The organism is Paenibacillus amylolyticus (assembly GCF_001570725.1).
Classification (GTDB): Bacteria; Bacillota; Bacilli; order Paenibacillales; family Paenibacillaceae; genus Paenibacillus; species Paenibacillus amylolyticus_A.
Genome location: NZ_BCNV01000001.1, coordinates 2,305,292 through 3,228,037, shown reverse-complemented (window position 1 = coordinate 3,228,037; position 922,746 = coordinate 2,305,292). Strand labels below are relative to the sequence as shown.

Annotated in this window: 831 protein-coding genes, 6 pseudogenes, 4 riboswitches and 3 other annotated features (2 of these 844 only partly in view); of the genes and pseudogenes, 618 read left to right on the top strand and 219 right to left on the bottom strand. The window is 45.2% G+C overall.

Going from position 1 to position 922,746, the window contains the following annotated elements:
* The 11 genes and pseudogenes from PAHA3_RS14320 to PAHA3_RS14275 form a co-directional block, all read left to right on the top strand.
* On the top strand, positions 1-3,456 hold the 3' portion of the coding sequence (locus PAHA3_RS14320) for a polymorphic toxin-type HINT domain-containing protein (protein WP_062835328.1). Its footprint begins 1,737 nt before the window's first position; the window shows 3,456 of its 5,193 coding nt (coding positions 1,738-5,193); its start codon lies off the left edge, out of view; the stop codon is at positions 3,454-3,456.
* A gap of 20 nt (positions 3,457-3,476) precedes the next feature.
* Positions 3,477-3,992, top strand: a complete 516-nt coding sequence (locus PAHA3_RS14315) for a hypothetical protein (protein ID WP_062835327.1) — start codon at positions 3,477-3,479, stop codon at positions 3,990-3,992.
* 455 nt (positions 3,993-4,447) lie between these two features.
* Positions 4,448-5,326, top strand: a complete 879-nt coding sequence (locus PAHA3_RS14310) for a prohibitin family protein (protein ID WP_082762808.1) — start codon at positions 4,448-4,450, stop codon at positions 5,324-5,326.
* Positions 5,327-5,541: 215 nt separating this feature from the next.
* Positions 5,542-6,294, top strand: coding sequence for a peroxide stress protein YaaA (gene yaaA / locus PAHA3_RS14305; protein ID WP_062835325.1), 753 nt, complete (start codon positions 5,542-5,544; stop codon positions 6,292-6,294).
* Between the two features lie 982 nt (positions 6,295-7,276).
* The gene (locus PAHA3_RS14300) at positions 7,277-8,821 is read left to right on the top strand and encodes a TIGR02677 family protein (RefSeq protein WP_062835324.1); all 1,545 of its coding nucleotides are present in this window, start codon (positions 7,277-7,279) and stop codon (positions 8,819-8,821) included.
* Complete coding sequence (locus tag PAHA3_RS14295) at positions 8,793-9,986, top strand: TIGR02678 family protein (protein ID WP_062835323.1); 1,194 nt, start codon at positions 8,793-8,795, stop codon at positions 9,984-9,986. Before PAHA3_RS14300 ends, PAHA3_RS14295 begins: the two co-directional genes overlap by 29 nt.
* 2 nt (positions 9,987-9,988) lie before the next feature.
* The gene (locus PAHA3_RS14290) at positions 9,989-11,416 is read left to right on the top strand and encodes a hypothetical protein (protein ID WP_062835322.1); all 1,428 of its coding nucleotides are present in this window, start codon (positions 9,989-9,991) and stop codon (positions 11,414-11,416) included.
* A gap of 9 nt (positions 11,417-11,425) precedes the next feature.
* On the top strand, positions 11,426-14,176 hold the full coding sequence (locus PAHA3_RS14285; protein ID WP_062835321.1) for an SbcC/MukB-like Walker B domain-containing protein: 2,751 nt from the start codon (positions 11,426-11,428) through the stop codon (positions 14,174-14,176).
* Positions 14,177-14,372: 196 nt separating this feature from the next.
* A complete protein-coding gene (locus tag PAHA3_RS14280) occupies positions 14,373-16,499 on the top strand; it encodes a protein kinase domain-containing protein (protein WP_062835320.1) in 2,127 nt (708 codons plus the stop codon).
* 78 nt (positions 16,500-16,577) lie between these two features.
* Positions 16,578-16,744, top strand: a pseudogene (locus tag PAHA3_RS29860) (DUF255 domain-containing protein); the annotation flags it as partial.
* Between the two features lie 400 nt (positions 16,745-17,144).
* Positions 17,145-17,426 (top strand): DUF6809 family protein, encoded by a 282-nt coding sequence (locus PAHA3_RS14275; protein WP_062835319.1) that lies wholly within the window; start codon positions 17,145-17,147, stop codon positions 17,424-17,426.
* A 132-nt stretch (positions 17,427-17,558) separates the two neighbouring features.
* On the opposite strand, the gene PAHA3_RS14270 is transcribed toward PAHA3_RS14275, so the two are convergent.
* On the bottom strand, positions 17,559-18,779 hold the full coding sequence (locus PAHA3_RS14270) for a right-handed parallel beta-helix repeat-containing protein (RefSeq protein ID WP_235599490.1): 1,221 nt from the start codon (positions 18,777-18,779) through the stop codon (positions 17,559-17,561).
* A gap of 876 nt (positions 18,780-19,655) precedes the next feature.
* On the opposite strand from PAHA3_RS14270, the gene PAHA3_RS14265 reads away from it, so the two are divergent.
* Positions 19,656-21,620, top strand: coding sequence for an ATP-dependent DNA helicase (locus tag PAHA3_RS14265; RefSeq protein WP_235599443.1), 1,965 nt, complete (start codon positions 19,656-19,658; stop codon positions 21,618-21,620).
* Between the two features lie 499 nt (positions 21,621-22,119).
* Here PAHA3_RS14265 and cysK read toward each other — a convergent pair whose 3' ends face one another.
* The 4 genes from cysK to PAHA3_RS14245 all read right to left on the bottom strand — a co-directional run bounded on the left by cysK (position 22,120) and on the right by PAHA3_RS14245 (position 25,390).
* Complete coding sequence (cysK, locus tag PAHA3_RS14260; protein WP_062836108.1) at positions 22,120-23,061, bottom strand: cysteine synthase A; 942 nt, start codon at positions 23,059-23,061, stop codon at positions 22,120-22,122.
* A 213-nt stretch (positions 23,062-23,274) separates the two neighbouring features.
* The gene (locus PAHA3_RS14255) at positions 23,275-23,658 is read right to left on the bottom strand and encodes a hypothetical protein (protein ID WP_062835316.1); all 384 of its coding nucleotides are present in this window, start codon (positions 23,656-23,658) and stop codon (positions 23,275-23,277) included.
* 464 nt (positions 23,659-24,122) lie between these two features.
* Positions 24,123-24,356: a hypothetical protein gene (locus tag PAHA3_RS14250; protein ID WP_017687536.1), complete on the bottom strand. Its 234-nt coding sequence runs from the start codon at positions 24,354-24,356 to the stop codon at positions 24,123-24,125.
* Entirely contained in the window at positions 24,353-25,390 is a 1,038-nt protein-coding gene (locus PAHA3_RS14245) for a nucleotide-binding protein (protein WP_062835315.1), read from the bottom strand. Before PAHA3_RS14245 ends, PAHA3_RS14250 begins: the two co-directional genes overlap by 4 nt.
* Positions 25,391-26,339: 949 nt before the next feature.
* Between PAHA3_RS14245 and PAHA3_RS14240 the strand changes: the two genes are divergently transcribed.
* Positions 26,340-27,074: a YitT family protein gene (locus PAHA3_RS14240; RefSeq protein ID WP_062835314.1), complete on the top strand. Its 735-nt coding sequence runs from the start codon at positions 26,340-26,342 to the stop codon at positions 27,072-27,074.
* A 116-nt stretch (positions 27,075-27,190) separates the two neighbouring features.
* On the opposite strand, the gene PAHA3_RS14235 is transcribed toward PAHA3_RS14240, so the two are convergent.
* Positions 27,191-27,661, bottom strand: coding sequence for a DUF2188 domain-containing protein (locus PAHA3_RS14235; RefSeq protein ID WP_062835313.1), 471 nt, complete (start codon positions 27,659-27,661; stop codon positions 27,191-27,193).
* Between the two features lie 201 nt (positions 27,662-27,862).
* On the opposite strand from PAHA3_RS14235, the gene PAHA3_RS14230 reads away from it, so the two are divergent.
* Positions 27,863-28,663, top strand: a complete 801-nt coding sequence (locus tag PAHA3_RS14230) for a lipid II flippase Amj family protein (RefSeq protein WP_062835312.1) — start codon at positions 27,863-27,865, stop codon at positions 28,661-28,663.
* A 64-nt stretch (positions 28,664-28,727) separates the two neighbouring features.
* Here the strand turns inward: PAHA3_RS14230 and msrA are convergent, their stop codons facing one another.
* The gene (gene msrA, locus PAHA3_RS14225; protein WP_062835311.1) at positions 28,728-29,690 is read right to left on the bottom strand and encodes a peptide-methionine (S)-S-oxide reductase MsrA; all 963 of its coding nucleotides are present in this window, start codon (positions 29,688-29,690) and stop codon (positions 28,728-28,730) included.
* 180 nt (positions 29,691-29,870) lie between these two features.
* Positions 29,871-30,482, bottom strand: a complete 612-nt coding sequence (locus PAHA3_RS14220) for a TVP38/TMEM64 family protein (RefSeq protein WP_062835310.1) — start codon at positions 30,480-30,482, stop codon at positions 29,871-29,873.
* A 200-nt stretch (positions 30,483-30,682) separates the two neighbouring features.
* On the opposite strand from PAHA3_RS14220, the gene PAHA3_RS14215 reads away from it, so the two are divergent.
* Positions 30,683-31,621 carry a Gfo/Idh/MocA family protein gene (locus tag PAHA3_RS14215; RefSeq protein WP_062835309.1) on the top strand — a complete coding sequence of 313 codons (939 nt, stop codon included), beginning with the start codon at positions 30,683-30,685 and terminating at the stop codon, positions 31,619-31,621.
* Between the two features lie 32 nt (positions 31,622-31,653).
* Positions 31,654-31,968: a hypothetical protein gene (locus PAHA3_RS14210; protein WP_062835308.1), complete on the top strand. Its 315-nt coding sequence runs from the start codon at positions 31,654-31,656 to the stop codon at positions 31,966-31,968.
* A gap of 25 nt (positions 31,969-31,993) precedes the next feature.
* Here PAHA3_RS14210 and PAHA3_RS14205 read toward each other — a convergent pair whose 3' ends face one another.
* Positions 31,994-32,812: an AraC family transcriptional regulator gene (locus PAHA3_RS14205; protein ID WP_062835307.1), complete on the bottom strand. Its 819-nt coding sequence runs from the start codon at positions 32,810-32,812 to the stop codon at positions 31,994-31,996.
* A 190-nt stretch (positions 32,813-33,002) separates the two neighbouring features.
* On the opposite strand from PAHA3_RS14205, the gene PAHA3_RS14200 reads away from it, so the two are divergent.
* From PAHA3_RS14200 to PAHA3_RS14175, 6 genes are all read left to right on the top strand, one after another.
* Complete coding sequence (locus PAHA3_RS14200) at positions 33,003-34,115, top strand: Gfo/Idh/MocA family protein (protein WP_062835306.1); 1,113 nt, start codon at positions 33,003-33,005, stop codon at positions 34,113-34,115.
* 202 nt (positions 34,116-34,317) lie between these two features.
* Positions 34,318-35,286 carry a sugar phosphate isomerase/epimerase family protein gene (locus PAHA3_RS14195; protein ID WP_062835305.1) on the top strand — a complete coding sequence of 323 codons (969 nt, stop codon included), beginning with the start codon at positions 34,318-34,320 and terminating at the stop codon, positions 35,284-35,286.
* A 24-nt stretch (positions 35,287-35,310) separates the two neighbouring features.
* Entirely contained in the window at positions 35,311-36,039 is a 729-nt protein-coding gene (locus PAHA3_RS14190; protein WP_017687549.1) for a ThuA domain-containing protein, read from the top strand.
* Positions 36,040-36,382: 343 nt separating this feature from the next.
* Positions 36,383-36,679 (top strand): winged helix-turn-helix transcriptional regulator, encoded by a 297-nt coding sequence (locus PAHA3_RS14185; protein WP_076333333.1) that lies wholly within the window; start codon positions 36,383-36,385, stop codon positions 36,677-36,679.
* Positions 36,680-36,872: 193 nt separating this feature from the next.
* Complete coding sequence (locus PAHA3_RS14180; protein ID WP_062835303.1) at positions 36,873-37,604, top strand: hypothetical protein; 732 nt, start codon at positions 36,873-36,875, stop codon at positions 37,602-37,604.
* A gap of 196 nt (positions 37,605-37,800) precedes the next feature.
* The gene (locus PAHA3_RS14175; protein ID WP_139331953.1) at positions 37,801-38,514 is read left to right on the top strand and encodes a hypothetical protein; all 714 of its coding nucleotides are present in this window, start codon (positions 37,801-37,803) and stop codon (positions 38,512-38,514) included.
* A 94-nt stretch (positions 38,515-38,608) separates the two neighbouring features.
* Here the strand turns inward: PAHA3_RS14175 and PAHA3_RS14170 are convergent, their stop codons facing one another.
* On the bottom strand, positions 38,609-39,325 hold the full coding sequence (locus PAHA3_RS14170; protein ID WP_062835301.1) for a Crp/Fnr family transcriptional regulator: 717 nt from the start codon (positions 39,323-39,325) through the stop codon (positions 38,609-38,611).
* A 432-nt stretch (positions 39,326-39,757) separates the two neighbouring features.
* On the opposite strand from PAHA3_RS14170, the gene adhE reads away from it, so the two are divergent.
* The 17 genes from adhE to PAHA3_RS14085 all read left to right on the top strand — a co-directional run bounded on the left by adhE (position 39,758) and on the right by PAHA3_RS14085 (position 64,860).
* On the top strand, positions 39,758-42,370 hold the full coding sequence (gene adhE, locus PAHA3_RS14165; RefSeq protein WP_062835300.1) for a bifunctional acetaldehyde-CoA/alcohol dehydrogenase: 2,613 nt from the start codon (positions 39,758-39,760) through the stop codon (positions 42,368-42,370).
* 825 nt (positions 42,371-43,195) lie between these two features.
* The gene (pflB, locus tag PAHA3_RS14160) at positions 43,196-45,454 is read left to right on the top strand and encodes a formate C-acetyltransferase (RefSeq protein ID WP_062835299.1); all 2,259 of its coding nucleotides are present in this window, start codon (positions 43,196-43,198) and stop codon (positions 45,452-45,454) included.
* An 89-nt stretch (positions 45,455-45,543) separates the two neighbouring features.
* Complete coding sequence (pflA, locus tag PAHA3_RS14155) at positions 45,544-46,296, top strand: pyruvate formate-lyase-activating protein (RefSeq protein WP_062835298.1); 753 nt, start codon at positions 45,544-45,546, stop codon at positions 46,294-46,296.
* 408 nt (positions 46,297-46,704) lie between these two features.
* Positions 46,705-48,072, top strand: a complete 1,368-nt coding sequence (locus tag PAHA3_RS14150; RefSeq protein WP_062835297.1) for an extracellular solute-binding protein — start codon at positions 46,705-46,707, stop codon at positions 48,070-48,072.
* Positions 48,073-48,123: 51 nt separating this feature from the next.
* A complete protein-coding gene (locus tag PAHA3_RS14145) occupies positions 48,124-49,008 on the top strand; it encodes a carbohydrate ABC transporter permease (RefSeq protein WP_062835296.1) in 885 nt (294 codons plus the stop codon).
* The gene (locus tag PAHA3_RS14140) at positions 49,008-49,838 is read left to right on the top strand and encodes a carbohydrate ABC transporter permease (RefSeq protein WP_062835295.1); all 831 of its coding nucleotides are present in this window, start codon (positions 49,008-49,010) and stop codon (positions 49,836-49,838) included. The genes PAHA3_RS14145 and PAHA3_RS14140 overlap by 1 nt, the downstream gene beginning before the upstream one ends.
* 32 nt (positions 49,839-49,870) lie before the next feature.
* The gene (locus tag PAHA3_RS14135; protein WP_062835294.1) at positions 49,871-51,706 is read left to right on the top strand and encodes a cache domain-containing sensor histidine kinase; all 1,836 of its coding nucleotides are present in this window, start codon (positions 49,871-49,873) and stop codon (positions 51,704-51,706) included.
* Positions 51,703-53,334, top strand: coding sequence for a response regulator transcription factor (locus PAHA3_RS14130; protein ID WP_062835293.1), 1,632 nt, complete (start codon positions 51,703-51,705; stop codon positions 53,332-53,334). Before PAHA3_RS14135 ends, PAHA3_RS14130 begins: the two co-directional genes overlap by 4 nt.
* 30 nt (positions 53,335-53,364) lie before the next feature.
* Positions 53,365-54,984, top strand: coding sequence for a beta-N-acetylhexosaminidase (gene nagZ / locus PAHA3_RS14125; RefSeq protein ID WP_062835292.1), 1,620 nt, complete (start codon positions 53,365-53,367; stop codon positions 54,982-54,984).
* A gap of 276 nt (positions 54,985-55,260) precedes the next feature.
* Positions 55,261-57,513, top strand: a complete 2,253-nt coding sequence (locus PAHA3_RS14120; protein ID WP_062835291.1) for a copper amine oxidase N-terminal domain-containing protein — start codon at positions 55,261-55,263, stop codon at positions 57,511-57,513.
* Between the two features lie 338 nt (positions 57,514-57,851).
* Positions 57,852-58,316 carry a Fur family transcriptional regulator gene (locus PAHA3_RS14115; RefSeq protein ID WP_062835290.1) on the top strand — a complete coding sequence of 155 codons (465 nt, stop codon included), beginning with the start codon at positions 57,852-57,854 and terminating at the stop codon, positions 58,314-58,316.
* Between the two features lie 2 nt (positions 58,317-58,318).
* Positions 58,319-58,570 carry a membrane protein insertion efficiency factor YidD gene (gene yidD / locus PAHA3_RS14110; RefSeq protein WP_062835289.1) on the top strand — a complete coding sequence of 84 codons (252 nt, stop codon included), beginning with the start codon at positions 58,319-58,321 and terminating at the stop codon, positions 58,568-58,570.
* Positions 58,571-58,988: 418 nt separating this feature from the next.
* The gene (gene metG / locus PAHA3_RS14105) at positions 58,989-61,049 is read left to right on the top strand and encodes a methionine--tRNA ligase (protein ID WP_082762806.1); all 2,061 of its coding nucleotides are present in this window, start codon (positions 58,989-58,991) and stop codon (positions 61,047-61,049) included.
* Between the two features lie 275 nt (positions 61,050-61,324).
* Positions 61,325-62,383 (top strand): metal ABC transporter solute-binding protein, Zn/Mn family, encoded by a 1,059-nt coding sequence (locus PAHA3_RS14100; protein ID WP_082762805.1) that lies wholly within the window; start codon positions 61,325-61,327, stop codon positions 62,381-62,383.
* A gap of 81 nt (positions 62,384-62,464) precedes the next feature.
* Positions 62,465-63,241, top strand: coding sequence for a metal ABC transporter ATP-binding protein (locus PAHA3_RS14095; RefSeq protein ID WP_235599442.1), 777 nt, complete (start codon positions 62,465-62,467; stop codon positions 63,239-63,241).
* A 52-nt stretch (positions 63,242-63,293) separates the two neighbouring features.
* On the top strand, positions 63,294-64,097 hold the full coding sequence (locus PAHA3_RS14090) for a metal ABC transporter permease (protein WP_062835287.1): 804 nt from the start codon (positions 63,294-63,296) through the stop codon (positions 64,095-64,097).
* A 49-nt stretch (positions 64,098-64,146) separates the two neighbouring features.
* A complete protein-coding gene (locus tag PAHA3_RS14085; protein WP_062835286.1) occupies positions 64,147-64,860 on the top strand; it encodes a cytochrome c biogenesis CcdA family protein in 714 nt (237 codons plus the stop codon).
* A 148-nt stretch (positions 64,861-65,008) separates the two neighbouring features.
* On the opposite strand, the gene splB is transcribed toward PAHA3_RS14085, so the two are convergent.
* Entirely contained in the window at positions 65,009-66,079 is a 1,071-nt protein-coding gene (gene splB / locus PAHA3_RS14080; RefSeq protein ID WP_062835285.1) for a spore photoproduct lyase, read from the bottom strand.
* 192 nt (positions 66,080-66,271) lie between these two features.
* Here splB and mntR point away from each other — a divergent pair, with 192 nt between their 5' ends.
* The 3 genes from mntR to PAHA3_RS14065 all read left to right on the top strand — a co-directional run bounded on the left by mntR (position 66,272) and on the right by PAHA3_RS14065 (position 69,609).
* The gene (gene mntR / locus PAHA3_RS14075; protein ID WP_062835284.1) at positions 66,272-66,700 is read left to right on the top strand and encodes a transcriptional regulator MntR; all 429 of its coding nucleotides are present in this window, start codon (positions 66,272-66,274) and stop codon (positions 66,698-66,700) included.
* A 207-nt stretch (positions 66,701-66,907) separates the two neighbouring features.
* The gene (locus PAHA3_RS14070; protein ID WP_062835283.1) at positions 66,908-68,518 is read left to right on the top strand and encodes a family 10 glycosylhydrolase; all 1,611 of its coding nucleotides are present in this window, start codon (positions 66,908-66,910) and stop codon (positions 68,516-68,518) included.
* Positions 68,519-68,607: 89 nt separating this feature from the next.
* A complete protein-coding gene (locus PAHA3_RS14065) occupies positions 68,608-69,609 on the top strand; it encodes a patatin-like phospholipase family protein (protein ID WP_062835282.1) in 1,002 nt (333 codons plus the stop codon).
* 61 nt (positions 69,610-69,670) lie between these two features.
* On the opposite strand, the gene PAHA3_RS14060 is transcribed toward PAHA3_RS14065, so the two are convergent.
* Together PAHA3_RS14060 and PAHA3_RS14055 are read right to left on the bottom strand one after the other, a co-directional pair.
* Positions 69,671-70,003 carry a hypothetical protein gene (locus tag PAHA3_RS14060; RefSeq protein ID WP_062835281.1) on the bottom strand — a complete coding sequence of 111 codons (333 nt, stop codon included), beginning with the start codon at positions 70,001-70,003 and terminating at the stop codon, positions 69,671-69,673.
* 5 nt (positions 70,004-70,008) lie between these two features.
* Positions 70,009-71,001 (bottom strand): DUF1385 domain-containing protein, encoded by a 993-nt coding sequence (locus tag PAHA3_RS14055; protein ID WP_062835280.1) that lies wholly within the window; start codon positions 70,999-71,001, stop codon positions 70,009-70,011.
* Positions 71,002-71,214: 213 nt separating this feature from the next.
* Here PAHA3_RS14055 and PAHA3_RS14050 point away from each other — a divergent pair, with 213 nt between their 5' ends.
* From PAHA3_RS14050 to PAHA3_RS14030, 5 genes are all read left to right on the top strand, one after another.
* Positions 71,215-71,793, top strand: coding sequence for a YqhR family membrane protein (locus PAHA3_RS14050; protein ID WP_062835279.1), 579 nt, complete (start codon positions 71,215-71,217; stop codon positions 71,791-71,793).
* Between the two features lie 76 nt (positions 71,794-71,869).
* Complete coding sequence (gene aroQ / locus PAHA3_RS14045; RefSeq protein WP_062835278.1) at positions 71,870-72,313, top strand: type II 3-dehydroquinate dehydratase; 444 nt, start codon at positions 71,870-71,872, stop codon at positions 72,311-72,313.
* A gap of 39 nt (positions 72,314-72,352) precedes the next feature.
* Positions 72,353-73,426: a M24 family metallopeptidase gene (locus PAHA3_RS14040; protein WP_062835277.1), complete on the top strand. Its 1,074-nt coding sequence runs from the start codon at positions 72,353-72,355 to the stop codon at positions 73,424-73,426.
* Positions 73,427-73,739: 313 nt separating this feature from the next.
* Entirely contained in the window at positions 73,740-74,297 is a 558-nt protein-coding gene (gene efp / locus PAHA3_RS14035; protein ID WP_017687580.1) for an elongation factor P, read from the top strand.
* Between the two features lie 189 nt (positions 74,298-74,486).
* Positions 74,487-75,740: an aspartate kinase gene (locus PAHA3_RS14030; RefSeq protein WP_062835276.1), complete on the top strand. Its 1,254-nt coding sequence runs from the start codon at positions 74,487-74,489 to the stop codon at positions 75,738-75,740.
* Positions 75,741-75,825: 85 nt separating this feature from the next.
* Here PAHA3_RS14030 and PAHA3_RS14025 read toward each other — a convergent pair whose 3' ends face one another.
* A complete protein-coding gene (locus PAHA3_RS14025; RefSeq protein WP_062835275.1) occupies positions 75,826-76,575 on the bottom strand; it encodes a 2-phosphosulfolactate phosphatase in 750 nt (249 codons plus the stop codon).
* Positions 76,576-76,837: 262 nt separating this feature from the next.
* On the opposite strand from PAHA3_RS14025, the gene spoIIIAA reads away from it, so the two are divergent.
* From spoIIIAA to PAHA3_RS13895, 26 genes are all read left to right on the top strand, one after another.
* Complete coding sequence (spoIIIAA, locus tag PAHA3_RS14020; RefSeq protein WP_062835274.1) at positions 76,838-77,842, top strand: stage III sporulation protein AA; 1,005 nt, start codon at positions 76,838-76,840, stop codon at positions 77,840-77,842.
* On the top strand, positions 77,835-78,353 hold the full coding sequence (gene spoIIIAB, locus PAHA3_RS14015; RefSeq protein ID WP_062835273.1) for a stage III sporulation protein SpoIIIAB: 519 nt from the start codon (positions 77,835-77,837) through the stop codon (positions 78,351-78,353). The genes spoIIIAA and spoIIIAB overlap by 8 nt, the downstream gene beginning before the upstream one ends.
* A 29-nt stretch (positions 78,354-78,382) precedes the next feature.
* Positions 78,383-78,586 (top strand): stage III sporulation protein AC, encoded by a 204-nt coding sequence (gene spoIIIAC / locus PAHA3_RS14010; RefSeq protein WP_017687585.1) that lies wholly within the window; start codon positions 78,383-78,385, stop codon positions 78,584-78,586.
* A 31-nt stretch (positions 78,587-78,617) separates the two neighbouring features.
* Entirely contained in the window at positions 78,618-79,007 is a 390-nt protein-coding gene (gene spoIIIAD, locus PAHA3_RS14005) for a stage III sporulation protein AD (RefSeq protein ID WP_017687586.1), read from the top strand.
* A gap of 20 nt (positions 79,008-79,027) precedes the next feature.
* Positions 79,028-80,218 (top strand): stage III sporulation protein AE, encoded by a 1,191-nt coding sequence (gene spoIIIAE / locus PAHA3_RS14000; protein WP_062835272.1) that lies wholly within the window; start codon positions 79,028-79,030, stop codon positions 80,216-80,218.
* A gap of 32 nt (positions 80,219-80,250) precedes the next feature.
* Positions 80,251-81,081: a stage III sporulation protein AF gene (gene spoIIIAF, locus PAHA3_RS13995; RefSeq protein ID WP_062835271.1), complete on the top strand. Its 831-nt coding sequence runs from the start codon at positions 80,251-80,253 to the stop codon at positions 81,079-81,081.
* Between the two features lie 15 nt (positions 81,082-81,096).
* A complete protein-coding gene (spoIIIAG, locus tag PAHA3_RS13990) occupies positions 81,097-81,735 on the top strand; it encodes a stage III sporulation protein AG (RefSeq protein ID WP_062835270.1) in 639 nt (212 codons plus the stop codon).
* Positions 81,736-81,801: 66 nt separating this feature from the next.
* Positions 81,802-82,632 carry a SpoIIIAH-like family protein gene (locus tag PAHA3_RS13985; protein WP_062835269.1) on the top strand — a complete coding sequence of 277 codons (831 nt, stop codon included), beginning with the start codon at positions 81,802-81,804 and terminating at the stop codon, positions 82,630-82,632.
* 139 nt (positions 82,633-82,771) lie between these two features.
* A complete protein-coding gene (gene accB, locus PAHA3_RS13980; protein ID WP_036614903.1) occupies positions 82,772-83,236 on the top strand; it encodes an acetyl-CoA carboxylase biotin carboxyl carrier protein in 465 nt (154 codons plus the stop codon).
* Positions 83,237-83,291: 55 nt separating this feature from the next.
* Positions 83,292-84,635, top strand: a complete 1,344-nt coding sequence (accC, locus tag PAHA3_RS13975) for an acetyl-CoA carboxylase biotin carboxylase subunit (protein WP_062835268.1) — start codon at positions 83,292-83,294, stop codon at positions 84,633-84,635.
* A 217-nt stretch (positions 84,636-84,852) separates the two neighbouring features.
* Positions 84,853-85,263, top strand: a complete 411-nt coding sequence (locus PAHA3_RS13970) for an Asp23/Gls24 family envelope stress response protein (RefSeq protein WP_017687593.1) — start codon at positions 84,853-84,855, stop codon at positions 85,261-85,263.
* A 145-nt stretch (positions 85,264-85,408) separates the two neighbouring features.
* Positions 85,409-85,948: an alkaline shock response membrane anchor protein AmaP gene (gene amaP, locus PAHA3_RS13965; RefSeq protein ID WP_017687594.1), complete on the top strand. Its 540-nt coding sequence runs from the start codon at positions 85,409-85,411 to the stop codon at positions 85,946-85,948.
* Between the two features lie 14 nt (positions 85,949-85,962).
* Complete coding sequence (locus PAHA3_RS13960; RefSeq protein WP_017687595.1) at positions 85,963-86,196, top strand: DUF2273 domain-containing protein; 234 nt, start codon at positions 85,963-85,965, stop codon at positions 86,194-86,196.
* Positions 86,197-86,417: 221 nt separating this feature from the next.
* Positions 86,418-86,870 carry a transcription antitermination factor NusB gene (nusB, locus tag PAHA3_RS13955; RefSeq protein ID WP_062835267.1) on the top strand — a complete coding sequence of 151 codons (453 nt, stop codon included), beginning with the start codon at positions 86,418-86,420 and terminating at the stop codon, positions 86,868-86,870.
* A gap of 117 nt (positions 86,871-86,987) precedes the next feature.
* Entirely contained in the window at positions 86,988-87,845 is an 858-nt protein-coding gene (gene folD, locus PAHA3_RS13950) for a bifunctional methylenetetrahydrofolate dehydrogenase/methenyltetrahydrofolate cyclohydrolase FolD (protein WP_062835266.1), read from the top strand.
* 10 nt (positions 87,846-87,855) lie between these two features.
* Complete coding sequence (gene xseA / locus PAHA3_RS13945; RefSeq protein ID WP_082762804.1) at positions 87,856-89,220, top strand: exodeoxyribonuclease VII large subunit; 1,365 nt, start codon at positions 87,856-87,858, stop codon at positions 89,218-89,220.
* Entirely contained in the window at positions 89,210-89,467 is a 258-nt protein-coding gene (gene xseB / locus PAHA3_RS13940; protein ID WP_017687599.1) for an exodeoxyribonuclease VII small subunit, read from the top strand. Before xseA ends, xseB begins: the two co-directional genes overlap by 11 nt.
* A complete protein-coding gene (locus tag PAHA3_RS13935) occupies positions 89,460-90,365 on the top strand; it encodes a polyprenyl synthetase family protein (RefSeq protein WP_062835265.1) in 906 nt (301 codons plus the stop codon). Before xseB ends, PAHA3_RS13935 begins: the two co-directional genes overlap by 8 nt.
* Positions 90,366-90,646: 281 nt before the next feature.
* Positions 90,647-92,554: a 1-deoxy-D-xylulose-5-phosphate synthase gene (gene dxs / locus PAHA3_RS13930; RefSeq protein ID WP_062835264.1), complete on the top strand. Its 1,908-nt coding sequence runs from the start codon at positions 90,647-90,649 to the stop codon at positions 92,552-92,554.
* A 22-nt stretch (positions 92,555-92,576) separates the two neighbouring features.
* On the top strand, positions 92,577-93,422 hold the full coding sequence (locus tag PAHA3_RS13925) for a TlyA family RNA methyltransferase (protein ID WP_062835263.1): 846 nt from the start codon (positions 92,577-92,579) through the stop codon (positions 93,420-93,422).
* Positions 93,423-93,506: 84 nt separating this feature from the next.
* A complete protein-coding gene (locus tag PAHA3_RS13920; RefSeq protein WP_062835262.1) occupies positions 93,507-93,992 on the top strand; it encodes a hypothetical protein in 486 nt (161 codons plus the stop codon).
* Positions 93,993-94,076: 84 nt separating this feature from the next.
* On the top strand, positions 94,077-94,526 hold the full coding sequence (gene ahrC / locus PAHA3_RS13915) for a transcriptional regulator AhrC/ArgR (protein ID WP_062835261.1): 450 nt from the start codon (positions 94,077-94,079) through the stop codon (positions 94,524-94,526).
* 238 nt (positions 94,527-94,764) lie between these two features.
* Positions 94,765-96,483: a DNA repair protein RecN gene (recN, locus tag PAHA3_RS13910; RefSeq protein ID WP_062835260.1), complete on the top strand. Its 1,719-nt coding sequence runs from the start codon at positions 94,765-94,767 to the stop codon at positions 96,481-96,483.
* Between the two features lie 120 nt (positions 96,484-96,603).
* Positions 96,604-97,932, top strand: coding sequence for a SpoIVB peptidase (gene spoIVB, locus PAHA3_RS13905; RefSeq protein ID WP_062835259.1), 1,329 nt, complete (start codon positions 96,604-96,606; stop codon positions 97,930-97,932).
* A gap of 195 nt (positions 97,933-98,127) precedes the next feature.
* Positions 98,128-98,934, top strand: coding sequence for a sporulation transcription factor Spo0A (gene spo0A / locus PAHA3_RS13900; RefSeq protein WP_062835258.1), 807 nt, complete (start codon positions 98,128-98,130; stop codon positions 98,932-98,934).
* 378 nt (positions 98,935-99,312) lie between these two features.
* On the top strand, positions 99,313-100,266 hold the full coding sequence (locus PAHA3_RS13895; protein WP_062835257.1) for a GGDEF domain-containing protein: 954 nt from the start codon (positions 99,313-99,315) through the stop codon (positions 100,264-100,266).
* 298 nt (positions 100,267-100,564) lie between these two features.
* Here the strand turns inward: PAHA3_RS13895 and PAHA3_RS13890 are convergent, their stop codons facing one another.
* Entirely contained in the window at positions 100,565-101,377 is an 813-nt protein-coding gene (locus PAHA3_RS13890; RefSeq protein WP_062835256.1) for a FlxA-like family protein, read from the bottom strand.
* Positions 101,378-101,650: 273 nt separating this feature from the next.
* On the opposite strand from PAHA3_RS13890, the gene PAHA3_RS13885 reads away from it, so the two are divergent.
* From PAHA3_RS13885 to PAHA3_RS13865, 5 genes are all read left to right on the top strand, one after another.
* On the top strand, positions 101,651-103,549 hold the full coding sequence (locus PAHA3_RS13885) for an AraC family transcriptional regulator (RefSeq protein WP_167350888.1): 1,899 nt from the start codon (positions 101,651-101,653) through the stop codon (positions 103,547-103,549).
* 189 nt (positions 103,550-103,738) lie between these two features.
* Positions 103,739-105,712 (top strand): AraC family transcriptional regulator, encoded by a 1,974-nt coding sequence (locus PAHA3_RS13880; protein ID WP_062835254.1) that lies wholly within the window; start codon positions 103,739-103,741, stop codon positions 105,710-105,712.
* Between the two features lie 159 nt (positions 105,713-105,871).
* On the top strand, positions 105,872-106,909 hold the full coding sequence (locus PAHA3_RS13875; protein WP_062835253.1) for an NAD(P)/FAD-dependent oxidoreductase: 1,038 nt from the start codon (positions 105,872-105,874) through the stop codon (positions 106,907-106,909).
* Positions 106,910-107,305: 396 nt separating this feature from the next.
* Positions 107,306-107,956 carry a hypothetical protein gene (locus tag PAHA3_RS13870; RefSeq protein WP_062835252.1) on the top strand — a complete coding sequence of 217 codons (651 nt, stop codon included), beginning with the start codon at positions 107,306-107,308 and terminating at the stop codon, positions 107,954-107,956.
* A gap of 534 nt (positions 107,957-108,490) precedes the next feature.
* Positions 108,491-108,967 carry a hypothetical protein gene (locus tag PAHA3_RS13865; RefSeq protein ID WP_017687614.1) on the top strand — a complete coding sequence of 159 codons (477 nt, stop codon included), beginning with the start codon at positions 108,491-108,493 and terminating at the stop codon, positions 108,965-108,967.
* A gap of 127 nt (positions 108,968-109,094) precedes the next feature.
* Here the strand turns inward: PAHA3_RS13865 and PAHA3_RS13860 are convergent, their stop codons facing one another.
* Positions 109,095-109,694, bottom strand: a complete 600-nt coding sequence (locus tag PAHA3_RS13860; protein ID WP_062835251.1) for a thymidine kinase — start codon at positions 109,692-109,694, stop codon at positions 109,095-109,097.
* 176 nt (positions 109,695-109,870) lie between these two features.
* On the opposite strand from PAHA3_RS13860, the gene PAHA3_RS13855 reads away from it, so the two are divergent.
* A complete protein-coding gene (locus PAHA3_RS13855; protein ID WP_062835250.1) occupies positions 109,871-110,083 on the top strand; it encodes a hypothetical protein in 213 nt (70 codons plus the stop codon).
* Between the two features lie 8 nt (positions 110,084-110,091).
* Here PAHA3_RS13855 and PAHA3_RS13850 read toward each other — a convergent pair whose 3' ends face one another.
* Both PAHA3_RS13850 and PAHA3_RS13845 read right to left on the bottom strand, forming a co-directional pair.
* Entirely contained in the window at positions 110,092-110,439 is a 348-nt protein-coding gene (locus PAHA3_RS13850) for a potassium channel family protein (RefSeq protein ID WP_062835249.1), read from the bottom strand.
* A gap of 65 nt (positions 110,440-110,504) precedes the next feature.
* Positions 110,505-110,822 (bottom strand): DUF2627 domain-containing protein, encoded by a 318-nt coding sequence (locus PAHA3_RS13845; protein WP_062835248.1) that lies wholly within the window; start codon positions 110,820-110,822, stop codon positions 110,505-110,507.
* Positions 110,823-111,055: 233 nt separating this feature from the next.
* Here PAHA3_RS13845 and lpdA (PAHA3_RS13840) point away from each other — a divergent pair, with 233 nt between their 5' ends.
* From lpdA (PAHA3_RS13840) to lipB, 5 genes are all read left to right on the top strand, one after another.
* The gene (gene lpdA / locus PAHA3_RS13840; protein ID WP_062835247.1) at positions 111,056-112,480 is read left to right on the top strand and encodes a dihydrolipoyl dehydrogenase; all 1,425 of its coding nucleotides are present in this window, start codon (positions 111,056-111,058) and stop codon (positions 112,478-112,480) included.
* 139 nt (positions 112,481-112,619) lie between these two features.
* Positions 112,620-113,648 (top strand): thiamine pyrophosphate-dependent dehydrogenase E1 component subunit alpha, encoded by a 1,029-nt coding sequence (locus tag PAHA3_RS13835; RefSeq protein ID WP_062835246.1) that lies wholly within the window; start codon positions 112,620-112,622, stop codon positions 113,646-113,648.
* Positions 113,649-113,650: 2 nt separating this feature from the next.
* A complete protein-coding gene (locus tag PAHA3_RS13830; protein ID WP_062835245.1) occupies positions 113,651-114,637 on the top strand; it encodes an alpha-ketoacid dehydrogenase subunit beta in 987 nt (328 codons plus the stop codon).
* Positions 114,638-114,684: 47 nt separating this feature from the next.
* Positions 114,685-116,130: a dihydrolipoamide acetyltransferase family protein gene (locus PAHA3_RS13825; RefSeq protein WP_062835244.1), complete on the top strand. Its 1,446-nt coding sequence runs from the start codon at positions 114,685-114,687 to the stop codon at positions 116,128-116,130.
* Between the two features lie 111 nt (positions 116,131-116,241).
* Entirely contained in the window at positions 116,242-116,949 is a 708-nt protein-coding gene (gene lipB, locus PAHA3_RS13820) for a lipoyl(octanoyl) transferase LipB (RefSeq protein WP_062835243.1), read from the top strand.
* A gap of 26 nt (positions 116,950-116,975) precedes the next feature.
* Here lipB and prli42 read toward each other — a convergent pair whose 3' ends face one another.
* The gene (gene prli42 / locus PAHA3_RS30220) at positions 116,976-117,077 is read right to left on the bottom strand and encodes a stressosome-associated protein Prli42 (protein ID WP_017687624.1); all 102 of its coding nucleotides are present in this window, start codon (positions 117,075-117,077) and stop codon (positions 116,976-116,978) included.
* An 80-nt stretch (positions 117,078-117,157) separates the two neighbouring features.
* On the opposite strand from prli42, the gene PAHA3_RS13815 reads away from it, so the two are divergent.
* A complete protein-coding gene (locus PAHA3_RS13815; protein ID WP_062835242.1) occupies positions 117,158-118,291 on the top strand; it encodes a M20/M25/M40 family metallo-hydrolase in 1,134 nt (377 codons plus the stop codon).
* 138 nt (positions 118,292-118,429) lie between these two features.
* Here the strand turns inward: PAHA3_RS13815 and PAHA3_RS30215 are convergent, their stop codons facing one another.
* Positions 118,430-118,564 carry a Z-ring formation inhibitor MciZ gene (locus PAHA3_RS30215; RefSeq protein ID WP_153028216.1) on the bottom strand — a complete coding sequence of 45 codons (135 nt, stop codon included), beginning with the start codon at positions 118,562-118,564 and terminating at the stop codon, positions 118,430-118,432.
* A gap of 122 nt (positions 118,565-118,686) precedes the next feature.
* Between PAHA3_RS30215 and PAHA3_RS13810 the strand changes: the two genes are divergently transcribed.
* The 11 genes from PAHA3_RS13810 to sigF all read left to right on the top strand — a co-directional run bounded on the left by PAHA3_RS13810 (position 118,687) and on the right by sigF (position 127,394).
* Positions 118,687-119,280: an NUDIX domain-containing protein gene (locus PAHA3_RS13810; protein WP_051447058.1), complete on the top strand. Its 594-nt coding sequence runs from the start codon at positions 118,687-118,689 to the stop codon at positions 119,278-119,280.
* Positions 119,281-119,282: 2 nt separating this feature from the next.
* Positions 119,283-120,512 (top strand): endonuclease Q family protein, encoded by a 1,230-nt coding sequence (locus PAHA3_RS13805; protein ID WP_062835241.1) that lies wholly within the window; start codon positions 119,283-119,285, stop codon positions 120,510-120,512.
* 213 nt (positions 120,513-120,725) lie between these two features.
* Positions 120,726-121,355: a stage II sporulation protein M gene (gene spoIIM / locus PAHA3_RS13800; protein WP_017687629.1), complete on the top strand. Its 630-nt coding sequence runs from the start codon at positions 120,726-120,728 to the stop codon at positions 121,353-121,355.
* Between the two features lie 107 nt (positions 121,356-121,462).
* Entirely contained in the window at positions 121,463-121,930 is a 468-nt protein-coding gene (gene fur, locus PAHA3_RS13795) for a ferric iron uptake transcriptional regulator (RefSeq protein ID WP_062835240.1), read from the top strand.
* Between the two features lie 158 nt (positions 121,931-122,088).
* On the top strand, positions 122,089-122,331 hold the full coding sequence (locus PAHA3_RS13790) for a DUF4227 family protein (RefSeq protein ID WP_017687632.1): 243 nt from the start codon (positions 122,089-122,091) through the stop codon (positions 122,329-122,331).
* Between the two features lie 75 nt (positions 122,332-122,406).
* On the top strand, positions 122,407-123,297 hold the full coding sequence (locus tag PAHA3_RS13785) for a tyrosine recombinase (protein ID WP_062835239.1): 891 nt from the start codon (positions 122,407-122,409) through the stop codon (positions 123,295-123,297).
* A gap of 129 nt (positions 123,298-123,426) precedes the next feature.
* Positions 123,427-124,251, top strand: a complete 825-nt coding sequence (locus PAHA3_RS13780; protein ID WP_062835238.1) for a purine-nucleoside phosphorylase — start codon at positions 123,427-123,429, stop codon at positions 124,249-124,251.
* Between the two features lie 302 nt (positions 124,252-124,553).
* Complete coding sequence (locus tag PAHA3_RS13775; protein ID WP_235599489.1) at positions 124,554-125,675, top strand: D-alanyl-D-alanine carboxypeptidase family protein; 1,122 nt, start codon at positions 124,554-124,556, stop codon at positions 125,673-125,675.
* A 143-nt stretch (positions 125,676-125,818) separates the two neighbouring features.
* On the top strand, positions 125,819-126,172 hold the full coding sequence (spoIIAA, locus tag PAHA3_RS13770) for an anti-sigma F factor antagonist (RefSeq protein ID WP_017687636.1): 354 nt from the start codon (positions 125,819-125,821) through the stop codon (positions 126,170-126,172).
* Positions 126,169-126,624: an anti-sigma F factor gene (gene spoIIAB / locus PAHA3_RS13765; protein ID WP_036672324.1), complete on the top strand. Its 456-nt coding sequence runs from the start codon at positions 126,169-126,171 to the stop codon at positions 126,622-126,624. The genes spoIIAA and spoIIAB overlap by 4 nt, the downstream gene beginning before the upstream one ends.
* A 14-nt stretch (positions 126,625-126,638) precedes the next feature.
* The gene (gene sigF / locus PAHA3_RS13760) at positions 126,639-127,394 is read left to right on the top strand and encodes an RNA polymerase sporulation sigma factor SigF (protein WP_036607856.1); all 756 of its coding nucleotides are present in this window, start codon (positions 126,639-126,641) and stop codon (positions 127,392-127,394) included.
* Between the two features lie 88 nt (positions 127,395-127,482).
* Here the strand turns inward: sigF and PAHA3_RS13755 are convergent, their stop codons facing one another.
* Positions 127,483-128,412, bottom strand: a complete 930-nt coding sequence (locus PAHA3_RS13755) for an EamA family transporter (protein WP_062835236.1) — start codon at positions 128,410-128,412, stop codon at positions 127,483-127,485.
* 108 nt (positions 128,413-128,520) lie between these two features.
* Here PAHA3_RS13755 and PAHA3_RS13750 point away from each other — a divergent pair, with 108 nt between their 5' ends.
* From PAHA3_RS13750 to PAHA3_RS31145, 26 genes are all read left to right on the top strand, one after another.
* Complete coding sequence (locus PAHA3_RS13750) at positions 128,521-129,429, top strand: helix-turn-helix domain-containing protein (RefSeq protein ID WP_062835235.1); 909 nt, start codon at positions 128,521-128,523, stop codon at positions 129,427-129,429.
* 594 nt (positions 129,430-130,023) lie between these two features.
* Positions 130,024-130,680 carry a stage V sporulation protein AA gene (locus tag PAHA3_RS13745; protein WP_062835234.1) on the top strand — a complete coding sequence of 219 codons (657 nt, stop codon included), beginning with the start codon at positions 130,024-130,026 and terminating at the stop codon, positions 130,678-130,680.
* Complete coding sequence (locus PAHA3_RS13740; RefSeq protein WP_026080996.1) at positions 130,661-131,089, top strand: stage V sporulation protein AB; 429 nt, start codon at positions 130,661-130,663, stop codon at positions 131,087-131,089. Before PAHA3_RS13745 ends, PAHA3_RS13740 begins: the two co-directional genes overlap by 20 nt.
* Before the next feature lie 24 nt (positions 131,090-131,113).
* The gene (locus tag PAHA3_RS13735; protein ID WP_062835233.1) at positions 131,114-132,781 is read left to right on the top strand and encodes a spore germination protein; all 1,668 of its coding nucleotides are present in this window, start codon (positions 131,114-131,116) and stop codon (positions 132,779-132,781) included.
* Positions 132,782-132,884: 103 nt separating this feature from the next.
* Positions 132,885-134,216, top strand: a complete 1,332-nt coding sequence (gene lysA, locus PAHA3_RS13730) for a diaminopimelate decarboxylase (protein ID WP_062835232.1) — start codon at positions 132,885-132,887, stop codon at positions 134,214-134,216.
* Between the two features lie 252 nt (positions 134,217-134,468).
* Entirely contained in the window at positions 134,469-134,900 is a 432-nt protein-coding gene (locus PAHA3_RS13725) for a peptidylprolyl isomerase (protein WP_017687646.1), read from the top strand.
* Between the two features lie 136 nt (positions 134,901-135,036).
* Positions 135,037-136,326: a hypothetical protein gene (locus tag PAHA3_RS13720; protein ID WP_235599440.1), complete on the top strand. Its 1,290-nt coding sequence runs from the start codon at positions 135,037-135,039 to the stop codon at positions 136,324-136,326.
* A gap of 173 nt (positions 136,327-136,499) precedes the next feature.
* A riboswitch (FMN riboswitch) is annotated at positions 136,500-136,666 on the top strand.
* Positions 136,667-136,995: 329 nt separating this feature from the next.
* Positions 136,996-138,099, top strand: coding sequence for a bifunctional diaminohydroxyphosphoribosylaminopyrimidine deaminase/5-amino-6-(5-phosphoribosylamino)uracil reductase RibD (gene ribD / locus PAHA3_RS13715; RefSeq protein WP_062835230.1), 1,104 nt, complete (start codon positions 136,996-136,998; stop codon positions 138,097-138,099).
* A gap of 60 nt (positions 138,100-138,159) precedes the next feature.
* Positions 138,160-138,828, top strand: coding sequence for a riboflavin synthase (ribE, locus tag PAHA3_RS13710; RefSeq protein WP_062835229.1), 669 nt, complete (start codon positions 138,160-138,162; stop codon positions 138,826-138,828).
* 32 nt (positions 138,829-138,860) lie between these two features.
* Positions 138,861-140,093, top strand: coding sequence for a bifunctional 3,4-dihydroxy-2-butanone-4-phosphate synthase/GTP cyclohydrolase II (locus PAHA3_RS13705; RefSeq protein ID WP_017687650.1), 1,233 nt, complete (start codon positions 138,861-138,863; stop codon positions 140,091-140,093).
* A gap of 102 nt (positions 140,094-140,195) precedes the next feature.
* Positions 140,196-140,663 (top strand): 6,7-dimethyl-8-ribityllumazine synthase, encoded by a 468-nt coding sequence (ribH, locus tag PAHA3_RS13700; RefSeq protein WP_017687651.1) that lies wholly within the window; start codon positions 140,196-140,198, stop codon positions 140,661-140,663.
* Positions 140,664-140,767: 104 nt separating this feature from the next.
* The gene (locus tag PAHA3_RS13695) at positions 140,768-141,568 is read left to right on the top strand and encodes a segregation and condensation protein A (RefSeq protein WP_017687652.1); all 801 of its coding nucleotides are present in this window, start codon (positions 140,768-140,770) and stop codon (positions 141,566-141,568) included.
* On the top strand, positions 141,537-142,193 hold the full coding sequence (gene scpB, locus PAHA3_RS13690) for an SMC-Scp complex subunit ScpB (protein ID WP_062835228.1): 657 nt from the start codon (positions 141,537-141,539) through the stop codon (positions 142,191-142,193). Before PAHA3_RS13695 ends, scpB begins: the two co-directional genes overlap by 32 nt.
* Before the next feature lie 412 nt (positions 142,194-142,605).
* The gene (locus PAHA3_RS13685) at positions 142,606-143,337 is read left to right on the top strand and encodes a DUF2953 domain-containing protein (protein ID WP_062835227.1); all 732 of its coding nucleotides are present in this window, start codon (positions 142,606-142,608) and stop codon (positions 143,335-143,337) included.
* A 144-nt stretch (positions 143,338-143,481) separates the two neighbouring features.
* Positions 143,482-143,964: a GerW family sporulation protein gene (ytfJ, locus tag PAHA3_RS13680; protein ID WP_036607830.1), complete on the top strand. Its 483-nt coding sequence runs from the start codon at positions 143,482-143,484 to the stop codon at positions 143,962-143,964.
* 131 nt (positions 143,965-144,095) lie between these two features.
* Positions 144,096-145,283, top strand: coding sequence for a D-alanyl-D-alanine carboxypeptidase family protein (locus tag PAHA3_RS13675; protein ID WP_062835226.1), 1,188 nt, complete (start codon positions 144,096-144,098; stop codon positions 145,281-145,283).
* Between the two features lie 31 nt (positions 145,284-145,314).
* Positions 145,315-145,941, top strand: coding sequence for a nucleoside recognition domain-containing protein (locus PAHA3_RS13670; protein ID WP_062835225.1), 627 nt, complete (start codon positions 145,315-145,317; stop codon positions 145,939-145,941).
* Between the two features lie 6 nt (positions 145,942-145,947).
* Positions 145,948-146,481, top strand: a complete 534-nt coding sequence (locus PAHA3_RS13665) for a spore maturation protein (protein ID WP_062835224.1) — start codon at positions 145,948-145,950, stop codon at positions 146,479-146,481.
* Positions 146,482-146,544: 63 nt separating this feature from the next.
* Positions 146,545-147,363: a S1 family peptidase gene (locus tag PAHA3_RS13660; RefSeq protein ID WP_062835223.1), complete on the top strand. Its 819-nt coding sequence runs from the start codon at positions 146,545-146,547 to the stop codon at positions 147,361-147,363.
* A 195-nt stretch (positions 147,364-147,558) separates the two neighbouring features.
* Complete coding sequence (locus tag PAHA3_RS13655) at positions 147,559-148,308, top strand: pseudouridine synthase (protein ID WP_062835222.1); 750 nt, start codon at positions 147,559-147,561, stop codon at positions 148,306-148,308.
* Between the two features lie 134 nt (positions 148,309-148,442).
* Positions 148,443-148,970, top strand: a complete 528-nt coding sequence (locus PAHA3_RS13650) for a redoxin family protein (RefSeq protein ID WP_017687661.1) — start codon at positions 148,443-148,445, stop codon at positions 148,968-148,970.
* A gap of 14 nt (positions 148,971-148,984) precedes the next feature.
* Positions 148,985-150,658, top strand: coding sequence for a cytochrome c biogenesis protein ResB (gene resB, locus PAHA3_RS13645; RefSeq protein WP_062835221.1), 1,674 nt, complete (start codon positions 148,985-148,987; stop codon positions 150,656-150,658).
* On the top strand, positions 150,655-151,917 hold the full coding sequence (ccsA, locus tag PAHA3_RS13640; RefSeq protein WP_062835220.1) for a cytochrome c biogenesis protein CcsA: 1,263 nt from the start codon (positions 150,655-150,657) through the stop codon (positions 151,915-151,917). The genes resB and ccsA overlap by 4 nt, the downstream gene beginning before the upstream one ends.
* Before the next feature lie 137 nt (positions 151,918-152,054).
* On the top strand, positions 152,055-152,771 hold the full coding sequence (locus PAHA3_RS13635) for a response regulator transcription factor (RefSeq protein WP_017687664.1): 717 nt from the start codon (positions 152,055-152,057) through the stop codon (positions 152,769-152,771).
* Positions 152,772-152,826: 55 nt separating this feature from the next.
* Positions 152,827-154,224, top strand: a complete 1,398-nt coding sequence (locus PAHA3_RS13630) for an ATP-binding protein (RefSeq protein WP_235599439.1) — start codon at positions 152,827-152,829, stop codon at positions 154,222-154,224.
* 197 nt (positions 154,225-154,421) lie between these two features.
* Entirely contained in the window at positions 154,422-160,379 is a 5,958-nt protein-coding gene (locus tag PAHA3_RS31145; RefSeq protein ID WP_062835219.1) for a BclA C-terminal domain-containing protein, read from the top strand.
* A gap of 65 nt (positions 160,380-160,444) precedes the next feature.
* Here PAHA3_RS31145 and serA read toward each other — a convergent pair whose 3' ends face one another.
* Entirely contained in the window at positions 160,445-162,040 is a 1,596-nt protein-coding gene (serA, locus tag PAHA3_RS13620; RefSeq protein WP_062835218.1) for a phosphoglycerate dehydrogenase, read from the bottom strand.
* Positions 162,041-162,239: 199 nt separating this feature from the next.
* Positions 162,240-162,470, bottom strand: a binding site (T-box leader).
* 335 nt (positions 162,471-162,805) lie between these two features.
* Between serA and PAHA3_RS13615 the strand changes: the two genes are divergently transcribed.
* From PAHA3_RS13615 to PAHA3_RS13605, 3 genes are read left to right on the top strand one after another with little or no spacing between them, the layout of a single operon-like run.
* A complete protein-coding gene (locus PAHA3_RS13615; RefSeq protein WP_062835217.1) occupies positions 162,806-163,399 on the top strand; it encodes a CPBP family intramembrane glutamic endopeptidase in 594 nt (197 codons plus the stop codon).
* Entirely contained in the window at positions 163,396-163,848 is a 453-nt protein-coding gene (locus PAHA3_RS13610) for a hypothetical protein (protein WP_062835216.1), read from the top strand. Before PAHA3_RS13615 ends, PAHA3_RS13610 begins: the two co-directional genes overlap by 4 nt.
* Positions 163,842-164,675, top strand: a complete 834-nt coding sequence (locus PAHA3_RS13605) for a metallophosphoesterase (RefSeq protein WP_082762801.1) — start codon at positions 163,842-163,844, stop codon at positions 164,673-164,675. The genes PAHA3_RS13610 and PAHA3_RS13605 overlap by 7 nt, the downstream gene beginning before the upstream one ends.
* Positions 164,676-164,719: 44 nt before the next feature.
* Here PAHA3_RS13605 and PAHA3_RS13600 read toward each other — a convergent pair whose 3' ends face one another.
* Positions 164,720-165,616, bottom strand: a complete 897-nt coding sequence (locus tag PAHA3_RS13600) for a polysaccharide deacetylase family protein (protein WP_062835214.1) — start codon at positions 165,614-165,616, stop codon at positions 164,720-164,722.
* A gap of 94 nt (positions 165,617-165,710) precedes the next feature.
* Between PAHA3_RS13600 and PAHA3_RS13595 the strand changes: the two genes are divergently transcribed.
* The 23 genes from PAHA3_RS13595 (at position 165,711) to PAHA3_RS13490 (ending at position 185,356) form a co-directional block, all read left to right on the top strand.
* Positions 165,711-166,064, top strand: a complete 354-nt coding sequence (locus PAHA3_RS13595) for a hypothetical protein (protein ID WP_062835213.1) — start codon at positions 165,711-165,713, stop codon at positions 166,062-166,064.
* A 187-nt stretch (positions 166,065-166,251) separates the two neighbouring features.
* Positions 166,252-166,866 (top strand): genetic competence negative regulator, encoded by a 615-nt coding sequence (locus tag PAHA3_RS13590; RefSeq protein ID WP_062835212.1) that lies wholly within the window; start codon positions 166,252-166,254, stop codon positions 166,864-166,866.
* Positions 166,867-166,909: 43 nt separating this feature from the next.
* On the top strand, positions 166,910-167,605 hold the full coding sequence (gene prsW / locus PAHA3_RS13585) for a glutamic-type intramembrane protease PrsW (RefSeq protein WP_062835211.1): 696 nt from the start codon (positions 166,910-166,912) through the stop codon (positions 167,603-167,605).
* Positions 167,606-167,720: 115 nt separating this feature from the next.
* Positions 167,721-167,891, top strand: a complete 171-nt coding sequence (locus tag PAHA3_RS30460; RefSeq protein WP_167350887.1) for a hypothetical protein — start codon at positions 167,721-167,723, stop codon at positions 167,889-167,891.
* Between the two features lie 121 nt (positions 167,892-168,012).
* Positions 168,013-169,359, top strand: a complete 1,347-nt coding sequence (gene ypeB, locus PAHA3_RS13580; protein ID WP_062835210.1) for a germination protein YpeB — start codon at positions 168,013-168,015, stop codon at positions 169,357-169,359.
* Between the two features lie 149 nt (positions 169,360-169,508).
* Positions 169,509-170,162 carry a flagellar brake protein gene (locus tag PAHA3_RS13575; protein WP_062835209.1) on the top strand — a complete coding sequence of 218 codons (654 nt, stop codon included), beginning with the start codon at positions 169,509-169,511 and terminating at the stop codon, positions 170,160-170,162.
* Positions 170,163-170,225: 63 nt separating this feature from the next.
* On the top strand, positions 170,226-170,450 hold the full coding sequence (locus PAHA3_RS13570; protein ID WP_062835208.1) for a hypothetical protein: 225 nt from the start codon (positions 170,226-170,228) through the stop codon (positions 170,448-170,450).
* Between the two features lie 103 nt (positions 170,451-170,553).
* A complete protein-coding gene (gene cmk / locus PAHA3_RS13565; RefSeq protein ID WP_062835207.1) occupies positions 170,554-171,258 on the top strand; it encodes a (d)CMP kinase in 705 nt (234 codons plus the stop codon).
* Positions 171,255-171,842: a lysophospholipid acyltransferase family protein gene (locus PAHA3_RS13560; protein WP_062835206.1), complete on the top strand. Its 588-nt coding sequence runs from the start codon at positions 171,255-171,257 to the stop codon at positions 171,840-171,842. The genes cmk and PAHA3_RS13560 overlap by 4 nt, the downstream gene beginning before the upstream one ends.
* Before the next feature lie 141 nt (positions 171,843-171,983).
* Positions 171,984-173,198 (top strand): 30S ribosomal protein S1, encoded by a 1,215-nt coding sequence (rpsA, locus tag PAHA3_RS13555; RefSeq protein WP_062835205.1) that lies wholly within the window; start codon positions 171,984-171,986, stop codon positions 173,196-173,198.
* Positions 173,199-173,383: 185 nt separating this feature from the next.
* Positions 173,384-174,706: a ribosome biogenesis GTPase Der gene (gene der, locus PAHA3_RS13550; protein WP_062835204.1), complete on the top strand. Its 1,323-nt coding sequence runs from the start codon at positions 173,384-173,386 to the stop codon at positions 174,704-174,706.
* Between the two features lie 11 nt (positions 174,707-174,717).
* Positions 174,718-175,341 carry a glycerol-3-phosphate 1-O-acyltransferase PlsY gene (gene plsY, locus PAHA3_RS13545; RefSeq protein WP_062835203.1) on the top strand — a complete coding sequence of 208 codons (624 nt, stop codon included), beginning with the start codon at positions 174,718-174,720 and terminating at the stop codon, positions 175,339-175,341.
* The gene (locus tag PAHA3_RS13540; protein WP_062835202.1) at positions 175,334-176,374 is read left to right on the top strand and encodes an NAD(P)H-dependent glycerol-3-phosphate dehydrogenase; all 1,041 of its coding nucleotides are present in this window, start codon (positions 175,334-175,336) and stop codon (positions 176,372-176,374) included. The genes plsY and PAHA3_RS13540 overlap by 8 nt, the downstream gene beginning before the upstream one ends.
* A 103-nt stretch (positions 176,375-176,477) precedes the next feature.
* Complete coding sequence (locus tag PAHA3_RS13535) at positions 176,478-176,753, top strand: stage VI sporulation protein F (RefSeq protein WP_017687687.1); 276 nt, start codon at positions 176,478-176,480, stop codon at positions 176,751-176,753.
* Positions 176,754-176,926: 173 nt separating this feature from the next.
* A complete protein-coding gene (locus tag PAHA3_RS13530) occupies positions 176,927-177,106 on the top strand; it encodes a DUF2768 family protein (RefSeq protein ID WP_017687688.1) in 180 nt (59 codons plus the stop codon).
* Between the two features lie 83 nt (positions 177,107-177,189).
* On the top strand, positions 177,190-177,807 hold the full coding sequence (locus PAHA3_RS13525; protein ID WP_062835201.1) for a hypothetical protein: 618 nt from the start codon (positions 177,190-177,192) through the stop codon (positions 177,805-177,807).
* Positions 177,808-177,824: 17 nt separating this feature from the next.
* Positions 177,825-178,175, top strand: a complete 351-nt coding sequence (locus PAHA3_RS13520) for a 2Fe-2S iron-sulfur cluster-binding protein (protein WP_062835200.1) — start codon at positions 177,825-177,827, stop codon at positions 178,173-178,175.
* 46 nt (positions 178,176-178,221) lie between these two features.
* Positions 178,222-179,001, top strand: a complete 780-nt coding sequence (locus PAHA3_RS13515; RefSeq protein ID WP_082762800.1) for a hypothetical protein — start codon at positions 178,222-178,224, stop codon at positions 178,999-179,001.
* Positions 179,002-179,455: 454 nt separating this feature from the next.
* On the top strand, positions 179,456-180,934 hold the full coding sequence (gene spoIVA / locus PAHA3_RS13510) for a stage IV sporulation protein A (RefSeq protein ID WP_036607700.1): 1,479 nt from the start codon (positions 179,456-179,458) through the stop codon (positions 180,932-180,934).
* Between the two features lie 219 nt (positions 180,935-181,153).
* The gene (locus tag PAHA3_RS13505) at positions 181,154-182,251 is read left to right on the top strand and encodes a sugar ABC transporter substrate-binding protein (protein WP_062835199.1); all 1,098 of its coding nucleotides are present in this window, start codon (positions 181,154-181,156) and stop codon (positions 182,249-182,251) included.
* A 114-nt stretch (positions 182,252-182,365) separates the two neighbouring features.
* Positions 182,366-183,883 carry a sugar ABC transporter ATP-binding protein gene (locus PAHA3_RS13500; RefSeq protein ID WP_062835198.1) on the top strand — a complete coding sequence of 506 codons (1,518 nt, stop codon included), beginning with the start codon at positions 182,366-182,368 and terminating at the stop codon, positions 183,881-183,883.
* Positions 183,880-184,866: an ABC transporter permease gene (locus PAHA3_RS13495; RefSeq protein WP_062835197.1), complete on the top strand. Its 987-nt coding sequence runs from the start codon at positions 183,880-183,882 to the stop codon at positions 184,864-184,866. The genes PAHA3_RS13500 and PAHA3_RS13495 overlap by 4 nt, the downstream gene beginning before the upstream one ends.
* A 217-nt stretch (positions 184,867-185,083) precedes the next feature.
* Entirely contained in the window at positions 185,084-185,356 is a 273-nt protein-coding gene (locus PAHA3_RS13490; RefSeq protein WP_024630670.1) for an HU family DNA-binding protein, read from the top strand.
* Positions 185,357-185,422: 66 nt separating this feature from the next.
* On the opposite strand, the gene PAHA3_RS30455 is transcribed toward PAHA3_RS13490, so the two are convergent.
* Positions 185,423-185,584, bottom strand: coding sequence for a hypothetical protein (locus PAHA3_RS30455; RefSeq protein ID WP_167350886.1), 162 nt, complete (start codon positions 185,582-185,584; stop codon positions 185,423-185,425).
* Positions 185,585-185,731: 147 nt separating this feature from the next.
* Here PAHA3_RS30455 and mtrB point away from each other — a divergent pair, with 147 nt between their 5' ends.
* The 32 genes from mtrB to PAHA3_RS13330 all read left to right on the top strand — a co-directional run bounded on the left by mtrB (position 185,732) and on the right by PAHA3_RS13330 (position 213,673).
* The gene (mtrB, locus tag PAHA3_RS13485; RefSeq protein ID WP_017687697.1) at positions 185,732-185,953 is read left to right on the top strand and encodes a trp RNA-binding attenuation protein MtrB; all 222 of its coding nucleotides are present in this window, start codon (positions 185,732-185,734) and stop codon (positions 185,951-185,953) included.
* Between the two features lie 121 nt (positions 185,954-186,074).
* Complete coding sequence (locus PAHA3_RS13480) at positions 186,075-186,626, top strand: hypothetical protein (RefSeq protein ID WP_062835196.1); 552 nt, start codon at positions 186,075-186,077, stop codon at positions 186,624-186,626.
* A gap of 101 nt (positions 186,627-186,727) precedes the next feature.
* Positions 186,728-187,591, top strand: a complete 864-nt coding sequence (locus PAHA3_RS13475) for a heptaprenyl diphosphate synthase component 1 (RefSeq protein ID WP_062835195.1) — start codon at positions 186,728-186,730, stop codon at positions 187,589-187,591.
* A 15-nt stretch (positions 187,592-187,606) separates the two neighbouring features.
* Positions 187,607-188,335 carry a demethylmenaquinone methyltransferase gene (locus PAHA3_RS13470; protein WP_062835194.1) on the top strand — a complete coding sequence of 243 codons (729 nt, stop codon included), beginning with the start codon at positions 187,607-187,609 and terminating at the stop codon, positions 188,333-188,335.
* Positions 188,328-189,194 (top strand): UbiA-like polyprenyltransferase, encoded by an 867-nt coding sequence (locus PAHA3_RS13465; RefSeq protein WP_062835193.1) that lies wholly within the window; start codon positions 188,328-188,330, stop codon positions 189,192-189,194. Before PAHA3_RS13470 ends, PAHA3_RS13465 begins: the two co-directional genes overlap by 8 nt.
* Complete coding sequence (locus PAHA3_RS13460) at positions 189,195-189,815, top strand: UbiX family flavin prenyltransferase (RefSeq protein ID WP_062835192.1); 621 nt, start codon at positions 189,195-189,197, stop codon at positions 189,813-189,815.
* 290 nt (positions 189,816-190,105) lie between these two features.
* A complete protein-coding gene (locus PAHA3_RS13455; protein WP_062835191.1) occupies positions 190,106-191,080 on the top strand; it encodes a polyprenyl synthetase family protein in 975 nt (324 codons plus the stop codon).
* Positions 191,081-191,273: 193 nt separating this feature from the next.
* Positions 191,274-191,717 (top strand): nucleoside-diphosphate kinase, encoded by a 444-nt coding sequence (ndk, locus tag PAHA3_RS13450; RefSeq protein ID WP_062835190.1) that lies wholly within the window; start codon positions 191,274-191,276, stop codon positions 191,715-191,717.
* A gap of 25 nt (positions 191,718-191,742) precedes the next feature.
* A complete protein-coding gene (locus tag PAHA3_RS13445; protein WP_062835189.1) occupies positions 191,743-192,537 on the top strand; it encodes a CheR family methyltransferase in 795 nt (264 codons plus the stop codon).
* 178 nt (positions 192,538-192,715) lie between these two features.
* A complete protein-coding gene (gene aroC / locus PAHA3_RS13440) occupies positions 192,716-193,885 on the top strand; it encodes a chorismate synthase (RefSeq protein ID WP_062835188.1) in 1,170 nt (389 codons plus the stop codon).
* Between the two features lies 1 nt (position 193,886).
* A complete protein-coding gene (gene aroB, locus PAHA3_RS13435) occupies positions 193,887-194,981 on the top strand; it encodes a 3-dehydroquinate synthase (protein WP_062835187.1) in 1,095 nt (364 codons plus the stop codon).
* Positions 194,982-194,986: 5 nt separating this feature from the next.
* Positions 194,987-195,364 (top strand): chorismate mutase, encoded by a 378-nt coding sequence (gene aroH, locus PAHA3_RS13430; protein ID WP_047843558.1) that lies wholly within the window; start codon positions 194,987-194,989, stop codon positions 195,362-195,364.
* Positions 195,365-195,867: 503 nt separating this feature from the next.
* Positions 195,868-197,436: an anthranilate synthase component I gene (trpE, locus tag PAHA3_RS13425; RefSeq protein WP_062835186.1), complete on the top strand. Its 1,569-nt coding sequence runs from the start codon at positions 195,868-195,870 to the stop codon at positions 197,434-197,436.
* Between the two features lie 35 nt (positions 197,437-197,471).
* Positions 197,472-198,545, top strand: coding sequence for an anthranilate phosphoribosyltransferase (gene trpD / locus PAHA3_RS13420; protein WP_062836102.1), 1,074 nt, complete (start codon positions 197,472-197,474; stop codon positions 198,543-198,545).
* Complete coding sequence (gene trpC / locus PAHA3_RS13415) at positions 198,535-199,323, top strand: indole-3-glycerol phosphate synthase TrpC (protein ID WP_062835185.1); 789 nt, start codon at positions 198,535-198,537, stop codon at positions 199,321-199,323. The genes trpD and trpC overlap by 11 nt, the downstream gene beginning before the upstream one ends.
* Before the next feature lie 35 nt (positions 199,324-199,358).
* Complete coding sequence (locus PAHA3_RS13410; protein ID WP_062836101.1) at positions 199,359-200,060, top strand: phosphoribosylanthranilate isomerase; 702 nt, start codon at positions 199,359-199,361, stop codon at positions 200,058-200,060.
* The gene (gene trpB / locus PAHA3_RS13405; protein ID WP_062835184.1) at positions 200,057-201,256 is read left to right on the top strand and encodes a tryptophan synthase subunit beta; all 1,200 of its coding nucleotides are present in this window, start codon (positions 200,057-200,059) and stop codon (positions 201,254-201,256) included. Before PAHA3_RS13410 ends, trpB begins: the two co-directional genes overlap by 4 nt.
* Entirely contained in the window at positions 201,253-202,059 is an 807-nt protein-coding gene (trpA, locus tag PAHA3_RS13400) for a tryptophan synthase subunit alpha (protein WP_062835183.1), read from the top strand. Before trpB ends, trpA begins: the two co-directional genes overlap by 4 nt.
* Before the next feature lie 86 nt (positions 202,060-202,145).
* Positions 202,146-203,246: a histidinol-phosphate transaminase gene (gene hisC, locus PAHA3_RS13395; RefSeq protein ID WP_062835182.1), complete on the top strand. Its 1,101-nt coding sequence runs from the start codon at positions 202,146-202,148 to the stop codon at positions 203,244-203,246.
* 26 nt (positions 203,247-203,272) lie between these two features.
* Positions 203,273-204,367 (top strand): prephenate dehydrogenase, encoded by a 1,095-nt coding sequence (locus tag PAHA3_RS13390; RefSeq protein WP_062835181.1) that lies wholly within the window; start codon positions 203,273-203,275, stop codon positions 204,365-204,367.
* 708 nt (positions 204,368-205,075) lie between these two features.
* Positions 205,076-205,669: an RNA polymerase sigma factor gene (locus PAHA3_RS13385; protein WP_062835180.1), complete on the top strand. Its 594-nt coding sequence runs from the start codon at positions 205,076-205,078 to the stop codon at positions 205,667-205,669.
* Complete coding sequence (locus PAHA3_RS13380; RefSeq protein ID WP_062835179.1) at positions 205,666-206,304, top strand: anti-sigma factor family protein; 639 nt, start codon at positions 205,666-205,668, stop codon at positions 206,302-206,304. Before PAHA3_RS13385 ends, PAHA3_RS13380 begins: the two co-directional genes overlap by 4 nt.
* 42 nt (positions 206,305-206,346) lie before the next feature.
* Positions 206,347-206,946, top strand: a complete 600-nt coding sequence (locus PAHA3_RS13375; RefSeq protein WP_062835178.1) for a histidine phosphatase family protein — start codon at positions 206,347-206,349, stop codon at positions 206,944-206,946.
* Positions 206,947-207,223: 277 nt separating this feature from the next.
* A complete protein-coding gene (locus tag PAHA3_RS13370) occupies positions 207,224-208,342 on the top strand; it encodes a hypothetical protein (RefSeq protein ID WP_062835177.1) in 1,119 nt (372 codons plus the stop codon).
* 44 nt (positions 208,343-208,386) lie between these two features.
* Positions 208,387-208,893: a gamma carbonic anhydrase family protein gene (locus tag PAHA3_RS13365; RefSeq protein ID WP_062835176.1), complete on the top strand. Its 507-nt coding sequence runs from the start codon at positions 208,387-208,389 to the stop codon at positions 208,891-208,893.
* 23 nt (positions 208,894-208,916) lie between these two features.
* On the top strand, positions 208,917-209,096 hold the full coding sequence (locus tag PAHA3_RS13360; RefSeq protein WP_017687723.1) for an IDEAL domain-containing protein: 180 nt from the start codon (positions 208,917-208,919) through the stop codon (positions 209,094-209,096).
* A 152-nt stretch (positions 209,097-209,248) separates the two neighbouring features.
* Complete coding sequence (locus PAHA3_RS13355) at positions 209,249-209,671, top strand: DUF2487 family protein (RefSeq protein WP_062835175.1); 423 nt, start codon at positions 209,249-209,251, stop codon at positions 209,669-209,671.
* 193 nt (positions 209,672-209,864) lie between these two features.
* The gene (locus PAHA3_RS13350) at positions 209,865-210,407 is read left to right on the top strand and encodes a ubiquinol-cytochrome c reductase iron-sulfur subunit (RefSeq protein ID WP_062835174.1); all 543 of its coding nucleotides are present in this window, start codon (positions 209,865-209,867) and stop codon (positions 210,405-210,407) included.
* 15 nt (positions 210,408-210,422) lie between these two features.
* Complete coding sequence (gene qcrB, locus PAHA3_RS13345) at positions 210,423-211,094, top strand: menaquinol-cytochrome c reductase cytochrome b subunit (protein ID WP_017687726.1); 672 nt, start codon at positions 210,423-210,425, stop codon at positions 211,092-211,094.
* A gap of 21 nt (positions 211,095-211,115) precedes the next feature.
* Positions 211,116-212,000 carry a menaquinol-cytochrome c reductase cytochrome b/c subunit gene (locus PAHA3_RS13340; RefSeq protein WP_062835173.1) on the top strand — a complete coding sequence of 295 codons (885 nt, stop codon included), beginning with the start codon at positions 211,116-211,118 and terminating at the stop codon, positions 211,998-212,000.
* Between the two features lie 110 nt (positions 212,001-212,110).
* Positions 212,111-212,737 (top strand): DUF1405 domain-containing protein, encoded by a 627-nt coding sequence (locus PAHA3_RS13335; RefSeq protein ID WP_062835172.1) that lies wholly within the window; start codon positions 212,111-212,113, stop codon positions 212,735-212,737.
* Positions 212,738-212,803: 66 nt separating this feature from the next.
* Positions 212,804-213,673: a sporulation protein YpjB gene (locus PAHA3_RS13330; protein WP_062835171.1), complete on the top strand. Its 870-nt coding sequence runs from the start codon at positions 212,804-212,806 to the stop codon at positions 213,671-213,673.
* Between the two features lie 111 nt (positions 213,674-213,784).
* Here PAHA3_RS13330 and PAHA3_RS13325 read toward each other — a convergent pair whose 3' ends face one another.
* Positions 213,785-214,654, bottom strand: a complete 870-nt coding sequence (locus PAHA3_RS13325; RefSeq protein ID WP_062835170.1) for a YitT family protein — start codon at positions 214,652-214,654, stop codon at positions 213,785-213,787.
* Between the two features lie 172 nt (positions 214,655-214,826).
* Between PAHA3_RS13325 and PAHA3_RS13320 the strand changes: the two genes are divergently transcribed.
* The 25 genes from PAHA3_RS13320 (at position 214,827) to PAHA3_RS13200 (ending at position 239,614) form a co-directional block, all read left to right on the top strand.
* Positions 214,827-215,156, top strand: coding sequence for a nucleotide pyrophosphohydrolase (locus PAHA3_RS13320; RefSeq protein ID WP_017687732.1), 330 nt, complete (start codon positions 214,827-214,829; stop codon positions 215,154-215,156).
* Positions 215,157-215,206: 50 nt separating this feature from the next.
* On the top strand, positions 215,207-215,731 hold the full coding sequence (locus tag PAHA3_RS13315; protein ID WP_082762798.1) for a tetratricopeptide repeat protein: 525 nt from the start codon (positions 215,207-215,209) through the stop codon (positions 215,729-215,731).
* Positions 215,732-215,813: 82 nt separating this feature from the next.
* Positions 215,814-216,617, top strand: coding sequence for a 4-hydroxy-tetrahydrodipicolinate reductase (dapB, locus tag PAHA3_RS13310; protein WP_062835169.1), 804 nt, complete (start codon positions 215,814-215,816; stop codon positions 216,615-216,617).
* Between the two features lie 11 nt (positions 216,618-216,628).
* Positions 216,629-217,069, top strand: coding sequence for a methylglyoxal synthase (gene mgsA, locus PAHA3_RS13305; RefSeq protein ID WP_017687735.1), 441 nt, complete (start codon positions 216,629-216,631; stop codon positions 217,067-217,069).
* Positions 217,066-217,764, top strand: a complete 699-nt coding sequence (gene bshB1 / locus PAHA3_RS13300; RefSeq protein WP_062835168.1) for a bacillithiol biosynthesis deacetylase BshB1 — start codon at positions 217,066-217,068, stop codon at positions 217,762-217,764. The genes mgsA and bshB1 overlap by 4 nt, the downstream gene beginning before the upstream one ends.
* Before the next feature lie 100 nt (positions 217,765-217,864).
* Positions 217,865-219,025, top strand: coding sequence for an N-acetyl-alpha-D-glucosaminyl L-malate synthase BshA (gene bshA, locus PAHA3_RS13295; protein WP_062836099.1), 1,161 nt, complete (start codon positions 217,865-217,867; stop codon positions 219,023-219,025).
* A gap of 63 nt (positions 219,026-219,088) precedes the next feature.
* Positions 219,089-220,387, top strand: a complete 1,299-nt coding sequence (locus PAHA3_RS13290) for a CCA tRNA nucleotidyltransferase (RefSeq protein WP_235599438.1) — start codon at positions 219,089-219,091, stop codon at positions 220,385-220,387.
* Positions 220,374-221,351, top strand: a complete 978-nt coding sequence (locus PAHA3_RS13285) for a biotin--[acetyl-CoA-carboxylase] ligase (RefSeq protein WP_062835167.1) — start codon at positions 220,374-220,376, stop codon at positions 221,349-221,351. The genes PAHA3_RS13290 and PAHA3_RS13285 overlap by 14 nt, the downstream gene beginning before the upstream one ends.
* Before the next feature lie 345 nt (positions 221,352-221,696).
* On the top strand, positions 221,697-222,575 hold the full coding sequence (panB, locus tag PAHA3_RS13280; protein WP_062835166.1) for a 3-methyl-2-oxobutanoate hydroxymethyltransferase: 879 nt from the start codon (positions 221,697-221,699) through the stop codon (positions 222,573-222,575).
* Positions 222,572-223,468, top strand: coding sequence for a pantoate--beta-alanine ligase (gene panC, locus PAHA3_RS13275; protein ID WP_062835165.1), 897 nt, complete (start codon positions 222,572-222,574; stop codon positions 223,466-223,468). Before panB ends, panC begins: the two co-directional genes overlap by 4 nt.
* Complete coding sequence (gene panD, locus PAHA3_RS13270) at positions 223,461-223,844, top strand: aspartate 1-decarboxylase (RefSeq protein WP_017687742.1); 384 nt, start codon at positions 223,461-223,463, stop codon at positions 223,842-223,844. Before panC ends, panD begins: the two co-directional genes overlap by 8 nt.
* Before the next feature lie 117 nt (positions 223,845-223,961).
* On the top strand, positions 223,962-224,585 hold the full coding sequence (locus tag PAHA3_RS13265) for a tetratricopeptide repeat protein (protein WP_313771433.1): 624 nt from the start codon (positions 223,962-223,964) through the stop codon (positions 224,583-224,585).
* A gap of 141 nt (positions 224,586-224,726) precedes the next feature.
* Positions 224,727-227,588 carry an ATP-dependent DNA helicase DinG gene (dinG, locus tag PAHA3_RS13260; protein ID WP_062835164.1) on the top strand — a complete coding sequence of 954 codons (2,862 nt, stop codon included), beginning with the start codon at positions 224,727-224,729 and terminating at the stop codon, positions 227,586-227,588.
* A gap of 218 nt (positions 227,589-227,806) precedes the next feature.
* Positions 227,807-228,460, top strand: coding sequence for a redox-sensing transcriptional repressor Rex (locus PAHA3_RS13255; RefSeq protein WP_062835163.1), 654 nt, complete (start codon positions 227,807-227,809; stop codon positions 228,458-228,460).
* The gene (locus tag PAHA3_RS13250; RefSeq protein ID WP_062835162.1) at positions 228,447-229,751 is read left to right on the top strand and encodes an amidohydrolase; all 1,305 of its coding nucleotides are present in this window, start codon (positions 228,447-228,449) and stop codon (positions 229,749-229,751) included. Before PAHA3_RS13255 ends, PAHA3_RS13250 begins: the two co-directional genes overlap by 14 nt.
* Positions 229,752-229,790: 39 nt before the next feature.
* Positions 229,791-230,321 carry a DUF5590 domain-containing protein gene (locus PAHA3_RS13245; RefSeq protein ID WP_062835161.1) on the top strand — a complete coding sequence of 177 codons (531 nt, stop codon included), beginning with the start codon at positions 229,791-229,793 and terminating at the stop codon, positions 230,319-230,321.
* 422 nt (positions 230,322-230,743) lie between these two features.
* Complete coding sequence (locus PAHA3_RS13240; protein ID WP_062835160.1) at positions 230,744-231,271, top strand: hypothetical protein; 528 nt, start codon at positions 230,744-230,746, stop codon at positions 231,269-231,271.
* Positions 231,264-232,766 carry an AAA family ATPase gene (locus PAHA3_RS13235; RefSeq protein ID WP_062835159.1) on the top strand — a complete coding sequence of 501 codons (1,503 nt, stop codon included), beginning with the start codon at positions 231,264-231,266 and terminating at the stop codon, positions 232,764-232,766. The genes PAHA3_RS13240 and PAHA3_RS13235 overlap by 8 nt, the downstream gene beginning before the upstream one ends.
* 133 nt (positions 232,767-232,899) lie before the next feature.
* Positions 232,900-233,772, top strand: a complete 873-nt coding sequence (locus PAHA3_RS13230; protein ID WP_062835158.1) for a 3-hydroxyacyl-CoA dehydrogenase family protein — start codon at positions 232,900-232,902, stop codon at positions 233,770-233,772.
* Entirely contained in the window at positions 233,769-234,974 is a 1,206-nt protein-coding gene (locus PAHA3_RS13225; RefSeq protein WP_062835157.1) for an acetate/propionate family kinase, read from the top strand. Before PAHA3_RS13230 ends, PAHA3_RS13225 begins: the two co-directional genes overlap by 4 nt.
* A 100-nt stretch (positions 234,975-235,074) precedes the next feature.
* Positions 235,075-236,370, top strand: a complete 1,296-nt coding sequence (asnS, locus tag PAHA3_RS13220; protein ID WP_062835156.1) for an asparagine--tRNA ligase — start codon at positions 235,075-235,077, stop codon at positions 236,368-236,370.
* A 20-nt stretch (positions 236,371-236,390) separates the two neighbouring features.
* Positions 236,391-237,095 (top strand): DnaD domain-containing protein, encoded by a 705-nt coding sequence (locus PAHA3_RS13215; RefSeq protein ID WP_082762797.1) that lies wholly within the window; start codon positions 236,391-236,393, stop codon positions 237,093-237,095.
* A gap of 120 nt (positions 237,096-237,215) precedes the next feature.
* The gene (locus tag PAHA3_RS13210; RefSeq protein ID WP_235599437.1) at positions 237,216-237,842 is read left to right on the top strand and encodes an RNA polymerase sigma factor; all 627 of its coding nucleotides are present in this window, start codon (positions 237,216-237,218) and stop codon (positions 237,840-237,842) included.
* The gene (locus PAHA3_RS13205; protein WP_062835154.1) at positions 237,835-238,287 is read left to right on the top strand and encodes a hypothetical protein; all 453 of its coding nucleotides are present in this window, start codon (positions 237,835-237,837) and stop codon (positions 238,285-238,287) included. Before PAHA3_RS13210 ends, PAHA3_RS13205 begins: the two co-directional genes overlap by 8 nt.
* A gap of 37 nt (positions 238,288-238,324) precedes the next feature.
* The gene (locus PAHA3_RS13200; protein ID WP_371327938.1) at positions 238,325-239,614 is read left to right on the top strand and encodes a multi-tm2 domain protein; all 1,290 of its coding nucleotides are present in this window, start codon (positions 238,325-238,327) and stop codon (positions 239,612-239,614) included.
* 162 nt (positions 239,615-239,776) lie between these two features.
* Here the strand turns inward: PAHA3_RS13200 and PAHA3_RS13195 are convergent, their stop codons facing one another.
* From PAHA3_RS13195 to PAHA3_RS13165, 7 genes are all read right to left on the bottom strand, one after another.
* Positions 239,777-240,430, bottom strand: a complete 654-nt coding sequence (locus tag PAHA3_RS13195) for a methylthioribulose 1-phosphate dehydratase (protein WP_062835152.1) — start codon at positions 240,428-240,430, stop codon at positions 239,777-239,779.
* A 3-nt stretch (positions 240,431-240,433) separates the two neighbouring features.
* A complete protein-coding gene (locus tag PAHA3_RS13190) occupies positions 240,434-241,111 on the bottom strand; it encodes a 2-hydroxy-3-keto-5-methylthiopentenyl-1-phosphate phosphatase (protein ID WP_062835151.1) in 678 nt (225 codons plus the stop codon).
* The gene (locus PAHA3_RS13185; protein ID WP_062835150.1) at positions 241,108-242,331 is read right to left on the bottom strand and encodes a 2,3-diketo-5-methylthiopentyl-1-phosphate enolase; all 1,224 of its coding nucleotides are present in this window, start codon (positions 242,329-242,331) and stop codon (positions 241,108-241,110) included. The genes PAHA3_RS13190 and PAHA3_RS13185 overlap by 4 nt, the downstream gene beginning before the upstream one ends.
* A complete protein-coding gene (gene proC / locus PAHA3_RS13180) occupies positions 242,328-243,188 on the bottom strand; it encodes a pyrroline-5-carboxylate reductase (RefSeq protein ID WP_036671976.1) in 861 nt (286 codons plus the stop codon). The genes PAHA3_RS13185 and proC overlap by 4 nt, the downstream gene beginning before the upstream one ends.
* A gap of 36 nt (positions 243,189-243,224) precedes the next feature.
* On the bottom strand, positions 243,225-244,472 hold the full coding sequence (locus tag PAHA3_RS13175) for a glutamate-5-semialdehyde dehydrogenase (RefSeq protein WP_062835149.1): 1,248 nt from the start codon (positions 244,470-244,472) through the stop codon (positions 243,225-243,227).
* A 285-nt stretch (positions 244,473-244,757) separates the two neighbouring features.
* Entirely contained in the window at positions 244,758-245,861 is a 1,104-nt protein-coding gene (gene proB / locus PAHA3_RS13170) for a glutamate 5-kinase (RefSeq protein WP_062835148.1), read from the bottom strand.
* 82 nt (positions 245,862-245,943) lie between these two features.
* Positions 245,944-246,158 (bottom strand) — a binding site (T-box leader).
* Between the two features lie 64 nt (positions 246,159-246,222).
* Entirely contained in the window at positions 246,223-247,431 is a 1,209-nt protein-coding gene (locus PAHA3_RS13165) for a pyridoxal phosphate-dependent aminotransferase (RefSeq protein ID WP_062835147.1), read from the bottom strand.
* Positions 247,432-247,691: 260 nt separating this feature from the next.
* Between PAHA3_RS13165 and PAHA3_RS13160 the strand changes: the two genes are divergently transcribed.
* From PAHA3_RS13160 to PAHA3_RS13145, 4 genes are all read left to right on the top strand, one after another.
* Positions 247,692-248,687 carry an ABC transporter substrate-binding protein gene (locus PAHA3_RS13160; protein ID WP_062835146.1) on the top strand — a complete coding sequence of 332 codons (996 nt, stop codon included), beginning with the start codon at positions 247,692-247,694 and terminating at the stop codon, positions 248,685-248,687.
* 201 nt (positions 248,688-248,888) lie between these two features.
* Positions 248,889-250,511 carry an AraC family transcriptional regulator gene (locus tag PAHA3_RS13155; RefSeq protein WP_062835145.1) on the top strand — a complete coding sequence of 541 codons (1,623 nt, stop codon included), beginning with the start codon at positions 248,889-248,891 and terminating at the stop codon, positions 250,509-250,511.
* Between the two features lie 73 nt (positions 250,512-250,584).
* Positions 250,585-251,406 carry a carbon-nitrogen family hydrolase gene (locus PAHA3_RS13150; protein ID WP_062835144.1) on the top strand — a complete coding sequence of 274 codons (822 nt, stop codon included), beginning with the start codon at positions 250,585-250,587 and terminating at the stop codon, positions 251,404-251,406.
* 91 nt (positions 251,407-251,497) lie between these two features.
* On the top strand, positions 251,498-251,683 hold the full coding sequence (locus PAHA3_RS13145) for a hypothetical protein (protein ID WP_017687767.1): 186 nt from the start codon (positions 251,498-251,500) through the stop codon (positions 251,681-251,683).
* A 234-nt stretch (positions 251,684-251,917) separates the two neighbouring features.
* Here the strand turns inward: PAHA3_RS13145 and PAHA3_RS13140 are convergent, their stop codons facing one another.
* Positions 251,918-252,838, bottom strand: a complete 921-nt coding sequence (locus tag PAHA3_RS13140; protein ID WP_062836096.1) for a LysR family transcriptional regulator — start codon at positions 252,836-252,838, stop codon at positions 251,918-251,920.
* Positions 252,839-253,203: 365 nt separating this feature from the next.
* Between PAHA3_RS13140 and PAHA3_RS13135 the strand changes: the two genes are divergently transcribed.
* From PAHA3_RS13135 to leuD, 5 genes are all read left to right on the top strand, one after another.
* The gene (locus PAHA3_RS13135; protein WP_062835143.1) at positions 253,204-255,117 is read left to right on the top strand and encodes a beta-glucoside-specific PTS transporter subunit IIABC; all 1,914 of its coding nucleotides are present in this window, start codon (positions 253,204-253,206) and stop codon (positions 255,115-255,117) included.
* A gap of 37 nt (positions 255,118-255,154) precedes the next feature.
* Positions 255,155-255,994 (top strand): BglG family transcription antiterminator LicT, encoded by an 840-nt coding sequence (gene licT / locus PAHA3_RS13130; RefSeq protein WP_062835142.1) that lies wholly within the window; start codon positions 255,155-255,157, stop codon positions 255,992-255,994.
* Between the two features lie 45 nt (positions 255,995-256,039).
* Entirely contained in the window at positions 256,040-257,497 is a 1,458-nt protein-coding gene (locus PAHA3_RS13125; protein ID WP_062835141.1) for a glycoside hydrolase family 1 protein, read from the top strand.
* Positions 257,498-257,836: 339 nt separating this feature from the next.
* Positions 257,837-259,258 (top strand): 3-isopropylmalate dehydratase large subunit, encoded by a 1,422-nt coding sequence (gene leuC / locus PAHA3_RS13120; RefSeq protein ID WP_062835140.1) that lies wholly within the window; start codon positions 257,837-257,839, stop codon positions 259,256-259,258.
* Positions 259,259-259,289: 31 nt separating this feature from the next.
* Positions 259,290-259,892: a 3-isopropylmalate dehydratase small subunit gene (gene leuD / locus PAHA3_RS13115; RefSeq protein WP_062835139.1), complete on the top strand. Its 603-nt coding sequence runs from the start codon at positions 259,290-259,292 to the stop codon at positions 259,890-259,892.
* Positions 259,893-260,007: 115 nt separating this feature from the next.
* Here leuD and PAHA3_RS30175 read toward each other — a convergent pair whose 3' ends face one another.
* Positions 260,008-260,574 carry a hypothetical protein gene (locus tag PAHA3_RS30175; RefSeq protein WP_153028214.1) on the bottom strand — a complete coding sequence of 189 codons (567 nt, stop codon included), beginning with the start codon at positions 260,572-260,574 and terminating at the stop codon, positions 260,008-260,010.
* A gap of 349 nt (positions 260,575-260,923) precedes the next feature.
* On the opposite strand from PAHA3_RS30175, the gene PAHA3_RS13105 reads away from it, so the two are divergent.
* The 23 genes from PAHA3_RS13105 to PAHA3_RS12995 all read left to right on the top strand — a co-directional run bounded on the left by PAHA3_RS13105 (position 260,924) and on the right by PAHA3_RS12995 (position 294,240).
* Entirely contained in the window at positions 260,924-262,330 is a 1,407-nt protein-coding gene (locus PAHA3_RS13105) for an N-acetylmuramoyl-L-alanine amidase family protein (protein WP_062835138.1), read from the top strand.
* Positions 262,331-262,588: 258 nt separating this feature from the next.
* The gene (locus PAHA3_RS13100; protein WP_062835137.1) at positions 262,589-263,998 is read left to right on the top strand and encodes an N-acetylmuramoyl-L-alanine amidase family protein; all 1,410 of its coding nucleotides are present in this window, start codon (positions 262,589-262,591) and stop codon (positions 263,996-263,998) included.
* 35 nt (positions 263,999-264,033) lie between these two features.
* Entirely contained in the window at positions 264,034-264,711 is a 678-nt protein-coding gene (locus tag PAHA3_RS13095) for a GerMN domain-containing protein (RefSeq protein ID WP_062835136.1), read from the top strand.
* Between the two features lie 72 nt (positions 264,712-264,783).
* Positions 264,784-267,522: an S-layer homology domain-containing protein gene (locus PAHA3_RS13090; RefSeq protein WP_062835135.1), complete on the top strand. Its 2,739-nt coding sequence runs from the start codon at positions 264,784-264,786 to the stop codon at positions 267,520-267,522.
* Positions 267,523-267,685: 163 nt separating this feature from the next.
* Entirely contained in the window at positions 267,686-268,381 is a 696-nt protein-coding gene (nth, locus tag PAHA3_RS13085) for an endonuclease III (protein WP_062835134.1), read from the top strand.
* Positions 268,382-268,404: 23 nt separating this feature from the next.
* Entirely contained in the window at positions 268,405-268,677 is a 273-nt protein-coding gene (locus tag PAHA3_RS13080) for a hypothetical protein (protein ID WP_017687779.1), read from the top strand.
* A 310-nt stretch (positions 268,678-268,987) separates the two neighbouring features.
* Positions 268,988-272,674 (top strand): dynamin family protein, encoded by a 3,687-nt coding sequence (locus tag PAHA3_RS13075; protein WP_062835133.1) that lies wholly within the window; start codon positions 268,988-268,990, stop codon positions 272,672-272,674.
* A 324-nt stretch (positions 272,675-272,998) separates the two neighbouring features.
* A complete protein-coding gene (locus PAHA3_RS13070) occupies positions 272,999-274,771 on the top strand; it encodes an ABC transporter ATP-binding protein (protein WP_062835132.1) in 1,773 nt (590 codons plus the stop codon).
* Positions 274,768-276,618, top strand: a complete 1,851-nt coding sequence (locus tag PAHA3_RS13065; protein ID WP_062835131.1) for an ABC transporter ATP-binding protein — start codon at positions 274,768-274,770, stop codon at positions 276,616-276,618. Before PAHA3_RS13070 ends, PAHA3_RS13065 begins: the two co-directional genes overlap by 4 nt.
* Positions 276,619-276,828: 210 nt before the next feature.
* The gene (locus PAHA3_RS13060) at positions 276,829-278,469 is read left to right on the top strand and encodes an AraC family transcriptional regulator (RefSeq protein ID WP_062835130.1); all 1,641 of its coding nucleotides are present in this window, start codon (positions 276,829-276,831) and stop codon (positions 278,467-278,469) included.
* 131 nt (positions 278,470-278,600) lie between these two features.
* Entirely contained in the window at positions 278,601-279,590 is a 990-nt protein-coding gene (locus tag PAHA3_RS13055) for an ABC transporter substrate-binding protein (protein ID WP_062835129.1), read from the top strand.
* Between the two features lie 61 nt (positions 279,591-279,651).
* On the top strand, positions 279,652-280,674 hold the full coding sequence (locus tag PAHA3_RS13050; protein WP_062835128.1) for an NAD(P)/FAD-dependent oxidoreductase: 1,023 nt from the start codon (positions 279,652-279,654) through the stop codon (positions 280,672-280,674).
* Positions 280,675-280,926: 252 nt separating this feature from the next.
* Positions 280,927-282,114: a formate-dependent phosphoribosylglycinamide formyltransferase gene (gene purT, locus PAHA3_RS13045; RefSeq protein ID WP_062835127.1), complete on the top strand. Its 1,188-nt coding sequence runs from the start codon at positions 280,927-280,929 to the stop codon at positions 282,112-282,114.
* The gene (locus PAHA3_RS13040) at positions 282,104-282,562 is read left to right on the top strand and encodes a GNAT family N-acetyltransferase (protein WP_062835126.1); all 459 of its coding nucleotides are present in this window, start codon (positions 282,104-282,106) and stop codon (positions 282,560-282,562) included. The genes purT and PAHA3_RS13040 overlap by 11 nt, the downstream gene beginning before the upstream one ends.
* Positions 282,563-282,874: 312 nt before the next feature.
* Positions 282,875-283,693, top strand: coding sequence for a CAP domain-containing protein (locus tag PAHA3_RS13035; protein WP_062835125.1), 819 nt, complete (start codon positions 282,875-282,877; stop codon positions 283,691-283,693).
* Positions 283,694-283,992: 299 nt separating this feature from the next.
* Positions 283,993-284,862: a GDSL-type esterase/lipase family protein gene (locus PAHA3_RS13030; RefSeq protein WP_062835124.1), complete on the top strand. Its 870-nt coding sequence runs from the start codon at positions 283,993-283,995 to the stop codon at positions 284,860-284,862.
* Positions 284,863-285,828 carry an ABC transporter ATP-binding protein gene (locus PAHA3_RS13025; RefSeq protein WP_062835123.1) on the top strand — a complete coding sequence of 322 codons (966 nt, stop codon included), beginning with the start codon at positions 284,863-284,865 and terminating at the stop codon, positions 285,826-285,828.
* Positions 285,821-286,810: an ABC transporter permease gene (locus PAHA3_RS13020; protein WP_062835122.1), complete on the top strand. Its 990-nt coding sequence runs from the start codon at positions 285,821-285,823 to the stop codon at positions 286,808-286,810. Before PAHA3_RS13025 ends, PAHA3_RS13020 begins: the two co-directional genes overlap by 8 nt.
* Before the next feature lie 76 nt (positions 286,811-286,886).
* Positions 286,887-288,866 carry a DNA topoisomerase IV subunit B gene (parE, locus tag PAHA3_RS13015; protein ID WP_062835121.1) on the top strand — a complete coding sequence of 660 codons (1,980 nt, stop codon included), beginning with the start codon at positions 286,887-286,889 and terminating at the stop codon, positions 288,864-288,866.
* A 12-nt stretch (positions 288,867-288,878) separates the two neighbouring features.
* Positions 288,879-291,341 carry a DNA gyrase subunit A gene (gene gyrA, locus PAHA3_RS13010; RefSeq protein ID WP_062835120.1) on the top strand — a complete coding sequence of 821 codons (2,463 nt, stop codon included), beginning with the start codon at positions 288,879-288,881 and terminating at the stop codon, positions 291,339-291,341.
* Positions 291,342-291,569: 228 nt separating this feature from the next.
* A complete protein-coding gene (locus tag PAHA3_RS13005) occupies positions 291,570-292,010 on the top strand; it encodes a MarR family winged helix-turn-helix transcriptional regulator (RefSeq protein WP_062835119.1) in 441 nt (146 codons plus the stop codon).
* Positions 292,011-292,285: 275 nt separating this feature from the next.
* A complete protein-coding gene (locus PAHA3_RS13000) occupies positions 292,286-292,732 on the top strand; it encodes a MarR family winged helix-turn-helix transcriptional regulator (protein WP_062835118.1) in 447 nt (148 codons plus the stop codon).
* Positions 292,729-294,240, top strand: a complete 1,512-nt coding sequence (locus PAHA3_RS12995) for a DHA2 family efflux MFS transporter permease subunit (protein ID WP_062835117.1) — start codon at positions 292,729-292,731, stop codon at positions 294,238-294,240. The genes PAHA3_RS13000 and PAHA3_RS12995 overlap by 4 nt, the downstream gene beginning before the upstream one ends.
* A gap of 106 nt (positions 294,241-294,346) precedes the next feature.
* On the opposite strand, the gene PAHA3_RS12990 is transcribed toward PAHA3_RS12995, so the two are convergent.
* From PAHA3_RS12990 to PAHA3_RS12980, 3 genes are all read right to left on the bottom strand, one after another.
* Positions 294,347-294,691, bottom strand: coding sequence for an MGMT family protein (locus PAHA3_RS12990; RefSeq protein ID WP_062835116.1), 345 nt, complete (start codon positions 294,689-294,691; stop codon positions 294,347-294,349).
* A gap of 114 nt (positions 294,692-294,805) precedes the next feature.
* Complete coding sequence (locus PAHA3_RS12985) at positions 294,806-295,537, bottom strand: RluA family pseudouridine synthase (protein ID WP_062835115.1); 732 nt, start codon at positions 295,535-295,537, stop codon at positions 294,806-294,808.
* A 2-nt stretch (positions 295,538-295,539) separates the two neighbouring features.
* Positions 295,540-296,403: a class I SAM-dependent methyltransferase gene (locus PAHA3_RS12980; protein ID WP_062835114.1), complete on the bottom strand. Its 864-nt coding sequence runs from the start codon at positions 296,401-296,403 to the stop codon at positions 295,540-295,542.
* 291 nt (positions 296,404-296,694) lie between these two features.
* Here PAHA3_RS12980 and PAHA3_RS12975 point away from each other — a divergent pair, with 291 nt between their 5' ends.
* The 3 genes from PAHA3_RS12975 to PAHA3_RS12965 are packed head-to-tail and all read left to right on the top strand — an operon-like array spanning position 296,695 to position 298,578.
* Positions 296,695-297,147 (top strand): flavodoxin, encoded by a 453-nt coding sequence (locus PAHA3_RS12975; RefSeq protein WP_062835113.1) that lies wholly within the window; start codon positions 296,695-296,697, stop codon positions 297,145-297,147.
* A gap of 5 nt (positions 297,148-297,152) precedes the next feature.
* Positions 297,153-297,959, top strand: coding sequence for a hypothetical protein (locus tag PAHA3_RS12970; RefSeq protein WP_062835112.1), 807 nt, complete (start codon positions 297,153-297,155; stop codon positions 297,957-297,959).
* Between the two features lie 52 nt (positions 297,960-298,011).
* Positions 298,012-298,578, top strand: coding sequence for a nitroreductase family protein (locus tag PAHA3_RS12965; protein WP_062835111.1), 567 nt, complete (start codon positions 298,012-298,014; stop codon positions 298,576-298,578).
* Between the two features lie 19 nt (positions 298,579-298,597).
* Here the strand turns inward: PAHA3_RS12965 and PAHA3_RS12960 are convergent, their stop codons facing one another.
* Positions 298,598-300,055, bottom strand: coding sequence for a 4-hydroxyphenylacetate 3-hydroxylase N-terminal domain-containing protein (locus tag PAHA3_RS12960; RefSeq protein ID WP_062835110.1), 1,458 nt, complete (start codon positions 300,053-300,055; stop codon positions 298,598-298,600).
* Between the two features lie 202 nt (positions 300,056-300,257).
* Positions 300,258-300,413, bottom strand: coding sequence for a DUF1540 domain-containing protein (locus PAHA3_RS29855; protein WP_076331448.1), 156 nt, complete (start codon positions 300,411-300,413; stop codon positions 300,258-300,260).
* Positions 300,414-300,722: 309 nt separating this feature from the next.
* On the opposite strand from PAHA3_RS29855, the gene PAHA3_RS12955 reads away from it, so the two are divergent.
* On the top strand, positions 300,723-301,535 hold the full coding sequence (locus tag PAHA3_RS12955) for an AAA family ATPase (RefSeq protein WP_062835109.1): 813 nt from the start codon (positions 300,723-300,725) through the stop codon (positions 301,533-301,535).
* 93 nt (positions 301,536-301,628) lie between these two features.
* On the opposite strand, the gene PAHA3_RS12950 is transcribed toward PAHA3_RS12955, so the two are convergent.
* The gene (locus tag PAHA3_RS12950) at positions 301,629-303,095 is read right to left on the bottom strand and encodes a HAMP domain-containing sensor histidine kinase (protein WP_062835108.1); all 1,467 of its coding nucleotides are present in this window, start codon (positions 303,093-303,095) and stop codon (positions 301,629-301,631) included.
* Positions 303,080-303,766, bottom strand: coding sequence for a response regulator transcription factor (locus tag PAHA3_RS12945; protein WP_062835107.1), 687 nt, complete (start codon positions 303,764-303,766; stop codon positions 303,080-303,082). The genes PAHA3_RS12950 and PAHA3_RS12945 overlap by 16 nt, the downstream gene beginning before the upstream one ends.
* A 192-nt stretch (positions 303,767-303,958) precedes the next feature.
* Here PAHA3_RS12945 and PAHA3_RS12940 point away from each other — a divergent pair, with 192 nt between their 5' ends.
* From PAHA3_RS12940 to PAHA3_RS12900, 9 genes are all read left to right on the top strand, one after another.
* Entirely contained in the window at positions 303,959-304,675 is a 717-nt protein-coding gene (locus tag PAHA3_RS12940; protein ID WP_062835106.1) for a YceI family protein, read from the top strand.
* A 257-nt stretch (positions 304,676-304,932) separates the two neighbouring features.
* Positions 304,933-309,300 carry a glycosyl hydrolase 53 family protein gene (locus PAHA3_RS12935; protein ID WP_062835105.1) on the top strand — a complete coding sequence of 1,456 codons (4,368 nt, stop codon included), beginning with the start codon at positions 304,933-304,935 and terminating at the stop codon, positions 309,298-309,300.
* Positions 309,301-309,757: 457 nt separating this feature from the next.
* Positions 309,758-310,801, top strand: coding sequence for an SPFH domain-containing protein (locus PAHA3_RS12930; protein ID WP_062835104.1), 1,044 nt, complete (start codon positions 309,758-309,760; stop codon positions 310,799-310,801).
* A gap of 71 nt (positions 310,802-310,872) precedes the next feature.
* Positions 310,873-311,847 carry a hypothetical protein gene (locus tag PAHA3_RS12925; RefSeq protein WP_062836094.1) on the top strand — a complete coding sequence of 325 codons (975 nt, stop codon included), beginning with the start codon at positions 310,873-310,875 and terminating at the stop codon, positions 311,845-311,847.
* 83 nt (positions 311,848-311,930) lie between these two features.
* Entirely contained in the window at positions 311,931-312,644 is a 714-nt protein-coding gene (locus tag PAHA3_RS12920; protein ID WP_062835103.1) for a response regulator transcription factor, read from the top strand.
* Positions 312,641-313,639 carry a sensor histidine kinase gene (locus tag PAHA3_RS12915; RefSeq protein ID WP_062835102.1) on the top strand — a complete coding sequence of 333 codons (999 nt, stop codon included), beginning with the start codon at positions 312,641-312,643 and terminating at the stop codon, positions 313,637-313,639. Before PAHA3_RS12920 ends, PAHA3_RS12915 begins: the two co-directional genes overlap by 4 nt.
* A gap of 190 nt (positions 313,640-313,829) precedes the next feature.
* A complete protein-coding gene (locus tag PAHA3_RS12910; RefSeq protein WP_062835101.1) occupies positions 313,830-314,600 on the top strand; it encodes an ABC transporter ATP-binding protein in 771 nt (256 codons plus the stop codon).
* A complete protein-coding gene (locus PAHA3_RS12905) occupies positions 314,575-316,533 on the top strand; it encodes an ABC transporter permease (RefSeq protein WP_062835100.1) in 1,959 nt (652 codons plus the stop codon). The genes PAHA3_RS12910 and PAHA3_RS12905 overlap by 26 nt, the downstream gene beginning before the upstream one ends.
* Positions 316,534-316,676: 143 nt before the next feature.
* Positions 316,677-317,018 (top strand): cupin domain-containing protein, encoded by a 342-nt coding sequence (locus PAHA3_RS12900; RefSeq protein WP_062835099.1) that lies wholly within the window; start codon positions 316,677-316,679, stop codon positions 317,016-317,018.
* Positions 317,019-317,283: 265 nt separating this feature from the next.
* On the opposite strand, the gene PAHA3_RS12895 is transcribed toward PAHA3_RS12900, so the two are convergent.
* The 5 genes from PAHA3_RS12895 to PAHA3_RS12875 are packed head-to-tail and all read right to left on the bottom strand — an operon-like array spanning position 317,284 to position 320,084.
* Complete coding sequence (locus PAHA3_RS12895; protein WP_036613395.1) at positions 317,284-317,583, bottom strand: metal-sulfur cluster assembly factor; 300 nt, start codon at positions 317,581-317,583, stop codon at positions 317,284-317,286.
* Between the two features lie 31 nt (positions 317,584-317,614).
* The gene (locus tag PAHA3_RS12890) at positions 317,615-318,847 is read right to left on the bottom strand and encodes a hypothetical protein (protein WP_062835098.1); all 1,233 of its coding nucleotides are present in this window, start codon (positions 318,845-318,847) and stop codon (positions 317,615-317,617) included.
* 13 nt (positions 318,848-318,860) lie between these two features.
* Complete coding sequence (locus tag PAHA3_RS12885) at positions 318,861-319,472, bottom strand: DUF2249 domain-containing protein (protein WP_062835097.1); 612 nt, start codon at positions 319,470-319,472, stop codon at positions 318,861-318,863.
* Positions 319,459-319,833, bottom strand: coding sequence for a hypothetical protein (locus tag PAHA3_RS12880; RefSeq protein ID WP_062835096.1), 375 nt, complete (start codon positions 319,831-319,833; stop codon positions 319,459-319,461). The genes PAHA3_RS12885 and PAHA3_RS12880 overlap by 14 nt, the downstream gene beginning before the upstream one ends.
* 17 nt (positions 319,834-319,850) lie before the next feature.
* Positions 319,851-320,084 (bottom strand): DUF2249 domain-containing protein, encoded by a 234-nt coding sequence (locus tag PAHA3_RS12875; protein WP_036613358.1) that lies wholly within the window; start codon positions 320,082-320,084, stop codon positions 319,851-319,853.
* 321 nt (positions 320,085-320,405) lie between these two features.
* Here PAHA3_RS12875 and moaA point away from each other — a divergent pair, with 321 nt between their 5' ends.
* The 6 genes from moaA to PAHA3_RS12845 are packed head-to-tail and all read left to right on the top strand — an operon-like array spanning position 320,406 to position 329,587.
* Positions 320,406-321,407 carry a GTP 3',8-cyclase MoaA gene (gene moaA, locus PAHA3_RS12870; RefSeq protein WP_062835095.1) on the top strand — a complete coding sequence of 334 codons (1,002 nt, stop codon included), beginning with the start codon at positions 320,406-320,408 and terminating at the stop codon, positions 321,405-321,407.
* A 57-nt stretch (positions 321,408-321,464) separates the two neighbouring features.
* Positions 321,465-325,217 carry a nitrate reductase subunit alpha gene (locus PAHA3_RS12865; protein WP_062835094.1) on the top strand — a complete coding sequence of 1,251 codons (3,753 nt, stop codon included), beginning with the start codon at positions 321,465-321,467 and terminating at the stop codon, positions 325,215-325,217.
* On the top strand, positions 325,207-326,676 hold the full coding sequence (gene narH / locus PAHA3_RS12860; protein ID WP_062835093.1) for a nitrate reductase subunit beta: 1,470 nt from the start codon (positions 325,207-325,209) through the stop codon (positions 326,674-326,676). Before PAHA3_RS12865 ends, narH begins: the two co-directional genes overlap by 11 nt.
* Positions 326,661-327,353, top strand: a complete 693-nt coding sequence (gene narJ, locus PAHA3_RS12855) for a nitrate reductase molybdenum cofactor assembly chaperone (RefSeq protein WP_062835092.1) — start codon at positions 326,661-326,663, stop codon at positions 327,351-327,353. The genes narH and narJ overlap by 16 nt, the downstream gene beginning before the upstream one ends.
* Complete coding sequence (gene narI / locus PAHA3_RS12850) at positions 327,350-328,075, top strand: respiratory nitrate reductase subunit gamma (RefSeq protein WP_076331466.1); 726 nt, start codon at positions 327,350-327,352, stop codon at positions 328,073-328,075. Before narJ ends, narI begins: the two co-directional genes overlap by 4 nt.
* Positions 328,076-329,587, top strand: a complete 1,512-nt coding sequence (locus PAHA3_RS12845) for a nitrate/nitrite transporter (protein WP_062835091.1) — start codon at positions 328,076-328,078, stop codon at positions 329,585-329,587.
* A 125-nt stretch (positions 329,588-329,712) separates the two neighbouring features.
* Here the strand turns inward: PAHA3_RS12845 and PAHA3_RS12840 are convergent, their stop codons facing one another.
* Positions 329,713-330,414, bottom strand: a complete 702-nt coding sequence (locus PAHA3_RS12840; protein WP_062835090.1) for a Crp/Fnr family transcriptional regulator — start codon at positions 330,412-330,414, stop codon at positions 329,713-329,715.
* 71 nt (positions 330,415-330,485) lie between these two features.
* Between PAHA3_RS12840 and PAHA3_RS12835 the strand changes: the two genes are divergently transcribed.
* Together PAHA3_RS12835 and PAHA3_RS12830 are read left to right on the top strand one after the other, a co-directional pair.
* Positions 330,486-331,214: a YwiC-like family protein gene (locus tag PAHA3_RS12835; protein WP_268801805.1), complete on the top strand. Its 729-nt coding sequence runs from the start codon at positions 330,486-330,488 to the stop codon at positions 331,212-331,214.
* Positions 331,215-331,359: 145 nt separating this feature from the next.
* Positions 331,360-332,082 (top strand): ZIP family metal transporter, encoded by a 723-nt coding sequence (locus PAHA3_RS12830; protein WP_062835089.1) that lies wholly within the window; start codon positions 331,360-331,362, stop codon positions 332,080-332,082.
* Between the two features lie 186 nt (positions 332,083-332,268).
* On the opposite strand, the gene PAHA3_RS12825 is transcribed toward PAHA3_RS12830, so the two are convergent.
* The 3 genes from PAHA3_RS12825 to PAHA3_RS12815 all read right to left on the bottom strand — a co-directional run bounded on the left by PAHA3_RS12825 (position 332,269) and on the right by PAHA3_RS12815 (position 334,608).
* A complete protein-coding gene (locus tag PAHA3_RS12825) occupies positions 332,269-332,694 on the bottom strand; it encodes a YlbF family regulator (RefSeq protein WP_062835088.1) in 426 nt (141 codons plus the stop codon).
* 190 nt (positions 332,695-332,884) lie between these two features.
* On the bottom strand, positions 332,885-333,571 hold the full coding sequence (locus PAHA3_RS12820) for a Crp/Fnr family transcriptional regulator (RefSeq protein WP_062835087.1): 687 nt from the start codon (positions 333,569-333,571) through the stop codon (positions 332,885-332,887).
* A gap of 56 nt (positions 333,572-333,627) precedes the next feature.
* The gene (locus PAHA3_RS12815) at positions 333,628-334,608 is read right to left on the bottom strand and encodes a multicopper oxidase domain-containing protein (RefSeq protein WP_235599436.1); all 981 of its coding nucleotides are present in this window, start codon (positions 334,606-334,608) and stop codon (positions 333,628-333,630) included.
* Between the two features lie 291 nt (positions 334,609-334,899).
* Here PAHA3_RS12815 and PAHA3_RS12810 point away from each other — a divergent pair, with 291 nt between their 5' ends.
* From PAHA3_RS12810 to PAHA3_RS12780, 7 genes are read left to right on the top strand one after another with little or no spacing between them, the layout of a single operon-like run.
* Entirely contained in the window at positions 334,900-335,508 is a 609-nt protein-coding gene (locus PAHA3_RS12810; protein WP_062835085.1) for a hypothetical protein, read from the top strand.
* Between the two features lie 45 nt (positions 335,509-335,553).
* Positions 335,554-336,207, top strand: a complete 654-nt coding sequence (locus PAHA3_RS12805) for a hypothetical protein (protein ID WP_062835084.1) — start codon at positions 335,554-335,556, stop codon at positions 336,205-336,207.
* Positions 336,207-336,764 carry a hypothetical protein gene (locus PAHA3_RS12800; protein ID WP_082762795.1) on the top strand — a complete coding sequence of 186 codons (558 nt, stop codon included), beginning with the start codon at positions 336,207-336,209 and terminating at the stop codon, positions 336,762-336,764. The genes PAHA3_RS12805 and PAHA3_RS12800 overlap by 1 nt, the downstream gene beginning before the upstream one ends.
* A 44-nt stretch (positions 336,765-336,808) precedes the next feature.
* Positions 336,809-337,543 (top strand): SMI1/KNR4 family protein, encoded by a 735-nt coding sequence (locus tag PAHA3_RS12795; RefSeq protein WP_062835082.1) that lies wholly within the window; start codon positions 336,809-336,811, stop codon positions 337,541-337,543.
* Between the two features lie 21 nt (positions 337,544-337,564).
* On the top strand, positions 337,565-338,866 hold the full coding sequence (locus PAHA3_RS12790; protein WP_062835081.1) for a hypothetical protein: 1,302 nt from the start codon (positions 337,565-337,567) through the stop codon (positions 338,864-338,866).
* A gap of 32 nt (positions 338,867-338,898) precedes the next feature.
* Positions 338,899-339,321, top strand: coding sequence for a hypothetical protein (locus PAHA3_RS12785; protein WP_062835080.1), 423 nt, complete (start codon positions 338,899-338,901; stop codon positions 339,319-339,321).
* 20 nt (positions 339,322-339,341) lie between these two features.
* Positions 339,342-339,947: an SMI1/KNR4 family protein gene (locus tag PAHA3_RS12780; RefSeq protein ID WP_235599435.1), complete on the top strand. Its 606-nt coding sequence runs from the start codon at positions 339,342-339,344 to the stop codon at positions 339,945-339,947.
* A 102-nt stretch (positions 339,948-340,049) separates the two neighbouring features.
* Here the strand turns inward: PAHA3_RS12780 and PAHA3_RS30720 are convergent, their stop codons facing one another.
* Complete coding sequence (locus tag PAHA3_RS30720; RefSeq protein ID WP_082762794.1) at positions 340,050-340,391, bottom strand: hypothetical protein; 342 nt, start codon at positions 340,389-340,391, stop codon at positions 340,050-340,052.
* Between the two features lie 108 nt (positions 340,392-340,499).
* On the opposite strand from PAHA3_RS30720, the gene PAHA3_RS12765 reads away from it, so the two are divergent.
* Positions 340,500-341,549: a leucine-rich repeat domain-containing protein gene (locus PAHA3_RS12765; RefSeq protein WP_062835077.1), complete on the top strand. Its 1,050-nt coding sequence runs from the start codon at positions 340,500-340,502 to the stop codon at positions 341,547-341,549.
* Positions 341,550-341,701: 152 nt separating this feature from the next.
* Positions 341,702-342,523 carry a cupin domain-containing protein gene (locus tag PAHA3_RS12760; RefSeq protein WP_062835076.1) on the top strand — a complete coding sequence of 274 codons (822 nt, stop codon included), beginning with the start codon at positions 341,702-341,704 and terminating at the stop codon, positions 342,521-342,523.
* 106 nt (positions 342,524-342,629) lie between these two features.
* Here the strand turns inward: PAHA3_RS12760 and PAHA3_RS12755 are convergent, their stop codons facing one another.
* Positions 342,630-343,676 (bottom strand): aromatic ring-hydroxylating oxygenase subunit alpha, encoded by a 1,047-nt coding sequence (locus PAHA3_RS12755; protein ID WP_062835075.1) that lies wholly within the window; start codon positions 343,674-343,676, stop codon positions 342,630-342,632.
* A 282-nt stretch (positions 343,677-343,958) separates the two neighbouring features.
* Here PAHA3_RS12755 and PAHA3_RS12750 point away from each other — a divergent pair, with 282 nt between their 5' ends.
* Positions 343,959-344,405 (top strand): carboxymuconolactone decarboxylase family protein, encoded by a 447-nt coding sequence (locus PAHA3_RS12750; RefSeq protein ID WP_062835074.1) that lies wholly within the window; start codon positions 343,959-343,961, stop codon positions 344,403-344,405.
* 34 nt (positions 344,406-344,439) lie between these two features.
* On the top strand, positions 344,440-345,375 hold the full coding sequence (locus PAHA3_RS12745) for a sigma-70 family RNA polymerase sigma factor (RefSeq protein ID WP_062835073.1): 936 nt from the start codon (positions 344,440-344,442) through the stop codon (positions 345,373-345,375).
* A 98-nt stretch (positions 345,376-345,473) separates the two neighbouring features.
* On the opposite strand, the gene PAHA3_RS12740 is transcribed toward PAHA3_RS12745, so the two are convergent.
* On the bottom strand, positions 345,474-346,430 hold the full coding sequence (locus PAHA3_RS12740; RefSeq protein ID WP_062835072.1) for a hypothetical protein: 957 nt from the start codon (positions 346,428-346,430) through the stop codon (positions 345,474-345,476).
* Positions 346,431-346,672: 242 nt separating this feature from the next.
* The gene (locus PAHA3_RS12735) at positions 346,673-347,314 is read right to left on the bottom strand and encodes a spore coat protein (protein WP_062836090.1); all 642 of its coding nucleotides are present in this window, start codon (positions 347,312-347,314) and stop codon (positions 346,673-346,675) included.
* 135 nt (positions 347,315-347,449) lie between these two features.
* On the opposite strand from PAHA3_RS12735, the gene PAHA3_RS12730 reads away from it, so the two are divergent.
* The 3 genes from PAHA3_RS12730 to PAHA3_RS12720 all read left to right on the top strand — a co-directional run bounded on the left by PAHA3_RS12730 (position 347,450) and on the right by PAHA3_RS12720 (position 350,007).
* The gene (locus PAHA3_RS12730; protein WP_062835071.1) at positions 347,450-347,986 is read left to right on the top strand and encodes a hypothetical protein; all 537 of its coding nucleotides are present in this window, start codon (positions 347,450-347,452) and stop codon (positions 347,984-347,986) included.
* A 29-nt stretch (positions 347,987-348,015) separates the two neighbouring features.
* Positions 348,016-348,744, top strand: a complete 729-nt coding sequence (locus PAHA3_RS12725) for a DUF1361 domain-containing protein (protein WP_062835070.1) — start codon at positions 348,016-348,018, stop codon at positions 348,742-348,744.
* Between the two features lie 240 nt (positions 348,745-348,984).
* Positions 348,985-350,007, top strand: a complete 1,023-nt coding sequence (locus PAHA3_RS12720) for a serine hydrolase domain-containing protein (protein ID WP_062835069.1) — start codon at positions 348,985-348,987, stop codon at positions 350,005-350,007.
* A gap of 86 nt (positions 350,008-350,093) precedes the next feature.
* Here the strand turns inward: PAHA3_RS12720 and PAHA3_RS12715 are convergent, their stop codons facing one another.
* Positions 350,094-351,074: a serine hydrolase domain-containing protein gene (locus tag PAHA3_RS12715; RefSeq protein ID WP_062835068.1), complete on the bottom strand. Its 981-nt coding sequence runs from the start codon at positions 351,072-351,074 to the stop codon at positions 350,094-350,096.
* Between the two features lie 179 nt (positions 351,075-351,253).
* Between PAHA3_RS12715 and PAHA3_RS12710 the strand changes: the two genes are divergently transcribed.
* The 12 genes from PAHA3_RS12710 (at position 351,254) to PAHA3_RS12655 (ending at position 363,515) form a co-directional block, all read left to right on the top strand.
* The gene (locus PAHA3_RS12710; protein WP_062835067.1) at positions 351,254-352,039 is read left to right on the top strand and encodes a hypothetical protein; all 786 of its coding nucleotides are present in this window, start codon (positions 351,254-351,256) and stop codon (positions 352,037-352,039) included.
* A gap of 29 nt (positions 352,040-352,068) precedes the next feature.
* Positions 352,069-353,136, top strand: a complete 1,068-nt coding sequence (locus PAHA3_RS12705) for an ankyrin repeat domain-containing protein (protein ID WP_062835066.1) — start codon at positions 352,069-352,071, stop codon at positions 353,134-353,136.
* 287 nt (positions 353,137-353,423) lie between these two features.
* Entirely contained in the window at positions 353,424-354,731 is a 1,308-nt protein-coding gene (locus PAHA3_RS12700) for an SPFH domain-containing protein (RefSeq protein ID WP_062835065.1), read from the top strand.
* Positions 354,731-355,474, top strand: a complete 744-nt coding sequence (locus tag PAHA3_RS12695) for a hypothetical protein (protein ID WP_153028212.1) — start codon at positions 354,731-354,733, stop codon at positions 355,472-355,474. The genes PAHA3_RS12700 and PAHA3_RS12695 overlap by 1 nt, the downstream gene beginning before the upstream one ends.
* 18 nt (positions 355,475-355,492) lie before the next feature.
* Positions 355,493-355,873, top strand: a complete 381-nt coding sequence (locus tag PAHA3_RS12690) for a hypothetical protein (protein ID WP_062835063.1) — start codon at positions 355,493-355,495, stop codon at positions 355,871-355,873.
* A gap of 86 nt (positions 355,874-355,959) precedes the next feature.
* A complete protein-coding gene (locus PAHA3_RS12685) occupies positions 355,960-356,331 on the top strand; it encodes a DUF3784 domain-containing protein (protein WP_062835062.1) in 372 nt (123 codons plus the stop codon).
* Positions 356,332-356,351: 20 nt separating this feature from the next.
* The gene (locus PAHA3_RS12680) at positions 356,352-356,843 is read left to right on the top strand and encodes a hypothetical protein (RefSeq protein ID WP_062835061.1); all 492 of its coding nucleotides are present in this window, start codon (positions 356,352-356,354) and stop codon (positions 356,841-356,843) included.
* 288 nt (positions 356,844-357,131) lie between these two features.
* Positions 357,132-358,484, top strand: coding sequence for a glucoamylase family protein (locus PAHA3_RS12675; protein ID WP_062835060.1), 1,353 nt, complete (start codon positions 357,132-357,134; stop codon positions 358,482-358,484).
* A gap of 386 nt (positions 358,485-358,870) precedes the next feature.
* Positions 358,871-359,821, top strand: coding sequence for an ABC transporter permease (locus PAHA3_RS12670; protein ID WP_082762793.1), 951 nt, complete (start codon positions 358,871-358,873; stop codon positions 359,819-359,821).
* 16 nt (positions 359,822-359,837) lie between these two features.
* Positions 359,838-360,749 carry a carbohydrate ABC transporter permease gene (locus PAHA3_RS12665; protein WP_062835059.1) on the top strand — a complete coding sequence of 304 codons (912 nt, stop codon included), beginning with the start codon at positions 359,838-359,840 and terminating at the stop codon, positions 360,747-360,749.
* 38 nt (positions 360,750-360,787) lie between these two features.
* Complete coding sequence (locus tag PAHA3_RS12660) at positions 360,788-362,398, top strand: extracellular solute-binding protein (RefSeq protein ID WP_062835058.1); 1,611 nt, start codon at positions 360,788-360,790, stop codon at positions 362,396-362,398.
* Between the two features lie 85 nt (positions 362,399-362,483).
* A complete protein-coding gene (locus PAHA3_RS12655) occupies positions 362,484-363,515 on the top strand; it encodes a glycosidase (RefSeq protein ID WP_062835057.1) in 1,032 nt (343 codons plus the stop codon).
* 60 nt (positions 363,516-363,575) lie between these two features.
* On the opposite strand, the gene PAHA3_RS12650 is transcribed toward PAHA3_RS12655, so the two are convergent.
* The gene (locus PAHA3_RS12650) at positions 363,576-365,906 is read right to left on the bottom strand and encodes a helix-turn-helix domain-containing protein (RefSeq protein WP_062835056.1); all 2,331 of its coding nucleotides are present in this window, start codon (positions 365,904-365,906) and stop codon (positions 363,576-363,578) included.
* 283 nt (positions 365,907-366,189) lie between these two features.
* Between PAHA3_RS12650 and PAHA3_RS12645 the strand changes: the two genes are divergently transcribed.
* From PAHA3_RS12645 to PAHA3_RS12625, 5 genes are read left to right on the top strand one after another with little or no spacing between them, the layout of a single operon-like run.
* Positions 366,190-367,239 (top strand): amidohydrolase/deacetylase family metallohydrolase, encoded by a 1,050-nt coding sequence (locus PAHA3_RS12645; protein ID WP_062836088.1) that lies wholly within the window; start codon positions 366,190-366,192, stop codon positions 367,237-367,239.
* A complete protein-coding gene (locus PAHA3_RS12640; protein WP_062835055.1) occupies positions 367,217-368,326 on the top strand; it encodes a DgaE family pyridoxal phosphate-dependent ammonia lyase in 1,110 nt (369 codons plus the stop codon). Before PAHA3_RS12645 ends, PAHA3_RS12640 begins: the two co-directional genes overlap by 23 nt.
* Complete coding sequence (gene dagF, locus PAHA3_RS12635; protein ID WP_062835054.1) at positions 368,323-369,078, top strand: 2-dehydro-3-deoxy-phosphogluconate aldolase; 756 nt, start codon at positions 368,323-368,325, stop codon at positions 369,076-369,078. The genes PAHA3_RS12640 and dagF overlap by 4 nt, the downstream gene beginning before the upstream one ends.
* A complete protein-coding gene (locus PAHA3_RS12630; RefSeq protein ID WP_062835053.1) occupies positions 369,071-370,084 on the top strand; it encodes a sugar kinase in 1,014 nt (337 codons plus the stop codon). The genes dagF and PAHA3_RS12630 overlap by 8 nt, the downstream gene beginning before the upstream one ends.
* Before the next feature lie 10 nt (positions 370,085-370,094).
* A complete protein-coding gene (locus PAHA3_RS12625; protein ID WP_062835052.1) occupies positions 370,095-370,817 on the top strand; it encodes a GntR family transcriptional regulator in 723 nt (240 codons plus the stop codon).
* Positions 370,818-370,892: 75 nt separating this feature from the next.
* Here the strand turns inward: PAHA3_RS12625 and PAHA3_RS12620 are convergent, their stop codons facing one another.
* Positions 370,893-372,401, bottom strand: a complete 1,509-nt coding sequence (locus PAHA3_RS12620; protein ID WP_235599433.1) for a hypothetical protein — start codon at positions 372,399-372,401, stop codon at positions 370,893-370,895.
* 271 nt (positions 372,402-372,672) lie between these two features.
* Between PAHA3_RS12620 and PAHA3_RS12615 the strand changes: the two genes are divergently transcribed.
* The 5 genes from PAHA3_RS12615 (at position 372,673) to PAHA3_RS12595 (ending at position 378,699) form a co-directional block, all read left to right on the top strand.
* Positions 372,673-373,266 (top strand): cupin domain-containing protein, encoded by a 594-nt coding sequence (locus tag PAHA3_RS12615; RefSeq protein WP_062835050.1) that lies wholly within the window; start codon positions 372,673-372,675, stop codon positions 373,264-373,266.
* 142 nt (positions 373,267-373,408) lie between these two features.
* Positions 373,409-374,089: a hypothetical protein gene (locus PAHA3_RS12610; RefSeq protein ID WP_062835049.1), complete on the top strand. Its 681-nt coding sequence runs from the start codon at positions 373,409-373,411 to the stop codon at positions 374,087-374,089.
* Positions 374,090-374,629: 540 nt separating this feature from the next.
* Positions 374,630-376,219, top strand: a complete 1,590-nt coding sequence (locus tag PAHA3_RS12605; protein ID WP_062835048.1) for a methyl-accepting chemotaxis protein — start codon at positions 374,630-374,632, stop codon at positions 376,217-376,219.
* A 24-nt stretch (positions 376,220-376,243) separates the two neighbouring features.
* Positions 376,244-376,669, top strand: coding sequence for a chemotaxis protein CheW (locus PAHA3_RS12600; protein ID WP_062835047.1), 426 nt, complete (start codon positions 376,244-376,246; stop codon positions 376,667-376,669).
* Between the two features lie 14 nt (positions 376,670-376,683).
* On the top strand, positions 376,684-378,699 hold the full coding sequence (locus tag PAHA3_RS12595; RefSeq protein ID WP_062835046.1) for a chemotaxis protein CheA: 2,016 nt from the start codon (positions 376,684-376,686) through the stop codon (positions 378,697-378,699).
* Positions 378,700-378,791: 92 nt separating this feature from the next.
* Here PAHA3_RS12595 and PAHA3_RS12590 read toward each other — a convergent pair whose 3' ends face one another.
* On the bottom strand, positions 378,792-379,676 hold the full coding sequence (locus tag PAHA3_RS12590; RefSeq protein WP_062835045.1) for a LysR family transcriptional regulator: 885 nt from the start codon (positions 379,674-379,676) through the stop codon (positions 378,792-378,794).
* Between the two features lie 112 nt (positions 379,677-379,788).
* Between PAHA3_RS12590 and zwf the strand changes: the two genes are divergently transcribed.
* The 8 genes from zwf (at position 379,789) to PAHA3_RS12550 (ending at position 390,326) form a co-directional block, all read left to right on the top strand.
* Complete coding sequence (gene zwf, locus PAHA3_RS12585) at positions 379,789-381,312, top strand: glucose-6-phosphate dehydrogenase (protein WP_062835044.1); 1,524 nt, start codon at positions 379,789-379,791, stop codon at positions 381,310-381,312.
* Between the two features lie 33 nt (positions 381,313-381,345).
* The gene (gene fsa / locus PAHA3_RS12580; RefSeq protein ID WP_062835043.1) at positions 381,346-382,011 is read left to right on the top strand and encodes a fructose-6-phosphate aldolase; all 666 of its coding nucleotides are present in this window, start codon (positions 381,346-381,348) and stop codon (positions 382,009-382,011) included.
* Between the two features lie 68 nt (positions 382,012-382,079).
* Positions 382,080-383,498, top strand: coding sequence for an NADP-dependent phosphogluconate dehydrogenase (gndA, locus tag PAHA3_RS12575; RefSeq protein ID WP_062835042.1), 1,419 nt, complete (start codon positions 382,080-382,082; stop codon positions 383,496-383,498).
* Between the two features lie 244 nt (positions 383,499-383,742).
* Positions 383,743-384,846 carry a metallophosphoesterase gene (locus PAHA3_RS12570; RefSeq protein ID WP_062835041.1) on the top strand — a complete coding sequence of 368 codons (1,104 nt, stop codon included), beginning with the start codon at positions 383,743-383,745 and terminating at the stop codon, positions 384,844-384,846.
* 326 nt (positions 384,847-385,172) lie between these two features.
* Complete coding sequence (licT, locus tag PAHA3_RS12565; protein ID WP_062835040.1) at positions 385,173-386,015, top strand: BglG family transcription antiterminator LicT; 843 nt, start codon at positions 385,173-385,175, stop codon at positions 386,013-386,015.
* Positions 386,016-386,161: 146 nt separating this feature from the next.
* A complete protein-coding gene (locus tag PAHA3_RS12560; protein ID WP_062835039.1) occupies positions 386,162-388,081 on the top strand; it encodes a beta-glucoside-specific PTS transporter subunit IIABC in 1,920 nt (639 codons plus the stop codon).
* Positions 388,082-388,130: 49 nt separating this feature from the next.
* A complete protein-coding gene (locus tag PAHA3_RS12555; RefSeq protein ID WP_017687861.1) occupies positions 388,131-389,594 on the top strand; it encodes a glycoside hydrolase family 1 protein in 1,464 nt (487 codons plus the stop codon).
* Between the two features lie 165 nt (positions 389,595-389,759).
* Entirely contained in the window at positions 389,760-390,326 is a 567-nt protein-coding gene (locus PAHA3_RS12550; RefSeq protein WP_036613472.1) for a 5' nucleotidase, NT5C type, read from the top strand.
* Between the two features lie 9 nt (positions 390,327-390,335).
* Here PAHA3_RS12550 and PAHA3_RS12545 read toward each other — a convergent pair whose 3' ends face one another.
* Entirely contained in the window at positions 390,336-391,220 is an 885-nt protein-coding gene (locus PAHA3_RS12545; protein ID WP_062835038.1) for an AraC family transcriptional regulator, read from the bottom strand.
* Between the two features lie 101 nt (positions 391,221-391,321).
* Between PAHA3_RS12545 and PAHA3_RS12540 the strand changes: the two genes are divergently transcribed.
* The 11 genes from PAHA3_RS12540 to PAHA3_RS12490 all read left to right on the top strand — a co-directional run bounded on the left by PAHA3_RS12540 (position 391,322) and on the right by PAHA3_RS12490 (position 405,217).
* On the top strand, positions 391,322-394,078 hold the full coding sequence (locus tag PAHA3_RS12540; protein WP_442756979.1) for a family 78 glycoside hydrolase catalytic domain: 2,757 nt from the start codon (positions 391,322-391,324) through the stop codon (positions 394,076-394,078).
* Between the two features lie 115 nt (positions 394,079-394,193).
* A complete protein-coding gene (locus tag PAHA3_RS12535; protein WP_062835036.1) occupies positions 394,194-394,667 on the top strand; it encodes a putative immunity protein in 474 nt (157 codons plus the stop codon).
* Positions 394,642-395,181, top strand: a complete 540-nt coding sequence (locus tag PAHA3_RS12530; RefSeq protein WP_062835035.1) for a GNAT family N-acetyltransferase — start codon at positions 394,642-394,644, stop codon at positions 395,179-395,181. Before PAHA3_RS12535 ends, PAHA3_RS12530 begins: the two co-directional genes overlap by 26 nt.
* A gap of 139 nt (positions 395,182-395,320) precedes the next feature.
* Positions 395,321-396,409 carry an acyltransferase gene (locus PAHA3_RS12525; RefSeq protein ID WP_062835034.1) on the top strand — a complete coding sequence of 363 codons (1,089 nt, stop codon included), beginning with the start codon at positions 395,321-395,323 and terminating at the stop codon, positions 396,407-396,409.
* A 165-nt stretch (positions 396,410-396,574) separates the two neighbouring features.
* Entirely contained in the window at positions 396,575-397,135 is a 561-nt protein-coding gene (locus tag PAHA3_RS12520) for an AAA family ATPase (protein WP_062835033.1), read from the top strand.
* A 56-nt stretch (positions 397,136-397,191) separates the two neighbouring features.
* Entirely contained in the window at positions 397,192-397,497 is a 306-nt protein-coding gene (locus PAHA3_RS12515; protein WP_062835032.1) for a hypothetical protein, read from the top strand.
* A gap of 224 nt (positions 397,498-397,721) precedes the next feature.
* Positions 397,722-398,564, top strand: coding sequence for a BglG family transcription antiterminator LicT (licT, locus tag PAHA3_RS12510; RefSeq protein ID WP_017687870.1), 843 nt, complete (start codon positions 397,722-397,724; stop codon positions 398,562-398,564).
* 169 nt (positions 398,565-398,733) lie between these two features.
* Positions 398,734-400,674 carry a beta-glucoside-specific PTS transporter subunit IIABC gene (locus PAHA3_RS12505; protein WP_062835031.1) on the top strand — a complete coding sequence of 647 codons (1,941 nt, stop codon included), beginning with the start codon at positions 398,734-398,736 and terminating at the stop codon, positions 400,672-400,674.
* A 440-nt stretch (positions 400,675-401,114) separates the two neighbouring features.
* A complete protein-coding gene (locus PAHA3_RS12500) occupies positions 401,115-403,028 on the top strand; it encodes a beta-glucoside-specific PTS transporter subunit IIABC (RefSeq protein ID WP_062835030.1) in 1,914 nt (637 codons plus the stop codon).
* Positions 403,029-403,062: 34 nt separating this feature from the next.
* On the top strand, positions 403,063-404,505 hold the full coding sequence (locus PAHA3_RS12495; protein ID WP_062835029.1) for a 6-phospho-beta-glucosidase: 1,443 nt from the start codon (positions 403,063-403,065) through the stop codon (positions 404,503-404,505).
* A gap of 313 nt (positions 404,506-404,818) precedes the next feature.
* Entirely contained in the window at positions 404,819-405,217 is a 399-nt protein-coding gene (locus tag PAHA3_RS12490) for a RidA family protein (protein WP_062836087.1), read from the top strand.
* 120 nt (positions 405,218-405,337) lie between these two features.
* Here PAHA3_RS12490 and PAHA3_RS12485 read toward each other — a convergent pair whose 3' ends face one another.
* Positions 405,338-406,495 carry a S8 family peptidase gene (locus PAHA3_RS12485; protein ID WP_062835028.1) on the bottom strand — a complete coding sequence of 386 codons (1,158 nt, stop codon included), beginning with the start codon at positions 406,493-406,495 and terminating at the stop codon, positions 405,338-405,340.
* 209 nt (positions 406,496-406,704) lie between these two features.
* On the opposite strand from PAHA3_RS12485, the gene PAHA3_RS12480 reads away from it, so the two are divergent.
* The 4 genes from PAHA3_RS12480 (at position 406,705) to PAHA3_RS12465 (ending at position 409,004) form a co-directional block, all read left to right on the top strand.
* Positions 406,705-407,235, top strand: a complete 531-nt coding sequence (locus tag PAHA3_RS12480; protein WP_235599432.1) for a GNAT family N-acetyltransferase — start codon at positions 406,705-406,707, stop codon at positions 407,233-407,235.
* A 217-nt stretch (positions 407,236-407,452) separates the two neighbouring features.
* Positions 407,453-408,313: a Cof-type HAD-IIB family hydrolase gene (locus PAHA3_RS12475; RefSeq protein ID WP_062835027.1), complete on the top strand. Its 861-nt coding sequence runs from the start codon at positions 407,453-407,455 to the stop codon at positions 408,311-408,313.
* A gap of 32 nt (positions 408,314-408,345) precedes the next feature.
* A complete protein-coding gene (locus tag PAHA3_RS12470) occupies positions 408,346-408,606 on the top strand; it encodes a hypothetical protein (RefSeq protein ID WP_062835026.1) in 261 nt (86 codons plus the stop codon).
* Positions 408,607-408,821: 215 nt separating this feature from the next.
* Complete coding sequence (locus PAHA3_RS12465) at positions 408,822-409,004, top strand: YjfB family protein (RefSeq protein WP_062835025.1); 183 nt, start codon at positions 408,822-408,824, stop codon at positions 409,002-409,004.
* Between the two features lie 115 nt (positions 409,005-409,119).
* On the opposite strand, the gene PAHA3_RS12460 is transcribed toward PAHA3_RS12465, so the two are convergent.
* Entirely contained in the window at positions 409,120-409,752 is a 633-nt protein-coding gene (locus PAHA3_RS12460; RefSeq protein ID WP_062835024.1) for a hypothetical protein, read from the bottom strand.
* 260 nt (positions 409,753-410,012) lie between these two features.
* On the opposite strand from PAHA3_RS12460, the gene PAHA3_RS12455 reads away from it, so the two are divergent.
* Complete coding sequence (locus PAHA3_RS12455; RefSeq protein ID WP_062835023.1) at positions 410,013-410,714, top strand: pseudouridine synthase; 702 nt, start codon at positions 410,013-410,015, stop codon at positions 410,712-410,714.
* A gap of 19 nt (positions 410,715-410,733) precedes the next feature.
* On the opposite strand, the gene PAHA3_RS12450 is transcribed toward PAHA3_RS12455, so the two are convergent.
* From PAHA3_RS12450 to PAHA3_RS12440, 3 genes are all read right to left on the bottom strand, one after another.
* A complete protein-coding gene (locus PAHA3_RS12450) occupies positions 410,734-411,663 on the bottom strand; it encodes a DMT family transporter (RefSeq protein ID WP_062835022.1) in 930 nt (309 codons plus the stop codon).
* The gene (locus PAHA3_RS12445; RefSeq protein ID WP_062835021.1) at positions 411,660-412,511 is read right to left on the bottom strand and encodes an AraC family ligand binding domain-containing protein; all 852 of its coding nucleotides are present in this window, start codon (positions 412,509-412,511) and stop codon (positions 411,660-411,662) included. Before PAHA3_RS12445 ends, PAHA3_RS12450 begins: the two co-directional genes overlap by 4 nt.
* Positions 412,512-412,737: 226 nt before the next feature.
* Positions 412,738-413,853: an NADH:flavin oxidoreductase gene (locus PAHA3_RS12440; RefSeq protein WP_062836085.1), complete on the bottom strand. Its 1,116-nt coding sequence runs from the start codon at positions 413,851-413,853 to the stop codon at positions 412,738-412,740.
* Positions 413,854-414,077: 224 nt separating this feature from the next.
* Between PAHA3_RS12440 and PAHA3_RS12435 the strand changes: the two genes are divergently transcribed.
* From PAHA3_RS12435 to tyrS, 8 genes are all read left to right on the top strand, one after another.
* Entirely contained in the window at positions 414,078-414,659 is a 582-nt protein-coding gene (locus tag PAHA3_RS12435) for a TetR/AcrR family transcriptional regulator (RefSeq protein ID WP_062835020.1), read from the top strand.
* Between the two features lie 56 nt (positions 414,660-414,715).
* A complete protein-coding gene (locus PAHA3_RS12430) occupies positions 414,716-415,015 on the top strand; it encodes a Dabb family protein (protein WP_062835019.1) in 300 nt (99 codons plus the stop codon).
* A gap of 46 nt (positions 415,016-415,061) precedes the next feature.
* A complete protein-coding gene (locus PAHA3_RS12425; RefSeq protein ID WP_062835018.1) occupies positions 415,062-415,841 on the top strand; it encodes an NRDE family protein in 780 nt (259 codons plus the stop codon).
* 213 nt (positions 415,842-416,054) lie between these two features.
* On the top strand, positions 416,055-417,371 hold the full coding sequence (locus tag PAHA3_RS12420) for a nucleobase:cation symporter-2 family protein (protein WP_062835017.1): 1,317 nt from the start codon (positions 416,055-416,057) through the stop codon (positions 417,369-417,371).
* A 323-nt stretch (positions 417,372-417,694) separates the two neighbouring features.
* A complete protein-coding gene (locus PAHA3_RS12415) occupies positions 417,695-419,164 on the top strand; it encodes a protein adenylyltransferase SelO (RefSeq protein ID WP_082762791.1) in 1,470 nt (489 codons plus the stop codon).
* Between the two features lie 154 nt (positions 419,165-419,318).
* Entirely contained in the window at positions 419,319-419,762 is a 444-nt protein-coding gene (locus tag PAHA3_RS12410; protein WP_062835016.1) for an Imm63 family immunity protein, read from the top strand.
* Positions 419,763-419,782: 20 nt separating this feature from the next.
* Positions 419,783-420,232 (top strand): DMP19 family protein, encoded by a 450-nt coding sequence (locus PAHA3_RS12405; RefSeq protein ID WP_062835015.1) that lies wholly within the window; start codon positions 419,783-419,785, stop codon positions 420,230-420,232.
* A gap of 99 nt (positions 420,233-420,331) precedes the next feature.
* Positions 420,332-420,559, top strand: a binding site (T-box leader).
* Positions 420,560-420,676: 117 nt separating this feature from the next.
* On the top strand, positions 420,677-421,939 hold the full coding sequence (gene tyrS, locus PAHA3_RS12400; RefSeq protein ID WP_062835014.1) for a tyrosine--tRNA ligase: 1,263 nt from the start codon (positions 420,677-420,679) through the stop codon (positions 421,937-421,939).
* Between the two features lie 149 nt (positions 421,940-422,088).
* Here the strand turns inward: tyrS and PAHA3_RS12395 are convergent, their stop codons facing one another.
* The 4 genes from PAHA3_RS12395 to PAHA3_RS12380 form a co-directional block, all read right to left on the bottom strand.
* Positions 422,089-422,367: a YxcD family protein gene (locus PAHA3_RS12395; RefSeq protein WP_017687903.1), complete on the bottom strand. Its 279-nt coding sequence runs from the start codon at positions 422,365-422,367 to the stop codon at positions 422,089-422,091.
* Positions 422,368-422,372: 5 nt separating this feature from the next.
* Complete coding sequence (locus PAHA3_RS12390) at positions 422,373-422,879, bottom strand: hypothetical protein (protein ID WP_062835013.1); 507 nt, start codon at positions 422,877-422,879, stop codon at positions 422,373-422,375.
* Between the two features lie 98 nt (positions 422,880-422,977).
* On the bottom strand, positions 422,978-423,544 hold the full coding sequence (locus tag PAHA3_RS12385) for a PadR family transcriptional regulator (RefSeq protein WP_062835012.1): 567 nt from the start codon (positions 423,542-423,544) through the stop codon (positions 422,978-422,980).
* A gap of 172 nt (positions 423,545-423,716) precedes the next feature.
* On the bottom strand, positions 423,717-424,292 hold the full coding sequence (locus tag PAHA3_RS12380; RefSeq protein WP_062835011.1) for a beta-class carbonic anhydrase: 576 nt from the start codon (positions 424,290-424,292) through the stop codon (positions 423,717-423,719).
* 446 nt (positions 424,293-424,738) lie between these two features.
* On the opposite strand from PAHA3_RS12380, the gene PAHA3_RS12375 reads away from it, so the two are divergent.
* The 19 genes from PAHA3_RS12375 to glnA all read left to right on the top strand — a co-directional run bounded on the left by PAHA3_RS12375 (position 424,739) and on the right by glnA (position 449,592).
* On the top strand, positions 424,739-426,253 hold the full coding sequence (locus PAHA3_RS12375) for a carboxypeptidase M32 (RefSeq protein WP_062835010.1): 1,515 nt from the start codon (positions 424,739-424,741) through the stop codon (positions 426,251-426,253).
* Positions 426,254-426,412: 159 nt separating this feature from the next.
* Entirely contained in the window at positions 426,413-427,417 is a 1,005-nt protein-coding gene (locus PAHA3_RS12370) for an ABC transporter substrate-binding protein (RefSeq protein ID WP_062835009.1), read from the top strand.
* A gap of 29 nt (positions 427,418-427,446) precedes the next feature.
* Positions 427,447-428,241, top strand: coding sequence for an ABC transporter ATP-binding protein (locus PAHA3_RS12365; RefSeq protein WP_062835008.1), 795 nt, complete (start codon positions 427,447-427,449; stop codon positions 428,239-428,241).
* A 38-nt stretch (positions 428,242-428,279) separates the two neighbouring features.
* On the top strand, positions 428,280-429,071 hold the full coding sequence (locus tag PAHA3_RS12360) for an ABC transporter permease (RefSeq protein WP_062836083.1): 792 nt from the start codon (positions 428,280-428,282) through the stop codon (positions 429,069-429,071).
* A 348-nt stretch (positions 429,072-429,419) separates the two neighbouring features.
* Positions 429,420-430,397: an aromatic acid exporter family protein gene (locus PAHA3_RS12355; RefSeq protein ID WP_062835007.1), complete on the top strand. Its 978-nt coding sequence runs from the start codon at positions 429,420-429,422 to the stop codon at positions 430,395-430,397.
* Positions 430,398-430,472: 75 nt separating this feature from the next.
* Entirely contained in the window at positions 430,473-431,033 is a 561-nt protein-coding gene (locus tag PAHA3_RS12350) for an outer spore coat protein CotE (RefSeq protein WP_062835006.1), read from the top strand.
* A 201-nt stretch (positions 431,034-431,234) separates the two neighbouring features.
* A complete protein-coding gene (locus PAHA3_RS12345; protein WP_235599431.1) occupies positions 431,235-432,485 on the top strand; it encodes a putative amidoligase domain-containing protein in 1,251 nt (416 codons plus the stop codon).
* A gap of 203 nt (positions 432,486-432,688) precedes the next feature.
* Positions 432,689-435,493: a DNA mismatch repair protein MutS gene (gene mutS, locus PAHA3_RS12340; protein ID WP_153028210.1), complete on the top strand. Its 2,805-nt coding sequence runs from the start codon at positions 432,689-432,691 to the stop codon at positions 435,491-435,493.
* Between the two features lie 21 nt (positions 435,494-435,514).
* A complete protein-coding gene (mutL, locus tag PAHA3_RS12335; protein ID WP_062835004.1) occupies positions 435,515-437,749 on the top strand; it encodes a DNA mismatch repair endonuclease MutL in 2,235 nt (744 codons plus the stop codon).
* Between the two features lie 17 nt (positions 437,750-437,766).
* Positions 437,767-438,552, top strand: a complete 786-nt coding sequence (locus PAHA3_RS12330; RefSeq protein WP_062835003.1) for a class I SAM-dependent methyltransferase — start codon at positions 437,767-437,769, stop codon at positions 438,550-438,552.
* Positions 438,533-439,489, top strand: coding sequence for a tRNA (adenosine(37)-N6)-dimethylallyltransferase MiaA (gene miaA / locus PAHA3_RS12325; RefSeq protein WP_062835002.1), 957 nt, complete (start codon positions 438,533-438,535; stop codon positions 439,487-439,489). The genes PAHA3_RS12330 and miaA overlap by 20 nt, the downstream gene beginning before the upstream one ends.
* Before the next feature lie 373 nt (positions 439,490-439,862).
* Positions 439,863-440,105 carry an RNA chaperone Hfq gene (gene hfq, locus PAHA3_RS12320; protein WP_017687918.1) on the top strand — a complete coding sequence of 81 codons (243 nt, stop codon included), beginning with the start codon at positions 439,863-439,865 and terminating at the stop codon, positions 440,103-440,105.
* Between the two features lie 170 nt (positions 440,106-440,275).
* Positions 440,276-442,948, top strand: a complete 2,673-nt coding sequence (locus PAHA3_RS12315) for a PBP1A family penicillin-binding protein (protein WP_062835001.1) — start codon at positions 440,276-440,278, stop codon at positions 442,946-442,948.
* Between the two features lie 296 nt (positions 442,949-443,244).
* Positions 443,245-443,808, top strand: a complete 564-nt coding sequence (locus PAHA3_RS12310) for a DUF402 domain-containing protein (protein ID WP_062835000.1) — start codon at positions 443,245-443,247, stop codon at positions 443,806-443,808.
* 110 nt (positions 443,809-443,918) lie between these two features.
* The gene (locus PAHA3_RS12305) at positions 443,919-444,890 is read left to right on the top strand and encodes an AAA family ATPase (RefSeq protein WP_062834999.1); all 972 of its coding nucleotides are present in this window, start codon (positions 443,919-443,921) and stop codon (positions 444,888-444,890) included.
* Positions 444,891-445,013: 123 nt separating this feature from the next.
* Positions 445,014-446,300 (top strand): GTPase HflX, encoded by a 1,287-nt coding sequence (gene hflX, locus PAHA3_RS12300; protein ID WP_062834998.1) that lies wholly within the window; start codon positions 445,014-445,016, stop codon positions 446,298-446,300.
* Positions 446,301-446,384: 84 nt separating this feature from the next.
* Positions 446,385-447,638, top strand: a complete 1,254-nt coding sequence (locus tag PAHA3_RS12295) for a methionine gamma-lyase family protein (RefSeq protein ID WP_062834997.1) — start codon at positions 446,385-446,387, stop codon at positions 447,636-447,638.
* 82 nt (positions 447,639-447,720) lie between these two features.
* Positions 447,721-448,134 (top strand): MerR family transcriptional regulator, encoded by a 414-nt coding sequence (locus PAHA3_RS12290; RefSeq protein WP_056689944.1) that lies wholly within the window; start codon positions 447,721-447,723, stop codon positions 448,132-448,134.
* Between the two features lie 129 nt (positions 448,135-448,263).
* Complete coding sequence (gene glnA, locus PAHA3_RS12285; RefSeq protein WP_062834996.1) at positions 448,264-449,592, top strand: type I glutamate--ammonia ligase; 1,329 nt, start codon at positions 448,264-448,266, stop codon at positions 449,590-449,592.
* 111 nt (positions 449,593-449,703) lie between these two features.
* Here glnA and PAHA3_RS12280 read toward each other — a convergent pair whose 3' ends face one another.
* The 3 genes from PAHA3_RS12280 to PAHA3_RS12270 form a co-directional block, all read right to left on the bottom strand.
* A complete protein-coding gene (locus PAHA3_RS12280; RefSeq protein WP_062834995.1) occupies positions 449,704-450,837 on the bottom strand; it encodes a site-specific integrase in 1,134 nt (377 codons plus the stop codon).
* A gap of 81 nt (positions 450,838-450,918) precedes the next feature.
* Entirely contained in the window at positions 450,919-451,332 is a 414-nt protein-coding gene (locus PAHA3_RS12275) for an ImmA/IrrE family metallo-endopeptidase (protein WP_062834994.1), read from the bottom strand.
* 10 nt (positions 451,333-451,342) lie between these two features.
* Positions 451,343-451,807, bottom strand: coding sequence for a helix-turn-helix domain-containing protein (locus PAHA3_RS12270; protein WP_062834993.1), 465 nt, complete (start codon positions 451,805-451,807; stop codon positions 451,343-451,345).
* 110 nt (positions 451,808-451,917) lie between these two features.
* Here PAHA3_RS12270 and PAHA3_RS30875 point away from each other — a divergent pair, with 110 nt between their 5' ends.
* The 13 genes from PAHA3_RS30875 to PAHA3_RS12210 all read left to right on the top strand — a co-directional run bounded on the left by PAHA3_RS30875 (position 451,918) and on the right by PAHA3_RS12210 (position 459,810).
* Positions 451,918-452,121 (top strand): helix-turn-helix transcriptional regulator, encoded by a 204-nt coding sequence (locus PAHA3_RS30875; RefSeq protein ID WP_062834992.1) that lies wholly within the window; start codon positions 451,918-451,920, stop codon positions 452,119-452,121.
* A 148-nt stretch (positions 452,122-452,269) separates the two neighbouring features.
* Positions 452,270-452,548 (top strand): group-specific protein, encoded by a 279-nt coding sequence (locus PAHA3_RS12260; RefSeq protein ID WP_062836081.1) that lies wholly within the window; start codon positions 452,270-452,272, stop codon positions 452,546-452,548.
* Complete coding sequence (locus PAHA3_RS12255; RefSeq protein WP_062834991.1) at positions 452,549-453,682, top strand: ParB N-terminal domain-containing protein; 1,134 nt, start codon at positions 452,549-452,551, stop codon at positions 453,680-453,682. It abuts the gene before it with no gap.
* Positions 453,669-454,097 carry an ORF6C domain-containing protein gene (locus tag PAHA3_RS12250; RefSeq protein ID WP_062834990.1) on the top strand — a complete coding sequence of 143 codons (429 nt, stop codon included), beginning with the start codon at positions 453,669-453,671 and terminating at the stop codon, positions 454,095-454,097. The genes PAHA3_RS12255 and PAHA3_RS12250 overlap by 14 nt, the downstream gene beginning before the upstream one ends.
* 136 nt (positions 454,098-454,233) lie before the next feature.
* The gene (locus PAHA3_RS12245; RefSeq protein WP_235599430.1) at positions 454,234-454,572 is read left to right on the top strand and encodes a hypothetical protein; all 339 of its coding nucleotides are present in this window, start codon (positions 454,234-454,236) and stop codon (positions 454,570-454,572) included.
* Between the two features lie 98 nt (positions 454,573-454,670).
* Complete coding sequence (locus PAHA3_RS12240) at positions 454,671-455,369, top strand: hypothetical protein (protein WP_062834988.1); 699 nt, start codon at positions 454,671-454,673, stop codon at positions 455,367-455,369.
* Between the two features lie 14 nt (positions 455,370-455,383).
* Positions 455,384-455,791, top strand: coding sequence for a hypothetical protein (locus PAHA3_RS12235; protein WP_235599429.1), 408 nt, complete (start codon positions 455,384-455,386; stop codon positions 455,789-455,791).
* Positions 455,792-455,814: 23 nt separating this feature from the next.
* Complete coding sequence (locus tag PAHA3_RS12230) at positions 455,815-456,843, top strand: phage replisome organizer N-terminal domain-containing protein (protein ID WP_062834986.1); 1,029 nt, start codon at positions 455,815-455,817, stop codon at positions 456,841-456,843.
* A gap of 4 nt (positions 456,844-456,847) precedes the next feature.
* Entirely contained in the window at positions 456,848-457,804 is a 957-nt protein-coding gene (gene dnaI / locus PAHA3_RS12225) for a primosomal protein DnaI (RefSeq protein ID WP_062834985.1), read from the top strand.
* A gap of 4 nt (positions 457,805-457,808) precedes the next feature.
* The gene (locus PAHA3_RS30450; protein WP_167350884.1) at positions 457,809-457,949 is read left to right on the top strand and encodes a hypothetical protein; all 141 of its coding nucleotides are present in this window, start codon (positions 457,809-457,811) and stop codon (positions 457,947-457,949) included.
* Positions 457,933-459,063 carry a DNA polymerase III subunit beta gene (gene dnaN, locus PAHA3_RS12220; protein ID WP_062834984.1) on the top strand — a complete coding sequence of 377 codons (1,131 nt, stop codon included), beginning with the start codon at positions 457,933-457,935 and terminating at the stop codon, positions 459,061-459,063. Before PAHA3_RS30450 ends, dnaN begins: the two co-directional genes overlap by 17 nt.
* Complete coding sequence (locus PAHA3_RS12215) at positions 459,063-459,575, top strand: DUF1064 domain-containing protein (protein ID WP_062834983.1); 513 nt, start codon at positions 459,063-459,065, stop codon at positions 459,573-459,575. Before dnaN ends, PAHA3_RS12215 begins: the two co-directional genes overlap by 1 nt.
* On the top strand, positions 459,535-459,810 hold the full coding sequence (locus tag PAHA3_RS12210; protein ID WP_062834982.1) for a hypothetical protein: 276 nt from the start codon (positions 459,535-459,537) through the stop codon (positions 459,808-459,810). The genes PAHA3_RS12215 and PAHA3_RS12210 overlap by 41 nt, the downstream gene beginning before the upstream one ends.
* A gap of 42 nt (positions 459,811-459,852) precedes the next feature.
* Here PAHA3_RS12210 and PAHA3_RS12205 read toward each other — a convergent pair whose 3' ends face one another.
* The gene (locus tag PAHA3_RS12205) at positions 459,853-460,035 is read right to left on the bottom strand and encodes a ribbon-helix-helix domain-containing protein (protein WP_062834981.1); all 183 of its coding nucleotides are present in this window, start codon (positions 460,033-460,035) and stop codon (positions 459,853-459,855) included.
* Positions 460,036-460,201: 166 nt separating this feature from the next.
* Between PAHA3_RS12205 and PAHA3_RS12200 the strand changes: the two genes are divergently transcribed.
* The 19 genes from PAHA3_RS12200 (at position 460,202) to PAHA3_RS12110 (ending at position 471,332) form a co-directional block, all read left to right on the top strand.
* Positions 460,202-460,381, top strand: coding sequence for a hypothetical protein (locus PAHA3_RS12200; RefSeq protein WP_062834980.1), 180 nt, complete (start codon positions 460,202-460,204; stop codon positions 460,379-460,381).
* 13 nt (positions 460,382-460,394) lie between these two features.
* The gene (locus PAHA3_RS12195; protein WP_062834979.1) at positions 460,395-460,577 is read left to right on the top strand and encodes a hypothetical protein; all 183 of its coding nucleotides are present in this window, start codon (positions 460,395-460,397) and stop codon (positions 460,575-460,577) included.
* A 49-nt stretch (positions 460,578-460,626) separates the two neighbouring features.
* On the top strand, positions 460,627-461,304 hold the full coding sequence (locus tag PAHA3_RS12190) for an HNH endonuclease (protein WP_235599428.1): 678 nt from the start codon (positions 460,627-460,629) through the stop codon (positions 461,302-461,304).
* A gap of 88 nt (positions 461,305-461,392) precedes the next feature.
* Positions 461,393-462,742 carry a DNA cytosine methyltransferase gene (locus PAHA3_RS12185; RefSeq protein ID WP_062834977.1) on the top strand — a complete coding sequence of 450 codons (1,350 nt, stop codon included), beginning with the start codon at positions 461,393-461,395 and terminating at the stop codon, positions 462,740-462,742.
* A 50-nt stretch (positions 462,743-462,792) separates the two neighbouring features.
* Positions 462,793-463,197 carry a hypothetical protein gene (locus tag PAHA3_RS12180; RefSeq protein ID WP_062834976.1) on the top strand — a complete coding sequence of 135 codons (405 nt, stop codon included), beginning with the start codon at positions 462,793-462,795 and terminating at the stop codon, positions 463,195-463,197.
* A 42-nt stretch (positions 463,198-463,239) separates the two neighbouring features.
* On the top strand, positions 463,240-463,446 hold the full coding sequence (locus tag PAHA3_RS12175; RefSeq protein ID WP_036674248.1) for a hypothetical protein: 207 nt from the start codon (positions 463,240-463,242) through the stop codon (positions 463,444-463,446).
* A gap of 37 nt (positions 463,447-463,483) precedes the next feature.
* A complete protein-coding gene (locus tag PAHA3_RS12170) occupies positions 463,484-463,804 on the top strand; it encodes a hypothetical protein (protein ID WP_036674246.1) in 321 nt (106 codons plus the stop codon).
* A gap of 16 nt (positions 463,805-463,820) precedes the next feature.
* The gene (locus PAHA3_RS12165; RefSeq protein WP_062834975.1) at positions 463,821-464,246 is read left to right on the top strand and encodes an ASCH domain-containing protein; all 426 of its coding nucleotides are present in this window, start codon (positions 463,821-463,823) and stop codon (positions 464,244-464,246) included.
* Positions 464,247-464,297: 51 nt separating this feature from the next.
* On the top strand, positions 464,298-464,756 hold the full coding sequence (locus PAHA3_RS12160) for a hypothetical protein (RefSeq protein WP_062834974.1): 459 nt from the start codon (positions 464,298-464,300) through the stop codon (positions 464,754-464,756).
* Entirely contained in the window at positions 464,753-465,136 is a 384-nt protein-coding gene (locus tag PAHA3_RS12155; protein ID WP_062834973.1) for a YopX family protein, read from the top strand. The genes PAHA3_RS12160 and PAHA3_RS12155 overlap by 4 nt, the downstream gene beginning before the upstream one ends.
* Positions 465,129-465,437, top strand: coding sequence for a hypothetical protein (locus PAHA3_RS12150; protein WP_062834972.1), 309 nt, complete (start codon positions 465,129-465,131; stop codon positions 465,435-465,437). Before PAHA3_RS12155 ends, PAHA3_RS12150 begins: the two co-directional genes overlap by 8 nt.
* A complete protein-coding gene (locus PAHA3_RS12145) occupies positions 465,434-465,673 on the top strand; it encodes a hypothetical protein (RefSeq protein ID WP_062834971.1) in 240 nt (79 codons plus the stop codon). Before PAHA3_RS12150 ends, PAHA3_RS12145 begins: the two co-directional genes overlap by 4 nt.
* Positions 465,670-465,900 carry a hypothetical protein gene (locus PAHA3_RS12140; protein ID WP_062834970.1) on the top strand — a complete coding sequence of 77 codons (231 nt, stop codon included), beginning with the start codon at positions 465,670-465,672 and terminating at the stop codon, positions 465,898-465,900. The genes PAHA3_RS12145 and PAHA3_RS12140 overlap by 4 nt, the downstream gene beginning before the upstream one ends.
* Positions 465,897-466,529, top strand: coding sequence for a hypothetical protein (locus PAHA3_RS12135; RefSeq protein WP_062834969.1), 633 nt, complete (start codon positions 465,897-465,899; stop codon positions 466,527-466,529). Before PAHA3_RS12140 ends, PAHA3_RS12135 begins: the two co-directional genes overlap by 4 nt.
* A gap of 416 nt (positions 466,530-466,945) precedes the next feature.
* A complete protein-coding gene (locus PAHA3_RS12130; protein WP_062834968.1) occupies positions 466,946-467,197 on the top strand; it encodes a hypothetical protein in 252 nt (83 codons plus the stop codon).
* Positions 467,198-467,493: 296 nt separating this feature from the next.
* Positions 467,494-468,054 carry a tyrosine-type recombinase/integrase gene (locus tag PAHA3_RS12125; RefSeq protein WP_062834967.1) on the top strand — a complete coding sequence of 187 codons (561 nt, stop codon included), beginning with the start codon at positions 467,494-467,496 and terminating at the stop codon, positions 468,052-468,054.
* Between the two features lie 262 nt (positions 468,055-468,316).
* A complete protein-coding gene (terS, locus tag PAHA3_RS12120) occupies positions 468,317-469,045 on the top strand; it encodes a phage terminase small subunit (protein WP_062834966.1) in 729 nt (242 codons plus the stop codon).
* Entirely contained in the window at positions 469,035-470,492 is a 1,458-nt protein-coding gene (locus PAHA3_RS12115) for a DEAD/DEAH box helicase family protein (protein WP_062834965.1), read from the top strand. The genes terS and PAHA3_RS12115 overlap by 11 nt, the downstream gene beginning before the upstream one ends.
* A gap of 153 nt (positions 470,493-470,645) precedes the next feature.
* Positions 470,646-471,332 carry a hypothetical protein gene (locus PAHA3_RS12110; RefSeq protein WP_153028208.1) on the top strand — a complete coding sequence of 229 codons (687 nt, stop codon included), beginning with the start codon at positions 470,646-470,648 and terminating at the stop codon, positions 471,330-471,332.
* 767 nt (positions 471,333-472,099) lie between these two features.
* Here PAHA3_RS12110 and PAHA3_RS12105 read toward each other — a convergent pair.
* Complete coding sequence (locus PAHA3_RS12105; RefSeq protein ID WP_062834963.1) at positions 472,100-472,666, bottom strand: hypothetical protein; 567 nt, start codon at positions 472,664-472,666, stop codon at positions 472,100-472,102.
* 413 nt (positions 472,667-473,079) lie between these two features.
* Between PAHA3_RS12105 and PAHA3_RS12100 the strand changes: the two genes are divergently transcribed.
* The 6 genes and pseudogenes from PAHA3_RS12100 to PAHA3_RS31220 form a co-directional block, all read left to right on the top strand.
* Positions 473,080-473,304 (top strand): hypothetical protein, encoded by a 225-nt coding sequence (locus PAHA3_RS12100; protein ID WP_062834962.1) that lies wholly within the window; start codon positions 473,080-473,082, stop codon positions 473,302-473,304.
* 490 nt (positions 473,305-473,794) lie between these two features.
* Complete coding sequence (locus tag PAHA3_RS12095; RefSeq protein ID WP_062834961.1) at positions 473,795-474,553, top strand: hypothetical protein; 759 nt, start codon at positions 473,795-473,797, stop codon at positions 474,551-474,553.
* A 220-nt stretch (positions 474,554-474,773) separates the two neighbouring features.
* A complete protein-coding gene (locus PAHA3_RS12090; RefSeq protein ID WP_062834960.1) occupies positions 474,774-474,965 on the top strand; it encodes a hypothetical protein in 192 nt (63 codons plus the stop codon).
* A 106-nt stretch (positions 474,966-475,071) separates the two neighbouring features.
* The gene (locus PAHA3_RS12085) at positions 475,072-475,836 is read left to right on the top strand and encodes a hypothetical protein (protein WP_062834959.1); all 765 of its coding nucleotides are present in this window, start codon (positions 475,072-475,074) and stop codon (positions 475,834-475,836) included.
* Between the two features lie 115 nt (positions 475,837-475,951).
* Complete coding sequence (locus PAHA3_RS29840) at positions 475,952-476,098, top strand: hypothetical protein (RefSeq protein ID WP_235599427.1); 147 nt, start codon at positions 475,952-475,954, stop codon at positions 476,096-476,098.
* Position 476,099: 1 nt separating this feature from the next.
* A pseudogene (locus tag PAHA3_RS31220) lies at positions 476,100-476,291 on the top strand (terminase B); the annotation flags it as partial.
* 320 nt (positions 476,292-476,611) lie between these two features.
* On the opposite strand, the gene PAHA3_RS12075 reads toward PAHA3_RS31220, so the two are convergent.
* Complete coding sequence (locus PAHA3_RS12075; protein ID WP_062834957.1) at positions 476,612-478,567, bottom strand: hypothetical protein; 1,956 nt, start codon at positions 478,565-478,567, stop codon at positions 476,612-476,614.
* Positions 478,568-479,246: 679 nt separating this feature from the next.
* Between PAHA3_RS12075 and PAHA3_RS12070 the strand changes: the two genes are divergently transcribed.
* The 30 genes from PAHA3_RS12070 (at position 479,247) to PAHA3_RS11930 (ending at position 506,139) form a co-directional block, all read left to right on the top strand.
* Positions 479,247-479,501 (top strand): hypothetical protein, encoded by a 255-nt coding sequence (locus tag PAHA3_RS12070; RefSeq protein WP_062834956.1) that lies wholly within the window; start codon positions 479,247-479,249, stop codon positions 479,499-479,501.
* Between the two features lie 80 nt (positions 479,502-479,581).
* Complete coding sequence (locus PAHA3_RS12065; protein WP_062834955.1) at positions 479,582-479,980, top strand: hypothetical protein; 399 nt, start codon at positions 479,582-479,584, stop codon at positions 479,978-479,980.
* A gap of 112 nt (positions 479,981-480,092) precedes the next feature.
* Positions 480,093-480,659 (top strand): hypothetical protein, encoded by a 567-nt coding sequence (locus tag PAHA3_RS12060; RefSeq protein ID WP_167350883.1) that lies wholly within the window; start codon positions 480,093-480,095, stop codon positions 480,657-480,659.
* Between the two features lie 248 nt (positions 480,660-480,907).
* Positions 480,908-482,356 carry a hypothetical protein gene (locus PAHA3_RS12055; protein ID WP_062834953.1) on the top strand — a complete coding sequence of 483 codons (1,449 nt, stop codon included), beginning with the start codon at positions 480,908-480,910 and terminating at the stop codon, positions 482,354-482,356.
* Between the two features lie 44 nt (positions 482,357-482,400).
* A complete protein-coding gene (locus PAHA3_RS12050) occupies positions 482,401-483,690 on the top strand; it encodes a hypothetical protein (RefSeq protein ID WP_062834952.1) in 1,290 nt (429 codons plus the stop codon).
* A 1-nt stretch (position 483,691) separates the two neighbouring features.
* A complete protein-coding gene (locus PAHA3_RS12045) occupies positions 483,692-484,060 on the top strand; it encodes a head decoration protein (RefSeq protein WP_062834951.1) in 369 nt (122 codons plus the stop codon).
* 15 nt (positions 484,061-484,075) lie between these two features.
* On the top strand, positions 484,076-485,089 hold the full coding sequence (locus PAHA3_RS12040) for a major capsid protein (protein ID WP_062834950.1): 1,014 nt from the start codon (positions 484,076-484,078) through the stop codon (positions 485,087-485,089).
* Between the two features lie 14 nt (positions 485,090-485,103).
* Positions 485,104-485,505, top strand: coding sequence for a hypothetical protein (locus PAHA3_RS12035; RefSeq protein ID WP_062834949.1), 402 nt, complete (start codon positions 485,104-485,106; stop codon positions 485,503-485,505).
* A complete protein-coding gene (locus PAHA3_RS12030; protein ID WP_062834948.1) occupies positions 485,495-485,929 on the top strand; it encodes a hypothetical protein in 435 nt (144 codons plus the stop codon). Before PAHA3_RS12035 ends, PAHA3_RS12030 begins: the two co-directional genes overlap by 11 nt.
* Positions 485,929-486,504: a hypothetical protein gene (locus PAHA3_RS12025; protein WP_062834947.1), complete on the top strand. Its 576-nt coding sequence runs from the start codon at positions 485,929-485,931 to the stop codon at positions 486,502-486,504. Before PAHA3_RS12030 ends, PAHA3_RS12025 begins: the two co-directional genes overlap by 1 nt.
* Positions 486,501-487,079 (top strand): hypothetical protein, encoded by a 579-nt coding sequence (locus PAHA3_RS12020; protein WP_062834946.1) that lies wholly within the window; start codon positions 486,501-486,503, stop codon positions 487,077-487,079. The genes PAHA3_RS12025 and PAHA3_RS12020 overlap by 4 nt, the downstream gene beginning before the upstream one ends.
* Positions 487,076-487,510 carry a hypothetical protein gene (locus tag PAHA3_RS12015; protein WP_062834945.1) on the top strand — a complete coding sequence of 145 codons (435 nt, stop codon included), beginning with the start codon at positions 487,076-487,078 and terminating at the stop codon, positions 487,508-487,510. The genes PAHA3_RS12020 and PAHA3_RS12015 overlap by 4 nt, the downstream gene beginning before the upstream one ends.
* Positions 487,511-487,519: 9 nt before the next feature.
* Entirely contained in the window at positions 487,520-487,726 is a 207-nt protein-coding gene (locus PAHA3_RS12010) for a hypothetical protein (RefSeq protein WP_062834944.1), read from the top strand.
* A gap of 27 nt (positions 487,727-487,753) precedes the next feature.
* Positions 487,754-488,524 (top strand): hypothetical protein, encoded by a 771-nt coding sequence (locus PAHA3_RS12005; protein WP_062834943.1) that lies wholly within the window; start codon positions 487,754-487,756, stop codon positions 488,522-488,524.
* An 81-nt stretch (positions 488,525-488,605) separates the two neighbouring features.
* Entirely contained in the window at positions 488,606-488,986 is a 381-nt protein-coding gene (locus PAHA3_RS12000) for a hypothetical protein (protein ID WP_062834942.1), read from the top strand.
* Positions 488,961-489,275, top strand: coding sequence for a hypothetical protein (locus PAHA3_RS11995; protein WP_062834941.1), 315 nt, complete (start codon positions 488,961-488,963; stop codon positions 489,273-489,275). Before PAHA3_RS12000 ends, PAHA3_RS11995 begins: the two co-directional genes overlap by 26 nt.
* 12 nt (positions 489,276-489,287) lie before the next feature.
* Positions 489,288-496,190 (top strand): NlpC/P60 family protein, encoded by a 6,903-nt coding sequence (locus PAHA3_RS11990; protein WP_062834940.1) that lies wholly within the window; start codon positions 489,288-489,290, stop codon positions 496,188-496,190.
* The gene (locus PAHA3_RS11985) at positions 496,190-496,744 is read left to right on the top strand and encodes a distal tail protein Dit (protein WP_062834939.1); all 555 of its coding nucleotides are present in this window, start codon (positions 496,190-496,192) and stop codon (positions 496,742-496,744) included. The genes PAHA3_RS11990 and PAHA3_RS11985 overlap by 1 nt, the downstream gene beginning before the upstream one ends.
* Before the next feature lie 11 nt (positions 496,745-496,755).
* The gene (locus tag PAHA3_RS11980; RefSeq protein WP_062834938.1) at positions 496,756-497,166 is read left to right on the top strand and encodes a phage tail fiber protein; all 411 of its coding nucleotides are present in this window, start codon (positions 496,756-496,758) and stop codon (positions 497,164-497,166) included.
* Positions 497,167-497,174: 8 nt separating this feature from the next.
* Entirely contained in the window at positions 497,175-499,463 is a 2,289-nt protein-coding gene (locus PAHA3_RS11975) for a hypothetical protein (protein ID WP_062834937.1), read from the top strand.
* Between the two features lie 11 nt (positions 499,464-499,474).
* The gene (locus PAHA3_RS11970) at positions 499,475-500,062 is read left to right on the top strand and encodes a hypothetical protein (protein ID WP_062834936.1); all 588 of its coding nucleotides are present in this window, start codon (positions 499,475-499,477) and stop codon (positions 500,060-500,062) included.
* Positions 500,055-500,198 carry an XkdX family protein gene (locus tag PAHA3_RS29835; protein WP_082762789.1) on the top strand — a complete coding sequence of 48 codons (144 nt, stop codon included), beginning with the start codon at positions 500,055-500,057 and terminating at the stop codon, positions 500,196-500,198. The genes PAHA3_RS11970 and PAHA3_RS29835 overlap by 8 nt, the downstream gene beginning before the upstream one ends.
* A 20-nt stretch (positions 500,199-500,218) precedes the next feature.
* A complete protein-coding gene (locus tag PAHA3_RS11965; protein ID WP_062834935.1) occupies positions 500,219-500,770 on the top strand; it encodes a phage distal tail protein in 552 nt (183 codons plus the stop codon).
* A 14-nt stretch (positions 500,771-500,784) separates the two neighbouring features.
* A complete protein-coding gene (locus PAHA3_RS11960; RefSeq protein ID WP_062834934.1) occupies positions 500,785-502,980 on the top strand; it encodes a phage tail spike protein in 2,196 nt (731 codons plus the stop codon).
* Between the two features lie 40 nt (positions 502,981-503,020).
* The gene (locus PAHA3_RS11955; protein ID WP_062834933.1) at positions 503,021-503,581 is read left to right on the top strand and encodes a stalk domain-containing protein; all 561 of its coding nucleotides are present in this window, start codon (positions 503,021-503,023) and stop codon (positions 503,579-503,581) included.
* A gap of 2 nt (positions 503,582-503,583) precedes the next feature.
* Positions 503,584-504,309 carry a hypothetical protein gene (locus PAHA3_RS11950; protein WP_062834932.1) on the top strand — a complete coding sequence of 242 codons (726 nt, stop codon included), beginning with the start codon at positions 503,584-503,586 and terminating at the stop codon, positions 504,307-504,309.
* A 156-nt stretch (positions 504,310-504,465) separates the two neighbouring features.
* Positions 504,466-504,660 (top strand): hypothetical protein, encoded by a 195-nt coding sequence (locus PAHA3_RS11945; RefSeq protein WP_235599486.1) that lies wholly within the window; start codon positions 504,466-504,468, stop codon positions 504,658-504,660.
* Between the two features lie 40 nt (positions 504,661-504,700).
* Entirely contained in the window at positions 504,701-505,003 is a 303-nt protein-coding gene (locus PAHA3_RS11940) for a hemolysin XhlA family protein (RefSeq protein WP_017688006.1), read from the top strand.
* 3 nt (positions 505,004-505,006) lie between these two features.
* Positions 505,007-505,276, top strand: a complete 270-nt coding sequence (locus PAHA3_RS11935) for a phage holin family protein (protein ID WP_062834930.1) — start codon at positions 505,007-505,009, stop codon at positions 505,274-505,276.
* A 17-nt stretch (positions 505,277-505,293) separates the two neighbouring features.
* Positions 505,294-506,139 carry a peptidoglycan recognition protein family protein gene (locus PAHA3_RS11930; protein ID WP_235599426.1) on the top strand — a complete coding sequence of 282 codons (846 nt, stop codon included), beginning with the start codon at positions 505,294-505,296 and terminating at the stop codon, positions 506,137-506,139.
* An 88-nt stretch (positions 506,140-506,227) separates the two neighbouring features.
* On the opposite strand, the gene PAHA3_RS11925 is transcribed toward PAHA3_RS11930, so the two are convergent.
* The 5 genes from PAHA3_RS11925 to PAHA3_RS30715 all read right to left on the bottom strand — a co-directional run bounded on the left by PAHA3_RS11925 (position 506,228) and on the right by PAHA3_RS30715 (position 509,854).
* Complete coding sequence (locus PAHA3_RS11925; RefSeq protein WP_062834928.1) at positions 506,228-506,935, bottom strand: hypothetical protein; 708 nt, start codon at positions 506,933-506,935, stop codon at positions 506,228-506,230.
* Positions 506,932-507,348, bottom strand: coding sequence for a hypothetical protein (locus tag PAHA3_RS11920; protein ID WP_062834927.1), 417 nt, complete (start codon positions 507,346-507,348; stop codon positions 506,932-506,934). Before PAHA3_RS11920 ends, PAHA3_RS11925 begins: the two co-directional genes overlap by 4 nt.
* Positions 507,349-507,362: 14 nt before the next feature.
* Entirely contained in the window at positions 507,363-508,280 is a 918-nt protein-coding gene (locus PAHA3_RS11915; RefSeq protein WP_167350882.1) for a ParA family protein, read from the bottom strand.
* Between the two features lie 297 nt (positions 508,281-508,577).
* A complete protein-coding gene (locus PAHA3_RS11910; RefSeq protein WP_062834925.1) occupies positions 508,578-509,129 on the bottom strand; it encodes a hypothetical protein in 552 nt (183 codons plus the stop codon).
* Positions 509,130-509,146: 17 nt separating this feature from the next.
* Positions 509,147-509,854 carry a hypothetical protein gene (locus PAHA3_RS30715; RefSeq protein ID WP_062834924.1) on the bottom strand — a complete coding sequence of 236 codons (708 nt, stop codon included), beginning with the start codon at positions 509,852-509,854 and terminating at the stop codon, positions 509,147-509,149.
* Between the two features lie 390 nt (positions 509,855-510,244).
* Here PAHA3_RS30715 and PAHA3_RS30445 point away from each other — a divergent pair, with 390 nt between their 5' ends.
* The 3 genes from PAHA3_RS30445 to PAHA3_RS11890 all read left to right on the top strand — a co-directional run bounded on the left by PAHA3_RS30445 (position 510,245) and on the right by PAHA3_RS11890 (position 512,186).
* Positions 510,245-510,559: a hypothetical protein gene (locus tag PAHA3_RS30445; RefSeq protein ID WP_167350881.1), complete on the top strand. Its 315-nt coding sequence runs from the start codon at positions 510,245-510,247 to the stop codon at positions 510,557-510,559.
* 317 nt (positions 510,560-510,876) lie between these two features.
* A complete protein-coding gene (locus tag PAHA3_RS11895) occupies positions 510,877-511,164 on the top strand; it encodes a hypothetical protein (RefSeq protein WP_062834922.1) in 288 nt (95 codons plus the stop codon).
* A gap of 110 nt (positions 511,165-511,274) precedes the next feature.
* Positions 511,275-512,186 (top strand): hypothetical protein, encoded by a 912-nt coding sequence (locus PAHA3_RS11890; RefSeq protein ID WP_153028205.1) that lies wholly within the window; start codon positions 511,275-511,277, stop codon positions 512,184-512,186.
* A 212-nt stretch (positions 512,187-512,398) separates the two neighbouring features.
* Here PAHA3_RS11890 and PAHA3_RS11885 read toward each other — a convergent pair whose 3' ends face one another.
* Positions 512,399-513,517 carry a hypothetical protein gene (locus PAHA3_RS11885; RefSeq protein ID WP_062834920.1) on the bottom strand — a complete coding sequence of 373 codons (1,119 nt, stop codon included), beginning with the start codon at positions 513,515-513,517 and terminating at the stop codon, positions 512,399-512,401.
* A 146-nt stretch (positions 513,518-513,663) separates the two neighbouring features.
* Positions 513,664-514,335, bottom strand: a complete 672-nt coding sequence (locus tag PAHA3_RS11880) for an SOS response-associated peptidase (RefSeq protein ID WP_062834919.1) — start codon at positions 514,333-514,335, stop codon at positions 513,664-513,666.
* Positions 514,336-514,542: 207 nt separating this feature from the next.
* Here PAHA3_RS11880 and PAHA3_RS11875 point away from each other — a divergent pair, with 207 nt between their 5' ends.
* Entirely contained in the window at positions 514,543-515,619 is a 1,077-nt protein-coding gene (locus PAHA3_RS11875; RefSeq protein WP_062834918.1) for a fibronectin type III domain-containing protein, read from the top strand.
* A gap of 53 nt (positions 515,620-515,672) precedes the next feature.
* On the opposite strand, the gene PAHA3_RS11870 is transcribed toward PAHA3_RS11875, so the two are convergent.
* Together PAHA3_RS11870 and PAHA3_RS11865 are read right to left on the bottom strand one after the other, a co-directional pair.
* Positions 515,673-516,515, bottom strand: a complete 843-nt coding sequence (locus PAHA3_RS11870) for an ATP-dependent DNA ligase (RefSeq protein WP_371327937.1) — start codon at positions 516,513-516,515, stop codon at positions 515,673-515,675.
* A gap of 86 nt (positions 516,516-516,601) precedes the next feature.
* Positions 516,602-516,877, bottom strand: a complete 276-nt coding sequence (locus PAHA3_RS11865; protein WP_062834916.1) for a hypothetical protein — start codon at positions 516,875-516,877, stop codon at positions 516,602-516,604.
* A gap of 560 nt (positions 516,878-517,437) precedes the next feature.
* Between PAHA3_RS11865 and PAHA3_RS11860 the strand changes: the two genes are divergently transcribed.
* The 3 genes from PAHA3_RS11860 (at position 517,438) to PAHA3_RS11845 (ending at position 521,137) form a co-directional block, all read left to right on the top strand.
* A complete protein-coding gene (locus PAHA3_RS11860) occupies positions 517,438-518,127 on the top strand; it encodes a hypothetical protein (protein ID WP_062834915.1) in 690 nt (229 codons plus the stop codon).
* 397 nt (positions 518,128-518,524) lie between these two features.
* Positions 518,525-518,857 (top strand): YolD-like family protein, encoded by a 333-nt coding sequence (locus PAHA3_RS11850; protein WP_062834913.1) that lies wholly within the window; start codon positions 518,525-518,527, stop codon positions 518,855-518,857.
* 978 nt (positions 518,858-519,835) lie between these two features.
* On the top strand, positions 519,836-521,137 hold the full coding sequence (locus tag PAHA3_RS11845) for an aldehyde dehydrogenase (protein ID WP_062834912.1): 1,302 nt from the start codon (positions 519,836-519,838) through the stop codon (positions 521,135-521,137).
* Between the two features lie 110 nt (positions 521,138-521,247).
* On the opposite strand, the gene lexA is transcribed toward PAHA3_RS11845, so the two are convergent.
* Positions 521,248-521,874: a transcriptional repressor LexA gene (lexA, locus tag PAHA3_RS11840; protein WP_017688034.1), complete on the bottom strand. Its 627-nt coding sequence runs from the start codon at positions 521,872-521,874 to the stop codon at positions 521,248-521,250.
* A 296-nt stretch (positions 521,875-522,170) separates the two neighbouring features.
* Between lexA and PAHA3_RS11835 the strand changes: the two genes are divergently transcribed.
* From PAHA3_RS11835 to PAHA3_RS11800, 8 genes are all read left to right on the top strand, one after another.
* On the top strand, positions 522,171-522,548 hold the full coding sequence (locus tag PAHA3_RS11835) for a LysM peptidoglycan-binding domain-containing protein (protein ID WP_062834911.1): 378 nt from the start codon (positions 522,171-522,173) through the stop codon (positions 522,546-522,548).
* Between the two features lie 95 nt (positions 522,549-522,643).
* Complete coding sequence (locus PAHA3_RS11830) at positions 522,644-522,853, top strand: DUF896 domain-containing protein (RefSeq protein ID WP_017688036.1); 210 nt, start codon at positions 522,644-522,646, stop codon at positions 522,851-522,853.
* A gap of 125 nt (positions 522,854-522,978) precedes the next feature.
* A complete protein-coding gene (locus tag PAHA3_RS11825; RefSeq protein WP_062834910.1) occupies positions 522,979-523,488 on the top strand; it encodes a hypothetical protein in 510 nt (169 codons plus the stop codon).
* A gap of 28 nt (positions 523,489-523,516) precedes the next feature.
* Positions 523,517-524,308, top strand: a complete 792-nt coding sequence (locus tag PAHA3_RS11820; RefSeq protein WP_062834909.1) for an HAD family hydrolase — start codon at positions 523,517-523,519, stop codon at positions 524,306-524,308.
* 590 nt (positions 524,309-524,898) lie between these two features.
* Complete coding sequence (locus tag PAHA3_RS11815) at positions 524,899-525,828, top strand: ABC transporter permease (RefSeq protein WP_371327936.1); 930 nt, start codon at positions 524,899-524,901, stop codon at positions 525,826-525,828.
* A gap of 12 nt (positions 525,829-525,840) precedes the next feature.
* A complete protein-coding gene (locus PAHA3_RS11810; protein ID WP_036613592.1) occupies positions 525,841-526,713 on the top strand; it encodes a carbohydrate ABC transporter permease in 873 nt (290 codons plus the stop codon).
* 100 nt (positions 526,714-526,813) lie between these two features.
* A complete protein-coding gene (locus PAHA3_RS11805) occupies positions 526,814-528,448 on the top strand; it encodes an ABC transporter substrate-binding protein (RefSeq protein ID WP_062834907.1) in 1,635 nt (544 codons plus the stop codon).
* A gap of 102 nt (positions 528,449-528,550) precedes the next feature.
* On the top strand, positions 528,551-529,225 hold the full coding sequence (locus PAHA3_RS11800) for a GntR family transcriptional regulator (protein ID WP_062834906.1): 675 nt from the start codon (positions 528,551-528,553) through the stop codon (positions 529,223-529,225).
* A 96-nt stretch (positions 529,226-529,321) separates the two neighbouring features.
* On the opposite strand, the gene PAHA3_RS11795 is transcribed toward PAHA3_RS11800, so the two are convergent.
* Positions 529,322-529,867 (bottom strand): cupin domain-containing protein, encoded by a 546-nt coding sequence (locus PAHA3_RS11795; protein ID WP_062834905.1) that lies wholly within the window; start codon positions 529,865-529,867, stop codon positions 529,322-529,324.
* 179 nt (positions 529,868-530,046) lie between these two features.
* Here PAHA3_RS11795 and metH point away from each other — a divergent pair, with 179 nt between their 5' ends.
* The 27 genes from metH (at position 530,047) to PAHA3_RS11665 (ending at position 557,379) form a co-directional block, all read left to right on the top strand.
* Positions 530,047-533,487 carry a methionine synthase gene (gene metH / locus PAHA3_RS11790; RefSeq protein WP_062834904.1) on the top strand — a complete coding sequence of 1,147 codons (3,441 nt, stop codon included), beginning with the start codon at positions 530,047-530,049 and terminating at the stop codon, positions 533,485-533,487.
* 76 nt (positions 533,488-533,563) lie between these two features.
* The gene (rnz, locus tag PAHA3_RS11785; protein ID WP_062834903.1) at positions 533,564-534,502 is read left to right on the top strand and encodes a ribonuclease Z; all 939 of its coding nucleotides are present in this window, start codon (positions 533,564-533,566) and stop codon (positions 534,500-534,502) included.
* A 128-nt stretch (positions 534,503-534,630) separates the two neighbouring features.
* Positions 534,631-534,777 (top strand): hypothetical protein, encoded by a 147-nt coding sequence (locus PAHA3_RS30440; protein ID WP_167350880.1) that lies wholly within the window; start codon positions 534,631-534,633, stop codon positions 534,775-534,777.
* 81 nt (positions 534,778-534,858) lie between these two features.
* Entirely contained in the window at positions 534,859-535,650 is a 792-nt protein-coding gene (locus tag PAHA3_RS11780) for a TIGR01457 family HAD-type hydrolase (RefSeq protein ID WP_062834902.1), read from the top strand.
* A 24-nt stretch (positions 535,651-535,674) separates the two neighbouring features.
* The gene (locus PAHA3_RS11775; RefSeq protein ID WP_062834901.1) at positions 535,675-536,496 is read left to right on the top strand and encodes an Fpg/Nei family DNA glycosylase; all 822 of its coding nucleotides are present in this window, start codon (positions 535,675-535,677) and stop codon (positions 536,494-536,496) included.
* Positions 536,486-537,334, top strand: a complete 849-nt coding sequence (locus tag PAHA3_RS11770) for a deoxyribonuclease IV (RefSeq protein WP_062834900.1) — start codon at positions 536,486-536,488, stop codon at positions 537,332-537,334. The genes PAHA3_RS11775 and PAHA3_RS11770 overlap by 11 nt, the downstream gene beginning before the upstream one ends.
* A gap of 19 nt (positions 537,335-537,353) precedes the next feature.
* Positions 537,354-537,692: a cyclic-phosphate processing receiver domain-containing protein gene (locus PAHA3_RS11765; RefSeq protein WP_062834899.1), complete on the top strand. Its 339-nt coding sequence runs from the start codon at positions 537,354-537,356 to the stop codon at positions 537,690-537,692.
* The gene (locus PAHA3_RS11760; protein WP_062834898.1) at positions 537,692-538,009 is read left to right on the top strand and encodes a thioredoxin family protein; all 318 of its coding nucleotides are present in this window, start codon (positions 537,692-537,694) and stop codon (positions 538,007-538,009) included. The genes PAHA3_RS11765 and PAHA3_RS11760 overlap by 1 nt, the downstream gene beginning before the upstream one ends.
* Positions 538,010-538,011: 2 nt before the next feature.
* Positions 538,012-538,785: an ABC transporter ATP-binding protein gene (locus PAHA3_RS11755; protein ID WP_062836080.1), complete on the top strand. Its 774-nt coding sequence runs from the start codon at positions 538,012-538,014 to the stop codon at positions 538,783-538,785.
* Between the two features lie 6 nt (positions 538,786-538,791).
* On the top strand, positions 538,792-539,841 hold the full coding sequence (locus PAHA3_RS11750; RefSeq protein ID WP_062834897.1) for an SAM-dependent methyltransferase: 1,050 nt from the start codon (positions 538,792-538,794) through the stop codon (positions 539,839-539,841).
* A gap of 227 nt (positions 539,842-540,068) precedes the next feature.
* Entirely contained in the window at positions 540,069-541,547 is a 1,479-nt protein-coding gene (locus PAHA3_RS11745) for a serine/threonine protein kinase (protein WP_062834896.1), read from the top strand.
* Positions 541,548-541,573: 26 nt separating this feature from the next.
* Positions 541,574-542,593, top strand: coding sequence for an SAF domain-containing protein (locus PAHA3_RS11740; protein ID WP_062834895.1), 1,020 nt, complete (start codon positions 541,574-541,576; stop codon positions 542,591-542,593).
* 82 nt (positions 542,594-542,675) lie between these two features.
* Positions 542,676-543,389, top strand: a complete 714-nt coding sequence (locus PAHA3_RS11735; RefSeq protein ID WP_062834894.1) for a hypothetical protein — start codon at positions 542,676-542,678, stop codon at positions 543,387-543,389.
* Complete coding sequence (locus PAHA3_RS11730; RefSeq protein WP_062834893.1) at positions 543,386-544,216, top strand: ParA family protein; 831 nt, start codon at positions 543,386-543,388, stop codon at positions 544,214-544,216. The genes PAHA3_RS11735 and PAHA3_RS11730 overlap by 4 nt, the downstream gene beginning before the upstream one ends.
* A gap of 7 nt (positions 544,217-544,223) precedes the next feature.
* Positions 544,224-546,050, top strand: coding sequence for an ATPase, T2SS/T4P/T4SS family (locus tag PAHA3_RS11725; RefSeq protein ID WP_062834892.1), 1,827 nt, complete (start codon positions 544,224-544,226; stop codon positions 546,048-546,050).
* Positions 546,040-548,106, top strand: a complete 2,067-nt coding sequence (locus PAHA3_RS11720; protein ID WP_062834891.1) for a hypothetical protein — start codon at positions 546,040-546,042, stop codon at positions 548,104-548,106. Before PAHA3_RS11725 ends, PAHA3_RS11720 begins: the two co-directional genes overlap by 11 nt.
* Positions 548,107-548,168: 62 nt before the next feature.
* The gene (locus tag PAHA3_RS11715; protein ID WP_062834890.1) at positions 548,169-548,654 is read left to right on the top strand and encodes a hypothetical protein; all 486 of its coding nucleotides are present in this window, start codon (positions 548,169-548,171) and stop codon (positions 548,652-548,654) included.
* 16 nt (positions 548,655-548,670) lie between these two features.
* Positions 548,671-549,069 (top strand): hypothetical protein, encoded by a 399-nt coding sequence (locus PAHA3_RS11710; protein WP_062834889.1) that lies wholly within the window; start codon positions 548,671-548,673, stop codon positions 549,067-549,069.
* Positions 549,066-549,617, top strand: a complete 552-nt coding sequence (locus tag PAHA3_RS11705; RefSeq protein WP_062834888.1) for a hypothetical protein — start codon at positions 549,066-549,068, stop codon at positions 549,615-549,617. The genes PAHA3_RS11710 and PAHA3_RS11705 overlap by 4 nt, the downstream gene beginning before the upstream one ends.
* A complete protein-coding gene (locus PAHA3_RS11700) occupies positions 549,604-550,587 on the top strand; it encodes a hypothetical protein (RefSeq protein ID WP_062834887.1) in 984 nt (327 codons plus the stop codon). Before PAHA3_RS11705 ends, PAHA3_RS11700 begins: the two co-directional genes overlap by 14 nt.
* A gap of 138 nt (positions 550,588-550,725) precedes the next feature.
* Positions 550,726-552,276 (top strand): ABC-F family ATP-binding cassette domain-containing protein, encoded by a 1,551-nt coding sequence (locus PAHA3_RS11695; protein ID WP_062834886.1) that lies wholly within the window; start codon positions 550,726-550,728, stop codon positions 552,274-552,276.
* A 75-nt stretch (positions 552,277-552,351) separates the two neighbouring features.
* Positions 552,352-552,461: riboswitch (TPP riboswitch) on the top strand.
* A 227-nt stretch (positions 552,462-552,688) separates the two neighbouring features.
* Complete coding sequence (locus tag PAHA3_RS11690) at positions 552,689-553,351, top strand: thiamine phosphate synthase (RefSeq protein ID WP_062834885.1); 663 nt, start codon at positions 552,689-552,691, stop codon at positions 553,349-553,351.
* Between the two features lie 16 nt (positions 553,352-553,367).
* The gene (gene thiO / locus PAHA3_RS11685) at positions 553,368-554,540 is read left to right on the top strand and encodes a glycine oxidase ThiO (protein ID WP_062834884.1); all 1,173 of its coding nucleotides are present in this window, start codon (positions 553,368-553,370) and stop codon (positions 554,538-554,540) included.
* The gene (gene thiS, locus PAHA3_RS11680; RefSeq protein WP_062834883.1) at positions 554,537-554,740 is read left to right on the top strand and encodes a sulfur carrier protein ThiS; all 204 of its coding nucleotides are present in this window, start codon (positions 554,537-554,539) and stop codon (positions 554,738-554,740) included. Before thiO ends, thiS begins: the two co-directional genes overlap by 4 nt.
* Before the next feature lie 2 nt (positions 554,741-554,742).
* On the top strand, positions 554,743-555,510 hold the full coding sequence (locus PAHA3_RS11675; RefSeq protein WP_062836079.1) for a thiazole synthase: 768 nt from the start codon (positions 554,743-554,745) through the stop codon (positions 555,508-555,510).
* Positions 555,507-556,556 (top strand): ThiF family adenylyltransferase, encoded by a 1,050-nt coding sequence (locus PAHA3_RS11670; RefSeq protein WP_062834882.1) that lies wholly within the window; start codon positions 555,507-555,509, stop codon positions 556,554-556,556. The genes PAHA3_RS11675 and PAHA3_RS11670 overlap by 4 nt, the downstream gene beginning before the upstream one ends.
* 118 nt (positions 556,557-556,674) lie before the next feature.
* Positions 556,675-557,379 carry a response regulator transcription factor gene (locus PAHA3_RS11665; protein WP_062834881.1) on the top strand — a complete coding sequence of 235 codons (705 nt, stop codon included), beginning with the start codon at positions 556,675-556,677 and terminating at the stop codon, positions 557,377-557,379.
* Positions 557,380-557,488: 109 nt separating this feature from the next.
* Here the strand turns inward: PAHA3_RS11665 and PAHA3_RS11660 are convergent, their stop codons facing one another.
* Both PAHA3_RS11660 and PAHA3_RS11655 read right to left on the bottom strand, forming a co-directional pair.
* Entirely contained in the window at positions 557,489-557,989 is a 501-nt protein-coding gene (locus PAHA3_RS11660) for a C40 family peptidase (RefSeq protein WP_062834880.1), read from the bottom strand.
* A 296-nt stretch (positions 557,990-558,285) separates the two neighbouring features.
* Entirely contained in the window at positions 558,286-558,927 is a 642-nt protein-coding gene (locus tag PAHA3_RS11655) for a thiamine diphosphokinase (RefSeq protein ID WP_062834879.1), read from the bottom strand.
* A gap of 131 nt (positions 558,928-559,058) precedes the next feature.
* On the opposite strand from PAHA3_RS11655, the gene PAHA3_RS11650 reads away from it, so the two are divergent.
* Entirely contained in the window at positions 559,059-559,760 is a 702-nt protein-coding gene (locus tag PAHA3_RS11650) for a trimeric intracellular cation channel family protein (RefSeq protein ID WP_082762786.1), read from the top strand.
* Position 559,761: 1 nt separating this feature from the next.
* Positions 559,762-560,232 carry a low molecular weight protein-tyrosine-phosphatase gene (locus tag PAHA3_RS11645; RefSeq protein ID WP_062834878.1) on the top strand — a complete coding sequence of 157 codons (471 nt, stop codon included), beginning with the start codon at positions 559,762-559,764 and terminating at the stop codon, positions 560,230-560,232.
* 160 nt (positions 560,233-560,392) lie between these two features.
* Here the strand turns inward: PAHA3_RS11645 and PAHA3_RS11640 are convergent, their stop codons facing one another.
* Entirely contained in the window at positions 560,393-561,127 is a 735-nt protein-coding gene (locus PAHA3_RS11640) for an alpha/beta hydrolase (protein WP_062834877.1), read from the bottom strand.
* A 256-nt stretch (positions 561,128-561,383) separates the two neighbouring features.
* On the opposite strand from PAHA3_RS11640, the gene pdhA reads away from it, so the two are divergent.
* The 9 genes from pdhA (at position 561,384) to PAHA3_RS11595 (ending at position 573,557) form a co-directional block, all read left to right on the top strand.
* On the top strand, positions 561,384-562,451 hold the full coding sequence (gene pdhA / locus PAHA3_RS11635) for a pyruvate dehydrogenase (acetyl-transferring) E1 component subunit alpha (protein WP_017688072.1): 1,068 nt from the start codon (positions 561,384-561,386) through the stop codon (positions 562,449-562,451).
* A 101-nt stretch (positions 562,452-562,552) separates the two neighbouring features.
* Positions 562,553-563,530 carry an alpha-ketoacid dehydrogenase subunit beta gene (locus PAHA3_RS11630; RefSeq protein ID WP_017688073.1) on the top strand — a complete coding sequence of 326 codons (978 nt, stop codon included), beginning with the start codon at positions 562,553-562,555 and terminating at the stop codon, positions 563,528-563,530.
* 176 nt (positions 563,531-563,706) lie between these two features.
* Positions 563,707-565,029, top strand: a complete 1,323-nt coding sequence (locus PAHA3_RS11625; RefSeq protein WP_062834876.1) for a dihydrolipoamide acetyltransferase family protein — start codon at positions 563,707-563,709, stop codon at positions 565,027-565,029.
* A gap of 3 nt (positions 565,030-565,032) precedes the next feature.
* Positions 565,033-566,448, top strand: coding sequence for a dihydrolipoyl dehydrogenase (gene lpdA / locus PAHA3_RS11620; RefSeq protein WP_036613658.1), 1,416 nt, complete (start codon positions 565,033-565,035; stop codon positions 566,446-566,448).
* Between the two features lie 440 nt (positions 566,449-566,888).
* On the top strand, positions 566,889-567,683 hold the full coding sequence (thyA, locus tag PAHA3_RS11615) for a thymidylate synthase (RefSeq protein WP_062834875.1): 795 nt from the start codon (positions 566,889-566,891) through the stop codon (positions 567,681-567,683).
* 50 nt (positions 567,684-567,733) lie between these two features.
* The gene (locus PAHA3_RS11610) at positions 567,734-568,222 is read left to right on the top strand and encodes a dihydrofolate reductase (protein ID WP_062834874.1); all 489 of its coding nucleotides are present in this window, start codon (positions 567,734-567,736) and stop codon (positions 568,220-568,222) included.
* A 616-nt stretch (positions 568,223-568,838) separates the two neighbouring features.
* Positions 568,839-570,326 (top strand): glutamate synthase subunit beta, encoded by a 1,488-nt coding sequence (locus tag PAHA3_RS11605; protein WP_062834873.1) that lies wholly within the window; start codon positions 568,839-568,841, stop codon positions 570,324-570,326.
* Positions 570,327-570,600: 274 nt separating this feature from the next.
* Positions 570,601-571,092 carry a ferric iron uptake transcriptional regulator gene (gene fur / locus PAHA3_RS11600; protein ID WP_036613667.1) on the top strand — a complete coding sequence of 164 codons (492 nt, stop codon included), beginning with the start codon at positions 570,601-570,603 and terminating at the stop codon, positions 571,090-571,092.
* Positions 571,093-571,217: 125 nt separating this feature from the next.
* The gene (locus PAHA3_RS11595) at positions 571,218-573,557 is read left to right on the top strand and encodes a type IA DNA topoisomerase (RefSeq protein WP_062834872.1); all 2,340 of its coding nucleotides are present in this window, start codon (positions 571,218-571,220) and stop codon (positions 573,555-573,557) included.
* A gap of 35 nt (positions 573,558-573,592) precedes the next feature.
* Here the strand turns inward: PAHA3_RS11595 and PAHA3_RS11590 are convergent, their stop codons facing one another.
* Both PAHA3_RS11590 and PAHA3_RS11585 read right to left on the bottom strand, forming a co-directional pair.
* Positions 573,593-574,357: an HAD family hydrolase gene (locus PAHA3_RS11590; RefSeq protein WP_062834871.1), complete on the bottom strand. Its 765-nt coding sequence runs from the start codon at positions 574,355-574,357 to the stop codon at positions 573,593-573,595.
* A 49-nt stretch (positions 574,358-574,406) separates the two neighbouring features.
* A complete protein-coding gene (locus PAHA3_RS11585; protein ID WP_062834870.1) occupies positions 574,407-575,327 on the bottom strand; it encodes an ArsR/SmtB family transcription factor in 921 nt (306 codons plus the stop codon).
* 208 nt (positions 575,328-575,535) lie between these two features.
* Here PAHA3_RS11585 and PAHA3_RS11580 point away from each other — a divergent pair, with 208 nt between their 5' ends.
* The 5 genes from PAHA3_RS11580 (at position 575,536) to PAHA3_RS11560 (ending at position 581,067) form a co-directional block, all read left to right on the top strand.
* Positions 575,536-576,726, top strand: coding sequence for an MFS transporter (locus PAHA3_RS11580; RefSeq protein WP_062834869.1), 1,191 nt, complete (start codon positions 575,536-575,538; stop codon positions 576,724-576,726).
* Between the two features lie 83 nt (positions 576,727-576,809).
* Positions 576,810-577,535, top strand: a complete 726-nt coding sequence (locus PAHA3_RS11575) for a phosphonate ABC transporter ATP-binding protein (RefSeq protein ID WP_062834868.1) — start codon at positions 576,810-576,812, stop codon at positions 577,533-577,535.
* A gap of 13 nt (positions 577,536-577,548) precedes the next feature.
* Positions 577,549-578,877, top strand: coding sequence for a hypothetical protein (locus PAHA3_RS11570; RefSeq protein WP_167350879.1), 1,329 nt, complete (start codon positions 577,549-577,551; stop codon positions 578,875-578,877).
* The gene (locus tag PAHA3_RS11565; protein ID WP_017688086.1) at positions 578,870-579,568 is read left to right on the top strand and encodes a response regulator transcription factor; all 699 of its coding nucleotides are present in this window, start codon (positions 578,870-578,872) and stop codon (positions 579,566-579,568) included. The genes PAHA3_RS11570 and PAHA3_RS11565 overlap by 8 nt, the downstream gene beginning before the upstream one ends.
* Positions 579,565-581,067: a sensor histidine kinase gene (locus tag PAHA3_RS11560; protein ID WP_062834866.1), complete on the top strand. Its 1,503-nt coding sequence runs from the start codon at positions 579,565-579,567 to the stop codon at positions 581,065-581,067. Before PAHA3_RS11565 ends, PAHA3_RS11560 begins: the two co-directional genes overlap by 4 nt.
* Positions 581,068-581,203: 136 nt before the next feature.
* Here PAHA3_RS11560 and PAHA3_RS11555 read toward each other — a convergent pair whose 3' ends face one another.
* A complete protein-coding gene (locus tag PAHA3_RS11555; RefSeq protein WP_062834865.1) occupies positions 581,204-582,430 on the bottom strand; it encodes a glucose-1-phosphate adenylyltransferase in 1,227 nt (408 codons plus the stop codon).
* A 193-nt stretch (positions 582,431-582,623) separates the two neighbouring features.
* Between PAHA3_RS11555 and glgB the strand changes: the two genes are divergently transcribed.
* Together glgB and glgA are read left to right on the top strand one after the other, a co-directional pair.
* Complete coding sequence (gene glgB, locus PAHA3_RS11550) at positions 582,624-584,630, top strand: 1,4-alpha-glucan branching protein GlgB (protein ID WP_062834864.1); 2,007 nt, start codon at positions 582,624-582,626, stop codon at positions 584,628-584,630.
* On the top strand, positions 584,627-586,069 hold the full coding sequence (gene glgA / locus PAHA3_RS11545; RefSeq protein WP_062834863.1) for a glycogen synthase GlgA: 1,443 nt from the start codon (positions 584,627-584,629) through the stop codon (positions 586,067-586,069). The genes glgB and glgA overlap by 4 nt, the downstream gene beginning before the upstream one ends.
* A 131-nt stretch (positions 586,070-586,200) precedes the next feature.
* Here glgA and PAHA3_RS11540 read toward each other — a convergent pair whose 3' ends face one another.
* On the bottom strand, positions 586,201-587,982 hold the full coding sequence (locus PAHA3_RS11540) for an alpha-glycosidase (protein ID WP_062834862.1): 1,782 nt from the start codon (positions 587,980-587,982) through the stop codon (positions 586,201-586,203).
* A 419-nt stretch (positions 587,983-588,401) separates the two neighbouring features.
* Positions 588,402-589,577, bottom strand: a complete 1,176-nt coding sequence (locus tag PAHA3_RS11535; protein ID WP_062834861.1) for a M20 family metallopeptidase — start codon at positions 589,575-589,577, stop codon at positions 588,402-588,404.
* Positions 589,578-589,787: 210 nt separating this feature from the next.
* Here PAHA3_RS11535 and PAHA3_RS11530 point away from each other — a divergent pair, with 210 nt between their 5' ends.
* From PAHA3_RS11530 to PAHA3_RS11520, 3 genes are all read left to right on the top strand, one after another.
* Positions 589,788-591,224, top strand: coding sequence for an ABC transporter substrate-binding protein/permease (locus PAHA3_RS11530; protein WP_062836077.1), 1,437 nt, complete (start codon positions 589,788-589,790; stop codon positions 591,222-591,224).
* Positions 591,211-591,933, top strand: coding sequence for an amino acid ABC transporter ATP-binding protein (locus tag PAHA3_RS11525; protein ID WP_017688094.1), 723 nt, complete (start codon positions 591,211-591,213; stop codon positions 591,931-591,933). Before PAHA3_RS11530 ends, PAHA3_RS11525 begins: the two co-directional genes overlap by 14 nt.
* Positions 591,934-592,151: 218 nt before the next feature.
* A riboswitch (cyclic di-AMP (ydaO/yuaA leader) is annotated at positions 592,152-592,347 on the top strand.
* Positions 592,348-592,349: 2 nt separating this feature from the next.
* A complete protein-coding gene (locus tag PAHA3_RS11520) occupies positions 592,350-593,024 on the top strand; it encodes a 3D domain-containing protein (RefSeq protein WP_062834860.1) in 675 nt (224 codons plus the stop codon).
* Between the two features lie 100 nt (positions 593,025-593,124).
* On the opposite strand, the gene PAHA3_RS11515 is transcribed toward PAHA3_RS11520, so the two are convergent.
* Positions 593,125-593,916, bottom strand: coding sequence for a polysaccharide deacetylase family protein (locus PAHA3_RS11515; protein WP_062834859.1), 792 nt, complete (start codon positions 593,914-593,916; stop codon positions 593,125-593,127).
* A 153-nt stretch (positions 593,917-594,069) separates the two neighbouring features.
* Between PAHA3_RS11515 and PAHA3_RS11510 the strand changes: the two genes are divergently transcribed.
* The 5 genes from PAHA3_RS11510 to PAHA3_RS11490 all read left to right on the top strand — a co-directional run bounded on the left by PAHA3_RS11510 (position 594,070) and on the right by PAHA3_RS11490 (position 596,979).
* Positions 594,070-594,411: a hypothetical protein gene (locus tag PAHA3_RS11510; RefSeq protein ID WP_051447323.1), complete on the top strand. Its 342-nt coding sequence runs from the start codon at positions 594,070-594,072 to the stop codon at positions 594,409-594,411.
* Positions 594,412-594,523: 112 nt separating this feature from the next.
* Positions 594,524-595,195 carry a PspA/IM30 family protein gene (locus PAHA3_RS11505; protein WP_062834858.1) on the top strand — a complete coding sequence of 224 codons (672 nt, stop codon included), beginning with the start codon at positions 594,524-594,526 and terminating at the stop codon, positions 595,193-595,195.
* Between the two features lie 94 nt (positions 595,196-595,289).
* Entirely contained in the window at positions 595,290-595,691 is a 402-nt protein-coding gene (locus PAHA3_RS11500; RefSeq protein ID WP_062834857.1) for a DUF350 domain-containing protein, read from the top strand.
* Positions 595,692-595,714: 23 nt separating this feature from the next.
* The gene (locus tag PAHA3_RS11495; protein WP_062834856.1) at positions 595,715-596,221 is read left to right on the top strand and encodes a DUF4178 domain-containing protein; all 507 of its coding nucleotides are present in this window, start codon (positions 595,715-595,717) and stop codon (positions 596,219-596,221) included.
* Positions 596,222-596,232: 11 nt separating this feature from the next.
* Positions 596,233-596,979, top strand: a complete 747-nt coding sequence (locus tag PAHA3_RS11490) for a DUF4247 domain-containing protein (RefSeq protein WP_062834855.1) — start codon at positions 596,233-596,235, stop codon at positions 596,977-596,979.
* A 113-nt stretch (positions 596,980-597,092) separates the two neighbouring features.
* On the opposite strand, the gene PAHA3_RS11485 is transcribed toward PAHA3_RS11490, so the two are convergent.
* The gene (locus PAHA3_RS11485) at positions 597,093-597,383 is read right to left on the bottom strand and encodes a restriction endonuclease (protein ID WP_062834854.1); all 291 of its coding nucleotides are present in this window, start codon (positions 597,381-597,383) and stop codon (positions 597,093-597,095) included.
* Between the two features lie 168 nt (positions 597,384-597,551).
* Here PAHA3_RS11485 and PAHA3_RS11480 point away from each other — a divergent pair, with 168 nt between their 5' ends.
* Entirely contained in the window at positions 597,552-598,820 is a 1,269-nt protein-coding gene (locus tag PAHA3_RS11480) for a molybdopterin molybdotransferase MoeA (RefSeq protein ID WP_062836076.1), read from the top strand.
* 7 nt (positions 598,821-598,827) lie between these two features.
* Positions 598,828-599,361 (top strand): molybdopterin-guanine dinucleotide biosynthesis protein B, encoded by a 534-nt coding sequence (gene mobB / locus PAHA3_RS11475; protein ID WP_062834853.1) that lies wholly within the window; start codon positions 598,828-598,830, stop codon positions 599,359-599,361.
* A 151-nt stretch (positions 599,362-599,512) separates the two neighbouring features.
* Here the strand turns inward: mobB and xerS are convergent, their stop codons facing one another.
* The gene (gene xerS / locus PAHA3_RS11470) at positions 599,513-600,619 is read right to left on the bottom strand and encodes a tyrosine recombinase XerS (RefSeq protein ID WP_062834852.1); all 1,107 of its coding nucleotides are present in this window, start codon (positions 600,617-600,619) and stop codon (positions 599,513-599,515) included.
* 178 nt (positions 600,620-600,797) lie between these two features.
* On the opposite strand from xerS, the gene PAHA3_RS11465 reads away from it, so the two are divergent.
* From PAHA3_RS11465 to PAHA3_RS11450, 4 genes are all read left to right on the top strand, one after another.
* Positions 600,798-601,286 carry a GNAT family N-acetyltransferase gene (locus tag PAHA3_RS11465; RefSeq protein ID WP_062834851.1) on the top strand — a complete coding sequence of 163 codons (489 nt, stop codon included), beginning with the start codon at positions 600,798-600,800 and terminating at the stop codon, positions 601,284-601,286.
* A 254-nt stretch (positions 601,287-601,540) separates the two neighbouring features.
* Positions 601,541-602,314: an SDR family NAD(P)-dependent oxidoreductase gene (locus PAHA3_RS11460; protein WP_062834850.1), complete on the top strand. Its 774-nt coding sequence runs from the start codon at positions 601,541-601,543 to the stop codon at positions 602,312-602,314.
* 126 nt (positions 602,315-602,440) lie between these two features.
* A complete protein-coding gene (locus PAHA3_RS11455; RefSeq protein ID WP_062834849.1) occupies positions 602,441-603,334 on the top strand; it encodes an aldo/keto reductase in 894 nt (297 codons plus the stop codon).
* A 522-nt stretch (positions 603,335-603,856) separates the two neighbouring features.
* Positions 603,857-605,203, top strand: a complete 1,347-nt coding sequence (locus PAHA3_RS11450) for an amino acid permease (RefSeq protein ID WP_062834848.1) — start codon at positions 603,857-603,859, stop codon at positions 605,201-605,203.
* A gap of 56 nt (positions 605,204-605,259) precedes the next feature.
* Here PAHA3_RS11450 and PAHA3_RS11445 read toward each other — a convergent pair whose 3' ends face one another.
* The 6 genes from PAHA3_RS11445 to PAHA3_RS11420 all read right to left on the bottom strand — a co-directional run bounded on the left by PAHA3_RS11445 (position 605,260) and on the right by PAHA3_RS11420 (position 611,241).
* Positions 605,260-606,021: a YqcI/YcgG family protein gene (locus PAHA3_RS11445; protein WP_062834847.1), complete on the bottom strand. Its 762-nt coding sequence runs from the start codon at positions 606,019-606,021 to the stop codon at positions 605,260-605,262.
* Positions 606,022-606,103: 82 nt separating this feature from the next.
* Positions 606,104-606,730 carry a LysE family translocator gene (locus PAHA3_RS11440; protein WP_062834846.1) on the bottom strand — a complete coding sequence of 209 codons (627 nt, stop codon included), beginning with the start codon at positions 606,728-606,730 and terminating at the stop codon, positions 606,104-606,106.
* 128 nt (positions 606,731-606,858) lie between these two features.
* A complete protein-coding gene (locus tag PAHA3_RS11435; protein ID WP_062834845.1) occupies positions 606,859-607,476 on the bottom strand; it encodes a DUF1989 domain-containing protein in 618 nt (205 codons plus the stop codon).
* Positions 607,477-607,605: 129 nt separating this feature from the next.
* Positions 607,606-609,102 (bottom strand): amidase, encoded by a 1,497-nt coding sequence (locus PAHA3_RS11430; RefSeq protein WP_062834844.1) that lies wholly within the window; start codon positions 609,100-609,102, stop codon positions 607,606-607,608.
* A gap of 275 nt (positions 609,103-609,377) precedes the next feature.
* Positions 609,378-610,358: a DMT family transporter gene (locus PAHA3_RS11425; RefSeq protein WP_062834843.1), complete on the bottom strand. Its 981-nt coding sequence runs from the start codon at positions 610,356-610,358 to the stop codon at positions 609,378-609,380.
* A gap of 144 nt (positions 610,359-610,502) precedes the next feature.
* Positions 610,503-610,656, bottom strand: a riboswitch (FMN riboswitch).
* 84 nt (positions 610,657-610,740) lie between these two features.
* Entirely contained in the window at positions 610,741-611,241 is a 501-nt protein-coding gene (locus PAHA3_RS11420; protein ID WP_062834842.1) for a DinB family protein, read from the bottom strand.
* Positions 611,242-611,378: 137 nt separating this feature from the next.
* On the opposite strand from PAHA3_RS11420, the gene PAHA3_RS11415 reads away from it, so the two are divergent.
* The 5 genes from PAHA3_RS11415 to PAHA3_RS11395 all read left to right on the top strand — a co-directional run bounded on the left by PAHA3_RS11415 (position 611,379) and on the right by PAHA3_RS11395 (position 617,693).
* A complete protein-coding gene (locus PAHA3_RS11415) occupies positions 611,379-611,930 on the top strand; it encodes a CGNR zinc finger domain-containing protein (RefSeq protein ID WP_062834841.1) in 552 nt (183 codons plus the stop codon).
* Positions 611,931-612,050: 120 nt separating this feature from the next.
* Entirely contained in the window at positions 612,051-613,418 is a 1,368-nt protein-coding gene (locus PAHA3_RS11410) for an amidohydrolase family protein (protein ID WP_371327909.1), read from the top strand.
* Between the two features lie 520 nt (positions 613,419-613,938).
* A complete protein-coding gene (locus PAHA3_RS11405; RefSeq protein ID WP_062834839.1) occupies positions 613,939-615,375 on the top strand; it encodes an amino acid permease in 1,437 nt (478 codons plus the stop codon).
* 260 nt (positions 615,376-615,635) lie between these two features.
* Positions 615,636-616,715, top strand: a complete 1,080-nt coding sequence (locus PAHA3_RS11400) for a hypothetical protein (protein WP_062834838.1) — start codon at positions 615,636-615,638, stop codon at positions 616,713-616,715.
* 57 nt (positions 616,716-616,772) lie between these two features.
* Positions 616,773-617,693, top strand: coding sequence for a tyrosine-type recombinase/integrase (locus tag PAHA3_RS11395; protein WP_062834837.1), 921 nt, complete (start codon positions 616,773-616,775; stop codon positions 617,691-617,693).
* Positions 617,694-617,972: 279 nt separating this feature from the next.
* On the opposite strand, the gene PAHA3_RS11390 is transcribed toward PAHA3_RS11395, so the two are convergent.
* Positions 617,973-618,902 (bottom strand): L-lactate dehydrogenase, encoded by a 930-nt coding sequence (locus PAHA3_RS11390; RefSeq protein ID WP_062834836.1) that lies wholly within the window; start codon positions 618,900-618,902, stop codon positions 617,973-617,975.
* A 337-nt stretch (positions 618,903-619,239) separates the two neighbouring features.
* Between PAHA3_RS11390 and PAHA3_RS11385 the strand changes: the two genes are divergently transcribed.
* The 16 genes and pseudogenes from PAHA3_RS11385 (at position 619,240) to PAHA3_RS11310 (ending at position 634,620) form a co-directional block, all read left to right on the top strand.
* Complete coding sequence (locus PAHA3_RS11385; protein ID WP_062834835.1) at positions 619,240-620,517, top strand: WD40/YVTN/BNR-like repeat-containing protein; 1,278 nt, start codon at positions 619,240-619,242, stop codon at positions 620,515-620,517.
* Between the two features lie 141 nt (positions 620,518-620,658).
* On the top strand, positions 620,659-620,868 hold the full coding sequence (locus PAHA3_RS11380; RefSeq protein WP_062834834.1) for a hypothetical protein: 210 nt from the start codon (positions 620,659-620,661) through the stop codon (positions 620,866-620,868).
* A gap of 178 nt (positions 620,869-621,046) precedes the next feature.
* The gene (locus tag PAHA3_RS11375) at positions 621,047-621,850 is read left to right on the top strand and encodes a class I SAM-dependent methyltransferase (RefSeq protein WP_062834833.1); all 804 of its coding nucleotides are present in this window, start codon (positions 621,047-621,049) and stop codon (positions 621,848-621,850) included.
* Positions 621,851-621,873: 23 nt separating this feature from the next.
* Positions 621,874-623,667, top strand: coding sequence for a serine hydrolase domain-containing protein (locus PAHA3_RS11370; RefSeq protein ID WP_062834832.1), 1,794 nt, complete (start codon positions 621,874-621,876; stop codon positions 623,665-623,667).
* Positions 623,668-623,688: 21 nt separating this feature from the next.
* Positions 623,689-624,468, top strand: coding sequence for a phosphotransferase (locus PAHA3_RS11365; protein ID WP_062834831.1), 780 nt, complete (start codon positions 623,689-623,691; stop codon positions 624,466-624,468).
* 60 nt (positions 624,469-624,528) lie between these two features.
* Positions 624,529-624,954, top strand: coding sequence for an NUDIX hydrolase (locus tag PAHA3_RS11360; RefSeq protein WP_062834830.1), 426 nt, complete (start codon positions 624,529-624,531; stop codon positions 624,952-624,954).
* A gap of 18 nt (positions 624,955-624,972) precedes the next feature.
* On the top strand, positions 624,973-625,467 hold the full coding sequence (locus PAHA3_RS11355) for an AAA family ATPase (protein WP_062834829.1): 495 nt from the start codon (positions 624,973-624,975) through the stop codon (positions 625,465-625,467).
* A gap of 44 nt (positions 625,468-625,511) precedes the next feature.
* Positions 625,512-626,054: a GNAT family N-acetyltransferase gene (locus PAHA3_RS11350; RefSeq protein WP_062834828.1), complete on the top strand. Its 543-nt coding sequence runs from the start codon at positions 625,512-625,514 to the stop codon at positions 626,052-626,054.
* Between the two features lie 42 nt (positions 626,055-626,096).
* Positions 626,097-626,684, top strand: a complete 588-nt coding sequence (locus PAHA3_RS11345) for a C39 family peptidase (protein ID WP_062834827.1) — start codon at positions 626,097-626,099, stop codon at positions 626,682-626,684.
* A gap of 116 nt (positions 626,685-626,800) precedes the next feature.
* Positions 626,801-627,192: pseudogene (locus PAHA3_RS11340) on the top strand (DUF2500 domain-containing protein).
* Positions 627,193-627,339: 147 nt separating this feature from the next.
* A complete protein-coding gene (locus tag PAHA3_RS11335) occupies positions 627,340-628,089 on the top strand; it encodes a glucose 1-dehydrogenase (protein WP_062834826.1) in 750 nt (249 codons plus the stop codon).
* A 204-nt stretch (positions 628,090-628,293) separates the two neighbouring features.
* Positions 628,294-629,979: a hypothetical protein gene (locus PAHA3_RS11330; protein WP_153028201.1), complete on the top strand. Its 1,686-nt coding sequence runs from the start codon at positions 628,294-628,296 to the stop codon at positions 629,977-629,979.
* A 160-nt stretch (positions 629,980-630,139) separates the two neighbouring features.
* Entirely contained in the window at positions 630,140-630,562 is a 423-nt protein-coding gene (locus tag PAHA3_RS11325) for a cell wall hydrolase (protein ID WP_062836075.1), read from the top strand.
* 18 nt (positions 630,563-630,580) lie between these two features.
* Complete coding sequence (gerQ, locus tag PAHA3_RS11320; protein WP_076331609.1) at positions 630,581-631,096, top strand: spore coat protein GerQ; 516 nt, start codon at positions 630,581-630,583, stop codon at positions 631,094-631,096.
* 221 nt (positions 631,097-631,317) lie between these two features.
* Entirely contained in the window at positions 631,318-632,898 is a 1,581-nt protein-coding gene (locus PAHA3_RS11315) for a sigma-70 family RNA polymerase sigma factor (RefSeq protein WP_062834824.1), read from the top strand.
* A 405-nt stretch (positions 632,899-633,303) separates the two neighbouring features.
* A complete protein-coding gene (locus tag PAHA3_RS11310; RefSeq protein WP_062834823.1) occupies positions 633,304-634,620 on the top strand; it encodes a hemolysin family protein in 1,317 nt (438 codons plus the stop codon).
* A gap of 69 nt (positions 634,621-634,689) precedes the next feature.
* Here the strand turns inward: PAHA3_RS11310 and PAHA3_RS11305 are convergent, their stop codons facing one another.
* On the bottom strand, positions 634,690-635,340 hold the full coding sequence (locus PAHA3_RS11305; protein ID WP_153028200.1) for a hypothetical protein: 651 nt from the start codon (positions 635,338-635,340) through the stop codon (positions 634,690-634,692).
* 264 nt (positions 635,341-635,604) lie between these two features.
* Here PAHA3_RS11305 and PAHA3_RS11300 point away from each other — a divergent pair, with 264 nt between their 5' ends.
* On the top strand, positions 635,605-636,084 hold the full coding sequence (locus PAHA3_RS11300) for a hypothetical protein (protein WP_153028199.1): 480 nt from the start codon (positions 635,605-635,607) through the stop codon (positions 636,082-636,084).
* A 2-nt stretch (positions 636,085-636,086) separates the two neighbouring features.
* On the opposite strand, the gene PAHA3_RS11295 is transcribed toward PAHA3_RS11300, so the two are convergent.
* From PAHA3_RS11295 to PAHA3_RS11280, 4 genes are all read right to left on the bottom strand, one after another.
* Positions 636,087-637,040 (bottom strand): hypothetical protein, encoded by a 954-nt coding sequence (locus tag PAHA3_RS11295; RefSeq protein ID WP_062834820.1) that lies wholly within the window; start codon positions 637,038-637,040, stop codon positions 636,087-636,089.
* Complete coding sequence (locus tag PAHA3_RS11290; RefSeq protein WP_062834819.1) at positions 637,018-637,608, bottom strand: RNA polymerase sigma factor; 591 nt, start codon at positions 637,606-637,608, stop codon at positions 637,018-637,020. Before PAHA3_RS11290 ends, PAHA3_RS11295 begins: the two co-directional genes overlap by 23 nt.
* A 246-nt stretch (positions 637,609-637,854) precedes the next feature.
* On the bottom strand, positions 637,855-639,087 hold the full coding sequence (locus PAHA3_RS11285; RefSeq protein WP_062834818.1) for an aminopeptidase: 1,233 nt from the start codon (positions 639,085-639,087) through the stop codon (positions 637,855-637,857).
* Positions 639,088-639,175: 88 nt separating this feature from the next.
* Positions 639,176-640,408, bottom strand: coding sequence for an aminopeptidase (locus tag PAHA3_RS11280; protein ID WP_062834817.1), 1,233 nt, complete (start codon positions 640,406-640,408; stop codon positions 639,176-639,178).
* Positions 640,409-640,642: 234 nt separating this feature from the next.
* Between PAHA3_RS11280 and PAHA3_RS11275 the strand changes: the two genes are divergently transcribed.
* From PAHA3_RS11275 to PAHA3_RS11185, 20 genes are all read left to right on the top strand, one after another.
* A complete protein-coding gene (locus PAHA3_RS11275) occupies positions 640,643-640,915 on the top strand; it encodes a hypothetical protein (protein ID WP_062834816.1) in 273 nt (90 codons plus the stop codon).
* 180 nt (positions 640,916-641,095) lie between these two features.
* Entirely contained in the window at positions 641,096-641,905 is an 810-nt protein-coding gene (locus tag PAHA3_RS11270) for an MBL fold metallo-hydrolase (RefSeq protein WP_062834815.1), read from the top strand.
* Positions 641,906-642,084: 179 nt separating this feature from the next.
* Positions 642,085-643,095, top strand: coding sequence for an aldose 1-epimerase (locus PAHA3_RS11265; protein WP_062834814.1), 1,011 nt, complete (start codon positions 642,085-642,087; stop codon positions 643,093-643,095).
* Positions 643,096-643,228: 133 nt separating this feature from the next.
* Positions 643,229-644,617, top strand: coding sequence for a class II fumarate hydratase (fumC, locus tag PAHA3_RS11260; protein ID WP_062834813.1), 1,389 nt, complete (start codon positions 643,229-643,231; stop codon positions 644,615-644,617).
* 178 nt (positions 644,618-644,795) lie between these two features.
* Positions 644,796-647,540 carry a CHASE3 domain-containing protein gene (locus PAHA3_RS11255; protein ID WP_062834812.1) on the top strand — a complete coding sequence of 915 codons (2,745 nt, stop codon included), beginning with the start codon at positions 644,796-644,798 and terminating at the stop codon, positions 647,538-647,540.
* 220 nt (positions 647,541-647,760) lie between these two features.
* The gene (locus tag PAHA3_RS11250) at positions 647,761-649,383 is read left to right on the top strand and encodes a PucR family transcriptional regulator (protein ID WP_062834811.1); all 1,623 of its coding nucleotides are present in this window, start codon (positions 647,761-647,763) and stop codon (positions 649,381-649,383) included.
* Between the two features lie 238 nt (positions 649,384-649,621).
* Positions 649,622-651,127 (top strand): factor-independent urate hydroxylase, encoded by a 1,506-nt coding sequence (gene pucL / locus PAHA3_RS11245; RefSeq protein ID WP_062834810.1) that lies wholly within the window; start codon positions 649,622-649,624, stop codon positions 651,125-651,127.
* Complete coding sequence (uraH, locus tag PAHA3_RS11240) at positions 651,127-651,504, top strand: hydroxyisourate hydrolase (protein WP_082762781.1); 378 nt, start codon at positions 651,127-651,129, stop codon at positions 651,502-651,504. The genes pucL and uraH overlap by 1 nt, the downstream gene beginning before the upstream one ends.
* A gap of 43 nt (positions 651,505-651,547) precedes the next feature.
* Complete coding sequence (allB, locus tag PAHA3_RS11235) at positions 651,548-652,951, top strand: allantoinase AllB (protein WP_062834809.1); 1,404 nt, start codon at positions 651,548-651,550, stop codon at positions 652,949-652,951.
* On the top strand, positions 652,948-654,255 hold the full coding sequence (locus tag PAHA3_RS11230; protein WP_062834808.1) for a Zn-dependent hydrolase: 1,308 nt from the start codon (positions 652,948-652,950) through the stop codon (positions 654,253-654,255). The genes allB and PAHA3_RS11230 overlap by 4 nt, the downstream gene beginning before the upstream one ends.
* A gap of 6 nt (positions 654,256-654,261) precedes the next feature.
* A complete protein-coding gene (locus PAHA3_RS11225) occupies positions 654,262-655,503 on the top strand; it encodes a pyridoxal-phosphate-dependent aminotransferase family protein (RefSeq protein WP_062834807.1) in 1,242 nt (413 codons plus the stop codon).
* The gene (gene ggt / locus PAHA3_RS11220; protein ID WP_062834806.1) at positions 655,497-657,092 is read left to right on the top strand and encodes a gamma-glutamyltransferase; all 1,596 of its coding nucleotides are present in this window, start codon (positions 655,497-655,499) and stop codon (positions 657,090-657,092) included. Before PAHA3_RS11225 ends, ggt begins: the two co-directional genes overlap by 7 nt.
* A gap of 95 nt (positions 657,093-657,187) precedes the next feature.
* On the top strand, positions 657,188-658,510 hold the full coding sequence (locus tag PAHA3_RS11215; protein ID WP_062834805.1) for a 5'-deoxyadenosine deaminase: 1,323 nt from the start codon (positions 657,188-657,190) through the stop codon (positions 658,508-658,510).
* A gap of 42 nt (positions 658,511-658,552) precedes the next feature.
* The gene (locus PAHA3_RS11210) at positions 658,553-659,833 is read left to right on the top strand and encodes an XdhC family protein (protein WP_153028198.1); all 1,281 of its coding nucleotides are present in this window, start codon (positions 658,553-658,555) and stop codon (positions 659,831-659,833) included.
* Positions 659,805-660,446, top strand: coding sequence for a nucleotidyltransferase family protein (locus tag PAHA3_RS11205; protein WP_167350878.1), 642 nt, complete (start codon positions 659,805-659,807; stop codon positions 660,444-660,446). Before PAHA3_RS11210 ends, PAHA3_RS11205 begins: the two co-directional genes overlap by 29 nt.
* Before the next feature lie 129 nt (positions 660,447-660,575).
* Complete coding sequence (locus PAHA3_RS30435) at positions 660,576-660,743, top strand: hypothetical protein (RefSeq protein WP_167350877.1); 168 nt, start codon at positions 660,576-660,578, stop codon at positions 660,741-660,743.
* Positions 660,737-661,651: an FAD binding domain-containing protein gene (locus PAHA3_RS11200; RefSeq protein ID WP_062834802.1), complete on the top strand. Its 915-nt coding sequence runs from the start codon at positions 660,737-660,739 to the stop codon at positions 661,649-661,651. Before PAHA3_RS30435 ends, PAHA3_RS11200 begins: the two co-directional genes overlap by 7 nt.
* A gap of 33 nt (positions 661,652-661,684) precedes the next feature.
* A complete protein-coding gene (gene pucD / locus PAHA3_RS11195) occupies positions 661,685-664,012 on the top strand; it encodes a xanthine dehydrogenase subunit D (protein ID WP_062834801.1) in 2,328 nt (775 codons plus the stop codon).
* Entirely contained in the window at positions 664,009-664,527 is a 519-nt protein-coding gene (locus tag PAHA3_RS11190) for a (2Fe-2S)-binding protein (protein ID WP_062834800.1), read from the top strand. The genes pucD and PAHA3_RS11190 overlap by 4 nt, the downstream gene beginning before the upstream one ends.
* A 362-nt stretch (positions 664,528-664,889) precedes the next feature.
* Positions 664,890-667,469 carry a X2-like carbohydrate binding domain-containing protein gene (locus PAHA3_RS11185; RefSeq protein WP_062836072.1) on the top strand — a complete coding sequence of 860 codons (2,580 nt, stop codon included), beginning with the start codon at positions 664,890-664,892 and terminating at the stop codon, positions 667,467-667,469.
* 81 nt (positions 667,470-667,550) lie between these two features.
* Here PAHA3_RS11185 and PAHA3_RS11180 read toward each other — a convergent pair whose 3' ends face one another.
* The gene (locus tag PAHA3_RS11180; RefSeq protein ID WP_062834799.1) at positions 667,551-668,195 is read right to left on the bottom strand and encodes a YczE/YyaS/YitT family protein; all 645 of its coding nucleotides are present in this window, start codon (positions 668,193-668,195) and stop codon (positions 667,551-667,553) included.
* A gap of 122 nt (positions 668,196-668,317) precedes the next feature.
* Between PAHA3_RS11180 and PAHA3_RS11175 the strand changes: the two genes are divergently transcribed.
* The 6 genes from PAHA3_RS11175 to PAHA3_RS11150 all read left to right on the top strand — a co-directional run bounded on the left by PAHA3_RS11175 (position 668,318) and on the right by PAHA3_RS11150 (position 675,053).
* Positions 668,318-668,836, top strand: coding sequence for a GNAT family N-acetyltransferase (locus tag PAHA3_RS11175; RefSeq protein WP_062834798.1), 519 nt, complete (start codon positions 668,318-668,320; stop codon positions 668,834-668,836).
* Positions 668,837-669,527: 691 nt separating this feature from the next.
* Entirely contained in the window at positions 669,528-670,604 is a 1,077-nt protein-coding gene (gene glpX / locus PAHA3_RS11170) for a class II fructose-bisphosphatase (RefSeq protein WP_062834797.1), read from the top strand.
* A gap of 174 nt (positions 670,605-670,778) precedes the next feature.
* The gene (locus PAHA3_RS11165) at positions 670,779-671,828 is read left to right on the top strand and encodes a LacI family DNA-binding transcriptional regulator (protein WP_062834796.1); all 1,050 of its coding nucleotides are present in this window, start codon (positions 670,779-670,781) and stop codon (positions 671,826-671,828) included.
* 54 nt (positions 671,829-671,882) lie between these two features.
* Positions 671,883-673,055: a Gfo/Idh/MocA family protein gene (locus PAHA3_RS11160; RefSeq protein WP_036613779.1), complete on the top strand. Its 1,173-nt coding sequence runs from the start codon at positions 671,883-671,885 to the stop codon at positions 673,053-673,055.
* Between the two features lie 69 nt (positions 673,056-673,124).
* Positions 673,125-673,850, top strand: coding sequence for a ThuA domain-containing protein (locus PAHA3_RS11155; RefSeq protein ID WP_062834795.1), 726 nt, complete (start codon positions 673,125-673,127; stop codon positions 673,848-673,850).
* Between the two features lie 96 nt (positions 673,851-673,946).
* On the top strand, positions 673,947-675,053 hold the full coding sequence (locus tag PAHA3_RS11150; protein WP_062834794.1) for a Gfo/Idh/MocA family protein: 1,107 nt from the start codon (positions 673,947-673,949) through the stop codon (positions 675,051-675,053).
* Positions 675,054-675,220: 167 nt separating this feature from the next.
* Here PAHA3_RS11150 and PAHA3_RS11145 read toward each other — a convergent pair whose 3' ends face one another.
* Together PAHA3_RS11145 and PAHA3_RS11140 are read right to left on the bottom strand one after the other, a co-directional pair.
* Entirely contained in the window at positions 675,221-676,039 is an 819-nt protein-coding gene (locus PAHA3_RS11145; RefSeq protein ID WP_062834793.1) for an SPL family radical SAM protein, read from the bottom strand.
* A complete protein-coding gene (locus tag PAHA3_RS11140) occupies positions 676,036-676,620 on the bottom strand; it encodes a bifunctional transcriptional activator/DNA repair enzyme AdaA (RefSeq protein ID WP_235599425.1) in 585 nt (194 codons plus the stop codon). The genes PAHA3_RS11145 and PAHA3_RS11140 overlap by 4 nt, the downstream gene beginning before the upstream one ends.
* 191 nt (positions 676,621-676,811) lie before the next feature.
* On the opposite strand from PAHA3_RS11140, the gene PAHA3_RS11135 reads away from it, so the two are divergent.
* From PAHA3_RS11135 to PAHA3_RS11125, 3 genes are read left to right on the top strand one after another with little or no spacing between them, the layout of a single operon-like run.
* Positions 676,812-677,792, top strand: a complete 981-nt coding sequence (locus PAHA3_RS11135; RefSeq protein WP_062834792.1) for a Gfo/Idh/MocA family protein — start codon at positions 676,812-676,814, stop codon at positions 677,790-677,792.
* Between the two features lie 30 nt (positions 677,793-677,822).
* Positions 677,823-678,593, top strand: a complete 771-nt coding sequence (locus PAHA3_RS11130; RefSeq protein WP_082762780.1) for an SAM-dependent methyltransferase — start codon at positions 677,823-677,825, stop codon at positions 678,591-678,593.
* Positions 678,594-678,606: 13 nt separating this feature from the next.
* Positions 678,607-679,500 carry an NAD-dependent epimerase/dehydratase family protein gene (locus PAHA3_RS11125; RefSeq protein WP_062834791.1) on the top strand — a complete coding sequence of 298 codons (894 nt, stop codon included), beginning with the start codon at positions 678,607-678,609 and terminating at the stop codon, positions 679,498-679,500.
* Positions 679,501-679,907: 407 nt separating this feature from the next.
* Here PAHA3_RS11125 and PAHA3_RS11120 read toward each other — a convergent pair whose 3' ends face one another.
* Positions 679,908-680,924, bottom strand: a complete 1,017-nt coding sequence (locus tag PAHA3_RS11120) for a LacI family DNA-binding transcriptional regulator (protein WP_062834790.1) — start codon at positions 680,922-680,924, stop codon at positions 679,908-679,910.
* Positions 680,925-681,335: 411 nt separating this feature from the next.
* On the opposite strand from PAHA3_RS11120, the gene PAHA3_RS11115 reads away from it, so the two are divergent.
* From PAHA3_RS11115 to PAHA3_RS11055, 13 genes are all read left to right on the top strand, one after another.
* On the top strand, positions 681,336-683,126 hold the full coding sequence (locus PAHA3_RS11115; RefSeq protein ID WP_062834789.1) for an L-fucose isomerase: 1,791 nt from the start codon (positions 681,336-681,338) through the stop codon (positions 683,124-683,126).
* A gap of 124 nt (positions 683,127-683,250) precedes the next feature.
* A complete protein-coding gene (locus PAHA3_RS11110; RefSeq protein WP_062834788.1) occupies positions 683,251-684,741 on the top strand; it encodes a rhamnulokinase in 1,491 nt (496 codons plus the stop codon).
* A 68-nt stretch (positions 684,742-684,809) separates the two neighbouring features.
* On the top strand, positions 684,810-685,472 hold the full coding sequence (locus PAHA3_RS11105; RefSeq protein WP_062834787.1) for a class II aldolase/adducin family protein: 663 nt from the start codon (positions 684,810-684,812) through the stop codon (positions 685,470-685,472).
* 281 nt (positions 685,473-685,753) lie between these two features.
* Positions 685,754-686,488, top strand: a complete 735-nt coding sequence (locus PAHA3_RS11100) for an FCD domain-containing protein (RefSeq protein WP_235599424.1) — start codon at positions 685,754-685,756, stop codon at positions 686,486-686,488.
* A 41-nt stretch (positions 686,489-686,529) separates the two neighbouring features.
* Positions 686,530-688,578 carry a hydantoinase/oxoprolinase family protein gene (locus tag PAHA3_RS11095; RefSeq protein WP_062834786.1) on the top strand — a complete coding sequence of 683 codons (2,049 nt, stop codon included), beginning with the start codon at positions 686,530-686,532 and terminating at the stop codon, positions 688,576-688,578.
* Positions 688,575-690,548, top strand: coding sequence for a hydantoinase B/oxoprolinase family protein (locus PAHA3_RS11090; protein ID WP_062834785.1), 1,974 nt, complete (start codon positions 688,575-688,577; stop codon positions 690,546-690,548). Before PAHA3_RS11095 ends, PAHA3_RS11090 begins: the two co-directional genes overlap by 4 nt.
* 26 nt (positions 690,549-690,574) lie before the next feature.
* Complete coding sequence (locus tag PAHA3_RS11085) at positions 690,575-691,753, top strand: ABC transporter substrate-binding protein (RefSeq protein WP_235599423.1); 1,179 nt, start codon at positions 690,575-690,577, stop codon at positions 691,751-691,753.
* A gap of 72 nt (positions 691,754-691,825) precedes the next feature.
* The gene (locus tag PAHA3_RS11080; RefSeq protein WP_062834784.1) at positions 691,826-692,956 is read left to right on the top strand and encodes an ABC transporter ATP-binding protein; all 1,131 of its coding nucleotides are present in this window, start codon (positions 691,826-691,828) and stop codon (positions 692,954-692,956) included.
* A complete protein-coding gene (locus PAHA3_RS11075; protein WP_062834783.1) occupies positions 692,953-693,870 on the top strand; it encodes an ABC transporter permease in 918 nt (305 codons plus the stop codon). Before PAHA3_RS11080 ends, PAHA3_RS11075 begins: the two co-directional genes overlap by 4 nt.
* Complete coding sequence (locus PAHA3_RS11070) at positions 693,863-694,708, top strand: ABC transporter permease (RefSeq protein ID WP_062834782.1); 846 nt, start codon at positions 693,863-693,865, stop codon at positions 694,706-694,708. Before PAHA3_RS11075 ends, PAHA3_RS11070 begins: the two co-directional genes overlap by 8 nt.
* A complete protein-coding gene (locus PAHA3_RS11065; protein ID WP_062834781.1) occupies positions 694,701-695,918 on the top strand; it encodes a M24 family metallopeptidase in 1,218 nt (405 codons plus the stop codon). The genes PAHA3_RS11070 and PAHA3_RS11065 overlap by 8 nt, the downstream gene beginning before the upstream one ends.
* A gap of 19 nt (positions 695,919-695,937) precedes the next feature.
* Positions 695,938-697,179 (top strand): MFS transporter, encoded by a 1,242-nt coding sequence (locus tag PAHA3_RS11060; RefSeq protein ID WP_235599422.1) that lies wholly within the window; start codon positions 695,938-695,940, stop codon positions 697,177-697,179.
* A 94-nt stretch (positions 697,180-697,273) separates the two neighbouring features.
* Entirely contained in the window at positions 697,274-697,624 is a 351-nt protein-coding gene (locus PAHA3_RS11055) for a hypothetical protein (RefSeq protein WP_062834780.1), read from the top strand.
* A gap of 137 nt (positions 697,625-697,761) precedes the next feature.
* Here PAHA3_RS11055 and PAHA3_RS11050 read toward each other — a convergent pair whose 3' ends face one another.
* Positions 697,762-698,388, bottom strand: a complete 627-nt coding sequence (locus PAHA3_RS11050) for an FMN-dependent NADH-azoreductase (RefSeq protein ID WP_062834779.1) — start codon at positions 698,386-698,388, stop codon at positions 697,762-697,764.
* A gap of 237 nt (positions 698,389-698,625) precedes the next feature.
* Here PAHA3_RS11050 and PAHA3_RS11045 point away from each other — a divergent pair, with 237 nt between their 5' ends.
* The 6 genes from PAHA3_RS11045 (at position 698,626) to PAHA3_RS11020 (ending at position 705,572) form a co-directional block, all read left to right on the top strand.
* Entirely contained in the window at positions 698,626-699,564 is a 939-nt protein-coding gene (locus PAHA3_RS11045) for a sugar-binding transcriptional regulator (RefSeq protein WP_062836066.1), read from the top strand.
* A 214-nt stretch (positions 699,565-699,778) separates the two neighbouring features.
* Positions 699,779-700,429, top strand: a complete 651-nt coding sequence (gene deoC / locus PAHA3_RS11040; protein WP_062834778.1) for a deoxyribose-phosphate aldolase — start codon at positions 699,779-699,781, stop codon at positions 700,427-700,429.
* Positions 700,430-700,656: 227 nt separating this feature from the next.
* On the top strand, positions 700,657-701,847 hold the full coding sequence (locus PAHA3_RS11035; RefSeq protein WP_062834777.1) for a NupC/NupG family nucleoside CNT transporter: 1,191 nt from the start codon (positions 700,657-700,659) through the stop codon (positions 701,845-701,847).
* A 29-nt stretch (positions 701,848-701,876) separates the two neighbouring features.
* Entirely contained in the window at positions 701,877-703,055 is a 1,179-nt protein-coding gene (gene deoB, locus PAHA3_RS11030) for a phosphopentomutase (RefSeq protein ID WP_062834776.1), read from the top strand.
* Positions 703,056-703,153: 98 nt separating this feature from the next.
* Positions 703,154-703,861, top strand: coding sequence for a purine-nucleoside phosphorylase (deoD, locus tag PAHA3_RS11025; RefSeq protein ID WP_017688193.1), 708 nt, complete (start codon positions 703,154-703,156; stop codon positions 703,859-703,861).
* 409 nt (positions 703,862-704,270) lie between these two features.
* Complete coding sequence (locus tag PAHA3_RS11020) at positions 704,271-705,572, top strand: pyrimidine-nucleoside phosphorylase (protein ID WP_062836065.1); 1,302 nt, start codon at positions 704,271-704,273, stop codon at positions 705,570-705,572.
* Positions 705,573-705,694: 122 nt separating this feature from the next.
* On the opposite strand, the gene PAHA3_RS11015 is transcribed toward PAHA3_RS11020, so the two are convergent.
* Positions 705,695-706,678: a TIGR03943 family putative permease subunit gene (locus PAHA3_RS11015; protein WP_062834775.1), complete on the bottom strand. Its 984-nt coding sequence runs from the start codon at positions 706,676-706,678 to the stop codon at positions 705,695-705,697.
* Positions 706,679-706,760: 82 nt separating this feature from the next.
* Positions 706,761-707,801, bottom strand: coding sequence for a permease (locus PAHA3_RS11010; protein WP_062834774.1), 1,041 nt, complete (start codon positions 707,799-707,801; stop codon positions 706,761-706,763).
* Between the two features lie 223 nt (positions 707,802-708,024).
* Between PAHA3_RS11010 and PAHA3_RS11005 the strand changes: the two genes are divergently transcribed.
* Positions 708,025-709,224 (top strand): GTP-binding protein, encoded by a 1,200-nt coding sequence (locus PAHA3_RS11005; protein WP_062834773.1) that lies wholly within the window; start codon positions 708,025-708,027, stop codon positions 709,222-709,224.
* Between the two features lie 69 nt (positions 709,225-709,293).
* Here the strand turns inward: PAHA3_RS11005 and PAHA3_RS11000 are convergent, their stop codons facing one another.
* Entirely contained in the window at positions 709,294-710,151 is an 858-nt protein-coding gene (locus PAHA3_RS11000) for a stalk domain-containing protein (protein WP_062834772.1), read from the bottom strand.
* Between the two features lie 169 nt (positions 710,152-710,320).
* On the opposite strand from PAHA3_RS11000, the gene rpmG reads away from it, so the two are divergent.
* The 6 genes from rpmG to PAHA3_RS10970 all read left to right on the top strand — a co-directional run bounded on the left by rpmG (position 710,321) and on the right by PAHA3_RS10970 (position 714,561).
* A complete protein-coding gene (rpmG, locus tag PAHA3_RS10995; RefSeq protein ID WP_036613813.1) occupies positions 710,321-710,470 on the top strand; it encodes a 50S ribosomal protein L33 in 150 nt (49 codons plus the stop codon).
* A gap of 48 nt (positions 710,471-710,518) precedes the next feature.
* The gene (locus PAHA3_RS10990) at positions 710,519-711,226 is read left to right on the top strand and encodes a metal ABC transporter ATP-binding protein (RefSeq protein WP_062834771.1); all 708 of its coding nucleotides are present in this window, start codon (positions 710,519-710,521) and stop codon (positions 711,224-711,226) included.
* On the top strand, positions 711,172-712,065 hold the full coding sequence (locus PAHA3_RS10985; protein WP_062834770.1) for a metal ABC transporter permease: 894 nt from the start codon (positions 711,172-711,174) through the stop codon (positions 712,063-712,065). Before PAHA3_RS10990 ends, PAHA3_RS10985 begins: the two co-directional genes overlap by 55 nt.
* Positions 712,052-713,167 (top strand): metal ABC transporter solute-binding protein, Zn/Mn family, encoded by a 1,116-nt coding sequence (locus tag PAHA3_RS10980; protein ID WP_062834769.1) that lies wholly within the window; start codon positions 712,052-712,054, stop codon positions 713,165-713,167. The genes PAHA3_RS10985 and PAHA3_RS10980 overlap by 14 nt, the downstream gene beginning before the upstream one ends.
* A gap of 166 nt (positions 713,168-713,333) precedes the next feature.
* Positions 713,334-713,816 (top strand): hypothetical protein, encoded by a 483-nt coding sequence (locus PAHA3_RS10975; protein ID WP_062834768.1) that lies wholly within the window; start codon positions 713,334-713,336, stop codon positions 713,814-713,816.
* 43 nt (positions 713,817-713,859) lie between these two features.
* Positions 713,860-714,561 (top strand): M50 family metallopeptidase, encoded by a 702-nt coding sequence (locus tag PAHA3_RS10970; RefSeq protein ID WP_062834767.1) that lies wholly within the window; start codon positions 713,860-713,862, stop codon positions 714,559-714,561.
* 114 nt (positions 714,562-714,675) lie between these two features.
* On the opposite strand, the gene PAHA3_RS10965 is transcribed toward PAHA3_RS10970, so the two are convergent.
* From PAHA3_RS10965 to PAHA3_RS10945, 5 genes are all read right to left on the bottom strand, one after another.
* Positions 714,676-715,047 (bottom strand): DUF4363 family protein, encoded by a 372-nt coding sequence (locus PAHA3_RS10965; protein ID WP_062834766.1) that lies wholly within the window; start codon positions 715,045-715,047, stop codon positions 714,676-714,678.
* 26 nt (positions 715,048-715,073) lie between these two features.
* Entirely contained in the window at positions 715,074-715,802 is a 729-nt protein-coding gene (locus tag PAHA3_RS10960; protein ID WP_062834765.1) for a DUF421 domain-containing protein, read from the bottom strand.
* Between the two features lie 382 nt (positions 715,803-716,184).
* On the bottom strand, positions 716,185-717,048 hold the full coding sequence (locus PAHA3_RS10955) for an SDR family oxidoreductase (protein ID WP_062834764.1): 864 nt from the start codon (positions 717,046-717,048) through the stop codon (positions 716,185-716,187).
* Positions 717,045-718,112, bottom strand: coding sequence for a mannonate dehydratase (uxuA, locus tag PAHA3_RS10950; RefSeq protein WP_062834763.1), 1,068 nt, complete (start codon positions 718,110-718,112; stop codon positions 717,045-717,047). The genes PAHA3_RS10955 and uxuA overlap by 4 nt, the downstream gene beginning before the upstream one ends.
* A 40-nt stretch (positions 718,113-718,152) precedes the next feature.
* Positions 718,153-718,884 (bottom strand): GntR family transcriptional regulator, encoded by a 732-nt coding sequence (locus PAHA3_RS10945; protein ID WP_371327908.1) that lies wholly within the window; start codon positions 718,882-718,884, stop codon positions 718,153-718,155.
* Between the two features lie 202 nt (positions 718,885-719,086).
* Between PAHA3_RS10945 and PAHA3_RS10940 the strand changes: the two genes are divergently transcribed.
* A complete protein-coding gene (locus PAHA3_RS10940; RefSeq protein WP_062834762.1) occupies positions 719,087-719,389 on the top strand; it encodes an ArsR/SmtB family transcription factor in 303 nt (100 codons plus the stop codon).
* Positions 719,390-719,479: 90 nt separating this feature from the next.
* The gene (locus PAHA3_RS10935; protein WP_062834761.1) at positions 719,480-720,883 is read left to right on the top strand and encodes an aldehyde dehydrogenase; all 1,404 of its coding nucleotides are present in this window, start codon (positions 719,480-719,482) and stop codon (positions 720,881-720,883) included.
* A gap of 79 nt (positions 720,884-720,962) precedes the next feature.
* Here PAHA3_RS10935 and PAHA3_RS10930 read toward each other — a convergent pair whose 3' ends face one another.
* Positions 720,963-721,874, bottom strand: coding sequence for an AraC family transcriptional regulator (locus PAHA3_RS10930; RefSeq protein WP_062834760.1), 912 nt, complete (start codon positions 721,872-721,874; stop codon positions 720,963-720,965).
* A gap of 176 nt (positions 721,875-722,050) precedes the next feature.
* On the opposite strand from PAHA3_RS10930, the gene PAHA3_RS10925 reads away from it, so the two are divergent.
* The 9 genes from PAHA3_RS10925 (at position 722,051) to PAHA3_RS10885 (ending at position 732,915) form a co-directional block, all read left to right on the top strand.
* Positions 722,051-724,282, top strand: a complete 2,232-nt coding sequence (locus tag PAHA3_RS10925; RefSeq protein ID WP_062834759.1) for a glycoside hydrolase family 52 protein — start codon at positions 722,051-722,053, stop codon at positions 724,280-724,282.
* Positions 724,279-726,420, top strand: a complete 2,142-nt coding sequence (locus PAHA3_RS10920) for an alpha-glucuronidase family glycosyl hydrolase (RefSeq protein ID WP_062834758.1) — start codon at positions 724,279-724,281, stop codon at positions 726,418-726,420. The genes PAHA3_RS10925 and PAHA3_RS10920 overlap by 4 nt, the downstream gene beginning before the upstream one ends.
* 104 nt (positions 726,421-726,524) lie before the next feature.
* Positions 726,525-727,592 carry an NAD(P)-dependent alcohol dehydrogenase gene (locus PAHA3_RS10915; protein ID WP_153028197.1) on the top strand — a complete coding sequence of 356 codons (1,068 nt, stop codon included), beginning with the start codon at positions 726,525-726,527 and terminating at the stop codon, positions 727,590-727,592.
* Positions 727,593-727,777: 185 nt separating this feature from the next.
* On the top strand, positions 727,778-728,026 hold the full coding sequence (locus PAHA3_RS10910; RefSeq protein ID WP_017688214.1) for an HPr family phosphocarrier protein: 249 nt from the start codon (positions 727,778-727,780) through the stop codon (positions 728,024-728,026).
* A 144-nt stretch (positions 728,027-728,170) separates the two neighbouring features.
* Positions 728,171-728,422, top strand: coding sequence for a type B 50S ribosomal protein L31 (locus PAHA3_RS10905; protein ID WP_062834756.1), 252 nt, complete (start codon positions 728,171-728,173; stop codon positions 728,420-728,422).
* 215 nt (positions 728,423-728,637) lie between these two features.
* Complete coding sequence (locus tag PAHA3_RS10900; protein WP_062834755.1) at positions 728,638-728,943, top strand: Dabb family protein; 306 nt, start codon at positions 728,638-728,640, stop codon at positions 728,941-728,943.
* Between the two features lie 147 nt (positions 728,944-729,090).
* On the top strand, positions 729,091-729,852 hold the full coding sequence (locus tag PAHA3_RS10895) for an SDR family NAD(P)-dependent oxidoreductase (RefSeq protein ID WP_062834754.1): 762 nt from the start codon (positions 729,091-729,093) through the stop codon (positions 729,850-729,852).
* Between the two features lie 257 nt (positions 729,853-730,109).
* On the top strand, positions 730,110-731,837 hold the full coding sequence (gene poxB, locus PAHA3_RS10890; RefSeq protein WP_062834753.1) for a ubiquinone-dependent pyruvate dehydrogenase: 1,728 nt from the start codon (positions 730,110-730,112) through the stop codon (positions 731,835-731,837).
* Between the two features lie 322 nt (positions 731,838-732,159).
* Positions 732,160-732,915: an SDR family NAD(P)-dependent oxidoreductase gene (locus PAHA3_RS10885; protein WP_062834752.1), complete on the top strand. Its 756-nt coding sequence runs from the start codon at positions 732,160-732,162 to the stop codon at positions 732,913-732,915.
* Positions 732,916-733,024: 109 nt separating this feature from the next.
* Here the strand turns inward: PAHA3_RS10885 and PAHA3_RS10880 are convergent, their stop codons facing one another.
* The 4 genes from PAHA3_RS10880 to PAHA3_RS10865 form a co-directional block, all read right to left on the bottom strand.
* The gene (locus PAHA3_RS10880) at positions 733,025-734,209 is read right to left on the bottom strand and encodes an MFS transporter (protein WP_062834751.1); all 1,185 of its coding nucleotides are present in this window, start codon (positions 734,207-734,209) and stop codon (positions 733,025-733,027) included.
* A 244-nt stretch (positions 734,210-734,453) separates the two neighbouring features.
* Positions 734,454-734,741, bottom strand: coding sequence for an ArsR/SmtB family transcription factor (locus PAHA3_RS10875; RefSeq protein WP_062834750.1), 288 nt, complete (start codon positions 734,739-734,741; stop codon positions 734,454-734,456).
* A gap of 165 nt (positions 734,742-734,906) precedes the next feature.
* On the bottom strand, positions 734,907-735,248 hold the full coding sequence (locus PAHA3_RS10870) for a ribosomal protein L7/L12 (RefSeq protein ID WP_062834749.1): 342 nt from the start codon (positions 735,246-735,248) through the stop codon (positions 734,907-734,909).
* A 43-nt stretch (positions 735,249-735,291) separates the two neighbouring features.
* Entirely contained in the window at positions 735,292-736,491 is a 1,200-nt protein-coding gene (locus PAHA3_RS10865; RefSeq protein ID WP_062834748.1) for a cytochrome P450 family protein, read from the bottom strand.
* Between the two features lie 209 nt (positions 736,492-736,700).
* Here PAHA3_RS10865 and PAHA3_RS10860 point away from each other — a divergent pair, with 209 nt between their 5' ends.
* The 16 genes from PAHA3_RS10860 (at position 736,701) to PAHA3_RS10785 (ending at position 760,469) form a co-directional block, all read left to right on the top strand.
* The gene (locus PAHA3_RS10860) at positions 736,701-737,678 is read left to right on the top strand and encodes an aldo/keto reductase (protein ID WP_062836063.1); all 978 of its coding nucleotides are present in this window, start codon (positions 736,701-736,703) and stop codon (positions 737,676-737,678) included.
* 392 nt (positions 737,679-738,070) lie between these two features.
* Complete coding sequence (locus PAHA3_RS10855; protein WP_062834747.1) at positions 738,071-739,171, top strand: ATP-binding protein; 1,101 nt, start codon at positions 738,071-738,073, stop codon at positions 739,169-739,171.
* Positions 739,159-741,627 (top strand): DUF5682 family protein, encoded by a 2,469-nt coding sequence (locus tag PAHA3_RS10850; protein ID WP_062834746.1) that lies wholly within the window; start codon positions 739,159-739,161, stop codon positions 741,625-741,627. Before PAHA3_RS10855 ends, PAHA3_RS10850 begins: the two co-directional genes overlap by 13 nt.
* On the top strand, positions 741,612-742,835 hold the full coding sequence (locus PAHA3_RS10845; RefSeq protein WP_235599421.1) for a VWA domain-containing protein: 1,224 nt from the start codon (positions 741,612-741,614) through the stop codon (positions 742,833-742,835). The genes PAHA3_RS10850 and PAHA3_RS10845 overlap by 16 nt, the downstream gene beginning before the upstream one ends.
* A gap of 19 nt (positions 742,836-742,854) precedes the next feature.
* A complete protein-coding gene (locus PAHA3_RS10840; RefSeq protein WP_062834745.1) occupies positions 742,855-746,412 on the top strand; it encodes a DUF4132 domain-containing protein in 3,558 nt (1,185 codons plus the stop codon).
* Between the two features lie 4 nt (positions 746,413-746,416).
* Complete coding sequence (locus PAHA3_RS10835; protein ID WP_062834744.1) at positions 746,417-748,249, top strand: hypothetical protein; 1,833 nt, start codon at positions 746,417-746,419, stop codon at positions 748,247-748,249.
* A complete protein-coding gene (locus tag PAHA3_RS10830; RefSeq protein ID WP_062834743.1) occupies positions 748,236-748,514 on the top strand; it encodes a hypothetical protein in 279 nt (92 codons plus the stop codon). Before PAHA3_RS10835 ends, PAHA3_RS10830 begins: the two co-directional genes overlap by 14 nt.
* A 221-nt stretch (positions 748,515-748,735) precedes the next feature.
* Positions 748,736-749,278, top strand: coding sequence for a sigma-70 family RNA polymerase sigma factor (locus PAHA3_RS10825; RefSeq protein ID WP_062834742.1), 543 nt, complete (start codon positions 748,736-748,738; stop codon positions 749,276-749,278).
* A gap of 13 nt (positions 749,279-749,291) precedes the next feature.
* Entirely contained in the window at positions 749,292-750,698 is a 1,407-nt protein-coding gene (locus PAHA3_RS10820) for a DUF4179 domain-containing protein (protein WP_062834741.1), read from the top strand.
* 174 nt (positions 750,699-750,872) lie between these two features.
* Positions 750,873-753,380, top strand: coding sequence for a WG repeat-containing protein (locus PAHA3_RS10815; RefSeq protein WP_062834740.1), 2,508 nt, complete (start codon positions 750,873-750,875; stop codon positions 753,378-753,380).
* Between the two features lie 113 nt (positions 753,381-753,493).
* Positions 753,494-754,495: a helix-turn-helix transcriptional regulator gene (locus PAHA3_RS30870; RefSeq protein ID WP_153028196.1), complete on the top strand. Its 1,002-nt coding sequence runs from the start codon at positions 753,494-753,496 to the stop codon at positions 754,493-754,495.
* Between the two features lie 150 nt (positions 754,496-754,645).
* Complete coding sequence (locus tag PAHA3_RS10805; RefSeq protein WP_062834739.1) at positions 754,646-756,445, top strand: ABC transporter ATP-binding protein; 1,800 nt, start codon at positions 754,646-754,648, stop codon at positions 756,443-756,445.
* On the top strand, positions 756,442-758,193 hold the full coding sequence (locus PAHA3_RS10800; protein WP_062834738.1) for an ABC transporter ATP-binding protein: 1,752 nt from the start codon (positions 756,442-756,444) through the stop codon (positions 758,191-758,193). Before PAHA3_RS10805 ends, PAHA3_RS10800 begins: the two co-directional genes overlap by 4 nt.
* Before the next feature lie 73 nt (positions 758,194-758,266).
* Positions 758,267-759,229: an ABC transporter substrate-binding protein gene (locus PAHA3_RS10795; RefSeq protein WP_235599420.1), complete on the top strand. Its 963-nt coding sequence runs from the start codon at positions 758,267-758,269 to the stop codon at positions 759,227-759,229.
* A 329-nt stretch (positions 759,230-759,558) separates the two neighbouring features.
* Positions 759,559-759,768, top strand: a complete 210-nt coding sequence (locus PAHA3_RS30155) for a hypothetical protein (protein ID WP_167350876.1) — start codon at positions 759,559-759,561, stop codon at positions 759,766-759,768.
* Between the two features lie 302 nt (positions 759,769-760,070).
* On the top strand, positions 760,071-760,469 hold the full coding sequence (locus PAHA3_RS10785; protein WP_082762779.1) for an RDD family protein: 399 nt from the start codon (positions 760,071-760,073) through the stop codon (positions 760,467-760,469).
* Between the two features lie 720 nt (positions 760,470-761,189).
* Here the strand turns inward: PAHA3_RS10785 and PAHA3_RS10780 are convergent.
* Both PAHA3_RS10780 and PAHA3_RS10775 read right to left on the bottom strand, forming a co-directional pair.
* A complete protein-coding gene (locus PAHA3_RS10780) occupies positions 761,190-762,599 on the bottom strand; it encodes a glycoside hydrolase family 1 protein (RefSeq protein WP_062834735.1) in 1,410 nt (469 codons plus the stop codon).
* Between the two features lie 17 nt (positions 762,600-762,616).
* A complete protein-coding gene (locus tag PAHA3_RS10775) occupies positions 762,617-764,476 on the bottom strand; it encodes a glucose PTS transporter subunit IIA (RefSeq protein ID WP_167350875.1) in 1,860 nt (619 codons plus the stop codon).
* A gap of 213 nt (positions 764,477-764,689) precedes the next feature.
* On the opposite strand from PAHA3_RS10775, the gene PAHA3_RS10770 reads away from it, so the two are divergent.
* Positions 764,690-765,625: a LysR family transcriptional regulator gene (locus PAHA3_RS10770; protein WP_062834734.1), complete on the top strand. Its 936-nt coding sequence runs from the start codon at positions 764,690-764,692 to the stop codon at positions 765,623-765,625.
* Positions 765,626-766,240: 615 nt separating this feature from the next.
* On the opposite strand, the gene PAHA3_RS10765 is transcribed toward PAHA3_RS10770, so the two are convergent.
* The 5 genes from PAHA3_RS10765 to PAHA3_RS10745 form a co-directional block, all read right to left on the bottom strand.
* Positions 766,241-768,259 carry a GDSL-type esterase/lipase family protein gene (locus tag PAHA3_RS10765; protein WP_062834733.1) on the bottom strand — a complete coding sequence of 673 codons (2,019 nt, stop codon included), beginning with the start codon at positions 768,257-768,259 and terminating at the stop codon, positions 766,241-766,243.
* A gap of 141 nt (positions 768,260-768,400) precedes the next feature.
* Entirely contained in the window at positions 768,401-769,990 is a 1,590-nt protein-coding gene (locus PAHA3_RS10760; protein WP_062834732.1) for an extracellular solute-binding protein, read from the bottom strand.
* Between the two features lie 34 nt (positions 769,991-770,024).
* A complete protein-coding gene (locus PAHA3_RS10755) occupies positions 770,025-770,903 on the bottom strand; it encodes a carbohydrate ABC transporter permease (RefSeq protein ID WP_062834731.1) in 879 nt (292 codons plus the stop codon).
* 15 nt (positions 770,904-770,918) lie between these two features.
* Positions 770,919-771,833 (bottom strand): ABC transporter permease, encoded by a 915-nt coding sequence (locus PAHA3_RS10750; RefSeq protein ID WP_235599419.1) that lies wholly within the window; start codon positions 771,831-771,833, stop codon positions 770,919-770,921.
* A 140-nt stretch (positions 771,834-771,973) separates the two neighbouring features.
* A complete protein-coding gene (locus tag PAHA3_RS10745; RefSeq protein WP_062834730.1) occupies positions 771,974-774,292 on the bottom strand; it encodes a glycoside hydrolase family 95 protein in 2,319 nt (772 codons plus the stop codon).
* Positions 774,293-774,729: 437 nt separating this feature from the next.
* Here PAHA3_RS10745 and PAHA3_RS10740 point away from each other — a divergent pair, with 437 nt between their 5' ends.
* The gene (locus PAHA3_RS10740) at positions 774,730-777,033 is read left to right on the top strand and encodes a helix-turn-helix domain-containing protein (RefSeq protein WP_062834729.1); all 2,304 of its coding nucleotides are present in this window, start codon (positions 774,730-774,732) and stop codon (positions 777,031-777,033) included.
* 117 nt (positions 777,034-777,150) lie between these two features.
* Here the strand turns inward: PAHA3_RS10740 and PAHA3_RS10735 are convergent, their stop codons facing one another.
* Complete coding sequence (locus PAHA3_RS10735; RefSeq protein WP_062834728.1) at positions 777,151-778,284, bottom strand: glycoside hydrolase family 88/105 protein; 1,134 nt, start codon at positions 778,282-778,284, stop codon at positions 777,151-777,153.
* Between the two features lie 42 nt (positions 778,285-778,326).
* Positions 778,327-779,217 carry a pectinesterase family protein gene (locus tag PAHA3_RS10730; RefSeq protein ID WP_062834727.1) on the bottom strand — a complete coding sequence of 297 codons (891 nt, stop codon included), beginning with the start codon at positions 779,215-779,217 and terminating at the stop codon, positions 778,327-778,329.
* A gap of 71 nt (positions 779,218-779,288) precedes the next feature.
* On the opposite strand from PAHA3_RS10730, the gene PAHA3_RS10725 reads away from it, so the two are divergent.
* Positions 779,289-780,173, top strand: coding sequence for a helix-turn-helix transcriptional regulator (locus PAHA3_RS10725; RefSeq protein WP_062834726.1), 885 nt, complete (start codon positions 779,289-779,291; stop codon positions 780,171-780,173).
* Here the strand turns inward: PAHA3_RS10725 and PAHA3_RS10720 are convergent.
* The 14 genes and pseudogenes from PAHA3_RS10720 to PAHA3_RS10655 all read right to left on the bottom strand — a co-directional run bounded on the left by PAHA3_RS10720 (position 780,170) and on the right by PAHA3_RS10655 (position 800,264).
* A complete protein-coding gene (locus tag PAHA3_RS10720) occupies positions 780,170-781,732 on the bottom strand; it encodes a glycoside hydrolase family 43 protein (RefSeq protein ID WP_062834725.1) in 1,563 nt (520 codons plus the stop codon). The genes PAHA3_RS10725 and PAHA3_RS10720 overlap by 4 nt on opposite strands.
* A 745-nt stretch (positions 781,733-782,477) precedes the next feature.
* Positions 782,478-782,935, bottom strand: a pseudogene (locus tag PAHA3_RS10715) (SDR family NAD(P)-dependent oxidoreductase); the annotation flags it as partial.
* Between the two features lie 255 nt (positions 782,936-783,190).
* A complete protein-coding gene (locus PAHA3_RS10710; RefSeq protein ID WP_062834724.1) occupies positions 783,191-785,848 on the bottom strand; it encodes a glycosylhydrolase-like jelly roll fold domain-containing protein in 2,658 nt (885 codons plus the stop codon).
* A gap of 116 nt (positions 785,849-785,964) precedes the next feature.
* On the bottom strand, positions 785,965-787,536 hold the full coding sequence (locus PAHA3_RS10705; protein ID WP_062834723.1) for a hypothetical protein: 1,572 nt from the start codon (positions 787,534-787,536) through the stop codon (positions 785,965-785,967).
* A 62-nt stretch (positions 787,537-787,598) separates the two neighbouring features.
* Positions 787,599-788,468: a carbohydrate ABC transporter permease gene (locus PAHA3_RS10700; RefSeq protein ID WP_062834722.1), complete on the bottom strand. Its 870-nt coding sequence runs from the start codon at positions 788,466-788,468 to the stop codon at positions 787,599-787,601.
* 2 nt (positions 788,469-788,470) lie between these two features.
* Complete coding sequence (locus tag PAHA3_RS10695; protein ID WP_062834721.1) at positions 788,471-789,376, bottom strand: ABC transporter permease; 906 nt, start codon at positions 789,374-789,376, stop codon at positions 788,471-788,473.
* Between the two features lie 150 nt (positions 789,377-789,526).
* Entirely contained in the window at positions 789,527-791,110 is a 1,584-nt protein-coding gene (locus tag PAHA3_RS10690) for a helix-turn-helix domain-containing protein (RefSeq protein WP_062834720.1), read from the bottom strand.
* Positions 791,088-792,905 (bottom strand): cache domain-containing sensor histidine kinase, encoded by a 1,818-nt coding sequence (locus PAHA3_RS10685; protein WP_235599417.1) that lies wholly within the window; start codon positions 792,903-792,905, stop codon positions 791,088-791,090. Before PAHA3_RS10685 ends, PAHA3_RS10690 begins: the two co-directional genes overlap by 23 nt.
* A gap of 1,087 nt (positions 792,906-793,992) precedes the next feature.
* The gene (locus PAHA3_RS10680; RefSeq protein WP_062834719.1) at positions 793,993-794,190 is read right to left on the bottom strand and encodes a hypothetical protein; all 198 of its coding nucleotides are present in this window, start codon (positions 794,188-794,190) and stop codon (positions 793,993-793,995) included.
* A gap of 106 nt (positions 794,191-794,296) precedes the next feature.
* The gene (locus PAHA3_RS10675; protein ID WP_062834718.1) at positions 794,297-795,628 is read right to left on the bottom strand and encodes an NtaA/DmoA family FMN-dependent monooxygenase; all 1,332 of its coding nucleotides are present in this window, start codon (positions 795,626-795,628) and stop codon (positions 794,297-794,299) included.
* Positions 795,629-796,018: 390 nt separating this feature from the next.
* The gene (locus PAHA3_RS10670; RefSeq protein ID WP_062834717.1) at positions 796,019-796,444 is read right to left on the bottom strand and encodes a MarR family winged helix-turn-helix transcriptional regulator; all 426 of its coding nucleotides are present in this window, start codon (positions 796,442-796,444) and stop codon (positions 796,019-796,021) included.
* A gap of 1,093 nt (positions 796,445-797,537) precedes the next feature.
* A complete protein-coding gene (locus PAHA3_RS10665; RefSeq protein ID WP_371327935.1) occupies positions 797,538-798,314 on the bottom strand; it encodes an NADPH-dependent F420 reductase in 777 nt (258 codons plus the stop codon).
* 314 nt (positions 798,315-798,628) lie between these two features.
* Complete coding sequence (locus PAHA3_RS10660; protein ID WP_235599416.1) at positions 798,629-799,702, bottom strand: LLM class flavin-dependent oxidoreductase; 1,074 nt, start codon at positions 799,700-799,702, stop codon at positions 798,629-798,631.
* Positions 799,686-800,264, bottom strand: a complete 579-nt coding sequence (locus PAHA3_RS10655) for an NAD(P)H-dependent oxidoreductase (RefSeq protein WP_062834715.1) — start codon at positions 800,262-800,264, stop codon at positions 799,686-799,688. Before PAHA3_RS10655 ends, PAHA3_RS10660 begins: the two co-directional genes overlap by 17 nt.
* Positions 800,265-800,380: 116 nt before the next feature.
* Between PAHA3_RS10655 and PAHA3_RS10650 the strand changes: the two genes are divergently transcribed.
* Entirely contained in the window at positions 800,381-800,923 is a 543-nt protein-coding gene (locus tag PAHA3_RS10650; RefSeq protein WP_062834714.1) for a TetR/AcrR family transcriptional regulator, read from the top strand.
* Positions 800,924-801,697: 774 nt separating this feature from the next.
* On the opposite strand, the gene PAHA3_RS10645 is transcribed toward PAHA3_RS10650, so the two are convergent.
* A complete protein-coding gene (locus PAHA3_RS10645; RefSeq protein ID WP_062834713.1) occupies positions 801,698-802,429 on the bottom strand; it encodes an SDR family NAD(P)-dependent oxidoreductase in 732 nt (243 codons plus the stop codon).
* A 160-nt stretch (positions 802,430-802,589) separates the two neighbouring features.
* On the opposite strand from PAHA3_RS10645, the gene PAHA3_RS10640 reads away from it, so the two are divergent.
* A complete protein-coding gene (locus tag PAHA3_RS10640) occupies positions 802,590-803,447 on the top strand; it encodes a LysR family transcriptional regulator (protein ID WP_062834712.1) in 858 nt (285 codons plus the stop codon).
* Positions 803,448-803,878: 431 nt separating this feature from the next.
* Here the strand turns inward: PAHA3_RS10640 and PAHA3_RS10635 are convergent, their stop codons facing one another.
* Entirely contained in the window at positions 803,879-804,715 is an 837-nt protein-coding gene (locus tag PAHA3_RS10635; RefSeq protein ID WP_062834711.1) for an alpha/beta fold hydrolase, read from the bottom strand.
* Between the two features lie 532 nt (positions 804,716-805,247).
* On the opposite strand from PAHA3_RS10635, the gene PAHA3_RS10625 reads away from it, so the two are divergent.
* Positions 805,248-806,456: a sugar efflux transporter gene (locus PAHA3_RS10625; protein WP_062834709.1), complete on the top strand. Its 1,209-nt coding sequence runs from the start codon at positions 805,248-805,250 to the stop codon at positions 806,454-806,456.
* Positions 806,457-806,605: 149 nt separating this feature from the next.
* On the opposite strand, the gene PAHA3_RS10620 is transcribed toward PAHA3_RS10625, so the two are convergent.
* The 6 genes from PAHA3_RS10620 to PAHA3_RS10595 form a co-directional block, all read right to left on the bottom strand.
* Entirely contained in the window at positions 806,606-813,922 is a 7,317-nt protein-coding gene (locus tag PAHA3_RS10620) for a DUF5695 domain-containing protein (RefSeq protein WP_167350874.1), read from the bottom strand.
* Positions 813,923-814,259: 337 nt separating this feature from the next.
* Entirely contained in the window at positions 814,260-816,245 is a 1,986-nt protein-coding gene (locus PAHA3_RS10615) for a glycoside hydrolase family 127 protein (protein WP_062834707.1), read from the bottom strand.
* A gap of 371 nt (positions 816,246-816,616) precedes the next feature.
* Positions 816,617-817,600 (bottom strand): glycoside hydrolase family 43 protein, encoded by a 984-nt coding sequence (locus PAHA3_RS10610; protein ID WP_062834706.1) that lies wholly within the window; start codon positions 817,598-817,600, stop codon positions 816,617-816,619.
* A gap of 28 nt (positions 817,601-817,628) precedes the next feature.
* Entirely contained in the window at positions 817,629-818,432 is an 804-nt protein-coding gene (locus PAHA3_RS10605) for a carbohydrate ABC transporter permease (RefSeq protein WP_062836058.1), read from the bottom strand.
* Positions 818,433-818,478: 46 nt separating this feature from the next.
* Complete coding sequence (locus PAHA3_RS10600; RefSeq protein WP_062834705.1) at positions 818,479-819,375, bottom strand: carbohydrate ABC transporter permease; 897 nt, start codon at positions 819,373-819,375, stop codon at positions 818,479-818,481.
* 84 nt (positions 819,376-819,459) lie between these two features.
* The gene (locus PAHA3_RS10595) at positions 819,460-820,797 is read right to left on the bottom strand and encodes an ABC transporter substrate-binding protein (protein ID WP_062834704.1); all 1,338 of its coding nucleotides are present in this window, start codon (positions 820,795-820,797) and stop codon (positions 819,460-819,462) included.
* Between the two features lie 244 nt (positions 820,798-821,041).
* Here PAHA3_RS10595 and PAHA3_RS10590 point away from each other — a divergent pair, with 244 nt between their 5' ends.
* On the top strand, positions 821,042-822,124 hold the full coding sequence (locus PAHA3_RS10590; protein ID WP_268801804.1) for a GntR family transcriptional regulator: 1,083 nt from the start codon (positions 821,042-821,044) through the stop codon (positions 822,122-822,124).
* 149 nt (positions 822,125-822,273) lie between these two features.
* On the opposite strand, the gene PAHA3_RS10585 is transcribed toward PAHA3_RS10590, so the two are convergent.
* The 4 genes from PAHA3_RS10585 to PAHA3_RS10570 form a co-directional block, all read right to left on the bottom strand.
* Entirely contained in the window at positions 822,274-823,164 is an 891-nt protein-coding gene (locus tag PAHA3_RS10585) for an RCC1 domain-containing protein (protein ID WP_062834702.1), read from the bottom strand.
* A gap of 192 nt (positions 823,165-823,356) precedes the next feature.
* On the bottom strand, positions 823,357-825,288 hold the full coding sequence (locus PAHA3_RS10580; protein WP_062834701.1) for a fructose-bisphosphatase class III: 1,932 nt from the start codon (positions 825,286-825,288) through the stop codon (positions 823,357-823,359).
* A 274-nt stretch (positions 825,289-825,562) separates the two neighbouring features.
* Positions 825,563-826,336, bottom strand: a complete 774-nt coding sequence (locus tag PAHA3_RS10575; protein WP_235599414.1) for a class I SAM-dependent methyltransferase — start codon at positions 826,334-826,336, stop codon at positions 825,563-825,565.
* A gap of 7 nt (positions 826,337-826,343) precedes the next feature.
* Positions 826,344-827,252, bottom strand: a complete 909-nt coding sequence (locus PAHA3_RS10570) for a LysR family transcriptional regulator (RefSeq protein WP_062834700.1) — start codon at positions 827,250-827,252, stop codon at positions 826,344-826,346.
* A 143-nt stretch (positions 827,253-827,395) separates the two neighbouring features.
* On the opposite strand from PAHA3_RS10570, the gene PAHA3_RS10565 reads away from it, so the two are divergent.
* Complete coding sequence (locus PAHA3_RS10565; RefSeq protein WP_062834699.1) at positions 827,396-828,415, top strand: alpha/beta fold hydrolase; 1,020 nt, start codon at positions 827,396-827,398, stop codon at positions 828,413-828,415.
* Between the two features lie 130 nt (positions 828,416-828,545).
* Here PAHA3_RS10565 and PAHA3_RS10560 read toward each other — a convergent pair whose 3' ends face one another.
* The 15 genes and pseudogenes from PAHA3_RS10560 to PAHA3_RS10495 all read right to left on the bottom strand — a co-directional run bounded on the left by PAHA3_RS10560 (position 828,546) and on the right by PAHA3_RS10495 (position 848,758).
* The gene (locus PAHA3_RS10560; RefSeq protein ID WP_062834698.1) at positions 828,546-830,594 is read right to left on the bottom strand and encodes a glycoside hydrolase family 16 protein; all 2,049 of its coding nucleotides are present in this window, start codon (positions 830,592-830,594) and stop codon (positions 828,546-828,548) included.
* A gap of 153 nt (positions 830,595-830,747) precedes the next feature.
* Positions 830,748-832,289, bottom strand: coding sequence for a response regulator (locus PAHA3_RS10555; RefSeq protein ID WP_062834697.1), 1,542 nt, complete (start codon positions 832,287-832,289; stop codon positions 830,748-830,750).
* 3 nt (positions 832,290-832,292) lie between these two features.
* A complete protein-coding gene (locus tag PAHA3_RS10550) occupies positions 832,293-834,110 on the bottom strand; it encodes a sensor histidine kinase (protein ID WP_167350873.1) in 1,818 nt (605 codons plus the stop codon).
* Positions 834,111-834,194: 84 nt separating this feature from the next.
* Entirely contained in the window at positions 834,195-835,856 is a 1,662-nt protein-coding gene (locus PAHA3_RS10545) for an extracellular solute-binding protein (RefSeq protein ID WP_062834695.1), read from the bottom strand.
* Between the two features lie 397 nt (positions 835,857-836,253).
* Positions 836,254-840,057 (bottom strand): GH32 C-terminal domain-containing protein, encoded by a 3,804-nt coding sequence (locus PAHA3_RS10540; protein WP_062834694.1) that lies wholly within the window; start codon positions 840,055-840,057, stop codon positions 836,254-836,256.
* A 462-nt stretch (positions 840,058-840,519) separates the two neighbouring features.
* The gene (locus PAHA3_RS30865; RefSeq protein WP_062834693.1) at positions 840,520-840,729 is read right to left on the bottom strand and encodes a hypothetical protein; all 210 of its coding nucleotides are present in this window, start codon (positions 840,727-840,729) and stop codon (positions 840,520-840,522) included.
* Positions 840,730-841,096: 367 nt separating this feature from the next.
* Complete coding sequence (locus PAHA3_RS10530) at positions 841,097-841,465, bottom strand: hypothetical protein (protein ID WP_062834692.1); 369 nt, start codon at positions 841,463-841,465, stop codon at positions 841,097-841,099.
* Positions 841,462-841,812 carry a YolD-like family protein gene (locus tag PAHA3_RS10525; RefSeq protein ID WP_062834691.1) on the bottom strand — a complete coding sequence of 117 codons (351 nt, stop codon included), beginning with the start codon at positions 841,810-841,812 and terminating at the stop codon, positions 841,462-841,464. The genes PAHA3_RS10530 and PAHA3_RS10525 overlap by 4 nt, the downstream gene beginning before the upstream one ends.
* On the bottom strand, positions 841,809-843,026 hold the full coding sequence (locus PAHA3_RS10520; RefSeq protein ID WP_062836056.1) for a DNA polymerase IV: 1,218 nt from the start codon (positions 843,024-843,026) through the stop codon (positions 841,809-841,811). The genes PAHA3_RS10525 and PAHA3_RS10520 overlap by 4 nt, the downstream gene beginning before the upstream one ends.
* Positions 843,027-843,270: 244 nt before the next feature.
* Positions 843,271-843,441 (bottom strand): hypothetical protein, encoded by a 171-nt coding sequence (locus tag PAHA3_RS30425; protein WP_167350829.1) that lies wholly within the window; start codon positions 843,439-843,441, stop codon positions 843,271-843,273.
* 126 nt (positions 843,442-843,567) lie between these two features.
* A pseudogene (locus PAHA3_RS10515) lies at positions 843,568-844,262 on the bottom strand (SDR family NAD(P)-dependent oxidoreductase).
* Positions 844,263-844,459: 197 nt separating this feature from the next.
* Complete coding sequence (locus PAHA3_RS10510) at positions 844,460-845,506, bottom strand: lytic polysaccharide monooxygenase (RefSeq protein WP_371327907.1); 1,047 nt, start codon at positions 845,504-845,506, stop codon at positions 844,460-844,462.
* A 227-nt stretch (positions 845,507-845,733) separates the two neighbouring features.
* On the bottom strand, positions 845,734-846,429 hold the full coding sequence (locus PAHA3_RS10505) for a hypothetical protein (RefSeq protein WP_062834689.1): 696 nt from the start codon (positions 846,427-846,429) through the stop codon (positions 845,734-845,736).
* A gap of 128 nt (positions 846,430-846,557) precedes the next feature.
* The gene (locus PAHA3_RS10500; RefSeq protein WP_062834688.1) at positions 846,558-847,940 is read right to left on the bottom strand and encodes a sensor histidine kinase; all 1,383 of its coding nucleotides are present in this window, start codon (positions 847,938-847,940) and stop codon (positions 846,558-846,560) included.
* A gap of 41 nt (positions 847,941-847,981) precedes the next feature.
* On the bottom strand, positions 847,982-848,758 hold the full coding sequence (locus tag PAHA3_RS10495) for a response regulator transcription factor (RefSeq protein ID WP_235599413.1): 777 nt from the start codon (positions 848,756-848,758) through the stop codon (positions 847,982-847,984).
* Between the two features lie 88 nt (positions 848,759-848,846).
* Between PAHA3_RS10495 and PAHA3_RS10490 the strand changes: the two genes are divergently transcribed.
* Positions 848,847-849,104 (top strand): GlsB/YeaQ/YmgE family stress response membrane protein, encoded by a 258-nt coding sequence (locus tag PAHA3_RS10490; protein WP_024630063.1) that lies wholly within the window; start codon positions 848,847-848,849, stop codon positions 849,102-849,104.
* Between the two features lie 399 nt (positions 849,105-849,503).
* On the opposite strand, the gene PAHA3_RS10485 is transcribed toward PAHA3_RS10490, so the two are convergent.
* Together PAHA3_RS10485 and PAHA3_RS10480 are read right to left on the bottom strand one after the other, a co-directional pair.
* Positions 849,504-850,133 carry a sugar O-acetyltransferase gene (locus PAHA3_RS10485; protein WP_062834687.1) on the bottom strand — a complete coding sequence of 210 codons (630 nt, stop codon included), beginning with the start codon at positions 850,131-850,133 and terminating at the stop codon, positions 849,504-849,506.
* A 64-nt stretch (positions 850,134-850,197) separates the two neighbouring features.
* Positions 850,198-851,580: an MATE family efflux transporter gene (locus tag PAHA3_RS10480; RefSeq protein ID WP_235599412.1), complete on the bottom strand. Its 1,383-nt coding sequence runs from the start codon at positions 851,578-851,580 to the stop codon at positions 850,198-850,200.
* Between the two features lie 123 nt (positions 851,581-851,703).
* On the opposite strand from PAHA3_RS10480, the gene PAHA3_RS10475 reads away from it, so the two are divergent.
* Positions 851,704-852,594: an AraC family transcriptional regulator gene (locus PAHA3_RS10475; protein ID WP_062834685.1), complete on the top strand. Its 891-nt coding sequence runs from the start codon at positions 851,704-851,706 to the stop codon at positions 852,592-852,594.
* Positions 852,595-852,677: 83 nt separating this feature from the next.
* Here the strand turns inward: PAHA3_RS10475 and PAHA3_RS10470 are convergent, their stop codons facing one another.
* Positions 852,678-853,478, bottom strand: a complete 801-nt coding sequence (locus tag PAHA3_RS10470; RefSeq protein ID WP_062834684.1) for a Cof-type HAD-IIB family hydrolase — start codon at positions 853,476-853,478, stop codon at positions 852,678-852,680.
* 403 nt (positions 853,479-853,881) lie between these two features.
* Between PAHA3_RS10470 and PAHA3_RS10465 the strand changes: the two genes are divergently transcribed.
* The 3 genes from PAHA3_RS10465 (at position 853,882) to PAHA3_RS10455 (ending at position 857,036) form a co-directional block, all read left to right on the top strand.
* Entirely contained in the window at positions 853,882-854,520 is a 639-nt protein-coding gene (locus tag PAHA3_RS10465) for a nitroreductase family protein (RefSeq protein ID WP_062834683.1), read from the top strand.
* A gap of 133 nt (positions 854,521-854,653) precedes the next feature.
* A complete protein-coding gene (locus tag PAHA3_RS10460) occupies positions 854,654-855,079 on the top strand; it encodes a MarR family winged helix-turn-helix transcriptional regulator (protein ID WP_062834682.1) in 426 nt (141 codons plus the stop codon).
* A 400-nt stretch (positions 855,080-855,479) separates the two neighbouring features.
* Entirely contained in the window at positions 855,480-857,036 is a 1,557-nt protein-coding gene (locus tag PAHA3_RS10455; RefSeq protein WP_062834681.1) for a glycine betaine uptake BCCT transporter, read from the top strand.
* 166 nt (positions 857,037-857,202) lie between these two features.
* Here the strand turns inward: PAHA3_RS10455 and PAHA3_RS10450 are convergent, their stop codons facing one another.
* From PAHA3_RS10450 to PAHA3_RS10440, 4 genes are all read right to left on the bottom strand, one after another.
* Positions 857,203-858,138 carry an NADP-dependent oxidoreductase gene (locus PAHA3_RS10450; RefSeq protein ID WP_062834680.1) on the bottom strand — a complete coding sequence of 312 codons (936 nt, stop codon included), beginning with the start codon at positions 858,136-858,138 and terminating at the stop codon, positions 857,203-857,205.
* 379 nt (positions 858,139-858,517) lie between these two features.
* The gene (locus tag PAHA3_RS31080; protein WP_062834679.1) at positions 858,518-859,768 is read right to left on the bottom strand and encodes a stalk domain-containing protein; all 1,251 of its coding nucleotides are present in this window, start codon (positions 859,766-859,768) and stop codon (positions 858,518-858,520) included.
* A 444-nt stretch (positions 859,769-860,212) separates the two neighbouring features.
* Positions 860,213-860,362, bottom strand: a complete 150-nt coding sequence (locus tag PAHA3_RS30420) for a hypothetical protein (protein ID WP_167350828.1) — start codon at positions 860,360-860,362, stop codon at positions 860,213-860,215.
* A 198-nt stretch (positions 860,363-860,560) separates the two neighbouring features.
* Positions 860,561-860,926: a hypothetical protein gene (locus tag PAHA3_RS10440; protein WP_062834678.1), complete on the bottom strand. Its 366-nt coding sequence runs from the start codon at positions 860,924-860,926 to the stop codon at positions 860,561-860,563.
* Between the two features lie 125 nt (positions 860,927-861,051).
* Here PAHA3_RS10440 and PAHA3_RS10435 point away from each other — a divergent pair, with 125 nt between their 5' ends.
* The 3 genes from PAHA3_RS10435 to PAHA3_RS10425 all read left to right on the top strand — a co-directional run bounded on the left by PAHA3_RS10435 (position 861,052) and on the right by PAHA3_RS10425 (position 863,154).
* Positions 861,052-861,426: a hypothetical protein gene (locus PAHA3_RS10435; protein WP_062834677.1), complete on the top strand. Its 375-nt coding sequence runs from the start codon at positions 861,052-861,054 to the stop codon at positions 861,424-861,426.
* 350 nt (positions 861,427-861,776) lie between these two features.
* A complete protein-coding gene (locus PAHA3_RS10430) occupies positions 861,777-862,298 on the top strand; it encodes a GNAT family N-acetyltransferase (RefSeq protein WP_062834676.1) in 522 nt (173 codons plus the stop codon).
* A 28-nt stretch (positions 862,299-862,326) separates the two neighbouring features.
* On the top strand, positions 862,327-863,154 hold the full coding sequence (locus PAHA3_RS10425) for a MerR family transcriptional regulator (RefSeq protein WP_235599411.1): 828 nt from the start codon (positions 862,327-862,329) through the stop codon (positions 863,152-863,154).
* 262 nt (positions 863,155-863,416) lie between these two features.
* On the opposite strand, the gene PAHA3_RS10420 is transcribed toward PAHA3_RS10425, so the two are convergent.
* Positions 863,417-863,989: a TetR/AcrR family transcriptional regulator gene (locus tag PAHA3_RS10420; RefSeq protein WP_062834675.1), complete on the bottom strand. Its 573-nt coding sequence runs from the start codon at positions 863,987-863,989 to the stop codon at positions 863,417-863,419.
* Between the two features lie 132 nt (positions 863,990-864,121).
* Here PAHA3_RS10420 and PAHA3_RS10415 point away from each other — a divergent pair, with 132 nt between their 5' ends.
* Positions 864,122-864,886, top strand: a complete 765-nt coding sequence (locus PAHA3_RS10415; protein ID WP_062834674.1) for an SDR family NAD(P)-dependent oxidoreductase — start codon at positions 864,122-864,124, stop codon at positions 864,884-864,886.
* Between the two features lie 136 nt (positions 864,887-865,022).
* On the opposite strand, the gene PAHA3_RS10410 is transcribed toward PAHA3_RS10415, so the two are convergent.
* The 9 genes from PAHA3_RS10410 to PAHA3_RS10380 form a co-directional block, all read right to left on the bottom strand.
* On the bottom strand, positions 865,023-866,762 hold the full coding sequence (locus PAHA3_RS10410; protein WP_062834673.1) for an ABC-F family ATP-binding cassette domain-containing protein: 1,740 nt from the start codon (positions 866,760-866,762) through the stop codon (positions 865,023-865,025).
* Between the two features lie 267 nt (positions 866,763-867,029).
* Positions 867,030-867,656 (bottom strand): ABC-2 transporter permease, encoded by a 627-nt coding sequence (locus PAHA3_RS10405; RefSeq protein ID WP_062834672.1) that lies wholly within the window; start codon positions 867,654-867,656, stop codon positions 867,030-867,032.
* Positions 867,653-868,513 carry an ABC transporter ATP-binding protein gene (locus tag PAHA3_RS10400; RefSeq protein WP_062834671.1) on the bottom strand — a complete coding sequence of 287 codons (861 nt, stop codon included), beginning with the start codon at positions 868,511-868,513 and terminating at the stop codon, positions 867,653-867,655. The genes PAHA3_RS10405 and PAHA3_RS10400 overlap by 4 nt, the downstream gene beginning before the upstream one ends.
* Positions 868,514-868,518: 5 nt before the next feature.
* A complete protein-coding gene (locus PAHA3_RS10395; RefSeq protein ID WP_062834670.1) occupies positions 868,519-868,893 on the bottom strand; it encodes a GntR family transcriptional regulator in 375 nt (124 codons plus the stop codon).
* An 18-nt stretch (positions 868,894-868,911) separates the two neighbouring features.
* Positions 868,912-869,088, bottom strand: coding sequence for a DUF6440 family protein (locus PAHA3_RS30415; protein WP_167350872.1), 177 nt, complete (start codon positions 869,086-869,088; stop codon positions 868,912-868,914).
* A gap of 459 nt (positions 869,089-869,547) precedes the next feature.
* Entirely contained in the window at positions 869,548-872,229 is a 2,682-nt protein-coding gene (locus PAHA3_RS10390; RefSeq protein ID WP_167350871.1) for an S-layer homology domain-containing protein, read from the bottom strand.
* Positions 872,230-872,424: 195 nt separating this feature from the next.
* Positions 872,425-876,762, bottom strand: a complete 4,338-nt coding sequence (locus PAHA3_RS10385) for a LuxR C-terminal-related transcriptional regulator (protein WP_062834668.1) — start codon at positions 876,760-876,762, stop codon at positions 872,425-872,427.
* A 257-nt stretch (positions 876,763-877,019) separates the two neighbouring features.
* Positions 877,020-877,187: a hypothetical protein gene (locus PAHA3_RS30410; protein WP_167350870.1), complete on the bottom strand. Its 168-nt coding sequence runs from the start codon at positions 877,185-877,187 to the stop codon at positions 877,020-877,022.
* An 11-nt stretch (positions 877,188-877,198) separates the two neighbouring features.
* Complete coding sequence (locus PAHA3_RS10380) at positions 877,199-877,747, bottom strand: cupin domain-containing protein (protein WP_062834667.1); 549 nt, start codon at positions 877,745-877,747, stop codon at positions 877,199-877,201.
* Positions 877,748-878,052: 305 nt separating this feature from the next.
* Here PAHA3_RS10380 and PAHA3_RS10375 point away from each other — a divergent pair, with 305 nt between their 5' ends.
* Positions 878,053-878,538 carry a CcdC protein domain-containing protein gene (locus PAHA3_RS10375; RefSeq protein ID WP_062834666.1) on the top strand — a complete coding sequence of 162 codons (486 nt, stop codon included), beginning with the start codon at positions 878,053-878,055 and terminating at the stop codon, positions 878,536-878,538.
* A 247-nt stretch (positions 878,539-878,785) separates the two neighbouring features.
* Here PAHA3_RS10375 and PAHA3_RS10370 read toward each other — a convergent pair whose 3' ends face one another.
* From PAHA3_RS10370 to PAHA3_RS10360, 3 genes are all read right to left on the bottom strand, one after another.
* Positions 878,786-880,600 (bottom strand): M20/M25/M40 family metallo-hydrolase, encoded by a 1,815-nt coding sequence (locus tag PAHA3_RS10370; RefSeq protein ID WP_062834665.1) that lies wholly within the window; start codon positions 880,598-880,600, stop codon positions 878,786-878,788.
* A gap of 276 nt (positions 880,601-880,876) precedes the next feature.
* Positions 880,877-881,719: an AraC family transcriptional regulator gene (locus tag PAHA3_RS10365; protein ID WP_082762870.1), complete on the bottom strand. Its 843-nt coding sequence runs from the start codon at positions 881,717-881,719 to the stop codon at positions 880,877-880,879.
* A gap of 125 nt (positions 881,720-881,844) precedes the next feature.
* Positions 881,845-882,435 carry a GNAT family N-acetyltransferase gene (locus tag PAHA3_RS10360; RefSeq protein WP_062834663.1) on the bottom strand — a complete coding sequence of 197 codons (591 nt, stop codon included), beginning with the start codon at positions 882,433-882,435 and terminating at the stop codon, positions 881,845-881,847.
* 137 nt (positions 882,436-882,572) lie between these two features.
* On the opposite strand from PAHA3_RS10360, the gene PAHA3_RS10355 reads away from it, so the two are divergent.
* On the top strand, positions 882,573-883,382 hold the full coding sequence (locus tag PAHA3_RS10355) for a MerR family transcriptional regulator (RefSeq protein ID WP_062834662.1): 810 nt from the start codon (positions 882,573-882,575) through the stop codon (positions 883,380-883,382).
* Positions 883,383-883,580: 198 nt separating this feature from the next.
* Here PAHA3_RS10355 and PAHA3_RS29810 read toward each other — a convergent pair whose 3' ends face one another.
* Entirely contained in the window at positions 883,581-883,742 is a 162-nt protein-coding gene (locus tag PAHA3_RS29810; protein WP_235599410.1) for a hypothetical protein, read from the bottom strand.
* A 244-nt stretch (positions 883,743-883,986) separates the two neighbouring features.
* Positions 883,987-885,153 (bottom strand): alpha/beta hydrolase family protein, encoded by a 1,167-nt coding sequence (locus PAHA3_RS10350; protein WP_062834661.1) that lies wholly within the window; start codon positions 885,151-885,153, stop codon positions 883,987-883,989.
* A 187-nt stretch (positions 885,154-885,340) separates the two neighbouring features.
* On the opposite strand from PAHA3_RS10350, the gene PAHA3_RS10345 reads away from it, so the two are divergent.
* The 3 genes from PAHA3_RS10345 (at position 885,341) to PAHA3_RS10335 (ending at position 886,574) form a co-directional block, all read left to right on the top strand.
* A complete protein-coding gene (locus tag PAHA3_RS10345) occupies positions 885,341-885,790 on the top strand; it encodes a MarR family winged helix-turn-helix transcriptional regulator (RefSeq protein WP_062834660.1) in 450 nt (149 codons plus the stop codon).
* A gap of 258 nt (positions 885,791-886,048) precedes the next feature.
* Positions 886,049-886,300, top strand: a complete 252-nt coding sequence (locus PAHA3_RS10340) for a (4Fe-4S)-binding protein (protein ID WP_076333908.1) — start codon at positions 886,049-886,051, stop codon at positions 886,298-886,300.
* The gene (locus PAHA3_RS10335) at positions 886,293-886,574 is read left to right on the top strand and encodes a GNAT family N-acetyltransferase (RefSeq protein WP_062834659.1); all 282 of its coding nucleotides are present in this window, start codon (positions 886,293-886,295) and stop codon (positions 886,572-886,574) included. Before PAHA3_RS10340 ends, PAHA3_RS10335 begins: the two co-directional genes overlap by 8 nt.
* A 97-nt stretch (positions 886,575-886,671) precedes the next feature.
* On the opposite strand, the gene PAHA3_RS10330 is transcribed toward PAHA3_RS10335, so the two are convergent.
* The 8 genes from PAHA3_RS10330 to PAHA3_RS31140 form a co-directional block, all read right to left on the bottom strand.
* Complete coding sequence (locus tag PAHA3_RS10330) at positions 886,672-888,339, bottom strand: glycoside hydrolase family 13 protein (RefSeq protein ID WP_062834658.1); 1,668 nt, start codon at positions 888,337-888,339, stop codon at positions 886,672-886,674.
* Positions 888,340-888,391: 52 nt separating this feature from the next.
* Positions 888,392-890,020, bottom strand: coding sequence for a glycoside hydrolase family 13 protein (locus PAHA3_RS10325; protein WP_062834657.1), 1,629 nt, complete (start codon positions 890,018-890,020; stop codon positions 888,392-888,394).
* Between the two features lie 22 nt (positions 890,021-890,042).
* Positions 890,043-890,936, bottom strand: a complete 894-nt coding sequence (locus tag PAHA3_RS10320; RefSeq protein ID WP_062834656.1) for a carbohydrate ABC transporter permease — start codon at positions 890,934-890,936, stop codon at positions 890,043-890,045.
* Between the two features lie 13 nt (positions 890,937-890,949).
* Positions 890,950-891,864 (bottom strand): ABC transporter permease, encoded by a 915-nt coding sequence (locus tag PAHA3_RS10315; RefSeq protein ID WP_062834655.1) that lies wholly within the window; start codon positions 891,862-891,864, stop codon positions 890,950-890,952.
* A 62-nt stretch (positions 891,865-891,926) separates the two neighbouring features.
* A complete protein-coding gene (locus PAHA3_RS10310; RefSeq protein ID WP_062834654.1) occupies positions 891,927-893,663 on the bottom strand; it encodes an extracellular solute-binding protein in 1,737 nt (578 codons plus the stop codon).
* A 252-nt stretch (positions 893,664-893,915) separates the two neighbouring features.
* Positions 893,916-895,319, bottom strand: coding sequence for a response regulator transcription factor (locus PAHA3_RS10305; protein ID WP_062834653.1), 1,404 nt, complete (start codon positions 895,317-895,319; stop codon positions 893,916-893,918).
* Positions 895,316-897,028 (bottom strand): sensor histidine kinase, encoded by a 1,713-nt coding sequence (locus PAHA3_RS10300; RefSeq protein ID WP_062834652.1) that lies wholly within the window; start codon positions 897,026-897,028, stop codon positions 895,316-895,318. The genes PAHA3_RS10305 and PAHA3_RS10300 overlap by 4 nt, the downstream gene beginning before the upstream one ends.
* A gap of 282 nt (positions 897,029-897,310) precedes the next feature.
* The gene (locus PAHA3_RS31140) at positions 897,311-903,694 is read right to left on the bottom strand and encodes a rhamnogalacturonan lyase family protein (RefSeq protein WP_062834651.1); all 6,384 of its coding nucleotides are present in this window, start codon (positions 903,692-903,694) and stop codon (positions 897,311-897,313) included.
* A gap of 206 nt (positions 903,695-903,900) precedes the next feature.
* On the opposite strand from PAHA3_RS31140, the gene PAHA3_RS10290 reads away from it, so the two are divergent.
* Positions 903,901-904,773: a helix-turn-helix transcriptional regulator gene (locus PAHA3_RS10290; protein ID WP_062834650.1), complete on the top strand. Its 873-nt coding sequence runs from the start codon at positions 903,901-903,903 to the stop codon at positions 904,771-904,773.
* Positions 904,774-904,899: 126 nt separating this feature from the next.
* On the opposite strand, the gene PAHA3_RS10285 is transcribed toward PAHA3_RS10290, so the two are convergent.
* Positions 904,900-905,637, bottom strand: coding sequence for an SDR family NAD(P)-dependent oxidoreductase (locus PAHA3_RS10285; RefSeq protein WP_062834649.1), 738 nt, complete (start codon positions 905,635-905,637; stop codon positions 904,900-904,902).
* A 176-nt stretch (positions 905,638-905,813) separates the two neighbouring features.
* On the opposite strand from PAHA3_RS10285, the gene PAHA3_RS10280 reads away from it, so the two are divergent.
* A complete protein-coding gene (locus tag PAHA3_RS10280; protein ID WP_062834648.1) occupies positions 905,814-906,428 on the top strand; it encodes a TetR/AcrR family transcriptional regulator in 615 nt (204 codons plus the stop codon).
* A 275-nt stretch (positions 906,429-906,703) separates the two neighbouring features.
* Here PAHA3_RS10280 and PAHA3_RS30405 read toward each other — a convergent pair whose 3' ends face one another.
* The 11 genes from PAHA3_RS30405 to PAHA3_RS10225 all read right to left on the bottom strand — a co-directional run bounded on the left by PAHA3_RS30405 (position 906,704) and on the right by PAHA3_RS10225 (position 913,969).
* The gene (locus tag PAHA3_RS30405; protein WP_062834646.1) at positions 906,704-906,892 is read right to left on the bottom strand and encodes a hypothetical protein; all 189 of its coding nucleotides are present in this window, start codon (positions 906,890-906,892) and stop codon (positions 906,704-906,706) included.
* 28 nt (positions 906,893-906,920) lie between these two features.
* Positions 906,921-908,183 carry an alpha/beta hydrolase gene (locus PAHA3_RS10265; RefSeq protein ID WP_062834645.1) on the bottom strand — a complete coding sequence of 421 codons (1,263 nt, stop codon included), beginning with the start codon at positions 908,181-908,183 and terminating at the stop codon, positions 906,921-906,923.
* A gap of 115 nt (positions 908,184-908,298) precedes the next feature.
* Positions 908,299-908,946, bottom strand: a complete 648-nt coding sequence (locus tag PAHA3_RS10260) for a response regulator (protein ID WP_062834644.1) — start codon at positions 908,944-908,946, stop codon at positions 908,299-908,301.
* A complete protein-coding gene (locus PAHA3_RS10255) occupies positions 908,943-910,166 on the bottom strand; it encodes a sensor histidine kinase (RefSeq protein WP_062834643.1) in 1,224 nt (407 codons plus the stop codon). Before PAHA3_RS10255 ends, PAHA3_RS10260 begins: the two co-directional genes overlap by 4 nt.
* Positions 910,167-910,423: 257 nt before the next feature.
* Positions 910,424-910,639: an aldo/keto reductase gene (locus PAHA3_RS31075; RefSeq protein ID WP_268801803.1), complete on the bottom strand. Its 216-nt coding sequence runs from the start codon at positions 910,637-910,639 to the stop codon at positions 910,424-910,426.
* Positions 910,576-911,274, bottom strand: a complete 699-nt coding sequence (locus tag PAHA3_RS10250) for an aldo/keto reductase (protein ID WP_235599409.1) — start codon at positions 911,272-911,274, stop codon at positions 910,576-910,578. The genes PAHA3_RS31075 and PAHA3_RS10250 overlap by 64 nt, the downstream gene beginning before the upstream one ends.
* Positions 911,275-911,305: 31 nt before the next feature.
* Entirely contained in the window at positions 911,306-911,653 is a 348-nt protein-coding gene (locus tag PAHA3_RS10245; RefSeq protein ID WP_153028193.1) for an ArsR/SmtB family transcription factor, read from the bottom strand.
* A 515-nt stretch (positions 911,654-912,168) separates the two neighbouring features.
* Complete coding sequence (locus tag PAHA3_RS10240; protein WP_153028192.1) at positions 912,169-912,468, bottom strand: hypothetical protein; 300 nt, start codon at positions 912,466-912,468, stop codon at positions 912,169-912,171.
* A 1-nt stretch (position 912,469) separates the two neighbouring features.
* Complete coding sequence (locus tag PAHA3_RS10235; RefSeq protein ID WP_235599408.1) at positions 912,470-913,237, bottom strand: peptidoglycan recognition protein family protein; 768 nt, start codon at positions 913,235-913,237, stop codon at positions 912,470-912,472.
* A 26-nt stretch (positions 913,238-913,263) separates the two neighbouring features.
* Complete coding sequence (locus PAHA3_RS10230) at positions 913,264-913,605, bottom strand: hypothetical protein (RefSeq protein WP_062834640.1); 342 nt, start codon at positions 913,603-913,605, stop codon at positions 913,264-913,266.
* Position 913,606: 1 nt separating this feature from the next.
* Positions 913,607-913,969 carry a hypothetical protein gene (locus tag PAHA3_RS10225; RefSeq protein WP_235599407.1) on the bottom strand — a complete coding sequence of 121 codons (363 nt, stop codon included), beginning with the start codon at positions 913,967-913,969 and terminating at the stop codon, positions 913,607-913,609.
* A 54-nt stretch (positions 913,970-914,023) separates the two neighbouring features.
* Between PAHA3_RS10225 and PAHA3_RS31215 the strand changes: the two genes are divergently transcribed.
* From PAHA3_RS31215 to PAHA3_RS31210, 3 genes and pseudogenes are all read left to right on the top strand, one after another.
* Positions 914,024-914,260: a site-specific integrase gene (locus PAHA3_RS31215; RefSeq protein WP_062834639.1), complete on the top strand. Its 237-nt coding sequence runs from the start codon at positions 914,024-914,026 to the stop codon at positions 914,258-914,260.
* Positions 914,260-914,604, top strand: coding sequence for a tyrosine-type recombinase/integrase (locus tag PAHA3_RS31070; protein WP_062834638.1), 345 nt, complete (start codon positions 914,260-914,262; stop codon positions 914,602-914,604). The genes PAHA3_RS31215 and PAHA3_RS31070 overlap by 1 nt, the downstream gene beginning before the upstream one ends.
* Before the next feature lie 104 nt (positions 914,605-914,708).
* Positions 914,709-914,882: pseudogene (locus PAHA3_RS31210) on the top strand (tyrosine-type recombinase/integrase); the annotation flags it as partial.
* 53 nt (positions 914,883-914,935) lie between these two features.
* Here the strand turns inward: PAHA3_RS31210 and PAHA3_RS10210 are convergent.
* On the bottom strand, positions 914,936-922,746 hold the 3' portion of the coding sequence (locus PAHA3_RS10210; RefSeq protein ID WP_062834637.1) for a DNRLRE domain-containing protein. 706 nt of this gene lie beyond the right edge of the window; only the last 7,811 of its 8,517 coding nucleotides appear in the window; the start codon falls outside the window, past its right edge; it ends in the stop codon at positions 914,936-914,938.

The window sequence follows — 922,746 nt, the reverse complement described above, 5'->3', positions numbered from 1 at the left end:
TATGCTTATGAAACGGGCAAAGCTCCATATCACTGGATCAAACCTATACGATTCACTACCAAGGTAAACAGTACGTTGGAAAGGTACGCTGAAACAACATACAACAATCAAGGTGATATGTTGCAGACCTCCACCAAAAATGGATATGGCGGACAATTGCTCTCTGATTCGGAAGTGAAACTTGATGATAAAGGACGTATCATCAGCTCAACCGACAAAGGCGGTACGCTGGCCAAAGATCGTATTGTTACATTCAGCTATCAACCAAATGCAGGGCATTTATTGGAAACGACATCAATGGTTGTGCATGATGCTGCTGGTAAAGCAGAATCTCTTGAGGAGTCTTATAGTTATACGCCTGCAGGTGAACTGGAGACAACGACAAACGCTGCCGGAGAACAAGAAGCGAATCGATATGACCTTGCAGGGCGTCTTCTTCAGACCAAACATGCAGATGGAACACATTCAACGACAGCATATGATGACAAAAAAAACATCATTACAAGCACATCGCCAGACGGCATTGTGACTACACAGCGGTACAATCCGTTAGGTTTGCTCATGGAAGAACAAACTGCGTACGCGACATATAAATATGCCTATGATGGCGAAGGAAACGTGAAGGCTTCGGAAGATGCCGAAGGTAACGTGACGAGATATGTGGTCAATGCGTTTGGGCAAGCCACGGAGTCTCAATATCCGGATGGAACTACAGATAAAACAACCGTTGATCCTGTCGGAAAAACCGTGACGTATCAGGATGCTTCCAATTACAAAACTCGTGTGAAAGTGGACTTGCTGGGACGTACGACGGCGCTAGAAGAATACCGAGAGGGAGCCTTTGTACCATTGCAACAAAGCGAGTATGACCTAAGCGGAAACGTGACTGCATCCATTGATGGGAATGGGGGGCGGACGACGTATACGTATGATGCGCTTGGTCAAATCGCAACTGCAACAACGCCAAAACAAGAAACCAGCCGTTATTTCTATAGTTATCAGGGCCAGGTAACCCGAATTGTATCTGCCAACGGACAAACAGTTACCAAGCAGTTTGATGAATTGGGCCGCATTATTAAACAGATACCACCGATGCTGGATGGATCTGCGACAACCTTTTATTATGATAAAAAGAGCAATCTGATCAGAAAGCAGGATCGGCTCGGAAAAATCACGGAATACACATATAATAGCGACAACATGCTTACAGGCTTCAAAGGTCCGGATACGTCCGTATCGTATACGTACGACGAAATGGGACGTAGAACGTCAATGACAGATAATCACGGCAAAACGACTTATTCTTACCGTGATACGGACGGTATGCTCAATGGATTGACCTTCCCGGATGGAACCCAGTTGGGATATGAAAACAATACCCAGCAGCGGTTGGGATATACATTGACCGATGCACAAGGACAATCTTTGCGGATACATGGTGAACTGGATACGATGAACCGAGTTACTTCCATGGATATCATCTCAGGAATGGGAGGTGCTTCGACACTCGCAGTATCGGCTCAGACGCCTGTAGACCGGATGACTTTTAGCTACGCGTCGAATAGTTTGCTAGAAAACGTATCGTTTGGCAAAGGCCTCAGCACAAGTTATCAGTTCGACGGTTATGATCTGTCGGGAATCACCGTTTCCCAAGGAACGACTGCAGTTCATCAGTTTAACTATGAGTATGATGGAAATAAAAACATCATGTCTCGAACTCAAAATGGGTCAACCGATCAGTTTACGTATGATGAACTCAGCCGTATTCAAACGGAATCAGGCACGCAGCAGGAGACATATACGTACGATTCCAATGGCAACCGGTATAGTACCGGCAGTGGTAAGATATATGGACTGAAAGATGCGGAGTATACGTATGACAGTCAGAATCGATTGGTCAAAGCGACGGGGGAAGGCAAGACCATTACGTATAACTACAACGGGGATGGACTGCTGTATGAACGGACCGAAGGCGAACAAACTTTCCGTTATTACTACGATGAAGAAGCCAAACTCATGGCAGAAGCACTAGTTACGTCTGGAAAAGCAGAACTGACCTATGTGTATATCTATGACATGTATGGTCAACTGTGGGCACGTCAAGCCAAACAAACTGGAAAATTGGAATATTACCAGTTTAATGGTCATGGCGATGTAGTCGGACTTGTGGACGACGCTGGTAAAGTGTTGAACGAGTATACGTATGACATCTGGGGCGGACCACTCACAACGAAAGAAACCGTGCCGAATGTACTTCGCTATTCGGGTGAGTATTGGGATCAGACAGTCGGACTTCAATATTTGCGAGCACGTTGGTACGACCCAGGCATGGCAAGGTTTATTGGTGAAGACACTTATGAAGGTGAACTGAACGATCCGTTAACTTTAAATTTGTATTCGTATGTAAGTAACAACCCCCTTAAGTATGTAGACCCAAGCGGGCATAGACACGAGTCAGGTTCAGGAGGAAGTGGAGGCAATGATTTCGGTTTCTGGCAAAAAGAATGGAATGCGTTCAAGGGAGCACACTCCAGTTGGTCCGGAGCAATCGACTTCTGGACGATGGGAACCGTCAGTTCATTAAATGAATATTACCGGGTGTCCATGGAGAACCCCTGGTCATTGCAACAATTTTTCACAGCGGGTTATTTGGTTATGGAGCTGAATCCTTATGGAAAGGCTACAGCAAAGCTTTCTAAAAAAGGTGGAAAATTCGTAGACAATGCTATTAGTAAAGCATGTAATTGTTTTACAGGGGGTACTAAAGTTCAAACAGAAGAAGGGGAGAAACCTATCGAGGAAATCGAGGTAGGGGATAAGGTGCTCGCCAAGTCTGATGAAACCGGAGAAGTTGAATACAAAGAGGTTATAAAGCTATTCCAAAAACAGGCTGATGAAATTTATTACGTCCGTATAGGTGATGAAGTCATTGAGACAACTGGATTACATCCTTTTTGGTTGGATGGAAAAGGTTGGACTCTTGTACAAGACCTAAAGGTTGGAGATTTGCTTGTTTCAAGTGATGGTACTAAACTAGCAATAGATAGGATTGAAATAGCGCCACGACAAACCACTGTTTACAATTTCATGGTTGCTGATTATCATTCTTATTTTGTATCTAACCTTGGCATATGGGTTCATAACTGTACAATTCTTTCAGCAGGTAAAAATTTCAAAAAGCATTATCTCGATCATAAAAAATTACTCGAAAACGCACTTGGAACTAAATATAAAAAGTATGATGACGAAACAACTGCAAGATTTTTAAGCGATCTTGGAAGTCTGATTGATAATGGTACAGTCAAATTTGTAGGGGACGCTACTTTACAAAAAGGTGGAGACGTATATAAGGTTTATCGAGGTAATGGTTTGACAATGACTACAAAACAAAATGGTGAATGGCATACTCTTTTGGAGTCCGGAAAAGGGATGGATGGGAAATTCATATTTAAATAATATAGAGACGGGGGACACATATGTATTTAGAAGAACTTAAAAACATAGTTCAAAATAACTTATTAAGTAGTGTTTATGTAACAGGTATTGTTCTATCATCAGAAAGAGAAAATGAACTTGCTGAGTTCGTACCTTATAGAAGTTATCTGTTTTTTGAATTTGGTGATCAACTTGTAAAAATTGAAGCGATTGAGCAGTATTCAAAAATTTCAATTGCGTTAACTCCAACTTTTATTGTAAGGGTTGAGGTAGAGGATGTTATTCCGGCTAAATCCAATATTAGCGACATTATTTTGGATAATAGCTTGATAGACAACAAGGTTAGCCAAATTGAGTTACTTAATATGGAAGTAAAAAGCAATGAGATTATTTGCGACGCTCTAAAATTATCAATAACAAATAACACTAACAAACAGGAATTATTTTTAGATCCTCAATTTTTCGGTATAAATATAGGAGGATTTGGTGTAGAAGAATTATGGAAGTACAATCAATTGGAAGAATACAAATCAATATCAACGATTATTGAATTTTAAATGATCAAATGTAAGTTCATTGACCTTGGGGCGGTAATCCTCAAGGTCTTTCTATTGTCCCACCCAGAGCCTAATGAGTCTAGGGGCATCTCCCAAAAGAACTTAACTCTCAATAGTGGTTCGATCTTAAGAGTCTCACAGCCTTAAAACAAGCTGGATCGCATATCCCTTTTCGATGTAGAAATTCTAGGGCTATAAGAAGCGGTGCTGGATATCATTGAAACCTAATACAATTTTACAAAGTATATATAAAAGAGGATATAATTAGTTACCATTTATAAATTTGTACTCGGTTACATCCATAGAGGGGAGGACGAATATGCCATTTATTGGGGGAATCATTTTGATTTTTATCCTAGCATTTATTCTATGGGCATTAATGATCCCGCTATTCAATAAAATAGGTAGTAGAATCCTGAAGAAATACAATAAATTCAAACAAGAGGAGAATGTTGATGAAAAATTCAAAGACGTTTAGGGTAGGGGCAATTGCGGTTGCATTCGTTATTATTGTGGGAGTATTACTGGTGACCTTCTTTGTCACTCGAATTCCTAATGGATATGTTGGGGTCGTTTATTCACCAAATGGAGGCGTAAAAGATAGTACACTGAGTCAAGGGTGGAAACTCGTTGGAGCGTTCGATAAAGTAACCAAATATCCGATCCGAATTCAAACGGTGGAATACAGAGATATTCAAATTGCTACTTCTGATGGGAAAAACATCACAATCGATTTTGCTTATAACTACCAAGTAGAACCAAGTAAAGTATCTTCTATTTTTAATACATTTGGGCCAATTAGCATTCAAGAAATTGAGGATACATATCTCAAAACACGTTTCCGTGACGCAGCTCGTAAAGGTATCTCCAAGTTTACAGTCATTGATGTGTATGGTGAAAAGTCATCTGAAGCAGGCGTCGATGTTCAACAACGTTTCTCTGATGACGTTAAAGAGTTAGGATTTATTGTATCCAACGTTACTGTAGGTGTTCCTCAACCTGACGCCAAGACTCAGGAAGCAATCGATAAGCGTGTCGAAGCTTCTCAAGAACTTGAACGTAAAACGACGGAGCTTGAGATCGCCAAGAAAGAAGCAGAACGCAAGCGCGTCGAAGCACAAGGTAATGCAGACAAACTATTGATCGAAGCAGAAGGTCAAGCTAAAGCAAATAAAGAGCTTCAACAATCATTATCGAGTCAACTCGTTGAATATGAAACCATCAAGAAATGGGATGGAGCCCTTCCATATGTAAGTGGGTCAAATACGCCAATGATTCAATTGCCGACTACAAAAACAGAGCAAAATAGCGGCGCGGGGAGCGTAACTCCCTAATTAGCGCTTGAAAATGCACTCCTTGCTTTCTCACCAATTGAATGTGTTGAATTCTAATGAACAAGCCGGTCCAATCGTGGGCTGACTTGTTCATTTTGAGTCTTTTCAAAGGTACCATGAGGGATTTAGTTAAGCCTTGGCATTGGTTTCGCCTGTCCAATCCTGTACAATGGATAACGACAAAAACAACGGTAGATTAAGGATGGATCAGCACGATGAGAATTATCATATCACCAGCTAAAAAGATGAAGATTGACACCGATCTTATGGCTATCGCACAGATGCCGCAGTTTATAAACGAGTCAGAACAACTATTGAGTCTGCTTCAAGAGTTATCCTATGATGAACTCAAAGCGATGTGGAAGTGTAACGATGCAATCGCCGAACAGAACGTGGAGCGGATTCAGAATATGAATATAAAAGAAAATCTGACACCAGCCATCTATGCCTATGAGGGCATTCAGTATCAATATATGGCTCCGGGTGTTTTTCAAAATGAGGAACTAGAGTATCTTCAGCAGCATTTACGCATATTATCCGGTTTTTATGGCATGTTGCGGCCTTTAGATGGGGTTACACCTTATCGATTGGAGATGCAGGGCAAGCTACAAGGCCCAGGTTTCAAATCGCTCTATCAATTCTGGGGCAGCAAATTGGCAGATCAGCTTCAAGCGGACAGCAACTGTATTCTGAATCTGGCTTCCAAAGAGTATAGCAAAAACATCACTCCTTTTCTGAATGAGGAGACCCGTTTTATCACTTGTGTATTCGGACAAATGGTTGATGGGAAGTTGGTTGAAAAGGCAACTCGGGCCAAAATGGCTAGAGGTGAAATGGTACGGTATATGGCAGAGCGTAAGATTACAGATGTGAAGGATATCAGAAATTTTGATCGGTTAGGTTTTGGTTTTTCAGAGGAGAAGTCGGATGAGAGTAATTATGTATTTATATATTCAGAGGAGAAGTAGCCAGTTTTACAGCGATAGATTTTATGTACATCTTGCAAGGGAGTTAGTTGTCACGTCTACCTTGAACCAACATGGCAATTAGGAAATATTGATCCTACACAGCCCTGTCATTGAGGATGTTCGCGTGAATCACCTGCTAATAAATATTGGCGGGAGTTTTTTTAAAAAAAGTATAGTTAGCAATCTTAACAGTCTTCCATTTGATGATACAATATAAACATGATTTAAAAGGACTATTTCAAATACGATCTGTTCGTTTAATTTATTATTTTTCTTATACTTAAAAACTTCGTTATTACGATATGTGAAATATGTGGATTGGTTAAAAAAGAGAAGAAAGTAACCATACATGTATACGCATATGTGCAACAGTACTAGACGATATATCATTAAACAGAGGATCAAAAGTGTGAATGATACTAATTATTATCTACTCACTTCATGAGAGGAGTAGATTTATTTGAGAATCGGACCCTTGCTAAAGCTCCCATTATTGGTATATTGATGCGAGCACGTTTATGATATTTTTCTTTGGACTACGAGGATAAATCACTAGAGTTCAGCACTGTTGATTATCCTAGTTTTAACATTACTTTTTAAAGAATAATTAAGAAAGGATATTTGCTTACTAGACCATTATCATAATTTTCTAATTGACAATAATTACGCAATATATGAATGCAGTAAAGTAGATGGCATATCTAGAGCAACTTTGATTTTTTGGGCTCGAAGAAGCAGTTATAAAAAACAATAGAGTCCAATACTTTGAATTTAACTTGAAGAAATATTGTTGAAAGTTGATCAGGAAGTCTGAACTTCAGTTAACTTCTGATTCAAGCATCGGGGCATTCACCCCTCGGTCCAGCAAAGGTAATGGGAGCGGAGAGGGTTCGACCAATCTTCAATATCGGTATTTTCAAATAAAAATGAGACTATGTTTACCTAATTATGTAAAACATAACTTAGAAAAGGAGTGTTTCGCTTGGATTTGTCATTGACGCGTGCTATACAAGAAGCAAGTTATTTGTCAACACAAAAAACGCACCGATATCGTCCAATATTAAGATACATGTATGAGCAACATCGTATATTTAATAATGAAGTTTTACCAATAGAAATTTTCACGCATCTTAAACAATTTCCGGAATTTGGGGATTATACACTCGAAGAGCAAGATGCTGATTTATCGGTCCTAGTTGGAAACAATAACTTAGTGTTGAACCAAGATAATACAGATGCTGTTACATTGGAAGAACTTATTAGGAATCGAAAAACATATTCACTAACGGAATATACGATTGAATTTGAAAAAATGCTTATTTTTATGGAGAAAAAACTTCATCGTATACGTGGTGGTTCTTTGGATAAAAAACTCACTGAGCACCTACATAATGCGCTTGTAAAATTAAACGGATTTTCCATGCAAACCGAGTTGGATTCGTCTTCGCTTGTTCAACTATATGAAGCGTGGGAGGAACTGTTCGAACGGTTTACAAAGCTTGATAATGATGCTTCGGATTATTTGAATCATATTAGCGGTGATAAATTGGATAGCAAAATGGAAACGGATGCCTTCATCGTATTTAAAAATCAGTTTTGTTCTTATTTAACGGATTTCATGGTTGAACTTAACCGCAATTCGCCTGCGATAATTAATATTATTACACACATTTCGGAGAAGAAAATTCAGAACATCGTAATGCAACTCGTCCGTCATAAAAAAAATATGCCGACCACTTCGGTTGTGTCGGATAAAGAGTATTCCGATACCTTTTTTGATGTATGGACAGGCATCCGTAACTGGTTTTTGGCAAGCGATACTAAATCGAGCAAAGCGTTTCAACTTGAAGTTCGTACTCGGGATGCCATCAGTAAAATGTCTAAGCTTGCGCATTTTTATGCAGAGCGACAATTTGTGAAAAAAAGTCGAGTAACAGAATTTTTACGACTTGCAGACATGATGCATAAGTCCGGCAACATGGAAGAAGCCCATCAAGTTTTTTCTTACCTATTTGGGTTCGAAGGTATTCAGCATTTCAAAATCGCACGGAAACCGTCGGAAAAGAATGATGGTACGGTATGGGATTTTGACCCGGATGAGCTAGAGGTGACGTATCGTATTCGACCACCATCCGAGAGAACCATAAAACAAAATTTGAAGGTTTCGAAAGTGAGTCAGGAGGCACTCGAGCAGCAACGGTTGCTCGCGGAGCGGCTGACATACGAAGAAACTGTATTAAAAGCGATCGTGGAGCAGCCTTGCTTAATCTTGAAAGATTTGGAAACGAGGATTGAGCCGTTTGTTCGAAAGGCATTATTGGATTGGATAAGTGCGGCGCTGTTGAATCCAGTTGGCTACGGTATTTATGAAGGTACCACAGAACTGGGGGTGAACTTTAAACTTCATAAGGTTAGTAACGATATTATTGAATTGCATTGTTTAGATGGAATCCTCTTCTTACCTGATTTCCAAATGACATTTACCGAGGTGAAAACGCGTGAAAAAGTTGTCTCAGGAGTCTCTTAATTGCATTCATCAACTACTCGATAATTTTTGGGTTGTGCGCAAGGAGAATCCAGAGCTTTTTTATGAAATTAAACAAAATGAAGGGTTTCTGCGGGATTACTTTAAGGACTACTTCCGTTTTAAGTTGGTAGTTGGGACAAATTTTGCAAAAGTTGAGAAGTTTCAAGTAACGCCTCAACCGTCAACAGGCATATTAGATTTCAAAGAAGTGAAAGATTACATCATTTTTTACTGTGTACTTGCTTTTTTGGATGGAAAGGCATCAAAGCAATTTACTCTGTCAGATGTCTGCCAAGCGGTCGTTTCGTACTACCCAAGAAGTTCCAAGAGATCGGTCAATGAATCCCTCCTACCATTAACATGGAAGGGTAACGAAGGCTATAGAAACCGACTATCACTTGTTCGTGTATTGAAGGAAGCTGTTCAACGGTGTCTGATAGAAGTGATTGATAAAAACATAGAAGACTTCCAAGAAAGAGAAACGAATGATGCACTGCTGCGTTCAACTGGGCTTGTGAAATATTTTATGCGTAATATCGGTTTTAATATTGAAGGAGAATTGACCCTAAATGATATTATGTTGATTCAAGAAACTCAGGAACAGGAATTGGGTCTAGAAAGAAAGCACTTACTGTACCGGAAACTATTTTTAGAGCCAGCCTTGTATCGACATGAAGTATCGGCGTCAGATTTTGATTACTTAAAACAGTACAGTCGCCACTTAAATGAACATGCCGAAAAATATTACGATATGAATCTGGATGTCTACGGAAGCAGTGCTTTTTTAGTAAAAGAAAACGTAAGCACGTTTCGTAGGTTCTTTCCAGCAAGTAATGCTGAATCGAACCTACTTGTTCAGTTTGCAACGTTGTTGCGACTTAAAATCATCGACGATAATGACAGTCTCGTTGAACAAAAAGATGGGACAGTACTTTTAACAAATATTGATTTGGATATTATGTGTCGGCAGCTTATAGATGAGAATAGCCACGGATGGACGACAGGTCTAAAAAGCATGAGTATCACTGAAATAAAGAATAAAATTAAGAATATGCTATTTGAATGGAAATTAGCGGAGACAACGCATGAAGGTGATTTAAAACTATATGATGTAATCGGAAGATTTTTTGAAAAACCTAAAGAAGAAAATAATAAAGGAGTATGATGATGACTAATCATACACAGCGTTGGAAGCCTCATCGCTTCATCCTATTTAATTATTGGTATTTTAATTATGAAGAATATTACTTCAAGAACGGGAGACTGTTACTACGTGGTCATAATGGTGCGGGAAAATCGATTGCCATGAATACGCTTTTCACATTCATGCTAGATGGAAACAAAGACCCTAAGCGGTTGGATCCATTTGAGTCAAGTGACCGCAAGTTTTATGACATCTTGCTTGGAGAAGAGTCGTTAAACAAGGACATTATCGAACGCATTGGTTATGTTGTGATTGAATATAAGTTGACGAACACGGAGCAGTATATCACGACGGGATTTGGACTACATTCAAAACGGAAAAACAGAAGGTTGGAAGATGCCTGGGGGTTTGTGATTCATGACCGTCATCGGCGTATTGGGCGTGGACCAAATCCGATCCCACTCTATAAGGTGGAAGTACTAGATGATTCACCAGAGCAAATTCCCTTAGATAGAAAACAAATAACAACAGAAATCGGCGAGAGTGGTACGGTCGTTGATAGTAAAGATTACGCGGAACTGATTAATAAGCAACTGTTCAAGTTTCCGGATGTAACAGGACTTAAGCTTTTTACTGATGTACTCGTACGGCTTAAGAGCCCTAAATTAACTAAAGGAGGAGGGCCGGACGATTTAAAAGAAACCTTGAACGAATCATTACCGCCATTATCCGATCATGAATTGTCCGCTTTAACTACTACCGTGGAAGCACAAGACCAAACACAGCGGGAAATTCTAAAGACGCAAAACGACCTTGGTTTTGCAACGAAACTGGATAAAGGTTTTGACGATTATGTTTCATACGTATTTGCGGAGAAGGCTAAGTATTATTTGGAAAGCAAAAATGCGTGGGATACCATTGCTTTGGAACATCAGAGAGTACAAAGAGATATCGAAACCAAAAGTGTTGACTTTGATGTGACCGAGCAAAAACTCCGAAACCTTGAAAGTGAAATTGAAGGATTGAAGCAATCAAGACAGGAATTGGGGCATGAAAAAATAGTGGATTTGGATGACGCTCTTCAATCTGCCAGAAAAGAGCTAGCGCGGATATTGAATGAGAAATCAGCCAAAAAGAATCGATATGAGTTAAATGAGAAATCATTAATGGATGCTAATAACGAACGGCGTAATATTGAGAATGAATTGTGGGCAATTGATAAAGAACTTAAAGTCGCGTTGGAGAGTCTGGAGGAACTGGGGATAGATTCGGCATTTGAAGACATCTATCTGGCATTCTCTGACCATTTCAAACGGAATGAAAAAAATGGGGATTATCTTTTTTTGAATTGGGATTCTGAAATAAGAATCAGGCTTCAAAGACTTGGAGGACTTCTCAAACAAATTAAAGAGCTGGATCAAAAGAAGCGCGATCTAGATGGTATGAGATAACAAATTGAAGTGAAACAAGAAGTTCTTGAAAACGAAAGAAAAAGGCGCACTTCTCTTGCGAATATCTATGATTTGGAACGAAACAACGCTTATATAGAGCTTGAAAATTGGATGAATGAATTAACAGTTCTTGTGCTTAGCGTTAATAGTAGTACGAGTGTGAAACGGATGTTTAATGGATATCTGGAAAATGTGACTGAGGAGCAATTGATGTTGCCAATCTCGGGTGAGTGGGAAGAACAAGTGTCCCAATGCATTAAAAAGCAAGCATGGCTAGAAGCACAAATTCGATTAAAGGTTGAAGAAAGAGATATTACTAAAGAAGAAGTTGTTGTTCTTGAGAGAACTGATGAAATTGAACCTGAACTTCTGATAGCCAAGGAGAACCAGATACGGAAGTTCAAAGAAAAAGGAATACCATATGTACCTTTTTACGCTGTGGTTGATTTTAAAAAGAATCTTACTGAGGAGCAGAAGTCACGTTTGGAATCGGTACTTACTGAAACTGGTATACTAACCTCGCTGATTGTACCCGCTAACCGTTATAACGAAGCGTTGTCTGGAACGGTTCTAAGTACTCATCAGGCTCAGGTACCAAACAATCTAACAAAGTACTTAGATGTTTCGGTTTCGGATACTGGTGATGTAAGTCATGATGATGTGCTAGCAGTTCTGAAGGGGATTTCGGTTTCTAATGAGGACGTCCATTTTGTAACAGCTGATGGAACATTTAAAGGTTCTTTTATAGCCGGAACTGCTTCACAGTATGGTCTAGCCAAATATATTGGAAAGCATGCGCGGGAACAAGAGAGACTTCGTATAATTGCAATGTTAAAAGAAAAGGTTGCTGCTCTTAAGCTTGAAATTGATAAGCTAGAAGTACTTTCTAATGAAAGTAAAACGCGACAAAGAAAAATTGAAGTTGAGTACCGGTCATTCCCAAAATTTCCCGCTCTAAAGGATGCCAAAGAAAAATTTGAAGTCGTTGCAAAACGCATTGCAGAATTGTTAGAGCCTGAGATCTCGTCGTTAAATGAAAAATTCAAGGAACTGAACACCAGCGTGGAGATACAAATTAGGAACCTAAATGTAGAGTTCGTAGATATCACTATTGAGAAAAATGAGCAAGCCGTAAATGATGCGTGTGATGGCTTACGAAATTTTGAGCGAGCATTATCAAATCTGAAGAGTTCTTACCGTTCCCGAGGGGATAAACAAAGTCTTCTAAAGAATCAGGATGACAAGATAAGTACTTTTAAAGATGTTATGGATGTGGCAAGGGCCGATGTTCTATCACTTGTTGGGAGAATTAAAAGCATAGATACACGAATAGAAAGCTATGAAAAGCAGTTACAAGATATTGGCGCGGATAATATTCGAAAGCTTGCCCAAAGTATTAACGATAAGCTGGAACAATTTCCGCTAGACCAAAGGGCTCTGGACAGGGAACTTAGTGATTTGAAAAACGATTTGGAAAATCTTCGTGAACGTCTTTCGACTGGTGCTCAGAAAAAACTTTTTATGCAAGAGCTTGTTTTGGCATGGGAAATTGCTTTGTTTCAAGATGTAAAAGAATTCAGCGGAAAATTTGGGCTTGAAATCGAATCAGATACGGTATCGCTTGCTGAGAGTATCATGTCCAAGTTCGGGCAACTCCTCTCGAAAAAGGATAGAGTAAAAAATAAAAGCGAGTTAGGCAATGTTTTCTCATATGCGGACAAGGGCTTACCAGAATACAATTTAACGATGGAACCGTTAGAATTTAGAGTCGATTTTTCTCATATGTCTATTGAAGATGAAAGTCGTGTGGAAATGCTTAAAATGATAGCCAGACGTGAAAAAATTACATTAGAGTATCAGTCGCGTCGAGTTTCGCCCTCGTTTGCCAAAATCAAACTGGCCGAGCAAGATAAAACGCTTGCAGAGGTAATGGATGAAAAGGATCGTGAGATTTACGAAGATATCCTGATTAATCATGTGGGAGAAACCATAAAAAACAAAATTCAAAATTCAAAAGATTGGGTAGCACGTATCAATACAATAATGGAAAAGACGCAGAACTCCAGTGGACTAAAGTTTGATGTCGAGTGGTCACCCAAAAAGACTGACAGTGAACAAGAACTCGATACGCTAGAATTGGTTCGATTTCTAGAGAAGGATCCTATGTGGCTTGCGGATCCCGATAGGAAAAGGATAGCTCAGCATTTTCGTTCCAAGGTATATGAGGCGAAACGCAAAGCAGAGTTGAGCGGTACGTCGACCTTCATGGAAGATATTAAGTCAGTCTTGGATTACCGTGAATGGTATGAGTTCATTATTTACTACGAAAAAACAGGTGAAAAGCGCAAAGAAATGAAGAAAAGCAATTACAACACATTCTCTGGTGGTGAGCGAGCAATGGCGATGTATACTCCACTTCTAGCTGCTGTTGATGCACGTTTGCAGAATGCTCACTGTGAAGCTCCTCGTATATTTGCATTAGACGAAGCGTTTGCAGGCGTAGATGATAACAATATCAAAGAAGCATTCAAAGTTATTGAGATGTACGACTTTGATTACACGTTAAACTCTCAATCCTTATGGGGATGTTTCGATGTAGTGCCTGATCTGTCGATTTATGTTCTCAATCGAATGGGGAATTCAAATCTTGTTAATTCAATTTCTTACTCTTGGAATGGCATTAAGAAGACACGTGTAGAAGAGCCTTATGAAGCAAACGAGGACATTCAATCTTCAGTTGCTCAGGTTACATTGTTTTGAGTTATTTAGTGTTCACTACGTGCAGCGGAGGTGAATGAAATTCTTCATGAAGGTGACAAATAGGACAAATTATGAGGAATAATGTGACAAGATGATGGGTTTTCTATTACCCTTATGTTCTATTAAAAAGATGAAAGAACTTAGCATAATATGCTTGCTAAAAGCTTATAGAAAAATACCGGAGGAAACTGGATAGATGGAATCATCATTACAGCAATTAGTCGAGATTTTCCGGAACATCGATGGCTTTAACAGAGTGTTCTTGCTTTTTCGTCAAAAATACAGAAGTTATGGAAGAATTACCAGAAGTACGATAGTTAATCTTGAAGATCCAACATCTGATGAATTGCGGGTATTAAACGGTTTTTTTGGTTCGGTTTATGGAAATGAGAAGGTAATCCCAATTACCGCTGACAAAATTGAAAAGGAAATTCGGAATAGTAAATATCGAGAATTATTCGATGGATATGATCTAAATGATTTATTAAAAATGTACTACGGGGGGGAACTAACTTCAAAAAGTGAAGACAAGCAGCGTTATGATACGGAAAAGAAGAAATTTTTCCAAACACTTTTGAGTGATTATCCGATGGAAAGTTCATTCTACCAATTCATTTTATTTATCAAGACTTATAAAAATGCACCATTTATTCATATTATGCACAAAAAGAGGCCGGACTCCTTAAAACATTTGCTCGAATTAATTAATAAAATATTTAATTACCTCCCTTTAAAGAGTAACTTCTATTTACCAATGCTTGCTTATGAGTTTACTGGTGATTATGATTACTTCAGTCCTAAATCTGATGGCGGTAAAATGTTGTTGTTTGCATTACAAGTATTAAATCATTTGACATTAGGAACTGAACTCATTCCAAACCCAAATGAAGAACAGATTGAAGATATTTTAAAAGGGAATAATATTTTGTTCTGTCCAGATGCTACTAAAAAAACAAATCGTTTATGGATTTTAGATAATGAAGAGGAAAGAGATTATCAATTAATTCCCTTAAAAAAGATTGGTGAAGGATCCTTTGCAGAAGTATATAGAGTGTTTGATCCTATACTAAAAAAAGAATTAGCATGTAAAGTTCTTTTTGAAAGATCCCGTATGTTTAATAATAATGAAGTAGAAGGAGACGATCATTATCTCCGATTCAAAAGAGAAGTGAAGTTTCTAAAAGAGAAAGCTTCTCATAGAAATATAATTGAAATTAGCAAAATACAACTAGTAAATGAACCATTCCTTTTCACAATGCCTTTGGCAGATGCTTCATTAGATGAATGGTTGGGACTGAATTCCAATATATCGGAAGATATAAGAATAAGTATTTTTAAAGATATTTTAAGTGGTATAGCTTATCTTCATGACCGCAAAATTAGTCATCGAGATTTAGCTCCTCATAATATTTTGTTATTTAAAGAGAGTGACGGGACTATAGTAGTAAAAGTTGCTGATTTTGGACTAGCAAAAGATAAGCGATCACAATCGAAATCAACTGGACTCTTTGTTTATGGTTATGGAAGAGCAGGTTATACCGCTCCAGAACAATTAAACAGTTTGAAGAGTGCCGATCATTTATCTGATATTTATTCATTAGGTGCAATGCTCTATTATTTATTCAGTGAGAGATCACCAGAAGAACGATACAGGAAGACAGTAAAATATCAGCTAATTGTTATGAAGGCTATGGAGGAGGAGCGTACTAAACGGTATCAAACAACTAAAGAACTTATTGACGACATTAATCTTATGGATAGAAAAAGTATGAGAAAAGAAAATTTTCCTTTTTATAGTTTGGAAAATTATGAATTTAAAGATTTCTCGACCGATGTTAATTTTGTTTTAAAGTGTATTGCATCAGTTCAAGTTGAGGATTCTGATAGGGTTATTGAAAAGTTTATAGTACCATTCAAATTAATTCCGATAAATGTATTTGTGGAGTGTGCCAAATATGACGCACTAATGATTCCTTTTGTACAGATGACTGAAGAAAATATATCCAATATATCAAATAATAATGAAGCGGACTGGGACCAAGTATCTTTACTTATAGATTGTATTTACTATGAGACACAAAATATAGCATTACAAATAAATGTTACAAGGATATTAATGAATATTGCATTGAAATTTAATAATCTTATGGCGCAATCATTACTTGTTGGTGTCCTAGTGTCAATGAACAGTTTTACTTTAATATCTCAACAAGTAGCATTTATAATTGAAACAAATTATTCGGATTATCGTGATTTGCTGAAATGTTTGTTACAGGGAATTGAATACCCTCATGAGATACAAGGAATATTGAATGATTACTAGTTGAAAACTTCCAACTCAAATCCTACCTCACCTTTTTAGCTAAACTGAGCTTAAGCAATACTTTACCCAAACCCAACGATGCGATACTCCATTACAACTCATAAAGTACCCAATAGATTAGTCACGAATAAGTCGCGTATTTGCTGCAACACGCGCATAACCCGGTGAACTGGTTCCCATGGTCGGAAGAGGACTTTGAAGTCGCCAAGCGCAACAACAAGCCTGTCTTCTTAACTATTGGGTATAGATGATTTTAGTAACACACACGTACCTGTCATTGATGAGATATTTCAATCAGTTCTGCATAATTATACTTCAAATATAAATTGAGGCTAAACAATTCTTATTTAACTGAAGGATAAGGTTTTCTTTCATCCTTTCCAATTTAAAAAGATAATTCATTGTGTTCAGATGGTAATCACATAGTTTTAAGCAAGATAGCGGTTGGAGTGTCCAACTCGTCACGTTCGTAGTTACTAAAATCACATTGACTAAAGCCAAGATAATTGGCCATCTGGTGTTAGGGAGTTAACTTTTACTTCGACTTAATCTCACAAAAAATAAAATACAATTCTAGCGCATTTCCCGCTAAATCCCCATCTCACCTCATCCCATGGGTTACAATTTCCCTGAGGTGACCTTATCATGAATAATAACATGTCAAACCTGATCGAGGATTTGTTTCACGGAAACCTGCGGTTGGACGAGTCGATTCATCCTGAGCAAGCTGAATATCAGGAGATCAATCGCCAGATATCGGACCTGATGCAGGACTACAAAACACAGCTTAGCGAGAACGAATATGATGCTTTGGAACAACTGATCGACTTGATCGGACAGTCCACATCCATGTATGTGGAAGCGGCGTTTGAGCAAGGTTTTCGCACAGGCGGCAGACTGATGATTGAGCTTTTAGCCAAACCGTGAGTTTCTACCTACTTCATAAGCCAGAGGCAGACAATACACAGCAATTCAAAAATCCCCTTCTCCATTACCACCGATCAGGCTGGCATGGGGGAGGGGATTTTGCTTTTATTCCTTTATCTTATTACCTACCACCTACCGCGCACCAATATTCGTACCCGCTGGAGTACCTGAACCAACCAAATCACTACCGTTCGCAAGCTTCAGAAAATTACCCAAGACAGGCGTACCGTCCGCGCTACGCGTTACCGAAGGTACGAGGGAGACAAAGTCGGCTGCGCTGGCGAGCAGGCCTTTGGCGTTCTCGCTTTTTTTGTTTTTCCACCAGACGTTGGTGCTGCTGACGTCGGTTCCGCTGGTTTTGTCACTGGCGCCGCCTTGGAAGGACAGGTTGTTGGTGAAGATGTGGGTGCCTACATCAAAGGCAAAGTTGCTTTGCCCATTGTTCCAGGAGGTGTTATTTTTCATCTGGATCGAACCGGGATTGCTGTTGTAGGTGAAGCCGTGCTTTTTATTATTAAACGCAATGCTGTTCTCCACAATATGATTCACTGCAATCTTCTCGCCGCCGAGCTTGAAGCCGTTGCCATCGCTGTTGGAGGTGGAAGTACCGTCTGCCGTTGCCCCATTGGCGTAGGCGATGCTGTTACGGATCGTGACCGCGCCGATGGCGCCTGTATCCGTTTTACTATACAGATCCCAGCCATCGTCCACGTTATAGGCGGCAATGCAGCCGTCGAAGACGTTGCCCGGGCCAACAGTCAGTTTGGCGGCAAAACCGTCTGCATCCTCGCCATCATCCGGGTCATAGTTGTTGTGGGAGTAGGAACGGATTACTTCGTTATATGAAGGCCATTCACTCTTGGCGGCTGTGGAGGCATAACGTCCCATTTGAATCCCCGTATCCCGGTTGTGATGAGCTTCGATCTGCTCCAGGCGGTTATAGCTGCCCCCGATGAAGATGCCGTTATCGCCTGCACCCTTAACCTCAAGTCCTTTGACGAGCCAGTAGTCTCCAAACATTTGCAGTCCACGATTGGTAGAAGCGAAGGATTGTGCTGAGAAATCAAAGACCGGTTTTTCCGATCCATAGGCCACCAGGTTTTTACGTTGTCCGGATGTGCCGCTGTTGCCTCGTTCAATGGTAATGGTCTGGGAGAAACTGTAGGTTCCGCCGCGTAGATAGATTGTTTTGCCTGGTGCGATCTGGGTCAAGGCGTTAGCCAGTGACGTTGGACTGTTGATGGTTCCTGGATTACTGGCAGAGCCGCCAGGAGATACATACAGATCACCAGCAGCAAGTGTGATATTCGAAGTCGCCACCGATTCAGAGGAATTTTGCAAGCTGCTCTCCATCAGCTCTTCAGCACCAGCTGATCCACCACCAATCAATAATAGTGGGAACGCGGCGCTCAGACAGATCTGGGCCATTTTCGATTTCAGTGAACGTTCGGATCGTACAGATGCATGAGTAGATGTGGATGGGAATAATTTCATTACAAGACCTCCTTGGTCAAATGGGATATGGAATTCGTGTGGCACAGGTTCATGGTAAATGTTGTAAGCGTTATCATCAATAATCATTTGATCACATGAGCTTCAGGGCCGGGTACATCAGGCATTGCACCATCAAACGGAGTCTGATCCACAGGTGGCGCATAATCCTGTCATCAGTTGATAGCCCTTATTTAACGACCAATCCTCCGAATTGAACGTAGAGAGGCCTTCTTTTCCAACAAAAAGACATGAGACATACCCTTGATCCACCGAAATGAACTTCGCAATAATCCAATGGAAAGGGAAACGCTTATATATAAATGGAGCAAAGTGTCCATGTATACATGAAAAGCTACGGTAGCAGCTGCATCAAGCCACTTCCTAGCCAAGGCTGTTTAGGAAACGTAGTAAATCGTACTCCACCACTTTTTAGATACCTCGTTCATTGCTTGTCTGTGATGGGGTGAGTCTTGCCAATCCGTTCCGTTCTTACGCTTCTGCGGTGCCGCGTCTGGGGAATGCTCAGGTTGTGCAGAATGGTGATACATGGTTCGCCTTCTTAACTAATGATATGATTTGATATATTTTTGCCTTCATGCAGGTTCTAGGGATATAGCGCAGTAAAAAAAGCTTGTCACCTACCTCATGACGTGAGATAATTAACTTTTGCCCTGCGGCCTTTTTTGAACGGAAAATGAAAGAGGACCGCGTCTAAGAATGGAGGCTGACCTAGGATTGTCTACACAACGTTATCCTTTTGCATATGATCCGGCTGAACCTTTTGTATCCCGTCTGGGAGAATGGGTTGCCGATGTTTTTTACGATATTTTGCCAGAGTCCGGCTTCGAGGTACGGGATGAACAGATTTTTATGGCGTACCAGCTCGAACGGGCCTATGGAGATAAAAAGACCATTATGGCGGAGGCCGGTGTCGGAACAGGCAAGACGTTAGTCTATCTGCTCTACGCGGTCTGTTATGCACGTTATACTGGCAAACCGGCGGTGATCGCCTGTGCCGATGAGTCCTTGATTGAACAGCTTGTGAAGCCCGGCGGAGATATTGCGAAGCTGGCTGCGCATTTGGACTTGGAAGTGGACGCACGTCTGGGCAAGTCACCGGACCAATACGTCTGTCTGAACAAATTAAGTGCGGTGCGATTTGCAGATGAGGATGCGCCTGTTATTGAAGAAGTGCATGAGAGTCTGCCGGATTTTGTGAACACGCCGGGTACACTTCAGGCTTTCCATCCGTATGGCGACCGCAAGCAGTATCCACATCTGAACGATCGCCAGTGGAACAAAATCAACTGGGACCCGTTCCAGGATTGTTTTGTTTGTCCAAAAAGACAACGCTGCGGCCTGACGCTGTCGCGTGACCATTACCGTCGTTCCAAAGACATCATCATCTGTTCCCATGATTACTACATGGAGCATGTGTGGACCTATGATGCGCGCAAACGTGAGGGACAATTACCACTGCTGCCTGATCACAGCTCGGTTGTATTTGATGAAGGACATTTGCTGGAAGAAGCAGCCCTGAACGCATTAAGCTACAAACTGAAACACCGCATCTTCGAGGAACTCGTAACCCGTCTATTGGAAGGCGAGATTCGTGAATCCCTCGCGGAGCGTGTGGATGAAGCGATTGAGAGCAGTGAGCGACTGTTTGCATTGCTGGATACGTATACGGTGGCGATTCCGGGATCGGAACGGAAGGAAGTTCGGGTAGAGCCGCCGCTGCTGCGTGAGATTGAACGTCTGACCAGTGTGCTGGACGCGATCGGTGAAGAGTTGGTATTTGAGAGCGGATTGTTCTCGTTGGATGGTTATCAGATGCGTGTCGTGGAAGAACATCTGGACATGATTCAGACCGCACTTGCCTTGTTCCGTAAGGAAGATGGGTACATCTGCTGGGCGGAAGAAAGCGAAGACGAGACGACATTATCGATTATGCCGCGTACAGTGAAGGAAATTCTGAACGAGCGTGTGTTTAATACAGGTATTCCCATCGTGTTCTCCTCTGCAACGTTATCTGTGGATAGTTCATTCCGTTATGTCGCGGACAGCCTGGGGATTGAAGACTTTGTATCGTTCTCGGTTGCTTCCCCATATGATTATGCGGACAAAATGCAGATGAAAATTACAGATGAAGCTGTTCCAGGTCACCCGGAGAACGAAAATCGCTTGCAAGACGCCGTGTCCATGCTCCAGGAGAGTGGAGGACGTGCACTGATTCTATTCCGTACAATGGAGGAATTGCGTGCGTTTAAGCAAGACATCGTTCATGTACCTGAAGCAGAAGGATTGCGCTTTATGTATGAGGGTGACCGGGAGATCAGTGATCTGATCGCGGCGTTCCAGCAGGATGAGGAGAGTGTGCTGTGCTCCGTTAATCTGTGGGAAGGACTGGACGTTCCAGGTCCGTCATTATCCAATGTCATGATCTGGTCGCTTCCGTATCCACCACAGGACCCTGTCTTTAATGCAAAACGCAGTGCGTCGGCAGCACCATACGAAGAGATCGATCTTCCGTATATGCTCCTGCGTGTGAAGCAAGGTCTCGGACGTCTGATTCGGACAAGCACGGATTCCGGTTCTGCGGTCATTCTTGATGAATCGCTGTATACCAAAAAGGAAGCCAAAGACCGCATTGCGGCCCTGCTTCCCGAAGGTGTGGAATGGACAACCCTGACACACTAACCAGCTTACGTTAAATGTTCTTGCTTTGTTTTTGATGATAAGGTTTCTTGCCAAAATAAGTTCTTGTTCTCTGCGGATTCACCATCCGTATGTGAGCAAGAGCTTTTTTTGTTTTGATGGTTCCTTCAATGTACTTCTCTTCCCTTTTTTCGAGGATTTCCCTCGCTTCCAATCGCTCCAACATTCTAACGAACCTACCGCACCTTATTAGAGTGATAATGAAGTAATGTAAATTCTAACGAATCTCAGTAACGTTATCCCGGCGAAAATAGCTTGTAAGCCTGTAAATCGACCGAATTTGGAGAAATAACCTCGCTGTGATTCGTTACACGTCAGACCTGCGCAAATAGGAGCGAATAGCGTGTGTCAGGTTCATTAGAACCAATGAACGCTAAATGAACACTAAATGAAATGAGCGCTATTAAAGAAGGGCATCTGTCATCCGTATGACTTATGGGACATGGAAGCCCCTTTTTGATGTGTATAGATTCTAGCTGTGTTAAAAAATACCCATGCTCAGATACCGTTCCCCGGTATCCGGCGCAATGCAGAGCACGCGGTGCCCCGGCCCCAGTTCCTTCGCGATGCGAAGAGAGGCCCACACCGAAGCGCCAGAGGAAGGGCCGAGCAACAGCCCTTCCCGGGCAGCAAGCTGCCGCATCGTATCCAGTGCGTCCTCATCGGACACCTGGATGATGGCATCCCATACGTCGGTATTCAGGATGTCCGGAATGAACCCCGGACTTGTACCGACGAGCTTGTGTGGTCCAGGCTCGCCACCGGACAACACCGGAGACCCTTTGGGCTCCACCGCATAGATACGGATATCGGGTAACTGCTTGCGCAGTTCTTCTCCCGTCCCGGTAATGGTTCCGCCAGTTCCCGCCGTCGCGATGAAGGCGTCCAGCCTGCCTTCCATCTGCTGCATAATCTCGGGAGCTGTCGTAATCCGGTGAATGTCCGGGTTCGCCTGATTCTCGAATTGCTGGGGAATGAAGCTGCCCGGAATGTCTGCCTGAAGTTCTTTCGCTTTGCGAATCGCACCAGGCATCCGCTCCGCAGCAGGCGTGAGCACCACATCTGCGCCATAGGCTTTCAGAATGTTGATGCGTTCCTTAGACATGTTGTCCGGCATAATCAGAATGGCTTTATATCCTTTGGCGGCGGCATTCATCGCAAGACCTATGCCCGTATTGCCGCTGGTTGGTTCGATAATGGTAGCACCAGGGAGCAAGTGTCCCGCACGTTCAGCCTGAACGATCAGGTTATAGGCGGCACGGTCTTTGACGCTGCCACTCGGGTTGAAGTATTCCAGTTTCACGTATACGTCAGCGGAGTCGCTGCCTGTGAGTCGGTTCAGTTTAACTGCAGGTGTCTGGCCGATCAGTTCGGTTACATCTGCTGCTACAAGAGGATGTTGCTTTGTATTATTTTGTGACATCGATAAAGAATTCGAATGGGGTTCCATAAAGTACAGCTCCTTGATTGATAAGACATTGAGAACATATCCTTTTCCCGGATTGGAATGGTTGGGTATGTCTTCTCCATCTTAATGAACACAGCATGCCATGGTCAACCCGTTCAACCCTTTTGTATGGAGAAAGTATGAACGGTTTTTCGCGGCAGGATCAAGACGCAAGCTAAATCATGTTCATCACGTTTGCGTCAGATCCATCTGCAGATGGCGACTCAGCTCTTTTTTGACCTCATTGCGTGCAAATGTCCACAGCATATAGAACCGTTGCCAATAACCCCTGCACATATACAGTGTTTCGATACCCTCGGCTTCCCGTTTCTCTTCCAGTACTTTGACACCGCGAGTTCTCATCTGTTTGCGAAGACCCAGCATCTCCTTGAGCACATTGTTCTGAATGCGGGTCAGCGACAGAATGTAGACTTCAGGCATCTTCAGTAGCAGCGTATCCAGTGTGCGAATATCTCGTTCAAGTACATCGAGCAAAAGCGTGCGCACAACCAGACCTTTAATCAGACGATGGTCTTCATCCGCAGGGGATGGGGCGGAAGTTGAGGATGTCATATGTTCACTTCCTTAACCTTTAATTGGAATTTTATATTTACAGAACATGTGTTCCTATATTATAATCAATATATGTAATGGAGATACACAATACAACCGAGAAATATTGGAAGCACACATTACCGCATTTTCCTAAAGGTACAGATAGTGAATGAAGCTAGGGATTTAAGGACAAGCCACTCCAAAATTAGGTATAATTTATGGGTTTTGCAGGAAACCTAAGGCCATAAACCACATGAACTTTATGCAATATAGTCTGCTACAGAAGTAATTACAAGCAATGAAATAAAGCGACAAAGTATCAATAATGAGTCATGAAGGCTTACCGTCATACGATGACGCTATGACAACTAGAGAAAGCATTTATTTAAGCGAAAATGAGCAACAAAAAAGCCCCTGCCTTGGGCGGCGGGGCCTATGGAATACTGCCGATTCAGCGGCAGGCTTGATGATGTGTTCAGGAATTATGCAAGATATTGAGGCTTTTCGTAGAACGCCTCTTTTTCAAGGATGACCTTATAAGGTCTTTCCTTGCCCTTCAGGGAGGGCCCAATGGTCGTTAGCGGTACGGCCGGCTTGTGGAAACGATCTTCTTCCTTAGGTTCCGGAACCGGTCGTGATGATTCGGGCGCAGAACTGAGGCGTACCTTTTTTTCGCTGCCCCAGCGCTTGCTTATTTTTTTCGTTTCCGGTTTCATTCCGGTTCGCCTCCTAACAAATCGTTGATGGCGTTGAACAGTTGACGATTCTGCAGGTCAATCTGCTGAAATACCGCCTCATCCGCTTCAATATGTCCAATAATGTGAACGGTGATTACATACCTCTTGGCTACAGGATAGCATAGCAGATATTCTTTCTCAAGGTAATCATCATAGAGATTGATCTTGATCTTGTTCTCCCGGTAAGAATCAATCACCAGGATGCGCTTGGGATCATCCGGTGGTTTGTCGTCGTTAGCGGACAAGTCATACTTTCTTCCCGGTTCTCCAACATTACCACATAATTGCTCGATATAACCACTGTCATCTGTACGGTATATGGCTGTGCCACGTACGGCAAATGGAGGATGAGAGACAAAGGCGGTACGCAGGGCATCACTCATTCGCTCCAGCATCTTGGCATCTGCTTTGCGGGTACGCAGCAATTCCCTAAAGAACCGCAGCAACTTGAGCAGTTGTAACCTTGCTTCTCCCTCAGTACGTTTATGCTTCTCAATGATGTTCTCCAATTCTGGATCACTCCAGCGTCCCTGTTCCTCAATACTGTCTGCGATTTTGGAACATGCCACGGACACGGCTGGCGCCCATTTTCCATCAGAACGGATTTCATACACGAGTGGATTTAATCCCAGCAGATCTGTAGGCATACGCAATCCTTCGACCTTGGTCGTGTCCTTGATGTCCGTAATATCTTCAGGAAGAATGAAAAAAATACGCTTTCGTCCCAGACGGCCCATAAACAGACCCATTTCAAGCATTGTATTATCCCGGACCGACGCGTAGTACTTCCCACGAATTTTGGATATATCATCCGGATGAAAAATAAAAATGGCGAAGTCTGTCGTACGAACTTCTGTTTCCAGGTCGTCCATCGTATAGCTGCTTGGATTAAAAACTCCGGAGTACCAAGGGGTAACTTCGGCTGAAAAACGTAAGTTTTCGTGTACTGCGGCTGCAATCGGCTTCGCTTCCAGCGAGCAGCCAATAAAGACTCTTGGCTTTAACGTTTTCATCAATCCGCCTCGCTTAAACGGTAGTGGGATTCAATTGTTATATTATACCATAAACAGCAGAGTAAGTCTGGAAACGTCTGAGCTGGACAAAGAATAAAGCCGATTACGTTTGCTATAGTGTATGTGCGAAGGGAAAATGATTCCTTTAAAAAGCGCAAGAAAATAAAAAAAGGCCCCGATTTGTCACAGTTGGGTGACTGACAGTTATTTTTGGAAGCTTTGGTCATAGTATAAAGGAGCAGGTTGCACCATTAGCAAGCATTGCTTATCCTGGTGTTGCCGTATGACTGCTGGAGCAGTCCAGAGGCTGCTTTATGCCTGTTTTTGATGGGTCTGCTGTTTAGACCCGGTCACGTTGGTGTTATATAATAGAAGAACAAGCAAGTTAGCTTTGGTGATTAAACTGAATGAACTTGCAACTGCTGTAAGTTGGATTTACAATTTACACAGGAACGAAGAGTGCAGAACCCATCTGTAGAAGCGAAGTGTTCGCCTGAAAGCTTTCTGAAAGAAAGCTTCGGAAGCATAAGCTATCGCCGGATTTTCCCCAGAGGGAAAATGGAATTCCAAAAATTCGGGGATAAAAGCGATCAAAAGAGGGTACTGCAATTGAAGTGGTAAGTGTAGAATTAAATGTTCAAGCTTATGCATTGTAGTTATTTTTCAGTTTAACTAAGCACAGCTAACCACAACAGAACAGAAAGGATCAGGATACCATGAGTTCCCGAAGGACAATCTCCCCAAGGACGATCTGGAAACGTTACGATCTCTCATACACATAGCGCCCCTTGTAGAGTACACCAACCGGTTTCAAAAAAACGGCTGACTCTGCGAAAGAGGGGATTGGAATGAATATTCGAAGGACGTACACGATGATTTCTTCCAGGCTTACCTTTTGCAGGGTACGGTCGGTCTAAAAAACCAACCTACAAACTGCGAGGGAACCTGAATGAAGAGAACATCGTTAACCTTACAACACGTTAAAACAGAGGCGATCAAATTCGCCATTATGCTACTCGGTACATTTATTTTAGCTTTTGCCTATTATCACATTAACTTTCAGAATCATTTATCGGAGGGCGGATTTGTCGGTCTGGCCCTGCTCGGAAAATACGCAACAGGCTTATCACCTGCTATCGGTATGTTGCTACTGGACATTCCGGTCATGATCCTGGCTTGGTTCCTTAAAGGCTGGAAATTCATGATTCAGGCATTGCTTGGCGTCGGTGCATTTTCCCTATTCTATGACGGCTTTGAACGATACTCCACACTGGTGATGTCGTTTAACGGAAATCTGTGGATTCCGGCAGTTCTATCCGGTGTATTGACAGGGGTAGGCGCAGGGATCGTGCTTCGATTCGGAGGAGCGACAGGCGGAGACGATATTCTCGCCGTGCTGGTTAGCCGCTGGAAGGGATGGAAGCTGGGAACAGTTTTCTTTGTCAGTGATGCTTTTGTATTGGGATTGTCGCTTTTCTTTCTTCCGGTAAAAGAAACTTTATATACGATTCTGGCCGTATGGATCGCCAGCAAAGTCATTACGTACGTCGTTAGTGTTCCGGCTCGCGGAACCGTGGTTACGACTTCAGCTGTGAAATTGCCGATGCCATCGGCTGCAGCCAAGGCAGTTAACGCTGCTGCTGTTTCACAGCGAACTACGGTGGCTAGAGGGGTATCCCATTAACCATACGTTTCAGAACAACCATAACCTGTATCGGGTTTAGATGGTTAACGTTCATATAAAATCCCTTTTGACTGCTCTTCAGCAGCAAAAGGGATTTTGTTGTTTTCGCTCATGTTTCAAGACTTGATCGAAGAAGCAATCTGACCATCCTGATTATGGATAATCGCGCGAATATTCTGTTTGCTACTGAGTTTTTTGGCTTCATCCACAGCTTCAGCTTTAGTATCAAATGTGGACAGATAGCTAGACTTTCCTTCTTCCTTGATCGCCCAGCTAGCGTCGGTAGGCACGACATGGATGTTGTCATGACTTTTGGACGAAGATACGGGCTCAGAATGACGACGCTCCGTGGAAGATGACTTGTTACGGTTAGCATTTTCAGAAGAAGATGTGGAGTCCGATTTTGAACGTTCCGGCACGGGATGGTTTTCATCCCATTCTTCCGCCTTAGCTGTCGCTATGGCAATCGAGCGTCCTTCCTCATACCCGTCATCGAGCAGAGCATTGGCAATTTCAATTGCTTTATGTCTGACACGTGGTTCCAAGTTCTTCATGGATACCGGATAATCCTGTTTGTTCCAAGGCATATGAACCCCTCCTGTACAATAATGGATTAGTTGTATATTACCCTGTGAGGGGAGGGATAAACGATGAACATCCGAGGTCGTAAGTGCATTTACCGATGATCCAGAAGGATCTCGTTTCTATACTTTTGCAAGCGAGAGGAGTATAATGTTGTTCATGTAAGAAATAAGTACAATAAAAGGAAAATAAAGGAGTTAATAAATATGTTTAGTCTTAGCCTGGCAATCCCTATGCTATTCACCATGCTGATTCATGCCGCAGACAGCTTGTCATACGCGCTCCGCCTTGGTGGATTACGCACCCGCAGAATTGCGCTGGCCATTTCATTGGCAGGTATTTTGCTGTTGGTTTCGCGAACCTCAAATATGGCCCAGGGTCCGATGGTAGGTAATCTGGTGGATACCGCAACACGGGGAGCCAATCCACACTTTGCAGCACAGCTACATTGGTTAATGGGTGCGGCAACGATAGGAACGGCATTAGCCATATTATGTTTCCCAACCATGGTGAAGCTCTCCTCGAGAATGGTTGTACATTTTGAAGCAGCCGGTTCCATCCCTGCAATGGTCCGCGGTATGCTGAAGCGAAGCAAGATTAGAAATGCCATGTATTACATCACCCCGCCATCCTGGAAGATGGCCAAACGATTGGTACAGCATGGGATGCCAAGACGGTTGATGATGCTGAATGTAGCGGTAACCGCAATCTACACCACGGGTGTCCTGTCCAGCTTGTACGCAGCGTACCTTTATCCAGGTCAGGCTGTAGCCGCATCCCAATCAACAGGGCTGATTAACGGAATAGCAACTATATTGCTGACCATCCTGATTGATCCGCGGATTTCCCTGCTCAGTGACCGATCATTACGTGGGGAGATCCGTTTGGATCGCATGAATCAGATCTACGGCTGCATGCTCGTATCCCGTCTGTTCGGTACACTGTTGGCACAGTTGTTATTAATCCCATTTGCGTATTGGATCGGTTGGATTGTAAGTATGATGTGATAGCAATGTACGACAAAAAAGCAGTGGGATCATCCCACTGCTCTTTTTGTATTTGTATTAAAACTTATTGGAAAAGGACGGCGTACTCACCATATCCTTCTTTTTGCAAGTCTTCTTTGGGTACAAAACGAAGTGCCGCAGAGTTAATGCAATAACGCATTCCACCTGCTTCGGCAGGACCATCGTTGAACAGGTGACCCAGATGGGAATCACCCTCACGACTTCTCACTTCGGTACGAATCATGAAGTGGCTTAGATCGGTTTTTTCCTTCACGTTGTGGTCACGCAATGGACGTGTGAAGCTCGGCCAGCCACAGCCGGAGTCGTATTTGTCGGTAGAACTGAACAATGGCTCACCGGATACGATGTCCACATAGATGCCGTCACCGTGGTGATCCCAGAATTCGTTGTGGAATGCAGGCTCTGTCGCGCTGTTCTGCGTAACTTCATATTGAAGTGGCGTCAGGCGCTCTTTCAGTCCATCCTTGTCCACGTTGCCTGACCAGTTGCGTTCGATGAAATCTACGCGTCCAGAACCTTTGCTGTAGCGTTTGTAGTGGGCAGGATTCTTCCGGTGATAATTTTGGTGATGTTCTTCCGCTTCATAGAACGGTTTTGCTGGCAAGATCGGTGTGAAGATTGGTTTGTCAAAACGTCCGCTTTGTCCCAGCTCGGCTTTGGATGCTTCCGCAATTTCGCGCTGTTCTTCACTGTGATAGAAGATGGCCGTCTGGTAGGAAGATCCGCGGTCATGGAATTGCCCGCCTGTATCCGTAGGGTCAATCTGCTGCCAGAACAGTTCAACCAATTTCTTATAAGGGAAGATGGCAGGGTCGAACGTGATTTGCACAGCCTCTACATGTCCTGTTGTCTCCGAGCAGACCTCTTCATATGTTGGATTCTCGGTATGTCCTCCTGTATAACCCGATACGATTTTATGAATACCGGGCAGTTCCTCAAAGGGGGATACCATACACCAGAAGCATCCGCCTGCAAAAGTTGCTAGCTCACTTGAATGTTGTTCCATGCTATAGTCACTCCATTTCTGATGAAGATTTAGCGCTCGTGTTCGAGCTCCAGCAATCTACCGTTTTATTAAACTTGTTAAACAAGCATTGAGCTTGCTCTTCTATTATATCCTGAATTGGCAAGCCAACCAAGCCGGAATGAAAACAAGCTGAATCTGTACGGCTTGAGAATTCCGTTTTCAGACTTTGTTGCGTGACCGAAAGCGAAATAAGAGCAATACAATGGCCATGAGCACCAGATATCCGGCAAGGATCGCCAGGCTCAGCCAGATTGAGGTTTCAGCCTGTGCACCTGCATAGGCAAAAACAAAAATCGCTGGCATTTTCCCAATGGCCGTGGCAACCATGAAGACCCAGAATGGCGTATACGTTATACCTGCGTAGATATTAACGGCCATCTGAGGCACGAACGGCAACAGTCGCATCGACATGACACCCATGAACGGATGGGCTTCCATCCATGTGGTAAAACGGTTCAGACCCTTAATGCGTTCGAGGTACGATCTCGCCTGATGTCTGAAGATGGTTCTTGCTCCGCCATAGACGAGCGTGGCAGCAAGTGTCGTGCCAAGCCAGCAGATCCAGGCTGCCGTTGTGGTACCGTAACTGTAACCAAAGGCAATAATTACAAACTTATAAGGAATTACAGGCACAAGAGCAAACAATGTTGCCATGGCGAGTAAAAGCGGGATGGACTGATGGAGATCGGTCCAGGCCAGCAGTTCATATCTGTAAATAAACGTGACTCCTGCAAGTAAAACATATAACAGAAGCCATAACCATTTTCGCAAAATCCCAAACGCTCCTTTCAGATCAGGCAGGTCTAGTCGTGTCCCGATCTGTACTACTGTTCCTCATAAGTTTACCACGTTCGCCCATTGTCTGAACAATTCGTACCGAAGTCTGCCGCAATCACTGGCAAGTTGCTGTCCGAAGGGTTACACTATAGGACGTGGAAATATAGAACCGAACCGAAGGTGGAATGATCATAATGGAAACAACCAAACGTAAACGAATTGCAATTATCGGACTCGGGGGTATTGCACATAAAGTGTATTTGCCGCTGCTGACCGCTCATCCGAACGTGGAGATTGTGGGGATTATGAACCGATCTCTGGAGCCGGTCAAAGCCGTTCAGGAGGCATATAGATTAGAACGGGGAACAACGGATCTGAAAGAACTGTTGTCCTGGGATCTGGATGCGGTGTTTGTACATACAGCAACGGAAGCGCACTTTGACATTGTCATGCAATGTTTGGAACAGGGATTGGCCGTATACGTAGACAAGCCGTTATCCTATACGCTTCGGGAGTCGGAAGAAATGACGGCTTTTGCCGAGGCACAAGGTCTGTTACTGGCAGTGGGCTTCAACCGCAGATTCGCACCAATGTACCAAAAAGCGAAAGAATGGATGCAGGGTGGAAAAGGTTTAGAATCCCTGACAGTGACCAAACATCGTACAGGCATTCAGGATCGTCCTGCGGCAGAAACCATCTATGATGATCTCATCCATATGCTGGATCTAATGATGTGGTACTCGGATCATAACGTGGAGCTGCTTCATCAATGGATTCGGAAGAATGATCTGGACAGACTGCTGCATGCGACCGGAACAGCCAAGCTGGGCAGAACAGCTTATGGCCGATTCGATATGGTGCGTGAAGCTGGGGCAGATCTGGAGAAGATCGAATTGCATGGTGGTGGACGATCTGTTGAAGTCGTGAACATGGACATGATCAGCTACATGGAACAGGGAAGTCTGGAAACCAAAGAAACGTTCGGGAGCTGGGACACTGTGTTAGCACGCAGAGGTTTTAGCGGGGCCGTCGATCATTTTCTGGCTTGTCTGGACTCGCCTGATGATTGCCTGATTAGTGCAAGTCATGTCATGGACAGCCATGAGCTGGCTGAACAATTGATTCGCAAATAATTGTAGAATACACATACGGAGGAATACACGTCATGGATGAATATGAAAAGGAACGTAATAAACAGATTGAGGAAGCTGTCATTGAAACCTATAAACAGGAAGAAGAGATGATGATCCTCGTATTTGCCCAGTGGTGTGTCAATCATGGACTGGACCCGGAAGAGATGTACCGGCAAGCCTACCCGAATCAGCAGAGCAACGAGCGTTTGCAGCAGGTGCAGAAGCTGATTGTATCCAAGGAGGAAGCCGGTGAGATCCCGGATGATACAGTACTTGGCGTGTTGTCGATGTTTGGCAATGAAGATCTGGCGATGGTTGTATCCGAGGCCATAGCCGCGCGCAAATAAGTTCAACTTACGTATACTGGTATGATTACATCTGTTCCCGGTGAATGACGCGGAATTCCTTCGGGGACATGCCGAACCGGGAACGGAATACCCGATGGAAATAGGTATAGTTATTGAAGCCGGAAGACTCAGACACTTGCTCCAGGGTCATTGGACTGAAAATAATCCGTTCCCTCGCCATATTCAGCCGTACGTCAAGCGTATATTGCATGATGCTTTTGCCAAACGCTTCTTTGAAGAGATGAACACCCCGTGAGACACTGATACCAATATGTGTTGCCACATCATCCAGCTTGAACAAAGAGGAAGCGTTTTCTTCAATATAGTTCTTAATTTCATAAGCCACATAATTGGTATTGGTTATCGTCGGATGCTCTGAGAGCAGACGATCCACTTCGAGACATAAAATCCGCATATAATAACTTGATATTTCCGGATAAGGATTGGAGATACGGCGTTGCTCCAGCACGAGCTGGCGAAACAGTACTAACAGGCTTTCCGTCAGCTCCACTTTGATTCGGGTCGGCCGTTTGTGACGCTTCCACCACTCATCCACCCAGGAACCATTGAAGAAGATGTGATAGTCCCCACTCTCCACCAGTCGTTCTCCCATCGGATTGATTTCATTGTCTATTCTCAGCTCATAGGGCTCATCAGGATCAAAAAGAAGCAGATCGCCCGCGTCCACCAGGGACATGTCCCCGTCAATACGTGCACGGCAGCGTCCGTCTGTTTGCAGTCTTAACAGGTAATTCTTCACCCCTTCAGGCTGCACCATAGCGTAGGGTTTACGATGAAATGAAAAGCCTGCTGTAAGAACTTGGCAGGAATGATCTGTCGGCATGGGCATACTCCTTGCAATTTGAAAATTATGACCAGATAGTTCATGTTTCAATCATATTATTCATTTTAATTGAAGCTGAAACGGAATACCATAGTATTAGATTTAAGGAACAGGAAACATCCAACAAAACATATGTATATCAACCATTCAAACGCGGATTTTCACCATGCGTAAGGAGATGAACGTCACAGTGGAGAAAATGAAAGCAGGCATCATCGGGTGCGGTAATATCAGTGCCATTTACTTGGAAAATCTCAAAAACAACCCGGTCATTGAAGTCGTGGCTGTTGCGGATTTGATTCGTGAACGCGCTCAGGAACGGGCAGATGAATTTAATATCGCAAACGTTTACAATGTAGATGAGTTGCTGCAAAATAACGAAATTGAACTCGTCTTGAACCTTACGGTTCCTGGCAGTCATGCCATGACCGATCTGGCTGCACTCGAAGCAGGTAAACATGTGTATGCCGAGAAGCCATTGGCAATTTCGCTTGAGGATGGTCGCAAGGTTGTTGAGCTGGCTGAGGAAAAGGGATTGTATGTGGGTTCTGCACCGGATACCTTCCTTGGTTCAGGCATTCAAACGGCTCGTAAAGCCATTGAGGATGGGCTGATCGGTAAGCCGATCGCAGCCACTTCATTCTTCATGGGTGGAGGACCGGAAGCTTGGCATCCTAACCCGGAGTTCTTTTATGTCGCAGGTGGTGGACCTATGTTTGATATGGGACCCTACTACCTGACCGCTCTGATTACGTTGCTTGGACCGATACGCAGAATCAGCGCCTCGGCAGGCATACAGATTGCGGATCGCAAGATTGGCTCCGGACCAAAGGAAGGTACAGCGCTGCAAGTTGAGACGCCTACACACTTGGCAGGAACGATTGATTTCGCAGAAGGTGCCATTGCAACCATGATCACCAGTTTCGATATTCGCGGAGCTTCGGATCTGCCACGTATTGAAATCTATGGAACAGAAGGTACGCTTAGTGTACCAGACCCCAATTATTTTAACGGGGAAGTAAAGGTGCGCAGATACGGCCAAGACACTTGGGAGACGGTCAAACCCGTCTTTGAAAGTGGACAAAACGAACGAGGCATCGGCGTAACGGAAATGGTCGAATCCATTCGTGCCGGACGCGAACACAAAGCCAGTGGCAAGCTTGCTTATCATGTATTGGAAGCCATGCATTCATTCCAGCGTTCTTCACTTGAAGGCAAGCATATACATCTGGAGAGCAGCTATGACTCTTTTGCAGTAACTCGCGCAGTTCAAACTGAGATTGAAACCGTGGAATCGCACTAGCTCAGAGTACCAAGTGTTTTAAGCTTGATGCTCTTACGAGTGATGGAGAATAACCAGTATTCTTACGTTCAATTTCAGGATAGAAACACTCTCGATTTTCCACACTAATCAAACAGGCACGTGATCTGAACGGTAATTTTCTACAGTTCAATATTCATGAATTCAGCAATCATACGATATCTAATCCAGGGAGGAATCGCACTTGAAACTCGGCGTATTTTTGGTACTATTCGGAGGACGTAAATTGGAGGATGCTCTTGATTATGTAGCATCCAAGGGATTAAAAGCAGTAGAGATCGGAACAGGCGGACATCCAGGCAATGCACACTGTAAGCCGGATGAATTGTTAAGCAATCCTACAGCACTGAAAAACTTCAAAAACGCAGTGGAATCACGCGGTTTGACGATCAGCGCACTTAGCTGTCACGGTAACCCGTTGCATCCACAAAAGGATATTGCTAAAGGATTTCACGATGATTTTGTTAAAACGGTAGAACTGGCTGAGAAGCTGGAAGTACCTGTAGTGAATACATTCTCCGGTTGCCCGGGAGACCATGAGGATGCCAAATATCCGAACTGGCCTGTTGCACCATGGCCGAATGACTTCCAGGAGATCCTGAAGTGGCAATGGGAGAACAAAGTTATCCCTTACTGGACAGAGTGGGGTAAATTCGCAGCAGATCGTAACGTAAAAGTTGGACTGGAGCTGCACGGTGGATTCTCGGTTCACACACCAGCAACGTTGCTGAGACTGCGTGAAGCAGCAGGTGAAGTGATCGGAGCCAATCTGGACCCAAGTCACATGTGGTGGCAAGGTATCGATCCGGTGCAGGCGATTCACATCTTGGGACGTGAAGGAGCGATCCATCACTTCCATGCCAAAGATACAACGATTGATCCGATCAACGTGAACAAACACGGTGTAACGGATATGCAGGATTATACCAATATGCTGGATCGGGCTTGGCAGTTCCGCTCGGTTGGTTATGGACATGATAACAAGACTTGGGCAGATATTATGAGTGCCTTGCGTCTGGTCGGATATGATTATGTAGTAAGTATTGAGCACGAAGACGGTCTGATGTCGGTTGAAGAAGGATTCTCTAAAGCCGTGCAAAATCTCCAGCAAGTATTGATCGAAGAACCGCTGGGCGATATGTGGTGGGTTTAGAGCTACATTAGGGGGAAATTGAATATGATCAACGTCACCATTTGGAATGAATTTGTCCATGAGAAAATTCACGATGAAGTAAGGGAAGTCTACCCGGATGGTCTGCATCGAGCGCTGGCTGACGGACTTGGCGGCGAAGGCTTTGCTATTCGGACGGCTACACTGGATCAGCCTGAACACGGATTAAGTGATGAAGTGCTGAATTCCACGGATGTGCTCATATGGTGGGGACATATGGCACATGATCGCGTAAGCGATGAGATCTCACAGAAGGTCGCGCAGCGAGTGCTGAACGGCATGGGAATGATTGTGCTCCATTCAGGTCATTTCTCCAAACCATTCAAAGCACTCATGGGAACCAGCTGCGATCTGAAATGGCGTGTAGCTGACGAGCAGGAAATTGTATGGTGTGTTAATCCATCCCATCCGATTGCGGATGGCATCGAAGGCAAAATTGTATTGGAAAAAGAAGAGATGTACGGGGAATTCTTCGATATTCCAGTACCCGATGAACTGGTGTTTGTAAGTAACTTCCAGGGTGGAGAAGTATTCCGGAGCGGATGCACGTTCCGGCGTGGTGAAGGTAAAATCTTCTATTTCCGACCGGGTCATGAGACGTATCCGACCTATTACAAACCGGAAATATTAAGAGTAATCAGCAACGCTGTGAAATGGGCATATCCTGCCCGCAGCTTTAAGCCGGAATTCGGCAAGAGTGAACCTGTTAGACCGTTTGGCGGCGTGCTGGTCTAGTTATCCGTCGTAGTGGTAGTGTAAATATGCTTTAGTTGAACTTATACGGATAATGTATACGAAGGAACCCTTCTCCAAGTCAATAATGACTGTGGCAGTTGGGTTCTTTTTGGGTAAGATAGTACTATGGGGAAGTTATACGATATTTCCCATGGTTACGACGCACCGTGTAATGTATACTGGGATGTATGATCCATTTTGCATGTTATGCTTCTAAAATTTAAACTTTTTAGTTGCAGACGTTTTCTTTGAAGCTTAAATATGTTATTATGAAATATACTAACAAAATGTAAGTTGAGTGATCTCTAAAGAGGTGATTAATGTGGAAGGTCAAGACTTGCGGATGTGTCCGCGTTTTGAAACGGCGTTTTCTTTTTTGGGCAAGCGCTGGAATGGTTTAATTATTCAAACGTTGATGAGTGGTTCGAAGCGATTCAAGGATATCTCCAATCTGATTCCGTCCATGAGTGACAAGATGTTGTCCGAACGGATGAAGGATCTGGAGAGTGAAGGTATTCTGGTTCGTCACGTCTATCCCGAGACGCCGGTTCGTATTGAATATGAACTGACGGACAAAGGTAGAGCGCTCCAGCCTGTTATGAATCAAATTCAGGATTGGGCTGAGAAGTGGGTTGACTAGCGTATAAGCAACAGCACCCACTTGGTTGCATGAATGACATAGACCCCTAATTTCTGTGGAAATCAGGGGTTTTTGTCTTAAGTATAACGTGGATCGGCGTTTTTCTCTGGGGCTGTGCACATGTTGTCATGAGTTGTAGTATAATCTATAGAAAATGGCCGCAGACGGCCGGAGCGAAGGAGGCCCACTTGTCATGAGAGAAGAAAGCTTATCCCGTGAAGTACGCTACGGCAAGAAAGATATTGCAGAACTTGAGAGCGCATCCATTCAGGTCCATCTAATCTACAAAAAAGCTGCGGAGTTGTTTAAGCGCACAGTATATTCGCGTTCGGTTAAAGATGATTTTACCGAAGTGAATACGCATTCTGTGAACAACGATGGTCCGAGATTGGCTCCGGCGGTGCTGCAAAAATGGATTCAAACGTCCAGAGGCTGGAAGTGTATCGGATGTGAAATGAGTCAACCTGATTCGGCGATGTCTCAGATGGAGGAAACCATCCATGGAAAGCGATTGGTGCTGGATGTGGGAGAAGGTCGGTTGGTTCAGGCAGAAATGCTGATTCAGGCGGTTGTCTGGTCTCAATATGAGAAGATTCGGATGTTTGCACCATGGCTTGGCGATGAACCCTTCTATAGCGTGCAGGAACTGGATGTCATTGCCCGTTATATTGTGCCTACCTATTTCTCGGAACGCCCCTTGCATGAGCAAGGGAAGGTATTCAAGGTACATCAACAATATGGTCAGATTCCGTTATACCAGGAGTATGTAGACGCACCTTCATGCTGCGTAAAGGTGGACGGTGGATTGCTTGAAGGCCGATTGCTGACAGGCGTATATGTATCGGAGGAACAGTTCTTCGGGCTCAATCCATATCTGAAAGATGGAGATGGAGGACGGACATACATGCAGGCATGTGTCCAATAACAAAGCAAACACTAGAACAGAAAACGGATTCAGATTGGAGAGCCTGTGTGCAGGCTCTCTTTGTTGTACCAGTCCTCTCTGGAGGGCGCGCGCGATAAAAGTAACGGGTTTGACACTTTTTTTTGTTGAGTGTTGTGCCATAATAGAGGTTATGGACAACAGGGTGAATGATTTTACGCAGGGTGGTGTTACCTACATGAAGAAGAAAATCCCCGGTTACATAGGTGTATGTTTGCTCATTCTGGCGATCTTGGCTGGATGTAGTGAGACGCAGCCTTCAGAGCAGCCAATTGTCAAAGAGACGGAAACAGCGAATACGATTACAGTGGCTGTAGATGGCAGTACATTCTTGCCTGATGCAACGAAGTCCATTAAGCGAGATTTTAGTGAGGGTTTGACACTCAAAAAAGCATTACTCAATAGCGGACTCGTTGATTTTACGGCGGATGGCAAACGGATTCAATCCGTGGGTGAAGTTTCTCTCGATTCTTCGCTGAGCTGGGCTGTGAAGTTGAATGGCAAGGATATTGAACAGGAAGATTGGGACATGGAGCTTCATGCCAAAGATGAAGTGATCATTTACGTGAAAGCCGCTGACAGTGGGGGGGATGGCGTTGCATATCAGACAACGTTACTCAAGGTGAGCGGTGGAAACATTATGCCAACTCTTAATCGTCAATATGCTGGAGTCTATGTTCAGGAATGTACAGTTCGCGATGTACTGAAGTCCAGCGGGATTGTGAGAATGTCGGAGAACAACAAATTCGTCGTTTCGGTCGAGAATGTGACACCCCGTATGAATCAGCGGTGGGTCATTATGGTGAATGACAAGGAATTAATGGAAAACGGTTTGGATATGAAATTAAATCCACGTGATGCGGTAAAGCTTGAATTGACCAATGCATCGTAAGCATACAAAGAAGCCCAATCTCTATTTAGAGAACTGGGCTTTTTTCATTGATGAAATTGTTTTGCAAGCAACACCTTATTAGCACAATCGTACTTCAAATACGACAGATCTCATTCGGGCAAAGTTCACAGTGACAGATGCCTTGCAGCATCTTCAGATCTTTGATGACGATCATGCCATTGTCATATTCAATCGCATCTTTCTTACGAAGATCGCTTAACATGCGGTTTACACTTTCACGGGTGGCTCCAATCATATTAGACAGATCCGTGTGGGTAATTTTTTTGTGAATAATGACATGCTCTCCATGAGCCTCACCATACGAATTCGACAACCGAATGAGGGTAGAACAGAGCGCACCCGGTTTGCCATATAACATGAGGTCCCGGAACTTGGTCTGTGTCAGCCGGTGATGGATGCCCATCCATTTCATAAAGTCGATCGCAAAGTCACAATGCTGGCATATCAGCATTTCCAGGTCTTTGTGTTCCAGTACACCAATTTCACTGTCTTCCAGTACTTCCGCTGAAAAGCTGTGTTTAGAGCCGAAGAAGGGATCAGCCTGCCCAATCATGTCACCGGACTGATACATGTACATGATCAGTTCTTTGCCTTCATCCGTTGATTTGGTGATCTGGGCACGACCCCGTTTCATATAATAAAGTTTGTCAGAGACGTCTCCTTCCCAGTACAGATGGGTACCTTCAGGATAGGTTCTATCTTTCATTGTAACCAGCAGATGGTTGAAATTCGCTTCCGAGAAACAGTTGGTATTGCCGCGTTTTTCCAGTACAGTCGTTAGTTCTCTCATAAGTCTATCTCCCCTTTATGTCCATCGGACGACCTTCTGTAGCTTGCAGTAGCCTCCGAGGTTCGCCGCAAACCGTTGCCGTCCTGATCAGGGTCATCTCGGCCGGGAGGAAGGACGGTACAAATTGCGGTGGTTCAATTTTTAAGTTCAGTATATACCTAAACTTACCTTTTGGGGGGCATGGGAAGGCATCAAAAATGGCGAAATTCCAAACATTGTGATTAAATTCACTTTTAGTAGGGAAGGATGTGTTCGATAGCACTACACTTATTATAGGAAGTGGAAATCAACTTGTTAGCGGACATTACAAAACTAAATTTAAATTTGTTATACTTTGTGAAAAAAATCACATGATTACGTTTTTGGCTATGGTACGATGTGAATGTAAACGAGAGAGACAAACTAATACGAACCTTTAGGAGGATGAGGGAGATGGCTGTAAAGAACGAAGTCGCCCCAGCAAAAGAACCGACAGCAGGTCAGTATATTCAAACGTTAATCGACAAAGCGAATAAAGCACACGCCGCATTCATGAAGATGGACCAGAAGCAGATTGACCGGATTGTGCAAGCAATGGCGCTTGCGGGTCTGGATAAACACATGATGCTTGCCAAGATGGCTGTAGAAGAAACAGGTCGCGGAGTGTATGAGGATAAAATTACCAAAAATATATTTGCAACAGAATATGTGTACCACAGCATCAAGTATGACAAAACCGTAGGTGTGATTGAAGATAACGAGTACGAAAGCTTCCAGAAAATTGCGGAGCCAGTCGGCATCATCATGGGTATTACACCAGTAACCAATCCGACATCAACGACGATGTTTAAAGCACTGATCTCCATCAAGACGCGTAACCCAATCATCTTTGGTTTCCACCCATCTGCACAGAATTGTAGCCGCGAAGCTGCTAAGATCCTGCTGGAAGCGGCTGTGAAACATGGTGCACCAGCAGATTGTATTCAGTGGATTGATGATCCTTCCATGGATCGTACGAACGAACTGATGAATCACAATGATGTAGCTCTCATTCTGGCAACAGGCGGATCAGGCATGGTACGTGCAGCGTACAGCTGTGGTAAACCTGCACTGGGCGTAGGACCGGGTAACGTACCTTGTTTTATCGAGAAAAGCGCGGATATCAATCAGGCAGTGACGGATTTGATCCTGTCGAAATCCTTCGATAACGGCATGATCTGTGCTTCTGAGCAAGCAGTAATCATTGAAGAACCGATCTTTGATCAAGTGAAGAAAAAAATGATTGCGAACGGCTGTTACTTTGTTAACAAAGATGAAGCAGCAAAATTGACAGCAGGTGCGATTAATGCCGAGAAATGTGCGGTGAACCCGGCGATTGTTGGTCAATCTGCGGTGAGCATTGCGAAGTTGTGCGGCATTGAGGTTCCAGCAGGCACCAAAATTCTCGTGGCCGAGATTGAAGGGGTAGGTACGAAATTCCCATTGTCGGCTGAGAAATTAAGCCCGGTACTGGCTTGTTACAAAGTCAAAACGGCAGCAGAGGGCATTGAGCGTGCGGCAGAAGTGGTTGCTTTTGGCGGCATGGGTCACTCCTCGGTTATTCACTCAACGAATGAAGAAGTGATCGACAAATTCGCAGATCGTCTGCAAACTGGACGGATTATTGTGAACTCACCATCCACACACGGTGCCATCGGGGATATCTACAACACGAATATGCCATCATTGACACTGGGGTGCGGATCATACGGACGTAACTCGACTTCTTCCAACGTAACCGCTGTGAACTTAATCAATGTGAAAAGGGTGGCTCGCCGTACCGTGAATATGCAATGGTTCAAAGTGCCGAACAAAGTCTACTTCGAAAAAGGGGCAACACAGTACCTTGCAAAAATGCCTGACATCACACGTGTGGCGATTATTACGGATGCGATGATGGTGAAGCTTGGATATGTGGAAAAAGTAGAGCACTATCTGCGTCAACGTCAAATGCCGGTAGCGATCGAAGTATTCTCCGATGTAGAGCCCGATCCGTCCACAACGACGGTAGATCGCGGAACAGAAATGATGCGCCGTTTCCAACCGGACTGCATTATCGCACTTGGCGGTGGATCACCGATGGATGCTGCCAAAGCCATGTGGTTGTTCTATGAATATCCGGACACGGACTTCAATGACCTGAAACAGAAATTCATGGATATCCGCAAACGGATCTACAAATATCCACGTCTCGGTGTAAAAGCGAAATTTGTAGCGATCCCAACAACATCGGGTACAGGTTCTGAAGTGACATCGTTCGCTGTTATTACAGATAAAAATCAAGGTAACACCAAATATCCATTGGCCGACTATGAGCTGACACCAGACGTAGCGATTGTCGATCCGGAATTCGTATACTCCCTGCCTAAAACGGCGGTTGCGGATACAGGTATGGACGTACTGACGCATGCGATTGAAGCATATGTGTCTGTTATGGCAAATGATTACACAGATGGACTTGCGATCAAAGCCATTCAACTGGTGTTCCAATACCTGGAGCAATCGGCACTGCAAGGCGACAAACTGGCACGTGAGAAAATGCATAATGCTTCCACAATTGCCGGTATGGCATTTGCCAACGCATTCCTGGGCATTAACCACAGCTTGGCGCACAAATGGGGCGGTCAGTACCACACCGCACACGGACGCACTAATGCCATTCTGATGCCACACGTCATTCGTTACAACGCGAAAAAACCGACCAAATTCGCATCGTTCCCGAAATATTCGCACTTTGTAGCGGATGAGCGGTATGCCGAAATTGCCCGTATCTTGGGATTGCCTGCACGTACGACAGAAGAAGGCGTAACCAGTCTTATCAATGCCATCCGTAACCTGAACAAAACACTGGGCATTGAAGAATCGTTCCAAGAGATCGGATTTGATGCTAAAGACTTTGAAGCACATGTAGATTATCTGGCTGACCGTGCCTTCGAAGACCAATGTACAACCGCCAATCCGAAGTTGCCGCTGGTAACTGAACTGGCTGATGTATACCGCAACGCTTTCTACGGAAAGTTTGAATAACGAATCAGAACGAAGCGTGCCTTACGGCAAAAGAGATCAGGGTTCCCCGAGAGGGGAGCCCCGATTGCCGTCTTTCACACAATAAAGAAAAGGGCAGAAAAACAGAAGAGCGAGCATCTGTTTTCAGGAATTATTCTAAGATTTGTTTTGCTCCGAGCATAGAGGAGCAAAAGGGTTCTAAAGAGGTGGCACGGAATTCGTGATGTGGCCGTTTGAGCCAGATGTTCACACAATAACGGAGAGGGCAGAAAAAACTGAAGAAGCGGAGCGTTCGCCTTTGAAGTAAATTTTGAATTTTATTGGTTTATCAGTTGAACTACCTATGTACACGATAACGGAGAGGAGAGAAAAAACCTGAAGAAGCGGAGCGGTCGCCTTTATCAACGGATTTTCACCTTTGAAAAAGTGAATCAAAAAATCCGGGGATAACAGCGATCGGAAGGTTATTCTCTCCTTGTAGTGGCCAGTGTACATCATCTATGGTTCATTCGCTTTTTCAGTAAATTTAAATAATGAACAGCGATCGGAAGTTGTTCTGCCCGCGCAGTGGCTAAGTGTGAATTTACAGGGTTCAATGGGACACAGCACAGGTGGAGTGAGTTAGTTCACTGACTTTGTGATAAAAATCACAGATGATGAAAGTGCCAAGTCGTATACTGAAAATGTAAGAAAAACATTCATCCCGCGGTTCCGGTTCCCAAGTAGAGAGAACATGTTCCGGTTTTATGTGAAACAATTCACATTAATCGCGGCTCTGGGCACACAATGCTACGAATGAAGCAATATGTTATGTGTCCAGAAATCCAAATTAGTGGAGGGATTACGATGTCGGTGATTGAAAAAGATGTCAAACAACAAACAGGCTGGAGAAACTTTACCAAAGGAACATGGACCAAATCCGTAGATGTGAATGATTTTCTGGCAAACAACTTGTCTCCGTATTACGGCGATGAAGCGTTCCTCGCAGGTGCAACCCAGAATACCAAAGAATTGTGGGAAATCGTATCTGATCTTACCAAAAAAGAACGGGATAACGGCGGTGTCCTTGACGTTGATGTAAACACACCAGCGACTATTGTTTCTCACCAACCAGGTTATCTGGATCAAACCAAAGAGCAGATTGTCGGCGTTCAGACCGATGCTCCGTTCAAACGTTCCATTCAACCAACAGGCGGAATCCGGATGATGATTGATGCATGTGAAGCATACGGCTTCGAATTGCCTCAAGGTGTCATTGATATATTTACGAACATTCGCAAAACACATAACCAGGGTGTATTCGATGCTTATACTTCCGACATGCGTGCAGCGCGTAAAGCAGGGATTATTACAGGTCTCCCAGATGCTTACGGCCGTGGTCGGATCATCGGTGACTATCGTCGTGTAGCTTTGTACGGGGTAGACTTCCTGATTCGTAACAAAAAAGGTGAATTGAATGCACTCGAAGTTGATGTCATTGATGAAGATGTCATTCGTCTGCGGGAAGAATTGTCTGAGCAGATTCGTGCATTGCAAGAATTGAAGCAATTGGGTGAGATGCACGGGTTCGATATTTCCTTGCCAGCGACTACAGCAAAAGAAGCGTTCCAATGGTTGTACTTCGGTTATCTCGCTGCGATCAAAGAACAGAACGGTGCCGCGATGTCCCTGGGACGTGTATCTTCTTTCCTGGATATCTACATTGAACGTGACCTGCAAGAAGGCATTCTGTCTGAAGAACAGGCACAGGAATTGGTTGATCATTTCGTAATGAAACTGCGGATCGTCAAATTCCTGCGTACACCAGATTACAACGAACTCTTCAGTGGAGATCCAACATGGGTAACAGAGTCCATCGGTGGTATGTCTGTAAATGGTGAAACACGCGTAACCAAAAACAGCTTCCGTTTCCTGCATACACTGCACAACTTGGGTCCTGCACCAGAGCCGAACCTGACTGTACTTTGGTCCACGAAACTTCCAGAAGCTTTCAAAGACTATTGCAGCAAAGTATCCATTGAAACCAGCTCAATCCAGTATGAGAATGATGATCTGATGCGTCCGATCTACGGTGACGATTACGGTATTGCTTGCTGTGTATCGGCGATGAAGATCGGGAAACAAATGCAATTCTTCGGCGCTCGTGCCAACTTGGCAAAAGCTCTCTTGTATGCGATCAACGGTGGTCGTGACGAGAAATCCGGAGCACAGGTCGGACCTGAGTATCCTGCCATTACAAGTGAAGTGCTGGATTACAATGAGGTTATGAAACGCTTCAAACCAATGATGGAGTGGCTCGCGAAGCTGTATATGAACACCCTCAACGTCATTCACTACATGCACGATAAATACAGTTATGAGCGTATCGAAATGGCATTGCATGACCGTGACATTGTACGTACGATGGCTTGCGGTATCGCTGGTCTGTCGGTTACAGCCGACTCACTGAGTGCGATCAAATATGCCAAAGTAAAACCAATCCGTAACGAACAAGGCATCGCTGTTGACTTCGAAATCGAAGGAGACTTCCCTTGTTACGGTAACAATGAAGACAGCGTAGACAGCATTGCTGTTGAACTGGTTGAGAACTTCATGGGTATGATTCGCAAGCACAAAGCTTACCGTAACGCAGTGCCAACGCAATCTGTGCTGACGATCACATCCAACGTGGTATATGGTAAGAAAACAGGGACTACACCGGATGGTCGTAAAGCAGGTGAACCATTTGCTCCAGGTGCGAACCCAATGCATGGTCGTGATAAAAAAGGTGCACTAGCATCCCTTGGCTCTGTAGCCAAATTGCCTTATGAACACAGTCTTGACGGTATTTCCAATACCTTCTCCATCGTGCCAAAAGCATTGGGTAAAGAGGAGACTACACGTAAATCCAATCTGACTGCCATGATGGATGGTTACTTCGGTCAAAATGCTCATCACCTGAACGTTAACGTATTTGATCGTCAACAATTGATTGATGCGATGGATCACCCGGAAAACTATCCGCAACTGACTGTACGGGTATCCGGATATGCTGTTAACTTTATTAAATTGACTCGTGAACAACAGTTGGATGTCATCAACCGTACGTTCCATGGCTCGATGTAAGTAATTTGCAAGTAGAAGACCGCTAGAGCAAGGCATTCCAAATCATATTAAACGCACAGCGGATGCGGATACAGAAAGGAAGAGGCAGCATGGTTAAAGGACATATTCATTCACTCGAAACTTTCGGGACGGTTGACGGCCCAGGCATCCGCTTCGTGCTTTTTATGCAAGGATGTCTACTCAAGTGTCAATATTGCCACAACCCTGATACATGGGCACTGGATGGTGGAAAAGAAATGACGCTCGAGGAGGTATTGGCTGAAATTGAGCCGTATCTATCCTACTACCGCAGTTCCGGAGGCGGGCTCACGATATCTGGCGGAGAACCAACGTTACAGGCACACTTTGTAGCCGAAATCTTTAAGGAAGTGAAGCGTCGTTGGGGATTGCATACGACACTGGACAGCAACGGGTTTAACGAGCCGGATCGGATTCACGATCTGCTGGATCACACAGACCTGGTTCTGCTGGACCTCAAGCATATTGATGACGAGAAACATATCAAGCTGACAGGCAAATCCAACGAGAGAACGTTGAAAACGGCCAAGTGGCTATCGGAGCAGGGCCGGAAAATGTGGATACGCCACGTGTATGTGCCTGGTATTCATAACGAGGAAGAGGATCTGCTTAACCTTGGACGGTTTATTGGAACATTAAATGGCGTCGAGAAGTTCGAAATTCTTCCATACCATCAGATGGGGATCTACAAATGGGAGGCGCTTGGCAAAGTATATCCACTGGATGGCGTTCCATCGCCAAGTGAAGAAGAAGTGGAGCGGGCGTATCGCCTGATCGAACAAGGTCGCCAGGAAACGGCTGGCGTGGCTTGTTCAGGTAAGTAACTACAGTTATATACAGGATCTATATAATTTGAACTAACTTTTTACACGAGAACGAAGAGGACAGAAATAAGCTGGAGAAGCGAAGCGTTCGCCTTTATCCCCAGATTTTCACCTTTGTAAAAGTGGATTAAAAAAATCAGGGGATAACAGCGATCGGAAGGTTGTTCTGTCATCGGAGTGGCAAGTGTAAATATTCTTGAGTTCAACGTATATACCAACCAAGCAGTCCTTGCGCATATTTCGCAGGGGCTGTTTTTTTGCTGTTATCCATTGTAAATGCAAGATTATTTGTCCAGTGAAGGATTTTATCCCTCCATTGATGAATTGTCATCCTTACGATGTAAGCTCCGGCTTTTTATAATCAGAGTGTAAAGCCAAATGCTCAATATCTTGAGGAGGGTCAACCAGATGAAAAAAGGAATGACATTACTGCTTTCATTATTGCTTATCACTTCATGGACTTTGGCGGGATGTGCAAGCTCAAGTAACGAGCCACAGCAAGGTGCAGGTAATACACCTACGGAGGAGAAAAGTAAGGAACCGATTGAGATGCTTCTGCGCCACACACAGGTGGGAGCCGACAAACAGAAAAGACTGGCCATTCTGCAGGATGTTGTGGACAAAGTTGAGGGTGAGGTACCCAATCTGACCTTTACACTGGATGGCGTCGAATCGGATGTGAATCGCAAGGAGAAGCTTCGCGGAGAGATGGCGGCAGGCAATCCCCCGGATATCTTCGAACTGTTCGGCAGCCCGGATTCCAAAGTCTATGCCAAGGAAGGCATGCTGCTTGATCTGACTCCAATTTTGCAAGAGCTTGGCATTCAGGACCAGTTTACGTCGCTTGAGCCGTTTACGTATGAAGGCAAAGTATATGGACTGCCGATTGGCGGTTCGGGCGAAGGTTTTTTCTATAATAAAGAGTACTTTGAACAAAAAGGATGGAAAGCCCCAACCACCATGGCTGGACTGGACAATATACTGGCCGAGATCAAGGCTGATGGCAAAGTGCCGCTGGCTTCTGCATCCAAGGCAGGCTGGGTTCCGCTCATGTTAACCAACCACTTGTGGTCCCGGTATGCCGGGCCGGAAATTACCGCAAAGTTTGCAACAGGTGAAGCGAAGTGGACCGACCCCGGTGTTGTGCAAGGTTTTGCCAAGCATAAGGAATGGGTCGATAAGGGTTACTTCAAAAAAGGCGAGCTGGGCTTCGAGTATGCCGAATATACCACGCAATTTACGAGCGGAGAAGCGGTGTTGATGTATGACGGAACATGGAAATCATCTGTATTCAAGGAAGGTCAGAGCGGTGAATCGCTCATTGGCAAGGTTGGATTCTTCAATATGCCTCCGGTAGAGAACGGAGCAGGAGATCAGACGTCTTTGATGCGGGATGTGAACAATGGATACGGATTCTCGGCAGCAGTGGCGGATGATCCGCAGAAGCTGGAAGCAGTGAAAGCTTTTATCAAAAACTTTTACAATGAAGATATGCAGGTCCGCGGCCTTGTGGAAGATGGTGTATTGCCTGCCATGAAGCTCGATGAGAAAGTGCTGACCGATAGCATTACCGATGATCTGATGAAAGAAATCGTGGCTGTGCTCAATGCGTCCAAGACGTCGTTCCCGGCATTTGATGCACTCGTTCAGGCCGACGTGACGACAGAGATCAGTAATCTGCAGATTCAGAAGTTGATTGGTGGGCAGACCACGCCAGAGAAAATGGCAGAAGAGCTGCAAAAGGTACAGGAAGAAGCAAACGCTTCAGTGGAATAAACCAATCCAAGTTGTAACTGCGATCGTTGAAGTGACTGAAGGAGGCTGACCATGAATACTTCACTCCGCAGCCCGTTAATCTATACGCTGTTTATAATGCCGGCATTAATTCTGTTTGTGATGTTCTTTTTATACCCTATTGGCAGCTCCCTGTATTACAGTCTGACGAGTTGGAATGGGGTATCGGCTGAGCCACGTTTTGTGGGCTTATCCAACTATGTGAAGGCGCTGACCGATGAACGGTTTTGGATCTCCGCACGGAATAATGGCTTTTTTATCGGATTTTCGGTGCTGATTCAAGTACCCTTGATCGTCCTGTTTTCGCTTCTGATTGCCAATGTGAAGAAGCTGAAAGGTCTGTATAAAACAGCTGTTTTCTTACCATCCATCATGTCGACAGCCGTTATCGGTATATTATGGGGATTTATCTATGAACCCAATATCGGGCTATTAAACAAAATGCTTCATGTGCTGGGCATTGATCCAATCTACTGGTTATCGGATAACCGATTCGCCATGTTGTCCATTTTGGTGACCAACGCATGGCAGTGGACCGGATTTTACATTGTCATGGTGCTGGCGGCCATTCTGGCGATTCCCCGTGATCTGGATGAAGCGGCTGCAATTGATGGGGCAACGGCGGTACAACGTGCAATGCGAATTACGTTGCCGCTGATTCGGCCGATCATTTCCGTGGTGATCATGTTGTCCATTGCAGGTGCAATGAAAGCAGCAGATATCGTGATTGTCATGACCAAAGGTGGGCCCGCTGGGTCCACCGAGGTTTTGGCGACATACATGATCAAATATGCGATTACCAACTTCAAATATGGCTATGGCAATACCATTGCAGTGCTGATTTTTGCTCTGACGCTTGTGCTTACTGCGGTGTATCAACTACTGGTGGCTAGGCGGGCCGAGAGGGTGGAATATTGATGGCGAAAAGCTTAAAAAGCAGTATACCTCATGTCTTGTTAATGCTGTATTTAATCGCGATTTTGTTTCCCTTTTTATTTGTAATCTTCTCTTCCTTCAAGCAGGATAACAATGAAATCGCCCTGAATCCATTCGGACTGCCCACAACATGGGAGTTTAACAATTACGTAGAGGCCTGGGTGAATGCGAAGATTGGCACGTATTTCTGGAACAGCCTCTACATTTCGGTTCTGTCGTCGGCGTGCACGATTGCGCTTGGTGCCATGTTTGCTTTTGCCGTAACCCGAATGAGACACCCGAGATGGAGTCTGTTTCTGTACAGTCTGATTCTGGCGGGCATGCTTATTCCCAATAATGCACTTATGCTGCCAATCTATCTGCTTGTTCGAAAAATGGGCATATTGGATACACATCTGGCATTGATCGTGCCCTATGTGGCAAATGCGATCCCCTTTACAATTATCATACTGGCTGCTTTTATGCGCTCTCTGCCTGGAGAAATTGAGGAAGCCGCTGTTATGGACGGCTTGAGGGCCCCGGGTATCTTTGCTAAAATAGTAATACCTCTTACGGTTCCAGCCATCGTTACGGTTTTTATCGTCAATTTCCTCGGCAACTGGAACGAATTTTTACTCGCCAACTATTTCTTATCCACCGATAAATTGCGTACACTGCCTGTGGGCATGGTCCAGTTTCGGGATCAATATCAGATGAATTATGCTCAGATGTCGGCAGGCATTGTGTACAGCGTTGTACCCGTACTTGTGATCTACGCCATACTGCAGGAGAAAATTATTGAAGGAGTTACTGCAGGTGGTGTCAAAGGTTAATACCATGAACCAGTGAATAGGGAGAACGGGATATGAACTTGCGAATGAAGCTGGCCTTGGCATTTATGCTGCTGATCATTGTACCGATGTGTGCACTGGGCATTGGCATGTTTCTGGTCACATCACATACGATTGAGAAAAAATACAATCAACAGGCCGAATATGCGCTTCAGGCCATTAGCTACAATATCGAGAATGTATTTCAGCAGATTAACAATGTGACCGACAACGGGATAGCCACATCGGTTTTCCAAATGGCATTGAACGCCAAAGATCCGACCAAGCAGGATCTGGGAACCGGTAATCAGTTATCCCTGAATGCCAGCCAGCGCAATTTCCGTTCCCTTCTATATAATTATCCGTTCATCAGTTACGCCTTTTTATATGATTTGCGTTCGTCCGAGAATAACCAGATTGTCTCCATTTTCACCAAAGAAAACTTTCAAGCCCTTTCTTTTCAGCAATTCAAAGTGCATCCCTTATTCAATGAAATTCAGCAACTTAATGGTGTCCCCAAATGGCTCGCACCTCTGGAATATCCTGAATTAACCGGTGTAGAACCCGTCTTCACCCAGATCAGGCTGGTCAAGGAACTCAGTTATTTTCAAAATATCGGTGTACTCGTTGTTCAGATCAAAAAAGGGGAGATTGACCGGATCTTTCGCCACCTGCAAATCAGTGATCCGGCACAGGACACGTCTTTCCTGTTAGTTAATGAGGAAGGACTGATCGTTTACGATCCCTCGGGACGTTACAATGGTGCGAATATGGAAAATCTGGGTTCGAAATCAGGTGGTTATGGCCCAGGTTTTAGCAGTGTCAGAACGGTCTTTGACGGCACGGAGAGCATCCTCTCACAATATCATCTGAAGAACTATAACTGGAGTCTTGTCAGTGTTACTTCATGGGAAGCCTTATCTGCCGAAACGAATGCCTTCGCAGGTTGGTCTGTCATTATTATTCTGTCATGCCTGCTCGCTGCCATGATCTTCAATCTTTTTTTCATGAATCGTATTACAGGAAACATTGCTGTACTTGTCAGGTTTATGCGTCGTGTGGATGATGGTGATTTTAATGCGAGGGTGGAAGGAAAAGGCTTTGACGAGATGCAGCTGCTTGCTCAAGGTTTCAATGAACTAATGGACCGTATTGGCGGATTATTCCGTCGTGTTCGGGCAGAGCAAGAGCAGAAGGCTCAAGCGGAATTACGTGTACTGCAAGCCCAGATCAAACCCCATTTTCTGTTCAACACATTGGAATCCATTAATGGATTAGCGCTGCGTGGTGAGGGGCGCAAAGTAAGCGAGATGGTGACCAGGCTTGGCAATATGCTTCGTATCAGCATTCAGGATCAGGAGGAAATTCCACTGGGTGAGGAAGTGAGGCATTTGCAGAGCTATCTGGAGATTCAACAGTATCGGTTCAGTGATTTATTTACGTATGAGATTGATATTCCACCGCATCTATATACCTCAATTGTGCTTAAGCTTACACTTCAGCCACTGGTGGAAAATAGTATACAACATGGGTTTGAGGGGATCACCTATCCAGGTGTGCTGCGGATAAGCGCATATGCAGAACGAGACCATCTGTTGCTGTGTGTTGAGGATAATGGAATCGGTATTCCCCAGGAAATGCTCGCACGATTTGAGTATATGGCAGAAGATCCTCATGACCACATGTTGAGGGAAGGAACGGAATCATTGTCCTCCATAACGGAGCGCCGAGGGTTGGGATTACGAAGTGTGGCAGATCGAATTCGTATCCAATACGGAGCTGGATATGGCATATTTATATGTTCAGCACCAGGTTATGGCACAGTTATTCAATGCATTATTCCATTATATGAGCAGGAGGAAGCCGGATGAATCTGACTGCGTTGCTGGTTGACGATGAGCTGCCGATTTTGGAGAATCTAAGTTATATTTTACCCTGGAAAGAGATGGGGATTGAAATAACAGGTACAGCGAGAAGTGGCTTAGAAGCGCTGGGTAAAGTGACAGAAAGTCATCCAGACATTATCTTATGCGATATTCGGATGCCGTCCATGGATGGCTTGGAACTTATACGACTGCTGCGAGAGCAGGGTGAAACGTGTGAAATTATTTTACTGACGGGATACCAACAGTTTGAGTACGCTCGAACTGCTATCCAATATAACGTACATGAATACATATGCAAGCCAATTGATTATCTGGATCTTGAACATAAATTGCGTAAACTTGCCAGGCAGATCCAGAAGAGACGTCTGGAAAACGAGTCAGAACGCTATCGCAGCTTGGAGATGGCAAGTTGGATCAGACATAAACAGTTGATTGACCTGTTGCGAGGAGAAGCTCCGTTGAAGATTTCTGATCCTGTCTCTGTGCCTCCATTCATGCCTCCTACTATTGGCTATACATTGCTGCTGGTGGATGTAGTCGGTTATTTTCGCCATTCCATCGGCTGGTCTGAGGTCCAGCATGTTAGATGGCATGAGACGATAAGTTCCATGCTGAGGGAAGTTACGGGCAGAATCTCTAATGGCTGCCAGGTTCTTTCTACCCGCAAAGGAGAGTGGTGCATCTTGCTGGACGCATCGGGCGAGTGGAAACTTCAGTCAGAGGCGTTGGCACATCAACTATTATTTGAATTGAATGCGATGTTGTCCTTGGACCCAGGTGTAAAAGCAAGGGTAGTTCAGGATCATGTACTCGTAAAACTGGAACAGCAAATCCTTGAACGGTACCGGCTTTGTCAGAGAATCCTAATGACACATTCGGAACGTGAAGACAAGGTATTGAAGCCGGAATGTGCGGTATCTTCATTATCGTATGATCATGAGGTTTCAAAAAAGGTCGGCACTTGGATAACAAGAGACGATCTGGAGCTTATCACACGGTGCATTCGGCAATGGAATAAGCAAGGACTACAGGATGTAATGAATGCGCTTAAACAGCGAATGGGGAATGCCGAGCAATCCATAGACAAGATAGATGAAACCCACTTTCGCTATATGCTAGTACACATGCTTCGGGAACTGCGCGAAGTCAATGTCATGGCTAAACAGGACGAAGTGAATTTCTGGAATGCCCTGCAAGAGGCTGTATCCATGAGAGAACTGATTGAACTTGCAGAGGTTATTATTCATGCCTGTCAAGGTAAGCAAACTCAACCGCGTCCTTCGATAGCGGAACTGATCCGATCTGCATGTGATTACATGAACGCCAGACTGCAACAGGACTTGGGTATAGATGAAGTATCAGATTGGCTTGGAATCAGCCCGGGTTACTTTTGCCAGCTATTCAAAACCCATATGGGGATTACCTTTGTGGAATATATGACTCAGAGACGTATGGAAAATGCCGCCTTGTTATTAAGTACAACCGAATGGAGCATTACAGCGATTGGAGAAGCAACAGGGTTCAAAGAACGCCGATATTTCTCCAAAGTGTTTCATAAATATTTTAATATGAAACCATCGGAGTACAGGCAGAGCCAACGGCTGGGTTCCTAGTCTTCAAGAGAAACGGAGGGATAGGGCTGTATGAAAGCATTGAATAATTTGACATTGGAGCAAAAGGTAGGGCAACTGTTGATGTGTGGATTTCACGGTCAGCACGCAGATGAACAGATTACTCGCTTAATTCGTGACCACCACGTTGGGGGCGTCATTTATTTCCGGCGTAATGTGCAAAGTGTAGATCAATTGACGCGACTGTCCGAAGAACTGCAAGGTATTGCTGGTGAAGCGGGAGATTTACCACTCATGATCTCGGTGGATCAGGAAGGTGGTATGGTCTCAAGGATCGACAAAGAGGGAGTAACTCAAGTACCGGGTAACATGGCGCTTGGTGCGACAGGCAATCCGGATTATACCCTTGAATGTGCCCGAATTCTGGGTCGTGAGTTGAAAAGCATCGGTATTGATATGAACCTTGCGCCCGTGGTGGACGTGAATAACAATGCTCTTAACCCGGTGATTGGTGTACGGTCATATGGTGAAAATGCCGAGCGTGTAGCCGCTCATGGAGCCGCGGCTATAACGGGATATCAATCACAAGGCATAGCTGCAACAGCCAAACATTTTCCTGGACATGGGGATACTGCGGTAGATTCTCATCTAGGTATGGTCACTGTACCTCATGATCGAAACAGGTTGGAACAGATCGAATTACTACCGTTTCGCCGGGCTATCGAGGCCGGAGTCGATGCCATTATGACAGCTCATGTTATTTTTCCAGCGATTGAACCGGAGCCTATTCCGGCAACATTATCACGTAAAGTGTTAACCGGTCTGTTACGTGAAGAAATAGGCTTTGAGGGCATTATTATTACAGACTGTCTTGAAATGCATGCGATATCCAAACCGTATGGGGTAGCTGAAGCTGCCATTCGTGCTGTGGAGGCAGGAGCAGATCTGATTCTGGTGAGTCATACCCTGCAAGATCAGGTTGCTGCTGTGGAAGCAATCATTGAAGCAGTCCGAACAGGGCGAATTTCGGAAGATATCATTAACAAGGCACTGGAACGTATTATTACATGGAAGGCAGCGCGCTGCGGGTACCGGGAAACGGGTCTTGTTTCGCCGGAAACGAATGAAACTGCAGAAGCCGTAAATATTGAACCCGTTGATTCCACTGAGTCGATTAAATCTACATTGTTCAAAATTGCTTCAAGCAGTATAACTGTAGTTCATAATGAAGGGCTGCTGCCGTTGGACCCAGAGAAGGATGTGTATGTCATCTGGCCTGAAGTTGTGCAACGGACAGAAGTGGATGAACCATGGTCCCACACAGATTCCCTTGGCGTGGCGCTATCGCAGCTGCGAGGCAGAGTTCGGGAGCGTAAAATAACAACTCAGCCATCGTATGATGAAGCAGACCGGATATTAATGGATGTGTCGGAGGCTGAGCAGGTCATCGTATGTACTTACACATCCTCAGGTCACCTTCCGAAAGGGCAACGGTATCTGGTTGAAAAGCTGAGTGAAAATCATTCTCTGATTGTAGTTGCTCTCCGTAATCCATATGATCTACTGGAGATTTCACTCCCGGGAAGTTATGTGTGTACCTATGAAAATACGCCTACAGTTGTCGGGGCACTATCTCTTGTGTTAACCGGTGAGTTGGAGCCTACAGGAAGTTTGCCTGTTCGTTTACGTTAGACATATTGAATCATTCAATTCTCTCTAGGATATGGTGCTACTTGGCCATCTTCTGGAGAGAATTTTTTGTTGAAAAGTTTGATTGGGTTTATTTGGGATCTAATGCTAATACAGATTATTGATAGATAACTATTTTCATAGTATTTTCCTCCTATTAAAAGTTTACAATTCTCCTCTTAATTTTTTAGCAACTTTTCCCGGTCCCAAGCGTCTAATAATATGACTTTTTGAGGGGGATATTTATAAAATGGGAGCAGAAGGAGCCAAAGACAAAGAATGAATTTCAAGAAAAAATTGTCCATACTTACCGCTTTTGCTGTTTTTCAGGCGTTTGCAGTGATTCCTGCGAATGCACAATCAGCTGATCAGAGCGATACTACACCAGTGAATACAGCCAAAGTTAAATCCGTGGAGGTTGTGAAGAAAGAACAAACCATCGCGGAATCCGAAGTGAAATCCGGAACAGACACTCCAACATCAAATAATGAAACAACTGAAGAAGTGAATCCTGAAACCAATGTTCCTACAGGAACAGACGGTACTCCGGTTGATCCGGTAACGGAACCGACGGACGAAGAAGGTACAGCTGAGGAAACACCAGCACCTGTACCAGTAGAAGTGGAGCAACCGTCTACAGGGAGTTCATCTGTCGCTGGAGGCGGGGGTGGAGACCTCACGCTATATATGAACAGCAATAAAATGATGCAAGATGGCAAAACATATCTTGCCGGACAGCCAATGGCTGTTAAAAACGGTGTATCCTATGTAGCCATCCGTGCTTTGGTAGATCGGGTCGGCTATGATGTTAAATACGATAACACGACCAAAGAAACGATCATTATTAGTGGTGAAGATGAGCTGCGTTTCAAAACAAACAGCAAGATCTATACCGTTAATGGTGTGTCCAGAACGATGAAGGGCGCGGCTTATCAACAAAAGAATACGTTCATGGTGCCGCTGACGTCGATTACGCAGGCCCTGAACATCACTTATAAAGTAAACCAGCCTGCGAAAACGGTTGTATTGAATCTGAGTACCAAACCGGTAGCCAGCTTCTCGGTACAAAAAGAAGTTTTTGCTGGGGACCAGGTAACCTACACGACAAAATCCAGTTCTCCTAAAGGACTCAGCATTGTTGATGAGCGTTGGACTGGCCGTCAGGATTCATTCGACCAACCAGGTACATATACGGTAACCTATGCGGTCCAGGATTCGAGTGGTCAATGGAGTGATCCATACTCGGTTACGATTAAGGTTGAAAGACCGAATCTGCCACCAGTTGCGATGTTTACGACGGACAAAGAAGAGTACAAAATGGGTGAGAGAATCACCTATATTGATCAAAGCACAGACGATGAAAATGCGATTGTAAAAACAGATTGGGAAAACAATGCCCTTGCATTCTTTGTTCCAGGACCGAAGACCGTAACGATTACAGTTACCGATAAACATGGTGCTAGCGACAGCTATACCAAGACTATTAATGTTACGGGCGAAACGCTATACAGTTTGTCCGACTTCAATCAATTGTTCACACCCATCGGTGAGAAATTCACCTTCGATGGCAGCGGAGTTCCCGCTATGGAGAAAGTACCGTTCACTTATTATGATGAACCAAGTCTGCTGATTCGCAGTAACAGCCCGGAAACCGTGAATACGGAAGGCATTGTGTACAAGGAATCTTCTTTCGGACAGACACGCTTCATGATTCACCATGTGAACAATACGGGCAAAAACGTGAAAATGTATGTTGTAGCGACAAACAACAACGCATACACGGCTTACATTGACCAGCAAAACATGGGCTTTGCAGGACCGTCTCCTTTTGCAACGGTAGCTGGAAAGTTGTCGATTGACCGTTGGTTCCAATCCATGCAGAATGGCACGGGTCAAAAGAAAGTGTACATCCAGCCAGGAGAAAGCAAGCTGATTCTCAATGATCTGAGTGTACTTCCAATGAAACAGGGACAAGTCATCTCCTTGTATTCGGATGTATTCAGTGACTACGAACTGGATTACAACATTATTATGATCGAAGAAAACAAGGACCCGATGGAAGTGTTGTCGAGCCTGCCGGTTCTGGATCGTGATGGGGTTCACAACCGTGGAACGTATCCAAATGCAACACGGATTATTACGTACGATCAAGAAGTAGGTTCGAAGCCTGCACGTCTTCCACTTGGAGATAATGCAAGTGATCCAAACCTTGTAGGAACGGATCCTATGGCGTACACGGAAGCATCCAACGCAGGTAACTTCGGTGTATTGTACAAAATCACATTGAATAATGTGGCTCCACGCACGTTGATCTCATTCAACCCTCGTGGAGGCAGATACTCAGGTGTGGCACTCGTGAACGGACAGGTCGTTCAGATTTCCACAGGTAAATCTGTAACCGCACCTAATGAGCAGAGCGTGATGTATCGCACAGGTTCGTTCGGCGAGAGTGTAACCATTCTCTTCTCAGCGGCACCAGGAAGTAACCTCCCTGTTAACCTGCTGTTCACGCCCCTTCCGGCTGAAAAGTAATATCATGAACATGCACGGACGGTTTGGAGTGAAAGCTTATATCATATATACCCGTTCACCCCAAAAGTCGCCCGAACGATTAATCATCTGAACCGTCAAGAAAGGACTCCGTGTCCATGCCATGTCATTAGCTTTAGGCTAAACTTAATGACATGGCATGTGTGGAGTTCTTTTTATATCTTGTTGAAATGAGAGAGCACTGTAGCTTCGTTGACTCTAATCGTAATTTGATGCATTATTAGAGGTATACAAGAAAGCAAAAGTTTTTGCTTTTGCCGAATAAACTGTCGCTCTATGAATGATGCAAAATGCTCGTATGACAGGAGGTGCTTTAGATCATGCTGTCGACAGAACAGATTATTTCGACCATGTCCTCACAGGGGCTCCGCATTACCGATCAGCGGAAAACTTTGGCCCGGTTATTTGCCGAGTCGCCCGGGTATCTTACACCCAAGGACGTCTATGAATATATGGGTAAGACTTATAGCGGACTGAGTTTTGACACGGTATATCGGAATTTGCGTGTGATGCAGGAATTGGGTGTACTGGAACAGGTCATCTTTGAAGATGGCGTTAAATTCAGAGCACACTGTAGTGAAGATCATCATCACCATCATATGATCTGTCTGAAGTGTCAGAAGACATATCCTATTGTTTTTTGCCCGATGCAGCTTGCGGATGCGCCTGAGCAATTTCAGGTTGTGGATCACAAGTTCGAGGTATTCGGATATTGCAAGGACTGTGCTGAGCATGCGCCAGCCAAAACGGCGTCTGGACATCAACACGCTCACGGGAAGCACTGACCATGAAGTTATCGCGTAGAATAGCTCAGGCACCCATTCGGGTGTACCGCAACTATATCTCTCCATTGACGCCGCCAACATGCCGGTTCTATCCAAGCTGTTCGGCTTATGCCATGGAGGCGATAGAAGTGCACGGTGCGCTCAAAGGCTCGTTGCTAACAGCGAAACGCATTGCCAAATGTCACCCGTTTCATCCAGGCGGTGTAGATCTAGTGCCACCGAAGACGGAGAAGTCTACTCTGGTATCAGAGTAACGATGAGCCTGAAGTATTCGGGTGGCCTGGAAGCAGGCCAGGATCGAACTTGAGGATGCTGTCCACTTGACAAAGGGGCCCGCATTTCAGTATATTTTTCCTATATGATTTTCCAGTGAAGGGAAAAGTACAGACACACCCCCAGTGCAGAGAGCCGGATGAGCTGAGAACCGGTCTGGGAGGAGGATGGAATATGGTCCCGGAGGAACCTCTTTCGAGCGTACAGACAGTGATTTCAGAGCTGCTGTCGTAAGGCTGAGGCGTGATCCAGCGTTAATGGGCGGTCGAAGGACCGACAGAGCCTGTGTTTTGCGAAAAACATGGGGAATTTGGGTGGTAACACGTGAGAGCAACTCTCGTCCCATAGGGGCGGGAGTTTTTTGTGTTCTTTTTTAGTTGTTTTGAACGAAGGGATCACATGAAGCAGGAACACTTGAAGGAGGAGAAGTCATTCATGGCTGACCAAAAAACATTTTATCTAACAACCCCGATTTATTATCCGAGTGACAAATTGCATATTGGGCATGCGTATACAACAGTAGCGGGAGATGCGATGGTTCGTTACAAGCGTCTACGCGGGTATGATGCTCACTATCTGACAGGAACCGATGAGCATGGCCAGAAGATTGAGCGCAAGGCACAAGAGAAAGGACAGACACCGCAAGCTTTCATCGACGATATCGTTGTGGGGATCAAGGAACTGTGGAACAAGTTGGATATTTCCAATGACGACTTTATCCGTACAACCGAAGAGCGTCACAAAACCATTGTTCAGAATATCTTTGATCGTTTGCTGAAACAAGGAGATATCTACAAAGGTGAGTACGAAGGCTGGTACAGCATTCCGGATGAGACGTATTACACAGAGACTCAACTGGTGGATGTAGAGAAGAATGAGAAGGGTGAGATTATCTCGGCCAAGAGCCCGGATAGCGGACACCCGGTTGAATTGGTAAAAGAAGAATCTTACTTCTTCCGTATGAGCAAATATGCAGATCGTTTGTTGAAATATTATGAAGAGAACCCGGGCTTTATTCAGCCGGAATCCCGTAAGAACGAGATGATCAACAACTTCATCAAGCCAGGTCTTGAGGACTTGGCTGTATCGCGGACTACATTTGAATGGGGCGTCAAAGTTAAAGGCGATCCAAAACACGTGGTCTACGTTTGGATTGATGCGTTGTCCAACTATATTACAGCACTAGGCTACGGTTCATCCGATGCATCCCTGTACAACAAGTTCTGGCCTGCGGATGTACATCTGGTAGGTAAAGAAATTGTTCGTTTCCATACGATCTACTGGCCAATTATGTTGATGGCATTGGATCTGCCTTTGCCGAAGAAAGTCTTCGCACACGGCTGGTTGTTGATGAAGGATGGCAAGATGTCTAAATCAAAAGGCAATGTCGTTGATCCGGTGACTCTGATTGACCGCTACGGCCTGGATGCATTGCGTTATTACCTGCTGCGTGAAGTACCGTTTGGTTCCGATGGTACATTTACACCAGAGAGCTTCGTAGAGCGTGTTAACTCCGACCTCGCGAACGATCTGGGTAACCTATTGAACCGTACCGTTGCGATGGTAGACAAATATTTTGAAGGCAAAGCCCCTGCGTTTGCATCCAATGTAACTGAATTTGATGCTTCGCTGGAAGAAGCAGGCCATGCTACGGTGGAAAAAGTGGAACAGGCGATGGAAAACTTGCAGTTTTCCGTAGCACTGACAGCGATCAGCCAGTTTGTCAGCCGCACGAATAAATATATTGATGAGACGCAACCGTGGGCGCTGGCTCGTGATGAAGCGAAACGCGACGAATTGGCATCCGTTATGTCTCACCTGATCGAAAGCTTGCGGATTTCTTCCATCTTGTTGCAACCGTTCCTGACACGTGCTCCTCACAAAATCTGGGCACAGCTCGGCATTCAGGAAGGCGAACTCACAGCTTGGGATTCAGCCAAGCAATGGGGTCTGGTTCCCGCTGGAAATGCCTTGCAAAAAGGTGATCCAATCTTCCCGCGTCTGGATTCCGAACAGGAAATTGCTTATATCTCCGAAGCAATGACTGGCGGCCAAAAAGCGGCACAGCCTGAAGCAAGTCAAGCAGATGCTGGAGCTTCGGCAGCTGTTGAACCGGTAACGGCACCTGAGGGTACCGAAGAGATCGGGATTGACGATTTTGCCAAAGTTGAACTGCGTGTCGCTCAAGTCATTGCCTGCGAACCGGTCAAAAAAGCGGATAAATTGCTGAAATTGCAGCTCGATCTGGGTTATGAGCAGCGCCAGGTCGTATCGGGAATCGCGAAGTTCTATTCACCAGAAGAGATGGTCGGACGCAAAGTCATCTGTGTGACTAACCTTAAACCAGTGAAACTTCGTGGTGAGCTGTCTCAGGGAATGATACTTGCAGCATCGCATGGCGACCAGCTTACACTGGCTACTGTACCAGACAGCATGCCTAATGGCGCACAAGTGAAATAAGAATATAAATGAATCAATTTCATAATACCTTTACTATGAGTTAAGAAATTGATTCAAATACTATCATAATTATGACACAAGGGGGCCCGATGTAATTCGGGCCCCTTTTTTTGTTGGGAAAATTCGCATCTGGCGGGAAGAGAACAAGCATATACTGTTATGAACTCCGTACTTCAGGAAAGAATGAATAGGACGAGATGGCTTGACAAGTAGGTTCAGGTTACCTATAATTCTTTCAGTAATGTTTACGATTAAGAGATGCGGAGTGAATGATAATGACATTTTATAAAGAGCAACATCAAGTTCAGGCTAACCTGACAGGCAAGACGAGCAAAAGAGGCAACATGAAGTTGCTGTGGACGGGTCTGCTTATTCTCAGTTTGCTGGTATTGTCTGCGTGTGGGCAAGATAGTTCCAATAATGCCAAGATGGTGGAAGGCAAAGTAAATGTTGTGACGACATTTTATCCTGTATATGCTTTTACGACTGCAATCGGTGGCGAAGATGCCAATGTCATTAACCTGCTGCCAACGGGAGTAGAGCCACATGACTGGACTCCGAAGAGTCAGGATATTGTTAATACGTCCAAGGCACAGCTGTTCTTCTATAATGGAGCTGGACTGGAAGGATGGGTACCGAATTTCCTGAAGTCGCTGAACAGTGATACACAGGTGAAGTCGGTTGCCGTCAGCGAAGGTGTTAAGCTGTTAACCGCTGAGGGTGATGATGGGCATGGTCACGGCGAAGAGCATGAAGACGAGCATGCAGATGAACACGCAGATGAGGCTACCAGTGAAGATGTCGCTGACCATCATACGGATCCACATACGTGGGTTAGTCCGAAATCGGCCATGATTATGGCTGAAAACATCAAAAATAGTCTCGTTGAGGTAGATCCTGATCACAAAGCAGGTTACGAACAACGTTACGAAGAGCTCCGTACGAAGCTTGAGACGCTGGATCAGCGTTTTACGGATGAACTGGCTACAGTACCGAACAAGGAAATTGTTGTTTCGCACCAAGCGTTCGGCTATCTTGCACGTGATTATGGATTAAGCCAGCATGCCATCATGGGACTTTCCCCGGATGCTGAACCGACAGGACAGGATATCGTGAAGCTTGCAAAACTCGTTAAAGATGAAGGCATTAAGTACATTTTCTTTGAAGAGCTGGTATCTGACAAATTGGCGAAAACACTGGCAAGCGAGGCAGGCGTTGAAACGATGGTCCTTAATCCGGTTGAGGGATTGACCAAAGAGCAGGCAACAAACGGGGATGATTATTTCACCCTGATGGAGAAAAATTTGCAAAATCTGCTGATCGCATTAAAATAAGATAGAATGAAGGATTCAGAACTAAGAGTCTTTACCGTTCGCGGTGAAGGCTCTTAGGACGCTATGGGATTCTTATATATAATGAAGGGCGGCTTTGCCATGCAGCAAATCATGCCACTATGTCATGATCCAATTATAGAGATCGAGAAACTATCATTTTCCTATGGGGACCAGCGGGTGATTGATAATCTCGATTTTATGGCCCAGGAACGGGACTTTGTAGGGATTATCGGATCCAACGGGGCAGGTAAAACGACATTGCTGCGCATGTTGGTAGGATTATTGCCTCCTGCGCAGGGAGATATTAAACTATTCGGACAGTCGATCCGCAGGTTCAAAGACTGGGACAGAATTGGGTATGTGCCTCAAAAGAATGCATTTAACCCGTTGTTCCCTGCGACCGTTCGTGAAGTGGTCATGTCCGGCTTGTACAATAACAAAAACATGTTCCGTCGTATGTCTCGCAAATGTCAGCAGCAGTGCACGGATGCTCTGCAAGTCATGCGGATCGAGGATCTGGCGAACAAACGTATTGGTCAGTTGTCCGGCGGGCAGCAGCAGCGTGTATTTTTGGCGCGAGCGCTTATTAATCACCCGGATCTGTTGATTCTGGATGAACCAACCGTAGGTATTGATGCTGAATCACAGGCTAGTTTCTTTGAACTGATTACGCATATGCATGAACATCACCGCATGACTTTTCTGATGGTGTCTCATGATATGGATCGGATGGAGAGTTATCTGGGTTCTGAGGCTGCGGTAACGAATGGCAAAATTAATTTCCATGTACGTCATTCGCATGAGGTGCAGGATTGTGCTGAAACCAACCTGCAACATACCACTGCACAGGTACGCTAGCCGTGTTTATGGCCCATTAGATTAGAGTAAGGCCGAAGGAGTCGTGTTTGTTTTGGAAATATTAATGAGTGATTTTTTTCAGCGTGCCCTAGCGGGTGGATTACTAATTGGCATCACCGCTCCGCTGATCGGACTGTTTCTGGTATTACGGCGTTTATCCATGATTGGAGACACCTTGTCTCATGTGACCATCGCCGGCGTTGCACTTGGTTTCCTAATTGAAGTGTATCCCATTGCGGTAGGTTTGATATTTGCCGTACTTGCATCATTTGCGATTGAGAAGCTGCGCAAAGCGTACAAGACTTACGCTGAATTATCGATTGCCATTATCATGTCCGGAGGCGTGGCGCTGGCTTCATTGTTCTTCACGCTGGGCAAAGGATATAATGCAGATGTCATGAGTTACTTGTTCGGCAGTATATATACATTAGACGCTACGGATCTGAAGCTGGTAGGTGTGGTTACGCTGATCGTGGTCATCGTAGTGGCGTTGTTACATAAGGAATTTTTCCTGCTTAGCTTTGAGGAAGATGCGGCAGCGGTTACAGGGTTGCCTGTGAGAATTCTGAACATGTTAATCACGGTGATGACAGCACTCGTCATTAGCACGGCGATCAAGATTGTCGGTGCGCTTCTGGTGTCAGCGCTATTAACCATTCCGGTAGCGGTGAGCCTGTTGATGGCCCGAAGTTTCAAATCTGCCATTATTCTGTCCGTGGTGATCGGCGAAATTGCCGTAGTCCTTGGACTGGTCGTGGCTGGTATCTGGAACCTCGCACCTGGAGCTACAATCGTATTATTGCTGATCATGATGCTGATTCTGACGATGATTGGAAAAAAAGGGTTCCGAGCCTGACGACTGAACGAGCAAGCACGTGAGCCCGGGGAAGGGAGACATCCGCTTCATGCCTGATGTTAATGTATGGATGGCTTTTGTAGCAGGTTTGGTCTCATTTATATCACCATGTTGTCTTCCGCTGTATCCATCATACCTTTCCTATATCACAGGTATGACGGTGCAACAATTGAAGGATGACCGCAATCAGCGAGAAGTCCGTTTTAAGACAATGACGCACACGCTGGCGTTTATTCTGGGCTTCTCGGCTGTATTTTATTCGCTTGGTCTGGGTGCAGGATTGTTTGGTCAGTTTTTCAATGATAACCGTGAGCTGATCAGACAATTGTCTGCAATTCTGATTATGCTTATGGGATTGTTTTTGCTTGGTGTGTTCAAACCACAGTTTCTGATGAAGGAACGCAAGCTCGATATGAAATGGAAACCTGCTGGATATCTGGGCTCATTTATATTTGGTATCGGTTTTTCGGCAGGCTGGTCGCCCTGTATTGGCCCCATTCTAACAGCGATCATTGCGATGGCAGCGAGTGAGCCCACAACCTGGCTGGCGCTGATTACAGGCTATACGGCAGGGTTTGCCATACCCTTCTTCATTTTGGCGTTCTTCATCGGTTCGACACGCTGGATCTTACGGTATTCCAATGTCATGATGAAAATCGGGGGAGCATTAATGCTGTTCCTTGGTGTATTGCTTTTTACAGATCAGATGACGAAGATTACCATCTGGTTGCAGCAGATTACACCAGACTGGATGATTATTTAAACGTATGAACTGAATTTGAATTTTAAAAATGCATGACAAAGCAGGCTACATGTTAACCAGAGTCACTCTGGGTCATGTAACCTGCTTTTTAATCGTTTGTTAGGAATGCATATCGCAGCATATGAATTTGGACGAGCCTTTTTTTCGTTTAGGTGAAGTAATCAATATTGGCTAGTGGGAAATGTTCAAAGATACGTTCCGTAATGAACTCTCGCAGCGCATCTTGCTGGTCATCTTTATACACATATTTGTACTGACCCCAGCGTCCCCATTTCATCTTACGTTTCTCAATATCCATCTCCAGCTTGGTTTTGGGATATCGCTTCTCAATAGTCGCTTTGGCCGTTTTGGTAAAACGGTGCTGGATCATCTCAAAGGTAAGATCTTTGGTTGCTTCCTCTGGAAGCGTATCTGCGAGCTTCTGCAACAGATCCGAGTATCCTTCTTCCCAGCCTTCATACCACATAATGGGAGCGATAATGAATCCCAGAGGATAACCAGCATGTGCAATTTTGCCAGCAGCTTCAATACGCTCTTCAAATCTGGAAGTAGCCGGTTCAAAGTTTTTGATGACATAATCGGAATTGACGCTAAAGCGGATACGAGTGTGGCCATTATGCTTAATGTTTAACAATGGATCAACATGATGATACTTGGTTACGAAGCGCAAGCGTCCATATTCTTCCTCCGCCATAAAACGGATCAAGTCACTTAAATTCTCCGTGATATGCTCAAGTCCTACGGGATCGGACGTACAGGCTGCTTCAAATCGTGTGATTTCAGGCGCGCGTTCTTCGATGTATCCTTTCGCAGCCTGAATGATCTCTTCCGTATTGACGTACACACGGACATAAGGTTTAGCGCCAAGTGTAGTTTGAAGATAACAATAATGACAGTGCCCCATACAGCCTGTAGAGATGGGAATGGCATATTCCGCTGAAGGTTTCGACTGGTCGAACTTGAGGGTTTTGCGCACACCAACGACCAAAGTACGCTTCGCCATCCGATACTTCTCTTGTTCGGTTTCACCCGGCAGGTTCGTGATCCGGTTATGGGATGTGGTCATCTGATAAGGTATGTTTTTGGATGTGACCCATTCCATAATTCGTTTACCTTTATCATATTCCAGCGCACCGGGTTCAAAGTACACCAAATCGGGAATAAAGGGTTTAGTACCTTTTGCTTTACGAACTGGCGGTGAGGCTACACTTGTACTCACGAAATCACTCCTTTCGATGCGAAACTTTGCTTAGTTTGCCTCGTTTGGGGAGAAGTCACGCCTGCCAATTACTTGCGTAACAGTACGCTCCGAATTGTGCAGGACTTGCCAATGCGTATTGATAACATGTATCATTATAAGATAGGGACCAGGCACGAATAGGGGCCGGTCAGAGAGAAGAGAGGGAAGCAGATGCCAACGCCCAGTATGGAAGATTATTTGGAGCGTATATACAAATTAATTGATGAAAAGGGCTATGCTCGTGTGTCTGATATAGCTGAAGGACTGGAAGTACATCCTTCATCGGTGACGAAGATGATCCAAAAGCTGGACAAAGACGAGTACCTTATCTATGAGAAGTACCGTGGACTGGTGCTTACGCCAAAAGGCAAAAAGATGGGCAAACGTTTGATGGAACGCCATCATCTGCTTGAACAGTTTTTGACGACGATTGGGGTTCAGGAAGAGAACATATACAATGATGTTGAAGGCATTGAACATCACCTGAGTTGGGACTCCATTACATGTATTGAGTCTTTGGTTGAATACTTCCGTCAGGACGAGAGTCGGTTGCGTGACCTCAAAAATCTTCAGGACGTCATGAGTAATACGGAGTCTTAAAGTCAGCATTGGTTTAAACATGGTGATATACAATGAATCGTATCCTGTGATCAAAGGATGCTTCTTGCCGTTTCAATGGCAGGAAGCATTTTTTGTGTGCAATCACACCATAATTTGGTGATTATCGCAACTAAACAAACGTTGAGAGCGTCTATTAAACTAGTAGAATTTACCGCAAATTTATAATGATTTTGGAGGACTGCACTAATGAACGTTCGTAAAGGGTTGATGATGCTGCTCATTTTTGTACTTGGGTTACAGACAGCAGGCATGACGGCACAAGCAGCCGGGCAGAAGGAAATCGCTATTTTTCTAGACGGCAACCGTTTGGAATCGGATGTATCTCCCTACATCCTGCCCAAAGTAAATGTAACAATGGTACCTCTGCGTGTGATTAGCGAAGGACTGGGTGCATCTGTTCTGTGGTCTCAGGCTACACGTACCGTGACCATTCAGAAATCCGATTCGATCATCTCAATGACGAGTGGACGCCAACAGGCAACCGTGGATAACGCTGTAGTAGGTCTGGATGCATCGGTAGAATTAAAGCAAGGTCGGGTCATGGTACCCATTCGATTCGTGAGTGAGAACCTTGGCATTCGAGTGAACTGGAATCAGGCAGCCCAGACCATTGATCTGTACACAGGAGATGAATCAGTACCAACTCCTGAACCAACTCCCGCAACCCCAGCAGAGCCTGGAGGCACGGGTACTGTACCAGCTTCTGAAGAGATGCGGGGAGCCTGGATCTCCACGGTGAATGGAGACTGGCCTTCATCCGGTGCCAAGGGAAATGTAGAGAAGCAAAAGCAGGAGTACACGAAACAGCTTGATACATTGCAAGGCATGGGCATTAACGCCGTATTTGTCCAAGTGAGAGCCAACGGGGATGCCATCTATCCTTCAGGTCTGGTACCTTGGAACAGTGTGCTGACAGGAACACAGGGTAAAGACCCAGGTTATGATCCCCTCGCGTTCATGGTTGAGGAGGCACACAAACGTGGCCTGGAGTTCCACGCTTGGTTTAATCCGTTTAGAGCAACGAATTCGGCGAGTACATCCAATCTGGCTGCAAATCACATCTCGAAGCTTCATCCTGACTGGATTGTGAATGCGTCCGGCAAAATGTACATTAACCCGGGTATCCCGGAAGCCAGACAGCATATTATCGATACGATCATGGAAGTGGTCAATCAGTATGATATTGATGGTGTACATCTGGATGATTATTTCTATCCTTCTAATGTTACTTTCAATGATGATGCGGCCTTCAAAACCTATAACACATTAAATACCAAAGACCGTGCTGAATGGCGTCGTGACAATATTAATCAATTCGTCAAGCAGCTGGGACAGAGCATTCACAGAGTTAAAGCTAACGTTGAATATGGAATTAGTCCGTTTGGTGTATGGCGTAACAAATCTGTTGATCTAACCGGCTCTGATACCAAAGCAGGAGTAACCGCATATGACAGCATGAATGCCGATGTGCGGACATGGATTAACCAGGAGTGGATTGACTATGTCGCTCCGCAGGTGTATTGGAGTATGACACTAAGCGTAGCCCGATACGACAAAGTCGTGGATTGGTGGGCGAATGAAGTGGCTAACACGAATGTGAAATTGTATATTGGCCACTCTCCTTATAAGTTAGGTACGCCAGAAATTGGCTGGCAGACATCACAGGAGATCATCGATCAGCTGAACTACAACAAGAAGTATGCTTCAGTTAAAGGGGATATTTACTTTAGTTCACAGTACCTGACGAAGAATCCTCTCGGACTGATTGCCAAATTGAAAGCTTACTATGGTCTTTAGAACATTTTAACCATACAGTTATAAGACAAACCCTTGTTCTCATAGAGTGGCAGTAGAAACGTGGCTGCCTGGAGAACGGGGGTTTTGTTGTGTTAATTAACGCGGTGTTTGAAGGTGGAGGCGTCAAGGGAATCTCGCTTGCGGGTGCTGTGCAGGGTGCTCAAGACTGCGGCATTCAGTTTAATCGCGTAGCAGGCACATCATCTGGTTCCATAGTAGCTGCACTGCTGGCGGCGGGTTACCGGGCCGAAGAGATGAAAGTCATTATTGAGAATACGCCGTTTGCTTCATTGCTGCGTCGTTCCCCCATATTTAATACCCGATGGATCGGACCCGCAGCTAGGCTGTTCTTGAAGAAAGGACTGTATTCGGGAGAAGCGCTTGAATCTTGGATTCGCAAGATGCTGGAGCAGAAAGGTATTCGCACCTTTGCTGACTTGCCCCAAGGCAAGCTGCTTATTACCGCATCAGATATATCCAATGGCACCATTCTGGTGCTGCCGGACGATATTCGGCGTTTCGGAATCGATCCTGCCAAGCTGGATGTTGCGAAAGCGGTACGTATGAGTTGCAGTATTCCGTATTTTTTCGATCCGGTCGTGATACGGAAATCGCCGGTATTCTCCAAAGGTCTACCTTTTCAAGATCAGTTCGTATATGTCGTGGATGGTGGATTGCTTAGCAATTTTCCGCTGTGGCTCTTTGATGGGGATCGTACGGAACGAGAGGGAGACGTTATTCCGGTTGTCGGATTCAAAATGGTGGGTAAGACGGAAGTGGAACCTGCCCGGATTAAAGGACCGCTAAGCATGCTTCAGGCCCTTGTGGAGACGATGCTCACAGCACATGATGAGCGCTATATCGAACAGATTAACCGGTTTCGGACAGTGAAGATACCAACGCTTGGGATTAAACCGACGCAGTTTCATTTATCATTACAGGACAGTACGGCTTTATATCGTTCCGGTGCTACTGCGGGAACTGAATTTTTTAATGGGTGGAATACGAAAATGTATGGTGATCAGTTGGACAAACAAAGAAAAGAACTGCGCAAGAAACAGGCGGAAGTCCCGCCTCTGATCCCCGTATAAACGTGAAAAAAGCAATTCTCCGCTTGTTGAGAGAATTGCTTTTTTGTATGTTCCATAGGTTTTAGTGAAATTTCGGTATATCTTCATCGCTTTTACCTTTTTGTCCCTGAATCACTTGGAAAGGATAATCCTTGCGTTTCTTTGAAGAGCCGCTGCTCTTTCTGGCACCGGACTGTGCATTGACTTTCGCCATGGTACGTGCCGATGGCTTAATCTTCGGTGATTTGGCTTTTTGTGCCCAGCGACGAGGCGGATACTTATACAGCAGGAATACAGCTCCGAACACGACCAGTGGAATAATGATCCTGGATGGACTTGCGCTCCCCAACCAAGTCAAGACTCCAACAGCAGCTAGTGCGATGAACGTCCAAAATAAGATTGCCTGCTTGTTCATATCATTCACCCTTTCACAGGATCGAGTGTTGCAACAGGTACTTCTGATGTGGCAGAGACATTGGCGAGCTTGGCATCCAACTCACGCATACGATTAAACGAAGCAATCGATACTTCAACCTGTTCATTGGTCGGTTCTTTTGTTGTCAGCAATTGCAGCCACAATCCCGGGTATCCGAGATAACGCAGTACAGGAATATCACGTACGGAGTTCGTAAGCTTCAACAGTTCAAAAGAAATGCCCAGTACAACTGGCAACAACAGCAAACGCTGGCCCATCCGTTCCCAGAGGTTATCGTACGTGAAGAGGGAGTAAAGAAACACCCCAATAATGACAGTCAACATAATGAAACTGCTTCCGCAACGGTAGTGCAGTCGGCTGTACTTTTGCACGTTCTCTGGTGTCAATTCTTCGCCGGCTTCATGTGCGCTGATCACCTTGTGTTCCGCTCCATGGTACTGGAAGAGACGTTTGATCATCGGCGTCTGTGAGATTAACCAGAGATAGGCGAGTAACAGGATCAGCTTAATGCCGCCTTCCAGTAAATTATGCAAAAACTGATTGTCGAATGCATTTTTAAATAGAAAATTCTCGATAACAACAGGAAGCAGTGTCAGCACAACTTTACCAAAAAGGAATGAAAGGATAGCTACGGCAGTTACACCAATGATCATGCTAAGGCTCCAACCCGATCCTTCTTTCTCTTTTTGCTTGGCTTTTTCTTCCGGTTCCAGTTCATCATCAGCATAGGCGTCAGCAGAATAATTGAGATGTCTGCTACCTTTGACACTTGAATCTATAATGCTGACAATTCCGCGTAATAAAGGAATCCGCCGCAATTTCGTGACCCAGGACTTGTCTTGCTTGGGAACTTCCAGATACGTAATTTCGCCGTCTTTTCTACGAACAGCTGTAACGTTGACATGTTTCCCACCGAACATTACGCCTTCAATGACAGCTTGCCCCCCATAGCTGACAGGCTTGGATTGTTGAGGCAAATTATTCACCTTCCTATTCTGTTCTAGGCCTTCGCGATCAAAGGCAGTTTAATAACCCTATTGTATCGAATTTTAAGAGCAATTTCTAGTTTGTGAGTCAAACCTTGAAGAGTGTTGTTAAGATTGTCATGTTTTGAACATACTACCTCGTAGAATCAGACCAAAAATTCGGGGCATAATGCGGCTTTATCAACTGGATGAAGGAGAATATCGATGACAGAACGCAAGCATGAAGATACATCACAAGATGAAGGTCAACGTCCGAAAGAACGGCAGCAAAAAGACAAGGGCAGGCGCGCTACCCAAAGGCAAGGTCAAGCACACTACTACACCAAGCCATTTTCCTTTGCGTTAGAGCTTGGCTTCTTTGCCGGTTTTATCTGGGGAGGGCTACACTGGCTATTCTATCTGCTGCATTTTACGATTGTGCCGGTGGGATTTCTGGCCGAGCCTTTTTTCAAACATGAATATATATATACCGCAGCTGGGCATTTGACAGGCTGGCTGTTTTTTATCGTCTTTTCCATCTTGGCTTCCTTGCTTTACACGTTCACGATTCGAAAACTGAAAGGACCTATACCCGGCATGGTGTATGGAATCGTCTGGTGGCTGATTCTCTTTATACTGGTAGGACCAAAACTGGGGATGATGAAGCCTTTGAACGATTTAACGTGGGATTCGATCATCACGGAACTCTGTTTCTTTTTGTTATGGGGGCTGTTCATTGGTTACACGGTAGCCATGGAGTATACGGATGAACGCAAACGCGAGCCGGAGCAAGCGGGGGCATAGCGCAAAAAAGCTTCTCAATCCGGCAATGCCTGTGTTAAAATAGCAGATGGTTATTTGCAGAGAGGGTGGAGCAGCGATGAAACGAATTATTGTGATCAATGGTCCGAACCTGAACATGCTTGGTGTACGTGAACCGGGCATCTATGGAACGCTTAGTCTGAAGGATATTGAGGACAAAATTCGCAGACAGGCTGATGAACTTGGCGTCTCCATCGCTTTTTATCAATCGAACCATGAAGGGGACATCATTGACCGCATTCATGCAGCAATGGGTGAGGCAGACGGAATTATACTGAATGCCGGAGCATTTACCCATTATAGCTATGCTATACGTGATGCAATCAATGCTGTAAAAGTCCCTACGGTGGAAGTACATCTATCCAACATTCATGCACGCGAAGCGTTCAGACATCATTCAGTGATTGCAGCGGAAACAATCGGGCAGATTGCCGGATTTGGCGAAGTAAGCTATGAACTGGGATTGCTGGCTCTTGTGCGTCATCTGGACAAACAAACCTGAGCCGGGAACCCGGGAATGTGAGAGAAAGAAGGGTTACCGATGGAAAACAAACGAGTAAATAAGTTGCGTGAAGCCATGCGTGAGCGTGAACTCGCAGCAATGCTGATTACAAACCCGATTAACCGTCGCTATATGACGGGTTTTACAGGCTCGGCGGGATATGTGCTGATTACGGAACAGGATGCATATTTGCTGACTGATTTCCGTTATATGTCACAAGCGCCTCAGCAAGCCAAAGGATTTACCGTTGTGGAGCATGGAGCTAAGCCGATGGATACGGTGCGCGAATTGCTGGCATCGGCAAATATCAAAGAAGTTGGCTTTGAGCAGGATAGTGTTACATTCGGAACGCACGCTGCTTATGCTGAAGCACTTCAGTCTATTGAACTGAAAGCTGTATCCGGAATCGTGGAACAACTTCGCATGTTCAAGGATCAAGAAGAGATTGCGGTCATGCAGAGAGCAGCAGATCTGGCGGATGCCACGTTCAGCCACGTTTTGCAGTTTGCAAAACCAGGAATGACGGAGCGTGAAGTGGATCTGGAGATGGAGTTTTTCATGCGCAAACATGGAGCAACGTCCTCTTCGTTCGACACGATTGTAGCATCGGGTGAACGTTCCGCTATGCCTCACGGTGTAGCGAGCAGCAAGGTCATCGGACAAAATGAGTTAATTACATTTGACTTCGGTGCACTTTTGGACGGATACTGTTCAGATCTGACACGTACCATTGCAACAGGCACACCTGTACCTGAACTGCGCAAAATTTATGACATTGTACTGGAAGCTCAGTTACATACGCTGGAGAACCTGAAACCGGGCATGACCGGACGGGAAGCAGATGCATTGGCTCGTGATATCATTGCAGGTCACGGATATGGAGATCAATTTGGACACAGCACAGGCCACGGTCTGGGTATGGAAGTTCACGAAGCTCCTCGCTTGTCCAAGCTTAGCGACGATGTATTGAAACCGGGTATGGTTGTTACCGTTGAACCGGGTATATATATTGACGGGCTTGGCGGCGTGCGTATCGAGGATGACGTAGTGATTACCGAGACGGGTATTCATATTCTCACGAAGTCGGACAAGAAGTTCACCGTAATCGGCTAAATTACAGCCACCAGGGATATAGGGCGATTTTTAATATAAAGGTACAGGTTCTTGCTGATTGTTATGGACCATTGCAAAAGTAGTGAAGGGAGCGGAATCGATTCTGAAGAAGCGAAGCGCTCGCCTTTGTCTCCTCATTTTAAACCTTATTAAAATCTAGTCGGGAAAATGAGGAGACAACAGCGATCGGAGGAACGATCCGAACCCGTAACGGTCACATCGCACATGGTCATCAATTCAGAATAAACCCACCATTACATTAACCCATCGTCTTGTATCACCTACTTTTCAACCATATCAGGAGGGATTTTTTGTGATTTCAGTAAACGATTTTAAAACAGGCTTGACCGTGCAAGTAGATAACGATATCTATACCGTGCTTGATTTCCAACACGTTAAACCAGGTAAAGGCGCTGCCTTCGTACGTTCCAAATTGAAAAACCTGCGTAATGGTAACACCGTTGAAAAAACATTCCGTGCAGGTGAAACCATTGGACGCGCGATCATTGAAAACCGTGGCGTATCCTACCTGTATGCAAGCGGTACAGAGCACACGTTCATGGATAACGAAACGTATGACCAGTTCACATTGACTAGTGACCAACTGGAATGGGAATTGAACTTCCTGAAAGAAAACATGGTCGTTAAGATCGTGAGCTACCAAGGTGAAATTCTCGGAATTGACTTGCCAACAAGCGTTGAGCTGAAAGTTATCGAGACTGAGCCAAGCGTTAAAGGTAACACTGCACAAGGCGCTACCAAAAATGCAAAAGTGGAAACAGGCTTGAACGTACAGGTTCCTTTGTTCATTAACGAAGGTGACGTTCTCCTGATTGATACACGTGAAGGTAAATACTCTTCCCGTGCGTAACTTTCACAACCTGTAAGCTACAAAAGGTTATTAACAGCCCTTTGCCATTCCTTTGGCAGAGGGTTTTTTCGAAAAAAGATTAGCCTATCAGTCGCTTTCGTAATATACTGGGTTAAAGTCATTTCTCGTAGAGAATAATGACGATGGACATCAATATGCATACTGCACAAGGTAGGGAGTGGATTTGCGTTGTCATTGTACGTCATGAAATTTGGGGGCAGCTCGGTCGGAGATACTGAACGCATGAAGCGTGTAGCCGGACGTGTTGTAGAAAAAGCTGATGAAGGACATCGGTGTGTAGTCGTGGTTTCGGCCATGGGGGATACAACTGATGATTTGATTGATCAGGCAAAACAACTGAATAGTGATCTGCCTGCTCGTGAGATGGATATGCTCTTAACGACAGGAGAACAGATTTCGATCTCCTTGTTATCGATGGCTATTCAAGCGCTTGGACGGAAGGCAGTATCATTTACGGGCTGGCAAGCGGGATTCCGCACAGAGCCGGTTCACGGAAAAGCACGTATTCATGATATTCGTCCCGATCGTGTGAATGCAGCGCTTGCTGAAGGCAACATTGTTATTGTTGCAGGCTTCCAGGGCATGACGGAAGACGGCGAGATCACAACACTGGGTCGTGGTGGTTCGGATACAACAGCTGTAGCGCTGGCCGCAGCCATTAAGGCTGATGCATGTGAGATCTATACGGATGTAGATGGAATCTATTCTACAGACCCGCGGATCGTTAAGGTTGCGCGTAAACTGAAGGAAATATCGTATGACGAAATGCTGGAACTCGCTAATTTGGGAGCAGCGGTGCTGCATCCGCGTGCGGTAGAGTACGCGAAGCATTCCGGTGTACCTTTAATTGTAAGATCCAGCTTTAACCATAATGAAGGAACGGTTGTGAAGGAGGAAGCAGCAATGGAACAAGGCGTAGTGGTTAGTGGGATTGCCTATGACAAAAACGTGGCTCGCATCAGTATTTTGGGTGTGCCGGATGTACCAGGAGTTCTGGCTGAAGTATTTGGTGCGCTTGCATCCAATCAGCTGGATGTGGACATTATCGTTCAGAGCGGAGTGATGGATGGCAAAGCGGACTTCTCGTTCTCTGTTGCGCTGTCTGATCGTGAGAACGCATTGCGTGTCATTGAAGGCCTTCACAGCCGCTTGCCTTACCGTGAAGTCACATCTGAAGAGAACCTCGTTAAAATCTCCATTGTTGGCGCAGGCATGGTTAGTCACCCGGGTGTAGCTGCCAAGATGTTCAAAGTCATTTCCGCTGAGGGCGTGAGCATCAAGATGGTGAGCACTTCCGAGATCAAAGTATCTTGTGTCATTGACGGAGATAAGCTGCATGACGTAATTAAGGCATTGCATACAGCATATGATCTCGACACTGCTGAGCAAGCCGTTATTGGTGGACCTCAAGATCGCAGATAACAATTTTCTGCATATGCAAACATAGCAAAGGTGTACTATTGCCAACGGGCAGCAGTACACCTTTTTTGTTTTCTCATAGTCATTCTCACAGCAACTTGAATATCTTCCCCCCGCGTATGCCTCTATAAGGTTGCATGCGGTTCCCTTCCCCCATCTCGGGAACACAATCCAGCAGATTTAATTGAGAGCAATATGAAATGTCATGAACCCTGCCTAACTTTTCAAGTCTACGCCCGCTAACAGATCCCTGCACCAGCTCCGGGATGCTCTCCTGACATTGGGATACCGCCTGATAAAGTACTATGCCGAGATCATTTAGTTGGATGGGAGAACAGGATTGACGGTGCAGTTCGTCGATGATACATCCAGCACACAAGGCGTCTTCCAGTGCAAATTCATCCTGATTCCCCGCACATAACAGCAATACATCTCGTTGAAGTTCGCACAGAATTGCTGCGACAGCCCTGACATTGAGAAATGATCCAGCTAGTACATGTTTCGCCCTGGAAGCTTTGATCAAGGCTCGGGTTCCATCGGTTGTGGTTAGGATGATCGTTTTATCTGCAATGTCCTCAGTCATATATTCATAGGGGGAGTTACCCACCTCGAATCCGGTAATTTTTTTGTCAAAACGCTCCCCGCCTCGAATGCAATCTTTCACTTCCATCTGCTTGGCTTGCGGAACCGTCTCTACGGCAATCACAGCCGCAGCATCATGCGCCAGGGCCGTAACAATCGTGCTGGTCGTACACAATACATCAATAACAACTGCACTTCGCCCTGCAATATCAATGGTACGTACTTCATTCACATTGCCTACCACATCAACTCGCACTCCCCACAACTCCTTTCTGTATCTGGGGATCGGTAGTTCTTTTTGAAGCTGAATGGAACTTACCTATCTGCAATTACTATATGCATGCACATCTAGACGGGTGCCTAGAACAGGAGGTACATCTATGGTTTTAACTCTCAACCGTATTCTGAAGAAATGATAGATTTCAGCGTCATAAATTAAATGTACAGGCATAAACTTGAGATATGAACAAGCGCCAGAAGCGTGAACCATATGATCTCAAGGTTGGAGGAGCCTACTCATGAAGGTGAACTGGAAGGAACTTTTTCCGGAACCGATCCGAACTATTCTCGGAAGAATGCCACCCGCTCTGTTGGAACAAGTGGAGGAAGTACGTATTCGTGAAGGCAGACCCCTGGAGATTAATGCAGGCAACACATACCACTTCCTGACATCTCAAGGTAGCCCGACAGGGAAACCGGAAGAAGCGTATGTTCCTCAGAAAGAGGTGACTCACAGGTTGCTGGATCTGATCAGTAACCATTCACTTTATACATTGGAAGAGGAACTGCGTAAAGGGTTCATCACCATACCCGGGGGACATCGAATTGGACTTGCTGGCCGAACGGTACTAAGTGGTGGGCGTGTCGAATACCTGCGCGACATCAACGGATTTAATGTTCGGGTAGCGCGTGAGGTACATGGAGTGGCTGATCGTATCCTTCCTTATCTTCTCGACATGAAGAGCGGACAGGTCTTCCATACATTGATCCTTTCACCGCCTCAACAAGGAAAAACGACGTTACTGCGAGATCTGGCGAGACAAATTAGCAGTGGTACGAAGCTTACAGGGGGCAGTGAACTGGTTCAGGGAATACGTCCGCGTCTGAAAGTGGGCATTGTGGATGAAAGGTCCGAAATCGCCGGGAGCTACAAAGGAGTACCTGGATTCGACGTAGGCCCACGAACAGATGTCATGGACGGTTGTCCGAAGGCTGAGGGCATGATGATGATGCTTCGCTCCATGTCGCCCGATGTCCTCATTGTGGACGAGATCGGTCGTCCGGAGGATGCTGAGGCGGTGATGGAAGCCCTGCATGCAGGCGTCTCTGTGATCGCGACTGCTCATGGCCGTGACCTATCAGAGTTGTCGGCCAGGCCCGCGCTTAGAACCTTAATTGCGGAGCAGATGTTTCAACGTTATGTCCAGCTGCAACGGACGAGCCGGGGAATGAGCTTTCGTCTGGCTGATGGCAAAATGCGTGTGTTGCAGCAGACCGGGGCAGGAGGTGAAGCCTTTGGTTAACATGCTAGGTGCGGTGATTATTCTGTTAGCCAGCACTCTCGCCGGTTTTTACAAGGCCAGACAATATGCATTAAGACCGAGACAGTTGCGAGAACTCATTGCAGCCCTCCAGCGACTAATGACGGAGATTAACTATGGGCTCACTCCCCTTCCCGATGCCATGGGCAAGATGGGAGCCCAGACCAAAGAACCTGTAAAGACGCTGTTCCTTCATGCAGCCACACAGATGGAACCTCCTCATGGACTCACTGCCCGGGAAAGTCTGCAGTCAGGTGTGGATCTGGCGTGGGGGAGATCGGCCATGAAGGCTGACGAGCGGGAAGTCATGCTGCAATTAAGCTTCAGCCTTGGCACAAGTGACCGTCAGGATCAGACCAAACATATATCGTTAGCCATTCAACAACTAATGCATGAGGAATCCCGTGCCCAGGCCGATCAACTGAAATATGAACGAATGAGCCGAAGCCTCGGGATGCTTGTCGGAGCGTTAATCGTCATTCTGATCTTCTGAAATAGCCGGGATAGTGAGGTGCCAAGGTCATGAATTTAGAAGTGAACGCAATCTTTCAAATTGCGGGTATCGGAATCATTATTGCCATGATTCACACGGTACTGAAACAAATGGGAAAGGAAGATATGGCTCACTGGGTGACCGTAATCGGATTTGTCGTTGTATTGTTCATGGTGGTCCGTATGCTGGACAGCCTGCTACAAGAGATCAAATCGATATTTCTTTTTCAATGAAAACGGTCATGAAGCCGGATGGTGGTGACCTGTGGAAATTATCCAAGTTGTAGGTTTGGCGCTCATCGCAACAGTGCTCATTCTGGTCATTAAAGAACAGAAGCCGATGTTTGCTTTTCTGATTGCTGCTGCGACTGGCATTGTGATCTTTATGTTGTTAATTGGCAAGATCGGTGCAGTCATCGAAGTGTTGAAGCGGTTGGCTGAGAATTCAGGCATGGAGAGCATCTATCTGAAAACGGTGCTGAAAATTATTGGCATAGCATACATTGCTGAATTTGGCGCACAGATCGTCAGGGATGCAGGCCAGGAGAGCATTGCGTCCAAGATCGAACTGGCTGGTAAGGTGTTAATCCTTGTACTTGCTATACCGATCATCAGCATTATTATCGAAACCGTCATGAAGCTGATGCCGGTGTAGAAGGGGCGTGCGGACTTCATATGAAATCAATGCATCATAAGCCGCAGTGGCGCCTTACGGTTGTGCTGATGCTCTGTTTTCTGTTCGGTATCCTGGGACAGGTTACTGCAAGCTCGCCTTCTGGCGAGTGGATGGAGCAGCAGGCCGATCAGCTTCCCAAGGATCAGGTGGAGAAATACTGGGATCAACTGATGCAACAATACGGTGGTTTTTTCCCGGACGGGAAAACCCCTTCCTTCATGGATATGTTAATCCCCGGCAATGAAGGATTCAGCCTGAAATCGGTGTTTGTAGCCATAGGAACCTTCATGCTGCATGAAATTTTATATAATGGCAAGCTTCTGGTCACGATTGTGATGTTAAGCGTACTCAGCATGATCCTGGAGACCCTTCAGACCGCATTTGAGAAAAATAATATTAGCAAAATCGCCTACTCCATCTGTTACATGGTCATCATCATCATTGCGATTAACAGCTTCAGTGTGGCGATTGGATACGCCAAGGATGCCATAACCGGCATGATCAACTTTATGATGGCAATGGTACCGTTGTTATTCACACTGCTCGCTTCCATGGGTAACGTCATCACCGTCTCCGTGACCCATCCGCTCATTATTTTCATGATCCATCTGGTGAGTACATTGATTCACATGCTGGTATTTCCGCTACTCTTCTTCTCGGCTGTTCTGCATCTCGTCAGTTCATTGTCTGACAAGTACAAGCTGACACAGCTGGCAGACCTCCTGCGCAATATTAGCGTAGCGCTACTGGGTATCCTGCTGACGATGTTTCTGGGTGTAATCTCGGTTCAGGGAGCATCGGGCTCCGTAGCAGATGGGGTCAGCTTGAAAGCCGCCAAATACATTGCAGGCAACTTTGTGCCTGTCGTGGGCAGGACATTTGCAGATGCGACGGACACGGTAATTACAGCTTCTTTACTTGTTAAAAATGCAATCGGACTAACCGGGGTGATCATCATTCTGTTTCTATGCGCCTTTCCGGCACTCAAGATTCTGGCTCTTGCCTTGATATATAACGTCACTGGTGCCATCATGCAACCGCTAGGAGACACCCCGATTGTAGGATGCCTGCAAGCCATTGGCAAGAGCATGATCTACGTATTTGCGGCGCTGGCAGCCGTTGGGCTGATGTTTTTCTTGGCAATTACCATCCTGCTGACTGCGGGGAATCTAACTGTCATGATGCGCTGAATGTATGTTGGCAAGAAAGGGGTTGGAAAAGGATGGGGTGGCTGAGCAACTGGCTCCAGGAATTGATCATGATCGTTCTGCTGGCGACTTTCGTGGATATGCTGTTGCCCAATCGATCCATGGAACGTTATGTCAAGCTTGTGCTGAGCCTTCTCATCCTGCTGACTCTTTTATCACCGATAACAAAGCTCCTCAGAAGTGATCCGGTTGGCGAGTTGAAGCGCGCAATGACGGCAATGGACGCTCCATCGGATGGGAATGCAACGCTCGAACAGATTCTGGCTCAGGGCAAGCGGCTGCAAGCGGGCGAACAGGAACAATCCCTGCAATGGACAGCGAAAGAACTGGCTAATGTCATGAAAGGCCAGATTGAAGAAACAACAGGAGCAAAGGTTCGGTCCGTAGAGGTACAACTGGCGATGAGTAAGTATGAAACGGAAATGGAAGCCGCCTCGTCAGTCGAACTACCTGTGATCCAGCGTGTGGTGGTCGAAATGGCAGGAGAGGATGCAGGAGAAGGAGTGAAGTCAAGGCAGCAAGAAATTGCTGCAAACACACAGCCCATATTCGGAACAGACACAGAATCAGAGAAGGATGAATCGCAGCTAACACAGCAGCCCATCCAGATTGGTCAGATTGAAGTGCCTGATGTACAGGTTGATGTGAGTAAAAGTCAACATGATGGAAATGAAGTGCCTTCCGAGCCTGTTATACGAGATCAGGCGGATGAGAAGAAGCAGCAAGGTGAGACATCCACAAGGTCCGATCATGCGGTGCAGATTATTACTTTGTTGACTGAAAAGTGGGATGTTGATGCGAACAAAGTTCAAGTGAAAGAACCGAAAAGTGCTGAAGTGCTCTGAGAAGGAGGGTGTCCGATGAAACAATGGTTCAAAAAGATGGAAACCTGGATGGGTGGCGGGGAAGGCGGGGCAAGGCGAAGCCAAACCTTCCGTTGGCTGATTATCCTCGGTTTGATCGGAGTGGGAATCATGCTGTTCAATTCCTTCGTCAATGTCAAAAAAATTGATTCCGAAAATATCGGTCGGGAACCACCGGACCCGGCAACATCGATGGCATCCATACAGAGTGCTCCGATGGATCAGAACCCTTTTCAGGCAATCGAAATTGCATTTGAGGACAAAATCAAAAGTGTGCTGGAAAACATTGTTGGTGTGGGAACGGTGGATGTAATGGTCACCGTGGATTCCACAGAGGAACTGGTCGTTCAGCGGAATGTGAAGGATTCTCAGCAACTTACCGAAGAAACCGATGCTAACGGGGGCAAGCGACATATGACGCAGTATACCCGCGATGGCGAGATTATCACGTACGAAATATCAGGGGATCAGACACCCATAGTGACCAAAAAGCTCAAACCGCAGATCCGTGGGGTGCTTGTGGTTGCGAGGGGTGCAGAGAACAAGGTTGTGAAGGACCTGATAACCGATGCTGTGGAAAAAGGACTGAATGTAGCAGCCTACCGGATCTCGGTTGTACCGCGTAAACAAGACTAATCGGGTGTGATGAATCACAAGATTCAATTCTCATAAGATTGAAGCCAATTTGAGGAGGAAGTTCTAATGAATAACAAACGTCAAACGGTATGGCTCGTTTCCATGCTGAGTCTGATGGTCATTTTGTCCGCGTATTATCTGTTCACTGAGGATTCCGGTCCAGTCAATGCACCAGTGGCTGACAGTCAGCAAGTTGATGGAATCAAGCAAGGGGAAGCAAAGGAGACAGCAGGCATTCTTGATCCAACAGAAGGTTTGGTTGTGAATGAAGTGGTGAATAGCGGCGAAGTTGAAAGTGATCCAAGTGCGCCTGGCGCTGCGGAAGAACCGGCGGCTACGGAAGGTAAAGAAACTGGAAATACAGAGAAAACACCTGCTGTCGAATCAGGCGAGAATAAGGGTGAAGCAGGCAAAGAAGCTGACAAGGAAACCGACAAAGGTGCAGCAACCACACCAGAGACGGAAGGTCAGACAGAAGGCACTGCAACGAAAACGGACGAGGAAGTCCTCAAGGAAATGGAAGAGCAGAATACGACAGCATCTGCGAGTAGCCAGTTCCAGAACTACCAGTGGCAACGTGAGGAAAGCAACAATCGCAAGTATGAGGAACTGATGACCGTCGCAGGTGATCTGAGCAAAACGCCAGAGGAAAATGCCAAAGCAACGGAGCAACTCCGTACACTGGAAGAAAAAGAAGCTAAAATCACTGGCATTGAGGAGACGCTCTCTCAACAGTTCGCTAATGCGATCGTTCAAGAAGATGCCGACAAGTATAAAGTTGTGGTCCTCAGTGACAAACTGGATGTAAAACAGGCGGTATCCATTGTGGATCTGGTCATGAAAGAATTGGCGGTTTCCCAGAACAAAATCAGTGTTCAATACGTTACAGAACAGTAATCCAAATCATGGAAATGCAGTCCCGGGAGCTGGTTGTACTCTCGGGCTCTTTCCATTTTTAACGATTATGATATAATACATAAAGCCATATGACCGTCCTAGTGAGACTGGCATGATGCCGAAGGAGTGAATAATGGAAATGTTTAAATTGAGTGAGATCAAAGAACTGATCAAACTGGTAGATGAAAGTTCCGTTCAAGAGTTGGAAATTGAAAATGAAGGATCACGGTTATCGATCCGCAAACCGGGCAAAACGGAGTATGTTCAAGCAGCTGCTGTGCAACCGCAAATGATTGCTGCTCCGCAAGTACAGCCGGCAGCAGTGGTAAGTGAAGCTGCACCGCAGGTCGATACTACAAGTCATTTACATAAAATTGTATCTCCGATGGTAGGTACTTTTTACAGAGCTTCCTCGCCGGAAGCGGGTCCTTTTGTGAGCGCTGGTGATAAAGTTGTTGAGAAAACAACGGTATGTATCATCGAAGCTATGAAGCTGATGAACGAGCTTGATGCTGACATCAAGGGAGAAATCGTTGAAGTGCTGGTTGAGAACGGACAGCTGGTCGAGTATGGACAGCCCCTTTTCCTGGTGAAACCGGAATAACCGTTATAGCTGGTTAACAGCTAACCGCATGAGCTTCGAAGGAGGACAAAACGAAATGAAATTTCAAAAAATACTGATTGCGAACCGTGGAGAGATTGCGGTACGTATTATTCGCGCCTGCCGCGAAATCGGCATCTCAACGGTAGCCGTCTATTCGGAAGCAGATAAGGATTCTTTGCATGTTCGTCTTGCAGATGAGGCTTACTGTATCGGACCGACACTGTCCAAGGACAGTTACCTCAACTTCACCAACCTGATGAGTGTAGCTACGCTGACGGAATGTGATGCAATCCACCCTGGATACGGTTTTTTGGCGGAGAATGCTGATTTTGCAGAAATCTGTGGTTCCTGCAACATCACATTCATCGGGCCTTCACCTGAAGCCATTACCAAAATGGGGGACAAGGCTGTTGCCAAACAAACGATGAAAGATGCAGGAGTACCTGTTATTCCTGGATCAGACGGCCTCGTTGAAAATATGGATGAAGCCATCATGATTGCTAGAGATATCGGATATCCTATCATTATCAAAGCGACTGCTGGTGGCGGAGGTAAGGGAATTCGTATCGCCGAAGATGAAGAAACGCTGATTAAGCAGATTACTGCTGCTCAGCAGGAAGCACAAAAGGCATTTGGCAATGCAGGTGTATATCTGGAGAAATTCCTGACAGGTATGAAACACGTGGAAATTCAGATCATTGCTGATAAACACGGAAATGCAGCACACTTAGGAGAGCGTGATTGCTCGGTTCAGCGTCGTCGCCAGAAATTGGTAGAAGAAGCTCCTTGTCCGATCCTCTCCGAAGATGTGCGTACATTGATGGGGGAAGCTGCGGTACGGGCAGCCCTTGCTGTGGATTACTCGGGAGCGGGTACATTGGAGTTCCTGCTCAGCCCGAATGGCGAATTCTATTTCATGGAGATGAACACGCGTATTCAGGTAGAGCATCCGGTCACTGAGATGGTTACTGGCGTGGACCTGATCCGTGAGATGATCTCAGTAGCTGAAGGCAACCCACTTTCATTCCGTCAGGAAGACGTGGTTATCAATGGTTGGGCCATTGAATGTCGTATCAATGCGGAAGATCCGGACCGTAACTTCATGCCATCACCAGGCAAAATCGGATTCTACCTTGCACCGGGAGGACCGGGCGTGCGTGTAGATAGTGCAGCTTATCCTGGTTATACCATTTCACCTTTCTACGACTCCATGATCGCGAAGTTGATTGTGTGGGGGGCGAATCGTGAAGAAGCGATTGCCAAGATGAAACGTGCGCTTGGGGAATTTGCCATTGAAGGCATATCCACAACAATCCCTTTCCATCAAAAATTGCTGGAGCACCCAACGTTCATTCGTGGTGACTTTGATATCAAATTCCTTGAGGAAAACGAGATTTAAAAGGTATATTGGGCTTGTTTGTCATAATGTAGCCCAAATGATATAGTATGAATAATAAGAGCGCATGTCTCCTGCAAAGGATAAGCCCGCACCTCGCGGATGTTTGCAGGAGTTCCGGTAAAGCCGGACCGGAAGGGTTCTGAGGGTTGATTGACCTGAGTCCAGCGCCCTGACGGATGGCCGCAAACTTATCTCGCGAAAGGTGTGTTGAACAGTTATGAGTACACTACCGACTGAATTTGAACGAACGGATATCGGTGAAATCCAGATCGCACCTGAAGTTATTGAAGTGATTGCTGGATTGGCGACCCTTGAAGTGAAAGGTGTTGCAGGCATGAGTGGAGGATTCGCTGGCGGATTTGCTGAATTGCTTGGTCGCAAAAACCTTTCCAAAGGCGTTAAAGTTGAAGTAGGCCAACGTGAAGCTGCAGTTGATGTTTCCGTAATTATCGAGTACGGATACCGTCTGCCACAGGTGGCTACGGAGATTCAACAGAATGTGAAACGTTCCATCGAGAACATGACAGGCTTGAATGTGAATGAAGTGAATGTGCACATTCATGACGTTCAGTTCAAGAGCACCGAGAAAGTGGAAGAAATCGACCTGAACAGTCAGCGCGTAAAATAAAAGAAGACAGATTCCCCCGGCATCAACTGCCGGGGGTTATCCCGTCTTGGACAGGTCTTCATTATAGCGAAAGCTAGATGAGGGTCTGATTTTTTGCTAGTGAACAGGTAAGTAATGTTAGTGAGCAAGGGAGGCTGTGCAGTTCGTGGCTAAAATACTGGATCGGCTTCTGTTGTTTATATACAGCATAAGCGTTGGAGCAATATCGGCAGCCGTCATTCTTCTGATCAGCGGTGTGCTGCCTTACGAATTGAATTACCAGCAGGAACAAAACGTTATTGTTGCGTCGGTTATTGCAGCAGCGATTTTGTTTATCCTGAGTTTGCGATTTTTCTACATCTCGGTTCGGCGTGAGCGTGCATCGTTGCCGTCTGTGGATCAACGTACTGAGTTTGGTGATGTACAGATTTCAATGGAGACGATTGAGAATCTCTGTTTGAAGGCGACTTCCCGTTTCCGGGGAGTACGTGATGTCAAGGCACGCATACGTGTGGTTGAGTCAGGACTGGAGATTATGATCCGTGCGGTAGTGGATGGAGAGACACCTATTCCTGCGCTGACTTCTGATCTGCAAAAGGCGATACATGATCATGTACAAGAGATTACGGGTATTCCGGTATCTTTTGTCACGGTGTATATCGCTAATGTAACCCAGTCGCCTAACTACAAGAGTCGAGTGGAATGAGGTGAGTTTCACTGATGCTGTGGAAAGAGATTTGGGATAGTCACAGAGGCCGAATTACCGGAATTATCGGCGGCATCTTTTTTGGATTTCTTTATGTATGGATCGGTTTTTGGGATATGTTGTTCTTTGCACTCTTGGTGTTCATCGGTTATACGTTAGGCAGACGAAGCGATTCGAAGCTGGGTTCGTCCATTCCCTGGAGGGAGTGGGGACAATGGCTCGGCGATCGCTGGCGTCCGTTTAAGTGACCTGCCTGAACCCTGCAATATGTTTCTTCCGAAAATAGAGCTGTAGTTTAGGTTGCCCGTTTTTTGGAGGAAACGTATTGCAGGTTTTTTTGTGAAAAGGGATAACAATAACAATACCGTGGAAGCCATCGATCTATCCGATACAGGATAACATGTGATGGTTGCATGATTTTAAAATAAGCATGATGACGCTCCAGACGGAGCGCTGCAGGAGGCAGGACATGAAAAGACGTTTGGCAAGGGAAATTGCAGTACAAAGTCTGTATCAGATGGAAATGAATGAGGTCGGCGCAGCAGAAGCTGTGAACATGCTGATCAATGAAGCCGCTGAAGATAATGAAACCGAAGTGGTTATCCGCGATGCAGATGTAATGCGTACCTATGTTACTGAGATTGTACAAGGAGCCTGGAACAATAAAGAAGCGATTGACGGGCTGCTCGTGGATTATTTGAAAGGTTGGCAGATCAGCCGTCTGTCACGTGTGGATCGCCAGATTCTACGACTGTCTACGTATGAAATGGTATTCTGTGATGACATTCCGGCAAAGGTATCCGTCAATGAAGCGATTGAACTGTCCAAATATTTTGGCACAGATGAATCCGGCAAGTTCGTCAATGGCGTACTTGGACGCATGATTCAGGAAGTTGACGCTATTAAAGCAAAATTATCTTAAGCTATGATTAACTATAGTGCGTGTTCAAAAGGACCGGTTTTCAGTACCCTTCGTAATCAAAAGCGGTTTTTTTGAACAACCTCTAAATTTATATTCACATAAGGGAGAGAGAGTACAATGACAGCATCTATTATTAACGGTAAAGAAGTATCCCAAGAGATCCGCGCAAGCATGACAACAGAAGTAAAACAGCTTAGCGAACAGGGGGTAGTACCTGGTCTGGCTGTTGTGCTCGTCGGCGAAGATCCGGCATCCCAAGTATATGTGCGTAATAAAGAAAAAGCATGTCACGACCTCGGATTCTACTCCGAAGTGCATCGCTTGGATGCAAACACGTCCCAAGAAGATCTGCTCGCGCTGGTGGACAAGCTGAACAATCAACAATCCATCAACGGAATTTTGGTGCAACTTCCACTACCGAAGCATATCGAAGAGAAAGCGGTTATTGATGCGATTGCCGTGGATAAAGACGTAGACGGGTTCCATCCAGTCAATGTTGGTAATCTTGTTATTGGAGACGATAGTCTGCTTCCATGCACCCCGGCGGGTGTAATTGAACTGATCAAACGTACTGGATTGGAAATGTCCGGTAAACATGCGGTAGTCATCGGAAGAAGCAATATTGTCGGCAAACCGGTATCGCTGTTGCTGCAACGTGAGAATGCGACGGTAACCATGTGTCATTCCCGCACAGCCAACATGAAAGAAATTACACGCCAGGCGGACATTCTGGTTGTAGCCATCGGCCGTGCTAATTTTGTGGATGCTGATTTTGTGAAACCGGGTGCTGTTGTTATCGATGTCGGCATGAACCGTTTGGAGAATGGCAAACTGGCAGGAGACGTTGATTTCGAGAGCGTGAAAGAAGTTTCTGGTCCTATTACACCCGTTCCTGGTGGTGTTGGTCCGATGACAATCACAATGCTGATGCAAAATACATTGATCGCTGCCAAGCGCGCTCACGGATTGGCCTAGGGTTTTGTCTGTGGCAGATCAAAAAATCTACTCCATTAAAGACCTGAACCGATATATTCGAATGAAACTGGAATCGGATCAGGTCCTGTCGGACGTTTGGCTACGCGGGGAGATTTCGAATTTCACACATCACTCCAGCGGCCATATGTATTTTACATTGAAGGACAAGGACAGCCGGATTAAGTCGATTATGTTTGCGTCCCATAACCAGCGATTACCCTTTGTACCGAAGGAGGGTGCAAGGGTTATTGCTCGTGGTAATGTCTCGGTGTATGAACGGGATGGGCAGTATCAATTCTATGCTACCCATATGCAACCGGACGGGATTGGGAGTCTGTATCTGGCTTACGAACAGCTCAAGAAAAAGCTCGAGGATGAAGGGTTATTTTCACCTTCGCGAAAAAGACAGATCCCACGTTATCCACAGACCATCGGTGTCGTAACTTCACCGACGGGAGCGGCGGTGCGGGATATTATGATCACACTCCAACGTAGATACCCTTCTGCCAAAGTTGTTTTGTATCCGGTTCTGGTTCAAGGCAAAGGTGCAGCACCTTCCATCGTCAAAGCGATTGGCAACCTGAACCGGATGGGAGAAGCTGATGTACTTATCGTTGGACGCGGAGGCGGTTCATTGGAGGAATTATGGGCCTTCAATGAGGAGATTGTGGCAAGAGCGATAGTCGCTTCGGATATTCCTGTTATTTCTGCGGTTGGGCACGAAACGGACTTTACCATTGCCGATTTTGCAGCCGATTTGCGTGCGGCTACGCCTACAGCTGCTGCGGAACTGGCTGTACCTAATCGAGCTGAGTTGCTAGATCAGATCGGACAACGTCAGCGCCAGTTACAGCACAGCTTGCGTCAGCGCGCTGTACATAATCGTGAACGGCTCGCGAGATTACAGCGTTCGCCAGTGCTGGTTCATCCAAGACGTACCTTGATGCAGCATACGGAACGACTGGATATGATGCACCAACGGCTTTTGAGAACAGTGGATACGCGTATGAAATGGACGGGAGAGAAGCAGGAGCGTTTACGGGCGGCACTACAACGATTCAATCCTCGTGAGCAGGTCAATGCAGCACGCCGTGAAACTACGGCAGCACGCAGACAACTGGAACTTGCGATCAGGTCCATAACTAGATCCAAGCAGCAACATTGGAAATCATCTGTGCGGCATCTGGATGCGCTTAGCCCGCTTAAAGTCATGTCACGTGGATATAGCCTTGTCTATGACGAGCAAGAACAGCGATTGATCAAGTCGACGAAGGATATACAGCCTGGAGATTCAATTAAGATTAAATTAACAGACGGACAGCTGGACTGTCAGGTTTGGGGAATGAAGGAGGACGACAATACCCATGGCGAATGAACCGGAATTGAATTTTGAAGAGGCAATGGCGGCATTGGAAGACATCGTAGGTCAGCTTGAGCATGGTGATGTTCCGTTGGAACAGGCCATCGATCTGTTTCAGCGCGGGATGAAACTTTCGCAACTTTGCGGTCTGAAGCTGGAACAAGTGGAACGCAAGATCGAGATGATCGTAGAAGAAGATGGAGAGCTTCGCAAGAAGCCCTTCGGAACTGCTGACGATGAGAGCGGTGAAGTCCATGAGTAATCGTCCTTCGTTTCAAGCATACCTTGAGGAGGTCACAGCTGAGGTGACAGAAGAGTTGAAACACACTCTTCCCGATCACTGGGATGTACCCCAATCGCTGACGGATGCGATGCAGTACTCACTTATGGCCGGAGGCAAACGCCTTCGTCCTCTTCTGGTCGTTGCTGCGGCGGAAGCCTTCGGTGCACAGCGTACAGCTGCAATGCCGGTAGCCTGCGCCGTGGAGATGGTTCATACCTATTCACTGATCCACGACGACCTACCTGCGATGGATAATGATGATTACCGCAGGGGAAAATTAACGAATCATAAGGTATATGGTGAAGCAACCGCCATATTGGCGGGCGATGCGTTGCTAACTCATGCTTTTTATAGCATTGTTCAAGCGGGTCGTCGCAGCGGTGTGACGGCAGATGCGTTGCTGTCCATCGTAGAGGACATGTCCGAACTTGCTGGAGCAAGAGGCATGGTTGGCGGTCAAGTCGCGGATATGGAAGGCGAGCAAGGCATGACCGATCTTTCACAGCTCCAATATATCCATTTGCACAAAACGGGTGATCTGATTGTTTTCTCCCTCATTGCTGGAGCACGAATTGGTGGAGCAACGGAAGGACAATTGGAAGCCTTGCGTGTGTTTGGTCGTGATCTGGGGCTGGCGTTCCAGATTCAGGATGATATTCTCGACCTGACGGGCGACGAGCAAAAGATGGGTAAGAAAACACAGAGCGATGTGAATCAGCAGAAGGTAACATATCCTTATTTTATTGGCATGGAGGCTTCTGTAGCTGAGGTGAAATCCCTTACTCAATCTGCAAAAGATGCACTTGAAAGAGCCGAGTTACCTGATGCATCCAGATTGCTGGAAATTGCGGATTATCTGATGAGTCGAGACCATTAGATTCTGATGGTGTGCTGTTTCAAAACCTGTATAATCGTGTAATGAATGTAATGTCCTTTTTCTGAGTGGATGGAAAAAGTCTGTCCCGAGTGGATGCGGGAATACATATGGAGAAGGATTCTATATAACTTGCTGGCGAAAATGCTCGTTATCGGGAGTATAGTGCAGTAAATTATGATTCTTGTTCTTTTATGTTATAATGATTTAATGTCATTTGATTCATAATGTATATATGGATTTACAACAACAATCAAACAATCTAGGAAAGCGGGGAGATTCTCGTGCTGCTTCCACAAATTAAACAACCCAGTGATCTAAAGTCGATGTCTCAGGATGATCTTGCGCTTTTGTCGGCAGAGATCCGGCAGTTTCTGATTGAGAAGCTGTCCGTTACAGGGGGGCATCTCGCACCCAACTTAGGAGTGGTTGAGCTCACGGTAGCCCTGCATTACTGCTATAACAGTCCAGCAGACAAAATGATTTTCGATGTAGGGCATCAGGCTTATGTGCATAAAGTCCTGACAGGGCGTATGGATCGCTTTGATACATTGCGTCAACATAACGGCCTGTGCGGGTTTGTCAAACGCAACGAAAGTGAACATGATGTATGGGAAGCTGGACACAGCAGTACATCATTGTCGGCTGCGATGGGGATGGCCCTTGCACGTGATCTGAAGGGTGAGGACAATCAAGTCATCGCGATGATTGGTGATGGAGCGCTTACAGGTGGTATGGCATTTGAGGCCCTCAATCATATTGGTCATGAGCAGAGAAAACTGATGGTTATTCTGAATGATAATGAAATGTCCATTGCTCCAAACGTTGGGGCCATGCATAAATATTTGAGCAAAATTCGTTCGGATCGTCATTATCTGAAAGCGAAAGATGATGTCGAGGGCATGCTTAAAAAAATTCCTGCTATAGGGGACCGTTTGGCCAAATCGGCAAGCTGGATCAAAGACAGTGTCAAATATATGATGGTACCAGGTGTTCTTTTTGAAGAACTGGGCTTCACGTATTTGGGACCGATTGATGGGCATGATATTCCCAAATTGATCGAAACCTTCAAACAGGCAGATAACGTGGATGGTCCAGTGCTCGTTCATGTGCTTACAACCAAAGGCAAAGGTTATCAACCAGCAGAAGCCGATTCGCACAAGTGGCACGGGATTTCTCCGTACAAAATTGAATCCGGTCAAGTGCTGAAGGCAGTGGGGAAACCGATGTACACGGAAGTGTTCGGTCAAACCCTGATTGATCTTGCGAAGCAGGATAAGCGGATCGTAGCTGTAACGCCAGCAATGCCTACAGGATCAGGTCTTATTCCGTTCAGTAAGGAATTTCCGGATCGCATGATTGACGTTGGTATTGCAGAACAGCATGCGGCGACCATGTGTGCTGCACTGGCTATGGAAGGCTTGAAGCCGGTCTTTGCCGTGTATTCTACGTTTATGCAACGTGCTTATGATCAGATTGTACATGATATTTGCCGTCATAACGCCAACGTGATGTTTGCCATTGACCGTGCCGGGTTTGTTGGTCCGGATGGCGAGACACATCAAGGGGTATACGATGTGGCATTTATGCGCCATATTCCAAATATCGTTCTGATGATGCCAAAAGACGAAAACGAATTGCGTCATATGATGAAAACGGCGCTTGATTATAATGAAGGTCCAATTGCATACCGTTATCCACGAAACAATGTGGTGGGGGTACCTCTGGATGATGTGCTTGTACCAATACCAATTGGAACATGGGAGCAACTCCGTCCATCCGAAGGATATGCTGTCATCGCTTCAGGCTCGATGGTGCAACTTGCAGAAGAAGCAGCGGAGATGGTGAAACGGGAAGGGATTACAGCAGGCGTAATTAACGCTCGCTTCCTCAAACCTCTGGATGAGCAAATGCTGCGTGATTTGGCTGTTCGAGGCACCAAATTGATTGTACTTGAAGAAACTTCCCAAGCAGGTAGCATGGGCAGTGCGGTACTGGAGTTCTATGCAGAACAGGGATTGCATGATGTACATGTACAGCTGATGGGGATTCCGGATCGCTTCATCGAGCATGGCAGTATTAAGGAGCAACGTGAGGAAGTAGGTCTTACCGTTGAGAATGTATGTGCTGAACTGCGCAACATGGCTGTTCAATCATCTTACGGCCTGCCCAAAACACGTTTTCCTTCGTAAATTTACTTGATAGGAGAAAGACATGTCACTCCCGAAAGAACGAATTGATGTTCTGCTGGTTGAGCAGGGCTATTATGAAAGTCGTGAGAAGGCAAAAGCTGCAATCATGGCCGGACTGGTGTATGCCAATAATGAGCCGATCGAAAAGGCGGGCATGAAAATTCCAAGGGAAGCCGAGCTGAAAGTTAAAGGCTCGGTACATCCCTATGTCGGCAGAGGCGGATTGAAGCTCGAAAAAGCGATCCGTCATTTCGGCCTTGATATGAATGGACTTGTCATGCTCGACATCGGTTCATCCACCGGTGGTTTTACGGATTGTGCACTACAGCATGGTGCGTCTCATGTATACGCTATTGATGTGGGCTATAATCAGCTCGACTGGTCTTTGCGTAATGATGAGCGGGTTACCGTGATGGAACGAACCAATTTTCGCTATGTGACTCCCGAAGATCTGACGGGACCTGTGCCGAATTTTGCGAGCATTGATGTGTCGTTCATTTCATTGCGAATCATATTGCCGCCACTTCTGGCCCTTTTGAATCAACCTGCAGATATCGTAGCATTGATTAAACCTCAATTTGAAGCAGGGCGTGAAAAAGTAGGCAAGTCCGGTGTGGTACGTGATACGAAGGTACACAAGGATGTATTGCAGACGATGCTTCATTTTGCGAGTCAACTTGGTTTGCATTTGCAGAGTTTAACTTTTTCACCCATTACCGGTGGAGAAGGTAATATAGAATTTCTCGCACATTGGCGTCTGGAAGCACCAGATGCAACACAACCAGAGAACGATCCAGCTTCACTTGATGCACTTGCGGAGCAAGTTGCGAAGGAAGCAGCTCATACATTTACGGGAAACTCATCATAAGATGGGTTTCTTTTCGCTGGAAAGATGATTGGTGTAAAGGGAAATCGTTACTGGATCTCGAATATATCTTCGAGGTGAGCGATAATGGATGGACAATATGACACAATCGTTATAGGTGTACTTGCTGTCTGTTTGATCTTGTGGCTGTTCTTTGGCTTGCGTAATTGGGTGAACCGACCGATGCCTGTAAGCTTGTCTGGAATGCAGCTGAACGTGAAAATTCAGGATTCCCCGGCATTGGATTTGCTTGAAGCCCAGGGTTACGAAGTCATCGGTGGCAAAATGAAAGTTCCTCTTGCTTTTGAGGCCAATGAATCCGTTTATTACAGCAGATTATTCATTGACTATGTTGCAGAACGTGAGGATCTCAGATATCTGGTGAAGACGTCTCGTCGCAGACAACCACTTGAAATGACCGGACCGGCGTTAAGGGATCGCTTCCTCAATTATCTGTTATTATATCCGGGCTGTGAAGGGCTGCTGTATGTTGACGTCGAGGATTCCGATATTAAGTTAATCAGGCTCATGGACTATCAGGAAGATGTGTATGATGGGGATGATCTGGACTAATATAAAAGAATGAACATTGCAGGGCCAAGTCTGCGGCGAACTACACTTGCTGCTTTATTGCAATACATTTAACTGGAGGCATGTATGAAAGGACAAAGGCACATCAAGATTCGTGAAATCATTAGTCAAAATGAAATTGAGACCCAGGATGATCTGGTTGAAGCATTGCGCCAATCAGGTTTTCAGGTGACTCAGGCGACGGTATCCCGGGATATCAAAGAACTTCTGTTAATCAAGATTCCTATGGATGATGGACGGTATAAGTACTCTTTGCCGACAGATCAACGATATAATCCGATTCAAAAGTTGAAGCGTGCACTCGTGGACAATTTCCTGCACATAGATCACACGAACAATCTGGTTGTGATGAAATGTTTGCCGGGAACAGCCAACTCCATTGCAGCTTTGCTTGATAATATTGAGTGGAATGAAGTCATGGGAACGATCTGTGGAGATGACACCATCCTCATTATCTGCCGGACTGAAGATAACAGCGTGACTGTTATTGAACGCATCATGGGTTATATTGCTTAAAGTGCGTGCTCAAAAAGATTGGTTTTCAGTACCGAGAAGATGGGATGAAGCTAGAAATGGAGTAGCGGAGCGTAGGGAAACTACGTGAGCAACGGACATTTCGGCTGAATTCCATATTCGATGCTGATGATGCCACCAGGCATCCTTCGTAATCAAAAGCGGACTTTTTGAACAACCTCTTGAATCAATGGTTCAAAAACATAATTTCTGAGTTAGTCATCCGGAGGTGTTTTTGCAGATGTTAGTTACTTTATCGATTCGCAATCTGGCTGTGGTGGAAGAAGTGGACGTCGTATTCCATCCGGGGTTCCATGTACTTTCAGGGGAAACGGGTGCGGGGAAGTCGATTATTATAGATGCACTTGGCTTAATTGCCGGTGGGCGCAGTTCAGCGGATCTGATCCGGTATGGATGTGAGAAGGCAGAGATGGAAGCCCTGTTCGAGATGGAGCAGAGTCATCCGGTATGGCAGACGTTAGAGAAGCTGGGTATCCATTGTGAGCCGGAAGAGCATTTGGTCATTCGGCGTGAGCTGAATACACAGGGAAAAAGTACTTCCCGCATTAATGGGCAATTGGTCAATCTGACGATGCTGAGAGAAGTTGGCGAGAAGTTGATCAATATCCATGGACAACATGAACATCAGAGTTTGTTGCGTGCTGAGAGCCATCTGGGGCTTCTAGACACCTATGGCTCGGAAGTCATCGGACCGATCAAAGCGAAGTATCAGGAGCGCTACAGCAAGTTTATCACGGCGGAAAAAGAACTGCGTGCGCTTCAGGAGTCCAGTCAGCGTGCATATCAGCTCTTAGACATGTATCGCTTTCAACTTGAAGAGATCGCAGCCGCAAGCCTTACACGAGGTGAGGATGAATTACTCGGGGAAGAACGGGTCAAACTATCCCATAGTGAGAAAATGATGGACAGTGTTGCTGGTGCATATGATCTGCTCAGTGGTCAACGCGGGCTTGAAGCTGTGAGCATTGCTCTTTCTAGAATTGAAGACATATCTGGCTACGATAGCAAAGGTCTGCAACCGATTGTAGAGCAGTTGCAATCGGCATTTTATCAATTGGAAGATGCGACATTCCAGTTAAGGGATTACCGGGAGAAGATCGAATTTAATCCGGCAAGGCTGGAAGAAGTGGAGCAAAGGCTGAACCTGATTTCTGGCCTCAGACGGAAATACGGGGACAGTGTTGAACTCATTCTGAGTTATTATGATCAGATTAGCCATGAAACCGACCAGCTGGAGAACAAGGACGAACGGCTTGAGAAATTGCGAGCTGAACGTGACAAAATGCTTAATCTTGTGATGGAGTCTGCTGAAGAACTCAGCAAGGTTCGCAAACAATGTGCCGAGGAGCTGGCTGCTCAGGTGGAGAGTGAGCTCAAGGATCTGCAGATGGAGAGAACTACACTGCGTGTTCAGATCACTCCATTTGAAGATCCAAAGGGCATTGAATGGAATGGACGCCGTATTCGTCTGAATCGTCAAGGTGCGGACAACGCAGAATTCCTGATCTCACCGAACCCTGGTGAGCCACTGCGACCATTGGGCAAGATTGCTTCGGGTGGTGAGTTGTCGAGAATGATGCTGGCGATGAAGAGTATCTTTGCACGACATGACCGGATACCTGTGTTGATTTTTGATGAAGTCGATACAGGCGTTAGCGGTAGAGCAGCGCAATCCATTGCGGAAAAACTGTTCCGCTTGTCTTCGACTTGTCAGGTTTTCTCAATAACTCACTTGCCACAAGTGGCTTGTATGGCAGATCATCAGTATCTCATCGAGAAACATGTCTACGATGGACGGACGATGACACAGGTGGAATCGCTGTCAGACGAAGGCAGAGTGAAGGAATTGGCACGTATGCTCGGCGGCGTGGAAATTACAGAAAAAACGCTGCATCACGCACAGGAAATGCTGAATTTGGCGGAAGCCAAAAAAGGGTGAAACGAACGGCTGGCGTAATGTTTGACAGTAATAAAAGCCTGGGGGCGAGGTTATCTTATAGGTACGCAATTGGCGACCACCTTTCGTCAAGCGAAAGAAGCAAAGGGAGTGTGACAGCCATTGAATTCCCCCCTCAGGAAGAAATTGCTAGGTCTTTTATTTGCCTTCTTTCTTTGTGTGATTAGCCAGGCTCTTCAGCCTGTGCAAAGTTATGCTTCACTGCCCGATGAATTGCAGGTGTTTGCTGGCAGGCAAGCTGATGTTAGGCTCGCTGTACCCGCTGCTTCAAGCGCCGTTGTAGATCGTCCTGATATCGTTGGTTTGGATGATCAGGCTGCGATGCATGTTACCAGGCAACAACCTTTGCATCTTCACCCCCAACAAACGGGACATGCCAAATTAACGTTAAAGTTGTGGGGTAAAATTCCGGTCAAAACAGTGCATGTGAATGTGATTCCGGATTTGCGTGTTGTACCCGGGGGTCAAACCATTGGCGTCAAGGTTAAATCGGCGGGCATTCTGGTGGTCGGACATCATCTGGTCCGTTCCGGTCAGGATGAGCGTGTATCGCCCGGAGAAACAGCGGGCATCAAGCTTGGAGATCTCATCACGCATATGGATGGTAAACGTCTGGATGGCGTGTCAGGCGTCTCCGAGGCCGTTGAACTTGCAGGCAAAAGTAAAAAAGGCATCGATGTTGTATTAAAGCGTGGTAAGGAAACGGTTAAGACACGATTGACTCCGGCATACGACTCTGAGGATCAAGCGTGGAGGCTGGGCTTGTACATTCGTGATTCTGCAGCCGGTGTTGGTACACTTACCTTCTATGCTCCCGATCAGGGCGTATATGGCGCACTGGGCCATGTCATTACAGATATGAACACACAGACATCTATTGTTGTGGGTAGTGGTCAGATTGTTCAGTCCAATGTAACGTCAATTTCGAAGAGTGAGACCGGTGATCCGGGTGAAAAACGTGCTCATTTCCTTAAGGAAAGCAAAATTTTGGGCAATATTGAACGTAATACGGCTTTTGGCATCTTTGGTAAAATGTCCGGAAATCCTGAGCACAGTCTGTATTCGAAAGGCATTCCCGTCGCTTTCTCTCATGAAGTGAAAGAAGGCCCAGCCGAAATCCTTACCGTCGTTGACGGTCAACAAGTTGAACGCTTCTCGATTGACATTGTTCATGTAGCAGATCAATCTGAGCCAGCGACGAAAGGTCTGGTACTTCGAATCACGGACCCGAAATTGTTGGATAAGACCGGAGGCATTGTTCAAGGGATGAGTGGTAGCCCCATTGTGCAAAATGGTAAATTGATTGGTGCAGTTACTCACGTATTTGTCAATGATCCGAAATCGGGTTACGGTTGCTTCATTGAATGGATGTTACAAGATGCTGGCGTTATGATGAAAAAGGAAAACGATAAGAACCTCAAGGCTGGCTAAACAGCCCTGAGGTTCTTTTTTGTCGAAAGGAAACATAATATATCGGATAATGAAACAAATTATTTATTATATAGGATCAAGAAAAAAAAATAAAGAAAAATAATTTTCGACAGGAGGAATTTAACTTGCTGTGTCGAAAATTTAACCTGTAAGGAAATGTACGAAACGATGTTTAATTTAAAGGAGGATACCGTTTTGCAAAAAATTGAGGTATTGCTGGCCGATGATAATCGTGAATTTACGAATTTGCTTGCCGAATATATATCTGAACAGGAAGATATGGAAGTAACCGGTATTGCATACAATGGAGAAGAAGTACTGCAATTGCTGGAGCAAACTCGGGATGTGCCGGATGTATTGATTCTGGATATTATCATGCCTCATCTGGATGGACTGGGTGTGCTTGAGCGCTTGCGCAACCTGAACCTGTCTCCACAGCCTAAAGTCATTATGCTTACGGCATTCGGACAAGAGAATATCACACAGCGTGCCGTGCAACTCGGAGCTTCCTATTACATTCTTAAGCCGTTTGACATGGAAGTGCTCGCGAATCGTGTGCGTCAACTCGTGGGAACCCAGACGGCGATGTCCACAAGCAGCGGTTCATCCATGTTCATGAAATCCAATGTCGTACCAATGGGCAAACACAAAAATCTGGATGCCAGTATTACGTCCATCATACATGAAATCGGCGTTCCTGCGCATATTAAGGGATATCAGTATTTGCGAGAAGCGATTACGATGGTGTATAACAATATCGAAATTTTGGGAGCCATCACCAAAACACTGTATCCGGCGATTGCCGAAAAATTCAAAACGACCCCGTCCCGCGTCGAACGTGCGATCCGTCATGCCATTGAAGTGGCATGGACTCGTGGTAACATCGACAGCATCAGTCACTTGTTTGGCTACACGATCAACATCAGCAAGTCGAAACCAACGAACTCTGAGTTCATCGCGATGGTTGCTGACAAGCTGAGAATTGAGCATAAGGTAAGCTGAAAGGGTCAGGAGTAGTGATTGGGCAAGAAATTTTGGATTCAGATTAGATTCTAACCAAATGAAATTTGGCGGTCAATAACTGAATTCCTTCATTTCATGCCTCTAAACTTCTATCATATATGCCAACGAATACCGTCAATTATTGGATTTTAAATATCCAGTAAATGACGGTATTTTTGCATGATTGTTTTGAATTTTGAGATCAAGCATTAAAGTAATCTCCCTATAGAAAAATTCAGATAAAGGAAATAATTTATAAACTTTTACCTTCAGTTAACGCTTTTTCTAGTAGAAAGTGGTACGATGTGACCATTGACAAAGACCTACATATAATTTGGAAGTACGGATTAGATGCTACGAATAGAGGAGTAGAATAGTATGTTTACGCAAATAGGCGAGATTGCTGAACCAATTCCTGTAGTGCGATCTGATTCAAAATGCGATATCGTTTATCATCTTTTCAAGTCCAATCCTCATCTCGAAGGTATAGCTGTTATGGGGGAGAAGGGTGTGTCGTTAATGATGCGGCCCCGATTCTTTCAGCAGATTGGCACACAGTATGGATATAATCTGTATATGGGACGTCCTGTAGAACTGGTGATGAATACGCAGGCACTGGTGGTGGATTATTCGGAACAGATTACAGATGTCAGTGTTCTCGCCATGGATCGAGATGAAGGGGAAATATATGACCTTGTGCTGGTCACGTCGGGGGACAGTTTCTTTGGAGCTGTGAGTATTCGTCGTTTGCTGCTTGCTGTTGCTGATGTACGTGCCGAAATGGCGATTTTTATGAACCCGCTAACAGGCCTTCCCGGGAACCATATCATAGATGAAAGGCTGTCTCAGGCTCTTCAGTTGGACCATTTTAGCGTACTGTACGTCGATCTTGATCAGTTTAAATCCTACAATGATAGCTACGGCTTCAAAATGGGGGATCAGCTTATTCAGGCGACAGCTAACTTGCTTCGCAAGCTATTTGTATTCCCTGAAGCTTTTCTTGGACATATCGGTGGTGATGATTTTATTGCGATTCTAAATCACCATGATTACAAGCATATAAGTGAGGAAGTCATTTCAGGCTTTGAGGAAATGAAGAAGACGTTCTATAACGAACGTGATTGGCTTCATCAATATGTTTTGGGAGAAGGACGCTCCGGGCTGAATCGGCCCATTCCTCTCGTGTCTGTTTCCATCGCGGTTGTAACCAATAGCAAGCAAAATTATGAAAACATAGATCAAATTATCGATGAGGCCACACGCATCAAAAAAGGTTGTAAAGCGATAGCTGGCAGCATCATCTGTGCCAATGATACCGTCAGTAATCCGTGATAGAAATAAGAAATAATCATAGTCTATAAATTGAAATACATTTATAAGAGAACGTAGAGTACACAAGGAACCTAAAGAAGTGATCTAACAGCTTTCTATAAGAAGCTTTTTCCGAATTCTAGGCTTCGCCTTAATACCCATACGTTAAAATGCAGAAAAACCGCTACGTATCAGGAGTAAGTCACCTGTCCTAGCGGTTTTCTATCATTTGATGCGTGCGGGGCGAAGGCAGTGTTTTGAAAAGAAAACACTTCAACCCAAATATGTATACATATAAGCATGTTTGATCAGAGCGTACTCAGATTCGAATATCGACGGATGGATATGAAGCAGCAGGAGATGCAGAAGCCTGAGTTTGCGGGCCGTTTCCGGATTCCTGATCTGTGGTTCCGCCATCGGATGGCATCTCCTTACTTCCCGTTTTCTTTACCTCATTTACTTCCTGATCTTCTTTCCCAGAGGCTGCAGAGTTAGGAGGTAGTACCTTTTCTTTAGGTGCGGGCTGATGGATCTCTTCCACTAGTTCTCCAAACTTCTGGTTGACCTTGTTCAACTGCGCATTAATGTCCTGAACGACCTCTCGCTTTGCCTGAAAGACAGTGCGCTCTGCATTTTCCAGCATCATTGATTTGCCGAGATCGAGTTCATTTCCGGGAGGATTGATTTCCAGAACAAGTCGGTCGAAGCGGGTTTCTCCTTCGGTGATCTGAATGGAGCCCTGCATGCGATCCCGCAAACCGACCAGCTTACCCAATTGATCATAAGTCTGACTATGTTTAATGAGATGATCCAGTGAAGGGGCTTGTGTCTCGTCGCTTGGTTTGGGATGTTGCTGTTGAGCCTTTTCAGGCTGTCTTAATTTGTTCTTTTCCTGCAATTCCTCAGATTTAATTTGCGCAATCTGACTGTCAATCTGGGATATGGAGCTTGTTAAGGATTTAATTCGCTGAGCTTTAGTTTTGGTATCCAACTCGTCATTGGATTTTACCCCTTGCATTTCTTCATTGAGCCGAATTTTCTGCTGCAAGAGCCCCTGGATTTCTTTATCCCGATTGGAGACTTGATTCCCCGGAGTAAAACTGCTTTTCGTTGCAGATGAGATTGAATTCATATCCTCTGTTCTCCTTCTACGCTTTATCATGGTTCTATTTACATATATCGGATGTTAAGAGAAGGATTTGAATAGCTTTTATTTCATCTAAAAGGATTCATTCAAGTCGCTTGTATTGCGTACTTCATCCTAATAATTGATAATGGTTATCAATAAGTGAGTAGATAGAAGTTCAGACACAATCTATGTAGACGGAGATGGGTTAGCAAAATGTGGAATGATTATTATATACTCTGGAACTATGCTGCGGTGAGTATAACAGATATCCGATACATGGAACTCGAGGCATACGAGGAGATGAAATACAAATTTCCGACAAGTACTTTTGTCCTCACCTTTCAAGGTGAGGCCGGAGTGATGATAGACAACCAAACGTATGAAGTGAGCCGCTTTTATGTTCTCCATGGGGGAAAAGGGAGTAAGTTGGTAATTCAAGCCGGCGAAGCCGGATTACGCTTATATTACTTGATGTACAAAGCGAACCTGCCTAGTGGAGGGAGAAACGATCTTGGAAGGTTAATGGAGCGTATCAATCCGTTCCAATTGAACTATGGGTTTAGCCCTAATATGCCAACCATTCTATATGAGCAATTGAAACAGATGCACTTTTTGTGGGATCAAAAGAACCCCATTCAGCACTTTCAGGCCAAGAGTTTGTTCTATCCCTTTGTGGAGCAGATATCATTACAGATTCCTCGTGTATCCAATCGTTATCCGAGTATTGTGGATCAGGTCAGCAAAGTCATTGAAATTGTAGAATCTTCATACAAAGAGCCGCTTACGCTACATGTTTTGGCAGAAATGATTGGCTCCAGTCCAAGAAGTTTGTCACGCAAGTTCAAGCAGTCCACCGGATATAGTCCCATCGATTATCTGATTCAGTTTCGTTTGTTCAAAGCCAAGGAGATGTTGCTGCAAACGGACGCCACGTTGGATGAGATCGCAGCAGGCATCGGTTATCCTGATGGATACTATTTGGGACGTATGTTCAAGAAACATACGGGTCTTTCTCCTCTACAATTCAAAGAAAAGACCTCAGCACCGCTGTATTGGCCTGATCTGACATTAGGTGTGGCGCGAAATGACATTTCCAGAGGTCGAAGTGGAAGGTATGTTTATACTGATGGTGATAATCATTATCAATATAAGCATGGAGGGTCAATAAATATGAACAGACAGACAAGAACGGGAATGCTGCTTAGCATTTTACTAAGTCTTACGTTACTGCTAAGTGCCTGCTCAACAGGTGTTGCCAGTACTTCGAGCGGAGATGCATCCGGAAGCAAAAGTACGTCAAGTTCCACAAACACAGTAACAGCGGATAATCAAAGCAAAACATCAGAACCACGTACAATCTCAACAGTTAAAGGAGATATTACAATCCCCGCTGAACCTAAACGGATTGTAGTTGACTTGTATTTGGGAAGTCTCATTGCTCTGGGGATCAAACCGGTGGGTACACCGGAGATGAACCTGAAGAATCCTTATTTTATCGAATCACTTGAGGGCGTGCAGAATATTGGTGAATATGAAACCATCTCTTTCGAAAAGGTGTTGGAGCTTGAACCGGATTTGATTGTGACAGGTAATCCAGATTTATTTGATTCCTTTAGCAAAATTGCACCTACCCTGGTTGTTCCTTACGGGGAATTGAAAAACACCCATGAAGAGATCGCCTACTTTGGGGAAGTGCTGAATAAAGAAAAAGAATCCGAGGCATGGTTAGCTGATTATGACGCAAGAATTGCAGATGCGAAGAAGCGCGTTGGTGAGGCGATTGATCCAGCAGCCGAGGTGTCGGTCATGCAGTTTTATGATAAAGGACCGTTGGCCTTTGGTGATAATTTTGGTCGGGGAGGTCAGGCAGTCTATAGCGCGCTTGGTTTGAATCCTCCTGCAGATAAAAAAGAGATCTTAATGAAGGATCAACTGGTTGAAGTTTCATCGGAAGCGATTCCTGAATTTGCCGGAGACTACATCATTCTAACAGCAGATAATCTGACCCTGGAAGAGTTGAAATCCAAACCGGTCTGGAGCTCACTGGATGCGGTTAAGAATGATCGAGTGTTTATCTGGAGCCCGGATCGTTCCTGGTACTTTGACCCGATTGCAACATTGGATCAGACCGAGGAATTGGCCGCGTGGTTTACGAAGATCTCTGAACAAAAATAAATGTAATGAGTGCTCGATAAGATGAAATCCATTTCCAGTCTAAATTACAGTTGATAATGAAAATTATTATCATCTATAATGAGAGGTATATTAGTGAACCTCTGCTACGCATATGTTATAGGATGTGTGGTAGAATGATGACCTTGTAAGGTCTTTGTACCGGGTGAGACTGGGATTGGAGAGTATTCGATGCAATTAGACGAACAGATGAAATGCTGGAATCAAGCCGCTGTTAAGGTTCTGGATATACGCCGGATCGTTATGGAGGCGGGAGCGCACCTGGATGCCTATACACTTCCGGCAAATGGTTTTATATATACGATTCGAGGATCGGCTCAACTTCAATTGGATGGACAAACATACAAGGCAGAGCGATTTTATATGCTTCATGGGGCGAAAGGATCTTCACTGGATATTCAAACCAACGAAGATTTCGAGTATATTCTGCTCTATTACAGAGCATTCCTGGCCTTTCCTAGTTATCGCAAAAAGTGGTTATTGGCACAGCCTGAGGTTGCACCGTTCTCTTTGCAATATGGATTTACGCCAAGTAGTCCGCTTGGGTTGTTACGTTACCTTGATGAGCTTGAAGGTGCATGGGCACAGTCTGGCAGTTTGGATCTGCTTCATACGAAAAGTTTATTTTACCAATTCATTCATGAAATGATGGTTCAGCTGGCAGAGCAGGAGATCAAAACAGAGCTTGCTGATCCGGTGAAACAAACGCTTCGTTACATACAGAACCATTACAGGGAACAGGTTACGCTTGATTTCTTGGCTGAACAATTCAACTATAGCTCCCGGCATTTATCCATGCAATTCAAACGACAGACGGGTTACAGTCCGATTGATTATTTAATTCAGACCCGAATCGCCAAGGCTCGCAATCTCCTTTTGCGATCGGATGCAACGCTGAGTGAAATTGCAGCAGAAGTGGGTTATTCGGATGTATATTATTTTAGTCGTATTTTCAAAAAACATGTGGGGATCTCTCCGATTCTATACCAACGAAAGATGAGAGAAGAGGCGCGAAGAGAGGATCGTCCATTGCAAATCTCTGAATCGTCCATTGGCCGGAGATGGAAGTCGGGATATATTGATTATGAGAATCATTATCAATATATAGACGGAGGGTCTACATCAATGAAAAGAAGAAAAACAAGTTCCAGTATGATCATGGTTGCATTATTGAGCATAACGATGCTCCTTGCAGCCTGTTCTTCAGGTACAGCACAAACACCAGCAGCTGGCGAAGGAGCGGGTGCCGGTTCCAATAACAGCAGTACGGCAGTGTCATCAGACACCGGAAGCCAGACGAACAAAGACAATGAAACACGCACAGTCTCAACGGTTAAGGGTGATGTGGTTGTTCCAGCCAACCCCAAACGGGTTGTTGTATTGTATCTCCAGGGGGATGTCGTCGCACTTGGAGTTAAGCCAATTGCTACCTCAGATGTATACGACGGGGCTGCATACAAGAGCGAGCTAGAAGGTGTAAACGCACTGGGTACCTGGTTTGAACCGAATCCTGAAGCTGTTATTGATCTTGATCCGGATCTGATCATTGTTCCTTCAGAAGAGACGTATACGTTATTAAAAGATATTGCACCTACGGTATATATTCCGTATGAGAAATTGTCTACAGAAGAAAGACTCCATAGTATAGCAAGCATTTTTGGCAAAGAGCAGGAAGCGGAGACGTTAATCAACAATCTCAACACCAAAGTTGAAGAGAGTAAGAAGACTCTTGCAGATGCAGGCATACTGGACAAAACAATCTCCATTGTAGAGGGCGGTTTGAAAGGTATGGTCATTGTAGAGAGCAAGCAATTTGGCCGGGGATCTCAGGCGGTATATGAGTACTTGGGGATGAAAGCACCTGAAGTTGTACAGAAAAAAATTGATGTGGTTTCGGACGCGGCCGGCTCCAACATCTCCATGGAAGTACTTCCTGAATATATCGGGGACTATGTGTTTCGCTCGGTGTATGAAGGAGCAGATAACTTGACGGATAATCCAATATGGAGCAGTATCCCTGCGATCAAAGAAGGTCGTCTGATTGAGATTGATTTCGATTTCTTCTATTATTCGGATATTTATTCAATCAATAAACAGCTTGATTTTGTCGTGGAAAAGCTGTTGGCGGCTCCAAGAGCACAATAGTCAAGAGCGAACTTGTTGATAGAAGTTTTGTACAAGAAATGTTTGTTTTTTAGCCATTGTAATTTGATAAGATTACCATTAAACTAGGACTTAAGTGATAATGAGAATCGATATCAAATACTCGATGTTCTGGATCGAATTAACGGAGGTATTTTCAATATGAATCAGCAGTTGGAACTTTATGATGTAACCATTATCGGCGGTGGCCCAGCGGGCATGTACTCTGCCTTTTATAGCGGCATGCGGGATATGAAGACCAAGTTGATTGAGGCACGTGACAGATTGGGTGGTCGCATGCTCTTTTATCCGGAGAAAATGATCTGGGATGTTGGAGGTGTGACGCCAATTCTGTGTGAAGATCTGATCAAACAGTTGGAAGAACAGGCACGAACTTTCGAGCCAACCCTTGTATTTGAACAACAGATCGAAGGATTCGAACGTCAACCTGATGGCACGATTCTTTTAACTTCAGCAACAGGTGAACAACACTGGACACGTACTGTCATTTTGGCAATCGGATACGGCATATATAAAATGGCCAAGTTGGAGCTTGAGGGTGCAGACCGTTATGAGGTTAGCAATCTGCACTATACGGTGCAGGAACTAGAGCCATTCCGTGGTAAACGCGTCCTGATCTCAGGTGGTGGCGACTCTGCTGTAGACTGGGCAAATGAACTGGAAGCACTGGCAGAGCAAGTTACCGTTGTGCATCGTCGTGACCGCTTTGGCGGGCTGGAGCGTAATGTACTGCGTATGAGAGAATCCTCTGTAGATGTCCGGACACCTTATGCGGTAGAGACACTGCATAGTTTGAGTGGCGATGTGATTGAGCAAGTGACCATTTCACACGTGGACACAGGCGAAACTGAACTACTTGAAGTGGATGCTGTCATTGTAAACCATGGCATGAAGAGTGATTTTGGTCCAATCCGGGATTGGGGACTTGATCTTGGAGAATGGCATGTTACTACGACAGAGAGATTGCAAACAAATATTCCCGGCGTATTTGCCGCAGGCGATTTTGTAGATTATGGTAGCAAATTGTACCTGATTGCGGGTACTTTCACGGATGCAGCCCTCGCGGTAAACAGTGCGAAGCTATACATGGACCCTGAAGCGGAGAAAGTAGCTTATGTTTCTTCCCATAACAGCCGCTTTAAGGAGAAAAATAAAGCTCTTGGTGTTGTAGAAGAATAAAGTCTGCGTTTGGATACGATTAAGATGACTTTGGGTTCATTCCGAAGTCATCTTTTTTTGCATAATATGGGTAATAAGAAGGCATAATTGGCACAAGATAGAACACGCTTAGAATTGAACATGAATCACCAAATGTCTATAATAAGGCTGAGAAACTGTAGAATGACACTATATAAGTTGAAATAATCATTTACACGATAACGGAGAGGACAGAAAAAATCTGAAAAAGCGAAGCGGTCGCCTTTATCACCGGATTTTCCCTTAAGAAAAAGGGAATCGAAAAAATCTGGGGATAACAGCGATTGGAAGATTGTTCTGTCATCGTAGTGTCAGTGTAAATAAACTTTAATTCAACTTATATAGATACAATAAATAGATGAGAGTGGAGTGCGGCGTATGAAGAAGGGTTCACAACCACAACGAGGTTTCACCTTCATCCAGCGGTGGTTCAAACGACCTGATAAGAAAAAGATCAAATGGTCCGAAATGTATCTCGCACTTGCCGGTGCACTTCATCGCTTGTTTGTTGAAGGGCGGCGTGAACGTTCAGCAGCCAAACGGTTACATCAGGATTTACCCATCAACGCTTTGGGGGAGATGAAGCTGGAGCCAGGGGATATCGTGTACACACCAAGCTCGGAATCCACCTATTACGCCGGGCATATGGGCATTATCGGACTCGATGGGAAAGTGTATCATGTGCACCCTTATGGGCCTGTATTTGCGGACTCATTGGATTGGTACCTTACACGTTTCTATGAAGGAGATCGCTTCATTGTATTCCGTTCCAGACTGAATGAGGCAGGCATGAAGGCAGCCGGGTGGGTACAGGATCATTACAAACAGGTCAAATTTTACCGTTTACAGACCAATCTGCGCAGTATTGAGCGCAATTACTGCTCCAAGTTTATATACCAGGCCTATCAGTTCACATCCGGACTGGACCTGTGGAGCCGCAAATTTACCCGAATGAATCAGGGATATATTTATCCTTTTCGAATTGAGCGCTCACCAGAGCTGGACGTTCTGGGAACTTTTTATAAATAAGGTTGGAACCGACTAAAATGCTGTTCTTCCGAAAGTAAGAAAGCAGGTTATGTCGGTTTTTTTTATATGTGTAGAGATTAAAAACAGGAAAAACGCTCAAAACGTCGAATAGATTATGAGATAGGCATGCACAACTTGGAATCGTATACATAAAAAAAGGCGCGATGATTTTTAGCCCAGAGCAAAAAAACGACTACAAAAGTAGGCGAACAAGAAAGAGTGAAGCGAGATGAAATGGCCGGGCTTCTTACGCCGATTCCGACTGAACAAAAACGTAGTGAAGCTATCGGACTACACCCCAAAAAAGGAAAGGAGGCACTACTGTTCCATATGTAAGAAAAAGGTTAAATCGGTCGTGCATTATGCAGCTCCACAGGGAAATGTTTCAGGTGTATGCAGTTCCTGTAAGACTTTGGCGGATGAACGAGGAATGTTCCCCATTTAATAAGAAGAGATGCGCTCAGGAAATAACAATTCTTTGATTTATGCGCGTTTTTGTAGTACATTAGCAAATGTATTCGAAGGAGGATTCTAATGTACTCAGGTAGACAAGACGATACTTTATACATCATGACCTACACCTTAAACAGCGGTATCAAGGGTACGGTTCCACTGTCTAATAAGCAGATTATTGAGTGGCTGGATTGCTACAGAAATGAGAAGCGCTTCGTGACCGAAATCGGCAAGGAGTTTTTTGGATTGAATGCAGGATTGGTAGCAGACTTTAAGGTTCAGAATCATTTATCGGATTATCAGCAGACCATTATGCCTACGCAGCAGCAGGATAACCTGGAACGCTTGTCCAGTGCTTATAAATCAACCGAGTTATTAATGAAGATTGATTGTAAATGCGGCACGGCTTACGTGACGGAATCTCCATATAAGCGCACGAAATGGTACTGCACGAAGTGTAAAGAGATTGTATTTTTGGATGCAAAAAAAGGAATGGTGGAAACGTCACGTGGTGACGCTTACTACATGACCAACAAATATTTTGTTTCCCGGGACTAGCGGGAAGTGATCCTGTAAGCATCGCTGCAAAGCGGTGCTTTTTTGTGCAATGGTTCGCTGCCACAAACAAAAAAAGCCCAAAAGGGCTTTTTGGAGGATTTCAGAGATCTCTTAGAAATCTTAAAAATTATGATGAGCATTCAACTTTGTGAGGAGGAATGAAGCAGCAACGACAGCGTGGCTCGTAAGCTTCTGAATCGCCAATCATGACAACCGGACCCAAGGTAACAGGTTCCCCATTGACGATACGTTGCGTAAAGGCAGCATCCGGGCTACCGCATACGGCACAGAAAGCCGAGAGTTTCTCAATGTCATCTGCCATGGCGAGCAAACCGCCGACATATCCGAATTCCTTACCACGGTAATCCATATTAAGACCATCCACAATGACATGTTTGCCACAGTACGCTAGCTCCGAGACGAGTTCCATAATGGCACTGCTGAAAAATTGTACTTCATCAAATGCAACAACATCAGCATCTATGGTTTGGTTCAGGATCATTTCTACGGATTCCGGGGTTAATTGCCGGGGAATGGAATGGGCAGGGAGTCGATAACCAATTCGGCTTACGATCTCGTCCTGGGCAAACCGATCATCCTCGGCTGGTTTGTAGGCCACAACCTTTTTACGGCCAAATTGTATTAATTTCTGACAACGGCGAATGAGTTCACCGGATTTTTCACTGAACATGGGTCCAGTAATTACGGTAATACGTCCTGTTTGCACGGTGCTGCTACTCCTCTCACATACGGGATTCAACAAAAAAAGCGACCATTACAGAGTACCACAAAATCTTTGGAAAGAGCCAGAACTAATCTGTGCAGCTTTGTGTTACTATATGGATTGTTAAGCTATTGGTTCCGGCAGCTGTTAATAGGAGTTATGGAAAAGAGGTGTTTACGATGAGTGAAGCATTAACATCACTTCAAGCGCAATATGAAAGCCTGAAAGAACAGGGATCTCTAGATGAAGCGACGCAGGCCTTATTTGCAGAACTGTTCGCAGAAGCGGAGCGACTGCAGGCAAGTAATCTGACGTTGCGCAGAACGATCTTGAAGTCTTCTTCCAAAGAATCACGTATGTCTACCAAACTGCGGGATGCCTTATACGAATGACCCGGAGATTACTCCGGGTCCTCTTCTGTCTTTAATTTGCGAGGGAATAGAATACCTGCTGTAATTCTGGCAATCATGGCAAAGGTGAGGCCAATGCCTGCAAACATGTAGATCACGGTAAAGGCTTTGCTGAATCCGGTGGATGGCACAAAATCAGGATGTCCCACCGTAGTCAAAGTAACCGCACAGAAGTATAACGCATCGATCCAGTGCAGACCTTCAACACGAGTGTAAAACAAAGTGCCTGACAGCAGTGTTGCTGCCGTTAACGCGAACAGAGCCAGAAACTTGGGGTCTTTGAACGCATGGAAAATGCCCTTGAGTAGTCTTTGTAACGTGATTAGAAATGAAACCATGATGATCCATCCTGTCTATGTAAAGTTGTCGGTATGTGTTGTATAGACACACAAAAAGCCCGGACTCATGGAGTCCTTCCGGGCGTCTCTGCTTTTTCGGGTACACTTTTGGACCGGAAACGGGGACCTACATAATTACGCTTGCGGTCACGGAACAGGATCCAGCCTCCCAGGAAACTCATACCTGCCGCAAAAAGGACAAGTCCACCGGCAAAGGAAAGCCACTGGAAACCTGGTGAGATCAGTTCGTTCCCGTGCTCGGCATAGTATAGGAACAGGGCATCTTTCATCATCAGAAAACCCTTCATTGCCATTAAACCGGGAATGACCAGAACAACAATCGCCAAAAATCGCGCAAAGACTAATCTTGTATTCATGAGCATTATACCCTTTCTGCCAAAGTCGACATTAAATAAAGGTTACGCTTACAGATCATACCTTATTCCATCATAGCTTGGAATGCATAGGCTGTCCATGTGTGATCGCTTCAAATTTTGAGTTGACCGCTCAAGGAGAGTACAATGGCATATAGAGGGTATAAGACAAACCATGATTCAAGCCATCATTATTTTAATAAATCATATTGAAATTTGATTCATAGAGGAGAGCATGAGAGATGCCAATTACATGTGATGTTGCAATACTTGGAGGAGGGACCGGTGGATATGTAGCCGCGATCCGGGCTGCACAGTTGGGGAAACAGGTCGTTATTATTGAGAAGGACAAGCTTGGGGGAACCTGTCTGCATCGTGGCTGTATTCCGAGTAAGGCTTTGCTGAAAAGCGCGGAAGTATACGCCGAGATTCAGGAGAGCGAAACGTATGGTATCGAGACAGCTGGAGCTACCCTTGTATTTCCCAAAGTGCAGGCGCGCAAGGATGCGATTGTGGAGCAGCTTCATCAGGGCGTTCAATATTTGATGAAAAAAAATAAAATTCAGGTCGTACACGCCAACGGTCGCGTTATTGGACCATCCATCTTCTCCCCGCAGAGCGGAGCGGTTGCTGTAGAGTTCGAAGATGGCGAGATGGATACGGTTGTGCCAACCAATCTCATTATTGCTACCGGTTCACGTCCACGCGTCCTGCCGGGCCTGGAACCGGACGGTAAGTTTATTATGAGCAGTGACGAAGCACTGCGTATGGATGAGCTTCCTGCATCACTCATTATTGTCGGTGGGGGTGTGATTGGACTGGAGTGGGCATCCATGCTGAATGACTTTGGCGTTGAAATCACTGTGGTTGAAGCAGCAGCTCATGTGTTGCCTGCCGAGGATGAAGATGTTGCCAGAGAAATGCAGCGATTGCTTGGCAAACGGGGTGTTCGTTTCCTGACGGGTGCCAAGGTTCTAACAGAAACATATAGCACGGATCAAGAGGGCATCCAGATTGATGTGCAGCTTGGTGACGATAAGCAGGAAACGCTGAGAGCGGAGAAAATGCTCGTATCGGTTGGACGTCAAGCCAATGTCGAAAATATCGGACTGGAAAATACAGATATCAAACTGGAACGCGGCTTCATCGCTGTGAACCAACAGTTACAAACCGGTGAAGGTCACATCTACGCCATTGGAGACTGCATCGGCGGTCTACAGCTTGCACATGCCGCAAGTCATGAAGGCATTCTCGCTGTCAATCACCTGGCGGGGGAAACGGTACATGCTGTGGAATCCCATCGTATTCCGCGCTGTGTGTACACACGTCCGGAAGCAGCTAGCATCGGATTCACTGAGCGTGAAGCCAAAGAACGTGGCTATGAACTCAAAACAGGCAAGTTCCCATTTTCGGCCATTGGCAAATCGCTCATTCATGGAAGTCGGGATGGATTCGTGAAGGTGATTGCAGATGCCAAGACGAATGATATATTGGGGGTACATATGATTGGCACCCATGTGACGGAATTGATCGCAGAGGCTTCTCTGGCTCAGATGCTGGATGCCACACCTTGGGAAGTCGGACAAACCATTCATCCACACCCTTCTCTGTCGGAAATCATGGGTGAAGCCATGCTCGCGGTCGATGGAAAGGCCATTGGAATGTAAGCCAAACAGGCTTATGAGAAAGGTCCTTTCCTTTTTTGGGTAAAAGGGATTATAATAAGGTTAAGCCAAGTCTTAGTACCAGGTTATAAGATCGGGTAGTAAGGTTTGCGCAGGCTCTGATTAAAAGGAGGTACCTCATATGAGTTCACAAGGTACTGCAGACGCGGTCCATCGGCATGAACAGCTGGGACTTAGCGATGGTGAAGTATTGGATATGTACAAATACATGCTGCTCGCACGCAAGTTTGACGAGCGTTGCTTGCTCTTGCAACGGGCTGGCAAAATTAACTTTCACGTATCCGGTGTAGGACAGGAAGCTGCGCAAGTAGGCGCTGCTTTTGGTCTGGATCGGGATCACGATTATTATTTACCTTATTACCGCGATTATGGCTTTGTACTGGCGGTAGGCATGACTCCGCGTGAGTTGATGCTGTCTGCTTTTGCCAAAGCGGAAGATCCGAATAGTGGCGGTCGGCAAATGCCAGGTCACTTCGGTCACAAAAAGCTGCGGATTGTGACGGGTTCCAGCCCGGTTACAACACAGGTTCCGCACGCTGTCGGATTTGCATTGGCTGCCAAAATGAAAAAGCAAGAATTTGTTTCTTTTGTTACATTTGGTGAAGGATCAAGCAACCAGGGCGACTTCCACGAGGGAGCCAACTTTGCAGGTGTACACAAGTTGCCTGTCATTATTATGTGTGAGAACAACCAGTATGCGATTTCGGTACCGATTCACAAGCAGCTTAGTGGTAAAATATCGGATCGTGCGCTCGGTTACGGTTTCCCTGGACTGCGGGTAGATGGTAACGATGCACTTGAAGTATACGCTGCTGTGAAGGAAGCACGTCAACGTGCCATAGCAGGCGAAGGACCTACACTGATTGAAGCGATGATGTATCGTCTATCTCCTCACTCCACTTCTGACAATGATCTGGCTTACCGGACCAAGGAAGAAGTTGAAGAGAACTGGAAGAAGGACGGCGTGCTTCGCATGAAGAACTATCTGATTGATTGCGGCATCTGGGACGAAGCCCGGGATGCGGATCTGGCTTCCCAGCTTGCGTTGGAAATGAAAGAAGCGACTGAATATGCAGACAACGCGCCATATCCGAAACCTGAGGACACTCTGACGCACGTTTATGCGGACAGCGAAGAAGGGGGACGGTAAGTATGGCGGTGATGGAATATATTGATGCAATCCGTCTCGCGATGAAAGAAGAGATGGAGCGAGATGAGAATGTCTTTATCCTTGGTGAAGACGTAGGGGTCAAAGGTGGCGTGTTCACCACGACCAAAGGGTTGCAGGATCAGTTTGGCGAAATGCGTGTCATGGATACACCTTTGTCCGAATCCGCTATCGCAGGTGTAGCTATTGGTGCAGCGATGTATGGCATGAAGCCGATTGCCGAAATGCAATATTCGGACTTCATGCTGCCGGCAACGAACCAGATCATTAGTGAAGCGGCGAAAATCCGCTATCGCTCCAACAATGACTGGAGTTGCCCGATCGTTATCCGCGCCCCAATTGGTGGTGGCATCTTCGGTGGGTTGTATCACTCCCAATGTCCGGAATCGATCTTCTTTGGTACACCGGGGCTAAAAATTATTGCTCCTTACTCGGCATACGATGCTAAAGGGCTGCTCAAGGCGGCCATTCGCGATCCGGACCCGGTACTCTTTTTTGAAAATAAAAAATGTTACAAGCTCATTAAGGAAGATGTGCCAGAAGATGATTACATCGTTCCGATTGGTAAAGCCAACGTACTTCGTGAAGGTGCGGATATTACGGTGATCGGCTACAGCCAGCCGTTGCATTTTGTAATGCAGGCTGCTGAGGAGCTGGAACGTGAAGAAGGCATTACAGCACACGTGCTGGATCTGCGCACATTGCAACCGTTGGACCGTGAAGCGATTATTGCTTCCGCTCGTCTGACAGGCAAGGTGCTGATTGTACACGAAGATAACAAAACGGGTGGTGTAGGTGCCGAAGTTGCCGCTATTATTAGCGAGGAATGTCTGTTTGAACTGGATGCACCGATTCAGCGTCTCTGCGGACCTGACGTGCCGGCCATGCCAATTAGCCCAACATTGGAGAAATTCTACATGCTGAGCAAGGACAAAGCCAAAGCAGCAATGCGTACACTTGCCGAGTTTTAATTTCGTTTTTTGGATCGTTTAAAAGTAAAGTTTGGAGTGATAATCAAATGGCTGAACGTATGAAATGGATCGAGGTCATTATGCCGCAATTGGCGGAATCGCTGGTCTCGGCTACCATAGGCAAATGGTTGAAAAAACCGGGCGACCGTGTGGAACAGTACGAGCCGATCTGTGAAGTAATCACCGATAAAGTCAATGCCGAGATTCCATCCACCGTGGATGGAATTATGGGTGACCTTTTGGTGGAAGAGGGCACAACGATTGCTGTTGGTGAAGCAATCTGCCGCATGCAGGTCGCTGCTTCCGACGAAGAAGCGGCCGAGCAGGTAACACAAGTATCGCAGCAACAGGAGCAAGTGCAGCATCATGTGAGCCATCCTCCTGTTGTTGCCTCAAATACAGCAGGACATGATCCCAACCAGCCGATGCGTAATCGGTATTCCCCGGCAGTGCAATCCTTGGCAGCAGAGCATGGCTTGAACTTGCAAAGCATCCAGGGCACTGGGGCCGGTGGTCGTATTACCCGCAAAGATGTGCTGACATTTGTTGCACAGGGAGGTAACGCGGCTGGATCGTCTGCACAAGCATCATCTGCAGCAGTACAGCATGCGCCTTCTGGTGTGCCGTCTGCATCTCCATTCAGCGGAGTGAATCGTGGAAATGGAGAAATGGGTTTAACCGCCGGAGAAGCAATCTCAGCGTCCGATGCAGGTGTTCCTGTGAGACATTCAGGCATTCATCTAACCGAAAGTCCGAAAATTCCACAGATCGAAGTGGAAGGTGGCGGCCAGGGAAGATCGGAGTATTTCATCGATGTTACCCCTGTGCGTAATGCCATTGCCCGGAATATGCGTCAAAGCGTATCGGAAATCCCGCATGCGTGGACGATGATCGAAGTAGATGTAACGAATCTCGTGATGCTGCGCAATAAACTCAAGGATGAGTTCAAGCGTAAGGAAGGCATCAATCTGACGTATCTGTCCTTCATGATGAAGGGAGTCGTTAACGCGATTAAAGACTACCCGATCATGAACTCGGTATGGGCAGTGGACAAAATTATCGTCAAACGGGACATTAACCTGTCCATGGCAGTAGGAACCGAAGATTCCGTACTTACACCGGTTATCAAACATGCCGATCAGCGAAATATTGCAGGTCTGGCCCGTGAAGTGGATGAACTGGCTCGCAAAACACGTGAAGGAACGTTGAAGCTGGACCATATGCAAGGTGGTACGTTTACGGTGAACAACACGGGGTCATTCGGATCGATCCTGTCCCAGCCGATCATTAACTATCCGCAGGCAGCGATTCTTACATTTGAGTCGATTGTCAAGAAACCAGTGGTTATTAATGATATGATCGCTGTTCGTTCGATGGCTAACCTGTGTCTGTCGCTGGATCACCGAATCCTGGATGGCGTAATCAGCGGACGTTTCTTGCAACGTGTCAAAGAAAACCTTGAAGGATATACCATGGAGACCAAGGTGTATTAAGTAAATAGTTGTCGGGGAAGTGTATGTGCCGGAGGCCGTGCACTTTTCCTGCTGTCTACGGACAGGTGCTCAATTGTACACTGAACCTGAAGCAGAAGGGTGTGGGGAATCATGAGCAAGCCGCTGGATGTTGCATACATACCGATGCTTGATTATGAAGAGGCTTGGAACCGCCAGAAAGCGATTGTACAGCGATTGGACGAGGGCGAGGGAGCGGAGCAGATGCTGCTTTTACAGCACCCGCCAACGTATACGATCGGTTCACAAAATCATCCGGAGCATCTGCTTCTCAGTCCGGAAGAGTTGCGCGAGCAAGGGATCTCTTTGTTTCAAATTGACCGTGGCGGTGATATTACTTATCATGGTCCGGGCCAGTTGGTAGGCTACCCGTTATTGGTTCTTGGTCGGGATGAAGACTTGGATTTACACGCATATTTACGTAAACTTGAGCAGGTGCTTATGGATTATCTCGCAGACCAGGGCATTGAAGCCGGACGCAAAGAGGGTTATACGGGTGTGTGGATTGGCGATATGAAGATTGCTGCAATCGGTATCAAGTTTAATCGTTGCAAACACCGCCGCGGTTTCGTGACCAGTCATGGATTTGCTTTTAACATCACCTCAGGCATTCAACATGCTGGTTTTCAGGGAATCGTTCCTTGTGGAATTGAGCAGTATGGCGTTACCTCTCTGGAAGATATAACGGGTAAGTCCTATGAAGTGGAGCAAGTAGCGCGCGAGATTGTTCCGTACTTTAATCGCATTTTTCCATATGAGATTAATTGGGTCACCGAAAAAGAAGCCCTTCAACGTCTGTAAACAGACCATCGAAAGGCTTCAAGTTGCTATCCGAACAGTAACGGTTCGAGAGCTATGAAAAGGGTGGACCCGATCATGGCGATCAGCATGAGATAGATGATGATTTTGAACCATTTCTTTTTTTGCATGATGAGAGAACTCCTTTCAACAAAGTAAACAAGCCATAGTAATTGTATTGTACCGCATCCACGAGAGGGAGGAAAGTCCTATGATTAATCAACAACGTGTGATCGATCAGTTCATGGAACTGGTGCAGATTGATAGTGAAACGAAAAATGAACAGAACATCTCGAATGTGTTAAAAGAACAGTTTGCAGAGCTTGGTCTTCATGTCTATGAGGACGACACCATGGAGCAAACCGGCCATGGCGCCGGAAACCTCGTCATTACCTGGGAAGCCGAAGGAACAGAAGGGGTTGCACCGATCTTTTTCACATGTCATATGGACACTGTAACGCCGGGACAGGGAATTAAGCCTGAACTGGGTGAAGATGGCTGGATTCGCAGTGATGGAACAACGATCCTGGGAGCAGATGACAAGGCAGGGATTGCGGCGTTGTTCGAAGCGATTCGTGTGATTCAGGAAAATAACATTCCGCATGGCAAAATTCAATTGGTCATTACAGTTGGCGAAGAGTCTGGTCTGGTAGGTGCACGCGCCATGAATCCGAAGGATATCGATGCTGCGTTTGGTTATGCGCTTGACTCCAACGGTGCTGTGGGCACGATCTGTGTAGCTGCACCGGCCAGAGCTGAAATTCAGATGAGCATCTATGGGAAGTCCGCACATGCGGGCGTGAACCCGGAAGACGGAATCAGCGCCATTCAGGTTGCAGCGAAAGCCATTGCAGCCATGAAGCTTGGACGAATTGATGATGAGACAACCGCGAACATTGGCAAATTCCAGGGTGGATCAGCACTCAACGTGGTATGTGACTTTGTGCAGATTGAGGCGGAGGCCCGCAGCATTGTACAGGAGAAAGTGGAATTGCAGGTTGCACAGATGCGTGAAGCGCTGGAAACGACATGTCGCAAACATGGTGCAACGGCTGAATTCAGAAGCGAGATCCTGTATCCTGCATTTGGTTTCCATGATGAACATGAAGTTGTGCAGCTTGCGCAGCGTGCCATTCGCAGTATTGGGCTAGAGACAAGTACGTTTGCTTCCGGTGGTGGCAGTGATGCCAATATCTTTAACGGATTCAACATTCCAACTGCGAACCTGGCGGTAGGGTATGAGGATATTCATACAACCAAAGAACGCATTCGTGCCGAAGATATTGTAAAGTTGTCCCAGGTGGTCGTGGCTATTATTCAGGAAACGGCAGCAGACAAGAAATAATGTGTACTTCTTAGACAAAAGTCCGAACCCGGTCTGTACGGATTCGGACTTTTTGCGAATTCATGTTATATTTCAAGGGAGAAAACTTGTTAATTTAGTGTCAAATTGAGTCAATGGGTGAATGGATTAATGACCTATTCATTTGCGTCCAGCGAGCAGATCAACTATCTTGGCATCCGGGCCCCACTCGCGCAACCATTGCTTGAGTATGAGCTGTACTTGCCGGGCTTGTCCTACCACGTGTAAGGATTGAGGCGTCATATAACTATTCATCGAAAGTCCCCCTGATTCGTTTATATTTGCTCTGAGAATTCTATACGCTCACCATATGCCCAAAATCAGTGATTTATACATTAACCGAATATATAATCCTACAATATGGAGTTGAAGAACGAATGAAACCAAATCAATCTGCCCAATCCATCCATGCTGCGCAACCTGCCAATCCCAAGCTGGATGAAGTGACCGTATCCACCAAGCCAATCTTTGAGGGAAAAGTGATTTCACTTCAGGTCGATACGGTTAAGCTTCCGAACGGTCAGACGGCTACACGTGAGATTATCCGGCACCCTGGCGCTGTGGCTGTACTTGCTCTAAACGGAGATCGCATGCTTGTTGTGGATCAGTATCGTCAGGCAATGGGACGCACCGAAGTAGAGATTCCTGCGGGTAAACTGGATCCGGGTGAAGAACCGGAGGTTGCAGCAGCACGTGAACTGCGAGAAGAGACAGGATATGTGGCCAAGTCGCTACGTCATTTACGTTCGTTCTATACTTCACCAGGGTTCGCAGATGAAATTATTCATCTCTACATCGCAGAAGAGCTTGAAGCAGGAGACATGGCGCTGGACGAAGATGAATTCCTTGAAGTTGCCGAAATAACTCTGGAGGAAGCCTATGCGCTCATGGACGAGAACCGGATTAGCGATGCCAAAACGATGATGGCCGTGTATGCGTGGGACCTTTACAGAACGACAGGACGGTTCTAAGAATGCAAGATCAATTGGCAACGTCCACCTTGTGGGAACCCTGCTATACAGACCTGCATATTCACATAGGACGTACGTCTCGCGGCGAGGCCGTTAAAATCAGTGGCAGTCGGGATCTGACATTTGAGAATGTTGCTCGGGAAGCATCGGATCGCAAAGGAATTCATTTGCTTGGTGTTATTGATTGTCATTCTCCAGTTGTACAGATGGATATTGAGCAGTTGCTGGAGAGTGGTACGATGTCCGAGATTGAGGGAGGCGGCATTGCCTACCAGGACACCACCATTTTGTTGGGTACAGAGATTGAGCTGCGCGAGCCTGGAATGCGTGAGTTCCATATGCTGGCGTACTTCCGTGATCTGAAAACGATGAAGTCCTTCACGGACTGGATGAAACGTTATATGAAAAATGTGAATCTCAGTTCTCAGCGTGTCTACGTGCCCGCTCTAGAGATGCAAGCCGAGATTAAGGCACGTGGTGGGCTTATTGTGCCTGCACATGTATTTACACCGCATAAAGGTATCTATGGCAGTACAGCCCCCCGTATGGGCGATGTGCTGGATACCCGTCTTGTGGATGCTGTCGAGCTGGGCTTAAGCTCTGATTCATCGATGGCCAGTTATATTCAGGAATTGGATCACGTTCCGTTCCTGACCAATTCGGATGCCCACTCTCTCGGTAAGATTGGACGGGAGTATAACGAACTGCAAGTTGCTGCCCCTTCTTTTGATGAGTTCCGTATGGCACTTCAAGGAGAAGCTGGCAGGAGCATTGCTGCCAATTATGGACTGAATCCAAGGCTAGGCAAGTATCATCGTACCTACTGTGCAGCATGTGGCAGCATTATGGATGATCAAGCGATGTCAGCAGAGCGTTGTCCGCACTGTGGTAGTCTGAAGCTGGTTCAGGGGGTGCTGGACCGCATTCTGGCAATCTCTGATCGGGAGAATCCTCAGGTTCCTGCAAACAGACCTGCCTATCATTATCAGGTGCCACTAGAGTTCATTCCGGGACTTGGCAAAGCCAAACTGCGCCAACTCCTGAACCATTTTGGTACGGAAATGAATGTACTTCATCGCACCCGTGAGGGAGAACTTGCTGCGGTTGTAGGACCTGTGCTGGCAGGCCTAATCGTGGCCGCACGGAACGGACAACTGGAGTTGTCCTCCGGAGGTGGAGGCACGTATGGTAAAGTTGCTGTTCAGGTGAAATCTTCAGAATATATAAATTGAACTAAACATTTACACATAACAGCGATCGAAAGGTTGTTCTGTCATCGTAGTGACCCGTGTAATACTCCAAGGTTCCACTCATATAGCTTCGCTTCACGTAGAGCCAATCTGGACAAGAAGTCATACAGGTGCGTTCCGGTTCATAAGAATGACTATGAGGATGGATTTGAGAATCCTTGCAGCATGATAACCGGAAAGGGGACTCGTACCTGTATGCGCTCTTCTTACTTTACATTTAAAGGTCAGACTTCGTTATATGTATTCGTGGCTGTCTTGTTTCTGGTCGGCGTCATTTTTGGCGCACTCATGGTCAATGCATTGTCTCTTGAGCAACGTCAGGATCTGGAGGGTTATCTCGGCAATTTTTTCATGACCGTGCAGCACAGCGCACAAGTGACTGAGACGGGGGCATATTGGGATATTGCCATGCTTCATCTGAAATGGGTAGGTCTGATCTTTATTCTGGGTTTATCCGTCGTCGGATTGCCCGGTATACTGGTTCTGGATTTTCTGAAAGGTGTGCTCATTGGATTCACAGTGGGGTACCTTGTTGGGCAGTATTCCTGGAAAGGGCTGCTGTTTGCATTGGTGTCCGTGGCACCGCATAATTTGTTCGTCATTCCGATTCTGCTGATCTGCAGTGTGGCGGCCATGACGTTCTCGTTATACATCATTCGTAATCGTGTTTTGATGCAGCGAACACCGGGTCGACAAAGGCCGTTTGCTTCATATATAGTGTTAACTTTGGTCATGGCTGCACTGCTACTCGGCGTGGCGTCTTTTGAAACATGGGTTACACCTGCGATGATGCGCTGGGTCACACCAATGCTACTACCAGCCTAACGTGCATCGTATAGTGTAAAATGTTGACTTTAATTACGCACTCCCCCTATAATGAAAAGAGTGGGTTAAGTTGCAGTGTGCAGTGATTTCCTAGGGGGAGGGAGAAAATGGAAGCACGGATCGATAAAATTAAGCAGCAACTACAGTCCCAAGGATATAAATTAACGCCCCAGCGGGAAGCCACCGTAAGAGTACTTCTTGAGAATGAAGAAGATCATCTGAGCGCAGAAGACGTATTCATGCTCGTTAAAGAAAAGGCTCCCGAAATCGGTCTGGCAACCGTGTACCGTACCCTCGAACTGCTGAGTGAGCTGCATGTTGTAGAGAAAATCAACTTCGGCGACGGTGTAGCGCGTTATGATCTGCGCGGAGATACATCCAAGCATCACCATCATCACTTAATCTGTGTTCAATGCGGAAGTATGGATGAAATACGTGAAGACTGGCTTGGACCGCTTGAAGAGCGTTTGGAGCAGGAATTTAACTTTTCGGTAGTAGATCACCGACTGGACTTTCATGGAATTTGTTATCGTTGCAAAGCTAAAAATGAACAGAAACCCAAAGATGAAGAATAACATAGCATATCTTCAAGCTCTCACCGGCGGTTTTGACGGGAGAGCTTTTTTGGCACCGGAGTGATCTGGAGTTTACCCCGAATGGCATAAACCTGAGTTTATGGACATACCCTGATTCAAGGACAATACCGGATTCGAATCAGGAGGGGGACACGCCCATGATTATATCAGTGCGGAGAGGGCTCCGTTTTATTCGATTTATTATATTTTTTGCTGCATTAGTTTATCTGTTCTATCATGTTTTGGACCTGTTCAATGGTTGGATCTCACCTGTGGATCAGTATCAGATGCCGACTGGAAATGCGATCAAAGTATTTCAGGAAACGGATTGGCCAGGTAATGGAGAAGGACGTCCTACGATGGCGGAGCGTCTCCGTCTGTTCTATTGGTACGGGGAGTAGCTTCGAACAGCCAGGGATGCAAATACGGGAGCAGTCTGCCGAAGCGGCAGATCTGTCAGTTGAGGAGCGTTGTACATGAAACAGACGATACACGCCTATGCCTTATACTTGGAAGATGATAAAGGGATGTCTAGCAGCACACTTGAATCGTATCTCCGAGACGTGGACAAGTTCATTGAATTTGTAGATAAGGAATATGGCATACGCGAAGCCGATCAGGTCAGACGCACGCATGTCGTCCTGTTTGCAGGTCAACTCAAACAGGCAGGACGTGCCAACGCAACGATTGCCCGCAGCATCGTATCTCTGCGCTCCTACTTTCATTTTTTGATGCGCCGGGGTGATATTATACAGGACCCTACGTTCGATGTGGAAGCTCCCAAAGCGGATAAGACGCCTCCACAGGTGTTAACCATCCCGGAGATCGAACAACTGCTGACAGCGCCTGATATTCGTTCACCGCAGGGCGTGAGAGATCGAGCGATGCTTGAGCTATTGTATGCTACAGGTATTCGGGTCTCGGAACTGATTGCGCTCGACATTCGGGATGTACAGCCTGGCATGCGCTTTATACGATGCGGTGGGGCAGGCAGGGAACGTATTCTTCCCATCGGTGCGCCAGCTGCACATTGGGCAAGTGTATATGTGGAGGAATTCCGCAATCAGTTGCTCAAAACCGATTCGGACGAGCAGGCACTATTCGTGAATGTGTCTGGCAGACGTTTAACCCGGCAAGGCTTCTGGAAGCTGCTCAAAAAAGCGGCGGTGGATGCGGGAATTTCGGAAGAAATTACGCCGCATACGCTGCGTCATTCGTTCGCAGCACACCTGATTGCCAATGGGGCGGATACACGTGCGGTTCAAGACATGTTGGGTCACGTGGAGCAGCCTGGACAACAATATGGCAATCATGGTCGCAAAACCATGAAAGAAATCTATGAAACCCATCATCCGAGGGCAAGATAGATTTTGACGCAGGGCATTCACAAATAAATGCGGAACATTGGGACGATTTAGGATAAAATAAATTGAATACATCTAAACGCCGTTATACATAAGACGGATCGTTTCAACTCAAGGAGGAACATACATCGCATGACAGCACTAAACCAACAAATGATTTCGGAAGCAGCATCTTATATTCAAAGCAAAAGCTCCATCAAGCCGGAAGTCGGTTTGATTTTGGGTTCGGGTCTTGGCGTACTGGCAGAACTGATTGAAGATGGCGTAAGTATCGCTTATCAGGATATTCCGCATTTTCCAGTGTCCACAGTAGAAGGACATGAAGGTGAACTATTGGTCGGAACCATCAAAGGTCGTCCAGTGGTGATGATGAAAGGCCGTTTCCACATGTACGAAGGATATGGTCCGGAACTGACAGCCTTCCCGGTACGTGTTATGAAGGAACTGGGTGTAAGCAGCCTGCTTGTAACGAATGCTGCAGGTGGCGTGAATACGTCGTATGAAGCTGGAGACTTGATGCTGATCTCGGATCACTTGAATCTTACAGGCAAAAATCCATTGATCGGACCAAATGACGCTGCACTGGGCGTACGTTTCCCGGATCTGTCGGAAGCATACAGCCGTCGTTTGCGCGCGCTGGCGAAGGATACGGCTGCATCACAAGGTTTTAACGTACGTGAAGGGGTATATGCAGGTATGCTTGGTCCGAACTACGAGACACCGGCAGAGATCAAAATGCTGCGTACATTGGGCGCAGACGCAGTGGGCATGTCCACTGTATCTGAAGTGATCGTGGCACGCCATGCAGGCCTGGAAGTGCTCGGTATTTCCTGTATCAGCAACATGGCTGCCGGAATTTTGGACCAGCCGCTGTCACATGATGAGGTGATGGAAACGACGGAGCGTGTTCGTGAGTCATTCCTGGCGCTGGTATTGGCTGTTATTCCGCAAATGTAAGCAAGTTTGAGTAGAGAAGGTTACCTTTCCGTATGAGAAATCATCGGGGGTAACCTTTTTTTTGTTGTGATGAACGTACGGTTACTCATTCGTTGAGTGCAGTGCGTTTTTTTGCGGTTGTCTCCTTTTCCACAAAAAGTTCGGGAAATCATAGGTAAGATGGAATAATTTACTGCAAACGCGCCGACAATGATTAGCAGTACATGCATGGAACATGCAGTAAGCAAGTCATTTGAGGAGGTAACCTTGTGAAGAAAAGAATAATGGCATCGTTCATGACCCTTTGTATCCTGCTGTCCCTTATGGCATCAACGGCATTGGCTGAAGAAACACCGAAGGCAGCGGGAGGAACGGATCTGGCCCCATCGGCGCGCTCTGCGATCTTAATGGATGCTGACACGGGAACCGTCATTTATGAGAAAAACAGTCATGATCAGCTGCCTCCGGCGAGCATTACGAAGATTATGACGATGCTGCTCACGATCGAAGCGATTGACTCGGGCAAGCTGAAGCTGACGGACAAAGTAAGAACGAGCGAATACGCAGCTTCCATGGGTGGTTCGCAGATCTTTCTGGAGCCCGGAGAAGAAATGACGGTCGACGATATGTTAAAAGGGATCGCGATGGCTTCAGGCAATGATGCCTCGGTAGCGATGGCTGAGAAGATCGCTGGCTCGGAAGAAGCCTTTGTACAGCTGATGAATGAGCGTGCGAAGGAGCTTGGTATGAAGGATACTCATTTTGCCAACTGTAACGGTCTGCCGGTCGATAATCATTATTCGTCCGCCCATGACATTGCCGTCATGAGCCGTGAATTGCTGAAGCATTCCGGGATTACGAAGTACACCGGCGCATATCAGGATTATCTTCGCAAAGATACAGAAAAGCCATTCTGGCTGGTGAACACGAACAAGCTGGTTCGTTTTTATCAAGGGGCAGACGGTTTGAAAACGGGTTACACATCCGAAGCGAAATTCTGCTTGTCTGCAACAGCATCCAAGGATGGACTGCGAGTCGTTTCTGTGGTACTCGGTGAACCGAATACCAAAACACGGAACAGTGAAGTGTCTTCGATGTTTGACTATGCCTTTAGTCAATATACGATGAAGGCTCTCTACAAGGCAGGGGATCTGCTGGGCAGTCTGAGAATCGAAAAAGGTGAAGTTGCCGAGTTGCCTCTGAATGCCACGCAAAATTATAGTGTGCTGATGCGCAAAGGAGCCAAATCCAACGACATCCGTCATGAATTGCTGGTTGCCAAAGAATTAAAAGCTCCGATCAAAGCCGGGCAAAGTATAGGTAAACTCGTGGTCTACCAGGGCAACGACGTGATTAAGGAGTTCGACATTCAGGCTCCGCAAGATGTGAATAAGGCTGGCTGGTGGAAGCTGTTCAAGCGGACGACGTCCAACCTGTTTGACTAAACGGCGATTTCTGCGAGATGCACGCATCCTTCGAACATATTTTGTAGTTAAATAGGGGTTTTCTTCTAGTTTTGTCGGGGGGCAGGAAAAGCCTTCGGAAGCGTAGAAATCCTTGTTCAAGACAGGGAGGAGAGTGAGCAAACGTGAACTTGCATGTGGAAATGGAACACCATCGCGGGATTCTGATTGTACGATTATCCGGGGAGCTGGATCACCATACAGCTGACATGGTACGGATGCAGATGGATGAAGCTATCCAGCGGAGACAAAGCGAGCATCTCGTACTCAGCCTGAAAGATCTGCAATTTATGGATAGTTCAGGTCTGGGTGTCATTTTGGGAAGATACAAGCTCATTAAGAATAAAGGCGGCAAGATGGTGGTATGTGACGTCAATTCGCCAGTGTACCGTTTGCTGGAAATGTCGGGTTTGTTCAAGATTATGCCGATATACGAAAATGAGGGAACTGCTCTCTCAGGTCTGGAGGTCGTCTCATGAATGAAGGAACAGGGACAAATTTCATGAATCTGCAATTCGCGGCCAAGTCAGAGAATGAGTCGTTTGCACGGGTAACCGTTGCTGCGTTTATCTCCCAGCTTGATCCAACGATGGACGAGCTCAGTGACCTGAAGACGGTCATTTCCGAAGCCGTAACCAACAGCATCATCCACGGATATAACAATAACTCCGAAGGTGTTGTGTCCATCCAGGCCGAGATTCGGGAAGACATGATTACCATTATTGTGGAAGACCGCGGTGAAGGAATCGAAGATCTTGAACTGGCCAAACAGCCGCTATATACGTCCAAACCCGAACTTGAGCGGTCGGGCATGGGCTTCACCATTATGGAAAACTTCATGGATGAATTCGAAGTCAGCAGTGAGCCCGGCAGAGGCACCTCCATCAAGATGAAGAAAAGGATTGAATCCAAGAAAGCATTGTATAATTAGGGGTTGGTGTTCTTATGGATGCTGAAGTGAAACCATCTTCACAGACCTATTTGGACGATGCCGAGGTCAAACGGCTGATTGCGCTCAGTCAGTCGGGTGACCATGTCTCACGGGATACGCTGGTGAACTGCAACATCAGACTCGTCTGGTCCGTCGTACAGCGTTTTATGAACAGGGGATATGACCCGGAAGATCTGTTCCAGATTGGTTGTATCGGCCTGCTCAAGTCAGTGGACAAATTCGATCTCAGTTATGACGTGAAGTTCTCGACCTACGCGGTGCCGATGATCATCGGAGAAATCCAGCGATTCCTGCGGGATGACGGTACCCTGAAGGTCAGTCGTTCACTGAAAGAGATGGCGAATAAAGTCCGCAAAAAAAGGGACGAACTGTCCAAACATCTGGATCGTCTGCCAACGATCAAGGAAGTAGCCGCAGAGCTGGGGGTGACCCCGGAGGAAGTCGTATTTGCCCAGGAAGCGAACAAACCACCGACCTCCATCCATGAGACCGTATTCGAAAATGACGGAGATCCCATTACGTTAATGGACCAGATTGCCGACGAGTCTCAGGAACGTTGGTTTGACAAACTTGCGTTAAACGAAGCCATCGGTGGTCTCAGCGAGCGGGAGCGGTTAATCGTCTATCTGCGGTATTACCGGGATCAGACGCAGTCCGAGGTTGCCAGCAGGCTGGGTATATCTCAGGTGCAGGTATCACGTCTGGAGAAAAAAATACTGCAATCCATTCGCGACCAGATCGCGCAGTGATTCGGGATTGCAACAACAACAATATTGGCGCTTATGCACCAATATACGACAACTAACAACCTTCTATCGCGCATTATGGCGAGGGAGGTTATTTGTTGTTACTATGGCTGGACCCTGAACGATTGGACTGCATGACCAGCATCATGCCAAGAATACATGCCATACCAATCCATTGATAGAAGCCAAAAGGTTCATGGAGCCATACGACGGTTGTTCCGACAGCAGCTAGGGGCTCTGCGCTCCCGAGCAGGCTAGTTTCCTTGGGTGTAAGGCTTTTGAGACTCGCAATATAAAACCAAAAAGCAATCATGGTTCCAAAAATGATCGTAAATATCAAATAACCGTAGGTTTCGAGCCTGATGCTGGCAAAATTCATTTGCCAAGGCGGGTGAATAAAGCTCATTCCCAGACCACCGATGATCATAGCCCATCCGACCACAACAAGTGAATCGAACTTTTTAATCAGTTGCACGGCATACAGCGTATAAAATGCAGCTGAAACCCCGGATAACAGCCCCCATATCACTGCGAGCCAGGAGACAGATAACTGCGTGAGCGAGCCGTTCGTCAGTAGGAGAAAACACCCACCGAGAGCGAGAACAGCGCATATAAGGTCATTGCGTGTAAGGGCAGACTGTTTCCGAAGTGCGATGTAAATCATAATCATGACAGGGGAGAGGTACTGCAGGAGTGTAGCCACCGCTGAATTGCCATGTTTAATGGATGCCATGTACGTATATTGCACGGCAAGCATACCCACCAATCCGAAAATGATCAGTTGTGCAGCTGTTTTTTTATTTCTCCACACATCAAAAATCTGAAATCGTCCATCTGTAAACGATTGAATAACCAGTAATAGTAACCCAGCGATCAACAATCGTACAGTGACATACCAATTGACTTCAATTCCATCCAGTTGAAACAGTTTTTGAGATACCGTACCCCCAATGCCCCAGCAGATGGCTCCGGTCAGAACAAGTATAATGCCTGAAATTTTGGTTTTTGCAGAAGTTGTCATTCTTGTTCGCCTCACCTTAAATATAAGAATAGTGTTATATTAAGGAGAAATGAGGTACATTAATATCAATATTACACTTAAAAATATAACTATATTGAGATGAGGCCCATGCAGAAGAGCGAATTTATCATTGATCAACATTTGAAAGAGATGACGCAACATCGTACCGATGCATTATCCGTAGCCTGTTATGAGACAACCATTATTCAAAATGTGCACGGACATATTCCACTCCACTGGCATGATGAATTGCAGTTTGTTGCCGTTCTTCAGGGTACAGCGTTGTTCCATATCAACGATCAAAAGAAGGTTTTGTCCAGAGGTGACGGGATTTTTATCAACAGTGGAATAATGCATATGGCCGAAGATCACGGTGCGAGCGAGAACTGCATCTATCTATGTTTGAATTTGTCCCCGCATGCTATGATGCCTTCGGATCTGTATATAAAGTACGTGCATCCATATGTAACAGCAACTAATTTGTCTTTTTTGTATATCGAAAGAGCTAACGCTTGGGGAGAACAGATCCTGGATGCTATTGCACGGATTAGAAAGGAGCTAGTGGAAAAAGTTCCATATTACGAAGTGAATGTTGCTTCTGCGTTGCTGAATATGTGGAAACTGCTGATGATGAACGGGTATTCTCTAGAACATGATCCATCGGAAATGAGCAGAAACAAGCGAATGAAAGACATGTTGCAATGGATTAATCTTAACTACGCCGATCCAATTAGGTTAGAAGATATTGCCAAGGCCGGCCAGTTAAGTCGATCGGAGACATGCCGTTATTTCAAGCTAATCCTGAAAACCACACCCATGCAATATGTGATCGAGTACCGCATCCAAAGAAGCATTGAACTATTGCAACTCTCCGAGCATAGCATCACCGAAATTGCCTATGAGGTCGGTTTTAACAGCACGAGTTATTACATTAACCAATTCCGCAAAACAATGAATGCAACGCCTTTACGATTTAGAAGGGAATTGAACAAAAGAGACAAAGAACATAATTACTGAGTTATTTTTCATGATTGATTCGTGAGCCTATCTGCCAATCCCAAAGAGTCGCCCATACGGCGACTTTTTTGATATGTAACAAAATGCTCCGCACTCAGTTGCGCCTCAACCCGGTCAAAAGGAGCGAAGCGTGAGGGCTCATCTAAGGATACATAAGCAACGCAGGCGGCAGATTAGACCTTGAAGAAGCGAAGCGCGCGCCTTTGTCTCCAAATTTCTACACAGTTGTATTCTAAGACGCATGCAGAAGACAAACTCCAACGTCATAGAATTTTGAGCAGAATAACCCCAAAATGCTCATCTTTCGATTCCCTTCCTGCCCCCTCCCCAGCATATTTATTTCAAACGTTTGGAAACGGGAGGACGATGGGTAGCGAAGGGATGGAATCGGTCAAAAGGAGCGAAGCGTTCGCCTTTAGCACCGGATTTCCTCCCTGAAAAGGAGAGTTCAAGAAATCCGGGGATAACAGCGACCAATGACCGATCCATCCCGCAGCGTCAACTCAGCCTTCCACCTTTTTTCCAACCCGTTTGTAATAAATTTGCACATTCTTCAAATACTAACCTAAATTACGCAGTAAAGGAGTGCTATGGATGTCCCAGACACCCACTCCAATGGTCTACGTTCGTCTGCGCAGCCGAATTCGCATCCAGAGGGGCAGAGCAGTCAAGCTTGGAGACATTGCACATGTGCTGACCTCTTCCGAAGACCAGGAGGACAGGCTGCTGGAGCTTGAACTGCTGCACCCTGGACCAGAGGATGGCAATCTGATCCTCATTGATATATTGCAGATTATTCCCCGAATTCGGAACATCTTGCCTGAGGTAAGCGTGGAACTGATTGGATCAGGCCATACGCTTGTTGAAGTCATTGCGGGAAATGGTCAACCTTCCAAGTCGCTGTTCATATTGGTTTGGCTGCTGTTGTTCTTCGGGTCGGCCTTAACGATCATGAATTTTCATGCCGATGTGAACATGCAGGAAGTACAGATTCGAATTGTGGAGATGCTCACTGGGCATCGGGACGAACATCCTTATCTGTTCCAAGTGGCGTATTCTATCGGCATTGGATTCGGTATGGCGGTATTTTTCAACCATTTGTTCAAGAAGAAATGGAATGAGGAGCCTACTCCGCTGGAAGTGGAGATGTTCCTATACCAGCAAAATGTAGATAAATATGTGGTGATTGAAGAAAGCGAACGGATGCACGAACAGGAACGCAGGGAGATGAATGCGGATGAGCGTTCTTAATGGAGCAATCAGCATTGTACTGGGCATTGCAGGGGGGATTGCCGTAGGAAGCGGCGTGATTGCGCTCATTCTGGTGCTCGATATGATTCCCAGATTGGCTCAACTTACGCAATCGTATGACAAGACCCACTGGTACGAAGGGGCGCTCATAGGTGGTTCACTGCTCGGGACGGTGGCGGACTTTTGGCACTGGAAAATGCATGGGGTGCTGCTGCTCAGCCCGATCGTTGGATTGTTCTGTGGTGTGTTCATCGGTCTGCTCGCCGCAGCACTCACCGAGGTACTTAATGTACTGCCCGTGCTAGCCAAACGATTAGGCATGAAACCTTATTTGTTTGGATTACTGCTTGCTATGATTTTGGGCAAAATGACAGGTTCCCTGTTTGATTTTTTTATATATCAGCGGTAACTCGTGGCCATAGGAGGATGGAAGATGGATGAACGAACAGAGCACACAGGCCAGGAAAATAGTGAAGGTATAACGGAAGAGATGTTACACAAGTCTGCTTATGAGATTCAGAAGGAAGAAGAGGAGAAGGCGTACAATAAGAAAAAACAAAATGAGATGTCCGACAGCATTGAGGAATCGGTGCAATATTGGCAGGAAAACGATGATATCTCCCCACGCATGAGTGAAAATAGATATACGCTACAACAGGTGCTGGGACTTGGTGAATCCTTCGACGTTAATATGAGGGAAATGGTTCTGGGTGGCAAACACGTTGGATTGCTGATGATTACCGGTTTTGCGAAGGATGAGATTTTGCTTGAAGTGTTAAAAAGATTAACCTATCTCACGCCGGATGACGTGTCCGGACACGCACTCAAATCCTATTTTGAATGTTATATTCCCCATATTCAGGTAGAAAAAGTTGACAAGATGAGTGCTGTCATCAACAAGGTTCTTACCGGTATGAGCGCAATGTTCGTTGAAGGGGATCGCTCGGTCCTAATTATGGATACACGAAGTTACCCGGTTCGTTCACCGGAAGAACCTTCATTAGAAAGGGTAGTTCGGGGTTCCAGAGATGGCTTTACCGAGACGCTCCTGACCAACGTAACATTAGTACGTCGCAGAATACGCGACCCTGGACTGAAGTTTGAAATCATGCAGGTGGGGCGAAGAACACAAACGGACGTCTGCGTGGTGTACATTGATGATATTGTGGATAAAGTGCAGGTGGATTCAGTCCGGGAAAAAATTCAGCGAGTGGATATCGATGGTATTCCCGCCGCCGACAAGCAGTTGGAGGAAGCGATTATCAATAAGGGATGGAATCCGTTCCCACTCGTTCGTTATTCGGAACGACCAGATGTTACAGCTTCCCATTTGCTGGAAGGGCGAGTCGTCATTTTTGTAGACACTTCCCCCAGTGTGATGATTCTGCCTACGACCTTCTTCGATCTGTGCGAGCATGCGGAGGAGAACAGACAGACAGCCTTGATGGGAACGTATTTACGATGGGTTCGTTTTGCAGGGATTCTTATCTCGTTGTTTTTGCTACCGTTATGGCTGCTCATGGTTATTGATCCTTCAATCAAACCGATGGGACTCGACTTCATTGGCCCGCAGGAAAATGTAAAGCTGCCGCTCATTCTCCAGTTTCTCCTAATCGAACTTGGCGTCGATTTATTACGGATGGCAGCAGTTCATACGCCTACACCTCTGGCATCGGCCATGGGCTTGATAGCGGCCATTCTAGTCGGGGATATCGCCGTGAAGACAGGATATTTTGTCAATGAGGTTGTACTCTATATGGCCATAGCAGCCATCGGTATGTTTGCCACGCCAAGTTACGAGCTGGGTCTCGCCAACAGGCTGGTCAGGTTAGTTCTGCTCATTGCCGTAGCGATATTCAAGGTTCCGGGGTTGGTCGTGGGCAGTACATTGCTCATACTGGCACTCACCGTTCATCGGTCGTACAATTCTTCGTATCTCTGGCCTTTTATACCGTTTAATGCAAAGGCCTTGGGCAACTTTTTATTCCGGCTTCCGTTGCTGGAAAATAAAAAACGTCCATCATTTAATAAGACACGTGACAACACCAAAATGTCCGATGATCCGGACGGAGAACTGCGAAAAAGTAAAAAACACAAATGATCTTCCGAAAAATCCATTCATCTCGCTGCCTAATTTGATATACTGGTGTAAAATCATTGGAATAGCAATTGTTCCAGTATATAAAAAGTGAGGAATGCAGATTATGTATTTACATGGTACAAGTAAAATAAATGCGCAAGGACATCTGGAGATTGGCGGAGTCGATGCAACAGATCTGAAAGAACAATTTGGAACTCCCCTGTACGTTGTGGACGAGCAATTGGTTCGCAAGCGTTGCAGAGAGTACATGGAAGCATTCCGTGCTTCCGGACTGGGCTTCCAGGTTGCTTACGCAAGTAAAGCATTCTGTGTAATGGCGATGTGTGCCCTTGCAGCTGAAGAAGGACTTTCCCTGGATGTTGTTTCTGACGGTGAACTGTTTACTGCTTTGCAAGCAGGATTCCCGGCTGAGCGCATTCATTTCCACGGTAACAACAAAACGCTGGAAGAGATCGAAATGGCTCTTGATGCAGAGATCGGATGCTTTGTTGTTGATAACTTCAATGAATTGCATCTGTTGCAGGCTGTAGCAGCGGACAAAAATCGTAAAGTAAACATTTTGCTTCGTGTGACGCCTGGGGTTGAGGCACATACGCATGAATATATCTCCACTGGTCAGACGGATTCCAAATTTGGATTCGATATCGGCAATGGTACAGCATTTGAAGCGATTGAACTGGCTTCCAAGCAGTCTAACCTGGTATTGCTCGGTGTACATTCCCACATCGGTTCCCAGATCTTCGAAGTTGAAGGCTTCCAGATGGCTGTTCAACGTGTTGCTGAATTTGCAGCAAGCGTATATGAGCGTCTTAACGTTGCTTTCAAAGTGGTTAACCTTGGTGGTGGATTCGGAATCCGTTATATCGATGGAGATACGCCGCTTGAAGTTGCGCAATACGTGAAGGCTATTACAGATGCCGTTAAAAATCATTTTGCTCAAATCGGCTATGCCGTACCTGAGATCTGGGTTGAACCGGGCCGCAGCATCGTGGGTGAAGCGGGAACAACACTGTATACCGTTGGAACAAGCAAAGACATTCCAGGTGTGCGTAAATATGTTGCCGTTGATGGTGGTATGACCGATAACCCACGTCCTGCTTTGTATGAATCCAAGTATGAAGCTGTGCTTGCCAACCGTGCGAATGAAGCTGCTCAGGAAACGGTATCCGTTGCGGGTAAATGCTGCGAGAGTGGTGATATGCTGATCTGGGATCTGGACTTGCCAAAAGTGGAAAGTGGCGATCTGCTCGCTGTAGCTTGCACAGGTGCGTATAACTACTCCATGGCGAGCAACTACAACCGGATTCGTCGCCCAGCCGTTGTATTTGTCAAAGACGGTCAAGGAGATGTTGTGGTACGTCGTGAGACGTATCAGGATATCATCCAGAATGACTTGGTACCAGCGCGCATTGGCAAACAGCCAGTAACTCGCTAATTCGTCAAAAGATAATGCATTTGTTTCTGCATTGTTCAGGATATATGGATTTCACAGTCAAAGCAGATGAAAAGGGACCTTCCTTTTTCGTCTGCTTTTTGTATGTTCGGACTAAATTATGAAAAAAGTTGCCGTTTTTTTTGCGATCCAGACATTTTCGGTGTACACTAAGAAAAGTGCTGTAATGCTTGGCCCAGGGTCATGCGTTCTTGCACCATTAACGATGGTCAATACGAAAGGAGTCATTTACATATGGCGAAACAAGCGAAAATTAAATTGGCAAACGGCGGAGAAGTTCTGATCGATCTGTTCGATCAAGAAGCTCCAAACACAGTAGCAAACTTTGAGAAACTGGCTAACTCCGGTTTCTACAATGGTCTTACATTCCACCGCGTTATCCCGGGCTTTGTAGCTCAAGGTGGATGCCCTAACGGTAGCGGTGCAGGTGGCCCAGGTTACACAATTAACTGTGAAATCAACCCGAACAAACATGAGCGCGGAACACTTGCTATGGCACATGCTGGCCGTAACACAGGTGGAAGCCAGTTCTACATCTGCTACCAACCGCAACCACATTTGGATGGACAACATACTGTATTTGGTAAAGTAACTAAAGGTATGGAGTTCGTGGACGCTTTAGAAGGTAAAGACAAAATGGAAACTGTTGAAGTTGTAGAAGCTTAATACCTTCAGCTTTACTGGATCCAATTATGAAGTGCTTCTTTTATAGAAGCACTTTTTTTATTTTTCATATGTCACGTATTCGAAATCGATGATTGGAAAGGATGAATGAACCTTGGATACGGTTACTCAGCTAAGCTTGTTAAAACAAATTTACAGTGAGCGCACGTTGTGGGACGAAGAACTGCAAGCATCGCGACATGTCGTTCCGGATAGTGTATCCGTACAGGACCGAGAAGCTCTTGAGGCAGCGGGGCATGAACCGAATCGGTTTGTGCGTCCGCAACATGATGAAACGATTACTGAGCTGAAGAAACTTGCGAATCAATGGACGATAGAGGATGCAGCACAGGCTTTTGTCTCTTCTTTGTGGTCAGCACCCATGATCTGGCGCTCGCTTCTTACGAGCAAGCTTATTGCAAGCAGTATGCCAGAGCATGAACACACGCCTTATCCATCTTCGAGCACTTGTAAAATCTGTGGATTAAGCGTAGATCAAGCAACCGACACGACGCTGCAATGGTATTGGCGCATGACCAATGGAACCCCGTTGGACGGTGATCCCTTTGGACAAGTACTGGCACTTCGAGAGCTGTCTACGGCGCAGGAGCTTCCGATACCAAATGAATACGACCGCTGGACATTCCGTGCGATATTAACGGTGTTGCGCGAATTACCTCCACAAACACGCTACAGCAAGGCAGCACTAGCGCTTAAGAAGGAACGTCTTTTGCCTACCCAAAAAGAATATGCCTACCGTGACTTGCTTGAGACGTTAGCTCTGATTGGCATACTGGATACGCCGGAACATCCCGGAATGATAACTCAATTTACGACTTACATACAGCGTGACGAACGTCCCAATGTGCGGGTTGAAGTGCAGGCGCCTCTGGCATGGTGTGACTCATCTGTCGGAATCAATGAGAACAACCTGAACAAGATATTCCATGATTTTGATCTGGTTAACATTTCTCTTGCGGATAAGCCTAAAGAGAATCCAGCAGTAAAGGACACAATCTTAGGTGCATTGGAGAAAAAGAGAAGTGTTCGCGGGAAAGTGCCAAAGGCATCTCCTGATGCAGGTACCGGGGAGGTACAGTCTGGAGATGTGTATGCTGTTCGGGTTCGGGAAGGTGTGTGGGTAACAGTATACTGTCATGAAGTCAGAGACAAACGTGTCATCGTCGAATATCTGGATGGTGTCTTTCCAGAGATGCCGGCAAAAGCAAATTTACATGGGACGTTTCGACCGAGACAGAATGGTCGCTGGAAATGCTCCGCTATAGCGATCGATTCGACAAGTTGGGTCAGAAGAGTGGCAAGAGAGTTTCCGCTTCCCACTTCGTCCCTGCAAGAACCTGATCGCATTCCATTTCATAATGCCAAAGAATTAAAGCATATGGCGAGCTGGTGTTTTCCTGATATGTAGAATGATGCGATGGATGGTTAGATGTGAAATGCCTCCAAGCAAAAACCGTACCTCCTTGGAGGAAGCGGTTTTTTGTTGTTTCTTAGCTTATTAAAAGTTAGTATGTGACAAAAAGGAACAAAAAACAATTGATTTTTTGGCATTAAAGTGCTAACATCCAATTAATAACGAAAGCAATCCTTCAGGGCAGGGTGCAATTCCCTACCGGCGGTGATGCAGGAAGTGTAAGGACACAAGTCCAGCACTTGATGCAAAGTCCGTGACCTGTCTGCCTGTGGCAGATGGCTGATCTGGTGTAATTCCAGAACCGACAGTATAGTCTGGATGGGAGAAGGAGAGGTGCAGACCTAACGGGTTTGCATTCAGCAGGAGTATTGCTGCACAGTCACTATTCGTGATGTATTGCACTGTGCAGGGAAGATCCGGGTACGCCGGACCGTTCCATACATATGCCACACTATAGAAGCTCTTTACCTGTAATTGATGTTATTAAGGTATGTGTCTATTTTCACTTGCCCGAAATGAAGTTTTGGGCAAAGTGTTGGCGTGCTGTATCCATTTCACTCCTGTTGTTGACATTTGTCTCTCATCATCCCCATCGAACTGATTGTTCGACGGGGATTTTTTTCATAATTAAGACTAAGACTTTAAACCGCGGGGTGAACGGATTTGGAAATGATCAATGATGAATTTTATATGGCACTGGCACTTGATATGGCGGAACGAGCACAGGGGCAGACAGGAATTAATCCGGTCGTTGGATGTGTAGTTGTGAAAGAGGGACGTATAGTAGGCCTGGGAAGCCATCTGAAACGTGGAACCGGTCATGCGGAAGTGCATGCACTGAACATGGCAGGAAGCGACGCAGAAGGCAGTACGGTATATGTTACACTCGAGCCCTGTAGTCATTATGGCAAGACGCCACCTTGCAGTGAACGCCTGATTCATGAAAAGGTGAAACGTGTTGTCGTATGTTGTGAAGATCCAAATCCGCAAGTATCCGGTAAGGGCATAAGCATGCTCCGTCAACAAGGCATTGAAGTTGAAGTTGGTGTACTGCGTGAGCGTGGAAGACGTATGAATGAAAAATTCATTAAATTTATTACAACTGGCCTGCCTTTTGTGACGCTGAAGACGGCTACCACTCTGGATGGCAAGATTGCTACTCGCAGCGGAGACAGCAAGTGGATCTCCAACGAGCCAGCTCGTGAGATTGTGCATGCCCTTCGTCATCGTCACCAAGGCATTATGGTTGGCGTCGACACGGTGATCGCCGATAATCCGGAGCTTACAACCCGTTTGCAAGTGGAAGGCATTAGTCCGGTACGCATTGTGGTGGATTCCAAGCTACGTCTTCCAGTAGGTGCCAAAATGGTTAAGGATGGTCTTGCTCCAACATGGGTACTGACCACAGACGAAGCCAGTCCTGAAGCTGCTGAACGTTTGGAAGCTTACGGTGTTGAAATTATACGCTGTGGTCCTGGACCACGTGTGGATCTGTTAAGCGGACTTAGCAAGCTGGGTGAGCGTGAGATTGGTTCGATTTTGCTTGAAGGTGGAGGCACCCTGAATGGAGCCATGCTGGAGGCACGGTTGGTTGATCGACTGCTCATGTTTATCGCTCCGAAGATTGTGGGCGGCTATGATACACCTGGAAGCTTCCGCTTCGAGGGTGTGGAACGTATGAATCAGGCGATTCAATTGAATCAGCTGGAAATCGAACAAGTTGGAGATAATATCAGCATTGGCGGTATTCCGGTGTGGCCTGAATAGATAAATGAACTTGAAAGCAGTAAGTTAGGGTCCTTAGAAATGAACAAGGGAGGCGGCAGCATGTTTACCGGTTTGGTGGAAGAAGTCGGTCAGATTCGGCGTATTGGTCGGAAAGGCGAAGCGATGGTCCTGAATATCGGAGCTTCCGCCATCATGGACGATTTGAAGATTGGCGATAGTGTGGCAGTGAACGGCGTATGCTTAACTGCGACAACGCTGGAAGGTGGAGGTTTTACCGCCGACGTCATGCCTGAAACGTATCGTCATACCAATCTCAGTCAGTTGCAATCTGGAAGTAAAGTTAATCTGGAGCGAGCCATGCAATCAGGTGGCCGTTTTGGCGGACATATCGTTCAGGGTCATGTCGATGGTACTGGAGTGATCGGCAGTATAACTCGTGATCAGAACGCGATTGTATTTGAGATCAAACCTGATGATCACCAGTTGTTCAAATATCTGATCCCCAAAGGATCAGTTACACTGGACGGCATTAGCTTGACCGTTGTCCATACGTCACAGACCGCATTCACGGTTTCCATTATCCCACATACGATTGGTGAGACTGTACTAAATGTGAAAAAGACAGGGGATACCATCAATATCGAATGCGACATTTTGGGGAAATATGTGGATCATCTGCTGCAGTATGGGAGAGGGCATCAAGAGACGGGGGCTAGCAAGCCGCGAAGTATCAGTGAGGATTTTCTCGCCAATCACGGATTTGCATAAATAGAGAGCAGAAATAAACTGGAGGTGGACCAATGTCAGAACAATCCATTCTAGACACGATAGAAGAAGCCATATACGATCTCATGCGTGGTAAACCCGTCATTGTTGTAGATGATGAAGATCGGGAGAATGAAGGCGATTTTATTGCTTTGGCCGAAAAGGCGACACCTGAAGTCATTAATTTCATGATTACTGAAGGTAGAGGTCTGGTCTGTGTTCCGATTACACAACAACGTGCGGATGAACTTAACCTGAAACCCATGGTTCAACAAAATACGGATTTTCACGGAACAGCTTTCACCGTCTCTGTGGATCACAAAGATACCACAACAGGTATCTCGGCACATGAACGTTCCATTACAGTAAAAGGTCTTATCGATCCTGAAGCGAAAGCAGGGGACTTCCGCAAACCTGGTCACATGTTCCCGTTGATTGCAAAAGACGGCGGTGTGCTTCGGCGCGCCGGACATACGGAAGCGGCTGTAGACCTCGCTATCATGTGTGGTTCCTACCCCGCAGGCGTGATCTGTGAAGTGATTAAGGAAGATGGCACGATGGCCAGACTTCCGGATCTGCAGGAGATTGCTCGCAAGCATGATCTGAAGCTGATCAGCATTCAGGACATGATTCGTTACCGTAACGAAAAAGAGCAGCTGGTTCAACGTGAAGTGGCTGTACGTATGCCAACAGACTTTGGTGAGTTTCAAGCGGTGGCCTATACAAACGCTGTGGACAACAAGGAGCATGTGGCTCTAGTCAAAGGGGAGATTGATGGCTCCAAACCTGTACTGGTGCGTGTACACTCTGAATGTTTGACAGGAGATGTATTCCATTCTCATCGTTGTGACTGTGGTCCGCAGTTTGATGCGGCACTCAAACAGATCCATGAAGAAGGCAATGGCGTGCTGCTCTATATGAGACAGGAAGGTCGGGGCATTGGACTGATCAACAAACTCAAAGCCTACAAGCTGCAAGAGGAAGGTCTGGATACGGTGGATGCAAACCTGAAGCTGGGCTTTGCAGCCGACTTGCGTGATTATGGGATTGGTGCCCAAATTCTGAAAGACCTTGGGGTTCGTCAGATCAGACTGCTGACAAACAACCCTCGTAAAATCAAAGGCCTTGAAGGGTATGGACTTGAAGTCGTAGAGCGTGTCGCGATCCAGATGGAGGAGAACGAGGATAATACCGTTTATCTTCATACCAAGCAAGCCAAGCTTGGGCATATGCTTAAGTTTGATGATATCGAGCAGAACGAAGAGTAAATGCGTTGTAGATGAAAAACGTTTACCATGTAATTTATGGAAGTGATTACTTAGGAATTTCTGTTGCTTACATTATATTATACCGTTAGGGAGATGACTTGAATGCCACAATTTTTTGAAGGACATTTAGTATCAGAAGGATCAAGATATGGAGTTGTTGTTGGACGTTTTAACGAATTCATCACGAGCAAATTGCTTAGCGCAGCACTTGATGCATTCAAACGTCACGGCGTGCAGGATGATGAAGTGGATGTAGCCTGGGTTCCAGGTGCCTTCGAAATCCCTTTGATTGCGCAGAAAATGGCGGAGAGCGGCAAGTATGATGCGGTGATTACCCTGGGAACCGTTATTCGTGGATCAACTACGCATTATGATTATGTGTGCAACGAGATGGCTAAAGGGGTAGCAGCAATTAACCTGAAAACAGGCGTGCCTACAATCTTCGGTCTGGTTACCACTGAGAATATTGAACAAGCGATTGAACGTGCCGGAACCAAGGCGGGTAACAAAGGTTGGGATGCAGCTACGGCAGCAATTGAGATGGCAAACTTGACGAAACAGCTAAAATAGTGCTTATTTAATAGTAGTGCCCTGCTTTGCGCAGACGAAAACGGGAAACCGGATTCGGACGGCTTAGCAGGGTTTTGTATTTTTCTGGCGGGAGGATTCGTCTAGTGACGGTAGTTACATACAAACTGGAGACTTTTGAAGGGCCTTTGGATCTGCTGCTTCATCTGATTGATAAGGCTGAAATTCATATCCAGGATATTCCCATCAGCGATATTACCGATCAATACATGGCGTATCTGCATTCGATGCAGGAACTGGAACTGGATATTACGAGTGAATTTCTGGTCATGGCAGCAACGCTGCTGTCGATCAAGAGCAAACTTTTACTGCCCAAACCACCGGTAATTGAGGATTTCGAGGATTATGATTATATGGAAGAAGAAGATTATGATCCACGTGCAGAGCTGATTGCGCGTCTGATAGAATATCGCAAGTACAAGGGAATTGCGCGTCATCTTCATGAACGGGAGTGGGAACGCAGCCTTATTTTTTCCAAAGAGCCCGAGGATCTGCGCCCCTATATGCCTGTAGAAGCCCCTTCTAACCCGGTTGAGGGATTACACACCTCTGACCTGATTGCTGCATTTCAGAAGGCGCTACGCAAGGCTGAGAAGCGTACAACTGTAACCCGGATCAAACGGGATGAAATATCGGTTAAGGACCGGATAAGGGATGTCATCGGCGCTTTGGAAAGTATGGGGCCGGGAGGCAGACTTTTATTCTCGAAGTTGATGGATGAGCATATCTATCGCCATGAGATTGTCGTGACTTTCTTGGCGGTGCTGGAACTGATGAAGATGAAGCAGATTGTCTGTTATCAGGAGCGGATGTTTGAGGATATCGTTATGGAGTGGAGAGGGGAAACAAAGAATCATGGATTTTCCGAAATTGAAATCGATTATTGAAGGCCTGCTGTTTTTGTCCGGAGAAGAAGGTCTGAGTATCAAACAAATTGCCGAGATCGTTGACCAGCGAGTGGAGCTTGTAACGGACGCGATTGAGGAGATGATTCATGAATTTTCTCAGCAGGGACGGGGTGTACAGATTCTCAAGATCGCTGGTGTAGTTCAGCTGGGCACTTTGCCTGAGCATGCTGTGTATTTTGAGAAACTGGCGTACTCTCCAGCACGAACCTCGTTATCCCAGGCGGCTCTGGAGACGTTGGCCATCGTGGCGTACCGGCAGCCGATTACCCGGGTAGAGATTGAGGAGATTCGCGGTGTGAAATCGGAGCGGGCTATTCATACACTTGTGAATAAGGATCTGATCATTGAAGTGGGACGAGCCGAGGCGATCGGACGACCAATTCTGTATGGAACGACCAAGTCATTCCTGGATTATTTCGGCTTGGCTTCAATTAAAGACCTTCCGGAACCTGGCTTGTTCGAAGATTCGGAGAACCTGGAGGAAGAGACACAACTGTTATTCAACAAACTGGATCTGCAACAACTGGAACCTGAAAGTGCTGATCCGGCGGATGATCTAAATCATATCGACAACGAAGACGATAATACGGATTCTTCACTTTAATTTGCAGGCTCATACTAACCGACACCCATCAGTGGAGTCGGTTTTTTTGTGCCTTTTTTTATAAATTGAACTAAACATTACACATAACGGAGAGGACAGAAATAATCTGAAGAAACGGAGTGTTCGCCTAAAAGCTTTCTGAAAGAAAGCTGCATCGGAAGCATAGGCTTATCCTCGGATTTACCCTTTAGAAAAGGGAATCAAAAAAATCTGGGGATAACAGCGATCAGAAGGTTATTCTGTCATCGGAGTGACCAGTGAAACTAATCTTTAGTCCAATTTGTTTATATAAAAGGTTTAGGACCGGTTCCATACAAATATGAAATGGGATTTTTAGGTCAGACGTGAATTTTTTCCTATCCAGAGTGCCATACTAGACGAGAAAAGAATTGAGGGCTTGGAGGTAAGGCCTGTGTGGATTTGGCTTGGAGGAATCGGTTTATTGTTCGCATTGCTGATTGCCGCAGTCCTCATCTCAAATGTTCATGTACATTTTACATTCAGTAAACATAAAAGTGATGATTATGCCAATATTAATGTTCGTCTTCTTTATGGAATTGTACGGATTAACTATGAAATCCCGAGTATTGTTTTTCGCAATATGAAGGAAGGTTTCCTGGTCAAGACCGAACAATCCATGAATCATTCCAGAGGGGAAGCCCAGGGAAGTGAACGGGTTAACAAACGTAAGGTCAAGAAATGGACCAAAGATGTAAAAGTTATGCTAAGGGCGACCGATGCGCTCAAGCTGTGGCTCAAGCAAACACTCACACGTGTACATATGACTCAATTGTCTTGGTCTACCCACATTGGTGTTGGTGATGCAGCATATACAGCGGTGCTGACGGGCTGGGTGTGGAGCATCAAATCCATTATCATTGGTTTTCTCACTTATCAGATCCGTTTCGATGATACGCCCGTGCTTCAGGTTATGCCGGTATGGTCAGACGAAATGGAGTTCAGAACAGAGCTTGATTGTAGAGTGAAGATTCGGATTACAGCCCTTTTAGTTGCTTGCGTTACGCTACTTACCCGTGTGCTCCAAGTTGAAGGCGGATGGCGGATGTGGTTCAAACTTCTTCAGGAACAGCGCCGCAGGCATAAGGAGAAGCAAAAGAATAAGCTTAGTGGGAACACGCTATAACTGTCCATCACAGCTACTTTGTTTTGAAAAGAGTTGTGAGTTCGGTGAGTGTACTTAAAATGCTTATTTACATAAGTCCCTTCAAGTTTGGGGATGATATGGTTAGATCAAACCTAGCTTACATTGAAACTGGAGGGAATTTAAATGTCAGATCATCCAATTCAAGGCTTAATGGAAACCGCAATGGAAAATATCAAGGCCATGGTGGATGTCAATACAATTGTTGGCGATGCAGTCGAAACACCAGATGGTACCGTGATTTTGCCAATCAGTAAGGTGGGATTCGGATTTGCTGCCGGTGGTAGTGATTTTCACGTTAATGGAGAAAGTAGTGGCAAAAGTGGTGCTACGGGTACCTCTGCTGAGCATGCGAGTTCGGCTAAAGTGGCTTCTCCGTTTGGTGGCGGTAGTGGCGGCGGTGTATCCATACGTCCTATCGCGTTCCTGGTGGTAGGTAAACAGGGGGTACACATTGTGCCACTCGATAACTCCACACATCTGTTTGAGAAACTCATTGACTCCACCCCTTATGTTTTGGACCGAATTCAAGGCATGTTCCAACGGAATACAACACCAACGAATACTACAGGTGTACCCGTTACACCAGATCCATCAACGTATAGCTGAATCATTTCGTCATGATCCCTCCCGCATCCCAGCGTGAGGGATTTTTTGCTGTTTTTGCCCTATGGGACATACTCCAAGTTGTCCGGACATAAGATAGTACAAGATTCCAAGTGACCCGGAGGAATGAATTGATGCGAAAAATAACGAAAGTCATTGCATGCATGCTTATCCCTGTCTTCTTGCTGTCTTCATTAGGGGTTACTCAAGCCCAGGCAACGATTCAAGGTCCATCTACACATGCACAAAGCGCTGCTCTCATTGATGTCACATCAGGCCGGATCTTATACAGCAAGGACGGGGATAAGGAACTGCGAATTGCCAGCTTGACCAAGATCATGACGGCAATCGTAGCGATTGAACACAGCAAGCTGGATGAGAAAGTTAAAGTCACTCCCTCGGCATTTGCCAAAGAAGGATCATCTCTCTACTTGAAGTTAGGCGAAGAAATGACGCTCGAAAACATGCTATACGGGCTCATGCTCCGTTCAGGCAATGACGCGGCGTCAGCGATCGCGGAACATGTGGGTGGTTCGGAAGATGGTTTTGTGCTGTTAATGAACAAAAAGGCGGAGCAAATCGGCCTGACGCATTCTCACTTTATGAATCCTCATGGACTGGATGCAGAAGGTCACTATTCTACAGCCAATGATTTGGCACGATTAACAGCGTATGCGTTGCACAATCCGGTGTTCAAACGTATTGTAGCCACGGAGGACAAATCCGCACCTAACCCGAATGAAAGCTGGGAATACTCCTGGCACAACAAAAATAAAATGCTGCGAATGTATGAGGGTGCGGATGGTGTGAAAACCGGATACACGAAAAAAGCCTTCAGATGTTTGGTCAGTTCCGCTACACGTAATGGGCAGCAGCTCGCTGCAGTAACGCTGAACGATGGAAACGATTGGAACGATCATGCTCGGATGCTTGATTTCGGGTTTGAATACTTTCCGTTGGTAGAGGTGGCCAAACAAGAGCAGCCTGTGCAAAATACTGATGTCGTTACAGGCCGGGGATTTTGGTACCCACTGGCTAAGAGTGAGCAAAGCTCATTGACCAAGAAGTTGATTCTGCACCAGAATCGAGCACAGTCAGAAACGGAAGGCAAGGGACCATCAACAGATCCTTCGTTCGGGTTGGCGGGTCGCATTGATATGCAGTTAGACGGCAAACTGGTGGGCTCGATTCCGGTATATCGCAAAGGTAGTTTTATTCCTCCTGAGCCGAAGACAGAAGAGGCTACAATGGGTGGAATCGGCAATGTCTCTTCCTGGGCAGCTGCATGGCGTGCCGTGTTAAGTCACCTGTTATCTCCTTAACTAAATCACCTTTGAAGGGAGGATGTAACCCATGATCAATCTAATTTGGCTACTCATGATCTTAATCGGATTTGCTTTTGCGGCCATCAACGGCAATATCGAAGTGGTCACGCAAGCCGCTTTCGATGGAGCGGCAACGGGAGTCACGGTCTGTTTTGGACTGATCAGTGTGCTTGTGTTCTGGATGGGCATGATGAAAATGGCTGAAGATGCCGGTCTCCTAGCCCGGATCGCTAAGCTGCTGGGTCCGGTTGTTGGTTTTCTATTCCCCGATGTGCCCAAAAATCATCCGGCGATGGGTTATATTCTCTCCAATATGAGTGCCAATCTGCTAGGGTTAGGAAATGCGGCTACTCCGATGGGAATCAAAGCCATGCAACAACTGCAAGAGCTTAATCCGGACAAACAAACGGCTTCTCCTGCCATGTGCACCTTACTGGCTCTGAATACGGCGAGCATTACCATTATTCCAACAACGCTGATTGCGATCCGGTTAAACTATCATTCCGCAAATGCTACAGAGATTGTGGGAACAACACTAATGGCTACCATTATCGCTACACTTGCTGCCATAATCGCCGATCGCTGGTATCGAAACAGGGCATTACATAAACCGCCGCGCATACAGAAAAGTGGCAATCCCGGCATGAAAGGATGAGCACCCTTGTTAACCTTCATCAACTGGATCTCTGTCTGGGCCATCCCGGTTATTATCGCGTTTGTTCCATTATATGCGTTTACCAAAAAGGTCCCGGTATACGAATCCTTTGTTGATGGGGCCAAAGATGGATTCTCTACTGCAATTAGCATAATCCCGCATCTCGTGGGCATGATGGTCGCAATCAGCGTCTTTCGTGCCTCGGGTGCACTGGATTTTGTGATTAGCCTGTTAGCTCCTCTTGTATCCTGGATGGGTGTACCGGGGGAAGTCTTGCCACTCGGGATTCTGCGTCCGTTGACCGGGACAGGCTCCCTTGCGTTTACAACCGATCTGATCAAAACCCATGGCCCTGACTCCATGATTGGACGCATGGCATCTACCATTCAGGGAAGTACAGATACCACGTTATACGTGCTGACTGTCTATTTTGGGGCTGTAGGCATACGGAACGGTCGGTATGCGCTCAAAGTGGGGTTGTTTTCCGATGTCGTTGGTTTTATTGCTGCGCTCGCCATTTGTTTGCTCGTTTTTGGTTAAAAGATATCTCCTTTCCTTCCGATATATTAGATATGCTAGAATAATAGCGGAGGAGAGTGAGACATGCAGAAGAGTTGGAAACGAATGCTCCGTGTCGGAATGTCAGGCGTGCTTGCCATTGCAATGCTCGCAGGGTCAACGGGGCTGGCGGCGGCTCAAGCCGTTCAGACGATACATTTTACAGGATACTTCGACAAACAGCTGCGTGCACAAATGGCGGTCACAGCGGATTCTTTTCCAGTCGTGAATGTACGTTTGGTCAAGCAGAATGAACCTGATATGGTATATTATGATGTTGGTACCTCGATACTGATCTCCAAGGATGAAGTGCTCACGAATTACCATGTCGTTCAGAGTTATGCTGAACTGTCTGATGGCGATGAAGGCACACTGACTGTTGCTAGTCCGGGTTCCTTGGGTCAGCCTGTAAAGGCGAAGATTATTAAGACAGATCCGGTCACAGACATGGCATTGCTGAAGTTGGACAAGGAGATAGACGCCAAACCGGTCACGTTCACGAACGCAAGGGATAACCAGGTCGTCTACACCATTGGATTCCCCAAAAATCCTGCTGGTGATCTGGTCATTCTGGATGAAGATTTCCCTTCAACCTACAATACGATAGCGAAAAGCCGGGTGTTCAGCTCCCAGGCTTCGGATGTTCCAGGCAAGAAGGGAATCGGCAGTATTGTGAAATCCATGGCACAAGGTAATTCAGGTGGCCCTGTTCTGGATCAGAATAACCGGGTAATCGGCATGATGACGTTTGTGTATGGTGGACGAACCTATTATATTACTTCCAAAACATTGCAGTCTTTCATTAAAGATAGCACCACGCCTGCCAAAAAGCAGGTTGCGGTTGCCGGTAAAGTTTCCAATTAAATGATTTAGAAAAAGGCTTATCTTTATGCCATCTGTGTTCAACAGGTAGTGTAAGGGTAAGCCTTTTTTGCATCATTCTGAAGAAGGAAGGTAGGCTAAAATGGATATTTGTGACGCCAGTTTACAAAATCCTTGGATAATCCTTGTGATTTCCCTGCGTGATGGGTATCATTAGTGTGAGGTGACATGACAAACATGGAAAGATTACAAAAAATTATCGCACAGGCAGGCATTGCATCCCGCCGTAAGAGCGAGGAACTGATCCTGTCCGGCAAAGTAGAAGTTAACGGGGAGGTCGTAACCGAACTGGGTACGAAAGCGAACCCCGAAGAGGATATGATTACGGTTAATGGAAAACCGATCCGCAGTGAGAAAAAAGTGTACTTGATGTTGAATAAGCCTAAAGGCGTTATCACAAGTGCATCTGACCCGGAAGGTCGGAAAATTGTATCCGACTACCTGAAAGGTGTCAAGGAACGTGTATACCCTGTGGGTCGTCTGGATTATGACACGGAGGGCTTATTGATCCTGACAAATGATGGTGAGTTTGCACACTTGTTGACGCATCCGAAGCATCACGTACCCAAAACGTATCATGCAACGGTCAAAGGTGTGCCGCATGGTACAGCTCTGGAGAAATTAAAGACAGGCATTATGCTGGATGACGGCATGACTGCTCCTGCAGAGGTAGAGTACAAAGATGTGGATACAGCGGCCAATGAGTCGGTGATCTCCATTACGATCTATGAAGGGCGTAACCGTCAGGTTAGACGTATGTTCGAGGCGATCAACCATCCGGTAACCCGACTGAAACGGATTTCGTTTGGTGGTATTTTGCTACAAAACCTGAAACGTGGTTTGACACGCAATCTGACCAAAGAGGAAGTCAACAACCTGATTACACTCGCACAATCAGAACCAGCCAAAAAAATGAAAAAAAGGTAATGTGAGGACACATAATTTTCATAAAACCGCCGCAGTTTTGTGACGAAGTTCGCTATAATTGTTCATAGGATGTTCACAGTTGTCTTAGACCAATAAAATGCGAATGCAACAGTCACTTAAAAGGGGAGCAGCACATGGGGAAATCAAGAAGAACGGTGCAAATCGTCATTTTGTTATTGATCCTGGTGTTGGGCGGATATGCGATTACCACATCGGTATCCGGCTCGAATGGCAAACCAAAGGAAGGGGACAAGTCTCCTTCTTTTGAACTGCTGGGCCTGGATGGTCAAGTTCATACGTCTGATGAGTACAAAGGAAAAGCCATGGTGATCAATTTCTGGGGCACCTGGTGTGAACCTTGTGTTAAAGAAATGCCTGCACTTCAGGCGCAAGCTGACAAATGGAAGGACCAAGGAGTGCAATTTGTGGGGATTAATGTTGGGGAAGATCAGATGACCGTGGATAATTTTGTACGGCAGGTTGGAGTTACGTTTCCAATCATGCTGGACCGGGAGAAAAACTCGGTTCGTGATTTCGGGATCTCTCCGATGCCAACGACATTCTTTGTATCCGACACGGGCAAAATCTCTACCATTCATATCGGGCAACTTGATTTGGACACACTTGACGCTCAAATTTCGCAACTGGCGAAGCAGCCCTGACAGGAGGTCTATTCGTGTTCCAAAATACCAAATGTGAGTGTGGACACCAGAATCCGGTAGGCACTGTGCTATGTGAAGCATGTGGGAAACCGCTGCTGGAGGCAGAAGCTAAATCGGATGAAGTGCTTGAAATGCGCTATGATGGCATGGCGCGCCGTTCACAGCGGAGTAATCCCAATATCATTGACCGCATATGGAACTTTTTTTCATCCGTCAAAATTGCCGTCTATATGATTGTCTTTACGCTTGTAGGCTCTATGCTTGGCACGATCTATCCGCAAGAAAGTACATTCTTGAATATTGATCCTTCCGTGTATTACAAAGAAACATACGGTCAGTTGGGTCACATTTATTATCTGTTGGGTCTATCCCATACATACGAATCCTGGTGGTTTATTCTACTGCTGGTGCTGATTGGTGCATCATTGGTGATATGCAGTCTGGATCGCGTCTTACCGCTCTATAAAGCACTGAATAAACAGAGAATACGCAAACATACGCAATTTTTGACAAGACAGCGTCTGGTGTACCAAGGTTCCATTGAAGAGGCACCAGAAGACTGGATTAAGAAAGCGGTTACGCCGCTGAAAAAGAAAGGGTACCGTGTGCACACGCAGGGTGATGCATTACTAGCCGAGAAACAGCGATTCAGTCGATGGGGCCCATATGTTATTCATATCGGACTCATTATATTTTTGCTGGCGGTGCTCGCACGAGGACTTCCTGGTCTGAACCTGGACGAGCATGTCGCTTTTCCTGAAGGTGAGATCAAAAAGATCCCGAATACGTCGATGTATCTGCAAAATGAACAGTTTAATGTTGAATTCTACAGCGAGGAAGAAGTACCAGAGCAATTCCGTAACCTGAATAAGACCGTTCCAAAACTGTTTGAAACGAAAGTTGTTTTGTATGAATGTACAGCGGATTGTTCAGATCTCTCGAAGAAACCTCAGTTAGCTGAGGTAGCGAGGCATGATGTACGGGTGAATCATCCATTGAATTATAACGGTCTGAAAGCCTATCAGTTTGATTATGATCTGACACCCACCATTCGGTCCGTAACACCTGATCTGGTCAATACCAAGACGGGTGAAGTATACGGTGCAATTAAAATCGATATGGTAGATACCCAAAGAACTTTTGAAGCAGGACCTTATCATCTGACGGTGAAAGAGAAGTTTATGGATTTTGGGTTGGATGAGAATGGTCAGCCCAAATCAAAATCGCCTTCACCTAATGCACCTGCTTTTCTCTTTCTCATCAAAGGACCGGATCTGCCTGAAGAGGGGATACAATATCTTTATTTTGCGAAGCAGATTGATAAACAAAGGTTTCAACAGGATGCGATTAACGAACAGCTGATTGGAACAGAGATTCCTTTACAACTGGAAGTAGACAGCATGGACAAAGTCGATATTATTCAGTCCGTAAGTTATCTCAATATACGAGTGGATAAGGCAATGCCTTTTGTATGGGTAGGAGCCGGTATTGTCATGTTGGGTCTGATCATGGGTTTTTATTGGCATCATCGCCGCATCTGGATTCGTTTTGATGATAAACAGCTTACCTTGGGTGGACATACCAACAAAAACTGGTTTGGCTTCAGGCGTGAAGTTGCAGCAGTGTTGAAACAGATGAATCTGGAAGTGGAAGAGAAGTCGTTGGATAACGGGGGGAACCAAGCATGAGTTTATTGGATTTCAGCAGCGACGCATTTATCGTAGCTTTCTTTCTCTATTGTGCTGCATTCTTGTTATATGCTGTCGCGGTAATGGGCAAAAAATGGAGTAATCGTGATCCTTTGGACCATATGAATCGCTGGGGTAAAAGAGCTTTTATTGCTTCTACTGTCGCTTTGGCGGCGCATATCGTATTTTTTGTAACCCGATGGGCTGGGGCAGGTCATATCCCGGTTAGTAACATGTACGAGTTCATGTCTTTTCTCTCCATGATGATCATGGTTGCATTTATTGTTGTTTATGCCATATACCGCAAGTCATTACTTGGTTTGTTTGCCTTACCACTTACCATCATTATTATGGCGTATGCCGCTGTATTTCCCCAGGAGGTACAACCATTAATCCCGGCACTTCAGTCCATCTGGCTGAAAATTCACGTGACGTTGGCCGCGCTTGGTGAAGCGTTCTTCGCCGTAGGTTTTGCTGCAGGATTCATGTATTTGCTACGTACCGTTGATTTCAGTGGGAAAGACAAGTCTTCAAGACGCCAACGGGGATGGGTTGAATTCACGCTGATTACCATTGTCGTAGTCATCGGATTTATCGGAACGGTATTTGCCTTTCGTGCCGCTGGTTACGAGACGGTTTTTGTACAGAAAACGGTCAGCATTGACACAGAGGTACAGGAAAATAGTACAATAGAGAAAGTGATTTATCGCATGCCTCCGATTTTTGCACCATATAATAGCGAAGTGGAGAGCATGACACCGTTTCTTGGCATGAAAAAACCTTTACTTGAGACGCCTTCCTGGATGAACGGGGTAAATGCCGGGCGCAAGCTGAATACGGTGGTTTGGTCACTTATTGTAGGTCTGATCCTGTATGGAATTGTACGACTTCTTGTGCGTAGACCACTTGGACAAGCGTTACAGCCGATGATGGATGGAATCGATGCCGATGATTTGGATGAGATTAGTTATCGCGCGATTGCCATTGGTTTTCCGATATTTACGCTGGGAGCATTAATCTTTGCCATGATCTGGGCTCAGATTGCCTGGAGTCGCTTTTGGGGCTGGGACCCCAAAGAGGTGTGGGCATTAATCACATGGCTATATTATAGTGTGTATCTGCATTTGCGTTTATCCAGAGGTTGGCAAGGTCAAAAGTCTGCATGGCTTGCAGTTCTTGGCTTCCTGGTCGTTATGTTTACGCTGGTTGGAGTGAATCTGATCATTGCCGGATTACATTCTTACGCTGGAGCGGACTAGGACAACTCGTATTGCAAAGGTTGGTTTAGAAGCGGGAAACACAAATGTACCTTTTTATTGAAGGGTATTCAAATATTGTTCGCCAGATCGAACATAATAGAAGTGATGAGGAGTTATTGCAAAGGGGCTGGAGAGGCATGGCTGAACATGAGAATCGAATACTGGTCGTGGATGACGAAGAGAGAATCCGCAGGCTTTTGAAAATGTATCTTGAAAAAGAAGGTTATGAAATTGATGAAGCCGAGGATGGAGAAACTGCGCTGCGTAAAGCAACAGCAGGTGACTACGGACTAATTTTGCTTGATGTGATGTTGCCGGGTATGGATGGCGTTGAAGTATGTACCCGTCTTCGTCAGGTGAAATCAACGCCGGTTTTGATGCTTACTGCAAAAGGGGAAGAGATTAACCGGGTTCAGGGCTTCGAAGTTGGCGCTGATGACTATGTAGTAAAACCATTCAGCCCGCGTGAAGTGATTTATCGCGTAAAAGCGATTTTGCGTCGATCTTCTGCAACGGCATATCTCTCCAAGGAGAGTAATTCGAGTAACAACATTGTGTTCCCGCATCTGGTTATTGAGCATGATGCCCACAGGGTAACCGCTGGCGGTGAAGAGATCAGTCTTACACCAAAAGAATATGAATTGCTACACTATCTGGCAACATCTCCAGACAAAGTTTTCTCCAGAGAAGAACTGCTCAAAGATGTATGGAATTACGAATTCTTTGGCGATCTTCGTACCGTGGATACGCACGTGAAGCGTCTTCGCGAGAAACTTAACAAGGTATCGCCTGAATCGGCGGCCATGATTACGACGGTGTGGGGTGTGGGTTATAAACTGGAAGTACCGAAATAGTTTTAATTTCTGGAGATCGCTGGTCGGGAAGTTATGGATCACTATTATCTGCCTTGTGGGTTGTGTACTTATAGCGCTGGGTCTTTTTTTGCTGCCCTACATTGATACGAACTTTGCAGAATCCGAATCGAGAGATATTAAACGGCTCTTTACCTATATCTGTATTATCGGATTCAGTTTAACGACTTTTTTTGCATTGTTTCTATTCACCAAAATTACACAGCCCATGCAGCAATTGATTCAGGCAGCCAATGCGATTCGCAAAGGGAATTATGGAACACGACTCTCCCTGGTAACAAGTGATGAGATTGGTGAACTTGCCAACACATTTAATCATATGGCTGCCCAACTGGAAGATAACATACGCAACCTTAACCATGAGAAAGAACATTTAGCGAGTGTGCTCCGAAGCATGACAGATGCGGTGGTTACTTTTGATGGTGAAGGTAAAGTTATCCTGACGAATCCGCCAGGAGAGAAGGTCATGCAGGCTTGGTATGATCTGGATTGGGCACAGATGGATGAAGGACAAGATACCGAGCATTCTGGCAAGTCATCACGTGATGTACCAGAACCTCTCCTTCCTTTGTTCAGACTGGTGATGGAGCAAGGCGGGGATCAGAGCTCCAATGTTCATGTACAGCAAGGTGTGTGGTCTGTTCAGATGGCACCGTTGTATGCTGACAGTGTTGTCAGAGGCGCTGTGGCTGTCTTGAGAGACGTAACAGAAGAAGTACGGCTGGAGAAGATGCGGCGTGATTTCGTGGCTAACGTATCTCATGAGATACGAACCCCGTTATCCATGATGCAAGGCTACAGTGAAGCGCTTCTGGACGGCATGGCAACCTCTCCTGAGGAGAGTGAAGAACTCATTCAGGTGATTCATGATGAGTCTCTGCGGATGGGCAGACTGGTTAAAGACCTGCTTGATCTTGCCCGGATGGAAGCTGGACACACGGACATGGTGATGAAGGAAGTTGACCTCGGAGAACTGCTGGAACGGGTATATCGAAAGTTCTCGGTGCGCTCGAAAGAACAGGGAATCCAACTGCAGTTTGAATGCAAACAGCCAACCATTGAACTTCAACAGGCAGATGAGGATCGACTGGAGCAGGTATTTACGAATTTGCTGGACAATGCATTCAGGCATACGCCTACTGGCAAAAATGTAATGATTTCTGCCGAGCTGGTCACGCATCTTCGCGCTCCGTTCGCCAGGGTATCTGTGAAGGATCAGGGTGTAGGTATCCCCTCGTCTGACTTACCTTTTATTTTCGAACGCTTCTACAAAGCTGACAAGGCACGTGTTCGGGGTGAAAGTGTAGGTACAGGACTCGGTTTAGCCATTGTGAAAAATATTGTAGATGCCCATCAAGGCATCATTAATGTGAATAGTGTACTTGGCGAAGGTACGGAGTTTATTTTACAATTTCCTGTGGATTCATCGAAATAGCCCGATTTCATACAAAAAGTGCGAGAACACCCTCTTATGTAGGGTGTTTTTTTGTTGAAGAGTACCGTTTAATCTTGTTCAACGTGGAACATGAACCATCGTTTTTATCTTGCTTAAAAAGAGTGTCCAAGATAATTTTCCTCTCTATGTTACATAAGCTTGAAAAACAAGCAAGTTAGAGGAGGATTGAGTTAAGCATGTCCGATGAACGAAAAAGGGTCAATATTAAAGCGTTTCTGGAAGGCAGATCTTTCAGAGCAGGCTCTCCATTTATCCCCATAACATCAAGTGAACTGGAGAAGTTTGAATCCATACTTCATTCTCTGGCTGTGACTATTCCCGCTGCAATTAGTCAACCGACTTCAGCGAATGTACTGGCATTGCAGAATGGACTGCGCCAGTTGCTTACTTTTGTAAATCATTCCGGATTTCGTGCAGGAGTAAAAGCAGAATTGCAAGCTGTATTGGAATTAACCATTGCAGGCTCAGAGATTGTCCCTGTTCCTCTAATTAATCTTGCAGGTAACTTGCAAAACTTACTGGATGACTTGTTGAGTGTGACGTTACTTCTGGAAGTGCCGCCTGCAGAAAAAGATAAACTTGTAGGATTAATCCGTTCGATATCTGTGTCCTTAAGTCGGGCAACGACGACTTTCGGAACCGGGGGCATTACTGGACCCGCTGGCCCACCGGGTGTACCAGGAGTTCCAGGTGTACCAGGAGTTCCGGGCGTACCGGGTGTACCAGGCGTCCCTGGGGTGAAAGGGCCTGCGGGACCAGCAGGAGGAATTGGACCCGTAGGACCAGTGGGGCCAGTTGGCCCACAGGGAGCGCAGGGTCCTGCAGGAGCACCTGGTGTGGGTTTGAACAATATTACTGAATATGATCCTGCACTTGGACCGACATATGCTCAGGGGCAGGTTGTTAGCTATGAGGGCAGTCTTTATGTTGCCAATGTAAACGGTCCCTTAGGTACACCCGGAAGTTCCCCGGACTACACTCTTTTGTTGTCGGGTGGAACGACTGGAGCAACGGGGGCAACCGGAGCTGGTTTGACTGGAGCCTTAGCATTTGATCCAGCGCTTGCGCCGGGTTATCCTGCAGGTCAGGTAATCACGTATAACGGTAGTACGTACATTACAAGTGTAGCTGGTCCATTAGGAACACCGGGTGCTTCATCGGATTACACATTAATTGCGGCTGCGGGGGCCACAGGTGCAACGGGTGTAGGATTAACTGGATTAACTTCTTTTGATCCAGCTCAGTCCCCAACATATCCAGCCGGTCAGGTCGTTACCTTTAATGGTAGTACGTATATTACGAATGTTGCAAGTCCTGTAGGAGTTCCAGGAAGCTCACCGGACTACACACTAATTGCGGCTGCGGGAGCCACGGGTGCAGGAACGACCGGTGCAACAGGAGCCACAGGTGTAGGATTAAGTGGCATCGTACCGTTCGATCCGGCTTTAGCACCAACCTATCCGGCGGGCCAGATCGTCACGTTTGGTGGCAGTACCTACATTACGAATGTCGCATCGCCAACAGGTACGCCAGGCAGTTCGCCAGACTATACTTTACTGGCAGGATCGGGTGTTACAGGTGCGACTGGAGCTACAGGCATAGGCCTAAACGGTGCAGTTCCGTTTGACCCTGCAGTAGCTCCAACGTATCCAGCGGGGCAGGTTGTGACTTTTAACGGTAGTACGTATATAACCAATGTGGCTTCACCTACAGGAACACCTGGCACCTCGCCAGACTACACATTGCTTGCGGGTGCAGGACCTACAGGAGCCACAGGGGCATCGGGTGTAACGGGAGCAACTGGTGCAGGATTGACAGGCATAGTGCCATTCGATCCTGCCGTAGCTCCAACGTATCCAGCGGGTCAGGTTGTAACGTTTAATGGAAGCACATATATAACGAATGTAGCATCACCAACGGGAACGCCGGGTACATCACCGGATTATACATTACTTGCTGGTGCAGGAGCCACGGGTGTCACTGGGCCAACCGGAGTAGGGGTTACGGGAAGCACTGGAGCAACTGGTTCAGGTTTGACAGGTATTGTGCCATTTGATCCAGCCGTGGCACCAACGTATCCAGCGGGTCAGGTCGTAACGTTCAACGGTAGTACGTATATTGCGAATGTAGCATCGCCAGCAGGTACACCAGGCACATCACCGGATTACACGTTGCTTGCCGGAGCGGGAGCAACGGGAGTTACAGGAGCCACAGGCATCGGCTTAAATGGTGTTGTGCCGTTTGACCCGGCAGTAGCTCCAACGTATCCAGCGGGTCAGGTCGTAACCTTAAATGGAAGCACGTATATTACCAATGTGGCATCGCCAACGGGAACGCCGGGCACCTCGCCGGACTACACGTTGCTTGCAGGTGCAGGACCTACAGGAGCCACAGGGGCGTCAGGTGCAACGGGAGCGACAGGCGTAGGTCTAACTGGCATAGTGCCATTCGATCCAGCCGTGGCACCAACGTATCCAGCGGGTCAAGTCGTAACGTTCAACGGCAGTACGTATATTTCGAATGTGGCATCACCAACGGGAACGCCGGGCACGTCACCGGATTACACGTTGATAGCTGGAGCAGGAGCAACGGGAGTTACAGGAGCCACAGGCATCGGCTTAAATGGTGTTGTGCCGTTTGACCCGGCAGTAGCTCCAACGTATCCAGCAGGTCAGGTCGTTACCTTTAATGGGAGCACGTATATTACCAATGTGGCATCGCCAACGGGAACGCCGGGCACCTCGCCGGACTACACGTTGCTTGCAGGTGCAGGATCTACAGGAGCCACAGGGGCGTCAGGTGCAACTGGAGCGACAGGCGTAGGTTTAAGTGGCATTGTACCATTCGATCCAGCCGTAGCCCCGACATATCCAGCGGGTCAAGTCGTAACGTTCAACGGAAGTACGTATATTGCGAATGTGGCATCACCTACGGGAACGCCGGGAACTTCGCCGGATTACACGTTGATAGCTGGAGCAGGAGCAACAGGTGTCACGGGAGCAACCGGAGTTGGAATAACGGGAAGTACGGGGGCGACAGGAACACCTGGCGTAACAGGGGCAACGGGCGTAACTGGTGCGGGTTTAACAGGAGTTGTACCGTTTGATCCAGCTGTAGCTCCGACGTATCCAGCGGGTCAAGTCGTAACGTTCAACGGTAGTACGTATATAGCCAATGTGGCATCGCCAACGGGAACGCCGGGCACGTCACCCGACTATACGTTAATTGCAGGAGCAGGAGCGACGGGTGTTACGGGCGCAACCGGAGTTGGAGTAACAGGAAGTACAGGAGTTACAGGTGTATCCGGCGTAACTGGAGCAACGGGCGTAGGATTAGCTGGAGTTGTACCGTTTGATCCAGCCGTAGCTCCAACGTATCCAGCGGGTCAAGTCGTGACGTTTAATGGCAGTACGTATATTGCGAATGTGGCTTCTCCGACGGGAACACCAGGTACCTCGCCGGATTACACATTAATTGCGGGTGCAGGAACGACGGGTGTGACGGGTGCAACGGGAGTTGGAGTGACAGGAAGTACTGGAGCAACGGGTGTAACAGGTGCAGGACTCACGGGAGTTGTGCCGTTCGATCCAGCTGTAGCACCAACGTATCCAGCGGGTCAGGTCGTAACGTTCAACGGTAGTACGTATATTGCCAATGTGGCATCGCCAACGGGCACACCGGGCACGTCACCCGACTATACGTTGATTGCAGGAGCAGGAGCGACGGGTGTTACGGGCGCAACCGGAGTTGGAGTAACAGGAAGTACAGGAGTTACAGGTGTATCCGGCGTAACTGGAGCAACGGGCGTAGGATTAGCTGGAGTTGTACCGTTTGATCCAGCCGTAGCTCCAACGTATCCAGCGGGTCAAGTCGTGACGTTTAATGGTAGTACGTATATTGCGAATGTGGCTTCTCCGACGGGAACACCAGGTACCTCGCCGGATTACACATTAATTGCGGGTGCAGGAACGACGGGTGTGACGGGTGCAACGGGAGTTGGAGTGACAGGAAGTACTGGAGCAACGGGTGTAACAGGTGCAGGACTCACGGGAGTTGTGCCGTTCGATCCAGCTGTAGCTCCGACGTATCCAGCGGGTCAAGTCGTAACGTTCAACGGTAGTACGTATATTGCCAATGTGGCATCGCCAACGGGCACACCGGGCACGTCACCAGACTATACGTTGATCGCAGGAGCAGGAGCGACGGGTGTTACGGGCGCAACCGGAGTTGGAGTAACGGGAAGTACAGGAGTTACAGGTGCATCTGGGGTAACTGGAGCAACGGGCGTAGGATTAGCTGGAGTTGTCCCATTCGATCCAGCCGTAGCTCCGACGTATCCAGCGGGTCAAGTCGTGACGTTCAACGGTAGTACGTATATTGCGAATGTGGCATCACCAACGGGAACGCCGGGAACATCACCGGATTACACGTTGATCGCAGGTTCAGGAGCAACAGGTGTTACGGGTGCAACCGGAGCTGGGGCAACAGGCAGTACTGGTGAAACCGGAGCAACTGGCGTCACGGGATTGACAGGGGCGATTGGGGTAACGGGAGCCACCGGAGTTAGCGTAACAGGTAGTACGGGAACAACAGGAGCAACTGGAGGAACCGGAACGACTGGCGTCACCGGATTAACTGGGGCGACTGGGTTAACGGGAGCCACAGGAGTAAGTGTAACAGGCGTCACGGGAACAACAGGAGCAACAGGTGAAACCGGAGTAACAGGCGTCACCGGATTGACAGGGGCGACTGGTATTACAGGAGCCACCGGAGTAAGCGTAACAGGTAGTACGGGAACAACAGGAGCAACTGGAGGAACCGGAACGACTGGCGTCACCGGATTAACTGGGTCGACTGGGGTAACGGGAGCCACAGGAGTAAGTGTAACAGGCGTCACGGGAACAACAGGAGCAACAGGTGAAACCGGAGTAACAGGCGTCACCGGATTGACTGGGGCGACTGGTATTACAGGAGCCACAGGAGTAAGCGTAACAGGTAGTACGGGAACAACAGGAGCAACTGGAGGAACAGGAGCGACTGGCGTCACCGGATTGACTGGGGCGACTGGTATTACAGGAGCCACAGGAGTAAGCGTAACAGGTAGTACGGGAACAACAGGAGCAACTGGAGGAACAGGAGCGACTGGCGTCACCGGATTGACTGGGGCGACTGGTATTACAGGAGCCACGGGAGTCGGCGTAACCGGAATCACGGGTGCAACAGGTGTAACTGGTGAAACAGGAGCAACTGGTATTGCAGGCTTAACAGGAACCACAGGTCTAACAGGGGCAACCGGAGTCGGCGTAACCGGAAGTACGGGAGCAACTGGTGGGACTGGAGGAACAGGAGCTACAGGTCTAACAGGGGCAACCGGAGTCGGCGTAACCGGAAGTACGGGAGCAACTGGCGCGACTGGAGGAACGGGAGCCACAGGTCTAACAGGGGCAACTGGAGTCGGCGTAACCGGAAGTACGGGAGCAACTGGCGCGACTGGAGGAACGGGAGCCACAGGTCTAACAGGGGCAACTGGAGTCGGCGTAACCGGAAGTACGGGAGCAACTGGCGCGACTGGAGGAACAGGAGCTACAGGTATAACAGGGGCAACCGGAGTCGGTGTAACCGGAAGCACGGGAGAAACTGGCGCGACTGGAGGAACAGGAGCCACAGGTATAACAGGAGCAACCGGTGTGGGCATAACGGGAAGTACCGGTGCAACGGGTGTGACAGGAACGTCGGTCACTGCAGCTTCTTCGTACGCTGAGAATACGAATGGTACCATCCTTGTTATTTTGGGCGGAACAGTCGTTGCTCTTCCTGCAAACCAGAATATTGGAACAGGTATTACGGTAAATGGAGGGAATGATACCTTCACTCTTGCTACAGCAGGCAGATACTACATCAGTTACAAAGTTAATCTGACAGCAGCACTCGCCGTACAATCACGGATATTGCTTAATGGAGCTGTAGTACCGGCGAGTGTAATCTCACCAGTGCTCTCTTTAAGCCAATTGGCAACCGACTTTATTATCACTGCCACAGCGGGTTCGACCATTCAGCTTCAATTGTTCGGCCTAGTGGCCACAGCTGTTCTATCACCACCAGGTGCGACACTCAACATTATCCGCTTGAGCTAACTACGAAAAAAAGAGACGGACCCTTTGGGGTTCGTCTCTTTTGAATTTTACTGAATGATAAGCAACTATTCCAACACGATTTCAACGGCTGTATTAATTTCTGGAAGGGCAGCGAGCTGAACAAGAACATCTTTGGGAACGGCTTTATCCACGGTCAGGATCATGATGGCAGCACCACCAATGATTTTCCGACCCACTTGCATGGATGCGATGTTGACCTCATTTTGTCCAAGCAGAGTTCCTACACGTCCGATAATACCTGGTTTATCGTTATGTGAGATCAAGATTTGATGACTTTCCGGAGCGATATCTACCGGGAATTTGTCCAGGCGAACAATACGCTCTCCATAACCTGCAAGCAATGTACCCGCTACACGGCGTTCTTCAGCGTCCTGAGTCGTCACCAAGGTTACGGTAATCAGGTTAGTAAATCCTTTAGTTGCAGAGGTTTGGCTTACAACCACATTCAGATCACGGATTTTGGCCAAATGCATGGAGTTGACGATATTGGCTTCCCCGCCCAAATGTCTTGCCAGAATACCCTTCACAATGTAACGAGTGAGAGGAGACGTATCTACTTCAGAAAGGTCACCAGCGTAATCGATCCGAATCTCCTGCACTGCATTTTGTGTAATCTGTGCTGCAAAACTACCCAGTGTTTCACCCAGTTTGAAATAAGGCTGCAATTTGTTCATTACAGTTGGTGCAACTGCCGGCATGTTAACTGCGTTCTTGAATGGTTCATTGCGCAGAATGTGAAGAACTTGTTCGGATACGTCGATCGCTACGTTTTCTTGTGCCTCGACAGTGGATGCACCAAGGTGAGGTGTAACGATAATGCTAGGGTGATTCAGGAACGGGTGGTCCTGAGCAGGTGGTTCACTTTCAAATACATCAAATGCTGCTCCGGCAACAATGCCTTCGTCAATGGCTTCCACAAGTGCCATCTCGTCAACTACACCACCACGGGCACAGTTGATGATCCGCATGCCTTTTTTCATAACTTCAAATTGTGGACGGGAAATCATGTGCCGTGTTTCCGGTGTTAATGGCGTGTGAACGGTCATGAAGTCCGCATTGCGAATGATATCATCTACACTAGCCAGCTTCACTTGCAGCTTCTCTGCACGCTCCTCCGTGAGGAACGGGTCGTAAGCAAGAATATCCATTCCGAATGCTTTGGCGCGCTTGGCAACTTCACTACCGATCCGTCCCATGCCCAGTACACCCAGCGTTTTATTTCTTAATTCCACACCCAGGAAGGTTTTACGATCCCACGTACCTTGAATGGTTTTGGCGTATGCCTGAGGAATGTGACGCGCCAGTGCCATCATCATGGCAAACGTGTGCTCACAGGTTGTGATGGTATTGCCGTCAGGTGCGTTAATAACGATGATACCACGCTGTGTAGCAGCTTCCAGATCAATGTTATCTACACCAACACCTGCACGTCCGATCACCTTAAGGTTGGTACCAGCCGTCATAATACGATCTGTAACACGAGTCTGGCTGCGAACCAAAAGGGCATCATAATCACCAATAATGGCAACAAGTTCATCTTCACTAAGACCGGTTTTCTTCTCAACAACAACATCATTTGCATCCACCAGTTGCTGGATCCCCAGATCACTGATTGGGTCCGACACTAACACTTTGTACATGGTTTCTTCCTCCTTAGGTATGTGTATCTTTATCGTCAAGGTCTGACCTCAGCGAAGAGGTATTCCTTAAAACCAGGTTGATTCTTCCGCCCAACAACGCGGTGTCGCAGCAGAGGGGGAAGGTGAAGCAAATAGAGTGATCCCACAGATATCCATTAAAATAAATCAAAAAACTCTCAATCCACATACTGCTTGCGCAATAAGGGACGAGAGTTGTCGTGGTACCACCCTAATTCACCGCCGTTTCGCAACGACAGTCTTAGCGGTCAATGAAGACCGAAGAGGATAACGGGTCTAAACCGATTGCACCTACTCCAATTTCAATGCAATAACTCAGGAGCGCTCAAGACCATTTGCCTGCCACCGATTCACACCTACCATCGGCTCTCTGGAAGACGAAGCAACATCTTTTTTCCATCATCGTGTTTAACGTGACTAATTTTTTCATAATGTATCATGGCTGACATGAGCATGTCAATAGGCTTAAATGTTTTAAATTGGATTGCAGATGTCTTTCGATTCAGACATAGTCAAAGTGACTATAAGCCATCTAACAGTTACTGTACATACCTTAACGAGATGGAATATATGCTGTTTGGTGAACCGGATTTTATTGCTTTAATGAAGTAATGGCATTGACTCAAAACCGGGACTTCGGGCAGGCCTTGAACCTATTTGGTTTTTTGGCTATCATTTAGTATACTATCCGATTGGACAACGTAATTGTTATCCATCAAATTTAACTCAAGAGGACAGACGCATCCGATGAAAAAATTCAAGTTTCCCAAGTTCAAGATTCAGAAGGCTGAGCCACAGCAGCTTACCGAGCGTTTGCTTTTAATCAATTTATACTTTACACAAGGTCTGACACTGATAATCGGGGTTGTATGGATTTTATTGCAGAAACGAAACTTGTTAGATGTACTCGCATGGCCCGACAATTACCAATTTATATGGTGGGGTCTTGGTCTTGCTGGCGTAATGCTTGTTATGGACTTGGTACTGTCGTATGTTATACCTCAGGAAAGCATGGATGACGGTGGAATTAATGAGATGTTGTTCCGTGGGCGTCCGATCTGGCACATTGTATGTATAGCAGCCATTGTTGCTGTATGTGAGGAATTATTATTCCGTGGAGCCATTCAACATGCCATCGGTCCTTACTGGACAAGTATTTTATTTGCAGTTATCCACATTCGTTATTTGCGGCACTGGATTCCAACAGGATGGGTGTTTGTCTCAAGTTATGGATTGGGTTGGATTTACATGCAATCCGGCACATTATGGGCGCCTATATTATGTCACTTTATAATTGATTTGGTGTCCGGATTAGCGATACGTTTTCGGAGGGGATCATGAATCAGCCATTAAGCAGAATGAAGACATATGGCAGTCAGCGCCATCGTCAATCGGATAAAAAAGAGACATCCGAGCGTCAGGTGGCTTCTCAAGTAAGCCTGGTTGCTGAAACGGCAGCGGCAGCTGAAGTTGGGGGAATTACACCAATAACTTCCGTTTCCATACCTAGATCACAGCGCAAGCCCTATACAGAAACGCTGGAAAGTCCGGTATTACCACAAAGAGCACCATCACGCTCCAAAAAAACGCCAAAAACAACGGAAGAATCGATCCCCGAAGCGGGTTCGCTTCCTACACGGACAGAATTACATCCTTCACGTCGGTTAAAATTGAGCAAGAGGTTTGTCAATTCACTCATTTTTATTTTTGTCATGTTAACGATTAGTCTGGTTTGGTGGGGGGTAAAAGGGGCACCCGCTCTGAATACGTTCCTTCCATTGCCGTGGTAATACTATTTATCGCAGGTTTAATCATTTTGATGGGAGTTGTACTATTTTTTCATATGTGGCGTGAAGCCCATGTTCATCAAGTGATTGAAGAAGAGGTTGAAGTTCCTCATCTGCCACCATCCTTTGACGGGGCTATGATTTTGTATGTATCCGATACGCACAAGCGCAAGCTGAAACAGAAGGATCTGGAAAATTTAAGAAACAAGGTGGACTGGGTTCTGATCGGTGGGGACGTTGCGGAAAAAGGAATCTCATGGTCCATAGTTAGACATAATATGAAACTCTTATCGAACATTGCTCCTTCTTTTACCGTGTATGGGAACCACGATAAGAGGGCTGGTACCGCTAATCTTGCTCGAATCCTTCGGGAATCGGGCGTTCAGCTCCTGCAGGATAACGTGGAATATCTGAGTAGGGGCAACGACAGAGTGAGCCTGATCGGTATAGACTATCGTTCCAAACAGGGAGATGTATTGTTAGAGCAGGTCGGCGACCATTTTTGCAAATTAGCCATCGTTCATGATCCTTTACAGGCCCTTCGCTTGGAGCAAAATGCAGATCTTATCTTGAGCGGCCATACACATGGCGGACAATTGGTAGTACCTTTTTTCGGACCTGTGTTCCTGAGCAAAGCATATCGTCCCATTTCGAATGGGTGGTATTCCCTGAAGCGCAATCCGGAGGACGTTTACCAACAAGGCAAAATGCTGGTTAGCAGAGGATACGGTACCAATCATCTTCCTCTCCGACTAGGTTGTCCTGCGGAGATGCATATCATCACGTTAAGAGTGCCCGCGGAAAAAGCAATCACAGAGAAACAGCCTTGATCCATCGGATCAAGGCCGTTTCATTTTATGCGCAAAATTACAATCTAACGAGCTTCCAATTCTATTGCACGCGGATCGACAAAGGAATAACCTTTCTTTTCGAGCTTGGTCAGCAACTCATCCAATGCTTCAACCGTCCATGGCAACTCGTGCATCAAAATATTGCTTCCGGGATTTAACTGGTCCAGTACATTTTGAATGACTTTTTCCGGTTTGTTTTTGGTGCTTTTATCCCAATCAAGCGAACCATTAGACCACGTCATGTATAACATGCCATTTTTTTTCACGGTCGCCTTCAGTGCATCATTACCCGATCCAAAAGGCGGGCGGAAGAATTGCGGTTCCTCCCCGATGGTGTCCTGTACTATTTTTTGGACGTCTGTAACCTGTTTTGCCGCCTCAGCGTTAGACATTTTTTTAAGATCCTCATGATCCCAGGCATGATTGCCTACAATCTGACCCCGTTCATGGATAAGTTTGAGCAATTCCGGGTGACTTTTCACCCGATATCCATTGACGAAAAATATCGCTTTAGCGTTATGTTTATCTAAAGTGTCGATTAGTGAAGTAATCATTTTTTCTTCTTTGGGGCCATCATCAAAAGTTAACAAGACCACTTTGCTTGGGCTCGTCTCATCATTCGGTTTAATATAATAATTTTCATTCATGTGATACGTTTGTTCCACTTTCTCTTCCACAGAAATCTGCTCCGAAGGGTCAGGTTCTTCTTCTGTCGCAGTTGAATCGCTCGTTGAAGGTTCGGTCACACCAGTTCCGGGTTCTCCTGATTCAGTTGGGTTAGAATCAATTTGCTCTTCTTGAATTGTTGTAGTGGGTTCACTCGCTGGTACGGAATTTTCTGATGTTTTTTCTTCCGCTGCCCCACAGGCGGATAACAGCAAACTTGCAGCTATAATCAATGCGGCGGTATGTCTGAACATGATTTCAACTCGCTTTCCTGTATTTATACGGAATGAGATCGCTCGCTCCCGCAAACACTACATGTGATTTTAACACTTAAAGGAGGTTGGTGTAATGAAGGCGTCATCCTTTTTTTGGGGCATTGTAATTGGCGTTGCAGCCAGTTCGTGGCTGTCCAAAGGCAAAATGCCCATGTTGTCTTCGGGTTCATCACGAAACATGATGGATCAGGCAAAACATAAGATGATGGAGATGACTTTCCCGGGTATGGATGGGTTCACCAGCAAGCAAAATCAACATGGCGAATCACACAAAAACCGAGCAGCAAAAAGCGTAAGCACAATTACTCCGCAGGAAAAAGAAGCGAATATGAGCATGCTCAAGGATTTTATTCGCACTAATCCGGATGTGAAGCATGAAGTTGAGCAGATTTTAACTCAAACAAACACAACAGTACCGGGTTTATAAACCAAAACCTCCAATTAGAATCATCCACAGTATTGATTTGCTGTGGAATGATTCTTTTTTTGTCGATTTTACTTCGTGCATTTAGAGGTATAAAATGATAACATAACTACATAGATTTATTTTCAGCACATATTGTTTTGTGCTTCATAATCTGTTATAAGACTTGCTTATAAAGGGGAGATCCTGTATGAAAATAGAACGACTAAGTCACGATAAGATACGGATTTTCCTGACCTTTGACGATCTGAGCGAGCGCGGAATACAAAAAGAAGATATGTGGCAGGAAATACCTAAGGTTCATGAACTGTTCACTGAAATGATGGATCAGGCCTATTCCGAACTTGGATTTGATGCCACTGGTCCACTTGCTGTCGAAGTATTCGCACTTCCCGCTCAAGGGATGGTTGTCATTGTCACACGTGGAAAATATGATCCGCAACAATATGGTTCAGGTCATGAAGATGATCTTCCTGAAGAAGTATATGAAATGGAAGTTACACTCGAGCAAAGCGATTCCATCGTTTATGCGTTCAAGGACTTTGAAGTGCTCATTGAAGCTGCACATATGTTGCGTCAGCATGTTACGGATGCTGGGAGACTTTATTCTTATAAAGACAAGTGGTTCTTGCATTTGGAACCAGATGAGGTGGATTCCACCAAACATGCGGCATTGATCGCCTTGCTTGCTGAATTTGGTGAAGGCTCTTCAGTTACTCCAGCAGTTATGGAAGAGTATGGTAAGGTTATTATTTCTGAACAAGCGATTGATGTTATCTGCACCCACTTCAAACGCCAGGATTAATCTCTAATTGTAATCGCGTCTTTAGTCAGAGGAGGGAATTTCGGTGCTTTTGTTTTCGGTCTTAGCGGCAGCAGTTGCCCCGGGTCTCGCCTTGTTAACATACTTTTACCTGAAAGACCGTTATGATTATGAGCCACTTCATATGGTGTTGCGGGTTTTCCTCATGGGGATTCTGATGGTACTGCCTGTGATGATTATTCAGCGTGGCATGATGATGTGGCTCGGGGATAATCCTTATCTTGAGGCCATTCTGATCTCAGGTGGTGTGGAAGAATTCGTCAAATGGTTCGTGCTTTATCATATCATCTATAATCACACCGAATTTGATGAGCCGTATGATGGGATCTTATATGCAGTTGCTGTTTCACTTGGATTTGCCACAGTTGAGAATGTGTTGTATGCCTTTGCGGGGAATGCATCCGTCTCAGCCATGTTCCTCCGGGCACTGCTCCCTGTTTCAGGGCACGCTATGTTTGCGGTAATCATGGGTTATTACATGGGTAAAGCCAAGTTTATCGGTGGCAAGAAAAAGCGGTGGTACCTGGTTCTTTCTCTCGTATTACCTTTTTTCTGGCATGCATTGTACGATGTCATCATGAACACCATGGTAAATCATTGGTTGTGGTTTATAGCGCCACTAATGGCGGGCCTGTGGTATGGGGCAATGGGTAAAATCACACGCGCTAATAACCGTTCTCCTTTTCGTTTTGTGAAGCGGGAGGAAGAGGTTAAATTATAAAAATACGGACACACTGGTGGACATAAAGCGCACATTGCGCCTGCGGCCCTGGTGTGTTTTTATTTTTTGCGATAAAACTCCCGGGAAATGACCAACAGAAACGGGGATCGTTGTGATGAGAATCAAAATTAAAATCAGATGTAAGCAATGTGGTGAACGATTTACATTACGAGGCAAGAAAGAACGTGGCCGGATTGAGACAGGATTCAAGCAGTGCCTCTGTGATAACAGGGACCAATTCGAAATCGAAGAGGAAGGCATGGCAACCGGGGTTCAGTTGAATTAAAAGAAGGATCCAAAGGGTATTTTAGCAGCCTGCTTGTGTAAGGACTGGAAATCGCATGCATAAGAGATCTTTCTTCGATCCACAATAGAGGTAGTGGTTTAGAAGAAAGGAGACTCTACCGATGTATAAACGATTAAGTTCAGTTATGTTTCCGATATTTGCGGTCCTGCTGGTCGGTGCGCTCGTATGGGGCTATCAGGAGAATCAGGAGAAGAATGCAATACTGATCAAGGCAGAAAATCAATATCAGCGTGCCTTTCACGATTTATCTTTTCATATGGACAAATTACATTCGGAGATTGGTAACACCTTGGCGGTTCACTCCACATCACAGGGGATGCATCGCAAAGGTTTGATGAATGTATGGCGACTCACCAGTGAAGCGCAGAATGAGATCAACCAGCTGCCCCTGACCATGCTGCCATTTAATGAGACAGAGGAATTTCTCTCCCGTATTTCCAACTTTGCTTATCGAGCGTCGATGCGTGACTTGACGAACGAACCGCTAAGTGAGAAGGAAATGGGCAACCTGAAAAAGCTGTATCAGAATTCATCCGAGATTACCAAGAATCTGCAGGATGTACAGCAGAAAGTCCTCACGGACCGTTTACGCTGGATGGATGCGGAGACCGCCATGGCAACGCAAGAGCAAACGATGGACAACACAATCGTCGATGGATTCCGTAGCGTTAACAAAAAGGTACAGGAGTACCCGGAGCTTGATTGGGGTCCTTCCGTATCCAATATTTATGCAAAACGTTCAGTTAAGAAATTGGACGGCTTGCCGGTGACCAAAGATCAGATTCAGAGCAAGGCTGCGAAATTCTCTGATGCGGATAGTAGCAAAATCCAAGTGCAGGAGAACGGCAAAGGAACAGACTGGGAGTCCTACACGGCCACGATTGATCATGCCAAGAATGGCAAACTGATGATGGATTTCACTCGTAATGGCGGAATGCTGATCTCTTACAGTGATACACGTCCGATTGGAACCAAAAAGGTATCACGTCAGGATGCCATGGCTAAAGCAGATCAATTTCTAACGAATAAAGGCTATAAGGATATGAAGGCTGTAAACTACGATGAATACGGTAATCTGGGTAACCTTACTTATGTGCATAAGCAAGGGGACACTTTGATTTATCCTGAAAAAATGTCAGTCCGCGTTGGATTGGATACAGGCGAAGTAACCGGCTTCCAGGCAAGTGATTTTGTCTACGAACATAATGACAAGCGCAAAGTTCCAAAAGCAACTCTAACGGAGCAACAGGCGCGGCAAAAGCTTAATTCGGAGTTTGAAGAAAATTATGTTCGCAAATCCCTCATTGAAAATGATTACAGCAAAGAGGTGCTGTGTTATGAATTCGGAGGGAAAATAAACGGTTCTCGTTACCGGATATACATTAATGCGAATACAGGTATCGAAGAAGCGGTTGAGGAGATCAAACCGGTCAACGCAACCTCATAACAGCTGGAGATCTCTGAATGTTCAATGGCACAAACAACGACGGCAGACCACGATGTGGTCTGTTTTTTTTCTTGTTCAATGTGAGAAAGGTCATGGTATAATAGTCCTTGTACATACGAAGATAAATACATAAAGTGGCGGTGAACCAATTGTTTCCTAAAATAAATGAAATTTTATACATCCAGATCGCTTCGGCAGATGAAAAAGAGGAAAACAAAGAGTACAAATCACGCATTGCAGATATGGATGACAGTAGTTTTCTGATTGAGGTCCCGATGCAACAAGGAAGCAGCCGTCTGAAAAGGCTCTTTTTTGGCGAGGAATTGTCCATTTCATATATTACGGAGGATGGAGTCCGGCATTATTTTAATACTTATGTCACCGGATTTGAAGAGGATGTGGTCCGTCTTGTCCGTATCCGAAAGCCGCTTCCAAGCGATATATCCAAAATACAACGTCGCAGCTTTCTTCGTGTTCACGCAAACCTTGAAATGGCCATCCAGAGTGAAGATCTGACCCGTGCCGTCGGATTGACTGAAGATATCGGTGGCGGTGGATTGTCTATCTATGGCGAAGCAGGATTTTCAATCGCTGAAGGTCAAAAGCTGAAATGCTGGTTGCTTGTTCCATATCGTAATTCAACAATTGAACATGTCAATTTTGAAGCCGAAGTCGTGCGGATCAAAACACTTGAAACCGGCAGATTGCTGTGCATGCTAAAATTTGTACAGATTTCAGATTCGGAACGCCAGAAGATCATCAAGTTCTGTTTTGAACGTCAATTGGACTACCGTACGAAATAGGAATGTTGTGGCATAAAAAGAGTAAACTGCGGGTACCGTAATGGAAAAAACGGAGGATATGTCATGAATCATCGTCATGCAACCCGCAGATATGAACGACTCTACTATGTTTTCTCCAGGCGAATGGAACGGAGAGTTATGATTCTGATCATATCCCTTCTAATCCTGCTTGTGGTGTATCAATTGCTGTTGTTAGTACCTGGCTTCAAAAAGAATATGACCACGATTGATCGCCTGGAAGGAACGCCAATTCAAGTGCAAACGATGATTGATCACAAACGCCGTTGATTTGTCTGTTTTTGCATCCATGTGTAGAGTGTGGTATAATTTTCACGATGCAGGCAATGCCTGTTTTTTTATTGAGGTTTATCGTTTGAGGAGGAATGCCCCGTTGGCAAGCCAGAACACATCAGAGAACGGGAAAATGAACGTTGCAATTGACGGACCTGCCGGTGCCGGGAAAAGCACGGTGGCCCGATTGGTTGCAGAGGCGCTCGCGTATGTCTACGTCGACACAGGCGCAATGTACCGTGCGGTAACCTTGCATATGCTTCGGAAAGGTATTACACCGGAAGATGTGACACAGGTACTTCAGGAAGCCCAAAAGCTGGTCATTGATTTACAACCGGATCCCGACGGACAGAAAGTGTTCTGTAATGGGGAAGAAGTAACCTCGGAAATCCGCTCCCGTGAAGTGACGGGAATCGTGTCCCGATATGCGCAAATCGAGGGGCTGCGTACGCAATTAGTGGATACTCAGCGGCAAATGGCTTTGCGCAAGGGCGTCGTCATGGATGGACGCGATATCGGAACGACAGTACTGCCCGATGCGGAAGTGAAAATCTTCATGACTGCCAGTGTGGAAGAGCGTGCGCTTCGCCGCTTCAAAGAACTGGACCCCTCTGAAGGACTGACGTTGCAACAACTGGAGCGAGACATTGCCACCCGCGACAAATTGGATGAGAGTCGGGAAATTTCCCCGCTTCGTTGTGCTGAGGATGCTATCGTTCTTGATACAACTAAGATGAACATCCATGAAGTGGTTGACAAAATCGTATCTTATTGCACAATGGTCAGAGGAGAGATCGGTCTATGATTTACACATTTTGCAGCACATTACTGCGGATCATTTACACCATTCTTTTCCGCTTGGAGGCCGTTGGACGGGAGAATATTCCGAAAGAAGGCGGCGTACTTTTATGTTCCAATCATATTAGTAACTTCGATCCTCCAACTGTGGGTATCAAAATTCGCCGTCAGGTGCGCTTCATGGCCAAAAGCGAGTTGTTTGAAATTCCGGTACTCGGCCGAATTATTAAAGCCGTGGGCGCTTTCCCCGTTAAACGTGGAGGTGTCAGCAAGGAATCCATTAAAACCTCACTCAATATTTTGCGTGATGGTGAAGTGCTCGGAATTTTCCCCTCGGGAAGCCGTCACAATGATGGAGGTATCGGCAAAAAAGGGGCAGCGAGTTTTGCTCTCCGCAGTGGCGCTACTGTTATTCCTACTGCTATTATCGGTAACTACAAGGTTTTTCGTAAGATGAAAGTTGTATACGGAGCACCGGTAAGTTTGGACGAGTTCAAGGAAGACCCATCCGGAGAAGCTCTGGAGAAAGCGACTGAGAAGATTATGTCCAAGATTAACGAAATGGTGCAAACGGGCGTGCCAAGCAAGTAATGGCTTCGTCAGTAGCTGAGTGCATGTTTCCATATTTTTGAGGGAGACTAAGTGGTAGTGCTCAGTGATGAAAGTGTTTTGAACTCTGCTACAGGCAGGTTTGAATATAATGGGGTTTTTGAATTGAGGAGGGTATTTGACATGTCGGAAGAAATGAAAAATCAAGAAGCAACCCAAGATGAGTTGGATCAATTCGTTTCCTTGAAAAAAGGAGATACCGTAAAAGGAACCATCGTCAAATTGGAAGATAACCAAGCCTATGTGAGCATTGGATATAAATATGACGGTGTCATTCCAATTCGTGAACTGTCTTCATTGCATGTTGACAGCGCGTCTGATGCAGTAGAAGTTGGACAAGAAGTTGAAGCTAAAGTTCTTAGCATCGACGACGAGAAAGAAAAACTCGTTCTGTCCAAACGTGCAATCGACAGCGAAAACGCATGGGATCAATTGCAAAAGCATTTTGAAGACCAAGACGTATTCGAAGTTGTTGTAGGTGACGTTGTTAAAGGCGGTCTGGTAGCAGACGTGGGCGTGCGTGGATTTATCCCGGCTTCCATGGTTGAACGCCATTTCGTTGAAGACTTCAGCGACTACAAAGGACGCACACTGCGTGTTAAAGTGAAAGAGATCGACCGTGAGAACAACAAAGTGATCCTTTCCCAAAAAGACGTACTGGAGCAAGAATTCGAAGCAAACAAAGCTACTGTTATGGCTGGTTTGCAAGAAGGTCAAGTCATCGAAGGTACAGTACAACGTTTGACTCAATTCGGTGCATTCGTTGATGTGGGCGGAGTTGACGGTTTGGTTCACGTATCCGAGCTGGCTTGGACACACGTTGAAAAACCATCCGACGTACTGTCTGAAGGTGATAAAGTTAGTGTGAAAGTGCTGAAAGTTGACCCTGAAAAAGGCAAAATCAGCCTGAGCATGAAAGCTGTTCAACCAGGTCCTTGGGAAACAGCAAGCGAAAAATTCAATTCCAGCGATATCGTAACAGGTGTTGTAAAACGTCTGGTAGACTTCGGTGCATTTGTTGAAATCGCTCCTGGAGTTGAGGGACTTGTGCATATTTCGCAAATCTCCCACAAACACATCGGCACTCCTCATGAAGTGCTGAAAGAAGGACAGGAAGTTCAAGTTAAAATCTTGGACATGAACCCTTCTGAGCAACGTGTAAGCTTGAGCATCAAAGAAACAGAAGAAGCTCCAGCTCAACCACAAAAATCAGAAAGACCTGCAAGAAACAATGCTCCACGTGAAGAAATCAACAATCCAAACGTTTCCTTGAACAATCAAGGTATGAGCACTACGCTCGGCGAACTGTTTGGTGACAAACTCAGCAAATTCAAATAAGTTAACAATGCATGGTTCTTAGTTATATACTGCATATTTTGCTGAATAATAAAAGCAAGATCGGCGAGCCCCAGGCGGGTTCGCCGATTGTTTTTATTGCGAGTATTTTGGCATGAAACGTTAGCCAAGACATATCTTTTTTGCTATGATGAGTATCGTAAGTATGGACAGGAGGAGTGGAATGTATGGCAAGACCCGTTGTGGCAATTGTCGGACGACCGAACGTGGGTAAATCCACCATTTTCAATCGGATCATCGGCGACAGACTGGCCATTGTGGAAGACAAGCCGGGCATTACCCGTGACCGGATCTACGGAATCGGCGAATGGAACGGTAAACCATTCAGTATTATTGATACAGGTGGTATCGAAATTGATGGTGAGGATGTCATCTTAAAATCAATCCGGATGCAAGCTGAGCTCGCTATTGAAGAAGCGGATGTTATTGTATTCATGTGTGATGCAAAAGCAGGTATTACGCAATCGGATGAAGAAGTCGCAGAGATGTTGTACCGCTCAGGCAAGCCTATTGTTGTAGCCGTTAACAAAGTGGATAATATCGGACGAAGTGAACTCATTTATGAGTTTTATGGATTCGGCTTCGGTGATCCCATCGGCGTATCCGGAAGTCACGGTACAGGTGTAGGTGATTTGCTTGATGCGATTGTGGAAAAATTGCCTGAACTTGAGGAAGAGACTTACGATGAGGATGTCATTCGTGTAGCTCTGATCGGACGACCGAACGTGGGTAAATCTTCACTGGTTAACGCGATTCTGGGTGAAGAGCGTGTCATTGTCAGTGACGTGGCTGGAACGACTCGGGATGCGATTGATACACCTTTTGAAAAAGACGGCCAACGTTACGTGCTGATTGATACAGCAGGTATGCGTAAGCGTGGTAAAGTATATGAAACAACGGAGAAATACAGTGTAATGCGTGCCATGCGTGCGATTGAGCGTGCAGATGTTGTGCTGATTGTCATTAATGGTGAAGAAGGCATTATTGAACAGGACAAGCATATTGCGGGTTATGCATTCGAAGCTGGTAAAGCGTCTTTGTTTGTCGTAAACAAATGGGACGTGGTAGAGAAGCATGACAAGACGATGAAAGAGTTTGAGAAAAAAATTCGGGATCACTTCCTGTTTATGACTTATGCTCCGGTCGTATTTTTGTCAGCCCTCACAAAACAACGCTTACAAAAACTGTTGCCAGTTGTAAAACATGTAGCGGAGCAACACTCGTTACGTGTACAAACGCATCTACTTAACGATGTGGTATCGGATGCAGTGGCTATTAACCCTCCGCCAACGGATAAAGGACGGAGAATGAGAATTAACTATGTGACTCAGGTTGCTGTTAAGCCGCCGACCATGGTTGTTTTTGTGAACGATCCGGAATTGATGCACTTCTCATATGAGCGCTATTTGGAGAATAAAATCCGTGCAGCGTTTGATTTCGAAGGAACACCAATTCGAATATTTACTCGGAAGAAGTCCGACGAAAGTTAGGGGAGAAGTGTGTGATTCTACAAATCGCAGCGATTGTACTGAGTTATCTGCTCGGTTCAATCAGCTTTAGTGTCCTCCTTGCAAAAGCGATACGGGGGATCGATATTCGTCAGCACGGAAGCGGAAACGCAGGAGCTACCAATACGTTGCGTATTTTGGGTAAAGGACCGGCAATTGCTGTTCTGCTGCTTGATGTACTTAAGGGTGTTGCAGCTGTATGGATTGGAATCTGGCTGGGCGACGGTTCTGCCTGGATTCCTGCACTCAGTGGTATAGCAGCCATTGCAGGACATAACTGGCCGCTTTACTTCCATTTTCGTGGAGGAAAAGGAATTGCGACTGCCATTGGTGTTCTGGTAAGCCTTGCTTTCCTGCCTGCGTTATGTGCTGGGGTGATCGCCATTCTGTCTATTGTATTGACACGATATGTTTCATTGGGGTCTCTAATTTTTGTAGCATTTACACCCATCTTTATTTTGGTATTACCCGGATATTCAATGAATATCTTCTGGGGGAGTCTGATTATTTGTCTGTTTGCGTTCTGGAGACATCGTACCAATATTGCGAAGCTCGCCAAAGGACAGGAAAATAAATTGGGATCGAAAAACCCTGGAGGGGGTAAACGAGTTGTCTAAAAAAGTTGCTGTTCTGGTCGCTGGGAGCTGGGGAACGGCTCTGGCCAGTGTACTCGCCGCCAATAACTTGGACGTGATGATGTGGACACGTGGTGAAGATCAGGCTACGGAAATCAATAGCAAGCACACCAATACTCGCTATCTTCCGGATGCGGAGCTTTCTCCTCGGATTCAGGCAACCAATGATATGGAAGCTGCAGTGGAAGGCGCTATAGCTGTGTTAATTGTTGCGCCTTCTTCAGCCATGCGTGCAGTTACGAATCAGCTTAAGGCTTATTATAAGCCTGAGATGTTAATCATTCATGCAACCAAAGGTTTTGAGACAGAAAGCCTGAAACGCATGTCCACAGTCATTTCAGAAGAGCTGGAATGTGAAGAAGGACGTGTTGTTGTACTTTCTGGCCCAAGCCATGCGGAAGAAGTGGTGAAGCGCTGTCCAACGACAGTTGTTGTGGCCTCACTGGATAAGGCATCTGCCGAGGCGGCCCAGGCTTTGTTTATGAATGCCTATTTCCGTGTGTACACGAATCGGGACATGCTTGGTGTTGAACTGGCAGGCGCATTTAAAAACATCATTGCTCTTGGTGCAGGCATGTCCGATGGTCTTCAATTCGGTGATAATGCCAAAGCAGCGTTGTTAACTCGCGGTTTGGCAGAGATCACACGTATTGGTGTAGAGATGGGCGCAAATCCGTTAACGTTTTCGGGACTTGCCGGAATCGGAGATTTGGTTGTAACGGCTACAAGTCAGCACAGCCGGAACTGGAGAGCAGGCTCCATGCTAGGCCAAGGACAGAAGCTGGATGATGTCCTGAAGTCCATGGGCATGGTGGTGGAGGGCATTCGAACCACGCAAGCTGCCTATTTCATCTCACAAAAATACGGTGTGCAAATGCCGATTGCGGATCAGTTGTATCACGTTTTATTCCAGGAGAGACAGCCGCGAGATGCGGTTGAAGCCTTGATGGGACGTGACCCGAAGACTGAAATGGAAGTCATGAAGCTTGAAACCTGGGAGCAATGGCATTCCTGATTGTACTCATCCTAAACGCACCTTGTGAAATAAGAAGCTTATTCACCTTTTCTGCCGCGGACTCATACTATACACATGAGTATTGCCGGAGGAGGGGAGACGAATGGGTAACAACATTTCCAAAGATGCGCTGAATGCAATCAACAAGAAAACGGGTAAAACGATAACAGAAGGTGCCGTCAAGAAATTGGCAAGCACGGTGAAACCAACGACGATTCAGAATGAAGCTCAGTTGCGCCAATTGATCAAACAAGTATCCGCCATGGCGAAAGTTCCGGTATCTGAGGATACGGTTAAGGATATTGTGAGTGCGGTCAAGAAAAGCGGATTGAATCCGAGCAGTATGGAATCGTTAATGAAAATGATGATGAAAAAATAATAGATCACGCCTGCTTGTGCAGGTGATCCAGTAAGACAAAAAGACGAGTCGGCTTCTGCCGGCTTGCTTTTTTGTCTTTTTTTTGGAAAGTTAAGCTGAATTTCATGTTATAATGGTTGCAATTGTCACAGTGTCAGTGATGAATATCGGACTGAAGGGGAGACTGCTGGATTATGAGCGCAATGGACAAGATGTGGCTGTCATTGGTCGCCATCCTCATTATGGGACTATCTGTATTCTTGATTACGTTTGCTCGTGCCAAAACAAAAGGCATTGTACGGGGGATTCTTTCTTTGATTGCATTTTTGATTATGCTGATTGGTTTTTTCGGTGGAATCGCATCTCTGACCTGATTTCCTATGCCTGAAGGATAACATCCGCATAAGCACATCATAAGAACTGACACAATGAACACGGATGAGGGGAGTGTGAGCCTATGGGGCCGCATGATACGGAGGGTCGGACAGAGCGTTATCCGGAATTACACGCGGCTTTGCTGGAAACGGCCAAAGCCTGGAACACACAGCCACACACATGGTTGCTTGGAGGAAGCTGTGGGTTGTTGCTTCAGGGGGTGGAGTTGCAACAGGCTCCCAGAGATATTGATATCTATGCGGATGTTGCTGCTGCTAAGGAACTTCACCGATTCGCTCCGGGGGAAATGCTTGACGAGCCTACAGTGGATAAGACAGGACCTTACGCTTCTCTACTGAGCCACTATCAGGTTGGTGCATGTGCGCTGGAACTGGTTGGTGGTTTCGAAATCTGGGCTCGCAAAAGCTGGTACCGTATCGAGATTGAACATGTACTTGCTCCGCATGCACCAGCAGCACAATTGGGTTCGTATACCCTGCGACTAATGCCACTTGCGCATGAGTTGTTGTTTAATCTGCTGCGAGGTCGTGAAGATCGGTATGTACCCATTGCTAAACAGATGCGTGAGCAACCACATGCACATCAACCTATAATGACACTGTTAAGTCAACAGAATGTATGGACAAGCCGCTTCAGAGCCGAAGTGGAAGAGCTCGTTGGCTTTGCATGGCCCCAGTAGGTTGAGGGAGGAAAATAATGGACTATAAAGTTACTTTTTTACCTATGAACAAATCGATAACGCTCAAACCAGGTGCAACACTTCTGCATGCAGCACGACGTGCCGGAGTCAAAATAACGACCCGTTGTGATGGTAAAGCGGCTTGCCTGATGTGCAAAGTGAACGTGGACGAAGAACATCGGGCGGAACTGTACCCACCAACTGATGCAGAAAAGCGTAAGCTGGGTTCACTGTTGGAAGCAGGTACACGACTGTCCTGTCAGGCCAAGGTGTGTGGATCTCTATCGGTTCATGTTCCTGAGGACCCGCTGAAGGCAGCCATTCGGAAACAACTGGAACGTCAGCAACAGGAAGACGACTGGTTCTGAGCATTATGAAATTGATTCTCTAATGAGTTATTCAAGGAGGATACGGATGATTAGGAACAAGCCAAATTGTGTTGAAGGGAGCGGACGGCAGCGTCATATGCATCAGATGGGCGGTCTGCTGTTATTCCTGTTGTTTGCTTTTACAGCAAGTGGTTGTATGTATCCATCCCAGAGCAATTCGGACCCCAAGATCGCCTATCGGGAAAGTGTGAGTCGTATCCAGAGTGCGATAGAGACATTCCAGCAAGATGAGGGGATTTTGCCAATCATCAATGCAGATATGACTACGCCAAAATATGAAAAGTTCAGAGTGGATTTGCCCAAGTTGAAACAACTGGGGTATCTGGATGAAATACCGGGGACTGCTTTTGAAAGTGGTGGGAGCGCTTACTTCCTTATTCAGGACGAAGAAGTGAATCCGACCGTTAAAGTGATGGATCTTCTGACCGTACAGAAAGTAAACGATGTGCAACGAATGGTTAATCAATATAAGTCCGTACATGACAATAAGCTGCCAAGCGGGGAAGAACTGTATCCGGGGTTATATGCTGTGGATATGGAGCAGGCTGCTCAGGCAGGTACTCCTTCCATTACGCTGAATAGTGTATATTCGGGTCAGGCGATACCTTTTATGATGGATGACGAAGGCAAGGTATATGTGGATTATGCTTTTGACATTATGCAGGCGGTGGAAAAGTCTGACGTGTCTCCGGCGGAGAATGATGATGTTCGCGATCTTCTGTTGGAACACTCCTACTTCGTACCTGTTAAATCGGTTCCTTACGCTTGGAAAAATAATGCCCCTGTTGCACTGCCAATAAAATAAGCATGATTGCAATTTAAATGATCTATCTGTATGACCACCATGGCTCTAATGCTTTAAAAAGAGATATCCCAAACAAGGGATATCTCTTTTTTATTCTAAAATGATGAGCAGTAACAGTCATAAAAGCTTCATGGATCACATAAAGTAGATTGAAATAAAGACGCGCAGTCCGAGATCGGGGGATTCTCCTAATGTCATCACCATAAGATAAAAAAACAAAAATACGCGTCATATTGCCGCATACGGATACATAAGATGATACTAGTCCAATTGCATGTACGAGTTAACGCCGCTCTCGCCGGTTTCATCAGAATGCAACGTTCGGCGGCGGACGACTTCCGGGCACTCACAAAGGCGGCTCTACCGTTGCAGGGATTTCAGTCTTCTGATTGAAAAAACGAAGCGGATGCTCTTTAGCATTTTTCCTTCGGAGTAATTTAGGGAGGGGATTTCATTGGAGAAAGTGGACATTTTTAAGGACATAGCTGAGCGGACCGGAGGGGATATTTATCTCGGGGTTGTCGGCGCAGTCCGGACGGGAAAATCAACATTTATCAAACGATTCATGGAAACCATTGTATTACCAAACATCACAAACGAGGCAGATCGTGGTCGGGCGGTGGATGAACTTCCACAGAGTGCAGCAGGTAAGACCATCATGACCACAGAACCGAAATTCGTACCGAATAACGCAGTCCAAATCAAGGTGGCAGAAGGACTCGATGTCAATGTTCGCCTGGTGGATTGTGTAGGTTACGCGGTGGAAGGAGCCAAGGGATACGAGGATGAGAATGGTCCACGGATGATCTCCACGCCTTGGTTCGAGGAGCCGATTCCGTTCCAGGAAGCTGCTGAGATTGGTACTCGCAAAGTCATTCAGGAGCATTCTACACTGGGTGTGGTGGTTACAACAGACGGCACGATCGCCGAAATTGCCCGTAGTTCCTATGTGGAATCCGAAGAACGAGTTATTGCGGAACTGAAAGAAGTGGGTAAACCGTTTGTCCTGGTCATCAACTCGACTCGTCCTCGCAGTGAAGAAGCCCTGCAATTACGTAGTGAGCTTGCTGCCAAATACGACATTCCGGTGATGACACTCAGTGCAGCGACCATGACGGAAGATGATGTGACAGGTGTACTTCGTGAAGTGCTCTATGAGTTCCCTGTGCATGAAGTGAATGTAAACTTGCCGAGCTGGGTTATGGTACTGAACGAGACTCACTGGCTGCGCAGCAACTATGAAAATTCCGTACGGGATACCGTTAAGGATATTCGCAGACTTCGCGACGTGGATCGAGTTGTTGCTCAGTTCATGGAATATGAATTCATTGATCGCGCAGGCCTGAGTGGCATGAATATGGGGCAGGGTGTAGCCGAAATTGACCTGTATGCGCCAGATGAATTGTATGATCAGATTCTCGTGGAAGTGGTCGGAATTGAAATTCGTGGCAAGGATCATCTGCTGCAATTAATGCAGGAGTTCTCGCATGCGAAGAGAGAATATGACCGCTTCGCAGAAGCGCTGGAGATGGTCAAAACGACCGGATACGGCATCGCTGCTCCATCTCTTGCCGAGATGGCTCTGGATGAACCTGAGCTCATTCGTCAGGGGACCAAATTTGGCGTACGCTTGAAAGCAACGGCACCGTCCATTCACATGATCCGGGTTGATGTGGAATCGGAGTTCGCTCCAATCATTGGCACGGAGAAACAAAGTGAGGAACTGGTGAGATACCTGATGCAGGATTTCGAGAACGATCCGATCAAGGTATGGGATTCAGACATGTTCGGTCGTTCGTTGCACTCTATCGTGCGAGAAGGTATTCAGGGCAAGATTGCCATGATGCCGGATAATGCAAGATACAAGTTGCAAGAGACGCTGGGAAGAATCATTAACGAAGGTTCGGGTGGCTTGATCGCTATCATTCTGTAAGACATCAAAAGACCGTAAGGGGGCATCCCCTCGCGGTCTTTTTTAGTTTGATTTCTTGATTTTGGATGAAATGGATAGGAAGAATGTAACTTTCGAAAAAACTTAGCGAGTTTTAGCTTTAAATTACTAAAACCCATTTACATACTAGGGATTAGCCGTTATATTAATATTCAACTATTGTGATCGAGATCACAGAGAGTGGAACAGGGGGAAACAGAGATGAAAAGAAAAGAGACAAAATGGGTATGGTTGAGTGTGCTATTAGTATTTACATTGGCGCTGTCCGCTTGCGGAATCAAAAAAGAACCGGCAGCAACTCCGGCTTCGGGTGCATCTGATGATACACCGAAAACGGAAGCAGTCACAGGCCCTCTGAGCGGCAAACGTGTCGCACTTATTATGGAATTCAATACAGGTACTTTCTCGCAGCAATATGTACAAGGTGTCAAAGAAGAAATCGAAAAATTCGGTGGAGAACTGACTACATTTGTTGCCGATAATGATAAAGCGAAAATGGTATCCTTGCTCGATAGCGCAATTAATCAGAAATTCGATGCCATTCTGACGGATCACGGGGATTCCCTGCTGGAGCCAGGTGTGAAGAAGGCAGTAGAACAGAACATTCCAGTGGTTGTGTTCGACGCAGCCATTAGTGTTCCGGGAGCAACAGTCCTGTCGCAGGATGACCAGAAGATGGCTGAGCTCACGCTGGAGCAAATGAAAAAAGATATTAATGGACAAGGCAACATCGTTAAAGTATGGGTAGCTGGTTTCGCGCCGATGGAACGCCGTCAGATCGCATATGGTGAATTCTTGAAAGCAAATCCGGACATCAAGGAAATAGCGACATTTGGTTCTGCACAGAACCCGGCGCTGGATACTCAAGCCAAAATGGAGGCTATTCTCAAGCAATATCCAAAAGGTGAAATTACAGCTGTATGGGCTGCATGGGATGAGTTCGCCAAAGGTGCAGCACGTGCCATTCAACAAGCCGGACGTGACGAGATCAAAGTGTATGGTATTGATATGAGTGATGAGGATCTGCAAATGATTCAGGACCCGAAAAACCCTTGGGTTGCTTCCGCTGCGGTTGATCCTACAGACATCGGACGTGTACAAGTTCGTTATGCTTATCAGAAACTGAACGGGGATGAGACGGAAGATGCAGTAGTGCTTAACCCGGTCTATGTTCAACGTGAAGCTTTGCCGGATAAACAAATCTCCACTTCAGAGCTGTCGGAGTTCGTGGAAGGTTGGGGAGGCAGTACACAAGGAATCAAGGATTGGATGAGCGAATACGGTATTACTGCTAAATAAGCAGCGTAAGGGAAGCGCGCCGCAAGGCGCGCTTTTTCCAACCATAATAAAGACACGTGAGATATGGATGAGAAAAGGGATGCTCCCGGAAGGGAACGATTGGAGGTTAACATCATGAGCACTGCACCAACTCTGCTTCAAATGGAACATATCCACAAGCAGTTTTCAGGCATTCCTGCATTGAAGGATGTGGATTTCTCTGTAAAAGGCGGGGAGATTCATGCGCTGCTGGGTGCCAATGGTGCCGGTAAGAGCACGTTAATGAAAATTCTGTCCGGTGCCTATCAATTGGATCAGGGTACGATTCAGTTGAGTGGACAAGCGCTTCACTTGAGTTCCCCGGGAGACGCGAAGGCAAGTGGGATTCACTGTGTGTATCAGGAAGTGGATGCGGCACTGGTGCCACAGCTGACGGCTGCGGAGAACATTATGCTGGATCAGTTGGCTTCATCTGCTGGAGGCTGGTGGAAGAGTCCGCGGAAGCTGCAACAGCGTGCGGTTGAAGCACTGAAGCAATTAGGAGCAGACATATCGGTTCACCAAAAAGTAGCCTATCTGACACTTGCAGAGAAACAGATGATATTGCTGGCACGGATTTTGATTCAGGATGCCAAGGTCATCATTTTTGACGAACCTACTGCACCGCTCAGTCAGGAAGAAACGGATGCATTTTTCCGCATTGTTCATCTGCTGAAGGAGCGGGGTGTAGCTTGTATTTTCATTACCCACCGCCTTGCTGAAGTGACGGGTCACTGTGATCGCGTTACGGTTATGAGAGATGGGCAACATGTATTTACCGGTGAAGCGAAAGGACTGACTATTAACGACCTGGTCACACAGATGTTGGGCAAGCCGTTTGAAGAAGAGTTCCCGAAGACGGAAGCACCTGTGGGAGAGCTGCTATTGGAAGCGCGTGGGCTACGTCGTGGAGTGAAGGTCAAAGGTGTTGATCTCTCAGTACGCCGAGGTGAAGTCCTCGCTGTCGTGGGTCTGGTAGGGGCTGGGAAAACAGAAAGCTCTCGTTTGCTCATTGGCGCAGATCGACTGGAGGGAGGCGAGATCCGGCTTAACAACCGTAACCTTCGCCTGTCTCAGCCGGCGGATGCGGCGGCTCTGGGGATCGTTTCTGTACCGGAGGAACGACGCAAACAGGGAATTCTGATCCAGGAGAACGTGGAACGGAATTTAAGCCTGCCTTTGCTTAGTCGCCTCAGTACATTAGGTTTCGTAAACCGCAAGCGGGAGCGTCAGAATGCGGAATCATTGGTGAAACAGCTCGGAATCAAGACATCGTCCGTGAAACAGGAAGTGAAATATCTAAGTGGTGGTAATCAGCAGAAGGTGGCCATTGGCAAATGGCTTAATGCGGATGCGGATGTATTTATATTTGATGAGCCAACCAAGGGAGTAGACATTGGGGCGAAAAGTGACATTTTCCGCATCATTAATGAACTGGCCTTGGCGGGTAAGGGCGTAATCTATTTCACCTGTGAACTGGATGAAGGCATGGGGATCGGTGACCGTATCGCTGTTATGTGCGAAGGTGTTATCGTTAAAGAGTTCAAACGGGGCGAGACTAATCAAGAACAGCTGCTATACTATGCAAGCGGTGGACAAGAGGTGCAATCATGAAGGATAAATCACTGGATTTTGCGTTCCGTTATGGGGCGATTATTGTTATCATAGGTGTTATCGCATTTTTCGGCATTAAATTGCCTTATTTCTTTACGTACAGTAACTTGACCGATATTTTGGGCTCGATCTCTATCGTTACCTTTGTAGCGATTGGTGTTACGTTATCTCTCATAGTTGATGGATTCGATCTCTCAGTGGGGGCGACGGTCTCATTGACCACCGTTGTTACTGCTTCGTTAATGATTTGGTATCAGCAGCCACTAGCGATTGTCATTATTGTGCCACTGATTATCGGGGCTGTTATTGGTTTACTGAATGCTTTACTGATCGTAAAATTGCGTATTCCGGATCTGCTGGCGACCCTTGCCACGATGTACATCATCGGCGGCATTCACAAAACGTATGCGCAAGGATATACCATTTACAATCATATGCAATTCCCTGATGGAAGCAAAGCTGCGGGAGAGATGGACCCGACATTTCTGCTTATAGGGCAGGGTAAATGGCTAGGTATGCCGATATCAGTTATTCTGCTACTTATTGCAGTAATAGGTGTGCATATCTTTTTGACGTATACGAAATACGGGCGCCAGATGTACATTACGGGCGGTAATGAAGAAGCGGCACGTCTGTCCGGAATCAAGGTGAAAAAGGTGCGTACACTCGCCTATGTAGCCGCTGGAGTGTTTGCGGCAATCGGTGGTATCATCTATGCTTCCAAAGTAGGTTCTGGTCAAATAGATGCGGGATCACCGTTGTTAATGGAATCCGTAGCCGCTGTATTTGTCGGTTTCTCTGTGTTTGGCGCGGGTAAACCGAATGTCATTGGAACCTTCATCGGTTCGGTTCTAATTGGTGTTCTCGTGAACGGTTTGACAATGATGAACGTACAGTATTTCACGCATGATATTGTAAAAGGTGGGGTTCTCGTGCTCGCTCTGGCAGTTACATTTTACGTCTTAAACCGCAACCGGACTTGAAATTGTGGGCTGTCTGTATTAGTATGAAATTTGTTCGGCGTCTGAAATCCCCGTGGTTTCAGGCGACATTCTGCCGAAAATGACTGTTGACCGCAGGCGGAGATTTGTGTTCATCGCTCAAGATGTACGTAGATTTTTTGCGTATGAACGTATATTTCGCTATAAAACGGAAACACAGTATAACATTCAGGACATTGATACAGGAGGTGAAAAACAAATGAACAAATCAGACTTGATTACACACGTATCCGAAGCGACTGAATTGTCCAAGAAAGATGTAACGAAAGCGGTTGATGCCGTATTCGAAGCAATCTCTGAGGCTCTTCAAAGCGGAGATAAAGTACAATTGGTTGGTTTTGGGAACTTCGAAGTTCGCGAGCGCTCTGCACGTAAAGGACGCAACCCGCAAACAGGTGAAGAAATCGAAATTCCTGCGAGCAAAATTCCTGCATTCAAACCAGGTAAAGCGCTCAAAGACGGAATTAAATAAGATTTCTACATATTCCATATGTCGACAAAAAGACCGTGACTTGTTCACGGCCTTTTCTTTTGCCCTTTAACGATGATTCTTCTGGTTATCCGAGTGTTCAGGATCATCCGGTTGTCCGGCATAAGCAACGAGAATCAGTTCTTCGCCAGCAGCTGCAGACAGATGCTGTTCAATTTCTTTTAACTGATGAATATGCTCGTCTGTAAGTGCAGCAGGGGTGTATCTCATGCAGATTCTCCTTTCTGTGGCTGTACAACTGTAGTATGACCCGACGATAGCCTATTCTTGCGGTTCATTCGTATAAGGCGCTGGTTGACAAATGAAACAATCTTAATCATCATTAACGCTATCGAACGAAAGAAGGGGACATGCGTGATGGATCATCCAACCGGCAATGATTATATTGTAATTAAGGCAGAGGAAAATGGTGTCCAGGTGATCGGATTAACCCGAGGTCAGGATACACGTTTTCACCACACCGAGAAATTGGACAAAGGTGAAGTGATGTTTGCTCAATTTACCACCCATACTTCAGCTATTAAAATCCGGGGCAAAGCCACGCTGATTACCAAGCATGGTCAGATTGAATCGGAGTAATGCACAGGTTGAATACGCTCAAATGAAGATTGCAGGCATAGCCTGCTTTTTTTCATTGTACAATGAGGTATGAGCCTTTACCGGACAGACTACACTAACAGGTAAAGGCAGGGAGGCGTATATGAAACCGCGGATGATTGTTACTGCTTCAATCCTGGCAACGGTTGCGGCGGTCTTTCTGCTTGTTGCGATACAAACCTTACATATGCGTACATGGGGCGGGGAAAACGTACAACCTGTCTCTGCAACACATCATCCAGTCCAGCTAACGGATGACAACCTGGTTGACGTGCTAAGCTCCCTGCAACTATCTACACCCATTGCAAGAGTGGAATGGAAACAGTCTATTTTGAGACTGGATCTCAAGGTTAAAGGCACGGCTACGAGTTACACCGAAATCTATGAGAATATGGCAGCTGTGGCGGATTTGGGCTTTCGGAGTCTGGACAACGTGGATCAGGTGCTGCTACGTGTGATGGCAGAAGATGAATGGATGCATAAACGACATCTGTTGCTTGCTGCTGATATTCGGCGTGGAGAATGGCCACTGTATGCGATTGAAACATTACGGAACTGGAAAAGTGCGGCCTTTTCGGATGAATTGAAGGACTGGTTTCATTTGATGGAGACCGAACTCTGGAAGAAGCAATTCGAAATGACAAGTCAAGGGTAATAGAATAGCAGGATTCAGTGCGTGCCCGATCAACATATGCTATAATATATAAGATTGTAGTGCAGAAATGGTTTAACAATGTTAAGGCTCGGAGGCTGAGAATGAATTCATATCGCGTACCCCAACTAGCAAAGAAATATACGGATTACGACATGATTCGACAACATACGGAAATCCCATCATTTCCGGATAGCCGGGCACGTCTGTTGCAGGTTTTTGTGGGCCGCACAGACGAAAAGGTGCATCAAGAGCTATATGCTCTTGCAACTTCGCTCGTTCAGTTGGCCATGGATACGCATGATCGAATCGATACCATTTCCGGTGAGCGAAGAGAGCAGGAGATGCGTTCACGCCAGTTGAATGTGCTCGCCGGAGATTATTTAAGTAGCCGTTTCTATCAATTGCTTGCCCATGCAGGCAAAATTGAAATGATTGGCAAACTCAGTGCTGCTGTATCCGAAGTGAACGCACGCAAGATGACGCTGTATGAACGGATGAAGAAGCTTCTCGTTTCGGCTGATGAATACTTGCGTGAAACGGTACAGCTGAGGATGCAGCTGTTTCTTTCATTTACAGGCATGATTCAAGATAAGGAAGAGTCCTTATGGAACAGCCTGTTGACCGAATTCAGCTCCTGCGAAACGATCGTGGAAGAACTGAAGCGGATGAATGACGAACAACAATTTCTTCACAGCTATGCATACTGGCACATATACGAGTACGGTAATGACGATGAGCGCAGTGTGCTGCGTCAGTCTGAACCAGATGCACGTGTATGGAACGCTATGGTGCTGAAGCATAGGGTTGGCGAGGTTCTGCTGGACAAGCTTCGCGAATGTACACACCGCATTCAACTGTTGTTGCAAGACGAGGAAGGGCGGATGGGCTTGCATGAGATACATGCAATTCTTGAGCCGTACTTAACATATTTGCAGCCTTCACATGCGGCAGTAAGGGAAGATTGAGGGGGAGACAGACGAATGGGGAGCGGAGAGAGCAAACCGAAAGAAGAATATGTCCATTCGGTTTTTCAGAGTATAGCCGGAAAATATGATGTCATGAATGATATTCTAAGTTTCCGCAGGCATAAGGCTTGGCGCAAATTCACCATGAAAAAGATGAATATGTCCAAAGGCGACACCGGTCTTGATTTGTGCTGCGGCACATGTGACTGGACGCTCGCCATGGCAGAAGCAAGTGAAACGGGGCACATGCATGGGCTTGATTTCAGCAGCAACATGCTCGAAGTTGGCCAAACGAAGATCAATGCCGTACAGCGTCAGAAGCAGATTACCCTGACACAGGGAAATGCCATGTCACTTCCTTTTGAAGACAATTCATTCGATTATGTGACGATCGGGTTCGGGCTGCGCAATGTACCTGATCTCAGACAGGTGTTGTCTGAGATGAAACGTGTAGTAAAACCGGGCGGTATGGTTGTATGCCTGGAATTGTCCAAGCCAACCTGGCAACCGTTCAAGGGCATTTATTATTTTTATTTTGAGAAGGTTTTACCGAATCTTGCCAAAGTGTTCGCTAAAAGTTTTGAGCAGTACAAATGGCTGCCGGATTCTTTGGCCATTTTTCCGGGAAGGAAGGAACTGGCAGACATTTTTGCAGAAACTGGATTGCAACAAGTGCAGGCCTACCCTCTGACCGGAGGTATCGCGGCACTGCATATTGGAACCAAGGAGAATCAGCATGTTTAGGAAAATTCGCATCTTTTTAGAAATGATCAAGATTGAACACACGCTTTTCGCTTTACCCTTTGCATTTATGGGGGCCATTCTCGGCTCCATGGTAGTGAATGATACTTTCCCAAGCTGGATGCAGATTATGTGGGTATTGCTTGCGATGGTCGGCGCACGTAGTGCGGCTTTCGGTTTGAACCGAATTATTGACCAAGCGATTGATGGCAAAAATCCGCGTACCGCGATGAGAGCGATCCCTGCAGGTCTGTTGAAAAATGGGGAAGTTGTTATATTCGTCATTATCTCTTTTATATTGTTATTCTGGGCCTCATCCAATCTTAATGTATTATCGATGCAGCTGTTGCCTATTGCTGTGTTTATGCTGGTACTGTATTCGTACACCAAACGTTTCACATGGCTATGCCACGTCGTTCTCGGAATGACAATTGGTTTGGCACCGCTTGGTGGCTGGGTAGCTGTAACGGGTACGATGGATTGGACAGCGATTGTCCTGTACGTTACGATTGTGTTCTGGACAGCAGGTTTTGATATTATCTATGCATGTCAGGATCTGGAGTTTGACCAAGGTGAAGGCCTTCATTCGATACCTTCCCGTTTTGGCCTGGTTAAATCATTGCAGATCGCCAAGTTCTTCCATGTGATTACTGCAATTGGTTTTCTTGCGTTATTGTTGATGACAGATCTGAGCTGGTGGTATGGCGCAGGCATGCTGGTTACGTACGGTATTCTGTTCTATCAACACTATATTGTATCGCCTAATGATATGAGTCGTGTTCAAACGGCATTCTTTACCATGAACAGTTTGCTTAGTTTAATCGTATTTACGTTCACTTTGATTGATCTGGCGGTGAAATAAATGGTACAGCAGCCGGACAATAAACGACTGGTTGTCGGAATTACCGGAGCGAGTGGCAGTATATATGGCATTCGATTAATTGAAACGCTGCTTGATTTGGAATATAACGTTCATCTGGTCATATCCAATGCAGGGTGGCGTGTACTGAAAGAAGAAATGGACTGGGATGTGACGAATCGGGATGGGGTGCTGGAAGAAAAATTCGGCAACCGTGCTGGTTCTCTGATCTATCATCCTGTGAGTGATATAGGGGCCTCCATTGCAAGTGGTTCTTATCTGGCCGATGGCATGATTGTTATGCCATGTTCTATGGGAACTCTTTCCTCCATCGCGCAGGGATCTTCGGATAATCTGATGTCCCGCGCAGCCGATGTTATGATGAAAGAGGGAAGAACATTGATCCTCGTACCACGTGAGACGCCTCTTCATGCAATCCATCTGGAGAACATGCTGAAGCTCTCCCGTCTTGGTGTACGAATGATACCGGCTATGCCTGCTTTTTATTACAAACCTCAGACTATGGATGAGTTGATTATGTTTTTGGTGGGGAAAGTGCTTGATAGCTTGCGCATCCCACATCAACTGTTTACAAGATGGGGAGAACCGGATAAACGGGGATAACGACTGAGTCCGATACAAGGCTGTTTTTTTGCCAAAGTGTTGCTCGGTTTATTTGTCCCCCGAATCCCGGGGTATTGGTGAGTGCTGATGGTGAGTCTTCATGAACCACAGTCTTGACCCATGCTCCGGCAACTTCTGTATTTTGTTTCAGAATAAGTCGCAGAGTTTATAGAAAAACACAAGCAAGAACGGTAAGCCGGGTTTTTTCGTCATGCCTGCAGGCCCGACTTGCTGGAGGGGAAGGTAAGCATGGATTTATGGACTGACAATACGCTGATACGGGTGAACGAATGAAACTATTGGATATTTTCGGGTTGTTAAAAAAGGACATGGATTACATTGAGAAAGAGTTGTACCGCAGTGTACGAGGAGAACAAAAACTGCTGAGTGAAACGTCGCTTCATTTGCTCAAAGCAGGAGGAAAACGGTTGCGGCCCGTTTTTGTATTACTTGGCGGGAAATTTGGTACATATGATATTGAACGACTGAAGTTGGTTGCGGTTCCGCTCGAACTCATTCATTCCGCATCTCTCGTTCATGATGATGTTATTGATAATGCGGAGACACGCCGAGGCAAACCTACGGTGAAGTCCAAATGGGATAATCGGATTGCCATGTACACTGGAGACTATATCTACGGTAAGGCACTTGAAATGACTGCCGGATTATCCGATCCAGCTATTCATCGTATCCTTGCCAAAGCCATGGTACAGATGTCCATCGGTGAAATGGAGCAAATTCGCGACTTTTTCAATACGGGACAAAGCGTCCGAAACTATCTACTGCGGATTCGTCGCAAAACAGCACTTCTGATTGCGGTTAGCTGTCAGTTAGGAGCTTTGGCCACACGTGCGCCTGAGCATGTATCTTCCTTGCTGTATACGTACGGATACAATGTGGGGATGGCTTTCCAGATTCAAGATGATGTACTTGATCTGGTAGGTACCGAGAAACAACTCGGTAAGCCACCTGGCAGTGACATGAAGCAGGGAAATATCACTCTTCCTGTGCTGTATGCGCTGCAAGAGTCCGATCTGCGTGAACCTCTGTTGAAGGAGATTTCCCGTGTCCAACATGAAGAAGGACGGGCGAGTGCATCGGATGCAATTGGAATGATTCGCCAAAGTCAAGGAATTGCTAAAGCAGAAGCCCTTGCTGACCGATATATGAAGAAAGCGCTCGATGCTCTCGATCAGCTACCTAACATCAAGACGACCAAAAACCTGCGTGACATCGCTCATTTTGTGGTTAAACGCACACATTAAATTTTGTATAACCTTCGACTCACATGTTGGACTGGACAACGCATAGTTGATTGGGTCTGACACAGGTACTCATACACGAAGATGAACAGGCGTGTGAAATTCCTCATTGGGAGGATTTGGACATGTATGTTACAATCAGAGGGATTGCGTTTACATAGTGACTAACTTTGAACCGTGAGTGAGGAGTGAGCTGATGGATCGTACATTTTTGATGGTGAAGCCGGATGGTGTGCAGCGTGGATTGATCGGTCGAATTATTAGCCGTCTGGAAGACAAAGGATTTAAGTTGGTGGCAGGCAAATTGGTGCAGATGACTGAGGATCAGGCAAAACGCCATTATGCTGAACATGAGGGCAAACCGTTTTTCGATGATTTGGTTCGTTTTATCACATCTGGGCCTGTATTTGCCATGGTGTGGGAAGGGGACGATATTGTGGCGCTTGCGCGCATCGTCATCGGGAAAACCAATGTGAAGGAAGCCGCTCCGGGGACCATTCGCGGAGACTTCGCCAGCCACACACCACATAATCTGATTCATGGGGCAGATTCACCGGAAAGTGCTTCCCGTGAAGCAGCAAATTTCTTTGCTTCAGATGAACTGGTGGTATACGACAAGAGCATCGCAGCCTGGTTGTAATTATTAGCCAAAAGGGTGATACACGATGCTGGAGCAAGAACAACTACTAGACCCGGATTACACCGGATTCATTCGTAAAATCAAAGAGAGCACAGGCATTGATCTTGCTCAATACAAGGAAGGCCAGATGAAAAGAAGGCTGACCACACTTCGCAACAAAAACGGGTTTCATACATTTTCTAACTTTTTTGATGCTATGCAGAAAGATAAATCCTTGTTCTACGAGTTTCTTGATCGTATGACGATTAACGTGTCGGAATTCTGGCGTAATCCCAATCGTTGGGAAGTACTGCGGGACGAGATTCTGCCTGAGCTGCTGGGCTCTAAGCGACGTGTCAAAGTCTGGAGTGCAGCTTGTTCAACAGGTGAAGAACCTTATACACTCGCCATGATTCTGGATACGATGGGAATTTTGAAGGATAGCTCCATTACAGCAAGTGACCTGGATGAAGGTGCATTGGCCAAAGCCAAGGAAGGGCGTTATATGGAACGCTCACTTAAGGATGTGCCAAAGGAAACGGCGAACCGTTACTTCAAGCAGGATGGCTTGGTATACCGTATTGATGAGCAACTCAAAAATTCGATCAAGTTCATGAAACAAAATTTGCTCGTGGACCGTTTTGACGATGGATACGATCTGATTGTGTGCCGGAATGTCATGATCTATTTTACCGAGGAAGCCAAAAACCTGTTGTATCACAAATTTGCAGCAAGTTTGCGTCCAGGCGGTATTTTGTTTGTGGGCAGTACAGAGCAGATCTTCTCCCCGGGACAATATGGTCTGGAGACAGCAGAGACATTCTTCTATCGGAAGAAATAATCATATTGGTTGTTGAGCCGTCTGAGGCACATGTACATGTGTTCAGGCGGTTATTTGTATATCTAATACAAGAAAGAGCCGGCTTTCTTGTCAAAGCGGGTCAGCTATACTATAATAAGCAAAGAAATTATGGGATTTTAGCAATGTGAAGTTTAACAGTTTAAAGGGGGAACGTATTATGAGTTTACGCTATTTAACCGCAGGGGAGACGCACGGACCCCAATTGACCGCTATTATTGAAGGATTGCCAAGTAATTTAACGATTGACTTTGAAGAACTGAATTTCCAGCTTCACCGCCGCCAAAAGGGATATGGTCGTGGACGCCGGATGCAGATCGAGAAGGATCAGGCCAATTTCGTTGGTGGTATCCGTCACGGATATACAACAGGTGCTCCAGTAGCGCTGGTTGTTCAAAATAACGACTGGAAACATTGGCAGAACATTATGAATATTGAGCCAATTGAAGGCAGTGACGAAGAGAAACGTCGCGTTCATCGTCCGCGTCCCGGACACGCCGATCTGAACGGTGGACTCAAGTATAATCTCAAAGACTTGCGTAACGTACTGGAGCGCTCCAGTGCACGTGAGACAACCGTACGTGTGGCATGTGGTGCCATTGCACGTCAGTTCCTGGCTGAATTCGGAATCAAGGTAGCTGGGCGTGTACTTCGGATCGGAGAGATTGAAGCTCCTTATCAGGACCTTCCGATTGATGAACTGATCGCAGTGACAGAAGCTTCCTCTGTACGTGTCACGGATGCTGAGACAGAGAAGAAGATGGAAGCCTACATTGACCAGATCAAACAGGAAGGCGATTCCATCGGAGGAATAGTGGAATGTATCGTTGAAGGCGTACCTGTTGGTTTGGGAAGTTATGTTCAATACGATCGCAAGCTGGACGCACGAATCGCACAAGGCGTAATGTCCATTAATGCATTCAAAGGTGTAGAAATTGGTATCGGATTCGAAGCCGGAGTCATTCGTGGATCACAGGTACATGATGAAATCATGCATACGGATGAGCGCGGCTACCACCGGGCAACCAACCGTCTGGGTGGATTCGAAGGTGGTATGACGAACGGGATGCCAGTGGTTGTACGTGGTGTGATGAAGCCGATCCCAACGTTGTATAAGCCACTGCAAAGTGTCGATATTGATACGAAAGAAGCATTTACGGCTCAGGTTGAGCGCTCAGACGCTTGTGCTGTACCCGCAGCAAGTGTGGTTATGGAGCATGTCGTAGCATGGGAAATTGCCAAAGCATTCCTTGAGAAATTCGGCGGGGATTCCATGGAAGAGATCCGTGCGAACGTTGCCAGCTATAACGCTCAACTGGAGAATTACTAATATGCGTCAGCTGACGGTACAGTTGGAGGAACGCTCATATCCGATTCTGATTGGTAGCGGCCTCTTGGCGCAAGCCCCTCAATATTTTGAGCAATACGGCTTGACCAAGAAAAGCCCGTTACTCATCATAACAGACGAAAATGTGGCTCCCAAATACTTGTCAGGTTTGGAGCAAACGCTGCGTACGGCTGGTTATACAGTCGTATCGGCGGTTGTCCCCTCTGGTGAAACATCGAAATCCCTTTCGGTATATCACGATATGATGACTGTTGCGATCGAAGGCAAACTGGATCGGAGTTCTGCGATTTTGGCCCTGGGTGGGGGTGTCGTAGGTGATCTGGCTGGCTTTGTTGCCGCTACATATATGCGTGGAATCAAGTTTGTTCAAGTACCTACAACGATTTTGGCGCATGACAGCAGTGTGGGCGGCAAGGTAGCTGTCAACCATCCGCTGGCCAAAAATATGATCGGCGCATTCCACCAGCCCGAACTTGTACTCTACGATGTGGATACACTTCAATCCTTGCCGCCACGAGATGTTTCGGCAGGTTTGTCAGAGATGCTGAAGCACGGACTGATCCGTGATGAGGCTTTTGCACATTGGTGTGAGGAGCATGCGGAAGAGTTGCTTGCGCTTAATCCGGAAGCACTGGGATACGGTTTGGAGCGTGGGTGTGGTATTAAGGCAGAGATTGTATCCAGAGACGAACGTGAAAATGGAGAACGTGCGTTGTTGAACTTGGGACATACGATTGGTCATGCCATTGAAGCGATTGCCGGCTACGGAGAGTTCCTGCACGGAGAAGCGATCTCCATAGGTATGGCTGGATCAGCATTGCTTGGTGAGAAGCTTGGTGCGCCAGCAGGGCTCTATGAAGATACGGTCCGCATGTTGCGTTCACTTCGCCTTCCAACAACGATGCCTGCACATCTCGACACGGATGCATTAATGGAAGCGATGATGCATGACAAAAAGTTCCGTGAAGGTCATATGGTGTTCATCATTCCTGATCGGATTGGGGCTGCAAGAATTGTGAAGGACGTACCTGTATCGGCAGTTCGGGACGTCATTGAAATGCTCAGGAAGGGAGAATAACAGCAATGGTCACACGGGGAATTCGCGGGGCTACAACAGTCACGCAGAACAACGAAGAACAGATTTTGAAGGAAACGGCTGTATTGTTGCAGGAGATCGTAGATCGCAATGAGATCCAACCGGAAGATATCTGCAGTGTGTGGATTACATTAACCGGGGATCTGGATGCTGCTTTCCCGGCAAAAGCTATTCGCCAACTGGATGGCTGGGAACTGGTACCACTAATGTGTGCACTGGAGGTTCCTGTTAAAGGTGCCTTGGCACAGTGTATTCGTTTCATGGTGCATGTGAATACGAACAAAGCTCAGAATGAAATCAACCATGTGTATCTGAACGGTGCACAGGCATTACGTCCGGATTTGGCAGCACCTTCTGGCTCTTAAGTAAGTGGGTTGTCAAACCGATCATAATGATGTATAGTGAGAACCAGTTGAGTAGAGTAGAGATTGAGCTGAGAGCAGCTGAGCTAGTGGAGTATATAGCAGAGTCCAGTGGGTGGTAACCGGGGCAACAGAAACCGGTCAACTGATTCACGGTACGTCGTGCTACGGAATAGGTAACAGGAGCAGGGAAGCAAATGTGTCTTGGGACACGTTTTGTTTTGATATATTTGGATATAACACGAATAACGCACGTTCCCGTATTTTATGAAATACTGGAATGAGTAGTTGAAGTGTTATAACTAATTTATTTTCCCGATTTGGATGATGTGAGATGCATCAGTTCAGCAACCTGTGAATAATTCGACAGCGCAGTATAGGGACTTGTTATTTATGAAGCATCACCCTGTTAAATACAGCTTATAACCAAACCTCTACCTGATGGTAGAGGTTTTTTTCGTATATTGAATTGCTTCTTCTACCTAAATCTGAAAGGACGTGATCTGATGATAACGCCAAACGTTAATCAAGTACTGAAAATGTCGAATGAGTATAATCTGATTCCGGTAGTCAAACGGATTCTGGCAGACATGGAGACCCCAATTCGAATATTCCGCCGTTATGCTGACAACGACCGTGCATTCCTGCTGGAAAGTGTAGAGGGGGGTATCCAATGGGCGAGATACTCGTTCATCGGTACAGATCCGTTCCTGATGATTTCGGCGAAGAAAGGCCGGATTGTTGTAGAAGAAGCAGGGAAGACCCGTGAATTGCCAGGCAAACCGATTGAAGAACTGAAAGCATTGCTGCGTAAGTACCGTAGCCCGAAAGATGATGAACTGCCACCATTCACAGGTGGGGCAATTGGGTTCTTCGGATACGATCTGCTGTCCTATTATGAGAAGCTTCCAGCTCACGCGCTGGATGACCTGAATATGGATGACATTCGCTTTATGTTCTGTGACCAGATTATTGTGTTTGACCATGTGAAGCAGCAGATGCTGCTCGTCGGTAATGTACACGTCAAAGACGGCGCAACGGATGATGAGATACGTCAAGCGTATGCAGTGACTTCAGAGAAGCTAGAGCAGGCCGCAGAACGGTTGCAGCAGCAAGGACCAGGGGAGAACCTGAATCCGCGCTCTATTCCGGGAGATGTAGAGCTGGGGGATATCTGCTCCAATCTCACGAAGGAGCAGTTTATCGGCAATGTGGAGCAAGCCAAAGAATACATTCGCGCAGGTGATATTTTTCAAGTGGTATTATCCCAGCGTTTCCACATTGATACGGAAGTTTCTCCACTTCACGTATATCGTGTGCTTCGGACGCTGAATCCATCACCTTACATGTACTATCTTAAGATGGATGATGAGATTATTGTGGGCACCTCACCGGAGGCGCTGGTCAAGGTGGACGGCAATCGTGTGGAGACTCGACCGATTGCAGGCACACGTCCAAGAGGGGCGACAGAAGCGGAAGATCGTGCACTCGCTGCGGATCTGCTCCAGGATGAGAAGGAACGTGCGGAGCATTTGATGCTGGTTGATCTTGGGCGTAATGATCTGGGCCGGGTATCCAGCTTCGGCAGTGTGAAGTGTAACATGTTCATGGAGATTGAACGTTATTCTCACGTCATGCACATGGTGTCCAACGTTACGGGCGAACTTAGAGAAGACAAGGATTTCTTCGATGCATTCCTCTCGTGCTTGCCAGCGGGTACCGTATCCGGTGCACCGAAACTACGTGCAATGGAGATCATCGCGGAACTTGAGAAAGAGGCACGTGGTGCCTATGCAGGAGCAATCGGATACCTCGGTTTCTCGGGTAACATGGACTCCTGTATTACGATTCGTACGATTATTTTCAAAAAAGGAAAAGCATATGTACAGGCCGGAGCGGGAATCGTATGGGATTCTGTGCCTGAGAATGAATATGAAGAAACGGTTAATAAAGCCAAAGCGTTGCTTAAGGCGATTCGAACAGCAGAAGCAATGTTTCCTGCCAAAGACAAAGACAACACGTTGAGACTGGCGAATGCAGACTACTTTGTCACACCAGCAGCCGCTAAGAACTGAGAGAGGAGAGACCGGAGATGAACATAAACCCAATAATGAATGAGAACCCTGTAACCCCTATTGCTGAGATTACTCGTGAGGAAGGCATGAAAAATGGCCTGGCGAAGATTTTGGAGGGGAGCCATCTGGAGCAAGCTGAAGCACGAGATTTGATGTACTCGATCATGAGAGGTGAGGCAACGCCGGCTCAAATCGGAGGTTTGCTGATGGCGCTGCGGATGAAGGGGGAAACGGTGGATGAGATCACCGGTTTTGCTGAAGCCATGCGTGGTCAGGGCGGACGAATCCTCACGGATGGCAGTGGCTTGCTGGACACGTGTGGAACAGGTGGATCGGGTATTCACAAATTCAACATTTCCACAGCATCCGCGATCATTGCTTCGGCCGTCTCGGTTCGGGTCGCCAAACATGGCAACCGTTCAGCTTCAGGCAAAGCGGGTAGTGCAGATGTACTAGAGGCACTCGGTGTAAATATCCATCTGAACGGTGAGCAGGCCAGACAATGTCTGGATGATATCGGAATCTGTTTCTGTTTTGCCCAGGTATATCACCCTTCCATGCGACATGCGGCAGGACCAAGAAAGGAGCTGGGTGTTCGTACCATTTTCAACATGCTCGGACCTTTAACCAACCCTGCAGGAGCAGATCGCCAATTGCTTGGCCTGTATGATCGTTCTCGGACGCCAATGATTGCTGAAGTACTGAATCGTCTGGGTCTCAAAAGAGCGTTGGTCGTGGCCAGCCATGATGGTCTGGATGAAATCAGTATCTCGGCGCCAACTCAGGTATCTGAACTTCGCAATGGTCAAGTGCACACCTATGATATTGATCCACGTGATATGGGCTTGTCTCTGCATCCGCTCGAAGCGGTACTTGGAGGAGATGCGGCACAGAATGCCGAAATTATTAAGAGGATCTTCCAGGGTGAGCAGAGTGCCTACCGTGATGTCGTTCTGTTGAATGCCGGAGCGTGCATCTATGTGTCCGGTCTTGCAGATAGCATTGCTGAAGGGGTGACGCTTGCCGCAGAAGCGGTAGATTCGGGCAAAGCTGCCGGGAAGCTTGAACAGTTAATTCATACAACGGAGGCGTACAGTCATGTATCTTGATCGAATCGTTGCAACCAAACATAAAGAAGTTGAAGTTCTGGCACAAACATTTCGCATGGATGAGGCTATCCAAAAAATCGAACAATTACCCGCAACCCGTGGGTTTGAAAAAGCATTATCGAGCGGACGAAATCGCAAACTCGGCCTTATTGCTGAAGTGAAGAAGGCTTCGCCGTCCAAAGGATTGATCCGTCCGGATTTTCATCCGGTAGAGATTGCTGCTGCTTATGAACGAGCGGGTGCAGACTGCATCTCCGTGTTAACGGATGTATCGTATTTTCAAGGGAGCAACGAGTACTTGCAGGCTATTCATCAGTCTGTGAACATTCCGCTATTGCGTAAGGATTTTATTATAGATGAACGACAGATCGCCGAGGCAAGATTGCTGGGTGCGGACGCGGTACTGCTGATTGCCAGCATTCTGACTCCAGAACAAATTCGTCAATATCTGGAATTCGCCAAAAGTTTGGGGCTGGACGCCTTGATTGAAGTCCACGATCGGACAGAGCTGGAGCAGGTATTGGAAATTCCGCAGGCAACCCTTGTGGGTATCAACAATCGTAATTTGAAAACATTCGAAACCAGTCTGAACACAACACTGGATTTGATGGAATTGATTCCAAGTGGCGTCACCTTAATCAGCGAAAGTGGTATTGATGGACCAGAATCAACAGTACCTTTGATCCAAGCCGGTGTACACGGTATTCTCGTAGGTGAGCACCTCATGCGCAAGGATGATGTCGAGGCAGCTGTATATGATCTGATGGGACCGAAATGATGAATACTTCCATACACGATGGCACAGGCGACAGTATGTCAGGACACAGAAACCCGCTGCCAGCGGCCGTAAAAATATGTGGACTTCAGGACGTTGAAGTGCTAAAATCGATGATAAACTTGCCTGTGGATTACATTGGTGTTGTTTTTGCCAAATCACGCCGTCGAATCAAACCCGAGCAGGCTGCTGCATTAAGAACGGTACTATTCGAATGGTCGGCCTATGAACGGCCGAAGCTTGCGGGTGTATTTGTGAATCCTACGCTCGAAGAGCTGGAACACATTATGGAGGTTGCTCACCTCGATGTTATTCAACTGCATGGACAGGAGACTGCGGAATTTTGTCAGCAGGTGAAGCAGCGGTGGAATGCCAAAGTATTTAAGGCTTTTTCTTTTCCCAAAGATGAAACGGGTCCGGAAGCTGATGATGCAGCCATAAGGGCTCTTGATGCCTACGATAAATTCGTGGATGCGATATTGCTTGATACCTATGATCCTCTATATGGAGGGGGCTCCGGCAAAACGTTTGCCTGGGAGCGTATTCCTGCCTATGCCGATTGGGTGAACAGTCATGGAATCTCTTTGTTCGTTGCAGGAGGTTTGCAGCCGGACAATGTACAACAACTGATACAGACATATGCACCTTTCGGCGTCGATGTATCCAGCGGCGTGGAAACTGAAGGTGTGAAGGATATTGCCAAAATTACAGCATTCGTAGAAAGGGTGAAGCAGGCATGACACATCAATTGCCGGATCAACACGGGCGTTTCGGTCACTTCGGAGGCCGCTTTGTACCTGAGACACTAATGAACGCACTCATTGAACTGGAGGAGGCATATAGCCACTTCTCTGAAGACGAGGAATTCAACAAGGAACTGAACTATCTGCTGAGCGAGTATTCTGGACGTGAAACGCCATTGTATCATGCAGAGCAATTATCACGCCGATTGGGCGGACCGAAAATTTATCTGAAACGTGAAGATCTGAATCATACAGGTGCGCACAAAATTAATAACGCCATTGGACAAGGCCTGCTTGCGAAACGGATGGGCAAAAAGAAAGTCATTGCCGAAACGGGTGCAGGCCAACATGGCGTTGCAACGGCCACAGTAGCCGCATTGCTCGGACTGGAATGTAAAGTATTTATGGGTGAAGAAGATACAGAACGTCAGCAGCTAAACGTATTTCGGATGAAGCTGCTCGGAGCAGAAGTGATTCCGGTGACGTCTGGAACACGGACACTGAAGGATGCTGGTAATGAAGCACTTCGCTACTGGGTCAGCAATGTGGAGGATACATTTTATGTGCTCGGATCCGTGGTTGGTCCTCATCCATATCCGATGATGGTGCGGAATTTCCAACGTGTGATTGGTGATGAGACCCGCCGTCAGATTCAGGAGATCGAAGGACGTCTGCCGGATGTGATTGTAGCCGCTGTTGGTGGAGGAAGTAATGCGATCGGGATGTTCTATCCATTTATCGGTGACCAGGATGTGAAGCTTGTTGGTGTTGAAGCCGCAGGCAAAGGGGTTGAAACCGAGTATCACGCTGCGACGATGACCAAAGGCAAGCATGGTGTATTCCAGGGATCTATGAGTTATCTGTTACAGGATGAGTATGGACAGGTTCAGCCAGCTCACTCCATTTCGGCCGGACTTGATTATCCGGGTGTTGGTCCAGAGCATTCTTATCTTAAGGATATTGAACGGGCAAAATATGTACCAATCACGGATCAGGAAGCACTGGATGCCCTACAATTGCTATGCCGGACAGAAGGAATCATTCCTGCTCTGGAGTCTGCACATGCGGTCGCCCAAGTTGTTAAACTGGCGACTGAACTCACAGCGGACGATATTGTGGTCATCTGTCTATCGGGACGTGGAGACAAGGATGTTGAATCCATCATGAAATACACGGGAGGCGACTTGGCATGAATCTGATGGACCAGACCTTCCAGCAATTGAAGCAACAGAATCGCACGGCACTTATTCCATTCTTAACCGTGGGAGACCCGGATGTAGACACAACGATCGATATCATCAAGGAGCTTGAACAGGCGGGAGCAGACATTCTGGAACTGGGTGTGCCCTATTCCGATCCACTAGCAGATGGCCCAGTCATTCAGCGTGCTTCCGAACGTGCGCTGAAAAGCCAGATTACCATTCGTACCGTTATGGAAACCGCTGCAAAAGCTCGTAAGGCAGGTGTGAAACTGCCATTTGTACTGTTCACCTATTATAATCCGGTATTGCAGACAGGACTGGATGTGTTCTTTGAAGAATTGGTCAAACACGATATTAGTGGCATGATCATTCCGGACCTGCCGATTGAGGAAGCGGAAGAGATGCGACAACGTGCAAATCGTGCCGGTGTGCATCTGGTGCCGCTTGTTGCACCAACGTCTAATGCACGGATTGAGCGGATTGTGATGGGAGCGAGCGGCTTTATCTATTGTGTATCTTCCCTTGGTGTAACCGGAGAGAGAGCTTCTTTCTTTGACGGCGTAGAAAGCTTCATTGAGACGGTGAAAAGTCTGACAGACCTCCCTGTAGCGGTAGGTTTCGGTATCTCCAGCCATGAGCAGGTTGCACATTTCTCCCGCATCTGCGATGGTGTTGTTGTCGGTAGTGCCATCGTTCGTCAAGTGGAAGACGCGATTCCTCTGCTTGAAAATCCGGATACGCGTGCAGCGGGACTGTTGCAAATTCGCAACTTTGTGGCACAATTAAAGGGATAGGGATGTCCTGAAAGTACATCCTTTGGATACGTGAGGTACATGCTGATCCGTGTCCAACAATATTTTAATAACAGGAGGCGGTTGGGTTGAAACCGAAATCCCAGATTGTCAATCTGCCTGTGTACCAGCCGGGCAAACCGATTGAAGAAGTGAAACGTGAACTGGGGCTTGATCAAGTCATCAAGCTGGCCTCCAACGAAAATCCGTACGGCAGTTCTCCTGCCGCTCTGGAAGCCATTACGAGAGAAATGACGAATATAAGCATATACCCGGATGGTAGCTCAGTTGAGCTGACTGGAGTTCTTGCCAAGCATCTTGGCGTGGAACGGAACAATCTGATATTTGGTTGTGGTTCCGATGAGATTATTGCTTTGATTACGAGAGCTTTCTTCTTACCGGGCGACGAGACCATCATGGCTGATCAGACATTCTCCGTATACAAAAGCAATGCAGATATTGAGGGTGCCGTTACCATTGAAGTGCCTCTGAAGGATGGGACTCATGATCTGAGCGCCATGCTCGCACAAATCAGCGACAAAACCAAAGCAGTTTGGGTGTGTAATCCAAATAATCCGACAGGTACGATTATCTCCGAGCAGGAACTTACAGCCTTTATGGACCGCGTGCCTGCTCATGTGATGGTCATACTGGACGAAGCGTATTATGAGTTCGTAACCGATGAAGCATATCCGCAAAGTGTACCATTGATCGAACGGTATCCGAACCTGGTCATTCTACGGACATTCTCCAAAATTTACGGTTTGGCTTCGCTCCGGATTGGGTATGGTATTGCTCGTCCCGAAATTATTGATTTGATTAACCGTGTGCGTGAGCCATTTAACACTTCGCGTTTTGGACAGGTCGCAGCAACGGCAGCACTGCTCGATCAGGAATTTGTTCAAGAGTGCTCGAAGCGGAATGCAACGGATCGGGATTTCCTGCAAAATGAATTTACACGGTTGGGATTGTCGTATTTCCCTTCACAGGGTAACTTTATTATGGTTGATCTGAACATGCCTTCGGCAACGGCGTTCCAATCCTTGCTCAAACAAGGCATTATCGTTCGCCCGGGATTCCACGTATATCCAACATACATTCGTGTGTCCGTCGGAACATCAGAACAGAACCGTGCATTTGTCACGGCACTGGAAAACACGCTGGCTGAGAAGGCGGTAGCACGCCCTTAATTCTGGCGATGAAAGAGTGAGGACCCATGAAACTAAAAATTGCAATGATTGGTGTAGGACTCATCGGCGGTTCACTTGCGCTCTGCTTCAAAGGCAAGCCAGGTGTAACAGTGATGGGCTACGCCCACTTGGATGAACTGAAGGACAAGTACATAGCGAGCGGTGTAGTGGATGATGCTACGCTCTCTCTGGAAGAAGCGGTAGAGGATGCCGACTTTATTTTTTTGTGCGTTCCCGTAGGTTTACTTGAATCCTACTTTGAGCAGCTCTCCAAGCTGCCATTGAAAAAAGGATGTATTATCACTGACGTAGGAAGCACGAAGGCTTCCATTGCGGCTTGTGCTGAGCATGTGCGGTTGACCGACGCTTATTTCATTGGTGGTCATCCTATGGCAGGATCGGAGCGTGCAGGCGTAGACGCGGCCTCAGCCGTGTTGTTTGAGAATGCATACTACGTCTTGACCCCTTCAGAACATGTGCCTGAGGAAGCGTACAGCAGGTTGTCTGAGCTGCTTGCATATACGCGGGCACAGATCGTACGTGTGGAGCCTTTGCTGCACGATGACATTGTGGGGGCGATTAGTCATCTGCCACATGTTATTGCTGTTGCGTTGGTAAACCAGGTGCGTGAGTATAATGAGTCGAATCCGTTGTATAAAATGCTGGCTGCAGGCGGTTTCCGAGATATCACCCGGATTGCATCCAGTGACGCCATTGTATGGAGAGATATCTTGCTTAGCAACCGGGATGTACTGCTAGGTTTGCTTAAGGACTGGAACAGCCAAATGACGGCCTTCACGGATATGCTGGAGCATAAGAATGGTGAAGGCATTGAGGAAGCATTCCGTCAGGCCCGCGAGTTCCGCAGTGTATTGCCAGAACGACGCAAAGGCATGATTTCGCCGTTATTTGACCTCTATACCGATGTCCAGGATGCACCTGGTATGATTGGTAAGATCGCAACTGAGCTTGGGGCCAATGACATCAACTTGAGCAACTTGGAGATTATCGAGAACCGGGTGGATGTGCCAGGCATTATGCGTCTGTCCTTCCGTCAGGAAGAAGATATGGAACGAGCCAAGACGTTATTGGATTCCTTAGGTTATCAGGTGTGGATATAAGATGAGAAAGGGGGCGAAAGCCCTCTTTTTTGTGAGGTTATATTGGAGTTGTTCAGTTGATTTTCGTCACAGATTAAAGAGGGTAATGTATATAGAGGATGTAAATATTAACATACAAATAACGGGCAACATCTTTTAGAAGACAAAAAAAGACCGCTTACATAAGCGGCCATTGCTCACGTGGAGCAATACAGTTATTGGATAGGAGTGGAGAGAAACCATACTGTACCCTTATTATATGTATACGTTTTCATTTTGTCAACACTTTAAGTAAAATTGTTTGAGTTAATTATATCTTTCGGAAATTCAGGATAATACATCCTTTTGTGAAGATGCCTCGGATCAAAAAAATATCACATTTTTGTAACCTTTTTAAAACTTCGCTCGTCTATATACAAAAGGCTTGTCAAAAAGGTCCAAAAAGAAGTCATGAACGTGAAAATGACCGCATATGAATGACAGGTCGGGTTTCTGTGGATAGCAATGGATTTGCCAGGATGATGCAGACCGTTGTACAATAAATACTGTTAATGTAGAAACGTTGGGGAAATTGCCATTACATAGGGGAATTTGGCGGGAAGGCCAGTTATGGCGCTGAACGCTGTTTTATGCGGTGAGAACCGCAACTTTTTTGTGCCTGTTCGGTAATACATGGATAGAGTCGAACGGGGAGAAGCACATGGATGGGCGAGGAGGGGTCGCACTCAAATGACGGATTCCCAGTTGATTCGAGAGATCAAGGAAGGTAACCTGGAGTTATATTCCGAGCTGATGAGTCGTTATCAGCGTAAAATACTGGCTTTCGTATATCATATGTTGAAAAGTTCCAATATGGAGCTGCTTGCGGAAGATCTCTGTTCTGAGACTTTCTATAAGGCGTTCCGCAGTCTGCACTCTTTCCGTGAGGTGGATGCCTCATTCTCAACCTGGTTATATACCATTGCGAGAAATACGGTACTGAGTGAGCTTCGCAAACAGCGCAGCGGAAATGTCCCACTTGAAGAGAGCGGGATCGTTCCCGTTGCTCCTTCGGAGAATGCACCGGAGTATGCTGTTCTGCGCAGCGAGCGGGTGATGCTGGTTAGAGACGCGATTAACAATTTGCCGGAGAAGCAGCGTTCTGCGATTATACTCCGCGAGTATGATCAACTAGACTACCAAGAGATTGCGAATATTCTTGGGCAGAGCGTCAGTTCTGTGAAATCGCTATTATTCAGGGCAAGATCAAGCGTAAAAACTCAATTGGAACCTTATTTCTTCGAACCGGTGTACGAGCCATATGAAGGGATGAAGAACCGATGAATTGCAATGAAGCCCAGGAACTGTTTGCACTGGTCTGGGACTTGCCGGAAGCTCATCCTCAGCGGATTGCATTTCATGCTCATCTCGCTGGTTGTGAAGAGTGCTCCGAGCAGTTTGAGGTCTGGGAAGAAGCCCAGATCTTGTTGCACAGCATCCCGGTTCCAGTGACAGAACAACAGGCAGAGAGAGTCAACCGTAACGTTATGGACCGGATCTATGCGGAGTCTCCATGGCTATTGCCGGAAGAGGCAAAGGTTAATCGTTTCTCTGCTGCGATCCGCAAACATATGTCTTTGTGGATTGCCGCTTTCCTGGCTATTTTTTTATGCAGCTTTCTGTACATGGCCATGTTTAAGCCAGACGTATCAGAAGCTGAGCAAACCAAGGTTGTTGCTACGGGTATTCTGGAGACAGGGGTTGCCGGAAGCGGACCATCGTCTTCTGGATTGTATCAGTACAACATGACTGGAGCGGACAGAGGAAGCATCATTGAACCTTTTGTTGTGAGCATGGGACCTGCTTATCCTCAGTATTGGATGGCCCTTTCTTTACTAGCAATAGGGATGGCTTTATTTTCTCTTGGACGTATGCATCGAACAACGAATAAACGTAAACAACAAGGTGCGCGTGCATAGGTAATAACCTTTCGTTCGCCGTGTGGGAAATGAGGGATGAAAGTGCGAATCGGGCTTATTCGTCACGGTCTTACAGACTGGAATGCGGCGGGCCGTATACAGGGTCAAACGGATATTCCTCTGAATGGAGAAGGTCGTGAACAGGCAGAACGCCTGGGAAGACGTCTGCTGACGGAAGAATACCAATGGGACTATATCATCACAAGTGGATTATCGCGTGCACAGGAAACAGGGGAGATTATCTCCAGGCTGTTGAATGTACCTTTGCTTGAGCCAGACGCACGGTTGAAAGAAAGGGCTTTTGGTCAGATTGAAGGTCTGACTTCAGAAGAACGGGTTGCCCGCTGGGGCAAATCCTGGGAGACATTAGACTTGGGACAGGAGCAGATAGCGGATATCCAGATTCGTGCACTGGCGTTTCTGGAAGATCTATGGTCTGCCTATCCGGACGGCAACGTGCTCATTGTTACTCATGGAGCTTTTCTGGCCAACCTGTTAACAGCCTTGTTTAAAGATCGGTATACGGAACGGATTGGAAACCTGTCACTGACGATCCTGGAAAAGGAACGTGATGACTGGAGTCCGCTGTTATATAATTGCACACGACATCTGTCTTTGGACACAGCGAAACAACCTGAGTAATCTAACTTGGGTTGTTTTTTTGCGTTTTATGGGGAAAGAAAGACTTTATATGATTTCAAAACTCTTATTTTTCTTCTGATTGACCAACTTGAGGCATAGTATGATTAACGAATTAATTTCATAATCCACTAAAGATATTATGAAAATGATTCAAACATAAAAGATTTCCAAAAAGAGGTTTAGATTGTGGGAATTCCGTCAACGATGTTTACAAAACCAAACTATTTCAGGCTTCGAATCAGCGGTCGAAGTAGTTAACGGGCGAGGCGATGGACCCATGAATCTAGCGGATATGCTTACTTTTGCCGATATTGGCCAGCTTAATCGAATAGCAGACTATTACCAATGTGAATGCAAGCCCAACTCCAAACATGAACTCATCCAGAGTATTCTCACTACATTGGGCAGCAGACCCTTTTTTGAGCAGCAGGTACGTCAACTGAATCAAGCAGATCAGCGCTTCTTGAACAACTTGTTGTTTGATCCTCGCCAGTACTATGGTATGGAAGAACTCGTTGCCATAGCCCGTCAATCGATGGACAAAAAGGAGAGTGAGGCTGGCGCCAGTCCACGTGACCTCATCGTTCGCTTCAATAAGAGCGGATGGTTGTTCAATGGGACGACGCAGCAGACCAGATATCTGTATCAGGTACCTCAGGATCTGAAATTAAGGTTCAGGGATGTGTTATCCACACATTTGCGAGCAGGGATTGCCAAAACGACGGAACCGCCCATGTATCGGGATGAGTATCATCTCTTAGCGGATGATCTTAAGTTGTTCCTGCAGTTTGTCCAGCAGCATGAAATTGCCCTTAACGCTGAAGGCATGATGTACCGTCGCTCTCAACAGCAGATTATGGAGCATCTACACATCAGTGAGGAATTGGTGGGCAAAGCCGGTTGGAGATTCGGATATGGTCGTTCGTTCAAGGATTACCCGGATCGCTTCGCTCTTCTCTACGACTATGCATTTCACCATCGGCTTGTTCGCGAGGAGCAAGGTACGCTAAGGTTATCACCAGCTGGAGAAGACAAGCTGGGGGCTGAGAAAACAGCCGAAATGATACAGCTATTTAGGTTTTGGTTAAGATTGTATAAAGGTGCTATTCCCAATCTGTCCTCTATTGTGTATTGGACAGGCGAATGTGCCTCGGAATGGTCAACCGCCGAATCGCTGTTTCGTCAGATCGGTCCATTCATTCAGCCGTTCTATTATGATACGGCTGAGGCCATCTATGATAATAGAATTGTTAAAATGATGTTGCATCTTGGCATGGTTCGCATTGGCGAACACGAGGAAGGCCGGACTGTACAAATGACAGCCTGGGGCACACGACTTGCTGCATCCTGTCGCTCCATCTCTGGAGACGTTACACCTATTATGTTTGACAAGTGAAGGACAAGTTGCTAAAATCACTCCCAAATTAAGGAGTGATATCGATGATAATTCCATACAAAGGTCTACAACCTCAGTTACACCCTTCAGTATATATGGCTGAAGGTGCAAAACTGATCGGTGATTTGAGAATGGGGGAAGAATCTTCCGTCTGGTTCAATGCAGTCCTGCGAGCCGATTTGGCTCCCATAATCATTGGAAGCCGCTGTAATATTCAAGATAATGCTGTTGGACATGTTAACACAGATCAACCTTTGATTTTGGGAGACGATGTTTCGGTAGGACATTCAGCGATCATTCATGGTTGTCGTATTGGAACAGGCTCATTAATCGGCATGGGAGCCATTCTGTTGAATGGAGCCGACATAGGCGAATATACGCTGATTGGGGCCGGTTCAGTTGTTACTGAGAATAGTAAAATTCCGCCCTATACTCTGGCCTTGGGGACACCTGCCAAAGTGATACGTGAGCTGACTGATGCCGATCTCGAGCGGATGTCGAGAACTTCACTGGGTTATGTTACCAAAGGAAAAGAATATAGGAGCTCTTAAATCCGTTTTGGAGGTGCATCCTATTGGATAAAATGAAAGTTACGTATGAAGTCATGTTGGGGCTGGCAGCTGAGATGGTGTGGGACGAAGCGCTTCGCAAACAGCGCAGCGAGAAGCTCTATTTGGAAATCGATAAAGCGTTAGCTACCGGAGACGAAGTAGCTTTCCGGAGTCTGACGGATGAACTGAGGACCATAAACTGATGGGCACCATACATCTTTTCTGATATAAAAGGGAATGCGCAGATGCGTGTTTCCTTTTTTGATATGTGTATTTCCAAAATGAATGTCTGGATTTATAAGATATGCTCATATATAATATGGGAATAAAATGGATAGAAAGGGGATATAGGGAATTGAAATTCAGTGAGATGACTCAAGACAGCTGGGCTGAACTGCAACTCTATCTGGATACATGCCTTATTCCATACACGGCTCTTAGCGGTGAGCAGTCGCCAGTTGAAGCTACCGAAGCACTGGAGCGGCTGAGAGATTTTCTGGATATGGTCGAGATTCCTTTCAAAGGGAGAATTATGACGTATCCAGCCTTTCATTATGCTAATTCGGAAATGTCAATGACATTAAATTCCTTGTCCGCACAGCTTAAATCCTCAGGATTCAAATATGTGGTTATTATGTCATCGGATGGTCAATTTGATGGTGTGGAAATTTCATCTGCTGATTTGATTTTGAGTCGGTCAGCGTTAACGCGTGAGGTTGGTGAAGAGGGAATTGCGAGATTTGTCGGGGAGAAAATACGAGAGTTGTGGAAAAAATGAGTTTCGTGCGACAAATGTGACAATTTTACAACACTTTTTTAATAACGCTTACAAATGAACCTTAAAAATGTGTGACAAATTCTTGACGGTGTTCTAGGGCTACTATATGATTATGTATGTTCTAGTAAGTCGTGGAATTTCTGAAAATGAAAACGTTTGAGAGAGTTGGCTGAAAAAGGGGGTTGGAGACAGTATGAGCAGTGAGCATGACCAGCACGAAGCTTCATTGAAATTGCCAAGCCGCATGGAGATGTCACGCAGGCAGTTTTTGACGTACACGCTTGGTGGAGCTACAGCCTACATGGCCGCCGGTGCAATCCTTCCCATGGTCCGTTTTGCGGTGGACCCGATTCTGCAGCATAAGGGAGAAGGCACCTCTGTCAAAGTAGCTGAAATCAGCAAAATTACGAATGAGCCTCAAGAATTCACCTTTGAACTTCAACAACAGGATGGTTGGTATCTGAGTAATGCATCGTTAGTGGCGTGGATTCGCAAAGACGAGCAGGGTAAAATTTATGCGCTCTCACCTATCTGTAAACATCTAGGATGTACAGTAGGCTGGAATAGTGATAAAAGTTATCCTGACGAGTATCATTGCCCCTGCCATGGCGCGCACTATGACAAGGAAGGGAAGAATCTTGCCGTAGCCCCCAAACCGCTGGATGAGTACGTAGTCAAGGAAGAGCAGGGTTGGGTATATCTGGGCGACATTGTTCCGAACACCCGAGTGAATTAGGAGGCGTGAACGCAGATGTTTAAAAATGTCTATGACTGGATTGACGAGCGTCTTGACATCACGCCAATCTGGCGGGACGTTGCGGATCATGAAGTTCCAGAGCATGTAAATCCGGCTCATCACTTTTCCGCATTCGTGTACTGCTTTGGTGGATTGACGTTCTTTATTACTGTTATTCAGATTCTGTCAGGCATGTTCCTGACCATGTATTACGTACCTGATATTATCAATGCCTACGCAAGTGTGGAGTACCTGCAAACCAAAGTAGCCTTCGGCCAAATTGTTCGCGGCATGCACCACTGGGGAGCCAGTCTGGTTATCGTAATGATGTTCTTACATACGATGCGTGTGTTCTTTACAGGCTCTTACAAAGCACCGCGCGAAATGAACTGGGTTGTCGGCATGCTGATCTTTTTCGTCATGCTGGGCCTGGGGCTGACAGGGTACTTGCTACCATGGGACAACAAAGCCTATTTTGCAACAAAAGTAACATTGGAGATTGCCAATACGGTTCCTTGGCTGGGACCAATCATTAAAGAATTCCTGCAAGGCGGTACGATTGTCGGTGCACAGACACTAACCCGATTCTTTGCCCTGCACGTATTCTTCCTCCCCGCGGTGCTTCTGGTGCTTCTGGTCGGACACTTTATCATGATCCGCAGACAGGGCATTTCGGGACCACTATAAACTGAGAAGGGAGGAATCGCAATGGCTCACGGACATAAGAAGGATGATGAGGAAAAGGTTATCTTTGTCGGTGATTCACGCGTACGTAAAGGGGCGGGATTTATAACCCCGCCTGATTACACGGCGTATCCCGGCAAATCAGAAGCTTTTATTCCCAACTTCCTGCTGAAAGAATGGATGGTTGGTGTCGTTGTATTGGTGGGGATTTTGGTTCTCACGATCTCAGAACCTGCACCTTTGGGATATCCGGCCAATCCAAGCGCATCCGTTATTCCCATGCCGGACTGGTACTTCCTTTTTCTGTATCAGTATTTGAAGTATCCATACGCATCAGGCGATTACGTCCTGCTCGGGGTACTGGGAGTCAGTGGAGTCGCTTTCGGAGCTTTACTGCTTGCACCGTTCCTGGACACAGGCAAGGAGCGACGTTTTTATAAACGTCCCATTGCTTCATCGTTGATGATTTTGTCGGTCATTGCTGTATTTTACCTGACAAATGTAGCGTGGACGCACTACGAACATGAGTTGGAAGCAACAGGTCAGAAACCTGAACACATTCAGCGTGAGGAAGAAGCGCTGGAGAGGCATGAACAGGGGCTACCACCAGTTTCCAATGCACCTGGACAGAAACAGGAAGTCGCCATCGTGGATCAGGATGATCCTGCAATGGAAACGTACAAGAAGGCCGGCTGTATTGGCTGCCATGCGGCTGATATGAAGGGCGCAAGTGGACCTTCACTTCGAGGTGTAGGTGACAAACATAGCCAGGAAGAGATTCTGACTATTATCAAAGAAGGTTACAACGCAATGCAACCTCAGTACAATAATGCCATTGCTCAAGGCGTCACGGATGAAGAAATTAATCATCTGACCGAATGGCTTGCGAAACAGAAAGCAGAACAGTAAAATCGAAATAACCAATGAAACCTGATCGTTTATGCGGTCAGGTTTTTTGAAGTGTTTTTGGGGCAGCACGTTATCGTGTACAACATGTGACAAAGGAAGGGGCAGGGAACGTGGCTTTATCGTTTTTCTGGAGTAGGGAATTTCTGACCAATCGTTATTTTTTGTGGCTTTTGTTTTGGTGTAATGCAGTAGGAACGGTATACGGATACATCTGGTACGGTGAGCAAATGAAAATGACGTTGGCAGAGCAGCCGGTGTGGCAGGTCGTGTTTGTGCCGGATAGTCCAACAGCGAGTTTGTTTTTCACCTTAGCATTGTTATGGATCTTGTACCCACCTCGGTCTATCATCATTAAACGGATCGGACATGTAATTCAGGCGCTTGCCGTGGTCACATCTGTGAAATATGGCGTGTGGGCCGTATCGATTATTTTCGCTGGCTGGATGCAGGGTGGCACACAGCACTGGCAAGACTGGATGTTAATTGCTTCGCATAGTGCGATGGCGATTGAAGCTCTTATTTATGTGAGGTTTTTCGGATTCCGCTGGGCTGCTCTTGCCATTGCAGGTCTCTGGACGCTGTTGAACGATACGATGGATTATACATATGATATTTACCCTTGGTTACCTGCCTCCCTCTACGATCATGTAGATGGTGTGCGTAATTTCACATTCGGACTGACGCTAGTTAGTATTCTGTGTGCATGGCTTGCGCTCAGACAAGCGAAACGAACCTGATATCCGATCTTGAGCTTGTTCTAAGGAACTGTGCCCCGCCATACATTGATGGTGGGAGGGATGTCCATGAAGAGAAGGTTCAGGTTCAAAACTGGCTTATTGGTGGTATCGTTCATGGCTCTGCTGCTTTGGACGAACTTAGCATATCGTGTATCCGCGCAAAGTGAAGGATTGAATTCGAATTCAGATCAGCAAGTGTCCACAAGCAATTCAATTGCACAACTGAATGAAGAAGCAGCCGTGTTATATCGCCAGGCGCTCGAGAATAATATTGAAGAAGTACGAGGAAGCATTCTGCGCATTAGTAAAAGTCTGGAGCATATCTCCTTTGAGGGACAAACGACAGTTGAGGGCATTCACGCATTGTCTGAAACCATAGTTGAAGTGAAACAAGCGGTTGTGAAGGTGAAAAATGACGATGCTTCTCTTCAGCAGTCCTCTGCCAAATTCAGACTTGCAGCAGATAGTCTTGCGAATCCTACCAAGCCTTTATGGCTTCAATATTATAAAATCGTGAAAAACGATCTGGACGCTTTGTCCGATGCTACAAATCAGGGTCAAACTGCGACAATACTCGCAAATCGCTACGCCGTTCTGGAGGAGCACTATGAAACGATTCGTCCTGCGGCAATGATTCGCCGTGAACCGTATGAAATTGCTCAGATGGACGCCTGGTTATCTCATACCAAGGGGCTTACCAATGCAAAGCAGCCAGACCTGGCTCAGTTAAAAAGTATGGTGGGCCATGGTGAGGAACTGGTGAACCAGTTATTTGGTCGGGAGAAGGATGAGAGTGCGTTTGCACCATTTGTACAGGGTCCGGATCGCAGGGCAGCTGGTTTACTCATCAGTTCGGTCATTGTGGCGACGCTAAGTTACGCCGGATACCGTAAGTATCGTGCGCAGCAGCAAGGGATTTTTCCTTTTCGGCGCTAATCGCTGATTGACCTAATCGTCGTATATTAAAAAACCTCTTTCCACATAAACAGCCACGCTAACGGCTCTTCATGTGAAAAGAGGTTTTTTTGTAGCTTCTGTATAGTTACATCAACTTTCTTTGAAACCTTCTCCATGTACATCATGAACATCGCTGATGATGACAAAAGCTCTGGGATCAATGGAACGTACAATCGTCTGCAATCGCCTGAACTCTTGCCTGGAAATAACACAGTAGGCCATGTGCTTGGCTTGTTTGGAGTACGCGCCAATGGCCGGAATGAGGGTGACACCACGATCCATGTCCCGTGTGATCTGATCGGCAATCTCAGGTGCGTGGTCACTGATGATCATAAATGCCCGGGCAGAATATGCACCTTCTTGAATAAAGTCGATAACTTTGGAAGCGATAAATACAGCTACGAGCGTATACAGAATTTTTTCTTTGGGGATGTAGATGAGAGAGAGCCCGATAATGACGAAGTCAATGCCCAGCAATACCCGTCCCATACTCCATCCATACTTGCGGTTAAGAATGCGAGCAATGATGTCTGACCCGCCCGTTGTACCGCCCCAACGGAATACGATGCCAAGACCGGCTCCAAGCGTAACACCTGCATACAGGGCTGCGAGCAGGAGGTCATTTTCAGTATGGAGTGGTTCAATCCAGCCCAGATGAATCAACTTTTCGAATAACCATAGGAAAATGGTCAATGCCCCAATTCCGATACCCGTATAGATCATCTGTCTGCCGCCCAAAATTTTGAGCCCGATCAGAAAAAGAGGAACGTTAAGAATCAGAGTCGTAAGTGAAGGTGAGATGCCGAATGCGTAATTGATCAGCACCGTAACCCCTGTGAGGCCACCTTCCATAAGCTGATTGGGGATAATGAAATAGAGAAGCCCAAAGGCATATAAGGCTGTGCCCAGAAGGATGGGCAGAACCAGTTTGACTTGAACCCAGGTTTTGGCAGTGCTCATAAGATCCCTCACTGTAGATAAATTAGAATGAAGAAGCAATCATTCCCATCTAGTATACCTGTTTATTGATTCTTTAAAAATGATTTGTCGCTGATGATGGTGGAAGTGAATCTAAATAACTGATATTATTAGGAGCAAATACGACATCATTTCAAAAGGAGAATCCGTTCTCATGGAGAAAAGCATCGCAGAAATGCAGCGTGAGGTTGATCAGTATATCTCCCAGTTCAAGGAGGGGTATTTCAGTCCTCTGGCCATGTTGGCCCGGATGTCTGAAGAGGTTGGGGAGCTTGCCAGGGAAGTGAATCACGAGTTCGGTGAAAAGCCGAAGAAGTCTTCCGAAGCCGCCAATTCCATTGAGCTTGAGCTTGGAGATATTTTATTTATCACGATTTGTTTTGCAAACTCGCTGGGTATTGATCTGGCTGAGGCGCACGATAAAGTCATGCATAAATTTAACACCCGCGATGCCAATCGGTGGACTCCCAAAAACACCGATTAGGCGTAGATTACATATGCTGTACCATCACCCGATCGGGGAGGGTCAGCTTGATGATGAAACCGGAAGAATATATGCAGCAGGCTTATCGCTGTATATTGCAAAATGATTTTGAGCAGGCCATTCGTTGGTTCGAAGCAGCCATTCATGCTCATCCGCAACATGCGGAATTATATTATCGCTGTTCCATTACGCATGCCCGTAGCAAACACCTGGTGCCGGCGCTTGAATATGCGCGTAAGGCGGTTGAATTGTCGGCAGGAACAGAAGAATATATTTTGCACCTGAAGACATTGGAAGCGAAACACCTGACTTCCAGAGCCAAGGTGCTGTTGGAACAGGCGGGTATTGCAACACAGGAGCGTTATGTGGAAGCGTCAACGCTCTTGAAAGAAGCGGTCAGACTCGATCCTCTTTCCGTAGAAGCTCATGTCATGCTTGCACTCGCTTACAGTGACTTGAATGAATTTGATTGTGCAATACAGGCGTTACGTGAAGCCATTTTGTTGGACCCGCAGAACGGGCAACTGCATCAGATGTTACAGGAAATCAAGCAACGTATGAAATCCATACAGTAAGAATTCATTTCACAACGATATCCAAGTTAAGTTGAAATGGATTCGACGATATGATCTAACATAGCGAGGAGATGCAGTTAAGATGAGTGAAGTAATTAGAGTTGCCGTGATCGGAGCGGCTGGTCGAATGGGCCGTGAAGTCGTGAAATTGGTACTTCAGGACCCGGAACTGGAGCTAGCAGCTGCAGTTAACCGCTCCGGAGCGGGCACGGATGCTGGAACACTTGTTGGTTTGCCAGAGTGTGGAGTACTGGTGACTGATGATATTGAAATGGCTTTTGCCGAAACAAAACCGCAGGTTATGGTTGATTTTACAGTGCCACAATTTGCGTTTGCACATACTGAGATCGCGATCCGTCATGGAGTCAGACCTGTCATGGGTGTTACCGGCTTCACGCCGGAGCAGATCGAACAGTTGGACAAGCAGTGCAAGGACAAAGGAATCGGTGGGCTTATTGCCCCTAACTTCTCGATCGGTGCCATTTTGATGATGCGATTCGCAGCACAGGCTGCCAAGCATATGCCAAATGTGGAGATCATCGAATATCACGGAGATCAGAAGCTGGACGCTCCTTCAGGAACAGCGATCAAAACAGCCGAACTGATTGCTGCCAATCGGGAGGAACTTCGTCAGGGTAATCCGAATGAGGAAGAAACGATTGAAGGATCACGCGGCGGTTATTACAACGGATTCCGAATTCACAGTGTACGGTTGCCTGGTGTATTCGCGCAGCAGGAAGTTGTTTTCGGAGACTATGGACAGTCGCTCAAAATTCGGCATGACTCCTACGAACGTGCAGGTTATATGCCTGGTGTTAAAATTGGTGTACAAAAAGTTATGGAATATACAGGACTCATCTACGGATTTGATCACTTTATCGACTAAAGGAGATTGTCATGTTGAAAATAGCATTTATCGCCCATGATCGCAAAAAAGAAGAGATGGTTAACTTTGTGACGGCATATGAGCCTGTATTTACGGACCATCAATTGTATTCTACAGGAACAACAGGCCTTCGTATTATGGAAGGAACGTCTCTGAAGATTCATCGATTCGAATCAGGCCCATTGGGCGGAGATCAACAGATTGGAGCTTTGGTTGCGCAAAATGAAATGGATCTGATTATTTTTCTGCGCGATCCACTGATGGCACAACCTCACGAGCCGGATATTAATGCGCTGCTACGTCTTTGTGATGTGCAAGGAATTCCACTTGCCACCAATATCGCAACCGCTGAGATTCTGGTTAAGGCTCTGGATCGTGGCGATTTTGCCTGGAGAGAGCTGGTACATAAATACAAGCCGGAGGCTGGACTGAATTCGGGTGATTCCGAATGAGTCTGGATATTCTCATCTTTGGAGCACATGCGGACGATGCCGAGATTGGTATGGCTGGAACAATTGCCAAACATACCGCAGCCGGCTTAAAAGTAGGCGTGTGTGATCTGACTCGTGCTGAGATGTCTTCCAACGGAACAGTAGAGCGCAGAACCGAGGAAGCGGAGCAAGCCTCCCGCGTCCTCGGTCTTTCGTGTCGAACGAATCTGGATCTTCCTGATCGCGGGTTGTACCTTACTCCTGAACATGTACAGGCGGTAACGGCTGAAATACGGCGTCATGCTCCTCGGATGGTGTTTGCACCCTATTGGGAAGATCGTCATCCGGATCATGTCAATTGCAGTAAGCTTGTGCAGGAAGCTGTATTTAATGCCAAGCTTCGGAACTACATGCCGGACATGCCTGCCGTGCAAGTGAAGGAACTTTATTTTTACTTTATTAATGACATTGGACCTACGGATTTGATTGTGGATATTTCGGAACACTATGAGCAAAAGGAAACTTCATTACGCTGTTATCGTTCCCAATTCGAACTCGGGGAGGGCGTAGTCTCGACTCCATTGAATCAAGGGTATATTGAACGTGTAAGAGCCCGTGATTCCTTGCTCGGACAACGCAGTCTCATCCCGTTTGCAGAAGGTTTTGCTACAATTACACCATACGTTGTTCATCAATTTGGTGCAGCTGCCCAATAAACGATTTCACATTTTACGTGTTAATGAGACGAATCGTTTCATTATTCCGTTGCATTACATCAACCTGCATGAAGCGGGAGATCAAAGGAGCGTCCACCGGATGGATCAAAAGCTAAAAATCGGCATCACCTGTTATCCGTCCCTCGGAGGGTCTGGCGTTGTCGCAACGGAGTTGGGCAAATTGCTTGCCGAACAGGGGCATCAGGTTCATTTTATTGCCAACAGTATCCCTTTCAGACTGGGTACGTTCCAGAAGAATATTTTTTATCACGAAGTTGAAGTAAATGATTATTATGTTTTCCGTTACCCACCGTATGACCTGTCACTGGCAACGAAGATGGCCCAGGTGGCTAAGTCACAGCAGCTGGATCTGCTGCATGTTCACTATGCCGTGCCGCACGCAGTATGTGCCTTTCTCGCGAAACAGATGGTAGGGGACGGCCTGAAAGTGGTCACCACGTTACATGGAACGGATATTACGGTTCTAGCTCAGGATGAGTCTTTGAAAGATTTAATCCGTCTTGCCATCAATGAAAGTGACGCAGTCACTGCCGTATCACAAGATTTGATTCGAGAAACGGTTGAACTGCTGGATATTCAGCGTCCAATTGATTTAACCTATAATTTTATTGATAAACGAATATATTATCCGCGGGATGCTGCCAGTCTGCGAAGAGACTTCGCTGCGCCTGACGAAAAAATATTAATGCACATTTCCAACTTCCGACCGGTGAAGAGAACTCAGGATGTAGTAGAGGTCTTCCGTCAGGTACAGGAGCAGGTGCCAGCGAAGCTGCTATTTGTTGGTGAAGGACCTGATTTGCCGAAGATACAATGGAAAATTAATGATCTCGGCTTAAATGATAAGGTTCATTTCCTTGGCAAACAGGATGACATTGCTCAAGTGATCTCCATGGCTGACGTGTTGATGCTTCCATCGGAGAAGGAAAGTTTCGGTTTAGTAGCGCTCGAAGCAATGGCTTGCGGTGTACCCACGATCGGTTCACAAGCCGGAGGAATTCCGGAACTGGTCTTGCATGGTAAGACAGGTTTCTTATCCGCAATCGGGGATACACAATCCATGGCCGAGAACACGATCCGTTTGTTGACGGACGATCGTTTGGCTGCGGAGTTCAGGGAAGCGTGTCTCCAGCGCGCGCATCATGATTTTTGCAATGATGCCATTCGGCATGAATATGAGCAGATTTATTATCGGGTGCTGGGTAGGGAAGTTCCGAATCTGAATCCGGTTTGCGGTTAACCGTTTTGCTAGGCGAAATCATACTGTGCGTACCACAACAGGCAAGAGAAGAGGTGATATGTGGTGGTTCAATGGACACAGGTAGATCGTGAAATGGCAATTCAAAGTGAGAATGTACTCACAACCTTAAACGAACATGGCTACAAGGCATATTGGGTAGGCGGTTGTGTGCGTGACGAATTGCTCGGACGAGTTGTAGACGATATGGATATTACGACATCCGCTTCTCCTCAACAAGTCATGGAACTGTTCAACGATTGCATTCCTACAGGTCTGCAACACGGGACGGTTACCGTGCGTTCAGGCGGCTATTACTTTGAAGTGACCACGTTCCGAACAGAATCCGAATATCAGGATAACCGCAGACCTGCTGCAGTTCAATTTGTCCAGGATATTAAGGAAGACTTACAGCGGCGTGACTTCACGATGAACGCTCTTGCCATGGACGTCACTGGGACAATCGTTGATCCGTTCGGTGGACAGACAGATATTAAGGAAGAGCGCGTCAGATGTGTGGGCTCTGCGGTGGAACGATTTGGTGAAGATGCATTGCGGATGCTTCGTTGTGTTCGCTTTGCTTCGGTATTTGATTTCAAAATCGCTCATAATACGTGGAAGGGTCTTGTAAGACAGAGAGACCTGCTTCAACATATAGCGATGGAACGAGTACGGACCGAGATGGTAAAAATGATGTCGGGACCGCATCCCTTAAGAGGGTTGGAGCTGTTATACAGAAGTAACGCGCTTGCGCACGTCAAAGCCCCGGTTAGCTCGGGCCGATTCAACAAGACGTTGTTATCCAATCTGGAACAATTGTCAGACGAGCATGTATTGCTTCGTTGGTCACTCCTCCTGATCGCTGGCGGGTATAGCAAGGATGAAGCGGACGTTCTATTACGTCAGTGGACATTCTCCAATGAACATCGTTCCCGCATAACAGGGGTGCTTCAGGTGGAGCAGTTGATTCATACTTCCGTTCAGGAGCAGAAAGATACGCTAAGCCTGCGTTCAGATTGGATCGTTACTGTTCTGGCTTGTGGCGTTCAGGCTGCGGATGATTGGCTGCGGATACAATCGCTGCTGCCAGCAGGATGGCGGAATCAGCCTGACCATGCAGAATTACAGGTCGTTTTGGTTCAAGACCTTGCTGTCGAATGGAGTCAATCGATCCCTGTGCATGACTTGAAAGAACTGAATATCACAGGGGAACAAGTGTTGATAATGGTGCAGCGTAAAGGCGGACCATGGTTGGGGCAACTCATGAAACATTTGTTAAGAGAAGCGGCGATTGGAACGATAGCAAATCAGCATGAAGCGCTAAGTGCAGAAGTGAAGCGGGTGGTTGCAGATGACCAAGCATGAGGATCTGTTACATATGTTATTGAATGCAGAAGGACAATTCGTATCGGGTGAAGAGATCAGCCGTAATCTGTCCATTAGTCGAACCGCTGTGTGGAAACATGTGAACAAGTTGCGTGACATGGGTTATGAGTTTGAAGCCGTCTCTCGCAAAGGGTATCGTCTTGTAACGAAGCCGGACAGCATTGACGCTACAGCCCTTCAATTGGCGTTGGACACAACCGTATTTGGCCGTAAGGCTGTTCTGTTGACCTCGACCTTGTCTACCCAAGGGGATGTTCTGAAGTTAGCTGAGCAGGGGCAGGCCGAAGGCGCCGTGGTCATTGCGGAAGAACAAACCGGAGGAAGAGGACGTTTCGGTCGAAAGTGGTTCTCTCCCCCTGGTAAAGGAATCTGGATGAGTGTCCTTTTGCGTCCTGATGTACCACTTCAGCATACGCCGCAGCTAACCTTATTAACTGGGGTGGCTGTATGTCGAGCCGTTCGAGCTTGTACAGGAGCTGATGCAGGCATCAAATGGCCCAATGATCTGTTAATCGATGGACGCAAGGTGTGTGGCATATTGCTTGAATCCACAGTAGAAGATCATGAAGTTAGATTCTGCATTGCGGGTATAGGTGTGGACGTGAACTTTGACCCCGAGGATTATCCCGAAGATCTGACTACAATCGCAACCTCGCTCAAGATGGAGACGGGGCAACCCGTTGATCGTACCAAGCTCACGGCTGCCATTTTAACCGAGCTGGAACAGTTGTATTTTTTGTATCAAAAAGAAGGATTCGGCGTCATCTCAGCCCTTTGGGAGGCCTTGTCCGTATCGATGAATCGAGAGATTACAGTGACGAATCCTCATGGTGTCATTGAAGGCAAGGCAATCGGTCTTGACCCTTCCGGAGCACTTGTCGTGGAAAAGCACGATGGAGAACATACACTAGTCATCTCTGGTGAGATTTCCTGGAAATCGTAAACAATTTGTCGAATTTTCACTGGTAAAATGAACATAAGACGTGAAGTTTGAGCAGAACTTTGGTATACTGTGTTCGTGAGGCGATATCGGCTAATGCAGACCGAATTGCACTCCCGTAACAGTAGCCTTTGTTCTGCTTTGATTTGTTTCGTATAAGCAGACCGCAGTGCAAGAATGAAATACGTTTAAGTGAGTTGTTGGATTCTGCTCTGAGCCGAAGAGGACCGAGACAGAAGGGACGATCGCAAGTGACTCTTTTTTGACTTTTCGGGACTTTTTAGTGGAAAACTAAAAGGTTTTTTTGTTGCGTTTTATTTGAAAAGAAGAAAGGAGCCATGACAGAAAATGGCGAACAAACAAGCGATGAATATTGTGAAAATGAAAAAATACAAGCAGGATGGCGTGCCACTCAGTATGATTACGGCTTACGATTATCCAACAGCTCTCCTTGCGGAGGAAGCAGGTATCGATCTGATCCTGGTTGGTGATTCACTTGGCAATGTTGTGCTCGGTTATAACTCAACTCTTCCTGTGACCATCGACGACATGGTGTACCACACACGTTCCGTAGTACGTGGGGCTGAGAAGACATTTATTGTGGCTGACATGCCTTTTATGACTTATCATGGCAGCGTGGATGAGACACTTAAGGGTGTACGTCGACTGATGCAAGAGGGGCATGCCCATGCGGTTAAAATGGAAGGCGGAGTCGAAATAGCGGACACCGTTAGAGCAGTCGTGCAAGCAGGCGTGCCTGTTCTTGGACATATCGGACTGACACCTCAATCCGTTAATCAGATTGGTGGTTACCGTATTCAGGGCAAGGATGCAGCGGATGCGAAACGTCTGATGGACGAAGCCAAAGCTTTGGAAGCTGCTGGCGCGTTCGGCATAGTGCTTGAACTGGTTACGGAAGAAGTCGCTCGGGCGATCTCGGAGGAACTCTCCATCCCTACCATCGGGATTGGAGCAGGACGAGGCTGTGATGGTCAGGTGCTAGTGTTCCACGATGTGGTTCAGTATGCTTCTCCGTATACGCCTAAACGTTTTGTCAAAACCTATGGAGATGTGGGGGCATTAATCAGAACGAGCATTGAAGCCTACGTGAAGGAAGTTAAAGATCGTTCTTTCCCGGCCCAAGAGCACGTGTTTAATGCTACGGATGCTGGCGTTCTGGATCAACTGTATGGACAACGTAAGGAAAAGGTGGGAAGTAACTCATGAAAGTATTACGGACAATCGCAGAGTTAAGACAGGAGCTAAGCTTGATGCGTCAAGCGATTCGGTCCAATGCGTCCTTTGTAGGTCTGGTACCGACAATGGGTTATCTTCATGAAGGTCATGCAAGCTTGATGCAAGCAGCCCAACAACAGAGCGATATCGTGGTATTAAGCATATTCGTTAATCCGATTCAATTTGGACCCAATGAAGATTTTGACAGCTATCCGCGGGATGAAGCCAGAGATGTGGAAACAGCACGCTCACAAGGAGTGGATATCGTATTTATTCCCTCTGTTGAAGAGATGTATCCACAGGCAACGCAAACGACCGTATCGGTCTCAAAACTGACGGAGCGCTTATGTGGCGCTTCCCGTCCTGGGCATTTTGACGGGGTAACGACCGTAGTCTCCAAACTGTTTAACATCGTACAGCCGCAGCGTGCATTTTTCGGAATGAAAGACGCTCAGCAGGTTGCGGTCATTCAACAGATGGTGAATGATTTGAATATGCCTGTAGAGATTGTACCTTGTCCGATTGTTCGCGAAGAGGATGGGCTTGCCCTCAGTTCACGTAATGTCTATCTTAGCGCAGAACAGCGTACACAGGCATTGGTTCTGTCGAAGGCACTGCGTGCAGCTCAGGAAGCCGCAGATACAGGTGTAGCTACAAACGCTGCAGATATCCGTCGTATTCTGCGCGAGCAGATTGCAAGCTCACCGCTTGCCGTTATCGACTACGCCGAGATTCAGGCTTTTCCAAGTCTGGAGCCGCTCGCAGATCAGGAAGAAGTTCAAGGACGTGATGATCTGCTCATTGCACTTGCGGTGAAATTCGGAAAAACAAGATTGATTGACAATATAAGGTTGCAAAAATCGGAGGTACTATCCCATGTTTAGAACACTGATGAAATCTAAAATCCACCGGGCTACGGTAACGGAAGCCAACTTGAACTATGTGGGTAGCATTACCATAGATGAAGACTTGATGGAAACATCCGATTTGATGGAAAACGAGAAAGTGCAAATTGTGAACAACAACAATGGTGCACGTCTGGAAACTTATGTGATTCCAGGACCGCGCGGAAGCGGAGTTATATGTCTTAACGGCGCAGCTGCACGTCTGGTCCAGCCTGGAGATAACGTCATTATCATTTCTTACGCCATGATGTCGCAAGAAGAGGCAAATACTCACAAACCAACCGTTGTATTTGTAGATGGACAGAATAAACCTGTACAAACGATGAAACAGGAAGTCCACGCAACAATTATGTAATCGACTGGTAAGGAGAATGAAATCGGCCCTTGAAGCAAAAAATGAGTACAGGTCACTGCACTAATCCATTTTTTCAAGGGTGGGGATGCATCGATGTTCCAGCATGTTTTCGCAGAAATGAACGACATGTTAGATGAAATTATCAAGAGCTATCCTTCCGCTGAAGGCCTGAACAAACAAGAATTGCTGCAAAAGTGGAACTTGCTTAAGCGGATGAGTGACGGAATGCTGGATGAATGGCTGATGTTTGAAGAAAAGATGAGCCAGGTGAGGGAGCGGGAGATGGATAAGCCTGCTTCCCTTGAACCGGAACAGGAAGCTGTTACCGCTCTGCCTGAACTCCATCTGGAATGTTTCAGTCGAGGTCAGGGTTATTTCAAATTACAGATGTATCCGCAGGCGATTATGCAGTTCTCCCGGGTTGTGACCGACCATCCGGAGAGTGCATTAACTCGTTTTTACCTGGCGCTCGCGTATCTGAATCTGGAACAAATGGCGGAAGCCGGGACACATTTGCAGCAGATCATGTACCTTAAGGGTTCACCTCGCTTGAAAGGGCTTGTATGTAACGCCTTGGGCTGTATTCAAGCCAAGCTTGCCAATCCCGAAGCTGCATGTTCACTCTTTGCACAGGCCCTTCAGTATGACCCGACATTGACCGAGCCACTGTACAACATGGAAGCTTGCAGGTTGAACAGGGGAAAATTGCAATATGCTAATCAGCTGACGACCCTTCATTAAGCGGGAATTCGGCGACAAAAAACGGTGTTCCCTCCTTTAGCATAGCGGCGGGGACACCGCTTTTTTGTCAGTTAATTTTCAAATCCCCTTTTTTTTGCTATGCTGTAACATAGACTGGAATGGAAGGGACCGTACATTGCAATGAAATTTGCCGTATTGGATTTCGAAACAACCGGCACGCAGTCCGACGGTGAGATTATACAGGCCGGACTTGCCATCATAGATCATGACTACAGCATAACTCAAATATATAGTTCTTATGTGAACCCTGGTGTACCGATTCCCCCGTTTATTTCGGGGTTGACGGGTATTACCGATGAAGATGTGGCGGACGCTCCTTCACTCGAAGAGATGATGATGGAGATGGTTCCGCTGCTTAATGATGTGGTGCTTGTTGGACACAACGTTGCTTTTGATTTTCACTTTTTGCAGAATGCTCTTGACCGTTGCGGTTATTTGCCGTTCACTGGACGCATTCTGGACACGATTGATTTTCTGAAGATTACATTCCCATCACTGGGTTCTTATCAACTCGGTTATGTGTCTTCCGAATTTGGATTTCAACATGATCGCCCTCACCAGGCAGACAGTGATGCACTGGCGACAGCCTATGTGCTGCTCAAGTGTCTGGATGAGTTAAAGGAATTACCGCTCATAACGATTCAGCGCCTCAGTGACCTGTTTGCACCAGAAGACAGTGACTTGGGTTGGTTCTTGGACGGAATGCGCAGTGAGAAGGAAGCAGAGCCGATTCAGGATCTGGACGGACATACCTATTATCGTCAGCTTGCTCTTAATGTAAGTGATTGGACCGATATTGGTGCACCACGCGATGAGCGGGAGGCTAACCCCCTCGATGGTGTAAGCTTCGAACAGTTTATGGACCAGGTTCGGGAGAACCTGAAGGATACGCTGGATCATTACGAAGAGCGTGAAGCGCAGACTCAGATGTTCAGCAGTGTAAGGCAAGCCTTGGATGAAGAGAAACATCTCTTGATCGAAGCTGGAACGGGTACCGGTAAATCTCTAGGGTATCTGTTGCCTGCTATTTACGAAAGTGTGAAGCAAGAACAGAAAGTTATGGTTAGTACGCATACGATCAATCTGCAGGAGCAATTGAGAGAGCGAGACATTCCGATGCTGACCCAAGTGGTTCCGTTCCCGTTTAAGGCGGCTGTATTCAAAGGACGTGGACATTACCTGTGCCTGCGCAAATTTGAACACAAAATCAATAAACGTGAATTCGCCACACCTAAAGAGGATTATTTCACAGCCGCTCAGATGATCGTTTGGCTTACGCAGACCGAAACCGGAGATGATGAGGAGCTTAACCTTAGCGGACGCGGAGGGGACTTCTGGGAGACGGTACAGAGCGAATCCGAGTCCTGTCTGGGAAGATCCTGTCCATGGTTCCGCAAATGTTTCTATCATCGCGCCAAACATGAGGCCGGGTTGTCTGATATCGTTATTACCAATCACTCCAAATTATTTACGGATGTCAAAGCAGCACATCAGCTGCTGCCAGCTTATGAGAGTCTTGTGATCGATGAGGCCCATCATCTGGAGGATGTAGCTGGTAAACATCTTGGAATGCATATGAAATATTTCACGTTGGTTCATACACTGACCCGTCTGTTTAAAGACAGTCGTAATGGTCAGCTGCCTATGCTTCGTTCGCAGTTATCCGGACATGAAAATTCGGTGCAATGGGGCTCCATGGTGGATCAGATGTTTCCGCTCGCTCTTGAGGTCAAAGAGTTATGGGATCGTATGAGCGATGCTCTGTTCGGGCTGTTGCCTGAACGAAGTGATGCTTCACCGGGAGAGACAGGACAATTTTCCCTGCGTCTGAAGGCATCTCAGAAACCTGCGAAATGGCAAGAGTTGCAGGATCTGGAGAACCAGATCTATGTGACACTGGGCGATTTGGTTCGCAAAGGGGACAAATTGCTGCTTGAGGTGAAGGAAGATCAGGATGATTATCAATCGGATAGCCTGATCACGGACATCACAGGATTGCTGAAAGATCTGACTACGTTGAAGGAGAATCTACGGTTCTTCATGCGTATGGATGATGCCAAAACGGTGTACTGGATGGAAGCCAGCGGACAGTTCCGCAGCAAATCGCTTCAGCTGTATGCTGTACCTGTAGATGTCAGTGCACAACTTAAGGATTTGTTTTTTGACAAAAAGAAAAGCGTTGTGCTTACATCGGCTACGCTCTCTGTCGATAAGTCATTCCAGTTCATGATTGAGCAGCTTGGCTTGCAGGAAGCCGCCGATAATAATCGGCTGTTAACGTCGATGCTGCCATCACCTTTCAACTATCGTGATCAGGCACTTCTGGTAATTCCGCGTGATTTCCCGAGTGTGAAGGGCAGTGTGGGTGATGCGCACTTTGTAAATATGCTGGTGCAATCCCTCGCAGAGACTGCAATTGCTACACGTGGACGCATGATGGTTCTGTTTACTTCATACAAGATGTTGCGACAGGTCTATGATCCGCTCAAGGAGGCGTTGTCTGGTAACGACATCTCGTTGCTGGGGCAAGGCGTGGACAGTGGAAGCCGCTCCAAGCTGACTCGCAGGTTCCAGGATGCCAAAGCTACGGTACTTCTGGGCACAAGCAGCTTCTGGGAGGGTGTAGATATCCCGGGTGATGCGCTAACCTGTCTCGCTATTGTAAGATTGCCGTTCCAGCCACCGAATCATCCGCTGGTGGAAGCCAAGAGTGAGTTGCTCCAGGAGCAAAAGAAAAATCCGTTCATGAAACTGTCCGTGCCGCAAGCGGTCATTCGTTTCAAGCAGGGATTTGGCCGATTGGTGCGTACCGGGAAGGACAGAGGAATTGTGATTGTCTATGATACACGCGTAATTGAAGCGTACTATGGTAAATTCTTTTTATATTCATTACCTGGTCCCAAAATGGAGCACATGCTCACAGAGCAAATGGTTCCACGAATTACCGAATGGTTGGAAAAACCTGCTAAAGAACAAGAATAATGGTTGTTTTGTTCGTAATATCATTGCATGACGCTGCAGTTTGGCGTTAAACTTTATGAGATCTTTCCGTTTGCGAATAAAGCAGTTGCACGTAAGAACTTATAACCTAAATTACAAGGAGCATTCTGTATAAAAAGTCACTTCTATCTTTGAATTTATACAGAATGCTCATCTTTTCATCTATTATTTTATCGTGGGCTTGGTAAGGGGGAGCAAGAATGAAATCAGATAAAATTTCGGAAGCGGTGGTACGACGTCTGCCTGTATACTTGCGCTATTTGAGCGAGTTGCATCAGCGTGAGGTAGCTACGGTGTCTTCTCAAGAGCTTGGACAGAGGCTGGATCTGAATCCGGCCCAAATTCGTAAAGACCTGGCTTACTTCGGTGATTTTGGTCGAAAAGGGATCGGCTATGATGTTTCCTACTTGATTGAGAAAATTCGTCACATCCTCAAAATCGATCAGCAAATTAATGTGGCTCTGGTGGGAGCGGGTAATCTCGGACAGGCCTTATCCAACTACAACGCTTATCTGAAAGACAACATGAAGATTGTGGCTGTATTCGATGCATACGGACCGAAGATTGGTAGTCAAATCAACAGTTTGACGGTAAAACCAATGAATGAATTGACGGAAGCGGTGAAAACGGATAACATTCGCATCGGAATTATCACGGTTCCGGATACGGAAGCCCAAAATGTAGCCGATCAGCTTATTGAATCGGGAATTGAAGCGATCCTGAATTTTGCACCAACAATTCTAAAAACACCGCCGCATATCCGCATTCATCATGCAGACTTTACGACGGATCTGCTTAGTTTGGCCTATTACTTGGAGACTGGAAAGGACGACGAGGAAGATGACAACAAATAGATGGGTAATTCACAACGGCAAATTTGCCGTTAATGAAGGCGCAACATGGAATGTGATTCAAGGTTACATGGTTGTTGAGAATGACAAGATTGTGCATATTGGTGAGACATTGCCGGATGGAGACGAAAACTGTACCAAAGTGGATGGAAAAGGACTGTTCTTCCTGCCGGGTCTGATCAATACGCATGGTCATGCAGCAATGTCGCTGCTCAGAGGTCATGGAGACGATCTTGCGTTACAAGTATGGTTGCAGGAAAAAATGTGGCCAATGGAAGCGAAAATGACTTCAGAAGATGTATACTGGGGAACTTCACTGTCGGTGCTTGAAATGTTGAAAGGCGGAACTACAGCTTTTCTGGACATGTATGACCATATGGATCAGGTTGCCAAAGTTGTGGAACAATCCGGTGTGAGAGCAGCACTGGCACGCGGTGTAATTGGTCTGTGTTCGGAAGAAGAACAATTGCGGAAACTGGAGGAGTCGGCTGCGTTTGCGCGTGAGTGGAATGGACAGGCCGATGGTCGCATTACAACCGTAATCTCGCCACACGCCCCATATACATGCCCTCCAGACTACATAGAGAAGCTTGTACAGGTCGCGAACGATCTAAACCTTCCCCTTCATACACATATGTCGGAAACGCTTCGTGAAGTCGAGCAGAACGTGGCTGATTATGGATTGCGTCCTGTGGCACATCTGGAGAAACTGGGCTTTTTCTCCCGTCCATCCCTGGTTGCACATGCGGTGCATCTGAATGACGAAGAGATTGAAATTCTGGCCCGTCACGATGTAGCTGTGTCCCATAACCCGGGTAGTAACCTGAAACTGGCTTCCGGTGTTGCTCGTGTACCTGCTTTGCTGAAAGCAGGAGTTACCGTGTCACTCGGAACAGACGGACCGGCAAGCAACAACAACCTGGATATGTTCGAGGAAATGAGACTGGCTGCATTGATTCACAAAGGCGTGTCCGGTGACCCGACTGCAGTACCAGCAGGCGAAGCGTTATTACTTGGAACATCATATGGCGCCAAATCCATTTTCTTGAACAATACCGGAGCGCTCAAGGTAGGCATGAAGGCTGATTTTATCGCTCTGGACATTGAACAGGCACATTTCTATCCACATACAGACCTGATCTCGCATACGATCTACTCGGCTTCTGCCAAAGATGTGGAGCACGTATGGGTAGACGGAAAACAAGTGGTTAAACATGGCGAATGTCTGACGATGGATGAAGAGCGCATTTTGCGTGAGTCTCAATTGGCATTTGATGGTCTGCTTGCTCGTTAATTGCAGGACAGCGCATCATAGGGAAAGGAAGTTCGGCTTTTGAAGAAAAAAAAGAAGTGGATATGGATTTCGCTGCTTGCACTGGCTCTGATTCTGTTTGGACTTCAGCGTTATTACGTCTATGTCACGCAGGACCAGCGCAAGGAAGAAGCGCTCGCCATACAGGCAGCTCAGGAGCAGCTTGGCATTACATCCTATGATGAATTGCGAAAGTACATCTGGGGAGATAAAGAAGGCTCTGACAACATCTACTGGACCCTGATCGGCAAAAACAAGGATAACCAGGATGTGATGGTCTGGGTTAAATTCGACGCAAACAATCAACCTGCTACAGGGGCAAACGCTATACACAGCGAGCTGCTGCAGAACGGCATGTCCGAAACGCAAATACGCAATCGCTTCAGTTCTGAAGTTCCTGCCGGTGAGATTAAGCGAATCATGCCCGGAGTTGTGAATGGGATATATGTGTGGCAAGTATATTATAAGGACGGCACGCATAACCACTATCGCTTTTATCGATTTAGCAATGGAGAACAGGTGGACCTGGTCTATACTCTTCCGAATAGCTAGAACACACAGAGTGATTAGCTAATGAATCAATGATTAGAAAGAACCGGCAGACGGATATCCGACTGAACCGGTTCTTTGTGTTGTCTGTAAACATATTTGATTTAAATAAATCAATTTCATAATACCTTTAGCTGCTTCAATCAAGGGTAGATATAGATCAAAACGATTCAATTTGTCTATATCTAGTTTCAAAAATCTATTTCTACTGAGTTATGAAAAAGATTTAAATAGTTAAAATTAATAATTTATTCATATTTTCGCCTTCGAAATTGTATATACGATGTGATATACTCAGATATGTACTCAAAGTTACATTGCAAACAAATAATCCTGTCGAAATATTCGCAGGAGTCTATGTGCACATATTCGTATTATACCAATAAGCCAGTAGGTTAGGCCAATATCTGGGAGGGGTAATTCACTTGAAGCTAAAAGTATTGCCTATTGCTTTAACTGCCGTCATTTCAGCCGTTGTGTTGTTTGGAGGTTGGTTTGTGTATCGTCAGGTGGCTATGCAGAATCCGATTGAAAAGATGGTTACCCAGTACGATGGAGTCAATGACGTTCAATTAACTATTAACCGCAATGACGTACAATTGAAACTGGATCTGCAACCCGATGTTGATTTGGGCAGACTGGTACAATATATTCACAAAGAAGGACAGACCCTGATTGGAACACGTTCACTTAAGTTGGATGTCGTGGATCATTCCAGTGAAGCACTGGAGAGTTGGTGGGGGGATGCGATGTTTACCGTAGCTCAGGCGATGGAGAACAAGCAATACACCGAGATTACACCGACGTTGTCCAAGATGGCGACAAATGGAATTAAGGTAAATACAGCGATGGATGACAACAATGTATATGTCAGTCTCAGAGACGGAGATGCCAGCAAGTTTATTATTCTGCCGCGTGTGCCCGGTCAGATAGGAGTGTGGCCTAATGCCTAAGTGGACAAAAGAAGTTGCCATCGGATTTTTTCCCGTGTTGATTATTTTCCTTGCTTTTACTGGTGTTAATATTGTTCCGATTCTGATTGCAGCGGTGCTTGTCGGAGCGTTACTCTTCATGATGCAAATGCGCGGAGGGATTACCGTAGGTGCTGCACAAGAACGAAAACGCAAGAAAAAAGGACCTTCAAAACTTACATTTGAAGAAATTGGAGGACAGGACAGTGCCAAGCAGGAATTGCGTGAAGCACTTGACTTTCTCATTAAACATGAAGAAATCCGGAAGTTCGGGATTCGCCCGTTAAAAGGCATCTTGCTGACTGGCCCTCCAGGGACAGGGAAAACGTTGATGGCCAAGGCTGCTGCCCATTACACGGATTCTGTTTTCGTAGCAGCATCAGGTAGTGAGTTCGTGGAAATGTATGTTGGTGTGGGTGCCAGCAGAATTCGGGATTTGTTCAAGGACGCGAGAACCCGTGCGACCAAGGAAAATAAGGAAAACGCCATTATATTTATCGATGAGATCGATGTTATCGGGGGGAAACGTGAAGGCGGTCAACAGCGTGAGTATGATCAGACGTTGAATCAGCTCTTGACGGAAATGGACGGAATCTATTCTTCCGATACGCCAAGAATCTTAGTTATCGCTGCAACGAACCGCAAAGAAATGCTGGATAGCGCTCTGACACGTCCAGGACGTTTTGACCGTCATATTCAGGTGGACTTGCCAGATAAGAAAGGCAGAAAACACATACTGGAGCTGCATGCAGTCAATAAACCTCTGTTGGAAGGGGTCAGCCTTGAGAAAACAGCGGAAGAATCGTATGGATTCTCCGGTGCACAGCTCGAAAGTGTTATGAACGAAGCGGCAATATACGCCATGCGGGACGGGTTGTTAAACATTGAACAGCGGCACTTGTCCCTGGCTATTGATAAAGTCATGATGGGTGAGAAGACAGACCGTGAATCCAGTGTGGAAGAGAAGAAAAGAGTTGCCATCCATGAGTTGGGACATGCCATTATGGCTGAACTCGTTCGTCCAGGCAGTGTAAGCCAGGTGGCACTCAGTCCGCGTGGGCAGGCACTGGGATATGTACGTCATAACCCGCAGCAGGAACAGTTCCTCTATACGAAGCGCTTTCTGGAAGAGCAGATCATGATTGCACTCGGAGGAGCGGCTGCAGAGGAAATGTACTACGGTGGACGTTCAACTGGGTCACGCAATGACTTTGATCAGGCGACCAATGTGGTGCAGACGATGATGGCTTCCGGATTGACATCACTTGGTATTGTGAACATGGATATGGTCACAACGGAGGAGCTCATGCGGGAGAATAAATTGATTTTGCAAGAACTTATGGAGCAGACAAAAAGGTTGCTTGAAGAACAACGGACAATTTTCGACAATTCCCTCGACAGCCTGATTCGTGAGGAAGTATTGTCTGGCGAGCAATTTCGTTGTCAATTTCGTGACAGTGCCCTTTTACCAGCATAATTTATTTATGCTGGTTATTTTTTTTTACATTTCACTCGTGCTAAGATATTATTATATGTTGGGTCGAAATTTGTAATTTTCGGCGAACAGGGTACAATAGAGAAATAGAGAACCGAAAGGATGGAGCAGAACCATGTTTTTCAAAAAAATAGGAGTTGTCGGCGGCGGTACGATGGGACAAGGTATTTCCCAGATGCTCGCAGCCAAAGGACTTGATGTGCTTCTCGTGGAGCATACAACACAAAAGCTGGATCATGCATATGACATGATTGAAACGAACCTGGATAAACAACTGGAGAAATGGGCGATTACAAAAGCGGAGAAGAAATTGATTCTTTCCCGTATTACCAAGGTAGCTCATTTGGCTGAACTTGGAACTTGCGACATGGTCATTGAGACGATTTCAGAGGATCTGGATGCGAAAAAAGCAGTATTCAGCCAACTGGACCAAGTTTGCCCAAGCAATGTCATTCTGGCAAGTAACACATCCACGCTGAGTTTGACCGAGCTTGCAAGCTCGACCAAATACCCAGAGCGTGTTATTGGTATGCACTTTATTCACCCGGTATCCCGGGTTGATCTTGTAGAGATTATTCGTGGACTAAAAACTTCGGATACCACATTCGAAGAGACCAGACGTTTCGTAGAAGAAGTAGCGGACAAAAAAGGAGTCATGATCTATGAATCCCCTGGATTCGTAACTTCCCGTCTGATCTGCCTGCTGATTAACGAAGCATTGCATGTATTGCAAGAAGGTGTTGCATCTGCTGAAGATATCGATGATGCAATGCGTATCGGATACAACTTCCAACATGGACCACTCGAAATGGCTGATCGTTTCGGATTGGATTCTGTTGAAGCTGCACTCGAAAGAATGTTCCGTGAATTCGGAGAATTGAAATATCGTCCTTCTACAGTCCTGAAGAAAATGGTGCGTGCAGGACACCTGGGTGTTAAAACAGGCGAAGGATTCTTCAAGTACGACAAGGATGGTGACCGACTGTGAAAGTACTCGTAATTAATGCGGGGAGTTCCTCGCTCAAATATCAACTGTATAATATGACTGACGAATCTGTACTGGCTAAAGGTCTGGTAGAGCGGATCGGAATGGATTCCTCCATTCTGACGCACAAACCGACAGGCCGTGAGGATGTTACAGAAGTTAGCGAAATTCTGGAACATACAACAGCAATCCGTAAAGTCATCGATATTTTGACTGACAAAGAAAACGGTGTGTTGGATTCCGTAAGTGAAATTCAAGCTGTTGGACACCGTGTTGTTCACGGTGGTGAAGCATTTAAAGAATCTGCATTGGTAGATGATGCTGCCAAAGCTGAAATTCGTCGTTTGTTCGACTTGGCTCCACTCCACAACCCTGCAGCAATGATGGGGATTCGTGCGGCTGAAGCTAATATGCCTGGAGTTCCACAGGTTATGGTCTTCGATACGGCGTTCCATCAAACGATGCCGGAAAAAGCATATCTGTATGCTATTCCTCGTGTACTTTACAAAAAATATAAAGTACGTCGCTACGGCGCGCATGGTACTTCCCATGATTACGTAAGCAAGGCAGCTGCCGAGTATCTGGATCGTCCAGTGGAAGATCTGAAAATCATCACTTGTCACGTGGGTAACGGTGGTAGTGTAACAGCAGTTAAAGGTGGCGTATCTGTGGATACTTCGATGGGTATGACTCCGCTTGAAGGTCTGATGATGGGAACACGTTCTGGTGACCTTGACCCAGCTATCGTACCTTATGTAATGAACAAGGAAGAACTGAGCGTAAGCGAAGTGAACTCCATGTTGAATAAACACAGTGGATTGCTTGCAATCTCCGGAATCAGCAGTGACATGCGTGAGATTACGGAAGGTATGGAGAATGGCGATGCCAACTCCACGCTTGCTTTTGAAATGTACGAATACCGTTTGCGTAAATACATCGGTTCATATGCAGCTGCAATGAATGGTGTAGACGTGATTGTATTTACGGCTGGTGTAGGTGAGAACTCCGTTGTTCTTCGCCAAAAAGTATGTGAGCAGCTCACTTATCTGGGTGTTGAACTGGATGAAGCGCTGAATGCCATTCGTTCTGGCGAACCACGCCGGATCACAACAGCAAATTCCAAAGTGGAAGTTCTCGTTGTGCCAACAAACGAAGAATTGGTTATTGCACGCGATACACACCGAATCGTATTGAATTCTCAGTAATCTAACTGTAAAGTAAATATAGAATGACAAGGAAGTGCAGAGGACAGGCATAAGCCTGCCCGCTGCATTTTCAAATTCAGGAACCAAGGGGAGATATGGCATGAATACGAATTGTGTAATTCGTAATGTGAACGAGCATGTGGGCGAAACCGTGACAATCGGTGCCTGGATTAACAACAAACGTTCCAGCGGTAAAATTCAGTTTTTGCAGCTGCGTGATGGAACCGGATATATTCAAGGGGTAGTTGTGAAAAGTGAAGTTAGTGAAGAGATCTGGAACAATGCCAAGAGCTTGACACAAGAAAGCTCTTTGTATGTTACAGGTATTATTCGTGAAGAACCTCGCAGTGCGTCCGGTTACGAGATGACTGTTACTGGGGTGGAGATCATTCACCTGACTGAAAACTATCCAATCACGCCTAAAGAACATGGTGTTGATTTCTTGATGGACCATCGTCATCTGTGGCTCCGTTCTACGAAGCAACGTGCAGTTATGGTGATTCGTGCAGAAATTATTCGGGCTGTTCAGCAGTTTTTTGATGGTAACGGATTCACGCAAGTGGACCCTCCGATTTTGACACCATCGTCTGCGGAAGGAACAACGAACCTGTTCCACATCAAATACTTTGATGAAGATGCTTATCTGACGCAAAGTGGTCAATTGTATATGGAAGCCGCAGCGATGGCGCTGGGTAAAGTATATTCATTTGGTCCAACATTCCGCGCTGAGAAGTCCAAAACACGTCGTCACTTGATTGAGTTCTGGATGATTGAGCCGGAAATGGCATTTGTAGATCACGAGGAAAGTCTGCGCGTACAAGAGAAATTTATTGCTCATGTCGTTCAATCCGTGTTGAAAAACTGCCGTGCAGAATTGGAATCTATCGGTCGTGACGTATCCAAACTGGAAGGCATCGTAGCTCCATTCCCGCGTATTACGTATGATGAAGCGATTGAATTCCTGCATGGACAAGGCTTCGATATTCCTTGGGGAGAAGACTTTGGTGCACCACACGAAACAGCGATTGCTGAGAAGTACAACACACCTGTCTTTATAACGCATTACCCTGCTGGAATCAAAGCTTTCTACATGAAACCAGATCCGAATCGTCCTGAAGTTGTCCTCTGTGCGGATATGATCGCACCAGAAGGCTACGGAGAGATTATTGGTGGTTCGCAGCGTATTGATGATCCGGAATTGATGCAACAACGCTTTGAGGAGCACAACCTTTCGGATGAAGCTTACCAATGGTATCTGGATCTACGTAAATACGGATCGGTTCCTCACTCCGGTTTCGGTCTAGGATTGGAGCGGACGGTAGCATGGATCTGTGGATTGGATCATGTACGTGAAACAATCGCATTCCCACGTATGCTCTATCGTCTGTACCCTTAATGCTTAACCGAGGAGCGTCTATGGAAGACACCACATCCAAAGCGTGGTTGGATGGAGCAGCTTATGGCATGACTTCGGGTACAGCTCACCTGCCGTATGCGTTGTTACGTTATTATCACCAGCTTGGCCTATCAGATGCAGAAGTGCTTCTTCTGATTCAACTGCTAGGGTTTCGTCAGGCAGAGTTCAATGAGTTTCCCACGCTTGAAGAGCTTGCGGGCCGTATGGGACTTGCACCTGAAGGCATTGCCAGAATGTTGCAACGTCTGATGAGGGATGGATATATTGCGATTGACGAGCATCGTGACGAGGAACGTGACATCCAGTACGAGCGATATGATTTACATGGATTATATGCCAAGCTTGCAGCGTGCACTGCCGAAGAAGTAGCCGCATACCGTGCGGAGCAGCTGAGCAGCAGTACAGCACGTCAAGATTCGAACAGTGTTCAAAAAGAAGAAGAAGAACGAAACATGTTCTCCATCTTTGAAAAAGAATTCGGCCGTCCACTATCTCCAATGGAGTGTGAGACGATATCCAGCTGGTTGGATCAGGATCGTTATCAAGAGGAACTGATTCTCATGGCTCTGAAGGAAGCGGTTTTTGCAGGCAAAGTACATTTCCGGTATATCGATCGAATTCTGCTTGAGTGGAGCCGCAATCGTGTCAAGACCGTTCAAGACGCGAAGGCGTACACGCAGCGGTTTCGTAATGGTGGACGTTGATTCAAGCGTAGGCAAGAACAAGAAACAGGCCAGAAGTCATTCTGTGCCTGTTTTTTTTGGGAGTATGAGTTGATGAGTTATCAGCGGCACCAAACTTTCAGGCAATGAATTCACTTTGTTTTGAAAAAATTGATGGATCACGCAGGGGTTACCACACAAGCTGTCGTCTATTGTATTGGAGAGGAGGGGAGAGTTATTGATGAAGCGCGCGTAATCGAACAAATCCGTCAAGGAGATACATCCCAGATGCGTACTCTGATTGATAAGTATAGCCAGCATGTATACCATGTGGCCTATTCCGTACTCAGGAACGATCAGGAAGCACAGGATGCAGCTCAGGAGGCGTTCATACAGATGTATAAGTCTCTCCCCGACTACCGTTCCGAAGGTTTCAAAACGTGGTTAACCCGAATCGCCTTTCACAAAGCGATTGATGCCAAACGCAAGCTGGGCAGACGAAGTGCTGAGGATCTGGGCGGAGAAGAAAAAATAATAAATATGCCCGGACGGGATGAAGACGTTCTTGCCCGTCTCGTTCGTGAAGAACGTCAGGATAAACTTCGCGAACGAATTAATCAGTTGCCTGCTCAGCACCGTGATATTATTACTGCGTATTATTTAGGTGAAAAAAATTATGAGCAGATTGCCAGTGATGCACAGGTGGCTGTGAAGACCGTGGAATCTCGCTTGTATCGTGCCCGGCAGTGGATTCGGAATCATTGGAAGGAGGATGAATGGCGTGAGTAAACAGGAGAAGTATACCGCTGCACAATGGACTGATTATATTGAAGGGCGTATGAGTGAAACTCAAGTGAACCGGATGGAACAGCTTCTGATGGAAGACGCAGATGCGATGGACAGCTATCTGGAAGCGCTCGGTATCCATGGGGAGCTGCCTCCGCTACATGACCCGACAGGGTTTGCGGATTCAGTCATGCATCGGATTGAGGGTATTCAACCAACCCAATCACAACGCAAATCCCGTGCTGGACGAAACCGGCGCTGGCTTGATCATAAAGTGTTCCATTACGCGGTCGCAGCCTGTTTGACATTGATCTTCCTCTCGTCAGGACTTTTTGACAAGGTAGCACCTTATCACAAGTTCCAGGATGGCGACCACAGAGGGTCTTTTACGGAGAAATGGACGGAGGCAGCCACTTCATGGCTGGATAACTTCAAGCCTAAACCATAAATGGTTTCGCATTGCCTGAAAAGAAAGGATGACGACTGTGCACTCAGATCGTAACAAATTACTCGCATTTCTATTAAACCTGATACCCGGTCTTGGTTTTATGTATTGGGGTCGAGCCGCAAGGGCTGTGATCTATCCATTACTTTTTTTTGGAACAGCTGTTGGCTCATTCATGCTGGCAATGGTCATTAATGAACAAGATTTAATGATTTTCGGTGCACTTTTTGCGGCCTTCTTCTGGGGGATTAGTATGCTGGACATGATTATTGTTCTGCTCCGTGCGCCTTCTGCCCGAGATGCTCATTACAGGGGATATGGAGCACATTACGGACCGCAACATCCAGGAGCAGCCTATCAGGGAGCACACATGGGCCAGCAAGGGCCTATGGACCATATGAATGAAGATGAGCTGCATCAGCATCCGGGTAGTGAATATGCTCACCCTGATGGGCCCTATGGTCAACCCATGTATCGAAAAGGCAGTGAGGGTGAACGATTCTTTACTATTTTGCTCTCATTTGTTCCTGGATTAGGACATCTTCATCTGGGATTGTTACATCGCGGGTTGTCGTTCCTGATGGCGTTCTTTGGATCATTTGCCATGATGGTTTTCGTGGCTTCGATCACCAATGAATCCGTATTTTTAATGTTCCTGCTCATTCTGCCTGTAATATGGGTATACTGCATGTTTGATGCGGTTCAGCATGTCCACCGTAAGCAGGCTGGTGAGGTGTTGCAGGATCGGACATTATTCGAGGAATTGGAGATGGGCAGAGTAGCCGGACGACGTAGCAAAGTGCTTGCAACGCTGCTATCCGCTTTTCCAGGTGCAGGTCATCTATATCTGGGTTTGCAGAAAAGAGGCATGCAATTGATGTTCCTGTTCCTGGGCAGCATCTATGTGCTGGACCTGCTTCACTTATCGGTGTTTCTGTTCATGATTCCACTGGTCTGGTTCTACAGCTTCTTTGACGGGCTACAGTGCTCCAGTCGTTATGGACGCGAACCATTGGTTGATCAACCGATCTTCAAAGACTGGGCCCGCCATCAGCGTCTGATTGGATTTGGAATTGCCGCGCTGGGTCTATATTACCTGACAATCCGTCTTGTCATTCCACAGTTGAATGAGCTCTTCCCTAATGCATTTATGACGTATGAGATACGTTCCTATTTGAATACCGTCATTGTATCCTTGCTGCTCATTTTTGGCGGCTTGAAACTGCTGTTTGGCAAGCAACGGGGGACGGGTATCCAAAGTGCTGCTCATCAAAATGATGAGGGAGCAGACAGCCTCTTTTTATTCAAGGATCGGGATGATCGACTGTAATTTACGATCCAAGTTGAATTAAAGATTATTTACACTGACACTTCGATGACAGAGCAACCTGTCAATCGCTGTTATCTCATAACAAAAAAACACGCCGAGGCCTATGTATATCAGCCTTGGCGTGTTTTTATATTGTGCAGCTTTGATTTTAAATAATGATTGCTATCTTTTAGCGCCATTCAGCAGAAGTTGACGGTACATCACTTCGAATAGGAATTCGAACGCTTCCAGATGACGTTTCGCCTCAAAAGCATCCTTGCCCCACGCATATATGCCGTGATTACGAAGCAAGATCCCTGGCACTTTGGCATCCAGAACATCCGGTACCAATTCAGCAATGGATGGAATGTCCGCAAAGTTAGGCAGGACAGGGACACGAATCTCTGCATTTTCTTCCCAGATGTTGAAAGCCTTGATCAATTCAATTCCTTGAATCGGTACGTGCCCATCTGCTCCAAAGAATTCACTGATCAGGTTGTTAAACACGGTATGCACGTGGAATACAGCACCGCAACCCGTCAAGCGATAGATTTCGCAGTGAATCAACGTTTCAGCACTGGGTTTCAACGTTGTTGTTTCAATTGCTTTGCCATGCTTGTCCACAAAAAGAAAGTCTTCCGGTGTGCGAAGAGATTTGTCTTTGCCTGAAGCGGTAACCGCAAAATAAAATTGCTCCGGATCAAAATCTCCTACACGCATCGACAGATTGCCACTTGTTCCAGGGAACCAGTTACGACTGGCGAACAACGCTTTAATATCAGCCAGTTCTTCAAGGACCTGACGTTTGTGTTCCAATGTAATCTTTTCAAAGCCCATCGTTTACAGCACTCCTTGTGTTTGCTTCTGTTTCATATCTTCGATGATATCGTAAAAAGTAGCGAATGGCACATGGTCCACACCAAGTTCAATACACTTATCCGTCAAAATGGAGCGAGAGTAGACGAGATCGGCGATCTTTGCACCTTCAAAATCTGTCAGACTGTCTCCAATGAGAATTCGATTATATTGTTCTTCCGGGAAGGTACGAATCACTGTTGTTTTGCACATGCCGCAGCCATTCTCACAAGGAGGCTGGCAGGGATTCGGCCATTCAATCTTAATGGTTTCACCCGAGAAGTCAGCTCCGTTGCAGTAGACATGATCCTGCGGGATATGGAATGGTGCGAGTAACGGCTCAATAAAGAAGTCCATGCCACCGCTGGTCACATTGAATTCGATACCTTCACTTCGAACGTACTCAAGAAACTCGCTGAATCCTTCACGGATGCCCGCTTGTCCAAGCACAAATTCCACAATTTCATCTTTCTGCGATGCAGGCAACAGAGCAAACATGGCTCCAACACCTTCACGCAGCGAGATTTTTTGCTCAATCGTATCTTTCATAATCGCTTCAATGCCCTCAGGTTTGAAATGTTTCATGATTGCGACAATATTGTCCGAGAGTGTAATCGTACCGTCAAAGTCACAGAAAATGACTGTTTTTTTATCACTTCTCATCGTTCGCCACCCCACAGATCCAATGCACTTTTCAGCTCCGGATGCTCGGTTGCATATTGCGCTAGTGGAATGGAACGTTGAGCTGCCTCAATCGCTTGCAGGAATGCACGTCCGCCTGCCTCAGTGCCCATAGGATGTCCATGAATACCGCCACCAGCATTAACGATGACATCTGTGCCAAAGTCGCGCAAAATAAGCGGTACAAGGCCTGGATGGATGCCGGCGGAAGGCACTGGCATACTGGTTCGTACAGGCAGATCAGCTGTCAGTAATTGCTCCGTGATCGCCATGTTTTCTTCCTTCGGCATCGTTACCGATCCATAAGGAGAAGGGAAGAGCACCAGATCGGCACCCGCAAGTCGCATTAACTGGCCAAGTACAACCGAAGCCGACATGCCGTAATGTGGTGAAGGATACAATGCTCCTGCAAGTGCAGGGTGAGCCATAATCGGCACATTGATATCAGGATCACTGCTGAGTTCATGCAGTACATCATATCCGTAAGACAATACGTTGAACAACAGGGCATTGGCTCCTGCACCAATGGCGCGTTCAGCTTGCTCTTTCAGACGAGATGTAGGTCCTGTGAGATTGGTTGCATACAGTAGCTTCTTGCCCGTCTCCTGGCGTGCCTGTTCGGCAGCTTTCATGCAGACCTCGACTCTTTTTTCGATGGGCGTCAGTTTGTTCTCGAACAGAATTTCATCGTCCTTGATCAGATCAACGCCTCCAAGAGCCTGACGAATAAATTGTTCACGAAGTTCATCTGCATCCAGTCCGATAACCGATTTGAAGATACTCATTAACAGTGGACGGTCATGTACACCAAGCAGATCACGAACACCATTCAGTCCAAACTTGGGTCCCGGGAATGCACTGAGGAAGCCATCCGAGAAACCAAGCTTTGTTAATTTGATCCGGCCATCCATTGAGATTTTGCCAAAGACCGTCACGAGCAGGGCAGGGATATCACGGCTGAAGTTAACATCAGGATATCCGATGGTAATATCGGCGTAACGCTCACCCGCACCCATGCCATCAACTTCATGTACTTCTACGCTGATGACTTCACCCAGATGTTTCTGCATCGCTTCACGCTGGGCTTGTGGCAACTCCGTCCAGCTACCCACGGTCATGCCGATCACGATAGACTGAGCCTTCTTGCGAAAGTCTGCATGAGCATCATGCAGACGATATGTGGCTGTGCACATGTTATTCATTTTAAATCCCCTTCCAAAGCAGCTCCCATCTCCCGTGAGCGCTCTGCACAGCGGTTGACGGCTGCGATTACATTTTCAAAGAAATCTCCTTCGTCCAGCGTCTTCAGTGCTGCCTGGGTTGCCCCTCCAGGGGATGTCACATCACTACGAAGCTTCATCGGTTCCAAACCGGTTTGTTGTACCATACGTGACGCGCCAAGCACCGTCTGAACAGTGAGATCACGAGATTGCTGGCTGGATAAACCACCACGAATACCTGCGGCAATCATGGCCTCCATTAAATAGTATACATAAGCAGGGCCGCTTCCGGAAATCCCTGTGAGCACTTCGAGTTTATCTTCAGGCACGATGGTCACGATACCAACCGCTTCAAACATAGTCATCACCGTACTGCGTTGCTCATCCGTAATCTCCGCAGAGAAGGCAAGCCCGGTTGCACCAAGCCCAATGGTACTGGATGTATTCGGCATGGTTCTGGCAATCGGCTGTTTACGACCGAGCAAGGACTGCATCGTGCGGATCGATAATCCGGCAATGACAGACACGATTAGTTGATCAGGTGATAACAGCGGACCCAGTTCGCGCAGCGCTGCGGCAGCATCTTTGGGTTTCATACAGAGTACAATGACCGGAGTGGAGGCAAGATGATCCAGAGATTGTGAGGCAGTTCCGGTATGTACAGCATAACGGGTGCTGAGCTCCTCCTGACGTTTCTGGTTGCTGCGGTTCAGCATCGTAATATCCTGAGGACGAACGACTAGGCGGGAGATCAGTCCGCGCACGATGGCTTCAGCCATCGCGCCTGCTCCGTGGAAAGTAATCTTCTGTTGTAGTAACGTCTGTTGCTCTTGACTCATATTTATCGTTCCTCCTATATAACTGGTGCTGGGATATTATTGACGGATCTGTCCATTGCCTGTAATACGATATTTGGTTGACGTCAGTGCTGGCAGTCCCATCGGTCCACGTGCATGCAGTTTCTGGGTACTGATTCCGATTTCGGCTCCATAGCCAAATTCAAATCCGTCGGTGAAACGTGTAGACGCATTGTGATAGACGGCTGCTGCATCTACATCATGCATGAAGCGCTCTGCATGGGTTGTATCCCGCGTTACGATACACTCGGAATGTTTGGTTCCGTAATGTGCGATGTGCTGCATCGCTTCATCCAGGTTCTCGACCACCCGGATATTTAAAATATAGTCGTTGTACTCAGTCGCATAGTCTTCCTCGGTTACCTCAAGGGCAGAAGGAACAAGACGGCGCACCGTGTCGCAACCTTTCAAGACCACATTGGCCTCACGGAATTGCTCGGCAAGAGCAGGCAGATGCTCTTCCGCATATGCCGCATGCAGCAGCAACGTTTCCATGGAGTTACATACAGATGGACGTTGTGCCTTCGCATTGATGGCGATTTCGGCTGCCATGACCGGATCAGCTGATTCATCCACATAGGTATGACAGATGCCTGCCCCGGTTTCAATAACAGGTACGGTTGCATTGGCAACCACATTACGAATGAGTGAGGCCCCGCCGCGTGGAATGATGACGTCCAGCAGGCCGTTCAACTTGAGCATTTCATCGACGGAAGCACGATCTGCATCCTCAACCAGTTGCAGCGCATCAGCTGGCATGTTTGTCGTTGCGAGTGCCCGATGTAGCACCTCGACAATTTTACGATTGGAGGACAGGGCAGAGGAGCCGCCGCGCAGAAGGACTGCATTACCTGTTTTGAGACATAAACCGGCTGCGTCTACAGTCACATTAGGACGAGCTTCATAGATGATGCCAATCAGGCCAATCGGCACTCTTAATTTTTCAACATGCAATCCGTTAGGACGGGTGAATGTCTCCAGCACTTCACCGACTGGATCAGGCAGATCTGCAATCTGACGTAATCCTTCAGCGATGCCAGCAATGCGCTCCTTATTAAGGGCGAGTCGATCCAGCATGGATTCCGGCGTGCCTTGTTCTCTGCCTCGTACCAGATCTTCGGCATTTGCTGTAATGATGGAATCCGTCTCCTTAATCAAAGCATCTGCCATGACACGCAGGGCCGTATTTTTCTGTTCTGTATTCAATCGGTTCAGCTGTGGAACCGTGGCTTGAGCTTTGCTGGCTTTTTCTCTGACTTCACTCATCTTAATTCCTCCTCATATATACAAATATAGAAAGTTAAATTTTTAACCACATGTTGGACTAAAGATTATTCACACAGACACTACGATGACAGAATAACCTTCCAATCGCTGTTATCCCCAGATTTTTTCGATTCCCTTTTCTAAAGGGAAAATCCGAGGATAAGCGTATGCTTCCGATGTAGCTTTCATTCAGAAAGCTTGTAGGCGAACGCTCCGCTTTTTCAGGTTTTTTCTGTCCTCTCCGTTACGTGTAAATGATTAGTTTAATTTAATATAGCTTCATGTTTATTTTAACGTAATCCATTCGTCTCTATGAATAACTTCAAGTCTGTGGATGCTAGCGAGTTGTTTCATCACTTCGCCACTGGAAAGTCCGGCAATGAGTCGAAGCTGGTCATCATCATAATTGACAATACCGCGACCGAGCAAAGTTTCGTCCATGCCAATGACCTCTACGACGTCTCCTGCATGGAAAGTTCCAAGTACCCGCTTAACCCCTACAGGCAGAAGACTGTGGCCCCCATGGACCAGGGCCTCTTCAGCACCATCATCTACAACAACGGTTCCCAGCGGAGTAGACATGAAGCCAAGCCACTGCTTTTTACGGGATAGCGAAGCGAGTCGTGTCTCAAAGTAAGTACCTTTGCCCGTGCCATCAACCGCCTGCTGCATATCTCCAGGTTCTTTCACACTTCCTACAAATACGGGCACGCCTCCACGTGTAGCAACCTTGGCTGCATCAACTTTTGAACGCATTCCACCTGTGCCAACTGATGAACCTGAACCACCGGCAAACGCGTAGATCTCAGCCGTGATTTCGGGGATCCGGTCGTAACGTACGGCAGACGGATCTTTACGAGGATCTGCGGTGTACAAGCCGTTGGTATCGGTAAGAATGATCAGATGCTGTGCCTTCACCAGGTTTGCAACCAATGCGGACAACAGATCGTTATCACCAAACTTCAATTCATCCACCGATACTGTATCATTCTCATTGAAAATCGGAATCACTCGCTGTTTGAGCAGTTCCTCCACGGTCATGCCTGCATTGCCCATACGTTTACGACTGTGAAAGTCTGTACGAGTTAACAGAATTTGCGCCGTAGTAACGCGGTGCGCTGCAAAAGCCTGTTGATATGCCTGCATCAATAATGCCTGCCCAACGGCCGCTGCAGCTTGTTTCTCATGCAACTGTTTAGGCCGCTGAGGGTAACCGATCTCCCGGAATCCGGCCGCTACCGCTCCAGAGGTGACCAGAAGTACTTCATGACCCTGATCAGCCAATGCTGCAATTTCTCCGGCAAAGAAAGTGATCGAACTGCGATCCAGACCGCCTTCTTCCGTTGTAAGCGAGCTGCTTCCAATCTTAACTACAATACGTGAAGTCATGGTTTCACTTCCTTAAACATGATTAATAAGTGCTTCTGGAGCAGGCTTTAGCGGGTACAAAAAAAACTCCCGCCCTTTAGTTAAAAAGGACGAAAGTTCGTTACTTCCGCGGTACCACCTTTATTGATGATTAGATCATCCGGCTTCATGCCCTGTAACAGAAGGCACTGTCCTGTACGTAACAGGCCGCTCAGGGGTAGGTTTCAGAGAAGAGTCGCGGTAAATTCTTTCAGCAGGGTGGAATTTACTCTCTGGGCGCGACTGATATTCTCTTACTGGTCCCGTCATCACGTTTCGTTCAATATTTCTTATAACATACCATGGAAACTTGGCATATGCAAAGGGGTTATGGTCCTGTAAATTACTTGAATAAATTCAGCTTGCCAATCCGCTCCACAGCTTCGCGTAATCGGTTTTCATCACTTAGCAGTCCTGCGCGCACATAGCCTTCACCATGCGAACCAAAACCAATACCTGGTGCTACGGCCACCTTGGCTTCTCGCAGTAACAAGTCTGCAAATGAAGCGGAGGTATAACCTGAAGGCACAGGCAACCAGCTGAAGAATGAACCTGCGGGTTTCGAAGCTTGCCAACCAATAGAGGAAAGAGCGTCATAAAACGCATTGCGACGGGATTCATAACGTGAAACCAGCGAAGTAACACATTCCTGAGATCCAGTGAGTGCTTCCGTTGCCGCAGCCTGAATCCCACCGAAGAGACTGACATAGATATGATCCTGAAGCAGATTGATTTTAGAGACAATCTCTGCATTACCAAGCGCGAATCCAACACGCCATCCAGCCATATTGTATGTTTTGGATAACGTATAGAACTCGATGCCCACTTCTTTGGCACCAGGGGCTTGCAGGAAACTCACGGGACGATGTCCGTCAAATCCAATCGCACCGTAAGCAAAGTCGCTGGCAACGACAATTTGATTTTGAATGGCAAATTCAACCGTATCTTCGTAGAACGAAAGGGGAGCCGTTGCCGACGTTGGATTGTTTGGATAGTTCAGGAACATCAGCTTGGCTTTCTCCCGATCTTCGGCTGTAACAGCTTCGTAATCCGGCAGGAATGCATTGGACTCAAGCAAAGGCATAAATGACATGTTTGCTTTGGCGAGTGCAACACCAGACCAGTAATCCGGGTAGCCCGGATCGGGAACGAGAACGGTGTCGCCGGGGTTAAGCAGGACCTGTGGTAACTGAACCAGACCTGTTTTGCCCCCGAACAGAATGGCCACTTCAGTCTCGGGATCCAGATCAACATTGTAATCTTCCTTATAACGTTTGGCGACAGCTTCCTTCAGAAAAGAGTACCCTCTAAAGGGTGAATATTTGTGGTAGAGGGGATTCTCAGCCGACTCTTGCAGTGTTTTCACAATATGAGGTGGTGTAGGTGTATCCGGGTTCCCCTGACCTAGGTTGATCACGTCATGTCCACTTGCGATTTCACGATTTACATTTTGAACAAGGGTAGCAAAAAATTGCGTTGGCAGCTGTGTCATCACATCAGAAGTTGGTATCTTAAAAGCTGAACGAGCAGTTATATGGTCTGAATGGGTCATTATATTCATCACTCCGGTTATTAAAAATGGCAAATAGTTCTCATTAATTTATCACGCCAATCCCGAGCTGTATAGAGGGAAATGCACTTGAATATACAGTACATAGGAGCAAAGAGCGGTGTATTGTACAAAACTGAAAGTGCTCATTTAGTTTTGTCCATTGAGCTGAGAGAGACCCTGATTTATGATAATATCCGATAATGATAATCAATATCATTAATTTCTTGCACAACGTACATGATATAGGGGGAGAAATAGAAATGAAAAAGGGCATACGAAATACGGCAGTATTATTTACGGTTACGTGGTTATCCATTCTGCTGCTGGCTTGTGGAAATCAGGCTACAACACCTACTGCTGGAGCAGATGATTCCAAAGCAGCCACAGAAACCACGGAGACCCAACCCTCAACGGAAGAGACGAACGAGGGCGAGACCCGAGTATTCAAAGATTGGACAGGCCATGAAGTAGAGGTCCCTGTAACACCAAAACGTGTCATCTATCATGGAGAAGTTACCGGGGATCTGCTTGCGCTTGGTGTTGTTCCTGTAGGCATACTTCGTCAGGATGGAACCGTATACGATGATCAGGTTGCTCAGGCAGAGGATGTAGGATTTCCGATCAGTGTGGAAAAGGCGCTAGCCTTAAATCCCGATCTGATCATTTTCTCGAACAGTGATGAGGCACAATACGATCAGATCTCGAAAGTTGCTCCAACGGTTACATTTGATTCGTTCGGGTCAATAGAAGATCGCATGCGCATCCTTGGCGACTTGTTGAACAAGAAGCAAGAGGCAGAGGACTGGATCACGGCTCATCAAAAAGCGACAGAAGAGATGTGGACGCAACTTCATGAGAACGGATTGAAAGAAGGGGAGACGGCTTCGGTATTCACCATGTATCCCGGGAATCGTCTGTTTGTTATGGCGGGTGCAGGATTGCCACAGTTGTTATATGGAAAAGACGGGCTGAAGCCAACCGCGGAAATCCAGAAAGTATTGGATGAAGACATGGGATTCGTAGAGATTTCAACTGAAAAATTATCTGAATTTGCCGGTGATCGGATATTTATCCTGGATCCTGTGACCGACGATGCGAAGCAATCCACCAAGGAATTGCTGGATAGTTCAATCTGGAAGAACCTGCCTGCGGTGAAAGAAGGAAAAGTATATCGTTTTGATATCGTAAAAGCTTCAAGTGATGCGCTCTCCAGGGAGTGGCTGCTACAAGAGCTTCCGAAACAGATGATCCAATAATTTTGTGACGAGCTAATAAGGCAGTATTAACACCTTTGAGTAATGCAGTTATAAAAAAGTAAAAGGAGCCTTCAACATTTCGTTGAACGCTCTTTTTGCTGATTAAACTCAATCTGGATTATTAACAATGGCTCGCTTATAATCAGATCATACAGAATGATTGATAATTATTCTCATTTTAGAAAAACGAGGTGAACCGACATGCAGGCTTTGGATGCCGATGAGGGAGCGTTGTTCTTTTCAGCATTCATGTTTCGGCTGGATCATCTGGTACGACGAATTGAAGCACCTGAACAGGTGATGCTGGAAGTTGCTTGCGAGAAACATGCCTTCCTGATCTGTGAAGAAGGGGATGGACGTTTATATATTGGACATGAACAGTTTCCGTTTACTACGGGATGTGTTTATCCGCTTTCTCCGGGAGAAGGGTACCAGATTGAACATCGTAATGACTCGGAATTGAAATATATCGTGGTGGCGTTTGATGTCATTCATATATTGACGGGTGATCCGGAGCTCTTTACACGCACTGTATTTGAACACAGAAACCAATTGAATGGTTATCCCTATGCTCCGTTAAATGGGCTGCTGGAGCAAATGTATGTCATTCGGAATTATAAAACGGATGCAGAATATAGTCATCTGAATGCACAGTTCCAAAGATGGATGGAGATGATCATTACCCGGTACACCTCTCCGAAGACGGAACAGAGTATGGAAGCCAGACTACACAGTACGATTCAGTATGTAGACGACCATTATGCTGAAGAAATCACTGTACAGAAACTGGCACGTCTCGCGGAGATCAGACCTGCACAGTATACCACCCTGTTCAGACAACTCACGGGTCACAAGCCGCTTGATTATGTGAATCATGTACGTATCAAACATGCCAAGGAATGGCTTCGCAAATCGGATGAACCGCTTCGGGATATAGCGAGCCGCGTTGGGTTTAAGGATGAGTATTATTTCAGCAGGCGTTTTCGCCAAATGACCGGATTGTCTCCTCGTCAATATGACAGATCCATTCAGCAGCAGACGTTGGTGCAAGATTGGTTGGGTCATGATGTGCATATTCCAGTAAACCCGGAGCGAATTATGTTTTACGGAGATTCAGCTGGAGATCTGCTGATGCTGGGCATTCAGATATTGGGAGATCAGACCTATGACGCGGTTGCTCCGGTTAATGTGGAAGCAGCTGTTATCATGAAGCCGGATTTGATTATCTTTGATAGCAACAACGAACAGCAATATGAACAACTTTCCCGTATTGCACCAACACTCGCTTATAACTCACATGCCATGTTGGACGAGCGAATGCGCAGTTTGGGCAATTGGTTTGGCAGACAATCTCAGGCTGAACAATGGCTAACCTCCTATGGGGAGCGTACTGAGCAGATGTGGGCGAAGATCCATACAGCGATTGAAGCAGGGGAAACGGCATCTGTATTTACATACCATCGGGGTGCACGCTTATTTGTTATGGGCAATATCGGTCTAGCGCCATTGTTATATCATCCGCTGGGATTCAGGCCAGTTAACAAAGTGAAGGAAGCACTTACGGCGGGCAGAGCCTATAAGGAAATTTCGGCTGAAGCGGTACGTCAGTATGCGGGAGATCATGTATTTGTCATGCTGCCTGAGGACATTGTAGCCCGGGAGGCTACCGAGATGCTGATGAAAAGTCCCAGCTGGAAGAACCTTTCGGCTGTGCAGAATGGACGGGTGTACCCTGTAGAGGAGTCGATCTGGAATGTGGGTGACGCGCTCACGAGTGATCGATTGTTGACTCTGCTGCCTGAGTTGTTATGCGGAAGTTCATAACGAAAACAGGCTTGCAGTCCTCATGAGGATCAAGCTATGATAGCAGGTATTACGGTTCAGAGGAGTGCTTGTCATGACAGAAAAACAACAGGGAGAAATGCGTGTAGCCCTGATTCAGGGCGATATTCAACTCGGGGACCCTGAGGCCAATCATAAACATATGCAGACGTTGCTTGAGCGTGCGGTAGAACAATATCCGGATCTGGGGCTGGCTGTGTTACCTGAGATGTGGAATACGGGCTACGCTTTGACGGAAATTCATGAACTCGCTGACCCGGAAGGCCAGAAATCCCGGGAGTGGCTGTCTGCTTTTGCCCAAAAACATCAAATTTCCATCGTTGGCGGTTCAATCGCTGAGAAACGGGATGGTCAAATATACAATACAATGTACGCTTATAATCGTGAAGGAAAACAGGTAACACGATACGATAAATTACATTTGTTCCGTCTGATGGACGAGGAGAAATATCTGCAGCCTGGTGCGGAACCAGAAATTTTTGAATTGGAGAACGGTCTTACAGCGGGTGCTTCGATCTGTTATGATATCCGGTTTCCGGAACTGGCCCGCACACTTGCTTTGAACGGTGCCAAGGCATTGATTGTACCGGCCGAATGGCCGAACCCTCGTCTGCACCACTGGCGTACGTTGCTTACGGCACGAGCGATTGAGAACCAGATGTATGTGATCGCCTGTAACCGTGTAGGTAAAGGGGGAGAGACTGAATTTTTCGGGCATTCCCTCATCATTGATCCTTGGGGTGAGATTGTGGCTGAAGGTGGCGAAGGGGAAGAGATCGTGACCGGAATCATACGTCCATCTCTGGTAGATGAGGTCCGTGGTCGTATTCCCGTGTTTGAAGACCGTCGACCTGGCGTTTATTTTGGCGAAAAATAAATAAGTGGAATAAAATTCTTGAGTAGAGTGTTTATTCTTCCAGGAGGCGGGTAATGATAACTATCCCGTCACCAAGGAGGATGATCAATCAATGGACAACCATGTGAAAGATACGCTCAGGAGACTGGAACAGGATAACACAAGGGAAGATCACTTAAGGGCATTCTTAGAGAATGGAGCAGGAGGGCTATCACCCCCTGATTCAACTGTTCAGGACGAAGGCCGTGTCATGAATCAGCAAAACAGGCTGACAAGCGATCGTAATTTGCGTAAATAAACCGCCAAACATGAAGTTTTCTTATGTACGTTTCTACGTTAACATTATAAAATAGCATTGAAGCTAAACGACTTAACAAGCAACATTGTACTGTAACCAGATACTGTGATTGCAATGTAAGAACTCTATCTTGCGGATGCGGGAAACGAGTATATGACAAAGGCTTGGCCCATAAGGGTCAAGCCTTTGTTTTGGTTCAGTATCATATGTCTCCATATCAATAGGCGCAATTCATTAGTCTCCTTGAGAAAGTTCGGCCACGGTTTGTTGAAACGTATGGATGAATGCTTCGGCTGCCTTCGACAGTACTCTGCCTTGACGATAAGCCACAACAAGCGTTCTGCTGGGTGTCGGCTCAGCAAGCGGAACGTACACAGGCACGAATTCACTGCGCGGGGCACGGGCGATAAAGCGTGGAACCAGGGTGATACCCATACCCGTGGCGACCAGCGACTGAACGGTTTCAATATTGGTGCTTTCGAACACAACTTGGGGATCAAAACCGGCCTGCTCACAGAGGTCAAATGTAAGTTTGCGGAAACCCTGTCCTTTTTTCAATACAACAAAGGGTTCATCACGAAGCTCTTCAATTCGCACAGGAAGCGGATGTTCCGGATCTGCCCTGAGTGCCAAAGGGTGATTCGGGGGAACTGCCAAATCAATCCGTTCTTCTCCAATGGCAACGTAGGCGAGACTTGGCTCTTGCAAAGGAAGCGATAGCAGACTAAGATCTGCTTTGCCGCTTGCAGTCAATTTCTCAAGCGTAAGCCCGGAGTCTTCCAATAAAGTGACTTCAATCTCGGGGTAAGCTTGTTGGAACGCTGGAAGCACATGCGGGAGCAAGTGTGAGCCCGTGATGGGCATGCTGCCCACAACAACTTTACCTTTGCGCAGCTGGGAGATGTCTGACATTTCCTGGCGCAACAGCTCCACGGCATCTACGATCTTCTGGGCTTGCTCGACAAACGTAACACCGGCATGGGTTAACTCCACGGTACTGGTATTACGCTGAAATAGTAGGACACCCAATTCCTTTTCCAATTTGGATAATTGCTGGCTTAATGAAGGTTGGGCAATATGCAGCTTCTCTGCTGCTCGTGAAAAATTGCGTTCAGCCGCAATTTGCAGCGTATATTGAAGTTGTCTGAATTCCATCGTCATTGGTCATTCCTTTCGTTATGCCACCATTATATCACTACAGATGAAGAAATCATTAATTTCGCTTAACCGCTTGCACTGTATCAGAAGAGTTGCTATACTGATTTTGAAAACGCTTAAGAGAACTACTTACCCGGGTAAAACAAAATCAACGTTTTCATATGTGACAGCTTCAAGCTTTAGTACGAATACATTTCAAATGTTCATATTCTTTTTCGTTTATATAATTGAATAACATTCATCCAACGATGGCGTGTTACTGTTCGGCAGGCAAGACCTAGATTGGGTGGGAAGAGTTTCTTTTCCTACCCTTTTTAGGTCTTTTTTTGTTCCCATCAAGAAGAAATGGCGGAGGTGTCGTTATGAATTCCAAAAAGCTGGCTCAGGAAATTTTGGAGCATGTAGGTGGAAATAATAACATCAATCAAGTAATTCATTGTTCAACGAGATTACGTTTTACACTTAAAAATTCAAAGCTTGCCAATACAGAAGAGATCAAACGGTTGGATGGAGTCATAGGAGCCGTGGACAGTGGGGGGCAATATCAGGTCATCATTGGTAATGATGTGAGTTATGTATATAACGAACTGGTTCCGTTAGTAAGCATGGACACTTCAGGTGATGAGGTTAAGCCTCAGCGGGATTACAGCCCCAAGGGTCTGTTTAATGCTTTTGCCAATATCGTCGCAGGCATCTTCCAGCCGATTATTCCGGCTATCGCAGCTTCTGGGATGCTCAAAGCCCTGCTGTTGCTGGCTACCGTTTTCGGGATTATGGCTAAGGAAGATCAGGCTTACGTATTTTTGAACGCGATCGCGGATGCAGGCTTTTATTTCCTGCCCATGCTGCTTGCCTTCTCAAGTGCAAACAAGTTCAAGGCTAATCCATATATAGCTGTTTTACTGGGAGGCGTCTTGCTTCATCCGAACATGATTGGTCTTCTGGGTGGAGAGGAACCGGTGTATTTCCTTGGTATGAACGTACCGAATGTTGCTTATGCAACTTCCGTCATCCCGATTATTTTGACAGTTTGGCTGATGTCGTATATCGAACGCTTCGCTGACAAAGTATCACCCGGACCTGTAAAAATATTTTTGAAGCCGCTCATTGTGATCCTGATTGTTGCCCCGGTTTCGCTGATTGCACTTGGTCCATTGGGCACATATATCGGTACGGGAATGTCAGAGGGTGTCTTCTGGATACAGGATAAAGTGGGCTGGGTAACGGTCGTTATTATGTCGATGTTAATGCCATTTATCGTGATGTTTGGGATGCACAAAGTGTTTTATCCTGTGATCTTTGGAGCAATTGCTTCACCCGGTTACGAGACGCTGTTCCTCGTCTCAATGCTTGCTGCCAACATGGCACAAGGGGGAGGCGCACTGGCCGTAGCTTTCAAATCGAAAGACCCAAAAATGAAACAGATCGCTCTTTCTGCCGGAATTTCCGGTATGTTCGGGATTACTGAACCAGCAATCTACGGCGTGCATCTCCGACTGAAGAAGACATTTTGGGCTTGTATCATCGGGGCTGGAGTAGCGGGAATGTTTGCGGGCATTGTCAATCTGAAGGCATACACAGCTGTTGGTCCTGGTCTTGCCACATTGCCGATCTTTGTCAGCGATGATCCCAATAATATTTTATATGCGCTGATTACGGTTGCGATTTCTTCCGTTATTGCCTTTGTAGGGGTATTTCTGATCGGATTTCAGGATACAGCGGCCGGCCCAGAGCCTGCTAGCGCTGGTAAGCCCTCATCAGATCCGGCTCTTCCACTCCGCATGGATTCTCAGTCGCAAACTTCAAATTCCGGCGTGAAATCCAAAAAAGTGGTTTTTGCTCCATTGGAAGGTAAAGTCCTGCCATTAAGAGAGGTGAAGGACGAGGCCTTCTCACAAGAAGCCATGGGACAAGGTATGGCCATTCAGCCAAGTGTTGGCAAGGTGTTTGCCCCGTTTGATGGTACTGTTGAGACGGTGTTCCGAACCAAACATTCCATCGGTCTGAGATCGTTAGAAGGGGTAGAACTTCTGATTCATGTCGGATTGGATACGGTGAAACTGAAAGGCCAGCATTTTGATGTAAAAGTGAACGAAGGAGAACAGATCTCCCATGGTCAGCTCCTGATCGAATTTGATCTTGAAGCCATACAAGCCGCAGGTTATGACACCACGACCCCTGTAATCGTGACCAATTCCTCGGACTATCTGGAGGTACTGGGCAATGAATCTGCAGCAATGACAGGACCAGGAAAACCATTAATTACGGTGTTATAAACCCGCTGAAATATGAATGAAAGGCAGGCAGCCTGATATGGAAGTCGTAAAAATACTGAATTCGAGCATTGTTCTCGCTAGACGTGGTGAGGAAGACAAGGAAATTATTGTGATGGGAAAGGGCATTGGCTACAGGAGCAAACTGGGAGATGTCGTGAGTGAGGATGAGATCGAGAAGATCTATGTCCTTGAAAATGAAACGATCTCTTCCGATCTCACCGCCCTGATGAAGGAAACGCCAAAAGAATATCTGATTCTGGCTGACGAAATCATCTCCTATGCCAAACACACATTGTCCCGCCATCTGAGTGATCATCTCTATGTCGCATTAACGGATCACTTGTATATGGCCATGAAGCGATTCAAGGACAATATGACGATCCAGAACCGAATGCTGTGGGAAGTGAAAAAGTTCTATCCGCAGGAGTTCAGTATCGGGTTGCATGGCCTGTCTCTCATTCAAAAACAGCTTGGTCTCTCCCTGCCTGAAGAGGAAGCGGCGAATATCGCCTTTCATCTCGTTAATGCACAGCAGAATGATGACAATATGAATCAGGTCATGATGATGACCAATACAGTCAAGGATGTACTCAATATTATCAAAATTCACTATCAAGTGGAGCTGGATACACACAGCATCAACTATTCACGCTTTTTGACCCATTTGCAGTTCTTCATTCAACGGCTTTTTGAGCATAAAACATTAAACACGCAGGATCATGAGCTCTTTGAGCAGATTGCGAATAAATACCCGCAGGAAGAAGCCTGCGTACTGCTAATCAAGGAATATATTGAAGCCCGGTTTGAACATACGATCTCCAATGAGGAAATGATGTATCTGATTATTCATATTAATCGAGTCATGAGTCGTAATTAAGCAAGAATGAAAGAGTCAAAGAGATAATCCAAGGAGGAATACACAATGACCAATACAACAAGAACGTTTCCAGAAGATTTTCTATGGGGAGGGGCAATAGCTGCCAATCAAGCGGAAGGAGCCTGGAATGTGGACGGCAAAGGTCTATCAACAGCTGACATTGCTATCTATCGAAAAGGTGTAGCCAAGAGTGAGTATAAGAAGCATAATGCCATTAATGAAGAACAGATCACGACTGCGATGGAGTCTACCTCGGATAGAGAATATCCGAAACGCAGAGGCATTGATTTCTACCACCGCTACGAGGAGGATCTGGCCCTGTTTGGGGAGATGGGTCTCAAAACGTTGCGTCTATCTATTGCGTGGACTCGAATTTTCCCAAATGGCAACGAAACAGAGCCGAATGAAGCCGGTTTGCAGTTCTATGACCGCGTTATTGATGGCATGCTGAAACAAGGAATGGAACCTCTGATAACGTTGTCGCATTACGAGATGCCGATGTATCTGGTGAATCACCATGGTGGATGGACAGATCGGAAAGTCGTCGATTATTTTGTTCACTTTTGCAAAACCGTGTTCACCCGTTATAAGGATAAAGTGAAGTATTGGATTACATTTAATGAAATTGACAGCATTGTTCGTCATCCATTTACGAGTGGTGGTATTGTTCCGGAGCGTTTTGAGAATGTGGAGCAGGCCGTATATCAGGGGTTACACCATCAATTTGTAGCAAGTGCGCTCGCCGTGAAATACTGTCATGAGATCATTCCCGGTTCCCAGATCGGATGTATGCTTACCAAACTGACGACGTATGCCCATACATGTAATCCAGAAGACGTACTCGTTGCTTCCCGGGATAATCAATTCAATCTTATGTTCACGGATGTACAGGTGCGGGGAGCGTATCCATACTTTACGAAGAGATTTTTTGCTGAAAAAGGAATTAACCTCGATATGCTAGAGGGGGATGAAGAGATTCTGAAAGTACACACTGTGGACTTTATCTCATTCAGTTATTATATGTCTCTGGTATCCAGTGTGGATGGAGACCGTTTGGAACAAGTGAGTGGAAATACAACTGGGGGAGTGAAGAATCCGTACCTCCAAACAAATGATTGGGGCTGGCAGATTGACCCGGTAGGTCTGCGCATCTCACTGAATGAACTGTATAGCCGTTATGAGGTGCCCTTGTTTATCGTTGAAAATGGGATTGGAGCGGTAGACACGATTGAAGCTGATGGTAGTATTCAAGATGAGTATCGTATTGATTATTTCCGTTCTCACATTGAACAGATGCATGAAGCGATTCTGGACGGTGTTGAACTGATGGGCTATACAAGTTGGGGAGTGATTGATCTAATTAGTTACTCTTCTTCAGAGATGGAGAAACGATATGGATTTATTTATGTAGATCAGGATAATGACGGCAATGGAACACTGGAGAGAAAACGCAAGAAGAGTTTCTATTGGTACAAAGATGTGATTGCGAATAACGGCTTGTAATACACTAGTAGGACAAGCACTGTCATAAGAAAGCAGGAAAGCAGCTCTGGATTCAGGGCTGTTTTTTTCGTGTTCTAGATAAAAAGCATTGACAGCAAAGAGGCGGGAACGTAGTATAAGACTTATATGATAATGATAATTGTTATCAATTGAAACCTCTGCTATGAGCAGTGGTTTATTTGTCTTTCCCTCATTATAGGTTAAACCTATTACATCTATAGATATTATATCTTGGAACAATGAAGGACAGGGTGATATATTTATGTCATTCAAGAGCTTCACTTTTTAGAGGAAACACGAGGCTCTTCCAAGGACCGAACTTATGATGAGGTGAAAATGATGAGTAAAAAAACGATGTTTGAGAAAATTTGGGAAAATCACGTAATTCATCAAGAAGAAGGCAAACCAAGCATTCTGTATATCGATCTGCATTTGGTGCATGAAGTAACTTCTCCGCAGGCATTTGAAGGACTTCGTCTGAGTGGACGTAAAGTTCGTCGCCCTGAGTTGACATTTGCAACAATGGACCACAACGTTCCAACGAAAGACCGTTTCAACATTACAGATCCAATCTCCAAACAACAAATTGATACACTTTCGCAAAACTGCCGTGATTTCGGCGTGAAATTGTATGATCTGGACACGATTGATCAAGGCGTTGTGCACGTTATGGGACCTGAACTGGGTCTGACTCACCCGGGCAAAACGATTGTATGTGGTGACAGTCATACGTCCACACACGGTGCGTTTGGCGCACTGGCATTCGGAATCGGAACAAGTGAAGTTGAGCACGTTATGGCAACTCAATGTTTGCAACAAGCAAAAGCTAAAACGATGGAAGTTCGTTTCGTCGGCAAACGTAACCCGGGTGTAACCGCGAAGGATATGATCCTCGCAGTCATCGCCAAATACGGTACAGACTTTGCAACAGGTTATGTTATTGAGTACACAGGCGAATCCATCCGTGAGTTGAGCATGGAAGAGCGTATGACGGTCTGCAACATGTCCATCGAAGGTGGAGCAAGAGCAGGATTGATCGCGCCGGATGAAACAACATTCGAATATCTGCGTGGACGTGAATATGTACCAGCGGATGCCAAGTTCGATGAAGCTGTAGCAGGTTGGAAACAGCTTGTAACAGATGAAGGTGCGGAGTTCGACCATGTGGTTGAAATTGATGTGGAAACATTGATTCCACAAGTAACTTGGGGAACAAGTCCTGGCATGGGAACCGACATTTCTTCGAAAGTTCCTGTTCCGGCTGAATTGCCTACAGAAAACGAACGTAAAGCGGCTGAAAAAGCGCTTGAATATATGGGACTTGAACCGGGAACACCAATCGCCGAGATTCCAATTGATTATGTATTTATCGGTTCTTGCACCAATGGTCGGATCGAAGATCTGCGTGCAGCAGCAAAAGTGGCTAAAGGTCACACGGTATCCAGTCAGGTTACAGCAATTGTTGTACCAGGTTCAGGACGTGTTAAAATCCAGGCTGAACAAGAAGGTTTGGATAAAATCTTTACAGAAGCCGGATTTGAATGGCGTGATGCGGGATGCAGCATGTGTCTGGCGATGAACCCGGATGTATTGAAGCCAGGACAACGTTGTGCTTCGACTTCCAACCGTAACTTTGAAGGACGTCAAGGACGCGGAGGACGTACGCATCTGGTATCTCCGGCAATGGCAGCCGCAGCAGCGGTTAAGGGCCACTTTGTGGACGTACGGGACTGGAATTTCAAAACGGAAGCAGCGATCTAATCTATAACAGACAGAAGGGAGAACGTTTAATATGGAAGAATTCAAAACATTACAAGGCATCGTTGCACCGGTAGACCGGGTCAATGTAGATACAGATGCAATCATTCCGAAACAGTTTCTTAAACGGATTGAGCGTACCGGATTTGGACAATTTTTGTTCTATGAATGGCGTTTTGATGAAGAGGGCAACAACAATGCTTCCTTCGAAATGAACAAACCTCGTTATGAAGGGGCATCCATCCTGATCTCTCGTGCCAACTTTGGCTGTGGGTCTTCCCGTGAGCATGCGCCATGGGCGATTATGGACTATGGATTCCGTTGTGTTATCGCTCCGTCTTATGCGGATATCTTCTATAATAACTGCTTTAAGAACGGAATCTTGCCAATCAAGCTGTCAGAAGAGCAAGTTGAAGACTTGTTCCAACGTACAGCTACACATGAAGGCTATGAGATGAATGTGAATCTGGAAAACAAAACGATTACTGATGCATACGGACTGCATATCGATTTTGATCTGGATGAGCATCGTCGTCAATTCCTGTTGCAAGGACTGGACGATATCGGTCTCACACTTCAACATGATGATGAGATCGCTGCGTATGAACAGCGCCACGCGGCAAAACTGTTCGGTTAATCGTTAAAGTGTCAGACAAGTAAAAAGCTTCTGCCTCCCCAAAGGAACCTTGTTCCTACGGGTGAAGCAGAAGCTTTTTGTCATTTCAGAAGCTAATTTTATGTTAAAGAGTCTTCTATACGTAGAACTCCTGATCCTTCTTGGCCGAATTCAACAGGTACTCCCCGTCATTCTCCAGTTCTCTGGATGCAATTTTGATCCGTGTGTAGTCCAGTCGCATTTCTTTAAGCACACGCTTAATGGCTTGAATTCCGAGTTTTTCATCCACAACATAGCAGTATATGTTCAATGCGAACGCCGTGACTGGATTTGCTGTCTTGCCCATATCGTGCCCATCGACAACGCCCAGCCCTTTCCAGCCCAACTCACTGATCAGTGCCTCACTAGCCTTATCCTTGAGCCACAGATCACGTTTACTTCCTGACATACTCTTCATGGGATATTGGATAAGCAATACGTAACCGTACTGATTGGACGCTTCCTCATAGCCCTGATCTATGAAGCGCGTTAGAAAATCACTTTTGTATTCAGTCTCATCACGATACGAACCAGGCCAGTCTGTTCTGGTCGTTGTGCCATAAGTTCCAACTGTACCGAGATGTTCCACAACCTGTCCTCCTTCAATCCAGTATTCCGCATAAAGTATCTTGCCATCTGTTTCTTTCCTATATAGGGTGAGCATTCATTTCCCTCCTAGCCGTATTTTTTTTATCTAATATATCTCTTTTTTGCAGATTCCTGTGCCAATATATGTATACTTTAAAGTTACATTAATAGAGGGAATATCGTCAATATATGACATCCTTGAAACGATATCGATATACATTCATGTGAGAAGTGATCTTTTGCTTGAATGTGATCTTCTTTTTTCATCTTATTTCCGACTGAATATGACAACGTTGTAACCGGATGAAGGGGAAATATCTGATAAACTGATTAGTAGATTATGGAAGGTTACATAGCGTCATTGATGTTACGCTGTAGAGAATCAGGTCGGATGTTCAAAAGACAAAAAGAATGGTGGATGAGGTATGAAAAAATGGTCGGCAGCAGTCGTTTTTCTTCTGTTCCTATGTTTATTTCCAGTCATGGCCCATGCAGACACCACGCCCTCGATTGTGCTCGACGGTGTAACCATTAATCAGCAGACGGGAGCACCTGCAGAAAATATCGGAAAGACGGTCATGGTTCCGATTCGAATTGTATCCGAGAACCTGGGTTATGAGGTGAAGTGGGAGAAGACAACTAAGTCAGTCCAGGTTCAAAAAGGAAACAGCATGATTCAAATGACGGCTGGCAAGGATGCGGCTACAGTGAATGGAACCGTGGTAAACCTGGATTCGCCCCCACTAATCAAACAGGGAACAACACTTGTTCCTTTACGCTTTGTCGGGGAAGGCATGGGTCTGCGTGTGGGCTGGGACAATGGAACCAAGACAGTAAGCCTATTTAGTATTCCTCCCGTCGTTGGAACGGAAGGTGACAGTGACCCCGTCGAGATGCCTGTGCCGGACGGTCTGACAGAACTTCAAGGCATCAGCTTCAGCGGAGATCGCCTGATTGTAGCGACAAACGGCAATATTAGCCCCAAAGTATCCAGTCTTGGTGGGCCAGACCGCATTATTATTGATCTGCCTGCATCGACATTCTCTCAGGAATTCATTCAGGGACAAGCCTCTAACGCGGATGGAAGTGGACAAATTCTCGTTACGGACTCACCCCTCGTTTCCAAAGTTCGGTATGCCATGTTCAGCAAGACGCCTTCCACCGTTCGTGTCGTTCTGGATCTAAGTCAGTCGGCCACAGCCAAATGGTCTGTTGGAGATAACAATGTCTTGCTCGTTGACCTGACAGCCACGAGTGGAGAACCTACAAGCCAACCGGCAGTACCTACGAATGATGGCAAAACGATTGTGGTCATTGATCCGGGACATGGTGGTCGCCAATCTGGGGCAGTGAGTTTGTCAGGAGCTTATGAGAAAGATTTCAATCTGGCTGTAGGGCTGAAGGTGCAGGCACTTCTTCAACAATACCAAGATATTCAGACGGTTATTACACGCCAGGATGATACAGAGCTTTCGCTTAAACAGCGCGTAGATATTGCTGAATTGAATAAGGCAGATGTTTTTGTGTCCATCCATGGAAACAAATTCACCACACCCGTACCAAACGGCATTGAAACGCTCTATAGTCGCAAAGAAAGCAAGACTTTGGCTGACACTCTTCACAAATATGTCTTGCCGGTAACAGGACTCAAGGATCGTGGCGTTAAAACGGCGAGTCTGCATGTGACCCGGGAAACAACCATGCCTGCTGTGTTACTTGAACTTGGTTTTTTAAGCAACCCAACGGATGAAGCAGTTATGCTCACCGAAGAATACCAGGACAAATGTGCACAGGCGATTGTAGACGGAATTGTTGAATTTTTGGGACTGTAAAGTAGATTGTGCGCAAATATGAAGGTTAGGGTAGTACGTTGTTTAGAGATGTATATTTGATAAATAAGGAAAAAAACAGACATTAACATGTAAAAAAAGCTTGATCTGACAACGTTTTTTTTCTGTTATGTTGGAATATATTCGCAACTTTTGAGAGCGAGGGGCGTCTAATAGGTGTCTGGTAATGCCCAAGCGGTCAGTCGGAGTTGGAAAATGACAACATGCGGCAAAAAAATATGAGAATGGTAGGGGTGAAGGATGAAGAAGTTCGGTTTTTTGGTACTGTTATTTGTCTTTGGGCTCGTTTTCCCGGGCTATAGTCATGCAGCAACAGACACGAAAATTATCCTAGACGGAAAAGAAATCGTACAGCCATCGGATACAAAGGCGGAAATTATCAACAGCAAGGTGATGGTTCCGATCCGGGTTGTGTCTGAGAATCTTGGGTATAGCGTGGAGTGGAAGCAACAAACACAAACGGTGACTATTAGCAAAGACAACACTGCCATGCAGATGATTGTTGGACAGAAGACGGCAACGGTGAACGGCAGTAACGTAAACCTGGATGCCCCGCCACTCGTGAAAAATGGTACTACACTCGTGCCTCTCCGATTTATAGGTGAGGAAATGGGTCTTAAGGTGGGTTGGAACAATACCACGAAGACGGTAACATTAGTTACCCAGAATTCAGGTTCCGGAAACGGGACAACCACACCTCCGAACTCTGGCAATGAAGGCGGAGGATCGGATCAGGACGGTCTTGTACTGGTGAACGGCATCAGCTTCAGCGACAACCGCTTCATGATTGCAACAAGCGGAAGTACGAAGCCGAACGTCTTCACGATGACAGGACCGGATCGAATCGTAATAGACTTGCCGAATACCGCATTTGCTGATTCATTCAGTGAAGGACAGGCTCTAGACAGCAACCAGAATGGACAACTCGTCGTTAGCGGCTATCCGGACGTGTCTAAGATTCGTTACTCGTTATACAGCAACAGTCCATCTACACTTCGTTTTGTGATTGATCTGTCCAGTTCAAAAGGGTACAGTGTGCAAAATGATTCCGGACTGATTATGGTTGACCTCAATAATCAAAGTGGTACACCTGCTCCTCCAGTTGGTGATAATGGCAAAAAAGTTGTCGTTATTGACGCAGGTCATGGAGACCAGGATCCTGGGGCAATCGGTGTAACAGGCAAACGTGAAAAAGACTTCAATCTGGCAATGGCACTGAAAGTGGAAGCCTTGTTGAAAAAAGAATCCAAAATTGACGTTGTGTTAACGCGCAGCGATGATACATTCTTGGCATTAAAAGAACGTGTGAAGATTGCACAAGACATAAAAGCGGATATCTTCATCTCCATTCATGCTAATAGTGGCCCTGCTGCTGCGAACGGTGTAGAGACATTCTATACACGCTCCAACAGCAAAGCACTTGCTACAGTGATGCACAAGTATCTTTTGCAGTCTTCCGGACTGAAAGATCGTGGAGTGAAAACGGCAAGTCTCCATGTAACCCGTGAAACGACAATGCCAGCAGTTCTGCTGGAAGGTGGATTCCTTAGCAACAAGAGTGATGAAGCAGCCCTGTTCACAGAGAGTTTCCAGAACAGCGTTGCCAAAGGTATTGTTGCAGGAATCAAGGAGTATCTGGGAATTAAATAAGGGACAAGCCCTTATGTTGAGGAGGCGGAGTTAGAATGAACAAGAAAATATGGATTGCAGCTTTGCTGGTAACGGTTATGGCAGTTGCTGCTGGATGTGGAAGCAAGCCAACAGCTGCTCCGAATCAGACGCAAGGCGCAGGAAGCGAGACCAATGTGACCGAGGTTGAAGGCGAAACAATTACCGAACCGGTAACCGCTGAACCTGAAGAGAACACAACACCTACAGAATCCACAGAAGGCAGCTCGGAGGGAACGACTACAACTACTCCGCCAAGCGAAACGTCTACGGAGACGCCAGCAACTTCTGAAAGTAATCAAAAGAAAACAATCACTGTATTCTATACGGATGAAGAAGAACTGGAGTTGCACAAAGCTTCGGCAGAGATTTCATATGCATCGGATGATGCCAAATACAAGGCTGCCTTTGAATCACTGCAACAGAGCAAAGACGCTAAACTTGTTCCACTGTGGGCGAAAGAAATTGAATTGAAATCTGTTCAGTTCAAGGATGGAGCTCTTACGCTGGATATTCATTTGCCGGATACGGCACGTCTTGGTGCAGGTGGAGAATCCTATGCGCTGGATGCTCTAAAACAAACATTCTTCCAGTTTGATGAAGTTAAATCACTTGACTTACTGGTGGACGGTCAGCAGTCCGAGAGTCTGATGGGCCATGTGGATCTTGAACATCCAATGACAAGATCCGAATAGGCTGTACAGCAGGCTGTCGTACCGTGAAGCCACGGAGTATAGGTCGTTTTACATGAGAGAGGGGAATCATAGGTGACTTTTAAATATAACCATCCATCACACTCTAAAAAAGTAGTATCAGCCGTGCTTGCAGGCATGATGGCCCTTAGCGCCGGCGGAGCTGCCATGGCAGCAGAATCAACAGAAACGGGGCAGGGTCAGACTGCTGCAATAACGAATACGGCTGCACCAACTGGTTTGTTCAGTGACATCAAGGTCGGATACTGGGCTGAGAAACATGTGTACAAACTGGCATACCAAGGCATTCTTCTCGGTAATAACGGCCTGTTCCGTCCAGGAGACGCGGTAACACAGCAAGAAGCTGTAACGATGGCAATCCGTTTTATGAATCAAGAGGGCCAGTTGAAGACCGACACGGCTGCGGCATTACCGACAAACATGGAAGTGGGAAATTATTTCAAGCCATATGTCGCGCTGGCACTTCAACTGGGACTGATTGATAAGACGGAAGAATCAACGGTGGATGTATCCAAGACATCCTGGGGTCAAAAACCGGCTTCACGGGAATGGATTACGAAATTGTTAATCCGTTCATTGGACAAGGATGCTGAAGCCAAGGCTCAAAACAATCAATCTACCGGATTTGCTGATAATGCAGATATCTCCGAAAGTGGTAAAGGTTATGTCAATCTGGCTGTTAGCCTGGATCTGGCCAAAGGTGTAGAAGGCAACAAATTCAATCCAACCGGTTCCGTAACCCGTGCTCAACTCGCTACCTTCTTCAGTCGTGGCGAATCGTTGACCGATACAGCGTATCCCAACACATCCACGGGTTATGTGACTGGATTGAAAGATGGGCAGATCACGCTGGTTGTGGATGGCAAAGCCGTTAACTTCACAGTGAACAGCAGTACGCCTTACTTTACGAAAGACAGTGAAACTCGTGCTTCATCCACTGATGTGAAGCTGTATACAAAAGTTCAGGTTGTAGGTTCTACAGGTGTGGCTTCCTATGTGGAAGTCGTTGATGCTACACCGCAGGTGGAAAGCGTTGAGGGGACTTTTGCGCGTTCCTTGTCAGGAAATAAAATTGGTATCTTTGTAGGCGAAAATTACGAAACGTACAGTTATGATGAGGCAACTGCATTCATCGATCAGAATGGTAATGCAATCAAACTGTCCGATATTACAGCAGATAGCATCATCGAAGTACAGCGTGAGACGTTCTCGGCTGACAAAAAAACAGTCGTTATTCGTGTGAAATCCGGCATTGTGAACAAGAGTGACAATGGTGTCATTGCTGAAGTGTCTACTTCTGGAAAAACGATCAAGCTTGTTAATGCAGCGGGTGCTACAGAACAGTTTGCATACAATGACAATCTGATTATCACATATCAAAACCGTATTTTGTCAGTGGCTGATCTCAAAGCCGGCAGTGCCGTGAAATACACCGTAAAGGATAGTGTTCTGCAAACCATCGCATTGTCTCAAGGTGTGGAGCAATCTGTACGCGGAACATTGGTTGAGATCGGTGGCAACCAGTCCACGTTAACGTTCAAACGTGAAGGGGGTTCCCTTGAAGCGAAACTGCTGACTGAAAAGCCGGAAGTCATTATCAATGGCATTCAGGATGCAACGTTGAATGATCTGATCACGGATGCAACGAACGGGGATCAGGTGGAGCTGACATTGAACTCTGACGATCAGGTAACGCGTATTCAGGTCATTGGACGTCAAATGGAACCTAAGAACGGGGTAACGGTTGTATATTACAACAGTAAAACAAAGGTACTTACTGTACTGGACAACAACAAGAAGCCGTTTGTATTTACATTGGATGAGAAAACCAAACTGGATTACAATACGACCAAACCTACACTCGCTGGTCTGGAGTCGCTTTTAAATGATGGTCGCAAATTGGATCTGACTTATGTGGGAACACGTGCGTTGTCCGTTAAGGTGATTTACAAGTACGAAGGTACGATCAGCAACATTGATACTTCTGGCAAAAAAATCAGTTTGTTGTCTGGTAATCAGACAATCACAGTGCCTTACACTACCGCTCCTACGGTTGAAATCTATAACAAATCCGGCGCAAGTCTGGGAGATTTGAAGATTGGTGACAACGTTACCGTAACGCTTGGAGCAAATCAGGATGTGGTGCAGAGGGTTGCACTGAACACTGTGGCTCAATTTGAAGTGGTTGCCCTGGAAGCGAATGGTCGTATTCGAGTGAAATCGGATCTGTTGACAAGTCAGTTCTACGTGGATCAAGCGGTACTGACTGGAGAGAGTGGTCAGACGATCACGCCTTCACAATTGACAGCAGGCAACCTGATTAATGTAACGTTTGAAGGAGCTACGCCAAAAGCAGTTCAAGTCGTGAAGCGTACGCTGGCTGAAGTTACAGCAGTGGATGCTTCATCCGTAACGCTCAAGCAGTTTAACGGTCAGACTGAAACGGTGCCTGTTAGCGGTTCGGTTAAAGTCGTTAAATCTGGCTCTACATTAACTTCACTGACGAGTCTTACGGTTGGAGATCGTGTCGAAATGACAAAAGATACGGATAATTCCACACGCTTCAGAGTGCTGACTGTCATGAGCAAACAATTCTGGTCTTATGATGGCGTGGGCAACCAGATTCTGGTTAAACGGGAAACGACAGCTGACACAAATTATCGTTTTGCACTCGGATCAAGTGTATTTGTTCACCAGGGTGACAATACTTTAAGCGTGCAATCTCTCAGAGATAATGATAATATTGTATTGTATCTCCTGAACAATGTTATTCTGGAGATTCAAAAACAGTAATCGTTTCTTTTCGAGGATCAAAAGAATGACCGTCTTGATACGGGATCTTTCCCGCATCAAGACGTTTTTTTTGCAAGCTTTTTGAGGTCCCCGCAAAGTACTTGGATGAAGCTTCGAAGTAAGGCTCCTCAGCATGGAGTCATTTTGTGGGAGGTAGCTCTTCATGAATGCAGCGACGGTTAGACATATACTCGAAACTATGGAAGCAATGTTTCCTGATGCACATTGCGAATTAAATCACAGCAATGCATTTGAATTGACGGTAGCTGTCCTTTTGTCTGCCCAGTGCACCGATGAAACGGTGAACAAGGTAACCGCAGATTTGTTCCAGAAATACAGAAGCCCAGCAGATTATCTGGCGGTTCCTCTCGAAGAGCTGGAACAGGATATTCGGCGGATTGGATTGTATCGGAACAAGGCCAAGCATATTCAGAACATGTGCCGAATTTTAATAGAGCAGTATGGCGGTGATGTACCGCAGGAACATGATCAGCTTGTGACGCTACCAGGTGTTGGTCGGAAAACCGCGAATGTAGTTGTTTCCAATGCGTTTGGAGTACCGGCAATTGCAGTAGATACTCATGTTGAACGAGTATCCAAGCGGCTGGCGCTTGCGGGTTGGGATGACTCCGTACTTGAAGTCGAAAAGAAACTAATGAAGCGCGTACCCCGGGATGAGTGGACTTTAACTCACCACCGGTTTATATTTTTTGGACGCTACCATTGTAAGGCACAGAACCCTGCTTGTCATGTCTGTCCATTGCTGGACATATGCAGGGAAGGGAAAAAACGTATGAAAACGTCCCAAATCAGGAAAGATAAGGAACGTGTCACCACCCGAAAACGCAAAATAAATTAATGAGCAGAAAAGGATGAATAATCATGAAATGCATTTCCGTGTACACTGACAATTTTGAGGCCTTCTCCGATATTTTTGAACAAATCGTTGAACAGGAAATGGCTGAAAATGAAGAAAAAGAAGTAGAAGGCATCACAGTGAGCCATTCTGGCGACGTGCCTGAACATTATCTGGAGCGTATGTCCGTTAAACCAGAAGTTGTTGTTATGAGAGACAAGGGCAGAGACATCACAATTCTGCAACATGGACAAGTATTTGAAATTTTGCTGCCTTCCATGGAGAATGCAGTTTCTTAAGAATTAATTAAACAATTCGTTCTGTTGCATTAATGTCATGAGAATCATTGTGCTTAAGGTGATCGCATCGATATTCATGCAACAGACACTTGGCGTAAGCATTTTGCTATATGCTGAATATAGAACGTATTACAGATAAAACCGACTTGGTCGGTTTTATTTTTTTTAGATTATCGAATTTATACGTTCATTTATGTATATTCAATTCCAACCGTTCAAATTCAAACTTGATAATGTTAAAATAAATGTTGTAAAAGAGATAGACGTCAAAACGGATGTCAAATTAGAGGAGCCAGGGGGAAGGCCAGTCATGTCCAGAACAGATTACCCAAAAGAAATGGCTAAACCTCTGCTTCCGCTGCGTGAAGCAATGGAGCAGACAGGGGACCATACGGCTGTACAGGCTTTAACGGATTTAATCAGCAAGGCGGAAATGAAACATCTGACGATTGCGTTCTGTGGTCACTTCTCTGCAGGCAAATCGAGTCTCATCAACAGTTTATGCGGTAAGCGGGTGTTGCCTTCAAGCCCTGTGCCAACAAGTGCGAATGTGGTGTCTATACGTAATGGTAAGCCGAGAGCGCTTATTTATACATCTGCAAACGTAAGCGCTGACAATAGTGCAGGAACACTTGAAGTCTCTCCAGAGGAATTGGAGGCGTATTGCAAAAATGGCGGAGCGTACAGCTCGATTGAGGTATGGGATGATATACCGCTGCTGAAAGATGATGCTGTTCTGCTGGATACACCAGGCGTGGACTCAACAGATCGCGGGCACAGTCTCGCGACCCATTCTGCACTGCATCTGGCGGATGTGGTGTTCTATGTCATGGACTATAATCATGTTCAGTCCGAGACAAACCTTTCATTTGCCAAGAGTCTGTCGGATTGGGGCAAACCGTTGTTTCTGATCGTGAACCAGATCGACAAGCATCGGGAGCGTGAGCTTTCTTTTGAAAAATATACCGAAGGTGTAGAAGCTATATTTGCGGCCTGGGAAGTCAGATATGACGGACTGTTGTTTACTTCCCTTCGTGACAAGGAGCATCGCTATAACCAGTGGGATGATATTCCGGAACTCATTGGACACATGATGCAAGAGAAGGAAGCATTAATCACGCACAGTTTGGCAAGTTCGGCCAGTCATGTAACGGAGCAACATCTGACAAGACAAGCGGAGAAACGTGAAGAAGAAGAGAATTCCCTCCTGGATGAGATTGGTGGCAAGGAAGGAATTGAACGCTTGGAACGAGAGCTAGAGCTTCTTGATCAACAAGCAGCAGACATTCGTAACGGGCCTTCGCGAGTGCGCGAGAAATTCCGGGCAGAGCTGGAACCTCTTCTGGCCAATGCAAATCTCACACCTGCGGATATTCGTGCGTCTGCTGCTGGCTATTTGGATAGCCGCAAACCAGGTTTCAGGGTAGGTTTATTGTTCTCAGGTGGCAAAACCGAGCAGGAGAAACAACGCCGCGCTTCTGAGCTGGTCAGACTGCTACAGGATCAGACTTCCGGACAAGTGGAGGTACATATTCGCACAATGCTCAGGCAGCTGGGTGAATCCCATCAACTATGGGGGGCGGAGTGGGAGCAGGCGCTCAATACGGAACTGCCTGCTGTAGATGAAGCGCTATTGGAGATGAAACGCAGTGCCAGTGCAGAGGTGTCACCCGAGTATGTGATCCAGTTCAGCAAAGATGTGCGGGGCGAGATTGAGGCCCGCTATCGCAGGTCGGCCATGATGCTGGCCGACCGCATGCTGGAGGCGCTGGCAGCGCGAGGCGAAGCCGCGCTCCTTGCGCTGAACGCCAGCCGCGCAGCGCTGCTGGCGCAATCCGCGGCGGCGGCGCGCTACACTGCGCTCCAGCGCAGCGCCGCCGCAGAAGCAGCAGGGCTGCGCAGCCTGCTGCCCCATGCGGGCCCCCTACCCTCCGGGATATTGCCGGAGGTGAAGGGCCCGCACGTGCCCGCGGTGCCTGAACCGGGCGAAGCTCCCGGTTCGCATGCGGGCACGTCAACGTCTGTGGCTGCGCAGCCACAGACGCCAGAGGCACCGCCAGCGCAGCGCGCAGTCGCGGCGGCGGTGCCAGGGCCAACGGCGGCGGCTGGTGCTGAACGCCGCCGACGCCTGGACGCAGCAGCGGCACGGCTCGAAGCCGCTGCTGCGCTGGTGGAGCCGTACCCCGCCATGGGGTCGGCGGTACGGGATCTGCGTGCACGCGCGGCTTCGCTTGCGGGCGGCACGTTCACACTGGCGCTGTTCGGAGCATTCAGCGCCGGCAAATCCTCCTTCGCCAACGCGTTGCTGGGCGAAGCCGTACTACCCGTCTCGCCGCATCCAACGACAGCGGCGATTAACCGGATTATGGCTCCTGCCGGGGGCGCGGAGCATGGTACAGCCCGGGTCCGGATGAAGACCCGGGACGCCTTCCAGGAAGATCTGGGCTATTCCTTCCGATTGCTCGGACTGGGTGAGCCTGGAACCGAGTGGCAGAAGCGAGTTAAATCGCTCTCACCACAGGATGTACATCCGGCGGGACGCCCGCATTACAGCTTTTTGCAGGCGGCGGCAGCCGGTTGGGAAGAGACAGCGGATCAGTTAGGTCAGGATGTGCTGGTGGATCTGGATGGTTATCGTAACTTTGTTGCGAACGAGAAGAAGTCCTGTTTTGTGGACAGTATCGATCTGTATTACAGCTGTGATGTAACTGAACAAGGCATTGTGTTGGTGGACACACCAGGAGCAGACTCTGTGAATGCTCGTCATACGGGTGTAACCTTCAATTATATGAAGAATGCGGATGCACTCATTTTCGTAACGTATTACAACCATGCGTTCTCCCAAGGAGATCGCCAGTTCCTGAACCAGTTGGGACGTGTCAAAGATAGTTCTGCCATGGATCAGATGTTCTTTGTCGTGAATGCCAGTGATTTGTCTTCCTCCGAGGAAGAACTGGAGCAGGTTCTCGATCATGTGAGCACTCAACTACGCAGTAATGGAATTCGGGCACCACGACTCTTCCCGGTATCCAGTATACTGGCGATGGAAGGTAAGATGGGCGGAGATTCGAACCTGCTGGAGCAATCCGGATTTAACCGGTTTGAGGAAGAGTTCAACCAATTTGCAGGCAGAGAATTAGCCGATCTTGCCGTCGGTGGTGCTTCCGAAGAGATGGCACGTGTCATTCAGCGGCTGAAGAAGCGTGCCGAGGATGCAGCTCAGGGTGAGGAAGCATTGCAGCAGCGGCGGGATGAACTGGAGACCATTCAGGGACAGTCACGCCAGCGCATACAGCGACTTGCAGAGCGATCCATGAAGGAAGAATTGTCACAGGAAACAGCAGAATTGCTGTTCCATGTGCGGCAGCGACTTGCCTATCGTCTTGGTCTATTTATGGCAGAAGCATTCCATCCATCCGTACTTCGAGAGGATCGGGGCAATCTGAAGACGGCTTTTGCAGCCTGTGGACGTGAACTGTTGCGCATGATTGCCATTGAATTGGAGCAGGAATTGCTTGCGACAACCCTCAGACTTGAACAGGCAGGGCAGACCTGGCTGATGAAGCAAGTTACGGAATGTATAGACGAGGTGAGACAGTTATCTGGGGGTGTAGATGTATCACTGCCATTGAACGAACGTTGGACTACACCTGTGCTTGAAGAGGTTCGTCTGGAAGAACCGTCTGGATGGAAAAGCTATTTGAATTACTTCCGTAATCCGAAACAGTTCTTTGAAGGGGACGGACGTCAGCGATTACAGGAGGCACTTGATCCAGTCCTCAAACAGATGATCATTGAAGTTCTTCCTGCTGCGCAAGACAAGCTGATTCAGTTTTATGACAACCAGCTTCGTCAATCCTTGCAACACCAATCCTCTCAGTTGGAAGAACGTCTGGACGAGGCGGTGAGCGGAATTCAAGATACGCTGGAGAGCGGAATTCCTGCCGAGCAATGGTCGAGCTTGTCTGTACAACTGGAACAGATGGAACGCAGTTAAATTCGCGGTATAACGCGTATTCTCTGGAAGTCTTTGTAAAACAAAATGAATGATACAGCAACAGATTGAAAATGTTGCGTAAACCAACCGAAAAAGGCTCCTGCCGAAAAGGCATACAGGGAGCCTTTTTTTGGTACGAACAACCTGAAATAAAGAGAATATTCAAACATTTGATTGAAAGGTGGGCATTTACCTTCGTTAATGCGTCAATAAGCTGAAAGCAGGCAGAATATGGTCTGTTATTCGCTTTGCCGCGAATGGGGTACGGTGATAAACTTCATAAATGTTCATAGTATTTTTGAACGACATAAGAGGAGGAGAAACATGGATGTTCTTAGGCAACTGCAAACCTTTTTTTGGGAAAAGCGAACGTATTTATTTGTATCAATCTTGTTCCTCGCCTTAGCGACCGCACTTGGGTTGGTGTATCCGTACATGCTGAGGATACTGATTGATGACATTATTGTTCCGCGCACTTTTGAAGACGTTCCCATAATTGCCTTGACTGTGTTAGGTGTAGTTATTTTGAAAGCGGGAATGCAGTTTTTACATGGCTTTTACGGAGGACGCTTGGGTAACTTCCTGGCGTACAGACTTCGTAACGCATGTTACGAAAAGCTTCAATTTTTATCCTTCCGTTATTATGATACGGCCAAGACAGGTGATCTGATGTCCCGCCTCACGGGAGATTTGGAAGCCATCCGTAACTTTATCGGATTTGGTTTCGCCCAGATTCTCAACATGGTTTTGATGGTCGTATTCGGCGCAATCATGATGATGACCATGAGTTGGCAGCTTACGCTGTTCACGCTCATATGCATCCCATTACTTGCCTTCGTTGCGCTGAGATTCGAATCCAAAATTCACCCTGCGTTTCAGGAGATGCGGCTGGCGCTCAGTTCACTGACGACAGCGGTACAGGAGAATATCACTGGCGTACGTACGGTAAAATCCTTTGCACGTGAGCCTTATGAAGTGGAGAAATTCTCCACACGCAATGAACGTTACAAGACAAATCAGATTCATGCCGCAACATTGTGGAGTCGCTACTTTCCGATCATGGAGATTCTTGCTTCGGTAAGCATCGTGCTGTTGCTGGTGATCGGTGGAAGAATGGTTATACAGAAGACGCTGACACTCGGTGAACTCGTTGCCTTTTTCAGTTTGATCTGGTACATAATCGGTCCAATGTGGAACCTTGGGTTCCATATCAACAACTATACGCAATCCAAAGCTTCAGGTGAACGGGTGCTCGAACTGCTCAATACACCAGTGGATGTGGAAGAAACGCAAGATCCGGTCATTGTGGAGGCAGACCAGGTGAACGGCCATGTTACGTTTGAATCCGTTACCTTTGCCTACGGCAACAAAATGCCAGCGGTAACCGATATTAACTTTGATGCTGCACCTGGTTCTGTAATCGGTTTCCTCGGGGGAACAGGTTCAGGTAAATCAACCATCATTCAGCTTCTGATGCGTGCATATAACGTCAACTCGGGAACGATCAAGCTGGATGGCAAAAACATCAAAGACATAGGCATCCGGAGTTTGCGGAGTCAGATCGCTTCTGTTTTCCAGGAAACATTCCTGTTCTCATCCAGTATTCGCAATAATATTTCATACGGACTTAAGAACGTCACCACGGATGAGATTATCCGTGCAGCCAAACTGGCCAAGGCTCATGACTTCATTATGGAGTTCCCGGACGGATATGACACGGTGGTTGGTGAACGCGGCATGGGATTGTCGGGTGGACAGAAACAGCGGATTGCGATCGCGAGGGCTTTGCTGAAAAATCCGAAAATCCTGGTACTTGATGATGCAACCAGCGCCGTGGATATGGAGACGGAACATGAGATTCAATCCGGTTTCCAGGAAGTCATGCGAGGCAGAACGACATTTATTATTGCACACCGGATTTCTTCTCTGCGGCACGCAGACGAGATTTTGGTGCTGGATGAAGGTCGCGTGGTACAACGTGGCAAACATACCGAACTCATTGAAGTGCCTGGACCGTACCAGGATGTTTATAAAATTCAATATGCAGATTATATTGCCCGCGGTAAGCGGGAGGCTGGGGAGCAGGTGAATTCATGAGTGCCGAAACGATAGCAGACAGGCGCGAGGCCAAAGGCGCCTCTGAGAAGAAACTGAATGAACGATTTGTATATCAGGACGATGAAATCATTGAAAAACCGTTTAACTGGAAAGAATTCGGACGTTTGTTTGCATACATGAAACCTTATGCGAAACAACTGTTACCACTCGTTATTCTAATGATGATCTTGGGTACCATTACGAAATTGTCCGTACCATTTTTGATCAGTCTGGCGATTGACCGGGCCATCGCACCGGCAAATGGGTTGCCGAGTATGACTATGCTTTATCTTATTGCAGGCTCCATATTCGTGTTGTATCTCATTCAATGGGCTGCCAATACGTACCGGATCAAACTGACCAACATTATCGGGCAGCGCGTTATTTATGATCTACGCTCGGATCTGTTCAAGCATATCCAGAAGCTGTCCTTTAACTTTTTTGACAAAAGACCGGCAGGTTCCGTACTGGTACGGGTTACGAATGATATTAACTCCCTTCAGGATCTGTTTACGAACGGTGCAGTTAACGTCATGATCGACTGCGTACAGCTGCTCGGGATCATTGTGATCTTGCTGTTGATTAACTGGAAACTGGGGCTTGCCGTAATCATTACGGTGCCGATCATGTTTATTATCTCGACCAAACTGCGGGTGCTGATCCGCCGTGCTTGGCAGGATGTGCGCATGAAGAACTCCCGGATTAACTCCCACTTGAATGAATCCATTCAGGGGATTCGAGTGACTCAGGCTTATACACAGGAAAAAGAGAACATGAAATACTTTGACAACATGAACCTGTCCAGCAAAAAGTCATGGGATAAAGCGTCAGCGATGAACCAGGGCTTCGGACCTCTGATTGAGATTACCGGTGGATTTGGTACATTAATTCTCTTCTGGTTTGGTGCCTATCTGATTCAAGAAGGTCAGTTGACTGTGGGGTTGCTTGTCGCTTTTGCCAACTATGTCGGCAACTTCTGGGACCCAATCAACCGTCTGGGACAGATGTACAATCAGCTACTGGTTGCGATGGCGTCATCGGAGCGTATCTTCGAATTCATGGATGAAAAGCCAAGTATCGCAGATAAACCAGGTGCGAAGCCACTTCCTTCTATTAAAGGAGATATCGCATTCGAAAATGTTGTGTTCGAATACGAGAAAGGCAGACAGGCGCTGAAAGGAATCAGCTTCTCGGCGGCTGCGGGACAATCGATTGCGCTTGTTGGTCATACGGGCTCAGGTAAAAGTACGATCATCAATCTGATCAGCCGTTTCTATGATATATCCGGCGGACGTCTCACCATTGACGGACAGGATGTACGGGATGTAACGGTAGAGAGTTTACGCAGCCAGATCAGTATTGTATTGCAGGATACCTTCATCTTCTCGGGTACCATTCGTGACAATATTCGATTTGGACGATTGGATGCAACCAATGAAGAGGTGGAAGACGCGGCAAAAGCAGTTAATGCGCATGAGTTCATCATGAAACTGCCTGGCGGATATGATACCGAAGTAGAGGAACGCGGGAACGTATTATCCATGGGACAACGACAATTGTTATCCTTTGCCCGTGCGCTCCTTGCTAATCCGCGCATATTGATTCTGGATGAAGCTACAGCCAGCATTGACACCGAAACAGAGCTGAAAATTCAGGAAGCGTTGAAGGTACTGTTGCAGGGAAGAACGTCCTTTATGGTCGCTCACCGTCTCTCAACTATCCGTAATGCAGATAACATTATTGTCCTGGATCATGGTGAAATTAAAGAAGAAGGCAACCATGAGCAGCTGATTCAAAAACAAGGCGTTTATAATGGATTAATAGAAGCTCAATACCGATTTTTGTAATGAACTTCTTGGATGCCCGTGAAGCGTCTGAACACATATGAACTTATAACACTCTGGCGTTCCATAGCCTGATCCTTCAATAATAAGTGCATCTTATTCATTGAAGACAGGTTAGAGGATAGCTGGAGTGTTTTTTTTATTCGTTAGTGTGGTATGTTATATTTTTGAAGAATGAAATCAATACAATCGTTCATGGCTGGAGGAAGATCAATGCAGATGCACAACAGCGAAATAAAATCAGAGCATTTTGATCACCTGGATCATATGAACTTTAGGCTCATTAATGTAAGTTATACGAGTGGTCCTGCGACGGAGTGGCTTCTGAGGAAACACTTCATTGAAACATACATGTTGTTATTTGTAGCCAGTGGACAAGGATGGTTAAAGATCGATGGGAGTTTCATCGAATTAAAGGCGGGAGGACTGTACGTAGGCTTCCCAGGGCAGCTGGTTGAGGCGAATGTGCATTCGTTGGATGAACGAGGCTTGTATCACATGAACTTTGATGTCATGTACGCAATGGAGCAGGAGGGTGAAACAGCCCTGGATATAATGAAACAACTTTTGCGTAATGAAGTGAATGGTGAGGTCACCTCATCTTCACCCGTTGCTGTTGGCGTGATCTGTCAGATGATTTACCATCATACATTGAAGAAGGATGGCTTGCAACGGTACTATGGTCAGATTCGTTTTCAGGAACTGTTGTATACCATGTTTTACGACGGAGCTTATGCAGAAAAGACAGATCTCACTTCACCGATTGAACATGTTAAAGCCTATATGGAGCAGAATTATGCGAAGAGATTAACCATCGAGGAATTAGCAATTGTTGCACGAATGAGCCCGCGTCATTTCATGCGTTTGTTCAAGAAAAGATATGGCTGTAGTCCAGTGGACTATTTAACCTTTTATCGAATCAAACAAGCCCAGATCTTAATGAGAAATGATCATAGTCATCGACTCAAGGATGTGGCATCATACGTGGGTTATCAGGATGAGACGTATTTCCGGCGTAAATTCAAGCAAATCTCCGGCATTCCACCGGCAGCGTTTATACGTAATAGCAAGCAAAAAATTGCTGCGGTTCATTCTGTGAGCATTGGCATACTGCTTGCATTGCAGATCATTCCATGTGCCGCGCCGGCAAGTCATCCATGGACATACTATTACCGACGTAAATATGAAACGGACAAAGTTATGCCACTCGCAGAGGGGGAGACCATCTGGCTGGAACAGCTTCTATTAGTTAAACCTGATTATATTATTACTGCTGGCACGGAGTCTGAGACTTTACAAAGTCAGCTTCATTCCATTGCTCCTGTGTGTGACCTCCCGTGGGGAAAAGGCGATTGGAGAGAACATTTGAGATATGTTGCAAGCTTTTTGGACAGGTCGGATATTGCAGAGGTATGGCTTCAAAGATATGAAGAGAAGGCAATGATCATTAAGAACCAGCTTGCGGATTTCATACGAAAAGACAGTCTGGTTGTCCTGAAAGTATATGGCGAAGAATTGCAGATGTTAGGTCCAAGGAGCATTGCTTCCGTTTTTTACGTGGATATGCAAATGGAGGGTCCCGAAGGAATTGAGACTTATTGGGAACGGGGCACAGTGACCATGAAAGAGCTGTGTGTTCTCAACGTTGAAAGAATATTATTGATTGTGGGTGATGACGAGACATCCAGGCAAACATGGGTGGATGTGCGGAAGTCGGAAGAGTGGATAAAGTTAATGGCGGTACAGAATGGCAGAATGGATATTCTTTTGTCGAGCGTCCTGCTGGACTACACTGCATTTACCCATGAGCTTATGTTGGATGAAATATTAAAGCTATGGCAAGATCGTCCATAGCAAAAAGTCTGAATAGTCAATATCATGCCAGATCATATTTTATTATACTACTCCTATATCTTAGTGATAATGATAATTATTATTGATTAGACATTGTCATATATTAATGACCTATAGGGGGTACATACAGAATGAGATTCAGATGGTTAACCGTAATATGCACAATGATGTTGATGCTCGTTATTGCTGCTTGTGGGGCAGCAGGCAAAGAAGCATCCCCGGGCGAGGGACAAGAAGCGGGTACCGCCAATGCTTCAACAACAGAAGCAAGTCAGGTGAAGAAAGTGAACACGGAAATGGGAGAAGTTGAAATTCCGGCCAATCCACAAAAAATAGTTGGTTTGTCCGTTGTATATCCAGAGTTTTTATATTCACTTGGCATCGTACCCATTGCCGTACAGAACTACCATGAGGATTTTCCTTCTTACTTGCAAGAGCCATTTGCAATCACGATGAAAATGGGAATAGGAAGAACGCCTAACTTTGAAGCCCTGATGGAGGCAGAGCCGGATTTAATTATCGCTCCTGACTGGTGGTCTAAAAAGGACTATGATCAACTTACTTTGATTGCACCTACCGTACTTTTGCCACAGCGTGATGATTGGCGCGATGAACTGCGGGATATGGCCAAAATTTTGGACAAAGAAGAACAGGCAGAAAAGGTAATTCAGGATTTGGTAGCAAAGGAGAAGATAGCTGCTGACAAATTGCACAATCTGATTGGTGAGGAGACGGTTCTCTACATTAGAGTGATGGAAAAAGAAATCGTACTTCATGGGGAGAATCTCGACCGAGGAAACTTTGTCCACAAACGATTGGGAATGAAGCCACTTCCTAATTTCCCGAAAGATCAAACTGCCATGTCCGTATCCTTGGAAGTACTGCCTGAATACGATGCAGATCATCTGATTGTTCAGTTGGATGATGAGACCAATCCGGAAATTAAAAAGAAATTTGAAGATATGTTATCGACATCGTTATGGAAAAATCTGAAAGCTGTTAAACAGGACCATGTTTACATGGTGGGTGGTAAAGAATGGTTCAATCTGGGAATGTCTCCGCTTGCCGACGAATATGTCATTGACGATATTGTGAGTGCTTTTGAAGAAAAAAACAAATAAAGCATCTGCATCTGTTAGATGAATCTCTTATTCATAACTCAATTAACAGGGGGTGTTTACAATGAATGAAGAAGATATCTATGATGTAACCATCATTGGAGGCGGCCCTGCCGGCATGTATGCAGCTTTTTATGCAGGGATGCGTGATATGAAAGTCAAAATCATTGATGGTAAAGACCGACTTGGTGGTTTTCTACATACCTATTCGGAAAAAACAATTTGGGATGTAGGTGGCCTGCCGCCTATGAAATGTTCGAAGTTGATCGAATGGCTTGTTCAGCAAGCGAATACGTTTAATCCAACGGTCGTATTGAATTGCAAGGTGGAAAGGTTCACTCGATTGGATAACGGAATATGGAGTATGTACACCGCTGGAGGCGAGATACATTATACACGTACGATCATTGTCGCGGTAGGCCGTGGTATCGCAGAGATTCAGAAGCTGGAGCTTCAGGAGCCGATTGAACATGAGCAAGAGAATCTTCATTACACCGTGCAAAATCCAGAACATTTCGCTGGGAAGCGTGTACTCATTTCGGGTGGAGGCAACAGTGCTGTAGACTGGGCCATTGAACTTGCTCAACTTGCTCGCAGTGTAGTCGTAATCCACCGGAATAATGAGTTTCGTGCAATGGAACGGAATGTCAGTGAGATGAACAACATAACAGATGTGAGAACACCATATAGCATCACGCAGCTTCATAATCATGGTAAGCGAATCCAGCAGGTTGTGATTACGCATATGGAAAGTCAGGACAATGTAGTGTTGCAAGTGGATGAAGTCGTCATTAATCACGGATATAAAAGCAATCTAAGTGATCTTGCCAGTTGTGGTTTAGAAATGAACGATGGAATGGTTCTAATGAGCCACCATGCACAGACGAGTCTTCCGGGTGTTTTTGCAGCAGGGGACTGTGCGACCCACGAGAGCAAAGTTAGACTCATTGCAGGAGCCTTCAATGATGCGATCGTGGCAGTCAATAGTGCCAAACAATATATGACGCCAGACGCACCCAAGATGGCTTATGTTTCTTCCCATAATGAAATCTTCAGAGAAAAAAATCGACAAATCCCAAGTCTTTAAACTTGGGATTTGTTTGCGTATTTCGATTCGCTTGCGTATTAAAGTTTGCTCTTTTAACATTTCCTTAATTTTGGGAGGAATGGAAGGAGTATCGAATCTGTGAGCGGTAATTGTAAAATTTGATCGAAAAAACACAAAAAATCTTGTAAAATTCACAAGAAAAATAGGGAGCACTCTTGCAATCTTTAACCAAAACCCCGAAAATAGAGAGACAGATATAGAAGATTTCTCTTTGGGAGGATTGGAAAGAACATGTGGGGTGCTCCTTTTACGGCTCAAGCCAAAAAAATGCTGCTACTAGGCAGTGGAGAATTGGGAAAAGAGGTCGTTATTGAGGCCCAACGACTGGGAGTAGAGACGATCGCTGTTGATCGTTATGAGAACGCACCTGCGATGCAGGTCGCGCACCGGTCTTACTGCATCGACATGCTGGATGCTGAAGCTTTGAAACAATTGATCCGTAAAGAAAAACCTCATTACATCGTACCTGAGATTGAAGCTATTGCAACAGAAGCTTTACTGGAGCTTGAGGAAGAGGGATTTTGTGTAGTGCCTACTGCTCGAGCTGCACGTTTAACGATGGATCGCGAAGGCATCCGTCGCCTTGCAGCCGAACAATTGAAACTTCCGACAGCTGACTACCTTTTTGCGGACAACCTGGAACAACTTCAGGAAGCCGTACGTGAGCTTGGCACACCTTGTGTCATTAAACCATTGATGAGTTCTTCCGGCAAAGGGCAGAGTGTATGCCGAACACCGGGCGACGTGGAGGATTGCTGGAACATTGCTCTTTCGGGGGCTCGTGGCAAATCCGTTCGTGTTATCGTGGAGAGCTTTGTGCAATTTGACAGTGAGATTACATTACTTACCGTTAGGTCTGTATCAGGCACCGTATTCTGTCCTCCGATTGGCCATATTCAGAAGGATGGGGATTATGTCGAATCCTGGCAACCTCATGCAATGACTCCTGAACAATGGGAGCAGGCTTGTCATATTGCCAAATCCGTTACGGATGAACTTGGCGGTTATGGACTGTTTGGAGTGGAATTATTCCTGACTCCGGATGGTGTTGTGTTTAGCGAGGTATCTCCTCGTCCGCATGACACAGGCATGGTTACAATGGTGACGCAAGACAGTTCCGAGTTTGCGCTGCATGTACGTGCAATTCTTGGTTTTCCGGTCACAGGTGTACATCTGTTGACACCGGGAGCTTCAGCAACGCTGAAGGCTAATGATGAAACATCTGACTTTACTGTAGGCGGGATTGAAGAAGCACTGGCTCTTCCTCGTACTCAGATTCGTGTATTTGGCAAACCTGAGACCAAAGTAGGACGCCGAATGGCTGTAGCCCTAAGTGCTGGCCAAGATGTGGAAGAAGCTCGTAAAACGGCGGTGCAAGCCGCTAATATGCTGAAAGTGGAGGTAAATCATGTCCAATAATGTTGAGGCCCCTGTACTGATGATCCGAGAGTGTGAACTGCGAGATGCTGAAGCGGTAACGGGATTGATGCGAGAGGTCAGCTATCCGACAACAGCCAATGTCATGAAAGAACGCATTGAATGTTTGGAAACCAATCCAAATGCGTGCATGCTTGTTGCCGAAGTGGATGAACAAATTATTGGTGTGATTGGCTTGCAATGTGTGCAAAATCATGCCTATCCAGAACCTGCCGCACAAATTACTTCTCTAATCGTAGGTCAGGAACATCGTGGTGGTGGAATTGGCCGTCGTCTGATGGCTCGTGCTGAAGATTGGGGCAGACAGCAAGGTGGTAAACAACTGTTTGTCACGGGTGCAAACCGTGAAGTGACTTCAACAACGTACTCTTTTTATGAGCACATTGGTTTTCAGAAGAGAGGCTATCGGTTCAGTAAAGTTCTTCTATAGTATATAAAGGTTTTTTTATAGCATGAAAATTCTCATTATATCCTGATCTGCACCTTCTGGTGTCGTGAATGATAAATAGATGGTGAAGTGGCATTCGACTAGCAATTTTAGTCTGAATGTCTTTTTTTTATGCTTTTATAGGCAGATAGATTCATGCAGAATAAGCCATCAGGGCGTGTTTGAAACACTTTAAAAATGACAAAAAAGTTACTTTTCCATATTTTACGGGTTCACAACCTCCTGTTGAATTGATATACTGCTAGAGTATTAATTACAAAGTTGTAATAACTAATCTTAAGGAGATGAATGAATTTGAAAAAGAAATGGATGAAAACTGTCGTAACGAGTAGTCTGACAGCCGTACTGGCCGTAGGGGTTATGCTTCCTGCTTCCGCGTCTGCTGCAGATTCAACATATAAGACTATCACAACGTACAAAATTACAAGTACAGACAGCTTGAAAGCTTATATTGAGAAATGGCTCAAACAAAATGGATACACCGTATCCGACGGGCAAATTGTAGAAAAGCCTGCTACGCAGCCTGATCAAACTACTAAACCCGCTGAGCCGACAACAAAACCAACTCAACCGACAACGAAACCATCTCAGCCAACAACAAAACCTGCTGAGCCAACAACTAAGCCTGAACAACCGACTAAACCAGCACAACCAACTCAAGAAGAAAAACCAGCAACTACACCGGCTAAAGATCCTTCGAACACAGGTAACAATACAAGTAATAGCGGTAGCGAAAGCACACAATCTGACTTCGCAACTCAAGTTGTAAAGCTTGTGAACGCTGAGCGTGCCAAAGCAGGTCTGAGCGCCTTGTCTTCGGATGCCCTTCTGGACAAAGTAGCTGTAGCCAAAGTAAAAGATATGAGCAACAATAACTATTTTGATCACCAGTCACCAACATATGGTTCTCCGTTTGATATGATGAAACAATTCGGAGTAACTTACAGCTATGCAGGTGAGAACATTGCCAAAGGACAAAAAACACCGCAGGAAGTTGTTACAGCCTGGATGAATAGTGAAGGCCACCGTGCCAATATTCTGAGCAAAAACTTTACGCATATCGGTGTAGGTTACTTCAATGGATACTGGGCTCAAGAGTTTATCGGTAAATAAGCACTTTATAATGAAATAAATGTAGATTTGTTTTGCAAAAGGTTATGCCAACACAGTTGAAATCTGTGTGTGGCATAACCTTTTTTCCGTAAAATGACATATACAAAATGAATTTTGCGAATGTGGCGCCAAAATTTGCAAATTAACGACAGAACATTTATGTTATTTAGGAATAGCCTCATTAAGGCGTGTCTGAAAACTCCGAAGGAAGCGGATTTTCAGACACGCCTTAATGTAAAGTCATAGTCATTATAAATTATAAAGCACCCGGACTGGTGTACATGAGCGGAGATGTGATGATGAAAAAGAAAAAAAGCCTTGATTCAGCACCATGGATCTGGAGAACTGTCAGTACAGTATCCATCTTGGCAACCTTGTTGTTGTTATTTGGATTTGGATACGCCATAAAAGACGTCATTTTTCCCGAGGGAGATTCTGCGTTAACTACAGGTCAGGAGACAACTGCACCACCTAAGAATAACGAGGGGCAGACCGCTGTCGTGGAAGATGGCAAGATTCGGATGGCTGTCATCGGCGATTCCCTTGCAAGAGGTACAGGGGATGATGAAGGACTTGGCTTCGTGAGACGTGCAGGGAATCTGCTCAAGGATAAAGGATATGACGTTCAGGTTCTTAATAATCTGGGTGTTAATGGTTTGAGAACAGACGCTTTATTGACAAAACTGGATGAGCAAGGTGTGCGTTACGTACTACAGCAATCCAATTTTATTTTACTCTCGATCGGCGCGAATGATCTGTTCCAAGGAGGACAAGTTCTACAGGGGGAAGATCCGCCAACAGCAGAGCAATTGGCAGCGGCTTTGCCGGAAACGTCGAAACGCCTTCAAGAGATATTGAAGAAAGTAAAAGAAATCAATCCTGATGCACAGATTGCGTACATAGGGTTGTACAATCCGTTTGGTGATGTGAAGGAACTGGAGAAACCGGGTAATGCCGTTGTTGCTGCATGGAACGATGCTGCGCTTGCTATTTTGAACAATGAGGACAAGATGACACTGGTCCCTACATTCGATTTATTTGAAAATCATCTGGGGGAGTACCTCTCTTCAGATCATTTCCATCCCAACGGACAAGGTTATGAGCAAATTGCAGTTCGGATTGCACAGGAATTTCAGGCGGATACACCGGCAGAAGGGAGCGGAAATTAAATGGCAGAGCAGCAGTATGATTCCGTCCTATCGGTACAGAATCTGAAAAAGCGGATCGGACGCAAGTGGATTATTAAGGACGTTACATTTGACGTAAAACCTGGTGAAATCTTCGGATTTCTTGGACCCAACGGTGCTGGGAAAACAACGACGATACGGATGCTGGTCGATCTGATCAAACCGACAGAAGGTAAAATTAAAGTCTGTGGTTATGATGTAAATCGGGACCCTGAACGTGCTTTGAAGTATGTAGGCTCCATTGTTGAGAATCCCGAGGTATATACATATCTGACCGGGTGGGAGAACTTGGAGCATTTTGCACGCATGCAACCAGGTGTGGACAACGAGCGGATTCAGGAAGTCGTGGATATTGTTCGATTGGATCAGCGCATTCATGATAAAGTCAGAACATACTCACTAGGTATGCGTCAACGGCTCGGTATTGCGCAAGCTTTGCTTGGGCGTCCGCGTCTGCTCATTCTGGATGAACCGACGAATGGCCTTGATCCAAAAGGCATTAAGGAACTTCGTGTCTTTATTAAGCAACTTGCCAGTGAAGGTATGGCTGTATTTGTCAGCAGTCACCTGTTAAGTGAGATTCAGCTTCTCTGTGACAGAGTAGCCATTATCAGTGCTGGACGTGTGCTTGCCGTTGGAGGAGTTAGCGAGCTGATTGAAGATCATTCCAAGCTGGCTATCTGGCACGTTTCACCACTGGACCAAGGCAAAAAGATGTTGCAGGATGCAGGAATTGCTCTAGTAGGTCGACCAGCGGATGTGATGGATGATACCATTGTTGCGGGCCTTGGTCCCAACGCTGCGGTTGCCGAGATGCATGAAGATCGAATTCCTGATATGGTGCAACAGATGGTTCAAGCTGGTGTACAGGTTGAAGGGGTACAGCGGATTCAGCCTACGCTCGAACAACTATTCTTAAAAATGACAGAAGGTGAATCCATTGAATAATATCATGCCGCTGATTCGCAATGAAACGATTAAGATGGTGAAGAAAAAACGGCTTTATATTATATTTATTGTACTTGCGATCCTCGTACCGATGTTTACGTATGCCCAGATGAAATCTGCGGAGAATAATCGGGATAAGTTTGGCGGCGATTGGCGGCTTGAACTGCAACAGGCCATCACTGACAACCAAAACTCGCTCGGAAGCGATCGGGTACCTGAAGAATATAAGAAATATAGAACAGTGTATATCCAACAGATGCAATACTATCTCGAAAATGACATCAATCCCAAAGAGCCGGGTGGTGTTACCTTTACGCGGGAGTTCATGAACAATGCAGTTGGATTGTTTATTCCACTGTTAATCATGGCTATTGCTTCGGATCTTGTTTCAGGTGAACGTACGACAGGTACGATTAAAATGCTTTTAACGCGTCCGGTTAGACGCTGGAAAGTGCTTCTGAGCAAATTAATTACGCTGATTATGTTTGTTTCCATCATAGTGGTATCAGCCTACATTATATGTTATGTCATATCGGGTGCGGTCTTTGGCTACAAAGGCTTCAACATGCCAATCTTCACAGGATTCAAGGTTGTGGGAACTGATGTCGATATGTCGGCAGTGCATGCTGTAGACCAGTGGTTGTATATGCTTATGCAGGCAGGACTGATCTGGTTTGTGAGTGTAATTGTGGCTATGCTTGCATTTATGGTCTCTGTGCTTGTGCGCAGTACTGCTGCAAGTATCGTTATCATGATGGCCGCTCTGATTGCAGGAACAATCTTGACCAGCATGGCTGCATCCTGGCAGACAGCAAAGTATCTGTTCATGGTTAACCTTGAACTTCCTAATTATTTGTCTGGTGGATTACCGCCAATCGAGGGGATGAATTTAGGTTTTTCCCTTATTGTGCTTAGTGTTTGGGGCGTTGCTTCACTCATTGTGTCATTCCTTGTCTTTACGAAACGGGATATCTTGAATTAAAATGGACAAGGATAAGAAAACATCTGTTTGCATTTTAGGCATTTTTTTAGTTGCAAGTTAAGAAGGGGGAGCATGAATGGTCGAGCAAATCGATATGTCGGCAGGTTCGACAGGCGGAGGACAGGGGTCTTCAGGCTACGACGCGGACGACATTCAAGTACTTGAAGGGTTGGTAGCGGTACGGAAACGGCCGGGGATGTACATCGGCAGCACCAGCACTTCAGGTCTACATCATTTGGTATGGGAAATAGTGGACAACGCTGTCGACGAACATCTCGCCAAATTCTGCTCCAAAATCGATATCACGCTGCATAAGGACGGTTCTATTACGGTTCAGGATAACGGAAGGGGAATTCCGACAGGTATACATAAAACAGGGATTCCTACTCCCCAGGTCGTGTTTACGATTTTGCACGCAGGCGGAAAGTTCGGTGGATCAGGATACAAAAAATCCGGCGGTTTGCACGGTGTAGGTGCGTCAGTTACAAACGCATTGTCCGAATGGCTTGAAGTCGAGATTTTCCGTGATGGCAAGATTCATCGTCAGCGATTCGAGTATTGGCAGGACAAAAAAGGGATTGAACATGTCGGAGAACCGGTATCCGGTCTCGAAGTGTTGGGCAATACCAATCGGACAGGTACTAAAGTTACATTCAAACCGGATATTCGGGTGTTCCAGAACGGCATTCAGTTCAATTATGATACACTGGCAGAACGTCTTCAGGAGATTGCTTTTCTGAATTCGGGTCTGAGAATTGTGCTCAAGGACGAACGTTCGGGCAATCAGGATGAATACATGTATGAAGGCGGAGCAAGCCAGTTTGTTGCTTTTCTTAACGAAAATAAAGACGTACTGCATGACGTCATTCACTTCTATGCGGAGAAGGATGACATCGAAGTCGAAGTAGCGATCCAGTATAACGCAGGCTATACCGAAACGCTGGCTTCGTTCGTGAACTCGATCCCTACTCGGGGTGGCGGTACTCATGAGACCGGATTCAGGGCTGCGTATACCCGTGTAATGAATGACTACGCGCGGCGTACCAGCATGATCAAGGAAAAAGATAAAAACCTCGAAGGCAATGATTTGCGTGAAGGTATGATGGCCGTCATCAGTGTCAAAATGTCTGAGGTTGAGTTCGTAGGTCAGACGAAGGATCAGCTCGGTAGCGCTTCCGCTCGAAGTGCAGTGGATTCGGTCGTGTCTGAGAATATTCAAAGGTTCCTGGAAGAAAACCCGCAGGTAGCGCAGACGTTAATTCGTAAAGCGGTTCAAGCGTCGAGAGCCAGAGAAGCAGCCCGCAAAGCACGTGATGATATGCGTACAGGCAAAAAACGCAGCGAAAGTTCCAACTTGAACGGCAAGCTGACACCGGCGCAATCGAAGGATTTTACCCGAAATGAGTTATTTATTGTCGAAGGTGATTCCGCAGGAGGTTCTGCCAAACAGGGACGCGACTCGAAGATTCAGGCTATTTTGCCCCTCAAGGGAAAACCGCTCAATCCGGAAAAATCAAAGCTGGCCGATATTCTCAAAAATGAAGAATACCGTGCGATTACAGCGGCGATCGGGGCGGGCATTGGAACCGAATTTGCAGTTGAAGACAGCAATTATTCCAAAATTATCATTATGACCGATGCTGATACGGACGGTGCGCATATTCAGGTGCTGTTGTTAACCTTCTTTTATCGTTATATGAAGCCATTAATTGATGCAGGCAAAGTATATATCGCTCAGCCGCCACTGTACAAACTTACTCGTAAGTCTGGTAAGCTTGCGAGCGTTCGATATGCATGGACGGATGAAGAACTGGCGAATTATATGAAGGAATTCGGTAATAATGTTGAGCTTCAACGTTATAAAGGGCTTGGTGAGATGAATCCGGATCAACTATGGGAGACAACGATGAATCCGGAAACTCGTGCAATGCTGAAGGTACAGATTGTTGATGCAGCCAAAGCAGAACGTCGTGTATCTACGCTCATGGGTGATAAGGTTGATCCGCGTAAACGCTGGATTGTAGAGAACGTCGACTTTACAGAGTACGAAGAATAGAAGGTGCTTGGAATGAGTCCATCAGAACAATTTATGCCGGCCTTTCTCGAAGAGGTCGTAGGGGACCGTTTCGGTCGCTACTCCAAATATATTATTCAGGATCGAGCCATTCCCGACGTACGGGATGGGTTGAAGCCTGTACAACGGCGTATTCTGTACGCTATGTACGATTCAGGTAATACGCCTGACAAGACTTACCGCAAGTCTGCCAAAACCGTTGGGGACGTAATGGGTAATTATCATCCTCATGGTGACTCCTCAATCTATGAGGGTATGGTGCGGATGGCACAGCCATGGAAAATGGGCCATATGCTCGTGGACGGTCATGGTAACTGGGGATCACAGGATGATGACCCGGCAGCGGCGATGCGGTATACGGAGGCCCGTTTGTCGCCCATCGCGATGGAGATGCTTCGCGATATCGAGAAACGGACCGTTCTGTTTAAGGATAATTTTGATAATACGGCCAAAGAACCGGTTGTATTGCCATCCCGTTATCCGAACTTGCTGGTGAATGGCGTCAGCGGAATTTCCTCGGGATTTGCAACGGAGATTCCTACGCACAATTTGCGTGAAGTCATTGATGCTTCCATCGCTGTGATGGAGAAACCGTCCATTGAGCTGGACGAGATCATGATGTTCATGAAGGGTCCTGACTTTCCTACAGGCGGATTGATTATGGGCGGCGACGGTATTCTGGATGCTTATCGCACAGGTAAAGGACGGATCTATATCCGTTCCAAAACCGAGATTGAAAACATGCGCGGTGGCAAACAGCAAATCGTCATTACCGAGATCCCTTATCAGGTCGTGAAATCCCGTCTGGTTACAGCGATGGAAAACATTCGACTTGAGAAGAAGGTTGAAGGTATTGCCGAAGTGCGTGATGAGAGTGGACGTGAAGGTCTGCGAATTGTGGTTGAGCTGAAAAAAGAAGCGGACGCACAAGGTATTTTGGCTTATTTGCTGAAGAAAACGGACCTGCAGGTCACTTATAACTTCAATATGGTTGCGATTGTGAATAAAGCACCTCAGCAATTGGGATTGAAATCAATCCTGGAGGCTTACATTGCCCATCAGCGGGAAGTTGTAACATTCCGTACCCGGTTTGAGCTGGAGAAAGCGGAAGACCGTGCACATGTGTTAGAGGGCTTGGTAAAGGCTCTTAACATCCTCGACGAGGTCATTGCAGCGATCAAAGCGTCGAAGAACCGTCAGGATGCTCAAAACAACCTGATGTGGATGTTTGGATTCACGGAACGCCAAGCGGATTCCATCCTTACTTTGCAATTGTACCGTTTGACGAATCTGGAGATTAATTCTCTGGAGAAGGAACTCGGTGAACTGATGAAAAAGATTGCGCAATTACGTTCCATTCTAGATAGTGACCGCAAGCTCATCGGAGTCATCCGCAAAGAATTGATGGAGATTCGTGAGAAATATGGTATAGACCGTCGTTCTGCGATTCAGGGTGAAGTAGAAGAACTCAAGGTTAATCTCGAAGTACTTGTGAATGCGGAAGATGTATTTGTTACGTTATCCAAAGAGGGATACGTGAAACGTACAGGCATGCAGTCCTTTACACGTTCTGGTGGTGAACGGAGCGGAAGTGGTGTGAAGGACGGCGATTATATCGCTCAGGTTCTCGAAGTTAATACGCTTGAGAACTTGCTTGTCTTTACGAGGAAAGGTCAGTATTTCCTGTTACCTGTTCACCAGGTACCTGAATTCAAGTGGAAAGACCCGGGCACAGCAATTGTGAACGTGATTCCACTTGCGAAAGATGACCGTATTGCAAGTGTTCTTGCTGTGAAATCCTTTGAAGAGCCGAATCACAGTCTGGTCTTCGTCACGCGAAGAGGACAGGTGAAACGAACGGAACTGAAGGATTACGTGACCAAGCGTTCCGGTGCAGTTGCGGCTTGTAAAGTGGGCAAGGACGATGAGGTGTTATCTGTACATCTAAGTACAGGTGGTCAAGATATTATGCTGATCACGAAAGAAGCCATGGCAATTCGTTTCCGAGAGGATGAAGTCAATCCAATGGGACGTGTATCAGGTGGTGTTCGTGGTATTCAGTTAAGAGATACAGATGAAGTTGTATCGGCTCTATGGGTAGATGGAGATGAAGGTGAAGTTGCCGTGTTATCCGATCTGGGATATGGTAAACGATCATTACTTCTGGATTACGCTATACAGAGCCGTGGAGGCAAAGGGCTTGCTACATTCGAGTTCAAGGAAGGCAAACGCGTGAAACCGAATGGTAGCCGCATTGTTGGCGCGTTTTATTGTAAAGAGCAACGTAATATTACCGTCATGACCAAGGAAGGCCAAGTGGCTCCGATATCATCGGAAGGTGTTCCGATCACCGAGCGCAAACATATTGGCAAGCTACTCGTTCATGTGGACAAACAGGACGAAATCATTGAACTTCTAAGGGACTTTAATGAGAATCAACCAGCATCATCTTCATAAAAACAAAAAAACGAGACTTTTCGCAGAGCAGCTAATCCTGTCATGCGAAGAGTCTTTTTTTGTTGTTCAAAGGCGGATTAGAAGAGGGCATTCATGCGAAGTTTAACAACCTTCGTCGATTACGGTCGATCGCTAGGAAATTGAAAAAAGGCAGCAGGAATGCGGCTTTGGAGCGCGAAAACTTAAGCAGGTGAAGTGATAACCGGTTGCAGAGAGGAGCGATGTAAGATGTATAATTCCGATTTTGCCAAGTGCTGGTCCAGACTAACCAAAGATTATAAATTGCACATGGATCAAGAGCTGGCACCCTCATTGACGGAGGCTCAGCTGGCTGTTCTGGAGGTGCTTGAGGATCATCAGAAGATGAAACCTTCAGATCTGATCCCTTTTCTGGCGACGACGCCAGCTGCCGTAACTATGCTGCTCGATCGTATGGAGAAGAACGATCTGATTCGCAGGAATCGGGATAATCAAGATCGACGCATTGTATGGGTATCTCTATCCGACAAAGGGAGAATGGAGACAGAGCGTGGCATCACCATCCGCAATGAATTCATGAATTCCGTTCTCAGTAACATTTCGATGCACAATCAACAACTGCTGGTATATCTGTTAGGCAAAATGACAACGCCCAAGACCAAAGAGCCTGCATTATCGACTTCGGTATGATACCATGTTGATTTTTCTGAACAACCACAGGTGTGCCTGCTCGTTTCATGCAGGAGTCCTGTGGTTATTTTATTTGAAAAATACATATGATACAGACTGTGTCCAAGTTAGTTGATTAAAGGCATGAATAGATGCCATATAGTATGTCCTAATATTATTTTGATGAAATCATATGTAAAGAGTTGACTATGTAAATATTTTTGTTATAATAAGTAATTGTTCCCCTGATATTTCGTGTACGAAATATTATATTCCAAAAGTAAAAGGGTGAAACAATGACTGATACGTATGAAGTATTCTATATTATCAATTCGTTCCGCCAAGTGAATCAAATGCTTTTTCGAGCATTTTGGAATGAAAACAAGGAGATCGAGCTGACTTCGATCCAGTTTATGGTGTTATCCATCCTGAGGGAGCGTCCTTCCATCGGCATCAATGAAGTGGCTGAGTTATGCCATATGGGCAGCAGTTCCATGAGCGCTGTTGTGGAGCGGCTGGTCAAGGGCGAGTATATCGTTCGGACACGTTCAGATGCTGACCGCCGATCCGTTAAACTTCAGATCACGGATAAGGGGGAGCAGGCCCAACAGGAAACGCATCATTTGTGGATGGAAAGAGTGTCACCCATTCTGGATATTTCGAAGGAAGACCTTGAGCACCTACTTAGAATTCATAGTCAAATGATTGAAAAGTTACAAGGAAGAGAGATGAACAACATATGAGTACGACTACTGCTGCAGCTCCATCCTCTGCGATGGACAACATCAAGAAAGGCCCAATTGTAGCGGCATTGTTAATTGGTGCCTTTGTGGCATTCCTGAACCAAACCCTGATGAACGTAGCGCTTCCTAAAATCATGGAAGACCTCGCTATCAACGCAAACAAAGCCCAATGGCTGACTACGGGTTATATGCTTGTCAACGGTGTACTGATTCCGGTTACGGCATATCTGATTGCGAAATTCTCAACACGTCAAATCTTTATAACAGCCATGACTCTCTTTACCATAGGTACGTTAGTCTGTGGTCTTAGTCCAACCTTCACCATTCTGATGGTAGGTCGTGTTATTCAAGCAGCAGGTGCAGGTATCCTGATGCCTCTCATGACCGTTGTATTCCTGACCATCTTCCCGATTGAGAAACGCGGTCAGGCCATGGGAACCATGGGGATCGCGATGATTCTGGCTCCTGCGATTGGGCCTACACTTTCAGGTTATGTGGTTGAGCATTATTCCTGGAGATTGTTGTTCTACATCATCTTGCCATTCTCTATTATTGCAACGGCAATCGGTATTGCTTTTGTCAAAAACGTAACACGTCAATCCAGACCTAAACTGGATTATCCAGGTGTTATTTTATCCACACTTGGTTTTGGTAGTTTGCTTTACGGATTCAGTGATGCGGGTACCGATGGATGGGGCAGTGCAATTGTCATTGGATGCCTTGTCGTAGGTGCGATATCCCTGATTCTGTTCGTGATTCGTCAACTGACAACAGATCATCCGCTTCTTGAGTTCCGTATTTTCAAGTACAACATGTATACATTAACGACGATTATCAATATGCTCGTGACAATGGCGATGTTTGCAGGTATGATCCTGCTTCCTATTTTCCTGCAAAATATTCGTAATTTCTCACCGATTGAATCAGGACTTCTGATGATGCCGGGTGCGATATTGATGGGGATTATGTCCCCAATTACAGGTCGCATATTTGATAAAGTGGGCGCACGCTGGCTTTCTGTTGCAGGTCTTGCCATTACGGCAATTACAACTTTTGGACTGAGTCGCTTGGCAATCGATACTACTTATGGCTACATGATGTTTATCTACACGGCTCGTATGTTCGGTATGTCGATGCTGATGATGCCGATCCAGACAGCAGGTCTGAATCAACTGCCTCAGCGTCTGAACGCGCATGGTACAGCGATGTCCAACACATTGCGTACTGTTGCTGGTGCGATCGGTACAGCCATTCTCGTGACCATCATGAGCAGCAAGCTCAAAACGCATCTGGCGGATGCAGTGGCTGCGGGTCAGGTTAATCCGAATGATAAGACAGCGATGTTAGCTGCTACGGCAGATGCAACGATTTACGGTGTAAACTATGCATTCATCGTGGCTACAGGAATGACCGTGGTTGCTTTGATCATGGCATTCTTTATCCGTAAAACGAAACCGGCGACTGAACCTGGTACTGTAGAACAGGAAAAAGTGACCGCGACAGCATAACGAATATAAGATAAATTACAAAAGAGAACTCTAGCAGTTGAAAGGGGTACCCCCTAACTGCCTGAGTTCTCTTTTTTTGTCTGAGCGCAATATGTGAAGAGTCGTCTTATTCGGGCTGAACCGATGGATCGAGAAGAAATACAGGATCGGGATCATGTCCGAACTGTTTGAGGTTGATGGTTCCGTTCAGTTGAAACTCTACACCCTCGCTAATCAGTTCTGTTTCCTGCATCATGCGCGAGTGTTCGTCCGGTATGGAGATTTCGCCTTTTGCGTTGACGACACGGTGCCAGGGCAGACGTTCCTTGCGGCTCATCGAGTGCAGAATACGTACGACTTGTCTCGCGGCTCTTGGACTTCCAGCGTGGGCTGCAATCTGACCGTAAGTCATCACTTTACCTTCGGGAATCGCCGCGATGATCGCAATGACTTGTTTGGTAAACGGGGTCATCAAAATGTCTCCTCTCTATAGCTTAGGTAGCTGAAAATATTAAAAAACGTGTCATTCAGATACAGGATCTGAACGACACGTTGTATGGACTGATGTAAACCTGATCCTATGCATTTATATAGGTTGTCCAAAAGCTTTTTGGTACACAGCAGCTGGCCATTCCGCCCAAGGAAATTCTCTTGCAGGCAAGGACTGCAAAATAACTTCTTCCTTCGTAACCGGATGGGGAAAAGCTGCAATTACAGACCATAGAGCAATCTGTTGCCCCGGTTTGTTCACGCTTACACCGTATTTCTGATCTCCGAAGAGGGGACAGCCGATTTCTTTCATTTGCACCCGAATTTGATGAGATCTGCCGGTGTGCAGTTCGATATGAACGAGGCTATATCGGTCTGTCTCCCCAATAACCCTGTAATCCAGAACGGCATCCTTACCCCCAGCCGTACCCTTAGGTACAACCGTAACGGTATTCGTGCGTGCATCTTTCAGCAGCGTGTGCTTTAACGTTCCCTGCTGTGCAGGCAACTTGCCATGAACAACAGCCGCATATATTTTACGGAAATGACGTCCCCTTACAGTCTCGGACAATCTCGAAGCTGCTTTGGATGTTTTGGCGAAGATCATTGCCCCTCCAACAGGACGGTCAAGTCGGTGCACTAACCCGAGATAGACATTGCCGGGTTTGTTATATCGCTCTTTCAGATCCTGCTTCAGCAATGTTAGCAAATCTTGATCGCCTGATGCATCTTCCTGAGTAGGTACATTGACAGGCTTCGTAATACCTAATAAATGGTTGTCTTCAAACAAAATCGGAATCGCATCGTGATCATGCCGATGTTCTGACATGATTAGGACTCCCAACGGCCCAGAATACCACAAGGCAGATCAAGACCACTGCGTGTGATCGGCAGACCAATTTCACCTGCAGTAATTTGACCACCGTACTGGGAAGACATCGTCATGGTCAGCATGTTGCGCAGAACCGTGGAGGAGATGCCCGTAGTGTAGGAGTTAACCAGCATGAATAATGGATTATCCGACAAGATCGTCATGCATGACTTCAGGAAAGGATAAAGGTTCTCTTCCAGCTTCCATGTCTCTCCATTCGGACCGCGGCCATAAGAAGGAGGGTCCATAATAATGGCGTCATAACGATTTCCGCGCCGTTGTTCCCGTTGTACGAATTTGAATACATCATCTGTAATAAAACGAACAGGGCGATCAGCCAGTCCGGATAATTGAACATTTTCCTTGGCCCATTGAACCATGCCTTTAGCTGCATCCACGTGTACTACAGAAGCGCCTGCATAAGCAGCAGCTACCGTAGCTCCGCCTGTATATGCAAACAGGTTCAGAACCGAAATTGGGCGACCTGCATTGGAGATTTTATCCATCATCCAGCTCCAGTTAGCTGCTTGTTCAGGGAACAGGCCGGTATGTTTGAAGCTGGTCGGTTTAATATGGAATTTCAGGTTTTCATATCCGATCGTCCAACGCTCGGGAATGGGCTTTTTCATATCCCAGTTACCGCCACCGGAGGAGCTACGATGGTAGTGACCATGTGCCTGACGCCATTCATTAGTCTCTTGCTCAAGGGGCCAGATGATCTGAGGATCGGGTCTGCGTAAAATGACATCTCCCCAACGCTCCAGTTTCTCGCCGCCTCCTGTATCGATTACTTCATAGTCTTTCCAATTCTTAGCTACGTACATAATAATATATCCATCCTTCAAAAGTCATTTGGATACTATTGTACAACAAAAAAGGGCTTGTACGCCAGTTGGGGGACGGGAGTATTGAAGGAACGGAGCCCATCTGGTCTGAAAAGGTGAAGATTTTTTGCTGTGTTGAAATCCGACGTTCACCATATACTGAAAAACAAAGATAACCAAAAAAATAATTTGACAATGATAATCATTATCACATATGATTTTGATAATTCAAATCCATTCTTTCTTCCGAGAGAATATTAATATGATCAAACTAAAGTGAGGGAAAAATAGATGGCTAAATTGTTAGTGGCTTATGCGAGTATGACGGGAAATACAGAAGAAATTGCAGAACTGATTGTGGAAGGTATTACGCAGGGAGGCCACGAGGCAGACCTGAAATCCGTAACGGATTGTAATGCAGCTGATGTATTGGACTATGACGGATTCATGATTGGCGTCTACACTTGGGGAGACGGGGAGTTGCCAGATGAATTCCTGGATTTCTATGAGGAGCTGGATGAGCTTGATCTGAGTGGAAAGAGAGCTGCGGTGTTCGGTAGTGGTGACACCTCGTATGAGCAGTTCTGCGGAGCAGTTGATCTCGCGGCTGCCAAGCTGCAAGAGCGTGGGGCGGAGGTATCTCCAGAGATGTTAAAGATTGAATACAGTCCGCTTGAGCAGGAGAAGGATACATGCCGTGACTTTGGCAAACGCTTCGCTGCTGCCGGATTACAGGTGTCCTAAAGGTCATGTTAAGACATAATGTTCAGGCAGCGATGCCGGTCGGAAGGAATGATCTTCCTGGACGTCTGCTTGAAGATTACAGATTGGAAGAGATGCTGCGCAGCCCACACCGATTCATCCGCCCTGAGCCGGTGTCTGAGCAACGTTCTCCTCTGCAATGGAGGCACCGTGTACAATATGCGGTCAGCCATGCAGTCAATGCCTTTTACAGTCTCGACCCCGATGTTCGCAAAGAGGTACCTATACAGTATTTACTTGAGAAGTGGTGGCCCAAGAAGACAACTGGTTTCGAATCTGTCCTTCATTACTGGGATGTAAAGAACAAGATTACGGATGAATTGTCGCTCGCCATTGCAATGAACGATGATCTGAAGCATCCAACCATTCTTTTTGAACAGTGGAGAACGGAGTTGCCTTCATTATCCATGCATTTATCGATGATATTTCAGGCGGCCTGGCAACCAGAAGGCTGGGATTCGCTGCTTGTTCAGAAATATATGGTTGTCCATGATCCGAATGTGGTTGAGGCATTTCAGCATATGGTCAGTGCTTTCTGCTGGGAAGCCTTCGGTAAATTACCGGCTATGATCGAAGTTTATTGTTTGCTGGAAGGACGCAAAATCAGATACATCCCTGGACGCCAATCGCTGGTCCGTTCCATGGATTATATTCGCTTGATCCGTGATAGTATGCCGCAAGCAGAAGTGGTGGAGTCAGAGCGGTTTACAACCCGTGATAAAGCACGGATACACGAAGAGGTAGATCGCTGGAGAACAGAAGCTGCCGAACCGAAGAAAACATGGTTGATGTGAAGGTGGTTGAAGGATAACCTAATATCATGCAGATAGAGGAGGGGATATTGCCATGTCTACCGGTCTAAGTCAGGATATAAGCAGCGGCAAGAGACGTATAGGAACTTGCGAATTCAGTCCGTTGCCCGTACCACAGTCGGTTATACGAAAGCTGCTTGATGAAGCAGATCCTTCATTATATGTAATGAGTTCAGAACCCTGGCGGTTTATGTTGTTCGCAGGTGAAGGACGTCAGCTTTATCTGGAAGCGGTCAGACAGAGCTATCCACCCCATCTGGCCGATCGCTACGGCGACTGGGCTACATATCAATACACGGAAGCGATCCCTGCCCATCTGGTTGTCGTGGCGCCTACCAATGCCCGTGAGGATGATCTTCTACCCGCTAAAGCCTGGAGCAAACGCTTTAGTATTCTGGCTGCGGAACAGGGTTTGAACGCCGTCTGGAAAATCAATGATTATCAACAGCATCCTGTATTTATGAATCTGATGGGCTTGACTAATGAAGAGAAGGTGCTCGGGGTATTTCATATCGGTTACGGAGACCAGCCTGCAATACGGGATATGGATGCAAGCAGACCAGCCTCTGAACTGATGACGGTCTATGACCATTTGGTATAAAAATGATTCGTTAGTTCTCTTATTTGCTGGTGTTTGCTAGAAAATCACGCACGAGCTGACGATTCGTCTGATCTTTGTTGCAGGCCGAGAACAATCGACTCGATACCGTAATGGTATTGCCAAAAAAGAATCGTTCGAACTGGGTCTGTCTGCCCCCGAATGATCCCGCCCCGAGTTCCCAAATCAGGCGGAACAGCGCGTTGCGTTCGTGAGAAGCCATATCGCTTCCTTTAAGATATATATTGAGTGAAGGAGCGATATTGGATTGAAACTCTTCTTCTTGAGGCACCATAATCACCCCGCTTGATCCCAAGAGTTGCAATATTTCAATCATTTCAGGATAGAGTTTCGGAAAAAGGAGATTAGCTGCCATCAATGGTTTGGGTGCAGGTAATACAAATCCCCGTCCATCGGTGATGGCACCTGCTTCCGCGGCCAAGGCCAACGCTTTTAACGATTCAAGACCCGCGAGTACACGTGCTGTTTTTTCTATAACATGTGCTTCCGTATTCAGATCCAGGGTATCCGTGAGAAGCTGGAGTGTACCGAGAACAAATTCCGTCTTTGCAATATAACGACATAACACCTGATGACCGGCGTGAATATGAAAATGACTGCCACTGAAGAGACGGGAGGACATCTCCTCACTTCCTGCAAAAAATATTCGTTCATGCGGAACAAGTACTCGATCAAAGATGACGATATTGTCCATTTCTTCATATCTGGAACTCAGGGGATAGTTGGCGTGAGACTCGGCTGCATAGGTATCCCTGCAAACCAGACTGATTCCTGGCAGATCATTCGGGACAGCAAAGGAAAATGCAAATGGATTCTCATCATCAAATGGAGCAGGAGAAGGTGAAGGGTAGACAAAAATCTCATCCGAAGTTGCAGCCTGTGTTGCCATCATGAATGCACCGCTAATTATGAGGCCCTCCTCGGTGCGATCTACGACCTTTGCGGCAATAGCATCCTCAGTAGCGTCCATTTGACCCGATATTTTGCTGGCATGTGGCTGAATGAAAGCATGGGATAATGTGATATCATGGTCACGGCAGTACGCATAATAATTCTTGAGATTTTCTGCATATTGGGGAGACAATTCGTTCAGGAGATCCGCACCTGTGTAAAAGGCCATAATGGCTGTATTCATGTAATCCGGTGAGCGACCAAGAAAACCATGATGCACATTCGCCCAGATATTCATCCCCTCCCGGCGTTTACGGAGGTCGTCGGCACTGGTTGGAGGCAGGAAGGATATGCCCACAGGTTTGCCATCAGCAGGGGAGGCATACGTCATCGTTTCCGCAAATTGAGGATCAGATTGCAGATCATACATGTACTTCTGAGTCTCCATCAAACCGGAGAATGCAACATGTTCCGAGCGTTTTCCAGTAACAAGCTTACCTTTGTACCAGCAGGGGACGGACTGGGCATTAATTCGTTCCAGATACTGTGTGCCACTTTTAACAGGCATTGTTTTTCACCTCTTGGTTCTAATCGTTCATAGGCAGACTAACTTCTTACGTAGTGTACGTAGGTAATCTGTCCAATGTGCATTTAAGAGGTGAGCAGGATTTTTGCAGATTAGGGCTTGATAATAATTATCATTCTTGTTACAATAGACAAAGAAAAAAGGAACCGGTAAGGGCTCCTTTAAGTGGATCATATGCAATTTCTTATTTCACTTCGAAAGTTTTGCAGTCTGTTTCAGCAGACTGACGAACTTCATCTTTGGAAGTGTGGCTCACGATGTAGATCGAAGAAGCGTTACATTTGTTTTCTTGAGCCCAGTGACGACAGGAATTAACTTCACACAATACGTCTTTTGCCATGATTGTTAACCTCACTTTGATTGGATTACATTCGTTGGTACAAAGAATCCGGATATAGCAAGTTGCCGCTTGCGAATCTGGAAAATTTTGTTGCTCTCATGAAATTTAGAGGGCTTTTTTTGCGTTATACACAACGATGCATACTTAGAATAGCAAATTTTCTTGATGCTTGCAACCAAATGCCCCCCTTCTATGGCAAAATAGTGGACGTGCTGTGGTTTACTTTGCAATAAGGCAGCAATGTGCTATTATTTAATAGTAATAATTACGATTAAAATTAAAACCGTAAATCAAGGAGCATGTGTATACATGAGCAAAATAAATCATATGAATCGGATTCCCCGCGCGAAAGGGATCGATATGGCGGCTTTTTACACACCGAAAGAGTGTAGGCGCAAAGCCCAGCATATTGTATTTTCCGCTGAAAATGAACGGATCATTAATGAATTTATCACCATTCTGGGCATGAAAGAGAAGTTCAGAGAGCATGATGTATCAATCCCCAACAAAATGGTCATGTTTGGGCCTCCGGGCACGGGAAAAACATTAACGGCATCTCATCTGGCTGAGCGCCTTGATTTACCGTTGGTTCTCGTGAGATTAGATGCAATCATTCATAGCCATCTTGGGGAGACAGGGAGTAACGTACGGAAGTTATTCGAATATGCACGAATGAATCCCTGTGTGTTATTTCTGGATGAATTTGATGCCATAGGCCGTACACGTGAGAGCAATGATGAAGTGAAAGAGATGGCTCGTGTCGTCAATACGTTGTTGCAATGTCTGGACGAATTCGATGGGGACAGTATTCTTGTCGCTGCGACGAATCTGGAAACCCAACTGGATCACGCCATATGGCGGCGTTTTGATACCAAGATGACCTATGGTATGCCTGATGATACAAGTCGCAGATTGTATATCAGCAAGTTGGTGGGGGCCTTTGAACAGGAGAGCCGGCTTGAAGATTACATATGTGAACGCTTGGCAGGGTGCAGTTATGCGGATGTAGAGCAGATTGTTCTGAAAGCAAAGCGGAAGGCGATTATTGCCAGCAGTGCACTTCATAAGCAATTGGTCTCGGATGCTTACGATGAATACAGGCCACGTGTATTAGAGTGTTGAGTGCTTACTTTTTGGATAAATAAAGGAACAACGATGAATTAGCCCAGTCTCCTGAATGGAGTCCTGGGCTAATTGGCATGATAGCGTGGTGCGTTATACTTTAACGGCTGCTCCGTAAGCCTTTTCTGTAGTGATAGCTTCTTGCGTTGCAGTCCAGCGTGGCAGGCTTAATCTGAACATGCTCCCATCCGGACTGCTGGAGACAAGCGTCAGTTCACCGCCCTGTTCCTGAGCGAGTAAGCGACTATAAGTTAATCCTAGACCCAGACCACGGTTACGGCGTTTCTTGAGTTCTCCACGATAGAACCGTTCGAAGATTTTGGGTTGATCTTCTGCCGGGATGCCTGTGCCGTTGTCCTTGACGTCAACGTACAGCATCTGTTCTTCTGCACGTAGATAAATATCGAAGACAGCCTTTTGTTCAGGAGCTGTGGCATGAAGTGCATTATTAAGCAAATTGACAATGATCTGCTGAATGCGGAGAGCATCTCCCATCGTAAAGAACGTAACTGGAGGGGAGTGCAGCTGAACCTCTGGCATTTTATCCTCGTACGCAATCTTCCACTGATAGATGATCTCACCGACCAATAGCTTCAGATCCGTTCGTTCCTTGCGAACAGCAACACTTCCTGCAGCCATTGCGTTATAGTCAAGCAGATCTGCCACCATCCGCTCCATACGTTCGGATTCCTTCAAAGCGATATCCAAAAATTCTTTTCCTTCCTGTGGACTCACGACATCGTCACGTACTGCCATAACGAGCCCCTTGATAGAAGTTACCGGTGTCTTGAGTTCATGGCTTACCCCTGCCAGCGAAATTGTGCGCCATTCTTCGAGTTGTTGCAAACGAGTGGCCATATCGCGGAATGAATTGACAAGTTCGTTGATCTCACGCTCTCGTGTATTCAAATCAAGACTTACATCATAATTACCACCTCGAATCTGCTCAGCGGCATAGGCAACCTGACGAATAGGTCTGGATAACTTACTGGACAGGAGATAGATCGTAAACCATCCGCAGAGGATGAGTCCTCCGAGGATTAGAGCAACGAGCCATATGGTCTCTGGACCAAATGTAATGGATTGTTTCGACTGCATGACCCACACTTTACCCACGGTTTGATCACCTTCGGATATGTTGACCGTTACCCCTGCATATTTGTTATTGCGAGGTTCACGATAGTCATCTGACAGTCGATAATGCACATCTTTTTGCTCCATTTTAGGCTGGGAAAAAATCAATTGATTATTGTTGTCCAAGATCATGACACAAAAATAATGATCTGTATTGAATAGTTTCTCTCGCTTGGTTACCATTCTGTCCAGATCGGGTGGGACCCGAAGCACATTATTTTCACTGGTCACTCGATCTGCAATCTCCAGTCCAAGCAGCTCTGCGGTTTTGAGGCTTTTCTCAATAGAGGTTGTTCGAATCCAGTAGAGCGCCCCTGCGACAATAATGGTGAAACCAATACATAAAATGAGAAAATATCGTAGTGTCCAGTGTGACAGAATGGATATCGATCGTTTGGGTTTCTTCTGTTTCAGTTGGCGATCCAAAATTGATACCCCATTCCTCGCAACGTCCGAATTTCTCCTGTTTCGGGCAACCAGTGGGAGAGTGCTTGACGTAGTCGTTTAATCGATAGATCCACAGCACGGTCACTGCCGTCATAATCCATTCCCCATACCTGTTCAATAAGATGATCCCTGGTAAATGTACGATTGGGATAATCGGATAGGAATAGCAGTAACGACAGGTCACGAGGTGTGAGTGCAACCTCTGCACCGTTCAGCAGCACCTGCTTGGCAGCAAGATCAATGACTAGATTACCAAAGGAACGCTTCTCTTCACCACCTGAGGTCCAATGTGGATTACGGCGAAGCACAGCGTTAACTCTGGCGACCACTTCTTCCGGCACAAAAGGTTTGCTCATATAATCGTCAGCACCGGCATTCAAGCCGTTGAGACGGTCTGAAATGTCATCCAGTGCGGTTAGCATGATCACGGGACAAGCACTTTTTTCACGAATAATCCGCAGCAGATCCCATCCGTCCATTCCTGGCAGCATTACATCGAGTAATACAAGGGAAGGCGTTACGGAATCAAAAAGGGTAAGTGCAGTCGGTCCATCTGCTGCATGATGAACTTCAAATTCTGCTTTTCTCAGATAAGCAGCCAGTACGCGTGCAATAGCTTGCTCATCTTCGACGATGAGTATGGATTTCAAGAAAAGCGGTCTCCTTTCATTTCATAAGCTTGTACTGATTTTACATGAGCAAGAGCATAAAGCCAATCCTGTATTACGGATTACAAAAAAATGCGGGACTTGTCTTTTCTTGACTTCTTCCTGACACATTCGACTGGTAATATCCATATCAACAAGCAACCTAAACAATAATATACTGGAGGAAACATACAGATGAACAAGAAAGCAAAAGCATGGCTTATTACAGGTGTGGCGGCGGTTGCCGTAATCGGTGGCGGTGGTTACTATCTCACTAATAGTTACTTGGGGAACAACGTTGAGATCGAACAGGTCCTGCCTGCAAGCACAGCGACTTCCACAACAGCAGTTGATAGCACAGGAGCGGTTGTTGCTAATGAAACAGCGGCAGCAGAGCAGTTGAATGGAGACTGGAGCATTAGTGAAGGGTCAAAAGTATACTTCTCCGTAACCACTTCACAGGAGACCGTTAACTTTGTGGACGAGCAGGTAACAGGCAATTGGACAATTAATGTAGACGATGCTGCTCAGATGAAAGCAGAAGGACAGATCGAGATGGACGGGATTGATTCCGGAAATGGACAACGGGACGGTCACGTGAAGCAAGCCGATTTCTTCGATATTGCTACGTATCCACAAGCAACATTTACAGCGACTTCATTTGAAGGTGTACCTGCAGAATGGCCTGTCGGTCAAACGGTTGATATCAAAATGAATGGTACCATTACGGTTAAAGGTATCGAAAAAGAAGTGACTTTTGATGCAAAAGCCGCCTATGAGAATAACGAAGTGTTGTTGTCGGCAACATCCATGGTAACGTTCGAAGATTTCGGAATGGAAAATCCGCACTCCGTGGTGCTCTCGACTGAAAATGATATCCAAGTACAACTTGAATTGAAACTTTCCAAATAAGTGTAACAATGATCATATACCTAAAAATCTGTTCTGTTCTGCCTTAGGGTGGACGGACAGATTTTTTGCTTTCTCTTGCAAAATAGTGTGATGGATATAGCTTAAATGTAACTTTTACAGGATCATATTGTTAAAATAACTGCTGTTTCCTTTGGATAATGCCGTGTCGCCTATAGCTATTAAGCGCTTACAATGAGGAAGATTCAATACATTCATTGATCCATGCACAATCAAACACAAAAAGGGGGAGATCAAGAGTGAACAAAAGGTACATAAGCGGGTGTCTGGTATTACTGATGCTATTCTGTGATCTGGGGTTGATGATTCGTCCAGCTGCTGCAGAAGATGCGAAAGTGAACGTGGCACTTAACAAGGTGGTTACGGTAAGTGAGGAAGATCTATTGTATGGGGGGCAAAAAGAAAAGGCGGTGGATGGTGATGTAAATACTCATTGGAGTGCGAGCTCACCTTCTTCTGAGAGCAATCCTCATTGGTTGACCATAGACCTAGGTGCGCCATATGATCTTTCCGGAGCGGAATTGACCTGGAAGGACAAAGACCAAGTTGTAAAATATTTGATTGAAGTATCTGTTGATGGAAGTAACTGGTCAACTTCAGTGGACAAAACGACTAACGAAATAAAACAGAGTGTTGCCAGTGAAGAATTCCAGATCAGTACACCTGTCCAGTATGTGAAGGTCACGATTCCATACTATGCGGGAACAAATTGGTGGCCCGGAATATCCGAGCTTAAGGTTTGGGGGGAAGAGGAAGCTACTGATCCGGCAAACATTACCGGATACAATGCCGTTCAGGTCAAAACAATGGCTGGGGTTGCTCCTGTTCTGCCGACAAAAGTGACAGCACAGTATCTGAACGGAAAGTCGGGTTCGGTTCCAGTAGCATGGGATAGTATCGACCCTTTGAAGTATGCATCCTCTGATACTTTTACCGTGACAGGTGCAATATATGGAGCCCCTGTTCAACCGGAGGCCACTGTAACCGTTGGAGGATACCGGACGGATTACGTAAGAGGAGTGGATATTTCCACGTTAACCGCCATTGAGGCTAATGGAGGGAAGTATCTGGATAGTAATGGCACTGAAAGGGACTTGCTTGATATCCTGAAGGATCGTGGTGTCAATTACGTGCGCCTTCGTCTATGGAATGATCCGCAGAAATCCGGTGGCTATAACGATAAGAAAGATGTAATTGAGCTAGCCGCACGGGTGAAAGCAAAAGGTATGAAAGTACTGCTTGATTTCCATTATTCTGACGAGTGGGCACACCCGGGCCAGCAACTTCGTCCTAAAGCTTGGGAAAGTTATACTTTCGACCAGTTGAAACAAGCTGTATATGATTATACGTATGAAGTTGTAAGTGAGATGAAAGCCGAAGACGCTATGCCTGATATGGTACAGATCGGTAACGAGATTAACAGTGGTGTACTGAATGGATTCAACAGCAGGGTAAACCCTCAGGAAAATTATGAATTGTTACAACGAGGTGTTGATGCTGTGCGTGCCCTCCAAGAAGAGGACCAGCATGTTCAGATTATGATCCATCTGGCTGAGGGTGGTAAAGCACAAATGTTTAAGGATTACTTTAGTGAACTAGAGAGTCGTGGGCTTGATTATGATATCATCGGACTTTCCTATTATCCGTTCTGGCATGGGACATTTGCCGATGTGCAAAAGACGATGAATGAAGTATCTGAAAAGTTCGAAAAAGACGTGATTATTGCCGAGACTTCCTATCCATTTTCCTATAAAAATGGGGATGCTCATGGCAATATCATTGGATCGGATGAAGCGCTACATGTTGGGGGAGCAACATTCCCTGCAACAGTTCAAGGTCAATATGATGCAATCGCTGGCATAATGGATATGATTGCTGACGTACCTGCGAACCGTGGAGCCGGGTTCTTCTATTGGGAGCCTGCATGGATAGCGGCGAATGTGGGCTGGATTGCTTCCGAAGGCGATGCTTGGGAGAATCATGCGATGTTCGATTATGATGAATTTCCTGGGAATGGTGGATACTCCTACGAAGGACGTGCCTTGCCATCACTGGATGTTTACAAGCGGGGGCTAGAAAATGTACCTGCGGATCGTCAGCATTTAGCGGCTGCAATTACACGTGCCGAAGGTTTGGTAGCTCCGGATTTTGAAGAAACGAGCTGGAACTCACTTGCTCCTGCGATTAAGGCAGCACAGGATGTGTACAACCAAGCGTATACATCAACTGGAGTGACGCAATCGGACACCAATTATGCAACAGCTGCGCTTGAACAAGTTATGTTGCAAATGAACGTGGTTCCTGCGAAGAGGGATTCCCTCCAATCTAAGCTGACTGATGCTCAGACTTACAAGGAGTCGGATTGGTCAGCCTTAACTTGGGATATTTTTGCCAAGGCTCTTGCTAATGCAGATAAGGTTATGACAGATCCTAGAGCAACCCAGACTGAAGTGAATGCTGCAGAGAAACGGTTGCAGGATGCGATAAACGGATTATCCGATGTAGATAAAACAAAATTGGCTCTGCTTATTGGTGAGACGCAACAGCAAAATGAATCTTCATATACTCATCGTAGCTGGCAAACACTAATGGATGCATTAGAGCATGCTATCACAGTGAGAGATAATCAAAATGCAGTACAAGCTGAGGTAAATCAAACGCATGAAGTACTGCAACAAGCGAATCAGAGTCTCGTTCAGTTGCAAGCATTAACTACAGGTAAGACGGCGACGGCTTCAACAAGTGCAGGTACAGGGGACAATCAACCCAACTCCCCAGAAGGTGCAATTGACAGCAATCCCAATAGTTCATGGGGAACAGACCAGAGTAAAGGTAGCTGGTGGCAAGTGGATTTGGGACAAGTCGCAAACCTGCGCAAGATCGAAATGTCGATGTGGAGTGGCGGAATCAAATATACGATTGAAGTGTCTAATGATAACAAAAATTTTGTGAAAGTGGTCGATACCACGAGCGACGTTGTCGTTTCAACAGCGCCAAGACACGTGTTCTCGAACAATACAGAAGCGCGTTATATTCTTGTAACGATTACAGAAGGTCCAGAATGGGTAGGGTTTATGGATTTTGAAGCATACGGTACGTTCCCGGCGGACAAATCTGCACTGCAAGCTACTGTAGATGCCGCTGAGAAATTAAAGCAAACCGAATACACGACTGCAAGCTGGAATGTATTCAGTAAGGCGCTCTCTGAAGCGAAGGCATTCATTCTGGATGTTGAATCTTCAACGCAAGATGTAAGTGAGGCGGATCGTGCGTTGCAAGATGCTGTGAGTAAGCTTGTACGTCAAGATGTAACACCTGGCCCTGGGCAGCCATCCCAACCAAGTGAACCATCACAACCTTCCAGCCCGGGAACAGCTCCAACGCCGGGGAATCCGGCTGTAACCCCGTCTGTTGATTCGGGTGCTGCACCAGCGAAGGGTTCAATCACGGTAAAAGGAACAGCAACTGGGGATGACAAGTATTCGATTCGTCCAGATGCATCTCAATTAAATCAGGCACTGCAATCCATGGAGGCAGGAAATCGTACGTTGAAGCTGATTGCAGATGTGCCTGACACAGCCAAGACAGTCACATTCCAGTTGGCTGCAAGTCAACTGGCAGCATGGATTCGTTCAGAGGAAGTGCAATCTTTGGATGTAGTCGTAGGATCGACTACCGTTCGTGTTCCTCTAAATTCACTCCCGCTAACTATTGCGGAGAATGCTGGAACGTTCGACATCGTAGTGGCAAAAGGATCGACAGATACGCTGACTACATTGCAAAAAGCAGCAATCGGCAATCATGCGATTGTCGATGTGAATTTGTTAATGAATAATAAGCCTTTGCAATGGACAAACAGGAAGGTTGAAGTTGCTCTATCCAATGTAGAGCAGTCTAAGAAGAATGATGTAGTTATGGTCGTGCATTCTGTATCTCCAAGTGGGGAGATGAGACCTGTTACGTATTCCAAGTACGATGACAAGACGAAGACAATGGTATTCAAACCTCTGGAATCCGGCAGTTATGTCATTGCAGAAGTTGAAGTACCATTACATGATCTGCAAAATCACAATTGGGCGATCCAAGAGGTGCAGAACCTCTACGGTAAGGGAATTATTACGGGGATGAGCGCAACTCGTTTTGCCCCACAAGGTGAACTGACCAGAGCACAATTTTTGCAAATGGTTATTAAAGGTATTGGTGATACACGTCAGCTCGATCCATCTATCGCATTCCCAACAGATGTGAAGGAAGGGCAGTGGTATGCCGATTCAGTACGACTCGGAATTGAAATGAACATTATTCAAGGCCGAGCAGATGGAAGCTTTGGAGCCAATGAACGTATTTCACGAGAAGATATGGCTATTATGCTGAATCGAGCGCTGCAGGTTCTGCAACGTGATCAGGATGCGAACAATGCTACACAAGGAAATACGGTGTTTGTAGACAACGCCGAGATCGCGGGATATGCTAAAGAGGCTGTAGCCTCGATGCAACAACTTGGACTGCTAAATGGCATGCCTGATGGCACGTTTGCTCCGAAAGAAACAGCGAACCGTGCACAGGGTGCTGTTGCAGTCGCCAGACTGATGGAACAACTGTATTAGAGGTAGTTCAAAAAGCCCGCTTTTGATTATGAAGGGTGATGCTTGATGGCATTATCAACACTCATGAATAGAAAATAACGAAGTATCTAAAGAGATCGGATCATAGGATTCGGTCTCTTTATTTTTTTGTGAAAAGAGATTATATAAGTTTAACTATTGATTTACACGATAACGGAGAGGACAGAAAAAACTGAAAAAGCGAAGCGTTCGCCTTTATCACCGGATTTTCCCTTTAGAAAAGGGAATCGAAAAAATCTGGGGATAACAGCGATTAGAAGGTTATTCTGTCATCGGAGTGTCAGTGTAAATAATCTTTAGTTCAACTTATATAGAACGGACCCGCTTTCTTTAAATAGGCATCTAAACATTTTGTTAATGTCGTATTGACAATATCAAATTAATTTGTTATCATTTCGATAATATCAAAACGACAATATTAAGAAATGGGGAATGAGCCATGTTTGGATTCCGATTTGCGAAATTTCAACCCAGTGAGTATGTCATGAAAGTGAAAAATGGTGAGGTACAACGTCAAGGTGTCGGATTGTCTTTCTATTATTATGAGCCGACCACATCGGTAGTGGTTCTACCCGTGTCCTCGGTGGATGTACCATTCATGTTCGAAGAGATTACAGCGGACTATCAGACGGTTACTGTGCAAGGACAGCTAAGCTATCGCATAGTGGATTATTTGAAAATAACCCAGAGTCTGAATTACACGTACAATTTGCGCAAAAATCGGTATATCTCCGACGACCCCGGCAAGCTGGACCAACGGGTGATCACCACAGCGAAAGTACTAACCAAGAAACATCTGGAGCAAATGCCGCTGAAAGAAGCCATTCAATCCAGTGAACGGCTGGCAAGCAGCATGAAACGTGAAGTTGTGCAAAGTGAAGAGTTGGAGAAACTGGGCGTTGAGCTGATGAGTCTATCCATCCTGGCCATTCTGCCTAATAAAGAGACGATGCGTGCATTGGAAGCCCAAGCGCGGGAAGAGATTTTACGTCAGGCAGATGAAGCGCTCTATGTGCGTCGTAATGCATCTATTGAACAGGAAAGACGAGTGAAAGAGAACGAACTGAACACCGAAATTGCCGTAGAGACAAAGAAACAGCAAATTCGCGAGACCCAATTGCAGGCTGAGCGCTCGGTGAAACAGAAACAAAACGAGATGGAGCAGGAGCAGCTTCAATTCAATACAGCGATGGAGGAACGTAAGCAACAACTGATTGAGTTAACCATTGCCAATCACAATGCGGAAGCGGATGCCAAAGCGTATGAGATTGCTGCCGTGATGAATTCGTTGCAAAATGTACAGCCAAATGTACTGCAAGCGATGGCGAACATGGGTATGAATTCCGATAAGCTGATCGCACTCGCGTTCCAGGAACTGGCTGAAAATGCAGGCAAGATCGGACAGCTTAATATCTCGCCGGATCTGTTGCAGGGATTAATGTCTCCCGCGCCGGGCAGAGATCAGGGAGGTCGAGCGAGATGAGATTAGGAAGAAGAGAGCAAGCAGAGCAGGCAGGGAAATCTGTACGTCAGCAGCCTGCGGCAGATGATCGAATGAGCGAACATAAACTGATTCTGGTGAAGCGCCGGACCAGACTGGAAGAGCTGGTGGTTCGATATAACACGGTGCAGCAAGCTCAGTTCTATATTGAACGTCTGGGCGCAGACTTCAGTGATTATATGGAAGAAGACCGTCGTTATCGGCTATCTGTGCAGCAGGCACAGCAGCAACTGGGACAATTGGGTCGTGTACAGACCATTGATCGGGAACATGTGCCCAATTTTATCTTTGGAGAGCAGGATATCGTGGTTGTGGTGGGACAGGATGGGCTTGTAGCTAATACCCTCAAGTATGTAACTGAGCAACCGCTCATTGGTGTGAATCCGGACCCGATGCGTTGGGATGGGGTATTATTACCTTTTACCGTGGAGGATCTGAGCTTCATTGTCCCTGATGTCATTCGAAAGCAACGAACATTGAAAGAAGTCACTCTCGCCAAAGTGGAACTCAATGATGGACAGTATCTATATGGTGTGAATGATCTGTTCATTGGCCGGAAGACACATGTATCGGCACGTTATGAAGTGCGTTTGGGTTCATCCGCAGAACAACAATCCTCCAGTGGTATCATTGTATCCACAGGCATGGGATCAACAGGCTGGTTCAAAAGTGTGCTGGCCGGAGCCACCGGAATTGTAGGGTCAGCGGCATGGCAGAACATGAATTCTGAAGCTGAGGTTGCTACAGCATCGGCATCCATTCATGGAAGCAGGAGGGAACTGAATCATTTTAACTGGGATGCGCCGTACTTATATTTTTCAGTACGTGAACCGTTTCCGAGCCGGACGACAGCTGCCAATCTAGTGTTTGGACAGATTCATTCAAAGCAACCATTGCACATTGTATCCCAGATGCCAGAGGATGGTGTTATATTCAGCGATGGGGTTGAGCAGGACTTTCTTGAGTTTAACTCAGGGGTGGAAGCTATTATTGGGTTGGCAGAGAAGAGGGGGCGTCTCGTAGTCTGACCCTTTATTTCCAAGCCGTTTCCGACTAGAATGGGTAACTAGATGTGATACACTGACGTCAGGAAACGGAAAGAGGGTTAACGATGCAGTCGATATTGTTGGTTGAAGATGATGCCAAGCTAGCAGGATTGCTGGCGGCTTATCTGACCCGAAATGGATTCCAGGTACAGGTCACCGATGATTTTCGTCATGTACTGGATGAATTTGTGGAAGTGAAGCCGGACCTTGTGCTGATGGATGTGAATTTGCCTCAATATGATGGATACTATTGGTGCAGGCAGATACGCACACATTCCATATGTCCCATTTTATTCATATCGGCTCGTGATAGTGGTATGGATCAGATTATGGCGTTGGAACATGGAGCGGATGATTATATTACGAAACCTTTTCAATATGAAGTCGTTCTTGCCAAAGTCCGTAGTCAGCTGCGCAGAGCCTATGGTTCTTATGCTGCTGTGCAGCAGGAAGTGAAGGTGAAGAACGGTCCCATGATCCTTTATCCTGAGCGATTCGTATTGGAATATGATCAACGTTCTACAGAGCTAACACAAAAGGAAGCCATATTGGTGGAAGCACTAATGGCGAAGGCAGGGCGGGTTGTGAGTCGGGAAAAATTGCTTGAACAGATGTGGGAAGATCAGCATTTTATTGATGACAATACGTTGAATGTATATATTACACGTGTTCGCCGGAAGTTGAAGGAGCTGGGTGCAGAAGAGATTTTGGAGACGGTTCGCGGAGCGGGTTATCGTGTGTTGGATCTGGGTTCATCCGATCAGGGGAAAGGGATATGAGACTTTTTCTGAAAGACCACCAGATGTTAGTTGGATTTTATGTGCTGCAGATGCTGCTGGTTCCGTGTGTGTATTGGCTTTCTGGTGAGGGCCGTCCGATGAAAATTGTCCTCTATGGCATGCTGATTAGTACCGTGGTGCTGATGGTCTATCTGGTCATACGTTACTTCCAGTTGCGAGCGTATTATCGTCTACTTCAACAACCACGTAAACGGGTAAACGAGCCTTTCCAAACACTTGGAAATTCGGTCGTGGCGGAAGCCATCCAGGAATTGTTACATGAATTGGAGCGTAATCGACAGAATGAGATGGGTCAATTACGTACTAGCAAGGAACAGCAGGTGGTATTCATGAATCGCTGGGTTCATCAGAAGAAGACACCGTTGTCCATCATTCAACTGACCTTGGAGGATGTGGACGATGAGACGGCTGGCAGTATTCAGGATGAGCTGGATAAGCTGCGCAAAGGACTTGAAATGGTCTTGCATTCATCACGGCTTGAACAGTTCGAAGGGGATTTTCGTGTGGAGCTGTTGTCTTTGCAAGGAGTACTTCGGAGCAGTATAGCCGAGAACCGACGTTTATTTATTCGCAGAGGTATTACACCGGATATCCGTATGGAGGGCGACCTTCAGATCTACAGTGATTCCAAGTGGCTACGGTTCATGTTCACCCAGGTTTTAACCAATGCCGTGAACTATTCCGATAGCAAATCAGGCAAAAAAGTCATTATTACTGGCTATAAGCAGGAAGATCGTACAATCCTGGACATTCAGGATGAGGGAATCGGTATCTCGTCCGAGGATATTCATCGCGTGTTCAATCCCTATTTTACAGGCGAACGGGGCAGACAATACCACGAATCTACGGGAATGGGGTTATATCTAGTCCGTGAGATCAGTGCCCGCCTGGATAACCGTGTCGAGTTGTTTTCGGAGCCGAATGAGGGAACGTTGGTCAGATTCAGCTGGGTTCATACGAAATATCCGAAGTAAAGAGCGCTTTGCCCATGGGTGAGGTGCTTTTTTTAATGCACAGAAGTGTGATCGAGAAGGCAGGGGAACAGAACCTTAAACGCGTTGTAAGAGAAGTTTAAGGTAATTCGATAGCACCGTTACAGGAGGTCAGTTAGGATAAGAATAGAAATAAACGTATATAGAATGATGGATCAGGAGGGAATTACGCATGGAAATGTTACAGGTATCGGCACTCAATAAAGTGTATCAGGGCAAAGTGCAAACCCAAGCCCTTAGTGATATTCATCTGACAATCAAGCAAGGTGAGTTTGTGGGTATTATGGGTCCGTCGGGCAGCGGCAAAACCACGTTGTTAAACATGGTCTCGACCATTGATGAACCAAGCTCGGGCAAGGTGCTGATTAATGGCATGAATCCGTTTGATATGAAAAAGAAAGAACTTGCCATGTTCCGACGTCGGGAACTCGGATTTGTCTTTCAGGATTTCAATCTGTTGGACACACTGACGGTTGCTGAGAATATTGTGCTTCCATTGACACTGGACAAGGTCAAACTGAAGGAGATGGAGAGCAGACTACAACGAATTACAGCCAAGCTCGGGATTGATCACATTCTGGATAAACGAGTCTACGAAATCTCGGGCGGACAGCGACAGCGCACAGCCATTGCGAGATCCATGATCAATATGCCTTCGATTGTATTGGCGGATGAACCCACCGGCGCCCTGGATTCTACGTCATCTCAGGCGGTCATGGAGTCGCTTGAACAGATGAACCAGCAGGAGAAAACGACCATTATGCTGGTTACACACGATCCCCTTGCTGCAAGTTATTGCAACCGAATCGTGTTCATCAAGGATGGAAAACTGGCAGCCGAAGTGCACCGCGGAGATAATCGACAGACGTTCTTCCAGCGGATCATCGACACCTTATCTTTCTGGGGAGGGAATTCACATGAGCTTTCCTCAGTTCGCGTTTAACAATATTCGTCGAAATGGGCGAGCGTATATTGCTTTTTTTCTAAGTAGTGTGTTTATGGTCATGATTTTCTTCGCCTATGCGGTGTTTATCTATCATCCGTATGTGAAAGAGTTGCCGATGGGTGACACAACTGCTACGGGGATGCAGGTGGCTTCGATTATCGTGTATGTGTTTGCATTTTTCTTTGTTATGTATTCCATCAGTGCTTTTCTCAAATCACGGAACAAGGAGTTTGGCATTCTGACCATACTCGGTGCAGAGCCCGCACAGATTCGGAGATTGGTCATTTTGGAAAACATGTTGATCGGCTGCTTGTCCATTATTGCCGGTATAGGCGGAGGCATGTTGTTGTCCAAGTTGTTCCTGATGTTAACCACTCGTTTTATCGGGATGGATGACCTGCCCTTTTATTTTCCGATTAAAGCAATTCTGATTACGGTAGCAGCCTTTCTGTTATTATTCTTCTGTATTTCGCTCTTCACACTGCTCTTTATCGGGAACAAACGGACGTTAGAGTTATTGACGGGTACGAGCAAACCTAAAAAAGAGCCCAAAGCTTCGTGGTTCTTCTCACTTCTGGGATTGGCATTACTTACAGTCGGCTTTGTGGTACTGCGCAGTGAGTTGAATGGCGGAACGATCTTGCTCGCAGCAGTGACAGGCATAGCGGGAACGTATTTTTTCTATTCACAGCTTTCCGTGCTCATCATCCGTTTATTGAAGCGTAATCGTAAAACGGTATGGCATGGTACACGTCTCTTATGGATGTCAGAGATGAGTTACAAAATGAAGGATAATGCTCGCATGCTCTTTATGGTGACCGTGGTGATTGCGATTGCTTCAATGAGTGCGGTGGTGATTTTGTCACTGGATCAGGAGAACCGGGAGCAGTTTACCAATAATGATTTTGCAGTCCAATACAATGTATACACACCTTCGGATCAATTGGATATGAGCGCCGTTGATTCGAGATTTGAAGCCGCAGGCTTGGATTATCAGCAAGTGTATCTGGAGCACTTCTGGTCTGATGCGGATCAGAGTGCTGTCTCGGTCATGCCGCTTAGTCATTACAACCGATTCAATACAATCCTGGGAAAAAAGACATTCCAATTGGATTCAGACGCAGCATTGTTCGTAGATTCGCGTAATGAGAAGGATCAGGATCAGATTGATCGCAACAGGTTTCGCAATTATGCGGAAGGAGACACCTTGACCCTGAATCTGGAAGCTGGCTCAATGCAAGCAACAGTTACAGCTACGGATGTTGAGACACGGTTTGCAACCTTGATCTATTCAACTGCTGTGGTTGTCCTCCCGGATAAGAAGTTTGAAGAGATCACACAACCGATCCAAGGAAACAGGTTATCTGGCAAGGTTCTGTATCAGATTCCTGCCTGGGGTCATGCTGTACCTGACCGGCACTCCTCGGAAGCCATGGTTAGCGATCAGATTCTGTCTTCCGCAGATACTATTCAAAGCGATAATGCTTCGGATGATAATTACTCCGGATATCTAAGCACTCGATATGGAGATTTTGAGAGATACAGACAGGATACAGCACTCTTTACCTTCCTAGGCATATTTATCGGATTGATCTTCTCGATCTCGTCCGCAAGCTTTCTATATTTCAGACTGCATACCGATCTTGAAGCAGATGGGAAAATGGTGCACTCTCTTTCGAAAATGGGTCTCAGTTTTCAGGAGATGAAACGATCATCTACCGTTCAGATTGCCATTTTGTTCTTCTTACCGATCGGTGTTGCCATCATTGAAACTTTGGTAGTGGTTAAGCCATTCCTGACTGAATTCGGTATTACCAATTATACGGTTCCGGTGTTGACTGTATTTGGTGCGTTTCTCCTTGCACAGACGTTTTATTTCTTTGTTATCCGTTCCAGATATATATCTTCTCTTCGCAAAATGATGGTTTAGTCATCCAGGAAACAAATGATCATATTTAACCGTTCATGATCTGTTCATTGCTCGCATTTTCTTGATTCAGATCAAGGAAACGCGGGCTTTCCTGCGTTAAGATGAATGTATTCACAGATTATATTATCGAGGAGGACGATTATATGAGTATTACGTCATTGCAAGAAGTCAAAGCATTTAGTGAGGACCGTTTTACAAAAAGGGTTTTATTCCAGCAGGATGGTGGAGTGACTTTTGTCCTTCATTTTCTACCAGGTCAGCAGCTTCCTGTTCATAAACATCCGGGCACAGACGTTATTTTGCTGGTAGTCGAAGGCACAGGTACACTTATTCTGGATGGAATAGAACAAGCGGTGAAACAAGAGGATGTGATCCATTGTGGCGGTGAAGTAGAGTTCGCATTCCATAATACAGGAGAGCAGGAGGTTCGTTTGTTCGTGGTGTTAAATAAAGTGCCAGCAGCATCCTATGCAAAGGACATCTAACATCTAATATCAAGGAAGCGATAAATGATTCACTGATCGGCACTAATATAAGGGAAACTCTATTCTGGAGTTTCCTTATTTATTTTTTATTCAAGAATACTCTGCTCCAACATTCGTCCTTCTAGCAATCTCCGGGGTGTATATCAAGTGTGGCTTCCATCGCAAAACAAAAAGCATACCTGGGTCTGAGAACATCAGAGCTTAGGTATGCTTTTTCGTATTCCGGCAGCAATTTGTTCATTCATCCGGTCACTGGTCATTCTACCTAGAAGTATCCCAGCATTTCTTTGGCTTCATTCGACATCAGCTGTGGAGACCATTGTGGCTCCCACACCACTTGTACATCAATATCGGTCTTATTTGTATTCTCCTGCAAAACCCATTTCACCGCACCGACAATTGTATCATGCAGCGGGCAACCTGGTGTAGTCAGCGTCATCCGTACATGTACCCGTTCAGGCTCTTCCCTTACTTCATATACGAGACCCAGGTCAACGATATTGACACCTAATTCAGGGTCATACACTTCCTTGAGACATTCTAGCAAATGCGTGGTTTGTTCCATCCTGTTCACTCTCCAGTCCACCTTATTTATGTTAACGTCTGAATACCAAAGCAATATTTGTTATATAAAGGATGGAGACAAGAGACAAAATCGTCCCTCCAACCATCATGACCTCAGCCAGATTAATCAGAATTCCACTGACAAGCAGAAGGCTTCCAGCAACCATTGCGAGCATACCCCAATTGACATGACGTTCACTCAACATACCTGCCATCAGCGGTGTTCCGGGTCTGCCGGCCTGCTTGCCATATTTGTGGGTCCACCATAGAAAAGGCACAATTTTGGAGGCATAGCCAAGTATGGTGAGAGACACCCACCCCCCGAGATATACCCATCCAGACAGCAGAACAACACGTGGATGGAGCAGCAGTTCAGTCCCTTGCGAAGAATAGATCAGTAGTGCAACAGCATATACAGCAAACGCACGGCTTACATACACAGACCAGCGGATGCCCGGACCTGGGTTACTTTTGTGCCGTTTCTCCTGAATTTGCTCCAAGTGATACACATAGAAGAGAAGGGCGGCGGTTAGAAGTAAGAGCGCAAACCAGAGCAAGCCTCCTTTAATACCTGTCAGAAATGCGACAACACCTGTAACTACAGCTGCATTCCACAGAACCAAGACCACTTTTTGCAGTCGAATGGAATAATCGTGGGACAGGTAGAACATGGGCAGCATTTTGTAACTGAAGCCGGTAATTAACATGCCAAACCAGCCGAGTGTTCCCATCCAGATATGTGCGCCGAATAAGCGTTCATGCAGACCGTTCCAATCACCAAAGGCAAAATTCAGACCCATCAGCATACCGGACAGCCCGGTAAGAACCAGATAAAGACAGGAACAAGCTGCACTGATCGTCACCGGATTCCACTGTGAGGCACGGAGAAGGGTAGCGCCCATATTCCATCCGAACAATAGAATGCCCGAGAGCGCGAGTGTAGCAGAACCGGCAATCCAGATGACATCTGCACGAATGAAGCCGTATAACATGCCCGCGATTCCAATACTGAACAAGAAATAATGACAATAACCGAGAATCAGACTGTAGATATTGGATTGCAAAATAACATGTATCAACTGATAAATGGCACCCATAGCTAGCATGGTTGCCCATCCGAGCACAAACAGATGGGCATGAAACCAGCCTTCGGGTCCTCTGAGTTCATCACCAAGCCAGCCTGTCAGCGAGAGCAGGGAGAATGCGTGATACATTACAAATCCAAAGATGCCCGTGATGATAAAAAGAAACGGCAACCTGGACATGGCCTTTGCCTCCTTACCCTTTTTCAATTCTCACTTTGGCCGTACCATCGGCTTGATCCTCAACGGTGTAGGGGCAACCGAGATTATTTAACTCTTCTATCAAGAAGACAGGCACACGGTCATTGTGGATCAGCACGACTTCCCCAGGTTTGCAACGCTCCAGTGCGGCAAGTGTTCGCATCATGGGTTGTGGCGGTTCCAATCCGCGATTGTCCAGTATAACGGTGGGCGCCTGTAGAAGTTCAAGGTTTTCAATCGCAACAGCTTGTTCCTCCGGATGTCCTTTGCATGAAGCTGATTCTACGTCTGAACCGGGCTCAGACGTAGAATCAGCTTCCGATCCAGATAAAACCATTGCAGATAAGGCTTTTGCACCGGTTTTGTTTTTTTTGTGCACAAACGTGGTAACCCAGTGATCCGAACCCTTTCGTTCCGATGTGCTTGAGTATCCTTTCATCTTGAGAATACCAAGCAGAGGCGTGGGTTTGAATGGAGCATGGAGTACAAAGACATCTTCATGCTGAAGGCCTTTGACCGTGTCCATGATCAGTTGAAACGGCTCCAACTTTTTACTCAGATGAGGACGCACATCCAATTCAACAATATGGACATCAGATGGAGACATGTGCGTTCACATCCGATCCTGCACTAGCTGCATCCGCCTGCTGTACCAACTGTAGAGATGATTCATACAGGGCGGCCATTCCACCGAACAGCGCATAGAAGAATGACTCCGGCGCATCGAGGGAGAAGGACAGGTATGCTTTGGGGTCCATGCCGAGCACACGCTCAAAAAGTCTTGCACTGTCATAGGCGTAAAAACAGAAATGAGTATATTCGAACACAGGCATTTTTTCGTAAATGGTGATAATCTCTTGCGCATATTCCGCTTGCTCACGCTGTGCCATTTGAACCATGGTCGTAGCGTCTTCCAGCCGCAGCGTGATGCGGAGTGTAGTATCGTCAATGATTTCAACGTGCGCCATAGCGGTTCAGCTCCAATCTATAATTTGCTGATTTTGACCTGGAAGGTTGTAGGGCCCTGCTCAATATACTCCCAGTTGAAGCCATCGGGATGTGTGGACTGGAACTGGAATCGAAGGGGCTTAGGATCGTGATCGTTAATGAGCAGCATGGATTCCTGTGGTTGCAATTGATCAAACGTTTCGAAAATAACTTTATGTTTCAAATGCGGTGGATACTCCGTGGCATTAATGGTTGCTGCGTATGTGTTCATGTGTCATTCCTCCAGATAGGGATAGTGTGGTGTTGCAATTTGATTATAGAAAAGGTGAAGAGGGGTCTGTGTGAGCCTGCTCACACATTTTCTTTTGCCATAATTTTGCCTTATTTAGACTAGAATCCTGTTTGGAAAGGCGTTGCCGAGCATATATAAATGTGCAACTGTGCGCTATGTTTCACTTCTTGTGATATTTTGCACAGTTCGCTGATCGAGACATCTCTATATTTAGCGTCAAGATGACACTGGATGAGAGGAAGCATAGGTTCCTCCTTCGGCTGATGTTAAGACAGCACCTTAGAGAAGGGAGGTACGTGTATGGAATCAACATTAATGGACCCGTTTGGAAGAGAGCATGATTATTTGAGAATTTCGGTTACGGATCGCTGTAATCTCCGCTGCGTGTATTGCATGCCGGAGGAAGGAATGCAGTTTGAACCGACAGAACGCATCCTGTCCTATGAAGAAATCACGTCCATCGTTAAGGCGCTTGCTCCACTGGGCATTCGGAAATTGCGTTTGACCGGAGGGGAGCCTCTTGTTCGCAAGGGGCTGGATCAACTGATTGCAATGTTATCCGCTATTCCGGGAATTGAGGACATCGCATTGACAACCAATGGCATCTATTTGGCAGCTTATGCGGATCTGCTGAAGACTGCGGGGTTAACCCGGGTGAACATAAGCCTGGATTCTTTGAAGCCAGATCGATTCGCAAGCATTACTCGAGGCGGCAAGGTACAGCGTGTGCTGGATGGAATTAAGGCTAGCCAAAAGGCCGGATTTTATCCGATCAAGCTGAACGTGGTGTTGATGAAAGGCGTGAACGACGATGAGGTGGAAGATTTTCTGCGGATGACCCGGGATGAACCCCTTCATATTCGTTTTATTGAGTACATGCCTATTGGAGAAAGTGGAGATGGTTGGAGATCAGGGTATATGCCCCTCGAACATGTGCTGGAAACATGCGGAGCACGATGGGATTACGAAAGCTGTGGAGAGATTTACGGGAATGGTCCTGCAGATAGTTATCGCATTGTGGGAGCTGCAGGAACGTTTGGTTTGATTCACCCGGTGAGCAGCCATTTTTGCGGAAATTGCAATCGGCTCAGGCTGACGGCAGATGGAAATATCAAACCTTGTCTCTACTGGTCGGATGAGTTCAATGTTCGTCCACTCGTAGGTGATGACAAGGCGGTGCGGGATTTATTTTACAAGGCACTCGGAGCCAAACCCGAAACACATGACATGTTAAAAGCCTTAAACGGGCAACAGATCGACGGCACGCCAACGCTGCGACATATGTCGCAAATCGGAGGTTAGCAACAGCAGTTCAGGATTCGACTTGCATCAACAGGTCATATATGTGGGAGGACAACAATGAGTAACAAAAGCATGCCCTGGATGGGCAAACTCAAATATTTTGCCAAACGTGAAAAAAGTGCGGAGGGCTGGAGTGAAATGTCCCCGGTCAACCGGGATTGGGAAGATGTCTACCGCCGCCGCTGGCAGCATGACAAAGTGGTGCGTTCCACACACGGAGTCAATTGTACCGGATCATGCAGCTGGCAGATCTATGTGAAAGACGGCATTGTCACTTGGGAAACGCAGGCTACCGACTATCCTTCAACCGGACCGGATATGCCGGAATTTGAGCCACGAGGATGTCCACGTGGAGCGAGCTTCTCATGGTATCTGTACAGCCCGCTGCGTGTCAAACATCCTTACGTACGTGGTGCGCTGCTGGACATGTGGCGAGATGCGCTTCAGACGCATGGTGATCCGGTTCAAGCATGGTCCAGCATTGCGGATGATCCGGCCAAAGTGAAAAGATACAAATCGGTGCGGGGTAAAGGTGGATTAATTCGCGCTTCATGGGGTGAAGTGACACAGATTATCGCCGCTTCGCTAATTCATACGATTAAAGAATACGGGCCGGATCGGATTATTGGTTTCTCTCCGATTCCTGCCATGTCGATGGTCAGTTATGCAGCAGGATCACGGTTCTTATCCTTGATGGGGTCACCATTGCTCAGTTTCTACGACTGGTATGCGGATCTGCCACCGGCTTCACCTCAAATCTGGGGCGATCAAACGGATGTGCCGGAGAGCAGTGACTGGTACAACTCGGGATACATTCTGGTATGGGGCTCCAATCTGCCAATGACGCGGACACCGGATGCCCACTTCCTGGCTGAAGCACGTTATCGGGGAACAAAAGTGGTGTCGATCAGCCCGGATTATGCGGAGTATGTGAAATTCGCAGATACATGGATGTCGGTAAAACAAGGAACGGACGGCGCTCTGGCGATGGCGATGGGCCATGTCATTCTAAAAGAGTTTTATATTGAAAAACCTACGGACTATTTCATGCAATATGCCAAACAGTATACGGACTTTCCAAATCTGCTGATTGTGGAAGAAAAGGACGGCGTACACACAGCAGGCAGATTTCTCGTTGGGGAAGATCTGGGCATTACAGGTAATAACATGGCTTGGAAAACGCTCGTTTACGATGAAAACAGTGGTACTTATGCGATGCCAAAAGGAAGTTTGGGCTTCCGTTGGGGTGAAGAAGGCACATGGAATCTCAAAATGGAACAGGTAGAGAACGGTGAGCCGATTGATCCAAGACTATCCATGCTTGGCGTCCATCATGATCTTGTAACGATTCAACTGCCGTACTTTGATGATGAGGGAAAACATGTCATGGAGCGGCAGATTCCTGTACGTCAGATTTGGTTAGGGGACAGAAGGATTACAGTAACAGCCGTATACGATCTGGTACTTGCCAAATACGGAATTGAACGTGAAATGACGCGTTCTGCGGATTCAGCAGAAGTAGTTACTGGTATGGAGCAATTGAGTGTACGTGTTAACCATGGAGACGACATCTTGCATGCACCACAGATAAAACCATTCACTCCAATGTGGCAAGAGAAAATCACTGGTGTGGATCAAGAGACTGTCGTACAGATTGCACGCGAGTTCGCACAGAATGCGATCGATACCCAAGGTCGTTCCATGATCATCATGGGAGCCGGTATTAATCACTGGTACAACTCCGACGTCATCTATCGCGCCATTATTAACTTAATTCTGATGACAGGGTGTCAGGGTGTGAACGGCGGAGGCTGGGCCCACTATGTCGGTCAAGAAAAACTGCGTCCGGCTGAAGGCTGGCAGACGATTGCCTTTGCTCGTGACTGGACCGGACCTGCACGTCTGCAAAACGGAACCTCCTTCTTCTACTTTGCAACAGATCAATGGAGATACGAGGAGACCCAAGTCGGAGAGTTGACCTCAGCGCTTGAAGGTGAACCGCGGTTCCAGCATGTGGCTGATTATAATGTGATGGCTGCGCGTATGGGCTGGCTTCCATCCTATCCACAATTTAATCGTAACTCGATTGATCTGCATCAGGATGCGCTACAGGCCGGAGCAACGACGAAGGAAGAGATTGGCGCTTATGTTGCTTCCGAGCTACAGAACAAAAATCTGAAGTTCTCGATCGAGCAACCGGATGATCCGGCGAACTTCCCGCGTGTACTATTTGTCTGGAGAGCGAATCTGATCTCAAGTTCCGGCAAAGGGCATGAGTATTTCCTGAAACATCTGCTCGGTGCAACGAACGGATTGCTTAATGATGACGATCATGGCCTGCGCCCAGAGCATGTAGAGTGGGTGGATGAAGCACCGGAAGGTAAGCTTGACCTGATGATTAACATGGATTTCCGTATGGCAGGTACAGCGATGTATTCCGATATTGTGCTGCCAGCAGCGACCTGGTATGAGAAAAGCGATCTGAGCAGTACGGATATGCACCCGTTCGTTCATCCATTCAACCCGGCGGTAGCCACGCAATGGGAATCCCGTTCCGACTGGGATACCTTCAAGGAAATCGCTCGTGTATTCTCCGAGATGGCTGCACAGCAATTCGATGGGCCGCAGAAGGAGATCATTGCTACTCCGCTCTTGCATGATTCACCGGATGAGCTTGCTCAACCGTACGGAGAGATCAAAGACTGGAGCGCGGGAGAATGTGAAGCGATCCCGGGGAAAACGATGCCGCATATTCAGGTCGTGGAACGTGATTATGCTGCCGTATATAACAAAATGATCAGTCTAGGACCTGTGGTGAAAGATAAACCAATCGGAACCAAAGGCATATCCTGGTCTGCCAGTGAAGAGTATGAAAAACTCAAGGGTATTCTGGGCGTGCACCGTAGAGATGGCGTTGGACAAGGATGTCCCGATCTGAGCACAGACCGTAATGTTGCGGAGGCTATTCTGACCTTGTCTAGTACAACGAACGGCAAGATGGCGGTACGTGCGTGGGAAGCGCTGGAACAGAAAACCGCATTGCATTTGAAAGATTTGGCTGAGGAACGTTCTGAGGAATGTTTTACATTTGACGAGATCACTTCCAAACCGAAAACGGTCATTACCTCGCCTGCCTTCAGCGGATCGGAAAAAGGCGGACGCCGCTATTCGCCATTCACCACCAATGTGGAGCGCCTGATTCCATGGCGTACATTGACGGGCAGACAGCAGTTCTACATTGATCATGCGATGCTACGCGAATTCGGAGAAACATTAGCGACATTTAAACCTGTGTTGAAGCATACGCCGTTCCATCCGAAAAGCAAACGTCCGATTGAAGGTGGCAAGGAAATTGTCCTGAATTACCTGACACCACATAACAAATGGTCAATTCACAGTATGTACTATGATGCGCTGCCGATGTTGACCTTGTTCCGAGGCGGCCCGACAATCTGGATGAACTACGAAGATGCAGAAGAAGCCGGACTGGTCGACAACGACTGGATCGAATGCTTCAACCGTAACGGGGTAGTCGTTGCCAGAGCCGTAGTGACACATCGTATTCCTCGCGGTATGGCATTCATGTATCACGCCCAGGACCGTCACATTAACGTTCCGGGTACCAAAATATCACAGACACGTGGGGGTACGCATAACAGTCCGACACGTATTCATGTGAAGCCAACACATATGATCGGTGGTTATGCCCAGTTAAGTTATGGCTTCAACTACTATGGCCCGACAGGCAACCAGCGTGACCTCAACGTCATCATAAGAAAACTGCAGGAGGTGGATTGGCTTGAAGATTAAAGCACAAGTCAGTATGGTCATGAATCTGGACAAATGTATCGGGTGCCATACATGCAGCGTAACGTGCAAAAACACCTGGACCAATCGTCCAGGTGCAGAATATATGTACTGGAACAATGTGGAGACCAAGCCCGGGGTCGGTTATCCGAAACAATGGGAGGACCAGGAGCGTTATCGCGGTGGCTGGGAGATGAAGAATGGCAAACTGGAATTGAAGTCCGGCACACGGGCAAGACGCTTGCTTAACATTTTCCATAACCCGGATCAGCCTACCATTGACGATTATTACGAGCCATGGACATACGAGTATGAGAAACTGACGAACAGTCCTGAGAAAAAACATCAGCCTATAGCAAGACCGAAATCCCAGATTACCGGTGAATATATGAATCTGGAGTGGGGTCCGAACTGGGAAGATGATCTGGCAGGTGCCCATGTAACGGGGATGGAAGATCCCAATATGAAGGGTGTCGAGGACTCAATCAAAATGGATTTTGAACAGGTATTTATGATGTACCTGCCACGGATCTGTGAACACTGCCTTAACCCGGCCTGTGTGTCCTCCTGTCCTTCCGGAGCGATGTACAAACGGGAAGAAGACGGGATTGTATTGGTTGACCAAAATGCATGCCGTGCATGGAGATTCTGTGTATCCAGTTGCCCTTACAAAAAGGTCTATTTCAACTGGCAGACGAACAAAGCCGAGAAATGTACCCTTTGTTTCCCACGGATTGAAGCGGGCTTGCCAACGATCTGTTCCGAAACTTGTGTGGGACGTATCCGTTATATCGGTCTGATGCTGTATGATGCAGACCGTGTTGAAGCCGCTGCTTCGGTTGAAAATGACCAGGATCTCTATGAATCCCAGATGGATATTTTCCTTGATCCGAATGACCCTGAGGTGATTCGCGAAGCGCGCGAAGCCGGAATTCCAGAGGATTGGATTATTGCAGCGCAGCAGTCCCCTATTTATAAAATGGTCATCGACTGGAAAATTGCGCTCCCGCTTCACCCAGAATACCGCACCATGCCAATGGTATGGTACATTCCACCACTTAGCCCGATTACCAATCGAGTAGAAGGACAGGGAAGTTCGCTGGAGGCCAACGATATTTTCCCGGCGATTGATAACATGCGTATTCCCGTGGAATATTTGGCCAATCTGCTCACGGCAGGAGATACGGATCGAATCCGTGAAGTACTGCGGAAAATGGCCGTTATGCGCATTCACATGCGTAACCAGCAGACGGGTAAGACCAGTGAATCGGAATTACTGGAAAGAGTAGGCATGGATGTTCAGGAAGTGGAGGACATGTACCGACTGCTCGCTATTGCGAAATACAATGACCGTTTTGTCATCCCGCCAGCTCACCGTGAGGAAGTGGAAGTTCTCTTCAGCGAACAGGGCAGCTGCGGACTTGATTTTGCAGGGGGGCCAGGTTCTTGCGGAGTATTCTGATGGGAGAGGAGACAACGACAACGATGACGATCGAACCCAATGAAGGAACAGGTCAGGCTCTGGTTTACGAGACGAATACGAGAAGAATGGTCTGTAAACTGATCTCCTATCTGTTGCAATATCCCGATACAGCTTGGAGAGAAGGGCTGCAGGGAGTGAAGGAAGCTATACATTCCATTTCCGATGAAACGGTGAACCAGATCTTGCTGACATTTGTAGATGAAGCACAGGCTGTTAGCTCGATTGAGTGGCAGGATGCCTATGTTCGAACATTCGATTTTGATAAAAAGTGTAACCTCTATCTCACGTATGCTCTTCATGGAGATGAGCGGGATCGGGGCCCGGCTCTGATTGAATTGAAACGCAGATATGAAGCTGCGGGATTTTATATGGAAGTAAGTGAGTTGCCGGATTATCTGCCTATGGTGCTTGAATTTGTAGCTGAGGCTCCCGAGGAAGATGTCTTGGGGGTGCTCTCCAGTTGTCATAAGGCTCTGGTCACGATGACCGAAAGCATTACAGGACAGAATAGCCCATATGGACCAATGCTCAGTCTCATGTTACAGGTCATTCCAGAGCCCCCGGCTCCTGATGTACCCAAACAAGAAGAAGCAGTTAACCAACAACCAGAAGATCTCATGCAGATCGCGGCTCAGATGAGGAGGGGGAATCGGTGAGTACACTGGAACTGTTGTTATGGGGTGCTCTTCCCTATATGGTCATTGTTTTCTGTATTACGGCGACAATCTGGAGATATGTGACGAATCCCTTCAGTTGGACGTCCAAGTCCAGTGAGATGCTGGAGAAACGAATGCTAAAATGGGGTAGCTTACTCTTTCATATTGGAATATTCGCCGTAATCTGCGGACATATTGCAGGTTTGCTTGTTCCGGTGGAGTTCTATCGCTGGATCGGCCTGAGTGATGAAGGATATCACTTGATGGCTGTTGCAGGAGGACTGCCTGCGGGGATCATTGCATTTGCAGGTGCGGTCATTTTGTTGGTTCGCCGTTATGTTGCTCGGAGAGTACGGGCCACAAGCAGTATCGGGGACTGGCTGGCCCTTGCCATGTTAATCATTGTCATTGTCACTGGCATACTGGCGACCTCGGCCAATGCGGTGAATCACACAGGTTTCGACTATCGAACAACAATTAATCCTTGGTTGCGCGGTCTGATCGTATTCCAGCCTGATCCGGTTCTGATGCAGACGGTACCGCTGAACTTCAAAGTACACATTCTGCTTACCTTTGTACTATACTGCGTCTTTCCATTTACTCGTCTGGTTCACATGCTAAGTATGCCACTGGGTTACCTGAAACGCAGTTATGTGTTGTATCGCAGAAGAGATGGAGCTGTGTATCCGAATCAGGAACAAAAAAAGGAAAGGGCGATGTAAATGCAACATAAAGGTAAGGTTCAACTGCCCTTGCAAACCGCAAGTCTGGTTCTTGGTTTCATGGTATGGGTTATCCTATCATCTCTGATGCCATTTATTAAAGAGGATATTGCGCTTACGTCTTCTCAGCTCGCATGGGCGACAGCAATTCCCGTATTGATCGGATCGATTGCCCGTATTCCGATTGGTTATTGGACGAATCGATATGGAGCACGCAATATTTTTATGATTAGCTTTGTATTGTTGCTGGCTCCTGTATGGTGGATTAGCCGTGCAACATCGTTCAGTGATCTGGTGATTGGTGGACTGTTCCTCGGTATTGGGGGAGCTGTCTTCTCCGTTGGTGTAACTTCACTACCGAAATATTATCCGAAAGAGCGACATGGCTTTGTTAACGGGATCTACGGAATTGGTAACCTGGGTACAGCACTGTCTGCATTCGGAGCCCCGCTGATTGCTGATCGTATGGGATGGTCTACGACAGTTCTGCTATACAGTTTTCTGCTACTAGGGATGGCAGCGCTGAATTTTGCTCTGGGGGACAAAAAGGAAACTCGTGTTAATGTTCCGCTTATGCAACAACTGAAGGCCATATCACGCAACAATAAACTATGGTTGCTCTGCTTGTTTTATTTTCTGACATTTGGCTCGTTCGTGGCGTTTACGGTATATTTGCCAAACTTCTTAGTCAGTCACTTCCAGATGGACAAAGTCGATGCAGGTATTCGTACAGCGGGGTTCATTCTCGTTGCTACCATCATGCGACCTGTTGGAGGCTGGCTTGGAGATCGATTTAATCCGTTCAAAATATTAATGTTTGTCTTCGGCGGATTAACGATTGCAGCGATTGTATTATCCTTCGCGCCGTCATTCTATATCTACACCATTGGGTGCCTGACTGTGGCATTATGCGCAGGGACAGGTAACGGGACTATTTTCAAATTAGTGCCAATGTATTTCGTTAAACAACCAGGTGTAGCGAATGGGATGATCTCGGCTATGGGTGGTCTGGGCGGATTCTTCCCTCCGTTGATGTTGACTTTGCTGTATAGCATGACGGGGCATTATGCCATTGGTTTCATGGCGTTGTCACAGATTGCGCTGGTCAGCCTGGTACTTGTGATCTGGATGTTCTACCAAGAGAAGCTTCAGTTATCTGCCAGCATTCTGGAGAATACAATTGAAGCGATTCTGATCACGGATACGAACAGTGTTATTACTTCCGTGAACCCGGCCTTTACTGCAGTCACTGGTTATAGCGCTGAAGAGGCGGTTGGACAGAAGCCAAGTCTGTTGAAATCCGGCAAGCAGGATAAACGTTTCTATGACCAATTATGGTTGGAATTACGTGAGAAAGGATATTGGCAGGGCGAGATCTGGAATCGGAAGAAAAACGGAGAAGTCTATCAGGAATGGCTGAGTATTACAGCGATCCGTAATGAAGCCGGCGAAGTCAAATATTATGCGGGCATGTTCAGTGATATGGGCAGGCCAGAGCTCACAATAGCCTGATACATGTATCGGTAATTGTGCATACAGCAAGAGACCTTAACATCGATTGCAGGCGTTAAGGTCTCTTTTTGCACACAGAGATTGGTGTAAGGGGCGTGGGGGAAACCAGCAGTGGAACTGGGTGGTTAAGCATCCCTCTGTTGCTTCAATGCTTGTAAATCAAGAATGATAATCCGACTGCGATCCACTTCGAGCAAATGCTCTTTCATAAGCTGGTTTAGAAGCCGGTTCGCTGTTTCCCTTGTAGTTCCGATGGAATTGGCAAACTCCTGATGTGTCATGGGCAGGTTGATGACAATCTGATCTCCATGCGTCTGCCCGTGCTGCTCTGCGAGCATGAGAAGGAAGGAGAGCACACGATTGCGCACATCCTGACCAGAGAGCACCTGTAATTTGTCCTGTAGTTCACGTATTTTGTCTCCGAGTACACGCATAATTTTGATCGCAATCGATGGTGTGCTGAGCATTAATCGTTCGAATAATCTGACAGGAATGGCCAGTAGTTCGGTAGGGGTAATCGCTTCAACGGTAGCCGGGTAGGGGTGTGCGTTAAAAAAGCCGGTGTGTGGGAACATATCCCCTGTTTTGAGGAAAGAGACAATCTGTTCATGTCCATTCTCATCCGTTTTATAAGCTTTTACAATGCCGGTACGAATGAAAAAAACAGCTTCTTTTTCGCTACCTTCGCTGAAAATAACCGTTTTCTTGTGAATGCTTCTGGAAATGGCGATATCTTCGACCTGCTTTAATTCCTCGGGGCTAAGGTCCTGGAAGATGGGGAACTGTTGTAGAAACTCCGCTGCTGTATCTTTGTTTACCCTGCTCATGAGAATCTTTCCTCTCTGTGTTCATATTTCAGAATTACGATATCACTCAATTCTAGGAGGTTAACTGTGAAGTGAAAACCAATACGCATACAATCGTTATCCCTCATGAACATGGCGGCTGGGCCATGGTTAGTGTACCTTTTCTGGTAGGTATGATTGCAAGTGGGCCGCAGTGGTTACATCTGCCCTTATTTGTAGCCTGGCTTGGACTATATCTAACCGCGTATCCGTTACTGCAGTCTTTAAAAAGAAATGCCAATCGACATCGCTTATACAAGTGGGCTGCAATCTACGGTATAGTGGCTCTAATCTGTCTAATCCCACCCGTTCTGGGTCAGACCTCACTACTATTCTTTGGCCCGGTTCTGGGCGGACTGTTGCTCGTGAACATCTGGCATGTAAGACACAAAGTAGAACGCTCGCTTACCAATGATCTGTGTGCCATGCTGATGTTCTCACTAGGGGGAGCAGCTGCTTATCTCATTGGAGGCGGGCACTGGGACTATCGAATGGCAATCGTAGTTTTGTTTTCTTTCTTACATTTTACAGGAAGTACGTTCTTTGTGAAATCGGTCTTTCGAGAGCGAACGAATAAGCGTTGGCTGATGCTAACTCGCCTGGTACATATTCTTCTAATCTTCATACCGATGGTGATCGGATACCCATGGATGTCTTTGGCCTATGTCTATTCCGCTGTGCGCACCTTCATGTATGCAGGCAGAACATTGCGCCCTATGAAGGTCGGTATGATTGAAATCATTGGAGCCGTGCAGTTCCTGCTCTGGTCTATTCTGTTGTAATCCGCATCATTTCATCATAGCGTGATTTTTGAACACAACAGGTGATATAGATCACAACGTTACAGGATTGTTTTTGATTGGTCAGCGGGGGTTAATGGAATGATAGAAGATAGAACATGATTGAACAAGAGAGGGGTCGGCCCGGATGTGGACTGCATTCATGTGGGGCGGCATCTCTGCCTCAGCTGTTGTCATAGGCGCACTGGCAGCATTGTTTCTGAAGATACCCAAACGAGTGATAGGCTGGATTATGGCTTTTGGGACAGGTACATTAATTGGGGCAGCTACCTTTGAACTACTCGGAGATGCACTGAATGATGGAGGGATTGTCCCTACAGCCATCGGATTTACGGCGGGTGCCGTCGTGTATACGCTGTTTGACCTGCTCGTTTCTGCAAAGGGAGGGGCAGGGCGTAAACGCTCGGGAAGGTCAGGAGACTCGAATCAAAGCGGCCTTGGGATCTTTGCAGGCACGGTAATGGATGCTATCCCGGAATCCATCATGCTTGGCGCCAGCTTGCTGGCTGGCAACGGTGTCAGTGTGGTGCTGGTAGTATCGATCTTTGTCAGCAACATTCCTGAAGGTCTGTCCAGTACGGTTGGACTACAGGGCAAGTACAGTCGTGGCAAAATCATATTAATGTGGCTGAGTGTACTATTGATCTCCGCGCTTGCGGCTTTGGGTGGATATCTGTTTCTGGAACAGCTTCCAGAGGAGATGGGTGCAGCGATTGGTGCATTTGCAGGTGGCGGAATCATTGCCATGATCTGCTCAACGATGATGCCGGAAGCCTTTGAAGAGGGTGGGCCAGTTGTGGGTTTGATTGCATCCATGGGATTGCTCGTATCGCTGTTGTTGGATCTGTAGATGACAGAATAAGATTCCGATGCAGCTTTCTTTCAGAAAGCTTTAAGGCGCACACTTCGCTTCTTCAGCTTATTTCTGTCCTCTCTATTTTTGTGTAAATATTAGTTAAATTTATATAAAAAGAGTATCCGAACAGCGTGATTTCTGATCGGATACTCTTTTTTATTATTTAAACGCAGGATGATATTAATGGCTGCCGGAACAGCTTCCTCCGCACCCGCAAGCTTCCTTACCTAGTTCATTGGATTCGGGCAGGCGGTTCAATTCCACGGATTTCGTGAAATAGTGGCTGATCTGCTGATGTAGCTGGCTGAACTCGCGTTGTGCATAGATGAACCGGCGAATGAGGGGATGATCATAGAGTGCGCGTTCTTCCTCTTCATATACCTGAATTTCAGAGGCAAGCAACTCAATATTCTGCCGTTCTTTTTCTTCCAGTGCCTGATGCTTCTCCATAAATTTCTCATACTGAGTCGTAGCCTGCTCATCTGCTGCAAACTGATCAATCATGTCTCGCATTTCTTTATATCCTTCATCCTGTAACAGCAGTGAACAGAGCTCCTGCATTTTGTGCATAATGATCTGTTTGTCCAATTTAACAACCGTATTCATCGCATAAACCTCCTGAAGATCTTTTCTTAACTGTATACTGTAACGCTAGGCTGCACTGTGACGATACTCACATCCAATGTGAAATATAATACTTGTCCCAAAGCTATATAAGCTGAACTAATCATTCACACGTTAACAGTGAGGGGAAGGTCATTCTGCCCTCGTGTTGTTCGTGCAAATAATCTTTAGTTCAGGACGGAACCATTTCCCTTAACTGTTCCAGTTGAAGAATAAGGATACAGTTCCCTGTAACCTGAAGCAGTCCCTGAGTTTGCATTATGGCGAGTTTTCGACTAAGGGTTTCGGGTGTGATCCCGAGTAGCAGAGCCATATCTTTTTTGAAAACAGGCAAGCGGATCTCATGCTTTGCATGATTTCGGGTATGAAAATACAAAAGCAACTTGGCAATCTTCTGTTCCGTTGTCATCGCACTGAGCGAGCTATTCCATTCATCTGTTTCACGGAGCAGATTGGAAATGGCAAGCAGGAAATGATAAGCAAGCTTCGGATCATGTTCAAGTAACTGGTCAAAGTCATGCTTGCTGATCGAGCAGATGGCCGAAGGCTCCAGAACTTCGGCGTTTGCGGCATGTGGTTTTTGATGTAAAAGAGAATCTTGTCCGAAGAAATCTCCGGGAAACAGAAACCGGATAATATGTTCCTTGCCATTTTCATTGTATTTGGATAACTTCACACATCCCTGATGAACCACGTAAAGCGTATCTGAGCGTTCTCCCTCCTGGACGACAACTTCGCCTTTGTTATATTTGCGGTTATGCAAAAGGGAGGTCAGCAATGCAGCTTCGGATGGATCAAGATGCTGGAACAGAGATACTTTGGAGAAACAGGCTTCCTTCGCTTCGTGCGCACAGATCATCGTTCAATCACCTCGAATTATTCAGGATGGGTATATCCACTATCTATTGCCATGTCTCAGTGAGACACGGCGGGTCCACCATGATCCGTACCATCCTTGGTCACACGCAGAACAGCCGCAGCGCCTTTGGCTACATGGTTGAACTGATGGGTTACAATCGCATAATCGCCTTCTTCGGTCACAGTGAACTCTACAACAGCTCCACCACTTGCGGGAAGCATAACCGTCTGTATTCCATACTGGATGTTGCGTGGATTCCCGTCGGTATACACACGGTCCATAAGGGTACCCACAACGTGGAAGGATGAGACTTCATTGGGTCCGGCATTACTGACATAAATCCGAACCGTATCTCCTATTTTGGCTAACAGGGGATGTTTTACTAATCCATAATCATTGCCGTTAAATACGACATAATCCGGTTCCCCGTTCAAAAAAGCTTCGTAATCATGCTCTTTATACCATTCACTCTGAACAAGGGTATACTCACGATCAACCAAGTGGTCGGAGGGGTATCCTGTTTTGGATTCAACAATAATCATGCCGTACATACCGTTAGCGATATGGGCAAGAACCGGTTTGGTTCCGCAGTGATACATGAATACACCGGGTGAGGAGGTGGGATAGGTGAACGTGCCTTCCTCGCCTGGCATAACATCAATAAATTTGCTGCTGGGAGCAGCATGTACAGCATGAAAATCCATGGAGTGAGGCAAGCTGGAATCTTTATTTTTTAACGTGAACACCAAGGTATCTCCCTCCGTCACACGAAGTACCGGTCCGGGGACGGTACCATTAAATGTCCAAGCGTTGTAGATCACGCCTTCGGAAATTTCAATATTCGTAACCTGAGCCGTCATTTCAATATATACCGTAGTCCCTTCTCTACGAATGATCGGGTCCACCGGAGGTTGACTGACTGCAGAGGAGGGGGATACTTCATTGTGGTGAACTGGTTTAACCGTATCAGTTGTACTACAGTGAGAGAGAGTTGCTGTAAATATGGCGAATACAAGTGACCATTTATATACATTCATTAAGGAAAACATAGGGACACAACCTTTACTCAAGTGATGTTTTTCACAAACTAAAAAGTAGGTAATCTTTCATTTCAGTAGTTATTTAGTTATAGATTACGTTATTGAGGAGGAGACGGGTGTGATGAGGCACACACTTGGGTATGTCGTATTAGAGACATTTTCAATAATCTGCCTGCAATTCTTGTGCTGAGGAACGGAGTTTCATATAATTTTAGAGAGATGAATTGGTAAATGTTGCGTATTTTCATGCTGTATGTGTCGTAGTTTCAGGAGAGGGGCGGATGGGGTATGAAACGTTTTGAAGATGAAGGTGCGTATAAGTATAGTTTCTATTCGGTGCTTCGACGGGGAGAGCGGATTGATGTGAAATGTCCCAAATGCGGTGGTCACGCTTCGATTGAACAACAGAAAGATCAACTGGGATGGAAGTGTTACGAATGTTACGCTCAAGCTTTTGAAGAACCAGTATATCAATATAAAGCCAAGGGGAATTGCGCTGTATGTGAACGCTGGTTTAACGTGGAAGTCACAGACGAGAAGAAGACGTCTCACCGATCAACGCATGTGGAATGTCCACATTGTAGTTCTATTAATCAGGTTGAATTACATGCCAAGTCGACATATCAAAGATATTTTCCCGAGATTCGTGCAGGAAAAGATCCTGTATTCGGGCTGGAATTATACTTCATGGATGATTTCAGGGGAAAAATCATATGGGCTGTGAATCGGGAGCACCTGAATTATCTCATCGCTTATGTTTCCGCAGATCTGCGTGTAAAACATGGAAATATGCCTATAAGAACGGCGTCACACAGTATCCCGGCTTATATCAAGGATGCGAAGAACAGGGATGTGGTTGTGCGTACACTGTCAAAGCTTCAGCACAAGACTGGATGAGAATGAAATTGAAGATGAAGCCTTAAAGCCGCAAGGAGAGAAGATATGAAACTACGCGTGAAACTTACTATTTTTGCAGTCATTCTGGGTATGTTGATGATTCCGGCTTATTTTATTTTACAGGCATTTGGTGTATTTCAAAAAGAGACCGTATTATCTGACTATGCTCTCGCCGTTGATGTTAATGGGAAGTCTTATGAAGCCTGGCCGCTGATTAACAGTTTTGCAGCGATGGACAAAGAGGAAGATAACCGTCAGTTTTATTACCGGATTGATATGAATCACATCCAATACCTGTTTAATCTGGCCTATCAGGAGTATGATGTGAAGCCCGGCGGGGACAATCCGTATCTAGCTGGTACAGTAAATTATCAACGCACAGATCACAACTATGTGCAGACCGAGAGACAGTATGAGAACGCCAATGATTTCACAACGGTTTTGAATCTCTATGATCAGGATGGGCAGGTGATCTACACCTACAATAACACCGGCAAGGGAGATAAACAGCTGGTAGAATCCATTATTCATCAGGGGATGAGCCGTTCTACGAATGGTGGTGGGGGTGAAGCCGTGCGCGATCCATATATCAATATTACGGCGTTATTTCGCGACAAGCTAAACATCGATGTGAAACTGACGGTGGATGAGGAACACAAAGTGGTTACCATTCGAATGAACAAATCGGAGGCGAGATGATGAACGAGTATGGTGTGCAACACGGACCTGCGTATCTGGAAGGATTAATAAGGAAGGAAGAGGACATAAAGTCCGATGAAGTGGAGTGGAAAGGCAAACTTCAAATGAGCGATGGTCATAATAAATTCCATATTTTTTATTATGGTGACTTAACGGAAGATGATCTGATTACTTGGCATGATTCGACACCGCTTCTTGTATATGCGGAGCATACCGTCACGGGTGAACGCTATCTGCTCATTGATGCCGCCAAGCACGGATATGATGCCATGTTATGTGAGACCTATTCGGAAGAAGCACTGAATGACAGACCCCTTCGTCCTTATCTGGACGTTGAAGGAGAGGATATTTTTGAGGTCGAGTTGACGGCCTATTACAATGTGCCTTGGGATGATGAGTTTGGCGAAGAAGTAGATGAGCGTGGTACGTATGAACTGATCACGGGAGAACGCATGCATTTTGATCAGGTCAAGCGTGATGGATATGATGCCTATGCCATTCGTATTCTGAATCGTAAAGGGATATGGACTGACATTGTACAGGAAGAACTGGCTTAGATCTGTAAACCAATGAATCAAACTGAGATGGGAGATGTGAACAAATGTATATCGTATCCCGTGCACTTAAGCCGGTTCCAGCAGAGGAACTGGATCACTTTGAACAACAGCACGCCATCTCGCTACCTTCGTCATACCGTACCTGGATTGAACAATACGGAGAAGGTACATATACGGGCTGGATGAATGTGCAGAGACCGGACCCGGAAGTGCTGAAGCCTTTTGTTGAATATGATTTTTGGATACATACGGACGATTCGCCCATAAGTCAGCATCAACTTGAGCAATGCATCACAATTGGCAGTTCTGTGGATGGAGATTTTCTTGCTGTTCATTCGGAAGTAGAGGGACTGTTGTGGCTACCACGCCATGATGAGCATATTACCTTGTGGACGTGCTCGGAGACTGAATTTGGCGAAACGCTAAACCGGATCTATTGCGGGTATTACCGTCAGGATAAACCGATATCTCCACTATACTACGAACCGTGGAATGAGCTACGGAAGCATACGTTTTATCACTTTACGGGGACGGAACAGGGAAGCTCCATGAAGGAACTCGCGGATACGTGCAAGACGGAATTTAAGTGGGACGCTGTGTTGGAGAATGAGTACATGTGCAAGCTGTTTATGGCGTCGATGGGAGGATATTTACGATTTAACTATGCAACTGGGAGAGAAGTTGCCCTGTTCTATGAAGAAAAGAATGGTGCGGAGGAGGCGACGGATAACGAAATCAGTCTGTTTTTGCAAGCACATCATTGTACGACATATGAATAGGGGCAGAGTGGAGGACAACATATGAGTTGGTTAAAGAAAGACATCGCTGAACAATGGCGCAATGAGGGCAAGCGTTATGCAAGGGATGTCAATGCATTTGTACGGAGAGGCATGCAGGGAGAGCAGCCAGATGAATCCGAGCTGGAGGGAGACTCCAGAAGTGGTATGAGTACTAAGGTTTTACATATGGTGAGACAGGCCAATCTCCAAGGTGACTTGGAGATGCTCCGACGTGAGCTGCCAGCATCGACGTGGCCATTGAGCGAGGCGTTTCAGGCTTCCATGCAGGCGGTCAAAGTTGTAGGTTATCTGAACGAAGAGACGTGTGTATGCAATACGGGTATCTTCACGGAGAATGGTCAGATATATACGATGGATCAGCACGGATGGCAGTTGATTTCTTCGTATACTTTTGCAGGTTGCTCATCAGATGGATTGGACTATGCGCTTGCAGGACCGGAAGGTATTCGTGTTATCCGTCAGCCTGATCGCAAGCTGGAAGGACAGGAGATAGCGACATATCGTTGGGAGGATATTCAATCCCGGATACAGTCTTCCTTACCTCGGATTGAATCACTTGCGGACTGTGAGCATCCCGAACGGACACTTGAAGGACTTATACCTATGGACGAAGGCAGAGCACTACTTATACTTTCACGATACGGGATATATCTGGTAACGCAAGCTGAGGTGACCTTACTTCATCCCGATCTGGCAGAGATCGAAGAATATGAGCTAGAGGATACACAGATAGATATGGGACATGCAGCTGTATCACGGGATGGTCGATGGATTGCCTATGGCAGCCAAGGGAGCAATCATATGGTGATGGGCCGTCATCTGAGCAAGACATACTCCCTATATCCGGAATCAAGCTATCCTCATTATGCAGCATTCACCAGTGATAACCAGACCGTCTGGTTTAACGCATGTCATTTCTATAATGGAGCCACAATACAGGTCGCGCTGGGGTCAATTGCCGGTAACGAAACGAAGGAAAATTGGCCAGTGATGGATGAGAATGCACGAGTGTATGCAGCGGTGGAAATAGAGGCGGGCATGGTGCTTGGGGATGCATATGGTTATCTGTATTGTGTGAATGGCAAGGGTGAGGAAGTATGGCGTCATTTTGTAGGCAGTACGATCTATTCTCTCGCTGTATCCCCTGAGCAGTCCAAACTTGCAGTTGGCACATATGGTGGCATGCTGCATGTGCTCGATCTTCGTTCCAAAGAAATGGACGAGTACGGGATCGGTACAGGCACTCTTCGTGAGCTTGAGCGATATGTGTTGTGGCGTGGAGAAGAGCCTCTACGCTGGTGAGGTAGCATTTTGACCTAGTTAGGGGTGAAGGAATGAAAAGTGAAGAGGCAGTAATGTTATTAAAATGTCATGCTTTTTCCTATGATGATCTGAGTCATCCTAAGATGGAGAACGGTTTTATTGGCAGTCTGCGTCCTTTCCGTGGACATTTGATTGAGGAGAATTTCCATGAGTTGATGGAGATATTGCGGGTTCTGGCACCAGAACTTGCACGGCCTTCACTTGATCGGGAAGTCATGGCATGTCTATGGGGAATCACTCACATGGCACGTGCTTGGGCTGTTGAACCTGAGGGTATGCTTCGCAGCAACAACCTCATTTCGGATGAACAGGTGGCGTTGATGGAACAATGGCTTAATTTGTTATCTTATGCAGTCATGATTCTGATTGAAGGCGGCGGAGAGCAAGAAGCATTTTGGGAATATCATCAATATGTGCAAGAAGAGAAGGGCTGAGATAGGGAGGTGTGGTGAGCGTGGAGCGGAATGTATCATTAAACGTGCTAATGGACGAGATGAACCACTTGTTAGATGAGAGAATACAGGATCAAGAGATTCGGCAATTGTTCGAAGAATATCAACAACGGGAAGGTGCATCCGAGGAAAGTCTGGATCTATTCGAAAAGGAGTATGGCGTCCGGCTGCCTGACGATTTTCGTACCTTTTACCAACGCAAAGACGGCAGTAGCTACGGGTTGCATGTGCTGTACCCGGGTGATTCCGAGGGTGGACGTTGTACCCCTTTTTATCTGATGTCATTGGAAGAGATTCGAGAGACCAAACAATACTTCTGTGAAGTAGATGAGAAGCTCGAAGCGTATTATTCTGCGGAGGAGATTAAGCAATTGGACCCGGAGATCAAACCATACCTGTTTCATAAATCATGGATTCCTTTTGCAACGATTGCGGGAGGTTCCCTCTATCTGATGCTCGATTTTGATCCAACGGCGGAAGGCACGTATGGGCAGATTATTATGTACGTACACGATCCGGACTTTGTTTATTACCTCACACCTACCTTTACAGATCTGCTCAGCATGTCGAACCGTAATCTGAAGATGATGGATGAGATCACATATTAAATACTGCACGATCAGACATTAGATTTTAATAATAAAGAAGCTGCCGAAGCAGCTCCTTCATTTGATCTGAACCTGGACTTTGGATAAGTCTAATGAGTACGATTACCACTGAAAGAAGCGATGTCCGTGAAATCCTCCGCCTGGAGGACCTCCGTGCCCACCTGGGCCACCCGGACCGCCAGGTCCACCTCCGTGAGGTCCGCCGGGATAGCCACCTCCAGGGAAAGAACCATGGTGCCCACCGGGATAGCCACCGCCGGGATAACCGCCTCCTGGATATCCACCATGCCACCAAGGACCACCGATTGGAAATGGCAGTGGAAAAGGAACAATGGGCGGGTATGGATAGGGATATGGATAAGGGTACGGTGGAGGTGGTGGATAATAAGGGTAAGGATAACCCGCAGGTTGCGGGGATGACACTGAACCAGGGCCGTATGCCATGTAACAAGCCTCCAATGACTGGATTGATGATATCAGCCTATGCCACAGTGGTTTCAGGTGATACAGCAGATTGAAGATTAATGAATATAGAGTAATGAGGGGGAACCTATGGTAGCCATAGCTTTTCACACCGATCCAAGAGGAACTGCCTATGAACTGTTGATTGACGAATTGATCGAGAAGACAGATCGTTTCATGCTAGTTGACAGGAAGTATGCTGAAGAAGCTAGACCTGAAAGAGTTGCCAAAGTGTTACAGAGACTCGAGCCGTATCTGATTGAAAACAGTACGATGGAAGAAATGATGATGCAAAGTGGTGCCATGTACTCAGAGGGGATCTACTACATATACCGTTGCACACCGGAATCAGGGCAGATCCTTAAGGAGGAAGCCAACCGCTTTCATGACTGGTGTTATCCCTCAATGCCAGATGATCTTTGTTTTTTGAACGAGGATGGAAGTGACTACTTCTACACTGTTGCTCATGAGAATATGTATGGGATGCATATTACACAAGAAGAAGCAATTGAGCTAATGGAGCGAATCACTGGGTTGTTCTTTAGATTAGATCGACATCAGGACATTCATCGCTTACTGGACGATGCGATCAGACATCAGGCGGATGTGCTGAATATTAGTTCACATTACTTGAAAGAGATTCCGGAACGTATTCGGGAATTAAAGCACTTGAAACGTTTGACGATTTTTGAGCAGGATGTTTATACGCTTCCTCCAGCCCTTTTTGAACTGACATCATTGGAAGAATTGGAGATTATGACGGCGGATTTGGAAGGTATTCACCAAGACATTAGAAAATTGAAACAACTTCGAGAGCTTAGAATTTATTGTGGCAGTTCATATCATGTTCCGACTGGGTGGAAGCCGAAGGAAAAGTCGGACCTTGGTCTGAAGCATATTCCTGCCGAGATTGGTGAATTGAGTGAACTCGTAAATCTTGATATAGGGTACTCGGGTATTCGTGAACTTCCGCCTGAACTGGAGCAACTGAAGAAGCTGCGTTATTTGAGTGTAACTAATGGTTTAATCGAGGGAACGCCGGACATGGTGAAGCGAATGACCTGGCTTCTGGGTGTGAATCTGAACAGTACTCCATTGGGAATTAGTTTGCAGCACATCTTGAGCGAGGAAGAATCTTAATATCAAATGAGCCCTGCTCGGGATGTCCGAGTCAGGGATATTTGTCATGCGCAGCAAACATAGCGGAAATGGGCTCACGCATGTGGGCACTGGGCATAAGCTGGGCATATAGGTTATGACCTAAACCGAGAGCGAAGGGCAGGCGTTTTATTTTGGCAACCTCAACCATGGATTACACTTTACCAACCACCGAATTTACTTACGATTTGAGCAATAATCCGTTATTTAAGAAGGATGAGAATAACTATATTAACTCCCTTTCCATCAAACAGTTAAACACACTGGGTAATACGTCTTTATTGGATATTTTCCTCAGCACAGGCAATGTAGTTGAGCCACATACGCATCCGAATGCAACCGAGTTGGTTTACTGCATCAGTGGTTCGGCAGTTGTGTCCCTCATCAATCCGTTTACCAACGAGTTGCTTCATTTCCCGATTACTCCAGGGCAAGTAGCTAATGTACCTCAAGGCTGGTGGCACTATGAAGTGGCTACTGTGGATCATACGCACTTACTCGCGATCTTTGATGCTCCTGTTCCTGAAGCGATATTTGGCTCAGACACATTACGTCTTACACCTGCAAAACTTCTGGCTTATACGTACTGTCTGGATGAGAAAAAAGTGCAAGAAGCGCTGGCTCCCATTCAAAAAACAGTGATTATTGGCCCACCGGCAGATTGCCAGCCTTCAACTGCTCCTGCCTCTAACAGTGCTCCAAATGTGAATCACCAGCCTTACGTAATGCCTAATGTACAACCCAATGTACAGCCAAACATGCAACCAAACACACAACCCAATGTACAACCAAACATGCAGCCCAACACACAGCCAAATATGCAACCAAACATGCAACCTTACGTGAACCGTCTTCCGTACTGGGGCACTTGGGTTGATCCACGAATTATTCATGAGCCGGGCTGTCCGTATTATAGAGAGCTTCCTGTGAATACGATTAATCAAGAGGAAAAATGACGAATGAAGGCCTAGTGGCAAGGTCTCTCTAATACACGCTAGTATTTCAGTTGAATTAGGTATAGAAAAAGAAGCGTCCGCAACGGAACGCTTCTTTTTTATTCATTTACGATGTGTAATTTCGTCCCAAACCAATTTCCGTTAATAATTGACGATAGGCAATCGAAGTACGATCCGCGGGAATATGGGCCTCGGCATGCAGATCAAGGGGGAGATCCTCCGGTTTCTGTGACTCGACCATCTCGCGGTCTTCTTCGAATACTTGCAAGTTGAACTTGATCGTGTCTTCAATCGGAGCATCTTTATCGAAGTTGCGTGTGATTGGACAGAATAGACGTGTATAACGTGCAGAGATCGGCGAAGCACAATTCAGAATATTTAGCTTGTCGTCTCCAGGGAAATGTACCGTCAGAGAAGCCGCAAAGGGTGGGAACACCCGAAACTCGCGCAACCATTGGAAACCTTCAGGTGCAACGAGATCTTGCCCTTTGCCGTAGTTGCTCACCGTACTCCAATACTCAGCTAACAACTCATTCCCCTCGCGTTTCACTTTGTATTGAGGGACTTCTGTGTTGTTTCGGTCACCAAACGTTTCGGTATGCACATAGGCAAAATGAGATACATCCAGGAATCCCTCCATTTGTCTTCCAGAGGAACCAGCAATATCAAAGTTGGGTATTAAAATATTGATATAATCCGGATCATCCCATCCAGGGAAGGATGGAATCTGTTCTTCCGTTCCCGCCAGTGAAGTCCATATTAAGCCATAACGTTCGACTGCCGGGTACACAATGAGTTTGAGCTTAGGTGAGATTTTGGAGCTTGGGTGCGCAGGTACTGCGGTACATTTTCCTTCACAATTGTAACGGAAACCGTGATAAGGACAGACAATCTCGCCATTTTCTACCCAACCTTTGCTAAGTGGAGCCCCGCGGTGAAAACAAAGATCCTTGGCTACCACAACCTGATCATTACTGCGATAAAGAACCAGCTTCACATCGAGCAATTGAGCAGCCAGTGGTTTGTCGGTTACTTCAGTTGCTTGGGCTACCGGGTACCAATATTGGGATAATACATGCCAGTCTTCAGCGGTGAACGTACAGCCTCTAGGCAATTCGGATGTCACATTACGGTTTGCGTTGGAAGTTATCATATGAAACACTCCTTGCTGATATGAATAAACGATTTTCTTTTTAATGTTAGAAAAGTTAACTTGATTAGCCGTATGTTACTACTCTTTTGGTCGATGTATCAATATATCCAACCTACTTTTGGTTAAAATCACAAACAGCTCAGTTAAAACCGTACATGGATACGGAAAATCCGGATTTTTCTTACGTCAGATGTTAATAGTGAAAATTTCGGAAAGAATGTCACAGATCCCTGCGGTCGTTTGTCTTCAGTATGTAGACCAAATGACGGAGGAGAATGAGAAATGAATTTAAGAACGAACTACAGAGCAGTGAGTCCAGGTGCTTTTAAAGCGATGATGGCGATGGAGCAATATATATCCGGGCAATTTGAGGATAAAGTGTTATACGAGTTGTTGAAAATCCGTGTGTCCCAGATCAATGGCTGTGCCTTTTGTCTCGATATGCATGCCAAAGATCTGATGAAACTGGGAGATTACGCGGATCATATTCTTTTGCTAAGTGTGTGGCGTGAAGTGCCTTTCTTCACGGATCAAGAACGTGTTATGCTGGAGCTGGCTGAAGCGGTGACTCGAATCTCGGAACACGGTGTACCACTTACGTTGTACGATAAGGTTCGTGAACATTTCAGTGAATCCGAACTGGTGGATCTGATCCTGGCCATTAACACGATTAACAACTGGAACCGGATTGCGATTACAACAGGGATGTATCCGGGCTGCTTTAACTAAAACTACATGCACCATGCCAGAGGAGGCCATTCTCATGAATTCCAATCTCCACGCCAATGAGCCAGAAGTGTCTTCTCTGGATGTTGGTGAGCTGTATATTCGTTATAAAAAATATGCATTTTCAATAGCTTACCGCATGCTCGGCAGTGTGGTAGAAGCTGAAGATATTGTACAGGATTGCTTTGCGGGGATTCAGAGTACGTCTGCTCAAGATATTCGTAACCCCAAGTCCTACATCGCCAGACTGATTGTGAACCGAAGCTTGAACCTGCTAAATTCTGCCCGTAATCAGCGGGAAAGTTATGTTGGTGAGTGGCTGCCAGAGCCGATGGGGGACAGTGACGTGGGGAACATGCCAGAGGAAACGATGCAGAAAAAAGAGCTTATCTCCTACGCCTATCTGGTCATGTTGGAGCGTCTATCGCCCATGGAACGGGCTGTTTTTGTCCTTCGTGAAGCGTTCCAATATGATTATTCCGAAATAGCGGATTGGCTGGGCAAAACGGAGAGTAACTGCCGTCAAATCTTTAGCCGCGCCAGACGAAATCTCCCCGAAAGGCTTCCGCCGATCGAGCAGAGTGATGCGGATATGATTGCCAAAGGTGAATTGCTGAGCCGCTTTACAACGGCATTCCTTCGTTATGACGTCTCTGCCATGCTGGAGTTACTGGCAGATCAGCCTGTATTTACAGCAGATGGCGGTGGTGTTGTGCATACGGTTATGAGAACAATGAACGTTCACAGAGGTGTGCTTGCACTCCTGACCTCACGGCGAGTCCTTACGCGATTGCGTGAAAGAGAATGGGTGCCCATGTGGATCAATGGTGAGCTTCAACTTGCGTTGATGAAAGAAGGGCAATTGTCCGAAGTACTCTGTTTGGAGTTGGACGCTTCTGGAGAGCGGATTGAGGGCGTGTATCTCGTCGTAAATCCGAACAAACTTACATCAATAGACACTTCAATTCTTTGATCCAAACGTAAGGACTTGATATGTAAACTTCAAAGCGGCACCCTCTGTCAGGAGGATTGCCGCTTTTTTTCATTCACATTTTGTTATCCAGCACTCAATTACTCCGGGGCAAATTGTTGTTGAACAGTTTCGATGATTGCTCTGACTTCAGGTGTAAGCTCATCATTGTTCTGATTGAGGACCAGCAAAATCTTTTCCATGGTATCCAGAAGAACACTCTCCGTATTAGGCTCCCGCTTAGCCAAAGCTTTCTCGTAAGCCTTTTTCACCTCAGGGTCTATGGTGCGGATTTCTTCGTCGTCCGTGTACCAATCATATGCAGGCGTGTTGTCACTTCCGTAAAACAGGTAATCCACCGATATCCACTGCTTCACTGCTGATGTACGATTGGAATTCGGGAAGTTGTTCAAAAAGGCTTCTTTCTCCAATGCACGCTGGATTAATTCGTTCCAAGGGATGATAATGCCACCATCTGAAGTTGTCATTTGGTTGGACTCGGTAGTCATAATATCAATGTATGCAGCAATATCAGCCTTAACAAAAGGTTTGAACTTTTGGTATATCTCATAATTAATGATGGGGTAATACAAGCCTTCACTGGTTTCCAGTTTGAACCCGAGATCAGATGCTTCCTGCAGAAGCTTCTTCACTGCCGGATCTTTAATTTCTTTGAGCAGACGACTATATGTAAGCTTCTGTTCGTAACCAAGTTGTTCATGGGCTTGAGATACGGCCTGTTGAAACTGTTCTGTATACATTCGGTGATCCATATCAGCCAGCTTCACGTTCTGCATATTCTCCAATTGCAGGGTCATTAATGTTGCCTGCCAAGGACCGACTTTGTCGATATGATTCATCAAGTATTTACGTGCTTTAATCAGACTTTCTGTGGACTTCACTGCTTCTGTTCGATAGGTTTGGAATTGATGATACACCGCTTTGGAAGCGGGAACAGGTGCGGCCAGTGTTGTTGAGGTCGTCAGTGTTGAGCCAATGGCAGTACAGCCGAGAGCCATAGCCAGTAAACCAAGTTTAGCAGGTTGCTTCCATTTCATTCGTATACCTCCCCATAATGAAGAAAAAGCCATTTGAATTCTCGTATAGCGGTATTTTACCGCATTCTATATGTATGATCGGTAAGTTGAATATGTACGGGTTTGTCTTTGATTAAACCAGTTTCTGGTAACCGAATCAAGGGTCTTCAGCAGGAAAATGATTATAAATAACCAAAAAACAGTCCCTAAAACCCGTATGGGTTGAAGAGACTGTTCTGGGGAAGCGGATTTTATTTTATAAGTTAATGAAGTGGTTTATTGCTGATAGGCATCTGAGGTGCTCCGGTTGCTGGAATATATGCCTGAAGCATCTGTTGTGTATCACTTGGCGTGAGTTGAGGTACTTGATAATAGGCGTTTTTATTCTGGAACATGAAAATTTCATAGGCCATCTCGATAAAATGCTGGATCTGCGAAGCGATAACCCGACGAACCGTTCCATTTGTGATCTCGCTACAGGACATGCCGAGCAGACTCGCATGTGACTTGATCAGTCCCAGCATATGACCGCTAATCCCGGCATCCTTTACATCAGATAAGCTCTGGTTTGGCTTTTTCGGTGCCGAGGGCTTAAGGCCATATACCGGTGGTACGATGTTGGGGATCATATAGGTTGCCGTTTCTTGATGAGGCTTCTGTCCGGAGGCAAAACACTCTGCTGTCAGATTGTATTGGGATAAAATGAAATCGTACTGCCGGTCCAAAATGCCAATCAGTTCCTGACTCTGCACGAATGTACGAAAGATCATATATTGATCCAGCACGTTAATGGTGGAGGACAGAATCTCATGCACATCGAACATCTCATGACCGCCATGATTTATGTTAGGAGTAACATTTGGATTTGCATTCAAAGTGGGTTGTACTAAATTTTGAGGGTGCATCGAATTCGGATTCATTGTAAATTTGATTCTCCTTTGGTAAATGGTATGATTCTAGTATGCTTGGAGAGTAGTAAAATTATGTAATATGGTTAGGAGTATACGCACAAATAGGAATATGCATGGTGGTGGTTAAAGATGGAAGAGACTGATTGGGGTGTAGCAAAGGATTTGTTCGTCAAACATTACGGGAGCGCTATACAGATGCATCGAGAAGGCGTGTATTCGGACTATAAGCGATGGGACGTACCCCAAGAGTTAGAGGAACAATGGATAGGGGAGCGGATTCAACAATTAAGTTCCGAGCTGTCTATTATGAATTGGGATGCGGTGGACGAACTTGCGTTGATTGCCAAACATCGGACAGAACCCAGTATTATTACGGCAATTACAGCATTTGCTTCGAGACAATTGAAGAGTGCGGACAGTATGGTTCGTCTTGTGTATGCTGAGCGACTGATTGAGCTGATTAAACGATATGAATCCTCTCTGCCGATGGACAAGTTACGGGAAACCTATCAATTGACGATGGACTTGCTGGTTGATGTGGCGACTAAACCGTTGGTTCTTGATCCAGGCCATGAATTACAGCAGTATGGATTAAAGGATAAACGTGGATTGAATTTGCGTGTGGAAAAGAATAAGGAAGAAATCATCCGATATTTTCGAAATTAAATGAATTTTATCAAGTGAGGTCAGAATCATTGAGAAAACTGAATTATATTCGCATATTTATTTTCCTTAGTGTGGTTACTGTAGTAACGCTTGGGTTGTACTATGTAGCCGCAGATTGGCTGGATCAGCGTTATTTCCGCTTCCTGATCTGGAATCTGTTCTTGGGCTGGATTCCTTTTGTGTTCTCTTATGCAGCCTATCTTCTAAGTGGTGTGAAATGGAAAGGTGCTGCATGGCTTGCAGTCGCAAGTGGACTGCTGTGGTTGTTATTTTTCCCGAACTCTTCCTACATCGTTACGGACTTGGTTCATCTGACAGCGAGAAGTTCCCGGTATTATGGTGGGAATGGAGTGGACTACACGTATTGGTACGACTTGAGTGTTGTATTAATGTTTGTCTGGACTGGGCTCCTACTTGGATTCCTATCGATGTATCAGCTTCAGGAAGTGATCTATCACCGAATTGGACGCTTCGCATCCTGGATCTTTGTACTCGCAGGCTGTGCTTTGGGAAGTTACGGGGTATTGCTTGGACGCGTATATCGATTGAATAGCTGGGATGCACTGACGAATCGCGAGACGCTGATTGAGCTGATGCACGAAAGTGTAAGTCGACCGTCTCTTGCTTTTTGCCTGTTTTTTGGCATGTTTATTACTAAAATCTATGCCACATTGTATTATCTGATTAATACGAGGGCTCCCCGTGAAACGAAGAAGAGTGCAGGAAGTCCTGAGGCGGACCTGCAAGCGTTGCGCTAATTCATGGTGTTTAGAAGGCATGCAGCCAGATAGACTTAAGGTAAAACGATTGGAACAAGTGATTGAACGGCGGTTGAGCATGTTTTGTATAACTTAATCTTAAGTCGTATGAAGAAGGGTTATTTCCTTTTATGAGGGAGTAACCCTTCTTTTTACGAAAATGTGGCAGGTATGCAGGATATGACGAAGAATTAAAAATGAGAGTATTAAGAATACATAGACAAGTAGGTGAATATTAAAATGTTGAATGTATTAGAGCTGACAACAAAAGTAGAAGAAGTCATGGAACGTGTGAATTTTTCGGGTGTTGTATTACTCCAGCAAGCCGGTGAACCCCTTTTGAATATGAAACGTGGTTATGCGAATCGTAGCGAAGAGCTTGCCAATCAGGTGGATACACGCTTCGGAATTGCATCAGGATGTAAGATCTTCACGGCAGTGAGTATATGCCAACTAATTGAAGCGGGTAAGTTATCTGCTGATTCCAAGCTGAACGAAGTGTTAGATGTGGAGTTTCCACTGTGGGACAAAGGAATTACCATTCATCAGTTGTTAACACACACGTCAGGTATTCCAGATTATTTTGATGAAGATGTGATGGAAGACTTTTCAGCATTGTGGAAAGAGAGACCCGTTTACGCGATGAGGCGATTAAGTGACTTTCTGTCCATGTTTCAGGATATGCCAATGAAGTCTGCTCCGGGTGAACGTTTTCATTACAATAATGCGGGTTTCATTGTGCTAGGGCTTATCGTGGAACAGCATTCAGGACTGTCGTTTACAGATTATGTGGAAGAGCACATTTTCAAACGGTGTGGCATGAAGGACTCCGGTTATTTCGTAACAGATCAGCTTCCACGCAACACAGCTTTAGGCTATATCGATCATGAAGACGGCTCCTGGAACACCAATATGTTCTCCATTCCTGTCAAAGGTGGATCAGATGGCGGGGCCTATGTTACGGCACTGGATATGATTCGATTTTGGGATGCTTTGCTGGGTCACCAATTGTTGAATGCAGAGACGACACAGCAGTTATTAACTCCACATGTCCATCAAGAGGATGAAGAGTACTATGGGCAGGGTATCTGGATTGACCGCAAGGGGGAAGACATTTTCAAATTTCATGTTATGGGGTTCGATCCAGGGGTGTCGTTCATGTCTTCCGTGTATCCGGACTATGATCTGCAACTGGTTGTGATCTCTAATCAAGAGTCTGGTCCGTATCCAATAACGATTGCCATCGAAGAAGCTTTGGCATGACGAATAAACCCCAGCTTATGGGCTGGTTAATGCCTACATAAGGTTGGGGGTTCATTGGTCGGACAGGATAGAAGGACAGCCTGCGTTTATAACATTTTCCATAGCTCAGGGGCGATTAAACGAGGGAAAACATCCAGCGGAGGTTTCTCTTTCTTTCGTTTGTCATTGGTTAACACCGTAACAAGTTCCAGCTCTGGGACAATGTATACATACTGACCACCAAACCCTCGTGCGTAGTAATAATGGAGATTGGGTCTGTCGTTTTCAGCATCAATATCTTCGGAGTGTGACCTTTCGTTGGGATAGACATCCACCCACCAATGCCAAGCATAACTACCGTGATTCGGTGGAGTGACTGTAATGAAAGGCTGCGTAGAACGGGTGACGAGATCACTTGAAATGAGAGACTGCCCTTCCCACATCCCTTGTTGTAGAAAGAGTTGACCGAATTTCAGCAGATCTACGGGTAACATCTTAAGGCCAAATCCGCCAGTATGAACACCTTGTGGGTCACTTTCCCATTCATAATCCTTGATTCCTAGCGGGCCAAAAAGAAAACGTTCTGCGAACTCGGCTACGTTCATACCTACATTTTGCATCAGGATGGCGGATAGGACCTGCGAGACTCCTGAGTTGTACTCCATATATGTACCCGGTTCATGACTTAACCGTTGTTCCAACGCAAAATCCACCCAATGATCGGTGCGGGTCATGCGAGGGAATGAATTCTGCCCGCCGAACTCGTCCCAGTTGAACCCAGCTGTCATGGTGAGCAGTTGTTCCAGTGTGATCGCTGGTTTGCGCGGGTCAGGATCGGATGTCAACTGCGGGAAAAAGGTGGAGATTGGGGTAGATGCCGCAGGCAAAATTCCCTTATCCATCGCTATACAGATGAGTGCGGACAACACACTCTTGGTACATGAATTTATTTTTGTAATATCAGTCGCAGCCTCGCGGTTGCGGTAGTGTTCGTACATAACCTCACCGCGTATGCTGACGAGGCAGCTTCGCAGATCCAGCGGTGGAATGATCTGTTGTAACTTGGATGACAGTGATGAAGGATTCATAGTGTCCTTTCTGTACGGTTGATTTGTTATAGGAACTTGAGGAAATAGGTGTCCATATCGTAGCATACTCCCGAGGTAGGGCTCAACAAGCGTAATTGATTAGTGTTAAAACTTAGCTTGTAAAAACTGCTAGGTACATAACGTAAGTAGTATATTTCAGAAGTAAGGGTGATGTATCTATGCTTCAACAGTTACTGACTTATTTTAAAGCAAATCCTGAATTTTCAATCGTTACCACTATTGTTTGCACAGCTATTATCTGGCTTTATAAAGTGTTTAAAGTCATGATTGAAAGAGATAATCAAAATAAACTGGCCAAGATTCAGAAGCATATGGACTCATACATTAAAGTCGAGGCTGCCATAGCGAGTGTTCAGGCTCAACCTGCCAATACAGGGATACTACAGAACCTGTACGATAAATTGGGAGAGTGTAGCTCTTACTTTTCAGAAGATATGAGACAATTGATAAGAGATTTCTATCTTAGACGTAATATTGAGATTTTAGGAACGATTATGATTCTGATACAAGTTGAGTTAAATAAGCTGGACAGGCAAAGAAATAAGGTAGAGTCTCATGAAGTTTCCGGCGACGCAATGGATTTTATTCTTCGATTATATAGACCAATGAACCCAATTCTAATTGTGTTCTTCATCATTTTTGTTGTGTTATGGTTCGTTATACGCGCATCGCTAGAAAATAACATGTGGGATAGATTTTTTATAGGGACTACCTTTATAACAACTTCGCTTAGTGCTACATTTTTATTTGCGGTTATTGTGTTGTGGATAGACGGTGAATTGGTTATCAGGGAGAAACGAGATTCGTTACTCAAACTGAGTATGATTCTATCTCCTCTTATAATATTTCTAGACTATCGATTATCGGTTATATCATTACTTATTCAGATTATGGCAGGTATACTGGTAGCTAGGAGTATGAAAAAAAGACTTATCGTTGTGTAGAAGTAAGTAAATGAAAGGAGGATATACCTTTGTTCAAAATCGGAAATCAAGGATCGTTTGAAACGCTTCCTAATCATGCCAGGGCAATATATGAGGGAGATACCGATGCTGTAGAAGGATTCATTAAACAGGGCATGGATCTCGAAGAAGAGATTACGCTCAGTAAATATATAGCCTTAACGCCACTCGACCTTGCCTTAATCTGTAATCTACCGGAAGTGGTTAAGTTGTTGGTAGAGCATGGAGTTAATCTGAATGTCAAAAATAATCCGGCGATTCTTAAGGCAGTTAGATATTGTGGAGAAGAAATGGTGCGATACCTGTACCAGCAAGGTGCTAAGTTAAATGGACTTAATCGGGTTAAATCTAGTGCATATGATGAAGCCTACTATGGTAACAAAAAGAATATAACCGTGCTGAATGAACTGGGATTGGATATTCGGAAATATGGAGGCAAAACGTTACGCAAAGCGGTAGCTGATCACGATATGAAGACAGTCCAGTATTTGCTGGATGAAGGGGTAGACGTCAATTACAATGAACCAGATATGGTATATCCGTACAAAGCCACACCTCTCACGGTAGCTGCACGACTTCATAACATGAAGATAATTCGATATCTGGTGGACCAAGGAGCAGATGTGACCGTTCAGGAGAAGGATGGAGAGCGGGCGTACACAATTGCAGTGAGTCAGAAAAATGAAGAGATGGCCGAATATCTAAAGGGGCTTGAACCTCAAGAATTTCATGATCTAAGCAACAAATTACATGTATTGAAATCGTATAAACTACCCCAGCAGCTTATTGATTTTCTAACCGGCACTCATAGAAGAATGGACTTGCCCGATAATGAATCAGGCATTCGATATATAGAATTCTTTCATCTGATTGACACCGTGGAGATGAAAATGGGTAGACAGAAGCTGCTGCGTATATCCTCGGACGTCGATCAATACTCACATATTCTGATTGTCTGGAATCCGAGCAAAAAAATGATTGGATATGCAGATATTGAACATCAAGAACATGGAACGATAGCTACCTTTGAAGAGTTCATAGCAGATCCGGTTTCAGCTATAGAGAGTTTCCTGAACTGAATCCTGAACTTAATGGATTGTTCACGAAATTTTTATTAACCTCTTTCCTATTAACATATGGAAGAGGTTTTTTACCATTATGAATATGCTAATATAGGAAAAATATCATATGAAAAATGAACTATGTTAGTGCGTAATAAGGTTAGAAATGGTAAAATATCAATGGCTAAACATGGAATAAATAGATGAGAGATAATCAAATATAGGAAATAGTGTAGAATCAGTGTTTTAGCAAAAGAACTTCTATGCAAATTATAGTAATCTAATACTGAATTGAGGAATTGAACATGGCGATTATTGACGTAATTAAGTATGATGGCTCACCTGATGTGTTTGCTTGGAAACATCCTGAGACTGAACTGGGAACATGGACCCAGTTAATTGTGAATCAATCTCAACAAGCAATTCTTTTCAAGGATGGAAGAGCACTTGATATGTTTGGACCCGGAAGACATACGCTTAGTACTGCGAATATCCCGATCTTGAACCGACTCGTTAACCTTCCGTTCGGAGGAAAATCACCTTTTGCAGCAGAAGTATGGTATGTCAATCAAGTAAGCGCATTGGACGTTAAATGGGGAACGGCGAATCCGATTCAGATCCAGGATCCCAAGTATAATATTATTGTTCCTGTAAGAACATTTGGACAAATGGGAATTAAAATTTCGGATTCACGAAAATTTTTGGTCAAGCTTGTGGGAACACTGCCTGAGTTTAACCAAGTTAATATGATTAATTACTTCCGTGGGCTAATTATCATGAATATTAATTCGATGTTGTCATCCTATCTAATACATAGAAAAGTAAGCGTTTTGGAGATCAATGCCTATATCGCCGAGATATCACGACATTTTGCAGATACGATAGCTTCTACTTTTGAAGAATTTGGTATTGAGTTAATCAACCTGTATATTCACAATGTCAATCTGCCCGAAGAAGATCCTTCAGTCATTCGATTAAGAGAAGCCTTGGCACGCAAAGCTGAGATGGATATCATTGGGTACACATATCAGCAAGAACGTTCGTTTGATACGCTTGAAGGTGCAGCGAAGAATGAAGGAAGCATGCAGTCAGACATCATGGGTGCAGGGCTTGGTATGGGCATGGGGGTTGGTCTGGGTGGTTCTTTCAGTAGCGAGATGTCCCAGATGTCTAAAGTGATGTCTACGAAGGAAACACCTGCAGTAAGTATATGTAAGCAGTGCCATCATGCAAACCAGGATAACAGCTCTTTTTGCAGCAAATGTGGCAATTCATTAACCGAAAAATCCGCTGTAACAACAGATTGCAACAATTGTGGACATGCTTTGCCAAAGGGAACCAAATTCTGTCCTAACTGTGGTGACAAATACCATGCGTGTCCATCCTGTGGAGCGGATAATGCTGAGGACGCATTGGAATGTATTCAATGTCATCAACCGATGCCTAGCCCATGCCCTAACTGTAACCATATGAATTCCGGTCATACAAAATTCTGTGGCAACTGTGGCACAAGTTTAAGCTTGAAATGCAGTCGGTGCCAACATGAAGTAAAACCCGGCCAGAAGTTCTGTCTTGATTGCGGAAACAATCTGCAAGAAGGAGGACAGGCATAGTGATGGTAAAACGCAGCAATCTCCTGATTTTGGATGTCGTCTATCTAATATGCATGCTCGTATCGACAATCGTTTCTTTTACTTTGTTTAATCATGCGCTACTATCGTTGTCTTTTTGGATGAATCTCGTGGCTTCTTATGTCGCCATTACGGCTATTTGGATCTACGCACGGTTCATCATGCAAAATATGGATCGGTTTAAACGGTTTGTTCCGGGTTACACAGCGTTAGGTGTAGTATTGGTTATTTATCTAATTTGTGTGATGATCTATACGATGTTAACAGGTTCAGCAGATCATGCGCTTCGCTGGTTCGTATTGTTACATACGGTAACGATTGCGATCGCCACTATTTTGTGTGGAATCATTATGATCTACATTCACAGTGTGCGAAGTCATGAAGCAAATGAACAGACTAAAATCGAAAATTTACATTTAATCGAAAAAGCGTTACAGCAATTGCTTCACACCATGATGCAACATCCCGTTCTAACTGTGGAAGAGGAACGGAAAACCGTTCAATCATTAATTGAACTGGTGAAGTACAGTGACCCAATCACACCGAATTCCCTTGAGAAAAATGACCGCCAGATCTTGATGGACATTGAATTGATGAACAGTGAACTTGCAAATCAGTATGAAGCAGGGGAATTGGTAAATAGTGAACGTTTTGCTTCGCAACTTTCCCAGTTAAGGTTCCGTTTGAAAGAGCGCAATCAACAGATCATGACAAGCAAATCATAAATTGCAGGAGGAGAAACTTTGAAAAAGAAAATTGGGATTATATTTATTATAATTTCATGTATATCAATTATGTTCTCTTTATTTGAACTATCTGAGGGAACTGATGTGGCAATTATTAATGCATTTGTACTTTTTGTTAGTGGAATTGTTTTGCTTGTAATAGGAATTAAAATGTGTGGTCGACCTAAATTTCATCCTAAAGCCGATCAACATTATGATGACGATTCTAGTAGTAATGTGCAATATGACGGAGGTAACTATCACGAGGAGTATGAAGAAGTCGAGGAATCTCAAGAACCTTTATCCTTAATATGTTCAGGGTGTGGAGCTAGAGTAAAGGTATATCCTACTTCGTCTGCGGATTGTGAATATTGCGGAACAACAATGAGGATCTCGTAAACCGTGTAGCGGACTAAATGATTTCTTTTACGGATACTTGTAATATACACTGCTAGGTAGAGTATGGTGTTTAAGGAGGAAACGCGGTGAAGAAATTTTTTGGCATTTTATTTATTATCCTTTCGTCCGTGACGATCCTGTTATCTTTAATATTAATATCCGAAGGAACAGAAACGGCCATTATAAGTACGATAATTCTTTTTATCCCAGGGGTTATCGTTCTCGTTACGGGCATTAAAATGTGTGGTCGACCTAAATCTCATTCTAAGACTGATCAATACCATCCTTACGATTCGAATGATAAGCAATATTACGAAGATCAGCATCATGAGAAATATGATGAGACACCTCAAGAATCTGTAGCCGTGAATTGTTCAGGGTGTGGAGCCAAGGTAAAGGTATATCCTACTTTGTCTGCGGATTGTGAGTATTGCGGAACAACGATGAGGATCTCGTAAACTGCATAGGAGGAATCGTGTTGTTAAGGAAGTTATTTGGACTCTTTTTCATGTTTTATGCCATTGCTATACCCATACGATTACTTATGGAAGAGAATATTCTAGATCAATTGAATATAGTTCTTGTAGTTGAAATTATTATCGTTGAATTTTTATTTTTGTTTTTTGGTATTAAATTGCTTAGGAAAAAACGTGTTAAGAAAAAGCATGTCCCTGAACGAAAGTTTTATGGGGGAGATTATGGCGGTCATCTTGATCGTGAGAGTGCGAATCCGCATACTTATGCAAGCTACAATAGCAACACCGTGAGTTACAGCAGTCATAATACCATTAACTATACAGAGATCAATTTTTCAGATAAGGAAAACGTTGAAGAGAAAGTCGAACAAAAAGTTGAAGAGCCACAAAGGCCTATTTCAGTGAGTTGCCCGGGATGTGGGGCGAAGGCAAAAGTGCTTCCCAAGCATTCAACAGACTGTGAGTATTGTGGAACAACAGTTGTAGCAACTTAGAACGGATCAAAATGGATATGAGAAAGGATTAAGCCTGATTCCTATGGAGTCAGGCTTTTATCTACTCAATTTAGAATCTAAAAGTTCCTCAAACAATTAAATACGTCATATAATCCTGTGTGTGCTGGCTAGATGTGGTCCAGTAATGAAACGTTTCGAAATTATATTTATAAATGATCCACACTATAATCAATGTTTGTAAGCGTTCTATTTTCTTGTTTACGGAAATGGGAAATTTATGATAACATATACACGAAACGTTTCGAATCCATTTGAAGGGAGAAAATTATGAAAAAAGTAAAACAATTCAGCTTTATTTTAAATTTTTGTCTGTTAGCTAATCTAGCTTTAACTCCTATGGCTTCAGCAGGTGAATCAAGCAATTTAACTGGATTTCGAGCAGAATTGAAAGCGATTGCATATAAGACCTATACGTTTTTTGAGGACTATACAGATCAGAATACTGGCTTGACTTACGATGAAGTACGGCACACTGAAAACGGGACAGAAGAAGCTAAACGTACTTCGCCCACGAACATCGCCATGTATATGATGAGTACCGTTTCAGCGCAACAATTGGGTATTATTTCAAAGAAAGAAGCTGTACAACGCCTGCAAACGACTATACATTCCCTCGAAAAGTTAAAAAAGTGGAACGGCCTATTTTATAACTGGTATAACACGGATGACGGTTCAGTGAAGAAAGATTGGGGACAATTTATTTCCCAAGTCGATAATGGCTGGTTATCCGCTGGTTTAATTGTTGTTGGGCAAGCCTATGAAGAACTTCATGGGGAAACAAGCAAGCTGGTTAAAAATATGAATTACACTCCGGTATATGATCCTGAAGTCGGCCAATTCCGCGGAGGCTATGATGTGGCTAAAGGCGCGCTGACGGACCACCATTATGGAATGTTTTACACGGAACCACGTGTAGGCAGTTATATTGCTATTGGGAAAGGTGATGTTCCCCAAGATCATTGGTGGAAGATGTATCGTACATTACCTCAAGAATGGGATTGGCAGGCTCAGATTCCTCAAGGCAAGTCCGTTAAATACGATGGAGTGGATGTGTTTGAAGGAAGTTATGTATACAAGGACAAAAAGTTCGTGCCAAGCTGGGGAGGCAGTATGTTTGAAGCTCTTATGCCCGGTATGGTCATAAAGGAAAAAGAGCTGGGTACTCAAGCTTTGGGATTGAACAACCAGCGTCATGTCGAATTGCAAATCGAATATGCCAAAGAAAAAGGGTACGCCGCATGGGGCTTTTCACCTTCTGCAACGCCGACAGGTTACAGTGAGTTTGCAGCAACGCCATTAGGTACCTCAGGTTATAAAGATGGAGCAACGGTAACAGCACACGCAACATTCCTTGCCCTGGATTACGCCCCTGAAGCTGTTCGAAAGAACATTAAAGCTTTAAAGAATTTTAAAATGCTTGGCAAATATGGGTTCTATGACTCAGTCAATGTTGAAACGGGAGAAATTGCAAAAGCTTATCTGGCACTGGATCAAGGGATGATTATGGTATCGATCGCCAACTATCTTCAAGATGGCGTTATCCGCGATTATTTTCACAGTGATGTGATAGGGCAGAAGCCAGAAGAATTATTGAAAAAAGAAGTGTTTTCTATTCAATGAATGGGAGAAAAAATTGCCATATTGATTGTTTAAACGGAACGAAGCAGGGTGTTTTCTGCTTCGTTCCATTTGCGTATGTTGAACCGTATCTTAGGTACGCTCGGTGATCACAATGTGTATCCTTTGCAGGGTGAAGAGAGGTTCGTAATTCACATATTTACAGCCTTGTCCATGTGGAACCATCCACATCAGGGCTGAACGGAAAGTACCGCAGTAGCGCGGTTTTACATGACCTATACATGACAATCCAGAACCTACATATTTACGGTGTCATCCTAATTTCACTATACTTCGAATTGTAAGCGTTATCAAAAAGGGAGTTAGCAAGAATGCAAGATAGCAACATATTCCTATCCAACGAAAAAGATATAGAAAGGAGTGGGAGAATGAAGGAGAGTCACATTGTAGAACCCGTAAATCCTTCATTGAAGAGGAATTCCCTTGGCAAAAGAATTTGGAAAAACTGGGAGCTTTATCTGTTCATGCTTCCCGCGTTGTTATATTTCCTTGTTTTTCATTATGGTCCGATGTACGGCATTCAGATTGCTTTTAAGAATTTCGTACCTTCGAAAGGAATTACAGGCAGCGAATGGGTTGGTTTTGACCATTTTGAACGGTTCTTCAATTCTTATTTTTTCTGGGATCTGCTCTGGAACACATTCAGTATCAGCTTCTATGAACTTGCCATCGGATTTCCCCTGCCTATCATTCTGGCATTGGCCTTCAATGAAGTCCGCAACGGCCCATTCAAGAAATCGGTCCAGACGGTGACCTATGCACCTCATTTCATTTCTGTAGTTGTCATGGCAGGCATGATCATTACCTTTTTATCACCTTCCAGCGGAATGATTGTTCGGTTCATTGAGTTCATTGGTCTTGAACCAGCACAATTTTTGACTGATCCCGCATGGTTTAAGACAGTGTATGTATTCTCCGGCGTCTGGCAGAGCACCGGATGGGGAACCATTATCTATCTCGCGGCTCTGTCAGGCGTAGATCCCCAGCTCCATGAAGCGGCCATTATGGATGGCGCAAGCCGAATGAAACGGGTGCTGCATATCAATCTGCCAACGATATTACCCACAATTACGATCATGCTGATCTTGAATATGGGTAATATACTGGGCCTTGGCTTCGAGAAGATTTTGCTGCTGCAGAATTCACTCAATATGGAAGCTTCCGATGTAATATCCACCTATGTATACCGCGCCGGTCTGGTGAACGCCCAATATAGCTTCTCAACGGCTGTGGGATTATTCAACTCGGTAGTCAACGTTATTTTGCTTGTTACGGTTAACCAGATCGCCAAACGAACCAGTGAGAACAGCCTCTGGTAGAAAGGAGTTGAAGTCTTTGGTTACTGCGATGAAAGAATCCAGGGGGGACAAGCTTTTTCTGATCAGCACTTATATTTATTTAGGTCTTTCACTTCTGGTTGTTCTCTATCCGCTCATCTACATTCTCAGCGCTTCAATTAGTTCACCGCAGGACGTCAATTCGGGAGCAATGTGGTTGTTTCCGAAGAATGTAACATTGGACGGCTACAAGCTTGTATTTGAGAACCCGAAGATATGGAGTGGTTACTGGAACACCATTATTTACACGGTGGTGGGGACTCTACTCAATCTCGTCGTCACTCTGCCGGCCTCGTATGCGCTCAGCAGATCTGATTTTGTCGGGCGCCAGTTGTTCATGGGCCTCATTCTGTTCACGATGTTCTTCAGCGGCGGAATTGTACCGACGTATCTGCTGGTCAAGAACCTTGGACTCATGAACAGCATGTGGGCATTGATTCTACCGGTGGCTGCTTCGGTCTGGAATATCGTTGTGGCCCGCACCTTTTTTCAGACGACTATCCCAAAAGAACTTCAGGAAGCTGCGCACATTGACGGCTGTACAAATCTAAAGCTGTTCATTCGCATTGTGCTACCGCTGTCGGCACCAATTGTAGCTGTTATGGCCCTGTTCTACGGGGTGAGCCATTGGAACAGCTACTTCCCGTCCCTGATCTATTTAAATGATGAAGCGAAGTATCCGCTGCAGATGGTTCTGCGTCAGATCCTTGTCCTTCAAGAAATGACGGCGGAAACTACGGGCTCATCAATCAACGGCGAAGTGGCAACCGCCATGAATAATAAGGCAGAAACGGCATCGCTGATTAAATATGGAGTCATTGTGGTCTCCACACTGCCCATCGTGGCAATCTATCCGTTCCTACAGCGTTACTTTGTCCAAGGAGTCATGATCGGCTCTGTTAAAGGCTAGACCGTTAAAATGTGATGATAACAAGGGAGGAATTATGAATGCCGACCACACGCAAACCATGGAAGCTTCTGTTATCTTCGGCTTTGGTTCTTACACTACTGGCAGGCTGCAGCAATTCAAACGAAGGTGAAGCGAACAACAATCTCGGAAAAGTCGCTGTGAACAATGAAGGTTTTCCGATTGTTAATGAACCGGTTACTCTATCGCTTATGGCGCCAGATGTAGGGATTCAGAACTGGGAGAACATGGCGGTGCTTCAGCAGATGCAGGAGAAGACCGGTATTACGCTGGAATACAAGAATGCACCGAAGGATAGCTTCGAAACCAAGAAAAATCTGGTGCTCGCCAGTGGGGATTACCCGGATATCCTCTATGCCGCCGGTTTGACTACTGCAGAGCAGATGAATTATGGAGAGCAGGGTATCCTCATTCCACTGGAGGATCTGATTGAAAAGTATGCTCCGAATTTCAAGGCGCTGCTGGAAGAGAATCCGGATGTCCGCAAATCGATTACTGCACCGGACGGGCATATCTATTCCTTGCCCGTAGTAGAACTTAGCCAGCACTGGTACCGCAATCCGATGTGGTATAACGGGGATTTCCTGAAGGCGCTCAATATCGATAAACTTCCCGAAACGACAGAGGAGTTGTATACCTATCTGAAACGTGTGAAAGAGGAAGATCCCAACGGCAATGGCATAGCCGATGAAATTCCGATTTCTTCGGTGACTACACCTGCTGCGAACCTCCGCGATATCCGTACATGGCTGCTTGGTGCCTTCGGTATTTATGAAGAAGAAATTTATGTGGACGATGCGGACAAGGTGCATTTTACACCACTTGAAGAAGGCTACAAGGAATATTTGACCTATATGAACCGCCTGTGGTCTGAAGATCTGCTGGATCATGAGAGCTTCTCACAGACAGCGGAGCAAAAGAAGGCCAAAGCACAGAACAATCAAATTGCCCTCTTTTCGGACTGGCATGCCTACATGAGCAAAGGTGGAGAGCCTTCTACCGCAGATCCGATGTTTGCACCTGTCCACAGTGAATCCGTTGCTGCTCCAGCGATTGCAAAGAACAGGGGGATTACAAGTGGCGCTTTTGCGATCACGCAGAGTAATCCTGCTCCGGAAGCCTCTCTACGCTGGGTGGATTATCTCTATTCCTATGAGGGTGCCATGTTCTTTAATAAAGGTCCAGAGGGAATTCTCTGGGAGTACACCGATAAAGAGAACCGTGTCAAACAGTACTTGCCGGTACCAGACGGCAAGGAAATGGAAGATTACCGGGCAACGCTGACACCTAACTACGGCATACCCGCTCCAACCCTGTCCATGGATGATATTAATAAGGGGCTGAAGACAGACTTTGACCTCTGGGTAGAGCAGGAGACCAAGCAAAAGCTTCTCGATAAAGGCGCACGGATTCCGTTTCCAACTCTGTTCCTTACCGTGGAAGAGCAGACAGAAATCAGTAGCCTGAATTCTGATTTGAAGACATATGTGAATCAGATGGAGGCGAAATTTATCACCGGAGCCGAGCCGCTTACAGGCTGGGACAATTATGTGGCGACCGTTAAAAAAATGGGCGGAAAGCGTATGGTTGAAATCAATCAGGCTGCCTATGATCGCTGGAAATCCAACTAACCAGGTCTATGCGCATCAATTTGCTGTAAAAATGAGATATAAGCATTAAACGCGTTCCTGAACATTAAATGCAGGAGGATTAGACATGCAAATCACGAGACATCCGAATAATCCCATTGTCGTCCCGGGCGACTATGAATGGCGCAAGGTTACGGTTTTCAACCCTGCAGTTATCATCGATAACGGCAAATTTTATATGATTGAGCGCACCGCTGGTTCCCTAACGCCATGCAAAAATTACTTGGGGCTGCTAGAGAGTGAAGACGGGGTAAACTTTACCCACGTGAAGGATGAGCCAATTGTGACGCCAGACATGCTGGGATTCCCTTATGGTAGTGTACAGGACCCGCGGATTGTAAAAATTGACGGGACCTTCTATCTTAACTACGCCCTTCGCCCTTGTGCCATGAGTTATTACCCTACCGGGGCAGGCGTCCCCCTTCGCTCTATACCGGAATATCCGGACGGGTGGGGGGACGAGGAGGGACATTGGCTAACCCGGTCCTCTATTTTGAAATCAGATAATCTGCTGGATTGGGAGTATGTGGCGGACACGACACCTCTTGATATTAATGATCGGGACAACATTCTGTTCCCCGAGAAAATAGGTGGCAAATTTGTACTGTTGCGCCGCCCCGAGGAATATGTGGGAGAAGCCTACGGTACGGAAAAGGCGGCCATGTGGATTACCTACTCCGAGGATCTCGTGAACTGGGAAGAGCCCAAGCTGCTAGCTACCGCCCAGAACCTCTCCTGGGAATCGCGGAAGATTGGTGGCTCTACACCCCCGATACGTACGGACAAGGGCTGGCTGGTGCTCTATCATGGCGTCGATGAGGATGTTGTCTACCGTGTGGGGGCCATGCTGCTGGATTTGGAGCATCCGGAGAAAATCATTGCCCGGACGCATCATTATATTATGGAGCCGGAGACGTATTATGAGAAATTTGGGTTCCAGATCCCCAATGTCATCTTCCCGACCGGAAATGTGGTCAAAGATGGACTGCTCTATATCTATTACGGGGTAACAGATACGGCGATTGCCCTTGCAACAGTTCCTCTGGATGAGCTGGTAGAGCACATCCTCCAGGAAGGACAGCAGCAAAATAAACCATAAAATGAAGTTGAATCTTCAAATATAAGAATGTAGAACAGAAAGGGTGGAAGCTCCACCAACTTAAACAGGTCTTTTCGTAGTAACCCCTCTCAAGGCATGTTCCTTGCGATACTGCCCTGGTGTCAGACCGATTTCTTTTTTGAACTTGCGGATGAAATTTGGCGCATCCATATAACCGACTTGCTCAATAATTTCTTTGAGCGGTGCGCTAGTGTTCTCCAGCAGCCGCATGACCTCATCCACACGCCGCTGCCAGATATATTGTGAGAAATTGCTGCCGGTCTTCTCTTTGAAGCTCCGGCTTAAATAAGAAGTTGAAATGGCAAACTTAAGCGCCACATGCTCGAGACTGAGTATGTAGTCTGCAAACTGTTGATCCACGTAAGCCAGAATGTCGTCCATTAATGTTGACTCACTTGTCTTTGTATTCAGCTCCACCTGTGCGCATATGTTAGCGGCCAGACTGAGCAAACGACTCTCCAGCTCTTCAAGTGTTTCGAAGGAAGTCAATTCCGGCATATTGGCGAACACTTCGTTCATACCAAGCTCGGAAGCGGTCCGTAGAAAAGTGTTCAGCAGATCGAAACAGATGCAGCGCAGTAGATGAACTTGCAACGGCTCGTCTTTGATCATATGAATGGTATCGGCAATCATTTGGACGGCTACTGATTCGTTGCCCTGCTTTAGACTCTGCTCCATTTTCAGCATGGATTTGCGTGGAATCCAGAAGCTCTCGGCAGCAGAAGGGTTCAACTCTGCAAGCTGCTCGAAGTAAGTTACCTGACCGCTGCGCCGGATGATCCGGTGCTCCAGAGCTGCAGCGGCTTCAATGAAGGATTGGTTAATGCGGGCCAAGTCTCTGTAGGCCATACCGACACCGATACTCAGAGACAGCTGCGAGTGCTCGCGAATTAGAGCTTGAATGGCTTCAATCACCTGTTCCAATTGGCATTGAATCGGCTTGTCCGCATCATCGGGAAGTGAAATAATCAGGGCAAACTGGTCCTTGACCGAGAATTCTACACCGAAGATCTGAGCACTGGTACCCGGAAGACATACATTGCTGAGTATATCCTGCAGCAGATGGCGTTCCTGCCAGGACTTGCCGCTGGGCATAGTATCATCCCAGGACAGAATAGCCGAGAAATAGAGACCTTGTCCTTGAGGATGCCTAAATCCTGCGCTATGGATCATTTGTTCGATCTCTGGATCATCCGGCTTGCCGTGCTTGAGTAACAGTAGCATACACTGATTGCGAACAAAGGGCTCCTGAAAATCAATTTTAACACTGTAATTGTGGAGGGTCTGGCGTATCCATTCCCATTCATTGCGGAGCTTGGGAGTATCATCGCCGCTGCCTTTCATCTTGTCCATTAAATCCCTAATTGGATGGTACTGCCGTTTGGCTAACAGCAGCGCAGCAGCTATGCCAGTAATGACGGTAATACAGAAGACGATCAGGATGAGGGTCTGGACATGGGCGACACGGCTGAAGAATTGGAAGCTTGGCATCGTGGTCACATAGGTCCAGCCATTTTCTTCAGATTGAACAGAAACAACGGAGTATTGTTCTCCGTCCATCTTCAAATTATGAATACCGGGCTCAAGTGTAGCTAAATTCTCAATTTCGTCCTGGGGAAGGCTGATGCCATGGCTATTTGCGGTCAACACCTCTCCGGAGGGATTGAAAATATAACTGCTTCCTGAGTAATCACTCAAAATCGAATCCATGACCCCAGTAAGGTTGGATTCTTTCATTAAATAAACAACGGTCCCATATGGAAACGGGTCATTCGGTTTAACGGGCACAAGCATGACGAGCATCGGCTCCATTCGGGAATTAACCTTCACGCTCTCAGCGGGACGGACCAGGGGCTGCCTAGTTTCATTCAAGTCCTGCCGCAATTCTTCCGGATTCCAATGCTCGAACTGGTAGAGGTTATCAAAGGTGACATCTAGATTAGCCAGCCCGCGGTACGAATAGATGTTGGAATCGTTATGGAAATAGAGAAGCAGATCCTCTGCAATGCTGCTGCTAGCTTTGTAATTGGCCAGCGCCTGAATCGCCTCCAAACTGTAATAGGGATGCTGTACCATATAAGGGGTCAGGTGTTTGTCATAGGCGATTCTTCCCGCTATCTCCTGAAGCTCATTCATACGGTTATCTATAGTGCTCTTCACCTGGTTAAGCTGATTGACATTTGATTGTTCAATCTCTACACGCAATCCTTTGACAGCGTTTTCATATACAAAAATAGTTACACCAGTCAGAGGGATCAGAAATATGAGAATGTAAGAAAAGGCATATTTCAGCAGAAGCCTTGATTTGAAATGATTCCAGCTGAGTCTGAATCTGTTGAGCAAGGATGGCTTGAGTGCCGAATTTGCCATGAAGCATTCCCTCCCGTGTTAAGATATTCGGATTAAAACTTTTGAATTAGAAATCAGTGTTCTCTTCTGGATTACTCTTGTGCTAGTATAAACATTATAACATTATAATCTTTAGAATAAAGTAGATCATCAGGCTTATTTTCAACTAATTAGAAGTACAGATTTCATGTCATGAATCTTTTTTTTTTTGAATTTTGCCTGTAAACCGGGGTTGACAAAGGAGATGGGATGAGTGGGCACAGAGAATGTGCTGCGTAATTTGCAGCTTGTTGACGGGCGGATTATGGATATTGCCATTCAGGAAGGGATCATCACCGCCATTACACCGCCAGGACAGGCTGAAGGAGAAAATGAGCTAGATTGTTCAGGGTTATATGTGTCCAGTGGGTGGATTGATCTGCATGTGCATGCCGTCCAGGAGCTTGATCCCTATGGCGATGATATCGACGAAATTGGTGTGAAGCAGGGGGTAACAACGCTTGTAGATGCCGGAAGCTGCGGTGCAGACCGAATTGGAGCTTTTTATGCCGCAAGACTACAGGCTGCCACCCAAGTATTTGCTCTGTTGAACATTTCAAGCATCGGGCTCGAACGGACGGATGAATTGTCGCAGCTGGAATGGATTGACCGGCGCAAGGTCCTGGAGGCAGCAGCGGCTTATCCTGATTTCATTGTTGGTCTGAAAGCCCGCATCAGCCAAAGTGTGGTCAAAGACAGCGGCATACAGCCACTCAAGTTGGCACGCACACTCTCGGAAGAAACGAAGCTTCCGCTTATGGTTCACATCGGTTCTGCCCCGCCCGCTATCTCTGATGTGCTGGAGCTGCTACAGTCGGGCGATGTAATCACCCATTACCTTAACGGCAAGTCCAACAATCTGTTTCATCCGGATGGCACACCGATGCAAGAATTACTGGATGCTGCTGCTCGGGGAGTTCATCTGGATGTGGGGCATGGCACAGCGAGCTTCTCCTTCCGCATCGCAGAACAGGCCAAGGCTGCAGGCATTGCGCTAAATACAATCAGTACGGACATTTACCGAGGCAATCGTATGAATGGTCCGGTATACAGTATGTCGAATGTGCTGACGAAATTTCTATACCTCGGCTACAGTTTGGAAGAAGTCATCCGCGCGGTTACAAGAAGTCCGGCCGAGTGGCTTGGTAAGCCGGAGCTCGGGCTGATTAGGGTGGGACAGCAGGCGAACCTGACTTTGTTTTCCCTGGAAGCAGGCGAAAAGCAACTTGAGGACTCGGAAGGTGATGTCCGGGTTACGCAACACTATATTGAGGCTAAAGGAGTCTTTGCTAATGGGTCACTCATTACAAGCTAAATATGGATTGAAGCGTGTTATTAATGCCAGTGGGAGAATGAGCATCCTTGGCGTTTCCGCACCAACGGATTCCGTCATGGATGCGATGAAACAGGGCGGACAGCGTTACGTGGAGATTGCGGATCTTGTGGACAAATCCGGAGAATATATTGCACAGTTACTTGGTTCGGAAAGCGCGGTTGTGGCGAACTCCGCATCCAGTGGTATTACGCTGTCGGTAGCAGCCATGGTGACTGGCGGAGATCCACGTCTCAGCCTTCGTCTGCACCAGGAACCGGTATTGAAAAATGAAATTATTATGCTAAAGGGTCATAATGTGCACTATGGAGCGCCGGTTGAAACCATGATATTCCTTGGCGGCGGCCGGGTAGTGGAAGTCGGATACGCCAATGAAGGCCGTAAGGAGCATATCGATCAGGCAATTGGTGAACGTACTGCAGCCATTCTTTATGTTAAATCCCATCACGCTGTCCAGAAAAACATGATCTCTTTGGAAGAGGCCTGGGAGGTTGCACAGCATAGAGGGGTGCCGCTGATTGTTGATGCGGCAGCGGAAGAGGATCTGCACAAATATATCCAATTTTCGGATCTGGCCATTTACAGCGGCTCGAAAGCTATTGAAGGCCCTAGTTCCGGCATTGTCGCTGGCAAAAAGAAATATGTGGAGTGGCTTAAGGTGCAGCTACACGGGATTGGCCGCAGCATGAAGGTTGGCAAAGAGACTATTTTTGGGTTACTTCAAGCGCTAGATGAATACCAAAACAAAGCGGATAATAGCGAACGAGAGAAGCAGATTCTGGAGGGTCTTCAGCCACTGGATAGACTTCCTGGTGTTTCGGTCCGCATCGTGCAGGATGAAGCCGGCAGATCGATTTTTCGGGGGCGTGTCCAAATTGATTCCTCTCTTGCTGGGGTGGATGCGAAGAAAGTGAATGACCAGTTACGTGAAGGATTAATTGCGGTATATACCCGAGACTATGGCGTCAAGCAGGGTTATTTTGATATTGATCCAAGGTCGCTGCAAGGGGATGATATGCAGGTCATAGTCAGCAGAATACATGAAATCGTGGGAGGCAAACCGGAATGAGTCATATTCAGCAGTGTCTGTATAAGAACAGGGCCGCAATTAATGTACTGGCCGGCAGTATCGGGAACGCCAAGGATGTGTACGAGGCTGCGGAAGGATATGTACTTGTTGGTGTGCTCTCCAAAAATTATGCTACGTCGGAGGAAGCTGTAGTCGCCATGGCTGAATATGGTCAGGCGATTCAAGATGCCGTATCTATCGGACTCGGGGCTGGAGACAGCCGTCAGGCTGCAGTTGTGGCGGAGATTGCAGCGAGTTATCCGGGAAGCCATATCAATCAGGTATTCCCGGCGGTGGGGGCAACCCGTGTCAACCTGGGACCTAAAGATAGTTGGATTAACTGCCTGGTATCTCCGTGCGGACAGCCAGGCTATGTAAATATATCGACTGGCCCCATCAGTTCAGCAACCACTCCGCAGGCCATTGTTCCGGTTCATGCCGCCATTGCACTGGTTCGTGACATGGGAGGGAACGCGCTCAAATATTATCCGATGCAGGGGTTGAAACTGGAAGAGGAGTACCGTGCTGTTGCCAAGGCTTGTGGAGAAGCGTCTTTTGCTCTGGAGCCTACAGGCGGAATCGATCTGGACAACTTTGGACCCATTCTAGAGATTGCACTACAGGCAGGCGTACCTCAGGTTATACCACATGTCTATTCTTCAATTATTGAGACGCAGACCGGGAATACAAACGTACAGGATGTCCGCAGACTGCTCGAAACAATGAAATCACTGGTGGACCGATATGCCTAGGGTTGCTGCATTTGGTGAAGTGATGATGCGGCTGCAGGTTCCGGGCTACGAAACACTGGTCCAGAGCAGCAGGCTGGAGTATTCTTTTTCCGGCAGCGGGGTGAATGTAACGGCGGCACTAGCGAGATACGGCCATAACGGTGCTCTTATTACGACTTTACCGGAAACTCCGGTGGGTGAAGCGGCTCTCGCTTATCTGCGCAAGCTGGGGGTAGATACCTCTCTTATTAGCCTGGGTGGTAAACACCTTGGGATGTACTTTCTGGAGAATGGTTTTGGAGCCCGCCCTGGCAGAGTCACTTACACAGACCGGCTGGGCAGCAGTTTCAATACCGCGGACGCGGCCAATTATGATATGAAGGATCTTGCATCCCGGATCGATGTTCTTCATTTATGTGGTATTACGCTGGCTATGAATGATGGCGTGCGCAAGCAGATGAAACGGCTTGCTGAGGAAGTGAGGAATGCTGGGGGGAAGGTTGTATTTGATTGTAATTACCGTCCCGCGTTATGGGGGACAGATGGTTATGTCAAGGCCCGCCCGCATTATGAGGAACTGCTGGGGCTGGCAGATTTGGTGCTAATGAATGAGAGGGATGCGAAGTGTATTCTTGGCATCGGAACCGGAGAATATGATAGAATAACACAGATGAAACAAGCGATCCCTGAAGTTGCAAAGCGCTTCGGAATCGGAACGGTAGCAGGAACCCACCGAGAGATTAACACGGACCATACGCATTCCTTGACAGGATATATCTATCATCAAGGTACGTTCGTATTTTCCCGCAAGATGACTTTCCCGGTGTACGACCGGATCGGTGCCGGCGATGTATTTGCTAGCACCATCATCCATGGAGAATTGCAGGAATACCCACACGAGTACACGGTTAATTTGGCAGTGGCGGCAGCGATGCTGGCCCATACCACTCAAGGCGATACAGCGCTTTTTACCGAGAATGAGGTGCTCCGCGCGCTGTCGGACCATCCCTCAGATGTTGAAAGGTAGTGAACAGTGAGTGTCTCTGAAGCGCAAGCAAGGTCCTTTATATCAGCAAATCCAAAAAATTCTTAAAGATCGGATTCTACATGGAGTATATCCTCTTGGAAGCATCATCCCCTCTGAACCACAGCTGGAGAAAGAATTTGGCGTCAGTAAAATGACAGTCCGCGGTGCGGTCCAAGAGCTGGCGCAGGAAGGTTACGTGCAGAAGAAAAGCGGTGTTGGCACAATTGTGATGCGCAATACCTCTCATCAGAAGCTCTCAAAGGGCAAACGGTTTACGGAGCTGCTCGTAGAAGAGGGTCAAAAGCTGGAAAAGAAAGTTCTGAATTCCCGTTTACTCACCAATAATACTGGAACGGAGGAATATGGTCTCTATGGGCCGCATCGCCAGCGTATTGAAAGGCTCTACATTCTTAACGGACAACCTTATATTCATCTGATACACTTCTTGGCAGCAGCTGCATTGCCCGGCGGAGGCAAAGAAGAAATGAATGGAGATATCCAATCGCTGTATGACTCACTGGAGGAGAACGACATTTTGCTGGAGAACTTCAAAGACCGTTTCTTTGTAGAACCTGCAGCTCCTGAGGTATGCCAACTGTTGAAGATTCCCCCGGGGACACATGTGCTCAAGCGCCTGCGTAACTCCTTCGATGGAGAAGGCAGATTAATTGAGCACAGTATCGGCTGTTACAACACGGAACTTCATCATTATCTGGTGAGCTACGACACTTGAGGTCGGGGGTGCAAAAGAGGGTCCTGCCATGTTCATAACAGGACCCTTTTGCGTAAACAACGGTTTATTGGTGAACTAGAAATCCCTCAAACGATCAAATACCTCATATAATTCCTCGTGATTAACCTTGAACGAATCATGTTGACGCAGTTCCAAATTCTGCTGCAACTGATCCAGTAACCCCTCAAGAACAACATAAATCTCTTCCCGCTCAACAGTTTCAATAAAGCCGGTCTTGGCATCCACCTTGTTGAAGGTTTGTGTGTAGTTCTCAACCATGGAGACGAGTTGTTTTTGCAAAGCTTCCTGATTGTTGCAATCTTGACTTAATTGACGGATTTCCTTCAAGCACTGCTTGTACAATTGGGCTGCTTTTTTGGCGTGAGCTGCCTTAATGTGGTCCCGTCCATCCCAATCCCGAAACGGATTGTTCAGGTTCTCCGCAAGCCATTCCGGTTTGCGTCCTTTGGTGATCTCCACATCAAATCCGGCAGCAGCAAATTTTTTATATTTTGTTTTGATCGACTTGGCTGCATCGGCAGGCAGACTGGTTAGCCACAGCGTAGTCAATTTTGGAAGCTGCTCTGGATCAGGGAATTGATCACCATTGAAGTCGAACAGGTCATATGTAGTGAAGGTTTGCAAATTCGCCAAATGCTGAATCGATTCTATATGGGATACATTGCCGGGTTTACCCCACAATCGCAACTCTGAAAGCTCAGGATAATACTGCACAAGTGGCTCCAGATTGAGCTCCGTGATATCTCTGATATGCAGACCTTCAAGTCGTGAGATACCCGTGACCTGTGGCAGGCCCGATGGAACATTGAGAGTGATGCATTTACCGTCTTTGAGAGCCACGATACGCAGATCTGGAGACAGCTCACCTGTGAAATTCAGACTCGTCATTTTCGTGTTCAAAATTAACTCCCTCAACCCGCTGACATCCACAATAAGTTTGGTCAGGTGGCTCTTGCTGATATCCAGAATCCTTTGACTATGATCTATGATATGAAGTTCATTAATAAACGGGTTGTCCTCTATAAATGGAAAGATCGATTCCGTATATCCATTCATCTCAATATGTGTTAGACAATGTAGCTGTGCGAGCTCGGTTACATCTTCCTCAGACTTAGGGCTGAAATCGCGGAGTGTACTCGTACTGCGCCGCATTACACGATCGCCAATCATGACTTCTTCGTCATCATGCACAGCTTGTTTGAACTCTGCTCTTCGGATCGCATCGATACCTTCCCATTCACGCTGGAGATAGAGCTTTTCTCCGATCGGCCAGCCTCCCCCATACGTATTCGTTTCCTCGGTGAAGAGTGGAGGGAGGTTGCCTGCAAGCACATACTGTGAAGGAACAATAGCACTCACGAAACTATGATCAACTCTGTCATTCCAGAAATAGAAATTACAGATCAATGGCTTCATCTGATGAAGCTGCATTTCATTAGGCAGTTGGTCACCAGTCCAATCCAATTGAAGAACTGAGGCAAGCGTGTCGGACGTTTTACCCTCCGTTTCTTTGAGTCCAGTTACCTGGCAGGCGGCATATTGTTGTAATTTTTCGATGTACACGCAGTATATATCTCCAACATTAGGAATCATGGTATGCTCCTTTCGTTCTGTACCAATTGAAGCTAAGCTACTATTGCACCAAGTATCCTGTATAACTAATAATAGATGAATTATATCAAAGCCATTCAGAGACTTCCATTTTGAGATAGAGTCTGACTTGCTTGAATACTTTTATAAAAAGGAACGATGTCTACGGACACAGGTATGAGTCGCATTTCCTCGGCATACAGTACAACAATGAGATGTATGCCCAAGGAGGAGAAATAACCGTATGATTGATCCGATTTTGCAAGCTCCGAATGTTCCGTTAGCTGCCGATTCTAATGCGGTTGTCAATTATCAGAGGGATTCACGCAACTATATAACCCAGTTGTTTGGAGAACAGCTGCCGACCATTGCAAATGGTTTCTTCAACGTGTACTTAAGCAAAGGAATTATTGTGCAGCCGCACTGGCACACCAATGTCACGGAGATGGTTGTGGTCATCACCGGTGAAATTACAGCGTCAGTATTCAACCCTTTTACACGTGAACGATTGACATACCGTCTGAAACCAGGTCAGGTTGTGGTATTTCCGAAAGGCTGGTTTCACTGGTTTGTGGCTGAGACAGATGATGTATATGTATTAACTATCTTTGATCAACCAACGCCTGATATTGTGTTTGGAGCGGATTTCTTGGCAGCTACACCGCCGGAGGTGGCTCACCGCGCGTACTGTTTGGATGAAGAGGCATATGCCAGAGCCGTTGCATCCATTAAAAATGATGCCATTCTGGGCCCTCCAATAGGGTGTGATACTGCTGTTTCTGACCTGTCTACCCAACCATCCAATGCATCCAAACCAACCAAAGGATCTAAAGACTAGGGACAATTCCTCTCTAATAAAATAGAACCATTCAAGCCTGCAACTGGAACTTATTCGGTTGTGGGCTTATTCTATGCGTTAACACCTATACAATTCTCTGTTAATATAGTTGTAACATCGATGAAAATGGGGGATACCGACCATGGCAATGTCCGAAACAGAAATGCTTGAAACTGCAATGAGTTTTGCACCTGTATTGATGTTTGACCGGAACGAACCCTTTTATCCTGATTTTGTTGGCGTTTCTGTGCTGGATCGTTCAGGACCATCGCCTTCGTTCAAGAGGGATATTCAATTCCCGGCTGAAGCAGTTCAATATGTAATTGAGTTTGCGATCTGGTGGGATTATGAGATTGGTCATCTGTATGAGATGGAACATGTGTGGATATATGTGGGTCATGACGGTGAAGTTGTGGACTGTGAAGCCAGCTTTCATGGTAAAGTGCTGCGGGGGTTGCTGAAGGATCGAGTTAATGTGGTTGGACGTCATGTATGTCTGTATTCACAGCCTGGCAAGCATGCTTTCTCACCGCTGCCAGTTGTGTTTGAATTATTGCCAGACTTATATAGTGCTGCCGGTACCAAAGCCGGATGTGATGGGTTACTCGTGAATGATTTATTCCGTGGGTATTTTGAAACGAATGAGCAGATTGATGCACAAGTAATGACTTATCTGCAGACCAAGGCGTTCGTGCCTTCCATGGCGTTCGAAGAGTATCTGTTGGAACCGGAAATGTTTATGACTTGGGACCAGTTGTTTCACATTATTCCACAGCGGATTAAGGACCGCCTAGTCGAACTGGAGCAGTTGTACGGCACGTAGCTTTATTCATGCTAATCCATAGAATTGATACGTATTTAATCAAACTCACCTTATGTGGGTTTGATTTTTTTGTATGTCAAAGGCATTAGTTAAAGTTGCAAATTATTAGACTTAAGTCATGGGTTGAACTGTGAATATATGAAAATAAGGCATCAATTTTTAACGAATTATAATCTTCGTTAGTCTGAAGAACTACAAGAGTGTATCTTACCAAATCATAAAAATGAAGTCGTACATTTTGCTAGCGTTATGTCTAATAAATCATATGTAATATGATTGAAAAATATCTGAATTTCGTATATGTGAAAATGTTGATTTCAATAAACAGGTAATTAGTTATTTACTTAATAAAAAAGTAGAAACTTAATATCTAAAATAAAAATTCGTAATAGTGCAAATTTATAGAATTAAAAATTCCCTATTCAGTTTTGATATATTTCTGTCGAAATAAATCGTAAGTTGTCTGGAGCGCGACCTAGAGAAGGGTTTACCAAGCGTTATATACATAACTGGACACTACGATGCCTAGGAGGAGATTACATGAAGTGGTTTGGAAATTTGAAAACAGCAACAAAGATTATCTCAGCGTTTTTAATTGTGTCGATGATCCTTGCGGCCCTTGGAATCTACTCAGTGGTTACATTAAGAAGTACGAACGAACGGATGCAAGAGATGTACAACAACAATCTGATCTCGGTTCGAGAGCTCTCTTCTGCTCAGGTTGAATATCAGAGATTGCGGGTTAACGTACGTGATTTGAATTACGAAACGGTAGCAGCAGAACAAACCAGAGTTACAGAAAGTATTGCCACGATTCGTCAATCCATGGAGGAGCGACTTGCTACGTACCGTCCTCTTGCCACTACCCCGGAAGAAACGGAATTGCTTCGTAGATTAGATACCCAATATACAAGCTATATGAAAATTTATGATCAAGGTGTCACTATGGCGTTATCAAATGATGATGCGGCGTTTATTACATTCCTGAAAGGGACATTGAAACCCCCTGGTGATGAGGTTGTAAAAACGCTCGCGGACCTGGTGAATCTCAATGTAACGTTGGCAGATCAGGCCAACACGAAGTCTGAAGAAGCCTACACAACTGCCTTTGCAGTAACCATTGTTATGGTAGTTGCATCCGTACTCTTCAGTATCCTTATTGGATATATCATCTCTCGCTCCATTTCGAAGCCACTCATGGCTATGCTGGGTCTGGCTACGGAAGTTGCCGGCGGAAATCTGACCCTCAAGTCAGACATCTCCAGTAAAGATGAAGTGGGTCAACTCGCAGCGGCACTGAATCGTATGGTCGACAACCTGAAAGACTTAATCAACAATATCGTGATGAACTCCCAAAGTGTCGCCGCTTCTTCGGAACAGATCTCAGCTAGCACACAGGAAATTGCAAGTACCAGCACAAGCCAATCCAGCGAGGCAGGAAACATCTCCGAATTGTTCAAGGAGCTTTCACTGGCTATTAACTCTGTTGCTGCAAGTGCGGAAGAAGCTGCCGAACTGTCCAATGATACCGTGAAAACTGCTCGTGAAGGTGGACTTGTTGTACAGACATCATTGGAAGGTATGCAAGCTGTTAATACGAAAATGACCAAGCTTGAAGATGATTCCCGTAAAATTGGTGACATCATTGAAGTGATTGACGATATCGCTGAACAGACCAATCTGCTTGCGCTGAATGCAGCCATTGAAGCGGCACGTGCCGGAGAACAAGGACGAGGATTCGCCGTAGTCGCAGATGAAGTCCGGAAGCTTGCAGAGCGAAGCGGTGAGGCGACCAAAGAAATTACAGCCATCATCAAAGCAATGCAGGAAAACACGAGACAAAGCGTCCAGGCTGTAGCCGCCAGTGTTGAGCAGTCTTCCATGACAGGACAGGCGTTTGATCAGATCATTGATATGGTCAATAACTCTTCACAGAAAGTAAACGAAATTGCAGCTGCATGTGAAGAAGAAGCCGCTCAAGCCGCAGAGGTCATGAGTTCAGTTGAATCCATCTCGGCCTCCAGTGAGGAATCCGCAGCAGCGTCGGAAGAGACAGCGGCAACATGCCAGTCTCTGGCACATCTGGCGGAAGAGCTGGCGAATTCGGCAGCTGCCTTCAAAACTAATTAATTAAATCGAATTGAGGGTGAATCGATGTCTTCACTTCAGAAAGAACAATATATTGAACTGTCTGTAGGTGCAGAGACTTGCGCCATTCGAATCGAAGAAATTCACGAAATTATTAAAATGCTGAGCATCACAGATATCCCATTTAGCCGTCCAGAGATCAAAGGGGTAGTCAATCTGCGTGGCAAGGTTGTATGTGTGATGAGCCTTCGTAATCTGCTGGGTATGCCGGATGAACCGGACACCAGAGCGACTCGTATTATCGTAGTTCGACATCAGGATGAATATATTGGTTTAATCGTGGATCGCGTGAACAAGGTAACCACATATTCGGAAATACATCCGCCAACCGGAGGTTATGGTCGTAACCGTGAAGGGTTTTTCCATGGTGTCGGTCAACAGGAAGACAAGCTTGTGGGCATTTTGAAACTGGACGAAATATTGGGCGGTTAGGGAGGAATACACGAATGATGGATTTGTCTGCCTACCGTGACATCTTTATCGAAGAACTGAATGATCAACTGGAACGTATGGATCAGTCTTTGCTGGCTTTGGAGCGTTCTCCTTCTGTAGAGCTGGTTCAGACACTGTTTCGCGCAGCCCATACCATCAAGGGATCGGCATCCACAATGGATTTCCGTGAATTAAGCGACCTCACGCATGAAGTGGAGTATGCTCTTGAATGGGTCCGGGAGAAAAAACCGGAGATGACTTCGAAGCTAATTGATACATTGTTCCGCTCTTTGGACGCCATGAAGGTGCTTCGGGATCAGTATATCCGTGGGGAAGCCTATGCAGATTTTAGGGCGGTAGTACGAGAAATAAAGGATTTAATTCAGAACCCGGCAGTAGTCGGGAAACTTAAAGTTCCTCAATTGCAACCAGCAGAATCGATTGTGGCACAGGTGGCTGTCGTGTCAGGCAAGCAGTTATTGTCCATTCACATTGTGCTGGAGCAGAAGTGTATGATGAAAGCAGCCAGGTATCATATTTTGCGGCAACGCATTGAGGACATCTGTGGTACGGTTGTCGCTACTTCACTCATGGAGAAACAATCGGACGCGGAGAATGAAGACGATCATTATAGTCAGTTCATCATCATCACGGCTACTTCAAAGGACCCACAGCAGCTTAATGCAGAGCTGTCTTCAGACTCGGATATTCATGTGCTGGAGATTGATCCCTATATGCTGGAATCCAATGAGATTGCTGCGACTTCTGCGCCAGTTGAATTAATCTCTGAAAAAGAGCAAACGAAAGCAAGCGTGACTACCGCAGCTACATCTGGTCCGGAAGAGAAAGTGAAAACGGCTCAACCTACGGTTCGTGTGAGTGTTGAACGTCTGGACCATTTGATGAACCTGGTTGGAGAGCTTTTAATTGATCAGACATCCCTCGCAGATCTTAGTGGATCGGGTGCACGCAAGGAACCTTCCTCACTCATTCAGAGCATAAGTGGTGTTTCCGATCATATGGGCAGGGTGATCAAAGAACTTCAAGAAGGTGTCATGAAGACACGTATGTTACCCATTGATCAACTATTCAGCCGTTTCCCGAGATTGGTTCGTGACCTTTCGCAGAAACTGGGTAAAGATCTGGAACTGGTCATTCAAGGTGGAGAGACGGAGCTTGACCGGATGATTATTGAAGAATTGAGTGACCCGCTGATCCATCTCATCCGCAACAGTGCGGATCATGGCATTGAAAGTGTAGAGGTTCGAGCAGAGCACGGCAAGCCGTCCAAAGGCCGTATTACCTTAACCTCATTTCACGAAGAAAATCATGTCGTCATTCGTTATTCAGATGATGGCAAAGGCATCGATGGTGAGAAGATCAAGGCTTCCGCTTTGGGCAAAGGTATTATTAGTGAGGAACAGGCTGCGCGCCTAACAACACAGGAAGCTGTGCATCTCATATTTGAGCCTGGTTTCTCAACAGCTTCTTCTGTCAGTGAAGTATCAGGACGCGGCGTTGGAATGGACATCGTGCGAAGTCAGATCGGACGACTCAATGGTATCATTGATATTGATACGGAGGTTGGTGTGGGAACCACGTTTACGATTCGTCTACCCCTTACATTGGCAATTATTAAAGGTCTGTTAGTCAAAGTATCGGGTCGTGTATTGATCTTGCCGATGTACAACGTCGCAGAGATTGTTCGAATTTCACCTGAGGATATTCAGATGATCCAAGGGCAACAAGCGATTCTGAATCATGGTCGTATTGTACCCTTTCACAGACTGTGTGATAAATTGAATTATCCACGAACGGACCGCAAATCCAAAACCATTCCACTCGTGATCGTGCGTTCCGTGGACAAAATTGCAGCATACGCAGTAGATGAGATCATTGGGAATCAGGAAGTTGTGATTAAAACACTGGGTACGTATCTGGGTGCGATGAATCATCTGTCTGGCGCAACGATTCTGGGGAATGGTAAGGTTGCCCTGATATTGGACGCTTCCTATTTGGTGAGTCATTAATCGTTGGATAGGTATTATGCAGGCCTAAGAGCCTCATCATCCATAACTGGATGGTGGGGCTCTTCGTTATACCTTTTGACATGGTGGCCAACTTAGGCTTTAAAAATGAGATCCATAAAACGGTTGGCTGCCAGAGAAATCGGCATATTGCGTTTGGTCATGATCCCCACATGGGAAGGGGGAAGTGGGACATCAAGCTGAATCTCGAAGAGAGAACCTTCCTCCAGCTCTTTGGAGATAAATTCACGTGTAACATAGGAAATACCCAGTCCCCGACGTGCAAATTCAATCAGCAGATCAACGCTACCGACCTCAATCTCAGGCTTCAACGTGTAATTATAGCTGTTAAACAACTCCGTTATAGCCATCCGAACTCGGCTGTTCCGGGAGAAGAGGATCAGTTGATGCTCAAGAAGCATCTCAAGCGTCATGACCTTACCTTTTAACTGAGCATAACGTTCCCCAGCTACAAAGCAGTCTTTCAACTGAATGCTTTCTCTGACTTCCAGCTGTGGATCAACAATGGGCATGCGAACAACGCCAAGATCAATCTTGCCTTCTTTCAGAAACGTAATGACTTCGGGCGTGGTTCCGTGGCTCAGATGCAGCTTGATGTTAGGGTATAAGGTATGGAATTCCTCCAGATACGCCAACATGTAATGCTTAAATAAGGAGTCACTGCCACCGATCCTCAATTCACCATTGTCGAGGTTCTTCAGTGCGGCCATTTTTTCTTCCGCAAGCGAGATCAGAATCTGGGATTGTTCAATATAGGAGTATAGACTGACACCTTCCTGTGTCAACGCTACACCCTTGGAATTTCGATAAAACAAAGTAAGACCAAAGCTCTCTTCCAACTGCTTGATGGCATGACTGACGCTGGGTTGAGTGATATACAGTGCTTTCGCAGCCTGTGTCAAACTGCCCGTTTTGGCGGCCCAATAAAAGACTTTATATAGTTCGTAATTTGTAGTCATAGATATGGTCTATAGCTCCTGTGAAATATATTAATTACTTGTATGGCTATAAAACGTATTATAGTGTAACTACAACAAAGAAACCAGAGTTACTTGGAAGGAGAACGGTGAGATGGAACCAACTACCATTGTTTTATTTGGTGCTACTGGCGATTTAGCCAAAAGAAAAATATATCCTGCCTTATATAACTTATATCTTGAGCAGAAGCTTCCTGAAACCTTCTCATTGATTGGTTTGGGGCGTAGAGAGTGGTCTGATGAATTCTTTCAGGCACAAGTGGAAAAATCATTAAATGAATTTTCCAGACGCCAAGCTGATCCTGAAGTTGTGAAGTCATTTGTGAAAGCTTTCCGCTACAGTGTATTGAATATAAGTCATAAGGAAGATTATATAAAGCTGTTGGGATTAGTTGAACAAAGAGAAGCTGAGCTTGGCATTCCGTCCAATCGCTTGTTCTATCTCTCGGTTGGTCCGGAATTCTTCGAACCGATTGCTGAGAATATTCAAGAAAGTGGGCTGGGTTCCACAGAGGGCTGGAAACGTCTTGTTATCGAGAAGCCATTTGGTCACGATCTACAGTCCGCAAGAGACCTCAATTGCAAATTAAGCGAATCCTTCACGGAAGAAGAGATTTATCGGATTGACCATTACTTGGGCAAACCGATGGTACAACGTCTGGAGACGTTGCATCAGAGTAACCCAATCATGAAGGCGTTATGGAACAACCGTTACATCTCCAACGTGCAAATTACGGCGAATGAGACTGTAGGTGTCGAAGAACGTGCATCCTATTATGATCATGTAGGTGCAGTGCGAGACATGTTCCAGAATCATATGCTGCAATTGCTCATGATGATGGCGATTCAGCTTCCATACAACAGTTCTTCCGAAAAGGTTGGATTGAAGAAAAAGCACATCATGGAATCGATCCAGCCATTGCAAAAGCAGACTGTGGGTGCAAACATCATCCGTGGACAGTATGCAGCAGGCAACATTCAAGGCCAACCGGTTAATGCTTATGCTGCTGAACCGGGTGTAGCGGAGAATACGATGAATGACACGTTCATTGCTGCCAAATTGCAAATTGATGATTTCTTCTGGCGTGGTGTTCCGTTTTACATTCGCACGGGTAAAAGAATGAAGGAGAAATCAACACGTATCGTGATTGAATTCAAAGAACCTTCAGGCCAGACGAATGTCCTGAAAAACAAAGGTTCCAAGCCAAACCTGCTCGTCATTGAGATGAGTCCGGATCAGAGCATGACATTGCAACTGAATGCAAGTGATCCTGAGAATAAAGGTGAATTCAAACCGGTTCATATCGATCTTTCTCCGGATAAAGGTGACCTCGCAGAAGCTTACGAGAATCTAATTCGTGATGCTTTGCTGGGTGATCCAACATTCTTTGCTCACTGGGATGAAGTAGAATTGTCCTGGGCTTGGGTACAACCAATTCTGGACGCATTCCAGGAAAATCTGTTGCCACTTCACCTGTATCCTGCGGGCAGCTATGGACCTGCTGAATCGGATGCTATGCTTGAAGCTGAAGGCCACCACTGGTGGTTTGATGAGCCGGCGGATCAGCAGTCTGTTGTTGCAAGTAGCACACCCTTGGCGGTTAATGCCAATCTCTAAACCATAATAAAAATATCTGGAGGTAATTCAATCATGAAATTTTTTATCGATACAGCTAACGTGGAAGATATCCAAAAAGCATACAAAATCGGCGTATTGTCTGGCGTAACGACGAACCCTTCTTTGGTAGCCAAAGAAGGTGTGAAATTCGAAGATCGTATCGAAGAAATCCTGCGTTTGGTACCTGAAGTTGAGTCCGTTTCTGCGGAAGTAACACCAGATGCCCTTACTGCTGAAGAAATGATCGCGCAAGCAGAAGAATTGATCAAAATTAACAACAGTGACAAAAACATCACGATCAAATTGCCAATGACACTTGCAGGACTTGAAGCTTGCCGTTACTTGACCAAAAAAGGCGTGAAAACCAATGTAACGTTGATCTTCACTGTGAACCAGGCGCTTCTGGCTGCTCGTGCTGGTGCAACATATGTATCTCCATTCCTGGGACGTCTTGATGATATCTCCGAAGATGGCGTACAATTGGTTACCAAAATTGCTGAATTGTTCCGCACACATAACCTGGATGCTCAGATTATTGCGGCTTCCGTAAGACATCCGGATCACGTTACACGTGTAGCGATGGCTGGAGCACATATTGCAACTGTACCATTCTCCGTTATTGAGCAGATCTCCAAACACCCGCTGACGGATCAAGGTATGGACAAATTTGCAGCTGACTGGAAAAAAACAGTACAATAATCACTGAATATTTATTCGTTTCAACTTACTATAAACCTATATAAATAATGGAGCATTGGGAGGACATAATGAGTAAACAACAGATTGGTGTTATTGGATTGGCAGTAATGGGTAAAAACCTGGCTTTGAATATTGAAAGCAAAGGTTTCTCGGTAGCGGTATTTAACCGTTCCCCGGAGAAAACGAACGATCTTCTGAAAGAAGCAGAAGGTAAAAACCTGACAGGCGCGTTCACCATTGAAGAATTCGTAGAATCCCTGGAGTCTCCGCGTAAAATTCTGATTATGGTGCAAGCAGGTAAAGCGACAGATGCAACCATTGAGCAACTGCTTCCTCATCTGGATCAGGGGGACATCATTATCGACGGAGGTAATGCTTACTTCCCTGACACACAACGTCGCAGTAAAGAGCTGGAAGAAAAAGGTTTCCGCTTCATCGGCGCAGGTGTATCTGGTGGTGAAGAAGGCGCACTGAAAGGCCCGGCTATCATGCCAGGCGGTCAGGAAAGTGCTTATCAGTTGGTAGAACCGATCCTGACAGCGATCTCCGCCAAAGTTGGCGATGACGCTTGCAGCACTTATATCGGACCAGACGGTGCCGGACACTATGTAAAAATGGTGCATAACGGTATCGAGTACGGAGACATGCAGTTGATTGGTGAAGCTTACCACTTGCTCAAATCCGTATTGAACGTTTCCGTTGAAGAGTTGCATGAGATCTTCACGGAGTGGAATCAAGGGGAGCTGGACAGCTACCTGATCGAAATCACAGCAGATATCTTCTCCAAATACGATCCTGAGACGGGTAAACCAATGGTTGACGTTATTCTGGACGCGGCTGGACAAAAAGGAACAGGTAAATGGACAAGCCAAAGCGCGCTGGATCTCGGCGTACCATTGTCCATGATCACGGAATCCGTATTCTCCCGTTTCCTGTCTGCCATGAAGGACGAGCGTGTAGCAGCTAGCAAAATCCTTAATGGACCAGCAACTGAAGCATTCTCTGGCGACAAAAAAGCGTTCATCGAGAACGTTCGTAAAGCGCTGTTTGCAAGTAAAATCGTATCCTACGCTCAAGGATTTGCACAAATGCGTGCAGCTTCCGATGAGTATGGTTGGGATCTGAAATATGGCAACATTGCCATGATCTTCCGCGGCGGCTGCATCATCCGTTCGCAGTTCCTGCAAAACATCAAAGAAGCGTATGACAAAGATGCAGCACTGAAAAACCTGCTCTTGGATCCATACTTCCAAAACATCGTTGAGTCTTATCAAGGTGCATGGCGTGAAGTTGTAGCGGCTGCTGTAAAACAAGGTATTCCGGTACCTGGATTCTCCAGCGCACTGTCTTACTACGACAGCTACCGTACGGAGCGTTTGCCAGCCAACTTGCTGCAAGCACAACGTGACTACTTCGGTGCTCACACATTCAAACGTGTGGACAAAGAAGGTTCATTCCACTTCCAGTGGATGGACACTAACGAGTAATATCCGTTCCGAATATATAGCATTCTTGCAGTCATTCATGAATTTAACTTCATGGTACCTGCAAGGGTGCTTTTTCTCGTTAATGGTTCGAATTTGAATATTATCAAATTGTAATAAAATGTACGAATCTGGGTATGGCAAACAGATGATCTGACCCTTCAACTACGTTATACTTGTTCAGACGGACCTACATCCGTGATGAAAATTCAGAATACAACTTATTGACGTGGAGGTTAGACCGGGCATGTTTGTATTAGCGGGTATATTGTTTTTGGTCGTATACGGTTTATTAGTGTTCTACATAGGCTGGAGCGGGTGGAGTTGGATGAAACCTGTCGTGTCCGCCAGATTCCGGTGGTTTTATATCATAGCGCTTGTATTCCTTGCCGTTTCCTTCATTTTGGCACGAGTATTTGGAAGCATTTCGTTTCTTAGTATCATCGGTTCCTACTGGCTGGCGATCTTCTCGTTGTTATTGCTGATCTTGCCAGTCATTCACTTGACGATGTGGCTACTGAGATTAACCCGCATTCCTAGACATCACACACAGAAATGGGCAGGAGTCGTTACACTGGTGCTGTTGGTGTCCACAATGGGTTATGGAATCTTCAACGCCTATAGCCCGGTAGTGAGAACTTATAACATTCAGATTGATAAAAAAGTAGAAGGTGTGGACAAGCTTAATATTGTCATGGCTGCCGATATGCACTTCGGACTTCTATCTGGCCCTGCACATGCCAAACGAATGGTGGAGGAAATTAATGCTCTGAAGCCGGATCTGGTGCTGTATCCGGGAGATATTATTGATGACAATTTGGATATGTATCTTAATAGCGGAATTGCCGACATTATTAGAGATATTCAGGCTCCGTACGGCGTTTATGCTTCTCTCGGGAATCACGACAAGTTCGATGGTCCGATTGAAGATCTGATTGCTGCGCTGGAGAAGAGCAACATGCAAGTTTTGTACGATGACAAGATCGTCTTGGATGACAAGATCACCCTCATTGGACGGAAAGACCGGACAGAGAAGGATCGTGCAGAAGTAGCCACATTAATGCAAGATACGGACTTGAGTCAACCAGTACTTATGATGGATCACCAGCCATATGATCTGGATATTGCGGAGCAAAACAATGTAGATCTAGTCGTATCTGGTCACACCCACCGTGGTCAGATCGCACCGGCTCAGTTCATCACACAGGCTATTTACGAGAATGATTGGGGTTATCTGCAAAAGGGCTCCATGCACTCCATCGTAACGTCGGGATTTGGCTTCTGGGGACCTCCGATTCGCACAAGCAGTCGTTCGGAGATTGTACAGATTAATGTGACGTTCCAACAATAATAGAGAGGGCCCTTCGAGAGAAGGGTCTTTTTTTGTTCAAAGCAAGTGATGAGTTGTTGGATGACGCCGTTTGAAACTGCATCAACATGTGAATATTAAAACATATGTGCCCTGAAACGTGGAAGCTTAGGAAAATGACGCATGTAAGGGAATGAAGTGGAATAGCAGTAGCAGTAATTTTGGTTGACACCGTTTTCAGGTTATGATAAATTAGATCCGAGGCTTGTTACCGGTAATGCGGGCAAAACCACTATGGAAATGATTTTATTATTTCTATTTTGGTTTTGCCCTTTTTTAATCCTCAAAAAAAACCAGGTGGGTCCAGAATGATTATTAAACAGATATTTAATAACAATATTGTCAGTACCGTGGATGACAAAAATCAGGAACTACTGATCCTCGGCCGGGGTATCGGATTTAAGTTCAAAGCAGGCGATGAGATTGATGAAGAGCGGATTGAGAAGGTATTCCGTCTTCAGGATACATCGATCTATGAGAAATTTAAATCCATCGTAGCTGAAGTGCCTATTGAGATTCTGCAGGCAACAGATGATATTGTGACACTGGCACGAACGCAACTGAACAAAACCATCAGTGACGGGATATATGTCTCGCTGTCGGATCACATTCACTTTGCAGTTCAACGCTTGGAAAAAGGAATGATTACTCGTAATCCACTTTCTTGGGAAGTTCAGCACTTCTATAAGGCGGAGTACGATGTGGCCAGAGAAGCACTGACCTTGCTGAAGGAAAGACTGGATATTGAGTTCCCCAAAGATGAAATCTGTAATATTGCTTTGCATTTCATCAATGCGGAAGTCAATGATTCCATGAACGATGTCACTCATCTGATGCAGCTGTTGCAGGAGATTATGAATATCATCAAATATCACTTCAACGTCGAATTGGATGAAGATAGCGTCAACTATTTCCGCTTCATTACCCATTTGAAATATTTCTGTCAGCGTGTCATTACCCATTCTTCACATGATGATGCCGAGGAGTATTTATATGAAGTGGTTCGGAAAAACTATACGGAGACATTCAAATGTATTGGCAAGATCGAGACTTTTATCCATAAGAATTATCAGTATGACATGACTCACTCTGAGCAGTTATATCTAACGCTCCATCTGGAACGTCTGATGAAAACCAAGCGGGACGTATAAAGTTCGCGCAATAGAATGAAATCACAACTGGATATCCTATGGGCTTGTTACTGTTCAATCAGGCAATACCCGAATGAGATGGCGCCATCAATGTGCGCTGTATTCGTTCGGGTATTTTTTATTGGAAAAATGAGGAGGAAAATATCATGAAACATCAGGAAACGGCACAGGAAATCATCAAAGCCGTTGGGGGAACAAACAATATTAACTCGGTGTATCACTGTGTTACTCGACTACGCTTTGATTTGAAGAATAACGATAAAGTCGATAATGGCTCACTCAAGAAATTGGATAAGGTCATGGGAACAAATATTTCCGGCGATCAATTCCAAGTCATTATCGGTAATGACGTGGCAAAAGTATTCGACGCTATGGTGAAGGAACATCCGGCAATCCAGCAAACTACAGAAAATAAAGAGCCAAAGTCAGATAAAAAACAAAATGTCGTGCTGAAAATTTTTGAAACAATCGCAGGTGTCTTTGCTCCGATGCTCCCAGCGATTACAGCAGCAGGTATGCTCAAAGGGTTACTCGCTCTGTTCGTATCCTTAGGTTGGATGTCTGCTGGAACGGATACGTATCGTATTCTTTCAGCCATTGGTGACGGTGTATTCCACTACCTGCCTTTACTGATTGCAGTCAGCGCTGCTCGTAAATTCGGCAGTAACCCGTTTGTTGCAATTGCACTAGGTACGGCACTGATGTATCCAGACATGACAGCATTGCTATCTAGCGGTGAATCGGTTGGATTTTTGGGAATTCCGGTTACGGCTGTAAGTTATGCTTCATCGGTTATTCCGATTCTTCTTGCAGTATGGTTGATGTCCTATGTTGAGAAATGGGTTGACCGCGTTATTCCTGCTGCACTCAAGCTATTGCTTGTGCCACTGATTACCTTGCTTGTGATGGTTCCGGTAACGCTGATTGCGATCGGTCCATTGGGTACGTTTGTTGGTAGCGGATTGTCCGGCGGCATCAACTGGCTGCTGAATGAAGGCGGATTGATTGCAGGTATTGTTCTTGGCGGCGCGATGGCGCTCATTATTATGACAGGAATGCACTATGCACTTGTGCCGATCATCCTGAGTAATATCGCTACACTGGGCTTTGATAAATTCTTGCCATTGACCTTTATCTCCAATATGGGTCAGGCTGGTGCAACACTCGGCGTATTCTTCCGGGCAAAAGATAAAAAACTCAAAACCGTGGCATTGTCAACGAGCTTCACCGCACTTATGGGTGTAACGGAGCCAGCGATGTACGGCGTAAACATGAAATACAAAAAACCATTTGCCGCAGCCATGATTGGTAGTGCAGTGGGTGGCGGATTCGCCCTTGCTTTTGGCGCGAAAGCGTATGTGCTTGCGGGTAACGGTGGTCTCCCAGGACTTCCTTCCCTGATCGGACAGACCTTCTGGTATTCCTTTGTGGGTATGATTTTGGCCTTTATTGTGGGTGCGATCATGTCTACGATATTTGGTATCAAAGAAGAAGAAGGAGACGCTGAGGCGTTGGCTCAATTCTCACCAGGCGCTTCTTCGGCACCAGCGAAAGCAGCTTCCAGCGATGCTGCAAGCGTGAACGTGGACGACATGGGCGCTCCAGAACCAACGAGTGATGCAGTAGCCGTTGCACCGATGACAGGTAAGTCGATCCCGCTCAAAGAAGTCAATGATCCGACATTCGGTGATGAATTGATGGGTAAAGGTGTAGCATTTGTTCCAACGGTAGGCGAATTGGTTTCTCCAGTGACAGGTACCATCATGAATGTGTTCAAAACGAAACATGCGATCGTTGTCCGTAGTGATAACGGAATGGAATTGCTGATTCATGTTGGAATTAACACAGTGAAGCTGCGTGGACAGTATTTCGATGCACATGTTGCTACAGGAGCACGTGTACAGGCTGGAGACAAGTTACTTACTTTTGAATTGGACGAGATTGCAAAGGAATACGACATTACAACTGCTATGGTTGTTACCAATACGGCTGATTACAAGGAGGTTTTGCCTGTGAAATTGGGTGAAATCACGATGGGTGAAGACGTATTGAAAGCTGAAATCTAAACGGTCTGTCTTAGGACTAACAATATCAACAAAAGAAGGAGAGATTCGAATGATTAATCGACAAGGGTTTCCGGAAGGTTTTCTATGGGGCGGCGCTATTGCCGCCAATCAGGCTGAAGGTGGATTCGACGCTGGTGGCAAAGGATGGTCGACGGCTGACATGGTTCCTTATTTTGAGAAAAAGGATTACACCAACCTTAGAGAACTGATGCATGTTACCAGTGCAACGGTTGAGAAAGCCATGGCACATCACAGTGCAGAAGGTTATCCGAAACGTTACGGGATTGATTTTTACCACCGTTTCAAAGAGGATATTGCGCTGTTCGCTGAGCTGGGCTTCAAGACATTCCGTCTGTCCATCAACTGGCCGCGTATTTTCCCGAATGGTTATGATGCCGAGCCGAATGAAGAAGGATTGCGTTTCTATGACGAAGTGTTCGATGAACTCCGTAAATACGATATTGAACCGCTTGTAACACTCTCACATTATGAGATGCCTATGGCGCTTGTCCTGAAATATAACGGCTGGGCTGGCCGCGAAGTGATTGGACATTTTGTAAGATATGCCGAGACAGTGATGAACCGATACAAGGACAAAGTAAAATACTGGTTGACGTTTAATGAGATTAACACAACGATTATTGAACCGTTCACAGGTGGCGGTATTATTGAAGACCGAGTTGAGAACACGATGCAGGCTTCTTATCAGGCACTTCATCATCAATTTGTAGCCAGCAGTTTGGTAACTGAAAAAGCGCGTCAGATTAACCCGAACTTCCAGATCGGATGTATGCTTGCGCGTATGATTCACTACCCAGCGACGTCGAAGCCAGAGGATGTGCTACAAGCACAGATCGATAACCAACTGAACCTGCTGCATACGGATGTACAAGTTCGTGGTAGTTATCCAACGTTCATGGCTCGGTACTGGGCAGAGAACGGGATTACCATTGCCATGGAACCGGGGGATGAACAGATCCTGCGTGAGCATACGGTTGACTTCATCTCGTTCAGTTATTACACATCCTTGGTGTCCGCAGTGAACCCAGAGGAATATGGAGTAACTGGAGGCAACCTGTACAGTACGATCAAGAACCCGAATCTGGAGCGTACCGAGTGGGGCTGGCAGCTTGATCCGATCGGTCTGCGTGTTGCATTGAAAGAGCTGTATGACCGTTATCAACTGCCATTGTTTGTGGTGGAGAACGGCCTTGGTGCCAAAGATACCGTTGAAGCAGACGGTTCCATCAACGATGATTACCGTATTGATTATCTGAGAAAACATATCACACAAATGAAAGAAGCCGTTATGGATGGTGTGGACCTGATGGGATATACCAACTGGGGAGCAATTGATATCATCAGTGCATCCACTTCGGAAATGTCCAAGCGTTATGGCGTAATCTACGTGGATCAGGATGACAACGGACAAGGCACATTGAATCGGTATAAGAAAAAAAGCTTTGGCTGGTACCAAAAAGTCATTGCCTCAAATGGCGAGAACTTGGAATAGATCAACTATATAGGCACCCCGGGCGCAGCTGGTATTGAGGCGCCGGGGCGCCTTTTTACTATAATCTCGCAGGAATTCATCAACACTATTGCATTGTAATGTAAAAAGGATGACTTCATAACATTCTGGATGGTATACTGTGATCGTATTGGGGGAGGGATAACCATGAAGAAGCCTATTATTGCTGTAGATATGGATGACACGATATGTCATCTGGTCAAGCGGGCTATATATCACAACAACCTCAACTTCCCGACCCATCCGTTGCGCTATGAGGATATGATTCATTGGGATACATCCCATTTGCGACATCCTGAGAGCACACATGATGTATTTTATGGTCGGCCGGGTCTGTTCGAGGAATTGGAGTTATACGACGAGTATGTAGTAGATGAGATGCGAAAGCTGAACGATGCTTATGATGTCATTGTCGTTACGGCAGCAGAACCAAGAACAGTCGTTGAGAAATGGAACTGGCTTCAGCAGCATATGCCTTTTATAACCGCAGAACAGTTTATTACATGCAAAAGAAAAAATCTGCTCGGTTTCGATCTGCTCATTGATGATGGAGCACATAATTTGATTCCAGCGCATGAGGATGGCAAGAAAGTCATTTGTATCCCGCATCCATGGAATATACAGGAGCGTGAACGATACAACTTTCCGTTGATGTCTTCATGGAAAGAGGCCAAGGCCTACATAGATGAAGTATTACAGGTTGTTGGTGTCTGAAAGTAAATCTTATTGTCCAGAGTGCTGTGCTCTGGATTTTTTGCGATAGGCGAGAGGTGTTTCGCCTGTTATTTTTTTGAATGCAGCATAGAATGAATCCATGTCCCGATATCCGACTAGCTCGGCAATCAGGCTGACTTTGTGCAGTGAACTCTTAAGCAGTTCACAGCTTTTTTGTATACGGAGATGTTGCAGGTGGGCGCTAAAGGTCTGTCCGGTATGCCGAAGAAACATTCGTCCAATGTGCTTTTCGCTCCAGCCTGATACACGGACCAGATCAGATATTCGGACCCGGTCGCTTACGTGTTGTTTGAGATAGTGAAGAATGTACTCAAAATCGGTGGAATGAATCGCTTCATCCTGAACCTCTTGATAAAGTTGTCTGTAGGTCATCAATACTAACTGGCTCACCAGAGTGTATAACATGGTAGACGAACCGATTCCCGGAACGGAGGATTCACGGTACAGCTTCACCATGAGTTCTTCAATCCGGTCGTTGTGATCCACAACGGATATATAAGGAACTTGATTTTGTGCCAGGTCCATTAGATGTTGAATGATTTCTTTTTCCTGAATGATGGCAGTCAGCGTGTTGATCAATCCAGCATTAAAGAGGCAATTATATATAATTAACGGATGCTCGGATACATTGGTGCTCACAGGACGGAAAACATGAGGAATGCCGACGGGAATGACAAACAGCATGCCCTTCGTCACCGGAATGACATCTTCACCGATATGATGAAAACCCTTTCCTTCGGCAACATAGCTATACTCAATAAAATCATGTGCGTGAAAAGGAAGCACAAAATCTTCAGAGCATCGATTGACGAAAAGCTGCAGATGATTATGCAGGAAGTACTCACTTTTCATGAGTTGTACAGATGAATTCACAAGCAACCTCCTCACACAGATGGCTGAATTACCGGATGAAATAGTCCTGATTACCGGGTATTTACGGCAACAGGCTCGATATAATTATATCGTAACCCCGAATGGGAAGCCAAGATGGAAAGGACGATTTGCTAATGTTCAACGTTAGTCACCTTCGCTGTGAGTATAAAATCAATCCGATAGGCATCGATGTAAAATTACCGAGAATAAGCTGGCAGTTGCAGTCCGATCGTCGGAACTGCATGCAATCCGCTTACCAGATTCAGCTGTCTTTGACGGAAGATTTTGATGGGATTGCATGGGATTCTGGCGAGATAAGCACGGATCAATCCATACATGTGGAATTAAACCATTTTCAGCCTGCTCCGCGAACGCGATATTACTACCGGATTCGGGCATGGGATGATGCAGGAAGTGATTCGGGCTGGTCCGAAACGGCTTATTTCGAGATGGGACTTATGGACAGTCATAACAAGTGGCAAGCAGAATGGATCACAGCTCAACCATCAGATGATGATGGAGACACGTCATGTCCGCGTATGCGCAAGCAGTTTAATGTGAAACAATCGATTACGTCTGCCAGAATATATGTAACAGCACTTGGATTATACGAGTTGCATATAAACAACACAAGAGTAGGAGAAGATTATTTTACACCTGGCTGGACCTCTTATCGTAAGCGATTACAATATCAAACCTATGATGTTACTCACATGCTCCAACATGGACAGAATACTTTAGGTGCTATTCTGGGAGATGGCTGGTACCGAGGGTATCTTGGCTGGAACAAAGAACGAGAAATATTCGGTTCAACATCCGCACTGCTGCTGGAATTGCAGATAAAATACGCAGATGGTTCGGAGGAATCTATTTTATCTAACGGGGATTGGACGGCAGCTCCAAGTGCCATTCGCATGTCGGACATTTATATGGGCGAGACGTATGATGCACGAATGGAGTCCGATTGGGCGGATTCATCTCAGGCGAGTTGGTTACCCGTGAACGTACTGGAACATCCGAAAGATATCATCGTTGCACAGGAGAACGTACCCGTCACCCAAGTTGAACAGCTACAGCCAATTGACTTGCTGACAACTCCACAGGGAGATCGTGTAATAGACATGGGGCAGAATATGGTGGGATGGGTGAAGTTCAGCATTCAAGGTAAGGAGGATCAGACGGTTGAGCTGCACCATGCTGAGATCTTGGATCAGGAAGGCAACTTCTACACCGATAATCTTCGCGCCGCCGAGCAGTGTATTCGCTACACTTGCAAGGGGGAAGGAGTAGAAACGTTTGAACCGCATTTTTCATTCCAAGGCTTTCGATATGTGAAGCTGGTTGGCTTTCCGGAACACGTTCGTCTGGAAGAATTTACCGGAATCGTACTGCACTCGAATATGGAGCAAACAGGTCAATTCTCATGCTCCAGTCCACTGGTGAACCAACTGCATCACAATATATTGTGGGGGCAAAAGGGGAATTTCCTGGATGTGCCGACAGACTGTCCACAGAGGGATGAACGGCTCGGATGGACGGGTGATGCACAGATGTTCGTCCGCACGTCTTCCTACCTGATGAACACGGCTCCCTTCTTCACCAAATGGCTACGGGATCTGGAAGCGGATCAGGGAGAAGATGGCGGTATTCCGTTCTTCGTTCCGGATCTGAGAAGTTCCACGTCAGAAGGATGGGGTGACACCAGTCATTCCTCCGCCGCTTGGGGTGATGCAGCCGTCATCTGTCCATGGACCATCTATGAGATGTATGGGGATGCGAGATTGCTGGCTGAGCAATATGGGAGCATGCAACGTTGGATTGAGTACATTCACGTGCAGGGTGACAACCCGTATCTGTGGAACACGGGATTCCACTTTGGCGATTGGCTGGGACTGGATTCCAAGCCCGATAGTTATGTCGGCGCAACGGACACGGACTACGTGGCGACTGCATTCTATGCCTATTCGGTTTCGTTAACTCAAAAGGCTGCTGAGGCACTTGGAAAGACAGACGATTCTGAATATTACAAGCAGCTGCATACAAACATTGTTCATGCGTTTCGAAATGAATTCGTGACGCCAGCCGGCAAAATTGCTGTTCCTACGCAAACAGCGCATGTTCTTGCGCTCCAATTTGACCTGCTGGACGCGACTGCCCGAACTCGTGCTGTCGAACAGTTGGCAAAACTCGTGAAAGAGGCGGGCAATCATCTTACTACAGGTTTCGTGGGCACACCCTATCTGAATCCGGTGCTGAGTGATGCAGGTCTTCACGACCTGGCATATACATTACTTTTTCAAGAGGATTACCCGTCCTGGCTGTATCAGGTGACTCAAGGGGCAACGACTGTTTGGGAACATTGGGATGGGATCAAAGAGGATGGCAGTCTCTGGAGTGCGGATATGAACTCATTTAACCACTATGCGTACGGAGCGATTGGGGAATGGCTGTATCGTTATGTTGCTGGCATTCGGTCCGATGAACATCAGCCAGGATTCCGATTGGTGCATATCGAGCCGCAACCTGGACCAGGACTGGACTGGGTAGAAGCGAGTTTGGAGACGATGTATGGTCAAGTTGCTTCAAGCTGGCATCGGCTGGCGGAGGGTGAAATGGAGATTCGGGTGCATATTCCCACCAACACGAGAGGTACGGTACGTCTTCCTGGAGCAGGTGCACAGATCGTTCTGGAGCAAGGGAAACCGTTGGATCAGATAAGTGGAGTTCAAGATATTCAAAACATTGGAGACGATGTTGAAGTCACACTGGGATCTGGAAGTTACCAATTTACGTACAAAGACAAGGATGCGAAAAAGGATCGGGATGTTCAGGAGACTGCATTGACAGAGTCCGTATAATGATAGAATAAGCGGTAAAAGGTACACTTAAAGAGGATCTGCACACACGCAGATCCTTTTTCGAACTTGTCTGAGAGTGAATTTGTAGTACTTGAACGATGAAAGGAGCATGACCATGGAAAAACCTGCATTCAAAGATGCACCTTTACGTAGTGAAATAGAGGAAATGGCTAAGCAACAGGATCACCATGCATTGGCCTGTTGGGCTGCGGAGTGTGCGGCACGTGTCTTGTATATATTTGAGAAGAAGACGGAGGATCTCCGCGCCCGTGATGCCATTGATGCAGGGAGAGGTTGGATCCGTGGAGAGATTGCCATGGTTGATGCTCGAAAGGCGGCTTTTGCAGCTCATGCTGCTGCACGGGAAGCCGATCATGTCGCTGCCTCTGCTGCATCTCGTGCGGCGGGACACGCAGCTGCAACTGCTCATGTGAAGGAGCATGCGGTACATGCCGCAACGTATGCAGTGAAAGCTATCTTTTATGACACTCTAATGGAAGAGCAAGAACGTCGTGTCCTAGAAGAGAGAACGTGGCAATATCAATATCTGTTAGGAGGTTGTAATGATCATGGGGAAAGAACACGTTAGATTAATTAAACCATCACAAACATATAAGGATGCGTATTTGGCATTTTATGAAGACTGGGTCAGAAGTGGAGAATTGATGGTACCTTGGGTCATTTCCAAAGAACCCTATGCGTTTGACGAGATGTTGGCATTTTTGGAGCGTAATGAACAAGGCGTCGACATCCCGGAAGACTGGGTCAAAGACAGTACATACTGGCTGGTTACGGAGAGTCAACAAATCGTGGGCGCCGTGAATATAAGGCATGAGCTTAACGACAGACTATACAATAGCGGAGGACATATTGGTTATGGCATTCGTCCGGGGGAGCGGCATAATGGCTATGGTTCTGAAATTCTCAGGTTGTCTTTGGAGAAAACGAGAGAACTCGGAATCACCAAAGTGTTAGTCGTATGCGACGCGATTAATGAGCCTTCCAGAAGGGTTATCCTTCGTAATGGTGGCATCCAGGATGAAGACTATGTCGAGTCCAATGGTAACGTTGTTGAACGATTCTGGATAGAGAATGTCGAATAATGCAGAATAATGATGTGATTTAACGAAAATAATATAGATTATGATTGTATTACCCTCGCGTGCTGATTAAAATGAAGCTAGAATCTGGATTGCGGCCGGAAACTATCATCCCATATCAGGCACAAGTGAGGTTATCTTTATGAATCAACCGGTTAATCGGCCCCGGCGTATTGAGTATCTGGATCTCTATCGTGCTTTTGCGATCATGGCGGTTGTAGCCATCCACGCTACTTCAACAGCAGTTGCGCATTACCCCAAGCATACACTAGATCATGATGTGTATTACTTCTGGAACACGTTTTTACAATTTGCCGTTCCAGCGTTTCTCTTTCTGTCATCCCTGGTCTTATTCTACAACTACAGTTCCAAGATGAATGAGAAGGGCTGGATGCTCGCTTTTTATAAGAAGCGTTTATTTAATGTATTTGTACCCTATGTAGTGTGGTCCCTTATTTATTTTGCCATTAAACAGCTGCTTGCGGGCAAAGAACCTTTGACTCATGGTGTTCAATTTGCCAAACAATTAGTAATGGGAACTGCTCATACGCACTTGTACTTTTTTCTGATTATTCTTCAGTTCTATATCGTGTTTCCATGGCTTCTGTCGCTTGCACGCCATCGTCTGTTTAAACGGTACTTGCCATTATTCTTTATTGCTGCCCAGGCCATATTCTATGCGTTGCATTTACAGTTTCACTTCGAACGAACAGGCAGTTTGCTACCGAGTTATCTAATCGTGATCGGATTTGGTGCATGGATTGGGTTGAACTTTGAGTGGGCATTGAAGAAACTGTATACACACCGTTATGTGCTTATAGCTGCATTGTTGAGCGGAGGTGCCATTTTTATCTATGGTAATGCTTATATCAAGACCGCTTTCGCTGCATACCCGGTGGTTACCTATACCGTGCTGTTCCTGTTCCGAAATCTGTTTACGCTGTCTGCCTGCTTGCTCCTGCTGATCTTTAGTGAACGAATCGGCACTGGACAACATACCGAGGTTCGTAAAGCTACACGTGTTCTGGACTCTTTGGGTACAGTGGCGTTCGGTGTATTTTTAATGCATCCACTCGTACTGCTCTTCTGGAGACGTGAATTCACAGATGACCTGGCTCGGCACTTCAGCGTGGGCATCATTCTATCTTATGTTGTGGCGCTTCTGATCTCATGGATCTGCGCGATGGGATTGCGCCGGATGAAGTGGGGATGGGTACTGATCGGACGGTAAGTATAAATAAACATATGTAATTTAAGATAAGAGAATTCAAGCCCTCACGCGTTGAGGGAATCACTTGAAATCTCTTTTTTATTTGCCCTAAAGAAGGTATTATAGAGTTTAATGTCCATAAAATTGAATTAATGGAATGAACATTACCTTGTCAGGAGTGATCGAATGAAATTTGTGATTATTTTTGGTCCGCAGGCTGTGGGCAAAATGACAGTTGGGCAAGAACTGGAGAAGATAACGAAGCTAAAATTGTTTCATAATCATATGACCATTGAACTGGTTTCTCCTTTTTTCAGTTATGGTACACCACAAGGTAAAAGACTGGTGAATCTGTTTCGTCAGGAGATTTTTGAAGAAGTCGCGAAGAGTGACCTGCCGGGTCTAATTTTCACATTTGTATGGGCTTTTGACCTGAAGCAAGACGGAGAGTACATTCGTCAAATCAGCGAATTGTTTGCATCTCATGGAGGTCAGGTCTGTTATGTGGAACTGGAGGCTGATGCATCAGAAAGACTAGAGCGCAATAAAAGTCCGCATCGCCTGTTACATAAGCCAACCAAGCGTGACATCGCGTGGTCTGAGCGAGATTTACTTGATACGATGAAGAAATATCGATTGAATTCGGAACCGGGAGAAATCATGCATGAGCACTACATAAGGATTGATAACACGCACAAAAGCCCGGATGAAGTGGCACAGTTAATCAAGGAACGCTTTAATTTATAATTGGAGAAAAGTCTAACATAGCAGATTAGTTACTTTATATGAAAGGGGCACTGCACATGTATTTTATTATATTTTTGCTCATAGGACTTGTTCTATGTTATCTGATCCCATTCGGTCCGATTTTGGCTGGGGGCATTGTTTTCGCACTTGTGATAGATCATTACCGTCAGACGATGCATATGCGTGAAGATATCCGAGACATCAAGCATCATCTGGGGTTAATGAACAAAGGTGAGGCGAATGAGTACGAGATCGATAAGCAATTTAAAGATGTCGATCGTTTGGATTCAGAACAAATGGACTTGATTAATCGAAGAATTGAAGCAGAACTGGAGAAAGACAGCAAAAACAATAAAACGTGAATATCTGTAAAATAATTCTTGTTTTGATCACTACTGTGAGTATATTTACCTAGATCGGGAGTCATGCTAATTCGATATTAACTTTTTGTTGCACTGTGTAGAATTTTGTAATATTATGAGGGAAGCGCGTACAACATATCGGGTTGTAACTGTTGAATCAGGCAAAGCCGTATACCTTGAGAAAAGGGATTGGTTTGTCTTTTTCTGTATATTGGAGTGATAAAGTGAAAATCGAGAAGGTGCTGAACAATAATGCTGTAGTTGCAATGAATGACGAACAACAGGAAGTTATTATCATTGGCCGGGGGATTGCTTATCAGAAGCGGGCGGGTGATATGGTTTCCGAGCAGCATATCGACAAGATATTTACTTTACAGAATGAAGATATTCAGGAAAACTTCAAGGCATTAATCTCAAGCATTCCGCTGGAATACATGAAAGTATCTGAGGAAATCATCGCTTACGCCAAATTAAAACTTGGCAAAAAACTGAATGAGAGCATCTACTTGCATCTCACAGATCATATTCACTTTGCTATTGAGCGGTATCGCAAAAATCTGCCCATACGTAATGGTCTAATCTGGGAGACAAAGCAGTTATACAAAGAGGAATACGAAGTCGGAATGGAAGCGCTCAATATGATCTGTGATCAGTTTGGTGTGATCTTGCCTGAGGACGAAGCCGGTTTTATGGCACTTCACTTTGTAAATGCAGCTTTGAACGAGGAAATGCCCAACATCAAGAGTATGACGCAGGTCATGCAGGAAATCTTGACGATCATCAAGTATCATTTCAAGATTGATTTTGATGAAAACTCACTGACATTCTATCGCTTTGTGACGCATTTGAAGTTTTTCGCTCAACGTTTGGTGAAGGGAAAACATTACAAGAGCAACAACGATGATGAATTGTTCCTGATGATTCAGAAGAAATATCCGGCAGCGCACAAGTGCTCGGAGAAAATCAAGAAATTCATTGAAAGCAACTACACGTATCAACTAACTGACGAAGAAATGATGTACTTAACGATTCATATTGAGAGAGTTGTGAATGCAACTTCTGAATAATCCCATAGATCAGCTTGCAGGGTTGCAACCACTAGGGCAAAACCTGAACGATTGAATGATAGAACATACCGTTAACCGGATGTTTCTTCCATTCAGATGTTCAGGTTTTTTTTATTCTCTCCAATAGGCTTCGAATCCGTGTTTAATCAGAAAGGAAGAAAACAACTTCATGAAACACGAACAATTAGCTAAAGACATTCTGTCTGGCGTTGGTGGCAAACAGAACATTAACAGTGTGGTGCACTGTGCGACCAGACTTCGTTTCAAATTAAAAAATGACGGTAATGCCAAAACAGATGATCTCAAAAATCTGCCTGGAGTCATAACGGTAATGCAAAGCGGGGGACAATATCAGGTTGTTGTAGGTAACGAAGTGTCTGATGTGTATAAAGCCTTGCTACAGGTTGGTAATATGAATGCAGATGAACCGGTTTCAAGTGACGATGATACTGAATCTTCCGGTAAAAAAGAAAGTCTCCTAGGTCGATTTATCGACTTGATCTCAGGTGTATTTACACCAATTCTCGGCTTGCTAGCTGCAACAGGGATGATCAAAGGTTTCCTGTCCATGTTTACTTCTCTCGAATGGCTGGACCCGGCTTCAGGAACATATCAATTGTTGAATGCGGCAGGTGACTGTCTGTTCTACTTCTTCCCAATCTTCCTGGGTTACACAGCAATGAAAAAATTCGGTGGATCTCCATTCCTCGGGATGGCCATCGGAGCATCACTTGTATATCCGACCTTATCCGGTCTTAGCGGTGGAGAACCGTTGTATACGCTATTTACAGGCACATTGTTTGAATCACCGATTCATATCACGTTCCTGGGCATTCCCGTTATCTTGATGAGTTATTCCTCATCTGTAATTCCGATTATTATTGCTGCTTATTTTGGAGCAAAAGTAGAAGCGTTCTTCAAAAAGATCATTCCATCTGTTGTAAGAACGTTCCTCACGCCATTCTTTACGATTCTAATTGTTGTTCCTGTAACATTCCTCTTGATTGGTCCAATCGCAACATGGGCAAGTCAGCTGATCGGTGCGGGCGTATCCGGCATCTATGACTTGAGTCCGTTGGTAACAGGTATTGTTGTTGGTGGATTGTGGCAAGTATTGGTTATCTTCGGGTTACACTGGGGTATAGTACCAATCATGCTGCTCAATCTGTCCACACTGAAAGCAGATCCGATTCTGGCGATGATGTTTGCTGCTTCCTTTGCTCAGATTGGTGCTGTTCTTGGTGTCATGCTTAAAACGAAAAATACCAAACTCAAATCACTGGGTGTTCCTGCCTTTGTGTCCGGGATTTTCGGTGTAACTGAGCCTGCTATCTATGGTCTTACTTTGCCACTGAAAAAACCATTTATTATGAGTTGTATTTCTTCTGCAGTAGCTGGTGGTATTATTGGATTCGCAGGTTCCAAAATGTTTGTTTTCGCTTCAGGCATCTTCGGTGTTCCAGCGCTGATTAGTCCGACAGCAGGCATTAACTATGAATTCTGGATGGCTATGATTGCCACAGTTATTGCTTTTGTACTCAGCTTTGTTCTCGTTTATTTCGTAGGATTTAAAGATCCTGCTAATCCGGAAACTGCCAAACAGACTCCGGAGCCAGTAAAAGAAGAAAAGGCTGCATTTGAGCCTAATCCAAATAATCGTTATGAAATTTCCAGCCCGATGACGGGTGATGTGGTTCCTTTGCAAGAAATTAATGATGCTACATTTGCTGGTGAACATATGGGTAAAGGTATTGCTATTCGCCCAACCAGTGGGAGAGTTGTATCCCCGATTAATGGTGTTGTACAGACGATTTACCGTACCAAGCATGCGATTGGTCTTGTAGATGATCAAGGTGTAGAGATTCTGATCCATATCGGTCAGGATACGGTACAGCTTAAAGGTCAGCATTTCACTGCACATGTGAAGGACGGGGATCGTGTGAATGTTGGCGATCTGATCGTTGAATTCGATCTGCAGGCCATTATTGACGCGGGATATGAGACGGTAACACCGATTATTGTAACGAACACGGCTGATTATTTGGACGTGGTTGGTACGACAGATCGTACTGTGCAAGAGAAGGATAAATTGATTACGGTTATCGGTTAATTCTACTTTCAGTGCGTAGTTATATATGAGAATAGAATGTAATACAGGGACAACTTCGATGCTTTTGAAGTTGTCCTTTTTCTCGTTTTCGACAGCTTGAATTTATTTTGTAATATCATAAAAATAAGTGTTGCAAATGTAGTTCAGATGTACTATGATGAGTTCAAGAAGTAAGCGTATACATCAATCGGGTTGTAACTGTTCAATCAGGCAATTCCGACCACCATGGTCTCAAGATTGATTGCAACTTACTTTAGTTAATGAAGTAACTGAATACCAATGTGTACAGCCTTACAGGGTTGCAACCGTTAAGGGCAAAACCTGAATTGCTGAATAACACAACTGATTTCCGGATGTTCCGGTACGTTGTGTATGTTCAGTAGTTCAGGTTTTCTTTGTTTCAAAAGCATGGGGAGTTTACTTAGAGAGGGAGAGTTACAATGAGCAACTACGATCAATTGGCTAAGGATATTCTGACACGTGTAGGTGGTCGTGAGAATGTAAACAGTGTATTCCATTGTGTAACAAGACTGCGGTTTAAACTGAAAAATGAAAGCGTAGCCAAAACAGAAGAACTTAAAAATCTGCCAGGTGTTATTACCGTTATGCAAAGTGGTGGACAATATCAAGTCGTTATCGGCAATGAAGTGCCGGATGTATATAAAGCAGTCGTTAAAGCGGGTAATTTCCCGAGCGAAGGTCAGTTTGAAGAGGAAGCAGACAACTCAGGCAAGAAAGTTGGATTGTTCAGTCGATTTATCGACATGATCTCCGGTGTGTTCACACCACTGCTCGGTTTGCTTGCTGCAACAGGTATGATCAAAGGTTTCACAGCCATGTTTGTAGCATTTGGATGGATCGAAAATACATCAGGGACGTACCATTTGCTGAATGCACTTGGTGATTCACTGTTCTACTTCTTCCCGATCTTCCTTGGATACACGGCAATCAAGAAATTTGGGGGTTCACCGTTCCTGGGTATGGCGATAGGTGCTTCGTTAGTGTATCCTACGCTGTCCGGTTTGACTGCAGGAGATCCGCTATACACTTTGTTCACAGGTACATTGTTTGAATCACCAATTCACATTACGTTCTTAGGTATCCCGGTTATTTTGATGACGTATTCAACGTCGGTTATTCCGATCATTATTGCTACGTTCTTCGCTGTGAAGATTGAAAAATTCTTCAAAAACATCATTCCTAAAGTGGTTAGCACATTCTTGGTTCCATTCTTTACATTGCTCGTGATTGTTCCGGTAACTTTCATTGTAATTGGTCCAATTGCCACTTGGGCTGGTCAATTGGTTGGTGCAGGTACAACAAGTATCTATGAATTGAGTCCAATTATTACAGGTTTGGTTCTCGGCGGATTCTGGCAAGTGCTAGTACTGTTTGGACTTCACTGGGGACTTGTACCGGTTATGCTTCTTAACCTAAGTACATCGGGGGCTGATCCAGTTCTTGCAATGTCCTTCGGCGCTTCCTTTGCTCAAACAGGTGCAGTACTTGCAGTGTTGCTCAAAACAAAAAATTCCAAGTTGAAATCATTAAGCATTCCAGCGTTTATTTCCGGTATATTCGGTGTAACTGAGCCGGCAATCTATGGTGTAACTCTTCCGTTGAAAAAGCCGTTTATCATGAGTTGTATTGGTGGTGCTGTCGGTGGTGGTATTTTAGGATGGGCAGGCTCAAAGCTTTACGTCTTTGGTGGACTGGGTATCTTCGGTATTCCAAGCTTTATCAACAAAGAAGCAGGTCCTGATTCCGGATTCTATATGTCCATCGTTGCAGTATTGGTAGCATTCATCGTTGGTTTTGTCTTGACGTACGTGTTTGGATTTAAAGACAAAGTAGAAGCTACACTAGCTCCAGCACCTGTACTTGATCCAAATCCGAACAGCAGATACGAAATCGTAAGCCCAATGGCTGGTGAAGTCGTTGCACTGAAAGAAATTAATGACGTAACATTTGCAGGAGAGCACATGGGTAAAGGGATTGCGATTCGTCCAACCAGCGGCAGAGTGGTATCTCCAATCACAGGTGTCGTTCAAACCGTATATCGCACTAAACATGCCATTGGTCTTGTAAGCGATGATGGTGTAGAGATGCTGATCCATATTGGACAGGATACGGTAAAACTGAAAGGTCAACATTTTACAACACATGTGAAAGACGGAGACCGCGTTAACGCAGGTGACCTGATTGTTGAGTTTGATCTGCAAGCGATTAAGGATGCAGGGTATGAAACGGTTACACCGATCATTGTTACTAATACTTCAAAATATCTGGACGTTGTAGGAACCAAAGATGCATCCGTTCATGAGAAAGATAAATTGATCACGGTATTAAGCTAATTAAAATTACAGATGGCTTAGGAGGAACTCCTCAATGAATGAAAAGTTTACAGCCTTCCCGGAGAATTTTCTCTGGGGAGGAGCAACCGCAGCGAATCAATTGGAAGGCGCTTATCTGGAAGGTGGCAAAGGTTTAACAACCGTAGATCTGATTCCGATTGGTGCCAATCGATGGAATATTGCTCTGGGTAACCTGGATTCCTATGAACCCAAAGCAGGAGAATTCTATCCTTCCCATGGAGCCATTGACTTCTATCATCGCTATAAGGAAGATATTGCGTTATTTGCAGAAATGGGATTCAAGTGTCTCAGGCTTTCCATTGCCTGGGCACGGATTTTCCCTAATGGCGATGAAGCGGAGCCGAATGAAGCGGGTTTACAATTTTATGATGATGTCTTCGATGAGTTATTGAAATACAACATTGAACCTGTGGTGACGATCTGTCATTTCGATGTACCTGTGCATCTGGTCGAGACTTACGGCGGGTGGAAGAATCGCAAGATGATCGGTTTCTTTGAGAAGTATGCGACGACGTTATTCAATCGTTACAAGGATAAAGTGAAGTATTGGATGACGTTCAATGAAATTAATATGTTGCTGCATCTTCCTTACATCGGAGCGGGAATTGTTCTGCAGGATGGTGAAGACAAAGAACAGGTTCTGTATCAGGCAGCACATCATGAATTGGTAGCGAGTGCACTTGCTGTTAAGGCTTGTCATGAGATTATTCCTAGTGCGCAGATCGGGTGTATGTTAGCCGCTGGAATGGTCTATCCATACAGCTCTAACCCGGATGACGTGTGGAAAGCCATGGAGAAGGATCGAGAGTCATTCTTCTTCATCGACGTGCAGTCGAAGGGAGCATATCCGGGATATACGAAAAGATTTTTCAGGGAAAATGATATTCGGATTGAAATGCAACCGGAAGATGCAGATATCTTAATGCAGAATACGGTCGACTATATCGGTTTTAGCTACTATGCGAGCCGGTGTACAAGTACGGACCCTGAGATTTTGAAAGATTCGACAGAGGGCAATGTATTTGGTTCGGTGAAAAACCCGTATCTGCAAGCATCCGAGTGGGGATGGACCATTGATCCTAAGGGCCTCCGAATTACATGTAATCAGCTACATGATCGCTATGGCAAACCTTTGTTTATCGTAGAAAATGGACTTGGGGCAACCGATGTGCTGCTAGACAATGACTCTGTTGAAGATGACTATCGCATCGAGTATTTGAATAGTCATTTTGCCGAGATGGCTGAAGCGATTCAAGATGGGGTAGAACTTCTGGGTTACACGAGCTGGGGACCGATCGACCTGGTCAGTGCGGGTACCGGAGAGATGAAGAAACGTTATGGCTATATCTATGTAGATAGAAATAATGATGGCACGGGCACACTTCGCAGAGTGAAGAAGAAGAGTTTTCACTGGTACAAAGATGTTATTGCGAGTAATGGTGCACAATATTTCTGATACAAGGTGTTCGACGCTATAGAATAAACAAAGAGCAGTCTCGTTATTACGGGATTGCTCTTTGTTTATGAGGGATGAATTTGACCCATGATATGACCTTTAGATATAATAAAAAAATCAAGAGAATCTTGTCACTTAAGAAGGGAGGAGCATCCACTCATGAAGAAAAAATCACTTGCGTTTATATCTTCGGGATATGGATACTCCACTGCTGTCTTTTTCTAGAATCTATTCCAAGGGTGAGGTCTGCCCAAAATCGGAAGAAAACTAGGAGATAATGCAGAAAAATCTTAGGAATGACGAGGTAATCCAAATGAATATTGACAAAATCACCAGAAAAAATCCAGCCAATATGCCAGCTCCTGTAGGTCAGTACACGCATATTACAAGAATCCCGAAGAATGCAGAGTTATTTGTGACTTCGGGTCAAATTGGAGCAGATCGTAGTGGACTTTTTCCAGAGAGTCTGAATGAGCAAGTCACTAATACATTTAATAATATTAAAACAGTGCTCGAATCGGAGCATTTAGATGCTGAACATATTATCAAAGTTAACGTATGGGCAACCGAGAAAATCGATTGGGATTTCTTTTATGCCGAGTGGGGACAGTTATTCGGTAATGATTATCCTGCAATGACGATTGGATATATTACGGAGTTGGGTCTGCCAGAGATAAAAGTTGAGATAGAACTTTGGGCAGCAAAAGTTTAATATCGACTACATTTCATCCAAATCAAGGACATCTAACGTATAGATGTTCCTTGGTTTTTTAATTTGTGGAAAATAGAAGGGTATGCTCGCTTCATGCAATTATGATTGAGAGTAGGTGCATTAAGGTACCTGCAAACTTTGATAGGCATTGAGTCGCCCATACGTCCAATAGATGCCAGAGCCTGATACCGGATCAGAAGCGAAGCATAACGCATCCCGAATCTGAGCATTTGTTTTCCCTTGTGCAGCGAGCAATGCAGCCGCTCCGGCCACATGAGGTGCAGCCATAGATGTGCCACTAAGATAGGCATAGGAACCGCCCAGATATGTGGATAATATGGTATCCCCCGGTGCAGCCATATCAACCCAAGAGCCGTAGTTGGAGAAATTGGATTTGAGATCGGAAAGGTTGGTTGAAGCAACAGCGATTACGTTGGGATACGATGCGGGTACGATGGGGAATGAAGTGTTGTCGTTACCAGCTGCAGCAATAATCACGGCTCCACGATCCCATGCATACTGTACGGCGGCTTGAAGGAAAGCATCACCCGCTGGTCCACCCAAGCTCAGGTTGACTACCTGGATACCATTGTTGGCAGCAAAAACAAGCCCGTTACCGACATTGCCTACCGTTCCTTGCCCGTTGTTATCCAGTACACGGAGCGGAACGATGGATGCGAGCGGTGCAACGCCTGCGATCCCTACACCATTGTTGGTAACGGAGGCAGCGATCCCAGCTACATGAGTGCCATGGCCGTTTCCGTCCTCGGGGATATTATCATAATCGACATAATCGTAACCGGGGAGGAGCTTGGAGGCCAATTCTGGGTGGTTCAACTGTACACCTGTGTCGATAATGGCGATTTTGACAGAGCTGTTGCTCTGAGTAATATCCCATGCAGCGGGTGCATTGATTTTTGGCAGGTTATACTGATAAGGAAAGAAAGGGTCATTGGGAGTGAAGGATGCCTCAACGAGGTAATTCGGCTCTGCATGTTCAATAAGCTCATGGTCTTTGTAATGTTTCAGCATTCTGTGCATTTTTTTGCGGGATTCCACACGGTACCATCCTAAATCTTCATAGGTCTCAGCGACCTTACATCTCCCTTTTTTGTGAAAGGTGTGCATCTCATCTGTGGGTGTACCTTCCTTGAATTTGACTAAGAGCTGCTTGGGAGCATGAGGATGAAACTTGCTCTCTGCACGATGGTCCAGATAACGATATACGAACCCGATTGCTAACATAATGATAGCAAAAACACCTAACCATAACCACATGAGCGTTCCCCCTCCAATATGGATTGTGACACGCCTTATCGTATGCGAACTCTATCAGACTGCGTGGGCACTTTTTCAATTTGGTTAGTAGTGTAGATAGATTGATAGGGCGGGATAAATTCGGTAAGATGAGATGAAGAGATCCGATCTGGCATGAATAAGATTCAAGGAAGGGCCAGAGGTAGCTCCTAATACAGAGGATAAGGAATGTGGATTTATTGACACAACTTCAGAATATACCGACAGTAACACCAGTTCAGGCACACCAGATTGAGGATGCCATTGAATTTGCCATGCGTGTACGTAGAGAAGTGTTTCCCATGATGGATCATACGAGATTGCCTGTGGACTTCGAGCAGTTCAGAGAACACTATCTGAATCCAGATGATGCGATCTTTCTGGTTGCGAAGATGGGGGATGGGAACATCGTCGGCACTATTGGAATTTTGCCATATGATGGACGTATTGAAGCCGTGAAAGGTAGATATGCAGCTCAGTCCGCAGCCGAAATTGTGAAATGTTATGTGGACCCTGCATATCGCAGATATGGCATTGGTTCGATGCTGGTAAATGAACTGGAGAATGCAGTAAAGGATATGCACTATACGACACTATATTTGCATACACATCGCTTCTTGCCAGGAGCCGTAGATTTCTGGAAACGCCAAGGGTTTACGGTTATTGTTGAACAGGAGGATGACTGGCAAACCGTACATATGGACAAGTTGGTAGGTAGGTGACCATGGGTATGATTGAAGGAAAATAACATTGTAATGGAACTGTTTATACCCGACGAGGATGAATATTACTACTTTGATACGCGGATTCTTTTGCAGGATTTTTGGAGAAATTGATTGATCAGCGAACACCACGGAATAGGTAATTTTGTATAAGGAAAATGCCTGTCGACACTCGCTCGATTAGACATAGACAACACACATGATGGGGGCTACACAGATGAACGAAACGAAGCGAAAAATTGTTTTTATTGATATTGATGGCACATTGGTTGACGATGACGGAAGTATTCCGTTGTCAGCACAAAAGGCTTGCAAACAGGCTCGTGAGAATGGGCATCTGCTCTATTTATGTACAGGCCGATCCAAAGCGGAAATCTATGATTCTATCTGGGATGTTGGATTCGACGGTCTGATTGGTGCAGGTGGGGGCTATGTGGAATTTGGCAAGGACGTGCTTTATCACAAAAGGGTGACAGCCGAAGATGTTCGACACATGGTCGATTTCTTCAATGAACACGGCATTGACTTCTACCTTGAATCGAATTCGGCTCTCTATGCAAGTAGCAATCTTCAACCTCACCTGGAACGCCGTATCTATGGTGATGTGGAGAACGACCCAGTAGCCAGAGAGAAGAAGGAGCTGAAACCGCACCCGTTTATTGCCGGATTGACGTATGGAGAAGCGGATCTGTATAAAGACGACGTGAACAAGGTGTGTTTTCTGGAGAGCTCGGTGATCCCGTTTGAACGAATCAAGCAGGAGTTTGAAGGCAAATTCGAAGTTATTCAGTGCACCGTGCCAATCTTTGGTGAAGGAAGTGGTGAGCTGATGATCCCTGGTATTCACAAAGCGATTGCGATCGCTGATCTGCTGGAGCATCTGGGCATGTCACAGCAAGATACATTCGCCATCGGCGATGGCATGAATGATGCTGAGATGCTGGAATTTTGTAATGTCGGAATTGCCATGGGCAATGCGAAGCCGGGTCTGAAAGTCATTGCAGATGATATTACTGGAACAGTTGAGGAAGATGGATTGTATCACAGTTTTGTGAAGTATGGGTTGATTGAGGGGTAGTAAACTCAAACAGTAGGAAGAGAGGTGCTCATATGTCTGAAGGAATTAAAGTAGAATTGGAAATTAGTGCATTAGGTCAAGAAACAGTTCAAGCATATAATGATTCGTTTCGTAGACACGAGATAGTAAGAACTCGCATATTACCCAAAGAGACAACATTGGAGCAGATCGAAGAATTGGTGAAAGATATGATGACGGAGGTCAAAAAAGATTTTGAGCAACCGGAGCAGTTATTAGCCAAAGTGACTCTGAGAGCCAAGGAATCGAATGGCGTACTGGAATATCTGGGTTGAGACTTATATATAAAGTGAAATGAAACAGGCAACTTCCAGATGGAAAGTTGTCTGTTCATGATCATATATCCCAAATGAGTTTAACATATCAACTTGAATCAATGAAGTTTGCGTACAAATTAGCAGAGTTGTGTAATTCCTTCAACATTTACTCCTCACTATCCGATATATAATAAGTACATCTATGTGATCAGACAGCGAAAGGAGTGCAGAACATGGATATTGCAGCATTATCAATGGCAATGAGCCAAGCTTCAGCAGTACAATCGGCAAGCTTGCAAGTGATGTCGATTACGAAAGACATGGCGCAACAGCAAGGTCAGCAGATGGCGGAAATGTTGAAGTCAGTACCTGCTCCTCACCCTAATCTGGGTAGCAGTCTGGATATTTCAGTATAGGCAGATTAGAAGGATGCATTCTTGTGAAAACATTGCAGCAAGCAAAGCCCAAACAGCTCAAATTCTAACGAATTGAGCCCGTTTGGGTTGTTTATTTTTCAATTCGGAGCAGATCCTAAGAAGCCTGTACGAAAAATAGTCCATCCAATGGTGCTTCAGCAGAGGCAGGACCTTTTCGCAAAAATAAATAACCGTTGGCATCAGAGAGTCCCAATATGTCCTGATAGGGCTCGGGAAAATCTGCGGAATAGATCTGGCATATTAGTTGATAATGAGTTAATAGATGATCGATTCCATTGATTCCGTTGGGTAAAGTCGAGGTGAAGAACGAAAAGGCAGGGAAATCCTGCTCCGCTAATGACGTTTCAGAGAAACGCACTCCACTTAAAGGGATGCACTCTGCGGGACCTACAGTAGTGTGCGGTTGTGAAGTTACCGATACAGAGGTACATCCGGCCAGTATATTTTCGTTCCATTCCAGCTCATCTCCTGTGTATGTCACCTGATCCAGAAAGTATTCTGTAGCCGAATACGTAGAGAAGACCGAGATGAACATTTCTCCTGGCAAAGAAGGGATATGAACATCCTGCAAGAGTTTCTTGCAATCAATGGAGAATAGATGTAACAAGGGCTCTCCTTCCGGATTGAGGGGCCATTCTTGAATGTATGCCTGTTCTCCGCCAATCCACATACCAGCGTTTTGGTTCGGATGATCAGGATCCACTGTAATTTGAGTCACGTTGTACATGGAAAACTCCTTCTTTTCTCGTAATGTAGCGCTTCGTGTCATAGTAACAATAGAGTGTAGAACGTACTTTTTTGGGGTTGCTCAATATCTTTTTGGCTTATGGATGTACTTTTGGATAACAATCCATTGCTTCGATACATTATAAGTGAGATGATGTGGAATGAAAATCAGTACAAGGTACTAACTCGCTAGACGAAGTGAATGAACGTACCAGCACTTAATGAACTAGTGGCAATACTATAGATGAGAAGCGGTGACACATGTTAATTAACAAATACATAAGTGAAACGGGATTCTGCTCCCGCAGGGAAACGAACCGATTAATTGCAGCTGGACGTATAACGATCAATGGCAGGGTATGTGAAAAAGGGGCCGAAGTTGAACCTCACGACGTGGTCCTCATTGATGGCAAGGAGATACCTCGTGATGACAGCGAACCTGTCTATATTGCTCTGAATAAACCCATCGGTATTGTCTGCACAGCAGCACCACATGTGGAGGGGAACATCATTCAATATATAAATTATCCTTCTCGCATATTTGCGATAGGCAGGCTGGATAAGGCATCTGAAGGGTTGATTTTGCTTACGAATGACGGGGGAATTGTGAACAGGATGATGCGTTCGGAGCACAACCATGATAAAGAATATGTAGTGACCGTAGACAAACCCGTAACAGACGAATTTGTAAAGTCCATGTCCGAAGGGGTTGAAATTTTGGACGTGGTGACCAAGCCCTGCGAAGTGTATAAGCAAAGTGAAGACGTATTTCGTATTATTTTGACACAAGGTCTCAACCTGCAGATCCGCAGAATGTGCAAAACCTTGGGATACCGAGTGTTAAAGCTGGAGCGCGTGCGAATTATGAATATTACGCTGGATCAACTGGAGCGTGGGCAATGGCGTCATCTGGAGCAAGAGGAGTTGGGAATTCTGCTGTCTCAATTAAATGAGATAAAATGAATGAAAAATGAAGCAAACACTAACCGCTACGCGGATTAGTGTTTTTGTTGTTGAGCTTATTTGCTGTTCGCTCTGAAATGTAAGAACCGAATAAGGTTAAGAACGCCCCGAGCAGGATGACCCAGGTTATCTGTTCCCGAAGAATGATCGCAGATGACACAACAGTAATGACAGGTACCAGATAGATATACACACTCGCTTTAATAGCTCCAAGAAGACTCACGGTCCGGTTCCAGGTTACGAAACACAACGCAGAGGCACCCAGTCCGAGGTAGAGGAAATTGGAGAGATTAGTCATGTTCTTAAAACGGCCAAGCTCCAAATGAAAGTCAGACAGGAGCAGAGCTGGTAGCATCAAGACTAAGCCATAAAAGAACACTTTGCGTGTAGCACCGATGGTGTGATAGGGAAGCTCGCCAATTTTGCGCATCAATACAGAGTATATCGCCCATACCGCAGGTGCGATGAAAGCAAGCAGATCACCTACCGGATTCAGCTGCAGAACGAAACTGCCGTTCAGGGCGATGAGTATGATACCGCTCAAGGCAATCCCGAATCCGATGATAAAGCGGCGCGTTAACTTCTCACCATCCAGGAAGAAATGTGCGAGCACGGCAGTGAAGAATGGGGCAATGGAGACAATAACACCCACATTGGAAGCCGTTGTGTAGACCAGTGCTACATTTTCAATGAGAAAATATAATGTCACCCCGCATAGACCTGCTCCGATAAATAGCCATTCTTCTCTGAATGAGGCGATCCGCAGTGAACGTGGATAGATCAGCAACAGTACCAAATACCCGATCAGAAAGCGGAAAAATAGAATTTCCACTGGAGAAAAGTCAATTAACAGAACCTTCGTCGAGACAAAAGTAGTTCCCCAGATCAAGATGGTAAACAAGGCGAGCAAATGTCCAGTAGAAACCTTGGTATTATGATGACTTGTCATACGATATGATTGGTGGTTCGTTTTGGCTCTGCATCATGATTGAAGATACGTCGGTATTGCTTGGGCGTCAGGCCAATCAGTTTTTTGAAAAAATTCGTAAAGTGGCTTTGATCGCTAAACCCTGTCTGTGCTGCCACTTCAATCGGAAGCTGGCCTTGTTCCAACAGTCGTTTGGCTTGATTAATGCGAATCGTCTCCAGATAACGGTAGGGGGATATCCCTTTTTGGCGAGTGAATAAACGCAGCAGGTGATACTTGCTCATCTCCGTCAAGTTGGCTAACTCGTTCAACGAGATGCTCTCCATATAATGAGATTCTATGTAATCACATATACGCCTGATCTCTGTAGTGACGTCCTGTGTGGAAACAGGTGGTTCCGCATCCGAATAATCTCGCAGCAATTGATCCAGCAAAAAGAGTAATAATTCTTCCTTATAGAAATCCGATTGCTCCTCTAGAATCATCTGATGCAGCTCATGCAGGGAACCAACAAGTTCACTCTGGTAGAGAACAGGGGATGTAAACCGGGGCAAGTAAGCTTGTCCGGTAATTTCTCTCACATACTCTCGCATGACCTCAGGCTGGACGTTAATACAGCGATAGTCGAAGGTGCTTCCGTCGATCTGTTCGCAGGCATGAGGGTCTTGTGGATTAAAGACTATAATATCTCCACTATTCAAAATATATTCTTCGTTGTTGCAGACGAGGTGTCGCTTGCCTTGCTCAATAAATCCAATGACATAATAGTCATGAAAATGATTGGGGAATTTCTGCATGATGCCTTCAAATTGATAAGCTTCTAGCTGTAGATCGGTATCAAATACCACAGTCCGAACTTCCCGAGTCATGATGCACCTTCTTTCTTGTATGTTAACGTCAGTATAGGATGTAAAGAAGGCTTTTTCTTGAACGATATTGCTATTGCTCGAAGTGTCTGATCGGACAGGGTTACTCCAAAACAAAATACCCGCAATCCCGAAGAGAAAGCGAGCCTTTTGCTTAGTATAGTTGATTCATGAGTTCAAACCTATATATATGGGGCAAAAAAATGTCCGGAACAATAATTAATTGTTCTTAATTTAATGTAGCCAGTGCTTCAGGTGTAAAAGCTTGAATCTCGGATACGCGGCCTTCACGTATTTTGGCAGCCCATGCCGGGTCACCAAGAAGCGCACGTCCCACAGCCACCAGATCAAATTCCTGTTGCTCATATCGCTTCATAAGTTCGCTCATACCTGGATGTGTTGCTTTATCTGCTCCTGCTTCAGGCTCATCGGGCATCCCCACAGAACCGACAGTAATGGTGGTTTGACCACTCAGCTTCCGTACCCAACCTGCAAATCCAAGCTCAGATCCTTCGAACTCGGGCTCCCAGAAGCGTCGTGTGGAGCAGTGGAAGATGTCTACACCAGCGTCAACCAGCAAACGAAGGAATTGTTCCAGTTGTTCGGGTGTGTCGAACAGTCTGGCATGATAATCATTCATCTTCCATTGGGAGATCCGCATGGCAATAGGAAAATCGGGGCCTACCGCCGCACGGACTGCCTTAACAAGTTCAACCGCGAATTGAGTTCGTTTCTCAAGGTCGCCACCGTAGCGGTCTGTTCTGATATTCGTCGTTTTCCAGAAAAACTGATCGATTAGAAAACCGTGCGCACCGTGAAGCTCAATCCCGTCAAAACCAATGCTTTGCGCATTGGCCGCTGCATCGGCATAAGCTTGAATCACTGTTGCGATCTCTGCCTCCGTCATAGGCGCACCTACTTGAGTACCTTCCATATCAATTCCTGATGGACTAAGCGAAGCGGCTTCCGGGTGAGGTTGAGATCCGGAAGGACGAACGATTCCCATATGTAAAATCTGAGGGAAAATCTTGCCGCCGGCTTCATGAACATGTTCGACTACTTTAGCCCACCCTTGAAGAGCTGCTTCTCCATACATATGAGGGAGTCTAGATTCACTTGATGCAGACGGATGCTCAATCGTCGCACCTTCGGTAATAATGAGTCCAACACCATGCTCGGCTCGTCGGCGATAGTATGCAGCTACATCGGGGCCTGGGACACCATCCGGGGAGAAGGCACGAGCCATGGGGGACATGATGATGCGCGAGGACAGGGTTAATTTTTTAACAGTGTATGGTTGAAACAGAAACTCCGTAGAAATAACGTTATGTTGTTGATTATTCAAACTAAGCACCTCCATTATTATGCACCTTCAAGCGGGTACGAGTGCAATCTTAACAAGGTCTATAGGCATGCTCAACCAACAATCGGAGCATTTTGTTGCTTAAGCGAAAGACGCTGATTATTGTATGGTGTCTTTGTACTTACTTTCACTTGTTGAACAAATAACACTTATCTATAATGAAGAAGTCTAACCAAATATTTTTGTATACTAAGGAGGATTGGTACATGTCTGGTGTATTGTCTCCAAACTCGAATGATCCGCGTGTGATTCGCACGCGTCAATTAATTCTTGATGCGTTTTTAAACCAATTGAATCTTAAAAATTTCAACAGCATTACGATTCAAAACATTACGGAACAAGCCACAATTAACAGAGCTACTTTCTACGCCCATTTTCAGGATAAATATGCACTGCTTGAAGCCTTGTTATCGGATGCTTTTATGGAATATGTAACGAAAAGGGTGGACCCGGATGCCCGGTTAACAGCCGAAACCATACAGCAACTTATATTTTCATTATGTGACTATCACGTCTCAAGTCATGGATGCATCAAAAAATATGAGGCGGTTGCACCAATTATTGAAGAGAACATCAAGACTCAACTGGAGCAATTCCTTCTTGAATTAATGAGCAAAGTAGCGGGGGATGTAGATCCCAAAACGCTAAAAATTACGGCAACCATGCTAAGCTGGTCGATCTATGGAATGACCTATCGATGGAACATTGAAGGCGGGCAGGAATCCCCTGCTGAATTAGCCAACAGGGTGGTCCCCTATATGATGGGCGGATTGGAATTGTTGAATTAAATTCATTTAACGAAATTACATTTTACTATTCGAATGGACATAGGAGGAATAACAAAATGTTTGAACATTTGGTTGTTTTTAAATTTAACGATAAAATCACATTAGCCAAGCAACAGGAATGGGTGGCTCAATTGCTCGCGTTGAAGGAACAAATCCCGGGGATTGTGGCGTTGACCGCAGGGATCAATGAAACGGAAGAAACGGACCGTATTCAAGGTTATACGATTGGGTTGAGAGTGACATTTGAAGATCAGGACGCATTGCGCGCCTATGGTCCACATCCTGCTCATCAGGCATTTGTAGCTTCCCTGGATGGTTGGGTGGAAGATGTCATTGTAGTTGATTATGCGATATAAAGCCCTGATATCAGAGGTTTAATGAATATAGGAGTTGAAGGTTTCCATGTGTTTGATTTTATTTGCTTACAACATGCATCCAAAGTATCCGCTTATTCTGGGATCAAATAGGGATGAATTCTATCACAGACCTACGGCTCAAGCACATTATTGGGAAGATCACCCTCAAATATTGGCAGGTCGGGATTTATCGAAAATGGGAACTTGGATGGGCGTAACCACAGGGGGACGACTGGCTGCTGTTACGAATTATCGTGATCCGAATGAAGATGTACATGCCAAGGGTTCAAGAGGAGATCTGGTTGCTGATTTTTTAAAGGGCACGTCCACACCTGAGCAATATATGCACTGTGCGGAGCAAAGTCGCAATGATTATCCTGGCTACAATTTGTTGGTGGGTGATCCTGACGACCTCTATTATTACTCTAATGTGGGCAACGTTGTGATGAAGTTGACACCCGGAATATACGGGATTAGTAATCACTTGATCAATACGGATTGGCCCAAGGTGAAACGCGGGAAAGAAGGGCTTGAGAAAATCATCAACGGGGAGGATGAAGCTTCCTTGACAGAGCAAATATTAGATTTGCTGCAAATTGCAGACCCTTCAGTGGATGATCTTCTACCCCATACAGGTGTTCCATTGGAATGGGAACGTTTGCTTTCTCCCATCTTCGTTAGAAGTGAGAAATTTGACTATGGAACCAGAGCTTCGTCCGTTGTCCTGATGACCAGAGAAGAAGTGTTTTTCACGGAGAGGGTTCATCAGAACGGAGAGGTTATGGAGCAGCGTTTTAACATCAAGCCTCTCAACTGGACAAGCTGAGAATGTATAAGGTGTTAGATAATATGACGCCATATAAAAGGTTTGAGATTACCCTTTGTACAACACGCCCAATTTTAGTTGGGCTCTTTATCTCTTATAACAATTCTATGTTATGAATCATGGAACTTCCCTGAATAGTTTATATAATGTGAATCAACATAACATGATTTTGCAGCGGTTCGGTTGATTCTAATTTCAGGGGGGCAACGTGGGATGAAAGAAACCAAAAAGATGAGAGTTTTTTCACTGGGGATTCAGCACGTACTCGCGATGTATGCGGGAGCAATTCTGGTACCTTTACTTGTGGGCAGAGCACTAAATTTGACTGCAGAGCAGTTGGCGTATCTGGTATCTATTGACCTGTTAACGTGCGGGATTGCAACATGGCTTCAGGCGCGAAAAGGGAAGTATCTGGGTATAGGTTTGCCAGCGGTGCTTGGAAGCTCTTTTGTAGCGGTCACACCGATGATTGCGATTGGATCGCAATACGGAATTCCCGCCATATATGGGTCGATCATTGCAGCCGGGTTATTTATCGTCATCTTTGCCGTATTTTTCAGCAAAATCGTCAAATTGTTTCCACCAGTTGTGATAGGTACAGTGGTAACCATCATCGGTCTTGCGCTGATCCCAACCGGTATTAAAAACATGGCGGGTGGAGCAAACAGCGAGAATTTCGGAAGCTTGGATAATTTGGCTCTTTCCTTTGGCGTATTACTTTTCATTCTTATTCTGAATCGATATGCTCGTGGTTTTGTTAAATCCCTGGCTGTTCTCCTGGGTATTATCGTGGGGACCCTCATCGCAGCTTTCATGGGAAAAGTGAACTTTGCCGCTGTACAGGAAGCCTCCTGGTTCCATTTGCCCCAACCCTTCTACTTTGGATGGCCAACCTTCGAAATCGGCCCCATTATTACAATGATTATTGTAGGTACGGTAGTAATTATCGAATCAACAGGTGTGTTTATGGCTTTGAGTAAAATCTGTGATCAACCGATCAACGAAAAAGATTTGGCACGGGGATATCGTGCAGAAGGTCTTGCGTTTGTTCTAGGTGGCATATTCAATGCCTTTCCATACAATACATTTGCTCAGAATGTCGGTTTGGTTCAGCTCTCCAAAGTGAAAACGACCAATGTTGTTGTAGCAGCCGGAGGTATACTGGTCTTTTTGGGACTCATTCCGAAGGTAGCTGCTTTTGCAACGATTATTCCAAGTGCTGTATTAGGTGGAGCGACTGTCGTATTGTTCGGCATGGTCGTCTCATCCGGGATCAAAATGCTGCAAAACGTCGATTTCGCCAAACAATCCAATCTGTTGATCGTGGCTTGCTCCGTTTCCCTTGGACTTGGTGTTACCGCTGTACCGGATCTGTTTGCACAGCTTCCCCAAAGCATTCGTATTATTGTGAGCGATGGTATTATTACCGGAAGTTTATCAGCCATCCTGCTTAATGTCTTCTTTAACCTCGGTTTCAAAAATAAGAGCTTGCCAGTACAGCCTGTACAGGCACAGGAAGCGCACACGTAATTCTTGTTTTATCAGGGATTGCATAGGTAAAGGGAACAGATCCAAGAGGGTTTTTCTGGGCAGTGGAATGAGAGGAAATGACTCCACTTGCAAAGAACTTCTTGGATTTTTTTGTGCAGAAAGAACGATAGGTGGGCAGTTTATCAAAGTTACTACTTAAGAGGAATGCAAAAGGAATGCAAATATGCTAAAGTTTCATCAAGAACATTTTAGATGTTCTCTACATTGAATTTCCATGCGACTACATAAATGAGCATTGGTTCACAAGGCTAAAATAAAACCTGGGGGTATCCCTTGGGTACAGAAAAGGAGTTGTGATCACCATGCAACAAGAAACGCTGAACAAAGGCTGGAATTTGGACAATAGTTATGCGCAGCTACCGCAACCCTTTTTTACAAGTCAGGGTGCGGTTCCGGTTGACTCACCGAAGCTGATTATTTTCAATAGACTGCTTGCATCCAGCTTGGGACTGGATGTGGAGTCTCTTGACAGTGATGAAGGAGCGCAAATTTTTGCAGGTAACCTGATTCCGGAAGGAGCCGAGCCTTTAGCTCAGGCCTACGCAGGACATCAATTCGGCAATTTTAACATGCTTGGTGATGGACGGGCTTTGCTGCTGGGAGAACAGATTACGCCACAGGGCGAGCGAGTGGATATCCAGCTGAAAGGTTCAGGAAGAACACCCTACTCCCGTGGAGGGGATGGACGAGCTGCTGTTGGACCCATGTTGCGTGAATATATCATTAGTGAAGCTATGTATGCACTGGGTATTCCAACGACTCGCAGTCTGGCGGTGGTGTCTACAGGAGAAAACATTATTCGCGAAACAGAGCGGCCTGGAGCTATCTTGACCCGTGTGGCTTCCAGTCACATCCGGGTAGCAACCTTTCAGTACGCAGCAAGATGGGGCTCAATTGAAGATCTTCGGGCGTTGGCCGATTACACGTTGCATCGACATTTTCCTGAGGTTGCTCAAGCCGAAAATCGTTATCTTCTGCTCCTTCAGGAAGTGATTAAGCGGCAGGCGGCTCTCATTGCCCAGTGGCAGCGTGTTGGTTTCATTCATGGTGTGATGAACACGGATAACATGGCCATTAGTGGTGAGACCATTGATTATGGTCCATGCGCCTTTATGGATAATTACAATCCTTCGACCGTATTTAGCTCCATTGACAGACAAGGTCGCTATGCTTATGGTAATCAACCGTATATTGCCGGGTGGAATTTGGCTCGATTTGCCGAGACACTTCTGCCGTTGTTGCATGAAGATGAAGAACAGGCGGTGCAACTCGCGCAGGATGCCATCGCACAATTTTCTGAATTGTACCATCATCACTGGCTCAAGGGGATGCGTGCCAAACTTGGCTTGTTGGATGAAGAGGCCGAAGATGAGGCCTTGATCAAGGATCTTCTTGAACTTATGGAGAAGCATAGTGCAGATTACACCAATACGTTCCTGGCTTTGACCTTTGATACATTGGAAGGGACAACGTTGTCTGGCACGACAGAATTTGCTGAATGGCATGCGCGTTGGCAATCAAGATTGGACAGTCAGCAAGGGGAGAAGGAAGTGTCTAAGCAGTTGATGAGAACAAGCAATCCAGCCGTCATTCCTCGCAATCATCGGGTCGAAGAAGCGCTTGAGCGAGCAGAGAATCATGGAGATCTTAGCTTGTTGGAGAAGCTTTTGGCTGTTCTTTCAGATCCATTCAAGCATTCACCTGAACAGGCTGAATATGCTGAACTACCTGCACAATGTAATACTTCGTATCAGACTTTTTGTGGGACCTGATTAAACAATATGAAAGAAGAAAAGGCTGCCGTGGGCAGCTTTTTCATTTTTTCACACTGTCATCGACGTTAATATCCATCATTGACATTGAATTCGGAGATTGTCATGTAATAATTAGAGAAGAAGTGATTTACTTATATAGGCAGGTGTAGTGATGTCCAACATGTTAAGCAAACAACAACTGGCAGCGATCCTTTTAGAGTTGTTAGAGCGAACAGCTTTCCATAGGGAACAGATGCAGAACTATGTTAACCGTATGTTTGAGAGCTTTAAATCGGATGGTGTCCCCTATGTAGAGTGTGGAAAAGATACGTATATCGTTCGAATATACGAACGTGGTCTCGTCTCGTTAGAGAAACGGGTGAAACAGCCAGATGAAGTCATCTATTGGCTGCTGGAGGATAGTATTTTCACCGCGACGCATGTGGGGTTGTTGGAAAGATATGGCGTGGATAATAAACAGACGCATTTGGACTACACAAATGAAGTGATGAATGAACTAAACAGGGGTGTTCAGGAAGCCTTCCAGCAGATCGGTGATCCGTATTTACATTGGCATCAGACGGGTAAACGTCAGGAGTTAGAAGGTATGAAATAAATAAAAATGAGGTGTGTTACGTGAGCGAGCAAGATATTAATGATGTATGGTATGATTATGCTGTGTTATTTGTCGAAAAAAAGAATGAATCTGAACAGGGCTGGGCTTCGTTGACTTCGAACGAGCAGGACATTGCTGCTTTATGGCTGTTAGAGGCGGATGTCTTTAATGGCGGTTTTATTCAGTTTTTCTGTAACTGGGGTGAAGAGGTATACCGTTACGCGTTACGGGCATTACATACCATTGGTGCGACTCAAGTGTTGGAGATTGTAACATCAGCATACGGCTGCATTGAGCATCTGGAAGAGGATGAACGGCTTACTGAACTGTGGGATATTCCTAAATTTCTGACACAGGAACAGGAGCAGCGTTTAGATACGTTGGATCAGCAATTTTGGAGCAATGAGGATCAGATTGCGGAGAAGGCCTATTGTTATTACCACGGGAAATTGAACATGATGACTATATAAGCTGGTTTCAACTATGCACCCATAGCTCTGTTGAAAGATTGCATACTTGCCCTTGCAATGACTCAAACGTTCGGCTATACTTGCTATAAATTGAATACATGAATCACGTTGATAGAGCGCAGTAGCGGCTTTGTCCCTGTTACAGAAAGTCAGGGGTTGATGGAACCTGATACATACAAGGGCTGCGAATTACACTCTGGAGTACTTGGGTAATGCCAAGCGGATGGGCAAACGATATATTGCCAAAAGTGGTATGGATAGCGTGTTAAGGTCACGTGTTGTCCATGCAATTTGGGTGGTACCACGGTTATGATAATCGTCCCTGTGTCTAATGAAGACAAGGAGGCGATTTTTTTGTGTCCAAAAAAGCCGTTCCAGCGTGTTATTTCGTAATTTAACGTAGATCATGACTGAATCTTGAGGATAGAAAAGGGGTTTTTACGAATGAATATTATTGATGAACTACAGTGGCGTGACGCCATTAACCAGCAGACAGATGCAGAGGGACTGCGTGAGTTGACTGAAACGAAATCCGTCTCCTTGTACTGCGGAGTTGACCCTACGGGGGATAGCATGCACATCGGACATCTAATTCCCTTCATGATGCTCAAACGTTTTCAACTGGCAGGACATCGTCCAGTCATTCTGATTGGTGGAGCTACAGGTACGATTGGTGATCCAAGTGGACGTCAGGCAGAGCGTTCTTTGCAAACCATGGAGCAGGTGCAGGAGAATGTGGATGCACTGACAGCACAGATGAAGAAGCTCTTCGTAACCGACGGTGACAATCAGGTTCGTATGGTGAACAACTACGATTGGACACACAAAATCAATGTCATCGAATTCTTGCGTGACTACGGCAAAAACTTTAACCTCAATACGATGTTGGCTAAGGATGTCGTTGCGAGCAGACTGGAAGGCGGAATTTCGTTTACCGAGTTTTCCTACCAGATTCTTCAATCACTCGACTACTTGCACCTTTTCCAGAACGAGGATGTACAGCTTCAAATCGGCGGTTCTGATCAATGGGGTAATATCACGAGTGGTCTCGACTTGATCCGCAAAAAAGAAGGATCTGAAGCGAAAGCGTACGGTCTGACCATTCCGCTGATGCTCAAATCCGACGGAACCAAATTCGGTAAAACAGCTGGCGGCGCAATCTGGCTTGATCCGAACAAAACGACACCATTTGAATTCTACCAGTTCTGGGCGAATACAGATGACCGTGATGTCATTAAATACTTGAAATACTTTACCTTCCTGAGCAAAGAAGAGATTGAAGCTTTGGCTGAAAAGGTAGAGACAGAGCCACATAAACGTGAAGCACAGAAAGCACTCGCGGAAGAAATGACAAAATTCGTTCACGGCGAAGAAATGCTGGAACAGGCTAAGCGTATTACAGCGGCGCTGTTCAGTGGTGATATCCGTTCCCTGACAGCAGATGAAATCGAGCAGGGCTTCAAGGAAATGCCAACATTTGAAACGGACGGCGAAGCGAAAAATATCGTGGACTGGCTCGTGGATCTGGGTCTGGAGCCATCGAAGCGCCAAGCGCGTGAGGATGTCACCAAAGGTGCGATTTCCATGAATGGTGAGAAAATCACGGAGCTTGAATTCACCGTGTCGGCAGAGCATGCCATTGGCGGTAAATTCATCATTATCCGTAAAGGTAAAAAGAACTACAGCCTGGTTAAACTCCAATCATAGTGTCTAAGTATTAGAAGTTTTAGAACGAAATACGGAAACGTATCAGACTATACCACAACACTTATTTAGAAACAAAAAGACCGTCTTCCATCTCTGTCAAGCGACAGAGCGGAGACGGTCTTTTGTATAACGTTATTGCTTGACCTATATTATTGATTAACGATGGCTGTGATCTCTTCATCCAGATCAAGTCGCACGTTCTCACGGTACGCCCGAATGTTGTATTCACTGTGCAGGTAGCGAAGAATCGCTTCAATCATATTGGACTCCACCAGATATTGACTGCGGCCTTGAATCCAAACTTCAGCGGAATAACCTGTATCTTCTTCCCAGCTCAGTTCTACGTTCACATCGGTTGGACGTACACCCTTACGTTCTGCCATATGAATACAGATTGCATTCACAATTTCATCCATGCTCAGAACCATAGAGATTAGTACCGTCCGTTTCTGTTACGGTCATCATCACGATCATCATTGCGGCGGTCATAACGACCATCCGCTGCAGGTTTACGACGGTTGGAGATGGCTCTGAAGAGTGCCATAGCCAGCATAACAATCAACATGATTGCGGCAACGTTCACGAGCAATCCAAGGATGTTACCCAGGGCGCCCATGCCACCGAACAATCCACCGAACATCATACCAGCAAGACCACCAAGCATCATGCCTTTCATGAAGCCGCCGCCACCGCCGAAGAATCCACCACCACGGGTTGCAGCTGCACCAGTACCGGAGTTATTACCGGAATTGGATTGATTCACGTTACTGTTGGAGTCGGATTTCTTAGGTGTGTTAGTATAACTTTTCGTACCGGATTTGAATCCGCCACCACGTCTTGCATCCGCAGAATCCGGATTCGTTACTCCCACTGTTGCGAACAATAATGTAAAGGCCATAAATACCATCATTAGATGTTTAACTCCAAATTTTTTCTTCATTGTAAAGATCGTAACCCCCCGATTAATTTGTTTGAATCGCCCAAAAATGGGCCTTACTCATGTAATACGTTCAACTAGCAGTAACGTTTCAAATTTTATTAAATTTCTGAAACGCTTGGATTTGGGTCTTGAATTGCAGCTTGGCCATCAAGCAATTGGGTAACCCAATGACACCATTCCAGGCCTGTTTGCGCATGCATTAACCCTTTTTGTACCAGGATGTAGCTTCCAAAATCTCGGTTGCCTACACGAAGATTATCCAGAGGTATACGTGATTTCAAATCCTCGAAATAACGGATGCGTTCCATAAACCAGCTTTTACGCTCATTCAGAATGCGTCTCATGCTTCCGTCTTCCGCAATGCCAACACACAAGATACGCAAATTAAATTCATCGCGTGTAACCGGTGCGGTAACAGGAGTAATCATCCATTCCAAGAGCTTTTCAATGCCTTTTTCCGTAACTGCGTACATTTTCTTGTCCGGTTTGTCAGACTGCTGTACCCAGCGGGAGGCCAATAACTCATCGTTTTCCATCTTGGACAGGAGCGGGTAGATCTGGCTGTGCTTCGCCTGCCAATGCGGCTGAATCTTCAGCATCAGATCATAGCCCGATGACTCCTCGCGGGTAAGTAGCCCGAGCAATCCGTAGGAAAGTATGTTCATGCACATGTCTCCTTAATATTAGGGCTGGGTCAGAGAAAATAAACAAATTTGCTTTCTTTGACCGCTTTCATAAAAGTGTACACTGAAACTGTATGGTTTGACAACCTGACAGAACAACTGCCTCAATTTAGACAAAAAAAGTGCGAACCATAAGGTCCGCACTCCAAACCATTTAGAGAGATGCCTGTTGTCCATACCCCTCAGCGACAAGATCAAGCTCACCTGTAGCAGAATCGATAACCATGCCGTGGACGGGTACATTGGGTGGAAGTAGAGGATGCTTCTTGATCACTTCCACAGTATGTTTTACCCCTTCTTCTACGCTGTCAAACCCGCGCAACCACTTTTGTAGACGGATGCCAGAATTCTCCAGGGTTGTCATGACTTCTTCCGATACACCACGCTCAACCATATGTCCAATCATGGTCTCTGCGTGAAGGGAAGCCATACCACATTCCGTATGTCCAACAACCAGAACTTCATCTGCACCCAGTTCATAGATGGCGACAAGCACACTACGCATTACACTGCCGAAAGGCTGAGAGATAATCGCGCCAGCGTTTTTGATGATTTTCACATCACCGTTCTTCAGATTCATGGCCTTGGGCAGCATTTCCACCAGACGTGTATCCATACAAGTGATGATAACCATCTTTTTGGTTGGAAACTTTCCAGCCGTATACTTTTCGTATTCTTTAGTCTCGACAAATGATTTGTTGTAAGCCAAAATCTCTTGAATGTTGTTCATGTCCATTGCCTCCTGTTATCCAATACGACGAGCACGGCCACTTGCATTTGATGCAGCTTGTCCTACGCGCCTTTGCGTTATTAGTATATCACGGTCAGCAGATCACATTACTCCAACCTTTTTAGAGGTTGTTCAAAAAGTCCGTTTTTGATTACGAATGATGCCTAAGAGCATCATCAGCATCGAAGTTGAAATTCAGCCGAAATAAGCAGACGCTTACGAAGATTGTTTCCTTCGGAAACATGTAGTTGCACACGTAGTTTTCCTACGCTCCGATACACCATTTCTACCTGCATTTCATCTTCTCGGTAATGAAAACCAGACTTTTTGAACACGTATCTTCAGGAGGATAATGCAATTTGCCTCTGTTAAAAGTTGATTATACGCAATGGGAAAAGTATCATCAATAGGGTATAACATTTTTTTTGAAGAGGTGAACGATAACAATGGATAAACAAACACTAGAACATTTGGAATCCTTCCGTAATTTGGCTCGTAAAATTAAGAGCTATCATGAAGCCATTGGTTTGCTTCACTGGGATCTGCGCACAGGTGCGCCGAAAAAAGGCGTTCCGACTCGTTCGGAGACGCTGGGTATGTTGTCCACCGAAGCATTCAAGCTGCAAACTTCTGCTGACATGAAGACCTACCTGGATGCATTAACTACTCCAGCAGTATTGGAACAACTCGAAGATATAGATCGTCGTTTGGTTGAGGATTGCAAGAAAGAATATGATCGCAGTCAGTCAGTACCACCTGAGAAAGTACAAGCGTATACCGTGCTCACGGCCAAGTCCGAAACCGCATGGGAAGATGCCAAGCATAACAGCGATTTCGCAGGCTTCTCACCTTATCTGACAGATATCGTTAAGCTCAAACAGGAGTTTATTGATTATTGGGGTGTGAAGGATACGCGTTATGATACGTTGCTTGATATGTATGAGCCGGATCTGACCGTTGAGAAAGTGGATGCTGTATTTGCCCGCCTCAAAGCACGTCTGGTGCCTCTACAAGAGAAGATTAATGTTTCAGAAAACAAGCCAAATACAGAGTTCCTGAATCAGTTGTTTGACACTGAACAGCAGGAAAAGTTCAGTCTGTTCATCCTGGAACAGATGGGCTATGACTTTGAAGCTGGACGATTGGACGAGAGTGTTCATCCTTTTGCAACAGGCCTTAACCCGGGTGATGTGCGGATCACCACACATTATTTGCAGGATGATGTAGCGAGCGCAGTCTTCAGTTCACTGCATGAGGGCGGACATGCCCTGTATGAGCAAAATATTGATGACAGTCTGGCGGGTACCCTTCTTTCAGAAGGAACGTCCATGGGTATTCATGAATCCCAGTCCCGTCTTTGGGAAAACATGATTGGGCGCAGTCTGCCGTTCTGGACACGCTATTACAAAGATTTGCAGCAGCATTTCCCGCAACTGAGCGAGGTTGCACTGGAAGATTTCTATCGTGCAATCAACCGGGTGGAGAGTTCGCTTATTCGGATTGAAGCGGATGAACTAACCTATAACCTGCACATTATTATCCGATATGAGATTGAGAAAATGTTGTTCAATGATGGCCTTGAAGTGAAGGATCTGCCAGAGACCTGGAATGCAAAATACAAGGAATACCTTGGTATTATGCCAACGAATGATGGAGACGGTGTTCTTCAGGATGTTCACTGGTCCGGTGGCGACTTCGGTTACTTTGCATCGTATTCTCTGGGTAATATGTATGCAGCTCAAATTCTACATACATTGCGCAAGGAAATGCCGGAGTTCGATACCCATATTGCCGAAGGTAATCTCATTCCAATTAAGGAATGGCTTACAGACAAAATCTATCGATATGGCAAAAGTCGCACACCTTCCGAATTGATTGTTGCCGTAACGGGTGAAGAATTGAATCCGGATTATCTAGCCGATTATCTGGAAGCTAAATATGCGGAGATTTACAAGCTGTAATAGCGCTTAAACAGCGTATTACAGTAGCATTTCGAAGAGCTGAAGAGTCGGGCATCATTGCCCGGCTCTTTTTTGCATTCAAGTTCTTAACCTTTTGTTGGGCATCAGCATATCCATAATAGAGAGAAACTGCTGAAACCAGTGAAGGAGGGAAACAACATGAAATACACGCCATGGTTCGTCCGGGGCATCGTTATTCTGCTGATTATCATTGTGGCACTCACCAGCTGTAATAAGGAAGACAATGAAGCCAAGATTACGATTGGCGAAGTGACTCGTTCGGTATTTTATGCACCGGAGTATGTGGCCGTGGCTCAAGGTTTTTTTGAGGAGCAGGGACTTGAGGTGGAGATTCAGACGACAGCTGGCGGTGACAAAACGATGGCGGCATTGCTCGCCGGTTCAGTGGACATTGCACTGGTAGGTGCAGAGACGTCCATATACGTCTATCAGCAGGGAGCGGAAGATCCGGTCATTAACTTTGCCCAGCTTACCCAGACGGATGGTACTTTCCTGTTCGCACGTAACCCGGAAGGCAGCTTCGATTGGGAGCAACTGAGGGATTCCACATTTCTCGGGCAGCGTAAAGGCGGAATGCCACAAATGGCAGGGGAGTTTGCATTGAACAAACATGGTATCGATCCGCAAAGTGATTTGGAGCTGATTCAGAATGTGGACTTTGCCAACATTGCGTCTGCTTTCGCCTCAGGCACGGGTGATTATGTTCAACTGTTCGAACCCCAGGCATCGATCTTTGAACAAGAAGGTCGGGGCAAGGTTGTTGCATCTTTTGGAACAGAAAGTGGTCTTCTGCCTTACACCGTCTTCATGACGAAACAAAGCTATCTTAACGACAACAAGGATATCGTACAGAAGTTTACGAACGGTCTGCACAAAGCGCAAGCATGGGTAGATTCCCATACGGCTGAAGAGATTGCAGAAGTTATTACACCTTTCTTCAAAGACATCGATCCAGCCATTCTGGTCAGCAGTGTGAACCGTTATAAGGAACAGGGCAGCTATGCAACGGACCCGATCATTGATGAGGAAGAGTGGAACAATCTGCTTGATGTCATGAGTGCCGCCGGAGAGTTGAAAGAACGCGTGGAGTTGAATGCAATTGTGGATAATGCCTATGCGGAAGAAGCTACGATATCGAAGTAATGGGGTATTCAGGAAAGGAAGTGAGCAGAATGCCTGAATCCGAAAGTGTGATCCGACTGGAAGGGATCTCTCAAGTCTATGTCAGCGAGCGGGAGGCTTCATTGGTGATTGAAGACTTGAGTCTTGAGATCCAGAAAGGGGAGTTCGTCAGTCTGGTTGGACCGAGCGGATGCGGTAAAACGACATTGTTGTCGATCATCGCCGGGCTGCTCACACCTACTCAAGGAGAGGTCAAGATTAAAGGCAAGCTCGTAGGCGGCCCCTCCGCACAGATTGGTTATATGCTTCAACAGGACTATCTGTTTCCATGGCGGACCATTCTGGATAATGCATTGATCGGACTTGAATTGACAGGCAGACTGGATGAGCGTAGCCGTGAGCGTGTACGGGAACTGCTGATAAGTATGGGTTTGGCTGGGACAGAGAATCAGTACCCCTCAGAGCTTTCAGGAGGCATGAGACAACGGGTGGCTCTGGTGCGTACGCTGGCAACCGACCCGGGAATTTTATTGTTGGATGAACCGTTCTCGGCACTCGATTATCAAACCAAGCTGCAACTGGAAGATCTGGTTTCGGACACGTTAAAAGAGTTTGGCAAAACCTCTGTACTTGTCACACATGACTTGTCTGAAGCCATTGCGGTCAGCGACCGCGTCATTGTACTGGATCGCAATCCGGGTCGTATCCGTCGTGAATTTATCATTCCCGATGGAATTCGCAAATCTCAGCCATTTCATGCCAGGGAGCAAGAAGGATTCAATGAGCTGTTTCAGGCGTTATGGAGCGAACTGGACCAGTCCGGGGGAGGTGAGAGAGACGCGTGAATCAAACGAATCCGAAGCAGGAAAAGCGTGACGAGTGGATGGGGCAGCTGCATCGGAATCATATTCAGCAGGTGGCCAGATGGCGACATCAAGTGCTTGCTGTACAGTTATCCATGCTGGTATCTATGTTTTTGCTGTGGGAACTGGCGGGCAGACTCCGATGGATTGATGTGCTGTTGTTCAGTTATCCTAGTAAAATTTTTGCTCAGATCGGTAAAGACATCGCAAGCGGGGAGTTGTGGGCACATGTAGGAGTTACCGTAGGGGAAACGGCAGTTGGTTTTTTACTGGGAACACTGGTGGGGACCTTGCTTGCGGTTTTAATTTGGTGGTCTCCTTTTTTGTCTAAAGTGCTGGACCCCTATATGGTTGTGTTTAACAGTATGCCAAAGGTAGCCCTCGGCCCGATCTTTATCGTTATGTTCGGCGCGGGTTTTACAGCGATTGTCATGACCACGTTGTCCATCACGGTCATTATCACGACACTGGTGGTATATAACAGCTTCAATGAAGTTGATCCCAACTATATTAAAGTCATTCGTACGTTTGGTGGAGACCGTTCCGAGATTTTTACGAAAGTCGTATTGCCTGCTTCTTTTCCGGCGATTGTATCGACCTTGAAAGTTAACGTAGGTATGGCTTGGGTGGGGGTAATCGTAGGTGAGTTTCTGGTCGCTAAACAAGGTCTTGGTTATCTGATTATCTACGGATTCCAGGTATTCAACTTCACGCTCGTATTATCGAGTCTGTTAATTATTGCTGCAGTTGCAACAGCCATGTATCAACTTGTTGTGTATGCAGAGCGCAAATTACTCGCTGGGCGCAGGTGATTTAGCCGTGTTTTATTCCTATTATGAATGTTTATGATATGTATACAATTTCACAAGGGGTGTCACGTTGCCCGATACCGTAAAATCAAGTACCATATTTAGTATGAATATTCCGCGCAGATCCGGAATGAATGCGATGATTGGAGAAGAGGGCCTTGAGGTTCTGTCGCAACGATCTAACTTGCCAGCGTCCCTCATTCGGGGCGTGTTGCTGTGACCGGCATGCATGCGCATGTCGGTTGATGTCGTCTAGTTTACATTTGGATGAGACATACTAGTCATCATAACTGAATGAGGCGACGAGCTGGCTAAGAATTTTTTTGCAGCTTAGAGGAGATGGAATGTTAAATGGGTTTTAGGGTAATTAAAACCGCAATCGCCGCATTAATGGCCGTATTGATTGCGGATTGGTGCCGCCTGCCGGGACCAACATCAGCGGGATTGCTTGCCATTCTTGGCGTGGATGTAACGAGAAAACGAAGTATTCGCACCATATCGGCGCGTTTTTTTGCTTCAGTAGTTGGGCTTTTATTTGCAAGTGTACTTTTTCACTTTCTAGGCTTCCATTATTGGGTGCTGGCAGTATACATATTGATCGCATTCCCGGTGATTGTTCGGGTAGGCTTCAAGGAAGGCATTGTAACAGGATCAGTCGTGGTGTTTCGGGTGTTTGGGGGCGGGGAGATGGACATTCATGTCATTCTCGTGCAAATTGCATTGCTGCTGATTGGTCTTGGTTCAGCAATGGCAGTTAACCTTGCTTATATGCCGGCAGCCGATCCACAAATGCTGCGCATCCGCAAACGTATCGATGAACTTTTCTCGAAGATCTTCAAAGAATTTGCGGCGACGCTGCGTAATCCTAATGAAGCGTGGGCAGGGAGAGAACTGATTGAAGCAGATAAAGCGATTCTGGGCGGCATCGAAGCAGCCAAGCGATCTCTGGAGAATCAGGTGATTCATCCGAATGAGGAATGGAGTGTCTACTTCTATATGCGCAAAACGCAGCTGGACTCCATCCAGCACATGATGCATCTGGTGTCCCAGATCTATGAGAAGATGCCACATGCGGAAATGGTATCGGAGCTATTCGATCAACTCAGTCAGGATGTGCTTACTGAATCCTACACTGGACGAACTGAAAAACTTCTTGCGGATGTGCAAGAAGAATTCAGACGTATGGAGCTGCCGGATACAAGGGAAGAATTCGAGATTCGTTCAGCAATTCTCCAGCTATGCCGCGAACTCGCGCTTTATCTGAAAGTCGCGAAGAAGGACAAAGCACCGTCCCCAATCTCGGACCGGTCCCAATCTACAAACGAATAATAGAAAATAGTTGTCACCCTAGACGAATGCCCTGCATACACTTGTAGTGAATGATTGTATGGAGGAGGTTTAAAGATGTCATTGAGTCATAAACATCAATGTAGAGAGATTATCACGAAGGCGATCTGCGGCAAAGGTCGTAAGTTCTCTACCGTAACACATACCGTGACTCCGCCAAATGGTCCGACAAGTATTTTGGGGGCTTGGATTATCAACCACCAATATGAAGCCGTATCAGCGGGTGACGGAATTGAAGTTATTGGTACTTACGATATCAACATTTGGTATTCCTATGACAAGAATTCGCAGACGGATGTAGCCAAAGAAACGGTGTCGTATGTAGAACATGTGCCTTTGTCCTATTTGGACCCGAAACACCGGACTTCCACAGTAGAGGTATCTGCGGATGCAACGCAGGAACCTAGCTGTGTGGAAGCCACAGTATCAGCAGGTGGAAGCAGTGTAATTATCCGGGTAGAAAGGGAATTCGCTGTGGAACTCGTTGCCGAGACAAAAGTTTGTGTGAAGGTCTGCACAGATGGTTGCGGTGATTACGAAGACAAGGACTATGACTTTGGCAGTGGCGATGGAGATTATGACGATCTCGATCCTGATCTGCTCGACGATGAGCTGTGAGTTGGACGCCTGTATTTGATAACCTAAGGTATCATATGCGCCAGAAGGCGCGGTGAAGAGGGCGTAAGCCCTCTTTCTTCTTAAATATTGAAAAATGGGTGGTAACGAGCCTCGCAATGTGCCAGGAATACCTTTCACGGGAAGGCTCCGCATTGCGGGGTTATTTTTATTTTAGTTGCATGATCTGGGAGGGGGGGCGTCATGAATGTGATGCAACAAGCGGAGGAAGCGCTACGCCGATATGAAGATATGACCTCTGCTCAACGTACAGAACGGTTGAAACAGGCAGGCATAGAAGTATTGTCACTACAGGATCGGCGTAAGCGTGAACCAGGTTTGCGTGTACGCTACGATGTAGAGATAAGCTGTCTGCAGGCGATCCGGATCAAGCGTAAGGATACTAGCGGCATGGGAGGGACACAGGAAAGTCTGTTGGAGCGTGAAGCGAGTTCAACCTTGTTCAAGCGTGTTGAACGGCTTGCGATCAAAACGCTGTATACGCTAGGACTGGATCATGGAGCTGTTCGAATGGAATCCTCCGGGAACGGCGGTTGTGCCGTGATTTCGATCGATCCGTGCCCCTGGAAAGGGGTGACCAACCTTGCCGCTACCTACAGGGAAAGCTGGAAGCAGCAGCAGGAACTGCTGGATGAGGAGTGGAATCACAGACCCGTTCCCATACTTGGGATGGACCCCGAGTTTGTTCTGGTACAGATGCCAGAATCCAAAATTGTACCCGCCTCCAGATTTCTCGAACGCTCAGGAATGGCAGGCTGTGATTCCGTGACGATTGGTGGCCGGCGTATATACCCAATTGCCGAATTGCGGCCCGCACCCAGCTCTGAGCCGCGTGAGCTACTGGCTCATCTTATGAGGGCATTCGCAGCGGCTTCTCGCAGCATCAGTGATCACTCACTCATCTGGCAGGCAGGAGGGATGCCACAGCGTGGATTACCTCTAGGCGGTCATATTCATTTTAGTGGCGTGAATCTTACCGGGGAACTGCTCCGTGCACTGGACAATTATCTGGCATTGCCGCTGGCATTTCTTCAAGACCCGCGTGGATCGGGGAGACGGCCCCGTTATGGAGCACTTGGTGATTTTCGCCTGAAATCCTACGGTGGGTTTGAGTATCGTACGTTACCCAGTTTCCTTGTGTCGCCCCTTGTTGCGAAAGGCGTTGTGGCATTGGCAGGTCTGATCGTGAGCGGGTATACTCAATTACGGCAGCGTCCGTTGGAGAAAGCTGATGTTCATACCGCTTTTTATGAAGGAAAGCGCGAAGTGATCAAGGAACACATTCCAGCTCTGGTAGATGATCTGAAGAGCTTGGATGGATATGCACGTTATGAGCGGTATGCGTCACCGTTACTCCTTCAATTAAAACTGGGAAGAACCTGGGATGAGAGCCGCGATATTCGCAAACTCTGGAATATTCGGGCAGGTTCATGAAGTACGGGCGTTTTTTTGATATAATAAGAAACAAGTCTTTTTAAATGATAGCAACGGAAGATATGGAAGCAGCAACCTTTGAAGGAAGTGGCGATTAGCCAAAACATAAGGCGGAGGCGCAAACACAGTGCCTGACCGTCTTATTGTCCTTCCAGGACGCGTTTCTTCCTGACATTATAGGAACGGGATGGAGGATATTCATCATGGCTCAGTATACGCCGATGATTCAACAATATTTGCAAGTGAAGGCCGAAGCGCAAGATGCTTTTCTATTTTTTAGACTGGGTGACTTCTATGAACTGTTCTTCGAGGATGCGATTAATGCTTCCCGTGAACTTGAGATCACGCTGACCGCACGTAATGGGGGCACGGATGACAAAATTCCGATGTGCGGTGTACCTTATCATTCGGCTGACAATTACATACAGCGTCTGATTGAAAAAGGATATAAAGTCGCGATATGCGAGCAGATGGAAGATGCAAGTGTAACTAAAGGCATGGTTCGACGTGAAATTGTACGTGTGGTTACACCCGGAACGGTGATGGAAGGAAAAACGCTGGGGGACAAGTCCAACAACTACATGGTCTGTCTTACAGGTAATCAGAATACGCTGGCGCTTGCAGCTTGTGATCTTTCAACAGGTGAATTGTATGTGACATCAGTACCCTATTCCAAGGAATGGCTCAAGGATGAAATCGGAATCTATGAACCATCGGAGCTTGTAGGGGATGCAGCGTTGCTTGAAACGGTAGAAGCCGAGGCATCTCCAATCGGTCGCCCTGTGGTCTACACGTCGTGGACAAAGAATAAGGAAGATCTGGTCCGTCAGCAGTTTGGAGAGGCTGTGTGGGCCAGATTGGAGCCTGAACGTCAAGCGTGTATTGCACGACTTTTCTCCTATCTGAGTGAGACACAGAAACGTTCGCTTGGACAATTAACACAAATCTCAACATATGAGCCGGATCATTACATGATCTTAGACCCATTTACCCGCCGAAACCTGGAATTAGTGGAAACCGTTCGTGAGCGTTCCAAAAAAGGTTCATTACTCTGGTTGCTTGATCGGACTGAGACGTCCATGGGTGCGAGAATGCTGCGTCGGTGGGTCGATAAGCCATTGCTGCAAAAAGGGAAGATTAATGAGCGTCTGGAAGCGGTGGATACACTGTACAACCAGTTTATATTGCGTGAGGACCTGCGGGCAGAACTCAAAGACATCTATGATCTGGAGCGATTGGTAGGCCGGATTGCTTTTGGTAATGCCAATGGTCGTGATCTGAATGCGCTCAAGTCATCGCTCGAGAAAATTCCAGGGCTACGCCAGCATTGCGCTGGATCTTCTTCTGCAACACTCCAACATATTGCCAATACGATGGATGATTGCAATGATCTGCGTGAAGCCATCGGGCAAGCCATTGTGGACGAGCCGCCGGTATCGGTAAGGGACGGAGGTCTTATTCGTGAAGGCTATCATGAACGTCTGGATGAATTGCGTGAGGCTTCGGTCAACGGGAAACAGTGGATTGCGGAGCTGGAAGCGCGAGAGCGTGAGGCGACAGGCATTCGATCGCTGAAGATTGGATATAACAAAGTGTTTGGTTATTATATCGAGATCACCAAGTCCAATCTGTCCTCGTTGCCAGAGGGACGTTATGAACGTAAACAGACACTCGCTAATGCAGAACGATATATTACGCCGGAGTTGAAGGAAAAAGAGACGTTGATTCTTGAAGCTCAGGACAAAATGGTTGATATTGAGTATGGACTGTTCGCAGAGCTGCGCGAGCGATTGAACAAAGAAATTGCAAGACTGCAGAAACTGGCCGAACAGGTTGCAGAGATTGATGTGTATCAGTCCTTTGCGGTGATCAGTGCTGAGCGAAACTTTGTACGACCTACACTGACCGACGGTTATGATCTGGTTGTAGAAGAAGGACGTCATCCGGTCGTTGAGGCGGTCATGCGAGATGGCGCATTTATTGCCAATCACACGGCAATGACCAAGGAAGAGGCACGTATTCTGCTGATTACCGGTCCGAATATGGCTGGTAAGAGTACGTATATGCGACAGGTCGCTTTAATCTCCATTTTGGCGCAAGTAGGTTGTTTTGTACCTGCGGGTCAGGCGGAAGTGCCGATCATGGATCGCATATTCACACGGATCGGTGCCGCGGATGATCTCATTGGTGGACAAAGCACATTCATGGTGGAGATGGCGGATATTCAGGTCATGACGGACAAAGCGACACCGCGCAGTCTGATCATTATCGATGAATTGGGACGGGGAACGTCAACCAGCGAAGGTATGGCTATCGCACAGTCTGTTATTGAATATGTACATGATATTATCGGCTGTAAAGCTCTTGTATCAACTCATTTCCATGAACTTGCTCATCTGGAGGAGAGTCTGGACAAGTTGGCCAACTACTCGATGGCCGTACAGGAGAGTGGTGACAAAGTTAATTTCCTACGCAAATTGATTGCCGGGGCAGCCAGCAGCAGTTATGGTATCTATTGTGCACGGCTTGCAGGTCTGCCTGATAGCATTATTGAGCGGGCGAATGGATTGTTGCATGGGTTCGAGCATGCAGCTGCGCAGGTAGCGGTAGGTAGTGAGTATATCGGTAGTGAGAAGCAGGAAGCAGGCCTGAATGTCAAAGGTGTAGAATTCCAGCACACGGATGCAGCACCATTAATTCGGGAGTATGAGACTGTGGAAAGTACAGATTACACAGCTTCTATTGAAGATTCGGTTGGGAAGCAACATGCCAAGAAATCAAACAGCAGCAAAGTACAGTCCAGTGCGAGCCAATCGGATGTGGTTCAACTGTCCATCTTTGGAGATGATGAGCCGAGTGTGGCAACGAAAGCGGATGTAGTTGCGGTGGATAAACCAGCGCGAGAATTCATCCGTACGATGAAAGATATCGACGTCATGAATATGACGCCTCTTCAGGCGATGCAGATATTGAATGATCTCAAATTGAAGGCACAGCAATTATCCTGAGTATAAGGGAGGGGAAAACCTGTGGCGAAAATACATGTGCTTGATGAACATATTGCCAACCAGATCGCGGCGGGTGAGGTGGTCGAACGACCTGCTTCAGTCGTCAAAGAGTTGCTCGAAAACTCGGTGGATGCAGGCGCAACCAAGATTGAAGTCACGGTGGAAGAGGGTGGACTCCTCAGTATTCGTGTCAAAGACAATGGTTCAGGTATTGAGCCAGAGGATATGGAGACTGCCTTTTATCGTCATGCGACTAGTAAAATAGCCCACGGCCGAGATCTGTTTCAGATCACAAGTCTTGGATTCCGTGGCGAAGCCCTGGCGAGTATTGCCGCAGTGTCCAAGGTAGAGGTGTTATCCGCAAGTGATAATGATGGGCGGGGGCGCCGCATCGTAATTGAAGGCGGGAACCTTATATCTCATGAAGATGCAACCTCACCCCAAGGTACAGATTTTGCAGTGAGAGAACTATTTTACAATACACCAGCCAGACTCAAATATATGAAAACGATCCAGACGGAACTGGGACACATTTCAGATGTCCTATACCGGATGGCTATGTCTCACCCGAACATTTCGTTCCGATTGCGCCATAATGAGAATGTGTTGCTTCAGACGTTGGGTAACGGCGATCTGCTGCAAGTGGTTGCAGCGATCTATGGGACAAGTGCTGCCAAAGCGATGCTTCCCATCCAGGGAGAAAGTCTGGATTACCGGGTGAGCGGGCTGATCAGTCTGCCAGAATGGACACGAGCGAATCGTGGTGGGATGTCGACGATTGTTAATGGGCGATTTGTTCGCAATTACGGTCTCAATCAGGCGATTCTCAAAGCCTACCATACCTTGCTGCCCATTAATCGGTTCCCACTTGTCGTGGTGCAGTTGGAGATGCACCCCTCTCTCGTGGATGTGAACGTGCATCCGGCCAAGTTGGAGGTTCGCTTCAGTAAGGAACCAGAACTATATGAATTTATAGAGACGACGCTACGGGGGATACTCCGGCAGGAGGTATTGATTCCACAGGTCAAAAAGCAGCAGATTCGACGTGGAGACGATAGTTCCTTTATCCAGGAACAATTCCTCTTTCCACGTGGTCCTCTGAAAGATCCATCTGATGCAGAAGGATATGGTCAACAAGGTCCGCTCGGGAAACCTGGTAGTGCGCCGCTGAAGTTGACTGCGGAAGATGATGATCTGGATTTGGATGCTCCGGCGGATGTGACCACAGGACAACCAGTATCTGAAGAGGGTCAGTCGGTGCCGCTGCCCGAAGCTCCACCTGAGATTACACACCCCCCTGAGCAGTTAGAAAGTTGGAACGGGGATATCTTGCAGAAGATTGCTAGTCATGACGGGGAGCAGACATCTGTTGACGTGCAAAAAGGCGCTAAGGATGTAAGGACAAGTTTAAATTCAAGTACAAGTTCTACCGAAACTTTTCCGAAAACTGACCTCTCTTCTCAAGATCGCAGAGATCGTAGAGCAACAGAGAAACCGTTGGGTGAAGGCACACCAGCTACGTACCGCTCCGATTCCGTATATTCATCGGTTAGGGAAGCACGTTCATCGTATAACCCGTCTTCGATTGCGAGAAATGAACGGACGTGGAAAACTTCAGCTTTGCCTGATGCGACCCAACTTGCCGCTGCCATTAAATCGGATGCATCCATGCCCGCATTTCCGGAGCTGAGTCTGATCGGACAGCATCATGGTACGTATTTGATTGCGCAAAATGACCAAGGTTTATATTTGATTGATCAGCATGCCGCTCATGAACGTGTAAATTATGAGTATTACTACGAGAAATTCGGTAACCCTGCCCAGGCCTCACAAGAGTTACTGCTGCCGATTACGCTGGAGTTCACACCTTCGGAGACGGAAAAGCTGAAAACAAGACTGGCCTGGTTCGAACAGGCGGGTGTATATTTGGAGCATTTCGGTGGACAGACGTTCCGTGTGCGTTCCCACCCGTTCTGGTTCCCCAAAGGGGACGAGAAAGACATTATTGAAGAAATGTCCGAATGGGTTCTTAGTGAACGCAGTATAGATGTCGCCAAGATGAGGGAGGCTGCATCCATTATGTGCTCCTGCAAGGCGTCTATCAAAGCCAACCAGAAGCTGACGGATCAGGAGGCAGAGGTGCTGATTCAGCGTCTTGGTTCATGTCGACAGCCCTACACGTGTCCGCATGGGCGACCGATAGTGATTTCATTTTCAACGTATGATCTAGAGAAATTATTTAAACGAGTGATGTAGCTATTTAGGGGGACATTATGTACATTACAACCGGTGACAAGGAGATTGCCTCTCAGGTGGAGCGTGCACGTAAGCTCGCCGAAACGACTGGAGGTACCTACGTACCGCGCAAGAGAACGTCTTTACCCAGACTAATTGAACATTATGGTATCGATGAAATCCTGGTCGTGCTCAATGGCAGAGCGCGCCTGTTTCGCAAGGATGCAACGGAGCTTGAGTTTCACCCCAGTATGGGATTTGTTCGTGCTAAACGTGTGCTAAGAGGGGAAGCCGACCCCATGCTGGAAGCTGGTCTGGTAATTGAAGGGGACACAATTATTGATTGTACCGCTGGACTCGGTTCAGATGCGCTGGTATTTTCGGTTGCGGCTGGGAAGAATGGACAAGTCATTGCCTGTGAAAGTTCTCAACCGCTCTATACCCTGCTGCTGGAGGGCATGTCTCATTATAAGAGTAATCAGCCCTTGGTGGATGAGGCTTTCCGGCGCATAGATCTGCGGCATGTGGATCATCTTGAGTTGCTTCGTTCCATGCCGGACCGTAGCTGTGACACCGTTTATTTTGACCCCATGTTCCGTGAGCCGATGATGGATTCGAGTGCTATACAGCCCTTGCGGGATTATGCGAACGCTCATGCGTTGCACGAACAGAGCATTATGGAAGCGAGACGGGTTGCCCGTAAACGTGTCGTTATGAAAGAAAAGCGCGGCAGCGCGGAGTTTGACAGGCTCGGATTTGAAATACTTGATCGGGCGAATGCAAAAACCCTGTACGGAGTGATTAATGTTGAAAGCGGAAGTTAAACCAAAACCTAAACTGCTTGTGCTGGTTGGACCAACAGCAGTAGGCAAAACGAGATTGAGCATCGAGCTTGCCCAAGCATTTAATTGTGAGATTATTTCAGGGGATTCGATGCAGGTATATCGTGAAATGGATATCGGAACAGCCAAGATTACTTCTGAAGAAATGAAAGGTGTACCCCATCATCTCATTGATATCCATGAACCGGAGTATCCGTACTCTGTGGCCGAGTTTCAGGAGAGTTGCACACGATTGATTAGTGAAATCCATGAACGCGGTAAAATGCCCTTTATTGTAGGTGGCACCGGTCTGTATGTGGAATCGGTATGTTACGGCTTCCAATTTTCCGATAGTGGTTCGGATGAAGCATTCAGGGAGCAACAATTCAGCTTTGCGGAGCAATATGGAGCACAGGCTCTTCATGATCGTTTGAGGGAAGTTGATCCAGTTAGTGCGGATCGTCTGCATCCGAATGACCAGCGGCGAATTGTACGTGCGCTTGAGATCCATCACCTCACAGGCGAGAAGTGGTCTGATCAGCTGGCAGTACAGAAGAAAGAGTCGCCTTATGACCTTCTTATTGTTGGTTTGACAATGGATCGTCAGAAGCTGTATGCCCGGGTAGAAGAGCGGATTGACCTGATGATCGAACAAGGTTTGGTCGATGAGGTGAGATCCCTGTTGGAACGTGGAGTGGCGAGAGGTCATATTTCCATGCAAGGACTGGGTTATAAGGAAATTGCAGCGTTCCTGCAAGGAGAAGTGAGCTGGGAAGCGGCGGTTGATTGGTTGAAAAGGGATACGCGGCGTTTTGCCAAACGTCAGCTTTCCTGGTTCCGCCATATGAAGGATATTGAATGGGTGGACATGACAGATACCGAAGACTTTGAAGGAAACTACAATCAGGTAAGTGACTTGATTACACGAAAATTTAACTGATTTGAGCAATGATTAGTATTGATCTCATATGCCTGGATTAGATCAGCGAATGTAAACCTCTACCTTTTGAAATTTAAAAAGATAGAGGTTTTTGCTTATCACTAGAACAGATGGAAGGGATTTACGCTTCACTAAACAAGCAAGGAGTATGCTTAAAAACGAAGATTTTGTCCCTCTTTTGCAAATCTGGCAAGCGGTGTATAATGGATAAGTCTTCTAGTTGTACACCACGCCAAGAATGGGTGCAAAATAGCAGACAAGGGGTTTTTGTGGATTATATGAAACTGTTCATGATATAATAGCACGAAAGCTACTCAGCGATATTGAATATTACTTGAACACGAATTCAAATGAACCAATGGGGGTACGGCTAATGAACAAGTCCATCAACATCCAAGATACGTTCTTGAACCAACTGCGGAAAGAGAATATTCCTGCTACGGTCTATCTGACCAACGGCTTCCAAATCCGCGGGACGATCAAGGCATTTGACAATTTTACGATCGTCATTGACAGCGACGGACGCCAGCAAATGGTCTACAAGCATGCCATCTCCACGTTCACGCCGCAACGCAGCGTATCGCTGATGCAGCAAGATAACAGCGGCGAAGCTTAAAAAAATTACGAAACCTTTTCACCAACCATTTCGTCTACAAGTATAGGTATTGAAACAGAGCAACCTGAATAAAGGGTTGTTCTTTTCATTCCGGGCAAAATATGTTTAATATATGCCTGAGCCTACAGACGAATAGAAATTATGCAACCGAAAGGGAGTCAGGAGGTAACATGCCAAACGATCCGTTGTCGAGGTCTAACAATCGCAACAACAATAACAAGTCACCCAAAAAAGCGAAGCCAAAGACCTCTAAAAAGAAAAAAATTACGGGTAAACGCGTTGGATGGACACTGTTTTTCACAATGGCAATCGCCATATTCTGTGCACTAGGCGGATATTTATTTATTATGGTGAGTGGCGAAAATCTGCTCAAAGCCAACAAGGACAAAACCACAATTAATGAAACTTCAAAAGTATATGATCGAAATGGCCAATTAATGGGGGAGCTGTCCATTCAGAAGCTGGAACCCGTCAATGAAGATGATATTCCAGAGCTGGTGAAGCAAGCCTTTGTCGCAACGGAGGATAAACGATTCTACGATCACCAAGGCGTGGATATCTGGTCCATTGGGCGTGCCGCGGTTAAGGATGTCATGGCTCGTTCTATGGTGGAAGGTGGTAGTACACTCACCCAGCAGCTTGCCAAGAACATGTTCTTGTCCCGTGACAAGACGTTCTTCCGTAAAGCAACGGAAGTATCGATTGCCATGGCATTAGAGCGCAAGTACACAAAAGACGAAATCCTGACGATGTACCTGAACCGGATATTCTTCGGCCATCAGCGTTACGGCATTAAAGCAGCATCTGAATTTTATTTTGGAGTTACCGATCTCAATAAATTGAAGTTGTGGCAGATTGCCACATTAGCAGCTATGCCGAAAGGCCCTTCTGCTTATAATCCGGTGAGCAATCCAAACGATTCAAAAGCACGCCGAGGTGTGGTATTGCAGCTGATGTATGAACAAGGCTACATTACCAAGGCGGAGATGGATGAAGCAAAAGAGATTAACTATAACTACAAGCGACCAGAAAAAGATCAGAAATATCAAGCCTTTATTGATTATGTGCTCCGTGAAGCTGAACGTGTAACAGGCAAAACGGAAGATGATCTGAATATCGGTGGATACAAAATCTATACAACCATGGATGCTCAGGCTCAAACAGCCATGGAAACTGCCTTCACGGATGATAGTCTGTTCGAGGCAAGCAAAGATGATCAACAGGTTCAAGGCTCCATGGTTATCATGAACCATGAGAATGGTAGCCTCGTTGCCCTCCTTGGTGGACGGGATTATCAGACCAAAGGCTATAGCCGTGTAACGCAGAGTCGAAGACAACCAGGTTCAGCTTTTAAACCGATTGTGTCTTATGCACCGGCTCTAGAATCAGGAAATTACAGTGCTAACTCGTCGCTGAGTAATGCGAAGCAATGTTTTGGTAACTACTGTCCTGGTAACTTGCATGGATATTCTTCAACCATCAGTATGACGGAAGCCATTACGAAGTCGGAAAATATTCCTGCGGTTTGGCTACTTGATAAAATAGGTGTTAACACAGGCATTAATTTTGCCAAGAGTGTAGGCATACAGCTGACAGATGAAGACAAGAACTTGGCTATTGCCCTCGGTGGTCTGAGTAAAGGTACAAATACACTGGAAATGGCGCAAGCCTATAGTGCATTTGCTAACCTAGGCGAATACCGAGCAGCCTATTCCATTAAAGAAATTAAGGATAGCGCAGGCAAAACCACGTACAAACACGATAACTCGGACACAACGCGTGTCATGAGTGAGCAAAATGCGTATCAGCTTACACAGATGCTACAGAACGTTGTTAATGACGGTACGGGACGTTCAGCACGTCTGGATCGTCCGGTAGCGGGTAAAACAGGCACTGTTCAAAGTGGCATCTCTGGCAACAGTGCCAACCGTGATGTATGGTTCGTTGGATACACACCGGAATGGACCGCCGCAGTCTGGATGGGCTATGACAATCCGGATGCGAATCATATGCTTAAGAACAGCAGTAAGCTGTCGGCAGCTTTCTTTGCCAAAGTCATGGGAGATGCGATGAAAGGTGTTCCCGTGAAGCAATTCAAAACACCGGCTGGAGGGCAGGCACCTCCGCCAGTAGAAGAACCAGAACAGCCAGCACTGTCCGTTAGTGGATTGAGTGGATCATATGATCCCTCTGCTCAAACCGTCTCACTGAGTTGGACGGGTACGGGGGACGCGAGCACACAATATCGTGTATATCGCAAAGAAACTTCTGAAGCGCAGTTTACTCATCTCATAGATGCAGTAGGCGCTACCAGTGCACAAGATTTAAGTGCGTTGCCTGGTCTAACCTATGAGTACTATGTGACAGCCTACGATTCGGCATCAGGACTGGAGACGGATCCTTCAAACACCATCTCTCTGATGATTGAAGCGCAGGAAGTGCCACCGGAGGAACCTGATCCTGGCATAGACCCTGGAACAGAGATAGACCCTGAGCAGCCTGGTACAGAGAATCCGGACAATGGTTCACCGGATAATGGCAACTCGAACGGTAATAACGGCAATGGTAATGAAAATGGCAACAACGGAAATGGTAATGGTAATAACGGAAACAATGGCAACGGTGGTAATAACGGCGGAGCCGGTCAAGGAAACGGTCAACCTGGGGGAGGAAATACGACCCCACCTGGTCAGGGGACAACAGATCCAGGTAGTACCGGTGAAGGTTCCGATGATGGGTCCGTAACGACGCCTGGCGAAGTTGTAACCCCGGACAGCGGAACGAGTGGGGATACTGGGGGCACAGATGTACCTGCAGATTCTCAAGCGGGAACTGGCGGCTAAGCCATTGAATCACTAAATAGCTACATTATAGCTACATTGAAAAACTGCTTCCCGGAAACCCGGTGAAGCAGTTTTTTTGTGTTATACGGAACCATACGTAATAGAAGCTCATTTAATGAATAGGTGGGACAAAGCTTGATTTTGAGTGTATACCTTAAATATGGTAAGCTGTAACTATTCGTAATACGTTGTGCAAGGTGGGTCCAGAGCGCTGGAAGCCTTCATGCGGACGTTATTACATTGTTCACCAATATGAGAGCAGGTCACGGGCCTGTAGTCGGCAAAGAGGGGTTCGTATGAAACGGAAATTCGGGGACCGCGCGAACTGGCGCCGGATTACGAACCGACAATTCACATGCCGGTTCGTTCAATCCAAAATTTTCACAGGTTATATTACGTTGTACACCATACAGGATTTGAAAGAACCTCTGTGGAAAACATATGGAGGCAGTACCTTCTGTATCGCAGATAAAGGTTATTCTTGGCTGCAATACTATCCGAAGGGAGAACACTTTGTAGTTACGGCCATGTTTGACGATCAGGAACGAATTGTAGAGTGGTACATTGATACATGTCGTAGTCAGGGGATAACCGATCAAGGTGTTCCTTGGTTTGATGACCTGTATCTGGATGTCGTTGTGCTGAAAGATGGAGAAGTATTTTTGCTGGATGAAGATGAGCTTGAAGATGCATTGTCACGGAAGCATATTACGACAGGTGATTATGACTTGGCAAACAAGACGGCAAAGGAACTGCTGCATGCCATTGATGCACATGTATTCCCATACTTTCAGTTATCACTGAAGCACAGGCAGAGTTTGTTTGAGAACGGAGAGTTTCGAAAAAACATTCAGATTTGAGACACGTACCTGGCCTTAGAATTCTTCATGATCCTTCTAATATTGGAGCACCTGATAGAATACATTAATAATCAGGAGAGTTCAGCCCGATAAAATAGAGGTGATGGCGAATGAACGGACGGGTCATGGCTGCAGGAGAGCAACCAGGAGGCAGACCATCCAGACAAATTAATATTGTATTGCGTAACCAGGAACCTCAGATGTTGGTCAAAGACGAAGCAGCGGCAGTACAGGCGGCTAAGAGTATAACCAAACATGCGCACTTCCAGGAGATACAGGGTGAATTGGAGCAACTGGTTGGACTTGAAAATATCAAGGACTTGGTATTTGAAATCTATGCTTTCCTACAGATTGCTCAAATGCGTACCGAAGCAGGCTTACTTAGTGGCGCGCACGTGTATCATATGATCTTCAAAGGTAATCCGGGGACTGGTAAGACAACTGTAGCCAGAATTGTTGCGAAACTTTTTCAGAAGATGGGTGTGTTGAGTAAAGGACATCTTATTGAAGTAGAGCGTGCGGATCTGGTAGGAGAGTATATCGGTCACACGGCGCAGAAAACAAGAGATCTGGTCAAAAAGGCACTCGGTGGGATCTTGTTCATTGATGAAGCATACAGTTTGGCACGCGGTGGTGAGAAGGATTTTGGCAAGGAAGCCATTGATACGCTTGTGAAGTCCATGGAAGATAATAAAAATCAGTTTATACTGATTCTTGCCGGGTATTCGGAAGAAATTGATTTTTTTCTCCAGACGAATCCGGGGTTACCTTCCCGCTTTCCCATTCAGGTAGAGTTTCCAGACTATAGCATTGATCAGTTGATTCAAATCTCTGAGATTATGGCCAAAGAGCGTGATTATATTCTAATGCCACAGACCATACTCAAGTTGAAGCAACATTTGCTTCAGGAAAAAAATGATTCGCTGCATGCGTTCAGTAACGCCAGATACGTTCGTAATGCCATTGAGCGTTCAATTAGGCATCAGGCGGTTCGTTTGTTGGAACAATACTCAGAAGGCAGTCCAGGTAAACTGGAGCTGATGACAATCCGTACAGAGGATTTGAACTTTGAGCGAAAGTAAGCGATAATATAGTTTTTACACCAGCCGGCCGGGCCAACCGGTTCGGCTTAAGGCATGCCATGGCATATTCATGGCAATGACGATTAATCAACGGATTAGTAATAAGAGGGAGTGAACATATACATGACAAATGGCACACATGATACAGATATGGTCAAAAAAGATCGCGCCGTCTTGGTGAGTCTTGTTACGGATGATGTAAAACGTACAGGTATCAATCCGGAGTACTCTTTAGAGGAACTGGTGAAACTTGCCGAGACAGCTGGAGTGGAAGTGCTGAGTGTACTTTCTCAGAACAGGGAAAAGCGTGATACTAAATGGTTCATTGGTAAAGGTAAGGTGGAAGAGCTTCGTGCAATTGCGGAGGAACTCGGAGCAACTACAGCTATTTTTGATCAGGAATTGTCAGGTGCGCAGGTTCGTAATCTGGAAGAAACCCTCGATCTCAAAATTATTGACCGTACCCAATTGATTTTGGACATCTTTGCACAACGTGCCAACACCAGAGAAGGTATCATTCAAGTGGAGTTGGCTCAACATAGCTACTTGCTGCCACGGTTGTCCGGTCATGGTAAGAACCTTTCCAGACTTGGAGGCGGAATCGGAACAAGAGGTCCGGGTGAAAGCAAGCTGGAGACAGACCGCCGTCACATCCGTGGTCGTATCGATGATCTGAAGCGTCATCTGGAAGAATTGACTCGTCATCGCAAGTTGCATCGTGAACGCCGTAAAAAGACAGGTATTGTTCAGGTGGCCCTTGTTGGTTATACCAATGCTGGCAAATCAACCTTGCTCAAGCAGTTAACTGCTGCAGATGTGTATATTCAAGATCAGCTATTCGCTACACTGGATCCAACATCACGCACGATGGAACTTCCAAGTGGTAAAGAAATTGTACTTACCGACACGGTAGGATTTATTCAAAATCTCCCGCATGATCTAATTGCAGCATTCCGTGCAACGCTGGAGGAAGTGAATGAAGCAGACCTGATCCTGCATGTTGTTGACGCCTCATCAGCTATGCGTGAAGATCAGATGCGAACGGTTAACACGATTCTGCAAGAACTTGGTTCAGGGGACAAGCCACAGTTAGTGCTTTATAACAAGAAAGATGCATGTACTCCTGAACAGCTTGAGATGCTTCCATTGGATAAGGACCATATCAAAGTAAGCGCATTAGACTCGGATGATCTACTTAAAATCCGTGAATTGATTCAGACAGAGCTGACAGGTGACACGAAGCGCTTCCGTATTCCGGCAGAACGTGGTGATCTTACGTCGGTACTCTACAAAATTGGTGACGTCGTGAATACCAGCTTTGAAGAGAATGATGTGATTTATGAAGTTGAATTGCAAAAAGGTGAATATGAGAAATTTGGTTATATGCTTGAAGAATTCATTGAATTGTAATATTCATGACATATTGATGTGATAAGTTGACACGATAATGGATAATCAACGTCAGATTCGTGCTATGAAGGGGAATGAAGTAAGATGGTAAGCTTTGATTCAGAAATATATGATCTTCAACATCAAGTGGAGCGTCAGATTGAAGGACAACTTCAACAGATTGATCGGATCACAGATCACAATCAATGGAAGGTCATTAATGCTTTCCAACAGCGAAAAGTAAGTGATTTTCATTTTGCAGGTTCAACAGGTTATGCGTATAACGATCGTGGACGTGAAGTGCTTGATGAAGTATTTGCTGTTGTGTTCGGCGCGGAAGCCGCGTTGGTACGTCCTCATTTTGCTTCAGGTACACATACGATTAGTACAGCCCTCTTTGGCGTGTTGCGCCCAGGTGACGAATTATTGTACATCACGGGTAAGCCTTATGACACATTGCATAAAGTAATTGGCAAACCCGGCGATGGTACAGGTTCTTTACGCGATTTTGGCATCGGTTACCGTGAGACGGCTTTAACTGCAGAAGGTGGAGTCGACTGGGCAGCAGTTGAGAAAAGCATCACACCGGCTACAAAAGTCATTGGGATTCAACGTTCACGTGGTTATGACTGGCGCTCATCCTTCTGCGTTGCTGAGATCGCTGAGATGGTTACACGTGTTAAAGCGCTGAAACAAGATGTCATCGTATTCGTGGATAATTGTTACGGTGAATTCACGGAGGAACGTGAACCGACAGAAGTCGGAGTTGATCTGATGGCCGGATCACTTATTAAGAATCCTGGTGGAGGCATTGCTGAAACTGGTGGATACATATGTGGGAAGGAACAATACGTACAACTTGCAGCTTATCGTCTGACAGCCCCAGGAATCGGGGGAGAAGTGGGAGCAATGCTAGGGACAACACGTGGCATCTACCAAGGACTTTACATGGCTCCGACAATTGTAGGACAAGCTATCAAAGGAAGTACGTTTGCTGCCGCGATGTTTGCTCAATCCGGATTTGTAACCAAACCTGCTTGGAATGAAACTCGCACAGATCTGATCCAGGCTGTGCAGTTCAGCTCTGCCGAGCATCTGATCGCCTTCGTGCAGGGGATTCAGCGTGCAGCCGCTGTGGATAGCCACGTGGTTCCTGAACCTTGGGACATGCCTGGTTATGAACATCCTGTCATTATGGCGGCAGGTACGTTTATTCAGGGGGGAAGTCTGGAATTGTCAGCCGATGCACCTATTCGGGAGCCATATATCGGGTATATGCAAGGCGGATTAACGTACTCTCATGTCAAATATGGCGTTTTAATGGCGTTACAGACCATGAAAGATCGTAAATTATTGTGAGTTTATCTAACATGTCATTGACACTTGGTAACAACTAAATGTACAATAGGGTGAAGAATAGATGACTGGAAGGTTGATGAACATGGGTGATGAAATTCGCAGAAATATGGCCTTATTCCCGATTGGTATTGTAATGAAACTTACGGATCTGTCTGCACGTCAGATTCGTTATTATGAGCAGCACAGCTTGATCGTTCCTGCGAGAACGTCAGGTAATCAACGTTTGTTCTCTTTTAATGACGTTGAGAGATTGCTAGAGATTAAGGCTTTGATTGAAAAAGGAGTTAACATCGCGGGGATCAAACAAGTGATGAATCCTGTTTCGAAAGAATCCGAGGAAGCTACAGTTATCACGCCAGATACTGAAGTCAAACGCAGAGAGCTGTCCGATACGCAGTTGCATCGCTTGCTGAAGCAACAGCTTGTATCAGGCAAGAGACCTGGACAAGTATCTCTCATTCAGGGAGAGCTTTCCCGATTCTTTAATAAAAAGTAAATTCGCATAACTTGGCGAGTGAGGGGAAAACATGCACTTTTGGTGTGAGACTCCTTGACCCGTGGAACTTTCTAATGTACAAATATAACAGGCAAGCCAAATACGCAGATAAGAAAGGGAGAGGTTATAGTGAGTTATACAAAAGAAGACATTCTCCGCATTTCGAAAGAAGAAAACGTACGATTCATTCGATTGCAATTTACTGATTTGCTTGGAGCTATCAAAAACGTTGAGATTCCTGTGAGCCAGTTGACTAAGGCTCTGGATAACAAAATGATGTTTGATGGATCTTCCATCGAAGGTTATGTACGTATTGAAGAGTCCGACATGTACCTCTATCCAGATCTAGATTCTTGGCTTATTTTCCCATGGGTTGCAGAGAACCGTGTTGCTCGTCTGATTTGCGACGTATATCTTCCAGATGGTAATCCGTTCCCAGGAGATCCGCGTGGCATCTTGAAACGTAATCTGAAGGAAGCCGAAGAAATGGGATTCACTTCCTTTAATGTTGGTCCTGAACCAGAGTTCTTCTTGTTCAAAACAGATGAAAAAGGAAACCCGACTAACGAACTGAATGACCAAGGTGGTTATTTCGACCTTGCGCCTACGGATCTTGGTGAAAACTGTCGTCGTGACATCGTTATCACACTTGAAGAAATGGGCTTTGAGATCGAAGCTTCCCACCATGAGGTAGCTCCAGGTCAGCATGAGATCGACTTTAAATATGCTGATGCTCTGAAAGCTGCTGACCAGATCCAAACGTTCAAACTCGTTGTTAAAACGATTGCACGTCAGCATGGTTTACATGCTACATTCATGCCGAAACCACTGTTTGGTATGAACGGATCCGGTATGCACTGTAACCAATCCTTGTTCAAAGGCAATGAGAACGCATTTGTTGATGAGTCGGACGAGTTGGGTCTGAGCAAAACTGCTCGTCACTTCATGGCTGGAACTCTGAAGCACGCACGTGCTTTTGCAGCAATTACTAACCCAACTGTGAACTCATACAAACGTCTTGTACCAGGTTATGAAGCGCCTTGCTATGTAGCATGGTCTGCTAGTAACCGTAGCCCAATGATCCGTATTCCAGCTTCCCGTGGCCTGAGCACACGTGTTGAAGTTCGTAACCCGGATCCGGCTGCTAACCCTTACCTGGCTTTGGCTGTTCTGTTAAAAGCAGGTCTGGACGGAATCAAACGTGAGCTTTCCTTACCAGCTCCAATTGACCGTAACATCTACATCATGTCAGAAGAAGAGCGCGTGGAAGAAGGCATTCCAAGCTTGCCAGCTGACCTGAAAGAAGCATTGAATGAATTGATCCGCAGCGAAGTCATCTGCGACGCTCTCGGCGACCACGCCTTGGCTCACTTCTATGAGCTGAAAGAAATTGAGTGGGATATGTACCGCACACAAGTCCACCAATGGGAACGCGATCAATATATTACTTTGTACTAATAGCTCAATCCCTTGGCGCTCTAGCGCTGAGGGGTTTTTCTTTTTGTGGGCAAGTACCTATATATTTAAAGAAAAATCAAAGTGCCCACAAAATGCCCACAAAATATTTTTCTATTCGAAAATTTCTTCAGTGAATTTCTCAAATCTATCTATATTGCTTTTCTGGATCTTGCCTGAGATGTGGGCATATACATCTGATGTGATCTGAATACTTCCGTGACCTAATTGTTCTTGAACGAATTTCATATCTGCCCCGGACTCAAGTAAAAGAACCGCGCAGGTATGTCGGAGAGAGTGAATGGGGAGGGATGGGAGATCACAACGTTGTAAGATGCGGGAGAAGGCATTGAACAATGATGATTTAGGCATGAAGTTTCCATCTTCCCTACATAGAACCAGATCAAGGTCATGGTGGTATCTATCCCCAAGTATCCCTTTGTTATGTTCCTGCCACTCTCTGTGAAATTTGATGTCATTTACTAGATTTGTAGTAATTTTTATTTTTCTTTCTGATTTTTCTGTCTTGGTGTCACCGAATAATTCTTCTTTGTTTTTCGCTGTAAAATCTAAAGTTTCATCAATTGTAATAAAATGATTATCCAAATCAATATCGATCCATTTTAGAGCAGCTGCTTCGCCTTTTCGCATACCAGTTTCAATTAACACTCGGAAAAATATCCAGTATACATAACCATAATGACGAGAGTTTTGCATAAACAATGGTATATCATCGGAATCAATAAAGTGTACTTCCTTCTTTTTGCGCTTAATTTTTATTTCGACACCTAGACATGGATTTTTTTCTAATTTTCCGATTATAACAGCTTTTTGTAAGGCGTTATGCATTGTGGAATGAATCAATTCAACCGTACGTCGGCTATATCCTTTCTCACTAATATGGTTTATAAAATTTTGGTACATAATTGGCTTCACGTCTCGTATAAGCATGTTTTTAAAAAATGGGATAATATGATTTTTAATGTTGTTCTGATGAAGTAATAGTGTATTCTTACGAACACTTCCTTTCTTATATTCGTTGATCCAAAAATCCAGATAATCTTGTAGCGATAAATCAGATTGTTCATAGCCAGCAGCAAGTTTTCTTTCAAATTCTCTAACTGCCAACTGAGCTTCTTTTTTTGAATCGAATCCTCTTTGTGCCTTCTCTCGAAATTTCTGTGTGAAAGGGTCCTTATACCTTAGTCGATACTCCCATCCAGTCCCATGTTTTTTATAGCTAGCCAAACAAAAACCTCCCTTAAAGAACGTATGTTCTATTTTTATATATGTGAAGCCGCCATGCAGCGGCGTAAGCGCAAGTTACGTTTATAGTTCATATAGATGGTGTAATTCCTGAGGGATACCACAACTAATTAGATAATGTTCCATGGATTCACATTGTTCCGATGGTTTGCCATAGGTAAGAAGTTTCAATGCAAAAGTATTTGCTTGACGTTCAAATTTGCCAATGTTAAAAAAGGTATGTTTATCCATCCAAAACTGACTTATACCTGGATGCATGCAGTCGTGGGCTAGTTCATGTGCACATACGACCCTCTGCCATTCCTCAGTCAAGCCGTTGTCTATCACAATGAATCTACGCCTGAGTTTTCGGTAGTATAGACCCCGCGTTCCCTCATCGAAACTAACAAACCTAACCAATATGTTCCTTGCCTGTGCAATTGCAAAAGGGTCGGTTGTTTTATATTTACGAACAAGCTTGTGAATGATATCATCCAATCCATTTCACCTACTCTTTGGAGTCTTGGTCGTTTGGTTTCTTGCTATTTCGTTTCTTGCTATTTCGTTTCTTGCCATATGTTTCTTTGTTTAATTCCTTTGCTTCCCAGAATAGACCAGACAATATGTCCAACACACGTTGACGCTTTTCACCTTCAATTGGAACCCCATCAAAGAGGACAGGTTGATCATTCTCAAGCATCTTTCTGAAATCTGCAATATCCTTATTCGTTGCCCAGTCAGGTACATCAGCATTGTCAGTGATGGTTTCTTTTTGATCGCTGTTTCCAAGTAAATAATTCGGAGTCGTTTTTAAGATGGTGGCTATTTTTTCTAGGTCTGTACTTGAAGGGATAACCCTATCGTTTTCTATATGACCAAAGTTGGATCTACCCATACCTAGATGTTCTGCTATTATTATTTGAGTTAAACCTATTTCTTTTCTACGGTTACGAATACGCTCACCTAAAGACATTCTCTAGCCTCCAAAACATTTTTTTATAAAGGGTATTTTAAATACTTGACGGTATTTAAAATACCCTTTATAATCAGGATACAAGTTATATAAAAGGGGGTGAAGAAACATTGCCAGAGAAGCTGATTGAAAAACGCGGTAATCTTAGAAACAAGCGACTTCAACAAGGGCTGACCCAATCTATGCTAGGCAATGCAGTTGGCGTTTCTACTGAACATATCAAGAGCTTAGAATACGGTCGAGTCAATCCAAGTTTTAAATTAATGCTAAAAATTTGTGAAGTTCTAAAAGGAAAACCAGACGAATTATTTTAGTTCAGTAGGTAGTCAGAATACCTATATGAAGTATACTTTTGTTAATGGGTATTGTCAATACCCATTGTTTGAGGACGGCATTTTTTTATATCCACAAGGGTATTTTAAATACCTTCGATTATGATCCGGAGGTGACGATTTGGAAAAAATGATGACTATTAACATTAATGAAACAGAGGTATTGAAGCTTGCCCGAGAGCGCATTGCCGAATTAGTAAAAGAAGTGGATTCGGAATACGTATACTGGGATTCGGAGGAATTAATGAAGAGAACCTGTATGAGTTGGAACACCATACAGAATAATTTTTTCTTTGATCCACGATTTATAAAAGCGAAGCTTGGTGGAAAGTGGTATTTTCCCGTTCAAGAAACCAGAGAGTTTCTAAGGCAATGGCTTTTTGAACATTTGAAGAAAGGAGAAATGTAATTGTTAATTAAGATAAACGAAATCAAGGTTGCAGATAGAATTCGCAAAGACTTTGGCGGCATTGAAGAGTTGGCACTAGACATTGATCAAAACGGACTTATCAATCCTATAGTAGTAACACCAGATTATCAGTTAATTGCAGGAGAGCGCCGATTGCGTGCTCATCAGTACCTGGGACGCAAAGAGGTTGTAGTCCGAGTGATGGAAATCAGCGACTTCGAACATCAGCTTCGGCTTGAAATATCCGAGAACGAGCATCGGAAAGAATTCACCTTCTCAGAGCGAGTCGAGTGGGCTAAACGATTGGAAGAAGTCGAACGGATCAAGGCGAAGGACCGGATGGCTGGAGGTAAGGAAAATGTACCTGAGCATCCCGCTGGACAAGTCCGTGATATCGTAGCTGATCAAGCAGGCTTTGGATCAGGCAGAACCTACGACAAGGCCAAGTACATCATGGAAAATGCGACACCAGAAATCATCCAGCAACTTGATGAAGGGATCATATCTACACACAAAGCGTATGTGGAGACTAAGGAAAGGCTTGAAGCTGCTGTACGAGAGGCTGAGAAACGCGCTAACCAAGCGGAGCATGAAAAGGAAGAGCTCCAGCGACGATACAAGGATGCGATTCCAGCCGATCAGGTGGACGAAGCAATAGCGGCCGCTGTTGAGCGTAGAGACGAAGAGACGGGAGTCTTGCTTGAACAAAAAGAGCAGGAAGTTACTCGGAGGATCAAAGAGCGGGACCAGTACTGGAAGGAAAAGCTCGATGATGACGTTGAAGCTGAACGCCTGAAAGTTGAAGATCTGAAATCCGGGTATCAGAGAGCTAAAGAAGAACTTGAGGCACTTAAGCTTCAGCAACCTGATGATTTCGATGAACAGTATGCAACGGCTCAATTGAAGAAACTCCGCTTCGAATCAGACTACAACTCTACCCAAGTTAGTTATCACATTAAACAGTTTCTTCAGAAGGTTGGTATCACTTCGTTTATGCTTGGCGCAGTATCCGGTGCAAGTACCAGTGATAAAAAGCGGGTGTCAGAAGGTCTTGATATGCTTCAATCCTTCATTGACCAACTTCGACCAGCAATCAATTCCAGAAAGGTGGTAGAACGAAATGACATTGATTAATCCTAACCAGACTGACTTCTTGTCGGTTGTCGAAAGACAGATGCAGTTAACTGAAGCTCAAGGTAAGGCGATTCGCGGTTTGGTGGATGGCATCAGACAGATGCAAGAGGATGTGGCCGAAAAGGTTGGAGAGGTCCAGATGATGGTTCAGGAGGTCCGGGACAGCGTAACGCTTACGGATGCGGAGTGCTACCAACTCCAGTCTCTTGTCCGCAAGAAGTCGAACTCGTTAACAAAGGACAGGTACAAAGAGTCTGACGAGAAATTCAAGGACCTGGTCGGTCGTTATCGTAGGATGGTATGGAGTAAACTGAAAGATCGGTTTGAGGTAGCGAAATACAGCCATGTACGGCGTATCGACTTTGATGATGCGGTTGAGTTCATTAAGGAATTTCGTCCGGAAGATTATATCTGAGGGAGTTGAAACCTATGAGATTAAAATTCATGACGCTTGACGATTTGGCACGTATCTGGTCACACAAACCATTGCAACATGCAATTATTCAAAAAAACATTGCCAAAAAGAAATGATGATACGTGCTCATGAGTTATTGCAAACCAGAGTACTGCGAAGACAGATTAGAGATTTATGTGATACTGCGATTGATGCATTAGCAATGGAACGCAGCATCAAACCCATCAAACAACAAATTAAGATGCTCCGTAACGATCTTGAGGAATTAGAACGCTCAATCGATAAGAATGCAGAATATGAAGGACTAATCTGGAAAGAACCATCAGGCTATAAGGTTGAAGGGACAGTGATTGGTTTGTGTAAACACTGTGATAGAGAAGTGTTCTCTGGACAAAAATTTCCTGATCCAAAAGAAGAAGGACTCTTCTGTAACTACTATTGCAGAAGAGTCTACCGCAACAACAGTATCAAATGAGTCCTTAAGTTAATCGTGCTACCAACACGATCATTTGAAAAACAATTCAACGGCAGTATACCATGCAATTCAAAATTTGAAAATAGGAGCTGGAAAATATGAATTTAAATATCCTGGTAAATGATGCTATGGAGAATATTCAAAAGGATGGGTTTGTTGAAGAAGTTATTAAAAAGCAATTGGAGACTACTATCAAAAAAGTCGTTGAAGATTACTTTGGCTCCTATGGAGATTTCCGTAAAGAGTTGGAAAACCAAGTAAAAGAACAACTGGAAATTGATATGAGCAAACTTGGGATTGGCGGATACAATCTCATGGTTTTGAATGAAGTGAAGTCCCAATTGGAAACAGCGCTTCACATTCAGGGTGTCCAAAAAATAAAAGAAAATATGGAAAAAATGCTAGTTGGCGTCAAGTCAGAATACAAGTTATCTGAGTTAGTTGAGGCTATGAAAAAGGATAAGAACGAGGATCACGATAAAGATGGCGAAAAAATAGGCTTCATTCTTGAAGAGAGCGATTACGGTTACAAACACATTTACCTTGATCCTGAAAGTGACGGTACAGAATCATGGCGCTCTAGCAGATCGAAATACAATTATAAATATCAACTTCACTTAGATAAAGAAGGTCATGTCTACAATTCCAAAATTGACAGTCATGATTTATCCAAAAACAACGAGATCATGACATCGTTTTACGACTTCGACAAATTAATGTTCCAAATTTTCGCTACAGGCGCAAAGGTTATTGTCGATGAGGATGAAGTAGATACCTATTATGGTGATGATTATTAAAAATTAAAGTAGGAGTGACTGCATTGTCTTTACAAAAACAATATTCGCTAGGCGAGTTATACAGTCTAGCTGAACAGTGCAGTCACGATTATCCGGCTACACTGGCGCGGAAGATTGGGTATTTGACGGAGGTACAAGTTTTATTGGGCCGGAGAGCTGCGGAGGCGGTGAGGGACTATAAACGTCTATACGCTGAACGCAAGCGTGTATATGCAGAAGCCTACCTTGCTGCTGGGAAAGACAAAGCTCAGCGTGCGGAACTCGCTATCATCAAGATCCGTCTTCAGGAAGCCGATGCCGAGGCAGACAAGGTTCGATGGCATAACGCAGTAGAAAGTAATGACCAAGTTATAAACTCATTAAAATACAGCCTGAAGGTTCTGCTGGCTGAGTACAACAATCCTGCCAGCGGGAATAGGTAGGGCTGATAATGCGAGGTTGAATCATGGCAGAAATAAAATGGATCAAACTCAGTACCGGAATGTTCAGTGATACAAAGATTGAACTCATTGAAGACATGCCTGAGGCTGATACGATCATTGTAATATGGCTCAAGTTACTGACAATGACCGGCAAGGCAAATATGGGAGGATACATCATGTTGACTGAAAACATCCCATATACAGAAGAAATGCTATTGTCTGCTATTAAACGTCCTTTACCTGTTATAAAAATGGCTTTATCCATCTTTGAGAGATTCGGTATGTTAGAAGTTTCTGAACACGGAGCTTACTTCCTCCCGAATTGGGAGAAGCATCAGAATATTGATGGCATGGATAAGGTCAGAGCACAAACTAATGATAGGGTTCGCAAGTTTCGAGAGAAGCAGAAGTTGCTCTATCCAGGTCAAAAAACTAATCCAGATTGTAACGTTACAGGAAACGCTACAGGTAACGTTACTGTAACGCCCGGTAACGGAACAGAACTAGAACTAGATTTAGAACAAGAAAAAGATAGTAGTTGTTGTTTATCGCCCGAGGCTGATAACGATTCCAAAGATGAGGGGATACCGTCTTCCCGGCAAGGTACCGTTCCTGCCACTCCTGAAACAGATGCTGACTCTGGACAGGATGAAATATCATCGACTGAATTGGATTATCGCAACGCGGTTGCTAGCAAGTATTTACAACGCAGAGGTAAGGGCATGGATATATCTCCAGCGGATGAGGTGAGTATTTCCGAATTGATCAGAGACAAGGTGCCACTGCAAACGGCTCTTGATGGAGTTGACAAAGCGTTTGACAACTTTAAACCCAAGCATTCTCGGGACGAGATCAGGAGCGTGAACTACTGCTCTACAGTGATTCAAGCTCTCCATGCTTCGAACACAGAAAATTCGAATCAATCGGATACACAACGTGCAGCAGAACAGGTGCCTCCTGAAAACGTTGTTCCTGAAGTGCTAGGCGAACAGTACACCGAAAACGATCTTCAAAAAATGATTGCTGAACTAAGAGCAAAACAAGGGATGTGAAGCAGTGGGCAGCTTTCAAGAAGAGCTAAAAGCGTTGATGCCAGATCGGTTTTTGGAACGCCGAGCCTCTGCCATTGAACGGATTGATAAACACCCGGAGATACAGAGGCTTAGACAAGAATATCCAGCTCGTTCAGGAGACCTAACAAGCCCTAAAAGATACAGGGATGTATCTGAACATTTGTCTCAATGTGATGCGTGCGCCACGTGCCCTGGTCTAATGGGCTGTCAGAACGTCCAGAAGGGCCACAGGAGCATGGAAGAACCTAATCCTAACAAATCGGACGAGTTGGTGTTCAGGCTAAGGAAATGCAATTTGTTAAAGGCCTACGAGAGACAACAGGGGATTGGTCAGAGAATCAAAAGCCATTTTATACCCGCTCACATTTTGGACGCGACCTTTGATGACATCGAACCTGATCCGCAACGCTTACCCGCCATTACGGCGGCGGTTAAATTCTGTAGCACATTCGTTCCAGGGCAAACGACAAAAGGGTTGTATCTTTACGGTCCTATGGGTGTAGGTAAAAGCCGGATCGCCGGAGCGATTGCTCAAGAACTAGCCAAATGTGACATAGATGTGCTCATGGTTTATGTCCCGGATTTTCTACTCGAAGTCAAGGATGCTATTGGTTCCAAGACAGAAACAGTTGAGAGCAAACTTGATTCTCTAAGGACAGCATCTGTACTAATACTCGATGATATTGGAGCTGAGACCTTAACCATTTGGACAAGGGATGAAGTGATTGGGCCAATACTCCAGCGGCGCATGGAGCGACTACCGACAATATATACTTCCAATTTGACAGTTAATGAACTGAGACATCACTTTGCTAATGTGAAAGATGCCAAAGAGATGGACAGAAAGCAGCATGAGAAGAAGGCAGAGCGGATCATTGAACGGATCGAACCTTTTTCAAAAACAATATCGGTAGGTGGAAGAAATAGACGGAGGGGATAATCGAATGTATAAAACTTGTGGTGGAGCAACAGTGAAATATCAGTTTATTGGTGCAATGATGATGCTCGGACCTTGCCCGGAGTGCAATCCCAACGCAAAGAAAAAACCTCAGGAGGGGAATCGTCCTTATGAAAATATTCGTTGATAGCGAGCTACTTGCAGAAGCCTTGGAAGATGCAAGTAAGGCCATTGCAAGCAAGAACATTATGCCAATCCTGGACTGCTTCTTGATCGAAGCTGGAGCGGATGGGATCAAGGTAACCGGAACGGATACAAGAACAACGATACAGTCTTACATTTTCAGTGAACATGTTCAAGTTGATTCGCCTGGTCAGATTGCACTCCCTAAGCTATCACTGGAAGTGATCAAGAAATTGAATGGCGATGTGAGCATTGAGAAGCAGGGAAACAACGTGATTATCATTTCTCGGAAGAAAGAAATAGATATGGGTGTCTTCGATACAGAAGAGTTTCCGAGAGTACCTGACATTGATGATAGCGAGTTGTTTGAAACTACTGGCAAAGAACTTAAACGGCTTTTCAGAAAAGCGACCTATGCTGCTGATCCAACCGGCAAGAATGCGGCAATCCTAGCTGGAGCACATGTTTACATTAATAACGGAGTATTTGGCATTGAAGCGACAGACCGGCATAGACTTGCAAAAACGGAGCAGCGCACAGAAGTAGGCAACTTGGGTGGAGCTGTCATTGAGGCTAAGGCATTGGGTGAGTTGCAAAAGATTATCTTGGATAAAGACAATCTTGAATTTGGATTTTCGAAATCCTTCACCGGAGAAGTGGTGTACGTATTTGCGAGAACAGACCGTTTCACCTTTTACTCCCGGGTATTGGAGGGGGCGTTCCCGGATGTGAGCCGGATGTCGATTGTGCCAGATGGTGTTACCGAGGTGATCGTAGATAAAGGAGAGATATTGAGTTGTCTTGACCTCGTATACACACTTGCCAAGGAAGAAAAACATAACCAGGTCGTCATCAGCATCACAGAGAATGAAGTGAGCATTCGCGGCAAAGGAAGAGAATCTGGAAAGGCGAATGAGAGTATAGTTCCAGTTTTGTTTAAAGGCGAAAATTTTGCCGTTGCACTGAATTCCAAGTACTTCATAGATGCTATCAAAGCATTAGAAGGAGATAAGGTGACACTGGTTTTCCCTGGTAAGTTGAAGCCAATTTATATCCTGGATGAAAGTGACGAGAGATCACTCCACATTGTACTTCCTTATAGGACGGAAGAAGTGTAATGAACAAATATAATGCAACCAAAGTGATTGTCACAGAAGACGGGACATTGTTCTCGGAATGGATCGTTAAAAAGCACAACCTTGTTATAACTGGAATACGATTCGATAGCATGGCTGAGGGAGAGTATTACCAACTGCTCCTCCAACAGAAGAAATACGGAGATATCAAGGATTTTGAATGCCATCCTAAATTTGTTCTTCAAGAGAAACCGAAGATCACTTATATCGCTGACTTCCTGGTAACAGGATTAGATGACAGTCAACGGGTGGTGGATATTAAAGGAATGGAGACCTCCACGTTCCGAGTCAAACTGAAACTATTCCAAGCTAAATATCCGACTTTACCAATAGATATACTCGTTAAAAAACGCGGGGAATTTAGACCGCTTGCCCAGTATAAGAAGGAAAAATCAGCGCGTAAACGAGCGGCGAATGCACTTAAAAAACGAGCTGATGAAGGGAGAAAGCAAAATGAAAATCAAACATACCGTAATCAAAAACGAGGACGTTGAAAAACATCTTAATGAACTGGAGAGAGTGCAGATGCTGCGGCTTCTCAATAAGGTCCGGGTAGGACGAGCTTCGGAAGGGAAACAGGCGGTGAACACGTATCTGATCGTAAACACTGATGAGGTCTATGCAACTGATGTTGTTCAAATTCTCAAGGATAATGGTCATTGGGGTCCGACACACGATCCCAATCAAACGGAGTTTAGGTTTGAGGGAGATACGATGGAGCTTCCCTAGAATATGATACTCTCTAAATCAAAAGTAAAAGGAGCAAGAGGTTTACTTATCCTCTTGCTCCCTCACTTCTTGCTTATGTTTTTCAAGACCTTTAGTTATAAGTGTTCTAATTGCCACATTACGGTTAGACAACTTCTCGTTGTGCCAGAACTCCTTAATTTCATCCAGCATTTCGTTAGGAAACGTCACCAGTACTTGAGTATTTTTATCCTTATCTACAGCCAAGACGTACCCCTCCTTTTACAGGGATTATAAGTTATATAACTTATATAACCTAAAGGTCGATCGAACATAGTCCAAGGAAACATTTCCTTACCTCATATTAAGAAACAATTTACTGGAATGATCTACATTGTACTGGAACTTAATAGTCAATTGGGAGGTGTGCTCTGTGACTGAAGCCGAGAAAGATGAATTCTCCGCAGCTTTATCTGAAAGGTATACGCAGGTTAAACAGTTAAGTTCTCCTAACAAAGAGTTGATAAACATTTGGGATGCGGTGATTAGTGACTTGCCTCTGGATATAAAATCAAAGTTTGAAGAAAAACAGAGTCAACTTTCGACTTTGTAAAGGAGGTTTGGATGTGAGTACTGTAGATTTGAATAATTTTGATGAACAGCCTACAGAAGTGCAACAAGCTATTGCTTTTTATGTTGGATACACAGTAAACGGAGTAAAAGCTACTGCTCAGGAAAGACAGGTTCATTACGCTGTTTTAGAGCGTGCTGGATTGTTGGAACCTATAAAATCCGTAGTGGGTATGTAGTGAATTAGGTTCAAAATATAAGCATAAGGACAGGAAAAACGTTGGAAAGGTGGATGAGGAAATGGCCCATCAAACATTCTGGAAACCGGAGAAAAAAGTAAAAGAAAAGAAAATGAGCAGCTTCGGGCGGAGAAAAAAAGACAAAAAGCCTGTACCGGAATGGAAGAAGGACATTTTATCCCATCACCAATCCAGACCAGGCTCGAAAGAGCGCGGCGATTTTCCAAAAGAAGTCATAGCTAAACTTATTGAAGAATCAAACGGAATTTGTGAATGCTGCAAAATCGCGGAAGGGACGACTACTCACCATGTCTATCCGCGAGGCAGGAAGGGACGCGGAGTTAAGACAAACGGTCTTCGGCTTTGTTGGCCCTGTCATGATCGGATTCAAACCAATGAAGAATTACTCCAATTTTGGATTTCCGCCTTCCGTGATAAATATGGAGACCGCTTCTGGTTCGACGAACAGGATTGGGATGAATATAACCGGAAGCAAGAGGTGCAGCAGAAAGCGGATCAGGAGAAACAGAACCGTCAGCAATCTTTGAACCCGGTTAAAGAACTAATTTCTTCTGCGGCAGGACGTTCATTGAAAGCAAAAGAGGTCAGGCTTATTGAAATGATGGATGATAAACAAATCGCAATTTTCGAGGCTTTAATTAACGATATTGTAAGAGTTGAAGAGAATCATCAAGTCCCGTTTGGATACGGACATTTCGATGATTAATATGCAAGTAATTCGTATAACAACGAAAAATTATAACATTATTTGGAGTTGTGTTTCTCTGGATAACAGAGGAAGGGAGACAAGACACATGAGAAAGCTGAGTTTGTTTAGCGGTATCGGCGGAATCGACTTGGCAGCTCATTGGGCAGGCATGGAGACGGTAGCATTTTGCGAACGGGAGCCGTTTCCGCAGAAGGTTCTTCAAAAAAACTTTCCCGGAGTACCCATATACGACGATGTATGCACACTTACTGCAGAGCGATTAAAGGAGGATGGAATCATTGGAGACGGTAGAACAATTGACATTATTTCCGCTGGATTCCCCTGTCAGCCATTCAGCCACGCCGGACAACGGGGGGGCACTGACGATGAGCGTTATCTCTGGCCGGAGGTTGTGCGAGTCGTTGCAGATGTCCGGCCCACTTGGTTTGTTGGCGAAAATGTTGCTGGACTCCTCAGTATGGCAGAGCCAACTGGGGGAACTACAGTGGAAAGCAGAATTGCTGCCAGAGAAGCGGACGAAGACTTTTACGAGACGATATATACACAACAAGAGATTATGCTTATCGGACGTATCTGTCAGGACCTTAAAGACATCGGTTACGAAGTCCAAGTTTATGTGTTTCCGTCTGCATCTGTCGGGTCCTCGCACAAAAGAGACCGGACGATCATTGTGGGCAACACCGAGCGCGGCGGATTCGGTTGGGAATCACGGCGGAGGTCAGAGCAAGAGCCTAAGAACAGACATTTACAATACGACGAAGGATTACTGGGCGACTCCACAAGCGCGGGATTTCAGGAGCGGAGACGATCCGACTGGACCGAGAGCGCAACGGAAACAGGAACAAGGATGGACGAGGAATCTAAACGACCAAGTGAAACTTTGGCCCACTCCCAAATCAACACTGAGGGGCGATTGTCCATCGGAGAGAGAACGCAGAACACCGGATCTGCATGCAGCAGTGAAGATGTGGCCCACGCCGCGTGCAAACGATGCGGAGAAACGCGGGGAGATCAATGCGGAGGACCCAAGGAACGGACTTCCGGGAGCAGTTCGCATGTGGCCGACTCCAGCAGCTCAAGACAGCAAAAATTCAACCCTACCAGAATCGCAGAAAGAACGGGATTCGGTACCAGGTGCATTGATGAGAGAGGGACATACAGGGCAGCTCAACCCGGAGTGGGTGGAAACACTCATGAATTTTCCAATGGGTTGGACGGACGTGGAATAAATTCGTTGGATGATTTAATCGATCTTATACATGAATACCCTCAACCGGCACTCATGGGGATGCCTCAGTACGATTGGGAGCCGTCGCGGGTAGCATCCGGCATTAAGGACAGAACGGGCCGACTCAAGGCGCTGGGCAATGCCGTTAACCCACTACAAATATACCCAATCATGGTAGCCATAAAAGCAATATACGATCGGCTATAACAGAGGAAGGGAATACCCTCCCTTCCCACCACACAAAGGAGCGGATAAACATGATTAGATCATCAGCGATCAAACCAGGTAAAACATTCATCGGCAGAAGCGGACTTATGAGACGGGTTAACCAGTTCAGAATTTGTGGCGCTAATGGATACGGTTGGGTTGGAGATGTGTTCTATACACCGGTTGATCGGAACGGCAAGGAAGGCAAGGAGAAATCATGCTACTCAGGCGATTTCGCAAAATGGGCTGTGGAAGAACTGAATCCTCAAGAACCGTTGGAAAAAGGGGATCGAGTAGTAATGCACACCTGCTATGAAGCCCGGAAAGAGAAGTACAAGGATAAGGTATGGACGGTTACTTCGAATCCATGGGACCTGTGCGGATCGGAAGTGGTGAATTTAGAAGGGTTTAACGGTGGCTTTGCTACGGAGTATCTGAAAAAGGTAGAGGTTTAAAACATATCTGGGCTAGGCCCACCAAAGGAGAGGATAACACGCATGTCCGAGTGGAAATCAGTACCTTGTGAGTTTGAAGTAATTAAGGATGTCTATTGGGACGACTGGGGGCGGTTCGTAAAAGTGTTCCGCAAGGGAGATATTTGTCAAGGTAAGTTATGGCCTGATGGCAGCGTAAGTGCTGAGAGCACGATTTATGACGGAATCAGTGACAATGTTGATTCGGACAGTATCGTAATTCGGAAATAGAGGCTTTAGGGCCTCTTTCCCAGGGAGGGATATACAGATGGACTATAACAAATTCACGGAAGATCTGAAAGCAGCGCACAAGGCATCACAAGCGGCGACAGAAGGCATGCAGGATGGTGGAACAGCGAATCTGGATAAAGTGTTTATCCGGTTGCCGAGGGCGCGGGAAACCAAGGTCCTGGAAGCAATAAAGGCAGCGGGATTGTATTGCAGGGGTAAGCGGCGTTGGATAGGTGACGGATACATGATTACGGTTAGCTCAGGGCAGGCGAGTGTCAGAGACAAGGCAGTCACGGTTTTCGCTAAAGAACTATTCATGAACGGATATGACGTCTCTGCTTATAGACAAATGGATTAGGGGAGGAAGAACAATCATGAAGGCTATAACAATTATTCAGCGGTGGGCGACACTGATCGCCATTGGAGCAAAACAATATGAAACACGCAGCTGGCCTACTAAGCATCGGGGCGAGATTGCCATCCATGCCGGGAAGAAGATCGACAAGGATGCCTGCAAGTATCCTGAGATTCGCGCAGCACTAGAACAGCATGGATACACAGTAGATAACCTGCCAACGGGTGCGGTTGTAGCGATTGCTAAACTGACCAACTGCCTTAAATCGGTGGATACATGGACAGATGGTTATGAGTTGGAAGGAAACAGATTGGTTTACTCTCCAGAATATGAATTCGGAGACTTTGAACCTGGGCGATATGCATGGGAAATGTCGGATGTAAAGATGCTTATGAAGCCTCTAGCAGCTAAAGGCCAGCAAGGATTGTGGAACTTTGCAAACTAATCTTAAGGCAAGGGGCCTGTGGGCCTCTCCCTACTAAGGAGGGTATACAAGATGCTAGAAATCGAATTCAGAGGAAAACAGATTGCTCCAGGTGAGATGCAGCACAAATTCGTATATGGTGATCTAATTCGCAGTCGAGGCAAGTTCTACATTAACCCACATTGTAACGGTATAACCGTAAACGGACACTTAGGACAATTGGTGGTTATGCATGAGATTTCTATTCAAACAATCGGACAATATGCTGGCTACCATGATGATTCAGATGATCAGGTGAAAGTATATGAAGGCGATGTAGTGCAGTTTGAGTATGAGGGCGAAGGACACACATGTGAAGTGAAACATGAGGGAAGCGGATTTATGTTTGTGGGTGATTCGCTACCAGACGGATACCTTTGGGTATCAGAGCTGATTGAGTTTGACAGATCGTATTGCTGGGCTGAAGGCGTAATGGTAGTTGGAATCATCCACGATGATGGCTTGGCTCCCAAGGAAGGAGTGGAACAATGAGCCTGTATGAGTTTGGAGCGAGAGCATGGGATATCGAAACCAAAGAGATGTCATATGACTTCTTGGACCGGAGCTGGTTAAAAGTGTGCGTCCTATCTCCGTATGTAGTGTTGATGCTTAGATCCGGGGTTAAAGACAGCAAAGGTAAGGATTACTACGATGGCGACATCGTTAAAGTGAATAAGTTAACTTTTGAGAGTAGCAGCCCGTTGCCTGAAAATCTGGTAGTGAGGTTATACGGAGGCATGTTTCAGTTATTCAGAGACAAAGAACCTTTAATGGGTTTGCATTTGGGATATATAGCAGACGGAGAAGTGATCGGAAATGTCTATGAAAATCCTGAACTGTTGGTTAAGGAAGGAGCGGATAAGCATGAATAAGAACGATATGAACGTGATATTCAATGTAACGCCTGAGAGCATCAAGCAATCAATGGAGGATAATTCACGCGATGATCGGATGTGGGTGGTGGCTCCATTTGCGAACAAAGCCAGCATTCGCGCACCAGTTAAGCAAGGTAAGTACAAGGGCTACCATCGTATTAAATGCGAGATATGGGTCCCTGAGGACGCGATAAAGGGCAAGGGTATATTGGAAGACTTCGGAGCCTTTGCGGTGCTGAGCGTGCCAAAGAATCGCGTACAGCCGCATATGGGTGGGGAAGGAGCGGATACAGAATGAGACAGTTCGGATTAAGTTATGACGATGCCATTGCAATACAATGCTGTCTGGTGATCGGTCTTGAGGCTCAGAAGATTAGATACGATGAACACTTTCATGAAATGACGTTCCCTGAAAGAATGACAGCGCAATTGGACTCTTCAAGAACCATGAAAAAGATTGCATACCTCAACAAATTCACCGGGGTCCATAGCAGACGGAGCCTGAAAAGGTTAGGGAAGTTGGTGGTGGAATGAGCAATCGTGTAGCTGGTTTGATAAATGAGTGGGAAGGCGTAGCTCCAGAGGATTTGATTGAAGCTATAAAAGAACGTGACCAGGCAATGAAAGAAATGACAGAGATCAATGCAAGTATTGCGGCTGAACGGGACGAGACAAAACGTTTGCTTGAGTGGTTTCAGAACAGGTGCTTGGAATTTATGAACGAGAAGGCAAAGTGGGAAACGCAGGAGGGAACGGCATGAGCACAGAAGAAAGAGTAGTTATCGTACCTAAGCAAGAAGACATTGATGATACTAATAAGATTATTCAGTTAAACTTTTTTTCGGATGTGGATGAAGAAGATATCCGTAAAACCAAATGGCTTCTTGGTAAATATGTGGACATGATTGACATCATTCAAAATTATGAGTACGCACTCAAGCAGATCGAGAATGGTATGTCAGCTTATGAGTTGTTGTCTGCGGAGGGAACGGTTGCGAAACGCGAATCAGGCCATGAACTGACTGCTGATGTCACTGCAAACGCTGTTATCATGAAGGATAAGCGGCATGCCAACTACGAGCTATACGTGTTCATATCCAACAATGTCCGATTTGCTATAAACAATTTAAAAGATGTCCACGAGGGTGTAGCAGCGAAATTGCTGTTTCTAGATGGTAAGAAGTATTTGAAAGCTCAAGAATACATGGAGAAAGGATATCGTAAGGATGTTCCTGGTATAGCTGCAACTACGTTTGCAGATAAGAGGCGCAGGGCTATAGCAAATATAGCTAATAGTTTGAAATTTAATCGGACATTGGATTTTGTAACAATAGATTATGGTCGTGGAAGAAATGAAGAAGGAGAAATAGGATTATTAATTCCTTCATGAATTGAATTTTCAGTAGCATTACAATACAAAAGTCTACCAATTTCCGCTAAGGTAAAAAGTAGACCTTTGTATTGTATTAAAGATATTTCGCTTGTTCTTTTGCTAACGCTTCAGCAAATTCATTTAACTTGGAATTATCTTCAAATTTTATTTTTTCGCCATCTGATAAAAAAACAGTTAAATCTGTCAGCTTTCCAGTCGCAGTAATTCTTCCTTCACCAGTTGAAATTTGATTTAGTTGGTAGCGAGTTAACTCATTACCTTCATGGTCATAAATCCAAAAGTTACCTTCGCCAATTGCATATTTTTTTCCATTATGATTATATCTTTCTCACCTCCTAACAACTTATTTTCAACATTATAAAAGGAATATCCTCCTTTGGTGTCGAACAATGTTGTTGGGGGTGAATTTTTATATGGAGCATAAAATCTACCATACAGAGTTTCATGTAGTTGAAATTGTGAATGTCAACAAGTTTGGCTTTAATGGTACAAAAACTGACACATGGATCTGGGAAATTACAATCGCTAATCACGGTACTACCTATTTAGGTAAAGCGGTAGAATCCAAAAAGAATCAGTCTATCGATTGGGTTGAACTTAAGTCTATGCAACCTTTAAACGAGATGATTGAGCTCTGCAAGAAAAAAATTACTGCTAATTCTTGATTAGAATCTTATTAAACATTACTAAAAGCGTAGTGTTTTGGGACAAATATTATGATAAATTCTATCCATATAATAACGCAAATAAAAGGTCGCTCTTAGGAGCGGCCTTTTTGTATTGGAGGGAAGAGTATGGATGGTCATTTTTACAGCAGAAATGAACCGGCTATCCCGAGGGTTTCGGACAAGCAACCAGAGAAATGTCGGGGCTGTTGTTTGGGAACCTGGACAGGGGTTGTTCAGATGTGTATTATGCCGCGCTGTTGGAAGTCGAATCATGGTCAAGAGAAGGTGACTAAATGAGAAAGGTACAGCCGATCCGTGATGAACGGGTTATAGATGGAATGAAGGAATACTTCTATATACGAAGCATGCGGAATTACTTATTTTTTTGTATGGGCATATACAGCGGACTTCGAGTATCTGACTTGCTCGAACTCAAGGCGTGGCAAACTAAAGGGACCCATATCAGTATGGTTGAGCAAAAAAATAAGCATGCGAAGACTTTTATTATCCATCCGAGTATAAGAGATGATCTGGACGAATTCACTGCTGACATGCGACCAACTGATTATCTGTTTGCTAGTCGTCAGATTAAAACGATCAGCCGTATGCGAAATAAACCGATCGATCGGACAACAGCCTATCGTTTTTTACACGAAGCAGCTCAGGAATTCAGGTTAAAGGATATCGGAGTCCATTCATTGCGGAAGACATGGGCATATAGGCTCTACATGGACAATCCTGAGAACCTAGCGTTACTAATGGATATGTTTGGACACAGCGATCCAAGGGAGACTTTGGACTATATCGGGCTGACTCAGGACATGATGGACAAGGCAATCTTGAATTTAAGGTGAATTTAGTGCAACACAATACGGTTTATATTGCACTCATTTTTCAATTAGGAAGACATTAGATGAAGAAACATGTTTTTTCATGCCTGAAATGAGTGCAACAGAATTACCTTTATGTTTCAGTCAACTTACATTATTTGGTGAATATGAGTGCAGAACAACAGCCTGCGATTCACACGGAGGCTTATTTTGATTCGTAACGTTTGACTATTACTGACCTTAAATAGGAATTCCAACTCAATTACATGAAAGTGGTGATAATTTTGTGAGCAGGAAGCAGAATCCGAATCGTAAGAAGGCGTTCAAAATTTGGAAAGATAGTGGCGCTGTAATGAAGCCGAAAGAGATTGCAGAAAAGTTGGGAATAACACCTGAATCGGTCCGGAAGTGGAAATCACTGGATCAATGGGAAGGGAAGATTGCGAACGCTAAACCTGGTGCTCCTCGTGGTAATCAGAATGCTAAAGGCAACAGAGGTGGTAAAGGAGGTCCGCTCGGCAATCAGAAAGCTGTGACACATGGATTGTTCCGTAAGTTCGAGCCGCAAGATCCTGAGTATCTAGAACTCATAGATATCGTTCAGCAAATGGAACCTATAGACATGATCTGGCATAACATCACCCAGGGATTCCGTAAAATCATTTGGGCGCAACGTATCTTCTTCATCAAAGACAAAGAGGATATGACCAAAGAGTTGAAAAAAGAGAAACCAGGTGAGTATGGAGATGAATATGAATGGGAAATTCAATTCGCTTGGGATAAATACGCTAGTTTCATTAAGGCAGAGGCCACGGTCATGCGCGAGATTAGGGGAGCCATCAAACAATTCCTTGATATTGCACCGCAGGAAGATGAACGCAGATTGAAACTGGATCAGATGCAGGCCAAAGTTGATAAAACCCGCCTTGAGATCGAGAAACTGAAGAACGGTGATGGAGATACCGAGGATGACCTCATAGAAGATTGGGTAAAGGCGGTGGAGTCTGGTGAGTAAAGAGTCTCCACAAACAAAACGCCGCTTTGCTGCATTCAAAAAACGTATTCCAGAGTACCGGAAGAACCCGGTTCTTTTTTGTGTGGAATTACTGAAATTCACTCCTGATGAGTGGCAGGCAGAAGTGTTAATGGATATAGCGGGAAGTCCACGGGTGTCGGTGCGATCTGGACAGGGTGTGGGGAAGACCGGTCTTGAGGCTGCGGTGGCATTATGGTTTCTATCATGTTTCCCGTTTCCGAAAGTTATCTGTACAGCTCCTACACGTCAGCAGCTACATGATGTACTTTGGGCAGAGATAAGTAAATGGCAAGAGAAGAGTCCTCTGCTCAAGCGAATACTCAAATGGACTAAAACGAAGATTTACATGCGAAATTATGAGGAACGATGGTTTGCTACAGCCCGGACAGCAACTAAACCTGAGAACATGCAAGGTTTCCATGAAGACTACATGCTGTTCATCGTAGACGAAGCTTCTGGGGTTGAAGATCGTATCATGGAAGCAATCCTGGGTACGCTCTCAGGTGAATACAATAAGCTGCTTATGTGTGGTAACCCAACCCGAACCAGCGGAGTATTTTATGATTCTCACAACCGAGATCGTGCTGACTACAATACACATAAAGTATCCTGTTTGAACAGTCCTCGTACAAGTAAAGAGAACATAGCTATGCTTGAACGCAAATACGGTAAAGGATCTGATGTATGGCGTGTCCGGGTTGAAGGTGAGTTCCCACGAGGGGAATCCGAAACATTTATTGCGTTGGAAGTGGCTGAATTCGCTGCCAAGGAAGTAAATCTTTCTCCAGTCGGTGACATCTTGACGATTGGCTGTGACGTTGCTCGTTTTGGTGACGATGAGACGTCCATTTACGCAGGGATAGGGCCGGTAACAGTTGGACAGCATCATCATTTCAAGAAAGATACTATGGTCACTGCCGGCTGGGTTTTGAATTTGATAAGGGACTTGTTGCCACATTACCCGGAAGTTGTCCATACGAGAATCAGGATTGATGATACCGGCGTGGGTGGTGGAGTGACGGATCGACTGAATGAGATTATTGCCGAAGAAGGGCTTCCTTATGAAGTAATTCCGATAAATAACGGATCATCCTCATTGGATGAACATTACGGAAATTTAGGCGCAGAAATGTGGGCATCCATAAAAGGACAATTGGAGCAGAACATGAGCAATTACATGAATGGTGATCTTGCTGTTTTACAATTGCCTGATGATGATGTACTTACTTCCCAATTGACCGCAAGAAAATGGTCAATGACCAGTAAGGGGAAGATACTACTTGAGAGTAAGAAGGACATGAAAAAGCGCGGATTAAAGTCGCCTGACAGGGCAGACGCATATGTAATCACTTTCGGAGAATATTTGCTGGGAACACCTCAGTCTATGATGCTTCCCGCAATAGGAGGTGTGACAATAAAAAGATAACATTAACAGCAGTGGAGTGGAGTGAGATATACGCTCAAGGATATTCGTGCAAAGAAACGATCAGTGAGAGCAGGGGCGAAACTATTTCGCCCTATTTTATTGAGTGATCAGTCATTTTCATGTAATAGTTAAATGGGTAGATGGTATAATAACTTGAAGATTACAAAATTTTCATTAGAAAGGGGAGTAGCGGTGCGTAAAATTATTTTATTTTTAATTGTTATAGTGCTTGTTTGTTCAGCTTGTACAATGTTTAATGCATTCGAAGGATACATGAGAAAAGCCAAAGATTCTATGAAGGAAGGTAAATACGAGGAAACACTGGAGTACATACAAAACGCTTTGATAGAAGAGCCTAATAGTAAAGATGCAGCAGCCTTAAAAACAATGGCGACAGAGGCACTACTGAGGGAAAATAATAAGGCAGAGACAAAGAGATTTAATGAAGTTATAGAACCAATATACGAGAGACTTGTTGCTATAACAGAAGGTATAAATGAGGATGCTTCAAACTTATCCGTTTCCGAAGCTAAATCATTACTTCCCGAGCTGGAACAAATAAAAAAAGAGTTATCAGGGATGTCTAAAGAATGGAGTCAATCGGATGTTTACTCAAACACATTTCAATATCTTAATGGTGCATCTGAAGATTTGAAGTTATGTCTCACTGCAATAATTGAGGATGTTTCGGAACCAATTGAATTAAACGGAGACCATAGTAGATCAAATATTGTCACTCAAACTTTTAAGAGCAATGATTCGAAAATAAGAGCCCGCTTGTCATTTTATGACTATACCAGCAAAATGGAAAGTTTCTATGCTGGCATACCAACTAAATGAGGTCCTTAATTATTTGGTCCAAATATGAACCTTACTTGACCTCATATTGAGACTATGTTGAACTCCATATGACCATTTTTCCGTGATACATTAGGAGACATAGAAAAAGGCGCGAATGAAGCGTACGGCTGCACAATGTGGTACATGACCAGGGGTCGCTCCTCTCCTCTCCTTTTCTATATTCAGCAAAGAGCAAAGGGAAGTTTCTGCCTATGTTCCTTCGATTGTTATACTGTTTACAACGCAGACAATGAAGCGGAATTTATTCGGATGGATGAAGCGCTTGAAATTGTAATGAATAGACTCTCAAGTTCATAACGTGAAGTTATTCAGCGCAGTTACCTGCATAATGAGGGGGAGTTCGATTATATTAGTTGCGGAGAGATGGGAATAAGTGAAAGCACATTTAGAAGAATTAAGCTTGAAGCGGTGAGTGTACTTGCAAGTGCGCTGGGCTTAGAAGTCATACAAGAGCAAGCAAAGGAAGGCGTTTGTTGATTTATATTAAAAGCAGGGTAGGACTGATGTATTAACCAGTCTACCCTGCTTTTTTTAGAGTATCGTTGTTACTTCTTTTTAGTAGGCATCTTAATCACAAAGAACAACAAAGATAAGAAGAATAGAGCCTGTGAGATAGTTACCAGTAATCTGATTCCTTCACCGGAATCTTTTATACCAAATAGAATATCGATTATGGATACCAAACCTGTAGATATGAGTATAAACAGTGCGAGTATGTACACGTTTAGTCCTCCCTAAGTTCGATTTTATAGCAGGAAGAAGACAATCGCTCTTGCAGCTGGATCACTTAACCATCCCGGAACTCCAATGGACTGTAAGGCATTAGAAAGACCATCTTCTGCAGTACCTGAGAAATCTACCATGATATCCAAAGCTTGCATCAGTACTTGATAGCTGAGGTATGTTTTCAAAGTAGTTTTTGCACCAGCTGTCAATGGTAATTTATCTACGTACACTTTAATCTGTTCATTCCAAGCACGTGACCCAACGTTTTTGAGTTTTTTGATTAATTCTTGTGCTACTTCTTTTGCCAGTTTTGTTTTCCAACCAAGCGTACCTACTTCTCCAGCAGCAGTAGTCATTCCTAGTTCAGAACCAACAGTTCTAAAAAGAGCGTTGTAATCAACTTGTCTTAATTCTAATTCAGTTCTGGCATCTTTGTTAATAGGACCAGTGGGCAATTCAATTTGTGTCCCTGTGTTGACAGGTAAAGTGCCATTAGCAACTTGAGCGCTGGCGAAAGCGGGTAGTGTAAATGATGACAGTAAGAGTGCGGAAAGTGATGCGATTCCCAGTTGCTTAATTTTTTTCATAGATTCAGACCTCTTTTCATAAAATTTGGTTGTTACAGGAATATTATAGCACTAGCAATCTACCAAACACAAATTATAGGAATATAACCTTAAATTTTACATTAAGTTTACAAAGTGTTCTCTTGAAATTGTTGACTGATTAATGACATTATTTTGAATGAATAGTGATCGTTCGCTGGACTTTAGACGTGATATATTTGTAATGTGGAAATCGAGCGAGAATGAAACGCACAGCTGCAATAGCGGCATATGACGGGGGCGTTCCTCTTTTCGCTTTTTCTATTTTCAACAAAGCAACCGACGGGCCAACCGGGAGGCATTCGAGCAAAGGGGAACTCCTGAAAGAGTTTCTGGCTATGCTCCTTCGGTTGTTTTGTTGTTTTCAAATTCAAATCAAATTGGAGGTGAATTTCATGAAACCATCGATTGGACGCACAGTACATTATCAACGCTACGGAACACCAGGCGGCGAATACAAGAGCGAACCGAGCGCAGCAATCATTACCGAAGTTGTTAATGAGGATACAAGTGTTGTTCATGTGACAGTTCTAAATCCGACAGGCTTCCACTTTAACAGAGACGTACCGTTCTCCGAGGTTCCGAAACCGGGTCATTGGAATTGGCCACCACGTGTTTAATCATTCCGTTAGCATCAACGATATGATACAAATGCGAAACAGCAAGCAATCAGCAGGAAATGACGGGTTTGTTCCAGATCATCGGGACTCACCCGTTTTCTGTTCCTTGACCCTCATTTGGTAGCTTCAGTAAAATGGTCTTGTTCTTCCTCTATAGTTACATAGTACGTATGCATTTAAAGCAAAGAGCGTAGCGTTTTTGCGGCGACCGTTTCGGGCGCATGCTCTTAGGACGTAACATCAACATCATACATATCACATTAAAGTCGTTCCTTCACTGGATCGGCTTTTTTTATTGGAGGTTTATATGATCACTAGCAGAAGACGGAAGAAGATACGCATTCGCCCCAACAAGCAGCCAGAGAAGTGCAAAGGATGCCCGTGGGGCAGATGGGATGGCGTTAAACAATTTTGTTTGCGACCAAAATGTCCCAAGGACGTATGATATCTCTTGTGCATATTAAAATACAATAAGGGAGTTAGGTCAAATTTGAAGAAAAACAGAATAATAGCTTTTTCACTACTCATTTTATCAATACCAGTATTCATTAATTACGGATTATTTAGTTGGGAAGCTCCAGGGCTCAATGGAGATTCAGGTGATTGGCTGGGTTTTCTGGCAAATTTCCTTGGTCTGATTGGAGCTGTCTTAATTGCTTTGTTTCAGATGAAAGAACAGAAAGATGGCGAATTAGTTAGAGATATCGAAAGCAATCGTTCTTACATTGATGTTCAGGACTTTACTGCACCACTAATGTTAAAAGGGGTAGTAACACACGAGAATAGTAGAATAATACAAACAGACGGCTATGATGCACTAGTGAAGAGGTTCAGATCAAATGAATATAAGGAAATAAGTGTAGGCTACTTGAAAATGGCTCACTACGGTACTGCTGAATTGATTTTTGACTGTAGTTTTTCTCTAAGTTTTTCATACTTAAAAAACGGAATAAAAGTGTCAGATACTGAGTCTGTAAGCATTGGGGTCTTTGAAAAAGGGATTGAAATTTTTATTCCGTTAGTGCCTGAAGGAATAGATAAAGGTGTAGAAATAGAACTATTCACAGTAACTATTGATTATTCCACAATTAAAGGTGAAAGGTTACAACTACATCGTGACTATGTAAGTAAGAAAGAGACCCTATATTCAATAGTCAATAATGCCAAAAATACTATATTTGAATATGATATGAAGATGATTAACTGGATTTACCCAAATAAAATAGATCACACGAAACTAGCACCGTAACAGGTGCTTTTTCTTTTGCTCTCTTGTGACATAATGTGAGCCTGTTTAAGCTTCATAACATGAGAACGTCTGTTTGCAGGGATGAGCGTTTAGGAGAGCGGAGAACAGCAACAGAGTGAGCCTACGCATGCATATGATGATCACTCAAACGTTGAAACCAACTCAACACAATTATTGTCGTATATTGGGATTTATCATATGATTGTGATGGAGGTGTTATATGGAGGTTTACGAGGGTTATTCTATTCATGTGCAAAGGATTTCAGATGGGCGATATAAAGCTTTTTCAAATTCAGGTGACGAATATGTTGATGACAATGAGAAGAAAGCAATCGCTGGTCTGAAAGGTAAAATCGACAATATTGCAAAATTTCGGGCAATGCAGGAAGAATCGAAAAGAACGAAAGAATAAGGCACCTTCGGGTGCTTTTTTGTTTCCCTATATATCAACTTGACCACCGTCAATTAATGTCTGATACTGGAAGTTGTTCTGTCAGAAATTGTTGAGGAGTGGGCGTATGAAAAAGATAGGAATCATATTTTGGCTGGCTGTTTGTACAGTGTTACTTTTTTGGTTTGGGACATGGTATCTAATACCTAGGTTGTACGAAGAGCCCACCGGCTTAGGAGCTGGGACTTTTGGGGATATGTTTGGAGCAGTTAATGCATTGTTCTCAGGTCTTGCTTTTGTGGGGTTAATCTACACAATATTAGTACAGAGAGAAGATCTGCAAGAGCAGAAAAAGGCTATAAAAATGCAAACCTATGAAATGTCATTACAAGTAAAAGCTCTAAAAATGCAAGCAGCAGCCCTTAAATTGCAAGTCGAGGAAATGAAGAGTCAGAAAGAAGAGATTGCTAGATCAGCAGATCAATTGGAATTACAGAAACAATTAATGGATTATCAACTTTCGCTTTCAACAGTCAATGATCTAACTAAACTTAAAAACAGTATAGTAAACAACCTTAGAATGAATTTTAATTATAGTGATTTTGCTGGATTTAAAGTAATCGAAAAATTGTCATCACTTATGGAAGATGAACCTAATAAACCCTTCGATACTGAATTTAAAGTATTAAGACGATATTCCTCAACCTATACACTGTTGATTGAATTTATTTCCAAAGCAAATTTTAGCGAGATACAAGTTAATGATCTCAAAAGAATTGTAATGGCTAATACCTCAGTTGAGGAAGTAAATGTACTAGAACGTATCGCAATATCAACTAGTAACCAGCAACTAAGAGCATTTATCAAGGATTTTGCAAAGTATAATATGTGAAATTACAATATGAATAAAAATAAGTCAGCTCTTTAATAGGAGATGGCTTTTTTGTTGCCATAAATAACTGGAGGTATCATGATAAACATCAGAATCGTGCCAATCGATCAGATTAATGCAGCAGCCTACAACCCCCGTGTTGACCCTTCAACCTGGTGATGTTGAATATGAGAAGCTTATCCGCAGTATAGAGGAATTCGGTTATGTGGAGCCGATTGTCTGGAATGAACTCACAGGGCATATGGTCGTCGGTCATCAGTGATACAAGAAAATACTCAATGACCAGCAAGGGTAAGATATTACTTGAAAGTAAAAAGAACATGAAGAAGCGCGGATTAAAATCACCGGACAGAGCTGACGCATATGTTCTCACCTTTGGTGAATATATGATAGGAGCACCTCAGTATATAATGCTTCCAACAATAGGCGTCGTGTCAATAAAAAGACAATATTAGAGATTTTCTAATAAGGGAGAGGTTCGACACTAAGAATCTGAAGGGTAAGCAAAGCTGGAAATTAAAATTATTAAACGTTCCGGTATACGAACGTGTGATCTCATTACGTAATTGATTGAATTACGAAGTGGAAGTATTTTTTTAGAGAAAAGTTTTCTTCCACTATGGAAGTACAGTTTTGCGGAAAGGTGTGGATATCATTTAAACAGTGGGTACCAATTTTACCTTTATAACATTAGAATGAGTGCTAAGGTGAAAAGGCTGACTAGATAATCTTAGCCAGCCTTTTCAATTATGAATGAATTTACTATTTAGGTGGTTTAAATCGTTGCATCTGCGGTGTGTAAATACATTTCAGGGTAAAATCCTTCAGGTGTAATTTTGAACTCTTTTTGAATAACATTCTGTCTAACTATATTTACAACAGTAGGTTCAATCAGATAATTATTAATGTTGTCGAAGAACTCTTTATTATTATTCCAAAGATTTGTTTCACGAATTGGTTCATTTGTGCCATCTGGGTACTCCCTTATATCTATAAGTTGTCCACTATTCATATAAGTTTGAAAAGCTAAAAAGTCCATAATTGGAACGCCCTCAATAGACATCCCTGTAAAGTGAGTGTAATTAGTAATTACAACACTATAAATTTCCTTCCCCTCTATGCCGTTTAACATACTTGAGAATTTTTCGCTATTTTCTAAGATGAAACATTTTTTCCTTTGAAGCTGTTCTGCTCCTTTTTTTAATATCTTTAAAGAATTGTGATAATCACGTGCTTCCATTGGGTATTTGATATTTTTTATTTCTCCAATGATGATTAGATCATCAAATGATATTATTAAATCAATTTCCTCATGTTTTTGCTTTGATACTGAAAATTTATTTATATTTGGTATCAGATAGCTTCCTTTCTCTTTCAAAAACAGATGGAGACTATCTTTCACATGTACCTCAAGAGCAGTACCACGAAATTTAAGAGTATATCCGGCATTCTCTAACCAAGTATCTATTAGTGGTAGATAATTAGGATAAAGTAACGCAGGTAAACATATGAAATATACGTTATTTATGTTTACTAATGGCTTCTCCCAAAGGTTTACTCTTTGTTTTAGTGAAAATTCGCTCTCTATGAGAGATAAATAAGAGATTACTTCTTCTTTGCTAAAGTTAGTCACTTTTAAAAAATATTCAATTAAGTCTTTCTTCTTTATTCGTATACTAAAGTTTTTTAATTTGCTATTATCACGATTTTTTGTTTCCTTTAAAATAGCCTTTCCCAAAGAAACTAATTCTGAATGGAGGTAGGTTAAATTATCGACAGTTAAGTTACATATATTTTTCAATGGTTTATTGGTTAAATGTGGATAGAAAGCAATTATTGATGAATATGCAGACCAATATGAATTGAGATCAGGTTTAGCTTCATTCTCTTTTTTGTATTTACATATAACGAAGCCTCTATAATTAATCTCTACACCTGACAGTGAAACGGCATTTCCTTTATTTAAAATTTCTTTTATTAGTACTGGATCGTAATTCCTATTTAACATTGCTTTATTAGCTAATACATTTCTGAAAAGTCTCAAGATGCCTACTCTTTTTAAAACAGAATAATCATCATCTATGTGCTTAAAATGTAATTTTCCATCTTTATTTTCAATTTTTCCATTTTCCCATAGCACTGTGTCATAAGCTTCTTTGACCAAATGTAGAATATTTGCCAACCTGTAGATCTTAACTGATATCTCTTGTAAATTGTAGGGATCAAAATTGTTATGCCTTTTGTTATCGTTTGAAAAATATCGTAAATAGTTAATTAGTAAATTCAAGATATCGGGTTGGACTTCATACATAGCTGAGGCATTCATGGGTAGACCAGACAATGAGTTAGAATTTTCAATCTCAAAAGATGCAATGCCTTCGATGCGTATATCAGTATTATTTTTAAAGTATTTTTCGTATTCTTCATCAATTTTACAAGTGTCAAGATTAGATATAGAAATAATGTATTTTAGGATATCTTCTACACTAATATTAGACTCATTTATAATTTCTTTCATGTAAGCATACAGATCGACAAAATAATCATTGAAAAATTTTGAATTTTCCAATATTGATAACGCATATTTATCATCTTCTAAACTTGATTCGGATTTCTCTTCGTATAATTTTGCATCTTCAAGAGATTGTTTGAAATTAAATGAATCACTAAAAGGATTAAAGTGTTTATTATTTCTTAATAAGGATCGAAGATTTTTTGAGTCAGCCCCCAAGATATATTACCTCCATTGATAAAATATAATTTGACATTATCGAGTAAAAGTATAGGGAACGCACTTGAATGAGAATATCACCTTCTTATAGATATTCAGACCTATGAGAGTAATTGTTTTTTCTTGATTTTCAAGCTAGAATGCATTAAGTATATAGGAAAACATTACCATATGTCGATATTTGGTAGAACAAATGCTTTGTTTGTAGATGAACAGAAGATGTGTCTGATACCAAGAAGACAAATGCTAGCGTTAAGATAGTTGCTCAATTAAATTAGTGAGTATTTAGGAGTTAATATTGAGTTCATCCAAGATTATTAGATTTAAAAGACATGTGGAAGTTAAAATTTGAATTTTTAGAGTCGCAAAATGGTCTTCCTGTTCCCTTACTACAGTAACCAAGTACGTATGCTTTTAAGATGTAACAGCATCATATATATCAGGATTAAAGTCATTTCTTCATGGATCGTCTTTTTTCATTGAAAGAAACGTATTGAACAGCAGCAGAAGATGGGAGAAGCAACGTATCCGTCCTAGAAAGAAGCCAGAAAATGCAAGGGGTGTATTTGGGTAGGAGGGATGCAGTGAAGCAGTTTTGTGCCAAACCTCCTGATTATTTCGTGAGAAAGGAAAAACCTTCCTAAATGTCGAATTGTGATGTTATAGGGAGGCGATAAATTTGTCCAAAGTATTTGTTCACACTCATACAGCTCATGATAGTGATTGGAAAAATGATTACCATGATTTCAGCAGAGTGCCAATTGAAGGAGAAGTGTTTGCACTCTCATCTGACTCCCCATGGTATCAAGTTGAGTTAGTAGTTCATACTCCGTTTGAAAAGGATCTAGCTGCAGAAGTTTATGCTGTGGAAGTTGATCATTCCAAAATTAAGCGTAATAAGTTGAATATAGAACCTGCTATTGAATTCAAGTGAAGCACCCGTCGTGGTGCTTTTTCTTTTAAAGGGAAAAACCCTTCTGACGTCGAAATATGATGTCGAAGGAGAGTGAATATATGAATCCAACTCAAGATAATAACCAATTGATTAACACTCTATATCATTTCAAACGAATCATGCATTTTTCTTATTCTGATGCATGTGAGGCTTACAGTACATTGGAGAAGCATGATGAAACGACGATTTATATAGTTGCTCAAGGTTACTTGTCCATGTCTCAGCAATGCCATATAGAGTTGTTAAGAATTTATCGGGAGAAGGAATTAGACCGAGGAGAAATAGAAAGTTATATTAAAGCTTATGAAAGTTATATCTTTGAGTTAAAACAAGTCATTACTGATAAAGATACAAACACATCTTGGTTAAGTAGCGCGCATGACAGTTTAGTTGAAGCATGGAAATCTACAGATGCATTCATACAAAAGTGGATCGATAATGCGTCAAAGAATCATTAGAATCATGCAGCATGCTTTTTCTTCTAAGAGTGTACATCATATCTAGCACGTTTATTTAATGTTAACAGAGATGTTATTATGTTGGATAAACACATTCTGAATGTATTCTGAGGTGAGCCTGATTAATTTGTTAGATACTATAACTCAAAACAGTTTAGTTATTGGTGTAATAGGTGCTTTAGTAGGTGGAGTGTGTTCCATATATAGTGCTTCGTATCAGACAAAAAGACAAATGAAGCTTCAAAAGTTAGTGGAACAAGCGAAACAGAAGGAATTATTAACTCGATATTGTAAGTTGTTGCGGTATGAAATAATTACTGGCATAAAGCAAACTATTCAAATATCGAGGTCTAATGAATCGTCAAAAGGACTAACTATTATAAATGCAGACAACTATAGTAAATTTGTTGAAGTATTTGAACTACTTTCTTTCGATGAGATGATTGCTCTACATGAACTATATTCGCTATTGGGAACTTTGAGATCATGGATAAATAGAATGGGAGACACTCGCGAAATTGTCCGATCAAAAGGACTTGCAGAAGGAATATGTAAACAAATATTTGAAGGGGATTTTGAACTTTTGAACAAGATGAAAGAAATTAAAACAGGTGATATACTAGAAAATCTAAAACCTACTTATCAAAGTCTGTTAGAAAAACTCAATAATGTGCAATAGTTTAGAAGCCTGTTGTAGATGTTTTTTATTATATAACACCAACTAATTTCTAATATGACTATTATAATAGTTCTGAAAAATCAGATTAATACTAAAGTGTACAAATTTCAAATCGGTATTAACAAAAGATAAAATCCGTAGTGAAAACGTACAAAACGAATGATATTATTAATCCATAGAAGTATGAAGAAATGTAGAAGGTAAGGAAACTTTTCCTGCCTTCTTTTTTTATGTCTGGAGGTGAAACATTGAAATGGTATCATAAAGCCATTTATTCATTTGCGAATTCGGTTCTTCCGACTGCTGTAAAGCGTCAGATGATGGGTTTTGGTAGGATGACCTCACCAAGATCGTCAAACGGATGGGATATATTCAATTGGCTCCCGAAAAAGTACCAGAGTGCTCATAATATTGATCTGACCAAACTCCAAAACCATACAGCCGAGGAATTGCTTGAAATTCTTGTGTCTGTTCATCCCGATATTTCGCATGCGCTCTACAACTTTCTGCGTATGGGAGACACGCCACTTACATTTACAGCAAAGAAGCAGAGTGGCAGTGACGATAAGAATGGGCAGAGATCGTTAGATGCATTCAAGAACTTACTGGATTCTCCACTTCCCTCACCTGGTTATCAGCATGGAAGGTCGTTGGACAAGCTTGATACGATTCAACGGATGATGATCATGGTGCGTGGAGCTTGTGCTGGCGAAGTGGTTCTGAACGAGTCCTGTAACGATGTGATTGATATCGTACCTGTTGACCCTGCAACAATTTGGTTTAGGAGAGAAGAAGGGACGAATCGACTTGTTCCTTGGCAATACATCAAGAATCCGCGTCCTCGTTCTGGTGAAGAATGGTTTGGACAGTACAAAAAGATTGACACGCCGACATTCATCTATGAAGAGTTCGATCCGATGATCGACGACCCATACGGACGAACGCCAATCCTTCCGGTGCTTCAAGCGGTATTCTTCCATTTGCAGGTTTTGCAGGATTTGAAGGCAGTTGTTCACAATCAAGGGTATCCTAGATTGGATATTTCTGTGGTTGAGGAAGTTCTATTGAAAAATATGCCTCCTCAGCACAAAAACAATCCTACAGGTCAACAAAAGTGGTTAACAGAACGAATGACCGAAATCATGGGGCACTTTAACTCACTTAACCCGGATGATGCAATGATTCATTGGGATAGTGTGAAAGTTGAATATCTCAAGGGCGGCAATTCAGGACCGATGATCGACATCAAGAAATTGATTGATATTATCGATACTCAGATGGCAACTGGATTGAAGACTTTGCTTACATTACTGTCCAGGCATCAAGGTTCTACTGAGACATACAGCTCCGTGGATACTCAAATATATATCAAGTCCGTAGAGTCCGCTCGAAACGTAACCAAACGTTTCTGGAAGCGGGCTTTTTCTATTGCTGCAAGAGTGAAAGGCGTTCAAACCCTGGTAGAGGCAGACTACGCTCCGATTGATCTACGTTCTGAAATGGAGAGAGAGCGTGATCTGAGAGCGAAGCTTAACAACTATGTGCTGGCGGAGAAAGAACGCTACATCACTGCCAAAGAAGCGGCGACAGAAGCACGGTGGATTATGGGGCTTGATCCTAATATACCGTCTGAATTGCTTGCCGGTCTTGAGAAGAAGTATGGGTCTGATGATAACGATCATGATTCAGCAAATTGAGAAAGAAGAGTCGTTTATTACATGAAGGAGGTGAAAAGGAGTAGATGGCAAAGCCAACAACTGAGCAATTAGCTAGAATTAATCAACTTGCGCGTGTTCCGCTCACGGAAGAAGAAGCCTATGTTTTTCCTGCAAAGCTTGTGGGGGATCAAATCATCCCACGTCGATTTTACCGCTTGACACCGAACTTCCTTCGAAAGATGGCTGTCCAAGCCAGAGAAGGTGTGTCACTGCTTTTGGATCACTCATGGGCCAACTTAGGCATCATGACAATTCCACTCGGCAGAACCTTTGACAGCCGATTGCAAATGGATGGCGATGAACTGGCATTATATGCAGACCATTACATGAAGCTGGGCCAAGAGGTCGGAGACATCAAGATAGATCAGATAGCGGAAGGTATTGATGCCGGAACGATCTTTGATACCTCAATCGGTTTCACGGTAAGTAGCCAAACGTGTTCCATCTGTGGTCAGGAATATTTCGGTGGGAATTGCCCTCACATACGCGGCAGAGAGTATGATACAAAACTCTGTACGGTTGATATTAATGACGGTGATCTTATGGAGAACTCTCTCGTCTTTGACGGAGCTTATCCGGGTGCTGGAGTAGTGGGGATGAGCAATGCCACTGAGCAACAACCAATTGTGAAATGGGAAGCTTTATCTGAAGATACGAAGTCGCTTCCTAGTGGCGGACGTGTCTTTTATTCTTTTAGCGGAAAATCCGGTCTTGATGGATTCGTAATCAAGCAAGAAAAAAACAATGTGGCCGAAACGCAGGCCGAAGGAGATGACACTTTGACAGAAGAACAAAAGGCTGCTTTGGCAGCATCACAAACTCAAACAATCGCGCTGACTGCGGCGAATAGTGTGCTCGGACAAGTCCGGGTTGCGCTGGGCGTTGAAAATGATGCGGACATTACCTCAAAGTTGGCTACACTTAGCGCTCAGGCTGCTGATGGTGCAGTCTACAAGACAAAGGTTACGGAGCAAGCTTGCGGAGCTGGTGTACGTGCGTTGGGAGAAGCGTTTAATACGGAAACTATGAAAGCTATGCTGTCCCACTTGCCAGTATCTGAGATTGAAAAAATCGGCGCGACTTACGAAGCTCAGGCTCAAGCTGCATTGGGTGGTGGTGGTCGTCATACCGAGGGTGATAACCCTGATCTTCCTGCAGGAGCTGCCAATGGAACAGCGCCAACTAACGCGCAGGCTGCTGGTCAAAAGACACCAGAACAACTCCAAACAGAGGCAAAGGAAGCGGCTAGAGCTGATGCTATAGCTGCCCTCAAAAATACCGGCAGAAGTAATCTGCTGAAGGAGGATAAGTAATATGATTGGATCTCAATACAACGGTGCTCCGGGACCTGGTCAGATTAACACACAGGAATTTGTTGAAGTTCTTGCTTCCACGGACTTGCAAGCGCGGATTCCTGGTGGCGTGTTGCTTGCAAAAGGGAACGGAGTAATTAAGAAAGGTACTGTCCTTGGAAGGGTAACAGCTACTAATAAATTCGTTCCTTATCTCTCTTCAGCATCCGATGGTTCGCAAGACGCTGTTTGCATTTTGGACAATGATCACGATACTACGCTTACCGATATGGGCGCTTCAGCGTGGATTGCTGGAATTTTCACTGAATCAAAATTGACCGGCATCGATGCAGCGGCTAAAACAGCGCTGAAGCTTTGCTACTTTGTATAAGGGGGAACAACATAAATGGCAAACGTACTCGACCCGTACTTCCTTACGGAAGTCGTTCAGAACATTCGGACAGATATTAACAGTTTTCGAGGTGCTCAAATCCTGACAAATGGTGTGGATTTCAAACCAGAACTCGGGCTGACAATTAAATATGACGTTACCTACGACGATACCGGCATGACTCCACCTACTGGACTCAATGATCCTTCACCGATCCATGCCGCTCCTGTTGTGAAACAAATGGAGTTCACTAATCAAGAATGGCGTGAAAAGGCTATTATTGATCGAGAAAAGATTGCTACCCTTCGTAAGCCGGGCACCAGCCTTGAGCAAACTTGGGGCGAAGAATACATGATTGAAAAAATGGTGAATCTCAACCAACGTCTTGAAACTCGATTCGAGTGGATGCGTTGGCAAGCACTTACAGGCAACCTTGTTGTTCCAGCAACAGCAAATAAACCTTCTCGGACAATCGACTACGGCGTTCCGGCAAATAACAAGCCTACCGCTGATGTTCTTTGGAGCAATACCACAACCGCTGATCCGTTGAAAAATTTGGATGAATGGCTTCTGAGATTCAGGGGGAGTGGTGCAAGAGGAGTTAAAGTTGTAGCTAATAAAAAAGTGGACAGTTACCTGAAGCAAAACGAAAAAATCCGCGATTTGATTAAATTCACATACGGCAAAGATATTGTAACGGATGGTTCGCTTTCAGAAATCGTCAGCCAAAACCTGAATGGGCTTCAATACGAAGTATATGATGGCGGATATATTGATGATAAAGGAACATTCTTCCCATTCATCCCTGATAACGCCGTAATTATCATTGGTCAAGGCATGACAGGTTCTATCATGGACCTAGTGACCAGCCCGAACAACTACGAAGACATCTTCACTGGTCACACTGGCAAATTCGCGCTTGCTAAACTGATTCAAGGTGACCCTGACCAATGGCAAGTAATCAACGGCGCAACAGTGTTGCCTCGTATGAAATACGTCAACTGGCATATCTTTGCTACAGTGGCGTAAGGGAGGGATGACCTATGACGATCGTAAAAGTTTTGGTTGATGCTGTTGGGGAATACAATGCGGGGGACATCGTAAAAGATGCCCCTGATGGACTTATTGAGATTGCTAAAAGGCAAGTTCGCAATGCAGCAACCGGAAAGTTGTTAGCTGAAATCATTGAGGGAGATGTGAATTCTACGGACACTCCCTCGGAACGCGAGCAAAAACTTCAAGCAGAATTGGACGAATCGAAGAAGCGCGAAGCGGATCTTTTGGCTGAGATTTCTGAACTGAAATCCGATATGCATAAGGACGATGAACTGAAAGATCTGAAATCAACTGCAAAGGACTTGAAGATCCAAGGTTACACCAAAATGAGTATCGAAGAATTGAAAGAGGCAATTTCCACCACTAGCGGTGAAGTCGATGGTCAATAAGATACTGACAACTGAAACATATCACGAAGAAGTGAGAGGGCGCCTAGGCGTTGGTGAGGATGTAATATCTGACTCCGACATAGACGCTATTTCTGTTTTACCAATCGCTGAAGCGAGGATTGTAAAGCAAGTTCCAGATTACGCTGATTTGATTGGTGATGATCAAGCCTATGTATATGCAGCAGCTATTTGTATGGTTGCTGCTATACTGGCTCCATCTATGGCTGCGAGAATCAAAAAAACAATGAAAGATTTCGATTTCTCTTTCGAAAATCAGGCAGTTAATTGGGATAGACGTGCCTCACAACTCGTTGAAGAGGCAAATGAATTCATCGGCTTGATCTCTAGTTTTCAAGAGACCATGGATGCTCCATTATTTATGTTGTCTGGTCCCACTAGGGAGAAGGAAAGGCGGCGTTTCTGATGTTTAAAGATTTCGTTCATAGACATTCTCCCTGCACTGTAAATGGGGAACAGGATAAAGTCATTCTGTCCAGAGAAACAAAGGCGACTACGGTTCTCGGTAAAGAGTACATGTACAACGGCCTTTTTGCTCCTAAGTCGTCTGTATTACCTGGGGATGTCGTACAGAATGACATGACATTCTTGGTTCAAACCCTCCGTTTCACCGCAACCAAAGACAAATACTGCTCTTTGATTAAAACCAACGTTACTGCGGAAGTCCAGCGGTACATGCAGGAGTTCGATGCGAATGACAATCCAAAGGGCAAACCTGAGTTTACACTCGTAGCCGGGGATATCCTTGGTTTCGCTCAACATGTCTCTGCTCAGCTGAGACAAGAAGAACCTGGTCTTCTATCTACAACTTTGCTGGTTCTTCTTTTGCAGACCAGTGTTGATGTCAGGGAACCGAATGATCCGTCATTGGTAAGTCCAGACCGCATCGTGATTGCTGGTAAGAAATATCAAGTGGATGTAGTGGATCGGATCAAGTATCCGAATCTGTTAAATATTCAGTTGTGCGAGGACAGGCGATGATTGCAGGATATGATGCTGAACGTGCAGCGAAGGACTTGGAAAATAAGCTGGCTGTTGAAATTACAGGTCTAACGAAAATCATTATGTTTACTGCAAAGACTGGTGTCAGGTATTATCCGGCTGTCAGAGAAAGCCTCGCAATGCACATGACTGTGCTGGCGAACCAGATGATATCAGGAGACATCACTGCTGATTACTGGCAAGCTTGGCTTGAGCAGTTTGGTAAAGGTTCGCTTATGGCGGGACAGAGCCAAAACCCTGGATTGATCAGTTACATGAACAGTGAGGCGTGGAACAAGCTGAGGTCAAAGGGTAGCCGGGTTGTCGTAGGCCGGGGTAGAGGTACTTACCGATCCATCGACGGTACAATTAAAAAGTCCAAAGGCGGATACGCAGGTGTAGATTTGGAGGAGTTGGCTGAACGCGGGGACCTTGATCCTTCGTTCAAAGCTACTCCTCCTACTTATTTTATGCGTATCGCTCTTGAATCCAATCGAGATCGGATATTAAACGGTATTAGTCGTGTCATTACCGAGTTTCCATATCATCGTTACTTCAGGGAGGTGAGAGATTGAGTCTTCAATTGTTGGATGCAGTTCAGCATGCGCTTAAAGGTGATGCTGAACTCATGGAGTTACTTGAGCTTGACTCATCTTCACCTTCCAAAGAGGTAGTGAAGAGATTGACAAAGGGAATGGAACCTGAAATCACGGTAAGTAACGAAACGGTTCCTCATATTTGCCAATATGTTATGCCAGGACGGTTTTCACCCAATCAGTTGGTTTTCGAGGGTAAATTCTGTCTGGACTTTTATGCAGGGACAGGTTATTCAGCGAAAGAGCTTTTTGAAAGAGCCTTTCGAGTGCTGCACGATAAACGTATTACAATGCCAGGTTGGGCGACATACCTATGCCTATTAACGTATGATGCTGATTTTGCAACTGGAATACAAGGTGTCAAAGGATATAAGGCCATTTTCGACGTGGACTATCTCCGAATGAATTGAGGTGAAAATATGTCTGAACAACAGCACGAGGAAGTAGACGTAAAACCTGAAGCTAAGGAAAAAATTCCTGAGCTTAAGAAGCTGACTCAAGAAAAGATTCGACTGGCAAAGAAACTTGGGCTAATAGACGGTCAGAAGCCTATTGAGGGATACAAAGAAACCGAAGATTACAAACGAATTGAAGAGATTGATATGCGGCTCTGGGAGCTTGTCTAATCAACTCTATACCCAAGGAGGATAAATATGAGACCACTCGTTTTTGATGGCGTAGGAACAATCGTAGCTCGTAATTTGGACGGTACAATTAAATATATTGAGGACAAGGTAACTAAGGTTAATTTACAGTTGCAGTTTGATTGGCAGGCAGTCATGGGCGGTGATAGTGGATATGCATTTCACTATACGGCGGGTGACCTTCAGGATAAGGTCAGTATCGAAGTACCGCGCTTTTCTCCAGCTATTGCTGATATGTCTCAAGGGGGAGAAACGGTAAGAAAGTCAGTCGAATATGACGAAACAGAAATTTCCTTTTTGAAGACAGGTGGCTACACATTGATTTATGGAAACAAATTAATCGCTGGAAGCGATGAAGTTTATATTGTAGATGAGGATACTGATGAACTAAAACAACTCACGCGCGTTGCCTCCACTCCCACAGATGAACAATACACAATTACTTCTGAAGGGAAAATTGAATCTACTGAAGCAAATAATACTAAGAAGATTCGAGTGATGTACAACTGGATGGCTGAGGGAACAGAGACTAGCTTTAAAGGTACTCGACGCCCGACTCCATTTAAACTTACTCATAGATTTGAGTTGATTGATGATAAGACAGGTAACTCTATACAATGTCAGGTCACTATCCACAAGGCTCTTGGTGGTGGTACGCTCGATGCCTCACAGGAACGAAAAAAACCAAACACTACAACGATGGACTTACAAGTAATGGACCCGGATATTTCTCCCAAAAATCCAAAAGGACATGCAATGAGTATCATTTTTGGAATCTAAATCAACATATACAACCCTGCTGGTAATCGGCGGGGTTCTTTTTTTGGTAAAAATCATATTTCAATTTAAAGGAGAATGAACATGAGTGAACTTGAACAAGCCGTTGAAACCCAAGAAGAGAAAACGTTGGACCAGACTTTGAACATTGGTAGTACCGTACGTTTGGCTGAAGGGCTACAGAAGACAATTAAGGTCGGAACGATCAAGTTGATTCGGGAAGTTCGGCAGCAAGCGAAGAACCTCAAGGGTATTCGCTTTAGCTATGTAATTGGACGGGATGCCATTGAAGCGACGCAAGTTGGTGAGCAGGATATCCCAGCTATTGACTGTCCAGCTATTGAGCAGGCGTATTTGAAAGCATTTGACATGATCTTTGTAGAGGGACTAACGGATGAAGAGTTTGAACAAGTGGACATGGAGGGCATCCAGGCATTGGATGATGTTTTGGACCGATTTCTATAAGGAGTCTTTTCCTCCAGATCCTGATTCCAATGACGATGATGAGTATTCTGAGGATGGTGAAGTAGATCAACCAGGAACGGACTGGATGGGTCTGTGGGCACTCTGTATCAGCAATGGAATATCTGATACAGAGTGGCCTAATATGACCATACCTAAAATCCGAGCATTGATGAATGAAAAACAACGTTCTCGTGAATTCGAAATCACTCTTCATGGCGGTTCGGTTGAAAACAAAAAGCCGAAGAAAGCAAAATACTTATCCGATCTTGGTTTCTTCCAGCCAAGGTAGGAAGGAGACAATATGGCAGAAGGTACAAATAGAGATGTCGTTGCTGCGCGGATAAAACTAGACACAGGTACAGTGCTACAATCATTTAAAAACATTGATACGGGTGCTAAAGGTAATGCTGATGCGTTCAAGGCGCTGAATGCTGAGTTATCATCCGCTGAGAAGTCATACAAGAATATATCTTCAGCAATGGATAAGATGGCCTTAACTGCGGATCAACGCCGCCAAAAGATACTCGCTGAAGTTGGAGCTCAACATAAGCAAAAACTTGCTCAAACTGCCTTGCTTGGTGCGAGGGCTCAACAGTTGGAGCAAACCAATCGCTTGATTGATGCTAAAATGCAGGCTCAGCAAGCCTTGATCAAAAGGCGTAATCAACAGATTGAGCAATCCGAACGTGAACATCAGCAAAAAATGCAAATTCTTCAAAACAGATCTGTTAAGTCGGGTCAGGAGGCTGCAAAAGCAACAGGTACAGGAACGGATGACCGAACCAGAGAGCGTGTACTGCAAGAGGAACAGAAGATACGTGTTGCTCTGACAGAACGCCAGAGAAAAGAAGAAGCTCTCCGGGAAAAAGTGTTGCAAGAGGAACAGCGGATTCGACAAGCTTTGTCTCAAACTGAACAGCAAACCAAACGGATGGGGTCCACAATGGATGCTGTCTCTAAAAGTTGGATCGGTAGATTAGGTGACATGGCTACACATGCCGTTGTGTTCCACACAATGTATAAAGCAATGCATGAAGTCACGCAGGCAATGCATGAGGGCTTAGTAGACATCGAGTCAAACATGGCCGGATACGTGCAGACGAATGAACACTATTTTGTTCATTTTGAAGACGGCACAAACAAAATGGTTATGGATACTCAAAAGCTAAACCGCGAGACAAAAGCCTTTATCCAAACTGCTCACGAACTCGGTTCCAACATTTTGGACGTCACCGAATCAGCACGTCTCTGGGGCCGTATGTACAAAGATGTTAACGTTGTTCAAGAGCTTGTGCGTCAATCTACTAAGCTGTCCACGGTGGACATGGTTGAGCTTGAGGACGCTACCAAGTCCATGGAATCTGTAATGTCTCAATATGGAGTCCATATCACCAATGCCAACGAAGCTATGGTTATTGGTAACAGGGTCCTGGATTCCTGGTCAAAAGTTGCCCATGACACTATGGCTCCGGCGCGTGACCTTGGAGCCGCTTTTCAACGTACTGGTAAAATTGCTGCGGAAACAGGTGTGTCATTTGACGTGATGAACGGATTGATCTCTGCCGGTGTTCGTAATACGGCGTTGTCCGGGGAAAACCTCGGTAACATGTGGAAAACAGTTCTAGGTACGATTCGGACGGATAAAGCGGTGGATGAGATTGAGCGTCTTGGTGTTAAAACCAAGGAGGTTGTAGACGGGGTTGAGCAGTGGCGGAAGGCAGAGGATATTCTGTTAGATCTCTCGATCCAAGTAACAGATAAAAACTACGACCTTACGCAGTCCTATGCAGATATATCCCGAGGTGTTTACCAATATGCAAAACTGGCCGCTTCCCTCAACGTAGGTGATATCTTGCTGGGTACTGCTGCTTCTGTTGGGTCTTCCGGATCTACGATGCAGTATTTGACCGTACAAATGGATACCATCCAGCGCAAGGCAGCTCAGACCAGAACGTCACTTCTTGAAATCTTTAACACTGCCGGCGAAGATGGATTGCGTCAGATGATTAAAGACGTACTAGATGGCATTGATCAGTTATTGATCGGTTTGACGAAAATACCGACAGGCGTCTACGCCGCTGCTGCTGGACTAAGTGGACTGCTGTTGGCGTATAAGGCTCTTAGCGGTCCTATTGCGTCTGTAATAGCTGCAATTCAAGTTCTGAATGCCGCAAAAGCGCAAGAGACTGTTACAACAGTTGCCAGTACAACTGCAACAGCGGCGAATTCTGCTGCGAATACAGTTAATATCGTTTCCAGTGAAGGTGTAACTATCTCCACAGTTCAGCAGACAGCCGCACGGGAAGCACAAGCTGTAGCGACCACCACGGCAACAGTGGCAACCGGTGCATTGAGCAGGGCGCAGGCTGCTGCTACGGTTACTATGGCGGCGGCAACTGCGGGACTATCTCTACTTGTCGGAGCTATCGCTATTTTTGCTATGAAAAGTGGGGAAGCCGAAAAAGCAGAACGTGATCGGATTCAGATGATGAAGGACAACGATTCGGCGAGTCAACAAATGATAAGTCAGTATCAACGTCAGATTGATTTGTTGCCGAAGATGGTCAATGCTCACAATTCTTTAAAAGCGATGATTGATGGCGGAACGCTATCCACAAGTAAACAGGAACAGGCGAAACGTCAACTGGAAGAGATATCTAAGGCTCTGGCGATGACTATAAGTAAAGAAGGATTGGCACAGCTTGAAGCTGCGGGGTTCACGGATGAGGCAACTCAAACACAAATTGCTGCGCTTAATTCACTCATTGATAAGCAAAGGGAAGCCAGAAAAGCTGTATTAGAAGATCAGAAAAACGGTTTACAGAACCAAATGAATGAAAACATCGCAGCTATTGAAAAAACGAAGGAGAAGATAGAGTCTCTTGAAAATAGTTTGATCGCTGGCGGCATGGAGTTTATGAAGAACATCTTCAGTTTCAAAAGCGTGGACGAATCATCCAACCAACTGGAGAATTTACGATTGAAAATGGACTCTTTAGAGACCAAAAATCGCGAACTTGAAGCATCATTAAGTGATGCGAATGTCCAAATGCAACAAATGACCGTAGAATCAGTCGAAGCTCAAAAGGAAATAGATGCTTTGGCGGGGATAAATGGGAAGGCATCTGATACGATTGAAGAACTGACTGAAAAACTGGTTGAGCAGACGAAGGCTCTGAGAGAGTCCGTTCAAGCAAGTATTTCATCTGTTTCTGAACTGAACCAAGTCGCTGACACACTCTCCAAAGGACAATCATTAAGTGCATCTGCTGTGGCAGACTTGATTCTAAAATACCCTGAATTGGCTTCCCAGATCCGGAAGACAACGGATGGATGGATATTCGAAGGACAAATTTTAGAAAAATTGCGACAAGTTAAAATCAAGAAAGCTATTGATGATCTGAAAGCAGAGAGGGATTCAACGCGCAGTGTGGCGCTGGAGAGTTTAAAACGAATTCAGTTTTATGGGCAAGAATTTGAATCTATCTCAACCTTTGCTGAAGCTCGCCAGAAAATCAAAGATATTGAAAAAGAAATCACCCAAGAACAGAAGAAGAATGCTTCTGAATTAAATAGCGCACAGCTTATGAATCAAGGCATAGCTAATTTTCTTCAACAAAAGGCCAATGAGCAACTTGAAGCTAAAAAACAAAAACTTAATGAGTTAAACGATGTCGTGAAAAAATATGCCGGTCAACTACAGTTGAGCAATGACCAGATCGAAGCCATGACTAAGCTTCTGGAAGATGACACTTACGGGGTAGAAGACAATAACAAGGCAAAAAAAGAAACCGTAGAGATTATGACGGACTTACAGAAAGCGATTGAAGGCTACAATAAGTCCTTGGAAAAATTGGATTCTCAGCAGAAGCGTGTTGCGAAGTCATCCAAAGAATACCTTGATATACTGGCTGAGAAGCGTAAAGCGTTGCTTGAGGAACAAAAACTCTACGAACAAGGATACAATGATCCCTCCCAACTCGTATCTTCTCAAACGGAGATTACGACAGGTGGCGGAACGTCATCAGACATTACAAGAATGCTGTCCACAGCTGTTGACCTGGCTAACTCTGGTGTGATGAGATACAAGCAAATAGGCGGTGAGTTTACAGGATCATTTGATGACTTCAAACAAAGAGCATATTCAGACTGTTCTCAGTTTGTGCAGGAGATGTTTGAAACGATCGGAGTACAGGTACCGCGTACCGCAGCTCAACAAGCTAAAGCGGGAACTGCGGTATCGAAGAAAAATCTTCAAGTTGGAGATCTTGTGTTCTTCAATACGAATGGCAAAGACAACTCACATGTTGGTATTTATATGGGTGATAGCAAGTTTATTCAAATGGGGGAATCCGGATTAAAGGTTTCGGATTTGAATAGCAGCTACTGGGCACCGAAGTACAACGGAGCAACTCGTATTCCGGGGCTTTCGACAGATGCTGCTTACCCGACATCAACTAGTCCCCAAACAACCTCTGGCGGAGTGGCGTATGCCGGTAAATACGCTTCTGAGATTAATGCTGCTGCCAATCAATTTAATGTTGACCCACATCTTGTTGCGGCTGTGATTCAACGAGAATCCTCGTTCGGAGCCAAAGGAATTACTAATGTCATGCAAGTCAATGGTATGAACAATTCAACCGTTAAACAAAGTATAGATGCAGGCACGAAGATGCTTTCTGAGCTATTGAAGAAATCCGGTGGAGATGTCTCCATGGCCCTTGGCGGATACAATATGGGATCGGGTATCATCGATTGGTTCAAAAAGTCCGGTGGTTACAATAAGGCGGACATGGTCGCCTATTCTGAGAAGTACAAGAAAGTATACAAAAGCAAAGTATACGGAGATGTAGGGTATGTAGATAAAGTCTTGGCTGATTATTCTCCACAAAAGTCCAGTACAACTACACAACCTACACAGAAGCAATTGAAGGATGCAAAAAACACTGCTGAAAGCGAACAACTGCGGATTAGCGATGAGCTGTATAACATTGATGTTTCGGAATTGGAAAGTAAACTCGGAATCAAAGATATGAAAATCTCCGACAAAGAGTTGGCTTTAAAACAATCCGAAGCGCGCCAGAAGAATATGAAGAAAGATTCACAAGAATATAAGACTGAGTACCAACTTCAATTAAAACTTAAAACAGAAATTCAGAAACTGATGCAGGAGCAGCGTCAGATGATAGATCAGTCCGGACTGAAATCAGATGAGTTGATCAATAAGAGACGAAGTCTGACCGAAAAAATCGGTGATGTACAGTCTGAGAAGTCTGACATGAAGGATCAGTACGCCAGTGATCAGTTTGATACGGCGCAGGCGAATATGGAGGCTCGTGTTGAACGGATGCGTCAACAAGGCCGTTCCGATATGGAAATGACCAAGACACAGCTTCAGTTTTATCAGGGACAACTCAAAAATACTGCCCTAACTGAGGAGCAACGTGTCGAATCAGCTAAACAAGTGTATGATCTGACAAACAAGGTTACGGATCTTAAATTTAAAAATTCGACTAGCTGGATCGATAAACAAACCGATCAGATGGAGCGTCAAGGTAAGTCTGAGGTTGAGATTTATCAAATGCAGGCCGAGGCTTACAACCGGATGCGAAACGATACCACGCTAAAAGCAGAACAACGAGACGAAGCAGAGAAAATGTATCAAGATACTTCCAAGAAACTGATTTCGTCTCGTTATGAGTTCTCAGAGAAGTGGATGACTAAAGAAGCTTTGAAAATGGAAATGTCCGGTGCTCAAAAAGTAGACATCATGAAATGGGAGCTGCAAGAGTTTCTAAAGATGCAAGCTGATAAGACTATGTCTTCTGAACAGCTGTGGGATCTAGAACAGAAAATCTATAAGCAACGTAATGATCTGGATAAGGAGTACTATTCTGCTGCTGAGAAGCGAATCAATCACTTAAAGGCCATCGGTGAAATGACTACCCAACAGGAACTTGTTGAGTACATGAAGCTTCAAGCAGCTTATTTGGTAGGAAGCGATCAACGAATGGATGCGGATGAGAAGGTCTATGATCTAAAGAAAAAACTCATGGATGAAATGACCAAAGCCGTATCCGAATCGGTAACCAAGCAGAAAAAGTTACTGGACAATGCGAGAGATGAGGAGATTAAACGTATCCAAGCAGAGAAGGATGCTTTCGCCTCCGCTCAAGAAGCCAAAATCAAAGCCATTGATGATCTGATACAAGCGATGGAGCGAAGTAATGATCAGGATGACTATGAGAGATTGCGTGCGGAGAAAGTAGCACGTTTGGAAAAACTTCAGTCCGCTGTTGGTCCTGAAGGTATTGCAGAGCGGAAACAGGTTCAGAAGGATATTGAGGATATGGATCGTGAACACGGGCGCAAGCTTGCGAAACAAGCGCTTGAGGATCAAAAAACGGCGTTGCAAGAGGAAAAAACAAATCGCGAAAAAGATTTTGACGATAAAATCCAAGATGCTAAATCGCATTATGATAATCTTTCAGCAGCCTTTGATGAATTTTCTTCAAACACCGAATTATCTGCAGAGAACCTGAAAAACATTCAGATTTTGAAGGAAAGCGAGAAGAACGAAACGATCCTAGGTATGCTTGATGCGTTTGTTTTGGAATACCAGAGTCGCCTTGATCAGATTACTGTGGCAAACGCTGCGATTGGAGTGACTGACGTTCCTGGTGGAACTTTTGCTCCTGGTACTGCATCGAAGGACCCTTCATATCAGAAAGAAATTGATCTTTATACGTACAATTCCAACAAGGATGCCTGGGACGCAGCCAAAGCTCGTGGTGATACCGAAACCATGCGGCTCCTTCAAGAACAAAATGAAGCCCTACGTAAAAAATACGGCGTTGAGAAGGACACAGGTAAACTTCAACACTTCTCCCAAGGTGGGGTTGTCAAAGGACCTCGCGGTGCGGCTGTTCCAGTTATCGCTCATGCTGGAGAGGCTATCCTTAATGACCGTCAACAGGATTCGTTGTTTAATCTCCTGAACCTACGAATGCACAGACTAGACTTCACAATGCCTGATTTCTCAGTTCCTCAAGGTTCAAACGGAGTAAATCCGGAGAGGACCAGTAATCAATTCGTAATTAAATCAGGAGATACTTATATCGCGGACGAATCGGCTGCGAAGGTCTTCTGGAGTGAACGAGATAATTTGATGCGGAGAATGCAGGCTAGAGGAGGTAAGGGATAATGATCAATGCTACTGCTGATGGAAAGTCCTTTCGAGAGATCGGACTTGGCCTGAAGAAGCATAACATCCCGGTGTTGCCACCGACCAGGGACTACAGTCTTGAAATTGCAGGACGGGATGGAGAAATCGATTTTGGGAGTACTTATGGTCCAAGAGTAATTAACCTGGAGTGTATCGTCATGGCTGATGATACCACCCTTGACTATCATAGAAGAGTCGCCCAAGTGGCGGCTCTTTTTAATGTGAAAAAAGGGGATATCGTGTTAACGTTCGATGACCTTCCCGGAAGAAGATACATCGGAAGATACGCCGGCACTATGGACATCGAAAAGATAATTTTTGATGGAGAACTGACAATCCCCATCAAAATGGGGACAAGTCCTTTTCCAGAGAGTGAAGAACGCTTGAAGGAGACAATAATCACCAATTCTCCTCAAACTATTTCTATTACATCCTCAGGAGATGAAAAATCCAGTCCGATTATTGTATTAACCAATCAAGGTACGAACGTTATACGAAAGTTCAGGATAGCTAATGAATATCAAATTGAGTAGGAGGGGTTATCTTGGCAGATATTTTACTTTCGAAATCAAACTATTGGAAGAGAGCTTCGATCAATGCGGCTCTACGAGCTGTTAACTTCACTGCTCCACCCAAAGTATATATTGCACTTTACACATCTAACCCTACAGACGCCGATACAGGACAAGAAGTGACAGGTGGAGGCTATGCCCGGCAGCAAGTTGTTTTCGGAGACCCCGTTATTTCGGACCGGAGGGCAGGAGTTCAGAATACGGCAGATGTATCTTTCCCTATTGCAACAGCAGATTTGGGACTGATTACACATGTAGGTATAAGGGACGCTGTTACAGGCGGAAATCTCTTGTATCACGGATCTGTAAAAACGCCAAGAACAGCACTGACCAATGACCTGATTCGATATCTAGCGGGTCAACTAAAGATTGACGAGGGGTAGGTTATCTTATGAGAAAGATGTATCCGGCAATCGTAAATTCTCCCAAAACGGAACTTACGGCGGCGATCACACAGGCTCAAACAGATATTTCAGTTACTGATACAAGCGTACTTTTACCAGGCGAAGGGATAGCCGTCATAGGCAACGGGGAAACAGCAGAAACGATCACTTATACATCTGTTGAAGGAAATACCCTGAAGGGTTGTTTGCGGGGGTATCAAGGCATTGCACAAGCTTGGACACCTGGTACAAGGGTTGCTCGTAATTTTGCGGCTGCGGATTGGGATGCAGCTCGTGAAAATATAATGGAACTTGCTGATAGGCTGGATACTCCTGAGCGGTCAGCTATTACACTCCAACCAGGGATCCGCATAGTTCAGGCAAACCAGAACGCAGCTTTTAGGCTGGCTGGGCTTCAAGGGCGGACAGTGCTTAACTACCAAAGCCAGATTGGTATCATTGGTGTACTTAACCCGTATGTGATCCGGTACGGGGAAAATTTGATACCTCCGTTTTACGAGTGGACGAAAACCGGACATACAAGCAACGATACCGACGCATACGGCTTGCTTGGAACATTGGTTTCTGCTGCTATTGGGAGTGACGCATTCGCTTCTTGCAATATAGATGTGATCGGTGACCAGGATTACACCTTGAGCAATCCGGTCAGTTCCACTGGCTTTATGCGTATTTCAACATACAACAGCGCCGGTACAAGAATTCAGGGGATTTTTGTTAAGCCGGGAGAATCTAAAACTATAAAAATAGCTACTACTGCTGTGCGTTTGAGCGTGGTTCTGTCGGGTGTAACTGCATACACAGATGAATTCGATTCAACTAAATGGACTTGGCAAGCAGGCACAAGTCGTATTTTCAAAAATCCAATGCTTGTCATCGGAAACATAGCCAAACCATTCAAACCACGTGAAGACGCCATGCTCGCTTTCCAAACAGAGTTACATGCTAATCCAGATACAGGAGCTAACCCAGATATCGTGTTTGATCGTGATGGGCAGTATTTCAAATTGGCGAAGTGGAAGAAATTAATATTAAACGAAGAACTGTCTTATGCAAATTATTCGACTGGAAGTACGAACGGATTTAAACGAGTACGAGTACTTTCCTACCCTGCCTATGATCCAAGCACTTGGAGTCCTGTGGGTACAAAATACAATGGAATACAATTAAGTCGAGGTAATATCGAGATAGCAGACGCCCTTTATGGTTCAACAGACGGATCATTATTAGCTATTAATATCTCAAACTCAGACAGTGGATGGGGAGACTCATACACACCGACAACCGACGAGATTAAGGCGTATTTCATGGGATGGAAGATGTATGACGTCACTGTAAGTTCTAGCGGTCAAGGTGTATATAACGGGAGTGCCGGTGCGAATAAACGCTGGGCATATCGGTCTGATGGAGTAAGCGCAACTTACGCTGGTGGAACATCTACTTTACCCACTGCCAAAGCATCAAACTGGATGCATTACCAACTCCTATACCAGCTTGCAATGCCAACTGTCGAACCGATCACGTCTGAGGGACAATTGACGTTTATTGAGGGAGATAATCAGGTTGAAGTCGGAACGGGTATCGTGTTGCGCGAACTGGCTAAACCTCAAGCAAGTCCAAATTACTATAACGTCAATGCTTCATCCTTACCAATGGGCAGATTAAGCAAAGCAGTATCGCGCTATTTGGGTGTTTATAAAGCCGGGCGTAAAGAGCCGTGGGAATTTGTAGTTGAGTCATACAATGGCGTTGGCTTTGTTCGATCACCCATTTCTCAATATGATTCGTCAGCAGCCTACAGCGTCACATACCTGATGTTGGACAAGTATCCGGCAGCGGAAATGATGGGAACGTATGCCGAGAATGAAAAGGCTCTGCAACTGGATACTGTTCGAACTCTTCAGGAGAACACGACACGTATTTCTGTCCTTGAAAATAAAAAGGCTGAGAAGGATAACCCTGCGTGGATAACGCCTACGTTGCTTAATGGGTGGACTAAATACAATGACTTCGTTCAGAATGTGCAATATTATAAAGATTCGTTGGGGAATGTTCAATTAAAGGGATTAATAAAACCCGGAGTGTATGCAGTGCCTGTTTTTCAACTACCGCAAGGATATCGACCAAAACTTCAATATAACTTCGGTACTGTGGGTTCTCATTCGTCTACTCAAGTAGCCGCACAAGTTAACGTTAATCCATCTGGAACTCTCATGATAATGTCAACCGCAAATGAGTGGGTTTCCTTGGACGGAATTTCATTTCAAGCCGAACAATAAGGAGGATTGCCATGAAAGCCATACCTAAAGTAAATATAGACGGACTCTATTTGGAGGACGAATTGGTGGACGATGCCTTTAGTGGTGTCGTCCCTTTTTATGCCGAGCCAGAGCCAATTGTCTTCGATCCTGAAGCGTCTGAACAGCCTGTGGAACCTGATGTGCCGGAAGAGGACGAGGATGAAGTAGAGAGGGAGATTGCCGGCTATATCGTAGGCGTGCCGGTTCCTGCTGGACTGTTTCGTCCTCGCTTTGACCTAGCAGCTTGGGAAGCGTACCAGGACGCAGATCCCCAGGAAAGTTTTCCTGAGCTATGGATCGAAGGTTTAAGCCAGGAAGAGATAGACGAATTGACCAAGCCACAGCCTACGGAGCCGACCGAGCTGGATCGTTTTGGCGAACAACTTGTACAGCGAGAGCTGGAAGCCCTCGAATTAAAGCAACAGAATGAGATCTTGGGCCAGCAGATTGTCATGAGGGAGTTGGAAGGCGCTGACCTAAAGGCACAAAATGAAGCGTTGGGCGGACAAATTGTTGGTCTGGAATTACGAGTATTAACTGTGGAAACACAATCGAAGGGAGACGAGGCAAATGTTTAATTCTGACTTTGAAAGACTCCAATACTACTACGAAAAGAAATGGGCTAAGGAACCTCAGCTCAAGCAGTATGTTTCCTTTGGGGTAATTACACCAGATGAATTTGAACAGATTACAGACAAGAAGTATGAAGCGTAGGCTGAAAGGAGGCGATTGCCTTGTTCGGTGGCGGATTTAACGAAATTGAGTTTAACACAGGCGGCGGAGTAAATATCATTGATATGTCGGCGCATTTATCGGGTGGCGCACAGATGTATACGAAACGCGATGGCGATGAGTATGAGTTGGAATATTCAATGGAAATGTCTCTGTCTTCTGAACTGTCAGGAGAGGCGCGAGTAGAAGCTGATTTTATACGTGAATACGTCTTGGAAGCTTTGCCAATGTCAGGGGAGGCTCGGCTTCAAGCGGACTTTGTGCGCGAGTTGCGTTTCAGTTCTCAGATGTCCGGCGAGGCGAGATTGTTTGCCGAAGCTTCTCGCTTCCATGTGGATTATATCGAATTTGAAGACGTGTTTAACCCTGGAGATCAGATCATAATTGATACTGATAAATTCAAAATAACTCGGAATGGTCAGAACGTATCACATTTGTATGACGGAGACTTCTTCTATCTGAATTTAGGAGAAAATAACCTGACCTGGACTGACCCGGAAACAGGACGGACAGTGCTGATGAGGATTACACATCGTGACAAATTCCTTTATTAATATCGAGGTGAAAAATGCCTAACCCAACTATGCAAGTTTTCGATAAGAATCTTCGACGTGTAGGAACACTAATTGATAGCCATGAGATCCAACGAAGAAGACGGATTAATAGCGATTATGAATTAACCTTTATGGTCCCAATGACCTCAGATGATTACCGTGAAAAAATAGCAATTAAAGGCCACGTTCAAGACGAGCGTGGCCAATTTTATGTTATTCAGTCCAGGAGCCGATCCCGTGAAGGTCGGAAGCTTATGGCTTCAATCTATTGCAACCACATTATGTTCAAACTGAATGATTTCAAGTTCCCCTATACTTCATACATCGATGAAGCGTATGGCGTACATCTCAACGAGCTGACAGACTTAATTACAAAAGCCACTGGCGGGAGATTCACATTCGTGGTCCACGATACGTTTGATTTGCATGACGTAAAAGATTTTGGACGGGGAACATGTCTGGAAGCTTTGAATAAGATCGTCGATCTGTATGAATGCGAGGTAGAACCCGACAATTTTGTGATTAACCTCAAGAAGAGAATAGGATCAGACCACGGATTACAGTACCGGCTTAAGAAGAATATCGTATCCAGCTCATTCAAGGACAAAGGAGAGTCTCTTGTCACTAGAATGTATGCACAGATGAAAGATGGTCGGACATTCATTGGTATGGATGCATCCTTATTGACTGACCTGGAGCGTAATTTATTGTCGAGCATACCAGGGGCAATTGTGAATGGTAAACTGGCGGTCAACTATCTCATATCACCATTTGCTCAATATTGGGCAAGCGATTCGGTTCCATTTTACGATGGAGAAATTATTGAACAAGATATCGAAGAAGCAGAGGATTTGCTGAAGGCCACACGGAAGGCTTTGCTTGAGCACGAAGTTGTCTCACTCGAAGCGACCATATCCACGGCAGACCTGTTCAAAATCGACCACACTGAGCCTAAACCTCATTTAGGTGATGATGTCATGTGTATCGACCCGGATATGGGTATGAACCGATTGAAGGCTCGTATCACTGAACTGACAGAGTATCCATACAGTTTAGACAAGCATGCTGAACCGACAATCTCCAATATCAATTTAAGAGATTACGATGATATTATCAGTGACTTGGAACGAAATAAGAACATCACCAACAACCTGTTTTCAAACGGGAAGATCCGGACGGATGTTTTTGAATCATTTGCTAAACAAGCTGTCATTGATATCAATAACAGCAAAACCGAACTGATCTATCCACCAGAAGGCGGGATACTGGCTCAAGAGAAAACGAATCCTCTGGAACAAGTCAGGCTGACTTCCAAAGGGGTCGGGATATCTACAGACGGTTGGCAGTCAATACGTGCTGCTATAACGGCACGAGGTGTTGTAGCTGAGCAAGTAATAGGCCAACTAGGTAACTTTGTCTCCATGTTGATCGGTAATGGTGAGGATATTGTCCAGATCAATACAAACGGTATAGCAGCAGGAGCATCGTCATTTAATAGTGCTCCTTTCAGACTAAACATGAAAGGTGACTTGATAGCTAATAGCTTAACTGCAAACTATGCCAATATTGAATATTCCAACTTTAAAAATGGAGCAATCGTAGGTTCCTCAATAAACGTAGGCAATGGGATGTTCACAGTTACTTCAGGTGGGATTATGTCGGCTGTAGGTGCGAACTTCTCTGGGTCTATTACGGCTTCAACAATTACAGGCACAAATATTAATGGCGGTACAATTACTGGTGCTTTAATCCGTACAGCAGCAACAGGCAGACGTGTGGAGCAGGATGCAAGTGGATTTCGAACATATGATTCTAATAATAGAAACAGGATTAGAATCAATACTGATTCAGATGATGGAATTGCAGCGATGTCTTTCTTTGGATCAGGAGGGGCATTCGCCGGGGAGATAAACACATATCAAAATAGCGGCGGTCTGACTATTTTTAGTAATGACGTTTTTATAGGATCGAATAACACTGGAAATCCCATCAGGCTTCAAGGAGTCGTTACATTTGGCGGGGCAGTTATCGGATTGGACATTTCTGATGTGAACGGATTGCAAGCGGATTTAACCTCTTTAAGGAATAGAATCTTATCACTAGAATCAGCGTTCTATTCTCACTCACATTCTGTAACTTTGCCTACACATAACCACGGTCTGTCTAATGCTTCGAATTGGGGCGGAACCTTCCCAACTTCAACCCCGTAATGGTATTATAGGAAAAAAGAACCATTATGGAGGTTTTGGTATGAAGAAAATAGCATACATTGCTGGCGGCATCGTAATCGGGATTGTTTTTTCGACAACTGCGGGGGCTTTCGCTGATTCAGTGAAAAGTATGGTTGGTAAAAAGGTGACTGGAGAATATTCAGTTATAGTCAACGGTAAAAATCTTACTGAGAAAGGCGCAGTAATAGATTCACGGGCTAATGTTCCTGCTCGCGCCCTTTCTGAGGCATTGGGAGCTGATGTAAAAGTGTCTGGGAAAACAATCACAATTATCACTAGCGAGGAAGTACCTAATGAAGGAACCGCTTCTCAATTTCCTTCAAACGAAAATAATCAGTTTAGTGGAAAGTCGAAAGCTTATCTGGAATCAATGAAAAAAGGGTATGATTCCGAAATCCTCCCACCTCTGGTAGAAGGTCTGGACAAGGTTACAAAAGAGTATGAAGCCATCAAAGCAACAGGTCAAGAAGATGTGACTGCTTTGGCAAAACAGAAAGTAGATGAATATCAGAAGCTTGTAAATGATGCAAAAGCCGAACTCGCCCTTATTGAGGCAGCTCTACAAGTCACTAGTCAGTAATCATGAATACTAAAAAAGGAAACATTGTATTCTGGTCGATAATAGTTTTAGTGGTTCTGTTTATTGTAATTGCGATTATAGACAAGTCGTTGGATAAACCGGACGATGTTAGAGCAAGTGTAACTGAGACAACGGATATCACTACCTTTGATCGGTTTTACCATCCCAGCGCCTTTGTTATAGACTCGCTCATTCGAAAGGCTGAAGGATTTGAAGGGTATGACTATTTCAATTATTTAAAGGGTCTTAGACTTCCGCTGAAAGAGAATGCTCTTGTAACAGCAAAGGAATACCCACCATTTGTATCACTTTACAGCCCGCAATCAATTATTGTACAGAACGCCTATCATGCATCACAAAAGATGAACACTTATACTGCTGAAGAAGCAAAATCAGATGTAATTGAAAATGTTCTCTCCTTCAAGACAACTGCTTATAAGGACATTTACGATACAAGCAAACAATTTCACGTTGTTTTAAGGCAAGGTGAAACTGTGCTTCAACCTGCATCAAATGGATATAAATCCAATTCAATTAAATCGAATGTGTCATATGATGATGATCTATCTCCTACAAGTAAACAATACAACAGAGAAGAAGGTTATGCAGTGTTCTCTGTCGGAGAAGAAATTGATTTTAATAAACCTGCGGAAGTACTTTTTCTGTACAATGGGAAAGACGACTACGCAGTATACGAATTAGATTTCAAAAAGTTCATCGGGAATTAATTGGGTCCGTTCTCTACGGACTCTTTTTTTGTTTGTGTGACTATAAATCCGTAGCCACTCCGTAACAAAGATAAAAGATAATAAATCTATAAAGCCCTATTCCTTAATTGGAAGGGGCTTATTTTCGTATAGAGAGGAGGAAAGGTCTTGGCAAAGATGACACATACACTCCAAGTTGAAATGGATTTGAATAAACCGGTTGAAGAATTGACCCAGGTAATCTCTGCGGTTCTTAGCTCGCATCCACTTAATCAAAAAGAGATTCTGACAGCTTTAGATTTGGAGATCGGGAATGCACTAGCAGCAATTGAGATTCAAGAACAAAAAGATAAACAAGAAGTTGTTGAATAGGTCAGGAAATTTATCCTGAACAGAGAGATGGGGGATTAATTTGACTGACACAACTATAAGTGAGGTGAACAGTGTTGTGGAAGAGACTACAAAAGTTCTTATGGGTATCCAGGTTCAATTGGCCCGGATGGAAAAGACACTCGAAGGAGTACCGGCAATGGCTGCCACGTTGGAAGCTACACGAGATCTGGCAAAGGAAGCTATGCAATCCACCAAATCGGCCCATCACAGGCTCGATAAGATTGAGAATGCTCAGACCTGGTTGTGGAGGACTATTGCTACAACCCTGATTGGTATAGCTATCGGAGCAATTGTTCTGATTTTGAAAACGGGGGGCGTATAGGATATGGATTGGAATACTGTATTTTCACTTATTGATCCTAAGCTGTTTATTGTATTGGCTGCATGCTGGGCACTTGGTATTGGAATCAAACGCATACCAAAGATTCCTGATTGGACCATTGTTTTCATTGTGACTGCATTCGCTATTGTTATTACAAGTTGGACGCTTGGCTGGTCTCCTGAATCGCTTATCCAGGGAATATTGGTTGGAGCATTTGCAGTGTTCGGTAACCAGGTGATTAAGCAAGCGAAGAAAGGAACTGAACAGTCATGATCTCAAAGGGGAATTTCTTGCTTCTGGAGCCATCCGAATTTAAAGGGTGGCTCGACAAACAGAAGATAACAAGAAGCATAGGCAAGCTCCAGGTCCATCATACGGCTGCGCCCAACTATACTACTCGTCAGGTGGTCAATGGAGTAGCCAAACAGGATGTCTGGAAATGTCTTGAGGGAATGAGGACTTTCCATTTATCTCAGGGATGGTCCGGTACAGGGCAGAACATAACTGTACTTGAGGATGGACGTATCGCCATCAGTTTAGATCGGGATCTCAATAAAACGCCTGCTGGAATCAAGGGAGCGAACACAGGCGGTTTGTGTATAGAGATTATCGGAAACTTTGATCAAGGTGGAGACATGATGGCAGCAATTCAGAAACAAGCTGTAGTCCACTTATACGCTTGTCTCGCACTAAAACTAAACATACCTATTGATACATCCCATATTGTGTATCACGCCTGGTATACGGATTCTGGAGCATGGTTAGGTAATTATGAGAAAGGTAAGTCCAGCAAGACTTGTCCGGGCACAAAATTCTTCGGTGACGGGAATACACGATCTGCTGCTGAACGAGGGTTCATTCCGTGTATCAGAGCTGAAATCAAACGAATTAAGGATGGGGAGGGAGACCCAATGACATTAGAAGAAAAGAAACAAATGGAGGAACTGAAGGCAACTGTCGAGGGACAAGCTAAATGGATAGCAGCTCAGAAGGATAAGGACAACATGCCATGTCCGAATTGGGCCAAGGAAGCCTATTATTTCTACAAACCGTATATTGCGGATGAGACAGGCAGCTACGACTTTTGGAGACAACTTGTTATCTTTTATCGTAAAGAAAACGACATTAAAGTGTAGTTATATTTTTTTGGAAGGAGTAGCAGAAGAATCAGTAGTGTCAGGAAAGCTGTAGACCCCTGCCCGCTAGAAGTCGGCAGGGGGTAGTTTAAGGGACAAATAGAAGGAGCGTTTTTGCGGTTCTCTTTGTTCCATATACCAACGAAAGTATATCTTTTAGTGTGGAACGTTCCCATAATTCAAGACTGGATCTGGCCACAAGAAGGCTGGAAGTGAAAATATATTCAAATACAAGCTTCATGTTATTGAATACAAAGTTCAGCCTATCTCTTGAAACGGTCTTAACATCCGAAAAAAATGAAAGCATATTATTTTGGCTCTCTGGAGTCAAAGAATGGGATAAACCGGATAATATACCATAGATTCTATTCATTTGGTCAGTTGTTCTTTTAAATATAACTTTGTATTTTTCTGGGTACACATCATCGATTATTAATTCCAATGTTTTTTTATTTGCCGAATAGGATCTATCATTAATTATATAAGATCCGTTTCCAGCAACACTAATTGCACTTTTCAGGAAGTTCTCCAGAGCACTTCTCAACACCAAAGCAGAACCTCTTGAATGATTATCAAGCGCAAGGGAGTAAGATTCAATTAGACAAGAATAGGCGATACTAAAGTACTGTGTATTAAAAAATCTCTCTAACTCAATTCTTCTTGCAATAAGATTAAGTGCATACAAGTAAGAAAAATTAACTTCAATAATTACACCGTATTCTGTTTTAATAAATTCATTTCCTTGAGAATGCAAAATAGTCTGAAGTTGATCTTGATAGTCTTGTATCAATCTCATTTATTGTTACCTCTAATAAAATTCATCCAATCATCTAACTCTCTCTCATTAAGGTTTTTAGAATGGTTTGAAGGTATTTTTTCAGAAGAGGGAAGGACATTGTTTAATATGTCGACAGTTTTTATGACATCCCTGAACTGGAATTGTTTAAGAATAATATTGCTTACTCTTGAGGCTAGTAAAGTCCTCGATAAAAAAATGTAATCTCGGAAGGGGCTCAAACTACCTATAGGCTCAACAATAAGTATATTAATAAATATTTTGAGATCTCCGTTTTTAGGAAACAAATCTTTACGCAGTATTATTTCATGCAAAATTCCTACTAGAAACAACTTGCTTTGGTGAGAATTTAGCTTATTCGAAGAAATAACTTTAAGGTCATCTTTAATTTTTCCAAGTGTTCTTTCATCCATAACGACGGCCCTCCTTAATTAACTTTTCCTTCAATTTCAGCAACTATTCTCTCTAAGGAGTTATGTAATTGATCATACAGAGAGGAATTGCGTGCATCACTGTACATTACGAACCTAGTAGGAATTGATGGCATGTGTGGCAAATTAGTCCTGAAAAATTCGATCTCGGGGAATTTATCTTTGAGATTCGTCATCCTGCTTTCCTCAGCTCTAATATTCCTGTGGACTAGGGTGAAAATAACTCCTAATCTCGTTAATTTCTTCTCAGTCATTTTAAAGATATCATCATTGATAATTTTTTTACTTATTTGCTCTTCGAGAAGTTGTATACCGATTGATGAATAAAAATCTACTTTACTTGGTACAATGTAATAGTCTGAAGCAAATAGACTTGAATGTGTTAGTATAGACCATGTTGGGGGACAATCGATTAACACATAATCATATTCTAATAATATTTGTGTTTTATCAACGTGTGAAAAAACCGCAGCAACTTTACCCGCAGTATCTCCTGAGACTTCTTTGGCTAATCTTAAATCTCCAGGAATTAAATAAAGATTATCCTTGATTTTTTGAACTAACGATGGGTTATCAGCCGGTTTTGCCACATCGGACGATCCAAAAATCTGAAGCACTGTTAATCCGGCTGTGGAAAGTTCATCATATTCATTGGCAGACGTCATTTCTTTTCTAATATCTTCTTCTGCAACATTATTATCTTCATCGATAACATCCGAATTCATAGGAGTGATTGAAGTTAATTGAGTTTTATGTAGTAAAAGACTTTGAGTAGCGTTAAATTGTGGATCCATATCTATAACGACTACTTTATTGCCTTTGCTCGCAAGTTGATCAGCAACATTTATAGTTAACGTAGTTTTTCCAACTCCCCCTTTCATATTAATGAATGAAATAACTTTCGCTTGAGGCATTTGTCTCATCCTTTGATATTATATTTTGGATATGATTTAAGATTAGTTTAATGGTATAAAGAGTATAAAGATAGTTTTTTATTCATTATCCTGTAGAGTTATCAAATGAACCATCAAAAATAAGTGGAGTGTGTGGCTGAGTTGAAAGTTCTTATTTAAAGAAGAGTTGAGACGAAGAATAGTATAAGCAAAAGAAATAAGAGCAGGTTTGAAGATCTAGAAGTAGTATCTTTTTATAGGAGAGCTGAATAAGGATCTACCGGCCAATCATGCCGATAGATCCTTTTTATAACCTCACTAAGGTAATTGACCAGAACCTACATACTTATCCTTCTTACTATTCCACTTATAGTTTGCAACAGCAATCTCCCATCCGCCTTCTGGGTAGTGGCTTTTCCACAGTTGATTTATTTCCCCGGTTTTCGAAATGTTTATCCCAACATCCCCCATAACAGATAACTTCTTTTTAAGAGTTCCATTCTGATACTTGTAAACGAGCAGTTCAGTATTTGATGGTAAATAGTCAAGTGTAATGGCTACATGCTTTTCTTTAGCCGAGATACTTAGGATATGGAATGTGGGATCTTCATCGCTATAGTAATCCGTATCTATCAGCACGATAACTCCTTTAGAGTTAATGAAGTAAAAGTTATCTGAATCGGTTATCAATAAATGTTCTTTTTTATTGTCACCGTTCAGATCTACAGATTTACTAATGGTTACACGTTCTCTAGGGTATTTCTTTTCTAAAAGTTTTTTTGGATTTACGGTAGCTGCATCGACGTTTGACGGGGTACATATAAATCCAAACATTGCCATGGCACAAAGTAGAGCTAGTATTCTTTTCATGATGGTCTCCTTAATAATTATTTCTCTTTTGCGTCACTAGCACTAAACATTATTCCAATAGCATCAGATCCAGTTATTCTATAACGAATACCGTTTAGTTCTGTTGATTCGTTAACTGTTGTCCAATCCACGCCTTCATTAAGAATACCCAGGTCATCAAGAACATTACCAACAGATTTTGATGGTAATTCTGGATTGGTTGCAAGTATGACTAAACCGATAGTTAAAACAAGATCTGTTCCAGATGAAAGAGTACCGTTACCTTGTCCTATCATCATTACATCACGTAATGATCCGTCTGCTTTGTTTACTGAGCCGGCTATACCTATGTAATCAGTGGTCATATACTGGAATACATCTTGAGCTGGTCCAGTTTCGATGTTTAATTTCTTGCCAATTTTCAGTTTGGAGTTATTAAGCTCATCTGCGCGTTTATTGAACGATTTACGAAATTCTTCCGGAGTCATTCCCAGAGTTCCTGGTATTTCTAAGTTCTTATCCTCTTGCTTCTTTACATTCTCTTTTGCTACCTTAACTTCCTCGGACTTAGTAGCAGATTTTTCAGCAACAACAGTTTCTGGCTTGGTTTCAGCAGGAACAGATACTTCGGTTGTCGCAACTGCTTCTTTCTCAGTTTGCTCCTCATCTTTGTTGCCAAAGATACCTCCCACTATAATCACAACAATAAGCCAAAACCACCATTTTTTCTGTATAGGCTTTTTCAATCTTCATCCTCCTGATATAGTAATAATTAACAACAAAACATAGTCTATCAGACCTAGGTATAATTTTCTATAAAAATGTATGGATGCGAGTATTGCAAGCATAAACAGAATTCTTCTTGGCAGCATTGTCCCAGGTACATGTATCAGTAAAGTTAGCAGGCAGTAGATATTTTAGAGATAAGTTTGATTTAGAGTGGCACTAACTAAGAAGTGATTCGTATTATCCACAAAAGGAGGAATTAATTTGTCTGCCGAGAATGTGATTTTAAATTGAATAATGGGATGTTCTTACTAATCTCACTACTAAGTGCAATTGTTATTCAGTTATTGAGTTTTGGCTTTTTTGAGAGTAGTGTAGTTGGAAATATACCGATCTTAGGTAACATGTTGTTGGCTATTGATATTGTATATCTTATATATTATATGCAGGGAGATATTACAATTACAGTACTACAATTAATTTTACCAAGAGCCATCAGCATAGCATCCACAGCGTATACATTAAGCGAGCTATCCAGATTAAGCGTTTTTGAGTTGAGAGATTCTTTAGGTTATAAAATTTTTATATTTTGTATGGGGACGATGTTGAATTTTATTTTTTTGTGGCTTTTTTCAAGCATTATCTTAACTTTGTTCGAGACTATAATAAAAGGCATGAATAAAATGGACGAGATGTTACAAATGCTAAATGGACTTTCATTTTAACTCCTTTTCAATCTGAAAAAAATGGCAGTGTCCTCAATGTGACAGTAGGCGTAAGGACGATAAGATTATGGTCGGAATTCAGGAGCTCTATACATAAACCTTTCAGATAATAGAGTTATGAATAGTAGAGTAGGCAACAGATTAGAAATTTTTACGTAAAGAATCAGATTATAATTGAGTGAAAAACTGTTGATCTTGCTAGAAAGTCCCCCACAAGCATAAACCTTGTGGGGGACTTTTGTATGAGGGGAAAAGGAATATGTATTAATTTGTCGAAGTATTACATTATGTTTAATTTTAGGGAAGGAGAACTCTGAATGAAATATTACCCGATGAATGATCTTGTAAAGGAACAAAGTAAAAATCATCAGTTCTCATACACTGTCATAGTCAATTTAAGAACTTGTAAGAATGATGCAGAAGATTTCATAAACAGAACTGTCAGAGTTAATTCTGATACAAAGCTAGAAGAAGATGAACTTGCACAAAGAACATTCAATGTAGTATATGGTTTGATTGAGACTCATCCAGATTTTGCAGATTGCGATCTGGCTCAAATTGTTGGAATTACTTTTGCGAGTGCTTATAATCGGGAGATTAGATGATTGCTTTACAAAAATAATTAAGGTTTTACATACGAATTTGTAGATTGGAGTGAAAGTTACTGTTTAACTGGTTTAGAAAAAAGAACAACACTGTGGTTCATGATGCTTATATGGAAGAAGAGACTCAATTTGAAGTAAAGGAAGTACAGGAAGTAAAGTTTAATGAATTAGAGAATAAGATTTTTTTTAAGGAAAAAGATAGAGTACGTCCCTTTCCAGAACACTATGAAGACAGAGACAGTGGAAAAATCACTTACTTTCAAAAGGATAAGTATTTTCAATCAATACAGGGAGAATTAAACATATCGGGTATTGGGGATAAAATAGATAGGATTGAAATTGTTAGCGATCTTTATGACGCTGGAGAGTGTGCAGTATTGAGTGAAGATGCAAAATTATCAATTACGATAAGAGTTCGATCATTTAAAATGGGAATTAACAAAGGCGGGTACATTCATGAGTATGATGAAGCTAAAAATAGAGAATTCTGTGAAGTTCTTGCTCATGAATTAGTACATGCCAGAGACAGTGTAAGTGTACATTCGAAGTATGGGAATGAAGAATACAAATCAATTAGAGGACATAGAATAGCGAATTTTGCGTGGGCAATACTAGGTGAATACTCAGCTTGTAGGGTAGTATCTGAACGCTTTCGCACATTCGATACAAATTTACAAATAAAAATTTCTACAGCCGAAACGAGTATCTCTAACCAATTATTTCGAGGTGAGGGATGGTCTACTCCTATTCAATCACTATATGATTTAAACTATGTAATTGCTACTCGAGTTGCACATGCAGATGTATCTGAAGCCGAATCAAGATATTTAAAAACCACAAAGGAAAATGAGAAAGCATTTATTGCTTCAATGAGAAACCTTTTTAATACGTACTATAATTGCCAGCCTTTGAATAAAGCGCAATATGAAAAATTAGGAAATGATATGATCATAGAGTTTTTAACGAAAATTCTTAAGCTGAGTCATACTTCAGCGACAAGTTATATACCTAGATTTCTATAGTGATTCATTTTTATTATAAACAAACAAACTTATTCTTGTTGGAAAGTTCTTAGAAACAATTAGAGAAACTACAGATAAAACAAATTTAAAATAAGTACACATCAAATTTCATAGAATCTTAAATCTAGTTTATGTCTGTACGTAAGCTTTGATACATCGAAATACTGGTAGAAAAAAGAGCAGGGGGCTCAGGCCTCGCTGCTCTTTTCTTTTTAGTTGGATGTATATTCACTTACTTCAAACGTCAGTATCTTATCGAATATTACATAATCTGTACGCTTGCTAAATGGTCCTTTGTTGTTACTGTATTTGTTGATAGCGAATTTAGCTGGGCCTGTTCCGGCATCACGAGAATCGTACCAGTTGAGGAATGCAATTACATCACTCATTGGAAGATCATATTCTTTTTCCAGACCAGTTGTCATTATTACGTTCAAAATAGCACGGTTGCCGCTGGGTTCTGGATCGGTAATATTTACTTTTTGTGGTGTAGCGGCAGCCTCGTTAGAAACTAGATCCGTTCCGGTTTGAGAGACAATATAATAGTATGTTTTACCATTTATCAAATTGTTGTCTGTAAAACTAGAACCTTTTGTATTTGAAGATATAACTGTATAAGGTCCACCAATAATATCTGATCTGGAAATTGTATATGACTCATTATTTGAGTCGTTGGAGTATTTCCAATTAAGAACGACTTTTGAATCACTACCAGAGGCAATAAGATCAATAGACTCATTAGGTAGGGGAGTGGTTCTTTCCATCATTTTTAGTTCGTGTATAGTAAGATTAACTACTTGGGAGGAGGAACCGTTGTTTGCAGTTACGTTAATTCTGTAAAATTTATATGCTTTATTATTTTCAATTATATAAGTTTTAGAAGTATTTTTGATCCATGATGTCACGTTTTTTTGAGTATCTAAAATATGCCATTCTAAACCATCGTCTGATCCTTCAAATGTCCAATCCTTTGGCTGAGATCCGAACTCGGACGTACCCACAAACCCCCCATACCCGATAACATACTTAGCAACTTTCTGTGGGTTAGAAAATTCATACGATAACCATCCCGTTTTTTTAGTCGTACCCCAAGCATTATACTTACCTGGAGAGGTAGAGTATTGTTCGACTCCATCAAATGCCTTCCAATCATTAGTATCTTGCCAATATTCACTAGAAGTTACTCTGCCTGACGGAGAAGTTGGAGATGCCATTATGGGTATAAGATTCTCCGAAAATGTTTCTTCAGCATGTGATATGTTCACATTGAATTTTAAAGACATAACTCCTATCATCAAAAACATTAAAAGAAAGTATAGATATTTTTTCATGTTAATCCCCTTTTCTTAGAATAATATGTATCATAAAGCGCACGAAATGTAATGTCTAAACAAATAAACCTATATATTCAAGTAAGTGTTAGATGAAATAAAAAAAGCTCTACCGACTTTTCTGAGTCGATAAAGCTGATAATTTTCTATCCGATATCTTTTAGCAATTCTTCATTGTTATTCCGCACATTACCCACTTCCTTCGGCACCTCATAAGCTCGCATCGCAGACGCTTCATATGGCTTCAAAAGGCCAAGCAAAGACTGAACATCGTCATTATCTCTACCGAGCCACTCCGCCTCATCCTCGGTCCGCAGAATAACCGGCATACGATTGTGGATGTCTTCCATCAGACTATTCGGTTCTGTAGTGATGATGGTACACGTACTCAACTTGTTTCCGTCAGGATCTGTCCAGGTATCGTACAGACCAGCCAATGAAAATATACTGTCGTCCTTCATCAGAATTCGCATAGGTGTCTTGGCTGTCCCTTCTTTACGCCACTCGAAAAATCCCGAACATGGGACGATGCAGCGTTTGGACCCAACTAAACGTTTAAAGGCTGGCTTCTCTGCTAGCGTCTCGGCCCGGGCGTTGATCATCTTGTTCCCAATCTTGTCATCCTTGGCCCAAACGGGTACCAGGCCCCATCGGAGTGAACCCAATCTATTTCCGTCCTTGCTGCCGATGATTGTCGGAATGTACTGCATGGGTGCTGCATTGTAATTAGGTTTGTACTCAAAGCCATCAGCTATAGATGCATAGTACCTGTCCATTATGGCGTCTAAGGGATCAGTGATCGTAAATCTTCCGCACATATTAATGCCTCCTTTGAGACTCTATACTATGTAATTTTACTCAAATATCTAAGAATAGAAACGGGTAATTTGTGGAGAGACGCATCCAATATAAAATAAAAATGCAATAAATTAGATGATATTTATAGATCAGCAAGTTTATGTTTAGACATTTTTTCTAAGGTAGTGTAATTTCAAAATTGATCAAAACAATAGGAGGAAATCATTTTGAAATCTATTTATTTTAAGAAGTTATTTTTGATGTTATCCGTATCATTTGTTCTTACCATGATTTTTTCTGCGACAAGCACTTATGCTGCCACATTAAAGCAACCGCTTATGGAAGCAGAACCGGGTTGGACTCGCTATGATGACACAACACCGGCTATTAAGTATCTTGGGACTGGATGGACAGCATGGAAAGCAACAGCTAGCGCCGACAAAGGTATCCATTATAATGACACTTTTCATGGACAAATAGATAATAAGGATGTAAGTGGAACAGTGAAGTTTCAATTCACTGGTACGGGAGTAAGAATAATCGGGTATGCTAATGGTGCTTCAGGATATGCTTTTGCTAGTGATGTTCTTATAAGTGTTGATGGTGTCGAAGAACACTTCCCAATGAATTACACTGCTAAACAAGCTAGAACTCTAGTTTATGAAAAAGTAGGTTTAGAAGAAGGAGTACATACAGTAGAGCTTAAAACAATTAAGCCAGTTACAAGAGGTATGAATGTAGATGCTGTTGATATTCAAGGAGGAGAACTGCAGGATATTGATATTCCAATGAATTTGGATGCAAAACCTGGTAATAGTTCGGTGACATTGAATTGGAACTCTGTTGAAGCGGCAGATAGTTATGTAATTAGATACGGAACTGAATCAGGGAAGTATACAGAAACTGTAACAGCGACAAAAGATGAATATGGCAATTTTGTTATTCCAGGACTGACTAATGGAACCACATATTATTTTGTAGTGAGCGCAATTATTGATGGTGTCGAATCTGAATTTTCAAACGAAGCATCCGCAACTCCTCAAGGACCTGTTATTGAACCAGAGGAACCATCGGGTAATCGTGCGATTCTTGTTGTGACTATGACAACCGGTCTTGAAAAAGAATATGATTTGAGCATGCAAGAAGTTAACAGTTTTATCGATTGGTATGAAGCAAAACAAGCTGGAAGCGGGAAAGCATCTTATGCAATTGACAAACATGATAATAACAAAGGACCGTTCAAGAGCCGTAAAGACTACATCCTATTTGATCGAGTACTAACGTTTGAAGTGAGCGAATACTAAGTTATCAATAAAAAAGACTCCGCATTGAGTTGCGGAGTCTTTTTTGCATTATCTCAGACAATAAATTGATCAAACACGGGTATACGCAGCAAGCCTGACTTTGTCCAGCTGCGCATTTTGACCCTGGCTTGTATACGTGGTTCCAGGTAAACATGATTCTTGTCCTCTCCGGTCACGAGCTGCTGGCAAACTCCGTGGAAAGCTTGCTTATGTTTTGGACTCGGACCATGCTCGATGATCCCTACCGGACGCATCTTGCCTGTCGGATCTGGAACAGCAGCAAGCCAACCGAATTCGGACTTTTTGTATCCGGTAATGAACACATCGGCATAGGACCAGTTAATAACCTTCAACCAATCTTTGGACCGTCTGCTAAGGTACTGGCTGTCTTTGCGCTTGCCAACCACACCTTCCATTCCCATAGCCTCTATCTGAGTGTATAACTCCTCTCCAGCGCCTTCTATATGGGGCACAACTCCAAAGTTAGAGGAAGGAAGAGATAGACTGTGTAGGATCATCTTGCGTTCCACAAGAGGTAGCTTACGTAGATCCCGTCCCTGGTAGAAAAGAATATCAAATATAGCAAATGTGGCAGGCAGTTTATGAGTGAGCTGCGTTATCTTGCTGGCCTGCTTTGTGCTGAATCTACTCATGACTGCTTCAAAGTCGTTAAGCCCTGTCTCTGGATCAGTGCAAGCGACCTCGCCGTCCAAGATAATATCAGAGTCAAACGACAGAAGCAATTCCGGGTACTGACGGGTACAGTCGTTGTTGTGACGAGTGAATAGCCGGACTTTTTCGGCTTGTTGCGAATATATCAACCGGTGACCGTCAACTTTAGGTTCAAAAATGAATTCTGAATGTGAGAAGGGACCCGGTGCTGTTTCAAGTAACATAGGACTTATGAACATAAAAACACCTCTGATCCAATTATAGCGTTTTACTACAAAAGATAGAGGCGGTAAGTTGTGGAACTGTGATTTTAATGCTGAAATGATTTTTCAATGAGTTGTTCTAAAGTTAAATCTTTGTTATTAATCCACCACGATGCAGAAGTCTTATTTTGGAGTGGCAACAAAGTCTCTAAATTTTTATCTTTGTCGTGGGCTTGATTTAAAAATTTGATCCTGATATCTCGTGCCCACTTAATCTGAGCTACAGAACCCTTGAGGTCTGGTATGTTATAGTGGCTTTCGATTTCACTTGCTAAGTTATTTAAATAATCTTCCATCTCTTTAGAACGTACAATCTTAACCAAGATAATCACCTCGTTTTTATTTTATAAGGATTATTTGTATTGTTTAGAAGAGTTTTTCATAATGGTTAGCCTTTTTTTTATAGAATACCTTTTTCATTCTTCTTTCTCCTGATATAGTAATAATTAACAACATGAAATAGTCTATCAGACCTAGGTTTATTTTACTATCAAAAATGTATGGATGTGAAAAGGTGAATACATATCGTGTATTGCAAACAGACACAGAATTCCTAGTGGCAGCATTATCACAGACACGTGTATCAGTCTGGTTTGTCTTACCTGAGCGAGAACGTATTATGGACTATGGTGGGTTATTGGAAGCGTACAGTGATGTTTCAGTAAAAATTGCTGGTAATCGATACTTTAGAGACAAGTTTGAATTTAGAGCGGAGAGAGGTAGGTAAATGGTTAATCTTAAGAGTATTAATGATGAGGAATTAAGGAAAAGGTTTAGTGAAGTAAGAGCAGCCGGTAAGGAATACCAAGATGTAAAATACGCTATTTTCTATGAAAAGGAATAAACATATCAAATCTACTAAACGGAAAAGGATAGTGCTGAAGTGTTAGAAGCGAAAGATGAACAAAGATTGTTATTGTTAAACGAAATAATCAAGATCCGGGAACGGATGATAAAAGAAAAAAAGAGAGATGAAAAATTATTAAAAAAATGTGAGGAGATAGAACGCTATCTCAATAATAGTAGGCTCTCAAAAGATGAGATTGTTAAGTACAAATATAAAATAATAGTTCTCGAAAAAGAAATTGATGAATACGAAACAAGCATAAAGAAAAGATTTATTTGGATGATTGCGATAATTGGAGCTTTTACAACTGTATTGAATCATGTTATAAGCGGCGGTGTGTTGAAATTAGACAGTCCTGGATGGGAAGAGTTTTTTACCAAATACTTTGGCATGTTTTTGTTTATGCTCATCGGAATTATAGGTGCAATGACTAAACTCCTTTTAGATGAGTATAAAACAGGGAAAGATAGAACAGATCAAATGCTTCTTGGTTTCCTTTTCCCAGTAGTATTTGTTAATCTTTTTTCTTACAATGAGGGCCAAATACAAGGAGTAATTATTGTCAACTTACTCATCTTTGTATGCGGGTTTAGTGTTGAATTTATATTGCTGTTCTTAAATAGATTAATTGATATTGCGAAAAAGACCTTTAATTTAGAGGAGAAGGAAGATCCGTCTAGAACTCTTGAGTCATCAGAAAACAATGTTTCCGCAGAGAATAAATAATTGAATAACAGTTGCAGAAAAGCCCAGTCACTTGATTGGGTATTTTTTATTGTTGTATAAAGAACGTACGTTCGCATATAATGTTGAAGAGGTGATTTACATGTTAACGGATTATCAAAGGAAGATTCTTCGGATCTTATATAACTACAAAGGTGGACGGCGTAGGTTTCCTACAATCCATGAACTGACTGTCAAAACAGGTAAGCATAAACCAGACGTTATGGTTGCTCTTGACGCTCTTGTGGCTGCGGAATACATACATTGGGAAGATAGGTCTGACACGGCTAACATAGTGATCTTGGAAGGCTGGGAACGTGAGGGAGAACGTCCTAAGGTAGACCACACACCACCTTCAGGGAACATCGATTATTGGACTCAATACTAAGGGGGGCTTGTCATGCGTAGCAGACTGAAGGATAACGGATTGTATGAGACATCCAGGATGATTATGCCTGAACACAGAGAGGCATGGTTGGCTCAATGTGAACAACAGAAGAGACGCGGTAAGCCAGATCTGGACGATCAGGAAATGCAGCGAATCAGTGAAGTACTTGTTGACTCTTATAATAGAGTTAGTACGGTTGATTTGATATTATTTAACCCTTTCTTCGAAGAGCCGATATCAGGAGTAATTGTGGGTTTAAACTCTGCAAGGTGTGAAATAAAGTTGATGTTAGAGGATGAGTTCCGCTGGGTTTCTTTAGCCGAAATTGTCTCTGTTAATCAATGAGATTGTATCGCTTTAGAATTGCGAGCTTATACTTTATAATATCTGTATAAGCATATTATTTTAATTAGGAGATTTTTGATTTAACCAGCGTCATATGTCAGAGTAGTAATGCAATAAAAGTGAGTATATGAAACGAGTTTCTTCATTATAATAAGAAAAAAAGGGCGCCCACAAAAGCGCCCACAAAATGCCCACAAAAGTCTGAATAATTATGATTAGTTTTGAAAAGCTGATCACTGATAATACTTGTTTTAAGCCGATTTCTTATGGTGGATGATTCACTTTGAAAGCATGGAACATAAATAGAACACAAGTCCACCAATGGGAACGCGATCAATATATTACTTTGTACTAATAGCTCAATCCCTTGGCGCTCTAGCGCTGAGGGGTTTTTCTTTTTGTGGGCAAGTACCTATATATTTAAAGAAAAATCAAAGTGCCCACAGAATCCCCCATAATGTCCCCCGATTCATTCTTCAGCAACCAATATTAATTATCTGTGCGTAACAAAGTCTTACATTTGTATAACAAAATAACAAAGTACACTAGTAGGTAGATTTAGTTAATAAGTAAAACCGTAAAAACTCTCTTTTCATTAAATATTAGGGGAGTTTTTTATATGTTACTTAAGCTCTTTATTTGATGAATTGTATCACTGCATGTTTGTTATAGCGCAATACCAGTGTCACCTATCTTGTTGTTTCCTATCTAATGGAGGATATCGTTAGATTTCTTTCTAAAGGGGAGTAAACTTTATCGAGAATCGAAAGCGAAAGACTTACATAGCAGTCTATTAAGAGAACCTGATAACCATCATAATAAAAGTCATACTAACAATCACACTTTCAGAACTCCACCAACTTTCAAGTACTTTAAAATCAATGTTTCATTTGTATGTTGAAAGTTTCATATAGAAGAGGTATACTTTAATTAAATTTTGAGCAATTTAATTTTAAATAATTAATTGGAGATGTTAATATGGATCAAGCAAAACAACTGGTGACAGAACAACGTACATTTTTTTATACAGGTCAAACTAAAAATATCGAATATCGGATTAATGCTCTTCAACAGCTTAGAAAGGGAATCGAAAAGTATCAGCAACGGATTCAAGATGCACTTCGGGCAGATTTGAACAAATCTGAGGCGGAAGCTTACGGTTCCGAGATTCGCATTGTGCTGGGAGAGCTGGATTTCGCATTAGAACACCTGCAGGAATGGGCTGCACCAAAACAAGTCCCAACGAATTCGGCTATGCCGGATGGGGTGAGCACCATTTACCCTGAACCATACGGAGTGGCGCTTATTATTGCACCTTGGAACTATCCTTTCCAACTGGCCTTCGGTCCACTGATTGGAGCAATTGCAGCCGGTAACTGTGCAGTTATCAAGCCATCTGAATTAACACCAGCCGTGTCTCGTCTGACGTTTGATCTGATTCAGGAGATCTTCCCACAGGAGTATATTGCTGTTATGGAAGGGGAAGTCGAGGCTAGCACAGCATTGTTGAAAGAGAAGTTTGATTATATTTTCTTCACAGGCAGTACAGGTGTTGGCCGCATTGTTATGAAGGCAGCTGCAGAGCACCTGACTCCTGTAACTCTTGAGTTGGGCGGTAAAAGTCCTGCTATTGTCCATAGTGATGCAGATCTGAAGCTGGTAGCCCAACGTATTGTTCGTGGTAAGTTCCTGAATGCAGGTCAAACGTGCGTTGCTCCAGATTACTTGCTTGTGCATGAACAAGTTTATGATGAACTGATCGATCTGATTGGTGCAGAGATCAAAGATAAATTTGGAGATGATGTGCTCCAGAACGCTGATTTCCCGCATATTGTCAACGCACGTAACTTCGATCGGTTATCGAAATTCCTCACAGATGGTACAACGCTCATAGGTGGACGTTCTGTACGTGAGCAATTGCTTATTGAGCCGACTGTACTTGGAGATGTGAACTGGGAATCACCTGTCATGCAAGAAGAGATCTTCGGTCCGATTCTTCCTGTATTTACGTACAATGACCTCAACCCGATGCTGGATGAGATTGTTCGTCGTCCAAAACCATTGGCGCTATATCTCTTCACACAGGATGAGCAACTGCAGGGACAGGTTCTGAATCAAGTTTCCTTCGGTGGGGGATGTATTAATGACACACTTTCTCATATGACTTCACACTATCTTCCGTTTGGTGGTGTAGGAGAGAGCGGTATGGGCTCATATCATGGACAACAGAGCTTTGATGTATTTTCCCATCACAAGAGTGTTCTGAAACGCAGTGAATAATGAGTAGTTAAAATAACATAAAAATGAAAAAAAGAGGTTGTCCTATTCATCAGGACAACCTCTTTTCGTATTTATTGCATTACATCTAGTTTTGTTACTCAAGTTAAATATTAATGAATATCTCGGAAAAGGCCGATGACTTTACCCAGAATACTAACATGTTTCAAACGTAAAGGTTCAAAGGTCGCATTCTCCGGTTGAAGGCGAATATGATCTTTCTCTTTATAGAACGTTTTCACTGTAGCTTCATCATCTTCAGTCATTGCCACTACAATATCACCGTTATCAGCAGTTTGCTGTTGACGGACAATAACATAATCTCCGTTAACGATTCCAGCTTCCACCATACTATCTCCGACTACCGAAAGCATAAATACTTTCTGTTCGCCTACATAATGCGTAGGAAGAGGGAAGTAGTCTTCAATGTTCTCGGTTGCAGTAATCGGAACACCCGCTGTAACCTTACCAACGACAGGAATACGTGCAACGCTATGAGCAAATTGATGAGAGTGCTCCGATTCTTCCTGGCTCAAAAGCTCAATAGCTCTTGGCTTGGTAGGGTCGCGTCGGATCAAACCTTTTTTCTCCAAACGATCCAAATGTCCATGTACTGTTGAGCTGGAAGCCAGTCCAACCGCTTCACCAATTTCTCGTACGGAAGGAGGATACCCCTTCAACCGGACTTCATTTCGTATAAACTCCAGAATAGCCTGCTGCCTGCTGGATATCTTCGACATACCGTATCAACCCCATTTTAGTAACGTTTGGGAAAATTATAACATAGAACCTCCGTTCGTACAAACATAAGTTCTAAATAAAATGCCATTAAATCAGTGTTTTTTAACTATTAGAACAGAATTTGTCCAAAATTCGGAGTATAATACTGCAAATGCTTTGGATAAGGAGTTCAATTCAGATATATCTCCTTCGAAAAATAAGCGAACAATTGTTCTAAAAACCTATTGAACAAAACAAGTGTTCGTGTTATATTGATTCCAACAGATAGGAACAAACGTTTGGAGGCGGCTATTTAATGAGATATTCTACTTATCAAAGCATTTATGAACCGATGAATTCGGAACTGGTGAAGTCTAACATAGGGAACTACAAGAAGGTTTTAGCGCGTTTCAATATTTCTTCATGGATGTTAAAGGTTGCGATTACCTCTTTAATTATATTTATTGGATGCAGCACCGTTTTAACTGTATTTGCTGGCAATGAGAATGATGTCCTTCCCGGAGGAAAGATAGCCGTTTCACAAGGAGAAACATTATGGAGTATTTCTTTGGAACATAAACCGACGAATATGGATACACGTATTTATATAGAAGCAATTAAGAAAGTGAATCAACTTCAGACGACTTCGATCCAAGTGGGACAAGTTTTAGCTCTACCGCAATTTGCAGAATAAAATGCACATGAATGAGTGTTAGTGCGTGTCAGCTTGACAAGCTGCCTTTATCATGGCAAAGTTAATATGACTTTGTATTTTTGGAGGGGACAAGCTTGGATATAGATAGTCTGGTAGCACGCATTAATGAATTGGCTCGTAAGCAAAAGTCCACTGGTTTGTCAGAGGAAGAACTTGCTGAACGTGCCGAACTAAGAGAGATTTATTTGAGTAATATTCGCAGCAATTTCAGACAGCAACTGGATACCATTGAGATTGTTGATGATGAGAATGACAAAGGCCACCAAGGCAAACTCAAACACTAACGAAACCTATGATATCATTTATGATATTTAGGTTTCTTCCTGTTATTTTGAGTGTGCAATCTATAGGGGGAAATATTGGTTTACAGTTATGTAAGCCGATACAAAGACACATAAGGGGGATTCTCATGTCGCGTTCGTTCGAGAGAACGGTTAAGAAAAATTCCAAGCAGTTAAATCAGCAACGCAAAAAAAGTGGTCAACCAATTACAGGTACACCAGGTGAAGAAGTCTTTAAAGGACGCAGCCTGTTGTTCCCTATATTTTTGATCGGTCTCGCCTTTTTGTATCTGTTTATGAGCACATTCCTTGTACAAGCTCCAATGACAACTTGGGACTGGGTGACCATGCTGCTTTACGTATTTTTGGCTGTCATCTTCATGCTTCGTCGTCCGTACATCAAGATTAGCAGTAATCGGATTATTACGACGAAGGGTAACCGTGAACGTTCAATAGGCGTTGACGATATCGTCAAATTCAGAATTGAACCAGGTACAATCGTTATTGAACATAACAGTCGCGGTAAAAGATGGGTGTTTACCAAGTTATTGAACCGCTACGATACAGATGCGATTGCAGAACGTTTGTTGAAGTTTGCAAAAGCACACCAGATCACCGTGGAAACCGTCGAAAAGTAATTATTGCATAAAGGGGTAGATGATCGGAATGGCGTTAAAAGCGATTTTGTTCGACCTAGATGATACTTTATTATGGGATGAGCGTAGTGTTCGAGAAGCTTTTCATGAGACTTGTCTAATCGCAGCGCAAGAGACTGGGGTTAAACCGGAAGAACTTGAAGAAGCCGTTCGTAACGAGGCACGTGGACTGTATGAATCATATGAGACCTTTCCTTTTACCAAAATGATTGGAATCAATCCGTTTGAAGGACTATGGGCTAACTTTACTGGTGGGGATCAACCTGAGTTCCGTCAGTTAGAACAGCTTGCTCCTGTTTACCGTAAAGAATCCTGGCGTCGTGGCTTGTTGAAGTTAGGTGTAGATCGGGAAGATCTTGCTGAACAGCTTGCCTCACAGTTTGGAGTAGAACGGAGATCCAGACCCCATGTGTACGAAGAAACGATGGATACCTTGCGTAAGTTGCAAGGAAATTACAAACTTTTGTTGTTAACGAACGGTTGTCCTGCTTTGCAACAAGAGAAGTTGGACGGTGTGCCTGAATTGACTCCTTTCTTTGATGAGATTATTATCTCGGGTAACTTCGGAAAAGGAAAACCGGATCCATCCATATTTGAACATGCTTTGAGTAAATTGGGTGTTAAGCCCGAAGAGAGCATGATGGTTGGAGACAAGTTGACGACTGATATTCGTGGTGCTTTATCATCTGGCATCCAATCCGTATGGATTAACCGTGAGCATAAGACCAACAATGAAACGTATGCGCCTGACCATGAAATAACGCATTTATCTGAACTGGATCAGCTTATAGCTAATTTCTGAACAGATCAGCTATAACATCTTTCCTCAACACCCTGAAACATTGGAAGCTTCAATGAACGATGATGTCGTTCGTGAAGTTACCAATGTTTTTTATTTGGGCAGGTTGGCTAATTTACCTTGTTAAATGAGATATCAATTTTATTTGCTAAAAGTTATTGAAATTAGGGGGAAGCTGGATTAGAATATAACTAACATACTAGTATGACTAGTATTTAGATTGTCCTAGAGCAATTTCTTTTGACTTACTTCATTTGAATGGAAGCAGGAGTTGTTGCTTATTATTTTCGACGTATTGTAAGCGCTTCAAATACTTTTAAATACCTTATTTTGATTTGGAGGTCACACCACCTATTAAGTGCTAATGAATGATGTGAAGCACTTTGGATTGTGTGATTCTACATAACACATTAAAATGATATCGCTTACATTTAGCTACTATCTATTTCGTAGTGGGGGTGAAGTTGAGGGATTGGTTGTCTTCTACAAAAAGAAGAAGCGATGGGAGTTGTACATGAATTCGTTTTTACCTATCAAGTCCTGGATCGGAGTGAAAACACATGGAGTCGGAAACCGCTAAAACAACACTAACCATGACATCTTTACGTAAAGAGAGTAGATTACGAACCGCAGGAACCTTGTTCCGCAAAGACTGGCAGCTGTATTCACTATTAATCCTTCCCATCATCTACCTCATTATTTTTAAATATGGACCGATGATTGGTAATGTGATTGCCTTCAGACGCTTTGTTCCGGGGGGCAGTATATTTGGAGAAACATGGGTTGGATTAAGATACTTCAAAATGTTTATTGAAGACCCTACCTTCTGGAGAGTATTTGGTAATACGCTGATGTTGGGCGGACTCGCGTTGCTCTTTACATTCCCGGTTCCCATCATTTTTGCCTTGATGCTTAACGAAGTGAAGAGTAAACGATTCAAAAAGTTTGTACAGACCGCGTCTTATCTGCCTCACTTTCTGTCCATCGTTATCGTTGCGGGTATGATCCTGCAGTTGACAGCAGTGAATGGTTCCATTAATGGACTGGTGGCTTTTTTCACCGGAGACAATATACCTTTTATGCAGCGGGCTGAGTGGTTCAGAACAATCTACATCACGTCAGAGGTATGGCAGGGTATGGGTTGGGGAGCGATACTGTATCTCGCCGCACTGACAACCATTGATGATTCTTTGTATGAAGCTGCACGTATTGATGGTGCCAACCGCTGGAAGCAAACGATTCACGTAACGATTCCAGGAATCTTGCCAACGATTGTGACGTTGTTGATTTTGAACATGGGTAATTTCCTGGCTGTTGGATTTGAAAAAATCTTACTCTTGTACAATCCGCTGATCTACGAGACATCTGATGTGATCTCCACTTACCTGTATCGGGTCGGACTGGAATCCAGTAACTTCAGTTATGCTACCGCAATTGGCTTGTTCGAATCGCTGATCGGTCTGATTCTGGTGTTCTCCGTAAATGCCATTTCACGCAGACTGACACAAAGAAGCTTATGGTAAAGGAGGAGCACCATGCAGGAATCCAGATCTTACAAGGTATTTAAAGTATTTAATGTCATCTTTCTGCTGTTCGTGGTATTTATAACGCTCTATCCATTCTTGAATGTCGTAGCACAATCCTTCAGCAGCGAGTCCTATATTAACTCAGGCAAAGTAAGTTTGTTCCCAAGAGGATTCAATGTGGAGACATACAAGACCATCTCACGTGACAGCATGTTCTGGACCAATTATAAAAATACGATTATTTACACCGTGGTAGGTACGTTGATTTCGATGTTTATGACGACTATTTTCGCCTATGCCTTATCCAAAAAGAGGTTGATGGGCCGCAAGTTTTTGACAATGTTCGCCGTGTTCACGATGTTCTTCAGTGGTGGATTGATTCCAAACTATGTCTTGATTAATTCCCTTGGATTCAATAACACCATGTGGGCGCTTGTTGTTCCTGGAGCAATTAGCATATACAACATGCTGATCATGAAGTCATTTTTTGAAAATATGCCTGAGGAACTGGAGGAAGCCGCCTCCATTGATGGGTTGAATACCTACGGAATCTTGTTACGCATTATCTTGCCGCTGAGTAAAGCTGTTATGGCAACCATGGTACTGTTCTACGCAGTAGGTCATTGGAACTCCTGGTTCCCAGCCTTTCTGTATTTGGACAAAAAAGAACTGTTCCCGGTCACCATTTATTTGCGCAATATGATTGCTGGAGCGACCAGCGGGGCGTCTGCCGGTGCAACCTCAGCTGATAACCTGACACAGATTGCTGCCAATATTAAGTCAGTAACGATGGTATTAACCATCTTGCCGATACTCACCATCTATCCATTTGTGCAAAGATACTTTGTAACCGGTATCATGTTGGGGTCTGTTAAACAGTAATGCTTAGCAGACAGAATGATTCACATGATTAACTTTTAAAGGTAGCTTAGAAAGTTCTAAGGCAAGGTCAACCTAAACCAAATTCAGGGGGATAACCTAAATGAATCAAAAGCCACGTAAGTTTGTCGGTAAAATGGTTTTGGCAACAATGATGACCGTCGTTCTGGCTGCATGTAGTAGCGGTACTGGAGCTGGAGGTGACGTTACAGAGGTTCAGACCAACGCTGCAATGGAGACGTACAATGTAGGAGATACATTCAAGGCGACTGATCCGTTTAATCTCTCCATACTCTATAGTGATCAACCTAGTTATCCATATAAAAAAGACTGGTTGCTTTTTGATAAAATTACCGAACTGACGGGTGTTACGCTTGAGCCAACGATTGTGCCGATGAGCGATTACTCTCAGAAGAGATCTCTGTTGATTAGCTCTGGTGATGCACCACTGGTTATTCCTAAAACCTATCCAGGTGAAGAGTCTGCATTTGTATCTTCCGGTGCGATCTTGCCGATTAGCGATTATATTGATATGATGCCGAACTTCAAGGATAAAGTGGAGAAATGGGGTTTGGAAGATGAACTCGAAGGACTTCGACAGGAAGATGGAAAGTACTATGTACTTCCAGGTCTGCATGAAGAAGTATGGCCGGATTATACGCTGCTTGTAAGAACGGATGTCTTTGAGGAAAATAACATCGCTATCCCGACCACATGGGACGAATTGTATGATGCAGCCAAAAAACTGAAAGAGATCTATCCCGATTCCATTCCATTTTCGGACCGATTCCAATTCAATAGTACGTTGAACATCGCTGCTACTGGCTTTGGTACCAAGGGTGGATGGGGTTTTGGTAACGGATTGACGTATAAGGAAGATCAAGATCAATTTGTGTACACGGCTACAACACCAGAATACAAAGAGATGCTAACGTATTTTAACAAGTTGGTATCCGAAGGGCTGCTCGATAAGGAAAGTTTTACACAGGATGATGATCAGGCTGTACAGAAATTTGTATCCGGCAAATCATTCATGATTAATGGTAATTCCCAAACGGTTGTATTGCACAGAAATGATATGAACAAAACGCTCGGAGAGGGTAAATTCTCGGTTGCGAAGATTACAGTACCAGGTGGGCCAAAAGGGCAGTTGATGTCAGGGTCCAGACTTGAAAACGGTGTCATGATATCTGGGAAAATTCAAAAGAGTGAAAATTTCAAAGCCATTATGCAATTTGTTGATTGGCTATATTACAGTGATGAAGGTCAAGAGTTTGCCAAGTGGGGCGTAGAAGGCGAAACATTCACTAAAGAGGGCGGAACACGTAAATTGGTAGAAGACGTGAATTACAATGGTTTGAATCCAAAAGGCACGAAGGATCTGCGTATTGACTTTGGCTTCTCTGGTGGTGTATTTGCCTACGGAGGTACCACAGATCTGCTGCAATCGATGTTTAGTGAAGAAGAGTTGAAGTTCCAGCAAGACATGAAGGATACCAAGGAAGTTATCCCGGCAGAACCACCAATTCCATACTCTTCCGAGGACCGTGAACGGGTGACACTTCTGAGTACACCACTGAAAGACTACTCTGACCAGAATACACTTAAATTTATATTGGGTGAACGGAACTTGTCTGAATTCGATACGTTTGCCAAAGAACTGGACAGTCAGGGGCTAACCAATTATCTGAAGCTGGCCAATGACACGTACAAAGCCTACAAAGAAAACAAGCAATAACATAGTTGATGCTGGCCGAATTACCGTTTCACGCCGATATTTAAGTGGAACGGTAATTTGTGCTAAGATAAATGAATACGGCTGAGAGAAAGAGGTCTAGGCATGTCACTTAATCAAAAAATTAGAGGCTCTACCCGGGCATATTCATATAACCTGTTAAAAGAACGAATTCTTCATCTGGAACTTAAGCCGGGTACCAAGATTTCAGAGAAAGAGATTGCAGATGAACTGCAGGTGAGCAGAACACCTGTGCGAGAAGCATTCATGAAGCTTGCTGAAGAAGAACTGCTGGACATTATTCCACAGAGTGGAACGATCGTCTCGCATATTAATCTCGAGCATGTGGAAGAAGGCAGGTTTATGCGGGAAAAGATGGAGAAGGAAATCGTGACGTTGGCTTGCGCTTCTTTTCCTGAAGAGTACCGATTCAGACTCGAAACCAACATTGCTATGCAGGAAGTATGTATAGGAAAAAACAATTTCTATCGACTGTTCGAACTGGATGAAGAGTTTCATCAGATTTTGTTTCAGGGCACAGGTAAGCTGAGAACGTGGAAAATGTTGCAACAGCTGAATATTCCGTTTAATCGGTTGCGTTTATTACGTCTAGCGGAAGACTCCAACCTGGAGGTCATTATCTCTCAACACAAAGAGATTTATCGCCTTATCACAGAGCGCAAGACGGAGCAAGCGGTTCAGGTGATGGAAGCTCATCTCAGACTGGTTGTTATTGAACAGGAATCGATAAAAGCGAAATACCCGCATTATTTTATATAATGCACCGATGTTGTATAATACCCTCCATATGCATATGCGAAAACCCCTGTTCAATTGAACAGGGGTTTTGGTTAAGCAAGTCGTCACACGAGAGTGTTAGGCTTGTTTGATAAATGTAGGATCAGGGTATGGATCTGCAATCCAGCCATCTTTTTCGATGAACAGACGTACAGCAATAATTTGTTTGTTCTCCATTAAAGTGAAGAAGTGCGGTGTATTCTCAGGTACAGAGATGACGTCTCCAGGAGACAGTTCTACATTAAAGTAGCCCACATCATCTGTAGCTTTGATAACAAAGATTCCTTTACCAGCGACAATCGCCCGGATTTCATCTTCAGCGTGGGTGTGGATCTCTTCGAACTTGGCCAGCTTTTCTTCGATATCTGGTGTTTGTTCAGACAGCGTGATGACATCCCAGATTTGGTATCCGCGACGTGCAGCCAAATCTCTGATTTCATAATCGTAAGTTTCCAAAACTTCGGCTTTCTGATCATCAGTCAATCCAAAGTTATTTTGCAGATCCGTGTTCAGTTTGGATGCGTCCCACTTCTCATATAATACTTCGTATTTGTTCAAGAAATTTCGAACGTTTTCGTCACCAGTGATGCGTTCGTTCGTATTTCGGATAACAATTTCAGCCATGTTCTTTCCCTCTTTTCCACTTGGTTTAATTGAATTATATCGGATTGCTCTGTTTTTGTCGATTCTCAAATTCCGTTCATATTCGAGCAAACCCGCCATCTTTCGGGAGAAAACCCGATCTTTCACATTAAGTTAGTTTCTGTTAAACTAAGATTTAACGTTTTGCGGGGGTGAAGATATTGGATAAGATTAGTCTACACGAAGCATTAAAACAACGAATATTAATCCTCGACGGTGCAATGGGGACCATGATTCAACAAGTTGATCTGACTGGCGAAGATTTTGGTGGCGAAGATTTGGATGGATGTAATGAAATGTTGGTGCTTACTCGTCCAGAGCTGATCCAGCGCATTCATGAAGAGTATCTGGAGGCCGGCGCCGATTTAATTGAAACCAATACATTTGGTGCGACATCTGTCGTGCTTGCTGAATACGATATTCAGGATCGGGCACGCGAGATCAACCTCGAAGCAGCCAGAATTGCGAAAGCTGCGGTTGATCGTTTCTCTACACCGGAATCTCCACGTTATGTGGTAGGTGCGATGGGACCAACAACCAAAACACTGTCTGTAACTGGAGGCGTAACGTTCCAGGAACTTATCGACAGTTATTTGGAGCAAGCGCTTGCTTTAATAGAGGGAGGCGTTGATGCGCTACTGCTTGAAACCTCACAGGATACCCTCAATGTAAAAGCAGGCAGCATTGGAATTCAGCAGGCCTTCGAACAGAGTGGTGTCACACTGCCCCTGATGATATCAGGAACGATAGAACCGATGGGAACGACCCTTGCGGGTCAGAACATCGAATCCTTTTATATATCCTTAGAACACCTTAACCCAATTTCGGTGGGACTAAACTGTGCTACAGGTCCGGAGTTCATGCGTGATCACATTCGTTCGCTTTCCGGAATGGCATCGGTTGCCGTTAGTTGTTACCCGAACGCAGGACTTCCTGATGAGAACGGTAATTACCATGAGTCACCAGACTCGCTTGCTCAGAAGATTGGTGCTTTTGCCGAACAGGGCTGGTTGAATATCGCTGGTGGATGTTGCGGGACAACCCCTGCACATATTCGGGCTATGCGCGATACACTTGCCCAGTACCCCCCAAGAGAAATGAACGGAACACATCCACCTGCGTTGTCCGGTATAGAACCGATCTATATCGAGCAGGACAATCGTCCATACATGGTTGGTGAGCGTACGAATGTATTGGGCTCACGGAAATTTAAACGGCTTATTGTAGAAGGCAAATATGAAGAAGCTTCAGAAATTGCTCGTGCTCAAGTGAAAAATGGAGCGCACATTGTCGACGTGTGTGTACAAGACCCGGACCGCGAAGAGTCTGAAGACATGGTGAAGTTCCTTGAACTGGTTGTGAAAAAAGTAAAAGTACCACTTATGATCGATACAACAGATGCTTCCGTAATCGATCTGGCCCTCCAGTACTCTCAAGGTAAAGCGATAATTAACTCCATTAACCTTGAGGATGGCGAAGAGAAATTTGAGCTGATCACGCCGTTGCTTCATAAGTACGGTGGTGCGGTTGTCGTCGGAACGATTGATGAACGGGGTCAGGCGATTAGTAGGGAGGACAAACTGGACGTAGCCAAACGCTCTTACGATCTGCTGGTGAACAAGTATGGACTGAAACCAGAAGACCTCATTTTCGATACGTTGGTGTTCCCGGTAGGTACGGGAGATGAACAGTACATCGGTTCAGCCAAAGAAACCATTGAAGGTATAAGAGTGATTAAGGAAGCGATGCCAGAATGTCATACGATACTCGGGATCAGTAACATTTCATTCGGACTGCCAGAAGCAGGCCGTGAAGTGCTGAACTCTGTATTTTTGTATGAATGTACCAAAGCAGGTCTCGACTATGCCATCGTAAACACAGAGAAACTGGAGCGTTATGCGTCCATTCCGGAAGAAGAACGCAGACTCTCGGAAGAGCTTTTATATAATACGAATGATGAAACACTGGCGGCGTTTGTAGCGGCGTTCCGTAACAAGAAGGTTGAGAAGAAGGAAAAAATCTCGAATCTTTCATTAGAAGAGCGTCTTGCTTCATATGTTGTGGAAGGAAGCAAAGAAGGATTGCTGCCGGATCTCGAACAGGCACTTGCCAAATACACAGCACTTCAAGTGATTAACGGTCCGCTGATGCGGGGTATGGAGGAAGTAGGTCGTCTCTTTAACAACAATGAGTTGATTGTAGCTGAGGTGTTGCAGAGTGCGGAAGTGATGAAGGCTTCTGTAGCATATCTGGAGCAGTTCATGGAGAAGAACGAAACCTCGGTTAAAGGCAAAATCATTCTGGCCACGGTCAAGGGCGATGTGCATGATATTGGTAAGAACCTGGTAGAGATCATCCTGTCCAATAACGGTTACCGTATCATTAATTTGGGTATAAAAGTACCACCAGAACGTATCATTGAGGCATACCGAGAAGAAAAAGTCGATGCGATCGGCCTCTCGGGTCTATTGGTAAAATCAGCGCAACAGATGATTCTTACCGCTCAGGATTTGCGAACAGCAGGTATTGATGTGCCTATTATGGTTGGCGGAGCGGCGTTGACACGTAAATTCACCAAAAATCGTATCCGTCCTGAATATAACGGAATGGTTGTGTATGCTAAAGATGCGATGGATGGTCTGGATCTGGCGAACAAATTGATGAATCCCGTTACACGTGAAGCGATGCAACTGGAGATGGAAGCTGAAAAAGAAGCTGATGCTTCAGGTGCTGTAGCTGTTCAGGCTCTTCCAGAGCTTACGCGAGTGGAGCGTTCGGATATTGCTGTAGATAATCCGGTTCTTGTACCGCCTGATCTGGAGCGGCATACGATGCGCAACTATCCGTTATCACATATCCTGCCATACGTGAACATGCAGATGTTGCTTGGACACCATCTGGGGTTGCGCGGTTCAGTAGAACAACTGCTTGCTTCAGGAGACAAGAAGGCTACCGATCTGAAAGCAGTCGTGGATGATATCATGCAAGAGGCTGTGCGTGACGGGATTATTCAGGCGCATGCCATGTATCGTTTCTTCCCGGCACAGTCCAGCGGTAACAGCATCATTATCTATGATCCAAAGGACACCAGCAATATCTTGCATACCTTTACGTTCCCACGTCAAAAAGTCGAGCCGTTCCTGTGCCTGTCCGACTTCCTGAAGCCTGTTGAATCCGGTCAAATGGATTACGTTGGTTTTATGGTTGTTACTGCGGGACACGGCGTGCGTGAACTATCCACTGCGTGGAAAGATCAAGGGGATTACCTTCGCTCGCATGCTCTGCAATCCGTAGCGCTTGAAGTAGCAGAGGGATTAGCTGAGCGTGTGCATCATATGATGAGAGATATCTGGGGATTCCCTGATTCTGCTCAGATGACCATGAAGCAACGTCATGGGGCACGTTATCAGGGAATCAGGGTATCCTTTGGATATCCGGCTTGTCCGGATCTGGAAGATCAAGGGCCGTTATTCAAGTTGCTACAGCCTGAGGATATCGGTGTGGAATTGACGGAAGGTTTCATGATGGAACCTGAAGCATCTGTATCAGCGATGGTGTTCAGCCATCCGCAAGCCAAGTATTTTAACGTAGAAAAGGCATAAATCAGTAGAGTGTCAGGCAAAGCCCTCCGCATTGTCGGAGGTTTTTTGCTGGCAACAGAAAGAGGTGCGATCCAGAATGGAACTATATTTCCTGGGAACTAATGCTGGTGTACCTACGCTTCAACGGAATGTAACTTCCATTGGGCTACGCATGTTGGATGAACGCAGAGCTTTGTGGTTGTTTGACTGCGGGGAAGGAACGCAGCACCAGATTTTAAGTTCTCCGCTTAAACTAAGCAAATTGGAGAAAATATTCATTACTCACCTGCATGGTGATCATGTATTTGGACTTCCAGGACTGCTTTCAAGCAGAGCCAATCAAGGTGGTACCACACCATTAACGGTATATGGTCCGCCAGGTACGGATCGAATGATTAGTACAACAATGGAGCTTAGCCAATCCCGGGTGAACTATGATTTGAATATCGTGGAACATACGGGCGGCGTACTCTTTGAAGATGACAGTTTTATCGTGGAAGCTGCTTTGCTTGAGCATCGGATTGACAGCTATGGATACCGGATCACGGAAAAAGATCGTCCAGGCAGCCTGGACCCAGCCAAATTGGCGGAATATGGTTTGAAACCAGGCCCATTGTTCGGCCGACTGAAACGTGGAGAAACCATTACGCTGGATAACGGTCAGTCGCTTCGTCCAGAAGATGTATTGGGAGCGCCAAAACGCGGCATGGTGATCACCATATTGGGTGATACTCGTCCATGTGACAATGTACAGCCTCTGTCCATCAATGCAGATGTACTTGTACATGAAGCTACATTCATGCATGATCTGGCCGATACAGCGTATGAGTACTATCATAGTACTTCAAAACAAGCGGCAGAAGCGGCTAGAGCAGCGAATGTCGGGCAATTGATCATGACTCACTTCAGCTCTCGTTATAAAGATGAAGATCAACTGCAGCCACTTTTGGAAGAAGCACAGTCCGTATTCCCCAATACCAGACTTGCGAACGAACACCAGCTTATTCCTGTCGTGCATCGCAAGCAAGAATCTTAACCATCAATGCGAACCAGTGCACGGCTAAACACGTCATATGAAGAACCGGGTATTTGCACGGGACTGAGGGAGAAGAACTCCCGCGGTCCCTTTTGCAATCTGGTCAGAAAGCGTGTAGGATGGGCAATATGAAGAGGGAAATGATTCAAATTATTTTCCGGGAAAGCGCAGGAAATGACAAGCTTGTACAGAAGACGCGCGAGCTAAACCGTCGGTGTTCGATCCGGTTCGACTTGTTGCGTGCACATGTCAGCAAGCCATTATTTTTTGCCTGAATACATAGGTTAGCGGTCAAGTTCGAGGTAAATGATTAAGGACATGAAACGTTAATGGAATAAAGAAAGGAAGTGCTGTGTGTGATTAACGCCTATCTGATTGATTTGGATGGTACGCTCTATCATGGCAGACATCGTATCGAAGGAGCCGATCAGCTTATTCGAACACTGCAAGAGCTAGGAAAGCCGTATTTATTCGTAACCAATAATTCTTCTCGCACTCCACAAGGTGTGGCAGATCATCTGAACGGGATGGGTATACCTGCCGACGCGTCTCAGGTATGTACTTCTGCTGTGGCGGCTGCTGAATATGTCGCTGAAGAGTCCCCGGGTGCAAAAGTGGCATGTATTGGAGAAGCAGGACTGTTGCAAGCCATAGAAGAAGCTGGATTACAACTGACAGAAGAAGCACCGGATTACGTGATACAGGGGATTGATCGTGAATTTTCCTATCAGAAACTGACCAAGGCGCTAAGGTGGATTAATGCGGGATCAAAATTCATCATGACCAACCCTGATCTGCAGCTCCCTTCGGATGACGGATTGACGCCTGGAGCCGGAACTATTGGAGCAGCGATTGAAGCGGCAACCGGAGTTCATCCTACCGTTATTGGCAAGCCATCGAGTGTTATAATGAAGTCAGCCATTAGCCGGCTGAACCTGGCATCTAATGAAGTGGCCGTGATCGGAGACAACATGCGTACCGATATTGCAGCTGGAGTGGCAGCAGGGTGTGAGACACTGCTGGTACTTACCGGTGTGACAACACGAGATAATATGGATGGACACATTCAAGCAGCCAAGGCTCGACCTGATCATGTGTTTGAAGATTTGCATAAATTGATGGAGTGGCTGTCGCAACAGACAGACTAAGCTTCCAAAAAGGGGTAATGTATGATGCCGGAACTGCCGGAAATGGAAAACTACCGGACCTTGCTGTCCGAGAAAATACTTGATCTACCAATTACAGGTGTTGTGATTAATCGCGATAAAACGATAAACACGGAGCCTGATCTGTTCATCAGTGAACTTACAGGCAATCGCATCATATTTGTTGAGCGCCGAGCGAAGCATCTGATTTTCCACTTGGCTAATGGCAAACGTCTGGTGCTGCACCTCATGTTGGGTGGTATGATTTTCTGGGGCACGGAAGAGGAGCGCCCTGATCGTTCCACACAGGTGGAAATCCAGTTTGGCGATCACATTTTATTCTTTATCGGGCTGCGCTTGGGTTATTTGCACCTGCTTACTTCGAAAGAAACGGAAGAGGCGATGTCTGATCTTGGACCTGAACCTTTGGATCGACGGATGAACCTAGAACGTTTTGCTTCTCTGTTGAAAGGGCGTCGCGGTACGCTCAAGACAACGTTGGTAAACCAGCATATTATTGCGGGGATCGGCAACTGTTATTCGGATGAAATTGCCTTTGCTGCCGGTCTGAGACCAAGCTCCAAAACGCAGAACATCGCGACTTCACCAGAGCTGACGGAGCGCTTGTTCCATTCGATGCAGTCCGTGTTGCGCGAAGCAGCTTCTGAGGGCGGTTATATGGAAATGCCACTAATGCAAGGGGACACCAAGACAGGAAGCTTTGACGAGCAATGTCGGGTGTACGATCGGGAAGGCGAGACTTGTCCGCGCTGCGGGGGAACGATTGAACGAGTGGAAATTACGGGCAAGAAGGCGTTCTTCTGTCCGAAATGCCAGCATGAGGCTTAAAACCGGAATCGGGGCACATGTCAGCACCAGAGGCGGATTTCTCCAGGCAGCCAAGAGAGCTTACGAGATGGGGGCAACGGCATTTCAGTATTTTCCGAAGAACCCGCGTAGCCTTGGTCTGAAAATTCTGGATCTCAAGGATGCTGAGCAGTGCAGGGATTGGTGTGAACAGCAGGGTCTTGCTTCGATTGCACATTCACCCTATCCCACGAATCCGGCGTTGGGCATGACCCGTGGAGAGGCGGGTTTTCATGCTACAATAGCTTCTATTCGCAATGACCTTGAAATTTCGAATGCTTGCGGTTCTGTCGGGACGGTAGTCCATTTTGGACATATCAAAACGAATGATCCGCTGGAGGGCTATCAAAACCTCATTCATTGTCTGGATACTGCCTTAGAGGATTGGGATGGTCATTCGAAAGTTTTGCTTGAAAATCAGGCAGGTGATCATGGCCCGATGGGCACGACAATGGAAGAACTGATACAGATTCGCAAATTAAGCCGATATCCGGAGCATATTGCTTTTTGTTTTGACACATGCCATGCTTTTGCTTCAGGTTTGTGGTCGTCAGGCAACGAAGAGTCGATGCTCGATAAGGGCAGGATGCTCGGATACTGGGATCATGTTGCTGCTGTACATTTTAATGATTCCAAGTATGCGTCCGGTTCGTGTAAGGATAGACATGCGAGGATCGGACAGGGTTATATCGGAAATGAATCAATGAAAGCATTGTTAAATGCGCCTGAGTTCCAAAAATCGGTTATTGTGCTCGAGACAGAACCAGGCGAAGATGGAACGCACCATGATGATATAGCGCTCATGCGTTCCTGGTTATAATGGGGAGAGGAGCGATTGTATGCATGTTTTTTTGGATGACTATCGGGCGTGTCCGAAAGGATTTGTTCTGGCAACGAATGCAGAAGAGTGCCTGATGCTGCTAAGAGAAGGTGACGTAGACATTTTGTCTTTGGATTATGAGCTTGGTCCTGATTCACCCAATGGCGGTGAGGTTGCGGCATCCATTGTACGAGAAGGTTTATTTCCGCGTGAAATCTTTTTGCATACGTCCAGTATGTTTGGGAAACGCCAGATGTACGAGTTGTTATATAGCAATAAACCGGATTCGGTAACCATTCATAATGGTCCAATGACGGGTGAGGTCATGCTGCGTGTTGCTGCGGGAGAAGAAAGTTAATGAAGCCAATTACATCCAAAATGTTAATGCGCGGCGTATGGGAAGGTATGCCACAGGCTGTATTTATATATACCCCTCTATGTGGGACGTGTGCGGCAGCCCGGCGTATGCTGGAGGTCGTTGAGCACATGCTGCCGGAAGGTATTTTATCCGAAATGAACATTCATGACATTCCTGAACTTGTACAACAATTTCAAATTTCAAGCGTGCCAGCAGTGATGCTGTTTGACGGCCAGCAAGATGTTCCAAAAATGGTTTATCGGATGAGCTCTGTGGAGCATTTACTCTCGGAGATCCGGAAGGCGGTGCTGAAATGAGTATAATTTCGATGGAACATGTCTCACTTCGACGAGAAGAAAATCAGATTTTGGATAACGTACATTTGCGTATTGAACAAGGCGAACATTGGGTTATTCTGGGTCGGAATGGTTCTGGCAAAACAACGTTGCTGGAAATGATGAACGGATATATGTTTCCAAGCCAGGGACGCATTGAAGTACTCGGTAATCTGTATGGACAATGTGACGTCAGGGAAGTACGTAAGGAAATCGGTTATATCAGCCAAACGTTGATTGAGAAACTTACACCGAGAGATCCGGTATGGGAGGTTGTCGCTACAGGAGCTTATGCTTTTTTGCGTTTTTATCAGACAATTCCTGATGAAGTCAAGGCAAAGGCAATGAGTTTGCTAGATGACATGGGCTTTGCCAACCTGGCCAACAACCCTCTTGGAACGCTATCCCAAGGGGAGCGCAAAAAAGTCATGCTCGCTCGTTCACTAATGGCTAAGCCCAAATTGCTGATTATGGACGAGCCTTGTGCCGGGCTAGACTTATATGAACGTGAGAAAATGCTGGCCGAGATTGATCGTCTGCGCCAGCGTAACATTACAGTTGTGTACGTAACACATCATGTTGAAGAGATCGTACCTTTATTTACGCATGTGGCCTTGATCCGCGATGGATGTATTGCGGCGGCTGGCCCGAAGCATGAAGTTTTGACACAAGATACAATTAAGCATACGTACGATGTCCCGGTCGATATCCAGTGGGATGACGGTCGCCCGTGGATACGCGTACGTTCTGGAGGGTAACACAATTTGAGTACACAATCGTCTTGGGAAGAAGGCAACTTCTCCCGTTTTATCTGCACAGCCAATCATGGCTTTGCCCCTTATGCTCAGGAAGAGTTGCGCCGTACGTTTGGTGCGGTCAAGAGCACGGTACTTGTACCAGGAGAAATCTTGCTTGCGGGTCTGCCTGTAGCGGAGGAAGAAGTTGCAGGTAAGCTGTGGGCAGAGTATCCAACGTTTTTACGTCATATTCAGCCTGTTCAGTTTCAGGAGAATACAGAAGATTCGGAACAGTCTATCGAGAAATTGATTGCATTTGTGATGAATCATAAGGAACTGACCGGTACCCCTGTCGTGCTGCAGGTACGGAAGACAGAAGGGGCTTTTTGGCAAGAAAATGCGGCCTCATTGAAGCAATTGCTGACTGAAAAGTTGGATGAGCTAGGCTGTGAATGGGTTGTACGTGATGCTGATTATGTCATTTCCGTATTTGCTGCGAATGATATGTTGTATGCGGGCGTATCCAGACCTGAACAGAATCTGTCAGACTGGAGCGGGGGAGCCGTACGTTTTCAAAAAGAAGACGGACAAATCTCACGGGCCAAATTCAAATTGCTTGAAGCCGAGCAAACGTTTGGCATTGACTTTACTTCATTTCATAAAGCACTTGATATCGGCGCTGCACCAGGTGGATGGACCTCGTTCCTGCTTGAACGCGGGCTAGAAGTGACGGCGGTAGATCCAGCGAAGATGGATGCGACGCTACTGGCATCACCAAAACTTACTTTCTTGAAGAAAAATGCAGGGGATGTTCGTTTCCGCGAAGGAGAATTCGATCTGCTCGTATGTGATATGAGTTGGAGTCCGAAGCTGATGAGCCGACTTGTATCGGATCTTCTATATAGCCTTCAACCCGGGGGAACAGCCATCGTAACTGTGAAGTTATTGCATAAAAAACCGCTCGCGCTCATTAAAGATGTGATTGACACGTTTGAGCGTTCACGGATGCAGATTCAACGTTCCAAGCAATTGTTCCATAACCGGGAAGAGATTACACTTTATATGGTCAAATATTAAGAGATCTAGCCTTGATTAAAGCAGCTAAAGGTATTATGAAATTGATTCGATTAAGCCCATTAAATATTGTGCTTTACAATCTATTCCTGCCTGTACTATAATGATACCAATATTAACCATAACAAACCTGAGGGAAAGCATCCCGAAGTGAACGAAACCGGATATCCGGTCTGTTCTTCTTCGGTGAAGCTTTCCCTTTTTTGTTGTGTAATGAAGGAGGAATTGATATGAGACATCCGGCCAGGCTGGAACGCGGAAGCCTGCTGGGAGGTAGATATCGTATCGTATCCATTCTGGGTACAGGTGGAATGAGCCATGTATACGAGGCGGAGGATCTGAAGTTGCCGGGCAAGATCTGGGCAATAAAAGAAAGTGTAACGGCTATGCCATATGAAGGCAGTATGGAGACGGAGGCTGCTCTGCTGACATCCCTTCGCCATCCAAGATTGCCGCAAATCGTTGATTTTTTTGTCCCGGATGAAGATGGGTACACGTACTTGGTGATGGAATACATCGAGGGGTTAACGCTTAGTGAGTATTTCAAGCAGTGTCGTGGGAAGATCCCGATGGAGCAGTTGACGGAATTGATGCTTCAATTGCTGGATGTGTTGAGTTATCTGCATAATCTGAATCCACCTGTCATCTATAGGGATCTGAAACCATCAAACATCATGATCACGCCGGAACATGAAGTAAGATTAATTGATTTTGGCATCGCCAGAAGCTACAAAGCGCAAAGTGCCGAAGATACGGTCAAGTTGGGAACAGCTGGTTTCGCTGCACCTGAACAATATGGCTCAGGACAGACCGATGCCCGTTCCGATCTATATGGACTCGGAGCATTACTGCTGTATCTCATGACAAGTGGGGCGTATACAGAATGGATTCAGGGAGTGGAAAGCTCAATTCGAAGTGATGTACCGCGTACCTATATTCCTGTGGCGAGAAGACTGTTAAGGTATAACGCCGAAGAGCGATTCCAATCTGCCGATGAGGTACGGAAGGAACTGCTCCGAATACCTAGAGGAATAACTCCGGGTGGAGACGGGACGATGACCCTGAATGGTGGAACAAGAGTTATTGCCTTGACGGGAGCTTCATCTGGTGTAGGGGTTACCCACACGGCTATAGCTATCAGTCATTATCTCGAAAGGCAAAACTTCAAAGTAGCTGTGATTGAAATGTCACCTCGCTCCCAATCCTTTGCAAGAATTCAACAAATCGCTCAAGCGGGTAAACCGGTGCCCACAGGCAGACAGTTTGCAGTGGATGGTGTTCATTATTGGAAACAATCCGGGCGAGCGGATATTTTGTCTTTGCTTGGGGGGAGTTATCAATTCATCGTGATGGATCTCGGTAGTGGTCAGGACCAGAACCGGCTGGAAGAATTCTTGCGTGCAGATCTGCCTATTGTGATAGGCTCAGGTGCCGAATGGAGACAGGCGGAGATTGGGGCTTTTGTTCGATCACATCATCGGTATCCTCAAGAGAAATGGATCTATTGTCTGCCCCTGGCGGCAAGTGAAGCAGTTCAGCGCATTCGTAAAGCTCTGGATACATCGAGTGTATATGGGCTGCCGTTACATATTGACCCTTTTGACAAGGATGCACAGATGGATAAAGTGTTTTCTCATATTTTAACGCATATGATGGCACAGCAACCGAAGAAACGTTCGTTCTTTTCACGAAGGAAAGTACATGATTAGAGGAGATTACGAAAGGAGAGCCTCTTTTGTCTAAATTAAGAAAACAAAGCCGTCAACTGATCTATGCCGGGCTTATCGGAGCAGGAGCTGTAGGGGTGGTGTTCGGAGGATATGTTATTTACAATGTCAAAACGATGGGTGATGTCAGATCAGCTGTAGAAGCCCGTTATTTATCGGCATATGAGGAAAAGGAAGCTGAATTAAAGCAACAATGGAATTCGGGGGCACAAGGCTGGGTTACCATTCGGGATATAGAAGCAGGTGAACCGATATTGCCTGAGGATCTGAAGCTCGTTGCAGTCCCGGATGCACAGGCGCCCCGAAATCTTTGGTCTAGTACCAAGCAGATGGAAGGCCAAGTGGCCAAAATAGAGTTGAAAAAAGGAACAGCGATTACCACTGAAATGGTGTATGAGGATACACCTGCTCCGCCGGACTTAAGAAATCGAGAGCTGCAAGTTGTATTACTGCCATCCTCACTCGTAAAGGGCGATATAATTGATGTCCGTATCCAGTTCCCCACAGGACAGGATTATGTTCTCTTATCGAAAAAGAAAGTGGAACGACTCAACGCAGCTACCTTATGGATTACGATGACGGAGGAAGAGATTCTGTCACTCTCAAGTGCAATTGTAGATGCCTATTTACATAAAGCTTCAATCTATGCCTTAACCTATGTAGAACCACAGTTTCAGACACCTGCAATCGCAACGTATCCTGCCAATTCAGAAGTGTTAAAACTGCTGGAGAGTGATCCGAATATTGTTCGACGAGCCGAACAGGAGTTATCCAGACAGGTGCGAAGTTCGCTTGAAAGTTCACTGGCCGCTTCCATGACAGCACCGTCAAAAGGGGTTGAGCAGGATGTGGCACAATCCTCAGTTACCTATAACAGCCGCCCATCAGCGAATAATTCGGCAACATCGGATGGCGTGATGTGGAATGATGGTTCAGGTAACGGAGGAGGAGCTAATTCAGTTAGCATAAATGATGCTGCTGAAGCTTCACTAACAGAACAGCAGAGCCTGCTAACGGGTGGAGAGTAGAGATGAATCTGAGGTTTTGTTTTCAAACTAATATAATTCAGTTAACAAAGTATTAAAGAAATAGAAGGGAGTCGTGATATGTATGCATACATGGATCTTTGCAGGTTTATGTGAGAAGAACGATCTGATGCAGTATCTCTGCAAGATACTGGCTTCGACAGGTAACAGGGTCTTGCTTGTAGATGGAACGTTACAACAGAAGTATGGATACGGCGTAGGGGACAGTCAGCAGTCTTTGCGAATTACGGAATTTGAAGGTTTTGATATCGCTTGTTATTTTGTAACTTCAGCAGCTGTAGAGAATCATCTTGAAGTAAATGGAGAGAGGTTGGACAGCTATGACTATGTGTTATATGACATGGAGACCTCACACTTTGCTTCGCGTAATCTTTGGCTGAACGCTGATGTAAGAGTCTGGGTGAGTGATTATGAGCGGTTCAATCTGGAACGTGGCAAGGGCTGGTTGAAGCGGTTGCTTGAAGAACAGTCATTGCCTGGTGAGTTGTCATTTCAGCGGCTCTTCATTAACGGGGTCGACTGTAAGCTTGAAGCACGTTATTTGTTGGCGTATCTGGAGGGCAGCCCGTTTGTATGGACAGGAGAATCCTTAGTGCTTCCATGGGATGAGTTAACAGCGGCGGTTAAGCTTGAGAATGAGCATCATCGCAGAGTTCATCTTGGACCTTTGTCACGAAATTACAAAAAATCGTTGTGTCGCGTGGTCGAGCAGTTAACAGGTTGGGAAAGTGTTCGCAGCCGTCGTGCGATGAAAGAAGCAGAAAGGATGAGAGCATGAGCACCATTACCTTTTGGAGCCCTTTTGCAGGGACAGGTTGTACCTCAAGCACATTGATTAGTGCTTATGCAATGGCACTTCACTATAGGACAAGAGTGTTACTTGTTAATACAGGCCTTGTCGGAACTGGCACAGAAGCTGCTCTGCCATCCAATGAGGCGGATTCCACAGATTCCGTATTCTCCTTCGAAGAGGGTGGCTGGGATGCGGTTGAACGGCTGCATTCGAGCGGAAGTCTGAACAAGCACAATCTCAAGGATTATACCAAGCCACTGCTAAAGGAAAGACTTGATTTCCTGACCGGAAGAATGAATGAGATGGAACGTTCTCCGCAAGAACATGGTGAGACTGTGAAAAAGCTGCTGAATGTAGCTAACGAGTATTATGATCTGGTTCTTCTGGATGCGGATCATGCTGGTGTGGATTCGCAGCTCAAGCTGCAACAAGCGGACTATGTTGTCATTAATCTCGATCAAAATATGCGAAATCTGGAGTTGTTCTTTGAAGAAATCTTACCAGAACGAATGAACAAACAGAATATGCATGTTGTCATTAACAAATACGATCCGCAATCCCGCGCAACGCTTTCCAATATTCGGCGCCGGTTCAGATACAAAGGTTCGATATCTGCGATCTCGTACACAACCGGATACCTGGATGCAATGAATCGTCGAGATGTCGCTAAGTACTTGCAGTTGGAAAGTTTAAGCGAGAATAAGGATACTCGTAAAGGGAGCTTTGCTGCTAGCATGAGCGAACTCGCTCGCCTGATTATGGACGGCGCAGGAATGCGCACGGTTCTGAAGAGGCTGGAAAGGGGAGCCTGAACCTCCAATGCTCTGGAATACCATATGGATAAGTTTAATATTGATTCTGTGTCTGAACTATCTCTGGTTCAAATATAGAACGTTTCTTCGTGAAAAAAATGCCCGTATTCCTGAACAAGAATCGTTCACAATTGATATGTTGATTGAGAAGGTGAAGAACTCACTTCATGAGCTTAGTCATAGTCAACTCGCGGATGCGGGTCTGCACGAAGAAGAATATCGTCGAAGAATCAATCAACGTGCCGAGATGAGAAAAGCCCTGAAAGGTTGTGTTTCAGGCAGTATCAGCGACAAAACATATGTCAAAAACCTGATAGGAGATCTGCTGACCCGAAGTATAGGCCTGAACAAATCGAATGTAGATGAAGTTATTTTGTTTGCAGAACCAGATTTGTTGACGATTCAGGACCGATTCGAAATCGTGTTCTATTTGTACCGACAGCAATTCGGTGTGGATGCTCTTTCCCGAATGATTGATACCTACGATCTTGGCAGGCTGAGAATCGAGGAAGGTTCGGAGGACGGAGGGAGTTATTATATCTCTGAGGAGGATATTCAGTATGTGTTTGAATGCGAATATCGAGAGCTTGGATTCAGAGAAAAGACGGATATCATCGTGCAACGTATCTACCAACACTACAAAGGGTTCTCGGTTGTTGATGAGATAAGAGACCAACGTATTGACGGCGTCAGTGGTGGTGTCAGCGGTATGCTGGATACTGTTCATAATATGGGATTTCGAAAACCGGCATCATGGAATGATTTGCTGGATCAAGGACTGGATGATGATGCACATGAAGAACCGCTGAGCGGGATGGAAAGTGTATGGGTTTTCTATAAAGGTAAGTCCATTCATCTGTCCTTTCTGTCATTCGGCAGCATCCGTGAACTGAAACGGGTATGCCAGAATATATACAAATACAATTATCCGGGACAGTTGTCGGAAGCCAGTGGATACAAAGTGAATGAGATGAAAGACGGTTCCCGTGTCGTTGTGGTTCGTCCTCCTTTTGCAGAATCATGGGCGTTCTTCGTCCGGAAGTTCGATATTCCGAATGCTTCACTTGAACAATTGGTTACGGGTAACAACGCAAATCTGCCAATTACATTGCTTCAATACCTGATGAAAGGAAGCCGGATTACAGCTGTAACCGGGGCACAGGGATCTGGTAAAACAACGTTGCTTATGGCTATGGTCAAACACATCTATGCATCGTATACCCTTCGGGTGCAAGAGATGGCGTTCGAACTTCAATTAAGACGGATCTATAGCCGACGTAATATTTTGAGTTTCCGAGAGACAGAGCACATTTCAGGTCAACAAGGGCTTGATTTGCAGAAAAAGACGGATGGTACCGTCAATATTCTCGGTGAGGTTGCGAGTGATGAAGTAGCTGCATGGATGATTCAAATGTCCCAGGTTGCCAGTCTGTTCACCTTGTTTACCCACCATGCCAAAACCTTTCGTGACCTGGTCTTCTCCCTGCGTAATTCCCTACTTAAGACAGGCATGTTCCAACATGAACATATTGCTGAGGAGCAGGTTGTCAGTGTCATTAATTTCGATGTTCATATGAAGAAAGACGCTGAGGGACGAAGATATATTGAGCGTATTACGGAGTGTCTTCCTCGTGCGAATCAAGGTGACAGCGTGGAAGAGAGAGCAGGTTTTTCATTTCGTAATGTTGTGGAGTACAGAGATGGAGAATACGTTGCGACAGCTCCAATCTCTTCGGGATGCATGATGGATATGCGAGAACAGATGACACTACAGGATGCTGAGAGATTTGAACAGTTTATGAAGCAACACTGGGGTGATCAGCATGACAATTAAATGGATTCTGCTCCTCGTATTAAGTATTTGTGCAGGAGGGTTGCTGATCACGCTTCTGGTTTTGGGTGTGTTACGTCGCAGAGGAGGTGGTCCAGCAAGTCAATCTGGCGTTATTCTAACTCCCGGCGGGAAGGGATTTAAGGGACTGGGGTCACTTTTGTTACAGTCCTACCGCTTCGGAATGAAAGTCCCACTGCTATCATCCTATATTCTACAAGTGCAGAAGCGGATTTCATTCCGCCACGTTGGGGATGAGCCTTCACTTCGCAGACTGACGATGACAGTGGTTCTGATTATTTTGGGAGGATATGGAAGCATAAGTGTCATTCTGTTTCTTCTGCAGCCGGGTATCGCTTTTGTAATACTGTCCGTGCTCTGTGCTGTGGTGCTAAACAGCCTGGTGCTGGATATGTGCCTCAGTCGTATGGAGAAAAGGTTGCTGGTGCAGATGCTGGATCTCTTTGCAGATGTAAGGCATCGGTATCATCAGCATGGCATGGTTGAGGAAGCGCTCTATGAAGCCGCTGAAGCAGGAACAGGAGAAGCCGCGGAACAAGTAAGACTGATCTACGAAGCTCTAACTTCTCCAGATCCGAATGAAGCTCTTGAGCGTTATTATGAAGTGGCTCCCAATCGTTTTCTCAAAGGGTTCGCAGGCGTTTCCTATATGGTCATGGAGTTCGGGGATAAGGACAGAGAACAAGGTTCTATTTATCTTAAAGGACTTGGTAACCTAACTCAGGAGATTCATTTGGAGATATTGCGGCGTGATAAATTGGATTACTTGCTCAAAGGACTTAATATCATCGCACTCGCTCCGGTATTGTTCACCGCTCCGATCGAACGCTGGGCAAGAGTCAGTTTTCCAACGATGGATGAATTTTATCGCAGCAAAATCGGTTTTGTTACTAAAATATCGATCTATGTCATTATCATCCTTGCCTATTTGCTTTTGCAAAGGCTCCAACAATACGATGAGACCCGTTATCGGTCAGGCCATAAGCACTCACGGTTGGATCAGTTTCTGTACAAGCAGACCTTCATACGTAAAATGGCGATGTTGTTTGCGGCGAAACCTGGGAGTACACAATACAGCCAAACGATACGACTGATGAGGGAGAGCAGCTCGGAGCTGAAATATGAATGGCTTGCCATTCGTCGAGTGATGTTATTCGCAGGTTGTTTGGTCCTTACGATGGGCTGTATCTTACTCTTGCACCAGGTTGAACGTAACCACATCTTGCATGATCCAATCCGGGATGACCGAATGTTTGGCGCAATGGCTGAAGCGGATCTCAGGAAGGCCGAGGAAAAAACAGCTTTGGATCAATCCGTGCTGGAAAGTGTAGAAATGAACCGAGGAGCTACATACGAAGACATCTCCAAAGCGTTACAACAGCTCTCTCCCGTTCAGCTGGACCATGATACCCAGGCTGAGACGATCGCGCGCATTATGCAAAAACTAGAGGTGTATAACAAGCAATATGTACGCTGGTGGGAAATGATTATAGCGATTGTCATGGGTGTAGCAGGGTACTACATGCCCGTATGGCTCATGTTATTTCAGCGGAAAATGCGAAGGTTGGATATGCGGCATGAAATCTATCAATTTCAGACGGTGATTTCCATTTTGCGTGAGATGGACCGGATGTCTGTGGAGGAGATATTGGAGTGGCTTAATCGATTTGCCGTCATTTTCAAGCGTCCGCTGCAAAAATGTTTGTTGCATTTCGAACATGGGCCAGAGCTTGCACTTGAACATTTAAAGGAAGAGGCGGGTTTGCCCGAGTTCCAGCGACTGGTGGATAAATTGCAGCTTGCCCTTGGCAAAATCTCAATACGTGAAGCCTTCGATGATCTTGAAAGCATGATGGCATTCTATTTTGAACAACGCAAGCAGGAATACAGCAAAATGATTGATGTAAAAGCATCATGGGGTAGAACCATCGGATTTACACCTATGTATGCCCTTATCTTTTTGTATCTGGTCATTCCATTGGTCGGTATGAGCTTCTTGCAGATGAACATTTATTATGAACAAATTCAGAAACTGTAGCACAATTCATCTGTGTAACAGTCTGAAATAGTTTAATCACTTATAACTTGGGAGGATTTATCATGAACAATGCATCAAGCGCTTTGAAGGTGGCAGCAGGGATATTTTTGACGATCGCTCTGATCACAATTGTAGTTCTGTTATTTATTTCGGCTCAGGAGGCAACTAAGACGGCCCAGAACAATTTTGCTGATATTCAGACCGAATTGTCCCAGGCTGCATTTACGGTATATGACGGAACAACCATCAGTGGATCACAGGTAACGAATGCGCTGCGTAAATATGCGGACAAGGATCAGTTCGGTATTCAAGTTATTACAGGTAAAAATAAAGCGGGTCAATGGTACGGGAACCAATTGAATATTTCACAGGATCTCAATAATGCGGATTACGGCTCGGTTATTGCACCTGACGATAAAGTGGGGATTATTAACCAGACCATGAGTGAAAAAGACAATCAATATGTCAATCCAAGTGGTAAATTCAAAGCTATTATTGTAAAAGACCGTTCCAACGTGGTAAGAGGGCTGATCTTCCAGCAATCCTGACAGGAGTTGGTTTAACATGTCCCAGAATACCCAGTATCTTATGTTGTTTTGTACGGCGGTTGTCCTGTTTGTGACAGCCTGCCTGTACGGGCAACAGAATGTTAAGATTTTATCAGCGGCTTTGAACGACAGAGTACAGACAATAGCAGGTATGGAAGGTCGACTGACAACAACACTGCACACCACTAATCCCGATCAGTATAGTGGTGCGGAAGTGTTGCATACCGTGAGACAGATGACAGGCACAGGCATTCCTGTAGAGGTAGACGGAACTTCTTATGTGATCGATCCACTTGTCAGCAAAACAGCGACGATTCCTGTCCGGCTCGATGAAACCTACAGACCTGAGTTTATACGAAATGAAACTGGAGAACTGCTCAAGATTGTTTTTTGGAAGGAGGCCAGTGTGAATTGATTAATGCCGCATCCAAGCTGCTTGCCGTATTGCTCGCAGTCCTTCTACTCTATGTGTACCCGGCTGCTGAAACAGCCGATCGGCAGGATGATATAGCACGTATGACGGCTGTTCAGAATGTAACACGTTTTGTTGATGCTGTCCGAACGAAAGGATATATTTCACCTCGAATGTTAACTGAGTTTGAGGAGCAACTGGCCCAGACGGGCAATGTGTATGAGTTGTCGATGGAACATTTACATAAGAAATATATACCTCATTATACAGACCCGATGGACAACAACAGTTTTACCGGGACCTATGAGGTAGTGCAGGATGGATATTATGCAGCTCAGATTCGAGATAGGCTATTCCCATCTTCAGGTGTGATACCGGCTGATGATCCTAGTCGAAGATATACATTGACAACAGGGGATTTTTTCACCGTGACGCTCCAAAATACAAATCGTACACCTTCCATGCTTATTCGTGAATGGTTGAGTGGTACGGCTCAGGCTTCAGCTGTATTTGTCACATACGGAGGTATGGTTCTCAATGAAGATTACTGAGCTTTCCATTGTATTCGTGCTGCTCTTCTTCCCGCTCTTCTGGATCATCTCACTCCATACCCAAGATGCCGAAGAGGCTAACTATCTTGGACATCGATACAGATCTGCACTTCAAACCGCAGTTATGGATGCAGGTGCAGTGATGCATCAGAATGAGAAACAAAATGATGAAGCGGGTTATGATTCAACCAAGTTTGTCAAAGCGGACAAGGAGCTTGCCTTGATTACATTTACTCAGACAATGGCTTTGAATATGGGGATTCAGGATGATCCCGCAGCTATTCGAAACATGTTTAATTACATTCCTGCCGTAGTTATTCTGGATTATGACGGCTATTATATGTTGTCCACAGAAACGGAGTTGACAGGTAACCGTGAAGATTCTTTCAGGCAAGTGTGGAGCCCCAAGAGACCTTATACATATTCAGATTCAAATGGGAGCAGTATTAACTTTACATTGGACGACTACGTATATGCCTACGATGCAAGCGCAGGGAAATGGATTGAGGGATTTCAAAAAGAACTGGCTACAACCACACAGATTCCTTTGCTTCAGGACACCAACGTATTTGAACAAGTTAGACGAAGTCGGATTGTAACTACTGTGCAGAATAATCTGGCTGATGTGATTAACCGCCATAATGAGTTTGCCAGAAAGAACGGTATTTCCTATACATTTACGATGCCCCTGATTACGCAGGAAGATTGGTACAACTCTATTAATGATACAGGGGTTATGGCTTTTATCCAGGGTATAGGTGTGGGTGACCAGAAGATCAACAACTACGCAATTGGTGGAGGCAGACTTGTGAAGAAAACGGCCATCGTAGGTGGGGTAGATCCTTTAACGGGTATCAAGTACTACTATCCCTCCACATGTGGTAATGGTTACCGTGCCGAAGAAGTGTTCACAGACGCAAGAGAAGCAGCTGCACAAGGCTATTTCGAATATAACTGCTCTAATCGTTAGGGGAGCTTGTACAACAAAATTATGGAAGAGGTTCCTGAACTGTTTACATTACTTTCAGAAAAGACAGAACCTGTGCTAGAATAGGGTTTCGGAACAATTACAAAAGTAATGTCTAATAGATAGGAGCAACCTCATCTTATGAGTTTATTGTCAGTAGAGAACGTGAGTCACAATTTTGGAGATCGCACTTTATTTAAAAATGTATCGTTTCGCTTACTTGCCGGAGAGCGAGTAGGACTTGTTGGTGCCAATGGTGTAGGTAAATCCACACTAATGAACATCCTTACCGGTAAATTGCTTAAAGACAGTGGAAAAGTGGAATGGACACCTAAGGTCCGTTATGGATATCTGGATCAGCACACGAAGCTTACGCCAGGCAAAACCATTCGTGACGTACTTAAGGACGCATTCCTTCCGTTGCTTGAATTGGAAAAAGAAATGATGAATATTACGGACCAGATGGCAGATGCAGATCCAGATAAGCTGGAGCAGTTGCTGGAAGAGATGGGCGATATTCAGGAACAACTGGAGCAGGGCGATTTTTATCTGATTGACGTAAAAGTGGAAGAGATGGCCAATGGTCTTGGTTTGTCTGCGATTGGTCTTGATCGGGATGTCGCAGCTCTAAGTGGTGGACAACGCACCAAGGTGCTTCTTGCCAAGCTTCTACTTGAGAAACCTACAGCCCTTTTGCTGGATGAGCCTACCAACTATCTGGATGTAGAGCACATTGAATGGCTGTCACGTTACCTGAAAGATTACCCACACGCGTTTCTTCTAATTTCCCATGACACGGAATTCATGAATGAAGTCGTAAATGTTATTTATCATTTGGAATTTGCCAAATTAACGCGATATGCAGCGAACTATAACAAGTTCCTCGAGATGGCTGATATGAATAAAGCCCAGCATATTGATGCATACGAGAAGCAGCAAGAGTATATCAAGAAGCAGGAAGATTTCATTCAGCGTAACAAGGCACGTGCTTCAACTTCAGGTCGAGCGAAGAGCCGGGAGAAGCAATTGGACAAGATTGAACGTATTGATCGTCCAGATGAAGCGGCTAAACCAACGTTCAAATTCAAGGATGCCCGCGCGAGTAGCAAAACGGTCTTTGAGGGCATTGATTTTGAAATTGGATATACGTATCCTTTGCTGCCTAAGATGACAATGACAATTGAACGTGGTGAGAAAATTGCCATTGTAGGTTGTAATGGTGTGGGTAAATCGACACTGCTGAAAACCATTCTGGGAAAAATATCTCCACTCAGTGGAAAGACTTTCTTGGGAGATTATCTCGAAACGGCATATTTTGAACAGGAAGTTCGTGCTGGAAATATCACACCGATTGAAGATGTCTGGAATGAGTTTTCACATTTGACCCAGAACGAAGTCCGGGGGCATCTCGCTCGCTGTGGGTTGAAAAATGAGCATATTACCCGTCCGCTTAACATGCTGAGTGGTGGAGAGCAAGCCAAGGTTCGTTTATGTAAACTCTTGATGCGTGAAAGTAACTGGATTCTATTCGATGAGCCGACAAACCATCTGGATGTCACAGCCAAAGCGGAGTTGCAGCGTGCCTTGCAAGAATTCAAGGGAACGGTGTTGCTGGTATCTCATGAACCTGATTTTTACGAGGGTTGGGTCACGAAAACATGGAATGTCGAAGAATGGTCTGAGAAAAACTAGACAATTCAAGCAACGTTTAACAGAAATGAACGGTGACAAAAAAATCCGTCTATGGTAACATAGGCTACAACTTCATATGAACACTAGGGGGGCCGCACGATGCGGCTGAGATGGAAGAATGCGATTCCGGACCCTTTGCACCTGATCTGGATCATACCAGCGTAGGGAAGTGGCGCGCGGGTTTCAGTGAATGACGTGAGCAAACGGGAATTCGAAAGAATGTCAATCGTTTGCTTAGCGAATTGAAACATGCAGTTCCGAGTATAACGTTATGGTTACAAATTCCATAGCTGTTTTTTACGAAATGAACTGTATGCATCAGTCAGTCATCTGATTCAATAATTAATACGCAGCCACTCCCCTACGGGAGTGGCTTTTTTGTGTTTTACATAGCATTGATGCATGGAAGGAGATGAACGGTACGGCAATTTCTCATGAACATGTACAAGGATCATTTGAACTGCATGTTGTATCTACGGGGGCTGGAGATCAAGCAACATTTGTAAAAGTTGCAAAAGACGTCTGGCCATGGGTGGACTATATTCACATACGAGAGAAACAACTCACATGGCAAGAAAAGGTCGATTGGGCTGAAAGTCTGCGTGGTGTTGGCGTTCCATTTTGCCGGATCGTCATCAATGGTTCAGAGCTGAATTCGCAGAATGAAAACTACGGCGGTGTCCATTGGGGGCAAGAGGCTATACGTAACTACAACAATGATGTCCTAAGCAATGTGCAGCGACTTCGTCTGGGGGTATCTGTTCATTCCATGGATGAGGCAAAAATCGCTGAAGAACAGGGAGCCGATTACCTTTTCTTCGGGCATGTCTACTCAACCAACAGTAAGCCTGATCTTGAACCAAGAGGATTGAATGCTCTTGCTGAAGTGTGCAGGTGTGTCTCCATTCCTGTCATTGCGATCGGGGGCATTGAACCGGGAAACATTCACGCGATTCGCTCCGCAGGGGCACGGGGAGTCGCTGTGATCTCGAATGTATGGGCGAGCGATTCACCGGATCGGGCCGCTGCATCTTTAAGGCAGGCTATCGTTGGTACAGAAAGTCTGAGCCGCTGAAAAAGGAGATGAGATGATGAAAGAGATCGTGACTGATAGACCGGATAAGATTCATGCAGAAACGATTATTGTAGGCGGAGGCGTCATTGGCTGTGCCATTGCATATGAGCTTGCTTCTCGTGGACAGGATGTACTGTTGGTAGAGCGTTCGGCGATTGCAGGAGGGACTTCTTGCGCAGCGGCTGGAATGCTGGCGGCAGACAGTGAGGGTTTTGCCCATCCTTTGATGGCTAAGCTTGCCAGGCAGAGCAGAAAGTTACTTCATGAGCAACAGATGCTAATGGCTACACTCAGCGAGGTAGAGGTTGGTCTGCAACGCCATGGATTCCTAACTCCTTTTCGTTCATACAGTGAATTAAGTAGTTATAAGGACAATCGGAAGTCTGTGTTGTCAGCTTCTGCTGATGAGGTGTGGTGGGACCGTTACGCTGTGCAACAGGAGGCATCGTGGCTTAACAGGGATACGTATGGAGCCTACTACAGGCCTTACGAGAGTGAGGTTCTTCCAGTCCATCTGACAAAGGCATACGCTGAATCCGCTCAAGCAATGGGAGCGCGGGTGATGGAGGGCATACAGGATATACATGTGCAAGCAAACGAATACGGCGTTCAGGGAATCACCACATCGATCGGTGAGATGACATGCAAACATGTCGTTATAGCTGCTGGATTACAGAGCGAAGATTTGTTGAGACATGTGAATCTAAGCTTGCCTGTGTGGTCGGTAAAAGGAGAAATAGCCGCCGTTCAGTTCTCAGCTGAACATGCAGGGTACAGACCTGACAGAACGGTGTACGCAGAGGACATCTATATTGTTCCCAAAGCCAATGGAGAGGTTTGGCTCGGGGCAACCAGTCTGCCAGGCAGAACGGATCTGAATGTTTCTGTACAGGGTATTCAGAAGTTATTAACAGCGGCTACCCGCTGGGTGCCTGGGATGAAAGAGGCACAATTTTTGCGGGCGTGGGCAGGCGTAAGGCCGGCAACTCCAGATGGTCTGCCTTATATAGGTGCTTGCGAAAGTGTTCCCGGGCTGTTTGCGGCCTTTGGACATTACCGTAACGGTATTTTGCTCAGTGCGATAACAGGCAGACTAATCGCTGAATTGCTCGCGGGCAAAAGCTCAGAAGAGCTCGGAATTGAGACGCTGAGCCCTGAGCGATTGAACAGAAAGGGAGTGGTGCAGTGAATATCATCGTTAATGGTCAACGGATGGAGATAGAAGACAGATTGAATCGCGTGGATAAACTGCTTCAATCTTTTGACCTGCAAGTCAAGACTGTAGTTGTCGAGCTGAACAGGCACATCTTAACGCGTGAGTATCATGAGACGACGGCATTAAGAGAAGGCGATCGAATCGAGATTGTACATTTTGTAGGAGGCGGTTGATGATGTTGAACATTGGGAAATATACGTTTGAATCCAGATTGTTGCTCGGAACAGGCAAGTTTTCGGATCTGGAAGTGCAAAGTCAGGCTGTGGAAGCATCTAAAACGGAAGTATTAACTTTTGCTGTTCGTCGTCTGAATTTGGAGGAACGTAACCAGAAGCATTTCCTGGATACGTTGGATCTGGACAAATACACCCTTCTTCCGAATACGGCTGGGGCTTCCACTGCGGAAGAGGCGGTGCGGATTGCCGAGCTTGCGCGGGCTTCGGGACTTTGTGATATGATAAAAGTCGAAGTCATCGGAGATGGAATTACGTTGCTCCCAGATCCGATTGAAACGTACAAGGCTTGCGAAATTTTGCTTGAAAAGGGCTTCACGGTGTTGCCTTATATTTCGGATGATGTCATTCTGGCCAAAAGGCTACAACTGCTTGGCGTACATGCTGTAATGCCTGGTGCTTCTCCCATCGGAGCTGGCAGAGGCATCATTAATCCCTATAACCTTGAGATCATCATTGAGCAGGCCGTAGTGCCTGTAATTGTGGATGCAGGATTGCGCTCCCCAAAAGATGCTGCTTATGCGATGGAACTTGGTGCAGATGGCGTATTGTTGAATACAGCTGTATCTGGATCAGGAGATCCAGTGAGCATGGCTAAAGCGATGCGATTGGGGGTAGAGGGAGGTAGGCTGGCATATGAAGCAGGCATGATCCCTGTAAAGCGTTATGCAGCAGCCAGTAGTCCGGTGGAAGGAATGGTTCATACATGACAGATCAATTAACATCCTCAGAACAGGCCGATCGGTATTCCAGACAGGAACGCTATGCGCCGCTGGGTAAGGAAGGCCAGTCCAGATTAAAGGGCAGCAGAGTTTTAATTGTAGGTGCCGGCGCACTCGGAACAGGAATTGCAGAAACGTTAGTTCGTTCAGGAGTTGGGCACATAACGATCGTGGATCGTGATTATGTGGAGTGGAGTAACCTGCAACGACAGCAATTATATGTAGAACAGGACGCAATTGAACGGATGCCGAAGGCGATGGCGGCGGAGAAACGTTTATCTGCCATTAATTCCGCGGTTCATGTGCAAGGGAAAGTGTTGGATGTCAGAGTAGATGAGTTGGAAGAACTCGTTCAGCATGCAGACTTGATTATGGATGCAACGGATAATTTTGATACTCGGCTACTCATTAATGATATGTCACAGAAGCACCGTATTCCCTGGATTTATGGTGGATGTGTGGGTAGTTACGGCATCACCTACACGTTTATGCCCGGAGATACGCCATGTTTAAATTGTTTGCTGGGTGAAGTCCCTCTGGGTGGAGATACCTGTGATACGTCTGGCATCATACCCCAAGCGGTACAGATGGTAACGGCGAATCAGACAGCAGAAGCGATGAAGTTACTTAGTGGCAATGCAAATGCATTGAGACGCAAGTTGTTGTCATTTGACGTGTGGAGGAACGAGTACATATCCATCAATGTGGATGGTGCGAAAAAGCAAGACTGCCCTTCCTGCAGCGATTCGGCAACGTATCCTTATCTTTCTGCGTCCAACCTGGAGAAAACCGATGTGCTATGTGGCAGGGATACCGTTCAGATCCGACCTGCACGGCGAATGAATCTGGATCTTCAACATACGGCTGATCGTCTGGATAGACTTCAAGAAGGTAAAGTGGAATCCAATCCGTTTCTGGTTTCTTTTACAACAGGAGTCTATAGAATGGTCATTTTCCAGGATGGACGTGTTCTTGTGCACGGAACAAAAGACACAGCTGAAGCACGTACGCTCGTTCACCGCTACTTTGGTTAAAGCAAGAAAGCAGCAAAGTCTGTTCCCTGAAGGGAATGGACTTTTTCATTTTACGGCATGCTAACTGTACCAACCATTGCTGCCAGCAGTGGGACAGAGACAGGCCGGGTGAAAAACAGTGAAAACAGCCATTTTGCTGATTGGAGCAGGAGAGCAGGTCAGCCTTATTCAGGACGTATTATGTGCCGAAGGGTATGAGGTGCACCGAAAGGAAAGGCCTGAAATAGACATATCCGTTAAGAATTCGTTATCACACATCAACCTGATCATCCTGGTAGACCAGGGTGAGGGGGAGGCGAATCGAAATCAAAATGGTAAGGCAGAGTTGAAACAATGGATAGATAAAGGACAGGTTGTACCCCTACTGGTTATCACATCAAACGCATCTCCTCAATTCATTGTGGAATGGCTGGATTTCGGAGCTAATGACGTAATGGAGGAACCGATTCACTTGAACGTGATGCTGGCCAGAATACGAAATTTATTGCGTGTTTTCGCGAATGCAACACCAGAGGGCGAAGAAGTTATTGTAGTCCATGATCTTAAAGTGAATTTGCGTTCAAGGCGGGTAAATCGTGCGGGTGAATACCTGACATTAACACCTAAAGAGTACGAGTTACTGGAATTCCTGGCCTTGCATGTGAATGAAGCATGTACAAGGAGTGATATTTTGCGGGAAGTATGGGGATATGAGTATGCCATGGATACCAACGTCGTGGACGTGTATATCAAACATCTGAGGGTTAAGGTGGACAAGGGAAGAAGTGTGAAACTGATTCATACGGTGCGTGGGATCGGTTACATGCTTCATGATAAAAATTAGATTAACCTCCGAATTCCATGAAACTCCAGTTTAGACTGTGGCGAAAAAAGGGTAAATAAAAAGACCGGAACATATCGTCCGGCCTTTACTTATTTAATAATATATAACTCTACAGTACACGACGAGCTTTAATATACGTTCTTTCCCAAGTACCGGAATTCAGATCCGAAAGGGTTACGCCTGGAGATCCATACGTATGCAGAATCTTTCCGTTCCCTGCGTACACGCCTACATGAGTGATGTTGGAGCCAGTAGAACGGCTACCGCTGGAGAAAAATACCAGATCGCCTACACGCAGATTAGCTTTGGACACAGCTTTGCCTTCTTTGGATTGTTTCACGGAAGTGCGCGGCAAGTCTACACCATACTTTTTGAAAATATATTTCATAAAAGAAGAGCAGTCAAAAACTTTGGTAGTTGATGTTGAAGCACCAAATTTATATGGAGTTCCAGTAAATTGTTTACCATAGTTAACAATCTGTTGGCCTGTGGACACAGATGCAGTTGCTGCCTGTGCAACAGGTGCGTTAGTCATTAGTACAGCTCCAAAACCTAGTGTAGCGCACAACCCGACGGTTACGGCCTTTTGGACAAAGATGTTTGTTTTCATATTAGTTAGTACCTCCAAAATTCGTTTTCGTTAAGTTGCTAGAGCGAGTATAACAGCTTTGTAACAGCCTAGAAATTGGATAGGTACGTGTGATCCCTTGCGCCACAGTGGTTTGGGTATGTTTATTAAAATATAATTAAAAATGTCAAAAAATTAATCATTGACGAATGAGAAACAAAGATGAAATAGAAAAGACCCTTGATTATCAAGGGTCTTTGTTGTGTAGGAACCTATTTTCTTAACGAAATCACTGGTTACAAAAAAGTAATAAATAACGATGAAGCATGCTAATAGATTCAATCTTTGCTCTGAATAATCAGTAGTAAGCCACTATCGATGGTGACTGTACCGGAAGTGCCTAAGAGTTGGTTGCTTACACCTAAGGATTGTCCCATGCGAATGGTGGCTTGATCCAACGGATACATGAAACCATCCAGAGTTATTCCTGTAACTTCATGAGTCAAAGGGAGTAGAGAAACATATTTATAGTCCCGGTGTTCAACCACAGCTTTGGATGTTGTCAATGTCATATAGTTATGCTTGTCCTGAATTACACAGGAAATATGATGCTGCATCGCGCGAACCATAATATGTACATTAGCGAGTGTGTGATCCATCCGAGTACCTGTAGCACCCAACATCAGGATGTGAGAAGGTTCGTGATCCAGCGCTGTCTCAAAAGCCATTTCCGTATCGGTAAGATCCTTATGAACAGGGTCGCATGAAATAAACTGAATGCTATTGTTGCTAACAATCGTTAGTTCCTCTTCAGTAATAGAATCAAAATCTCCGACTGCAATATGAGGCTGAATGCCATGTTCGATCAAAAATAATGCACCGCGATCAGCTGCGATAATCATGTCATCATCTCTTATTTCCTGAAGTAACTCAGCAGATAGATTCCCGCCTGTAAAAATAACAATCCGTTTCACCGTCATTTTATTTCATCCTTCCTAATTCTTTCACCAAACCAGTATAATCCACAAAATGTGGTTGCACAATTTCGGTGCTCGCGGATACAATGGGTAGAGCGACACGGAGATGACTTGAAAAGTGAGGTTTGAACAGGTTGGACTTACACATTTTTGAAGTATTCAGCATTATAGGTACCATCGCATTTGCAATGTCCGGTGCCTTCGTAGCAATGGAAGAGGAATATGACATTTTGGGTGTACTTGTACTTGGACTTGTGACTGCATTCGGAGGCGGAATTATCCGAAATGTACTTATAGGTATACCTGTAACGACACTATGGAGTCAGGGATCACTTATCATGTTGGCCTTGGTATCTGTAGCAATTGCGTTTGTGCTGCCACTCAAGTGGATTGGTCACTGGAAGCGAACAGAGGCCTTGTTCGATGCAATCGGACTCGCAGCATTTGCAATTCAAGGGGCATTATACGCGGCAAATATGGGACATCCCATTAGCGCAGTTATCGTTGCAGCAGTAATGACCGGTATTGGTGGAGGCGTTATTCGTGATGTGCTCGCTGGACGTAAACCGCTTGTATTGCGTGATGAAATTTATGCTGTATGGGCAATGACAGCTGGCTTTGTCATAGGTATGGGTTGGTTAACAACGAATGTTGGGCTATTACTTTGTTTCGCGGCTGTGGTGTTCTTCCGGATGTGTTCTGTACATTATAAATGGAAGCTACCGCGTCGTTCGTTGGTGCCATCGGAGACAGGGAACGTCAATCCTCAGCCAGAGAGCATCGTGACACAACCAACACCGTCGGTACTTCAAGGTACGCTAAGTAAGGGGGATTAATATGATTCATGTTTTGTTTGTATGTCTAGGTAATATATGTAGATCACCAATGGCTGAAGCAGTCCTGCGTAACAAAGTCCTGGAGAAGGGGCTTGAACATCAGATTCGTGTGGACTCAGCAGGTACAGGGGACTGGCACATTGGTAAACCTCCGCATGAAGGGACTCGGAAATTGCTGGATTCATACCAGATTTCTTATGCCAACATGGCAGCGAGACAATTCGCCAGCGAAGACTTTACTCAGTTTGATTATATTGTGTGTATGGACAATTCTAATGCAGATAATGTGCGCAACGTTCCAGGCGGAGCTGAGGCGGACATCATCAAGTTCATGGACATGCTTCCGAATGAGAAGCTTAGAGAAGTACCAGACCCGTATCATACAGGCAATTTTGAAGAGGTGTATGAGTTGGTTAATGCAGGCTGCGATGTTTTGTTGAGAAAAATTGAAGCGGAACATTCATTAGCTTAGTAATAAACCCAAACTCATACTTAACTTGTAGCCGGACAAAGAAGCAGGAGCGAGTACTCAAGCAGGATATCCTGCTTCTTTTTCAGGTTACAATTGTAAGCGGTATCATTAAAGTGGGAAACAAAAGCGGCATTTCAGCCGCCTGTTGCTGTATCCCAGTTTATCTTTCTTGTAGAAAATAAAGCAATGCTTCCGGCAATTCATTTTGCCAAAAACCCCATTGGTGATTCCCGTCTTTCTCCTGGTAGGAGACGAGAGCACCTCGTTTTTCCAGCAAATCACGGGTATCGCGGTTCAGTTGCACAAAATCATACGTACCTGTGTCTGCTGCGAAGGCAGTCTCCTGCAAACCAACGATCATCCATATTGAGAGCCAAGAGAGATCTTCGGCTGCGGCATAGATTTCCTGAGAAGCGGAGTAGAAGGCACCAGACATGCTGATGACACGTGTAAACAGGTCAGGATATAACAGAGCAAGGTGAAGCGAAACACTACCACCAAGCGAGTCTCCGGCAAGAATGCGTTCCTGCGGGGAACGACGTACAGGATATTTCTCTTCTATATAGGGAATAATCTCTTCAGCGAAGCAAGCGGTATATGCCTTGAATCGATCTCCAAACGGAGCATATTCCTGTGTTCTCACAGACACATCCACCTGAACCCCTACAATAATGAAAGGTTCGGCTCCTTCGTCCAGAATAATTCGGTTAGCTGTTGTAGCAATTCGCCCGAAATTGAAAAATTCTTCGCCATCCTGACAATAAACGACAGGGTAGCTGAGCAATTCGTTATAGCCCGGAGGAAGGTAAATACGGAGTGTTCGCTTCTCTCCGAGATAGCGACTTTCAATCTCTTCCTTCACAATCGTGCGTTTCAAATAGCGGGAATCCGTCATAAAACGTCACCTTTCTCGGTTAATTTTTTGCATTCGACCGCGCAATACGGTAAGATTACCCTTGTGCGGGGTTAGGTCAAACACGCAATCATGTATTATGCTGTTATACCAATATTAAACCCCTGTTATACATACAATCCGGCAGGAAACATAAAAAAATTACGGATTTCTTTGACGTATGGAGTGAAACAGGTGTATAATAATATTATAACAGCGGAACTTGATATTCAAATTTTTTGTTGAGGTGAAGAAAAAAATGAGCAAGGTTCCTTATGAAGTGTATACAGAGGATGTAGAAGCTCTGTCCGTGCTGTCTCCTGACGGCGAAATTGTTAACAAAGACATGATGCCTACACTTTCCGATGATCAATTAAAAGAAATTATGTACCGCATGGTATTTACCCGTACTTGGGATGACCGTGCAGTAAACCTGGGCCGTCAAGGTCGTCTTGGTTTCTATGCTCCAGTATCTGGTCAAGAAGCTACAATGGTTGGTAGTGAATTTGCAATTGAAAAAGAAGACTTTGTATGTCCTGGCTATCGTGACATTCCGCAACTCGTATGGCATGGACTTCCTCTTTATCAAGCATTCTTGTACTCCCGTGGACACCAACATGGTGGACAAATTCCAGATGGCGTTAATGTATTGATGCCACAAATCATCATTGGTGCACAAATTCTGCACGCAATGGGTATCGCTATGGGTTACAAATTGAAGAAACAAAAACAAGTTGTTATCACGTACACAGGTGATGGCGGTTCTTCTGAAGGTGACTTCTATGAAGGTCTGAACTACGCTGGTGTTTACAAACTGCCTGTTATCTTCTTCGTACAAAACAATGGTTATGCCATCACAACTCCTTTTGCTAAACAAACAGCAGCTCTGTCCATCGCTCACAAAGCGGTAGCAGCAGGTATCAAAGGTGTTAAAGTTGACGGTATGGACATCTTCGCTGTTATCAAAGCTGTTCAGGAAGCTGCTGAGCGTGGACGTAACGGAGAAGGCGCAACATTGATCGAAGCAGTAACATACCGTTTCCGTCCTCACTCCCTTTCGGATGATGCTTCCAAGTATCGTACAAAAGAAGAAGAGGCAGAATGGTCTGCTAAAGATCCTATCGCACGTTTCGCTAAATATCTGGAGAAAAAAGGTCTGTGGACTGAAGAAGATACAGCACGTGTGAAAGAAGAAGCAAAAGCTAAAGTAAATGAAGAGATCAAAAAAGCGGAAAAAACCGAGAAAATGACGATTTCAGGCTTGATCGACAGCATGTTCGAACAAACGCCTAAGCACTTGGAAGAGCAAAAAGCTGATTTCCAATAAGTTTTTTCCGATAAAGCATAAACATCCGCGACTTTAATGTCCCGGTATACATGTACGAATTCAAATGTGAACTGTCAATGTTTAAGGAGGAAATGAAGCAAATGGCACAAATGAACATGAAAGAAGCAATCCGTGATGCGCTTCGCGTGGAGTTGAAACGTGATCCTAACGTTCTGCTTTTCGGTGAAGACGTAGGTAATGTAGGCGGCGTTTTCCGTGTAACGGAAGGTCTGCAAAAAGAGTTTGGCGAAGAGCGTGTATTTGATACACCACTGGCTGAGTCCGCTATTGGTGGTCTGGCTGTAGGTCTGGGTGTACAAGGCTTCCGTCCGGTTGCTGAGATCCAATTCGTTGGTTTTATCTTCGAAGCCCTTGACCAAATGGTAGTGCAAGCTGCTCGTATGCGTTTCCGCTCCGGTGGAAAATACAATTCTCCAATCGTATTCCGTACACCATTCGGTGGCGGTGTAAAAGCGGCAGAATTGCATACAGATTCCCTGGAAGGTCTGCTCACGCAAACACCAGGTATCAAAGTAGTTGTTCCTTCTAACCCTTACGATGCAAAAGGTCTGATGATCGCTTCTATTCGCGATAACGACCCTGTATTCTTCATGGAGCACTTGAACTTGTACCATGCTTTCCGTGCAGAAGTGCCTGAAGAAGATTACGTTGTTGAGTTGGGCAAAGCGAACGTTGTTCGTGAAGGTTCTGATGTAACGATCATTACTTACGGTATGATGGTTCACACTTCTGTGAAAGCAGCTGATGAACTCGAAAAACAAGGAATCAAAGTTGAAGTTATCGACCTTCGTACGGTTAGCCCGATCGACATCGATACCATCGTTGCTTCTATTAAGAAAACAAATCGTGCAATTGTTGTACAGGAAGCTCAAAAGAGCGCAGGTGTTGCAGCTGAAGTCATTGCGCAAATCAATGAAAAAGCAATCCTGCACTTGGAAGCACCGGTTCTGCGTGTAGCTGGTCCGGATACTGTATATCCTTTTGCACAAATCGAAGATTCTTGGCTGCCTAACCCAGCGCGTATCGTCGCTGCGGTTAACAAAGTCGTAAATTTCTAATTTAATCATCTGACATGCCGCAAGGCGCAGTATGGTGATTCACACCGCAGCGCAAGCTGCACTGTAAACAGCCATTAGCCCCTTGAGTAACAGTTATTTGCATTAGCAGTAACAGTTGTTTCTTGGAGTTAAGGGTTGTTTTCAGGATTGAGCACATAATCAAGGAGGTTTTTCAGTTGGCTAAATTTGAATATAAATTCCCTGAATTGGGCGAAGGCCTACACGAAGGCGAAATCATCAAGATGCACATCAAAGTCGGTGACAAAGTAACTGACGACGATATCATCATGGAAGTACAGAACGACAAAGCGGTTGTAGAAGTACCTTGTCCGGTTAACGGAACAGTTACAGAAGTATTCGCTAAAGACGGTCAAGTCTGCCACGTTGGTGAAGTTGTAGCGATCATCGATGCAGAAGGCGAACTTCCTGAGCAAGACGACGCTCCTGCTGGCGATCAAGGCGAGCAAGAGAAAGATGCAGCTCAAGGCGGAGCTGACACAAGCGGTTCTTCTGCAGCAGCTTCCAGTTCGGATGCAGCTAAAGAAGGCGGCAACAACAGCGTTCCGGCAGTACCTGCCAAAGACGTTCTGGCAACACCAAGCGTGCGTAAATTTGCTCGCGAACAAGGTGTAGACATCGCTCAGGTTAACGGCACTGGCAACAACGGTAAAGTAACCAAAGAAGATGTTGAATCCTTCAAAAACGGTGGCGGTTCTTCCGCAGCGGCATCTTCCGAAGCTCCGGCTCAAGAAGAGAAAAAATCCGCAGCACCAGCAGCGGCTGCAGCTGATCAACACGTTGAAGAAGAGCGCGTACCATTCAAAGGTATCCGTAAAGCGATCTCTAATGCAATGGTTAAATCGGCTTACACAGCACCTCACGTTACAATCATGGACGAAGTGGACGTAACTGAATTGGTTGCTTTCCGTACTCGCATGAAACCAATTGCAGAGAAAAAAGGAACAAAAGTTACTTATCTGCCATTCATCGTTAAAGCACTGGTTGCGGCTTCCCGCCAATTCCCGGCTCTGAACGCTATGATTGATGAAGAAGCTAACGAAATTGTTTACAAAAAATACTACAACATCGGTATCGCTACAGATACAGACAACGGCTTGATCGTTCCTGTTATCAAAGATGCTGATCGTAAATCCATCTGGATGATTGCTGATTCTATCCGTGATCTGGCTGCTCGTGGTCGTGAGGGCAAATTGAGCGCGAATGAAATGAGAGGAAGCACAATCTCCATCAGTAACATCGGTTCTGCTGGCGGTATGTTCTTCACTCCAATCATCAACTTCCCTGAAGTTGCTATTCTCGGAACAGGACGCATCAGCGAAAAAGCAGTGATCAAAAACGGCGAAGTAGTTGCAGCACCTGTAATGGCTCTTTCCCTGAGCTTTGACCACCGTATCATCGATGGCGCAACAGCACAAAACTTTATGAATTACATTAAACAGCTGCTCGCTAACCCTGAGCTGCTTGTTATGGAGGTGTAAGATATGGTAGTAGGCGACGCTTCTCTCAATATCGACACATTAGTAATTGGTGCGGGTCCTGGCGGCTATGTAGCTGCCATCCGCGCTGCTCAACTGGGCCAAAGCGTATTGATCGTAGACAAATCCGAACTGGGCGGCGTTTGTTTGAACCGTGGATGTATTCCATCCAAAGCCCTGATCTCTGCTGCACACCAATATGAGTCTGCACTTCACGGTGAAGCTTTTGGTATCTCTGCTGAGAACGTAAAAGTGGACTTCAGCAAAACTCAAGAGTTCAAAAACGGCGTTGTTAAGAAAATGACTGGCGGCGTAGCTGGTTTGCTCAAAGGCAACAAAGTTGAAGTTTTCAACGGTGAGTGCATGTTCATCAACGAAAACGAAGCTCGTGTATTCAATGACCACGAGTCTCCACGTTACAAATTTAAAAATGCTATTATCGCAACAGGTTCCCGTCCAATCGAACTGAAACCTTTCCCGTTTGGCGGACGCATTCTGTCTTCGACAGAAGCTTTGAACTTGCCAGAAGTACCAAAAAGCATGATCGTTATCGGTGGTGGATATATTGGTGCTGAGCTTGGCCAAATGTACTCCAAATTCGGTGCAAAAGTAACAATCATCGAAGGTTTGGATACAGTACTGCCAGGTTTCGATAAAGACATGACTAGCCTTGTTGCTAAAAACATGAAGAAAACAGGCATCGAAATCGTAACGGGTGCAAAAGCCGAGAGTGCTGAGCAAACGGATAAAGATGTAACTGTGAAGTACTCTGTAAATGGTGAGTCCAAAGAAGTAACTGCAGATTACCTGCTGGTAACTGTTGGACGTCGTCCAAACACAGATGGAGAACTGGGTCTCGACATGATTGGTGTTGACGTTGACGAGCGTGGATTTGTCAAAGTTGACCACCAAGGTCGTACTAGCATTCCTCACATCTTCGCTATCGGTGACATCGTATCTGGTCTGGCTCTGGCACACAAAGCTTCTTATGAAGGTAAAGTGGCTGCTGAAGCAATCGCAGGACAACCATCTGTAGTTGACTACAAATGTATGCCAGCAGTTGTATTCACAGATCCAGAGTGTTCCAGCGTAGGTTACACTGAAAAAGAAGCTAAAGAAAAAGGTTACAAAGTAAAAGCAGGCAAATTCCCTTATGCGGGTAACGGCCGTGCTGTATCTTTGAACCACGCTGAAGGCTTCGTGAAAATCGTAGCTGACGAAGAAAGCGGCCTCGTATTGGGTTGCCAAATCGTAGGTCTGGAAGCTTCCAACCTGATTGCTGAGCTTGGTTTGGCAATTGAGATGGGTGCTACATTGGAAGATCTGGCGCTTACAATTCACGCTCACCCAACTTTGGGCGAAATCGTGATGGAAGCTGCGGAATTGGTTATGGGTCACCCGATCCACATCATCTCCCGTTAAGATCATCTAAGTTTCGGATCCGTCCGGCATTATACGTAAATCAGATGAGACGAATGACGCTAACGCGTTATTCGTCTCTTTTTTTGATTGAAATAAGAGCAAAGTTTAAAAAGGTTATACCTTGATTTGTATATCTGATTACAATACAACGAATTCCTCATTTGTGGTACACTGTAATAATGATTAGAGTAGTATAGGGCCGTTTAGTTGAATTAAACTTTTACATGAGAACGCAGAGGACGGAAAGAGCCTAAAGAAGCGAAGCGTTCGCCTTTATCACCGGATTTTTCCCTTTGGAAAAGGGAATCGAAAAAATCAGGGGATAACAGCGATCGGAAGGTTGTTCGGTCATCGGAGTGGGCAAGTGTAAATGGTTTTAGTTCAATTGATATACGAGCCAATTCTATTCTGGAGTAGTATAACAGTGAGGAGATTTCAACATGAAAAACTATCTCGATTTATTACAGGATATTCTGAACAACGGCGTGCATAAAGGAGACCGTACCGGAACAGGGACACAATCCGTATTCGGCAGACAGCTCCGTTATGATCTCTCCGAAGGATTTCCGCTGGTAACAACCAAACGAATTCATCTCAAATCGGTTATTCATGAACTGTTATGGTTTTTGAGTGGCGATACCAATATATCTTATTTGAAAGAAAACGGTGTGAAGATCTGGGACGACTGGGCGGATGAAAATGGGGATCTCGGACCAGTTTATGGCTCGCAGTGGCGCACATGGGAAGCACCAAACGGAGATAAAATTGATCAGATCGCCGCAGTAATTGATTCGATCAAAAATAATCCGGACTCTCGCCGTCACCTTGTCAGTGCATGGAATGTGGCTGAGATCAATCATATGAAACTTCCGCCTTGTCATTTTGCGTTTCAGTTTTACGTTGCAGAGGGTAAATTATCCTGTATGCTAACGATGCGGTCCGTGGATACGTTCCTCGGCTTGCCGTTTAACATCGCGAGTTATGCGCTCTTGACCCATATGATTGCGCAGCAGTGTGATCTTGAGGTGGGGGAATTCATCTGGTCAGGAGGGGATGTTCACATCTACTCTAACCATGTGGACCAGGTCAAAACGCAGCTAGAGCGTGAACCCTATGCTTTACCTAAGCTGGTAATCAAGCGTAAACCGGATTCTATTTTCGATTATAAGTTTGAAGACTTCGAGTTTGAGAATTACCAGCATCATCCGGGCATTAAAGCTCCAATTGCAGTCTAATTACGTGTTCAACCTCTATAAGAGACTTGGATTGAAGGAGTGTATTACCCTTGAGTATTGAACTTGTGTGGGCAATGGGGGAGAACGGTGTGATTGGATTGAACAATTCAATTCCATGGCGTTTACCCAAAGATATGGCCTTTTTCAAACAACGTACACTGAACAAAACGATTATTATGGGGCGTAACACGTGGGAATCTTTTGGTGGAAAGCCGCTTCCTCAGCGCCGTAATATCGTAGTAACAAGAGATCTGAACTACAAAGTGCAACAAGCTGAGATTGTGCATACGATTGAAGAGGGTCTGAGCGTAACCAAAGGTGAGGAACTATGCGTAATTGGGGGTTCCCAAGTGTACCGCGAGTTCTTGCCACTTGCAGATCGTCTTGTGGTGACCAAAATTCATGAGAATTTTGAGGGAGATACCTTTTTCCCTGAAGTGGACTGGTCGGAATGGGAACTGATTGAACAAATTGAAGGCGAGCAGGATGAGAAAAATGTTCACGCGTATACATTCGAATTTTATGAACGTAAACGGTAAATGTTGTATGAAAATATCCTGACTTCGTTCGGAATTGTATGATGAGAGGCGCTGATTGCGAATTATTCGTGAACAGCGTCTTTTCTTTATTTAAAAAATGAGTCACTTGTTTAGAGTGAATCGCATATTACACTAATATAACATGGATAATTGATGCTTATGTATATTATACATACAGCCTAGCATGTAACAGTAAAAAAGTGTAAAAGTTTTGAGGTTTTAACGTTGTGAAGTCCTAAAAATGGTCTAAGATTCAGAAATGAGAACGATTTTTAGCAAAATATGTTGGATTTGATGACAAATTATCTGACATTTACATAACGTTTCGAGCTTTTACCTCTTTAACAAACACCTGATTTCGCAGTTCAAAACCATATTTAACACCAAAATAAGGGTATTGACCATAGGTAGACTTGAAAGATATGATGTATAAAATACAAATAATTATGCGGATAATCCATTTAATATTCAGCTCTGTAAATGCTACTATAATTGAAATATCTTCGAGAAGATTTTGTGATACAATAGACAAAAACTCAAGTAATGAGTAATCCATTTCATATAGAACCATGCACATGAAGGGATTAAGACAAGAACGGATGGGGGAAAACGTAAGATGTCTACACCTACTGGATTTATGGAATACAAACGTCAACTGCCAGCGGATCGAGAGCCAGCGGAGCGGATTAAGGATTGGGAAGAGTTTCATAAACATATGGCAGAAGAAGAACTCAGAACACAAGGTGCACGATGCATGGATTGTGGTACCCCGTATTGCCATACAGGTATAGATATGATTGGCGGCACGTCAGGTTGCCCCGTGCATAACCTGATTCCAGAATGGAATAATCTTGTATATCGCGGACTGTGGAGAGAAGCTCTTGAGCGCCTTCACAAAACGAATAATTTCCCGGAATTTACAGGTCGCGTCTGTCCTGCTCCTTGTGAAGGATCATGTACAGTTGGCTTAATTGGTCAGCCTGTAACCATCAAAACCATTGAAGAAGCTATTATTGAAAAAGGTTTCGAAGAAGGATGGGTGGTTCCCCAACCTCCTGAAAAACGTACGGGTAAACGTGTAGCTGTCGTAGGCTCTGGTCCAGCGGGATTGGCCACTGCGGCTCAGTTGAATAAAGCAGGGCACTTGGTAACAGTGTATGAGCGTTCGGACCGTGTCGGCGGATTGTTGATGTATGGTATCCCGACGATGAAATTGGATAAAAATGTAGTTCAACGTCGTGTTGATCTGCTTGAAGCAGAAGGTATCCAATTTATCACGAACACGGAGATCGGTAAAGATATTGCAGCACAACAACTGGTAGATGATTATGACGCTGTTGTATTGTGCGGTGGTGCAACTAAACCACGTGAATTCAATATTGAAGGCAGCGACTTGAAAGGCGTTCATTACGCCATGGATTTCCTGAACGGCAGTATTAAGAGCTATCTGGATTCCAATCTGGAAGACGGCCAATATCTGTCCGCTAAGGAAAAAGACATTATCGTCATTGGTGGCGGAGATACAGGATCTGACTGTGTGGCTACATCGCTGCGTCACGGTTGTCGCACTGTTACACAATTCGGTACGCATACACAAGCGCCGATGGAGCGTGATCGCATTAACAACCCTTGGCCGCAATTCCCGAACGTGTATACACTTGATTATGCACAAGAGGAAGCCAAAGCATTATTTGGTCAAGATCCACGTGAATTCTCAATCATGACAACCAAGTTTGTCGGAGACGATGAGGGTAACCTCAAAGAATTGCATACGGTGCAAATCGAGCGTATTGTAGATGAGACAGGTCGCAAGATTTATCAGCCAATTCCAGGTACAGAGCGTGTATTCCCGGCTCAAATGGCCATGATTGCGATTGGATTTGATGGACCGGAACAAACGTTGGTAGAGCAACTGGGACTTGCAACAGATCGTCGTACGAACGTTAAGGCACGTTATGGCAAATACAACACGAATGTGGATAAAGTATTTGCAGCAGGTGACATGCGTCGTGGTCAAAGCTTGGTTGTATGGGCGATTAATGAAGGCCGTGAGGCTGCTCGTGAAGTGGACAAATACTTGATGGGTGCTACGGTTCTGGTGTAACGTTCTACAACAAGAACGAATTTACATGAATACTAAACAAGTAAAAGTATAGATTAGATCTCAATGATAACCCTCGCGTTCAGCGGGGGTTGTTTGTTGTCTTTTAAATAGAAAAGACTACATATTTCACGTAAGTGTGAGCAATAGCATTGCTTTTTGAGTGATAAAGATTTATTATTATATTATAATGATTATAAATAAGAATGAACTGAAACCATGAATCCGTACGATAAAAGTAAAATCTAATGAATATAAACCGGAGGTGCGACCTGCTATGGCAAGTAACCGGGACAAGTCCATTTCAGAACAGATCTTTCACATTAAAAATCAATTGGTTGAAAAAGGATATAAGTTAACACAACAACGGGAAGTTACTGTACGTGTATTGCTTGAACATGAGAAGGATCATTTTAGCGCAGAGGAAGTATTCCTGCTGGTTAAAGAGCAGTTCCCTGAGATTGGATTGGCTACCGTATACCGAACTCTCGAATTGCTGAGTGACCTTCAGGTCGTTGAGAAGATTAACTTTGGCGACGGTGCTGCGCGTTTCGATCTACGGAGTACGGATGGTTCCCATCATCATCATCACTTGATCTGTACAGAATGTGGCAAAGTAGAAGAGATTATGGAAGATGGTCTTCTACGTTTGGAACAACAAATTGAGCGTCAGTATGGCTTTGCTGTTACGGATCATCGTTTGGATTTCCAGGGTGTGTGCAAGGAATGCAGACAAAAGCATGTACTGAAAGAACAGGCAGCAGGATAATTCATCTCGGGAGGGTGCTCCCGAATTCAAAATCTGATATAATGAGTATCAGAAGCAAGGGGCTTCCGTCGGCGGAAGGCCCCTTTTTGCCGTCATGCGGACGGTGAAGGAGGAGAGATGGACGGATGAAGACACTGGTTATAGCGGAAAAACCCGACATGGGTCGAACCATTGCCGCCGTCATAGAACCAAAGGCCAAGAACAATCGCACGTATCTGGAGGGTGAGCATTACATCATCACTTGGGCGATTGGGCATTTGCTTGGACTGGCTGAACCGGATGCCTATGATACGAAGTACAAGCGTTGGAATATAGCGGACCTGCCGATTATACCTGACCAGTTCAAGATTGTGCCCAATCCGAGAACGAAAGATCAGCTCAAAATGATTGGAGAACTGGCAAAACGGGCTTCAGCGATCGTTAATGCTTGCGATGCAGGGAGAGAAGGACAGTACATCTTCGCCCTCATTCAACAGCAACTGAAGCTGCGTCAGCCTGTAAAGCGTCTATGGATATCGGATTTGACGGCAGAGAGCATTAGACGTGGTTTTGATGGTCTGAAGGATGCCTCTGAATTTGAAAATTTGACCCATGCAGCTCGCGCCAGAAGTGAAGCCGATTGGCTGATCGGCATGAATGCCTCAAGGGCGTTTACAACCCGTCATAATGCATTGTTGTCTGTAGGCCGTGTGCAGACGCCAGTACTGGCGCTAATTTATGATCGGGAAATCGAGATTGAAGCATTCCAGTCGCAGACCTTTTATGAAGTGGCCGCCTGGTTTCGGCAGGAAGGTGTCGAGTACCGGGGACTGCGTCAAGGCGATAAGCTGACCGATGCCGAGGCAGCAGAGGCCATTGCAGTCAGTGTGAAGGGCAAGACAGGGCGGATTACCAAATACGAAGCGAAGCAGACGAAGGAGTATCCGTATCGTTTGTACGACCTGACCCTTTTACAGCGTGAGGCTAATGCCAAGTTCGGATACGGTGCCAAAAAAACACTGGATATCGCGCAGGCCTTGTATGAAAAACACAAGGTGATTTCGTATCCGCGGACGAACTCCAACTATGTTACAGAACAGAATATTGAAGGTATGCACAAAACGCTAAACCTGCTTAAAAATGGTACCTATAGTGAGCTTGCGCAAGGGGCCAAGCCAGAGCTTGTTCATAAGAATAATAAAGGGGTATGTAATCCGAGCAGGGTTGAAGATCACCATGCGATCTTACCTACATTAAAGCGACCAGGTACCTTATCCAAGGATGAACAGAACATCTATGATTTGATTGTAAGGCGTTTCTTGTCTCACTTTTATCCTCCGGCGGAGTATAAGCAACATACAGTGCTCACCGAAGTGGAGAAACATCAGTTTAAGACATCTGTCAAAGAGCTGCTGTCACTCGGATGGAAAGTCGTTCTCGGTTCTGGAGATCAGGAACAGAGTGGCTCAGGCAAGAAGAAGACTAAGAAAAACGGCAATGAAGAAGAGGAAGCCGAGGAGTGGACGGACAAGGCTTTTGCTGTACAACCTGACTTGCCTGTTCAATGTACAAAGAGTGAGTTCAAGGAGAAGGCGACGCAACCTCCCAAAAGTTATACCGAGGGAACATTGCTGAAAGCGATGGAAAGTGCAGGCAAGCAGATCGAGAATGAAGAGCTACGAGATGCGATGAAAGATAGTGGTCTGGGTACTCCGGCCACACGAGCGGCTACGATTGAACGGCTTAAAAACGTAGGTTATATTACGCTGCAAGGGAAGAAAATGCAGTTGACGCTCAAAGGCAGAACGGCGATTGAATTGATTCGCCGGGCGGGCGTAGATCTGTTAACTTCACCTGAGATGACCGGGCAATGGGAAAGAAGATTATATCAGATTTCCAAAGGTGAGGCGGGTCAGGACAAGTTCATGGAGAACGTCAAGAAATTCACCTTGTCCATCATTGAGAAAGTGCGTGTACAAGCTCCAGCTCCAGCAGATGCTTTTGGAGAAGATTCGCGTGCAGGCAGGGGGAAAGGCAAAGGAGCCAGAACCCAAGCCGGTAATACGAGGACATCTGCCAAGACAGTTAGTGGCGGTTCAGCTGTTAAAACGTCCCGCCAGGCTTCGGCATCTTCTTCCAGAGCTGGTAGTGGGAAAAGCACGACCACCAAGGCGCCATCTTCAACTTCGAGCGCATCCGGAGTGAGAGAGTTACTTGCACCTTGTCCTTCTCCAGGCTGTACAGGCCAGATTATAGAGGGCAAGAAAGGCTATGGATGCTCACGTTTCAAGGAAGGCTGCTCATTTGTGGTCTGGAAAGAGTATGCGGGCAAGAAAATCACCAGTACGATGTTAAAATCGCTGATTGAGAAGGGGAGTACCCAAGTACTGTCTTTCAAACGAAAAGACGGGAGTACTGTGAAAGCACGTATTATTTTGCAGGACGTAGTAACAGGCAAATTATCTGGTGAGAAGCAGGATGCTTGATCTTAGCTAACAGTTAACATACAGCAAAAGGACCCTTAACCAAGGGTCCTTTTCTGTTGCTGCTGTTGTATATTTTCATGTATAACTTTCGGAACCTCTTCCAGTGCAGTGATGGTATACATCGACGTTTCCGGATTAGGTTGAAGTTCTACGATGTTGTACTGCCATTCATTTGGCTGTTTGATATATATGCTGTGAATTCCGGCTTTTACGGCAGGCATAATATCTGTCCGTAATGAGTTGCCAATCATCCATGTTGCACGGCGATCAAATGGACCGTTAGACAAAATGCCTTCTAGTGCCTCGATGTTTTTGTGTTGGCGGATATAGATCCGATCATCAAAATAAGCCGAGAGTTTCATCTGATCAATCTTGCGCTGTTGAATCACGGTTTCGCCGCCCGTATATAAGTAGAGGGAATGTCCAGCACCTTTGAGGTTCTCAAGCGTTTCAACCATATGAGGGTAGGGTTCAACCTCCTGATCGTACACACTCATGCCCAACTTGCTCAGATAGAACTCTTCTCTGGGAGAGGTTAACCTTGCGAACTTGCCGGAAAAATAACGATAGGTATCAATCAGGGATTGCGGGAAATGATGACTTGCAAAGCCAAGTTTGTTCACTCCTGTGACATCGATCTCCAGCTGTTTTTCGCGGATCTCTTGCGTTGTCAGAGAATGTCCATCAAACCACTCCTGCATATTTTCGAAGAATTCCCCCAAAATCAGGTTGAAATACTTGTTGCAATATACGAGTGTATCATCAAGGTCAAACAAAATATGTTGTTTCATTATTTTCATGTTCTAACTCACTCCTTGTAGCCAGCAACTCCACAATGGTTCAACTAAATTATATGCGAATATAGGATTCCAGGAACATATTCAATTCAGATACGCCATCTGGCCGAATACTGTATTTCTCTTTACGGTTACTTCCGAGCAGATGAGTGCGTAGCAGGCCTGCGATACGAAGCGCCATCACTTGGTCTTTGACCGTGTCTTCGTCTTTACCCAATGCTTCACACATCTCAGCGAGGGATTTGGGTTCATCCGATACGTAACGAAGCAGGCGAAGTCTTTCGGGATCAGCCAGCGCATGGGTGAAACGTAAAAGGCATGTTGGCGGCTGGTCTTCATTCTCTTCAGGTGCATCTACAGGATACTGCATGATCATCATACCCTCATAGAAGCAGTACATATTAATAGGACGATTGTGCACCGTTGGGAAGAGGATGACTTCGTTCAGTCCAGGCATCGGTTCAACAAGAACGCCGGCTGTAGCATATTCAATAAGCAGTTCTGGGCCCATTTTATCAAACAAAATGCGTTTTTCTTCGGCATCTTCTTCCAGCCAAACACGCTGATCTTCGCTCATATTCTGACAGTAGTGTTCATCCCATAGTCGCAATAATGGGACATAACTGTTCCGAATGCGCGTAGATTCTTCTATTGTAAGAGCGGGCAAAAGGGGAGAGACCCGTGCATACAGGTCTTCCGCTGTCATTCCGGCAAGCATGTTCAGAAAATCACGATTTTCCGATGTATTATTTTGATAGGCTGCCCATGCAAACAAGACATCAAAATCATCAAAAGGCCAAGTGGCAGCAGGTGCGAGCGCAGCTCGAACATTGGAACTTAGTTTGCCTTCCACTTCCAGAATCCATTCAGGACCAATATCCAGATGCTGAATCCATTTTTTCGTGACATAAACTAGAAAGCTGTTGAGCATTTCATATATCGGTGAAACATCAATTTTAACATGATAAGCCATAATGTTGCAGAATCCTCCCGTCACATCTAAATGTACGCAGCGACTTAAGTACTATTATGGCTTGTTTTGCAGGGCGTTGTCCACTATAATGTTCAAGTCCGGGGCAAAGCCCCGATCCATGAATAGCAGTTTAAAACCATATGTATACCATACGAAAGTCGTCAGCGATGGCGATTTTTCTTTGTGTGCTCGCAGGAGGAATGAATTCGTGTCATCGATTACTCGTCCCAAACTATCACACTCGACAGCCAATTATCTTATTTTGATTACGGTTATTGTGGTAGCGGGAATTAGCCAGGGGCTTCTGCTACCTGTGCTTTCGATTTTTTTGGAGCAAAAAGGGGTTTCACCAGGTTTAAACGGATTAAACGCCGCCGCGCTGTACATTGGCTCTTTTGCCATGACTCTAGTTGCGGAGCGACTATTGGGAGCACTTGGGTTCAAAAAGCTGATTGTAGGTGGCCTGATATTGGTCATGGTCCCTTTAATATTGTTTCCGTACTTACCAGATATTAAAATATGGTTCATTTTGCGTCTGGTCGTTGGAATAGGAGACAGCGCACTTCATTATGCGGCTCAGCTCTGGGTGCTACTTGTCACTACACCTGAAAAGCGTGGACGCTACATATCGCTATATGGCATGTCTTATGGTCTGGGATTCAGCATTGGTCCACTGGGCATCAAATTGCTTGGATTCGGCGATGCTGTGCCTTTCTGGGTGTTATTCGTATGTATTGCCGCAGTTCTTTTACTGGTATTAATGAAGCTTCCGGATACGAAGCCGGAAAAAGCAGAACATGGCCAACTGCCCGAACGCCGCTTCCGTCGGAGTCTGGCATGGGCTTGGTATGCCCTGTTACCGGCACTTTTATATGGATATATGGAGGCCGGTATGAATAGTAACTTCCCCGTATACGGCTTGCGTATTGGATTCGACACCAATCAGATTTCCTCGTTGCTTCCTTTTATCGGAATTGGAGGTTTGTTCCTTCAATTGCCTCTGGGTATGTTGAGTGACCGATATGGGCGAAAGAAAGTATTAATGTTTGCGGGCATCAGCGGGGGAATTATCTTCATGTTGGTTCCAGTCGCAGGTACGCATTTTTGGTGGACACTTGTATTGTTGACGATCGCAGGTGGCCTGGTCGGTTCATTTTTCTCACTGGGCCTTGCCTATGCCGCAGATATCCTGCCTAAAGTGTTGCTGCCTGCAGCCAACGTCGTGGCGTCCTTTCATTTCACGATTGGAAGCATTATTGGACCGAATCTGGGTGGTCAGATGATCAACTGGATTTCACCCGGAAGCATGTTCACGTTGCTGGGAATCATGTACCTTCTTTTCGGAGCGGCAGGCATATTATTTCGTCGTAAACCTGAGTTCGAATCTGTGTTAAAATAGAAGCTGGTGTTCGCATGGAAATTGATGTCCATTTCCGAGTACACTAGTGGTAGGGAAAAACATGGACAAGAGGAGACATCGCGATGATCAGAGTAGAGAACTTGAGTAAATCCGTTGGCGTGGACCGCGTTCCCGTTCTACGGGATATTCGATTTGATATGCAACAAGGTGAGATGATTGCTGTAGTTGGCTCAAGCGGTAGTGGGAAAAGCATGTTGCTCAAATGTTTGGCCATGATGGAGAAATGGGATTCCGGCAGGTTTACGGTGGATGGTGCCGAGATTTTGAAAGAAGGCTGGTCCGGAAAACGGAAAATCAAACGGGAATGGGCATACTTGGAACAAAATCCAGAATTATTTCCTAGACGTACGGCTCTTAAAAATGTATTAATCGGACGATCGGGTCAGACTCCTGTATGGAGAATGGTAACCGGTATGGTACGTTCTGATGATTATATGGGTGCGATGGATTATCTCGAAAACTTGGGATTACTCGATAAAGCACATCAGATTGCTGAGAAGCTGAGTGGTGGTGAGAAGCAACGTGTTGCCATTGCAAGAGCGCTTGCTCATGGTGCCAAAGTGGTTCTGGCCGATGAACCTGTGATTGGTCTTGACCCTCACACAGCAGATTCCGTGCTGGAAACACTGCGCAAATTATGTGAAGAAGAACGTGCAACAGTTATTGCAGTACTGCCTATTGAACTTGCTGAGAAACATGCCACACGGATCTGGGGATTGGCAGACGGCAAGATTGCTTTTGATATTCGTGGACGCAGACTGACACAGCAAGAAAAAAACCAGATTTAAACTATTGAAAAGAGTGATGAGATTGTTTAATTCACGGTGGGGACGCTTCATTGCAGCAGGAACGATGGCGATTATGCTTGGTTCTGTTCTAAGCGGATGTACAGTCATAAGTGACCCCAAGGGTTTGATGAGAAAACCAATGATGTCCACAGATAAGGAAAAACTGTACAACGTGGTTCAGGTTAAACTGCCGCCAGAGAGCACGTTGATTCGTCCTAAGGACATGAATAATACCAGTATGATTCGAGTGGAAGACCTGAATGGGGATGGGACTCGGGAAGCGATTGTTTTTTACGAGACGCCGAATGAGAATGTGCGAATCCATGGCATGATTTTGGAAGAGCAGGGGGGCACATGGGTTAAAAAGCTTACATTTGATGTGCCGGGAAATGAGCTGCAATCCTTTAAAGTATTGGATATTACAAATGACGGGAATCCGGATATTATTCTTGGGGTAAGTCTACAGGAGCAGAAGGCCCTGACTGCCTATTCATATAAGGGCGGGGCACTCGAACAGGTTCTAGGTGGAGTTCCGTATAATCAATATATCATCGATGATGCACAGGGAAATACGCTGGATTTGAGTGGGGATGGCAAAAGTGATTTTGTTATCATATCGCTGAACAACAGCGGTTTTGCAACGATTGCTTTATACCAGTACGAAGATGGAAGCTTTAAGGAAGTTGATCGGGTACAGACCGATTATACCGTTAAAGAAGTTTATAATGCTCTAGGCGGAGAGATCGCAGAAGGACAAATGGGCATTGTACTGGATGCAGAGCTTGATGATCGGAGTTCCTTCTCACAAATTATGTATGTTAAGGATAACAAGTTAGTCAATGCTTTCAAATCACCAGATCAAACGTATAGAGATGACAAAATTTTAAGCGGTGATGTTGATAATGATGGTATTATTGAGTTTGGACTCAAAGAGACTCCAAAGGGCTGGGAGCATTACGTTTTTGACTCTCGGTTGTGGTTCTATACCTATTATCAATGGGATGGCAAAGACGGCAAGAAATTTGTCTCATTCCAATTCCGGGATGATGCTGATTTATTTCATCTAAACCTCAAGCCAGAGTGGTACGGTAAAATCACTATTGATACCAAATCGGAAAAGGAAAAATATATTCGATTTAAAATGATTGATACGGACGAAACCGTGGCAGAGATCAAATATTTCACCCTTTCCAAGTGGGAACAAGAGAAGGGTAAAAGCTGGAAGGAAATTACGCGCACCAAAGATCGGGTTATTGCTTCACGAGTAGCACAATCAGAGGCGGGTAAAGATGCACTGAGTAATACTTCTCAGCTGAATAGAAAGGGAGAACTTAATGAGTAAAGTACTTATTCTTGAGGATGAAGAATCCATCCGCAGTTTTATAGTGATTAATCTAAAGAGAAACGGATTCGAAGTGCTTGAAGCGGGTGACGGCCATGAAGCGCTTCGCATACTGCAAACGGTACCGGATATTGATCTGGCTCTGCTGGATGTCATGGTACCAGGTATTGATGGTTTTGAGGTCTGTCGACGCATACGTGAAACCAATGAACGTCTTGGTATCATCTTCTTGACTGCCAAAGTGCAGGAACAGGATAAAGTATACGCACTCTCCGTTGGTGCAGATGATCACGTAAGCAAGCCTTTCAGCCCAACAGAGCTGATTGCGCGTATTCAGTCTTTGTTACGTCGTGTGAACGTGCACCGGGAAACTGCGGCTAAGGTTACGTTCCAGTCCGGACCATTTTCACTGGATCTGATCTCAAAACAGTTCAAAAAACAGAATGAAGCCATTGAGTTAACTCCAACGGAGTTTTCCTTGATTCAGTTTTTCCTGGAAAAAGAAAATACACCGCTCAGCCGCGATGTGTTGTTAGATCACGTATGGGGCAAAGAGTACATGGGTGATCCCAAAATTGTGGATGTGAACATTCGTCGTCTCCGTCAAAAAATTGAGAACAATCCTTCCGAGCCCGAATACCTGCAGACTGTATGGGGTCACGGGTACAAATGGAAGGGCCGGGAGCAATGATTAAAAAAGGCATTACACGGCAGATCGTACTACACTATTTCTTTGTAGTTTTTCTTGCTCTGCTGTTGGTCGAATTCGTATTTATGTTGGCAGTACAAAGGTATTATTATGAAAGTATCTACAATACGATTAGTACCCATATCTCCAATTCAAAGGACTTTTTCGAGCCAATCGCTCGTGAGAATAACACGGAGGACGGAAATAACCTGTCCAGACTGATTGTGAATTTGGCATTGTCCAATACTGAATTGGAAATTTTGGATCTGAACGGGCGCGTATTGGCGAGTTCGACTGCTTTTGAATCTGACCGTGCTGTGTTGCAAACCAGTGATATTATGCAGGCTTTGAACGGGGATATGGGACGCTGGATTGGAAGACAACCAGGTACTGGAGAATCCGTCATGGCCGTTTCACACAAGTTTGATCTGGGCGGCGAAAATACTTATGTAATTCGATATCTGACATCACTCGAGGATGTAAACTCCAAGCTGCTAAATATGGGATTGCTAGCCGCTGCGGTCGGTGTTGCCGTGCTTGCGATTGTCTTAATTATCAGTATTGGTATGGCGAATTCCATTGTGCGTCCAATCAATAACATCACTGCAGTATCCGCTCAAATGGCCAGGGGACGGCTCGATGTCCGGGTTAAAGGAAACTATAAGCACGAACTGGGCGAACTGGCATCGACGCTTAACTTCATGGCACATGAAATTGTGCGCAGTAATCAGATCAAGGATGATTTTATCTCTTCGATCTCACATGAATTAAGAACACCCCTGACCAGTATTAAGGGCTGGAGTGAGACACTGGACTCAGGCGGTTATGATCCGGAAGAAACCCGAATTGGGATGGGTATCATTTCCAAGGAAACCGAACGACTGATTGGACTTGTTGAAGAGATGCTGGATTTCTCGAAATTGCAGCAGAACCAGATGAAGCTGGTCAAAGGAACCGTCAACATTCGTGAAATTGTACAGGAAACGATGTTGAATGTCTGGGCCAAAGCGGAACAAAAACAGGTTCATCTTAAGTTGGAAACGGATGAGACTCGTGCTTATAATGTCCATGGAGACGGCAACAGACTAAAACAAGTCTTCCTGAACGTTGTGGATAATGCAATCAAATTTTCACATGAAAATTCCTGGATCTTCTTGTCTGTCAAAGAGGAGAATGGTCAGATTATTGCAGCTGTTCAGGACACAGGCATCGGAATCAGTGAGGAACACCTCATTAAAGTGCGGGACCGCTTCTTCCAGGTCAATCATCAAAATGGGGGAACGGGACTGGGACTTGCGATTACGCAGGAACTGGTGGAACTGCATGAGGGAACCATTACGATGCAGAGTGAACTCGGATCGGGGACAACCGTTACGGTTACGTTACCCGCAGTGGCTGAGGAGATGGGGACAGAGGAATCTGTCACACAGTCTGGTGATGCTGAAGTTACAGAAGAGCGAAAAGCAAGCGATGTAAAATTAGATGATCTAAAAAATTCTTAAGATTGAATGCATTTCATATTACCTAAATCCATTTCTAGTGACTTATGAAATGGATTCGGTTGTAAAAGGTTTTTACAAAATCCACACAAAAAAGGTGAGCCATCCAAGGCTCACCTTTTTTGTGTGTTATGTTTATTTATGAAGAAAGTTCACCGGCACGCAGGCGCCCACTTTTTTCATATACTTCTTTCAAGATACGAACAGGTTGTGTGCGGACAGCCGGCTTGGCAGAGACAATCTCGTTAGGCCCAACGACAACAATTTCATCCGCCGTACCCTTCACAATTGCACCGTCTTTGATAATTGCACCTTCGCCAATGATGGCGCGTTCGATGTGAACGCCACGGCCTACGCGTGCGTTAGGCATAACGACACTGTCTATAACCTCAGAGCCTTTACCCACTTCAGCACCGCAGAAGATCACAGAACGTTCGGCATGACCTTCAATGGCACAAGAGTCATGAATCATGGAAGTCACATGATCAATCTTCGTATGTCTTGCCTTGTAGGCACTTGGCTTGGAACGCCAGTCGCGAGTAAACATTGGCCAGTTTTCTTTTTGAAGACTCCAGTTTTCATCGTTGTGCAACAGATCCATATGTGCATCCCAAAGGCTCTTAACCGTGCCTACATCTTTCCAATAACCATTAAAGTTATAGACAAAGAGGGGATTGTTCTCGTTCAACATCTGAGGAATCACATCTTTACCGAAGTCATGGCTGGATTCAGGGTTAGCAGCATCTTCCAAGAGATGGCGTTTCAGATACTCCCATTTGAACATGTAGATACCCATTGAAGCCAGATTACTTTTTGGTTCTGCCGGTTTCTCGGCAAACTCGGTTACACGCAGATCAGCATCCGCAGCCATGATCCCAAAGCGATGTGCTTCATCCCATGGAACTTCCATCACCGAGATCGTTGCTGCGGCATTATTGGCTTGATGAGCCTCCAACATTTCGCGATAATTCATATGATAAATATGGTCACCCGACAAAATTAGAACATTTTCGGGGTTTTGTTGGTCAATATAGTCAATATTTTTATAAATAGCATCCGCCGTTCCCAAGTATTCGTCATTTCCTGTATGATAAGATGGAAGCAAGGAGATTCCTGCCTCACTTGACTGACCATGTCCCCATGGTTCTCCTCCACCGATATGATCATGTAATGATTCCGCTTGATACTGCGTTAGTACACCTACAGTGTCGATCCCTGAGTTAACGCAGTTACTGAGAGGAAAATCGATGATTCGGTAGTGCCCGCCAAACGGTACAGCGGGTTTTGCGATACTTGAGGTTAAAGGGGCTAATCGTTTCCCTTCTCCTCCCGCCAACAGCATAGCGATGCAATCTTTATTAAACATAATCGTTTCCCTCCCAAAATATTGTGCAATGTAGTACATCATTAACGCAAAGTAGAGCAAATGAAACTGTTGTTACTGTAAAAATTCAGAAAAAATACAACATTTTCTAATGCACCGCATTTTTCTTTTCAACTTGGCTAGAATGGGGTAATGGTTACTGTTATATCTATTTTCTTGAGAAGAAGGTGATTTCTTGGCCATTCAACCGTTAGCACACCCGGACATATTGCCGGAGCATATTTATTTATTTCATGAAGGTAACCTTCATCACAGTTATCGAATGTTAGGTGCACAGCCTGAGACTTGCGATGGCCATCAGGGGTATCGCTTTACCGTATGGGCACCAAATGCCGCAGAAGTGGGACTGGCTCTGGACCGTAATGATTGGAAAGGCGAACAGGAACCTTTATATAAGATACCCGAATCAGGATTTTGGAGTCGTTTTTTTCCGGAAATCAGTGAAGGAACTTTATACAAGTTCCGTATATTAACGGAAGATGGAACAGAATTGCTCAAAGCGGACCCTTATGCGTTTCAAGCGGAGGTTCGACCTCATACAGCCTCTGTCACCAGTTCAATCGAAGGTTACAAATGGAATGATGGAGCCTGGAGACGTAAACAACGTGCCATGTATAACAAACCTCTACATATTTACGAAATGCATATGGGAACCTGGAAGCGCAAAGAAGATGGTAGCCTCTACAGTTATCGCGAGATGGCGGACTTGCTCGTTCCTTACTTATTAGAAATGAAATATACACATGTTGAGATGATGCCTCTCAGTGAGCATCCCTATGACCTTTCGTGGGGATACCAGAACACAGGGTTTTACGCGCCAACGAGCCGTTACGGGCACCCAAAAGATCTGATGTATCTTGTGGATACACTGCATCAGGCTGGAATAGGCGTACTCCTGGATTGGGTGCCTGCACATTTTGCCAAAGATGCTCATGGGTTGCGTATGTTCGATGGAACACCTTTATATGAGTATGCAGACCCGATGTTAGCGGAGAAACCAGGCTGGGGTACACTCAGCTTTGATTACTCGAAACCTGAGATTCGTTCCTTTCTGATCTCCAATGCATTGTATTGGATGGAGATGTATCATTTTGACGGACTGCGTGTTGATGCGGTTACGAGTATGCTTCGGCTTGATTTTGAAAAGCAACCAGGACAATACCGTACCAATGATGAAGGGGGTCTTGAGAACAAGGAAGCTGTAGCCTTTTTGCAGCAGCTGAATGAGACGGTATTCAAGTATTTCCCTTATGCATTGATGATGGCTGAAGAATCCAGTGCATGGCCAATGGTGACGTTACCTGTAGATGAGGGTGGTCTGGGTTTCAACTACAAATGGAACATGGGCTGGATGAACGATACGCTTGATTACATGGAATCTGATTTTCATGAGCGTCCTTCCAAACATCATTTGCTGACTTTCCCGGTCGTATACTCCTTTGCTGAAAATTATGTGCTACCTCTGTCTCATGACGAGGTTGTTCATGGCAAAAAGTCGCTCCTCGACAAGATGCCAGGAACCTATGAGCAGAAATTTGCCGGCATGCGTGCTTTTCTGGGCTATTTTATGACTTTCCCAGGAAAAAAGCTGTTGTTTATGGGGGGAGACTTTGGCCAGTTCATCGAATGGAAAGATGAGGATCAACTGGATTGGTTCTTGCTGGATTATGACAGTCACCGCAATTTGCATAAGTTTGAGCGTGAGCTGTCTAACCTGTACTTGAGCGAAAAAGCTTTGTGGGAGCTTGATCATTCCTTGGACGGTTATGAATGGATCACTCCGGATGATCAGGACCAGAGTGTCATTTCATATGTACGCAAAGGAAAAAAACCTGCGGATACACTCCTTGTGCTCATTAACTTTCAGCCGGTCAAGCGGGAGCGTTACCGGATTGGTGTCATGCGTCCCGGTATGTATACCGAAGTTCTGAACAGTGACCATTCCGTTTACGGCGGTTCAGGCATAATTAATGATATGCAACTGCCTACCGAAAAGATTCCTTTTCATGGGCATCCGCATAGTCTCGAATTGATTTTGCCTCCACTGAGCATCGTGATACTAAAAAAGAACACGCGCCGGAAAACGGATGAATCGCCTGCGAGTATTACTTCCGTCAGTTCAAAAACGAAAAATAAGAATGAAAACAACACGCTGAAACCGAAGAGGAGGACGAAGGCATGAATATTCTATTTGCTGCTGCTGAAGTACATCCATTTATCAAGACAGGAGGCCTCGCTGACGTAATCGGTGCTCTCCCGTTCGCATTGAAGAAGAGCGGAGCAGATGTGCGGGTGATTATGCCTAAATACAAGGGAATCCCCGATGAATATAAAGACGCATTGCAGCCAGTCATCACAACGGATGTGCCCCTTGGCTGGCGCAGACCTTATTGTGGGATAGAAATGCTGGTTCATGATGGAATTCCAGTTTATTTTGTGGATAATGAGTATTATTTTGGGCGTGACGGGGTGTACGGGTATATGGATGATGGCGAGCGCTTCGCCTTCTTCAACCGTGCAGTGCTTGAAGTATTACCAGAGATTGAGTTCAAGCCTGACGTGCTGCACAGTCATGACTGGCATGCAGGAATGATTCCTTTGGTGCTTGAAGCCCATTACAGACACGATCCATTCTACAGTGATATTCGTACGGTGTTCACCATACATAACTTGTTGTACCAAGGGGTATTCCCGCATGAGTTATTCAGTGAAATCCTTGAATTGGACGATCGATATTTCACCGTGGATGGAGCCGAATATTATGGTAATGTCAATTTCCTGAAAGCTGGTATTGTGTATGCTGACCATGTGACAACGGTGAGCCCAACATACGCACAGGAAGTGCAAACGTCTTATTACGGATATGGCCTGGACGGACTGCTCAGTTCTCTTGGAGATCGATTCAGCGGGATTGTGAACGGAATTGATACCAAGAGCTACAACCCGGCGACAGACACCAAAATCCCTGTGAAATACAGAACAAGTCTGTCCAAGAAAACGGAGAATAAAATTGAGCTGCAAAAAGAACTTGGGCTTCCTGTTCGACCGGATGTACCTCTCATGGTCATGGTCACAAGGCTCGTGGACTCCAAGGGGCTTGATCTGGTCTGCCGCATCCTGGATGAATTGTTGTACTATGATGACATTCAATTTGCGGTACTGGGAACAGGGGAGCAGGCGTATGAACACTGGTTCCGTGAAGCTGCGAATCGTTATCCGCTTAAAATGTCTGCCCAGATTAAATTTAACGATGGGTTATCCCGCCGTTTCTATGCAGGCAGTGATATCTTCCTGATGCCATCCAGGTTCGAGCCATGTGGTATTAGTCAGCTACTGGCTCTGCGTTATGGCAGTGTGCCTCTCGTAAGGGAAACAGGTGGTCTGAATGATACCGTACAGGCTTATAACGAGTTTACAGGAGAAGGGAATGGCTTCTCATTCACGAGTTTTAACGCACATGACATGATGAATACCATTCGGCGTGCGGAGGAAATCTACAAACAGCCAGAACACTGGAAGAAAATTGTGAAGAATGCAATGGGCGGAGAATATAGCTGGAACGTCTCAGCTGAGGAATATATGGATATCTATCGCCGGATTACACTTGAACCTATAAATTAATAAATCAATGCAGTCGTGAATGAGCCACAGCATATGATGCTGTGGCTTTTACGCAAAAAACACTTCGAGACTTCAGAATGAACGTGCTCCGTTTATCTGAAAGTGGTAGAAGTGTTTTTCTTTAGCGATAATTATGCTTGGACTGAATGGTGAAAATGGATGGTCGCCGGATCAAGCTGCCTGTACAAAATGCGGTACCCATAGGGGTCGAGCTTAATATTCATTAATCCATCGGTTGGGGATACAGGCTCTTCAGTTAATGCATCCTTCCAGTCTTTCGTTTCCATGGGATGTGAGAGCGTACGATCTTGAGGTGTATTGTTCATCCATACGGTAAAGTGAAGGTTGTCATCCACACGCTCGTACACAATACAGGGGTCATTGTGATCAGCCTTGAGGAATCGGAAGCGTCCTTTGCGCAGTGCTTCATTGCTTTTGCGTAAATCAATCATCAGACGATAAAAATCATAAAGTTCTCTGTCTTGTTTGGCCGGGTCCCATTCCATGCATTTTCGACAATCCGGGTCAGCATCACCGCTAATCCCAACTTCGTCGCCGTAGAAGATACAAGGTGTACCGATATAGGTGAAAAGAAATACAACCGATAACTTTAATCGGCGTTTGTCTTCCCCTAACCGGGTGAGCAGGCGAGGGGTATCATGGCTGCACAGCATATTGAAGATGACCTCATTCGTTTGTTGTGGGTATCGCATAACCAATGAACCCATCTCATTGGCAAAATGATAACCATCCATTGATCCACAGAAGAACTGAAGTACTTTGTCGGCAAAAGGATAATTCATGACGGAATCAAATTGATCCCCCATAAGCCAGGTCAAGGAATCGCTCCATACCTCCCCAACAATGTAGGCTTCGGAATTGGCTGCCTTCACAACCTTGCGAAAATCACGCCAGAAATGGTTGTCCACTTCATTCGCTACATCCAGCCGCCAGCCGTCCAGCTTGATTTCCTTGATCCAATACTCAGCCACATCGAGTAGATATGCCTTAACCTCTGGGTTGGCTGTATTGAACTTGGGCATGTTGCCATAGAAACCAAATGTATCGTAGGTAGGTATACCGCCCTTGATCTGAACCGGATATTCATTAATGTGGAACCAATCGGCATACGTTGAGTTTTTTCCATGTCTGAGTACATCTTGAAAAGGAGGGAAGTCTTCGCTGCAGTGGTTAAACACCGCATCCAACATGACGCGGATACCCAGGCGATGACATTCTTCTGTCACTTGTTTGAGCATGGCGTTATCACCGAAATGGGGGTCGACTTTTTTATAGTCAATGGTGTCGTATTTGTGGTAGGAATTGGCCTGGAATAACGGGGTAAAGTAAATAGCGTTCACGCCAAGTTCAGTCAAGTCATGCAGATGATCCAGCACACCTTGCAGATCTCCACCAAAATAATTGTCCAGCTCAGGTTTGCCACCCCAGTCATGGGTTCCTTGCGGATTCAGCTTGGGATCTCCATTGGCAAACCGTTCGGTCATGATCTGATAAAAGACGGCTTCTTTGGCCCACTCGGGCACCTTAAACACATCGATTTCATGTATATAAGAGAACTCATAGTATCCTCCGGTTGGATAAGGGGCCTCATAATGAATGCCGTTATCCGCGAGGAAAACATCTTCCGAACCGGCGGTTATCCGAAATATATAGGTGAGACGTTTGAATTGGGGTTTGACCGCAACCTCCCAATAATCAAACATGCTATCGGCAGCAGCCTTCTCCAGTTGAATTTCCTTGTAAGTTCCATTCCAATTGTACTTATCTCCGGTCAGTGCAGTCACGTATTGAACATCATTTCGCTTGGTTCGAACGCGTAGATGTATGGTAGACGAATCATAGGCATAGGCCCACTTGTCACGAGGAACATGATACATGGCTTCTAGTAGCATGACAGCACCTCCTGAATATAGGATAAGTTATAGAGGTTATTCAAAAGCCCACTTTTGATTACAAAGGATGCCTATCGGCATCATCGGCATCGAATATGGAATTCAGCCGAAATGTCCGTTGCTCACGTAGTTTTCCCTACGCTCCGCTACTCCATTTCTAGCTTCATCCCATCTTCTCGGTACTGAAAACCGGTCTTTTTGAACATGCACTTATAGTTATAATTAACCAAGTTAGCCAGCAAATGAACCACAATTCCTGTAATAAAATGTATTATTTTCAGTATTTTCAAGGGTTTCTTTCACAGCATCTCCAGCTTCTTGCTGAATATACTTACTGCTAAATCAAGAAAAGGGTGCCTTGAACAAGCTTGGATTTCAAGTTTGTTCAAGGCACCCTATATAGCATGTTGAAGCGAGTCTTACCGAATAGCTTGCTCGAACTCTGTACGGATGGATTGAAGCAGCTCTGGCTGACTCAGAACGTCGTAGGCTGTTGTAGCGAGTGCCTTGGCTCCCAGAATCATGCCATCCAGCGCACGTTCTTGGAGTGCAAGATCACGGAAGGCTATGGAGTGCAGTGTATGCACCTCATCCACAACACGGATGTAGGGATGGATGGCAGGACATTTTAGGGAAACGTTACCGATGTCCATGGAGCCATGATCGTTACCACTCACAATTTCTTCTTGCGGGATGCCGAGTTCCATCAGATTTTGACTAAACGCAGCTGAGAATGCTTCATTGGTGACCATCTCGTCATAGGACGTTTCATAGTTGGACGTCACCAGCTTGCAACCTGTCTGTAGAGCAGATCCTTCAGCAATCTGAATTACACGCTCCGTGAGGATATTCAGTTCTTTTCGGGTTGCTGCACGTACATAAAATTGGGCTGAAGCGTAGTCAGGAATGATGTTTGCCGCCTGACCGCCGTTGTTAATCACACCATGAATACGAACGGTGCTTTTCACTTGTTGTCGGAATGCGTTGATCCCGTTGAATGTTTGAATGACAGCATCAAGTGCATTAATGCCTTCGTGCGGGCTTGCAGCAGCATGTGAAGAGCGGCCATGGAATTCAAATTGAACAGCATCAATAGCCAGTGAGCTGCCGGACTTTTCGTAGGCATAATACGGATGCGCCATGAGAGCGACATCGCAGTCATCGAACAAACCTGCTTCCGCCATCGGAACTTTAGCACCACGTGTCTCTTCAGCGGGGGTACCGAACACTTTAAGGGTTCCACCTACTTCATCCAGAATGGATTTCAGCCCAACAGCAGCTCCAAGACTCATCATGCAGATTAGATGGTGACCACAGGCGTGACCAATCTCCGGCAAAGCGTCATACTCACACAGTAATGCGATAGTAGGGCCGGGTTTGGCGGCCGAATAGGTTCCGATAAAAGCTGTGTCCAGTCCGAGAATGGGAGCCTCTACCGTGAAACCGTGGAAGACCAGCTCTTCTTTCAAACGGGCAGAAGCGAGATACTCTTCATTTCCCAGTTCGGGGTTGGCGCCAATATATGATGAAATGGCTTTAAAACGGGAAGCATATTGATCAATAACCGTCAGGATCTGTGATTTGTTAGATGTCATTTGTAAACTCCTTATGCAAAAATGAAAATAATTCATTGATTATATCACGTTTGCTTCATTTTTTCAGAAACAAGTCAAGATTTGTAATGTCAAAATGCATTGCATAATCATGCATTGTACTTTATAATGACTCAGTCATCAACATGAGAAGCATACAATGTATTGTAAGGGGAGAGAAAAAGGTTGAAATTGATAAGTCGTTACACCATGATGCTGTTGACCTTTGTTGTTCTGCTGACGACTGCCGTTCCTGTGGCACTTGCAAGTGGAACTACAGATAATTCAAGCAGTAAAAAGCTGGTGCTCGGTACAAGTGCCGATTTTGCACCATATGAATTCCATAAAGTGATTAATGGCAAAGATGAAATCGTCGGTTTCGATATTGAGATCGCCAAAGAGATTGCCAAAGATCTTGGCGCTGAGCTTGTGATTGAGGATATGGGCTTCGACGGTCTTCTGCCTTCATTGCAGAGCGGGCGTGTTGATCTGGTAATTTCAGGTATGACGCCGACGGATGAGCGGAAGAAAAGTATCGATTTTTCCGACACCTATTATAAATCAAAACAAGTGATTATGGTTCGCAATGCGGATAAAGACAAATATCCAACCATGGCAGAACTTGAAAATGCGAAAATTGGCGTTCAGAAAGGCTCCATTCAGGAAACGATCGGACAGAGTATTCCAGGAGCGAAACTTACTGCGCTGGATAAAATCTCGGATATCGTGCTTCAACTGCAAACAAAACGCATTGACGCGGCAATCGTTGAAGATACTGTTGCTGCAGGTTATTTGGACGATATCATTGGACTTGCTGCTGCTGTTCCGGACGAAGAGCAAGCAGAAGCGGCAATCGGGATTCGTAAAGGAAATACCGAGCTGCTAGCTGCAGTAAATGGAACACTGGAACGATTGAAAAGTGAAGATAAAATCAATCAGATGGTGACGGACGCCAGCCTCTTGATGGCGGATAAAGTGAACAAATCACAAAATATTTTCCAAGTATTCTGGGAGTACAAAAGTTTCTATGCTACAGGTGTAGGATACACACTTCTGTTGTCTGCACTTGGCGTTATCTTCGGGGTAATTATTGGATTGATCATCTGTTTGTTCCGTCTACATGACGCTGCAATCTTGCGCTGGATCGGTACGGCTTACGTTGAAGTGATCCGTGGCACACCGATGCTGGTACAATTGATGATTATTTATTATGGTTTTTCCCTGAGCTTTGGCATTAACTTCACTGCACTTCAGGCAGGTATCATTACACTTTCAATCAATAGTGGTGCCTATCTGGCGGAGATTTTCCGTGCAGGTATCCAAGGTGTGGATCGTGGTCAGTTGGAGGCAGCGCGTTCCCTCGGAATGGGCAGAGGTGCAGCAATGCGTTACATTATATTGCCACAAGCCTTCAAAGCTGTATTACCAGCGATCGGTAATGAATTTATAACTATTATCAAAGAATCCTCTATTATCTCCGTTATCGGTATGGTGGATATTATGTATCAGGCAAGTGTAGTCAAAAACATTACGTACCAAGGTTTGAGTCCATTTTTGATTGCAGCAGCCATCTACTTTGTAATGACGTTCATTTTGTCCAAGCTGCTGGGACGACTGGAAAGGAAGTTGAGTGCAAGTGATAGACGTTAGACAATTACACAAATCTTATGGAAATAACGATGTACTTAAGGGCATTAACGTGACGATTGGCAAAGGTGAAGTTGTCGTGGTTATCGGTCCTTCCGGTTCGGGTAAAAGTACGTTCTTACGTTGTCTGAACCTGCTGGAACAGCCTACCTCGGGTGAGATTGATTTTGAAGGCGTGTCAATCACCGATCCGAAGCATAACATCAATGCGACTCGTGAGAAGATGGGTATGGTGTTCCAGCATTTCAACCTGTTCCCACACAAAACGGTACAGCAAAACATCACGATTGCCCCGATTAAAGTGAAGAAGCAATCCACGCAGGAAGCGGAGAAAATCGCTGCTGATCTGCTAAACACAGTGGGCTTGTACGATAAAAAAGATACATTCCCGAACCAGCTGTCCGGTGGACAGAAGCAGCGGATCGCCATTGCAAGAGCATTGGCCATGCAACCGCATGTAATGCTGTTTGACGAGCCTACTTCGGCACTGGACCCCGAGATGGTCGGTGAAGTGCTGGATGTCATGAAACGTCTTGCAGAAGGTGGGATGACGATGGTCATCGTGACGCATGAGATGGGTTTTGCACGTGAAGTGGGAGATCGGATCCTGTTCATGGATGGCGGGGTCATTGTAGAAGAAGGAACACCTGATGAGGTGTTTGGAGCACCAAAAAATTCACGTACACGTGATTTTCTTGCTAAAGTACTCTAAATGAAATGATTTAATAGCGTTACTGACATCGAGTCGGTAACGCTATTTTTTTGTGCGTAATAATCATTTATAGATTTGAAAAGTAACTTTTCTGTTACCTTATATAAAGAAATCGGGTTGCCCAACTATTCTGAATTATCCAATATTCTTACAGTTGATGACATGTTCAAAACCTTTTGGTAAGAATTACTACAAGTTCAGGTTACAAAATTGTGATATATTGAACTCTGCCGAAACTTCCGGACAGGGAGTGCGGGGGATGTAACGATGCAGATCGTGCAGGGGGAAGATCTACGGCACACTGCTTGGGGTGAATTAGGGGTACATAACGTTTCACATGTAACGAAGAACCTATAGGGTGGCTCCTCATCCGAATCCGACAACTAACTTCGCAGGCATAATGAGGGAGGAAGACCATGATTAACAAGAAACGTATAGCCAAAACAGCAGTAGCATTATTGACAACAGCAATGCTTATTCAAGCCGTTCCGGCTCACGCAGATTCAGTTCATGTGGCCAAAGAAGGGGATACCTTCTACACCTTATCGAAACAGTATGGAGTAGCACTCAACACGTTGGTAAAAGCAAATAACGACATTTCGCCTTACAATATTTATGGTGGTTTGAAAATTACGATTCCCGGTAAGGCAAACAATGTAGCAGCTGCTGCGGCTACGGAGAGCAAGACTCAAGCGAAGACTGTTACTACAGCAAGCTTGGACGTTAATGCAGATAACAAAGTTGTTCAAGCCTGGGGAAAAACGTTCGATTACAGTAAAGCAGTGAATGTGAAAGCAACGGCATACTCTGCAGATCCGTCCGAAAATGGAGGATGGGGTGCTGTGGATTACTTCGGTAATGATCTTGAACTGGGCACGATCGCAGTTGATCCAAGTGTGATTCCACTCGGAACCAAAGTACTGGTAACCGGTCACAGCCATCCGGGATTGCCAAAACAGGCTTTTGTAGCTACAGCACGTGATGTGGGCGGTGCAATCAAGGGTCACCGGATTGATATCTTTATCCCTGGTAGCAAGCAGTCCGTAAGCACATTTGGTTTCCAGGATATCGAGCTGTATATTCTGAAGTAGAAAGTAATTACATTTAATAATTCAAACAGGGTGTCTGCCAGTCGCTACTTGCGATTGAACAGGCACCCTTTTATCATCATCAACTTATATAATGGACATCTTAATCGTTGGCTTTTGGCAACCCCAACATCTCGTCCAAGGTGACCAGTTCATACCCCCGATTACGGAGTTCCTCGATAATTTCAGGTAAAGCCTCAATTGTGCCGTTCAGGTTCGATCCCACACCGCCTCCTGCATGTTGCAGAACGATGGAGCCAGGTTTCACGGCAGATAGGATGTTATCCTTCACCTCTTCCTTGGAAAGGCCTTTCCAGTCCAGTGAATCAACATTCCAGTTCACAATGCTATAGTGTTGTCTGGCAGCCCATTGCAGCTGTTCTTCATTAATGTCTCCGTATGGTGGCCGAATCATCTTCGGCGTATATCCTGCCAGATGGTGAATGATATCTCCGGTATGTAAAATTTGTTTGCGAAAGGCATTCATCGACAGCTTACTGAATTCCGGATGATTGTAGCTGTGATTGCCAACAATATGCCCTTCCTTAACCATACGTTTTACCAGATCCGGGTGTTTCTCAGCACGACTACCGACGATAAAGAATGTAGCTCTGACCTTATATTTCTTCAATACATCCAATACCTGTGGAGTAAAACGTGGATCGGGCACATCATCAAAAGTCAGGGCAACCTGCTTCGTTGATGGACCATTCGTTTTGAACGTATCCGCATATTTTTGACGTAACTGTCCCAGGGTCAATTGTTCTTCTTCCGCGGAATCTGAACCTGATACTGATTCACTTGGCGGGCTTGAAGCATCCCGCGATGAAACTGGAGCATGATGTCCTCCGAGAAAAATAACGATAACCATCAGCATAATGAGGCGTACGCGCATAATAACGGCCTCCTTTTCCAAAATGACGTTCTCCTTGGTATGCCCGGGGGTTCCATAAAATATGCGCAGTGTGAGAAGTTTCATTGCCGATTTAGCTCATGACAGCCATAATTCCTCCATATATAACATATAGAAAAGGATAGGTGGATGGGTATGAGTACATATGATTTGAAATCCATACGTTTACAGGTGATTGAAGCAGGAGAAGATAAGGTTTTTCTCGTTACCGGAGGAAAGGCGCATATTGGTGCCGTAGCCACGTTCTACGTGGATCATGAGCGCGTAAGCGGGACGACGGTACATATTCCGGGACATAAGGAGCAAGAGCTGTGTGAGCGGCTTGCCCGAAAGGCTGCCCTGCAGCTGAAAGTAACCGTTACGGTGATCATGGGTATTCATTTTGATTCCATTACACGGATGCAGATCGACGAAATCGTGCAGACTGCAGAGAGGCTGATGGAGGATCATCTGAACAAGGATAAACGATCTTCCTAACATGAAGAACAATCGCATGTTTTGATTTTATTTGCTAAAATTGAAACGAGTTGTAGATTGTTACGTATGTATGTTTATATACGATGTAATATCGACTAGGAGGAATAACATAATGTCCATTTTCAAACGGTTGCGTGATTTAACAATGTCTAACATCAACGCCATTATTGACAAGGCGGAAGATCCAATCAAGATGACGGACCAATATATCCGTGACATGCAAGAGGATCTGGAAGATGCAGAGAAAGCAGTAGCTGCACAGATCGCCATTGAGAAGAAATTCAAGCAGCTATTCGAAGAGCAGGAAGCGCTTGTGAAGAAACGTGAAGAGCAGGCGCATACGGCAGCACGTGCTCAGAATCTGGATCTGGCTCGCCGGGCTCTGGAGGAGAAAAAGGCTGCTGAAGAGAAGATGGCTGAGTACAAAACCAGCTATGATCAGAACAAGGCTTCTGCAGATAACCTGCGTGGCAAGCTCGACGAGATGCGTAAGCAATTGACTCAAATGAAGAACAAACGTGAGACATTGGTAGCCCGTTATAACGCAGCAAAAGCACAAACGGAAATCAACAAAGCGTTGAATGGGTTTGGTTCCGATACGGCAAGTGCCGGCATGAAACGTATGGAAGAGAAAATGATGCAAATGGAAGCTCAAGCTGAAGCAAGCAACGAAATGTCTTCCAAAGGCAAGTCTTTGGACGAAGAGTTCGAGAAGTTGGGCAAAGATCAGGCTGTTGAAGACGAACTCGCAGCATTGATGAAACAGTACGATAATAAGAACTAACACCTTGGTTGTCAGCAGGGTTAACCAGCGGAGGAGAAGAGCATTTCTTCTTCGCTTTTAATGCGGTTCATGTTGATATGTGGGGGCTGTGTAAATGGATTTGAACATTTTGGCGATGCTGGTCTGGACAGTATCTGGTTCGGTTTTGCTGTTTGTCTTGATGTATGTAGATTCACTGTTCACGAAATATAAGGATTTTGCTGAAGTTAAGGCTGGAAATATGGCTGTTACCACACGTATGGTTATGAAATTATTTGCACAAGGGTATGTACTCGCTACGTCCATTTCGACGGCTGGTCATCTGGGAGAAGCATTGCTGGTCTCCGTGGTATCCTTTATCATATTGTTGATTCTGGAGAGTGTCGTACACTTTATGATACGCAAATGGGCCAATCTGGATCTGGATACCGGAATTCAGCAAGGGAAGACAGGATACGGCTTGTTCTCTGGCGCTTTACATATCGTGGGCGCACTGATTATTGCAGCTTGTTTATAAGATAAGGAACAGGAGTAATTCTCATGAGTGTATGGAAACGAATTAAAGGAATACTAACGAAACCTGAACCACTGCAGGCTGAGAAAACCATGCTTCAGCTTGCACCTGGTGATATCTGTGAGGTTTCTCTGGTCACTTATGAAGTCGTTGGTCGGGTACAAAATCGCGCTCGAAATGCCGTTGTGCTTACGCTGCAGGATGGTACCGCATTTCGCTATTTGCATATCGAAGAACGGGAAATCACCCGTTATGCCTTATATACACCAATTGATGGCAGACTAGATGCACCTGATGAGGTGCCTACATTGCTGGATCTGGATGGACGCGCATATCATCTGGAGGAAGAATATGGTGGCATGGTGTCTACGGCAGGCAGAACGCCGTATGGCCAGGCTGGAGAACAATTGGTATGGCAGTATCAGTCGGATGATAATATGCTTCTTCGCGTAGAGTGGCAAGACAGAAGGTTTACACTGTATGAGGGTGAGTCCATTATTCCTGCGGATATCAAAGTGATTCGTTCGAGCTAGGAGAGGTTCCAATGAAAAAACGCTTGGCACATGGATTAAAATTAATGCTGGTCCTCAGCCTTGTGATGTCTCTGTTGTCCGCGTGCGGAGCACCTTCTGTTCAGGACACATATCCGCTTGAATCGGTTAATGGCAGTGGTAACTCAACGTCCTATGTATACCGGGCTTCGGACCGTACGGTTCCGGAAGTGGCTCAGGAATTGTCTGACCAAAGGCAACCGGATCAGATCTCGGCAGAGAACACGGAGCGTATGTTCCTGGTGTATCAGGACGAGTATTATCATCTGCAACAAGATACGAACAAGCCGGAGGATACCTTGGTTGAGGTGGACTCAAAGGAGTATGTTCGGCAGAACTACGATTCATCTTTTTTACAAGGTTACCTGACCGCTACATTAATAGGTAATCTGTTCGATTCTTTTGGTGGACGGGGCAATGGGAATTATCGGGGATACACCAATAAAGATACGTATAAACCGAGTGCAGGATCTTACCGTACACCAACAAGTAATGACAAGAAAGTTGCTCCACCCATTACTGTGGATCGAAAAGGTACAATCACGAGGCGCGGAAGCGATAAAGATTCAAGCGTGGGATCTGGCGGAGGATTATTCAATCGCAATAAGGATCAGAGCAAGGGAACCATTGATCGTAACAAAAGCAGTGGTGGTCTGGGCGGGTTGTTTGATTCACCAAAGAAATCCTACAAAAAACCGAAAACCAGAGTTGGCGGCGGTCGAATTATGAGGCGTAGATAATGATTTATTCATAAGCTTGGCTGCCCAACATATAATCCAATCCAAAAAGAACAGCGAAAAGGTATGACGGATTTATCTCTATCCGCTTTTACCTTGGAGCTGTTCTTTTTGCTTTACGACTTGCGAACATGATTGGATTTGCGTACGCGGGGAATTGTTGAAGCAGGCTGTTTGCGAATCCAGCGGATAAATGGCATCATTCGTTCGTCCTGTCTCAAAGACGGCAGGTCGGTAAGACCAAGAGTCACAATGTCCCGATTGGTATATAACGAATGGATCTGTTTATGACAGGGGATGCACAGGTCGGCTGTAGGCAGAAATGCTCCTCCCATTTCTTTGGGAGTCAGATGATGAATGGTTGTGTCCACAGATTCTCTTCCGCATAATTCACATCGTTCACTCATGATGATCGCCTCCCTTTGTCATTTGTATTATGGGCATATACGCTTGCTTTCATGTTGGATGTGAGCGATGTACTTGTCATCTTAAAGCATTCGGGCTACACTTTCTTAAACGATGTATGTCTTTAGGAGGTAAGAATACTTTTGAAACTAAACTCACATTCATATGATATGACAACTGCCAAGTTCCACCGTACAGCTGTACAGGTACCGGATGCCCAAGCCAAAGTAGCAGCACGAGTTACTTCAGGCTCTATAGAGAAAGTTAACCTTGAGTCTGCCCATGGACGTACACTTGCAGAGAATATTCAGGCACCTCATCCGTATCCGTTCTTCCGGAGATCGGGTATGGATGGATTCGCCATTATAAGTACAGATACCATAGATGCAACGAGTAATCATCAAATCTGGTTTCGGGTAATTGATGAAATTCCTTGCGGTTATACCTCGGACCACACCATTGTTTCAGGTACAACTGCTCGCATCATGACGGGTGCACAGGTTCCAGAAGGTGCGGATGCAGTGGTCATGATGGAGATGACTGAGAGCAAGGAAGAGAATGGAGAACAGTGGATTGCATTAAAACGACACATATTGCCGGGTGCTAACATCACACCAATCGGACTGGAAGTTCAGGAGGGTCAGCAACTGCTTGAAGCAGGAACGATCATCAGGGCAGGAGAGCAGTCGGTGTTGGCGACTTTTGGCATTGCAGAAGTTCCCGTATTTCAACGTCCTAAGGTTGCGATATTCGCCACAGGCACGGAATTGCTTGATGTAGATGAGCCGCTGCAACCAGGTCGGATCCGGAACAGCAACAGTTATATGCTGCGTTCTCTGGTCGTTGAAGCGGGAGGAGAGCCGGTGATGTATGGTTCCATTGCAGACGATGTGAATACAGCAAGGGCCAAACTTGAAGAAGCCATTCAAGATAATGATATCGTGGTGACCACAGGCGGTGTATCCGTCGGAGATTATGATATTATGGGTGAACTTGTGTTGGAAGAACATGTAGAGATGTTGTTTAACAAAGTGACGATGCGACCAGGCAGTGTAACCACAGCTGCTGTGTACAAAGACAAATTGCTTTTTGCGCTTTCGGGTAACCCGGGTGCTTGTTTTGTGGGTTTTGGTCTATTTGTTCGTCCTACCATTCGTTCCATGCAAGCCGATGCTCATCCTTACTTGGAAGAATGGACCGCGATCTTGGAAGAAGAGTACACCAAAGTAAACAATTTTACACGATTCGTACGAGGACGCACGGAAATCCGCAACGGAATGGTTTACGCTATACCCGCTGCTGCCCGTGTAGATGAATCCAGCGTGATGATTACGATTAAAGACAGTGATTGTCTGATTGTTATTCCCCCTGAGAAAAAAGGCATTCCTGCGGGTGAGCAAGTTCGCATCCTCAAACTGCCCACAGGTCATGTGAGGTAGTTAATAGATGACTAAAATGAGTGAAAACAAACCACATATCATACAGATTGTTGGATACAAGAACACGGGCAAGACGACCATGACAGCCGCGCTAATCGGGCACTTTTCTTCTATGGGACTTAAAGTAGCAGCGATTAAGCATGATGGACACGACCATTTTGAGATGGATCAAGAAGGAACGGATTCGTATCGATTTGGGGAGGCAGGGGCCTCGGCGGTGGTTGTGATGTCAGAGAAACGCACTGCCATTATGGAGCGACAAGCTACCAGGTTGGAGGATATGTTAAGTCATCTGTCCGGGTATGATTGGATTGTTATTGAGGGATTTAAAGAGGCTTCTTACCCCAAATTCGTGATGGTTCGAGAAGAGAAGGATCTGAGCCTAATTGATCGCCTTGAAGGTGTAGTGGGTATGATCTCATGGTTATCTCCAGATCAAGTTATGGAGCCAAGGGTTGTAAACAGGGATATAACGTGGTACTCGGTTCATGAAACGGAGTTCATAGCCAAAGCTTTGTTACAGATAGTTGAAAGCAAGTGAAGGCTGATATGACGTAATATTTATTATGTAAACTAAAATCATTTCGGGTTATGTTCTAGATCCTTACATGATGTAAAAGCAAAAAAAGCAGCAGACCTTTCTCGGATCGAAATCCTTGATGCGGCTTGCTGCTTTTATTATGTTTGGGGTGTTACATCCCATCTTCAGTACGGCGTTCGATGGCCTCTGACATCGTTTTGTCGGTAAGGTGAGCATAGATCTCGGTCGTTTCCGTAGAAGCGTGTCCAAGCTGCTCCTTCGTTTTGTAGATATCATTTTGCAGATAATAGTCGGTTGCGAATGAATGGCGTAATTTGTGCACGGTCAAGTAGGGTTTGCCAAAGCGTTTAGCGTATTTCATGATCATGGCCTGGATTGCTCTTTTGGTCATTCGGCTACCTTCTGAATCTCCGTTTCGCATGGCAATGAACAGACCTTTTTCCCGTTTGGGTGTACGGTAACGTGATTGCCGCAGGTTCATATAAGTTGCGAGTTCGTCCTTGGCCTGTTCCCTGAAATAAACGGGTGTTTTGTATGTCTCATCATTGTTACCTTTGCGATAGACATACAGGAGTTTGTTGTTCAGATCAAGGTCATCGACGTTCAGGTTCACAACTTCCGACACTCGTAAGCCGGAATTCAGAATCAGGCTGGCAATACAGGCGTCCCGTTCTTTGTTGAGTTCATGGGAATACAGCGCCTGTTTGTTCTTCTCCATATCGACAGCGTAACCTTCAAGGATATATCCGATAAATTCGAGTAGTTCCTCTTCCTCCAGAATTTTACCTTTGAGTTTGGCAGCGGTGTCCTTGGGTTTATGGGTACGCTTGATCTCGATTTTGGCCATAATGTTCCGCTTCAGCAAAGGGTAGAAATCTTCATCTTCCGCAATCTGGCTCAGGTAATGAAAAAGGGAGCGAAGGGAAGAGAGCTTGCGAGAGACGGTAATTCTGGAATTGGTTCCTTCTCGTTTGGTTGTGAGAAATAACCGATAGGCGGTAACCGAATCCATGCGAAGGACTTCCAGTTCAGTCAACGTAACTTCTTTATTAGAGCTTGCCTCGGATAGCCCTTCTGCTCGCAACCAACCGAAGAAAGCTTCGTAATCTCTTAAATATTCGAGCAGGGTAGAAGGGGACAGATCAGGCAGCTTGTAGTCCATGAATTGCTGAACGAACCAAGGCATGGAAGGTAGTTTGTCATCCAGCTTGCGTCGATCAATCTCTTTTTGCACGTTGGTCAAGTTCGACACCTCCATGTGAAAAACATATAAGATTAATATTCAATTTAATAGTATTCTATGCTCTAGTGTACCATAATTTACATGCTCACAGCTTGTTCACCAAAGTAGGCAGTAAGTAGGGGATGCTTCCTTGCCCTTCGGCGCGTAAACCTTTAAAGTAATCAGTATACGTAGAGCAGAGGAGGTGAACCGGATGAATATGCAAATAGAACTGGTTCCCCGGGAACGCAGTCAGGTGATTCGGCATTTAATGCAATTTTATCTATATGATTTTACCAAATATCTGAATATTGATGTAGACAGCAATGGTATTTTTCCAGAATATCCGGGTCTGGAAGCATTCTGGACAGAAGAGGACCGCAAGTTTCCTTTTTTGATTACAAGTGACGGCGCACCTGCAGGGTTTGCTCTCGTAGAGAAATTGGAGCCTGGAAGTAAGGATAATGATTACTACTTGACTGAGTTCTTTGTGATGCAAAAATATCGGCGCAGTGGCGTGGGCACTCGGGCAGCCTATGAGCTGTTTAAACGTTTCCCAGGGAGATGGAAAGTGACTCAGGTTCGTAACAATGTCATTGCGCAGGCGTTCTGGCGTAAAATTATAGGGGATTATACGGGAGGCCGCTTTCGAGAAAAGTTCCATCCGGAACTGGGCAATCCAAGCCAATATTTTGTAACCTGATAATCGGGGCTTTACTTACATATAAGTATTTGCATGATTGCGATATAAGTTGAACTAATTATTTACACGATAACGGAGAGGACAGAAAAAACCTGAAAAAGCGAAGCGTTCGCCTTTATCCCCGGATCTTCCCCTACGGAAAATGGAATCAAAAAATCTGGGGATAACAGTGATTGGAAGGTTATTCTGTCATCGTAGTGTCAGTGTAAATAATTTTTAGTTCAATTTATAAATCTGATGAAGGAGTGAGTAACATGAACGTACCCATATTCCATCTCGATGGACAGACAGCATTGGTGACAGGCGCGGGGAGAGGGATCGGAAAAGCAATTGCGATTGGGCTTGCCCAGTCAGGCAGTGACGTTGTACTTGTATCCCGAACAATGAGAGAAATTGAGGATACAGCTGCCTACATCTATGAACAGACAGGGCGTAAAGCGCTCGCGCTTACTGCAGATGTGACTTCAAGAGAACAACTGGAAGAGACGTTCCGAAAGGCGATCTCGGAGATGGGCAGTCTGGACATTTTGGTGAATAACGCAGGTATGAACATTCGCACACCAGCACTTGAAGTAACGGACGAGCAGTGGGAGACCATCATGCAGACAAACTTGAAATCGGCTTTCTTCGCTTCGCAATTAGCGGGACAGCATATGAAAGAACGTGGGACTGGGAAGATCATCAACATCTCTTCGGTAGGTGGGCACACGGCTTTGCGGACAGGGGTTGTATATGGTGCAACCAAGGCTGCGTTAATTCATATGACCAAAGTGCTCGCACTGGAATGGGGCAAGTATGGAATCCGCGTCAATTCAGTAGGGCCATGGTATTTCCGAACACCTCTAACTGAAAAGCTGCTGGATGATCCCCAGTATTTGCAGGAAATTGTAAGTCGTACACCGCTTCAGCGAGTGGGAGAACTGGAGGAAGTGGTAGGGCCTGTCGTATTCCTGGCATCGGATGCAGCCGGATACATAACGGGTCAGACGTTATTGGTTGATGGTGGAATGTCCATCTATGGATTCTAGATGAGTTGAGTTGGTAAAAGTCTGGAAAAGTGGGTGGGACAACCAAATTACGGGTAATAACATTGGGGATTAATCTGTATTTCTATTTATCTGTACCCAATTCAATGAACTTGGAGGAAGATAACCATGGAACTGCGTAATTACGGAAACACGGGCATGAAGGTAAGCACACTTGGATTTGGCGGAGCGGAAATAGGCAAAAATGTATCTAAAACGGATGTAGCCACATTGCTCAACAGTGCGCTCGATGCAGGGTTAAACGTAATTGATACGGCTGAATGTTATGGTGACAGTGAAGAATTAATCGGTGAGGTGCTGTCACATCGGCGTGATGATTACTATTTGTTCACCAAATGTGGACATGCTGCCGGGATCGAAGGTCCGGATTGGGATGCCAAAGTACTGGAGAAGACGATTGACCGTAGTCTTAAGCGGTTGAAAACCGACTATGTGGATGTCATCCATTTGCATAGCTGTTCTGAAGAAGTACTTCGGCAAGGGGCAGTTATCGAGGTTCTTCAACGTGCCAAGGAAGCAGGGAAAACCAGATTCATCGGATATAGTGGAGATACAACGGATGCGCTATATGCGATTCAGACCGGAGCATTTGACAGCCTAGAGACCTCATTAAATATCGCAGATCAGGAAGCAATTGAACTTACTCTGCCTGAGGCGAGAAAAAGAAACATGGGTGTCATCGCCAAAAGACCTATTGCCAATGCGGCCTGGACGTATGAAACACTTTCGGAAGAGGCTTATCCATTTATATACTGGAAACGCTTAAGCGAACTTAACTATGGTTTTCTGGGTGAAGATGCTCAGGCAGCAGTGGAAACAGCACTGCGTTTTACGCTAAGTACCGGAGGTGTAGACACGGCGATTGTAGGAACAGCCAAGCCAAATCGCTGGCAGCAAAATGCCGACCTTGTCGCCAAAGGGGCACTTCCGCAGAAACTATATGATGAGATTAGAGCACGATGGAACGAAATTGCGGGAGCGGACTGGACTGGCCGGACTTAAAATTTAAAAAAATATTAGCGAAGTCGCCATGGGGCGGCTTCTTTTTTGACCATCGTAATACATTTTCAACATATGAAAAATTCATAATAGTAAAATAAGAACGGAGAAAAGAGGGGAAATCGACAATGAAGCTCTACTATTTTTGCCAAATGAAAATTTTCACAAAAAAGCTGTTAGAATGAGACGAAAAATGGAGAGGGCCAGCGTTCGATATGAACGAAATAACGACCTTAATAATACTATTTCAACACATGAAAAATTCACAATAGAAAAATCATTTTCTCCCCTTAGTTACTACATCACATAGAGCTTCGATACCGCTCCATCATGTTAAAAAGGAAAATCATTTTAAGTGATAGAAGTCAATAACTTTTTCACGGATTTTACATGGGACTCAAAATCAACAACAGATTTATAACATATTAAATATTATGTAAACTAATAATAATTCTTTTGGCAATGCAGACATAAAACCTCCATGACCTGTAAACCGTAAGGGGATAAGGCAGAAGGAGGAGCTTCATGAAAAGTCAGCTACACGGTAAAAAGGAAGACGATAAACTAAGTTGGATCAGCCTATCCTTGTTTGGCGCGGGTTGCACGCTTGGGACGGGATTTTTCCTAGGAACCAGTCTCGCGATTCATTGGGCCGGTATATCTGTACTCGTATTGTTGGTGCTTGCTGCGGCGGGGACTTACTTTGTATTTGGTGCGCTGGCGCAGATGACGGCAGATGATCCCAAAGAAGGTGCTTTTCGAACCTATGCTGGTGAAGCATTCGGACCTTGGGCTGGTTTCGGGAGTGGATGGATGTACTGGTTTTCCGAAATGCTCATCATGGGCAGCTCATTGACGGCACTGGGGCTATTCTCTCAATTCTGGTTTCCCAAGTTTCCGCTGTGGGCATTTGTTGCGATCTATGCGGCTATTGGTCTGTTCATTGCTGCATTGGGAGCGAAGGGATTAACCAAAACGGAGAATATTCTTGCGGTAATCAAACTTGCTGCAACGGTTGCATTTATAGCTATAGCAGGAGCGGCTTGTCTGGGTTGGTTACCTGTAAAAGTGACACCAGAACAATTGAAGAATGAATGGTTTCCTCATGGAGGTAAAGGGGTATGGACCGGTTTCATCTATGCATTCTTTGCTTTTGCCGGGATCGAGGTTATGGGCTTGATGGCTGCTAACCTGAAAGAACCGAAAGATGCAGTGAAATCAGGTCGTGTAATGCTATTATCGGTGAGTACACTCTATGTCATTGCGATTGCGTTGATCCTGTTGCTTGTGCCTTCAGCTCAGTTAACTCCAGATGAAAGTCCGCTTGTCAAAGCCATGTCAACCATTGGATTCACCGTAGTGGTCCACATTCTCAACGGAATTCTGATTATTGCTGGATTCTCAACGATGGTGGCTTCGCTATATGCAATTACGTCCATGTTGGTGAAACTCGCTGAAGATGGAGATGCACCGAAGCTGTTTACGAAGACCTGGGGGAAAAAGGACATGCCACTTCAGGCATTATGTTGCACAGCGGCCGGATTACTCCTGTCTACGTTGATGGCATTATGGATGCCCAAGAGTCTGTTTGAATATGTGACGACAGCAGGTAGTCTGGTATTGATGTATACATGGCTGCTTATCTGCATCACGTATATTAAAAAAATGAAGCCTGTGAAGTGGAATCGCATCAAAGTATGGACTGCCATGGTATTAATTGTGGCTGCTGTGGCTGGGACAGCAATGGAAAAAGCCAGCAGAACGGGTCTGCTGGCAAGTGTGGGACTTGTGGTGTTCCTTGGCATCATCACGTATATTGTTCACAAAGTACGTGGCTCCAAACCGCCGCAGTCTGCACCAGCCAAGCCATAAGTAGCTTTCGTGGAGGTTACCCAGCGTACTAAGAGTACGTAATAAGTGTTGTAAGATTATTTCGTCAACTTGCCTAAAGCTTGCTTCATCCGCATGAATGGACACTTGGAAGGTGTCTGCTCATCATCAGGCAGGAAATATTGTTTCCACTCCAGATTATCCTGCTGACCGTACCACATCAGCGAAGGGTGAGCAGGAACAGCATCATAGGCAGCGAGACGCTTGCGGATCAAGGTTTTCATTTTGCGGCCAAGAGGGGTGTTGTCATTGATGGATTCGAATACCCACCGTGGTTGAAAAGCAAACATGAGATAAGGAAAATGTCGGCTAGCTCTGAGTTCATGTGCGGGAGTTGCGCAAAAACAAAAGTAAGGCTCTCCGCCAAAGCAAAACTCCCACGATGAATCATGAGGATCGGTTGAAATATGTTCCGGCCACGGCTCGGTATCGTGTGAACTTACCCGATTAAGCATTTGCCAGAATAAGGTCTGATATTGCTCTACCGTTGTATGATCTTTGAGATCATTTGGCGTCTCACAGATGACCACCATGGAAGCGTAATGACCTGTGTCTCTGGATACAGGACCATACTGTCTAAGCAGATCCGCCATATCTTCGGCAGCTTGTTCAGATCGGGGATCACACGTAAAGCCGAACCTCAAATGTCCTGACAGAAATCCCATTCGTCCAGGTACACATGGATACGTATTATCATCGTCGGCGATCATTTTACCAAATTGCGAATAAGCGTCCTGCTGCCAAGATGGAAGACGCTCAAACAAGGTGTTTATTTCGTCGGCACTATACAGCTCCGCCATTGATTCCCAACTCCATTCCACATGATACCGTTAAAGTATTAATGTGGAGGATGTTGGGTGACTGTCCAGCCTGATTTTGTTGTCAGAAAAAAATGGAACGCACAGCTTCGTACCCGAAATACAAACCAAATCCGATCAGGCAGATTCCCGAAATGATGGAGATCCAGCGCAATACGTTCTCACTGCTATGTTTGTGGAATCGACTGGCCATGCCAGCCATAATAACATCCCACAACAAGATGCCAATGAATATGCCTGAACTGTAGAGCAGCAAATGAGCGGTATCCGTATGTTTCACAGTCGTCGCGAGAATGGAGCCATAGATACCAAGCCAAAACAAAATATTCAGTGGATTGGACAGGGCCATCAAAAAGCCGGATATAAACGATTTTCGAACAGTCGCTTCCGCAGTAGATGTACCTTGAATCCCCTGCTTCAGCTTCGAGAGCGTCTCCACTCCCGTGTAAATGAGAATAAAACTGCCGAAGGACCAGAGAAAAGAGCGCATAAACGGCGTGTCCAGAAAATGGGCAACTCCAAAATAAATCAACAGCATATACACCAAGTCTGCAAACATGGCGCCGAGTCCTAAAATCCACGCGTGCATGAATCCGTGCCTGGCTCCGCGGTCAAGTTGAGCGGCGTTAATCGGACCGATTGGAGCAGACAATGAGATTCCCAGAATAATATAACTGAACAGTACAGACATAAACACGTTCACTCCTTAACGGGTTCGATGAATTGTACCAGTCGTCACAGAAAATGGGTACAAGTCATCGTATTCCCGCAAGGAGTGAATTAGAACAAACTATTTATATCATATGGCCTATGGCCTTGTTAATCTATTGAAGATTCGACATCCAATTGAATTGGAGTACAGTGGTAGCCGTTGCACGAACTTTCCTCGCAAGGACAAGCGGAGAGCCCAATCGTGAGATCCATTAATGCCTCCATTTCGATATAATCCCCTGCACGAGAGTCGGGTGCTACAACATCAATCTTGCCTTGACTGTCTACAACGGACTTCATAAACAAGTTAAACGGATAGTGTTGATCCGGTGGTAAGATACCGAAGGGTTCCAATGCCGTGTTCAGATTGTGATAACAACTAGCGTGATCCTTTTTGTCATATAACACCTCATACATCTCGGGACGACAAGCAGAGTTGAAGAAATCATGTACCCCAACTGTGTCACGCACGATCTTGAGTAAGGGTCGATATTGATTGGAATATACAAACTGCCCAGGTTTGATTCGGTAAGTGCGCAATACATCCATTGTCACACCCGGGTCCAAGCGATGGTTAGCATCTTGCGCATCATAAGCCACAAAATCAATGACCTGCTGTCCCTCCAGATCTGTTATACGTAATAAAGAACCCTTGTTTACTTTCAGGGCATATCCCGTTTTGGCAGGGATACGAAAGGACTGTTTATGAGGCTGTTTGATATTCATTCGTCACATTCCTCCGCTATTTTTGCTTTCAGTATGCGGAGCAGACGAAACTTTCATGCACTATTTCGGCAACACATCATACTCAGATGGGTAACGTTCAATGATAAAGGTAGATACACGCTGAACTTTTTATGCTGGAAACATTGGATTACCTTTCATCCCGATCCAAAGATCTGATTCTTCAAGCTGTGCAGCCAGATGTAATAACCAATCTTCGTGTCCCTTGGTTGCCATCACTTGAACGCCCATTGGCAAACCTTCAGGTGTCATATGCAGAGGTACACTTATCGCAGGCTGACCTGTCAGATTCGCGAGCTGGGTGAACGGAGTATACGTAAGACTTGGCTCAAACATCTCATAGATGAGTTGCTGCTGCTCGGTCTTGTCCAATTCACTAATCCGCATGAGATTACGAATCTGTTCGTCATGAGGCGTTAACTCTCCAATCTTAGGTGCAGAAAAAGCATTAACAGGAGTGACGTAGAAGTCATACCGCTCGAACAAAGTGGACATTTGCTCTGCAGCTACATCCCATTCAGCTAAGCTATGTACAAATTCGGCAGCGGACACCTTTTTGCCAGCTTCAGCCAGAACCCAGGATTCAATCTCCATATCATCGGAGGTCAGAACCCGGCCCATAGATCTTTCCATGGAAGAGATCATTGCGGCCATCTCACCGCTGTTCATCATGTAATAATTCTCCATCAACCGAACTCCGTTGACGGGACTCAGCTTTTCTTCAACATGATGACCTTGTTCTTCCAACCAGCGAACGAGCTTGTATACAGACTCTTTGGCTTCTGCGCTGACAGGTGTACCCACGGGCGAATCCGTTGTGTATGCAATTTTAAGTTTGCGTTGATGTGGATAGCTCATATCCGCCAAGTAACTGCCTGGAAAGAGTGGAGCATGGAACGCTGCTTCAGGCTGAATGACTTGCAACGTATCAAGCAATGCAGCACTGTCCCGAACCGAGCGAGAGAGGGCAAAATCAATCGACGCGCCTTGCCATTGGCGACCAACTCCTGGTCCTACAGGTGTGCGCCCGCGAGTTGGTTTCAGACCAAACAGTCCGCTAAAAGAAGCCGGGATACGGATCGAACCGCCTCCGTCACTGGCTCCGGCAAGTGGAACAATACCGGAAGCTACAGCGGCGGCGGCACCGCCACTTGAACCGCCTGGGGAGTGATTAATATTCCATGGATTGCGAGTTGGACCATGAAGACGGGGCTCGGTAATATTTTTCAAACCAAATTCAGGCGTATTGGTATGTCCTATGATGATAAAACCTGCATCACGCAGTCGAGTGACAAAATTCGAATGACGTAATGCGCGATGCTCGCTGAACAAACGTGAGCCTGAAGTTAGAAATTCACCTTCCAAGGATTGAGAAATATCTTTCAGAAGCAGGGGCACACCGGCAAAAGGTTGTTCAAGAGGGCGAACTAAGCCAGCTTCCTCCCGTGCACGGGTTTCATATGTACGAATGACCGCATTAAGCTGCGGGTTTACTTCTTCAAGGCGTGCAAACGCCGCTTCCAACAATTCAACTGGGGATACTTCCCGGGATCGGATCAGTTCAGCCAAACCTACGGCATCGTAGGAGGTATATGAGAATGAAGACATTAATGATCGTTCCTCTCTGAATATAGTTCATCTATTATTCCATATGTCATCGTACCACCGGATTAGATAAAAGACAAAACATTGAAGGGACGTAGTGCGATGAAGTGGATATTCGGGTATGAGAGGAGGGAAACGAGCGGAAGGTTGGAGATATTGATAAAGGTTGGAGTTATTGATAATGGAAATAAAAAAACCACTGCTCATCTAATGCGATGTGCAATGGTTTTATTTTATATTTGATTATTGGTTTATATCTGATTCTCGGATATATCCGCTTATTCTGTTCGAAGCTTCGGTGCCGCATCGGCCGTTGTCGATGAACGTTCCTGCTGTTTGGAAATGGCGAAGAGGGCGACCCAGATCAGGATAAAGCCAAGCAGCTGCTCCCATGTAATCAATGTGCGGAAAGCAATCCAGTTCACCAACACACCCGCCATGGGGAAGCTAAGTTCAGCGAGTGTTGCAACAGATGCTTTGGTTGACGACAGACCTTTGTAATACAACAGAAGACTGAGTAATCCTGGTAACAAAGCCTGACCGAGAATATTGAGGATGACAGCAGTCTGTTCTCCTGTCCCGGATGGGAGTGTCCAGGCAGCACCTTCGTTCCATGTCATAAATATCAGGAGCGGAAGAGCAACAACGAAGCGTAGGGAGGTGACTGTCTCATAACGCGCCTGCCCTAACATCAGTCGGCCCATAACCGTTGAACCTCCCCATAAAGCAGCGGCTCCAAGGGATAACAGGCTGCCTGCATGAATCCAGTTGTCCCAGTTACCCAGCGGCAATGTAAAGCCGAATGTAAGTAGATACGTACCTAATAATGCAATGAAGAAAAGTCCGCCAAAGCGACGAGGCAGCGTTTCTTTTAATAATAACTTAGCCAGAACAATGGCGAAGAGCGGCTGCATTTTTTGCAGTAACAAGACCGTGTTCGGATCGTTATGTGTAAGTGCCATGGTGAACAATACTGTCGCGAGTGCTGATCCTCCCCATGAGATAAAGATCACGGCAATCCAGTGGCGTGCGCGCAAGTTTTTCAGATCAGCCCGGAATTTCCACAGCACGGGAATGGCGATGAGACTGACAATGATATGTTCCACCAGTACAATCTGTGTGGATGTCATCGTTTTAAGCAAAATAATACGGAACAGTGGATCCACACCCCATAGGGCGGCGCCGAGCACAACTAGCCAGAATCCAGTGTTACTTCGTTCCTTGCGGTAAACCGTTGATGCTGATGATGTCTTTTCCATATTCAGGACTCCTTCGTCAGAACACGGAATCTTCAGTTGGCAAAATCGACAAAAGCCCCCGTTTTGGTATATACCAAATAAACGGGGGCTCATCCAAGGACATGCGTCAGGAAAGAGGCCTTCCCGTGAACGGCATGTCAATGTGTTGATCTTCTCTCATCCGGACTGTACCGTCGGCCTTGGATTCACACCAAGTCAGTCGCTAGATGTCCTTCGTTAAGAACATGTAGCGAGTCGCGGGCTGGTTCCGAAGAACATCACCGCCGGTCGGGAATTGCACCCTACCCCGAAGATCCTATTCAATTATATAGTGTGTTGAACAAGCTGTAACATTAATAAGTTCATCTTATTCCTGTAAGCGCTAGCAGTTCAAGCATTATTTTTAATAAATGATATTCCAGCTTCCTTGCTGTCTGCGAAGAAGCACGATCTGACCTGCGTGATACGCATCATGGAGTACCCAGCGAGCAAGTTCGTGTGCCCATTTTTCTTCGGAATCCATATAAGCGGCTTCAAGATCTGACTCCTGTAACGCCGCCAATTGATCCCGTAACTGTTGGGCTAATCGGGTTGTACCCTGTAGCAATGTATTCCATCCATCTGCGTCCGTTGGATCTCCAAAATTCCCAAATGTGTATTCATTGGAGTCTACAGCGGGCAGGATAGGTTCCTTACCTTGCATGCGACATAATAAGCGATGGTTGTAATAATACATATGGTTAACCAACTGCCAGATGCTTAATCCCCCTGAGGGTGGAATCCAGGCTGCTTGTTCTGCTGTAAGACCCTCCAAGGATTTCGACAAAGGTACAATCCAGTTGCATTGATTCCAGGTATCATCCTTTTGAATAAGTAACACATCTAATGCTGTTGTTTTCGTCATTCATGTATTCCTCCTTGAGTGATATTATGGTGTAACTAGCTAAAACAACTTAATAAGGTTACACTTAATATAACACATCAAAGATAAGATGTAACCTTCTTTGATAAATAAGATGGTTACATGGGACGGAGGCATATATGGACAGGTTATGGACCGATTTTGTAAACAGTGATTATCATGATTGGCGTGGTGGGGATCGATCAGAGGACAGGCTCGGGAAGGCGGGCTGGCAGCAAGATTTTCTGGATCGTTGGCAGCTGCAAGCTTCTGTTCCTGCGTCCCCAGAAGATGAGTTGTCGATGAGAAACTTCCGGGATGAATTGCTGTCCCTTGGAGCCCGTTTATCTTCCGGAGTATCCATAACAGATAAGGAACGTAATTGGTTGAATGGCGTTATGGAAGCAGGGCATGTGAGAAGAACATTGACTACAATTGATCAAGAACTGAAGCTCCAACTGGTAGCCTTAGAAGCTCATTGGCATCAGGTTATGGCTGAAGTAGCTGCTGATTTTGCTATAACTTTGGTGGAGGGAGAAGGGGGCAGGATTCGGATTTGTGATAATTCGGATTGTCGCTGGATGTTCTATGATGATACCCGAAGCAGAACACAGAAGTACTGTGATGATAAGATGTGTGGAAACCTGATGAAGGTCAGAAGATTTCGGGCTAAACGTAAAATACAAAATTGAAAAATATTAACAATAACTATATAATGTATATATACTAGCGAAAAAATAGTCAGAAGCAGTACAGATTCGTATGCAGGATATGATCGTCTTTCAAACCAAATCAGATGGGAGATGTGTCTTGTGCGGACAAGTTATCTGTTGAAAAATGGCTGTGTGTTGTCGATGGATGCTCGAGTTGGACAGTATAAGAGGGCGGACGTTCTGATCCAGGATTCCTTGATCACGGCGGTTCAGCCCGACCTGGATATTCCGGATGCGGAGGTCATTGATGCTTCATCCATGATTATTATGCCTGGGCTGGTGGACACACATCGGCATGTGTGGGAATCACTTGTCAAAACAGCGGGAACCAACTGGTCCTTGCCCGTTTATTTGCAAAATCTCTATTATGGTGCGATGGGAAGCAAGCTCCGTCCACAAGATAGTTATATTGCTAACCTGCTCGGTTCCTTGGAAGCGCTTAATGCAGGAGTGACGACAGTGTTGGATTGGAGCATGCCGTATTCTTCCGAGCACACGGATGAGCTGATTCGTGGACTTCAGGATGCAGGGATTCGGGCGGTATTTGCTCACGGAGTACCTGGTGAGACGAACTACTGGAATCGCGATAGTCAACTCACTTATTCGAATGATGTGCGAAGAGTCAAAGAACGATATTTTTCATCGCGAGATCAATTGCTCACCTACGGGCTTGCTATTCGTGGTCCAGAGTTCAGTCACTGGGATACAACCGTGAAGGAGATCGAGCTAGCTCAAGAGCTGGATGCCATCTGTTCCATGCATGCCGGATTTGGCAGTTGGGGATCTGTAGATCGCTCGATTAGTCACTTGTATGAAGCGGGGTTGTTAAGTCCACGAGTGAATATTGTTCACGGTAACACCATGGGCATGGATGAATACAAAATGCTGGCAGATAGCGGTGCTTCCTTGTCGGTCACACCTGAGGTTGAAATGATGATGGGGCATGGATATCCGGCCACCGGCTATTTTCTTGAACATGGGGGAACCCCTACACTTGGTGTAGATGTAGTGACGTCCACAGGCGGAGATATGTTCTCGCAGATGAAGTTTGCACTTCAGGCTGAACGATCCAGAGCCAATGAACAACTTCTGCAGCAGGGTGAGATGCCTGGTGAGTTGAACTTGCAGTCCAGCCAAGTGCTGAGATTTGCAACTTCAGCTGGTGCCCAAGCATTGGGATTGGAGCAGAAGGTGGGTACGTTAACCCCAGGGAAGGAAGCAGATCTGATCATGATTCGTACCACCGATCTGAATATGTTCCCCGTTCATGATCCAATCGGCGCTGTTGTGCAATTTGCCAATCCATCCAACGTGGATACAGTCTTTGTGGCAGGTAGACTCGTGAAGCGAGATGGTAAGCTGTTGAATGTTGATCTGGATTCGATTCGTCATGCGGCGATGCAAAGCAAAGATTATTTGTTATCGCAATACCGGATGTCGGACGCGGAGAGAATCGCTTTCTCGTGAATCATTTTTTAATATAAATTTGAAATAAGTTTAGTTTCTATTTTCATATACACCTCTACCTATAGTAAAAGATAAAGGGCCGCATAATGATATGTGGCTCTTTTACATGCCTTCATATCGTCGAATTAGACAGGTTCAGGGAGGAAGGGACAGCGGAAAAAGACGAAAAGAGCTCTCATTTTCTTAACTTCATATAACAACCATATTAATATAATTTTCTCAGAAAATAAGACTCAAAAAAACTGCGCATAATATAAATTATACGCAGTTTTGTTTTAAATCCATTTTCATATTCAACCACGTGCAACAGATCATGATAATTTTCGCGGAAAAAGAACAAAATAAGTGATCTCCAAAAATAAATTTAACCAAGCAACGCGATAACGTGTAGAATTCGATAGGTTTTTATAGGTGATCGATAAGATAGAACAAATGACTTTTTCATAGAACAGATGGGAAGCCATCCAATCTCTGCTACATCCATAGCACATTCAAGATTCATGACGAGAGGAACATGACTATGCGTGAGAACGAACAACGATCTTCTTTATTTCGTAAAAAACCAATTGGCTCCGGGGGCGATAACAACAGTGCACTGAAACGGGCGCTCGGTCCGTTGGACTTAACCACACTCGGGGTAGGTGCCATTATTGGTACAGGCATTTTCGTACTCACCGGTGTAGCTGCCGCAACGTATGCTGGCCCGGGACTTGTACTGTCATTTTTGCTGGCAGGTATCATATGTGCCTTCGCCGCATTATGTTACTCGGAATTTGCATCAAGCATACCGGCATCGGGTAGTGCGTACACGTATAGCTATACGGCTTTTGGCGAAGTGATTGCCTGGATTCTGGGATGGGATCTGATATTGGAATATGGATTCGCGAGTGCGGCGGTAGCCAGCGGATGGTCGGGCTATTTTCAAACGTTATTGTCCGGATTTGGGCTGGAGTTACCCCATGCGCTGACGAGTGCGTTTAGTCCAGAAAAGGGTACTTATTTTGACATCACGGCTGCGGTCATTACGTTAATCATCACATTCCTGCTCACCCGAGGAGTGAAGGAAGCAGCCCGTGCGAACGGCATCATGGTAGCGATTAAAATTATCGTGGTGCTGATCTTCATTGGTGTAGGAGTTTTCTATGTAGAACCTACTAATTGGCAGCCATTTTTGCCTTTTGGTATTTCAGGTGTAACTGCGGGAGCAGCTACGGTATTTTTTGCCTATATCGGATTTGATGCGGTCTCCACTGCGGCAGAAGAAGTTAAGCGGCCACAACGGGATTTGCCGATCGGAATTATTGCTTCACTCGCGATCTGTACCGTTCTCTACATTGTTGTATCGTTGATCCTCACAGGCATCGTGCCGTATAACATGTTGAATGTAAGTGATCCCGTTGCGTTTGCATTTGAATTTGTTCAATTAAAGGGATTGTCATGGATTGTATCTCTGGGAGCGATTACTGGCATTACGACCGTATTGCTGGTCATGATGTATGGTCAGACACGTCTACTCTACTCCATGTCTCGTGACGGGCTGCTGTCTCCGGTCTTCTCCAAGGTTAGTGGCAAGAGTCAGACACCAGCTGTAGGGACATGGGTTGCGGGCATTATCGTCGCTTTGTTCTCCGGTTTCATCTCGCTGGGACATCTGGCGGAGCTTACGAACATCGGAACGTTGTTTGCTTTTGCAGTCGTAAGTCTGGGCATTATCGTGTTGCGTAAAAATAACCCGGATCTCAAACGTGGCTTCCGTGTTCCACTTGTGCCACTGATTCCGATTTTGAGTGCTCTGGGCTGTGTATACTTGATGACACGCCTTGCGGCGCTGACATGGATTACGTTCTTTGCCTGGTTGATCATCGGATTGATTATCTACTTTGCGTATGGACGGCACTACAGTCATCTGAATCCGGCACGCCGGATCTCCAGTGCTTTCAGAGCGAAGGATAAATAGATTAATCGAGAACATATTTAACCGAGAACATCTTCATTTTTCCTCATGTCGTATCGCTTAGGCGGAGCGGGATGGGGATTTTTTTTATATAGAAAGATAAAGGACGATAACAGCAGGGGAAGGTTGGAATTTTCTTCATATATGGGTAAGTAATAAGGGGCATGACAATCTTAATCAAGGAGCCGGGGTTGCGGCTAAGTCAAATATGAAATATATTTGGGGATGTGACATGCCATCAGACATAAGAGAGGGGATGTATCATGAACACACCATTACATACGAATTCAGATCATCAAAATGCAACTTTTGGGTTTGCACTGGCTGATTCAGCCGTACTTTCGGAGGCTCAGTTGCTTGTCTCAGATTCGGGGAATTCACAAGCCTTACAGTTGGATATTGATCCGCAGCGTCTTCTGAAGGATGGACGTAAAGTATCTGTCATTGCACAACAGTTGGATTCACCGGTCGATCGTCAAGATGCCAATATCATCTATGGTCAGGAGCTCGCTTATGTACAATATGCTGTTAACCTGAAACCGGATAGCACGATCTCCATTACATCTATTGAAGGTGTTGAACAGCCTGTTAATTTTGGTTGGGCAACATTTACAGAGGGGGAATACGAACTTCGAATCTCCCTGCATATGAAAACACCTCGTATTGCCGAAGGCACACTCGAACCTGAACAACTTGCAATGGTTAAGTATGCGCAAGTTATCACCGTATATATATCGCTTTTCCCGGCAGAATCAGCGTCGTTGGCTTTGCCATCTCAAGCTGTGTGGAGCAGAAAGCATCATGTATTTGACTCCTATGGCAGAGGGGGATTCATTCTCGCTGACCTGCCTCGGCTAGCTAAGCGTGTAGAGGAACTGATGGGACCAGGTAACCATAATCTGATCGAACAATTTGCGGAAGGGGAACTGTCGGATACGTTGCTGGAAGAGGGGCTGATGGCGATCGCCTGGGGCGTGACTCCGTGGTGTTATTCACTCTATTCTGCACCAGATGAGCAGTCTGCTCGAATACTTGCCGTGGACAAGCTGGGCGATGAACCTGAACGGCAAGGGGTCTACCATATCGATCCATCCATTCAGCAACTGAGTATCGTGCCCGCGAATGAACTGGCGTACTGGCCCGCTTGCGTTCAGAACGATTGGCCGGTCGTTGATGTGGCAGGTGAAGGCGAAACGTTGCATATGGATTTATATACTCAAATCTGTGAATCTGTGAATGGACTGCACGAGAATCCATTGCCATCGTTTGTACTTACCCGTAGTCAGGGCAAACCCGAAGCAATCATTCCGCTGATTGACGTTGTCATTGTGGATGAAGCGTAAGTTCGCTGCTTAGCTTAGACTTTAATAAATAGAATCGAATCGAGGTGACGTAAACAGATGATGACTGAGGAGATCCAGGAGCAATATGCGGACGAGCTAGAAGCTTTTCACATATGGATGAAGGACGCCGGGTATACAGGCCATACGGTAAAATCATACACCGGTGACGTGGTAGAATTCCTGGTCTCCATTCAAGGAAAGTCACTGGAGCAGGTCAAAAAGCTGCATGTGCTGTCTTTTCTGTCCCACGCTCGGGAGCGTGGGGTTAGTGATACCACGAGAAATCGCAAACATGCGGCGGTGAACTGTTTTTACAAGTCCCTCATTGAACTCGAATTGTTAACGAATAATCCGGCGTTTGGGATCAAAAAATCCAAAACCGAAAAAAACCGTGCACCTGTTTTCCTTGATGAAAGTGGGTTGACACGTTTTCTGGAGTCGGTGGAAGGCAAGTATCGTACACGTAATTTGGCTGTTTTTCTGCTGATGGGATATATGGGATTAAGGGTTGGAGAAGTGCATGCTCTGGACTGCAAAGACTATAACGCGGAGCGGCGTACTTTGGATGTATTCGGTAAAGGCCGGAAATGGCGCTCGCTGCCTGTACCGGAGACCGTGGCAGACGTGTTATCTCAAGCTATGGCTGAGCGTCTGGATCCTTGGCGACCGAAAGAGGAAGCACTATTTGTCTCGCAAAAAGGGAAGAGACTGTCGATTCGCAGTATTCAGCTCATATCCACGGAAACCTTTGAACGCTTCCAGCAGGAATCACCGGCGAATCAACGTCAAAACTACTCCAGTCATAAACTGCGTCACTCCTTCGCGACCATGATGTTACGGCGGGGAGCCGACTTGCGTACGGTGCAGGAGCTGCTCGGTCACGCATCGATTCAAACAACCACCGTCTATACACATGTCACCAGTAGGGAAAAAGAAGAGGCTATGGCGTTACTTGACGTAAAACTTCCGACTTATTAGAAAAAAAGCCGATAATTAATCCCATGAGGAGTCTGTCCAAGTGACAGACTTTTTGTATTTCTTTTGGATGATGGAGATTTAAACATAGTTAATATTATGTAAACTAAATTTAGTATCTAATATCTTAAGTAATCATTCTTATAATTCAAATCAAACCAAAGAACCATTCGCCCCTTCTCACTGAAAGAAACAAATGGTCCTTTTGGCTAGGACAGATATATTAATTTACAACATTTAACCTGCTGAATCTTTCACGTCATGAATGATTGCGTAAATGGATTATTCCAAGCCGGCGATCTGTTCTTTTAATTTGTTAGCAGAAGCCTGGAACGCCACTTTTTCGGTTTCATTCAACGGAAGAGGCAGAATTTCGCGCACACCGTTGCGATCTACGACACAAGGAACGCCAAGATAAACATCCGATACACCATTGTAGTCTTCAAGGTACGTGGATACGTTCAGAACGGAGCCTTCGTTGCCGAGAATTGCAGCTACAATTCGGTCCAGAGCAAGGGCGATTGCATAGGAAGTCGCTCCTTTGGCATTTATAATCTCATACGCGGCATTTTTGGTACGGTCGAAGATATCCTTTTGTGTTTCTTCATCCAATTCCAGATCAGTTCCTGCAACGTTAGCAAGGCTCCATACCGGTACTTCGGAATCGCCATGCTCACCAATAATGTGGGCGTGAATACTACGCGGGTCGATCCCTTTATTTTTACCAATCAGGTAACGGAAACGTGCACTATCGAGCAATGTACCTGAACCGATAACACGGGAAGCAGGCCATCCACTTTGTTTCCATGAAGTATAGGACAAAATATCTACAGGATTGGTTGCAATCAGCAAAATACCATGAGAATTCACTTCTGTAATACGCTCAATAATATCTTTGAAAATGCTTGCATTTTTCTTCAGCAGATCAATCCGAGTTTCGCCCGGTTTTTGGGAGGCACCCGCTGTAATAATAATAATATCCGCATCTTTACAGTCGGAGTAATCGCCAGCCCATACTTTCACGCCACCCGTAAACGGAAGACCGTGGTTCATATCCAGCATTTCGCCGGTTGCCTTATCATGATTCACATCCACAAATACCAACTCGGACGAACGCTGTCTCAACATTAGCGTGTATCCCGTTGTTGTTCCCACCGCACCCATGCCTACAATAACGACACGACTTGGTTTCAGAGCTGCACTGTTTGTCATGTTCATATCCTCTCCTTTTGGGTTATACTCCCATCCATATTAAGGGATTACAGAATATAAAGCGAGTGTTGTCTATAAAATAGTTCACATTTCATGTCTTTTTACCAATTATTCCGTCGAAAAACAGTTTAGGGTGAATTTGATGATAATAAATATGCGACATATATAGCCCAGATCATCAGTTGAAAGAAGGGAGCGGGCCGGCCAAGAGTGGGCAATGAGCCTTTTACACAAGGTTTGTGGTAGAATAGGAGCAGTGGATTCTGATGAATCGTAAATAAAATGCCATAGGACAGGCATGCGCGCCTGGATATTGGATGAGAGAGGTGGAACCCACTTGCGTTCGCAATGGATTAAAATCGCGCAGACAGCATTGCTGTCTATAGGTATAGCAGCTTTACTGGCTGCATGCACTGACTCAGATCAACCTCCGGAAGCAGAACCTCCGCAACAGCAGGAGGATGCCGGGAATACAGGGCAGACATTAACCGTCGTTCCCCCTGTCAACAGTACAGAATCTGCGGATATGGCCAAGTATCAAATACAGACCCGTTTGACCGATTTTCAGTTGCTCAATGACAACGGAGGATTGGCATGGGGTGTGACGCGGAATGCGCTGCGACTGTACTACACACAGGACCAGGGGAAGACCTGGACCAATATTTCACCTTCGGAAAATGTACAATTTCCGGCTAACCCTAAATATGGACAAAGCATTTATTTTGTAGATCGTACGCATGGTTGGATTGTTCGTGAAGGCATGGGTGGAACAGACACCATGGTACTTCGTACGAACAATGGAGGGGTAAGTTGGAGTCTGTCATCGCTGTCCAAGACGGATAAAGTGACCGCGATCTCCTTTGTATCTCCGGAAAAAGGCTGGATTCTTACCACGGTTGATACCGCTATTGGTAAACAGGACAAGAAGCTTTACTTTACCAAGGATGGTGGGATCACTTGGGATCGGATGTCATCCAGTGATGAAGATGGCAATAAGGAAGCAGAAGAGATATCCAACCGCGGATATACAACCGGGCTGACCTTTTCAGATCCGAAGCATGGTTTCCTGACCGCAATTGAGTTCGGTACACCGAAGCTGTATGTGACCTCAGACGGTGGAGTGAACTGGGATAAAGGACCTTCCTTTTTTGATCGAAACAAGTTCAATGGATGTGGTAATTTTAGTATCAGTTCACCACAATTTTTTGGACGTGAGGCGAAGTCAGCCTGGATGTCCATGTCATGTTCCCAAGGGGAGAGCACGACATTCAATGGATTCTTTACCGCCGATGGCGGAAAGAGCTGGAAGCTGTCCAATTTTACTTTAAACAAACAAACGGGTGCGAATCGCAATCTTTCACCTGTATTTTTGAATGCATCGGAAGGTTGGGCCATGCAAAAGGGCATAACCTACCACACCAAGGATGCGGGTAAAACGTGGAATGCTCTTCCTGCAAGCAATGTGCTTGAGAAAATTCTCGAAGACTATCCGGAGATTGTGAAAATTCAGATGGTTACCTCCAAGCTTGGCTGGATATTGGTTGAAAATACGGATGCCAAAAGATCGTTGTTATTGCAAACGGTAGATGGCGGTGTACATTGGAAAGTACTATAAGTACAATGTGATGTAAATTGATAGTGAAAGTAGAGGAGCCTGAGGGTTCCTTTTCTTTTTTTGTTTAGTTTGTGAAATAAATCACAAATAAAACCACTGGAAGGTGATATATTTAACTCAACAAGAGAAGGAGTGATGAAGATGAGAACCAACGGTCAAACTCAATTCACGCAGGCGGATGAATTAACCAGATATATGCTTCAATTATGCTACACATGTGACGATGCCAATCGTTGTACGACAGAGGAAGCGGTGAGGGCTTGCATGGCAGAACACGCACAGGCAGACCAGCCCGAACCAGCCGAAGGTGGAGATGTAACTCGCGGGTATATGAACTTGATGTACGCTTAGGCTAATCATTCACGGAGAACGCTCCTGCGGGAGGGTTCTTTTTGATTTGGAGAGCAATGTATGCGCTTTTAAATGTACTACGCAATTATTGCAGTATGGGTTATTATAGAAATAATTAAGGTAAATTACTCAAAATGTGGAATTAATTCAATTGACTCTTGGTTTGGAGGACGATGACATGGAGAAGAGTTCTACTGTTAGAACAAACATGATCGGCGGTAGGCAGGTTGATGCCATCTCGGTCGACATGGATAAAGGAAGTATTCATGAAACCAATGGCTTGTTTTGGAATACCGCAGGAAATGATGTTTTAGGAGCGACAGCACTTCCGCTCTATGGAGCATTTGTCTCCGAAGAAAAGCACCATCTTTTTGGAGAAATCTCGGAAAAAAAGATACTGGAAATAGGCTGTGGAAGCGGTCAATCCTTACGGTATTTGGGAGAACGTCAAGCGAGTGTACTATGGGGGACAGACTTATCGGAAAATCAAATTGAAAAGACACAACAGCTTTTGACGTCGTGTGGTCTTTCAGCGACCTTACTCTGTTCACCTATGGAAGAAGATTGTGGCATACCCAAGGATTATTTTGACATCGTTTATTCGATTTATGCGATCGGCTGGACAACGGATCTTGAAGGGACTTTTCTCCAGATTGCTTCCTATCTTAAGAAGGATGGCGTATTTATCTTTAGTTGGTCTCATCCTATCCACAAATGTGTTGCTGCAGAAGAGGATAGACTTGTTTTTGAAAAATGTTACTTTGATGAATCTTGGTACTCGGTAACTCTTGGCGAAAGTAAGCTAGCCTTATCGGATCGTAAACTATCAACATATGTGAATGCGTTGGCAAAAGCAGGATTTGTCATTGAGCAATTCATTGAGGAATCTGATGATGACTTGATGCAACTGCAAAATGATGATTTTGCCAATAAAGCAAAGATGCTCCCTGTAACCTTTGTGATAAAAGCACGAAAACTATAGAAGAAAGATAAGGGGAGTAGCCAATGCAAATTAATCGAAGATATCATGCTCTTAATAAAATAATCGTTGGTATTCTGGTACTCGCATTAATCATTGTGACATGTTCAGTACCTGTGTACGCTGAGGTAGAAAATGTGGAGACTACGCCCTCCAGAATTGCCTTGTCTTCGCTAGAGGAAACGATAGATTCATATGTGGCTACGAATCAGAAGAACACCGCTGCCGTTTCGGTTGTAGCTATCAAGAACGGTGAGACGATTGTGAATAAGGCCTATGGATACGCAGATCTTGAGCAACAGAGAAAGGCAGACACCTCTACTGTGTTTGAATGGGGTTCAACCTCTAAACTATTGGTCTGGACGAGTGTTATGCAACTTGTCGAGCAGGGGAAGCTTGATTTGCATACCGATATTCAGGAATATTTGCCGGAAGGATTCCTAAAGAAGCTTGAGTACGATGCTCCCATTACCTTAATGAACCTTATGCATCATAACGCAGGGTGGGAGGATAGATTGATCGATTTATGGTATTCATCCGAGAGTGATATTGTGGAATTAGGTGAGGCTTTACAAAAATTTGAGCCGAGGCAGATCGATAAACCTGGGAGTGTCGTTGCTTATTCAAACTATGGTACGGCTATGGCTGCTTACATCGTTGAATTGCAAAGCGGACAACCCTTTTACAAATATGTCAGTGAACATATATTTAAACCGCTGAACATGAAAGACACTTCGATTCACCCGTCACAGTATGATAATCTAAATGTCTTGAAAAGAAGAAATGAGATTCAGGGGTACACTACCCATTTGAAACTCATCCCTAAGAACAGAGCATACATAAGCTTATACCCTGCTGGGGGCGCCATTGGCACAGCTGAGGATGCAGCTAAATTCCTCACAGCCTTGATGCCTGTGGATCGTAGCAATTTATTATTTGCGAACAAGGACACGTTAGACGAGATGCTGTCTACAAGTCTATATTACGATGGAACTTCTACTCCTCGAATTGCGCATGGCTTCTTTGAAGTAGAGTACTGGGTGCCTGCATTGGAACACGCGGGAAGTACGGCGGGATTTTCAAGTAGATTTGTTTTTGACCCGAAGTCTAATTTTGGGTTCGTGGTCATGACAAACCAGTCAAATGAAATGGCTTATAACATTGGTCTTGTCCAGAAGGTGTTTGGAAATAGTTTCAGCACGAACTCAGTTGAATCTGAGAGTGGAGGATATTATCTGCCTGCGCGACGGGTCGTTTCCGGTTTTACGAAGGCATATTCAATGTTAAGTCTGCAGAAGTATACAACGTTTGACCTTAGTAATTTTGCAAATGTTGTTGAGCGAAATGGCACTGTTGAGAAGGTCTCTATGTCTTATAATGACTTTTTGCCCGTATCCAACTTAACGATAAATTGGATCAAAGCATCTTTTATTGCTCTTGCAGTAGCCATCCTACTCGGTTTGAGAGCTACAATTGGTTATTTTATTCGGTTATCCAAATACAAATTAAAAAACTGGGAAAGACCAGGTACAGGATTTGATAAGTATCATATTGCCATTAATATTGCCAGTCTGGCATTAATTTTGAATACGATCCTATTGTTCATGCGCGCCTTAGGCTTCTCCACCTATTCTTCGTTACGCATACATCTCATTTTGAACCTGGTTTATGTGATTTTAGCTGTGGCGTACCTTGTTTTGATGTTCTACAAACTGCTGAAGAGAAGTTACAGTAACAAGCAAAAGGCGGTATACATCTTGTCTGGCATATCTGCTTTCCTCTTTGCTGCTTTTGTTGTGGGGTGGGATTTGTACTTTTAGAGCGGTAGAAAGGATGAAACGATGAATATTCAGGATCTCCCAATTGAGATAATAAAACAGATAGGGAAAGTACAGAACATCACTTTTCCTAAGCAAGGTCATACTTCTACAGTGGCTATTCTGCATACGCTCGATAAAAAATACATCATCAAGAAGACAGAAAACGATCTTTATAATGAATGGTTATCCGATGAATACAAGGTGCTTCAATACCTCTACCATACTGGACTTCCTGTTCCGAAGACATATTCATTTCATGTTGAGGATAGATCGAGATGGCTTTTGATGGATTATATTGATGGAATAAGTTTAAGAGAATTCCTCTCTATGGTGCCTGATCTTCAAAGTAAAGAAAAAGCGATTTTTAACTTTGGGCTCTGTTTAAAGAAAATGCATGAATCCTCTTGTCCTGTTGAATTATTGAACAATGACACTCCTTGGCTAGATACAATGCTTAGTAAAGCAGAATATAATCTAACTCACTTTGCTGTAGACGGATCAGCAGAACTACTTCGACAGTTGAAAGAAGCAAGACCAATACCAATAGATAACACTTTCATTCATGGAGATTTTACTATAGATAATGTGCTAGTTAATGATTGCAATATTGTTGGAGTTATTGATTGGGCAGGAGCAGAATATGGCGATCCAAGATATGATGTAGCATTAGCCATTAGACCGAAACATAATGCTTTTGATAATGAAAGAGATAGAGAAATATTTTATAACGGTTATGGAAAGTTAAGAATAACGGATGAAGAATACAATTATTTTGAAGACGGGATATACAACTTCTTTTAGTTTGGCTTTAAATCATGCTCTTCAAGCGAACATCCAATCCCTATAGAAGGAGTCGAATAAATGAGCCCTCCAAAACATATCGTATCTGCCGCTGCAATCGTGATCAACGAACAAAATGAATTATTACTTATTAGAGGACCACGAAGAGGATGGGAAATGCCAGGTGGTCAAGTAGAAGAAGGAGAATCTCTAAGTCAAGCTGCGATCAGAGAAACGAAAGAGGAGTCCGGAATCGACATTGAAATCATCAAATTCTGTGGAATATTTCAAAATATCGAAAATTCAATATGTAACACATTATTTTTAGCCAAACCAATAGGCGGACAATTAACGATATCATCGGAGAGTTTAGAATCAGGTTTCTTTCCAATCGAAGAAGCCATTTTAAAAGTCGAATGGAAAAATTTCAGAGAAAGAATAGAGTATTGCTTAAAACCTGAGATGCAACCTTTTTGTATTGAGTTTAGTGATAAAAACAATATTTAAAAGCTTAGGAGGACTGAAATGAACAAATTACCTTTATTTATAGTGACAGGCGCAAGTGGAACAGGAAAAACCACGATCTCTTCGCTTGTACGCAAGCAACTTCCCGAGTTTGACGTCTTTGATATGGATATCATCGATAACGTGGATTGGCAGATTGCCAAAGAAAATTGGTTGAGGATTGCGTATAGTATATCGCTAAGCGGGCGTGGGACTGTTTTATGTGGAACGTTGGTGCCCGAAAACATTGCAACATCAGATTACATAGATCAATTTGAGCGGATTCTTTATATGAACTTACATTGTAATGATGTCACACGTGAGACGAGGTTGAAATCACGGGGGTGGGACGAGAACTCGATTGAAGATCACAAGAATTTTGCAAATTGGCTACTCCAAAATTCGAAAACTGCTTTCGACCCGGAAATGCCAACAATTGATACGACAGAACTTACAGCAGAGAAAGTAGCTGAACAGATTAAAGAATGGGTTCTAAGCAACTGGCGTAAGGAATGAACATCTAAAATAAGCTCATAGTTAGATTGAGTGGGAGGAACCTGATGCTACCTTTTCAAGTGAATGAATCTATTGTATTACGGCTGATCCAATCTCGAGATAGAGATGAGTTGTATGCATTAATTGATGAGAATAGAAAGTACTTGAGAGCGTGGTTACTCTGGGTCGATAAACGACAATCGCCCAAAGACTTGGATTCTGTAATAGATGTATGGGCACATCATTATGAAGAGAGGAACGGTTTTGATTCCGGAATATGGTGCAATGAACAATTGGTCGGGATGTTAGGACTGCACTATATTGATTGGAATAATAGAGCGACGAGTATTGGATATTTTTTAGCAGAGTCAGCACAGGGCAAAGGAATCATTACCAAATCAATAGAACAATTGCTTAAATATCTCTTTAAAGAGTTGAAGTTAAATCGTGTGATCATTCAATGTGCAGAAAACAACTTTAAAAGCAGAGCTATACCTGAGAAAATGGGATTTTCAAATGAAGGTACATCCAGAGAAGCTCAATGGGTCTACGATCATTATGAGAATATTGTGACGTATAGTCTGCTGTCTAGTGAATGGCATACTTAAAAGGTAGAGTACATCGTCTGATGAGACGAAGGAGGTCACGAATTGTTTCTCAATGTATTACTTTGGTTGATTATTCTCTGGGTGATCTCCCTTCATTTCAGTTTTCCCAAGAAAGATCGCATGTACAAAGTCAATGTGCCAAGCACTTGCCATATTCAATCTCCCAATCGATTGGATATTCAGAAAAACTATGAATGCGCTGCATTTTCCAGTGCGTTCGTCTTGAGACATTTCGGGGTGGAGTCCAACGGGACAAAGCTCTATGAAACCTATCCTCGCAAATTGCTGGATGGGACGGTATATCCCAAAGCGGTCGTTGTTTTCTTCAGAAAGCTTGGATATGAGGCAATGTACTTACGTGGGAATGTGAATACGTTGAAGAAGCAGATCAGCCAAGGGGTGCCCGTTATTTTATTTATTAAAGTACATCCTAAACAACGTTATTTGCATTTTGTTCCTGTCGTTGGCTATGATGAAACGCATTTTTACTTGGCCGAATCGTTAGATCACAAGATGAATTGTGATGAAAAATATTACAATCGGAAAATCAGCATTAGTGAACTGAATACGTTATGGAGATCATGGTTACCTTTTTGTCAAAACTCATATATCGTCGTACTTCCAGTGTAGATTTAATCGCTCAAATATTTAATCGGGTTAACAAGTTCTGTGTACGTCCGCATATACATTACAGGAGACGGGTCAAGACTCCGGCTGTCCTAAGTTGTATGAACGGAGGGAGAGACATGGGCATTGAATCATCCTGGATGTTTGATTTGTTTGGAACCGTCTTTCCGGTTGTATTTGTTCTGCTTATAGGTATAGTTCTTCTGTCGATGGGAAAAGAGGTACGGAGGTGGGGGCGTAACAACTCAGAGCCACTGCTGACCGTACCTTCACGAATCACCAGCAGACGGATGAAGATGAGTCAGTCGCAAACTGAACCAGGCAGTACAGCACGAACCTTATATTACGTCACCTTTGAGGTAGAGAGTGGAGATCGGCTCGAATTCAAAGTCAATGGCGAAGAGTATGTTTGTGCGCTGAGGGAGATGAAGGACGGCTCTCATTCAAAGGAACGCGTTATGTCGGCTTCGAGCGATATAATCGTGTATATTCCGAACGCCTACGCGGTTAAACCGAGCAGCTTGCGCCAGGATGGCGTGAGCTTTTTTTGATTATTTGCCGGACAAGCGTTTCTTAATGGGCCTAACGTGTTTTTATATAAGAAGAGGCTTAATCAGATTATGATCGCAGGATCATTACCATAGAGGAGGAAATGAATATGTCATTTACAGATCAGGTCGTTGTTGTAACCGGTGCTGCTCAGGGAATAGGACGCAGTGTGGCTGAGGCTTATGCGGTCGCTGGGGCCAAAGTTGTTCTTGCTGACAACAAGGAAGCCGAGGGTGCAGCAGCCGCAGCTTCCATTCGTAATGAAGGCGGAGAAGCCATCTTTGTTCAATGTGATGTTCGGAGCGAGCAGGATATTACGAATCTTTTTCGGACCACCGTGGAAGAATTTAAGCAAATCGATGTTCTGGTGAATAATGCAGGACTTGCAAAATGGAAGTCTCCCTATGAGCTAACGCTGGAAGAATGGGACGATGTACTCAATACCAATGTGAGAAGTTGCTTTTTGGCGAGTAGGGAAGCAGCCAAACATATGAAAAGCAACGAATACGGGGGTGCCATTATCAACATGGCTTCTACCCGTGCACTAATGTCTGAGCCGGATACCGAAGCCTATGCTGCCTCCAAAGGGGCAATTGTGGCTCTGACGCATGCGCTGGCAGTCTCACTGGGCAAAGACCAAATTCGGGTCAATTGTATCAGTCCGGGATGGATTGAGACAGGAGACGTGGAGAAACTGAAAAAGGAGGATCATGAACAGCATCCCTCCGGTCGTGTAGGTGTACCTTCGGATATCTCCCGTGCTTGTCTATATTTATCTGATCCAAGCAATACCTTTGTCACAGGGACCAACCTCGTTATTGATGGAGGCATGACCCGAAAAATGATATATGAGGACTAGAACCGGGATAGAGCCGGGCGAGTCTCATAATATCCTAACATAAGAGTAATAAGCCCAAGTTAAGCACTTGGGCTTATTTGTTTTTACTAACTCGGTTGCTATAATAAATGTGATTTTACAACAGTAGAGGAATGGAGGGAGTATATGTTCGGGAAACAATCCCGGAAGGTATTTTGGCTGTTACTGCTGATCGGAGGGATGATAATGATAGGGAATGAGTCACCTGCTGAAGCTGACGGCGCGGATATACGGGCGGCCTGGGTATGGCAGGCACAGTCTGTTAGCAACGGAGATGAGCTGCTGGCCAACGCAGCTAAACATAAGATAAATAGACTCTACGTGAATGTAGACATGACGCTGTCCAAAGAGGTATACCAGACGTTTATAGCCAAAGCAAGCCGTGCGGGTATTGCGGTTGAAGCGCTAGGCGGCGATCCATCTTGGGCGGTCAGTGGCCGTGAAGGTCCCATGCTCAGATTAGCCTCGTGGGTTAGTGATTATAATCTGGATGCGGAGCCCAATGAGCGATTTGATGCCATACATCTGGATATTAAGCCTTACGTTTTACCAGCCTGGAAAGAAGATGCCAAGCCACTGGTTCAATCCTGGGTGACCAATATGAATTTGTTATTTGAGCAAGTGAGACAGGATGGCGCAGTTGCTGTGAATGTTGACCTGCCATTTTGGCTGGATTCGTACACCGTCACAGGGAATAGAACTTCTGAGGATGCGGATAACGAACCATTGTCACGTTGGTTTATTGAACATGTGGACCATGTCACTTTACTCGCTTACCGTGATAACGCGCAAGGCAACAATGGCATTATACGTTTAATTGAACAGGAACTAAACTGGGCTGATGCCAGTAATGCGAGCATCACGGTTGGGTTGAACACCAAGCCCATGCCTGGCGAGGAGTTCACGACATTTGCCGGTAAAGGGGCGGCGCAGCTGGAAAGTGTTATTGAAGAAGTTGCCTCTGCATTCAGCGAACATACTTCCTACGCCGGTTCTGCTGTACATGACATTGTATACTGGGGACAACTGGAGCCGTCGGAACTGCCATCACCGGAGATTCCATCCAACCAGCCAGAGATTCGGGGAACATATATTTGGGAGGCCTCTCAGGTGACGAATGACGGAGGCGAGCACATCCTAGCGTTTGCGAGAGAGCAGAACATTAACTGGTTGTACGTTCGCTTGGATCTGGATCAACCCTATTCCAGTTACCGAAGTTTTGTAAAACGGGCCAAAGCACAGGGCATTGAAATCCATGCGATGGGTGGGCACCCGATCTGGGGCAAGAAGGAGAATCGTCCACGGATACAGCGCTTAATAGATTATGTGAAAAATTATAATGCTGAATCCGAACCGGATGAACAATTTGAAGGCATCCATCTGGATATTGAGCCTTATACCTTGCCGGAGTGGGAGAGCAACCGGAATAACCTGTTGACCGAATGGGCTGCCAACATTACTTTTTTCCAGGAAGAGACGAAGAAGGATAGTGATCTCGAAACGAGTGCAGATCTTGCTGTCTGGCTGGATACCTTCCCGTTGCCGGGCAAAGATATGTCTGTGACAGAGTTTATGATTGATACACTCGATCATGTGTCGATGATGGCTTTCCGTAACAAAGCGGAAGGTTCCAATGGCATTGCTGCTGTGGTGAGTCAGGAGATGGAGATCGCGGATCGTTTGGGCAAAAGGTTAATGATTTCGGTAGAAATGAAAGAGAACCACGAAGGTCCTCATATTTCATTTTATGAGAAGGGGGCAGCAGAGATGGAGCTTCAACTTGCCAAGCTTCCCGATCTGCTGGCCGAATATCAAGCTTACCAGGGCAATATTGTACATGCCTATGATTACTGGATTCAAGCCAAGCCTTAAACAGGCGAGTAATATAAGAAATAAATGGCTTTGGGACTTCACCTTGGGTGAGGTTCCGGGCTTTTTTTTATGGAAAAAAGATGGAATCGTGTCACCGAATGGGCTCCTGCACAATACGATGTACGGTGATGAACAGCTGAAACAAGGGAGGAAACAGAATATGGCTGTTATTAAAGCCAACTCAGAGGACGTCAAGCTATTGGCTAGGCTAATGAGGGCGGAGGCTGAAGGTGACGGCGAACAAGGTATGTTGCTTGTGGGCAATGTAAGTGTGAACCGGGTACTGGTGGATTGCCTGGACTTTAAGGATATTCGCGATATCAATCGTATGGTATTCCAGAATCCAGGAGGCTACGAGTCCACACAGAAGGGTTACTTCTACCAGCGGGCAAGACAGTCCGAGATTCGTCTGGCACAACGTGTGATCAATGGAGAGCGTTTCTGGCCTGCCAGCAATTCATTGTGGTTCTTCCGACCTGTGGGCGAGTGTCCTGAAACGTGGTATAACCAGCAAAATACAGGACGTTTCAAAGCGCATTGTTTCTTCAGTCCTTCAGGCGAAGACTGTCCGGAAGTATATTAAATTTGGGGAGGAATCACCATGATTAATCAGCCTTATCAACCATCGACTCAAACATTGGGTCAGCAAGCGAATTCCGTGTTAGGCCAACAAGCCAATTCTCAGGTTCAAGGTACGTCTTACAAAATCGGTAACGGAATGCCTTCCATGTCAGTAACACCAGGTATGGTATCACCAAGCTCCACAAGTGTACCCCCACTCGTATCCAGCGGAAGCCCAATGACACCAACGGGTGCAGTCATCACTACAACGGCTCCACAGTTTGAGCAGTCGTACATTGAAAATATTTTGCGTCTGAACCTAGGGAAATTCGGTACGTTCTACATGACATACGAAGGCAACAAAGAGTGGAACGCTCGCATATTCCAAGGTATCATTGAAGCAGCGGGACGTGACCATATTATCATCAGCGACCCGAAGACAGGAAGACGGATCATGTTGTTGATGGTCAACTTCGACTATGCTACATTTGATGAGCCGTTGTTGTATCAGTATCCTGGCGTAGTAGGAAACTACCCACAAGCTCCAAGCAGATGATCATTGGCGCCTCATCAGTTTGATTGATATTTGATATGAATAACACATACTGAATTACATGCTGTCCTGAATGTGGATATCCGCAGACGGGACAGCTTTTTACATAAGTATTTGTGCAAAACGATTACATATGATCGAGTAAGACGTAACCTTTTGATAAAAACATGGCACTTATATATGAATAGAACAAGCAATATGCCTATATGAAGGGAGTCCATAGTTTGAAGTCATGGATTGAAGGAGCGATGAAAGGCGAACCCGAAGCTTACACACAACTGATGTCTCAATATCGCGGGATGGCTCTTGCTGTTGCCTACAATCGGTTGGGGGATACATTCTGGGCAGAAGATGTCGTGCAGGAGGCGTTTACTGAGGCCTTTGGCAATCTGTCCAAGCTGGAAGATTCGGAGGCTTTTCCCGGGTGGTTCAAGGTGATCGTGGAGAGGCAGTGTTATCGCTGGCTAAGACGCAAGCAGCATACGATGATTCCCGTTCAGGGGCTGGAGCATGTATTTCATGAAGAGGATCAGTCGCATAATCCAGAAGAACAAGCGGTACAAAACGAAATGCATCGAACGTTGCGTGATTCGATTGCAATACTGCCATCATCAATGCGGATTGCTGTTGAACTGTTTTATTTGGATGGATACTCACTCAAGGAAATATCGGATTTCCTCGGGGTCAAGGTACCTGCATTAAAGAAAAGATTGTTCGATGCCCGATCCAAACTCAAGCGCTCTATGCCAGTGAGGGACCTAGTATCGGTGTTCAGTGACTTGTATGAAGGAGGAAAAGGATTGTTACACATTATGAACGGGGATCACGCTGCGAATCGTCTAAGAGAGAGTGGAATCGAGGGAGATATTCTCGTATGGAGAGAATTGTACACGTTCGGGCCAGTAGCCAAAAATATGGGAGATGTAAAGGAGCGGAAGAATCGGGCATCCGTGTTAGAGCGGGAGTTGGGCATTCCACAGAAGGAATACTTGCAGATCGAGGAGCTTGAACGCAAGTTGCATTCGTTTCAACAATATAAAGAGATTGTCTTATGGTTCGAATATGATCTCTATGATCAGACGATGTTATCGTACCTATTACATTATTTCAAAGGACAAGCACTCCAGAATACGAAGCTGAATCTGCTCTGTATTGACTCATATCCAGAGATCGAGCACTTTAGGGGACTGGGTCAACTAACCTCCACACAGATCGAACGTCTGTCCGGCAGTTGGCATGTGATTGATACGGACGAGCTACAGGCAGGTGCACAGTTCTGGGAAGCCTATACGTCATCTGATATCCGGCATCATCTGGATTACTTGCAGGCAGACACTTCTGCGCTCCCCTTTGCGAACGCTGCGTTCAAAGCTCACTTGTCTCGTCTGCCATCTGTATCAAACGGCTTGGGAGTCATTGAGCAGACGACACTGGAGACCATTAAAGCAGGTGTGGAGCGTCCATATCCTTTGTTTCAAGAGGTAGGGAACAAGCTGCATATTCTCGGGATGGGTGATCTTGAATACTGGGCACACCTGAAGCGAATGACAGAAGGACCGTATGCGCTGCTTCAGTTGACTGGTGCAACAATTTTTCCTAACTTCAGGCAACATGATGAAAAATTCGGTGACGCAGTCCTGTCGCTGACGGAACTTGGGATTCAGGTGCTGAGTGGAGAGGCCGATTGGGCGCTGTTGAAGCAAGATGAATTCTGGATCGGTGGATTGCATAACGAAAGGGGGGAACAAGCGAAGTGGCGCTGGAACCCAGCTTCTGAGACCGTAAACGAGATTGAGTCGACATAGGAAATAGAGGAAAAGATATAGAGTTTTGGGCAATGGTCCTATACTTCTATGCTATATAAAAGTAATAAATAAAGAGAGTATCCAGCCATGTCGAAGCATGAGTGAGGATACTCTCTTGCGTTTGGTTAATTCATTGTTTGCAAAATGTTAAAAAAACAGCGTAATCGTTACTTTTGTAAAAGAAAACAGGCGTTTGTGCCATTTCGTTGTCATAGGACACGGATTGACTGTGTAGTGTAGAATTATATAATAAAAGAAGCATATCTTTGTTATTCGACAGAACCGGGTGGAGGTGGAAGCATTGGGAAGTTGAAATTGCATATGAACGGCAGAATGGCTAATATCCTACATTTTCGAAGGAGGTGGACCTATTTGCCGAAGAATGACGGCGAATAGGATGACAATTTGAGTGACCCCTTACCGAGTATATTGAATTTATTGTTAATTGGTTTACTTGTATTAATGAATGGTTTCTTTGTGTCGGCGGAATTCGCGATGGTGAAAGTTCGTGGAAGTCGGATTGAGGCTTTGGTGGAAACGGGCAACAAAAATGCAATATATGCTTCCAATATCGTACGCAATATGGATGCATATCTGTCAGCTTGCCAATTAGGTATAACGCTGGCTTCACTGGGACTTGGATGGTTGGGAGAACCGGCAATTGCACATCTGTTAGAGCCCATGTTTACCGCATTTGGACTGGGACCAGTTTACGTTCATGGAATCTCTATTGCCATTGCATTTGTAATTATAACGATCCTGCATATTGTACTGGGGGAACTTGCTCCCAAAACGATGGCGATTCGAAAATCTGAAACGATCACGCTGTGGTCTGCAGCCTTGCTAACGTTCTTCTACAAGTTAATGTACCCATTCATATGGGCCCTGAACGGTATGGCTAACGGCTTGTTGAGACTATTCCGGATGGCACCAGCTTCGGAGATCGACTCCGCACATAGCGAAGATGAAATACGTATTCTGATGAAAGAAAGCAATAAGAGCGGTTTAATTGATAACACTGAATTAGCACTTGTTGATAATATATTTGATTTTACGGATACAACCGCCCGTGAAATTATGATTCCGCGGACGGAAATGATTTGTCTGAACGCCAATGAGTCCATGCTGGAAAATTTGGAGATTGCCAGTGATAGTATGCGAACAAGGTATCCGGTGTATAACGGAGACAAGGACCATATTATCGGCTTTATTCACATTAAGGATTTGATGCGATCCCAACTTACGGATACCATCTCCGTAATCCGGCCGATCCTGGCTGTACCAGATACCACACTGATCAGTGATCTACTCAAGCGTATGCAGCGTAGCAAGACACAGATTGCGATTCTAATTGATGAATACGGGGGAACCTCCGGGCTTGTCACGCTTGAAGATATCATGGAAGAGATCGTAGGCGAGATTCAGGATGAATTCGACCATGAACGTCCTGCCATTGAGCAAGTGGATGAGATGGAATACTCTATTGATGGATTGATGCTGATTGAAGAAGTCAGTGAAAGATTCGGACTAGAGATGGATCGTGCCGATTACGATACCATCGGGGGCTGGCTATACTCGAGAGTAGATGCCATACCACCTGAGGTCGGTCAATCGGTTGAGTATGGAGGGTATGTATTTGTCATTCAAGAGACAGAGCACAAGCGGATCTCTCGAGTGAATGTGATTAAGCTGGAACTGTTAGTTGAAGAAGAAGGCGCGTAGCCGGATCGAAATTGTAACGGATGAAGCTGTATGATGACGTAATGGTCATCGTACAGCTTTTTTGCATGCTCATGATTCTTTGGGTGCATGAATGACAACATCGGCGTAACGATTCTCCGTGACCAAGCTATTTTTGATAGAAATTCGCTTATAAGTGACGTAAACATTCTCTCCCGGAGCTAGATCATGCTTGATATTCAACTTTTTTCGAGTGGATTGGGTTGTTGTTGGTGTCTTAATGGTGATGATTTCGTACATATGTGTATCGACGAAAGTAACCTCGTAAGAATTGTAGTCCCCCACCTTAGTAGTGGATAACACCGGATTTTGCTTATATTGGGTTAGGTGATCATTCACCATGCCAAGTGTAACAGGTAACACATAAAACAGAAGTGCCAGAGGCAGAAGGGAGAAAGCAATCCCGAAAACTCGTAAAAATTTGACATGGGAAAGGGTTCGGCCACTCTGCTTGAAGAAAAGAAAAGCAAGGATGGGGGACAGTACAAGTCCCCAGATCATAAAGGGTAATACATAGCGGTCAAGCCCCATGCTTATCCAGCTCTCCCGAGCTGTAGCCAAGAAATATATTAAGGTCCCGAGGGTAAGCATACCCACCAAGATAAGAAGAACACGTTTGAACGAGCCGGAAACTTCGATATGTAGTTCATTCGGATTGGAGCTGTGACGATGTCTTCTGGATTTAGATTGAATTTTACTCAAGTGATACACCTCATTTGCAAATCTTGTTGGTTAATAGGGTTCCGACCATACATTACCCAATACATACGGGCTGGAATAATTTAGGTTTCAACCATACTGGAGATGCATGCAAAGAAAAAAGACGCTGCCAACAGAAACATCGGAGCGTCTAATTTTTTTGAAACCTGTCACCCGATCCGTCCGTTTATACCCTTACACAAAATCAAATATGGAAGCGGAGGATGGATCAATATGCGGAAAATGAATAATAAGAGTACAACATCTATGCTAAAAGTAACCCTTGCGGCCTTGTTAATGGTGCCAACGATCCTTGCTGTACCTGTGGCCGAAGTAGCCAATGCAAGCCCAATAACCAACGTGTCCTCTGGTGCACTTACAGCTCCACCGCCATCCGAACCAACCATTGATTCGCTTGCTACCACTCAGGAACGAGGACATATCTATCAGGCGGTCGGTGCACTCATCCCTGGGGGAGGACTTTCTGCCATCGTCAATACGAAGACAGCGACATATGTGGAAGTGAAGACACTTTCGGTAGATTACCGACTTGAGCGCTGGACAGGAACAGCATGGGTGATTTTCAAAACCAACTCTAACACTGCAACGAAAACAAACTTACTGAATGCCACATCGGATTGGACCGTTATGCCAGGATATTATTATCGCGTTACCAGTGTTCATACAGCTTATGATGGAAGTACCACGGATACAAGCAGACATGTCTCTGGCACCGTGTTATTTTGATCTCATCGGCCGGTGCTGCCTGGAAACTTCTGCTCTTGAAAATCGTTAGCAATAGCAGTCATTTCTTCTTCCGAAAGGGTGCCAAACAGACTCATATTGTTGGAACCCATCATCCACTGAAAGGAGTTATAGGGTGGGCCGATATACATCAGTGCTTCCGTGCCGTCCGCGAGCTTTACGGTGCTCATATCACGAAGCATGGCCCCTTCAATTTTCTCCCCAGGCATGACATAGACATAATCAAACTGGATGATCTCATCCTCTATGCTCTTGCCTTCACTGGTATATTGAACTCTCATTTGTGTGGACTCATAATAATCGTCTGGATTCACAGGGTTTTCAGTATCGAGCACGAGTTCGAATTTGACCTTGTTGAATCGCTCGGGAATGGCCTTGGATAACAGAAAGTCACCCATGAACCCTTCGCGTGCGATCTCTTCCGTAACAAGTACTGGACGAAGCAGGTGGCTTGATAACTCATACGAAGGTGTATTAAGAGCCTCTTCTTCTTGTACTTTAAGAATATCATCTAAGCTCGTTTCCGGTGGTGGAGGCGTTTTGGCTGTTGACGGATCAGCCCCCAGTTGGGTCGTGCGATCCTCGATGATAATGGATTTCATGCCATTGCCCCAATCCTTGATGGATTGCACAAAAGGGGATACCGCTTGCGTACCGGACGGCAGGCTGAAAATAACGGCCCCGATGGTCACGGATGCTGCTACGACAACGGAAAGTCGCAAGGTACGTATTCTTTTTTTACGTAAACCGATTCTGTTAATTTCCCTGTGCACCTTCTGCCAGGATTGCTGCATGGATTCGGTATGGGAGGCGGAAGGGGCAGAGACGGCCTGATGGAAAGCTTCATCAAAAGCCAGATCAAACGCAGCATCGAAATATTCGTCTTCCAGGTCTGAATCGAATTGCTCCACATGCTTATCGGACTTGCCTTTGCTCAATGCTTCCACCCCATTCCTTATGTAATTTCTTCTTGATACTGCCGCGGGCTCTGAACAAGCGTTGCTTCACAATGTCTTCGGAGGTATTCAGCAGCTCGGCCATCTCTCGGTAGGAGAGACCTTCTTTCCACCGTAACTCCACCAGCACACGATATTCGGGTTTGAGCTGTCCGAGATAATTTTCAATGGACTCTTGCATCATCTGCGTTTCTACCATGCTTTCCACGGAAGCTGCCGTCTGATTTATCGTCTCCATATCTATAAAAACACTATCCGTATCCACTTGGTTACGGTTATTTTTATTTTTTCTCAGATAATTAATAGCTGTGTTCCTTGTGACGACCTTGAGCCAGGCTTTCAGTTTGACCTCGTCTTCGAAAAGGGGTTTGTTTTTAATGATTTTGATAAAAGCTTCCTGAATAATATCTTCTGCAGCAGCACGCTCCTTGATGATATAAACGATGAGACCATGTACCATATTATAATATTCATAATACACTTCTTCTTGAAGTGCAGAGCCTAAATTATGGAAATCTGAGGCTAGTAGTAACTGAAGCCGATTGGCCATGATGTTCTCCTTTCTGGTGAACAATCCACAAACATTGGTATCATTACATTTTACAACATAATATGGAAACGATACAATGGGAGGTTGGTCCGAGTAAAACCAGATGAGGAGAGCGTGTGTAGCCTCTGGGACAGTTTGCTGAAAATTAATAAAAGGCTGTCTCGCCAACCATCAACACATGGTTGCAAGACAGCCTTTGAGACTGTTCAGTGAAAATACATTACGGGGAGAACTCATCCGTAACCGTTAGAATGCCCAGTCTCCCTTAAGGAAGATGGCTTCGCGTTCACCGTTTGCCGTGATACCGTAGATGTCCGTCTCGGGAGAGCCCATCATGAAGTCCACATGGGTGATACTGTTGTTCATGCCACGGGCTGAAAGCTCTTCGGGAGACATCGTCTTGCCACCTTGGATATTAGATGCATAGGAACTGCCGATCGCAAGGTGACAGGACGCATTCTCATCATACAACGTGGTGTAATACAAGATACCGCTCTCAGAAATCGGGGAATGGAAGGGAACCAGAGCCACTTCGCCAAGATAATGCGAACCTTCATCCATGGAGATGAGTCTTTCGAGCGTATCCTGACCTTCCTCCGCATGAAAATCAATAATGCGTCCATTCTCGAAGGTGAGTGAGAAACGATCAATGATGCTTCCACCATAACTGAGCGGTTTGGTGCTGGATACTGTACCGTTGACACCAAGTTTGGCTGGAGCTGTGTATACTTCCTCTGTCGGGATATTGGCGACAAAAGGGGTACCTTGCTCATTCACGCTACCTGCCTGCGCCCAGATATGTCCTTCTGGAAGCTCAACCGTCAGATCCGTTCCCGGAGAAAGGAAGTGCAGTGCTTGATACTTCTTATTGTTCAATGCAACGGCCTTGGTCTCCAATCGTTCAATATGCTGTTCCCAAGCCGCTACAGGGTCCTCCAGATCAGCTCTTACCGCAGCGAAAATGGCTTCCCATAGCTGGCTAACCTGCTCAGCTGCTGGCAGATCCGGGAATACTTTGGCTGCCCAATCGGGGGAAGGAAAAGCTACACCCGTCCAGCTCATTTTATCTGCTTGTTGATACTGACGATACTTGGCCATTGCCTGACCAAATGCACGCTGATGTGTCGAGATCCGCTCCGGGTCAATACCTTTCATCAGGTCTGGGCTGGATGACAATACGGTCAGGAAGGCTGCATTATTGGCCGCCAGTTCTTCAAGCTCCGCCGCATGCCATTTCGGTGGCTCTTGGAAGGATTCCTCAGGGGCCATCTCAAACCGTAAGCGATTGACGGTTTCATCTCCATATTTTACAATAACTTGCTTGGCGCCAGCTTCGTATCCTTTGCGGACCAGCAAGCGTACGAATTCAGCGGTATCAATCATCGCACTGATGACAAAGACTTGCCCTGGCTGCACGTTTGCGCCTACTTTTACAGCCAGTTCAGCGTAACGATCCAGTTTTTGTTCAAAACTTAACATATGCGTTCCCTCCAATGATTGAATTTTAAATCTGTTGACGCAGGAAAAGAGAGGAGTAATCTCCTCTCTCTAATCACATCAAATGGGATTAAAATGCCCAGTTTCCTTGCAGGAAGATTGGCTCTTCCGCGCCTTCGGAGGTAACGCCGTGGATATTCATTTCGCCAGATCCAATCATGAAGTCTACATGAGTGAGACTGGAATTCATGCCACGTTCAATCAACTCTTCTTTGGACATCGTTTTACCACCTTCGAGACAGAAGGCATAGGCATTACCGATCGCCAAGTGGTTGGAGGCATTTTCATCAAACAGGGTATTGTAGAACAAAATATTCGTATCGGAAATTGGTGACTGATGTGGAACAAGGGCTACTTCACCCAGATAGTGTGCACCTTCATCCATCTCGATCAGGTTTTTGAGTGCATCCAGTCCCTGCTCAGCGGTGTAATCTACGATTCGACCGTTCTCAAATGTAAGGGAGAATCCGTCAATCAAATTGCCGCCGTAGCTCAGTGGTTTCGTGCTGCGCACTGTGCCGTTAACACCCGTTTTCAGTGGAGCTGTGAATACTTCTTCCGTAGGCATATTGGCAATAAAGACATGTCCTTGCTCATTCACACTTCCACCGGATACCCAGATATGGCCTTCTGGAAGTTCGATGGTCAGGTCTGTACCTGGAGCTGTATAGTGGAGCTTTTTGTATTTTTTGTTGTTCAGCAGATCGGCGCGGGAATCGAGATTTTGCAAATGGGTTTTCCATTCGGCAACAGCATCCTGTTCACCGATGCGTACTGTTTTGAAAATGACATCCCACAGGCGATCCACTTGTTGTGCTTCCGGCAGATCCGGGAACACTTTAGCTGCCCATTCAGGAGAAGGAACGGCTACGATAGACCAGCTGAATTTGTCAGCCATCTGATAAGAACGATATTTTTCGAGCGCTTTGCCGCGCACTTTTTGGCTAGTAATAATCCGTTCCTGAGCTACTCCGTTCAGCAAATCCGGATTTTCAGCGATGACGTGCAGAATAGCGGCACCTTCTTCAACGAGTTCCGTCATTTCAGCTGCAAACCATTTCGGTTCAATAGAGAAGGCTTCATCAGGTGCAAGATCGTAATGAAGACGTGTAACGGTCTCGTCGCTCCAGTTTACTTTGACCAGTTTGGCACCTTTACCATAAGCTGCTTTGACAATCAGTCGTACAAAATGCGCTGCCGAGATTGGAGCGTTAACCACGAGTGTCTGTCCAGGATGGACATTAACACCGACTTGAACAGCCAGTTCAGCATATTGCTGCAGATTCGTTTCAAAAGTATTCATGCTATTTTTTCCTCCAATGTGATAATAATATCGTAGCTTGTTGGCTATTATAGATGTTGTTCAAACACGTATTATAACCCTCATTACAACGATGTAAGGACTCAGAATGGTTCCTTCATTGAATAAGGTATACGTTGCTACGTTATATATTGTACAATTAACCAATAATAATTACCAAACTAGGTTTACCAGAAATGTAGGAGACCTGCTGTAGATGAAAGATTAAAGGAGAGAATGATTGTGAATATTGAAATTATAAGTGCCGAAATGCGCCGTGAAGGTGAAAAAGGATACGTGGGAAATACCGTTTACCGCACAGAAGGCGAAAAGTCAGTATATGAGATTACCTTCATGAGCAAGAACGGAAAAGACTGGGACTATAGCTTGCATTTCACCGAGCAATCCGGAGATGAAGATGAGTTGCTTCGTATGGACGAGCTGCTTGAGAATGATGACGATCTGTACAATCAATTGCTCGATGCCGCTTTGGAGGCTTATCCGGCTTAACTGGCTGAGATATTCTTGTTCTATTGTGTCGTGTCGATGACTATACTAGACGGTGTATGCCCGAAACAGGGTGTATACCGTCTATTTTATTGGAAATGTTGAATAGATGATCCAGAAAAGGGAAGTCTACGAGATGAATGGAACCAGAGAGACAATCCGCCTAATGGGAGGTAACCGTGAATGGCATCTGACAATCTGATTACAGAAGGGTTGACGGGGCTTGAAGAAGTCGCGCCCGATATTCTCAGTCTGCGTACACTATTCGTTAATGTCGTGTTCATCGGAGAGCCAGGAAGCAGGAACTGGGTCCTCGTGGACACCGGAATGGCGAGATTCACGGATCATATTGTTCAGGTTGCAAGCGAACGTTTTCAAGGTCCGCCATCTGCGATTATATTGACACATGGTCACTTCGACCATGTAGGAACCGTTATTGAACTGGAACAATTCTGGGGTGTACCTGTGTATGCGCACCCGCTTGAAATTCCATATTTGACGGGATTGAAAGATTACCCGCCGGCGGACCCTTCTGTAGGAGGAGGTCTAATGTCCAGATTGTCATTCGCTTATCCCAATGAGGCAATCAATCTGGATGATCGGATATTCAGTCTGCCGAAAGATCATTCCGTTCCAGGCGTATCGGGATGGGAATGGGTGCACACGCCAGGTCACACACCTGGACATGTGTCACTGTTTCGGGAAGCGGATCGTTTGCTGATTGCAGGGGACGCGATCATTACGGTGAAGCAGGAATCGCTGTGGAGTGTGTTACTTCAGGACAAACAGTTGCATGGCCCGCCGTCCTATTTCACAACCGATTGGCAGGCTGCACATCAATCTGTTCAGCATATAAGGCATCTGGAGCCGAAACTTGCCATTACTGGGCATGGGCATGCCTTGAGCGGAGATATGCTAAGTGAATCCCTCAAGCAGCTTGATCTGGACTTTGAAGAGAGCACGGTGCCGGATCACGGCAAATATGTAGATTAATTGAACCATAATAAGAATGGTGACAGAGACAGCCGCAGCCGTTTGCAGCTGTCTTTTTCATGTCTTTTTTGAGGCTCAATCATGAATTTGTTCTCTATCATAGATTGTTATTTTGTGCCCGGGCATGATATAGTCGAGCCGTATAATATAACCTTAGTATGCAGGAGGTACATATAACGATGACACAGCAAAATGCAGCATTTGAAGAACAATTTGGAGGGATTCCGGCCGTCTGGCTTCGTTTTAATCAATTTGAAGCGGCAGTTATTCCAAGCGTGGGTGCCAACCTCGTCGCTTTCCGGAATACCGAAAAGGGATTCCGTTACTTGAGAGAGCCGAATCAGGATCAGATGGATGAGTTTATGGCTGCACCTGCGGTCTATGGAATTCCAATTCTTTCTCCGCCGAACCGTTATGAGGATGGTCGCTTCCCCTGGAATGGTAAAGTCTATCAATTGCCTGTGAACGAACCGGCTACAGGTAACCATCTGCATGGATTTTTGCATGATGCTGAGTGGAAGGTTGAGGGATATGGTTCTGACCAATTGGAGAGTTATGTGCTGCTTAGCCAGGACGTGAAAGAGGGACATACATTCCATCAGTACCTGCCGTTTACGTTCACGGTAACGCTTCGTTACTCTTTGAGTAGCCAAGGACTTCAGCAGCAATTGATCGTGCGCAATAACGGTAAGGAATACATGCCTAACCTGTTTGCATTCCACACGGCGATCGCTGTACCGTTCGCACCAGACAGCCAAGCCTCGGACTACACGGCCAAAATTACGATTGGACAACGCCGTGAATTGAATGAGCGTTCGTTGCCAACTGGACAATTTCAACCGCTTACACCTGAGGAAGAACAATTGAAGAAAGACGGAGTTAGTCCGTTCTTTGCAGCTATGGATAATCATTACACGGCAGAACCTCAGAATGGGCGTAACTATATGGAACTTACGGATCATCGTACTGGAGACAAACTGGTATATGATGTGGGTACATCGTACAAACATTGGATGATCTGGAACAATAACATGGGTGGCGAATTCTTCTGTCCTGAACCACAGATGAACCTGGTTAATGCCCCGAATGTTGAAGGCATCCCGGCGGAAGAAATCGGATTGATCGGTCTGGAGCCAGGTGAACTGTTCGAACAAACTAGCCGATTGTATCCCATTGCGTCACAAAAATAAATTCACGCTCATTTTGCGCTACGCTTACAATTTTGTCGAAAAGGTGAAAACCTGCTCGTAAATCATGTATAATATGACGAGATACACAAGCTTTGTAGAGACCCAAACCATCTTTTTGGAGGAGGACAAGCAAGTGGAATACCGCATTGAGAGAGATACGTTAGGCGAAATGAAAGTACCAGCCGACAGGCTGTGGGGAGCTCAGACGCAGCGCAGCAAGGAGAACTTTCCGATTGGTAGTGAACATATGCCGATGGAAGTTATACGTGCCCTTGCCATTTTGAAAAAAAGTGCTGCGGCCAGTAACCATAAATTAGGTAAATTATCTGCGGCCAAGTCCGATGCCATTGCTTATGCAGCAGACGAGATTATTGCAGGCCGAATTGACGACCATTTCCCACTGGTTGTGTGGCAGACAGGAAGCGGAACACAATCCAACATGAACGTCAACGAAGTCATTGCTAATCTGGGTAACCAACTGCTGGAGCAAAAGGGCAAGGAAGAGCGTCTGCATCCAAATGATGACGTGAACATGTCCCAGAGCTCTAACGACACATTCCCAACGGCTCTGCATGTCGCAGGTGTTCTGGCTGTTGAGGATCAACTTTTGCCAGCAATCGCGGTATTGAAAGCCACTTTTGCAGACAAGTCGGATACATTCAAGGATATTATCAAAATTGGACGTACCCACCTTCAGGATGCAACACCGATTACGCTCGGTCAGGAGATCAGTGGTTGGGAAGCTATGTTGGGCAAGAGCGAGCGCATGATTCGTGAAAGTGTGCAGTACCTGAAGGAGCTTGCGATCGGCGGTACAGCTGTCGGAACGGGCATTAATGCGCATCCGGACTTTGGAGACTTTACTGCCAAGGAGATTGGCAAGCATACAGGTAAAGATTTTGTATCTGCACCAAACAAATTCCATGCACTTACGAGTCATGATGAGGTTGTGTATGCGCACGGTGCGGTTAAAGCGCTTGCAGCTGATTTGATGAAAATCGCCAATGACGTTCGCTGGTTAGCCAGTGGCCCTCGCAGTGGATTGGGAGAAATCCGTATTCCGGAGAATGAGCCAGGCAGCTCCATTATGCCAGGTAAAGTCAACCCAACTCAGAGTGAGGCCATCACCATGGTGGTTACGCAGGTCATGGGGAATGATGCAGCGATTGGATTCGCAGCGAGTCAGGGTAATTTTGAACTGAATGTATTCAAACCGGTTATCATCTATAACTTCCTGCAATCTGTGCAACTTCTGGCGGACTCCATTATTGCGTTTAATGACAAGTGTGCCGTAGGCATCGAGCCTAACCTGGATCAGATTGAACATAATCTGAACAACTCACTTATGCTCGTTACAGCGCTCAACCCGCATATTGGATATGAGAATGCAGCCAAAATTGCAAAGCTTGCGCATAAAGAAGGCTTGTCTTTGAAACAGGCGACGTTACAAACGGGCCTGCTTACGGAAGAGCAATTTGATCAATATGTCGATCCAGCCAAAATGATCGCTCCAAAGGCCTAAAATCAGCCTAAATGAGGAATATAGATCGATGAAAATGACGACCTGCGGAAGCAGGTCGTTTTTCTAATGCAGATGGATGAACTTAAAGCTTGTCAGACTATACGTATACATATAAACTACATATGCAACAGTTTTAATGTACGTGAATGGGATTCGTATATATTTGGAGGTTTCCGCGTTGTCAAAAACGAGAAGATTTACGATACGCTCCAAAATTCTATTGGGCTATCTTGTGGTTGTAGTTTTATTTGGTGCTGTTTTGCTAGTTCTTACGGCCCAAATCAATGTGTTACAGAAGGAAAATGATTTTATCAGCCATCATGATCTGGAAGTGCATAATCTGACCAACGCGATTGAAAAAAATGTCTTGAACATGGAAACAGGACAGCGTGGATTCATGATTACAGGCAATGAAAGTTACCTGGAGCCTTATTCCCAAGGCCTCTCGCAGTGGGATACCAACTATGATCAGCTAAATGCTCTCATTAGTGACAATCCTTCACAGCAGCAGAGTCTGCAGAATATCAAATCACATATTACACGCTGGATTGAGATCGCTGGGGAACCGTCGGTAAACTTGAAAAAGCAAGGGGATCAAGCAAAGGTAATTGCTTTCTTCCAGTCTGATCCGGGTAAAACCGAAATCGATCTGCTGAGAACCCAGCTCGCGACCTTCCGCAGCACCGAAATTGCGCTGACAGAAGCAAGGGTAACCGATCTTGCCGCACGCAGCTCCACACTGCTGACGATTATGTATACGCTCTGGGGTGTTATTGCAGCATTATCAATCACCGCTGCGATTGTAATCTCAGGGAATATCGTCAAAACGTTACGAGATGTCATGCACACGATCAGTGATATTTCCAAAGGTGGGAACCTGAAGCAGCGAATTCAGGTGCGAACACGTGATGAAGTGGGTGATCTGGGGAATGAAACGAACAAGTTGCTGGATGAAGTACAGGAACAGAATCGGATCAAGGACCAGATTACGGGCATTGCCACACTTTTGCAGAACCCGACCAATCTAGAGGGATTGTCACGCTTGTTCCTGAACGAACTTGCCATTCTTTTTGGAGTGCCTTATAGCGTCCTATATTATTTGAAAGACAATAGACTGCTGCGTGTGGCTGCATATGCTGCGGATGGAGAGAAAGAACGTTCACTTGGTAAAGTGTCGCTTGCCCCGGGTGAGGGGCTTGTAGGTCAAAGTGCTGTCGAGAAGCGAGTCTTGCGCATGAATGATCTACCCCAAAATTATATCCGAATCTCTTCGGGTCTTGGGTATGCATCGGCCACATCACTTACCGTAGTACCGGTCCTCTTTGAAGGCAGAACGATTGCGGTAATCGAGCTTGCTTCAATGAAGCCGCTGCAGGAGAGTGACATGAAGCTCATGCAAGAACTGACAGAGATTTTCGGTGTTTCACTACACTCCACCGTCACTCGTATGGAATTACAGCAACTATATGATGAGTCACAAGTTCTGAATGAAGAGCTACAGGCTCAATCGGAGAAACTTCAGGCTCAGACCGAAGAGATGCTATCTCAGACGGAGGAACTGCAGATGCAGACCGAAGAGCTTCATATGCTGAACGATCGTCTGGAAGTACAGAAGAGCGCTGCAGAGACATCAGCCAATGAACTTTCGGTTGTTGCGGATCAGTTACGAACGAGCTCGGGGTACAAATCCGAATTCTTGGCGAACATGTCCCATGAACTGCGGACACCGCTCAACAGCATGTTAATTTTATCTGAAATATTGTCTGAGAATAAAAATCAACACCTGAATAGTGAAGAGCAGAACTATGCTTCAGTCATTCACAAATCAGGCAAAGATCTGCTGAACCTGATCAATGATATTCTGGATCTATCCAAGGTGGAAGCCGGACAGATGGAAGTGGATTTCGATGATGTCTATCTGGGCAGTGTTCCGGAAGTCATGAACCAGTATTTCCTGAAAACGGCGGAACAGAAAAAAATAGATTTCCGGATTCAGCTCCAAAGTCCTTTGCCGGAAACGATCGTGACGGATGAAATGAGATTGCATCAGATTCTCCGAAATCTGCTCTCGAACGCATTCAAGTTCACCAGTCAGGGTGAAGTTGCCTTAACGATCTCCAGAATGAGTCTGGCGAACCCAGAAACGAACGGCCAAGAGACCGACGTGATTGCTTTCTCCGTCAGTGATACAGGGATCGGGATTGCAGATGACAAACTCGTGCAGATCTTCGATGCATTCAAACAGGCAGACGGAGCTACAGCACGTAAATACGGGGGGACTGGGCTGGGCTTGTCCATCTCTCAATCGCTTGCGACCCTGCTGGGTGGTTCAATCTCGGCAACAAGCCGTGAAGGACATGGCAGTGTGTTCACACTGTTCCTGCCGCTGCGAAGAGATGAACCTGAGACTATGCAAGCATCTCGGCTGTTCCTGAATGAGGTGGCTAGCACCACACCAGAGATTAACAAACTTCCTTCATTGACCGCAGCTCCATCGGACGTGTTATTAACACCTCTGGAAGAAGCGCTGCTCAGCGGACGCCAAGTACTTGTCGTTGATGATGATATACGTAATGTATATGCCCTGGCTAACGCCCTTGAGCAATACGGTATGAATGTCATTTCAGCGCAGAACGGATACGAGTGTCTGGAATTGTTGGAGCGTGGAGGAGTCAAACCTGATATCATCATGATGGATATCATGATGCCTGAACTGGATGGCTACGAGACAACTCGCCAGATCCGTGAACGACTTGGTCTGACTCAGCTTCCGATTATTGCGCTGACTGCCAAGGCCATGAAAGAGGATCGGGAGAAATGTATTGCAGCAGGTGCTTCGGACTATCTCAGCAAACCGCTGAATATCAAAGAAGTATTATCGCGTATGAAATTATGGATGAATCACGAAACATTAGAAATCTGATCTAAAAACCTATGCCGATTACAGGAGAGTGCGCTGTAATTAGGTCATAGGTTTTATTTTTTTGCCGTGTAAGCTTTATTTCGGAATTTGATGTTATAATACTTAACAATAAACCGAGTTAAATGGATGAATATATATTTAATTAGAAATATAATCCAGAATAAAGATGTAGGAACGAGAATAACACATTTATGTGTTATATATATGGGAGGTAGTGTCCATGCAACTTACGGTCAAAGAGGCTTTACAAGTATATCCGTTGTCAGAGGCCAAACTGGTTGCGGGTGGAGAAGGGACTTCACGGATGATGAAATCCGTTAACGTCATGGACGCTCCTGATATCGCGGATTGGATCAAATCCGGAGAAATGTTGTTCACCACCGCTTTTATTATGAAAGACAGCGAGACGGATGCACTGCGTTTGATGCGGCGCTTGAATGAACGTGGCTGTGCAGGACTCGGCATCAAGCTGGGGCGTTTCTGGCAGTCCATTCCCCAAGGTATTGTCGAGGAAGCCGATCGACTTCGTTTGCCGCTGCTTGAACTTCCTTTTCAATTCACCTTCTCCGACCAGATGAATGCCTTGTTCAAGGCTGAACATGAACGCAGTAATCGATTGCTGCATGAGGTCGTGCAGAAGCAGAAGAAATTAATGCAGTTTGCGCTGCAACAGCAGCCACACCGGAATGTGTTTGCAGAACTTGCCACGGTACTGAACTATCCGCTTGCAGTCATTGGCTCTCGTGGGCATGTGCTCTATGGCAGTGAAGGCATTGCGGGAGATGCGGTAACACAGGGCTGGCCTTGGAAATCCGTCATGCACCGAGTGAAATGGAATCAGGGAAGCTGCCACCGCGTACCGATTAAGCAAAATGATGAAGAATACGGGTCGTTGCTTGTGTTTACGGATTCCGCTTTGTCGCTTCGGGCAGAGGAAGAGCTGTTCCAACAGGCTGCCGATGTACTGGCATTCTATATGGATATGACCTATCGTGAGCATATTAATCCGACCGTACAAGATGAGATGCGTACATTGCTTTCACAGTATCTGGATAACAAAATGACGGTTCAGGAATTGACCACCTTGAGCGAAAACAAAGGTGTCCATCTGTTCCAGGGAACCTATCAGTGCGTGCTGATCACGCTTGAGCCGACTCTGTTTGCCGAGGGTAAGCTGCTGAAACAGATTCATCGTGAGTTGCAATACAATCCGCTGATGCAGTTCACGGCCTCGCAGCATTTTCAGATCGAAGATGGCATTCTGTCCATCTATACCTGTCCAACAGGTCGAGATTATGGAGAGGAGCTGTCAGGTTTTCTGTTGAACCGGTTCGGTGATGTTCTGGCAGCACAAGAAGCGAAAGGAGCACCGGCTCCGCGATTCTGGATCAGCAAAATGAAGCATGAGCCCAAATCGCTCCGTGAAGCGTACCAGGAGTGTCTGGATACTCGACAATTGGCTCGTCGGTTCGGCATGAAAGATCGTGCACTGCAATTTGAAATGCTCGAATTTGCCTATGTGTTCCAACACGTACCCGATAACATCATGGAGAACTACTGCAACAAAGTACTTGAACCGTTACTTGCCAGGGATGGTGACCCCAATCAGGTGCTGATGAATACATTGGAGTCCTTTATCGAGAATGACGGACTGATCAATGAAGCTGCCAAGCAGCTGTTTGTGCATCGTAACACGGTCACTTATCGGATGGAGAAAGTCGGCAGCTTACTGCAAATGGACTTTAAAAAGACAAATGATCTGCTTAAGTTAAAGCTGGTATTTACCTTCCGCAAGTTTGTGCGGGACAAAGCAGCTGCAAGACCGCAAAATGTTCAACTCTAGATCGCACATTGTGCAACATGACAATACTACCGGGCCAGACCCCAAGAACCGCATTCCCTTGATGGAGTGCGGTTTCTTTGTGTTTGAGGATAACGAAAGCTGATTTTCCCGTGCACAGCAAACAAATCACAACTCTGATGTTATGTTATATTACAAAATTGCGTAAATATTGTTGTCGCGGCATTGAACGACACTTAGAATGAAGAACAATAATCTACAACAGACCGGAGGTTCTAACATGAGCGACTTAATTAAACTTGTTAACAACTGGTCTATCACGCAGTTCGTGCATACGTTTGGCGGCTTATTCGAGGAATCACCATGGGTGGCTGAGCGTTCCGGGCTTTCACGACCTTTCGATTCATTTGAACAGATGATGAATGTGATGAAGAACGTGGTTCAAGCATCGAATGAACAGGTGAAATTGCAACTGCTTCGAAATCACCCGGATCTTGGAGCGCGAATCAGCATGAGCAGCAACTCCGTACAGGAGCAGGCTGGTGCAGGGCTTGATTCACTGTCACAGGAGCAATACAACGAACTTCAACAATTGAACAAAGCATATACAAGCCAATTTGGCTTTCCATTCATATTGGCCGTGAAAGGCCATACCGCAAGTTCCATCCTCGAGTCCATGCGGCAACGTCATCGCCGAGGCAGGGAAGAAGAATTTGAGACTGCTTTGAAGGAAGTATTCAAAATTGCGGGCATTCGTTTGGAGCAATGGCTCGCACAGATCGGTCATGAACATGAGTTTGTAAGCAAGCCAGCCGCTGTACAGCAGCGGACCATGTATTATGGCAAAGGCGATGTATGGATGTACCGTTCCTACGCCAAGCCGTTGACGGGTATTCAGTCCATTCCGGAATCTCCGTTTATGGGACGCAGCAATATTCTGTTTGGCTTGAACATCAAGGTCGCTGTGCAGGGCGATGAATTCTTGCCTTCTTTTGCAGAAGGGGATAATTCGCTGGTGGTCGCAACCGATTCGATGAAGAATTTCATTCTCAAACATGCAGCGGATTACACAGGGGCGACGGTGGAAGGGTTTCTTGCGCTGGTAAGTCGGCGTTTCCTGGAGACGTATCCGCAGATGAGCAAGGTTCAGATGACAGCGGACCAGATTCCTTTTGAAGATATACCGATTGGATTGGAAGGGAATTACCGACCGAGTGCGCTCGTATTTCGTTATTCGCAGAATGATCGTGCGACAGCTGCCGTGGAAGCAGAACGAACAGGAGACTCAATTGAATTAAGCAACCATTTCAGTGGTGTAGCCGATTTGAGGCTGATCAAGGTCAAAGGCAGTGAATTTGCCGGATTTATGCAGGATGAATATACCACGCTTCCAGAGACATGGGATCGACCGTTATTTATTTTCCTGAACATTAATTGGCGTTATGACGATCCGAGAGATGGCATGGATGATCAGCGTGGACGGTATGTGGCGGCGGAACAGGTTAGGGACTTGGCTGCTGCGGTATTTCATGAGTGTCGCTCTGCATCCATTCAACATCTGATCTACCAGATTGGACGAAGGTTGTTGAGTCGATTTGAGCAACTGAGTGAGGTTTCATTTGAATCCAACAATCGGACCTGGGAGACGGTTCTAGAGGAAGTGAAAGAGGGGGAAGGCAAAGTGTTTACCGAGCCGAGACCGCCATACGGATTCCAGGGTTTCTCGATGACAAGGGATGATCTGGGAACAGACGGCCATGACTCCGGGAAAGCAGGTGATGTCTAATGTCGATGTCTGAAGGACGAATTACAACACATGTGCTGGATACATCCAAAGGCGTGCCTGCTGCGGGTGTTCGGATCGAGCTGTATACCCTGAAGAGGGATGGGGAGCAGGAAAGCAAGACAAAAGTTGCGGAGTCGGTGACCAATGCGGATGGACGTTTGGATGCGCCCCTGCTGGATGGAGGCAAGCTGGAGCAAGCGATATATGAGCTTCAGTTCCATGTCGAGAGTTATTACGCACAGCGTTCATTGGAGGAACTGGGGCAGGCGCTATGGACGATTGTTCCGATTCGTTTTGCCGTATCTGATGCCTCAAGCCATTACCATATTCCATTATTGATTGCTCCAGGAGGTTACAGTACATACCGGGGAAGCTGAACATGCACACATCCGGTTCTGATTCAGGGGGAGGGTCATCCATATGACAACATTTGATACTATCATCCGGGGGGCACGGGTGGTGCTGAAAGATCGGGTAGAGCAACTGGATATTGGCATTACGGGTGAAAAAATAACAGACATATCCACACGGCTGGCCGCTGGCGAAACGACTAGGATTATAGAAGCTGAAGGCCTTACGGTGATGCCGGGTGTAGTGGACATTCATGTACACTTCAATGAACCCGGACTCGCCAGTTGGGAGGGATTCCGGTCTGGATCGGCATCCCTTGCCGCAGGGGGAATCACAACCTATGTCGATATGCCGCTTAACGGCGTACCGCCAACCACAAGGCCGGAAGCATGGGAGATGAAAAAGAAAGCAGCCGTAAACCAATCGTATGTTGATTATGGCTTCTGGGGAGGGTTGGTTCCCGGCAATCGTGAGGAACTTGCTCCACTGTCACGGCTGGGTGCTGCCGGATTCAAGGCATTTATGTCCGAGCCGGGTGGAGAAGGGGAAGACATCTTTGCCAGAGCCGATGACCATACACTACTGGACGGAATGAATGAAATTGCAAAATTAAATCGTGTGCTCGCACTTCATGCAGAGGACGAAGGCATGGTTGCCGAACTTGGCGCGAAAAGCATTGCAGAGGGAAGGACTGAACCCATGGACTATGTCCGGTCACGTCCTGTGGAAGCCGAAGTCGTCGCGGTTGCCCGGGCGTTGAAATATGGTGAACAGACCGGTTGTGCGCTTCATTTTGTGCATATTAGTACCAGGGAAGCACTGGATCTGATTGCAGAAGCCAAACGGCGTGGGCAGGATGTCACTTCGGAGACATGCCCTCACTATCTGACACTGACCGATCAGGATGTGGTTCGATTAGGTGCTGTAGCGAAATGCGCTCCACCGCTTCGCAGCTCTTCCGAACAGGAGCAGTTATGGGATGCACTGACTTCAGGATTGATTGATGTTATTGCTTCGGATCATTCTCCATGCCCCCCATCCATGAAACAATCCGATAACTTTTTTGAAATCTGGGGCGGTATATCCGGGGCGCAAAGCACACTGCTAATCATGCTGGAGGACGGACATCTTCAGCGCAATATCGATCTCCCGTTGCTCGGAAGAGTGCTCTCCCTGCAACCTGCCAGAAGGCTTGGTCTGGAGAGCAAAGGAGAGATTGCAATTGGCAAAGATGCCGATCTCGTCCTGATTGACTGGGAGAAAAGCACGATCCTGAACACGGAGGATCTGCTCTATACGCATCAACAGAGCCCTTATGTGGGACGTACATTTAACTGTCGCATTGCAGACGTATTCTGTCGTGGGCAACGTGTATATAACTCGGAATCTGGATTATCTCCTGAACCTATTGGGAAGCACATTGCAGCCCACTCCTCTAATCCCATCGAGGCGGGAACGGGGGAGACGTCATGAATGAGTCTGGAGTATACCGGTCATCCGGTACGAATAATCCGCCTATTCCTTTACCGAATGTGGAACAGGTGGAGCTGCAAGCCATGCTTGACTGGCTGTCGACGTATGGTGCGGATACACAAGGTGGCGTCACACGACTGTTGTATGACTCAGCTTGGTGTGAAGCACAGGGTGCCCTTTCTGCCAAAATGCAGGAGAAAGGACTGTCTCCCGAGTTCGACCAGTCCGGTAATCTATATGGCACACTCAAGGGCGAGGGTGAGGAATCAGCGACTGGTGCTGAAGAATTACCGATAGTGACCGGATCACATATTGATTCTGTCGTGTATGGTGGCAAGTATGACGGTGCTTACGGTGTGGTAGCTGGAGTCCTGGCATTGGAGTATTTACAGAAGCATTTCGGAGCACCGAAGCGCACACTTCAAGTGGTATCGCTATGTGAAGAAGAGGGGAGTCGCTTTCCTTTCGCGTATTGGGGTTCACGCAGTATAACAGGCATAACGGCTCTGGAAGACGTAGAGCATTTGAAGGATCAAGATGGTGTTACTTTTGCACAGGCGATCCGGGATGCGGGCTTTGGACCTGATAGTGCATATAGACCCGCCGCGAAAAATTACGGTGCCTTTATTGAACTTCATATTGAGCAAGGTCAGGTTCTGGAACGTCTCGGACATTCGATTGGAGTTGTATCCGATATCGTAGGTCAGAAGCGGTTCAGCATTACCGTCAGCGGAGAAGCGAACCACGCGGGAACGACGCCAATGTCTTGGCGCAAAGACGCACTTGCCGGAGCGGCCGAGATGATTGCTGCGGTAAGGAATATCGCATTGGAAGCAGGAGAACCGCTGGTTGCCACAGTTGGGCGAATCACAGCCGATCCGGGTGTTGGGAACGTGGTTGCTGCCCGGGCGGTGTTTTCACTGGATATCCGCCATATTCGGCAGGAGAGTATTGATCGCTGCTGGCAGGATATGCTCCAGGCTTTTAGTCGTATCGCAGCCGAGCAGCAGCTCGGACTGGACTGGGAAGAACATCTGTCGGTAACACCCATTCCTATGAATGCCGAGATGATCTCGGACATTCAAGATATCTGTGAGCAGGAGCAATTGTCCTATTGGCCAATGCCAAGCGGGGCAGGACATGATTCGCAGATTTTTCAGCCGGCTTGTCCGACGGCCATGATCTTTGTGCCGAGCCAGGACGGTATCAGTCATAATCCACTTGAATATACAGCTGAAGCAGACCTGATGCACGGTTTTCAGGTTCTGGTCCGGCTACTCTATAAATACGGTTACGGGAGTTGAATGCAGATGTCCAACTATAAAGAGTTATCTCCGTCCTTGCGGACCATTATGACCCCGGGACCCGTTGAGGTTGATCCACGCGTACTTAGAGCATTATCCTTTCCAATCCTGGGTCAGTTTGACCCGGAGTTCACATCCTTGATGAACGAAACGATGGCGATGCTGCGTGAGTTGTATATGACAGACAACGATTGGTGTTATCCGGTAGACGGTACATCCCGTTCAGGTATTGAAGCTGTGTTGGTCAGTCTGATCCAGCCCGGTGACAAAGTTCTCGTCCCAATCTATGGACGATTCGGACATTTGTTGGTTGAAATCTCGGAACGCTGTGGTGCCGAGGTTGTCTTTTTTGAAACGGAATGGGGAACGGTATTTGATCCGGAAGAGGTGATCAAGGCGATTCATACCCATAAACCGAGTCTGGTTGCGATGGTTCACGGTGAAACATCCACCGGACAGATGCAACCCCTTGCCGAGATTGGCAAATCCTGTCGCGAGCTTGATATTTTACTCGTTGTAGATGCTGTGGCAACCATTGGCGGCACACCCGTGGAGACGGATGCCTGGCATCTGGATGCGGTGATGGGCGGCACGCAGAAATGCCTGTCTGTTCCTTCAGGGATGGCACCTCTCACATACAACAGTCGTGTGGAGCAGAAACTGATGAGCCGCAAAACAGTTGAACGCGGACTCCGAGACGCAACCAGTGCACGGGCAGAAGGCCGCACGATTGCCAGCAATTATTTTGACCTGAGCCAATTGCAGGATTACTGGAGTTCCGCACGGTTGAACCACCATACGGAGGCCACCTCCATGCTATACGGTCTTCACGAAGGATTGCGCATTCTGCTGCAAGAAGGGTTGGAGGCCAGGTTCCAGAGACATCGGGTCAATGAACGTGCATTGGTCGCCGGAGTTCAGGGAATGGGATTGCAGTTGTATGGGGATATGTCCAGTAAACTTCCGGTGGTCACTTGTATCAAGATTCCTGAGGGAATCGATGGCGAGTCGGTGCGCAGCATGTTGCTGAACGATTTCAGCATTGAGATTGCCAGTTCATTCGGACCGTTGAAAGGTCAAATCTGGCGGATCGGTACGATGGGATTCAGCTGCCAACGCAAAAATGTACTTCATGTGCTCGGAGCATTGGAAGCTGTTCTTCTCCGTCATCGTCATGTGTTACCAGCCGGTGAAGCCGTTCAGGCAGCGATGGATGTGTATGCAGGGAAGGAGGGCGCCTTATGTTAAACCAAATGCCAATCTCCAGAGAGGTCATGGTCACCACTCCTCATTACCTGGCGAGTGCTGTAGGAAGCTCCATCCTCCAGCAAGGCGGGAATGCTTATGATGCCGCTATTGCGGTCAGTGCAGCACTAGGTGTGGTATATCCGCATATGACCGGACTTGGCGGGGACGCCTTCTTCCTGATTCATGATGGGACGAGCGGTGAGATTACCGCCTATAACGGAAGTGGCCGCTCAGCCGCAGGCATTCATGCCGATACGTTCAAAGCGATGGGTATGAATGCCATTCCTCAGCGCGGTGTGCTTAGTGCCATCACGGTTCCTGGAATGGTGGATGCTTGGTGGGAAGTCTGGTCCCGGTACGGAAAGTTACCGTGGGAGCAATTGCTTGAACCTGCCGCGCAGTATGCGGAAAAAGGGTGCCCTGTATCCCGAAATCTCCGCCTGTGGATGGAAAGGGATGAAGATTTCATACTGGGTCACACACCGCTGCGAGCGGTATTTGCCCCTTCGGGTACACTTTTGCAGGAAGGCGAGCTGCTGATTCAGCCTGAACTCGCTAACTCCATTCGTCTGATTCAGACGGGAGGGCGAGATGCTTTTTACACAGGGGAGCTTGCGGATCGTATGACTTTGGCTATTCGTGAGGATGGGGGCATGCTTGCACCAGCGGACTTTGCGGGTCATCGTGGCGAGTGGGTGAAACCGGTCAGTACGGGGTATCGTGGCTATGAAGTTCATCAGATGCCGCCCAATTCGCAGGGATTCTCGATGCTGATGATGTTAAATATGTTGGAGCATACGGATCTGTCCTCGGTTGCACGCACATCACCGGAATTCTATCATCTGATGGCGGAAGTGGTGAAAAAGGCGTTTCGGGATCGTGACCGTTATCTGACGGACCCGGATTTCAGGGACATTCCGCTGGACCATCTATTATCCAAGGATTACGGAGACCAATTGTGGAATGAGATTCAGGCTGCTCCACCTGTGGCACAGCCGTTTTTGTCCAAAACGATAGGTCAGGATACCGCGTATGCAGCGGTTGTCGATAGCGAAGGCAATGCCGTTTCCTTCATTCAAAGCCTGTATTTTGACTTCGGTGCAGCGTATGTTCCAGGGGATACGGGGGTTATCATGCAGAACCGGGGGTCCTTTTTCTCCTTAGATCCGAGAGATGCCAACGTACTGGAACCAAATAAACGCTCATTCCATACTCTCATGCCGGGCCTCGTTACACGAGATGGCAAACCTTATATGCTCGTGGGCACGCAGGGAGGAGAAGGTCAGCCACAGACGCAATTATCGGTGCTTACCGGAGTGCTTGATTACGGACTCAACATCCAGGAAGCGATAAGCCTGCCGCGTTGGGTGTACGGACGTACCTGGGGTGAAGAAGGCGATACGATGCGTGTGGAGAACCGATATCATGATGACGTATGTGCAACCCTTGCCCAGTGGGGACATAACGTTGAAGCCAGAGCGCCGTGGGACGGGATTATGGGACAGTCGCAAGGCATTGTCATTCGTGAGGACGGCATGATTAGCGGCGCAGCAGATCCCAGAGGCGATGGAATGGCTATTGGATGGTAACAGACAGCGATCGGAAGGTTAATCTGTCATCGGAGTACAAGTGTAAATATGTATGAGTTGAACGATATAGACAGACACAGATAGGGGAGATTGGCATGGGAACGATCCTGCTAAAGGGCGCACAGCTTGTGACAATGAATGCAGAAGAGGAAGTGTTCATCGGAGATCTATTGATCGAGGATAACAAAATCAAGGAGATTGCAGCGCACATCGACGTTCAGGCTGATCAGGTCATTGATGCTCGCGGTAAAGTGCTGCTGCCAGGCTTTATCCAGACGCATATTCATCTATGTCAGACCTTGTTCCGCGGACGTGCGGATGATCTGGAACTGATGGATTGGCTCCGTCAACGCATCTGGCCGCTGGAAGCAGCGCATGATGAGGAGTCCGTCTATTATTCGGCAATGCTTGGACTCGGGGAATTGATCTCCAGCGGAACCACGACCATTCTGGATATGGAGACGGTACATCACACAGACTCGGCGTTTCAGGCGATGGCACAGAGTGGCATCCGGGTCATTTCCGGCAAGGTAATGATGGATCATGGAGACGAGGTTCCCGAACCCTTGCGTGAGAATACAGCAACTTCACTGCAACAGAGTGTGGATCTGCTAGAGAAATGGAACGGTTTTGGCGGAGGTCGTATTCAATATGCTTTCTGTCCACGCTTCGTAGTATCGTGTACCGAAGAATTGCTGGTAGAGGTGCGCGACCTGTCCAATAAATATCATGTCAAAGTCCACACCCATGCCTCCGAGAATCGCGGAGAGATCGAACTGGTAGAACACGAACGGGGAATGCGCAATATCGTATACCTTGATCATATCGGTTTGGCTACCCCAAGATTGGTGCTGGCCCACTGTGTATGGCTGAGTGAGGAAGAGAAGGAGATCATCCGCAAGCGCGGTGTCAAAGTCACTCACTGTCCTGGGTCGAATATGAAACTTTCCTCCGGGGTAGCGGATATTCCGGATCTGCTGAATCGTCAGATCGCGGTTGGGATCGGGGCCGATGGTGCCGCGTGCAACAACAATCTGGATATGTTTCAGGAGATGCGCCTCACGGCCCTGATGCAGAAGATTCCTCATGGCCCAACGGTGATGGATGCCCGGACCGTATTGCGTATGGCTACTATGGGTGGTGCAGAGGTGCTCGGCTTGTCGAAGGAAATCGGCAGTCTCGAAGTGGGCAAAAAGGCAGATATGCTGCTGCTGGATCTGGATGATTTCCACACGTATCCTTCCTATGAGACGGATGTATATTCCCGCGTAGTATATTCTGCAACTAGAAGCTGTGTGGACACCGTTATTATTGACGGAAGTATCGTACTCAAGAATCGCAAGATTCAGACGATCGATCGTGGCATTGTGCTGCGTGAGTCGGATAAGAGCATTGCGAGATTAATGAAGCGCATCTGATTGAAGGAAGCTTATGCGATTCCAGAAAGGATGGAGACCGATATGGAAATGCATGATCTGTGTGCAATCGCAGCCCGCGAAACGCGCTGCGTGCTCGCAACAGCGATCAAGGTAGAGGGTCATGCTTACCGTAAGCAGGGAGTCTCTATGCTGTTGACCGAGGGTGGCATAATGTATGGCAGTATCAGTCCGGGATGCCTGGAGAGTGATCTTCAGGCCCGGGTGAGCCATGTACTGGATACGAAACAGATGGAATTCGCGGAATACGACATGCGTCCTGAGGATGATCTGTCATGGGGTGAGACGATCGGGTGCGGTGGACTCGTTGTTGTGTTGCTTGAACCTGTATGTGGTGAACTCCGACATACGTTGCAGAAGATGCATGAGTGTTTGCAATCCGGGGCTACAACAGCGTTAACCCGAATGTTCCAAGATGATTATACGAAGGTGCAATATGGCTGGAAACGGATTGAGTCCATGGAAACGGGGCAAAAGTCAATTTTACGTCCTTCGCTCGTCCCTCCTCATTATCGCGTGGCGAATCATAATCAATCGCCATTGCAGGTTGATGTGCAACACAGCAGCGGAAATACCAAGCATGAACATACAACATCAACAAAATATTCTCCCGATATACCTCGCCTTACGCTTGTGCCTGAAGTGGCATCTGCTACGTCAAACGGATATCACTCTTCCCATCTATCCGCTAATTCACAACATATCTCTGAGGCTGATGCTGAAATACCGACAAACGACGGGGTTTCAACGAATCCCTGGGACCTCCCGCAGCAACTTACTTCGCTGTACACACCTAAACCTCGCCTGATTATCATCGGAGCCGGGAATGATGTTATTCCTGTTGCCAGACTCGCCCGATCCGCAGGATTCCGTGTGGTTGTAGCGGATTGGCGAGAGTCCTTATGCACCTCGGAGCGGTTCCCTGAAGCTGAATTTGTACTTGGTTTCCCACGTGAGATTATGCCTCTGTTAAATGTGAACAACCGGGATTATCTGATTCTAATGAGTCACAATTTCCCGCGCGAACGTGAACTGTTGGAGATGCTGGTGGACTGTGAATATGCGTATCTTGGCATCATGGGTTCCAAAACACGAACGGCCCGTCTGCTTGATGGTTTACCATCCTTGAGAAATATACACTCTCCCGTTGGTCTAAGTATCGGAGCGGACGGTCCCGAACAGATTGCCATCAGCATTGCTGCTGAATTGATCGCGTGTAAACATAAGGTCTCTTCCTTGAGTTCCGAGTTGCAGAAGGGGAGCGTTGTACATGCGAATGACGGGCATAGTTCTGGCAGCAGGTAAGAGTCGTCGCCTTGGTCGGGATAAACTCTCGGTTATCATGCCTGACGGAAGGTCACTGGCTGCATGGTCACTGGAAGCTGCGTTGAATTCGGAGTTGGATCAAGTGGTTTGTGTGGTCAAACCGGAAGATTCGCTCGCATGGCTACCATTAAAATGGTTTGATTCTGCCACGTATGCCTATCATCCTACAGCGAGACTTCGAATTGTGGTCTGTGCTGACTATGCTTTCGGTATGGCAAACTCTCTTCATTCTGGCGTATTGTCCGCCATGGAGTACAAACCGGAGGGCATTCTCATGCTTCTGGGGGATCAGCCTTTATTACAAGCACAGGATATCAATCTGGTGACCACAGCACTGGCTACCCACAAGCTGAGTGACTATGTCGCAGCTACCGACGGTGAGGGAGGTAAACCGCCTGTTGCTTTTCGCTCCCATATGTTCGGCCCTCTATTGTCCTTGCATGGAGATGAGGGGGCACGCAAAATTATGCGCAGCGCTAACTATTCAGGTGTACATGTACCACTGTCTGAGACTAGTTTCTGGGATGCGGATACAGAACCGGAATTGGAACGTATTCTGAATTATGTATACGAGTCGAAGCAGACAGACTAAATAACAGGAGAAGATTATTAACTATGTATAATTTAATAACATGATCAGGTCAGCCAGGCAGTCTGGTTGGCCTGTTTGTCTTCTTTTAACGTGTAATAAAAGAGAGCCTGTGTTAGCTTTCGATAGATCATGATGCATCAAGCACAAATGGAACGCAGGTTTTATACATTTATCCAAAACGATGTGAAGGTAATTGACGTTGCTGCTGAACTCTCATATGATTTGAAGAATTATCTGGATCAGACGGTTGAATTTCCTGCCCATGGAAGAGAGAGAAAGGGGATGCAGCGATGGTAACACCGGCATACGGTTCTGGAGCCATGCCATCGGTATGGCAGCCTGAGAACCTGCAAGAACTACAAACATTGAGAAGTAAACTGAAGGGAATATGTTGTTTTACGGCAGGCGGAACATTGCTGCGAACCCAGTGGGAAGGTGGCTTAATTCCAGCGCCTGAACACATGATTAATCTGGGTCGTATTCCTGAAATGAGCGGTGTATCTATTCGTGGAGATGAGCTGGTCATTGGAGCCATGACCCAATTGAAGGAATGTGCCTCACAAGCGTTGCTGCATCAACTGCCGATCCTGCAAGAAGCGGTGAATGCAATTGCTGCTCCTTCCATTCGTAATGTGGCAACCATTGGCGGGAATGTTGTATCCGGAGTGGGTGATACACTGACTGCTTTGCTTGTATATGATGCGGAGCTGCACTGGTTGACGGACAGCGGCATCGAGATCCGTAGTGTGTCTTCCTGGCTTCAGGGTGGACGTGATGGCAGTCGTAATCCAGGAGACGTATTAATCTCGATTCATATTCCGATGAGACCGTCTTCTATGCTTGATGCGAACAGTGAGTACAGACCTGTTGCACGAGAAGTTTCCTTTTATCGCAAGCTGGGTCGACGGGAAACGTTCAGTGCATCGCTGGTGACGGTTGCGTTGTATGGGGAGATTGATTCGGATAACCGCTGGAGCAAGATTGCAATTGCGGCTGGCGGGGGCTCAGGCATGGCGATGCGACTTCTGGAGTCAGAACAACAGCTTCTTGGTAGCGAAGCTTCTGTTATACAAGCGGCGACTCTCGCAGCTGCTGTAGCTAGCGAATTTACGACGTATGGCGATGCATTTTCAACTGAACATTATCGCAAGCAGACTGCAGGCAACATGCTTGGCGCCGGGCTATGGGAGGCACTTCACGAATAGAAGAATGGGATCACACGAAGGGGGAGAGGGATCATGCTGCTGAATCGGGAACAGAGCGGGAAACGTTGGCACCTGCGGCCAGATGGGGCACCCAAAGTAACAGGGCAGCTTCAATATCTGACGGATATGACGCTACCTGACATGATTTATGGCAGAGTATTGCGAAGCGAATATCCACATGCTCGTCTATTGTCTATAGATACTTCGGAAGCTGAGGCGTTGGAAGGTGTCTATGCCGTTCTGACTTCCAAAGATGTGCCTGGACTGAATCGTTTTGGCATTGCGACCCCGGATCAGCCTGTGTTCTGCGAGGATATGGTTCGTTATGTTGGGGATGCCATTGCAGCGGTTGCTGCAGATTCCCCGGAAAGTGCGGCCCTTGCGTTGGATGCGATCCAGGTAGTGTATGAGGAACTCACGCCACTGAATAGCACAGATGCTGCAATGGCTCCCGGCGCACCAGAGCTGCATGAGCATGGTCCAGGTAATGTACTGCATCGGACGGAGATCAAACGCGGAGATGCCGAGCATGCCTTTGCCATATGTGATCATATCGTAACAGAGACGTATTATACACCTCGCCAGATGCATGCGTACATGGAGACAGAAGGTGGCCTGTTTGTCCCGGATGAAGAGGGGCGGCTGAATGTATACGCGGCAACGCAACATGGCTATAAAGACCGGATGCAGCTTGCACGCATTATTGGCTGTCCTGAAGAAGATATCCGGGTGGTGTCTTCACCGATTGGTGGTTCATTTGGTGGAAAAGATGAACTCAACGTACAGCCCTATGGTGCATTGCTGGCCTTAAGATGCGGACGTCCTGTGAAAATGCATAATTCACGTAAAGAATCCGTTCGTGCAGGGCTGAAACGGCATCCAATGAAAATTGAAATGCAGACCGGCATGAGTCGAGAAGGCATAATTCAGGCGCATCGTGTCCGCATTACAGCGGATACCGGAGCGTACGCCACACTTGGTGCACCCGTGCTGAACTTCTGTACCGAGCATTGCCTTGGACCCTACGCCATTCCGAATGTGGATGTGGAAGGTGTGTCTGTGTATACGAATAACGGGCTGTCAGGTGAGTTTCGTGGATTTGGCGGGAACCAGGCGATTTTTGCGATGGAAGGCCAGATGGATCGGCTTGCAGAAATCATGGACATGGACCCTTGGGAGTTCCGTAGACGCAATATGAGGGAAAAGAATGATCCCGGACCGCTGAATCAACGGATTCTGGTCACCGATGGACTATCCCAAGTCTGGGAGGCATTGGATCGTTCCGAGTTGTGGCAAAAACATCAGCATCCTCCGGCAGATCCTGCTCTGCCGCCATGGATCAAACGCGGAGTTGGAGCAGCCATCGCCATGCACGGTGCAGGGCTGGGTTATGGCATTCCAGACCCTGCGGGAGGCCGTCTGTCCCTGAATAACGAAGGCAAGATTGAGGTGGCGTTCAGTTACGAGGAATTTGGCCAGGGGCTCGTTGCAACGCTGGAAATTATGCTATGTGATCTGTTCCAATGCAGTACATCGGACCTCAGTATCATCATTGGAGATACGGATCGTGTACCACACAGCGGCTCAAGTACCGCTTCGCGTTCAACAACCATGGCCTGGATGGCACTACAGCGGTTGCAGACTCCATTTCGGTCCCGTGCTCTCACGGTCGCGTCTGAAATGTCAGGCATTCCGGCGGATGAACTGGTAACAGGACCTGGTGGTATATGGCACAAAGGCCAGCTTCCTGCCGACATTTCAGAAGTAGAAACAGAATCAGGCTTTGTGGTCTCGTATGCCGAACTCGCGATGCAGGGCGAAGCCGATGAATGGATTTTTGATACAAAGTTTGATTACCCAACTACGCCGGACAACGTGGTAGGCGGGCATTATTTGTATACGTACGCGGCGGTTGCGGCAGAGGTGGAAGTGAATACCTTAACCGGAGAAACCAAGCTGCTGGATACACGCCATGTTGTGGCGGCAGGGCCGGTCATCAACCCTATGGGCTACATTGGACAGATTGAAGGTGGCAGTGTCATGGCCCTTGGATTTACGTTGACCGAGGATGCAGTTATGCAGGACAGCCGCTATCTAACGACCAACCTCGACACGTATCTGATCCCAACCATTCGGGATATTCATACCAATCTGGAGGTTGAGGCTATTGAAGACTTGCCCGAAGGTGATTCATTTGGCCCGAGAGGCATTGGTGAGATTGGTTCCGTAGCGCTTGCGCCGGCCATTACAGCCGCAATTCATCAGGCAACAGGCGTATGGGTCAACCGTCTTCCTGTACCGAGAGAACAACTGGTCAGGCCTTTACATGTACCTTTGCAGGAAGGAGTGAGTCCATCATGAGTAAACCACTTGAGAATCACTGGACAGCCGTTGTGAATGGGGAACAGAAACATCTGGAGATTGCGCAAACGACCCGACTTGTCGATGTGCTTCGGACTCATTTGCAGCTGACGGGTACCAAAGTATCGTGCGAAGTTGGTCGCTGCGGCGCATGTATGGTTCTGATGGATGGTGAGCCTGTGAATTCCTGTCTTGTTATGGCTTATCAATGTGAAGGCAGTGAGATTACGACCATTGAAGGTCTGCATGGCGAAGAGAAAGGCACTCTGCATCCAATTCAACAGGCTTTTGTGGAGGAAGGTGGTTTCCAGTGCGGTTACTGTACTCCGGGCATGGTGATCTCAACCAAGGCATTGCTGGATGTACATCCTGAGCCTTCACAAGATCAGATTGAAACGGGACTGTGCGGGAATCTATGTCGATGTACCGGATACGGGGGGATTATTCGGGCGGTACGAAAAGCAGGGGAACGTTGTGCGCTAACGGAAACATCTACCGAGGAAACCGTAAGTTGAGCTGGAACACAGGCCGAAGACATAAACGAGGGCAATTGAAGAAATGTACTTGAAAAAGCATTCGAACAGGAATGCTTTTTTTGTTGTTCATCCGGTTTTCTTCCAATTACACATCTAAGGTGAGATGAGGTTTCATACTCTAATTTGATTAAAGAATGAACCGTTTTCGTGAATTTTCAAATCGGATGAGAGAATGGAGGTATGATGTTCAAAATACGTGTATAAAAGAAGTTTAAACATTTACATTCACCATATATTTACAAAAATTGATGTGCGTGCTATGTTAACTATGAAAGCGCCATCATGAATGGGTTCATTGACATTTCATTATCATATTTCACTTGGGAGGGAAGATGGAATTGATGAAAAATTTGCTCAAAAAGGCAACCGCAATGATGCTGGCATTGGCCCTACTTCTTGGATTAATGACAGCGCCCGTTCATGCAGACACACCACTGTTCACCATCGAAAGCGAAAATGCGCAGCTCACCCCGGATCTTCAAGTGGTCACTTCAATCTATGGACAACCGAAGCCCGGATTCTCAGGGGCCGGATTTGTCTGGATGCAGAACTCGGGCACATTAACCTTCACTGTTACTGTCCCGGAAACCGGCATGTACGCGATCTCCACACGATATATGCAGGAGCTCAGTGCTGACGGAAGGTCTCAAAATTTAAATGTGAATGGTGTTACCAAGGGAGCGTACATGCTGCCTTACACGACAACGTGGTCGGACTTCGATTTTGGCTTCCATAAGCTGAATCAGGGTGCCAACACGATCGAGCTAAAGGCGGGTTGGGGCTTCGCTTATTTTGACACGTTCACAGTGGATCATGCTGATCTTGATCCCCTGAATGTGCAGCCAGTTCTGACTGATCCAGAAGCTACACCGGAAACTCAAATTTTGATGAATTATTTAACAGAGGTCTACGGAAACAACATCATCTCTGGTCAGCAAGAGATCTATGGAGGCGGAAATGACGGAGATACGGAGCTTGAATTCGAGTGGATTCATGATCTTACCGGAAAGTATCCGGCAATCCGTGGCTTTGATTTGATGAACTATAATCCGTTGTATGGTTGGGAGGACGGTACAACCGATCGCATGATTGATTGGGTGAATAACCGTGAAGGTATTGCAACAGCTTCCTGGCATATCAATGTGCCTCGTAATTTCAATACGTATGAGCTCGGGGACTTTGTCGATTGGAAAGAAGCTACCTACAAGCCAACAGAAACGAATTTTAATACAGCCAATGCGGTAATTCCCGGTACAAAAGAGTATCAATATGTGATGATGACCATCGAGGATCTGGCAGAACAATTGCTGATTTTGCAAGATAACGATGTGCCGGTGCTGTTCCGTCCGTATCATGAAGCAGAAGGCAACGGCGGGCTCAACGGGGAAGGTGCATGGTTCTGGTGGGCTTCGGCAGGCGCAGAAGTGTACAAAGAGCTATGGGATCTGCTATATACCGAACTGACCGAAACGTATGGCTTGCATAATCTGATCTGGACCTACAACAGCTATGTATACAGTACTTCTCCGGCTTGGTACCCGGGCGATGATCAGGTAGATCTTGTCGGGTATGATAAATACAATACGATCTACAACCGTTATGACGGTTTGTCCGGCGTGCCCAATGAGGATGCCATTACCTCGATTTTCTATAAGCTTGTTGAATTGACAGGTGGTACAAAAATGGTTGCCATGACGGAGAACGACACGATTCCAAGCGTGAAAAATCTGACAGAGGAGAAATCAGGATGGCTCTACTTCTGCCCTTGGTATGGTGAGCATCTGATGAGTTCTGCTTTTAATTACCCGGCAACTTTGAAAACGCTTTATCAAAGCGATTATGTTATTACGTTGGATGAACTGCCGAATTTAAAGGTTAACAATCCCAACCCCAGTGCATCCATCACACCTGTAAATGTTGAATTTGACAAATATACACCCAATCAAAGCGACAAAGCCGTAACCGTAAATGCGAACGGAAATACGCTGACTGCTCTTCGGGCAGGCAACAATGCGTTGACCGCAACGACGGACTATACCTTGAACGGAAGCACATTGCTGCTGAAAAAAGCTTACCTGGCAACTCTGCCAGTTGGCGAGCATTCGATTGTTCTGGATTTTAATCAAGGTCAGGACCCGGTGTTAAAAGTTAAAATTGTGGATTCAACACCGAGTACGAATGCTTCGATTTCTCCTGTGAATGCAACATTTGATAAAGCGACGAATCCGGCGCAGGATATTAGCGTATCTCTCACCTTAAATGGCCGTCAGCTTACAAGCATCACGAAGGGGAATTCTACGCTTGTATCAGGTCAGAATTATACAGCGTCCAGCTCTGCTGTTGTTCTGAACAAATCCTATCTCGCTACGCTGCCTTTGGGTCAGAACGTGTTGACCTTTCACTTCAATGGAGGAAATAACGCTGTGCTTACGGTGAACGTAGTAGATAGCACGGTTACTGTGCCAGCAGGGGATTTGACGATTCAAGCTTTTAACGGCAATACAAGTGCATCGACCAACGGAATCTCACCCAAATTCAAATTGGTCAACTCTGGTAGCTCGGCCATTTCGTTGAGTGATGTAAAACTCCGTTATTACTATACGATCGATGGGGAAGAAGCTCAGATTTTCTGGTCCGACTGGGCCAGTATGGGTAGTGCGAACGTAACGAGCAATTTCGTTAAACTGGCGACTCCAGTTGCTGGGGCGGATCATTATCTTGAAGTGGGTTTTACAAATGCGGCGGGAACGCTGAATGCAGGTCAGAGCGCAGAGGTTCAAGCTCGTTTCTCCAAAAACAATTGGACGAATTATACTCAGACTAACGATTACTCGTTCAAGGCATCCGGAAGTCAGTTCGCAAACCATGATAAGGTTACCGGGTATGTGAATGGTCAGCTGGTATGGGGAATTGAGCCGTAAGGAAGAAGCATGTTTCATGGGCTGGATCAGGGGTTGGACCTCTGATTCAGCCTTTTATTGTGTAGATGGTATACACCGCGATTAGACGGAATGTTCTTTTTCACGTTTAGTATGGGACGATGTATCCCTGTCTGTTAATATGCGATCTATTATCTTTTTCGTATGCCCCATGATGAACTGAAGGAGCAGACCTGCACAACATACGGTTAGCAATGTTCCAAGCCCGATCGGTCCACTGAGCAGAAACGCCAGTATCAAAAATACAAAGTAAATCAATGTTCTCGATATAAACAATGGAGTTCGAGTGATTTCGTGCAGGATTAATGTTAAGCGGTCAATCGGAATGGGTGCGAAATTGGTCTGTAAATAGATGGCTGTGCCGATACTTATGATTACTAGACCAATGATAAAAGTCATTAATTTGCTGTACCAAACTTCGGGCGTAATCAAGGATTCAGATACATAAAGCCAGATATCAATCCCAACACCTGTAATAAATGCGGTTACGAGCCCCAGAAACTCGGGTTTTTGCTGCTTCAAAAGCGAATTGCATCCTATTAACAGAAAAGCAATGATGATTTCCCAGCTTCCTACACTTAGCCCTACCTGATGGGACAGCCCTACCAGAAGTGCGTCAAATGGTGAGGTGCCCAGTTCAGATTGAATGGTAAGCGAAATGCCAAGCGTTAAGATTAGAATACCTGCGACAAAAAGTACATATTTCAATTTATTCAACCTCATCTTCTATATTATGTTGCAAATACAACAAAATTAAGTTAGATTCAATGTAATCCTTTTTTATTGCATTTGCAACAAATAATTAACTTGCTAAAGGAATGTGATGATAGATGACGATTCGTATAGAGATATGTACCGTTGAACAGGTGTGTGAACTACAGGAGATTAGTTATGAGACGTTTAATGAAACGTTTAAAGCGCAAAATTCACCCGAAAATATGAAAGCTTATCTGGAAAAGGCGTTTAATCGGGAACGATTAGAAACTGAACTTTCCATTGCAGATTCACAATTTCTTTTTATTTATCTCAATAATAAAGTGGCAGGGTACATGAAGGTGAATATCAATGATGCTCAATCTGAGAAGATGGGGGAGGGATCCCTTGAGATCGAGCGGGTGTACATTAAGAAAGAGTTCCAAAAACATGGGCTGGGTAAGGTGCTGCTCCATAAAGCCATAGAAATGGCAACTGAACATCAGAAGAGGAATATTTGGTTAGGCGTGTGGGAGAAAAATGAAAATGCCATCGCATTCTACGAAAAGATGGGATTTGTTCAGACCGGAGCCCATGCCTTTGTTATGGGAGATGAGGAACAGATTGATTTTATAATGACCAAAACGATACTGTGAGGGGATCATCGAGGGAAAAGCCTGAGAGAAAAAATGCTAAATGCAGAATTCTTTCAGGCTTGTTTATCTTTTGCCAGAATCGATGAATCATAAAATGGAGAAATTGAAGAAAAAAATAACATAATAAATATTATGTAAACTTATTATTTTCGATGACCATCATAATCTACATCTATGGCATTTGTAAAAGTTAAAGTCCTGATTAATACATAAAGGCCATCAAAATTTTGCCGGATAACGATGATAGAACTAGGTTGATTTCAAGGATTACCATTACAATTTATTAGTTCATTTTTGCGTTTGTAGAGCTAACCGAAAATCGTTTTCGCTCGTAGTCAGTCTGAGATGGTTTCTTTCTTAATAATCACCTTAAAAGCTGTATATTCCTTATGTTAAAAGAACTTATTGCGCATGAAATGGGTGTCCAAATTCATCATGTTGAATAATATGGATTTTTATATTTTAAATGGGAATTTATATTAACATTTAAGGTGAAACAATGGACGGATTGGAATGTTAAATCCAGCCGAAAAAGAAGTGAAATCAATCAAAATTTGAATTGGATAAATAAGGGATTAATTGCCGAAAAGGCGCTCCTACGCCGATTATAGATCAATTTCATATGGATTTGCGATGGATTTAGTACCGCTTTCACGTTATGCTTTTGAAAATTGGAAAGGAAGTGGGAAAAATGGAACGCGAACTGGCGTTGGAAATTGTCAGAGTAACAGAATTGGCTGCGTTAGCTTCAGCACCCTGGATGGGACGAGGCGATAAGAACAGTGCAGATGAAGCGGCTACTTTGGCCATGCGCGCCATGTTCGATTCCGTGTCCATTCGCGGCACGGTGGTAATCGGTGAAGGAGAAATGGATGAAGCACCCATGTTGTACATCGGCGAGGAAGTGGGCAACGCTGAGGGACCTGAGGTTGACGTGGCTGTAGACCCGCTCGAAGGTACAGAAATCGTGGCCAAAGGACTGAACAACGCTCTATCGGTTATTGCAGTGGCGGGAAAAGGTAACCTGCTCCACGCACCGGACATGTATATGGAGAAACTGGCTGTAGGCCCTGCGCTTGTAGGCAAGGTCAGCATTGAAGACCCGGTTGAAGTGACCCTGGAGAAAGCAGCAGCTGCTTTGAACAAAAACATCTCGGACCTCACTGTGATGATTCTGGATCGTGTACGACATGAGAGCACAATCAAGACGCTGCGTAAGGTTGGCGTACGGATCAAGTTCCTCAGTGACGGCGATGTTGCGGGTGCGATGGCACCAGCCTTCCCGGAGGCGGGCATTGATCTGTATGTCGGATCTGGAGGAGCACCGGAAGGTGTGCTGGCTGCAGCTGCATTGTCCTGCCTCGGAGGTGAGATTCAAGGCCGCCTGATGCCTGCCAACGCAGACGAATTCCAGCGCTGCCTGCAGATGGGGATCGATAATCCTTACAAAGTGTTAACGATGCAGGATATGATCGGCACAGAGGATGTCATTTTTGCCGCAACGGGTGTGACGCCAGGTGAGATTCTGGGAGGGGTACGGTATCTTGCGGATGATCGGGCCGAGACCGATTCGATTGTTATGCGTGCCAAAACCAAAACAATTCGATTCATTCGTTCCCAACACTTCCTGCCTAATAAAGAAGTGCTACACAAAGTAAGACAGCTGCAATCCACGCCAGAACCTTCGGATCGCATTCATGTGAAAACGTTAGAACAGGCGGAGTTTAGTCAATCCTCCGTTAATCAGGGCGTAACAACGACGTTGTAATTGGTCTTAAGTAGTTGTTAAAAGGATGGGGAACGGGTTCAATCCATTCCTCATCCTTTTTGTGTTAAAAGCATTGACAACGGTTACATGGCATGAGAAAATGTACGCGCGTACATAAATATTGATTTTTAATTACTATTTGATTTACTGATGAGCTTGAAGGGGGTGAAATTCATGGCATCTCGTAAAGAAGTGGCTGATCTTGCGGGTGTTTCCGAGGCGACGGTCTCCCGGGTGCTTAATGGGGTAGGCCCTATTAAAGAAGAGACACGCCGCAAGGTCCTTGAAGCTTCCGAACAGTTAGGCTATGTGCCCAGCGCACTTGCTCGCAGCTTTGCCAGAAGTAAAAGCGGGAACCTTGGCGTGGTGTTACCTTATGTTCCGAAGGCGCATCTGTTCTCGGCTTATTTTTTCTCGGAAATGCTGAGTGGAATTGGAAGCAAAGCCAGAGACAATGGCATGGACCTGCTGGTTATGTTCCGGACACCGGGTGAAGTGATGAATTATACGGATCTGTTCCGGCGTCAGAAAGTGGACGCTTGCATTATCCTTGGTGCCAGAGATGAACATGAAGAACTGGCGGCCATGCAGCAACTTCATCAGGAAGGACACCCATTCTGTGTCATGAATCAGCATTTTGAGGGCCAATCGTTCATGGAAGTGGACGCGGATCATGTGGAAGGAAGCAGGCTTGCGATACGTCATCTTACGGATCAGGGGTATCGCAAAATCGCTTTTCTCAATGGTCCGGATAGCTATTCCAACAGCCAGGAGCGAATGGAAGGTGTCCGTCTGGGCCTGCAAGAAGCGGGTATGGAGCTGGACCCGAGCCTATTGCTTGAGGGGAATTACAGCAGACGAAGTGGCATTGCAGCCGCGGCAATTATAGCAGATCGGCTCCATGAGATCGACGCTGTATTTGCGGCCAATGATCGAATGGCTATTGGGGTTATGCATGGTTTGCGTGAGCGGGGAATAGGGCCTGCGGATTTTCCAGCATTCGTGGGGTATGACGACTCCGATGCTGCCGAGATGGCGGTTCCACCGCTGAGCAGCGTCAGGGTTCCCTTTTTTGAGATGGGTGAACTTGCAGTATCGAAGCTTATGCATGGGTCTGTGGGCGATACACATAAAGCGAATAACTCTGTTGTATCCGTAACTGAATCAGCAAGAGCGTTGTTGCCTACCGAACTGATCATCCGTGCTTCTTCTATCCGTCAATAGTTTAATGGTGCACATATTGAAAGACTTTTTATTATTCCAAAGGAGGAAATGACCATGTCAAATCGTCTTCGTGTCGGAATGGTTGGATACAAGTTTATGGGGAAGGCCCACAGTAACGCTTATCGCAGTCTGCCGATGTTTTTCCCGTCTGCTCCGCTGCAGCCTGAGATGTCCGTGATCTGTGGACGTAACGAGCAGGGAGTACAGGAGGCAGCGAATCAGTTCGGCTGGTCCGAGAGTGTAACGGATTGGCGAGAACTGGTGAAGCGGGATGATATCGATCTAATTGATATTAACGCGCCAAGTGATGCCCACAAGGAAATTGCGTTGGAAGCGGCTCGTCAGGGCAAGCATCTGTTCTGTGAGAAGCCTCTAGCCTTGTCGCTTGCGGATTCGCGTGAGATGCTTCAGGCAGCAGAGGACGCTGGAGTCGCCCATATGGTGGGGTTCAACTATCGTTTCTCACCAGCAGTGCAATTGGCGAAGGATCTGGTCGAGAGCGGACGACTGGGTAAGATCTATCATTTCCGTGCGTTTTTCCTTCAGGACTGGATCATGGACCCTTCGTTCCCACTGGTATGGCGTTTGCAAAAAGAAGTGGCTGGCTCCGGTTCACATGGAGATCTGGGTGCGCACTTAATCGACCTGGCTCGTTTCCTCGTTGGTGAGTTCCAGGAAGTCATCGGCATGAGCGAAACCTTCATCAAAGAGCGACCGCTTGCAGCCGAGATGACCGGGCTGAGTGCAAAAGGCAGTTCGAATGCGGATGCACCCAAAGGAGAAGTGACCGTCGATGACGCTACGCTGTTCCTGGCACGATTCGCAGGAGGTGCGCTGGGCAGCTTCGAGGCTACACGCTTTGCGGCGGGGCATCGCAGTACGAATTCGTTTGAGATTAACGGTAGTCTCGGCAGCGTACGATTTGATTTTGAACGGATGAACGAACTCGAAGTTTACTTTACAAAAGATGAAGAGGACGTACAGGGATTCCGCCGTGTACTGGCGACCGATCCTGCACACAAATATGCCGAAGCTTGGTGGCCTGCCGGACATACGATTGGTTTCGAGCACACGTTCACGCATGAAATGCTGGAGCTGGTGACAGCAATTTCTGAAGGACGCCAACCATCACCGAGTTTCCATGATGGGGTCGCTTGTCAGGCTGTACTGGAAGCGGTAGAACGTTCGGTGACAGAGCGGCGTTGGGTGACGCTTGAAGAGATGTGAGCAAGCAAGACATCGAAGTCAGGATGAGGTTGAACACAACTAAACTAGGCGAAAGCGAGTGAATAAACGATGAGCAAAGCACTGATTGTATGGGGCGGCTGGGATGGACATGAACCGGAGCAGGTAGCAGCGATTTTTGAGCGTATTTTGAAGGAAGAGCAGTTTGAGGTTGAAGTCTCGAATACGTTGGAGTCTTATGCGGATGCAGAGAAGCTGCTGGGTCTGGATCTGATCGTGCCGTTGTGGACGATGGGACAGATTGAGCAAGAACTGGTCAATAACGTATCAGCGGCTGTTCAGAGCGGTGTGGGCTTGGCTGGTCTTCATGGTGGGATGTGTGATGCCTTCAGAAATAACGTGGACTGGCAGTTTATGACGGGTGGACAATGGGTTGCTCATCCAGGCAACGATGGTGTGGAGTATATGGTGAACATGAAGCGCGGCTCTAGCCCGTTATTGGATCATATTGAAGATTTTCAGGTGAAAAGTGAACAGTACTACCTGCACGTAGACCCGGCAGTGGAAGTGCTGGCAACGACTCGTTTTCCAGTGGCGACTGGTCCGCATGCAGCAAATGGACCGGTAGATATGCCGGTTGTTTGGACGAAACGCTGGGGCGCAGGAAGGGTATTTTACAACTCATTGGGACATCATGCAGACATTGTAGACATGAAACCCGTGACTGAAATGATGCGCAGTGGTTTCAAATGGACGGCAGCAGGCAAGGAGCTTGCGAAGAGCCGAACAGATGCAGTGAATGAAGTATACACAGGTATGGCGGACAACCAGAACTAATGAGATTGTAGTTTGATTGCACATGTAAAGTCGGTCTCAACAATTCATCCTCAATGGATAAACCATTTCTGTTCCACGGCGAAGGGAGCCCCAGGCATGAAAACAATGAAAGTAGGCATTATTGGCTGCGGTAAAATCAGCGGTATTTATATGGAAAACTGTCACCGGTTCGAGGTGCTGGAGCTTGTTGCTGTTGCGGATCTTGACCGGAAACGTGCCGAAGAGCAGGCTGCTGCCTATAACGTGCCTAACGTATACAGCGTCGACGAACTCTTGGCTGATCCCGAGATTGAGCTGATCATCAACTTGACGATTCCTTCCGTTCATGCGGATGTATGCTTGCGGGCGCTCGAATCAGGTAAACATGTGTATGTAGAAAAACCGCTTGCGGTAACCCGTGAGGAAGGTCAGGCCGTACTCGAAACAGCGAAGCGTAAAGGATTGCTCGTGGGTTGTGCGCCTGAGACATTCTTTGGCTCGGGTATCCAGACTTCACTTCAATTAGTGGAGGAAGGAGTAATCGGCAAGCCGGTAGCGGCGACTGCATTTATGATGAGCCGTGGACATGAGCACTGGCACCCAGATCCGGAGTTTTATTACGCGTCAGGCGGTGGGCCAATGTTTGACATGGGTCCGTACTATCTCACCGCATTGGTTCAACTAATGGGACCGATCAAGTCAATTGCAGGTATGACAGGTAAAGCCATGGAAGAACGGACGATTACGAGTGAGAAAAAGAGGGGCCAGACGGTTCCCGTTGAAATCCCAACTCACGTTACCGGTCTGTTACAGTTTGAACAGGGAGCCATTGGCACGCTGATTACGAGCTTTGATGTATTTGGCGGAAGTGCACTGCCGCCGATTGAGATATACGGCACGCACGGTACATTGCAGGTACCAGATCCCAACACCTTCGGCGGTCCAGTTCGTTACCGCTTGCTGGGTGAACAGGAATGGACGGAAGTTCCACTTCTCCCAGGGTATCAGGAAAATACACGCGGCATCGGTGTGGCAGATATGGCCTATGCAGCCCATAGCGGACGTGCACACCGGGCAAGTGGGGAGCTGGCATACCACGTTCTTGAGGCCATGTGGGCATTCCACGATTCATCAGATGAGCAGACATTCTACCAAATGAAAAGCTCGTGTCAGCGCCCAGCTGCATTGCCGGTGGATCTGCCATTGTATACATTGGATAAATAAGACAGCCATTATTGCTTATACCATGATAAACAGCCCCTTTTCCTTCAAACCAGGAAAGGGGCTATTTTTTATTAAATCAAAAAATCTAGGAATAACAGCGATCGCAAGGTTATTCTGTCATCGGAGTGACCAGTGTAAATATTCTTCAGTTCAACTTATATAGCGATTTAGGGCTCAAATCCCGCCTGACTGATCCAGATCTCATCCTCGGCAAAATAGTCTTTCATCCGCTGAACAACAGCTTTATACGCATCAGGATGATACCAATGCTCCATCCCCACTTGCTGATAGAGTGACTCCATTCCGAGTCGACGGGTGCGCTTGCCCTCACTGCCATCGCCCATGAAATAATCGTCAATGCACACACGCTGAACTAGAGGTCTCAAGATGGATGCAAACTGTTCACTGCTGGGTAATACGGGAGCAATCGCAACCTGTGTGGGTATCCCAGCATCCCGCAACTGTTCCAGTGCACGTAATCGGCCGGCAATCGGGGGAGCGGAAGGACTGAAATGCTTGCGCATATCGTCCAGGTCCGTCTCCACCGTCATGCTGACCCGAACCCGGTCACCCAACTGCAGTAGCAGATCGATATCCCGGGTAACAAGTGGACTGCGAGTCTGAACTAATACGAAATCCGGCGGATACTGTATCATCGTTTCAAGCAATGAACGCGTGATACGCTCCTTGTATTCGGCGGGTTGATACGGGTCAGTACTGGATGACATGAATATGGTGACTTTGCCTTTCGTCAGGGCACGCTGCAATTCTTTAGCGTACACTCGAGAAGCCTCCTGTTTCACATCGACCCAGCTTCCCCAATCCTCTTTGCGAAATAAGGAGACAGGCATCTGTCTGACATAACAATAGGAACAACCGAAGGCGCAACCAGTATAGGGATTCAGCGTATGTGTATATCCATTAAGGAACCCTGTCCCCTTGTTGAGTAACGTTTTGGGTACTTTGTAAGTAAGGTTCGTCTTCATGAGTTGTCATGCCTTTCGCGGTAGTGTGCAGGTGTGAGACCTGTGTGTTTGCGAAATACAGTAATGAAATAAGCTGAGTTGGGTATACCGACATGGCGGCCAATCTCGGTGACTGTGTGTCTGGTATGTTCAAGCAACTTTCGTGCTTCGGTAATTCGTTTTTCCTGAATATATTGAACGGGTGTGCGGCCAGTAATCCGCTTAAATACACGATGCAGATGATAAGGGCTACCATGACTTACTGTGGCAAGAACATCCAGGGTTAGAGGTTCGGCATAATGATGTTCGATGTAATCCGTGATCACATATATCCACTCCTGATCAGGTACCCGCTCGCCTGTTGGCTTGCAACGTTTGCAGGGTCTGAATTTTCGTGCTAACGCTTCTTCAGCATGTTGAAATATTAGGACATTCTCAACTTTAGGTGCTCTCGATTTACAGGAAGGTCGACAGAAAATACCCGTTGTCTGCACGCCGTAAAAGAACGTTCCATCATAAGAATTATCGTTGTGGATGATGGCATGCCAGTATTTTTCCTCTATAGATTCGGGCAGTATGCGATCTTGATCTCGACTTTCCACGGTGATCACCTCATCTCTAATTATACCCCTGATTCCAAGGGATTGACGAAGTTTCGACTTAAAAAGCAAGATATCAATATCTGGGTTATAGCTCCTTCCTTCAATCTGAACGAAATATGAGCTACAATATACAGGATGGTATACAGGTTTAGAACTCAAATGAAATTTATAGATGAAAGAGGTAGGTAGGCATGGTTCGTTTTGGCGTAGTGGGTACCAACTGGATTACGGAAAGGCTTCTGGAAGCCGCAGCACAGGTTGAAGGATTCGAATTGACCGCCGTGTATTCAAGAACTGAAGATAAGGCTAACGCATTTGCAGATAAATATGATGTTGAACACCGCTTCACCGATCTGGAAGAGTTGGCGGCAAGTGATGTGATTGATGCAGTCTACATTGCAACACCGAATACGGTTCATGCGGAGCAGGCTGAGCTTTTTCTGAGAAACGGCAAACATGTATTGTGTGAGAAACCTCTGGCTGCGAATAGCGCCGAAGTTCGAAGTATGATCGATACGGCACGAGAACATCAGGTTCTGCTCATGGAAGCGATGAAATCGACCCTTGTTCCCCAGTTCAAAATGGTGCAGAAGAGCCTGCATAAAATAGGGCCTGTCCGCAAATACGTAGCAGGATACTCTCAGTATTCTTCACGTTACGACAAGTACAAAGAGGGAATTGTCCTGAACGCATTCAAGCCTGAACTCGCTAATGGGGCGTTAATGGATCTCGGTGTGTATTGTCTCTACCCATTGATTACATTGTTCGGTGCACCTAACCGGGTTCAGTCCCAAGCGATGATGCTTGAATCTGGCGTGGATGGACATGGTAGCGTGCTGCTGGATTATGACGGGATGGATGCGGTCGTTACATATTCCAAAATCTCCAACTCTCATCTACCAAGCGAAATTATGGGGGAACTGGGCAGCATCATCATTGACAAGATTGGTTCACCGGAACATGCAGAGATACGATACAATGACGGTACGGTGGAGCAGCTCACAGTCGAACAAACCCATCCGGCGATGTATTATGAAGTGGAGGAGTTCGTGCATCTGGTTCAGCAGGGCCAAAAGGAATCGGACATGAACACGTATGAACGCTCCTATGTAACGATGCAGGTTATGGATCAGATTCGGAAGCAGATTGGGCTTGTATTCCCTAACGATTGATTCAATAACAGGAAAGGTAGCTGAGACGAGATGAGCAGAGATGAGCAGAGCAACAGTACAGAAGTGCAGAAAAACAGCAGAGAAGATCAGCAGTCCAATGAGTCTGGAGGCTTGGAACTGAAACAGATCGTTTTCATAGGAAGAACCTTCGAGGAATATATGAAGATGTTCAATCTAACGGTGGAGGATCTTACAGGCAAGTCCATTCTGGATTGTCCAGGCGGTGCCTGTTCGTTTAGTAGCCAAGCGCGCAAATTGGGTGCCAACCCCATGGCCGTGGATATGGCCTACGAATACGAGATCGACGAGCTTGAAGTAAAGGGATTTCAGGACATTGAGCATACGATGAAAAAGATGGAACCGGTGCAAGGAATATATGTATGGGAACAATTTGGATCAATCCAGGGGTTAAAGGAAGAACGAACTCGTGCTATCACAGATTGCATCGCAGATATGAGAATGTTTCCTGACCGTTATGTGGCGTCTGTGCTCCCGGATCTACCTTTTGCCGATGAACAATTCGATATGACGTTATCCGCCCATTTCCTGTTTACGTATGCGGATCGATTGGATGTTGATTTTCATGTTGCAACCGTAATGGAACTGCTGCGTGTGACCAAACGAGAGGTTCGCATTTTTCCGACAGTTGATCTGTCTGGCAAACGTTACAAGCATATGAATGCGTTAAAATTAATACTCGAAGAGCGTGGGTGCACCGTATCCGAAGAACCAACAGCATATGAATTTCAACGGAACGCTCACACCATGCTTCAAATTGTTAAACATAATCGAACAAGATAGGAGGTTTTTTTGGATGAATAAAGTACTTATACTTGGGGGTACACGTTTCTTTGGTAAACGTCTCGTAGATCACTTGCTGTGGGAAGGGAAGTCTCAGATCACAGTCGCGACTCGTGGTAAAACGGATGTCGACTTCGGTCCCGAAGTGAATCGAATCAAGATGGATCGTGAAGACCCTAAATCTCTGGCAGAGGTTGCGCAGACAGACATGTGGGATGTTGTGTACGATAATATCTGCTATTCACCGGATGCGGCGAAATCAGCATGTGAAGCTTTTGCAGGACGCACCAAAAGATACGTTCTAACATCTACACTGTCTGTGTACGGTGATCCCAGACCTGGATTTAAGGAAACGGATTTTGACCCATATACATATCCATTGCAGTATGGGAGTGCTGAGGATTTTTCGTATGGAGAAGGTAAGCGACTTGCGGAGGCTGTATTTTTCCAGGAAGCGGATTTCCCGGTTGTGGCGATGCGCATTCCCATTGTACTCGGGATTGATGATTATACGAGAAGACTTCATTTTCATATTGAACATGTGCAAAAAGGGAAACCGATCGGCATGCCGAATCCGGATGCGGAGATTGGATTTATTAATTCCACGGAAGCGGCAAGATTTCTCGCCTGGCTTGGACATTCGTCCATTAGCGGTCCGGTGAATGCAGCTTCCAAGGGTGCGATTACGCTGTCAGCCATGATGCATCTGATCGAGACCGTTACGGGCATGCAGTCCCAGGTCCTTACGGAAACTGTAAAAGAGGACATGTCACCCTTCGGAATTGAGCAATCATGGACGATGGAGACGACCAAGGCAGAACAAGCGGGGTATACGTTCGAAGCTCTGATGGACTGGTTCCCGGGACTCGTTCGTGAGGTCGCTCTCGCATTACAGTCTGAGCGGTAGAACATATCGGATTGTTGGAATAGAATGAACCTGACGAACCAAACGTCTTGAACGAACGGGTCATTCTAACGAATGAACATAAACAGGGTGCAACGAGAGCGTAATCTCCGGTGCACCCTGTTTATGTTGTACATTTTTCTAATTTGAACGGGACCTAATCCAGATAAGTGGGACTAATCATTTACACGATAACGGAGAGGACAGAAAAAACCTGAAAAAGCGAAGCGTTCGCCTAAAAGCTTTCTGAAAGAAAGCTGCATCGGAAGCATAAGCTATCTCCGGATTTCCCCTTTAAAAGGGAATGAAAAAATCTGGGGATAACAGCGATTGGAAGGTTGTTCTGTTATCGTAGTGTCAGTGTAAATAATTTTTTGGTCCACATATTTAGTCAACTCTTGGGCTAAACTCTAATTTTGCTCACGTGGAGCAGTAGCTGAAGCACGTATGCGCAGTTCTGATGGTAGAATGACGGTTTGGGGTTCGGAAGGGGCCTTGCCCTCAATCCGGTCGATCAGCATCTGTACGCCCTGAAATCCAAAGTCATATGCGGGCTGTGCAGCTACGGTCAGGAACGGATCGAAGGCTGAAGCCAGATCCAGATCGTCAAAGCACACGACAGAGATGTCTTCTGGAACACGCAGTCCCCGTTTGCGTAAAAGCCGGATGACCCCAATCGCCAGCATGTTATTGGCTGCAAAAATGGCTGTTGGTTGATCCGGTTGTGAGAGTAGTCGATCCAATCCCTCTTCATCGCTGAAATCCCGGTACCCGGTTCGAAGTACAAGCTCGGGATCAATATCTGCTCCAACCTCACGCAAACCCTCTATATAACCTTCCTCTCGCAGTCTGGCGGTAGAAACCTCCGAAGAACCATTGACCAGTGCAATGCGCCGATGCCCCAATTGCACCAGATATCGAATCAGAGCAATTGCGCCTTCCCGGCTATCTCCGGCAATCATATCTGACAAAATGCCAGGTACGGTACGATCCAGAAAGACAAAGGGGATGCGGCGTTCCTGCAACTGTTTCAGATGAGGAAGAGAACGATCCCCCGCAGGGGCATAGAGTACACCATCCACGCGAGTAGACAGAATCGCATCCACGTAATCCTTTTCCTTATTGTAATCCTCGTCACTATTGCCGAATAAAAGACGGTACCCACGAAGATGGGCTGCATCTTCAGCACCACGGGCCAGGGTTGTATAAAAAGGGTTGGTAATATCCGTAATGAGCAATGAAAGCATTTGGGTTCGTTGAAGCACAAGGCTGCGCGCATTGGAGTTCGGGATGTAGCCAAGTTCGTCGATCACCTGTTGCACACGTTCGCGTGTCGCGGAACTTATGCGACCTGTATGATTAATGACCTTGGAGACCGTCATGGCGGAGACGTTGGCTTTTTTGGCAATATCGTAAATGGTAATCATTAGAATCTAACCTTTCCGCAACATAGTCTTACCATTCTATAGGATAATGCCAATTGACAGCAAGATAGGCTCGTGCTATGTTAGGGTTACCGATAACCCTAATGGGTTCTGAACGTCTTTACTACATAAACCATTTCGTTAAATTCGCTCATGCACGTTCCATTTTCTTGAAGAGAGGAACTACATACAAGGCTGATTAATGAAATGGTCTATTGGTATTTTTTCAAATATGTAAACGTATTCAATTGTCGAACTGCTCTTGGTCATCTGTGTATGCAGCTCTTGTGTGCCACTCGGGTATCGGTTGTATTTCCGTCATTATCTTATTCCAATCAATGCACATGGGTCAGACAGAAGGTTTCTCAATTCAACCCAAATTCTATGAAACGAATTGAAGGAGGACACGCTAGTATGACACATCAGGATTATCGTTATAAGCAGGCTTTCCCCAAGATTGGTATTCGTCCCACGATTGATGGAAGACGCAAAGGTGTCCGTGAGTCACTGGAAGAGCAAACGATGCGGATGGCGACGTCTGTTGCCGAGTTGCTTGCAGCAGAACTACGTTATCCGGACGGGTCCGCAGTGGAGTGTGTTGTGGCTGAGACCTGTATTGGCGGGGTGGCCGAGGCGGCCGCAGCGTCAGAATTGTTCAGTCGTTCGAACGTTGGCGTAACGATCACCGTGACACCATGCTGGTGTTATGGTACGGAAACGATGGATATGTCGCCATCCATTCCTACAGCCATCTGGGGTTTTAACGGGACTGAGCGTCCGGGTGCAGTATATCTGGCAGCGGTACTCTCTGCCCATGCACAGAAGGGGATTCCGGCCTTTGGGATCTATGGAGAGGATGTGCAGGACGGCGGGGATACTACGATTCCCGATGACGTGCGTGAGAAATTGCTCCGGTTCAGCCGTGCAGGTCTTGCAGCCGCAACCTTAAAAGGGCAAGCCTATCTGTCTATTGGATCAGTATCCATGGGGATTGCAGGTTCAATTGTGAACGATTCATTTTTCCAGGAGTATCTGGGCATGCGCAATGAATACGTGGATATGAGCGAACTCACTCGCCGTATCGAAGAAGAAATCTACGACCCCGAGGAGTATAAGCTCGCACTAGCCTGGGTGAAGGAGAACTGTAGCGAAGGCCCGGACAACAACGCTGCCCATCTGCAAACGGATCGCAAACGCAAAGAGTACGAATGGGAAACCGTGGTGAAAATGACCCAAATTGTACGTGACCTCATGGCGGGTAACCCCAGATTGGCAGAGCTTGGGTTTACAGAAGAATCGATGGGCCACCATGCAATTGTATCCGGCTTCCAAGGACAACGGCAGTGGACAGATCATTCACCTAACGGTGATTTTCTGGAGTCGATATTAAACTCTTCCTTTGACTGGAATGGCAAACGTGCGCCTTATCTGGTTGCAACAGAGAATGATAGCTTGAATGGAGTGTCCATGTTGTTTGGTTCGCTACTGACACATACGGCACAGATTTTTGCTGATGTGCGGACGTATTGGAGTCCGGATTCAGTACAGCGTGTGACGGGACACCAGTTGGAAGGAAACGCGAAGGATGGCATCCTGCATCTGATTAACTCCGGTTCCGCAGCTTTGGATGGCACAGGACAACAGTCCAGAGACGGGAAGCCTGTCCTCAAGCCTTTCTGGGAAATTACAGATGAGGAAGTTCAGGACTGTCTGAAAGCAACATCGTGGAGACCGGCATCCGTAGAGTATTTCCGTGGGGGCGGCTATTCAGCGGATTTCCTGACCAAAGGCGGCATGCCTGTAACGATGACACGCCTGAATCTGGTCAAAGGACTGGGTCCGGTGCTACAGATCGCTCAGGGTTACACGGTTGATCTGCCTGAAGATGTGCATGATACGCTGGATCAGCGGACAGATCCAACATGGCCATCCACCTGGTTTGCGCCTGTTCTAACTGGATCAGGAGCGTTTACTTCCGTATACGAAGTCATGAATCAATGGGGCGCCAACCATGGCTCCATCTCGTATGGACACATCGGTGCAGATCTGATTACACTCGCTTCCATGCTTCGCATTCCGGTAAATATGCATAATGTACCTGAAACGGAGATTTTCCGTCCGCGTGCATGGGGATTATTCGGCACAAGTGAGCCGGAGAGCGCAGATTACCGTGCTTGCAGTGTGTTTGGTCCATTGTATCGTTAAAATAAAGTTCCATTCCTGTCAAACGCCATGTTCCTTGTGAAATGAGGTAACATGGCGTTCTCTTGAAAGCCATGTTCAGAACTCGAATACGGCTTATCGCGTAGAGTTAAGGAGGCTTGAAAGAATGGGCAATCAAGCAACACATGTGCTTGCTGCCGATTACGGCGCCGGTAGTGGACGCGTAGTCCGGGGTTCTTTTGATGGAAGAAGACTCTCGTTACAAGAAGTGCATCGATTCAACAACGAACCCGTGCAGCTGGGGGACGGTTTGTACTGGGATTTCTTGCGACTTTTTCATGAATTTAAACAAGGCATTGTGAAAGGGACGCAAGGCATCTCTCCATCGGTCCGTTCTATAGCAGTGGATACGTGGGGAGTGGACTATGGACTGGTAGATGGTGCGGGAAGATTATGCTCTAACCCGCGTCATTATCGGGAAGCACGCAACGCACAGTGGATGGAAGAAGTACTGCACACGGTGAAAGAAGAAGAACTGTACTCCATGTCCGGCGTTCTCCCACAGCAAATCAATACAGTATTTCAACTGCTAGGCAGTGTACGAGAGAATCTCGAAGGTTTGCGTCCGGATGTGCGCATGTTATTTATGCCGGATTTATTTCACTATTATCTATCCGGTCAGCAGGCTTGTGAGTATACGATTGCAAGTACCAGTGGGCTGTTGCATGCAGGCGAGGCGCGTTGGAATGAACATCTGATCGGACGTCTCGGTATACCGGAAACATTATTTCCAAAACTCGTTCAACCGGGTACCGTGCTGGGGCAGTTAACGAATGACTTATGCGCCGAATTAAGGACTGGGCCGATGCAGGTCATTTCAGTGGGCTCACATGATACGGCATCTGCCTTGGCAGCGATTCCTGCGATGGATTCGGATTTTGCTTTTATCAGTTGTGGAACCTGGTCTCTTATGGGTGTGGAGCGTGATACACCTGTATTGGATGACCGAAGTCGTGCATTGGGATTCACCAATGAAGGGACCGTGAATGGCAAAGTACGTACCCTGAAAAATCGTTCTGGCCTGTGGCTGCTACAGGAATGCAAACGACAGTGGGAACGGGAGAATCAACTTTTTACACATAAAGAACTGGTCCAGCTGGCTACCTTGGCAACGCCGCATCAATGTTACGTATCGCCGGGAGATGGTGTGTATTTGGCGCCAGGGAATATGGCTGAACGAATACGGCAACAATGCAAGCTCAGCGGACAGACAGTGCCCGAAACGACTGGAGCGATTGTGCGGTGTATTCTGGAAAGTCTTGCACTGGAATTCAGGCAGACGCTGGATGAATTGCAGTTGATCACAGGTACAAGACCTGGTGTAATTCATATGGTTGGTGGCGGTGTGCACAATCGTCTACTATGCCAGTTCACGGCTAATGCAGCTGGTGTTCCGGTGGTGGCAGGCCCGGCAGAGGCGACTTCAGCCGGGAATTGCATGCTGCAATTCCTTGCACATGGAGAAGTAAGTAGCTTGGCTGAGGTTCGAGAGGTTATGTCTGTTTCCTTCTCCCCCGAAACCTATGAGCCAGAGGATGCAGAATTGTGGCAGGAAGCTTATGAAAGCTACCAAAGTCTGAATCAAAGCAAAAAGTAATGAACAGATTCAATGAAATGAGTATGGATGCAAAATGCTAAAAAGAAAAGTACAGGAGTGGAGAAAACATGTCTGAACAACAAGTAAGGGAAGAGTTAACGAAATATGCCCGGAGAGCAGTTGCTCAAGGACTGGTGGTCGGTCCTGGTGGCAATCTGAGCGCTCGCTCTGGGGGAACGATGCTATTGTCTCCGAGTGGTTATGCACTTGAGGATCTGGAGCCTGACGAATGGATCGCCATTGATATCGAGACAGGAGAGACTCGTGCGGGAGCAACACGCCCTTCTTCCGAAGTATTGATGCATCTGTACAGCTATCGTGTGAATCCTGATATCCAAGCCATTGTGCATACGCATCCGGCATACACGATCGCACTCAGTCTCGTTTTCGATGAATTGCCACACTTGTTCCCTGATCAGTCGGCATTGGTGGGCGATATCGGGTTCGTTCCATATGTTCTGCCAACGACGAAACTTCTTGCGGATGCGGTCTCAGCAAAGGTAGAAGAACATACGGCACTCATTCTCGTTAATCACGGATTGGTCACAACGGGTAAAAACCTCCGCGAAGCCTACTACCGCACCCAGGTCGTGGAAGAAAGCGCGAAGGTATATATGATCGCAAAGGCAGCCGGGGAGCCCAAAGTGCTTACTGCCGAAGAATATAAGGAAATCCAATCCCTTGAAAGTGAAGCCTATCGTGTTCAGTTGCTGCAACAACTCAAGTCCTGATACATTATTTGTTCATAAGTGATTTTGAAAAATTGCTATGTTAAGAGCAGATTGCATCCTCCAGTTAAACGCTGGAATAAAGGATGTGAAATGCTCTTTTTTAATTTTTATTTTGAATTTGAAAGGCGCAGAATATAGCTGGAAAAATAAATCGCACTAATTTGATGAGAATTATTGAAATTACGGTGGTTTGAAGTTATACTATCGTTAATCATCAATGAGTAACAACTACGAAAAAGTCGATTAAATAATAATTAAATAACGAAGAGGGGGGATATGTAGTGGGTCCTGAGCTAAACGAAATGGAGTTGGAATACGAACTGCTGAAGCAGCTTCGAGACGCGAGCGCTCCCATCGGGGCCAGTACGTTGGTTCATACTTTGGGCAAAACGTATGGTCTGAGTCAGGCAACCATCGGAAGAAGGCTTATGGAGATGGATGTTGAAGGTTTTACGGTTCTGGAAGGTCGCAAGGGAAGAACATTGACTGAACAGGGACTTGAGCGAATCAAGATGTTGGAGAGAGATTTGCAGCAAAAAAGTGTGAATTCACAGTTAATTCAGATGCTGAACCATTCTGGGGAAAAGGCTCTGTTAGATGTTCTCGTTGCCAGAAGGGCTCTTGAACGGGAGATCGCTTCCCTCGCAGCACAGCGTGCCACGAAAGAATACATAGTTCTGTTGCAAGCATCGATTGCGAACCAGCATGAATTGCTTTCCAAGAATATTATACCATACGAGGAGGACCGGGAGTTTCACAGATTGCTGGCTTATGCCGCGCAAAACCAAATTCTTCTGCATGCGGTTGAACTGGTATGGGAGACAAGCCGTGATTTTCTGGAGACCGCGTATATTCGCCGGAGAGTAGGAAGTGAATTAGTTGTAGATCATCAGCAGATTCTGGATGCTATTGTAGCGGGCTCTCCTGAGCAGGCTGAAGCGGCAATGGTGAATCATATCAACCAAATGATCGATGATGTCAAACGTTATTTCACCATGCAAAACCAAAACCAATAACATTCCTTAGAATAATACCCGGTCATAAAGGAGTTGAGCTTGTGGACACAATCTACCGTTTAGGCATAGATATCGGAGGTACTTTCACGGACGCGCTGGTAATGGACCATCAGGGCAAGGTGATTGCGGCGCTGAAGACGCCATCGATTGCGGCAGCTCCGGAACAGGCGATTTTTAACGCACTGGATCAGCTCAAGGCAAATGGCGTGAACATTCGTGAGATTGATCTGTTTGTGCATGGTACCACGCTCGGCGTAAACACGTTAATCGAACGAAATGGTGCAGTTACAGGTCTGCTGGTGACCAAAGGATTTCGTGACATTCTTGAAATCCGCCGGTTGCGACTTGAGGATACAACCAATCTGTATGGTGACAAGACCGATGCGCTGGTACCGAGACATCGCGTCAAGGAAGTCGATGAACGGGTGATTGCGAGCGGGGGAATACTCCAGCCACTCAATCAGGAACAGCTGCTGCAAGCGGTGGATGAGCTGGTGGAGGATGGTGTTACCGCTTTGGCGATCAGTTTCTTACATGCTTATGTGAATCCTGCTCATGAACAGCTTGCGGAAGATCTGATCAGGGAACGTTATCCGCAACTGTTCATCTGCCGAAGCAGCGCCATCTGGCCACAACAGCGTGAGTTCGAAAGAACACTTGCAACGGCCATGAATGCTTATGTAGGTGAACGAATGGGGTCTTACTTCCTGCGTTTGCAAGAAGGGATTCAGGCGTATGGTCTCAAAGCCAACTTGCTGTCGACTATGTCCAACGGTGGCATTATGACGGCTGCCAGAGCGGCTAATGAGCCGGTACGCACACTCCTATCCGGACCTGCTTCCGGTGTAATCGCCGCGACCCATATCGCTGAACGAGCTGGCATTCATCAGGTCATCACATTTGACATGGGTGGGACAAGCGTTGATGTTGCCCTTATTGACAAAGAACCGGCTTATTCATCCGAGAACAAAGTTGGGGATTTTCCTGTCATCATTCCTGCTGTTGATGTAACAGCCATTGGGGCAGGTGGTGGTTCAATTGCATGGCTTGATTCCGTAGGCGTACTCAAAGTTGGACCGCGCAGCGCTGGAGCCAATCCCGGTCCGGCCTGCTATCAGCGTGGTGGAGAAGAGCCGACAACCACAGATGCCTATCTACAGCTCGGTATCCTGCACGCTGACCGTTTCCTTGGCGGACAAATGCGTCTGTATCCCGAACTTGCAGAGCGTACTCTTTCCAATCTGGGAGAGAAGCTTGGACTGAATGCCGAACAGACTGCGCAAGCCATTCTCGATGTGGCAACTGCCAATATGTATGCCCAGTTTTCCCCTCTGATGGCCCGCAAGGGCGTTGATCCCCGCGATTTTACGTTGCTCGCATATGGTGGAGCTGGCCCGATGCATGCTTTTCTGATGGCACGTGAGGTAGGCATCGGCAGAGTACTGATCCCGCCATCTCCTGGAACACTGTGTGCCATGGGTTGCACGGTTGCCAATCTTCGCAATGATTTTGTTCATACGTTACACAAGAGCACCCAGAATCTGGAGCCTGGTGAGTTAAGATCTCTTTTCACTGGACTGGAAAACCAAGGACGTAGCTGGGTCGATGAGGAAGCCCGTGGTGGTGTCAAACTGGATCATATTTATTGCCTATACAGTGCGGATATGCGCTATGAAGGACAGGCCTTTGATCTGGAGGTCACGCTGACATTGGAAGAAATTGAAGATCCCAAGAAGGCAGGGATGAAATTCCATACCTCTTACCAAAACGTGTTTGGCATTAGTCAGCCAGAGGCAGAGGTAATGTTTGTAAGTCTTCGAGCGACCATTGTTGGTGTTTTGCCTACCCGTAACACGGTAGATCCGGTAGATTTGCCATTCGACGAGAGTGAAGTGGAATACAGGATCATTACTTTTGACCATGTACAGCAGACAGCGAAGGTAGTCAAAAGAGGACAGATTCCATCGGTGGATGCCCCTATTCTCGGGCCCATTATTGTGGAGGAATATGATACCACGATCTTTATCCCGCCTGGATACAAGGTATACCGGGATGTACACGGCAACGTGATTGGGGAGGTGGAAGTATGATCGGCGACAAGGTCTTTCTTGAGATTTTCAACAACCGAATTCAGGCTGCGGTGGAAGAAATGGCGAATGTCGTTTTACGGACAGGCTTCACCGCTTTTGTAAAAGAAACAGGCGATTTTGGAACCTACCTTTTATCTCCTTCCGGGGAAACGTTCGGGTCGCCGCTGGAGACGGGTTACAATCTGTCTCTGGGCATTCCGGCTGCTGCGACCATTGACAGCATAGAAGACTGGAAAGAAGGAGATCTCGTCATATGTAATGATCCTTATTCCACCAAAGGCATGGTTACACACCTTCCAGACATTCATCTTATCAAGCCTTATTTTCATGAAGGGCGAATCATCGCTTACGGCATGTGCTTTGTCCATTCATCCGATGTAGGCGGCAAGGTACCGGGGAGCGTATCTCCCAGCGCCTACGATATTCATATGGAAGGCATTCGAATTGCACCAGTCAAGCTGTATGAAGCCGGTGTTCTTAACGAGCAGATCCTGCGCATGTTTCTGGACAACAGCCGAATTCCAGAGCAAAATCTCGGTGATCTCAAAGCGCTTATGGCTGCGTTGAATCGGGGAGAGCAGCGGCTTGGGGAACTCATTGCACGATATGGCGTGGAGAAAATCGAGCAGGGCATCGAACATTTGCTGGAATACGCCGAGCTGAAGGCTCGTGCCATTGTGCAGGATATTCCGGACGGTTCTTATGACTTCTGGGATTACCTGGAGAAAGGCCCAGGAGGATATCCGATCCGGTTACGCTGCAGAATGACGATTGCAGGCAGTGACATTCATCTCGACTTTAGTGGCACCGATCCTCAGGTCAGGGCTTCATTCAACATTCCTACCCACAACCAACAGGGGCATTACATGCTGGTGCCCGCACTCATTCGTTATTTCCGTACGCTCGATCCGACGATTCCGTGGAATTCGGGCATGATTCGAATGGTACGAAATTATGTGCCACCTGCTTCCGTACTCAACCCGGAGCCGATGGCAGCTGTTGGGGCACGTGCTGCGACCTTTATCCGGCTGATGGACGTCATCACGGGTGCTTTGGGGAAAGCTCAGGCCAGCAAGGTTCCCGCGGCAGGAGCTGGACAAGCCTGCATCGTCATGATGGCGATGACAGATGCATCCGATGGCAAGAAAAAGGTAGGCGTAATTCAGCCGATCTGCGGTGGTTCGGGAGCAAGGCCGATGAAAGATGGGATTGATGGCATGGATTTTGCCGTTGGTCATCTTCGGAATATCCCTGCGGAAACAGTGGAATCCGAGATGCCTGTGTTGATCGAGCATTATGGTCTTCGTGCGGATTCGGCAGGTGCGGGAACCTTCCGCGGTGGAAGCGGGATTGACCTGTGCGTCAGAATTCTAACACCCGATACCGTAATGACGGCCAGAAACATGGAGCGCATGGAATTTCAGCCCTGGGGCAGGCTCGGTGGCGGCGTAGGTTCACATGGAGAAGCGATTCTCAATGCTGGACGTGCAAGTGAGGATCATCTGGGAAGAATTGATGAGCTGCTACTTCAGCCTGGAGAAACGGTTACGTTCCTGTCGCAAGGTGGAGGCGGATATGGCGATCCATTTGAGCGTGATTCACGTCTGGTTCTGGAAGATGTAAGAAGTGGGCTGGTATCCCCGGAGAAAGCCCTTGAGTTATATGGTGTTGTGATTGACGGCCTGGAGCTGAACGAGAGAGATACCGAACAACTGCGCGTCAAGCGCCCACGGCAGCAGGAGGAATTCGCCTATGGCAAGGCACGGGAGCAATTCGAAACCATATGGAGCGACGAGATGCAGGTATCGCTGAATCAGTCATTGCTGAGTGCTCCGCTTGCATTGAGAGACTACCTGAAGCGTCAGACCATGGGCGTTGTAGAGGAGAAGTATAAGGATTCCCTATCTGTAGATCCACGGGAGATATCCGACATTATGGAAGGGTTACGCGAGAAAATAGGGTTTCATTGATCAAGTGTATGGAGACTATTTAGTTCTTGTTTATTGATAAAACCAACTACATGGATGGGGGAATTCGCATGTTCAAATCAAACAAAAAACGCTTTCTCAGCCTTGCCTCACTGACACTGGCCAGTACATTGGTGCTTTCCGCTTGCGGTGGAGCAGGCAGCTCAAGTAATACTGCCGGAGAGAGCGGATCTTCAGGAGCAAGCGGAGACAAAGTTAAGCTGACGATGTTTATCTGGGCTGGTTCCAATCAAGACGTCGTTCCGAAAGAAGTGGTTGCCGAGTATGTGAAAGAAAATCCCAACGTTGAAGTCACCTTTGAGGAATCCTCCAATTCGGTAATGTACCCGAAGATGGTCGCTGGCAAGCAGGCTGATGCCAACAATCCGGTCGTCAACTTCGGTTACTTCAATGCAGATGCGACGGCTAAAGGTTTGAATGATGATATGTGGGAGCCACTGGATACAAGCATCGTGACCAATATGAAGGATATTCCAGAGGCCTTCCACAAGGCAGACAATAAAGGTGTGGTTTGGGGTGTTTCGAGCTTCGCCTTGGTGTATAACAAAGACCTGGTAAAAACGCCGCCTACCAGCTGGAACGATCTATGGGATAACGAGGAGTTCAAAGGAAAAACTGCGCTCTGGGACTATATGTTCTATTCCTATATCTCCCCACTTATTGCTACCAAAGGTCAAGAGATTGGTGCATCCTATGAAAATCCCGAGCCAGCCTTCCAGTTCTGGGCAGATCGCAGTGACCAGATTGGCACATTGGTTTCATCCAATGATCAGCTGAAGGCACTGCTGGAGTCAGGTGATGCTCTCATTGCCCCATTCAGTGCACAGGTTGCACAGACATGGATTGATGGCGGTTCTCCACTTGCCGTAGCGTATCCGAGTGAAGGTGCCATCTCCTTCCCGTACACACTTCAGGTCGTGAAGGGCTCAACACCTGAGCAGACACGTGTTGCAAACGAAATTATCAACGAATTGTTGAGCGCAGAGGCGCTATCACAATATGCAGAAGCAACGGGTACGCCGGTAACCAGTCCGACAGCTGCAGTTCCGGACAAGTACAAGGATGATCCTTCCTTCTCCGTGGAAACGCAAAGTAACGGCATTAATCCAGACTGGGATGTGCTTGCACAGAACAGCTCTTCCTGGAAAGAACTATGGGACCGACTGGTGAAAACAAAGCTTCAATAAAAGGATTGTTGACAGGCACACAACAATTCCGGGTTCTGCTCTGAACCCGGAATGGATGGGAGGGAATCAGAGATGAGCAGCGGACAAGAGACCATATCCATTGAAACAAGGGAAGTCACGAAGACTTATGGTGAGCGAGCCGCCGTTGATCAAGTAACACTCCAAGTGAAAAAGGGAGAATTCGTTTCCTTGCTTGGTCCGAGTGGCTGTGGCAAAACAACACTGCTGCGCATGCTTGGCGGACTTGAGCAACCGGACCAGGGCACCATTATGCTGGGAGGTCGGGATGTTACCGGTATTCCGGCCTATGGACGCAATAGCAATATGATTTTTCAGCAGCTTGCGCTGTTCCCTCATATGGACGTATTCAACAACATTGCCTACGGGCTAAAGGTGAAGAAGTTACCGAAAGCCGATATCAAGCGGCAGGTGGGTGAAATGCTTGATCTGGTCCAACTCGGAGACTATGGCAGGCGTGCTGTATCCGAGCTGTCCGGGGGGCAGGCCCAACGTGTCGCCATTGCTCGCGCACTGATCAACAGACCTGAAGTGCTGCTGCTTGACGAACCGCTCTCTGCATTGGACATGCAGCTACGTCTCGATATGCAGCGTGAACTGAAACGCATACAGCGTGAGTTCGGCGGAACGTTTATCTTTGTTACGCATGACCAGAGCGAAGCCATGAACATGTCTGACCGAATCGGCGTCATGCGCGCCGGAAAGCTGCTGCAATACGCAACCCCTGATGAAATCTATGAAAGACCAGCCGATAGCTTCGTGGCCAAGTTTATTGGAGATACCAATCTCTTTGAGACAAAGGTGTTAGGACATGATGTGAATGGAATTCGGGTGGATTGCTTCGGCAAGTCATTGCTGGTGAAAGTCATTGATAGCAATGCCGTATCAAAAGCGGGAGCACGACATTCCTTATCGATCCGCAATGAGTATATTCGACTCGGAGAAGATGCAACTCATTGTGTGAACAAACTGGATGGACACGTGATTGAAGCGGTATACGGCGGAGCAAATATTCGATACAGTGTGCAGATTGCTGAAGGTTTTCTGGTTCAGGCCAGTGTGCTGCATCAGCGGGGAGCCTCACGTTTTAGTCCAGGTGAACCGATACAAATTGGCTTTGACCCGGAGGACGCACTCTTGTTATCCGAACCCATGCATGATCAAGTCCAGGGGGCAGGAGTATGAGCCGGATCGCGGAACGGATTGTGAATCTGTATTCCTTTGGAAACCGCACATGGGTAACCCGGTTGTTGCTTCTGTTGCCTGCACTTGCTCTGATGGGCATCGTTTATCTGGGCGGGTTGTTGATCTTTGGCAGATATAGCTTCGATATTTATGAGAATGGAAAGCTTATTCGGGGCTGGGATTGGGGTGCCTATCGTGCGTTTCTGTCTGATCCTTACTATTGGAAGCTAATCGGTACAACGTTTCGCATTGCATTCAAGGTTACGCTATGGAGTCTACTTCTTGCCTATCCACTGGCCTATTGCATAGCGGGTCTAAAGAAGCCTGGCATGAAGCAGTTATTGCTGCTGCTCACGTTTCTTCCGCTACTGGTCAGCGCGGTTGTACGTTCTTACGGATGGCAGCTGTTGCTGTCCAAACAGGGCTTCATGAACTGGCTGTTCATCCGGCTGGGGCTTACCGAGGAAGGATTCAGCATGATATATAACGAGACAGGTGTCGTTGTCGCGCTTGTCCATATTTTCCTGCCATTTATGGTCTTTCCGATCCTGAATGTACTCTCCCAAAGTGACGCCTCCTTAAAGGCAGCCGCTCAGGATCTGGGGTCGGGCAGCTGGCGAACGTTCCTGACCATTACCCTGCCCTTATCGGCAAGAGGCATTGCAAGCGGAGTACAGATTGTGTTCACGCTATGTCTCACCGCCTTCACCACTCCTCAGCTAATCGGCGGGGGAAGAGTCATGACACTTCCGGTATTTATATACCAGCGTACCTTGGACACGAACTGGCCGATGGCTGCGGTTGCCAGCCTGTTCTTGCTTGTGTCTTCCATTGTTGTCTCGTTGCTGGTGAATAAAGGGGCGGAAATGTTGATGTTCCGTCGTTCCCGTAAGGGAGGTCAGGCGTATGGTTAAGTCCAACAAGGGTACCAAGCTGCTGCTCTATATCTTTGTGGGCGCCGTAGCCATTTATTTGCTGCTGCCGCTGCTCATGATTATGTTAACGTCCGTAGGCTCAGGTTCAGCCAGTAAATTCCCGCCAGAAGGTCTAACCTTGAAATGGTATGCCAATCTGGGTGAGCAGACCCAGTTTCTCGATGCTTTCAAAAACAGCCTCATTGCTTCGACAGGGGCGGTTCTGCTGGCTTTGATTACGGGTACACTTGCTGCGCTAGCGATCGTGCAGTATCCTTTCCCGGGTTCTGGTATCTTAAGGGCATTTTTTGTATCTCCGATGGTTATGCCGAAAATTACGCTGGGTATCGCATATTTGATCTTATTCTCGAAAATGCATATTGCTGGCGGATTGTTTGCGCTAATTTTGGGTGAAGCAGTCATTGTGCTTCCATTCGTGCTCACTCTTGTGGGCAGTGCATTAGCGAATCTGCACCCGGCTCACCGGGAAGCTGCCGCGGACCTTGGCGCAGGACCGATGCGTATCTTTTTCACAATTACGCTGCCACAGCTCCGACTATCCCTGCTTTTGTCAGGGTCAATCGCTTTTGTCTTCACTTTCGATCAGGTAGAGGCTGCACTGCTGCTACTCCGTCAGGACAGCTACACGTTGCCAATACAGCTATTCCTGTACATGGAGAAATGGCAGGACCCAACAATTGCTGTTGTGTCTGTAGTGTTGATCGCTTTTGCACTGGCTCTGTTTATGACGATTAAACTAGTTTTGCGCTCTGTACCAGGACTTGAGAGTTTGTTTGGTCGCAGGAAAACAAAAGGAGGTCTGGATCAAAATGAATAATTCACACCATCTATCCCATAGCTCAGGTCTGAATCGGGATCGGGCGGAAGAAGTGATGAAAGCTCAGGGGCTAAGTGCCCTGATTGCAACTACTCCAGAGAACATTCACTATGTCATCGGGTCCCAGCTGCGTGCAAGCAACTGGACCATGCAGATTTATGCTATTTTACCTGCCGACAGATCTGCTAAGCCGTGTATCATCATTCCGACGAATCGGTTGGGCGTTGTGGCCCAGTTCGGTATCACGGGGGTGGACATATTTGCCTACAGTGACTTCTTCGTGGAAGGTTCAATCGAAGGCAAACCTTCCACGGACGACATTGATCGGTTCTATTCTCTCCTGCAAACGACGGTCATTCATCCAGGTCCTGTAGAAGCACTCAAGGCAGCATTACAACAGCTGGGTATCGATAGTCAGCCGATTGGCATCGATGAAATGCGGATCGCTCCCGATATTCTGGCTAGAATCAGGGAGGAGCTTCCTGAAAGGCCGGTGGTTTCCGCATATAAACTGTTCCGACAAATCCGCCTGGTTAAGACACCTTTTGAAATCGAGCAACTGCGTCAGGCTGCTCAATTAAATGAACGGATTGAACAGGAGCTGATTGACCTGATTGCAGCAGGTGTTCATGAGAAGCAACTTGCCGATCATTATCGTCTGGCTGTGATGAGAGCAGGTGGAACTCCGGCAATGACTGCAGTAGGGGCAGGGCCACGTAGTGCGTTGCCACTCATTGAAAATTATTTTCATACGATTGAGACTGGAGATCAGGTCCGTTTTGATCTCTGTCTGCAGCTGGAAGGATACTGGGGGGATACGGGCCGCACGGTTGTTGCAGGTGAGCCTACCGCCTGGATGAAAAAGCATTTTGATGCGGTTAAAAGTGGATGGGAGACGGCACTTGAAACGGTGCGCCCTGGCGTCAAGGCATCGGATGTATTCCATGCGGCGGTGTCCCGCGTACAGCGTGAGGGAATTCCCCATTACCGACGTCAGCATGTCGGACATGCTATCGGCTTGGAACTGTACGACGATATGACTCTCTCCCCGGGTGACCAGCGTATACTGGAGCCCGGTATGGTGCTATGTGTGGAGGTACCTTATTACGAGCTTGGTGCTGGTGGGTTCCAAATCGAGGATACAGTTGTCGTAACGCCAGATGGTTATGAGTTTCTGACTCATATGGAACGGAAACTGTTCACCAAATAACGATAAATGGAAGGCTTCAGTGACCGGCGATCAGGCCACAGTCCATCCAAGAAGCTTTCTTACCGAGAAAGTTGGAACATCCATGATTCAGCAGGGAACTAAGACGTTTCGTAACATTAGCCTTGCACTGTTCGCCGGAGGTTTTGTCACTTTTGCGTTGCTCTACAGCCTCCAGCCCCTGATGCCTGAGATTAGCGATACATTCTCCATTACGCCGGCACACGCCAGTCTTACGCTATCGGTAACAACGATCGCCATGGCACTGACGATGCTGTTCATCGGCTCCTTGTCTGATTCTGTAGGCCGACGGTTTATTATGACAGCGGCACTAGTAATATCTTCTGTTATTGCTTTGCTCAGCGCATTCAGCCCGGGATATACGGAGCTTCTTCTGCTTCGTATTCTGCAAGGGGTGGCACTCGCGGGGTTGCCTGCGATAGCCATGACATATCTGTCAGAAGAAATTGAACCTGCAAGTCTTGGATATGCCATGGGGCTATACATCAGTGGGAATTCAATAGGAGGCATGGCTGGTCGTTTTATCAGCGGTGTCGTGACAGACTGGTTCAGTTGGCGCGCCGCTGTGGGTTTCATTGGTATTCTTGGTTTGTGTGCAGCCCTTATTTTTTGGCTTGTCATCCCACCATCCCGTAATTTTGTCAAAGCTGCACCCGGATTCAAAAATCCAATACCTCTTTTGTGGTCACAGTGTCGCAATCCAAGGCTGCTATGCCTGTATGGGCTCGGTTTTCTCCTGATGGGGGGCTTCGTGACTCTGTTCAACTATATTGGTTTTGAATTAACGGGCAAGCCCTATCATCTTAGCCAGTCCATTGTTGGAAGTCTTTTTGTGGTATATCTGATGGGCACGGTTAGTAGCACCTGGATGGGCAGGCTGGCAGATCGGTACGGCAGATCACATGTGCTTGGAATCGCGCTGGGCATTATTCTGGCTGGTGCAGTCTGTACCGTTCATCCAGCGCTTTGGGTCAAAATTATTGGACTCGCCCTGTTTGCCTTCGGTTTCTTTGGCGGTCATTCCATTGCCAGCAGCTGGGTTGGACTCGTGGCCAATCAGCACAAATCACAGGCTAATGCGTTGTATTTGTTTTTCTACTACCTTGGTTCAAGCGTAAGTGGAACAGGGGGCGGATTGCTTTACAGCCATCTGGGATGGATAGGCATTGTGGGTATGATCGGTGTGTATGTTTTGATCGGTTTTGCGTTGTGTAATTTGCTTGTACATAGGCTGAAGGGATAGGCTACATAAATCAACTTTTTCCGACAGGTATTGCATCTCCTGAAATACCGAGTATAATACTTGGTAAATAGACGAAAAGGGGATGCAATAAACGATGAAAACACATGCTGAATTGAACTCACTTCTTGTTGACGATTATCTGGATCTCCTGAACATTGCGAAACAGCTAGGTGATGACGAATGGAAAGATGCTATTATGCAAGCATTGAAGGAAGAAGTCGATGCGAATCATCATCTGGATTCCAAAGAGGTAAGACAGGATTTATGGATTCAATTTGAAGGCATTAATGAACAAATGCATGTCCTGTTAATGCAACTGAAGCATGCCGACAGTCCTGAAGAGAAAGAGCAGATTATTGAGATGATCTGGGGATTGAAAGTAGACCGTCATGCGATCACACGTAAACTTGAAACCATGAGCCGTGCCAGCGCTGGACATCAATAAGCTCTAGGTTGATTATACATTGAAAACCCGCGTGCTTCCTAGGATTATTCCCTGGGACGCACGCGGGTTTTGTTTTGTTTGATTAGTATCTACACTTTAAGTGAGTGTTCAAAAGCGGACTTTTTGAACTACTACTCTTAAAATTGTTTTGCGAAAGTGCGTGCTTGCTCGATAGCCTGTTGCTTGATCTCATCCGCACGATCTTTATATTGATTGTGCCCCTCAACAAAAATGCCATCAAGCTTCGGCACGCCGAGGAATGACATGATAATGCTCAGGTACCGGTGACCGGATTCCATCTGAGCCGCGGGGCCTTCAGAATAAATGCCGCCGCGGGCCTGAATATGCAGTGCTTTTTTATCAGACAGCAGTCCAACAGGACCTTGTTCGGTATAACGAAATGTTTTGCCAGCTACGCAGATAGAGTCGACATAAGCCTTCAGAATTGGAGGAAATGAGAAGTTCCACATCGGGGTTACAAAAACATATTTATCTGCAGCAGCGAATTGATCTGACAGTTCATTTAAACGACTTACTTTGGTCTGCTCTTCGGCAGTCAGATCACTTCCCGATTGCAGTTTGCCCCACCCACTGAAGACATCCGCATCAATATGGGGAATATCCGAGCGATACAGATCGAGGTGAACAATCTCATCAGAAGAGTGACTTTCGCGATACGCGTCAATAAATGCTTTACCTGTAGCCATGCTGAAGGAGGTTTCATGATCATGAGGATGGGCAGTAATATACAATAAGGTAGACATGTAGTTCTTCCTCTCTGTGCAATTAATGGGGTGAACCAATCTTGGCAATGATGAAGCGACCGCAGTAGTATGCATCATTTCTCCCGTTTTATACGTCAGAAAGGAATATGAGTCGAATGATCACGATACTGAATTGGAAGCTATATAGTGACCAGATACTCAATCCATGTATAATATACAGGACGAGTATTTATTTTCCAACGATAATAGGGATGAGTGAGATGAGCGCACATGGGAATGGACCTGGAGAAGCAACGATTAAGCATTGAAGCAGCGAAATTGTATTATCAGTCCGATTACAGCCAGCAGGATATTGCCGCCCGCTTAGGCGTGTCACGTCCAACAGTATCAAGATTACTTCAGTACGCCAAAGATCGTGGATACGTGCGAATTGAAATTATGGACCCGCTGGAGGATATCGATATCATTGCCGGAGAACTCAAGTCGAAATATGATCTGGATACGGCACTTGTGTGTTTTGCCCCATTGAAGAGTGATGAGGAAATACAGAAGCATATTAGCAAACGAGCAGCAGACTATCTTCAGGAGACGGTTCAGGATGCAGATATTATCGGGGTGACCTGGGGAACAACCATGCATGCCGTAGCACGCCAGCTTCGTCCCAAGCAGGTCAAAGGTGTCGAAGTCGTGCAATTGAAGGGGGGCGTAAGTCACTCCCATGTCAATACGTATGCGGCTGAGATTGTACATTTGTTCGCTGAGGCCTTCCACACGGTACCAAGGTATCTGCCACTGCCCGTAATTTTCGACAATATTGAAGTGAAGAACATGGTGGAAGCGGATCGGCATATCGGCAGAATCGTGGAACTTGGCAGACAAGCCAACATCGCTTTGTTCACTGTCGGTACTGTGAAGGAGGATGCCTTATTGTTCAGGCTCGGCTACTTCAATGAAGAAGAGCAACAATTACTGATGAACTCAGGTGCTGGTGACATCTGTTCACGCTTTTTTGATGCGGAAGGTCAGTTGATCAGTGAAGAGATTAACAGCAGAACCGTCGGAATAGACTTAGCTGAATTGAGAAATAAGGAAAAATCTATCCTTGTCGCCGGGGGGCAACGCAAAATTGAAGCGATTCACGCCGCGCTTAAAGGTCATTATGCGAATATTCTGGTTACAGATCAGTACACAGCGCAGGCATTACTGCGATTCTAATTTCAAATGGATATGGATGACAACATCTGCCACGCAAAAAGGGCGGATGTTTTGCTTTGTAAGGCAGAAAATATAACGAAGCAAGAACTGTAAATTGAACCGTGAACAAAAGTTCAAGTTGATTTTTACATATGTTCATGTTAGTGTAAGGGTATAGAAAATAACTAGTTCAGACAAGGGAGAGATTCAATTGACTACACCACAATTAGCTAAAATGATCGACCATACGTTGCTTCGTGCGGACGCAACGCAAAGTGAAATGGCCAAGTTAACCGAAGAAGCGAAGCAATACCAGTTTGCTTCCGTATGCGTTAACCCAGGCTGGGTTGCTTATGCTGCTGAGCAGTTGCAGGGTACTGGCGTAGATATCTGCACCGTTATCGGTTTCCCTCTGGGAGCATCTACATCGGAGACAAAAGCTTTCGAAACGAAAGATGCGATTGCTAAAGGTGCAACTGAAGTCGATATGGTCATCAACATCAGTGCTTTGAAAGATGGCAAAGATGATTACGTTGAACAGGATATTCGTGCTGTAGTTGAAGCGGCTGCGGGTAAAGCTTTGGTGAAAGTCATTATTGAAACTTGTCTGTTGACGGATGATGAGAAAGTACGTGCTTGTCAGGCAGCTGTACGAGCTGGAGCAGATTTTGTTAAAACTTCTACAGGTTTCTCCACAGGTGGGGCAACGCCGGAAGATATCGCTTTGATGCGTCGTACTGTAGGTCCTGATGTTGGCGTTAAAGCTTCCGGTGGCGTACGCAGCCTGGAAGATATGCAGAAAATGATCGAAGCGGGTGCGACTCGGATCGGTGCAAGTTCTGGCGTGAAGATTATGCAGGGCGGTCAGTCTACATCTTCTTACTAAGCAAAAGCTAATTAAACAAAGCTTGATGAAGTGAAAAGTAATGATATATTCTCTGTACTTGGGCACTCGACTCAGGTACAGGGAATAGAATTTACACTTATATTTTAAAAACGGGATTAATTGTAAGCGCTTCATAAGTTTTCTGAAAGGTTAATGATTTTGAATGCTTAAGAACCCTTTGAGCTGAATTCCACATCCGGCTTAACTACCTTCAAAGGAGAGATCAAATGAAATTTCTAATTGCCCTTCTTGGCTTACTCGTTGTTTTTGGACTGGCTTATATCGCAAGCAACGGTAAAAAGAAGATTAGATACCGACCGCTGGTCGTTATGATTGTTTTGCAGGTGATCCTGGCCTATGCCTTGCTGAATACAGGGGTAGGAACATGGCTGATTGGTGGATTTGCGACCATATTTGAAAGTTTGCTGGCCTATGCGAATGAAGGGATTTCATTTGTATTCGGTGGTTTAACTGGTGTCCCGGATGCTAATGGCGGATTTCCGTTCTTCCTGAACGTATTGATGCCGATTGTTGTCATCTCTGCCCTCATTGGGATATTGCAGTATATCCGAATCTTACCTTTTGTTATAAAATATATTGGTCTGGTATTAAGCAAAATCAACGGAATGGGCAAACTGGAATCATATAACGCGGTTGCTTCGGCTGTATTGGGGCAATCTGAAGTGTTCATTTCTGTGAAAAAACAAATTGGGTTGTTGCCAAAACATCGGCTGTACACCTTGTGTGCTTCGGCGATGTCCACGGTATCGATGTCGATTGTCGGTGCCTATATGTCCATGATTGATCCGAAATATGTGGTTACGGCACTCGTGCTGAACCTGTTTGGCGGTTTTATCATTGCTTCCATTGTGAATCCCTATGAGGTTACAGAGGAAGAAGATATATTGGAAGTACAGGAAGAGGAGAAACAGTCCTTCTTCGAAATGCTGGGTGAGTACATCCTGGATGGATTTAAAGTAGCCATCATCGTAGCTGCGATGTTAATCGGTTTTGTCGCCCTCATCGCGTTAGTTAACGGAATGTTTAGCGCAATACTCGGTATTTCATTCCAGGAGCTGCTAGGTTATGTGTTTGCACCATTTGCCTTTATTATGGGTGTTCCATGGAAGGAAGCTGTTCAAGCGGGAAGTATTATGGCTACCAAAATGGTATCCAATGAATTCGTAGCCATGCTTGATCTGACGAAGCAGACAACGTTGTCTGCCAGAACAACAGGGATCGTATCCGTCTTCCTCGTATCGTTCGCCAACTTCTCCTCCATCGGTATCATTGCCGGTGCGGTGAAGGGACTTCATGAGAAACAAGGTAATGTGGTAGCCCGCTTCGGTCTGAAACTGCTTTACGGTGCATCGCTTGTCAGTGTATTGTCGGCGATCATCGCCGGACTGTTCTTGTAAACCGGATTATTGGAAGGAGTGCTTAGGTTATGTCAACATTTAAAAGAGTACATCTGATCGTTATGGATTCTGTAGGGATCGGCGAAGCGCCGGACGCAGCAGAATTCGATGATTTTGATGTGGATACCTTCGGTCACATTGCACGTGAACGCGGAGGTCTAAAAATGCCTCACATGGCCAGTCTCGGACTGTCCAACATCAAAAAAATTGAGGGTATCCCTGTAGCGGATGCACCTAAAGCGTATTACACCAAGATGCAGGAAGCATCCAGAGGCAAAGACACAATGACAGGTCACTGGGAGCTGATGGGTCTTTACATTGATACACCTTTCCGCGTGTTCGAGAACGGTTTTCCCGATGAGTTGATTCAGCGCATTGAAGAGAAAACGGGCCGCAAAGTGATTGGTAACAAACCGGCCAGCGGCACAGAAATTCTGGATGAGCTGGGTGCAGAGCATGTCGAAACTGGCGCACTCATCGTGTACACATCTGCGGATTCCGTTCTGCAAATTGCAGCACATGAGGACGTTGTTCCACTGAAAGAACTGTATGAGATCTGTGAGTTCTGTCGCGAAATCACACTTGAAGATCCGTACATGCTGGGCCGCATTATTGCACGTCCATTTGTAGGTGAAGCGGGTAACTGGAAGCGTACTGCGAATCGTCATGACTATGCGCTCAAACCGTTTGGTCGTACTGTTATGAATGAACTGCAAGATGGTGGATTTGATGTCATTGCCTTGGGTAAAATTGCAGATATCTACGATGGCGAAGGTGTAACCAAGGCTGTTCGTACCGTCTCTAACATGGATGGCATGGACAAGTTGTCCGAAACGATGGATGAAGAGTTTACAGGACTCAGCTTCCTGAACCTGGTTGATTTTGATGCCCTGTACGGTCACCGTCGTGATCCGCAAGGTTATGCTCAGGCGCTTGAAGACTATGATGCACGGCTGCCAGAGATTTTTGCCAAAATGACCAATGATGATCTGCTGCTGATTACAGCTGACCATGGTAACGATCCAACTTACCGTGGCACAGATCATACACGTGAATATGTACCACTGCTTGCCTACTCTCCGCGTTTCAGCGAGGGCAAAAAGCTTGACCTGCGCAGCACATTTGCTGACCTCGGTGCAACCGTAGCCGAGAACTTTGGTGTGAAAATGCCGGAATACGGCACTAGCTTCCTGAAAGATTTGAAGTAAGTTCTTCGAAAACTGGATAGGGGAGGTCGGAGTGGCTGTGGCTGCTCCGATTCCTGCCATCATAATAGACTAAATATATAACTGGAGGAGATTCATTCATGAGTACACATATTGGAGCAAAACCCGGAGATATCGCAGAAACGATCCTTCTGCCAGGAGACCCTTTGCGTGCGAAATATATTGCAGATACGTACCTTGAAGATGTTGTCTGTTACAACGAGGTTCGCGGAATGCTCGGTTACACAGGTACATATCAAGGGCACCGGATTTCGGTGCAAGGTTCAGGAATGGGTATTCCGTCCTTCGCAATCTATGCTAATGAATTGATCAGCGAATATGGCGTGAAAAACCTGATTCGTGTAGGTACTTGTGGCGGTATGCAGGAGCATGTGCGTGTACGTGACGTCATCCTTGCACAAGCAGCATGTACAGATTCAAGCATGAACAAGCACGTATTCGGGGGATATGACTTCTCGCCAATCGCTACGTTCTCCCTGCTGAAAGAAGCATATGACCGTGCAACAGCTAAAGGCATGAAGATCCACGTTGGTAACGTGTTCAGCTCCGATTCGTTCTACCGTGATGACCGTTCCGTAACCGAGAAGTTGATGAAGCACGGCGTACTCGGTGTAGAGATGGAAACAACAGCACTGTACACCATCGCTGCTAAGTTCGGTGTTAACGCACTGACCATCCTGACGGTAAGTGACCACTTGCTGACAGGCGAAGAAACATCTGCCGAAGAGCGTCAAAAAACGTTCAACGACATGATGGTAGTTGCCCTGGACACAGCAATCACACTGTAATTGAAGGAACCGGAATCGATTCTGAAGAAGCGTTAGCGTTCGCCTTTGTCTCCGAGTTTTCCCATTGCAAAATGGATCAAAAAACTTGGAGACAACAGCGATCGAAGGAACGATCCGGAGCCGGAACGAATTAACATCAAAATGTTGTATAAGATGACAACAGATGTTCTTGTATATTATATTCAATAATCAATTTTGATTAGGATCGAAACTTTTGTTTGAAGCACGGAGTGAAGGAACCGGAATCGATTCTGAAGAAGCGAAGCGTTCGCCTTTGTCTCCGAGTTTTCCCATTGCAAAATGGATCAAAAAAACTTGGAGACAACAGCGATCGAAGGAACGATCCGGAGCCGGAACGGTCCCAGTACAAAGTGTTCTATACAAATCATTTACCCGAGGAGAGATCATCATGAGAATGGTAGACATTATTGCCAAGAAACGCGACGGAAAAGAACTGACAACAGCTGAGATTGATTTTGTTGTTCAAGGATACACACAAGGAGAGATCCCGGACTATCAAGTCAGCGCATGGGCGATGGCCGTATTCTTTAAAGATATGACAGACAAAGAGCGTGCCGATCTCACGATGTCCATGGTGAACTCCGGTGAAACGATCGACCTGTCTGCCATCGAAGGTATCAAAGTAGACAAGCACTCCACAGGAGGTGTGGGCGATACGACAACATTGGTACTCGCTCCGCTCGTTGCTGCGTTGGACGTTCCTGTTGCCAAAATGTCCGGACGTGGACTTGGTCACACGGGTGGTACAACAGACAAGTTGGAATCCGTTGCTGGTTTCCACGTAGAGCTTGAAAAAGAAGAGTTCATTCGTCTCGTAAACGAACACAAGGTTGCGGTTATCGGACAAAGTGGTAACCTTACACCAGCAGACAAAAAGCTCTATGCCCTGCGTGACGTAACAGCTACCGTTAACTCTATTCCACTGATCGCCAGCTCCATCATGAGCAAGAAAATTGCAGCAGGCGCAGATGCGATCGTATTGGATGTTAAAACGGGTGCTGGTGCATTCATGAAAACAACAGAAGATGCTAAAGAATTGGCACATGCCATGGTAAGCATCGGTAACAATGTAGGACGTAAAACGATGGCTGTTATCTCCGATATGTCCCAACCACTGGGTCTGGCCATTGGTAACGCGCTTGAAGTAAAAGAAGCCATCCTCACCCTGCAAGGTAAAGGTCCGAAAGATCTGGAAGAACTATGTCTGGCACTTGGACGTCAGATGGTATTCCTTGCTGGCAAAGCAGATTCCTTGGAACATGCTGAGGAGAAATTGAAAGAAGTGATCCAGAACGGTAAAGCGCTGGAGAAATTCAAAGATTTCCTGGCAAACCAAGGCGGAGACGCTTCGGTTGTGGATCATCCAGATCGTTTGCCACAAGCAAACTACCTGGTTGAAGTCCCAGCAGACAAAGACGGCTATGTTGCCGGAATCGTCGCTGACGAAATCGGAACGGCAGCAATGCTGCTCGGCGCAGGCCGTGCAACAAAAGAGTCTGAGATTGATCTCGCTGTTGGTCTGATGCTGAACAAAAAAGTCGGTGACCCAGTCAAAGCTGGTGAGTCCCTCGTAACGATCCATGCCAATCGTGAAGACGTAGCTGACGTCATTGCGAAGATCAAAGAAAACATTACGATTGCCGATCATGCCGATGCTCCTGTATTGGTTCATGATATCGTAACGGAATAATACAATCAGAGCAGACGAGATGAAATCTCATATCTGACTGAACATGAAAGCCCCAAAGCGATGTGATCCATCGCTTTGGGGCTTTTTATCGTTGTTGAGGTGAAAGTTACTACTACTAGCAACTACTCGCTCTTTATTTGCTCATACGCCATCACCGAATCTGCACTTGTGTAAATGTAAGGCGTAGACGGCTCGGCTACAGGGGTCACCTTTGTTGCCCGAATCTCAATCGTATCCTTACCATTCACCTGTGCTGAGCCGATGCTGCCATCGATTTGCACCCAACTATCTGTAGGGAAGCTATCCGCATCTGGAATGTGAATCATCACGCCAAAGGGAGCCGCATCCGCGGGGCAACACATGACGAGAAATCGTCCCAGTGCAAAATGTGATTCATGATCCATGCTTTTGTCCCGATAGACGAATCCGGTTAACGAGATATCTTTGCCTGCAAATTGTCGCTGGAACATGTCGATCGTACCGAGTGTTTCAGAGAAAATCTCAGGATAGACTCGGATGACCTGTTCTGCATACAACTTCTTCGCCAGTTCAGCGAATTCGCGGCTATACTCGTCTGGGGGAATGAATTGTACTTTGGTGGTCGATGCAGACTGAACAGCCGTTGGTTGTTGTGTAAGATCTTGTACATTCAATTGCGCTGCCGGATCAGGTAACGGTTCTTTCCGACGAATCTCGGGAAGAGCATAGGTGAGAGACATACCTTTCTGACTGGCCATGGAGCTGCCGAGAGCCCGATCAGGTAACAGAAATCCCAGCAATAAGGGTATAGCAATCAGACCATATACCATTGAGCTGCGAAGGAACCCGGAAGGCGGAGGATGCTCACAGTCGCAATGAACCTCGTTCCTACCGAACAGTCCATGCCAGGCCATGATAACAGCAATAAACAATAAGGGAACAGGGCAGCATAATAGCAGTTTTTGCATGGTAGGAGCCAAATAATAATGAAGTGAGTCACTTGAATTCAAGTGAATAATGTATACCGCAAGCCCACCGATCCATACCGCACGGATCAGGTTATGCCATTGAATGAAGTGTGATTTTGGAACGGGAGGTTTGCTCATCGTATAGACAGTCTGGTTCATATCATCACCTCTTCTCTATTAATCGTCAGGATGAAAGTTCATGGGATTAACCATTCAGGTCATGAAGAATGTTGCCCAACGTTTATACCAGCAGATTAATCAACCACGAGCCGACGAAGACGAGTGTGATAATCGCTAGACTTAGACCTATAACAAACCGAGTACGGAAGGTCGAGAGCAGCATCAGGGTGCTTTTGAAATCTAGCATCGGACCAAGTACAAGGAAGGATACCAGCGGCCCCAGTGCAAACGTATGTGAGAACGCAGAAGCCACAAAAGCATCAGAAGTGGAGCAGAGAGACAGCACATAAGCAAATCCCATCATGAATACATAGGAGGCAACAGGACCATTGCCAAGTGAGATCAGATCGCTGCGGCTAATGAATGTCTGGATGCAGGCTGTAATCAAGGCACCAATCACCAGATATTTGCTCATATCGACGAATTCGTCTCCGGCATGAATGAAGAAGCTGCGCCAGTTTTTCACATGGTTGTGATCATGAGCATTTGCGTGTGCATGAGCATGAGGTTGCGCCATTTTAAACCCAGGATGTGTTTTGACTTCTGTCACTGCGACCTTTGGCATCCGAAGAGGATTTCGACGAACAAACACATACACGAGCATGCCTATGGAAGCTGCTACGGCAAAGGCCAATCCCATGCGGGCAATGGTAATCTCAGGATGGGAGGGAAAGGCGAGCAAAGTTGCGGTAAATACGATGGGATTGACTACGGGACCACTCAAGATGAACGTAACTGCGATATAGGCTGGCATGCCTTTGTGCATCAACCTTCTCACTACGGGGATCATGCCACATTCACAGATGGGGAAAATAATACCGAGCAGTCCTGCGACCAGCACACCGCCGATCGGATTCTTGGGCGTTAGTCTGCGGACCATTTCTTCGGATACAAACCACTGCATGAGCGAGGACAATAACACACCCATGAGCAGAAAAGGTGCGGCTTCAAGGAAAATACCTATGAATACGGTTTTCATATTTTGCAAAGCTTCACTGTTCCATGCTTCCTTCAAGTCTGGAGCCATTGTGATCAACACGGGAACAAGAAATGCACAAGGGATCAGGAAGGACAGGAGCTTCAGATTGGCTGCCATTTTCATGAAACAGACCTCCACAACTAGGACTTTACTAAAATATATGCTTGTACGTGCGGCAACATACATCATTCCTATGTTCTAATCAACATTTTTACGATTAATCAAGATTCTTCATCATTTTAGAGTTGACAACCCAAAGAAAACTGCGGTATAGTTCGGATTGATCATCCTTAATAGTAATAATTACGATTAAAGTCGCAACTTAAACAGAGTGGAGGAAGAAGAAATGTCAGATCAACAGGTTCAACAGCGGGTTCCAGTAACCGTACTTAGTGGATATTTGGGTGCAGGCAAAACGACACTTCTCAATCATGTGCTTCATAACCGCGAGGGGATGCGGGTTGCTGTCATCGTCAATGATCTCAGTGAGGTTAATATTGATGCAGGTTTAATACGAGATGGTGGAGGATTATCACGTATTGATGAGAAGCTGGTAGAGATGTCCAATGGTTGCATCTGCTGCACATTGCGGGAGGATCTGTTGAAAGAAGTCGAGCGGCTGGCGTTAGATGGTTCTTTTGACTACATATTGATAGAATCCACGGGTATTGGTGAGCCGGTACCTGTTGCGCAGACGTTTACGTATATCGATGAGGAACTTGGCATTGATTTGACGAAATTCACTCGTCTCGACACAATGGTTACGGTTGTTGATGCTGCCCAGTTCTGGCGTGATTTTTATTCCAAAGAAACATTGAAGGATCGTGGACAGGAAGCCGGGGAGGACGATGTTCGCGGAATCGTTCATCTGCTGACGGATCAGGTGGAATTCTGTGATGTGCTGATTCTGAACAAATGTGATTTGGTATCGGAGGAAGAACTTTCGAGGCTTGAGAAGGCACTACACGCCATGCAACCGGAAGCCAAGCTCATTCGCACGACACATGGGCAGATTGATCCGAGAGAGATATTGAATACGGGACGTTTTGATTTTGAAAAAGCAAGCCAGTCTGCGGGTTGGATCCGCGAATTAATGAAAGAGGAACATACCCCGGAGACTGAAGAATATGGAATTCATTCATTTGTCTATCATCGTAAACGTCCATTCCACCCGGAACGGTTGCTGCGTTGGATTGCGAAATGGCCAGATAACATCGTGCGATCCAAAGGCCTGATGTGGCTAGCGACAAGGAACCATATGGCGATCTCTTTCAGTCACGCAGGCACATCGAAGCAGCTTGCGCCAGCAGGAATATGGGTAGGTGCGATGAGTGAGGAGGAAAGGCAACTTCATTTTGGCGATACATTGCCAAGCATACCGGACTGGGATGATGAGTGGGGTGATCGCGTAACCAAATTAGTATTTATCGGCATTGATATGGACCGGGCGGAGATTGAACGTACATTGGATGAGACCCTTCTTACGGAGGAAGAGATGTGGATGAACTGGCGTGAACTGAAAGATCCTTTTCCCGCGTGGAATTGAAGTAAAAAGAAAAGATCTTCAAGTGCAATAGTGCCCCTGAAGATCAATGCTGATATTGTATTAAGGGTTTTAGCTAAAGTACAAATCGCCAAGATAAAAATCACCATTGCCGCTTTTTTGCGGACTAAACACAAAGGTCAGGTACACTCCATAGGAACCCGTCCATCCTTGTGGATAATAAATGGCTTTGTAACTGTGTCTTGTTTTGGTTTTATCGTTCATTGCAATCACTTTAAAATCAGCTGATTTGATGTTAATCAACTGATCTGCATATTTAGTCAGCGTTTTTTTATCATTTGCTGCAATGATACCTTTGACTGTAGTCTTAAATTTATCTTTTTGGGATTGCTTACCCAGATCAAAAATGTCGATCTCGGGATTTTCGATAACTTTAGCATCTATGTATTTATCAAATTCACTAGTGCTACCTGTTTTAAGTGCTTTACCATACATTTTGATCAATGTTAAAGATTCTTTTTGCAATTTGACTATCATCTGAGCGTCAGTTCCAGTCATCTTGATTGAGCCAGAAGTGCTTGAGTTACTTGAACTACTTGGTTTACTTGAATCTTCAGAACCTTTGGTACCTGTACTGCTGTTATTACTACTCGAACTGCTTGACTTACCGCTACCTGAATTAGTGATACTTACAACTTTGTTGCTAACATTCAGAGATACGTTGGCTCCCAGCGCTTCTGCTGTGGTACTTACAGGCAGGTAAACATCACCGTCATATACCAGTGCATTCAATTTGTCTCCGGCTTCATTCTTGGGTGTCCAAGACAAACCGTTTACTTTAAAGCTAATGTTGCTGTCGAGTGCTGCTTCAATATCTTGAATTCCGTTTGAAGCTGCTACACCGAGGGCACCGAAAGCCAAACTGCATGCTACCAATGACCCAATAAAAGTTGATTTTTTGATCTTCATCTAGTTCCTCCGTAGGTAAAGTATAATCATACCAAAGCAGTATATCATATGTAATTATAATGTGAATACAAAATTTTACTTTCGCAGATATGGAGTTGACAAACGAAAAAGCATAGGCTAATATCATTAAATAGTAATAATTACGATTAAATTAGAGGAGGCAACAACCATGAGAGTCATTGTAACCTTAGCCTGCACCGAGTGCGGGGACCGCAACTATACAACAACCAAGAACAAACGTAACCATCCAGAGAGACTTGAGATGAAGAAGTACTCCCCACGTTTGAAGAAAATGACGATCCACCGGGAAACCAGATAAATTTTTTGTTGTTTTTAAATCGTAATATTTACGAAAAGAGGGAAAGGCATGATATTATCCTCCATGCGTGATGTTGTATTTGGATACGGCAAAGAGCCGGTCATTGATCAACTGTCGCTGGATATCCATGTGGGAGAGTTCATAGGCATCACAGGTCCCAATGGTTCTGCCAAAACGACCCTGTTAAAGCTGCTGCTGGGGCTATTGAAGCCCTGGAGCGGCACGATACATATGAATCCGCAGTTGAAACGTGGGAACAAGTCCAATATCGGTTATGTGCCCCAGCAGGTGGCATCGTTCAATAGTGGATTTCCCAGTACGGTGAATGAACTGGTCCGGTCCGGCTGTTACACCAGGCTGGGATTATTCCGCAGATTCACAGCAGAGCAGGATGCTATCGTTGAACGCAGTCTGAGGGAAGTTGGCATGTGGGAATATCGGAATACACGTGTCGGTGAGCTGTCTGGCGGACAGAAGCAGCGGATCTGTATTGCAAGAGCTATGGCTGGGCAACCGCAGGTTCTGGTACTGGATGAGCCAACAACGGGAATGGACCGCCATAGCCGTGAGGGATTTTACAATCTAATGCGCCACTATGTTGATGCTCATGGGATAACGATTATTATGGTTACTCATGGACTGGAAGAAATGGGGAATCGATTGGATCGAACGATTACTTTGGAGCGGCAAGAAAGTGAGGAATGGCAGTGTTTGAGTACGAATTCATGCAACGTGCCTTCTGGGCAGGTGGACTGATTGGAGTCATCGCTCCAATTCTAGGGGTCTATCTGATGCTCAGGCGGCAGGTCCTTATGGCAGACACGTTATCCCATGTCTCACTCGCAGGGGTTGCGCTCGGTTCGGTCATGAATCTTAACCCCGTGATCTGTGGATTCGCTATTGCAATTATCGGTGCATTACTGGTTGAACAACTGCGGCGAAGTTACCGAACCTATAGCGAGGTACCTGTGGCAATCATCATGACTTCGGGGCTGGCTCTTGCTGTAGTGTTGATGAGTCTCAAAACCAATCTGTCCAAGACATTCAGCTCATACTTATTCGGATCTATTGTCGCGGTTAGCGATATACAGTTGTGGATGATGGCAGGAGTATGTGTCATAGGTTTACTTTTTTTCATCCTGCTCCGAAGACCGTTGTATAGCTTTACGTTCGATGAAGAGACTGCTTCCATTGGAGGCGTTCAGGTAAGAGGTTTATCGTTTGCATTTGCCATTCTCACAGGAATGACTGTAGCTTCAGCCATGCCGATCGTCGGTGTGTTGCTGGTTTCTGCTCTCATTGTATTGCCTGCTGCCTTGGCACTAAGAGTGTCTCGCAGTTTTACAGCAGCGATTATTGTCGCGGTAATTACAGGTTTAATCGGTATTTTTAGCGGACTCACCACATCTTATCATCTAAATACACCACCGGGAGGAACAATTGCACTTATCCTGTTGGTCATCCTATTGACTGGAATATCAGCGCAAAAGCTGATTGCACGATATAACCGCAAGCGTCACCGCAAAGAAACGAAATCACAGCACGTCATCTTGGTTAACCATTCTAGGAGGAATACATCACATGAAATTCAGTAAAAAAGCTACGCTCGGATTGTTGTTCAGTCTCACACTTATCGTCGCAGGCTGCGGACAAAAATCCGCTTCTGATGCAAATGCAGCTTCGACAGGCAATTCCGTTCCAGTCGAGACGGAAACCACAAAATTAAACGTGCAGGTCAGCTTCTACCCGATGTATGAGTTCACCAAAAATGTGGCAGGTGATCTGGCCGATGTGCATACACTCGTTCCAGCAGGAATGGAGCCTCATGATTGGGAGCCCACACCACAAGATATTGCCAGCATTGAAAAAGCGGACGTGCTTGTATACAACGGTGCGGGTATGGAATCATGGATTGATCAGGTCACCGGAAGTCTAAGCAACGCTTCGCTCATTCAGGTGGAAGCAAGCAAGGGCATCAACCTGCTTGAAGGTGGAGAGCATGATCACCATCATGAAGATTCAGAGGCAACAGAACATGACCACGATCATGACCATGCGAATGAAGCGACTACAGAAGCACATGATCACGAACATGCGGATGAAGCGACTACTGAAGAACACGACCACGATCATGACGCCGAGGCAGAAGCAGGACATGATCACGATCACGGTGGACTTGATCCCCATGTATGGCTATCACCTGCATTGGCTGTAAAAGAAGTGCGCAATATTGAAGCAGGACTGGCACAGGCTGCCCCGGAACATGCCGAACAGTTCAAGCAGAATGCAGATGCCTACGTTGTTCAACTGGAATCACTGGATCAGGACTTCAAGGCGGCTGTGACGGATAGCAAACGCAAGGATTTTATCACACAACACGCTGCATTTGGCTACCTTGCCAAGGAATATGGATTGCAACAGGTGCCCATCGCAGGATTGTCTCCTGAGCAAGAACCTTCGGCAGCACAGATGGCATCTGTCATTGATTTTGCGAAAGAGCATCAGGTGAAGACAATTTTCTTCGAAACACTGGTTTCATCCAAAGTGTCTGAGACGATCGCAAGTGAAGTGGGAGCCAAAACGGCTGTATTAAATCCGATTGAGGGACTCACCGAAGAAGAGATCGCGGCGGGTATGGACTACATTAGCGAGATGAGACAAAATTTGGAGGCTCTGAAACTGGCGCTGAACGAATAATAAAAGATCGATTTGATGCCTTTCACCGAAAAAGGTACAATAATACAACATGCTGAGGAATGGTTAGCCATTCCTTTGCCTTTTTGCAAAGCAGAGAGCACAGGGATGTGCTCTCTATTTGTTTAAATAAGGTGACCGGATCAAGGAAAACAGGAGGACGCATTAGATGAATTTAAATGAGGAGCATGAAGTGCTGTTAAGTGAACAGCCTGCCCATCTGTGGAGACGACGCAAGCTCGAGCTGATGCAATGGACGGAACGTGACAAACATACGGTATCCGCGAAGAGAACAGTGATTTGGAATGGTGTTGAAGTCGATGCTGAACTTGCGAAGGCATTGTCCATACTTCAGAGTGCGGGCGTGAGGACGGAATTTTCATGTGCAGGGGTGAGTCCGCTCGATGAACCTGTCGATCATTCTCTTTATGCTTATGTTACCCTGATACAAAGTGAGGTTGCAGATCAATTCGTACACTATGCTCTCCGTCGGATGCGGAATCGACTGCTCGTTACGCTAGAGGCCGAAAAGGGCCGCTATGATCTCTCTTCTTTTTTCATTGGACACAATCGAAGCTTCTGCTGGTGGATGGAGCACTGCGCCCTACAGTTTGGAAGCCGAAACGAATCGAGTGAAAAAAGCGTAGTATAAAGGATAGGCTTGTTTACTTGAAAGTAAAGGAGGTATGGCACGATTGAATAAGTGGGTCAAAACGATACTGTTTCTGCTAGGCTCCGTCTTTCTAACACGATTTATTCCATTCTCGTCCTTGTTCCGTAACCTGGACACGATGATTCACGAATTCGGTCATGCACTAATGACACTGGTATTGTCCGGTAAAGTGCTGCGGATAGAATTGTACGCTGATCATAGCGGCGTGACCTATTCGTCCATGCTGACGCCAGGCAGATCGATTCTGGTTTCTCTGGCGGGGTATATCAGTGCATCACTGTTCGCCTGGTTATTGTTCTACTTATACCGCAAAGGCTTGCATATGTGGGGACTTGGGATTATGACGGCTGTAGCTCTGGTGTCGCTCCTGTTATATGTAAGAGGGGAGTTCGGCATGTTATGGCTGACCGGGTTCATCGTCCTGAATGTGGTCATTATGATATTTGGTGCCAAGATCGTGAAGTTCTATTATCTGCTACTAGCGTTTCTTACGCTGGAAGAGTCAGTCGTTAGTGCCGTATACGTTGGATTTATGTCCTGGACTCAGCCTTCACGGGCAGGGGATGCAGCGAATCTCGCTCAGCAGACATTCCTTCCCGCGCTGTTCTGGGGCACACTATTTGCTCTATTTGCACTGTGGTGTGCAAACAGAGCGCTGACTCTCTTTTTCCGCAAAGAAGGCACTTCGCGATCGTCACGGTCTCGGGGATTACGAAGAGCGTAATGGTTATAAAGGTATACAAAGCAAAAAAGGCACTTCCTTTCTTCATGAAAGGAGAGTGCCTTTTAATTTTGGACGTACATCTGATATTGAAGTCTGATATTAAAGATATTGAACCTAATCTCCAAGATTATCCCATAGCACATAAAAGTAATAAATCTCTTCCATAATCGCCTTATCATCCTCTGCCGCAACGCCGCCCTTGATCCGAGCAAGGGTGCCCAGAATATCATATATCGTTTCACGCTCTACACTGAACTGAATACGGTTTACGATTTTATCCCAGGCCTTCATTGCGTAATTAACTTGAGACGTGGCTTCAGTCCATTTTTTACCCTCAACCTGTTTCTCTAATGTTTGTATAGATTCAAGCAAACGATCATCGGTGCCAAAGGGCTTTTTGAGAAAAGCTCCGCTAGCCATAATGGCAACGAACACAAGAATGAGGAAGATCGGAAGCACATATAACAGCCAGAAACGCGTTTTCATTCAACCGCCTCCTTGATGTAAAGAGTTTAGAAAGGCCCCTCATAATCGCCCATATCAATTTTTTCGGTGATCTTATCCTTGAACAGGTCCACATACAATTTGTCATTGGGTAATATGGCGGCAAAAGCGATATCCTGTATCGTGATGTTTTGCTTTTTCAGCTGCTCACTGAGCCAGTTCGTATCTTTGTTTCTTTCCTCCAGATTTTGCTTAATCAGCAGGCCATCAATAATAATCTCGGTCATCAGCTTGCTCTTGGGCGGGTGCATATGCATGTCTTTCGCGGTTACAGGCTGATTCTCAGGTTTCAAAACAACCGAAAGGCTGCCATCTGGTTCCAGAATCGCATAATCCAAAGTCGTAATATCAAATACATCCTTTTGCCGGAGCATCATGGTCAATTCGTCAAATTTGACTCGCATTTTACTCAGGTTCTGTTCAAGAATTTTACCGTTCTGGATGATCAATGTGGGATCAGAGTCCATCAGTTTGGAGATGGTACGATTTTTCAGTGTAATATACTGAAAGATGATCGTAATGATTGTGAAAATGGTCAAGGCCACAAAATGAATCCACGCCTTGGAGGAGAGATCAGTTGCAAAAGTCCCCGCAATGGAACCGATTGTGATACCGTTAATATAATCAAAATACGTCAAGTTACCCATCTGCTGCTTGCCCAGTACCCTTGTGTAGATGATCAGGGTCAGAAAGGCAATAATAGACCGTACGGCAACAACCCATGTTTCTTCCATCATATATGTATCACCTTCCTTTATTTCACCATAGCTCTATAAGAGGTTGTTTAAAAAGGTTGCTTTTGAACACGCATTATAACAAGCTTTTCCTACGCTGGAGGATCTTATGCTTGAACGCAAAAAACCGAAACCTGGGTAAGTATCCCAAGCTTCGGTCTCTATAAATTCACTATATTAGTTGAACTGATTCATTTACACGTAACGGAGAGGAAAGAAAAAACCTGAAAAAGCGAAGCGCTCGCCTAAAAGCTTTCTGAAAGAAAGCTGCATCGGAAGCATAGCTATCCCCGGATTTCTCCTTCGGAGAAGTGAATCGATAAAATCTGGGGATAACAGCGATTGGAAGGTTGTTCTTTCATCGGAGTGTCTGTGTAAGAAATCGTTAAACACCGGAATACGCCATAAATCCGCCATCTACCGGAATGACTGTGCCTGTGACGAAGCCGGATTGTCTTTCATCCGCAAGCCACATCAATGTGCCCAGCAGATCCTCCGGTTTGCCGAAGCGGCGCATAGGAGTATGCGCAATGATTTTACTGGAACGTTCCGTAGGTGAGCCATCTGGTTGCAGCAATAGATTGCGATTTTGTTCAGTCAAGAAGAACCCCGGTGCAATGGCGTTGACACGAATACCGGATTCAGCCAGATGAACGGCGAGCCATTGCGTAAAGTTGTTAATCGCTGCCTTGGCAGCACTGTACGCAGGAACTTTCGTCATGGGCGATGGGGCGCTCATGGAAGAAATATTAATGACCGTTGCCGGAACATCACGCTCAATCATATGTTTTGCAAAGATCTGCGTTGGGATGAGGGAACCGACAAAATTCAGATCCATGACCTGCCGAAATCCCTCTACACTCACATCGAAAAACGTAGTGACGTCGCTCTGTTCCAGATCTTCCAATCTGAAAATTTCATTCGTAGTGTTGGCACTGGCGTTATTACCACCCGCGCCATTAATGAGAATATCACAGGGTCCAAACTGTTCCAGCACAGCATCTGCCGCCGCCTGCACACTATCGGCCTGGGTTACATCACAAGCAATAGCAATCGCTCGGCCACCGGCAGCTTCAATCGTAGCTACAACTTCCTGACCCTTGGACACGGTGCGGTTCAGGATGGCTACACTTGCACCATGCCGAGCAAGTTCTTCCGCCATGGAGCGGCATAATACTCCAGCACCTCCAGTGATTACAGCCGTTCTGCCTTCAAGGCGAGATGAGCGTTCATATTGGTGTTCACTCATGCTTTTGCCCTCCTTTGCAGGGAATCCCAGACGCCCCAGAGATACATGATCCCCAAAGCCCGGTCATAGAGTCCATAGCCAGGTCGGCATTGTTCCCCCCAGAGATGACGACCATGGTCGGGTCTTGCATAACCTTCATAACCAATATCGTGATAAGCCTCAACAACCCCTGCAATATCAACACTGCCATCCTGACTGCGGTGTGAGGTTTCGATAAAGTCGCCGTTATCGTAGATTTTAACATTACGAATATGGGCAAATGGAATCCGGTCCTTGAACTCGTGAATCATTCCGATAATGTCATTGTCGGCATTCGCTCCAAGGGAGCCACTGCACAGCGTCACGCTATTGTAAGGGCTATCATAAAGATTCAGATATTTGCGAACATTCTCCTGACTCGTAATAATCTTCGGTAATCCAAAGATCGGCCATGGCGGGTCATCCGGATGGATCGCCATTCGAATCCCCAGCCGTTCCGCTGTAGGAATAATCTCTTGCAGGAAGTAACGCGCGTGCTCCCACATATGTTCCTCAGTTACATCCTTGTATGCTTCAAACAGTCCGGTTAAATACTGCAATCGTTCCGGTTCCCAACCTGGCATGGTAAGTGCTGAGTTCTCTGTAATGCGTCGAACCAGTTCCAGGGGTTCTATATTTGCGAGTTTACTGTGCTCATAGAAGAGGGCCGTTGAGCCATCCTCCATTTCCTTGTGCATATCCGTGCGAAGCCAGTCGAAGATCGGCATAAAGTTGTAGCAGATGACCTTCACACCCACCTGAGCCAGTTTCTCCATCGTTTTAATATAGTTCGCAATGTATTTATCCCTTGATGGGAGGCCCAACTTGATATCCTCATGGATGTTCACACTCTCAACGACATCCAGATGTAAACCGGCCTTGTCTGCTGCCACTTTGACAGCGAGTATTTTGTCCATCGGCCATTCCTCGCCAGCAGGAACATCGTGTAGAGCCCACACAATACCTTCAACACCCGGAATCTGCCGGATGTGGTCCAGTGTTACCGTATCATTGCCTTCGCCAAACCAGCGAAAAACCATTCTCATCACGTTCACCTCATCATGAATAGTAGTAAGAAGAATTCAATCATTGAAAATAGGATGGATATGTATCCTGCAGGACAGCCAAATCGGTGACAGTTAAATGCAGGTGTTCCTGCATCAGTCGCTCTGCCGTCAGGGCATCATGCTCTTGTATAGCCTGGACCATGGACCTGTGCTGTTCGATCAGGTGATCCCACTGGTGATCCGAGGACAGGCGAAGCATGCGACTGCGATTCAAATGTACATTCATCTGCTGGATGACAGTCCAGGTGTTACTTTTGTTACAGCCTGCAAAAAGAGTGCTATGGAATTCCTCATCCAATTGGAACATTCGTTCATCATCCGGATTGACCCTGCATTCCTGTTGACGGGCAAGATTCTGTTCAAGTGCCATCATCTGTTCATCCGGAAAATGCTCGCAGGCGAGTCTGATTACGGCTCGTTCGAGTTGTTCTCGCATGAACCTTGCTTCCTCAACCAGATCGAGCTGGATTAGAGAGACGTATGTGCCACGCTGTGGATACACTTCCAGCAGACCTTCTTGAGCAAGCCTTACAAAACTTTCTCGAACCGGTGTCCGGCTGACCTGGAACTCCAGCGAAATTTCCTTCTCGGAAATGGCTGTTCCCGGAGGCATTTTCAGGTTCAAAATGAGCTGCTTCAGCGTGACATATACGGCATCTCGTGTCGAGTAAGATTGCTTGTTCATAGAAGATAGACTGTTCGCAGCAGGCGACAAGCCGGCTTTGGATGATAACTTTGGGGTATATTCCACAACTTCAACTCCTTCATTGACATACTACCATACTTGTATGGTAGTATGGAAGCGCTTTATCGTCATTGTATTGAATTTATTTGATGATTTACTTGCAGTTCAAAGGAGTAGAGAGTACAATTCAATCATTAGGTTCGAATGTTTAAACCAACAGACATCGGATAGAGAATAATATACGAAGAATAGTACAGAGGTGAACACCATGGGACAAAAAGCGATTAGCATTTTTCAAACCTGTATCCCGTTATTTCAAGTATTAAGTGACAACCATCGTCAAGCCATTTTGCTGACACTTACCGAGAAGGGCAGAATGACGGTGAATGAAATTACCGAACAATCCAGCTTATCCCGGCCAGCGATATCTCATCATCTTAAGCTGTTGTTAGAGAAGGGGCTTATATCTGTGGAACAGAAGGGCACACAGCGCTATTATTCGGCTTCATTGAATGCATCGGTAGAACTGCTGAAGGAACTGGTAGCTGCTCTGGAAGAAGAGTGTCTGTAGATTAATGGTGATCAAACATGCTTTTGCATGTGTCTTATAGGTTCGTGAGTTTAAACGCTTAATCAATAATAAGTAGAGGGGTATGCATATATGACAACGATGATACAGGAAGTAACCAGCCAGGAAGTTGAAGAGATTTTGGAGCAGCAACGACAATTCTTTCGTTCCGGGGCCACACGATCGGCAGAAGCCCGAATTGCCCGTCTGACCCAACTGAAGCAGGCGATTCAAAAGTACGAGACCAGACTGACAGAAGCCCTCTATCAGGATTTGGGAAAAAGTGAGTTCGAATCCTACACGACCGAGATCGGATTCATGATGGACAGCATTACACATACCATCCGCAAAGTGAAGAAATGGGTGAAACCCGTTAAAGTCAAAACGCAAATGGCGCTCCTGGGTTCGAAAAGTTATATCATACCCGAACCCTACGGGACGGTTCTGATCATCGGACCATTTAATTATCCTTTTCAACTCTTAATCGAACCATTGGTAGGTGCGATTGCGGCAGGCAACACAGCCGTACTCAAAGCGTCAGAGAATACACCTGCGGTGTCTGCTGTTGTCCGTGAAATGATCGCGACCGTGTTCGAACCGGCATACGTACAGGTACTTGACGGTACCAAAGACACAACGACCGCGCTGATTAACGCGCCGTTTGACTATATCTTTTTTACAGGCAGTGTACCGGTTGGCAAGATTGTGATGGAGGCAGCTGCCAAAAATCTGGTTCCCGTTACGTTGGAACTTGGCGGCAAGAGCCCAGTCATCGTGGATGAACAGGCCGATATCAAAGTAGCTGCGGAGCGCATCATATGGGGAAAATTGCTCAATACAGGACAGACCTGTATCGCACCTGATTATTTACTCGTGCATGAGCGCGTGAAGGAACCGTTAATTACGGAGATGAAAGCAGCGATCGTATCCTTCTTTGGTTCGGATATCCAGCACAACAAGGACTATGGGCGAATCGTGAACAAGGGTCATTTTAAACGTCTGACGACTCTGATAGAACGGGATCAGGCCAAAGTGATCTATGGGGGAGCATCGGATGAGGAAGATCGATTCATTGAACCAACTTTGATTGATGCGGAGTCCTGGGATGCAGCGACGATGGAAGATGAGATTTTTGGACCGATTCTGCCGATCATCAGTTATCGTAACCTGGATGAAGCCATTACACAGATCGTAAAACGGCCAAAACCGCTCGCCTTGTATCTGTTTACTTCCGACACCCAAGTTCAGGACAAAGTGCTGCGCGAAGTTTCATTTGGAGGAGGCTGCATTAACGATACCATTACGCATGTAGCGAATCCGCGTCTGCCATTTGGCGGTGTTGGTCATTCTGGTGTTGGCTCGTATCATGGGCAGTATAGTTTCGAGACCTTCTCCCATCTCAAAAGTGTTCTGAAAAAAAGCACCAAATTGAATCTGCCGATTCTGTATCCACCGTATGATAACAAGCTGAAGTTGATTAAGCGTTTGTTGAAATAACCCTTATATAAATACAGAGAACTTCTTGAATCGAATCAAGCGAAATGTTGAATCAAGCCCAATAGCCTGCTACTGGACCTTAATCCAGAGCAGGCTGTTCCTGTCGGTAACGGGATGGTGACATGCCGGACCAGCGCTTGAATTGACGACTGAAATGGGCAATATCCTTGTACCCAAGCATGACTGCAATATTTTGAACAGACAGCTTCGGATTGCCAAGGAGAAGCTTCGCTTCATGCAGAACCAACTGGGACAATACAGCGCGGGGAGACTGACCGAATACCTGCTTGAAGACACGATTACAGTGAGAAGAACTGATGCCCAGCTCTGCTGCAATATCATCAATGCCATAGTGTCCTTCCGATTCGTGTCCCTGTTTGAAATGTTGACTCATCAGGCCTTGCAATCGATTGCGAATCTGATGGGCGAGTTCGATCTTCTCGTGTCCTTCCGTAAACCATTGCGCTGCCTCCTGCGAGACCGCCTCCCACAGATGGCCGAATAGTTCGAATACTGCAGATTGCAGCTGCATTCGCTGCATCATCGTACTTGCTGCTTCATCATCCGCGGATGACATCAATTTGCGCAAAACGGGCTCGATCTGCTGCGTAACCGGACTATCCGCAGTGAATCGCACTTGTTTGATGCGGGCCAGCAACGACAGGAACAACTGATCATCAATATCAAAATGCATGCAAAAATACGTGAATCCTTTGCCGTTATGGCTTTGGCTTGAATGAATGCTGCCTGGAGGAATCAGGAGCAGTTCGCCAGCCTTTTGAATATACAGGGTACCGTTCACCATCATGCGTTGCTCGCCTTCCGTGACATAGTTCAATTCATATTGAGGGTGCTCATGCGCCGGGTAATCCCAGTCTGTACCGACACTTCGCAAATGAATGGCGAACAGATTGACCGTTGTTTGCACATCTGGATAAAAAACTTCATGGACACTTTCTCCCAAAGCAGGAGGCAAATACGTTGAAGACATGGAAGATCCCCCTTATATCAAATGGAATAGTTTTGTAACCGCTTTAATTCATTATAGTCTATCAGCTTGATTTGGGTAAATATCCGATTGATTTGATCATGGTCTGAGATGGAACCACATGTTAGGATGGGGCTAATGAAAACGTATGCATACCATTCTGAGAGGGGTTATGATTCATGAGCACATCCAAATCCATCTTTTATAATGCACATCACGCACCGATTGGTGCTTTTGCCAGTTTTACACTGGGATACAAAGGAGCCAAGGGCGGGCTGGGTCTGGAACTCGGCAAGCCGGCAGACCAGAATGTATATATTGGGTTACAATCTCGCGATGGAGAGAATTATCAGGCACTTCCTTTTTATGAAGCTTCCGAGGATGAGAGCAGTCGCTATGATGTAGAGAAGTTAGAGAATGGGGATCAGGCACAGACATCCGTAGATATGGAGGTAAAGGGGGACACGGCCCCGTCGACGACTGCGTCAAAGGTTCCACAACCTCTTATTACGGCTTTTCGAGATGAAGATATTACTCGTGAATTCACCTCAGGTACGGATACGTGGACTGCGGGAGATCTGACGTTCCGGATCTACTCGCCTGTACGTCCAGTACCTGATCCAACGAGTGGGGATCGTGAAGCCTTAATGGATGCACTCGTACCTGCCGTATTGGTGGAAATGACGATTGACAACACGCAAGGTCAACAATCTCGCAAAGCCTACTTTGGCTATCAGGGTAATGATCCGTACTCCGCGATGCGTCTGATTGGAGGGCCGGAAGGTGGTTCCATCACAGGTGTGGGACAAGGTCGGCTTACAGCCATTATGTCAGCAGATGACGGACTGTGGCCCGCCCGCGGGTTTACGTTGGAGAAGCTGTTACAGGAGAAGCATCGGGAGAATCTGGCTTTTGGACTTGGCGGAACTGCGGCATTACTGATGGAGGTACCGGCTGGACAGAAACGTACATATCAATTCGCAGTATGTTTCTATCGTGGGGGTATTGTGACGACCGGAATGGACACGACTTATTGGTATACGCGGTATTTTGCTGATATCCAGGCCGCAGGAGAGTATGCACTTCAACGTTTCAGTGAGTTGACCGCATCCTGTGAAGAGGTTGAACAGCGCCTTGGAACGGCTGCTCTGAGTGAAGATCAATCATTCATGCTTGCTCATTCCATTCACAGCTATTATGCGAGCACTCAACTGCTGGATGCCGATGGCGAGCCACTCTGGGTGGTGAACGAAGGGGAGTATCGGATGATGAACACACTTGATCTGACGGCTGATCAGTTGTACTTCGAGCTTGCCTTGAATCCCTGGACGGTGCGAAATGAGCTGGAGTGGTTTGTAAAACGGTACAGTTATACGGATCAGGTTCGTTTCCCGGGGGAAGAGAAGTTATATCCAGGCGGAATTACGTTTACCCATGACATTGGTGTAGCCAATGTGTTTTCACGCCCCGGACACTCGGCATATGAGCTAGTGGGCATAGACGACTGCTTCTCACAGATGAGCCATGAAGAACTGGTGAACTGGCTCTGCTGTGCGACTGTATACATTGAACAGACACAGGACCAAGCGTTTGTGAAAGACATGCTGCCTGTTATTCGGGATTGCTTCGACAGCATGCTTAATCGGGACCATCCCGACGCAGAACAGCGTAACGGTCTGATGGGCCTGGATAGCAGCCGTACCCAAGGTGGAGCCGAAATTACAACCTACGACAGCCTAGATGTGTCACTTGGACAGTCTCGCAATAATATCTATCTGGCGGGTAAATGTTGGGCGGTCTATGTTGCATTGGAGAAGCTGTTCGCGACTCAAAAGTTGGCGGATCTGTCACATCAAGCAGGGCTTCAAGCGGATCGCTGCGCTGCCAGTATCGCTACACAGTTGACTGATGGTGGCTACATTCCGGCTGTGATTGCAGAAAATAATGATTCCCGAATTATTCCGGCGATTGAAGGTCTGGTGTTCCCTTACTTTACAGGCTGTGAAGCAGCACTGGATGTGAATGGTCGTTTTGGACCTTACTTGAAGGCGCTTCAAACCCATCTGAAAACGGTTCTTGTACCGGGAACATGTCTGTTCGAAGATGGTGGCTGGAAACTGTCCTCAACAAGCAATAACTCTTGGCTTAGCAAAATCTATCTGTCCCAATTTATCACTAGAGAACTGCTGGGAGTGGAATGGGATGAGACAGGCAAGGCAGCAGATGCGGCTCATGTCAACTGGCTGCTGCATCCGGAAGAATCCTACTGGTGCTGGAGTGACCAGATCCTGTCTGGTGTGGCGGTTGGCAGCAAGTATTATCCGCGTGGTGTAACGTCCATTCTATGGCTACTCGAAGGTAAAGGAAATCAACTTGCTCAGATCTATGCCAGCAAGGAGGCGGTACAATGAGCCAATCCGTCGTTCAATCTGGTCTCTCAGGTCCACAATACGATGCATGGCTGGGGTATCACTCCACAATGTCAGGAACGAATGGGTTTGCCAAGAAGACAGCTCCACTCTGGAGCAGAATGATCTTGGCTGAAGAGAAGCATCAGATTATTACGACAGCTCTGACCGAACTCTCACAGGGACTGGAGAAGTTGTATGGCGTGAAACCCACGGTTAATCAGCTGACTGCTTCTCAGGCTAGTGAGCGGAACGAGCATGCTCCTGCAATACGAATTGGTACATGGGCTGGAAGCCATTCTGTGGCCGAAGCGTTTAGCGAAACGGAGCGTTCTGCTGTGCAAGGGGAAGGCTATATCCTTCGCAAGGACGAGGCAGTAGGTGTACTGGTCATTGGATCAGAGACTCCCCAAGGAGTGCTGTATGGTGCATTCCATCTGCTTCGGGAGCTGACACTTGATCCAAAAATTGCAAGCGAAGCGGAAGAAGCTGCAAACAAGTGGAGTTTTGTTGCCGAGCAGCCAACCAATGCGCTACGGATGATTAATCAGTGGGATAACGTGGATGGTAGTATTGAGCGTGGTTACGCAGGGAAATCCATTTTCTATGATGACGGGGAATTCACGCAGGACCTGGGACGTATCCGGGATTACGCAAGATTGCTCGCTTCTACGGGGATCAATGCCATATCGATCAACAACGTCAACGTTCACCGACATGAGAGCCTGTTCCTGACAGAACGTTACTTGGGTGATGTGGCGAAGGTTGCCGCTGAATTCAGAGCCTATGGCATTCAACTGTTCCTGAGCGCCAACTACGCGAGTCCAATTGAGATTGGTGGAATGCATACGGCAGATCCGCTGGATGCACAGGTTCGGGAATGGTGGAACATTCAAACGGCCAAGGTGTATGCAGCCATTCCGGATTTTGGCGGTTACCTGATCAAGGCAGACTCCGAGAATCGTCCGGGACCGTTCACGTATAACCGTGATCATGCCGATGGTGCGAACATGCTGGCTGAAGCCCTTCGGCCATTCGGTGGATTGGTCATCTGGCGTTGCTTCGTCTATAACTGCAAGCAGGACTGGCGGGATCGTTCCACAGACCGTGCGCGCGCTGCCTATGACCACTTTACGCCGCTGGACGGGCGTTTTGCCGACAATGTCATTTTGCAAATCAAGAATGGACCGATGGATTTTCAGGTGAGAGAGGCGGTATCCCCACTATTCGGCGCCATGGAAAATACGAATCAGGTCATTGAGTTTCAGATTACGCAAGAGTATACCGGGCAGCAGCGTCATCTGTGTTATCTGGTTCCCCAATGGAAAGAAGTATTGGACTTTGACACATACGCCAAAGGCGAAGGTTCAGAGATCAAACGAATCGCGGACGGTTCTCTGTATCAACGACCTTATAGTGGCTTCGCTGCAGTATCCAATATTGGCGCAGATGCTTGCTGGACAGGACATCCGCTCGCGCAGGCGAATCTGTATGGATATGGCAGACTTGCGTGGAATCCGGAGTTGTCCGCGGAAGAGATTGCCGATGAGTGGGTGAGACTGACGTTTGGACATGAGGACGAAGTCGTGCGGCAGGTTACGGGTATGCTTTTGAATTCGCTAGATATCTATGAAAATTATACTGCACCTCTCGGTGTAGGCTGGATGGTTAACCCGGAGCATCATTATGGGCCGAATGTAGATGGTTATGAGTATTCCAAATGGGGAACGTATCACTTTGCCGATTGTCATGGCATTGGTGTAGATCGAACCGTGAAGAGCGGCACAGGGTATACCTCGCAGTATCACCCTGAGAATGCTGATCGCTATGAGTCTTTGGACACCTGTCCAGATGAGTTAATCTTATTTTTCCATCACGTGCCGTACACCCATGTTCTGCATTCGGGTAAGACAGTCATTCAGCATATTTATGATACACACTTTGAAGGTGCCGCGCAGGCAGAGGCGTTAGCCGAGACATGGAGACAGCTGGAGGGGAAAGTGGACCCGGTTATCTTCAGCAAAGTTGCTTCATTACAGGAGAATCAGGCTGAACATGCGAAGGAATGGCGGGACATGATCAATACGTACTTCTATCGCAAGAGCGGCATTGCGGATGAACAGGGTCGAACAATTTATTGAGTGGAATTGCGAATGCGGATGAACTTGGTGATATGAAGAAAGAAGATACCTTGTTTCTTTGATGTACAATAGACAGCATGGACATACATGAGGAGGAGATACGTATGGGACAACTTCAACTGCCCGAGACCATGAAAGCTGCTGTCATGACAGAGCCAGGACACATTATTATTGAGGAACAACCCGTCCCGCAACCGGCTGCGGATGAGGTGTTAATTCAAGTGATGGCTGTAGGGGTATGCGGATCGGATGTGCATTATTTTGAGCATGGACGCATCGGCAGATTTGTGGTGGAGAAACCGATCATTCTGGGACATGAGTGTGCGGGGATCATTGCTGCTGTGGGATCGAGCGTATCACGTTTGAAAACAGGGGATCGGGTTGCTATTGAACCTGGGGTGACTTGCGGACGTTGCACAGCATGCAAGGAAGGTCGATATAATCTCTGTCCGGATGTTCAGTTTCTGGCGACCCCTCCGGTGGACGGGGCATTTGTACAATACATGACGATGCGTGAAGATATGGTATTTAAGATACCAGACCATCTGTCCTATGAGGAAGCAGCCATGAACGAGCCATTCTCCGTTGGGATTCACGCAGCTCGCCGGAGCAAGCTGGCTCCGGGTACGACTCTTGCGATTATGGGGATGGGGCCCGTTGGACTGATGGCTGTTGCGGCTGCAAAATCATTTGGCGTAGAGAAGATCATTGTTACGGATCTGGAGGAAGTCAGGCTGCAAGCGGCTCGCCGCATGGGCGCTACCCATACCATTAATGTGCGGAATGAAGATGCACTGGCTGTGATTCGTGAATTAACCGGTGGTGTGGGTGTTGATACTGCATGGGAAACAGCGGGGAATCCGAAGGCGCTACAATCCGCTCTGTATTCACTTCGACGTGGAGGCAAGCTTGCGATTGTTGGCCTGCCGGCACAGGACGAGATTGCACTTAATGTTCCCTTTATCGCAGACAATGAAGTTGATATCTATGGTATATTCCGTTATGCCAACACCTATCCGGCAGGAATTGAGTTCCTGAGCTCTGGCCAACATGACGTGATGTCTCTGATTACAGATCGTTATTCTCTGGAGGAGACACAGCAGGCGATGGAGCGTGCTTTGCACAATAAGAGTGGCAGTCTTAAAGTCATGGTATATCCGAATGGCAGATAGAACCATACTGGGAGGGTCCTGGAGTTCAGGACTCTTTTTTGATTTTTTTCGGAAAATAAAGGGATAGACAAGCTCCCATAACATGGTATAATTCATGAAGATTTTAATATATAAAATGATACACACCTCTTAGGTGAACAAGTACTTAGCGAAAGGAACTGAAGGTTGTGAGAGTACATGAATTTATGATTCACGCTGATTTTCATCGGGATGATCTGATGTCGGTATCTTCTCAAGCGTCACGTTTTTCCTCGGATATTATTTTGTCGTATATGGAGTCTGAGCATGAACATCGAGTAGATGTCAAAAGCCTGCTTGGAATGGCGTTACTTCCCATTCGATATGGTAGTGTTGTCAGATTACAGACAAGAGGCAGGGATGAGCTGGAGGCACTGGAGTACATGCTGAATGTACTGGAGAAAGGGACGGCGTGACACCTGATAGGTATAAAAATCACAGAAATCATAATTTTTTTAGCTATTCCTCAAATCTTGCTGGTACTTTGTACAAAAAAAGAGTATAATAAAATTTAGTTTGATTCTAAAGAAGTACCCATATTAAAGGAGTGTAAATAGATTATGCCAAAAGTTGACATCCATCCAAAGACACAACTCGTAATTTTTTACGATGCAAGTGCTGATTTCAAATTCCTGAGTTCTTCCACGAAGTTCTCTAACGAAACTATGGAATGGGAAGACGGTAACTCTTACCCAGTAATCCGTGTGGACACTAGTTCCGCATCCCACCCGTTCTTCACTGGTAAACAAAGAAACGTGGATATCGGTGGCCGTGTTGATAAATTTAACCGTAAATACAACATCAACAAATAGTTTGACCATACATTACAAGAAAACCTCGGGATTCGTCCTGAGGTTTTTTTGTGTACATATTCAGGGTAAAGGCTTTTGAATTTTACTTGAAATTAATATTTGTGACTAGAAATATCCATTTCATTAAAAATTAATTCAACCAATTATTGCGCTTACAACACATTCGGATGTACACTAGGAAACAGAGTAAGAACATATTGGAGGAGGAAATAGAGATGAGCAGCATCACACATATGGTAACGTTTACACTTTACGCAGGTAAGGATACACCGGAGGCGGAAGCCTTTTTGAAGGAAAGTTCAGACGCACTTGCAGTCATTCCTGGCGTAGAGCAGTTTCAGGTTCTGAGACAGGTAAGTGAGAAAAATGAGTTCGATTACAGCTTCTCGATGGTCTTTGCTGATCAGGCTGCGTATGATGCATACAACAATCATCCGGTTCACCGTCAATATGTAGAAGAGCGTTGGGAAAAGGAAGTCAGTCGCTTCCAGGAAATTGATCTCATTCAACATAATAAATAATCATCCCTCATAGAGGCTAAGTTTGAACTGATATATACAGCATTGAATAATGCTGTATATCCCTCTAGATGAAGTCAATTCGTGTTGAGAAACAGACTAATTCGAAATCGTTTTCGGTAAAATGAATTTAAGGAGGTATTCGCTGTTATGCAATTGGATCTCACAGGAAAAACGGCTCTGGTTACAGGCGCAACCGGTCAACTGGGGAGAGTGATTGCCCGCACGTTGGCAGCCTGTGGCGCCAATCTGGCTCTACATTACATAAATAATGATACGAAGGCTCGGGAGCTTCAGGGTGAGATTGAAGCACTCGGTCGTCAGGCTGTTATTATACAGGGAGATATTACGAAGCAGGATACGGTATTTCGGATGCGTGATGAGATTCAGTCTGTCCTCGGCGGAGTGGATATCGTTGTTGCCAATGCGGTCATTCAATATGAATGGACAACAGTGTTGGAGCAGTCGCCTGAAGATTATTTGAGCCAGTTCGAATCCTGTGTCATGCAGAGTGTATATCTTGCCAAAGCTTTCATTCCTCATATGCAAAACGTCAGAGCCGGTCGCTTCATTGGCATTAATACCGAATGTGCGATGCAAAATTTCGCTCATCAGTCTGCTTACACCGCTGGTAAGCGTGGAATGGATGGTGTATATCGAGTGCTTGCCAAAGAGGTTGGCGAGTATCAGATTACCGTGAACCAGGTTGCACCTGGATGGACGATTAGTGAACGTGATCGCTCCAGTGAGCCTGGGCATGATGAGGCATATACGCGTACTGTGCCGCTGAAGCGCAGGGGTGAAGATCAGGAAATCGCCAATGCGGTGGCTTTTCTCGCTTCGGATCTGTCCTCATTTATCACGGGTGCCTATATCCCTGTAAGTGGTGGTAATGTTATGCCTGCCATTTAGAGTACTCTGTGGATTCAGGAATTCAGATGAAATACGAATCAATCTAGTTTAATCGTAATCCGTTTGTCATTCGACAAGCGGATTTTTTGGCATTTTGCTAACAATGTAATAACGATTGAAGGGGCAGGTTTTTCGTTTTATATATCCAGAGATACATATAATTTGGTTCGGATTTCAGAAGATTGGGGTATAAGAATAGGTATATTACCAGAGTGGAAACATAATCAAAATGAGCAATTAAAGGAGACCCATCAATTATGAAAAAAACAGTCGCGGACGTTCTGGTTGAATCCTTATTGAACGCTGGCATCAAACGCATATATGGCATTGTGGGAGACTCCTTGAATGCGGTACTCGACTCCATCCGTCGTTCGGGCAAGATCGAGTGGATTCATGTACGGCATGAAGAAGTGGCGGCATTTGCTGCTGGGGCAGACGCTGAGGTCAGTGGAAGTATCGCTGTCTGCGCTGGTAGCAGTGGTCCTGGTAACATGCATCTGATTAACGGTCTGTACGATTGTCACCGCAACCGTGTTCCTGTACTCGCTATCGCTGCACATATCCCAAGTGATGAGATTGGCAGTGAATATTTCCAGGCGACACATCCCGAGTATCTGTTTCAGGAATGCAGTGATTACTGTGAAGTGATTACGACAGCGAAACAGATGCCGCGTTCCCTCACGATGGCCATCCAGACAGCAGTCGCACGTTCAGGTGTGTCTGTCGTTGTATTGCCGGGGGATGTAGCAGGACTTGAAGCAGCAGATCTGCCTGTACCTGAGCATGTGTATCATGCGACCAATCCAGTGGTACATCCATCTGAGCCCGAACTCGTGAAACTGGCTGAATATCTGAATCAAGGTAAAAAAATTACGTTGCTGTGCGGTGCCGGCTGCGCGGGCGCTCGGGAATCCCTCATGCAGCTCTGCGATCGGTTGAAATCTCCGATGGTCATTGCGCTACGAGGCAAGGAATATTTGGAGTATGACAATCCCTATTCCGTAGGCCTTACGGGTCTAATCGGGTATTCATCCGGTTATCATGCCATGATGGACTGTGATGTACTACTGATGCTGGGAACGGATTTCCCATATCGTCAATTCTATCCCGAAGATGCGAAAGTCCTTCAGGTCGACATTCAATCTTCCCATCTGGGTCGGCGCACGAAGCTGGATTATGGCGTATGTGGGGATGTGAAAGCGACCATTGAAACGTTGCTTCCTTATCTGACAGAAGAACACAGTGACAAACATCTGCGTAAAAGTGTGGACCGTTATGTGAAAGTACGCAAAGATCTGGACGAGCTGGCCGTTGGAAAACCGGGTAAAAAGCCCATCCATCCGCAGTACCTGACCAAGGTCATTAGTGATGCCGCAGCAGAAAATGCAATCTTCACCTGTGATGTCGGTACTCCGACAGTATGGGCGGCCCGTTATATCGAGATGTCTCGCAATCGCAGACTGCTCGGTTCATTCAGTCACGGTACGATGGCAAACGCTTTGCCACAGGCGATTGGCGCCCAGGTCGCTGATCCGGGCAGACAAGTCATCTCGTTGTCAGGTGATGGTGGTATTACGATGTTGATGGGTGATCTGTTGACATTGAAACAGCATAATCTGCCAATTAAAGTTGTAGTGTTTAATAATGGAGCACTCAGTTTTGTTGAGCTGGAGATGAAGGCTGCCGGATTCCTGGAGTCGGGAACAGAGCTTGTAAATCCCAACTTTGCGATGGTTGCTCAAGCCATGGGCATGGAAGGTATCCGGGTTGAGGATCCGGATGAACTGGAAGGGGCTGTGCAGCGTGCGCTTCAGCATGATGGTCCTGTGCTAATTGACGTGGTGGTGAATCGTCAGGAATTGTCCTTACCTCCGAAGATTGATATCAAACAGGCGGAAGGATTCACGCTATGGATGATGAAAGCCGTGCTGAACGGACGCGGGGACGAGATTATTGAATTGGCCAAAACGAATTTGCTAAGATAGGTGCTTCGATAAGCGAAATTGCACCGTGCGAAGTTGTTAAGATAATCGACGTAAATAGCGTCTAGCATCCAAAGGAGGAGCAGGCAGAAGTCATTATTGTTGTCTACTCCTCCAACTTCGTGCTGAATGTGTGATATATGATATAGTATGAATCCATATTATATGAATTGTTTTTATGTCGAAAGTCTATTAGAATAGGTAAAGTCAGGAAGGTTTTATGCCATTTTTGACTTACATATTGCATCATTACATGTACGAAGTTTCATATCGTATTCATCGATCCAATCACAAGATGACACACACACACATGGAGGAGATCAACATGAGTCACGCAGGAAAAGTAGCCATTATTACTGGAGCAGGAAGTGGATTGGGCCAAGCAGCAGCACTGAAGCTGGCTGAGAAGGGTGCATCCATTGTTGTCGTGGATCTTGTCGAAGAGACAGGTCTTGAAACGGTTAAGCAGATTGAGAAGCTGGGAAGTAAAGCCATTTTTGTACAAGCAGATGTGAGTAAAGCACCTGAAGTTGAGAATTACGTGAAAAAAGCAGTCGAAGAGTTCGGACGAATCGACATGTTCTTTAATAATGCAGGTATTGCAGGTCCTGGGATCAAGTTAATCGAACATACAATCGAGCAGTTTGACCAGATTATTGATATCAACCTGAGAAGTGTATTTTACGGGTTGAAGTATGTGATTACAGAAATGCTCAAAACAGGTGGGGGTTCCATTCTGAACACAGCCTCCACAGCCGGTATTGTTGGTGTACCCGCAGTTGCACCTTACGCTGCAACCAAACATGGCGTGGTGGGCTTGACCCGTACAGCTGCGATTGAATATGGCAAGGACAACATTCGTGTAAATGCGATTGCGCCAGGTACCATTGAGACACCGATGGTTGTTCAGTTCGGTAAAGACAACCCTGAAGTGTTCAAGGCAACCGTTGACAGCATTCCATCTGGACGTCTGGGCAGACCGGAAGAGATCGCGAACCTGGTTTCCTTCCTGCTGGGTGATGAAGCGCCATATATCAATGGTGCAGTATATCCGATTGATGGTGCCGTTACAGCTCAATAAGAGTTCTGCTTATCGGTAATAGAACAGCTGTTAAAATGGTTAAAGAGAGGTCACTGTATGCGTACAGTGCCTCTCTTTTTAGTTTGTTTTTTTGTACTACGAACTCATATCAGGCAACTTTATGCGATGTATCGGTTTGTGTACTTTTCGCAGATGCTGAACGATACGAGCTCATAACGATGATGATGGCAACAGCGACCCCGACAGCTCCAATCCAGGTAATGGATGACAATGAAACGCTGCTGACCGCGATTCCGCCAATACCTGCTCCGGCAGCCATCGCCAGTTGCATCACCGAGCTGTTCAGACTAAGCATGATGCCTGAGGATTCCGGAGCCATGGTGACAAGGTTGTACTGCTGAGTTGGACCTGAGGACCACGCGGCAAAAGACCACAAAACCAGAACTAGGAAGACAGCGAGATGAGAGCTTGCCGTTATATTCAGCAGGACCAGACTCACGATATGCAGTGTCATGCCCGTGATCAGCGTTCGTTTGACACCCAATCTGTCCGCACTGAAGCCTCCAACTTTTGAACCGATCAGACTTGCTATGCCAAATGCGAGTAAAGCTGAACTGAGCAGTGCTTCGCTCATTCCTGCGACGGATACAAGATAAGGTGAGATATACGTGTAGGCAATGGAATACCCACCTAACCAGAAAAAGGTCACCAACAGTGCCAAAACAATTCGTGGCTGCTTTAGCAAAGACAGTTGGTTCTTCAATGGAACAGGTGCTTCTGCTTTGGAAGGCGGAATGGCGGCCGCGATCACCAGCATGGCGAGAACGCCAAGAACGGCTATGCCGGCAAAAACAAGCTTCCAATCCCAAGATGCAGCCACAAGCCTTCCGAGCGGAACGCCAACAATCAAAGAAGCCGTAAAACCAGTGATTACTGTGGCGATTGCACTAGCTTGTTTGCCCTCAGCCGCTATTTGGGAAGCAACCGTTAATGCCGTGACAACAACTACTCCCGCGCCTAAAGCCATCAAGACACGTGCTGCGACGAATAGTCCATAGCCCGGCAGCAGGTAGGCAAGAACATTAGCCACAACGAATAGACCGAGGAAGTATAGCAGCAACTTACGACGGTCCCAGCGCGAAGTCAGTGCAATAATGATAGGTGTACCGAGCGCATATACGAGCGAAAAAATCGTAATGAGCTGTCCGGCAGCAATTAAAGAAATATCCATGGTATCTGCAATGCGATCCAAAATGCCGGCAATGACATATTCGGACGTTCCAACTAGGAAGCTGACCAAGGCAAGAACATAGATTTTAAACGTAGAAGACATGGAAATATAACCTCTTTCCGATTATAATTATTATATTTTTAGAAATATAGAAATAAAGACAAGAGAACAAGACATAAATACTGTGAATGCAACCCATCTGCGCGAAAGGTAAAGTTACAACCGAGATAATGAATATTGGTATAAGCGTAAACTTATGTGACCAAGTTCTAGTATGAAATATTGTACAATGTATTGCATAATATTTCGATATTTCTAATTATATAGAAATAAAACTCAAATTTTTTTATTTATTTAGCAGATAGGGAACAAACTTTTGCGCAGTCTCCGTGTTCAGGCTGTAGTAAATATACGTACCTTTCTTCTGCGATGTAAGTAGGCCGCAATCAGACAACTGCTTCAGGTGATGAGACAGAGTCGATAGCGCAACCGTAACAAGGCGGCTCTCCAGATCGGCAGGACACAGATTGCTTTCGCCCGATAGAATCTGAATGATTTTGTAGCGTGTTTGCTCACCCAGTGCTTTATGAATTTTGACGACTTGTTCGAGTTCATTCGAGTTAGGTTGCATCATGATCTGTCCTTTCGTCTTTATTTCTTATTTCTAGTAATATAGAAATAATAGTATCATATGTCGTTTGAAAAGTAAACTCTCGCAGGAAGATTCTAGACTTTCTACTGCGTCTGTGTTAACAGCCGAAAGTCTGGAATAACTCCCTCGAGAGTTGTGGGTTGTAGATTAGCGATCTAGGGAATCAACATAGTCTTTAGCTTCCTTCAATGATAGACCTCGGGCTTCACGCAGTCGTTTGATCGCCATAATTTTTTTCCCTTGTTGTATAAGTGCAATTAGCTCCTGATCCAGATCCGTTGGGGCTGGTTGGCTTGTGTGGGCAGGGGATGCTTCCTTTGGCGATAATGTGTAATTGAAGTCAGAGCGGGCGCTGCCGTTCGAACCGTTCTCCAGACGATCCACATCTCTTTTCAATTCATTCAATTGGCGTTGCAGGCTGGTAACTCTGACCAGTAACACAAGGATCAGAAACAGCAAAACGATCCATACCAAGGTGTTCATTTCCATGATGTCATGTGCCTCACTTTCATTTATTCATGTTTAATAGCCATTATTTAAGTTGAACCGGGATCTCCTTGACACCACGCACGATCATGCCGGGTCTCCATTCGAGTTCATTCACGTCAGCCTGTAGCTGCATATTGGGAAAACGATGCAGAAGTGTACTGACTGCAATCTCGCCTTCCAGACGTGCAAGCGGTGCCCCGAGACAGAGGTGAATGCCTGTGCCAAAAGCCAGATGTGAACTCTTCTCGCGGGTAATGTCAAAGACATCAGCATCCTTGAACTGCTGTTCGTCCCGATTAGCCGAATCAAGCGCAACGATGACAAGTTCACCTTGAGCGATATGCTGTCCACGAAATTCGATATCTTCCAGAGCCCAGCGGGACGTACTGAACTCTACCGGCCCGTTATAGCGCAACATCTCTTCAATGGCCTTGTGAATAAGCTCGGGCTGCTTAATGAGCAGTTCGCGTTGCTCCGGATGTTCCAGCAGGGCAAGAATTCCATTGCCGATGAGATTAACCGTCGTTTCGTGGCCCGCGATGATTAACAAGGAGACTACGCCAAGCAGTTCTTGTTCAGTCAACTGCTGCCCGGACTCTTCTGCAATGACGAGCTGGCTGATCAGATCAGTACCGGGATCATTGCGTACTTTTTCGAACCAGGCCGTCAGGTATTCCGTAAACTCCTTTGTATGCTGCTCAAACAGTTCTGCGCTCTCGGCGGTGGTAGCATCAATTACCGTATTAGACCACATGCGGAATTTGTCACGATCTTCAAGAGGGACTCCCAGAATTTCACTAATAACAATGATGGGCAGCGGGAAGGCAAAGTCATCGATCAGATTCATTTTTTCCTGTGACGGAAGGTTGTCCAGTAGATCATCTGCAATGTCCTGAATATGGCTCCGCATGTCTGCGACCAGTTTGGGTGTGAATGCTTTCTGCACAAGTCCACGTAGACGCCGGTGATCCGGCGGATCGGAGAACAACATATTATTGGAGAAAATGCTTTGATTGTCAGCGCCGTAACGTCGGACCATGTCTTTGCTGAATCGAGGATCTTTCAGAATCTGGACTGCATCCTCGTATCGGGTAATAATCCAGCCGAATTCCCCATGAGGAAACATGACTCTGAAAACAGGCTCATCTTTTCTTAACTTTTCATAAACCGGGTAAGGGTTGTGCGTGAATTCTTTGGTAAAAAACGCTGGCTTTGAGGATTCGTTCGGTTCATTCGGGTTCAAATGCAAAATCTCCTCTCATATTCCTGCATAATACTTGCACCTTCTATATATTCAATACAGCAGCTTTTGAAACCTTGTTTTTGATTCACATAATAGATGAGAGTTATGGTGGATGTTGGAGCAGGAAAATAGAGGAAGTTGGAAGAAGACATGTAGAGAGAATGGATCATTATGCTTCGAAAAAAAAAGAAAATGAGGTGAATGCTGATATGTCATACGCACAACTTCCATTGCATCACCACCAGATTCCGGCAAGTCGAATGGTTCTTGGCTGTATGCGATTCGGGGGTGAATGGGACGGTCTTCCTATTACTTCAGATCTTGTTGTGGAAGGTCATCGGGCGGTAGAAGCTGCTATCGAAATAGGCATTAATCATTTTGATCTGGCGGATATATATACACGCGGTAAGGCAGAGCATGTCTTGGGGCGAGTTTTATCTGAAACTCCTGGTTTGCGTGAACAGATCATTATACAGTCGAAGTGTGGTATACGCCTTGTGGGTGATGATGAAGGACCTCAGCGTTATGACACCTCCGGTGCACATATTCTGGAGAGTGTGGACGGGATTCTGGAGCGACTCGGCATCGATTATCTGGATATTTTACTGCTACACCGTCCTGATCCGCTCGCCCATCCGCAAGAAATTGGGGAAGCACTGGCTAGGTTGCATCATTCCGGTAAAGTGCGCCATTTTGGTGTGTCCAACATGGGTTCTGAACAGATTCGTCTTCTACAGCTCCATAGTAAAGTACCTCTGATTGTGAATCAGTTGGAGATGAGTTTGGATAAAATCGGATTTGTAGAAGCTGGTGTGACGGTGAATCGCCCCCAAGCCAGAGATAACGTGTTTCCCTATGGCACGATGGAATATTGTCAGGCAGAGCATATTCAATTGCAAGCTTGGGGTCCCCTTGCTCAAGGGCGATTTACTGGCAGGGTGGTTGAGGGGCAACGCCCGGAAATTGAGCATACGGCACAATTGGTTGATCGCATGGCCAAGGAGCGTGGTGTTACACCTGAATCCATCGTATTGGCTTGGTTAATGAAGCATCCAGCAGGTATTCAGCCCGTGATTGGTTCAATTCGACCAGAGCGGATTCTGGCATGCCGTGACGCGACAAAGGTTGAGCTAACCCGATATGAGTGGTACGAGCTGTATTCAGCTTCGTGTGGTCGCAGAATGTAATTAGGGATGTTGGACAGTGGGTAGTAAATTGAACATATTAGAAGACACGGGCTGCGGGCCTGTGTCTTATTTGTTTGTGATAAACGCGGCTTCATTTGGTTGAAACACAATATGGAGGGTGTAATGATTCATAAGATCATACGGCCCACAGTACGAATGCATTTGTGATAAGCATACTGATTCACGGCCGAAACCAGTGTGTTGACACGACTGTAAGATATTTCACCTTCATATTTGTGCTATACACTATGTCCAAGGACTTAGAGAAAGTGCTGATAAGAAGGACGTTTCAACCATTTTTATCGTTTTACCGGGTAGTTGCTGGACTGCTGTGATAAAATGATAGGAATAAGAACATACGATCTGTTTGTGTGAGAGGAGACACCTTGACGATGGAGATGCTTAAACCACCCGCCGAGATATTATACGAGGTTGAATTACGTGCATTGCGAGAGGAAGATCAGGGGAAACGTCCTCCAAACTGGCTGTTATCTCCTGCCTATGTGCGCGATTTTATTATTGGCAGAGATAAGCCTGCGTTATTAAATGGAGAAGAGATCTCGATTACCCGTAAATTCTATGGCAATGACGTGTTAATAGAACGTGCCGTGGTCACTCTGGCAGGCAATCGAGGGTTAATGCTTGTGGGAGAACCCGGAACAGCCAAGACCATGCTTAGCGAACTGCTGACCGCGGCGATCTCTGGAACCAGTCTGAACACGATTCAGGGTACAGCAGGCACGACGGAAGATATGATCAAGTATTCATGGAATTACGCCATGCTGCTCGATAAAGGCCCTTCGGAAGCTGCCCTTGTGCCATCGCCGCTATATAACGGAATGAAGAAAGGCATTTTAACCCGTTTTGAAGAGATTACACGTTGTCCCGCTGAAGCGCAGGATAGTCTGATCAGTATTCTTAGTGACAAGGTCATGAGCATTCCTGAACTGGATGGCGGTGTACTGTTTGCCCAGCCGGGATTTAATGTCATTGCTACAGCCAATATTCGGGATAAAGGTGTTAACGAAATGAGCGGTGCCTTGAAGCGTCGGTTCAATTTCGAAACGATCAAGCCCATTCATAACGTGAAGATGGAAGCCAAAATTATTGAATCCCAGGCACGAAGCCTGTTATTACATAGTGGAATTGATATTGAAATTAACCCGGATGTGGTTGAATTGCTGGCTACAACATTTATGGAACTGCGCACCGGCATGACACGGGAAGGATACAAGCTCGACACACCTCAAGCAGCCATGAGCACGGCGGAAGCGGTGTCTGTCTATGTCCAGAGTGCGATGACTTCCTATTATTACGAAGATAAGGCTATTGCGTTGGATCGGTTGGTGCAGAACATGCTGGGGACCATTGCGAAGGAAAGCGACAAGGATCTGTCCATTCTCAAAACCTACTTCTCCAAGGTCGTAAAAGAGCGTTCCAGAGAAGAGGGAATGTGGAAGGACTATTATGAGGAGAGAAAATGGATCGGTTAACAGCAGTACTGGACCCCGATGTTGATCAGTTACAATCCTTGTTCGAGTCCCAGGTATATAACCTGAGTAATCCTGCGGTCTATTATCCAATACGACACCATAGCCCTGTATGTTCATATCACTTGTTACGATTAATCGGGGAGTACAAGCCGGATATCATTCTGATCGAAGGACCAGAGAGCGGTAATCCATTAATTTCGGTGCTGAGTGATGAGGCAACCATACCGCCTGTCAGTCTGTACTATACCTATGAGAGTGAACTGGAGAGAGAAGCCTGCTATTATCCGATGCTTCGTTATTCGCCTGAATATGTCGCTTTGAAAGAAGCAGCACGCCTGGACATACCGGCTAAGTTTATTGACCTGGACTATCGTCACTTCTCCACTCGTGCATCCAAGTCCGGTCAGTCAGAACAGAAGGAAGTCTCCATCCAGGACGAAACCTTGCTTGCGGGGTCTGATTTCATTAACCGGTTGTGCCAAAAAACAAACTGTCGCAGTTTTGATGAATTGTGGGAAAAGGTATTTGAGATTGGTGGTCTGGAGAAATCCACTTGGGAGTTTGTACAGGATGTATTCACCTATTGCACTCTGTCCCGAATGTGTTATTCCACGGAACGATTACAGTCTTCAGGTGATCTGGCAAGAGAAGCACATATGAGACAACGTATTAAACAAGCAGTAGAGGAGCATGACCGTGTGCTTGTCATTACGGGTGGATTTCATACGTATGGACTGTTGATGTCAGAGAAACATGAATCCGAAATGGAACATCCAGAAATGGATAAACAGCTTGCAGACCAACGTTTGGATGGACGAGGTAAACCAGGTAGGTCTCAACAAAGTGCGGTTGATCCAGATACGGTTCACCAACAAATGTACCCAATGGTATATACCTTTGCTGAAGCGGATCGGCTCAATGGATATGCGAGCGGCATGCCTTATGTGAATTATTACGATCAGATCTGGAACCAGCTGCTTCGCAAAAAGAGTACACCGTATAATCTAACGGCTCTGGACTTATTATCCCGGCTGATGCGCAAATTACGGGATGGTCACGAGCATGTATCAACGAGTGATGCGATTGAGGCGTACAGCATGATTCAGGGTCTTGCCGGGCTTCGGGGGAAAAGGGAAGGCGGCGTCTATGAGTTGATGGATGCAGCACTCTCTTCCTTTGTGAAGGGGGAGCTTACCTTGGCTACCGATAAACCTCTGCAAGAGCTGCAGCAGTTATTGACAGGAGACGTCATTGGAAGCGTGGCTCCCAATTCATTCAGTATTCCTATCGTGGAGGACTTCAAGGCACGTTGTACAGGGTACAAACTGCAGATCCGTACAACAGGACAGCACAAGAAAGTACTGGATTTGTATGCGAAACCGGAGCACCGTCAGATAAGTCAATTGATTCAGTGTATCACGTATCTGGTTCCGGAATTCGCTAAACGGCAATCCGGGCCGGACTGGATCGCAGAACGTGACATGAATCTTGTACGCGAAACCTGGGTTTATATGTACTCATCCCGCATTGAAGCCAGATTGATAGAGAACTCTCTCTATGGCGGAACGCTTGCCGGGGCGGCTACACGCAAAATGGAAGAACAAATGCAAGAAATACCGGATCATCATAGCGGTGAACTTGCCCGACTAATGCTTCAAGCGCTGCTCATGGGGCTTCAGGATACAGCGATAAAACTCTATGAACAGGTGCGCTCAGCACTGAGAACCGACGGGAATTTCCTTTCCATATGTAACAGTCTGCATGTCTTGAACCGAATTCATCAGCACCGCAGGCTACTGGGACTATCTGACGAGCAACAACTCCCTGAGCTGGTATCCGAGGCTTACAGGAATGCCGTAGACAAGCTGTTACAGCTCTCCAGAGCCAACCCGGATGAACATGAAGCCATTATTCAGGGATTGAAACTACTAGCCATGCTCGCGGAGTCATCGGAGGAGCATTTTCAGGATGAGACATTCCGAATTCACCTGAATGAGCTTCTGTCTGATCATCAGCTTCCGGCTCAGCTGGAGGGTGTGTGTGTTGCTATTTCCTCAGGGCTCGGCGACAGGCCCAGGGAAGAGATTGTTGATCGTGCACGTGGGTATATCCATGGTACACCGGATCAGACCCGTCAAACGGCACTTTTTTTACAGGGAGTATTCTCTGTAGCACGTGACGCTTTTTTATATGAAGATCAGCTGTTGTCCGAGTTGAATTATTTGATAGAAAAGCTACCATACGACGACTTCATCAGTATGGTACCGGAATTGCGGTTGGCATTCACCTATTTTACACCAATGGAAACAGGCTTAATTGCTGAGCGGGTGGCGAGTCTGCATCAGGTTGAACCGGAAGAGATGTTAAGGCCTGCGGTCGATGAACAGATGCTGATTCAATCCAAAGCATGGGATGAAGCGCTTCGAAAGGAGTTTGCCGCATGGAAGCTAATATGAATGAAGCGAATCGGATAACGGAAGAAACCGGAGAAACGGACAAAACTTCCAATCCGGATGGAAGCAACCGAGGAAATCATCATTCTACTGAAACCTTGAATCGATGGCGTCTGATTCTCGGTGAATCCGCCGAAGAAGGGTTGTGTAATACAGATCAATACACTTCGGGTGAATTTCAATATACGGAAATGGATGAGATTCTGGGTTATCTGTATAACCGTGAGTACGGTGAAGAACAAGGTTACCGAAAAGAGGGAGGACGCGGTGCATCTAACCTGACTGTACCGAAATGGTTGCACAAAGTCAGGGACCTATTTCCCAAACCAACAGTAGAAATATTGGAGAAACAGGCGCTTGACCGCTATGGACTGACAGAATTATTAACGGACAAAAAGTTGCTTGAATCCCTTGAACCCAACATGAATCTGCTTAAGAACATTATGCAATTCAAAGGACGGATGAAGGGTGAGGTGTTAAAGAGCGCCAAAGAGATCGTGCGAACCGTAGTTGAGGAGCTGCGCAGCAAGCTGGAATCTCAGACCCGAGCCAGTATCATGGGCAAACGCAGTCGCTATACCTCCAGTTCAGTACGATCCTTGCGCAATCTGAATTTCAAGCGAACCATCACCAAGAACCTGAAGAATTACGATAAAAACAAGCGCAGGTTTGTAATTGATCGTCTGTATTTCGATGGGAGTATACAGCCCCATAACAAGTGGAACATCATCATTGGTGTGGACGAAAGTGGCAGTATGCTGGATTCAGTCATCTACAGTTCGGTAATGGCGAGCATCTTCTATCGCTTGAATGCGCTTCGCACGAAATTATTCATATTTGATACGCAGGTTGTTGATCTGAGCGACAGGCTGGAAGACCCCGTAGATGTGCTCATGAATGTACAGCTCGGCGGGGGAACACATATTACCAAAGCGTTGCGTTATGGCGAGACGCTAATCGATAATCCGGGCAAAACCATCTTTATTCTGGTCAGTGATCTGGAGGAAGGTTACCCGATTGCGCAGATGTACAAAGCCTGTAAAGATATCATCGATGCAGGATGCAAGCTACTGGTTCTCACCGCACTCGATTTTAACGGGGATTCGGTCTATAACAAACATGCAGCACAGACGTTAACGAATATGGGCGCTCATGTAGCAGCAATTACCCCAAACGAGTTGGCAGATTGGATTGGCGAGATCATCACTTAAATTTGAGGAGGAATGTGTAATGCTTACCGCAGACCGCGCAGTAGAAACTTTGGTGGAGAAATTCGCAGTGACCTGTTCCAACGAGTATTCATTAAAAACAGACCGAAGCTCCGAAATTATTGATTATGTATTGGGAACGACAGACAAATTCCCGGATATGATGGGAAATTCGAGTCATTATGTGTATCAAACAATTGATCTGCTTATGAAGCTCGCCAAAAAAGACGATGGAGATATCTTTTACCGGGCCGGGGCTATTGTGATATATCTGGAATCCAATTATTCCAAAAGAAGTTCATGGAGAACGGATGCTTTTACTGTCTGTATGGGAAATGATTCAGAAGCCTACGGATTGAGCGGGAAGAGCAAAAGCGCTGATCGCATGGGTGGGTTGTTGGGCCGGTTGGAGAAGATCAAACAGTTTGCGGGCGAGAACGAAATTTCGGCTGAATTAAAGAGCAAATTAAAGCGTGCCCAGTGGCTTTTTGATTCCAAAAAGGCTGACACCCAGGGGGATTATCGAGATGTAATCAATGCGTTAATGCTGCTACAACTATATTCAAAACTCAGTGACACGGCCTCTCATCTTGCAGAGGTTCAATCTTCTGTTCAATCGTTACCCGTGTTGTTTCAACATGTGATGGCTAATGATCCAGATAAGTTGCGGGAAGAGCTACATACGTTGATTGAACCTGTAGTGGTCGGTAATATTCAAGGGAAGCATAACGGATCCTCCCAGGAATTGAAGGATGAATTCCTCAAGGAGAAGCGTAGTCAGCTCATAGCCGAGCTTTATCCCAAAACATCTTTCTCTGCAAAAGAGCAATGTTCACACACGGTGTTCCATCAAACGATGGTACTAGTGAGCAGTGCCTTGCTGTACCTGATTAACATTAGTGGAGGTAAACAACGGTTCCTTGATACGAACAGTGAGATTGGACATGTTTTGCTTCACACAATACATCAATTACACGAGATTTACCCACTCGAAGTTCGCCGTTACTTGCTGAGTATGGACCCTAGAGCGAAGAGTCCCAATGATCTGCTTGCTGGACTTGTGCCTCTGGATGAGCCTTACCAGTTGGTTGAAATGATGCGGGACGAGCTTAATTCGTACACGATATCCTGGAACATGCTACAATCTGCGATCGCGAATCATCCTGAACAAGCGATTCGAGCATATGAGATTATCAAACCGCCATTCCTCAAACTTTGCATTCAGAAATTCATGGATGATCAGGGATTGACCTTGCCCAATGCGGAAGGGGCACTGGAGCAAGCGGTATTTAACGCTCTTCGGCATCCTTTGGATGGGGGGCGTCAAGGACTTGCGATTGCTAGATACTTAAGTGGGGAAAACACCCTTGAGGAATACTGGGAGGACTCGAATAGTCGTGGTCTGTTTAATAACCTGAATCGGGATAAGAAGCGTATTTACAATCTGATAAGCATCAGTTTCCTGCCCTTGGAGTCGGAGGCAATGCGCAGATTCGCAATCCTGATCACCCATCCCGATTGGACGCTGGATATTGTCTCAGACATGTACAATTCATACGCTTTTAGTGGAGAGAAACTGCTTCAACGTTATGGGCAAGATCATGAGGTGCAATATGAGAAATTGCTAACCAGTCTGCTCTCACTCAATGGCATGACCGACTATAGATACAGATCCATGCCACATGACGAATACCGCCGAATCATTCAGCAGAATCTGGACTATGCGCTGACACAGTACAAGAAACTGCCAACGGATACGCGTATTTTGATTCTGGAAATTACCTTTGAACAGCGTGATGAGCTAACGAAGAAACAACTGGCTGAAGCGATTCGTGCCGGATTGCAGGATTCGTCCAAAAAGGCCAACGGTGTGGCCTTAGCCGAATTCAACCGGATACCTGATCAGGACTTGTATACACTCGTATATCTCTCCGAGAAAAAAGTGTCGATTAAAGAGATGGCTTTGACCGCGATCCGCAGTCTGGAAAACAGCAAGGAGCTGTACGGTGAACTTTTGAAGAAAGAGAAGTCCGATGAGTGGAAGAGCTTGATCCAAATTCTGCTGGATACCGCAGATTTAAGTCCAGAGTATGCCCATGCTGCACTCGCTGATCAGGCAGATGCCAAAAAATTGTCGAGACTGAGCTGGTTGTCCCTAAAAGATCTCCCTTCACTGATACGTATTGAAGACAATCAGCCTTTAGATAATCGGATTAAGCAGTATGCTTTGGTCCAATCATTGGATCATACATCCGGTCCTAATGAACGGTTGAATGAATTACGAGATTACGTAAGTGAGGCATCGCTCGCTCGTTTTGCAAGTGAGCTGCTCCAGGTCTGGATTCAGGAAGGTGCTCCTGCAAAAGAGAAATGGGTGATGTATGTATCAGCACTCTTTGGCGATATTCAGATTGTAAATATCCTGGCTCCGCAAATTAAGGAATGGACAGAAAATAGCCGCGGCGCGATTGCAGCAGATGCTGTGAAAGTGCTCGCTTACTTGAAAGATCCATCTGCTCTTATGGCGATCGACAAGATCAAACGTGGCGTGAAGAACCGTCAGGTGAAAGGTGCAGCAGAAGAAGCGTTGCAGCTTGCAGCCGATAATATGGGACTTACCTCGGAACAATTGGAGGATCGGCTGGTCACCACACTTGGTTTTGATGAAAAAGGAACCATGCAGCTTAGTTACGGAGAGCGCTCATTCCTGATTAAGGTGAATGGAGACTTGCAAGTCGTTGTCTTGAATGAAGAAACGGGCAAATCCGTGAAGAGCCTGCCTGCTCCTGCACAGAAAGACGATGCTGAACTGGCGGCACAATCCAAGGCGCGTTTCACGCAACTGAAAAAAGATCTCAAATCCATGGTTAGCATTCAGGCACAGCGTCTGGAAGAGTCATTGTCCAAACAACGTCTATGGTCTGCCGATGAGTGGAAAGCACTGTTTGTACAAAATGTAATTATGCAGAAATTTGCTGTTGGTCTGATCTGGGGAACTTATGAAGATGGCGCTCTGATCAGCACGTTCCGTTATATGGAGGATGGCACATTCAATTCCGTGGATGAGGATGAGGTTGATCTGCCTTCAGGTGCGCAGGTGGGACTTATACACCCGCTGGAATTGGATCAGGCTACCCTTGAAGGTTGGACAACGCAGTTGGAGGATTACGAGATCAAGCAGCCATTCGAGCAATTGAATCGTGAAATTCACCAGCCAGAAGATGAGGATAAAACGAAGAATGAATACGATCATCTGCCCGAGTCTGATTTCTCGCCAACGGCATTCCCTAAAGCACTGGAGAAATACGGCTGGATCAAAGGACCGGCACAGGACGGCGGCTGGTACCATGAATTTTATAAAGAGTACGGAGATCTTGTTGCAGAATTGCAATTCAGCGGTACGAGCATCACGTATTACGAGGGATTGGATGACATTACACTGGAATCCCTACATTTCTTCAAACCGAGTAGCAAGCAACATTATTATTATGGTGACAATAAATCCATTGCTCTGGGCAACGTTCCAGGTCGCGTGTTCAGTGAAACGATCTACGATATTCTGAGAGCAGCGGGGCGTTGATGACGTGAGTGGATTCAAGGAGAAATTCCGAAGTTTTTCGAAGCTGTGTACGGAGGATTATTTGATCCGGTACGCCAACAAGGGGTTGTACAAAAGGTCTTTGAAAGAGTTGGACAATGGTGTAAGTGTAACGTACACATGGAATGCATCATCTGTGAGTTGTCAGCTCAGTGACGGGACACACTGTACGCTTGAAAATACGCTGGACCATTGGGAGTGCTCCTGCCCTGCAGAACATATCTGCAAGCATGTGCTGATCGCAATTCTATATGATCAACGGGAACATTCGTCAGAGGATTCGATGAATGCAGACGAGAAGCATGCACTGGATAAGGACTCAGCGATATCGAATAATGCTTCGTCGGACGCACCAAAAAACGTATCGGTAACAGAATCAGTAACAAACTTAGTATCAAATGTGGACGCTCCAAGCGAAATTCCGCATACGGTATCACGTGAGATCGAGTCTCGCTTCCGCTGGATGACGGAGTCTGACCTTACCGTGTTAATTAAGTCATATAGTTCTTCTATGATTGAGGAAGTTGTTTTCCGTCTGAGATACCCAGAAGAAATTAAGATCATTGAAGATTCGCTTCTTACGGTGCATCTGACAAGACAGAATATCGAGGTATCTTTTACGGAGGAAGCGAGCCTTGCAAAAGCACTTTGTAAAGTGCCGCAGACTGCTGGGAAGATGGCCAAGCTGGAAGCTTTGCTACGATATCGGGTACTAAGAGGCCTGGATGATACGGATGCATTAAGCGGACGAGTGCACGAAGCCAAGTTCTCTATGCAGACGGTGCAGGAATGTCGTATTATGCTGGCAGGATTGTTGAAGACGGGACTGGCCCGTCTTCCTCAGTCTTATATGGCACAACTGGAGACCTTGGCAATCGCAGCTCATAGTGGCAACCTGCCTGACATAGAGCGCAGTTTACGAGGGATACAAGGGGAACTACAGTTGTTTTTCAACAGACATATACGTTTCTCCATGCAATCCATGTTGGATCGGGTAAGCAAGCTGTATCTTGCACTCCAGGTTCTTGAAGAAGAAAAGGTATCTGTCATTCAGCAGAGTCAGCTCATTGGCAGTTTTCGAAGTAAATACTATACAGTTCCTTCACTTCACCTGTATGGACTGGGAGCTGATGCGTGGGAGACACGATCCGGTTTCCGTGGAATCACCTATTACCTTTATTGTTTCGATGATGAGGAAATCTACACCTATAGTGATGTACGTGCTGTATATTATGATGATCAGCAGTTCTCGTATACAGAGCATTATGGTGCATTCACACCATGGTTGCCTAATCTGACCTTTCGCCAGTTCGTGGGTGAAGAAGTTCAATTCCATTCCGTTAAAGTGAATGAAGAGCGCCGGATCTCTTCCGGGGAAGGTGCCAAGCTTGCGATTTTGCCTCGAACGGGTGTGGAAGCGTTGAATATGGGCAAAATCATGCAAGATGTAACGTCTGTACTTCAAGAGGAATCGCGATCGTTTGATTTGTTTGCTGCTCCCAAAGAACGATTGGCTGTGATCAAAGTTGCTCGAATCGTGGACCATAACTTTGTCAAACAAACGCAGGATCTTGTCCTGACGGTTGAAAGTGCCGAAGGAGAACGATTGGCACTTACTCTCCCGTATTCAACTGATTGGCAAACGATGATCCAAAGACTGGAGTCAGGATATGGTTCTCAATCGCTTGAACATTTCTATGCCTTTGTTCGTGTGGAATCAAAACGGATGAGCCCGATCAGTTTCTTGAAGGGTCAAACGGTACTCAGTCTGAAACTTGATATTGGCAATGGAAGGATGGGAAGACTTGGAAGAGCATAATCAGTTCATGCAGAAAATTAGCGGCTGGTCAGAAGAGTTGCTGCTGCGCGGATTATCCCAGTTTACGATCCGAGATATTGAGGTGCTTGAGCAGCTCGCAGTGGAATCCTTACGCTTGCAGAAGAGTTTCCTTCATGAATTGCTTAATCACGTCATTCAGGAAGGGCGTAGCGTGGCTCTTGGACAAGGTGATGAAGAGCTGCTGTTATCTCAGTATTGTCGTCTCACCCAATATGTACAGCTCAGTGTGCAAGAAGAGGCGTGATACTGGTTAGTATTCCAAGCGAGGGCACATGAAGCGATATGATGTAGAAAATAAGATGAATTATAGAAGATAAGAAGATTTGCAGAAGGCTACAAGGCCACTGCAAATCTTTTTTTATCGTGGAGTAAGTAAAAGTCATTTGCCAAACGAATATAGGAAGGAAGCACGGATCAACACGAGCATTCGTGATTATATGAGCATGGAAGGAGGGGCATGTAATCGTGGAAGAAGAACAAATACGGAAGGCAGTAGCGGATCGTGATCCTGAGGCCATGGAATGGGTGATGAACCACTACGCAGGTTTGCTATGGAAGATAGCTCATTCCATCCTATATCATGCATCGGCAGAAGAGATTGAAGAATGCGTAGCAGATACATTTTTTGCTTTTTGGCAGAATCCGGATGCATTTCAATCCGGGCGAAGTAGCCTGAAAAACTACCTTGCAACGATCACAAAACATAAAGCGATTGATCGCTACCGGAAACTCAATCGAAGATCTGAGCTTACATATGAAGAGGAGATTCATTCGGTGCAAACGGAGGATTTGTTGGTCCAGATGATCAGTAAAGAGACGTATACGGAGCTTAATCACATGATTGAATCTTTTCCAGAACCGGAACGAGAGATTATGAAACGTCGGTTTTACGAAGGACAGAGACCCCATGAGATATCGGAGGCATTGTCTCTGCACGTTAGGCAAGTCCATAATAAGCTTTATCGTTCCAGACAACGATTGAGGACATGGTGGATGAACAGGAAATAAAGGAGGCGATCATATGGGAGAATCCGAAAAAGAATTCACTGAGCAGAACCTCTTTAACATTAAGAAGTTGTTCTATGATAAATTGGCGATGAATGAACCACCGACCATTAGGAGATCAGATTCATCATTATATCCACCTGTATTATATCCATCTACACAGACCAAGAAGTCCGTGAATAAGAAAAGAAGGTATCGCAAAGCCATCTATATTCCTGTAACCGCTGCGTTATCGTTATGTCTGGTGACAGGGGCAGCTGCATCAGTTGGGATCATTGATCTGTCTACTGTTCTTCATTTTATAGGTGCAGATCGGATTGGCATTCTTCAGCCTGTTCACCAGGTGAGTGAAGATCAAGGGATTCGAATGGAGGTTATAGGTGCTGTCAGGGACGGAGATACAACGGAAATCTATGTTTCATTATCGGATCTGACTGGTCATCGCATTGACGATACACTGGATGTATATGATTACAGGGTAACCGGTGGTAATGCAAACAACGCTCAGATTATTCATTATGATGATGCTAATAAAACGGCTATTGTCCGATTCCTCATTCAAGGAAAAGTCAGCAAAAATCGAATTACCGTTCAGATCAATACGCTGATGTCGGGTACATCTCGACAAGATGGTTACAACGTACAAGTGGACTGGGAGCAGTTGCTACAAGAAAAGAAATTCAGTAGCTATGATATTCTGGATCAAGATCGTATAAGTGGCTTGGGAGGTAAAACCGATATTCAAATGGAAACCGATCCAATTCCGGTATTGCATCAGGATGTAACGAATATCCCTGTTGAGGGTATTGATTGGATGCATATTTCCAATATGGGTTTTGTGGATGGCAAGTTACACATTCAGATTAATCCGGATAATGAGATTGGAGAGTATAATCATGGATACTTCTATTTCACGGATGAGCAAGGTCAAAAGCTTGATATACCTGAATATTCCATTAGTTATGGACATTATATGAAAGGTCAGGTTAGGTTTGGTGGGGATTACGTTGAGTATGTGTATGATCTGTCCACTGTTGACCAATTAGATAAGCTTAGACTCCAAGGCAGCTTTACGAGCATTAGTGAAGTTGTACAAGGGAATTGGAAAACGACCTTTAACTTGAGTCAAAATACTTTGAGTAAAACGGGAAACATTCAGCTTGATGCAAATGGAGGCTTACAGGCCAATGTAACTCTTTCCTCGGTTGGCGTCACGCTTACAGGTGAGGCACTGAGCAAGATTCAGGTGGAGGACTTGAGTATTGAAGTTCACCTGAAGGATGGTACAAAGTTGTCTGGCGCATCAGGTTTCCTCCAGCTGGACCAGGATCTCATCAAGTGGATATCCCCTACAACCATTCCGGTGAATGATGTGAGCTCCCTGCTAATCAATGGAGAGAAAGTAAATTTGCAAGATAGATAATATGAAAAGTGAATCAAAAAATCTGGGGATAACAGCGATCGGAAGGTTGTTCTGTCATCGGAGTGGTAAGTGTGAATATTCTTTAGTTCAACTTATATAAAATGAATTACATGTCATATCCCGATTTATGACGCATACCATTAGGCGAATGCGGTCATAAGGGAGGAAACTGAGATGTCCATGAGCGAACCGCTGTTAACGCAAATTGTGAATCAACATATTCCGGCTGGTGCAACGGTCGTCACTATTGATAAACCTGTCCAACATCCAGCGATCTACGCGGCTGATCTTACCGGTGACGGCATGCCGGAGATTGCTGCAGTCTATCAGTTGAATGGTGAGCTGTATTTGCTCATTCTGAAATTTGTTCAAGGACATTGGATCAAGATGGCACTAATCAAGGGATTGGGATATGGGGTAACTTTAATGACTGCAGCCCCTGTAACCTCAACAGCAAGGAACAATTTGATCATCGGTTGGCGGATCGGTGCGATCTGGTCTAAGCTCGCTGTGTATGAGTGGACCGAATCAGGGCTCAAAGATCTGGCCCCGGACGATCTATATTATAGCTTTGCAGAGATTATAGATATGCCTGGTCAGCATGGCCGTGATGGAAAAGTGGAGATTTCACTCTGGATCCATGACACCGGGGAAGCCTACCGTGTGGAGATTATCCGATGGCAGAATGGGAAATGGGTTCCTGCACCGGACGTATATGCAACCTATTATCCAAAAGTGGTGCAATATTACGAGCAACTAACCCAGCAATATCCTGATTATATCTTCTACTGGTATTACCTTGCGGATGCTCAGTTCCACGCAGGCCAGTATCCGGCAGCACTCGCTTCCGTTCAAAAAGCACTCAGCTTCCCGGAAGCGTACCCTTCCAGAGAGGCGCTGCTCGAGCTGGAAAAGAAAATTAAACAGGCGATGGTCCCTATAATTCATGCCCGGGTAGCGACATGGTTATATCCGATCTCCGTTCGAACCACGAGTGGGACTCGGTGGGGGTATATGGATGCACAGGGTCATGTTCGGTTAGAGCCGGTTCTGGATGACGCGCAAGCGTTTCAGCCCAATGGATTGGCTGTGGTTGTGAAGGATGGTCGTGCCGGCGTGATAAATCTTCAGGGGCAGTATGTCGTTCAACCTGTATACGATTCCATCAATTCCTTTTCCGAAGAACGCGCGATGGTGATTGATTCTCAAGGATTTAAGATGATTAATGAACAAGGCACGGTCCTGACCAAACGTCCATACTCGTATATCTCGAATATGAAGGACGGCCGAGCGCTGTTTTACGATTCTAATCCTGGTCAGACAGATGGATCGGTGAGTCTGTATGGTTATCTGGATGCCTCAGGCAATGAGGTGATTTCGGCACAGTTCGTGTCAGCGAACGATTTTCAAGATGGCAAAGCGGTTGTGCAGATCAAGGACAATGAATATGCGCTCATCAATCGCAATGGACATCGGCTCGCGACATATCCATTTGCTTATGTAGGGCCATTAGGAGACGGATTGCTTGCTTTTCAAAAAGAGGCCTCGGGCAAATATGGGTACATCGACGAACGGGGCAATATTCGCATTCAGCCCAAATTTTCATCAGCATTTCCTTTTAGCGACGGGCAAGCAATTGTTAATACAGCAGAGGATTACAAATCGAACTATGGTGTCATTAATACGCAAGGATCATTTATCATTCAACCCGCTTATAATGACATCCGCGAACTAGGCGAGCATCGTTATGCGCTGGGGCAAGCAATTAATTCGGAGCAGCCTTATATTGGCTCTGTATACGCGATTGCAGATACCAACGGTAGAAGGCTTACGGAGTTCTTGTATCGCGATGTGGGCAATTACAAAAACGGCCTGGCTTCCGCATCGGACAGAAGACAGACCTATCTGCTTGATCTGAGTGGAAGACCGGCACCGGGATATCCACGTGTTGAAGGATCGGGTACGCTGGAGGTCGTTGCACCCGATCTGATTAAGGCTTATGTAGATCAGCGTTTATCTTATGTAAACCGGGCCGGACAGATCATCTGGCGACAAAATACAATCGTTCCGCTTCACCCACCGTACCGTGTACGCGAAGAGAAGTATAAGCCCAATCCGGACTATCTCGTATATTACCCACAGGTAGAGGGGATGACGGATCAAGCGGCACAACTTGCAGTAAATGTAAAGTTAAAGGGCCTTTCTCAGGTTAAACCGATCCCTGCCGATCAGCAGCTGGATTACACGTATACAGGCGATTTTGATATTACATTCTACCAGCAGCAATTGCTTCAACTCCAACTCACCGGTTATAATTACCCGGCTGGTGCAGCGCATGGTATGCCTACGATGATCTATGCAATCATTAATCTGACGAATGGTCAGTTGTATGAGTTGAAGGATCTATTTAAGCCGAATAGTGACTATGTAAAAGTGCTAAGCCAGATTGTGGGGGATCAGATCAAAAATGATCCTCAGTACTCGTATGTGTTTCCGGACACGTATAAGGGGATTAGTGCGGATCAACCGTTTTTTGTTACAGCGGATGCGCTGCATCTCTACTTCAATCCCTATGATATCGCTCCTTATGCAGCAGGATTTCCAACGTTTACGATTCCTTTCACCCAGATCAAGGATATCATTGATACAGAAGGTTCGTTCTGGAAAGCATTCCATATGTGATTATTCATTCATAACATCATACGCTAAATTCTGAGTAACAGAGGCCATATGTCCAATATGGCTTCTTTCTTATATAATAAGCTGAAACAACAGACAACGAGAGGGGAAGTCAGATGCAATCCAAGGTGTCAGAGACATGGTACGCCATTCAAAATAAAGAAGATAAGCGCTGTGCATTGGCAGCGAGATTAAATACATTTTACCGAAGCAGCTCTGCCGAACGAATCATTCATATTCCTGAAGAGATTGGTCAGGGGTACTGGCAGCTGAATCGCATTCATCCCTCCATGGAACTCGTGTATAGTGATGCGATATTCCATCGACCAACCGCATTAAGCAGTTTGGAGCAGGATGACAGTATCAAGTTAAGCTTCTGTATTGGTGAGAGCATATCATGGAACATTGATGGCAAGCTGGGGGAGTTCCATGTACATACCCAGGAAAGTTCTGCATATGGCAGTCGATATACGAGCAGTACGTGTGAGTTTGGATTACAGCAGCACTTCAAGGGATTTACGTTGAAGCTGGATCAGACACCGATCAGTGGAATGATGCAGCAGCTTCCCATACAGCAGCTCATGACAGCCATCGCGGGAAGTGGGGGAGGTTTCTATAATGCGAAGATGACACCGACGATGATTCGAATCGTTAGCGAGATGACACAATGCCCGTATTCGGGAGAACTGAAACAACTGTATTTAAACGGAAAAGCACTTGAGCTGCTCGCGGTATATTTCAGTGAATGTATTCTGGAGCGTCAGTTACCTGCGAAGCATGATGGGTTGTCCCGGACGGACCTGACCAGTTTGCAACAGGCGAAGCACATTCTCGATGCGAATCTGGCACATCCGCCAACCCTTGAAGGGCTCTCCAGACAAGTGTGTCTGAATGAATTCAAGCTGAAAAAAGGATTTAAGCAATTGTTCGGTCTTCCTGTACATGCGTATGTCATTGAGCAGAGGCTGGAGGCAGCGTATTACCTGCTGGAGACCAGACAGATGAATGTGACCACGGCGGCTGCAGCGGTGGGTTTTAATAAAACGAGTCATTTCTCCGCTCAATTCAAACGCAAGCATGGCATGACACCATCCACGTATTTTAATCAAACGTTCTAGTAGGCTTCTCGTAGCATTTACTTATAATCCGTATTGAGGTATTTTTGCTCCGGATTGGGGTAGCGGTTGCCCACGTCCCTGTGAGATATTAATGTGCGTATATAGCACTGTGCCATATTGAGAATGATTATTAATATCAGGAGGGATGAGATGAACAACACATCTGAAGTGTCCGGGTTAATGCAGGTGACGAAGGAGCGTAAAGGTCTGCTGATCACAGCAAGTATCTTCTCGACGCTGTCGAGTCTGTTGCAGATTGTTCCTTTTATCGGGGTGTACAAGATCGTCGAGGAACTGCTAACTCATGCGGGGAAACCCTCTGCCATGGACAGGGATCTGTTGATCTATTGGGGGATCGTCGCATTCGTAGCCCTGATTGGGGGGCTTATTGCGCTCTATATCGGGGGGATGTGCTCACACATTGCCGCATTCAACATTTTGTACCAGCTCAGAGTAAGACTTGCGGAGCATGTTGCCAAAGTCCCCATGGGGTATCACACCCGAACGGCAACCGGTGAGCTGAAGAAGATCATCGAGGTCAGTGTGGAGAAAATCGAGAAGTTTATTGCCCATCAGTTGCCGGATCTGGTCAGTGCGATCGTTATTCCACTGATGTTGCTGGGATACTTATTCTGGCTCGATTATCGTATGGCGCTGACGCTGTTAGTTCCGATCGAAATTGGGTTCTGGCTGCAGAGTCGTATCTTCCGCAGTGAACGCGGCCGTCAGGCTTATCGTGATTTTCAACTTGCCATCGAAGAGATGAATGCGACTGGTATTGAATACGTGAGAGGTATGCCAGCGGTGAAAGTATTTGGCATTACAGCCGATTCGTTTCTGACGTTTAAACAAGCGGTAACGCGTTACCGGGATATTTCGTTGAAAATAACAGATTTATGTAAAACATCTTACGGGCTGTTTTTTGTGATCATGATCTCGTTATTTACCTTCATCGTTCCAGTGGGTATTCTGCTGTCGAGTGGAACTGCGGGAAATCAGTCGTTTGCGATCACGTTTATTCTGTTTCTGATTATTACCCCGAGTCTCTCTGCTCCGTTATTGAAGTTGATGTATCTGGGTAGTGGGATGCGAGAGATTGTGGAAGGACAGAAACGTATTGAATCGGTGTTTGCCGAGCCGGTTGTACAAGAACCTGAGTTGCCTAAAGTTCCGGATACATATGAGGTTGCCTTTCGGCAGGTATCTTTTGCTTATGAGCGTAAGGAGAGCGAAGCATATAAACCCGTACTTGATCAGATTGATTTTGTAGCCAAAGCAGGAAAGATGACCGCACTTGTCGGACCTTCTGGTGGAGGAAAGTCGACCATTGCTAACCTATTGCTTCGTTTCTGGGATGTACAGGAAGGTGAGATTACGATTGGTGGAATTCCGATTCAGGAGATGGGGACGGAGAAACTGATGGATACCGTGTCCTTTGTCTTTCAGGATGTACATCTGTTCTACGATACGATTGAAGAAAATATTCGGATGGGCAATACATCGGCTTCATTACAGGACGTTATAGCTGCGGCTCAAACTGCTTGCTGTCATGAATTTATTGAGAAGCTGGATGCCGGATATGACACGAAAATCGGAGAAGGCGGTACGTACCTGTCCGGCGGTGAAGCACAGCGAATTGCAATTGCACGGGCGTTGCTCAAAAATGCTCCCATTCTGGTCCTGGATGAGGCGACAGCCTATGCGGATGCAGAGAATGAGCACAAGATCCAGCAAGGTCTGGCCCAATTGGTTCAAGGCAAAACGGTACTGATTATTGCTCATCGTCTAACAACGATTCGTGCAGCCGAGCAAATACTCGTGATTCGAAAGGGAACAATTGCCGAGCGTGGGACACATGATCAATTGCGTACACTCGGCGGGGTATACGAACACATGTGGCAGGCCCATATCAGTGCCGCTTCCTGGAAGCTTGGAGGTGCAGTGCGATGAAGAATTATTTAACCAATATATCTGGCGGTAACCCGCGTAGTCTGCTTCCTTCGGTGATAGCAGCGATTCTGGACGGGATTGCGAAGATCGTTCCTGCGGCGCTGCTTGTGGACATATTCAATACGATCTATACGTCTTTTGCTATTCCGGACAAAGGACTGGATATCAACCGTATGTGGATTGTGTGCTGCATCCTGTTTGCCTGGCTTCTGGTGGAATATGCGGCATACGCCTCACTCTATGACAAGACTTATCGGGCAGCATACAGCCTCGCGGCCTCAGGAAGGTTGAAGTTGGCCGAACATATTCGGCATTTGTCGTTAGGATTTTTCGGAAAACGTGATCCTGGGGATCTAACGAATCTGATCCTGAGCGATTATGGTCAGGTCGAGCATACGATCTCTCACAATCTGTCGCAGCTGATCAGCGCGATTGTGCTTCCGGTACTGGCTTTCGGCGGACTTCTGTTGGTGGATTGGAGAATGGCCGTAGCTATGTTTGTTGCGGTTCCCTTTGGTGTGGCGCTGTTATGGCTTACGGATTCCATTCAGGCACGACTGAGTGAAAACCATGTTCGAGCCAAAAACGAAGCCGCCAGTCGGCTGCAGGAGTACCTGAGCGGTATTCGTGAGATAAAGGCCCACAATATGGCGGGCAAACGTTTTGAACGGCTGCGTCGTTCTTTTGACGAATTGAAATTGGCCTCCATTCGGTTGGAAGGTATTATGGGGCCGATGATTATGGGCGCGATGTTGCTTGCACGATCAGGGATGACGTGGATGATTCTGGGGGGCAGTTATTTGCTTGCAGGCGGTGAGTTGTCCCTACCGGTATTTCTGTTATTTTTGCTGGTAGGTACGAAGGTATTTGAACCGTTGACGGTTGTACTGATGAGTTATGGGGAGATGCGATACTCCGCCTATAGTGCAAGACGCATTATGGATGTGCAACAGGAGGCCCCGATGGCAGGAAAGGGAGATGTGCAGCCCAATCAGGCGATTTCATTTGACCAGGTGACCTTTGGATATGATGATCAGCAGCAAGTGTTGAAAGACTTGTCCTTTACGATTGAGCCGCATACCATTACTGCCTTGGTTGGCCCATCCGGTAGTGGTAAGAGTACAGTCACACGTCTCATTGCCCGTTTCTGGGATGTACAGCAAGGAAGCATTCGCATTGGTGACAGACCCGTTGATCAGATGGACCCGGAGAAGCTGTTGCAGGATATCTCTGTGGTCTTCCAGGACGTGTATCTGTTCCAGGATACGATCGGCAACAACATTCGTGTGGGAAAGAAAGACGCTTCGCAATTAGAGATTGAAGAGGCCGCACGCAGAGCTTGTTGTCATGAGTTCATCTCCAATCTGCCTCAAGGGTACGATACGCTCGTTGGCGAGGGTGGATCGACGTTATCTGGTGGGGAGAAGCAACGGATTTCCATTGCACGTGCTTTGTTAAAAAATGCATCGATCGTATTGCTTGACGAAGCCACTGCTTCACTTGATCCGGAGAACGAAGCCGCGGTGCAGCAAGCGATTAATGAGCTGGTCGCGGACAAAACGGTTATTTTGATTGCACACCGATTAAAGACCATTCAAAATGCCGATCAGATCCTTGTATTGGACCACGGTCGGCTCGTAGAGCAAGGGACTCATGCGCAATTGTTAGATCACTCAGGCATCTACGCTCGTCTGTGGCAATTACAACAGGATGCGGAAGGCTGGCAGGTAAAAGTGAACGGATCATGAGTGTTCGATGAGATGAATGAAGTAAATAAGCCTGATGTGGTAAATGAACTGACATAAAAGGAGAATGACGACGATGTTTAAACGAATTCCTGTATGGATTGCACTATGCTGTATGCTCACCTTGGCGGCCTGTGGAACGACCCAGACGACCAATGAATTGACGAGCTCCTCAGAGGCAACCACACAAGCGACGACCAAAGTGATTACTAACCCGAATGGAGAAGAAATTACGATCCCTTTGAATCCAGAGCGCATTGTTGATCTGTCCGGCTCTACAGAAGAGCTGTTGATCATTGGGAAAACGCCTGTAGCGACAATGAGCGCGGATTATGGTAACCCGGAGGAACTCACGCCAACCATTAAGGATCAGCTGAGTGCAGATACCGTTAATCTGGGCTGGTATGGTTTCCCCTTCAGCATTGAAGCTATAGCGGGTGCCAATCCGGATCTGATTATCCTGGGTAAGGATTTTAACACGGATCAGTATGAAACTTTATCTAAAATTGCGCCTACAATTGCATTGCCTTACTCTTACTATGATTGGAGAGAACGCTTGACATTCCTGGCAGATACGTTTGGAGAAGAAAGCAAGAAAGATGAATATCTGGCCAAATATGATGCGAAATCTGCAGAGTGGAAACAAAAGCTGGAGGCGGCTGTACATGGTGAATCCTTTGCTGTAATTGAGACATATCCAAATAATCTGGTCATCTATTCGAACAAAGGGGCAGCTGAGATGTTATACGGTGAATGGGACCTGAAGCGCACAGACGGTATCCCTGATCCAGAGGGCTGGGGCGGTAAACAGATCGCGTTAGAGGCTCTGGTATCGGTCAATCCGGATCGTCTGCTGCTGATGGAGAATAGTGAGAACAAGATGGTCGATAGCAAAGTGTGGAATAACATGAAGGCCGTGAAGAATGGCAAGATCTATAAAATCTCCAATGTCGATAATTACAATTACTCGTACACAGCCATGGGAAGAATGGAGCTTATGGACCGTTTGGGTACGATGATTCTGGAAGGACAGAAGTAGTCAGTGAATAATAATTTGTTCGAAATCATGTAACTTGAGCGGTTCTGGCTGCGTTTAGACATTGGGGTGATCTGATGTTGGTGAACGCGGTTCAACGGTACATGGTATTAGGACTTATATTTATAGGGATAAGCTTGACGGCATATCTTGTTCTTGAAAGGGTTGAAGGGTACCATATTACAACGACAGAATATTACGGTTTACGCAATGCAGGGGGAGTAATATATATTCTTTCGCTCATCCTGGGATTCGGTCACTATTTGCTCGTTTTTTATGTTGTTATTCTTAGCCCGATCTCGTGGTTGCTGCGGAAATATGTATGCTTTCCTATGATGAGAACTTTCATCTATATGATTGGGTTTGGATGGGGCGGGCTGTGGGTTTTTGATCTTATGTACAGTCCATATTTCGTGAATGGATACCATCTGAATCGAATGACATCGATATGGATATTTGCCATCGCCGGTTTAGTCTATGCTATTGTGGAGAATAAGATTTGGCGAAGAGGGCAGATGCAGAACGAACAGAGGGCTACTTAACAAATGTTGAGTAGCTTTTTTGGTTTACATAATTATTATGGTGTTTTCATTGGGGGTGCAGTTAGAAAGGATTATGTAAGATTAAGTAATTAAGTAGTGAACATGAACAGCGGTTAAGTTAATTCAATGGTTTGTTATAAAATTCACAAAGGATTAAAATGAAATAGGAGTTTTATCGTAAAAAGGTAAAATTTTCTGTTATACTATTTGAGTTGTGTACATAAAGTTAGATATTTTAATGAAGGGAGTTCATGAAATAAATTAGCCGTTTAGTTTAAAATTGTAGTTTGGAGGAAAGCATTTTGTATAAAGCAGGTTTTTGGATTAGATTAGGAGCAGGTGTATTGGATAGTCTTATTATTTCAATTCCGTTAGTGATTATTGCAGGTGTGCTGACGGGTAACTTTGATACGGATGAGCCGATTGCCAAGCTACTTAGTGCGTTATACTCAATTTTATTACCAGTTTACTGGTATGGTCGAACCATAGGAAAACGCATATGTGGAATTCGAATCCGCCAATACGATACACACGAACCGCCAAAAATTGGTACGATGCTTATGCGAGTTGTTGTAGCTGGACTTGTGTACATATTAACTTTGGGTATCGGAGTTATTGTGAGTGCTTTTATGGTCGGTATGCGTGAGGATCGACGTGCGATTCATGACTTTGTAGCAGGAACAGAAGTAGTTTGGGATTAACTCGAAGATTATAAAGAATTGGCTGTACAGGGGTAAAAATCACTGTGCAGCTTTTAAATCATTATTACTGTTTCACAAAACTCGTATTTTGTACATATGTGTAAGACCCACAAATCTTAAAGTCTTTTCCAGTATAACTGATTCAAAAATTTGATTTTATAAAACCGTTAAATCATCATACCACTCCCAATCCTCGCACTACAACCTACAATCGCTGCAAACTCTGCCCGAGTCATGTTTTGGTTTGAAGGTTCCATCTTCAAAGCTATTTACAACCATCCGCGATCCCATGTCGTTCACGGCGTTCTTGGCCCAGTGCTCCGCGCACTCTGACTCCAATAACCAGTAGGACGGAGAACCACATTCTCCTTTCGTATAATGTGATTCACATTTCCACCCTTCTATAAGTCAACTACCTCTTTCTTTGGTTAAACTATTTCCCCCTAAACATAACAAAGCAGCCCATCACAATGATCGGCTGCTACCTTTATACTTATTGTGCAAACGTTATAGCGAAAAGAAATTGAGGAAGACGGTTTTGAGCCGAGATCATGGATTTTTTAAACACCTTTAGGCATTGTGTGATTAACAGCGACCCTCATATGTCTGGTAAACCGGTAATCGGATCAAATTCTTAATCTTTTGAGCAAAATGGGACAAGAACATTTTCAATACAACATAAAGCCGATCAGATTGATCGGCTTTATTTGGATCAGTATATCAAAGACTTTCTCCATTTGTTTTAATTACATTTTGATAGTAGTAGAATGAATCCTTTTTGGTTCGGTTTAAGGTTCCATTACCTTCTCTGTCTAGGTCTACATGAATGAACCCGTAACGCTTTTCAATATCAAAAGTGCCAGCAGAAATAATATCAATTGGCCCCCAGTAAGTGTAGCCCATAATGGATACGCCATCTTTAATCGCTTCCTTTAGCGCTATAAGATGTTGTCTCAAATAATCGATGCGATACTCATCATGGATCTTTCCATCAATTATTTCATCTTTGGCACCCATGCCATTTTCAACAGGAATCAATGGCACTTGATAGCGATCCCATAATTCATTCAAAGTAAACCGGAATCCAAGAGGATCAATTTGCCATCCGAAGTCACTTGTTTCGAGATATGGGTTCGGCGTGCCAATATCTCCTCCAGTATCGCCGAAATAGGGTTGTCCTTTCTCATGTGTGGTCGTTCTGTAGTAACTGAAAGCCAAGAAATCGTTCGTGTAGGATTTCATGAGTTCCAGGTCCTCATCGCGCATTTCGATATGACAATCATTTTCTTTCCAAAGACGATAAACATATGTTGGATAATATCCTCTTAACATGACATCGGGAAAGAACAAAGCTCTTCTTCGAATGTCCTGCGTTTCAAATACAGCGACCGGATCGCACGTATGTGGATAAATATTACTCAGAGACATCATACAACCAATTTGTGCATTTGGGATGATTTCACGACACAACTTGATCGCCTTTGCATTTGCCACAAACATATGATGACTGGCTTGATAGATCGCTTGCATGCGATTCTCATTTTCTTTATAGATGATTCCACCCACATAAAATGGATTTCTTCTCATATTGTTAAGTTCATTGAATGTCATCCAGTATTTCACTTTGTTTTTATATCGATTAAAGATGACTTCACAGTACCGCTCGTAAAAATCAATTAATTTTCGATTTCTCCAGCTGTCGTATTTCTCTACGAGATTATATGGCGTTTCATAGTGTGAAATGGTAACGAGTGGTTCAATTCCATATTTCAACAGCTCATCGAACAGTTCATCGTAAAACTGCAATCCCTTTTCGTTTGGCTGGTCGTCATCGCCCTTAGGAAATATTCTGGTCCAGTTGATAGATGTTCTAAAAATTTTAAAACCCATTTCCGCAAACAGTTTAATATCTTCCTTGAATCGATGATAAAAATCAATTCCTTTTTCCAGCGGATGATATTCTCCTTGTTTTGGTACGCCAAAAGAACCTACGTCAGATAATCCTTTCAAAAAGCAACTGGCCAAGTCCAAGCCCTTGCCATCTACCCATCCACCTTCTGCCTGATTGGCAGCAATCGCTCCCCCCCACAAAAAGTTCTCAGGAAATTGGTCTTTATACGTGTTGTTCATGTTGTGCACTCTCCCCATTATTTAATCTCGGCTACTGGGTTTTGCCCATTTAGCACTTCTCCGTATCCCAACAACTGAATTTCTTTCTCTTTCGGATCTGTAAAAATGAGTAATACCGACAAATCCAAGTTGGTTGTTTTTAAATAGTCCAAATCAAGTGTGACAAGTTCTTCTCCAGCTTGTATACGTTGGCCCTGCTGGACCTTTATGTTAAAGCCTTTGCCCTTCAGAGACACGGTATTGATTCCGATATGAATCAGGATTTCAACTCCGTCATCCCTTGTTATTCCATAGGCATGACCTCCTTTAAATACTGTTGTCAATACGCCACTACAAGGTGAAACGACGACGTTATCTTTTGCAGTAAAGGCAATTCCTTCTCCCATTGCTTTTGTAGAGAAAACTTCGTCTTTCACTTCCGACAACGGGAATGAAACACCATCGACAATGGAGACTATTTGTGTTTCAGACTCGCTAACCCGTGGGGTGGACGTAACATTATTTTGCTGTTTCAGCTGCTCACCTTCATCGATACCTAAGATGAATGCCACAATAGCCGAAACAACGATTGCCACGATACAGGCTATAAGCATAGTGATCAGCGTTTCTTGGAAAATTGGCATTGCTAAAATGGTTGTTTTACCCATGATGTATGCTCGTGCTCCAAATAAACCTGCAACAATACCACCCACAGCCCCACCAGCCATGACTCCAATAAGCGGTTTTTTGTATTTCAAAGCAATACCGTAAATAGCTGGTTCTGTAATTCCTGCAAAAATAGATCCAAATCCAATTGCCAAAGCCTCTGAACGCAGAGTTTTGCTCTTAGCACGGAGACCTACCCCGATAGCAGCCCCTCCTTCTGCCATTGCATGAAGAATCAACGCTGGTTTGAAATACGGATCATATCCTGGATTGGCAAAACTCTGTACCATAAATGGGGCGATTACGGTATGCGTACCCGTCATGACTAAGAACGGCAATAGTGCCGCTAACAAACCAACAACAACAGGACCAATGGTTCCTTGGGTCCATAAAAATCCACCAACAACAATATTGCCAATCAAGTTACCGAAAGGTCCAAACACAACAAAAGTTAAAATGGACGCTGTTAAGACCGTCAACATACCGACCAAAACCGATTTCAAAATACCTGGAATAATCTTATTGAAAAATTTCTCAAGATAATAAACCGCTACGGTAGAAAGCAACGCGGGAATCATAGTACTTGAATATTTGATCAGTAGAACAGGCAAACCAAAGATATGAGTTGTTCCTCCGTTTTCCACCAATGCTACAAACCCTGGATAAACTAATACACAGGCAACAAAAATGGCATAAATCGGATTTGACCCCAGTTTTCTTGAAGCCCCATAGGCTACGAAAATTGGCATAAAGTAAAACGGAACATCAGCTAGAAAATTGATCAATGAATAGGACTCTGTTTTTTCGAATGAAGGTAGAATCATGACGATGATCATAAGAAGAAGCTTTAGCATCCCACCTGCAATCAACCCGGTAATCATCGGACTCACGGAACCTGCAATAAAATTTATCAGATCAATAAGAAGGCTTTTAATCGTTTTAGGCTTCTTCTCTTTTTCTGGCATAGAGCCGCCTTCCTCACCAGAAAAGCGATATTTTTTCATGATCATGTCATAAGCAGGCAACAAATTCTTACCCATGACAACTTGAAGTTGCCCGGCACCAAATACAGCCGAAATCACACCGTCAATTGTTTTAAGTCCTTCTAGATCAGGTTTCTTCTCATCTTTCACGATAAAACGTAGACGGGTCATACAATGTGATAAAGAAACAATATTCTCTTCTCCACCGCTTTTTTGAACGATTTCATCGGTGATTTTTTTGAAATCCATAAAGGTTCCCCTTTTCGTATAATCCATGATGTTTAAAATGCATGTTAACTAAGCAAAACCAATAAAACATTTGGAATAAAAATTTAAGTATAATCATCAGGCCCTGTCTGATTACGCTTTCATTATAGGAGTACTATTGAAGATTGTAAAACCGATATTTGTAATATAAAATATCGATTAATCGAATATTTAATTCAAAGGGGAAATTGATTTATGAATCATGAGGAGATTGAAACTTTTCTAGCTGTCGTCGAACATGGAAGCATTCTGAGAGGAGCTCAGTCACTATATATCAGTCAAAGTACTGCAACAAACAGAATCCAACAGTTGGAGGGTAAATTGGGAGCAAAGCTTTTTTATCGACAGAAAGGAATCAAGTCACTTACTTTAACTCCCCAAGGGCAAAACTTCTTATCCATTGCAAAACAATGGTCTGTTCTTTGGCAGGAAGCACAAAATCTGAATAGCTTTGAAAACTATACTGAATTACGAGTTAGTGCAGTAGATATGATCAACAGCTTTATGTTTGTTGAAGTTTATAAAAAGATGATGAAGAATCATGACCATATTGTTTTAAACATACAAACGAATCATTCAAGCAAAATACACCCTATGGTTGATAAACAAATTTGCGATATCGGTATTGTGTCAGGTCTCTATAACTATCCAAGTGTTAAATTTGTCCCTTTGTATCAAGAGGATATGGTATTGGTGTATAACCAATATTCTTTATACGCTCAAACCCTTGATAATAGAGACCTGAAATCAGAAGACGAAATTTACTTAACTTGGTCGGAGAAATTCACTCTTTGGCATAACCGTTATTTTCCATACTCAAAAAGAAAAAAAATCATTCTAGGCACTGCCTCAATGCTGTTAAGTTATTTTGACGAAGTGAATAATTGGTCCATTATTCCCATGAGTCTCGCAAATAAACTCATGAAATTAAATCCATCTATTACGTATTCTTTGTTTGATAACCCTCCGCCACAGAGAATGATTTATCTCCTCATTAATCAATATTTGAAACCGGATATTCAAGAGGCGATTCAAATTTTTGTTGATGAAATCGTTAGTGAGCTAGAGAAAAACGATGGATTAACTGTACTTATCGAAAATTATGAAAAGGTTCAGAACCTAATTAAATAGGTTCTGAACCTAATTAAATAATTAGTTTTAATTACGAATATAAGTTGAATTAACATCTGAAATCCGATAACAAATACATCACTGATTATGAACCATTCTGAGGTAACCATGTACCTCAAGTAGATTGATAAAGGTTTGATCACATCGACACTTAGGTCAATAATTCATATCGATTTTATTGAGAGGATATATTGTAAAAGACGATATCTTTTTGTACAACAGCCGATCATGTGATTTGCAGCTTTCATGTTTTTGAACTAACCTGCCAGTTAGTTTAATGAAACGAAGAGCAAGATGCCGATTAGATATTCTCCTAAATCGGCAATCGGACTATGTTCTTTCTCCTTTCCGGCAATCGCTACAAGTTCTTGTCCTTGATTTGGGACAAGAACTTGTACTAATAAAATAAAAAAGCCGCTAAAATAGCGACTTCAATGGGAACATGTTCTTGTCCCTCGACACCATAAAAAAATAATTAGCCTTGGTATCAAAGAAAAAATCTCCTGGGATTGTGAATCACCAACCAAATATAAAAAAAAGGATGGACCTCCCGAGGTATCATGCCCAGAAAGTCGCTCCTTTCTTGATTGTTGTATTTCAAATCCACCCTGTTTATTACTCGACCGGATGCACCGACCCGGCTTTCAACACTGACAGATCGTTCTCCACTTCAATCGGGTGATACAGCACCCACATATAATATAATGATTTGGCGGCTTTCTCCCGGGTTACCCATGCCTTGGGTTCAAGTTCATAACCGTTTCGCACTTGCCCTCGTTCGATGCCCTTCTCTGAGCGCAACAAGCCCAGCGTATATGCTTTCTTCACTTTATTGTATAGAACCGGATCAATGTCAACTGTGTCTTGGAGCTGTTCGAATGAAACTAGCGGATAATACATCAGTCCCCGTTGATCCGGAGCCAGATGAGGGTCATATTCGGGGAGCTCTGGAATGATGGCCTCTCCGTTATAATCTGTCATGTAAGCCGGGAGTGCGTCCATACTAAACTTAGCATCAAAAGCATCTTGCAACATACTGCCCATAAGCTCTCTGGACAGTGTCCCTTCCGCCAAGTTCTGCTTTATTTCATCTGGGTCGAGATTCAACAATCGGGACAAGGCGAGCCTAAATTCACCGACGCTCATGATCGCTTCTGGATGAAAAAAAGATTGTTCATCCAGTCCCAAGATGCCCAGCTGTACCAGCTTCTCGATCTGATTCCGGTAATACGCCCCCCGGCCTGTCATCGTGTCGGCAGCCTTCTCGGGATAGATGGCTGACCAATCCTGCTCCCGGATCGCCGCTTGCACTTCTGGCTTCAACCATGAAGCCACTCGGGCTACATCCAATTCACCCTGCTCGCCAAGCTGTACAAGACATGTGGCCACGATACGGGCAAAAGGCTTGGAGAGACTTTCTTTGAAATGTGTACCGTCGATCTTACATGCAGGATGACCATTCGCAAAGCTGCCATCATTCGTTTTGGCCGGCGTCTCCCCTGCCTCGATGGACATGAAGACCGCTGTAGTACCCTCGATCCCGATCTCATTATAATATCGCAAGCTCTCGCGGTTTAGATCAATCAGTGGCACATTCAACTCTTCTGCCAATTCACGCATAATGACTGGAAATTTTCGCACGCGGAAAGAATCCGTATAAACATGTCCGGGGGGAGCCTCGCCATCCACCCTGGCCATCGGGGTTACCAGCATCGGGATCATCTGTCTTGACCGAATCGCAGGGATGTAAAACTCGCGAATATATGTGCGGTACATCTCCTCAGTCGCGCCTCTTCCGAAACGATGGTCTTCATCATGTGATTCGTCATTGTGGCCGAATTGGATTAGCACCACATCCCCTGCATACCCCGTAAGCAAAATATCGTTGAAGCGCCCTTCTGTATATGCGCTCTTGAAAGAGCGTCCACCCATGGCATAATTGATTACGCTCACTTGCCTCGAATCAAACAAATCATCGAACACCTGTCCCCAGCCGCTCATCGGGGCTTCCATGAAAATGTAGGATTTCACCGTGGAGTCCCCCAACGTAAACAACGTTGGCCGCTTGCTCTCAGGTCGCAGATATATGGGTATAGGCGTCAATACTAGCTCGGCGATGCCAACAGGACTTTGCAATCGGCGGGGTTCGATTTCGATGTCGATATACTCGCGTCCGTTCACATAGTCGTAACTCCATACGTTTTGTTCTTGGAACACCCTTGTCCGGTTGGGTACAAGCCTGGCAGCATCCCAGTAATCTACATTCAGCAGCTCATCCGCATTCATACCTGAAATCGCGATCCTTGTACCCTCAAGACTAGAGGTAGTACGTACCTGCACCCGGTAGGCTCCCGGCCCGGCTTTCACCCTAAAACATAGGCCAAAATGATTAAAATCATTCTCTCCGGCTTCCTCCCGATTCACAAATCTGGCCTCGCTGATGGTGTATCCCTCCTGCGATGGAACGATCTGTTCAACATGAACCTCTCTTGGCGGCTGAGCGCATGTTTTGTCTACGAAACCGTATCCTTTGACGTCGTCATAACGCGGAATGCTGTCTTGCTCTTCTTGCACAATGGAACGATACTCGCCCTTTGGTGAAACTGCAAAGTTGAACTGAATGCTTTTGACCATCTACGATACCTCCTTACCGACACCAGCAAGATGAACAGGGTTATAATAATAAATACAAGAACTAAAAGGATTATGAATCGTTTATTTAGTTCATTCTTTTTTTTGATCCAATGTTATTTCCCTCGTCAGGCATTGACTACTCTATCTTTGTTGGTAACGATCATAAGCTACTTGATAGATTTCGATCGCTTTTTCAATATTCATTTTCTGAAGCGTATCCTTATATGTGTCGAAGTTCTCCAGCGGTTCGTTACCCATCACGAACTTTAACAGCATTTCTTTCATATAAGTATCCACTTCACTCATAATTCTGCTGATTTCCTGACTTTCACTTCCACTGAATAGGAGCGGTGGCAGCAGCAGTGTGCGATCCGCATTGAACCATCTTTCATTAGCCTCCTTGGCTTCGGGATGCTCCAATTCAAATGAAGCCCAGGCATCATAACTCATCACCTTAACCATCCCTGAAGTCGGATAGGCATAACGTGAAACCGCTACTCGTGCTTCATAATTTGGGTCGTTCCATATGGCATCGGAGAATTTTTTCTTTCCATTCTCTATAACATAGCTCTCCCCTTCCAAGCCCCAGTTCTGCAGGTCACTCCCTTCCTCACTAACCATGAAGTCGAGCAACTTCATTACCTTCTCTGGATCTTTGGCCTGTGAGCTGACAACTGCTCCTTCAAGAGGAACGTATTGCGCAAGTTGTTCCGCTGCACTGAATGATTGGCCTGCAGGTCCAACCGGAGGTGAGACACCTACCAGTTTAAAATCGGGAACGGCCGCCTGCATTTGGTTTTTGTACGTATTTATGCCGGAAATGGTCCCGCCGTAAGCGCCTACAATATTATTTGAAAATTTCGCTTCAAAGCCTTTCTTGTCGGTAGCTGCGAATTCACTATCAATCAGGCCTTCTTTGTACCATTTATTCATCATAGCAAGATAATCTTTGAATGCGGGTTCATAGGGACCATAGGTGATCTTACCCGTCTGTGGATTCATCTGAAAGGTAACGAGTAGACCATATGAGGTGCTGAATGATGTAATGCTGCCCATTCCATTTTGATCACCGAGCGGAATTTCGTCATTCTTATCGCCGTTTCCGTTCATGTCATTTTCTTTAAAAGCCTTTAATGCGGTATACCATTCATCAATGGTCTTTGGCATCGGGAGACCTACCTGATCCAGCCAATCCTGACGGATCACCGTTCCGGCCCATGCGTTGCGTCTAAGATCAAGATTGACCTGCGGAAATTTGGCTATTGTACCGTCATCCAGCATAACCTGCTTTTTGATTTCCGGATTCTCATCAAGCAGTTTCTTGTAGTTGGGGGCATATTGATCAATCAGATCATTCAGCGGTATCGCGACACCGTCTTCAATAAGCTTGGCTACGCCTCCAGGGTAGTTGCTCGGAACATATATAATGTCGGGATAGGTTCCTGATGCCAGCATAATATTGAACTGGGAAAGATTGCTCGTATCATTTTCCTGGAAATTAATCGTGATACCTGTCCGTTTCTGAATCTCTTTGTACGCTGCCACATCACCATAGCCCTTAAGTTCTGGGATTTTACTGCTGAATTTACCGTTCCAGAGAAAACTGACTGCTTCGTTTTTTGGGTCAGTTGTACCTTCCTGATCACCCGTTTTGACATCTCCGCACCCTGCTATTAACGATGCAGCCATCAGGATGCTTAAGGACATTTTTCCTACCTTCGTAACCTTCATTCTCATCCCCCATTATTCAGCTAGTATAAGGTACTCAGCCCTTCAGGGCTCCTATCATGACACCTTTTGTGAAGTATTTCTGGATAAATGGATACAGCACCAGAATAGGCAACGTAGCCACGATTATGGTAGCGTACTTGACCACTTCTCCAAGGAATGGATCTCCTGTCGCAGTGGACAGGTTAGTTGTGTCCGTCGTGCTGTTCTCAATGAGAATTTCCCGAAGAACAAGCTGCAGCGGAAACAGCTCCCGATCCCGCAAATAAATCAGAGCCCCTGTCCATGAGTTCCAATGACCTACGCCGTAGAACAGTGCCATCACGGCAAGTACAGGAACCGATAGAGGTAAGATGATCTGGGCAAAAATCCGAAAATCGGATGCTCCATCAATCTTTGCCGCCTCTTCAAGCTCAACCGGGATAGCCTGAAATGAAGTTCTCATAATAATGAGGTTCCAGGTGGCGATCAATCCGGGAATGATAAGAGCCCAGCGCGTATCGAGCATACCCAGGTTTTTCACCAAAATATAGCCAGGAATGAGACCCCCGCTGAAAAACATGGTGAAGACAACCATCATCATCATATACTTTTTCCAATACATATCTCTTCGTGATAAAACGAAAGCAAACAGCGCCGTAAAAAACACGTTTAGGGTGGTTCCAACCACTACATAAAACAGGGTGTTCTTATAGCCGGAGATGATCATCGGGTTTTTGAGCACTAATTTGTAAGCTTCCGGATAGAACCCTTTAGGCCACAGGAGAAGGCCGCTGTGTTTGACCAATTCTGACGGCACACTGAGCGATGCAAAGATCACATAGAGAAAAGGATAGAGAGTGATGATCATCAGCCCTGTCAAAAACACAATGTTTAATGTGTCAAATATTTTATCGCCCAAGCTGCGTTTTATCATGCCAGGTATCCTCCTCTACCATAGACTCGTATCATTGATTTTCCGACTAATCCGGTTTGCCAGAATCAGAAGAATGAAGTTAATGACGGAATTAAACAAGCTGACAGCGGTGCTGTAGCTGTAATTCGCCTCCAGAAGTCCACGCCTGTATACAAAACTGGAGATGACATCTGCCGTTTCGTAGGTTTGAGGATTATACAACAGGATTACCTTCTCAAAACCGACATCCATGATGCCACCAATGCGCAGAATCAGCAGTATAACGATCGTTGGCATGATGCCCGGTAACGTTACATGCAGCATTTGCTTCCACCGGTTCGCGCCGTCCACTGTGGCTGCATCGTACAGCTGAGTATCAATGGCTGATAATGCAGCGAGATAAATAATAGATCCCCAGCCGATACCCTGCCATATTCCCGAACCTACAAATATGGTTCTAAAAAGAGATGGATCCAGCAATAAATTTTGTGCTTCAACACCAAACCAGCTCAATATGATGTTAAACAATCCCGCTTTTCTTGAGAAGTCTACAATCATGCCACTAATTACTACAATAGACACGAAGTGCGGCAGATACGTGATCGTCTGTGTCAACCGTTTGAAAAAGGTATGCCTTACCTCATTTAACAGCAGAGCTAAAATAATGGGCGCAGGAAAAGCAATGAGCAGCTCGTAAATGCTGATGATCAGCGTATTCCGCAGTAACCTCCAAAAGTAAAAGCTTTGGAAGAAATCTACAAAGTTCTGAAAACCGATCCACTCGCTTCCCAAAATTCCTTTAACCGGTGAATAATTTTTAAATGCGATAGTAACGCCATACATTGGTATATAGCTAAAAATGATGTAATAACTAATCCCGAACAGTCCCAGAAAGTAAACAATCTTATGCTTCTGGAAGTCCTTACCCAGCATATTAAAATATTCGCTCATGCTCCGATTCCCGAACTTCCTATTCTGTCTCATAGCCAATTTCACAGGCTCACCTCCTTATGGGTGGATTTATAATGTTGCACGCCAAATATATCACCGAAAGGAAAGCGTTTACAATATTCAATAATTATATACAATTTTTATATTGCACCTGCAGAGGTCAATGAATATATGGTATTTGCGGCTGTATTGAATTCTGTAATATCCCCCTTACGATCTGTAGCTACCGGCAGACCGTCCGTGGTAGTTACATGGATAGGATGCTGCGAGAACAAACGGATGCGTCCTCCAATCTCAGAGCGTACGGACGCTGTCTTCATTTGTTGGTCAGCCCATGTCATGTCAATGACGAATCCTCCTCTGGCCCGCAGTCCGGTCACACTACCCGCTGGCCATACAGCTGGAAGGGCCGGGAGAAACTGAATGTAATTTAAATGACTCTGCAGCAGCATTTCCGCAATGCCTGCAATACCACCAAAATTACCATCGATCTGGAACGGAGGATGGTTATCAAATAAATTGGGCAGGGTTGATTGCCGAAGAAGTTGTTGTGTATGCTCATAGGCCTGCTCTCCATTCAGCAGCCTAGCCCAGAAGTTAATGATCCAGGCTCTACTCCAGCCCGTATGCCCTCCCCCATTTTCCAACCGACGAATCAGTGTCGTTTTCGCCCCTTCTGCCAGCTCTGGCGTCAGGTCAGGACTGATGGTTGAACCGGGATGAAGTCCAAACAAATGGGAGATATGACGGTGGCCCGCATCTGTTTCGTCATAATCCACCAGCCATTCTTGCAGCTGTCCATGCTTGCCAATTTTCATAGGCGGCAATTGTTTGATCATTTTCTCCCATTGCTCCCGGAGATCTTGATCAACATTCAACACAAGGCTCGCTTCCACGCATGCCCTGAATAATTCCTCAATAATTTGCGTGTCCATCGTGGGACCATAACATAATGTTCCTGCTTCCCCACTCGGTAACTTATAACGGTTCTCAGGTGAAACAGAAGGATTGGTGACCAGATAGCCTTCAGGACTTTGAACAAGAAAGTCCACAAAAAACAACGCCGCTTCCCTCATTGTGTCATATGCTCGTTCCAAGAAAACCTTATCCGGATAAAATTGATAGTGTTCCCATAGGTGGAGCGTAAGCCATGCCCCGCCCATGACCCATTGAGTTGCTGCAGCATAAATATCCTGGGGAGCGGTGTCTGCCCAGAGATCCGTATTGTGGTGGGCGACGAAACCTCTGCAACCGTACATCATTTGTGCGGTCACTTTCCCGTTGACCTTCATCCGTTCGACCAGTTCAATTAACGGCTCATGACATTCTGCCAGATTACACGTCTCAGCGGGCCAGTAATTCATCTGGGTATTGATATTAATTGTGTATTTGCTATCCCACGGCGGTGTCATGGAGTCATTCCATATCCCTTGCAAATTGGCCGGAAGAGCGCCAGGCCTGCTCGATGAAATAAGAAGATACCTTCCAAAGTGGAAGTATAGTGTATTTAGCCCGGAATCTTCGGCTCCTTTTTGTACAAGCTCAAGCCGCTTCGAAGCAGGCAATAGATGATGATCATTTTCCGAAAGGTCCACAAGCTCCAGCTTGACCCGTTGAAATAACTTTTGGTAATCAAGTAAATGTTCATTCTTTAGCTTTTCATACGTTTGGACAGCTGCTTGGTCAACCCATTCACAGGCTTGCCGTTCTGGTTTATCGTACCGGAAGCCGGAAGCCACGGACAGAAATAAGGTTACTTGGTTCGCCCCTTGTACTTTCAAATGCTCCCCAATCGCCTGAACAGTCCCCCCTGAGGCAACGGCTTTTACCACGGCCGTATATGACGCTTCGTTAACTCCTCCGCATGGATTGGACATTATGATGGTATCTTCACCTTTTCGATAAGACAATTCCATATGCCGGCCCTTTTTTCGTTCGAATCTAGCCATGAAGCTCAAACTCCCCGGACGATCCGCATCCAGCCGAATCACCATGACCTGGGCAGGGTAGCTACAAAATACTTCTCTGCGGAACCTGACGCCTTCATACACATATTCCGTACGAACAATCGCCTGCTCCAGATTCAGTTCTCTCCTGTAATCAGCGGAATCCACCAGGTCTACAGCATGATTCATGCGAATCATCAAGTCCCCGGCTGTCATATAGTGCCTTTGGCTGCAAGGCGTACCGGAAAGAGCTGCTTCCGCGAGTTCATGAGCTTCATTTAATTTACCGTCGAACAAGAGCTGCCGTATATGAGGCAGATGTTCCTTGGCATCCGGGTTATTCCGATTTCTGGGTCCACCAGACCATATCGAATCCTCATTAAACTGGATTTGTTCCTGCTTGATGTTTCCAAAAACCATCCCACCTAACCTTCCGTTACCGATGGGTAGTGCTTCCTCCCAGTTGCGAGCTGGAGTATCGTACCACAACAAGGATTCAGATCTTAATCTCATCCACTTCACCTCTTTATTTGTTTTTAGTAAAGGAAAAACTCGCGGAATCGAATTGAAGCAGGTTTCCCTGCCTAATCCGCTTAAACCTTTAATGCAAAACGACCTTATCACAGTCTTGAAAAGGCTTACAATGCACAAAATTTATGTGCTTTATTTATAAGCAATTTATCTGAGATCCACTAAATATAACTTTTCAGCTCTATAATCAAAATAATTGGTTAAATCAAATCCTGAATATTTGCTTGCCAACCATCTCTGCCATTACCATGCTGAATGAAAAAGGAAAAAAAGGTAGATGTATGGAATAGAATCATCTAAAATAATGCTAATCACCTTGCTTTGTCCCTAACATGCTCACGTACTATACGAGCTTCGCCAGGGAAGTTTGCTAAGAAATGAACGCGCGAACCAATACTCTTTCGGGGGGACTAAACGAGATGACCGACAACCATTCCTATAAAATCTTCATAAAATACCTGTTGTCCTACATCATCCTTCTTCTGCTTCCCATCACCCTGATTGCGATGCTGGTCTATAGTTTCTTCGTGAGCCAACTGGAGGAGGAAGTGATTGCCGGCAATCTGAATACGCTGGATAACATGCGTGAATCCATGGACGAGCAATTAGGTAGAATCGAAGATAGCACGAGGCAAATGCTAATTGAAGATAACAGTCTGTACCCTTATCGAATTTCAGATCAATGGGGTTATAAAGCTTGGGGAATCACACGGGAGTTAAAACGTTACCAACGAATGAGCCCGTTTATTCATGAAATCTGGGTGTATTTCAAGTCGGACCCTGCTGTTTTTACAAGTAGCGGTGTCTATTCATTGCCGATGATCTCCAATCAAATTTATCAATTTGAAGATTGGCCCGCATCATCCATGATTACCGATTTGCAGGAATCCAGGACAGCTTCCCTGCTCTCACCAGGTTATGATGAAAAATCGGATGAACGCTATCTGAGAATGATTCAACCGATGTTTCCGAATCAAGCTAAACCTTACGGAACCATAGTGTATTTGATCAATGAAAAATCCATTCATCAATTAATGTCCACATATGAAAAAGCTGAAGGATCCATGTGGATCTTTGACCAGAATAATCAGCTCGTTACGTCTATTGCAAAAGAAGGTAGCCCCTCTCGTTTAGCCTTATCGAAGCTTATTACGGAAGGTAATCACACTCCTTATCAGGAGATTACACTGGAGGGAACCAATTACTATCTTTTCCTCATGGAATCCGAGCAGTCTGGATGGAAATATGCAAGTTTGCTTCCGATCCATGTCGTAATGGATAAAGTGAATCATGCCCAAAACTGGCTGACCTACGGAATAATAGCCATTTTGATTGTCGGCGGGGGCATCATTTATGTAAGCATGCGTTCCAATTATAGACCCATCCATTTGTTGCGCAAGGAAAGTCATCGTTTATTCCCCCAAAAGATGAAATCACTGAATGAACTTGAAACCGTTCGTTATACGTTAACCAGCCTGGCCAATCAAAATAAAGATCTCGACAACCGTGTGAAAAATCACTCATCTGCTGTCAAAAAACAGATGGTTTTCGCGCTGCTAAAGGGTGAGATTCAATCCTTATCAGAAATCACTGAATATGATAGCAACATTGTAGAACTGACCGACGAGGCACAAACCCAGGTTATCATTATTGAAACTGCCGAGCATGTACATTCCATGAATAATCATACCGTTCAGGAAATGGAACAAAGCTATCCCGGGCCTCATCCCATTTTGGGAATTGAGCATTTTGAGACGGGTCGTTATGTATTCCTCCTGCTTATTCAAGAAACTTTTACTGATGACACGCCTGCCTGTATAGATCAATTCCAAGAACGATTGCATGAACTATTAGGCGGGACGGTAACTCTTGGGGTCGGTACCAGAACCTTGGTTTCAGAAAGTCCCCGTTCCTATCTTGAAGCGCAGACAGCCATGGATTATCGATTCATTCAGGGTGTTAACCGGGTTATTCGGTATCACGATATTCCGATGAGCTTCAATCACCAAGAGTCCTATCCCCACGCAGAGATGGAGAGCCTGCAGCGGGCTGTTCGTAAAGGCAAGATGGATAAAATTCAAAGTGCTCTCTCGAATATTACTGATTTTATCCGGCAAAAGCAGGTACCTTTAATTATTGCCCGTAGTCTGTGCTACGATATTATTCGTTCCGTTAATGAGATGTGGATTGGACTGGGAATGAGCGAGCAACACTCCGCCCAATATCCCGATATATTTGTACTGGAGCGTCTGGAGACAATCGATGAATTCGAGCATTTGATTCAATCTATCAGTCAGGATTTGTCCCTCGCGTTTGAGAGACTGAATAAGGAAACATCTGCAAAAGAACCAGCATCCCGATCCCTCAACTTGATCACCCAATACATTGAGGAGCATTTTGACCAATGTGAATTTTCTCTTCAGGGAATGTCAGAGACATTTGGCATGGCTTTGCCCAATCTGAGTCAATTGTTTAAAGAACAGACCGGTCAGACCCCACTTGAGTATGTGACCGAATTACGGATGAAGAAAGCTCAGCATTTACTGACCACAACTGTGAAACCGCTATCATCCGTAGCGGAGGAAGTTGGGTATTACAACGTGTCAAGCTTCATCCGCCGATTCAAACAGCTAAATGATATGACTCCCGGTGAATATCGAAATCGCGCCGGCGCACCTACATTGGAGAATAATCAAATCTCTACAGCGAAAAGCAAACCTTAAATTATACCGTTTAATCAATAACCGACAAAGAGGCCTCTCCAAATTGGGAAGGCCTCTTTTTTAGATAGACGTCATGATTAATGATTTTTAAAAAGTAAACTATGTTTTGCTCTAGCATCATGTTTTACTTCTGTTAACATAACGTTCCACTTCCAGGGAAGCAAGCAGATAGGGGGCCATCCCCATTGGAGCATCTTCAACGATTTCCTCCGAAATATAATAGTCGTAGGAACCATTTCGATCTTGGCTTAATCCTGCTCCATGGCATATTTGTTTCAGATGTATACCATGTACATCTTCTTCCGTGAGATGTTCTTCGATACCCTTATATCCTCTAAGCATCGCATTTTCAAATCCCGCTTCCAAATAACCACGCCCCAGTCCTTTTGCCAAGGCATAAACAAACATGCATGAACCGGACGCCTCTAAGTAATTACCCTTCCGGCCGGCTTGATCGAGTACCTGATACCACAGTCCTGTTTCTTTATCCTGTACCTGAAGCAGGGCAAGGCACAACCTATGGAAAATACCAATAATGGTTCCACGCTTCGGATGCGTTATCGGGAAATGTTCAAGGCAGTCTACAAGTGACATCATATACCAGCCTACTGCCCGACTCCAGAATTGCGATGACAAGCCCGTGCGGCTATCTGCCCATTCCTGTTCACGGGATTCATCCCAGCCGTGGTAGAGCAGACCGGTCCGAGGATCGCGAGTTTTACGCTCAATCAGCAATAACTGATGAGCCACCTCGTCCAGTAATTCGGGACGTGCAAATACCTTGGCATATTCTGCCAAAAAGGGTGAAGACATATACAGACCATCCAGCCACATTTGAAACGGATATACCTTTTTGTGCCAGAATCCACCTTCAGAGGTTCGAGGTTGACTAATAAGCTGTGCGGCGAGCAGATGAGCGGCCTCAGCATACCGATCATCTCCTGTTTCTTGGAGCAACCAGAACAGATTCTTCCCCTGATTAATCTGATCCAGATTGTACTCCTCCAGTGAGTAGGTCTGAATGGAGCCGCCCTTCTGAATAAAGGTGTCCATGTGACGCCGTACAAACGCCGTATAAGCAGGTTCGTTAAACCATTTTCCAGTGCGCATCATCGCCATCAACAGCATCCCGGGTACATAAGCCCAACGTTTCAAAACGTACTCATGCTCTCCCTTATCATTACACTGTCCTATAACGGTATCCGCAATTTTTCGGGCGTTGCTTGCAATTTTGGCCTCTATCTTCGTCATCTCCGTGACCTCCTGTCGTTTCAATAGTAAGGGTAACGCTGATCAGTAACCTTCGGGATGCCATCCGTCCAAAATATTTATAATCTGATACTTCATCGTCTCCGCTGATGTCAGTTGCCGCGACCAAGAAACTCTTTCCGACGGATTGGCACCTGCGCCACGACTCTCGTATTCCTCATAACGACAAGTTTTCTCTCTATCAGGCTCCCCCCAATTATGCCAGCCCTCGCCTGTAATGGAACCATCCATAACTGTTCGCAGAAAAGCAACATGCCCATATGGACGCCAAGGACGCCCAAGATACACATCGTGAACCCCTTCACCACTTGTAATTCGGCAATCCAAAAAGACATATCCGAATGGTGTACCTTCCGGTGTAGATGCTGCCGTTATGTACCCTCTTGATCTTTTGTTATGAAGTTGGCAGTGATCAAAGAGCGCCGTTGCCGGACCAAAAATATAGTCTACATCCCCCTCAATATAACAATCGTTATAATACTGCTTACCTGGGCCTGTATATAACGTATCCTGATCGCCGAGAAAACGCACTCTGCGAAAGACGGCATGGTCTCCATCAACAAAAGCGGCTACAGCCTGCCCCGTCCCGGGTCCAGAGGCATTTTGGATCGTTATATTCTCGGCTGTAAACTGCTTCGCAAATATATTTATGGTCCCTGAGCGAAATGTTCCGAGTGGTTTTCCCTCTGCATCCAGTGTATGTGCATTATCTGACCAGCTTATAATTGTGGTGTCTGAATCTTCGCCGAGCAATAGAATGGGCGGAGCATCAGATGGGATGGTTACTTTCTCTTGATAGAGCCCTGGTTTGATTCGAATCGTAACCTCCGATTGATGCCCCTGAGAGATCGAATTCACAGCATCCTGGAGACTGGTATAATCTCCGTTTTGTCCAGCAGATACAGTAATCAACATACGTTTCCCCTTTCAACCTACTTTGGAAATAAACTATAATGGTGATAACTACAGAGTGATAAGGAGCGGCCATGAAAAGTGTAAGCGTTTCCCAATCGAAATACCATGTGGCAAACGAGCAATTCAGTATCCAACACATGAAACGTGCAGGCATCACAGCTATGCCCCGGGCTCACAGTCATCCTTTCGTTGAACTGTATTATCTTAAAGAAGGTGAACGTATTTATTTTGTAGATAGTCAAGTGGTCACGCTTCAAAAAGGAGAGATTATTCTTATCCAATCCGATGAGATGCATGCGACCGCAAGCTCCGAAATTGCTGAATTTGAACGAATTCTAATTAATTATAATCCAGCACTTCTGCCCACCCCGCTTCAGGATGATACGCAATGGTTTAACAAGCACGGCTTTCACCTTTTTCGACTGATGCTACGCGAGCAGAACGAAGCAGAAAACCTTCTGATACGTATGGTTGAGGAATGTCAGGAATGTCGGCCGTTTTACGAAACAAGCGTTCTAACTTTATTTGCTGAATTAATGATTCTCCTTCAACGTACAGAACCTCTCTCTCAGAGCGACTGCACGAAGCACCCACTGCACAACCTCGTTACCGATGTCGCTACTTATATTCGCGAACATTATGAGAAGCCACTGACATTGGAAGAAACAGCTAGACAATTCTTCATCAGCTCTTCCTACTTGAGCCGCATATTCTACAGACTGACAGGCTTTCATTTTCGGGAGTATGTCGTGCACATTCGAATTCAACAGGCCAAGCGACTCATTACCCAATCCAATAGCAAAATCCAGGACATTGCCTCACATGTCGGGTTTGAGCATCTGTCCCACTTTAACAAAACCTTCAAGAGGGTAACAGGTTACAACCCTTCACACTATCGAAAAGAAATCAAATTTAGTCAGAGGGAAAGCCTGTTTCATTCCAATAAAGAACTCTAATTTAAACCTTCATAATCAAACCAATCAAAGTCAGCAAACGTTGTACTAGGAGCTCCCTGAGAGCTGGCGTACAGGCCGATGTATGTTCCTGTAAAACCTCCGGCCAGATCAGTGCTTAACAGCCTTCCATCGACATTCATGCAGAGTGTCTTCCACTCATCTGCCTCTTCTGTTCTAAAGTAGAAGCTATAATCCTGATGGCGGGCTTCCACTTTCAGCTGAACTCTGCCTCCATCACATAGGTCAGAACCAAGCTCTTTTTCTTCTCCCTTGAAACGCTCGATTAGGCGAAGAATGTACCTGTCTCCTTCACGTGATAAGACAAAGCGGAAATGAAAGTTCGCGTTATGCAGCAGCACTAAGCCAGCCACTTCACCATCCGCTTGGGGTTCAAATATAAGACTTACTGCAGCGATAAAACTTAAATGCTGTTGGCGTCGTCCAATAAAAGCGGGGTTCCCTTGCTCAGTTAACTGTTCCGGCTTCAGTTTCAAACGTAGATATCCTGGATGTTCAGTTAGACTCCAGAACTCTCCACGGGGTGTACGAAGGAAATTCCAAACGGGAGCTAGTTCTGCGACATCAAAATCCTCTCTCACAGAGGAGATCTCCCACGTATGTTCTTGTAGGTTCGGGGCAACCGTCTCAAACTCCAACATTCCTTTGCCAGGACTAACTACTGGCCACTCATTTTCCCAAATTACAGGAGCAAGAAACGTCTCACGACCAAGATTGCGGAAATAACCTCCCGCAGTGCGGGAAGCAAGGCAAAACATCCACCACTCGCCATGTTGAGTCTCCACCAGTTCCCCGTGGCCCACGTTGACAATTGGAAACTTTCTTCCAAGATGCCTGTGAGTTAAAATGGGATTAGCTTTGTGAGCCTCATAAGGACCCTTGACGTTCCTGCTCCTTGCTATGGTAACTGCATGGGTGTGGCCAGTTCCTCCTTCTGCGACAGTCACATAGTACCATTCGCCAATTTTGTATAGATGAGCACCTTCCTGTGCATGGGCAACCTTAAGTGCTCCTTGCCAGATACTACACTTCTCTCCAACCAATCTACCTTGACTCAGATCGATTTCCTGCAACCAGATGTCCATGTGCTTGGGATATTCCTGCCCTCCTGGAGGAACTCGGTTGCCTGTATAATATACGCGGCCATCATCGAAGAACAGAGATGGATCAATACCGGGAGCATCTTCTAGCCAAACAGGGTCTGACCAGTCTCCGGCAGGATCGGTAGCCGTAACATAGAAATTATGCTGTTGTTTCTCATTATCAACGTAGGTTGTAATCATATAAAAGATCCCATTATGATAGCGGATCGTAGGTGCCCAGATTCCCATAGATGGAGCAATATGATCGAGATTCAATTGAGAAGGCCGATCTAGGATATGGCCTAGCTGACGCCAGTTAACCAAATCCTTACTATGAAACAAGGGCACGCCAGGGAAATACTCAAAGCTTGAAGTTACCAGATAATAATCCTCTCCCACTCTTATGGCTGATGGGTCAGGGTAAAATCCGGGGAGTACGGGGTTTTGAAATTTCCTCAATGTCAGCTCTCCTTCAGCAAATGTATTGTAAACACGCCCATTATAGTTCAATCAGATGTAAATTTCTTGCTTAAACCATGTTCAGTTCCCTTCTTTTTATACTTTCTTGCTCTGTATTGTATTGATTTGAATGCGTGACTCGATTATAAATCTATAGTTGAATTAGAGATAAATTTTTGGACAAAAGAAGAGCGCTGCTCGATAGCCGCGTTCGATGTGATTTAGTAAAAATGAAGATTCGTTCTCCATTGAACCATTTGATGTTACCACCGGAAGAGCTGAAACCTTTGAATTATCCTTTAAGAATACTCCACACCTGATATTAACTGAAACACCTCTCGAACTTAATGCTCGATCTCTCATTTAAATGATTTCTTTCCAAGGAGGAAACACAGACTTCTTCAAATCCCCTCCTGCTATTTCAAACTATTCACTGAAGAAATTTTCACTAACTCGAGTGACTAATTTTTCAAGAACTCACAATATAATTCTTCTAATTTTACTATTGTGCTTCTTGGCCCCGACCCGGATCTCATCAATTTTAAAATTAGTAACAGTTCAAGAGGAATTCTCCTTGAACTTAGGAGAATATCTTCGTGTGAGGACCTTTTCTACTGAGAAACCAGTGCCATCTCAGGGTGATCCTCGTTCATTATGCATACTAATAAAAGAACAAATATAAATTGTAAATAACCACGCTATTCTGCGTGGTTATTTTAGCCTCAATGAGGAATATTGTTTTACATCAATCCATATGGGAGCCACCGTTATTGTCGATTTCCTCTCCAGTAATATAAGATGCCTCTTTTGAGGCCAGGAAAGCGATAGCTGACGCTATTTCTTCAGTTTCTCTCGGACGTCCCATTGGAATACCGAAATTACACCGTTGGCTGTGTCCTGGTCGAGCGATTTCCAGATGTCTGTTTTCACCAATCCTGGTGCGATACAGTTTACAGTTATGCCGTTTGCAGCCACTTCTCGTGCAAGGTTCTTGGAGAATCCAAGCACGGCAGCTTTCGAAGCTGAGTAGTGGGCTCCACCGAAGACGCCACCACCACGTTTCGCTGATACGGATGACAAGCTAATGATCCGCCCATATTCTTATTTTTTCATCTGATCCAGCACTGCCTGGGTACATAAAAATAATCCAAACATGTTTACGTTGAATACGCGGGTAATGTCCTCCAGCGTCATTTCCTCGACAATAACTGAAAGGCTGCTAATAAACGTATGTCAAAAACTAGTCGTACAGACATAGAGCCAACCACCCATTAATGCGTTTTCGACTCTATCATATTTCGGGCATTGTTTTCTATTTGAAGTCTACCTCTATCTTACTTGGTATCATCCCTTTAATGTCCTTCGCTACCTCATTGCCTTCAGCGAAAATATTAAACATCTGTGTCTGTGGATCTTGATATGGTGTGGTTTTAGATTACAACAGACGTTCCGACCGCTCTAGGAAACATCAGGCCTATGAAACTGAACAGGTCCAATAAGTCCACTTGGTTCCTGTTGGGCAAATGAGGACAAGAAATCTCGCTGATCTTTTACCAACGTATTTGTAACCTCAATAATTAATTTGTTCCCCCCTTTCTTGAGCTCCCCATGGATTTCGAATCGATAAGGCGGACAGATCCGCACGCCTATATTCTCACCGTTTAACCATACTTCTGCCGTTTCGAACACTTCGCCCAGATCTAAAATCACTTGGTTAACGGATTCGTTCCATTCAAATTGTGCTGCATAACGAAACGTTCCGGAAAAATGCGGCAGATAATCAGGCGAGCTCATATTGGTTAACGTACTTAATTGGCCCCACTCCACAAAATGAGGATACTGTTCAGCGTCCGCCGTTGACACCGTCCACTTGGCTTGTAGATCACTGGTCTGGTTGAACGCCATATCCACTGGACCTACCGCATGACTATCCAAGTGATCTCCATGAAGCAGAATGATGGATTCATAAGGATTCAGGGTCAGCGGGACCGACTTCGGATGAGTGTCTGACGCAGCCAAGTGGCTCAAGCGATTCCGGAAAGCATCATAGGCATAGATCTTGCCTTGTACAGGTAAAACAACCTCTGTACGTATCGTGTCATGCGGACTCTCATTGAAGAACATAAACACATCCAAATCAGGATGAACATAGTGGTAATGCCGCAGATAAGATTCATGCGAATGTACTTGAATATTGAAATACCCATTGCTCTTCAGATCCTGAGACAACTTGTTCAGCGCTACCTTCTTAACGTTCCTATGATTCGCAAGACATGATAGCTCACTAGCAACTTCAATGCCTTCGCTGGAACGCGTGGGCAGTCCGCCAACAAAATAAATGGCCAGACCCTGTTCCGCAAACTGAACCAAACGCTGCAGCATTGCGGCAGGAAGCGCATCCGCATAAGGCAGGATCAGGCATGCATAATCTTCCAGATGCACATGCAGTCTGCCATCCATCACACTCACTCCGTCCAGAAGAACGTCGATCGGAAGAATATCGCAGTCAATCTGATGCTGCATCAATTCTTTGACGGGCTCTTGAAAATACATGGCTTCCCCTGACCACTCGGCTTCAGCATGATACACAACGCCTGCAGTTGCCACGTGCCTTCCACCTGAAATCAGGTGGCTAATTCGGTTCATATATTGATTTAGATGTTTGTAATATCGATACTGCGGATTCATACCACCTGCATACATATGCGGTGGGCAATCCGGATCGAGGAAGGGTTTCTGTGTAAAAGCATGCGGGACGAAGTAATTTACTCCGCGCACCAGCATATGGTCAGTTAGCCACTTCATCAGCTTCAAGCCTTCTGTCCAGCCATAGGCTCCATATAATTCACACATCGTCCGGCCTTGTTTTTTCGGATCCATGTGTCCGAGCGATACGGCCAGCTTCGCCAGGCCATAGTGGAAAAACAGACTGTCCGTCTCCCCTGACGTGGTACGGAAACTCAATTGGTCAAAGCCGGGCACGATCTGCCATAACACCACATCAAGGCCCGACATATCCTGTCCCCAGAGTGAGCGGAAGAAGTGACCTGCACCGGGACCAAGCCTTGCATGAACATTGTTGTCTTCAAGAACATGTCCGATATACTCAACTCCGCGAGCTCGGCACCAATCCCCGATTTGATTGCAGAAGTTGTCTGCGTAGAGCTTACTAACGATATTCATATAAGTGTACCGCACAGTATCAGATCGCTCTCCCCCATTCTGCCAGAGAAGATAAAGATCCTTACGATAGTCCTCACCGAGGGCCTGCTCCAGCAAAGCAGGCATTTCAAGGCTCCAGGGAAGCGACACCCCTGGCTTGCCGGCTCTTGAATTGAAGTCGAAGGTGATCGGATCATTATAGAACCCAGGTTCGTCCGAAAAGAAGCCAGCAAAGGTTTTACCGAAATCTGCCTGATATCGTTCATAGACCCTCTCATAAACCGTATTGATCAGAATATCAACCGAAGCCCGGTCCAGTGGGTTGAGATAATCTTCCTGCGCCTTGCTGCCACCCTCCTTATTGGCAGAAATTATAAATATGCGCCAGTATCCTTCGGGGATGTCCCAATACAGAATACCGTTTTGTACATGTTTAGTGATATCGACGCAGTCGCTCAGTAATGTTCCATTGGACGGATCACGGCGGACTGCAATAGCGGAAACCAGTTGGTTTTTCCCTTTTGCATGTTGACGATCCGATATGGTGGGCCGAAGCCCTGTCATCAGCAGTGTATCCAGCAAAAAAGAGGCACCTTTAGCAGGACCCAGGGTATCAATATAGCGCTCACCCAGAAACAAGCGGTGAAGCTCTTCCGGAGCTTCCTTTATTTTGCCTGCCGCATGCCCCGTAGGAAAATGATCATCATCCAGCAACCATACCTTCATCCCGCGCTTACGGGCTTCATCCATAATAATGTCCATGTCTGTCCACCATTTCGGTCCCAGAAAATCAGGATGCGGACGAGCTTCAACACACACAGCACCGATGCCTGCCTCATCCACACGGGCCATCTCTTCCCGGATCACCTGCTCCTCCTCCCCATGCTGCCACAAAAATGGGAGGATATAATTATGTTCCTCACCCTTGAGTACTTCCATCAACCGATTTGTCATGATTTCCTCCTGGTCTGGCTTCTATTTCAATCCGTAGATTCGTACCCTGCACGTCAGATCCCTATTAAAATTCGCCCGCTTTCAACAAAATGCGGGCGAATATCTTCGTTAATCCATTATTTCTGTACCTTGGCATACCACTCTCTTGCGCGCTTGGTCACCTCTTCCCCGCCCGATGCATTCCATTTATCTACAAACTCATCAAACTTGCTGATTGGGTACTGTCCCAGAATGATTTTCGTGGCGTATTCCACGTATAGCGTTCGATTATTTATGTCCGGGAAGCTGTCATACACGCTGGCTGGCATACCATCACCGGCAATGACTTTCGCGTATTTCTGGGCTTCCTGCATATTACGGGTCACCTGGTCGATCGCCCATTGACCATCTTCTGATGACGTACTGTTAAAGAGGTCTATCGTAAAATCAAGTGTCGCCAAAGTCGAATATGGATTCAAAAGTTGATTTTCCTGACTGCTCTTGTCATCGGGAAGTTTAACGGCTTTGCCGTCTTTCATCTCATAGTGCATGCCTTCCACGCCCAGGAACAGATCCTTCCAGTTCTTTTTGTCATACATATTGTTCAGCAGCTTCAGGGTAGCCATCAGCTTGTTCTCATCCTTATTGTTCTTGATGACCCACTGCGGAGGTGCAAATCTCTTCATTGTGTAGAAACCTTCGTATCCTTCAACTTCCGGTACAGGGAGTACGGTAAAGTTAGCCTTTACGCCTGTGTTCTTCTCCAGGTTTTCCAAAATCAAATTGCCATGCTCGACCCAGTGAAAATAGTTCCCTACCTTGTCAGATTGAATTTTGCCATCCCACTTATCCTTCGTGTTCAGAAGTGATTCCTTGTCGATTAAACCTTCCTTATACAGCTTAGATGCGAATTCCAGAGCTGCCCTCATATTCGGAGTCACGGCGGAGTAAGTCAGCTCGCCGTCGTATATATCCCACTCCGGATAGCCTTCGAACATCGCTACCCCGTACATGGCAAACAGATGGTCCATCCACCGGGCCTGCTCCCTCCCCCCGGTAGGAAGCTCATCCTTCTGGCCGTTGCCGTTAGGATCCTTATCCCGAAATGCTTCGAGCACCTTAACATATTCCTCCTGCGTCTTCGGCATCGTCAGACCCAGTTGATCGAGCCAATCCTGACGGATCATGCCCGCGTATCTTCCGTATTCCACAACCCCAGGAATGTAGTAGATTCTTCCCTGACCTGTAGGATCGTTGGCTTTGACAACATCCCACATCTCCTGCGGAATGGCTTCCCATACATTTGGCGCATATTTAGGCAGCAGGTCAGTCAGGTCGGCAATGGCACCATTTTTAGCCAAACTGTCTTCAATGCCCTGCTGAGGTATGAACAAGTCAGGCATTTCATTGGCAGCGATTTTCAGGTTCAACTGGTTTAGATAGTTGGTGCCTCCGTTCCATTCAACATAAGGATGAATCACGCCCACGCCTAGTTTTTCCTTATAAAACTCATACAACTGACTGCCCTTGGTAATCGGTTTATAACCGATGTTCGTTCCCCATACTTCGATATCGACTGTTCCATCCTCATTGGCCGAAGTCTGGCCAGCAGCGGAAGAATCACCCGTAGAGCTTGAATTACAGCCGGTTATTGTGCTTATCGCCAGAACACCTGCAGCCATCATTAAACCCAACTTTTTCAGAATCATAGCTAATCCCCTTTCAATCCCTGTTATTCTTGTAGATTCATCTGTTCATTGATAAAACGAGATCAGCCCTTCACAGAGCCAAGCATGGCTCCTTTGACAAAATACTTTTGCAGGAAGGGATACACAATGATGATCGGAATGATCGCAAAAATGACGGTTGCTGCTCTCAATGTCCGCTCATTGTAATTCAGGTCCACCGTTGAGGCTGCGCCTGCCATCATAACGCTATCGTCGGTAATAAACTGCCTAATCTTGATCTGCAGCGGAAACCAGTTGGTATCCTGTAGAAAAAATAACGGATGCTGAAACTGATTCCATAACACCACACCATAAAATAAGGCGAGGGTTGCCATTACAGCTTTGGATAAGGGAAGAACGAAATGGAACAGCATTCGGAAATATCCACAGCCTTCAAGAAAGGCTGCTTCCTCCAGCTCTTTGGGAAATTGTTTGAAAAAGGTTCTCATGATGATCAAATTAAATGGATTCAGAATATGGGGCAAGATCAGGACCAGTGGATTATCATAGAGTCCAATACTGCGGACCGTCAGGAAATAAGGAACGATCGGCGCTTTGAAGATCATTGCAATCACAACGCATACCATGATCACGGAGCCCCATCGGAACTCTGACTTCGACAGTGGATACGCGAACAAGGCCGTCATCAATAGAGCTAGTACCGTTCCTATCACGGTCGTACCTACTGTCAGAAAGAAGGACCTCCATAGATCCGGACGATCAATGATGTATTTCCATGAATCTAGCGTAAATTCCTTTGGCCACAGTGTCACCAGGTTCATGTCCACGACGCTTTTGGAACTGAATGAGGTGGAAATCACAGACAGTAGCGGAATAATGGCCGCAATGGAAAACAGGATGAGAAAAATGGTAACCCCGGTAACAAATGCTCGCTCTCTTTTCGCTTCAACCATTTTTACCAAAGCCCCCCATCCGACACTTTTTTGGACAGTTTATTAAATACAAATACCAGGATAAAGCCAATTACCGACTGAAATAATCCGACCGCTGTCGCGAAACTATACTGCCCTTGCTGAATACCGGTCCGGAACACGTAGGTATCCAAAATATCTCCCACACTGTACGTCATTGGGGTGAGCATATTAAATACCTGATCAAATCCGAGATCCAGGAAGTTACCGATTTCGAGCAGGAAAAGCACAAGCACGGTTGGTAAGAGCAGCGGGAACGTGATATGGCGGATCTGCCTTAGTTTTGATGCACCATCAATCATTGCTGATTCGTAGAGTTGCGGGTCAACCGCGCTAATTGCTGCCATATACACCACAGTTCCCCACCCGGCGTCTCTCCAGATGGACGAGATGGCATAGATGGGTCTGAAATAGTCACTCTCCTGCATGGCCAGTACAGGATCCAGACCAAACCAACCAATAACGATATTGAACAATCCGCTTAAAGAAAAGAAATCAAACAAGATTCCGCCCACGATAACCCAAGATAAAAAATGTGGGATATATAGTGCGGTTTGAATTCCTTTTTTTAACGCCGATTTACGAATCTCGTTAATCATCAGAGCCAGTAATACAGGCACCGGAAAAACCAACACAAGTTTCAAAAATCCGAGCATTAGCGTATTTCCAAATACCCTCGCAAAATCGGGATGTTCGATTAAGGTTTTAAAATGTTTGAGTCCTACCCACGGACTGTCTCCGAACCCTTGAAATACCGAGTAATCCTTGAAAGCAATGATTGCACCGCCCAGCGGGACAAATTTAAACACAATGAGAAAAACAATACCCGGAATAGCCATCACGTATAGCGGCCAATACACTTTCATTCGATGAAACGCAAAAGCCTTCAACTTATCCACCCCCAGTATTCTCTAATGAATCCGCTTACAATATAACTATACAGCCAGAATAACCCTCACTCAATTAGGCATTTTTAAGTTAAAACAAGTGATTTTTAAGAAAAAGAATGCCACTTCGTTATGAAGTGGCATCCTTGATTATTATTGTTTTGCAAGACTTTTCCGATAATCCCTTGGCTTGAATCCGGTCCATTTTTCGAACATGCGTGCAAAATGCTGCGCATCCGAATAGCCTACCTTATGACAGATTTCGTACACCTTCAAATCTGTCTGTTCAAGCAATTCCTTCGCTTTGCTGATCCGTATGTGGGTCAAAAAATTCAAATATGTTTCACCTGTCTTTTGTTTGAAATATTGGCTTAGGTAATACGGGTTCATATAAAAGCGGGCAGCTAATTCGGCCAGGCTGATAGGTTCATCATAATGGTCTGTGACATATTCCTTGATCGCTGAGATCATATCCTTTTTCTTGGAAGTACGTTGTTCCAGCAAAAATCCAATGATTCCACTAATTACTTCCACCATCCATTGTTCCAGAGACGCTAGCGTCTTAAACCGTGAAATACCTTCCAAAGATAACAGCTGACGACTTAACAACCTGTTCTGCTGAAGCTGCTGAAAAGATACTTTCCGAATGCTAAGCAAAAGGATGTTCAAGCATTGCAGCTGGAGATCTGCCGGACTGAAACCTGGTTCAGCTTCTATTTTTCTAAAGATCCGATGGATCATTTCCACGCTTTCCCTTTGATCCATGTTGTCGATGGCTGCCTCCAGGTCCGTGATCATCTGCTCTGTAACCAGCTCGCTTTTCCCTGTCAGATTCATGATCTGGGTAAACGAAATGACGGGCTCTGCGCCCTTGATCACTTGATAGCTGAGGGCATTTCGCGCCTCTTCAAAGGATTGGCTAATACCACCAGGCTGATTCTGAACGCTGCCGATGCCAATCACGCTGGAGACGTCCAGTTGTCTGAACAGAACCTCATGAAGGCGCTGTACCGTGCTAACCATATCTCTGATCTCCAAAGCTCCACCGTGCATCACGATTACTGCAATTTGTGCACCCGTATAGCGAAAACGATACACACTACCGTATTGTCTGAAGACCAGATCAATCTGCCTAAATACAGGATCAAATCCGAGCTCTTTCAGACCGTCTGCCTTACTGCGGATTTCAATCAAGATACATGCGAATCGTGCATCCTTCTCAGGCATGCATCCAATCCTTAGGAGTTCCTCTGCAATTTCGGTATGGTCGTTACCCATATCCAGAATATCTCGTAATCCATCTTCCTGCATGCGGTGATATGATGCCATTTTTAGTGCATGCATTTCCTGGACTTTGCTTCGCTCTAAGCGAATTGTATCCATGACCTGACAAACACAGTCACGCAGTTCCTGTTCCTCAACCGGCTTATTGATGTAAAAGTTCACACCCAGCTGCATGCCTTTCCGGGCATATTCAAAGTCCGCATATCCACTTAGCAAAATGAATTTGCTCTGAATGTCGACCTCTTTGAGCATTTGGATCATTTCCAGTCCACCAGCCTGTGGCATTCGAATATCGGTAATAACGATGTCCGGCTGCCATTTTTGAATCAGCTCGAAGCCTTCACACCCATTGTAAGCTGTTCCGACCACTTCACATTCCGGAATATAGCGATCTATCATCTTTTTAAGTCCTTCCAAGATCCCTTTTTCATCATCTACCAAAATCAGTTTCATTTCTATCACCTTCCTCTTTTGCATCGAAACTTATCTGCTCAGGGTTGACTATGCCCGGAATCCGAATTTCGATGGTCGTGCCATTCTCGATACCAGATAGCACCTTAATGTAATATGAATCTCCATAATGGAGCTTAATTCGTTCTGCAATATTGGTCAGTCCCAGACCGTTCTCTCCAATGTCATCTTGGTTTTCAAGGCTGTATCTGTTTGAAGCCGCCTGTTCCAGCAGCGAATTCAGTTCTGTCCATTTCTCCGGCGACATTCCGGTCCCATTGTCTGAAATTCGGATCAGTATCTCCCCGTGTTCCGTCCAGCTTCCCTCGATTTTGATACATAATGCCTGGCTGTAGCCTGCAAAACCATGATGGATGCTATTTTCCACAATAGGCTGAAATACCAACGGAATGATGCTGCACTCCAGCATTTCATCCGGCATGTTGACTGCCAATGTGAACATATCATCGAATCGTATGTTTTGTAGCTGCAGATAGTTGCCTGTGTACTCCAGTTCATGCTTAATCGAATGATGCCTTCCTTCTTTCCCAAGCGTTAACCGGAACATTCGAGCCAGAATTTTAATCATCCCTGCCGTATCCTCGTCATCTTTTACCATTGCCTTCATCCGAATGGATTCCAAGGTATTGTAAAGCATATGGGGGTTAATCTGATGCTGAAGGGCGAGGTACTTGGCCTGCCGCTGCTTGATTTCTGCCACGTATACCTCTTCTATTAACGTTTTGATCGTGATTATCATTTTGTTGTAGCTGTATACCAGACTTCCAATTTCATCACTGGTCTGTTCTTTCGCTATGGGAAGATATTGACCTACCTCTGCCTGCTTCATGCTTCTTCGAAGTGCCTTGATGGGTCTTGTAATTGTATAACTAAGCCACAGCGAGATCAGAAAAATAATCAGGCAGCTTGTCATGATCACCATCATGGTCAGCCCTTTCATCTGATTGATTTTCTGCAGCAATTTGGAGCGAGGAATCTCGGTTTTGATGAATAATTCCCCTTGAGCCGTGTGTTCCGATAAAGTAATCCGCTCTTTATTTGCACGGTCTCCCGTAAGATCGAATCCTGAATGGAGCACCTGCTCCCATGTGATGCGGCCACTGGCGGCTTCGGAATGATAAACAATCTCTCTACGATCATTGCTTATAATCACGCTAATGCCATATTTATCACGAGCTTGCAGAAACTCATGCTCAAGCTGTAGCAGCGTAAAGGGATCGAGATCGATTAGAAGCATGCCCGCGTATGCTCCTTTCGAATTAAACAGTACTCTTCCCACCGTCACAACGGCTCCTGCGCCCTTATCCTCGTAATAGGAACGATCGTGCAGACCGCTAATAAAAAAGGTCTGATCCGAATTTCGGAGCTGATTGTACCAATCTTGGGATAACAGTCTGCTCTCATCAACTCTGCTGGTCGTAGTCGTGTATTGGTACACGCTGTTATCGCGGCTGATCAGCATTACAGTGCCAATTTCGGATTTGAGCAATGACACCCTCATAAGAAGCTGCTGTACGGCCACCCGCTGATTAACCTCATCGTTCATGGGTATGTTTGACCCTTCTCCGAGCCTGTAGATCAATTCGTTTTCCACTAATACTGACTTCGTAATCTTGTCATATTCCTTGATAAATTCATTCAATGAGGACTTGATCTGGGATGTATACAAGGAGGCAAATTCCTGTGAGGATTCTTCCAGCCCTTTGGCTGACTGATGAAAAATGAATACGCTTACAATTAATAGCGGAATGATGCAGGCCAGAAGGTAACTCAACATCAATTTGTTTTGAAACCTCAACTTTTTTATCATGGGCGTCCCTTCCTTTGGTGCTCATCTTATCTTTTATAATCTATTGTCCGTCCATAATTGCGTTAACTTTAACGCTCCGACCCCTATCTTGTAAAGGGATTATTGCTGACCTCCAGCATAGTTTACAGCAGAATGGGTCCTTGAATCATGCTCAACATGTACTGTCTTAAAAATGACTATGTATTTCCTTAAAAACAACCTGTTGATAGTGAAAAGGGAACCTCCTTACTCCGGGAAACTATCTTTACTTTACTGTACACTCACACGAGTCTATGGTAGGTATAGGCAATCATTTGGCACGAATGTTATATTGTTTGTATTGTCATTTAGTACATAACAAAGATGTACGATTGATTCTATTCAGCCATGAATATGAGCGTTTATTAGCTTCCCAAAGTGGATGTAAAGCATTTACCAGTAAACGTAAAGTTAAAAAGTTCAGCGGGAAACCAAGATTGTTGTTTGAGATCTGCTTCCGAATTTTCAACATTTCACAAATTTGCTCGTCAATTTTAGAAATTCGTTCGTCATAGTACTCCGTTGGACGTTCACAAAAGGCATTCGCTTCAACTTTGCTCTCCCCTTTGTTATCGAGTTCTATCAAAAAGATATTCTACACCAGTATTGAACTAACCTGCCCGTTAGTATAATGAATTGAAGGGCAAGATGACGATTAGATACACGACTAATCGGCAATAGGAACATGTTCTTGTCCAATACGGTAATCGGTACAAGTTCTTGTCCTCAGCAGCTAGTTTCAGTCCGATATTTCGTCTTTTTAATACCCAGCTGCACGGGTTTAACCTCTCATCGTGTCAGTTGTCCATAACACTGTGAACATTTTCATGTATTATGGTACTTCATGAAGGTTTAAGTGCATGTGATCAATGTTTAGATGTAGATCTAATCGGTAATCGGACTATGTTCTTGTCCATTCCGGCAATCGGTACAAGTTCTTGTCCTTGGATCGGGACAAGGACTTGTACCGATAAAATAAATAAGCCGCTAAAATAGCGACTTCAATGGGACCATGTTCTTGTCCCTCGACATTTTCTTATTTTTTTTTCAGATTGTAATAGTCAAATAGCACTTGATACACGGTCAAATGGTTCTCCACCAAATACTTTACATCTAAAATGTTTCTTAACATCTCATCTTGCATAACGATGAGCCTACCATCAATTTTATTAAAAAAGCCCTCTTTTATTCCTTCATCATAACAAGCCAATTCCTGATATTCTCGTTGCTTCATGGATTCTTTTAGTCGCTCATAGATTTACGTGCTTTCTTAAGACCTGGTTTTTTACGCTCATAAAGAAGCACAGGTCATTATCAGCCTGTGCTCTATATTACTTCTATTAAGATAATCGTTTATCTACACCATATTGATAGGGCACACCAAGATTTTCTCTTAATGTCTCTCCATCATAATCTTCATGGAATACACCACGTTCCTGTAAGATAGGGACCACTTCTTCTACAAAACGTTTAAAGTCGGTTTCATAAGCATCTGGTAGTATCCAAAAGCCATCTGCTGCACCACTTTCAAACATTTCAATTAGGTAATCCGCAGTTTCTTTTGCATCACCTAATGTTGCAGGATGGTAATCAATCACAGAATGATAAATGATATCGCGTAATGTCCAACCTTCACGTGCCACCTTTAAAACATTCTCAGCACGAGGATCAGAATAACGGCCGATTTTTACCTTGTCTAAAAGTTCTGGTGCGATCGGGCGTTCTAAATCTTCAGGAGTGAAGCTGATTCCTAATATCATTCCGATATGAAATGCACGTTGTTGTACTATATTTTCATCCATAAAACTTGCGTGACGATCTATTGCTTCACGTTTAGAATTTGCAACAACCGGCATGAGTCCTGAGATAAATTTAATCTCATCTGGATTTCGACCCGCGTCTATCGCAACCTGGCGTAGTGCATTTCTTGTAGCAATACCTTGTTCTATCGTCCACACTTCACCAATCATTGCACTCGCATAGCGTCCTGCAAACGCAATACTATTTGGAGATCCACCAGAGTGAAAGATGACCGGTTGTCCTTGTGGTGAAGGTGGAATTGGCAAGGCTCCATTTGCCTGTATATGTTTACCAGATATATGAACAGGTTTTACTTGGCTATAATCCGCAAATACACCGGTTTCTTTATCAGCTTTTAGAGCATCTTTTCCCCATGTTGCCCATAAGTGCTGTACAGTTTCTACGAACTCATAATGACTTTCATAACGTGATCTACTATCCATTAGTTTTACACCAAAGTTTTCTGCTACCTTTGGACTTGATCCCGTAACAGCATTCCAAGCAATACGTCCACCACTCATTAAATCCATCCCTTTAAATTGACGTGCTAAAGTAAAAGGATTATTCCACTGAGTATGTACAGTTGACGCCACACCAATGTGTTTTGTTTGTTGTAATATTGCAGTGGCAGTAATGATAGGTTCAAGCGTCATCGATGGCACCTCCCTGTTATCATCGGGTATTGCTCCAGGGAAATCACCTACAAATATAAATTGAAATTTACCTTTTTCAGCAAGTTGAGCATAGCGAATATCTGCATTAATATCTGGATAAGTAGTCACATTGACACCCTCACTTTTCCAAGCTTTAGCATTTGCACCGTATGCCCCTGTAAATCCTAAACCAAGCAACATTTGTTTTTTTTCAGACATAAATAAATCCTCCTAATTTATTTTCATATAGTATCTACTTGCTAATATGCTCAAAAATAAATAGATAATAACGAGTCAAACGTTCTATAAATATCTACAATCTTTAATCTTATATTTCCTAATCATTTATTTAATCTGATCTGATTCATTTAAAATACGTGGGTCAACGCCTAGCTGATAATCTAGATTGTTGACATGTTTAACGAGACAGCTTTAAACATAGCATTGAATAATTTAAAGAATTTCAGTAGATCGATCAAAACGAAAATAATACTTAGCCTGCTAACTTATTTTTCGGTGGTTACCAAGGTTCCCCGCTTCAAGAGAGGAGTTCCTTGCTAAAGAAGGTTATAATTTATTTAGCATGCTAAATATCAACATAGAGAAAACTTAAAACAAGTTCCTCTCCATTCGCTTCATAAGTTCCCTTAAGATTAAGCGTTCTTCCGGTAAAATTGAATGGAGTAATTTTTCTTGCTGCTCTCTCCATTTGAATTCAACCGGTTTCTCTAATTCTCTGCCTTTGTCTGTTAGAAAAATCCGCATAACCCTTGCATCATGTTCATCACGTTTACGATAAATAAATCCGTTTTGCTCCAATGATTTAACCATATTGGTTACCGTAGGTGGTTCGCATTTTAAATGTTCACAGAGTTGCATTTGTGTTACCCCATCGCCTAACCACAAACGAGAAAGCAAATTATCTTGACCTACATAAAGGTTAAGTTTCCTCAATGATTCGCTATAATCTCGACGCATTTGGGAAGAAACTCTATCTAACGACTGACGAATATCACAGTCCACTGTATCTGTCATTAATACATCTCCTCAGCCAGTCAACCAGCAATAGTTAGCCCACTAAATATATCAGGGTGATATCTTTGTGTCAACAGGGGGCAATTATCTTAATTCAAAAAGGGATCTGATGCCATCATCGTGATATTATAATTATCTGTTGCATCGTAGGCAGATATTCACATGGCTACAACGTTCCCCCTTCTTTTTCACCACCCACGTTATCCTGCCCGTTAGCTTAATTAAACAAATAAAATATTCTAATCGATATTGATACCATGTTCCCAATTTTTTCAGCAATGGAACTGAGTTCTTGCCTTCAGAAAGCGAATTGTGCTTTTAGCTCGTCACATTAGTTCTGTCATGATAACATTTAGATAACAATCTAATCCGAAATGACACAATGTTCTTGTCCTTTTCGGCAAAGGAACCAAGTTCTTGTCTTTAGCTTGGGACAAGAACTTGGTTCCTTAAATCAAAAAAGCCGCTATATAAGCGACTTTGAATGGAACAATGTTTTTGTCCCGCGACACAAAGTTCCTCAACAGCTCCTCCAGGAAGTGTCCAACGGCCTCTATCTCTATTTTGAACTTATTATTATGTTTGTTCAGTTTGGATCAGTGATTACCGCATATGCTACATCGATTCTTTTCAAAATACTGATCTCCTTTCAAATAAATAAAAACGCTGTAACTGCAGGATCAAGTACAGCGCACGTCAACATGACAAATAAGCGTAAAAATGTGCTTCCCTATCATGGCATGTTTACTACAACTCGATAATGATCATCAACCAATACCACACTAACCCGCCCGTTAACTAAATAGAAGCAGTAGATCATTGATCTAGCTGCTTCTTTGTATAGTAAGCTATCGTTTTTCGTTAGCTAATGTATTAATGCTATGAAATTATTAGAAGATATCCCTCACGTTTTTTTGGTTAATAACGTTCTGCACCTAGTCCAAAAAGTTATTAACATTTGAGCAAGGTCTATGTCAATAATTAAGTTCCGAGTGATGAACCTGTTTACACACAGCTAAATCCACTCTCTCACTCACTATTTCAATTAAATGCTATCTCAACAAGAAGCACGACTCCTGTTTCTGTATTCGTTTTATGCTTTTCGGGACAAAGCCATCGCATCAGCCTTCTGCTGCGCTTCCCTTTTATGTTTCTCAAAGATAGGCATTGCTTCTTCGAGACTTTTTACTATCACTTGTGGTGGGATAGGTACTTCAGCTTCAGCAAGTAATTGTTTTAATTCTGGTAGCTCTGAAAAAATACAGTAGGCAGGCTGGAAGCTCTGTTGTCTCCAGCTTTCAGCAATTGAGCCTGCATCATAAGCGTCATAACCAAATTCCTCAACCAAGTTCATAATTAAAACCTTCGCTTCATAATCGTCACTACACACCGGAAGTGCAAACCGTTTTTCAGCACCTTTTGGACGAGCGTATTCGTCAAATTCACTCATCATGATGTTGTTGAATGCCTTTACTGTACGCGCTCCTGGAAAATGTTCAGACACCCACTGCGTGGTTGGTTTCCCGTCTAAAATTTCTTGAATATGCCCATCCCGTATGAGAGCATAATTGTTGGTGTCAATGAGAATCTTGCCCTTCAGTTTATCCGTGGCAAATGAAGGGACAACATTCATCGGGGTTGCGAGGATAATAATGTCTCCCCAAGCCATAACATCATTTACATGCATAGCCTGTGCACCTATTTGCGTGGCTGTCCCTGCCAAGGCTTCAGGACTGCGGGAACTCGAAACAGCAACTTCGTGACCAAGGTTGTTGAATAGTGGGCCTAATGTCTGCCCCACTTGACCTACGCCAATAAATCCAATTTTCATAATGTTTTGATCCTCCGAATCTTTGTATTGTTTTTGTATTGCTAAATTAATGCTTTCTCACCTTTACCAAATAGAGACTGAAGTATGTCGCTCGGTTATGAAGTAATTGGTATGCAAAGGTATGTCTAAAGCGATGCGGATAGACGTTAGCCTTAACCTCCCCGCGTCCTGCAAGCTGCTTTTAAAGCCCACCTTAACGTTTGGATGGCCATTCTCTTTACTGGGTTTGTTTCGGTGGCGAATAGCGACTTACAGGACCTTTTATTGGATTCCAGGTAAATCAGACAAATTGGTATTTAAGTTCTTATCTAATGAATTGGTAATAAGTTACTGAACTCATCTCATTCTTACTTCTAAAATTGTTCTTTTATCACATCAGCTAATAGCTTAAGAGAATGCATTTGTGCCTCTTGATAGTATATAAAGCTATTTACCATAATTTCATCAATTTTTACTCGTTCTCTTAACTCTTCTAATTGTCTAGATACAGTATTTTTACTACCAGTTAATGACAATCCCGTCATTCTCTCTACAGCTTCACGTTCTCTGTTTACAATGCCTTCTATTTCAAAAGCAGTTGGTCCAAAATGAGGCACTTTAGTAGCCGTAATATAGTCTTTCCATACGTCTTCTTCATTTTTAGGTGGTAAAATCCCCTTTTGCTCATTTGTAACTAGACCTAAAACAGCTTGTGTTTGAGAAGTTGCTAATCGTTTCGCTTCTTCATCCGTGTCAGCTACTATCGCATTCAGTGCTAAAATGACATAAGGTTCTTTTAATTCGCTGGATGGTTTAAATTCCTCACGATAAATACGAATCGACGCCTCCATTGCAGCTGGTGCAAAATGAGCTGCAAAGGCATATGGTAATCCTAATTTAGCTGCTAGATGGGCACTATCCGTACTTGAACCTAAAATATATTTTGGAACTTGTAATCCTGAAGCAGGATAAGCTTGAACAACTGATGTCCCTTTAAAATAGCTATCTAATTCAGCGATCTCTTTTTCAAAATCAGCATTCAAATTTGTTGTTCGTCTTAATGCCCTAGCCGTATGAATATCAGTCCCTGGAGCTCTTCCAAGTCCTAAATCTAATCTTTTTGGATACAGCGTTTCAATTGTCCCATATTGTTCCGCAACTAAATAGGGACTATGGTTAGGAAGCATAACGCCACCTGATCCAACTCGAATTTTCTCTGTTTGTGCTAGAGTGTGTTGAATCAACAGTTGTGTCGCACTACTTCCTATTGCTTTGCTATTATGATGTTCTGCAATCCAATATCGCTCATATCCATAACTCTCTGCTTTTTTTGCTAAGTTAATTAAATCTTGATAAGCTTCTCTATAAGTTTGACCTTCTCTAAGATAAGCTAAATCTAAAACAGAAAATTTAATTATATTCATGTCCTTTTTATCTATTTTGTTCATTATTATTCGCTAAAGTTTTTACCAACTCTACTACCTTTCTTGCTGTTCCACGAGCTTTTTCAGCATATTCACGAGAAATGTCTTCGTTGATACGAGTACCATAACTCACGCCGTAAAGAATTTCATACCCTGATAATTCCATACCAGTTGCTTCTACTATCCCTTTAATCGGTAATAATAAATCTGATTCAGAAACAGCGTTCTCCCCATTATAGTAAGATTCAGGAGCTCCCGCAGTCATCAATAGTACCAGTTTTTTCCCAACTAATGCTTTTCCTTTCGGTCCATGTGAGAAACCATTTAAAAAGACATCTTCAATCCATTTTTGTAATAATGCTGGCATGCCGTACCAAAAAATTGGATATTGAAACACTATAACGTCTGCTTCTACTAATTTAGCTTGTTCTTTTTCTACATCAAAAATGTAATTTGGATACAGTACATCTAATCGATTGACTTCTGCTTCTGGCAACAATTTTGTTAATGTCTCAAATGCGGCTCTATTGGCTACTGATTCTTTCTCAAAATCTGGATGCCCAGATACTAATAATATTTTATTCATTTATTTTTCCTCCTATGACACCTTGATAATGTCGATGTTATAGGGGATACTTTAATTATAAACCTTTACATTGTCAATGTTATAGTATTAACTTAGACATAAAGGAGGCTATGTCAATGTATCAAGGAAATAACCCAACTGCTCTACAATCTCAACAGTTATTATTAGATACGTTCATTCATTTGTTAGAACAGAAAAAATTTAAAGATATTTCTATTAGTGAAATTTGTTGTCAGTCCGGCGTTTCAAGACAAACATTCTATAGTTTATTTAAAACAAAAGAAAATTTATTACTTCATCAACTTCAACTAACTTCTCGTGAGAAAAAGCCGAATAAACATGCATCAAAGATAACACTAATGGAAAGTTGTCAGTTATTTAGCGAATTTATCATTGAACGAGAAAAAGAAGTTTCACTGCTTATAGAGAATGATTTAATGGATATATTAAAACTATTAATATTCCAAGAGACAGAAACGTGTAAGGATAGTTTTATAATAATATCTGATCAAGAAGCTGGTTTGGCATTAGATTTTATGGCTGCGGGATTAGCCCAATTAGCGAAATCTTATTTAACATATAGAAAAAAGCCAGTTCAAGATGAACTGACTCAATTAGCTTATAAAATTCTATCGGGTAGTATTTATAGAAATATTTAATCAATAAAAAAAGCCTATCTAAGCACAAAAAATTTCATGCTTAAATAGGCGATGCACCATCATTCAGGTGCACACGTGTTTTAGCTCATATGTAGTTATAATATCCAGATGTGCCGTACATGCCTGTCCAGTGAATTCCATAAAGTGTTCAACCACCTTCGATAGAAAGCCCTCCAATTTCACTTTGCGCGGTGCTATGTCTATGTCCGTCAAGTATCGATGATCTTGCTGAATTCCGCACTTCAGCGCCGCCTGCACCGGAAACTCATGCAATCTCCGCAAAAATTTCGCCAGCGTCTCTGACGATAAAGCCCGGCGTATGCGTGAGTTCTATGTATAAAGGAGTTGTTCTGTTAAACTGCCCGTTAGCTTAATGAATAAGTGGGCAGAGAGCTATTATTAGAAACATATCTAATCGGTAATCGGGCTATGTTCTTGTCCATTCCTGTAATCGGTACAAGTTCTTGTCCTTAGCTTGGGACAAGAACTTGTACCGATAAAATAAAAAAGCCGCTAAAATAGCAACACTCAAAAAGTCAACGGTAATTTGAACTTTACAGTAGTTTAATCTCCTTTTAAGCAGCTTAAACTACCACGTCAACTCAACGCTCTATCTTTCTTCACTCGACAAGTTTGTACATATTCCCTCCTTTCGTTCACTGTTTCTCGAGATGATTGAACTTAAACAAGCCGTTGATTATTCAACGGCTTGTTCATTCATAAAAGTTGTAATTATACAAATAAAGATATCAATCAGAGTACTAAATACATACCTTAGTTTTCACTGACAATCTTACTTGCACCTACTGCGTACTCAAAACGATCTCTAGTAACATTTAATTGGTATATTTTCTCTGCTACATCACTGGCAACAACTCTTTCATCCAGATGAAATCCAGCTGGGAGATCAGTCCGCTCCTTTTCTCTTTCTGGATCTGAATATAACGGTGGATTATCCAGAGGTAAATATCCAACAAATACACCGTATTCTTTTAATTCGTTGTGTAAATGCTCTGAAAGAAGCTTTAAGGCTGCTTGAGGCGCTCCAATAACAGCAGTATAAGGAAACGGGAACCTGTCAGACTGACCGCTTGTATACATCACAGATCCCTTTGATTCTTTAAGAAAAGGAATAGCAGCTTGTGCTGATTTTAAGGCGCTGACTACACGCATATTTAGGAATTCTGTAATAAGTTCGATAGTAATATCTGTTGCAGGAACATATGCACTGCCCAGTGGACCTGGAACATTGTAGAATAACACATCGATTCCAGACATCTTCTCACCCAAGACTTTAATTGCACTTTCTATTTGTTTAGGGTCATTCGCATCCGCCAGTTCAAAGTAGGCATCTACTCCTTCGGATGATAATTCAGCGACCATTTCTTCAAGTTGTTCTTGCCCTCGTCGAATTAATCCTACGGAATATCCATCCTTTCCAAAACGTCGTGCTGTTTCAAGTCCAACCCCTTGTCCTGCTCCTACAATAATAATGCTTTTATTCATTTTTATCTTTCCTTTCATGATAGATATTACGTTATGTTTTACATCTATTGTTTTGTCTTACGTTGATGTAACCATTGTAATTGAACTTTATGTATTTGTATAATTGAAATAATCGAATAATTAGTTCAAAAAAAACGAACCATTGGGGAGTGTGAATTACATGGAAATACGTCATTTATTAACATTTAAAACTGTTGTGGAAAAAGGAGGATTTAAGAAAGCTGCTGAATATCTTGGCTATGCCCAATCTTCTATAACAACTCATATTAAAGATTTAGAAGCTACATTAGGTGCACCCCTATTCGACCGGATTGGTAAAAAAGTAGTTTTGACTCATTATGGACAACAATTCCTACCGTATGCTAAAAAAATTATTGATTTGCATACTCAAGCTTTAAATATGAGTGACGAACCTATCGGGAACTTAAATTTGGGTATATCAGAGTTACTGACAATTGAGCGTATTCCTTCTATTTTGTTAGAGTACAAAAAAATGCACCCAAAAGTTAATCTTTCTCTCAATTCACTTGATCACAAAGACATTAGTTCCAAATTACAAAATGGTGTTATTGACATGGCGATCATTATAGAACAGGAAGATTGGCCAGTATCTGAGTTATATTGTGAACCATTAAAAAAAGAAAAAATGGTTTTGATTAGTTCCCTCGGAAATAAAGAGGACTTAGAAACAGTTCTTTATACAGAGGAAAGTTGTTGCTATAAATCTTTATTAGAAAATTACATAGAAAGTAAACAGATTAAGGTAGAACAGATACTGAAATTTCAAAGTATCGAGGCCATAAAGCAATGTGTTATTAGTGGTTTAGGTTGTTCTTTGGTTCCATACTTTTCTGTAAAAGATGAAATCGAACATAATAAAATAAAGAGTAAACAAGTGGATCATGAACTCAACGCAAGTATATCCACCTATCTGGTATATCACAAAGACAAATGGATTTCACCAGCTATGCGTAGCATGATCACTCTAATCAAGGAACATGTTAAATCCTGGAATTAACATTTCTCTAATTGTCAACCATGCCAATGTTGTCGTCAGTTGGGTATGGAAGCTGGCACAGGCATCAGTGGAGAGTTCCAGTGGAAATACTTCCTCGCGTTGAAGCTGTTCTCTTGATCATAATCCATCATTATCACGGCGAGTGGAGGATCTGTACCAGGATGTCCAGAGCAATCTCCATGAGTGGTACGATTCTCTGTGACTAATCTTAAACTAACTGTCCCTCGACATTAACCATTGCACCATATATAATTTCGTCTTTTCCCTGGTCTTAGATTAATTTTCAACTTAGGGTTGAGGTGGTCTTCTTCTATCTTCGAACGAAGCCCTCTATTTCTGTAATCGTTGAAAGAGCAGGACACCTCTACTTCAAAAGGGTGTCCTGCTCTTTTTTTATTTCGTATGTTTTTCTAACCAGTTTTAATCAAAGCTTAGCTCTTCAGAAATTCGATCAACGCTGCATTAAATGCTTCAGGATGTGTCGCATTAAAGCCATGTGGTCCACCTTCTACAACAACAAGCCGGCTGCCAGGGATAGATTCATGTGTACGTTGTCCACTGACTTCAAGCGGCACAATGGGATCGGAATCGCCATGAATAACCAGGGTCGGAATATTGAATTTCTCCAGGTCCTGACGGAAATCGGTAAGAGCAAAGGCAGCAATGCAATCCAGGGTACCCTTAGGGGATGCCAGAGCAGCAATATCCCGGTTATATAGACGGAACGGTTCGCTCACAAGGTCTGTACGATCTCCTGCAGCGAAAAAGTTATTTGTAAATCCATCCAAGAAGGCTAGACGATCACCCTTAACCCCATTTTGGAATTCAGCAATCGTTGCATCGTCCAATCCTCCCTGTGGATTGTCCTCGGACTTATACAGGTAAGGAGGAACAGCTCCTGCAAATACAGCTTTGGAAACCCGTTCCGTTCCATATGTTCCGATATAGCGAGCTACTTCGCCGCCTCCCATGGAGAACCCAACCAGCGTAGCATCGCGCAGATCGAGGTGCAAAATCAATTTATGTAAATCAGATGCAAAAGTATCGTAGTCATAACCATCCCAAGGTTGGGAAGACTGACCAAAACCACGACGATCATACGTGATAACACGGTAGCCCGCTTCAATCAGGATAGGTACTTGCTTCTCCCAGGATCTTCCACTCAAAGGCCAGCCATGAATAAGGATGATGGGTTTCCCCTCGCCATGATCTTCGTAATACAGTTCAATTGGTTGTGCATTCTCTTCGCCTACGTTTACTTTAGCCATGGAAAATCCCTCCGTTTAGTTATGATCGTTTAATTGCTACTATTCAAATGCTACATATGCAATCTACGATTGTCAATCGTACCCAAGAATTAAGAGGTATACATCTAATCGGAAATCGGATGAATTACTTTGATTCTTTGTATGGATAAATGTGTCTATAATAAATTATATCACCCGTCTTTTCTTTCATTTTATATGGTTTAATATGCCAAATAAGATTATCTTCTGATTTCGCCTCGCAACGGACATTCACCGCGAACTCATCGTCCATGCCGGACACATTAGCAAAAAACAAGAGATCTAGAAAATAGATCTCTTGTTTAGAATCGCATATATAGAACTCCAAAGGTGTGATCCTGCCTTTAATTTACTGTATACTCACACGAGTCTATGGTAGGTTTAGGCAAGCATTTGGGACGAATGTTATATTGTTTATGATGTCATTTAGTACATAATAAAGATGTACGATTGATTCTATTCAGCCATGTATGGTGATTACACAACAACAAATTCTGAGGAGTAATTTTACACTATGATCAATCGATTCATCAGCTTATTTTCTATTCCTTCGTATGCTTTACTCTTTATGTGTATGGCATTACAGGGAATGGGCATTTCACTCAGCACCCCCTTTTTATCAATTTATTTCACGGAACAGCTTGGCGTATCTATTGGAATGTTTGGTCTTTATCTAGCTGTTACACTAATTGCAGGAATATGGATCAGTACGCTAATCGGGAGACGTTCTGACCTTGGCTTGAATCGGAAGAGCGTTTATCTTTTCTCTACTCTCTCTAATGTCTTGGCCTTTAGTGGATACTTGTTCATTCAAGATTTTCCGATGTTGTTCATTTACATGACTGTGTTTACTGCCCTTGGTGCACCAGGGATGCCCCAGTTGTTCGCTATTTCTAGAGAAGCAGTGATAAAGAGTCATTTTACGGAGCGTGCGTTTGCTAATTCTACCTTGCGTTCTGCTTTCTCTCTCGGCTTTATTACAGGTCCTTTAATCGGCACTTTATTACTCTCTGTTATTGGATTTAAGGGGATTTTTTTGGGGACGATCGGAGCTTTCCTGCTCGTGGCTCTGCTTGTTTTCCTGTTTCTCAAATCAAACACAGAAATGAAGAGCAGTAATGCTGAAGCGAATATAAAAAGTTTCAGACTGGCTCAAAACCGGGATATTCTAATTCCTTTTCTCATTATGGTACTCATGTATACGGCTCATTGGATGAGCAGCATAAACACGGCTCTCTTTATTACAAACAATCTTGGGGGAACGACAAGTCATGTCGGTTTAGTCAGCAGTATATGTGCTGCGCTGGAAATTCCCTTTATGATTGTACTCGGTCTACTTAGTGCAAAGTATAGTAACCGAATATTGGTGTTTTGCGGGGCTATTTTTGGAGGAGCTTATTATTTCGTTATCCTTATCTCGAACGAGATGTGGCAAATGCTTGCAGCACAAATTTTGCTCGCTGTTTTTGTCGCAGTCATTTCTGCGATTGGAATTAGCTACATTCAGGACCTGCTGCCTAGTATGCCGGGATATGCTTCCACACTCTATTCGAATTCATCCACTATCGGCAGGCTGATTGGTAGTCTTGTTGGTGGTGGAGTAGCCAGCATTGTGGGTTACCGATACTCATTTATCTTCTGCTTCATACTTATCATTGTTGCTGTAATTATGCTTGTTGTAAGTGGACGACAGCCTGTAGATGAACCGCAAATTTCAACTTAACTACGCCGATTTAACAGAATAATTTAGGTGTTTGAGCTTTTTTAGGTATGGGGTAATTAACATTGGCATAGCATCATGCTTGAAGCATTCCCTTAAAAGGAAACCGACCTTGGTCCTGTATAAAACAGGATCAAGGTCGGTTTCTTTAATTACAGCTGCAAGAAAATCTTATACAGAACCTGAGCAGCTTCTGCTCTGGTTGTCGTTCCGCCAGGACTCAGGGTGACATTGCTTCGCCCGTTTATGAACCCCATTTTAACCATTGCAGCCATGTCATCAACTGCGTACTTTGCTACATTTGCCGCATCTGTAAATCTCTTGAGATCCTCAGCTGTAAGGGTCTGCTCGGTTTTCCCAACTGCCCGCAAAGCCCGCATGGTCAGCACAGCCAAATCTTGTCTAGCAATTTCCGTTTCCTGATAGAAGCTGCCGTTTGAACCCAGGGCGATCCCGAGTGCTTTGGCGATTCCTATTTCCTCATAATAGAGGTCTGTTCGCTTCATATCACTGAAGGTGGTGTTGAACTCTGCTTTGAGATCCAGTGTCCTTACCAACCAAGCTAGATACTCACCTCTTGTGACCTTTTGCCCAGGACTAAAGCTTGTTGCTGATGTCCCGTCGATGAATCCTTTGGATGCCATTGTTTCAACCGCTGGTGCATACCACGAATCCTTGATGACATCATTGAAGAATTTCTTCGTATAAACAACGGCATATTGACCTGTGTTTGCCGCTGGAAAAACCATGGCTTGTAGAGCACTGTCGTATTTGCCGTTCAGTAGCTGAACAAATGTACTGTTTGCAGCCACGTACGAAACTGTAAGGTATTTGGAATTGGCCAATTCTTCAACATCAGGAGTATAAGGCAGTCTGATTTCAACCGGTGCATTCAAGGTTTCCATTTCTTCTCCATCTAATTGAACAGCGAATGCAATAACAGGTCTGCTGGCTATCACTGATTTTACATCTGAATGAAGCTTTACAGTATCTAGCCGGCTCAGTGACAGTTCCACATTTTTGGCACCTGATACATACTTCAGCAAATTAGAAGGTACTGCAGCGGTTCCAAATTCCGTATTAATCTCAATCTTGATGTTGGCATGCGCTGCGGTTAGTGCAGCTGCAGGAAGCTCAACCGCATAGGAGTTGGCACCCTCTGCTTTCGGAATATCCACCATAATTGTTTTAATATTACTGCTATTCGCCTTTACATGCTCCAGAGCCTTATTAAGGTCTTCCTGACGGATGGGTGCTCCTTTAGCTTTACCGGTTTTGGTATCTGTCTTTGGCACCACAATTTTAATCCAATTCCCTTCGACTTTGATGTTTTCAGGAGCCGGTGAAGGTGTGGTCACTGACACAGGAGCATCCGTTGACGGCGGTGTTTCCGTAGGCATCGGATTGATTACTGGATTGCTGATAACGACAGTAAGGGATTGGCTCGCATATTGAGTTTCCGTTTCTTTATATCTTACTTCGTAGAGTCCGTTACCAAGAGCTGTAACCTCTGTGCCTGTGATCGCATTCCAGCTGCCAGCGTTCACTCCTACTTGCCGATATTCCATTACAGGACTTACACCAGTGATCTTACCATCCTTGGCCCCGGCTTCACTGACATTTACAGCCTTGACCTCTGCACTGGACGGGGGACTTTGCTCCTGCTTGGTTCCGTCAGGCACAACGATCAGGATAGCAGGACTTGGATTGCTCATATCCGTCCCGGCGTACCGAAGCTCGTAGCTGCCGGCCTCAAGGCCTTCAATGCTGGTTCCACTAACCGGCATGTAACCACCTTGATCCGCTTTTCGGTACTCCATATCGACAGTCACATTTTCAATTCTGCCATCATTCCCGCATGCCGCTGTAGGCGGTGTAATGACGAGTCCTTCCGCTGTTGGTGCTTCTCTGTCTGCCTTGGCTTCATTGCGAATGTCCACGGTTACCGGCGGACTTGCCTTTAGGCTGTCTGTGGCTGCATACCGGATCTGATAGCTGCCAGGCTCCATATCGTTGATACTTGAACCTGTAACAGGTGTGTAGTCCTCTTCGCCCAGCTTCCGGTATTCCATCGTATCATCCAAGCCCTCAATTATGCCTTTTAAGCCGGTATCCGAATTGGCGTGTGAGATCACCCACCCACTCGCATCGGGTGAAGCCTGCTCCTGAGTCTGCCCTTCCGGAATAACGACTTCTTTATCCAGGCTGGCGCTCAGCGAACCGTTCTTCATATACCGGACATAATATTTACCGACGGTGAGACCTGTGACCTCAATTCCTGCAATTACAATATATTCTTCTTCGCCTTCCTTCCTATACTCCATTTCTGTTGTCACACCGATCAGTTTGCCGTCATCTCCATCAGGAATGGACGGTGCCACACCGGCCGGTGTTACTGGAGCCTCACGATCAGGACTGGGTATGGCCTGATGAACTTCCCATTCCCATAGGCCTACACCGTTATCGCCTGCTCGCGATTGTTTGGTCAGGGTAACCCGCACTGCCTTTACATTCAGCACCGAGTCAAACGTGTACGGATTGGAGGATTCCGCTGGAGTATGTTCAACCACTTTGATTCCCTCCGTAATCGTTCCCGCTGTTACCCATTCATCAGTTGCGCTATCCGCCGGGATGTAGGAATATACAATTTGGGTAGGCGGCTTGATTCCGCCGCCATCTGACCACAGCACCAAATTCGAACTCCGGATAGATGTACCCTGCGGCCATTCATATTGCACCCACTCCTCTGCGCCTTCATGACCCCAGGTTCCCCAATGCGAAATGTTGTTGCTATCCTTCCTTCCATCATTCACTGCCGCCAGACTCTCCCAAGGTGAGGTGTAGCTGGAAGAAGCATTCGCGAGGAAAGCCATATTGCCGTCATTCGGACTCAGCAGTCGTAAATCCGTCAGCAACTTCTCGAGCGCCAGGGCAATTTCCTCGTCTGTGGCATTCATATTCTTGATCACAGCAGATGCTTCTGTCTTCGCCACTTCGATTGGCGCAAGACCTGGATCTGCAAGGTTTGAAGCATTTAATGTATTTACATAGTTATAGACCTTGATCAGTTCTGTCTTATCTACCGCTCCGGTATAGCCGTATACCTTCCATTCCAGAATACCACTGCCATTAACGGAAGGCTTCATGTCCATACGAACACCTGTAATATAGGCTGGCTCAAAGGTCGTTGTATTGTATTTATTAAGTTCATTGCCCAATCCCTTTATGTCCCGCGGGGTATACCATTTCCCATCTTCGCCGCGAAGCATAAGCTGCATATCCTTCGGACGGAAGTTCCCGCCGTTGTCTTGAAATACATATACATCCATGGATGAGGCCAGGAATGGCTGGTCCCATTCATACGTCACCCATGCTGGATCTCCTTCTCTACCCCAGTTATGCCAAGCACTGTTGGGGGCACCTCGGTTCGGAGAGAAATCTGCCGAGCTTTTAGGTTCGATGCCGTTATTCATCGCTTCCGGATATCCGTCGCCACCAGAGAAACTAGCGGAAGCCTTGGCTGTCAGCGCCGCATTTTGCAGCTCGGTATTCACGACATGTACGGTAGCCCATACCTCCAAAGCACTTCCATTGACCGTTCCTCTGGCTTCAAATTGGTCTACACTAGCATAGCTGCTTGGATCAATAGCATCCCAAGTGATTTCCTGCTCTAGATACCCTTCCTCTGACAAAATATAGATTTGTCTAGGAAGTTCTGGTTCAATATCCTTCTTGGTCACTACGCTTAATGCCCGGTAAACGTCAACGGTATCTTCCTTGATCTCTATCGTTATATCCTTGCTGGCCTTCTTATCTCCGTCTGCCGCACTGAAGGTAAACGTGTAGGTGCCCGCCGTGCTTATACGCGCATAGGCTGCTGCTTTGTCACCATCCACAAAGGAAATGTCTGCTGAACCTTCAGGCTTTTGCTTGACGGCCCAAGTGTACTTCAACTGGGGTTCTTCTGCCTCGCTATGCACAGGGTCAGGAATGGCCTCCCCTGACAATACTACAATACTGTTATTGGAAACATCCTGAACCGCAATCACTTGGCCAATTGCCGGAGGCTGTTTATCCGGCGGGGAAGCCAGCTCGAAGATGATTTGGCTGGAGCCAATCAGTTGTCCATCACTTGCACTAAGCTTAACTGTATACGAACCTGCTTTGGTACCCGTAGCCTGTGTAATGCTTGCTTTCGGATGAGTAAAGGTTAGCTTGCCGCCTTCCGGAGCGCTGACCACTTCCCATTGATAAGACAGAGTCCCTTTCGGCGCGCCGTCATCGGTTACAATCCCATTCAGCATAAATGGAATCAATGCTTGTGAATGTTGTGTCGCCAGCTCTACAGTAATTTGCGGAGCTTCATTTTCGCCGCCGGCTGACTTTTCAATGATCAATTCAGCACGCTGCACGCTACCCATCTGAAACATGGCCACGCCTTCATTGTTCTGAACATAGAACTGTCCGGCAGCTGCACCATCCAGCTTCATGGTATAGTAGCCATTCTCCATCCCCACTCCATCAAACAAAATCCGTGAAGTATGCTCTTTCCCTGATGGATTCAGGAGCTTAAGTGTAAAACCCTTACCATCTTTTTGAATTTGCGCGCTTTCTACTTTATCACTTTCCAGCTCCAAATAGATTTTCTCATCGATCAGATTGATTCGTTTGCCGAAACCGTCTTTCGGCGTAATGTTGTAGCTGTCTCCTTCGTCACTCACCAGCGCTCCATAACCAAACAGCCCGAATATCGGATCTGTAACAATATCGGAACTGATGCTGAGGAGGGAACCATAGAGGCCTTCTTCCGATTCACCAGAAAAATCATTCCATCCGTTACTCATGACACGTGAGCCGCCATCGTATACGTCCTTCGTACCTGTACCTCCTTTATACATCGAATATCTCCAAGAGGTACTGCCAACTGAATTAGCCGAAATCTGTCCCATATTGACGGCATTGAAGTTCGAAATTTTCGCGGCATAATTTCGCTGCTGTGCAATGGCCTTCTGCTCCACCGATCTGCCATCATTCTCATACCTTAACCAGTCATCCATAATGTATCCTGCTAAAGACGCAGTATATTGGAAATTCCACCAGCCTTCACCGCCGCGGAAAACGGGCACGGAATAATGGAACCAGGTAGGCTGAATACCGCGCATGGCACGTGTTTTCCAATCGGCCATTTCCATACTTTTCTCAGCTGCACCTGTAAGTGCGTCTGCTGGATAGTACGTGCGCAGTGCTTTCGCTGCTGCATAAGCCCCTTCTTCGCCAGTATTGTCATATTCAAATTCCGACCCGTAAGGATAAGTGGCTCTAGTCATATTCCGTCCCTTGTCGAGGGCGAACTTTTTCTGCAGATTGGCTGACTCGGTCTGCATCCCCTCTTCCTTCAGTGCTTCAATCATATGCGGGATTTGCTGCTCGCCATAGAATCCGATGGCCCCGGTGGAAACACGCTTATAGTATATGTTATAAGCTTTCTCCAGATAAAACTGAGGCGATTCCCGGTACTCGATCAGATTAGGATAAGCCTTCTGAATCCGGTACATGTTGAAAAATCCGGTAGCTTCCATGATTTCGGAGAACGTACGTGTATAAGGCTTATCCTTGTCGGTGTACGCTCCAGAATCTTTCAGCCAGTTCGCAACGATGTAGCTATCCTGCGTATTCTTCATGTATCGTTCCCACATGAAATCAATCAGGTATGTCTCGATAGAGCGAATTTCATCGGGACTTGGAGCCAGATAGTTCTTCATCGTCATGAAGTTGATGTTATCATGGCTCCAGTCATCCCCCCAATGGCTTGTATTGAGATCGATGCCACTTGTAAGATACCAGTCGAAATAGTTACCATAAGTCGGACTTTCCGGGTTCTTATCCTGTGTTTGCTGGACCATGAATTCGGAATGGGCATCCGAGATTGCATCCAGCTCGGCTAGAACATTGAATTCAAATTGAGTGAATTTATCCACCCATTCGTTACCGTCCTTCAGCTTATATTCGATACGCACGCTGTTATTGCCGATCGAATCAAACTGAAGCGAATAGATGTGATGCTGTTCACCATTTACGATCTTGGTCTCCACAAACTCAACCGACTCGTTGTAGCCAGGGTTCCCGTCAGACAGTCCACGTCCGGCCCGCGAGTTGTCAACCATTTCCTTTCTGCTCTTCCCAGGCTTGATATCCGGAATATGCGCTTCATCAAACGGATCATTCTCTGCCACATTTTGAATATCGATAGATTGTACATCAACGATATTGTCGTCATAGTGCAGGTCTAACTTGACAGGCATATTGATTGCAGTCTGGAAGCCCGGCACCGCTACGGCATCAATCATGCCTGATTTATATAGGATGGACCGCAGATTGGCTTCACGGTCTTCCATCGAGGTCGAACTGTTATTTGGGCTTTGGGTACTTTCCTGCGGCGTGTTGTCTCCTCCACGGACTGCTGAGAATTTGAACTTATACGTCTTGGACTCATCCGGTCCTAGAACGAGGCTGGAAGCATCAGTGAAGTATCCGCGTCCCGTTTTCTGGATTTCTTTGGAGTGAATATAGAGCACGTTCAGCCCTGGATACCAGCCACCACTGTCTCCTGTCCAGTTCTTAAAGGTATCTGCAGCACGTCGCTCTCCTGCTTCATGCATCCAATAATCCACATACTCGATTCGAGCGCCGCTCTCCGGCACCGGAGTGAAGAGCATGAAGTTCCCCTCACCACTGGTGCGGATGGCATAAGAATACCCACTGTCAGCACCTGCGAAATTATGCACCGTCACACGGTCATCATAGGTATCGGATAAGGTCTGATATTTGTTATTCCAAGGCATTGGCAAGCCGATATCCCCGAATTCAATATACTGATTGCTTTTGTTCTTCACCGTAATTTCCCAAAGCATTGAACCATCATCGGTCTCCATATCAAAAACGGATTTCACATCGAAGCCCTTCATTACCCGCTGGTCTGTAGAATTTAGGTTCTGTCCAATAAAGTTGACTTCTACCTTCTTGCCGTTTGCTGATGCGGTCTTGTTCATATAGGGGTTATCCGGATTAATGGTCGAAACTTGTGTAGATCCCCCGGCAGCCAACGTTTTATTGGTATCAACTTCTACAAAGCCGTCCCTGTTGTCAGGGAATTGTCCATTGGCACCCGTACGGTAAGAGAAGATCAGTTCCCCCATCCATTGGTGCTGGGTACCATTCTGCGGCGATGTAGTGTTAGGCAGGACGAAATTGATTGGCTTCCCCTGTTTATTGGTAGGATTGTTGTTAATATAAAGCTCCTCAATCTGACCTAAGTCGCCGACTTTGGCCGACAGGCTGGCATTGGAGATACCGGTCTTTACCGCAGCCGTCGCTGCCTCAGGCAAAGCGTTAACCTGCAGCGGCAGACTTGAAAATGCCAGGAGCAGCGCGATCATGAGCGGCTTCCACTTCTTCGAAATCATTGTCATTATAACCTCCTGTATATATGTGATCATATCCATTAGGGGTTTAATTCTCTTAAACCGGTAAGTATAGTTTCTATTACGAAATACCTTTGACCGATCCAGCGAAAATGACGTTCATTCTTTCGTCTAAAGTAGAATCTCTAAGTCGATTGTTAAGATAATCGAATCCTATAACCGTTACTCAACTGAGGTGCCGGATTGGACTCGCCCATCCTTCATTTCATCACCCCGCCCATTTGCCCGCTCATCAAAGATCGCGTGATCCTACAGCGCGTATTGTGGGTCTATCGGGAGCTTTCCTTGTGCATACCTTATTACAGCAGCACTAGTAGACTTCTTCTTATTCGCTTTCGCGAATCCAAACGCTCATTTCTCCCTCATCCCGATTGGCCCATGTGAAGTAAGGAATGAACCGAAGCTCGGCAGGCTGTGTATCCCAGTGAACATCACTGCGATACAGATGTATTCCCCAGTCTTCTTGGGATACGATTCTCTGCCCAATGGTTGTAAGAGCCGGAACCCCTAGAGGTATCTGTTCCCCGCTACCGATATGAAACTCGGCATCCCGGGGCAACTGAATGCGATGCAATCCGCGGCCATTGTCGACTTCTTCGAGACAGTACATAAACGGTCCCCGCTGGATGGCTACTTTTCCGAAAGTGGCTTTGATGTGATCATGCCCTTTCATCCGCAGCAACTCCATAGGGAAGTGAAGTTTAATCTCATCACCGGCATTCCACGATCGGGTCACTTTTATGTAACCGTATTCAAAAGTAAAACCATCCTGTTCGCTCTTTTCCCCGTTAATCCATAGCTCGGGAATCTTGCACCAGTCCGGCTTTCTCAGAGCTATCGTAAATTGCATTCCCTCTGGGGAATCAGGCCGAACGATCAGCTTCACATCTCCAGTGGAGGTATAGTCAGAGTCCATGGTTAGGGCTGCTCTCCTACCCTCAAGTGTGAATTCCCCTTCCCCTCCGATGTACAATTGTACATACAAGGTAGCCTGTTCCACAGCCGGGGTATATACATATTGATCCAATGAAGCAAGTAATCGCGCAATGTTCGGCGGACAGCAAGCACAACCAAACCACCCTTGCCGGCGTGTTCGTACGTGGGCATAATTAGGATTTACACGTTGCATCTTCGGATCGACTTCAAGGGGATTCACATAGAAGAAGCGTTGACCATCCAGAGACATTCCACTAATCACCGTGTTGTACAGGGCTCGCTCCATAACATCTGCGTACCGGCTATCCTGCTCCATCTGCAGCATGCGCTTCGCCCAAAAAATCAGGCCAATTGAGGCACAGGTCTCTGCGTAGGCGGTATCTCCAGGCAGATCATAATCGCCTGTAAATGCTTCTTCTTTGGCTGATGAACCAATGCTTCCCGTAATGTACATTCGCTTGCTTACGATGTTGCTCCACAACCGTTCACAGGCTTCTTTCAGCGATGTATCCTCCGTCTTCGCAGCTACATCTGCCATCGCCGCGCACATGTAAACCAGTCGAACCGAATGGCCTTCTGCTGTCGACTGCTCCCTAATAGGCAGATGGGATTGCGAGTACGTGTGCCGGTGAACCATATCCAACTCGCCAAAATGTATGGTACGGCCTCTTTGCTCCCATTCCTCTACAAAAAAATGCGGACTCGCTCCCCGCTGATCCAGAAAATAACGGCTCAGTTCCAGATATTTCTCTTCTTTTGTCGTCTCATACAATTTGAAGAGTGCAAGTTCAATCTCCTGATGCCCATCATAACCTGGCAATTGTCCCGGCTTTGTACCAAACACGGTGCCTATATGATCGGCCAGGCGAATAACCACATCCAGCAGCGTGCGCTTGCCCGTGGCATGATAGTACGCCACACCAGCCTCAATCATATGTCCTGCACAATAAAGTTCATGACACTCGGCGAGGTTCGTCCAGCGCGCCCCAGGTTCACGCAGGGTGAAGTACGTGTTCAAATAACCATCGGCTTGCTGTGCCCGAGCTATGGTCTCAATAACAGAATCCACGAGGACTTCAAGTTCCGGGTCGGGTTTCGCGGAGAGCAGGTACGAAGCTGCTTCAATCCATTTCGCAACATCACTATCCTGAAAAACCATGCCATAATGAACGCCCTCTTCATCCCCTGCAGCAATGCGGAAATTCCGTATGGCCCGGCTTGGTTCAGCTCCTTCGATACGGTCATTGAGCGCTTCCCATTGATAAGGAACAACTACGTTGCGGACCAGTTCAATATAATTCGACCAGAATGGATCATTGATCTTATGGCTATAACCTGATGTCTGTGGATGGTGCGTGACGTCTGGCTTTGTCATGGGAACCTCTCCTTGTTCTTTTCTGATGACCTTATTTTACAAATCATTACATCAAGCTGAAATCATCATTTCCAACTGAAATTTACATAATTACAACCTATAAGAAATTTGAAAACTGTGCAAAATTTAGGCTGCCTGTTAAGATTTGAATTAGCGACTTTCAATAGGAATATGCGAGGAATAATCGTAAGCTGAAGACAACCTACAACTATAGATATTTCATAACGCTCTCGGGTAATTCGGTTCGACGCATTATCTGTTGAGCGAGTTGAAGGCACCCAGTAGGGTGCCTTCGATGTTCTAACTGTCTCTCTTTGGCAAGTTGGATAAACGAACTCCAATCCATCAATCAACCTTGTTGGGACACTCGTTCATTTTACAGAACGTGCAAGTGCTGCAACAGAGCCGCGGAAATCGGGTTTGCCGTCAGCCGTCCACAAAAGCTCCGTCACAAATGTATGACGATTCGGATCGTACAGCGGATCTCCTATAATGTTCTTGTACGTTCTTGCGTGGAATACAAATAGCGTCTCTTCGCCGTCCTCTGACACCGTGAAGGAATTATGACCGGTACCATACATTGAGATACTCTCATCTGTCGAGAGAACCGCTGCTTGCGACTTGCGCCATGAGGTGGCATCGAGCAAATCAGCATCCGCATCGGCTTCAAGCAGGCCCATGCAATAATTGAAATCGGTGGCGCTAGCCGAGTAAGAGAGGAATACCCGATTACCCTTGCGAAGAAATGCCGCGCCTTCGTTCACTTTATAACCAATGATTTCCCAGTCATATTCCGGCATCGAAATCATCGTTTGCGGCCCAGTCAACGTCCACGGATTGCGCATTTTAGATATATACAAGTTAGAGTTACCTTCAATATTCGGATCCTTTTGTGCCCATACGTAATAACGGCTTCCATTATGCTCAAAGGTAGTGGCATCGAGGGCGAAGCTTTCCCACTCGGTACGAACCTGCCCTCTTTCCATCCAAATGCCTTCGAGCGGATTGGCATTTTCATTCTCTAGCACGTACATCCGATGGTCGAACAAGCCTTCATTCGTTTCCGTCGTGTGTGCGGCAGCGAAATACACGTACCATTTGTCATCAATAAAATGCAGTTCGGGCGCCCAAATATTAGCACTAAGGATACCAGTCTCGCGCTTTCTCCAGATCACTACAGGAGTTGATGTAACAAGCCCCTCAAGTTTCAGGGCTCTACGGATTTCAATCCGATCATACTCCGGAACCGATGCTACGAAGTAATAATAACCGTCCCAATGTCGGTAAATAAAAGGATCAGCTCTTTGCTCAATCAATGGTTGAATGTCGTGTAACGCTCGTTGTTGGATTTCCATCGTATCACCTGTTTCATCATAATTTACACTACCCTTTAACAGCGCCTGCAGTCATACCGTCTATGAAATATTTCTGAAAAGCAATGAACAGTATGAAAATTGGAATGATGGAGAAGAAGGAGCCCACGATCAATAAGTCATAGTTATTGCCATAAGGAGTTAACAACGTTTTCAAACCGATTGGAAGTGTATATTTACTCTGATCTCCGAGCACCATGAATGGCCACAATAGATTATTCCAGCTATTCATACCATTCAGAATGGCCATTGCTGCAAAGGATGGCTTCATAATCGGCATAATTAGTCTAAAATAAATCGCATACTCGTTTGCGCCATCAACCCGCCCAGATTGAATAATCTCTTTGGGTATGCTTCGTAGATATTGCCTGAAGAAAAATATTGTCGCGGCATTGGCTATACCGGGCAGAATGATTGCCGAATAGCTATTCACCATTCCCAAATCATTAATTAGGCTGTACAAGGGAACCAGCAGTATTTCGAAAGGCACCATCATAATGAGCAAAACACATATAAAGAGGAAGTTCTTACCTTTAAAATGATATGCTGCAAAACCATATCCAACAAATGCGCTTACAAAAAGTGTTAAAACCACTTGAACGATTGTTAAAATCATACTGTTCCAAAACCAAACAAAATAATCATGCTGTCCAGTAAACAGATAGATGAAATTATCAAAACTCATGATTTCAAAATCCAAACTTAGGTTAAGACCATATCTAACTAATGATTCACCGGGTTTAAAGGAAGATAGGGCCACTGCGTAGAATGGGATCATAATTATAACGAATAGTATAATGAATAAACAAAACATTACTATTCTAGAGATGAAATCACTCCTCGTCTGACTTCTGCCCACTTTAATCCTCCTCCTTTTTGAACATTCCACTAAATTTCAACTGCGTTAAATTGATAACCATAGCAATGACTAACAGAACGATACCAACTGCAGCTGCGTAACCCAGCTTATTCTGCTCAATCCCTTGTCTATACAGGTATCCAACAATGGTTAAGCCAATATTTTTGGGTGAATTGTTACCGTTAAACATCATCAGGCTCTCGGTAAACATGGCTAAACCTGCATAAACACTAATTGTCGTAACATATACCGTGGTCGGCTTCAATAATGGCATTGTGATCGTTCTAAACTTCTGCCAAGCAGATGCCCCGTCAATTGAAGCAGCCTCATAATATTCATTGTCAATGCTTTTCAAACCGGATAGATAGTAAAGCATATTAACACCTGTCCATCTCCAACATGCGAGGATTAACAGTGCTGCCATACTCCAATTTCCGTCTTTCAAAAATTTAATAGGCTCTATACCAAATAGACCCAGGAAACTATTCATTAATGAACCTTCCATTTCACCGAATGTAAGGCGGAAAATGGTACCCGCAACTGCGACAGAAGTCAATGCAGGGAGAAAGAACGAAGATTTAAAAAATTCTCTTCCCTTCATTAACTTACTGTTGATCATAACGGCGAATAACATGGGAAAAGGAATTAACAGCACTAAGGTTCCTAACATGTACACAACGCTATTTTTAATAGATGTCAAAAACACTTTATCAGTAAGTAATTTCGAATAATTCGCTTCACCAATCCATTTAGGATCCTGTCCTAACATTCTATCTTGAAAGCTCATTACGAATGAATTTACAAGTGGAAAAAACCAGAATATCAAAAATATAAGTATAAATGGCAATACAAAAACATAAGGCGCAACTTTTTGAGAGTATACAAATTTCTTTATCATATTCTCAATCTCCCTTGACTAAGGTTAAACCTGCCGACCACTATACCTGCCGACAGGTTTAATCAAATCATTTACTTATTATATTTATTTCAATTCTTGTTCAATTGCTGCTTGTGCTTCATCCAAAGCTTCCTTCACGTCTTGGCCATCTTCAAAGATAGCATTCAAAGTTACCGTATTGAAGATATTGCCGATGGTTGGTGAGGCTTTAACGGACTTAATCGCTCTAATTTCGTCCTTGATTTCATTCAAAGTATCAAATGCATTTGTTTTAAAGTATTGGACGTATTCATTATCAGGGTTTTTCGTAACTGCATCATCTTTCCATACTTCCATGTTGATTGGGTCAAATCCAAGTGTATTCCAGATTTCAGTAGTAGCTTCTTTTGAAAGCTTAGCAAAGGCTACAAATTCTTTTGCCAACTGAACGTCTTTACCATTCTTAGTAACAACTGTACCAGTACCGCCTAAGCCAACGGAACGAGGATTACCTTCTTCAAATACAGGCAATGGAGCTATTGCATACTTACCTTTAAGGTCTTTCATTTCGTTTACAAAGCGGGACATATACCACTCAGGCATCAATGCACTTGCGTAGTTGCCTTTGTTGTATTCGCCTTTTGCTTCTTCTGTGTCGGGTTGTCCGCCAGGGATCGTATGAATAACATTGTTCTTCTGCAGATCGACTAACATTTCATACGCTTTAATCATTTCAGGCGAGTTCACTTTTGGATTACCATTTTCATCTGTAAAATCAGCGTTTTGCTGAGCTAGCAGCAGCGATGCTTGCCACGTAGCTGATGTATCAGCAGTACCTAAGTACTTGCCCGTCTTTTCATAAACCTTGATACCTGCTTGTTTGTAATCTTCCCACGTTTTGATTGTCTTGTAGTCAACACCTGCTTGCTCGAGAATTTCAGTATTGTAGAAAGCAAGCGTTGCACCTACGTGATAATCGAATCCATAAACCTGTTCGGCTTTGGAATAAATCTCGACACGTGAAGGAACAACCACGTCTTTGTATGGTGCAAATACATCATTCAAAGATTCCAGTGGAACGTTGTCACCTTCCAAGAATTTAGGGAATTGACCAAGCTCAATATCCGCGATATCAGGAGCACCTTTTCCACTGGTAACTGCCAACAAGAGCTTGTTGTGCATATCATCATAAGGCATAACCGTTACATTTAACTTAATCTGTTTGTCTGGGTTCTGTTGGTTCCATAACCCCAGCATTTTATCCAAATGCTTGCCGTGCAAATCTACGAATGTCCAAAATGATAATTCTGTTGCATTCTCGCCGGCATTAGCGCCTAATTGCTGCGTTTCCGTTTTTGAACCGGAAGGATTACCACATGCAGTAAAAACAAGTGACATAATAAGGAGTGTAACGATGGAGATTAAAGCACTGCGTTTTTTCATTTGTTCGTCATCCTCTCTTTTTTTGTTATGCATTTGAAAAGTCGGCTGACTAGTTAGTTCTGTTAATTTAAGCGGTTTCAATACACCTTGGCACCACCATCCTTAACATAATTCTAACCTTTCAAAGAAAAGACCCCTTCGCAACAATTTCTCGGATTCCATATTGTAAGCGCTTTACACGCCGTATTATAATATATATGAAATAAGCTTTATATAACCAATTGATTATAAAATCATAAAGTTTATGGGGAGATGCTACTATTTGAAAAAGCTGGCGCTCTACAAACAAATTCGAGAAAATATTATGCAAAAAATTAAATCAGGGCAGCTTCGGCCAACGGATCGCATTCCTTCTGAGCAAGAACTAATGGACGAATTCAGAGTAAGTAAAATAACAGTCAAGAACGCCCTAACCCTACTAGCTGACGAAGGATTAATTATACGCGTACAAGGCAAAGGCTCATTCGTCTCTTCTAGTCTTGTTGTTTCTAGCATCAATTTCTCGCCATCCCCATGCAGCGCGTCCTCGATGCCGCTCATTGGCTTCATCATTCCAACGATGAGAACCCGTGTCATTCAGAAGCTCGTTGACTACACGGAACACTTCTTGCAAGAAGCCGGCCTCAGCATGGTACTAAGTATCACGCGCGAGTCCTCCTCTATCGAATCAAACGTCATTCGTACACTAACGGAGCTCGGTGTGAAGGGGCTGATCGTTTTTCCAACAGAAGATGAGAAGTACAACGAATCATTACTGCGTCTGTCGCTCGATAAATTCCCGTGTGTGTTCATCGACCGCTATCTGCGCAACATTGAGACGTACACCATTACATCCGACAATTACGGCGGTGCGTATAAGGCTGTATCTCATTTGCTATCCAAGAGTCATCAGCAGATTGCGCTCATCTCACCTGAAAATGCCAATACAGCCGTCGAGGACCGCACGCTCGGCTTCGAGCAGGCGTACACAGATCAAGGCATCTCGATTGACAAGCGCTTGTGGTGTCACATTCCTCTCGACATTCTACGCAGCGAGCAAGCATTGGACTATGTAAGCAACTTCTTGCAGAACCACAGTGGAATTTCGGCAGCCTTCTCCTTGACTGAAGAAACAGCACGCCTCACATCCGCCGCGATCAGTCTTCTGAACGAACACTCAAATATCGATTTACTATCTTTCGATAATCCACATCTTTCAGGCGTAGCTTATGTGCAGCAGGATGAACAGGAAATGGCACGAACAGCCGTCAAGCTGTTATGTGAACAGATGGAGGATATTTATTCTCCTAAGAACGCCGTCATTCCCGTGCAACTCATCTTCCCTTGACACGACAAAGGTTGCAGCCAGGCGATAGATAAACTGGGCATAATGACACAATGTTTTTGTCCTCAGCTTGGGACAAGACTTGGTTCCTTAAAACAAAAAAGCCGCTATATTAGCGACTTCAATCGGAATATGTTCTTGTCCCTCGACAATTAATATTGTTGGATGCTACCCCATCCGCTTACATCACATTGTCCATAATCATTATCACCCACAGCAACCATCGTACCATCCGATTTCAGTCCAATTGTATAGGCACACCCCGCAGAAATAGATCTAATTTCGTGCCAGCCACTTACATCACATTGGTGATGTTTATTCGAACCCACCGCAACCATCGTCCCGTCAGACTTAAGACCAACGGTATGATAACTCCCCGCTGCAACTGCTACAATATCGCGCCAACCGCTTACGTCACATTCCCCTTCATTATTTCTACCCACAGCCACTACCGTGCCATCCCATCTAAGCCCAACAGTATGAAGATACCCCGCCGAAACAGCTAATATGTCGCCCCAGTCGTTTACGCTACATTGGTTATACTTATTGTTACCAACGGCTGTTACCGTTCCGTCTAATTTTAGACCGACTGTATGCCAGTCACCCGTCGTGACCGATACAATATCATGCCAGCTGCTCACGTTGCATTCCCCTTCATTATTTCGCCCCACCGCAACCACGGTGCCATCTGATCTAACCCCGACAGTACGGCACCAACCTGCCGAAACGGTTACGATATCGCGCCATTCGCTTACATTGCATTGGTCATGCTTATTCCAACCGATAGCAGTTACCGTACCATCGGATTTAAGACCAACGGTATGTGCATTACCGGTGTTCGTAGCCATATGAACATTACCAGCCGCAACTGCGACGATATGGCACCAATCGCTTACCTTACATTGACCGTATTTATTGTCACCCACAGCTGTTACTGTTCCGTCAGATTTAAGAGCAACGGTATGACGACGACCTGCCGCTATGGTACAGTTACGGAACCGTTTCATTTCAAACACTGTTTCCTTCCGTGAATTGTAGCCCATATCTTCCTCCTCTACACCAATTGAAAATCCTCGTTTAGTTCAACTGTAAGTCATAAAGTTTGTTGTTACATCGTACTGTTGCAAAAGAAAGGCTCGCACAGACAGGATATTATTACTTCCCTGCCCAATACGAGCGTCTACGACAAATTGCACTCAAATTGCTGATCCGGGTGTGTACTTTTAGCAATCGTTTCATTTCATGTGGCGATAGTCTAATAGATCCTTCAGATTTGAGATTTTCCACAGCAGCTTTTCGCCTACATTGGTTTCTCTCACCAGCTTCCGCGCCAGTTCTTTGTCCACCAATCTTTTTAGAGATAACACGTCCGTTCCGTTACATAACACATCTTCTTTTGAATTAAATTTCTGATGGGCGACAAGCTGCATGCCAAAGGAATTGTATAACAAGGTATATCCAGCAATTCCCGTTGTGGATTGATAGGCTTTGGAAAAGCCGCCGTCAATAACGATCATTTTTCCGTTTGCTTTAACAGGACTCTCTCCACGACTTTCTTTGACTGGTGTGTGGCCGTTAATGACATGTCCATGATCTGGATTCAATTCAAACTCCTGCAAGATTTTTCGACAAATCTCTTCATTTTCACGTAAATGGTAGTAAGGGTTCTTTCTCTCCTTATGTGCATCTTTATCTTGGATAAAGTACCGTTCAAAAGTGGTCATTTCTCTCTTTCCAAAGAGCGAGGAACATTCCCCTGTCCAGATGTACCATACCATATCTGTCGCCAGATCTTCTGTCTCTTCCGGATGCGCAAAGGCGTAACGTAAGTGATCTTCAAAAACATCGAGCAATTGGCGGCCTGCATATGTCTTGTCTTCAATCTGCATTTCTTCCATATTTCCTTCTTCATCCAAAGGAATACAGCCGTGGATTAACAAATTCCCGTTGTATTTTAAATAAAGGCTACCCTTTTTCATGAGAAAATTCATATGTCTGGCCATCTTTTCGGAATGCTGAACGGAAAACAGCAGCTTTTCCATCACCTGGCGTTCCTCCTCCAGCAATTGTTCAGGCTTCTGCGGATTTATGGTTGCAAAACAGGTGTTTTCCAGCAGGTACGTTTTACCGCCGATGTTGATTTCATTGTTGTCGTAATCAATCTGCTCCAGCAAAAGTCTTTCAGACATATTAAAGTATGGGCGTCTCTTGATAATCGGGATTTCAAGTTTAAACTGAATCATGGCAATGGCTTGGTGAATTTTGGTGATCTGCAGAATTTCCTGCTCCGATACATTATGGTCAGCCTGTAACTTAGGTCTGAAGGACGGATTGTCTTCATAATATTTCTCCGCCAGGTTTAGCAGTGGGCGCAAATTGATTCCGTATACATCTTCAATGATGTCCAGATTGTCGTATCTGGCGCAGATCCGAATAATATTCGCAAGGCAGACCAGAGAACCTGCGTAGGCTCCGATCCAGAGGACATCATGGTTCCCCCACTGTATGTCTACAGAATGGTAGTTGATCAGCGTATCCATAATTTTATCGGGGTACGGCCCCCGGTCATAGATATCTCCAACCACATGAAGATGGTCAACCACCAGGCGCTGTGTCGTATAAGCAAGGCCGATAATGAGATTGTCCGCCTGGCCCAAGGATATAATTTGCCGATATATTTCCTCGTAATAAGGATCCTTATTGTTGGTCGAATCCGTCTTGTAGAGAAGCTCTTCTACAATATATACATATTGCTCCGGCAGAGCTTTACGCAATTTTGAGCGTGTATATTTGGAAGAGGCATAAGAAATAAGCTTAAGCATGTGTTCAATTGTTAGTCTGTACCACTGGTTCAAAGCCTGTTTATTGCTCATTTCCCCTATAACCAGCTGTATTTTTTCTTCCGGGTAATAAACCAACGCCGCAAAATCATTGATTTCTTGATCCGTCCAAACCTTCCGGAATAATTCTTTGATTTTCTCTTTGACGGTACCCGAACCGTTTCGTAGTACATGCTGAAAAGCCTGGAACTCCCCATGCAAATCACTGACAAAATGCTCGGTTCCCTTCGGGAGATTGGAGATCGCTTCAAGGTTGATGATCTCTGTTATGATTTTTTCTTCCGTATCATATTTCTCGGCCAATAAATCTAGAAACTGCTCATCCAAAACAGATGTCCCCCTTCAAGGTAGTATGGTGTTGTATAGCCGGGTCCAAAAGCTTTAGACCTATATAAAATTCTGCTCTATACTTGGTATTGATTATATGGTAATTATCAGCATCGCCTTCCCCCATCATACTCCAGTTCATCATAGATGAACAAATTTCAATGAATGGATTTTGAACGAAACAATGTGTTGTAGTTATAAAATGAAAAAAGCCGCTAAAATAGCGACTTTCAATGGGACGAAGTTCTTGTCCCTCGACATTTTTTACTAACTGCTATTTTACACAATGAAAAATAAACGATCTATTCTCAGAATTTGCTTGTTTAAATTCCCAATCACCATATGTTTTAATTTTTGAAAAACCGATTTGTTTCAGCGACTCATTGAATTCTGCTTGATTTCGAAACCTCAGCTGCATTTTTTCATGAACTAATACTTTGTCTGTTTTAGTATTTTTTACAATTTCATAGAAAGTGTAAATATCTCCCTCAAACCCTTCATATTCTGTATAAATTTCTAAAGGATCTCCGCTTAGTCTATCTTTAGCTAAGTCAGGAGTGTTGTCCTTCTCCCATTCTTCCCATACTTTTACCAAAGGGTTTCTTGTATCAAAAATAAAGTGACCCCCGATTTTTAGGGATCGGAATACGTCTGAGATTACTCGCTTCCAACTGTCATCTGTAAGAAATACCTGCGCAACATTCGCTGTCATAATTACCGCATCATAGGTATTGGTTTGTAAATCCGCACTATCACCTATAATCCAATCCACATTTCCAGAATTATCTTTACTTCGGGCCATTTCAATAGCCTCTTCATTGGGATCTATAGCGGTAATTTTATAACCGCACTGAACAAGATGAGTGGTCCATCTTCCTGTTCCACAGCCCAGGTCAGCTATAGATGCTACTTGTAATCTTTTTAACAATGCAAGGAAAAATTCATCATCTTTTCCCCAATGGTTAATCTGGTCGTATACTAATGGAATCATATATTGTCTACCCACTTTCAACAGTGTTTTACTGTGCTCCACAGTTTGATGTCTCATACATAAGCTATTTGGTTTTATTCTCATTCTGTGAACCAAAAACTTCTCTGGTTGCTTCTATAAAAGATAACATGATTGGTGAAAGCCACTTGTCTTTATGCCACAACATCTGTGTATATACCTGCAAGTCCGGAATTTGCCAGGGGAGGACAACAAGTTCTCCACGTTCAACTTCAGATTCCGCGACGATCTCAGGAAGAAAGGCAATACCGATTCCTGAAATTGCACATTGTTTAATAGCTTCAGCACTTTGAAACTCTAAATATGTAATGTTATCAATGCCCTCTTTCTCAAATGAACGATCAAACATCGTTCGATATGGACAACCCTTCTCATTTGTCAGGAACACTTCATCATGAAAATCTTCCAATTGCAGCACAGTTCGTTTGGCGAGTGGGTGATCTGGAGCAGCTAACAATCGGAAATGTTCTTCCAGCAAAGGTTCCACGGAAAGTCCACTCGAGCGAATGGGTTCATCCAACATATAAACAATATCCGTGGTTCCCTCAAAGAGCGTTTGCTTGAGTTCTTGGTTCGGAACTGAGCGGAAAATTAGGCGAACTCCCGGATGCTGCGAACGAAACCGTTGGAAGACAGGTGGAAGCCGGTAGGAGCAAATAACCTCATTCGCACTTATCGTTAAGGTGCCACTTAGTTTTTCATTATCATGGACAGCACTGCGAGCTTCGTCCATTTTTTCAAGAACGCCTTGAGCGTGAGTTAAAAAGCGTTTACCCGCAGTTGTTAGCGCGAGTTGCTTGCCCAACCGATCAAAGAGGCGAACACCTAGCTCATCTTCCAATGCTTTAATTTGCATCGTGACGTTGGAAGGAACGTAACTCAGCACTTCTGCTGCCCGCGTGAAATTCAATGTTGTTGCAACCGTACAAAACGTATTCAGTTGACGCAATTCCATCCGATGATCCTCCTTCATCTTTCAATTTTATTGAATACTATTATGAATTTTATTCACTTTTATTGAGAGTATCATAGCGCTATACTGAGCACAAGAAATCACAGTTAACATGTGGTTTTCATTTTGAAGGGAGCAATTATACGATGGATTATGAAATTTTTAACTTGGGTGATGTACTCTTACAATCAGGAGTGACGTTACCAAACGCTTATCTCGCTTATAAAACATACGGAAAATTAAATGAACAGAAAGATAATGTTATTGTCTATCCAACGGCTTTTGGAGATCAGCATGTTCAGAATGAATGGCTCATTGGCAGCGGGATGGCACTGGATCCAGAGAAATATTTTATTATCGTTCCCAACTTGCTGGGCAATGGACTCTCTTCCTCTCCCAGTAACACGCCTCCTCCATTCGATCGGGCTAACTTTCCACAGGTAACCATCTATGACAACGTTCGATTCCAGCACCAACTGCTGACCGAAAAATTCGGTATTCAAAAGATTGCTCTCGTCGTCGGGTGGTCGATGGGCGGCATTCAGGCATTTCAATGGGGGGCAAGTTACCCGGAGATGGTTGAACGAATCGCACCTTTCGGAGGCATCGCCAAACCTTGGCCTCACACATTTGTGGTCCTGGAAGGCGTGAAAGCTTCACTGCTATCTGCAGTCGGCTTCGACTCAAGTAAATTAAACCAACTAAGTTCGACAGACATGCGTGCCGTTGGTCGGGTGTATGCGGGATGGGGACTATCACATGCGTTTTATAGAGAAGAGCTTTACCGTGAAATGGGATTTGACACATTGGAGGATTTTGTAGCTGGTGTCTGGGAAAATAGCTTTATGAATATGGATCCGCATAATGTTCTGGCCATGTTATGGACAGGACAACATGCAGATATCAGTGCAAACCCCTCCTATAACGGAGACTTTAATAAAGCACTTCGGAGCATAAAAGCTCTTGCCTGTATCATGCCGGGAAGCACAGATCTCTTCTGCACAGCGGACGATAATGAATACGAAGCTAAGCGTATACCTAATGCTGTCTTGAAACCAATCCAATCGATCTGGGGCCATTTTGCCGGTCGTGGAATCAACAATGCCGATAATCAATTTATTGATGACAATCTAAAACACTTGTTGTCACTTAGCGCAAAAGTATAGATGGTCACCTGACTCATCGTATTCAGTTAACCAGTACGACCGATTCCCAAGTAGAAATATCGGGAATCGGTCGTAAGCCTATTTTAGAGTATGAGATCTGATCTTCATTCGCTGTATCCGAATTCACAAATTACTGTTCTTTATACACGCGTACATAATCGACTTGCATCGTCGCCGGGATATCGGAGGCGTTCGGAGTGCGGCCGCCGTCAAAGTTTCCGCCGATTGCCAAGTTCATAATAAGGTAGAACGGCTCATCGAAAGGTGCATTCGGATTATTCGGTGCAGCTGCGGAATACCACTGCTCGTTAGTGACTTTATAGAAAAACTTGCCGTCCACATACCATTTAATGTTGTCCTCTTCCCAGACTACTGAGTATACATGATAATCATTGGCAAAAGTTTGCCCCGCCGGGAAGTGATAATCACCGCCGGAATACTGATTCCCGGGCCATTGTCCACCAAAGTGTATGGTACCGCTTACTGATCCAGGCAGACGGCCTCTCGCTTCCATAACATCAATTTCTCCTGATGCAGCCCAAGTCCCGTATACCGAATCTTGTGGAAGCATCCACAGTGCTGGCCATACACCATCACCTGTAGGAAGCTTGGCACGAAAATCGACTCTGCCGTATTTCAAGGATAGTTTATCCTTGGTGTTAATCTTTCCTGAAGAATACTGCGCATACCGATTTGGATCCTGCGGGAAAGATTTGCTGTCGTTCATGGCTTTGATATTCAGCTTCCCGTCCTGTACATATACATTCTGGGTGCTGTTTGTGTAGTGCTGCAGTTCTGCATTTCCCCATCCCCAAGTACCGGGATCGTTATTGAGATAATATCCTGTTTCATAGTTCCATTTACTTGTATCCAGCGTAGTTCCGTTGAATTCATCCTGCCAAATGAGATTCATGCCCGCGATTGCCGGGTCGGTTGGTGTTCCGATGGAGATATCCTCTTGATCGGATACATCCGGACGCGGAGCATTTGGATTACCGATGAAGGTATAGTTGACGAAGTTGTTGCCAATATTGCCACCCACCTGTCCATTCAGCGGATATCCAATACGGATCTGCATATTTTCTTGGATTGGCTGGAACCAAAGACCATAGACATAATCGGCCCAGTAACCCCACTGGTTGGCATCGGACATATTGTTATACCCATTACCGGAGTATACAAATTTGCTCTGGCTGGAGTTACTCAAATCAACCCACTGCCCATTGATGTTAATTTGGTATACAAAATTACCCAGTTCCTTGGCGATTGGCGCCCCTCCATCAATTTTCGGAAGCGGAACCCCGATGGACCCATTTGCATCTGCTGTGAAAGTTGTTCCTTCGTATGGCGTAATAACATATGAATTTCTTGTAGGTTCATTAAACGTAATCGTATAAACCAGATTAGCCGAAGAAGACTTTGATTCCAATTTGACATTGATCGACTCCGTTACGTTAAACCAGTACCCACCGCCGCCATCCGTGAATTGGCCAAAATTTTGATCGTAGATCCAGCCGCTGGCTGCGTTATTGTCAATATCAATCCAGGTGTTGCTGTTTACAGGTTTGACATACACCTTCAAATCATCCGCAACAGCTTCATAAGTGACCGCAGGATTATTGTTGAACGTTGGATATGTAAAGCCTGCACCGCCTGTGAAACTTGCTGTGATTTGTGGACCTTGTGTCGCATTCATCGCTGTGATGGTTGTTTTGTTGATGTTTTGGAATACAAGTTGATACTCCAGCTTAACACCATTTGCTTTGGAGTACAGTTGAATCTCGGTTGTTGCGGAGAGGGTGAACCAATAGCCATTGAAGCCGCCATCGCTCCAGTGCCCCCAGTTTTGGTTATAGATATAACCGCCTGCCTGGTCGATATCAACCCAGTTGTTGCCCACTTTTACATTAACGCCTACATCACTGTAAACATCATTCCATGTCGCGGAGCCTCCATTGAACTTCGGCATAACAAATCCGTAGCTGGCCTTGCCAACCCCTGATTTTGAAATAACAGGCCCGTCTGCTGGTGAGAAGTACTCCATTGAGGTTACAGTAGTTCCCGCTGCCTGAACCTTTGAAGCTGGCAGTATGCCAATACTAGCCAGCATCACAACCACAAGGAACATACCGAGTCCCTTATTCATAAACCGTTTTGCCGTAAAGTGAGATGGTTTCATAATTGCCCTCCTTTAATAGAATAATAGCTTCTCCCAATCCATGCGCATTAAGGAAAACGCTTACAGATGGGAGTGTCTTTATTCTATCGAATAGGTTAATCTGCTGAAAAGGTACAATTGTTTTTGTGGTATCCCATTTTTTTGGCTTTTAGCTCAATCTGCCTTCTGCCGCATCATCTGTCGGTACTCTGTGGGTTGGATCTGCATCACAAGTCGGAACGCGCGGGTAAAGCTTTTGTAGCTTTCATAGCCAACCATAGCAGCCACCTCAACAATTTTATGATCGGTTTCGACGAGAAGCTTGCGGGCTTTATCCAGACGCACATCTCGTAGGTATTCAGCAAAACCTTTACCAATATTCTTCTTAAACAGATTTGAAAAATAAGCATAATTAAGCGATACATGATTGGATACCATCGCTAGGTCCAACGGTTTGTGGTAACTCTCGTGTATATAACGAATGGCTTCATTTAGATCCTGCGAATTGCGATAGCTGCACTTATAGTCATAATATAACTGGTTCAGCCGAAGCAGCTGTTTTTGCAGTGCTTGTATATAATCACGCATCCCTTGATAATCAAAGAGATTACGCAAGGATTCAAGGTCCAGCACTTCTTCCCCCATATAAGGGCGGATAACTCGTTCGTATTCCTCCATCATCTGAACGGTGGCGGCGCAGAGCTGTTGGGTATAGCGTATAGGATAGCGTTGAAGAACCTTTTTGTGAAATATTGCAGAAATACCCTGAGTAATTGTTCCACTGTTATCTGTTCCAACCGACTGGAACAGTTCATATAAGTCTTCATAGGGAAGTTGCCACTGCTGTTCCATATGCTCAATATGTGCTGGGAAGATACTGTACTGATCAGGAAAAAGGTAACTGTGGCGATAAAGCTCAAGCACTTGGGTATAGCTGTCGGGTAGTTCTTCTAAACCCTGAATCGGGTTAGTCATGGCCGTTATGGCATCGATCTTTCCTTCCTTGAGCGCTGCAGGCAAAACACTTGGATCTATGGACGCATCCACCGCAAGGATCAGGTATGGGCGATGTTGCAGGCAAATACAACCTTGTCTGCCAAACACACGATAAGCAATGGCTTCCATACTATGGGCGCTGCTGGCCCCGGGCTGGTTCATGCAAACTTCTTCCCGCAGCAGGGCTAGACGATAATTACGCCATAACGCATCATTCTGTTCCTCAATCTGAAGAATCCAGCCGTCATCACTTAACGCACCTTGCATAAACATTCGTAATTCTTTTCGATCGGTCTCTTGGGCGAGAATGGATACACGCTGCATATTATGCGTAAGTGCCTGCCGTGTCTGGATCTCTTGCCATACATGCTCCAGGGAATGTTGCAGATCCTCTCGCTTCAAAGGTTTGAGCAAGTAGCCCTTTGCCCCAAGCCCGATAGCTTTTTGGGCATATGTAAAATCACGATAACCGCTGATAATGAGGTATTCCACATCCATGTATTCTTCTTTGGTTTGAGCCATGAGTGCCAACCCATCCATATCCGGCATCATAATATCGGTAATAACAATGTGAATGCAATGCTGCCGCAATAGGCACAGCGCCTCAAGCCCGCTCGCGGCACAGTATATGTTGCTCAGCTCCAGAGGAAATTGATGCAGCATGGCCTGCAGGCCGTCACGAATGTGTTTTTGATCGTCCACAATCAGGATATTAATCATGTTCTACCACCCTCCAAGATTTACATTTTCCCAAGGCAAACGTATCGTTACGCAGGTATATGCACCTTGCACACTATCAATCCAAAGACCACAATTCTTGCCATAATGAAGCTGCAACCGCTTATTCACGTTTTCCAAACCAAGTCCGCTCCTGCTAGTAACCATGGGTGTATCCGATTCGCTCCGCAGTATTGCCTGAAGACGGTGTAACATCTCAGGCTCTAACCCCTCTCCATCATCTCTTATGTTAATCAAAAGCAGACTGTCATTCTCCACAGAGTAGGTAATCTCTACAGTTACCCTGCCGCCTGAAGGTGCCCCGTGATGAACTACATTTTCAACGATGGGCTGCATACACATCTTGGGAATGGTGTAGCGAAGGATCTCCTGAGGAAGATCGGTGGTCATAACGATACTGCCACCTTCCATAAAGTTGATAAATTCAATATAACTTTGGATATTGGCAAGCTCCTCACGAAGAGCAACGGTATCACTACGCCACTGCATGCTGTAACGTAACTGGGAGCCCAACGACACCAATGAATTGGCTATAGCAGGCTGCCTCTGTACCTCTGCCACCATACGGATCGATTCCAGGGCGTTATATAAAAAATGAGAATTAATCTGTGAATGAAGGGAGTGCAACTGTGCGTTTTTGGCAATTAACTGTTTATCCACGACCTGTGTCATTAGACGTTTGACCTCATGTAACATTTTATTGTAATTCACCGCCACTTCATCGATTTCATCCCCTCTTTCGTTCTCATCAAGGCCTGTATCAATCATTGCATCCAGCTCGCCTTTCCGTACCTGACGCATGGAACCCAGTACGATGTCCAACCGCCGGAAAATACGCCGCGTTGTTTGGGATACGAGTAGCATAATCAGCAGCAATACACCTAATGTGATCGTTACCACAAATGCATACCAACTGCGGGGCCCCTTCATCAATGCCTGATGGGAAGCAATATCAACCACATAAGTGTTCAACGGAGCGATGTATCGATACAATGCATAGAAGCTGTGATCTCCCACCTTAACTTGAAGCGGACTTTCCTGCGGCAATATATCCAGCTGGCGATGAATACTGCCAAGGATCTCCGCCATCCCATGCCCGTACTTCTCAGAAAACTCATGTTGGGAATTGTAAACATACTGGGGAGGATCGCTCGCGTTCATCAACACCGAAAAGAAGTCCCCCTCGCTCTCCTGGAGCAGGTCGCTGAAAAACATGCTGTGCGGGACTCGCACTTCCATAATACTAGGGCGTTTTTGTTCCTGCCCTTGAAGACGAACCAGACGATAGTAGGATAATGTGTGTTCACCATCCCTAAAAGAAAATAAACGGTAAGACGCACCACCTTCGTCCCGAAGCTTTACCCAATAATTCTGCGGCCAAAATTTCTTATAATGATAGATTTCAGGCCAGATTTCATACAAGTTTGGGTTATCGACGTAAAAGCTAAGCTCACTGATCATCGCATTGCTTTGAATGATATTGAGCATTTGCTCAAACTGGTTTTGCTTAAACTTCACCAGACGCAGTCCATCCACAATCATATTGGAATGAATAAAATCCACAAATGACTTTTGAGTGAGGGCTGTATTGGAAGCGTTCTCAATCGTATCCATTCTTCTGCGTAATTGTTCATTCAGCCATGTAACGTGGCTGTTGCCTGTCGCCATAGCGTCCTTATATAGCTGGGTTTCTTGCATGCGGATATACACAAAGGATATCAAAATAACAGGTATGGCAATCATCAGGCTAAAGGCCAGAAACAGCTTTTGGGATATACGGGCATTGCGATAAAGCTTCCTCAATCTCGTCAGCAGGTATTTCATTCTGATGTATTCACCACCTTTGTTATACCGTATATTACTAGTTATCACGTAGGTAACAATGTATTAGGGAATGGCTATCTTGGCTTTTCGCAGTTCCAGTTCAGCCTGGCGATATTCCATCACCTGGTTAAAGCCGTAGTTCACACGACGTATCAGAAAATTTTCGAAAATTTTGTCAAAGGCAGCTTCATCCTTCGCTGTAATCAGTTCTGGCAGTACTTCTTCCCAATTCTGAGAAATACGTGACCAGGCTAACGCTATATCGGAATCTCCTACAGGATCTAGTCCTTTATAGATGCCGCTGTCCAGATCGGCCTGTTGGTTGGCGAAATCCTCCATTTGCTTAATGGATGGGGCATTCTCTGGTCTCCACTTGTTAACGAAAGAAGGGTTTCGCAGCATCCAGTAGGTATCCATAATGCCATATTCCTTTCCCAGCCGCTCCCGATCCGTTTCATGCAACTGGACCATTGCCGCCGTCAACTGCGGTTTACCGTTCTTCATCGCCCAGGTTTCACCTTCTTTGCCCAAAAATAAATCCCTTTGGCCTTCTTCGCTGGCCAGATAGGTCAAAAATCGGATGGCTCGTTCAGGGTTTTCCGTGGATCTGCTAATCATCGTCACCATCCATCCATCCATGCTGCCGGGGAACAGTTTGGCGGATTCTCCCCTGCTGCTCCGGGGTCCATCTACAGCAGTATAGTATGAATTCTGATTCGTAAGGACTTCCAATTTCGAATTGAGGTCCGATATGTCTGTCCATTCCCGAATCATCATAAAATATTGGGCATGGTTGGTTTTATCCTGCACCTGTGCACTGGAGTCGACCAGAAAATCAACATTAATCAGGCCCTGCTCGTAAGCGATACGAAATGTTTTCAGCCACTCGATATAATCGGGATCTGTCATTCGGTCATATACTTTACCGTTCTGTTCATGGGGGATTGCAAGGAGATTTTGCAAATAATCGGTCATCCCATAGGATGCATTCCCCTGTGCCCAAAATGGACTGATGAGCTGACCTTTATAAACAGAATATTGATTCTTTAGCAATTGCAATGCATTTAGAAAACCTTTCGGTGTGGTAAGGTCCGGTTTGCCCATCGACTCATACAGATCTTTACGTACGAGAAAGGTTTGGTTCGCTCCCGTCAAGCCGGTTGAACGCATCTGTTCGGGACTGTACGCATCATTGGGGATGACATAGGTATGGCCGTCTTCCTGTCGATACCATTGTAGAGCACCATCACCTGCTACCTTGTAAAGGTAAGGATCATACTGGTTAGCTAGCTCATCCAGGGCATAGATGAGATTACTCTCTCGAAGTTTGTTAACCGCACTCTCCCAGGAGCCGATGGTTATCAAATCCGGCAGACTACCAGTCGTCAACATCCGTGATAACATCACGCTTGGTTCCCCCGTTGATACTTCAAATTCGATATTGACTCCTGTTTTTTGGGTGACATATTTGGAAGTCAGGTTCTCACCCCAAGTGTGCCCGTACCATTCGGCTCCAACGAACCACGTTAGATTCACGGGGGTGGTATCCAGCTTCCATGCCGGTTCTTCCAGATTCAGATTAAGGCTCTGTATCTGCTCCGTGAACTCAGCCTTTGTCGAAGCACCCTTATCTTCCGATTGCTCTGACTCAGAACAAGCAGTCAAGCCTGACATCAGACACATCATCAACAAGGCTAATATTAAAGGACTTCGAATGATGAACACCTGAGCGCCTCCTTTCTATACTGCCATCTCCAATCCCTATCTGCACCGGCATTCATACTAGTGGTGGTACAACCGATTTTACTATCCTTGGATTAAAATGGAAATGGTTTAGTGGTCGAATATTTCAGATACCTTGTCAATCAAATCCGTGTGGTTCAAAGGTTCGCAAAAACTAGGCTAAAACTAGTAGATTATATCTTCCTAATTGTAAAATCACAAAGAAGAGGGAGTGCAAAATGCAGTCCCTCTTCGACTTTAATCTATTTATCTTAATGAAACAGATAACCTTTCTAATCGTCATTGGTACCATGTTCTTGTCCCCTGCATTAATAGCGGCATTTTATAAGATCACTTAAATGGAATATCTATGAGATACGCCATCATGGATAAATTTTGATTATTTTTTTAATATCCATTTTTGTCGATCAAGTGATGGATTTAGTTCACTTAGGAAGAGTTCGGTCCCATCTTCCGATACTTCTAATGCTTTTTGATGATGAGCTGAAGTAATATGAACTGATCCGTCTTTGTTCTCGTGAAGGACCCAACGCTGGTTGTTGTACCCCAAGTAATGATACAGCTGAAGTTTGTTTTGCCCTATATCCAGATCAAGCGTCTGACCGGCCGTAGTACGAATCGAATACGAACCTGCTTCGTCGCCTGTCGGAACAAATACCCACTTCTGGACGGAAGCTGCACTTGCATCTTGCAAGGTAACCGGCTCCCCGTTGACAAGGTTCACTGTATAAATGGATTTTTGTGTTGCGGCATTTACAAGACTGGACTTGGTGATATTTGCAGGTTCACCGTTGCTGACATTGACGTTCTGATAGGATGCGGAGCCGCCAAATACATTCAGTCCGAAGTGGCCTTCTGCAAAAGTGCCATCCATGATATCTATGACTTTTTGACTGTCCACGTGAACGACAATATGCGGACCCTTCGCTTCTATTTTCACCTTATACGTTTGACCTGGCTGAATGAAAGTGGGTACTTTTGAAAGAACCTGCCGTTCTTCAAATCCTCCATTGGTTTTATAGAACAGACGGATTGCCTTCATGTTAGGGTCCAGATTCAGATAATAACCACTGCGACCATCTTCGCTAGCCCTGAACAAAATAGAACCTGCCCCTCCTGTTTCACCAAGCATCATGTCTACTTCATACGTAAAATTCCCAGCCTTTTCTTTGGCAATATAATTCGCATCGCTAAAATATTTACCACGAATCCCATGTTCACTAACTAACCATGAAGCAGCGGACAGATCTTTAGTCCATCCACTCAGGTTTGTCCGGAACTCGCCACCTGAGACTTTAACGAGCACACTAGTGGAAGTTTTACCATTCGGAGTAGATACAGTGACTGTGGACTCTCCTTCTTTTTTCGCCTTAATAACTGCATGTGAATTGTCTGCCAACTCTATGGCTATTACTTCGTTATTACTGGAATTCCACTTCAGCGGTTGAACGCCTAGACCTGGCCCATACTCGACCATCGCCTGCAGTGTATCCGACTCTCCTACCCCCAGTTCCCGAACTCTCGTATCCATCTTTATTTGAGCTTTTGAAGGAATGTCCTCATTCCAGACAGATTGAAGTTGATGTACTTTCAAGGAAACAACGTTTACATTCCCACCTTTCACGTAAAAACTCATCGCTCTACTAGCAGGATCCGGAAATATAACATCTGAAAAGACGACTTTGCCGTCGTTACCAAAGGCTTCAACAGATGACTCATCCACAAGAATACGCATCTTGATCCGATTATTCTCCATTTGCGCAGGCGCTTCATGTTTCTTACTGAAAAGGTTAGAAAAATCCGTTTCACCAGATGCAGTTCGGTCCACAAACATACGACTATCACTTGCCTTATAACCCACGACCGTCTTCTGATTTGCACCCTCACGAATGTTAAAGCCAAACTCGGTCACTGTGCTGGCTTCAGGGATTTCAATTTCAGCTTCAATTTCGTAAGCACCTGAAATAATACCTTTTAACAGATTCCCGGAAGAAGGACTCACCGACTTGTTAGAAGCAGAGTACAAAGGTTTACGCAGTGATTCCAATTCTTTGATTGGGCTTTGCACCATCCGGATTCCATCTTTGGTCTTTACCAATGATACTTCCCTAGGAATGGTCAGTTCACCTTTCCAAATGGACGTTGGGAAAGCGAACGGATAGTCCCAATTCGTCATCCACGCCATCATCACTGTGCGATGATCAGGCATGTTAGCGAAAGACATCGAAGCGTAAAATTCTTTACCAAAATCTGTTCTTAGCACCTTACCTGCCGGATTATCGTTCACGAATTTACCATCGGCTGTTAAATCACCGATAAAATACTCGGCATCTGATCCGCCTGTTTTGGGATTCGCTCCTGTACTAATCATCATAACCCACTTCTTCTGTGACGTTCCGTCTACCGGAAGCTGGAACAAATCAGGGCATTCCCATACGCCTCCGCGGACGTAATCCCCATATCCCCAATTATCTGTAAATGTCCAGTCAAGTAAATTCGTTGACGTATAGAAACGAATATGATCTCCTCCGGACACAACCATAACCCATCGGTTATTCTCATCATCACGGATTACTTTCGGATCGCGGAAATCCCAATTCCCAGCTTCATTTCCGCTCTTACCTGGGTTCTCGATCACAATCGGGCGTTCCTTCGAGTACTCCCAAGTACGACCTTGGTCTTTGCTGTAAGCCAGACCTATACGCTGGTTTCCATTCGGGCTATCCGGATTAAAGGAAGTGTAGTATGCAATAAGGCCCTTGCCTCCTGAATCTCCGAATAAACCAGATGCATTTGTCATATCCGCAACAGCCGATCCAGACCAGACATGACCATGATCATTCCAGGGAAGTGCAATCGGAAGCCGTTTCCAGTTCAGCATATCTTTACTTACCGCATGCGCCCATGTTCCTCCATCCTGATGGAAGAGATGATATTCTCCTTCGAAGTAGACAAGTCCATTCGGATCACTCGCTGAACCACGTATTGGCGTGTAATGATATTGTGGACGATATATCTCATTGTAATATTGGCTCAGTTCCGTCACATAAGTATCCTGGAAGTAAGCCGTCCCCTTTTTGACGACGATTCCGGTACTTCCACTCCTGTAGGTTGAATCTTTCACGTCAATCGCGGCCGTAGTGTATCCGTCCAGGAAGACCTGAATTCGATCTCCCTTTGCCTTGATTTCCACATGATGTTTGGCTCCCATCTGACTCGGATAAGTACGTTGCGAACTTGCAATTACTGTTCCTGTTGTATTCGTCAAACTTACACGGACCTGATCTCCTTCCTTCGTAAGAGTAGCTTCATATCCTTCAGCTCCATCGGTTGAAGATCGAAATGCGAGAGCTGCAATTGAATCAGGACGAAGGGTGATATTCCCTTCATACACCATATCAGTCGCATTTTTATTATAGATTTGCTGTGCTTTGCTCTCCTGTTCTACCGTCCCTCTTTTGCCGTTAATATCAGGTTGCCATTTTCCCTTGCTAGAAAGCACCGTACCCAAATTACCTTTCAGATCACTTACTACGATGTTCGAAAACAAGGCGGATCCATCCCATACATGGAGTCCAAGCTTTCCGTTTTGATACGAAATGTCTTGAACATCAATTAATGGTTTATATTGATTACCCCAATATACTTTTAGCGAGGAACCCACTGCCTTCACTTTGAGATGATAGATTTGCCCCATTTCAACAGAAACTTTACGCTCCTCCTTTAATTTCCCATCTCCATTTGTTGCATCTCTTAACCGGATCAGACCTGCGTCCGGAACGATTTGCAGCATGTACGAGTTAAAGCCATCCTCATTAGAACGAAACAACAATGTGGCGTCTGCCTTCGTATCCCTGATCATGACATCAGCTTCATAGATAAAATCATCGGACACCGTCTCTGAGATGGCCATTACATTTTCTTTAGGCTGCGAAGTCAGCAAGATTCCTTCTGAAGTATCCTCTAATCCACCTTTTCCTTTCACTTGCCAGCCTATCAGATTAGTGTTTAGTTTGGATGCGCTTTCAAAAATATCAAGCTCCTCCTTTGCCTGTTTATTTGTTTCCTGATCAGCGAGCACAGCACCAGCCGCAATTGAGTTAGATGTAAAAATACCGTTTGAAGTCAGAGCTAATCCCGTTGCCATCAGAAGACATATTGTGAATCTAGATTTATCTTTCATTCCTTACCCTCTTTTCTAATGGAATTGTAAAAGATGTCTAACATGCATTCCTTCTTAACAAAATAATCCACTCGTTTTCATTTGTCAAATTTTTTTTTAGATAAATGAACATTATTTTATATGTTTATATCTATTTAAGTTTACATTTGCACATTGTATGGCTGGTTAATTGAAAATAACAACTTTTATTTAAGTCTATCTAATGATTTCTTGATTATTTTTAAACCGAATGATTACAAATGTAAATTAAAGACGGTTGTTGAAAAGCGCTAATTCGGGAGTCAGTGCATCTCCTTGATTTTGAATTCAAATGTTACCATTAGTTGGGTACGTACAATCAAAAGTGTCCTTGGCTCGGGACAAGACATTATGATAAGGTTCCCCGCGATAGCTGAAGAACCCACTTTAAAAGAATTGAGGGCGCTAACCTTCAGCGCCCTCAATTCTAAACGTTATATAGATTTACCACTGGGCATGTGCATCAATCAGGGCTCGCCGAATTGGTTCGGCTTCATCCGAGTCAGCCAAGGAGACGTGAATGCCCAGACATCCCTTGCGATCCTTGTAACGGGTATGCAGCTCGGCCGCCGCTATGGTACAGTTACGGAACTGTTTCGTCACATACACCTCTTCCTTCCGTGAATTGTAGTCCATATCTTCCACAGAAAACATTCTTAAGACGACACCAACACACTACTCTTATTCAACGTTGTATTATAATACGCCTGGCTGTCAAGATAACGGAACGATGCCGTGCTAATCCAGATATGTTCATACCACTCCTCTGAAGGATACATGCTTTTTTCAGTCGCGATAATATGGATAAATATGTATATATATGTATGTATGTATGTATATGCCTCGTGATTTCTCTTATTTTGTATGGTTTAATATGTCAATCTCAAAATTAGAGACAAAAAATACCGACCCTTCAATTTCAAAGGTCGGTTTACCCAAATCCGGAGAAGAAAACAATGGTTATAGCTGTATTATATCCACCCTATACCGTTATATACCGTATTCTGCTCTAACTCTATGTTTATCTTGGCATATCAGTAATATCAACGCTCATATGTTCAGTAAGCATTAAGGTTACATCCACTTTCACTTTGCTCCACAATAATGTCATTTTGTGAAGGTAACCTCTTACCGAATAGTCTACCGTTAAACTCAGCTCAGATCTCTTTTCATCTATGATTTTAATATGATGTTTCTTTAGCCTTTGTTTCGACTTGTACATCTCTAAAGCAATTTTCTTTTGAGTACCGTCCAGGTAATCAATATACACCGATTTCATCTTAAAGTTTGAAGCGTATATTTTATGCTTATCTACCTCCAGAGCACCTAAAAGATATGGAAGTTCTACCAGCCTCTTGACGAGTGCAAGTTCCTCAGAAGTTTGTCTCACTGTACACCTCCTTCTTCAAACTTTACAGTGACCAATTGATCAAAATCGACCCATTCAAATCCATTATCCATTTCAATTTTGATTTTCTTTCCAAAGGCACTGACTGAAGTGACGATCCCGTGTATATACCGATTGCCTGCCTCATGAAACACTTCAAAGGTGGCTTGTAAAGTATAGTTGAGGGACATATCTATATGTTGAGTGATAATCTCCCACTCATCTTCATGAATCAGAGGTTTCGCTTGGTAATGAATTTGAGTACGATGCTGTATAATTCGTTCTTTATGTTGTGGAAGCATCATGCGGCTCGATTCCCACAATCCATTGGCCTCCAGTTTTTTGCTCATTTGTAATGCCCCCCAATTTTAGATGCTCGATCGATCGCTTGGCCCGCAGCGGTAATGGAGCTCGCTCGAAGAATGGCAATGTCGCCATATCGATCCTTGATGTTATCCATCACCTGATCAATGGCTCGTTTTTGCTCTTGATCATCAAAGAAAGATAGTTGATATGTATCCGCGTCGGATAATTGAGACAGGGATACGCCTACACGGCGCACAGGTTGCCCATCCCAATGTTGATGGAATATGCGTTTGGCTATCTTGCACACATCAACGGTTATGTTTGTAGGATCAAACAGTTTAACCTGCCTGTGAAAACCAGTTGGGTGATCAAAATCTGCTCCCGATACACTCACAGATATGACACTACCCATCAGCCCCTTTTTACGGGCTCTTCTGCACACTTCTGTACAGATATCGAGAATAACCACTTCGATTTCCCATGCTTCTGTGAAATCTCTGGGAAGGGTCATTCCGTTTCCAATATCCTTTTGTGTACTGTGTGTGTTGACGGTTACCGGCGAATTGTCGAGTCCATTGGCAACTCTCCAGATGACTTCTCCATTAACACCCCACTTGCTTCTTAATTTGGAAAGAGGCGTATTCGCCAGGTCTTTAATGGTTCGGATGCCCATCTTCCATAGATGTTTTTCCATTCTTGAGCCAATCCCCCACATATCGCGGATGGGCTTATCACCAATGTGAAGATGTAACTCCTCTTTCTTTAAGTGAAAAATACCACCTTCTGCTTTTTTAGCAATCATATCGCAGCACAATTTACTGATAATTTTGTTTTCACCGATGCCCGCTCTGGCGTAAACGCCTGTTTCATTGTAGATTTTGTCTTGAATTTGTTTGGCCAAATCGATTGGATCATCACCAAATAAATGCATAGATCCTGTGAAGTCAGCGAATAATTCGTCTATACTGTATGGCTCAACCAGATCGGTGAATTCCTCAATAATGGACATGATTTGGGTGGAAACTTCAATGTATTCTTGCATGTGAGGTTTTACAATGATCAGTTCAGGGCACTTCTGAAGAGACTTCCAGAGTGGTTCCGCGGTAGATACCCCCTTTGCTTTGGCTAATGGACAAGCGGCAAGGATAATGCCAGAACGTCTTGCTGGATCGCCTGCAACGGCGAGTGGTCTATTTTTGTATTGGGGCATTTTTGCCTTTTCGACTGAAGCATAAAAGCTCTGCATATCAATGAGCATGATGGTTCGCTGCTTAGTCCACACTGAAATCACTCCTGTACATTCGAGAACGTAAGTTTGTATATATTATAAACCGAACACATGTTCTTTATGCAAGAGGTAAATATTTATATTAGGTATACGACTGAATGACGGATTCAAATCATACTATGTCACACTAGTTACAGTTCATTTCTCTTAAGCCCGGGTCTGTTTATAAGATTTCCAGATGCAATAGCGGGAACAACATTATCAGAGACACATTTTATGGAACGGTCCAACGGATCATTCGGGTTCCAAGCCCGGCAATCAGTAGAATGGTTTCGTCCTTTTCGTTGCCATAACTGTCATAGGCGAGATTAATACCGTTTACTTTCAAGATATTTACGCAAAAAAGAGCGAGCCATCTTTTGGATGACCTGCTCTTATTCTTCATTGTAGGTTTCCTCCATCATTACATTGCCAAAGAAGAGTCAACAAGTTATTAGTACTGGTTCAATTGGAATGACAGCACCATTAATAAATTCGGATTCGCCGGATAGCAGGAAGGCAACAAGACGACCTACTTCTTCAGGTTTACCAAACGTCTCTTAGGGTTTATGCTAACAAATTCTTTGCCGGCTTCTTCCCATCCTTCTTCGCCACCAATTTGTTTAAGGGAACCGACAACCATTGCAGTCATAATCGCCCCTGGAGCGATAGCATTGATGCTCAGGTTATATTGTGCGTACTCGATTGCTGCATTTTTCGTCATACCCGATACAACGTGTTTACTTGCGACATACGCTGCCTGATTCAGAACTCCGCGAATCCCGCCAACAGAGGCGACATTGACAACGGAACCGGATTGTTGCTCTTTCATACAGGAAGAACGTATTTCATGCCATAAAAGACACCTTTAAGGTTAATGTCAATGACTTTGTCAAACACTTTACTGTTATATTCGACTGTAGGAGCCTGAGTACCTTCGATACCTGCATTGTTGTAGAAGCCATCGATGCGACCAAACTTTTGAATCGTATCATCTACATATTTTTGAACAGCTTGCTCATCAGACACATCAGCAGTAAGAAGAAGAACTTCTGCCTCAGGTGCAACTTCAAGAATCAATTTCTTGATCTCTTCAAGTGCAGGTTGATTAAGGTCAACGAGAGAAAGCTTGGCACCCTCTTTTGCGATTTCAATTGCAGCTGATTGTCCAAGACCTGAGCCTGCTCCAGTGATTAAAACAACTTTTGATTCAAAACGTTTACTCATGATCCATACTCCTTTATTAAGTGGATTAACTAAAAATTTGTCTATTTTAGATGAGAATAGAATTCTCAAACGACATTTTATATTCATATGTTCACCCGACTAAGCAAAAATAAACATTTGTACTTAAACTGTCTCTAGATCCTGATGAGTGCTCATCAAAAAAAATCACTCAGGAACAAATCCTGAGTGACTATCGACTATTCCGGCAACCACAATGCAAGGACTTCGGAAGGAGTCCAAGTGTATATTGATGTGTGAGCTTGACGGCAAGTATAAATGACCCCTTTATAAATAACGCGATCCCCGATGTGGTATGACGTATTCTTAGCCCAAGTCTTAGGTACATCCGGTTCTACAACTGGAGGAGATGACTCAAGTGTAGTAACTGTAATCACGTTACTCGCTGCAGATACATTTCCAGCAGAATCCTTGGCTTTAATTGAAAATGTATATGTCGAGCTTGATTTCAAACCAGCAACCTCATAACTTGTCACGGTTCCATTTACAGTAGCGATCCGCTCTGAACCTTGGTAAATGTCGTAGCTACTAACGGCCACATTATCCATTGAACTGGACCACATCAGATTTACTGATGCTGCACTTACGTTATGTGCGTGAAGATTGCTTGGAGCCGTTGGAGTTGAAGTGTCAGGTATGGTTGCAGAAGTTGTCTGCACCGTAATCTCCAAACTGAGAAGTGATTCATTACCTGCAGCATCAATCGCTTTTAACGCATAGGTATAAGTTTTTCCTTGACTTAATCCACTTACATCATAGGATACAGATGTTCCTGGAATAGTCGCAATCTTATGTCCATTTTGAAAAAGTTCATAACTCATTACACTTACATTATCAGTCGAAGGATGCCAGCTAAGTGTAGTGATTTTGTCGTGATATTGCTTGCTTTTAAATTCGTTGGTGCTGTTGGCATCGGTGTTTGATCCATTTCCACTAACCGATTTCGTTAAATTTACGTCAAGTACTTGATAAAAGGCATTGCCAGTATCAGCGATTTCCCAAACGCCGAGGATAACATGATAACCGGCACGGTCTGCTGGTATTTCACATTGATGTGAGACCGATTTCTCTGGCAATTTTCCGCCATCACTATAGGTACAAAACAGTTCTAAATCCTTACGCTCAATCGGAGCATTAGGGTTCCAGTCTTTCTTGGTTTTGTAATATTTCCATTCTTTTTTTGCATGTGGCGCTGTCAACGCTCCCCTCTTGTTTTCGAAGTCCATGAGGGCCATCTGTCATCATAATAGACGGCACCCCAAGGCGTTCGATGGTTTTGGTGTTCCAAAAATCTTTACCTCTGCATTTGCCCAAGTAGTGCTTCATTAAAAGTCCTAAAACTACGTTAACCCTCAATGCTCCTTTTCAGGATATATGAGGGTTAACTTCTCATTTTTATTCAGGTGTTAAAGGTGAATCGTATGAATGCCTTACCAACATCGATTCCTAAATATTAGTCCAGAAGGCTGTAGATCTGAATGCTCTCCACCTTGGCATCCTTGATATGGAACGACATCACATCCACATAATTGGATGGCTCGTAACGGAAGTCATCCTCCTCATTTGGGGCTCCATCACCAACCAGTTTACCCTCAGGGTAGGCGTTTTTGAGTGTCTCCAGGCTATCTCCTGCTTTAATGTTTCGCACTGTCGTGTACTTAGGATCTGTGATTTCGATATGAAAAATGGAGTCTTGTTTTCCCTCTGGTATACTGATTGTTTTAATCTCCAGACCAGGATACGTATAAACCTTTTCTGTAAAACCGATTAACGTATCCATGTTTGTTCCATCATCAGCACTGTACGTATGGGATTTCAGGTTATCCGGTTTACCCAGCATCTGTTCCATCTGCTCTTCATTCGCTGTATCCGAAATCGCGATGGTGTGCTCATTATAGACAAAGGCAAGCTCCTTCAGCACCACATTGCCTTCCTTCTCCATCGAACCTTCTTTAATAGCTTCAGTACCCTTTTCTTCAGAACTTTCGGAAGCATTCGCATTTGTTGCTCCTTCGCCTTTGCTCTGTTCATTCGCTGTGTTCTGTCCGGTTGTTGGGGGCGTAGCATCATTGGACTGACAGCCCGTCAATGCCACCGTTAGTAAAGCACCTAGTACGATAAAACCTGCAGCTTTCTTTGTTAACTTCATCATGATCCCTCCATAAATGTGTGATTTGTTCTTATGAAGTGATTATAAATAAAACATTTGTTAGTCTCATAACAGAAATGTACCAATCTTGTAACGTTACCTATTCAGGCTTAAGTTTAGATGCAGGACTACGCACGGGGCAATACAATCGTAACAGTTGTTCCTTCCCCGATTTGACTTTCCATGTCGATATATCCATTAAACCGCTCTACAATCTCTTTGCAAATGGAAAGTCCAAGACCTGAACCGTTCGCTGTACTTACATTTTTCGCCCGGTAAAAACGTTCCTGCACTCTCTCCAGCTCATCGCCCGCTATACCGATCCCTTGATCACGTATACATATAACTACCTCGCTTGGCGTATGTTCCAACTTCAATTCAATTAGCGATGGACTGCCTGAATATTTGATGGCATTATCCACAAGATTGGCGATTGCATGGGACATCAGCATTGGATTTACGTTGGCGTAAACTCTTGTCGTACCCTCATCATCCGGTTCTTCCTTCACTTGACTGACGCTGATCTCGATCTCTTTATCCTCGGCCTTTGCTTCCATATTCATTGCAACTTGCTGAATCAGTTTATTCATTTCCGTCTTCCGGGCTTCGAGTTCGTTAGAACCAGCTTTGTCGAATCGGGATAACAACAACAGTTCATTAATCAAGCGCGTCAGCCGATCCGATTCCTGCAGCAGATGAGCATAGATTTTTTGCAACTCCTTGTTCTCCGTCTCCCCTTCAACCAAGTATTGAGAGAAACCACGAATGGCTGCCAAGGGTGTTTTTAACTCGTGAGATACGTTGGAGACAAATTGTTTCTGGTACTGGATGTAATCATGAAGCTGCCGCCCCATGGAATCCAGCCCATCTGCCAGCATGCCCAGCTCATCCTTCCGGTTTAGATGAACTCTCCGAAACTCCTGTCTAGCGAAACTTTGCGCAGCGCCAAGCAACAGTTTAATCGGCTTGGTTGTGTTGCGGGCAATCCACAGACTGGATAACGTAATCAGTATAATAAATCCGCCTGCGCCGACAAACAGGATATAACGGATCTGATCCATAATCGCATAAAAGTAGGAAATATCCTCCACGAACTCATACACATAAGCGTTTTCGTAGAATTGATCCTGAATGGGCGTCGCGAAATAAAGCAGATGATTTTCCGTCACGGTGTAAGCATAACTGCCGCTCAGGGCTTTCTCAATATTTTTGTCAAAAATAAGAGGTTTGCCATCATTAATGATGATGCCATCCACAGCCAGGCCCAGCAATTGCTTGGAGCTGTCATAGATACGTACCTCTTTGCCAGAAGCTTTCAGCTTCTCCAGAGCAAGTCTGACAATTTCCTCCGTCTGGGGCTCACCTGACGATGACCTATGCTGTGCCAACACTTCACGGAAGGACAACTCCGACAGATCTGCCTTCTCCATCATCTGTTTCTCAATGGTAATGAAGCTGTAGTAATCGATGGCTTTATTTACCGCAAAAATGATGATGCCAAAGGACAGCACGGAGAAAAATAAATAATTCAGCAGTAACCGGGTTGCATACTTCAGGCCTCGCCACCTCCAAGCTGATAGCCAAATCCATAGATCGTCCTGACATACTTCGGTTCGTCCGCGTTATCCTCGAGCTTCTTCCGTAATCGCATGATGGTCATATCCACACTGCGAGTGTCTCCCATAAAGTCATATCCCCATCCGATCTGCAGCAGCTCATCCCGGGTAAAGATTTTGTCGGGCCTTTTGAGTAACGTTTCCAGAATTTTAAACTCTTTGGCCGTTAAAGACACGGGTACACCGTTTTTCAGCACTCTGCGGCTTTCTAGGTCAAAAGTCAGCTCTTCATGAAGGATACGTGTCGATTGTACTTCTGTCCCTTCACTTGTGTCCTCCCTGCTCTCGTTTCTTCTCAGAATCACCTTGATCCGAGCGAGCAATTCACGATTGTCAAAGGGTTTGGTCATGTAATCTTCCGCCCCTAGCTCTAGTCCCAACACCTTGTCGATTACCTCATCTTTCGCAGAAAGCATGATCACTGGAATGGCACGTTTTCCGGTAATTTCCTTGCACAGGTCATATCCGGAGCAGTCTGGCAGCATCAGATCAAGTACCACTAAATCGGGTTGAAAAGAGTCGAGCAGCTGCATGCCCGTTTTGCCGTCCTCTGCGGTCTGCACATCGTAGTTTTCACGCCTCAGCACCAGCTCAATTAAATCTCGAATTGCGATTTCATCATCAATGACTAGGATTTTCTTCAACTGTACACCCCTATCTAGTCTTGTTTTCACCAGCTTCAATCCATTATTAACCCATCTTAGCACAGACACTTTAGATTCCTCCACCAACTGGAAGGTGAGGTATATTCCACTCAGCCCAACATAACTTGTAATAAACCCGAAGAAAGGAGAACAATCCATGGATCTGCTCTGGGTACTCATTGTTGGTGGACTTATTGGCTGGTTAAGCGGCAACTTGATTGGGCGGGACGTACCGGGCGGTGTACTTGGGAACATTATTGCGGGTTTTATCGGTTCCTGGTTAGGAACGGAATTGCTGGGACCAAGGGGGCCGGTGATTGGTGGATTTCATATTATTCCAGCCATCGTTGGCTCGATTATTGCCTTACTCATCTTCTTCGCTCTGGCACGCGGCGGAGCCTTCCGAAGACGTTAACCAAGTGTGGTGGAAACCAATACCATCGTAGATATTCTTATAAGGGTGCTGCCAGGGCATAAAGGTACAGGATAAACATAGAAGGACCGAAAGCATTCATCGATGGAAGATGAACTCTTACGGTCCTTTTTTTATTTTTGTACTTATTTCATCCGTTCTATATTTTAAGAGTTACAGTTTCCTATTATTTTGAATCACATCCTGGCAAAACGCTAATGTTTATGATAGTTATCTTCATTATAATAATGTTCAAAATTTTGTTTCATTTTACTTGCTTCCAAATGGGTTCGGCGGGATTGAACAATGGCTCTAATGATAAAAAACAAAAGTATCAATATAATAATAGAATAAATGATATCCATGAACAAACTCCTCTCTAGAGGGTAGATTTCACTTCCTTTACCATTCAACCTGATCAAAACGCATGTCTTTATAGTAGAACTCTCGATCCTGTTCAGTAATCTCACGAAGAACTCTGCATGGATTCCCTACAGCAATTACATTTGCAGGGACATCCTTCGTTACGACACTACCCGCACCAACGACACTACCTTTACCAATCGTGATGCCTGGTAGAATAATTGCTCCGCTCCCAATCCACGCCTCATCTTCAATAACGACGGGTAACGCAAACATTCCGCCTTCTTTGCGCTTCTCGGGGTGTATAGGGTGACTGGTCACAGCAATCGTTACATTTGGGCCAAACATCACATCATTCCCAATTGTAACTTTGTAGTCATCAACTACAGTTAGGTTGAAATTAATATATACGTTATTTCCCACGGTTGTATTGGAGCCGTATGACATGCGCAGTGGCGGTTCCATCCATACATTTTCGCCTATGCTACCAAATAATTGTTTCATTAATTTCTTCCGCGTTTCAACATCATCCGGATGCAGATTATTGATTTCATAGCATAGTGCCTTACCTCGCTGGCGTGCTTTGGCTAACTCTGTAGCCTCTTCCGGGTAATTGGCATCATCATCTGTAAATAGTTGTTTGCTTGCCATACGTTCTTGAATATTCATACTATCTTCTCCTTTATAGAAAGCTAATATTTATTAGAGTAATTTACATAATCCCTTGTGAAGTTCAGGTTTGTGTAAAGTTTCTAGTTAAGTTGTTCAGCCATTTAAATTGACGATAACGGGTGAAAGCAATAGGCAATTTAATCAATTCATCTAAGCTGATGACGATATATATATAAATGGGAGACACTTGCCATACAAATGCACATAGGTAACTAAGTGGTATAATAATAAGCCACATAACAACTGTGTCACACCATAATCCAAATTTGGAATCTCCACCAGCAGGGAATATGCCCGCTATGGTTGTGGAGTTAAACGATTTTGCAATGCAATAATACGCACTAATGTATAACATGCCATCTAGATAACCTTGAGCAACGGGGTTCAAATTAACGATAGAGTACACTAAAGGTTTAATCAGTAGAATCGTGCAGCCTGCAATAAATCCAAAAATTAAAGCGTAATAACACATGTAGTTACCCGCATACTTTGCTTTGTCCATTTCACCCTGTCCCAGATACTTTCCAATAAGTACAGATCCTCCAGTAGCTATGCCCCCACAGAAAACGACCGCTAGATTTTTGACTACGGATGCAATGGAGTTCGCTGCTACCATATCGGAGTTCACATGCCCTATAATGGCAGCTGTAGCGGTTAACGCTCCTCCCCATACGATATAATTCCCCTGTACTGGCAGCGTATATTTCAAGAAATCCTTTAATAGATTACGCTGAATACGGTCACGTACCGGTAAACGAAAACGAATGCTTCCTTTAGTTAAAGAATGAATCACGCAACATGCCAGTTCAATCATACGCGAGAGCACCGTGGCCAAAGCTACAGCCCCAATCGCAAGCTCCGGATTCGATGGGAATAGTACAAAAATACAAATGGCATTAAATATAATGTTTAAGACCAAACACAACGAACTAATCCACGCACTGAGTTTGGCATTTTCCATACTTCGAATCACACTCAGATACATCTGAGATAAACCCATCACAAGGTAGGAAAAGGAATTAAACTGTAAAAACCTTGACCCATATTCAATCAATTCAGGATCATTGGTGAATAAGCGCATCAGTGCGTCGGGAACCAACAAGGAAGACAAGAAAAACAGAATGGATATACCTAAGGAGAACACGCAGGCAATACTAAGAATGCGCTGTATGCTTACTGTATCCTTCTTCCCCCAGTACTGAGCCGTGAGGATACTCGCCCCTGCTGCCAATCCCATGTAAAACAATGTTAAAGTAAACGTGATTTGTCCTGCGAGTGATACGGCCGCCATGGCAGATTGACTAATTATACCCAGCATAATTACATCTACAGATATCACTGTAGCTGATATTAGGTTTTGTAATGCAATGGGGATCACGAGCGATATTAATTCTCGATTAAAGTCTCGTTTGCCGAAACCTTGAAGTGGCATGCGTTTTCTCACCTATATCTGTCCTCTCTGTTATTTTCCACAATATAAGAATAGGACATAATTATTGTTGTTTCCATCAATATTGGCTATACTTTTATTAATATCGTATACATTTGTGTAAAGAAGGGATTCTCGATGACAGATTTAGAGGTGTTCTCTGATCTATCAGAACGGTTGGATTATAATCTTCCTGACTTACCCCTTTATGTCCGCAGGGGCAGCCTTCATCAATTTAACAATTATGCAGCAGTTGCACATTGGCATGTAGATCTGGAGTTTATCTACGTATTAAAAGGATTGATGGATTTCTCTGTTAATGGAAGTATCACTCGATTGCATCAGGGAAGTGGGCTCTTTGTTAATAGCCAACGTTTGCATCATGGATACGCTGTTGCGGATCACGACGATTGTTCGTTCCTTGTAGTTGTTATTCACCCCTCCATTCTTGGTGAGAAAACTTCTTATATTCAGACGTACTGGGAGGAGAAATTCAGTTCCAAAATGGCTGATTTTGTTGTCCTCACGGATCAGGTAGACTGGCAGGAAGACGTATTACTGTCCATTCAAGAACTATATCGGGAGATGCACACGGAGCATAAACATCCCAATCCACTACGGTTGGTATCCCATGCGTTATCGTTATGTGCTACAATAGGCGATCAGTTAAAACCTGTTTCCGGCCAACCCGGCGTGTTAACGCATGTTCAGGAAATGACTCATTTCATTCATCAGAACTATGATCAGAAGATAACACTTGAGGAGATCGCATCTGCCGGAGCTGTCTGCAGAAGCCGTTGTTGCCAATTATTTAACCGATATGTGGGGCAGTCGCCAAACAACTATGTCACCCAATATCGACTTCAGAAAAGCTGTGAAATGTTAAAAGAAACACGGAGATCCATAAGTGAAATTGCTCTTGCCTGTGGTTTTCAAAGTTCTAGTTATTTTTCGTCCATTTTCCGTAAACAGATGGGTGTAGTTCCACAGCATTATCGCAAACAAGTTACGAACATTGACTCTTTGTAACGTTTCTTATCCCATGAAAAATAGGGCAATCATATGATTGCCCCTCTCATTTCGAACATGCGTCGCCTGTTGACAGACAAGTATTACTGCAAATCCAGTATTTTTTGAATGGTTAGAAGAACGCCATTCTCTTCGTTAGATTTCGTAATAAAGTTTGCTGCTTTTTTCGTATTATCACAAGCATTACTAACTGCAAAACTATATTTGGCGATGGCCATGAGCTCTACATCATTCTCGCCGTCACCAAATGACATCGTTTCGTCGTATGTTACACCCAACATTTCTTGCAGTTTTTTAACGGTCTCTCCTTTGTGGGTGTGTAATGCCGTGATATCCAGCCATTTTGCCTCCGAGTCAACAATGTAAATTTGTCCACTTAACGTTTCCTCAACATGCGCTTTTAATGCTGTACTACGTCCTTCTGTATCGAAGACCGTAATTTTGATAAAGCGACTCTCGATCGTTTCAAAAGAATCTGTTTTAATGACACGCTCATAGGAGCTTTTAACTACGTTGTACATATCTTCTGAAATGGAAGAACGAACGTAAGCAGCATCGCTTGAACATACGATAAGAGTCATTGTGTTGTCAAAGTCCTGGATTCGAGCAATCGCCTTCAAGGCGAGATCCTTATCCATGCTGAACTCTTTAACGACTTCACCATCTTTTTTAATTCGTGCAGCACTATCACCCAGGATCCAGACTCCTTTGCCATGCTCATCAAACAATTTCTCTACACGTTCACATTGTTTCCCGGTACATGCGACAAAAGTGACTCCTTTTTGCTGCATCTCTGCATACACTTTTTTGAAGAGCTCGACATCGTACGAACCTTTATTGTTCAGAAACGTTCCATCTAAATCAGTAACTACAAGTTTAATCATTGTTATGACCTCCCATTTTTTAGTATGTCCTGTTTGTCTTTTTGATTGAGATGATCTCCCTTTATTCAAACACTTTATAATGAATATTTAATAAGTATCCGAAAAAGGTTCATCATAACAGGTCTACCTGAATGATTGCGTGATCTCTCGCTACAAAACAAGATTAAAATATGTAACTGGTTTCATGTCAATCCTTTTATTATCCCTTTGAAATTGTTGTTAAACTCCAGCCCTATTTTGTTTAACTGTGCAAGTGGGCAATGACAAATAATAAGTGATTATTGTAATATTTTGGCGTTAAAAAACTATTGAAATGGATTTCTATTTCGATTATATTTGACTTATCAACAATTGACTAGTCAAACATTGATGCCTCAACAAAATATAAAGGGAGATAATTATTATGAAACCATACCAACAAACAAACGATTTTAACGAGATTATTTATGGACGCCGCTCCATTAAGACATACGATTCATCCGTAAAAATCAGCAGGGAAGAAATGACTCAAATCATCAATGAAGCTAGCACCGCCCCTTCCTCCATCAACATGCAGCCTTGGCGCTTCCTTGTGGTGGATACTCCAGAGGGAAAAGAAAAACTCGTCCCACTGTCCCGCTTCAACAAAGAAAAAGTCGCTCAAGCTTCTGCTGTCATTGCCGTGTTTGCGGACAAAAACAATTTCGATTATGCAGAAAACATCTATGGAAAAGCTGTTGAGCATGGCTTAATGCCACAAGATGTTAAGGACTTTCAGTTGAACGCATTCAAACCGATCTATAACAACATGTCCGATGATGAAATGAACGATGTCATTATGCTTGACGCCGGTCTGGTTTCCATGCAATTGATGCTGGTTGCCCGTGCGCATGGGTATGACACCAATCCAATCGGCGGTTATGAAAAAGATCAAATTGCCGAAGTGTTTGGCTTGGATAAAGAACGCTATGTACCAGTCATGCTACTGACAATTGGAAAAGCTGCAAGCGAGGGATACACCTCCTACCGTATGCCAGCCGAAGAGACTACGTTTTGGGCATGATTTAAAGCGATAGTGCGAGTAGTCTCCACATTATGATATAGTTGCCTTTAGCTGCCGAATGTCGTGGAAGGAATCTGACATTTTTAATATGAAGCTTTCCAAGACATTCGGTACCATTCAAGGAGGGGCAAACATGAATTGTTCGCTGGAACAAGAAACCTTATTAATATTACTTAAAAATATAAGCAATCAGCTGAAACCTAAATTTGAACGTAGTACGGGGATCAGTTCTTCACGATACGTTCTGTTGTATCATCTCTATCTTCATCAAGAAGTTACACAAAGCCATTTGCAGAAGGCCATTCATATCGACAGTGCTGCTATTACACGCCATTTGAAGCAACTGGAAGCAGATGGTTTGGTGTCACGAAGAAGAAACCCCGATGATCATCGGGAAACTTTCGTCCGGTTAACAGAACAAGGGCTAACGCATATCGCCAATTTCAAGCAGGATCGAAACCAGTTTCTTCATCAGATGATACTGGATTTCAGTGAAGAAGAAGTTGCAATGATGACCGACATGCTTAAACGCATGCAAGTTAATCTGAAGGATCTGTAAATTTATGATTACAGTCAACAATTTTCTGGAAGCCAACCTATTCTAGATCAGAATCTTTTTCAGGTGACGCGCAGTAGCTAGTACATTGCCCCGATCCATTTAATGATAGCGATATCCTTCCTCATTATTATCAAATACAACACATTCATTAATCTATCCTTCCCTCCCAAAACTGCAATTATAGACACAAATCGAAACCACTGTTCCTTAACGCACCTGTTCAATTCATACGTTTATAGGCACTATATATTATTCAGGCAAGATCAAAACAAACCGACGGGTGTTTCATTACACGGCGGTTTGTTTTATTTTACAACAGCTGGCTTTCCGAAATATTACTAGATGGACTAGCACATACTAAGAAACAGTTGGCTGAAGCTTACATAACGGAGGTCTCATCATGGTATTTACAATCACAATTATCATCGTTGTACTGTTCGCAATATGGGGAGCGGTCGCTCCTGATCAGCTGGCGGATGTGGCTAACGTTGCCTACAACTTCTCTATCCAGAATTTTGGCTGGTTTTATCTGCTAGCGACACTGTTCTTCCTGATCTTTGCTTTTTATCTGGCGTTCAGCCGATTTGGCGGTATTAGGCTGGGGGATGACGATGATGAACCGGAATATTCGACGGTTTCCTGGCTGTCCATGCTGTTTAGTGCTGGAATGGGCATTGGGCTGGTGTTCTGGGGAGTTGCTGAACCGCTGTCCCACTATTTATCTGCACCGGAAGGGGCGGTACCCGAAACAACGCAAGCAGCAAGACTGTCAATGCGTTATGCCTTTTTCCACTGGGGACTGCATCCTTGGGCAATCTATACCGTCATCGGCTTAGCACTTGCTTACTTCCAGTTCCGGAAAGGCTACAAAGGGCTAATCAGTTCCACCTTTATTCCTCTGATCGGTGAGCGTCTTGCTGCAGGGTGGCTAGGCAAGTTCATTGATATTCTGGCAGTCATTTCCACCATCTTCGGTGTTGCAACCTCGCTTGGTTTGGGAGCACTTCAGATTGGTGGGGGTCTGAATTACTTATTCGGTATTCCGAACTCGACCATGTCCCAGGTTGTCATTATCATCATTGTAACCGTACTGTTTTTAATCTCGGCAACCTCCGGTCTGGATAAAGGTATTAAGATTCTGAGCAACACCAACCTCGTTATAGCAGTGCTATTAATGCTATTTGTATTGGTGACTGGACCGACTTCTTTTATATTTGATACATTCACGACAACTTTGGGCAGTTACATGCAGAATATTATTAACATGAGTTTGAGACTGACGCCGTTCTCAAGAGAAACCTGGATTGGAACATGGACATTATTTTACTGGGCATGGTGGATCTCGTGGGCTCCCTTTGTCGGTACTTTTATCGCAAGGGTATCCAGAGGAAGAACCATAAAGGAATTTGTAATTTACGTCATGGTTATTCCAAGTCTTTTCGGATTTATCTGGTTCTCAGTCTTCGGCGGAACAGGAATTCATATGGAGTTGTTCAATGCTGCTCATTTGGCGGAGGCCGTCAAAGAAGATGCGACAACCGCTCTATTCCTTATGCTGGAGCATCTGCCTTTAAGCACGATCGTTGCATTCATCGCTACACTCCTGATTATGATCTTCTTTATTACATCGGCTGATTCGGCTACCTTTGTGCTGGGCATGCTGACTTCAGATGGCAAGCTGGACCCGAGTACAAGAGTGAAATTAACCTGGGGAATCTTACAGTCCTCCATCGCGGTAGTACTGCTGATTAGCGGGGGGTTGAACGGCCTCCAGACGGCCGCCATTGTGGCCGCATTGCCGTTCGCTGTTGTCCTTATCGGTATGTGTGTCTCCCTACTCAAGGCTCTGCAGGCCGAAGACAGAGAGCGCCGTCAGAAGGAAAAACGGCAGCGCCAAAAGCTGAAACGACTGCTGGAGGAACAAGAAATCTCGCTTAATGAACTATCTGGTAGGTAATGTATACTTGATTTGATCTCTATAGCAATGGTTCCTGCCTCCAGGCAATCGGTACAAATTCTTGTTCTGGGCTTAGACAAGAATTTGTACCGATAAAATAAAAAAAAGCCGCTAAAATAGCGACTTCAATGGGAATATGTGTTTATCGTTTTTTCAATCTCCTTGTTTAAAATGTAATGACAATTTTACCAACAGCGTGGTGGGTTTCACTCAAAGCATGTGCATCATAAATACCCTGTCTACTAAACGGGAATGTTGCCCCTACAATCGACTTAATTTTTTTCTCTTCCATCAGATCAGCCATTCTCTGCAATTGATCACCATCTGGCTGTAGCCAAATCCCCTTTGCTGATACATTGTGAGACTTAGCCGTATCATGATTGGGTTCACCAACAATGGTAATCAATCTTCCGGTATTTTGCTTAAGTACCGTATAGCTTTTCTCAGCTACTTCTCCACCCATCGTGTCGAACACCAAGTCTATATCTTTTAGAATGTCTTCAAAGTTTTCCTTTTTGTAATCAATAACTTGATCAGCACCTAATGAATAGAGAAGTTCATGATTTTTTTCACTTGCAGTTGTAACAACATGAGCGCCGGCGTGCTTTGCTAATTGAATGGCATAAATACCTACACCACCAGCCCCAGCGTGAATAAGTACAGTTTCACCTTCTTTTAAATGGCCATGAGTAAACAATGCCTGCCATGCTGTTAAACCAGCTAAAGGTACCGCTGCAGCCTCCTCATATGAGATTGAATCAGGTAGTTTTGCCAGTAGGTGCTCATCAACTGCTGTATACTCAGCATACGTACCGAAACGAGTTGTTTCAGGGCGACTGAATACGCGGTCTCCAACGTTCCACTTCGTAACGTTTGAACCAATTTCACTTATGACTCCAGCTGCATCCCACCCTAAGATAATAGGAAATTCCCAATCAAACATTTCTTTTAAGTAGCCCTCTCTTAATTTCCAATCGATTGGATTAATGGATGTAGCCTCTAGTTTTACAACCACTTGATTAGCTTCTGCACTTGGTTTATTCACTTCCTGCTCAACTAGCGCTTCTTTACTCCCATATTGATTAATCACAACTGCTCTCATTTTTGTAACACTCCTTTAAGCGAATTGCCTTTTACGTGCTATTCCCGATTGTTTATTTATATCTAGTCACTGCGTAAATGAATATTATCCTTACTTATTTTTTAACAACTGGGATAAAATTATGCAAAAAAATTAACTAAATGGTTGTCAAAGCACCTTTGCCTTCGACTATGTATTTACTGATTACCCTCTTGAAGCAACGCTGCAATGGTCGGGTGCATAAGGCCGGCCCGCTAGTGTGGCTCCCACTGGCTAACCTGATCATACGAAAGCCGCAAAAAATAGAGCCAGACATTCCCCCATAGAGAAAGGCCCGACTCTATACCTGTTAGAAGAATTTCTATTACCAAAGTTCAACTTTACCTCAGGTAACCTTGTATTAGGATAGCCGATGAATTGACCATACTATATCCGTACTGAATCCAATGGATAGACCATCAGCTTCGTAATATAACCCGACTTGATCACCTGCCTCCAGCTCTACATCACCGGTTAACGTCACCGTCGCACTACCTAGTACAGTTCTCATCGTTAAAACTAACGGTATATTAACGTCAAGGAAAGGCATATAACCATTTATTAAATCAATATTGTCATTCTTCTTTACAGTAAAAACCGGATCAATGCCTCTTCCTATGCTTACATTGATTGGTGTGTCAATCTTATAATTAACAGTTGCATGTATGGCATATCTACCACTGTCCGGTGCCGTAAATATCCCTGTAGAAGGATTAAATGTAGGGCTTCCGTAATATGGAGACGCCTCGCTCCAATTTGAAAATAGCGTGCTACTATTGATTGAGTATGTCGTACTGGTAACAGAAAATCCTTCCGAGGTAAAAGAAGTCCCCGCTGGTCCTGGATCTCCCTGCGCCCCCGCCGGGCCTGCTGGTCCTTGTGCTCCAACTGGCCCTTGATCTCCTTGCGGCCCTACCGGCCCTTGTGCTCCTGCTGACCCTTGATCTCCTTGCGGCCCTACCGGCCCTTGTGCTCCTGCTGGCCCTGGATTTCCTTGCGGTCCCACTTGGCCTTGTGGTCCTGCTGGCCCCGAAGCTCCTTGTGCTCCCGTGGAGCCTGCTGGTCCTTGTGCTCCAACTGGTCCAGTTGCTCCGGTATCGCCTTTATCTCCCTTGGCTCCATCGCCTGTAGAATTCTGCGATTCTTCGACAACTGATGGCAAAGTACTGATGATGATGGTTTTGATGGTGGAATTCCATACTACTTTTGCTCCCAATAATTCTGCAATAAAACGTACGGGTACCATAACCCGATTCTGAATGATATTAGCAGGTTGATCGAGTGCGACCTCCTCCTCTACATCACCGATTTTAACGCTGGCAGTCGGTTTGCCAATAATTAGAATACCCGATGTATCTCCTTTAATAACCGTTATGGTTTGTGTAGAACTGTTCCAGTTAAGAGACACACCGAGCGATTCTTCAAGAACCCTTAAAGGTATAAGTGTGGTTCCTTTATGAACAACGGGTTTGACGTCACTCGGGACTACACTATCATTAACAATAATAGAGATCTCGTCTAGTTGGCCAATTGGAGCCGCCTGAGCAGCAGAAACCACAAAAAACGTCATTACAAGCAAAAATACCATGGATAATTTCAATCTTTTTATCACTTAACGTTCCTCCATATTAATGAATTTTGATTCCTTAATCCCGGTTGCGATTATCTATAGAATTCGAGCCCTGCGATTTCAACTAAAGCCGCAACAAAAGGACCCTATCATTCTCTACGTAGACATTGTAGACAAAATGATAGGGAGTTGTAGTCATACGAAAGTAGTATTACTGTTTTGGAAACATGAAGTGTTCATCTAGCCTCGATTAAATAAAATAACAGAGCCTTTTCCCTTCTGGAACTCTCTGAAGTACAGATATCTTTTTTTGCTACCTGCTCGGTTAGCTTAATGAATTAACGAGGAAATGAAAAAACCTCAGCTGGGTTAACCGAGCTGAGGTAATAAATTTGTACCTACCACTGTTTTAGAGTCTTTAGATTCCGCATTAGGTGCTTCGAATACCCCTAATTTTTGGGACTACTAGAATCGCACCTATCTTCTTTACTTAATAACTTCAACCTTTTTGTCCCCTGCTGACTTCGCTACCTCTAACGTTGTATTACCTTGAATAGCGACTATCAAGCCAGTAGCCAACATAGAAACGACTAAAGCTGCGCTGAGGACTGTGGACATTTTTTTCTTCTTGATCATAACCATACCTCCAATTTTAAATTACAATATTTCACTTTGTTGGGTAATCCATCTGGTGATTGTATTATAGCGTACTGACAATGATTGTAAAAGGATTTTTTTCCTTCCCACGGTTGCCTCTTAAATAGATTCGACTGAGGTTTGCGGATCTGGGGATTACCATCGTGTTTGCCGTTCTAAAACTCCAATGATTCAACATTAGGAGGATATTCTGATGAGAACCAAATCCCTAAAATTAATTACAGTTGGTGTGTTAGGGGTTGGAATAGGTATTTTGTGGTCAATGATCTTATTCTTAGAATGCAAAAAGCTCAACATGGCAATGTCTGATACATCCTTTTTAATAACGTAGGGAAGCTTTGCTGTTTTAAATACGTTTGCAACGAACTGTAACGAAAATAAAATCGTATATAAAATCTTTCGCGAGCTTATCCATGATATTGTATCGATCAAGGTAATCTCAAACCCTGCTTCAATCAACTTAATTGCGTACATGCTCCCGATGACACCTGCACCAAAAATTAAAAAAATTTTATCTGGATCAATTAGAATTAAACGCTCCACCAAACCATTCCTTAACGCCTGACAGGATTATGACCAAATTTGCGGCCTTCTATAGGCTCCTATCCATTCCCCTGTTCAATTGCCTACATACAATACACTAGACTAATGAACAGGAGTGATGTTGTATGACATTTTTACCACCTTTTGGACCTGGTGGAGGGTTTGGCGGACCTGGGGGTCCCGGAGGACCTGGTGGAATGCCTGGTCCGCCATCGTTCCCCGGGGGTGGAGGAGGCGGACCACAAGGCGTGCAAGCACCTACCGGTCCGCCACCATCATTCATTCCACAGCAACCGGCTTCGTTATTTGCGGTAGATCCAAGAGCCATATCCGGCTGTCTGTTTCGCTACACCTATATTTGGCCGGATCGTGGTCCAGGCTTCTGGATGTTCCCGGTATTTGTCGGCAGAAATTCGGTGGCGGGCTTCCGTTGGAATGGCTTCTTCTGGATGTACAGCGGCATTGATCTGCAGCGAATCAGCTCGTTTAGCTGTTTCTAGAATTAAATACCCTGTATGCGGATCAATCCGCATACAGGGTATTTACATGTATCTTATGAGAATAAATAGACGTTAGCTACTCAACCATTGAGGTGGCCTTCATTATATATTGCGATGAAACAGAGAGGTCCCTCCAATTTTCCTAAGTAAGGCTTCATCGGTAATGGAGCTACGTTTTTATACTTGACAATTGCTTTAGATATACTTCCGGACAACTACATTAATTTTAAAAAACGCTCTCACTTCATGCATCAGTTCAAGAGTAATTATGCATGATTAACACTTGACTCTGGTACGATACTAGGGTTTATCGTGATGTTATTCGATTAAGTTGTTTGGGAGTGGTTAGAATGAACAATATTCAAATTTTTGATCAAGTTTTCGATATTATGAAGGAGTCCTTCCCCGAAGCCGAATACCGGGACTATCAAGAACAAAAGCTACTACTAGCTCATCCACGTTATTCTCTCCTTACGGAGAAAAATGAACAGCAAAATGTGATTGGATTCCTTGCAGGCTGGAAGTTTGATGAATTCAGTTATGTTGAAAATGTGGCAGTCTCTTCTAGTATCCGCGGTGGAGGCATCGGTAAGAAGCTTATGGAGCGCTTTATGGAACAAGCGACTCTACCGATTGTACTAGAAGTTGAGTTGCCCATGAATGAGATAAATCAGAGAAGGATAGGATTTTACAAACGATTAGGGTTTCAGTTATGTGAATTTCCTTACGTTCAGCCGACACTTCGTACAGGGCTTAAGCCTTTGCCCCTGAAGATAATGAGCTTTCCTGATCATTTGGCTTCAATCGAATTTGAAAAAATAAGACATGTCTTGTATAAAGAAGTGTACGACGTGGCTGTAATCCATAATTAAATAAGAAGAGCTGCTATGAGGAGATACAATGATTAAAAATAATTACAAAATCAAAGAAATATCACAACTATATGGAATTGGTGTAGACTCCTTACGATATTACGAAAAACTAGGTTTATTGATCCCTCGTCGTGATACAAATGGATATCGATTATATAGCCTACATGACATATACAAATTAAATATTATACGTGATTTGCGTGAGTTAGATTTTACAATGGATCAAATTAGAGAATATCTTGATAAACAGAGCATTGAAACCACACTTGAATTATTATATCAAGAGCAGGAATTGATACGTGATCGAAAGGCCAAACTTGAATCTAGACAAAATATCCTGAAAAATAGAATCGATGTGATTACTGCAGCGATGAACATTGAAACTGGTGTGTTTTCTATTAAAACGTTACCGAATCGTCCTTGTTTGAAGTTTGATGAACGGATCACTAGGGATGAAGAAATGGATTATGCCATTAAAATGCTACACCGAATTCATAACGCGTACATTACCGATCTGAGTAATCAATTATACGGTGCATCTATATCCTTAAACGAGGTAAGCCAGGGAATTAAAGGTGTCTTCCATTCTGTCTTTTTTATTTTTGATTCTGAGTTTACGGGTACCTTAGATTTTGATTATTTTCTTCCTGCGGGGAATTATTTATCACTCCATTACCGTGGTAGCTATGAACAAAGTTATGAAAAGGTAATGGAAGTTTTGAAGTACGCAAAAGAGAATGACCTTTCCCTTGTAGGAGACCCTTTCGAAGTTTACGAAATTGATAATCGTGATACCATGATGTCAGACCAATATTTGACTGAGATTCAAGTTAGGGTTAAATCGCCGATGGATTGATAAACGTTCATGGCGTCACATCCAATGATCCCAAAGAAAACCTATTTTTGGATACAGGGCTGTGAGCTGTTTCTTACTTTCAATTATTGTGGCTACGCTAACCAGCCCTTTAGCTTAATGCATAAATGGAAGTTCAGTAATTGGAGAAAGACTTGTCCTTGGAACGGGACAAGACCCTTCTCCGATAAAATGAAAAAGTCGCTTAAATAGCGACTTCAATAGGAATTTATTGAAATATAATAAAATAGACAAAATAATGTAATTACACTATTTTTTCAGCATTTCCCTTCGGAATAGTGACCCCACAGAACTCATACAAAATATCAGCCATGTACGTATCACTTTCTTTCATGCCATTTAACGCCCATTCAATTAAAACGCAATAAAATCCACCTACATAAAACTGAGCAATATAGTTTTCTTTGAAAGAATCGTCGTAGGTTTTAACTACAATTCTTGTAGCTAATTTGTGCAGGTATTCATTACACTTGGCCAGCAATAAGTAACTAACGTTGGACTTCACCAGATTTTCTACTAAGATTTTCTCATTTCTGAAACATTTGAAAAATAATAGGGTTGAATAATAATTATCAAAGTTCTCCCCTGCCAATGCCTGATCAAAAAAGTCAGTAAACACTTGATCAATGCGTTCCACGATTACATCCTCAATGATGTTGTAATTTCTATAGAACCCCATGCGTGAAACACCAGCTTTTGTACACACCTCGGTAATAGATATGTTATTTAGATTTTTGGTTTGCATTAATATCATGAGTGCATTGAAGATCCATTCTTTTGTCAGTGCACTTCTGACTTGATTAGATGGGTTTGACATTACAACATCTCCTTTTATGTCACACTTGCCTTGAAACGTATTGATATCTTTATGTTATACACATTATACTGAGCTCAACGAGACGTTACAATAGTAACATCTTAGCGAATAAAATCTGAGGAGGAATATAACATGTTTAAAAAATTGCAAGATACGGTGGCATTGGTAACTGGAGCAAGTAGTGGGATCGGTGAAGCAACTGCCAGAAGGCTCGCTGCTCAAGGAGCAACCGTTGTCCTTGTCGCACGTCGTAGAGATCGATTGGAGAATTTGGCTTCCGAGCTAAAGAACCTTGGAGGTGAAGTTCTTGTAATAGAAACAGATATAACAGATAAGAAGCAAGCGGAACATGCAGTTCAGCAGGTTATCGATAAATATGGACGTTTGGACACCGTTATAAATAATGCGGGACTCATGTTAATAGGGGGTGTGGCAGAGGCGCCCTCAATCGAATGGGAACGAATGATATCCGTAAATATAAATGGGTTGTTATACATATCCCATGCTGCATTACCGTATCTAATCCAATCAGCCTTGACTTCCGACCGGAAAGTTACTGATTTAATTAATATTAGTTCAGTATCTGGACGCAAACCATCGGCAGGGCAAGCGGTATATAGTCTCACGAAATCTGGTGTTGCAGCGTTTACTGAAGCACTGCGACAAGAGACTGCCGGGCTTAACGTTCGTGTGGCTGTTTTAGAGCCAGGTGCAGTGGGAACGGAACTAGGTAATCACTTACGTGACGACGTGCGTGAGCAACTTTCCAATATTCTGAGCCATATTGAAGTTCTTGAAGCAGAAGATATTGCAGAAACGATTGAATTTATTGTAACTCGCCCACGTCGCGTTGCGGTCAACGAGATTTTGGTTCGTCCAACAGATCAAGCCATGTGATTCTGATTCTTATTAGATACGGTTGCGATGCATTACGCATAAACATGATTGGCCTTCTATTGGCCTGCTAAACAAAAAAAAGTCGCTAAAATAGCGACTTTTTTCGGGTCTATCATTTCAATAATAGCGTCGTAACTTAAAGCAACTTAATCAGCTCTTCTAGCTCATCAACCAAACTTTTTGCAAGTTCAAAATTAGTATCTTTTAAAGCCAATTCAATTTTCATTTCAACAGACTTTTTCTTTTGTTCATTCTCTAGATAGTTTTCATCAAAATGACTCGTATAAATCATCTGTCTAAATTCTTCTATACTCATTTTACTAATTGTCTTGTCCTCAATAATTAGAACATAATCCATACCATTGACAACAGAATAGAAATCATGAGAAATCATGATAATCGCACCTTTATAGTCTTCAATGGCTTTCTCCAATGCGATTTGTGTATAGATGTCTAAATGGCTTGTCGGTTCATCTAGGAGCAATACGTTGGCTTGACTGGCAGAAACTTTAGCCAATTGAAGCATGTTTTTTTCTCCGCCAGATAAAGATTCAATCTTTTGATCAAGGATTTCTCCTTCAAAGCCATAGTTTGGAAGATACGATCTAATCTCGTCATACGTTTGAAACCCTGAATCAATGAATTCATTTAGTATGGTATTCGAATCTTTTAGCATTTCGCCCTGTACCTGAGATAAATAAGCCACGTTAACCTCAGCATTGATTTCAATGGAATCCTGATTGTTTTTAAAAATTTCTCGCAGTAAAGTCGTTTTCCCGGTACCGTTTGGACCGATCAGGGCTACTTTATCTGTCGATTTGATCTCAAAGTTCACATTTTCCAAAAGCAACTCGTCAAAGGCAACGCTATAATTATTGACGTTAACCACAACGGTGTCTTCCATTTCCTTATCGATACCAAAATGGATATTCGGCTGCTTGATATCGACAAATGGCTCTTTGATTCGACGTGCTTCCAATCTTTCTTGAAACTTGACTCTGGCTTTTAACGCTCTGCCTCTGGAGGCTTCCGAATTATATGTGGCAATCTCTCTAAGATTGTCGATGATGTGATCATATCTCTCAATTTCTTCAGCTTCAGCAACCGCGATTTCTTGCAGCTCAATCTTCGTCTGAAGCAGCGAGAAGTTGTAATCAATATAGCGCCCGTCAAACTCTTGCAGCTCTGTGTTTTCCAGGTGTATGATTTTGTTGAAACAATGGTTCAACAGATATCGGTTGTGCGTAACGACCAGCAGCATTCCCTTGTGGGTGTTAATCAATTTTTTAAGCGCGTTCAGGTTTTCAAAGTCTAAAAATACATCAGGTTCGTCCATAATCATGAAGTCTGGACGATTCAGCATTTCCTTCATCACTTGAATAAGTTTGAATTCCCCGCCGCTTATGGCGGATATACTAAGATCTTTGAGCTTCATGAGGTTGGCCAGGTTTAACTGCTTATTGATGTTTTTTTCGTAATTATCCCCATCCATCGCTTCGAAGGCATCCAAAGCCAATTGGAGTTTTTCCATCAGGGAATCCATATCCGATGTGGTTTCCATTTCAGCATAAATGGCTGTAATTTCATCTTGTATCTTGATGAATTCTTCTGCGATATATTCAAAAACAGTCATATCTTTTGTTTTGTCTACTTGCAAAAACTGACTCACATACCCGATTCTGCAATCGGGATCTATCTCTAACTTACCCTCGAACAAATATCGTTCCGGATCCATCAGGATATCGATCAGTGTACTTTTCCCACTGCCGCTTGTTCCAATAAAAGCACAATGTTGTGCCTCTTCAAACGTAAATGAAATGTTTCTATATAGTTCCTTTTGTGGAAATGAGAAGGATAAGTTTTCAACTTTTATCATAGTGTTACCTTTCTTTATAACTAAATTGGTGGCTATTATTGAATATATTGTCGAACACAGACTTTTAGAGTAACACTGTTTACCACCAAGTACAATCGATTTTTAACCCTCCAGTCTAGAAATGAGTATCGAACGTTATGAATGAATGCAAAGAGAGCCGATAACTGCGATTCTGCTCGCGGTCATCGGCTCTGCGCTTTAGCGTCTGGCTCTGAGATAACGGATCATTCAATTGTACTACATTGATTAAAGTTACCTGTTTATGCATCATAATTCTTTATGACTTAGCCATCTTGGGCATAGGATCCATGAGAGTATATATACGACTACACTGAAGGCAGCTACGATTCCATATACTAAAAGCAGATTTTCTTCGATGTTCATATAGTAGCCTAGCAATGTTCTTAATCCTGCAATGGCAAGTGCAGTAACTACATAAGAAAGGATTATTCCGGCAATACTTTTTTCTCCATCGAGTAAAAAAGAACTAGGGATATTCACACTGGCTGGAAGAAATGCAAGAATCAGCGCAAAGGATACATTCACATATACAGCAGATAACTCAAAGCTCGATAATATCATTGAAGCAATCACACAAATGATCGTAGCAATCAAAATTCCAAATAAACTAAGGAGCACATACAAACCATATTTGCTTGAAGCACTTTGAATCCTTGAGACAGGGAGAGTAGCACAAAATTTATCCCACTGCGCTGTTTTGTCATTTTGAATGCTCATTACTGCCATCATTCCAAATGAGGTTCCTGCGATTACAATCAAAAGCCAAGGAGAGCTTACGACGGACAAAACGATTCCAATGACGACCATTAATAATAGGGGGATAAGTAACGCATCCTTAATAGCATAGAAATCTTTAAGCATAAGTCCTCTCATGTTCTCTCCCCCTTTATATACAACAGCATAATATCATCAATGGTGGCAGGATCAATCACTGCATTCGGGTATTTCTTTTGTGCCAAATCTTTATCAGCAACTAATACTTCCCAAGCATAATCCTGCTTTCGGTAAGAGATTATATCTTGTTCTTCGAGAGCATCAAACTGTGCTGCACCACATTTAATGATCCCGTACTTATATCGCAATTCATCTTTTGGTTTGTTGAAAATTACCTTGCCGTTATGAATGAATACGATATAATCAGCGACTTTTTCCAAATCACTTGTGATATGTGAGGATACCAGGATAGAGTTACTTTCGTCCTGCACAAATTCCAAAAATAAATCCAGAATATCATCACGAACAACAGGATCAAGTCCGCTCGTCGCTTCATCCAATATTAGAAGTTTGGAACCATGAGAAAGTGCCACAGCGATAGACAGCTTCATTTTCATCCCTTTAGAAAACTCTTTGATCTTTTTGTCTGCAGGTAAGGATAGTTCTTTCAGCAAAGAATAGTATTTCTCTTCGTCCCAAGCTGCAAAGATATTTTGGAAGACACGGTTTAGCTTTTTAGGTGATAATCCTTCCGGGAAATTACTGCCGTCAAACACAACACCAATCTGATTGCGAACAGCATTGTCAATTTCCTGATCCTGCTTGCCCAAAATCGTCACCGTGCCGGAATCCTTGTTTTTCAATCCAAGAATCGAATTGATGGTTGTGCTCTTTCCTGCCCCGTTTTGGCCAATCAATCCCACAATTGACCCACGCGGCACATGAAATGATACATTGTCCAGAACAAAGTCGTGATACGCCTTTGTCAGTCCATTTACAGTCAAAGCATGATTCATGATTCTTACTCCTCCTCATAGAACAGCTTTAATAACTCGATGAGTTTTTCGACAGGAATACCATTTGTGCGCCCAATATCTGCGGCTTCCTGCAAAAGTCCCTCAGCTTTACGCTGGATTTCTTCTTGATAGAAATTTTTGTTCTGCGCGGATACAAAACTTCCCCGGCCTACGGTAGTCTCTATAAAACCGTCTCTCTGCAAATCCTCATAGGCTTTTTGAACAGTGATCACACTGACATGAATGGATTTTGCCATAGAGCGCATCGATGGAATGGGGTCTCCAGTCTTTAATTCCCCACTCATAATCATCGCTTTGATCTGTGATGTTATCTGTTCGTAGATGGGCTTACTTGTATTGCTGCTTATGATAATCTCCATATACATACTCCGATTAAATTATTTTTTTAGTAAAGGTTTACCCTCTTTATCCAGTAAAACGGTAAGTCCTGATCCAACATTAGGGAAAATAGCAAGTAGATATTGCACTCCAGTTTCATTGTCAGTGATGACTTGTGTCATTACTGCACTTTCCGCTTGAGTATGTTCCACTCCAAATCGAGGTTCTTTTTTCATCGTTCTCCTCCTCACTTTGCGTTTAAACACAGTCTTTTTATTAAAAATTCGGCGCTGCAACCTGTACTATATTGTACTTATTATACAAGTTTGTCAATTATACTTATAAAGTCTTTAGTGCTTCCCCATCAATGCTATAACCGGCTACTGAGATCTCTCCCGGCATTATCGTTTCTCGTTAGCTAAATCCTATTGCAGTCTATAGGCAGTCTATAATGAAGGTCTTACGACAGGTGATACACTGATGCATATCTGGCACCCCATATAGGTTCATCTTCGTTATGGAAGATGAACCTGGGTAATGTTCCGATTAGATCAACTGCTTCTGCAAAAACATCCGTGAGTTAGGATGATACAGAAAAAAACACGAGGCGTGAAAGCAGATCCTCGTGTTTTTCTATTTACGGTAACTATGGTTTGCACCTTCCAAATACGTTGCTGATTAATGTAATTAGAAGTTTATTGTATAACATTCAAGGCTCGGTACATCATCGCCACAAACTGTGCACGCGTCACGTGTTCATCCGGTTTAAATTTTCCGTTATCCCCGAGTACAATCTTGAGTTCTGCCAATGCAGCGATGTAATCATAGCTCCAATGCGTTGTAGGAACATCTTGGAAAGCAACTGTTCCACCTAGTTTTATCTCAAAGGCGAGCGTCAAAATTTTGGCCATCTCTGCACGAGTCAGCGAATGGTTTGGATTAAAATTCCCATTAGCTCCATCGACTATTCCTGCTTGTTGCAGTGACATGATGGCTTCATAGTAAGGATGGCTTGGTGATACGTCAGAAAACGAAACTGCCTCACGTATGGGTTTAAACTCGAAAGCACGTGTGAATATTAGAGCCATATGATGGCGCTTGATGTGTTCATTCGGGTGAAAAGAACCGTCGGGATACCCTGCTATTATCCCTTGACTTGCTAGTTCCTCAATCATTCCTTTTGCCCAATGTCCTGAAAGGTCGTCAAAAGTAACGACGGGTGGTTCAGGTTCCGGCTTGGGTTCTTCTGGGGTAGGTTGCGGATTGGGTGTTGGTATCGGTATTGAATTTTGAGGAGGCGTTGGATTATTTCCTCCTGCATTATTGTTAGAAGAATTGTTTATACTCCACTTCGCATACAACGTCTTATCCGCTGTAATGACATCTTTCGTAAAGTTCCACTGGTTAGTGAGAGAGGCCTCCTTAAACCAACCGCCAAATGTATAACCTGGTCTCGTTGGTGTGCTCGGTTCAGTTGCCTGTTCATTGTAAGGTTTATTCTGAAGCGCTACCAGACTTCCTCCATTTGACTCAAAAGACAAGGTATAGTGATTAATTTCCCACGCCGCATACAACAGGACATCAGCTTCGTTTATATGGAAAGTATCATTCGCTACATAGCTTTTCCCACTTCCATCTGCTTCCGTATTCCAACCAATCAACGTAAATCCAGTCTTCACTAGACTTCCAACATTATCAGCGACGGTTACACTGCTCCCCGCTTCATAGGTTTGACTATCTAGGGGTACCTCTCCTCCAGTAGCTCCATTCCCGTCATAGCCCACACTATATTTGATAATGGTGAATGTAAGGGTAATCGAATTACCTGCGGCATCTGTAACAACAAGTACATAGGAACCTTCAGCGTCTACAGGTGTGCCACTTATAAAGTTTTGCCCGTTTAATGTTCCTGTACCTTCATTAAAGGTAATGGTTCGGGAGGAATTATAGCTCTCTCCATCTGTTACACCTGTAACGATCGGAGCTGTAGTGTCTAATGTAATACTTGCTTGGGCCGAGCCTATATTTCCTGCTCGATCAATTAAACGTACATACACCGTTTTATTACCATCTCCAGTGGGTAACGTATAGCTCTTTATGGAACTAAAGGCTTCAATTCCTGACCAAGAACTATTGTTATTAGAAAATTGTACCGCTACCACATCTGTTACACCGTTGCCTAAAGAAAGATTAAGCGTTATTTCACGATTAGTTGTATACACGTTGCCATTATTAATAACAATAGAGCCTGTTGGCACTTCGGTATCCCGTGTTATAGTTCTTTGATATTCAGTTGATTGGTTCCCTGCACGATCAACTAGTTTAAATTTTAAGACCGTATCTCCATCATTACTTCCTATAGCTAGCATAAAGCTTGGTACAAAAGGAATCTGTGTAAATGGGTTTCCATTAACCGAATATTGGATATGCGTGATATCAGTTACTCCCGCATCAGGACTTATTGAAATAAGTACAGCCGAACCATTCGTGTATTCGTTGCCTAGATTTACAATAATCGTCCCTGTTGGAGGGGTCTTATCTATTCGAAATTGAATCGTTTCTAATTGACTGCCTGCCGTAACCGTTAACGTGTACGAGCCTTCAGCAGTAAGCTGTGTTCCACTTGTAAATGGACTTCCATTCAAAGTTGCTGTACCCGTGTTGAAAATTGGCGTTACATTTGTATTGTATAGACCGCCATCTTCGACTCCAGTTATTTCAATATCAAGAATTTCAGAATACGTAATAATTAAATATGGCCCCAGACTGCCGCCATGTGCATGATTTTCGGTCATTTGTATAAAATGATCAGCATGTGTTATTCCTGCTTCAGCTGCTTCTTGAGCCGTCATACCCGATAGAATGAAGGTTGCTCTAGGATCAGGTTCCGCGGATTCCCTTGATATGTAGCTAGTAAAATTAAACGGAGCTAATGTAGGTTTAAGTTGGGGGACATTATTGGATAATAATCTTGATTGTGTAGAACCTGACGTTGGAGCTGGTGGCGATGTTATTCCACTATCCTGTGCCCAGTTATGATTTGTACTTGTTGAAACTTTTAGCGAAAAATTAGTTGTTGCCTGAAAAGTACCACCTGTTACAGGCAGATACAGACTCGCAGTTTCAACTTCATACCCTGCAGGGATTGTTGGCAAATTATACTTTAGTAATACCTGAGCCTCTAAGGGAACACCAAATGTTCCTTGATAGCCTACATCCAGATACCCGAGGTTTCCATCCTCATAAATCATTCCAGACTCATAAATGATAGTTGTATCCTCTGCTGCATAAATAGGTGACGAAACTACATTGGCAGAAGCTAAACTTTGATTATTAAAAATTACGATGCATGCCATACACACGATTACAACGATCATACTTGCAATCGAGACAACTCTCTTTCTCACCATGTACACTTCCTTTCATACCATTCCTTATTGTTCAGAATGACCTCTTTTCATTTGACTCCATCTCAACATCATAGTCTCGTCATAGGATATTTAAGTCCTACGAAAGTAGTACTCCACAAAAAAAACAAGGAAGCGGCCCTTTTAGGATCGCTTCCTTGTTAGTCACTCTATCAATTGTAGCTCTCTGGCACGGACGACAGCTTGCCCCCGCCGTTTTACACCCAACTTGCCGTATATTCTAGATGTATGTGTCTTGACCGTCGTCTCTGCGATGCCAAAGAGATCGGCAATTTCTCTGTTCGACAAGCCTTTTGCAATTGCTGTTATAATTTCCGTTTCTCGTTCCGTCAGCGGTTCCGTCAGCCCTGGTTGACTGGGACTAGGAACCACAGACGAGGCGTTACTTTCGAAAGCACTCGGGATTGTTGTATTCGCAGCTTCGTCTTCCAGCAGCTTGAGATAAATGAGCCGTGTTGCAATAAGCTCCAACATCTGAACATCCCTCTTTGTGAACACACCCGGCATCTGTTTATTTTCCAAGTAGAGTAGATAGAAAGCCTGTTCTCCCGGAACATCAATGGACATGCACAGAATCGACCTCTGCTTTCTTGTTGCGATATAAGCATCCTTCACCCAAAAACTCTGAAGCGCGTCATGCAAAATTAGCGGTTTGCCCGTCATTGTTGTATGACGTAAGACGCTCTCCGCATACAAGCCGGCTCCTTTTTCCTGATCAATCCATTCAGAACGGTTAGCTTCAATAACGAATTCATTATTTTGACGCTTCAACAACAGACCACGCTCTGCTCCAGTTTGTCGTAAAGCCGTTTCCAAGAGATTTAACTTCCAGTCGGCTGGATTCGTCTGTGCTAATCCATGGATGAATCGTTGCACAAGCTCGAGTTCCTCTTCACTCCTCAAGCCTTCACCCGTCTTGGAGCCGTTCTGGTGAGGTAACGATGTGCCGGTTTGAGTCATTTGGATCCGATCCTGTAATATAGGACCTTCATAACGTTTGTATATCGGGTCCAGCAATTTAGCATCTCTGCTTCTAATCTGAGTTACTTTGAAGGTGATTCCCCATTCGGCGTATGCCGCACATGCATCCATCATCGTAATTGCCGCTCCGGATCGGCTGAGCAGATCATCTTGATAACATACCGCAAGCCGTTCACAAGCAATGGCTTCCAGCAATACGTATTTCTCTGTTCTCGCCAGCTTGATTGCAGCCGTATATTGTTGCATGGCGCCCACTGATTTCCCTGAGATCCGTTCACCCTCTGCTTTGATTAGCAAGTATGCGGAGGACGTACTATCCAAGAAACCTCGCCAACTCTTCATCAATCGCAATTGCGCGCGTATGGCCTTGCGGATCCGCTTACGCTCTTCCCTATTCGTTTCGAAATACAATCCAGCTAATGTCAAAGCCTCGTAAACCCGGTGTTTACGAATTTGCATCCAATCCAGATGCAATTCGTTTACCCTTCCTCGCTGGGACCAATATAGCGCTTCTTTGTACCTGCCCGACAGATACGCCACCTCGAGCCGGCGACCACAGCTATAATTATCCTCGTCCCGTTGCTCCAACTTGCTGTCAGCCGGCACTTGTGGAATAGCGACAAAACTGTCGATCAAAGAATCGTCTTGCAGCACTGCTGCGTAACTGCTCGTCAGCCGCATCATGTCCAGTATCTTGTCGTCGGCAACCTGCCGCATGTTCTCCTCAAAGTATTGGAGCAAATCATTCAGGGCATATACATTCCCATGATTACACATAACACTGAAAATTAAGGCAGGATTAGCAAAGTCATGATCACCGGCTTCCATCGCTTGACGCATCGCAATGAACAGGACAACAGAAGATTCCAAAGGACTGTCCATTTGCTTGATCATTCCGCTCAGAAACGTAAATACATGCTTTTTCCTGAATGTAGAGGTGTTGGCGATTTGCAGAAACACCTGCTCAGCAATCGGAGTCGCTCGAACGAAGCCCGGAAATGACCTTTGCACAATCAATTCGTATGCGCCAATCATGGCGGCTAGGGACTCATTCACCCCTTTGTGCAACCCATAACGAATAAATCGGGCATACAATTCCAGAAGCGATCGCGCATCGTGTGCAAGCAATGGAAGAAACAACAGCTCCATGACATGGCATAATTCTTCATAATCCTCATCGCGTGGGTCGGACAGCAGAAGATGCTTCTCCCGTTTTCGATGTAAAAGGATCGCGGTTTGAGTCACTTCCTTTCCTATAGACAACAGTGAACTTTTCTTCCGAAGCTTCCAACCATAGGATCCTAGCGCCTCCATTCCAAATTGAATCGCAGTCTCATTGTCCGCGAGTGCATGGAATCGGATTAAAGGTGCCCAGATTTTGAGCCGCTCTGATCGGCTCAGTCGATCGCTGTCTTGGTTCAAGTCCACCAGCAGTTCTTTCCCACGTGCGCTATTGCCACCCATATATTCCGTCCATGCTAATAACAGCTGTAATCCGACACCGAGTGTATCTGGTACCTCCACCTTGCATGTTGCCAACAGATGAAGCCCATTTTCGGCATAATGCTTCCCTTTCGCATAACGCGCGGATGCCAACGCCTCTTGTCCCGCTTGAAGATTGTATTCTATTAATCGCTTCGTTTCTTGCTCTGATAATACAGAAGCTGCCAAGTTCAGATGATCAATCGCTGTTCTTGACAGGTCATCACGCGACTCCGGCGTGCGATCCAGTAGCATCCGTCCAATTGCTCGGTGTCGGTGGATATTGCGTCCAGAATCGAAGGCATATGCCATTCGGTGAATGAACTCATGGGCAAACCCATAAGTTAAATCCTGTCCATGTTCTTGCCCTGCTTCGTCTTCCTGATAAATAAACCCTTCCGCTTCCGCCTCTTGAAGATGACGGAATACCCTATCCACTGCTATGCCACACACTTCGGCCAAGAGTGTTAACGGAAATACCGGACCTATTGCGGCCGCCATAGCCAAGAACTCCTTACGATCTTCCTCAAGCTTGGAGAAGTCTTTCTCTAGAAGACGTAGATGTTCTTCCGACCTGCTTCGTTGCCGGGTTATTTCTGAGTCCCATACCCACTGCCGTCGTCTCTCATCAAAGTATAGTCTGTTCTCCCTTAACCATCCCTCCAGCAAGAGACGAACCGAGCCGGGATTACCACCTGCCTGATCGTAGACAGACCGTGCCAGCAGTTGAATTCGAGCGGATTTTTCATATAGAACATCAGAGATCAGCTGTCTCACATCCTCGTAAGCCAGTTGCGGCAGAGTCACTTGTTCCTGTGGATTCGCAAGGCATCTTTGGCTTAACCAAGACAGAAATTCCTCTTGATCAGCATTCGTTTCATCCTCAGCGGAAGTAATCACCTCTTCTGTACGATAAGCCCCAATTAGGAATAATCCATGCGTTTTTTGTGATAATGCAAGTTCACGAATGACGTCTTGCGTACCTTTGTCGGCCCACTGTAGATTGTCCATAAACAGAACAAGCGGTGGTTTACATTCAGCCATACAACAGATCAAGTCGGGCAGTAATTCTTCAAACCGGTCCCAGACCTTCGCAGCGTCCGAGCTATACGATACCTTCACAGCGTTGTCGAACAATAGCTTGGCCTCGGGCCAGCATGAGACGATGACCTGCTTTTCTGGTCCGAACTCGGTTTGAAGTTTGGCTTTCAGACGTGTAATGAGTTCAACCGGCTCACTCCACAGTTGATAGACCCATTCCCGCATCCCCTGAAGGATCGGCCCACACCGCATGTTTTGTTGAAAAGGTTCCGCTTTCATAACGATCATCCGGCCACCATACCGAATAACGTTTTGTTGGATTCTAAGGACAAGCGTCGTTTTACCCGTTCCCTCTTTGCCTATCACCCAACGAAATGTATTCTTTCCTTGAAAAGTCTGGTCCAATCCGGTCTCCATTTGCATTACTTCCGCACGACGTCCATACCACGAATCGGATAGGGAAAGCGTCCGGATTTTATCGAAACGTCCCACTTCCAATGGCGTAAACACTCCATCGTTATCCATCATTTTCTGATACAACTTCAGATCTTCAAGCACCCCATATGTACTCTGATAACGCTCCACCTGTGATTTGGCAAGTAATTTCATCAGTATCGCTTGCAGTGTTTCGTCTAACTCCGGTCGAATATCCGATAAAGGATGAGGAACCTTACGGGTGTGTACGGTATCCCAGTTGTCATCATTGTCAGCATGAAAGGGCAATTGCCCGGTCAACAACTCGTAGAGAATAACACCTAATGCGTAGAGATCACTGCGTTCACTCGGCACGAGATTGAGTCGTGCAAATTGCTCTGGAGAATGATAAGCTGCATGACTTTCCGTATGCCAGGTTATATGCGACGTTTTCCCCTGCCACTGCACGCTGATATGGTCTGGGCTTAGGTATCCAATGATCCTATTCTGCTCGTGTTCACGCTGAACCATCTCTGCCAGCATAATAGACAGTTCGATGAACATAGTAAGCTTTATTGGGGGATCTGCGATGTAGTCTCTTAAAATCTTGATGTTCATGCACACCTATCTAAGTTATATTTCGTTTCGGGAAATGGATATATATCAGAATTTAATCATAAAATTTTCGTTTTGATGAAATGGATTTATTAAGATACTTACTTAAATAAATTTTAATCTATGATGCAAGTAGAGTCTAGCTTACATAATACAGGAAGAGGAAGCAGACGTTACGCTTTTAAATAGGTATGAATGGTTAGAACTTAAATAATAAAAGGCGTTTGCTCAATTTCTGAGCAAACGCCTTTTATTGTAATGACACATTGAATAACGAAGTCAACTTCAGCTCGGGTGATAGCTGCTTTAGGTGTGAGTGTGGTGGCGCTGCCGAGTAGTTCTTCAACAGTTGTTGGAAAACGCCAACTCTTCATCGTTCATCTATTCATACTTCCTGTCCGGTATACTTTTCTAGCGATGCATAAATGCCTTTTTTACGAGCACGCTTGATGATTAGTCCAAAGAGACAACGTTGCAGCCAGCGTGGAATACCCATGATCAGAGTGTTTTGTAATGTTAATATTAAAGCGGTATGGGCGAGTGATCTGGGATTGCCCTTCTCATCGGTTAATCCATCGTCCATAAGCCCGTAATGAATGCGTACGGATTGCTCGAACTTGCTTGGTGGCGTTAATCGAACGCGAAATACAACAGGATGATCGTGATCGTTTGTAAATGTATGAGGCGTTTTGAGCGGGGCAATGCAACGTTCTCCAGTCACTAACAAGTGTTTTGTTTTACCCAAGGTAACTGTGAGCGTACCAGCGATCACTTCAAATTCCTCTTCGAAGTGATCATGAATATGTAGGGGGGGACCTTTGCCACGTGGTGGAAGTGCGACTTCAATTAATAAATATTCACCGTTCGTATCCTTTGCCGTCTCTATAAACGTAATTTGTTCACCTGTCACTTTATTCGTAACCGTTTGTTTCACTGATGATCGCTCCTTGTATTCATTCATTGCACAACGGATAAAAGTATCCTGATTGTCTTCGCACAAAAAAACTCCTATAATTCTCCCTACATCTAGACATTGTAGAGAGAATTATAGGAGCTTGTAGTCATACGAAAGTAGTACACTGCCATGAAAAGAACGATAATTAATATACTTCTAGCTGTGGCGCTCTATCCTGTCGGGAAGATGACAAAAGTCATCAAAACGAATGACTTTGTTCACTTATAAAAAATTTAAATATCCTCAATACTTAGGTTACACAAAAAACAGACGAGGTGTTTACTATGAATGTATTATCTTTAACAATCTCAATACTAATTGTCTTGCTTATTTTAAGGGGTGTTAATCAGGGCAGTAAGAAACCCTTGCACGAATCTGGACGGAAACTTTTAATTCCGATCTTATATATCTCTACATCTTTGTTTGAGTTGTTCGACCCTGCGCTGGTGATTACAACTGGCAGCATTATTAGCTCGGTTGCAATAGGTGCGATTCTTTCGATCCCATTAATTCTGGTGACGCAATTTGAACGGAAATCAGATGGCGGGATGTATTACAAAAGAAACGTATCTCTCTATGTGTTCATTGTTATTATTTTTGCAATCCGCTTTTTTGACTTCATGTTCATCACAGACATTGATCCCAAAACACTGGGATTCCTAAATAATGTAGTCGCCCTGTCCTATATTGCCATTTGGAGAATGGCAAGCTTCATTAAATTTCATAATTCGAAGTCTACACTGACAACAACTTGGAACAAAACTGCTTAACCTCAGCTGGTTGCCTTGTTTATTTCAGCAATCGGTACAAGTTCTTGTTGATCCCATTCCTTTGTTTTCTCATACAATATAAAAAGGCCGTTGATCTTTAAAGAAAAGTTCAACGGTTTTTTATTCGTAGCAGCTCATATTGTTCCGATTTATCTTTTGGAATTTCACGGATTTCAATGGATACTTTGGTTAGTCCTGATAACGTAAGATGGACAACCCAATACACGTAAGTCATCTTTGGGTCACATTACTTTTGTGTGACGAGTTGCTGCAATTCGGTAGCCCAGAGCTCCGGTGGATTCGGGTGAGCCACGATGTAGAACTCGCGATAGACCTCCTGCGGCCGATAGCCATTTCTGCTGATCCAACGCCGAAGTTTATTCCAGGTGGCGTCGGTGGATTCTGACCCACGATGAACTGTCGTGACGGCAGATTCGATACCTGGAAGTTCGACGATCTCGAATCCTTCTCCTGAGATAACCTCTGGTCCAACAGGGTATGCGGCGGAAACGATTAACTCGTAACCGTTGCCCTCCTCATCCTCTTCAAAGGTTGCGATTGGTACCGCTCCAACACTCACACCTGCCTCGGTAAGGCTGAGATAGAGTTGGTCGAACAATGGCCCAATGATTGGATCGATGTGGTTAAAGCTTTTCGCTTTTGTCGTGATGCGGGCAACGCGTAGAGATGGCAACGATTTGATCTCTGGTTTGTGTTTGACTTGCTTCGTTTTTGTTTCAGACACGACGACAGATTCTTCTGGATTATTTTCTTCTGAGTCAACTTCTTTAATTTGATCTTTCATGAGGTACTTTGCTGCTGCGAGGGCGTGAGTGCGGACGATATGCAGCAACTCATTGATCGATACCGACTCATTTGCTGCACTGCAATCACTTCCGTCCGGGCCATACCAGAAAGCCGGCGTTCCGCGGTAGCGCCAGTATCGGCAATCAGAAATTGCAACATCGGGTACCATCTCCGGTTTGGTCCACCCCAAACCTTCTACCGTCTCCTGCAAAATATGTGCCATCTCACTATCCGGATCGGAAACATCCGCCGAATCAACGCCTTCCAATTCGATTTCCGCCTCAGGGTAGCGAGCGACGATATCTCTCGCCTTCGAGAATACGACATACGGATCGGCTCCTACCGGAAGTACAACCGAAACTGAGAACATGCAGTCGGGAGAAATGACGCTTGGTGAACTACCGCCCTCAATCGTACCAATGTTGACCGTGATCAACGGCAGAATATCAGCTGCTCCCTCACCTCTCAGCTCATCGTATCGCTCGCGCCGTTGCGGAACGGAGATAATATCCGTGATGGAAGACGGTACGTCTACCTGAATACCTTCCAACTCATCAAGGTCACGGATGATGTCAGAAGCGATCCGGATCGAGCTTTTACTTTCGTTCGGATAGCCGGAAATAGCGCCTCGTGTTGCCACCCTTATATTTAACTGCATGTATCCTTTTGAAGCGAACGAGATTGCATCTGTTCCGGAAGGCTCAGCGGTAAGAACACAGTCCGCTTCCATCTCGCTCTCAATCTGATCGAACATATAACCAGTGCCCCGTCCATAACCTGTCTCTTCATCGGAGACAATAGTAAGGGATATCTTTCCTTTCAGTTCGTCTCGTAATTGAGACAAGTACGTGAAGGCGAAAAGCATCGCGGTTACGCCCGCCTTCATGTCGGAGGTCCCTCGGCCCCAAACACGTCCGTCTGCGATTTTTCCACTCCAAGGATCATCGATCCAACCGGGCTCATCTCCGGCAGGAAGTACATCAAGATGGCCATTGAACATCAGATGTCTACCCTCATTTGGCATCTGTACTGAAGAAATGATATTTGGCATCATTTCTTCGGCGTTAACTTCCTTGTATGAAAGACCTTCAGCATCGAGGTGACCCTGCACCAGTGCCATCGCATCCCGAGTATCACCCGGAGGACTCGGAGTCTCGCATTTGACTAGACGAGAGAAGAGATCTACGATCTTCTCCTCATCACGCTCGACCCATTCCAAAATCTGATCGCGAATTTTCTGCAACTGATTATCCATATCCTTGTCTCCTTTAAATGATAGATTAAGATGCGTGAAAAGAGGATTCCCCTCCTGACTTACCACTACATATCAGCAACCGTTCCAACTGCATCACGTCTTATGGTAACCATACTATCATTGATATTTAGTAGAATCCTGTCATTGAGTGCTCTTTGTGGATAGGTGATGTCCAGTAACAATGAATAATAACTAATCGATTGTAGTCAGAAGGATTAAAGTGAATATCAAATAACCGTTCCCTATTAGGAAACGGTTAAGCTGTGCAGCGATGAATTATTTTTTGACAATAGGAATCCAAATCTCACCCTTATAGTTCTCAGCTGTTGTATCTCCTAGCGGATATGCCTCTAGCTCTGGACCTCCGGCATGTTCATATCCAGTAGCGGGGAACCATTCTTGATAAACCCGCTGATAAACGCTTTTCATAGCTTCAGGCATCGGTCCCGTTGTGGTGAATATAGCCCATGTAGAAGCGGGGATTACACGTAAGGAAAGTCCATTTACTGGAACAGTTGGACTTGATTCAACAGCAATCATATATTGGAAATTTTCTGTATCTTGTTCATATTCCAAGCAGATTCCAAGTAAACTTTTGTCAGTTATCATGGATTCCAGCATGGCAGTGGTACCATCGAGTTCGGATTCCTCCCAGAACTTTTCCGTTTGATGAAACTCTTCTCCTTCCTGATGTAACACATCATAGTTTGTGCCAACAACAGTGAATGCCCCTTTTTTGACTATACGATAATCCATATCTTTGTCGCCTTTAAGTGATAAATGAAATGTGATACGTGGAAAAGCTTTAAGGCTAACTCCTGGATTTCGGGCCTCGGATGGCGAAATACCATGAATTCTACGAAATGCCTTTGCTAAGGACTCCGGTGTCTCATAGCCATATTTTAGTGCGACATCAGATACCTTGGAGGATGTCATTGCAAGCTCTTGCGCCGCTAATGTAAGTTTTCGTTTACGAACATATTCACCTACTGTTATACCAGTTAACATACTAAACATTCGTTGAAAATGAAAAGTAGACACATAAGCTGCTTTTGCAATTTCTTCAATATCGAGGTGTTCTTCCATTCTTTGCTCTATGAGGTCAAGCGAATTTTTCATTCCGATCAACGAATCCAATCATATCACTTCCTCTTACTCTTTAACTTGAATTTCTAAGTTCATTGCTATCAGTTCATTGTTATATGGCGCACTAGCTCTGCGTTCATGTTGTAACTGAACTCTGACTATGCAGCTGGAATCACTTTACGATATATCATCGTTGTTAGCACATCGTCATCTGACAGATCATGCACACATTCATCGACTTTCTCGAACCCATTTTTATCGTAATACGCATAATTACACGTTGTATCGGTCCAAAGATATATTGTTTTCCCACCCTCACGACGGCAGATTTTTTCCAGATGATTCATTAAAATGCTGCCACAACCTTGCTGAGTGCTAATTAAAAAACCAATCTTGAGATCGCCTGGTTGCATATGCTTGGTAAGGGCCTTTGCATTTTCCGTAAAATACTCTTGATACTCTTGTGCAATTTTTTGCTCACGATCAGAAAAGTGTTTGACATGCTCGTCATACCACTCATCAGCGTGTTCATTGTCATAGGGCTTAGCTACCAACAGAAATGCTACGGGCTCTGGATCTGCATAGCCATAAGAATAGTCGTAGTTCACTTGATCTACACGAATACTATATTCTGTAATAAAGTGCTTGAATTCATCTGTTTCATCCTTTAAGGTATCACCCCAAAACTCATACGCCATACGAGCTACAACATCAATATCTTTTTGTTCCATTGCAAATGTATTTTTCATTATTTATTCTCCTTCTATTCATAGTTAGGCGGGGATATTTCGAGTGTGACAATGAATTGCAGTATTTATGACATCTTCCTGTACAACTGATAGTATAGAGTATGGAGTAACTCCATAGTAAAGAGGTGATTTTAAACATGAACAGAAAACAATTAAAAACTTTTTACACTGGTGAATTTGCCAAACGCTTTGGAATCAAGAAAGATACTCTGTTCTACTATGACAAAATTGGCCTATTTCAGCCGGATGGGATAAGTGAAAATGGGTATCGATATTACAATACGCAGCAGCTCGATACGTTTTGGGCTATTCAATCTCTTAGAGCATTGAACTTTCCCATTAAAGAGTTAAAGAACTATTTCAGTGCGCCATCTTCAGAAAAACTGGCCAAGCTTGCCGAAGAACAACTCCTCAAGGTGGAAGATGAGATTAAAAAGCTACAGGAATTTCATTGGTTCTTATCAAAGTTAACTTCTATAGCGGAAGAAATAAAAAATGTAACTTTAGGGGAAGTCATGATTGTAGAGTTGCCAGAGGAACACGTAATTTACAGTTCTCCCAATCCACGTTCTGGTGGTACCACTAATGAAGAATGGAATTCGGATTACGAAATATTTTTGGAGCAAACTGGAATGAAGGGTCCAACTTTTATAGGTTCTGTGACTAGCATGGAAGATATTTTGCGAGGTCAATTTAGCCGAGTTGATCGTTTGTTTATCCACACCGAAATGGGCAGCGGCGATTTAAAATCAGCAGGTCTTTATGCTATTCTTTATCATAAGGGAGCCTATGAAAGCATAGCCGATGTATATCCGTTCTTACTAAATGAGATTAATAATCACGGCCTTCGTGTATCCGGTAATGCATATGAAGAATATATGGTTAATTCACTATCCACCAATAACGAAGCTGACTTTGTCACGAAGATCAGCCTGAAAGTACAATAGCAATTGGGTTATCTTTACACTATCCTGTCTGATAGTAGCTATCTGGTTTAGGTATAACTGAGCATATGCCCTGGGATTCCATTAATCTGAAGAACCTACTCAACAACATCTCTATTTTGAATAAATAAACATTTAGATTCTAATACACACATGAAAAGTAGAGCAATGTGCCTTTGGCAAACTGCTCTACTTTTATGGCTAGTCAATTAAACATTCCGATAGAGGATATGCTTCAAATGTCTTGATATTAGCATCAGGTCTTAGTATTTTCTCTTCATTAAATAGATCTAATGAATCACCATTTTCAACTTTCATGCCCCAATCATGGTTGGCAAGGGCTCCTTTACCCAGTGTGATCATATAAGCCCGCCGGTTGATATCCTTTCGCTGGCCCTATAAGGCTCCTCCCGAGCTTCAATGTGAAAAACTGAAAAGAGAAAGAATGGTATTAATAAGTCTGTGTTTGAACATTATATTAAGCATTATTATTCCTGAGCAAGGATTAATTCAACGTCCTCTTCTCGTCTACCTATACCAGTAGTCCAGCAACCCCTTTGGGTCAATCCTCCGATCTAAGCTGTAATTCGCTGGTCTTACCACGTATTTACGTTATTCTGCTGCGTGTATGCACGCCATCCCATCGGAACTGCAGAAGGTCAGCGCTACGATCATCACGTAAGTATTGATCAAAAAAAGAAATATGATAGTGAGACAGTACATCACGCAATAGATCCATCTTTTGTTTTCCCAGTAATCTTAAATACTTGAATTGTCGAGCATAATAGATGTAATCCGTGAAATCCATATGTTCCGTCTGATCGATTGTGATGAGATAGCTATCCTCTGAATTCAACAGGAAAGTCGTCCTGGCAAGGTACTCTACCGTTTTGCTACCTATCACCATGAATGGTTTACGCAGATCCTTGTTCCAAAACTCTCCGTATGTCGGGGCATCGATGTTAATCCCACAGCTAAAACGAGTATCATCAAGACATACCTGACTTGCAGTACATCCACCATACGAGTGTCCAGTAACTCCAATACCAGCTTGAAAGTTTAATTTCCCTTGGAACGGGGATGGCAGGATTCCATCGTTCAGTTGTTCAAGCTTGTCTGCGATAAACCGATTATCGTCCGCCCAGATATGAACATGGCTCCAGACTTTGGTGGATTTGAAATACTCGAAAAAATCAGCAACGGGGGGAAGAATCTCTTCGTCGGTGTACTCTTTTTTCTTCATGTCTTTAAATTTCTTCTGAATTTCAGGACTCATGGTTTGTTTGAACTCATTAATGAGAGATGTATGAGATTTGACGATGTGGCCATCAGGATACTTCAGTATGCTTGCTTCATACGGGTGCCCTATTGAAACAACAATGTAACCGCTACTGGCTAAATCGGAGCATAACACTGTATTTTGCGACATCTGGCTTGAATAACCGTGATTGAAGAATATAACGGGATAACTTTCGCACTCTGCAGATAGCGGAATGTCTCGATAACTATGCGTTTTCAGATGTTGGACTTTGGAAGAAATCAAACCGCGTGAGGATTTGCTGAAATGTTCAGCCTCTTCTTTTGATGTATAGGGAGACTGGTGCTTGCCGTAATGATGATCCGCAGGGTAAAAAATCATAACCGGAATGTGTCTCGGCTCTTCAGTGGTAAATTCAAATAGGCCTACTCTTGTATCATCCGTAAAAGACATTTCTGTCAGACCGACAACGTATGTCCCCATTGGTTTGGGCAATGCTTTGAGATTTCCAAACATCATGAATCCTCCTTCAGGATTAGAATACTGTCCATTTATAATTAGATAGGTTACCAACCTAATTGAATTATAATATACTATAACTCTAATACCGAAGAAGCTCAAGCATCCGTGTTGGGATTGAATCGAATGGTTGATGTTGTATACAATGAAGCAATAAATGAAATACATAAATGAGGTGTAATATTTGACATATACTAAAGAGAAAGATCCGAATATCGACAGATTCGTCGAAATGTTTTCCAAGATGGCGAGAATGAATTGGAGAAAGAAAACGGTATGGGGACTAAAAGCCAGTGAAGTGCGTGCTCTACTCGCCATCCGCAAAGGAGAAAGTCACACCGCAACCGTCTCTGAAATAAGTAGAGTGCTGCAGGTGACCTCTCCGACGGTAACGCAGATGATTAATAATCTGATCCAACTTGGCTATGTATCTCGCTCCACCTCCCCCAAGGATAACAGGGTATCTATTCTCTCATTGACTGAGAAAGGGAATGCCTGTGCGGACGAGGCGGATGAGAAATACACTTCGATCTTTGAAGGGCTGATTCATCACCTTGGTAAAGAACAAAGTGATCAGCTGATCCACCTGTTGGAGGAGGCATTTATTTATCTGGAAGAGAATGATCAGGTTTAGTTGTTTTTAATGGGTTGTATCGCATTCCACACATGTATAGGATCAGGACATAAAAGGGTCAAATTCTTGCCCCACACCGTGCTCTCCAAGCCCATTATTCTCTTGCTTCCACCAACGAATTAGGAGATTGGTCACGTTGACTTATTCACGATTTCTCATTTATAATTCGGACATTAAGAGTCAAGCAGAGTCTGCTTCCCATGAAAGCCTGGAATATGGACCTATAAACAAACTCAACAGTGAAAGATGTGAGGAATTGTGAGTAAACAAAAGTTATACTATGGTAAAGATATCGAGGTCATGTTTAATTCAGATGTCTGCATTCATTCCGGTATTTGCGTAAAGGGCCTCCCTGCTGTTTTTGATTTGAGCAAGCGTCCTTGGGTTGATCCTGATGGTGACACTTCGGAGGCCGTTGCCCGGCATATTGACACATGTCCAAGCGGAGCATTGACGTATAAACGTCTTGACAGTGATTCTTCAACACAGAAAGAGGATGAACATGCATAAAGTAGAACATGAACCTTCCAATAAAAGATTTCTTATTCAAGATAACGGTGACATTGCTGCGGTGATGACGTATGTAATTTCAAGTCCAGAGCTATACATAATTGATCACACATTGGTCGAAAATGCATACCGAGGACAAGGGCTTGGCGATGAACTTATCAAAGCGATGGTGGAATACGCGCGGGAAAAGGATATTAAAATTTTACCTTTATGTCCGTTTGCCAAAGGACGTTTCGAACGTATCTCCGAATACGCGGATGTTCTCCATCAATAAAACCAATATTGGTAGCTGATTTTCATATGGTTACACAACAATAAAAGGCGTCTATATCATGGTCTGAATGATATAGACGCCTTTTTACGTATCCTACTTATCCTTTATCGCTTAACCCAACGATTGTTTCAAACGGTCGCAACATCCTTGGCAGCATGCCATTCTCATAGTTGGTAAGCCAGATCTCTGAGAAGTTGAGGCCAAGCTGATCTTCCTCAAACTCCACGATGTGTTCAGTAAGGTTGCTTACTACCAGCACCTGTTGGTCTGCCAGTGTACGTGTATATGCAAATACACTCGGATGATCCGGCATAAGAAGTTCATAAATACCATAAGTCAACGTATCGTGCTCTTTTCGCAGCTGAATCATTTGTTTATAATATTGAAGAATGGAACGTGGTTCCTGGAGTTGTTTCTCTACATTAATATGGACGTAATTGTCATTCACCTTTAACCATGGCGTACCCGTGGTAAACCCGGCCTGTTTGGCCGAAGACCATTGCATCGGCGTTCTGGAGTTATCACGACTCGAAGCCCAAATGATGTTCATGATCTCCTCATGCGACATCCCCTCTTCGCGTTTGATCTGATATAAATTCCGGTCTGCTATGTCGTTATAATCCTCTATGGATGGGTAAGCCACGTTTGTCATGCCTATCTCTTGTCCCTGATATATGAAAGGTGTGCCCTGCATGAAAAAGTACATGGCTCCAAGTGCTGTGGCACTTTCATACCAATACTCCGTATCATTTCCCCAAGTTGAAACTTTGCGAGGCTGATCATGATTTTCAATAAACAAAGCATTCCAGCCGACGCCTTCCAATGATTTTTGCCACTTGGTCAAGACGTTTTTCAATTTGGGAACATCCAGCTGCCTGTCTGTGCTGTTTTTCCAAAGGTCCAGGTGTTCGAATTGGAAGACCATATTAAATTTCCCTCTGACTTCACAGATCCAATCCAGCAGATCTTCTTGGTCCTCTACCTTAACTCCATTCGCTTCCCCAACAGTCACGACGTCATATCTGGATAATGTGTTCTCTTTCATTTCTTGCAGATAACTCTGAATTCCTTTTACATTCATATGCTTTTCAAAAGAAGAGATGTATTTAACGCCTTCTCGGATAGGCATGTCCAAGAGGCCCTCTTCTTTGTGAATATGGCTGATGGCATCCACACGGAAACCATCAATCCCTTTATCCAGCCACCAATTCATCATTTCATATATGGAATTCCGAACCTCTTTATTTGCCCAATTCAAGTCTGGTTGTTTCTTGGAGAACAGATGGAGATAGTGCTGTCCGGAGACTTCATCATATTCCCATGCAGAACCGCCAAAGATGCTCTCCCAGTTATTCGGTTCGTCTCCGTTCTTCCCATCTCTCCAGATGTACCAATCTCGTTTGGGGTTATCCAGCGAAGCTCTGGATTCAATAAACCACGGGTGTTCGTCACTGGTATGATTGATCACCAAGTCCATGATGAGTTTCATGCCGCGGTGATGCACTTCATGCAGTAATTGATCAAAGTCCGCCATCGTGCCGAATTCATCCATAATGGAACAGTAATCACTGATGTCATAACCATTATCATCGTTAGGTGACTTATACATCGGACAGATCCATATCAGATCAATACCGAGATCTTGAATATAATCCAGTTTAGATAGGATCCCCTTGATGTCACCAACCCCATCTCCGTTGGAATCCATAAAACTTCTCGGATAGATTTGATAAGCTACTGCTTCTTTCCACCATACTCTTTTCATTGAATACAATCCTTCTTTCTTGAGAACTGAACATGATATAACGTATTATGCTTTAATGATGAATAAGGTACATTCTGGCTTCATATGGACGTAATTTGCTCTCGGAGAGTTCACCTGTATAATTGGATATCAATAGCTGGTTCGACCCTGTTAATTGCTCCTGAAGCGAAAGTTCGGTCGTATATCCCTGGAAATTGCATACCACAAGAATTTTCGTACCATTCAGCGTTCGGGTATATGCAAACACGTCTGGGTTCTCTGGAAAGATCAGCTCATAATCACCATATACGATGACTTCATGATCTTTTCGTAATTGGATTAACTTCCGGTAATAATGGAATATGGAATTAGGGTCATTCAAACTTTCCTCGGCATGGATGTGCTTATAATTCGGATTCACCTTAATCCAAGTTTCCCCTTGTGTAAAACCTGCATTATCGGAAGTATCCCATTGCATAGGTGTTCGCGCGTTATCGCGTCCCTTGGCGTAGATCGACTCCATCACGCTGCGTTCAGGATAACCTTTCTCCATTCTTTCCTTATAAAAGTTGAGCAATTCAATATCCCGATAATCCTCGATCGCATATTGAACATTTGTCATACCCAGCTCTTCACCCTGATATATGTAAGGCGTGCCTTGCATGCCATGAAGAAGGGTAGCCAACATTTTAGCGGATTCGATCCTGAATTCTCCATCATTTCCCCAACGGGATACAATTCGAGGCAAGTCATGGTTGTTCCAGAACAGACTGTTCCAGGCATCACCTTTGAGCTCCGTCTGCCACTTTGACAGTACTTTTTTTAATGCCATCACGTCCAAAGGTTTAAGATCCCACTTTCCTTTGCCTTCTTGTTCATCCAAACTGATGTGTTCAAATTGGAAGACCATTGAAAACTCACTGCCGTCCGGATTGCTGTACAGTTTGGCGATTTCTGGAGTGGCGCCCCATGTTTCTCCGACGGTCAGCAGGTCTTCTGTTTTTTGAAACGTCTCCTTGCTCAGTTCCCTGATGTATTTATGCAGATTAGGTCCGTTTCCCGTAATCTTCAAATCCGGTTCTTTACCAATTAAGTCGATCACGTCAAGTCGAAAACCACCAACACCCTTGTCGATCCACCAATTGATCATATTGTATATCTCCTGACGGACTTTTGGGTTTTCCCAGTTGAGATCGGGCTGTTTTACGGAAAAAAGATGCAAATAATATTGCCCAATCTCAGGCACCCATTCCCAGGCTGAACCACCGAAGGTGGACCCCAAGTCGTTCGGAGGTGTTTCTTCCACACCATCTCTCCAGACGTAGTAGTCATGGAACGGATTGTCTTTTCCTTTTTTTGCTTCTAGAAACCAGGGGTGTTCATCCGACGTATGGTTCAACACCAAATCCATGATGATCCGAATGTCTCGTATCCCAGCTTCATGAATTAATGTTTCCATATCTTCCAAAGACCCGAACATCGGATCGATATCCTGATAATCTGAAATATCATATCCGTAATCATCTTGAGGGGACTTGCAAACAGGGGATAACCAGATCGCACCAATGCCCAGTTCCTGCAAATAATCCAATCGGGACACAATGCCCTGCAAGTCGCCGATGCCATCTCCGTTTCGATCTTGAAAGCTGCGTGGATATATCTGATATACAACGGTTTCTTTCCACCATTTTTTATTTTCCATCTTCCATTCAACCTCTCTAAGGTTATTCTTTGACCGATCCTACGACAATGCCAGTCACAAAGTATTTTTGCAGCAGCGGATAAATCAGCAATAGCGGGATAACAGCGACTACGATTTTGGCTGCGTTCAGGTTTTTATTCGAAATTTCAGTCAGGTTGCTGAGTTCACTGGAATTCGTGCCGGCTTGAAGCAAATCGGCAATATTCACGTTAAGGGACTGAATATAAGTCATTAGCGGATAATTACTGACTTTGGTCATATAGATCAAACCGTTGAAGAAGTCATTCCATGTCCCCACGATACTGAACAAGGCGACAGTCGCCAATGCAGGAATGGACACAGGGACATACACTTTGAACAAGACCTGAAGCGGATTCGCCCCATCGATGAACGCTGCTTCTTCAAGCGCCTTAGGTACAGCGGAGAAGAAATTCATCACGAGGATGACACTGAATATGGGGACAGCGCCTGGCAGAACCAGTGCCCATATCGTATTCAGCATGTCCAGGTTTTTGATCAGCAGATAACTCGGGATCATGCCTCCACTGAACAACATGGCAAAAATCATGATATTCATATAAATGTTTCTGCCTTTAAAATCCCTTTTTGATTTGGATAATGGATAAGCCATCAAAATAATCAGAATCATATTAAGCACAAGGGTAAGCGCGACACGTAAAATGGAGATGCCAAAGGAACGCCAGAACTGTGCATCATCAATAATTTTGCTATACGCTGCGGTTGTAAAATTGACCGGAACGAGACCTACAGCATTTGCTGATACAGCCTCGCTGCTGCTGAATGATATGGCGACGATATTCCATAACGGAAGAAGGCAGACCAATGCCAGCATAATAACGATGGCATAGATGACAAACCGGCCAATTCGTTCTTTGAAGTTTGCAGAATAGGACACAGATTTGGCCTCCTTAGAATATTTTTCGGTCCGTATATTTTTTGGCCAACTGGTTGGCAGACAAGAGCAAAACAATGCCGATTACGGACTTGAACAAACCAACAGCTGTACCGAAGCTATACTGTCTTCCAACGAGACCAATCCGATAAACATAGGTATCCAGAATGTCGCCTGACTCATAGACAATCGGGTTATACAGATTATAGACTTGATCGAAACCGGCGCTCAAAATGTTGGTCAGGCTCATTACACCCATGAGCAGAATGATAGGTAGCATGCCTGGCAATGTAATATGCCATACTTTTCTCCACCAACTGGCTCCATCCATGCCTGCCGCTTCATACAGACCGGGATCAATGGACGTAATTGCTGCCAAATAGACGATAGAGCTATAACCAAACTCTTTCCATACGTCTGTACCTATAATCAGTGGCTGGAACCAAGTGTTGCTGCCAAGGAAATTAATATTTTCCAGACCAAAGAACGCCAACATTTGATTCACAATGCCATCCAAACTGAACATGTTGACAACGACGGATGCGAGTACAACCCAGGATAGAAAGTGTGGCAGATAAACAATCGTCTGCACGGATTTTTTGACGTATTTGATACGAATTTCATTTAATAAAACGGAAAAAATGATGGCCATCATCGTTCCGAGCAGAATCTTGCCAATCGCAATGACCAACGTATTGCTGACGACCTGCGCGATATCCGGCAGCTTGAACATATACATAAAATGCTTCAGGCCTACAAATTCGGAGCCGAACATGCCCTTGGCCGGTATATAGTCCTGAAATGCCGTAATGATGCCGACCATTGGAACATAACTGAATACAAGCAAAAACAAGATCCCTGGCAACATCATCATATGGTACATGGCTCCTGGACCAAGCCGGCCCCTTATTTTCGAATTCCCCTGTTTCATGGATGAACCCCTTTCGTTGAAGAAAGGCTGCGTATCGCAGCCCTGCTACTGTTCATGGATGTCTATTGTTTCGATGCGATCTCGTCTTCAATTTCTTGAATGACTTGATCACCACCTTGTTTCTTCCAATTGCTGACGAATGTATCGAAGTACTCGAGTGGTTCTGAACCCGTTACAATTTTGATAAACGATTCCTGCTCCAACTTCGTCAGATTGGCCCACGTCTGTTTCATACTTGGTGTAGTGCCAGAGAACGCAGGTGTCATCCAGACGAATTTGTTTTCCTGTGTCAGTTTGTCGATCAGTCCAACTCCGTTGATCCGCGAATGATATTTCGACCAAGCCGTTACATCATCCGTATCCATGTCACTCAAATAGGTTTTGATGCTTCCGATATTGTTCTTCGATTCGGTTGTGCGAACTTCATCCAGGGAAATTTCTCCTTTAATCCCGCGAACCACGTCAGAGTAATCATCGAGCAGCGATGTAGCCGAATTGACTTCGATATTAAACGGTCTCGTGGAACCGTCTACCCCGGTCTCCTGATACTTGGCAGCTTCCGGCATGGTTGTTGCGACATTTTTATCATTGGCCAGTTTATCGTAGAACAGGTTAAGAATCTTAACGGCCAGTTCAGGATGTTCATATCCCTTTCTCACCACGATAAACTGATTGGATGGATTGGCATGAGCCACGTTGACCTTGCCGTTTGCATCCTCCAGTGTGTAAGCCGAGAATTTCGCATTTTTATCCATCTGCTTCGCGCTGATCAGTCCCCAGTCAGGAATATGCCACGGTCCAAAGGCGATACCGCTTTGACCGTTGGCGTAGAGTGCGGTAATATCATCAAACGTGCGGGTTCCAAATTGCGGGTCAATTATACCATTCTTGAACCAATCTGCCATGGTGCCCAGCATCTTCTTCGTTTCTTCTGTCGTGGAACCATACACGATTTTGCCGTCTTCACCATTCATCCAATATTGCGGAAAGGCTCCCTCGGTTGAGGCCACACCCAGCATCGTATAAGCAGAGCCATTATAATCTGTTGTGTTCATCGAGTTCACAAAAGGAATACCTACCGGGTTCCCGGATTGGCCAGGATCTCTTTTCAGGAATTCCAGCGTTGTCTTCTCCACTTCTTCCAGCGAAATCGCGCCGTCACCATCTGCATCAAGTTGAATCCCCAGCAGATCCAGCCAATCTTGCCGGACCCAAACCATCGTTGGTGCGGAATCCAGGGAAGTCGCCGGAAGGCCCATCAACCGTCCATCAATAGTTGCATTGTCTAATGCACGTCCATCATAGGAATCGTACATCTGCTTGATATTATCCGTGGCATATTGATCGTAAATGGACGTCAGATCCTCAATCAGGTCGTTATCCACCAGCTCTTTCAGTTCATCTTTGGAATCAACACGCATCATGTCGGGCAATTCCCCGGATGCGATGGCAAGCGAAACCTGACGGCTATAATCTTCGCCATTGGCTTCAAATTGATCTGTAATCTGAGCGTTAAACGTATCTTTGACCAGCCTCGTATATGCGTTGTTCTCATAGGTATCACCAGCTGGCAGTTTCGGGTTGGCTGTGGTTACCCGTCCCATGGTTACGGTAATCTCATCTTTATAGGCACTGAATGGATCTCCTGGCGTTACCTCATATTTGCCTGCTTCCTCTGCAGTAGGAGGATTGGAAGAGCTCCCGCATGCCGCGAGGGTTGCCACCATCAAGGCAGACATGGACAGCACGGCCAGACGCTTCGTCATCAGCTTGCTTTTCATAGACCATTTTGTTCTCATCTAGTTCGATTCCCCTTTATTCTAAATATCAATTATGTTTACGCTTTCATTATAAAATGGAGTGAAGGTCCATCGAGATAGGGATTACACGTCCGTTTGGATAGAGAAATGGTTACAGTTTCAGTCGGTATTATAAAGCACGGTTTCGTTTGTGAACATTTACCCTACCTACTGAACTACATTCGTCTAACTACGCTTATTTTTGATTAAAAACAAAAGCCGGCAGCTCCTAAAACAGGAAGCTGTCGGCTGCTAATTCCCTCGGCCTTGCTGCCGATACTCACTTGGGAGAAGGCCTGTCAGTTCGCGAAAAATCCGGCTGAAATATTTCTCATCCGTATACCCCACTCGCTCTGCAATCCAGAAAATCGTGTTGTTGGTATTGAGCAAGTACTCTTTGGACTTTTCTACCCGGATGAATCGGGAGTACTCATTAAAGGTTTTTCCCATCAGATCTTTGAAACATTGACTGAAGTAGCTTCGGCTGATATTGAGTTGTTGCGAGAGACCGGAGGCCGTATGGGCCTGCTCCAAATCCTGCTGCACGATCATCACTGCTTTTTTCACGGCATCAATAATTTCCTGTGAATATGAAGTCTGTTCATCGGCCTTTCGAATGCCAGCAGCTGTCTGCTTGATCCATTCTTCAACCTCATACCAAGACTCGAAAGAATGGATCATCGAGATTCTTCCAAGGGTAGTTTGGGCAAAAAGGTGGTTCCACTCCATCACGATCGAATACAGCAATCCCATCAAATGACCTTTATGTAATCGTAATGATTTGAACTGGTCAACAAGTTGGTTGTAGTAGCTGTCATGGTGGGTCCAAGGTGTTTGGAACCAACTTTGCTTAATCCGGTCAATGTCTTCATCCTGCGGTTCTTTTGAAAATGTATCTGCCTCATTCATCGAAACTGCAATAACTTGGTTATTGGGGTTGTACGCATAGAATAAAGACGTCTCTGTATAATTCATAATCCAGCTTTTAATTTGCGACCACGTGCGATCTTGTACATCCGTCAGAACCAATAACGTACTTTGTGGGATTTGATCCAGGGAATCCTTCAATTGATGAAATAGTTGATCCTCTTCTGACGGGGGTGCAGCCCACATGCAGCTATTACGCTCAATCTCCCACTTAACCTCATCTTCAAGTGAAGTTAGCTCCATTGGCCACTTATGTTCCAATTTGCGATCCTGGGAAACAAGTGCATACACATTGGAATAATGGACATTAATCTCATTCAGTGTAGGCATCTTTCTTATCGTGTTCATCAACCCGCTAATTCGGGTATGTATTCGATCCAGAACATGTTCGAATTGCTCTTTCTCCAGTTGCACTTTGGCTATATAGTCAATGGCTCCCAGCCTGAGCGCTTCCTGGATATAATCGAAATCCTGATGCAGTGTTAACACAACGATATGAAGTTCCGGATAGAGCTGCCTCGCAGTTCGCATCAATTCAATCCCCGACATGACCGGCATCGCAAGATCCGTCAACATCAGATCGACCGGCTGGGATTTCAGGAAATCCAGTGCTTTCGCTCCGTTGCTGGCCTCTCCTACAACCTCCATGTTGAACTCGTTCCATGGCATCGCAGAGCTAATGCCTTTGCGTACCAGCTTATCATCATCTACAATCAATACCTTAATCATGACGAGATATCTTCTCCTTTAATAGGCAATACAAGCAGTATGCTTGTCCCGGTACCCAATTCACTCTCGATCACCAGTTGTGCTTGATCCCCGTACTGTGCCTTCAACATGCGGTGAACGTAATTGAGTCCGATACCCATTCCTACTTTTTGATGTTCAGCTACACGATTGTTCAGCAGATTATGAATGGTTTCCTCGGTCATACCTGCTCCATTATCTTGGATCATAATGTTCAGCGTTGCAGTGCATGTCACTTCAATTTGAATAAAACCTTCGTCACTCAATCCATGATATAGCGAATTTTCAACCAGCGGTTGCAGAATAAAGCGAGGCACAGGAATTTGAAGCACTTGCTCATCTGCAGTAATGCGGACGTCAAATTCAAAGTCATAGCGAATTTGCTGCAAAATCAGATACTGCCTTAGCGCATCGATCTCCTCTTCCATGGTGGATACTTGCCCTAATTTGCCCAGGTTGTAATAGAGTAACTTGTTCAATGATTGCACCAGCTTGTCGATCTCCCCTTGGCCGTTCATGACCGCCAGCCAGTGCACCGTATCCAGCGTATTCATTAGAAAGTGCGGGTTGATCTGATAGAGCAGCTTTTCCACTTCCAGGTCTGCACGAATCTTCTCTTTCTGCTGCACTTCCGTGAAGAGGTCACCAATTTGATGCTGCATATTCGAAAATTCACTGAGTAGAAAATCAAATTCGGGAATCTGAGTGCGAGCTCGGCTCACTGTCCTTTGTGGATTTTTGGACATCCCGTTGATTTCCGAATGGAACAGGCCAAGTGGTTTGTAAACCATCTTCCACAGAAGCCAAGCAAGAAACACGGTAAAGCCGAGGAAAAATAAAGCGACCAGCAAAATTTGAAGCAACCACTGGTTTTTCTCCTGTTGATATTGAGCCTGCGAAATGACCGATACGACGCTCCATTTCTGTGAGGAATCTTCCTTGAACCAGTGATACCCTCGAGATATTCCGTCCTTGGCAGGATCGACCGTTAAGCTGGAGAAATTCTCTCCGACCTTCATGGCCTCCGGTATTTCACTGTACACAATGTTTCCTGTACCATCCAGAATGAGATGAGATAATGCGCCGTTGTATTGATTGTAACCTAAGATATCCTGTGTAAGGCGAAAGCCGGATTCTACGTATATGTACACGTCGTCCCTTTTGGGCAGTTGTACTTTTCGCACAGCAGACAGAACAAGTTGGTCATCAAACCGGTTCATGCTGATATGGGGACCATAATACTTAATGCCATAGGTTTGGAAGAGCACCGGCAAAGACTCAGGAGAAAAATGATCCTTAATCGGAAAGTTGCCGAACTGCGTAGTGTCTTCTTTCTGGAAATAATATAAGGTCAATCCGATATTCGGATTGGTAAACGTGACCACACTTAACTCGCTCTTTAATTCGTCCCTAGCCTCGATTAATTCGAAGATATCGGAGGACGGATTCAAAAATTCATCCAACCTTTTGCCTACAGTACCACCGTAAGACAATTGCTGTGTAACGTGATTCAGATTGGTGATGGAATTCTCCAATGAAGATGTCACCTGCTGTAAATTGCTGCGAATGCCATCATCGATCTTATTTGCGAAAATGGAGTCAATGGTATAGTAAGAGATCGCAAATATGCTGATAAAGGGGATAAACGCACTGAGAAAGAACAATAAAAAGATTCTTTTTTTGAGTGTCATGGGAACCGATTCTCCTTCTGAAAATGAAACAGCAAGCCTCCTGCGTATGGAAGCTTGCTGTGAATATACATACAGCTATGCCGGTTATCGTTTTCTCCATAGGCCTCGTCCAATTTCCTTTCATCATTATAGATTGATATTCAAATAAGTCAAACGCTTTCATGCTGAGTGCATATAAAAAAGTGCTACTCCTCAAAATGATGAGGAATAGCACTTTTTATATGCGTACCTTACTTCAATTCCAATCACTTGTTGTTACGGGAATGCCTCAAACATTTTAGCCTACTCTCTTACAGTCACATTTAATTTGTGTGATCTGGTTTCCCCTGAAGAATTACGAAGTACAGCTTCATACTCGTAGATTCCAGGTGCCTTTCCAGAGATTGCAGTAACCGCAGACTGTGCACCAGGAGAGTGAGAGTGCAGCGATTGTGTGTCAATCAAAACACCATTTTCGTAAAGTTCGTATTCGGTTGCGTTTGTTCCCCACCACAGATTCATGGTGACATTAAAGTTGCCGTCACCGTCCCAGTTGTCGTTCGACAGAACGGCTTGCCCCGGGGAAGCATCCGTGACGATGACTGTCAGCGGAACGCTCATGGTTTTACCCAGTGCATTAATTAATTCTCCAGTATAGATATAGGTACCATTTTTCTTTCCAGTAATATCAACTTGAACAGATTGGGCGGACGGGGATTGATCGACCAGAGAAATTTCCTTAATCAATTCACCATTCTCATACAGCTTGAACTGATTGCCGTTATTTCCCCACCACAGATTCATCGTGACGGTATAGTCCCCGTCTTTGAGCCCTGTGTCGTAACCATTGTTATCAGATAACACCGGAGTGCCAGGCGCTCCGTTCGCTAGTGGCGTTCCCTGATGGAGCCATTCCTCCCACTTAAGCAGCACATCTGCCTGCTCATCCGAGAATACGGTTCCTCGAGCTGCTTGAACGTCATTACCGTAGGATGCAAGAAGTTGACGCGCTTTTGCTCCTTCACGATCGTTTGCTGCCTGTTTGGCCTGTTGTAACGTGTTCGCAAGCTGATCAGCAAGAGCGCCGGCATTAGGAGCGATCGATTCATCTGCAAAGGCGTTGGTCAGATTGATCAGGCTGTCGAATGTAGCAATAACTGCAAAACTATATTCTACCGTCTGTTCCCACCCAGCCAAATCGGAGACGGTTGCCGTAACGTGGTTTAGGCCGGGCTCCAGTGTATATGCCGGAGTGTCCAGAAGCACACCCTCCGGTTCTGCCACACCAGAACCCGTATCGGAGGCTGTATAGCCAATTTCCACGTGCTGATCAATGGTGTACTCGGTTTGACCTTGAATTTCAATGGTTGGAGGTACGAGATCAATGGATAAGGACAAAGACTGTTCACTCTCTTTGTTACCGTCAACATCGACGCTCCAGTAGGTGATGGTATGCGTTCCTTCTTCAGTTAGAGTCAACTGTGTGCCACTCACTGTTTCCCCACCATTAATTTGATAATAGGTTCCTTCGATTTCGGAATCTTCATCAACTGCTGCAAAGGTTACTTGGACTGGAGAAGTATACCAGCCGTTCTGCGATTCTCCTTCTACAGTTGCCGTGGTATGCGGGGCTTCCTGCTCCGGAGATTCCCCTTCCAGCGTAACAAAGTCAGACAGCGGTATATTCAATTCCTTCACAAGACGTGCCACGAGTTCAGACACCTTGATTGCACCGTTCATTTGCAAATGTGTGTTGTCTTCGGTTGTACCTACCCACATGAATATCGATTTGGTTCCTTCTGTGCCAAGCTCCTGGAAATGTTCCCAACTGGCTTGGTTCAGATCGATGATGAGTGTGTCCGTTTCCTGCGCCGTTTCTTTCATCGCCTGTACGTATTCCGGGAAGCTCTTGTTCAGCACCTCTCCGGTAAAATCACGACGGTTCACTGGCGTGACCAGAACAGGAATCGCACCTCTTTGCAGAGCGCCATCAATGTATTCTTTCAGATATACCTTAAACTGTTCGGGCGTAAGATAACGCTCTGGACGTGAAGGTGTGGAATCGTTATGAGACCATTGCATGAACAGATAATCGCCTTCATGAATGTCGAGTAAAATATCGTTGAGATATCCACCGACCAAGAAGGTTTTGCTGCTCAAACCTCCAACTGCCCGGTTATCAATACTGACTTCATTTGCATCAAAATATCCACCCAACGTTTCTCCCCAGCCTGCTTGCGGACGATAGTTTTCCGCGTAATTGGCCACAGTGGAATCGCTGGCCAAATAAATAACAGGTTTATCGCTTGCACTGTGATCTGGCAGACGCTCCAGCTTCAGCGCATTGATCTTCGGTGCATTTCCGGTGAAGTTGAAGTTAAAGACACCATCGATCAGGGCAATGTCATACGTGATTTCTTTGAATTCGCCCTTGGCAATGCTTGTAAGCGGCAGCTTGGTCATCTGCTCTACAACAACATTCGCGCTGGTCGATTCTTGAGTATCCCCGATGGTCATCGTTACCCGGTAATTAGCCGGCTCCATTTCCACCAGGAAGGAGGTACCGTTTACTCGTGTGAAATCTTCCTTGAGCGAATCTCCGGTTTCCCGGTTCTCATCTTTGGTCAGCGCAGTATCGGCAAATCCGTACCCGTTACCTTCGATGTACGCTCTTTTGGCATCCACTTTGATGTATCCGTCGGCTGCGCCGCCAGAACCAAAGTCAAATTTGTATTCACTTAACTCTTCGCCCGGTTCACTTGTCAATGAATCCTTCGCGACAGTTAACATGTTAAGCGCATGGTCAACTTGAGCTTGGGTAGCTTCCGTATTGAAAATGGCTTCCGCAGCTGCCAAAGCTCGGTTCACCACAGCCTTCGATGCATCTGTATAATCCGACAGATCCAGTGCTTTGATCTCATCGTACAGAGCGATCAATGCAGTCTGATCGCCACCCTCCGAAGAGAGCTGCGTGCCTTCAATTCGCACGTTGTCGATCTGGGTAGTCCAGTTCAACGTGCCTCCACCGCCTTTTCTCGTTCCCAGGAACCGCATGGATCTGACATTGTCCGCATATGCGGCGGAACTTAGTGAGATATCTGCAATCGTTTGGGTAACTGTCGGATCCGCAATGTTCGTTAATGTAAGATCAAGTGTTTTCTCGGCAAAATTAACGGTAGCATCCACATTGACCCACTGGTTCTTGGAAATATCTGTAGCCGTTCCCCCTTCAGGTATGGCTGTATCCCCTGTGCCGTAATCCGGATTATATGCACCGACAAAATAATGAATTTTGGTGCTTCCAGTTTTCGTAAACAGCGTGAACAGGGCATTTTCGTTCGAATCCTGGACCGTGAGATGACCTTCTGAGGGATAGGCAGTCACATTACCGGATTGCCAGTCAAAGTTCACGTTCACCTGATCGCCGTTTACGGCATCGAACAGACGAAACACCTTGGCCCGATTGCCCGATCCGGAACCCGCGACGGACAATACCTTATTTCCGGATTGTTCAACCACCGTTCCGGTCATGGTTCCTGCTATACCCGTGGCATTGACCATGGCATACTGGTAGTTGGCAGCATCGCCTTCAAAATCCTCCTCATAGAGCTGGATTTCCGGTTCTGGCTCAGGTTCGGTAATATCCGGGTCGATGACCAGCGATGAAATGCTCAGCTCCAAGTCTTTGACCGCACCGGCAACGAGTCCGGCAATTTTCTGCGCACCATAGCTGCTGAAATGCGTATTATCGTTGATCCCATTCGGGTATTTTGGATATTCACCCGGATTAGCATAAAGGAACACTTTCTCCGTAGCTGTATTACCAATTTTGTCATAGTACGCAATACTTAGCTTGCTGAGATCAATCAGCGGCACATCAAGCTCCTCCGCCACTTCTTTGGCTGCCTGCACGTATGCCGGGAAGCTGACGTTGAATTCTTGAGTCACCGTGTTGAAATCTCTGCGTCCAACCGGAGTGAGCAATACCGGTGTAGCGCCGCGCTGTTTGGCACCGTTTACATAACGAGCTAAGTAGATCTTATAATCCTCAGGGGATGCATACCGGTCCGGTATCCCTGCACTCGCGTCGTTATGACCAAAGGAAATGAAGAAGAAGTCCCCCGGCTTAATTCGTTGCAGGATCGTATCGAGACGACCGTCTACCATAAACGATTTGCTGCTTCGACCACCGATCGCATCGTTCACGATCACTGCCCCATTGGAGAAATAACGTCCGAACTGCTGCCCCCATCCCTCTTGAGGAGCTTGCATTACACTGTACGATTGCATGGTTGAATCACCGGCCATATAGATCGTCGTTGCCGCACCAGCCGCTTTCTCTGGATATTTCTCGATGAGGACGTCTTGGATGTCTATGGCTGTACCCGTGAAGAGAAGATCGAGCTGTCCATCCACCAATGCAACATCATAGGAATACTCCAACGGTGTTCCCGCTGTCACATTCGTTACAGCGAGCTTCTGAACGAATTCGGATTTGACCCCGACGTTCGAGTCATGTGCATCATTGCCTAATCGTAGCGTCACCTTATAGTTGGCATTGGGCAGGTCAACAGCAAATGTTGTACCTGTCGCAACCGAAACCTCGTTTACTCCTACGGTAACACCGCTTGTATCCTTGAAGCCGTATCCCGTCTCTTGTGTGTATAAGGTGTCTTGTATAGCCGTATTTCCTGACGCTGTCTCTGTACCGAAATCAAAGCGGTAAACCGGCTCCGGCATTTCTGCTTCGCGGGTCAGCGCGAGATCGGCTTTAGGGAATTCTGTAGCTTCCGCTCCAAGATAAAAGCCGGTATGAGGCGGCTGGTTGTAGGCTACATTTTGCCAAGCTACGCCAAGTCGATACACAGGGTCCTGCATCAGCGTAGGGATGCGATAGTCTGTAGGAATGGTCGTTGTATAGAGACGATACTCTGAACTATCTTCGCTCCGCAGCAAAAGTTCCTCACGCCAGTCCCCCAGAATATCCGCCTGAAGCGCCGGATTTCCTTTGGTATGATTGTTCGTTAATGTACCGGTTGCCCGGAAGATTTCATCCAGTTTTTTGTTCTCGTAATCCCATTTAAAAATGAGTGGAATTCCTTTCGCGGTACTGTTATCCCACTCATGGTCAAACAGCTCCCGCTGAAGATCTCCATCCCACCAGATCGCAAAGTTTGCGGTTTTTGGTCCTTCTTCCGCAGTGTAGATAGCTTCTCCGGCTGCTGAGTAGGTATTGGTTACAGGAACACTTTGCCCGTTGGTAATGGTTGTGGCCCATGATTCGTATCCTGGATAGTTCGGATCAATATCCGCTGACATGCCGCGACCGGTGTCAAAACCTGTTTTCTCTCCCCAGAGAATTTCACCTGTTGCCGCATCGCGCATCTCTAGTCCGTACGCAGCATCCGAATGCTCGTGCACGCTTACGACCTGGTAGCCCTCCCGGTTCGGATCGAGCTGACCGGCGTGCATGGCGTCGCCGTGGCCGAGTCCGGTGCTGTAAAGCAAGCTTCCATCATCGTCTATAGCCAAGGCGCCAAACATAATTTCGTCCTTTCCGTCATTATCGGCATCCAGCACACTTAGATTATGGTTGCCCTGTGATTGGTATTGTGATCCTGCTTCGTTCGTGTCGAACGTCCAGCGTTTGACGAGTTCCCCGCCAACATAATCATAAGCAACAAGTACTGTGCGGGTATAATAACCCCGGCTCATCACGACACTTGGCTTTGTGCCATCCAGATAAGCAATTGCGCCAAGGAACCGGTCTACCCGGTTACCGTAGCCGTCCCCCCAATCGCTGACGTTGCCTCTTGGTGGATCATAGTTCACGGTGGATACGGCCGCTCCGGTCTCACCATCAAACAGCGTGAGATATTCCGGCCCTGATAATATGTATCCGCCTTCGTTGCGATAATCCTTCGTGCCGTCACCAATGACTGTGCCTTGGCCGTCCTTCGTGCCGTCAGCTGTCTTGACAACCACCTCGGCTTTTCCGTTGCCATCGAGATCATATACCATTAACTGCGTATAATGTGCTCCGGCGCGGATGTTGACTCCCAGGTCAATCCTCCACAGCTTGGTGCCGTCCAGTTTGATGGCATCGATATACACATTGCCAGTATAACCTGCCTGCGAGTTGTCCTTGGAATTGCTCGGACTCCACAGGAAGACAATTTCATATTCGCCATCGCCGTCCAAGTCAGCTACGGAAGCGTCACCTGCATAATACGTATAGGTTCCACCATCTTTGGTCCGTCCGTCGGCTGGTTTATCCAGCGGAATAGGCAAATAATCGTTATGCCAGACCGATGCAACCTCCGGCTGCATTTGCTCCTTGCCCGCAATAACGGTGGAGATCTGATATTGTGAACTGTCGAAACCAGTGGTGTCTACATAGTTTGTCACATCGCTTATGGGCGAAGCGTTCACTTTGGTTCCATTTTTATATATATTGAAAGCGATATTATCCGGATCATTGTTCAAATATCTCCAGCTTAAAAAAACGCCGTTGTCTACAAGAACCGCAACCAGACCTCGGTTAAGATATTCTCCTTGGCGACCCGGCAGGCTACTTGATGACTCTGCACGCGCTGGCGCCGGGGGGATGACCAGTGAAATGACCATAAGGAGCGCTAATAAAGATACAAATATCGATTTCTGGATGGAACCATTTCTTCGGTTCATTGGATTAAGTCCTCCTTATCTAAAAATAATTTTTTAGAATCATCAGTTCGATCTGCCCTGCTTGTTGTCAAATGAACACAAACTACAGTCACCCCCTTCATATGTTACCGCTTACATTTATCTTACAGGTCTAAAAAAAGACAGACAATCTAAAAAATGTGACGTATTATATAATATAATTGACTTTTTTAGGAAGGGGATGAAAGATGGTTCATACGGTCTCTTATGCTTTTCGTAATGACGATACATCGATCATGACACTGGACTCTATTGGATGGCAGATCGTCTCAAGCGAGGAATATCGTTGTCCGAGTGACAATAGACCGGACCCGGGGCACGTTGTTTTTCAATATACGCTTAATGGCCAAGGTTATCTTGATATTGACAATCAAACGCTCCCTTTACCGAAAGGACATGCATTACTTGTTAAAATCGCAGGAGAACACTGCTATTACTATAAGCAAGAGAATAATGAACCCTGGGAATTTATATGGATAAACATTCGTGGGGATGAAGCCAACCGAATTTGGGATATGATCCATGATAATGAGGGGCATGTCATTCTACGAAACGCGGATTCTCCCCTGATTCAAGAGTTATGGCAAATCATCCATTTGATTCATCAGGATAAAGTTACGGACAAGTATCGCTTGTCCATGCAAGTCTATCGGTGGTTGCTCATCTTGGTGCAGACGAGTCGGGATGCGGAGAAGGATATCGGTGCCCTTTCCATAACAACGATTGAGAAATGTAAAAAGTTCATCCGAGAGAATTATGCATCCCCATTGACGCTGGATCTGCTCGCCAGTCATTGTGATATCAATAAACACTACTTGTGCAGGTTATTTCAGAAATCCGAGAAAACTTCACCGCTAGCCTATCTCAAAGACAGACGGATTGAAGTTGCAATCCGACTGCTCCGCACGACCGAACTTCCGATTTCACAGATTGGCCAACAATGCGGCTTTGAGAGTCCCAGCTACTTCGGCAAAGTTTTTCGTCAATATATGTCCATGTCTCCCAAAGAATATCGCATGAATAAGCTAGAGTTTCCTTACGAGGCCATCTATTATGAATAGCCAAACCGCTGTTTGCTAGTTGTCTTTGGCTCGGGAGATATACTTTTTCTGATAAAATAAAAAAAGCCGCTATAATAATAGCGACTTTCAATGGGAATATGTTCTTGTACTTCGATAACGCTACTCTTATTGAGCGGTGTATCCTCCGTCTACGATCAGACTATTTCCTGTCATGTATGAAGAATCGTCGCTAGCTAGGAACAGAACAGCTTTCGCCATTTCATCTGCTTGACCCAGACGTTTCATTGGTGTTGCCGCAGAAAGTGCTTGCTTGCTCTCTTCCGGGATAATCGGTGTGTCGATGAAGCCTGGGCAAAGGGAGTTCACCCGAATATTTTGCTCAGCATACTCGAGCGCGAGCGAACGAGTCAGGTTCACTACTCCGCCTTTAGCTGCATTGTAGGCTGCTGAACCAGGCGATCCAACCCATCCGTACATGGACGCCGTGTTGACGATTGTGCCTCCGCCAATTTTCAGCATTTCGCGGATCGATTCACGAGCGACCAAGAATACGCCGTCCAGATCAACATTGACCGTATTGCGCCATTCTGCATAGTCAAGCTCATGCGTCGGATGAACACGTCCGATTCCCGCATTGTTGAATACGATATCCACTTGACCAAATGCTTCTACGGTTTGTTTGAAAATCTCAGTAACCTCTTCTTCACTCGTTATGTTTGCTTTAATGAAGAGAGCTTCTGATTTAAGCGCTTTCAGTTCCTGCTCAAACGCCTTGCCTTTTTCTTCATTCAGATCCACCAAGACCACTTTAGCTCCTTCGGAAACGAATAAGCGAGCTGTCGCTGCACCAATCCCGGATGCTCCTCCTGTGATGACTGCAACTTTATCTTGAAGTTTGCCCATGAATAAATCCCCCAGTATAATATTTTGAATAGCGCCTATATAAATAGTGCTATATGATGTTTACAAAACTAATTCTATGCTTAAAATTGTAACAATCCAATCATTAAGATATGACCAAGTGTCTACCTCGTAGACACTTTATAAAACTATGTCTATATTTATAGGAGTTTTTTTGAATGAATGATGAACTTATTGTGACATCTCAACATCGTAATCGAACCAAGGAGCATCTAAAAACTGCTCTCATTCAGCTCATTAAGAAAAAAGGCTTCCATGGTGTTTCTGTCAAAGACATCGTGGATCAGGCGGGCTATAATCGCAGTACATTTTATTTACACTACCAGGATAAATACATTCTCGCCGAAGAATTGCTGAGTATGACACTCGGAGGATTGAGGTGCGCCGTAGGTAAACCCTATTGGCATGGTCAAAAGGTCTTAACAAACAAGCTTAATGTCGAATCTTTTCAAATCGTGGATTATATCTACGAACATCGTGACTTCTTCGAACTAATTCAGTACGATGATACGTTACCTGGTCTGCATACAGGCTTTCCACAAACCATACTCAAAATCTATCAGGAGCAGTTTGTCTTCGAGACAATCAACAACTCCCCAGTTAACATGGATTATTTCAAGTATTATACCGCCTACGGTTTTTTTGGACTGTTGAACAATTGGATATTAAGCGGATATCGTGAGTCGCGAGAGTCATTTATTAAAAACGTGATTGAACTCACCAAAACGCATATTCACTCTTTTCATTATGTGGGTAACACGTTTGATTCATGAGCTTGAGTAAGTTGATTTGAAAATCACGGTGAACGATATGTCTGCCTTAGATAGCAGGCCAGTTGCAGATGGAGCAGATGCTCCTGATTACTCAGGGTCAACTGGGGCCTCGCCCAGACTCCGACAGGACGCATAAATCACAAGGGATTTACAGCATAAATAAAAAATGGGCATGTCATTTACACGAGAGAAATGCAATCCTCAAGATAAATGCATGCCTTATAATAAAAGAGCCCATAACCCCAGCTGGACAATGTTTTCTAGCAGCCAAATAATTAGTGTTCTAGTTTTGCAGAATACTTTTCAGCGCCTGTTTCATTAATTAAAGCAACTTCAAAATCAGAAACCCATGTAAGTTCACCTAGATGTTTAGCATAGGCGAATACATCTGGTTGTTCTGATATGACCTTCTCTAAAAGTACTTGCGTACCATCTCGTTGAAAAATACATAGGAAAATATCCATGCTATCTACATTATGGTGGCAAAGGTTTTTAAGGTTTTTTAATCATCTCTACGCCGTCAAAGGTAAGGCTGTCAATGTCCGTTTCTTTCTTCAACATATACTTATCAAAGAATGCCTTTGTATAAGAAGTGATAATGTTGCGCTGTTCCATCGCGTCTCGGGTTCCTCTGGATGCTTTATCCGTAGTTGTAAACAAGGAATCGGAGAAGTCACCGTGGACTACATTATCAATAATGGCAAAATAGGTGTCCTTGCTGTTGGATTCAAGCAGAAATGCATTTGTATTATAGGCAAGCACGGTGCTGAGCTGCATGAAGGGTTTCTTAAAATCGCTATCCAGGGCACCTAACATATTACCGTCTAGATTCACAGCGCCGACAAATCGGTCATCGTCACGGCTAACAATTGCCGCTGTCGTTCCTCCGAAAGAATGTCCAAACACACCGAGACCGAGATCAAGCTGCAATCTACCTTTAAACATGGAATCTCTGTCACCTGTATTCATTTTGTACAAGTTATCTGCAACATATCGAATATCCTCGCTCTGTAAAACGGCATATTTCGCAAACTTGACTGCTTCAGGCGCGGAAGTTAATTTGCGAGCAATCTCAATAGCTTCTTCTTCCTCAAGCTTCTCAGTCACAATTTCAGGTGGAGTTAGGGTGGCTGCTTCCATTCCGTATTTTGTTACTTCGTCCATAAAATTCTCAGACAATCCAACTGTTCGTCCATCTTTAAGTTTGTACACACCACTTTCGGCATGGCCGATAGATACCACAATATAGCCGGCGCTTGCCAGGTCTTGAGCAAACAAAGTGCCTTGCTGTGGGTAAGCGCCTGCGCCATGAACAAAGAATAAAACCGGATATTGTTTTTCCTTTTCAGATAAGGCCAGATCGTCGTAAGACCATGTCTTGAAATTGGAATCAAACAGCTGCTCACCACCCGCTGTGCCCCCTAATCTAACCAAAAGCTCATCTCTCAGTGAATGAAACTCCGGAAAGGCATACTCTGCCGTCGGCTTGCCCTCATTGCTGTCGGACGGATAGAAAAATAATGCCGTCAGTTCTCTTTCTGAGTGGTTGGATGCTGTGTACTTGAAGTCCATCTGTGTACGCCCGACCGTATAACTTCCCATCGGTTTTGGAAACTCATTCTGTGCGGAAGCAACGCTATTTTCAGGTTTCGGAATTTCCTCCTGTGTGGAAGTCCCGCTATTAGTGCTGCTGCAGGCAGAGAGCATGGTTAGTGAGAGAACAGTCGCCAGAATCGTTGTCAGTCTTTTTTTCATCATTTTTCCTCCAATTTGTATTCATGCATCTATCATAAACGGAGGAGAAAAATAAAAAATCGTACAAAAGGGCAAGACCCCAGTGTACGATCGGGCAAATCTATGAAATGTTTGATTATAAATGCAATATTCCACGCTCTACCGCAACGGCGACGGCCTGCGGTCTCGAATCCACACCCAATTTATTATAGATACTCGTTAAATGAGTCTTTACAGTCCGTTCGGATATGCCCATATCCAAGCCGATCTCTTTACTTCGAGAGCCACGGGCAATCGCTTGAAGCACAATCAGCTCTTTGTCTGTGAGCGATATCCTGTTCGAGGATGATTCTTTCGCCTTTTCTGATGTCTTGTGAGCAAATACTTTCTCGCTGATCTCCGGAAGTAGCAACGTTTCCCCCCGCATCGCGGCATCAATTGAACGAAATATCATCTCTCTTCCCGTGTCCTTCAGCAAATACCCTTTGGCACCTAACGCCAGTCCGCGGATCATCATCTCATCCTCGTTATATGTAGTCAAAATAATGATCGGTATATCTATTCCTTTAGCTCTGAGCGCTGTCATGGTATCCAGGCCGCCCATTTCAGGCATGTTTAAATCCAATAGAATAATGTCCGGTTTGTAAGTATCCACCCGTCGAACCGCTTCCATACCGTTAGATGCTTCTGCAACTACCTCGTATCTTTGATTGGTTTCCAGGATCAGCTTAAGTCCCTCTCGAACGACGAAATGGTCGTCCACGATAAGAATCTTGATTGTCATACGGTGGTGTCCTCCAGTTGTAATGGGATGCGAACAGAAACTTGGGTTCCTTGCTTTCCGCTTTCAATTTCGATCTCCCCGCCCATAATTCGGGTTCGTTCATATAAGCCAATTAAGCCATAACTACCGGATTGTTTCTCGATGAGGTTGGTATCGAACCCTCTTCCGTCATCCGTAATGCGTAGCTCGATTACGTTTTCGGGTGCAGCAACCACGACTTCTACGTTCGTCGCATGAGCATATTTAGCTGTATTGGCCAAGCATTCTCGGATGATATGTAAGCTATGTTCGAAGATCAACTTCGGCACCACCAGATGGGGCATCGATAATTGAGTGACAATACGAACCCCTGTTATATGTGAGAAGTGTTCAGCCTCTTCCTTCACCGCTTTAGAAATATCTGTGACCTCGGCAGAATACGAACGCAAGTCGTCAATTGCGCTTCTCGCTTCTGAAAGCGTGCGCTTTGCTTGGGCTTTTGACAACTGAACAATCTCGTGGGCACGATGGTTATTATCATTTTCTAAATGCGCATCCACCGCATCAAGCTGCATGATAAGACCTGCCAGCCCTTGTGCCAAAGTATCATGTAAATCACGGGCCATCCTCTGACGTTCATTGGCAATGGTTAGCTCCTCCACTTTCCTGTGCGCTCGTTCCAATTCACGTAAAAACGACTGGGTCCGCAATTTGGCACGAACTTGTTTATAGAACAAAGAAGCATAGCCGATTACGAAAAACATGATGAAGAAGAGCGATGGTACTGTAGATGACAAATCCTCGGTAGTTCCTAGCCAAACCAGGGAGACAGAAAACAAGGTGCAGTAAAAGATACATACCAGAAGCACCTTCACACGTTGAGCGTATACACCAATACTCTGACCCGCCAAAGCCGTCAATAGACTTACAAAGATGAGAGAATGAGCATTAGGCATGAATAACGCACACCCCCAGACAATACATCCTTGTGTCACAAAATAAATCCAGGGTCTTCGATCGACAACGTATCCGGCATACCAATGCAGCAGAATGTGAACCAGAATGAGAGCTGTAAACATCATAAATTCAAACCATGTGGGCAACATCGGTAGCTGTGAGTACAATGCAGAAAAATAAATCAGAATGCCCCAGATCAAAGCAGGCAGACGAGAATCACGCAGAACATTTTGAATATCAGATCGGGAGCTTGTATACGGTTGGTTTATCGAATAATCACTCATGCTTGATCACCTCTATCAGGTACTATTTATAAAACAGTCTCCTTGGACACAAAAAATCGGTACATTATTGTACCGATCATTGACTCACTCAAACTATGTTAATGTACGTTGTGTCTTGAAGTCCAGCCCAATAAGTCAAGCGTCACGATTGCACTTCATCAACTTTAGAAATTCGCTCATCATAATGCTCCGTTAGGCGTTCAAAAGGCATCTATTTCTCCACGATCATTAAACTATCCTGCTCGTTAACCGAGTTATCAGCAAATAAATAGCTTCATCAATTTTACATAAATCGGGTTGACTATGTAGCCACTCGGACTTACGGAATATCCTTTGCCCATGTCTAACCGCCGGATATGTTCCATGTCCTTTTTATTCAGTTCAAAATCAAATATTTCATTATTCTCTTTTATTTTTTGCAGATTCGACGATTTGGGGATGACGATAATTCCGCGTTGCAAATGCCAGCGCAAAATGACTTGTGCAACCGCTTTCTGATGACGAAGGGCAATTGCTGCCAGCCCCGGATGCTCCAGAAGTGCTTTGCTTCCCTGCCCAACGGGCCCCAAGCCTCATGCACAATCCGATTCCGAACCATATAATCATGCAATTCGTGTTGCGGAAATTCCGGATGGGTCTCGACCTGATTTACCATCGGCGATATCCGTGAATTCTTCTTGAGATGCTCCAGATGCCGGATCTCGAAATTGGCTACACCAATAACTCTGATCTTATCTTCGTCATATAACTCTTCCATCACTTTCCAGGAGTTCATGTAATGTGGACCGGCGAAATGAATCAAATACATATCGAGATACGTTACGTTCAGTTTCTGGCAAGTCTGCTGAAACGCCTTTTTAGTCGCACGGTAACCGAGATCTGTCGTCCACACTTTGGAGGTGATGAAAAACTCCTCCCTAAGAATGCCACTTTTTTGGATAACCCGGCCTTCATAACCGTAAATTTTCACCGTATCGAAATGACGATAACCAACTTGAATAGCCTCTTCGACCGTCCTCTCGAAGGCCTGCCCGTCTTTAATCTTATATAATCCGAAACCGAGTTGAGGAATGTGCACTCCGTTTGCCATTTCGACTGTCTGATTCATTCACAACTCCCCCTCCCAGTGTTTCCTATCGTTATTCCGATGTTTGTTCTTCGCATTGGGAAAATACCTTCTCTATTTCGTTCACCAGGTTTTTCAACAATTTCAGCTTGCTTCCGGAGTCCAGGCTGTAATAGTTGAGGGTCCCTTCTTTATGAACGCTTATAATCTGCGATTCTTTCAGTATTTTCAGATGATGTGATACGGTTGGTCGGGATAGATGGGTTTTCATTCTGATCTCATCTACGCGCATGCCGGGGTTTTGCTGCCCTTGAATCAAGGTTATGAGAATGGCTTGCCGGGTCTCGTCTCCGATTGCGTTCAACACTTTCTGATTGTTCTTGAATTCGATAGCGATCGTAGCCGCAAGTTCCTGATCCAAGTAAACCGTCCCCTTCCGTATAATCGTTTAATTCTTTTGTAGTTAGAGCCTAGCACAATCTCGGTTTCAGTTACATATTGCGAAAGAAAATCAAGAACCTGTTTTTTTTCATATATTCTAATTAATTGAACTATTATGATGTGAAAGATCGCATAATTGTGCCAGATTCCAACTTACTTCGCTGAAAGATTGGTTGATAAATACAATGTTTGGTTCATAAGCATCAACACTCTAGAATTCGTTATAATAATGCTCTATTTCTCAGGGAATGCATTACTCGTACATTCCCTATTATGATGTATATGATCTTAATACTTCACTGGATTTCAATTCTAGAAAAAATCAAATGATGCGCGGCTAAGAATAGATGTCTAATCTTAAATCAGTGCCATGTGAATGTAATAATTACAACACATAGATCCGGCAATTTTCCAGTCACTAGTAACTAACCTATTAATACGAAAAAGCCGCTAAATAGCGACTTTTAATGAGATCATATTTTTGTCCGTAAACACTTAGAGATGAATACCAAAACGTTTCAACCAACCGTTCAGGTAGTTCGCTCCGCGTGATGCCAGCAATCCAGCAGCCACCATAGATGTGTATGCGGAAATTCCGGTCAGTCCGAATGGATTTAGTCCGAATGAGATTGCTAAACCAACGCCAACTACGATTGACACACCATATGTAGCTCTATCCTTGATTGGGAGAACTGCCTTAACTACTTCTGTAAGTGCTTCAGTTAAGCCCGCCAAAAGCAACCACAAGCCAACTGAGGCTACGGCTGTAGTAAGTACTGCATTCAATGTAACCATATTACTTCACCGCCTTGGCAATCAGAATGGTATTCAGAAACGCTAGTTCTGCGGCTGTCAGAGTCCCGTTCTTAGCTTTAGTGATCCAAGCTTCGTCTGTAAAGTAGCCCTTAGCCTTAAAATTAGTCAGTGCGTTCACGAGCATGTCTACCGCCCATTTATCAAGTTTCATTGGTTCGTCATCCCCCGATACTGTATTTTGTGGTACATTTACTTGAGTCGTAGTGCAATCCTTAAATTCCGCTACCACGTCATTCAGAAATTTCGTCTTGCTTATGCCCATAATCTTCAAGGCGTTCTTGTAAGGGTCGCTCTTACGATTGGGGTCAAGTTCGTTGTGTCCTGAGATACATTTCAGAGGATCCAGTTTGAACTTGTTACAGAGGTATGCCATGTACCAAACGTAACGCTTGTAAGACTCTGTGTTATTAATGCTACCCTTCTTATTGGAGTAACAAAGTTCTACGCCGATGGCACGATCATTAGAATCGAATCCGTAAAGATCATTGTCAGTCTTTACGTTGTAAAGGACATGCCAAGCCTTCTCTGTGAGGGGCACACACTCAATGATTACTTTATCATCGATAAAGGTATGCGCCGATGCACTTTGGACATTAGCGGAATTCATGTAGTAGTTCACATTACCTGCCGCTGTACTTCCATCGTTACCTGTATCGTGTGCCACGATAAAGCTAATTCCTTGATTCTTGATACCGGAACGTCTCTTGGTATTGTTAGGCAGATATCGTTGCTTGATAGTGTATTTCATTTTAAAAGTCATCTGTTTCAACCTTTCTATTGAATTTTCGGTGTATTATCTACTTTAGTTCCCTCCACAGTAAGGACACTTTCTACTAGAGAATGCTCAGGCACTGTAAAGGGAGTTTCTGAATTGGTGGTTTTGAGCTCTTTTACAGTCTGTACGGCAAATATCCCGCCCACGATAGTCATGACCACTGTACTCAAGCTATTAATCGCTCCGACCGATACTGCGCTCACCGCCACCCCGAAGAATGGCGCAAAGAATGCAATGAGTAGAAAGAGAGCGAACAGTCCACTGAACAGAACCATCAAGAAGTCCTTTGCAGAGAACCCGTCATTGTCGTTCCAGAAAGCATTCTTTACAAACTTCATCATCTTATCGCACGTCTCCCCTCCGTCTTGAGAGTTGAGCCACCAACTGCTCTACCTTGTTGTTCAGTAGCCTATTTTCAGCAATAAGTTCCATGTTTTCCTGACGAAGCGTGATTACTTCGTTACTCAATCTTTCAATCTTCTCTTCAGAAGAGGTAAGCCTTTCAATCAACCTTTCACGAAAGGCTTGCTCGTCCTTGGAGAGCAGTTCCCTATCAGTCACCTTATTGTTGTTCTTACCGCTGGCGTAGCCAATTATGCCAGTCACGGCAGAGCCTACCAGACCAAGGATTGCAGTGATTACCCCTACATCCACATCTATCACCTGACCTTTCTCTGTCTGTTTGTGGGTGTGTTGATAATTCACATAATCCGGTATATAAATGGGTTATGTTACTAAGACAACGGCAGAGATGTAATAATGAATTATGTTGAGGCATTCCTACTCTACCTACAAACAGATAAAGACTTGTCTGGATTGACCATAGAAAACTATGCACGGGATATTAAAGGCTTTTTATCCTTTGAAAGAACACCTCCCGAAGTAACAGCTATCGAGCCGTCTCAAATTAGAAAGTACATAACGCACTTTGACTGTCTTGGTAGAGCAAGGTCTACTATTAATCCAATGTTGTGTGCCCTGAAGATCTTCTTTTAATGGAAATTGGGAGAGTCATTCAAGAGTCACCCGCCACCAAAGTACGGTGGGTAATAAAATCCCTACCTAAAGCCATCTCTGAAGTTGACGTTACCAACCTGATTGACACAGCTTCCGAGCAGCGACTGAAAGACCAAATGGTTCTCGAATTGCTGTCCGGGCTAGCTGGTCGGGTCAGTGAGATTGCCACGATTAAATTAGAGAGCATCAACTTCGTAGAAAAGAATATTCGCATTGTCGGTAAAGGCGACAAAGAAAGACTCAGCCCTATCCATGACAACGCTTGTCCTTATCAAGATGTACATAAAGCACCACAATGTTTCATCCGGTTGGCTACTTCCTAGTAAGTTGAATGACACTGTTCATATGTCTAGGGAGAGTATCTACAAAATTGTTAAGAGAGTTGCCGCAAGATCAGGCATTGAACACTTAGAATGTCAGCCCCCACGTCTTCCGTCACAGCTTCGCCATGCACATGCTTAACGCAGGTTGCGACATGGCTCTTGTTCAGGAGTATCTAGGTCACGAAGATATCGCCACAATCAAGATTTACGCCAAGGTATCTCAGAAGAATAAGCAGACTTCTTTCAGTGAATTCCATCCTCTCGCAACTACAATATAGGTAATTTTACCTAAAAAATAACCCCTACCTAGTAATGGGAGGGGCTTTTCATCTTACATGATGAAGCAGTATCCGTAGTCAGCTATTACCTCAATAGAGCCGTTAACGTCAGCATGATACAATACATAAACAGTGGAAGGGATGGTTCTAAAATGCCAAACGTCAATTGTACTTGGGAGGTCGATGTTTATGGTTTGAGCAACGGTGATTGAGCACGCCAGGTCACTCTCACCAAACTGGCTAGCTATGATGGTGCTTGGGATATCATCCCAATCTGCGCGTCTCGCCGTAATGGTACTTGGCAGGTCACTCACTTCATGTACGGTGATGAAGGAAGGCAGGTCGCTAACCTCTGTGCGCCTTACGGCTACTTCAGAAGGTAACAGGGACTTCTCCCAAACGTCAATCGTAGAAGGAATGTCACTGTCGTCGGAACGTCTTACGGTGATAATGCTGACCATATCGTAGCTGTCTGTTCTTCTGACTGCGATGCTCGAAAGCAGGTCGCCATCCTCAGACTGACGGACGGTGATGGAGCACTCAATGTTCGAGTCACCCACAGGGATAATGACAATCTTAGCCGTCATCTTGTTGTGGGGTGGTACGGCAATCCATGATTTAATGTCAGAGTTTCCTCTGAACATCACGTTAATGTCCGAAGGCAAGTTGTTAACCATTCTACCCCGTGCGTGAACACTTGCAGGTAGATTGATTAAGTCGTTACGTCTTACCCTAATACTTCCGGTCAAGTCCGAGCGATACCGCACGTAAACTGTTGCTGGCATGTCGCCCCGTTCGAGTACCCACAGGTTCGCAGGAATGTCAAGCAGATCAGACTGTCTAGCTACAACCGTGGACGGCGTGTCATGCAACTGGCGAACAAAGATTGTCGATGGTGCTTCAGCCCATTCAGTTCTACGAACCATCAGGCTTCCATCTAAATCACTGTCTTCTTCCCTTCTTACGACAACCGTTGACGGCGTATCGAATCGGTGTGTGACGCTGATGCCCGATTCAATGTTTCCCTCACTCGACAAGCGTACCGTGATTACACTGTCAAGGTCTTCCTGCTTGTACGTCGGTACTTTGATTGTACTAGCCAGCCAACCGGAGAGGACTTGGATACTGGACGGCAACATACTTGCCCCAATTACATCAAGGCGAGATGGTTTATCGTAACGGTCACGAACGTAGATAGTGGAAGGAATGTCGCTTGTTCCCTTCGCCCGTGCCTTAATGCTACCTTCAAGGTCATCTCTGTATGATACATGGATGCTTGTGGTTAGGTCTGGACGACTGACTGCGATGCTTCCCGCCAGCGTATCCTCTTCGTTGAAAGGAACTCCGATAACTGATGGAATGCCGAATCTATTTAGAACGTAAACCTCTGACGCAAGGTCAGGCTTGGTTACGATAATAACGCCAAGGATATCTTTGTCGATTGTCGTCGAGACAATGATGTTGGAAGGAAGGTCATTCCGTTCCAGAATGCTGATTGATCCATCAATGTCAGGCTTACTTACTGCAATCGTAGCTAAGATATCGAAGTCTTCTCCAACCCTTACGGTGATGCTGGAAGGCAAGCTGTTCGCAGGAATTACTTCTACCGAGCCGCCCATGTCACCCCTAGAGACGGTGATGAACGTTTGCAGTTCTGCATCCCCTACTACCCGTGGTCGAATCGAGGACGGAATGTCGAATCTTTCCTTGACATAAATCGAGTTGCCAAGGTCATGTCTCGATACCGCAATCAAACCTACCATCTCTGTAAAGTTCATGCTTCTTGCATTGATACTCGATGGAATCTCGCTCAGGTCGCTACGCTGGACAGTAACACTACTCTGTCTATTAGGAGCGGACACTGTAATAGCTGACTCTAACCAGTTGTTCCGTGTAACCTCAAGGCTGGAAGGTACGCTTCTGTGAGCAGGTCGTACAATCTTCCATGTGTGATAAGGTTTAGGGTCTTGCCATCTTCCATTGACAATAGTGCCCACGTTTGCGGCAATGCTGGCTTCAAACTCGTTGCTGGTTCTTGGAATCCAGTTACCTGCGCCATCCTTCACCATGAGAGGTGGGAATGTTGCGTTATGGTTTCTGCTTCCATACTCTTGCCACCTGATAGCAGATGTGAGCGGAGAACCTGTGCCACCGTTCGATACACCTTCGTAGTAGATGGTGTTCATGCCTTCTTCTAACTCAATGTCAAGGTAGTCCGTGAGAGTGATGTTAGCAGGGATGTGCATGAGCCAGTTTTCCTTGAGCAACTTACGCTCAGGGTACTTACTATTGACGATGTAGATGTTTACCATGTCACCGTCTTGACCGCCGTTATCCCATGCGTGGAGAGTGAGGTTTGGTCTGTCAACCAAAATCCAATCCAGCGGTGGAACTACTTTAATCTTCGATGGCATGTCGTGCTTGACAAAGGAACTGATTACCCCGATGGAGGAAGGCATTTCTGAGCGTCCGTAGCTTACCGGACTGCTGTCGAAGTAAGTAACCTCAACCTTTGGAGCAACGTCCTTTCCAGACTCCCGTGAGAAGTACCAAGTCTCCCCGCCCTCAGTCTCGTCCATAGGGACTACGTAGAACCTCAAGTCAGTTTTACGATTCAGGTACGCATCTTTTACGAACGCTGTAATGTTAAACGTGATAAAGTGTTCTGGACTGTTGACTGCGTAGTTGCCGCTGTCGAGAGTAACTTCGCCAACCACGGACGGTTGGTTTCTCCACGTTACGCCGTATTCATCAAAGTCTCCGGTTACAATCACACGGTACTTCTTAGTTGGTGCTGGACTTGATGGAGAGTAGTGAAGCTTCAGGACGACATTCTCGATATCTTGGTTGAGTGGTACGTCCTTAATATCAAAGTGCAAGAGGGTTCTGAATCGGTCGCCGCCGCTAACCTTGTTGCCGATTACGAGAGATGATTCTGCACCGTAGTTCAGTGTCGGGATACCCTCACGGATATACGAGTCTTTAACTGCCGTTGCAACGTGTGTCGTTCTCTTCGGAGGAACTACGTCTACGATGGCTTTCATTCGTCCTGTGTACGGAACGCCCACGCTTGCTTTCAGGTCGCTGTTTCCACGGAACTTAACGTCAAGCCCTGTAGGGATATCGCTTACTTCCCTTGATTTAGGATAGATGCTGGCTGGTAAATCAGTGACCGCAGGAATCGTAACCAAGATACCGGACGGCAGGGATACATACCCTCTTACGAAGATCCTACCCGTAATGTCTTTGTGATGGAGTACGTATGCCGACGATGGAACGTCTCCTGTCGCTTCTCTTCTAGCTGTGATGCTACTCGCCAACAAGCTGTACTGCATCGTGTTGATGGTCGAAGGAATCTCGCTGTCATCGTTTTTCCTTGCCACAATCTGAGTAGGAATGTCGGAGACTTCAGTACGTCTCACGGTCACGTCCGATGGTAGATTGGAGTTCGACACTACGAAGATGTTTGAAGCGATATCAAAAGCCCCTCTAAGCCTTGGTAACAGGCTGGAAGGTATTTCGCTGTTGCCGTACAACGGAACGAGGATACTGGACTTCAGGTAGCCTGAGAGCACGTGTATACTCGAAGGAATCATGTTCGCCCCGACTACATCAAGCTTGGAAGGAAGGTTCTTCCTAGCCAGTACGTAAATAGTACCTGTGAGGTCTTCGTCTTTACCACGTCTTACGCTTACCGAGCCTTGCAGGTCAGTGTGGATTCTTGGTTGAATCGACCCCACCCAATCCGGTCTGCTGACGATGATTACTGCGTCAATCTCACTAAAATCTTCTCTACGAGCCGCTACGGTGGACGGGATATCGGAACGTCCTCTTACGAAGATGCTCGATGGGATGCGACCCCACGATACGTTGATTTCCCCGCCAATGCCCGAGTCGTCTTTACCTCTGACTCGAATCCTAGATGTTTTTTCGTACCTGTTCAGAATTTCTACCGAGTTGTAGATGAAGTCCCTTGATACCATTAGCACCGATGGCGTGTCTTGGTCTATGGCAGTCTTGACCGTAATGCTTGAAGCCAAGTCCTCCATGTAAGGAACGTAAATCGTACAGACTCTATCAGGAGTGCTTACTGTGATACTGCCGTCGATTTCACTTTCACCCGAACGCCGTACTGTAATTGACCCCGTCCAATCAATGTAAGGAATTACACTAATAGTTGAGAACAAGGCAGGTTGGTTAGCCGTCAGCCAAGTGAAAATTTCAGCGTAGCCATCAAGCCTTACGGTCAGCTTGGAAGGCATATCCTTATGGTGAGGTACGATAATCGAGCCGTGCATCATAGGTTGAGAGACCATGATTTTACCGTCTGCGAAGTCGTAGATACCGACCTCTCGAATGGTCAGGCTAGAGTCGATAACGTGCTTATCCGACTGCCTAATCTCCATAGACATTGGGTAATCAGGTCGAGAAACTGCGATGCTACTTTCCCGTTCCCCCGGCTGTAGTACATGCAAGGAGGAAGGTAAATTCGTGTCTCCTGCCACACCTTTAACCGTCAGGCTTGACTTCAAGTCTTTGTTGGCACGTTTCTTAGGGTAGATACTTGCCGTAATCTCCGACTTGTCGAAACTCCAAATACGGTAGTCAATATAGGTTACGACCAACTCAGGAGCGTAATCGACTCCCATCTCCTTCGAGTAGAAGTAAAGGGCCTGTCCAATCTCTTCCACAGCTTTCAGATAGAGATTTACGCTTGGGTCTTTCTCTTCCCTCTTACTGACAATTAGGTCAGTAAGGTTGAATGCGATATAAGCATCGGCTTCGTTGACGGTGTACGTACCCGCCCCTTCTACCTCTTCGCCCATCTCAGGTTTGTTATCCCACGTAACACCAAGTTCTGTCCACTTAGCAAGGGCTGTGTGCAGTCTCATGTCTTTCGTAGGCTTCGCAGAACCCTTCGCAAACTTGAATCTCAGTTCAGCCTTGGATACTTCAAACCCTTCAACCAAGTCCACTACATGCGCAACATCGAATGCAAGGAGTGACCTGTAAACTTCATTTCTTGATGCTCCGTAGCCAGCCACCAAAGATTGCTCACTGCCGTAGTTGATTTTAGGCAACGCTGAACGAATGAATGCGTCTCGAACCGGATTGAATTTCACCGTTGTCGATAGCGGCTGTGCGATGTTGACCAAAGCCAACATTTTGTTCCCCGCTCGAATCTTCAGGGAAGCAGGTAAATCTCTGTCGTACCTTGTTTGAATCCACCCCGATATTTCAGAGTTGTCGTGTCTCACAACGGTCAGGCTACCGTCTACTTCATCGAACTCAGTTTGCCTAGCCCTTAGACTTCCTTCAATCTCCTTTACCTCGTTTACCTGTATCGAAGATGGTATACCGTTATGAAGCAATCCGATAATCTCAATCTCACCGATTGCGGTGTTGCCTAGTGCTACAGCGACACGGGCTTTAATGTCATTGTTAACACCTTGCCGTGCGGTGATATAGGATGTTCTCTCACTGCCCCACTTGCTTCCGTCATAGGAGATGCCTGTGTTGGCGTACAACCAGCCGGAGAGGTTGTTCCTCTCAGGGATGAAGATGCTCGATGGAAGTAGATATCCGTAGAGGTATTCAGAAGCAAAGTAGTACATTTCACCTATACTCAGGTACGAGGTACTACCATTGTTTTCGGTCACGTTAATACGTACTACGTTGTACCCTTCGTACTGAGCAGGGATGGTGTGGTACTGCCACCCTGTTGCTGTCCTAACGTTTCCGACCACTTCGTGAATAACTTTCCAAGTAGCCCCACGGTCATAGGATGCTTCGATTGTCCAACTCTTAGGGGCTTCAGTTACTCCCCTAGTTATGTTGATGGCATACCCTGCTATCTGCTTAAGTTCTCCTTCAGGGAAGTAGAAGCCCAATGATGCAGGCAGGTTGGCTACAGGAGTTATCCATGAATCTCCTGTGCCTGTGACAACATGGTTGAAGGCTTTGAAAGCAGGGTAGGTAGCATTAAGGTAGGTAGAAGCTACGGTCTTGTAAGCGCCAGTGGTGTCCGCTGTCATTACAGGCGTAATATCTACCCTATTATCAGGGTTAACGAACTCTTTCATATAGTTGACGTTAGTGTTAACCGTCAAGCTACTGTAGAGAGAATCGTTGCCACGCCATACAACATTAATGGATGAACGGAGTTTGTGGGTGTAGGCGTAGTCGCCGCCCCAAACTGGTGTACCCAAGATAGTCCCGTCATAGTCTCTACGTGTCTTGTCTTGAGCAATCGAACCTGAGCCGTCATTCAGCAGGAGGTTGACCATCAAATGCGGCTCGATGCCCATAACCAATGTATTCATGTGGGAACTTATTTGCTCTTGCGTTCTCGCTTCGTTCCAAACACGGAAGTCACGCATCCGCCCTTTGAAGTAGTCAGTCTTTGTCGCTGTATCATAATCCTGACCTATCTGCGGCTTACGGTTGTAAGTACCTCTTGCCCCGACTACGCCTTCCCATTTAAGAATACCGTTCTCGTAAATGGAAGCGACTACGCCGTTGATAGAGAACGCAAGATGTACCCACTGGTTGTACAGGGAGAAAGTCTTGTCGCCATAGGTGGTAGCCATTCCGTTGTTCGTATCAATGTTGTACTGACCGCCCCAAACCCCAAGCAGGAGTGTATTAGCGCCCGCCGCAGTGTTGTGACCCCAAATACAGTGAGTTGTCCTACCACCGTCGAGCCAAAACCAGCCCTCTACGGTAATTGGATCGATGCCTTGCCCTGTCGTGCCCCAATCCTTAGCAAACGTGATTTCTGTGTTCGTTCCGTTGAATGTCAGGTATCTTTGGTCGTCGTAGCCGTAGTCGCTCACTACTTCGTAGTACGTGTCCTTGTCGGAACGGAACAAAGGATAAACAGTAGAACGTGCGTCATACAGCCCGTAAGGGATAATCCTAACAGTAAAGTAATCAATGAAAACCTGCTCATTGTTGATTGTGGACGTAGGCGTTACGGTCATTGTCGGAGGTAGTGTTGCTCTGCCTGTTACGACAAGAGAACCGTTCCGGTACACTTCATAATCGCCTTCCTTACCGTAAATCAGCTTCCATACATTGTTACCTTTCGTAAAGTTAGCCCCCACAATGTGTTTAATCCAGCCTGAGCCGCTACGAACCTGAATAAAGTCATCCAAATCACGGTGAAAGTAAATGTGAAGGAGACCCATGTTTAGTTCAGCGTAATAGTTCGACCCGTACGATGCTACATTATAGTTGACTTCTAATTCGATTGGTGTTCCTTGAACGTACTGTATAGGGTATTTGTACGTTGCCGTTACGGTACTTGCCCCGATTACGTCCGTCCACTGACCAGCAGATATAGAACCCCTGTTCCAGTTAAGTTCCGTTGATTGGTCATTGATGATATAGCCGCCACCGTACCACTTGTTCGGCGTGTAGATATCTACCGAACCACTGTAGTCACTTCTCTCAAGGACTTCGATAGACCCGCCAATGTCGTCAGGTATCTTGGCGTTAACTATAGAAGGTATATTGAACTTAGGGATAAGTAGGTTTAACGGAACACCTACTTCAGTATCCTTATGCTCAATTGTTACTAGATTACTGCCGCTGGTTGCAGGGACAATTCCTGCGATATCAAATTCAATGGCTATAGGTGTAGGGGCAAATTCAGTCCAAACCTTCTCGCTAGGGTTAGGAAAAGCTTGAACTCCGTTAACTAGGATCCTGTAACAGGCATCGTGATCCTCAGCATCACTAATAGTCGCCTTGACCAGATGCCCGTCTTCCAAATTACCTACTATATCTGGTGGAGTATTCAGCTTTGTTATAGTTACTGCGCCTTGTCCTGTGCGAGTGCCGCTTGTACCTGTGGCTGTAC

Excerpts from the sequence above, each read along its gene's own strand:
- PAHA3_RS12305 (WP_062834999.1), top strand. The coding sequence starts at position 443,919 with ATGAACGGACGGGTCATGGCTGCAGGAGAGCAACCAGGAGGCAGACCA.
- PAHA3_RS11775 (WP_062834901.1), top strand. The coding sequence starts at position 535,675 with ATGCCGGAACTGCCGGAAATGGAAAACTACCGGACCTTGCTGTCCGAG.
- PAHA3_RS10820 (WP_062834741.1), top strand. The coding sequence starts at position 749,292 with ATGGGAGAATCCGAAAAAGAATTCACTGAGCAGAACCTCTTTAACATT.
- PAHA3_RS13785 (WP_062835239.1), top strand. The coding sequence starts at position 122,407 with ATGAAACAGACGATACACGCCTATGCCTTATACTTGGAAGATGATAAA.
- PAHA3_RS13815 (WP_062835242.1), top strand. The coding sequence starts at position 117,158 with ATGATTAATCAACAACGTGTGATCGATCAGTTCATGGAACTGGTGCAG.
- PAHA3_RS10375 (WP_062834666.1), top strand. The coding sequence starts at position 878,053 with ATGAATGTATTATCTTTAACAATCTCAATACTAATTGTCTTGCTTATT.
- PAHA3_RS11010 (WP_062834774.1), bottom strand. The coding sequence starts at position 707,801 with ATGAAAATGGCAGCCAATCTGAAGCTCCTGTCCTTCCTGATCCCTTGT.
- PAHA3_RS12605 (WP_062835048.1), top strand. The coding sequence starts at position 374,630 with ATGAAGTGGTTTGGAAATTTGAAAACAGCAACAAAGATTATCTCAGCG.
- PAHA3_RS11820 (WP_062834909.1), top strand. The coding sequence starts at position 523,517 with ATGGCGTTAAAAGCGATTTTGTTCGACCTAGATGATACTTTATTATGG.
- PAHA3_RS31140 (WP_062834651.1), bottom strand. The coding sequence starts at position 903,694 with ATGAACCGAAGAAATGGTTCCATCCAGAAATCGATATTTGTATCTTTA.
- PAHA3_RS14115 (WP_062835290.1), top strand. The coding sequence starts at position 57,852 with ATGCTGTCGACAGAACAGATTATTTCGACCATGTCCTCACAGGGGCTC.
- PAHA3_RS11480 (WP_062836076.1), top strand. The coding sequence starts at position 597,552 with ATGACAACTGCCAAGTTCCACCGTACAGCTGTACAGGTACCGGATGCC.
- folD (WP_062835266.1), top strand. The coding sequence starts at position 86,988 with ATGACAGCATCTATTATTAACGGTAAAGAAGTATCCCAAGAGATCCGC.
- lexA (WP_017688034.1), bottom strand. The coding sequence starts at position 521,874 with ATGTCGAAGATATCCAGCAGGCAGCAGGCTATTCTGGAGTTTATACGA.
- PAHA3_RS10740 (WP_062834729.1), top strand. The coding sequence starts at position 774,730 with ATGACCGACAACCATTCCTATAAAATCTTCATAAAATACCTGTTGTCC.
- PAHA3_RS10805 (WP_062834739.1), top strand. The coding sequence starts at position 754,646 with ATGAACAACACATCTGAAGTGTCCGGGTTAATGCAGGTGACGAAGGAG.
- PAHA3_RS11660 (WP_062834880.1), bottom strand. The coding sequence starts at position 557,989 with ATGAAAACAAACATCTTTGTCCAAAAGGCCGTAACCGTCGGGTTGTGC.
- PAHA3_RS13390 (WP_062835181.1), top strand. The coding sequence starts at position 203,273 with ATGAAACTAAAAATTGCAATGATTGGTGTAGGACTCATCGGCGGTTCA.
- PAHA3_RS13960 (WP_017687595.1), top strand. The coding sequence starts at position 85,963 with ATGCTGTGGAAAGAGATTTGGGATAGTCACAGAGGCCGAATTACCGGA.
- trpA (WP_062835183.1), top strand. The coding sequence starts at position 201,253 with ATGAATCTGATGGACCAGACCTTCCAGCAATTGAAGCAACAGAATCGC.
- PAHA3_RS29810 (WP_235599410.1), bottom strand. The coding sequence starts at position 883,742 with ATGATCACACTGGGTAAAGGAGCCCTTGCCAACCATGATTGGGGCATG.
- ytfJ (WP_036607830.1), top strand. The coding sequence starts at position 143,482 with ATGTCAGATCATCCAATTCAAGGCTTAATGGAAACCGCAATGGAAAAT.
- PAHA3_RS14070 (WP_062835283.1), top strand. The coding sequence starts at position 66,908 with ATGAACGTTCGTAAAGGGTTGATGATGCTGCTCATTTTTGTACTTGGG.
- PAHA3_RS13825 (WP_062835244.1), top strand. The coding sequence starts at position 114,685 with ATGGCTGAACGTATGAAATGGATCGAGGTCATTATGCCGCAATTGGCG.
- PAHA3_RS11045 (WP_062836066.1), top strand. The coding sequence starts at position 698,626 with ATGGACCTGGAGAAGCAACGATTAAGCATTGAAGCAGCGAAATTGTAT.
- PAHA3_RS12050 (WP_062834952.1), top strand. The coding sequence starts at position 482,401 with ATGGCAAAGCCAACAACTGAGCAATTAGCTAGAATTAATCAACTTGCG.
- PAHA3_RS12290 (WP_056689944.1), top strand. The coding sequence starts at position 447,721 with ATGGGTGATGAAATTCGCAGAAATATGGCCTTATTCCCGATTGGTATT.
- ribE (WP_062835229.1), top strand. The coding sequence starts at position 138,160 with ATGTTTACCGGTTTGGTGGAAGAAGTCGGTCAGATTCGGCGTATTGGT.
- pucL (WP_062834810.1), top strand. The coding sequence starts at position 649,622 with ATGAGCGACTTAATTAAACTTGTTAACAACTGGTCTATCACGCAGTTC.
- PAHA3_RS13410 (WP_062836101.1), top strand. The coding sequence starts at position 199,359 with ATGTCAGGACACAGAAACCCGCTGCCAGCGGCCGTAAAAATATGTGGA.
- PAHA3_RS10880 (WP_062834751.1), bottom strand. The coding sequence starts at position 734,209 with ATGTCTTCTACGTTTAAAATCTATGTTCTTGCCTTGGTCAGCTTCCTA.
- PAHA3_RS13600 (WP_062835214.1), bottom strand. The coding sequence starts at position 165,616 with ATGTTCAGACATACCGCCGCATTGATTATAGCTGCAAGTTTGCTGTTA.
- PAHA3_RS13265 (WP_313771433.1), top strand. The coding sequence starts at position 223,962 with ATGAACGACATGTTAGATGAAATTATCAAGAGCTATCCTTCCGCTGAA.
- rpsA (WP_062835205.1), top strand. The coding sequence starts at position 171,984 with ATGTCGGAAGAAATGAAAAATCAAGAAGCAACCCAAGATGAGTTGGAT.
- PAHA3_RS12100 (WP_062834962.1), top strand. The coding sequence starts at position 473,080 with ATGAAACCATCGATTGGACGCACAGTACATTATCAACGCTACGGAACA.
- PAHA3_RS11450 (WP_062834848.1), top strand. The coding sequence starts at position 603,857 with ATGAAAAGTCAGCTACACGGTAAAAAGGAAGACGATAAACTAAGTTGG.
- PAHA3_RS12785 (WP_062835080.1), top strand. The coding sequence starts at position 338,899 with ATGAAAAGTGAAGAGGCAGTAATGTTATTAAAATGTCATGCTTTTTCC.
- PAHA3_RS12130 (WP_062834968.1), top strand. The coding sequence starts at position 466,946 with ATGGAGCATAAAATCTACCATACAGAGTTTCATGTAGTTGAAATTGTG.
- PAHA3_RS11430 (WP_062834844.1), bottom strand. The coding sequence starts at position 609,102 with ATGTCTTCATTCTCATATACCTCCTACGATGCCGTAGGTTTGGCTGAA.
- PAHA3_RS11150 (WP_062834794.1), top strand. The coding sequence starts at position 673,947 with ATGAAAACAATGAAAGTAGGCATTATTGGCTGCGGTAAAATCAGCGGT.
- PAHA3_RS14270 (WP_235599490.1), bottom strand. The coding sequence starts at position 18,779 with ATGGAGAGCAGCTTGCAAAATTCCTCTGAATCGGTGGCGACTTCGAAT.
- PAHA3_RS12790 (WP_062835081.1), top strand. The coding sequence starts at position 337,565 with ATGAGTTGGTTAAAGAAAGACATCGCTGAACAATGGCGCAATGAGGGC.
- PAHA3_RS11975 (WP_062834937.1), top strand. The coding sequence starts at position 497,175 with ATGAGAAAGATGTATCCGGCAATCGTAAATTCTCCCAAAACGGAACTT.
- PAHA3_RS10735 (WP_062834728.1), bottom strand. The coding sequence starts at position 778,284 with ATGACGAAGATAGAGGCCAAAATTGCAAGCAACGCCCGAAAAATTGCG.
- PAHA3_RS11415 (WP_062834841.1), top strand. The coding sequence starts at position 611,379 with ATGGACAGGTTATGGACCGATTTTGTAAACAGTGATTATCATGATTGG.
- PAHA3_RS10960 (WP_062834765.1), bottom strand. The coding sequence starts at position 715,802 with ATGATGGAAGAAACATGGGTTGTTGCCGTACGGTCTATTATTGCCTTT.
- PAHA3_RS10920 (WP_062834758.1), top strand. The coding sequence starts at position 724,279 with ATGAGCCAATCCGTCGTTCAATCTGGTCTCTCAGGTCCACAATACGAT.
- PAHA3_RS13835 (WP_062835246.1), top strand. The coding sequence starts at position 112,620 with ATGAGTTCACAAGGTACTGCAGACGCGGTCCATCGGCATGAACAGCTG.
- miaA (WP_062835002.1), top strand. The coding sequence starts at position 438,533 with ATGTTGAAAGCGGAAGTTAAACCAAAACCTAAACTGCTTGTGCTGGTT.
- PAHA3_RS13525 (WP_062835201.1), top strand. The coding sequence starts at position 177,190 with ATGGGGCCGCATGATACGGAGGGTCGGACAGAGCGTTATCCGGAATTA.
- PAHA3_RS11910 (WP_062834925.1), bottom strand. The coding sequence starts at position 509,129 with ATGAAAAGAATACTAGCTCTACTTTGTGCCATGGCAATGTTTGGATTT.
- PAHA3_RS13560 (WP_062835206.1), top strand. The coding sequence starts at position 171,255 with ATGATTTACACATTTTGCAGCACATTACTGCGGATCATTTACACCATT.
- PAHA3_RS11505 (WP_062834858.1), top strand. The coding sequence starts at position 594,524 with ATGTCCATTTTCAAACGGTTGCGTGATTTAACAATGTCTAACATCAAC.
- PAHA3_RS11645 (WP_062834878.1), top strand. The coding sequence starts at position 559,762 with ATGATTCATGTTTTGTTTGTATGTCTAGGTAATATATGTAGATCACCA.
- PAHA3_RS11215 (WP_062834805.1), top strand. The coding sequence starts at position 657,188 with ATGGGAACGATCCTGCTAAAGGGCGCACAGCTTGTGACAATGAATGCA.
- PAHA3_RS12385 (WP_062835012.1), bottom strand. The coding sequence starts at position 423,544 with ATGAACATACTTTCCTACGGATTGCTCGGGCTACTTACCCGCGAGGAG.
- PAHA3_RS13790 (WP_017687632.1), top strand. The coding sequence starts at position 122,089 with ATGATTATATCAGTGCGGAGAGGGCTCCGTTTTATTCGATTTATTATA.
- PAHA3_RS12915 (WP_062835102.1), top strand. The coding sequence starts at position 312,641 with ATGAGACTTTTTCTGAAAGACCACCAGATGTTAGTTGGATTTTATGTG.
- accC (WP_062835268.1), top strand. The coding sequence starts at position 83,292 with ATGAAATTTCAAAAAATACTGATTGCGAACCGTGGAGAGATTGCGGTA.
- PAHA3_RS11925 (WP_062834928.1), bottom strand. The coding sequence starts at position 506,935 with ATGAGATTGATACAAGACTATCAAGATCAACTTCAGACTATTTTGCAT.
- PAHA3_RS10855 (WP_062834747.1), top strand. The coding sequence starts at position 738,071 with ATGGAGATGCTTAAACCACCCGCCGAGATATTATACGAGGTTGAATTA.
- PAHA3_RS10705 (WP_062834723.1), bottom strand. The coding sequence starts at position 787,536 with ATGATTCTGAAAAAGTTGGGTTTAATGATGGCTGCAGGTGTTCTGGCG.
- PAHA3_RS13365 (WP_062835176.1), top strand. The coding sequence starts at position 208,387 with ATGATAATTCCATACAAAGGTCTACAACCTCAGTTACACCCTTCAGTA.
- PAHA3_RS12490 (WP_062836087.1), top strand. The coding sequence starts at position 404,819 with ATGAATATTGACAAAATCACCAGAAAAAATCCAGCCAATATGCCAGCT.
- PAHA3_RS13255 (WP_062835163.1), top strand. The coding sequence starts at position 227,807 with ATGAAATCAGATAAAATTTCGGAAGCGGTGGTACGACGTCTGCCTGTA.
- xseB (WP_017687599.1), top strand. The coding sequence starts at position 89,210 with ATGGCGAATGAACCGGAATTGAATTTTGAAGAGGCAATGGCGGCATTG.
- PAHA3_RS10730 (WP_062834727.1), bottom strand. The coding sequence starts at position 779,217 with ATGTTGATTACTGTATCTGCTGGACAAAACGGAGATTATACCAGTCTC.
- PAHA3_RS12985 (WP_062835115.1), bottom strand. The coding sequence starts at position 295,537 with ATGTCAGAACATCGGCATGATCACGATGCGATTCCGATTTTGTTTGAA.
- PAHA3_RS12365 (WP_062835008.1), top strand. The coding sequence starts at position 427,447 with ATGCCTGAATCCGAAAGTGTGATCCGACTGGAAGGGATCTCTCAAGTC.
- aroC (WP_062835188.1), top strand. The coding sequence starts at position 192,716 with ATGAGTTTACGCTATTTAACCGCAGGGGAGACGCACGGACCCCAATTG.
- PAHA3_RS30450 (WP_167350884.1), top strand. The coding sequence starts at position 457,809 with ATGTATAAAACTTGTGGTGGAGCAACAGTGAAATATCAGTTTATTGGT.
- PAHA3_RS12815 (WP_235599436.1), bottom strand. The coding sequence starts at position 334,608 with ATGAATGTATATAAATGGTCACTTGTATTCGCCATATTTACAGCAACT.
- uxuA (WP_062834763.1), bottom strand. The coding sequence starts at position 718,112 with ATGAGAATGGTTTTTCGCTGGTTTGGCGAAGGCAATGATACGGTAACA.
- ggt (WP_062834806.1), top strand. The coding sequence starts at position 655,497 with ATGTTAAACCAAATGCCAATCTCCAGAGAGGTCATGGTCACCACTCCT.
- PAHA3_RS11390 (WP_062834836.1), bottom strand. The coding sequence starts at position 618,902 with ATGACAAACAGTGCAGCTCTGAAACCAAGTCGTGTCGTTATTGTAGGC.
- PAHA3_RS12035 (WP_062834949.1), top strand. The coding sequence starts at position 485,104 with ATGACGATCGTAAAAGTTTTGGTTGATGCTGTTGGGGAATACAATGCG.
- glgA (WP_062834863.1), top strand. The coding sequence starts at position 584,627 with ATGAATATTCTATTTGCTGCTGCTGAAGTACATCCATTTATCAAGACA.
- hflX (WP_062834998.1), top strand. The coding sequence starts at position 445,014 with ATGACAAATGGCACACATGATACAGATATGGTCAAAAAAGATCGCGCC.
- PAHA3_RS12185 (WP_062834977.1), top strand. The coding sequence starts at position 461,393 with ATGAGAAAGCTGAGTTTGTTTAGCGGTATCGGCGGAATCGACTTGGCA.
- PAHA3_RS12150 (WP_062834972.1), top strand. The coding sequence starts at position 465,129 with ATGAATAAGAACGATATGAACGTGATATTCAATGTAACGCCTGAGAGC.
- PAHA3_RS30460 (WP_167350887.1), top strand. The coding sequence starts at position 167,721 with ATGAGAATCAAAATTAAAATCAGATGTAAGCAATGTGGTGAACGATTT.
- PAHA3_RS13350 (WP_062835174.1), top strand. The coding sequence starts at position 209,865 with ATGAGCAGTGAGCATGACCAGCACGAAGCTTCATTGAAATTGCCAAGC.
- PAHA3_RS14170 (WP_062835301.1), bottom strand. The coding sequence starts at position 39,325 with ATGAGAGAACTAACGACTGTACTGGAAAAACGCGGCAATACCAACTGT.
- PAHA3_RS13340 (WP_062835173.1), top strand. The coding sequence starts at position 211,116 with ATGGCTCACGGACATAAGAAGGATGATGAGGAAAAGGTTATCTTTGTC.
- PAHA3_RS13865 (WP_017687614.1), top strand. The coding sequence starts at position 108,491 with ATGTACTCAGGTAGACAAGACGATACTTTATACATCATGACCTACACC.
- PAHA3_RS12990 (WP_062835116.1), bottom strand. The coding sequence starts at position 294,691 with ATGACCCCGTTTACCAAACAAGTCATTGCGATCATCGCGGCGATTCCC.
- PAHA3_RS10415 (WP_062834674.1), top strand. The coding sequence starts at position 864,122 with ATGTTTAAAAAATTGCAAGATACGGTGGCATTGGTAACTGGAGCAAGT.
- PAHA3_RS13000 (WP_062835118.1), top strand. The coding sequence starts at position 292,286 with ATGACTGATACGTATGAAGTATTCTATATTATCAATTCGTTCCGCCAA.
- PAHA3_RS10555 (WP_062834697.1), bottom strand. The coding sequence starts at position 832,289 with ATGATTAATATCCTGATTGTGGACGATCAAAAACACATTCGTGACGGC.
- PAHA3_RS13315 (WP_082762798.1), top strand. The coding sequence starts at position 215,207 with ATGATGAAACCGGAAGAATATATGCAGCAGGCTTATCGCTGTATATTG.
- PAHA3_RS10560 (WP_062834698.1), bottom strand. The coding sequence starts at position 830,594 with ATGAAACCATCTCACTTTACGGCAAAACGGTTTATGAATAAGGGACTC.
- PAHA3_RS12410 (WP_062835016.1), top strand. The coding sequence starts at position 419,319 with ATGTCCAACATGTTAAGCAAACAACAACTGGCAGCGATCCTTTTAGAG.
- PAHA3_RS14315 (WP_062835327.1), top strand. The coding sequence starts at position 3,477 with ATGTATTTAGAAGAACTTAAAAACATAGTTCAAAATAACTTATTAAGT.
- PAHA3_RS10450 (WP_062834680.1), bottom strand. The coding sequence starts at position 858,138 with ATGAGAGCAGTTGTGATTAATCAATATGGGAGTAAAGAAGCGCTAGTT.
- PAHA3_RS13920 (WP_062835262.1), top strand. The coding sequence starts at position 93,507 with ATGGATGGACAATATGACACAATCGTTATAGGTGTACTTGCTGTCTGT.
- PAHA3_RS12630 (WP_062835053.1), top strand. The coding sequence starts at position 369,071 with ATGCCTAGGGTTGCTGCATTTGGTGAAGTGATGATGCGGCTGCAGGTT.
- PAHA3_RS11695 (WP_062834886.1), top strand. The coding sequence starts at position 550,726 with ATGAGTTTATTGTCAGTAGAGAACGTGAGTCACAATTTTGGAGATCGC.
- PAHA3_RS12830 (WP_062835089.1), top strand. The coding sequence starts at position 331,360 with ATGTGGACTGCATTCATGTGGGGCGGCATCTCTGCCTCAGCTGTTGTC.
- PAHA3_RS10840 (WP_062834745.1), top strand. The coding sequence starts at position 742,855 with ATGCTTACCGCAGACCGCGCAGTAGAAACTTTGGTGGAGAAATTCGCA.
- PAHA3_RS11535 (WP_062834861.1), bottom strand. The coding sequence starts at position 589,577 with ATGACATCTAACAAATCACAGATCCTGACGGTTATTGATCAATATGCT.
- rpmG (WP_036613813.1), top strand. The coding sequence starts at position 710,321 with ATGAGAGTCATTGTAACCTTAGCCTGCACCGAGTGCGGGGACCGCAAC.
- PAHA3_RS11815 (WP_371327936.1), top strand. The coding sequence starts at position 524,899 with ATGACATCTTTACGTAAAGAGAGTAGATTACGAACCGCAGGAACCTTG.
- PAHA3_RS11175 (WP_062834798.1), top strand. The coding sequence starts at position 668,318 with ATGACGATTCGTATAGAGATATGTACCGTTGAACAGGTGTGTGAACTA.
- PAHA3_RS11725 (WP_062834892.1), top strand. The coding sequence starts at position 544,224 with ATGCTCTGGAATACCATATGGATAAGTTTAATATTGATTCTGTGTCTG.
- PAHA3_RS10710 (WP_062834724.1), bottom strand. The coding sequence starts at position 785,848 with ATGACAAATCGGTTGATGGAAGTACTCAAGGGTGAGGAACATAATTAT.
- PAHA3_RS11135 (WP_062834792.1), top strand. The coding sequence starts at position 676,812 with ATGGTTCGTTTTGGCGTAGTGGGTACCAACTGGATTACGGAAAGGCTT.
- PAHA3_RS12390 (WP_062835013.1), bottom strand. The coding sequence starts at position 422,879 with ATGAAGAAAAAATTTGGAGTTAAACATCTAATGATGGTATTTATGGCC.
- PAHA3_RS10335 (WP_062834659.1), top strand. The coding sequence starts at position 886,293 with ATGCATAAAGTAGAACATGAACCTTCCAATAAAAGATTTCTTATTCAA.
- PAHA3_RS12895 (WP_036613395.1), bottom strand. The coding sequence starts at position 317,583 with ATGGAACAAACCACGCATTTGCTAGAATGTCTCAAGGAAGTGTATGAC.
- PAHA3_RS12805 (WP_062835084.1), top strand. The coding sequence starts at position 335,554 with ATGAAACTACGCGTGAAACTTACTATTTTTGCAGTCATTCTGGGTATG.
- PAHA3_RS10610 (WP_062834706.1), bottom strand. The coding sequence starts at position 817,600 with ATGGAAATCCAACAACGAGCGTTACACGACATTCAACCATTGATTGAG.
- PAHA3_RS11205 (WP_167350878.1), top strand. The coding sequence starts at position 659,805 with ATGACGGGCATAGTTCTGGCAGCAGGTAAGAGTCGTCGCCTTGGTCGG.
- PAHA3_RS11850 (WP_062834913.1), top strand. The coding sequence starts at position 518,525 with ATGCGTAGCAGACTGAAGGATAACGGATTGTATGAGACATCCAGGATG.
- PAHA3_RS13005 (WP_062835119.1), top strand. The coding sequence starts at position 291,570 with ATGTATAATTCCGATTTTGCCAAGTGCTGGTCCAGACTAACCAAAGAT.
- PAHA3_RS10635 (WP_062834711.1), bottom strand. The coding sequence starts at position 804,715 with ATGGCTAAAGTAAACGTAGGCGAAGAGAATGCACAACCAATTGAACTG.
- PAHA3_RS30420 (WP_167350828.1), bottom strand. The coding sequence starts at position 860,362 with ATGATCAAGAAGAAAAAAATGTCCACAGTCCTCAGCGCAGCTTTAGTC.
- PAHA3_RS11455 (WP_062834849.1), top strand. The coding sequence starts at position 602,441 with ATGGAACTGCGTAATTACGGAAACACGGGCATGAAGGTAAGCACACTT.
- deoD (WP_017688193.1), top strand. The coding sequence starts at position 703,154 with ATGAGTACACATATTGGAGCAAAACCCGGAGATATCGCAGAAACGATC.
- PAHA3_RS10800 (WP_062834738.1), top strand. The coding sequence starts at position 756,442 with ATGAAGAATTATTTAACCAATATATCTGGCGGTAACCCGCGTAGTCTG.
- PAHA3_RS14135 (WP_062835294.1), top strand. The coding sequence starts at position 49,871 with ATGAACTTGCGAATGAAGCTGGCCTTGGCATTTATGCTGCTGATCATT.
- PAHA3_RS10640 (WP_062834712.1), top strand. The coding sequence starts at position 802,590 with ATGGAAATACGTCATTTATTAACATTTAAAACTGTTGTGGAAAAAGGA.
- PAHA3_RS11745 (WP_062834896.1), top strand. The coding sequence starts at position 540,069 with ATGAGACATCCGGCCAGGCTGGAACGCGGAAGCCTGCTGGGAGGTAGA.
- PAHA3_RS10235 (WP_235599408.1), bottom strand. The coding sequence starts at position 913,237 with ATGAAATACACTATCAAGCAACGATATCTGCCTAACAATACCAAGAGA.
- spoIIIAA (WP_062835274.1), top strand. The coding sequence starts at position 76,838 with ATGAAGGTGAACTGGAAGGAACTTTTTCCGGAACCGATCCGAACTATT.
- PAHA3_RS13660 (WP_062835223.1), top strand. The coding sequence starts at position 146,545 with ATGCAGAAGAGTTGGAAACGAATGCTCCGTGTCGGAATGTCAGGCGTG.
- serA (WP_062835218.1), bottom strand. The coding sequence starts at position 162,040 with ATGTACAAAGTGTTAGTGTCGGACCCAATCAGTGATCTGGGGATCCAG.
- PAHA3_RS12435 (WP_062835020.1), top strand. The coding sequence starts at position 414,078 with ATGTCTGGTGTATTGTCTCCAAACTCGAATGATCCGCGTGTGATTCGC.
- PAHA3_RS10240 (WP_153028192.1), bottom strand. The coding sequence starts at position 912,468 with ATGGTTACATTGAATGCAGTACTTACTACAGCCGTAGCCTCAGTTGGC.
- PAHA3_RS10765 (WP_062834733.1), bottom strand. The coding sequence starts at position 768,259 with ATGGTCAAAAGCATTCAGTTCAACTTTGCAGTTTCACCAAAGGGCGAG.
- PAHA3_RS11465 (WP_062834851.1), top strand. The coding sequence starts at position 600,798 with ATGAATATGCAAATAGAACTGGTTCCCCGGGAACGCAGTCAGGTGATT.
- PAHA3_RS12865 (WP_062835094.1), top strand. The coding sequence starts at position 321,465 with ATGAGTAACAAAAGCATGCCCTGGATGGGCAAACTCAAATATTTTGCC.
- PAHA3_RS30425 (WP_167350829.1), bottom strand. The coding sequence starts at position 843,441 with ATGAAGAATAAGAGCAGGTCATCCAAAAGATGGCTCGCTCTTTTTTGC.
- PAHA3_RS29835 (WP_082762789.1), top strand. The coding sequence starts at position 500,055 with ATGTTTAATTCTGACTTTGAAAGACTCCAATACTACTACGAAAAGAAA.
- PAHA3_RS30865 (WP_062834693.1), bottom strand. The coding sequence starts at position 840,729 with ATGTTTTCTGTGGAAGATATGGACTACAATTCACGGAAGGAAGAGGTG.
- dinG (WP_062835164.1), top strand. The coding sequence starts at position 224,727 with ATGAAATTTGCCGTATTGGATTTCGAAACAACCGGCACGCAGTCCGAC.
- PAHA3_RS12135 (WP_062834969.1), top strand. The coding sequence starts at position 465,897 with ATGAGCACAGAAGAAAGAGTAGTTATCGTACCTAAGCAAGAAGACATT.
- PAHA3_RS12645 (WP_062836088.1), top strand. The coding sequence starts at position 366,190 with ATGGATATTGCCATTCAGGAAGGGATCATCACCGCCATTACACCGCCA.
- PAHA3_RS10265 (WP_062834645.1), bottom strand. The coding sequence starts at position 908,183 with ATGAAAAAAAGACTGACAACGATTCTGGCGACTGTTCTCTCACTAACC.
- PAHA3_RS13475 (WP_062835195.1), top strand. The coding sequence starts at position 186,728 with ATGAATTCATATCGCGTACCCCAACTAGCAAAGAAATATACGGATTAC.
- PAHA3_RS12535 (WP_062835036.1), top strand. The coding sequence starts at position 394,194 with ATGGAAAAACCTGCATTCAAAGATGCACCTTTACGTAGTGAAATAGAG.
- PAHA3_RS13025 (WP_062835123.1), top strand. The coding sequence starts at position 284,863 with ATGGCAGAGCAGCAGTATGATTCCGTCCTATCGGTACAGAATCTGAAA.
- PAHA3_RS14255 (WP_062835316.1), bottom strand. The coding sequence starts at position 23,658 with ATGACATCCTCAACTTCCGCCCCATCCCCTGCGGATGAAGACCATCGT.
- PAHA3_RS10795 (WP_235599420.1), top strand. The coding sequence starts at position 758,267 with ATGTTTAAACGAATTCCTGTATGGATTGCACTATGCTGTATGCTCACC.
- mutS (WP_153028210.1), top strand. The coding sequence starts at position 432,689 with ATGGCTCAGTATACGCCGATGATTCAACAATATTTGCAAGTGAAGGCC.
- PAHA3_RS14205 (WP_062835307.1), bottom strand. The coding sequence starts at position 32,812 with ATGCCGACAGATCATTCCTGCCAAGTTCTTACAGCAGGCTTTTCATTT.
- aroH (WP_047843558.1), top strand. The coding sequence starts at position 194,987 with ATGGTCACACGGGGAATTCGCGGGGCTACAACAGTCACGCAGAACAAC.
- PAHA3_RS11715 (WP_062834890.1), top strand. The coding sequence starts at position 548,169 with ATGAACAATGCATCAAGCGCTTTGAAGGTGGCAGCAGGGATATTTTTG.
- PAHA3_RS11765 (WP_062834899.1), top strand. The coding sequence starts at position 537,354 with ATGCATGTTTTTTTGGATGACTATCGGGCGTGTCCGAAAGGATTTGTT.
- PAHA3_RS30155 (WP_167350876.1), top strand. The coding sequence starts at position 759,559 with ATGATGAGAACTTTCATCTATATGATTGGGTTTGGATGGGGCGGGCTG.
- PAHA3_RS14250 (WP_017687536.1), bottom strand. The coding sequence starts at position 24,356 with ATGAAACCGGAAACGAAAAAAATAAGCAAGCGCTGGGGCAGCGAAAAA.
- thiO (WP_062834884.1), top strand. The coding sequence starts at position 553,368 with ATGAAAGAGATCGTGACTGATAGACCGGATAAGATTCATGCAGAAACG.
- PAHA3_RS13195 (WP_062835152.1), bottom strand. The coding sequence starts at position 240,430 with ATGGGCTTTGAAAAGATTACATTGGAACACAAACGTCAGGTCCTTGAA.
- trpB (WP_062835184.1), top strand. The coding sequence starts at position 200,057 with ATGACACATCAATTGCCGGATCAACACGGGCGTTTCGGTCACTTCGGA.
- mntR (WP_062835284.1), top strand. The coding sequence starts at position 66,272 with ATGCCAACGCCCAGTATGGAAGATTATTTGGAGCGTATATACAAATTA.
- PAHA3_RS10485 (WP_062834687.1), bottom strand. The coding sequence starts at position 850,133 with ATGAATATTCAAGAACGTATGGCAAGCAAACAACTATTTACAGATGAT.
- PAHA3_RS10430 (WP_062834676.1), top strand. The coding sequence starts at position 861,777 with ATGAACAATATTCAAATTTTTGATCAAGTTTTCGATATTATGAAGGAG.
- PAHA3_RS10645 (WP_062834713.1), bottom strand. The coding sequence starts at position 802,429 with ATGAATAAAAGCATTATTATTGTAGGAGCAGGACAAGGGGTTGGACTT.
- PAHA3_RS10385 (WP_062834668.1), bottom strand. The coding sequence starts at position 876,762 with ATGTTCATCGAACTGTCTATTATGCTGGCAGAGATGGTTCAGCGTGAA.
- PAHA3_RS12965 (WP_062835111.1), top strand. The coding sequence starts at position 298,012 with ATGTCTACCGGTCTAAGTCAGGATATAAGCAGCGGCAAGAGACGTATA.
- PAHA3_RS10935 (WP_062834761.1), top strand. The coding sequence starts at position 719,480 with ATGACAACGATGATACAGGAAGTAACCAGCCAGGAAGTTGAAGAGATT.
- PAHA3_RS13735 (WP_062835233.1), top strand. The coding sequence starts at position 131,114 with ATGGATGAACGAACAGAGCACACAGGCCAGGAAAATAGTGAAGGTATA.
- PAHA3_RS10230 (WP_062834640.1), bottom strand. The coding sequence starts at position 913,605 with ATGATGAAGTTTGTAAAGAATGCTTTCTGGAACGACAATGACGGGTTC.
- PAHA3_RS13370 (WP_062835177.1), top strand. The coding sequence starts at position 207,224 with ATGAATCTAGCGGATATGCTTACTTTTGCCGATATTGGCCAGCTTAAT.
- pflA (WP_062835298.1), top strand. The coding sequence starts at position 45,544 with ATGGTTAAAGGACATATTCATTCACTCGAAACTTTCGGGACGGTTGAC.
- PAHA3_RS11120 (WP_062834790.1), bottom strand. The coding sequence starts at position 680,924 with ATGATTACCATTTACGATATTGCCAAAAAAGCCAACGTCTCCGCCATG.
- nth (WP_062835134.1), top strand. The coding sequence starts at position 267,686 with ATGAATGCAGCGACGGTTAGACATATACTCGAAACTATGGAAGCAATG.
- PAHA3_RS12710 (WP_062835067.1), top strand. The coding sequence starts at position 351,254 with ATGCTTCAACAGTTACTGACTTATTTTAAAGCAAATCCTGAATTTTCA.
- rnz (WP_062834903.1), top strand. The coding sequence starts at position 533,564 with ATGGAACTATATTTCCTGGGAACTAATGCTGGTGTACCTACGCTTCAA.
- PAHA3_RS10775 (WP_167350875.1), bottom strand. The coding sequence starts at position 764,476 with ATGGATTTCAAAAAAATCACCGATGAAATCGTTCAAAAAAGCGGTGGA.
- PAHA3_RS13850 (WP_062835249.1), bottom strand. The coding sequence starts at position 110,439 with ATGGTTTCATTTCTAATCACGTTACAAAGACTACTCAAGGGCATTTTC.
- PAHA3_RS13075 (WP_062835133.1), top strand. The coding sequence starts at position 268,988 with ATGTCCAGAACAGATTACCCAAAAGAAATGGCTAAACCTCTGCTTCCG.
- PAHA3_RS11870 (WP_371327937.1), bottom strand. The coding sequence starts at position 516,515 with ATGTTACTTGAAACAGCACCGGGTCCCTTCTCACATTCAGAATTCATT.
- PAHA3_RS13810 (WP_051447058.1), top strand. The coding sequence starts at position 118,687 with ATGAAACCAAATCAATCTGCCCAATCCATCCATGCTGCGCAACCTGCC.
- mgsA (WP_017687735.1), top strand. The coding sequence starts at position 216,629 with ATGTTGAAAATAGCATTTATCGCCCATGATCGCAAAAAAGAAGAGATG.
- PAHA3_RS12455 (WP_062835023.1), top strand. The coding sequence starts at position 410,013 with ATGTTAATTAACAAATACATAAGTGAAACGGGATTCTGCTCCCGCAGG.
- xerS (WP_062834852.1), bottom strand. The coding sequence starts at position 600,619 with ATGGAGGTGTCGAACTTGACCAACGTGCAAAAAGAGATTGATCGACGC.
- PAHA3_RS11800 (WP_062834906.1), top strand. The coding sequence starts at position 528,551 with ATGTCACTTAATCAAAAAATTAGAGGCTCTACCCGGGCATATTCATAT.
- PAHA3_RS30405 (WP_062834646.1), bottom strand. The coding sequence starts at position 906,892 with ATGGATATTTTCCTATGTATTTTTCAACGAGATGGTACGCAAGTACTT.
- PAHA3_RS14280 (WP_062835320.1), top strand. The coding sequence starts at position 14,373 with ATGGAATCATCATTACAGCAATTAGTCGAGATTTTCCGGAACATCGAT.
- PAHA3_RS13830 (WP_062835245.1), top strand. The coding sequence starts at position 113,651 with ATGGCGGTGATGGAATATATTGATGCAATCCGTCTCGCGATGAAAGAA.
- PAHA3_RS12450 (WP_062835022.1), bottom strand. The coding sequence starts at position 411,663 with ATGACAAGTCATCATAATACCAAGGTTTCTACTGGACATTTGCTCGCC.
- PAHA3_RS11000 (WP_062834772.1), bottom strand. The coding sequence starts at position 710,151 with ATGAAGATCAAAAAATCAACTTTTATTGGGTCATTGGTAGCATGCAGT.
- PAHA3_RS12655 (WP_062835057.1), top strand. The coding sequence starts at position 362,484 with ATGCAAATCACGAGACATCCGAATAATCCCATTGTCGTCCCGGGCGAC.
- PAHA3_RS12970 (WP_062835112.1), top strand. The coding sequence starts at position 297,153 with ATGTTAAGACATAATGTTCAGGCAGCGATGCCGGTCGGAAGGAATGAT.
- PAHA3_RS10980 (WP_062834769.1), top strand. The coding sequence starts at position 712,052 with ATGAAATTCAGTAAAAAAGCTACGCTCGGATTGTTGTTCAGTCTCACA.
- yaaA (WP_062835325.1), top strand. The coding sequence starts at position 5,542 with ATGAGAATTATCATATCACCAGCTAAAAAGATGAAGATTGACACCGAT.
- proC (WP_036671976.1), bottom strand. The coding sequence starts at position 243,188 with ATGAGTCAAGAGCAACAGACGTTACTACAACAGAAGATTACTTTCCAC.
- PAHA3_RS13325 (WP_062835170.1), bottom strand. The coding sequence starts at position 214,654 with ATGAGCACTGCCAAAACCTGGGTTCAAGTCAAACTGGTTCTGCCCATC.
- PAHA3_RS13650 (WP_017687661.1), top strand. The coding sequence starts at position 148,443 with ATGGGGAAATCAAGAAGAACGGTGCAAATCGTCATTTTGTTATTGATC.
- PAHA3_RS12145 (WP_062834971.1), top strand. The coding sequence starts at position 465,434 with ATGAGACAGTTCGGATTAAGTTATGACGATGCCATTGCAATACAATGC.
- PAHA3_RS11885 (WP_062834920.1), bottom strand. The coding sequence starts at position 513,517 with ATGAAAAAATATCTATACTTTCTTTTAATGTTTTTGATGATAGGAGTT.
- poxB (WP_062834753.1), top strand. The coding sequence starts at position 730,110 with ATGAAAAAAACAGTCGCGGACGTTCTGGTTGAATCCTTATTGAACGCT.
- PAHA3_RS11710 (WP_062834889.1), top strand. The coding sequence starts at position 548,671 with ATGTCCCAGAATACCCAGTATCTTATGTTGTTTTGTACGGCGGTTGTC.
- PAHA3_RS13175 (WP_062835149.1), bottom strand. The coding sequence starts at position 244,472 with ATGAGTGAAGTCAGAGAAAAAGCCAGCAAAGCTCAAGCCACGGTTCCA.
- PAHA3_RS12485 (WP_062835028.1), bottom strand. The coding sequence starts at position 406,495 with ATGTGGTTATGGTTAGGTGTTTTTGCTATCATTATGTTAGCAATCGGG.
- PAHA3_RS12370 (WP_062835009.1), top strand. The coding sequence starts at position 426,413 with ATGAAATACACGCCATGGTTCGTCCGGGGCATCGTTATTCTGCTGATT.
- PAHA3_RS13100 (WP_062835137.1), top strand. The coding sequence starts at position 262,589 with ATGAAGAAGTTCGGTTTTTTGGTACTGTTATTTGTCTTTGGGCTCGTT.
- PAHA3_RS10860 (WP_062836063.1), top strand. The coding sequence starts at position 736,701 with ATGTCATACGCACAACTTCCATTGCATCACCACCAGATTCCGGCAAGT.
- pdhA (WP_017688072.1), top strand. The coding sequence starts at position 561,384 with ATGAGCAAGGTTCCTTATGAAGTGTATACAGAGGATGTAGAAGCTCTG.
- PAHA3_RS13595 (WP_062835213.1), top strand. The coding sequence starts at position 165,711 with ATGAAGGCGTCATCCTTTTTTTGGGGCATTGTAATTGGCGTTGCAGCC.
- PAHA3_RS12165 (WP_062834975.1), top strand. The coding sequence starts at position 463,821 with ATGAAGGCTATAACAATTATTCAGCGGTGGGCGACACTGATCGCCATT.
- adhE (WP_062835300.1), top strand. The coding sequence starts at position 39,758 with ATGGCTGTAAAGAACGAAGTCGCCCCAGCAAAAGAACCGACAGCAGGT.
- PAHA3_RS10585 (WP_062834702.1), bottom strand. The coding sequence starts at position 823,164 with ATGGGCTACAATTCACGGAAGGAAACAGTGTTTGAAATGAAACGGTTC.
- PAHA3_RS13470 (WP_062835194.1), top strand. The coding sequence starts at position 187,607 with ATGGGGAGCGGAGAGAGCAAACCGAAAGAAGAATATGTCCATTCGGTT.
- PAHA3_RS10420 (WP_062834675.1), bottom strand. The coding sequence starts at position 863,989 with ATGTCAAACCCATCTAATCAAGTCAGAAGTGCACTGACAAAAGAATGG.
- PAHA3_RS11500 (WP_062834857.1), top strand. The coding sequence starts at position 595,290 with ATGGATTTGAACATTTTGGCGATGCTGGTCTGGACAGTATCTGGTTCG.
- PAHA3_RS13285 (WP_062835167.1), top strand. The coding sequence starts at position 220,374 with ATGACCAAGCATGAGGATCTGTTACATATGTTATTGAATGCAGAAGGA.
- fsa (WP_062835043.1), top strand. The coding sequence starts at position 381,346 with ATGAAATTTTTTATCGATACAGCTAACGTGGAAGATATCCAAAAAGCA.
- zwf (WP_062835044.1), top strand. The coding sequence starts at position 379,789 with ATGGAACCAACTACCATTGTTTTATTTGGTGCTACTGGCGATTTAGCC.
- PAHA3_RS10885 (WP_062834752.1), top strand. The coding sequence starts at position 732,160 with ATGAGTCACGCAGGAAAAGTAGCCATTATTACTGGAGCAGGAAGTGGA.
- PAHA3_RS30410 (WP_167350870.1), bottom strand. The coding sequence starts at position 877,187 with ATGAAGAGTTGGCGTTTTCCAACAACTGTTGAAGAACTACTCGGCAGC.
- PAHA3_RS13505 (WP_062835199.1), top strand. The coding sequence starts at position 181,154 with ATGAAAAGAAAAGAGACAAAATGGGTATGGTTGAGTGTGCTATTAGTA.
- licT (WP_062835142.1), top strand. The coding sequence starts at position 255,155 with ATGGAAGTCGTAAAAATACTGAATTCGAGCATTGTTCTCGCTAGACGT.
- PAHA3_RS10675 (WP_062834718.1), bottom strand. The coding sequence starts at position 795,628 with ATGTCTGAAAAAAAACAAATGTTGCTTGGTTTAGGATTTACAGGGGCA.
- spoIIIAE (WP_062835272.1), top strand. The coding sequence starts at position 79,028 with ATGAAATCAATGCATCATAAGCCGCAGTGGCGCCTTACGGTTGTGCTG.
- PAHA3_RS12030 (WP_062834948.1), top strand. The coding sequence starts at position 485,495 with ATGGTCAATAAGATACTGACAACTGAAACATATCACGAAGAAGTGAGA.
- PAHA3_RS13845 (WP_062835248.1), bottom strand. The coding sequence starts at position 110,822 with ATGCTCATGAATACAAGATTAGTCTTTGCGCGATTTTTGGCGATTGTT.
- PAHA3_RS12955 (WP_062835109.1), top strand. The coding sequence starts at position 300,723 with ATGAGCAAAATAAATCATATGAATCGGATTCCCCGCGCGAAAGGGATC.
- PAHA3_RS12940 (WP_062835106.1), top strand. The coding sequence starts at position 303,959 with ATGAACAAGAAAGCAAAAGCATGGCTTATTACAGGTGTGGCGGCGGTT.
- PAHA3_RS11730 (WP_062834893.1), top strand. The coding sequence starts at position 543,386 with ATGAGCACCATTACCTTTTGGAGCCCTTTTGCAGGGACAGGTTGTACC.
- bshA (WP_062836099.1), top strand. The coding sequence starts at position 217,865 with ATGGATCAAAAGCTAAAAATCGGCATCACCTGTTATCCGTCCCTCGGA.
- PAHA3_RS11760 (WP_062834898.1), top strand. The coding sequence starts at position 537,692 with ATGAAGCCAATTACATCCAAAATGTTAATGCGCGGCGTATGGGAAGGT.
- PAHA3_RS11955 (WP_062834933.1), top strand. The coding sequence starts at position 503,021 with ATGAAGAAAATAGCATACATTGCTGGCGGCATCGTAATCGGGATTGTT.
- PAHA3_RS14185 (WP_076333333.1), top strand. The coding sequence starts at position 36,383 with ATGTGTCCGCGTTTTGAAACGGCGTTTTCTTTTTTGGGCAAGCGCTGG.
- PAHA3_RS11540 (WP_062834862.1), bottom strand. The coding sequence starts at position 587,982 with ATGCTACTAGAAGCCATGTATCATGTTCCTCGTGACAAGTGGGCCTAT.
- PAHA3_RS13520 (WP_062835200.1), top strand. The coding sequence starts at position 177,825 with ATGGACTATAAAGTTACTTTTTTACCTATGAACAAATCGATAACGCTC.
- PAHA3_RS14310 (WP_082762808.1), top strand. The coding sequence starts at position 4,448 with ATGAAAAATTCAAAGACGTTTAGGGTAGGGGCAATTGCGGTTGCATTC.
- PAHA3_RS12375 (WP_062835010.1), top strand. The coding sequence starts at position 424,739 with ATGGATAAACAAACACTAGAACATTTGGAATCCTTCCGTAATTTGGCT.
- PAHA3_RS11435 (WP_062834845.1), bottom strand. The coding sequence starts at position 607,476 with ATGAATATCAAACAGCCTCATAAACAGTCCTTTCGTATCCCTGCCAAA.
- PAHA3_RS11130 (WP_082762780.1), top strand. The coding sequence starts at position 677,823 with ATGAGCAGAGATGAGCAGAGCAACAGTACAGAAGTGCAGAAAAACAGC.
- PAHA3_RS30870 (WP_153028196.1), top strand. The coding sequence starts at position 753,494 with ATGCAATCCAAGGTGTCAGAGACATGGTACGCCATTCAAAATAAAGAA.
- PAHA3_RS30215 (WP_153028216.1), bottom strand. The coding sequence starts at position 118,564 with ATGAATAGTTATATGACGCCTCAATCCTTACACGTGGTAGGACAAGCC.
- fur (WP_036613667.1), top strand. The coding sequence starts at position 570,601 with ATGGCAAGTAACCGGGACAAGTCCATTTCAGAACAGATCTTTCACATT.
- PAHA3_RS12670 (WP_082762793.1), top strand. The coding sequence starts at position 358,871 with ATGAAGGAGAGTCACATTGTAGAACCCGTAAATCCTTCATTGAAGAGG.
- PAHA3_RS11985 (WP_062834939.1), top strand. The coding sequence starts at position 496,190 with ATGATCAATGCTACTGCTGATGGAAAGTCCTTTCGAGAGATCGGACTT.
- PAHA3_RS12750 (WP_062835074.1), top strand. The coding sequence starts at position 343,959 with ATGAATTTAAGAACGAACTACAGAGCAGTGAGTCCAGGTGCTTTTAAA.
- PAHA3_RS11230 (WP_062834808.1), top strand. The coding sequence starts at position 652,948 with ATGAATGAGTCTGGAGTATACCGGTCATCCGGTACGAATAATCCGCCT.
- PAHA3_RS11350 (WP_062834828.1), top strand. The coding sequence starts at position 625,512 with ATGCTACCTTTTCAAGTGAATGAATCTATTGTATTACGGCTGATCCAA.
- PAHA3_RS12230 (WP_062834986.1), top strand. The coding sequence starts at position 455,815 with ATGGCAGAAATAAAATGGATCAAACTCAGTACCGGAATGTTCAGTGAT.
- PAHA3_RS13705 (WP_017687650.1), top strand. The coding sequence starts at position 138,861 with ATGTCAGAACAATCCATTCTAGACACGATAGAAGAAGCCATATACGAT.
- PAHA3_RS11825 (WP_062834910.1), top strand. The coding sequence starts at position 522,979 with ATGTCGCGTTCGTTCGAGAGAACGGTTAAGAAAAATTCCAAGCAGTTA.
- PAHA3_RS12045 (WP_062834951.1), top strand. The coding sequence starts at position 483,692 with ATGATTGGATCTCAATACAACGGTGCTCCGGGACCTGGTCAGATTAAC.
- PAHA3_RS14060 (WP_062835281.1), bottom strand. The coding sequence starts at position 70,003 with ATGAACAAGCAGGCAATCTTATTTTGGACGTTCATCGCACTAGCTGCT.
- tyrS (WP_062835014.1), top strand. The coding sequence starts at position 420,677 with ATGAATATTATTGATGAACTACAGTGGCGTGACGCCATTAACCAGCAG.
- PAHA3_RS11845 (WP_062834912.1), top strand. The coding sequence starts at position 519,836 with ATGGATCAAGCAAAACAACTGGTGACAGAACAACGTACATTTTTTTAT.
- PAHA3_RS10615 (WP_062834707.1), bottom strand. The coding sequence starts at position 816,245 with ATGACAAAGCCAGACGTCACGCACCATCCACAGACATCAGGTTATAGC.
- PAHA3_RS10390 (WP_167350871.1), bottom strand. The coding sequence starts at position 872,229 with ATGATCGTTGTAATCGTGTGTATGGCATGCATCGTAATTTTTAATAAT.
- PAHA3_RS14100 (WP_082762805.1), top strand. The coding sequence starts at position 61,325 with ATGACATTTTATAAAGAGCAACATCAAGTTCAGGCTAACCTGACAGGC.
- PAHA3_RS14240 (WP_062835314.1), top strand. The coding sequence starts at position 26,340 with ATGAAGAGAACATCGTTAACCTTACAACACGTTAAAACAGAGGCGATC.
- PAHA3_RS12260 (WP_062836081.1), top strand. The coding sequence starts at position 452,270 with ATGATGACTATTAACATTAATGAAACAGAGGTATTGAAGCTTGCCCGA.
- PAHA3_RS11560 (WP_062834866.1), top strand. The coding sequence starts at position 579,565 with ATGATTAAAAAAGGCATTACACGGCAGATCGTACTACACTATTTCTTT.
- PAHA3_RS13155 (WP_062835145.1), top strand. The coding sequence starts at position 248,889 with ATGCAGGCTTTGGATGCCGATGAGGGAGCGTTGTTCTTTTCAGCATTC.
- PAHA3_RS12515 (WP_062835032.1), top strand. The coding sequence starts at position 397,192 with ATGTATTTTATTATATTTTTGCTCATAGGACTTGTTCTATGTTATCTG.
- PAHA3_RS11400 (WP_062834838.1), top strand. The coding sequence starts at position 615,636 with ATGAACACACCATTACATACGAATTCAGATCATCAAAATGCAACTTTT.
- lipB (WP_062835243.1), top strand. The coding sequence starts at position 116,242 with ATGAGCAAGCCGCTGGATGTTGCATACATACCGATGCTTGATTATGAA.
- PAHA3_RS12570 (WP_062835041.1), top strand. The coding sequence starts at position 383,743 with ATGTTTGTATTAGCGGGTATATTGTTTTTGGTCGTATACGGTTTATTA.
- PAHA3_RS13160 (WP_062835146.1), top strand. The coding sequence starts at position 247,692 with ATGAAAAAGGGCATACGAAATACGGCAGTATTATTTACGGTTACGTGG.
- PAHA3_RS10660 (WP_235599416.1), bottom strand. The coding sequence starts at position 799,702 with ATGAACAAAATAGATAAAAAGGACATGAATATAATTAAATTTTCTGTT.
- PAHA3_RS11595 (WP_062834872.1), top strand. The coding sequence starts at position 571,218 with ATGAAGACACTGGTTATAGCGGAAAAACCCGACATGGGTCGAACCATT.
- PAHA3_RS12360 (WP_062836083.1), top strand. The coding sequence starts at position 428,280 with ATGGGGCAGCTGCATCGGAATCATATTCAGCAGGTGGCCAGATGGCGA.
- PAHA3_RS31215 (WP_062834639.1), top strand. The coding sequence starts at position 914,024 with ATGAATTATGTTGAGGCATTCCTACTCTACCTACAAACAGATAAAGAC.
- PAHA3_RS12525 (WP_062835034.1), top strand. The coding sequence starts at position 395,321 with ATGAATCAACCGGTTAATCGGCCCCGGCGTATTGAGTATCTGGATCTC.
- PAHA3_RS14230 (WP_062835312.1), top strand. The coding sequence starts at position 27,863 with ATGTTTAGTCTTAGCCTGGCAATCCCTATGCTATTCACCATGCTGATT.
- PAHA3_RS11125 (WP_062834791.1), top strand. The coding sequence starts at position 678,607 with ATGAATAAAGTACTTATACTTGGGGGTACACGTTTCTTTGGTAAACGT.
- PAHA3_RS11515 (WP_062834859.1), bottom strand. The coding sequence starts at position 593,916 with ATGCGCGTACGCCTCATTATGCTGATGGTTATCGTTATTTTTCTCGGA.
- PAHA3_RS10365 (WP_082762870.1), bottom strand. The coding sequence starts at position 881,719 with ATGAAAAATTCGCTTGACCTCATAGAGCAAAGAATGGAAGAACACCTC.
- PAHA3_RS13590 (WP_062835212.1), top strand. The coding sequence starts at position 166,252 with ATGAAAATAGAACGACTAAGTCACGATAAGATACGGATTTTCCTGACC.
- PAHA3_RS12430 (WP_062835019.1), top strand. The coding sequence starts at position 414,716 with ATGTTTGAACATTTGGTTGTTTTTAAATTTAACGATAAAATCACATTA.
- dagF (WP_062835054.1), top strand. The coding sequence starts at position 368,323 with ATGAGTCATATTCAGCAGTGTCTGTATAAGAACAGGGCCGCAATTAAT.
- PAHA3_RS10400 (WP_062834671.1), bottom strand. The coding sequence starts at position 868,513 with ATGAATCATGCTTTGACTGTAAATGGACTGACAAAGGCGTATCACGAC.
- PAHA3_RS30415 (WP_167350872.1), bottom strand. The coding sequence starts at position 869,088 with ATGAAAAAAGAACCTCGATTTGGAGTGGAACATACTCAAGCGGAAAGT.
- PAHA3_RS10850 (WP_062834746.1), top strand. The coding sequence starts at position 739,159 with ATGGATCGGTTAACAGCAGTACTGGACCCCGATGTTGATCAGTTACAA.
- nagZ (WP_062835292.1), top strand. The coding sequence starts at position 53,365 with ATGAAAGCATTGAATAATTTGACATTGGAGCAAAAGGTAGGGCAACTG.
- PAHA3_RS30440 (WP_167350880.1), top strand. The coding sequence starts at position 534,631 with ATGAAGAGGGAAATGATTCAAATTATTTTCCGGGAAAGCGCAGGAAAT.
- PAHA3_RS13500 (WP_062835198.1), top strand. The coding sequence starts at position 182,366 with ATGAGCACTGCACCAACTCTGCTTCAAATGGAACATATCCACAAGCAG.
- PAHA3_RS11690 (WP_062834885.1), top strand. The coding sequence starts at position 552,689 with ATGAACGGTACGGCAATTTCTCATGAACATGTACAAGGATCATTTGAA.
- PAHA3_RS12800 (WP_082762795.1), top strand. The coding sequence starts at position 336,207 with ATGAACGAGTATGGTGTGCAACACGGACCTGCGTATCTGGAAGGATTA.
- PAHA3_RS12720 (WP_062835069.1), top strand. The coding sequence starts at position 348,985 with ATGTTGAATGTATTAGAGCTGACAACAAAAGTAGAAGAAGTCATGGAA.
- PAHA3_RS12500 (WP_062835030.1), top strand. The coding sequence starts at position 401,115 with ATGAGCAACTACGATCAATTGGCTAAGGATATTCTGACACGTGTAGGT.
- PAHA3_RS10575 (WP_235599414.1), bottom strand. The coding sequence starts at position 826,336 with ATGAGACATCAAACTGTGGAGCACAGTAAAACACTGTTGAAAGTGGGT.
- hfq (WP_017687918.1), top strand. The coding sequence starts at position 439,863 with ATGAACAAGTCCATCAACATCCAAGATACGTTCTTGAACCAACTGCGG.
- PAHA3_RS14275 (WP_062835319.1), top strand. The coding sequence starts at position 17,145 with ATGAATAATAACATGTCAAACCTGATCGAGGATTTGTTTCACGGAAAC.
- PAHA3_RS12040 (WP_062834950.1), top strand. The coding sequence starts at position 484,076 with ATGGCAAACGTACTCGACCCGTACTTCCTTACGGAAGTCGTTCAGAAC.
- PAHA3_RS11510 (WP_051447323.1), top strand. The coding sequence starts at position 594,070 with ATGAGTACATATGATTTGAAATCCATACGTTTACAGGTGATTGAAGCA.
- PAHA3_RS14095 (WP_235599442.1), top strand. The coding sequence starts at position 62,465 with ATGAAGGGCGGCTTTGCCATGCAGCAAATCATGCCACTATGTCATGAT.
- PAHA3_RS13060 (WP_062835130.1), top strand. The coding sequence starts at position 276,829 with ATGCAGATGCACAACAGCGAAATAAAATCAGAGCATTTTGATCACCTG.
- PAHA3_RS10955 (WP_062834764.1), bottom strand. The coding sequence starts at position 717,048 with ATGAGTGAACACCAATATGAACGCTCATCTCGCCTTGAAGGCAGAACG.
- PAHA3_RS14180 (WP_062835303.1), top strand. The coding sequence starts at position 36,873 with ATGAGAGAAGAAAGCTTATCCCGTGAAGTACGCTACGGCAAGAAAGAT.
- PAHA3_RS14210 (WP_062835308.1), top strand. The coding sequence starts at position 31,654 with ATGGATGAATATGAAAAGGAACGTAATAAACAGATTGAGGAAGCTGTC.
- PAHA3_RS13890 (WP_062835256.1), bottom strand. The coding sequence starts at position 101,377 with ATGAATTCAATCTCATCTGCAACGAAAAGCAGTTTTACTCCGGGGAAT.
- PAHA3_RS12465 (WP_062835025.1), top strand. The coding sequence starts at position 408,822 with ATGGATATTGCAGCATTATCAATGGCAATGAGCCAAGCTTCAGCAGTA.
- PAHA3_RS10285 (WP_062834649.1), bottom strand. The coding sequence starts at position 905,637 with ATGGGCAAACTTCAAGATAAAGTTGCAGTCATCACAGGAGGAGCATCC.
- leuD (WP_062835139.1), top strand. The coding sequence starts at position 259,290 with ATGGAAGAATTCAAAACATTACAAGGCATCGTTGCACCGGTAGACCGG.
- PAHA3_RS12475 (WP_062835027.1), top strand. The coding sequence starts at position 407,453 with ATGAACGAAACGAAGCGAAAAATTGTTTTTATTGATATTGATGGCACA.
- PAHA3_RS11330 (WP_153028201.1), top strand. The coding sequence starts at position 628,294 with ATGATAGGGAATGAGTCACCTGCTGAAGCTGACGGCGCGGATATACGG.
- PAHA3_RS11210 (WP_153028198.1), top strand. The coding sequence starts at position 658,553 with ATGGAAATGCATGATCTGTGTGCAATCGCAGCCCGCGAAACGCGCTGC.
- PAHA3_RS12140 (WP_062834970.1), top strand. The coding sequence starts at position 465,670 with ATGAGCAATCGTGTAGCTGGTTTGATAAATGAGTGGGAAGGCGTAGCT.
- PAHA3_RS12000 (WP_062834942.1), top strand. The coding sequence starts at position 488,606 with ATGAGTGAACTTGAACAAGCCGTTGAAACCCAAGAAGAGAAAACGTTG.
- PAHA3_RS12180 (WP_062834976.1), top strand. The coding sequence starts at position 462,793 with ATGATTAGATCATCAGCGATCAAACCAGGTAAAACATTCATCGGCAGA.
- PAHA3_RS10845 (WP_235599421.1), top strand. The coding sequence starts at position 741,612 with ATGGAAGCTAATATGAATGAAGCGAATCGGATAACGGAAGAAACCGGA.
- deoC (WP_062834778.1), top strand. The coding sequence starts at position 699,779 with ATGATCGACCATACGTTGCTTCGTGCGGACGCAACGCAAAGTGAAATG.
- PAHA3_RS14120 (WP_062835291.1), top strand. The coding sequence starts at position 55,261 with ATGAATTTCAAGAAAAAATTGTCCATACTTACCGCTTTTGCTGTTTTT.
- pucD (WP_062834801.1), top strand. The coding sequence starts at position 661,685 with ATGCTGCTGAATCGGGAACAGAGCGGGAAACGTTGGCACCTGCGGCCA.
- PAHA3_RS10745 (WP_062834730.1), bottom strand. The coding sequence starts at position 774,292 with ATGAGATTAAGATCTGAATCCTTGTTGTGGTACGATACTCCAGCTCGC.
- spoIIM (WP_017687629.1), top strand. The coding sequence starts at position 120,726 with ATGCGCTCTTCTTACTTTACATTTAAAGGTCAGACTTCGTTATATGTA.
- PAHA3_RS12960 (WP_062835110.1), bottom strand. The coding sequence starts at position 300,055 with ATGCCTGTTAAAAGTGGCACACAGTATCTGGAACGAATTAATGCCCAG.
- lpdA (WP_062835247.1), top strand. The coding sequence starts at position 111,056 with ATGCCAATTACATGTGATGTTGCAATACTTGGAGGAGGGACCGGTGGA.
- PAHA3_RS13755 (WP_062835236.1), bottom strand. The coding sequence starts at position 128,412 with ATGACAACTTCTGCAAAAACCAAAATTTCAGGCATTATACTTGTTCTG.
- PAHA3_RS13145 (WP_017687767.1), top strand. The coding sequence starts at position 251,498 with ATGGACAACCATGTGAAAGATACGCTCAGGAGACTGGAACAGGATAAC.
- PAHA3_RS13150 (WP_062835144.1), top strand. The coding sequence starts at position 250,585 with ATGACAGAAAAACAACAGGGAGAAATGCGTGTAGCCCTGATTCAGGGC.
- PAHA3_RS12460 (WP_062835024.1), bottom strand. The coding sequence starts at position 409,752 with ATGTACAACGTGACTCAAATTACAGTGGATCCTGATCATCCGAACCAA.
- PAHA3_RS11375 (WP_062834833.1), top strand. The coding sequence starts at position 621,047 with ATGGAGAAGAGTTCTACTGTTAGAACAAACATGATCGGCGGTAGGCAG.
- PAHA3_RS12675 (WP_062835060.1), top strand. The coding sequence starts at position 357,132 with ATGAAAAAAGTAAAACAATTCAGCTTTATTTTAAATTTTTGTCTGTTA.
- PAHA3_RS13445 (WP_062835189.1), top strand. The coding sequence starts at position 191,743 with ATGCTGGAGCAAGAACAACTACTAGACCCGGATTACACCGGATTCATT.
- PAHA3_RS12170 (WP_036674246.1), top strand. The coding sequence starts at position 463,484 with ATGGACTATAACAAATTCACGGAAGATCTGAAAGCAGCGCACAAGGCA.
- uraH (WP_082762781.1), top strand. The coding sequence starts at position 651,127 with ATGTCGATGTCTGAAGGACGAATTACAACACATGTGCTGGATACATCC.
- PAHA3_RS12310 (WP_062835000.1), top strand. The coding sequence starts at position 443,245 with ATGAAACGGAAATTCGGGGACCGCGCGAACTGGCGCCGGATTACGAAC.
- PAHA3_RS12025 (WP_062834947.1), top strand. The coding sequence starts at position 485,929 with ATGTTTAAAGATTTCGTTCATAGACATTCTCCCTGCACTGTAAATGGG.
- PAHA3_RS14145 (WP_062835296.1), top strand. The coding sequence starts at position 48,124 with ATGAATACTTCACTCCGCAGCCCGTTAATCTATACGCTGTTTATAATG.
- PAHA3_RS13495 (WP_062835197.1), top strand. The coding sequence starts at position 183,880 with ATGAAGGATAAATCACTGGATTTTGCGTTCCGTTATGGGGCGATTATT.
- PAHA3_RS12125 (WP_062834967.1), top strand. The coding sequence starts at position 467,494 with ATGAGAAAGGTACAGCCGATCCGTGATGAACGGGTTATAGATGGAATG.
- PAHA3_RS10465 (WP_062834683.1), top strand. The coding sequence starts at position 853,882 with ATGAAACCATACCAACAAACAAACGATTTTAACGAGATTATTTATGGA.
- trpE (WP_062835186.1), top strand. The coding sequence starts at position 195,868 with ATGATAACGCCAAACGTTAATCAAGTACTGAAAATGTCGAATGAGTAT.
- PAHA3_RS10510 (WP_371327907.1), bottom strand. The coding sequence starts at position 845,506 with ATGGACTTCGAAAACAAGAGGGGAGCGTTGACAGCGCCACATGCAAAA.
- PAHA3_RS31070 (WP_062834638.1), top strand. The coding sequence starts at position 914,260 with ATGGAAATTGGGAGAGTCATTCAAGAGTCACCCGCCACCAAAGTACGG.
- PAHA3_RS10360 (WP_062834663.1), bottom strand. The coding sequence starts at position 882,435 with ATGAAAAATACATTTGCAATGGAACAAAAAGATATTGATGTTGTAGCT.
- PAHA3_RS10930 (WP_062834760.1), bottom strand. The coding sequence starts at position 721,874 with ATGTCTTCAACGTATTTGCCTCCTGCTTTGGGAGAAAGTGTCCATGAA.
- PAHA3_RS13635 (WP_017687664.1), top strand. The coding sequence starts at position 152,055 with ATGGCTGAACATGAGAATCGAATACTGGTCGTGGATGACGAAGAGAGA.
- PAHA3_RS10300 (WP_062834652.1), bottom strand. The coding sequence starts at position 897,028 with ATGACACTCAAAAAAAGAATCTTTTTATTGTTCTTTCTCAGTGCGTTT.
- ccsA (WP_062835220.1), top strand. The coding sequence starts at position 150,655 with ATGAGTTTATTGGATTTCAGCAGCGACGCATTTATCGTAGCTTTCTTT.
- PAHA3_RS10570 (WP_062834700.1), bottom strand. The coding sequence starts at position 827,252 with ATGGAATTGCGTCAACTGAATACGTTTTGTACGGTTGCAACAACATTG.
- PAHA3_RS11185 (WP_062836072.1), top strand. The coding sequence starts at position 664,890 with ATGAAAAATTTGCTCAAAAAGGCAACCGCAATGATGCTGGCATTGGCC.
- PAHA3_RS11605 (WP_062834873.1), top strand. The coding sequence starts at position 568,839 with ATGTCTACACCTACTGGATTTATGGAATACAAACGTCAACTGCCAGCG.
- PAHA3_RS13055 (WP_062835129.1), top strand. The coding sequence starts at position 278,601 with ATGAGATTCAGATGGTTAACCGTAATATGCACAATGATGTTGATGCTC.
- PAHA3_RS11160 (WP_036613779.1), top strand. The coding sequence starts at position 671,883 with ATGTCAAATCGTCTTCGTGTCGGAATGGTTGGATACAAGTTTATGGGG.
- PAHA3_RS13185 (WP_062835150.1), bottom strand. The coding sequence starts at position 242,331 with ATGAATAACATGTGCACAGCCACATATCGTCTGCATGATGCTCATGCA.
- PAHA3_RS13530 (WP_017687688.1), top strand. The coding sequence starts at position 176,927 with ATGAGCGCAATGGACAAGATGTGGCTGTCATTGGTCGCCATCCTCATT.
- PAHA3_RS11065 (WP_062834781.1), top strand. The coding sequence starts at position 694,701 with ATGAATAATTCACACCATCTATCCCATAGCTCAGGTCTGAATCGGGAT.
- PAHA3_RS11285 (WP_062834818.1), bottom strand. The coding sequence starts at position 639,087 with ATGTTAAGTTTTGAACAAAAACTGGATCGTTACGCTGAACTGGCTGTA.
- PAHA3_RS13465 (WP_062835193.1), top strand. The coding sequence starts at position 188,328 with ATGTTTAGGAAAATTCGCATCTTTTTAGAAATGATCAAGATTGAACAC.
- PAHA3_RS11460 (WP_062834850.1), top strand. The coding sequence starts at position 601,541 with ATGAACGTACCCATATTCCATCTCGATGGACAGACAGCATTGGTGACA.
- PAHA3_RS12330 (WP_062835003.1), top strand. The coding sequence starts at position 437,767 with ATGTACATTACAACCGGTGACAAGGAGATTGCCTCTCAGGTGGAGCGT.
- PAHA3_RS12380 (WP_062835011.1), bottom strand. The coding sequence starts at position 424,292 with ATGAACAACATTCAAGAGATTTTGGCTTACAACAAATCATTTGTCGAG.
- PAHA3_RS13610 (WP_062835216.1), top strand. The coding sequence starts at position 163,396 with ATGAATCAGCCATTAAGCAGAATGAAGACATATGGCAGTCAGCGCCAT.
- PAHA3_RS12090 (WP_062834960.1), top strand. The coding sequence starts at position 474,774 with ATGGAGGTTTACGAGGGTTATTCTATTCATGTGCAAAGGATTTCAGAT.
- PAHA3_RS10410 (WP_062834673.1), bottom strand. The coding sequence starts at position 866,762 with ATGATAAAAGTTGAAAACTTATCCTTCTCATTTCCACAAAAGGAACTA.
- PAHA3_RS12755 (WP_062835075.1), bottom strand. The coding sequence starts at position 343,676 with ATGATAACTTCCAACGCAAACCGTAATGTGACATCCGAATTGCCTAGA.
- PAHA3_RS14235 (WP_062835313.1), bottom strand. The coding sequence starts at position 27,661 with ATGCCTTGGAACAAACAGGATTATCCGGTATCCATGAAGAACTTGGAA.
- PAHA3_RS11915 (WP_167350882.1), bottom strand. The coding sequence starts at position 508,280 with ATGCCTCAAGCGAAAGTTATTTCATTCATTAATATGAAAGGGGGAGTT.
- PAHA3_RS12600 (WP_062835047.1), top strand. The coding sequence starts at position 376,244 with ATGTCTTCACTTCAGAAAGAACAATATATTGAACTGTCTGTAGGTGCA.
- PAHA3_RS10780 (WP_062834735.1), bottom strand. The coding sequence starts at position 762,599 with ATGAACAACACGTATAAAGACCAATTTCCTGAGAACTTTTTGTGGGGG.
- PAHA3_RS11145 (WP_062834793.1), bottom strand. The coding sequence starts at position 676,039 with ATGAAGACGAACCTTACTTACAAAGTACCCAAAACGTTACTCAACAAG.
- PAHA3_RS10355 (WP_062834662.1), top strand. The coding sequence starts at position 882,573 with ATGAACAGAAAACAATTAAAAACTTTTTACACTGGTGAATTTGCCAAA.
- PAHA3_RS11165 (WP_062834796.1), top strand. The coding sequence starts at position 670,779 with ATGGCATCTCGTAAAGAAGTGGCTGATCTTGCGGGTGTTTCCGAGGCG.
- PAHA3_RS12240 (WP_062834988.1), top strand. The coding sequence starts at position 454,671 with ATGAATTTAAATATCCTGGTAAATGATGCTATGGAGAATATTCAAAAG.
- PAHA3_RS10990 (WP_062834771.1), top strand. The coding sequence starts at position 710,519 with ATGATATTATCCTCCATGCGTGATGTTGTATTTGGATACGGCAAAGAG.
- PAHA3_RS10815 (WP_062834740.1), top strand. The coding sequence starts at position 750,873 with ATGTCCATGAGCGAACCGCTGTTAACGCAAATTGTGAATCAACATATT.
- PAHA3_RS14050 (WP_062835279.1), top strand. The coding sequence starts at position 71,215 with ATGACAGAACGCAAGCATGAAGATACATCACAAGATGAAGGTCAACGT.
- PAHA3_RS11700 (WP_062834887.1), top strand. The coding sequence starts at position 549,604 with ATGAAGATTACTGAGCTTTCCATTGTATTCGTGCTGCTCTTCTTCCCG.
- PAHA3_RS11420 (WP_062834842.1), bottom strand. The coding sequence starts at position 611,241 with ATGACGAAAACAACAGCATTAGATGTGTTACTTATTCAAAAGGATGAT.
- PAHA3_RS13725 (WP_017687646.1), top strand. The coding sequence starts at position 134,469 with ATGGCGAAACAAGCGAAAATTAAATTGGCAAACGGCGGAGAAGTTCTG.
- PAHA3_RS10625 (WP_062834709.1), top strand. The coding sequence starts at position 805,248 with ATGATCAATCGATTCATCAGCTTATTTTCTATTCCTTCGTATGCTTTA.
- PAHA3_RS11090 (WP_062834785.1), top strand. The coding sequence starts at position 688,575 with ATGATCGGCGACAAGGTCTTTCTTGAGATTTTCAACAACCGAATTCAG.
- PAHA3_RS11945 (WP_235599486.1), top strand. The coding sequence starts at position 504,466 with ATGACACATACACTCCAAGTTGAAATGGATTTGAATAAACCGGTTGAA.
- parE (WP_062835121.1), top strand. The coding sequence starts at position 286,887 with ATGGTCGAGCAAATCGATATGTCGGCAGGTTCGACAGGCGGAGGACAG.
- PAHA3_RS13460 (WP_062835192.1), top strand. The coding sequence starts at position 189,195 with ATGGTACAGCAGCCGGACAATAAACGACTGGTTGTCGGAATTACCGGA.
- PAHA3_RS10900 (WP_062834755.1), top strand. The coding sequence starts at position 728,638 with ATGAGCAGCATCACACATATGGTAACGTTTACACTTTACGCAGGTAAG.
- PAHA3_RS10505 (WP_062834689.1), bottom strand. The coding sequence starts at position 846,429 with ATGAAGTTAACAAAGAAAGCTGCAGGTTTTATCGTACTAGGTGCTTTA.
- PAHA3_RS12495 (WP_062835029.1), top strand. The coding sequence starts at position 403,063 with ATGAATGAAAAGTTTACAGCCTTCCCGGAGAATTTTCTCTGGGGAGGA.
- PAHA3_RS12885 (WP_062835097.1), bottom strand. The coding sequence starts at position 319,472 with ATGTCTCCATCTGATGTCCATATTGTTGAATTGGATGTGCGTCCTCAT.
- PAHA3_RS10540 (WP_062834694.1), bottom strand. The coding sequence starts at position 840,057 with ATGAAAGATAAATCTAGATTCACAATATGTCTTCTGATGGCAACGGGA.
- PAHA3_RS12735 (WP_062836090.1), bottom strand. The coding sequence starts at position 347,314 with ATGCACCCTCAAAATTTAGTACAACCCACTTTGAATGCAAATCCAAAT.
- allB (WP_062834809.1), top strand. The coding sequence starts at position 651,548 with ATGACAACATTTGATACTATCATCCGGGGGGCACGGGTGGTGCTGAAA.
- gndA (WP_062835042.1), top strand. The coding sequence starts at position 382,080 with ATGAGTAAACAACAGATTGGTGTTATTGGATTGGCAGTAATGGGTAAA.
- PAHA3_RS12995 (WP_062835117.1), top strand. The coding sequence starts at position 292,729 with ATGAGTACGACTACTGCTGCAGCTCCATCCTCTGCGATGGACAACATC.
- PAHA3_RS11020 (WP_062836065.1), top strand. The coding sequence starts at position 704,271 with ATGAGAATGGTAGACATTATTGCCAAGAAACGCGACGGAAAAGAACTG.
- PAHA3_RS11200 (WP_062834802.1), top strand. The coding sequence starts at position 660,737 with ATGGTAACACCGGCATACGGTTCTGGAGCCATGCCATCGGTATGGCAG.
- PAHA3_RS12005 (WP_062834943.1), top strand. The coding sequence starts at position 487,754 with ATGAGACCACTCGTTTTTGATGGCGTAGGAACAATCGTAGCTCGTAAT.
- PAHA3_RS13935 (WP_062835265.1), top strand. The coding sequence starts at position 89,460 with ATGAGTAATCGTCCTTCGTTTCAAGCATACCTTGAGGAGGTCACAGCT.
- PAHA3_RS11360 (WP_062834830.1), top strand. The coding sequence starts at position 624,529 with ATGAGCCCTCCAAAACATATCGTATCTGCCGCTGCAATCGTGATCAAC.
- PAHA3_RS14290 (WP_062835322.1), top strand. The coding sequence starts at position 9,989 with ATGACTAATCATACACAGCGTTGGAAGCCTCATCGCTTCATCCTATTT.
- PAHA3_RS30455 (WP_167350886.1), bottom strand. The coding sequence starts at position 185,584 with ATGAGATACACCCCTGCTGCACTTACAGACGAGCATATTCATCAGTTA.
- PAHA3_RS13230 (WP_062835158.1), top strand. The coding sequence starts at position 232,900 with ATGTTTTTCAAAAAAATAGGAGTTGTCGGCGGCGGTACGATGGGACAA.
- PAHA3_RS10770 (WP_062834734.1), top strand. The coding sequence starts at position 764,690 with ATGAATCATGAGGAGATTGAAACTTTTCTAGCTGTCGTCGAACATGGA.
- PAHA3_RS13895 (WP_062835257.1), top strand. The coding sequence starts at position 99,313 with ATGTTTACGCAAATAGGCGAGATTGCTGAACCAATTCCTGTAGTGCGA.
- PAHA3_RS12175 (WP_036674248.1), top strand. The coding sequence starts at position 463,240 with ATGTCCGAGTGGAAATCAGTACCTTGTGAGTTTGAAGTAATTAAGGAT.
- PAHA3_RS12345 (WP_235599431.1), top strand. The coding sequence starts at position 431,235 with ATGAATGTGATGCAACAAGCGGAGGAAGCGCTACGCCGATATGAAGAT.
- scpB (WP_062835228.1), top strand. The coding sequence starts at position 141,537 with ATGGATTTTCCGAAATTGAAATCGATTATTGAAGGCCTGCTGTTTTTG.
- PAHA3_RS12085 (WP_062834959.1), top strand. The coding sequence starts at position 475,072 with ATGAAAAAGATAGGAATCATATTTTGGCTGGCTGTTTGTACAGTGTTA.
- PAHA3_RS11325 (WP_062836075.1), top strand. The coding sequence starts at position 630,140 with ATGGCTGTTATTAAAGCCAACTCAGAGGACGTCAAGCTATTGGCTAGG.
- PAHA3_RS10370 (WP_062834665.1), bottom strand. The coding sequence starts at position 880,600 with ATGGATAATCAGTTGCAGAAAATTCGCGATCAGATTTTGGAATGGGTC.
- PAHA3_RS29855 (WP_076331448.1), bottom strand. The coding sequence starts at position 300,413 with ATGGCAAAAGACGTATTGTGTGAAGTTAATTCCTGTCGTCACTGGGCT.
- PAHA3_RS12820 (WP_062835087.1), bottom strand. The coding sequence starts at position 333,571 with ATGATCTGTGCGCACGAAGCGAAGGAAGCCTGTTTCTCCAAAGTATCT.
- PAHA3_RS11405 (WP_062834839.1), top strand. The coding sequence starts at position 613,939 with ATGCGTGAGAACGAACAACGATCTTCTTTATTTCGTAAAAAACCAATT.
- PAHA3_RS12890 (WP_062835098.1), bottom strand. The coding sequence starts at position 318,847 with ATGTCCAGGTTGCCGTTTCTTTTTATCATCACGGGCATCTTTGGATTT.
- PAHA3_RS12615 (WP_062835050.1), top strand. The coding sequence starts at position 372,673 with ATGATTGATCCGATTTTGCAAGCTCCGAATGTTCCGTTAGCTGCCGAT.
- PAHA3_RS13670 (WP_062835225.1), top strand. The coding sequence starts at position 145,315 with ATGATCAATCTAATTTGGCTACTCATGATCTTAATCGGATTTGCTTTT.
- PAHA3_RS12810 (WP_062835085.1), top strand. The coding sequence starts at position 334,900 with ATGAAACGTTTTGAAGATGAAGGTGCGTATAAGTATAGTTTCTATTCG.
- PAHA3_RS13925 (WP_062835263.1), top strand. The coding sequence starts at position 92,577 with ATGTCACTCCCGAAAGAACGAATTGATGTTCTGCTGGTTGAGCAGGGC.
- PAHA3_RS10750 (WP_235599419.1), bottom strand. The coding sequence starts at position 771,833 with ATGAGCGAATATTTTAATATGCTGGGTAAGGACTTCCAGAAGCATAAG.
- PAHA3_RS12560 (WP_062835039.1), top strand. The coding sequence starts at position 386,162 with ATGAAACATCAGGAAACGGCACAGGAAATCATCAAAGCCGTTGGGGGA.
- PAHA3_RS12980 (WP_062835114.1), bottom strand. The coding sequence starts at position 296,403 with ATGTACGTAGCTAAGAATTGGAAAGACTATGAAGTAATCGATACAGGA.
- ndk (WP_062835190.1), top strand. The coding sequence starts at position 191,274 with ATGGATCGTACATTTTTGATGGTGAAGCCGGATGGTGTGCAGCGTGGA.
- PAHA3_RS13320 (WP_017687732.1), top strand. The coding sequence starts at position 214,827 with ATGGAGAAAAGCATCGCAGAAATGCAGCGTGAGGTTGATCAGTATATC.
- PAHA3_RS13775 (WP_235599489.1), top strand. The coding sequence starts at position 124,554 with ATGGCATCAACGGCATTGGCTGAAGAAACACCGAAGGCAGCGGGAGGA.
- PAHA3_RS10475 (WP_062834685.1), top strand. The coding sequence starts at position 851,704 with ATGACAGATTTAGAGGTGTTCTCTGATCTATCAGAACGGTTGGATTAT.
- PAHA3_RS10700 (WP_062834722.1), bottom strand. The coding sequence starts at position 788,468 with ATGGTTGAAGCGAAAAGAGAGCGAGCATTTGTTACCGGGGTTACCATT.
- PAHA3_RS12825 (WP_062835088.1), bottom strand. The coding sequence starts at position 332,694 with ATGAATACGGTTGTTAAATTGGACAAACAGATCATTATGCACAAAATG.
- PAHA3_RS11935 (WP_062834930.1), top strand. The coding sequence starts at position 505,007 with ATGGATTGGAATACTGTATTTTCACTTATTGATCCTAAGCTGTTTATT.
- dnaN (WP_062834984.1), top strand. The coding sequence starts at position 457,933 with ATGAAAATATTCGTTGATAGCGAGCTACTTGCAGAAGCCTTGGAAGAT.
- PAHA3_RS12160 (WP_062834974.1), top strand. The coding sequence starts at position 464,298 with ATGCTAGAAATCGAATTCAGAGGAAAACAGATTGCTCCAGGTGAGATG.
- PAHA3_RS12270 (WP_062834993.1), bottom strand. The coding sequence starts at position 451,807 with ATGTCTTTAGGTGAGCGTATTCGTAACCGTAGAAAAGAAATAGGTTTA.
- PAHA3_RS11630 (WP_017688073.1), top strand. The coding sequence starts at position 562,553 with ATGGCACAAATGAACATGAAAGAAGCAATCCGTGATGCGCTTCGCGTG.
- PAHA3_RS10650 (WP_062834714.1), top strand. The coding sequence starts at position 800,381 with ATGTATCAAGGAAATAACCCAACTGCTCTACAATCTCAACAGTTATTA.
- PAHA3_RS13380 (WP_062835179.1), top strand. The coding sequence starts at position 205,666 with ATGAATTGCAATGAAGCCCAGGAACTGTTTGCACTGGTCTGGGACTTG.
- PAHA3_RS13080 (WP_017687779.1), top strand. The coding sequence starts at position 268,405 with ATGAAATGCATTTCCGTGTACACTGACAATTTTGAGGCCTTCTCCGAT.
- prli42 (WP_017687624.1), bottom strand. The coding sequence starts at position 117,077 with ATGCAAAAAAAGAAATGGTTCAAAATCATCATCTATCTCATGCTGATC.
- PAHA3_RS11895 (WP_062834922.1), top strand. The coding sequence starts at position 510,877 with ATGAAATATTACCCGATGAATGATCTTGTAAAGGAACAAAGTAAAAAT.
- PAHA3_RS11155 (WP_062834795.1), top strand. The coding sequence starts at position 673,125 with ATGAGCAAAGCACTGATTGTATGGGGCGGCTGGGATGGACATGAACCG.
- PAHA3_RS10395 (WP_062834670.1), bottom strand. The coding sequence starts at position 868,893 with ATGGAGATTATCATAAGCAGCAATACAAGTAAGCCCATCTACGAACAG.
- PAHA3_RS10520 (WP_062836056.1), bottom strand. The coding sequence starts at position 843,026 with ATGCTCATTGATATGCAGAGCTTTTATGCTTCAGTCGAAAAGGCAAAA.
- PAHA3_RS12730 (WP_062835071.1), top strand. The coding sequence starts at position 347,450 with ATGGAAGAGACTGATTGGGGTGTAGCAAAGGATTTGTTCGTCAAACAT.
- PAHA3_RS11835 (WP_062834911.1), top strand. The coding sequence starts at position 522,171 with ATGAGATATTCTACTTATCAAAGCATTTATGAACCGATGAATTCGGAA.
- msrA (WP_062835311.1), bottom strand. The coding sequence starts at position 29,690 with ATGGAACAACATTCAAGTGAGCTAGCAACTTTTGCAGGCGGATGCTTC.
- PAHA3_RS11050 (WP_062834779.1), bottom strand. The coding sequence starts at position 698,388 with ATGTCTACCTTATTGTATATTACTGCCCATCCTCATGATCATGAAACC.
- PAHA3_RS12530 (WP_062835035.1), top strand. The coding sequence starts at position 394,642 with ATGATCATGGGGAAAGAACACGTTAGATTAATTAAACCATCACAAACA.
- PAHA3_RS11490 (WP_062834855.1), top strand. The coding sequence starts at position 596,233 with ATGAAAAAACGCTTGGCACATGGATTAAAATTAATGCTGGTCCTCAGC.
- PAHA3_RS11395 (WP_062834837.1), top strand. The coding sequence starts at position 616,773 with ATGATGACTGAGGAGATCCAGGAGCAATATGCGGACGAGCTAGAAGCT.
- der (WP_062835204.1), top strand. The coding sequence starts at position 173,384 with ATGGCAAGACCCGTTGTGGCAATTGTCGGACGACCGAACGTGGGTAAA.
- PAHA3_RS13235 (WP_062835159.1), top strand. The coding sequence starts at position 231,264 with ATGCCTAAGTGGACAAAAGAAGTTGCCATCGGATTTTTTCCCGTGTTG.
- PAHA3_RS14245 (WP_062835315.1), bottom strand. The coding sequence starts at position 25,390 with ATGAAAACGTTAAAGCCAAGAGTCTTTATTGGCTGCTCGCTGGAAGCG.
- PAHA3_RS12415 (WP_082762791.1), top strand. The coding sequence starts at position 417,695 with ATGCAACAAGAAACGCTGAACAAAGGCTGGAATTTGGACAATAGTTAT.
- PAHA3_RS12660 (WP_062835058.1), top strand. The coding sequence starts at position 360,788 with ATGCCGACCACACGCAAACCATGGAAGCTTCTGTTATCTTCGGCTTTG.
- PAHA3_RS13870 (WP_062835252.1), top strand. The coding sequence starts at position 107,306 with ATGAAGAAGGGTTCACAACCACAACGAGGTTTCACCTTCATCCAGCGG.
- PAHA3_RS12350 (WP_062835006.1), top strand. The coding sequence starts at position 430,473 with ATGTCATTGAGTCATAAACATCAATGTAGAGAGATTATCACGAAGGCG.
- PAHA3_RS10760 (WP_062834732.1), bottom strand. The coding sequence starts at position 769,990 with ATGAAGGTTACGAAGGTAGGAAAAATGTCCTTAAGCATCCTGATGGCT.
- PAHA3_RS12715 (WP_062835068.1), bottom strand. The coding sequence starts at position 351,074 with ATGAATCCTTCATCACTGTCATCCAAGTTACAACAGATCATTCCACCG.
- purT (WP_062835127.1), top strand. The coding sequence starts at position 280,927 with ATGTGGGGTGCTCCTTTTACGGCTCAAGCCAAAAAAATGCTGCTACTA.
- PAHA3_RS12740 (WP_062835072.1), bottom strand. The coding sequence starts at position 346,430 with ATGAAATGGAAGCAACCTGCTAAACTTGGTTTACTGGCTATGGCTCTC.
- PAHA3_RS10405 (WP_062834672.1), bottom strand. The coding sequence starts at position 867,656 with ATGAGAGGACTTATGCTTAAAGATTTCTATGCTATTAAGGATGCGTTA.
- PAHA3_RS11365 (WP_062834831.1), top strand. The coding sequence starts at position 623,689 with ATGAATATTCAGGATCTCCCAATTGAGATAATAAAACAGATAGGGAAA.
- PAHA3_RS12520 (WP_062835033.1), top strand. The coding sequence starts at position 396,575 with ATGAAATTTGTGATTATTTTTGGTCCGCAGGCTGTGGGCAAAATGACA.
- accB (WP_036614903.1), top strand. The coding sequence starts at position 82,772 with ATGTTTAAATTGAGTGAGATCAAAGAACTGATCAAACTGGTAGATGAA.
- gerQ (WP_076331609.1), top strand. The coding sequence starts at position 630,581 with ATGATTAATCAGCCTTATCAACCATCGACTCAAACATTGGGTCAGCAA.
- PAHA3_RS12910 (WP_062835101.1), top strand. The coding sequence starts at position 313,830 with ATGGAAATGTTACAGGTATCGGCACTCAATAAAGTGTATCAGGGCAAA.
- PAHA3_RS14215 (WP_062835309.1), top strand. The coding sequence starts at position 30,683 with ATGGAAACAACCAAACGTAAACGAATTGCAATTATCGGACTCGGGGGT.
- PAHA3_RS13215 (WP_082762797.1), top strand. The coding sequence starts at position 236,391 with ATGGAAGACACCACATCCAAAGCGTGGTTGGATGGAGCAGCTTATGGC.
- PAHA3_RS11080 (WP_062834784.1), top strand. The coding sequence starts at position 691,826 with ATGAGCAGCGGACAAGAGACCATATCCATTGAAACAAGGGAAGTCACG.
- PAHA3_RS10590 (WP_268801804.1), top strand. The coding sequence starts at position 821,042 with ATGGGGAGATGCTACTATTTGAAAAAGCTGGCGCTCTACAAACAAATT.
- PAHA3_RS11190 (WP_062834800.1), top strand. The coding sequence starts at position 664,009 with ATGAGTAAACCACTTGAGAATCACTGGACAGCCGTTGTGAATGGGGAA.
- PAHA3_RS13480 (WP_062835196.1), top strand. The coding sequence starts at position 186,075 with ATGAAACCGCGGATGATTGTTACTGCTTCAATCCTGGCAACGGTTGCG.
- PAHA3_RS10595 (WP_062834704.1), bottom strand. The coding sequence starts at position 820,797 with ATGAAAAAACGCAGTGCTTTAATCTCCATCGTTACACTCCTTATTATG.
- PAHA3_RS12745 (WP_062835073.1), top strand. The coding sequence starts at position 344,440 with ATGAATTCCAATCTCCACGCCAATGAGCCAGAAGTGTCTTCTCTGGAT.
- PAHA3_RS11810 (WP_036613592.1), top strand. The coding sequence starts at position 525,841 with ATGCAGGAATCCAGATCTTACAAGGTATTTAAAGTATTTAATGTCATC.
- spoIIIAC (WP_017687585.1), top strand. The coding sequence starts at position 78,383 with ATGAATTTAGAAGTGAACGCAATCTTTCAAATTGCGGGTATCGGAATC.
- PAHA3_RS13030 (WP_062835124.1), top strand. The coding sequence starts at position 283,993 with ATGAAAAAGAAAAAAAGCCTTGATTCAGCACCATGGATCTGGAGAACT.
- PAHA3_RS10260 (WP_062834644.1), bottom strand. The coding sequence starts at position 908,946 with ATGACAATCAAGATTCTTATCGTGGACGACCATTTCGTCGTTCGAGAG.
- PAHA3_RS11995 (WP_062834941.1), top strand. The coding sequence starts at position 488,961 with ATGATGTTTTGGACCGATTTCTATAAGGAGTCTTTTCCTCCAGATCCT.
- glpX (WP_062834797.1), top strand. The coding sequence starts at position 669,528 with ATGGAACGCGAACTGGCGTTGGAAATTGTCAGAGTAACAGAATTGGCT.
- PAHA3_RS12555 (WP_017687861.1), top strand. The coding sequence starts at position 388,131 with ATGATTAATCGACAAGGGTTTCCGGAAGGTTTTCTATGGGGCGGCGCT.
- PAHA3_RS13050 (WP_062835128.1), top strand. The coding sequence starts at position 279,652 with ATGAATGAAGAAGATATCTATGATGTAACCATCATTGGAGGCGGCCCT.
- pflB (WP_062835299.1), top strand. The coding sequence starts at position 43,196 with ATGTCGGTGATTGAAAAAGATGTCAAACAACAAACAGGCTGGAGAAAC.
- PAHA3_RS11805 (WP_062834907.1), top strand. The coding sequence starts at position 526,814 with ATGAATCAAAAGCCACGTAAGTTTGTCGGTAAAATGGTTTTGGCAACA.
- PAHA3_RS31145 (WP_062835219.1), top strand. The coding sequence starts at position 154,422 with ATGTCCGATGAACGAAAAAGGGTCAATATTAAAGCGTTTCTGGAAGGC.
- PAHA3_RS11880 (WP_062834919.1), bottom strand. The coding sequence starts at position 514,335 with ATGTGCGGAAGATTTACGATCACTGATCCCTTAGACGCCATAATGGAC.
- PAHA3_RS11655 (WP_062834879.1), bottom strand. The coding sequence starts at position 558,927 with ATGACGGTGAAACGGATTGTTATTTTTACAGGCGGGAATCTATCTGCT.
- PAHA3_RS13970 (WP_017687593.1), top strand. The coding sequence starts at position 84,853 with ATGAGTACACTACCGACTGAATTTGAACGAACGGATATCGGTGAAATC.
- PAHA3_RS13455 (WP_062835191.1), top strand. The coding sequence starts at position 190,106 with ATGAAACTATTGGATATTTTCGGGTTGTTAAAAAAGGACATGGATTAC.
- PAHA3_RS12295 (WP_062834997.1), top strand. The coding sequence starts at position 446,385 with ATGGTAAGCTTTGATTCAGAAATATATGATCTTCAACATCAAGTGGAG.
- panC (WP_062835165.1), top strand. The coding sequence starts at position 222,572 with ATGAAAGTATTACGGACAATCGCAGAGTTAAGACAGGAGCTAAGCTTG.
- gyrA (WP_062835120.1), top strand. The coding sequence starts at position 288,879 with ATGAGTCCATCAGAACAATTTATGCCGGCCTTTCTCGAAGAGGTCGTA.
- PAHA3_RS13615 (WP_062835217.1), top strand. The coding sequence starts at position 162,806 with ATGAAAAAATTCAAGTTTCCCAAGTTCAAGATTCAGAAGGCTGAGCCA.
- PAHA3_RS10985 (WP_062834770.1), top strand. The coding sequence starts at position 711,172 with ATGGCAGTGTTTGAGTACGAATTCATGCAACGTGCCTTCTGGGCAGGT.
- PAHA3_RS11960 (WP_062834934.1), top strand. The coding sequence starts at position 500,785 with ATGCCTAACCCAACTATGCAAGTTTTCGATAAGAATCTTCGACGTGTA.
- PAHA3_RS11370 (WP_062834832.1), top strand. The coding sequence starts at position 621,874 with ATGCAAATTAATCGAAGATATCATGCTCTTAATAAAATAATCGTTGGT.
- PAHA3_RS13855 (WP_062835250.1), top strand. The coding sequence starts at position 109,871 with ATGAGTGAAGCATTAACATCACTTCAAGCGCAATATGAAAGCCTGAAA.
- PAHA3_RS10875 (WP_062834750.1), bottom strand. The coding sequence starts at position 734,741 with ATGATGCAACCTAACTCGAATGAACTCGAACAAGTCGTCAAAATTCAT.
- PAHA3_RS13570 (WP_062835208.1), top strand. The coding sequence starts at position 170,226 with ATGAATCATCGTCATGCAACCCGCAGATATGAACGACTCTACTATGTT.
- PAHA3_RS11675 (WP_062836079.1), top strand. The coding sequence starts at position 554,743 with ATGTTGAACATTGGGAAATATACGTTTGAATCCAGATTGTTGCTCGGA.
- PAHA3_RS10755 (WP_062834731.1), bottom strand. The coding sequence starts at position 770,903 with ATGATAAAACGCAGCTTGGGCGATAAAATATTTGACACATTAAACATT.
- PAHA3_RS12155 (WP_062834973.1), top strand. The coding sequence starts at position 464,753 with ATGAGCCTGTATGAGTTTGGAGCGAGAGCATGGGATATCGAAACCAAA.
- PAHA3_RS13070 (WP_062835132.1), top strand. The coding sequence starts at position 272,999 with ATGGATGTTCTTAGGCAACTGCAAACCTTTTTTTGGGAAAAGCGAACG.
- PAHA3_RS11795 (WP_062834905.1), bottom strand. The coding sequence starts at position 529,867 with ATGGCTGAAATTGTTATCCGAAATACGAACGAACGCATCACTGGTGAC.
- PAHA3_RS11110 (WP_062834788.1), top strand. The coding sequence starts at position 683,251 with ATGGGCAATCAAGCAACACATGTGCTTGCTGCCGATTACGGCGCCGGT.
- PAHA3_RS13095 (WP_062835136.1), top strand. The coding sequence starts at position 264,034 with ATGAACAAGAAAATATGGATTGCAGCTTTGCTGGTAACGGTTATGGCA.
- PAHA3_RS10910 (WP_017688214.1), top strand. The coding sequence starts at position 727,778 with ATGATTCACGCTGATTTTCATCGGGATGATCTGATGTCGGTATCTTCT.
- PAHA3_RS10870 (WP_062834749.1), bottom strand. The coding sequence starts at position 735,248 with ATGGAAATGAACACCTTGGTATGGATCGTTTTGCTGTTTCTGATCCTT.
- trpD (WP_062836102.1), top strand. The coding sequence starts at position 197,472 with ATGAATGAGAACCCTGTAACCCCTATTGCTGAGATTACTCGTGAGGAA.
- PAHA3_RS10905 (WP_062834756.1), top strand. The coding sequence starts at position 728,171 with ATGCCAAAAGTTGACATCCATCCAAAGACACAACTCGTAATTTTTTAC.
- PAHA3_RS29840 (WP_235599427.1), top strand. The coding sequence starts at position 475,952 with ATGCAGCAGCCTACAACCCCCGTGTTGACCCTTCAACCTGGTGATGTT.
- PAHA3_RS10350 (WP_062834661.1), bottom strand. The coding sequence starts at position 885,153 with ATGTTTGGAAATCTCAAAGCATTGCCCAAACCAATGGGGACATACGTT.
- PAHA3_RS11055 (WP_062834780.1), top strand. The coding sequence starts at position 697,274 with ATGAAAACACATGCTGAATTGAACTCACTTCTTGTTGACGATTATCTG.
- PAHA3_RS10680 (WP_062834719.1), bottom strand. The coding sequence starts at position 794,190 with ATGAAGCAACGAGAATATCAGGAATTGGCTTGTTATGATGAAGGAATA.
- lysA (WP_062835232.1), top strand. The coding sequence starts at position 132,885 with ATGTATTTACATGGTACAAGTAAAATAAATGCGCAAGGACATCTGGAG.
- PAHA3_RS11070 (WP_062834782.1), top strand. The coding sequence starts at position 693,863 with ATGGTTAAGTCCAACAAGGGTACCAAGCTGCTGCTCTATATCTTTGTG.
- PAHA3_RS13985 (WP_062835269.1), top strand. The coding sequence starts at position 81,802 with ATGAATAACAAACGTCAAACGGTATGGCTCGTTTCCATGCTGAGTCTG.
- aroB (WP_062835187.1), top strand. The coding sequence starts at position 193,887 with ATGCGTCAGCTGACGGTACAGTTGGAGGAACGCTCATATCCGATTCTG.
- yidD (WP_062835289.1), top strand. The coding sequence starts at position 58,319 with ATGAAGTTATCGCGTAGAATAGCTCAGGCACCCATTCGGGTGTACCGC.
- PAHA3_RS11425 (WP_062834843.1), bottom strand. The coding sequence starts at position 610,358 with ATGGAAAAGACATCATCAGCATCAACGGTTTACCGCAAGGAACGAAGT.
- PAHA3_RS14085 (WP_062835286.1), top strand. The coding sequence starts at position 64,147 with ATGCCTGATGTTAATGTATGGATGGCTTTTGTAGCAGGTTTGGTCTCA.
- PAHA3_RS11590 (WP_062834871.1), bottom strand. The coding sequence starts at position 574,357 with ATGAAAATAATGAAACAACATATTTTGTTTGACCTTGATGATACACTC.
- PAHA3_RS13655 (WP_062835222.1), top strand. The coding sequence starts at position 147,559 with ATGGAAAGATTACAAAAAATTATCGCACAGGCAGGCATTGCATCCCGC.
- PAHA3_RS11950 (WP_062834932.1), top strand. The coding sequence starts at position 503,584 with ATGAATACTAAAAAAGGAAACATTGTATTCTGGTCGATAATAGTTTTA.
- panD (WP_017687742.1), top strand. The coding sequence starts at position 223,461 with ATGTTTAGAACACTGATGAAATCTAAAATCCACCGGGCTACGGTAACG.
- PAHA3_RS11440 (WP_062834846.1), bottom strand. The coding sequence starts at position 606,730 with ATGTCTGTACTGTTCAGTTATATTATTCTGGGAATCTCATTGTCTGCT.
- sigF (WP_036607856.1), top strand. The coding sequence starts at position 126,639 with ATGGATGCTGAAGTGAAACCATCTTCACAGACCTATTTGGACGATGCC.
- PAHA3_RS10685 (WP_235599417.1), bottom strand. The coding sequence starts at position 792,905 with ATGTTGAGTTACCTTCTGGCCTGCATCATTCCGCTATTAATTGTAAGC.
- ahrC (WP_062835261.1), top strand. The coding sequence starts at position 94,077 with ATGAAAGGACAAAGGCACATCAAGATTCGTGAAATCATTAGTCAAAAT.
- thyA (WP_062834875.1), top strand. The coding sequence starts at position 566,889 with ATGAAAAACTATCTCGATTTATTACAGGATATTCTGAACAACGGCGTG.
- PAHA3_RS13250 (WP_062835162.1), top strand. The coding sequence starts at position 228,447 with ATGACAACAAATAGATGGGTAATTCACAACGGCAAATTTGCCGTTAAT.
- PAHA3_RS12020 (WP_062834946.1), top strand. The coding sequence starts at position 486,501 with ATGATTGCAGGATATGATGCTGAACGTGCAGCGAAGGACTTGGAAAAT.
- PAHA3_RS14040 (WP_062835277.1), top strand. The coding sequence starts at position 72,353 with ATGGAAAACAAACGAGTAAATAAGTTGCGTGAAGCCATGCGTGAGCGT.
- PAHA3_RS10915 (WP_153028197.1), top strand. The coding sequence starts at position 726,525 with ATGGGACAACTTCAACTGCCCGAGACCATGAAAGCTGCTGTCATGACA.
- PAHA3_RS11335 (WP_062834826.1), top strand. The coding sequence starts at position 627,340 with ATGTCATTTACAGATCAGGTCGTTGTTGTAACCGGTGCTGCTCAGGGA.
- PAHA3_RS11005 (WP_062834773.1), top strand. The coding sequence starts at position 708,025 with ATGTCAGATCAACAGGTTCAACAGCGGGTTCCAGTAACCGTACTTAGT.
- PAHA3_RS11225 (WP_062834807.1), top strand. The coding sequence starts at position 654,262 with ATGTCCAACTATAAAGAGTTATCTCCGTCCTTGCGGACCATTATGACC.
- PAHA3_RS12355 (WP_062835007.1), top strand. The coding sequence starts at position 429,420 with ATGGGTTTTAGGGTAATTAAAACCGCAATCGCCGCATTAATGGCCGTA.
- PAHA3_RS11530 (WP_062836077.1), top strand. The coding sequence starts at position 589,788 with ATGCTGTTGACCTTTGTTGTTCTGCTGACGACTGCCGTTCCTGTGGCA.
- PAHA3_RS11585 (WP_062834870.1), bottom strand. The coding sequence starts at position 575,327 with ATGGCTTATCATGTTAAAATTGATGTTTCACCGATATATGAAATGCTC.
- PAHA3_RS13065 (WP_062835131.1), top strand. The coding sequence starts at position 274,768 with ATGAGTGCCGAAACGATAGCAGACAGGCGCGAGGCCAAAGGCGCCTCT.
- PAHA3_RS13515 (WP_082762800.1), top strand. The coding sequence starts at position 178,222 with ATGATTAGGAACAAGCCAAATTGTGTTGAAGGGAGCGGACGGCAGCGT.
- PAHA3_RS13105 (WP_062835138.1), top strand. The coding sequence starts at position 260,924 with ATGAAAAAATGGTCGGCAGCAGTCGTTTTTCTTCTGTTCCTATGTTTA.
- PAHA3_RS13490 (WP_024630670.1), top strand. The coding sequence starts at position 185,084 with ATGAACAAATCAGACTTGATTACACACGTATCCGAAGCGACTGAATTG.
- PAHA3_RS11035 (WP_062834777.1), top strand. The coding sequence starts at position 700,657 with ATGAAATTTCTAATTGCCCTTCTTGGCTTACTCGTTGTTTTTGGACTG.
- PAHA3_RS13190 (WP_062835151.1), bottom strand. The coding sequence starts at position 241,111 with ATGAGAAGTGATAAAAAAACAGTCATTTTCTGTGACTTTGACGGTACG.
- PAHA3_RS10315 (WP_062834655.1), bottom strand. The coding sequence starts at position 891,864 with ATGAAACAGGGGAATTCGAAAATAAGGGGCCGGCTTGGTCCAGGAGCC.
- PAHA3_RS11555 (WP_062834865.1), bottom strand. The coding sequence starts at position 582,430 with ATGTTTAATAAAGATTGCATCGCTATGCTGTTGGCGGGAGGAGAAGGG.
- PAHA3_RS13675 (WP_062835226.1), top strand. The coding sequence starts at position 144,096 with ATGCGAAAAATAACGAAAGTCATTGCATGCATGCTTATCCCTGTCTTC.
- PAHA3_RS11920 (WP_062834927.1), bottom strand. The coding sequence starts at position 507,348 with ATGGATGAAAGAACACTTGGAAAAATTAAAGATGACCTTAAAGTTATT.
- PAHA3_RS10460 (WP_062834682.1), top strand. The coding sequence starts at position 854,654 with ATGAATTGTTCGCTGGAACAAGAAACCTTATTAATATTACTTAAAAAT.
- PAHA3_RS11485 (WP_062834854.1), bottom strand. The coding sequence starts at position 597,383 with ATGAGTGAACGATGTGAATTATGCGGAAGAGAATCTGTGGACACAACC.
- PAHA3_RS12315 (WP_062835001.1), top strand. The coding sequence starts at position 440,276 with ATGCCAAACGATCCGTTGTCGAGGTCTAACAATCGCAACAACAATAAC.
- PAHA3_RS10940 (WP_062834762.1), top strand. The coding sequence starts at position 719,087 with ATGGGACAAAAAGCGATTAGCATTTTTCAAACCTGTATCCCGTTATTT.
- PAHA3_RS10305 (WP_062834653.1), bottom strand. The coding sequence starts at position 895,319 with ATGATTAAGGTATTGATTGTAGATGATGATAAGCTGGTACGCAAAGGC.
- PAHA3_RS10620 (WP_167350874.1), bottom strand. The coding sequence starts at position 813,922 with ATGACAATGATTTCGAAGAAGTGGAAGCCGCTCATGATCGCGCTGCTC.
- PAHA3_RS12880 (WP_062835096.1), bottom strand. The coding sequence starts at position 319,833 with ATGGCGCACGTTGAAATCATTGACGATACTACACTCCGCATCACGCTG.
- lpdA (WP_036613658.1), top strand. The coding sequence starts at position 565,033 with ATGGTAGTAGGCGACGCTTCTCTCAATATCGACACATTAGTAATTGGT.
- PAHA3_RS12065 (WP_062834955.1), top strand. The coding sequence starts at position 479,582 with ATGAATCCAACTCAAGATAATAACCAATTGATTAACACTCTATATCAT.
- PAHA3_RS10670 (WP_062834717.1), bottom strand. The coding sequence starts at position 796,444 with ATGACAGATACAGTGGACTGTGATATTCGTCAGTCGTTAGATAGAGTT.
- PAHA3_RS10425 (WP_235599411.1), top strand. The coding sequence starts at position 862,327 with ATGATTAAAAATAATTACAAAATCAAAGAAATATCACAACTATATGGA.
- PAHA3_RS12925 (WP_062836094.1), top strand. The coding sequence starts at position 310,873 with ATGAGCGAACATAAACTGATTCTGGTGAAGCGCCGGACCAGACTGGAA.
- nusB (WP_062835267.1), top strand. The coding sequence starts at position 86,418 with ATGAAAAGACGTTTGGCAAGGGAAATTGCAGTACAAAGTCTGTATCAG.
- PAHA3_RS30435 (WP_167350877.1), top strand. The coding sequence starts at position 660,576 with ATGATGCATCAAGCACAAATGGAACGCAGGTTTTATACATTTATCCAA.
- PAHA3_RS11970 (WP_062834936.1), top strand. The coding sequence starts at position 499,475 with ATGAAAGCCATACCTAAAGTAAATATAGACGGACTCTATTTGGAGGAC.
- PAHA3_RS12875 (WP_036613358.1), bottom strand. The coding sequence starts at position 320,084 with ATGAACACATACGCAGCAACCATTAATGCCACGGAGTATCCACCGCAT.
- PAHA3_RS12700 (WP_062835065.1), top strand. The coding sequence starts at position 353,424 with ATGGCGATTATTGACGTAATTAAGTATGATGGCTCACCTGATGTGTTT.
- PAHA3_RS30720 (WP_082762794.1), bottom strand. The coding sequence starts at position 340,391 with ATGGCATACGGCCCTGGTTCAGTGTCATCCCCGCAACCTGCGGGTTAT.
- PAHA3_RS13040 (WP_062835126.1), top strand. The coding sequence starts at position 282,104 with ATGTCCAATAATGTTGAGGCCCCTGTACTGATGATCCGAGAGTGTGAA.
- PAHA3_RS12540 (WP_442756979.1), top strand. The coding sequence starts at position 391,322 with ATGGGAAGCCAAGATGGAAAGGACGATTTGCTAATGTTCAACGTTAGT.
- PAHA3_RS13875 (WP_062835253.1), top strand. The coding sequence starts at position 105,872 with ATGAATCAGCAGTTGGAACTTTATGATGTAACCATTATCGGCGGTGGC.
- PAHA3_RS13135 (WP_062835143.1), top strand. The coding sequence starts at position 253,204 with ATGAATTCCAAAAAGCTGGCTCAGGAAATTTTGGAGCATGTAGGTGGA.
- PAHA3_RS10280 (WP_062834648.1), top strand. The coding sequence starts at position 905,814 with ATGAATGATGAACTTATTGTGACATCTCAACATCGTAATCGAACCAAG.
- PAHA3_RS11720 (WP_062834891.1), top strand. The coding sequence starts at position 546,040 with ATGACAATTAAATGGATTCTGCTCCTCGTATTAAGTATTTGTGCAGGA.
- PAHA3_RS10470 (WP_062834684.1), bottom strand. The coding sequence starts at position 853,478 with ATGATTAAACTTGTAGTTACTGATTTAGATGGAACGTTTCTGAACAAT.
- aroQ (WP_062835278.1), top strand. The coding sequence starts at position 71,870 with ATGAAACGAATTATTGTGATCAATGGTCCGAACCTGAACATGCTTGGT.
- leuC (WP_062835140.1), top strand. The coding sequence starts at position 257,837 with ATGAGTAAAAAAACGATGTTTGAGAAAATTTGGGAAAATCACGTAATT.
- PAHA3_RS10895 (WP_062834754.1), top strand. The coding sequence starts at position 729,091 with ATGCAATTGGATCTCACAGGAAAAACGGCTCTGGTTACAGGCGCAACC.
- spoIIAB (WP_036672324.1), top strand. The coding sequence starts at position 126,169 with ATGAATGAAGGAACAGGGACAAATTTCATGAATCTGCAATTCGCGGCC.
- PAHA3_RS10965 (WP_062834766.1), bottom strand. The coding sequence starts at position 715,047 with ATGAAAACGCGTTTCTGGCTGTTATATGTGCTTCCGATCTTCCTCATT.
- PAHA3_RS10975 (WP_062834768.1), top strand. The coding sequence starts at position 713,334 with ATGAATTTAAATGAGGAGCATGAAGTGCTGTTAAGTGAACAGCCTGCC.
- PAHA3_RS12470 (WP_062835026.1), top strand. The coding sequence starts at position 408,346 with ATGTCTGAAGGAATTAAAGTAGAATTGGAAATTAGTGCATTAGGTCAA.
- PAHA3_RS11575 (WP_062834868.1), top strand. The coding sequence starts at position 576,810 with ATGATCAGAGTAGAGAACTTGAGTAAATCCGTTGGCGTGGACCGCGTT.
- PAHA3_RS12930 (WP_062835104.1), top strand. The coding sequence starts at position 309,758 with ATGTTTGGATTCCGATTTGCGAAATTTCAACCCAGTGAGTATGTCATG.
- PAHA3_RS12395 (WP_017687903.1), bottom strand. The coding sequence starts at position 422,367 with ATGGTTCTGAGCATGGATGAAATTGTGAATGCAATCTGTATTCATATG.
- PAHA3_RS10490 (WP_024630063.1), top strand. The coding sequence starts at position 848,847 with ATGGATCTGCTCTGGGTACTCATTGTTGGTGGACTTATTGGCTGGTTA.
- PAHA3_RS11565 (WP_017688086.1), top strand. The coding sequence starts at position 578,870 with ATGAGTAAAGTACTTATTCTTGAGGATGAAGAATCCATCCGCAGTTTT.
- PAHA3_RS13740 (WP_026080996.1), top strand. The coding sequence starts at position 130,661 with ATGCGGATGAGCGTTCTTAATGGAGCAATCAGCATTGTACTGGGCATT.
- ribH (WP_017687651.1), top strand. The coding sequence starts at position 140,196 with ATGCCACAATTTTTTGAAGGACATTTAGTATCAGAAGGATCAAGATAT.
- PAHA3_RS12795 (WP_062835082.1), top strand. The coding sequence starts at position 336,809 with ATGTATATCGTATCCCGTGCACTTAAGCCGGTTCCAGCAGAGGAACTG.
- proB (WP_062835148.1), bottom strand. The coding sequence starts at position 245,861 with ATGACTTCACGTATTGTAGTTAAGATTGGAAGCAGCTCGCTTACAACG.
- dapB (WP_062835169.1), top strand. The coding sequence starts at position 215,814 with ATGAGTGAAGTAATTAGAGTTGCCGTGATCGGAGCGGCTGGTCGAATG.
- PAHA3_RS12845 (WP_062835091.1), top strand. The coding sequence starts at position 328,076 with ATGCAACATAAAGGTAAGGTTCAACTGCCCTTGCAAACCGCAAGTCTG.
- PAHA3_RS10255 (WP_062834643.1), bottom strand. The coding sequence starts at position 910,166 with ATGAGTGATTATTCGATAAACCAACCGTATACAAGCTCCCGATCTGAT.
- ypeB (WP_062835210.1), top strand. The coding sequence starts at position 168,013 with ATGTATAAACGATTAAGTTCAGTTATGTTTCCGATATTTGCGGTCCTG.
- PAHA3_RS12650 (WP_062835056.1), bottom strand. The coding sequence starts at position 365,906 with ATGGCAAATTCGGCACTCAAGCCATCCTTGCTCAACAGATTCAGACTC.
- PAHA3_RS10310 (WP_062834654.1), bottom strand. The coding sequence starts at position 893,663 with ATGAGAACAAAATGGTCTATGAAAAGCAAGCTGATGACGAAGCGTCTG.
- PAHA3_RS11520 (WP_062834860.1), top strand. The coding sequence starts at position 592,350 with ATGATTAACAAGAAACGTATAGCCAAAACAGCAGTAGCATTATTGACA.
- deoB (WP_062834776.1), top strand. The coding sequence starts at position 701,877 with ATGTCAACATTTAAAAGAGTACATCTGATCGTTATGGATTCTGTAGGG.
- PAHA3_RS12640 (WP_062835055.1), top strand. The coding sequence starts at position 367,217 with ATGGGTCACTCATTACAAGCTAAATATGGATTGAAGCGTGTTATTAAT.
- PAHA3_RS13330 (WP_062835171.1), top strand. The coding sequence starts at position 212,804 with ATGAAGAGAAGGTTCAGGTTCAAAACTGGCTTATTGGTGGTATCGTTC.
- PAHA3_RS10655 (WP_062834715.1), bottom strand. The coding sequence starts at position 800,264 with ATGAATAAAATATTATTAGTATCTGGGCATCCAGATTTTGAGAAAGAA.
- PAHA3_RS14140 (WP_062835295.1), top strand. The coding sequence starts at position 49,008 with ATGGCGAAAAGCTTAAAAAGCAGTATACCTCATGTCTTGTTAATGCTG.
- PAHA3_RS13140 (WP_062836096.1), bottom strand. The coding sequence starts at position 252,838 with ATGGAATTCAGACAACTTCAATATACGCTGCAAATTGCGGCTGAACGC.
- PAHA3_RS10925 (WP_062834759.1), top strand. The coding sequence starts at position 722,051 with ATGAGCACATCCAAATCCATCTTTTATAATGCACATCACGCACCGATT.
- PAHA3_RS13885 (WP_167350888.1), top strand. The coding sequence starts at position 101,651 with ATGGAACTCGAGGCATACGAGGAGATGAAATACAAATTTCCGACAAGT.
- mobB (WP_062834853.1), top strand. The coding sequence starts at position 598,828 with ATGACTAAAATGAGTGAAAACAAACCACATATCATACAGATTGTTGGA.
- qcrB (WP_017687726.1), top strand. The coding sequence starts at position 210,423 with ATGTTTAAAAATGTCTATGACTGGATTGACGAGCGTCTTGACATCACG.
- PAHA3_RS11380 (WP_062834834.1), top strand. The coding sequence starts at position 620,659 with ATGAGAACCAACGGTCAAACTCAATTCACGCAGGCGGATGAATTAACC.
- PAHA3_RS12445 (WP_062835021.1), bottom strand. The coding sequence starts at position 412,511 with ATGACTCGGGAAGTTCGGACTGTGGTATTTGATACCGATCTACAGCTA.
- PAHA3_RS14175 (WP_139331953.1), top strand. The coding sequence starts at position 37,801 with ATGAAGAAGAAAATCCCCGGTTACATAGGTGTATGTTTGCTCATTCTG.
- PAHA3_RS13125 (WP_062835141.1), top strand. The coding sequence starts at position 256,040 with ATGACCAATACAACAAGAACGTTTCCAGAAGATTTTCTATGGGGAGGG.
- PAHA3_RS11300 (WP_153028199.1), top strand. The coding sequence starts at position 635,605 with ATGCTAAAAGTAACCCTTGCGGCCTTGTTAATGGTGCCAACGATCCTT.
- PAHA3_RS12595 (WP_062835046.1), top strand. The coding sequence starts at position 376,684 with ATGATGGATTTGTCTGCCTACCGTGACATCTTTATCGAAGAACTGAAT.
- licT (WP_062835040.1), top strand. The coding sequence starts at position 385,173 with ATGATTATTAAACAGATATTTAATAACAATATTGTCAGTACCGTGGAT.
- recN (WP_062835260.1), top strand. The coding sequence starts at position 94,765 with ATGTTAGTTACTTTATCGATTCGCAATCTGGCTGTGGTGGAAGAAGTG.
- PAHA3_RS11275 (WP_062834816.1), top strand. The coding sequence starts at position 640,643 with ATGATTGTGAATATTGAAATTATAAGTGCCGAAATGCGCCGTGAAGGT.
- PAHA3_RS12505 (WP_062835031.1), top strand. The coding sequence starts at position 398,734 with ATGAAACACGAACAATTAGCTAAAGACATTCTGTCTGGCGTTGGTGGC.
- PAHA3_RS12420 (WP_062835017.1), top strand. The coding sequence starts at position 416,055 with ATGAAAGAAACCAAAAAGATGAGAGTTTTTTCACTGGGGATTCAGCAC.
- PAHA3_RS11445 (WP_062834847.1), bottom strand. The coding sequence starts at position 606,021 with ATGGCGGAGCTGTATAGTGCCGACGAAATAAACACCTTGTTTGAGCGT.
- metG (WP_082762806.1), top strand. The coding sequence starts at position 58,989 with ATGAAGCAGGAACACTTGAAGGAGGAGAAGTCATTCATGGCTGACCAA.
- PAHA3_RS10330 (WP_062834658.1), bottom strand. The coding sequence starts at position 888,339 with ATGAAAAGAGTATGGTGGAAAGAAGCAGTAGCTTATCAAATCTATCCG.
- PAHA3_RS12250 (WP_062834990.1), top strand. The coding sequence starts at position 453,669 with ATGACATTGATTAATCCTAACCAGACTGACTTCTTGTCGGTTGTCGAA.
- PAHA3_RS11495 (WP_062834856.1), top strand. The coding sequence starts at position 595,715 with ATGAGTGTATGGAAACGAATTAAAGGAATACTAACGAAACCTGAACCA.
- PAHA3_RS13385 (WP_062835180.1), top strand. The coding sequence starts at position 205,076 with ATGACGGATTCCCAGTTGATTCGAGAGATCAAGGAAGGTAACCTGGAG.
- PAHA3_RS11015 (WP_062834775.1), bottom strand. The coding sequence starts at position 706,678 with ATGAACCAGACTGTCTATACGATGAGCAAACCTCCCGTTCCAAAATCA.
- PAHA3_RS11890 (WP_153028205.1), top strand. The coding sequence starts at position 511,275 with ATGGAAGAAGAGACTCAATTTGAAGTAAAGGAAGTACAGGAAGTAAAG.
- PAHA3_RS11735 (WP_062834894.1), top strand. The coding sequence starts at position 542,676 with ATGCATACATGGATCTTTGCAGGTTTATGTGAGAAGAACGATCTGATG.
- PAHA3_RS13805 (WP_062835241.1), top strand. The coding sequence starts at position 119,283 with ATGCAAGATCAATTGGCAACGTCCACCTTGTGGGAACCCTGCTATACA.
- PAHA3_RS11990 (WP_062834940.1), top strand. The coding sequence starts at position 489,288 with ATGGCAGAAGGTACAAATAGAGATGTCGTTGCTGCGCGGATAAAACTA.
- PAHA3_RS12010 (WP_062834944.1), top strand. The coding sequence starts at position 487,520 with ATGTCTGAACAACAGCACGAGGAAGTAGACGTAAAACCTGAAGCTAAG.
- PAHA3_RS11280 (WP_062834817.1), bottom strand. The coding sequence starts at position 640,408 with ATGAATACTTTTGAAACGAATCTGCAGCAATATGCTGAACTGGCTGTT.
- PAHA3_RS11770 (WP_062834900.1), top strand. The coding sequence starts at position 536,486 with ATGAGGCTTAAAACCGGAATCGGGGCACATGTCAGCACCAGAGGCGGA.
- PAHA3_RS12840 (WP_062835090.1), bottom strand. The coding sequence starts at position 330,414 with ATGAGCAGGGTAAACAAAGATACAGCAGCGGAGTTTCTACAACAGTTC.
- PAHA3_RS12900 (WP_062835099.1), top strand. The coding sequence starts at position 316,677 with ATGAGTATTACGTCATTGCAAGAAGTCAAAGCATTTAGTGAGGACCGT.
- cysK (WP_062836108.1), bottom strand. The coding sequence starts at position 23,061 with ATGTCACAAAATAATACAAAGCAACATCCTCTTGTAGCAGCAGATGTA.
- mtrB (WP_017687697.1), top strand. The coding sequence starts at position 185,732 with ATGGATCATCCAACCGGCAATGATTATATTGTAATTAAGGCAGAGGAA.
- PAHA3_RS11075 (WP_062834783.1), top strand. The coding sequence starts at position 692,953 with ATGAGCCGGATCGCGGAACGGATTGTGAATCTGTATTCCTTTGGAAAC.
- PAHA3_RS12210 (WP_062834982.1), top strand. The coding sequence starts at position 459,535 with ATGAAAATCAAACATACCGTAATCAAAAACGAGGACGTTGAAAAACAT.
- PAHA3_RS10600 (WP_062834705.1), bottom strand. The coding sequence starts at position 819,375 with ATGATAAAGAAATTTGTATACTCTCAAAAAGTTGCGCCTTATGTTTTT.
- PAHA3_RS10725 (WP_062834726.1), top strand. The coding sequence starts at position 779,289 with ATGAAAAGTGTAAGCGTTTCCCAATCGAAATACCATGTGGCAAACGAG.
- PAHA3_RS10455 (WP_062834681.1), top strand. The coding sequence starts at position 855,480 with ATGGTATTTACAATCACAATTATCATCGTTGTACTGTTCGCAATATGG.
- PAHA3_RS11115 (WP_062834789.1), top strand. The coding sequence starts at position 681,336 with ATGACACATCAGGATTATCGTTATAAGCAGGCTTTCCCCAAGATTGGT.
- PAHA3_RS10605 (WP_062836058.1), bottom strand. The coding sequence starts at position 818,432 with ATGTTTTGTTTATTCATTATACTATTCGTTATAATTATGATCCCATTC.
- PAHA3_RS12765 (WP_062835077.1), top strand. The coding sequence starts at position 340,500 with ATGGTAGCCATAGCTTTTCACACCGATCCAAGAGGAACTGCCTATGAA.
- PAHA3_RS13535 (WP_017687687.1), top strand. The coding sequence starts at position 176,478 with ATGGGTAACAACATTTCCAAAGATGCGCTGAATGCAATCAACAAGAAA.
- trpC (WP_062835185.1), top strand. The coding sequence starts at position 198,535 with ATGTATCTTGATCGAATCGTTGCAACCAAACATAAAGAAGTTGAAGTT.
- PAHA3_RS10435 (WP_062834677.1), top strand. The coding sequence starts at position 861,052 with ATGACATTTTTACCACCTTTTGGACCTGGTGGAGGGTTTGGCGGACCT.
- PAHA3_RS11640 (WP_062834877.1), bottom strand. The coding sequence starts at position 561,127 with ATGACGGATTCCCGCTATTTGAAACGCACGATTGTGAAGGAAGAGATT.
- moaA (WP_062835095.1), top strand. The coding sequence starts at position 320,406 with ATGGAATCAACATTAATGGACCCGTTTGGAAGAGAGCATGATTATTTG.
- PAHA3_RS12105 (WP_062834963.1), bottom strand. The coding sequence starts at position 472,666 with ATGAAAAAAATTAAGCAACTGGGAATCGCATCACTTTCCGCACTCTTA.
- PAHA3_RS12215 (WP_062834983.1), top strand. The coding sequence starts at position 459,063 with ATGAACAAATATAATGCAACCAAAGTGATTGTCACAGAAGACGGGACA.
- PAHA3_RS10325 (WP_062834657.1), bottom strand. The coding sequence starts at position 890,020 with ATGGAAAATAAAAAATGGTGGAAAGAAACCGTTGTATATCAGATATAT.
- PAHA3_RS13750 (WP_062835235.1), top strand. The coding sequence starts at position 128,521 with ATGCAGAAGAGCGAATTTATCATTGATCAACATTTGAAAGAGATGACG.
- PAHA3_RS12550 (WP_036613472.1), top strand. The coding sequence starts at position 389,760 with ATGAAGAAGCCTATTATTGCTGTAGATATGGATGACACGATATGTCAT.
- PAHA3_RS14130 (WP_062835293.1), top strand. The coding sequence starts at position 51,703 with ATGAATCTGACTGCGTTGCTGGTTGACGATGAGCTGCCGATTTTGGAG.
- PAHA3_RS30175 (WP_153028214.1), bottom strand. The coding sequence starts at position 260,574 with ATGCTCACCCTATATAGGAAAGAAACAGATGGCAAGATACTTTATGCG.
- PAHA3_RS12920 (WP_062835103.1), top strand. The coding sequence starts at position 311,931 with ATGCAGTCGATATTGTTGGTTGAAGATGATGCCAAGCTAGCAGGATTG.
- PAHA3_RS11290 (WP_062834819.1), bottom strand. The coding sequence starts at position 637,608 with ATGGCCAATCGGCTTCAGTTACTACTAGCCTCAGATTTCCATAATTTA.
- asnS (WP_062835156.1), top strand. The coding sequence starts at position 235,075 with ATGAATACGAATTGTGTAATTCGTAATGTGAACGAGCATGTGGGCGAA.
- PAHA3_RS12975 (WP_062835113.1), top strand. The coding sequence starts at position 296,695 with ATGGCTAAATTGTTAGTGGCTTATGCGAGTATGACGGGAAATACAGAA.
- PAHA3_RS14190 (WP_017687549.1), top strand. The coding sequence starts at position 35,311 with ATGATCAACGTCACCATTTGGAATGAATTTGTCCATGAGAAAATTCAC.
- PAHA3_RS11670 (WP_062834882.1), top strand. The coding sequence starts at position 555,507 with ATGACAGATCAATTAACATCCTCAGAACAGGCCGATCGGTATTCCAGA.
- PAHA3_RS10250 (WP_235599409.1), bottom strand. The coding sequence starts at position 911,274 with ATGAATCAGACAGTCGAAATGGCAAACGGAGTGCACATTCCTCAACTC.
- panB (WP_062835166.1), top strand. The coding sequence starts at position 221,697 with ATGGCGAACAAACAAGCGATGAATATTGTGAAAATGAAAAAATACAAG.
- PAHA3_RS11265 (WP_062834814.1), top strand. The coding sequence starts at position 642,085 with ATGACACAGCAAAATGCAGCATTTGAAGAACAATTTGGAGGGATTCCG.
- PAHA3_RS11250 (WP_062834811.1), top strand. The coding sequence starts at position 647,761 with ATGCAACTTACGGTCAAAGAGGCTTTACAAGTATATCCGTTGTCAGAG.
- bshB1 (WP_062835168.1), top strand. The coding sequence starts at position 217,066 with ATGAGTCTGGATATTCTCATCTTTGGAGCACATGCGGACGATGCCGAG.
- PAHA3_RS11355 (WP_062834829.1), top strand. The coding sequence starts at position 624,973 with ATGAACAAATTACCTTTATTTATAGTGACAGGCGCAAGTGGAACAGGA.
- PAHA3_RS10290 (WP_062834650.1), top strand. The coding sequence starts at position 903,901 with ATGGTTCATACGGTCTCTTATGCTTTTCGTAATGACGATACATCGATC.
- PAHA3_RS12590 (WP_062835045.1), bottom strand. The coding sequence starts at position 379,676 with ATGACTACAAATTACGAACTATATAAAGTCTTTTATTGGGCCGCCAAA.
- PAHA3_RS12425 (WP_062835018.1), top strand. The coding sequence starts at position 415,062 with ATGTGTTTGATTTTATTTGCTTACAACATGCATCCAAAGTATCCGCTT.
- PAHA3_RS10690 (WP_062834720.1), bottom strand. The coding sequence starts at position 791,110 with ATGAAACTGATTTTGGTAGATGATGAAAAAGGGATCTTGGAAGGACTT.
- PAHA3_RS14150 (WP_062835297.1), top strand. The coding sequence starts at position 46,705 with ATGAAAAAAGGAATGACATTACTGCTTTCATTATTGCTTATCACTTCA.
- PAHA3_RS13165 (WP_062835147.1), bottom strand. The coding sequence starts at position 247,431 with ATGACCCATTCAGACCATATAACTGCTCGTTCAGCTTTTAAGATACCA.
- PAHA3_RS13745 (WP_062835234.1), top strand. The coding sequence starts at position 130,024 with ATGTCCCAGACACCCACTCCAATGGTCTACGTTCGTCTGCGCAGCCGA.
- spoIIIAF (WP_062835271.1), top strand. The coding sequence starts at position 80,251 with ATGGGGTGGCTGAGCAACTGGCTCCAGGAATTGATCATGATCGTTCTG.
- PAHA3_RS12905 (WP_062835100.1), top strand. The coding sequence starts at position 314,575 with ATGAGCTTTCCTCAGTTCGCGTTTAACAATATTCGTCGAAATGGGCGA.
- spoIIIAG (WP_062835270.1), top strand. The coding sequence starts at position 81,097 with ATGAAACAATGGTTCAAAAAGATGGAAACCTGGATGGGTGGCGGGGAA.
- PAHA3_RS13780 (WP_062835238.1), top strand. The coding sequence starts at position 123,427 with ATGACAGCACTAAACCAACAAATGATTTCGGAAGCAGCATCTTATATT.
- PAHA3_RS10565 (WP_062834699.1), top strand. The coding sequence starts at position 827,396 with ATGGATTATGAAATTTTTAACTTGGGTGATGTACTCTTACAATCAGGA.
- PAHA3_RS10525 (WP_062834691.1), bottom strand. The coding sequence starts at position 841,812 with ATGAGCAAAAAACTGGAGGCCAATGGATTGTGGGAATCGAGCCGCATG.
- PAHA3_RS13880 (WP_062835254.1), top strand. The coding sequence starts at position 103,739 with ATGCAATTAGACGAACAGATGAAATGCTGGAATCAAGCCGCTGTTAAG.
- PAHA3_RS11270 (WP_062834815.1), top strand. The coding sequence starts at position 641,096 with ATGGCATCTGACAATCTGATTACAGAAGGGTTGACGGGGCTTGAAGAA.
- PAHA3_RS12610 (WP_062835049.1), top strand. The coding sequence starts at position 373,409 with ATGGCAATGTCCGAAACAGAAATGCTTGAAACTGCAATGAGTTTTGCA.
- PAHA3_RS11105 (WP_062834787.1), top strand. The coding sequence starts at position 684,810 with ATGTCTGAACAACAAGTAAGGGAAGAGTTAACGAAATATGCCCGGAGA.
- fur (WP_062835240.1), top strand. The coding sequence starts at position 121,463 with ATGGAAGCACGGATCGATAAAATTAAGCAGCAACTACAGTCCCAAGGA.